The sequence below is a fragment of the Pseudomonas sp. FEMGT703P genome (assembly GCF_002786345.1).
Taxonomy (GTDB): domain Bacteria; phylum Pseudomonadota; class Gammaproteobacteria; order Pseudomonadales; family Pseudomonadaceae; genus Aquipseudomonas; species Aquipseudomonas peli.
This window is the reverse complement of the sequence record NZ_PGCM01000005.1, coordinates 402,258-1,325,003: the sequence shown is the minus strand read 5'-3', so window position 1 is coordinate 1,325,003 and position 922,746 is coordinate 402,258. Positions and strand designations below refer to the sequence as shown.

The 922,746-nt window shown below is 59.7% G+C and carries 855 protein-coding genes, 3 tRNA genes, 1 other RNA gene, 6 pseudogenes and 1 riboswitch (2 of these 866 running past the window's edge); of the genes and pseudogenes, 316 read left to right on the top strand and 549 right to left on the bottom strand.

The features are described 5' to 3' along the window. The 3 genes from CUR33_RS10015 to msrB (CUR33_RS10005) all read right to left on the bottom strand — a co-directional run. Positions 1–95, bottom strand: the beginning of a protein-coding gene (locus tag CUR33_RS10015; protein ID WP_289239493.1) for a MarR family winged helix-turn-helix transcriptional regulator. Its footprint begins 379 nt before the window's first position; the window shows 95 of its 474 coding nt (coding positions 1–95); it begins with the start codon at positions 93–95; the stop codon falls past the left edge of the window. Further along, on the bottom strand, positions 92–577 hold the full coding sequence (locus CUR33_RS10010; RefSeq protein WP_090387165.1) for a glutathione peroxidase: 486 nt from the start codon (positions 575–577) through the stop codon (positions 92–94). The genes CUR33_RS10015 and CUR33_RS10010 overlap by 4 nt, the downstream gene beginning before the upstream one ends. 109 nt (positions 578–686) lie before the next feature. Next, complete coding sequence (gene msrB / locus CUR33_RS10005; RefSeq protein WP_090247906.1) at positions 687–1,082, bottom strand: peptide-methionine (R)-S-oxide reductase MsrB; 396 nt, start codon at positions 1,080–1,082, stop codon at positions 687–689. 169 nt (positions 1,083–1,251) lie between these two features. On the opposite strand from msrB (CUR33_RS10005), the gene CUR33_RS10000 reads away from it, so the two are divergent. The 4 genes from CUR33_RS10000 (at position 1,252) to htpX (ending at position 4,687) form a co-directional block, all read left to right on the top strand. After that, positions 1,252–2,463 carry a pyridoxal phosphate-dependent aminotransferase gene (locus CUR33_RS10000; protein ID WP_090247908.1) on the top strand — a complete coding sequence of 404 codons (1,212 nt, stop codon included), beginning with the start codon at positions 1,252–1,254 and terminating at the stop codon, positions 2,461–2,463. Positions 2,464–2,474: 11 nt separating this feature from the next. After that, a complete protein-coding gene (locus CUR33_RS09995) occupies positions 2,475–3,218 on the top strand; it encodes an SDR family NAD(P)-dependent oxidoreductase (RefSeq protein WP_090247909.1) in 744 nt (247 codons plus the stop codon). Beyond that, positions 3,218–3,670 (top strand): hypothetical protein, encoded by a 453-nt coding sequence (locus CUR33_RS09990; protein ID WP_289239492.1) that lies wholly within the window; start codon positions 3,218–3,220, stop codon positions 3,668–3,670. The genes CUR33_RS09995 and CUR33_RS09990 overlap by 1 nt, the downstream gene beginning before the upstream one ends. Before the next feature lie 144 nt (positions 3,671–3,814). Next, positions 3,815–4,687, top strand: a complete 873-nt coding sequence (gene htpX, locus CUR33_RS09985; RefSeq protein ID WP_090247912.1) for a protease HtpX — start codon at positions 3,815–3,817, stop codon at positions 4,685–4,687. 53 nt (positions 4,688–4,740) lie between these two features. Here htpX and CUR33_RS09980 read toward each other — a convergent pair whose 3' ends face one another. Then, entirely contained in the window at positions 4,741–5,397 is a 657-nt protein-coding gene (locus CUR33_RS09980) for a thiopurine S-methyltransferase (protein ID WP_289239491.1), read from the bottom strand. A 169-nt stretch (positions 5,398–5,566) separates the two neighbouring features. Between CUR33_RS09980 and CUR33_RS09975 the strand changes: the two genes are divergently transcribed. Next, on the top strand, positions 5,567–6,337 hold the full coding sequence (locus tag CUR33_RS09975) for a DODA-type extradiol aromatic ring-opening family dioxygenase (protein ID WP_289239490.1): 771 nt from the start codon (positions 5,567–5,569) through the stop codon (positions 6,335–6,337). A gap of 71 nt (positions 6,338–6,408) precedes the next feature. Here CUR33_RS09975 and CUR33_RS09970 read toward each other — a convergent pair whose 3' ends face one another. Beyond that, positions 6,409–8,121, bottom strand: a complete 1,713-nt coding sequence (locus CUR33_RS09970) for a DEAD/DEAH box helicase (RefSeq protein WP_169852824.1) — start codon at positions 8,119–8,121, stop codon at positions 6,409–6,411. A 352-nt stretch (positions 8,122–8,473) separates the two neighbouring features. Here CUR33_RS09970 and CUR33_RS09965 point away from each other — a divergent pair, with 352 nt between their 5' ends. Next, positions 8,474–9,265: a crotonase/enoyl-CoA hydratase family protein gene (locus CUR33_RS09965; RefSeq protein ID WP_090247917.1), complete on the top strand. Its 792-nt coding sequence runs from the start codon at positions 8,474–8,476 to the stop codon at positions 9,263–9,265. Between the two features lie 6 nt (positions 9,266–9,271). Here CUR33_RS09965 and CUR33_RS09960 read toward each other — a convergent pair whose 3' ends face one another. Beyond that, the gene (locus CUR33_RS09960) at positions 9,272–10,045 is read right to left on the bottom strand and encodes a spermidine synthase (protein WP_167141080.1); all 774 of its coding nucleotides are present in this window, start codon (positions 10,043–10,045) and stop codon (positions 9,272–9,274) included. 162 nt (positions 10,046–10,207) lie between these two features. Between CUR33_RS09960 and CUR33_RS09955 the strand changes: the two genes are divergently transcribed. The 6 genes from CUR33_RS09955 to CUR33_RS09930 all read left to right on the top strand — a co-directional run bounded on the left by CUR33_RS09955 (position 10,208) and on the right by CUR33_RS09930 (position 17,225). After that, entirely contained in the window at positions 10,208–11,557 is a 1,350-nt protein-coding gene (locus CUR33_RS09955) for a flavin-containing monooxygenase (RefSeq protein WP_289239489.1), read from the top strand. Then, positions 11,538–12,464, top strand: coding sequence for a bile acid:sodium symporter family protein (locus tag CUR33_RS09950; protein WP_282875537.1), 927 nt, complete (start codon positions 11,538–11,540; stop codon positions 12,462–12,464). The genes CUR33_RS09955 and CUR33_RS09950 overlap by 20 nt, the downstream gene beginning before the upstream one ends. Then, complete coding sequence (locus CUR33_RS09945) at positions 12,464–13,246, top strand: SDR family NAD(P)-dependent oxidoreductase (RefSeq protein WP_289239488.1); 783 nt, start codon at positions 12,464–12,466, stop codon at positions 13,244–13,246. The genes CUR33_RS09950 and CUR33_RS09945 overlap by 1 nt, the downstream gene beginning before the upstream one ends. Beyond that, a complete protein-coding gene (locus tag CUR33_RS09940) occupies positions 13,246–13,986 on the top strand; it encodes a sulfite exporter TauE/SafE family protein (protein ID WP_289239487.1) in 741 nt (246 codons plus the stop codon). Before CUR33_RS09945 ends, CUR33_RS09940 begins: the two co-directional genes overlap by 1 nt. Then, a complete protein-coding gene (locus CUR33_RS09935) occupies positions 13,983–15,773 on the top strand; it encodes an N-acyl-D-amino-acid deacylase family protein (protein WP_289239486.1) in 1,791 nt (596 codons plus the stop codon). The genes CUR33_RS09940 and CUR33_RS09935 overlap by 4 nt, the downstream gene beginning before the upstream one ends. Positions 15,774–15,878: 105 nt before the next feature. After that, the gene (locus tag CUR33_RS09930) at positions 15,879–17,225 is read left to right on the top strand and encodes a class II 3-deoxy-7-phosphoheptulonate synthase (RefSeq protein ID WP_160084870.1); all 1,347 of its coding nucleotides are present in this window, start codon (positions 15,879–15,881) and stop codon (positions 17,223–17,225) included. A gap of 55 nt (positions 17,226–17,280) precedes the next feature. Here the strand turns inward: CUR33_RS09930 and CUR33_RS09925 are convergent, their stop codons facing one another. Both CUR33_RS09925 and CUR33_RS09920 read right to left on the bottom strand, forming a co-directional pair. Further along, on the bottom strand, positions 17,281–18,192 hold the full coding sequence (locus CUR33_RS09925) for a response regulator (RefSeq protein ID WP_289239485.1): 912 nt from the start codon (positions 18,190–18,192) through the stop codon (positions 17,281–17,283). Between the two features lies 1 nt (position 18,193). Continuing rightward, positions 18,194–19,498: an ATP-binding protein gene (locus CUR33_RS09920; protein WP_289239484.1), complete on the bottom strand. Its 1,305-nt coding sequence runs from the start codon at positions 19,496–19,498 to the stop codon at positions 18,194–18,196. Between the two features lie 183 nt (positions 19,499–19,681). Here CUR33_RS09920 and CUR33_RS09915 point away from each other — a divergent pair, with 183 nt between their 5' ends. Further along, positions 19,682–19,849, top strand: coding sequence for a DUF2897 family protein (locus CUR33_RS09915; protein WP_090247932.1), 168 nt, complete (start codon positions 19,682–19,684; stop codon positions 19,847–19,849). Between the two features lie 20 nt (positions 19,850–19,869). Then, positions 19,870–20,628, top strand: coding sequence for a CPBP family intramembrane glutamic endopeptidase (locus tag CUR33_RS09910; protein WP_289239483.1), 759 nt, complete (start codon positions 19,870–19,872; stop codon positions 20,626–20,628). On the opposite strand, the gene CUR33_RS09905 is transcribed toward CUR33_RS09910, so the two are convergent. From CUR33_RS09905 to CUR33_RS09895, 3 genes are all read right to left on the bottom strand, one after another. Beyond that, the gene (locus CUR33_RS09905) at positions 20,579–21,400 is read right to left on the bottom strand and encodes an amino acid ABC transporter substrate-binding protein (protein WP_289239482.1); all 822 of its coding nucleotides are present in this window, start codon (positions 21,398–21,400) and stop codon (positions 20,579–20,581) included. The genes CUR33_RS09910 and CUR33_RS09905 overlap by 50 nt on opposite strands. A gap of 71 nt (positions 21,401–21,471) precedes the next feature. Continuing rightward, positions 21,472–22,257, bottom strand: a complete 786-nt coding sequence (locus CUR33_RS09900) for a substrate-binding periplasmic protein (protein WP_289239481.1) — start codon at positions 22,255–22,257, stop codon at positions 21,472–21,474. A gap of 107 nt (positions 22,258–22,364) precedes the next feature. Next, positions 22,365–22,988 carry a TetR/AcrR family transcriptional regulator gene (locus CUR33_RS09895; RefSeq protein ID WP_179960907.1) on the bottom strand — a complete coding sequence of 208 codons (624 nt, stop codon included), beginning with the start codon at positions 22,986–22,988 and terminating at the stop codon, positions 22,365–22,367. Positions 22,989–23,230: 242 nt separating this feature from the next. Between CUR33_RS09895 and CUR33_RS09890 the strand changes: the two genes are divergently transcribed. The 7 genes from CUR33_RS09890 (at position 23,231) to CUR33_RS09860 (ending at position 32,587) form a co-directional block, all read left to right on the top strand. Further along, entirely contained in the window at positions 23,231–25,030 is a 1,800-nt protein-coding gene (locus CUR33_RS09890) for an acyclic terpene utilization AtuA family protein (RefSeq protein ID WP_289239480.1), read from the top strand. 2 nt (positions 25,031–25,032) lie between these two features. Further along, the gene (locus CUR33_RS09885) at positions 25,033–25,902 is read left to right on the top strand and encodes an SDR family oxidoreductase (RefSeq protein ID WP_289239479.1); all 870 of its coding nucleotides are present in this window, start codon (positions 25,033–25,035) and stop codon (positions 25,900–25,902) included. Between the two features lie 4 nt (positions 25,903–25,906). After that, positions 25,907–27,523, top strand: a complete 1,617-nt coding sequence (atuC, locus tag CUR33_RS09880) for a geranyl-CoA carboxylase subunit beta (protein ID WP_289239478.1) — start codon at positions 25,907–25,909, stop codon at positions 27,521–27,523. Positions 27,524–27,541: 18 nt separating this feature from the next. Then, positions 27,542–28,699 (top strand): citronellyl-CoA dehydrogenase, encoded by a 1,158-nt coding sequence (gene atuD / locus CUR33_RS09875; protein ID WP_289239477.1) that lies wholly within the window; start codon positions 27,542–27,544, stop codon positions 28,697–28,699. A gap of 190 nt (positions 28,700–28,889) precedes the next feature. Next, positions 28,890–29,690, top strand: a complete 801-nt coding sequence (locus CUR33_RS09870; RefSeq protein WP_289239476.1) for an enoyl-CoA hydratase/isomerase family protein — start codon at positions 28,890–28,892, stop codon at positions 29,688–29,690. Between the two features lie 54 nt (positions 29,691–29,744). Further along, positions 29,745–31,733: an acetyl/propionyl/methylcrotonyl-CoA carboxylase subunit alpha gene (locus tag CUR33_RS09865; RefSeq protein WP_289239475.1), complete on the top strand. Its 1,989-nt coding sequence runs from the start codon at positions 29,745–29,747 to the stop codon at positions 31,731–31,733. Positions 31,734–31,768: 35 nt separating this feature from the next. Beyond that, entirely contained in the window at positions 31,769–32,587 is an 819-nt protein-coding gene (locus CUR33_RS09860) for an SDR family oxidoreductase (protein WP_289239474.1), read from the top strand. Between the two features lie 5 nt (positions 32,588–32,592). On the opposite strand, the gene CUR33_RS09855 is transcribed toward CUR33_RS09860, so the two are convergent. Both CUR33_RS09855 and CUR33_RS09850 read right to left on the bottom strand, forming a co-directional pair. Beyond that, positions 32,593–33,375, bottom strand: coding sequence for a substrate-binding periplasmic protein (locus CUR33_RS09855; RefSeq protein WP_289239473.1), 783 nt, complete (start codon positions 33,373–33,375; stop codon positions 32,593–32,595). A gap of 105 nt (positions 33,376–33,480) precedes the next feature. Continuing rightward, positions 33,481–33,855 carry a VOC family protein gene (locus CUR33_RS09850; RefSeq protein WP_289239472.1) on the bottom strand — a complete coding sequence of 125 codons (375 nt, stop codon included), beginning with the start codon at positions 33,853–33,855 and terminating at the stop codon, positions 33,481–33,483. Positions 33,856–34,034: 179 nt separating this feature from the next. On the opposite strand from CUR33_RS09850, the gene CUR33_RS09845 reads away from it, so the two are divergent. Then, on the top strand, positions 34,035–35,861 hold the full coding sequence (locus tag CUR33_RS09845; RefSeq protein WP_289239471.1) for a long-chain-acyl-CoA synthetase: 1,827 nt from the start codon (positions 34,035–34,037) through the stop codon (positions 35,859–35,861). Positions 35,862–35,895: 34 nt separating this feature from the next. Here the strand turns inward: CUR33_RS09845 and CUR33_RS09840 are convergent, their stop codons facing one another. The 8 genes from CUR33_RS09840 to CUR33_RS09805 form a co-directional block, all read right to left on the bottom strand. Next, positions 35,896–36,393 carry a hypothetical protein gene (locus tag CUR33_RS09840; RefSeq protein ID WP_289239470.1) on the bottom strand — a complete coding sequence of 166 codons (498 nt, stop codon included), beginning with the start codon at positions 36,391–36,393 and terminating at the stop codon, positions 35,896–35,898. 151 nt (positions 36,394–36,544) lie between these two features. Then, positions 36,545–37,303 (bottom strand): hypothetical protein, encoded by a 759-nt coding sequence (locus tag CUR33_RS09835; RefSeq protein ID WP_289239469.1) that lies wholly within the window; start codon positions 37,301–37,303, stop codon positions 36,545–36,547. After that, positions 37,300–37,881: an RNA polymerase sigma factor gene (locus CUR33_RS09830; RefSeq protein WP_090247957.1), complete on the bottom strand. Its 582-nt coding sequence runs from the start codon at positions 37,879–37,881 to the stop codon at positions 37,300–37,302. Before CUR33_RS09830 ends, CUR33_RS09835 begins: the two co-directional genes overlap by 4 nt. Beyond that, positions 37,878–39,626, bottom strand: a complete 1,749-nt coding sequence (locus CUR33_RS09825; protein ID WP_289239468.1) for a vWA domain-containing protein — start codon at positions 39,624–39,626, stop codon at positions 37,878–37,880. The genes CUR33_RS09830 and CUR33_RS09825 overlap by 4 nt, the downstream gene beginning before the upstream one ends. Positions 39,627–39,704: 78 nt before the next feature. Then, positions 39,705–41,144: an aminotransferase-like domain-containing protein gene (locus CUR33_RS09820; protein ID WP_282875517.1), complete on the bottom strand. Its 1,440-nt coding sequence runs from the start codon at positions 41,142–41,144 to the stop codon at positions 39,705–39,707. A 233-nt stretch (positions 41,145–41,377) separates the two neighbouring features. Continuing rightward, on the bottom strand, positions 41,378–42,190 hold the full coding sequence (locus CUR33_RS09815; protein WP_289239467.1) for an OmpA family protein: 813 nt from the start codon (positions 42,188–42,190) through the stop codon (positions 41,378–41,380). Beyond that, positions 42,187–42,543, bottom strand: coding sequence for a DUF4398 domain-containing protein (locus CUR33_RS09810; RefSeq protein WP_289239466.1), 357 nt, complete (start codon positions 42,541–42,543; stop codon positions 42,187–42,189). Before CUR33_RS09810 ends, CUR33_RS09815 begins: the two co-directional genes overlap by 4 nt. Positions 42,544–42,552: 9 nt before the next feature. Next, entirely contained in the window at positions 42,553–43,380 is an 828-nt protein-coding gene (locus CUR33_RS09805) for a substrate-binding periplasmic protein (protein WP_289239465.1), read from the bottom strand. Positions 43,381–43,492: 112 nt separating this feature from the next. On the opposite strand from CUR33_RS09805, the gene CUR33_RS09800 reads away from it, so the two are divergent. Next, positions 43,493–44,422, top strand: a complete 930-nt coding sequence (locus CUR33_RS09800; RefSeq protein WP_289239464.1) for an alpha/beta fold hydrolase — start codon at positions 43,493–43,495, stop codon at positions 44,420–44,422. Positions 44,423–44,487: 65 nt separating this feature from the next. Here CUR33_RS09800 and CUR33_RS09795 read toward each other — a convergent pair whose 3' ends face one another. After that, positions 44,488–45,417: an electron transfer flavoprotein subunit alpha/FixB family protein gene (locus CUR33_RS09795; protein ID WP_090247967.1), complete on the bottom strand. Its 930-nt coding sequence runs from the start codon at positions 45,415–45,417 to the stop codon at positions 44,488–44,490. Further along, on the bottom strand, positions 45,418–46,167 hold the full coding sequence (locus tag CUR33_RS09790; RefSeq protein ID WP_090247968.1) for an electron transfer flavoprotein subunit beta/FixA family protein: 750 nt from the start codon (positions 46,165–46,167) through the stop codon (positions 45,418–45,420). 320 nt (positions 46,168–46,487) lie between these two features. Here CUR33_RS09790 and CUR33_RS09785 point away from each other — a divergent pair, with 320 nt between their 5' ends. Beyond that, positions 46,488–48,152, top strand: a complete 1,665-nt coding sequence (locus CUR33_RS09785) for an electron transfer flavoprotein-ubiquinone oxidoreductase (protein ID WP_289239463.1) — start codon at positions 46,488–46,490, stop codon at positions 48,150–48,152. A 68-nt stretch (positions 48,153–48,220) separates the two neighbouring features. On the opposite strand, the gene CUR33_RS09780 is transcribed toward CUR33_RS09785, so the two are convergent. The 5 genes from CUR33_RS09780 to CUR33_RS09760 all read right to left on the bottom strand — a co-directional run bounded on the left by CUR33_RS09780 (position 48,221) and on the right by CUR33_RS09760 (position 52,077). Continuing rightward, positions 48,221–48,790 carry a DUF1285 domain-containing protein gene (locus CUR33_RS09780; protein WP_289239462.1) on the bottom strand — a complete coding sequence of 190 codons (570 nt, stop codon included), beginning with the start codon at positions 48,788–48,790 and terminating at the stop codon, positions 48,221–48,223. Positions 48,791–48,793: 3 nt separating this feature from the next. Beyond that, complete coding sequence (locus CUR33_RS09775; RefSeq protein ID WP_289239461.1) at positions 48,794–49,396, bottom strand: DUF4823 domain-containing protein; 603 nt, start codon at positions 49,394–49,396, stop codon at positions 48,794–48,796. 76 nt (positions 49,397–49,472) lie between these two features. After that, complete coding sequence (locus CUR33_RS09770) at positions 49,473–50,363, bottom strand: radical SAM protein (RefSeq protein WP_289239460.1); 891 nt, start codon at positions 50,361–50,363, stop codon at positions 49,473–49,475. Positions 50,364–50,390: 27 nt separating this feature from the next. Next, the gene (locus tag CUR33_RS09765) at positions 50,391–51,359 is read right to left on the bottom strand and encodes a GTP 3',8-cyclase MoaA (RefSeq protein ID WP_289239459.1); all 969 of its coding nucleotides are present in this window, start codon (positions 51,357–51,359) and stop codon (positions 50,391–50,393) included. Positions 51,360–51,438: 79 nt separating this feature from the next. Next, positions 51,439–52,077 (bottom strand): TetR/AcrR family transcriptional regulator, encoded by a 639-nt coding sequence (locus CUR33_RS09760; RefSeq protein WP_090247979.1) that lies wholly within the window; start codon positions 52,075–52,077, stop codon positions 51,439–51,441. Positions 52,078–52,153: 76 nt separating this feature from the next. Between CUR33_RS09760 and CUR33_RS09755 the strand changes: the two genes are divergently transcribed. Beyond that, entirely contained in the window at positions 52,154–53,287 is a 1,134-nt protein-coding gene (locus tag CUR33_RS09755; RefSeq protein WP_289239458.1) for an aminotransferase class V-fold PLP-dependent enzyme, read from the top strand. 236 nt (positions 53,288–53,523) lie between these two features. Here the strand turns inward: CUR33_RS09755 and CUR33_RS09750 are convergent, their stop codons facing one another. The 13 genes from CUR33_RS09750 to CUR33_RS09690 form a co-directional block, all read right to left on the bottom strand. Next, positions 53,524–54,306: a TatD family hydrolase gene (locus CUR33_RS09750; RefSeq protein ID WP_289239457.1), complete on the bottom strand. Its 783-nt coding sequence runs from the start codon at positions 54,304–54,306 to the stop codon at positions 53,524–53,526. A gap of 63 nt (positions 54,307–54,369) precedes the next feature. Further along, on the bottom strand, positions 54,370–54,726 hold the full coding sequence (locus CUR33_RS09745; protein ID WP_090238100.1) for a PilZ domain-containing protein: 357 nt from the start codon (positions 54,724–54,726) through the stop codon (positions 54,370–54,372). Positions 54,727–54,762: 36 nt separating this feature from the next. Further along, the gene (locus CUR33_RS09740; protein ID WP_289239456.1) at positions 54,763–55,749 is read right to left on the bottom strand and encodes a DNA polymerase III subunit delta'; all 987 of its coding nucleotides are present in this window, start codon (positions 55,747–55,749) and stop codon (positions 54,763–54,765) included. After that, positions 55,742–56,374, bottom strand: coding sequence for a dTMP kinase (gene tmk, locus CUR33_RS09735; RefSeq protein ID WP_289239455.1), 633 nt, complete (start codon positions 56,372–56,374; stop codon positions 55,742–55,744). Before tmk ends, CUR33_RS09740 begins: the two co-directional genes overlap by 8 nt. Before the next feature lie 9 nt (positions 56,375–56,383). Continuing rightward, positions 56,384–57,436, bottom strand: coding sequence for an endolytic transglycosylase MltG (gene mltG, locus CUR33_RS09730; protein WP_289239454.1), 1,053 nt, complete (start codon positions 57,434–57,436; stop codon positions 56,384–56,386). Between the two features lie 3 nt (positions 57,437–57,439). Further along, positions 57,440–58,255, bottom strand: coding sequence for an aminodeoxychorismate lyase (pabC, locus tag CUR33_RS09725; RefSeq protein ID WP_289239453.1), 816 nt, complete (start codon positions 58,253–58,255; stop codon positions 57,440–57,442). Further along, positions 58,255–59,499 (bottom strand): beta-ketoacyl-ACP synthase II, encoded by a 1,245-nt coding sequence (gene fabF, locus CUR33_RS09720; RefSeq protein WP_289239452.1) that lies wholly within the window; start codon positions 59,497–59,499, stop codon positions 58,255–58,257. The genes pabC and fabF overlap by 1 nt, the downstream gene beginning before the upstream one ends. Before the next feature lie 107 nt (positions 59,500–59,606). Beyond that, the gene (gene acpP / locus CUR33_RS09715) at positions 59,607–59,840 is read right to left on the bottom strand and encodes an acyl carrier protein (RefSeq protein ID WP_058066290.1); all 234 of its coding nucleotides are present in this window, start codon (positions 59,838–59,840) and stop codon (positions 59,607–59,609) included. Positions 59,841–60,036: 196 nt separating this feature from the next. Beyond that, complete coding sequence (gene fabG / locus CUR33_RS09710) at positions 60,037–60,780, bottom strand: 3-oxoacyl-ACP reductase FabG (RefSeq protein ID WP_289239451.1); 744 nt, start codon at positions 60,778–60,780, stop codon at positions 60,037–60,039. Between the two features lie 15 nt (positions 60,781–60,795). After that, entirely contained in the window at positions 60,796–61,734 is a 939-nt protein-coding gene (gene fabD / locus CUR33_RS09705; RefSeq protein WP_289239450.1) for an ACP S-malonyltransferase, read from the bottom strand. A gap of 104 nt (positions 61,735–61,838) precedes the next feature. Further along, positions 61,839–62,849 carry a phosphate acyltransferase PlsX gene (gene plsX, locus CUR33_RS09700; RefSeq protein WP_289239449.1) on the bottom strand — a complete coding sequence of 337 codons (1,011 nt, stop codon included), beginning with the start codon at positions 62,847–62,849 and terminating at the stop codon, positions 61,839–61,841. Positions 62,850–62,852: 3 nt separating this feature from the next. Next, positions 62,853–63,035, bottom strand: a complete 183-nt coding sequence (gene rpmF / locus CUR33_RS09695; protein WP_090247995.1) for a 50S ribosomal protein L32 — start codon at positions 63,033–63,035, stop codon at positions 62,853–62,855. A 13-nt stretch (positions 63,036–63,048) separates the two neighbouring features. Continuing rightward, positions 63,049–63,576: a YceD family protein gene (locus tag CUR33_RS09690; protein WP_289239448.1), complete on the bottom strand. Its 528-nt coding sequence runs from the start codon at positions 63,574–63,576 to the stop codon at positions 63,049–63,051. 122 nt (positions 63,577–63,698) lie between these two features. Between CUR33_RS09690 and CUR33_RS09685 the strand changes: the two genes are divergently transcribed. Beyond that, positions 63,699–64,277, top strand: a complete 579-nt coding sequence (locus tag CUR33_RS09685) for a Maf family protein (protein ID WP_289239447.1) — start codon at positions 63,699–63,701, stop codon at positions 64,275–64,277. Positions 64,278–64,327: 50 nt separating this feature from the next. Here CUR33_RS09685 and sppA read toward each other — a convergent pair whose 3' ends face one another. The 3 genes from sppA to rluC are packed head-to-tail and all read right to left on the bottom strand — an operon-like array spanning position 64,328 to position 66,951. Further along, positions 64,328–65,305, bottom strand: coding sequence for a signal peptide peptidase SppA (gene sppA, locus CUR33_RS09680; protein WP_289239446.1), 978 nt, complete (start codon positions 65,303–65,305; stop codon positions 64,328–64,330). Further along, a complete protein-coding gene (locus tag CUR33_RS09675) occupies positions 65,295–66,005 on the bottom strand; it encodes an HAD-IA family hydrolase (RefSeq protein WP_289239445.1) in 711 nt (236 codons plus the stop codon). The genes sppA and CUR33_RS09675 overlap by 11 nt, the downstream gene beginning before the upstream one ends. Continuing rightward, positions 65,998–66,951 (bottom strand): 23S rRNA pseudouridine(955/2504/2580) synthase RluC, encoded by a 954-nt coding sequence (rluC, locus tag CUR33_RS09670; protein ID WP_289239444.1) that lies wholly within the window; start codon positions 66,949–66,951, stop codon positions 65,998–66,000. The genes CUR33_RS09675 and rluC overlap by 8 nt, the downstream gene beginning before the upstream one ends. 581 nt (positions 66,952–67,532) lie before the next feature. Between rluC and rne the strand changes: the two genes are divergently transcribed. After that, positions 67,533–70,631: a ribonuclease E gene (rne, locus tag CUR33_RS09665; RefSeq protein WP_289239443.1), complete on the top strand. Its 3,099-nt coding sequence runs from the start codon at positions 67,533–67,535 to the stop codon at positions 70,629–70,631. A gap of 103 nt (positions 70,632–70,734) precedes the next feature. On the opposite strand, the gene murB is transcribed toward rne, so the two are convergent. From murB to CUR33_RS09625, 8 genes are all read right to left on the bottom strand, one after another. Further along, on the bottom strand, positions 70,735–71,754 hold the full coding sequence (murB, locus tag CUR33_RS09660) for a UDP-N-acetylmuramate dehydrogenase (RefSeq protein ID WP_289239442.1): 1,020 nt from the start codon (positions 71,752–71,754) through the stop codon (positions 70,735–70,737). After that, a complete protein-coding gene (locus CUR33_RS09655; protein ID WP_289239441.1) occupies positions 71,751–72,215 on the bottom strand; it encodes a low molecular weight protein-tyrosine-phosphatase in 465 nt (154 codons plus the stop codon). Before CUR33_RS09655 ends, murB begins: the two co-directional genes overlap by 4 nt. Beyond that, the gene (gene kdsB / locus CUR33_RS09650) at positions 72,215–72,979 is read right to left on the bottom strand and encodes a 3-deoxy-manno-octulosonate cytidylyltransferase (RefSeq protein WP_289239440.1); all 765 of its coding nucleotides are present in this window, start codon (positions 72,977–72,979) and stop codon (positions 72,215–72,217) included. Before kdsB ends, CUR33_RS09655 begins: the two co-directional genes overlap by 1 nt. Further along, complete coding sequence (locus CUR33_RS09645) at positions 72,980–73,165, bottom strand: Trm112 family protein (protein WP_090387286.1); 186 nt, start codon at positions 73,163–73,165, stop codon at positions 72,980–72,982. 61 nt (positions 73,166–73,226) lie between these two features. Then, a complete protein-coding gene (lpxK, locus tag CUR33_RS09640) occupies positions 73,227–74,228 on the bottom strand; it encodes a tetraacyldisaccharide 4'-kinase (protein WP_289239439.1) in 1,002 nt (333 codons plus the stop codon). 13 nt (positions 74,229–74,241) lie between these two features. Next, positions 74,242–74,670 (bottom strand): ExbD/TolR family protein, encoded by a 429-nt coding sequence (locus CUR33_RS09635; protein ID WP_090248015.1) that lies wholly within the window; start codon positions 74,668–74,670, stop codon positions 74,242–74,244. Further along, positions 74,667–75,299, bottom strand: coding sequence for a MotA/TolQ/ExbB proton channel family protein (locus CUR33_RS09630; protein ID WP_090248017.1), 633 nt, complete (start codon positions 75,297–75,299; stop codon positions 74,667–74,669). The genes CUR33_RS09635 and CUR33_RS09630 overlap by 4 nt, the downstream gene beginning before the upstream one ends. A 72-nt stretch (positions 75,300–75,371) precedes the next feature. Beyond that, the gene (locus tag CUR33_RS09625) at positions 75,372–77,597 is read right to left on the bottom strand and encodes a DNA internalization-related competence protein ComEC/Rec2 (RefSeq protein ID WP_289239438.1); all 2,226 of its coding nucleotides are present in this window, start codon (positions 77,595–77,597) and stop codon (positions 75,372–75,374) included. Positions 77,598–77,731: 134 nt separating this feature from the next. On the opposite strand from CUR33_RS09625, the gene CUR33_RS09620 reads away from it, so the two are divergent. Further along, a complete protein-coding gene (locus CUR33_RS09620; RefSeq protein ID WP_289239437.1) occupies positions 77,732–78,265 on the top strand; it encodes a DUF2062 domain-containing protein in 534 nt (177 codons plus the stop codon). Positions 78,266–78,316: 51 nt separating this feature from the next. Here the strand turns inward: CUR33_RS09620 and CUR33_RS09615 are convergent, their stop codons facing one another. The 3 genes from CUR33_RS09615 to CUR33_RS09605 are packed head-to-tail and all read right to left on the bottom strand — an operon-like array spanning position 78,317 to position 81,517. Then, positions 78,317–79,561 (bottom strand): lipoprotein-releasing ABC transporter permease subunit, encoded by a 1,245-nt coding sequence (locus CUR33_RS09615; RefSeq protein WP_289239436.1) that lies wholly within the window; start codon positions 79,559–79,561, stop codon positions 78,317–78,319. Beyond that, the gene (gene lolD / locus CUR33_RS09610; protein WP_167144197.1) at positions 79,561–80,244 is read right to left on the bottom strand and encodes a lipoprotein-releasing ABC transporter ATP-binding protein LolD; all 684 of its coding nucleotides are present in this window, start codon (positions 80,242–80,244) and stop codon (positions 79,561–79,563) included. The genes CUR33_RS09615 and lolD overlap by 1 nt, the downstream gene beginning before the upstream one ends. A 22-nt stretch (positions 80,245–80,266) precedes the next feature. Further along, positions 80,267–81,517: a lipoprotein-releasing ABC transporter permease subunit gene (locus tag CUR33_RS09605; RefSeq protein WP_289239435.1), complete on the bottom strand. Its 1,251-nt coding sequence runs from the start codon at positions 81,515–81,517 to the stop codon at positions 80,267–80,269. 94 nt (positions 81,518–81,611) lie between these two features. On the opposite strand from CUR33_RS09605, the gene CUR33_RS09600 reads away from it, so the two are divergent. From CUR33_RS09600 to CUR33_RS09590, 3 genes are read left to right on the top strand one after another with little or no spacing between them, the layout of a single operon-like run. Beyond that, positions 81,612–82,193, top strand: a complete 582-nt coding sequence (locus CUR33_RS09600; protein ID WP_167141186.1) for a PilZ domain-containing protein — start codon at positions 81,612–81,614, stop codon at positions 82,191–82,193. A gap of 12 nt (positions 82,194–82,205) precedes the next feature. Further along, on the top strand, positions 82,206–82,508 hold the full coding sequence (locus tag CUR33_RS09595) for a phosphodiesterase (RefSeq protein ID WP_289239434.1): 303 nt from the start codon (positions 82,206–82,208) through the stop codon (positions 82,506–82,508). After that, on the top strand, positions 82,505–83,221 hold the full coding sequence (locus CUR33_RS09590) for a glycerophosphodiester phosphodiesterase (RefSeq protein ID WP_090248028.1): 717 nt from the start codon (positions 82,505–82,507) through the stop codon (positions 83,219–83,221). Before CUR33_RS09595 ends, CUR33_RS09590 begins: the two co-directional genes overlap by 4 nt. Before the next feature lie 156 nt (positions 83,222–83,377). Here CUR33_RS09590 and sthA read toward each other — a convergent pair whose 3' ends face one another. The 9 genes from sthA to CUR33_RS09545 all read right to left on the bottom strand — a co-directional run bounded on the left by sthA (position 83,378) and on the right by CUR33_RS09545 (position 92,002). Continuing rightward, positions 83,378–84,772 carry a Si-specific NAD(P)(+) transhydrogenase gene (sthA, locus tag CUR33_RS09585; RefSeq protein ID WP_090248029.1) on the bottom strand — a complete coding sequence of 465 codons (1,395 nt, stop codon included), beginning with the start codon at positions 84,770–84,772 and terminating at the stop codon, positions 83,378–83,380. A 123-nt stretch (positions 84,773–84,895) separates the two neighbouring features. Further along, positions 84,896–85,123 carry a (Na+)-NQR maturation NqrM gene (nqrM, locus tag CUR33_RS09580; protein ID WP_160084923.1) on the bottom strand — a complete coding sequence of 76 codons (228 nt, stop codon included), beginning with the start codon at positions 85,121–85,123 and terminating at the stop codon, positions 84,896–84,898. Beyond that, positions 85,120–86,043, bottom strand: a complete 924-nt coding sequence (locus tag CUR33_RS09575; protein ID WP_289239433.1) for an FAD:protein FMN transferase — start codon at positions 86,041–86,043, stop codon at positions 85,120–85,122. Before CUR33_RS09575 ends, nqrM begins: the two co-directional genes overlap by 4 nt. A gap of 104 nt (positions 86,044–86,147) precedes the next feature. Continuing rightward, positions 86,148–87,374 carry an NADH:ubiquinone reductase (Na(+)-transporting) subunit F gene (gene nqrF / locus CUR33_RS09570; RefSeq protein WP_289239432.1) on the bottom strand — a complete coding sequence of 409 codons (1,227 nt, stop codon included), beginning with the start codon at positions 87,372–87,374 and terminating at the stop codon, positions 86,148–86,150. A gap of 15 nt (positions 87,375–87,389) precedes the next feature. Then, a complete protein-coding gene (gene nqrE, locus CUR33_RS09565) occupies positions 87,390–87,998 on the bottom strand; it encodes an NADH:ubiquinone reductase (Na(+)-transporting) subunit E (RefSeq protein WP_090248035.1) in 609 nt (202 codons plus the stop codon). Then, on the bottom strand, positions 87,998–88,672 hold the full coding sequence (locus CUR33_RS09560; protein ID WP_177479990.1) for an NADH:ubiquinone reductase (Na(+)-transporting) subunit D: 675 nt from the start codon (positions 88,670–88,672) through the stop codon (positions 87,998–88,000). The genes nqrE and CUR33_RS09560 overlap by 1 nt, the downstream gene beginning before the upstream one ends. Then, the gene (locus CUR33_RS09555; RefSeq protein WP_289239431.1) at positions 88,669–89,457 is read right to left on the bottom strand and encodes a Na(+)-translocating NADH-quinone reductase subunit C; all 789 of its coding nucleotides are present in this window, start codon (positions 89,455–89,457) and stop codon (positions 88,669–88,671) included. Before CUR33_RS09555 ends, CUR33_RS09560 begins: the two co-directional genes overlap by 4 nt. Next, positions 89,450–90,661, bottom strand: coding sequence for an NADH:ubiquinone reductase (Na(+)-transporting) subunit B (locus CUR33_RS09550; RefSeq protein ID WP_090248040.1), 1,212 nt, complete (start codon positions 90,659–90,661; stop codon positions 89,450–89,452). The genes CUR33_RS09555 and CUR33_RS09550 overlap by 8 nt, the downstream gene beginning before the upstream one ends. Before the next feature lie 3 nt (positions 90,662–90,664). Beyond that, positions 90,665–92,002, bottom strand: a complete 1,338-nt coding sequence (locus CUR33_RS09545; RefSeq protein ID WP_160084928.1) for a Na(+)-translocating NADH-quinone reductase subunit A — start codon at positions 92,000–92,002, stop codon at positions 90,665–90,667. Between the two features lie 268 nt (positions 92,003–92,270). Here CUR33_RS09545 and CUR33_RS09540 point away from each other — a divergent pair, with 268 nt between their 5' ends. Then, complete coding sequence (locus tag CUR33_RS09540) at positions 92,271–92,831, top strand: chalcone isomerase family protein (RefSeq protein WP_289239430.1); 561 nt, start codon at positions 92,271–92,273, stop codon at positions 92,829–92,831. Between the two features lie 62 nt (positions 92,832–92,893). Here the strand turns inward: CUR33_RS09540 and CUR33_RS09535 are convergent, their stop codons facing one another. Continuing rightward, on the bottom strand, positions 92,894–94,360 hold the full coding sequence (locus CUR33_RS09535; RefSeq protein WP_289239429.1) for a glyceraldehyde-3-phosphate dehydrogenase: 1,467 nt from the start codon (positions 94,358–94,360) through the stop codon (positions 92,894–92,896). Between the two features lie 131 nt (positions 94,361–94,491). On the opposite strand from CUR33_RS09535, the gene mfd reads away from it, so the two are divergent. Together mfd and CUR33_RS09525 are read left to right on the top strand one after the other, a co-directional pair. Then, entirely contained in the window at positions 94,492–97,929 is a 3,438-nt protein-coding gene (gene mfd / locus CUR33_RS09530; RefSeq protein WP_289239428.1) for a transcription-repair coupling factor, read from the top strand. 11 nt (positions 97,930–97,940) lie between these two features. Then, the gene (locus CUR33_RS09525) at positions 97,941–98,480 is read left to right on the top strand and encodes a CsiV family protein (protein WP_289239427.1); all 540 of its coding nucleotides are present in this window, start codon (positions 97,941–97,943) and stop codon (positions 98,478–98,480) included. Between the two features lie 62 nt (positions 98,481–98,542). Here CUR33_RS09525 and CUR33_RS09520 read toward each other — a convergent pair whose 3' ends face one another. From CUR33_RS09520 to CUR33_RS09505, 4 genes are read right to left on the bottom strand one after another with little or no spacing between them, the layout of a single operon-like run. Further along, positions 98,543–99,280, bottom strand: coding sequence for an S-methyl-5'-thioinosine phosphorylase (locus CUR33_RS09520; protein WP_160084933.1), 738 nt, complete (start codon positions 99,278–99,280; stop codon positions 98,543–98,545). Positions 99,281–99,290: 10 nt separating this feature from the next. After that, the gene (nagZ, locus tag CUR33_RS09515; RefSeq protein ID WP_289239426.1) at positions 99,291–100,289 is read right to left on the bottom strand and encodes a beta-N-acetylhexosaminidase; all 999 of its coding nucleotides are present in this window, start codon (positions 100,287–100,289) and stop codon (positions 99,291–99,293) included. Positions 100,290–100,310: 21 nt separating this feature from the next. Beyond that, positions 100,311–100,835, bottom strand: coding sequence for a L,D-transpeptidase (locus CUR33_RS09510; RefSeq protein ID WP_289239425.1), 525 nt, complete (start codon positions 100,833–100,835; stop codon positions 100,311–100,313). 47 nt (positions 100,836–100,882) lie between these two features. Further along, complete coding sequence (locus CUR33_RS09505; protein ID WP_090248055.1) at positions 100,883–101,590, bottom strand: TetR/AcrR family transcriptional regulator; 708 nt, start codon at positions 101,588–101,590, stop codon at positions 100,883–100,885. Between the two features lie 272 nt (positions 101,591–101,862). Here CUR33_RS09505 and lexA point away from each other — a divergent pair, with 272 nt between their 5' ends. Both lexA and sulA read left to right on the top strand, forming a co-directional pair. After that, the gene (lexA, locus tag CUR33_RS09500; protein WP_160084936.1) at positions 101,863–102,474 is read left to right on the top strand and encodes a transcriptional repressor LexA; all 612 of its coding nucleotides are present in this window, start codon (positions 101,863–101,865) and stop codon (positions 102,472–102,474) included. 10 nt (positions 102,475–102,484) lie between these two features. Further along, positions 102,485–102,961 carry an SOS-induced cell division inhibitor SulA gene (gene sulA / locus CUR33_RS09495; protein ID WP_289239424.1) on the top strand — a complete coding sequence of 159 codons (477 nt, stop codon included), beginning with the start codon at positions 102,485–102,487 and terminating at the stop codon, positions 102,959–102,961. A gap of 95 nt (positions 102,962–103,056) precedes the next feature. Here sulA and CUR33_RS09490 read toward each other — a convergent pair whose 3' ends face one another. From CUR33_RS09490 to fadB, 6 genes are all read right to left on the bottom strand, one after another. After that, positions 103,057–103,290, bottom strand: coding sequence for a hypothetical protein (locus tag CUR33_RS09490; RefSeq protein WP_167141216.1), 234 nt, complete (start codon positions 103,288–103,290; stop codon positions 103,057–103,059). Between the two features lie 78 nt (positions 103,291–103,368). After that, positions 103,369–103,887, bottom strand: coding sequence for a DUF6586 family protein (locus tag CUR33_RS09485; protein ID WP_289239423.1), 519 nt, complete (start codon positions 103,885–103,887; stop codon positions 103,369–103,371). 82 nt (positions 103,888–103,969) lie between these two features. Continuing rightward, entirely contained in the window at positions 103,970–106,579 is a 2,610-nt protein-coding gene (gene topA / locus CUR33_RS09480) for a type I DNA topoisomerase (protein WP_289239422.1), read from the bottom strand. Positions 106,580–106,704: 125 nt separating this feature from the next. Then, positions 106,705–106,941, bottom strand: coding sequence for a DUF1653 domain-containing protein (locus CUR33_RS09475; RefSeq protein WP_090387350.1), 237 nt, complete (start codon positions 106,939–106,941; stop codon positions 106,705–106,707). Positions 106,942–107,027: 86 nt separating this feature from the next. Then, entirely contained in the window at positions 107,028–108,203 is a 1,176-nt protein-coding gene (gene fadA / locus CUR33_RS09470) for an acetyl-CoA C-acyltransferase FadA (protein ID WP_090248066.1), read from the bottom strand. A gap of 30 nt (positions 108,204–108,233) precedes the next feature. Further along, complete coding sequence (gene fadB / locus CUR33_RS09465) at positions 108,234–110,381, bottom strand: fatty acid oxidation complex subunit alpha FadB (RefSeq protein ID WP_090248067.1); 2,148 nt, start codon at positions 110,379–110,381, stop codon at positions 108,234–108,236. A gap of 481 nt (positions 110,382–110,862) precedes the next feature. Here fadB and CUR33_RS09460 point away from each other — a divergent pair, with 481 nt between their 5' ends. After that, positions 110,863–111,681 carry a hypothetical protein gene (locus CUR33_RS09460; protein WP_289239421.1) on the top strand — a complete coding sequence of 273 codons (819 nt, stop codon included), beginning with the start codon at positions 110,863–110,865 and terminating at the stop codon, positions 111,679–111,681. Positions 111,682–111,764: 83 nt separating this feature from the next. Here the strand turns inward: CUR33_RS09460 and CUR33_RS09455 are convergent, their stop codons facing one another. Further along, positions 111,765–112,202 (bottom strand): hypothetical protein, encoded by a 438-nt coding sequence (locus CUR33_RS09455; RefSeq protein WP_289239420.1) that lies wholly within the window; start codon positions 112,200–112,202, stop codon positions 111,765–111,767. An 87-nt stretch (positions 112,203–112,289) separates the two neighbouring features. Between CUR33_RS09455 and CUR33_RS09450 the strand changes: the two genes are divergently transcribed. After that, positions 112,290–112,730 carry a universal stress protein gene (locus tag CUR33_RS09450; protein ID WP_289239419.1) on the top strand — a complete coding sequence of 147 codons (441 nt, stop codon included), beginning with the start codon at positions 112,290–112,292 and terminating at the stop codon, positions 112,728–112,730. Between the two features lie 30 nt (positions 112,731–112,760). On the opposite strand, the gene CUR33_RS09445 is transcribed toward CUR33_RS09450, so the two are convergent. Continuing rightward, on the bottom strand, positions 112,761–113,447 hold the full coding sequence (locus tag CUR33_RS09445) for a DUF6901 family protein (RefSeq protein WP_090248073.1): 687 nt from the start codon (positions 113,445–113,447) through the stop codon (positions 112,761–112,763). Between the two features lie 58 nt (positions 113,448–113,505). Continuing rightward, complete coding sequence (locus tag CUR33_RS09440) at positions 113,506–115,419, bottom strand: ATP-binding cassette domain-containing protein (RefSeq protein WP_289239418.1); 1,914 nt, start codon at positions 115,417–115,419, stop codon at positions 113,506–113,508. A gap of 369 nt (positions 115,420–115,788) precedes the next feature. On the opposite strand from CUR33_RS09440, the gene CUR33_RS09435 reads away from it, so the two are divergent. After that, positions 115,789–117,714, top strand: coding sequence for a transglycosylase SLT domain-containing protein (locus tag CUR33_RS09435; protein ID WP_282875472.1), 1,926 nt, complete (start codon positions 115,789–115,791; stop codon positions 117,712–117,714). 49 nt (positions 117,715–117,763) lie between these two features. On the opposite strand, the gene CUR33_RS09430 is transcribed toward CUR33_RS09435, so the two are convergent. After that, entirely contained in the window at positions 117,764–118,570 is an 807-nt protein-coding gene (locus CUR33_RS09430) for an MOSC domain-containing protein (RefSeq protein WP_289239417.1), read from the bottom strand. Between CUR33_RS09430 and CUR33_RS09425 the strand changes: the two genes are divergently transcribed. Continuing rightward, positions 118,569–119,048, top strand: a complete 480-nt coding sequence (locus CUR33_RS09425; protein WP_289239416.1) for a DUF1499 domain-containing protein — start codon at positions 118,569–118,571, stop codon at positions 119,046–119,048. The two genes, CUR33_RS09430 and CUR33_RS09425, sit on opposite strands and share 2 nt — an antisense overlap. 37 nt (positions 119,049–119,085) lie before the next feature. Here CUR33_RS09425 and CUR33_RS09420 read toward each other — a convergent pair whose 3' ends face one another. Both CUR33_RS09420 and yegS read right to left on the bottom strand, forming a co-directional pair. Beyond that, positions 119,086–120,021, bottom strand: coding sequence for a chemotaxis protein CheV (locus CUR33_RS09420; protein WP_090248080.1), 936 nt, complete (start codon positions 120,019–120,021; stop codon positions 119,086–119,088). A 153-nt stretch (positions 120,022–120,174) separates the two neighbouring features. Beyond that, the gene (gene yegS, locus CUR33_RS09415) at positions 120,175–121,071 is read right to left on the bottom strand and encodes a lipid kinase YegS (RefSeq protein ID WP_289239415.1); all 897 of its coding nucleotides are present in this window, start codon (positions 121,069–121,071) and stop codon (positions 120,175–120,177) included. A gap of 209 nt (positions 121,072–121,280) precedes the next feature. Here yegS and CUR33_RS09410 point away from each other — a divergent pair, with 209 nt between their 5' ends. After that, positions 121,281–121,979, top strand: coding sequence for a pirin family protein (locus tag CUR33_RS09410; protein WP_170049048.1), 699 nt, complete (start codon positions 121,281–121,283; stop codon positions 121,977–121,979). Positions 121,980–122,031: 52 nt separating this feature from the next. Here the strand turns inward: CUR33_RS09410 and CUR33_RS09405 are convergent, their stop codons facing one another. Genes CUR33_RS09405 through CUR33_RS09395 form a run of 3 tightly spaced genes read right to left on the bottom strand, consistent with a single transcriptional unit; the run spans position 122,032 to position 126,793 of the window. Next, positions 122,032–123,591, bottom strand: a complete 1,560-nt coding sequence (locus CUR33_RS09405; RefSeq protein ID WP_289239414.1) for an FGGY-family carbohydrate kinase — start codon at positions 123,589–123,591, stop codon at positions 122,032–122,034. Next, positions 123,588–125,195 carry a glycerol-3-phosphate dehydrogenase/oxidase gene (locus CUR33_RS09400; RefSeq protein WP_289239413.1) on the bottom strand — a complete coding sequence of 536 codons (1,608 nt, stop codon included), beginning with the start codon at positions 125,193–125,195 and terminating at the stop codon, positions 123,588–123,590. The genes CUR33_RS09405 and CUR33_RS09400 overlap by 4 nt, the downstream gene beginning before the upstream one ends. Before the next feature lie 2 nt (positions 125,196–125,197). Continuing rightward, on the bottom strand, positions 125,198–126,793 hold the full coding sequence (locus CUR33_RS09395; protein WP_289239412.1) for an FAD-binding oxidoreductase: 1,596 nt from the start codon (positions 126,791–126,793) through the stop codon (positions 125,198–125,200). Between the two features lie 125 nt (positions 126,794–126,918). On the opposite strand from CUR33_RS09395, the gene gliR reads away from it, so the two are divergent. Beyond that, on the top strand, positions 126,919–127,941 hold the full coding sequence (gliR, locus tag CUR33_RS09390; protein WP_289239411.1) for an AraC family transcriptional regulator GliR: 1,023 nt from the start codon (positions 126,919–126,921) through the stop codon (positions 127,939–127,941). Between the two features lie 58 nt (positions 127,942–127,999). Here the strand turns inward: gliR and CUR33_RS09385 are convergent, their stop codons facing one another. Both CUR33_RS09385 and moaB read right to left on the bottom strand, forming a co-directional pair. Next, entirely contained in the window at positions 128,000–129,214 is a 1,215-nt protein-coding gene (locus tag CUR33_RS09385) for a molybdopterin molybdotransferase MoeA (protein ID WP_289239410.1), read from the bottom strand. Further along, a complete protein-coding gene (gene moaB, locus CUR33_RS09380) occupies positions 129,211–129,750 on the bottom strand; it encodes a molybdenum cofactor biosynthesis protein B (protein WP_289239409.1) in 540 nt (179 codons plus the stop codon). Before moaB ends, CUR33_RS09385 begins: the two co-directional genes overlap by 4 nt. A 67-nt stretch (positions 129,751–129,817) precedes the next feature. Here moaB and mobA point away from each other — a divergent pair, with 67 nt between their 5' ends. From mobA to CUR33_RS09365, 3 genes are all read left to right on the top strand, one after another. Then, on the top strand, positions 129,818–130,399 hold the full coding sequence (mobA, locus tag CUR33_RS09375) for a molybdenum cofactor guanylyltransferase MobA (protein ID WP_282875462.1): 582 nt from the start codon (positions 129,818–129,820) through the stop codon (positions 130,397–130,399). Between the two features lie 77 nt (positions 130,400–130,476). Next, entirely contained in the window at positions 130,477–130,698 is a 222-nt protein-coding gene (locus CUR33_RS09370; RefSeq protein ID WP_160015517.1) for a YgdI/YgdR family lipoprotein, read from the top strand. A gap of 141 nt (positions 130,699–130,839) precedes the next feature. Further along, a tRNA-Pro gene (locus CUR33_RS09365) sits at positions 130,840–130,916 on the top strand. A gap of 53 nt (positions 130,917–130,969) precedes the next feature. Here the strand turns inward: CUR33_RS09365 and CUR33_RS09360 are convergent. From CUR33_RS09360 to CUR33_RS09350, 3 genes are read right to left on the bottom strand one after another with little or no spacing between them, the layout of a single operon-like run. Further along, positions 130,970–131,854 carry a chemotaxis protein CheV gene (locus tag CUR33_RS09360; RefSeq protein ID WP_289239408.1) on the bottom strand — a complete coding sequence of 295 codons (885 nt, stop codon included), beginning with the start codon at positions 131,852–131,854 and terminating at the stop codon, positions 130,970–130,972. Between the two features lie 39 nt (positions 131,855–131,893). Next, entirely contained in the window at positions 131,894–132,142 is a 249-nt protein-coding gene (locus CUR33_RS09355; RefSeq protein WP_160084961.1) for a glutaredoxin family protein, read from the bottom strand. A gap of 50 nt (positions 132,143–132,192) precedes the next feature. After that, complete coding sequence (locus CUR33_RS09350; protein WP_289239407.1) at positions 132,193–133,347, bottom strand: DUF5610 domain-containing protein; 1,155 nt, start codon at positions 133,345–133,347, stop codon at positions 132,193–132,195. Between the two features lie 259 nt (positions 133,348–133,606). On the opposite strand from CUR33_RS09350, the gene CUR33_RS09345 reads away from it, so the two are divergent. After that, a complete protein-coding gene (locus CUR33_RS09345; protein ID WP_289239406.1) occupies positions 133,607–134,884 on the top strand; it encodes an OprD family porin in 1,278 nt (425 codons plus the stop codon). Between the two features lie 73 nt (positions 134,885–134,957). On the opposite strand, the gene CUR33_RS09340 is transcribed toward CUR33_RS09345, so the two are convergent. Then, positions 134,958–136,166 (bottom strand): ammonium transporter, encoded by a 1,209-nt coding sequence (locus tag CUR33_RS09340; RefSeq protein WP_108487423.1) that lies wholly within the window; start codon positions 136,164–136,166, stop codon positions 134,958–134,960. 377 nt (positions 136,167–136,543) lie between these two features. Between CUR33_RS09340 and CUR33_RS09335 the strand changes: the two genes are divergently transcribed. The 7 genes from CUR33_RS09335 to CUR33_RS09305 all read left to right on the top strand — a co-directional run bounded on the left by CUR33_RS09335 (position 136,544) and on the right by CUR33_RS09305 (position 144,392). Then, the gene (locus CUR33_RS09335) at positions 136,544–136,861 is read left to right on the top strand and encodes a DUF883 family protein (RefSeq protein WP_090248105.1); all 318 of its coding nucleotides are present in this window, start codon (positions 136,544–136,546) and stop codon (positions 136,859–136,861) included. Between the two features lie 12 nt (positions 136,862–136,873). Beyond that, positions 136,874–137,257: a phage holin family protein gene (locus CUR33_RS09330; protein WP_289239405.1), complete on the top strand. Its 384-nt coding sequence runs from the start codon at positions 136,874–136,876 to the stop codon at positions 137,255–137,257. Then, on the top strand, positions 137,254–137,610 hold the full coding sequence (locus CUR33_RS09325; RefSeq protein WP_289239404.1) for a hypothetical protein: 357 nt from the start codon (positions 137,254–137,256) through the stop codon (positions 137,608–137,610). Before CUR33_RS09330 ends, CUR33_RS09325 begins: the two co-directional genes overlap by 4 nt. Positions 137,611–137,683: 73 nt before the next feature. After that, the gene (locus CUR33_RS09320) at positions 137,684–138,847 is read left to right on the top strand and encodes an EAL domain-containing protein (RefSeq protein WP_160084967.1); all 1,164 of its coding nucleotides are present in this window, start codon (positions 137,684–137,686) and stop codon (positions 138,845–138,847) included. A gap of 82 nt (positions 138,848–138,929) precedes the next feature. Next, positions 138,930–140,261 carry a deoxyguanosinetriphosphate triphosphohydrolase gene (locus tag CUR33_RS09315; protein ID WP_289239403.1) on the top strand — a complete coding sequence of 444 codons (1,332 nt, stop codon included), beginning with the start codon at positions 138,930–138,932 and terminating at the stop codon, positions 140,259–140,261. Between the two features lie 3 nt (positions 140,262–140,264). Continuing rightward, complete coding sequence (locus CUR33_RS09310) at positions 140,265–141,335, top strand: FUSC family protein (protein ID WP_160084969.1); 1,071 nt, start codon at positions 140,265–140,267, stop codon at positions 141,333–141,335. A 99-nt stretch (positions 141,336–141,434) separates the two neighbouring features. Continuing rightward, positions 141,435–144,392: an HD domain-containing phosphohydrolase gene (locus CUR33_RS09305; protein ID WP_289239402.1), complete on the top strand. Its 2,958-nt coding sequence runs from the start codon at positions 141,435–141,437 to the stop codon at positions 144,390–144,392. A 60-nt stretch (positions 144,393–144,452) separates the two neighbouring features. Here CUR33_RS09305 and CUR33_RS09300 read toward each other — a convergent pair whose 3' ends face one another. Next, a complete protein-coding gene (locus CUR33_RS09300) occupies positions 144,453–144,794 on the bottom strand; it encodes a YggL family protein (protein WP_289239401.1) in 342 nt (113 codons plus the stop codon). A 234-nt stretch (positions 144,795–145,028) separates the two neighbouring features. Between CUR33_RS09300 and dacB the strand changes: the two genes are divergently transcribed. Further along, positions 145,029–146,477: a D-alanyl-D-alanine carboxypeptidase/D-alanyl-D-alanine endopeptidase gene (dacB, locus tag CUR33_RS09295; protein WP_090248117.1), complete on the top strand. Its 1,449-nt coding sequence runs from the start codon at positions 145,029–145,031 to the stop codon at positions 146,475–146,477. Between the two features lie 37 nt (positions 146,478–146,514). Here dacB and CUR33_RS09290 read toward each other — a convergent pair whose 3' ends face one another. Further along, positions 146,515–146,988, bottom strand: a complete 474-nt coding sequence (locus CUR33_RS09290) for a MarR family winged helix-turn-helix transcriptional regulator (protein ID WP_289239400.1) — start codon at positions 146,986–146,988, stop codon at positions 146,515–146,517. A gap of 111 nt (positions 146,989–147,099) precedes the next feature. Between CUR33_RS09290 and CUR33_RS09285 the strand changes: the two genes are divergently transcribed. The 5 genes from CUR33_RS09285 to CUR33_RS09265 all read left to right on the top strand — a co-directional run bounded on the left by CUR33_RS09285 (position 147,100) and on the right by CUR33_RS09265 (position 155,185). Continuing rightward, a complete protein-coding gene (locus tag CUR33_RS09285; RefSeq protein WP_289239399.1) occupies positions 147,100–148,869 on the top strand; it encodes an N-acetylglutaminylglutamine amidotransferase in 1,770 nt (589 codons plus the stop codon). 73 nt (positions 148,870–148,942) lie between these two features. Further along, positions 148,943–150,682: an N-acetylglutaminylglutamine synthetase gene (gene ngg, locus CUR33_RS09280; RefSeq protein WP_289239398.1), complete on the top strand. Its 1,740-nt coding sequence runs from the start codon at positions 148,943–148,945 to the stop codon at positions 150,680–150,682. Between the two features lie 61 nt (positions 150,683–150,743). Beyond that, entirely contained in the window at positions 150,744–151,934 is a 1,191-nt protein-coding gene (locus CUR33_RS09275) for an osmoprotectant NAGGN system M42 family peptidase (protein WP_289239397.1), read from the top strand. 80 nt (positions 151,935–152,014) lie between these two features. Then, positions 152,015–154,768, top strand: coding sequence for a hybrid sensor histidine kinase/response regulator (locus tag CUR33_RS09270; RefSeq protein WP_289239396.1), 2,754 nt, complete (start codon positions 152,015–152,017; stop codon positions 154,766–154,768). Positions 154,769–154,936: 168 nt separating this feature from the next. Next, complete coding sequence (locus tag CUR33_RS09265; RefSeq protein WP_090248127.1) at positions 154,937–155,185, top strand: YheU family protein; 249 nt, start codon at positions 154,937–154,939, stop codon at positions 155,183–155,185. A 15-nt stretch (positions 155,186–155,200) separates the two neighbouring features. Here the strand turns inward: CUR33_RS09265 and CUR33_RS09260 are convergent, their stop codons facing one another. The 44 genes from CUR33_RS09260 to mtnA form a co-directional block, all read right to left on the bottom strand. Further along, on the bottom strand, positions 155,201–155,629 hold the full coding sequence (locus CUR33_RS09260; protein ID WP_090248129.1) for a hypothetical protein: 429 nt from the start codon (positions 155,627–155,629) through the stop codon (positions 155,201–155,203). 110 nt (positions 155,630–155,739) lie between these two features. Next, a complete protein-coding gene (locus tag CUR33_RS09255) occupies positions 155,740–156,906 on the bottom strand; it encodes an MFS transporter (protein WP_289239395.1) in 1,167 nt (388 codons plus the stop codon). 128 nt (positions 156,907–157,034) lie between these two features. Further along, positions 157,035–157,841 (bottom strand): SDR family oxidoreductase, encoded by an 807-nt coding sequence (locus CUR33_RS09250; protein ID WP_090248132.1) that lies wholly within the window; start codon positions 157,839–157,841, stop codon positions 157,035–157,037. A 105-nt stretch (positions 157,842–157,946) separates the two neighbouring features. After that, positions 157,947–158,318, bottom strand: coding sequence for a DUF2784 domain-containing protein (locus tag CUR33_RS09245; RefSeq protein ID WP_282875445.1), 372 nt, complete (start codon positions 158,316–158,318; stop codon positions 157,947–157,949). Between the two features lie 127 nt (positions 158,319–158,445). Further along, a complete protein-coding gene (locus tag CUR33_RS09240; protein ID WP_289239394.1) occupies positions 158,446–158,769 on the bottom strand; it encodes a ComEA family DNA-binding protein in 324 nt (107 codons plus the stop codon). Between the two features lie 150 nt (positions 158,770–158,919). After that, positions 158,920–160,926, bottom strand: a complete 2,007-nt coding sequence (locus CUR33_RS09235) for a polysaccharide biosynthesis protein (RefSeq protein ID WP_282875443.1) — start codon at positions 160,924–160,926, stop codon at positions 158,920–158,922. Between the two features lie 183 nt (positions 160,927–161,109). Next, complete coding sequence (locus tag CUR33_RS09230) at positions 161,110–162,126, bottom strand: MraY family glycosyltransferase (RefSeq protein ID WP_289239393.1); 1,017 nt, start codon at positions 162,124–162,126, stop codon at positions 161,110–161,112. Then, entirely contained in the window at positions 162,123–163,085 is a 963-nt protein-coding gene (locus CUR33_RS09225; protein ID WP_289239392.1) for a UDP-glucose 4-epimerase family protein, read from the bottom strand. The genes CUR33_RS09230 and CUR33_RS09225 overlap by 4 nt, the downstream gene beginning before the upstream one ends. Positions 163,086–163,089: 4 nt before the next feature. Continuing rightward, a complete protein-coding gene (gene wecB, locus CUR33_RS09220) occupies positions 163,090–164,217 on the bottom strand; it encodes a non-hydrolyzing UDP-N-acetylglucosamine 2-epimerase (RefSeq protein ID WP_289239391.1) in 1,128 nt (375 codons plus the stop codon). Continuing rightward, the gene (locus CUR33_RS09215; protein WP_289239390.1) at positions 164,210–165,220 is read right to left on the bottom strand and encodes a polysaccharide biosynthesis protein; all 1,011 of its coding nucleotides are present in this window, start codon (positions 165,218–165,220) and stop codon (positions 164,210–164,212) included. The genes wecB (CUR33_RS09220) and CUR33_RS09215 overlap by 8 nt, the downstream gene beginning before the upstream one ends. A gap of 69 nt (positions 165,221–165,289) precedes the next feature. Further along, positions 165,290–166,150 carry a dTDP-4-dehydrorhamnose reductase family protein gene (locus CUR33_RS09210; protein ID WP_289239389.1) on the bottom strand — a complete coding sequence of 287 codons (861 nt, stop codon included), beginning with the start codon at positions 166,148–166,150 and terminating at the stop codon, positions 165,290–165,292. Positions 166,151–166,173: 23 nt separating this feature from the next. Further along, positions 166,174–167,655 carry an oligosaccharide flippase family protein gene (locus CUR33_RS09205; RefSeq protein WP_289239388.1) on the bottom strand — a complete coding sequence of 494 codons (1,482 nt, stop codon included), beginning with the start codon at positions 167,653–167,655 and terminating at the stop codon, positions 166,174–166,176. Beyond that, the gene (locus CUR33_RS09200) at positions 167,652–168,776 is read right to left on the bottom strand and encodes a hypothetical protein (RefSeq protein WP_289239387.1); all 1,125 of its coding nucleotides are present in this window, start codon (positions 168,774–168,776) and stop codon (positions 167,652–167,654) included. Before CUR33_RS09200 ends, CUR33_RS09205 begins: the two co-directional genes overlap by 4 nt. A gap of 270 nt (positions 168,777–169,046) precedes the next feature. Further along, the gene (locus CUR33_RS09195; protein ID WP_289239386.1) at positions 169,047–170,258 is read right to left on the bottom strand and encodes a glycosyltransferase family 4 protein; all 1,212 of its coding nucleotides are present in this window, start codon (positions 170,256–170,258) and stop codon (positions 169,047–169,049) included. Between the two features lie 15 nt (positions 170,259–170,273). Continuing rightward, the gene (locus CUR33_RS09190; protein WP_289239385.1) at positions 170,274–171,383 is read right to left on the bottom strand and encodes an NAD(P)/FAD-dependent oxidoreductase; all 1,110 of its coding nucleotides are present in this window, start codon (positions 171,381–171,383) and stop codon (positions 170,274–170,276) included. Further along, positions 171,380–172,582: a glycosyltransferase family 4 protein gene (locus tag CUR33_RS09185; protein WP_289239384.1), complete on the bottom strand. Its 1,203-nt coding sequence runs from the start codon at positions 172,580–172,582 to the stop codon at positions 171,380–171,382. The genes CUR33_RS09190 and CUR33_RS09185 overlap by 4 nt, the downstream gene beginning before the upstream one ends. A gap of 5 nt (positions 172,583–172,587) precedes the next feature. Then, positions 172,588–173,667, bottom strand: a complete 1,080-nt coding sequence (gene wecB, locus CUR33_RS09180) for a non-hydrolyzing UDP-N-acetylglucosamine 2-epimerase (protein ID WP_108487396.1) — start codon at positions 173,665–173,667, stop codon at positions 172,588–172,590. 22 nt (positions 173,668–173,689) lie between these two features. After that, positions 173,690–174,760, bottom strand: coding sequence for a glycosyltransferase (locus CUR33_RS09175; protein ID WP_289239383.1), 1,071 nt, complete (start codon positions 174,758–174,760; stop codon positions 173,690–173,692). 71 nt (positions 174,761–174,831) lie between these two features. Continuing rightward, positions 174,832–176,718 carry an asparagine synthase (glutamine-hydrolyzing) gene (gene asnB / locus CUR33_RS09170; protein WP_289239382.1) on the bottom strand — a complete coding sequence of 629 codons (1,887 nt, stop codon included), beginning with the start codon at positions 176,716–176,718 and terminating at the stop codon, positions 174,832–174,834. 6 nt (positions 176,719–176,724) lie between these two features. Beyond that, complete coding sequence (locus CUR33_RS09165) at positions 176,725–177,861, bottom strand: glycosyltransferase (RefSeq protein WP_289239381.1); 1,137 nt, start codon at positions 177,859–177,861, stop codon at positions 176,725–176,727. A 215-nt stretch (positions 177,862–178,076) separates the two neighbouring features. After that, positions 178,077–179,528 (bottom strand): oligosaccharide flippase family protein, encoded by a 1,452-nt coding sequence (locus CUR33_RS09160; protein ID WP_289239380.1) that lies wholly within the window; start codon positions 179,526–179,528, stop codon positions 178,077–178,079. After that, a complete protein-coding gene (locus tag CUR33_RS09155) occupies positions 179,525–180,853 on the bottom strand; it encodes a glycosyltransferase (RefSeq protein WP_289239379.1) in 1,329 nt (442 codons plus the stop codon). The genes CUR33_RS09160 and CUR33_RS09155 overlap by 4 nt, the downstream gene beginning before the upstream one ends. 26 nt (positions 180,854–180,879) lie before the next feature. Next, on the bottom strand, positions 180,880–181,779 hold the full coding sequence (locus CUR33_RS09150) for a UDP-3-O-(3-hydroxymyristoyl)glucosamine N-acyltransferase (RefSeq protein ID WP_289239378.1): 900 nt from the start codon (positions 181,777–181,779) through the stop codon (positions 180,880–180,882). Between the two features lie 25 nt (positions 181,780–181,804). Next, positions 181,805–183,091, bottom strand: a complete 1,287-nt coding sequence (locus tag CUR33_RS09145) for a hypothetical protein (protein WP_289239377.1) — start codon at positions 183,089–183,091, stop codon at positions 181,805–181,807. Positions 183,092–183,172: 81 nt separating this feature from the next. Next, positions 183,173–184,081, bottom strand: a complete 909-nt coding sequence (locus tag CUR33_RS09140; protein ID WP_289239376.1) for a hypothetical protein — start codon at positions 184,079–184,081, stop codon at positions 183,173–183,175. After that, complete coding sequence (locus CUR33_RS09135; protein ID WP_289239375.1) at positions 184,081–184,713, bottom strand: class I SAM-dependent methyltransferase; 633 nt, start codon at positions 184,711–184,713, stop codon at positions 184,081–184,083. Before CUR33_RS09135 ends, CUR33_RS09140 begins: the two co-directional genes overlap by 1 nt. After that, a complete protein-coding gene (locus CUR33_RS09130; RefSeq protein ID WP_289239374.1) occupies positions 184,713–185,378 on the bottom strand; it encodes an acetyltransferase in 666 nt (221 codons plus the stop codon). Before CUR33_RS09130 ends, CUR33_RS09135 begins: the two co-directional genes overlap by 1 nt. After that, entirely contained in the window at positions 185,378–186,412 is a 1,035-nt protein-coding gene (locus tag CUR33_RS09125; RefSeq protein ID WP_289239373.1) for a GNAT family N-acetyltransferase, read from the bottom strand. Before CUR33_RS09125 ends, CUR33_RS09130 begins: the two co-directional genes overlap by 1 nt. After that, positions 186,402–188,285 (bottom strand): asparagine synthase (glutamine-hydrolyzing), encoded by a 1,884-nt coding sequence (asnB, locus tag CUR33_RS09120; RefSeq protein WP_289239372.1) that lies wholly within the window; start codon positions 188,283–188,285, stop codon positions 186,402–186,404. Before asnB (CUR33_RS09120) ends, CUR33_RS09125 begins: the two co-directional genes overlap by 11 nt. 107 nt (positions 188,286–188,392) lie before the next feature. Continuing rightward, entirely contained in the window at positions 188,393–189,538 is a 1,146-nt protein-coding gene (locus CUR33_RS09115) for a DegT/DnrJ/EryC1/StrS family aminotransferase (protein WP_289239371.1), read from the bottom strand. Positions 189,539–189,543: 5 nt separating this feature from the next. Next, complete coding sequence (locus tag CUR33_RS09110; protein ID WP_282875418.1) at positions 189,544–190,518, bottom strand: SDR family NAD(P)-dependent oxidoreductase; 975 nt, start codon at positions 190,516–190,518, stop codon at positions 189,544–189,546. A gap of 13 nt (positions 190,519–190,531) precedes the next feature. Further along, the gene (locus tag CUR33_RS09105; RefSeq protein WP_289239370.1) at positions 190,532–191,623 is read right to left on the bottom strand and encodes a DegT/DnrJ/EryC1/StrS family aminotransferase; all 1,092 of its coding nucleotides are present in this window, start codon (positions 191,621–191,623) and stop codon (positions 190,532–190,534) included. Beyond that, positions 191,620–192,204: a UDP-2-acetamido-3-amino-2,3-dideoxy-D-glucuronate N-acetyltransferase gene (gene wbpD / locus CUR33_RS09100; protein WP_289239369.1), complete on the bottom strand. Its 585-nt coding sequence runs from the start codon at positions 192,202–192,204 to the stop codon at positions 191,620–191,622. Before wbpD ends, CUR33_RS09105 begins: the two co-directional genes overlap by 4 nt. Positions 192,205–192,207: 3 nt before the next feature. Beyond that, on the bottom strand, positions 192,208–193,158 hold the full coding sequence (locus CUR33_RS09095; protein WP_289239368.1) for a Gfo/Idh/MocA family protein: 951 nt from the start codon (positions 193,156–193,158) through the stop codon (positions 192,208–192,210). Positions 193,159–193,238: 80 nt separating this feature from the next. Next, complete coding sequence (gene wbpA / locus CUR33_RS09090; RefSeq protein WP_289239525.1) at positions 193,239–194,540, bottom strand: UDP-N-acetyl-D-glucosamine 6-dehydrogenase; 1,302 nt, start codon at positions 194,538–194,540, stop codon at positions 193,239–193,241. Between the two features lie 740 nt (positions 194,541–195,280). Then, on the bottom strand, positions 195,281–195,565 hold the full coding sequence (gene ihfB, locus CUR33_RS09085; RefSeq protein ID WP_160085002.1) for an integration host factor subunit beta: 285 nt from the start codon (positions 195,563–195,565) through the stop codon (positions 195,281–195,283). A gap of 152 nt (positions 195,566–195,717) precedes the next feature. Then, positions 195,718–197,409 (bottom strand): 30S ribosomal protein S1, encoded by a 1,692-nt coding sequence (gene rpsA, locus CUR33_RS09080; protein ID WP_160085003.1) that lies wholly within the window; start codon positions 197,407–197,409, stop codon positions 195,718–195,720. 152 nt (positions 197,410–197,561) lie between these two features. Beyond that, complete coding sequence (gene cmk, locus CUR33_RS09075; protein WP_289239367.1) at positions 197,562–198,248, bottom strand: (d)CMP kinase; 687 nt, start codon at positions 198,246–198,248, stop codon at positions 197,562–197,564. Then, positions 198,245–200,500: a bifunctional prephenate dehydrogenase/3-phosphoshikimate 1-carboxyvinyltransferase gene (locus CUR33_RS09070; RefSeq protein WP_289239366.1), complete on the bottom strand. Its 2,256-nt coding sequence runs from the start codon at positions 200,498–200,500 to the stop codon at positions 198,245–198,247. The genes cmk and CUR33_RS09070 overlap by 4 nt, the downstream gene beginning before the upstream one ends. Beyond that, positions 200,497–201,603, bottom strand: a complete 1,107-nt coding sequence (gene hisC, locus CUR33_RS09065; protein ID WP_289239365.1) for a histidinol-phosphate transaminase — start codon at positions 201,601–201,603, stop codon at positions 200,497–200,499. The genes CUR33_RS09070 and hisC overlap by 4 nt, the downstream gene beginning before the upstream one ends. Positions 201,604–201,694: 91 nt before the next feature. Continuing rightward, the gene (gene pheA / locus CUR33_RS09060; RefSeq protein WP_167141464.1) at positions 201,695–202,801 is read right to left on the bottom strand and encodes a prephenate dehydratase; all 1,107 of its coding nucleotides are present in this window, start codon (positions 202,799–202,801) and stop codon (positions 201,695–201,697) included. After that, entirely contained in the window at positions 202,801–203,886 is a 1,086-nt protein-coding gene (gene serC / locus CUR33_RS09055; RefSeq protein WP_289239364.1) for a 3-phosphoserine/phosphohydroxythreonine transaminase, read from the bottom strand. Before serC ends, pheA begins: the two co-directional genes overlap by 1 nt. A 93-nt stretch (positions 203,887–203,979) precedes the next feature. Further along, positions 203,980–206,748 (bottom strand): DNA gyrase subunit A, encoded by a 2,769-nt coding sequence (gene gyrA / locus CUR33_RS09050; protein ID WP_289239363.1) that lies wholly within the window; start codon positions 206,746–206,748, stop codon positions 203,980–203,982. Between the two features lie 244 nt (positions 206,749–206,992). Then, positions 206,993–208,069 carry an S-methyl-5-thioribose-1-phosphate isomerase gene (gene mtnA / locus CUR33_RS09045; protein WP_289239362.1) on the bottom strand — a complete coding sequence of 359 codons (1,077 nt, stop codon included), beginning with the start codon at positions 208,067–208,069 and terminating at the stop codon, positions 206,993–206,995. Positions 208,070–208,206: 137 nt separating this feature from the next. On the opposite strand from mtnA, the gene CUR33_RS09040 reads away from it, so the two are divergent. The 5 genes from CUR33_RS09040 to CUR33_RS09020 all read left to right on the top strand — a co-directional run bounded on the left by CUR33_RS09040 (position 208,207) and on the right by CUR33_RS09020 (position 212,966). Beyond that, complete coding sequence (locus tag CUR33_RS09040; protein ID WP_289239361.1) at positions 208,207–209,526, top strand: TRZ/ATZ family hydrolase; 1,320 nt, start codon at positions 208,207–208,209, stop codon at positions 209,524–209,526. Between the two features lie 126 nt (positions 209,527–209,652). Further along, on the top strand, positions 209,653–210,351 hold the full coding sequence (gene ubiG, locus CUR33_RS09035) for a bifunctional 2-polyprenyl-6-hydroxyphenol methylase/3-demethylubiquinol 3-O-methyltransferase UbiG (RefSeq protein ID WP_289239360.1): 699 nt from the start codon (positions 209,653–209,655) through the stop codon (positions 210,349–210,351). Further along, entirely contained in the window at positions 210,351–211,022 is a 672-nt protein-coding gene (gene mupP / locus CUR33_RS09030; protein WP_289239359.1) for an N-acetylmuramic acid 6-phosphate phosphatase MupP, read from the top strand. The genes ubiG and mupP overlap by 1 nt, the downstream gene beginning before the upstream one ends. A 60-nt stretch (positions 211,023–211,082) precedes the next feature. Continuing rightward, positions 211,083–211,823, top strand: a complete 741-nt coding sequence (locus CUR33_RS09025; protein ID WP_289239358.1) for a YciK family oxidoreductase — start codon at positions 211,083–211,085, stop codon at positions 211,821–211,823. Between the two features lie 216 nt (positions 211,824–212,039). Then, entirely contained in the window at positions 212,040–212,966 is a 927-nt protein-coding gene (locus CUR33_RS09020) for a GGDEF domain-containing protein (protein ID WP_090248184.1), read from the top strand. Positions 212,967–213,098: 132 nt separating this feature from the next. Here the strand turns inward: CUR33_RS09020 and rluB are convergent, their stop codons facing one another. The 7 genes and pseudogenes from rluB to CUR33_RS08985 all read right to left on the bottom strand — a co-directional run bounded on the left by rluB (position 213,099) and on the right by CUR33_RS08985 (position 219,064). After that, the gene (gene rluB, locus CUR33_RS09015) at positions 213,099–214,298 is read right to left on the bottom strand and encodes a 23S rRNA pseudouridine(2605) synthase RluB (RefSeq protein WP_090248185.1); all 1,200 of its coding nucleotides are present in this window, start codon (positions 214,296–214,298) and stop codon (positions 213,099–213,101) included. Between the two features lie 121 nt (positions 214,299–214,419). Further along, entirely contained in the window at positions 214,420–214,599 is a 180-nt protein-coding gene (locus CUR33_RS09010; protein ID WP_090248187.1) for a DUF1289 domain-containing protein, read from the bottom strand. 48 nt (positions 214,600–214,647) lie between these two features. After that, positions 214,648–215,424, bottom strand: a pseudogene (gene scpB / locus CUR33_RS09005) (SMC-Scp complex subunit ScpB); the annotation flags it as partial. A 2-nt stretch (positions 215,425–215,426) separates the two neighbouring features. Continuing rightward, positions 215,427–216,125 carry a segregation and condensation protein A gene (locus CUR33_RS09000; RefSeq protein WP_167144217.1) on the bottom strand — a complete coding sequence of 233 codons (699 nt, stop codon included), beginning with the start codon at positions 216,123–216,125 and terminating at the stop codon, positions 215,427–215,429. 173 nt (positions 216,126–216,298) lie between these two features. Further along, a complete protein-coding gene (locus CUR33_RS08995; protein WP_289239356.1) occupies positions 216,299–217,513 on the bottom strand; it encodes a tryptophan--tRNA ligase in 1,215 nt (404 codons plus the stop codon). A gap of 44 nt (positions 217,514–217,557) precedes the next feature. Then, entirely contained in the window at positions 217,558–218,187 is a 630-nt protein-coding gene (locus CUR33_RS08990) for an L-threonylcarbamoyladenylate synthase (protein WP_090251107.1), read from the bottom strand. Positions 218,188–218,200: 13 nt separating this feature from the next. Then, complete coding sequence (locus CUR33_RS08985; RefSeq protein ID WP_167141485.1) at positions 218,201–219,064, bottom strand: PHP domain-containing protein; 864 nt, start codon at positions 219,062–219,064, stop codon at positions 218,201–218,203. A 151-nt stretch (positions 219,065–219,215) separates the two neighbouring features. Here CUR33_RS08985 and CUR33_RS08980 point away from each other — a divergent pair, with 151 nt between their 5' ends. The 5 genes from CUR33_RS08980 to CUR33_RS08960 all read left to right on the top strand — a co-directional run bounded on the left by CUR33_RS08980 (position 219,216) and on the right by CUR33_RS08960 (position 222,631). Further along, positions 219,216–219,515: a YciI family protein gene (locus CUR33_RS08980; RefSeq protein WP_170050028.1), complete on the top strand. Its 300-nt coding sequence runs from the start codon at positions 219,216–219,218 to the stop codon at positions 219,513–219,515. Positions 219,516–219,568: 53 nt separating this feature from the next. Continuing rightward, on the top strand, positions 219,569–219,970 hold the full coding sequence (locus tag CUR33_RS08975; protein ID WP_289239355.1) for a translation initiation factor 2: 402 nt from the start codon (positions 219,569–219,571) through the stop codon (positions 219,968–219,970). Between the two features lie 3 nt (positions 219,971–219,973). Then, positions 219,974–220,651 (top strand): response regulator transcription factor, encoded by a 678-nt coding sequence (locus CUR33_RS08970; RefSeq protein ID WP_289239354.1) that lies wholly within the window; start codon positions 219,974–219,976, stop codon positions 220,649–220,651. A 130-nt stretch (positions 220,652–220,781) separates the two neighbouring features. Continuing rightward, on the top strand, positions 220,782–221,201 hold the full coding sequence (locus tag CUR33_RS08965) for a Spy/CpxP family protein refolding chaperone (RefSeq protein WP_289239353.1): 420 nt from the start codon (positions 220,782–220,784) through the stop codon (positions 221,199–221,201). A gap of 86 nt (positions 221,202–221,287) precedes the next feature. Beyond that, positions 221,288–222,631 carry a sensor histidine kinase gene (locus tag CUR33_RS08960; RefSeq protein ID WP_289239352.1) on the top strand — a complete coding sequence of 448 codons (1,344 nt, stop codon included), beginning with the start codon at positions 221,288–221,290 and terminating at the stop codon, positions 222,629–222,631. Here the strand turns inward: CUR33_RS08960 and CUR33_RS08955 are convergent. Both CUR33_RS08955 and CUR33_RS08950 read right to left on the bottom strand, forming a co-directional pair. Then, positions 222,597–223,163 carry a nitroreductase family protein gene (locus tag CUR33_RS08955; RefSeq protein ID WP_289239351.1) on the bottom strand — a complete coding sequence of 189 codons (567 nt, stop codon included), beginning with the start codon at positions 223,161–223,163 and terminating at the stop codon, positions 222,597–222,599. The genes CUR33_RS08960 and CUR33_RS08955 overlap by 35 nt on opposite strands. A 74-nt stretch (positions 223,164–223,237) precedes the next feature. Then, positions 223,238–223,609, bottom strand: coding sequence for a YkgJ family cysteine cluster protein (locus CUR33_RS08950; RefSeq protein ID WP_282875396.1), 372 nt, complete (start codon positions 223,607–223,609; stop codon positions 223,238–223,240). 154 nt (positions 223,610–223,763) lie between these two features. Here CUR33_RS08950 and CUR33_RS08945 point away from each other — a divergent pair, with 154 nt between their 5' ends. Both CUR33_RS08945 and CUR33_RS08940 read left to right on the top strand, forming a co-directional pair. After that, entirely contained in the window at positions 223,764–225,218 is a 1,455-nt protein-coding gene (locus CUR33_RS08945) for a TrkH family potassium uptake protein (RefSeq protein ID WP_282875395.1), read from the top strand. A gap of 72 nt (positions 225,219–225,290) precedes the next feature. Further along, positions 225,291–226,745, top strand: coding sequence for a TrkH family potassium uptake protein (locus CUR33_RS08940; RefSeq protein WP_289239350.1), 1,455 nt, complete (start codon positions 225,291–225,293; stop codon positions 226,743–226,745). Between the two features lie 8 nt (positions 226,746–226,753). On the opposite strand, the gene CUR33_RS08935 is transcribed toward CUR33_RS08940, so the two are convergent. After that, on the bottom strand, positions 226,754–227,755 hold the full coding sequence (locus tag CUR33_RS08935) for an AraC family transcriptional regulator (protein ID WP_289239349.1): 1,002 nt from the start codon (positions 227,753–227,755) through the stop codon (positions 226,754–226,756). A 151-nt stretch (positions 227,756–227,906) separates the two neighbouring features. On the opposite strand from CUR33_RS08935, the gene CUR33_RS08930 reads away from it, so the two are divergent. Together CUR33_RS08930 and CUR33_RS08925 are read left to right on the top strand one after the other, a co-directional pair. Next, a complete protein-coding gene (locus CUR33_RS08930; protein WP_289239348.1) occupies positions 227,907–228,224 on the top strand; it encodes an Mpo1-like protein in 318 nt (105 codons plus the stop codon). A gap of 171 nt (positions 228,225–228,395) precedes the next feature. Next, complete coding sequence (locus tag CUR33_RS08925; protein WP_090248212.1) at positions 228,396–229,784, top strand: adenylate/guanylate cyclase domain-containing protein; 1,389 nt, start codon at positions 228,396–228,398, stop codon at positions 229,782–229,784. Here the strand turns inward: CUR33_RS08925 and CUR33_RS08920 are convergent. Both CUR33_RS08920 and CUR33_RS08915 read right to left on the bottom strand, forming a co-directional pair. Then, positions 229,777–230,835: a glycosyltransferase family 4 protein gene (locus CUR33_RS08920; protein WP_289239347.1), complete on the bottom strand. Its 1,059-nt coding sequence runs from the start codon at positions 230,833–230,835 to the stop codon at positions 229,777–229,779. The two genes, CUR33_RS08925 and CUR33_RS08920, sit on opposite strands and share 8 nt — an antisense overlap. Further along, complete coding sequence (locus tag CUR33_RS08915; protein ID WP_289239346.1) at positions 230,832–231,650, bottom strand: UDP-2,3-diacylglucosamine diphosphatase; 819 nt, start codon at positions 231,648–231,650, stop codon at positions 230,832–230,834. The genes CUR33_RS08920 and CUR33_RS08915 overlap by 4 nt, the downstream gene beginning before the upstream one ends. Before the next feature lie 125 nt (positions 231,651–231,775). On the opposite strand from CUR33_RS08915, the gene CUR33_RS08910 reads away from it, so the two are divergent. The 3 genes from CUR33_RS08910 to CUR33_RS08900 all read left to right on the top strand — a co-directional run bounded on the left by CUR33_RS08910 (position 231,776) and on the right by CUR33_RS08900 (position 233,817). Then, positions 231,776–232,525 carry an AraC family transcriptional regulator gene (locus tag CUR33_RS08910; RefSeq protein WP_289239345.1) on the top strand — a complete coding sequence of 250 codons (750 nt, stop codon included), beginning with the start codon at positions 231,776–231,778 and terminating at the stop codon, positions 232,523–232,525. A gap of 108 nt (positions 232,526–232,633) precedes the next feature. Further along, positions 232,634–232,969, top strand: a complete 336-nt coding sequence (locus CUR33_RS08905; protein ID WP_289239344.1) for a tRNA-binding protein — start codon at positions 232,634–232,636, stop codon at positions 232,967–232,969. Then, positions 232,966–233,817: a DMT family transporter gene (locus CUR33_RS08900; RefSeq protein ID WP_289239343.1), complete on the top strand. Its 852-nt coding sequence runs from the start codon at positions 232,966–232,968 to the stop codon at positions 233,815–233,817. The genes CUR33_RS08905 and CUR33_RS08900 overlap by 4 nt, the downstream gene beginning before the upstream one ends. On the opposite strand, the gene CUR33_RS08895 is transcribed toward CUR33_RS08900, so the two are convergent. The 7 genes from CUR33_RS08895 to recQ form a co-directional block, all read right to left on the bottom strand. Then, entirely contained in the window at positions 233,818–234,105 is a 288-nt protein-coding gene (locus CUR33_RS08895) for a SelT/SelW/SelH family protein (protein ID WP_289239342.1), read from the bottom strand. 114 nt (positions 234,106–234,219) lie between these two features. Continuing rightward, entirely contained in the window at positions 234,220–236,199 is a 1,980-nt protein-coding gene (locus tag CUR33_RS08890; protein WP_289239341.1) for a FimV/HubP family polar landmark protein, read from the bottom strand. A gap of 341 nt (positions 236,200–236,540) precedes the next feature. Further along, positions 236,541–237,944, bottom strand: coding sequence for a DHA2 family efflux MFS transporter permease subunit (locus CUR33_RS08885; RefSeq protein ID WP_289239340.1), 1,404 nt, complete (start codon positions 237,942–237,944; stop codon positions 236,541–236,543). Next, positions 237,944–238,378, bottom strand: a complete 435-nt coding sequence (locus CUR33_RS08880) for a MarR family transcriptional regulator (RefSeq protein WP_090248226.1) — start codon at positions 238,376–238,378, stop codon at positions 237,944–237,946. Before CUR33_RS08880 ends, CUR33_RS08885 begins: the two co-directional genes overlap by 1 nt. A gap of 92 nt (positions 238,379–238,470) precedes the next feature. Then, positions 238,471–239,487, bottom strand: a complete 1,017-nt coding sequence (locus tag CUR33_RS08875; protein ID WP_289239339.1) for a DUF2804 domain-containing protein — start codon at positions 239,485–239,487, stop codon at positions 238,471–238,473. Between the two features lie 115 nt (positions 239,488–239,602). Further along, complete coding sequence (locus tag CUR33_RS08870) at positions 239,603–240,766, bottom strand: GGDEF domain-containing protein (RefSeq protein ID WP_289239338.1); 1,164 nt, start codon at positions 240,764–240,766, stop codon at positions 239,603–239,605. A gap of 98 nt (positions 240,767–240,864) precedes the next feature. Next, positions 240,865–242,991, bottom strand: coding sequence for a DNA helicase RecQ (recQ, locus tag CUR33_RS08865; RefSeq protein ID WP_170050043.1), 2,127 nt, complete (start codon positions 242,989–242,991; stop codon positions 240,865–240,867). A gap of 165 nt (positions 242,992–243,156) precedes the next feature. On the opposite strand from recQ, the gene CUR33_RS08860 reads away from it, so the two are divergent. The 4 genes from CUR33_RS08860 to lapD all read left to right on the top strand — a co-directional run bounded on the left by CUR33_RS08860 (position 243,157) and on the right by lapD (position 246,928). Continuing rightward, on the top strand, positions 243,157–243,744 hold the full coding sequence (locus CUR33_RS08860; protein WP_090248233.1) for a UPF0149 family protein: 588 nt from the start codon (positions 243,157–243,159) through the stop codon (positions 243,742–243,744). 9 nt (positions 243,745–243,753) lie between these two features. Beyond that, positions 243,754–244,167, top strand: a complete 414-nt coding sequence (locus CUR33_RS08855) for a YbaN family protein (protein ID WP_167141529.1) — start codon at positions 243,754–243,756, stop codon at positions 244,165–244,167. 109 nt (positions 244,168–244,276) lie between these two features. After that, the gene (lapG, locus tag CUR33_RS08850) at positions 244,277–244,969 is read left to right on the top strand and encodes a cysteine protease LapG (protein ID WP_167141531.1); all 693 of its coding nucleotides are present in this window, start codon (positions 244,277–244,279) and stop codon (positions 244,967–244,969) included. A gap of 9 nt (positions 244,970–244,978) precedes the next feature. Continuing rightward, the gene (gene lapD, locus CUR33_RS08845; RefSeq protein WP_289239337.1) at positions 244,979–246,928 is read left to right on the top strand and encodes a cyclic di-GMP receptor LapD; all 1,950 of its coding nucleotides are present in this window, start codon (positions 244,979–244,981) and stop codon (positions 246,926–246,928) included. Positions 246,929–247,005: 77 nt separating this feature from the next. Here lapD and CUR33_RS08840 read toward each other — a convergent pair whose 3' ends face one another. The 34 genes from CUR33_RS08840 to flgB all read right to left on the bottom strand — a co-directional run bounded on the left by CUR33_RS08840 (position 247,006) and on the right by flgB (position 288,394). Further along, positions 247,006–248,412, bottom strand: coding sequence for a sigma-54-dependent transcriptional regulator (locus tag CUR33_RS08840; protein ID WP_289239336.1), 1,407 nt, complete (start codon positions 248,410–248,412; stop codon positions 247,006–247,008). A gap of 6 nt (positions 248,413–248,418) precedes the next feature. Beyond that, positions 248,419–249,627, bottom strand: a complete 1,209-nt coding sequence (locus CUR33_RS08835; RefSeq protein ID WP_160085040.1) for a sensor histidine kinase — start codon at positions 249,625–249,627, stop codon at positions 248,419–248,421. 184 nt (positions 249,628–249,811) lie between these two features. Then, on the bottom strand, positions 249,812–251,284 hold the full coding sequence (locus tag CUR33_RS08830) for a sigma-54 dependent transcriptional regulator (protein ID WP_090248242.1): 1,473 nt from the start codon (positions 251,282–251,284) through the stop codon (positions 249,812–249,814). A 236-nt stretch (positions 251,285–251,520) separates the two neighbouring features. Beyond that, a complete protein-coding gene (gene fliT / locus CUR33_RS08825; RefSeq protein ID WP_090248244.1) occupies positions 251,521–251,817 on the bottom strand; it encodes a flagellar protein FliT in 297 nt (98 codons plus the stop codon). Between the two features lie 27 nt (positions 251,818–251,844). Further along, positions 251,845–252,225: a flagellar export chaperone FliS gene (fliS, locus tag CUR33_RS08820; RefSeq protein WP_289239335.1), complete on the bottom strand. Its 381-nt coding sequence runs from the start codon at positions 252,223–252,225 to the stop codon at positions 251,845–251,847. Between the two features lie 78 nt (positions 252,226–252,303). After that, a complete protein-coding gene (fliS, locus tag CUR33_RS08815; protein ID WP_289239334.1) occupies positions 252,304–252,690 on the bottom strand; it encodes a flagellar export chaperone FliS in 387 nt (128 codons plus the stop codon). Between the two features lie 2 nt (positions 252,691–252,692). Further along, positions 252,693–254,153, bottom strand: coding sequence for a flagellar filament capping protein FliD (gene fliD, locus CUR33_RS08810; RefSeq protein WP_289239333.1), 1,461 nt, complete (start codon positions 254,151–254,153; stop codon positions 252,693–252,695). A 77-nt stretch (positions 254,154–254,230) separates the two neighbouring features. Further along, positions 254,231–254,623: a flagellar protein FlaG gene (locus tag CUR33_RS08805; protein ID WP_289239332.1), complete on the bottom strand. Its 393-nt coding sequence runs from the start codon at positions 254,621–254,623 to the stop codon at positions 254,231–254,233. Between the two features lie 72 nt (positions 254,624–254,695). Further along, positions 254,696–256,180: a flagellin gene (locus CUR33_RS08800; protein WP_289239331.1), complete on the bottom strand. Its 1,485-nt coding sequence runs from the start codon at positions 256,178–256,180 to the stop codon at positions 254,696–254,698. 291 nt (positions 256,181–256,471) lie between these two features. After that, complete coding sequence (locus tag CUR33_RS08795) at positions 256,472–261,520, bottom strand: glycosyltransferase (protein WP_289239330.1); 5,049 nt, start codon at positions 261,518–261,520, stop codon at positions 256,472–256,474. Between the two features lie 113 nt (positions 261,521–261,633). Beyond that, positions 261,634–262,704: an NAD-dependent epimerase/dehydratase family protein gene (locus CUR33_RS08790; protein WP_289239329.1), complete on the bottom strand. Its 1,071-nt coding sequence runs from the start codon at positions 262,702–262,704 to the stop codon at positions 261,634–261,636. Position 262,705: 1 nt separating this feature from the next. After that, entirely contained in the window at positions 262,706–263,575 is an 870-nt protein-coding gene (locus CUR33_RS08785; protein WP_289239328.1) for a class I SAM-dependent methyltransferase, read from the bottom strand. After that, positions 263,569–264,399: an SDR family oxidoreductase gene (locus CUR33_RS08780; protein WP_289239327.1), complete on the bottom strand. Its 831-nt coding sequence runs from the start codon at positions 264,397–264,399 to the stop codon at positions 263,569–263,571. The genes CUR33_RS08785 and CUR33_RS08780 overlap by 7 nt, the downstream gene beginning before the upstream one ends. Beyond that, positions 264,392–265,447, bottom strand: a complete 1,056-nt coding sequence (locus CUR33_RS08775) for a Gfo/Idh/MocA family protein (protein ID WP_289239326.1) — start codon at positions 265,445–265,447, stop codon at positions 264,392–264,394. Before CUR33_RS08775 ends, CUR33_RS08780 begins: the two co-directional genes overlap by 8 nt. Next, positions 265,444–266,325 carry a sugar phosphate isomerase/epimerase family protein gene (locus CUR33_RS08770; RefSeq protein WP_289239325.1) on the bottom strand — a complete coding sequence of 294 codons (882 nt, stop codon included), beginning with the start codon at positions 266,323–266,325 and terminating at the stop codon, positions 265,444–265,446. Before CUR33_RS08770 ends, CUR33_RS08775 begins: the two co-directional genes overlap by 4 nt. 2 nt (positions 266,326–266,327) lie before the next feature. After that, the gene (locus CUR33_RS08765; protein ID WP_289239324.1) at positions 266,328–268,118 is read right to left on the bottom strand and encodes a thiamine pyrophosphate-binding protein; all 1,791 of its coding nucleotides are present in this window, start codon (positions 268,116–268,118) and stop codon (positions 266,328–266,330) included. Between the two features lie 5 nt (positions 268,119–268,123). Next, a complete protein-coding gene (locus CUR33_RS08760; RefSeq protein WP_289239323.1) occupies positions 268,124–269,320 on the bottom strand; it encodes an FkbM family methyltransferase in 1,197 nt (398 codons plus the stop codon). Further along, on the bottom strand, positions 269,313–271,226 hold the full coding sequence (locus CUR33_RS08755; protein ID WP_289239322.1) for an N-acetylneuraminate synthase family protein: 1,914 nt from the start codon (positions 271,224–271,226) through the stop codon (positions 269,313–269,315). The genes CUR33_RS08760 and CUR33_RS08755 overlap by 8 nt, the downstream gene beginning before the upstream one ends. Beyond that, a complete protein-coding gene (locus CUR33_RS08750; protein ID WP_160085054.1) occupies positions 271,223–272,587 on the bottom strand; it encodes a GHMP family kinase ATP-binding protein in 1,365 nt (454 codons plus the stop codon). Before CUR33_RS08750 ends, CUR33_RS08755 begins: the two co-directional genes overlap by 4 nt. Beyond that, a complete protein-coding gene (locus tag CUR33_RS08745) occupies positions 272,587–273,279 on the bottom strand; it encodes a sugar phosphate nucleotidyltransferase (protein WP_289239321.1) in 693 nt (230 codons plus the stop codon). Before CUR33_RS08745 ends, CUR33_RS08750 begins: the two co-directional genes overlap by 1 nt. Further along, entirely contained in the window at positions 273,279–274,604 is a 1,326-nt protein-coding gene (gene rfbH / locus CUR33_RS08740; RefSeq protein ID WP_289239320.1) for a lipopolysaccharide biosynthesis protein RfbH, read from the bottom strand. The genes CUR33_RS08745 and rfbH overlap by 1 nt, the downstream gene beginning before the upstream one ends. Further along, positions 274,601–275,665, bottom strand: coding sequence for a CDP-glucose 4,6-dehydratase (rfbG, locus tag CUR33_RS08735; protein WP_289239319.1), 1,065 nt, complete (start codon positions 275,663–275,665; stop codon positions 274,601–274,603). The genes rfbH and rfbG overlap by 4 nt, the downstream gene beginning before the upstream one ends. Beyond that, a complete protein-coding gene (gene rfbF / locus CUR33_RS08730; protein WP_167141560.1) occupies positions 275,656–276,426 on the bottom strand; it encodes a glucose-1-phosphate cytidylyltransferase in 771 nt (256 codons plus the stop codon). Before rfbF ends, rfbG begins: the two co-directional genes overlap by 10 nt. A 339-nt stretch (positions 276,427–276,765) precedes the next feature. Continuing rightward, the gene (locus CUR33_RS08725; RefSeq protein ID WP_160085059.1) at positions 276,766–278,445 is read right to left on the bottom strand and encodes a flagellar hook-associated protein 3; all 1,680 of its coding nucleotides are present in this window, start codon (positions 278,443–278,445) and stop codon (positions 276,766–276,768) included. Positions 278,446–278,475: 30 nt separating this feature from the next. Next, complete coding sequence (gene flgK / locus CUR33_RS08720; protein WP_167141562.1) at positions 278,476–280,515, bottom strand: flagellar hook-associated protein FlgK; 2,040 nt, start codon at positions 280,513–280,515, stop codon at positions 278,476–278,478. A 6-nt stretch (positions 280,516–280,521) separates the two neighbouring features. After that, positions 280,522–281,694 (bottom strand): flagellar assembly peptidoglycan hydrolase FlgJ, encoded by a 1,173-nt coding sequence (gene flgJ, locus CUR33_RS08715; RefSeq protein ID WP_090248269.1) that lies wholly within the window; start codon positions 281,692–281,694, stop codon positions 280,522–280,524. Between the two features lie 13 nt (positions 281,695–281,707). After that, positions 281,708–282,811: a flagellar basal body P-ring protein FlgI gene (locus tag CUR33_RS08710; RefSeq protein ID WP_289239318.1), complete on the bottom strand. Its 1,104-nt coding sequence runs from the start codon at positions 282,809–282,811 to the stop codon at positions 281,708–281,710. An 11-nt stretch (positions 282,812–282,822) separates the two neighbouring features. Continuing rightward, entirely contained in the window at positions 282,823–283,563 is a 741-nt protein-coding gene (gene flgH, locus CUR33_RS08705) for a flagellar basal body L-ring protein FlgH (RefSeq protein ID WP_160085062.1), read from the bottom strand. 120 nt (positions 283,564–283,683) lie between these two features. After that, a complete protein-coding gene (flgG, locus tag CUR33_RS08700) occupies positions 283,684–284,469 on the bottom strand; it encodes a flagellar basal-body rod protein FlgG (RefSeq protein WP_090248273.1) in 786 nt (261 codons plus the stop codon). Positions 284,470–284,515: 46 nt separating this feature from the next. Further along, positions 284,516–285,256: a flagellar basal body rod protein FlgF gene (locus tag CUR33_RS08695; RefSeq protein ID WP_090248274.1), complete on the bottom strand. Its 741-nt coding sequence runs from the start codon at positions 285,254–285,256 to the stop codon at positions 284,516–284,518. Positions 285,257–285,462: 206 nt separating this feature from the next. Continuing rightward, positions 285,463–286,779: a flagellar hook protein FlgE gene (gene flgE / locus CUR33_RS08690; protein ID WP_160085064.1), complete on the bottom strand. Its 1,317-nt coding sequence runs from the start codon at positions 286,777–286,779 to the stop codon at positions 285,463–285,465. A 54-nt stretch (positions 286,780–286,833) separates the two neighbouring features. Then, the gene (gene flgD, locus CUR33_RS08685; protein WP_289239317.1) at positions 286,834–287,502 is read right to left on the bottom strand and encodes a flagellar hook assembly protein FlgD; all 669 of its coding nucleotides are present in this window, start codon (positions 287,500–287,502) and stop codon (positions 286,834–286,836) included. Between the two features lie 25 nt (positions 287,503–287,527). Then, the gene (gene flgC / locus CUR33_RS08680; RefSeq protein ID WP_090248278.1) at positions 287,528–287,971 is read right to left on the bottom strand and encodes a flagellar basal body rod protein FlgC; all 444 of its coding nucleotides are present in this window, start codon (positions 287,969–287,971) and stop codon (positions 287,528–287,530) included. Between the two features lie 15 nt (positions 287,972–287,986). Continuing rightward, positions 287,987–288,394 (bottom strand): flagellar basal body rod protein FlgB, encoded by a 408-nt coding sequence (gene flgB / locus CUR33_RS08675; protein WP_167141568.1) that lies wholly within the window; start codon positions 288,392–288,394, stop codon positions 287,987–287,989. A gap of 378 nt (positions 288,395–288,772) precedes the next feature. Between flgB and CUR33_RS08670 the strand changes: the two genes are divergently transcribed. Together CUR33_RS08670 and bfr are read left to right on the top strand one after the other, a co-directional pair. Continuing rightward, complete coding sequence (locus CUR33_RS08670; RefSeq protein ID WP_289239316.1) at positions 288,773–288,991, top strand: bacterioferritin-associated ferredoxin; 219 nt, start codon at positions 288,773–288,775, stop codon at positions 288,989–288,991. Between the two features lie 195 nt (positions 288,992–289,186). Then, positions 289,187–289,657: a bacterioferritin gene (gene bfr, locus CUR33_RS08665; RefSeq protein WP_090248283.1), complete on the top strand. Its 471-nt coding sequence runs from the start codon at positions 289,187–289,189 to the stop codon at positions 289,655–289,657. 70 nt (positions 289,658–289,727) lie between these two features. On the opposite strand, the gene grxD is transcribed toward bfr, so the two are convergent. Continuing rightward, positions 289,728–290,054, bottom strand: coding sequence for a Grx4 family monothiol glutaredoxin (gene grxD, locus CUR33_RS08660; protein ID WP_090248284.1), 327 nt, complete (start codon positions 290,052–290,054; stop codon positions 289,728–289,730). A gap of 120 nt (positions 290,055–290,174) precedes the next feature. Beyond that, positions 290,175–292,283 carry a molybdopterin oxidoreductase family protein gene (locus CUR33_RS08655; RefSeq protein WP_289239315.1) on the bottom strand — a complete coding sequence of 703 codons (2,109 nt, stop codon included), beginning with the start codon at positions 292,281–292,283 and terminating at the stop codon, positions 290,175–290,177. Positions 292,284–292,591: 308 nt separating this feature from the next. Between CUR33_RS08655 and argF the strand changes: the two genes are divergently transcribed. Both argF and CUR33_RS08645 read left to right on the top strand, forming a co-directional pair. Beyond that, positions 292,592–293,512 (top strand): ornithine carbamoyltransferase, encoded by a 921-nt coding sequence (gene argF / locus CUR33_RS08650; protein WP_289239314.1) that lies wholly within the window; start codon positions 292,592–292,594, stop codon positions 293,510–293,512. Further along, complete coding sequence (locus CUR33_RS08645; protein WP_090248289.1) at positions 293,509–294,615, top strand: ABC transporter ATP-binding protein; 1,107 nt, start codon at positions 293,509–293,511, stop codon at positions 294,613–294,615. The genes argF and CUR33_RS08645 overlap by 4 nt, the downstream gene beginning before the upstream one ends. 1 nt (position 294,616) lies before the next feature. Here CUR33_RS08645 and CUR33_RS08640 read toward each other — a convergent pair whose 3' ends face one another. The 4 genes from CUR33_RS08640 to ybaK form a co-directional block, all read right to left on the bottom strand. After that, positions 294,617–295,417 carry a PhzF family phenazine biosynthesis protein gene (locus tag CUR33_RS08640; protein ID WP_289239313.1) on the bottom strand — a complete coding sequence of 267 codons (801 nt, stop codon included), beginning with the start codon at positions 295,415–295,417 and terminating at the stop codon, positions 294,617–294,619. A 132-nt stretch (positions 295,418–295,549) separates the two neighbouring features. Further along, positions 295,550–296,326, bottom strand: a complete 777-nt coding sequence (locus CUR33_RS08635; RefSeq protein ID WP_289239312.1) for a substrate-binding periplasmic protein — start codon at positions 296,324–296,326, stop codon at positions 295,550–295,552. Positions 296,327–296,371: 45 nt separating this feature from the next. Next, positions 296,372–297,859 carry a glycerol kinase GlpK gene (glpK, locus tag CUR33_RS08630; RefSeq protein ID WP_289239311.1) on the bottom strand — a complete coding sequence of 496 codons (1,488 nt, stop codon included), beginning with the start codon at positions 297,857–297,859 and terminating at the stop codon, positions 296,372–296,374. Between the two features lie 37 nt (positions 297,860–297,896). Beyond that, positions 297,897–298,367, bottom strand: a complete 471-nt coding sequence (gene ybaK, locus CUR33_RS08625; RefSeq protein ID WP_167141581.1) for a Cys-tRNA(Pro) deacylase — start codon at positions 298,365–298,367, stop codon at positions 297,897–297,899. A 168-nt stretch (positions 298,368–298,535) separates the two neighbouring features. Here ybaK and CUR33_RS08620 point away from each other — a divergent pair, with 168 nt between their 5' ends. Both CUR33_RS08620 and glpD read left to right on the top strand, forming a co-directional pair. Further along, entirely contained in the window at positions 298,536–299,294 is a 759-nt protein-coding gene (locus tag CUR33_RS08620) for a DeoR family transcriptional regulator (RefSeq protein ID WP_090248296.1), read from the top strand. 166 nt (positions 299,295–299,460) lie between these two features. Next, the gene (glpD, locus tag CUR33_RS08615; RefSeq protein WP_289239310.1) at positions 299,461–301,002 is read left to right on the top strand and encodes a glycerol-3-phosphate dehydrogenase; all 1,542 of its coding nucleotides are present in this window, start codon (positions 299,461–299,463) and stop codon (positions 301,000–301,002) included. An 82-nt stretch (positions 301,003–301,084) separates the two neighbouring features. Here glpD and ccoM read toward each other — a convergent pair whose 3' ends face one another. The 4 genes from ccoM to CUR33_RS08595 all read right to left on the bottom strand — a co-directional run bounded on the left by ccoM (position 301,085) and on the right by CUR33_RS08595 (position 302,459). Beyond that, positions 301,085–301,201 (bottom strand): cytochrome c oxidase subunit CcoM, encoded by a 117-nt coding sequence (gene ccoM / locus CUR33_RS08610; protein ID WP_275941110.1) that lies wholly within the window; start codon positions 301,199–301,201, stop codon positions 301,085–301,087. Between the two features lie 156 nt (positions 301,202–301,357). Continuing rightward, positions 301,358–301,519, bottom strand: coding sequence for a hypothetical protein (locus CUR33_RS08605; RefSeq protein ID WP_090248299.1), 162 nt, complete (start codon positions 301,517–301,519; stop codon positions 301,358–301,360). Next, positions 301,516–302,118, bottom strand: a complete 603-nt coding sequence (locus CUR33_RS08600; RefSeq protein ID WP_289239309.1) for an alpha-ketoglutarate-dependent dioxygenase AlkB family protein — start codon at positions 302,116–302,118, stop codon at positions 301,516–301,518. Before CUR33_RS08600 ends, CUR33_RS08605 begins: the two co-directional genes overlap by 4 nt. A gap of 41 nt (positions 302,119–302,159) precedes the next feature. Continuing rightward, the gene (locus CUR33_RS08595; RefSeq protein ID WP_090248302.1) at positions 302,160–302,459 is read right to left on the bottom strand and encodes an aspartate-semialdehyde dehydrogenase; all 300 of its coding nucleotides are present in this window, start codon (positions 302,457–302,459) and stop codon (positions 302,160–302,162) included. A gap of 174 nt (positions 302,460–302,633) precedes the next feature. Between CUR33_RS08595 and rapA the strand changes: the two genes are divergently transcribed. Then, complete coding sequence (rapA, locus tag CUR33_RS08590; protein WP_289239308.1) at positions 302,634–305,477, top strand: RNA polymerase-associated protein RapA; 2,844 nt, start codon at positions 302,634–302,636, stop codon at positions 305,475–305,477. 51 nt (positions 305,478–305,528) lie between these two features. Here rapA and CUR33_RS08585 read toward each other — a convergent pair whose 3' ends face one another. Next, a complete protein-coding gene (locus CUR33_RS08585) occupies positions 305,529–306,860 on the bottom strand; it encodes a spinster family MFS transporter (protein WP_160085092.1) in 1,332 nt (443 codons plus the stop codon). Positions 306,861–307,169: 309 nt separating this feature from the next. Here CUR33_RS08585 and CUR33_RS08580 point away from each other — a divergent pair, with 309 nt between their 5' ends. Further along, positions 307,170–309,374, top strand: coding sequence for a hypothetical protein (locus CUR33_RS08580; protein WP_090248305.1), 2,205 nt, complete (start codon positions 307,170–307,172; stop codon positions 309,372–309,374). Positions 309,375–309,426: 52 nt separating this feature from the next. Here the strand turns inward: CUR33_RS08580 and CUR33_RS08575 are convergent, their stop codons facing one another. From CUR33_RS08575 to CUR33_RS08560, 4 genes are all read right to left on the bottom strand, one after another. After that, positions 309,427–310,215: a hydroxypyruvate isomerase family protein gene (locus CUR33_RS08575; RefSeq protein ID WP_289239307.1), complete on the bottom strand. Its 789-nt coding sequence runs from the start codon at positions 310,213–310,215 to the stop codon at positions 309,427–309,429. Beyond that, the gene (locus CUR33_RS08570; RefSeq protein WP_289239306.1) at positions 310,212–311,117 is read right to left on the bottom strand and encodes an NAD(P)-dependent oxidoreductase; all 906 of its coding nucleotides are present in this window, start codon (positions 311,115–311,117) and stop codon (positions 310,212–310,214) included. Before CUR33_RS08570 ends, CUR33_RS08575 begins: the two co-directional genes overlap by 4 nt. 84 nt (positions 311,118–311,201) lie before the next feature. Further along, positions 311,202–311,570: a DUF5064 family protein gene (locus tag CUR33_RS08565; protein ID WP_167141627.1), complete on the bottom strand. Its 369-nt coding sequence runs from the start codon at positions 311,568–311,570 to the stop codon at positions 311,202–311,204. A 75-nt stretch (positions 311,571–311,645) separates the two neighbouring features. Next, positions 311,646–311,963, bottom strand: coding sequence for a DUF2288 domain-containing protein (locus tag CUR33_RS08560; protein WP_160085096.1), 318 nt, complete (start codon positions 311,961–311,963; stop codon positions 311,646–311,648). A gap of 309 nt (positions 311,964–312,272) precedes the next feature. Here CUR33_RS08560 and CUR33_RS08555 point away from each other — a divergent pair, with 309 nt between their 5' ends. The 11 genes from CUR33_RS08555 (at position 312,273) to CUR33_RS08505 (ending at position 322,236) form a co-directional block, all read left to right on the top strand. Continuing rightward, positions 312,273–313,394: a branched-chain amino acid ABC transporter substrate-binding protein gene (locus CUR33_RS08555; RefSeq protein WP_289239305.1), complete on the top strand. Its 1,122-nt coding sequence runs from the start codon at positions 312,273–312,275 to the stop codon at positions 313,392–313,394. 117 nt (positions 313,395–313,511) lie between these two features. Further along, positions 313,512–314,435, top strand: a complete 924-nt coding sequence (gene livH / locus CUR33_RS08550; protein WP_090248315.1) for a high-affinity branched-chain amino acid ABC transporter permease LivH — start codon at positions 313,512–313,514, stop codon at positions 314,433–314,435. Continuing rightward, the gene (locus CUR33_RS08545; protein WP_448703152.1) at positions 314,432–315,700 is read left to right on the top strand and encodes a high-affinity branched-chain amino acid ABC transporter permease LivM; all 1,269 of its coding nucleotides are present in this window, start codon (positions 314,432–314,434) and stop codon (positions 315,698–315,700) included. Before livH ends, CUR33_RS08545 begins: the two co-directional genes overlap by 4 nt. Further along, the gene (livG, locus tag CUR33_RS08540) at positions 315,697–316,464 is read left to right on the top strand and encodes a high-affinity branched-chain amino acid ABC transporter ATP-binding protein LivG (RefSeq protein WP_289239304.1); all 768 of its coding nucleotides are present in this window, start codon (positions 315,697–315,699) and stop codon (positions 316,462–316,464) included. The genes CUR33_RS08545 and livG overlap by 4 nt, the downstream gene beginning before the upstream one ends. Next, positions 316,464–317,165 (top strand): ABC transporter ATP-binding protein, encoded by a 702-nt coding sequence (locus CUR33_RS08535; RefSeq protein WP_090248318.1) that lies wholly within the window; start codon positions 316,464–316,466, stop codon positions 317,163–317,165. Before livG ends, CUR33_RS08535 begins: the two co-directional genes overlap by 1 nt. 187 nt (positions 317,166–317,352) lie before the next feature. Further along, the gene (locus tag CUR33_RS08530) at positions 317,353–318,063 is read left to right on the top strand and encodes an rRNA pseudouridine synthase (protein WP_090251120.1); all 711 of its coding nucleotides are present in this window, start codon (positions 317,353–317,355) and stop codon (positions 318,061–318,063) included. Between the two features lie 48 nt (positions 318,064–318,111). Continuing rightward, the gene (locus CUR33_RS08525; RefSeq protein ID WP_090248320.1) at positions 318,112–318,573 is read left to right on the top strand and encodes a YehS family protein; all 462 of its coding nucleotides are present in this window, start codon (positions 318,112–318,114) and stop codon (positions 318,571–318,573) included. Positions 318,574–318,693: 120 nt separating this feature from the next. Continuing rightward, complete coding sequence (locus CUR33_RS08520) at positions 318,694–319,464, top strand: SDR family oxidoreductase (RefSeq protein WP_289239303.1); 771 nt, start codon at positions 318,694–318,696, stop codon at positions 319,462–319,464. A 39-nt stretch (positions 319,465–319,503) separates the two neighbouring features. Next, positions 319,504–320,199, top strand: coding sequence for a tRNA (N6-threonylcarbamoyladenosine(37)-N6)-methyltransferase TrmO (gene tsaA / locus CUR33_RS08515; RefSeq protein WP_289239302.1), 696 nt, complete (start codon positions 319,504–319,506; stop codon positions 320,197–320,199). A gap of 93 nt (positions 320,200–320,292) precedes the next feature. Beyond that, on the top strand, positions 320,293–320,706 hold the full coding sequence (locus CUR33_RS08510; RefSeq protein ID WP_289239301.1) for a VOC family protein: 414 nt from the start codon (positions 320,293–320,295) through the stop codon (positions 320,704–320,706). A 195-nt stretch (positions 320,707–320,901) separates the two neighbouring features. Continuing rightward, positions 320,902–322,236 carry a GGDEF domain-containing protein gene (locus tag CUR33_RS08505; protein ID WP_289239300.1) on the top strand — a complete coding sequence of 445 codons (1,335 nt, stop codon included), beginning with the start codon at positions 320,902–320,904 and terminating at the stop codon, positions 322,234–322,236. 47 nt (positions 322,237–322,283) lie between these two features. Here the strand turns inward: CUR33_RS08505 and fpr are convergent, their stop codons facing one another. Then, positions 322,284–323,063, bottom strand: coding sequence for a ferredoxin-NADP reductase (gene fpr / locus CUR33_RS08500; RefSeq protein ID WP_090248324.1), 780 nt, complete (start codon positions 323,061–323,063; stop codon positions 322,284–322,286). A 121-nt stretch (positions 323,064–323,184) separates the two neighbouring features. On the opposite strand from fpr, the gene CUR33_RS08495 reads away from it, so the two are divergent. After that, positions 323,185–324,111 (top strand): LysR family transcriptional regulator, encoded by a 927-nt coding sequence (locus tag CUR33_RS08495; RefSeq protein ID WP_090248326.1) that lies wholly within the window; start codon positions 323,185–323,187, stop codon positions 324,109–324,111. A gap of 8 nt (positions 324,112–324,119) precedes the next feature. On the opposite strand, the gene CUR33_RS08490 is transcribed toward CUR33_RS08495, so the two are convergent. Then, complete coding sequence (locus CUR33_RS08490) at positions 324,120–324,485, bottom strand: diacylglycerol kinase (RefSeq protein WP_090387581.1); 366 nt, start codon at positions 324,483–324,485, stop codon at positions 324,120–324,122. A 67-nt stretch (positions 324,486–324,552) separates the two neighbouring features. Beyond that, positions 324,553–325,212: a response regulator transcription factor ErdR gene (gene erdR / locus CUR33_RS08485; protein WP_289239299.1), complete on the bottom strand. Its 660-nt coding sequence runs from the start codon at positions 325,210–325,212 to the stop codon at positions 324,553–324,555. Positions 325,213–325,410: 198 nt separating this feature from the next. Between erdR and CUR33_RS08480 the strand changes: the two genes are divergently transcribed. Then, complete coding sequence (locus CUR33_RS08480; RefSeq protein WP_289239298.1) at positions 325,411–326,298, top strand: DMT family transporter; 888 nt, start codon at positions 325,411–325,413, stop codon at positions 326,296–326,298. Positions 326,299–326,301: 3 nt separating this feature from the next. Here CUR33_RS08480 and CUR33_RS08475 read toward each other — a convergent pair whose 3' ends face one another. Continuing rightward, positions 326,302–327,012, bottom strand: a complete 711-nt coding sequence (locus CUR33_RS08475) for a tRNA-uridine aminocarboxypropyltransferase (RefSeq protein ID WP_090248332.1) — start codon at positions 327,010–327,012, stop codon at positions 326,302–326,304. 218 nt (positions 327,013–327,230) lie between these two features. On the opposite strand from CUR33_RS08475, the gene CUR33_RS08470 reads away from it, so the two are divergent. Further along, positions 327,231–327,629: a quorum-sensing-regulated virulence factor family protein gene (locus CUR33_RS08470; protein ID WP_090248333.1), complete on the top strand. Its 399-nt coding sequence runs from the start codon at positions 327,231–327,233 to the stop codon at positions 327,627–327,629. Positions 327,630–327,632: 3 nt separating this feature from the next. On the opposite strand, the gene CUR33_RS08465 is transcribed toward CUR33_RS08470, so the two are convergent. Next, positions 327,633–327,833, bottom strand: coding sequence for a hypothetical protein (locus CUR33_RS08465; protein ID WP_090248335.1), 201 nt, complete (start codon positions 327,831–327,833; stop codon positions 327,633–327,635). Between the two features lie 36 nt (positions 327,834–327,869). Next, positions 327,870–330,272 (bottom strand): phosphoketolase family protein, encoded by a 2,403-nt coding sequence (locus CUR33_RS08460; RefSeq protein WP_289239297.1) that lies wholly within the window; start codon positions 330,270–330,272, stop codon positions 327,870–327,872. 129 nt (positions 330,273–330,401) lie between these two features. Here CUR33_RS08460 and CUR33_RS08455 point away from each other — a divergent pair, with 129 nt between their 5' ends. Together CUR33_RS08455 and CUR33_RS08450 are read left to right on the top strand one after the other, a co-directional pair. Next, complete coding sequence (locus tag CUR33_RS08455; protein ID WP_289239296.1) at positions 330,402–331,805, top strand: MBL fold metallo-hydrolase RNA specificity domain-containing protein; 1,404 nt, start codon at positions 330,402–330,404, stop codon at positions 331,803–331,805. A 132-nt stretch (positions 331,806–331,937) separates the two neighbouring features. Next, positions 331,938–333,017 (top strand): LOG family protein, encoded by a 1,080-nt coding sequence (locus CUR33_RS08450; RefSeq protein ID WP_289239295.1) that lies wholly within the window; start codon positions 331,938–331,940, stop codon positions 333,015–333,017. A 197-nt stretch (positions 333,018–333,214) separates the two neighbouring features. Here the strand turns inward: CUR33_RS08450 and recX are convergent, their stop codons facing one another. The 3 genes from recX to CUR33_RS08435 form a co-directional block, all read right to left on the bottom strand. Then, positions 333,215–333,679 (bottom strand): recombination regulator RecX, encoded by a 465-nt coding sequence (gene recX / locus CUR33_RS08445; RefSeq protein WP_289239294.1) that lies wholly within the window; start codon positions 333,677–333,679, stop codon positions 333,215–333,217. Positions 333,680–333,690: 11 nt separating this feature from the next. Beyond that, a complete protein-coding gene (gene recA, locus CUR33_RS08440; protein ID WP_289239293.1) occupies positions 333,691–334,734 on the bottom strand; it encodes a recombinase RecA in 1,044 nt (347 codons plus the stop codon). A 90-nt stretch (positions 334,735–334,824) separates the two neighbouring features. Then, entirely contained in the window at positions 334,825–335,337 is a 513-nt protein-coding gene (locus CUR33_RS08435) for a CinA family protein (protein WP_289239292.1), read from the bottom strand. Between the two features lie 78 nt (positions 335,338–335,415). Between CUR33_RS08435 and mutS the strand changes: the two genes are divergently transcribed. After that, positions 335,416–337,989 (top strand): DNA mismatch repair protein MutS, encoded by a 2,574-nt coding sequence (gene mutS, locus CUR33_RS08430; protein ID WP_289239291.1) that lies wholly within the window; start codon positions 335,416–335,418, stop codon positions 337,987–337,989. A 139-nt stretch (positions 337,990–338,128) separates the two neighbouring features. Beyond that, on the top strand, positions 338,129–338,452 hold the full coding sequence (gene fdxA, locus CUR33_RS08425) for a ferredoxin FdxA (RefSeq protein ID WP_090248347.1): 324 nt from the start codon (positions 338,129–338,131) through the stop codon (positions 338,450–338,452). A gap of 566 nt (positions 338,453–339,018) precedes the next feature. Here the strand turns inward: fdxA and rpoS are convergent. From rpoS to CUR33_RS08380, 9 genes are all read right to left on the bottom strand, one after another. Then, positions 339,019–340,029, bottom strand: coding sequence for an RNA polymerase sigma factor RpoS (rpoS, locus tag CUR33_RS08420; RefSeq protein ID WP_167141665.1), 1,011 nt, complete (start codon positions 340,027–340,029; stop codon positions 339,019–339,021). Between the two features lie 105 nt (positions 340,030–340,134). Beyond that, positions 340,135–340,989 (bottom strand): peptidoglycan DD-metalloendopeptidase family protein, encoded by an 855-nt coding sequence (locus CUR33_RS08415; RefSeq protein ID WP_354000947.1) that lies wholly within the window; start codon positions 340,987–340,989, stop codon positions 340,135–340,137. Positions 340,990–341,045: 56 nt separating this feature from the next. Beyond that, on the bottom strand, positions 341,046–341,984 hold the full coding sequence (locus CUR33_RS08410) for a DUF368 domain-containing protein (protein ID WP_167141668.1): 939 nt from the start codon (positions 341,982–341,984) through the stop codon (positions 341,046–341,048). Positions 341,985–342,006: 22 nt separating this feature from the next. Then, positions 342,007–342,642 carry a protein-L-isoaspartate(D-aspartate) O-methyltransferase gene (locus CUR33_RS08405; RefSeq protein ID WP_167144219.1) on the bottom strand — a complete coding sequence of 212 codons (636 nt, stop codon included), beginning with the start codon at positions 342,640–342,642 and terminating at the stop codon, positions 342,007–342,009. A 41-nt stretch (positions 342,643–342,683) separates the two neighbouring features. Continuing rightward, positions 342,684–343,433: a 5'/3'-nucleotidase SurE gene (surE, locus tag CUR33_RS08400; protein ID WP_170049631.1), complete on the bottom strand. Its 750-nt coding sequence runs from the start codon at positions 343,431–343,433 to the stop codon at positions 342,684–342,686. Further along, entirely contained in the window at positions 343,421–344,479 is a 1,059-nt protein-coding gene (gene truD / locus CUR33_RS08395) for a tRNA pseudouridine(13) synthase TruD (RefSeq protein ID WP_289239289.1), read from the bottom strand. The genes surE and truD overlap by 13 nt, the downstream gene beginning before the upstream one ends. Beyond that, a complete protein-coding gene (gene ispF, locus CUR33_RS08390) occupies positions 344,476–344,949 on the bottom strand; it encodes a 2-C-methyl-D-erythritol 2,4-cyclodiphosphate synthase (protein WP_289239288.1) in 474 nt (157 codons plus the stop codon). The genes truD and ispF overlap by 4 nt, the downstream gene beginning before the upstream one ends. Before the next feature lie 100 nt (positions 344,950–345,049). Beyond that, positions 345,050–345,895, bottom strand: a complete 846-nt coding sequence (gene fghA, locus CUR33_RS08385) for an S-formylglutathione hydrolase (RefSeq protein ID WP_170049634.1) — start codon at positions 345,893–345,895, stop codon at positions 345,050–345,052. Positions 345,896–345,935: 40 nt separating this feature from the next. Next, positions 345,936–347,048 (bottom strand): S-(hydroxymethyl)glutathione dehydrogenase/class III alcohol dehydrogenase, encoded by a 1,113-nt coding sequence (locus CUR33_RS08380; RefSeq protein ID WP_090248360.1) that lies wholly within the window; start codon positions 347,046–347,048, stop codon positions 345,936–345,938. A 125-nt stretch (positions 347,049–347,173) separates the two neighbouring features. On the opposite strand from CUR33_RS08380, the gene CUR33_RS08375 reads away from it, so the two are divergent. Continuing rightward, positions 347,174–348,061 carry a LysR family transcriptional regulator gene (locus tag CUR33_RS08375; protein ID WP_289239287.1) on the top strand — a complete coding sequence of 296 codons (888 nt, stop codon included), beginning with the start codon at positions 347,174–347,176 and terminating at the stop codon, positions 348,059–348,061. Here the strand turns inward: CUR33_RS08375 and ispD are convergent. From ispD to rpsB, 23 genes are all read right to left on the bottom strand, one after another. Next, positions 348,058–348,768 (bottom strand): 2-C-methyl-D-erythritol 4-phosphate cytidylyltransferase, encoded by a 711-nt coding sequence (ispD, locus tag CUR33_RS08370; RefSeq protein WP_289239286.1) that lies wholly within the window; start codon positions 348,766–348,768, stop codon positions 348,058–348,060. The genes CUR33_RS08375 and ispD overlap by 4 nt on opposite strands. Beyond that, the gene (ftsB, locus tag CUR33_RS08365) at positions 348,765–349,046 is read right to left on the bottom strand and encodes a cell division protein FtsB (RefSeq protein WP_090248365.1); all 282 of its coding nucleotides are present in this window, start codon (positions 349,044–349,046) and stop codon (positions 348,765–348,767) included. The genes ispD and ftsB overlap by 4 nt, the downstream gene beginning before the upstream one ends. 65 nt (positions 349,047–349,111) lie before the next feature. Continuing rightward, the gene (eno, locus tag CUR33_RS08360) at positions 349,112–350,401 is read right to left on the bottom strand and encodes a phosphopyruvate hydratase (protein WP_289239285.1); all 1,290 of its coding nucleotides are present in this window, start codon (positions 350,399–350,401) and stop codon (positions 349,112–349,114) included. Between the two features lie 145 nt (positions 350,402–350,546). Next, complete coding sequence (gene kdsA, locus CUR33_RS08355) at positions 350,547–351,392, bottom strand: 3-deoxy-8-phosphooctulonate synthase (protein WP_090248368.1); 846 nt, start codon at positions 351,390–351,392, stop codon at positions 350,547–350,549. Between the two features lie 4 nt (positions 351,393–351,396). After that, complete coding sequence (locus CUR33_RS08350) at positions 351,397–353,028, bottom strand: CTP synthase (RefSeq protein ID WP_090248370.1); 1,632 nt, start codon at positions 353,026–353,028, stop codon at positions 351,397–351,399. A 168-nt stretch (positions 353,029–353,196) separates the two neighbouring features. Beyond that, complete coding sequence (gene tilS, locus CUR33_RS08345) at positions 353,197–354,513, bottom strand: tRNA lysidine(34) synthetase TilS (RefSeq protein ID WP_289239284.1); 1,317 nt, start codon at positions 354,511–354,513, stop codon at positions 353,197–353,199. A gap of 60 nt (positions 354,514–354,573) precedes the next feature. Continuing rightward, entirely contained in the window at positions 354,574–355,524 is a 951-nt protein-coding gene (locus tag CUR33_RS08340) for an acetyl-CoA carboxylase carboxyltransferase subunit alpha (protein ID WP_160085127.1), read from the bottom strand. A gap of 168 nt (positions 355,525–355,692) precedes the next feature. Beyond that, the gene (gene dnaE / locus CUR33_RS08335; RefSeq protein WP_289239283.1) at positions 355,693–359,214 is read right to left on the bottom strand and encodes a DNA polymerase III subunit alpha; all 3,522 of its coding nucleotides are present in this window, start codon (positions 359,212–359,214) and stop codon (positions 355,693–355,695) included. 111 nt (positions 359,215–359,325) lie between these two features. Next, positions 359,326–359,922: a ribonuclease HII gene (gene rnhB / locus CUR33_RS08330; protein WP_289239282.1), complete on the bottom strand. Its 597-nt coding sequence runs from the start codon at positions 359,920–359,922 to the stop codon at positions 359,326–359,328. Next, positions 359,922–361,055 carry a lipid-A-disaccharide synthase gene (lpxB, locus tag CUR33_RS08325; protein WP_289239281.1) on the bottom strand — a complete coding sequence of 378 codons (1,134 nt, stop codon included), beginning with the start codon at positions 361,053–361,055 and terminating at the stop codon, positions 359,922–359,924. The genes rnhB and lpxB overlap by 1 nt, the downstream gene beginning before the upstream one ends. A gap of 3 nt (positions 361,056–361,058) precedes the next feature. Then, the gene (gene lpxA, locus CUR33_RS08320) at positions 361,059–361,835 is read right to left on the bottom strand and encodes an acyl-ACP--UDP-N-acetylglucosamine O-acyltransferase (RefSeq protein ID WP_289239280.1); all 777 of its coding nucleotides are present in this window, start codon (positions 361,833–361,835) and stop codon (positions 361,059–361,061) included. Continuing rightward, entirely contained in the window at positions 361,832–362,272 is a 441-nt protein-coding gene (gene fabZ, locus CUR33_RS08315; RefSeq protein ID WP_160015687.1) for a 3-hydroxyacyl-ACP dehydratase FabZ, read from the bottom strand. Before fabZ ends, lpxA begins: the two co-directional genes overlap by 4 nt. Before the next feature lie 48 nt (positions 362,273–362,320). Beyond that, positions 362,321–363,382 carry a UDP-3-O-(3-hydroxymyristoyl)glucosamine N-acyltransferase gene (gene lpxD / locus CUR33_RS08310; protein ID WP_289239523.1) on the bottom strand — a complete coding sequence of 354 codons (1,062 nt, stop codon included), beginning with the start codon at positions 363,380–363,382 and terminating at the stop codon, positions 362,321–362,323. After that, complete coding sequence (locus CUR33_RS08305) at positions 363,382–363,885, bottom strand: OmpH family outer membrane protein (RefSeq protein WP_090248384.1); 504 nt, start codon at positions 363,883–363,885, stop codon at positions 363,382–363,384. Before CUR33_RS08305 ends, lpxD begins: the two co-directional genes overlap by 1 nt. 43 nt (positions 363,886–363,928) lie before the next feature. Beyond that, complete coding sequence (gene bamA, locus CUR33_RS08300; protein WP_282875323.1) at positions 363,929–366,277, bottom strand: outer membrane protein assembly factor BamA; 2,349 nt, start codon at positions 366,275–366,277, stop codon at positions 363,929–363,931. A gap of 89 nt (positions 366,278–366,366) precedes the next feature. Beyond that, positions 366,367–367,719, bottom strand: a complete 1,353-nt coding sequence (rseP, locus tag CUR33_RS08295) for a sigma E protease regulator RseP (RefSeq protein ID WP_289239279.1) — start codon at positions 367,717–367,719, stop codon at positions 366,367–366,369. 21 nt (positions 367,720–367,740) lie between these two features. Further along, positions 367,741–368,925, bottom strand: coding sequence for a 1-deoxy-D-xylulose-5-phosphate reductoisomerase (ispC, locus tag CUR33_RS08290; protein ID WP_289239278.1), 1,185 nt, complete (start codon positions 368,923–368,925; stop codon positions 367,741–367,743). Beyond that, positions 368,922–369,737 carry a phosphatidate cytidylyltransferase gene (locus CUR33_RS08285; RefSeq protein WP_289239277.1) on the bottom strand — a complete coding sequence of 272 codons (816 nt, stop codon included), beginning with the start codon at positions 369,735–369,737 and terminating at the stop codon, positions 368,922–368,924. The genes ispC and CUR33_RS08285 overlap by 4 nt, the downstream gene beginning before the upstream one ends. Continuing rightward, on the bottom strand, positions 369,737–370,492 hold the full coding sequence (gene uppS, locus CUR33_RS08280) for a polyprenyl diphosphate synthase (protein ID WP_090248390.1): 756 nt from the start codon (positions 370,490–370,492) through the stop codon (positions 369,737–369,739). The genes CUR33_RS08285 and uppS overlap by 1 nt, the downstream gene beginning before the upstream one ends. 16 nt (positions 370,493–370,508) lie before the next feature. After that, positions 370,509–371,066 (bottom strand): ribosome recycling factor, encoded by a 558-nt coding sequence (gene frr, locus CUR33_RS08275; protein ID WP_090383231.1) that lies wholly within the window; start codon positions 371,064–371,066, stop codon positions 370,509–370,511. Beyond that, positions 371,056–371,805: a UMP kinase gene (gene pyrH, locus CUR33_RS08270; RefSeq protein WP_090248393.1), complete on the bottom strand. Its 750-nt coding sequence runs from the start codon at positions 371,803–371,805 to the stop codon at positions 371,056–371,058. Before pyrH ends, frr begins: the two co-directional genes overlap by 11 nt. A 190-nt stretch (positions 371,806–371,995) precedes the next feature. Beyond that, positions 371,996–372,862, bottom strand: a complete 867-nt coding sequence (tsf, locus tag CUR33_RS08265; protein ID WP_160085136.1) for a translation elongation factor Ts — start codon at positions 372,860–372,862, stop codon at positions 371,996–371,998. A 182-nt stretch (positions 372,863–373,044) separates the two neighbouring features. Next, entirely contained in the window at positions 373,045–373,788 is a 744-nt protein-coding gene (gene rpsB, locus CUR33_RS08260; protein ID WP_090248396.1) for a 30S ribosomal protein S2, read from the bottom strand. Between the two features lie 285 nt (positions 373,789–374,073). Here rpsB and map point away from each other — a divergent pair, with 285 nt between their 5' ends. The 7 genes from map (at position 374,074) to CUR33_RS08225 (ending at position 382,088) form a co-directional block, all read left to right on the top strand. Beyond that, on the top strand, positions 374,074–374,856 hold the full coding sequence (map, locus tag CUR33_RS08255) for a type I methionyl aminopeptidase (RefSeq protein WP_090248397.1): 783 nt from the start codon (positions 374,074–374,076) through the stop codon (positions 374,854–374,856). A gap of 42 nt (positions 374,857–374,898) precedes the next feature. Continuing rightward, the gene (locus CUR33_RS08250) at positions 374,899–377,601 is read left to right on the top strand and encodes a [protein-PII] uridylyltransferase (RefSeq protein ID WP_289239276.1); all 2,703 of its coding nucleotides are present in this window, start codon (positions 374,899–374,901) and stop codon (positions 377,599–377,601) included. A 68-nt stretch (positions 377,602–377,669) separates the two neighbouring features. Further along, positions 377,670–378,866 carry a succinyldiaminopimelate transaminase gene (gene dapC, locus CUR33_RS08245; RefSeq protein ID WP_289239275.1) on the top strand — a complete coding sequence of 399 codons (1,197 nt, stop codon included), beginning with the start codon at positions 377,670–377,672 and terminating at the stop codon, positions 378,864–378,866. After that, positions 378,866–379,213, top strand: a complete 348-nt coding sequence (locus CUR33_RS08240) for an ArsC family reductase (protein WP_289239274.1) — start codon at positions 378,866–378,868, stop codon at positions 379,211–379,213. The genes dapC and CUR33_RS08240 overlap by 1 nt, the downstream gene beginning before the upstream one ends. Positions 379,214–379,252: 39 nt before the next feature. Next, positions 379,253–380,287: a 2,3,4,5-tetrahydropyridine-2,6-dicarboxylate N-succinyltransferase gene (dapD, locus tag CUR33_RS08235; protein ID WP_170049652.1), complete on the top strand. Its 1,035-nt coding sequence runs from the start codon at positions 379,253–379,255 to the stop codon at positions 380,285–380,287. 167 nt (positions 380,288–380,454) lie between these two features. Then, the gene (locus tag CUR33_RS08230) at positions 380,455–381,660 is read left to right on the top strand and encodes an aminotransferase class V-fold PLP-dependent enzyme (RefSeq protein WP_289239273.1); all 1,206 of its coding nucleotides are present in this window, start codon (positions 380,455–380,457) and stop codon (positions 381,658–381,660) included. Beyond that, positions 381,657–382,088 carry a SufE family protein gene (locus CUR33_RS08225; protein WP_289239272.1) on the top strand — a complete coding sequence of 144 codons (432 nt, stop codon included), beginning with the start codon at positions 381,657–381,659 and terminating at the stop codon, positions 382,086–382,088. The genes CUR33_RS08230 and CUR33_RS08225 overlap by 4 nt, the downstream gene beginning before the upstream one ends. Here the strand turns inward: CUR33_RS08225 and CUR33_RS08220 are convergent. Then, positions 382,067–382,870 carry a substrate-binding periplasmic protein gene (locus tag CUR33_RS08220; RefSeq protein WP_289239271.1) on the bottom strand — a complete coding sequence of 268 codons (804 nt, stop codon included), beginning with the start codon at positions 382,868–382,870 and terminating at the stop codon, positions 382,067–382,069. The two genes, CUR33_RS08225 and CUR33_RS08220, sit on opposite strands and share 22 nt — an antisense overlap. Positions 382,871–382,944: 74 nt before the next feature. Further along, complete coding sequence (tcdA, locus tag CUR33_RS08215; RefSeq protein WP_090248409.1) at positions 382,945–383,766, bottom strand: tRNA cyclic N6-threonylcarbamoyladenosine(37) synthase TcdA; 822 nt, start codon at positions 383,764–383,766, stop codon at positions 382,945–382,947. Positions 383,767–384,016: 250 nt separating this feature from the next. Here tcdA and CUR33_RS08210 point away from each other — a divergent pair, with 250 nt between their 5' ends. The 4 genes from CUR33_RS08210 (at position 384,017) to CUR33_RS08195 (ending at position 389,036) form a co-directional block, all read left to right on the top strand. Further along, positions 384,017–386,611 carry a glycosyltransferase gene (locus tag CUR33_RS08210; protein WP_167141722.1) on the top strand — a complete coding sequence of 865 codons (2,595 nt, stop codon included), beginning with the start codon at positions 384,017–384,019 and terminating at the stop codon, positions 386,609–386,611. Between the two features lie 93 nt (positions 386,612–386,704). Then, positions 386,705–387,859 carry a succinyl-diaminopimelate desuccinylase gene (gene dapE / locus CUR33_RS08205; protein WP_289239270.1) on the top strand — a complete coding sequence of 385 codons (1,155 nt, stop codon included), beginning with the start codon at positions 386,705–386,707 and terminating at the stop codon, positions 387,857–387,859. Next, on the top strand, positions 387,856–388,662 hold the full coding sequence (locus CUR33_RS08200; RefSeq protein WP_167141724.1) for a putative RNA methyltransferase: 807 nt from the start codon (positions 387,856–387,858) through the stop codon (positions 388,660–388,662). Before dapE ends, CUR33_RS08200 begins: the two co-directional genes overlap by 4 nt. A gap of 2 nt (positions 388,663–388,664) precedes the next feature. After that, positions 388,665–389,036, top strand: coding sequence for a hypothetical protein (locus tag CUR33_RS08195; protein WP_167144225.1), 372 nt, complete (start codon positions 388,665–388,667; stop codon positions 389,034–389,036). Positions 389,037–389,128: 92 nt separating this feature from the next. Here CUR33_RS08195 and fadD1 read toward each other — a convergent pair whose 3' ends face one another. Together fadD1 and fadD2 are read right to left on the bottom strand one after the other, a co-directional pair. After that, entirely contained in the window at positions 389,129–390,817 is a 1,689-nt protein-coding gene (gene fadD1, locus CUR33_RS08190) for a long-chain-fatty-acid--CoA ligase FadD1 (protein WP_289239269.1), read from the bottom strand. A 378-nt stretch (positions 390,818–391,195) separates the two neighbouring features. Continuing rightward, positions 391,196–392,884 (bottom strand): long-chain-fatty-acid--CoA ligase FadD2, encoded by a 1,689-nt coding sequence (fadD2, locus tag CUR33_RS08185; protein WP_160085146.1) that lies wholly within the window; start codon positions 392,882–392,884, stop codon positions 391,196–391,198. A gap of 185 nt (positions 392,885–393,069) precedes the next feature. Between fadD2 and CUR33_RS08180 the strand changes: the two genes are divergently transcribed. The 4 genes from CUR33_RS08180 to CUR33_RS08165 all read left to right on the top strand — a co-directional run bounded on the left by CUR33_RS08180 (position 393,070) and on the right by CUR33_RS08165 (position 395,962). After that, the gene (locus CUR33_RS08180; protein ID WP_289239268.1) at positions 393,070–393,798 is read left to right on the top strand and encodes a substrate-binding periplasmic protein; all 729 of its coding nucleotides are present in this window, start codon (positions 393,070–393,072) and stop codon (positions 393,796–393,798) included. A 72-nt stretch (positions 393,799–393,870) separates the two neighbouring features. Beyond that, complete coding sequence (locus CUR33_RS08175) at positions 393,871–394,833, top strand: alpha/beta hydrolase (protein ID WP_289239267.1); 963 nt, start codon at positions 393,871–393,873, stop codon at positions 394,831–394,833. Continuing rightward, positions 394,830–395,300 carry a MaoC family dehydratase gene (locus CUR33_RS08170; RefSeq protein WP_090248421.1) on the top strand — a complete coding sequence of 157 codons (471 nt, stop codon included), beginning with the start codon at positions 394,830–394,832 and terminating at the stop codon, positions 395,298–395,300. The genes CUR33_RS08175 and CUR33_RS08170 overlap by 4 nt, the downstream gene beginning before the upstream one ends. A 155-nt stretch (positions 395,301–395,455) precedes the next feature. Further along, positions 395,456–395,962 carry a DUF1993 domain-containing protein gene (locus CUR33_RS08165; protein ID WP_289239266.1) on the top strand — a complete coding sequence of 169 codons (507 nt, stop codon included), beginning with the start codon at positions 395,456–395,458 and terminating at the stop codon, positions 395,960–395,962. 13 nt (positions 395,963–395,975) lie between these two features. Here CUR33_RS08165 and CUR33_RS08160 read toward each other — a convergent pair whose 3' ends face one another. Both CUR33_RS08160 and metE read right to left on the bottom strand, forming a co-directional pair. Beyond that, on the bottom strand, positions 395,976–396,965 hold the full coding sequence (locus tag CUR33_RS08160) for an alpha/beta fold hydrolase (RefSeq protein WP_090248424.1): 990 nt from the start codon (positions 396,963–396,965) through the stop codon (positions 395,976–395,978). Positions 396,966–397,164: 199 nt separating this feature from the next. Further along, entirely contained in the window at positions 397,165–399,468 is a 2,304-nt protein-coding gene (gene metE / locus CUR33_RS08155; protein WP_289239265.1) for a 5-methyltetrahydropteroyltriglutamate--homocysteine S-methyltransferase, read from the bottom strand. Positions 399,469–399,618: 150 nt separating this feature from the next. Between metE and metR the strand changes: the two genes are divergently transcribed. From metR to CUR33_RS08120, 7 genes are all read left to right on the top strand, one after another. Next, entirely contained in the window at positions 399,619–400,539 is a 921-nt protein-coding gene (gene metR, locus CUR33_RS08150; RefSeq protein WP_108487605.1) for a transcriptional regulator MetR, read from the top strand. Between the two features lie 36 nt (positions 400,540–400,575). After that, positions 400,576–401,340 carry a substrate-binding periplasmic protein gene (locus CUR33_RS08145; RefSeq protein ID WP_218276623.1) on the top strand — a complete coding sequence of 255 codons (765 nt, stop codon included), beginning with the start codon at positions 400,576–400,578 and terminating at the stop codon, positions 401,338–401,340. A 106-nt stretch (positions 401,341–401,446) separates the two neighbouring features. Beyond that, entirely contained in the window at positions 401,447–402,103 is a 657-nt protein-coding gene (locus CUR33_RS08140; protein WP_289239264.1) for a TetR/AcrR family transcriptional regulator, read from the top strand. A 5-nt stretch (positions 402,104–402,108) separates the two neighbouring features. Next, entirely contained in the window at positions 402,109–403,191 is a 1,083-nt protein-coding gene (locus CUR33_RS08135) for an efflux RND transporter periplasmic adaptor subunit (protein WP_289239263.1), read from the top strand. 1 nt (position 403,192) lies between these two features. Continuing rightward, a complete protein-coding gene (locus tag CUR33_RS08130) occupies positions 403,193–406,339 on the top strand; it encodes an efflux RND transporter permease subunit (RefSeq protein WP_289239262.1) in 3,147 nt (1,048 codons plus the stop codon). 126 nt (positions 406,340–406,465) lie between these two features. Then, on the top strand, positions 406,466–407,206 hold the full coding sequence (locus tag CUR33_RS08125; protein ID WP_289239261.1) for a glutathione S-transferase family protein: 741 nt from the start codon (positions 406,466–406,468) through the stop codon (positions 407,204–407,206). 25 nt (positions 407,207–407,231) lie between these two features. After that, positions 407,232–407,561, top strand: coding sequence for a DHCW motif cupin fold protein (locus tag CUR33_RS08120; protein WP_090248436.1), 330 nt, complete (start codon positions 407,232–407,234; stop codon positions 407,559–407,561). 17 nt (positions 407,562–407,578) lie between these two features. Here CUR33_RS08120 and CUR33_RS08115 read toward each other — a convergent pair whose 3' ends face one another. Continuing rightward, positions 407,579–408,265, bottom strand: coding sequence for a class I SAM-dependent methyltransferase (locus CUR33_RS08115; RefSeq protein ID WP_289239260.1), 687 nt, complete (start codon positions 408,263–408,265; stop codon positions 407,579–407,581). 299 nt (positions 408,266–408,564) lie between these two features. Here CUR33_RS08115 and CUR33_RS08110 point away from each other — a divergent pair, with 299 nt between their 5' ends. Next, positions 408,565–411,648 (top strand): transglycosylase domain-containing protein, encoded by a 3,084-nt coding sequence (locus CUR33_RS08110; RefSeq protein ID WP_289239259.1) that lies wholly within the window; start codon positions 408,565–408,567, stop codon positions 411,646–411,648. 61 nt (positions 411,649–411,709) lie between these two features. Here the strand turns inward: CUR33_RS08110 and cheR are convergent, their stop codons facing one another. Both cheR and CUR33_RS08100 read right to left on the bottom strand, forming a co-directional pair. Further along, a complete protein-coding gene (cheR, locus tag CUR33_RS08105) occupies positions 411,710–412,537 on the bottom strand; it encodes a protein-glutamate O-methyltransferase CheR (RefSeq protein ID WP_160015726.1) in 828 nt (275 codons plus the stop codon). 44 nt (positions 412,538–412,581) lie between these two features. Beyond that, on the bottom strand, positions 412,582–413,514 hold the full coding sequence (locus CUR33_RS08100) for a chemotaxis protein CheV (RefSeq protein ID WP_090248441.1): 933 nt from the start codon (positions 413,512–413,514) through the stop codon (positions 412,582–412,584). 73 nt (positions 413,515–413,587) lie between these two features. On the opposite strand from CUR33_RS08100, the gene flgA reads away from it, so the two are divergent. The 4 genes from flgA (at position 413,588) to CUR33_RS08080 (ending at position 416,232) form a co-directional block, all read left to right on the top strand. Next, a complete protein-coding gene (flgA, locus tag CUR33_RS08095) occupies positions 413,588–414,346 on the top strand; it encodes a flagellar basal body P-ring formation chaperone FlgA (protein WP_289239258.1) in 759 nt (252 codons plus the stop codon). Between the two features lie 158 nt (positions 414,347–414,504). After that, a complete protein-coding gene (gene flgM / locus CUR33_RS08090) occupies positions 414,505–414,849 on the top strand; it encodes a flagellar biosynthesis anti-sigma factor FlgM (RefSeq protein ID WP_090248444.1) in 345 nt (114 codons plus the stop codon). 85 nt (positions 414,850–414,934) lie between these two features. Next, entirely contained in the window at positions 414,935–415,402 is a 468-nt protein-coding gene (locus tag CUR33_RS08085; RefSeq protein ID WP_289239257.1) for a flagella synthesis protein FlgN, read from the top strand. 80 nt (positions 415,403–415,482) lie between these two features. After that, the gene (locus CUR33_RS08080; RefSeq protein ID WP_167141759.1) at positions 415,483–416,232 is read left to right on the top strand and encodes a flagellar brake protein; all 750 of its coding nucleotides are present in this window, start codon (positions 415,483–415,485) and stop codon (positions 416,230–416,232) included. On the opposite strand, the gene CUR33_RS08075 is transcribed toward CUR33_RS08080, so the two are convergent. The 4 genes from CUR33_RS08075 to CUR33_RS08060 are packed head-to-tail and all read right to left on the bottom strand — an operon-like array spanning position 416,229 to position 420,138. After that, positions 416,229–416,840 (bottom strand): TIGR04282 family arsenosugar biosynthesis glycosyltransferase, encoded by a 612-nt coding sequence (locus tag CUR33_RS08075; RefSeq protein WP_289239256.1) that lies wholly within the window; start codon positions 416,838–416,840, stop codon positions 416,229–416,231. The two genes, CUR33_RS08080 and CUR33_RS08075, sit on opposite strands and share 4 nt — an antisense overlap. Continuing rightward, positions 416,837–417,529 (bottom strand): TIGR04283 family arsenosugar biosynthesis glycosyltransferase, encoded by a 693-nt coding sequence (locus CUR33_RS08070; RefSeq protein ID WP_289239255.1) that lies wholly within the window; start codon positions 417,527–417,529, stop codon positions 416,837–416,839. Before CUR33_RS08070 ends, CUR33_RS08075 begins: the two co-directional genes overlap by 4 nt. Beyond that, positions 417,526–418,842: an MFS transporter gene (locus tag CUR33_RS08065; RefSeq protein ID WP_289239254.1), complete on the bottom strand. Its 1,317-nt coding sequence runs from the start codon at positions 418,840–418,842 to the stop codon at positions 417,526–417,528. The genes CUR33_RS08070 and CUR33_RS08065 overlap by 4 nt, the downstream gene beginning before the upstream one ends. Positions 418,843–418,896: 54 nt before the next feature. Beyond that, positions 418,897–420,138 carry a glutamine synthetase family protein gene (locus tag CUR33_RS08060; RefSeq protein ID WP_289239522.1) on the bottom strand — a complete coding sequence of 414 codons (1,242 nt, stop codon included), beginning with the start codon at positions 420,136–420,138 and terminating at the stop codon, positions 418,897–418,899. Between the two features lie 446 nt (positions 420,139–420,584). Here CUR33_RS08060 and CUR33_RS08055 point away from each other — a divergent pair, with 446 nt between their 5' ends. Further along, positions 420,585–421,031 carry a phage infection protein gene (locus tag CUR33_RS08055; protein ID WP_289239253.1) on the top strand — a complete coding sequence of 149 codons (447 nt, stop codon included), beginning with the start codon at positions 420,585–420,587 and terminating at the stop codon, positions 421,029–421,031. Between the two features lie 52 nt (positions 421,032–421,083). Here the strand turns inward: CUR33_RS08055 and CUR33_RS08050 are convergent, their stop codons facing one another. Then, the gene (locus CUR33_RS08050) at positions 421,084–421,743 is read right to left on the bottom strand and encodes a YceH family protein (RefSeq protein ID WP_289239252.1); all 660 of its coding nucleotides are present in this window, start codon (positions 421,741–421,743) and stop codon (positions 421,084–421,086) included. A 274-nt stretch (positions 421,744–422,017) separates the two neighbouring features. Here CUR33_RS08050 and sstT point away from each other — a divergent pair, with 274 nt between their 5' ends. From sstT to CUR33_RS08035, 3 genes are all read left to right on the top strand, one after another. Further along, positions 422,018–423,238, top strand: a complete 1,221-nt coding sequence (gene sstT, locus CUR33_RS08045) for a serine/threonine transporter SstT (protein WP_282875299.1) — start codon at positions 422,018–422,020, stop codon at positions 423,236–423,238. A gap of 197 nt (positions 423,239–423,435) precedes the next feature. After that, complete coding sequence (locus tag CUR33_RS08040; protein WP_090248458.1) at positions 423,436–423,717, top strand: peptidylprolyl isomerase; 282 nt, start codon at positions 423,436–423,438, stop codon at positions 423,715–423,717. 150 nt (positions 423,718–423,867) lie between these two features. Next, positions 423,868–424,119 carry a hypothetical protein gene (locus CUR33_RS08035; RefSeq protein ID WP_289239251.1) on the top strand — a complete coding sequence of 84 codons (252 nt, stop codon included), beginning with the start codon at positions 423,868–423,870 and terminating at the stop codon, positions 424,117–424,119. Here CUR33_RS08035 and CUR33_RS08030 read toward each other — a convergent pair. Then, the gene (locus tag CUR33_RS08030; RefSeq protein WP_289239250.1) at positions 424,116–425,000 is read right to left on the bottom strand and encodes an EamA family transporter; all 885 of its coding nucleotides are present in this window, start codon (positions 424,998–425,000) and stop codon (positions 424,116–424,118) included. The genes CUR33_RS08035 and CUR33_RS08030 overlap by 4 nt on opposite strands. Positions 425,001–425,272: 272 nt before the next feature. On the opposite strand from CUR33_RS08030, the gene CUR33_RS08025 reads away from it, so the two are divergent. The 5 genes from CUR33_RS08025 to CUR33_RS08005 all read left to right on the top strand — a co-directional run bounded on the left by CUR33_RS08025 (position 425,273) and on the right by CUR33_RS08005 (position 430,166). After that, entirely contained in the window at positions 425,273–425,974 is a 702-nt protein-coding gene (locus CUR33_RS08025) for a YebC/PmpR family DNA-binding transcriptional regulator (protein ID WP_160085172.1), read from the top strand. 189 nt (positions 425,975–426,163) lie between these two features. Next, positions 426,164–426,784, top strand: coding sequence for a hypothetical protein (locus CUR33_RS08020; protein ID WP_289239249.1), 621 nt, complete (start codon positions 426,164–426,166; stop codon positions 426,782–426,784). Positions 426,785–426,963: 179 nt separating this feature from the next. Next, positions 426,964–427,290, top strand: a complete 327-nt coding sequence (locus CUR33_RS08015; protein WP_289239248.1) for a DUF2025 family protein — start codon at positions 426,964–426,966, stop codon at positions 427,288–427,290. 114 nt (positions 427,291–427,404) lie between these two features. Further along, positions 427,405–429,147 carry an N-acyl-D-amino-acid deacylase family protein gene (locus tag CUR33_RS08010; RefSeq protein WP_289239247.1) on the top strand — a complete coding sequence of 581 codons (1,743 nt, stop codon included), beginning with the start codon at positions 427,405–427,407 and terminating at the stop codon, positions 429,145–429,147. Between the two features lie 113 nt (positions 429,148–429,260). Further along, positions 429,261–430,166, top strand: coding sequence for a hypothetical protein (locus CUR33_RS08005; protein ID WP_289239246.1), 906 nt, complete (start codon positions 429,261–429,263; stop codon positions 430,164–430,166). Here the strand turns inward: CUR33_RS08005 and CUR33_RS08000 are convergent. The 4 genes from CUR33_RS08000 to CUR33_RS07985 all read right to left on the bottom strand — a co-directional run bounded on the left by CUR33_RS08000 (position 430,123) and on the right by CUR33_RS07985 (position 434,860). Further along, positions 430,123–431,436 carry a phospholipase gene (locus tag CUR33_RS08000; RefSeq protein WP_289239521.1) on the bottom strand — a complete coding sequence of 438 codons (1,314 nt, stop codon included), beginning with the start codon at positions 431,434–431,436 and terminating at the stop codon, positions 430,123–430,125. The two genes, CUR33_RS08005 and CUR33_RS08000, sit on opposite strands and share 44 nt — an antisense overlap. A gap of 136 nt (positions 431,437–431,572) precedes the next feature. Further along, a complete protein-coding gene (locus CUR33_RS07995) occupies positions 431,573–432,427 on the bottom strand; it encodes an FHA domain-containing protein (RefSeq protein ID WP_289239245.1) in 855 nt (284 codons plus the stop codon). A gap of 133 nt (positions 432,428–432,560) precedes the next feature. Further along, positions 432,561–434,063, bottom strand: a complete 1,503-nt coding sequence (locus tag CUR33_RS07990) for a serine/threonine-protein kinase (RefSeq protein WP_289239244.1) — start codon at positions 434,061–434,063, stop codon at positions 432,561–432,563. Between the two features lie 23 nt (positions 434,064–434,086). Further along, entirely contained in the window at positions 434,087–434,860 is a 774-nt protein-coding gene (locus CUR33_RS07985) for a PP2C family protein-serine/threonine phosphatase (protein WP_167141801.1), read from the bottom strand. 280 nt (positions 434,861–435,140) lie between these two features. Between CUR33_RS07985 and CUR33_RS07980 the strand changes: the two genes are divergently transcribed. The 6 genes from CUR33_RS07980 to CUR33_RS07955 all read left to right on the top strand — a co-directional run bounded on the left by CUR33_RS07980 (position 435,141) and on the right by CUR33_RS07955 (position 438,806). Further along, positions 435,141–435,272, top strand: a complete 132-nt coding sequence (locus CUR33_RS07980) for a hypothetical protein (protein WP_256665405.1) — start codon at positions 435,141–435,143, stop codon at positions 435,270–435,272. 68 nt (positions 435,273–435,340) lie between these two features. After that, complete coding sequence (locus CUR33_RS07975) at positions 435,341–435,775, top strand: GNAT family N-acetyltransferase (RefSeq protein WP_289239243.1); 435 nt, start codon at positions 435,341–435,343, stop codon at positions 435,773–435,775. A gap of 129 nt (positions 435,776–435,904) precedes the next feature. Further along, on the top strand, positions 435,905–436,942 hold the full coding sequence (locus tag CUR33_RS07970; protein ID WP_090248471.1) for a GGDEF domain-containing protein: 1,038 nt from the start codon (positions 435,905–435,907) through the stop codon (positions 436,940–436,942). Positions 436,943–437,060: 118 nt separating this feature from the next. Next, positions 437,061–437,576, top strand: a complete 516-nt coding sequence (gene msrB / locus CUR33_RS07965) for a peptide-methionine (R)-S-oxide reductase MsrB (protein ID WP_289239242.1) — start codon at positions 437,061–437,063, stop codon at positions 437,574–437,576. A 2-nt stretch (positions 437,577–437,578) separates the two neighbouring features. Then, a complete protein-coding gene (gene msrA, locus CUR33_RS07960) occupies positions 437,579–438,247 on the top strand; it encodes a peptide-methionine (S)-S-oxide reductase MsrA (RefSeq protein WP_289239241.1) in 669 nt (222 codons plus the stop codon). A 121-nt stretch (positions 438,248–438,368) separates the two neighbouring features. After that, on the top strand, positions 438,369–438,806 hold the full coding sequence (locus CUR33_RS07955; RefSeq protein WP_160085184.1) for an ABA4-like family protein: 438 nt from the start codon (positions 438,369–438,371) through the stop codon (positions 438,804–438,806). 1 nt (position 438,807) lies between these two features. On the opposite strand, the gene CUR33_RS07950 is transcribed toward CUR33_RS07955, so the two are convergent. Further along, on the bottom strand, positions 438,808–439,143 hold the full coding sequence (locus CUR33_RS07950) for a hypothetical protein (RefSeq protein WP_289239240.1): 336 nt from the start codon (positions 439,141–439,143) through the stop codon (positions 438,808–438,810). Between the two features lie 281 nt (positions 439,144–439,424). Here CUR33_RS07950 and CUR33_RS07945 point away from each other — a divergent pair, with 281 nt between their 5' ends. Continuing rightward, a complete protein-coding gene (locus CUR33_RS07945) occupies positions 439,425–439,961 on the top strand; it encodes a thermonuclease family protein (RefSeq protein ID WP_289239239.1) in 537 nt (178 codons plus the stop codon). 14 nt (positions 439,962–439,975) lie between these two features. Here the strand turns inward: CUR33_RS07945 and CUR33_RS07940 are convergent. Together CUR33_RS07940 and CUR33_RS07935 are read right to left on the bottom strand one after the other, a co-directional pair. Further along, positions 439,976–440,051 (bottom strand) — tRNA-Thr (locus CUR33_RS07940). A gap of 115 nt (positions 440,052–440,166) precedes the next feature. After that, a complete protein-coding gene (locus tag CUR33_RS07935) occupies positions 440,167–441,009 on the bottom strand; it encodes a CvfB family protein (RefSeq protein ID WP_289239238.1) in 843 nt (280 codons plus the stop codon). A gap of 312 nt (positions 441,010–441,321) precedes the next feature. On the opposite strand from CUR33_RS07935, the gene CUR33_RS07930 reads away from it, so the two are divergent. Together CUR33_RS07930 and CUR33_RS07925 are read left to right on the top strand one after the other, a co-directional pair. Continuing rightward, positions 441,322–441,510 (top strand): hypothetical protein, encoded by a 189-nt coding sequence (locus tag CUR33_RS07930; RefSeq protein WP_169852821.1) that lies wholly within the window; start codon positions 441,322–441,324, stop codon positions 441,508–441,510. A gap of 228 nt (positions 441,511–441,738) precedes the next feature. Beyond that, positions 441,739–443,967: an LTA synthase family protein gene (locus CUR33_RS07925; RefSeq protein ID WP_289239237.1), complete on the top strand. Its 2,229-nt coding sequence runs from the start codon at positions 441,739–441,741 to the stop codon at positions 443,965–443,967. Between the two features lie 16 nt (positions 443,968–443,983). Here CUR33_RS07925 and CUR33_RS07920 read toward each other — a convergent pair whose 3' ends face one another. Continuing rightward, the gene (locus CUR33_RS07920) at positions 443,984–444,763 is read right to left on the bottom strand and encodes a substrate-binding periplasmic protein (protein WP_289239236.1); all 780 of its coding nucleotides are present in this window, start codon (positions 444,761–444,763) and stop codon (positions 443,984–443,986) included. Positions 444,764–444,890: 127 nt separating this feature from the next. Beyond that, positions 444,891–445,283, bottom strand: a complete 393-nt coding sequence (locus tag CUR33_RS07915) for a transcriptional regulator (RefSeq protein WP_282876857.1) — start codon at positions 445,281–445,283, stop codon at positions 444,891–444,893. Between the two features lie 174 nt (positions 445,284–445,457). Here CUR33_RS07915 and CUR33_RS07910 point away from each other — a divergent pair, with 174 nt between their 5' ends. Further along, positions 445,458–445,589, top strand: coding sequence for a hypothetical protein (locus CUR33_RS07910; protein ID WP_289239235.1), 132 nt, complete (start codon positions 445,458–445,460; stop codon positions 445,587–445,589). Positions 445,590–445,884: 295 nt separating this feature from the next. Further along, positions 445,885–446,865, top strand: coding sequence for a zinc-dependent alcohol dehydrogenase family protein (locus CUR33_RS07905; RefSeq protein WP_289239234.1), 981 nt, complete (start codon positions 445,885–445,887; stop codon positions 446,863–446,865). 67 nt (positions 446,866–446,932) lie between these two features. Here the strand turns inward: CUR33_RS07905 and CUR33_RS07900 are convergent, their stop codons facing one another. Further along, positions 446,933–448,282: a DEAD/DEAH box helicase gene (locus CUR33_RS07900; protein WP_289239233.1), complete on the bottom strand. Its 1,350-nt coding sequence runs from the start codon at positions 448,280–448,282 to the stop codon at positions 446,933–446,935. Positions 448,283–448,535: 253 nt separating this feature from the next. On the opposite strand from CUR33_RS07900, the gene CUR33_RS07895 reads away from it, so the two are divergent. Both CUR33_RS07895 and CUR33_RS07890 read left to right on the top strand, forming a co-directional pair. Next, on the top strand, positions 448,536–449,189 hold the full coding sequence (locus CUR33_RS07895; protein ID WP_289239232.1) for a 7-cyano-7-deazaguanine/7-aminomethyl-7-deazaguanine transporter: 654 nt from the start codon (positions 448,536–448,538) through the stop codon (positions 449,187–449,189). A 95-nt stretch (positions 449,190–449,284) separates the two neighbouring features. Continuing rightward, positions 449,285–449,839, top strand: coding sequence for a dihydrofolate reductase family protein (locus CUR33_RS07890; RefSeq protein ID WP_289239231.1), 555 nt, complete (start codon positions 449,285–449,287; stop codon positions 449,837–449,839). Here CUR33_RS07890 and rarD read toward each other — a convergent pair. The 3 genes from rarD to CUR33_RS07875 form a co-directional block, all read right to left on the bottom strand. Continuing rightward, positions 449,834–450,730, bottom strand: a complete 897-nt coding sequence (gene rarD, locus CUR33_RS07885) for an EamA family transporter RarD (protein WP_289239230.1) — start codon at positions 450,728–450,730, stop codon at positions 449,834–449,836. The genes CUR33_RS07890 and rarD overlap by 6 nt on opposite strands. A gap of 200 nt (positions 450,731–450,930) precedes the next feature. Next, positions 450,931–451,530, bottom strand: a complete 600-nt coding sequence (locus tag CUR33_RS07880) for an FMN-dependent NADH-azoreductase (protein ID WP_289239229.1) — start codon at positions 451,528–451,530, stop codon at positions 450,931–450,933. Positions 451,531–451,672: 142 nt separating this feature from the next. Continuing rightward, positions 451,673–451,987 (bottom strand): 3-phosphoglycerate kinase, encoded by a 315-nt coding sequence (locus CUR33_RS07875; protein WP_289239228.1) that lies wholly within the window; start codon positions 451,985–451,987, stop codon positions 451,673–451,675. A 77-nt stretch (positions 451,988–452,064) separates the two neighbouring features. On the opposite strand from CUR33_RS07875, the gene CUR33_RS07870 reads away from it, so the two are divergent. From CUR33_RS07870 to CUR33_RS07855, 4 genes are all read left to right on the top strand, one after another. Next, the gene (locus CUR33_RS07870; RefSeq protein WP_090248496.1) at positions 452,065–452,991 is read left to right on the top strand and encodes a LysR family transcriptional regulator; all 927 of its coding nucleotides are present in this window, start codon (positions 452,065–452,067) and stop codon (positions 452,989–452,991) included. A 15-nt stretch (positions 452,992–453,006) separates the two neighbouring features. Next, on the top strand, positions 453,007–453,819 hold the full coding sequence (locus tag CUR33_RS07865; RefSeq protein ID WP_289239227.1) for an alpha/beta fold hydrolase: 813 nt from the start codon (positions 453,007–453,009) through the stop codon (positions 453,817–453,819). 11 nt (positions 453,820–453,830) lie between these two features. Continuing rightward, a complete protein-coding gene (locus CUR33_RS07860; protein ID WP_160085194.1) occupies positions 453,831–454,385 on the top strand; it encodes a peptidylprolyl isomerase in 555 nt (184 codons plus the stop codon). A gap of 124 nt (positions 454,386–454,509) precedes the next feature. After that, positions 454,510–456,342, top strand: a complete 1,833-nt coding sequence (locus tag CUR33_RS07855) for an ABC transporter ATP-binding protein (RefSeq protein WP_289239226.1) — start codon at positions 454,510–454,512, stop codon at positions 456,340–456,342. Between the two features lie 24 nt (positions 456,343–456,366). Here the strand turns inward: CUR33_RS07855 and CUR33_RS07850 are convergent, their stop codons facing one another. After that, positions 456,367–457,107 (bottom strand): MgtC/SapB family protein, encoded by a 741-nt coding sequence (locus CUR33_RS07850; RefSeq protein ID WP_282875271.1) that lies wholly within the window; start codon positions 457,105–457,107, stop codon positions 456,367–456,369. 73 nt (positions 457,108–457,180) lie between these two features. Then, positions 457,181–458,302 carry a GNAT family N-acetyltransferase gene (locus tag CUR33_RS07845; RefSeq protein ID WP_289239225.1) on the bottom strand — a complete coding sequence of 374 codons (1,122 nt, stop codon included), beginning with the start codon at positions 458,300–458,302 and terminating at the stop codon, positions 457,181–457,183. A 163-nt stretch (positions 458,303–458,465) separates the two neighbouring features. Here CUR33_RS07845 and CUR33_RS07840 point away from each other — a divergent pair, with 163 nt between their 5' ends. Next, a complete protein-coding gene (locus CUR33_RS07840; RefSeq protein WP_289239224.1) occupies positions 458,466–459,035 on the top strand; it encodes a hypothetical protein in 570 nt (189 codons plus the stop codon). 648 nt (positions 459,036–459,683) lie between these two features. Here CUR33_RS07840 and CUR33_RS07835 read toward each other — a convergent pair. The 5 genes from CUR33_RS07835 to CUR33_RS07815 all read right to left on the bottom strand — a co-directional run bounded on the left by CUR33_RS07835 (position 459,684) and on the right by CUR33_RS07815 (position 463,768). Further along, positions 459,684–461,027, bottom strand: a complete 1,344-nt coding sequence (locus CUR33_RS07835) for an OprO/OprP family phosphate-selective porin (protein WP_289239223.1) — start codon at positions 461,025–461,027, stop codon at positions 459,684–459,686. Positions 461,028–461,253: 226 nt separating this feature from the next. After that, positions 461,254–461,853: an HvfX family Cu-binding RiPP maturation protein gene (locus CUR33_RS07830; protein WP_289239222.1), complete on the bottom strand. Its 600-nt coding sequence runs from the start codon at positions 461,851–461,853 to the stop codon at positions 461,254–461,256. Between the two features lie 42 nt (positions 461,854–461,895). After that, on the bottom strand, positions 461,896–462,606 hold the full coding sequence (locus CUR33_RS07825) for an HvfC family RiPP maturation protein (RefSeq protein ID WP_289239221.1): 711 nt from the start codon (positions 462,604–462,606) through the stop codon (positions 461,896–461,898). Further along, entirely contained in the window at positions 462,603–463,445 is an 843-nt protein-coding gene (locus CUR33_RS07820) for an HvfB family MNIO-type RiPP peptide maturase (protein WP_289239220.1), read from the bottom strand. The genes CUR33_RS07825 and CUR33_RS07820 overlap by 4 nt, the downstream gene beginning before the upstream one ends. 23 nt (positions 463,446–463,468) lie before the next feature. Continuing rightward, positions 463,469–463,768 carry an HvfA family oxazolone/thioamide-modified RiPP metallophore gene (locus tag CUR33_RS07815; RefSeq protein WP_108489482.1) on the bottom strand — a complete coding sequence of 100 codons (300 nt, stop codon included), beginning with the start codon at positions 463,766–463,768 and terminating at the stop codon, positions 463,469–463,471. A gap of 211 nt (positions 463,769–463,979) precedes the next feature. Between CUR33_RS07815 and plsB the strand changes: the two genes are divergently transcribed. From plsB to CUR33_RS07800, 3 genes are all read left to right on the top strand, one after another. After that, positions 463,980–466,463 (top strand): glycerol-3-phosphate 1-O-acyltransferase PlsB, encoded by a 2,484-nt coding sequence (gene plsB / locus CUR33_RS07810; RefSeq protein WP_289239219.1) that lies wholly within the window; start codon positions 463,980–463,982, stop codon positions 466,461–466,463. 20 nt (positions 466,464–466,483) lie between these two features. Next, positions 466,484–466,699: a hypothetical protein gene (locus CUR33_RS07805; protein WP_289239218.1), complete on the top strand. Its 216-nt coding sequence runs from the start codon at positions 466,484–466,486 to the stop codon at positions 466,697–466,699. Positions 466,700–466,836: 137 nt separating this feature from the next. Continuing rightward, positions 466,837–467,514, top strand: coding sequence for a DUF4197 domain-containing protein (locus CUR33_RS07800; RefSeq protein ID WP_289239217.1), 678 nt, complete (start codon positions 466,837–466,839; stop codon positions 467,512–467,514). A 326-nt stretch (positions 467,515–467,840) separates the two neighbouring features. On the opposite strand, the gene CUR33_RS07795 is transcribed toward CUR33_RS07800, so the two are convergent. The 3 genes from CUR33_RS07795 to CUR33_RS07785 form a co-directional block, all read right to left on the bottom strand. Then, positions 467,841–469,280: a sodium:solute symporter family protein gene (locus CUR33_RS07795; protein ID WP_289239216.1), complete on the bottom strand. Its 1,440-nt coding sequence runs from the start codon at positions 469,278–469,280 to the stop codon at positions 467,841–467,843. Between the two features lie 362 nt (positions 469,281–469,642). Beyond that, the gene (locus tag CUR33_RS07790; protein ID WP_090248522.1) at positions 469,643–472,723 is read right to left on the bottom strand and encodes an efflux RND transporter permease subunit; all 3,081 of its coding nucleotides are present in this window, start codon (positions 472,721–472,723) and stop codon (positions 469,643–469,645) included. A gap of 5 nt (positions 472,724–472,728) precedes the next feature. Next, positions 472,729–473,850: an efflux RND transporter periplasmic adaptor subunit gene (locus CUR33_RS07785; protein WP_090248524.1), complete on the bottom strand. Its 1,122-nt coding sequence runs from the start codon at positions 473,848–473,850 to the stop codon at positions 472,729–472,731. 91 nt (positions 473,851–473,941) lie between these two features. On the opposite strand from CUR33_RS07785, the gene CUR33_RS07780 reads away from it, so the two are divergent. Next, positions 473,942–474,580 (top strand): TetR/AcrR family transcriptional regulator, encoded by a 639-nt coding sequence (locus tag CUR33_RS07780; RefSeq protein ID WP_289239215.1) that lies wholly within the window; start codon positions 473,942–473,944, stop codon positions 474,578–474,580. Between the two features lie 162 nt (positions 474,581–474,742). Here CUR33_RS07780 and CUR33_RS07775 read toward each other — a convergent pair whose 3' ends face one another. Continuing rightward, on the bottom strand, positions 474,743–475,531 hold the full coding sequence (locus CUR33_RS07775; protein ID WP_289239214.1) for a class I SAM-dependent methyltransferase: 789 nt from the start codon (positions 475,529–475,531) through the stop codon (positions 474,743–474,745). A gap of 106 nt (positions 475,532–475,637) precedes the next feature. Between CUR33_RS07775 and CUR33_RS07770 the strand changes: the two genes are divergently transcribed. Then, a complete protein-coding gene (locus CUR33_RS07770; RefSeq protein WP_289239213.1) occupies positions 475,638–476,402 on the top strand; it encodes a hypothetical protein in 765 nt (254 codons plus the stop codon). 8 nt (positions 476,403–476,410) lie between these two features. Here CUR33_RS07770 and CUR33_RS07765 read toward each other — a convergent pair whose 3' ends face one another. From CUR33_RS07765 to ppc, 7 genes are all read right to left on the bottom strand, one after another. Continuing rightward, positions 476,411–477,103, bottom strand: coding sequence for an extensin-like domain-containing protein (locus tag CUR33_RS07765; protein WP_170050558.1), 693 nt, complete (start codon positions 477,101–477,103; stop codon positions 476,411–476,413). Positions 477,104–477,116: 13 nt separating this feature from the next. Then, complete coding sequence (locus tag CUR33_RS07760) at positions 477,117–477,977, bottom strand: DUF72 domain-containing protein (protein WP_289239520.1); 861 nt, start codon at positions 477,975–477,977, stop codon at positions 477,117–477,119. 136 nt (positions 477,978–478,113) lie between these two features. Then, the gene (locus CUR33_RS07755; RefSeq protein ID WP_289239212.1) at positions 478,114–478,455 is read right to left on the bottom strand and encodes a hypothetical protein; all 342 of its coding nucleotides are present in this window, start codon (positions 478,453–478,455) and stop codon (positions 478,114–478,116) included. A 134-nt stretch (positions 478,456–478,589) separates the two neighbouring features. Beyond that, positions 478,590–479,270, bottom strand: a complete 681-nt coding sequence (gene tsaB, locus CUR33_RS07750; RefSeq protein WP_160085212.1) for a tRNA (adenosine(37)-N6)-threonylcarbamoyltransferase complex dimerization subunit type 1 TsaB — start codon at positions 479,268–479,270, stop codon at positions 478,590–478,592. A gap of 161 nt (positions 479,271–479,431) precedes the next feature. Next, positions 479,432–480,151 (bottom strand): 5'-nucleotidase, lipoprotein e(P4) family, encoded by a 720-nt coding sequence (locus CUR33_RS07745; protein ID WP_448703151.1) that lies wholly within the window; start codon positions 480,149–480,151, stop codon positions 479,432–479,434. Between the two features lie 259 nt (positions 480,152–480,410). Continuing rightward, positions 480,411–481,058, bottom strand: a complete 648-nt coding sequence (gene adk, locus CUR33_RS07740) for an adenylate kinase (RefSeq protein ID WP_090248532.1) — start codon at positions 481,056–481,058, stop codon at positions 480,411–480,413. A gap of 246 nt (positions 481,059–481,304) precedes the next feature. Next, a complete protein-coding gene (ppc, locus tag CUR33_RS07735) occupies positions 481,305–483,941 on the bottom strand; it encodes a phosphoenolpyruvate carboxylase (RefSeq protein WP_289239210.1) in 2,637 nt (878 codons plus the stop codon). A 160-nt stretch (positions 483,942–484,101) separates the two neighbouring features. Between ppc and CUR33_RS07730 the strand changes: the two genes are divergently transcribed. Continuing rightward, on the top strand, positions 484,102–484,443 hold the full coding sequence (locus CUR33_RS07730) for a pilin assembly protein (protein ID WP_167141914.1): 342 nt from the start codon (positions 484,102–484,104) through the stop codon (positions 484,441–484,443). Positions 484,444–484,445: 2 nt separating this feature from the next. Here the strand turns inward: CUR33_RS07730 and CUR33_RS07725 are convergent, their stop codons facing one another. The 7 genes from CUR33_RS07725 to prfB all read right to left on the bottom strand — a co-directional run bounded on the left by CUR33_RS07725 (position 484,446) and on the right by prfB (position 491,106). Continuing rightward, positions 484,446–484,751: a hypothetical protein gene (locus tag CUR33_RS07725; protein WP_090248537.1), complete on the bottom strand. Its 306-nt coding sequence runs from the start codon at positions 484,749–484,751 to the stop codon at positions 484,446–484,448. Positions 484,752–484,843: 92 nt separating this feature from the next. After that, the gene (locus tag CUR33_RS07720; protein ID WP_289239209.1) at positions 484,844–485,590 is read right to left on the bottom strand and encodes a TIGR00266 family protein; all 747 of its coding nucleotides are present in this window, start codon (positions 485,588–485,590) and stop codon (positions 484,844–484,846) included. A 117-nt stretch (positions 485,591–485,707) separates the two neighbouring features. Next, positions 485,708–487,003 carry a flavohemoglobin expression-modulating QEGLA motif protein gene (locus tag CUR33_RS07715; RefSeq protein WP_289239208.1) on the bottom strand — a complete coding sequence of 432 codons (1,296 nt, stop codon included), beginning with the start codon at positions 487,001–487,003 and terminating at the stop codon, positions 485,708–485,710. Positions 487,004–487,023: 20 nt separating this feature from the next. Continuing rightward, on the bottom strand, positions 487,024–487,575 hold the full coding sequence (locus CUR33_RS07710) for a hypothetical protein (protein ID WP_090248542.1): 552 nt from the start codon (positions 487,573–487,575) through the stop codon (positions 487,024–487,026). Between the two features lie 30 nt (positions 487,576–487,605). Then, positions 487,606–488,319 (bottom strand): TetR/AcrR family transcriptional regulator, encoded by a 714-nt coding sequence (locus CUR33_RS07705; protein WP_167141924.1) that lies wholly within the window; start codon positions 488,317–488,319, stop codon positions 487,606–487,608. Positions 488,320–488,446: 127 nt separating this feature from the next. Beyond that, the gene (lysS, locus tag CUR33_RS07700) at positions 488,447–489,949 is read right to left on the bottom strand and encodes a lysine--tRNA ligase (protein WP_090251173.1); all 1,503 of its coding nucleotides are present in this window, start codon (positions 489,947–489,949) and stop codon (positions 488,447–488,449) included. 61 nt (positions 489,950–490,010) lie between these two features. Next, a protein-coding gene (gene prfB / locus CUR33_RS07695; RefSeq protein WP_160085219.1) for a peptide chain release factor 2 occupies positions 490,011–491,106 on the bottom strand; the annotation gives its coding sequence in 2 pieces (ribosomal slippage) (positions 490,011–491,033 and positions 491,035–491,106; 1,095 coding nt in all). 170 nt (positions 491,107–491,276) lie between these two features. Here prfB and CUR33_RS07690 point away from each other — a divergent pair. Next, positions 491,277–492,914 carry a diguanylate cyclase domain-containing protein gene (locus CUR33_RS07690; protein WP_289239207.1) on the top strand — a complete coding sequence of 546 codons (1,638 nt, stop codon included), beginning with the start codon at positions 491,277–491,279 and terminating at the stop codon, positions 492,912–492,914. 3 nt (positions 492,915–492,917) lie between these two features. On the opposite strand, the gene CUR33_RS07685 is transcribed toward CUR33_RS07690, so the two are convergent. Together CUR33_RS07685 and CUR33_RS07680 are read right to left on the bottom strand one after the other, a co-directional pair. Next, the gene (locus CUR33_RS07685) at positions 492,918–493,712 is read right to left on the bottom strand and encodes a hypothetical protein (RefSeq protein WP_289239206.1); all 795 of its coding nucleotides are present in this window, start codon (positions 493,710–493,712) and stop codon (positions 492,918–492,920) included. 91 nt (positions 493,713–493,803) lie between these two features. Then, on the bottom strand, positions 493,804–494,550 hold the full coding sequence (locus CUR33_RS07680) for a tellurite resistance TerB family protein (protein ID WP_289239205.1): 747 nt from the start codon (positions 494,548–494,550) through the stop codon (positions 493,804–493,806). A gap of 289 nt (positions 494,551–494,839) precedes the next feature. Between CUR33_RS07680 and CUR33_RS07675 the strand changes: the two genes are divergently transcribed. Continuing rightward, positions 494,840–495,511 carry a transglutaminase-like cysteine peptidase gene (locus CUR33_RS07675; protein WP_289239204.1) on the top strand — a complete coding sequence of 224 codons (672 nt, stop codon included), beginning with the start codon at positions 494,840–494,842 and terminating at the stop codon, positions 495,509–495,511. 4 nt (positions 495,512–495,515) lie between these two features. Here CUR33_RS07675 and recJ read toward each other — a convergent pair whose 3' ends face one another. From recJ to CUR33_RS07660, 3 genes are all read right to left on the bottom strand, one after another. After that, positions 495,516–497,228, bottom strand: a complete 1,713-nt coding sequence (gene recJ / locus CUR33_RS07670; protein WP_289239203.1) for a single-stranded-DNA-specific exonuclease RecJ — start codon at positions 497,226–497,228, stop codon at positions 495,516–495,518. Positions 497,229–497,445: 217 nt separating this feature from the next. Next, positions 497,446–497,985: a YaeQ family protein gene (locus CUR33_RS07665; RefSeq protein ID WP_160085224.1), complete on the bottom strand. Its 540-nt coding sequence runs from the start codon at positions 497,983–497,985 to the stop codon at positions 497,446–497,448. Between the two features lie 94 nt (positions 497,986–498,079). Continuing rightward, positions 498,080–498,643: a rhomboid family intramembrane serine protease gene (locus CUR33_RS07660; protein WP_090248553.1), complete on the bottom strand. Its 564-nt coding sequence runs from the start codon at positions 498,641–498,643 to the stop codon at positions 498,080–498,082. Between the two features lie 259 nt (positions 498,644–498,902). Between CUR33_RS07660 and CUR33_RS07655 the strand changes: the two genes are divergently transcribed. Further along, positions 498,903–500,102, top strand: a complete 1,200-nt coding sequence (locus CUR33_RS07655; RefSeq protein WP_289239202.1) for a CaiB/BaiF CoA transferase family protein — start codon at positions 498,903–498,905, stop codon at positions 500,100–500,102. 23 nt (positions 500,103–500,125) lie between these two features. On the opposite strand, the gene CUR33_RS07650 is transcribed toward CUR33_RS07655, so the two are convergent. The 6 genes from CUR33_RS07650 to xerD form a co-directional block, all read right to left on the bottom strand. Then, complete coding sequence (locus CUR33_RS07650; RefSeq protein WP_289239201.1) at positions 500,126–500,860, bottom strand: substrate-binding periplasmic protein; 735 nt, start codon at positions 500,858–500,860, stop codon at positions 500,126–500,128. Positions 500,861–500,891: 31 nt separating this feature from the next. After that, positions 500,892–501,152 carry a ribosomal protein L7/L12 gene (locus CUR33_RS20615; protein ID WP_218585074.1) on the bottom strand — a complete coding sequence of 87 codons (261 nt, stop codon included), beginning with the start codon at positions 501,150–501,152 and terminating at the stop codon, positions 500,892–500,894. A gap of 89 nt (positions 501,153–501,241) precedes the next feature. Then, positions 501,242–502,651, bottom strand: a complete 1,410-nt coding sequence (gene thrC, locus CUR33_RS07640; protein WP_289239200.1) for a threonine synthase — start codon at positions 502,649–502,651, stop codon at positions 501,242–501,244. A gap of 65 nt (positions 502,652–502,716) precedes the next feature. Next, a complete protein-coding gene (locus CUR33_RS07635; RefSeq protein ID WP_090248560.1) occupies positions 502,717–504,021 on the bottom strand; it encodes a homoserine dehydrogenase in 1,305 nt (434 codons plus the stop codon). A 112-nt stretch (positions 504,022–504,133) separates the two neighbouring features. Beyond that, the gene (dsbC, locus tag CUR33_RS07630) at positions 504,134–504,859 is read right to left on the bottom strand and encodes a bifunctional protein-disulfide isomerase/oxidoreductase DsbC (RefSeq protein WP_160085229.1); all 726 of its coding nucleotides are present in this window, start codon (positions 504,857–504,859) and stop codon (positions 504,134–504,136) included. A 93-nt stretch (positions 504,860–504,952) separates the two neighbouring features. Continuing rightward, positions 504,953–505,849: a site-specific tyrosine recombinase XerD gene (xerD, locus tag CUR33_RS07625; protein ID WP_282875240.1), complete on the bottom strand. Its 897-nt coding sequence runs from the start codon at positions 505,847–505,849 to the stop codon at positions 504,953–504,955. Between the two features lie 223 nt (positions 505,850–506,072). Between xerD and CUR33_RS07620 the strand changes: the two genes are divergently transcribed. Further along, positions 506,073–506,750 (top strand): hypothetical protein, encoded by a 678-nt coding sequence (locus CUR33_RS07620; RefSeq protein WP_160085231.1) that lies wholly within the window; start codon positions 506,073–506,075, stop codon positions 506,748–506,750. Positions 506,751–506,772: 22 nt separating this feature from the next. On the opposite strand, the gene CUR33_RS07615 is transcribed toward CUR33_RS07620, so the two are convergent. The 6 genes from CUR33_RS07615 to ffh form a co-directional block, all read right to left on the bottom strand. After that, complete coding sequence (locus CUR33_RS07615) at positions 506,773–507,177, bottom strand: acyl-CoA thioesterase (protein ID WP_289239199.1); 405 nt, start codon at positions 507,175–507,177, stop codon at positions 506,773–506,775. A gap of 172 nt (positions 507,178–507,349) precedes the next feature. Beyond that, positions 507,350–507,700 carry a 50S ribosomal protein L19 gene (gene rplS / locus CUR33_RS07610; protein WP_090248568.1) on the bottom strand — a complete coding sequence of 117 codons (351 nt, stop codon included), beginning with the start codon at positions 507,698–507,700 and terminating at the stop codon, positions 507,350–507,352. Between the two features lie 40 nt (positions 507,701–507,740). Beyond that, positions 507,741–508,493 (bottom strand): tRNA (guanosine(37)-N1)-methyltransferase TrmD, encoded by a 753-nt coding sequence (gene trmD, locus CUR33_RS07605; protein WP_090248569.1) that lies wholly within the window; start codon positions 508,491–508,493, stop codon positions 507,741–507,743. Positions 508,494–508,498: 5 nt separating this feature from the next. Further along, on the bottom strand, positions 508,499–509,035 hold the full coding sequence (gene rimM / locus CUR33_RS07600) for a ribosome maturation factor RimM (RefSeq protein WP_090248571.1): 537 nt from the start codon (positions 509,033–509,035) through the stop codon (positions 508,499–508,501). Positions 509,036–509,040: 5 nt separating this feature from the next. Then, positions 509,041–509,292 carry a 30S ribosomal protein S16 gene (gene rpsP / locus CUR33_RS07595; protein WP_090239277.1) on the bottom strand — a complete coding sequence of 84 codons (252 nt, stop codon included), beginning with the start codon at positions 509,290–509,292 and terminating at the stop codon, positions 509,041–509,043. A gap of 254 nt (positions 509,293–509,546) precedes the next feature. Continuing rightward, positions 509,547–510,920: a signal recognition particle protein gene (gene ffh, locus CUR33_RS07590; RefSeq protein ID WP_090248572.1), complete on the bottom strand. Its 1,374-nt coding sequence runs from the start codon at positions 510,918–510,920 to the stop codon at positions 509,547–509,549. Between the two features lie 156 nt (positions 510,921–511,076). Between ffh and CUR33_RS07585 the strand changes: the two genes are divergently transcribed. After that, positions 511,077–511,877: a cytochrome C assembly family protein gene (locus tag CUR33_RS07585; protein ID WP_289239198.1), complete on the top strand. Its 801-nt coding sequence runs from the start codon at positions 511,077–511,079 to the stop codon at positions 511,875–511,877. An 18-nt stretch (positions 511,878–511,895) separates the two neighbouring features. Then, entirely contained in the window at positions 511,896–513,185 is a 1,290-nt protein-coding gene (locus CUR33_RS07580; protein WP_289239197.1) for an HlyC/CorC family transporter, read from the top strand. On the opposite strand, the gene CUR33_RS07575 is transcribed toward CUR33_RS07580, so the two are convergent. Genes CUR33_RS07575 through CUR33_RS07555 form a run of 5 tightly spaced genes read right to left on the bottom strand, consistent with a single transcriptional unit; the run spans position 513,151 to position 516,437 of the window. Beyond that, positions 513,151–513,891 (bottom strand): SGNH/GDSL hydrolase family protein, encoded by a 741-nt coding sequence (locus tag CUR33_RS07575; RefSeq protein ID WP_289239196.1) that lies wholly within the window; start codon positions 513,889–513,891, stop codon positions 513,151–513,153. The two genes, CUR33_RS07580 and CUR33_RS07575, sit on opposite strands and share 35 nt — an antisense overlap. Next, positions 513,888–515,069: a formate-dependent phosphoribosylglycinamide formyltransferase gene (gene purT / locus CUR33_RS07570; RefSeq protein ID WP_289239195.1), complete on the bottom strand. Its 1,182-nt coding sequence runs from the start codon at positions 515,067–515,069 to the stop codon at positions 513,888–513,890. Before purT ends, CUR33_RS07575 begins: the two co-directional genes overlap by 4 nt. A gap of 27 nt (positions 515,070–515,096) precedes the next feature. Next, complete coding sequence (locus CUR33_RS07565; RefSeq protein WP_289239194.1) at positions 515,097–515,288, bottom strand: DUF1289 domain-containing protein; 192 nt, start codon at positions 515,286–515,288, stop codon at positions 515,097–515,099. Next, positions 515,288–515,812, bottom strand: coding sequence for a gamma carbonic anhydrase family protein (locus tag CUR33_RS07560; RefSeq protein WP_170048262.1), 525 nt, complete (start codon positions 515,810–515,812; stop codon positions 515,288–515,290). The genes CUR33_RS07565 and CUR33_RS07560 overlap by 1 nt, the downstream gene beginning before the upstream one ends. 19 nt (positions 515,813–515,831) lie before the next feature. Beyond that, a complete protein-coding gene (locus CUR33_RS07555) occupies positions 515,832–516,437 on the bottom strand; it encodes a CoA pyrophosphatase (protein WP_289239193.1) in 606 nt (201 codons plus the stop codon). Between the two features lie 173 nt (positions 516,438–516,610). Here CUR33_RS07555 and CUR33_RS07550 point away from each other — a divergent pair, with 173 nt between their 5' ends. Both CUR33_RS07550 and CUR33_RS07545 read left to right on the top strand, forming a co-directional pair. Beyond that, positions 516,611–517,168 (top strand): NUDIX hydrolase, encoded by a 558-nt coding sequence (locus tag CUR33_RS07550; protein WP_167142005.1) that lies wholly within the window; start codon positions 516,611–516,613, stop codon positions 517,166–517,168. 15 nt (positions 517,169–517,183) lie between these two features. Next, positions 517,184–517,687 (top strand): L,D-transpeptidase family protein, encoded by a 504-nt coding sequence (locus tag CUR33_RS07545; RefSeq protein WP_090248586.1) that lies wholly within the window; start codon positions 517,184–517,186, stop codon positions 517,685–517,687. Between the two features lie 45 nt (positions 517,688–517,732). Here the strand turns inward: CUR33_RS07545 and CUR33_RS07540 are convergent, their stop codons facing one another. The 3 genes from CUR33_RS07540 to purL form a co-directional block, all read right to left on the bottom strand. After that, positions 517,733–518,050 (bottom strand): Nif3-like dinuclear metal center hexameric protein, encoded by a 318-nt coding sequence (locus tag CUR33_RS07540; RefSeq protein ID WP_289239192.1) that lies wholly within the window; start codon positions 518,048–518,050, stop codon positions 517,733–517,735. Between the two features lie 158 nt (positions 518,051–518,208). Then, a complete protein-coding gene (locus CUR33_RS07535) occupies positions 518,209–518,478 on the bottom strand; it encodes a CDGSH iron-sulfur domain-containing protein (RefSeq protein ID WP_090248590.1) in 270 nt (89 codons plus the stop codon). Between the two features lie 18 nt (positions 518,479–518,496). Then, positions 518,497–522,393: a phosphoribosylformylglycinamidine synthase gene (purL, locus tag CUR33_RS07530; RefSeq protein ID WP_289239191.1), complete on the bottom strand. Its 3,897-nt coding sequence runs from the start codon at positions 522,391–522,393 to the stop codon at positions 518,497–518,499. Between the two features lie 164 nt (positions 522,394–522,557). Here purL and mltF point away from each other — a divergent pair, with 164 nt between their 5' ends. Then, the gene (mltF, locus tag CUR33_RS07525) at positions 522,558–524,018 is read left to right on the top strand and encodes a membrane-bound lytic murein transglycosylase MltF (RefSeq protein WP_090248593.1); all 1,461 of its coding nucleotides are present in this window, start codon (positions 522,558–522,560) and stop codon (positions 524,016–524,018) included. Positions 524,019–524,184: 166 nt separating this feature from the next. Here the strand turns inward: mltF and tadA are convergent, their stop codons facing one another. The 23 genes from tadA to CUR33_RS07410 form a co-directional block, all read right to left on the bottom strand. Continuing rightward, positions 524,185–524,667 (bottom strand): tRNA adenosine(34) deaminase TadA, encoded by a 483-nt coding sequence (gene tadA, locus CUR33_RS07520; protein ID WP_289239190.1) that lies wholly within the window; start codon positions 524,665–524,667, stop codon positions 524,185–524,187. Positions 524,668–524,669: 2 nt separating this feature from the next. After that, positions 524,670–526,040, bottom strand: coding sequence for a multicopper oxidase family protein (locus CUR33_RS07515; protein WP_289239189.1), 1,371 nt, complete (start codon positions 526,038–526,040; stop codon positions 524,670–524,672). Between the two features lie 145 nt (positions 526,041–526,185). Then, the gene (locus tag CUR33_RS07510; RefSeq protein WP_289239188.1) at positions 526,186–528,699 is read right to left on the bottom strand and encodes a mechanosensitive ion channel family protein; all 2,514 of its coding nucleotides are present in this window, start codon (positions 528,697–528,699) and stop codon (positions 526,186–526,188) included. Positions 528,700–529,183: 484 nt separating this feature from the next. Then, positions 529,184–530,974 (bottom strand): hypothetical protein, encoded by a 1,791-nt coding sequence (locus tag CUR33_RS07505; protein WP_289239187.1) that lies wholly within the window; start codon positions 530,972–530,974, stop codon positions 529,184–529,186. Between the two features lie 72 nt (positions 530,975–531,046). Next, complete coding sequence (locus CUR33_RS07500; RefSeq protein ID WP_289239186.1) at positions 531,047–532,300, bottom strand: hypothetical protein; 1,254 nt, start codon at positions 532,298–532,300, stop codon at positions 531,047–531,049. A 63-nt stretch (positions 532,301–532,363) separates the two neighbouring features. After that, a complete protein-coding gene (locus CUR33_RS07495; RefSeq protein ID WP_289239185.1) occupies positions 532,364–532,576 on the bottom strand; it encodes a DUF2274 domain-containing protein in 213 nt (70 codons plus the stop codon). Continuing rightward, positions 532,573–533,856 carry a TrbI/VirB10 family protein gene (locus CUR33_RS07490; protein WP_289239184.1) on the bottom strand — a complete coding sequence of 428 codons (1,284 nt, stop codon included), beginning with the start codon at positions 533,854–533,856 and terminating at the stop codon, positions 532,573–532,575. The genes CUR33_RS07495 and CUR33_RS07490 overlap by 4 nt, the downstream gene beginning before the upstream one ends. Positions 533,857–533,858: 2 nt before the next feature. Continuing rightward, positions 533,859–534,842 carry a P-type conjugative transfer protein TrbG gene (gene trbG / locus CUR33_RS07485; RefSeq protein ID WP_289239183.1) on the bottom strand — a complete coding sequence of 328 codons (984 nt, stop codon included), beginning with the start codon at positions 534,840–534,842 and terminating at the stop codon, positions 533,859–533,861. Further along, complete coding sequence (gene trbF / locus CUR33_RS07480) at positions 534,839–535,543, bottom strand: conjugal transfer protein TrbF (RefSeq protein ID WP_289239182.1); 705 nt, start codon at positions 535,541–535,543, stop codon at positions 534,839–534,841. Before trbF ends, trbG begins: the two co-directional genes overlap by 4 nt. A 12-nt stretch (positions 535,544–535,555) precedes the next feature. Then, the gene (trbL, locus tag CUR33_RS07475; protein WP_289239181.1) at positions 535,556–536,740 is read right to left on the bottom strand and encodes a P-type conjugative transfer protein TrbL; all 1,185 of its coding nucleotides are present in this window, start codon (positions 536,738–536,740) and stop codon (positions 535,556–535,558) included. 13 nt (positions 536,741–536,753) lie between these two features. Then, on the bottom strand, positions 536,754–537,512 hold the full coding sequence (gene trbJ / locus CUR33_RS07470; protein WP_289239180.1) for a P-type conjugative transfer protein TrbJ: 759 nt from the start codon (positions 537,510–537,512) through the stop codon (positions 536,754–536,756). Continuing rightward, positions 537,509–539,959, bottom strand: a complete 2,451-nt coding sequence (gene trbE / locus CUR33_RS07465) for a conjugal transfer protein TrbE (protein WP_289239179.1) — start codon at positions 539,957–539,959, stop codon at positions 537,509–537,511. Before trbE ends, trbJ begins: the two co-directional genes overlap by 4 nt. 15 nt (positions 539,960–539,974) lie before the next feature. After that, complete coding sequence (locus CUR33_RS07460) at positions 539,975–540,244, bottom strand: VirB3 family type IV secretion system protein (RefSeq protein ID WP_289239178.1); 270 nt, start codon at positions 540,242–540,244, stop codon at positions 539,975–539,977. Next, positions 540,241–540,618, bottom strand: coding sequence for a TrbC/VirB2 family protein (locus CUR33_RS07455; RefSeq protein WP_289239177.1), 378 nt, complete (start codon positions 540,616–540,618; stop codon positions 540,241–540,243). The genes CUR33_RS07460 and CUR33_RS07455 overlap by 4 nt, the downstream gene beginning before the upstream one ends. Next, positions 540,615–541,643, bottom strand: a complete 1,029-nt coding sequence (trbB, locus tag CUR33_RS07450; RefSeq protein ID WP_448703150.1) for a P-type conjugative transfer ATPase TrbB — start codon at positions 541,641–541,643, stop codon at positions 540,615–540,617. Before trbB ends, CUR33_RS07455 begins: the two co-directional genes overlap by 4 nt. Continuing rightward, entirely contained in the window at positions 541,640–542,101 is a 462-nt protein-coding gene (locus tag CUR33_RS07445; RefSeq protein ID WP_289239176.1) for a CopG family transcriptional regulator, read from the bottom strand. Before CUR33_RS07445 ends, trbB begins: the two co-directional genes overlap by 4 nt. After that, positions 542,098–544,092 (bottom strand): conjugal transfer protein TraG, encoded by a 1,995-nt coding sequence (locus CUR33_RS07440; protein ID WP_289239175.1) that lies wholly within the window; start codon positions 544,090–544,092, stop codon positions 542,098–542,100. Before CUR33_RS07440 ends, CUR33_RS07445 begins: the two co-directional genes overlap by 4 nt. A gap of 358 nt (positions 544,093–544,450) precedes the next feature. Continuing rightward, positions 544,451–544,714, bottom strand: a complete 264-nt coding sequence (locus tag CUR33_RS07435; RefSeq protein ID WP_289239174.1) for an EexN family lipoprotein — start codon at positions 544,712–544,714, stop codon at positions 544,451–544,453. Between the two features lie 41 nt (positions 544,715–544,755). Next, positions 544,756–545,652: a LysR family transcriptional regulator gene (locus CUR33_RS07430; protein ID WP_289239173.1), complete on the bottom strand. Its 897-nt coding sequence runs from the start codon at positions 545,650–545,652 to the stop codon at positions 544,756–544,758. 139 nt (positions 545,653–545,791) lie between these two features. After that, positions 545,792–546,610, bottom strand: a complete 819-nt coding sequence (locus CUR33_RS07425; RefSeq protein WP_289239172.1) for an alpha/beta hydrolase — start codon at positions 546,608–546,610, stop codon at positions 545,792–545,794. Positions 546,611–547,026: 416 nt separating this feature from the next. After that, entirely contained in the window at positions 547,027–549,525 is a 2,499-nt protein-coding gene (locus CUR33_RS07420) for a LuxR C-terminal-related transcriptional regulator (protein WP_289239171.1), read from the bottom strand. 160 nt (positions 549,526–549,685) lie between these two features. Beyond that, positions 549,686–551,044, bottom strand: coding sequence for a DUF1329 domain-containing protein (locus tag CUR33_RS07415; protein WP_354000944.1), 1,359 nt, complete (start codon positions 551,042–551,044; stop codon positions 549,686–549,688). 14 nt (positions 551,045–551,058) lie between these two features. After that, positions 551,059–552,831, bottom strand: coding sequence for a DUF1302 domain-containing protein (locus tag CUR33_RS07410; RefSeq protein WP_354000950.1), 1,773 nt, complete (start codon positions 552,829–552,831; stop codon positions 551,059–551,061). Between the two features lie 255 nt (positions 552,832–553,086). Here CUR33_RS07410 and CUR33_RS07405 point away from each other — a divergent pair, with 255 nt between their 5' ends. After that, positions 553,087–553,998, top strand: coding sequence for an alpha/beta hydrolase (locus CUR33_RS07405; RefSeq protein ID WP_289239170.1), 912 nt, complete (start codon positions 553,087–553,089; stop codon positions 553,996–553,998). Between the two features lie 105 nt (positions 553,999–554,103). Further along, positions 554,104–556,002: an acyl-CoA synthetase gene (locus tag CUR33_RS07400; RefSeq protein WP_448703149.1), complete on the top strand. Its 1,899-nt coding sequence runs from the start codon at positions 554,104–554,106 to the stop codon at positions 556,000–556,002. 294 nt (positions 556,003–556,296) lie between these two features. Here CUR33_RS07400 and CUR33_RS07395 read toward each other — a convergent pair whose 3' ends face one another. From CUR33_RS07395 to CUR33_RS07355, 9 genes are all read right to left on the bottom strand, one after another. Further along, on the bottom strand, positions 556,297–558,276 hold the full coding sequence (locus CUR33_RS07395) for a relaxase/mobilization nuclease and DUF3363 domain-containing protein (RefSeq protein ID WP_289239168.1): 1,980 nt from the start codon (positions 558,274–558,276) through the stop codon (positions 556,297–556,299). Between the two features lie 441 nt (positions 558,277–558,717). Then, entirely contained in the window at positions 558,718–559,281 is a 564-nt protein-coding gene (locus tag CUR33_RS07390; protein WP_289239167.1) for a S26 family signal peptidase, read from the bottom strand. Next, positions 559,278–559,787: a DUF2840 domain-containing protein gene (locus CUR33_RS07385; protein WP_289239517.1), complete on the bottom strand. Its 510-nt coding sequence runs from the start codon at positions 559,785–559,787 to the stop codon at positions 559,278–559,280. The genes CUR33_RS07390 and CUR33_RS07385 overlap by 4 nt, the downstream gene beginning before the upstream one ends. Positions 559,788–559,807: 20 nt before the next feature. Then, positions 559,808–560,059 carry a chromosome partitioning protein ParB gene (locus CUR33_RS07380; RefSeq protein WP_289239166.1) on the bottom strand — a complete coding sequence of 84 codons (252 nt, stop codon included), beginning with the start codon at positions 560,057–560,059 and terminating at the stop codon, positions 559,808–559,810. After that, the gene (gene parA, locus CUR33_RS07375) at positions 560,056–560,694 is read right to left on the bottom strand and encodes a ParA family partition ATPase (protein ID WP_289239165.1); all 639 of its coding nucleotides are present in this window, start codon (positions 560,692–560,694) and stop codon (positions 560,056–560,058) included. Before parA ends, CUR33_RS07380 begins: the two co-directional genes overlap by 4 nt. A 241-nt stretch (positions 560,695–560,935) precedes the next feature. Further along, positions 560,936–561,769, bottom strand: a complete 834-nt coding sequence (locus CUR33_RS07370) for a replication initiator protein A (RefSeq protein WP_289239164.1) — start codon at positions 561,767–561,769, stop codon at positions 560,936–560,938. A gap of 26 nt (positions 561,770–561,795) precedes the next feature. Then, entirely contained in the window at positions 561,796–562,092 is a 297-nt protein-coding gene (locus CUR33_RS07365; protein ID WP_289239163.1) for a helix-turn-helix transcriptional regulator, read from the bottom strand. Between the two features lie 84 nt (positions 562,093–562,176). Further along, positions 562,177–562,974 (bottom strand): DUF2285 domain-containing protein, encoded by a 798-nt coding sequence (locus CUR33_RS07360; protein ID WP_289239162.1) that lies wholly within the window; start codon positions 562,972–562,974, stop codon positions 562,177–562,179. A gap of 323 nt (positions 562,975–563,297) precedes the next feature. Next, entirely contained in the window at positions 563,298–563,648 is a 351-nt protein-coding gene (locus tag CUR33_RS07355; protein ID WP_289239161.1) for a DUF2958 domain-containing protein, read from the bottom strand. 323 nt (positions 563,649–563,971) lie between these two features. Here CUR33_RS07355 and CUR33_RS07350 point away from each other — a divergent pair, with 323 nt between their 5' ends. Further along, positions 563,972–564,253, top strand: coding sequence for a helix-turn-helix domain-containing protein (locus CUR33_RS07350; protein ID WP_289239160.1), 282 nt, complete (start codon positions 563,972–563,974; stop codon positions 564,251–564,253). Between the two features lie 6 nt (positions 564,254–564,259). Further along, positions 564,260–566,041, top strand: coding sequence for an SIR2 family protein (locus CUR33_RS07345; RefSeq protein ID WP_289239159.1), 1,782 nt, complete (start codon positions 564,260–564,262; stop codon positions 566,039–566,041). Positions 566,042–566,077: 36 nt separating this feature from the next. Here the strand turns inward: CUR33_RS07345 and CUR33_RS07340 are convergent. Continuing rightward, a pseudogene (locus CUR33_RS07340) lies at positions 566,078–566,242 on the bottom strand (DUF736 domain-containing protein); the annotation flags it as partial. Positions 566,243–566,311: 69 nt separating this feature from the next. On the opposite strand from CUR33_RS07340, the gene CUR33_RS07335 reads away from it, so the two are divergent. Continuing rightward, complete coding sequence (locus CUR33_RS07335; RefSeq protein WP_289239158.1) at positions 566,312–566,719, top strand: hypothetical protein; 408 nt, start codon at positions 566,312–566,314, stop codon at positions 566,717–566,719. A gap of 56 nt (positions 566,720–566,775) precedes the next feature. On the opposite strand, the gene radC is transcribed toward CUR33_RS07335, so the two are convergent. Continuing rightward, positions 566,776–567,285 (bottom strand): RadC family protein, encoded by a 510-nt coding sequence (gene radC / locus CUR33_RS07330; protein ID WP_289239157.1) that lies wholly within the window; start codon positions 567,283–567,285, stop codon positions 566,776–566,778. Between the two features lie 618 nt (positions 567,286–567,903). Between radC and CUR33_RS07325 the strand changes: the two genes are divergently transcribed. Next, a complete protein-coding gene (locus CUR33_RS07325; RefSeq protein WP_289239156.1) occupies positions 567,904–568,500 on the top strand; it encodes a hypothetical protein in 597 nt (198 codons plus the stop codon). 85 nt (positions 568,501–568,585) lie between these two features. Here CUR33_RS07325 and CUR33_RS07320 read toward each other — a convergent pair whose 3' ends face one another. The 7 genes from CUR33_RS07320 to CUR33_RS07290 all read right to left on the bottom strand — a co-directional run bounded on the left by CUR33_RS07320 (position 568,586) and on the right by CUR33_RS07290 (position 579,132). Further along, entirely contained in the window at positions 568,586–569,437 is an 852-nt protein-coding gene (locus CUR33_RS07320) for a hypothetical protein (RefSeq protein ID WP_289239155.1), read from the bottom strand. Between the two features lie 53 nt (positions 569,438–569,490). Next, entirely contained in the window at positions 569,491–572,382 is a 2,892-nt protein-coding gene (locus tag CUR33_RS07315; RefSeq protein WP_289239154.1) for a hypothetical protein, read from the bottom strand. A 35-nt stretch (positions 572,383–572,417) separates the two neighbouring features. Next, positions 572,418–573,167, bottom strand: a complete 750-nt coding sequence (locus CUR33_RS07310) for a chromosome partition protein MukE (protein WP_289239153.1) — start codon at positions 573,165–573,167, stop codon at positions 572,418–572,420. Then, complete coding sequence (locus tag CUR33_RS07305) at positions 573,160–574,485, bottom strand: hypothetical protein (protein ID WP_289239152.1); 1,326 nt, start codon at positions 574,483–574,485, stop codon at positions 573,160–573,162. The genes CUR33_RS07310 and CUR33_RS07305 overlap by 8 nt, the downstream gene beginning before the upstream one ends. An 85-nt stretch (positions 574,486–574,570) precedes the next feature. Next, positions 574,571–575,641, bottom strand: coding sequence for a competence protein ComEC (locus CUR33_RS07300; protein ID WP_289239151.1), 1,071 nt, complete (start codon positions 575,639–575,641; stop codon positions 574,571–574,573). A 45-nt stretch (positions 575,642–575,686) separates the two neighbouring features. Continuing rightward, the gene (locus tag CUR33_RS07295) at positions 575,687–577,939 is read right to left on the bottom strand and encodes a Mov34/MPN/PAD-1 family protein (RefSeq protein WP_289239150.1); all 2,253 of its coding nucleotides are present in this window, start codon (positions 577,937–577,939) and stop codon (positions 575,687–575,689) included. Then, positions 577,939–579,132 carry a metallohydrolase gene (locus CUR33_RS07290; RefSeq protein ID WP_289239149.1) on the bottom strand — a complete coding sequence of 398 codons (1,194 nt, stop codon included), beginning with the start codon at positions 579,130–579,132 and terminating at the stop codon, positions 577,939–577,941. The genes CUR33_RS07295 and CUR33_RS07290 overlap by 1 nt, the downstream gene beginning before the upstream one ends. 90 nt (positions 579,133–579,222) lie before the next feature. Between CUR33_RS07290 and CUR33_RS07285 the strand changes: the two genes are divergently transcribed. The 3 genes from CUR33_RS07285 (at position 579,223) to CUR33_RS07275 (ending at position 581,528) form a co-directional block, all read left to right on the top strand. Then, positions 579,223–580,125, top strand: coding sequence for a WYL domain-containing transcriptional regulator (locus tag CUR33_RS07285; RefSeq protein ID WP_289239148.1), 903 nt, complete (start codon positions 579,223–579,225; stop codon positions 580,123–580,125). A 6-nt stretch (positions 580,126–580,131) separates the two neighbouring features. Next, positions 580,132–580,923, top strand: a complete 792-nt coding sequence (locus tag CUR33_RS07280; RefSeq protein WP_289239147.1) for a hypothetical protein — start codon at positions 580,132–580,134, stop codon at positions 580,921–580,923. Between the two features lie 233 nt (positions 580,924–581,156). Beyond that, entirely contained in the window at positions 581,157–581,528 is a 372-nt protein-coding gene (locus tag CUR33_RS07275; protein ID WP_236269783.1) for a helix-turn-helix transcriptional regulator, read from the top strand. Between the two features lie 14 nt (positions 581,529–581,542). Here CUR33_RS07275 and CUR33_RS07270 read toward each other — a convergent pair whose 3' ends face one another. From CUR33_RS07270 to guaB, 5 genes are all read right to left on the bottom strand, one after another. Then, positions 581,543–582,067 (bottom strand): helix-turn-helix transcriptional regulator, encoded by a 525-nt coding sequence (locus CUR33_RS07270; RefSeq protein ID WP_236269784.1) that lies wholly within the window; start codon positions 582,065–582,067, stop codon positions 581,543–581,545. Between the two features lie 4 nt (positions 582,068–582,071). Next, positions 582,072–582,347, bottom strand: coding sequence for a hypothetical protein (locus CUR33_RS07265; protein ID WP_260495186.1), 276 nt, complete (start codon positions 582,345–582,347; stop codon positions 582,072–582,074). Between the two features lie 60 nt (positions 582,348–582,407). Then, positions 582,408–583,664 (bottom strand): tyrosine-type recombinase/integrase, encoded by a 1,257-nt coding sequence (locus CUR33_RS07260; RefSeq protein ID WP_260495187.1) that lies wholly within the window; start codon positions 583,662–583,664, stop codon positions 582,408–582,410. Between the two features lie 300 nt (positions 583,665–583,964). Further along, positions 583,965–585,545 (bottom strand): glutamine-hydrolyzing GMP synthase, encoded by a 1,581-nt coding sequence (guaA, locus tag CUR33_RS07255; RefSeq protein ID WP_170048268.1) that lies wholly within the window; start codon positions 585,543–585,545, stop codon positions 583,965–583,967. A gap of 92 nt (positions 585,546–585,637) precedes the next feature. Further along, positions 585,638–587,107 carry an IMP dehydrogenase gene (guaB, locus tag CUR33_RS07250; protein ID WP_090248601.1) on the bottom strand — a complete coding sequence of 490 codons (1,470 nt, stop codon included), beginning with the start codon at positions 587,105–587,107 and terminating at the stop codon, positions 585,638–585,640. Between the two features lie 169 nt (positions 587,108–587,276). On the opposite strand from guaB, the gene CUR33_RS07245 reads away from it, so the two are divergent. Beyond that, positions 587,277–589,394, top strand: a complete 2,118-nt coding sequence (locus CUR33_RS07245; RefSeq protein ID WP_448703148.1) for a TonB-dependent siderophore receptor — start codon at positions 587,277–587,279, stop codon at positions 589,392–589,394. Between the two features lie 30 nt (positions 589,395–589,424). Here CUR33_RS07245 and CUR33_RS07240 read toward each other — a convergent pair whose 3' ends face one another. Beyond that, positions 589,425–589,979 (bottom strand): sugar ABC transporter ATPase, encoded by a 555-nt coding sequence (locus CUR33_RS07240; protein WP_167142028.1) that lies wholly within the window; start codon positions 589,977–589,979, stop codon positions 589,425–589,427. A gap of 105 nt (positions 589,980–590,084) precedes the next feature. Between CUR33_RS07240 and xseA the strand changes: the two genes are divergently transcribed. From xseA to leuA, 5 genes are all read left to right on the top strand, one after another. Further along, positions 590,085–591,464 carry an exodeoxyribonuclease VII large subunit gene (xseA, locus tag CUR33_RS07235; protein ID WP_289239146.1) on the top strand — a complete coding sequence of 460 codons (1,380 nt, stop codon included), beginning with the start codon at positions 590,085–590,087 and terminating at the stop codon, positions 591,462–591,464. 18 nt (positions 591,465–591,482) lie between these two features. Next, positions 591,483–592,307, top strand: coding sequence for a peptidoglycan DD-metalloendopeptidase family protein (locus CUR33_RS07230; RefSeq protein WP_289239145.1), 825 nt, complete (start codon positions 591,483–591,485; stop codon positions 592,305–592,307). Between the two features lie 104 nt (positions 592,308–592,411). After that, positions 592,412–594,088, top strand: coding sequence for a flagellinolysin (locus CUR33_RS07225; RefSeq protein WP_289239144.1), 1,677 nt, complete (start codon positions 592,412–592,414; stop codon positions 594,086–594,088). A 113-nt stretch (positions 594,089–594,201) separates the two neighbouring features. Then, on the top strand, positions 594,202–595,458 hold the full coding sequence (locus tag CUR33_RS07220) for a mechanosensitive ion channel family protein (RefSeq protein WP_289239143.1): 1,257 nt from the start codon (positions 594,202–594,204) through the stop codon (positions 595,456–595,458). 321 nt (positions 595,459–595,779) lie between these two features. Further along, on the top strand, positions 595,780–597,450 hold the full coding sequence (gene leuA, locus CUR33_RS07215; protein ID WP_289239142.1) for a 2-isopropylmalate synthase: 1,671 nt from the start codon (positions 595,780–595,782) through the stop codon (positions 597,448–597,450). A 53-nt stretch (positions 597,451–597,503) separates the two neighbouring features. Here the strand turns inward: leuA and CUR33_RS07210 are convergent, their stop codons facing one another. Continuing rightward, positions 597,504–597,872 (bottom strand): winged helix-turn-helix transcriptional regulator, encoded by a 369-nt coding sequence (locus CUR33_RS07210; RefSeq protein ID WP_282875215.1) that lies wholly within the window; start codon positions 597,870–597,872, stop codon positions 597,504–597,506. 120 nt (positions 597,873–597,992) lie between these two features. Here CUR33_RS07210 and CUR33_RS07205 point away from each other — a divergent pair, with 120 nt between their 5' ends. Further along, on the top strand, positions 597,993–599,093 hold the full coding sequence (locus CUR33_RS07205; protein WP_289239141.1) for an alkene reductase: 1,101 nt from the start codon (positions 597,993–597,995) through the stop codon (positions 599,091–599,093). A gap of 117 nt (positions 599,094–599,210) precedes the next feature. On the opposite strand, the gene CUR33_RS07200 is transcribed toward CUR33_RS07205, so the two are convergent. Further along, positions 599,211–600,284: an SDR family oxidoreductase gene (locus CUR33_RS07200; RefSeq protein ID WP_289239140.1), complete on the bottom strand. Its 1,074-nt coding sequence runs from the start codon at positions 600,282–600,284 to the stop codon at positions 599,211–599,213. A 76-nt stretch (positions 600,285–600,360) separates the two neighbouring features. Between CUR33_RS07200 and CUR33_RS07195 the strand changes: the two genes are divergently transcribed. Both CUR33_RS07195 and CUR33_RS07190 read left to right on the top strand, forming a co-directional pair. Continuing rightward, positions 600,361–600,735 carry a MerR family DNA-binding protein gene (locus CUR33_RS07195; RefSeq protein WP_289239139.1) on the top strand — a complete coding sequence of 125 codons (375 nt, stop codon included), beginning with the start codon at positions 600,361–600,363 and terminating at the stop codon, positions 600,733–600,735. 85 nt (positions 600,736–600,820) lie between these two features. After that, positions 600,821–601,576 (top strand): substrate-binding periplasmic protein, encoded by a 756-nt coding sequence (locus tag CUR33_RS07190; protein ID WP_289239138.1) that lies wholly within the window; start codon positions 600,821–600,823, stop codon positions 601,574–601,576. Positions 601,577–601,585: 9 nt separating this feature from the next. On the opposite strand, the gene CUR33_RS07185 is transcribed toward CUR33_RS07190, so the two are convergent. The 21 genes from CUR33_RS07185 to trmJ form a co-directional block, all read right to left on the bottom strand. Beyond that, complete coding sequence (locus tag CUR33_RS07185; RefSeq protein WP_289239137.1) at positions 601,586–602,380, bottom strand: amidohydrolase; 795 nt, start codon at positions 602,378–602,380, stop codon at positions 601,586–601,588. After that, on the bottom strand, positions 602,368–603,516 hold the full coding sequence (locus CUR33_RS07180; protein ID WP_289239136.1) for a pyridoxal phosphate-dependent aminotransferase: 1,149 nt from the start codon (positions 603,514–603,516) through the stop codon (positions 602,368–602,370). The genes CUR33_RS07185 and CUR33_RS07180 overlap by 13 nt, the downstream gene beginning before the upstream one ends. Before the next feature lie 120 nt (positions 603,517–603,636). Next, entirely contained in the window at positions 603,637–605,109 is a 1,473-nt protein-coding gene (der, locus tag CUR33_RS07175) for a ribosome biogenesis GTPase Der (RefSeq protein WP_160085283.1), read from the bottom strand. Positions 605,110–605,237: 128 nt separating this feature from the next. Then, positions 605,238–606,389 carry an outer membrane protein assembly factor BamB gene (bamB, locus tag CUR33_RS07170; protein ID WP_160016427.1) on the bottom strand — a complete coding sequence of 384 codons (1,152 nt, stop codon included), beginning with the start codon at positions 606,387–606,389 and terminating at the stop codon, positions 605,238–605,240. Further along, complete coding sequence (locus CUR33_RS07165) at positions 606,382–606,963, bottom strand: tetratricopeptide repeat protein (protein WP_289239515.1); 582 nt, start codon at positions 606,961–606,963, stop codon at positions 606,382–606,384. The genes bamB and CUR33_RS07165 overlap by 8 nt, the downstream gene beginning before the upstream one ends. A 100-nt stretch (positions 606,964–607,063) precedes the next feature. Further along, positions 607,064–608,353, bottom strand: coding sequence for a histidine--tRNA ligase (hisS, locus tag CUR33_RS07160; protein ID WP_289239135.1), 1,290 nt, complete (start codon positions 608,351–608,353; stop codon positions 607,064–607,066). A gap of 18 nt (positions 608,354–608,371) precedes the next feature. Continuing rightward, entirely contained in the window at positions 608,372–609,481 is a 1,110-nt protein-coding gene (gene ispG, locus CUR33_RS07155) for a flavodoxin-dependent (E)-4-hydroxy-3-methylbut-2-enyl-diphosphate synthase (RefSeq protein ID WP_090248624.1), read from the bottom strand. 1 nt (position 609,482) lies between these two features. After that, a complete protein-coding gene (locus CUR33_RS07150; protein WP_289239134.1) occupies positions 609,483–610,505 on the bottom strand; it encodes a RodZ domain-containing protein in 1,023 nt (340 codons plus the stop codon). Next, complete coding sequence (gene pilW / locus CUR33_RS07145; protein WP_289239133.1) at positions 610,505–611,263, bottom strand: type IV pilus biogenesis/stability protein PilW; 759 nt, start codon at positions 611,261–611,263, stop codon at positions 610,505–610,507. Before pilW ends, CUR33_RS07150 begins: the two co-directional genes overlap by 1 nt. A 13-nt stretch (positions 611,264–611,276) precedes the next feature. Continuing rightward, positions 611,277–612,425: a 23S rRNA (adenine(2503)-C(2))-methyltransferase RlmN gene (gene rlmN / locus CUR33_RS07140; protein WP_160085289.1), complete on the bottom strand. Its 1,149-nt coding sequence runs from the start codon at positions 612,423–612,425 to the stop codon at positions 611,277–611,279. A 23-nt stretch (positions 612,426–612,448) separates the two neighbouring features. Beyond that, entirely contained in the window at positions 612,449–612,880 is a 432-nt protein-coding gene (gene ndk / locus CUR33_RS07135) for a nucleoside-diphosphate kinase (protein ID WP_090248631.1), read from the bottom strand. A gap of 94 nt (positions 612,881–612,974) precedes the next feature. Further along, positions 612,975–613,175 (bottom strand): Fe-S cluster assembly protein IscX, encoded by a 201-nt coding sequence (gene iscX, locus CUR33_RS07130; protein WP_090248633.1) that lies wholly within the window; start codon positions 613,173–613,175, stop codon positions 612,975–612,977. Between the two features lie 14 nt (positions 613,176–613,189). Continuing rightward, complete coding sequence (gene fdx / locus CUR33_RS07125) at positions 613,190–613,531, bottom strand: ISC system 2Fe-2S type ferredoxin (RefSeq protein ID WP_167142086.1); 342 nt, start codon at positions 613,529–613,531, stop codon at positions 613,190–613,192. A gap of 2 nt (positions 613,532–613,533) precedes the next feature. Beyond that, positions 613,534–615,399 carry a Fe-S protein assembly chaperone HscA gene (hscA, locus tag CUR33_RS07120; RefSeq protein WP_289239132.1) on the bottom strand — a complete coding sequence of 622 codons (1,866 nt, stop codon included), beginning with the start codon at positions 615,397–615,399 and terminating at the stop codon, positions 613,534–613,536. Between the two features lie 49 nt (positions 615,400–615,448). Beyond that, a complete protein-coding gene (hscB, locus tag CUR33_RS07115; RefSeq protein ID WP_289239131.1) occupies positions 615,449–615,970 on the bottom strand; it encodes a co-chaperone HscB in 522 nt (173 codons plus the stop codon). Between the two features lie 7 nt (positions 615,971–615,977). Beyond that, positions 615,978–616,301 (bottom strand): iron-sulfur cluster assembly protein IscA, encoded by a 324-nt coding sequence (gene iscA, locus CUR33_RS07110; RefSeq protein ID WP_090248639.1) that lies wholly within the window; start codon positions 616,299–616,301, stop codon positions 615,978–615,980. Positions 616,302–616,313: 12 nt separating this feature from the next. Continuing rightward, positions 616,314–616,700: a Fe-S cluster assembly scaffold IscU gene (gene iscU / locus CUR33_RS07105; protein WP_040261926.1), complete on the bottom strand. Its 387-nt coding sequence runs from the start codon at positions 616,698–616,700 to the stop codon at positions 616,314–616,316. Between the two features lie 47 nt (positions 616,701–616,747). After that, positions 616,748–617,962 (bottom strand): IscS subfamily cysteine desulfurase, encoded by a 1,215-nt coding sequence (locus CUR33_RS07100; protein ID WP_090248641.1) that lies wholly within the window; start codon positions 617,960–617,962, stop codon positions 616,748–616,750. A gap of 47 nt (positions 617,963–618,009) precedes the next feature. Then, positions 618,010–618,501, bottom strand: coding sequence for a Fe-S cluster assembly transcriptional regulator IscR (iscR, locus tag CUR33_RS07095; protein WP_090248642.1), 492 nt, complete (start codon positions 618,499–618,501; stop codon positions 618,010–618,012). A 139-nt stretch (positions 618,502–618,640) separates the two neighbouring features. Next, the gene (cysE, locus tag CUR33_RS07090; protein WP_170048287.1) at positions 618,641–619,417 is read right to left on the bottom strand and encodes a serine O-acetyltransferase; all 777 of its coding nucleotides are present in this window, start codon (positions 619,415–619,417) and stop codon (positions 618,641–618,643) included. Further along, positions 619,410–620,180, bottom strand: a complete 771-nt coding sequence (gene trmJ / locus CUR33_RS07085; RefSeq protein ID WP_289239130.1) for a tRNA (cytosine(32)/uridine(32)-2'-O)-methyltransferase TrmJ — start codon at positions 620,178–620,180, stop codon at positions 619,410–619,412. Before trmJ ends, cysE begins: the two co-directional genes overlap by 8 nt. 144 nt (positions 620,181–620,324) lie before the next feature. Between trmJ and suhB the strand changes: the two genes are divergently transcribed. Continuing rightward, on the top strand, positions 620,325–621,140 hold the full coding sequence (gene suhB, locus CUR33_RS07080; RefSeq protein WP_090248646.1) for a type III secretion system regulator SuhB: 816 nt from the start codon (positions 620,325–620,327) through the stop codon (positions 621,138–621,140). Positions 621,141–621,202: 62 nt separating this feature from the next. Here the strand turns inward: suhB and CUR33_RS07075 are convergent, their stop codons facing one another. The 6 genes from CUR33_RS07075 to queA form a co-directional block, all read right to left on the bottom strand. Beyond that, entirely contained in the window at positions 621,203–621,739 is a 537-nt protein-coding gene (locus CUR33_RS07075) for a glycine zipper 2TM domain-containing protein (protein WP_090248648.1), read from the bottom strand. 126 nt (positions 621,740–621,865) lie between these two features. Further along, a complete protein-coding gene (gene secF, locus CUR33_RS07070) occupies positions 621,866–622,768 on the bottom strand; it encodes a protein translocase subunit SecF (protein WP_289239129.1) in 903 nt (300 codons plus the stop codon). Between the two features lie 11 nt (positions 622,769–622,779). Next, positions 622,780–624,648 (bottom strand): protein translocase subunit SecD, encoded by a 1,869-nt coding sequence (gene secD / locus CUR33_RS07065; RefSeq protein ID WP_090248651.1) that lies wholly within the window; start codon positions 624,646–624,648, stop codon positions 622,780–622,782. 62 nt (positions 624,649–624,710) lie between these two features. Further along, complete coding sequence (gene yajC, locus CUR33_RS07060; protein ID WP_090248652.1) at positions 624,711–625,046, bottom strand: preprotein translocase subunit YajC; 336 nt, start codon at positions 625,044–625,046, stop codon at positions 624,711–624,713. Between the two features lie 39 nt (positions 625,047–625,085). Continuing rightward, positions 625,086–626,201, bottom strand: a complete 1,116-nt coding sequence (gene tgt / locus CUR33_RS07055) for a tRNA guanosine(34) transglycosylase Tgt (protein ID WP_167142112.1) — start codon at positions 626,199–626,201, stop codon at positions 625,086–625,088. Between the two features lie 14 nt (positions 626,202–626,215). Next, positions 626,216–627,265, bottom strand: coding sequence for a tRNA preQ1(34) S-adenosylmethionine ribosyltransferase-isomerase QueA (gene queA / locus CUR33_RS07050; protein WP_090251192.1), 1,050 nt, complete (start codon positions 627,263–627,265; stop codon positions 626,216–626,218). 113 nt (positions 627,266–627,378) lie between these two features. On the opposite strand from queA, the gene CUR33_RS07045 reads away from it, so the two are divergent. The 3 genes from CUR33_RS07045 (at position 627,379) to CUR33_RS07035 (ending at position 628,725) form a co-directional block, all read left to right on the top strand. Next, a tRNA-Leu gene (locus tag CUR33_RS07045) sits at positions 627,379–627,463 on the top strand. A 361-nt stretch (positions 627,464–627,824) separates the two neighbouring features. Next, on the top strand, positions 627,825–628,037 hold the full coding sequence (locus CUR33_RS07040; protein ID WP_090248782.1) for a cold-shock protein: 213 nt from the start codon (positions 627,825–627,827) through the stop codon (positions 628,035–628,037). A gap of 193 nt (positions 628,038–628,230) precedes the next feature. Next, positions 628,231–628,725 (top strand): RDD family protein, encoded by a 495-nt coding sequence (locus CUR33_RS07035; protein ID WP_160085310.1) that lies wholly within the window; start codon positions 628,231–628,233, stop codon positions 628,723–628,725. Between the two features lie 62 nt (positions 628,726–628,787). Here CUR33_RS07035 and lptG read toward each other — a convergent pair whose 3' ends face one another. After that, positions 628,788–629,849 (bottom strand): LPS export ABC transporter permease LptG, encoded by a 1,062-nt coding sequence (lptG, locus tag CUR33_RS07030; protein WP_289239128.1) that lies wholly within the window; start codon positions 629,847–629,849, stop codon positions 628,788–628,790. Then, positions 629,842–630,963: an LPS export ABC transporter permease LptF gene (gene lptF, locus CUR33_RS07025; RefSeq protein ID WP_289239127.1), complete on the bottom strand. Its 1,122-nt coding sequence runs from the start codon at positions 630,961–630,963 to the stop codon at positions 629,842–629,844. The genes lptG and lptF overlap by 8 nt, the downstream gene beginning before the upstream one ends. A 143-nt stretch (positions 630,964–631,106) precedes the next feature. Between lptF and CUR33_RS07020 the strand changes: the two genes are divergently transcribed. The 9 genes from CUR33_RS07020 (at position 631,107) to rlmF (ending at position 641,811) form a co-directional block, all read left to right on the top strand. Further along, positions 631,107–632,597 carry a leucyl aminopeptidase gene (locus tag CUR33_RS07020; RefSeq protein WP_289239126.1) on the top strand — a complete coding sequence of 497 codons (1,491 nt, stop codon included), beginning with the start codon at positions 631,107–631,109 and terminating at the stop codon, positions 632,595–632,597. A gap of 244 nt (positions 632,598–632,841) precedes the next feature. Then, positions 632,842–633,261 carry a DNA polymerase III subunit chi gene (locus CUR33_RS07015; RefSeq protein WP_090248792.1) on the top strand — a complete coding sequence of 140 codons (420 nt, stop codon included), beginning with the start codon at positions 632,842–632,844 and terminating at the stop codon, positions 633,259–633,261. A gap of 9 nt (positions 633,262–633,270) precedes the next feature. Beyond that, positions 633,271–633,663, top strand: coding sequence for a DNA polymerase III subunit chi (locus tag CUR33_RS07010; RefSeq protein ID WP_090248794.1), 393 nt, complete (start codon positions 633,271–633,273; stop codon positions 633,661–633,663). A 112-nt stretch (positions 633,664–633,775) separates the two neighbouring features. Beyond that, entirely contained in the window at positions 633,776–636,607 is a 2,832-nt protein-coding gene (locus CUR33_RS07005; protein ID WP_289239125.1) for a valine--tRNA ligase, read from the top strand. Between the two features lie 104 nt (positions 636,608–636,711). Next, complete coding sequence (gene nhaC / locus CUR33_RS07000) at positions 636,712–638,175, top strand: Na+/H+ antiporter NhaC (protein ID WP_289239124.1); 1,464 nt, start codon at positions 636,712–636,714, stop codon at positions 638,173–638,175. 213 nt (positions 638,176–638,388) lie between these two features. Next, positions 638,389–639,765, top strand: coding sequence for a sodium:proton antiporter NhaD (gene nhaD / locus CUR33_RS06995; RefSeq protein WP_289239123.1), 1,377 nt, complete (start codon positions 638,389–638,391; stop codon positions 639,763–639,765). A 52-nt stretch (positions 639,766–639,817) separates the two neighbouring features. Further along, positions 639,818–640,114 (top strand): winged helix-turn-helix domain-containing protein, encoded by a 297-nt coding sequence (locus CUR33_RS06990; RefSeq protein ID WP_289239122.1) that lies wholly within the window; start codon positions 639,818–639,820, stop codon positions 640,112–640,114. Between the two features lie 15 nt (positions 640,115–640,129). Further along, entirely contained in the window at positions 640,130–640,693 is a 564-nt protein-coding gene (locus tag CUR33_RS06985) for a VTT domain-containing protein (protein ID WP_289239121.1), read from the top strand. An 89-nt stretch (positions 640,694–640,782) separates the two neighbouring features. Then, complete coding sequence (rlmF, locus tag CUR33_RS06980; RefSeq protein ID WP_289239120.1) at positions 640,783–641,811, top strand: 23S rRNA (adenine(1618)-N(6))-methyltransferase RlmF; 1,029 nt, start codon at positions 640,783–640,785, stop codon at positions 641,809–641,811. A 10-nt stretch (positions 641,812–641,821) separates the two neighbouring features. Here the strand turns inward: rlmF and CUR33_RS06975 are convergent, their stop codons facing one another. After that, positions 641,822–643,060, bottom strand: a complete 1,239-nt coding sequence (locus tag CUR33_RS06975; protein ID WP_289239119.1) for an SLC13 family permease — start codon at positions 643,058–643,060, stop codon at positions 641,822–641,824. A 232-nt stretch (positions 643,061–643,292) separates the two neighbouring features. Continuing rightward, positions 643,293–644,660 carry a choice-of-anchor I domain-containing protein gene (locus CUR33_RS06970; protein ID WP_289239118.1) on the bottom strand — a complete coding sequence of 456 codons (1,368 nt, stop codon included), beginning with the start codon at positions 644,658–644,660 and terminating at the stop codon, positions 643,293–643,295. Between the two features lie 172 nt (positions 644,661–644,832). Between CUR33_RS06970 and CUR33_RS06965 the strand changes: the two genes are divergently transcribed. Both CUR33_RS06965 and CUR33_RS06960 read left to right on the top strand, forming a co-directional pair. After that, the gene (locus CUR33_RS06965; protein WP_170048302.1) at positions 644,833–645,627 is read left to right on the top strand and encodes a substrate-binding periplasmic protein; all 795 of its coding nucleotides are present in this window, start codon (positions 644,833–644,835) and stop codon (positions 645,625–645,627) included. Positions 645,628–645,748: 121 nt separating this feature from the next. Beyond that, complete coding sequence (locus tag CUR33_RS06960; RefSeq protein WP_289239117.1) at positions 645,749–646,891, top strand: ABC transporter substrate-binding protein; 1,143 nt, start codon at positions 645,749–645,751, stop codon at positions 646,889–646,891. Here CUR33_RS06960 and CUR33_RS06955 read toward each other — a convergent pair. The 5 genes from CUR33_RS06955 to CUR33_RS06935 all read right to left on the bottom strand — a co-directional run bounded on the left by CUR33_RS06955 (position 646,888) and on the right by CUR33_RS06935 (position 654,224). After that, the gene (locus tag CUR33_RS06955; protein WP_289239116.1) at positions 646,888–648,174 is read right to left on the bottom strand and encodes an ABC1 kinase family protein; all 1,287 of its coding nucleotides are present in this window, start codon (positions 648,172–648,174) and stop codon (positions 646,888–646,890) included. The two genes, CUR33_RS06960 and CUR33_RS06955, sit on opposite strands and share 4 nt — an antisense overlap. Before the next feature lie 69 nt (positions 648,175–648,243). Beyond that, a complete protein-coding gene (locus CUR33_RS06950; RefSeq protein WP_289239115.1) occupies positions 648,244–649,035 on the bottom strand; it encodes a substrate-binding periplasmic protein in 792 nt (263 codons plus the stop codon). Positions 649,036–649,144: 109 nt separating this feature from the next. Beyond that, positions 649,145–652,579, bottom strand: a complete 3,435-nt coding sequence (locus CUR33_RS06945) for an SbcC/MukB-like Walker B domain-containing protein (RefSeq protein ID WP_289239114.1) — start codon at positions 652,577–652,579, stop codon at positions 649,145–649,147. Further along, complete coding sequence (gene sbcD / locus CUR33_RS06940; protein ID WP_289239113.1) at positions 652,576–653,796, bottom strand: exonuclease subunit SbcD; 1,221 nt, start codon at positions 653,794–653,796, stop codon at positions 652,576–652,578. The genes CUR33_RS06945 and sbcD overlap by 4 nt, the downstream gene beginning before the upstream one ends. Positions 653,797–653,804: 8 nt before the next feature. Beyond that, positions 653,805–654,224 carry an Lrp/AsnC family transcriptional regulator gene (locus CUR33_RS06935; protein ID WP_289239112.1) on the bottom strand — a complete coding sequence of 140 codons (420 nt, stop codon included), beginning with the start codon at positions 654,222–654,224 and terminating at the stop codon, positions 653,805–653,807. 128 nt (positions 654,225–654,352) lie between these two features. Between CUR33_RS06935 and yjeH the strand changes: the two genes are divergently transcribed. Continuing rightward, on the top strand, positions 654,353–655,621 hold the full coding sequence (gene yjeH, locus CUR33_RS06930) for an L-methionine/branched-chain amino acid transporter (protein WP_289239111.1): 1,269 nt from the start codon (positions 654,353–654,355) through the stop codon (positions 655,619–655,621). Between the two features lie 50 nt (positions 655,622–655,671). Here the strand turns inward: yjeH and CUR33_RS06925 are convergent, their stop codons facing one another. Next, entirely contained in the window at positions 655,672–657,528 is a 1,857-nt protein-coding gene (locus tag CUR33_RS06925) for a biofilm-associated metzincin protease Mep72 (RefSeq protein ID WP_289239110.1), read from the bottom strand. 20 nt (positions 657,529–657,548) lie between these two features. Then, the gene (gene bamI, locus CUR33_RS06920; protein ID WP_289239109.1) at positions 657,549–658,241 is read right to left on the bottom strand and encodes a biofilm-associated metzincin protease inhibitor BamI; all 693 of its coding nucleotides are present in this window, start codon (positions 658,239–658,241) and stop codon (positions 657,549–657,551) included. Between the two features lie 358 nt (positions 658,242–658,599). On the opposite strand from bamI, the gene CUR33_RS06915 reads away from it, so the two are divergent. The 4 genes from CUR33_RS06915 to CUR33_RS06900 are packed head-to-tail and all read left to right on the top strand — an operon-like array spanning position 658,600 to position 662,162. Then, positions 658,600–659,934, top strand: coding sequence for a TAXI family TRAP transporter solute-binding subunit (locus CUR33_RS06915; RefSeq protein WP_289239108.1), 1,335 nt, complete (start codon positions 658,600–658,602; stop codon positions 659,932–659,934). 36 nt (positions 659,935–659,970) lie between these two features. Further along, the gene (gene yejK / locus CUR33_RS06910; protein ID WP_289239107.1) at positions 659,971–660,978 is read left to right on the top strand and encodes a nucleoid-associated protein YejK; all 1,008 of its coding nucleotides are present in this window, start codon (positions 659,971–659,973) and stop codon (positions 660,976–660,978) included. Between the two features lie 2 nt (positions 660,979–660,980). After that, positions 660,981–661,799 (top strand): polyphosphate kinase 2 family protein, encoded by an 819-nt coding sequence (locus CUR33_RS06905; RefSeq protein ID WP_289239106.1) that lies wholly within the window; start codon positions 660,981–660,983, stop codon positions 661,797–661,799. A gap of 45 nt (positions 661,800–661,844) precedes the next feature. Beyond that, positions 661,845–662,162, top strand: a complete 318-nt coding sequence (locus tag CUR33_RS06900; RefSeq protein ID WP_289239105.1) for a glutaredoxin family protein — start codon at positions 661,845–661,847, stop codon at positions 662,160–662,162. A 33-nt stretch (positions 662,163–662,195) separates the two neighbouring features. Here CUR33_RS06900 and CUR33_RS06895 read toward each other — a convergent pair whose 3' ends face one another. The 3 genes from CUR33_RS06895 to CUR33_RS06885 form a co-directional block, all read right to left on the bottom strand. Then, complete coding sequence (locus tag CUR33_RS06895; protein ID WP_289239104.1) at positions 662,196–663,131, bottom strand: glutathione S-transferase family protein; 936 nt, start codon at positions 663,129–663,131, stop codon at positions 662,196–662,198. Positions 663,132–663,196: 65 nt separating this feature from the next. Further along, positions 663,197–663,514, bottom strand: coding sequence for a GIY-YIG nuclease family protein (locus CUR33_RS06890; RefSeq protein ID WP_289239103.1), 318 nt, complete (start codon positions 663,512–663,514; stop codon positions 663,197–663,199). A gap of 37 nt (positions 663,515–663,551) precedes the next feature. Then, on the bottom strand, positions 663,552–664,022 hold the full coding sequence (locus CUR33_RS06885; RefSeq protein ID WP_289239102.1) for a nuclear transport factor 2 family protein: 471 nt from the start codon (positions 664,020–664,022) through the stop codon (positions 663,552–663,554). 119 nt (positions 664,023–664,141) lie between these two features. Here CUR33_RS06885 and CUR33_RS06880 point away from each other — a divergent pair, with 119 nt between their 5' ends. The 5 genes from CUR33_RS06880 to CUR33_RS06860 all read left to right on the top strand — a co-directional run bounded on the left by CUR33_RS06880 (position 664,142) and on the right by CUR33_RS06860 (position 668,456). Further along, positions 664,142–665,089, top strand: coding sequence for a GlxA family transcriptional regulator (locus CUR33_RS06880; RefSeq protein WP_289239101.1), 948 nt, complete (start codon positions 664,142–664,144; stop codon positions 665,087–665,089). 99 nt (positions 665,090–665,188) lie between these two features. Then, positions 665,189–666,142, top strand: a complete 954-nt coding sequence (locus tag CUR33_RS06875; protein WP_289239100.1) for an ornithine cyclodeaminase family protein — start codon at positions 665,189–665,191, stop codon at positions 666,140–666,142. Further along, positions 666,142–667,269, top strand: coding sequence for an NAD(P)/FAD-dependent oxidoreductase (locus CUR33_RS06870; RefSeq protein ID WP_289239099.1), 1,128 nt, complete (start codon positions 666,142–666,144; stop codon positions 667,267–667,269). Before CUR33_RS06875 ends, CUR33_RS06870 begins: the two co-directional genes overlap by 1 nt. An 81-nt stretch (positions 667,270–667,350) precedes the next feature. Further along, on the top strand, positions 667,351–667,983 hold the full coding sequence (locus tag CUR33_RS06865; RefSeq protein ID WP_289239098.1) for a helix-turn-helix transcriptional regulator: 633 nt from the start codon (positions 667,351–667,353) through the stop codon (positions 667,981–667,983). 29 nt (positions 667,984–668,012) lie between these two features. Then, complete coding sequence (locus CUR33_RS06860) at positions 668,013–668,456, top strand: hypothetical protein (protein ID WP_289239097.1); 444 nt, start codon at positions 668,013–668,015, stop codon at positions 668,454–668,456. 19 nt (positions 668,457–668,475) lie between these two features. Here the strand turns inward: CUR33_RS06860 and CUR33_RS06855 are convergent, their stop codons facing one another. From CUR33_RS06855 to dmeF, 9 genes are all read right to left on the bottom strand, one after another. Next, positions 668,476–668,973, bottom strand: a complete 498-nt coding sequence (locus tag CUR33_RS06855; protein WP_167142217.1) for a hypothetical protein — start codon at positions 668,971–668,973, stop codon at positions 668,476–668,478. Positions 668,974–669,103: 130 nt separating this feature from the next. Beyond that, entirely contained in the window at positions 669,104–670,555 is a 1,452-nt protein-coding gene (locus tag CUR33_RS06850; protein ID WP_289239096.1) for a S1C family serine protease, read from the bottom strand. Then, positions 670,548–671,597 (bottom strand): PDZ domain-containing protein, encoded by a 1,050-nt coding sequence (locus CUR33_RS06845; RefSeq protein WP_289239095.1) that lies wholly within the window; start codon positions 671,595–671,597, stop codon positions 670,548–670,550. The genes CUR33_RS06850 and CUR33_RS06845 overlap by 8 nt, the downstream gene beginning before the upstream one ends. A gap of 237 nt (positions 671,598–671,834) precedes the next feature. Beyond that, on the bottom strand, positions 671,835–672,611 hold the full coding sequence (locus CUR33_RS06840) for an ABC transporter substrate-binding protein (RefSeq protein WP_289239094.1): 777 nt from the start codon (positions 672,609–672,611) through the stop codon (positions 671,835–671,837). Positions 672,612–672,888: 277 nt separating this feature from the next. Continuing rightward, positions 672,889–673,347 (bottom strand): molybdopterin synthase catalytic subunit MoaE, encoded by a 459-nt coding sequence (moaE, locus tag CUR33_RS06835; RefSeq protein ID WP_160085346.1) that lies wholly within the window; start codon positions 673,345–673,347, stop codon positions 672,889–672,891. Positions 673,348–673,349: 2 nt separating this feature from the next. Then, the gene (locus CUR33_RS06830; RefSeq protein WP_233683886.1) at positions 673,350–673,592 is read right to left on the bottom strand and encodes a MoaD/ThiS family protein; all 243 of its coding nucleotides are present in this window, start codon (positions 673,590–673,592) and stop codon (positions 673,350–673,352) included. Continuing rightward, the gene (moaC, locus tag CUR33_RS06825; RefSeq protein ID WP_289239093.1) at positions 673,589–674,065 is read right to left on the bottom strand and encodes a cyclic pyranopterin monophosphate synthase MoaC; all 477 of its coding nucleotides are present in this window, start codon (positions 674,063–674,065) and stop codon (positions 673,589–673,591) included. Before moaC ends, CUR33_RS06830 begins: the two co-directional genes overlap by 4 nt. A gap of 145 nt (positions 674,066–674,210) precedes the next feature. Beyond that, positions 674,211–675,602 carry a PhoH family protein gene (locus CUR33_RS06820; protein ID WP_160085349.1) on the bottom strand — a complete coding sequence of 464 codons (1,392 nt, stop codon included), beginning with the start codon at positions 675,600–675,602 and terminating at the stop codon, positions 674,211–674,213. Between the two features lie 301 nt (positions 675,603–675,903). Further along, complete coding sequence (dmeF, locus tag CUR33_RS06815) at positions 675,904–676,911, bottom strand: CDF family Co(II)/Ni(II) efflux transporter DmeF (RefSeq protein ID WP_289239092.1); 1,008 nt, start codon at positions 676,909–676,911, stop codon at positions 675,904–675,906. A 140-nt stretch (positions 676,912–677,051) separates the two neighbouring features. On the opposite strand from dmeF, the gene yaaA reads away from it, so the two are divergent. From yaaA to CUR33_RS06790, 5 genes are read left to right on the top strand one after another with little or no spacing between them, the layout of a single operon-like run. Further along, complete coding sequence (yaaA, locus tag CUR33_RS06810) at positions 677,052–677,831, top strand: peroxide stress protein YaaA (RefSeq protein WP_289239091.1); 780 nt, start codon at positions 677,052–677,054, stop codon at positions 677,829–677,831. Positions 677,832–677,834: 3 nt separating this feature from the next. Further along, complete coding sequence (locus CUR33_RS06805; RefSeq protein WP_090248869.1) at positions 677,835–678,299, top strand: multidrug transporter; 465 nt, start codon at positions 677,835–677,837, stop codon at positions 678,297–678,299. Positions 678,300–678,333: 34 nt separating this feature from the next. Beyond that, positions 678,334–679,164, top strand: a complete 831-nt coding sequence (locus CUR33_RS06800) for an SDR family oxidoreductase (RefSeq protein ID WP_289239090.1) — start codon at positions 678,334–678,336, stop codon at positions 679,162–679,164. 11 nt (positions 679,165–679,175) lie between these two features. Then, on the top strand, positions 679,176–679,565 hold the full coding sequence (locus tag CUR33_RS06795; RefSeq protein WP_289239089.1) for a hypothetical protein: 390 nt from the start codon (positions 679,176–679,178) through the stop codon (positions 679,563–679,565). 43 nt (positions 679,566–679,608) lie between these two features. Then, on the top strand, positions 679,609–680,469 hold the full coding sequence (locus CUR33_RS06790) for a DMT family transporter (RefSeq protein ID WP_289239088.1): 861 nt from the start codon (positions 679,609–679,611) through the stop codon (positions 680,467–680,469). Positions 680,470–680,498: 29 nt separating this feature from the next. On the opposite strand, the gene CUR33_RS06785 is transcribed toward CUR33_RS06790, so the two are convergent. After that, positions 680,499–682,496, bottom strand: coding sequence for a peptidase U32 family protein (locus CUR33_RS06785; protein WP_289239087.1), 1,998 nt, complete (start codon positions 682,494–682,496; stop codon positions 680,499–680,501). A 415-nt stretch (positions 682,497–682,911) separates the two neighbouring features. On the opposite strand from CUR33_RS06785, the gene CUR33_RS06780 reads away from it, so the two are divergent. Continuing rightward, complete coding sequence (locus CUR33_RS06780) at positions 682,912–685,281, top strand: DNA polymerase II (protein WP_289239086.1); 2,370 nt, start codon at positions 682,912–682,914, stop codon at positions 685,279–685,281. 48 nt (positions 685,282–685,329) lie between these two features. Further along, positions 685,330–686,511: an AAA family ATPase gene (locus tag CUR33_RS06775; RefSeq protein WP_289239085.1), complete on the top strand. Its 1,182-nt coding sequence runs from the start codon at positions 685,330–685,332 to the stop codon at positions 686,509–686,511. On the opposite strand, the gene CUR33_RS06770 is transcribed toward CUR33_RS06775, so the two are convergent. The 6 genes from CUR33_RS06770 to CUR33_RS06745 all read right to left on the bottom strand — a co-directional run bounded on the left by CUR33_RS06770 (position 686,508) and on the right by CUR33_RS06745 (position 691,884). After that, on the bottom strand, positions 686,508–687,413 hold the full coding sequence (locus tag CUR33_RS06770) for a DMT family transporter (protein WP_282875148.1): 906 nt from the start codon (positions 687,411–687,413) through the stop codon (positions 686,508–686,510). The two genes, CUR33_RS06775 and CUR33_RS06770, sit on opposite strands and share 4 nt — an antisense overlap. 73 nt (positions 687,414–687,486) lie before the next feature. After that, a complete protein-coding gene (gene arsJ / locus CUR33_RS06765) occupies positions 687,487–688,716 on the bottom strand; it encodes an organoarsenical effux MFS transporter ArsJ (RefSeq protein ID WP_289239084.1) in 1,230 nt (409 codons plus the stop codon). A 244-nt stretch (positions 688,717–688,960) separates the two neighbouring features. Next, entirely contained in the window at positions 688,961–689,962 is a 1,002-nt protein-coding gene (locus tag CUR33_RS06760) for an ArsJ-associated glyceraldehyde-3-phosphate dehydrogenase (RefSeq protein WP_289239083.1), read from the bottom strand. A gap of 24 nt (positions 689,963–689,986) precedes the next feature. Further along, the gene (locus CUR33_RS06755) at positions 689,987–690,313 is read right to left on the bottom strand and encodes a YnfA family protein (protein WP_090248888.1); all 327 of its coding nucleotides are present in this window, start codon (positions 690,311–690,313) and stop codon (positions 689,987–689,989) included. A gap of 62 nt (positions 690,314–690,375) precedes the next feature. Beyond that, entirely contained in the window at positions 690,376–691,086 is a 711-nt protein-coding gene (gene arsH, locus CUR33_RS06750) for an arsenical resistance protein ArsH (protein ID WP_289239082.1), read from the bottom strand. A gap of 24 nt (positions 691,087–691,110) precedes the next feature. Beyond that, positions 691,111–691,884: a metalloregulator ArsR/SmtB family transcription factor gene (locus tag CUR33_RS06745; protein ID WP_289239081.1), complete on the bottom strand. Its 774-nt coding sequence runs from the start codon at positions 691,882–691,884 to the stop codon at positions 691,111–691,113. A gap of 150 nt (positions 691,885–692,034) precedes the next feature. Here CUR33_RS06745 and arsB point away from each other — a divergent pair, with 150 nt between their 5' ends. The 4 genes from arsB to CUR33_RS06725 all read left to right on the top strand — a co-directional run bounded on the left by arsB (position 692,035) and on the right by CUR33_RS06725 (position 697,831). Further along, on the top strand, positions 692,035–693,105 hold the full coding sequence (arsB, locus tag CUR33_RS06740; RefSeq protein WP_282875141.1) for an ACR3 family arsenite efflux transporter: 1,071 nt from the start codon (positions 692,035–692,037) through the stop codon (positions 693,103–693,105). Positions 693,106–693,298: 193 nt separating this feature from the next. Beyond that, complete coding sequence (locus tag CUR33_RS06735; protein WP_289239080.1) at positions 693,299–694,054, top strand: substrate-binding periplasmic protein; 756 nt, start codon at positions 693,299–693,301, stop codon at positions 694,052–694,054. Positions 694,055–694,140: 86 nt separating this feature from the next. Next, on the top strand, positions 694,141–695,019 hold the full coding sequence (locus CUR33_RS06730) for a helix-turn-helix domain-containing protein (RefSeq protein WP_289239079.1): 879 nt from the start codon (positions 694,141–694,143) through the stop codon (positions 695,017–695,019). 175 nt (positions 695,020–695,194) lie between these two features. After that, complete coding sequence (locus tag CUR33_RS06725; protein ID WP_289239078.1) at positions 695,195–697,831, top strand: DEAD/DEAH box helicase; 2,637 nt, start codon at positions 695,195–695,197, stop codon at positions 697,829–697,831. A 13-nt stretch (positions 697,832–697,844) separates the two neighbouring features. On the opposite strand, the gene CUR33_RS06720 is transcribed toward CUR33_RS06725, so the two are convergent. Together CUR33_RS06720 and CUR33_RS06715 are read right to left on the bottom strand one after the other, a co-directional pair. After that, positions 697,845–698,348, bottom strand: coding sequence for a phosphate-starvation-inducible protein PsiE (locus tag CUR33_RS06720; protein ID WP_448703155.1), 504 nt, complete (start codon positions 698,346–698,348; stop codon positions 697,845–697,847). Between the two features lie 121 nt (positions 698,349–698,469). Further along, the gene (locus CUR33_RS06715; RefSeq protein ID WP_289239077.1) at positions 698,470–699,651 is read right to left on the bottom strand and encodes a diguanylate cyclase domain-containing protein; all 1,182 of its coding nucleotides are present in this window, start codon (positions 699,649–699,651) and stop codon (positions 698,470–698,472) included. A gap of 144 nt (positions 699,652–699,795) precedes the next feature. Between CUR33_RS06715 and CUR33_RS06710 the strand changes: the two genes are divergently transcribed. Both CUR33_RS06710 and CUR33_RS06705 read left to right on the top strand, forming a co-directional pair. Continuing rightward, positions 699,796–700,794 carry an MBL fold metallo-hydrolase gene (locus CUR33_RS06710; RefSeq protein WP_289239076.1) on the top strand — a complete coding sequence of 333 codons (999 nt, stop codon included), beginning with the start codon at positions 699,796–699,798 and terminating at the stop codon, positions 700,792–700,794. A 147-nt stretch (positions 700,795–700,941) separates the two neighbouring features. Continuing rightward, a complete protein-coding gene (locus tag CUR33_RS06705) occupies positions 700,942–701,202 on the top strand; it encodes a YebG family protein (protein WP_108485834.1) in 261 nt (86 codons plus the stop codon). A 65-nt stretch (positions 701,203–701,267) separates the two neighbouring features. Here the strand turns inward: CUR33_RS06705 and CUR33_RS06700 are convergent, their stop codons facing one another. Further along, positions 701,268–702,287 (bottom strand): Leu/Phe/Val dehydrogenase, encoded by a 1,020-nt coding sequence (locus tag CUR33_RS06700; protein ID WP_289239075.1) that lies wholly within the window; start codon positions 702,285–702,287, stop codon positions 701,268–701,270. 66 nt (positions 702,288–702,353) lie between these two features. Beyond that, complete coding sequence (locus tag CUR33_RS06695; protein ID WP_289239074.1) at positions 702,354–703,085, bottom strand: hypothetical protein; 732 nt, start codon at positions 703,083–703,085, stop codon at positions 702,354–702,356. Between the two features lie 115 nt (positions 703,086–703,200). Here CUR33_RS06695 and CUR33_RS06690 point away from each other — a divergent pair, with 115 nt between their 5' ends. After that, complete coding sequence (locus tag CUR33_RS06690; RefSeq protein ID WP_289239073.1) at positions 703,201–704,004, top strand: transglutaminase family protein; 804 nt, start codon at positions 703,201–703,203, stop codon at positions 704,002–704,004. On the opposite strand, the pseudogene CUR33_RS20700 reads toward CUR33_RS06690, so the two are convergent. The 4 genes and pseudogenes from CUR33_RS20700 to CUR33_RS06675 all read right to left on the bottom strand — a co-directional run. Then, a pseudogene (locus CUR33_RS20700) lies at positions 704,001–704,186 on the bottom strand (response regulator transcription factor); the annotation flags it as partial. The gene CUR33_RS06690 and the pseudogene CUR33_RS20700 overlap by 4 nt on opposite strands. 129 nt (positions 704,187–704,315) lie before the next feature. Then, positions 704,316–705,581, bottom strand: a pseudogene (locus CUR33_RS20695) (helix-turn-helix transcriptional regulator); the annotation flags it as partial. A 1,116-nt stretch (positions 705,582–706,697) separates the two neighbouring features. Further along, positions 706,698–708,068, bottom strand: a complete 1,371-nt coding sequence (locus tag CUR33_RS06680; RefSeq protein ID WP_289239071.1) for a DUF1329 domain-containing protein — start codon at positions 708,066–708,068, stop codon at positions 706,698–706,700. A 29-nt stretch (positions 708,069–708,097) separates the two neighbouring features. Beyond that, the gene (locus CUR33_RS06675) at positions 708,098–709,849 is read right to left on the bottom strand and encodes a DUF1302 domain-containing protein (RefSeq protein ID WP_289239070.1); all 1,752 of its coding nucleotides are present in this window, start codon (positions 709,847–709,849) and stop codon (positions 708,098–708,100) included. Positions 709,850–710,416: 567 nt separating this feature from the next. Between CUR33_RS06675 and gcvH the strand changes: the two genes are divergently transcribed. The 5 genes from gcvH to gcvT all read left to right on the top strand — a co-directional run bounded on the left by gcvH (position 710,417) and on the right by gcvT (position 717,712). After that, positions 710,417–710,800: a glycine cleavage system protein GcvH gene (gene gcvH, locus CUR33_RS06670; RefSeq protein WP_090248917.1), complete on the top strand. Its 384-nt coding sequence runs from the start codon at positions 710,417–710,419 to the stop codon at positions 710,798–710,800. Between the two features lie 9 nt (positions 710,801–710,809). Then, positions 710,810–713,662, top strand: a complete 2,853-nt coding sequence (gcvP, locus tag CUR33_RS06665; protein ID WP_289239069.1) for an aminomethyl-transferring glycine dehydrogenase — start codon at positions 710,810–710,812, stop codon at positions 713,660–713,662. Between the two features lie 118 nt (positions 713,663–713,780). Continuing rightward, a complete protein-coding gene (gene glyA / locus CUR33_RS06660) occupies positions 713,781–715,034 on the top strand; it encodes a serine hydroxymethyltransferase (protein WP_289239068.1) in 1,254 nt (417 codons plus the stop codon). A gap of 98 nt (positions 715,035–715,132) precedes the next feature. Further along, positions 715,133–716,509, top strand: a complete 1,377-nt coding sequence (locus CUR33_RS06655; RefSeq protein ID WP_289239067.1) for an L-serine ammonia-lyase — start codon at positions 715,133–715,135, stop codon at positions 716,507–716,509. 81 nt (positions 716,510–716,590) lie between these two features. After that, a complete protein-coding gene (gene gcvT, locus CUR33_RS06650) occupies positions 716,591–717,712 on the top strand; it encodes a glycine cleavage system aminomethyltransferase GcvT (protein WP_160085378.1) in 1,122 nt (373 codons plus the stop codon). Between the two features lie 59 nt (positions 717,713–717,771). Here the strand turns inward: gcvT and CUR33_RS06645 are convergent, their stop codons facing one another. Then, the gene (locus CUR33_RS06645; RefSeq protein ID WP_289239066.1) at positions 717,772–718,905 is read right to left on the bottom strand and encodes a M14 family metallopeptidase; all 1,134 of its coding nucleotides are present in this window, start codon (positions 718,903–718,905) and stop codon (positions 717,772–717,774) included. A 230-nt stretch (positions 718,906–719,135) separates the two neighbouring features. On the opposite strand from CUR33_RS06645, the gene CUR33_RS06640 reads away from it, so the two are divergent. Beyond that, complete coding sequence (locus tag CUR33_RS06640) at positions 719,136–719,681, top strand: tetratricopeptide repeat protein (RefSeq protein ID WP_289239065.1); 546 nt, start codon at positions 719,136–719,138, stop codon at positions 719,679–719,681. 10 nt (positions 719,682–719,691) lie between these two features. Here the strand turns inward: CUR33_RS06640 and CUR33_RS06635 are convergent, their stop codons facing one another. Beyond that, a complete protein-coding gene (locus CUR33_RS06635; RefSeq protein WP_090248931.1) occupies positions 719,692–719,976 on the bottom strand; it encodes a hypothetical protein in 285 nt (94 codons plus the stop codon). A gap of 339 nt (positions 719,977–720,315) precedes the next feature. Here CUR33_RS06635 and CUR33_RS06630 point away from each other — a divergent pair, with 339 nt between their 5' ends. Both CUR33_RS06630 and CUR33_RS06625 read left to right on the top strand, forming a co-directional pair. After that, on the top strand, positions 720,316–721,071 hold the full coding sequence (locus CUR33_RS06630; RefSeq protein WP_289239064.1) for a substrate-binding periplasmic protein: 756 nt from the start codon (positions 720,316–720,318) through the stop codon (positions 721,069–721,071). Positions 721,072–721,314: 243 nt separating this feature from the next. Further along, entirely contained in the window at positions 721,315–721,527 is a 213-nt protein-coding gene (locus tag CUR33_RS06625) for a hypothetical protein (protein WP_090251216.1), read from the top strand. Positions 721,528–721,582: 55 nt separating this feature from the next. On the opposite strand, the gene CUR33_RS06620 is transcribed toward CUR33_RS06625, so the two are convergent. Further along, positions 721,583–723,079: a helicase HerA-like domain-containing protein gene (locus CUR33_RS06620; RefSeq protein WP_289239063.1), complete on the bottom strand. Its 1,497-nt coding sequence runs from the start codon at positions 723,077–723,079 to the stop codon at positions 721,583–721,585. Between the two features lie 122 nt (positions 723,080–723,201). Here CUR33_RS06620 and CUR33_RS06615 point away from each other — a divergent pair, with 122 nt between their 5' ends. Continuing rightward, on the top strand, positions 723,202–725,079 hold the full coding sequence (locus CUR33_RS06615; protein WP_289239062.1) for a methyl-accepting chemotaxis protein: 1,878 nt from the start codon (positions 723,202–723,204) through the stop codon (positions 725,077–725,079). A 43-nt stretch (positions 725,080–725,122) separates the two neighbouring features. Here the strand turns inward: CUR33_RS06615 and CUR33_RS06610 are convergent, their stop codons facing one another. Genes CUR33_RS06610 through purU form a run of 3 tightly spaced genes read right to left on the bottom strand, consistent with a single transcriptional unit; the run spans position 725,123 to position 726,657 of the window. Further along, the gene (locus tag CUR33_RS06610; RefSeq protein ID WP_289239061.1) at positions 725,123–725,308 is read right to left on the bottom strand and encodes a hypothetical protein; all 186 of its coding nucleotides are present in this window, start codon (positions 725,306–725,308) and stop codon (positions 725,123–725,125) included. A 27-nt stretch (positions 725,309–725,335) separates the two neighbouring features. Beyond that, entirely contained in the window at positions 725,336–725,761 is a 426-nt protein-coding gene (locus CUR33_RS06605) for a CBS domain-containing protein (protein ID WP_167142336.1), read from the bottom strand. A 44-nt stretch (positions 725,762–725,805) separates the two neighbouring features. Then, complete coding sequence (gene purU / locus CUR33_RS06600; protein WP_090248938.1) at positions 725,806–726,657, bottom strand: formyltetrahydrofolate deformylase; 852 nt, start codon at positions 726,655–726,657, stop codon at positions 725,806–725,808. Between the two features lie 295 nt (positions 726,658–726,952). On the opposite strand from purU, the gene mvaT reads away from it, so the two are divergent. Beyond that, positions 726,953–727,327: a histone-like nucleoid-structuring protein MvaT gene (gene mvaT / locus CUR33_RS06595; RefSeq protein WP_289239060.1), complete on the top strand. Its 375-nt coding sequence runs from the start codon at positions 726,953–726,955 to the stop codon at positions 727,325–727,327. Positions 727,328–727,430: 103 nt separating this feature from the next. Here the strand turns inward: mvaT and sbcB are convergent, their stop codons facing one another. Next, positions 727,431–728,861: an exodeoxyribonuclease I gene (gene sbcB, locus CUR33_RS06590; protein WP_289239059.1), complete on the bottom strand. Its 1,431-nt coding sequence runs from the start codon at positions 728,859–728,861 to the stop codon at positions 727,431–727,433. A gap of 171 nt (positions 728,862–729,032) precedes the next feature. On the opposite strand from sbcB, the gene CUR33_RS06585 reads away from it, so the two are divergent. From CUR33_RS06585 to CUR33_RS06555, 7 genes are all read left to right on the top strand, one after another. After that, the gene (locus tag CUR33_RS06585; protein WP_167142342.1) at positions 729,033–729,794 is read left to right on the top strand and encodes a hypothetical protein; all 762 of its coding nucleotides are present in this window, start codon (positions 729,033–729,035) and stop codon (positions 729,792–729,794) included. Between the two features lie 100 nt (positions 729,795–729,894). Further along, positions 729,895–730,617, top strand: a complete 723-nt coding sequence (locus tag CUR33_RS06580) for an RDD family protein (RefSeq protein WP_289239058.1) — start codon at positions 729,895–729,897, stop codon at positions 730,615–730,617. Continuing rightward, positions 730,614–731,594: a stage II sporulation protein M gene (locus tag CUR33_RS06575; RefSeq protein ID WP_289239057.1), complete on the top strand. Its 981-nt coding sequence runs from the start codon at positions 730,614–730,616 to the stop codon at positions 731,592–731,594. Before CUR33_RS06580 ends, CUR33_RS06575 begins: the two co-directional genes overlap by 4 nt. Then, positions 731,581–733,164 carry a DUF4129 domain-containing protein gene (locus tag CUR33_RS06570; protein ID WP_289239056.1) on the top strand — a complete coding sequence of 528 codons (1,584 nt, stop codon included), beginning with the start codon at positions 731,581–731,583 and terminating at the stop codon, positions 733,162–733,164. The genes CUR33_RS06575 and CUR33_RS06570 overlap by 14 nt, the downstream gene beginning before the upstream one ends. Then, positions 733,161–734,408, top strand: coding sequence for a DUF4350 domain-containing protein (locus CUR33_RS06565; RefSeq protein WP_289239055.1), 1,248 nt, complete (start codon positions 733,161–733,163; stop codon positions 734,406–734,408). The genes CUR33_RS06570 and CUR33_RS06565 overlap by 4 nt, the downstream gene beginning before the upstream one ends. Continuing rightward, a complete protein-coding gene (locus tag CUR33_RS06560) occupies positions 734,405–735,511 on the top strand; it encodes an AAA family ATPase (RefSeq protein ID WP_289239054.1) in 1,107 nt (368 codons plus the stop codon). Before CUR33_RS06565 ends, CUR33_RS06560 begins: the two co-directional genes overlap by 4 nt. 40 nt (positions 735,512–735,551) lie before the next feature. Beyond that, the gene (locus CUR33_RS06555) at positions 735,552–736,883 is read left to right on the top strand and encodes a DUF58 domain-containing protein (RefSeq protein ID WP_289239053.1); all 1,332 of its coding nucleotides are present in this window, start codon (positions 735,552–735,554) and stop codon (positions 736,881–736,883) included. Between the two features lie 58 nt (positions 736,884–736,941). On the opposite strand, the gene CUR33_RS06550 is transcribed toward CUR33_RS06555, so the two are convergent. The 3 genes from CUR33_RS06550 to CUR33_RS06540 all read right to left on the bottom strand — a co-directional run bounded on the left by CUR33_RS06550 (position 736,942) and on the right by CUR33_RS06540 (position 738,970). Next, positions 736,942–737,679 (bottom strand): nitroreductase family protein, encoded by a 738-nt coding sequence (locus CUR33_RS06550; protein ID WP_170048364.1) that lies wholly within the window; start codon positions 737,677–737,679, stop codon positions 736,942–736,944. A gap of 96 nt (positions 737,680–737,775) precedes the next feature. After that, positions 737,776–738,258, bottom strand: coding sequence for a glutathione peroxidase (locus CUR33_RS06545; RefSeq protein ID WP_160085392.1), 483 nt, complete (start codon positions 738,256–738,258; stop codon positions 737,776–737,778). 226 nt (positions 738,259–738,484) lie between these two features. Next, a complete protein-coding gene (locus tag CUR33_RS06540; protein ID WP_090248959.1) occupies positions 738,485–738,970 on the bottom strand; it encodes an FKBP-type peptidyl-prolyl cis-trans isomerase in 486 nt (161 codons plus the stop codon). Here CUR33_RS06540 and CUR33_RS06535 point away from each other — a divergent pair. The 4 genes from CUR33_RS06535 (at position 738,939) to CUR33_RS06520 (ending at position 743,764) form a co-directional block, all read left to right on the top strand. Further along, entirely contained in the window at positions 738,939–739,310 is a 372-nt protein-coding gene (locus tag CUR33_RS06535; protein ID WP_289239052.1) for a DUF3565 domain-containing protein, read from the top strand. The two genes, CUR33_RS06540 and CUR33_RS06535, sit on opposite strands and share 32 nt — an antisense overlap. Then, positions 739,311–740,498 (top strand): acetate kinase, encoded by a 1,188-nt coding sequence (locus CUR33_RS06530; protein ID WP_289239051.1) that lies wholly within the window; start codon positions 739,311–739,313, stop codon positions 740,496–740,498. It abuts the gene before it with no gap. A gap of 27 nt (positions 740,499–740,525) precedes the next feature. Further along, entirely contained in the window at positions 740,526–742,619 is a 2,094-nt protein-coding gene (gene pta / locus CUR33_RS06525) for a phosphate acetyltransferase (RefSeq protein ID WP_289239050.1), read from the top strand. Between the two features lie 239 nt (positions 742,620–742,858). After that, complete coding sequence (locus CUR33_RS06520; RefSeq protein ID WP_289239049.1) at positions 742,859–743,764, top strand: acyltransferase; 906 nt, start codon at positions 742,859–742,861, stop codon at positions 743,762–743,764. A 28-nt stretch (positions 743,765–743,792) separates the two neighbouring features. Here the strand turns inward: CUR33_RS06520 and CUR33_RS06515 are convergent, their stop codons facing one another. The 5 genes from CUR33_RS06515 to CUR33_RS06495 all read right to left on the bottom strand — a co-directional run bounded on the left by CUR33_RS06515 (position 743,793) and on the right by CUR33_RS06495 (position 752,381). Beyond that, entirely contained in the window at positions 743,793–745,943 is a 2,151-nt protein-coding gene (locus CUR33_RS06515; protein ID WP_289239048.1) for an EAL domain-containing response regulator, read from the bottom strand. Between the two features lie 71 nt (positions 745,944–746,014). Beyond that, positions 746,015–749,776 carry a CHASE domain-containing protein gene (locus CUR33_RS06510; RefSeq protein ID WP_289239047.1) on the bottom strand — a complete coding sequence of 1,254 codons (3,762 nt, stop codon included), beginning with the start codon at positions 749,774–749,776 and terminating at the stop codon, positions 746,015–746,017. Between the two features lie 171 nt (positions 749,777–749,947). Then, positions 749,948–750,604, bottom strand: a complete 657-nt coding sequence (locus tag CUR33_RS06505; RefSeq protein ID WP_160085399.1) for an OmpA family protein — start codon at positions 750,602–750,604, stop codon at positions 749,948–749,950. A 107-nt stretch (positions 750,605–750,711) separates the two neighbouring features. After that, positions 750,712–751,359 carry an MBL fold metallo-hydrolase gene (locus CUR33_RS06500; RefSeq protein ID WP_090248975.1) on the bottom strand — a complete coding sequence of 216 codons (648 nt, stop codon included), beginning with the start codon at positions 751,357–751,359 and terminating at the stop codon, positions 750,712–750,714. Positions 751,360–751,361: 2 nt separating this feature from the next. After that, complete coding sequence (locus CUR33_RS06495) at positions 751,362–752,381, bottom strand: AraC family transcriptional regulator (protein ID WP_289239046.1); 1,020 nt, start codon at positions 752,379–752,381, stop codon at positions 751,362–751,364. A 388-nt stretch (positions 752,382–752,769) separates the two neighbouring features. On the opposite strand from CUR33_RS06495, the gene CUR33_RS06490 reads away from it, so the two are divergent. After that, positions 752,770–753,609, top strand: coding sequence for a metal-dependent hydrolase (locus CUR33_RS06490; RefSeq protein ID WP_090248979.1), 840 nt, complete (start codon positions 752,770–752,772; stop codon positions 753,607–753,609). Positions 753,610–753,715: 106 nt separating this feature from the next. Here the strand turns inward: CUR33_RS06490 and CUR33_RS06485 are convergent, their stop codons facing one another. Next, on the bottom strand, positions 753,716–754,657 hold the full coding sequence (locus CUR33_RS06485; protein ID WP_289239045.1) for an alpha/beta fold hydrolase: 942 nt from the start codon (positions 754,655–754,657) through the stop codon (positions 753,716–753,718). Between the two features lie 79 nt (positions 754,658–754,736). Beyond that, positions 754,737–755,417, bottom strand: a complete 681-nt coding sequence (locus CUR33_RS06480; RefSeq protein WP_289239044.1) for a TetR/AcrR family transcriptional regulator — start codon at positions 755,415–755,417, stop codon at positions 754,737–754,739. Positions 755,418–755,516: 99 nt separating this feature from the next. Between CUR33_RS06480 and CUR33_RS06475 the strand changes: the two genes are divergently transcribed. Then, positions 755,517–756,383: a hypothetical protein gene (locus CUR33_RS06475; RefSeq protein ID WP_090251223.1), complete on the top strand. Its 867-nt coding sequence runs from the start codon at positions 755,517–755,519 to the stop codon at positions 756,381–756,383. On the opposite strand, the gene CUR33_RS06470 is transcribed toward CUR33_RS06475, so the two are convergent. From CUR33_RS06470 to CUR33_RS06455, 4 genes are all read right to left on the bottom strand, one after another. Next, a complete protein-coding gene (locus CUR33_RS06470) occupies positions 756,372–759,095 on the bottom strand; it encodes a LuxR C-terminal-related transcriptional regulator (protein ID WP_289239043.1) in 2,724 nt (907 codons plus the stop codon). The genes CUR33_RS06475 and CUR33_RS06470 overlap by 12 nt on opposite strands. Positions 759,096–759,372: 277 nt before the next feature. Next, complete coding sequence (locus tag CUR33_RS06465; protein WP_282875100.1) at positions 759,373–760,740, bottom strand: DUF1329 domain-containing protein; 1,368 nt, start codon at positions 760,738–760,740, stop codon at positions 759,373–759,375. A 34-nt stretch (positions 760,741–760,774) separates the two neighbouring features. Further along, positions 760,775–762,709 carry a DUF1302 domain-containing protein gene (locus tag CUR33_RS06460; protein WP_289239042.1) on the bottom strand — a complete coding sequence of 645 codons (1,935 nt, stop codon included), beginning with the start codon at positions 762,707–762,709 and terminating at the stop codon, positions 760,775–760,777. A 361-nt stretch (positions 762,710–763,070) separates the two neighbouring features. Next, entirely contained in the window at positions 763,071–764,753 is a 1,683-nt protein-coding gene (locus CUR33_RS06455) for a fatty acid--CoA ligase (RefSeq protein ID WP_289239041.1), read from the bottom strand. A gap of 182 nt (positions 764,754–764,935) precedes the next feature. Here CUR33_RS06455 and CUR33_RS06450 point away from each other — a divergent pair, with 182 nt between their 5' ends. Then, the gene (locus CUR33_RS06450; RefSeq protein WP_289239040.1) at positions 764,936–766,111 is read left to right on the top strand and encodes a thiolase family protein; all 1,176 of its coding nucleotides are present in this window, start codon (positions 764,936–764,938) and stop codon (positions 766,109–766,111) included. 74 nt (positions 766,112–766,185) lie between these two features. Here the strand turns inward: CUR33_RS06450 and CUR33_RS06445 are convergent, their stop codons facing one another. From CUR33_RS06445 to CUR33_RS06420, 6 genes are all read right to left on the bottom strand, one after another. Further along, entirely contained in the window at positions 766,186–766,797 is a 612-nt protein-coding gene (locus CUR33_RS06445) for a DUF2846 domain-containing protein (RefSeq protein ID WP_282875096.1), read from the bottom strand. A 90-nt stretch (positions 766,798–766,887) separates the two neighbouring features. Beyond that, positions 766,888–768,045 (bottom strand): phospholipase D-like domain-containing protein, encoded by a 1,158-nt coding sequence (locus CUR33_RS06440; protein WP_170048382.1) that lies wholly within the window; start codon positions 768,043–768,045, stop codon positions 766,888–766,890. 123 nt (positions 768,046–768,168) lie between these two features. Further along, positions 768,169–768,501 carry an amidase gene (locus CUR33_RS06435; RefSeq protein WP_167142403.1) on the bottom strand — a complete coding sequence of 111 codons (333 nt, stop codon included), beginning with the start codon at positions 768,499–768,501 and terminating at the stop codon, positions 768,169–768,171. Further along, positions 768,498–769,589, bottom strand: a complete 1,092-nt coding sequence (locus CUR33_RS06430) for a serine hydrolase domain-containing protein (RefSeq protein ID WP_289239513.1) — start codon at positions 769,587–769,589, stop codon at positions 768,498–768,500. Before CUR33_RS06430 ends, CUR33_RS06435 begins: the two co-directional genes overlap by 4 nt. Before the next feature lie 226 nt (positions 769,590–769,815). Continuing rightward, the gene (locus tag CUR33_RS06425) at positions 769,816–770,601 is read right to left on the bottom strand and encodes an MBL fold metallo-hydrolase (RefSeq protein WP_090249000.1); all 786 of its coding nucleotides are present in this window, start codon (positions 770,599–770,601) and stop codon (positions 769,816–769,818) included. 87 nt (positions 770,602–770,688) lie between these two features. Beyond that, complete coding sequence (locus tag CUR33_RS06420) at positions 770,689–771,576, bottom strand: acyl-CoA dehydrogenase (protein WP_289239039.1); 888 nt, start codon at positions 771,574–771,576, stop codon at positions 770,689–770,691. Between the two features lie 148 nt (positions 771,577–771,724). Here CUR33_RS06420 and olsB point away from each other — a divergent pair, with 148 nt between their 5' ends. Next, a complete protein-coding gene (olsB, locus tag CUR33_RS06415) occupies positions 771,725–772,483 on the top strand; it encodes an L-ornithine N(alpha)-acyltransferase (RefSeq protein ID WP_090249004.1) in 759 nt (252 codons plus the stop codon). 83 nt (positions 772,484–772,566) lie between these two features. After that, entirely contained in the window at positions 772,567–773,346 is a 780-nt protein-coding gene (locus CUR33_RS06410) for a lysophospholipid acyltransferase family protein (protein WP_289239038.1), read from the top strand. Here CUR33_RS06410 and CUR33_RS06405 read toward each other — a convergent pair. Continuing rightward, a complete protein-coding gene (locus CUR33_RS06405) occupies positions 773,343–773,927 on the bottom strand; it encodes an acyl carrier protein phosphodiesterase (protein WP_289239037.1) in 585 nt (194 codons plus the stop codon). The two genes, CUR33_RS06410 and CUR33_RS06405, sit on opposite strands and share 4 nt — an antisense overlap. Positions 773,928–774,054: 127 nt before the next feature. Here CUR33_RS06405 and CUR33_RS06400 point away from each other — a divergent pair, with 127 nt between their 5' ends. From CUR33_RS06400 to CUR33_RS06390, 3 genes are read left to right on the top strand one after another with little or no spacing between them, the layout of a single operon-like run. Next, positions 774,055–774,357, top strand: coding sequence for an ArsR/SmtB family transcription factor (locus CUR33_RS06400; protein WP_090382593.1), 303 nt, complete (start codon positions 774,055–774,057; stop codon positions 774,355–774,357). Positions 774,358–774,395: 38 nt separating this feature from the next. Continuing rightward, positions 774,396–775,562, top strand: a complete 1,167-nt coding sequence (locus tag CUR33_RS06395; protein WP_160085416.1) for an MFS transporter — start codon at positions 774,396–774,398, stop codon at positions 775,560–775,562. Positions 775,563–775,579: 17 nt separating this feature from the next. Next, positions 775,580–776,629, top strand: a complete 1,050-nt coding sequence (locus tag CUR33_RS06390; protein WP_090249014.1) for an alkene reductase — start codon at positions 775,580–775,582, stop codon at positions 776,627–776,629. A 300-nt stretch (positions 776,630–776,929) separates the two neighbouring features. On the opposite strand, the gene CUR33_RS06385 is transcribed toward CUR33_RS06390, so the two are convergent. Beyond that, the gene (locus CUR33_RS06385; protein WP_167142419.1) at positions 776,930–777,775 is read right to left on the bottom strand and encodes an ATPase; all 846 of its coding nucleotides are present in this window, start codon (positions 777,773–777,775) and stop codon (positions 776,930–776,932) included. Between the two features lie 311 nt (positions 777,776–778,086). On the opposite strand from CUR33_RS06385, the gene CUR33_RS06380 reads away from it, so the two are divergent. Further along, a complete protein-coding gene (locus CUR33_RS06380; RefSeq protein WP_167142422.1) occupies positions 778,087–778,398 on the top strand; it encodes a hypothetical protein in 312 nt (103 codons plus the stop codon). A gap of 17 nt (positions 778,399–778,415) precedes the next feature. On the opposite strand, the gene CUR33_RS06375 is transcribed toward CUR33_RS06380, so the two are convergent. Then, positions 778,416–779,408, bottom strand: coding sequence for an NAD-dependent epimerase/dehydratase family protein (locus CUR33_RS06375; RefSeq protein ID WP_289239036.1), 993 nt, complete (start codon positions 779,406–779,408; stop codon positions 778,416–778,418). Between the two features lie 166 nt (positions 779,409–779,574). Here CUR33_RS06375 and CUR33_RS06370 point away from each other — a divergent pair, with 166 nt between their 5' ends. Continuing rightward, positions 779,575–780,630 (top strand): saccharopine dehydrogenase family protein, encoded by a 1,056-nt coding sequence (locus tag CUR33_RS06370; RefSeq protein WP_289239035.1) that lies wholly within the window; start codon positions 779,575–779,577, stop codon positions 780,628–780,630. Here the strand turns inward: CUR33_RS06370 and CUR33_RS06365 are convergent. Then, the gene (locus CUR33_RS06365; RefSeq protein WP_289239512.1) at positions 780,620–781,522 is read right to left on the bottom strand and encodes a LysR family transcriptional regulator ArgP; all 903 of its coding nucleotides are present in this window, start codon (positions 781,520–781,522) and stop codon (positions 780,620–780,622) included. The genes CUR33_RS06370 and CUR33_RS06365 overlap by 11 nt on opposite strands. Positions 781,523–781,614: 92 nt before the next feature. On the opposite strand from CUR33_RS06365, the gene CUR33_RS06360 reads away from it, so the two are divergent. The 3 genes from CUR33_RS06360 (at position 781,615) to CUR33_RS06350 (ending at position 783,391) form a co-directional block, all read left to right on the top strand. Beyond that, on the top strand, positions 781,615–782,016 hold the full coding sequence (locus tag CUR33_RS06360) for an ACT domain-containing protein (RefSeq protein ID WP_289239034.1): 402 nt from the start codon (positions 781,615–781,617) through the stop codon (positions 782,014–782,016). A 5-nt stretch (positions 782,017–782,021) separates the two neighbouring features. Then, positions 782,022–782,633, top strand: a complete 612-nt coding sequence (locus CUR33_RS06355) for a LysE/ArgO family amino acid transporter (RefSeq protein WP_289239033.1) — start codon at positions 782,022–782,024, stop codon at positions 782,631–782,633. Positions 782,634–782,809: 176 nt separating this feature from the next. Next, on the top strand, positions 782,810–783,391 hold the full coding sequence (locus CUR33_RS06350; protein ID WP_090249029.1) for a superoxide dismutase: 582 nt from the start codon (positions 782,810–782,812) through the stop codon (positions 783,389–783,391). 59 nt (positions 783,392–783,450) lie between these two features. On the opposite strand, the gene CUR33_RS06345 is transcribed toward CUR33_RS06350, so the two are convergent. Next, positions 783,451–784,095 carry a hypothetical protein gene (locus CUR33_RS06345; protein WP_289239032.1) on the bottom strand — a complete coding sequence of 215 codons (645 nt, stop codon included), beginning with the start codon at positions 784,093–784,095 and terminating at the stop codon, positions 783,451–783,453. Position 784,096: 1 nt separating this feature from the next. Beyond that, positions 784,097–785,392: an ammonium transporter gene (locus CUR33_RS06340; protein WP_289239031.1), complete on the bottom strand. Its 1,296-nt coding sequence runs from the start codon at positions 785,390–785,392 to the stop codon at positions 784,097–784,099. Positions 785,393–785,648: 256 nt separating this feature from the next. On the opposite strand from CUR33_RS06340, the gene CUR33_RS06335 reads away from it, so the two are divergent. Then, entirely contained in the window at positions 785,649–787,712 is a 2,064-nt protein-coding gene (locus CUR33_RS06335) for a putative bifunctional diguanylate cyclase/phosphodiesterase (protein WP_090249034.1), read from the top strand. A gap of 60 nt (positions 787,713–787,772) precedes the next feature. On the opposite strand, the gene CUR33_RS06330 is transcribed toward CUR33_RS06335, so the two are convergent. Continuing rightward, the gene (locus tag CUR33_RS06330; RefSeq protein WP_289239030.1) at positions 787,773–788,669 is read right to left on the bottom strand and encodes a GIDE domain-containing protein; all 897 of its coding nucleotides are present in this window, start codon (positions 788,667–788,669) and stop codon (positions 787,773–787,775) included. A gap of 3 nt (positions 788,670–788,672) precedes the next feature. After that, positions 788,673–789,245, bottom strand: a complete 573-nt coding sequence (locus tag CUR33_RS06325) for a LemA family protein (RefSeq protein WP_289239029.1) — start codon at positions 789,243–789,245, stop codon at positions 788,673–788,675. A 200-nt stretch (positions 789,246–789,445) separates the two neighbouring features. On the opposite strand from CUR33_RS06325, the gene CUR33_RS06320 reads away from it, so the two are divergent. From CUR33_RS06320 to CUR33_RS06290, 7 genes are all read left to right on the top strand, one after another. Continuing rightward, entirely contained in the window at positions 789,446–790,780 is a 1,335-nt protein-coding gene (locus CUR33_RS06320; RefSeq protein ID WP_289239028.1) for an imelysin family protein, read from the top strand. A 270-nt stretch (positions 790,781–791,050) separates the two neighbouring features. Next, positions 791,051–792,466 carry a di-heme oxidoreductase family protein gene (locus CUR33_RS06315; RefSeq protein ID WP_289239027.1) on the top strand — a complete coding sequence of 472 codons (1,416 nt, stop codon included), beginning with the start codon at positions 791,051–791,053 and terminating at the stop codon, positions 792,464–792,466. Between the two features lie 11 nt (positions 792,467–792,477). Beyond that, a complete protein-coding gene (locus CUR33_RS06310; protein ID WP_167142459.1) occupies positions 792,478–793,539 on the top strand; it encodes an imelysin family protein in 1,062 nt (353 codons plus the stop codon). Positions 793,540–793,548: 9 nt separating this feature from the next. Further along, the gene (locus tag CUR33_RS06305; RefSeq protein WP_289239511.1) at positions 793,549–794,658 is read left to right on the top strand and encodes a DUF1513 domain-containing protein; all 1,110 of its coding nucleotides are present in this window, start codon (positions 793,549–793,551) and stop codon (positions 794,656–794,658) included. Positions 794,659–794,847: 189 nt separating this feature from the next. Next, positions 794,848–796,473, top strand: coding sequence for a methyl-accepting chemotaxis protein (locus tag CUR33_RS06300; RefSeq protein WP_289239026.1), 1,626 nt, complete (start codon positions 794,848–794,850; stop codon positions 796,471–796,473). A gap of 189 nt (positions 796,474–796,662) precedes the next feature. After that, positions 796,663–797,799, top strand: coding sequence for an efflux RND transporter periplasmic adaptor subunit (locus CUR33_RS06295; RefSeq protein ID WP_289239025.1), 1,137 nt, complete (start codon positions 796,663–796,665; stop codon positions 797,797–797,799). 27 nt (positions 797,800–797,826) lie between these two features. Then, positions 797,827–800,874 (top strand): multidrug efflux RND transporter permease subunit, encoded by a 3,048-nt coding sequence (locus tag CUR33_RS06290; protein WP_289239024.1) that lies wholly within the window; start codon positions 797,827–797,829, stop codon positions 800,872–800,874. Positions 800,875–800,946: 72 nt separating this feature from the next. On the opposite strand, the gene CUR33_RS06285 is transcribed toward CUR33_RS06290, so the two are convergent. The 5 genes from CUR33_RS06285 to CUR33_RS06265 form a co-directional block, all read right to left on the bottom strand. Beyond that, positions 800,947–801,171 (bottom strand): hypothetical protein, encoded by a 225-nt coding sequence (locus tag CUR33_RS06285; RefSeq protein ID WP_170048405.1) that lies wholly within the window; start codon positions 801,169–801,171, stop codon positions 800,947–800,949. Positions 801,172–801,766: 595 nt separating this feature from the next. Next, on the bottom strand, positions 801,767–803,410 hold the full coding sequence (groL, locus tag CUR33_RS06280; protein ID WP_289239023.1) for a chaperonin GroEL: 1,644 nt from the start codon (positions 803,408–803,410) through the stop codon (positions 801,767–801,769). Positions 803,411–803,469: 59 nt separating this feature from the next. Then, positions 803,470–803,763 (bottom strand): co-chaperone GroES, encoded by a 294-nt coding sequence (locus CUR33_RS06275; RefSeq protein WP_090249058.1) that lies wholly within the window; start codon positions 803,761–803,763, stop codon positions 803,470–803,472. Positions 803,764–803,984: 221 nt separating this feature from the next. Next, complete coding sequence (locus tag CUR33_RS06270) at positions 803,985–804,434, bottom strand: FxsA family protein (protein ID WP_090249060.1); 450 nt, start codon at positions 804,432–804,434, stop codon at positions 803,985–803,987. Positions 804,435–804,497: 63 nt separating this feature from the next. Then, positions 804,498–805,229, bottom strand: coding sequence for a HugZ family pyridoxamine 5'-phosphate oxidase (locus CUR33_RS06265; protein WP_289239022.1), 732 nt, complete (start codon positions 805,227–805,229; stop codon positions 804,498–804,500). Between the two features lie 93 nt (positions 805,230–805,322). On the opposite strand from CUR33_RS06265, the gene CUR33_RS06260 reads away from it, so the two are divergent. Further along, complete coding sequence (locus CUR33_RS06260; RefSeq protein WP_090249064.1) at positions 805,323–806,081, top strand: SDR family oxidoreductase; 759 nt, start codon at positions 805,323–805,325, stop codon at positions 806,079–806,081. Between the two features lie 198 nt (positions 806,082–806,279). On the opposite strand, the gene CUR33_RS06255 is transcribed toward CUR33_RS06260, so the two are convergent. Both CUR33_RS06255 and CUR33_RS06250 read right to left on the bottom strand, forming a co-directional pair. Further along, positions 806,280–807,284, bottom strand: a complete 1,005-nt coding sequence (locus CUR33_RS06255) for a DUF481 domain-containing protein (RefSeq protein ID WP_289239021.1) — start codon at positions 807,282–807,284, stop codon at positions 806,280–806,282. A 110-nt stretch (positions 807,285–807,394) separates the two neighbouring features. Further along, positions 807,395–808,393, bottom strand: coding sequence for a DUF481 domain-containing protein (locus tag CUR33_RS06250; protein WP_289239020.1), 999 nt, complete (start codon positions 808,391–808,393; stop codon positions 807,395–807,397). 1 nt (position 808,394) lies between these two features. Here CUR33_RS06250 and CUR33_RS06245 point away from each other — a divergent pair, with 1 nt between their 5' ends. Genes CUR33_RS06245 through CUR33_RS06235 form a run of 3 tightly spaced genes read left to right on the top strand, consistent with a single transcriptional unit; the run spans position 808,395 to position 811,152 of the window. Beyond that, positions 808,395–808,784 carry an MGMT family protein gene (locus tag CUR33_RS06245; protein ID WP_409079744.1) on the top strand — a complete coding sequence of 130 codons (390 nt, stop codon included), beginning with the start codon at positions 808,395–808,397 and terminating at the stop codon, positions 808,782–808,784. A gap of 43 nt (positions 808,785–808,827) precedes the next feature. Next, positions 808,828–810,372, top strand: a complete 1,545-nt coding sequence (locus CUR33_RS06240) for an AmpG family muropeptide MFS transporter (RefSeq protein WP_289239018.1) — start codon at positions 808,828–808,830, stop codon at positions 810,370–810,372. A 54-nt stretch (positions 810,373–810,426) separates the two neighbouring features. Continuing rightward, entirely contained in the window at positions 810,427–811,152 is a 726-nt protein-coding gene (locus tag CUR33_RS06235) for a lipopolysaccharide kinase InaA family protein (RefSeq protein WP_289239017.1), read from the top strand. A 12-nt stretch (positions 811,153–811,164) separates the two neighbouring features. On the opposite strand, the gene CUR33_RS06230 is transcribed toward CUR33_RS06235, so the two are convergent. Continuing rightward, complete coding sequence (locus CUR33_RS06230) at positions 811,165–811,998, bottom strand: mechanosensitive ion channel family protein (protein ID WP_289239016.1); 834 nt, start codon at positions 811,996–811,998, stop codon at positions 811,165–811,167. A 112-nt stretch (positions 811,999–812,110) separates the two neighbouring features. After that, positions 812,111–812,590 carry a YajQ family cyclic di-GMP-binding protein gene (locus CUR33_RS06225; RefSeq protein WP_090249077.1) on the bottom strand — a complete coding sequence of 160 codons (480 nt, stop codon included), beginning with the start codon at positions 812,588–812,590 and terminating at the stop codon, positions 812,111–812,113. A gap of 121 nt (positions 812,591–812,711) precedes the next feature. Between CUR33_RS06225 and CUR33_RS06220 the strand changes: the two are divergent. The 4 genes and pseudogenes from CUR33_RS06220 to CUR33_RS06205 all read left to right on the top strand — a co-directional run. Beyond that, positions 812,712–813,609: pseudogene (locus CUR33_RS06220) on the top strand (response regulator); the annotation flags it as partial. A 110-nt stretch (positions 813,610–813,719) separates the two neighbouring features. Next, on the top strand, positions 813,720–814,628 hold the full coding sequence (locus CUR33_RS06215) for a putative 2-dehydropantoate 2-reductase (RefSeq protein ID WP_289239015.1): 909 nt from the start codon (positions 813,720–813,722) through the stop codon (positions 814,626–814,628). A gap of 46 nt (positions 814,629–814,674) precedes the next feature. Further along, on the top strand, positions 814,675–816,693 hold the full coding sequence (locus CUR33_RS06210; RefSeq protein ID WP_160085444.1) for a sensor histidine kinase: 2,019 nt from the start codon (positions 814,675–814,677) through the stop codon (positions 816,691–816,693). A gap of 2 nt (positions 816,694–816,695) precedes the next feature. Further along, positions 816,696–817,280: a cob(I)yrinic acid a,c-diamide adenosyltransferase gene (locus tag CUR33_RS06205; RefSeq protein WP_170048414.1), complete on the top strand. Its 585-nt coding sequence runs from the start codon at positions 816,696–816,698 to the stop codon at positions 817,278–817,280. 85 nt (positions 817,281–817,365) lie between these two features. Here the strand turns inward: CUR33_RS06205 and CUR33_RS06200 are convergent, their stop codons facing one another. From CUR33_RS06200 to CUR33_RS06175, 6 genes are all read right to left on the bottom strand, one after another. Next, complete coding sequence (locus tag CUR33_RS06200; protein ID WP_289239014.1) at positions 817,366–818,259, bottom strand: RluA family pseudouridine synthase; 894 nt, start codon at positions 818,257–818,259, stop codon at positions 817,366–817,368. Between the two features lie 34 nt (positions 818,260–818,293). Beyond that, on the bottom strand, positions 818,294–819,235 hold the full coding sequence (locus tag CUR33_RS06195; protein ID WP_289239013.1) for a Nudix family hydrolase: 942 nt from the start codon (positions 819,233–819,235) through the stop codon (positions 818,294–818,296). Further along, a complete protein-coding gene (locus CUR33_RS06190; protein ID WP_289239012.1) occupies positions 819,232–819,864 on the bottom strand; it encodes a glutathione S-transferase family protein in 633 nt (210 codons plus the stop codon). The genes CUR33_RS06195 and CUR33_RS06190 overlap by 4 nt, the downstream gene beginning before the upstream one ends. Positions 819,865–819,990: 126 nt before the next feature. Next, positions 819,991–821,208: a bifunctional glutamate N-acetyltransferase/amino-acid acetyltransferase ArgJ gene (argJ, locus tag CUR33_RS06185; protein ID WP_289239011.1), complete on the bottom strand. Its 1,218-nt coding sequence runs from the start codon at positions 821,206–821,208 to the stop codon at positions 819,991–819,993. A gap of 137 nt (positions 821,209–821,345) precedes the next feature. Further along, a complete protein-coding gene (secA, locus tag CUR33_RS06180) occupies positions 821,346–824,078 on the bottom strand; it encodes a preprotein translocase subunit SecA (RefSeq protein ID WP_289239010.1) in 2,733 nt (910 codons plus the stop codon). 117 nt (positions 824,079–824,195) lie between these two features. Then, positions 824,196–825,122 (bottom strand): M23 family metallopeptidase, encoded by a 927-nt coding sequence (locus CUR33_RS06175; RefSeq protein WP_160085451.1) that lies wholly within the window; start codon positions 825,120–825,122, stop codon positions 824,196–824,198. A gap of 81 nt (positions 825,123–825,203) precedes the next feature. Here CUR33_RS06175 and CUR33_RS06170 point away from each other — a divergent pair, with 81 nt between their 5' ends. Continuing rightward, positions 825,204–825,659 (top strand): DUF721 domain-containing protein, encoded by a 456-nt coding sequence (locus tag CUR33_RS06170; RefSeq protein WP_090249098.1) that lies wholly within the window; start codon positions 825,204–825,206, stop codon positions 825,657–825,659. Between the two features lie 82 nt (positions 825,660–825,741). On the opposite strand, the gene lpxC is transcribed toward CUR33_RS06170, so the two are convergent. The 18 genes from lpxC to rsmI all read right to left on the bottom strand — a co-directional run bounded on the left by lpxC (position 825,742) and on the right by rsmI (position 845,089). Continuing rightward, complete coding sequence (lpxC, locus tag CUR33_RS06165) at positions 825,742–826,653, bottom strand: UDP-3-O-acyl-N-acetylglucosamine deacetylase (RefSeq protein ID WP_090249100.1); 912 nt, start codon at positions 826,651–826,653, stop codon at positions 825,742–825,744. 112 nt (positions 826,654–826,765) lie between these two features. Beyond that, complete coding sequence (gene ftsZ, locus CUR33_RS06160) at positions 826,766–827,953, bottom strand: cell division protein FtsZ (protein ID WP_282875059.1); 1,188 nt, start codon at positions 827,951–827,953, stop codon at positions 826,766–826,768. Between the two features lie 43 nt (positions 827,954–827,996). Further along, positions 827,997–829,244, bottom strand: coding sequence for a cell division protein FtsA (gene ftsA / locus CUR33_RS06155; protein ID WP_090251236.1), 1,248 nt, complete (start codon positions 829,242–829,244; stop codon positions 827,997–827,999). A 20-nt stretch (positions 829,245–829,264) separates the two neighbouring features. Then, on the bottom strand, positions 829,265–830,140 hold the full coding sequence (locus CUR33_RS06150; protein ID WP_090249104.1) for a cell division protein FtsQ/DivIB: 876 nt from the start codon (positions 830,138–830,140) through the stop codon (positions 829,265–829,267). Positions 830,141–830,143: 3 nt separating this feature from the next. Next, complete coding sequence (locus CUR33_RS06145) at positions 830,144–831,094, bottom strand: D-alanine--D-alanine ligase (protein WP_289239009.1); 951 nt, start codon at positions 831,092–831,094, stop codon at positions 830,144–830,146. Beyond that, entirely contained in the window at positions 831,091–832,500 is a 1,410-nt protein-coding gene (gene murC / locus CUR33_RS06140; protein ID WP_289239510.1) for a UDP-N-acetylmuramate--L-alanine ligase, read from the bottom strand. Before murC ends, CUR33_RS06145 begins: the two co-directional genes overlap by 4 nt. Before the next feature lie 34 nt (positions 832,501–832,534). After that, entirely contained in the window at positions 832,535–833,605 is a 1,071-nt protein-coding gene (gene murG, locus CUR33_RS06135) for an undecaprenyldiphospho-muramoylpentapeptide beta-N-acetylglucosaminyltransferase (protein ID WP_090249110.1), read from the bottom strand. Then, entirely contained in the window at positions 833,595–834,821 is a 1,227-nt protein-coding gene (ftsW, locus tag CUR33_RS06130) for a putative lipid II flippase FtsW (protein ID WP_090251240.1), read from the bottom strand. Before ftsW ends, murG begins: the two co-directional genes overlap by 11 nt. Continuing rightward, entirely contained in the window at positions 834,821–836,167 is a 1,347-nt protein-coding gene (gene murD, locus CUR33_RS06125) for a UDP-N-acetylmuramoyl-L-alanine--D-glutamate ligase (RefSeq protein WP_289239008.1), read from the bottom strand. Before murD ends, ftsW begins: the two co-directional genes overlap by 1 nt. 7 nt (positions 836,168–836,174) lie before the next feature. Then, positions 836,175–837,257, bottom strand: coding sequence for a phospho-N-acetylmuramoyl-pentapeptide-transferase (mraY, locus tag CUR33_RS06120; RefSeq protein WP_167142529.1), 1,083 nt, complete (start codon positions 837,255–837,257; stop codon positions 836,175–836,177). Continuing rightward, positions 837,257–838,627 (bottom strand): UDP-N-acetylmuramoyl-tripeptide--D-alanyl-D-alanine ligase, encoded by a 1,371-nt coding sequence (locus CUR33_RS06115; RefSeq protein ID WP_289239007.1) that lies wholly within the window; start codon positions 838,625–838,627, stop codon positions 837,257–837,259. The genes mraY and CUR33_RS06115 overlap by 1 nt, the downstream gene beginning before the upstream one ends. Beyond that, positions 838,620–840,083, bottom strand: coding sequence for a UDP-N-acetylmuramoyl-L-alanyl-D-glutamate--2,6-diaminopimelate ligase (locus CUR33_RS06110; protein ID WP_289239006.1), 1,464 nt, complete (start codon positions 840,081–840,083; stop codon positions 838,620–838,622). The genes CUR33_RS06115 and CUR33_RS06110 overlap by 8 nt, the downstream gene beginning before the upstream one ends. Next, positions 840,083–841,822 carry a peptidoglycan D,D-transpeptidase FtsI family protein gene (locus CUR33_RS06105; RefSeq protein ID WP_448703147.1) on the bottom strand — a complete coding sequence of 580 codons (1,740 nt, stop codon included), beginning with the start codon at positions 841,820–841,822 and terminating at the stop codon, positions 840,083–840,085. The genes CUR33_RS06110 and CUR33_RS06105 overlap by 1 nt, the downstream gene beginning before the upstream one ends. Continuing rightward, the gene (gene ftsL / locus CUR33_RS06100) at positions 841,819–842,112 is read right to left on the bottom strand and encodes a cell division protein FtsL (protein ID WP_090249124.1); all 294 of its coding nucleotides are present in this window, start codon (positions 842,110–842,112) and stop codon (positions 841,819–841,821) included. The genes CUR33_RS06105 and ftsL overlap by 4 nt, the downstream gene beginning before the upstream one ends. Next, entirely contained in the window at positions 842,109–843,050 is a 942-nt protein-coding gene (gene rsmH, locus CUR33_RS06095) for a 16S rRNA (cytosine(1402)-N(4))-methyltransferase RsmH (protein WP_282875051.1), read from the bottom strand. The genes ftsL and rsmH overlap by 4 nt, the downstream gene beginning before the upstream one ends. 2 nt (positions 843,051–843,052) lie before the next feature. Further along, positions 843,053–843,508 (bottom strand): division/cell wall cluster transcriptional repressor MraZ, encoded by a 456-nt coding sequence (mraZ, locus tag CUR33_RS06090; protein ID WP_090249128.1) that lies wholly within the window; start codon positions 843,506–843,508, stop codon positions 843,053–843,055. 308 nt (positions 843,509–843,816) lie between these two features. After that, an RNA gene (gene rnpB, locus CUR33_RS06085) (RNase P RNA component class A) lies at positions 843,817–844,175 on the bottom strand. Positions 844,176–844,216: 41 nt separating this feature from the next. Further along, entirely contained in the window at positions 844,217–845,089 is an 873-nt protein-coding gene (gene rsmI / locus CUR33_RS06080) for a 16S rRNA (cytidine(1402)-2'-O)-methyltransferase (RefSeq protein WP_289239005.1), read from the bottom strand. Between the two features lie 124 nt (positions 845,090–845,213). Between rsmI and CUR33_RS06075 the strand changes: the two genes are divergently transcribed. Genes CUR33_RS06075 through CUR33_RS06060 form a run of 4 tightly spaced genes read left to right on the top strand, consistent with a single transcriptional unit; the run spans position 845,214 to position 848,550 of the window. Then, positions 845,214–847,025 (top strand): penicillin-binding protein activator, encoded by a 1,812-nt coding sequence (locus CUR33_RS06075; RefSeq protein ID WP_289239004.1) that lies wholly within the window; start codon positions 845,214–845,216, stop codon positions 847,023–847,025. Continuing rightward, a complete protein-coding gene (locus tag CUR33_RS06070) occupies positions 847,022–847,396 on the top strand; it encodes a YraN family protein (protein ID WP_289239003.1) in 375 nt (124 codons plus the stop codon). The genes CUR33_RS06075 and CUR33_RS06070 overlap by 4 nt, the downstream gene beginning before the upstream one ends. A gap of 30 nt (positions 847,397–847,426) precedes the next feature. Then, positions 847,427–848,020 (top strand): phosphoheptose isomerase, encoded by a 594-nt coding sequence (locus CUR33_RS06065; RefSeq protein ID WP_090249136.1) that lies wholly within the window; start codon positions 847,427–847,429, stop codon positions 848,018–848,020. Continuing rightward, on the top strand, positions 848,017–848,550 hold the full coding sequence (locus CUR33_RS06060) for a BON domain-containing protein (protein ID WP_160085465.1): 534 nt from the start codon (positions 848,017–848,019) through the stop codon (positions 848,548–848,550). The genes CUR33_RS06065 and CUR33_RS06060 overlap by 4 nt, the downstream gene beginning before the upstream one ends. Positions 848,551–848,615: 65 nt before the next feature. Here the strand turns inward: CUR33_RS06060 and CUR33_RS06055 are convergent, their stop codons facing one another. From CUR33_RS06055 to rplM, 7 genes are all read right to left on the bottom strand, one after another. After that, on the bottom strand, positions 848,616–849,029 hold the full coding sequence (locus CUR33_RS06055) for a ClpXP protease specificity-enhancing factor (RefSeq protein WP_160085466.1): 414 nt from the start codon (positions 849,027–849,029) through the stop codon (positions 848,616–848,618). A gap of 15 nt (positions 849,030–849,044) precedes the next feature. Continuing rightward, positions 849,045–849,662: a glutathione S-transferase N-terminal domain-containing protein gene (locus CUR33_RS06050; protein ID WP_289239002.1), complete on the bottom strand. Its 618-nt coding sequence runs from the start codon at positions 849,660–849,662 to the stop codon at positions 849,045–849,047. A gap of 89 nt (positions 849,663–849,751) precedes the next feature. Next, positions 849,752–850,531: a cytochrome c1 gene (locus tag CUR33_RS06045; RefSeq protein WP_289239001.1), complete on the bottom strand. Its 780-nt coding sequence runs from the start codon at positions 850,529–850,531 to the stop codon at positions 849,752–849,754. Continuing rightward, positions 850,531–851,742, bottom strand: a complete 1,212-nt coding sequence (locus CUR33_RS06040) for a cytochrome b (protein WP_167144272.1) — start codon at positions 851,740–851,742, stop codon at positions 850,531–850,533. Before CUR33_RS06040 ends, CUR33_RS06045 begins: the two co-directional genes overlap by 1 nt. After that, positions 851,742–852,335 (bottom strand): ubiquinol-cytochrome c reductase iron-sulfur subunit, encoded by a 594-nt coding sequence (petA, locus tag CUR33_RS06035; RefSeq protein WP_090249148.1) that lies wholly within the window; start codon positions 852,333–852,335, stop codon positions 851,742–851,744. The genes CUR33_RS06040 and petA overlap by 1 nt, the downstream gene beginning before the upstream one ends. Positions 852,336–852,591: 256 nt before the next feature. Further along, positions 852,592–852,984 (bottom strand): 30S ribosomal protein S9, encoded by a 393-nt coding sequence (gene rpsI / locus CUR33_RS06030; RefSeq protein ID WP_090249150.1) that lies wholly within the window; start codon positions 852,982–852,984, stop codon positions 852,592–852,594. Between the two features lie 14 nt (positions 852,985–852,998). Continuing rightward, positions 852,999–853,427, bottom strand: a complete 429-nt coding sequence (rplM, locus tag CUR33_RS06025) for a 50S ribosomal protein L13 (RefSeq protein WP_090249152.1) — start codon at positions 853,425–853,427, stop codon at positions 852,999–853,001. Between the two features lie 249 nt (positions 853,428–853,676). On the opposite strand from rplM, the gene CUR33_RS06020 reads away from it, so the two are divergent. Continuing rightward, positions 853,677–854,714 (top strand): NADP(H)-dependent aldo-keto reductase, encoded by a 1,038-nt coding sequence (locus CUR33_RS06020; protein ID WP_289239000.1) that lies wholly within the window; start codon positions 853,677–853,679, stop codon positions 854,712–854,714. A 59-nt stretch (positions 854,715–854,773) separates the two neighbouring features. On the opposite strand, the gene CUR33_RS06015 is transcribed toward CUR33_RS06020, so the two are convergent. Beyond that, positions 854,774–855,910: an acyl-CoA dehydrogenase family protein gene (locus CUR33_RS06015; protein ID WP_289238999.1), complete on the bottom strand. Its 1,137-nt coding sequence runs from the start codon at positions 855,908–855,910 to the stop codon at positions 854,774–854,776. Between the two features lie 240 nt (positions 855,911–856,150). Here CUR33_RS06015 and CUR33_RS06010 point away from each other — a divergent pair, with 240 nt between their 5' ends. Continuing rightward, the gene (locus CUR33_RS06010) at positions 856,151–857,056 is read left to right on the top strand and encodes a GlxA family transcriptional regulator (protein WP_167144274.1); all 906 of its coding nucleotides are present in this window, start codon (positions 856,151–856,153) and stop codon (positions 857,054–857,056) included. Positions 857,057–857,175: 119 nt separating this feature from the next. Further along, complete coding sequence (locus CUR33_RS06005) at positions 857,176–858,141, top strand: hypothetical protein (protein ID WP_289238998.1); 966 nt, start codon at positions 857,176–857,178, stop codon at positions 858,139–858,141. Positions 858,142–858,203: 62 nt separating this feature from the next. Here the strand turns inward: CUR33_RS06005 and CUR33_RS06000 are convergent, their stop codons facing one another. The 3 genes from CUR33_RS06000 to CUR33_RS05990 form a co-directional block, all read right to left on the bottom strand. Beyond that, positions 858,204–858,380: a DUF6435 family protein gene (locus tag CUR33_RS06000; RefSeq protein ID WP_289238997.1), complete on the bottom strand. Its 177-nt coding sequence runs from the start codon at positions 858,378–858,380 to the stop codon at positions 858,204–858,206. A gap of 106 nt (positions 858,381–858,486) precedes the next feature. After that, entirely contained in the window at positions 858,487–859,113 is a 627-nt protein-coding gene (locus CUR33_RS05995; protein WP_289238996.1) for a 3'-5' exonuclease, read from the bottom strand. A 3-nt stretch (positions 859,114–859,116) separates the two neighbouring features. Then, positions 859,117–859,596 carry an NYN domain-containing protein gene (locus CUR33_RS05990; RefSeq protein ID WP_108489414.1) on the bottom strand — a complete coding sequence of 160 codons (480 nt, stop codon included), beginning with the start codon at positions 859,594–859,596 and terminating at the stop codon, positions 859,117–859,119. A 133-nt stretch (positions 859,597–859,729) separates the two neighbouring features. Between CUR33_RS05990 and CUR33_RS05985 the strand changes: the two genes are divergently transcribed. Both CUR33_RS05985 and CUR33_RS05980 read left to right on the top strand, forming a co-directional pair. Next, positions 859,730–860,392: a YciC family protein gene (locus tag CUR33_RS05985; RefSeq protein ID WP_289238995.1), complete on the top strand. Its 663-nt coding sequence runs from the start codon at positions 859,730–859,732 to the stop codon at positions 860,390–860,392. Positions 860,393–860,422: 30 nt separating this feature from the next. Beyond that, positions 860,423–860,857 (top strand): VOC family protein, encoded by a 435-nt coding sequence (locus CUR33_RS05980; protein WP_289238994.1) that lies wholly within the window; start codon positions 860,423–860,425, stop codon positions 860,855–860,857. A gap of 19 nt (positions 860,858–860,876) precedes the next feature. Here the strand turns inward: CUR33_RS05980 and CUR33_RS05975 are convergent, their stop codons facing one another. Genes CUR33_RS05975 through CUR33_RS05965 form a run of 3 tightly spaced genes read right to left on the bottom strand, consistent with a single transcriptional unit; the run spans position 860,877 to position 862,744 of the window. Continuing rightward, a complete protein-coding gene (locus tag CUR33_RS05975; RefSeq protein WP_289238993.1) occupies positions 860,877–861,623 on the bottom strand; it encodes a substrate-binding periplasmic protein in 747 nt (248 codons plus the stop codon). Continuing rightward, positions 861,623–862,468 (bottom strand): SDR family oxidoreductase, encoded by an 846-nt coding sequence (locus tag CUR33_RS05970; protein WP_289238992.1) that lies wholly within the window; start codon positions 862,466–862,468, stop codon positions 861,623–861,625. The genes CUR33_RS05975 and CUR33_RS05970 overlap by 1 nt, the downstream gene beginning before the upstream one ends. 36 nt (positions 862,469–862,504) lie before the next feature. Next, positions 862,505–862,744: a CDGSH iron-sulfur domain-containing protein gene (locus tag CUR33_RS05965; RefSeq protein ID WP_090249176.1), complete on the bottom strand. Its 240-nt coding sequence runs from the start codon at positions 862,742–862,744 to the stop codon at positions 862,505–862,507. A 101-nt stretch (positions 862,745–862,845) separates the two neighbouring features. On the opposite strand from CUR33_RS05965, the gene CUR33_RS05960 reads away from it, so the two are divergent. Together CUR33_RS05960 and CUR33_RS05955 are read left to right on the top strand one after the other, a co-directional pair. Beyond that, a complete protein-coding gene (locus CUR33_RS05960; RefSeq protein ID WP_289238991.1) occupies positions 862,846–863,937 on the top strand; it encodes an endonuclease/exonuclease/phosphatase family protein in 1,092 nt (363 codons plus the stop codon). 109 nt (positions 863,938–864,046) lie between these two features. Next, a complete protein-coding gene (locus tag CUR33_RS05955; RefSeq protein WP_289238990.1) occupies positions 864,047–864,793 on the top strand; it encodes a substrate-binding periplasmic protein in 747 nt (248 codons plus the stop codon). Between the two features lie 3 nt (positions 864,794–864,796). Here the strand turns inward: CUR33_RS05955 and hrpB are convergent, their stop codons facing one another. Then, positions 864,797–867,331, bottom strand: coding sequence for an ATP-dependent helicase HrpB (hrpB, locus tag CUR33_RS05950; RefSeq protein WP_289238989.1), 2,535 nt, complete (start codon positions 867,329–867,331; stop codon positions 864,797–864,799). 166 nt (positions 867,332–867,497) lie between these two features. On the opposite strand from hrpB, the gene CUR33_RS05945 reads away from it, so the two are divergent. The 5 genes from CUR33_RS05945 (at position 867,498) to CUR33_RS05925 (ending at position 870,617) form a co-directional block, all read left to right on the top strand. Further along, a complete protein-coding gene (locus tag CUR33_RS05945; RefSeq protein ID WP_090249184.1) occupies positions 867,498–867,917 on the top strand; it encodes a polyribonucleotide nucleotidyltransferase in 420 nt (139 codons plus the stop codon). Between the two features lie 128 nt (positions 867,918–868,045). Then, the gene (locus tag CUR33_RS05940) at positions 868,046–868,912 is read left to right on the top strand and encodes a cation diffusion facilitator family transporter (protein ID WP_448703154.1); all 867 of its coding nucleotides are present in this window, start codon (positions 868,046–868,048) and stop codon (positions 868,910–868,912) included. Between the two features lie 385 nt (positions 868,913–869,297). Continuing rightward, on the top strand, positions 869,298–869,777 hold the full coding sequence (locus CUR33_RS05935) for an Lrp/AsnC family transcriptional regulator (protein ID WP_090249188.1): 480 nt from the start codon (positions 869,298–869,300) through the stop codon (positions 869,775–869,777). A gap of 143 nt (positions 869,778–869,920) precedes the next feature. Next, on the top strand, positions 869,921–870,139 hold the full coding sequence (locus CUR33_RS05930) for a DUF2788 domain-containing protein (protein WP_090249191.1): 219 nt from the start codon (positions 869,921–869,923) through the stop codon (positions 870,137–870,139). An 85-nt stretch (positions 870,140–870,224) separates the two neighbouring features. Then, positions 870,225–870,617, top strand: a complete 393-nt coding sequence (locus CUR33_RS05925; protein ID WP_090249193.1) for a globin — start codon at positions 870,225–870,227, stop codon at positions 870,615–870,617. Here the strand turns inward: CUR33_RS05925 and CUR33_RS05920 are convergent, their stop codons facing one another. Beyond that, complete coding sequence (locus tag CUR33_RS05920; protein ID WP_289239508.1) at positions 870,618–871,187, bottom strand: pseudouridine synthase; 570 nt, start codon at positions 871,185–871,187, stop codon at positions 870,618–870,620. 204 nt (positions 871,188–871,391) lie between these two features. Here CUR33_RS05920 and ahr point away from each other — a divergent pair, with 204 nt between their 5' ends. Both ahr and CUR33_RS05910 read left to right on the top strand, forming a co-directional pair. Then, positions 871,392–872,426: an NADPH-dependent aldehyde reductase Ahr gene (ahr, locus tag CUR33_RS05915; protein ID WP_289238987.1), complete on the top strand. Its 1,035-nt coding sequence runs from the start codon at positions 871,392–871,394 to the stop codon at positions 872,424–872,426. A gap of 57 nt (positions 872,427–872,483) precedes the next feature. Next, positions 872,484–872,924, top strand: coding sequence for a GNAT family N-acetyltransferase (locus tag CUR33_RS05910; protein WP_289238986.1), 441 nt, complete (start codon positions 872,484–872,486; stop codon positions 872,922–872,924). Between the two features lie 4 nt (positions 872,925–872,928). Here the strand turns inward: CUR33_RS05910 and amn are convergent, their stop codons facing one another. Further along, positions 872,929–874,401, bottom strand: coding sequence for an AMP nucleosidase (gene amn / locus CUR33_RS05905; RefSeq protein WP_160085483.1), 1,473 nt, complete (start codon positions 874,399–874,401; stop codon positions 872,929–872,931). Between the two features lie 83 nt (positions 874,402–874,484). Next, entirely contained in the window at positions 874,485–874,811 is a 327-nt protein-coding gene (locus tag CUR33_RS05900; protein ID WP_289238985.1) for a DUF3703 domain-containing protein, read from the bottom strand. A 108-nt stretch (positions 874,812–874,919) separates the two neighbouring features. Here CUR33_RS05900 and CUR33_RS05895 point away from each other — a divergent pair, with 108 nt between their 5' ends. Then, a complete protein-coding gene (locus CUR33_RS05895; RefSeq protein WP_289238984.1) occupies positions 874,920–875,663 on the top strand; it encodes a hypothetical protein in 744 nt (247 codons plus the stop codon). A gap of 4 nt (positions 875,664–875,667) precedes the next feature. Here CUR33_RS05895 and CUR33_RS05890 read toward each other — a convergent pair whose 3' ends face one another. From CUR33_RS05890 to CUR33_RS05870, 5 genes are all read right to left on the bottom strand, one after another. Continuing rightward, on the bottom strand, positions 875,668–876,348 hold the full coding sequence (locus tag CUR33_RS05890; protein ID WP_090249208.1) for an energy-coupling factor ABC transporter permease: 681 nt from the start codon (positions 876,346–876,348) through the stop codon (positions 875,668–875,670). Between the two features lie 55 nt (positions 876,349–876,403). Further along, positions 876,404–876,611: riboswitch (cobalamin riboswitch) on the bottom strand. A 32-nt stretch (positions 876,612–876,643) separates the two neighbouring features. Then, positions 876,644–877,099: a PaaI family thioesterase gene (locus CUR33_RS05885; protein WP_289238983.1), complete on the bottom strand. Its 456-nt coding sequence runs from the start codon at positions 877,097–877,099 to the stop codon at positions 876,644–876,646. Positions 877,100–877,108: 9 nt separating this feature from the next. Next, positions 877,109–878,761: an acyl-CoA dehydrogenase family protein gene (locus CUR33_RS05880; protein ID WP_289238982.1), complete on the bottom strand. Its 1,653-nt coding sequence runs from the start codon at positions 878,759–878,761 to the stop codon at positions 877,109–877,111. Beyond that, complete coding sequence (locus tag CUR33_RS05875; protein WP_289238981.1) at positions 878,758–879,411, bottom strand: TetR/AcrR family transcriptional regulator; 654 nt, start codon at positions 879,409–879,411, stop codon at positions 878,758–878,760. Before CUR33_RS05875 ends, CUR33_RS05880 begins: the two co-directional genes overlap by 4 nt. Positions 879,412–879,676: 265 nt before the next feature. Next, entirely contained in the window at positions 879,677–882,058 is a 2,382-nt protein-coding gene (locus CUR33_RS05870) for a hybrid sensor histidine kinase/response regulator (protein ID WP_289238980.1), read from the bottom strand. 247 nt (positions 882,059–882,305) lie between these two features. Here CUR33_RS05870 and CUR33_RS05865 point away from each other — a divergent pair, with 247 nt between their 5' ends. From CUR33_RS05865 to CUR33_RS05845, 5 genes are all read left to right on the top strand, one after another. Next, entirely contained in the window at positions 882,306–883,100 is a 795-nt protein-coding gene (locus CUR33_RS05865) for a hydroxymethylpyrimidine/phosphomethylpyrimidine kinase (protein ID WP_090251242.1), read from the top strand. A 28-nt stretch (positions 883,101–883,128) separates the two neighbouring features. Next, entirely contained in the window at positions 883,129–883,755 is a 627-nt protein-coding gene (gene thiE, locus CUR33_RS05860) for a thiamine phosphate synthase (RefSeq protein ID WP_289238979.1), read from the top strand. Positions 883,756–883,884: 129 nt separating this feature from the next. Continuing rightward, positions 883,885–885,174, top strand: a complete 1,290-nt coding sequence (gene hemL / locus CUR33_RS05855) for a glutamate-1-semialdehyde 2,1-aminomutase (RefSeq protein WP_289238978.1) — start codon at positions 883,885–883,887, stop codon at positions 885,172–885,174. Continuing rightward, complete coding sequence (locus tag CUR33_RS05850; RefSeq protein ID WP_289238977.1) at positions 885,174–885,830, top strand: hypothetical protein; 657 nt, start codon at positions 885,174–885,176, stop codon at positions 885,828–885,830. Before hemL ends, CUR33_RS05850 begins: the two co-directional genes overlap by 1 nt. A gap of 92 nt (positions 885,831–885,922) precedes the next feature. Then, entirely contained in the window at positions 885,923–886,474 is a 552-nt protein-coding gene (locus tag CUR33_RS05845; protein ID WP_289238976.1) for a tetratricopeptide repeat protein, read from the top strand. A 132-nt stretch (positions 886,475–886,606) separates the two neighbouring features. Here the strand turns inward: CUR33_RS05845 and CUR33_RS05840 are convergent, their stop codons facing one another. After that, positions 886,607–886,930, bottom strand: coding sequence for a DUF1820 family protein (locus CUR33_RS05840; protein WP_090249225.1), 324 nt, complete (start codon positions 886,928–886,930; stop codon positions 886,607–886,609). 135 nt (positions 886,931–887,065) lie between these two features. On the opposite strand from CUR33_RS05840, the gene miaB reads away from it, so the two are divergent. The 5 genes from miaB to lnt all read left to right on the top strand — a co-directional run bounded on the left by miaB (position 887,066) and on the right by lnt (position 892,468). Then, on the top strand, positions 887,066–888,409 hold the full coding sequence (gene miaB, locus CUR33_RS05835) for a tRNA (N6-isopentenyl adenosine(37)-C2)-methylthiotransferase MiaB (protein ID WP_289238975.1): 1,344 nt from the start codon (positions 887,066–887,068) through the stop codon (positions 888,407–888,409). 88 nt (positions 888,410–888,497) lie between these two features. Beyond that, on the top strand, positions 888,498–889,502 hold the full coding sequence (locus tag CUR33_RS05830; protein WP_289238974.1) for a PhoH family protein: 1,005 nt from the start codon (positions 888,498–888,500) through the stop codon (positions 889,500–889,502). Continuing rightward, positions 889,495–889,953, top strand: coding sequence for an rRNA maturation RNase YbeY (gene ybeY, locus CUR33_RS05825; protein WP_160085497.1), 459 nt, complete (start codon positions 889,495–889,497; stop codon positions 889,951–889,953). Before CUR33_RS05830 ends, ybeY begins: the two co-directional genes overlap by 8 nt. Before the next feature lie 53 nt (positions 889,954–890,006). Further along, a complete protein-coding gene (locus tag CUR33_RS05820; protein ID WP_090249233.1) occupies positions 890,007–890,846 on the top strand; it encodes an HlyC/CorC family transporter in 840 nt (279 codons plus the stop codon). 101 nt (positions 890,847–890,947) lie between these two features. Beyond that, the gene (gene lnt / locus CUR33_RS05815) at positions 890,948–892,468 is read left to right on the top strand and encodes an apolipoprotein N-acyltransferase (protein ID WP_289238973.1); all 1,521 of its coding nucleotides are present in this window, start codon (positions 890,948–890,950) and stop codon (positions 892,466–892,468) included. On the opposite strand, the pseudogene CUR33_RS05810 reads toward lnt, so the two are convergent. The 9 genes and pseudogenes from CUR33_RS05810 to CUR33_RS05770 all read right to left on the bottom strand — a co-directional run bounded on the left by CUR33_RS05810 (position 892,465) and on the right by CUR33_RS05770 (position 905,866). Next, positions 892,465–893,366, bottom strand: a pseudogene (locus tag CUR33_RS05810) (5-oxoprolinase subunit C family protein). The gene lnt and the pseudogene CUR33_RS05810 overlap by 4 nt on opposite strands. After that, positions 893,363–894,040: a 5-oxoprolinase subunit PxpB gene (gene pxpB / locus CUR33_RS05805; protein WP_289238972.1), complete on the bottom strand. Its 678-nt coding sequence runs from the start codon at positions 894,038–894,040 to the stop codon at positions 893,363–893,365. Before pxpB ends, CUR33_RS05810 begins: the two are co-directional and overlap by 4 nt. Then, positions 894,037–894,780 carry a 5-oxoprolinase subunit PxpA gene (locus CUR33_RS05800; RefSeq protein ID WP_289238971.1) on the bottom strand — a complete coding sequence of 248 codons (744 nt, stop codon included), beginning with the start codon at positions 894,778–894,780 and terminating at the stop codon, positions 894,037–894,039. The genes pxpB and CUR33_RS05800 overlap by 4 nt, the downstream gene beginning before the upstream one ends. A gap of 47 nt (positions 894,781–894,827) precedes the next feature. Then, entirely contained in the window at positions 894,828–897,353 is a 2,526-nt protein-coding gene (locus CUR33_RS05795; RefSeq protein ID WP_289238970.1) for a sulfite reductase flavoprotein subunit alpha, read from the bottom strand. Positions 897,354–897,746: 393 nt separating this feature from the next. Beyond that, positions 897,747–900,017, bottom strand: a complete 2,271-nt coding sequence (locus CUR33_RS05790; RefSeq protein WP_289239507.1) for a TonB-dependent receptor — start codon at positions 900,015–900,017, stop codon at positions 897,747–897,749. Positions 900,018–900,107: 90 nt separating this feature from the next. Then, a complete protein-coding gene (locus CUR33_RS05785) occupies positions 900,108–901,235 on the bottom strand; it encodes an alpha-hydroxy acid oxidase (RefSeq protein WP_289238969.1) in 1,128 nt (375 codons plus the stop codon). After that, positions 901,232–901,912, bottom strand: a complete 681-nt coding sequence (locus CUR33_RS05780; RefSeq protein WP_170048478.1) for a Fe2+-dependent dioxygenase — start codon at positions 901,910–901,912, stop codon at positions 901,232–901,234. The genes CUR33_RS05785 and CUR33_RS05780 overlap by 4 nt, the downstream gene beginning before the upstream one ends. Positions 901,913–902,139: 227 nt before the next feature. Next, positions 902,140–904,461 (bottom strand): TonB-dependent receptor, encoded by a 2,322-nt coding sequence (locus CUR33_RS05775; protein WP_289238968.1) that lies wholly within the window; start codon positions 904,459–904,461, stop codon positions 902,140–902,142. A gap of 241 nt (positions 904,462–904,702) precedes the next feature. Then, positions 904,703–905,866 (bottom strand): type III PLP-dependent enzyme, encoded by a 1,164-nt coding sequence (locus CUR33_RS05770; protein ID WP_090249249.1) that lies wholly within the window; start codon positions 905,864–905,866, stop codon positions 904,703–904,705. A 476-nt stretch (positions 905,867–906,342) separates the two neighbouring features. On the opposite strand from CUR33_RS05770, the gene CUR33_RS05765 reads away from it, so the two are divergent. Continuing rightward, positions 906,343–907,926 (top strand): peptide chain release factor 3, encoded by a 1,584-nt coding sequence (locus tag CUR33_RS05765; protein WP_282875007.1) that lies wholly within the window; start codon positions 906,343–906,345, stop codon positions 907,924–907,926. 122 nt (positions 907,927–908,048) lie between these two features. Here CUR33_RS05765 and CUR33_RS05760 read toward each other — a convergent pair whose 3' ends face one another. Beyond that, positions 908,049–908,423: an endonuclease domain-containing protein gene (locus CUR33_RS05760; protein WP_289238967.1), complete on the bottom strand. Its 375-nt coding sequence runs from the start codon at positions 908,421–908,423 to the stop codon at positions 908,049–908,051. 61 nt (positions 908,424–908,484) lie between these two features. On the opposite strand from CUR33_RS05760, the gene CUR33_RS05755 reads away from it, so the two are divergent. After that, positions 908,485–909,264: a TatD family hydrolase gene (locus CUR33_RS05755; RefSeq protein ID WP_289238966.1), complete on the top strand. Its 780-nt coding sequence runs from the start codon at positions 908,485–908,487 to the stop codon at positions 909,262–909,264. Positions 909,265–909,291: 27 nt separating this feature from the next. On the opposite strand, the gene CUR33_RS05750 is transcribed toward CUR33_RS05755, so the two are convergent. Genes CUR33_RS05750 through ptsP form a run of 3 tightly spaced genes read right to left on the bottom strand, consistent with a single transcriptional unit; the run spans position 909,292 to position 914,807 of the window. Next, complete coding sequence (locus CUR33_RS05750; protein WP_289238965.1) at positions 909,292–911,013, bottom strand: fructose-specific PTS transporter subunit EIIC; 1,722 nt, start codon at positions 911,011–911,013, stop codon at positions 909,292–909,294. A gap of 12 nt (positions 911,014–911,025) precedes the next feature. Next, complete coding sequence (pfkB, locus tag CUR33_RS05745) at positions 911,026–911,946, bottom strand: 1-phosphofructokinase (RefSeq protein WP_289238964.1); 921 nt, start codon at positions 911,944–911,946, stop codon at positions 911,026–911,028. Next, positions 911,946–914,807 (bottom strand): phosphoenolpyruvate--protein phosphotransferase, encoded by a 2,862-nt coding sequence (gene ptsP, locus CUR33_RS05740; RefSeq protein ID WP_289238963.1) that lies wholly within the window; start codon positions 914,805–914,807, stop codon positions 911,946–911,948. The genes pfkB and ptsP overlap by 1 nt, the downstream gene beginning before the upstream one ends. Positions 914,808–915,035: 228 nt before the next feature. Here ptsP and cra point away from each other — a divergent pair, with 228 nt between their 5' ends. Further along, entirely contained in the window at positions 915,036–916,022 is a 987-nt protein-coding gene (cra, locus tag CUR33_RS05735; protein WP_289238962.1) for a catabolite repressor/activator, read from the top strand. Positions 916,023–916,231: 209 nt separating this feature from the next. Here the strand turns inward: cra and CUR33_RS05730 are convergent, their stop codons facing one another. The 7 genes from CUR33_RS05730 to urtA all read right to left on the bottom strand — a co-directional run. Then, positions 916,232–916,579, bottom strand: a complete 348-nt coding sequence (locus CUR33_RS05730) for an FmdB family zinc ribbon protein (protein WP_160085513.1) — start codon at positions 916,577–916,579, stop codon at positions 916,232–916,234. A 67-nt stretch (positions 916,580–916,646) separates the two neighbouring features. Continuing rightward, positions 916,647–917,876 carry a formamidase gene (gene fmdA, locus CUR33_RS05725; RefSeq protein ID WP_167142659.1) on the bottom strand — a complete coding sequence of 410 codons (1,230 nt, stop codon included), beginning with the start codon at positions 917,874–917,876 and terminating at the stop codon, positions 916,647–916,649. Positions 917,877–918,096: 220 nt separating this feature from the next. Next, entirely contained in the window at positions 918,097–918,786 is a 690-nt protein-coding gene (gene urtE, locus CUR33_RS05720; RefSeq protein WP_289238961.1) for an urea ABC transporter ATP-binding subunit UrtE, read from the bottom strand. 67 nt (positions 918,787–918,853) lie between these two features. After that, positions 918,854–919,615, bottom strand: a complete 762-nt coding sequence (gene urtD, locus CUR33_RS05715; protein WP_289238960.1) for an urea ABC transporter ATP-binding protein UrtD — start codon at positions 919,613–919,615, stop codon at positions 918,854–918,856. After that, the gene (gene urtC / locus CUR33_RS05710; RefSeq protein WP_289238959.1) at positions 919,612–920,784 is read right to left on the bottom strand and encodes an urea ABC transporter permease subunit UrtC; all 1,173 of its coding nucleotides are present in this window, start codon (positions 920,782–920,784) and stop codon (positions 919,612–919,614) included. The genes urtD and urtC overlap by 4 nt, the downstream gene beginning before the upstream one ends. A gap of 11 nt (positions 920,785–920,795) precedes the next feature. After that, complete coding sequence (urtB, locus tag CUR33_RS05705) at positions 920,796–921,713, bottom strand: urea ABC transporter permease subunit UrtB (RefSeq protein WP_167354428.1); 918 nt, start codon at positions 921,711–921,713, stop codon at positions 920,796–920,798. Positions 921,714–921,814: 101 nt separating this feature from the next. After that, positions 921,815–922,746, bottom strand: partial view of an urea ABC transporter substrate-binding protein gene (gene urtA, locus CUR33_RS05700; protein WP_167354429.1) — the 3' portion only. The gene runs 298 nt beyond the window's last position; 932 of the gene's 1,230 nt are visible here — the last part of the coding sequence; the start codon falls outside the window, past its right edge; it ends in the stop codon at positions 921,815–921,817.

Sequence of the window (922,746 nt, the reverse complement as noted above, 5' to 3'; positions counted from 1 at the left end):
GCGCGGATCACCGCCCGTGAAGCGGCGTAGAGCTTGAAACACAGCTGGTTGTCCAGCTGCAGCCCATCGTCATCGTGCTGACTGGCCTGGCTCATTTCAGCAGTGCTTCGATCTCGGCTGTCAGGTCTTCAGGCTTGGTGGTCGGGGCGAAACGCTTGATCACAGTACCGTCGGCACTCAGCAGAAACTTGGTGAAGTTCCACTTGATGCCCTGGCTACCGAGCAGGCCCGGCGCGCTCTTCTTCAGGTTGACGAACAGCGGATGGGCATCACTGCCATTGACATCGACCTTTTTGAACAGCGGGAAGCTCACGCCGAAGTTCAGCTCACAAAACTCACTGATCGCGCCCTCATCGCCCGGCTCCTGCTTGCCGAACTGGTTGCAGGGGAAGCCCAGCACCACCAGACCTTGGTCCTTATACTGCTGCCAGACGTTTTCCAGGCCCTTGTACTGCGGGGTGAAACCGCACTTGCTGGCAGTGTTGACCACCAGCACGGCCTTGCCGCCGAAATCGGCCAGGGTCTTCTGCTCGCCCTTGATGGTGGTAACCGGAATATCGAAGAGTGCGTTGCTCATGCTGGTCATCCTGAGGAGTGGTAATGGACGCAAGATAGCGAGCAATTAAATTGCATGCAATTTAATTAAACCAAGATAAGGCCCGCTAATGCAGGCCTATGCGATGGCCTTAAGCCTTCGGCACCAGCTTGAGCGAAGCCGAATTGATGCAATAACGCAGCCCCGTTGGCGCCGGACCATCGGGAAACACATGCCCCAGGTGAGCATCGCACTTGGCGCATTTGACTTCGATGCGGTGCATGCCGTGATTGAAGTCATCCAGGCTGGTGATGGCCTCGCTGTTGACGGGCTGGAAGTAACTCGGCCAACCGCTGCCAGAGTCGTACTTGGCGTCCGAATCAAACAACTCAGCCTGGCAGCAGGCGCAGTGGTAAATACCTGGCACCTTACTGTCGTGGTATTGGCCGGTAAACGCGCGCTCGGTGCCGCCCAGGCGACAGACATGAAACTGCTCCTCGGAAAGCTCTTCGCGCCAGGCTTCCAGGGGTTTTTCCAGCTTATCCACAGGCAGGTCTCCTCTATAGAAAAAAGCCCGACCAGTACCTTTGCCAAGGTCGGGCTGCAACGTATCATTCGACCCCAGTCTGTCACCGGCGTTACAACCTGCCAAGGCTCGTCAGATCGCGTCTTTTTGCAGGGTAATTCAGCGGCGTCCACCATTCGGGATCACATACATGCAGTTCAGCAAATCGAACAAGCTTGCCAACGTCTGCTACGACATCCGCGGGCCGGTGCTCAAGCACGCCAAACGCCTGGAAGAGGAAGGCCATCGCATCCTCAAGCTGAACATCGGCAACCCGGCACCGTTCGGTTTTGAAGCGCCTGAAGAAATTCTGCAGGATGTGATCCGTAACCTGCCCACAGCCCAGGGCTACAGCGACTCCAAGGGCCTGTTTAGTGCGCGCAAGGCGGTCATGCAGTACTACCAGCAGAAGCAGGTAGAAGGCGTTGGTATCGAAGACATCTACCTGGGCAACGGCGTATCCGAGCTGATCGTGATGGCCATGCAGGCGCTGCTGAATAACGGTGATGAAGTACTGATCCCGGCACCGGACTACCCGCTGTGGACGGCGGCAGTGGCTCTTGCCGGTGGTAAGCCTGTGCATTACCTGTGCGACGAGCAGGCGGGCTGGTTCCCCGATATCGCCGACATGCGCGCGAAAATCACACCAAACACTAAAGCCCTGGTGCTGATCAACCCGAACAACCCGACTGGCGCGGTGTATTCCAAAGAAGTGTTGATGGATATCGTCGAACTGGCCCGTCAGCACAACCTGGTGCTGTTCTCCGACGAGATCTACGACAAGATTCTCTACGACGAAGCCCAGCATATTTCTACCGCATCGCTGGCCCCAGACGTGCTCTGCCTGACGTTCAATGGCCTGTCCAAGTCCTATCGCGTGGCGGGTTTCCGCTCAGGCTGGGTGGCAATTTCCGGGCCCAAGCACCGCGCACAGAGCTACATCGAAGGCATCGACATCCTCGCCAACATGCGCCTGTGCGCCAACGTGCCAAGCCAGCATGCGATTCAGACAGCGTTGGGCGGCTACCAGAGCATCAATGACCTGGTGTTGCCGCAAGGTCGCCTGCTGGAGCAGCGCAACCGTACCTGGGAACTGCTCAACGATATTCCCGGGGTCAGCTGCGTCAAACCCATGGGCGCGCTGTATGCCTTCCCCAAGATCGACCCGAAGGTCTGCCCGATCCACAACGACGAAAAGTTTGTGCTCGACCTGCTGCTCTCGGAAAAACTGCTGATTGTTCAGGGCACCGCCTTCAACTGGCCGTGGCCGGATCACTTCCGCGTGGTCACTTTGCCGCGCGTGGATGAGCTGGAAATGGCCATCGGCCGTATCGGCAGCTTCCTCAAGACTTACCAACAGTAATCGGAGCGCGCATGAACCAGAGCAAACGCTACCTGCTAACCGGTGCCAGCTCTGGTATCGGTGCCGCTCTGGCCCGCGAATTGGCGGCCAAAGGTTATGACCTGGCCCTGGCCGCACGCCGCGAAGACAGCCTGCACCTCTTAGCCGCCGAACTGCAGGCGCGCTTCAAGCGCAAAGTGGTGGTCTTACCGTTGGATGTGACCGACTACGACGCATGCCAGGATGCCGTAGGCCTGGCTGCCAACCTGCTCGGTGGTCTGGACGGAATTATTGCCAATGCCGGTATCGCACTGACCGGTAAAGCCGGCGGTGGCCACTTTAAGCGCGCACGTTTGACTGTGGAAACCAACCTGATCGGCGCGATTGCCTGCCTGGATGCCGCCTGCGCACTGTTTCGTCAGCAAGGCCACGGCCACCTGGTTGCCGTGGCCTCAGTCGCCGGCAAACGCGGTTTGCCGCATACGGCGGCCTATTCAGCGAGCAAAGCTGGCCTGATCAGCTACATGGAAGCCACCCGCGCCGAGCTGCTGGGCAAGAATATCGACACCACCCTGCTGCTACCGGGCTTTATCGACACGCCCTTGAACAGCGATATGGCCAGCCGGCCATTTCTGATTGATGTAGAACGCGGCGCGGCGCTGATCGCCAAGCACATCGACAAACGCCATGTTAGCGCCTACGTGCCTGGCTGGCCCTGGGCGCTCCTGGGCCGCGTGCTGCCTTATCTTCCAACCTCAATGATTGGCAAATTCTGATGGACCTGCAGATCGACGACTTCTACAAGGATGCCGCCGCCGGCATGCTGACTCTGTACCAGGCATTTCCGAGTAAATCCGCACTGTATGTCGAAGACCTGATCGGCCGCGAAGAGCCCGATGAGTTCGGCCTGCCCACACCACGCCATCAAAGTTGTCTGGGCGCCCTGCTGTGGCTGGCCGAGGAAGGCTATATCCGCTTCGACTCCACCATCGGTTACGACGCACTGGATCAGGCCGTGCTCAGCGAAAAGGGCTTTCTGCGCCTGACCCGCGGTGTGCCTCACGCCCTGGCAGAGGGTGACGCCCTGCCGCCCAGCGTGCGCCGCGTGCACGCCACCCTCGCATTTCAGCTGCGCGAAGCGCTGGGCCAAAGGCATGGCGAGCGCATAGCCCGCCTGACTCGCCTGCTGTTCGAATCCAGCCTAAACGGCGCAAGCGACATAGTTTGAAATAGTCGCCAGGTTGAAGTGCCTTGGGGTGCGCCCTTATATAGCCGTCATATCCAAGAGTGGTCGTTGAAAACCCGGCGAAGCAGCCAAAACAGGGTTTTCAATGGCCTTATAGAACATTCTCGTGAGGAGTCTCAATACACCATGATGCGCATTATGCTGTTCCTGGCCACCAACATTGCGGTGTTGATCATCGCCAGCATCACCCTGAAATTGCTCGGGGTTGACCGCTTTACCGGCCAGAACTATGGCAGCCTGCTGGTTTTCTGCGCCGTATTCGGTTTTGCCGGCTCGCTGGTCTCGCTGTTCCTGTCCAAGTGGATGGCGAAGATGAGCACCAAGACCGAAATCATCACCCAGCCACGCACCCGCCACGAACAGTGGCTGATGCAGACCGTGGAAGAACTGTCCCGCGAAGCCGGGATCAAGATGCCAGAAGTGGGTATCTTCCCGGCCTACGAGTCCAACGCCTTCGCTACCGGCTGGAACAAGAACGATGCCCTGGTAGCCGTCAGCCAGGGGCTGCTGGAGCGCTTCTCGCCTGACGAAGTTCGCGCGGTACTGGCCCACGAAATCGGCCACGTAGCCAACGGCGACATGGTTACCCTGGCGCTGATTCAGGGCGTGGTGAACACCTTCGTGATGTTCTTCGCACGGATCTTCGGCAACTTTGTCGATAAGGTCATTCTGAAAAACGAAGACGGCCCAGGCATCGGTTACTTCGTGGCGACCATCTTCGCCGAGCTTGTTCTGGGCATCCTGGCCAGCATCATCGTTATGTGGTTTTCGCGTAAGCGCGAGTTCAAGGCCGACGAAGCTGGTGCACGCCTGGCCGGCACAGGTGCCATGATCGCCGCTCTGCAGCGCCTGCGCGCTGAGCAGGAAGTGCCGGTCACCATGCCTAACAGCCTGACCGCGTTCGGCATCAACGGTGGCCTGAAAGGCGGCCTGGCTGGCCTGCTGATGACCCACCCGCCACTGGAAGTCCGCATCGAAGCCCTGCGTCAGCGCGGCTAAGTGATAAAAGCAAAAAGGGCGACTCTTGAGTCGCCCTTTTTTGTGGCTGTGATTCAGTCTTTACGCAGCTGATAGACCCGCTCATCCAGGCGCTCAAGGCCGCGCTTTAAAAACTTCCAGTTATCACCCAGCACATCGCCGCACACCAGCTCCTGCAACTGCCATTCAGGCGTATACAAGCGCTGCACCTCCTCATCTGCCACAGCGAAGGGCGGGCCGTCCATCTGCGCCTGGTCATAGTCCAAGCTCACCAGTAGCCCCTGGCAGCCGCGGGGTAAGACTTGGGTCAAATGCGCCACATAACGCGCGCGCATTTCTGGCGGCAATGCAATCAGTGCGGCGCGGTCATACAGTGCGGAGCAGTCAGCAAGCTGCTGCGCCGTCAGGGCAAAGAAATCACCGCAGTAGATTTCCACAGCGCCAGCCCGATACAGCCTGAGCGCGCCGACCTCACTGACCTCCGGCAGCAGCTTATGCTCGTCGAAGAAATCTTCCACTGCACGCTGCGCCAGCTCAACACCGACGACGTGATAACCCTGCCCCGCCAACCAGGCCATATCCAGGCTCTTGCCACACAGCGGCACCAGCACGCGTGCGCCCTCAGGCAAACCCAGCGCCGGCCAATACTGCTGCAGATAGGGATTGACCTCAGGCAGATGAAAGCCGATTTCACTGCGCGCCCAACGTGCCTGCCAAAATTCTGCGTGCATACCCACTCCTGAAAAGACTCAACGAAAGATCGTGACGCACCCAGCCCATAAGGCCAAGAGGCTCCACCCGCGCAAACCATCTAATTAAGCGATTTAAATACCCAGTCTTTTACGCTTTTATGTACAGATTGACTGATGGAAGATGCAGGAAACCGATCAGGAGCCTGTCATGTCACTGCCCAGTTTATTTATCTCCCACGGCTCACCCATGCTGGCCCTGCAACCCGGCGCCAGCGGCCCGGCCCTTGCCCGCCTGGCCAGCCAACTGCCAAAGCCGCGCGCGATTGCGCTGGTTTCGGCGCACTGGGAAAGTCGTGAGTTGCGGGTTGGCAGCGCCGTACACCCACGAACCTGGCATGACTTTCACGGGTTTCCCGCTGAACTGTATCAGGTGCAATACCCAGCACCAGGCGAGCCCGAGCTGGCCGCCGAGATCGCCAACCGGCTGACGCAAGCCGGCCTTCCGGCCCAGCTGGATCCTGAACGGCCGCTGGATCACGGCGCCTGGGTGCCCCTGGCGCTGATGTACCCACAGGCGGATATACCCGTGGTGCAAATCTCCCTGCCCAGCCACCAGGGGCCAGCCCTGCAACGCCGCGTTGGCCAGGCACTGACCAGCTTACGCGCGCAAGGCGTGCTGCTGATCGGCTCGGGCAGCATCACCCACAACCTCGGCGAACTGGACTGGCATGCGGGTTCAGATGTCATCAAGCCCTGGGCGCAGGCTTTCCGTGACTGGATCGTGGATAAACTGACGAGACAGGACAACGCCACCCTCGATGATTATCGCCGGCAAGCTCCCTATGCTGCGCGCAACCACCCCAGCGATGAACACCTGCTGCCGCTGTTTTTTGCCGCAAGTGCCGGCGGGCAGTTCAAGGTCGAGCACAGCGGCTTCACCCTGGGCGCACTGGGGATGGACATCTACAGCTTCACCTAAGCCCTATGTCCACTGCGTAACAGCCATAAAAAAGCCCCGCACTGAGCGGGGCTTTTTTATTCAGCGACGTATCAATCTTCGCGATAACGACGCAGTTTCAGCGGCTTGCCACCGACGCGGGTGTCTTTCAACTTACCCAGCAGACGATCAAGGCCTTCTTCCGGCAGCTCGACCAGGCTGAAGCTCTCACGCACCTGAATGCGGCCGATGTCTTCACGGGTCAAACCACCTTCGTTGAGGATCGCCCCCAGGAGGTTCTTAGCGGCAATCCCGTCACGCGCACCCAGAGCAGTGCGGCAACGCGCGCGGCCTTCGGCCAACGGCACCGGTGCACGGCGCTCGCGACTGCCTTCACGATCAGGACGCTCACTGCGCTCGCTGCGTTCACGCGGAGCGCTGCTACCGCTACCCGGAACCAACGGCTGATCACGTTGAACTTCAGCCAGGGTCAGGGCTTGGCCATTGGTGGCCTTGCGCAGGAGTGCTGCGGCCAAAGCACGTGGGCTGCAACCGATATCAGCCGTCAGGCGATCCAGCAGATCACCGTGACTGGCTTCGGCATCGGCCACCAGTGGCGCCAAGCTGTTGGTCAACTTCTTGATGCGTGCGTCCAGTACTTGCTGAGCGTCCGGCAGCTTCACCTCACCCACTTTCTGTCCGGTTACACGCTCAATCACTTGCAGCATGCGGCGCTCACGTGGCGTTACCAGCAACAGGGCGCGACCGGTACGACCCGCACGGCCAGTACGGCCGATACGGTGCACGTACGATTCTGGGTCATATGGCATGTCCACGTTCATAACGTGGGTGATACGCGGCACATCGAGACCGCGAGCAGCAACGTCGGTGGCGATGACGATGTCCAGACGGCCATCCTTCAACGACTCGATCACGCGCTCACGCTGGTTCTGGGCGATATCGCCGTTCAGTGCAGCAGCCTTGTAGCCCTTGGCTTCCAGCGCAGCGGCCAGGTCCAAGGTGGCTTGTTTAGTACGCACGAAACCGATCAGCGCGTCGAACTCTTCGACTTCCAGCAGACGCAGGACAGCCGCGTGCTTCTGGTCGGCGTGGACCATCAGGTGCGCCTGCTCAATCGCAGTCACGGTCTGGGTTTTCGAAGCGATTTTGATATGTTGCGGATCGCGCAGGTGTTTTTCTGCGATGGCGCGGATCGAATGCGGCAGGGTCGCGGAGAACAGCACGCTCTGGCGGCTTGCTGGCATCGCTTCGAAGATTACTTCGAGGTCATCCATAAAGCCCAGCTTGAGCATTTCGTCAGCTTCGTCGAGAACCAGGTACTGAATGGTTGACAAGACTTTCTCATCACGACGCAGGTGGTCAACCAGACGACCCGGCGTAGCCACGATGACCTGTGCACCCTGACGGATAGCCTTCAGCTGCGGGCCCATCGGTGCGCCGCCGTAAACGGCCACCACATTCAGACCTGGCATCTGCTTGGAATAGGTTTCAAAGGCGGTGGCCACTTGCAGGGCCAGCTCGCGGGTTGGCGCGAGGATCAGCGCCTGCGGCTCTTTCTTTGCCGGGTCGATTTTCGACAGGATCGGCAGCGCAAAAGCAGCGGTTTTACCGGTACCGGTCTGGGCCTGACCGATCATGTCCTGACCGGACAGAATTACGGGAATGGCCTGCGCCTGAATCGGCGACGGCTCTTCGTAACCAACAGCGGTCAGTGCAGCGAGAATATTGGAGTTGAGTCCGAGTGCGGCGAAGCCGCCGGTTTCCTGGGTCATGGGTCTGCCTCTAGTGCATCCGCAAAGACCCATGTTCCAAAGCTGCGCATGCCGTGTAAGACCCGAGAGTCACCCTGGCAGCCATGTCGGCGGGGATTTGCGAAAACGTGTGATAAATGAATCGTCAAGGATAGTCCGCAAAACGGACTAACTGCCAAAGTAAACCTTCGGGCGAGTTGTACTACCTGAACGTGGCCAAGAATTGACCGGCGCGCACTATACCGGAAAACCTGGCCGATGTGCCTGTTTTTCCATCAACCACGCATAAAAAATGCATAAGCAGCACCTATAGCGTGCCATACGGCCATCCTCTGATAGCCTGCAACTGCCATGCTGTAACGGCCTAAACCCCAGCTCACCTACCTGCGCACAAGGACTCCCAGCCATGACCCAAAGCACCAGCGGCCGCGTCAGCCGTGAAAAACGTGGCCAGATCATGTTGATCGGCCTGGACCGAGCGAGCAAACGCAATGCTTTCGATATGCCCATGCTGGATGATCTGTGCCGGGCTTACGGCGAGTTCGAGCGCGATAGCGATGCGCGTGTGGCGCTGGTATTTGCCCATGGTGAACACTTCACCGCTGGTTTGGACCTGGCAAACGTAGCGGCGCAATTTGCCGCCGGCTGGAAGATCCCTGACGACGGCTGTGACCCTTGGGGCGTGTTCGGCGGGCCGCGAGTGAGCAAACCGGTGATCGTCGCTGCTCAGGGCTACTGCTACACGATCGGTATCGAACTGATGCTGGCCTCGGATATCAACCTGTGCGCCAGCAATACCCGCTTCGCGCAGATGGAAGTACAGCGCGGGATCTTTCCGTTCGGCGGCGCCACCTTGCGCATGCACCAGAGCGCGGGCTGGGGCAATGCCATGCGCTGGCTGCTGACCGGCGATGAGTTCGATGCTCACGAAGCCTATCGCCTAGGGTTGATCCAGCAGGTGGTAGCCAGCGAGGAGCTGCTGCCCAAGGCACTGTGGCTGGCTGAACGCATTGCCGCACAAGCCCCGCTGGGCGTGCAGGCTACCCTGGCATCGGCGCGCCAGGCGGTGGTCGAAGGCCCGGCTGCCGCAGCCGCCAGCCTGCACCCGACCGTGACTCGTTTGATGGCCAGTGAAGATGCGCAGGAAGGCGTACGAGCGATGCTGGAACGCCGTCCGGGCGACTTTAAAGGGCGTTGAGCGTAATCAGGTCGCAGGACGTACCGCTTTGATCAACGACTCCAGCGAATAACCGAACTGCGGCGCCAGCAGCTCATTGCGGCGCCGCAGTTCGGTAAAGTCGATGTTCTGCTCAAGATCCGCCGGCACCAGCAACACGACATTGCCCTCCTTCACCGGGCACTCCCAGTAATGCCGGTGGTAGAGGCCGCGCAGCAGCGGCGCACCCAGTGGTTTGCCGTCGTTGCCGGCCCACTGGTTGATAATCAGCCAGCCGCCAGGGTTAAGCTGCTTTTGGCAGTTTTCCAGAAAACGCCATGCCAGATGCCCAGTCGCCGGGCCATGGTCGGTGTACAGATCGACAAACAGCAGGTCGGTCTTTTCCGCGCTTTCCAGCAGCTCCAGGGCATCGCCGATACGAATGGTCAGGCGCGGATCATCGGTCAGCCCCATGTGCTCCATGGCCAGGCGCGGCACATCGGCGCGCAGCTCGATCACCTCAACATCGTCCAGCGGCAGAAACTTCAGGCAAGCCTGGGTCAGGTTGCCGGCGCCAAGGCCGAGAAACAGCGCACTTTCCGGGTGTTCATGGCACAACGCGCCAAGCAGCATGGCGCGGGTGTAGTCGTACTCCAGCCAGCTGGGGTCCGGCATATAGACGCAGCTCTGCTCAATCGCCTCACCAAATTCGAGAAAGCGGTAAGCGCCCATTTCGACTACCTGGATAACGCCGAAGGCATCATGCACTTCGGCGATCAACAGCGGGTCCGGCATCTGACCGACCGGGGGTAAACCTGGCATCCACCACTCTCCACCGTGACATCCCCGACCATTTCGGCCAGAGGAAAGGCGCTAATTGTCATTGAGGCACCCTCCCCTGGTCACGCGATAATTTGCCGCAGTCGGGTGCGCCGGTTTGGTGCTGTGCGACTACAACAATAAAAACAATGATCGAGGTTTGCCATGTACGCCATTATCGGTGCCGGCCCCATGGGGCTGTGTACAGCACGTCAACTGCACAAGCACGGCATCGATTTTGTCGGTTTCGAACTGCACGCGGATGTCGGCGGCCTGTGGGACATCGATAATCCGCACAGCACCATGTATGACTCGGCGCACCTGATTTCCTCCAAGAGCACCACCCAATTCACTGAATTTCCGATGCGCGCCGAGGTGGCTCCCTACCCCCATCACAGTGAAATGCGCCGCTATTTCCGCGACTACGCCGAGCACTTCGGCCTGTACGCGCATTACCAATTCAATACCCGTGTAGTGGCAATCCAGCGCCTGGACAAAGGCTGGAAGCTGATCAGCGAGCACGAAGGCGTGCAACGTGAGTGGCTGTTCGACGGCGTACTGATGGCTAACGGCACCCTGCATACGCCCAATCAGCCGGCGCTACCCGGCACGTATACCGGCGAGCTGATGCACTCCAGCGACTACCGCTCGGCAGCGGTGTTCGACAGCAAGCGCGTGCTGGTAATCGGCTGCGGCAACTCGGCCTGCGACATCGCCGTGGACGCTGTGCACCGCGCCGCTTCGGTGGACCTGTCGGTGCGTCGCGGTTATTACTTCCTGCCCAAATTCACCCTGGGCCGGCCGACCGATACCCTCGGTGGTGCGATCAAGCTGCCGCGCCCGTTCAAGCAATTCCTCGATGGCCTGCTGACACGCGCGCTGGTCGGCAAACCTTCGCAATACGGCCTGCCCGACCCGGACTACAAGCTCTACGAGTCACACCCGGTGATGAACTCCCTGGTGCTGCATTACCTCGGCCATGGCGATATCCAGGCGCGCCGCGACATCGTCAAGGTTGAAGGCCTGCAGGTGACCTTCAGTGACGGCGAACAGGCCGAATACGACCTGATTCTGCAAGGCACCGGCTACAGACTCGACTACCCCTTTATCGACCGCGCGCACCTCAACTGGCCGAGCAGCGCCGGCGCACCGCAGCTCTACCTCAACGTATTCCACCCTGAGTACGACAACCTGTTTATGTTGGGCATGGTCGAAGCTTCGGGCCTGGGCTGGCAGGGCCGCGCCGAGCAGGCCGAACTGGTGGCCCTGGTGATTCGCCAACAGCAGCAAGGCAGCGCGGCCGCCAAGCGTTTCCGCGCCCTGGTGCAGGCGCGCAGTGCGCAGCGCCTGGATGGCGGCTATAGCTACCTGCAACTGGAGCGCATGGCCTATTACGTGCACAAAGACAGCTACCGTAAGAGCGTGAAGCAACACATCACTGAACTGCAGCAGAACTTGCAGCCCATCACTCCGAGCCCCGCCAAGGAAAGCCACGATGCCTGCCGTCAATCTTGAGTTTTCCCCCAGCGCAATGATCGCGCTGAACGCCATCATCGCGCTGATGATGTTCGGCGTGTCGCTGGAACTGCGTGCCGATGATTTCAAGCGCATCCTGCGTACACCCAAGGCGCCGCTGATTGGTATGTTCGTGCAGTTCTTCCTGCTGCCCGCCAGCACCTGCCTGCTGACCATTCTGCTGCCGATCGACCCGAGCCTGGCGCTGGGCCTGATTCTGGTCGCGACCTGCCCGAGCGGCACCTTCTCCAACATCATGACTTGGCTGGGACGCGGCAACGTCGCGGTATCGGCCAGTGTCACTGCGGTGTCGAGCATCACCGCAGGCATTTTCACCCCGCTCAACTTTGCCCTGTACGCCGGCATCAACCCTGGCACCCGCGCACTGCTGACCGAAATCAGCGTCGATCCAATCGAACTGCTGGCCATGGTCCTGCTGGTATTGGTGCTGCCGATGGTGCTCGGCATGTGGCTGGGCAAGCGTCGCCCGCAGCTGGCGCAAAAACTGGAAAAGCCCCTGCGCACCTTCTCCCTGCTGGTGATGCTGGCCTTCGTCGGCGGTGCCTTTAGCAAGAACTTCGAGCAGTTCACCGAGCACTTCCATCTGTTCTTCTGGCTGGTGGTCACCCTCAACACCATGGCCCTGCTGCTTGGCTACCTGTGCGCACGTCTGTGGCGCTTGCCCGAGGCCGACGTGCGCGCTGTGACCCTGGAAACCGGCATCCACAACTCGGCTCTGGGTATGGCGCTGATCTTCACCTTCTTCCCGCAGGCCGGCGGCATGCTGTTGATTGCCGCGTTCTGGGGCTGCTGGCAGCTGCTTTCCGGGCTGATTCTGGCGCTGTTCTGGTCACGCCGCCCACCCCTGATACAACCTGGCGCAGTCATCAGCGAAGGCAGCCACTGATGCCGACGGTACTGATCACCGGGGCCGCCAGCGGCCTCGGCTGGGAGCTTGCGCGCAGCTATCACGCCGCGGGTTACCACTTGCTGCTCACCGATATCAACGCCAATGGCCTGACTGCGCGGATTGATGAGCTGGGCGCAGAACGGGTAATCGGGCTGGCCGGCGATATCACCGACCCGCACCTGCATCAGCAATTGCTGCAAACCTGCAGCGAGCGCTTCGGCCGCCTCGATGTGCTGATCAATAACGCCGGCATCACCCACCGCTCGCCGGCCATGCAGACAGACCCAGCCGTGCTGCGCAAAGTCATGGCCGTCAACTATCAGGCCCCCGTGGAGCTGACCCTGAGCGCCCTGCCGCTGCTGCGCCAGAGCCGTGGACAGATCATTGCCATCGGTTCCATGGCGGGCTGGATGCCGGTGCTGGGTCGCGCCGGTTATTGCGCCGCGAAAAGCGCCCTCGGTCAGTTCTTCGAAGTGCTGCGCGCCGAGGCCGCCCGCGATGGCATCCGCATGCTGCTGGTGTACCCGAGCTTTCTTGATACCTCGATCGAGCAGAACGCCCTCGGCGGCGACGGCCAGCAGGCGCAGCACGGCCGCTCAACCATCGGCCAGGTACGCGGTGCCGACTGGATGGCCGCGCAGATTCTCCAGGCACAGAGGCAAGGCCGCGAGCGCCTGTTCCCCGACCGTGGCAGCTGGCTGGCCAGCCTGCTCTGGCGCATCGTTCCGGGTTTTTACTACCGCAAGATGAGTGCACGCTTCGCTGGGGAGATGGGCTGATGGACGTTATCTGGCTAACGTTGGCGGGCTTTATCCTGCTGGCGTACACCCTGGAGGCGATCACTGGTTTCGGCAGCATCGTGATTGCCCTGTCACTGGGCGCCCTGCTGCTGCCTATTGATCAGCTGCTGCCGGTGCTGGTGCCACTGAATATCTGCATGACCGGCTACCTGGTCTGGCGGCATCGGCAGATGATCGACCGCCGCCTGCTGCTGGGCATGATCCTGCCCGGCATGCTGCTCGGCACGGCTCTCGGCTATGCCCTGCTGCCCTTCCTGGACGCAGCCCTTGCAAAGCGCCTGTTTGGCTCATTGGTGCTGTGGTTTGCCGCTCGCGAACTGTGGCGCCTGCGTCATGCGGCCGTGCAGCCCGTGCGCCCCATGTGGCTTAGCCGCCTGCTCAGCCTGTGTGCGGGCATCAGTCACGGCCTGTTCGCCTCCGGCGGCCCGCTGCTGGTATTCGCCCTGACCGGCACGCAACTGGACAAGGCGCGCCTGCGTGCCACCCTGGTCACGGTGTGGTTCACCCTCAACAGCCTGTTGACCCTGGCCTTCCTGCTCGACGGGCGCCTGCTGCCCGCCCTGCCGCAAGTCGCCAGCTACGCGCCGCTGCTGCTGATCGGTGTGTGGCTGGGAGAGCGCCTGCACCAGCGCTTCAACGAACAGCATTTTCGCATTGCCATCTACCTGTTGCTGCTGGTCACCGGTGGCCTGCTGCTTGCGCCCTGGAGTTTGCTATGAGCTTCGACATCATCATCAAAAATGGTCTGTATTTCGACGGCACAGGTGCACCCGGTGCGCAGCGGCATATCGGCATCAAGAACGGACGCATCGATGTGCTGAGCCTCAGCCCACTGGATGAAAGCGGCTGCCCCGAGGTGCTGGACGCTGCCGGCAAGTGGGTCACGCCGGGCTTTCTGGAAATTCACTCGCATTACGACGCCGAAGTGATCGCTGCGCCGGCATTGAAGGAATCGGTGCGCCACGGCGTCACCAGCGTGACCATCGGTTCCTGCTCGATCAGCATGGTGTTGGCCGATGCAGAGGACTGTTCCGACCTGTTCACCCGCGTCGAAGCGGTACCGCGTGAATACGTGCTGCCGATTCTTAAAGAGAAGAAAACCTGGCGCGACGCCGCCGGCTACCGCGCGTTCTATGAACATCAGCCGCTGGGGCCGAACGTCAGCTCATTCCTTGGCCACTCCGAACTGCGCGTGGCGGTAATGGGCCTGGAGCGCGCCACCAGCAAAGTCAAACCGACCGAAGCCGAACTTGCACGCATGGAGCAACTGCTGGAAGAGGCGCTGGACGCCGGCTGCATCGGCTTGTCGGTGATGACCACGCGCCTGGACAAGATGGATGGCGACCGCGCCTGGTCCAGCCCACTGCCCTCGACCTTCGCCAGCTGGACCGAGTTCTCCCGCCTGTTCGCCATCCTGCGCCGGCGTGGTGCGGTGATGCAGGGCGCACCGAACGCGGTGACCAAGGTCAATGTGTTCGCCTTCCTCTGGCAGGCCCACGGCTGGTTCCGCCAACCGCTGAAGTGCTCAATGCTGACCGCCCTGGACCTGAAATCACAGCCGCTGCTGCATTACTTCACCCGCCTCTCCGGCTGGCTGGCCAACCGCGTGCTGCGCGGCCATTTCCGCTGGCAGACTCTTCCAGCGCCCTTCACCCTGCGCCTGGAAGGGCTGAATGTGAACGCCTTCGAGGAGTTCGGTGCCGGCGAGATCCTGCGCAACATCAAAGACCCGGACGAGCTGTACGCCAAGGTGCTGGAGCCGGAGTTCCGTGCGCTGTTCAAAAAGCAGGTCAAGGCCGTGCTGACCAAGGGCCTATGGCACCGCGACTTCTCCGACTGCTGGGTAACCGAATGCCCGGACGCCAGCATGATCGGCAAGAACTTCAAGCAGCTCGGCGCCGCCCATGGCCTGGACCCGGTGGACGCCTACTTCGAGCTGGCCTGCCAGTACCGCGAGGCACTGAAGTGGACCACCTGCTATGGCAACCAGCGCGAGGCAGTGATGCATAAGCTGCTCTCCAGCCCCTGGACCCAGCCGGGCTTCGCTGACTCGGGCGCACACCTGCGTTCCATCGCTCAGTACAACTTTCCGCTGCGCTTCCTTAAATACGTGCGCGATGCCGAACTTACCGGCACCCCGTTCATGGACATGGGCCGCGCCATCCACCGCCTGACTGGCGAGCTGGCGGACTTTATCGGGGTCGACGCCGGCACTATCCGCGTTGGCGACCGTGCTGATGTGGTGATCGTTAACCCAGCCGGGCTGACCGATGAGCTGGACGACATACATGAAGCGCCGATGGAGGTGCTCGGCCTGGAGCGCGTGGTCAAACGCAATGACGCGGCGGTGGACGCCACCCTGATCAACGGCCGCATCGCCTACCGCCGTGGCAGCGAGTTCCCCGACGCGCTGGGCAAGCAGCGAGGCTTTGGCAGCTTTCTGCCGGGGCGTGACGTTGCGCCGCGCACAGCGCCAGCAGCAGGTTTCAAATCCGCCACGGCCTGAGCCAACGTCACCATGCAGCGGCTCTATCGCGCCTATCGGCTTGCCGGTCATGGCTTATCGGTTACCATGCCCATCCGCCTAAATTGACTTAAGCCGAGAGCCGCAATGTCGCAACCCTGGAGCCCTGAAAGCTGGAGAGCCAAACCGATCCAGCAACAACCGCAGTACCCGAACGCCGCGCAACTGGCCCAGGTCGAGCAGACCCTGGCCGGTTATCCGCCGCTGGTGTTTGCCGGTGAAGCCCGTGAACTGCGTCGCCAGTTTGCCGAAGTCACCCAGGGTCGCGCATTTCTCCTGCAGGGTGGCGATTGCGCCGAGAGCTTTGCCGAGTTCAGCGCGGCAAAAATCCGCGACACCTTCAAGGTGCTGCTGCAGATGGCCATCGTCATGACCTTCGCCGCCGGCTGCCCGGTGGTCAAAGTCGGGCGCATGGCCGGCCAGTTCGCCAAACCGCGCTCGGCCAATGACGAAACCATCGACGGCGTGACCCTGCCCGCCTACCGTGGCGATATCGTCAACGGTATCGGCTTCGACTCGGCCAGCCGCGTGCCGGACCCGGAGCGCCTGCTGCAGGCCTACCACCAGTCCACGGCTTCGTTGAACCTGCTGCGTGCCTTTGCCCAGGGCGGTTTTGCCGACCTGCATCAGGTGCATCAGTGGAACCTCGACTTTATTGCCAACTCGGCGCTCGGTGAGAAGTACAGCCAGCTGGCTGACCGCATCGACGAAACCCTGGCCTTTATGCGCGCCTGCGGCATGGACGGCGCGGCACAAGTGCGTGAAACCAGCTTCTTCACCGCCCACGAAGCATTGCTGCTGAATTACGAGCAAGCCTTTGTGCGCAAGGACAGTCTTACCGGCGGCTGGTACGACTGCTCGGCGCACATGCTGTGGATCGGCGATCGCACCCGTCAGCTGGACGGCGCGCATGTCGAGTTTCTGCGCGGCGTCGGCAACCCGATAGGGGTGAAAGTCGGCCCGAGCATGGGCAGCGAAGACCTGATCCGCCTGATCGATATCCTCAACCCGGACAACGATCCCGGCCGTCTCAACCTGATTGTGCGCATGGGCGCCGACAAGGTCGAAGCCGGTCTGCCGCGCCTGATCCAGACCGTGCAACGCGAAGGTCGCCAGGTGCTGTGGAGCAGTGACCCGATGCACGGCAACACCATCAAGGCCTCAAGCGGTTACAAGACCCGCGACTTTGCGCAGATTCTTGCCGAAGTGAAGCAGTTCTTCGCCGTGCACCAGGCTGAGGGCAGCTACGCCGGTGGTATCCATATCGAGATGACCGGGCAGAATGTCACCGAGTGCATCGGCGGCGCGCGGCCGATCACCGAAGACGGCCTGTCAGATCGCTACCACACTCACTGCGACCCACGGATGAACGCCGACCAGTCGCTGGAGCTGGCCTTCCTGATCGCCGAAACCCTTAAGCAAGTACGCCGCTAAAGGCGGCTACCAACCCCCGCTGCTACGTCGCAAATGGCGCAGCAGCGGGATGCATTCAGGCAATCAGGCGTTCACGCAAACGCCCGAGCATGCCGAGCAAACTGCCAACCTTCTCCCGATCCTGCTCTTCACGCGGCTGCTGCGCGAGGCGGGTAACGACCTGCGCCGGCTGAGCGCGCCAGATCTGCGCCTGTTCGGCCGCTGCCAACAAGCCCTTGTCGAACAGCCCGCGACGAATCGGCTTGGGCAGGTAACGGAAAATCTGCGCTTCGTTGATCAATTTGAGCAGCGCCTGGGTATCGCAGAACGGCGTAACCACCAGGCTGAGCAGACGTGGATGGGCCTGGGCTAGGCTTTTCAGCAGTGGTGCAGTGTCTTCCCCAGCCACTTGCAGGTCACTGACCAGCAGATCAATCGGCTGGCTGTTTAGCAGCATCACGGCGTCGCTCAGCGAAGCCGCGCGCAGCAGACGATGACCGCCGGCCACGCAGAACTCGGCCACCACATCCAGAGTCGACGCATCCTCATCCAGGAGCAGCACATTGAGCGCCGCCTGCGGTATGACTGCCGAGACTTTCGGTGCCTGCAACTGGCGTGCAGCTATCTGCGCTGCCTGGCGCAGGGTGAAGGCCATTTCCTGCTGATCCCAGGGCTTGGTCAGGTAACGGAAGATACCGCCACTATTGAGCGCCTCCACGGCGGCATCCAGGTCTGAGTAGCCGGTCAGCAGAATGCGCAGGGTATCGGGGGCAATCTCACGCGCCTGGGCCAGCAGCTCGGCACCGCTCATCTGTGGCATGCGCTGGTCGCTGACGATGATCTGCACATTCTCGCTTTTCAGCCGCTCCAGGGCGCGACGCGGGTCGCTCTCGGTCAGCACTTCATATTCACGGCGAAACTGCAGGGCCAGGCTGCGCAGAATGCGCTCTTCATCATCAACAAACAGAATACGAATCTGCTCACTCATATCAGGCACTCCGTTGTAGTGGCAGCGCCTGCGGGCGCGGCAGGCGGATCAGAAAGCGCGTACCGCGCCCAGGCTCGGACGCTGCGCGGATCTGCCCGCCGTGGTCCTGGATGATCTTGTAGCTGATTGATAGCCCCAGGCCGGTGCCCTGGCCCACCGGTTTGGTGGTAAAGAACGGATCGAAGATGCGCGCCAGCACTTCAGGTGGCATGCCACGCCCGGAATCCTGCACAGAAATGCACACGGCACTGTCATCGGCCCAGGTTTTCACCAGGATCTGACCGAAACCATCGATGGCCTGGGCGGCGTTGTTGAGCAGGTTAAGCAGCACCTGGTTGATCTGCGACGGCGCACAGGGAATGCGTGGCAGTTCACCCAATTGCAAGATGGTTTCGGCCTTGTCCTTGATGCCGTTGCGGGCAATCACCAGAGCGCTGCGGATGCACTCATTGAGGTCGACCTCCTCGCTCATGGCGCGGTCCAGGCGGGCGAAATCCTTGAGGCCGACCACCAACTCGGCAATCTGCTCCAGGCCATAGAGGGTGTCGCTGAACAGCTGAGTAAAGTCCTCCACCAGCAGTTCCGGAGCAGCCTTAGTGCGGGCTTCGGCAGCAACCTCCAGGGCCATGGCCAGGCGCGCCTCATCACAGGTCGGATCGTTCAGGCAATCGCCCAGAGCAGCCTGCGCCTCGGCCAGTTCAAACAGCGGCGCACTCAGTTCACGCAGTAGCTGCACATTGTTTTTCACATAACCCAGTGGGGTGTTCAGCTCGTGGGCGACGCCGGCGACCATCTGCCCCAGGGATGCCATCTTTTCTGACTGTACCAGTTGGGTCTGCGATTCCTTAAGCTCCACCAGGGCCTTGCGCAGCACCAAATTGCGCTGGGCGATGCGCGCCTCCATGGCTTTGAGCAGATCGAGCACGGTGCCCAGGCCGCGATACAGGCCCTGGGCGTCGACCAGGATAAAGTCCTCAGTGATCGGGTATTGCAGCTGCCCGGTGATCTGCTTGGCGGCGTCCTCCAGGCTGGTGTCGAGGCTGACTACCAGCGGTGCCGCATTCATCACCTCCTGCACCGCGTGACGGCCGCGCAAATCGCGACCGAAGCGCTGCATAAAGATGTCCTGCAAGGTGGTGCGACTGACCAGGCCCAGCGGCCGGCCGGCGCTATCTACAATGGGCAGCGAGAGAAAAGCTTTGAGCTCCGGCGTCAGCAGACGATCCGCCACATCGGCGATGCTCATGTCCGCAGCCAACGGCGAAACCGGCTTGAGCAAGCGCGTGAGCGCGCTGGCAGTGGTCATGGGCAGACTCCCTGTGCGTTGGAAAGCCGCCATTCAACCAGCGCCAAGTTGCCGCCATGTGACAGTCATCACATTTAACCCCGCACGCCAGAGCCTTGCGCGCCTCCCTTCGAAACGCTGTTGCCGTTTAATTACCGACTGCCGCGCGCTATGGTGGCTGCTCAACTCTGCAAGGATGGTGTTATGACCTGGTATATCTGGCTGTTCATACTTCTGGTATTGGGCTCCATCGTGGGCGGCTTGATGGTGCTGCTGCGCACCGCCAAACCACTGCCCTTGAGCGAGGAACAGCTGACAAAGATTCACCAGCGTGAACGCGAACAGGCAGCAAAGGACGCTGACCAGCGCTAACCCCCTCACAAGGATGTTTCATGCCACTGCATCTGCGCCTGCTGCTCCCCGCCCTGTGCCTGGCAAGTGGGTTTGCCCTGGGTTATATCCACCTGGCGGGGTTGGCCGCTGGAGCCGCACTCGGTGCATGGCTGTTATATGCCGAAAAGCACCTACACCCAACACTGTGGACCGGACTGAGCCTGCTGGCCTGCATTGCCTTTGCCGCACACCTCGTCCCAGGCTTTAGCGCCACACCGTTATGGTCGCCACGCCAACTCAGCGTCGATGCCGCGCCTTACGCGCTGCGCCTGTCCTGGGACAAGTTGCTGGTCGGTGTCACGCTGCTGGCCTGGTGGCTGGGGCAGAAAACGCCGAGCAAGCCACTGTCCAAAAACGTCTGGTTCACCGCCGCACTGACGTTGCTCGGTGTACCGCTGATGGCGTTGGCGCTGGGCTTGGTGGGCTGGCAGCCGAAATGGCCAGACGGGCTTTGGCTGTGGTTGGCGGTCAACCTGGGAGTGGCCGTGCTGGCCGAAGAATTACTGTTTCGCGGCTTGTTGCAGCGCCAGCTGGTCAGTTGGCTCGGTGCCTGGGCGGGGATTGGCCTGACGACGCTGCTGTTTGCCGCGGTGCACCTGCCCTTCAGTCCTTTATTCGCTGTGGTCGCCGGGGTCGCCGGACTGGGCTATGGGTTGATTTTTCATTTCAGCGGACGCATCAGCCTGGCCATCGCCCTGCATGGTGCAGTTAATGTGCTGCACCTGCTGCTACTGAGCTATCCGTTGCGCGCGGCATGACCGCAACCTGATAGCGGCTAAAAATCGCTTCCAACTGGCCGCTATCGCGCAGCGGCTCATACAGCGCCACAAACTGCTCAGGCGTGATCGGCGACTGCGGGCGTAACAGCACGTGATGGCGATAGCGCTGGTCGGCACGCTCGGAAATTAACAACTGCCCTGCATATTGCCGATTACGCTCCAGAAAATCCCCAATGTAGGAGCGCGTGACCAGGGCGATCTCCGCCCGTTCGTGCAATACCATCAACAGATTGCTTTCGTGGGAATGGGTCAAGGTGGCGTTAAAGGTCTTGGTCAGGTGTTCAGGCGAGGAATCAAAGCCGGCAAAGGCATAGTGATAGCCATGATAGAGGGCCAAGCGCTTGTCTTTGAGCGAGTCAAAATAGTCTTGACCACGTTTCGCCTTTACGCGGGCGACAAACACTTCAGAGTCTTCCAACCCCATGTCCAGGGCCACATGTGGGACGTTCTGCCAGCCCCAACCGGGGTTCTCGAAAATCGCCAGGTCGATACGCTGCTGCTTGAAATCACGAAAGCGCCGCTTAACCGCGGTTGGCACCATGACAAAGTGGAAATCCGTTTGGGCCTGATTCAGTGTCAGGACCAACTCTTCGAGCAAGCCGGTGGAGCGCGTCTGCTCGGCTTTGAACACATAAGGTGGGAAGTACACAGAGGCCACGCGCACTTCCTGCGCGGCCATAAGTGGCCCGGCGAGCAACAATGCCAAACTCGTGCCCAGCACTCTGATTACCCTGCGTCCTAAGAACCCCATTTGACGACAACTTCCTTATTTTTTGAGTACCCGCAGCCTACCCCAGGAAAATCTGACCGAACAGAGCGTTTTCAGTCATTTATAAGTGCCGATGCGTCACGCAGATGGAAGCGATTAAGCAACTTATCCAGCTGTTTATCATGGTTGAGTTGCTCAAGCAGCCGGGCAAAAGTGTGTGGCTGCATCGTCGACTCCGGACGGAAGAGTGCTTGGTGCTGGTATATCTGATCGACTCGCTGGGAAACCAGCAACGCGCTGCTTTGCTCAGGGTAGTGCTGCTGATACGAGCGTAGGTATGAACGTGTCACGACGGCAACATCAGCGCGACCGCGCAGGAGCATGATCAGATTGCTGTCGTGGGAATAGGTCAACACCGCGTTGAATGCATGGGTCAAAAACTGTTTGTCCGAGTTAAACCCGGCAAAACCATAGTGATAGCCGCTGTACAGGGCCATCCGTTTACCCGCGAACTCGTCGAAATAATGCTCATCACGACCTGGCTGCCGACGTGCCACATAGACTTCGGCATCTTCGACACGCAGGTCCAGCGCAGTGTGCGGGGTATCCTGCCAGCCCCAAGCTGGGGACTCGAACAGCATCAGGTCGAAACGACCACTTTGTAGATCGCGATAACGCCGCATGGCTGAGGTCGCGACCAGACTGAAGCGGTAGTCGCTTTGCATCTGATTGAGTGCCTGCAGCAATTCGGGCAACAGCCCGCCAGGGCGCTCGCTTTCGGGTTTAATCACATAAGGAGGGAAATGGTAGGCCCCCACTCGTACATCTTCTGCGGCCTGCACAGCGCACACCGCAGAAAACATTAATCCGAGCAGTACCCACCGTAACAAAGCGGCCACACAGCGAACCTCAGAAAAACGCAGCGACTTCTTCCGTGACCTAAGACACCAGTAATCCATTGGCGCCAAAATACTATCAATAGGCCATGTAGCGTAGCTGAATTTCCTCAAGCGTCCTTTAGTACCAGCGACAGGGCCTCTTCGGCCAGTTGATCAAGAGTCATGGGGCCTTCAGGACGGAACCAGGTTGTGGTCCAACTCAGCGCACCCGTCAGCAGGCGACGCAGAATAAACGGGTCAGCTTTGAAGTAACCGGCCGCCTTTGCCTCGCCCAGCACCTGCAGCCAAAGCTGCTCATAGTTATCGCGCAGCTCCAGAATAAACGCCTGACCAGGCTCCGACAGCGAACGCCATTCGTACACCAGCACCGCCATGGCCTCACCGGTGCCACCCATGATTGATTGCAGCTCGCAGCGGATCAGCGCCAGCACACGGCCGCGCAGGTCCGTCGCTTCGGCCAGCGATGCCTGCATCAACGCGGTGTTGTAGCGGATGGTTTCTTCCATCACCGAACGCAGGATCTCGTCCTTACTCTTGAAGTGATGAAAGATGCTGCCGGACTGAATGCCCACGGCACTGGCCAGATCACGCACCGTGGTGCGTTCATAACCCTTGCTGCGAAACAGGTGTGCTGCGGTTTGCAGCAGCTTGCCGCGTGCGCTGTCCGGATCGGTGATCTGTCCGCTGGCCACCAGTTGCTGCATTACCGCCTGCGCTTGTTGATCATCCACGCTAAGTACTCTCCAACTCTCTTTATGCCTCGGGCCAAGCGGCCCAGCCTGCAATTGCACGCTGGTTCTCAGCTGGTTTACCCAAGTGCTTGTCGTTATTAGTGAAATTTATGCTGCGCCAGCCACCCAAGCAAGCGCTTGGCCACACTTTAGGTTAGAAAGATTCGCCCCAGGGCTTTTCAACCAAGCGCTTGCTTGGTAGCCTTCAATTCACCTTATTCATGTGTTGCGGACCTATTCCAATGACTAAAACCGTACGCATCGGCTGCGCTTCCGCCTTCTGGGGCGACACCAGCACCGCCGCCGCCCAGCTGGTACAGGGCACCGAACTGGATTACCTGGTATTCGACTACCTGGCCGAAGTGACCATGTCGATCATGGCTGGCGCGCGGATGAAGAAGCCGGATGAAGGCTACGCCCGCGACTTTGTTGAAGTGCTGACACCGCTGCTGGGCGAGATCGCCGCGAAGAATATCCGCGTGATCAGCAACGCCGGCGGCGTCAACCCAAGCGCCTGCGCTGCTGCCCTGGCCGCTGCCTGTGAGCAAGCCGGGGTCAACCTAAAGATTGCCGTACTGCACGGCGACAACCTGCAACCCAAGCTCGGTGAGCTGGCTAAGGCCGGCACCGTGGAGATGTTCAGCGGCGCGCCGTTGCCGCCCTTCTGCGTCTCGGTCAACGCCTATCTCGGCGCCCCGGGCATCGTCGAAGCCTTGAAGCTCGGCGCGGATATCGTCATCACCGGTCGCGTGGTCGACAGCGCCGTGGTCAGCGCCGCGCTGGTGCATGAATTCGGTTGGCGCTGGAGCGACTACGACCAGCTGGCTCAGGCCGCATTAGCCGGGCATATCATCGAATGCGGCGCGCAGTGTACCGGCGGCAACTTCACCGATTGGGAAAGCGTGCCTGACTACGAACATATCGGATTCCCCGTGGTGGAAGTGGCAGCCGACGGCAGTTTTGTCGTGACCAAGCCGGAAGGTTCCGGCGGCTTGGTCACGCCTTTTACCGTGGGCGAGCAAATGCTTTATGAAATCGGCGACCCACGGGCCTATTACCTACCCGATGTGCTCTGCGATTTCACCCAGGTGCAACTGAGCCAGGTCGGCGACAACCGTGTGGAGCTGAAAGGTGCGCGCGGCCTGCCGCCGACTGATCAATACAAGGTCAGCGCCACTCACCCAGACGGTTTCCGCTGTACCGCCAGCTGCTTGATGGCTGGTATCGATGCGGTAAAGAAAGCCCAGCGCGTCAGCCAGGCGATCATCAGCAAGACCGAAGAAATGTTCGTCGAGCGCGGCTGGGGGCCTTACAAGGAAGTCAGCATCGAGCTGCTGGGTTCAGAAGCCACCTACGGCCCGCGTGGCCAGCGCACCGACACCCGCGAGATCGTGATCAAGATCGCCGTGCGCCATGCCAAGAAAGAAGCGCTGATTCTGTTCTCTCGCGAGATCGCCCAGGCAGCCACCGGCATGGCACCGGGACTGACCGGCATCGTCGGTGGTCGCCCTACGGTTTACCCGGTAATCCGCCTGTTCAGCTTTCTCGCTGACAAAGGCGCCTGTGCCATGGAAGTGGAACTGAACGGCGAACGCACGCCTGTCGCACTGCCGCAGATCGAGGTGCTGGACAGCGCGCAGATTGCTGCCGATATCGCCGCCCCGCAGCCAAGCGGCCAGGCCGACGCCTGCGTACCGCTGATCAAGTTGGCTGTAGCGCGCTCTGGCGACAAGGGCAACCACAGCAATATTGGTGTAATGGCCAGAAAGCCCGATTACTTGGCCTGGATCGCCGCTGCGCTAACCGAGGGAGCCGTGGCCGAATGGATGCAGCACGCGCTGGATGCGCAAACCGGCAAGGTTAGCCGCTGGTATCTGCCCGGCAGCCATAGCCTGAACTTCCTGCTGGAGAACGCCCTGGGCGGCGGCGGCGTCGCCTCCCTGCGCATCGACCCGCAAGGCAAGGCCTTCGCCCAACAGTTGCTGGAATTCCCGATACCGGTGCCCAAGGCGCTGGCCGCTAGCCTCGAACAAGGACAATAACAATGAGCTACGACTCGGTGTTTAAACCCGGCCTCTTTAGCGGCCAGACCATCATGGTCACCGGCGGCGGTAGCGGTATCGGCCGTTGCACCGCCCATGAACTGGCGAACCTCGGTGCCCATGTGGTGCTGGTCGGGCGCAAGCTGGAGAAGCTCGAAACCACCTGCGGCGAAATTATTGAAGATGGCGGCCAAGCCAGTTTCCAAGTATGCGATATCCGTGATGAAGAAGCGGTCAAGGCCATGGTCAAAACCGTGGTCGCCGAGCGCGGGCAGATCCATCACCTGGTCAACAACGCCGGTGGCCAGTTCCCCGCGCCACTGATCGGCATCAACCAGAAAGGCTTCGAGACCGTGGTGCGCACCAACCTGGTTGGCGGTTTTCTGATCGCCAAGGAAGTGTTTCTGCAGAGCATGAGCAAAAATGGCGGCAGCATCGTCAATATGCTCGCCGATATGTGGGGCGGCATGCCCGGCATGGGCCACTCCGGCGCCGCGCGCGCCGGGATGGAGAACTTCACCAAGACCGCCGCCTACGAATGGGGCCACGCCGGGGTGCGGGTGAACGCCGTGGCACCGGGCTGGATCGCCTCAAGCGGCATGGACACCTACCCAGAATCGATGAAGAACATGATCCGCTCGCTCAAGGACCATGTGCCGCTGCAACGCATTGGTAGTGAATCGGAAGTGGCAGCCGCCATCGTCTTCCTGCTCACGCCAGGCGCCAACTTCATCAGCGGCAACACCATCCGCATCGACGGCGCAGCGAGCCAGGGCACCCGCGCCTGGACCCTGGGCAAGGCGAAGAACAGCGAAACCTATAACGGCTTCCACCGGGCCTACGTGCCTGACGTACTCAAGGGCGAGGAGTAACGCCATGCCGGTTATCCACTCCGAAATTGACGTGCATGGCGAGGAGTTCGCCAAGAACCGCGACGCCATGCTCGCTGCCGTCGACAGCTTTCGCCAGATCGAACAGAACTGCCTGAACAAGGCTGCCGAGGCCAAAACCAAATTTGAAAAGCGCGGCCAGTTGCTGCCGCGTGAGCGCCTGAACCTGTTGCTCGACCCCGGCGCGCCGTTTCTCGAATTGTCGTCGCTGGCCGGCTACAAACTGCACGACGATAAGGACGGTACCCAGGCCGGCGGCGGGATTATTTCCGGTATTGGCTACATCGCTGGGGTGCGCTGCCTGGTCACTGCCAGCAACAGCGCGATCAAGGGCGGCACCATCTCCCCCACCGGTCTGAAGAAGACCCTGCGCCTGCAGCAGATCGCCTTCGAGAACAAACTGCCGGTAGTCGCCCTGACCGAAAGCGGCGGCGCCAACCTCAACTACGCCGCCGATATCTTCGTCGAAGGCGCGCGCGGCTTTGCCAACCAGGCGCGCATGTCGGCCATGGGTTTGCCGCAAATCACCGTGGTGCACGGCTCCAGCACCGCTGGCGGGGCCTATCAGCCAGGGCTGTCGGATTACGTGGTGGTGGTACGCGGCAAGGCCAAGATGTTCCTTGCCGGCCCGCCCTTGTTGAAAGCTGCCACCGGCGAAATCGCCACCGATGAGCAACTGGGCGGCGCCGAGATGCACGCCCAGGTCGCCGGCACCGCCGAATACCTGGCCGAAAATGACGCCGACGGCGTGCGCATCGCACGCGAAATTCTCGCCATGCTGCCGTGGAATGCCCAACTGCCGGCGCGCCCAGCCAAGGCCTATAGAGAGCCGCTGTATCCGGTCGAAGAGCTGCTCGGCCTGGTGCCGGCAGATGCCAAAAAGCCCTACGACGTGCGCGAAATCATCGCGCGCATTGCTGACGGTTCGGCGTTTCTCGACTTCAAGAACGAGTTCGACAATCAGACCGTCTGCGGCCATTTGCAGATCGAAGGCCAGCCCTGCGGCTTTATCGGCAACAACGGCCCGATCACCCCGCAAGGCGCGGCCAAGGCGGCGCAGTTTATCCAGCTGTGCGAGCAGAGCAATACGCCGATCCTGTTCTTCCACAACACCACCGGTTTTATGGTCGGCACCGAGTCGGAACAACTCGGGGTGATCAAGCACGGCTCGAAGATGATTCAGGCCGTGGCCAACGCCACCGTGCCGAAACTGACCATCGTCGTTGGCGGCTCCTATGGGGCCGGCAACTACGCCATGTGCGGCCGTGGTCTGGACCCGCGCTTTATCTTCGCCTGGCCCAACAGCAAAACCGCGGTGATGGGCGGCGCCCAGGCCGGCAAGGTGCTGCGCATCGTCACTGAGGACAAGCACGCTAAGGAAGGCAAGGAAGCCGATCCGAAGATGCTCGACATGCTCGAGCAAGTCACTGCGCAAAAACTCGACAGTCAGTCCACCGCGCTCTATGGCACCGCCAGCCTGTGGGACGACGGCCTGATCGACCCGCGCGATACGCGCAAGCTGCTCGGCTACCTGCTGGATATCTGCGCCGAAGCCGCTGTTCGCCCGCTCAAATCAAACACCTTTGGCGTAGCCCGCCTGTAACTTTTCGGAGAACAAGACATGATCTTCACCCAAGAACACGAAGAGCTGCGCCGCACGGTCCGTAACTTTGTCGACAAGGAAATCAACCCGCACGTCGAACAATGGGAAAAGGATGGCCGCTTCCCGATCCACGATATTTTCAAGAAAGCCGGCGACCTCGGCCTGCTGGGCATCTCTAAGCCGGAGAAATTCGGCGGCATGGGCCTGGACTACAGCTACTCAATCGTCGCGGCCGAAGAATTCGGCACCATCATCTGCGGCGGCATTCCGATGTCCATCGGCGTGCAGACCGATATGTGCACCCCAGCCCTGGCACGCTTCGGCTCCGATGAGCTGCGCGAAGAATTCCTCAAACCGGCAATTGCCGGCGAGATGGTCGGCTGTATCGGCGTTTCCGAAGTCGGCGCCGGCTCGGATGTCGCCGGGCTGAAAACCACGGCCAAGAAAGACGGCAGCGACTACGTGATCAACGGCAGCAAGATGTGGATCACCAACTCCCCGTCCGCTGACTTTATCTGCCTGCTGGCCAACACCAGCGATGACAAGCCGCACGTCAATAAATCGCTGATCATGGTGCCGATGAACACCCCAGGCATCACCCTCAGCCCGCACCTGGACAAACTCGGCATGCGCAGTTCGGAGACCGCTCAGGTGTTCTTCGACAACGTACGCGTGCCGCAGCGCAATCGCATCGGCCACGAAGGCGCAGGCTTCATGATGCAGATGCTGCAGTTCCAGGAAGAGCGCCTGTTCGGCGCGGCCAACATGATCAAGGGCCTGGAGCACTGCATCAATGCCACCATCGACTACTGCAAAGAGCGCAAGACCTTCGGCAATGCACTGATTGACAACCAGGTCATTCACTTCCGCATGGCCGAGTTGCAGACCGAAATCGAGTGCCTGCGCGCCCTGGTCTACCAGGCCACTGAGCAATACGTACGCGGCCGCGACGTGACCAACCTGGCCTCGATGGCCAAGCTCAAGGCCGGCCGCCTCGGCCGTGAAGTCACCGACAGCTGCCTGCAGTACTGGGGCGGCATGGGCTACATGTGGGAAAACCCGGTGGCCCGCGCCTACCGCGACGTGCGCCTGGTAAGCATTGGCGGCGGTGCCGACGAAATCATGCTGGGCATTATCTGCAAGCTGATGGGCATTCTGCCGGGGAAGAAAAAATAGCCGGGAGCTATTTTTAACGTCGCGTAGCGACGGCCCGAAGGGTGGCCGCCAGGGATGGCGGGCCATAAAGAAGGGCTAAGAACGGAAAAACGTAGGGTGGACGTCGCGTTTTACGTCCACCGTCATGGTGGATCAACACAGCGTGACCCACCCTACGGACACCCCTTGCGCATACATCAAGGAGCCTGCCATGGCCGACCTACCGAACTGCGAAACCCTGCTGCTGAGCCTCGACGCCGGCGTGCTGCATATCACCCTTAATCGCCCGGACAGCCGCAATGCAATGAGCCTGGCCATGGTCAGCGAATTGCGCGCGGTACTGGAAAGCCTGCGCAATGATTTGAGCGTGCGCGCGGTTGTCCTGCGCGGTGCCGGTGGGCACTTCTGCGCCGGTGGCGATATCAAGGATATGGCCGGTGCCAGAGCGGCCGGTGGCGATGCCTACCGCAGCCTTAATCGCGCCTTCGGCAGCCTGCTGGAAGAAGCACAGAACACCCCACAGGTGCTAATAGCCGTGCTGGAAGGCGCAGTGCTCGGTGGCGGCTTTGGCCTGGCCTGTGTGTCGGATATCGCCATCTGCCAGCAGGACGCCAAGTTCGGCCTGCCGGAAACCACCCTGGGCATTCTGCCAGCGCAAATAGCCCCTTTCGTGGTCAAGCGTATCGGCCTGACCCAGACCCGCCGTCTGGCCCTTACTGCCGCCCGCTTCAATGGCAGCGAAGCCGAACGCCTGGGTTTGGTGCATTTCAGCGAAACCGATAGCGAAGCCGTCGACGCCCGTTTGCACCAGGTACTCAGCCAGGTACGCCAATGCGCGCCGCAAGCCAATGCCCAGACCAAGGCCCTGCTGTTGGCCGCAGAAAACGAAGCACTCGGACCACTGCTGGACCGCGCCGCCGAGCAGTTTGCTGCAGCGGTAACCGGCGGCGAAGGCATCGAGGGCACCATGGCCTTTATGCAGAAACGCGCGCCGAAGTGGGCTGCTGAATAAGCCCCTCTACAAATGACCTGATCGCCAGGCTTACTACCCAGCAGGAGCACACAGATGCCCGCCTTTAACAAAATTCTGATCGCCAACCGCGGGGAAATCGCCTGCCGGGTGATGCGCACCGCCCAGGACCTCGGCTACCGCACCGTGGCCGTCTACTCAGAAGCCGACGCCGGCGCACGTCATGTGCAGGAAGCCGATGAAGCCGTGTGCATCGGCCCGGCCCAGGTCAACCAGTCCTATCTGCTGATCGCCAATATCATCGACGCAGCGCAAAAAACCGGGGCCGACGCGATCCACCCTGGCTACGGCTTTCTCTCCGAGAATGCGGACTTCGCCCGCGCCTGTGAGGCCGCTGGCATCGTATTTATCGGCCCGACCGTGGAAGCCATCCACCTGATGGGCAGCAAGCGCCTGTCGAAGATCGCCATGCTCGAAGCCGGCGTGCCGTGTATTCCCGGTTTTGAGGGCGCAGCCCAGGACGACGAGACCCTGAGCCGCGAGGCCGGGCGTATCGGCTACCCACTGATGATCAAGGCCAGTGCCGGTGGCGGCGGTCGTGGCATGCGTCTGGTACACGAATCCAGTGAGCTGCTGGCGCAGATCCGCACCGCCCGCTCCGAGGCGCAGAACGCCTTCGGCTCAGGCGAACTGATTCTCGAACGTGCGGTAATTCAGCCACGCCATGTGGAAATCCAGGTGTTCGGCGATCAGCACGGCAATATCGTGTATCTCGGCGAGCGCGACTGCTCGGTGCAGCGTCGCCACCAGAAAGTGGTCGAGGAAGCGCCCTGCCCGGTGATGACACCCGAGCTGCGCCAGGCCATGGGCGAGGCGGCGGTGAAGGCTGCGACCTCGGTGAACTACGTCGGCGCAGGCACCGTCGAGTTTCTCCTCGATCAGAGCGGCGAGTTCTTCTTTCTGGAAATGAACACCCGTCTACAGGTGGAGCATCCGGTCACCGAACTGATCACCGGCCAGGACCTGGTCGCCTGGCAGATTCGCGTCGCCGAAGGCCAGCCGCTTCCGCTTAAGCAAGACGAGATTCGCCTTACCGGCCACGCTATGGAAGTGCGCCTGTACGCCGAAGACGCTGCGCAGAATTTCCTGCCGCAAACCGGCACCGCCCTGCGTTGGGAGCCGGCGCTGCGCGACGGCATTCGCATCGACCACGGCCTGGTCGAAGGCCAGGCCATCACGCCGTTCTACGACCCGATGCTGGCCAAGGTCATTGCCTATGGCGCCACCCGCGAAGAAGCGCGGCGCAAGCTGGTGCGTGCGGTTGAGGATTGCGTGCTGCTGGGCGTCAACGGCAACCAGCGCTTTCTCGCCAACCTGCTCAGCCACCCCGAGTTTGCCGCCGGCAATGCCACTACCGCGTTTATCGCCGAGCATTTCGCCTGCGACCCAAGCCTAAGCCCGCAGCCGCCAAAAGCCGGCGAACTGGCCGCCGCCGCTGCTTTGCTGTTCCAGCAATCGGCCAATGCCCGCGCGCACCAACCGGGCCTCTCCGGTTGGCGCAATGCCGGCAGCGCGCCCTGGCGCTTTCTGCTCAAGCAGAGCGAACAGCCATTTGCCGTGGAGCTGGAAGTGCTGGGCGACGGCCCACAGCCCAGCCTGCTGGCCACGATTGGCGAACAGCAGGTCAGCCTCACACTGCTGGCCAGCGACGGCCGCTGGGCCACCCTGGAGCTGGATGGCATTCGTCAGCGCCTGGCCTATCACCTGGCCGGCGAACACCTCTGGCTGTACGGCCATAACGGCAATCTGCAGCTAACTGATATCACCCACCAGCCGGTCAGCAGCGCTGCCGGCGCCGGTTCGGGCAGCGTCAAGGCGCCGATGGACGGGGCGATTGTCGAGGTGCTGGTGGAGGAAGGCGCTACGGTCAGCAAAGGCCAACTGCTGGTGGTGTTGGAAGCGATGAAGATGGAACACCCGCTCAAAGCCAACATCGATGGCGTGGTTCGCCGGATTGGCGTCAGCCGTGGCGATCAGGTGAAGAATCGCCAGCTGCTGGTGGAAATCGAAGCCGCAGAGGCCTGATCCACCCTACATAAAAATAAAATTGGAGACGCCATATGTCACTGCAAGGCAAAACCCTATTTATCACCGGCGCCAGCCGTGGCATCGGCCGTGAAATCGCCCTGCGCGCCGCACGTGAGGGGGCCAATATCGTGATTGCTGCGAAAAGCGCCGAGCCTCATGCCAAGCTGCCCGGCACCATCCACTCGGTGGCAGCCGAGGTCGAGGAAGTCGGTGGTAAGGCACTGGCCCTGCAAGTCGATGTGCGTGACGAAAACGCGGTAAAAGCCGCCATGGCTCAGGCGGCCGAACACTTTGGCGGCATCGACGCGCTGATCAATAACGCCGGCGCGATCAAGCTGGTCGGTGTGGAGAAGCTCGAACCCAAGCGCTTCGACCTGATGTTCCAGATCAACACCCGCGCAGTGATGGTCTGCAGCCAGGCGGCGTTGCCCTACCTTAAGCAGAGCAATGGCCATATTCTCAGCCTGTCGCCGCCGCTTAACCTCGACCCCAAGTGGTTCGCCAACTACGGCCCCTACACCACCACCAAGTACGGTATGAGCATGCTGACCTTAGGCATGCATGAGGAATTCAAGAAGTACGGCATCAGCGTCAACTCGCTGTGGCCAAAGACGGTGATCGCCACCGCCGCCATCGAGTTCGAGGCAGGCGGCCCGGCGGTGATGAAGGCCGCACGTCTGCCGGCGATCATGGCCGATGCCGCCCACGCCATCCTGTCCAGCAGCGAACGCAGCATCAGCGGGCGCCTGCTGATCGACGAGGAAATCCTGCGTGAGCAGGGCCAGAACGACTTCGAGCAATACCGCTATGACCCGGCCGGCAAACTGATGAACGATTTGTTTGTCGACTAGCCGCCCTAGTGCGCAGTAGGCGGTAATAGGTGTTCAGTAAAAAACGCCGCGTACCCCTGCTGCGCTGCCACCTCAGCCTGCGCTCGCTCATAGCGTTGCAGGTAGCGCCCAGCTGCGGCGCGGGAGAATGCTGAGTAGAGCTGCATGTGCTCCTTGGGCAACGGCAGCAGGCGAATGCTGTCTTGCATGCTCAGGTGTTGCACCTGATAGCGCACGGCCAAGTCGTCGGGGTAGTAGAACGCCTCCAGGCGCCCGGCCTGGAGCATTTTTAGGCTCTGGTTCAATACGTTGCTGCTGCTCAGGGTTTGCAGCTGTAAGCGTGGGTCACGCAGCATCGGCGAGCGGTAACCGTCCTGCCAGGCGCCTAAACGCAGGGGCAGCAGTTGTTCGACCGAGTCAACCCGCTGCAGAGGGTGCTCACGGGCCACCAGCAGCAACGGTTGCACCACCACAAAGGGCTGTGCCGGGTAGACCAGCGTCGCTTCACGCTCCGGAGTCTTGGCCAGGATCAGTGCCATATCCAGCTGATCACGCTGCAGCATCTGTAACAGCCGCGACAGTGGATAACGTTGATAACTCACCGCTTTAAGCTGCATACGCTCGGCAATTTTCTCGAAGTAGGCAATCGCCGTCCCTTCAGTATCGGCCTGCCCTGGCAACGGCGTATGAGGCGGCAGGTCGAAGTAGCCAACGCGCAGGCTGTCGGCACTCGCCAAAGGGGCCAGCAGGATCAGCGCAAAGAGGATAATCACAGGAAATGTAGCTGAAACACGGCGAGTTGTTCTCATGCACAAACCTTAGGGTAAAACCTGTTGGACCGAACGCTGTGGAGAGTCTAGCCGCAGGCCAGCTTCAGTGGCTTACCGGCCTGCAAAAAACACCTATCTGGCGTTTCAGCTCAGCCGCCAGGGCGGATTCAGACGATTTTCGCCGGCGTGATAGAGACACAGCGGATTGCCATCCGGGTCCTGCAGGTAGGCCTCGCGCCATAGCCAGGGCTGGTCGGTCGGCAGCATGCTGAACACGATGCCAAGGGCCTGCAGGCGGGCGACAGTCTGATCCAGTGCAGCGCATTCAAAGTAAATCAGTGTCTGGCTGACCGACACCTGTTCGACCCGACTCAGGGAAAAGCTGGCCTGGCCATCCGGGCAACAGAACCGCGCATAGTCCGGCAGGCTTTCGACAATAAGTTGCAACCCCAGTTGCTGGTAAAAGCGGATCGCGCGTGGCACATCGGTGACCGCAACAGTAACTTGATTCAGGTTCATCGCCGGCTCCTCAACATTAAGCATTCCCTGTAATGCCACACCCCGAATGGCTCGGCAACGACCTGGACAGTTATTTGCCGAGCTGCCTTGTCCGGCATGCGCCACAGCCATGGCAGCGCTATCGGACGACGGCTAGAGTGGCACTTCGCCCCCGCAGAACAACCATAAGCGCGAGAGCCATGAGCCAGACCGATCTGATTTCCCCGCTGCGTTTTCTAACTCGCCTACCGCAGCACCTGCCGCGAGTGCCGCGTATGTTGCGCGGCCTGTATTACGCCGGTATTCGCAACCGCGAGAAGAACCTCTCCCTGGCCTGGGCACTGGAACGGGCAGCGCAGCAACATCCTGAGCGCCCGGCGCTGCTGGATGAGTCGCGCAGTCTCAGTTATGCCCAGTTCAACGCCTGGGCCAACCGCCTGGCATGGGCCTTTAAGGCCGAAGGCGTGCGTCATGGCAGCGTGGTAGCGGTGATGCTGGAAAACCGCCTGGAGCTGCTGGCGATCCTCGCCGCGCTAAGCAAGCTTGGCGCGGTCGGCGCGCTGGTCAACACCACTCAGCGCGGCAAGGTGCTGGCGCACAGCCTAAATCTGGTGAAACCAAGTTTTATGTTGATCGGCGAAGAACTGCTCACAGCCTTCAGAGAGGTTGCCGAGCAGCTCGACAACCCGCAAACACCGCGTTACTGGGTAGCCGATCAGGACTGCCTACAGGACGCCGGCCAGGCCCCCGACGGCTGGACCAATCTGATGCAACTGGCACGCAGTCAGGCCAGCGATAACCTGCCCGACAGCGCCAAAGTGCAGATGAAGGACCCTTGCTTTCTGATTTACACCTCTGGCACCACCGGCCTGCCCAAGGCTTCGATCATGAGCCACGGCAAGTGGATCAAGGCCTATGGCGGCTTTGGCCATTCCGGGCTGACCCTGAACAACCAGGACGTGCTCTACCTGACCCTACCCTGCTACCACAATAACGCCGTGACCGTGTGCTGGAGCGCCGCGCTGGCCGGTGGTGCGGCCATCGCCCTGCGCCGCAAGTTCTCCGCCAGCGCCTTCTGGCCAGATGTGCAGCGCTATCAAGCCACATGCTTCGGCTATATCGGCGAGCTGTGCCGCTACCTGCTTAACCAGCCCGAGTGCGCTGCGGAGAAGCACAACAGCCTGCGCTGCATGATCGGCAACGGCCTGCGGCCCTCGATCTGGGCCGAGTTCAAGGCGCGCTTCGGGGTTGAGCAGATCACCGAGTTCTATGCCTCCAGCGAAGGCAATATCGGCTTTACCAACGTATTCAACTTCGACAACACCGTGGGTTTCTCCCCCGCCACCTACGCCATCGTGCGCTACGACCTGGAGAACGACTGCGCCATCCGCACCGCCAAGGGTTTTCTGCAGAAAGCCGACAAGGGCGAGCCGGGTTTGCTGATCAGCGAGATCAGCGCCAAATGGCCGTTCGACGGCTACACCGACCCGGCCAAGAGCGAAGCGGCGATCCTGCGCAACGTGTTCAAGAAGGGTGATGCCTGGTTTAACACCGGCGACCTGATGCGCGACATCGGCTGCAAGCACGCGCAATTCGTCGACCGCCTGGGCGACACTTTCCGCTGGAAAGGCGAAAACGTCTCGACCACCGAGGTAGAGAACGTGCTCGGGGCCTTCCCCGGTGTCGAGGATGCGGTGGTCTATGGCGTGGAAATCCCTGGCACCAATGGCCGCTGTGGCATGGCCGCGCTGCGTCTGAATGAAGGCCAGCAACTGGATAGCGCCGCCCTTGCCGCGTACCTGGATGCAGAATTGCCGGTGTATGCCGCGCCGCTATTTATCCGCCTGCTCGGCGAGGTGGAAACCACCGGCACCTTCAAATACAAGAAGACTGACCTCAAGCAGGCCGCCTACAACCCCGCAGCCGTACAGGAGCCGCTGTGGGTGCGCCTGCCAGGCGAGCAGCGCTTTACCCCTCTGGATCAGACCCTGTTCGCCGCCATTGGCGAGCAAGCCTATCGCTTCTGATTGCCGGTAGCAGGCGGGCTATCAACGCTGCCTGCTACTGCTTGAACTCGAACTGCAACTGCGCGCCTTCCACCGATTGCCAGTAGTCGTCATCGCGCTCGTTGGTGATCAGCTTGCCATTGAGTTGAAAGGGCTCCTCTGTCTTATCCTTGTCGCCAAACATAGGCGGCAATAACGGGATCGACAGGTCGCTGAGCGGTGCAACCGGCTGCAGGGGATCAAACACATCAGTGCGCAGTTTCAGATCCAACGGCGCTTTCGGTTCAGCGGGCTCGGGCTTGCTTGCAACGACAGAAGGTTTCGGCTTGGTAGGTGCCGCTGCCGCAGGTTTGGCTTCAACAGCCTTGGGCTGTACAGGCTTGCTCACAACGGGCGCCGGCTCGGCCTTGTCCGCTTTGCTGGGAACCACGGTTTGCGCGGGTTGCGCCTTGGCGGTTTCAACCTTGGGCTTTGCAGGAGGGTTGGTACTTTGCTCGCAGGCCACCAGTGACAACATTGTCAGCAGCAGCGCGAGGCTTCGAATAGGCAACATGGGCAGGTACAAAGGCAGTGACACAAGTCGCTATGCTGGCCCCTGCCCTGGGCGCTGGCAAGCGCGTAATCGGTACGGCAGGTAACAGCGCGCTAAGAATCAGCTGACGGCCACCGGTATCGATGGCCGTCAGCGACTGATCTACCCAGCCTTATTCAGCCGATTGCAGTTGCTGCAATTGCGCGTCGATATCCAGTTCTGGATGCTCACGCATCAGCTGTAACAGCAAGACATCGGCCTCATCCGTCCAACCATCACGGCGCAATTTGAGTAAGCGTTGCAACTCGCTGCGCAGTTGCTGTTCGGCCTGACTGCCTGCAGCGTCTGCCGCTTTTTCGGGGGCTGATACAGCAGGGGCAGCGTCATGTAATGCATCGGCCGCGGACTCTTCACGCAACAGCTGATTGGACGCACCGGCCGAAAGCTTTTTCTCGGCCTTGGCGGCATCAGCACTGTAGCCTTGGATCGCCGGAGCAGGCTGCGTCGCACGCGAGCGTTCAGCCTCATCAGCCACCACAGCGGATTCTGCCAGCGGCGCGGGTATCGGCGCAGACTGCGGGGCCATCCTCGCCGCAGCCGGCGCCATCGGCGCGCCGCTGGGCACGGCATCAAAGGCATCCGGAGCCTGCTCGACGGTGCGCCAGGTCAAGCTCACGCCAATCCCCAGGCACGCGACCCCGGCCAACGCCACCGACCAGCGTTGCCGACCACCTGCGCCGAACAGCCAGTTGTGCAGTCGCGCGCTCAGACCAGGCTTGGCTTCAGTTGTGGCCGCGCTACGCGCTGCTGCGCTGGCCGCCGCGAGAATCTGCGCATCCAGTTGCGCACTGGGTTCGCCGCCACTGTGCTGGCGGAAATGCTCCAGAATCTGTCGTTCCTGCTCATCGAGCCTATGTTGATCGTGGTTCATACGGACAACTCCTCGGCGGCCGGGTCAGCCAGCAGCCGACGTAACTTCTGCAGGGCATAGCGCAAACGGCTTTTCACCGTTTCTGTAGGTATCTGGGTCAGCTCGGCAATCTCGGTCAGTTCCAGATCACCGTGGGCGCGCAGCAGAAACACTTCGCGCTGCTCTGCCGGTAAATCCGCCAGCGCGGCCTCTAAACGCTGCTGATCGCGGCTCAGGCTGAGCTGTTGCTCAGGCCCCGGCTGCGGGTCGTGCGGGGCATGCTGCTGTTCATCGTACTCAGCATGCCCCGCCTGGTGCCGACCATGCTTGCGCCAGGTGTCGATCAACCGGTTGCGGCCGATCTGGTACAGCCAGGTCTTGAACAGCACGCTATCGCGCTGTTCGCTCTGGCTGCGGATCAGGCTCATCCAGGTGTCCTGAAACACCTCTTCGGCCAGGGCGTGGTCGCCGCACAGGCCCAATAGAAAGCGAAACAGGCCGAGCCGATGACGCTCATACAACTCGGCAAAAGCCGCCGTATCACCGCGGCGGTAACGCCGCAACAAGGCGGCGTCGTCATCCGTGAGGGGTCGATTCACTGCTGTACTCGTGCGGTCGTTGAAGGATTCGACGCAGTTTGCAGACTCTGCGCCAGTTCCACCAGTTGTACGAACTCGCCACGCAGCCCGAAGCGGTCATCGCCCTTGGCATTGCGCGCCAGCTCGGCGCTGTCGGCCAGGCTGAAACGCCCGGTGTAGGTATCGCCCTTGAGCTGCTGAGCGAAGGCGGCCACGGCAGCGGCAAAGCGCAGGTCTTCGCTGGCCTGGCCGATAGCAGGTACATCGGCGGCCTGAATCGGCTGCTCCAGCAATTTGCTGACGTCCTGCCCCGGCGCCTTATAGCGAATGCGCAGCCAGGTCAGTTCGCCCGCCGGGCTGCCCGCCTTGGTCGCTTGCTGATAGCGCAGCGGTTCCAGCCAGCCCTTGCCACCCACCGGCACCACTTCATATAGCGCGGTTACCGTATGACCTGCGCCGATTTCGCCGGCATCGATCTTGTCATTGCTGAAATCCTCACGTTTCAGCGCACGGTTTTCATAACCCAACAACCGATATTCGCTGACCTCGGCCGGGTTGAACTCGATCTGAATCTTCACATCGCTGGCCACCGTCGCCAGGGTCGAGCTGAGCTGATCAACCAGCACCTTGCGCGCCTCGCGCAGGTTGTCGATATAGGCGTAGTTACCGTCGCCAGCGTCGGCCAACTGTTCCATCAACTGCTCGTTGTAATTGTCGGTGCCAAAGCCCAGGGTGGTCAGCGATACGCCGGTCTTGCGCTTGTCGGCGGCCAGTTGCTTGAGCGTTTCGAAATCGCTGATACCGACGTTGAAGTCGCCATCCGTGGCCAACAGGATGCGGTTGATGCCGCCGTCGATAAAACCCTGCTGAGCCTGCTGGTAAGCCAGCTGAATGCCCGACTCGCCCGCCGTTGAACCGCCCGCCGTAAGCTGGTCGATAGCCGCGCGGATCTTGGCTTTTTCACTGCCGAAGGTCGGCTGCAGCACCACGCTGGATGAGCCGGCATACACCACCAGCGATACCTTGTCTTGGGCGCGCAGCTGCTCGACCAGCAGCTTCAAGGTGCTTTGCACCATGGGCAGGCCATCGCGGCGATCCATCGAGCCGGAGACATCCACCAGAAACACCAGATTGGCCGGAGGCAATTCCTCTACGTGCAGATCCGAGGCCTTGATGGCGATACGCAGCAGGCGGCTCTCGGGGTTCCACGGCGTGGCTGCCAGCTCAGTGTGCACGCCAAACGGTACATCGCCCTTGGGCAACGGATAGGCGTAGGGAAAGTAATTGACCAGCTCCTCCAGGCGTACCGCATCCTGCGGCGGCAACTGCCCACCATTGAGGAAACGCCGCACATTGGCGTAGCTGCCGGTATCCACATCGATGCTAAAGGTCGACACCGGCGTCTCGGCCACGGCATGCACCGGATTATTCGCCAGCTTCTGATACTGCTCGCGATTCTCGTCGCGGAAGCCCTGCGGCAAGGCATCGGCCTGCACAGACAGCGGCATCGGCGCATAGGTCACGCTGGGCATCACGGCGCCGCCCGCCACCTGGCTTTTGCGTTGCAGTTCAGCGGGGGCAGCGGCCAGCTGTTCATGCAATTCGGCACGTTCACGCTTATGGGCCTGATCGCTCAACTGCGGGCTGCCAGCCTCGGTAGCCGGAGCCTCGGGATTGGCGGCGCTGCACGCGCCAAGGCTGATCAATACGCCTGCGGCAAAACCGGCAAGCAGAGGACGGGTAAGCAATACGGGATAAGCAGACATAGGGGCATCTCCTGAGCGATCGAATAAACCATTCGCTCAGGTAGACGCAGTCCTTATCCGACTCGGGTTAAGCCACTGTTAAAAACTCGCAGCGCCTTCCTGACACAGCTGTCCGGCCAGCATGCCCAGGGTCATCAGCGCACGCTCGGCTTCACGGTTCCACGGGATGCCGCAGTTCAAGCGGATGCAGTGGTTGAACTGCTCGGTATTACTGAAGATCAACCCCGGCGCAATGCTGATGCCCTGCTGCAGCGCGCGTACGTGCAGGTCCTTGGTATTGACCCGCGCTGGCAAGCTGACCCACAGAATAAAGCCGCCCTTGGGCCGACTCATCTGTGTGCCTTCGGGGAAGTATTGCTGCACCGCCAACTGGAAGGCGCTGAGGTTTTTGCGGTATTCCTGACGGATAAATCGAAGGTGACGGTCGTAACCGCCGTTCTCTAGATAAGCCGCTACCGCCATCTGCGTCACACTGCACGCTGAGTGGGTGCTGAAGGTCTGCAGGCGCTGAATTTCATCCTGATACTTGCCGGCGACAATCCAGCCGATGCGTACACCGGGAGAGAGGGTCTTGGAGAAGCTCGAGCAATACACCACCCGCCCTTCGCGATCATGGGATTTGAGCGCCTTGGTCGGGCCCTGCTCGAACATCAGCTCGCCATAGATATCGTCTTCGATGATCTGGATATCGTAATCACCGGCCAGACGCAGCAACTGGCGCTGACGCTCTTCGGGAATGGTGCCGCCCAATGGGTTGCTCAGCCGCGCGGTCAGCACCAACGCCTTGATCGGCCACTGGTTGGAAGCCAGTTGCAGGGCTTCCAGGCTGATGCCGGTTGTCGGGTCGCTGGGAATCTCGATGACTTTCAGGCCGAGCAGATCAGCCAGCTGCAGCAGGCCGTAATAGGTCGGAGACTCAGCGGCGATCAGATCACCCGGTTTGGTCAGCACCCGCAGGCTCATTTGCAGGGCATCCACGCAGCCGTGGGTGATCACCACCTCAGTCGGGTCGACCACCACGCCGGCATCACGCATGCGGATCGCCACCTGGCGCCGCAGCGGCTCAAAACCCGGGCTGAACATATAGCTGAAGGCCCGTGCACTGTGAAAACGGGTGACCTTAGCGAGTTGCTGGTGCAACGCGCGCACCGGCAGGTAATCCACATGCGGCACCGCTGCGCCGAGGGGAAACACACCCTCGCGGCGAGATTCGGTAAGCACCTGGTTGATGATGCTGCTGCGCGTGACCAAGCCAGGCCGCTCTACGCGGGCAATATCGGGAGTGGGCGCGGTCAGGGCTGGGGTCTGGTGGACATAGAAGCCTGACTGCGGGCGGGCGCGAATCAGGCCCTGATCTTCCAGATTGGCGTAAGCCTGCAAAACAGTCGCGTGACTGACGCTGAGCTGCGCACTCATCTTGCGCACCGAAGGCACCCGCTCACCGGGCTGGTAGACGCCACGGCGGATGTCTTCCGCCAGCTGCTGGGCAATGCGCTGATAAAGCAACAGATTGGTCATGACCGCGTTCCTGCTTGACTGAACCGTAACAGTAAACCGGGCTCTTACAATTGCACCGGTACAGCTCACTGAATTGTGGGCGATACAGTGCCAATCTGCCAGGACTGTAACGGTTCAATCATTCATTGAGCGGATTGTGCCACTGCACCTGAAGACACCCCGTAGTCGTTAGCTCGCCCACATGACAGGCAATAAAAAGCCCCAGCTAACCGAGGCTTTTAATGGCAGAAAGCTTAGCGTGACGAGCCTAAGTTACCTTGCTCATCAGAGAACACGATCTCCACCCGGCGGTTCTGCGCCCGACCTTTGGCCGAGGCGTTTTCGGTGACAGGGAAGCTCTCGCCATGGCCCTGTACTTCGATACGCTTGGCATCAATGCCCAGATCGACCAACACATCGGCCACGGCCTGAGCGCGTGCGCGAGACAGTTCAAGATTTTCCTGTGCATCGCCGCGGCTATCGGTATAGCCCTCAATGCGCACGACACGTCGAGGGTTAAGCTGAAGGAACTGCACCAGCTTCAACACGGTGCGATTGGCCGACGCCTTGAGATCACTGTGGCCAGCATCGAATAGCACATCGCCCAGGGTCATCACCAGGCCACGTTCGCTCTGAATCGTCGCCAGACTCACCATCTGTTCCTCAAGCCAGTTGCTCTGATCCTGCACGCTGAGCAGCTTGGCTTCACGCAAGGCCAACTGCAGGCGCTGGCGTTCCAGCTCCAATTTAACTGCACGCTCCTGGTTCAGGTTAAGCGCGCTCTTCTGCTTGGCAATCGCACTGTACTGCTGACTGAGGTAAGCATAATGGCTGACATCATCGGCACTGCCCCAGTAGCTCGACAGGCGATCGGCTTTGGCCAACGACTCGCCCGCGCGAATCAGGTCCTTGGGTGCACTGCGCAACACATCGGCATCTTCTTTGACCTGCTGAAAGGCCGTATGCGCGGCCTGCAGAGCCTGGTCACTGGACTTATGTGATGACGCACAACCTGCCAACAACACGGCCGCGGCAAGTCCTAATAGGTTGAGCGGAATAGGCTTCATTGCAAGCCTCCCAGCTGCTTGCGCAAACGATTGATGGCGTTGCTCAATTCGGCCAATTGCTGCTGACTTTTTCCGGTCAGATGTTCCGCTTCGGCCAGACGCGCATCCAACTCAGCCTGCTCGGCATGCACCCGCGCTTGCTTGTAATCCTCGTCGGCCATGGCGGCTTGCGCCAACACAAGCTTTTCCTCGGCCAGACGCAATGAGGCCGATTGTTCGGCGGCCATACCCAATGCCTTGGCCTGGTTGAGTGCTTGCTCGGTCAAGCGAAGCTGTTCGTTAGGCGCAGGGTCGGATGCACATGCGCTGAGCATGAGCGGCAGCAAGGCCGCGCAGATACGTCGATAAATCACAGGTATTCCCTACTGTTCAGTGTCAGCACTGGGTGTGAGCTGTTGATCTTTCCAGCGCTGTAGATTGCGCTGCAGCAAATCGTCCGGCAAACCACTGGCAACTGCCTCGTTCATTTTCTTCGCCAGCATGCCGCGCAACCACGCGTCATTGCAGGCCGAGTTATGCGACAGCGTCAGGTATAAGCCTTCACTGGAGATCGGCGGGTCAAGCACCAGCAAATCGTCTTGCATGCCGAGACTATCAGCCAGCGCCTGCCCCGGATAACGCTCATACAGCACGTAGTCGGTGCGCCCCAGCAAAAGCTTCTGGAACGCCTGGGTCAAGCTGGCAACGCCTTCCAACTTCAGGTTGCTCTTGGCGTAGGCATCAAAGGTCTGACCAAAGCTGTTATTGACCAAGGTATCGCCTGTTCGATTGCGCAGGTCATCCCAGCCGGCATAGGGGAACTCAGCACCGCGATGTACCCACACCACGCTGGGGGTGAAATAGAACGCGGGGTGTACATAGTCCATGCTTTCTAGGCGCGGCAGCGTCAGAAATGCACCGGCAATCAGGTCAACACGCCCGGTGCGCACCTCATCCTGAGCCCGCGACCAGGGCCCGGTGTAGATGATATCCACGACCACGCCCAGCTCTTTGGCCAGGTATTGCAACAGATCAGCATTTGCGCCAATCAGTTGCTGGGGGTTCTGCGGATCACGCCACAGGTATGGCGGGTACTCCGGATTACCCGTCGCCACCAGGCGCTCGCACTTGCCTGCGGCCACGGCAAGCGCTGGCAACAGCAATAAAGCGAATACTTGGAGAACCGACCTATAAAAACCACGCTCAAGCATTGGCGACTTCTCGACTTAACCTTGGATGGGCGTCTGCGGCCACACATCGGGGGGATTTCTGAATCATGCTAGCTTAATACGCATTCATACAAATTCGCGATAAAGACTAGCCATGAAAAAACTGATCGCCGCATTGATGCTGCTGTTCGCAGGTAGTGCCGCCCTGCTCTACCTGTCACCTGCAGCCTTGTTAACGACCCTACAATTGGTGGAACGGCAGCGTGCCGGGCTGAGCCTTAAACAAATCAGCGTGAGCGATCTTAACATTCATTACTACGAGGGCGGCCCAAGCAGCGCACAAACCATCCTGATGGTGCATGGCTTTGCTGCCAACAAGGACAACTGGCTGCGCTTCGCCCGCTACCTCAGCCAGGATTACCGTGTAATAGCCCTCGACTTGCCAGGTTTCGGCGCCAGCGATAAACCTGCTGGCAGCTACGACGTGGGCACCCAGACCGAGCGACTGGCCAGCGTGATTGATGCACTGGGAATTGAGCAGCTGCACCTGATCGGCAACTCCATGGGTGGGCATATCAGCGCTCTGTATGCCGCACGCTACCCGCATAGAACTTTATCTCTGGCGTTACTCGACAACGCCGGCATCACATCGCCACACCCCAGCGAACTGATGCAACGGTTACAGCGCGGCGAGCCTAATCCTCTGGTGGTGAAACGCCCTGAGGACTTTCAGCGCCTATTGGACTTCATCTTCGTGCAGCCGCCCTACCTGACAGAATCGCTCAAGCGCTATTTCGCCGAGCAGGCCATTGCCAACAGCGCCCATTACGACCAGGTATTTGTCCATTTGATCGAGCGCTATATCCCGCTGGAGCCTGAACTGCCGAAGATCCAAGCGCCAACGCTGATCATCTGGGGCGCAGAAGATCGGGCCTTGCACGTCTCCAGCATCAAGGTCATGGAACCGCTGTTGCACAAACCCAGCGTGATCATCATGGCGGATACGGGGCATGCGCCGATGATCGAACGCCCCCAGGAAACCGCCGCCCACTACCGAGCCTTTCTCCAGGCCCAGCAGAACTAACGCGAAAGAGCGGGCATAAAAAAACCCGCTCAATGAGCGGGTTTTTCTGCACTAGGGAAACCGGCTTAAACCAGTTTCTCCAGCTCAGGTACAGCTTCGAACAGGTCAGCGACCAGACCGTAATCGGCTACCTGGAAGATCGGCGCTTCTTCATCCTTGTTGATCGCAACGATCACTTTGGAATCTTTCATACCGGCCAGGTGCTGGATCGCGCCGGAGATACCGACAGCGATGTACAGCTGCGGGGCAACGATCTTACCGGTCTGACCGACCTGCATGTCGTTCGGCACGAAACCAGCGTCAACTGCGGCGCGCGAGGCACCAACAGCGGCGCCCAGCTTGTCAGCCAGAGCGTACAGGTGCTTGAAGTTGTCACCGTTCTGCATACCGCGGCCGCCGGAAACGACGATCTTGGCAGCGGTCAGTTCAGGACGATCAGACTTAGCCAGTTCTTCACCGACGAAAGCCGATTTGCCAGCGTCAGCTGCGCCGCCAACGGCTTCAACGGCAGCAGAACCGCCTTCAGCAGCAACCGGGTCGAAACCAGTGGCACGCACGGTGATCACTTTAACGGCAGCGGAAGACTGCACGGTGGCGATGGCGTTACCGGCATAGATCGGACGCTTGAACGTGTCAGCGCTTTCAACAGCGATGATTTCCGAGATCTGATCAACGTCCAGCGCAGCGGCAACGCGCGGCAGGATGTTCTTACCATTGCTGGTAGCAGCAGCCAGGATGTGGCTGTAGCCCTTGCCCAGTTCGGCAACCAGCGGCGCAACGTTTTCCGGCAGCTGATGCGCGAAAGCAGCGTTGTCAGCAACCAGTACTTTGGCCACGCCAGCAATCTTGCCAGCAGCATCGGCAGCAGCGCCGCACGCGGAGCCAGCTACCAGAACGTGGATGTCACCACCGATCTTCGCGGCAGCTGCAACAGTGTTCAGCGTGGCAGGAGCCAGGGCGGCATTGGTGTGTTCAGCGATAACCAGGATAGTCATTTAGATTACCTTCGCCTCGTTCTTCAGTTTCTCGACCAGTTCAGCCACGGACTTAACCTTGATGCCGGCGCTGCGAGTAGCAGGCGCTTCGACTTTCAAGGTTTTCACGGTGGAAGCGGTAGAAACACCCAGGTCGCCCGGGGTAACGGTTTCCAGCGGCTTCTTCTTGGCTTTCATGATGTTCGGCAGCGACGCATAACGCGGCTCGTTCAGACGCAGGTCAGTGGTCACGATGGCCGGCAGGCTCAACGCAACGGTCTGCAGACCGCCGTCGATTTCGCGGGTTACGTTGACCTTGTCACCGGCAACTTCCACTTTGGACGCGAAGGTGCCCTGGCCGAAACCAGTCAGCGCGCCCAGCATCTGGCCAGTCTGGTTGTTGTCGCTGTCGATGGCCTGCTTGCCCATGATGACCAGCTGAGGCTGCTCTTTATCAACAACAGCTTTGAGCAGTTTGGCCACAGCCAAAGAGTTCAGCTCGTCGGCAGACTCAACCAGGATGGCACGGTCAGCACCCAGCGCCAGTGCGGTACGCAGCTGCTCTTGAGCAGTGGCCGGGCCGATGGTGACAACAACGATCTCGCTCGCCACGCCTTTTTCTTTCAGGCGTACAGCTTCTTCCACGGCGATTTCGCAGAAAGGGTTCATCGACATCTTGACGTTGGCAAGATCAACGCCGCTGTTGTCCGCTTTGACGCGAACTTTGACGTTGTAGTCGACCACTCGTTTGACAGCTACAAGAACCTTCATGGATTCCTCGTTACTCTCCGGTGAATAAGAATGTCGCCAGAAGCGAACATGGCGGGAACTGCAGACCGGCCGGAACCGGGAGTCGACCAATAACGGCAGACACAAAACCGCCCGTATCTTGACCGCACGACCTAGACTGGTCAATACAACGAAGCGGCCAATCGTCAGCGATGTAGTAAGATTCTAACAGCCCTACAGAAAATTCAAACAAACGTTTGTATTGGCCCATTCGAAGGGTCTGGATATAATGCGCCAGCATCGCTCACGGAACGAGCTCGATCGCCAAATAAAATTAGAGAGCCCTGAGTAGGAGATAGCCTGTGGAACGCGAATTTATGGAATTCGACGTCGTCATCGTCGGCGCCGGCCCAGCTGGTTTGTCCGCCGCCTGCCGACTGAAGCAGAAAGCCGCCGAAGCCGGCAAAGAAATCAGCGTCTGCGTGGTCGAAAAAGGCTCCGAAGTCGGCGCGCACATTCTTTCAGGCGCGGTGTTCGAGCCGCGCGCACTGAATGAACTGTTCCCAGACTGGAAAGAGCTCGGCGCCCCACTGAACACTCCAGTCAAGCGTGACGACATTTACGTTCTCAAGAATGCCGAGAAAGCCTCCAAGGTTCCGGACTTCTTCGTACCCAAGACCATGCACAACCATGGCAACTACATTATTTCTCTGGGCAACCTGTGCCGTTGGCTGGCGCAACAGGCCGAGAGTCTGGGCGTAGAAATCTACCCAGGCTTCGCCGCTCAGGAAGCACTGATCAACGAAGAAGGCGCGGTCTACGGCATTCTCACTGGCGATCTGGGTGTGGACCGCGAAGGTCACCCGAAAGAGGGTTACTACACCCCAGGCATGGAACTGCGCGCCAAGTACACGCTGTTCGCCGAAGGTTGCCGCGGCCATATCGGCAAGCAGCTGATCAAGAAATTCAACCTCGACTCCGAAGCCGATGCTCAGCATTACGGCATCGGCATCAAGGAAATCTGGGACATCGACCCTGCCAAGCACGAACAGGGCCTGGTAGTTCATACCGCCGGCTGGCCGCTGGATATCGTTGCCAGCGAAAACACCGGCGGCTCCTTCCTCTATCACCTGGAAAACAACCAAGTGGTAGTCGGCCTGATCGTCGACCTGTCGTACAGCAACCCGCACTTGTCACCGTTCGATGAGTTCCAGCGCTACAAGCATCACCCAGTGATCGCTCAGTACCTGGAAGGCGGTAAGCGCGTCGCTTACGGTGCTCGCGCCATCTGCAAAGGCGGCCTCAACTCGCTGCCGAAGATGGTTTTCAACGGCGGCGCGCTGATCGGCTGCGACCTCGGCACCCTGAACTTCGCCAAGATCAAGGGCAGCCACACTGCCATGAAATCCGGCATGCTTGCTGCTGACGCTGTGGCTGACGCGCTGTTTGCAGGCAAGGAAGGCGGCGACCAGCTGACCGGCTATGTCGACGCATTCAAAGCCAGCTGGCTGTACGACGAGCTGTTCCGCAGCCGTAACTTCGGCCCAGCGCTGCACAAGTTCGGCCCGCTGGTTGGCGGCGGCTTCAACTGGCTCGACCAAAACATCTTCGGAGGCAAGATCCCGTTCACCCTGCACGACACCAAGCCGGATTACGCCTGCTTGAAGCCGGCTGCAGAGACACAGAAGATCAGCTACCCGAAACCCGATGGCAAGCTCAGCTTCGACAAGCTCAGCTCGGTATTCCTCTCCAACACCAACCATGAAGAGGAACAACCCTGCCACCTGAAGCTCACCGACCCGAGCATTCCGCTGAGCAAGAACCTGCCAATGTACGACGAACCAGCGCAGCGCTACTGCCCGGCCGGCGTTTACGAAATCGTCACCAAGGAAGATGGCGAGCAGAAGTTCCAGATCAACGCGCAGAACTGCGTGCACTGTAAAACCTGTGACATCAAGGACCCTGCCCAGAACATCAACTGGGTGGCCCCTGAAGGCACTGGCGGACCTAACTACCCCAACATGTAAGACGCAAAAAAGGCTCCCTCGGGAGCCTTTTTTATTGCGCTAGATTCAGCCACGACTGGAGGAGACGATCAGTCCGGCTGCGGGCCGATAGGGAAGAACTCACCACGGCTCCACACACCCAGCCAGGTCTTGCCATTGATCTCGCGTGGTACTGCCAGCTCGACCAGCTGATAAAACACATTACGGTGGATCAGCGCCTCAAGATTGCTGCGTACCAATACATAGGGCGCCGGTTCTTCGGTCACAGCATCCAGATCGACCCGCAGCGGGTGTTCGGCACCTGCCACCACTTCATCCTCGACATTGGTGACAAAGCGCAGCACCTGCGCCTCGCCCTCACCGTCCACCTGCAAGGTGACCGCCACGAACGGCGCATCATCGACCTGGATGCCGACCATCTCCACCGGTGTCACCAGCACGTACTTGTCGCCGTCACGCCGAATGATCGTGGAGAACAGCTTGACCATTGGCTTGCGGCCAATCGGCGTCCCCATGTAATACCAGGTGCCATCGCGGGCGATGCGCATGTCGATATCGCCACAGAACTCCGGGTGCCACAGGTGCACCGGTGGCAAGCCCTTGCCCTCGCCTTTGGGTATCTGCGCCAGCAGGTCGCCGGCCTTGCCTGAATCAGTCATCACTCAACGCCCCAAACCCAATAAACGCCGCGCATAATCTTGCAACGCTGGACCAATCAAGTCCTCAGGCTTGGCATCATAAAGCGTGAGGAAGCCTCCGCGGCTACGAATACGTGTGGTATCGACCAAATAGCGAGTATTGGTCTCGATCAGCATCAACTGAATCACCCCGCGATCAGTACCCAGCCGATCCAGCGCCTCCTGATCCTCCCACTCCTCCACCGTGCCGATACGGTCATCGGCATAGGCGAAACGGCTGTACAGCAGGTAATGTGCACCCGCCTCGCGCGCCTCGGCCAGCGACTCGTCCAGACCTAATGGCGCCTTGGCGCGCTGCACCATGGGGAAGTACTCAACAAAGCCCTTGTAAGCTTCCTCAGCCACCACATTAGGCCGTGGATAGGCACCACCGGGCGGCACAAAATGCCCTTGGGCGATGTAGATGACGGAATCAGCCTGCAGACGCCACGGACTGGCCCGACGCGTCTGGCTGTGATCCAGCACGCCCACATCACGCAACTGATAGATCGCCTCATCCGCCAGGTCACTGGCCTTCATGCAACCACTCAGCAGCACCACACCGACTATCAGCAACACACTACGCATCACGCATCTCCCGCAGCCGGTGACAGAAAACCGGCGGATAGAGCCTAGATGCAGATTTCACGCCACCTGCTGCGCATCAAAGCCCGCGCTGCCACTCCTGACGTAACCGCGCCTGTTGCGGCTGCTCGATGGCTTGCCGTACCTGTGCCAGCAGACGCTGTTTGTCAGCGCCAAGAGTGCCCTTGAGCACCAGATAATTTGAGGCATGGTCACTGCGGAATACCGTATCGCGCAGCTCCAACCTCTGTAGCAGTCGCTCCACTTCAACAAACAGCTGCTGCTGACCGAGCGGCCGGAAGTCGGCAAACCCTTCGCGAAACCGCGCCTCACCAGTCGGAAAACTCACCACCAAGGTCGAGAGAAATTCCGGCTGCGATTCATTCATCAAACGCGCCGAATTATCCGCATGCCGCTCACTCAAGCTTGTGCCGCCGAGGCCATTGAGGATCATCACCGAACGAGTGATGCCAGCCTGGCCAAGCTTGTCCAGAGCACTGAGGCTTGACTCGTAGGTTTCGCCTTTGTTGACCCGTGCCAGCACCTCGTCATCACCCGACTCGCAGCCCACATAGGCCATGCGCAGGCCGGCATCGGCTAGCTCCTTGAGCTCATCCACGGACTTCTTGCGCAGGTTGCGTGGCAGGCAGTAACTCGACACTCGCTCGACTTCTGGCATGTGCTCGCGAATCGCTTGCAGAATGGTCAACAAACGCCGCGTCGGCAGCACCAAGGCATCACCATCGGCTAGAAAAACCCGCTGCACGATCATCTTCTCGCCGGTCAGGCGAATCTCGTCGAGCACCTGCGCCTCATCGCGGGCACGGAATTTCTTCTGTTCCTGAGTGTACATTTCGCAGAACGTGCACTTATTCCAAGAGCAACCATTGGTCACAGGCAGGATCAGCGAATGGGCTTCGCTGGGCGGGCGGAACACCGGTTCGATATAGCTGATGGGGAAATCTTGCATGGTCTTCACTCAAGGCAGGTGGCGATCTTAGCCGCCAATAATCTTCATCACAGTCGCGCCGCCAGAGAATGCCAGATCCTGTTTGTCGCCCAGCGCCTTGACTAACAGGCCTTGCAACGCAGGCAACGCCTGGTGGCGCGGTTTTTCGAGCAAATCGCCCACATAGTGGCGATTACTCGATGACAGGCAACCATGCAGCCAGCCGGTCGAGGACAGGCGCAGCCGCGAGCAGGTACGGCAGAACGGCACACTTTCATTGGCGATCACACCGAAGTGGCCCACTTCAGGAATGGCGAAACGCAGCGCTGTGGCATCCAGCGGCGCGTGCGCCTGAATATAGTCGTAGCGGCTGCCGATCAGCGCCAACAGCTCCGGCATGCCGACAAACTGACGCTGGAAGCTGTTGCCGTCGCGGGCCAGGTGGCCCATGCGCATCAGCTCGATAAAGCGCAGCTCGAAGCCATTGGCCAGGCAGTAGTCGAGCAGTGGCAGCACCTGATCAAGGTTATGCCCACGCAACGGCACCATATTGACCTTGATCTGCATCCCTGCCGCGCGCGCTTGCTGCAGGCCATCGAGCACTGTCGCCAGATCGCCGCCACGGGCAATGGTGCGAAATGCCGCAGCGTCGAGGGTGTCCAGGGAAATATTCAAGCGGCGGATGCCGCATTCCAGCAGCAGCGGCAGCTTGCGCGCCAGCAGCTGGCCATTGCTGGTTAAGCTGATATCGGCCAAACCGAGCTGACTGACGCCGCGCAAAAAAACGTCGAGTTTGGGGCTGACCAGCGGCTCACCGCCGGTGATGCGCAAGCGCTCAATACCGGCGGCTTCAATCAGATAGGCCACGCCTCGCAGCATGGCCTCGGCCGAGAGCTCGTCCTGAGCGGCTACCAGCCGCTTACCGTCGGGCACGCAGTAGGTGCAGGCATAGTTGCAGGCGGCGGTCAGGCTGATCCGCAGATTGCGAAAGCGCCTGCCCTGGCGGTCAACGATCATGCATAACTCCAGCAAAGGTAGGCGCCGAGTATAGGGGCGCCGCCAACGCAGCAGATTCGTTATCCACCCGCTGAATACCTCAGCTAGCCGGGGTATCGCCCTCACGCTTGCGCTTATTGCCCATGCGCACGCCGATATCCATGAGGAACTGGAAGAAACCTTCCTGATCTTCCAGCACGTTGCTCCAGAACGGTGAGTGATACAGCGCCACAGCGCCGTGCACCAACGCCCAAGCCGCGCAGTAATGGAAGTACGGTGGCACATCTTCCAGCTTGCCTTCGGCGATGCGGCCCTTGATCAGCTGGGTCAAACGCTCAAAGTTGGAGGCGCGGATCTTGTGCAGTTGCTCGACCATCTCCGGCACTTGATTGCCCTTGACCACCTTCTCTTCCAGGCGGTCAAACAGGCGGTAGCGCTGCGGATCGCGCATGCGGAACTCGAAGTAGGCGCGTGACAGGGCTTCCTTGTCACGGTCGACATCGGCCGAGTGCAGCAGCTCGTTGAGATCGCGCTCATAGTCGAGCATCAGGCGCAGGTAGATCTCCGCCTTGGACTTGAAGTGTTTGTAGATGGTGCCTTTGCCAATACCAACCGTGTCGGCAATCATCTCCACAGTCACGCTGTCTTCACCCTGATCGAGGAAGAGCTTCAGTGCTGTGTCGAGAATTTCCTGTTCGCGGCGGCGAAACTCACGGACCTTGCGGGGTTCTTTATGCATAAAAGGACTACGGGGTCAAAAAAACGAAGGCGCGTATTATGCCTAACTAACGGCAAATTGCACGGATCATCCGACCATGTACGCAGTTCATGACGAGTTTCCGCAACTTCCCGGCCTGCGCTATCTGAACCACGCAGCCGTTTCTCCTTGGCCACAACGGGCAGTCGATGCGGTCAACCGCTTCGCCAGCGAGAACGCTCGCACCGGCGCCCGCGACTACCCGGCATGGCTGCAGGTCGAGCGGCGCCTGCGTGAACGCCTACAGCGCTTGCTCAACGCGCCCTCGCACAGCGATATCGCACTGGTGAAAAACACCTCAGAAGCCTTGTCCTTTGTCGCCTTCGGCCTGGATTGGCGGCCCGGCGATCAAGTGGTGATCAGCGACGAAGAATTCCCCTCCAACCGGATTGTCTGGGAAGCGCTCGCACCTCAGGGCGTCGAAGTCGTGCAGGTCAATCTGCATCAGGGTGATGCCGAAGCAGCCCTGCTCGCCGCCTGTGGGCCGCGCACCCGGCTGATGGCGATCAGCGCCGTGCAGTACGCCAGCGGCCTGCGTTTGGATCTGCCGCGCCTAGGCCAGGGCTGCGCGGCGCGCAGCGTGCTGCTGTGCATCGATGCGATCCAGCAGCTCGGCGCCCTGCCCTTCGATGTACAGGCCAGCCAGTGTGCCTTTGCCATGGCCGACGGCCATAAATGGTTGCTCGGCCCGGAAGGCCTTGGGGTGTTCTATTGCCGCAGCGACCTGCGTGCGCAGCTCAAGCTGCATGAATACGGCTGGCATATGCTCGAACATGCCGGCGACTACCAGCGCACCAGCTGGGAACCCGCCCAGAGCGCTCGGCGTTTTGAATGCGGCAGCCCGAACATGCTCGGTGCGATGGCGCTGGAAGCCAGCCTTTCGCTGCTGGAAGAAGTGAGTATGACGGCGGTCGAAAACGCCCTGCAGGAGCGCATGCAATGGCTACTGGATGGGCTGAGCAAAATATCTGGTGCGCACCTGCACAGCGCCGTGGAACGCCAGCAGCGCGCCGGCATCCTGACTTTCAGCCTGGATGGCTGGGACAATTCGGCGTTGTTCAGTCAACTAAAACAGCAGCAGGTGATCTGTGCGCAACGCGGCGCGGGTATCCGCCTGTCGCCTCATTTCTACACAGAACCTCGGGTCATTGAGGAGGCATTGGCGCTGCTGCAGCAGTTGGCGACTGCTTGAGGACTCAGCAGCGCGATCTGTATTCCAAATCCGTTTAAGAATGACGGCAAACGGCCTGGACGTTCGGCAATCTTCACCAATACTGAGGATTACTGGTGTGCGGCGTATCCCCCAAGCGCCCCGCCAGGCAAGGTACCGTGGACCGCGTACCTTGATTTACTCCTAATGGTCTTAACCCGGTCTCATCCCCCAGAGGCCGGGTTTTTTTTGCCCGCAGTTTTATATGGCAACTGCTATCAAACCACGCGGGCCAAAGGAAACAGGCGCTTGAAGTTGGCCGTGGTCTGCTCCGCCAATTGCTCGAAGCTCACGCCACGCAGCACCGCCAGGTACTCGGCCACATCACGCACATACTCGGGCAGGTTCGGCTTACCGCGATGCGGGATCGGCGCCAGATACGGCGAATCGGTTTCCACCAGCAAGCGATCGACCGGCACCTGGCGCGCCACTTCACGCAGCGCCTCGGCATTGCGGAAGGTAACGATGCCGGACAGTGAAATATAGAAGCCGATATCCAGCGCGGCCTTGGCCATTTCCCAGTCTTCGGTAAAGCAGTGCAGCACGCCGGCTTGCGGCAACGCCGCTTCGCGCAGCAGCGCCAGGGTGTCGGCGCGCGCTTCGCGGGTATGCACGATCACCGGTTTACCGGTGATCCGCGCAGCATCCAGGTGCAAACGAAATGACGTTTTTTGCAACGCTGCGGACTCTGGCTCGTAGTGATAGTCCAGGCCGGTTTCGCCGATGGCCACCACCTGCGGGTGGTTCAATTCGCCGAGCAGCCAATCCAACGCTGGCGCCGCACCGGGTTCAAGGTCCAGCGGGTGAACGCCGACCGAGCAATCGACATCGGCATAGCGCTCAGCCAGGCCTTTGACCGCAGCGGCATTATCGGCACTGACGCCGATACACAGAAAATGACCAACGCCGCGCGCCCGCGCAGCATCCAGCGCCGCATCGAGTGAACCGCCATGGGCGGCCAGATCAAGGCGATCAAGGTGACAGTGGGAATCAACCAGCATGGGGAACAATCACTTGAGAATCGGTGCCGCAAAGCGGGCACCGTGATACGGAGGAAAAACCAGTTACATGGTGTGAGTCGGACGATCCGACGTCAGCGCACCGGCCAGGTAGGTTTCGATCTTGTTGCGCGCGGTGTTGTCGCCATCATTGAACTGCACACCTACACCAGCGGCGCGGTTGCCCTGAGCACCCTTGGGGGTGATCCAGACCACCTTGCCGGCGACCGGAATCTTTTCCGGCTCGTCCATCAGGTTGAGCAGCATGAACACTTCATCACCGAGCTTGTAGCTCTTGTTGGTTGGAATAAACAGGCCGCCATTCTTGATAAAGGGCATGTAAGCGGCATAGAGCACGGATTTGTCCTTGATTGTCAGCGACAAAATTCCGTTACGCGGGCCCAAGTTAGGAGGCAGACTCATGCGGCATTCCTGATTTTATTCACTTAATGGCCGATTCTAGCCCGGTCCGGGCAGGCTTGCCCACTGCACCAGCAAGGCTTCGAGAAGCAAGACACGGTTAAGGTTAGCCTTGCCGAGGACTTTCTGACGCTGCGCCAATAACCAATCCTGTATGTTCAGAACTTTCGCTTGCGGCGTTTTCTCCGCCAAGTACTGCACCACCTTGCGCATATCGGTTTGCCCGAGGCCGTCTTCATCACGGGTCAGTTGGTAGCGCAGCATCAGCTGCGACCACTGGCAAAACCAGTCGAACAGCAACTGCAGAGATACCGCATTCCAGCTTTCGGCCAACTGGCTGGGGGCAATCTGCTGTTTGAGCAGCTTCTTCACCCCCTCAACCACCTGCGCACGCTGCGCGATAACACCCTGCTCATGCATCTTCACCGCGGCTAACGGCGAGCCGGCGGCAAGGAAGAGCAACTCGCGATGCTCTTCAGCGCTACAACCGGGCAACGCCTGCTGCAGCCACGCCAGGCTCATCGCCTCGCTTGGCAACGGACAGGCCTGCTGCACGCAGCGGCTTTTCACCGTCGGCAACAGGCGGCTGGGTTGGTGGCTGATCAACAGCAATACGGTATTGCCGGATGGCTCTTCCAAGCTTTTCAGCAAGGCGTTGGCGGCGTTGACGTTCATCGACTCAGTCGGCTCGACCAGCACCACTTTGCGCCCGGCCAGCTGCGCCGTCTGCACCACAAAACTGACCAGATCACGCACCTGATCAACTTTGATCGCCTTGTCGGCCTCTTCCGGTTCCAGAATGTAGTTATCCGGGTGGGTGCCAGCCGCCAGCAAATGGCAGGACTTACACTGACCGCAGGCATCCAGGCCAGCGGGCTGCTGACACAACAGCCGCGCCATCAACCGCTCAGCCAGCGCGCGTTTACCGATGCCTGCCGGCCCGTGCAGCAGATAGGCATGAGCATGTTGCGCGCGCCCAGCTAGCTGCTGCCAAAGAGAATCCTGCCAGGGGTAAGCGTCAGCCACGCTGCAGCTCCAGCAGTTGCGGCAGCAACTCGTCCAGCGCGCGCTGAACCTGACTCAGAGATTGCGAGGCATCAAGGATGCGGTAGCGCTGCGGCTGCTCGGCGGCGCGGCGCAGGTAGGTCTGGCGCACGGCATCGAAGAACTGTCGGCCTTCCTGCTCGAAGCGATCCAGTCGACCGCGCGCCGCCGCGCGGGCTAGACCGACTTCAACCGGCAGATCGAACACCAGGGTCAGGTCCGGGCGTAACGTGCCCTGCACGAACTCTTCCAGCAAAGCGATACGCACCTCGGAAAGACCACGGCCACCACCCTGATAGGCGTAGGTTGCATCGGTAAACCGGTCACAGAGCACCACAGCGCCACGCGCCAAGGCCGGGCGAATCACCCGCGCAAGGTGCTGAGCACGCGCGGCAAACACCAACAGCAGCTCGGTGTCGGCCGCCATCGGTTCATCACTGGGCGCCAGTAGCAGCTCGCGCACCCGTTCAGCCAACGGCGTACCGCCCGGCTCGCGGGTCAACAGCACATCAATACCGTGCTCACGCAAGCGCTCAGCCAGGTAGTCACGGTTGGTACTTTTGCCGGCGCCTTCTGGGCCTTCCAAGGTGATAAACAAACCGCTCACAGGCTGTCCTTACTGATTATTGGGCACGGCCGGGGCCGGACTGGAACGGTAATCCGCGCGGCGCTTGAGCTGATACTCACGCACAGCCCGGTTGTGCTGTTCCAAGGTGTCAGAAAACACATGGCTGCCATCACCACGAGCGACGAAGTACAGGCTGCTGCCAGCAACCGGATTCAGTGCGGCATGGATGGCTTCACGGCCAACCAGGGCGATTGGCGTCGGCGGCATGCCGTCGATGGTGTAGGTGTTGTAAGCCGTCGGCTGACGCAGGTCATCACGGGTGATGCGGCCGTTGTAGCGTTCGCCCATGCCGTAAATCACGGTCGGATCCGTTTGCAAGCGCATGCCGATACGCAGACGCCGTACAAATACCCCGGCAATTTCACCGCGCTCTTGCGGCACGCCGGTTTCCTTCTCGATCATCGAGGCCATGATCAACGCGTCATAAGGTTCTTTGTACGGCAGATCCTTGGCCCGCTGCGCCCATTCCTCAGCCAACACCTGCTCCAGCCGCGCATGCGCCTGCTTAAGCAGCTCAAGATCGCTCATGCCACGCACAAAACTGTAGGTATCGGGGAAGAAACGCCCTTCCGGATTCAAACCGGGCAGGCCGAGCGCCTTCATCAGTTCAGCATCACTCAGCTCACTGAGGGTGAGTTCGAGCCGGGTTTCACGCGCCAGTGCCGCGCGCACCTGACGGAAATTCCAGCCCTCTACCAGTGTCAGGCTGTATTGCAGCACTTCACCGCGCCGCCACTGACCGAGCATATCCAGCGCCGTAGTGCCGGGAACCAGGCGGTATTCGCCACTGTGCAGCGCTTCATTACGCAGATTGAAACGCCAGTACAGACGCAGCCAGAAGGCCTGATCCAAGATTCCGTCAGCCTCAAGACGATTGAGCACGCCACCAGGCGTCGCGCCAGCCGGCACTTCCACCACAAGCTCGTCAGTGAGATTTAACGGTTGCTGCAGTGCCACATGCTGTTGCCAAGCGGCAAACGCAACCAATAAGCCAGCCAGCAGCACACTGCCTTCCAGCAGCAGCAAAAATTTGCGTATCACGAATCAGCAGTCCAGTAGATCGCGGGCAATGGCCTGCAGTTTACGGGTGAGCGGGCCGACCGGCCAGTCGTGTGCGAGTAAAGCGCGAACTGGCCACACGCCATAGACGCTGTTGCACAGCATGACTTCATCCGCCGCCAGTAATTCGGCGTAGCTGATATCACGCACCTGACACTCGATGCCCAGCGCAGCCGCCTGCTCCAACAACTCGGCGCGCATCACACCCGCAACCCCACAACGCGACAGGTCGGCGGTCACCAGCACACCAGCGCTGACCAGTAACAGGTTGCTGTAAACGCCCTCGATCACCCGGCCGCTGCTATCCAGCATCAGGCCCTCGGCATGCTCGGCGTCCTGCCACTCGCTGCGCGCCAGTACCTGTTCCAGTCGGTTGAGATGCTTCAGGCCCGCAAGCAGCGGCTGCTCGGCCAAACGCGTAGCGCAGGCAAACAGACGCACACCCTGCTCGGCATAGACTACGGGATAAACCGGCTTCGCGGCCGCCTGCAGCAGCACGCGAGGCTGGGCGGGCTGTGGCGGCGCATAGCCCCGCTGCCCATCACCGCGAGTCAGGATCAACTTGGCCACGCCGTCACCCAGCTGCTGACTGAAGGCCAGTAGTTGGGTACGGACAGCAGGTAGCTCGAGAGAGATTTTCAGCCGCACACTACCTTCGGCCAAACGAGTCAGATGACGCTCCAACAGCATCGGTTGCCCGGCGTTTACTGCAATGGTCTCAAACAGCCCATCGCCGTAGGCCAAGCCGCGATCCTTGACGGATAGCAGCTCGGCCGGCTGGCCATCGACCCAGCTCAGCATCAACCGGCGAACCGGCGGAATACCAGCGAGCCGTTGGTGCCGCCAAAACCGAAGGAGTTGGACAGCACTACGTCCAGCGCCATGGCCTTGGCCTGGTGCGCAACGAAGTCCAGATCACAGCCTTCGTCCGGGTTATCCAGGTTGATGGTGGGCGGCGCCACCTGATCACGCAGTGCAAGGATGCTGAAGATCGCCTCCACCGCACCGGCAGCGCCGAGCAGGTGGCCGGTCATGGATTTGGTCGAGCTAACGGCCAGCTTGTAAGCGTGCTCGCCGAATACCGACTTCACCGCCGCTACTTCAGCCTTGTCGCCAGCCGAGGTTGAGGTGCCATGAGCATTGATGTACTGCACCTGCTCAGGATTCAGTCCGGCATCACGTAGGGCGTTGGTCATGCAGCGCGCCGCGCCTGCGCCATCTTCCGGTGGCGAGGTCATGTGGTAAGCGTCACCACTCATGCCAAAACCGATCAACTCGGCATGGATGGTCGCGCCACGCGCCTTGGCGTGCTCCAACTCTTCCAGCACCAGTGCACCGGCTCCATCGGAGAGCACGAAGCCATCACGATCTTTATCCCATGGACGGCTGGCCCTGGCCGGCTCGTCATTGCGGGTCGACAGCGCACGAGCAGCACCGAAGCCGCCCATACCCAGACCGCAGGCCGCCATTTCGGCGCCGCCTGCAACCATTACATCGGCCTCGCCAAACATGATGTTGCGTGCCGCCATGCCGATGCAGTGCGTGCCGGTAGTACAAGCCGTGGCGATGGCGTAGTTTGGCCCCTGCAGCCCCAGATGGATCGACAGGAAGCCGGAAATCATATTGATGATCGAGCCAGGCACGAAGAACGGCGAAATGCGCCGCGGCCCTTGCTCGTGCAGCGACTTGCAGTTGTTCTCGATATTGGTCAGGCCGCCGATACCGGAGCCCATGGCCACGCCGATGCGCTCACGGTTGGCATCGGTGACTTCCAGGCCGGAGTTGCGCACTGCCTGAAAACTGGCAGCGAGACCGTACTGGATAAACAGATCGAGCTTGCGCGCCTCTTTGGCGGACAAGTATTCCTCGACGTTGAAGCCCTTTACCGCACCACCAAAACGTGTGGAAAAAGCGGAAAGATCCATATGCTCAAGCAGGCCAATGCCACTGCGGCCAGCCAAAATGCCCTGCCAGCTACTCGGCACATCGTTACCCAATGGCGACAGCATGCCCATACCGGTAACCACGACGCGTCTACGCGACACAGCAATCTCCTTTTCTAGTTATCAACGCCTGGAAAGCGCTTAAAGAAAAGCCGCACGCCTGATGAAGGGAGTGCGGCTTTTCCGAGTCGGGATCCGACGATTACGTTTTACGCGTGAGCGGTAACGTAGTCGATCGCTTCCTGAACGGTGGTGATCTTCTCGGCTTGTTCGTCCGGGATCTCGGTCTCGAACTCTTCTTCGAGAGCCATCACCAGCTCAACGGTGTCAAGCGAGTCGGCACCCAGGTCTTCAACGAAGGAAGCGCTGTTGGTTACTTCCTCTTCTTTGACGCCCAGTTGCTCGGCAACGATTTTCTTGACGCGTTCTTCGATGGTGCTCATACGTTGTTCTCACTCCTAATGGGACAAATCTTGGCCACTATTCTGCGACCAAGTGTATAGAAAGGGTTTTTAGCATTTCAAGCTGAATGCCGGGGTGCCCCACAAACACTTCAACGACCTGCCTACAAACCTGTTGCAGCTTTATAACGGATTTTAGACAGCATCTATGACAGTTTTCTGAAGCCATCCGTCACATTCAGCTCATGTACATCCCGCCGTTCACAGGGATAGTAGCGCCTGTGACGTAAGCCGCGCCATCAGAAGCGAGGAAAGCGACCACTTTTGCGATCTCTTCGGCCTGCCCTAAACGGCCCAACGGAATTTGTGTCAGCAGCGCATCGCGCTGCGCTTCTGGCAATTCACGGGTCATATCAGTGTCGATAAAACCCGGTGCCACGGCGTTCACGGTAATAGCCCGCGAACCTACTTCACGCGCCAGCGCACGGCCAAAACCTTCAAGACCGGCCTTGGCAGCTGCATAGTTGACCTGCCCACCGTTGCCCATGGCGCCCACCACCGAACCGATATTGATGATGCGCCCGTAGCGTGCCTTGGTCATACCGCGCAGCACAGCCTTGGTCAGCCGGTACAGGCTGCTCAGGTTGGTGTTGATGACATCAAACCACTCGTCATCTTTCATGCGCAGCATCAGGTTATCGCGGGTGATGCCGGCGTTATTGACCAGAATCAACGGCTGACCAAGATGTTGCTGGATATGTTCGAGGGTGCTGGCGACCGACTCGCTGTCGCTAACATCGAGCACCAGACCAGCCCCTTCAATGCCATTGGCTTTCAGGGTTTCACCAATACGCTCGGCACCCGAAGCGGTGGTGGCGGTACCGATAACCACGGCACCCTGACGCCCTAACTCCAGGGCAATCGCCTGGCCAATACCGCGGCTTGCGCCGGTGACCAATGCAACCTTACCTTGCAGGCTCATAACGTTTCTCCTTAATCAGACCAGGGCCGCGTTCGCAGCAGCGAAGGCATCCGGGGTGTCCAGGTTATGGATATTGATGCCTTTGACGCAGCGTTTGTTCAAACCAGACAACACCTTGCCCGGACCGCACTCAACCAGATCCGTCACACCTTGCGCAGACAGACAGACGATCGACTCGACCCAACGCACCGGACTGTAAAGCTGAGCCAGCAGGTCGCGCTTGAGCCCTTCCAGATCAGTCACTGCCACAGCGCTGACGTTCTGTACCAAAGCGATTTGCGGAGCCTGCCAGTCAATTGCCGCTACTGCTTCGGCAAAGCGCTCAGCCGCAGGGCGCATCAACGCGCAGTGCGACGGCACGCTAACCGGCAACGGCATCGCGCGCTTGGCGCCACGCGCCTTGCACGCCTCAATAGCGCGCTCGACGGCAGCAGCGCCGCCGGCGATCACCACCTGACCCGGCGCATTGAAATTCACCGCGCTGACCACTTCACCCTGCGCAGCCTCGGCGCAAGCCGCCACTACATCAGCATCTTCCAGACCGAGAATCGCTGCCATGCCGCCCTGCCCGGCTGGAACCGCCTGCTGCATCAGCTGGCCGCGATGCTCAACCAGCTTGACCGCCGCGGCCAAGGACAAGCTGCCAGCGGCAACCAGCGCCGAGTACTCACCCAGGCTGTGGCCAGCGACAAACGCCGGACGCGCCGCGCTTTCAGCAAGCCAGGCACGCCACAGCGCAACAGAGGCGGTGAGAATCGCCGGCTGAGTCTTGTCGGTTTGATTGAGTTGTTCTTCAGGACCTTGCTGGGTAAGCGCCCAGAGGTCATAACCAAGGGCTTCGGAAGCCTCGGCGAAGGTTTCGAGGATCAGCGGTCGTTGCGCACCATGCTCGGCAAGCATGCTCAGCGACTGGGAACCCTGACCTGGAAAGACGAATGCGAGAGATGCAGACATGGAAACCTGTTCCTAATGATCGTGATCGTCGGTAATACGCGCCAGGCCTAGCCAAGCGCAAGAAACTGACAGTTGGATGACAGGCTGCCCGCTGCGGTCACATTCTAAAGCAGGTGCTCGCCCAGGCGACCATGCAAACGCTGCGGCAAATCCTCTTCAATCTCCCGCAAAGCTCGGCGAATAGCGCTTTTAAAGTCGTCAGGCCCGGCCGCACCATGGCTTTTAACCACAATACCCTGCAGCCCGACAAAACTCGCGCCATTGTGCTGCGCCGGGGCCAACTCACCCTGCAAGCGCCGCAACAGCGGCAACGCTAAAAACCCCGCCATTCGCGCCTTTAGGCTGGATTTAAACAGCGCCTCAATCCGCCCAGCAATCATTGCCGCCAGACCTTCGCTGGACTTGAGCAGGATATTGCCGACAAAACCGTCGCACACCACGACATCGGCCTCACCGCGATACAACCCATCGCCTTCAACAAAGCCGATGTAGTTCAGGCCTTCCGCTTGCTGCAGCAGACTGGCTGCCAGTTTGACCTGCTGGTTGCCCTTGATGTCTTCAGTACCCACGTTCAGCAACGCTACGCGCGGACGCACTGTACCCAGCGCCTCGGCGGTAACCGAGCCCATAACGGCAAATTGGTAGAGGTGCTCGGCACTGCAATCGACATTGGCGCCCAAGTCGAGCAGATGACAGAAGCCCGTCTGCGTCGGAATAGCCGTGACCATGGCCGGACGATCAATGCCGGGCAGGGTTTTCAGCACATAGCGCGACAACGCCATCAGTGCCCCGGTATTACCGGCACTGACGCAAGCCTGAGCCGCACCACTGCGCAGTAACTCAAGACTGATACGCATCGACGAATCCGGCTTGCCACGCAGCGCCTGGGCCGGCCGCTCGTCCATGGCGACAATCTCAGCAGCATGCTCAACGCGCAGGCGTGCACGATCGACGCCGGGATAGCGGACAATCAGAGATTCAAGCAGAGAGGATTGGCCGACAAGGACCAGGTGCAACGAAGGGTATTCAGCCAGGCAAGAGATGCAGGCTGGAACAATGCAGTGGGGACCGAAGTCCCCACCCATTGCATCAATCGCGATGATCGGAGCGGACAAGATTTACTCGTCAGCGCCCTTGTCGATCACTTTACGACCACGGTAAACGCCTTCTGGCGATACGTGGTGACGCAGGTGGATTTCACCGGTGCTTTTCTCGACCGACAGAGTGCTGGCCTCGAGCGCATCGTGCGAACGACGCATGTCACGGGCGGAACGGGATTTTTTGTTCTGCTGAACAGCCATAACTAATTAACTCCTAAACGTTTGGGTCACGCTTTAACTGCGCCAATACACTGAACGGGTTGGACCGCGTTACCTCGTCCTCGCTCGACTCGGGCTCTTCGAGGCCGGTCGGCTGCTGGCAATCTTTAGGGTCATGAGCCGGGACAATGGGCAAGGCAAGCAGAAGCTCCTCCTCAACCAGCGCCAGCAGATCCAATGGGTCTTCACCCAACTCAATCACGTCATAGCCTTGCGGCACTGACTGGGTATTAGCACCCTCTTTCACCACAGCGTAATCACACGCGCTGTGGATCGGTAAAGTGACCAGCTCCAGACAACGCTGGCAAACCATCTTGACTTCAACCTCAAGCTCGCTGTGAAAAACTACAGCATTGCGCTCGTCGCGCTCGAAGAAGAACTTCGTACGCACCATGCCTTGGTTATCGGCAAGCGGGCCGCAGAGACGCTGCAAATCTGACAGTTGCAACTCACCTTCGAAGGTGGCGCTGCGATCGGCTAATTTGCGCGGATCAACGTGAGGTGGAATCGGGCCATTTGACATAGGCGGCGCATTTTAGGGATGCAACCGGCCGCTGTCAAAGGAAATTCGGCCTGTCCAGCATATGGGCCGACAGCTAGAATCGCCCACCCTCTGCAAACAACTATATATAGAAGGAAATCGCCGTGCCGCCTCTGGTGCTCGCCTCCAGCTCACCCTACCGACGTGAACTGCTCACCCGCCTGCGCTTACCCTTCACCTGGAGCGCTCCGCAAATCGACGAATCACGACGACCTAATGAAAGCGCTGAAGCCCTGGTACGCCGATTATCGCTGGAAAAGGCCCAAGCACTGAGCGCTAGCCACCCGCAGCACCTGATCATCGGCTCAGATCAAGTCGCGGTACTCGGCTCACAAATCATCGGCAAACCGCACACCCTGGAGCGCGCTCGCGAACAGCTAATGGCCGCCAGCGGCAATAGCGTGACCTTTCTGACTGGCCTCACCCTGCTTAACAGCGCCACCGGCCAGCAGCAAACCGACTGCGTACCCTTCACGGTGCATTTCCGCCGACTCAGCGAAGCGCAAATCATGCGCTACCTGACCGCCGAACAACCCTTCGACTGCGCGGGCAGCTTCAAGGCCGAAGGCCTGGGCATCAGCCTGTTTCGCAGCACCGAAGGCAGCGACAGCAACAGCCTGATCGGCCTCCCCCTGATCCGCCTGGTGGACATGCTGCAAGCCAGCGGTATCGATATCCCCTAAAAACAACAAGCCCGATCAATGACCGGGCTTGCTTGCAACAGCTCCAGACCTTAGCGCAACGCCGGCCCCTGGAACCCCATCCACAGGGCAATGCGTTCAGCCATGCTGGCACCTAAAGTTTTGGCAAACTTATCGAAAGGTGATTCTTGCACCGTGAAGTCAACGATTTCCTTCTCGCCAATCACTTCCCGCGCCACATAGCTGGTATTGCCCAAGGCATCGACCAGCCCGAGCTTTAAAGCCTGCTCACCCGACCAGACCAGGCCCGAGAACAGCTCTGGGTGCTCGGCATCCTTCAAGCGCTCACCACGCCCCTGCTTTACGCTGGCAATAAACTGACGATGGGTAGTTTCCAAAACACCCTGCCAGAACTTGGTTTCTTCGGCCTTTTGTGGCTGGAACGGGTCGAGAAACGCTTTGTGCTCACCGGAGGTATACACGCGGCGATCCACACCCAGCTTCTCCATCACCCCCACAAAACCAAAGGTTGCAGCTGTGACACCGATGGAGCCAACCAGACTGGCTTTGTCGGCATAGATCTCATCAGCCGCACTGGCGATGTAATAGGCACCCGACGCACCCAAATCGGTGATCACTGCATACAGTTTGATCGCCGGGTACTCGGCGCGCAGGCGGCGAATCTCGTCATAGATGTAGCCCGACTGCACCGGACTACCACCCGGGCTATTGATGCGCAGGATCACGCCCTTGGTGTTGGCATCCTCAAAGGCCGCACGCAGGCTGCTGACAATATTGTCGGCACTGGCCGATTCCTGATCGGCAATCATCCCGCGAACCTCGATCACCGCAGTATGACTGCCGGTAGTCGCGCCTTTTTTCATCGCCAGCATGGGCGAGAACAACGCCAGCGCACCGAAGATATAAATGAAGGTCAGCAGCTTGAAGAAAATCCCCCAACGCCGCGCGCGACGCTGTTCCTGCACACCGGCCAGCAGAGTCTTCTCCAGTAGCTGCCAGCTTTTACCGTCGCCATCAGCAGGAGCCGACGCCTTCCATTCATCTGCCATGCAAAACCACCTCAACTGACTGATTAGACGCACGCTGACCTAGCCAGGCGCGCAACTCGGTAAAACATTCTATTGCCAGCGTTGGCTGACACTCGCGCAATGCCTGCAAAGGCTGCGCACCATAACCCACCGCCACACAATCCATGCCAGCGCGCTGCGCCATCAACAGATCGAAGGATGAGTCACCCACCATCAGCGCCCGATCAGCAGCAACGCCGCTTTGCGCAAGAATCTCGCGCAACATCAGCGGGTCCGGCTTGCTCGCTGTTTCGTCGGCGCAGCGGCTGTAGTCGAAATAATCCAGCCAGCCACGATCTGCCAGCACTCGCTGCAAACCATGCCGCCCTTTGCCAGTCGCTACCGCCAGGCGATAACCCTCGGCACGAAACGCTTCCAAACCCTCAGCCACGCCATGAAATAGCGGCGAGGGCTCGGACTCAAGAGCCAGGTAGTTTTCGCTGTAGCTTTGCCGCAAGCGCTGCGCACGAAGCGCATCATGCATATCTGGGTAAAGACAACGAATGGCCTCAGGCAAACCCAAGCCGATAATGCCGCGCACCTGCTCATCCGTGCAGCGCGGCAACTCACAGGCATCGGCAGCCATATGCATCGCCGCAACAATCCGACCGATGGAGTCGACCAGTGTGCCGTCCCAATCGAAGATCAGCAGCTGGTAACCACGTTCCTGACAATCACTCACTGAGACGCACCATAGTCCGCGCCCACACTTCATCGACTGGAGCTTCAAGCTTGAGTTGACCACCCTCAGGCAGCGGCACAACCAACTCATAGGCATGCAGAAACAGGCGTTTACCGCCTAGATCGCGAATTTCCTTGGTGAAATCGTCATCGCCGTACTTGCTGTCACCGGCAATGCAGTGCCCGGCATACTGTGTATGCACACGAATCTGATGGGTACGTCCAGTGACCGGCTTGGCCTCAACCAAGGTGGCAAACTCGCCGAAGCGGCGCAGCACACGAAAAACGGTCAACGCCTCCTTACCTTCAGGATCGACCTCGACCATGCGCTCGCCGGAACGCAGATTGCTCTTCAGCAGCGGCGCATTAACCTGTTTCTTGGCCGTTGCCCAATGACCGCGCACCAGCGCCATATAGCGCTTGTCCACACCATCGCCACGCAAGGCTTCGTGCAAGTGACGCAACATGCTGCGCTTCTTGGCGATCATCAGTAGGCCCGACGTATCACGATCCAAACGATGCACCAGTTCCAGATCCTTGGCATCCGGACGTAACTGACGAAAGGCTTCGATAACTCCGTAATTCAGTCCACTGCCGCCATGCACAGCGATACCCGCCGGCTTGTTCAGCACGATAAGCGCCTTGTCTTCATAGACAATTGCAGCCTCAAGGCGCTGCAAGAGCCCCTGAGCCAGCGGCTCGGGCTCATCGCGCTCAGCCAAGCGTAAAGGTGGCACACGAATAATGTCGCCGGCCTGCAACTTGTACTCAGGCTTGATCCGCCCCTTGTTCACACGCACTTCGCCTTTACGCAAAATCCGGTAAATCAAAGTCTTGGGCACGCCCTTAAGCTGGGTGCGAAGAAAGTTATCAATGCGTTGGCCGGCAAGTTCCGGCGCAACCTCGAGCAGCTGGACGCCGGAGGTTGGAGGGGAAGGATTTGTCATCGCGCAATCATAACAATTTTTTATGGAATTGAAGCACTTAATCATTGCTGCTATAGTCGGGAACGCCGCCAAAAGCGGCTTGGTTTGCGGATGATCGCCAAAACTGCCATCCCCCAACCAACGCAACCCATTTGGGACGTGAGGCCGTCCGACGGGTTATTCAACGAAAGAAAAGCCTCCAAGGCTGTGAATAACTCGGAAATAAAGCCTATAAGCCATGATGCGCAACCAGTCCCTTTGGACGGTTGCGGTAATAGTTAACCCGCTGCGGATGTTCGCGAGCGGCACCCGAGTTTCAGCGATACGTGTAGGGTGGAGATGTACAACTGTTGGTCCGCGTAGCAGCTCGCTTTACCAAGACGCTTCATCTCGTCCGCTACCAACAGCTGATTCCTCCTCCTGACTTAGTGCTTTCTGTTATCACAGCGAGCAGGAGACGTCCGTCGCGGCCCAGCACAATTGGCTGACCGCCGCTAGACACTGGAACGCTTTACGACCGTTCCTGACGCACCTGACACCGACCCCTGAAGTCGTGTGTGCCGAACGCCGCTTCCGCCAGCACCGGAAACCGACGGTACTACATGAAAAGAATGCTGATTAACGCAACTCAGCCCGAAGAGTTGCGTGTTGCCCTGGTAGATGGGCAGAAACTCTACGACCTGGACATCGAGTCCGGCGCCCGTGAGCAGAAAAAATCCAACATCTATAAGGGTAAAATTACCCGTGTAGAGCCCAGCCTCGAAGCTGCCTTCGTCGACTTCGGCTCTGAGCGTCACGGTTTTCTTCCGCTCAAAGAAATCTCCCGCGAATATTTCAGCAAGGCCCCAGAAGGCCGCGTCAACATTAAAGACGTGCTCCGGGAAGGCCAGGAAGTAATCGTTCAGGTCGAGAAAGAAGAGCGTGGCAACAAGGGCGCAGCCCTCACCACCTTTATCAGCCTCGCCGGTCGTTACCTGGTGCTGATGCCGAACAACCCGCGTGCTGGTGGTATCTCGCGCCGCATCGAAGGCGAAGAGCGTAATGAGCTGCGTGAAGCACTGAACGGTCTGGTCGCGCCAAGCGACATGGGCTTGATCGTGCGCACCGCAGGCCTTGGCCGCTCCAGCGAAGAAATGCAGTGGGACCTCGATTACCTGCTGCAACTCTGGACAGCCATCAAAGAAGCCTCATTGGACCGCGCTGCCCCCTTCCTGATCTATCAGGAAAGCAACGTGATCATCCGCGCCATCCGCGACTACCTGCGCCAGGACATCGGCGAAGTACTGGTCGACAGCATCGAAGCGCAGCAGGAAGCCCTGAGTTTCATTAATCAGGTGATGCCGCAGTACGCCAGCAAGATCAAGCTGTATGAAGACAGCGTGCCGCTGTTCAACCGCTTCCAGATCGAAAGCCAGATCGAAACGGCTTTCCAGCGTGAAGTGAAACTGCCGTCCGGCGGTTCGATTGTTATCGACCCAACCGAAGCCCTGGTGTCCATCGACATCAACTCGGCGCGCGCCACCAAAGGCAGCGACATCGAAGAAACTGCCCTGCAGACCAACTTGGAAGCGGCTGAAGAAATCGCCCGCCAACTGCGTCTGCGTGATATCGGCGGCCTGATCGTCATCGACTTTATCGACATGACCCCGGCGAAGAACCAACGCGCCGTGGAAGAAAAAGTCCGTGAAAGCCTCGAAGCCGACCGTGCACGCGTACAAGTGGGCCGTATCTCGCGCTTTGGCCTGCTGGAAATGTCGCGCCAGCGCCTGCGCCCATCCCTGGGCGAAAGCAGCGGTATCGTCTGCCCACGCTGCAACGGTCAAGGCATCATCCGCGACGTAGAATCGCTGTCGCTGGCCATTCTGCGCCTGATCGAAGAAGAAGCCCTGAAAGACCGCACTGCTGAAGTCCGCGCACAAGTGCCAATTCCAGTTGCCGCCTTCCTGCTCAACGAAAAACGCAACTCGATCACCAAGACCGAACTGCGCACGCGTGCACGCATCGTGATCATTCCGAATGATCACTTGGAAACACCGCACTTCGAAGTTACGCGCATCCGTGACGACAGCCCTGAAGCGCAATCCACTCAGTCCAGCTATGAAATGGCGACTATTGAAGTGGAAGAAGAGAAGCAGGCCGCCGCAACGCGCACCCTGGTTCGCCAGGAAGCAGCGATCAAAACCGCGCCGCAGCGCACTGCACCAACTCCGGTTGAAGCAGTAGCCGCACAGCCTGTTGCTGCCGCTGAGCCAAGCCTGTTCAAAGGCCTGGTCAAGTCGCTGGTCAGCCTGTTCGCTGGTAAGGAAGAAGAAAAGCCTGCCGTCGTCGAGAAGAAAACCAGCGAACGCCCACAGCGCAGCGATGAGCGTCGTAACGGTCGCCAACAGAACCGCAACCGCGGTGGTCGCAGCAGCGAAGAGCGTAAACCACGTGAAGACCGCGGCCCTCGTGAAGAACGCGCACCGCGCGAAGAACGTCAGCCACGCGTTGCTCGTGAAGAACGCGCACCGCGCGAGGAACGTGCGCCACGTGAAGAACGCAGCCCACGCGACGTTGTAGAAGTACGTCAGCCGCAGGAAGTGCGCCAATCGCGCCCACCGCGCGAAGAGCGTCAGCCGCGCGACCGCAAGCCACGTGAAGAGCGCCAGCCGCGCGAACTGCGTGAGCCACTGGATGCCGCACCGGGTGATAGCGCAACTGTCAGCGAAGAAGCCCGTGCCGAACGCCCGCAACGCGAACCGCGCCAGCCGCGCGCACCGCGTGAAGAGCGCCAGCCACGTGCCGAACAGGCCGCAGTAGCCGCCGATGAAGACGTACTGAACGCTGAAGAAGCACTGCAGGACGATGAGCAGGAAGGCAGCGAAGGTGGCGATCGCCCACGTCGCCGCTCCCGTGGCCAGCGTCGTCGCAGCAATCGTCGCGAGCGCCAGAACGATGCCAACGGCAACCCGATCGAAGGCAGCGAGGAAGGCGCAGAAGCACCAGCTGATGCCGACAACGCAGTAGTTGCAGCAGCAGTAACCGCCGCCGTGATCACTGGCGCAGACGAAGCAGCCCAAGCAACCGAAGCAGCACCGGTAGTTGTCGAGCAGGAGCAGCCACGCGAAATCGCTGCCGCTGAAGCGCCACAAGCCGCTGTTGAGGCAGTAGTTGTAGAAGCAGCAAGCAGCCCGGTTGTCGAATCCAGCGAAGCACCTGTACATGCCACCGAAGTCAGCGAAGCTGCACCAGCACCAGCTGTTGTAGAGGCGCCAGCTCCGGTTGCAGAGGTTGTTGAAGCGCCTGCCGTGGTTACCGCACCCGAGCCGGTTGCCGAAGCCGTAGTAGCTGAAGTTGTAGCAGCCGAAGCTGCCCCTGTTGTTGCCGTCAGCAGCACCGGTCGCGCGCCTAACGATCCGCGCGAAGTGCGTCGTCGTCAGCGTGAAGCCGAGCGTCTGGCCCGCGAAGCCGCCGAAGCACCAGCTGCTGCCGTACAGGTTGAAGCTGCTGCACCGGTAGCTGAAGAGCCGGCTGCAGAAGTGGTTGCCGAAGCCGTAGTTGAAACTGCAGCCGAAGCACCTGCGAGCATCGAAGCCGTCGAGCCCAAGGCCGAAACCGCCGCGCAAGTAGAAGCAGAAGTAAGCCAGGAGCCGCAAAGCTCACTGTTTACTGAAGTAGAAGCTGACGAGCAGGATAAAGAAGCGGTCAAACCGCAGGTCTGAGCCGCTAGGCAATAAAAAAGGGGATGCTTCGGCATCCCCTTTTGCGTTGTAGCTTTTATTACAGCGCGATCAATACGCTGGTCGCAGCCTGCCGCCAAACGCCTTACAGCACGTTCGGTTCGATCTCCAACTCCACCGCAAAACGCTGGGCGATATCCGCCTGGATACGCTGCGCCAGCCTCAACAACTGCGCACCCGTGGCAGCGCCGTAATTCACCAGCACCAATGCCTGCAAACGATGCACACCTGCATCACCCTCACGAAAGCCCTTCCAACCCGCCCGCTCGATCAACCAGCCCGCGGCCAGCTTGACCTGTCCATCTGCCTGAGCATAAGCCACCAGATCGGCATGTTCCGCGCGCAAGCGTTGCGCCAGCTCACTCGATACCAGCGGGTTCTTGAAGAAGCTGCCAGCATTGCCTAGCTCAGCGGGGTCAGGCAATTTTTCACTTCGAATGGCGCAGATGGCCTGACTGACATCCAGCGCCGTCGGGACACCAATGCCCTGCTCCGCCAGACGCTGACGCACCGGACCGTAATCCAGATGCAGCGCAGCCGCGCGGCTCAAGGCAAAGCGCACTCGCAGGATGACCCAGCGCCCGCTTTCTCGTTTGAAAAGGCTATCGCGGTAGGCAAAGGCGCAATCCTGCAGAGAAAACTCGCGCAGCTCGCCGCTATAACGATCCAGGGCAGTCAAACCGGCAAACAGATCCTTCAGCTCAACGCCGTAAGCACCGATATTTTGCACCGGCGCCGCACCCACGGTGCCTGGGATCAGGCTGAGGTTTTCCAAGCCGGCAAAGCCCTGCGCCAGCGTCCATTGCACAAACGGATGCCAGGACTCACCCGCCTCAGCCTCGATCAGCACCCGCTCGCCGTCATCGCTGAGCACGCGAATACCGCGACTGGCCATGCGCAAAACCAACGCATCAACGTCAGCGGTGAGCAGCAGATTGCTGCCCCCCCCGAGCAACAACAGCGGCAACTGCTGCGTTTGCGCATAGCTCAGCGCTTCGCGCACCTGCTGGTCGCTCTCGGCTTCGGCAAAATGGCTGGCCTGGGCCTCGACGGCAAAGCTGTTATAGGGTTTCAGCGATACCTGAGTGCGCACCTGCAAGCTCATAAGCACCCCTTGAGTTCGAGCACCAGGGCATCACAGGCCTGCTCAATCAAATCCAGCACCTGGGCAAAACCGGCTTCGCCACCGTAATAGGGGTCTGGCACTTCGTCCAGCTCCAGCCGATAACGGCGCAGAAACAGGTCCAGCTCAGCCGCATCATTGCCCGGACGCAGCTGCTGCAGGTCGTGCAGGTTGCTGTTATCCATGGCCAGAATCAGGTCAAAGGCGTGAAAATCCGCCGCCTTGACCTGCCGGCCGCGCAGCGCAGACAGGTCATAGCCACGCTGCTGCGCAGCCTGACGCGTGCGTAGATCCGCTGCCTTGCCCACATGCCAGTCGCCAGTGCCCGCCGAATCGACTTCGACGCGCCCTTCCAGCCCCGCTTCACGCAGCTTATGGCGCAACACACCTTCGGCCGTTGGCGAGCGGCAGATATTGCCCAGGCAGACAAACAGAACGCGCATCAGGCCCCCAGCAGGCGACGAACCCGCTCCAGGTCTTCCGGCGTGTCGACGCCCGCAGGTGGCGCTTCCAGGGCATCGGCGACATGGATACGCACGCCATGCCAGAGCGCGCGCAGCTGCTCCAGGCACTCGGTGTCTTCCAGCCAGCACGGGCCCCAGGCGACGAAGTCATGCAGAAACTGCGCACGGTAGGCGTAGATGCCGATGTGGCGACGGTATGGCACGCCTGCTGGCAGCTCGTCACGGTTCTTGGCGAAGGCATCCCGCGCCCAGGACAGCGGCGCACGGCTAAAGGTCAGGGCCAGGCCAGTCTTGTCGCTGACTACCTTGACCACATTGGGGTTGAACAACGCCTGCACATCCTCAATCGGCTCGGCCAGGGTGGCGATGGCCGCCTGCGGATTAGCTGCCAAGTTGGCCGCCACCTGATCAATGATCGATGGCGGAATCAGCGGCTCATCGCCCTGTACGTTGACCACGATGGAGTCAGCCGCTAGGCCCAAAGCCGTGGCCACTTCAGCCAGGCGGTCGGTGCCTGAATTGTGATCGACGCGGGTCAACACCACCTGCGCACCAAAGCCCTGACACGCCTCAACGATGCGCGCATCGTCAGTGGCAACCACCACCTGCTGCGCGCTGCTTTTGCACGCCTGTTCCCAGACATGCTGAATCATCGGTTTGCCGGCAATATCCTGCAGCGGCTTGCCCGGCAGGCGGCTGGAAGCGAAACGTGCCGGAATCACAACGGTAAAGGCAGTGCTCATTTACTTGTCCAGGCGCTCGTCGACGTTGAGGGTGCGGGCTTCAGTTTCCAGCATCACCGGAATGCCATCGCGCACCGGGAAAGCCAGTGCGTCGGCCTTGCAGATCAACTCGCTCTTGTCAGCGGCGAGCTTCAGCGGGCCCTTGCACAGTGGGCAGGCGAGAATGTCGAGTAGTTTCGGGTCCATGGGAGATCCTTGATAGGGAGCAGCTGCTGGGGCGGTCGAGGCCGCCGAATGATCAGAACAGTCAGGCGCGCGGCACAAGACGCTGCAATTGCTGATCAAACCAAACGACAAACGCGGCCGAAGGCTCGGCATCCACCGCCAGGTACCACCAATCGTCAGCCGCAAAGGCACGGCACTTGACCGCATCCTTTTCCGTCATCAGCACCGGCAGCTCCGGGCTGAAATCCAGCAGCTCGGCGCTATACGGGGCATGGTCGGCAAAGGCATGCGCGACAGGCCGCCAGTGTAGCCCTTCGAGGGTATTGAAGAAACGCTGCGGGTTGCCAATACCGGCGACCGCATGCAGGGCCTGACCGGCCGGGAAGTGACTGAGCGGATGCTGCTCGCCACTGCGCAGGTTGACCAAGGTGCGTGGCTGCAGGGTAAAACCGTAGCCATCCTGCGGATCGCTAGACGCTCCGTTATACAGCAGCGCATCCACACTCTGCAGGCGCTCAACCGGTTCCCGCAGCGGGCCGGCAGGCAGGCAATGGCGATTGCCCAGGCCGCGCACGGCATCGATCAGCACCAGTTCCAGATCTCGGGCCAGGCGGTAGTGCTGCAAGCCGTCATCACTGAGGATCAGGTCCAGCGGCTCGGCCGCCAGCAAGGCCGCCACCGCGCGACTGCGATCAGGATCAATCATCAGCGGCACGCCGCTGCGTTGCACAATCAGCAGCGGCTCATCACCGGCCACGCTAGCGGCCTGATCAGCCTGCACGCGCCAGGGCAGCTGCGGCGGCTGCGCGCCATAGCCGCGACTGACCACACCGACGCGCAGCCCCTGACGGCGGCAATGCTCGATCAGCCAGAGAATCATCGGGGTTTTGCCGGTGCCGCCGACAGTGATATTGCCGACCACCACCACCGGCACAGGAGCACGGTAGATCTCGCCCTCACCGGCCAGAAAACGCGCACGCTTACGCTGCACCACCGCGCGATACAGCCACTCCAGTGGACGCAGCAGGCCCAGCGCCGGATGACCGGCGTACCAGGCAGCAGTGAGTCGTGCGGATAGGCTCATCAGCGGGCAACCCTCAAGGCGCGGCTTGCGCCTCGATGGTGGTCATGCGCAGATGGGCAAAACCCAGCTTGCCGGCCGCATCCATGGCGGTAATCACCGCCTGATGCTGGGCCTTGGCATCGGCGCTGATGATCAGCGGCAGGCTGTTATCACCTTCCGATTCTTTCTGCAGCGCTGCCATCAGGCTTTCCAGATCGCTTTTCAGCAACTGCTTGGCATTCAGCGAGTAGCTGCCATCGGCGGCAATCAGGATTTCCAGCTGCTTCAGTTCGGTCTGCTCCGGCGGCGTGCCAGTGGCAGCCTCCGGCAGGTCGACCTTGAGCTGGGTCTCACGGGTAAAGGTGGTGGTGACCACGAAGAACAGCAACAGGATAAACACCACATCGATCAACGAGGCCAGGTTGATCTCGACGTTCTCCCGCGGTTTGCGCCGGAATTTCACGCCTTGTCCTCGCCCATGTCGACATCACGGTCGCCCTGCACCACTTCCACCAGGCGAATCGCCTCCTGCTCCATACCGACCACCAGCTCATCGACGCGGCGTTGCAGGTAGCGGTGGAAGAACAGTGCCGGAATGGCCACCATCAAGCCCGCCGCCGTCGTGATCAGCGCCTTGGAAATACCGCCGGCGAGCAAGGACGCATTGGCCATGCCCGAGCCCATAAAGGAGCTGAAGATTTCGATCATGCCCAGCACCGTACCGAGCAAACCCAGCAGCGGCGCGATACCGGCAATGGTGCCCAGGGCATTCAGGTAGCGCTCCAGATCATGAATGACCCGCCCGGCAGCTTCTTGGATGCACTCTTTCATGATCTCGCGACCATGTTTGGAGTTGGCTAGGCCGGCAGCAAGAATCTGCCCCAACGGCGAGTTGGCGCGCAGCTCCTTGAGCTTCTGGTTATTGAGTTTCTTATCCTTGATCCACTTCCACACCTGACCGAGCAGGTTGGGTGGGGTGATGCGGCTCGGCCGCAACGTCCACAGGCGCTCGGCAATGATGCCGGCCGCAGCGATAGAACACAGAATGATCGGCAGCATCATCCAGCCGCCAGCTTTAACCAGTTCCCACACGGTGGCAGATCCCCTTCACAAAAGTGGCGCCACTCTAGCATAGGGTCGCGGCCTCGCCGACCGCCGCCGTTCTCATTTTTCCCGCCAAAAACGTGCTCGATAGCGCAAACCCTGCGCAGGCTCGAATGCGCCTAAACGAATGCTTACCGCGCCCTGCTCGACGGTGTCGTACAGCCGCGCCTCCAACATCCGGTAACGCTCAATAACTTCGGCATGCGGATGGCCAAAGGCATTGTGCGCACCACGGGAAACCAGTGCAGCTTTGGGTCTGACCTTTTCCAGAAAAGCCGCCGAAGATGAACTGCGACTGCCATGGTGCGGCGCCAGCAACCACTCTGCCGGCATAACCAGACCGCTGTTGAGCAATGCCCGCTCGGCCTGGCTATCGATGTCACCGGTCAGCCACAGGCGCTCGCCGCTGGCCTCAATGCGCAGCACGCAGGATGCCTGATTGCCATCGGTCGCGTCCGTCCAGCGCCAGGTAGTGAATTGCACGCCATCCCACAGCCAGTGCTGGCCACTGACGCAGGCTTGGGCCTGTAGTGAAGGCGCGAGCTTATCCGCTTCGCCACTGAGCACCTGCCTGACTGGCAGACCGCGCTGGATCGCTGCGGCGCCACCGGCATGATCGCTATCAGCATGGCTGATCAGCAGCAGATCCAGGGCGCGGACATCCAGCGCCCGCAGAGAAGGCAGTACGACGCGCTCACCGGTATCGAACTCGCCAAAGCGCGGGCCGGCGTCATACAGCAGGTCATGCGACTGGGTGCGCACCAGCACCGCCAGACCCTGACCAACATCCAGCATCCACACTTCGGCTCGCCCGTATTCCGGGCGCTGCTGCGGGCTGAACAACAAGGGCAGCAGTAATAAGGCACCCAAGCTACGCATTGGAAAAGCGGCTGGCAGCAGCAAAATCAACGCGCCCAACGCCACCATCAGCCAAGCCCAGAATGGCAAAGCACTAGGCAACCAGGCCGGCAGCCACAGGGCCAATTGCGTCAATAACTCGAACAGCAGGTCCAGCACCCAGCCGGCTACCCAGAGCAGTGCAGCCCCCACTCCAGGCACGAGCATCAATAAGGTGCCGAGCAATGCCAGCGGCACCACCAGTAATCCCACCACGGGAACAGCCACCAGATTGGCCAAGGGGCCACTGGCACTCACCGGCAAACCGAGGGCAAGCAGCAGCGGCAACAAGCCGATAGCCATGGCCCATTGCGCGCGCAGGAGGGTGCTCCACCAAGGCCAGGCACCGAGCCGACCGCTGAAGATCAGGATCAGCAGCATGACTGCGCCAAAGGACAACCAGAACCCTGGTTGCAAACTGGCCAACGGCTCACCCAGCAACACTGCAATTAATGCCACCAACACGGGCAACCACACACCCAGATGGCGAAAGCGCCAGCGCCAGAGCAGCACCAGGCAGATCATCACGCAAGCGCGCTGTACTGGCACTTCAAACCCTGCCAATAGGCCGTACGCCAACGCACCAAAAAAAGCCAACAGACAAGCACTAGGCAGCCAGGGCCAACTGCGCGGCCAGAGCCCCAGACGCGCCAAGCTGGCAACCAGGCCATATAACAGCGCCGCCAACAAACCAATATGCTGACCGGAGATCACCATCAGGTGCACCGTGCCGGTGTTCTGCAGTACCAGCCAATCTGCAGTCGACAGCCCCGAGTCATCGCCTAACACCAGAGCCGCCAACGCGCCTTCGCGGCCATGTGCGGGCGTTGCCAAGAGCTGCTGACGCAAGCGGTCGCGCCAGGCTACTGCTCCACTGGCAGGGGCAATCAGCTCGCCACTCTTCACCGTACCGGTGGCGCCGATGCGCTGTGCCAGCAGCCAGGCTTCGTAATCGAATGCCTGAGGGTTGACCAGACCATGAGGGCGCTTGAGGCGTACGGCTAAACGCCAGGTTTCACCGGCGCGCACTGCCGGCCCGCCATACCACGCCAGACGCAAACGTGCGGGCAATCTGTCACGTCGGGAAACCACCTGCTCCAGCTGAAAGCGCACCACGCCCTCGCCCACCTCGGGCAGGCCAACCACCTGCCCTTGCAGCCACAAGGTACGTGCATCCAACTGCCGCGCCAGGCGATCATCTAGCGCCCACTGCGCCGACACGCACGCCCAAGTGAAGCCAAATAGAAACAAAGCAATCGGATAGCTGCGAAATGGCAACAGCATTAAGCCGACGACCGGCAGAACAGCCAGCAGCCATAAGGGCGGCAAAGCCGGAAGGAAGCGCAGCACCAGCAGTCCAGCCACCAGCGCGAAAATCCCTGTGCGCATAGACTCGCTCCGTGAGTCGAATACAGCATTTAACCTATCGATCAGCTTTTGTTTATTTGCTGTCACAAAGTGTGAAAACAGACTGCCATCAAAGGGTGCATAATATCGGCGCTTTTACCCGCCAGAGAGCCTTCATGCCGCGTCGTTTATTCAAGCGCTACATGCCCCACCCAGACCGTATCAAGGGCAATAAATCCCTACGCTTTCTGGGCAGCCTGATCCACGACCCCAACCTCTGGCACCTCAACCGCCATTCTGTTTCACGCGCCATGGCCATCGGCCTTTTCTGGGCGATGATCCCCATGCCCATGCAAATGGCCGCCGCCGCCGCCGTGGCGATTCCAGCCCGAGGTAACCTGCCAATTTCGATTGGTCTGGTCTGGCTGACCAACCCGATTACCATGCCGCCGGTGTTCTACTGCAGCTACAAGTTTGGCGCCTGGCTGATGAACACGCCTACCCTGCAAATGCCTGATCACATCACCCTCAGCTGGGTCGGTCATGTTCTGCAAACCCACTGGCAGCCGCTCTATCTGGGCTCGTTAGTACTCGGTCTGCTGTTCGCCCTGATCGGCTACTTCGCCACCAACGCTTACTGGCGCTGGTGGGTGCGGCACAACTGGCGCAAACGCCAGGAAAAACGTCGGCAGCAAAACGTACAGCACTGATGCAAAAAAGCCGTTACTGAGTAACGGCTTTTTTGTTTCTGCCAGCGTAGCTTATTCGTAACGCAACGCCTCAGCAGGTTGAATGCGCGATGCTCGCCAAGATGGGTAAACGGTAGCCAGAAAGCTCAGGCTAAACGCTGCACCGCAGATCAACAGCACATCAGACAGCAGCAACTCAGACGGCAGATTGCTGATGAAATACACATCCGAGCTCATCACCTGCTGGCCGCTCAAGCGCTCGATCCAGCCCACCAGTTGGCTGACATTCAGCGCCGCGAGAATCCCCAGCACCGCACCAATCACCGTACCGATCACGCCAATCACCGTACCTTGCACCATAAAGATGCCCATGATCTGAGCCGGCGTCGCGCCCAAGGTGCGCAGAATGGCGATATCTGCGCCCTTGTCTGCCACCACCATGATCAACGTGGCAATAATATTGAAAGCCGCCACTGCAACGATCAGCAGCAGCAACAGACCGATCATGGTCTTTTCCATTTTCATCGCGCTGAACAGGCTGCCCTGGGTCAGGGTCCAGTCTGCGGAGCTGTAACCCGCGCCCAGCTCACCGACAATCTGCGCAGCGACTTGTGGCGCCTGGTAGAGGTCTTTCAGCTTCAGCCGCACGCTCTGCACCTGGCCCGGCTGCATGCGCTGGATATGCGCCGCATCAGCAACGTGAATCAGCGCCAGCGAGCTGTCCAGCTCAGCACCCACTTTAAAGATGCCGACCACGTTAAGGCGCTGCATACGCGGGCTGATACCGCCCGGCACAGTGCTTAGCTCCGGCACGATCAGCGCCAGCTTGTCGCCCACCCGCAGCTGAAAGCGCCGAGCGGTGATCTCACCCAATACAACACCAAACTCACCCTCACGCAGGTCGCTCAAACGGCCTTGCTGCATATGCTTGTCGATGATCGACACTTGCGGTTCCAGCGCCGGATCGATGCCGTGTAACTGCACCGGCTGCATCGCCCCACGCACCGAAAGCATGCCTTCGAGCTCGGCAAACGGCACTGCCGCGACTACTTGCGGATTGTTCTTCGCGGCTGCAGCGACCTGCTGCCAGTTATCCAGGGGCTGCGTCCCGGCGATGCTGGCGTGCGGCACCATACCGAGGATGCGCGTGCTCATTTCCTTCTGGAAACCGTTCATCACCGACAGCACCACGATCATGGCCAACACACCCAAGGCCAAGCCAATCATCGAAGTCATCGAGATAAAAGAAATAAAGTGATTGCGCCGCTTGGCCCCGGTATAGCGGATACCGATAAAGATACTCAGCGGACGAAACATCAGGCGGCCACCAGCTTGCCGTCTTCCAGACGCAGAATGCGGTCCATCTGCTGGGCCAGCGCCATGTCGTGGGTCACCACTAAAAAGGCGGTCTGCGACGAGCTGCTCAGCTCCTTCATCAGATCCTGAATGCCTTGCGCGGTGTGATGATCGAGGTTGCCGGTGGGCTCATCGAGCAGCACCAGACCCGGCTGATTGACCAGCGCGCGGGCGATGGCCACACGCTGACGTTCGCCACCGGAAAGCTCAGACGGCTTGTGCGCCAGACGATGGCCCAAACCAACCCGCTCCAACAGCGCGGTGGCTCGCTGGCGCGCTTCGCTGATCGGCGTGCGGCCAATCAGCAGCGGCATGCACACGTTTTCCAGCGCGGTAAATTCCGGCAGCAGGTGGTGGAACTGGTAAACGAAACCCAGGGCACGGTTACGCAGCAGGCCGCGCTGCTTTTCATTCAGCGCCGACAATTCCTCGCCCGCCAGCCAGACGCTGCCGGTGCTCGGCGTATCCAAGCCACCGAGCATATTCAGCAAGGTGCTCTTGCCCGAGCCGGAGCTGCCAACAATCGCCACGCGCTCGCCGGGGTGCAGTTCCAGCTGCAAATCATGCAGCACCACCACTGATTGCGGGCCCTCGTCGTAGCTTTTACCGAGGTTGCGACAACTCAACACTGCACGATCTTGCATAACCGAATCACTCATAACCTGATCATTCATAACGCAGGGCCTCCGCAGGCTGGGTGCGCGCCGCGCGCCAGGCCGGATACAGGGTGGCGAAGAAACTTAGGATCAACGCCGCGCCGCATACCAGCAGCACGTCCGCCAGCATCAGCTGCGAGGGCAGGTAGTCGATGAAATACACATCGGCATTGAGGAATTTGATCCCCAACAACCCTTCCAGCGCGGCAATCGCACTGCTGATATTCAAAGCCGCTAGGCAGCCCAGCACCGCGCCAATCGCCGTGCCGAATACGCCGATCACCGTGCCCTGGACCATAAAGATCGCCATGATCTGCCGTGGCGTCGCGCCCAGGGTACGCAGAATAGCGATATCGCCCTTCTTGTCGGTAACCACCATGACCAGGGTGGAAATGATGTTGAACGCAGCGACCGCAACGATCAGCAACAGCAGCAGGCCAATCATCGCCTTCTCCATGCGGATCGCCTGGTACAGGTTGCCGTGGGTACGGGTCCAGTCGCGGGCGTAGTAGTCGCCCTCGCCCAAGGTTTGCGCCAATGCCCAAGCGGTGCGCGGAGCTTCAAATAGATCAGCGAATTTCAGGCGAATGCCCTGTACCTGATCGGCCTGCCAGCGCTGCAAGCGCGCCAGATCCTGCACATGGGTCAGGGCCAGGTGACCGTCGATCTCGCCAGCGCCGACATGAAAAATGCCCACTACAGTAAACCGCTTGAGGCGCGGAAACATGCCGGCTGGAGTAACAGTGACTTCCGGGGCAACAAAGGTGACCTTGTCACCCAGGTCGACGCCGAGTTTGGCGGCTGCCTTGTCGCCCAGCACCATGCCGAATTCACCGGGCTGCAAAGCCTCCAGGCGACCCTGCTGAAAGAAGTTGCCGATGATCGAGACCTTGGCTTCTTCCTGCGGATCGACCGCATTGATCAGCACTTTCTGCACCTTGCCGTCGTTGGTCAGCAGGCCCTGCATCTGGCTAAAAGGCGCAACCGCCAGCACTTGCGGGTTGCGCTGCGCCTGGTCGGCCAGGCTGCGCCAATCCTTGATCGGCGCAGCACTTTCCACCGTAGCGTGAGGCACCATGCCGAGCACGCGGGTGCGCATTTCATGGTCGAAGCCGTTCATCACCGACAGCACCAGAATCATCACCAGCACACCAAGTGCCAGCCCGATCATCGAGGTCAGGGAAATAAAGGATACGAAGTGGTTGCGACGCTTGGCCCGCGTGTAGCGCGTGCCGATAAATACGAACAGAGGTCTGAACATGTCGGGGCTGATTCGAGGGAAAAAGAAACGTCCTTGTGGCGGGGCTTGGCGAGCAGCCTTACACTCTGACCACTACTGCTGCCATGGGTTCGCCATGCCGACTCAAGATGAAGATGATCGCCGCGAATACTATCGTATCGACGATACGATCGCACTGGAATTCACCCTACTCTCAGGCGCCGAAGCCCTGGCCAGTGACGAGCTTCACGACAACTCGCCATTGTTCAACCTGCTCAGCGATCTGCACCTGATGGACTTCGAGTCGCAACACCTGCTGCGGCACATCACCGAACGTGATCGCACCCTGGCCAACTACCTCAAGGTGATGAACAAGCGCATCGACTTGCTCGGTCAGGCCGTGGCGCAGAGCCTGCTGCGCGACATTGGTACGCCGCGCAGGGTCAGTCTGTCCGAGGGCGGTGTCAGCTTCAATAACCCTCAACCGGTGGCTGCCGGCGCGCACCTGGCGCTGAAAATGGTGCTGATGCCGCAAGCCTTAGGGCTGCTGTTGCGGGCCAAGGTGGTGCATTGCCAAGCATTGCCCTCACAGCAATTTGAGATCGGTGCAGAATTCGAGGCATTGACCGATGCCCAGCGCCAGCTACTTGCCCGGCATATTCTGCAGCGCCAGGCCCTGGAGCGTCGCCAGGCCCGCGAGCAACCTCTGCAACCCTGATAGCGAGCCACCATGCACCGTCTGTTTCTGCTTCTCGCCCTGCTCCTGCCTCTCGGCGCTTACGCCGATACCCTGCAAATTCCTATCGGCCAGCAAGGTGGCGGCACACTACAGCTGCCGCAGTTCGGCGAATCACAACGCGCGGTGCTCGAGCGTTTCGGCCTGGCCGATGAAGAACATCCTAGCGTTGGTAACCCACCGATCACCCGCTGGGATTACCGCGAATTCAGCGTCTACTTCGAGCACAAACACGTGATCAACAGCGTGCGTCATCATCAGCCCGGCGCAACCCTGCCCGACAAGGAGCAACAGTGACAGTCATCTATGGTCATCGCGGCGCCAAAGGCGAGGTGCCGGAAAATACCCTGGCCAGCTTCCAGCAATGCCTCAAACACGGCGTGCGCCGCTGCGAGCTGGATCTGCACCTGTCGCGCGATGGCGAGCTGATGGTGATTCACGACCCGACCCTAAAGCGCACCACCGGCCACCGCGGCAAGGTCGTTGAGCATGACGCGGCCGAGCTGGTTACTTACGACGCACGCAGAGGCGGCCCTGGCGCCGTTACGCCATGCCCGATCCCGCGACTGGAAGAGCTGTTCCAGCACTGTGATTTCGAGCACTGGCAACTGGAAGTTAAAAGCGCCTCGAAGGTTCGCTCCGCGCGTATGGTCAAGGCGATTGCCGAATTGGCCGAGCGCTATCAACTGACGGACAAAGTCACCGTCACCTCCAGCTCCCGCGAAGTGCTCGGCGCCCTGCAACGCCTGACGCCGCACCTGCAACGCGGGCTGGTCGCCGAATACGCCTGGCTCGACCCATTGAAAGTGGCCAAGCACTACGGCTGTCACCTGCTCGCGCTGAACTGGACGCTGTGCACCCCGGAACGCCTGCTCAAAGCGCAGAAAGCCGGCTTGCACGTCTCGGTGTGGACGGTCAACGAACCGGCCCTGATGCGCCGCCTGGCAGACTTCGGCGTGGACAGCATCATCACCGACTTTCCCGGCCTGGCCGTGGCGACCCTGGAATAACCTCCCGGATAGCCCAGCTACAGAAACGAAAAACCGGCCGCAAGGGCCGGTTTTTCGTTAAGCCTGATCAGAAACTTTCGCGATTAGGCCAACGCCAGTCGCTGGAGTCGCTGAACGGGTTCTCCCCGGCCGGCTCAGGCCACCGGCCGGAGCCGCTCAAAAAAGCCGGTTGAGGCCGTCGAACGCCGCCACCCGGTAGGCTTCCGCCATGGTCGGGTAGTTGAAGGTGGTGTTGACGAAATACTTGATGGTGTTGGCTTCACCCTTCTGATTCATGATCGCCTGGCCGATATGCACAATCTCCGAGGCCTGGTAGCCGAAGCAATGCACGCCTAGCACTTCCAGGGTTTCACGGTGGAACAGCAGCTTGAGCATGCCCACCGGCTCATGGGAAATCTGCGCGCGGGCCATGCCTTTGAAGAACGCCTTACCGACTTCATAAGGGATCTTTGCCTGAGTCAGCTCGCGCTCGTTCTTACCAATCGAACTGATTTCCGGAATGGTGTAGATGCCGGTTGGCACGTCATCAACGAAGCGCCAGCTGCCATTGTCGACGATGCTGCCCGCAGCCGAACGGCCCTGGTCGGCGGCCGCACTGGCCAAACTCGGCCAGCCAATCACGTCTCCCGCCGCGTAGACGTTAGACACTTGGGTACGGTAATTCTGATCAACCTCGATCTGGCCACGGCTATTGACCTTGATGCCAATATTTTCCAGACCTAGCTGATCGGTATTGCCGGTACGGCCGTTGCACCAGAGGAAGGCGTCGGCTTTGATCTTCTTACCGGACTTGAGGTGCAGGATGACTCCGTTATCCAGTCCTTCGACACTTTCGTACTCTTCGTTGTGGCGAATAAGCACATTGTTAGTACGCAAGTGGTAACTCAGCGCATCGGAGATTTCCGCATCAAGGAAACTCAGCAGTTGATCGCGGTTGTCGATCAAGTCGACCAATACGCCCAAGCCACTGAAGATCGAGGCGTACTCAGAGCCGATTACACCCGCCCCGTAAATGATGATGCGCCGCGGGGTATGACCCAGGCTGAGAATGGTGTCGCTGTCGTAGATACGCGAATGATTAAAGTCCACGTCAAGTGGGCGGTATGGACGAGAGCCGGTAGCAATGACGATCTGCTTGGCCACCAGTTTTTCCACCACGCCATTGGCGCACACCACTTCAATGGTGTGCTCATCAGCAAAGCTGCCGGTGCCGAAGAACACATCAATACGGTTACGGGCATAGTAACCAGTGCGCGAACTGACCTGTTTGGCGATGACCCGCTCGGCACTTTTCAGTACATCCGGAAAGGAGAACCAGCGCGGCTCACCGATCTGACGGAACATCGGGTTGGTGTTGAACTGCATGATCTGCCGCACCGAATGACGCAGTGCCTTGGACGGGATAGTGCCCAAGTGGGTGCAGTTACCGCCAACTTCGCGGCGGCTGTCGACCACGGCTACCTTACGCCCCGCCTTGGCTGCGTTCATTGCCGCGCCTTCACCCGCAGGGCCGGAACCCAGCACCACTACGTCGTAGTTGTAGACCGCCATGTTTACTCCTTCAGATCACACCGGAGCACTTATACCGTGCTCTCGGCAGGGCCAGCACTGCACGCGCAGCCTGACAATCAATACGTTCACTGCAGCCTAGCTTGTTCACGGGGCACAGGACGTTTAGCGTTTGGTCGCGTCGTAAGCCAGGGCTTCGGTTTTGCCTTGTGGCTCGCTGTTGATCTCTTCGCACTTCTCACGGCTGCCACCACAGATTGAGCACTCTTTCTCAATACCCAAGTTGGCAATACCGCCGCATGAGCCGGCGATGGGCTTACGCCCCATGATCACACCCACTGCCATCATGCCCACTACCAGCACCATGACCAGAAACACCACTAAAAACGTCATTGCTCGTCTCCTGCAGCGAATAGCTGCTCGAAAGCCTGAGTTGTCTGTGTGACGAAAGCGTCACCATCACGGGTCACGAAAAACGCTGCAATCCCCATGCGCTCAGCAAATGCCAGGCCACGCTCAGTGCCCATCACCATTAGCACTGTAGACAAGCCATCGGCGCGCAAGGTCGATTTGTCCGCCACGGTTACCGCTGCCAGCTTGTGGGTGATCGGCGCACCGGTCAACGGATCGAGTGTGTGCGAGTAGCGCTGCCCCTCTTCCTCGAAGTAATTGCGGTAATCACCTGAGGTAGAAATGCCGTAGCCATCCACCGCCAGCACCCGCTGTGCGACACGCTGGCCGTCCTGCGGGGCCTCCAGGCCAATGCGCCAAGGCTGACCGTCGGGCTTTTTACCCGCGGCCTTAAGCTCACCGGTTACCTCAACCATATAACTGGTCACGCCCAGTTCAGTGAAGCGCTGCACAAGCTTGTCCACCGCATAACCGGCAGCAATGCTGTTGAAGTCGACCTGTACATCAACCTCTTTGCACAGCTGCTGCCCGTCACGACGCAGATGCTGCATGCCCACCCGCGCACGCGCGGCGAGCAATTGCTCAGAGGTCGGCACCTTTTCGGCGCGCGCCTTAGGACCGAAACCCCACAGATTGAGCAACGGCTCCAGGGTCAGGTCGAGTGCACCCTGACTTTGCTCATGCAGCAGGCGTCCGGCGTCGACCAGCTCCAGCACCCCGTCCGGCATGGCCTGACAAGTACCCGCAGGGGCCTGGTTGAATTGCTCGATGGCGGAATCATCGCGATAGGTCGACATCTGCACGTCAACCTCAGCCAGGATGGCGTCGGTCTCGCGCTTGAGTGACTCAACGCTCGGCGAATCCTTGCTGCGCACGTATTTGACCGTGTAGGTGCTGCCCATGGTCGGGCCGCCAAACTCTTCTACACGCTCTGAAAACCAACAGCCCGTTAGGGCTGTCAGCAAGCTGACAGCGATAACGGGCCGCAGTAGCACATGGCTCATCATTAACCGCCGAAGTCGTCGAGCAGGATGTTCTCCTCCTCCACACCCAGATCGATCAACATCTTGATCACGGCGGCGTTCATCATGGGCGGGCCGCACATGTAGAACTCGCACTCTTCCGGAGCCGGGTGGTCCTTGAGGTAGTTCTCGTACAGCACGTTGTGGATAAAGCCCTTGAGCCCCGTCCAGTTGTCTTCCGGCAGCGGATCAGACAGCGCCAGATGCCACTTGAAGTTGGGGTTCTCGGCCTGCAGCTGATCGTATTCCTCAACGTAGAAGGCTTCACGCATGGAGCGCGCGCCGTACCAGAAGCTGATCTTGCGGGTCGATTTCAAGCGCTTGAGCTGGTCGAAGATGTGCGAACGCATCGGCGCCATACCGGCACCACCACCGATGAAGACCATCTCGGCGTCGGTGTCTTTGGCGAAGAACTCACCAAACGGACCGTACACATCAATCTTGTCGCCCGGTTTGAGGCTGAACACGTAGGAACTCATCTTGCCCGGTGGCAGATCGTCTTTACCCGGTGGCGGCGACGCAATACGGATATTGAACTTAACCAGACCCACTTCTTCCGGGTAGTTGGCCATGGAGTAGGCACGGATCACGGTCTCTTCGACCTTGGACACATACTTCCACTGGTTAAACTTGTCCCAGTCGCCGCGGTACTCTTCCTGAATGTCAAAATCCTTGTAGCGCACTTCGTGCGGCGGGCACTCCAGCTGTACATAACCACCGGCGCGGAAGTCGACGCTTTCGCCTTCCGGCAATTTCAGCGTGAGTTCCTTGATGAAGGTGGCCACGTTGGGGTTGGACTCAACGGTGCATTGCCACTTCTTCACGCCGAACACTTCTTCCGGCACTTCGATCTTCATATCCTGCTTGACCGGAGTCTGGCAGGACAGGCGCCAGCCGGCCTTGGCTTCGCGACGAGTGAAGGCAGCCTCTTCGGTTGGCAGCATTTCGCCGCCGCCATGCTCGACCACACACTTGCACTGGGCGCAGGTACCGCCGCCACCGCACGCCGAAGACAGGAAGATATTGTTGGCCGCCAGGGTCTGCAGCAACTTGCCACCCGCTGGAACCACAATGGTTTTTTCGCCGTTGATCTCGATGCTCACGTCACCGCTGGAAACCAGCTTGGCGCGGGCCGCGAGAATAACCAGCACCAGCGCCAGCACGATGCCGGTGAACATGCCGATGGCGATAAGGATCTCTAAATTGATCATCTATGCATCCCTTCCTTACAACTGCACGCCGGAGAAGGACATAAAGCCCAGAGACATCAGACCGATGGTAATAAAGGTGATACCCAGGCCCTGCAGGCCGTCTGGCACATCGCTGTATTTGAGCTTTTCGCGAATACCTGCCAGCGCAGCAATCGCCAGCGCCCACGACAGGCCTGAACCAAAGCCATACACGGTACTTTCAGCCAGGTTGTAGTCACGCTCAACCATGAACAGGGTGCCGCCCATGATGGCGCAGTTCACCGTGATCAGCGGCAGGAAAACCCCCAGGGCGTTGTAGAGGCTGGGTACATACTTATCCAGCAGCATCTCGAGGATCTGCACGATGGCCGCGATCACCCCGATATAGCTGAGCAGACCGAGGAAACTCAGGTCCACTTCCGGCAAACCAGCCCAGGCCAGCGCGCCATCTTTCAGCAGGTAGGTGTAGATCAGGTTGTTCGCTGGCACGGTGATGACCTGCACCACGATGACCGCGATGCCCAGGCCAATCGCGGTCTCGACTTTCTTCGAGATCGCGATAAAGGTGCACATGCCGAGGAAGAAGGCCAATGCCATGTTCTCAACGAACACCGCCTTGGCCAGCAAGCTGAGGTAATGCTCCATTAGTAGGCCTCCTTATTCGATACCTGAGGCGCCATTTTGAAGCTCGGCTTCTCCACTTGGTCTTTCTTCCAGGCCCGCAAGGCCCAGATGAACAGCCCAATCAGGAAGAACGCCGAAGGCGGCAGCAGCAGCAAACCGTTAGGCTGGTACCAGCCACCGTCGTTGATCACCGGAATGATCTCGTAACCCATCAGTTTTCCCGCGCCGAACAGCTCGCGAACGATGCCCAGCACGATCAGCATGGCGCTGTAGCCCAGACCGTTACCGATGCCGTCGAAGAACGACAACACCGGCGGGTTCTGCATGGCAAAGGCTTCAGCACGGCCCATCACGATGCAGTTGGTGATGATCAGGCCGACGAATACCGACAGCTGCTTGGAGAGGCTAAAGGCAAAGGCCTTGAGCACCTGATCGACCACGATCACCAGGGAAGCAATGATCACCATCTGCACGATCATGCGGATGGAGCTAGGGATCTGGCTGCGAATCATCGAGATAAACAGGTTAGAAAACCCGGTTACCAGGGTCAGAGCAATCGACATTACCAGCGCGGTTTTCAGGTTCGAGGTCACCGCCAGGGCGGAACAGATCCCCAGAATCTGCAAACCAATCGGGTTGTTGTTGAAAATCGGGTTGAGCAGAACTTCTTTAATAGTTGGCTGCGACATGATCAAGCCTCCCCTTTTTGCAGATTGGCGAGGAACTGGGCGAAGCCGTTCTCTCCCAGCCAGAAGTGCAGCAAGTTATTAACACCGTTCTGGGTCAGGGTTGCACCCGCCAGGCCATCGACCTGGTGAGTCGCCTGCGCGCTCTGCGCATCGACGTTGCCCTTGATGATCTGAATTGCCAGCTCGCCCTTGTCATCAAACAAGGTCTTGCCCAGCCACAGACTTTTCCACTTCGGGTTATCCACTTCGCCGCCCAGACCCGGAGTCTCGGCATGCTGGTAGAAGCCGAAACCAGCAACGGTATTGAGGTCACCCTGGAGCGCCATAAAGCCGTGCAGGGTCGACCACAGGCCATAGCCACGCACAGGCAGAATCACGGTTTCCAGCTTGCCATCCTGCTCCACCAGGTAAACCGTGGTGAAACGCTCACGGCGTTTGATCGAAGCGATATCGTCCGAGCCAGATAGCGCGGCTGACAGCTTAGGATCCTTGGACGCTTTCAGAGGGTCGAACGTGGCCGGGTTCTGCGCATCGCTGAAAGTACCGGTGTCGAGGTCGACAATGCGCGCACTGATGCGCTCAGCAAACAAGGCTTTGACCTGCGCACTGCTCATGCTGGCATCGCCCAGCCCAGCAATCGCCAGAATGCTGCGCTGCTTGTCCAGCTGACGGTTTTCCACTTGAGTCGGTTTCAGCGCAATAGCGGCACCGGCAACAAACACCGAACACACCAGGCAGACCAACAGGGCCACCACCAACGTGCGGACGGTGGATTCTTTTTGACTAGACATTGCGTGCCAGCCTCCGCTTGATATTGGCTTGAACGACAAAGTGGTCGATCAGCGGTGCAAACAGGTTGGCGAACAGGATCGCCAGCATCATGCCTTCCGGGAAGGCTGGGTTGACCACACGGATCATCACCACCATCACCCCAATCAGGGCACCGAAGATCCACTTACCGGTATTGGTCATGGAAGCCGACACCGGGTCGGTGGCCATAAAGAACATACCGAAAGCAAAACCACCGACTACCAAGTGCCAGTACCACGGCATGGCAAACATCGGGTTGGTGTTCGAACCGAGCACATTGAGCAGCAAGCTAAAGCCGATCATGCCCAGCATTACGCCGGTCACAATGCGCCAGGAGGCAATCTTGGTAATCAGCAGAATGCCGCCACCAATCAGAATCGCCAGGGTGCTGGTCTCACCCATGGAACCGTGAATGGTGCCTAAGAACGCATCCATCCAGGAGATGCCGTTGCTCACCACATTCTCGATGCCGCCAGCAGCCGCAAGGCTCAGCGAGGTTGCGCCAGCGAAACCATCAACCGCGGTCCAGACTGCATCACCGGACATCTGTGCCGGATAGGCGAAGAACAGGAAGGCACGGCCAGTCAGCGCCGGGTTCAGGAAGTTCTTGCCGGTACCGCCAAACACTTCCTTGCCGATCACCACACCGAAGCTGATACCCAGCGCGACCTGCCACAGCGGAATGCTCGGCGGCAGAGTCAGGGCGAACAGCACGGAGGTGACGAAGAAACCTTCGTTGACTTCATGTTTGCGGATCGACGCGAATAGCACTTCCCAGAAGCCGCCGACGATAAACGCCGTGGCATACACAGGCAGGAAATACGCTGCGCCCTGGATAAAGTTATCCCACAGGCTGTTGGGATCAAACCCAGCCAGTGAACCGATCAGTGCAAAGCGCCAGCCTTCCTGGGCAGCCAGCAGTTCAGGGCTGTTGGCGAAAATCAGGTTGGCTTGATAGCCGGTGTTCCACATCCCGAAAAACATCATCGGGAAGGTACACAACCACACAGTGATCATCATGCGTTTGAGGTCAATGCCATCACGCACGTGGGCAGTAGTTTTGGTCACGCTACCGGGGCGATAAAAGAACGTGTCAATGGCCTCGTACAGCGCATAAAAGCTCTCGTACTTGCCACCTTTTTCGAAGTTGTGCTCGATTTTATCGAGGAATGCACGGATACCCATGACTTAACCCTCCTTTTCAATACGGGCGAGGTTATCGCGCAGGATCGGGCCGTACTCGTACTTGCCGGCACACACGTAGGTGCATAGCGCCAAGTCTTCTTCGTCGAGTTCCAAGCAACCCAGTTTCTGGGCCATCTCGGTGTCACCGACAATCAGGTAGCGCAGCAATTGAGTTGGCAGGATATCCAGCGGCATTACGGCTTCGTAATTGCCCACCGGCACCATGGCGCGTGGGCTGCCATTGGTGGTGGTGGAGAACGCGAACTTCTTCGCAGCACTCAGTTTGGAGACAAAGATGTTCAACACCGAATGCTTGTTCACCCCGGCACGCAGGTAATGCATCAGCTCACGCTCATGCCCCTCGGCCAGACAGGACACTTGCAGGTGATAACGACCAAGGAAGGCAAAAGCCCCCTGCGCAGTACGGCCACCCAGCACCGAACCGGAAATAACCCGGTTGAACCCAGGTTGCAGCTGACCGGCAGTCAGTTCGCTGAGGCTCGCGCCCAGACGGGTACGCAGCAAGCGTGGCTGCTCGACCACGGGACCGGCCAGCGCAACAACGCGCTCGGTCCACAGCTGTCCTGTGGTGAACAGTTTGCCAATGGCAATCACGTCCTGGTAATTGATCGACCAGACACTCTTGGTGGCGTTGACCGGATCGAGGAAGTGAATGTGCGTACCCGGCAAGCCTGCAGGGTGTGGGCCGGCAAAGGCTTCAGTGTGCACATTGCCCAACTGCTCGCCAGGCAGGCTCGCACCCTCGGCCTTGCACAGAAACACCTTGGCCAGGTTACTCAGCACCTGCAAACCATGGGTAAAGTCAGCGGCGTACTCGGCAATCACTACAGCCGGGTCAGCGGCCAGCGGATGAGTATCAATGGCCGTGACGAAAATCGAACTGGGTTTCGCATCAGCAGCCGGAACCTTGCTGAAGGGACGCGCACGCAGCGCAGTCCATAAACCCGACTGCAGCAGTACTTCGCGCACTTTGGCATCGCCAACAGTCGCCAGCTGATCCACCGCTACCTGATCAAAGGTGATGTGCTCATCGCCCTCGACATCAATCACCACGGACTGCAGCACCCGCTTCTCACCGCGATGAATGGCGCTGATCACGCCTGCAGCTGGAGCGGTGTATTGCACGCCTGGTGATTTCTTGTCCGAGAACAGCACCTGGCCAAGCTTGACCCGGTCACCGACCTGAACCTCCATCGAAGGCTTCATACCGTGATAATCGAAGCCTATGACGGCGACGCTGCGCACCGGCCTTGCAGCCTCAATACGCTGCGCCGGCACGCCTGTTATGGGCAAATCGAGCCCATGTTTAATTTTGATCATAGGTTTGCCTAACCACTGATTTATAAGCTTTTTTAGAATACGGACGACATCAGCGCAAAAATGCTGCGCAACACCAAAAACAGGTTGGTGCTGGACTGGATGTCGGTCGCGAGGAAAAATCTGCCCGATTATAGAGCGCACTTTCGGCGACTGGCCACCCAAGCGCTTGCTTTTACTCGGTATAACGTAACAGAAGGCAACAGATGGCGGCTTGACTGCGGCGGTCAGGCGCGCGACATAAGACCAATGGACTAACTGGAGTCACACCATGCGCCCGCTACTGCTATTCACTGCACTACTGCTGCTCAGCGGCGATTTATTCGCCAACAACCGCGAACGCCTACAAGAGGCCAACTTCGCCACCACTCACGAACTCGCGCAAAACAATCTGGAACGCAAGAACCAAAGTGTACTGACCTACCTCTGGGCGGATGTCTACGCTGCGGCCTTCTATGCCCCGACCAAAGCCAGCGCCCGCCAGGCGGTCAGCACACCGCTCACGCAACGCCTTGAGCTCTATTACTTCCGCAACATCGACAGCCAAGACGTCATCAAAGCGGCGTGGGTCACCCTTGAGCGCCAACATGACGCCGCCACCTTGCAACGCCTGCGCCCCGAACTGGATGCCCTGCACGCTACATTCAAGGATATTCAGCCCGGCGATCGCTACGCGCTGAACTTCGCTGCCGGCAGCGGCCTCACCCTTGAAATTAACGGCAACGTCGCTTACAGCAGCCCAAACCCGACCCTGGCAAGAGCCTACCTGGGCATATGGCTCTCGCCCGACGGCCTGTCGGATGAGTTGCGCACCAGCCTGCTGGCTGATTAAAGCGCCACACGCGCGTAATAAAAAACGGGAGCCGAAGCTCCCGTTTTTTATTCACCCTGCGCTTAGCGCGGGAAGGCTGGCGGGTTAACCCCAGCCATGTCTTCCATCACGCGAACCACCTGGCAGCTGTAACCGAACTCGTTGTCGTACCACACGTACAGCACAACGCGGTTGTCATTGCAGATGGTGGCTTCGGCATCGACTACACCAGCGTGGCGCGAGCCAACGAAATCAGTGGAGACCACTTCCTGCGACTGGACGAAGTCGATCTGCTTTTGCAGGTCGGAATGCATGGCCATCTGGCGCAGGTACTCGTTGACTTCTTCGCGGGTGGTGGCCTTCTCAAGATTGAGATTGAGAATGGCCATCGACACGTTCGGCGTCGGAACGCGAATGGCGTTGCCGGTCAGCTTGCCTTTCAGCACGGGCAGTGCCTTGGCTGCAGCAGTGGCGGCACCGGTTTCGGTGATCACCATGTTCAGCGGCGCACTGCGACCACGGCGATCGCCCTTGTGGAAGTTATCGATCAGGTTCTGGTCGTTGGTGTACGAGTGAACGGTTTCGACGTGACCATTAACGATGCCGTACTGGTCATTGATCGCTTTGAGCACCGGCACGATAGCGTTGGTGGTGCAGGAAGCGGCCGAGATGATCTTATCTTCTGGGGTGATTTCACCGTGGTTGATGCCGTGCACGATGTTCTTCAGCGCGCCCTTGCCAGGCGCGGTGAGCACTACGCGATCGACACCCGGGCAGGCCAGGTGCTGACCCAGGCCATCAGCGTCACGCCATACACCGGTGTTGTCCACCAGTAGCGCGTTCTTGATGCCGTATTGGGTGTAATCCACCTCGGCTGGCGATTTGGCGTAGATCACCTGAATCAGGTTGCCGTTGGCCGTGAGGGTGTTGTTCTCTTCGTCGATGGTGATGGTGCCATCGAACTTGCCGTGTACCGAGTCGCGGCGCAGCAGACTGGCGCGCTTGACCAGGTCATTGGTCGCGCCTTTACGCACAACAATGGCGCGCAGACGCAGGCCGTCGCCGCCACCGGTTTTCTCGATCAGGATGCGCGCCAGCAGACGGCCGATACGACCGAAGCCATACAGCACCACGTCAGTGCCTTCACGGGCTTCGCTGTTCTGCTTGCTGGCTACTTCCACCAGTTCATCTTTGGCGAACTGCTCGATGCTACGGCCTTGGCCTTCAACCTTGAACTTGCTGACCATCTTGCCCAGGTCAACAGAGGCAGCACCCAGCTTGAGCTCGCTCATGGCCTTGAGCACCTGGAAGGTGTCGTGCACCGACAGCTCGCTGTCACCGGTCAGGCGGTGACGGGCGAAGCGATGGGCCTTGAGAATGTCGATCACCGAACGGTTGATCAGACCACGGCCGTAGATCGAGGTGACCACGTTGTTGTTACGGTAGAGTTGGCCAATCATCGGAATCATCGCTTCCGCAAGGGCTTCTCGATCGATCCACTCACCGAGACACTGGTCGGGCTTCTGAGTCACGGGCAGTACCTTCCACATGTAGGGGCTGAAAAAAGGGGCTACATTATGACGGCGCACGCGTGCTTGAGCAATGCACGGCTGTCGTAACTGACACCACACATAAACGCCCGCTACAATCGGCGACCTTGTGTCCTGACCGTGAGCCGCCCGTGCCTGTACTGCGTCTACCGTCCCTGCCGGCCACTGCCGGCAAACAACACTGGGGCAACCTGCCCGGTGCCGCGCTGAGCCTGGCAATTGCCGAAGCCGCCAGCAATGCCAAACGCTTCACCCTGCTGCTGACTGCCGACAGCCAGAGTGCCGAGCGCCTGCAAGAGGAGCTGAGTTTTTTCGCTCCGGATTTGCCAGTGCTGCATTTTCCCGATTGGGAAACCCTGCCCTACGACCTATTCTCACCGCACCAGGACATCATTTCCCAGCGGATTGCAGCGCTCTATCGCCTGCCGGAGCTCAAGCACGGCGTATTGGTAGTGCCGATCACCACCGCCCTACACCGCCTAGCGCCGAAACGCTTTCTGCTTGGCAGCAGCCTGGTCATGCAAGTCGGCCAGCAGCTCGACGTCAACCAGATGCGTGGCAACCTCGAAGCCGCCGGCTACCGCTGCGTTGACACGGTTTATGAACACGGCGAGTTTGCTGTGCGCGGCGCACTGATTGACCTGTTCCCAATGGGCAGCAGCCAGCCGTACCGCATCGACCTTTTCGATGATGAAATTGAAACCTTGCGCACCTTCGACCCGGAAACCCAGCGTTCGATCGACAAGGTTGAATCGATCAAGCTGCTGCCTGCTCGCGAGTTTCCGCTGGAAAAGAAAGCCGTCACCGATTTCCGCGGGCGTTTTCGCGAGCGCTTCGATGTAGATTTCCGCCGCTGCCCCATCTACCAAGACCTCAGCACAGGCATCACACCGGCCGGTATCGAGTACTACCTGCCGCTGTTCTTTGAAGAGACCGCCACCCTTTTCGACTACCTGCCAGCCGACACCCAGGTGTTTTCCCTGCCCGGCATCGAAAAAGCCGCTGAACAGTTTTGGGTGGATGCACGCAGCCGCTACGAGGATCGTCGCGTCGATCCGGAACGCCCACTGCTGCCGCCGGCGGATATCTTCCTACCGGTGGAAGACTGCTTCGCCCGCCTGAAAAACTGGCCGCGCGTGGTGGTCAGCCAGGACGACATCGAAGAAGGCGTCGGCCGCACCCGTTTCGACGCCAACCCACTTCCCGACCTGGCAATCCAGGCCAAGGCCGGTGAGCCGCTGGCAGCATTGCGGCGCTTTATCGAGGAATACCCCGGCCGCGTGCTGTTCTGTGCCGAGTCTGCCGGACGACGCGAAGTACTGCTGGAACTCCTTGCACGCCTCAAGCTCAAGCCAAACGAATTCGAGAGCTGGCCGGCATTCACGGCCAGTAAGCAGCGCCTGGGTATCTGCATCGCACCGCTGGATGACGGTCTGCTGCTTGAGAACCTCGCCATGGTAGCCGAAAGCCCTCTGTTCGGTCAGCGTGTGATGCAACGCCGGCGCCGCGAAAAATCGCGTGATGGCGGCGACAACGTCATTAAAAACCTCACAGAACTTCGCGAAGGCGCACCGGTGGTGCACATCGACCATGGCGTCGGCCGTTACCTGGGCCTGGTGACCATGGAATTCGACGGCCAGGCCGCCGAATTCCTCGCCCTGATGTACGCCGAGGAAGCCAAACTCTACGTCCCGGTCGCCAGCCTGCACCTGATTGCCCGCTACACCGGCAGCGATGATGCCCTTGCCCCACTGCACCGCCTCGGCTCGGAAACCTGGCAGAAAGCCAAACGCAAGGCCGCCGAACAGGTGCGCGATGTCGCCGCTGAACTGCTCGACATCTATGCCCGACGCGCCGCCCGCGAAGGCTATGCCTTTGCCGACCCGAAGGCCGATTACGCCACCTTCAGCGCCGGCTTTCCCTTCGAGGAAACACCTGACCAGCAAGCCGCCATTGAAGCCGTCTATAGCGACATGCTCACTGCGAAACCGATGGACCGCCTGGTGTGCGGCGATGTCGGCTTCGGTAAGACTGAAGTGGCCATGCGCGCCGCGTTCATTGCCGTACATGGTGGCAAACAGGTAGCCGTGCTGGTTCCCACCACCCTGCTCGCCCAGCAGCATTACAACAGCTTCCGCGACCGCTTCGCCGATTGGCCGGTCAAAGTCGAGGTGATGAGCCGCTTCAAGAGCGCCAAAGATGTCAGTGACGCGATGCAGCAACTGGCAGAAGGCAAAGTGGATATCGTCATCGGCACGCACAAGCTGCTGCAGGACGACGTCAAGTTCAGCAACCTGGGGCTGGTGATCATCGACGAAGAGCACCGCTTCGGTGTCCGCCAAAAAGAACAACTGAAAACCCTGCGCAGCGAGGTGGATATCCTCACCCTCACTGCCACGCCCATTCCACGGACGCTGAACATGGCCGTGGCGGGCATGCGTGACCTGTCGATCATCGCCACGCCGCCGGCACGGCGCCTGTCGGTTCGCACCTTCGTCATGGAGCAGAACAATCCGACGATTAAAGAAGCCCTGCTGCGCGAACTGCTGCGTGGCGGCCAGGTGTACTACCTGCACAACGATGTGAAAACCATCGAGAAGTGCGCCGCCGACCTGGCTGAACTGGTGCCCGAAGCGCGTATCGGCATCGGCCACGGGCAGATGCGCGAGCGCGAGCTGGAACAGGTGATGGGCGACTTCTACCACAAGCGCTTCAACGTGCTGATCGCCTCGACCATCATCGAAACCGGGATCGACGTGCCGAGCGCCAACACCATCATCATTGAGCGCGCTGACAAGTTCGGCCTGGCCCAGCTGCACCAGTTGCGCGGTCGTGTTGGCCGCAGCCACCACCAGGCCTATGCCTACCTGCTAACCCCACCGCGCAAACAGATGACCGACGACGCGCAGAAGCGTCTGGAGGCCATCAGTAACGCCCAAGACCTTGGCGCCGGCTTCGTCCTGGCCACCCATGATTTGGAAATTCGTGGCGCCGGTGAGTTGCTCGGTGATGGCCAGAGCGGTCAGATCCAAGCGGTCGGTTTCACCCTGTATATGGAAATGCTCGAACGCGCAGTGAAGTCCATCCGCAAAGGTGAGCAACCCAACCTCGACCAACCGCTTGGCGGCGGCCCTGAGATCAACCTGCGCGTGCCGGCATTAATCCCCGACGACTACCTGCCTGACGTCCACGCACGACTGATCATGTACAAACGCATTGCCAACGCCGCTGACGAGGATGGCCTGAAAGAGCTGCAGGTGGAGATGATCGACCGCTTTGGCCTGCTGCCGGAGCCGACCAAGAACTTGGTACGGATCACCCTGCTGAAATTACAGGCAGAAAAGCTTGGCATCAAAAAAGTCGACGCGGGCCCGCAAGGTGGCCGCATCGAATTCACTGCCGACACCTGCGTCGACCCGCTGACGCTGATCAAGCTGATTCAAGGTGCACCGAACCGCTACAAGTTCGAAGGTGCGACGCTGTTTAAATTCCAGGTGCCGATGGAGCGCCCGGAAGAACGATTCAACACACTCGAAGCGCTGTTCGAGCGCCTGACTCCCTCTACATAAAGGATTACCCCATGCGCGCACTCCGCAACCTGGCCCTGCTGCCGCTCATTCTACTGAGCCTGCTCAATAGCACTGCCGCCCTGGCTGAAAGCCTCTACCAGGTTGAAGTCATCGTATTCCGCCAGGCCGCCACGCCGATTTCCGCCGGCCAATTGCCACCCGATAACTGGGCACAGAATGCGCTGCCAGTAGACGGTAGCAACAGTCGCACACCCGCATTAAATGCCGAAGCCGGCAAACTCAACCCGTCGAACGGCTATGAGGTTCTGCTGCACAAAGCTTGGGCCCAAAGCCTGGGTGAATCGTTCAGCCGCGCCGCTATCAGCGCCGGCGACGAACAGTTCGGTCACTTCCCGATCGAAGGCACCATCGGCCTCAAAGGTGGCCGCGTGATCGAACTAGAGAGCGACATCTGGGTTAATCAGATCGACACCAGTGGCACCATCGCGGACAGCGAACGCATCAAACAAAGCAGTCGCCTGACCAGCGGCGAATTAACCTTTGTGGATAATGGCAGCCTGGGCATGCTGATTCGCGTCAACCCGCTCTGAACAGTCAGGTACAAAAAAGGGCCGCATTATGCGGCCCTTTTTTGTGAATGCAGGGTGACCAGCTAACTGGTCAGCACACGTGCTAGCACGGCCTTGACCGTCCCCATCCCCTCTTCCAGGGCGCGCTCGATTTCCGCCATGGTGATCAGCGCACGGGACTTGCCAGCGGCAGGGTTTACCACCAGCGCCAGGCAGGCGTAGGGCAAAGCCAGCTCACGGGCCAGTACCGCTTCCGGCATTCCCGTCATGCCGACAATGTCGCAACCATCGCGCTCCATTCGTGCGATTTCCGCAGCGGTTTCCAGGCGCGGACCCTGGGTGCAGCCGTACAGCCCATGATTGCTGAACGCACAGTGTTCGGCAGTCAGTGCATTGGCCAGCTTGGTGCGCAGCCCAGCGTCATAGGGATGGCTGAAATCCACATGGGTGACATGTTCCAGCTCACCCTCAAAATAGGTGTGCTCACGCCCGTAGGTGTAATCGATGATCTGGTGCGGCAGGCAGAAGTGCCCGGTGCCCATGGCCGAGTGAATACCGCCCACCGCGTTCACCGCGATGATGGCCTTGGCCCCTGCCTCACGCAGCGCCCAGAGGTTGGCGCGGTAGTTAACCTGATGCGGCGGGATGCGGTGCGGATGCCCGTGACGTGCGAGGAACAACACCTCGCGGCCGGCATAGTCGCCCTTGAGCACCGCCGCAGAGGGCGCGCCATAGGGCGTATCGATATGCAGCGCAGCCTTGATGGTCAGCCCGTCCAGCTTGGTCAGACCGGTACCCCCGATAATCGCGTAAACCGTCATCCCTAACTCCTCAGTCGATTAATTGCGCATCACGAAGGCTGCCCAGCGCAGCCAACCAACGCGGGCTCTGCCGGTACTCAACCCCAGGAAAGGCTTGCCGGCGCATGCGCGCCAAGCCTTGCGGTGGTTCCACCTTGAGACGCTGTAGAGCACTCAAGGCCAGCTCTGCCGCTGCCCGGTCGTTACATACCAGGCCCATGTCACAACCAGCAGTCAGCGCCGCCTCAATACGGCAAGCCGCATCACCCACCACATGGGCACCGGCCATCGACAGGTCGTCGCTGAAAATCACCCCATCAAAGGCCAGCTCACCACGCAAAATATCTTGCAGCCAGCGCCGGGAGAAACCGGCAGGCTGGCTGTCCACTTGAGGGTAGATCACGTGGGCGGGCATCACTGCAGCCAACTTCTGACTCAACTGGGCAAAAGGCTGTAAATCGACTGCACGAATCTGCTCTAAGCTGCGCTCATCCACAGGGATGGCCACATGGGAATCTGCCTCAGCCCAGCCGTGCCCGGGGAAATGCTTGCCGGTGGCGGCCATACCCGCGGCGTTCATCCCGCGAATAAAAGCGCCGGCCAGCAAGGTCGCGCGCTGCGCATCGCCCTCAAAGGAACGGCTACCGACCACCGCACTGCGCTGATGATCGAGATCCAGCACCGGGGCAAAGCTCAGGTCCAAACCAGCGGCCAGCACTTCGGTCGCCATAACCCAACCGCATTGCTCAGCCAAGTGCTCGGCATTGGGGTTATCAGCCAGCGCACGCATCGCCGGTAAGCGCACAAAACCCTGACGCAGTCGCTGCACACGACCACCTTCCTGATCAACCGCCAGCAACAGGTCCGGACGAACCGCGCGAATAGCTGCCGACAACTCGCGCACCTGACGCGGGTCTTCAATATTGCGGGCAAACAGAATCAATCCCGCCACCTGCGGCTGACGCAGGATCTGGCGATCTTCCGCGGTCAGCCAGGTGCCGGCGATATCCAGCATCAATGAACCTTGCATGGGTGAACTCACAACTCTTCCTTAAATAAGAGGCGCCGCTGCCCACTCGGGGCAGGCGGCCTCGTCAATCTGTACCGCACATTGAACAGGGACACGCGCAAAGAGTTCCAGCAGATCGCTGTTGCGCAGGCGCACACAGCCATGCGACAGCGCAACGCCCATAGGCTCGCTGTCCGGCGTACCGTGTATGTAGATATAGCGGCGAAAGGTATCGACAGCGCCCAGACGATTGCGTCCAAGCTCACAGCCGCTCAGCCAGAGAATGCGTGTGAGAATCCAGTCGCGACCAGGAAATTGCGCATGCAACTCCGGCGACCAAACCTCACCGGTCCAACGCCGCCCGCGCAATACAGCTGCTACTGGTAAACCCTCACCAATCTTCGCCCTGACCGTGTGCAAACCACGCGGCGTACAGCCAGACCCGTTACGTTCGCCAGCGCCATTCAGCGCAGTGGATACCCTCAAACGCAGCTGCAGCTGCCCGTTGGCAAAGCCATACAGGCACTGATCAGCGAGGGAGATATGTAGAAAATCGAGGTTCGCCATGGGCGGCTAGCTTAGCGGATCGCCTCCACCAAGCCCACCCATAGCGGTCACGCTTTGCTGGGAACAGCAGGCGCTTTAGTACGTGGTTTGAGTTGAGCGCTGGCCAAAGCCTCATCAGCGAGGCCCGTTTCCGAACGCATGCCAGCGGCCAAAAATGGCACCATCAGGCGCATGACCTGCTCAATCGAAGTATTAACCCCAAAATCAGTTTCCGACATGGCTCGCAGGGCTTTGATCCCGGACATGCTGAACGCTGCGGCGCCGAGCATAAAGTGCACGCGCCAGAACAGTTCTAGAGGAGGAATGCGCGGAGCAGCTTCATGCACCAGCTGCATGTAACGGCGGAACACCTTGCCGTACACCTCTTCAAGGTACTTGCGCAGGTGTCCTTGGCTTTGGCTAAAGGCCAAGCCCAACAGACGCATAAAGATTGAAAGGTCATTACCACTGCGCGGCTTTACCGCCAGCGCCTGCTCAACCAGTAGCTCAAGCAGCTCTTCGAGACTTACCTTGCTATCCGGCTTCGCCTGACGGCGATCCAGCTCGCGCTCAAGGCTCACACAAAACGGTCCGAGAAAACGCGAGAACACCGCCTGAATCAGGGCTTTCTTTGAGCCAAAGTGGTAGTTCACCGCAGCCAGATTGACCCCTGCCTTGCTAGTGATCAGGCGCAGCGACGTTTCGGCGAAGCCTTTCTCTGCAAAAAGCTGCTCTGCCGCATCAAGAATGCGTTCAACGGTTTCCGACTGGGCCATGACTCTTTTCATCTGAACAAACACTTGTTTGAAACATACGTTTCAGTCGCCCGCCTTGTCAAGCCGGGCAAACCATCTTGTGGCCGGGTGGTCACAGACATCCATCAAGGATACGCGCTAACCCTAGCTAGACGTCCCATAAGAAGCCTGAGTAACAGGGCACTGCAACACAAGGCATGAAGGTCAATTGAGTAGAGATCAGAACACAAGGATTGCCAATCGCCGATCACTGTATATAATCCCAGTCACTGTACAAAAAAACAGAGCCGACCATGCTAAAACTGACGCCGCGCCAAGCTGAAATTCTCGCTTTCATCAAGCAGTGCCTTGAAGACAACGGCTACCCGCCTACCCGTGCGGAAATCGCATTGAAACTGGGTTTCAAATCCCCCAACGCAGCGGAAGAGCACCTCAAGGCCCTGGCTCGCAAGGGTGCCATCGAAATGACCCCTGGCGCTTCACGCGGCATCCGCATTCCCGGCTTCGAACCTAATGCTGAAGAGGACGAAGGCTTACCGGTGATTGGTCGCGTCGCGGCAGGTGCGCCGATCTTGGCGCAACAGCATGTTGAAGAGTCCTGCAAGATCAACCCAGACTTCTTCCACCCCAAGGCTGACTACCTGTTGCGTGTACGCGGCATGAGCATGAAGGACATCGGCATTTTCGATGGCGACCTGCTGGCCGTACACACCACCCGCGAAGCCCGTAATGGGCAAGTGGTGGTGGCGCGCCTCGACGATGAAGTGACCGTCAAACGTTTCAAGCGTGAAGGCAACAAGGTCTGGCTGATTGCGGAAAACCCGGAGTTCGCGCCGATCGAAGTAAACTTGGAAGAACAGGACCTGATTATTGAAGGCTTGAGCGTCGGCGTTATCCGCCGCTAGTGGAGGATTTATGCAGTTCCCGCAATCACTGAACCGTACACAACTGCCTTTGTTCGATGCATTTCTGGCATCGACGGTGACGCCATTACTTGCCGATAGCGCTGAGCTGCCCTGGCAGGATGATGAGACAGAGGCTTTCAGTGAACTGTCGCTGCGTGGTGCAGCCGGGCACTGCCTAAACCTTCTAGCGCCGATTCTGCGTGAACTTAGCGACAACCACGATGAACGCTGGCTGACCCTGATCGCCCCGCCGTCCAGCCTTACCCAAACCTGGCTACGCGAAGCAGGCCTGAACCGCGAACGCATCCTGCTGTTGCATCCCCGGGGCACACAGAGCCCGCTCGAACTGGCCCAGCAGGCCCTGATGCTAGGACGCAGCCACACCGTTGTCAGCTGGCTGCATCCACTTGAGCGTCAGGTGCGACAACAGCTTGAGCAGGCTGCTCGACAGGGAAAGGCGCAAAGCCTAAATATCAGTTTGGGATAATTGGCCTCAGGTCGCACAAGGAGCGTGCGACTTAGCCGAAAGAAGGCTAAGCAACAAAACAACAACGCTAGTATCTGACGCCAAGAGCACTGCAATCAATGCAGGATTCGAGGGCCTTCTTCCTGCTGAAAATTATTTTCAGCCAATCGCCCAGCCATCTGTACACCCACATTGAGCATGGCTTTGGCCACCTCAACATGCTGCCCCTGCAGAAAGGCCTTGGCATCGGCAGAGAAATCCAGCACCACCAGTGATTCTTCATCCTCTGCACGACGCAGGGCAATACGTCCGTCGGGCAATTCTACAATTTCCAGGAATGATGTAGGCATTGGCTTAGCTCTCCACAATAGGCCGACAGTGTAACAGCCGACTCGGGCTCGCCCTAGTCCGCCGGTCCAATCAGCGCCTTACCACTCGCTCAAGGTTTCTCGAAACCGCTGCGCCAGAGCCTTCAGCTGCTGACGCCACGTCTCCAGCGTTTCCTGCGTCAACAGCATAACTTCTTCATCTAGGCTGACCGCGGTGATCAACGGTGTAGCGGGATCGACCTTAGCCTTTTTGCCAGCCTGCGGCGGCTGAAACAGCTCGGCATAAGCCTTGAGCAGCTGAGCAGCCCAGCTGTCGGCGGACTGTGCCAGCTCGACCAGCTCACCCAGCTCCTGGCTAGGCGCCGCCTGCAACACGTCCTCAGTGAGAAAGCGTTCGGCCCGTGGCGCGGCGCTGTCCGGCAAGCGGTAGTAACCGGCAATTTCATGGCACAGGCCGAGCAAGGCGCCGTACAGATGAAATAACGCAGCCTCGCGCTCAGCCTGGATCAAGGCCAAGGCATTCATGCTCTGGCCTTGCTCAGCCTTGCGCCAGGATTCCAACGCCAGGCCGGCATAGAAAATTTTCTGGTTGGTGCGGGTATAGAGTTCATTGGCCATTGCGGCGCCCTCCATAACGGATTAGATAAGCATACGCGCGCCGGCCAGCGGCAAGCGCGCGTCGTGCTAAATCAGCTGGTGATCAGCTCTTGTCTTCGACTTTCCACTTGCCGCCGTCATAGAACGCACGCCAGCCCGTCGGTTTGCCGTCGACTTCGGTCTGCACGTACTGCTCTTTGGTCTTGCGGCTGTAGCGGATAACCGCCGCACGACCTTGCGGGTCTTTCTTCGGTGCATCGCAAAGGAAGTGGTACTTGGGATCGATCTCATCACGGTGCGGGATCAACTCGAGCACCAAGGGCGCGCGGGTTTCACGATTTTTCGGGAACTGGCTGGCAGCCAGGAACAGACCCGAAGCACCATCACGTAGGATGTAGGTATCGTTGACCTTCTCGCACTTGAGCTCCGGCATCTTCACCGGGTCCATTTTCGGCGGCGCCGCTTCACCGCTTTTCAGCAGTTTGCGGGTGTTCTTACACTCGCTGTTGGTGCAACCGAAGAACTTGCCGAAACGGCCGGTTTTCAGCTGCATCTGACTGCCACACTTGTCGCAGTCCAGGCTCGGACCTTCATAGCCCTTGATGCGATACTGGCCCTGCTCCACTTCATAACCGCTGCAATCGGGGTTATTACCGCAGATATGCAACTTGCGGGTTTCATCAAGCAGGTAAGCGTCCATCGCCGTCGAGCAGATCGGGCAGCGGTGTTTGCCGAGCAGCACGCGCGACTCCGACTCACCCTCGTCATCCGCTGCAATCTCGTCACCAGGAACCAAGTTGACGGTAGCCTTGCAGCGCTCTTTCGGCGGCAGTGCATAACCGGAACAACCGAGGAATACCCCGGTTGATGCGGTACGAATGGTCATCGGTCGGCCGCAATCGCGGCAAGCGATATCGGTCAGCGTCGGCTGGTTGGCACGCATGCCGCCCTCGCCGGCCTCAGCCACTTCAAGCTTCTTCTTGAAGTCACCGTAGAACTCGTCGAGCACGTGCTTCCACTCACGCTCGCCCTGGGCCACATCGTCCAGGTGCTCTTCCATCCCGGCGGTGAAACCGTAGTCCATCAGGTTAGAAAAGCTCTCGGCCAGACGCTCGGTGACGATGTCACCCATCTTCTCCGAGTAGAAACGGCGGTTATGCAGCGCCACATAGCCGCGATCCTGGATGGTGCCGATAATCGCTGCATAGGTCGACGGACGACCGATACCGCGCTTTTCCATTTCCTTAACCAGACTGGCTTCCGAGTAACGTGCAGGCGGCTTGGTGAAATGCTGGCTGGGGTCGAGCTTGACCAGCTTGAGCACTTCGCCCTGATTCATTTCCGGCAATACATCGTCATCGCCCGGCTTGCTCAGCTGCGGCAATACACGTGTGTAACCGTCGAACTTGAGAATACGGCCCTTGGCACGCAGCTCGAACTGCGCTGCCGTCACGGTAACTGTGGTCGACAGGTATTCAGCCGGCGGCATCTGGCAGGCCACGAATTGGCGCCAAATCAGCTCATACAGGCGCTCGGCGTCACGTTCCATGCCCGTCAATTGAGTCGGCTTGAGGTTGACGTCGGAAGGACGGATCGCTTCGTGAGCTTCTTGGGCGCCTTCCTTGCTGCTGTAGGCAATTGGGTTGGCCGGCAGGTACTTCTTGCCGAACTCGCCTTCGATAAAGCCGCGCACCATGCTCACGGCGTCAGCCGAGAGGTTGGTCGAGTCGGTACGCATGTAGGTGATGTAACCAGCCTCATATAGACGCTGGGCCATCATCATTGTCTTCTTCACCCCAAAGCCCAGGCGGTTACTGGCGGCCTGCTGCAGGGTGGAGGTAATAAACGGCGCCGAAGGCTTACTGCTGGTCGGTTTGTCTTCGCGCTTGCTGATGCTGTAGCTAGACGCTTTCAGCGTAGCCAGGGCCGCCATGGCCTGGGCTTCATTCAGCGGCTTAAAGGCAGCGCCGTTCTCACGAGCCACTTCAAAGCGCACATTGGCGCCTTTGGCGGTGCCCAGATCAGCGTGTACTTCCCAGTATTCTTCCGGAACAAACGCGCGGATCTCTTTCTCACGCTCAACAACCAGCTTCACGGCTACCGACTGCACACGCCCGGCAGACAGACCACGGGCGATCTTGGCCCACAGCAGCGGCGAGACCATATAACCCACGACGCGGTCGAGGAAGCGCCGCGCTTGCTGGGCATTGACCCGGTTGATATCCAGCTCGCCAGGCTTGGAAAACGCTTCCTGGATGGCCTTCTTGGTAATTTCGTTGAACACCACGCGTTTGTAGCGGCTGTCGTCACCACCAATGGATTCGCGCAGGTGCCAGGCAATGGCTTCCCCCTCGCGATCCAAGTCGGTTGCGAGATAGATGGTGTCAGCATCCTTGGCCAAACGGCGCAGCTCTTCGACCACCTTCTCTTTGCCGGGAAGGATCTCGTACTTGGCTTTCCAGCCGTGTTCGGGATCAACCCCCATGCGCGCAAACAGCTGACGCTTGGCTTTTTCCTTGGGCGACAGCGCCGGCACTTCACCTGCAGCGGCCTTGCCACGCTTGACCGGCTCTTTGGCGGTACTCGCCGAACCACTGGTGGGTAGGTCACGGATGTGGCCGATGCTCGACTTCACCACGTACTCGTTGCCCAAGTACTTGTTGATGGTCTTGGCCTTGGCCGGGGATTCCACGATGACCAGCGATTTGCCCATGGATTGGAAAATTCCTGAAATTCGGTAAATAAATGCGGGAGGCGCTGTACTGCCTGCTAGCGCGGCACCGCTATATATAGTGGTGGTCCGGCCGAGGTCAAGCGCAGCAATGGCCCGATGTCAGCTCAAGGCCGAGTAAACAGTGCGGTTTCAGCCTGAATCAAAGCAAAGCGTGGAACCGTCTCGCCGTCCACCTCAACGCTTTCACAGAACATCTCCAATGGCCTCACCCATAGGCCAAACTCGCCGTACAGCGCCTGATAGACCACCATCGCCTGTTCCGTTTCGGAATGCTGGGCTACGCCAAACACACGGTATTCAGGACCTTTGTAGTGGCGGTAGAGGCCGGGCTGTAGCTGCATGGGTGAATTCCTTGAAGATTTTCTGCTGATAAACAAAAACCGGGGCACTGGGCCCCGGTTTTTTCCATCTCTTACACCGGTGAAGCTTAGAGGCGTTCGAAGACGGTGGTGATGCCTTGGCCGAGACCTACGCACATGGTGGACACACCGAAGGTGCCACCATTCTGCTTCATCACGTTCAGCAGGGTACCGGAGATACGCGCACCGGAACAACCGAACGGGTGACCCAGGGCGATCGCGCCGCCGTGCAGGTTGACCTTCTCTTCCATCTTATCAAGCACTTTCAGGTCCTTCAGCACAGGCAGGGCCTGGGCAGCGAAGGCTTCGTTGAGCTCGAAGAAGTCGATGTCATTGATGGTCAGACCAGCACGCTTGAGGGCTTTCTGAGTCGACGGTACCGGACCATAACCCATGATCGCTGGATCAACACCGGCCACGGCCATGGCGCGAACCACTGCCATTGGCTGAATGCCGAGGTCTTGGGCGCGCTGGGCGCTCATGACGATCATGCAGGAAGCGCCGTCAGTGATCTGCGAGGACGTACCTGCAGTCACGGTGCCGCCTTTCGGGTTGAACGCAGGCTTCAGCGCAGCCAGGCTTGCCAGAGTAGTTTCCGGACGAATGGTTTCGTCGTAGTCGAATACCTTCAGGAAGCCGTTCTCGTCGTAGCCTTGCATCGGGATGATTTCATCCTTGAACTTGCCTTCGACGGTAGCTTTGTGTGCCAGACGGTGCGAACGCTCACCGAATGCGTCCTGCTGCTCACGGCTGATGCCATGCATCTTGCCGAGCATTTCAGCGGTCAGACCCATCATGCCCGAGGCCTTGGCTGCGTACAGCGACAGGTGCGGGTTTGGATCGACGCCGTGCATCATGCCAACGTGGCCCATGTGCTCCACACCGCCGATGACGAACACGTCACCGTTACCAGTCTGGATCGCCTGCACAGCAGTGTGCAGAGCGCTCATGGACGAACCGCACAGGCGGCTTACAGTCTGGCCAGCAGCGGTATGCGGGATCTGGGTCATCAGCGACGCCATGCGCGCGATGTTCCAGCCCTGCTCCAGGGTCTGGTTAACGCAGCCCCAGATCACGTCTTCCACTTCAGCTGGGTCCAGCTTGGTGTTACGTGCCAGCACGCCGCTGATCAGGTTGGCCGACATGGTTTCGGCACGGGTGTTGCGATGCATGCCGCCCTTGGAACGACCCATCGGGGTACGACCGAAGTCGACGATGACTGCATCTCTAGGATTCAGGCTCATAAATTCACTCTCGCTCTAGTCTGTCCGCGATTAACCGAAAAACTTCTGGCCGTTAGCGGCCATTTCGCGAAGCTTGGCAGTCGGGGTGTACAGCGCGCCCAGCTCGGCGTATTTGTCGGCCAGGGCAACGAACTCGGCTACACCGACGGTATCGATGTAACGCAGTGCACCACCGCGGAACGGAGGGAAGCCGATGCCGTAGATCAGACCCATATCGGCCTCAGCTGCGGTATCAACGATGCCGTCTTCCAGGCAACGCACGGTTTCCATGCACAGAGGAATCATCATGAAGTTGATGATGTCTTCATCAGTCACTTCACGCTGCTCGGTCACGATGGACTTCAGCAGGTCGTAGGCAACCGGATCAGAAACCTTCTTCGGCTTACCGCGCTTATCCATTTCGTAGGCGTAGAAACCTTTGCCGTTCTTCTGGCCCAGGCGATCTGCTTCATACATCACGTCAACCGCAGTGCGACCTTCAACAGCCATGCGATCCGGGAAGCCTTCAGCCATTACGTCACGGCCGTGGTGACCGGTGTCGATACCGACTACGTCGGACAGGTACGCCGGGCCCATTGGCCAGCCGAACTTCTCCATGACCTTGTCGATACGCACGAAGTCCACGCCAAAACCGAGCAGCTTGGAGAAGCCACCGAAGTACGGGAACAGCACGCGGTTAACCAGGAAGCCTGGGCAGTCGTTGACCACAACCGGGGTCTTGCCCATTTTCTTGGCGTAAGCAACGGTGGTCGCCACGGCTACGTCGCTGGACTTCTCGCCACGAATCACTTCAACCAGCGGCATCATATGCACAGGGTTGAAGAAGTGCATGCCAACGAAGTTTTCCGGACGCTTGAGGGCCTTGGCCAGCAAGTTGATGGAAATAGTCGAGGTGTTCGACGCGAGGATTGCGTCTTCTTTAACCACGCCTTCCACTTCGGCCAGCACGATCTGCTTGACCTTCGGGTTCTCGACCACGGCTTCGACAACGATATCGACAGCGCCAAAGTCACCGTAGGACATGGTCGGACGAATAGCGGTGAGGGCTTCAGCCATCTTCGCAGGGGTCATACGACCTTTGGCAACGCGACCGCCAAGCAGCTTGGAAGCCTCGGCCAGCCCCATCTGGATACCCTCTTCACGGATATCCTTCATCAGGATCGGGGTGCCCTTGGAAGCGGACTGGTAGGCGATACCGCCACCCATGATACCGGCGCCGAGTACGGCAGCCAGTTTCACGTCTTTGGCGATTTCGTCGTACTGCTTGGCTTTCTTCTTCAGGTCCTGATCGTTCAGGAACAGGCCGATCAGGCTGGCAGCAACCGGGGTTTTAGCCAGTTTGACGAAGCCAGCAGCTTCCACTTCCAGCGCTTTGTCGCGACCGAAGTTGGCGGCTTTCTGAATGGTTTTGATCGCTTCAACCGGCGCCGGGTAGTTCGGGCCAGCCTGACCTGCAACGAAACCTTTGGCGGTTTCAAAGCACATCATCTGCTCGATAGCGTTGAGCTTGAGCTTCTCCAGCTTCGGCTGACGCTTGGCCTTGTAGTCCAGCTCACCAGAGATGGCGCGCTTAATCAGGTCCAGGGCAGCAGCTTGCAGCTTGTCAGCGGCAACCACAGCATCCACCGCACCCATTTTCAGGGCGTCAGCAGCTTTGTTTTCTTTACCACCGGCAATCCACTCAACGGCGTTATCGGTACCGATAACGCGTGGCAGACGCACGGTGCCGCCGAAGCCTGGGTAAATGCCCAGCTTGACTTCCGGCAGGCCAACTTTGGCGCTTTCGGCCATGACGCGGTAATCCGCCGCCAGGCACATCTCAAAACCACCGCCCAGGGCGATGCCGTTGATCGCGACAACAGTCGGAACATTGAGGTCTTCAAAATCACTGAAGATCTTGTTGGCTTCGAGGTTGCCAGCCACCAGCTCTTCATCCGGCAACTTGAAGTTGTCGACGAACTCGGTGATGTCGGCGCCGACGATAAATACGTCTTTGCCACTGGTGACAATCACGCCCTTGATCGAACCATCGGCCTTGATCGCATCAACAGATTGACGCAGTTCATTGAGGGTAAGACGGTTGAATTTGTTGACGGATTCACCCTTGAGGTCGAAATTCAATTCGACGATGCCACTCTCAAGAGCCTTAACCGTGATGGCTTTACCTTCGTAAATCATCAACTGATCTCCACGGTATGGAAGCTGAACAGTACACATCGGAGCCAACCAGCAAGCTACTCCACGGCATAGCCGTCTCAGAGTAGCCCCAATCAGCCTGGCACACCCACCGACGCGATAATCGGGCTGTAAAGGCGGTGCCTTTGAAGGCAAACGCTCAATTCATACGCCCGTTTGATTTGGGTGTGCACACCTTCAAGGAAAAGCCCCTACTTGTCAATTGGCCTGTAGTGACTGCACGGGCGTACAAAAAATTACGTTCCAGCATCTGCCGACGCACAGATTACTCTGCAGCGAAAACGCCGCTATCCGCAGCGATATGCCGGCAGTTCTCCAACTATACGAACAGAAGTGTGATCCAGCGCATACCTAGCAAAATGATTTAGCTGCAGGTACAGTCGTCTCAATACGGCCGTTTTAGACCGCCCGTAGCCAAAACAAAAACAATTAGAGCCCAATCAAGGGCGCACGGAGTTTCCCCATGTCGAGCCGCATGCTTGCCATTGCTTTGAGCACCCTGCTCGCAATCACCCTCCCCCTTTTCAGCGCCGCAACCCAGGCTGCAGATGCCGCCACCAGCTTGCTGAAATTGCACCAGATACGCCTGGCTGCGCAAAAATCGCTTGGTGACTTTTACATGTTTAACGGCATGGAAGGCGATCAACGCTACGCACGCATGATCAACGACTCGCTGAGCGAAGTGAACAACCATATGACGGCGCTGGCCGACATGCCCGGTGAAGGCTCAAAAGCACTGCGCTCGCAGCTCGACCAGCAGTGGAAGGGTTACCAAATTGATCTCAATAACCTGATCAACGCACTGAAAAGCCAAGGCTATACCGACCTTCAGCCGGTGGCTGACCTGGCGGGTCGCAACCAACAACTGATGGCTCTCAGCCAAGAGCTGTACACCAAGATCCAGCAGGAAGGCAGCTACAGCGTGCCGACACTGACCCAACGCAGCCGCGAGCAAAGCATTCTGATGCAGGGCATTGCAGTGGATTACGCCTCACGCAGCGCCTCTGTGGGCGCTACCTTTATGGGCGGCGGCGATGCACGACCGATTGAGGAGCTGGTCAGTGAGTTCGCCAGCAAGATGGCGGCACTGGAGAAGGACCCAAAGAACACACCGCAGCTCAAGCAATCCTGGGAAAGTGTGGCCACCAAATGGCGCTATATTGAAAAGTCGCTGATCAACTACAACGAGAACAGCGTGCCATTTCTGGTTAACAAGTACTCCAACACCATCATTCAAGGCATTGAGCAGATTTCCGGCCAGTACGCGACCGCCAACCTCTGATCGCGACCGCCGCCATACGCATTCGTTTTACCGGCCTGCCTGGCCGTACTCCGGCCCAGTGTTCGCACTGGGCCTTCTTTTATTCAGGCTTTGGCCTGGAGAAACGCGACAATTGCCTCCAGCGCCTCGCCAGCACCCCGCTCTCCCCAGCAGACCGACAGCATCTGATCGGTTGCCTCAACCTTGAACGCGTCCGCCGGTAAGGTCTGCAATTGCGCCAGCAGGACTTGATCGGCACAGGGTTCGCGCCATTTATTCACCCACTGCCCCGGCTCCATCTGCCAGTAGCACCAACTATCGACTTGGCCGCGCTTGCGCGCCCGGTGGTATTGCGGACAGGCGTGCGGTGGCTGACGCAACAGCCAATGCGGCCATTCCTGGCGCGACAACTGCATTGCCACGCCCATACGCCGCGCCTGCAGACGCACATCCATCTGCCCACGCTGATGGCGCGAGGGCACCAGCCAGGCCAGCGGGCTGAGCAAAAAAGCCAGGAGCAAAAGCAGAAACCAGGGACTCATATCGATATCTCACCGGCAAAAGCCTGTCATCAGCGCTCAGGACGGCCATACTAAAAGCATTGATCCACTTGCAAGGAGAGTTACCCCATGCCCTACCAGCACATTCTGGTCGCCGTCGACCTGACCGAGGAATGCGACCCGGTGATGCACCGCGCGCTGAAACTGGCCGCCAGCAGCGGGGCCACATTGTCTGTGGTGCATATCGTCGAGCCCATGGCCATGGCCTTTGGTGGCGATGTACCAATGGACCTATCGATGCTGCAACAGCAACAGTTCGACCAGGCCCGCGAGCGCCTGGACAAATTTTCCGGCAAGTACCCCGACCTGAGCGCCGAGCATCGCCACCTGGCCTACGGCCAACCGCGCCAGGAAATTCATCGCCTGGCGGAAGAACAGCAATGCGACCTGATCGTTGTCGGCAGCCACGGCCGTCACGGCCTGGCGTTGCTACTGGGCTCGACGGCCAATGACGTACTGCACGGCGCGCCTTGCGATGTGCTGGCCGTACGCCTGAAAAAAGCCGAATAAAGCGAGCGATGGGTGAATAACGCGGCTGCGTTATTCACCGCTATCGGGTGAACTCATGACCAAAGGGCGAATCTTCTGCAGCTGGGTTTCCAGCGAATAGGTCATGCTCGAGGCCATGGAGAAGAAGGTGAGGAACGCCTTGAGGTTGGAATCACCCTCGCAGGTGGCATGAATACGCTGCCAGAACGCCTGATTCACCAGCTGCAACTGCTGGAACATCCGCACCAGCCCCTTCAACTCCCAATCCGCAGCACGCCCTTCACGCAGGTTGAAATACTGCTGCGTCAGGTACAACGACACCGTGCGCAAAATGAACTCTTGGCTATTGGCAAACGGCAGATGGTGTTGCGCCATGGGTTTGAGCTTACCCAGCACTGGGCAGGCACTGGTGGCCATGATCACCCCGAGCAGTGCACGCAAGCCCTCTTCCAACCCCACCAGCTTGTTGTACTCGCGTTCTGGCGTGCGCACCCACACTGCTACTTTCTTGAACGCCGGCAGCCCTTGGAAATCCTCGATGACCCGATGCAGGTCAACTGCAGCAGGACAGTGACTGAAGTTATCCTTACTCAAGGGGCAGTTACTGCACTGCTGATACTCCAGGCGCGTCCAGGCTGGTGCGCTTTGCGCAACCTCTACCTCATAGACTCGGTTCAGCTCGATCCTGTAGCTGAACTGATGATTGTCGTCGAGAGTGATGCGGTACTCGATGGCCATGACTGTCTCCGCAAGAAGTCTCAAAATCCTGTTTGAGCACGTTTCCTAATAACGTGGGTTAGCCTTCCAGCTCAGCCCAACGCTCGACCAATTGCTCCAGCTCCAGCTGCACGGCCTGCAACTTCGCCAACACTTCGGCGGTTTTTTCTGCCGGTTGCTGATAGAAGCTCGGCGAGCCGATCTGCTCCTGCAAGCTGGCAACCTGGCCTTCCAGCGCATCAATCTGACCCGGGATGGCTTCGAGCTCGCGCTGCAGCTTATAGCTGAGTTTTTTCTTGCTCACCTCGACCACAACTGGCTCCACTGCAACGGGTGCTGGTACCACTGCTGAGGCTAGTTCAGGCTTACCGGCTTTGCTCTCTCCGACGCCAAGCAAGCGCGGTGAACCGCCCTGCCGCAGCCAGTCCTGATAGCCCCCCACGTATTCGCGCACCTGCCCTTCACCCTCAAACACCAGGGTGCTGGTTACCACGTTGTCGAGGAATGCCCGGTCGTGACTGACCATCAGCACGGTGCCAGGGAAGGTCAGCAGCACTTCCTCAAGCAACTCCAGGGTTTCCACATCGAGGTCGTTGGTCGGTTCGTCCAGCACCAGCAAGTTGGCCGGTTTGCTGAACAGCTTGGCGAGCAAGAGACGTGCCCGCTCACCACCGGACAACGCTTTGACCGGCGTGCGCGCACGCTGCGGGCTGAACAAGAAGTCGCCCAGGTAGCTCAGTACATGGCGGTTCTGCCCGTCGATCTCGATAAAGTCGCGGCCTTCGGCGACGTTGTCGATCACGGTCTTTTCCAGGTCAAGCTGGTGACGCAATTGGTCAAAATAAGCCACATCAATGCGCGTGCCTTCGGCCACTTCACCGCTGGTGGGCTGCAAGCCGCCGAGCATCAGCTTGAGCAAAGTGGTTTTACCGGTGCCGTTGGCGCCGAGCAGACCGATGCGGTCGCCGCGCTGCAGCACCATGGAAAAGTCCTTGATCAGGAACGGACCACCTGGATGCGCAAAACTGACGTTTTCCAGCACCATCACCTGCTTGCCGGATTTCTCGGCGGTTTCCAGCTGGATATTGGCCTTGCCGGTGCGCTCACGGCGCTCGCTGCGCTCTACGCGCAGTGCTTTGAGGGCGCGTACACGGCCTTCGTTACGGGTGCGGCGGGCCTTGATGCCTTGGCGAATCCACACCTCTTCCTGGGCCAGGCGCTTGTCGAACAGCGCGTTGGCCGTCTCTTCAGCGGCCAATGCGGCTTCCTTGTGCACCAGAAAGCTCGCGTAGTCGCCGTTCCAATCGATCAGGCCGCCACGGTCCAATTCGAGGATGCGTGTGGCCAGGTTCTGCAGGAAAGAACGGTCGTGGGTGATAAACAGGACTGCGCCCTGGAAATCCGCCAAGGCTTCTTCCAGCCAGGCAATCGCGCCGATATCCAGGTGGTTGGTTGGCTCATCGAGCAGCAGCAAATCGGGCTCGGAAACCAACGCTTGAGCCAGCAGGACGCGACGACGCCAGCCGCCTGAGAGCTCGGCCAGCGTCTTGTCAGCCGGCAGCTGCAAGCGGCTCAAGGTGCTGTCGACCAGTTGCTGCAAGCGCCAGCCGTCACGGGCTTCGAGGTCTTGCTGCACATGCATCAACTTGTCCAGATCAGCTTCGGTGACACAGTTCTGCGCCAGGTGGTGGTACTGCGCAAGTAACTCGCCCACGCCGTCCAGACCCTGAGCGACCACATCAAATACGGTGCGATCGTCAGCCACCGGCAATTCCTGCGGTAACTCACCAATTTTCAGCCCAGGTGCACGCCAAACAGCGCCGTCATCCGCCTTCTGGTCGCCCTTGACCAGCTTCATCATGCTCGACTTACCGGTGCCGTTGCGGCCGATGATGCACACCCGCTCGCCACGGGCGATCTGCCAAGACACCTTGTCCAAGAGCGGCATTGCGCCGTAAGCCAGGGAAATATCGGTGAACTTGAGCAGGGTCATGGCACGCCTCAACAAAAAACGACGGGTGAAAGCCGGTTTAACCGCAACCGAGCAACGGGCTTCGTTGCATCCAGGGCACAGCGGCAACCTGAAACACCCAAAAAATCATCTATGGCTGCCGGAAGCACCCACAAAACAGGGCGCGCATTCTAACCGAGAAGCGCATCGACCAAGCAGGCAATTTCAACGGTGCACGCAGTAAATTCCGCTGCGATTCCTGGCGCACATGGCGCCAAGCCCTCTAGCACGCCTACCCAGGCTAAAACAGCGGTGAGCGCCATCAATTACGCGTTGAAACGCATTGCACCTTCACCGCCCATAGGCAAACGACTAAGCTAGAGCCATACGCACTATTTGCCTGGAAGTGTCATGCGCGGTCCCCTGTTCAGCTTGCTGTCCTGCCTGTTGGTTTCCACCTTGAGCGTCTCTGCAGCGCAGGCCGCTACCCTGACGCAACAACGTCAATATTACGATCAAGCCAAAGCCGCACTGGCCAAAGGCGACAAAGGCCCTTACCAGCGCTATGCCAGTGCTCTACGTGATTATCCGCTGGAGCCTTACCTGGCGTATGACGAACTGACCGCCCGGCTGAAGTGGGCCAGCAATGACGAAATCGAGAAATTCCTCGCCGAACATGGCGACCTGCCGCAAATCAGCTGGATGAAGCTGCGCTGGCTGCGCTGGCTGGCTGAACGTGGCGAGTGGCAAACCTTCATTAATTACTACGACCCGAAGCTGAATTTCACTGAGCTTGACTGTTTGTATGGCCAGTACCAGCTGAGCCACGGCATGCGCGCCGAAGGCAACGCCACCGCCGAGAAACTCTGGCTGGTGGGCAAATCACAGCCCAATGCCTGTGACCCGCTGTTCGCAATGTGGGCCGCAGAAGGCCAACTCACCGAACAGAAGCGTTGGCAGCGCGCTAAGCTGGCAGCCGAAGCGCGTAACTACGGCCTGGTCACCCACCTGATCAAGACGATGCCAACCTTGGGCAACCAAGGCCAGCGCCTGCTAGAAGTGGCGCAGAAGCCTGAGTTGCTGAAGCAGACCTCGCGTTTTACCCAGACCGACCCGGCCATGGCCGATGTAGTTGGCCTCGGCCTGCGCCGCCTGGCCCGCCAGGACCCGGAAAGCGCACTCAAGCTGCTCGATGGCTACGCCCAACGGATGAAGTTCTCCAGCGACGAGCAGGTGGCTATTGCCCGCGAAATCGGCCTGACCCTGGCCAAGCGCTTCGACTCCCGCGCTCTACAGGTCATGGCCAAGTACGACCCCGAGCTGCGTGATAACACCGTAAGCGAATGGCGCGCCCGCCTACTGCTGCGCCTGGGCCGCTGGGATGAGGCCAACCAGCTGACGCGCCGGATGCCTGCGGAACTGGGTAACACCAACCGCTGGCGTTACTGGCAGGCGCGCAGCCTGCAACTGGCGCAGCCCAACAGCCAGGAACCGAAAGCGCTGTACCAGGCACTGGCCAAGGAACGTGACTTCTACGGTTTTATGGCCGCCGACCAGGTGCAGGCGCCCTATCAGCTGAATAACAAGCCACTGGCTCTGAGCCCACAGACCATCCAAAAGGTGCGAAATTCGGCAGCGATTCGCCGTGCTCTAGAGTTCCACGCCCGGGGTCAGGTCGCCGATGGCCGCCGCGAGTGGTACAACGTCAGCCGCTTGTTCAGCCGCGATGAGATGGTTGCCCAGGCGCGCCTGGCCTATGAGATGGGCTGGTACTTCCCGGCCATCCGCACCATCAGCCAGGCACAGTATTGGGACGATTTGGACGTACGCTTCCCCATGGCGCACCGCGAACACTTGGTGCGTGAAGCGAAAAACCGCGACATCCATTCCAGCTGGGTATTTGCCGTCACCCGCCAGGAAAGCGCCTTTATGGCCGATGCCAAATCCCACGTCGGCGCCATGGGTTTGATGCAGCTAATGCCAGCCACTGCCAAGGAAACCGCCAAACGTTTTGGCATTCCGCTGTCATCGCCGCAACTGGCCTACCGTCCGGAAGTCAATATTCAGCTGGGTGCAGCCTACCTGAGCCAGATCTACGGCCAGTTCAACGGTAACCGCGTGCTCGCCTCTGCGGCCTACAACGCCGGCCCAGGGCGCGTGCGCCAGTGGCTGCGCGGCGCGGATCATCTGTCGTATGACGTGTGGATCGAGAACATCCCATTTGATGAGACCCGCCAGTACGTGCAGAACGTGCTGTCCTACTCGGTGATCTACGGCGAGAAGCTCAACGCGCCGCAACCACTGGTGGCCTGGCACGAGCGTTACTTCGACCAGTAACGGCTAAATTGGCATGCTCAACTGCAACGGTTGAGCGTGCCTTGCCCGCTTATTCCAGCACCTGCACCGGCATATCTAGACGTAGCTGCCCTTCGCCACAGGCGATCAGGTTCTGCCCGAAATACACCTCGCCTTCACGCTCACGGTAGGTTTTCAGGGTAGCCAGCGGTTCGCGATCGGCGCTGCGCTCGCCAGTCTGCGGGTCGAGGGTGGTCATGATGCAGCGCGAGCAGCCCTTGACCACACGAAACTCCAGCTCACCAATACGGATGCGCTTCCAGCTGTCTTCGGCATAGGGCTCACTGCCACTGACCACCAGGTTCGGGCGAAAACGCAGCATCGGCAACGGTCGACCGACGCGCGCCGAGAGGTCATCCAACGACGCCTGACCGATCAGCAGTAAAGGAAAGCCATCGGCAAACGCCACCTTGTCGCCGACCTCGGCATACGCCGTATCGACCTGCCGCGCCCGCGGTTCTGAGACCTGAACCAGACGGCAGGCACGGCCAAGCAATTGGCTAAGCCAATGCGCCGCCTGATCACCGGCGTCCGGCACCTGCAGGCTGTCGCGCCAGATGGTCACGCCACGCAGCGGTGCCTGCTCATCCGGCACTGCTACCTGCAGATCAGCCATGCCCGGTGCACTCAGTTGCAGGTGCGTGCTACCCAGCCAGCGCGCCTGCAACTGAGTCATCTGCGCAAGCAAGCGTTGCGTAAGGAAGCGCCCGGATTCAGCATCGACTACCATCCAGCGACGATCACCCTGCACGCCCAAAGCGTCCAGCATCGTTTCGCGCAGGGCTTCGCCCGCCGCCGACTTCAGTGGATAACGGTACAACCCGGAGAGATGCAACATGAGTCCAGCTTCCGTTTGGCAAAACGCACTTATACGAGCAACCCGACGTACCTACAAGCCCGCTTTGGCCCTGCCGCTACTGGTATTGCTAAGCGCTTGCAGCGGTACTGCGCCGGATAACCTGGGCATCCATGATGGACAACTGAGCGCCTGTCCAGACTCACCGAACTGCGTAAACAGCCAGGCCAGCGATGCGCGACACACCATTGAACCGCTGCCACTGAGAGGTACCGCCGAAGAAACCCAGGCACGCCTCAAGGCGTTACTCAGTGCAGAGCCACGCGTGAGCGTGGTGGAGGAGGCACCGGGGTATTTGCGCGCCGAATTCAGCAGCAAGCTGATGCGCTTTGTCGATGATGTGGAATTTATGATCGGAGCGGCCGGAGTGGATGTGCGCTCGGCATCGCGCCTGGGCTACGCGGATTTCGACGTTAACCGCGAGCGCATTGAGTATCTACGCCAGCGGTTAAGCGAATAAACAGAAGGTGCATGCCAGCCTGACGCCCGCGTCAGGCTTATTCCTCGGGGTGCAACAAGGCCAAACGCTGGTGCACCACATCTACAAGTTTGTCCGGCTGGAACTTGGAGAGGAAGTTGTCGCAGCCTACCTTCTTAACCATGGCCTCGTTGAAACTGCCTGAAAGCGAGGTGTGCAGCACCACGTACAAGTCTTTAAGACGTGAGTCGTTGCGAATCTCGGTGGTCAGGCGGTAGCCGTCCATCTCCGGCATTTCCGCGTCGGTGATCACCATCAACAGCTTTTCATGCACATCGACGCCGGCATCAGCCCAGCTCTTCAGCAGGTTAAGGGCACGCAAGCCATCGCTGGCGGCATGGCAACGGATATCCAATTGCGCCATGGTGCCCTTGAGCTGACTCATGGCCACGTTGGAGTCATCCACCAGCAGCACTTCGCGTCCTTTGGCATGCTCCAGTAACGGATCGGCGAGTTTTTCCGGAGAGACCTTGGTGCTCATCGGGCTGATTTCCGCCAAGACTTTTTCCACGTCGATCACTTCGACGATCTGGTCTTCAACCTTGGTGATGGCAGTCAGGTAATGCTGACGCCCGGCGCCACCGGGTGGCGGCAGGATGGATTCCCAATTGAGGTTGAGGATGCGTTCAACCCCACCGACCAGAAAAGCCTGCACCGAGCGGTTGTACTCAGTGACGATAATGGTGCTGCGCTCATCCGGCACAATCGGGCGCATGCCGATGGCCTGGGACAGATCGATCACTGGCAACGTCTGCCCACGCAGATTGACCACCCCACAGACAAAACGATGGCGCTGCGGCATCAGAGTCAGCTTGGGCATTTGCAGGACTTCCTGCACCTTGAAGACGTTGATCGCAAACAGTTGCCGACCCGCCAGGCGGAACATGAGAATTTCCAAGCGGTTCTCACCCACCAGCTGGGTGCGTTGGTTCACTGAGTCGAGAATGCCGGCCATCATGCGCTCCTGTTCACTTATCGATCTAGCCTAGCTCAAATAGCCATACCCGGGTGTATCGGCCATCTGCCGCGCATCTGAAGGCAGATGGCGCAGCGCCATCATGCGATAAGCGCGGCGACTAGGCCAGTCAGGCGGCAGAAGCCGCTCGGCTTATTCAACCAGCAGCGGCGAGTCTTCCGGCAAATGCACACGTAACGCCTTCGGCCTGGCCGCGAACCGCAGTTTGCGGCTTTCCATCGGCTCACCGTCAAGGTTGAGATCCAGGCCTTCGGGGGCTTCGACTTCCAGCCAAGGCAGCCGTGCGCTGAGGGCTACACTCTGCAGGCCATTGATTCCGCCAGACAGCAGCGTACCGAGGGTGCCTACCACATCCGCTGCCGCCGGCACGATGCAGACATCCAACAAACCATCGTTGACTCGCGCCTGCGGGCATAGCACATGCCCACCGCCGGCCTGCCGACCATTGCCGATGCCGAGTGCGAGAAACTCGCCTTCCCACTGAAAATCCGGCCCGGTAAAGCGGCCAAACGACGATTGCACTTCGGCAAAACGGGTCAAGCCCGTCAAAAAATAAGCCGCACCGCCGAGCATGCGTTTGAGGTCTTCCGACGTGTTGGCGGTGACGTTAGAGCCAAAACCGCCCGTGGCCATATTCAGGAACACCTGACCATCCACTTCGCCCAGATCGATCGGCTGCGCCGGTATATCCAACAAGCTCAACGCAGCCAGTGGTTCGAGCGGAATACCGGCCGCACGCGCAAAATCATTGGCTGTACCCAACGGCAACAGCGCCAGACTGGCCTTGGTTTTTGCCAACGCCATAGCTTCAGCCACGTCACGCAGAGTGCCATCACCACCGCCGGCAATAAGGGTTGGGTAGCCCGCCTGCAACGCCTCGTTGACCAGACGCTGCGCATCGCCACCCTCCCAGGTGACCCGCACATCCACGTGCCAGCCCTCTTCACGACGCGCCTGCACCGCAGCGCGCACCTCGGCATTGAGAGCTTGCTTACCATGCAGAATCAGCAGCGCTTTACGTTCTTGCATTCACAGCATCCTTTCACGTTTCAACACAAAGATTCAGCAACAGGGCTTGAGGTTGCACCAACCGGCACGTGACGAAATAAATATCAACCAAATAGATTATTAGGCTCAATATTTACGCATTTTTAATCGCATTGATTTATTGGATCATCCTTACATCGCCAATGAACACCGCCGCTGAAAGCCGGTGCTCCTTAAATGAGGATATGCAGATGATCGACGTACGCCCCTTCGCCGAGCTCGGCGGTGCCCATCACGGTTGGCTGAATGCCCGCCATCATTTTTCCTTTGCCGAATACTATGACCCGGCGCGCATGAGCTGGGGACCACTGCGGGTCTGGAACGATGATGAAATCGCGCCGCACACCGGCTTTCCGACCCATCCGCACCGCGATATGGAAATCATCACCTATGTACGCCAAGGGGCCATCACCCACAAGGACAACTTGGGTAACCATGGCCGTACCGAAGCCGGTGATGTGCAAGTGATGAGCGCCGGCACCGGGATTGCCCACAGCGAATACAACCTGGAAGACACCACCACCAAGATCTTCCAGATCTGGATTCAACCCAACCAGTCGGGCCTACCGCCGTCCTGGGGCGCCAAGCCGTTCCCCAAAGGTGAGCGCGCCGGCACCTTCGTCACCCTGGCCAGCGGCTTTGCCGAAGATCAGGACGCCCTGTCGATCCGTACCAATGCGCGGATGGCCGCAGCCACCCTGCAAGCCGGGCAGAGCACCGAGTATCCGATTGGTGCTTCTCGCAAGGCTTATCTGGTGGCCGCCAGCGGCAGCATTGAAGTCAACGGCGTCAGCGCCCAGGCTCGTGATGGTGTGGCAGTCAGCGATGTAGAAGTGATCCGCGTAACGGCCATCGAAGACAGCGAAATCATCCTGGTGGATGTGGCATAACCAGCAGAGATGGCTTAGCGGCGCAGCAGAACCTGTGCGCCGCTAAGCGGCTTTACGCCGGATACCCAGTAATCTTGCGAATGGTCTGATACAGCGGCTTCAGCTGCTTGTACATGCGCTGATAAACCTGGGTGTACAGCTGCTGATAGGTGCGCTGCGCCTCTGGGTTGGGTGTGAACACATCACCGACCCGGGTCATGGCTTTGATCGCTGTGGGGTAATCCGGGTGCAGGCCCAGGCCCACTGCGCAATTGATCGCCGCGCCCAGACCGCTGGTTTCATACAGATGCGGGCGCTCGGCAGGCAGGCCGAAGATATCGGCCGTCAGCTGCATAGCCGCATCGCTCTGTGAACCACCACCAGAAACGCGCAGGCGGGTGATGCGCGTGCCCGAACGTTTCTCGATCTTCTCCTTGCCCTGGCGCAGGGCATAAGCCAAGCCTTCAAGAATTGCCCGGTAGATGTGCGCGCGGGTGTGCACGTCACCGAAGCCGATAATCGAGCCCTTGGCCTCCAGACCCGGCTCGCGGATGCCCGGCGACCAGTACGGCTGCAGCATCAGGCCCATGGAGCCTGCCGGCACGCTGTTGACCAGCTCATCGAACAGCGCCTCAGGCTCTACGCCCAACTCCTTGGCCCGCTGCATCTCACGCAGGCCAAACTCCTGCTTGAACCAACTGACCATCCAGAAACCGCGATAAATCATCACCTCGGTGTTGAAGTGATCAGGAATCGCCGAGGGGTATGGCGGTATAAGCGGAATGGTCTCCAGATACTTACTGCGAGTGGTGTTGATCGTCGCCGTAGTGCCATAGGACAGGCACGCCGTGCTCGGCTCTACGCCGCCCGCGCCAAGCACCTCACAGGCTTTATCAGCGCCTGCGGCAATCAGCGGCAAGCCTTCGGGAATCCCAGTATGCCGGCTGGCCGACGCCGTGATATGGCCAAGCAACTCGCCCGGCTTGCGTAATTCCGGCAACTGCTCGCGACGCACCGGCATGGCCTGCCATTTCCAATCGCCGGGCTTGGCCCACTGCAGGCGTTTGTAGTCGAATGGCAGGTAAGCCACGCAACTGGTCAGCGAGTCGACAAACTGGCCGCACAGCCGGTGAGTAAGAAACCCCGAAAGCAGCAGCACCTTGTGGGTATTGGCCCAAATGTCCGGCTGGTTCTGGGCGATCCAGTTAACCTCGGCCTGAGCGCGGAAGTAATCCACCGTGGCTTGCACCCCAGCGATCTTGAACAGCCAACCCCAAGGCCCGGTGATCCGCCCTTCGACCTTGGCCTGACGCTGATCGAGCCAGAGCATCGCGGGGCGCAGCGGTTGGCCTTGCGAGTCAACGTTGATCAGGGTGCCACGCTGGGTGGTGAGTGAAACTCCCTTGATCAGGCTACGGTCGATATCCACCTGCTGCCACAGCTGTGCGCAGGCTTCACCGAGGCTGGCCCAGTAGTATTCCGGATCCTGCTCGGCCCAGCCGGGTTGCTTGGAGTAATAAGCCTCAAGCTCCACCTTGCCCTTGGCGAGCAGATTGCCCTGAAGATCAAACAACAGCGCCCGAATGCTCTGGGTGCCATTGTCGATGGCCAGCAGATAACTTTTCTCGCTCAAGACGCCGTCCTTCCTCGTGATCCATCTTCCGCCGGCAGGCTGTAGCAACGCTGCCAGAGTTGCCGATACGCCTGTTCTTCCTCTTGCCAGCGCGCGTCGTCCCACCCCAGGCGGGCCTGACACAGCACACGGATTCGCGGCAGTTCGGCCGCCGCGCCGCATGCCAACAACAGGCCCAAACGGGTGCGGCGCAGCAGCAGGTCATCTAGGTGCAGCACCAGCTCCTGTTCGGCCGCCCAGGCCAGTTCGGCCCACAGCATGTCCGTGCCGGAAACCTGCTCGACACCCAGTTCATCGAGCAACGCCAGTACTCGCGGCAACGCCCGACCATAACGACCCATCAAGCGCTTCTGCTGAGCCGGGCTTAACTGCGGCATCGGCTGCTGCGGTACGACAGCAAAGGTCGCCGCGCCCTGATCATCCAGCGTACGGCCAACCATCGGCGCGCAAGCCTGCAGCACTTCGAGCGCCAACAGGCGGAAAGTGGTCAGCTTGCCACCGGCCAGGGTCACGCAACCGGGCTCAACCCACAGCGCATGTTCGCGTTTTTCATCCGAAGGTTTGCGCCCTTCACTGCCATCCGTGACCACCGGGCGCACCCCGGCCCAGGTCGATAGCACATCCGCTGCCTTGATCTGTGCCGTAGGAAACTGCTGAGCGCAGGCATCTAGTAAATACTTAACCTCATCCGAGCTGATCCGTGCTTCTTCGGCTAGCGGTGCCGGATGATCCAGGTCGGTGGTGCCAATCACCGTCGCGCCTTCCCAGGGGAAGACAAACACCGGACGCTTGTCCGCCGCATGCATAAAGCTAAACGCATGTGCCACCGGAAGGCGCCAGGCCGGCACCAGCAGGTGGCTGCCGCGCAGCGGACGGATATGCTCCAGCCCGGTTTTCTGCCGCAGCTGATCGGCCCAAGCACCTGTGGCCTGCGCCACCGCGCGGGTCTTGAAGCGATACTGCAGGCCGCTTTCGCTGTCTTCGGCGAGCAGGCCAGTAACGCGCCCGTCTTCGCGCCGCAACTCGACTACGCGCATGCCGTTGAGCGCTTCGCCGCCCTCGGCGCGGGCCTCACCCAGCACGCGCTGTACCAGGCGCGCATCATCGGTGACCGCATCGAAAAAGCGCGTACCACCAAGCAGACCGTCTTCCTTCAGACCTGGGGCCAGATAACGCAGTTGCTGCAACGGGTAGTACAGGTGATTGCGCTTGCCGGCCAGGGCGTCATAGACCGCCAGCAGCCCGCCGAACACTCGCGGGCCGGGAAAGCCGCCCTGGTAATGCGCCATGATAAAACTCAAGGGGTCGACCAACCCCGGCGCTTCCTGCAGCAAGCGCTCGCGCTCGCGCACCGAATCGCGGGTCAGGCCGAACTGGCCCTTGGCGATATAGCGCAATCCGCCATGCACCATCTTCGAGGAGCGACTGGACGTGCCCCAGGCGAAGTCGCGCTGCTCCAGCAGCAGGCATTTCCAACCGCGCCGCGCCGCTTCACGCAAAATTCCGGCACCGCTGATGCCGCCGCCGACGACGATCAGGTCCCAGTCGCGTGCAGCCAGCTCAGGCAAGGCCTGTTCACGCCAGGCGGCGTTCCACTGATTCATCATCAATCCTGCAGCAACACGCCAGGTGCCAGGCGCTGCTCAGGGTCAAAATGCCCAGCCAGCGCCTTGAGGGTGGCCATACCCAGCTCGCCCTTCTCCACCGGCAGGTAAGGCGCATGATCGCGGCCGACTCCGTGCTGATGACTGATGGTGCCGCGGTTCTCGGCGATGGTCAGGCTGGCGGCATGCTTGAGCTTCTGCCAGCGCGCCATGGCCTCGGCGTAGTTCGCACCTGGGCGGAATACGTAAGTGGTGTAGATGCTCGAGCCTTCGTTGTAGACGTGGGACAGGTGGGTAAACACATGCACCTGCTCGCCCTCCTCACTCAGGCCAGTGCGCAGGCTGGCTTCGACCTTGTTCAGCAGGTTATCGACATTGCTCCAGTCGGTGGCGGTTTCCAGGGTGTCCACCGCGTAGCCGGCGGCCCACAGGCCGTGGCGCAAGTAGGGGAAACGGAAGCGGTTTTCTGCCCATTTCTTGCCTAGCAAGGTGCCGGTAAATACGCCACCAAAGCTCTTCAGCAACTTCTTCGCCTGCTTCAGCGAGGCGGCATTCTGCGTACGGCTGCCGGTAACGCCGAAGGTCAGCATGCACTTGCCCTCGCGGGCGCCGCGCAGGGCCAGGTATTTCTCCAACCAGGCGATTTGCTGCGGATGGCCGGCCAGGGCCAGCTGGGTTTTGGTCTCAATGGCGTTGGACAGACGCAGCATCGACAACGGCACACGCGCCTGGGCCAAGCTGCGAATGGCGCTCAGCGCCTGCTGCCAGTTGGGCAAAAATACCGCGTAGAAATTCTCCTGCTCGGCCAGGCGGGTGATGCGTACCTTGACCTCGGAGATGATGCCGAAGCGCCCTTCCGAACCCATGAGGATTTCGCGCAGGTCTGGCCCCGCGGCAGAGGCCGGGAAGGTCGGAATTTCCAGGGTGCCAGCGAAGGTCTCGACCTTGCCGCCGGCAAACAGCTGCTCGATACGTCCGTAGCGCAGCGATTGCTGCCCGCTGGAACGGCTGGCGACCCAGCCACCCAAAGTCGACAGCTCCCACGACTGCGGAAAATGACCCAAGGTGTAGCCCTGCGCGCGCAGCTGGCTTTCCACTTGCGGACCATTGGCGCCAGGGCCGAAGGTGGCAATCAGGCTGTCGTGGTCGATCTCGATCAGCTTGCTCATGCGCGCCAGCGACAGGGTCAGCACCGGTTTGTTGCTGGCCTGTGGGTTGATATGACCGGCGACCGAGGTGCCACCGCCGTAAGGAATGACGATCAGGTCATGCTGGCTGGCCCAGGCCAGCAACTCGCGGACCTGCGCAGCGCTTTCCGGGTAGGCCACGCCATCGGGAAACACGCCAAAATCGCCGGAACGCATCGCCAGCCAGTCCGGCAGGCTCTGGCCACGGGCGTGACGCACGCGGTCTTCGGCATTCAGACAAATCAGCGGGTGGGCCTGCAGACGCGAGGCCGGCACCTGTGCCAGAACCTGCTCCAGGCTGGCATCGGCCAGCAACTGACCCGAGCCGACCAGTTCGGCAAGAAAAGCCTCGCCATGGGCCGGCAGTTCCACCACTGTTGCGTCATCACCCCAGCCGTTCCAACGTCGCATCTGTATCTCCCGGATATTTCAGTCACCCTCGATGGCTGCCTATACTAGCTGGCCGTTTCAAGGCGTCACTGTCGTATCGAGCCAGGCGATATCGCCAATCAAGACATTCAGAATAAGAACAGTTCATGGAAAACCTCGGTTATACCTCTGTCCCTTCCCTGCTCAAGTACCTGCGCCACGCCGAGCAATTGGGTCTGGATATCGACCAGGCGTTGACGGCCGCCGGCATCAAGACCGAGGACCTGGCCGACAACAGCAAACGCATTCCCAGTGAAACCCATGAGCGCCTGCTCGATCACTTGCTCAAGGTGTCGGCTGACCCGCTGTTTGGCCTGCACTGCGCGCGCTTTGTGCAGCCGGGTTCGTGGAGCGTGCTGGGCTATATCACCATGAACTGTGCAACCCTCGGTGAGGCCATGAGCCGCATCGTGCCTTACGAGAAACTGGTGGGGGACATGGGTGTCAGCCGGGTCGAGGCCGGCGCAGATCACGTTCGCCTGATCTGGACCTGTCGCCATCAGGCTGAGCCGATCCGCCGGCACATGGTGGAAAACGTACTGGCTTCGTGGTTGCTGTATGCGCGCTGGATCTCCGACTCAGATAGCTCGCCACGGGAGGTGTGGTTCGAGCACGCCCTGCCTGAGGGCGCCGATATTGCCGAGTACCAGACGATTTTCGGCTGCCCGATCCGCTTCGAGCAAAGCTGCAATGCGCTGATCGTGCCGCTGGAATACCTCGCTGTGCCGCTGCGCCAGGCCGACGCCAACTTGTTGCGCACCCTGGAAGAACACGCTCTGACGCTGATGGCTGGACTGGACGACAACGAGCCACTGCCGCAGCGGGTAAAAAACGCCCTGCGCCTGCTGCTCAAGGATGGTCTGCCACGTAAGGAACGCGTGGCGGAGAAATTCAACATGACGGTGCGCACCCTGCAGCGTCACCTGCAACTGGCCGGCACCAGCTACCAGCAGATTCTTGATGAACTGCGCCAGGAACTGGCCGAGCATTACCTGCTGCGCAGCGACCTGGCGATTCAGGATATCGCCAGCTATCTGGGGTTTACCGAGTCGCGCTCGTTCCACCGCAGCTTCAAGACCTGGACCGGGCAGACCCCAGGCGAATTTCGCGAGAGCCGGCGCAATAGCTGACAACCTTGGTGGCTGGGTAAAGCGCCATCCCCCACAAGGAGGCAGCAAGTACGCTGACCTACCCGAGAATCTCGCTGAGCGGAATAAACCTGAGGCTGTCGCCCTCGGCAAGCGTGGTGCCCTCCAGCACTTCGGCAAAACCCTCAGCCCAGGCAGCGCTGCGTAGCACCCCGGAGCTTTGATTTGCATAAGGCACCACACGTCCGTTTTCCAGACGCGCGCGCAGGTATTCACGGCGGTTGCCCGGCTTGCTCCAGGTGAAACCAGTCGGCATCGGAAAGCCCAGCGGTTCGACCCGCTGCACACCTAATCGGCGCAGCAGATAAGGCCGCGCGAGCAGGCCGAAAGTCACCAAGGTCGAAGCCGGATTACCCGGCAGGCCGATCACCGGTACGCCGCGAAACTGCCCGCAGGTCAGCGGTTTTCCAGGCTTGATCGCCAACTTCCACAGCGCCAGCTCGCCCTCTTCGCGCAAGGCCATACCCAGGAAATCCGCCTCGCCCACCGATACGCCGCCGGTGGAAAGAATCAGGTCAACATCACTCAACGCAGCTAGCGCTGCGCGGGTCTGCTCCAGGTCATCGAGCAGAATGCCGCCATCCACAACTTCGCAGCCCAGTCGCTGCAGCCAAGCGATCAGCACGCGGCGATTGCTGTTGTAGATTTGCCCGGGCCCGAGCGGCTGACCCGGTTCGACCAGCTCATCCCCCGTGGACAGCACCGCCACCCGAGGTCGGCGGCGCACATTCAATTCAGCGCAACCCAAGGACGCCGCCAAACCCAGCTCAATCGGACCTAGACGCGTGCCGGCGGGTAGAACGCTATCACCAACACGGGTTTCCTGGCCCTGAGCGCGCACGTTCTGCCCGCGCTTGAGCGGCTCGCTAAAGGCAACGCGACCATCCTCGCCGAGCACGGCGTTTTCCTGCATTTCCACAGTATCAGCGCCGGCTGGCAGCGGCGCGCCGGTAAAAATCCGCGCACAGGTGCCGGGCAGCAACGGCTGCGGCGCACTGCCGGCCTGAATGCGTTGGCTGACGACCAGCGGCTGGCCATTCCAATCGGCCAAGCGCAGGGCGTACCCGTCCATGGCGCTGTTGTCCCAGGGCGGCAGATCCAACTCGGCCAGCAACGGCTCGGCCAAAACCCGGCCTGCGGCGTCGCTCAGCTTGACCCGCTCGCATTCAACAATCGCGCTGGCCTCGGCCTGCGCCAGCAACCGCGCCAGCGCTGCCTCAACGGGCATCAATCCCGGCTTGTCACAGCAGCTCATCCACGGCTCTCGCAGGCGGCCACCGACTTGAGGTGCGGAACGAAATTGCACGGGCGGTGGCGGTTATCCAGCTGCTCACCCAGGATGCCATCCCAGGCGGTGCGGCAGGCGTTGGTCGAGCCCGGCAGGCAGCACACCAGGGTGCCATTGGCCAGGCCTGCCAGAGCGCGAGACTGAATGGTCGAGGTGCCGATATCCGGCACAGAAATCTGCCGGAACAGCTCACCAAAACCATCGACCTGCTTGTCCAGCAAACAGCTCACCGCTTCCGGTGTGCTGTCGCGGCCGGTGAAGCCGGTACCGCCGGTAATCAGCACCACCTGCACCTGATCCTCGGCAATCCAGGTGGCGACCTGGGCGCGAATTTTGTACAGATCGTCCTTCAGCAAAACCCGTGCGGCGAGCTGATGGCCGGCGGCCTGCAGGCGGTCGATAAACAGTTGGCCGGAGGTGTCAGTTTCCAGGCTGCGGGTGTCGCTGACGGTCAACACCGCGATATTCAAGGGCACGAAATGTGCCTCGGCCTTGTGGTTCATGGCAGGCTTCCAGTTATGGGCGATAATGCCCGCCGTTATATCACAGGCCCGCTTTCGGAGACTGCGCATGCCCGCTCCCACCACCCTGCCCCGCTGTTCTGTTTTGCTGCTTGCGGGCGGCCGTGGGCAACGCATGGGCGGCGCCGACAAGGGCCTGCTCGACTGGCAAGGCCGCCCGCTGATTGCTTGGCTGCACGAGCTGGTACGGCCGCTAACCGATGACCTGCTTATCTCCTGCAACCGCAACGCCGAGCGCTATGCACCCTTCGCGGATCGCTTGGTCAGTGATGACGAGGCGGACTTCCAAGGCCCTCTCGCAGGCATTCGCGCCGGCCTGCGCGCCGCACGTCAGGCGAATGTATTGATCCTGCCGTGCGACGCCCCGCAACTCGACAGACCGCTGCTGGAGGCGCTACTGAACCTGGCCGGTGAGCGCGCAGTTGTAGTGCGTCAGGGCGAGTTTCTCGAACCGCTGTTCAGCGTCATTCCCCGTGCACTGCATGCTGACCTGGAGCAGGCCTGGCAAGCCGGCGAACGCAGCCCGCAACGCTGGCTGCGCAGCCTTGATCCATTGACAGTGGAGTGCCCACTCGGTGACCCTCGCCTGGCCAACTTCAACACGCCCGACTTGCTGACGACACGCGGATAAATACCGGCAAGGGAACTTGAACGGCAAAGTTTCGTCACAAGCAGGGTAAAAACATCTATCTAATCAAGGAGAAACCCATGTCTCAGCGGATTATTCCAGCATTGCTGCTTACCTTGGGCCTAGTCGCGCTGACTGGTTGCGCGTCGCCAACGGTAATCACCCTCAATGATGGCCGCGAAATTCAGACCATCGACGAGCCGAATTTTGACGAGGATTCGGGCTTCTACGAGTTCGAACAACTCGATGGTAAACGCGCCAAGGTCAACAAGGATCAAGTGCGTACCGTCAAAGAGCTGTAAGCCGATAACCCAGGCGTTGCCACGTACTACTTGCCCAGCGCCTGGGCTCTGATCGATATATTCAAAGCGCTTGGCCAATAGAAAAAATTAAAACCTAAGCCCTTGTGCGGTAAAACTTTCTCAGTAAAATTTCGATCGATTCGGAGTGTAGCGCAGCTTGGTAGCGCGTCTCGTTCGGGACGAGAAGGTCGCAGGTTCGAATCCTGTCTCTCCGACCAGATCACATAAAAAAGCCCGCTTAATTGCGGGCTTTTTTATGCCTGGAGAAAAGCTATTGCAAGCTTTCGAACGCATGCACCAGGGCCTTGCTCAGGTCCACGGTGGAGAACTTGGTCAACACCGCATTGGCGCCCACTGCCTCGGCTTTTTCAGTGTTCATGGTGCTGTCGAGCGAGGTGTGCAGCAGCACATAGAGCTGGCCGATATCCGGCTTTTTACGCAGCGTGCGCACCAAGTCATAGCCATCCATTTCCGGCATTTCGATATCCGACACCAACACCTCGATAGGCTCGCCGGCATCGAATTGACGCTGCAGTAACTCCAGCGCTTCGGCGGCGCTGCGCACCATTTGGCAATCCAGCTCCAACTTGCGTAGGGTAATCATGGTCTGCTGTAAGGCGACGTGGGAGTCATCCACCACCAGTACACGACGCCCCTTAAGCAGAGCGCGCTCAGGCTCGGATAACAGCTGATCATTCAACTCATCAATACTCATCGGCGCGAGTTCGTGCAGGACTTTTTCAATATCGAGGATCTGCACAATCTTGCCGTCGATCTGGGTCACGCCGGTGATAAAGGCTTTACTGCCGGATGCGGCCGGCGGCGGACGAACGTCACGGGTGTAGCACTGCACGATGCGCTCGACGCTCTGCACATGCAGGCCCTGCCGAGAGCGACTGAGCTCCGTCACGATCAGACAGCCGTCATCATTGCCCGGCACGCCTTGCTCGCCGATCGCCTTGCCCAGATCAATCACCGTTAGCGCCGAGCCACGCAAAGTGGCAACGCCACGGACATGAGGATGACGACTGGGCAGTTTGGTCAGCGCCGGGCAAGGAATGATTTCCTGCACTTTCAGGAGATTAATACCCAATAGACGGCCGCTGTGCAGGCGGAATAACAGCAGTGACAGTGCGTCACCCAGCACGATGCTCATGCGTATCTGTCCTGTAAAAATGCAATCCGTGCCAACGCACTAATCATGACTATTACGCAAGAATTCAACGATCTGTTCAGCCTCGAACGGCCAGTTCAACTCAGCACCGGTATCAATACGGCGCAGCACTGGAATGCGCAGACCATAGTCCTCGACCCAATGCTCCTGCTCAGCGATATCGACCAGCTCGACCAACAGGCCATGCTCGACAAAAGGCATCAGCAACGCCTCGGCCACCTCACACAGGTGGCAGCCGAGCGTACCGAATAATTGGCATTCCGGGAGCATCTGCGCACCTCCACTGACTACAGGAGGTGCAGTTTAGCACTGCCCCCGGCTCAGGCGTCCGCGGACTTGCTGCTGTCTAGGGCGGGGTTGAGCAGGTTCTGCAGGCCATCGAGCAAGCGGCTGTTGAGCTGCTCGGCCTTGTCCAGGCGACCGCTGTCAAAACGCTCATCAAGCGAGAAGCCGCCTTTGAGCATATCCAGCAAGCTGGTTTTTGCGGTGCCTTCTTCAGCCACCTGATTGGCGCTGCGCAATGCGTCGAGCAGGCCCTGGGCGTAGTCGATCAGTGAACTGTTCACTGCGCTGGCTGCCTGGCCGCCGTCCTGTGCAACGGCGCTGTAGGCATCCGTTGCCTGACGCACAGTGGTTTGGGTCAGGCGCAGGGACATCGACGCTAACTGCTCGCCATCCATTTCCAACGCCATGGCGCGGTCGAAGGCGCCAGACAGATCGCCGGCATAGAACTTGTTGGAAAGGTCCTGGACCTGGCCGAAGAGTTTTTCCAGTGCGGCGCGTTCTTCATCATCCAGCTCGCCTTCGACGCTGACTTGCCAAGCACCAATCTGCAGGCTGCCGGATTGGCTACTGGCAACTACTGAGCTGCCGTTACCATTGCTGCTGGCAACAACGCCACTCTGCGACCAGTTGGCCGAAGCCTGAGCGATGGAAATCCGCAGGCGGTCACCATCACGGGTGGTCACTTCCATATCGAAGCTTTCCGCTTGCGCAGCAAACCGCTCGCTGTAAGCGGCGATATTGGTTGAGCCACCAACCAAGGCCGCATCAGGATTAAAGCGTTTATCCAGGTCGCTGAAACCGTCCTGGATTTTCTGGTAGGTGTCGTCGATATCGCTCGCCACCTTGCCTTGCAGCACCCCCATGCCGTCGAGAATCTTACGGGCCTCAGCAAAGCCTTTCTCTACGCCGCTGCGCGCCTGTTCAAGCAAACCCTTGAGCTTGCTGGGGTCGGCACCAGCAGCTTGCTCGCTTTGCAGGCGCTGCTCGATAAAACCGAGAATACGCCCGGCGACTTTCTCCGGGGTGTAATCATTGGCCTTGCCGGCCAGTGCGCCGGGCTCAAGCCCAAGGCGTTCAGCCAGGCGATTGGCCAGTGTCGCCTGCGCGTCAGCAGCATTGCGCACAACCGGCTGAGCAGTGGCGGAGGTAGGACGTGAAGCAGAGGATAAATTTGCGGCCAGAGGATTCATGGCAAAGTACCTGGGCGGTGTATCTGACTGGTTGGCGGCCGTGCGGGATGAAACTTTAGCCTGATTGCGGATAAACCGATCAACGGCGCATCCAGCAGGCTAGAGCGATTGCAGCGCAGACAGTTGCACGCCGCACCCACACAGAGCGCGCCCGAGCAGACCAAAGTCTAAAAGCCAAGCCTAAGCCCCCATGCTTTATTGCGCCTCGCTGTATCAGATCGGCCACAAGCCGACCCGCACACACGAGGAGCTAACAATAATGACTCAATCTCCCCTCGCTCGCGCTGTGGCATTCGCCACACTGGGCACCTGCCTCACCCTGCCATCGCTGGCCCAGGCAGAGTTTATCAAGGACAGCAAAGCGACCCTTGAAGCTCGTAATTTCTACTTCAATCGTGATTTCCGTCAGTCGTCAAATCCAACACCTAGTCAGGCCAAGAGCGAAGAGTGGGCACAAGGTTTTATTCTGCGCGCCGAGTCGGGCTACACCGAAGGCACTGTGGGTTTTGGCCTCGACGCTATCGGCATGCTCGGCTTCAAACTCGACTCAGGTGACGGCACCGCCGGCAGCAATCTGCTGACACCAGACAAATCCTCCAATGGCTCACAGGACTATTCGTCCGATCTGGCTGTGGCTGGCAAGGTGAAAGTTTCCAAAACCACCCTGCGGGTTGGCGATATGCAATATAAAAACATGGCGATTGCGTCCAGCGACAGCCGCCTGACACCGCAAGTTTTTAAAGGTGGTCAGCTGATTTCCCAGGAAATTGATGGCCTTATTCTGGACGGCGGCCATGTGCGTGAAGTTAACAACCGCAACTCAGGGGATTTCGAAGACCTGTCCATCACCAGTGGCGGCAGGCGTGGGATTAACGTAACAGGCGGCAACAGCACTGACTCGTTCACGTTTCTCGGTGGCACTTACAAGCTCACTCAGAATCTGACTGGCGCCTACTACTATTCCAACCTGGAGGATTTGTATAAGCAGAACTCCTTCAACCTGGTCCATGTCCTGCCCTTGGCAGATAAGCAAACCCTGAAAACCGACCTGCGTTACGCCCGCTCCACCGATGACGGTCGTAGCAACGTCGACAATAAGGCGTTGGGCGCCATGATTACGTACGGCATCGATGGTCACAGCTTTGGCTTGGGCTACCAGAAGATGAGTGGTGACACTGGCTTTGCATACCTGGCTACCAGTACCGATCCGTTCTTGGTCAACTATGTACAAATCAGTGACTTTGCCAACAAGGACGAGCAGTCCTGGCAGGCGCGGTATGACTTCAACTTTGCCAGCATCGGCATTCCGGGCCTGACATTCATGACCCGTTACTTAACCGGTGACAACGTTGAGCTGGCCGCCAACCGTTCCGAGGGTAAGGAATGGGAACGCAACACCGAACTGATGTATGTGTTCCAGGAAGGGGCCTTGAAGAACCTCGGCGTTCGTTGGCGCAATGCGACTGTGCGTTCGAACTTTGCCAACGATCTCGACGAAAACCGCCTGATAGTCAGCTACACACTGCCACTGCTCTAAGCCTCAACACCTAAGCGGTTGTAATAAAAAAGGCCCGGACATTGTCCGGGCCTTTTGCATTAACGCTCAGCGATCAATCCTGGCTGACAGCGCCAATCTTATGCACCGAGAGGTCAGCACCGTAGTACTCCTCCTCCTGGCTCAAGCGAATACCCACGGTAGCCTTCAGCACACCATAAACCAGTACGCCGCCAATCAAGGCCACCACCACGCCCAGCGCGGTGCCGACAAACTGGCTGGCCAGGCTGACGCCGCCCAGGCCGCCCAACATCTCTTGGCCGAAGATCCCGCAAGCAATACCGCCCCACACGCCGCACAGACCGTGCAGCGGCCAAACGCCGAGCACGTCGTCGATCTTCCATTTCACCTGGGTCGCGGTAAACGCCCATACGAACAACGCACCGGCAATCGCGCCAGTAACCAGAGCGCCAACCGGGTGCATAAGGTCGGAACCGGCACACACCGCCACCAGGCCAGCCAGCGGACCGTTGTGCAGGAAGCCTGGGTCGTTACGGCCAACAAGCAAAGCCGCCACCGTACCGCCGACCATCGCCATCAGGGTGTTGACCGCCACCAGACCACTGACGCTGCCCAGGGTCTGTGCGCTCATCACGTTAAAGCCGAACCAGCCGATGATCAGAATCCACGACCCCAGCGCCAGGAACGGAATATTTGACGGGGCAAAAGCAACCAAGCGGCCATCACGGTAACGCCCGTTACGGCGCCCCAGCAGGATCACCGCGCCAAAGGCCAGCCAGCCACCCATCGCATGCACTACCACCGAGCCGGCGAAGTCATGGAAGGTTGCGCCAAACTGCGCCTCCAGCCAAGCCTGGACGCCGTAGTTGCCATTCCAGATCATCCCCTCGAAGAAGGGGTAGATAAAGGCCACGATCAGCACCGTGGCGCACAGCTGTGGACCAAACTTAGCGCGCTCGGCGATGCCGCCGGAAATAATCGCCGGGATGGCCGCCGCAAAAGTCAGCAGAAAGAAGAACTTCACCAACGCATAGCCGTTGCCTTCCGTCAGCACGCTGGCAGGCTCTAGGAAGGTCACGCCGTAGGCAATCCAGTAGCCAACAAAGAAATAGGCCAGGGCCGACACGGCAAAGTCGGAGATGATCTTCGACAAGGCGTTGACCTGGTTCTTCTGCCTGACCGTCCCCACTTCAAGAAAGGCAAAGCCGGCATGCATAGCCAGCACCATCACGGCGCCGAGCAGGATAAACAAGGTATTGGAGCCGTGAATCAGGGTTTCCACAGCACTGTTGATGTTTTCCATCTGCGAAGAAAACTCCGTCGCGGGAAAAAAGCACCAAAGCGGATCACAAACTAATAAATACGCACCATATGGCGGCACCCATCATGATCCAGCTTGCCGAGGCCCAGGCTGTACAGCACCAAGCCGGTGCCGACTGAACCTTGCCTCGAAGTACTTATTCCATAGTTATTAATAAGTTATTGATGCACCACGGCGTCCTGGCCAGAACCCTCACAGCCCCATAAAGGAGCGTATCTGCAAGGGCGCGCACCAGCGCAATGCAAGCGCTGTACCAGCCGATCAGTCGGCAGCATCCGTCCTGCACCGAAGAAAAAAGGAACCACTGCCCCGCAGAGGACTCGAACCCCCTACACTGCCCCGTCATAAGGAGAGACACCATGGCTCGTAAGACCCCCGTATCGTCCAGCTCGGATCAGTTACTCGACGAATTCCAGGCGCTGGTACGCGACACCGAAAGCTTGTTGCAGCATTCCGCCAGCCTCGCCGGCGAGCAGGCCGAAGAGCTGCGCGAGCAGATCCGCAGCAGCCTGGGCCGTGCGCGCAGCACCCTGCATAACGCCGAAGACGCACTGCACGCACGCGGCAAGGCGGCTATTGAAGCCACCGAAGGCTATGTGCAGACTCACCCATGGCAGACCCTCGGTATTGCTGCCGCCATTGGCCTACTATTGGGCATGCTGATTACCCGGCGCTAAAGAGAAACCTTAATGGATGCAACACCGCCCACCCCGCCAAGTCGCGGCAGTTCGCCACGGCGATTTGCCAGCGCTTTGCTGGGGTTATTGCAGGGCCATATCGCGCTGTTTGGCGAAGAGCTTAAAGAGCAGCAAAGCCACACCCTCAGCCTGCTGGTGTTGACCAGCCTGAGTTTGCTGTTCGGCCTGCTGCTGATCATCGGCCTGTCGGCTGCATTGCTGATTGCCTTCTGGGAGACGCACCGTCTGCTGGTTATCAGCGCCCTGTGTGGCTTCTATGCACTGGGCCTGCTGGGCACCCTGTTCACGCTGTTGCAGCGTGTACGCAATGCCCCTGCCCCCTTCAGCGCCAGCCTTGAAGAACTGGCCCGCGACCGTGAGCAACTGCTGCCATGACTATGCCCGAGCTACCCGCCAAGGCCTCGCGCCGCGAGCTGCGCAAAACTCTGCTGCGCATGCGTCTGCAAATGCATCGCCAGGAACTGCGCCACGAAACCCTGGTGATGCTGCAACCACTGCGGCAGGCACAGTACTGGCGCAACCACTGGCGTGAAGAACTGGGCAATAGCAACGCACCGCTTTGGGTCGCTGGCGGCGCACTGCTGCTGGCTACCGTCGGCATTCGCCGTGGCCAATGGCGCCGCTGGCTGCGTATCGCCCTGATCGCCTTCCCGCTGCTGCGGCGCAATCCGCCGCGACGCCCAGACACATCTGCCGACACGACTAAAGATACCCGCGCAGGGGATTAAACTGGCCACGATCTTGCTTAGTCACCTGGCTTCGCCGCCCACCAGGGCGTCTGCCTGGCTAAGGAACTGCGCAGTGTTCAACGGTCAACCGCTTGCTGTTTTTCAACCTTTTATCGATACCGCCACCGGACGTATTGCCGGTGTCGAAGCACTGGCGCGCCTGCGCAGCGCTGATGGCCAGCTGCACTCGGCAGGCCCATTATTCAGTGACCCGAAGACCCCACCCACCGCCCTGCGCCGCCTTGACCGCGAAGTCCGCGAACAAGCTCTGAAGCGCTTTCATGAGGCCCCGCAAGACTGGTTTCTCAGCCTGAATATCTCGCCACGCTGGATTAGCCGGCTGCGCCCTGAACAAGCCTTGCCCAGCCTCAAACAACTGCAACGCAGTGGCATCGACCCTGCACGTATCGTCTTTGAAATCACCGAGCTGGGCGGTGCCAGCTCACGCCTGCCGGGCGTGGTGGAGCGCTACCGAGAAGCCGGCGCACGCATCGCCATCGACGACTTTGGTGCAGGCTACTCGCAGCTCGACCGCGTGCTAGCCCTGCAGCCGGACATCCTCAAGCTGGACATGCGCCTGTTTCAGCAAGCCGCTCGTGGCGGGCCAAGCAGCGAGATCGTCAAGGCACTGGCGCAGATGGCAGAAAAAACCGGCTGCTGGATCATTGCCGAAGGCGTTGAGACCGAGGCCGAGCTGGATTTTGCCCTGGAGTGCGGCGCGCGTTATGTGCAGGGCTATCTGTTTGCCAAACCCGAAGAAGCCTTTTTCAGCAGCAGCGCATTCGTCAAACGCTTTGCCCAACTGCGCGACCACTATGTGCAGCAAAAACTCGCCGAACGCGCACGACTGATGACCCTGCGCCAGCAGCTCGGTGAGCTGATGAACAGCTTCAAGACCTGGATCGAAAGCGGCTCACAGCCCGATCAGCTACCGCAACCGCACGCCTACCCATGGCTGCTGCGCATCTACCAATGCGACCGCCATGGCACCCAACTGACCGCCAACCTAGAGTGGCGCGAGCACAGCTGGCACAGCGATGCGCGTTACGTCGGGCATAACTGGTCATGGCGCCCCTACTTCTATCAACTGCTGGCCGAAGGCTGGGAAGAACGCCGGCTGATTCTCTCCAGCACCTACCGTGATGCCACCACCAACCAGTACTGCCTGACCGCCGGGCAATTCATCGACAACGGCAAACGGCTGCTGCTGATCGATATCGACGCTGCGGGGTTTTGACTGCGTAGGGCCGCACGCCTTGCATCATCGGCTTAGAACCCCGAAGCTAGCTGCCACAGCCAGGTAACGGCGAGGATAACCCTTGGATTGGCAAACCCTGCTCAACCGTGAACGACTCGGCAAGCCGACGCACAGCGTCGCCGAACTGGGCCGCACCCCGTTTCACAAAGACCATGACCGCATCATCTTTTCCGGCGCCTTCCGCCGCCTGGGCCGCAAGACCCAGGTGCACCCGGTCTCCAGCAACGACCATATCCACACCCGCCTGACCCACTCGCTCGAAGTAAGCTGCGTGGGCCGCTCGCTGGGTATGCGCGTTGGCGAGATGATCCGCGATGCCCTGCCGGACTGGTGCGAGCCGAGCGATCTGGGCATGGTCGTGCAGTCCGCCTGCCTGGCCCACGACATCGGCAATCCACCTTTCGGCCACTCCGGTGAAGACGCCATCCGCCACTGGTTCCAGCAGGCCGCCGGACGCGGCTGGCTGGATTCGATGAGTGCGGCCGAACGTGGCGACTTTCTCAGTTTCGAGGGCAATGCCCAGGGCTTTCGCGTACTCACCCAGCTGGAATACCACCAGTTCGACGGTGGCACCCGGCTGACTTACGCAACGCTCGGCACCTACCTGAAATACCCCTGGACCGCACGTCACGCCGAAGCGCTGGGCTACAAGAAACACAAGTTCGGCTGCTACCAGAGCGAGTTGCCGCTGCTTGAGCAGATCGCCGGCAAACTCGGCCTGCCGCAACTGGAAGAACAGCGCTGGGCGCGTCATCCACTGGTCTATCTGATGGAGGCGGCAGATGACATCTGCTACGGCCTGATTGACCTGGAAGACGGTCTGGAGATGGAGCTGCTCGATTACAGCGAAGTGGAGGCGCTTCTGCTCGACCTGGTTGGCGATGACCTGCCGGAAACCTATCGCCAGCTCGGCCCCGACGATTCTCGGCGGCGTAAGCTGGCGATCCTGCGCGGCAAAGCCATTGAACACCTGACCAATGCCGCCGCCGAAGCCTTTGTCGAACAGCAGGATACCCTGCTCGCCGGCACCTTGCAGGGTGATCTGGTCGAGCACATGCACGGCACCGCCAAGCGCTGTGTGCAAAGCGCCAAGGACATGGCCCGACGGAAAATCTTTCAGGACAAGCGCAAAACCCTGCATGAGATCGGCGCCTACACCACCCTGGAAATCCTGCTAAATGCCTTCTGCGGCGCAGCGCTGGAGCAGCATGGCGGGCGCACACCGTCGTTCAAGAACCGACGCATCCTTGACCTGCTCGGTAAAAACGCACCCGACCCAAGCTGGCCGCTGTACCGATCATTCCTGCGGATGATCGACTTTATCGCCGGCATGACTGACAGCTACGCTACTGAAATGGCCCGCGAGATGACGGGCCGCTCAAGCCCGGTATAAGCCATGACGAGCCTACTGCGACAAACCTTCAGCTGGCATGCCGGGCCGCCCGCCTGGGGCCCCGCGATGGTTGCCGGCTTCGGCTGTGCACTGCCGCTGCTGCTCGGGCTGTTCAGCGCTCACCCGGGTTTTCTCTGGGCCTCGGCGGGCGCCTTCCAAGCGGCGCAAGCCAACCCCCTACACCGCCTGGGCATGCTGCGCATGTTGATGCTCTGCGGCCTGGGCGCCTGCAGCGCCGGGCTGGGCTTCTGGTCAGCCAGCCATCCCTATGCCAGCTTGCTGGTGTTCGCGGTGTTTGGTTTCTTGCTCGCCTGGTTGCAGCGCTTTGGCAGCGAAGCCGGCAAGCTGGGCATCGGCCTGGCCATCTGCCTGTGCCTCGGCCACGGTCAGCAGGGCCTGGGCTCACTGAACAACCCGTATGCCATTGCCATGCTGTTCATCCTCGGTGGACTCTGGGTGATGCTGCTGGCCTTTGGCCTGCGCGGCATGCATGGCTTGCGCATGTGGCCGTATATGCCGCGTTTTATCAGCATATTCAAGGTGCTCAAACGCCACGCCAAACGCCTGCCACAGCAAAAGTGGCGCCTGCATGCACTGGGTTGCACCTTGGCGTTTGCCCTCTCCGGGCTGATCGTCAACCTGGCTGAGTTGCACCGTGGCTACTGGCTGACACTGACTGTAGTGACCACCCTGCAGCTGGACTTCCAAGGCAGTCTGGTAAGGGCCGTGCAATCGATCCTCGCCAGCCTGGGCGCCGCAGCACTGCTGATCCTGCTCGGTCACAGCATGCAAAACCCGGCACTGATGGTCGCCACACTGCTACCGCTGATCGCCCTTAGCCGTGCCCTGCAAGCCAACCATTACGGCCTGTTTGTGCTGCAAACGACGGTGTGCTTCGTGTTGCTGGCCGAAAGCCTGGCACATGACTGGCAGCTACCTCAGGTGCGTTTGTTCAACAGCCTGCTTGGCGTGGCCCTGGCCTTGCTGGTTGCGCTGCTGGTGTATGGCCTGGAGCGCTGGCTAGATCATCGAAACAATCTGCAAAAAATCAAGCACAGCACAGGCCCAATCTAGAGCTGTTGCAGCCCAAGAAACCTGTATCCGCGCCACGGCAAAACGCACAACGCTCCACTATGCTTTGCGCTTGGCCAAGGCATAAAAGGACATGCGCGGATGCAGCAGACACTAAGGTCCAAGGAACGACGTTTTCCGCTCCATATCCATATCAGCGTGCTGTTTACCCTGCTGTTGCTGGGCTCCGGGGTGGTGCTGGGGTACTTCAACTATCAGCAGACCAGCAAGATTATCCTCAGCAGCAGCGACCAGCTGTTCACCCAGATGCGCAAAGAAGTGCAGGCCAGTCTGCGCAATACCTACCAACCGATTCGTAACATGATCAACCTGCTCGCGCGCAACGAGCAGCTTAGTGGTCGCGACCGCCACGAACGAATGGTCATGCTGCCGATTTTCAGCCAGGCGCTGCGCGACAACCCCAAGCTGGCTTCAATCTATGTCGGCTATGGCGATGGCAGTTTCTTTATGGTGCGCCCACTGCGCAGCGAGAAGCTGCGGCAGATCTTCTTTGCACCCGACAATGCGGCCTATCAAGTGTGGAGCATCGACCGCATCAGTGAACAACGCCTGGACTCCGAATACCTGTTCTTCGACAAACAACTGCAACCGATTAGCCGGCGGCAGAACCTTAAAGAAACCTATGACCCGCGCACCCGCCCCTGGTACAACGGTGCTCTGCAGAGCCCTGAGCACTTCACCACCGCGCCCTATGCCTTCTTCTCCACGGGAGAAATTGGCACCACCCTGGCTCGCAAAAGCACTGAAACCACAGTGGTGGGGGCCGACCTGACCCTTGATGACCTGTCCGCCACCCTGGCCGAACACCGCCTGACCACCTCTACCGAAGTGGTGCTGTACAGCCCCGATGGCAGCGCGGTTGCATACCCGGACAGCGCGCGCCTAGTAATCCCAGGAGAAACACTGCAACTGGCGCAAGTCAAAGACCTAAGCCCAGTGCTGGCCGACTTTCTCAGCCTCGGGCTCGACGCGGATCGCCAAGGCGCCGTGCGCCTGAATAAACAGCGCTGGCAGATTTCTTACAGCCAGTTCAGCGAAGGTGGCCCGCAGGGATTGCGCCTGGCCCTGCTGGCCCCGGAAAGCGAGTTGCTAGCGGATGCCTACCGCATCCGCTGGCAGGGCGCGGTACTGACCTTGTGCATTCTGCTTTTATGCATCCCGCTGGGCTGGCTGCTTTCCAATATTCTGGTCAAACCGCTGCGCTTGCTGGTGGGCGAGGCAGAAGCTATTCGCAGTTTCAATTTCGATTACCCGGCCAGCGGCCGTTCCTTCGTCAAGGAAGTCGACCAGTTGGCCGTGTCGATGGGAAAGATGAAGGACACCATCTCCAGTTTCCTCGACATCACCGCCACGCTTTCAGCGGAAACCCGTTTCGATGCCTTGCTACGCCGGGTGCTGCGTGAAACCGTCGACCTCAGCGAAGCCAGCGGTGGCCTGCTGTATTTGCGCGACAGCAGCAGCGGCCGATTGGAGCCGTACGGCCTATTTATCAACGAGCAGCAACACAACCTGGAAGAACACCGTATCCCAAGTTTCGACCCCGATGACCCCGCCCTACCCAGCTGGTTAGCGCAAACGGCCACCGGCGGCACGAGCGTCACCGTGGCGCTGGGGTTCGAGCATGCGCAGGGCTTCCAGAGCCTGCTGCATACCCTCGACAGCCCACGTGCGCACCTGGTCTGCACCGGCCTGCACAACCGTCAGGGTCAGACATTGGGTGTGCTGGTACTGCTGCACCGCGACAGCGGTGACGAAACCGACCTGGCCATGCTACGCCCCGAGCGCATTGCCTTTGTCGAGGCTGTTTCCGGCGTCGCGGCGCTGTGCATTGAGAGCCAGCGCCTGCTCGATCAACAAAAGAAACTGCTCGACGCCTTTATCCAATTGATCGCTGGCGCCATCGACGCCAAAAGCCCTTACACCGGCGGCCACTGCCAGCGTGTACCGGAACTCACACTGATGCTCGCCCGCGCGGCTGAAGCCAGCGAAGAAGCCGCATTCCGCGATTACCAACCCAGTGAAGAAGAATGGGAAGCCCTGCATATCGCCGCCTGGCTGCATGACTGCGGCAAGGTCACTGTGCCCGAATACGTGGTGGATAAAGCCACCAAGCTGGAAACCATCTGTGATCGTATCCACGAAGTGCGCATGCGCTTCGAAGTGCTCAAGCGCGATGCCTGGATCAGCTACTGGGAGAACCTCAGCCAAGGTGGCGATGCTGCTAACCTCGGCCAGGCGCGCGATGAACTGCTCACCACTCTGGATGACGAATTTGCCTTTATCGCCCGCTGCAACCTGGGCGGTGAAGCCATGGCCGAAGCCGATCTTGAACGCCTGCGCCGCATCGGCGCACGCACCTGGGCGCGCACTTTGGATGATCGCCTGGGTGTGTCCTGGGAAGAAAACCTGCGCCAGTCGCGTACACCGGCGCAGCCCTTACCGGTGCAGGAAACGCTTCTAAGCGACAAACCCGAACACCTGATCGAGCGCCCTGAGAGTGAACTGATCGCCGAGGACAACCCCTGGGGTTTCAAGCTGGACATACCGCACTACAAACACAATCGCGGCGAGCTTTATAACCTCGGCATTGGACGCGGCACCTTGACCAGTGAGGAGCGCTTCATCATCAACGGCCATATGGTGCAGACCATCCGCATGCTCAGCCACCTGCCCTTCCCAGCGCACCTGGCCAACGTCGCTGAAATTGCCGGTGGTCACCACGAAAAAATGGACGGCACGGGCTACCCCAAACGCCTTAAGCGTGAAGACATGAGCCTGCCGGCACGCATGATGGCGATTGCAGACATCTTCGAAGCGCTGACGGCGGTGGATCGGCCTTACAAGAAAGGCAAACTGCTGTCTGAATCACTCAACATCATGGCGGGCATGTGCAAGGGCGCGCACATCGACCCCGAGCTGTTCGGGCTGTTCGTGCGGGAGAAAATCTACCTGCAATACGCCGAACGCTTTTTGCGCCGCGAGCAGATTGATCAGGTTGATATCGCTGCGCTGCTGGCCAAGGCTGGACTGAGCGACTGACGGAAATTGCAGGAGGGCGAAGCAACAGGGCATGCGCGATGCATGCCCTGCTCACAGGTCTTAGGCCTGATTGATCGAGTTGTCTGGGTACCAGACATCGATCAGCGGGCTGGCAGTGAAATCTACCAGCTCGTCACGGCCTTTCAGCCAAGCTTCAACAGCTGCACGCTGCTCTTCATTGACCGAGCCACGCTTGGACAGGCATACCAGACCGAAGTCATCGCCGCCGACATAGCCCAGGCCGTTAGCGACCATCGCGTCACGCAGAAAATCTTCCAAGAAGCTGTCGATGGCTGCATCGCTCAGGTCTTGTTTGAAGCTCAGGTTCAGCTCAAAGCCCAGCTCCTGGAATTCATCCACGCAGAGTTTTTTGCGCAGACGGCGGGAACGGTTAGTAGCCATGGAACAATCCTCAAAAGTGATAACGCGCGGCACTCTAGCAGTTTCGCGGCCTACGCGCCCGTCTGGAAGACGACAGGTCAACCGATAGCCCGCAGAAAAGCCCGGCCAATCGCATTTACTGCCACTCAGCCGGAACTGTCTTGGGGCATAATTGCCAACATTATCCCAACCCGCGACGGAACCTCGTTAGATGCCTCGCGTCACCTTTGTCCCTCAGTTAGAGGGGAGTCGCCCATGATCAAAAGCCTACGTCACCTGGCCATCGCCGGCCTGCTATTACCTGTTTGCCTGCCGCTGGCGGCCGCCACCCCGGGCTTATCAAACAAAGTTCAACAGTCATTGAAAGCCAACAAGATCAGCAGCCAGTCACTGTCTGTGGTCACCGTGCCGCTCAACGGCCCGGGTAATAGCACTTATTTCAATGCCGACATCTCCGTCAACCCGGCCTCAACCATGAAGCTGGTCACCACCTACGCCGCGCTTGAGCTGCTAGGCCCGACCCACCAGTGGAAAACCGAATTCTTCACCGACGGCCAACTGAAGAACGGCGTGCTCAACGGCAACCTGTACCTCAAGGGCGGCGGCGACCCCAAGCTGAACATGGAAAAGCTCTGGCTGATGATGCGCGACCTGCGCGCCAACGGCGTGCTGCAGGTGACGGGCGACCTGGTACTCGACCGCAGCCACTTCGTACAGCCACAGCTGCCCAGCTTCAATGACGACGGCGGCGACGCCAACAAGCCGTTCCTGGTGGCCCCCGACTCACTGCTGGTCAACCTTAAGGCGCTGCGTTTTATCGCCCGCACCGAAGGTGGAAAGGTGCATATCGCCGCCGAGCCGCCGATTGCCTCTATTCGCATCGACAACCGCGTCAAAGCCCTGCCGGCAGCCAAATGCCCGGGCTGGCCGGATGTGCGCTACAACCCGGTCACCGAATTTGACGGCACCACGGTCATCGTGACCGGCAAACTGGCCGAAGGCTGCAGCTCGCAGACCTACCTGTCGCTGCTGGATCACCCGGGCTACGCCGCCGGCGCCATCCGCGCCATTTGGCAGGAACTGGGCGGCAGCATCATGGGCAAGGACCGTCTCGCGCCAGTGCCAGAGAAAGCCCGTCTGCTGGCCCGCGCCTATTCGCCGGACCTGACCGAGATCATCCGCGACATCAACAAATACAGTAACAACACCATGGCCCGGCAGCTGTTCTTGAGCCTCGGCGCGCAGTTTCGCAACTCCGCCGACCAGGACGACAGCAAGGCAGCGCAACGAGTGATTCGCAGCTGGCTCGCGCGCAAAGGCATCACCGCGCCACACTTGGTGATGGAGAACGGCTCCGGGTTGTCACGTGCCGAGCGGGTCAGTGCGCGGGAAATGGCGACCCTGCTGCAGGCGGCCTGGAAGAGCCCTTACGCCGCTGAGTTCATGGCCTCACTGCCGCTGGTGGCAATGGACGGCACTATGCGCAAACGCCTGCACCGCACCCCGCTGGTTGGCGAGGCGCGAATCAAGACCGGTACGTTGAATAACGTGCGCGCCATCGCCGGCTTTAGCCGCGACAGCAATGGCAACAGCTGGGCCGTAGTGGCCATCCTCAACGACCCACGCCCGTGGGGCGCCTCGTCGATTCTCGATCAGGTGCTGATCGATCTGTACAAGCAGCCCAAACTCAGCGCCCAGCGCTAGGCCTCGCTCAATCCCGCGCCTGTTCAGGGCGCGGCGTTTACTCCATCTCCCCACACAGCTGAGCCGCGCGTAACAACGCGGCAGTCAGGCTGTGACGCTCCCATTCCTGCAAACCGGCAAAGCGCGCGACAAACTCCGGCGGCAGCAGGCTCGGAGCCTGTTGCAGCAGGGTTCGGCCCTGCTCGCTGAGTAGCAACCACTGACGGCGCCGATCCTGATCATCGCGCTGACGTTGCAGCAGGCCGCGCTCCTCCAGCCGGTCGAGCATGCCGGACAGGGTCGCAGCCGTCAGGCTGACACGACCACTCAGGTCGCTGGCCGTCAGGCGCGTCTCTCCCGCCAACACCTGCAGAATCATCAATTGCATCGGCGTCAGCCCACCAAAGCGACCGAGCCGTTTGGCATGTACTTCCCCGGCCTGCTGCAAACGCCGCAACGCCTGAAACAGCGGCAGTTCGAAGGCCGAAATAGATGACAAATCTATTTCAGTAGAAACCTTTTTATCGAGCATATACGCCTTTTAATTCGATATAAAACTTTGACATGAAATCATTATTTTGTTTTGGTGTAAAAGGTTCGGCAGCCCCGAACCACTCCCCAACGGCAATACCGGTAAGGAATTATGTGCGCAATCGCTGGAGAATTACGTTTTGATCAACGACCGGCCTACCTGGCTGCAGTCGAGCGAATCACCCACCACATGGCCGCCCGCGGCCCCGATGCCCACGGCTTTCACAGCCAGGGCCCGCTGGCCCTCGGCCACCGCCGCCTGAAGATCATGGACCTGGCCGAAGCGTCTGGCCAGCCGATGATCGACAGCGAGCTGGGACTGACGATGGTGTTCAACGGCGCCATCTACAACTACCCGGAACTGCGCGAGGAGCTGAAAGCCCTCGGCTATCGCTTCTTCTCCGGTGGCGACACTGAAGTGCTGCTCAAGGGCTACCACGCCTGGGGCGCAGACCTGCTGCCCAAGCTCAATGGCATGTTCGCTTTTGCCATCTGGGAGCGCGACAGCCAGCAGCTGTTCATCGCCCGCGACCGCCTCGGGGTCAAGCCCCTGTACTTGTCACGCACTGGCGAGCGCCTGCGCTTTGCCTCCAGCTTGCCGGCGCTGATGGCCGGCGGTGACATCGGCAAAACCCTCGATCCCGTCGCCCTCAACCACTACCTGAACTTCCACGCCGTGGTGCCGGCACCGCGCACCCTGCTGGCTGGGGTGGAGAAACTGGCACCGGCCAGCTGGATGCGTATCGACGCCCAAGGCAACTGTGAACAGCAGACCTGGTGGAACCTGACATTCGGCCCGCAGCGCGAAGAAATCGCCTTCGGCCTGGAAGAATGGCAAGAGCGCGTGCTCGACGGCATGCGCGAGGCGGTATCGATCCGCCAGCGCGCCGCCGTGGACGTCGGTGTGCTGCTTTCCGGCGGCGTCGACTCGAGCATGCTGGTCGGCCTGCTGCGTGAAGCCGGGGTGGAAAACCTGTCGACCTTCTCCATCGGCTTTCAGGATGCCGGCGGCGAACGCGGTGACGAGTTCCAGTATTCCGACCTGATCGCCGAGCACTTCGCCACCCGCCACCATCAGTTGCGTATCGGTGAGCACGAGATTCTCGAACAACTGCCAGCGGCCTTTCGCGCTATGAGCGAGCCGATGGTCAGCCACGACTGCATCGCTTTCTACCTGCTGTCACGCGAGGTGGCCAAGCACTGCAAGGTGGTGCAGAGCGGCCAGGGCGCCGATGAGCTGTTCGCCGGCTACCACTGGTATCCGCAAGTGGACGCTGCCGAAGATGCCTTCGACGCTTACCGCGCGGCGTTCTTCGACCGTGATTACGACGAATACGCCGCCTGCGTGCAGCCCGCCTGGTTGACCGGCGACATGGCCGGCGACTTTGTTCGTGAGCATTTCGCCCAGCCTGGCGCCGTGGCCGCTGTGGATAAGGCGCTGCGCCTGGACAGCACGGTGATGCTGGTCGATGACCCGGTCAAACGGGTCGACAACATGACCATGGCCTGGGGTCTGGAGGCGCGCACGCCGTTCCTCGACTATCGCCTGGCCGAGCTTTCGGCACGTATCCCTGGGCGTTTCAAGCTGCCGGATGGCGGCAAGCATGTGCTCAAGGAAGCGGCACGTAAGGTGATCCCCAGCGCCGTCATCGACCGGCCCAAAGGGTATTTCCCGGTACCTGGCCTCAAGCACCTGGAAGGCGCCACCCTCGGCTGGGTGCGTGATTTGCTGCTCGACCCCAGCCAGGATCGCGGCCTGTTCAACCCGGCCATGCTGGATCGTTTGCTGAGTGACCCGCACGGTCAACTGACGCCTTTGCGCGGCTCCAAGCTGTGGCAGTTAGCCGCGCTGAATCTCTGGTTGAACGAACACGGCCTTTAGAGCGCTGCAGTGGCTGGGTACACACCCGCCACCGCAGCATCCGCCACCTGCTCACGGCAAAGGAACCCCTCCAATGCGTGCCACTGCCTTTAATCAACGCCTGCTGCGCGGCCAAGCGCCTTCCTACGAGCGCCTGCAGGCGCGCCTGGCCGAGGACCACAACGCCCCGCGCAGCGAACCTCAAGCCGTGCACTGCGGCTGGGGCCGCCTTCTGCTCGGCCACACCTACCCGGATGCTGCCGTTCTGGCCAGTGATCTGCTGACCGAGCAACCCGGCGAGCGTGATATCGCCCTGTATGTTGCTGCACCGCACCAGGTGCTCGCGCAAGCGCCGCAGCAGCTGTTTCTCGATCCTTCCGATACGCTGCGTCTTTGGTTTACCGACTACCGCCCAGCGCGCCGGGGCTTTCGCGGTTACCGAGTGCGCCGGGCACAGAATGCCGAGGACTGGCAGGCGATCAATGAGCTGTATCAACTGCGCGGCATGCTGCCGATCGACACCGGCAAACTCACCCCGCGCCACCTCGGTGGGCCGGTGTACTGGCTGGCCGAGGATGAAGACAGCGGCGCGGTGATCGGCAGCGTGATGGGCCTTAACCACCACAAGGCCTATCAGGACCCGGACCACGGCAGCAGCCTGTGGTGCCTGGCGGTCGACCCACGCTGCAGCCGGCCAGGGGTCGGCGAAGTGCTGGTACGTCACCTGATCGAACACTTTATGAGCCGCGGGCTGAGCTACCTGGACCTGTCCGTACTGCATGACAACGAACAGGCCAAGGGGCTGTACGCCAAGCTGGGCTTTCGCGAGCTGCAGACCTTCAGCATCAAGCGCAAAAACGGCATCAACGAAGCGCTGTTCCTCGGCCCTGGCCCGCATACACCGATGAACCCTTACGCGCGAATCATCGTCGATGAAGCGCTGCGCCGCGGCATCGAAGTGCAGGTCGACGACGCCGACGCCGGGCTGTTCACCTTGAGCCACGGCGGCCGGCGCATCCGCTGCCGGGAATCCCTGAGCGACCTGACCAGCGCGGTCAGCATGACCCTGTGTCAGGACAAGCGCCTGACCCATCGCACTCTGGCTCGCGCTGGCTTGCACCTGCCCGCCCAGCGCCTGGCCGGCAGCGCCGAGGACAACGCCGCGTTTCTCGCCGAGCATGGCAGCCTGGTGGTCAAGCCGGTGGATGGCGAACAGGGCCAGGGCGTGGCGGTGGATCTGCGCACGCCGCTGGATGTGCAGGATGCCATCGAACGCGCCAGTACCTTCGACAGCCGCGTCTTGCTGGAAAGCTTTCACCCAGGTTTTGATCTGCGCATTCTGGTGATCGGCTTTGCCGTCGTGGCCGCCGCCATTCGCCGCCCGGCGGAAGTGATCGGTGATGGCCAACACAGCATCGGCGAACTGATCGATGCGCAAAGTCGCCGTCGGCAAGCCGCCACCGAAGGCGAAAGCCGCATTCCCAAGGACGCTGAAACCCTGCGCACCCTGCATGCCGCCGGGGTGGACTACGACAGCGTGCTACCCGCTGGCCAACGCCTGCCCGTGCGTAAAACCGCCAATCTGCACACCGGCGGCAGCCTGGAAGACGTCACCGACATCCTCCACCCGGTGCTGGCCGATGCTGCAGTAAAAGCCGCCCGCGCCCTGGATATTCCGGTGGTCGGCCTCGATTTGCTGGTGCCTGCGGCCGATCAACCCGAGTACGTGTTTATCGAAGCCAACGAGCGCGCTGGCCTGGCCAACCACCAGCCGCAACCTACAGCCGAGCGCTTTATCGACCTGCTGTTCCCCCTGAGCCAAACGCCTAGCTAACCCCTTCCCCAGCCCTTCTCCGGCAACGACTGAGGGGCGCAATCGCCGTAGAGGAGACTCCATGCAGCAACTCCCCGAACCCAACCTCGCCTATCTGCAGAAAGTGCTGTTGGAAATGCTCGCCATTCCCAGCCCCACCGGTTTTACCGACACCATCGTGCGCTACGTCGCCGAACGCTTGGAGGAGATCGGCATCCCCTTCGAGATGACCCGCCGCGGCACCATTCGCGGCACCCTCAAAGGCAAACAGAGCAGCCCGGACCGTGCGGTTTCGGCGCACCTGGACACCATTGGCGCGATCGTCCGCGAACTGCAGGACAACGGCCGCCTGGGCCTGGCCGCAGTCGGCTGCTGGTCGAGCCGCTTCGCCGAAGGCAGCCGTGTCAGCGTGTTTACCGACCAGGGCGTGATTCGTGGCAGCGTGCTGCCGCTGATGGCCTCCGGGCATGCCTTCAACACCGCCGTGGACCAGTTACCAATCAGCTGGGACCATGTCGAACTGCGCCTGGATGCTTACTGCAGCACCCGCGCTGACTGCGAATCACTGGGCATCTCGGTGGGCGATTTTGTCGCCTTCGATCCGCTGCCGGAATTCACCGAGAGTGGGCATATCAGCGCGCGTCACCTGGATGACAAAGCCGGCGTCGCGGCGCTGCTTACCGCACTCAAGGCCATCAAAGAAAGCGGCCTGGAGCCAGAGATCGACTGCCACCCGCTGTTTACCATCACCGAGGAAGTCGGTTCTGGTGCGGCAGCAGCCCTGCCCTGGGATGTCAGCGAATTTGTCGGCATCGACATCGCTCCGGTTGCGCCGGGCCAACAGTCCAGCGAACACACCGTCAGCGTGGCCATGCAGGACTCAGGCGGGCCTTACGACTATCACCTGTCACGCCAACTGCTGCGCCTGGCCAGCGAGAATGAAATCCCGGTACGTCGCGACTTGTTTCGCTACTACCACAGCGACGCACAGTCAGCAGTCACCGCCGGCCACGATATCCGTACTGCCCTGCTGGCCTTCGGCTGCGACGCCACACACGGCTATGAACGTACGCATATCGACAGCCTCAAATCCCTCAGCCGTTTGCTTGCCGCTTACGTGCTCAGCCCACCGGTATTCTCCAGCGATGCCCAGCCGGCGCAGGGCTCGCTAGATCGCTTCAGCCACCAACTGGAGCACGATGCCCAGATGGAAAGTGACACCCGTGTACCAACGGTTGACAGCTTATTGCGCCCCCGCGATCAGGACGCTTGAAGGGCCGCACGCATCCGGGCAAAGTGACAGCATGACGCGAGGCCGGATCTGGCCTCAGATAATAATATTGAGGTCGGTGAATGCCTCGGATATGGCTGGCGATGGTGCTGTTCTGGCTGTGTGGGCCGGCGTGGGCGTTGCTGCCTGCCACACTGGACAGCGCCGATTTGCGTCTGTCACTCGGCCCGTCCATGGCTTACCTGGAAGATTCAAAAGGCATGCTGAGCGCCGAACAGGTCGGCGCGCTCAGCGATGAGCGCTTTACCCCTGTCAACGGCGAACACGCCAACCTCGGCAAAAATGATTCGATCTGGTGGTTCAAGGTACGTCTGAACAACCGCCTGGCACAGGACCTGGCCGGCTACCTGGAAGTCAACTACCCCCTACTGGACCACCTGCAGGTATACCTGCGCCACGCTGACGATCAGTGGCAGATGCAGGAAAGCGGCGACCGCTTTGCCTTCTCCCAACGACCTGTGCAGGTGCGCAACTTCTGGTTTCCACTGGAGCTGACGCCCGGTGAAAGCACCTTGCTGGTCAGGGTCGAGACCACCAGCACGATCTTTATGCCGCTGTTCTTCAGCACCTATCAAGCCAGCGCGGCCGCCCAGGAAAACCTCATGGGGTTCAATGGCGCGTTCTATGGCGTGCTGTTTGCGATGTTCTGCTACAACCTGTTCCTGTTTATCTCACTGCGCGAGTCGGCCTACCTCTGGTACCTGGCCTACAACCTCAACGTCGGCCTGCTGGCCGCCTGCTTCGACGGCATGCTGTTCAAGCTACTGCCCGAGCATGTGGTGTTCCAATCGGTGAGCATCTACATCCTGATGTACCTGCATTGCCTCACCGCCATTCAATTCAGCCGCCACTTCCTGCATGCGCCGCAGTACTTTCCACGCCTGGACACTGGCCTGCGCTTATTGATGCTGGCTTGCGCCGGCTGCCTGTTGTCGGTGCCGCTGATCGGCTTCAACGCCTGGAATATTCTGGCCAGCGTCACGGTCTCGCTGGTGTCACTGGTCTTGCTGCTCACGGGGGTCTATGTCTGGCGGCGCGGTGTACGTTACGGCTCTTATTACACGCTGGCCTGGGCCATCCTGCTGTTCGCCTTTATTCAAGCCACCACGGGCTCGCTGGGCCTGGAAGTGCTGGGTGTGTTCGGCGCAACGGTGGTGAAAATCGGCGTAACCATCGAGCTGATCACCCTGTCCATCGGCCTGGCCGACCGCATCAACCTGCTCAAGGAAGAAGGCTACCAGTCACGCCGCGCCGCTGAGCAAGCGGAAATCGAGAACCTGGCCAAGAGCCGCTTTCTGGCCAAGATGAGCCATGAAATCCGCACCCCACTCAACGGCGTACTGGGCATGTTGCAGCTGCTCAAAGAGACCCCGCTGGACCGCAGCCAGCGTTTCTATGTCGACACCATTTCCAGCTCCGGCAGCTCGCTGATGGCGGTGATCAACGACATCCTCGATTACGCACGCATCGAATCCGGCAAGCTCAGTCTGGAACACATCGAATTCGACTTGGAAGAACTGATTTCTGAGACCCTCAGCCTGTTCACCGGGCAGGCGCTGGATAAGCGTCTGCGCCTCTATGTCAGCCTGGAAAGTGGCGTGCCACGCCGTGCCCAGGGTGATCCGACACGGCTTAAGCAGGTGCTGATGAACCTGCTCAGCAATGCCTTGAAGTTCACCGCCGAAGGCCACGTGGCACTGAATGTCTGCCGGCGCAATGATTCCCAGGGCAAACCGCATCTGGTGTTCGCCATCAGCGACAGCGGCATTGGCATCAGTGACACGGCTCTGACCCAATTGTTCGAATCCTTCGCCCAGGGCGACTCCAGCACCACCCGCCGTTATGGTGGCAGCGGCCTGGGTCTGGCGATCAGCAAGGAGCTGGTGGAAATGATGGGCGGCCGTATTGAGGTGCAGAGCACCCTCGGCCAGGGCACGCGCTTTGCCTTCGATGTTCCGCAAAGCGCTGATGAACTCCCGACTGACCCACTGCACGAGCTACTCAAGGGCCGCACCGCTCTGCTGACGTCACTCGACGGTCTCGGCCTCGATGCCTTGAGCCGTTTGCTGGGACGCTGGGGCATGCGCACCGAGCGCTGCCAGAACCCGGAAACCCTGCAAGGCTACCTGGAAGACTTCTCCGCTCCGCCACTGCTGGTGCTGATGGCACCGTGGCCGGGCAGCATTCAGCACTGGCTGGATTCGCTGCGTCCACTGCTGCAACCTGGGCAACGCGTGCTGCTGCTCTGCGCGCCCGAACACTGTCAGCAACTGCCCAGCTCCGCCGGCCTGCGCCTGCTCGGCCTGCCTCAGCCGCTGGCCATCAACGCCCTGCGCAGTGCCCTACTCGAACTGTACGAAGAGCCGCGTATCGTGGAAATCCAACCGCAACCCAAAACCCACACAGATACAGGCACCGCGCCTTGCATCCTGGTGGCCGAAGATAACCCCGTGAACCAGCTGGTTGTGCAGGGCTTTCTGAAAAAGCGTGGCTATAACGTGCGCCTGGTGACCAATGGCCTGGCTGCACTGAATGAGTACCAACGCGACCCCAATGCCACGCAACTGATTCTCATGGACTGCGAAATGCCAGAGATGGACGGTTTCGAAGCCACGCGGCAAATCCGTCGCCTGGAGCGTCAGTACAACCTGCCAGCCGTACCGATCATCGCCCTGACCGCTCATATACTGGATGAGCACCGCCAGCATGGCGCCGATGCAGGCATGAATGACTTCCTCGGCAAGCCTCTGGACAGTGCCAAGCTGTACAGCACCCTGGAAGCGTATCTGCAGCCTGCAGAGCCATATGTTCAGTAGCGGCGCGCCAGACATGCTCACGCAGAGCCCTGTGAATCGCCCCTGAGGTCGTGCTCAAGTGCGTTAGTCACAAGCGGCTTTTCAAGGCAGTTTTTAACGCAGCACTACCAACGTAGGTAATTTCTCAACGGCCTGCTAGCATCCGCGCTGCGCTCTGGAGGCCTTACCGTGCTGATCCCTTATCACCTGCTCGAAGCTGACACCCTGACCCGCCTGATCGAAGACTTCGTTACCCGCGACGGCACCGACAACGGCGACGAGACTCCACTGGATACGCGTATCGAACGGGTACGCCACGCGCTGAGCAAGGGCCAGGCAGTGATTGTGTTTGATGCAGAGAGCCAGCAATGCCAGCTGGCGCTAAAGCGCGATGTGCCGAAAGAGTGGCTGGATGCGCTTGAGGGTCTTGAAGACTAAGTGGCCTGAAGCCGGCTACCCTCGCAGGCCGCCCTCGCGCTCCCAGGCACAACGCACGCGCAACTCACCTTCCTGCGGGCTGTGGAAGCCACTGTCGGACTCCCAGCGAAAGGTGTGCGTACCGTTCAGCTCGGTTTCCAGGTGCACCACCGCACTGGCCCAGTACAGACGCTTGAGCAGCGCCTCGAACTGCTTGATCCACAGGCTCCATTCATACTCCACCGTGCGGTAGCTGGCACCGAAGTGGATCACCTGGGTCTGATACAAGCCATCGCCCGGTTGTTCACAGCAGGCGAACATCTCACGCCCGAGAAAGCTCCAGGCATCGCCGGCCGGTAGCTCATCGAGCACTTGCCGATTGATTTCACGGCGCAGTCGACTCTCCGCCGGACTGTCCGATGGCCAGTCTCGGATGCAACCATAAACGATGGATTCGGACTCCACGCAGGCACTCCAGCAAATCAAGGCTGCCTTCTATCACAGCCGTCCAGAGCAAGGAAGGAACTACTGCCAAATAAGCGTCATTGCCGTGGCATAGCGACGCCTAAGCGGCGTCAGCTACAGGCACGCTTAGGCCCGCGCCGCATCATCCAGGCCAGCACCGTCATCAGCACCGCAAGCCCGGTAAGCACCATAAACGGCAACTGGTAGTTACCCGCCAGATCGCGCGCCAACCCGGTCAATACCGGTGTCAAACAAGCAATGCTGTATCCCATGCACAGCATCATCGCCGTCCAGCGACTGACCGCCAGTGGCGATCCGGCCTCGTACAACGGCAGCACCAGCGACAAAGCAAACGAGCCGCCCAAGCCAAAGCCGATGGTCACCGCCCAAAGTTCAGGCATCACGGTCGGTTGGAAGGTAATCATCGCCAAGCTGATGGACGACAACAGTCCGCAGCCGACCAGCAGCAGGTAACGGTTCTTGAAACGCTGCGCCAACCAGGGCAGCAGAAATGAGCTGGGCAGTCCCATCAGCATCGACACACTGAACAGACTATTGCTGTGCATCAGGCTCAACCCGGCTTCGTTGTAACGCGCTACGGCCCAGGTGGCGAGGGCATAAAACAAGCCGGCTTGGATGGCAAAAAATGCACTGATCAACCAGGCCCGTGGCTGCCGCCAAGGCAATCCGGTGCCACCCTCTTCGCTTTCAGCTTCGACGCGGTTAGGCAGGCACAGCCACAGCAGCAAACCGACGACCGCCGGTAGCGCCCAGATGGCCAGGCCATAGGTCCAGTCGTTCGCCAACCACTGGGTAGCCGGGATCGTCAGTACTGCACCGCCCGCACCGCCAATCGCCATGCTCAGCGAATACCAGCCCACCACGCTGCCCATCCGCCCAGCGAAGTGGCGCTTGATGAACCCCGATAACAAAGGCCCCGCAACAGCGATGGCTGCGCCCAGCAGCACCGCACTGCCAATCAGAATTGCGCTGGCATGCCCTACCGCACGCAGCAACAGCGCCACAGCAATAACCGCCAGACACAGAGCAATGGTACGTTCGAGCCCCAGGCGCATCGCCAGACGCGGCGCAAAAGGCGCGAGCAAACCCATGCATAACACGGGAAGCGCAGTAGTAAGGCTGATCAGGCTGCGGCTCAAGGCCAGTTCTTCAGCAATCCGCTCAATCAGCGGTGCCAGGGAAGTGATACCGGGCCGCAAATTGATTGCAGCCAGGATCAGGCCCAGCAACAGCAGGGCCCGCGGAAAAGGTTTCACAGTAAATCCATCAGTTTCGCGGCCATGCCGACATGGCCGCAAACCTTAGAGCGCAAGTACACACCAGACAAGCCCTAAGCGGGATAAAGTTGACCAAAAAATCAGTAATTAGAGCGCTACAGGTCAGATTACTTGGTGCGCGGTGCACGCATCTTATCGGCCATGGCAGTCATTTCGTTATAGAGCAACTGCGGGTTCTTCTGCTTCAACGCCCAAGCCATACGGCCCTGTTCGTGAGGCAGAATCATGAACTCACCTTTGCCGATTTCCTGGTAGATGTAATCGGCAATATCGGCCGCACTGATCGGTGAGCTTTCCAGCAGCTTGCCCACCTGCGCTTTCATCGCTGGCGTAGGACCGCGGAAGGAATCCAGCAGGTTGGTCTGGAAGAACGAAGGGCACACCACATGCACGCTGACTTCATGCAACTTCAGCTCGATCAACAAGCTTTCCGACAGTGCTACAACTCCGGCCTTGGCCACGTTGTAGTTACTCATGGCAGGGCCCTGCATCAAGGCTGCCATGGAGGCAATATTGACGATTTTGCCTTTGCTCTTTTCCAGTAACGGCAGGAAGGCCTTACACCCCTTGACCACACCCATCAGGTTGATCGCAATCTGCCAGTCCCAATCTTCAAGCGACAACTCGCTAAAGAACCCGCCAGAGGCCACACCGGCGTTGTTGACAATCACATCGATGCCGCCGAGCTTCTCCTCACAGGCCTGGGCAAACGCAGTCAGCTGGCTGTAATCACGTACATCACAACGCTGGGTAAAGCCATCGCCACCCGCTTCACGAACCATCTGCAGGGTTTCCGCCAGGCCCGGCTCGTTGACATCCGAAAGTGCCAACTGCCAGCCCTCACGCGCCCAACGCAGGGCCATCTCACGCCCCAAACCCGAACCCGCGCCGGTGATCATCATGCGATTTTGCATAGGAAAACTGCCTTGTGATGCTGTGATTGATGGGGCCAGTGTAGCCGGGGAAATTATCTTGCCTGCATACCATCATCCATCTGAATAAGGCGGCCTAAGCTCAACTCACGGCCGCTGCCAGCGCTGCCACAGCAGCACGCCATAAATCAGCGCATTGAGCAGCAGAACAAACACCCCCAAGCAAATCTGAATCTGCGGCGTCAGCCCAGCCGGGTAGATGATCGGCAGCAAATAGTGCTCAACAAAACCACCGCTGTACCCCGCCTGCCCTGCAGCCAGACGCAGGCTTTGTTCTAGCGGCGTCAGCGGACAGGGCCAATGCATCAACTCCACCAACACACCCCATAATGCTGCTGGCACATGCAACCAAACCAATCCGTGCCAACGCCACACCAGCAAGCCGCCCAACACCGCAAACAGAATAAACAGCAGATGAAAGACAACTACCGCATCTGCCGCCACTGCCAACCAAACCATAAAGCGCCTCGCTGTTAATCCTCAGCCCCATTGTTTCCACATAACACGCAAACAGTATTAAAAACCTGATCGCCAGAAAGCAAAAAGGCCGGTCAATAACCGGCCTTAATTCAAACTACTGAACGCGTTAGTTAATACTCAACTTATCGCGATTCTTTTCCAGCGTTGCCTCGCCAATACCCTTGACCTCCAACAACTCATCAACCGAAGCAAAGTCGCCGTGCTCATCACGGTAAGCCACAATTTCCTGTGCCTTGACCTCACCAATACCCAACAGCTCACGCTGTAGGGTGGCTGCATCAGCAGTATTGAGATTAATTTTCCCGACCGGGGCCACTTCAGCTGATTGAACAACAGGTGCTGGTTGGGTCTGCGTTTCAGCGGCGTAAACCGCCAAAGACATGGAGGCAAGAACAGCAAACAACAGAGACGACAGTTTGACTTTTAGCATGTAGTGCATCCTTTCGTTAGTTTTGTCAGAACGTGGGACTTCCCTCTCCACGCACTGAAAACTAGCTGCTGCCATGCACTTGTCAAATAACTGAATGAATCACGAAGCCAATCAATCGAAACCTGTGCCCAAGCCTAGGTCAACCGGAGCTTACGGTTCCTGCCTACGCTTCATATGTATCCAGTCGACTATCTCACCTTCGGGCTTGTAACCGCTTACTGTCTCACGGAGCAGTTGCCGAACACGCTCATAGTCATCATGTTCAACCGCATCCAGCAACTCGCCCAAGCGAACCTTTAACTGCTCCCAAGGTAGATGCTCTTCGTTTGCCCGCATGATCATTGGGTGCTCTGTCGGGCTGACGTTATCGCCAATCAATAACTCTTCGTAGAGTTTCTCTCCCGGGCGTAATCCAGTGAACTCAATAGCAATATCACCATGTGGTGCTTTATCACTCCGCACACTCAAGCCGCTAAGGTGGATCATCTTCTCGGCCAGCACAGCAATTTTCACAGATTCGCCCATATCCAGGACGAACACATCGCCACCCTCTCCCATGGATCCCGCTTGAATGACCAGCTGCGCAGCTTCGGGGATAGTCATAAAGTAACGCGTTATGTTCGGGTGAGTAACCGTGACCGGCCCACCCTTGCGGATCTGCTCATGGAATAGCGGAATGACTGAACCAGAAGAGCCTAAAACATTACCGAAGCGCACCATGGTAAAGCGCGTCTTATTGAGCTGATGTACGGCCTCACCATCAGCGAACAACACAGGGGCACACTCGCGACTGAGTGCCTGTAGCACCATCTCAGCCAACCGCTTTGTGCTACCCATGACATTAGTCGGACGCACCGCCTTGTCAGTGGAAATCAGCACGAAGTTTGTTGCCCCGGCTTTGACCGCCGCTTGCGCAGTATTGAGCGTCCCAATCAGGTTGTTCAGCACACCCTCGGCAATATTGTGTTCCACCATCGGCACATGCTTGTAAGCTGCTGCGTGATAAACCGTATTGACCTTCCAGGTGCACATCACATCAGCCAGACGCGAGGCATTACGAATTGAGCCCAGAATCGGCACCAAACGCAGCGGTAACGACTCACGCTTGATCCTCGCGTCCAGCTCACTGTGAATGCTGTATAGATTGAATTCGCTGTGCTCGAACAGCAGAAGAGTTGCAGGGCCATTAAGTAAAATCTGCCTACACAGCTCAGAACCGATAGAGCCTCCAGCCCCTGTAACCATCACCACTTGATTACGAATACAGCGCTCAAACAAAGCCTGTTGAGGCGGTACCGCATCACGGCCAAGCAGATCGGCAATGTCGACTTCCTGCACATCCTCAACCTTCACCCGGCCGCTGGCCAGGTCCATAAAGCCAGGAATACTGCGTACGTGCAGGGGAAATGCTTCCAGCGTTTCAAGGATCTGCCGGCGGCGCCCACGTGAAGTTGAAGGCATCGCCAAGAGAATCTCATCAGCCCCGGTCTCATCTATCATTTGCGAGATGTGTTTAGGGGTGTACACGCGCAATCCTGCGATGGTGCGATTGGCGATACCTGGATCATCATCAATAAATGCTACAGGTCGCATGGCACGTCCCATACGCAAAGCCGCGACCAATTGATTACCCGCTGAACCTGCACCGTAAACCGCAACTCTAGGCAGAAGCGGAGCTACTGCAGCTGTTCGCTCTGGATTTAACTCGAACCAATTACCTACAAAATACTGGCGCATGGCAAGGCGTAAACCGCCTAAAAGTAAAAGGCTCAACCACCAGTAATTGAATACCATCGAGCGTGGTACCAGAGCCGTAGGCCCGCGATACCAGTAGACCGCCAAAGCCAGCACCAAGACCGACAACGTAACGGCCTTGGCAATTGTAATCAGCGCATCATTACCCACATAGCGCATCACCGCCCGATACATACCTAAACGAATAAAGATCGGCAAAGCGATAATCGGCGCTAGGAGAAATAGCCAACCATGACCGTCAAATGGTTGGGCTGCATCCAGTTCTCCTAGGCGCAGAGCAAATGAAAGCCATAGCGCCAACCAGATCAGAGCGACGTCAGTCACCACTTGCAAAAACCGCTTTTGTCGACGCGGTAACTGCAAGAGTCCCTGACGTAGAGCGTCTATCCGCTGGCGAATCATATTTATTCCTCAATATCTGGCTTGCAATACGGTGCCCGGGGCAACCACATCACCTGATGCAACGCTAACACCATAGCTTGCACTACAACCGGCCTGCAGCCATGCCGAAGCACCCACCTGCCCGCCCTGGCCAAATTGACACCGACTCCGAAATGAGCGAAATCATCGATGTACGTAATGGGCTCATACTTGCTCCAGCGCTCCAGCTCGAAACCTCACAGCCAATATCAGTAGCGGTGTATAGGCCAGCAACAGCGCACACAAACCGTCACCACCGAAGGCGACCCAAAGTGCGATTGGTAATAACCAGAAAAAATTGATTGCAACGACGGCCAAAGTCACCGGCAAGTGACGGCTAAAGTGACGTGAGGCGTATTGATAGGCATGGCTGCGGTGGGCTTCATAAACCTTATCTCCACGCAACAACCGCCGGAAAAGAGTAAAGGTTGCATCGACAATAAAGACACCCAGCAGAATCAACCACCCCCAAAGTAATGATGCGCCGGTCCAAGCGGCTTGCAGAGAGAGAATGCCCAATACGACGCCGAGGAAACCACTGCCTGCATCCCCCATAAAAATACGCGCGGGAGGAAAGTTCCAAAACAAAAAACCCGCAACCGCCGCAGCCAACAACAACGGCAAGAGCAACATATTCGAATACCCGAGAAAGCCGTACATCAACGCGCCACCAAGGCAAACACTAATCGCCTCTACACTGGCAATACCGTCAATACCATCCATAAAGTTGTAAAGATTGAGCAGCCATACCAAATAGAGGGAAGCCAACAAATAACCGAACCACCCCAAATCAACTATATGGCCAAGTATTTGCACAGGTGGCAAACCATTGAGCCAGAACAGAACCCAAGCAGCAGCCGTGAAATGTCCAAGCAGACGCCAGCGGGCTGCGATATGTCCATGATCATCAAGAAAACCAAGCACTGCGATAAGCGCACCAGCACCGCTCAATGCATAAAAGTACTCAGTTTGAATTCCCATGCCCATGGAGAACGCTATACACAGCGCAAACAGGAAGGCCGCAACAATAGCCATCCCACCGCCCCGCGGCGTAGGTTGGCTATGGGAACTGCGTGCATTAGGAACATCCATCAAGCTGCGAGACAACGCATAGCGCCGCAACCAAGCTGTCAATATCCAGGACAACACAGCAACTAAAAAACTAAAGATCAGAACACTCATGAATGGGCGTCTTCCAGAAAGTGTGCAGCTGTTTTGGCCAGTGCCTGCTCCACAGTAAGTGGCGGCACCCAGCCTAGGCACTCGCGAGTTTTATCTATATTCACCTGTAGCGAGCCACATAACCTCTGGCTCAGTGCGCGCTGCCCCAATAACCCCGCGCCATACTCGATCCATAACTGAGGGATAGGTACCAACCTGGGCCGGCGCCCCAAGGCACGACTTAAGCGGCGCAACAACTCAGTAGTGGACAGATCCTCACCATCGCTCACAAGAAAACGCTGCCCACTTGCTGCCGGATGCGTGAGGCACAACACCAGTAAGTCCACCAAATTATCCAGCGCCACAAAACTACGATGGTTATCGATCGCCCCAAAGGGTAGTGGTATACCGCGATGCAACCAACGCAGCATGCTGTGGAAGTTTGCCTTCACGCCCGGACCATAAATCAGCGGCGGACGAACAATAACCACCTCCAGCCCTGTCTCGGCGGCCAACACCCTTAACCCTTCTTCGGCCTCATATTTGGATATGCCATATGGGTCTACAGCCTCAGGCACATCATCGGCACAATAAGCATGCCCCGGCGAGGTCTGCTCACCATTGACCTTGATCGAGCTGACGAAGATGAAACGACGTAAGCCGGCCTCCACTGCCTGGCGAGCCAGCCGCAGAGTACCCTCAACGTTGACCTGACGAAACTCGGCAAGCGGGTCAATCGATTGCTCGTTCATCACATGCACCCGAGCAGCGCAATGGATAACAGCATCGACATTGGCCAATGCCGTCGACCAATCCGCATCCGAGGCCAACCCTGGAGACAGGCAAACTTCATAATTAGCCGGGGAAGTAGGCGGTAACTGACGCATGGCGCAGCGCAATTCATGTACACCATCGACTAGCAGGCGTGCCTGCACTGCGCGCCCAACGAAACCGCTGGCACCCGTAAGCAAAACACGCATAGTTTTAGCCCTTGTGCCAGACAGTACGATTTACATAGTCCGTGTAGCTGAGCACGACTCGCACGACCTGCAACGAAACCGGGCCACCTTCATAATCAGGAACCAGCGGAATACGGCGCGAGCCGGGTTGATGCTGACTCGTAATGACCTTGACCGCCGACAACACCGAATCCTTCTTTAATCCACTCATTATCAGAGTGCCCTGGTCCATGCCTTCTGGACGCTCGTGAGCGTTGCGCAGGGTCACTGCCGGCAGGTTGAGTAAAGAGGCTTCTTCAGTAATGGTGCCGCTGTCGGATAGCACACAGAACGCATTCATCTGCAACTTGATGTAGTCCAAAAGACCGAATGGCTTGGAGAAGCGAATCAGCGGGTGCTCCAGTGATTCGCCCAGTGCCTCCAGACGCTTACGGGTACGTGGGTGCGTCGACACGATCAGCGGATAACCATACTCGTCGGCCAGCGCACGCAGAGTGGCAAGCAGATCGCGCAGATTATCTGGAGTGTCGACGTTCTCCTCACGATGAGCGCTGACAATAAAGAACTTGCCAGCCTCCAGCCCCTCACGAGCAAGCACGGCAGAGGCCTCGATCTTCGGCCGGTAGTAATCCAGCACTTCATGCATGTGCGAACCGGTCTTGATGATGGTCTCGGGACGAATGCCCTCAGCGATCAAATAGCGACGGGCATGCTCGGTGAGCACCATGTTGATGTCAGACAGGTGATCGAGCACCTTGCGATTGAGCTCCTCCGGTACCCGCTGGTCAAAACAACGATTTCCCGCTTCCATATGAAACACGGGAATCTTCCGACGTTTGGCCGCAATGACCGCAAGACAAGTATTGGTATCGCCATACAGCAACAACGCATCAGGTTTTTCTAACTCGAACACCGCATCAGCCTTGGCGATTACCTCTGCAATAGTCTGTGCAGCAGTTTCACCGGCAGCGCCAAGAAAGTGATCAGGCTTACGGATTTCCAGGTCATCGAAGAAGACTTGGTTCAGCTCATAGTCGTAGTTCTGCCCAGAGTGCACCAACACGTGATTAACCTGGCGGTCGAGTTCGGCAATTACCCGACTCATTTTGATCAATTCCGGACGCGTCCCTACCAGGGTCATAACCTTAGGCATCGAGCTGCTCCTTGATGTAGTCGAGCTTGAGCAGCAGTTGCTTGATGCCCTCGATGTCCAGGCGCTCGGTATTATGCGAGGTGTAATCATCGAACTCGGCGATCTTCTCTTCACCTTCGACGAAGTACTTCTTGTAATTCAGATCGCGGTTGTCCGCAGGAATACGGTAGTAGCGGCCCATGTCCTCGGCTTTAGCCATCTCTTCGCGTGAAACCAACGACTCGTAAAGCTTCTCGCCATGACGAGTGCCGATCACCCGCACCGGGTTATCACGACCGAACAACTCTTTGAGCGCCAGAGCCAGATCACCAACGGTTGAGGCTGGAGCCTTCTGCACGAAAAGATCACCCTGCTCACCATGCTCGAAAGCGTGCAGCACCAGGTCGACCGAGTCTTCCAACGACATCAGGAAGCGCGTCATGTTGGGATCGGTGACGGTCAGCGGCTCGCCGCTGCGTAGCTGCTCGATGAACAACGGGATCACCGAACCGCGAGATGCCATTACGTTGCCATAGCGGGTGGCGCAGACCACGGTGCTGCCGGCCGGAATCATCCTCGACTTGGCCACCATCAACTTCTCGGACATAGCCTTGGAGATGCCCATAGCGTTGATCGGATACACCGCTTTATCAGTAGAGAGCACCACAACGCGTTTCACGCCACTGGCAATGGCAGCATTAAGTACGTTCTCTGTGCCATTGACGTTGGTGCGCACGGCCTCCATCGGGTAGAACTCGCAGGAAGGCACCTGTTTAAGCGCCGCTGCGTGGAAGATGTAATCGACGCCAACCATAGCCTGCTTGAGGCTGTCGTAGTCACGCACATCGCCAATGTAGAACTTGACCTTGTCGTTGGCCAAGGCAATGCGCATGTCCTCTTGCTTCTTCTCATCGCGGGAGAAGATGCGAATCTCGCGCACATCGGTATCGAGGAAGCGGCGCAACACCGTATGGCCAAAGGAACCGGTGCCACCGGTGATCATCAATACCTTGTCGTCGAACATATAACCTTCCAGAACGTGAACGCAGCCCGGAGGCTGCGTGGATTCCTTTTCACCAGCAAACCGGAGTGATTACCGGCGCTGCTCGTACATACGCCGGATCAGCTCCGGCCACTCGGGTGCCACATAACCGGTCGCTTCGCGGAACCGCGAACCGTCCAGCGAACGATCGATTACCAGTGCATCATCCGGCCGGATGTCGATAGCCTTGCCATACTGCGTAGCCACCAGACTGAGCAGCCGGAACTTGTCGATCGGCTTAGCCGCGACATGATACAGGCCATTGAGCTGCGGGTGCGGGACAACGAAGTCCTTCATCACCCGCGCCAGCTCGACCGTCGGCAGTCCAGAGAAAATCGCCTTGGTGAAACCTTTGACCCCGCCTTCCTGGGCTAGGAACCAATCCACCAGAGCGTAGTTCGAACCCAGCTCGTGACCAATGATTGAAGTGCGCAGAGTGATCGCATGCGGCAGGTCATGAAGCTCACCGATGTACTTGGATTTACCGTAGAGGTCTTCGGCGTCCGACAGATCGCCCTCCAGGTACAAACCCTTGCGCCCGGAGAACACGCAGTCAGTACTGATATGGATGAGCCTCGCACCGGCCAACTCGCAGAGACGCGCCAGACGGTGTGGCAGAATGGCATTGATCGGCAGAGCGGTGAGCGGATCCTTGGCATCGGCCAGTTGCTTGATTAACCCGACGCAGTTGATCACCACATCTGGGCGTATTTTTCCAAGAACAGTAACCAAAGCATCGTGGTCTAGCACATCCAAGCCACTAAAAAGGCGCACATGGGTATTCTGCGGAAAATATCGCAAGGCGGCATGGCTGCGTAGTGTCCCCCATGTTTCATACGACGAATCTGCACCAAACACACGAAAAATAGCGTTACCCAACATGCCGGTAACACCTAGAACCAGAACTTTCATCATATACCCCCAACTTCGATCAATCAGCGCCGACCAAAATACCGCTTTAGCGATCCCAAACTACAATTAACCAAATGCAGCGCGAATTGACGTTCATCTGACCGCATAATGTAAACGCTAAAAAATAATGCAGGCACCACAATAATCACTGCCCATGATAAAAACCTATGCTCATCCCAACATAGCCATGAAGCTAAAATAACTATCGAAAAGCCTACCAGCCAATGCCCTATGCGAAAAGCCTCGAAACGCGCACCATGCACCAGCCACAAACGAAGACTCAATGAACCCAGATAAACTATATAACTAACCAAGTAAGCTATACCAACCCACTCTATTCCTAAAGGCAGCAGAACCCAAGCGAGCGATACAAAAAACATGCTCCAAAGAGCCCCCCCTAAAACGAAGCCCTTCATATCAGCTCGCGCAATTAACGTGGTAGATATTATCCAGCCAAGCACACGAACAAAATCACCTAGCAGAACCCACCTCAGCACATCCAAGGCAGGCATAAATTCCTTACTAAAAAGCAAGTTTATGACAAGCGGCTTGAATACAACCAAGACTACAACCAGCGGTAAAGATAACATCAAAGCGAAGTGGAAGGCCCTTGATAAGGCCGAATGCAACGCAGCGCCTCCCTCAATCTTGCCAAGTTCGGGCAATAAATAACTCTGCAAAGACGTTAGAAAAAGAGCCAAATACATGGCACTGATACTCCATGCGGCATCAAATTGGCCCGCCCCCTCCAACCCATACAGGTGAACAGCTCGAGCACGAACAACCAGCACGCAACCCAGCGTAAACATTAAAGACAGCAGCGATGGTAGAGCAACACTCAGGAAGCGTCTCACTGCATCTCTATCTACAAGACTTGGGGCCAGCACTCTCAGACTTACCAGATAACCTAGGCGTCGCACATGAATAAATGCGACCACCACGGCGGGCGCAACTCCTCCGCTAACAGCCAATACTAAAACATCCGGGTAGCCATGAGAAAAAGCAAGCCCGGCAGGCGACGCTGCTACAGCAGCACCAAGACCGGTAAGCATGGTAATTAATGCAACAGACCCATATTGCATGTCTGCGGTTAATACTCCGCGGAGAAAAAACAGCAGCGTTCCGAACGTAATAGGTATTACCAACCAGCGCACTACCGATGCATGATTCCCGGCAAGAGCTAAAGCAGCAATAAGATCAGCACCCGCTAAAACGACGCCGCACACTAGCAAGTTCATTGCCATGAACATATACAATGTAGAAGTAAATAAACTTACTCGGGCTGCACCCAACTGGCTACTAAGCCCCTGTACAACAGCGTTCTGACCACCTATCGAAGCCATCGATGAGAGCATTTGCTGCAACTGCCGCAAAACTGAGTATAGACCAACCCCGGCCGGCCCAGTGATAACGGCCAAAAGCTTGATGGCAATTGCACCAAAGAACAACCCGAAGAACTGACCAAAGGCTGTCCTGAATGTAGATACCGCCATTCCTGGCTTCACTTAGGGAAATCTTTACACAGCAGTGCAGCACCCTCATCCTCACCAAGAAATAGTGACAACACAAAATAAATGAACAACCCACCACTTAGGAGCGTCGCAGTGAGCGAACTAACCGACGCAATAATAAAGCAAACTATACTAGATACGATAAGCACCTGACTGCCCGATGTAAAAATACATGCGGCGAAAAAGGTAAAAACAAGACAATAAACAATCACACCCACCCAACCAAAGGCCAACTTAGCGTCGACAAAAAACACGGTATTTGAAGCACCTTGCCCACCCGGGGAGGCCCCATACTCATAAACGTAAACCATCTTTTCAAGCTGCATCTTCGGCTCACCAAAGAGCAGATGCACAAAACTAATCGAACGCCCGAGCGTTAACCGGTCCTCTAGCACAATACGCTGAAACTCTAACCAATCATAAGCCGTTATATAAGGCACCCAACCCACCCTATTCAGTAAAAGTGTAAATTTAGCTGACAGCTTATTCGGATCAAACTGGTATTGCTCATCACTAAAATGCTTACACAAATAATAGGGCAGCAATGCGCGAGAGGGATCTCCCATGGCCTCTTGAATTGGCATCCCTGGCGGAACAATCAAAACCTGCGAGGAATCATCAGTTGCCGCCACTGACACACTATCAACTGATGACCTTGAATTACCACCTCCAGCTAAAAATGCCAGCGCCAAAACACACCCCAACATTATGGAGGCAGTCATAAATACCGCCTTCCAACGACACACCATCACATAGTAAAACGCCAGCGGAAGTAGTACAAAGATAGGAGCTGCTTTTTCCATAGCGAGCATCGAAAGAACTAACAGCAGGACCAACAGCCAATATCTGAAGCGTGCTTTCAACATGAAAGCAGCAACCAAGATCAATGGCATTACCGAGCGCCCCAACATGAAGGCAGAATAACGAAGCAAACTCTCATACCCTACAAGCCCTGCGAGAAACTGGCTTCTGGAATGCGCAATATCCATCAACCCCGCACCCCTCAATGCAATGAACAGCGGTACCGTATCAGCAATCCACGCAGCATAAGCGAGCGTAGCAATATAAAAAACCAGCGCAAGAAGAGAAAGCAGAGTCAAGCTCTGACGAGACACGCCACAAACCGCTCTCACTCTACTAGACAACGAAACATATACCTTCGAAAAAAACCAAAACTCAAAAAGTAAACAACAGAAAAAAATTAATATATAAAAAAATCGACCGCACTGCGATCGCGCAACAAAAACAAACCAAGAAAACTTGCCGGAAAATAAATAACCAACATCAAATAAACAGGAACACCCTTCACAATCCAACTCTTAGCATTCACTGAGATACACCTTAGCCATTACAACCATTATGAATACTTCTAAAATAAATCATTATCACTGCAACATCTCAACCAATCTCTTGACTTGCGAACGCATCTCAAAATTTCTGTCAAAATAATCTCGTCCGGCTCGCCCCATCTGCTTCCGCTGTAGCGGGTTCATGGACTGCAACTCGCGAATATTTTTTACCAATGCATGAACCTGCTCCGCTGGCGACGTAAGGCCAGCACCTGCCTCAATGACAACGCGAGCACCCTCTCCATTGAGGCTAGCGAGAATAGGCTTGCCTGCGGCCAGATATGCTTGAATTTTGCTCGGAACCGTCTGCGAAAAAATATCCCGGTCACTTAGCGTCACGAGTAAAGCTGAGGAGCGCTCAAATATGTACGGCATTGCCTGTATAGGAAACCGCCCCGGGAGGACAAGATTATCCAGCCCCAATGAACGCTTTTGCGACTCCAGCCATGCTAGCCGGCTTCCGCTCCCGACTAGCACCAAACGAAGGTCGGGGTCACCACGCAACTCAATAGCGGCCTGCACTATGGTATCCAGTCCCTGCGCCGTACCTAGATTACCTGCGAAAACTACACAAAAGTGATTGTTCAGTAACTCAATAAGCTCACGAGGCACAGCGGTTGATTCTTCAGCAATGCACTCGCCCCTTATCGAATTGGGGAAGTAGTAAATTTTTTCTTTCGGAGCATAGCGTGCAACAGGCATGAAAAAAGCATGTGACTGAACTAAAAGCTTATCGCAACATCGATAGATTCCTTTTACTAACCAACCAACCATGCGCAATACATGAGGGTTCTTTACAAAGCCTGTAGCAGTAAGACTGTCGGGCCATAGATCTTGCACCCATAAAGCCAATTTTGCGCGCTTTATCCACTTTAGAGGGATGGCCGGAATAGCCTGCAGGATAGGAGAAGGTGCAAACACCAGAATGGCGTCAAACTCTCGCTTGCGCAGTAGCGACGGCAAGCAAAAGAAACCTGCGATGACAAAAGATAGATAATTGAGAATTAGATTTCTGGCTCCGCCTCCGCCTCTCGGCCAGAGCGGGACCCTTACCACATCAATGCGATCAAGATAGCGCTCCCGCTGTGTCCCTAAGGCACGGTACCCGTCAAAAACCTTTCCATCTGGATAATTAGGTTTGCCGGTAGCCACCACCACCTCGTGCCCCTGCTCGTCCAGCGTACGAACGATGTCATTGATGATGAAACTTTCGGGCCAAAAATACTGTGAAAGGACGAGAATTCTCATGGACAACCAGATGAATTAATCAAGAAGCTGGGAAACATGCAGGGCAATCGCGAGACTGGCAGTCAGTCCTGGCGATTCAATCCCGAAAAGGTTGACCAAACCTGGCAAACCGTGAACTTTTGGCCCTTGAATATTGAAGTCGACTGCAGATTGACCTGAGGCATTAAGTTTTGGGCGTATGCCACTGTATCCAGCTATCAGCCTATTTTTATCAATCGCGGGAAAATATCTGCCAATCGCGTAGGCAAATGAATCGCAAAGAGAGTCATCTACTTGATAATCCAATACATCGGTCCAAGCGACATCAGGGCCAAAGCGTACCTGCCCTCCAAGATCTAGAGTGGCATGGATGCCCAACCCAGCAGTATTGGCCTCCGGCATCGGATAGACCAGATGCTTGAAGGGCGCACGGCCGGAATAACCGAAGTAGCGGCCCTGACACCAATGTGTGGCTGGTACATACGTTTCATCAAGCCCCTCGATTCGTCCAGCCAGCTGACTAGCAAATAGACCTGCTGCATTGATCACATAACGGGCGTGAACAAAGAAGCGCTCTCCGCAACTCATGCCTTCAACCAGCCAACCTTGCGCAGTCGGCGCCAGGCTATGGACACGGGTATCAAGCGCAAGGTCTGCACCATAGCGCTGCGCTTCGGCGAGCAAGGACTCCATATAACCATGACTATCGATGATGCCGGTCTGTGGCGAGAGCAACGCCTTCACGCCGGCGACCGCCGGCTCTAGTTCGTGCAAGCGCGACTGCGAGATCATTTCAAGGCTGCACACGCCTGACTGACGAGCATTGACCTGTATCGCCTCGAGAGCTGGGATCTCTGCATCGGTGACAGCAACCAGAAGCTTGCCGATGCGCCTATGGTTCACACCATGCTCCTGGCACCAGCTATACAACAAATCTCGCCCCTCAACGCACAGGCGCGCCTTCAACGAACCGGGCGGATAATAGATTCCCGCATGAATTACCTCGGAATTACGGCTTGAGGTGTGCTCGCCAATCCCACGCTCTTGTTCGACCAACATGACACTGTTGCCAACACGCGACATCTGTACAGCGCATGCCAGGCCGACAACCCCGGCACCGATGATCAAACAATCGATATCCGTCATTGTGCACCGCTACCTAGCGCGCAGGACACATGGGCCAAATACACCCCATACATCAGGGTAGCGTTGGTGCTGATGGCAAAGTTTTCATGGGCCCACACCTGCGCCTGACGGCCCAACCTCTGGCGCAGTGCATGATCCTCGGCCAGGCGCTGCAACGCATCGGCTAGCAGCACCGGATCGGGACGCAGGACAGCAAGCCCGGTTACTTCATGAATGATCGCATCAGGCACCGGATCCTGAACGGCCACAACGCTTGGAATTGAATAGAACGCAGCCTCGAATACTGGGCGACCGGCAGCGTCCAAGTGCGAAGGGAAACAAAGTACATCTAGCTGAGGGTACAGCGTTCGCACATCCCCGACGAATCCCAGCATGCTGACATGCGATTGCAGGTCATGTTCAGCAATCAGCGCCTCGAGATCTGCTCGCACATCTCGCGCAAAACCCAGCTTGCCTAGCACCCACGCCTTTAGTCCCGACAGCTGTCGCGCATTCTCACCGGCAATTAGGCAGTGAACCGCCACACCACGCTGCCTAAGAATGCGCATGGCCTCGACCAACTCATAGACACCCTTGAGTGCAATCAGCACCCCGAGAAACCCCACCTTAACCACAGCCTGATCACAGCTGTCCCGGCGCAACGGGGGAATATCGATACCCAGACCGTTATGCACGATGTAAACGTGAAGCTGGGCATCCAACGTTTTTCTCACCGTATGATCGATCGCCACGACAGCATCGGCATAAGTGCCAAGCCAACGATTGAGCAAGCGGGTACGCAACCCGCTTCCAGGGCTGCGCTGCAAGGAGCGTACATGCACCACCATAGGGATGCGCAACAACCATTTGGCCAGCATGCCCAGTGGCAGCAAAGTGATTTCATTCACATGCAGAAGATCGAACCGCTCACGGCGCAGGCGCAAGATCGCCGCCACGCAAAACGGCAACAGCAGTAACTCGCGCAAAAGGATGATCCAACGCAGCCGGCGATAGTAACCATAGCGGGTGTTGTCAAACTGGCTAAGACCGCGCACCGGCCTGACGTCCATGCCAGCGTCGCTGAAGGCCTTACACACAGGGCCGCGTGGAGTCACCACCGTACCGCTAACACCCTGTCGCCGCAGGCAAGCAAAGAGCTCTATAAGGCTTTTGGAGGCGCCGCCAAAGGCGGCGGCCGGGTGCAGGTAAAGAATGCGCACAGCGCTCACTGTCCCCTGCGCAGGGTCAGGATCGCCTCGATGACGGCATAGGAAGCCTGGCCGGTGCCATAAGGCTGCCGATCTTCGACACCTTTGCTGTAGGCGACGTCGAATGCATTGAAGAAATCCTCTCTCATCGGGGCTGCCAGCCGATTCCAGCCCATATCGAGCAATTCCATCCACTCGGTTTCATCGCGCAAGGTGAGGCATGGAACCCGATGAAAGTAGGCTTCCTTCTGCACCCCACCGGAGTCCGTGACGATCAGGGCTGCGTGCTTCTCGAGCATCACCATGTCGATATAGCCCAACGGCTCGACGATACGCACATTGGCCGGCAGGTTGATGGCCATGTCGGCGATACGCCGGCGCGTTCTGGGGTGCAGCGGCAGCACCACCGCCACCGGTGCCCTGCCCAGGCCCTCGAAGATCCGTTGCAGTCGCACGGGATCATCGGTGTTCTCCTGGCGGTGAATGGTCGCTAACCAGTAGGTCGAAGGTACCAGCTGCAGCTGCTGGAGAATCGAGCTGGAGTGCTCGGCCGTCGCCCCGAAGTGCAGCGCGGCGTCATACATGACATCACCTACATTCATCACGTGGGCCCCACAGATGCCTTCGGCGGCCAGGTTACGAATGCCCTGTTCGTTGGGTGTCAGCAGCAGGCTGCTGACATGGTCAGTCAAGCGCCGGTTGATCTCTTCGGGCATGCGCATGTTGAATGAACGAAGCCCCGCTTCCACATGCACCACGGGTACGTGAAGCTTGGCTGCCGCAAGCGCCCCGGCCAGCGTCGAATCGGTGTCTCCGTAAACCAGCACCGCATCAGGCCGCTGCTCCAGCAGCACCGCCTCGATCGCCTCGATCATGCGCCCGGTGTTCTGACCGTGAGTTCCGCCACCGACACCCAGATGATATGCAGGCCGGGGTATTTCCAACTCTTTGAAAAACACGTCAGACATGTTGGCGTCGAAGTGCTGACCGGTGTGAATCATGACCTCGGTGCAATCCTGACGCCCGGACAATGCCCTCGAGACCGCGGCAGCCTTGATGAACTGTGGGCGCGCACCCACAACAGTGATAATCTTCATTGTTTTGTCTCGAATCTGTAAGTCAAAGCAGCCGCTCAAGCGTCGACAACAGCAACGCACCATCGTGGGCATAGCTGAGTTCATGGGCAGCAACGTGCGCGGCCTGCTTGAAGGCCATTATGTCTTCAGCGCTAAGCGCGTTCAGTACTTGCGCCAGAGCTTGCGGCTCGAACGACTGCGCCACCACCCCCAGCCTGTGCTTACGCAACAGGTTGGCCATTTCCGGCGAAGGGCCGATGGCGATGCCCAGACCCGCCTGGACGAACTCGAAGAACTTGTTCGGTAGTGCGTGCTCATGGTTGAAGTTGACGGGCGGCAAAAGGTAGACACCCACATCGAACTCGTTCAGGCGTTCACAGATATCCTGCATAGCCACCGGCTCAATGAAGCGAATTCTGGAATCCGACTGGGCCGCCGCCCGCAATTCCGTCATATAGACGGCATCTGTTTCCACCAGCATGAAATCCAGGGTAAAACGCGCATCCAAGTGCTTAATCATCTCGATCATTACGCCCAGATGGCGAGAGCGTATGGCCGAACCATGGTGAATCAGACGTATGCAATCGGCATCGACCGCAGAGGGCGACAGCTTCTGATCAAGCGGCGCATTGTGAATAACCTTGCACGGCACCCCATACTCACGCTCGTACTCGTCCGCGATGCCCTGACACACGGTAGTCATCGCCGCAGCCCTAGACAGGTAGCGCTGGCATAAGTAGTCGTGATAGCGGCCAAACAAGACTTTCCACAGCAGCTTGTCGTCAAACTCCCTGGGCGAATACTCGTGTGCGTCCATTAGCACCGGGTGCCCCTGCGCAAGATCCAGGGCCAGCGGCAGTGCCGAGATGTCGTTGGCGACGATCAGGTCAAAGCAGCGCTCACCCAACAAACGCCGGGCGTGCCGTACCTGCGGCAAACTCCAGTAGTAACTTTCAAAAGCGCCCAAAAGCAGCTTGCTAGCCCAGAGCCCCTTTAGCAACAACCCGGCCGACGGTTTGTCGAGTGCAATGAATTCAATATTCGCATCGGGGGCGCGACCGTATCCGGCCACAGTTACCCGATGAGCATGCTCCAGCAAACGCACCTGGCGCATGACGCGTGGGTCGCTGTGAATGACCGAAAACGAAATTATCAAAATGGACTTCAAAATTTATACGCTCAACGTCAAGCAATGAAATGGCTGTACCAGCGGCAAAAATTAATCCAGCGCCACACCTGCCACGAGAACGGCTTCTTGCCGGCCATGATCAGCTCGAACTCCCGTAGGGCCTCAGCCTGATCGAAGAACGGTAGACGTAGGTCATGGCGCAACCAGTCGCGTACGACGTCGAGCATCGAGCCGAGCCAGACCTGCTCAGGTGTGGCAAAACCGATCTTGTCGCGCCTATCGAGTACGTCATCGGGAACAATACCGCGCATGGCCGCACGGAAGACTGACTTCGTCTCTCCCTGAGGAGAAATCAAATAGGACTCTGGAAGAGAAAGCAGCAGATTAACCATACCCAGAGTTAGAAACGGTACCCGGCTTTCCACGGAAAACCGCATCGAGTTGCGGTCACCGTGGCGCAGCAGCGCAGGCAGACCGCGCCGAGTGAGCGAAAGCCCCAACTCCGCCATCACTCTGCGTCCCGTAGCCGTCACCTCGGCACGCTGATGCGGAAATTGCTGTAAAACGCCCGCCTCAACTAGCGGGTCACGCCTAATCCAGGCGGGGAGTGAGCCCATACCATTCAAAGAGCGTAGTGCCTGATACAACGATCCTTGAGTCATCTCCGCTACACAGCGTTTGGCACCCGCCATCCGGCTACGACCAGGCCATTTGGCCCACTGCTCCAGAAAACTCCAGGCTTCTGACAACTGGCCCTTCTCCACCAAGCTATGCAGGCGCTGACCTGGATAGCCGTTGTAGCCAGCTAGCATCTCATCTGCGCCCTGGCCATCCAGAGTCACAGTCACGCCTTGCTCTTTGGCTAACTGGAAGACACGGTACTGCGCGTAGATGCTGGTACTGCCGAAAGGCTCGCCTTGTGCAAGGATCATCGCGTCAAGATCACGCGCAAGCTCCTCGGCACTGACCACCACTTTATGCGGCACCGCTCCAACGTGTTCATTGACCCGATCGACCCAGGCTTCCTCACTGACCTCACTGCCACGCGCGATGTAGCTGAAGGTATTGATCGGCAAGTCAGGCTCGACATGACGCATAGCGCAGACGACCGCAGAGGAGTCAATGCCGCCGGAAAGAGCCGCACCGATGGCTACGTCACTACGCAGATGCAAACGAATACTGGAGAGGAACTCCTCGCGGACTTTCTCGGCAGCATCGGCAAAGCTAAGGTCATGGCGCTCGTCGATTGTCGGGCGCCACCAACACGCCGGCTCACCAAGGCTACCTGCACTAAGGTCCACACGCATGATGTGACCTGGCGGCAAATGCGAAACACCATCGAAAAAGGTCTCTGCACAACTGTCGTAATCGCCATGTACAAGATAGTCGTACGAGCGTTGCCAGTTCAGCTGTACCTTTTCTTGCTTCAACGCCTTGATCGCCGAGAGCTCCGACGCAAAAAGAAATCGCCCCTGTTCCTGCGCATAGAAGAACGGCTTGATACCGAACGGGTCGCGCACGCAAGTGAGCGTACCGGCATTACGGTCAAGAACCACGAAGGCGAACATACCCACCAGCCTATCTAGGCACGCAGCACCCCAGGTACGCCAGGCCGCAAGTAGCACCTCGGTATCAGAGTCCGATTTGAAAGTCAGGCCCGCAGCTTGCAACTCGGTGCGAAGCTCTCGGTAGTTATAGATCTCACCGTTGAAAACGATCGACAGTGACTGGTCTTCCGTGGTCATGGGCTGATGGCCGCCAGACGACAGATCAATGATCGAGAGGCGCGTATGACCCAGCGCAACATTCGCCCCAGCACAGTTATAAAGCTCTCGCCCGTGATCGTTAGGGCCGCGATAACGCAGTGTATGCAGCGCCTCATCCACTTTACTTACGGGCACCGAGGCGCCGTTAAACCAGGCACCACCTAAAATTCCACACATGCAAACTTATCTCGTAAAAGCGTCAGCCAGACGCTTGAAATCGGAATACACCGTCTCGGCGCAATAGCGTTGCGCAGCCACTGCGGAAGCTCGCTTCATCGACATGATTGTTGCTTCGTCCAACGCATTGATTGCGCGGGCCAGCGATGCCGAAGAAAAGTCTTCGGACACAACACCAACGCTAGTCGAGCGCACCAAACGAGCCATTTCATGATTGGGTGAAACAACGACCGCCAGCCGTGCCTGCATAAACTCGAAAAGTTTATTCGGTAGTGCATATTTGTAGCTGATCGCCTCAGGCTCCAGCAGGAATACGCCAATGTCATAGTCACGATTGAGGACTTCAGAAATCAACGGCATCGGCACAGGCTCTCGAAAGCGAATGCGCTGACCCTCATAGGTTTCTTTCAACCAACTACAATAAGCGCTGTCTGACTCGACCAGCATAAAATCGAACTCGAAACGCTCATCGAGCAGCAATGCAGCCTCCGCCATAAGCTCCAACTTGCGGCTAGGGCAGCCAGCGCCATGGTGAATCAGACGAATCTTTTCCCCAACCTCCTTAGGAACTGCCTCTAGATAGGAAGGACAATTCATCAAAACGCCAGGCAAAGTCACAAGGAATTCTTGGCGATAGAGCTCAGCGATCGAGTCACATACCGTCAGCACATGGTTGGCTCGAGGCAGGAACCGACGGCACAGGTACTGCGGATAGCCTTTCCAGAACAGGTTCCATTTCCAGCCGGGAAGCTGCTCGCCCGGCGCAAATTCGTGCATGTCCGCAACCACAGGCACACTAGTTCCTGCTGAAAAAAACGCGACAGGCAGAGAGGGGGCGTCATTGGCAATCACAAGATCAAACGCCTCCAAGCTTTTCAACAATTTTAGAGCTGCACGCTTATCATCATCTAACCAATAAACCGGTGAGTAGACACGCAACAGGAGAAATACAGCCTTGAGAAATTTCTTAAAATAACAGGTCGGAGTAGGCCTCGGAATCTGAATGTGCTCATTACCGTAGCCCGGCGCCTCACCGTAGCCTGCAGTCACCACATAGTAACTGTCTGCCAGTGCCAGAGCGTGCCGACGCACCCTAGGATCGCTAACTAAGGTTGAGAAACTCAGCAACAAAACTCGCTGCATAGCCACCTGCCATAAAATTAAGTATCTTTTGGAATGATCCGAATCAGCATATAACTTTGCTGGCTTAAGCTGCCCGCAATTTAGAAAGCAACGACTTTCGCCCGAACGACCAGATCGCCCATCAACATTCCATTTCCGCCCAATGCAAGCATTCCGCAGCGACAGCCCCCCGCATTACAGGAACACATCTTATAAATATGTCAGCAAAAATCTCACTAGACACCACCAACACGCTTCCAAATGCGGAGCAACATCCTCCTCGCCAAACAAAGATCATGTAAGGAAACAAGATCCAGAGCAACGAAAAATAAAGCCAACGCTAAAACAACTGCACAGTTAACAACCCAACCAACCCAACCTATCAACTCTAAGAATGTCACACCAAACACAACAAGGAATGACAAAAACGACGCAACAATCAACCGACACCAACGATGGGGGACATAGTAAAGTCTTTGACTAACACACACATAAAATACAAAAACAATAAAATTGCAAGCCAAAGTCGAGAAAGCAGCCCCCTCTATACCAAGCACCGGAATTAACAAATAATTAAGCACCACCCCCACAGCAACACCAAGCAAGTTTATCCAAATGATCCAATGCGTCTTTTTAGCAATCCCGATACCCGGCGCAAATATATACATTTGCGCCAGCAACATAGCAGGCGCAAGAAAGGCAACCACCGTTTCTGCCTTATAGTATTCAGGCGTAGTCAACAGCACCAAGATATCTCTCGCGAATAGGGAAACGCTGACGCATACGAGCAAGGCTATGGCGACAAAATATCGAAAGATGGCTGCCAAATTGTCAGGAGTCTTGGCCTCTCGGTAATGGGCATAAATGAGCGGGGTCAAGGCTCCCTGAAATCCAACCACCAACAGCCCCACTATACCCGCCAATCTGGCCCCGACACCAAAAAGACCAACGTCTTCAATAGTCATTAAATTACTGATCATGATCCTATCAATATAAATACCTGCAACAACCAAGAGACTGGCCGGAACCAACGGCAATGAAAAGGCAAGCATTTCACGCAACAACGCCCAGTCAAACTGGAAGCGTAAGCTATGACGCAGATTGATCACACCATAAGCAACCCCTAAAGCTGCACCTATCGATAGCCCGGTCAACAACCCCAACAACCCCCAGCGAAGATAGTACGCGAAGAATACTGCCCCCGCCGCAGACATCAAACTAAAGATGAAGCTTGCTACAGCGTAATCTCGCGCCCTCAACTCCCAACGAAACTGATTTTGCAAAAAACTGAAAAAAGCATTTAGGACGATATATATAACACCAACATAAAACTCACACACAAGCCCAGCTTGCCCCATAAAAAATCTTGAAAGGGGCTCAGCAAACTTAAACAACACAATGGAAAACAGAAAGTAACAGCAGAGCGTAAACCAAAACGCGCTCGATACATACCGGACCCTAGTTGCACCGCACTCTGAAGTTGAGTAGAACCTAGCTACACCTTGGGAAATCTCCATAGCAACCACAAGCAAAGCGACGTTCGAGAAGATCATTAGCAAGTCGAACGAGCCATAATCACTGGCGGTCAACACCCGCGTATAGAGCGGCACCAAGAAAATTGATATACCTCGGGTAACAAGCGCCGGGATCGCGTAAATTACGCTGTCCTTGAGAAACGCTCGAATCATAGGCCTCTTACTTCTATGTCAGCGAGCTTGAGAAATGCAGCCTCCAAATCAGGCCGATGCGAAAGTTGCAAAGAGGCGACCCCATAGAAATTAACCATCTGACGGATATTCTCCTTTGTGCGCAATAGAGACTGACCGGAGCCCTCAAGCAACAATATACTATCAGGATGCAACCACCAGCTTACTGGCACGTCTTGATCCATGAGTCGGTTATAGCGGTGAGCAACCTCTGCGCAATTCCACATCTCTCTAACAAAACGCTGCGCTTCACGACCTAAACGTAGACGCTCCGCACGGTCTACGATTAATTCCTCAATCGCAACTTGAATATCATCAGGTGCACATATTTTTGAGACAGGACACATTCCCGAGGGGGCTAATTTTCTGATGGTGTCCAGAGAGTAACCGCCCACAATAGCGGGCTTTCCAAACCAAGCCGCCTCAGTGGCGAAACCAGCGAGAGGCCCATCTGAATAGAGTTGATCCACTACGAAATCACACTTCTGGATTTCGTCCAAAACCTCGGAGTGCGCACGCCCATGGACAAGCACAAACTCAATCTTGTGTCCCTTGGCTATCAGATTGGAAATCGCTTGTTTAATTTGAGGAGTGCCTTTAGCAGCAGGATGGCTAGGGCAGTGCAAAATACGAACATGATCTGACGGTTCAAATGACCTCTTTTCCGCCGCCAAAGAACCAATTGCTCTTTCGGAAGCAGTAAATGGGATACCCAAAGCAAGAGTATTGATGAATTTATTATTTGAGAAATGAGCACTCGATGCTGCCGCACCTACTACATATGTTGAGTATCTTTCAAATTTTCTATAAAGGGCAGCCTTCTCTTTCTGCAAGCGCACGAGCTGCTCCACGCTCAAGGATACGCTACCGTCGTGCCTGAGATATGCACCATCAGTGAAAACAGATCGTGCCTCTGATCCGTGAGCGAGATTTGAAATTACGACTTTACCCAAACGGCGAAGCAACCACAGATCACGATTGCCAGTAGTCAAACTTTGGCCAAAGCCAAAAATAAATACATCATATTTAGCAATTGCGAGAGCTACCCACAGCCCTTTTACAAGCATTCCCAGCAAGACAAGAGCAGCCCTAACCAAATATAAACTTTTGGCTCCGACACGAAATCCGTCCAGGTATGCTGACCAACGGAGCAATCGCGGCATAGGCTTTTCGCCACCATAATTGAACGGGTGATGCGCATACGTTATGTAGTCACACGACACCCCAAGCTCTGAAAACCCTTTTGCCAAATTCGCATAATAACCGGCTATTTCACATGGCCCCAGAAAAACTCTTTTTTTTCTCATAAACCTTTAACTCTGGAACATGCGACTCAACAACGGCGAAGAAATTTCGCGGGATTTCCAGCCCACACCTCACCAACAGGAACATTCTTAGTCAGCACGGCACCAAGACCAATGAACGACTTATCACCAATCGACAGACCATCGCGAACCGTTACACTTGGAGCAATCCACACATCCTCACCTAAAACTGCACTCCCCCCAATCATTGCATTAGCTGCAATCATCGTTCGCGCCCCTACTTCAACATTATGAGCAATGTGGACAAGATTATCGATTTTTGCAAAAAACCTAATAATTGTACTACCCAATGTCCCCCTATCAATGCAAGTATTGGACCCTATCTCCACATCATCTTCAATAATTACGCTACCAACATGAGGAAACCTAAACGGCTCACCACATTTTTGCTTCACGAAACCAAAACCGTCACCGCCAACAATTACGCCATCAGCAATGCTTACTCTTTTACCAATAACTGTCCCGTTTTTAATACGACAATGACTTCCAATCCTGGCACCGTCTCCTATGGCACACTCGTCGACTACAGTATAAGCACCTATAGAAACACCTTTACCGACAACCGCACGCTCATCAACAATAGCGGTAGGATGAACTCCTGAAACTAATGAGTCTTGAGTCAGTTCACTTAGCAACCTCGCGTATAAGAATCTCGGTTCCTCACAACGAATTAAAAGTTGATCTTCGCGCGGCTGGTAGGCCTCAAACGCACTTACGACAACGCAATTGGAGCGAGTTTCCTGCAGTAGTTCATGCTGGTCTTTACGCGCTGGATTGATCCACACCAACGACTCGGGGCCTGCATCTTGAATTGTCGACACGCTTGAGATCCAACCCTCACCGCATCCTTGCAATGAAGCGCCAGCAAGCAAGTTCAGACTTCGTACATTGACTCGTGCAAAGTTCAATTATGCTACCCCACACACTCAATAATCATCTAACCCCGAAACGCTCTACCCACTGAGCCCACCCGGGCAGAATTTGCAGCGGCATTGAGGTCGACTCCTGATATTTACCGAAACCAGAACCAATACGTTGCATTTGCCCCCAGGATGAAAGTCGCTGCATTAAACTTGCGACAACCGTACAATACCCTTCGTAACTTTCGCCTAAGGCATTTAGCCGCCCACCAACCCGCAGGTCCCGAGCACTCAAGAGCAAACCATAGTGCTCTCTTGAGCACTCAAGGACCTCATGCAAACCACGACCAAAAATATACTCAAACAACTCCGGGACTGTGAATAATGGGCGCGCCGAAAACGCAAGGCGCACTTGATCTACCGATACTTCGTACACTGTCGATAAGTAGTCCTCACACAGCCTTTTTGCTTGCTGCTCGTGAATATTCATGAGATGAAAAAAAAGAGCATCAAAACGCTGTTTATTCCACATAAAATCAATAAGTTCAAACTCCTCGGGAGCAATTTTTTCAATAAAGCAGATGGCAGATGATGCTCCAATGTGATTAATTCGCGCATGCGCGCGCATACCCTCATCATAAGAACACATGAGTGCGCGCGCCCGGCCAAATATACTTCTGAATATCCGTTCCCGTGGAGCCATCGATTTCTTCTGCCACCAACCAGGATGAGTGAGCACCTGCAGGCAACGGTCTGAAGCGTCGCTTAATACATCGTGCAATCGCCGAAATCTCCAATACCCGTTCGAGTCAGAGCAGTAGGGAACCTCACGCTTGAACCGAGACGAATAGCAGTTAACAAGCCCACCATAAATGTCAGCTTCACAATTTAGATGTGCCGAAACAGGGTTATGAAAACTAAATGCCGTAGGCTCCACCCCAAAATTATTACGAATCAAGTCAGCTTCTTGACCAACTAGACTATCTAAATCTTCTTCACTACTAACATCATGGAACGTCCCGTCAAAGTGCACACCAAGATGATGCCCAAGCGCTAGAATACTCTTAATGATCTGAAACTGGCCAAGCTCAAGCGGATTGTAGAACTCGGAATGAAAGTTTATAAAGTAAGTGGCCTTAACCCCACAATCATGCTCTATTCTCGCCAATGCCAAAGCTCTATTGAGGGAGAAGTCAAGGTCATGGCGCCACAGCAAAAAATTTTTATCCCAAGGAACCGAATCATAGGTTGAGAATATATAATTCTTTTTTGCAATTTCTAGCAGAGCGCTGTAATGCGCTTCGGTAAAATCCTCATCCGCAGGTGAATCGTTCAATGCCTTGTTATCGGCCGATATCATAAACCCTCCAGCCAAAGCCTAATCAAGCCAAGAACACTATACTGACAGCAAAAAACTCTGCTTGAATTCAGCCAGTAAGAATTAGTTAAGTCGCGCTATACCAAAGCCATCTCGACCAAAGGCATCCCCATTGAAAAGCATATATCGATCATCACGAAAGTCGAAAACGCACGGGTAACAGATCATCTCCTTACAAGCTTCAAGATCTACATCAATTCCTGCTAAACGGTCGTTTCTTTTCCAGTTCCACCCATCCAAAGATGATGCATAGCCAATCCGGTACTTTCCAACCTTTTGATTTACATATGAAAACCACATGTCATATGAATCTTCTTTATTTTTAATAACAGACGAGCGAGCGATATTAGTTTCGCCTGGCGAAAAATCGATGGCAACTCTGCCCTCACGCAACCAATCTATGCCGTTTGAAGATAACGCATGCTTAATGTGGTAATGAGACTGCAATCCATAAGACTCACGAGTCCACCTGACACCTGAAACATAGGTCATCCTGTAAGATTCACCATCGCGATATACATGTGGCGAGGTCACTAGACATGGGTCGTATTCGCTACGCCCCATAATTGGAGCAACCGAAAAACGTTTAAAATTCAGACCATCATCACTTAAAGCCAGACCAATCGCCGCGTAAAATAACGGCGGTGTCGCACCTTTGTTCCAACCTATAAAATAAAGATGATAACGTCCATCAATAGCTATGATCGACGCTGGAAATACACCATGCTCGTCGAATTGACCAATGTCACCCGGCGCCAAGCAAAGCGTAGGTGCTTTGCTGAGCACTCGTACTTCAGCGCCTTCTAGCGCAAGATCCACGGAGTAGATGCTGGAATACTGACGCTCGTCACGGACTGCAAAAAAAACCCTGATGAAGTCATCAAAGCATAACACTGTAGGTAGCTGAGCATGTGACACCGCCGACGCTGGCAAATCTGAAGGTAGGTGATAGAAAAAGATCTTCTCCCACATTATTTTTTCACCACAATGGTCCATTCCCACAGCTCGTAATCGTGCAGTAGAGCCACTTTGCGCGAGAAGTGCTTCTTGCAGTAATCAAACCACTCAACGGAATTACCGTAGAACAAGTGCGGTTCTTCCCAGTCGACATAGGACGTCAGCAAGTTGAAGGCGAAGCCTTTCGTACTGTGCTTGTCGAGCGCGTGGAGGCTTTCCTTGATGTACGCTTCCCACGCTTCATAGGAAGCATCGAAGCGAACATTGTAGGTCCCTGAAACGAATGAGTAGTCCGCCACGCTGGTCACTTCCTTGGCGAGACGCAGGTCGATCTTGTCGGCGGAATAGCCTGAAAGACGCTTGGCTGCGGCATCGAGCATTTCCTGACTGATGTCATAGCCGTGGTAGCAGGACACTTCGCAGCCCAAGTCCTTTTCCAGAAAATCCAGAATGGACCCGTAGCCACAGCCCAGGTCATTGATGGAGAACGGCTCTCCTGCCGCATTGAGTACCGCCGCCAATTTGGAGAAGCGCAGTTTCTGGCACGCTTCCGTGTTCCAACCTACCGAACGCGAATCATCACCCATCTTGCGTAGGTTATCGGAATACATCGCTTCAATTTTTTTAAGTTGCGAATCAACGGCCATCAGAAACCAATTTCCTCAGAGTTCATTTTGTGGGCGCGTGTTCTTTCTTCTATGTAGACCTCTTTGGGCTTCGTGTTCTTCATCAACAAGGCGCCGGCGCCGATCAATGTTTCGTCGGCAATTGTGAGGCTGTCTCTGAGCGTCGCATTCACCCCAATGAACACGTGATCGCCGATCACGCAGGAGCCGGAAATCACAACATGGGAACTGATGAAGTTATGGTGCCCGATCTTGCTGTGGTGACCGATGTGGTTCCCACTCCAAAGCATGGTGTTGCTGCCGATGGAGACGTAGGGCTGCAGGGTATTGTCTTCAAATATGAAGACATTGTCGCCCAAGGTATTGGAACTCCAGACCTTGACGCTGGGGTGCACGAACGTTGCACAGTGGTAGCCCGCCGCGAGCACCTCTTCATACACCCGTCGACGCATATGGTTCATTTTCGCGTAGCCAATGGCCACGAATAACTCGACCTCAGCCGCAGGGTAAAGGATGGGCAGATCCTCAACGGCGACCAGCGGCATCCCGTAAATCGCTTCGGCGTCCTTGTACTGACGGTGGCAGGCGTAGGCAACAACCTGATAGTCGGAGAACTCATTGAAGTAATCGCCGGCCAACTCTGCAAAAAGCCCGGTGCCTACAATCACCAATTTTTTCGATTTCATCACGCCTCCAGCTCGGAAAATGGAAGAAGGAAAAAGCCTTGATAGCCCTCTAGAAGCTCCTCTCGGGAGCGCATTTTCAACGACGCTTCAAAGAGCCGGGTGTAGTAATAATATGGGTAATCAGATGTGCCCCACTTCTTCTTGAAGTCGTACACCCCTCCCTGGGAAAGCCAGGTGCCGCCCCAGTTCCAGTTTGCAAAGCCATTAGAAATGGCATCCTGCATCGCCGTGTACACGATCAAGGCAAGCGCCTGCGTGCTGCGTGCCGACTCGACGATCACCGGCGTAAAGTACTCGACGGTACGGTTGTGGTAGAACAACAGCAATGCCGCGACGGGCTGGCCGTCTTTTTCTGCAACGAAGATCTTCCAGTTCTGTGCATCGACAAACGCCGGAATGGCATCGAAGAACGAACGCTGCTTGCTCAGCCCGCCAATCGCCGTGATGTTCTCGACGTGGGTAGTGAACAGGAAGTCCACATCCGCCTGGCTGCGGCCTTCGCGGATGGTGACACCTTCCTTGATTGCCTTGCGAATGTTGCGCGGCCGCGGGTCACTGAAACGGCTCATCAGTTCATCGATGTTCGCCAGTGCCGGAAGATGGGTGATCTGCCCGATGCGCTCATCGCGGCAATCGTATTTGCTGTGACGCTCATAGACGGCACACGGCTCCAGCGGGTTCGAGATCAACGTGGCGGAAACCGCGCCCTCGCGCTCGGCTAACCGATAATAGAACTCAACCAGCGCACCTGCGACGTCATCGTTGCGCTCGTTCTGAATCACGCCGCCATTGCTGCCGTAGTAAGCAAGCGAGTTGTAGACCTTGCCGAGGTGCCCTTCCTTTACCAAGTACGGAAGGACCGCTACTACACGATCCCCTTCGAGGCAAAACAGGCAACGCGCCTGGGCCTCCAGGTGGTTGGCGACCAACCTCATGAAGCCGGACGTTGCATATATAAGCGACGTGGGGATGCCGACGACGAAAGCATCCAGTGCCTCTGCCATCGCTGCGCCTGAACGATCCTCAATAAACACCGGATTGCTCCAACCAGGAATTAACGTTAAGCAACGACCAGATCAAGAGTCGGCGGTTGCTGGTACCGGTCAGGTGCTCGTCCACCAGTCCTCTGATGGCTTTTTTGTCCATGACTTGATACAGCGGCGATCGCTCGCTATCGATGGTCGCCCGGAGAAAATCGATACTCTCGCCTTTAAACCAGCTGGCGTCCGGGGCAGAGAATCCCTGCTTTTCAGCCTTGGTGACATCACCGGGAATGTAACTCGACATCACATCTCGCAGGATCTGCTTGCCGTCGCGGGTCTTTTCGAAATACTTGGCGGTCTTGCTACCGGCCTCGTTTTCGTTAAGCCTAATGACATTCGACAGGTTGTTCAGTTTCAGATGTACCGGGCAGCGCATGGCAAAATCAACCAGGTCATTGTCGAGGAACGGCACACGGCTTTCGAGACCATGGGCCATGCTCAGCTTGTCTTCAACCACCAGCAAGCCGTGCAGAAAGGTCTTCGCTTCGAAGTACAAAGAGTGATTGATGTAATCCTCTGGCGTGTACAGGTTATCCGCATGATGCTTGAACACATCGCGGAATATGTCGCGCGTCCACACATGCTTCACATCCTCCCAGATGGGTGCGAAAACCTGCTTAATCTGACTGTTCGGGATCAAGCGCTGCCAGAACTGGTAATACTTGTCGATGTAGTGTTCGAAGTCATCGTTGACAACCGCACGGTAGTACCTCCACGGATAGCCGCCAAATAACTCATCGCCGCCGGCACCCGACATCACGACCTTGACGAACTTGGAAGCTAGTTGCGCAGCGTAGTAGTTAGGGTAGCTCTGTCCCACCCGTGGCTCTTCCAAGTGCCAGGCCAGCTTGGGCAACACCCGCTCCATGTCGCCCGCCTTCAAAACCATTTGGTAATGCTCGGTCTTGAAGTGGTAGGACATGTACTCGGCCTTACTACGCTCGTCGTAGCCCATCTCGATGCCGGAGGCAGAGTTCAAGTCAAAACCGCAGGTAAAGGTCTTCATATAGGGCAGCGACTGTGCCGCGATCGCAGTTATCGAGCCTGAATCCATGCCTCCACTGAGATAGCTGCCCAACTCCACGTCCGTCACCAGTTGGCGGTTGACTGCCTGACGGAACAGCCGGTCCAGCTCTTCCCGGTATTCCTCGTCGCTAGCCTTGTGTTCTGGCTCCCGAAAGTCATAGTCCCAGTACTGCGTCAGCTGCAAGGCTGGCAACTTGCGCTTCATGTCGAGTACAGCGTAGTGCCCGGCTGGGAACATTTTGATGTCGTTCAGCAGCGTCTTATCGGTGAAGATGTTCTGGAAAGTGAAGTACTCCAGCAGCGCTTCCTTATCGAGGCTGCGACTAAAGTCCGGCATCGCCAGAATGGCTTTCTGTTCGGAGCCAAAGGCCAGTGCGTTGCCTTGCTGGGAATAATAGAGCGGCTTAATACCATAACGATCACGAGCCAAAAGCAGGGTCTGCTCTTGGCGGTCCCACAATGCGAGGCCGAACATACCGTTGAAACGCTCCAGCCCCTTTGGGCCCCACGCGATCAATGCATTCAGTACGACTTCACTGTCGGTACGGGAGCGAAACTGATAGCCCAAGGCCTCGAGCTCGACGCGAAGCTCGCGGTAGTTGTAGACCTCACCGTTGTAGACCATCACATAACGTTGGGACGTGGATGCCATCGGCTGATGACCAGCAGGCGATAGGTCAATGATTGCCAGGCGGCGATGGCCAAAACCTACGTTACCCTCGATCCAGTGCCCTTCTCCATCAGGGCCTCGATGGGCGATGGCGTCCGTCATACGCTGCAGAACTACAGGCGATACCGGTTTGTTGTCGAGATAGATGAGGCCGGCAATACCACACATGCGCGTTGTTGCTCCTAAAAAACGGGGAAGGTGATGACCCTGAACTACCCTGCTCAGGTTCATCACCTTTACTAGCGCCCCAGGCATACACCCAGGGAATATAAGCGTTAGCCCAACTGGCGGATCGCTGCGACTACATAAGCATAATCTTCACCAGTCATTCGGTTGTGTAGCGGAATTGCCATGGTGTGATCATTGCAATCACGCGCACCTGGGAAGTCTTCCGGATTGAACCCAAAGCGATCACGGTAGTAAGCCAGCATGTGGACAGCATGAGTACCAGGACGGGTTGAAATACCCTTGGCCTGTAAGATCTCCATCATGTCGTTACGGGGCATTGGTGCCTTGGCAGGGTCAATATACGTGACAAAGGCTTGCCAGCCGTGTCGCCCACCTGGCGGGGCAGTAGGCAGACGCAACCAGTTGATGCCGGCCAGTTGATCACAATAGTACTCGGCCCAACGTGCACGCTCATCAATAAAGCCATCAAGCTTGCCTAACTGGACCAGACCAACAGCACCCTGCAGGTCAGTCATTCGGTAGTTGAAGCCCAACAGGTTGAATTCAGGCAACAGATAAGGGCGCGGGCCGTGATGCCGCTGTTCTTCAGACAACGTAGCACCGTGGTTACGCAGTTGATTCATGCGTTCAGCGAGTTCGGCATCAGCCGTAGTGACCATGCCGCCCTCACCTGTCGTTACCGATTTGCGAGGGTGGAAGGAGAACGCCGCAACATCACCCAAACTACCGGATGGCTTGCCCTTCCAACTTGCACCAGCTGCACAAGCAGCGTCTTCGACGATAGCGACATCAGCTGGCAGGCCAGCACGCAGGGCGTCCATGTCCACACAGCGCCCAAACAAGTGCACGGCAATCACTGCACGAGTCCTGTCGGTCACCTTGGCAGTAATCTGCGCGACATCCAGGTTGTAAGTCTGTGGATCGACGTCGATAAAGACCGGCGTTGCACCGCAGTACAAGACAACGTTTGCCGTGGCAACCCAGGTGAAGGCCGGCACGATGACTTCGTCACCCGGTCCGATCCCCAGACCAGCAAGCGCCAAATGCAGGCCGGTGGTACAGGAGGTTACGGCTAGGGCATGCGGTACCTGGTGACGCTCGGCAAAGGCTTTTTCAAAGGCAGCAACCTTCGGCCCCTGGGTCAGCCAACCGCTCATCAAAGGCTCTCGAGTAGCCTGCCACTCTTCTTCGCCAGTGCAGGGCAACGAGATGGCGATATTGCGTTTTTCCATCACACTCACTCCGCCCCGTGCTCAGCACGCCAGTCGATCAGTTTTTGCAGGCCTTCCCGTAGCTCGTAGGTGTAGGTGAAGCCAAGGTCTTCGGTCGCTTTCTTCGGACAGCCAATGCGGTTCTGCACCATACGACGCGCATCGTCAGCACTGTAAGGACGGTACTCAACTTTCAGGTCAGATGCTTTCAGGTCCAGAATGCTATCGCACAGTTGCTTGATGCTGGTTTGCACGCCAGTACCTACGTTATAGAACTGATCAGTAGCCTCCGACTCCAGAGCTGCAACGTTGCAGCGGGCTACGTCCTCTACATAGATGAAGTCATATGCCTGGGTACCGTCACCATTGATAACCGGTCCCTCGTTGGCGTCGATCTTGTTCAGCATGATCGGAATAACGCCTGTATAGGCTGCGGTTTGGTCCTGATGCGGGCCGTAGACGTTCATGTAGCGCAGACCGACATAGCTGAGACCGAAGCGATCATGGTAGGCGTGGCACATGGCTTCGCCGGCTATTTTGGTGGCACCGTAGAAGTTGCGGTTGTTGAACGGGTGATCTTCGGTCATTGGCACCTGCACAGCATCGCCGTAGACCGATGCCGAAGACGAATAAACCAGGCGCTTGATGTTGTTGTTCACGCAAGCCTCGAGCACGTTAAAAGTGCCTTCGATGTTTACGTGGAACGCAGTACGCGGGAAATCTTTGCAGTGCAGTAGCCACATGGCGGCCAAGTGGATCACACCGTCCATGCCTTTCATAGCATCGTTGAGCAAGTCGATCTCGCGAATATCGCCACCGTTCGGGTACATGGTGCAGCGAGGATCCTTGAGCTGTTCAGCAATGTTGCTTAGCTTGCCGCGGGCAAGGTTGTCATAAATGACGACCTGCCCGGCCCCCTCCTTGAGCAGCTCGGAAACCACGAAGCTGCCTATGAACCCGGCACCACCGATGACGAGAATCTTGGAACCTTGAACTTTCATGCCGGTTACTCCATTAGATACGGATGGCGGCCGCCAGGGCGGCGCAGATCGCTTGTTGTTCGGTTTCGCCGAGGTAGGGATGCATCGGCAGGCTCATGACCTTGCGGGCAATTGTGTCGCCTATTGGCAAGCACGCATGCTCGTCCTTGACGGCCGGCTGCTGGTTGAGCGGAATTGGATAGTGTACGGCCGTAGGAATTCCGGCTTCCTTGAGCTTTGCCTGCACACTGTCGCGAGCTTCCACTTGGACGGTGTACTGGGCCCAGGCACAAGTGTTGCCTGTCGCCACAATGGGTGCGGCTATGCCTTGTTGCTCAAGTAGCTGCGCATAACCAGCGGCTACCTGCTGACGCAGCGCCAACTCGGCCTCAAAGATTTCCAGCTTGGGCAACAGAATCGCGGCCTGCAGAGTGTCCAGACGACTGTTCACGCCTACACGGACATGATGATAACGACGATCCTGGCCATGCCGAGCTATCTGCCGTATTACCTTGGCTAGATCATCATCGTTGGTGAAGATCGCGCCGCCATCGCCATAACAACCCAACGGCTTGCTGGGGAAGAAACTAGTGCAGGCGATGGTCGTCAGGTTGCACGAACGCTTGCCCTTGTAGGTGGCACCGAAGCTCTGCGCGGCGTCCTCAATGACCGGGATGCCGTGTCGCTCAGCAATGGCGTTGATCGCATCGAAATCAGCGCACTGGCCATACAGCGAGACTGGGATGATCGCCTTTGTACGCGGCGTGATAGACGCCTCGAGTAATTGCGGATCAAGGTTGTAGGTACGCGGGTCGACATCCACGTACACCGGTTTGGCACCTAGCAGAGCAACGGTCTCGGCGGTGGCGATGTAGGTGAAGCCAGGGGTAATGACTTCATCTCCCGGACCGATACCAAGCGCCATTAGGGCAATCTGAAGGGCATCAGTGCCATTGGCAACGCTAATGCAGTATTTCGCGCCGACAAAGGCCGCGAGTTTTTCTTCCAACTCACTTACTTCCGGGCCGAGGATGTATTGACCGTGCCCCAGCACGCGCTGGATACCAGCGTCGATTTTTTCCTTTATCAGCGCCTGCTGCGCCTTGAGGTCGATGAACTCGATCACGCCACGTTCTCCTTGCTCAATACATTGCCACGCAGCACGTAACACGCACCGGTATGGATACAAGGCGTACTACCCTCTCCCTTCAGGGGTAGTTCCAGCTGTTCGCCAAACTCGCTCATCCAGCCAATCTGCCGGGCCGGCACACCGACCATCAACGCGTAGGCAGGCACGTCCTTGTTGATTACCGCGCCGGCACCGACAAAGGCGAACTCGCCGATGGACGCACCACAGACGATGGTGCAATTGGCACCGAGCGTGGCGCCTTTCTTCACAAGGGTGTCACGGTACTCACTCTTGCGCTCGATCAGTGAGCGCGGGTTGTAGACGTTGGTGAAGACCATGCTTGGACCGCAGAACACGCCTTCTTCCAGGGTGACACCGTCATAGACCGATACGTTATTCTGGATCTTGCAGTTGTCACCGATGACGACCTTGTTGCCGACGAAGACGTTCTGCCCCAGGGACACGCCCTGACCAATACGTGCACCGCCACAGACATGCACGAAATGCCAGACGCGCGAGCCTTCGCCAATTTGTGCGCCCTCATCGACGATGGCGCTAGGGTGCTGGTAATGGCTCATGGCTCACCCCAGCAATCGAGCAAGGAACGGGTGCCCTTCGCCATCTTGGGCACGACTCAGCGCCAGGGTGCGGATGGTTTCGACGGTTTCCACGCAGTGCCGTGCATCTTCGATGCCGTAGCCCTTGCCATCGAGGATGGCCTGGTAGCTGACGGTATGCAGGTCAGTAAAGCCCTCGGAGAACTCGATTTCGGCACCATCACAGGTGATCGAACGATAGGTCGGTTTTTTACCTTTGACCGAGTCAGGCAAGTCGTCGGCGTCGATGGAGAGGAACCAGCGCACCCGCGCGCTCTCGTACTCTAGGTAGCCCGCTGCTTTGGATTCGTTGACGTAATGCACGACATTGCGCTGCAGTTTGCCGAAGATGAAGTGCAGCATGTCGTAAAAATGCACACCGATATTGGTGGCTACGCCGAAGGATTTTCGCGGGTCGCCCTTCCAACTTTCCATGTACCACTTGCCGCGGCTGGTGATGTAAGTCAGCTCGACGTCGTGCTTGTGATCCTGCTTGCCAGCTTCGACCAGCTGTTTCAGATCTATGATCGCCTGGTGGTGGCGCAACTGCAGGATGTTGTACAGACGACGACCAGTCTCCTTCTCAGTGAGAAGAAGGTCGTCGAGCATCGCGGCGCTTGGCACCAGCGGCTTTTCGCAGACCACATCACAACCCAGACGCAGACCTGCGTTGATATGCGCGTGGTGCAAGTAGTTGGGCGAGCAGATCGACACAATATTTAGGGCGGTAGCCGGATCGCGCTTCAGGCGCCAGGCATGATCGTAGAAACGTTCGAACTCGGTGAAGAACTCGCTCTGCGGCGAAAGGCTATCGATAACACCTACCGAATCATTGATATCGTAGGCACAAGCGAGCTCGTTGCCGGTATCCTTGATGGCACGCATGTGGCGCGGTGCGATATAACCGGCAGCGCCGATAAGGGCGAATCGTTTCATGTTGTCACTCGTTAACAGTTGGGCTAGGGGCAGTGCGCTGGACGACTTCCGTCCAGCGCACTGCCCCCTTACAAAAACACTTAGGCCTTGATGACGTTCGCCTGCGGCGCTCGATACTTGCCTCGACTATCGACAATAAGGCGTGCATGCGCCTGAATCAGGGGATAGTCGAATTTTTCGTGATCGGTTGCCAGTACCACGGCGTCGAACGAGGCTATATTTTCAGCGGAAATGAGTTCACTTGAGAGTTCAAAATGATGCTCACGCATCTTGGGGAACACTGGCACGTGCGGATCGCTGTAGGCGACAATGCCACCTTTGGCCTCAATCAGCTCCATGATTTCCACCGAAGGCGATTCGCGCATGTCATCGACGTTCTTTTTATAAGCGATACCAAGCACCAGAACGCGACTGCCCTTGAGAGCCCGACTGCGATCATTGAGACCGTCCATGAGCTTGCCCACCACGTATTCGGGCATAGCCTGATTGACCTCGCCAGATAGCTCGATGAAGCGGGTGTGCAAGCCATACTCCCGAGCCTTCCAGGTCAGGTAGAAGGGATCGATCGGGATGCAGTGACCACCCAGGCCGGGGCCAGGATAGTAGGCGGTGAAGCCGAATGGTTTGGTCGCCGCGGCATCCACTACCTCGAAGATGTCGATACCCATTCGGTCAGCGACAACTTTCATTTCGTTGACCAGGCCGATGTTCACAGCTCGGTGAATATTCTCCAACAGCTTGGTCATCTCAGCGGCCTTGGTCGAGCTAACTGGCACAACCTGATCTATTGCCTGCTCATAGAGCGCGATACCAACTTGCAGACAATTAGCAGTGTGCCCACCGATAACCTTAGGAATAGTACGAGTCTCGAAGTCTGGATTACCCGGGTCTTCGCGCTCTGGTGAATAGACTAGGTAGATATTTTCGCCCACCACCAAACCATTTTCTTGCACACGTGGCAGCAACTCCTCCTCGGTAGTACCCGGATAAGTAGTGCTCTCAAGCGATACGATCTGGCCTGCACGAAGGTACGGTTTGATTGCGTTCGTAGTATCGATCACGAAGCTCATGTCTGGCTCGCGATACTTATTTAGTGGTGTCGGCACACAAAGGATGAGCGCATCACACTCGCTAGCACGACGAAAATCGCTAGTCGCCTCGAAGCCAGAGTTGCGTGCCCTGGCAACATGTTCACAGGCTATATGCTCGATATAACTACGGCCCGCATTGAGTTTCTCGACTTTGCCAGTATCAATGTCGATCCCTAGAACGCGAAAGCCAATCGCGTTAAAACGAAGCATCAACGGCAGACCAACATAACCGAGACCAACGATCCCAATAACTGCTTCCCTACTTTTGAATTTATCGATACACGCCTGCAGCGAATCAGCTTTCACAATCACACTCCATTTTCAATACTTAAAAAACCGCTTTCCAAACAACGGCGATACTGTCGCTGCAATGCTTACAAAAAACATTAGCTAACTCATGCTTGACCGCAGAATCACCTGTGAATGAAACAAATCGCGGTTGGCTGTGCCCACCCGACGGCAACCTCACCGACCCGCTCTAGTCGAAAGGGTCGTGTAGCCGCTTATGGTATGCACTCGAACACAAATGACATAGCGCAGCCCGTCAATTTCCTTAAATCTGCCCTACGAGTACAGTGCTGGACTTAACGGTAACCACAAGCCACACCACGGTTAACCCACAAATAGCAGGTCATGGCGGCCGCACGCACCCGGAAAATACAAAAAAGCAAGCTCAACAGTGAGCTTGCTTGCATCTATTGCCCTTACCAGGGCGAAGATAATGAATTTAACACCCGCAATCGATCAACACACTGCTGCCAGAAATTACATGCAGCCATGATAACGCCCGCACATCTGGCACAGCTCAATGATGAGAGAAACAAAAAGGGAATAAACACGTCAGCTAATCCATTAACTCGGAGCGGCAACATCCATAACCGATCGATAGAAAACAGCAGAAACGCACTGCGCGCATACATCAAAGGGGAATATTATGCCATGAGAAAAACTCGGAATCAGCCTAGATTGGCATCATATTGCGTTGCTCAAAGGACTCAGGTGAAAAGCTGAGTTCGGCCTGCCCTAGCGCCCTACTCGTCTTCATTTACTCGATCACGCAGCTCTTTCCCTGGCTTGAAATGTGGAACAAACTTGCCATCCAGCGTGACCGAGTCACCCGTCTTGGGGTTACGCCCGACGCGCGGCGCGCGATAATGCAGTGAGAAGCTGCCAAAACCACGGATCTCAATCCGATCGCCAGTGGACAATGCCTGAGACATCTGCTCCAGCATGGTCTTGATCGCCAACTCAACATCCTTCGACGAGAGCTGCCCCTGATGGGTGACGATGCGCTCGATCAACTCCGACTTGGTCATGGTTTTCCCTTCTTTTTCAAGCGGCTAGATCACTAGATAAAAAGGTTTTAGCACGCCTCGTCAGATTTGAACAGCCTATAAAACAACACCTTAGCGATTTTTAGGCACAAAAAAGGACGACCGAAGTCGCCCTTTTTCTGGATCACCTGAACTTAGTTCTGGTTTTCCATTTGCGCACGGATCAGATCACCGATGGTGGTCGGACCAGCAGAAGCAACTTCGTCCTGCTTAGTACGCATTTCTTTGATAGCTTCTTTTTCGTCTTCAACGTCTTTCGACTTAACCGACAAGCTGATTACGCGGCTCTTACGGTCAACGCTGATGATTTTAGCTTCGACTTCTTCGCCTTCTTTCAGGACGTTGCGCGCGTCTTCAACGCGGTCACGGCTGATTTCGGAGGCTTTCAGAGTGGCTTCGATGCCGTCGGCCAGGGTGATGATGGCGCCTTTGGCGTCAACTTCTTTAACGATACCGCGCACGATGGTGCCTTTATCGTTAACAGCAACGTAGTCGGAGAACGGATCTTCTTCCAGCTGCTTGATGCCGAGGGAAATGCGCTCACGCTCCGGATCAACGGAGAGGATAACGGTTTCCAGCTCGTCGCCTTTCTTGAAGCGGCGTACAGCTTCTTCGCCTACTTCGTTCCAGGAGATGTCGGACAGGTGAACGAGGCCGTCGATGCCGCCATCCAGACCAATGAAGATACCGAAATCGGTGATCGACTTGATTGTGCCGGAGATTTTGTCGCCCTTGTTGAACTGACCGGAGAAATCTTCCCACGGGTTAGTTTTGCACTGCTTGATACCCAGGGAGATACGACGACGCTCTTCGTCGATATCCAGAACCATAACTTCCACTTCGTCGCCGACGTTAACGACTTTCGAAGGATGGATGTTTTTGTTGGTCCAATCCATTTCGGATACGTGCACCAGGCCTTCCACGCCTTCTTCCAGCTCTGCGAAGCAGCCGTAGTCGGTCAGGTTGGTTACGCGCGCAGTAACACGAGTGTCCTGCGGGTAACGCGCCTTGATGGCAACCCATGGATCTTCGCCCAGCTGCTTGAGGCCGAGGGAAACACGATTGCGCTCGCGATCGTACTTGAGGATCTTGACGTCGATTTCATCGCCAACGTTGACGATTTCAGACGGATGCTTGATGCGCTTCCAAGCCATGTCGGTGATGTGCAGCAGGCCGTCGACGCCACCCAGATCCACGAACGCGCCGTAGTCGGTGAGGTTCTTGACGATACCTTTAACTTGCTGACCTTCCTGCAGGGACTCCAGCAGAGCTTCGCGCTCGGCGCTGTTCTCGGCTTCCAGCACGCTGCGGCGGGAAACGACAACGTTGTTGCGCTTCTGGTCCAGCTTGATAACTTTGAATTCGAGCTCTTTGCCTTCCAGGTGAGTGGTATCACGCACCGGACGGACATCGACCAAGGAACCTGGGAGGAACGCACGGATGCCGTTAACGTCGACAGTGAAGCCGCCCTTAACCTTACCGTTGATAACGCCCGTAACCACTTCCTCAGCGGCGAAAGCTGCTTCCAGAACGATCCAGCACTCGGCACGTTTGGCTTTTTCGCGGGACAGCTTGGTTTCACCAAAGCCATCTTCAACCGCGTCCAGGGCAACGTGAACTTCGTCACCGACCTTGATGGTCAGCTCGCCAGCGTCGTTGTGGAACTGTTCCAGCGGGATGAGGCCTTCAGACTTCAAACCAGCGTGAACGGTTACCCAACCAGCTTGGTAATCGATGTCGACGATGATAGCGGTGATGATCGAGCCAGCCTGAAGATTCAGGGTTTTTAGGCTTTCTTCAAACAGTTCAGCAAAGCTTTCGCTCATTTTAATTCCTGTTGATTCAGGGCAGGGAATCCGCCCAAACCACATTCCAGACAATGTGGGTACGTTCATTTAAAAAGAGGCTAACGGGACTAGGACTGGGTTCCCGTACGCCTCCTTGCGAGCCGGTCAGCTTAAAGCAGCTGTGGCTCTTATCATCCGGCGAGATCGCGATTGGCGACTTCACTCAGAATTCGTTCAAGCACTTGTTCGATGGAGAGTTCAGTGGAATCCAGCTGGATCGCATCGGCTGCCGGCTTGAGCGGAGCCACTGCACGCTGGGTATCGCGCTCATCGCGCGCCTGAATCTCATCAAGAAGACTCGTGAGGTTAACATCATCGCCCTTAGCCTTCAACTGCAAGTAACGGCGACGGGCACGCTCCTCGGCGCTGGCGGTGAGGAAAATCTTCAGCGGCGCATCCGGAAACACCACAGTGCCCATATCGCGGCCATCGGCAACCAGTCCTGGCATTTCTTGGAAGGCCTGCTGACGCTGCAGCAGTGCTTCACGCACGGCAGAGAGCGAGGCCACCTGCGAAGCACCGGCCCCAACCTGCTCATTGCGGATGAGATCAGTGACCTCTTCGCCCTCAAGAATGATGCGCTGACCATGGCCATCGCCCGCAGCAATAAATTGCACATCCAGATGAGCAGCGAGCAGTTTCATTGCTTCTTCGTTGGTCAGATCAACGCCGTGATTACCGGCGGCAAAGGCCAGCAGGCGATACAGCGCGCCCGAGTCCAACAGATTCCAGCCTAGTTGTTTGGCCAGCAGGCCAGCAATGGTGCCCTTGCCCGAGCCGCTCGGCCCGTCGATGGTGACAACCGGCGCGACGATCATGCCTTGCCCTCCTCGGCCACACGAATGCCAACCTGAGCCGACAGCGCGAGGAAGTTAGGGAACGAAGTGGCAACGTTGGCGCAATCATGGATGCGGATCGGCGCAGTGGCGCGCAACGACGCCACGCTGAACGACATGGCGATGCGGTGATCGCCGTGCGCCCAGACTTCGCCACCACCGATGCTGCCGCCCTCAATGATAATGCCATCTGGCGTTGGCTCGGCCTTGACGCCCAGAGCAATCAAACCATCAGCCATCACCTGAATCCGGTCGGATTCCTTGACCCGCAGCTCTTCGGCGCCACGCAGCACAGTACGACCTTCAGCCACCGACGCAGCAACAAACAGCACCGGGAACTCATCAATAGCTAGGGGCACCAGGTCTTCGGGGATATCAATACCTTTGAGCTTGGCGCTGCGCACGCGAATATCAGCCACGGTCTCGCCGCCGACTTCACGTTGGTTTTCCAGGGTGATGTCGCCGCCCATCAGCTTGAGGATATCGATGACGCCAGTACGGGTCGGGTTGATGCCTACGTGCTCAAGCACCAGCTCCGAGTCTTCGGCAATGCTGCCGGCCACCAGAAAGAATGCTGCCGAGGAGATATCTGCAGGCACTTCGATATGGGTCGCGGTCAGCTTATGGCCTGATTCAACGCTGGCAGTACTGCCATCCACGGTTACCGGATAGCCAAAGCCGCGCAGCATGCGCTCAGTGTGGTCGCGGGTAGGCGCAGGCTCAGTCACTGAGGTGGTTCCGGCGGCGTAAAGCCCAGCAAGAAGCAGGCAGGATTTAACCTGAGCACTGGCCATGGGCATTTCGTAATCCATACCGGTCAGGCGCTGGCCGCCTTTGATCATAAGTGGCGGGCGACCATCCGGGCCTGTTTCGATCACTGCGCCCATTTCGCGCAGCGGCTTGGCGACACGGTTCATCGGCCGCTTGGACAGCGAGGCATCACCGGTCAGCGTGGTGTCAAACGGTTGCGCTGCCAACAAACCCGAGAGCAAGCGCATCGAGGTGCCAGAGTTGCCCATATACAGCGGACCGGCCGGCGCCTTCAGACCATTCAGACCCACGCCGTGAATGGTCACTCGGCCATGATGCGGGCCTTCGATGACCACCCCCATGTCACGGAACGCTTGTAGCGTTGCCAGGGCGTCCTCACCTTCCAGAAAGCCTTCGACATGCGTGGTGCCTTCAGCCAGCGAGCCGAGCATGATCGAACGGTGAGAGATGGACTTGTCGCCCGGAACGCGAATACGCCCGGAGAGTTTGCCGCCAGGGTTAGCCAGAAAAACCAGATCGTTCGAGTGCATAGCGTCCACATAGGCCCTACGGGCCAAAATTTTGCCGAAATGCTCACGGGCCACGCGGGCGCGGGTGAATACGCCCAGCAATTGATGCCCATCCCCAGCGTCGACCGCGTCGCGCAAGGCGTCGAGGTCGTCGCGAAATACGTCCAGCGTGCGCAGCACCGCCTCGCGATTGGCGAGGAAGATGTCATGCCACATGACCGGATCACTGCCGGCGATCCGCGTGAAGTCGCGAAAACCGCCGGCGGCGTAACGAAAGATCTCCAGGTTCTCACTGCGCTTGGCCAGCGAGTCAACCAGAGTAAAGGCCAGCAAATGCGGCAGGTGACTGGTCGCGGCCAGCACCTGATCGTGATGCTCGACCTCCATATGCTCAACATCCGCGCCCAGCTCGCGCCACAGCGCATCGACCAGCGCCAGAGCCGCATCATCGCTCTGCTCGCAGGGCGTGAGGATGACCTTATGGCGGCGGAACAGCTGCGCATTGGACGCTTCCACCCCGCTCTGCTCGGAGCCGGCAATCGGATGGCCCGGAACAAACCGCACCGATTTACCGGTAAAGGCCAGGCGCGCAGCGCGAACCACATTGCCCTTGGCGCTGCCCACATCGGTGAGCACCGTCGTACCCAGGTCAAGTTTAGCCAGCTCTGTGAGCAGCTTTTCCATGGCCAGGATAGGCACCGCCAGCTGGATAATATCGGCACCCTGACAGGCGGCAGCCAGATCGATCTCACAGCGATCGACCACACCCAGCTCAACCGCCAACCGGCGCGACTCGGGATCGAGATCGACACCTATCACTTCGCGGCACAGGCCGCGCTCACGCAAACCCTTGGCGAAAGAGCCGCCAATCAGGCCCAGGCCAATAACCACCAGGCGGCCGAGCTTAGGGGCGGCAGGTTGCACCTGAGTGACAGCAGAGTTGGCTTCACTCACGCGTTCAGCACCTTGGCCAGGGCGTCAAGGAAGCGCGCGTTTTCAGCAGGCAAACCAATCGAAACGCGCAGGAAATTTGGCATGCCGTAACCGGCCACTGGGCGCACGATCACCCCAGCACGCAGCAGCGCCTGGTTGATCGCAGCGGTATCACGACCAAAGTCCACGGCAATAAAGTTGCCTTTCGACGGGATCCAGCTCAGGCCCAACTCGCGCAAGCCTGCTTCCAGCTGCGCCATGCCGGCGTCATTGAGCTGACGGCTTTGCGCCAGGTAATCGGCATCATCCAGCGCCGCACAAGCGGCGGCCAGGGCCAGACTGTTGACGTTGAACGGCTGGCGCACACGGTTGAGCACATCAGCAATCTGTGCCGAGCTGAGCGCATAGCCAACGCGCAGCGCCGCCAGGCCATAGGCCTTGGAGAAAGTGCGCGAGACCAGCAGGTTGTCATAGCGCGCCAGATACTTGAGGCCGTCCGGCAGCTCATCACCTTCGGCGAACTCGATATAAGCCTCATCCAGAACCACCAGCACATTGCCGGGTACGCGAGCGAGAAAGCGCTCCAGCGCGTCGGGGCCGAACCAGGTGCCAGTCGGGTTGTTCGGGTTGGCGATAAACACCACGCGCGTATTGGCGTCGATGGCCGCGAGCATAGCCTCCAGGTCGTGGCCGTAGTCCTTGGCCGGCACCACTTTGCCCTGGGCACCTACGGCCTGGGTCGAGATGGGGTAAACGGCAAAGGCGTACTGGCTGAATACTGCATTCAAACCCGGCGCCAGATAGGCACGGGCAACCAGATCGAGAATGTCGTTGGAACCATTGCCCAGGGTGACCTGATTGATCTGCACGCCGCAGCGCGCAGCCAAGCGACTTTTCAGCTCGAAACCATTGCCATCGGGGTAACGGGTCAGCTCGGCCAACTCGCTGCGAATCGCTTCCAGCGCCTTAGGGCTTGGGCCCAGCGGATTCTCGTTGCTGGCCAGCTTGACGATGCTGGCCGGGTCCAGATCCAGCTCACGGGCCAGCTCATCCACCGGCTTGCCCGGCACATAGGGCGACAGCTGCTGTACGCCTGGCTGGGCCAGGGCGAGGAAATCGGTCATAGCAAAGCCTCACGCTTAAAGCCGCAAGCCCCAAGTACAGCCCGGCGTCGATGCGCGTGTAGCTTGAGACCTGAGGCGTGCCGCAGCAGTTTTAAAGTACCGCTTTCGGGTAGGAACCCAGCACCTTGAGCGCCACGGCTTCCTGATTGATCTTTTCCAGCACGTCCTTGATCAGCGGGTCGCGGTGGTGACCAACGAAGTCGATAAAGAACACGTAGGTCCACTTGCCGCTGCGCGACGGGCGGGTTTCGATGCGGGTCAGGTCGATGCCGTTGTTGTGGAACGGCACCAGCAGCTCATGCAGCGCACCCGGCTTGTTGCGCATGGAGACGATGACCGAGGTCTTGTCGTCGCCAGTCGGCGGTACTTCCTGGCTGCCGATGATTAGGAAGCGCGTGGAGTTATCCGGACGGTCTTCGATCTTCTCCGCCAGCTTGGTCAGGCCGTACAGGCTGGCTGCCATATCGCCGGCAATCGCCGCGCTGTTCCACTCGCTCTTCACCCGTTTGGCTGCATCGGCGTTGCTCGACACCGCCACGCGCTCAACATTCGGGTAGTGCGCGTCCAACCACTTGCGGCACTGCGCCAGGGACTGGGCGTGGGAATAGATACGGGTGATCTTGTCGGTCTTGGTGGTTTCACCGACCAGCAGGTGGTGGTGAATGCGCAGCTCGACTTCGCCACAGATGACCATGTCGTGTTCGAGGAAGCTGTCCAGGGTGTGGTTGATTGCGCCTTCGGTGGAGTTCTCCACTGGCACCACGCCGAAGTTCACTGCACCGGCAGCCACTTCGCGGAAAACTTCATCGATAGCCGCCATCGGCACGCTGATCACTGCGTGACCGAAATGCTTCATCGCCGCAGCCTGGGAGAACGTACCTTCCGGGCCGAGGTAAGCCACCTTGAGCGGATTTTCCAGGGCCAGACACGAGGACATGATTTCGCGGAATAGCCGCGCCATTTCCTCGTTGCCCAACGGCCCCTGATTGCGTTCCATGATGCGTTTAAGCACCTGAGCTTCGCGCTCTGGGCGATAGAACACCGGCTTCTCGCCTTCCGGCAGGGCCTTCATCTTCACCCGCGCGACTTCTTCGGCGCAGCTGGCGCGATCACTGATCAGCGCGAGAATCTTCTCGTCGAGGTTGTCGATGCGCAGACGCAGGGCCTGCAGTTCCTGCTCGGAAATTGGATCGGTCATCAGCCGTGCTCCTTCTCGAACTCGGCCATATAGGCCACCAGCGCTTCAACGGCGTCCAGGCCCACGGCGTTATAGATAGAGGCACGCATGCCGCCGACCGAACGGTGGCCCTTAAGGTTGAGCAGGCCGCGCGCATCGGCACCAGCGAGGAACGGCTTATCCAGCTTCTCGTCGGCCAGGCGGAACGGCACGTTCATCCAAGAGCGGGCGTTATGGGCAATCGGGTTGCTGTAGAAATCGCTGGTATCGATGGCCTTGTACAGCAGATCTTTCTTGGCGCGGTTGATCCGCTCCATGGCTGCCACCCCGCCCTGCTCTTTCAGCCACTCGAACACCAGGCCGGACAGATACCAAGAGAAGGTCGCCGGGGTGTTGTACATCGAGCCGTTATCGGCCGCGATCTTGTAGTTGAGCATGGTCGGGCAGACGCTGCGGGCACGACCGAGCAGGTCTTCGCGGACGATGGTCACCACCAGGCCGCTGGGGCCGATGTTCTTCTGCGCGCCGGCGTAGATCAGGCCGAACTTCGACACATCGATCGGGCGCGAAAGGATGTCGGAAGACATATCCGCAACCAGCGGCACGTCACCGACTTCGGGAATCCAGTCGAACTGCAGGCCACCAATGGTTTCATTGCTGGCGTAGTGCAGGTAGGCGGCGTCTTTCGACAGCTGCCACTCGTTCTGCCCAGGAATGGCGAAGTAGTCATAAGCCTTGGCGCTGGCGGCGACATTGATGTTGCCGTAGCGGCTGGCTTCTTCGATGCTTTTCTTCGACCAGATACCGGTGTCGATATAGTCGGCAACGCCATCTTCCGGCAGCAGGTTGAGCGGGATTTCAGCGAACTGCTGGCTGGCCCCGCCCTGCAGGAACAGCACCTTGTAGTCGGACGGGATCTCCATCAGGTCGCGCAGATCCTGCTCGGCCTTTTCCGCGATAGCGGTGTATTCGTCACTGCGGTGACTCATCTCCATCACCGACAGGCCTTTACCCTGCCAATCGAGGAGATCCGCCTGGGCGCGTTGCAGAACAGCTTCAGGAAGCGCGGCCGGGCCGGCGCAGAAGTTAAAGGCTCGCTTGCTCACATCCACTCTCGCTCAAAATAGTGGGCGGGCTGGTGCGTGCCAGCAGCCGCCAAATCCTACGCCGTCAGAGGCGAGCGCACTCGCCCCGACAGATCACTCTTCGCTGATTGGGCTTTCGTCAGCTGCGGCTTCGGGTGCATCACCTGCATCCGCAACTGCGCCGTCAAAACCCTCTTCGCCTTCCAGCAGCTCTTCGTCGTCTTCCGCCGAAGGCTCCTGCACACGCTCAAGACCCACCAGGGTTTCATCCTTGGCCAGCTTGATCAGGGTCACGCCCTGGGTGTTACGACCGAGGCTGGAGACTTCGCTGACACGGGTACGTACCAGGGTGCCCTGGTCGGAAATCAGCATGATCTCCTCGCCTTCAAGCACCTGCACGGCGCCGACCAACTTGCCGTTACGCTCGTTGCTGACCATGGCGATTACGCCCTGGCCGCCACGACCGCGACGCGGGAACTCGGCCATCGCGGTGCGCTTACCGTAGCCACGTTCGGAAGCGGTGAGAATCTGCGCGTCGGCTTCAGGAATCAGCATGGAGATGATTTCCTGCCCTTCCGGCAGACGCATACCACGCACACCGCGAGCGGTACGACCCATGGTGCGGACCTTGCTTTCCTTGAAGCGAATCACCTTTCCGCCGTCGGAGAACATCATCACTTCGCGGGCGCCGTCAGTTACGGCAGCGGAGATCAGGGTGTCATCTTCGTCCAGCTTGAGGGCGATCAGGCCCGAGCTGCGCGGACGGCTGAACTGCACCAGCGGCGTCTTCTTCACAGTGCCTTTGGCCGTAGCCATAAAGATGTAGGCACCGGTCGGTTCATCCGGGGTCTCGTCGTCGGCGTCATCGCCTTCGGCCAGGTCTTCGACTTCTTCAGCCTCGACCACTACGCCTTCGATATCGTCCGCCTCGTCGCCTTCCGGCGCCTGCTGACGCAGCGCTTCCAGGTCGACCTGGAGCATGGCGGTAATGCGCTCGCCGTCGTCCAGCGGCAACAGGTTGACCAGCGGACGACCACGGGCGGCGCGCGAGGCCTCCGGAATTTCGTAGGTCTTCAGCCAGTACACTTTACCCTTGCTGGAGAACAGCAACAGCGTGGCGTGGCTGTTGGCGACCAACAGGTGCTCGATGTAGTCCTCATCCTTCACGCCGGTGGCCGACTTACCCTTACCGCCACGACGCTGCGCCTGGTAGGCATGCAGCGGCTGGCTCTTGGCATAACCACTGTGGGAGATGGTGACCACACGCTCTTCTTCGGTGATCAGGTCAGCCAGGCTCAGGTCCAGACGGTTGTCGAGAATCTCGGTGCGGCGCGCATCGCCGAACTCGGCTTTGACAGCTTCCAGTTCTTCGCGGATCACTTCCATCAGACGCGTGGCGCTGGTGAGGATGCGGATCAGCTCGCCGATCTGGGTGAGGATTTCCTGGTATTCGGCCAGCAGTTTTTCATGCTCAAGACCGGTCAAACGGTGCAGACGCAGCTCGAGAATGGCCTGGGCTTGTTCCGGCGAGAGAAAATACTTGCCGTCACGCAGACCGTACTGCGGATCAAGATCGTCCGGACGGCAGGCGTCGGCACCGGCGCGCTCGACCATGGTTTCCACCGCACTGGATTCCCACGGTGTGGCGATCAGCGCCAGCTTGGCTTCGGCCGGGGTCGGCGAGGCCTTGATCAGAGCGATGACCGGGTCGATGTTGGACAGGGCAACCGCCTGGCCTTCAAGGATATGGCCACGCTCACGGGCCTTACGTAGCTCAAATACGGTGCGACGGGTGACCACTTCACGGCGGTGCAGAATAAAGGCTTCGAGCATGTCCTTGAGGTTAAGGACCTTCGGCTGGCCGTCGATCAGCGCCACCACGTTGATACCGAACACGCACTGCATCTGGGTCTGGGCGTAGAGGTTGTTAAGCACCACTTCCGGTACTTCGCCACGACGCAGCTCGATGACGATGCGCATGCCGTCCTTGTCAGACTCATCACGCAGCTCAGTAATGCCTTCGAGCTTCTTCTCTTTAACCAGCTCGGCGATTTTCTCGATCAGGCGCGCCTTGTTCAGCTGATACGGCAGCTCGCTGACGATGATCTGCTGGCGGCCACCGACCTTGTCGATGTCTTCGATAATCGCCCGGGCGCGCATATAGATGCGGCCACGGCCGGTGCGGTAGGCCTCGATGATGCCGGCGCGACCGTTGATGATCGCTGCTGTCGGGAAGTCCGGACCTGGGATGTATTGCATCAGCTCATCGACAGTCAGCTCGCCGTTGTCGATCAGCGCCAAACAACCATTGATCACTTCCGTGAGGTTGTGCGGCGGAATATTGGTGGCCATGCCCACGGCGATACCGCTGGAGCCGTTGACCAACAGGTTGGGGATCTTGGTCGGCATAACCGCCGGGATCATCTCGGTGCCGTCGTAGTTCGGCACCCAATCCACGGTTTCTTTATGCAGGTCAGCCAGCAGCTCATGGGCCAGCTTGGTCATGCGTACTTCGGTGTATCGCATGGCGGCTGCGTTATCGCCGTCCACCGAACCGAAGTTGCCCTGGCCGTCGACCAGCAGGTAACGCAGCGAGAATGGCTGCGCCATGCGGACGATGGTGTCGTACACCGCGGTATCACCGTGTGGGTGGTACTTACCGATGACGTCACCGACCACACGGGCGGACTTCTTGTAAGCCTTGTTCCAGTCGTTGCCCAACTCACTCATGGCAAACAGCACACGGCGGTGCACGGGCTTCAAGCCATCGCGTGCATCCGGCAGCGCTCGCCCAACAATTACGCTCATCGCGTAATCGAGGTAAGACTGCTTGAGTTCGTCTTCAATATTGACCGGGAGGATTTCTTTGGCCAGTTCGCCCATGAGTAGCCTTGTTCCTTTTTCTGGTGAAACTCCGCGCCGCTCGTCCTGAGTGGTGTGGAGCCTGTCGCCGTGCCTTGAGGCTCATAGCGACTCACGACAAATCAATAAGTTATGCCATGTATCTGCGCAGGTAAGAGGCCCATAACGGGCACCCCCGAAAACCGCCGGAGCTTACCACAATCAGTGCGTCGCACCTATCCCCAGCGCCACCCTACCGACTAGGTGTGCGCACCCGCAGAAAAACTCAGTGCAGGCGCTTGCGGCACATCAATTGCGCCATTTTTTCCGCATCCGGACGATCAACCACACCCTTCTCGGTGACGATAAAGTCGATCAGGTCCGCCGGGGTCACATCGAATACCGGATTGAGCGCTTCGATACCGCCAGCGATGCGCTTACCGCCCAGCTCCAGCAGCTCGCTTGGGTCGCGCTCTTCCAGGAAGATATCGTCGCCATGCTCCATGGCCATGTCGATGGTCGAGCTGGGGGCGACCACCATAAAGCGCACGCCATGGTGCATGGCGTTCACCGCCAACTGATAGGTGCCGACCTTGTTGGCCACATCGCCATTGGCAGCAATGCGGTCCGCGCCGACGATGACCCAAGTGATGCCACGGGTTTTCATCAGATGTGCGGCAGCCGAATCGACATTCACCGTCACCGGGATGCCGTCAGTCGCCAGCTCCCAGGCAGTCAGGCGCGAGCCCTGCAACCAGGGCCGGGTTTCGTCGGCATATACCCGTTCAAGCAAACCCTCATGAAAAGCCGCACGAATCACCCCCAGCGCGGTGCCAAAGCCACCCGTGGCCAGGGCGCCGGCATTGCAATGGGTCAGCAGGTTCTGCTGATTGCCCTGGTGCTTGCGAATCAAATCGACGCCCAACTGGGCCATGGTCAGGTTGGCTTCGCGGTCACTTTGATGGATGCCGATGGCTTCAGCCTCCAGCAGCGCCAGCGGGTCGTCATGGATTTTCAGCCGTGCAAGACGATCACGCATGCGTTCAAGCGCCCAGAACAGGTTGACCGCCGTCGGCCGCGATGCAGCCAGCAGGTCGAAATCCACCTGCAATGCCGCTCGCCAGTCGCCGCCCTCCTGCAGACGAGCCCTTACAGCCAGGACAATCGCATAGGCCGCACTGATGCCGATGGCCGGCGCGCCACGCACCACCATGCTACGGATCGCCTCGGCGACATCCGCAGCCGAGTGATAGCTCAGCCAGGTTTCCTCGAAAGGCAGCGCGCGCTGATCCAGCAAGTGCAGAGCGCCGTCACGCCACTCGATGGCCCTGACCTTCTCTGCCGCTAGCAGTTGCTCGCGCATGACATACCTCCGCCGGAAAAAGCCGGCCATTATACGCACAGCATTGGGCACATCGCGCCAGATCAGCTGCATGCAGCTTCAAGCCTAGGGCGTTCCCCTATAAACTCGCCACTCTATTGACTGCCGGAAGCCTTCCCATGCCCCAAGCTCCGCTCGATTTGCTGCTGCTGCCCACCTGGCTGGTCCCGGTCGAGCCAGCTGGCGTGGTGCTGCTGGAGCATGGCCTGGGCATCCGCGACGGGCGCATCGCACTGATCGCACCGCGCGCTGAAGCGCTTAAACACGCAGCCCTGCAGGTTCTTGAGCTACCCGGACGACTGCTCACGCCAGGCCTGGTCAACGCCCATGGGCATGCGGCAATGACCCTGTTCCGCGGCCTGGCCGATGATCTGCCGCTGATGACCTGGCTGGAGAAGCACATCTGGCCGGCCGAGGCCAAATGGGTCAACGAGCAGTTTGTGCAGGATGGCACCGAGCTGGCCATCGCCGAACAGCTCAAGGGCGGTATTACCTGCTTCTCCGACATGTATTTCTTCCCGGAAACCGCCAGCCAGCTGGTGCACAGCAGCGGCATCCGCGGGCAGATCACCATTCCGGTACTGGATTTTCCGATTCCCGGCGCCCGCGACGCTGACGAAGCACTGCGCAAAGGCCTGAATCTGTTCGACGACCTTAAGCACCACCCGCGCCTGAGCGTCGCCTTCGGCCCGCATGCGCCCTACACGGTGAGTGACGACAAGCTGGAAAATATCCGTATGCTCGCCGAAGAGCTGGACGCCGGCATTCATATGCACGTGCACGAAACCGCCTTCGAAGTGCAGCAGAGCCTGGAGCAGCGCGGCGAGCGGCCACTGGCGCGCCTGGCGCGCCTCGACCTGCTCGGCCCGCGCTTCCAGGCCGTGCACATGACCCAGATTAATGATGAAGACCTGGCCCTGCTGGTGGAGAGTAACAGCAGCGTGATCCATTGCCCGGAGTCCAACCTTAAGCTGGCCAGCGGCTTTTGCCCGGTGGAAAAACTCTGGCAAGCCGGGGTCAACGTCGCCATCGGCACCGATGGCGCAGCGAGCAACAATGATCTCGATCTGCTTGGCGAAACCCGCACCGCCGCCCTGCTGGCCAAGGCCGTTGCCGGCTCGGCCACGGCTCTGGATGCCCACCGCGCGCTGCGCATGACCACCCTCAACGGCGCCCGTGCTTTGGGTCTGGATGAGCAAATCGGCTCGCTGGAACTTGGCAAGGCGGCCGATATCGCCGTATTCAACCTCTCCGGCCTGGCCCAGCAACCAGTTTATGACCCGGTTTCGCAGCTGATCTATGCAGGTGGCCGCGCCTGCGTCGAACACCTGTGGGTCGGCGGCAAACAATTGCTCGATGGCGGTCAACTGACGCGCCTGGACGAACAACGGATCATCGCCAATGCCCGCACCTGGGGCGCGAAGATCGCCGGCAAGTGACAGCCAGCCCAGAGAATTCTGGGCACTGCGACAAACTGACATACATTGGACGCATAACAGGCGTCCAATCCACCCGGCGAAACTGGCAACATGAGTCTCCCGCCGCCGCCTGATTCAGGGATTTATATGAGCAACGTCGACCGCGCCGAAATCGCCAAATTTGAAGCCCTTGCCCACCGCTGGTGGGACCGTGAAAGCGAATTCAAACCGCTGCATGACATCAACCCGCTGCGCGTCAACTGGATCGACGAACGCGTCGGCCTGGCAGGCAAGAAGGTGCTCGACGTTGGCTGCGGTGGTGGCATTCTCAGCGAATCCATGGCCCAGCGCGGTGCCAACGTGACAGGCATCGACATGGGCGAAGCACCGCTAGCAGTAGCCCAGCTGCACCAGCTTGAGTCCGGCGTCAGCGTCGAATACCGGCAGATCACTGCTGAAGCCCTGGCTGAAGAAATGCCGGAACAGTTCGACGTGGTCACCTGCCTGGAAATGCTTGAGCACGTGCCCGACCCGGCGTCGGTGATCCGCGCCTGCTACCGCATGGTCAAGCCTGGCGGCCAGGTGTTCTTCTCCACCATCAACCGCAACCCCAAGGCCTACCTATTCGCCATCATCGGTGCTGAGTACGTGATGCGCCTGCTGCCGCGCGGCACCCATGACTTCAAGAAATTTATCCGTCCGTCCGAGCTCGGCGCCTGGAGCCGCGAGGCGGGCCTTGAGGTCAAGGACATCATCGGCCTGACCTACAACCCGCTGAGCAAACGCTACAAGCTGGAAGCCGATGTCGACGTCAATTACATGATCCAGACCCTCAAGGAGGCGTGATGCGCTTGCGCGCGGTTTTATTCGATATGGACGGCACCCTGCTCGACAGCGCGCCGGACTTTATCGCCATCAGCCAGGCCATGCGTGCCGAACGCGGCCTGCCACCGATTGACGACAAGCTGATCCGCGACCAGGTGTCCGGTGGCGCGCGCGCCATGGTCGCTGCCAACTTCGCCATGGACCCCGAAGCCGCAGGCTTCGAAGTCCTGCGCCTGGAGTTTCTCGACCGCTATCAGGCGCATTGCGCTGTACTGACGCGGCCGTTTGACGGCATGGATGAGCTGCTCAATGACATCGAACAGGCCAAGCTGATCTGGGGCGTGGCAACCAACAAGCCGGCGCGCTACGCCGAACCGATCATGCAGCAACTCGGCCTGGCGCAGCGCTCGGCGGTACTGGTCTGCCCAGATCACGTCAGCCGCAGCAAGCCCGACCCCGAGATGATCCTGCTGGCCTGCGCAAAGATGGGCGTAGAACCTGCCGCCACCCTGTTTGTGGGTGATGACGAGCGCGACATCGAAGCCGGTCGCGCGGCAGGCTGCAAGACCGCCGCTGTCACCTACGGCTATATCCACCCGCAGGACAACCCACGTAACTGGGGCGCCGACGCGGTGGTGGACCACCCACTGGAACTTCGCACCGTGCTCGAACAAGCCCTGTGTAGCTGTTGAAGACGGTTTACCGGACGCGCATCACGTGCCACCCGCTTTTGAATTAATGAGGCTTTACCCATGCATGACTATTCCGCCCGCCCCGACCTGCTAAAGGGCCGCGTGATTCTGGTGACCGGCGCTGGCCGTGGCATTGGTGCAACCGCCGCCAAGACCTTCGCCGCCCACGGCGCAACGGTGCTGCTGCTGGGCAAGACCGAAGACAACCTCAGCCGCGTCTATGACGCCATCGAAGCCGCAGGCCACCCGCAAGCGGCAGTGATCCCGTTCAACCTGGAAACCGCCCTGCCGCATCAGTTCGACGAACTGGCAGCGATGATCGAAGCCGAATTCGGCAAACTCGACGGCGTGCTGCACAACGCCTCGATCATTGGCCCGCGCACACCGCTGGAACAGTTGTCCGGCGACAACTTCATGCGCGTGATGCAGGTCAACGTCAACGCCATGTTTATGCTCACCAGCACCCTGCTGCCGCTGCTCAAGTTGTCGGCAGACGCCTCGGTGGTATTCACCTCGAGCAGTGTCGGGCGCAAAGGTCGCGCTTACTGGGGGGCCTACGCAGTATCCAAGTTCGCCACCGAAGGCCTAATGCAGGTGCTGGCCGATGAAGTCGACGGCATTGCCAACGTGCGCGCCAACAGCGTCAACCCAGGTGCAACACGCACCGATATGCGCGCCCAGGCCTACCCCGGAGAGAACCCACAGAACAATCCACTGCCTGAAGCCATCATGCCGGTTTACCTGTACTTGATGGGGCCGGACAGCACAGGCGTTAATGGCCAAGCATTTGACGCGCAATAAACCATGACGGCTACCGCCGGTTTTCCGGCGGCAGCCCGATCCACTGGCATCAGATTGCCAGCAGTCCCGCCAGTTAACCGGCAAATCCTTGCCGCACGCCCGCCTAATGAATCGCTAAGCCAATGAATTAAAAGCACTTTTAAAGTGATTTTGAAATTGGCACGGAATTCGCTCTAGCCCAACTATCGCCGCGTACTGCGCTAGAGGTAGAGCTTCATGGCCCCGCACAACCAGTCCAACACCATTGATTTCGACGCTGCCAAACTACAGCGCCTCGGCTATGCCGGCCGCCTGCAGAAAAGCCTGAAACCAGTCAGCCTGGCACAGTTGCGCCAACAGCTTAGCCTGCGCCTGCAGACCTCACTCGAAGCCGAACGCATTCTTGAGCTGTTCTACAGCGAAGTGCAGCGCCTGGTGCCGCTCAGCTCCTTGAGCTACCAGCTGGCCTCCTGCGACCTGCGCCTGGAGCTGGGCGAGCGCGCAAACCATTCGGCTGGTTATCGGTTGAATCACGACGGCGAATTCCTCGGTGAACTGACCTTCCGCCGCAACGTGCGCTTCAGTGAAGATGAGTTGGGCCAACTCGAATCGCTTCTCGCCAGCCTGCTGTTCCCGCTACGCAACGCCCTGCTCTACCGCGCAGCCGTGCAAAGTGCATTGCGTGATCCGTTGACCGAAACCGGCAACCGTATCGCCATGCAGCAAACACTCAAGCGCGAAGTCGACATCGCCCGACGCACCCTGCAGCCACTGTCCGTGCTGATGGTCGACATCGACCACTTCAAACGCATCAACGACACCCACGGTCACCTGATCGGCGACCAGGCGCTCAAAGCCGTCGCCAGCGCACTGAAAGAAAGCCTGCGCAATGTCGACATGGTGTTCCGCTTCGGCGGCGAAGAATTCATGGTGCTGCTCTCCAACACCAACCGTGAAGCCGCCTCCATGGTTGGCGAGCGCCTGCGTATGGCCGTTCTCGGCATCCAATACCTGGTGGAAAACCGTGCCATCGAGCTGTCGGTCAGCCTCGGCTGCGCCACTTTGCTGCCGGGCGAGTCCATGGAAAGCCTGCTGCGCCGTGCGGATAACGCGCTGTACGTATCCAAGCGTGATGGCCGCAATCGCCTATCAATGGCTGGATAAAACCGCCGACACACAATGGCTGCGAAACATTTTTAATGTCGCGCAGACACGACCCGCAAGGTTGGCAGCCATGAATGGCAGGACATAAAAAAGGCGACCCGAGGGTCGCCTTTTTACATCCACCGTAATGGATTACTCCGGCTTAGGACCGCGACCAAAACCTGGACGCTGACCGTCGCGGGTTGGCTGGCTGCGGCGCTTGACTGGCGCACCCGCTGGCTTACGCGAAGGGCGATCAGTCAACTCAACACCTGGACGTTGCGCACCCGGCTTGGCCGGGCGCTTCTTGTTGACATCACTCGGACGCTCAGCAACCGGCGTCCCCTTGCTCTGATCCGCACGCGGTGCACGCGGGGTGCGTACTGGACGCTCGCCACGCTCATCACCTTCACCACGAGCAGGACGCGAGCGCCCCTGATCACCGGCCGCTGCCGGGCCGCCGCCATGAGCCGGACGTAAAGTCCGCTCTGGACGTGCCGCACGCCCCACCGGCTTCGCCGATTTGCGCTGCAGACGGTCGATCTTATCGCGGGCTTTTTCCTTCATATCCGGCAAGGCGACCGGCTTGAGGCCGACTTCCTCGCTGAGGATATCCACTTCGCGCTGGCTCATTTCGCGCCAGCGACCCATGGTCAGGTCCGATGTGATGAACACCGGGCCGAAACGCACACGCTTCAGACGGCTGACCACCAGGCCCTGGGACTCCCACAGACGACGCACTTCACGGTTACGGCCTTCCATGACCACGCAGTGATACCAGTGGTTGAAGCCCACGCCGCCCGGTGCGACCTTGATGTCGGTGAACTTGGCTGGGCCATCTTCCAGCATCACGCCGGCTTTCAGGCGCTCGATCATCTCTTCGTCGACTTCGCCACGCACGCGCACGGCGTACTCGCGGTCCATCTGGAAAGAGGGGTGCATCAGGCGGTTGGCCAGCTCACCGTCGGTGGTAAACATCAGCAGACCGGTGGTGTTGATGTCGAGGCGACCGATATTGATCCAGCGGCCATCTTTCGGCCGTGGCAGACGATCAAATACAGTCGGACGGCCTTCTGGGTCGTCACGGGTGCAGATCTCGCCTTCAGGCTTGTTGTAGATGATGACGCGACGCACGTTTTCGGCAGCTTCTTCGCGGCGGATCACCTTGCCATCGACAGCAATCGCATCGTGCAGGTCAACGCGCACACCGAGGCTGGCGACTGCGCCGTTGACCTTGACGCGGCCAGCGGTAATCCAGGCTTCGATTTCACGGCGTGAAGCCAGGCCCATACGCGCCATAACTTTCTGCAGCTTTTCGCCTGCGGGGCTGTATTCTTCGATTTCTTCACTCATCTGGGCACCTCCCGGTGTTTTCTTTAGTGATTGGACGACTCGAGTCGTCGAAGGGCCGCGGAGCATACGCGAAACGCGGCGCTTACGCACGGGTTGAGGCTAGTCGCCTGATCGGTGGCCGTCAGCCTTTGCGTCGACCGATGGTCGCCAAACTTAGCAAGCGCATATCCGCTTCGGCCAGAACGGCACGTCGGGCAGGCTTGTCGAGTTTCTTCCAGCCTTTGATCTCGGCCTTGCTGCGCCCGCAACCGAGACAGATATCGCGCTCGAACTTGCACAGCTTGATGCAGGGGTCTTTCACCGCGCTAACGCCTTCACTGGTGCCACCAGCACTTCAGTCAGGCAGCTGCTCTTTATCCAGGGTTTCGTGAGGATCTTCGGCATCGTCACGCTCATCGTCCTGCTCGGGTAAGTCGTCAAAGTCAGTCTTCAGACCCTGCTCCATCGAGTCGAGTTCAGCCAGCAGGCTGCTGAAACTGGTTTCTTCGCTCGCTTCCACCGCGGGCTCATCGGCCAGGGCCAGGTCAGCACGTGCCTGCAAGCTTTGCGGCGCCTCCAGATCATCCTCGAAGGCAAGCGCCGGCTCCGGTTCCAGTTCGCGCAGGGCGGCCAGGGGCGGTAACTCGTCGAGGCTTTTCAGGTTGAAGTGATCAAGAAAGGCCTTGGTGGTGGCGAACATCGCCGGTTTGCCCGGCACATCGCGGTAACCCACCACACGAATCCACTCACGCTCCAGTAGGGTTTTGACGATATGGCTGTTGACCGCCACACCACGTACATCCTCGATCTCACCACGGGTGATCGGCTGGCGGTAGGCAATCAGCGCCAGGGTTTCCAGCATGGCGCGCGAATAGCGCTGTGGGCGCTCTTCCCATAGGCGCCCCACCCAAGGCGCAAACTTCTCGCGCACTTGCAGGCGGTAACCGGACGCCACCTCGATCAGCTCGAAGGCGCGCCCTTCGCAGGACTTGCCCAGATGCGTCAGGGCCTTCTTGAAGACCGCCGGTTCCGGCCGCTCGGCCTCTTCAAAGAGTTCGAACAGACGCTCCAACGATTGCGGCTTGCCGGATGCCAGCAGAAAGGCTTCGAGCAGGCTGGCCAGCTCACGAGGTTCGTTAAGGTTCATGCTTATTCAGCTCGCGCACGCACATGGATTGGCCCGAAAGCCTCATTTTGCACCAGTTCAACCAGGGATTCCTTGATCAACTCGAGCACCGCCATAAAGGTCACCACCACCCCTAGCTTGCCCTCTTCAGCGCTAAACAGGCTGACAAACGGCACAAACGCGCCGCCTTTGAGACGTTCAAGCACTTCGCTCATGCGCTCACGGGTCGACAGCGCCTCACGGGTGACCTGGTGGCTTTCGAACATATCGGCGCGGCGCAGCACCTCAGCCATCGACAGCAGCACTTCTTCCAAGCTGACATCCGGCAACAGCTTGCGCGCCCGCGCTTCGGGCGCGTCCAGACGCGGCACCGTGACGTCACGGCCAACCCGGCTAAGGCCGTCGATACCTTCCGCGGCGGCCTTGTAACGCTCGTATTCCTGCAGACGGCGGATCAGCTCGGCGCGCGGGTCGTCTTCCTCCGCTTCCGCCTCACTGGAACGCGGCAACAGCATGCGTGACTTGATCTCGGCGAGCATGGCCGCCATCACCAGGTACTCGGCTGCCAGCTCCAAGCGCACCGACTGCATCAACTCGACGTAGCCCATGTACTGGCGGGTGATTTCCGCCACCGGGATATCCAGCACGTCGATGTTCTGCTTGCGGATCAGGTAAAGCAGCAGGTCCAGCGGCCCTTCGAAGGCTTCGAGAAACACCTCCAGGGCATCCGGCGGGATGTACAGATCGAGCGGCATTTCAGTGACCGCCTGGCCATACACCAGGGCAAATGGCAGCTCCTGCTGCGCATTGGCCTGATCGTGGGGATGGCTCTCGGGATGTTCCTGGGCTGGCACGCTGGACATGGTCATTCTCGAAGGTAGATACAGCGTCAGGTTCAGCGGTAATTCAGGCCAAGGGCCAGGCGCACTTCAGTGAGGGTTTCGCGCGCTTCAGAGCGCGCTCGCTCGGCGCCATCGGCGAGAATCTGCCGGACCAGATCAGGGTTGTCCTGATAATCCGCAGCACGCGCCTGCAGAGGTTGCAGTTCCTGCTGCAGCGCTTCGACCAAAGGTGCCTTGCACTCCAGGCAGCCGATGCCGGCGCTGCGACAGCCTTGCTGTGCCCAGTCGCAGGTTTCATTGCTGGAATACAGCTGATGCAGCGACCACACCGGGCAGTTCGCTGGGCTGCCCGGATCATCACGATGCACCCGCGCCGGATCAGTCGGCATGCGACGGATCTTCTCCTCGATCGCCGAACCGCTGTCACGCAGGAAAATCGCATTGTTATTGGATTTGGACATCTTGCCGCCATCAAGCCCAAGCAGCTTGGGCGAATCGCCCAGCATGGCCTGCGGTTCGATCAGCAGAATCTTGCCGCCACCTTCCAGGTAGCCGTAAAGGCGCTCTTTATCGCCCAGGGTGATGCTCTGCTGATCCTTGAGCAGCGCTCGCGCGGTTTCCAGCGCCTCAGCGTCGCCCTGTTCCTGATAAGCCCTGCGCAGGTTGTTGTAGAGCGTCGCGGTTTTTTTGCCCAGTTTGATGATGGCCGCCTCGGCTTTTTCCTCAAAACCTGGCTCGCGGCCATACAGATGGTTGAAGCGCCGCGCCACATCCCGGGCAAACTCGATATGCGCCAGCTGATCGCTGCCGACCGGCACCACGCCTGCGCGGTACAGCAAAATGTCAGCCGCCTGCAGCAAGGGGTAACCGAGAAAGCCGAAGGTGCTCAGGTCCTTGCCGTGCAGCTGCTCCTGCTGTTCTTTATAAGAGGGCACGCGCTCCAGCCAACTGAGCGGGCAAATCATCGACAGTAGCAGGTGTAATTCGGCGTGTTCAGGGACTTGCGACTGAATAAACAGCGTCGCTGAGCTGGGGCTCACGCCGGCAGCCAACCAGTCCACCGCCATGTCCATGACGCGCTGCGACAGTGGGCCGACATCGTCGTAATCAGTGGTCAGGGCGTGCAGGTCAACGATGCAGAAGAAGCATTCATAGGTGTGTTGCAGCTTCACCCAGTTCTTCAGCACACCTTGGTAGTGCCCCAAGTGCAGCAAGCCACTTGGGCGCATGCCAGACAGCACGCGGCGTTCAGCGTCAACAAGACTCAAAACGGATTACCTGAAAACTCAAAGGAACCCGATTATAGCCAGGATCAGTTGCCATTCGTAAAAGGCGACGGATCACCGCACCCTACTCGAAACACCTCGGGCTCATCGTTGAGCAAGCTGACCACAGTGGAGGCTTCCAGGCCGCCGAAGCCGCCATCGATGATCAGATCGACCTGATGCTCAAGCATCTGACGCATTTCGTAAGGATCACTCATCGGCAGCGTTTCGCCCGGCAAAATCAAGGTCACGCTCATCAATGCCTCATCCAGCTCGGCCAGCAAGGCCATGGCAATCGGATGATTAGGCACACGCAGGCCAATGGTGCGGCGTTTGGCATGCAGCAGCATGCGCGGGACTTCACGTGTGGCATTGAGAATAAACGTGTAAGGCCCGGGCGTATGACTCTTGAGCAGGCGGAAGGCTGCAGTATCAACCTTGGCAAAGGTACTGAGCTGCGACAGGTCGCGGCATACCAGGGTGAAGTTGTGCTTGTCATCCAGTTGGCGCAGGCGGCGAATACGCTCCACGGCGTTCTTGTCGCCAATATGGCAGCCGACGGCATAGGAAGAGTCGGTCGGATAAACCACCACACCGCCGTTGCGGATGATTTCCACGGCCTGTTTGATCAACCGTGCTTGCGGGTTTTCCGGATGAATCTGGAAGAATTGGCTCACGCTAGGCCCCGGGTCAAAGTGCAGTAGGCTGCTGGACATGTTGGAACCGTGCCCATAAGGGCGGTAGATCCTCGGGCACCGGGCGGTAAACGCCCAGTTCAGACCACTGGCCAGGCGCATGGAAATCACTGCCAGCGGTGACGAACATACCGAACTCCCTCGCCAGAATCGCTAGACTGCCCACCTGATCAGCGGGCTGCATGCCGTTGACCACTTCCAATGAATGCCCACCCGCGCCGACAAAATCGGCAATTAACTTACGCCGTTTACTGCGAGTAAAGTCGTACTGCCAGGGATGCGCCAGGCTGACCCAGGCACCAGCTCGGCGCAACGTATCCACAGTTTGCGCCAGCTCCGGCCAATGCTGTTTCACATCCCCCAACTTGCCTGAACCCAACCACTTGCGGAACGCTTCAGCACGGTCCTTGACGTAACCACTGCGCACCAGAAAGTCGGCAAAATGCGGGCGTGCCGGAGCATTACCACTGTCGCCCAACTCCTGCTGCAGAGCACGCGCGCCTTCCAGTGCCCCCGGCATACCTTTGGCTTCCAGACGCTTACTGATTTCCGCAGCGCGCAGCCAGCGCCCATCGTGCAATTCAGCAATTGCCTGCTGTAACGCCGGCGCATCGCGATTAAAGGCGTAGCCCAGCACATGAATCGTCGCTCCGCCCCAGGTGCAGGACAGCTCGATACCGTTGATCAACTGCATGCCCAATGCCTGGGCCGCTGCGCCCGCTTCATCGAGGCCATCAAGGGTGTCGTGATCGGTCAACGCCAGCACACGCACACCGCGCTCAAACGCCCGCGCCACCACCACAGCGGGCGCGAGAGCGCCATCTGAAGCGGTGCTGTGGCAATGCAAATCAACATCCATAAGGGGCGCTTTCCGAGTCATTTATGTTTGATATTATGCCGCCAGATGCGGATTCTTGCTGGCTTGCACCAATATTTCCTCGACTTTGCCTGACCGGGCTGCTTTTCTCCCCAGGCAGCGGCCTGCGCCGACGACCTTATTAAGGATTGAAATGCTCTACGCGATCATTGCCACCGATGTGCAGAACTCCCTGGAAAACCGCTTGAATGCCCGTCCGGCGCACCTTGCGCGCCTGGAGCAGCTGAAAAACGAGGGGCGCCTGATCCTCGCCGGACCGCACCCGGCCGTCGACAGCAATGATCCAGGTCCAGCGGGGTTTTCCGGCAGCTTGATCGTCGCAGAGTTCGACTCGCTGCTAGCCGCGCAACAATGGGCTGAGGCCGACCCTTACCGCGCCGCCGGGGTGTACGCCTCGGTGCTGGTAAAACCCTTCAAATTGGTCTTGCCTTGAGCCAATCTCCCGCTGAATAACCCATAACAACAATTACAAAGATAGGAGTTCCGATGCGTCCAGGCCCGCTGTTTCTGCTCTTGACCCTGTGCTTGCCAGCCGTCACTCAGGCCGAGGAAAGCCCTCAGCTGCCATTGGCAGAAGCCACTTCAGCGCAGACGCAGATTGATGAACTGGAGCAGCGACTGGCGCTCAGCGAAGAGCAACGCGAAGCCCTCGCGACTGAACTGCAGACCAGCAGCAACGAACGTGACACCGTGCAGCTGCAGCGCCTGCGCCAGGAAAACCAGCGCCTCAAGCTGCAGCTGAAAAAAGCCATCGCCAGCGCCCCGCAACCGCTGATCAGTGAACAGCAGATGTGGTTTGCCACGGGTGCCGGGGCCGGCTTACTCGGGGTGATCATCGGCGCCCTGCTACGCCGTGGCCGTCGCTCACGCAGCGAGTGGCTTAACTGACCCATGAGTGATCTGCTATTAATCGACGACGACGTCGAACTCTGCGAACTGCTGACCAGCTGGCTGACCCAGGAAGGCTTTCAGGTCAGCGCCTGCCATGATGGCCACAGCGCGCGCAACGCCCTCGCCAAACACAGCCCGGATGCCGTGGTGCTGGATGTGATGCTGCCCGATGGCAGCGGCCTGGAGCTGCTCAAGCAGTTACGCAGCGACCATCCGGAGCTGCCGGTGCTGATGCTCTCGGCGCGCGGCGAACCGCTGGACCGGATTCTCGGTCTGGAGCTTGGCGCAGACGATTACCTGGCTAAACCCTGCGACCCCCGCGAACTCACCGCGCGCCTGCGCGCCGTCTTGCGCCGCAGCCTGCCAGCCACACCCAGCAGCCCACTCGACCTGGGTGACCTGCATTACAGCCAGGCCCGTGGCACCGTGACCCTGGGCGAACAAGAAGTGCTGCTGACGCTCTCGGAAAGCCGCATCCTCGAAGCCTTGCTGCAACAGCCGGGCGAACCAGTGGATAAACAGGAACTGGCGCAACTGGCCCTCGGCCGCAAACTGACCCTGTATGACCGCAGCCTGGATATGCACGTCAGTAACCTGCGCAAAAAACTCGGCCCGCACACCGACGGCCGCCAGCGAATTTTGGCGCTGCGTAGCCGCGGTTACTACTACAGCGTCTGAGCCGTAGTTGTGTAAATCAGCCGCGCAGCGCTCTTTACCTAAGCTTTACCTTGCCCTGACCGCCCTTGACCTTGACCGCCCTAGACTGGGCTCATCCGGTGTTTACCGGTTTCAGACAAGGAGACACACCATGCGTAAAACCCTGACCGCAGTAATGCTCGCGCTGACGCTCCCAACCCTGGCCATGGCCATGCCTGAAGACGGTCCACGGCACGGCGGCGGCCATCATGGCGAACATGGCTCACGGATGTTTAAAGAGCTCGACCTGAGCAAAGAGCAACACCGGGAAATCCGTAAGCTGATGGGCGAGCAGATGCAAGGTCGCCATGAGATCACCCAGCGCTACCTGGACAAGCTGCCCGCCGCTGAACAGAAAGCCATGCAGGACGAGTTGCAGGCCGCCAAGGACAAACAGCACAGCGCCATCCGCGCCCTGCTCAAGCCTGAGCAGCAAAAAGCCTTCGACGAACACCAGAAAAAGATGGAAGAGCGCCGCGCCGAGCACCAGGCATTCAAGGCTTGGCAGGCAGACCAAGCGAAAAAGAACTGATCCAGGCATTGTTGCCGCTACGCCCACCCGACTTTCCAGCCGGGTGGGCGTTAGCATTTCTACTACTGCATCACTAAGGAGCCACCGTGCGGTCACTGTTCTGGCGTATTTTTGCCAGCTTCTGGCTGGCCATTGCCCTGGTTGCCGGGCTGTCCATGTTGCTTGGGCGCATGCTCAATCAGGATGCCTGGCTGCTCAGCCAGCACCCCGGCATGGACGACCTCGCCGAGAAGTGGACGCAGCGTTATGAGAAGAAAGGCCCGCGCTCCGCCCAAGCGTTGCTTGAGCAACGTAAACGCAAGTTCCGCATTGATGTTCAGGTGCTCGATGACAGCGGCCAGCCGGTCGTTCAAGGCACCTTCCCGCCGCGTGCGGCGGCTTTTGAAGCCCGTCACCGCAATGAGAAGCGCCTGCCCTGGCGCCGGTTGAGTGTCGATTACACCAGCCCACACAGCGGCGAAACCTACCTGTTTATTTACCGCATCCCGATTCCAGAAGTTGCCGCCTGGCAACGCGACAGCCTGCTCTGGCCGCTGAGCGCGCTGGGCATCGCCATGTTGGTGCTGACCCTCTTCAGCCTCTGGCTGACGCTGTCTATCACCCGCCCACTGAATCGCCTGCGCGGCGCCGTGCATGATCTGGGACAAACCGCCTACCAGCAGAACAGCCTGGCCAAACTGGCCGAGCGACGTGATGAACTCGGCGTACTGGCGGCTGACTTCAACCGCATGGGCGAGCGTGTTCAAGGTTTGATCAGCAGTCAGCGCCAGCTGCTGCGCGACGTGTCACATGAGTTGCGCTCGCCCCTGGCCCGCCTGCGTATCGCCCTGGCGCTGACCGAGCGCGCCGATGCAGTGGAACGGGAAAAGTACTGGCCACGCCTGAGCCAGGAGTGTGACCGCCTGGAAGCGCTGATCAGTGAAATTCTCGCCCTCGCCCGCCTCGACGCCGAACCCGGCGCAGCGCAGCCAATCAACCTTGGTGAGCTGCTGCACAAACTGCAGGACGATGCGCGCCTGGATGCGCCCGAGCAAACAATCGAGATTCAGCTGGAAAGTGGCCTGCAGCTCAATGGCTGGCCGGACATGCTGCAACGTGCGCTGGATAACCTGCTGCGCAATGCCCTGCGCTTTAACCCGGTCGGCCAGACTATTGAACTGACGGCCAGCCGAAACGCCGAGCAACTATGCCTGAGCGTACGTGACCATGGCCCCGGCGTTGCGCCTGAACTGCTGACGCGACTTGGCGAACCCTTCTTCCGCGCGCCCGGCCAAACCAGCAGTGGTCATGGTCTCGGGCTTGCCATCGCGCGCCGCGCCGCGGAGCGGCATGGCGGGCAACTGGAGCTGAGTAATCATGCGCAAGGCGGCTTTATCGCCACCCTGCGCCTACCGCTTACTCTGCCGAATCAGGTGCCGACCAGGCCGTGACAAAATCATCGACCTGAACCTGCGGCACCGCACGCAACTCGCGCTCCGGCGTACCCAGGTAGAGGTAGGCAATAACCTGCTCATCCGCGCACAGGCCCAGGCCAGCGGCGACCTGCGGGTTGTAGGCCATATCACCGGTGCGCCAGACCGCACCAATACCTTGCGCATGAGCAGCCAGCAGAATCCCGTGGGCAGCGCAGCCAGCGGCTAGCACTTGCTCCTGTTCTGGGACTTTGGGGCTGGCTTGTACGCGGGCAATCACCACCACCAGCAACGGCGCACGCAGTGGCATGGCACGCGCTTTGGTCAAGGCTTCAGGGCTGGCATCAGCAGGTAATGCACGGGCAAACAGTTCACCCAGTTGCACAAGCGATTCGCCTTCCACTGTGAGGAAGCGCCAGGGTTTGAGCTGACCGTGATCGGGCGCGCGCAAGGCGGCACGAAACAGCAGCTCACGCTGAGCAGCATCGGGGGCCGGCGCCATCAGGCGCGGCGCAGAAACACGGTTTAGCAACGCATCAAGAGCGTCCATCAGACACCTCGGCAATTGAGACAGTTGGCCATTCTAGTGCCTGCGCGCAGCTGAGGGGCAATCCGCACAGACTCTCAGGCTACCCGCTCGGGAGAAACGCTCGGCAACACCGGCGGCATTAACGGCGGCAAGCCGTGTGCACTGCGCGCCGCATCGCAATGCGGGTTGTGCTCGCCATTGGCCCAGGAGGCCTCGAATTCGCGACAGGTGCTGGAGCGCTGTTCATACAGCGTACAGCGCACCCCCTGGCCAACTTCACCCAGTAGGGCGTTACAACGCGTGGGCTTGCTCTCCGTGCCACGCATGGCAACACGGTGCGGGGTGATCAGCACAACCTGATCGTCCGGCATCAAACCACCGGCCGATTGGCACTCCCCCCAGAAGAAAGACACACGAAAATACGCGCAGCAGGCGCCACAGCTAAGACAAGGATTACTATCGGACATGATTTGGCGGGCTCAGAAACCGGCAAGGGCCGGCACCTAGTGGCTATTCTATGCAGCGCCAAGCGCTTGTAAAGCACGCATTACGACAGCTGTACAGCGGCTGCAGCGCGCGTAGAATAACGCCCCTTTGCCCTACAGAGCCCGAGCCGACTCCATGTCATTGCCGACACTGCGCATCATTGCTTTTATTCTCGGCATCTTCCTGATCACTCTGGCCGTCAGCATGCTGATCCCCATGTTGACGCTGCTGCTGTATTCACGCACCGACGACCTCAACGCCTTTCTCTGGTCCAGCCTGGTAACCGCAGTGGCTGGCATTGCCATGGTCCTCCCTGGGCGACCGAAAGAAGCGCATCTGCGCCCGCGCGACATGTACCTGCTAACCACCGGTAGCTGGCTGGTGGTGTGCATCTTCGCCGCCCTACCGATGGTGCTGATTCAGCACATCAGCTACACCGATGCCTTCTTCGAAACCATGTCCGGCGTTACCACCACCGGCTCAACCATTTTGGTTGGATTGGATAAGGCATCGCCGGGCCTGCTGATCTGGCGTTCGATGCTGCACTGGCTGGGTGGCATCGGCTTTATCGGCATGGCGGTAGCAATTCTGCCGCTGCTGCGGGTCGGCGGCATGCGCCTGTTCCAGACCGAATCCTCCGACTGGGGCGAAAAGGTCATGCCACGTTCACATATGGCGGCCAAATATATTCTGCTGATCTACAGCGGCCTCACCTTGCTCGGTTTTTTGGCGTTCTGGATCGCTGGCATGACGCCCTTTGACGCTATCAACCACTCCATGGCGTCGATCTCCACCGGCGGTTTTTCCACCTCGGATTTGTCACTGGCTAACTGGAGCCAACCAGCTGTGCACTGGGTCGCAGTTGTCATGATGATCTTCGGCAGCCTGCCATTTACCCTGTATGTGGCAACCCTACGCGGCAATCGCCGAGCACTCTTCAAGGACCATCAGGTACGCGGCTTTCTCGGCTTTCTCGTGGCCACCTGGCTGGTTTTCGGTACCTGGCTGTGGCTGCACTCGGATAACACTTGGTTGGATGCGTTTCGCATCGTCGCAGTGAATGTCACCTCAGTAGTCACCACCACTGGCTTTGCCCTGGGCGACTACACCACCTGGGGCAGTTTCGCCGTGCTGCTGTTCTTCTACTTGACCTTTGTCGGTGGCTGTTCGGGCTCCACTGCTGGCGGATTGAAAATCTTCCGCTTCCAAGTGGCCTATGTACTGCTCAAAGCTAACCTGCAGCAACTGGTGCACCCGCGCGCAGTAATCAAGCAGCAGTACAACAATCACAATCTTGATGAAGAGATTGTCCGCTCGCTGATCACCTTTTCGTTTTTCTTCACCATCACCATTGGCGTGATCGCACTCGGCCTGACTCTGCTTGGCCTGGACTGGGTAACCGCGCTAACCGGTGCCGCGACAGCCGTCTGTAACGTGGGCCCAGGACTAGGGCCAATCATCGGCCCGGCAGGTAATTTTTCGACCTTGCCGGATGCGGCCAAATGGCTGCTGACCATCGGCATGCTGCTCGGCCGACTGGAAATCCTCACCGTACTGGTTCTGGTTACGCGAGCATTCTGGCGCCATTGAGTGAAATCGACCGAGCGAAAAGCCAGCCCGATCACCTAGACTCCTGCTATTCATGGAATGGAACACGCTTAAATGGCTTGGCCGACCTTGCGGATTATCGCGTTTATCAATGGCATCTTTCTTCTGACCCTGGCGATCAGCATGGCCGTTCCCATGCTGACCCTGATGCTGTTTGCGCGGCCTGACGAACTCAACGCCTTTCTCTGGTCGAGTCTGATCACTTTTATCGCGGGCATCGCGATGATTGCCCAAGGGCGGCCCAAGGATGTGCAACTGCGCCCACGCGACATGTACTTGCTGACGGTGTCCAGCTGGATTCTGGTGGGGCTGTTCGCCGCACTGCCGTTCATGTTCTCCCAACACCTGGGCGTGACCGACGCAGTGTTCGAGAGCATGTCGGGCATCACCGCCACCGGCGCCACGGTCCTCACGGGACTGGACAGCATGTCACCGGGGATTCTGATCTGGCGCTCCCTGCTGCACTGGCTCGGCGGGATTGGCTTTATCGCCATGGCCGTGGCGATTCTGCCCATGCTGCGCATCGGCGGCATGCGCCTGTTCCAGACTGAATCCTCGGACCGCTCCGAAAAAATCATGCCGCGCTCGCACATGGTCGCCAAATACATGATCGCGGCCTACCTGGGCATCAGCCTCATCGGCTGCCTGGCACTCTGGACCGCTGGCATGGGCGTCTTCGATGCGATCAATCACACCATGTCAGCCATCGCCACCGGCGGGTTTTCCACCTCTGATCAGTCCCTGGGGAAATGGACCGAGCCCGCCGTGCACTGGGTAACCATCGTGCTGATGATTCTCGGCAGTGTGCCGTTCGTGCTGTTTGCCTCAATGCTGCGCGGCAATTACAAAGCGCTGATCCGCGACCAGCAGGTACGGGGCTTTCTCGGCATTCTGCTGAGCACCTGGCTGCTACTCGGCACGTGGTATTACATCAGCACCGAGTTGCACTGGCTCGAAGCCATTCGCCACGTGGCGTTCAACACCACCTCGATCATGACCACCACCGGCTTTGCCCTGGGTGACTACACGCTATGGGGCGGTTTTGCCGGCATGCTGTTCTTCTATTTGGGGTTTATCGGGGGTTGTTCGGGCTCAACTGCCGGCGGCCTGAAGATCTTCCGTTTTCAGGTAGCCTACGTGCTGCTCCGGGCCAACCTGATGCAGCTGATTCATCCGCGCGCGGTGATCAAGCAGCAGTACAACCGCCACCACCTGGATGAAGACATTGTCCGCTCGATTCTGACCTTCTCGTTCTTCTTCACCATCACCATCGCCGTGCTGGCATTGGGCCTGACGCTCTGCGGCCTGGACTGGATCACCGCACTCAGTGGCGCGGCCAGCACCGTCTCCGGCGTCGGCCCGGGCATGGGCCCGATCATTGGCCCGGCGGGTAACTTCTCCAGCCTTCCGGACACCGCCAAATGGCTGCTGACCTTCGGCATGCTGCTCGGCCGCCTGGAAATCCTCACCGTTTTGGTGCTGATGCTGCCGGCCTTCTGGCGCCATTAAGCGCGCCGTTAAAGCCGTGCGCGGTACTCGCCCGGCGTGCTGTCAAACCAGCGACGGAAAGCGCGGAAGAAGTTGCTCGGATCAGAGAAACCCAGCAGGTAGGAAATTTCCAGCAGGGTCAGGTTAGCCTGCCCCAGGTACTGGCCGGCTAACTCACGGCGCGTATCGTCGAGCAGGTGCTGGTAGCTGGTGCCTTCATCCTGCAAGCGTCGCTGCAACGTACGCTCCGACAGCAACAGCGCCTGCGCCACCGCCTCACGCTTAGGCTCGCCCTGAGGCAGCAGGCGGCATAGCACCTGACGCACCTGATGGGTCACCCGTGTACCGGAAAAACGCGCCAGGTAATCGCCGGCAAAGCGGTCATGCAGCTGTGCCAGCGCCTCATTGGCTGACGGCAGCGGAGCATCCAGGTCAGCGCGCTCGAACAGCAAGGCGTAATGCTCGGCATTGAATTTCAGCGGACACTGGAACACTTCGTCATAGGGCGCCATGTCCTCCGGCGCCGGCCCGATAAAGCTCACCCGCCGCGGGCGCAGCGGCTTGCCGGTCAGCCAACGGCAAAACGCCAGGGAGTGCGCCAGCGAGGCTTCGGCGCTCTGCCGGGCCGACGGTAGCCGGTCACCATGAATCGCCAGCAGCATTTCATAGCCTTCCGGGGTGGGATGAAAGCTGAGGTCGGCGCCTTCGCCAATAATCCGCTGATAACGCACCAGCCGGGCAAAGCCTTCCTGCAGGTTGCGACTGCTCATCACCGCATACCCAACCACATTGAAGGACGATGGTCGCAAGATCTTCGCCATATTCAGGCCAATGGCCGGATTGCCCGAGGCCTCCACGGCCATGTGCCAGAGTCGGGTCATCGCATCCTGGGCAAACCGCGCGTCGGGATCGGTCAGGGCCGCATAGTCGAGCCCCAACTGGACAAACAGGCTGCGGCAATCAACCCCGCCAAGCTCCAGGGCCGCGACAATGCCCGAGGCCCAACTGGATGAAGTGGTACGTTCGCTCATGAGTTGTTCTTATAAGGAAATCTAGGGGCGACAGAAGGATACTAAACTGGCACCTAATGTCAGTGGCCCAGCGCGTCAGTCGACCTAGACTGCTAGTAAGCCGCCACAGCTGCAAGCTGGGTGACGCTCAAAAGAATAAGAGGAGCCCCCGATGAGTACTGAAACCCACGAACGCTTCAGCTGCTTCGCCGAGTTTTACCCCTACTACCTGCAGGAACACAGCAATGCTACCTGCCGCCGGCTGCATTACGTTGGCAGCCTGTTGGTGCTCTGCGTATTGGGCTATGCACTGGTGACTCAGCAGTGGCTGTGGCTGCTGGCCATCCCGCTGCTGGGCTATGGCTTCGCCTGGGTCGGCCACTTCGTTTTCGAAAAAAACCGCCCCGCCACCTTTGACTACCCGTTCTACTCGCTGATGGGCGACTGGGTCATGCTCAAGGATGCCTTTACCGGGCGCATCAAGTTTTAAGCGCTCGCTGCTCGCGACCACTGACCCACGCGGCCCTGCCGTTCAGCCGCCGCGCTTGGCGGTTGCGGTGGGCTTGGTTATGATCCCTGGCTTATTTCGCGCAGCCTGCACGGTGCGCCACCCAGGCACCCAGCAGAGGTGCCAGACGAGCAGCAGGGATTGTCCCATCGGATGAATGTCAAAAGCGCCCCCCGAATTTCCGCACTGCCGGCACCACCGTTGCGTGAGTACTACTCGCGCGTACTGGCCTATATCGCCATCGCAGCCAGCATTGCCGCCGGCACCTACACCCAGCATTTCAGCTACGACATTCTCTGGATGGTGCCCTACGCTCTGCTTTACCCGCACCTGGCGCACCACCTGAGCCTGCGCTTCAAGCGTGATCACCCGCAGCGCACGATGCTCAGCCTGCTGTTTATTGATGCCTTGCACTGCGGCGGCGCGATTGCCCTGCTGGGTTTCTCAGTGGTTCCCAGTTTGATGGCGCTACTGATCATGACGTTCAGCGCCCTGGTCATCGGCGGCCTGCGTTACCTCGGCCTGGCTGGCCTGATCGCTCTAAGCAGTGCCGTTTTCATCCTGGCCATGATAGAGGCCAAGCCCAACGTGCACACCCCGGCACTGGTGGCACTGGTCAGCATTGCCTTCACCACCCTGTACATCTGCATCACTGCCTATTTTGTCCACCAGCAGGGCCTGCGCCTGGCGCAAGTGCGCAGCGAAATCAGTCGCGAACAGGAAAAAGCTGCTCGGTTGGCACGCAACCTCGCCAAGTACCTGTCACCGCAGGTGTGGGAGTCGATCTTCACTGGCAAGAAGAGCGTGCGCCTGGAGACCCAACGTAAAAAGCTCACGGTATTCTTCTCCGACATCAAAGGCTTCACCGAGCTGTCAGAGGAGCTGGAAGCGGAAGCCCTGACCGACCTGCTCAACACCTACCTCAACGAGATGTCGAAGATCTGCCTGAAATACGGCGGCACCATCGACAAGTTTGTAGGTGATTGCGTGATGGTGTTCTTTGGTGACCCAAGCAGTAAGGGCGCGAAGAAAGATGCGGTGAATGCCGTCTCCATGGCGATCGCCATGCGCAAGCATATGAAGGTACTGCGCCAGCAGTGGCGCGCCCAGGGCATCACCAAACCACTGGAAATCCGCATGGGGCTGAATACCGGTTACTGCACGGTGGGTAACTTCGGCGCCGATACACGCATGGATTACACCATCATCGGCCGCGACGTTAACCTCGCCAGCCGCCTGGAAAGCGCTGCTGAATCTGGCGAAATTCTGATCTCTCATGAGACCTATTCACTGATCAAGGACGTGATCATGTGCCGCGACAAGGGCCAGATCACCGTCAAGGGCTTTACCCGCCCGGTGCAAATCTACCAGGTGGTGGATTTCCGCCGCGACTTGGGCGCCACGTCGAGCTATGTCGAACACGAACTGCCAGGCTTCTCCATGTACCTGGACACCAATGGCATCCAGAACTTCGACAAGGAAAAAGTCATCCAGGCCCTTAGTCAGGCAGCCGACAAGCTGCGTGACAAGGTGATCATGTAAGCGCCTGCTTATGCCCCGCTGCGTGTGAGTCCTGCACAACAGGCATACACAACTCACCATCCAGCAGCGGCTGCTGCGCCAGAAACTCCAGTGCTGACACCCGCCAGGATTGTCGCGCGGCTAACTCGGCGCAACGCCCCCGATCCAAGCTCAAGGCCGCTAAACAGGCCGCGCGCAAGTCCTCATGCATGACCCCGCTGACGCCCGCCTGCAACACGTCAAGCGGCCCGGCTACCGGAAACGCTGCCACTGGCGTACCGCAAGCTAGGGCCTCGAGCATCACCAAACCATAGGTATCGGTACGCGAGGGGAATACCAGCACGCTGGCGGCCTGAAACGCCTCAGCCAAGGCCTGGCCATGCTGGTAGCCGAGAAAATTCACCTGCGGATAAGCCGCCTGCAATGCCTCGCGCTGCGGGCCATCGCCGACCACCAGCTTTTGCCCCGGCAGATCGAGGACCAGAAACGCCTCGATATTCTTCTCCGGGGCGATCCGCCCGACATACAGAAACACTGGTTCGGCAGGGCTTGGCAGCGTTTCGGATGGCCGAAACAGCCGTGTATCGACACCCTTACGCCACAGCACCAGGCGCTTAAAGCCCCAGCAAGCAAACTCGTCGCGCATACGCTCGGTGGTCACCAGCACCGCCTGACTCGGCCGGTGAAAAGCACGCAGAAAGGCATAGCCCCAACGCAGCGGGATCCAGGGCCAGCGGGTGTGCACGTATTCGGGAAAGCGCGTATGAATAGCACTGGAGAAGGCAAGACCGCGCTTGACCAGCCAGCGCCGTGCCGCCCAACCCAATGGCCCTTCAGTCGCCAGGTGCACGCAATCCGGCTGAAACGCGCGGATCGCCGGACCAACCTGCCAGAGGTTCCACACCAAGGGAATTTCCGGGTAACTGGGGCACGGCACAGCGCGAAAGTCCGCCGGTGACAGCAGCTTGACCTGATGGCCAAGGCTACGCAATTCGCTGATCAACGCCTGCAAACTGGTGACCACACCATTGACCTGGGGTGTCCAGGCGTCGGAGACGATCAGAATCCTCACAGAGCAGGCTCGGCAGCCGCAACTGGAGCTGCTTGCAGCTGGCGCGCCTGATCATCGGCCAGGCGATACAACTCGATGCTGCCATCCAGATGCTCGATCAAGGCCGTGCAGGACTCCACCCAATCGCCGCAATTCATGTACTCGACATCACCCATCGGGCGGATTTCGGCATGATGGATATGCCCACAGATCACGCCGTTGAAGCCGCGTTTGGCGCATTCATGGACGATGGCTTCTTCAAAGTCGCTGATGAAATTCACCGCGCTCTTGACCTTGTGCTTGAGGTACGCCGACAGCGACCAGTAGCCATAGCCATAGCGGCTACGCCAGAAATTCAGCCAGCGGTTGAGTGTCAGGGTAAAGCCATAGGCAGAGTCGCCAAGAAAGGCCAGCCAGCGGTGATAGCGGGTGATCACATCAAACTGGTCGCCATGAATCACCAGCAGCCGGCGACCATCGGCAGTGAAGTGCTCGGCCTCGTCGACCAACTGAATATTGCCGAGCATCAGGCTGGAATAGCGGCGCAGAAATTCGTCATGGTTGCCGGTGACGTAGATCACCTCGGTGCCGCGCTTACTCATGGTCAGCAGGCGGCGGATCACGTTGCTGTGCGACTGCGGCCAGTACACCCCGCTGCGCAGCTTCCAGCCGTCGATGATGTCACCGACCAGGTAGATCTTGTCAGTCTGGTAGCGTTTGAGAAACGCCGCCAAATGTTCAGCCTGACAATCCCGGGTGCCCAGGTGCACGTCGGAAATCCACAGGGTACGGACACGTTGCTTGCGGCTGGGCTTGGCGAGCTGAGCGCTGGTCATGGACGACCTCCGGCTGGGTTTGCTCGAGTCTGCGCAGACGGAGTGAAAGACGCATGACAGCGCCGTGGCAATTCGGTGACAACCTCTAAAGGGTATAAACTGGCTAGCCGAACAAGGAGCCCACCATGTCCTCGCTGCTCTCGCTGCGTCACTACAGCCATGAACTGCTCAGCCACAGCCATGACCATGCGCAGCTGGTGTTTGGCTTGAGCGGCCTGCTGGAGTTCGAGGTGGCAGGCCAAATCAGCCAGGTGAAACATCAGACCCTGGCCGTGGTACCCAGCGCTGCGCAGCACGCCTGCGGTAGCAAAGACGGCAGTCATTGCCTGGTGCTCGACGTACCCGCAGACAGCTGGCTGCAACAACAGCTGGGCCGGCACGTGGATGCCACTCGCCGCCTGCTGGACAAACCTGCCGCCGTCAGCCTCAACCCTGCGCAGAGCCAATTGGTCAGCTGGCTGGCCGCCAGCCCAATCAATGACCCGGTCATTGCCCAGCAAGGCGCCGCTCTGCTCTTGGCCAGCCTGGCCAATGGCGAGACTTCTGCCCACGCCGCCAGTCGCCTACCGCTGGCGGCGCTGGATGCGCATATCGACCAGCATGCCGCGCACCCCTTGCAGGTGGCCGATTTGGCGCGCCTGGCCGGCCTGTCGGCAGCACGTTTTCATGCGCGCTTTCTCGCCGAGACCGGGCAAACACCGATGGATTACGTGCGCAGCCGTCGCCTGCAGCTGGCACGTCAACTGCTCCAAGGCAGCAACCTGGCAATTGGCGAGATTGCTGCGCGGGTCGGCTACAGCTCGCAAAGTGCCTTTAGCGCCGCCCTGTCACGGCATCTCGGCGTTACGCCTCGGCAACTGCGCCGCACTGACTAATTTGAAGGCACTCTCTTGTGAGAGCCTGGCGACAAAACCCACGATTCCCGCGACAGACAACGGCGCAGATAGGCACCTAGACTGCCCGGCAGAATCGAGGAGTCGCCTATGCAAAACATCGAATGGCAGGACTTTGAAAAAGTGGAGCTGCGCGTCGGCACCATTCGCACCGCCCGACCTAATGAACAAGCCAGCAAACCCGCCTATGTGCTGGAAGTGGATCTCGGCGAGCTGGGCATCAAGACCTCCAGCGCCCAGCTCACCGCCCATTACAGCTGCGAGCAGCTAGTCGGCCGCCAAGTGCTGTGCGTGTGCAACTTCGCCGTCAAGCGCATCGCCGGCGTGCGCTCCGAAGTGCTGGTGACCGGCGTCTATGACGCCGACAACAAGGTCGTGTTGGCCGGCTTCGACAAACCGCTCCCCAACGGCGCACGCCTGGCATGAATCAACGTAATGCACTGTTGGCGATCCATCTAGGCGCCCTGCTGTTTGGCCTATCCGGCATATTCGGCAAGCTGGCCAATACCACACCGCAGATGATCTCCGCCGGCCGCGCTGCGTTCGCTGTAGCGGCCTTATTGCTGTTCGCCAAGCTGATCAGCAACGCGCGCCTGGTACGCCTCGGCTTGCGCCAGACCAGCCTGCTGGCCCTTGGCGGCCTGCTGCTTGGCGGTCACTGGTGGAGTTTTTTCGAGTCCGTGCATATCTCCGGCGTGGCCATCGCCACCCTCGGCTTCGCCAGTTTCCCGGCCTTTACCGTACTGCTCGAAGGTTTGCTGTTCCGCGAGCGCACACGCCCAGTCGAATACGCCATGGTGGCGCTGGTGTGCCTGGGCCTGGTGCTGGTCACCCCGCATTTCGACCTGAGCAGCCAGGCCACCAGCGGCCTGCTCTGGGCAGTACTTTCCGGCCTGCTATTCGCCCTGCTGTCGCTGCTCAACCGCGCCAGCACCCGTGGCATCGAGCCAGTCCAGGCGGCGCTGTACCAGAACCTCACCGTGCTACTGGTATTCCTGCCGCTGACCTGGCCAACCCTGCCCAGCGTGCAGGCGCAGGACTGGTTGTGGATGGCGATGCTTGGGATCTTTTGCACGGGCCTGGCGCACAGCCTGTTCGTCGCCAGCCTGCGGGTACTCAAGGCACGCACTACGGCGGTGATTTTCGCCCTGGAGCCGATCTACGGCATTGCCTTCGCCTGGCTGTTGTTCAGCGAAGTGCCGACACTGCGCATGCTGGCTGGCGGGCTGCTGATTGTCAGCGCGATCTTTCTATCGGCGCGGATGGCCAAGTGATCAATGGCTGCGGTCGTTATGACCCAGATCCCGCGCCGGATCAATCTGATCGCGCAAGCGCTGCTTGAGCACCTTGGCCTCGGGAAAACCGCCATCGGCCTTGCGCTCCCAGATCTGCACACCATCACAGGTGATGCGAAACACCCCACCTGTACCGGGCTCCAGGCAAACCCTGGATAAATCATCGGTAAACGTCGACAGCAGTTCCTGCGCTAGCCAGGCAGCGCGCAGGAGCCACTGGCATTGCGTGCAATAGGTGATAACGACTTCGGCTTTGGGGTTGGACATTGGCAGGCTCACGACGGATGAAAAACCGATGATAACGCGCAGCTGCCATAGGTCAGCAGAAGAAAAACGCCCGCTTAGCGCAAGCTAGCGGGCGTTGAGCAACAGCGTTCTGAATCAGGCGATTTTAGCCAGCAGCTGACGCGCCTCCTGCTTCTGCTCCTCATCGCCTTCGTTGATTACTTCATTGAGGATCTGGCAGGCGCTGTCCAGGCTGCCCTGCTCGATATAGGCCAGAGCCATGTTCAGTTTGGACAGGTTTTCGCGGTTGCTGGCCAGCTCATCAAAATCATCCAGCAGCTCCACATCGAGGACGTCACCACCCCAACCGTCATTGGATGTTTCTTCCACCAGCATGGACTCGGCAAACGGGCTGCGGGCATCACGGCTGCTGGACAGTTCGAAGATATCCGAAGTCTTACGCTTGGCCGCAGTACTGCTGCCGGTCTTGTCCGCCACTTTGTTCGGCGCAGTTGGGGCAAAGGGGCTGACCAGATCCCAGTCGGCATCCAGCGACATATCGTCCAGATTGAGCTGGCCATCATTGGCAGCATCCACCAACGGCTGCGCCTCGACCTCATCCAGCTCCAGCACCACATCGTCCAGCAAACTGGCCGGCGGCGCGCTGAACAACTCGGCATGCCGCGCCTTCAACTCGTCGATCCGCGCCGGAGTAAAGCCGGATGCCCGCACCACGGCTTCATGGTCGATAAAACCTTGGGCATCCCCCAACAACGCCAAAACTTCCAGCAAGCGGAAACCGATATCACTGCGCTGCGGCTGAGCCTCCCAGGCCTTGCGTAACGTGCTGGCGGCCTCATTCAGGCGGCCATAAGCGATATACACGTTGGCACTTTGCAGCGCATCCTCACCCGCTGCTGGCCATACCGGCCCACCACGCGGCACCTCGCGCATATTGAGCGCCACTGCAGCGGCCGGCGTTACAGCTGCCGCTGGAGCAGAGCTGGGCACCGTCGGCATAACCGGCATTACGGCAGCGGCGACCGCAACAGGGGCTGGCTCAACGGGTTTTCTGCTGCGCCAGAACAGCCCCACGACACCGGCCAGTAACAGCGCCAGTAGACCGGCAATAATCGCCAGCCAGTTGCTACCTGATTCCGCCGTAACCGGTGCGGTTACCGCGACCGGAGCAGGCACAGGCGCGGCACTTGCTTCGGCGCTCGCACGACGCGCGGCCAACTCGGCCTGCAGGCCAGCAATCTGCTGATCACGCGCTTCCATCTGCTCCTGCAGCTGCTGAACCTGCAAGCCCAGCTGCGCCAGGCTCTGTTGCAATTGCAGGGTCTCACTAATCTGGCTGGCCAGCTCCTGCTCGACGCGAGCCTGTTCCTGAATCAGCAGCTCGGCTGGCGGGTCGACCGGCAGCTGAGCACTAGGCGCAGCCAAAGTCTCGGGCGCAGCAGTTGCCGCTACTGCCGGCTCGACCACTGCAGACGGCACACCCGCAACACTATCGGGCAAGAGCAATTGCGCACCGGCACGGAGGCGATTGATATCACCGTTGATGAAGGCTTGCGGATTAAGCGCATGGATATCGTTCATCAGCACCTGAGGCGTCACCTGCCCTGTCTCAGCGGCCAGACGCTCGGCAATCTTCCACAAGCTGTCGCCGCTGACCACGCTGTAGCGATTTCCCTGCTGCGCGGCGGGCAATACCTCTCGCCGTGCAGGCTCAACAGCCTCGGCACGAGTCACAGTTGGTGCCGATACAGGTACTGTAGATGCAGCAGGCGCCGCTAGGCTGCGGTAAGCCGCAGAGCTGGGTGGGTCAAGCAATACGGTGTACTCGCGGTACAGCTGGCCGTTGGGCCTGACCACTTCAACAATAAAATTCAGGTAAGGCTCACGCACCGGCTGCGTCGATACCACGCGAATCACACTCTTGCCGCCCCGCAGCAACGGGGTAAAACGCAGGTCATTAAAGAAATACAGACGGTCGACGCCGGAACGGCTGAACACTTCGGCAGGCGCCAGGCGCACACGCATGTCTTCAGCGGTCAGATCGCCTACATCAAACAGTTCGATTTCGGCATCCAGCGGCTGACTAAGTGCCGAATGCAGGGTGATTTCACCCAAGCCAAGTGCAGGGACTAAACCTGAATACAATGCTGAACTTGACGCCAAACTTAGTAGTAACTGACGAACCTTTGCCATAAAAAACGCTCCCGTGACTCCGCCCCCTAATCCCTCGCCACTTCACGTCCAGGACGTGCGCTTCCAGCGCTTGCGACAGAGTAGGAATCGGCAAATGTTGCCTTGGGAAGTACGTTCCGTGTTTAACCCGGCTGGTGCATGGCCATAAATACGGCGCACTGAATAGACGAATAACCGACGCCGCTCGGCAAAAAGCCATTACAGGTGCAAGCATAGGCGTTTAGCCAAGAAAACGACAACTCCGTCACACAATCGTTTAGCTGTCAGCGCCTGGTTGACTTGACGCCCCAGGCCGCCAAAACCGTGATCGCGAAAACGCCAGCCACCAACCAGAAACTCTGCTTGAAGGCGAGCATCTCCGCGAAATGATCGCCGCCTTCGGCGCTGTGCCGCCACTCCAGAAAGAAGGTCAGCAGATTGACCCCGAACGCACCGCCGAGCTGACGCACGAAGGTGATGGCGCCAGCGCCTTGAGCCAGTTCCTCAGGGCTGAGGATATCCAGCGAACCGGTACTCAAGGCCGGCAGCAACACGCCCAGACCAATACGCCCGACACAGGCCCAGAAACACAGTTGAATGAATGAGGCGCCCTGCTCAACCCAAGCCATCCCCGCCGCCGACAAGGCAAAGATCAACAGCCCGCCACTCAGCAGCACTGCCGCAGACAGTCGATCACTGAGCCAGCCGCCGAGAAAGGACGCCATGCCCATCAAGATTCCCGCCGGCAACAGCAGCAGACCCGAGCGTCCGGCGCTGAAGCCTTCAACGGTTTGCAGATACAGCGGAATCAGGTAGGTGGAACCATACAAACCCAACCCCAGGGTCAAGGCGACCCAACTGGCGCTGCGGAACCCGGCATGCCGCCATAAGGCAAGCGGCAACAGCGGCTGAGCAGCGCGCCGGCTGCGCAGGATAAACGCCACACCTGCCAGCAGTGCGAGGCAACCCGGTAACCAGACCCTCGGCGCCGACCAGGCAAAACGCTGCGCCTCGGCAAGAAAGCCCAACGCTGCAAATATCGCCACACACAGCCAGGCAAAGGCCTGAATATCCAGACGCGGAGTGCTAGCCGCACGTTCACTGGGCAACAACCACTGCCCGGCGAGCATGGCCAGCAGGCACATTGGCAGCGGCATCCAGAAGATCGACGGCCAGCCGAAATGATCGACCAGGTAACCACCGATTCCCGGCCCCAACGACGGCGCCAGCATAACCCCCAAGCCGTAGATGCCCAGCGCCATGCCGCGCCCGCCATCGGCGAACACGCGGAAGATCAGCACCATGGCCAAGGGCTGCACAACCCCCGCACACAGCCCCTGCACGATGCGCAAGGCAATCAGTTGCCAAGCCGCATGAGCCACCAACGCCACCAGCGAACTGAGGATAAACAGCAGCAGACCAAACTGCGCCGTACGCCGCGCACCAAAGCGCGCCTGGGCCCAGGCGGCAAGCAGCAGGCCAGCGGTCATGGCCGCTAGAAACCCCGTGGATAACCACTGCGCCAGCGGCCGCCCAATGGCGAAGTCCGCCATGATTGCCGGCAAGGCGACGTTGATACTGGTAGAGGCCAAGACCATGGCCATGCTGCCGACCATCAGCAACGCTAGCAGCCACTGCGGGTAGCGCGGACCGAAACGTTGCTGCAGGGCCTGCAGGTCGTCACGCATCAGCGTTTTTCCAGGTTACTCAACACCTGGGCATGAACCTTCTGGCAGCGGCGCAATTCGTCTTCATCAATGCCAGCGAACACTTCCTGGCGCAGTTGCGCAGAGATCGCTTCGATCTTTTCAATCAATGGGCGGGCCTGCGGGCTGAGGGCAATCTTCTTCGCGCGGCGGTCTTCAGGCACCGCCTGGCGGCTTACCAAGCCTTGGGCCTCAAGACTGTCGAGCAGACGCGCCAGGGTCGGCCCTTCGACACCGACGCTCTGCGCCAATTCGCGTTGGGTCGGCAATTCGGCAAAGCGCCCCAGATGCAGCAGCACCAGCCAGCGAGCCTGGGAAAGCCCCAGGCCGACGAGGCGGCGATCCAATTCGGCGCGCCAGGCACGGGAAAGCTGGGCAACTTGCATGGCAAAACGGTGTTGATCGGTATGCGACATGGACAACGGCTCTTAACTATAAAAAACTAATTATTAGCCAGCTAACCATAACCCTTTTCATGAGGCAAGCCTGCAGAAGGCTTACAACCGTTTCACCACTTTACATACTGATCTTCAACAAAGCCCCAGAGGTTGTCGATGCGCACTTCGGGCCGGCCAGTCGGGCGCAGCACGCCGGTGAACTGGCCAAATATCTGTTTGAAGTTGCTCGCCAGCAGCCCCACGTTCAATCGCTCCTTGTGCAGGCCACGTCCCTCGAAGCGCAGCTCCACCTGGCCGTCATAGGAGTTGATCAACCAAGGCTGCAGCGGCTGATCACGATCAAAGGCAAAGCGTACGGTATCGACCTTGAGCAGCTCGCCATCCAGCCAGAAGCAGTTCTCGGTAAAGCTACTTTCATTGACCCCGCAGGACAGATTCAGCCCGACCCGCTGCTCCCCGGCCGGGCCGGATAAGCAGGCCCAGTTCCAATGGGTCTCCGGGCGCATATAACCGGCCGACCAGTCGTGGTGGGCAAATGCGCCGATCTGCGCCAGGTCGAAATCCCCCAGCGCACTGCGCACTTGCCCGGTGCAGCGTACCCCCGCCACTTTCTGTGCATAGACCCAGCCATTGACCGCCGTCGGCGTGTTGATGCACATCGGCTGAAAAGCAGGTTCTGCCTCAGAGAAACAGGCGTCGATGCGAGTGCCGTCATCCAGTTCCACCAGCAGACGCTTTTCCTTCGATACGGAGCTGTTCTCCAAGCGCAGCAGATTGCCGCCGCTACGCACCTCGCACACGCCCTGATCTGGGGTCTGCGAGAACTGGCTGCCAAAGCCCAGCGGCAGCTTGAACTGACGCTCGATCATGCGCCCGCTGGCTGGGTGGAACAGGTAGACGAAACCCACACCCAACAGGCTGAGGTTGGCCAGCGCGCAGCCGCCAATCAGCTCATCGCTGATCAGGCCGAAATACTGGAATTGATGAAAACGCCGCCATTTGGCCAACGCACCCAACTTGCGCCCCATAGGCGAGCGGAAATCAAAATCGCGGTAGTTGATCAGCCCCGGCGCGGCGGGAAAGATGCCGTAATGCGGCTGGCCGTTGGCCTGAATCAGTCGATCCATCGGAGCAATCACTCAAGGAAAAAACCTCAGCGATGCTAGCACCGCGACTTTGCTCCAAGCATTCACCGCAGGCGCCAAGCGCAGCGGCAAAATCGGCCACCTCAAGCCCAGACTCTCAGGCCACGACCTGATTACGGCCAAACGCCTTGGCTTCATAAAGAGCGCGATCTGCATGCTCATAGAGCTGCGCCAACGCCCCCCCAGCGGCAGGCTGGATGCAGGAAATACCGATCGACATGGTCAGCATGCTTGCCGTATCCGAGCCGGCATGTTGGATGTTCAAGGTCTGCAGAGTCTGACGCAGGGCTTCGCCGTGATGCCGCGCTTCGGCTTCACCGATGTCGTAAAGCAACACGGCAAACTCCTCACCGCCCAGACGCACAGCAATGTCCAGTGGGCGCCGTGCCGCGTCCTGCAGCAGGCTGCCTATGCGCTGCAACACGTTGTCGCCAGCTTGGTGACCGTAGTGGTCGTTGTAGGCTTTGAAGTGATCAACATCGCAGAGCAACAGCGCCAGGCTGCGCTGTTCGCGCTGCGCCTGACGCCAGAGGCGCTCGAACTGGCGGTTGAAACTGCGGCGGTTGTGCAAGCCGGTCAGGCTGTCGTGATCGGCCAGTACGCGCATCAACCGGCTGATCAGAAAATGCTCGCGCGACTTGAACTCCAGCAAGTAACACCCTACTGCGCCCATCAAGTTGCCAAACAGTAGAAACAGGGTGTTGTTGATCAACCGAGGCATGGGTAAATCGGCGACCAGTAGCTCGACACAGACGTATACCAACAGCACCAGCAAAGAGCAGCACAACGCCTCGATCAGGCGTAACCCGGCCAGAAAGTAGGCGGCCATACAGACCAACAACAGCCCTTCATAGGGGTAACTGGGGTCCACTCGATGGGCAATGCCCACCACCAGCGATGCTGCCGCGCCAAGTGCAAGCAGGCTGACCCAGCTAAGCGGTTGCAGCAAATGAACATGCTTGCGTTGAATCAGCAATACACCAAACAGGCACAGCAACAGTAAGACGGCGAGACGGATGCCCAGCATCCACCACACCTCGGGCGCCCGAATCAGGACGAAATCGAACGCGGCAAACGCCAGCCACACCAGAATGCCCACAACCAGGGCAATGCGCTTGAGTTCGAAGGTGTCGTCACGCACATAGTTGCGGTACTCCTGCTCCAGCGGCCGAGAGAAACGCAGCAGTCGAAAGCCCAAGGCGAGCTGATCGGCATAGGGGCTGGGGCGAACATCGTCTAGCCAGGCATGGGAAAGCGGCACCGGAACCTCTGCAGCGGAGTGGCTGAAACCACCTTAGCCGCTCATACCGGGTGCCACAAGCCGAACCATCCGCGGGGATAACAGCCCCACGAGGCGTGTCAGGCCTCGAATTCGGCCTGCAAGGCAGCACGTACGCAGTGCAGGATGCCCAGCTCAACCCGCCCGGCAAACTGCTCACTGATCGCCGCTACCGGTGGCAACTCTCCTTCGCCATCGAGGAAGGCATCCTGAATTTCGCCAAGCAATCCCTCAGGCACATCCAGCGCCTGCTCCAGGGACAGCTGCTGCCGACCAATGGCTTCGGCCAGCAGACCGTAAACATTCTTCTCGCTGCAACTCAGCTGGCTGGCAATCTGCGCGGGGGTCATGCCCGCGCGGGCCAGGCTGACCAGCTCGTGACGCAAGTCGACCACTGCACGCGGTGCTTCATCATCCGCACCGAGCACCGCCAGGAAGGCCTCACCATAGCGTTCCAGCTTGCGCGCACCGACTCCACTGACCCGCGCCATTTCGGCCAGAGTGCTGGGCTGGCTACGCAGCATCTCCAGCAAGGTGGCATCCGGGAAGATCACATACGGCGGCACGCCATGCTCTTCCGCCAGTTTGCGCCGCAAGGCGCGCAGCGCTTCCCACTGGCCGCGTTCCTCACCACGCACCAGCTGGCTAGCCGCACTGCTGGAGGCCTTGGCGCTTTGCTGCGGTTTCAGATCACGGCGTAGCTGCAGGCTGACCTCTCCCTTGAGCAAAGGCCGGCAACTGTCAGAAAGGCGCAGCCCACCAAAACCGTCCAAATCAACATCCGCCAAACCGCGCGCCACCAACTGACGAAACAGCGAACGCCACTCACCCTCGGCCAGCGCCTTACCGATACCAAACACGGCCAAATGCTGATGACCCACGGTGCGAATTTTCTCGTTATCACGCCCGAGCAATACATCAACCAGATGACCCACACCGTAACGCTGGCCGGTGCGGTAGATCGCCGACAGCGCCTGACGCGCCGGCTCGGTGGCATCCCAGGTCTGCACGCCATCGATGCAGTTGTCGCAGTGTCCGCAGGGCTGCGGCATGTCCTCATCGAAATAGGCCAGCAGCGCCTGGCGCCGGCAGCGAGTTTCCTCGCACAGCGCCAGCATGGCATCGAGCTTGTGCTGCTCGACGCGCTTATGACGCTCGTCGCCTTCGGAGTTGTTGAGCATCTGCTTGAGGAAGATCACATCCTGCAGGCCGTAAGCCATCCAGGCATCTGCGGGCAGGCCATCACGGCCGGCGCGACCGGTTTCCTGATAATAAGCTTCCAGAGATTTCGGCAGATCAAGGTGGGCGACAAAGCGCACGTTGGGTTTATCGATGCCCATGCCGAAGGCGATGGTCGCCACCATGATCAGCCCTTCCTCATTGAGAAAGCGCTTCTGGTGATAGGCGCGCAACTCGTTGGCCAAGCCGGCGTGATAAGGCAACGCGGGGAAGCCTTGCTCAGAGAGGAACGTGGCCACTTCCTCGACCTTCTTGCGCGACAGGCAATACACGATGCCAGCATCGCCTTTGCGCGCAGTCAAAAAGCTCAGCAGCTGCTTGCGTGGCTGCTCCTTGGGCACGATGCGGTAGAAGATGTTCGGCCGGTCGAAGCTCGACAGGAAACGCTCGGCATTCTGCAGGTGCAGGCGCTGAACGATTTCCTCACGGGTGCGCATATCGGCCGTGGCCGTCAGAGCAATACGCGGCACATTGGGGAACAGCTCGGCCAGCTGGCCCAGCTGCAGGTATTCGGGGCGGAAATCATGTCCCCACTGCGACACGCAATGCGCCTCGTCGATGGCGAACAGGGCAATGTCGAGGTTCTGCAGAAAGCTCAGCATGCGCGGCTGTACCAGCCGCTCGGGAGCCAGGTAAAGCATCTTGATTTCGCCGCGCTTGATTCGCTCGGCGATCTCGCGCTGCTCATCGGCGCTCAAGGTCGAGTTCAGCGCCACCGCGGCCACGCCCAGCTCATCAAGGGTGGCGACCTGATCATCCATCAGCGCAATTAGCGGCGACACCACCACCGCCAGGCCATCGCGTAACAGGGCCGGCACCTGGAAGCACAGCGACTTGCCGCCACCGGTGGGCATCAGTACCAGGGCATCACCACCGCTGGCCACGCGCTCGATAATGGCACCCTGACGGCCACGAAAACTGTCGTAGCCAAAGACGTCTTTGAGGATGCGTTGCGCGTGTTCGAGCATGAAGGGTCTCCGAAACAAGCCGCGCATTATACGCAAGTGCCGCTTGGGCACGCGCAGGCATGCTGGCGTTTGATCCGATTTTCACCCGCCATGGCCGCGGCTATGGCTGCACTGGCCGCTCTAGACTAGAATTCAGCCTCGTTTACTCCTTCAAGGTAGCCCCCGATGTCCTTCGCCGAGCAACTCTCCCGCCTGCAAGCCTTCCTCGATGCCGATGAGCTGCATGAAGAGGCACTGGACTACATCGCCGCCCACGGCTACCTGACCGCGTTGTCGATCTGCCCAGAGCCGGTGCCTGAGCGCGAGTGGATTGACGCGCTGTTCTCCGAGGCGCCGCATTACCGCAGTGATGCCGAGCGTGAAGAGATCGAAGCGACCCTGATCCAGCTGCAAAGCCATATCGCCCGCCAACTGGCCAGCGACGATGAACCCGATGTACCGTGCGACCTCGACCTGGGCGAAGAGCCAGACGATTCCGACCTGCGCGGCTGGTGCATCGGCTTTATGGAAGGGGTGTTCCTGCGTGAAGCGGTATGGTTCGACGACGCCGAAGATGAAGTCAGCGAGCTGCTGCTGCCGATCATGGTCGGTTCCGGCCTGTTCGACGAGCAACCTGAATTCGCCGAGATCGCCCGTGACCGCGACCTGGTCGACAGCATGGTCGAGCAGATCCCTGAGCTGCTGACCGCACTGTTCCTGCTGTGCCATGCGCCGGAAGAAAAGCCGGCTCTTCTGAAGCCTCGCCACCACTAAGCACGCGCCATGGCGCGTGAGATTCCGGTGCCGCCTGTTCAAGAGCAGCGCAACCCCGTTATTCGCTACGTTCTGCTGGCCATCGGCTGGCTGAGCGTGGCACTGGGTGTTATCGGCATCTTCCTCCCAGTACTGCCCACCACGCCTTTTCTGCTGTTGGCGGCAGCGTGCTTTATGCGCAGCTCGAAGCGCTTCTACCTGTGGCTGGTCAATCACCGCCAGCTTGGCCCATGGATCGTTGATTACCTCGAAGGCCAGGGTATTCCACTCAAAGGTAAGGTCTACGCCATAGGCCTGATGTGGCTGAGCATCGGCCTGTCGTGCTACCTGGTGCCGTTGTTCTGGGCCCGTGCTTTTATGCTGACCAGCGCGGTCGTGGTCAGCTTGTACATACTCAAGCAGAAAACCCGGATCAAACCCTAAGCCCGCACTTCTGCCATCACCGACAGCGCTCAGCACAGATTCAGGTTCTAAGCGGCAAAAAGCACAGGCTGCACCTAGACTTGCCTGATCTCTGGTCGAGGCGCGTTACATGCCAGCCCGTCAGTACCTTCCACTAAAGCTGATACCGCTCAAGCGAGCCGCGTTAGGCTGCAGTGCACTCTTGTTTGGCTTGGCCAGCGCCCTGGCCAACTGGGATTTTGCCGTCATCCTTAAAAATGCTGAAACCCGGTATGGCAACCTCGGTGCCGCCAAGCAGCGTATCCAGGCCTGGGAAGCGCAAATCATGGCCAGTGGCAGCAGCAGCGAAAGAGATAAGCTCACCGAGGTCAACCGCTTCTTCAATCGGCAGATCCGCTTTACCGACGATATCCGCCTGTGGAAACAGAACGATTACTGGGCCACGCCCATCGAGATGCTGGTCAAGGGTGAAGGCGACTGCGAAGACTATTCCATCGCCAAATACTTCACCCTGCGCCGCCTCGGTATCCCCAGCGACAAACTGCGCATCACCTACGTCAAGGCACTCAATTACAACCAGGCGCATATGGTCCTGACCTACTACGCCAGTCCCGGTGCCGAACCACTGGTGCTGGACAACCTGATCAATGAAATAAAACCCGCCTCGCAACGTAAAGACCTGCTGCCGGTCTATGCATTCAACGCCGAAGGCCTCTATCTACCGGGTTCCACCAGCAGAAAGAGCGATTCCAAGAAGCTCTCACGCTGGCAGGACATCTTGAAAAAAATGCGCACGGAGGGCTTCGCCATCGGCGAAGGCTAGGAGGAACCTATGTCTCTACTCAAGCAGCTATTTCTCGCCATCTGCCTGTTCCTGGTAGTGGCCTTTACCGGCAGCTTTATCGCCGGGGTGGAAAGCTCGCGTGAGCAATTGCTCAGCCAGCTGCGCTCCCATGCCCAGGACGCCGCGACCGCGCTGGGCCTGTCGATGACCCCGCACGTGGATGACCCGGCGATGATCGAGCTGATGGTCAGCTCGATCTTCGACAGCGGCTATTTCACCAGCATCCGCGTGGTGCGCATCCCTGGCGGTGAGGTGATTGTCGAGCGACGCAGCGACGAGGCCAGCGCCGACACCGTTCCGGTCTGGTTCAGCGAGCTGGTCAACCTACAGCCCCAGGGCGGTGATGCGCTGATCATGCGCGGCTGGGAACAGGCCGCACGGGTTGAAGTCCTCAGCCACCCGCAATTTGCCCTGGCTAAACTCTGGGACAGCGCTATTGGCAGCCTACTCTGGCTGCTGCTCTGTGGTTTGGTTAGCGCCGTACTCGGAGGCTGGTTACTGCGCACCCAACTGCGCCCGCTGGACAACATGGTGCAGCAAGCCCAAGCCATTTCCCGTCGTGAGTTTCTTACCCTGCCCAAAGTACCCCGCACACCCGAGCTCAAACGCGTCGTCACCGCCATGAACCAGATGGTGGAAAAACTAAAAACTCTGTTCGCCGAAGAAGCCGCGCGCAGTGAAAAACTGCGTGAAGAGGCCTATCAGGACAGCATCACCGGCCTGGCCAATCGCCGCCTGTTCGATATACGCCTGGCCCATCAGCTGGTCGTCAACGACCAGAATGCCGATGGCTATCTCGTTCTGTTGCGCGTCAATGATCTCAGTGGGCTGAACCAACGCTTCGGTGGCCAGCAAACGGACGCGTTGATTGCTGCCATCGGTGAGCTGCTCAAACGCCTGCTTCATCAGCCTCAGCGCGCCAGTTGGTTGGCCTCACGCAGCCGCGGAGGCGAATTCAGCTTGCTGGCACCGGGCATTGGCCGTGAAGAGGCCGATCTGCTGGCCGGCGAACTGCATGCAGGCCTGGAAAGCCTTTGCCAGACCGGTGCCAGCGACTGCACACCGGTAGCGCACATGGGCATTGCCGCCTTCCGCCCAGGCGAAGAACCCGGCCAAGTCATCAGCCGCGCTGATCAGGCCCTGGCGCAAGCGCAGAACGACCCGAGCCGCGACTGGGTACGCCTGGATGATTACAACGCACAACCGACTCAGGGATTGCACGACTGGCGCACCTGGATCGACGAAGCACTCAACAAGCGCAAGCTGCAGCTATATTTCCAGCCGGTCACGCAATGCGCGGATCGCAACCGGCTGCTGCATCACAAGGTTTTGGCGCGCCTACTTGACCCGCAAGGCGAGGCCATTGCCGCTGGCCGCTTCCTGCCCTGGATCGAGCGCCTGGGCTGGACCGCGCGCTTTGACCTGGCCATGCTCGAACACAGCCTGGCGCATCTGAGCCAGCATTCAGCGCCGCTGGCCCTCAGCCTATCGGCAGCGACCCTGCGTGACACCGAAACCCTCAAGCGCATGTTCGACATCCTCAGGCAGCACCCGCAGCAGGCCAGCCTGCTGACCTTGGAGGTGGACGAGCGTCATCTGCCACCTGCGGCCGAGCTGGAAGCGCTTAGCCAGGGCATCCGCGACACCGGCTTCAGCCTCGGCCTGCAACACTTTGGCGGGCGTTTCAGCCTGATCGGTAACCTGACTCACCTGGGCCTTGCCTACCTGAAACTCGACGGCACCTACATCCGCGCCATCGATCAGGAAAGCGACAAACGCATGTTTATCGAAGCGGTGTTCCGCGCCACCAACAGCATCGACCTGCCGTTAATTGCCGAGATGGTGGAGACCGAGGGCGAGCTGGCGGTGCTCAAGGAGCTGGGGCTGTACGGCGCAATGGGTCGCCTGCTTGGCGCGCCAGAACCCTGGAAAGACTGATCCAATAACGCAAACGGGGTAGTCCGATTACGGCCTACCCCGATCAAATACAGCGCTTAGAGCCCATCCACAGCGGCTCAGCTGGCAAACAGATAACCTTCCACATCCATCCCGGCATCACGCATCTGCGCCAGCTTGTAGCGCAAGGTACGTGGGCTGATGCCCAGGCGCTCAGCGGTTTCCTTGCGACGACCACGCTCGGCACGCAGGGTATCGATGATCATCTGAAATTCATGCCTACGCAGATCATCGCCCAATGCGCCAGCTTCAGCCGGCGAGGCGTCCTGCGGCGCAGGTGCGCTATTGACCACCACCGACAACAGCGGTTGCACGGGCGGCGTAACGGCCGAACCAATAGGCGCCAACAGGCAAAGATCCTGTGGCTGAATCAGCCCGCCCTGCTGAAGGATCAATGCGCGCTGAATGGCGTTATCCAGCTCGCGCACATTGCCCGGCCAGCTATGGCTCATCAGGCTCATCTGCGCCTGTGGGGAAAGCCGAATCGGCGCGTGGTTCATTTTCTTAACGTACTTGGCCAGCAGACGCTCAGCCAGCGGCACGATATCCGCCGGGCGTTCACGCAATGGCTGCCAGGCCAGTGGGAACACCGACAGGCGATAGTAGAGATCTTCCCGGAAACGCCCCGCCGCCACTTCTGCGGCCAGGTCACGGTTACTGGTGGCCAGCACGCGGATGTCCAGGGTGATCGGCTTACGCGCGCCAACCCGCTCCACTTCGCGCTCCTGCAGTACGCGCAGCAGCTTGGCCTGCAGGCCCAGTGGCATCTCGGAAATCTCGTCGAGCAGAATGGTGCCGCCCTCGGCCAGTTCGAACTTGCCCGGCGCGCTGGCAATTGCCCCGGTGAACGCGCCTTTTTCATGGCCGAACAGCGTGGCTTCGAGCATGTTGTCTGGAATCGCCGCACAGTTAATGGCAATGAAGGGTTTGCTGCCGCGTGGCGACTGCTGGTGGATAAAACGCGCCAACACTTCTTTACCCGTGCCGGACTCGCCCGTGATCAACACTGTGGAATCGCTTTGTGCCACCCGCGTGGCCAACGCCAGCAGTTGCACGCTGGCCGGCTCCTCAGCAACGGGACCATCCTGCTCGCTGACAGAAATACGCCCCAGTGCATGCCGATCCACCAGCGTCAGTAATGCCTTTGGCTCAAAGGGTTTGACCAGGTAATCCGCTGCGCCCTGGCGCATGGCATCCACCGCCCGTTCCACCGCGCCAAACGCAGTCATCAGCAGCACCGGCAGTTGCGGCTGACGCTGACGAATCTGCGCGAGCAACTGATGGCCATCCATGCCGGGCATGTTTACGTCGCTGACCACCAGACCGAAAGGTTCTTCGGCAATCGCCAGCAGCGCCGCTTCGGCGCAATCCACCGCACGGTAATCATGCCCACCCAGCGCCAGGGTATCGGCCAGGGCTTCGCGCAACGCGCGGTCATCTTCGACCAGTAGAATTTTGCTCGCCATGGATGGTTACTCCTGAATCAAAGGGTGCGTAGCACCAAGCAGCGGCAAGGTGAGGATGGCGCAAGTGCCACGCCCTGGCCGCGAACGCAGCTGCACATCACCCTGATGGGCGCGCGCCACTGCCTTAACCACGGCAAGGCCAAGCCCGGTACCGGTGGTTTTGGTGGTAAAGAAGGGTTCGCCAAGCCGCGCCAGTGTCGCGCTATCGATGCCTGGGCCGTTGTCGCTGATGCACAGGCGCAGCGTTTCGCCGCGCTGGTACAGATGAATCTTCAAGCGCGCCTCACGGCCGCCGGCCTGAATCGCGTTCTCGATCAGGTTGAGCACCGTGCCCACCAAGGTGTCACGGTTGCACAGCAGCTCGCCTGCGCGGCTGTCGCATTGCCAGCGCACCTGCATATCCAGCACATGGGGTTCGGCAGCGCTGCGCAGAGCCTCGAACAGTGCCTTGGGCGCCAAGCGATCCGGCAACGGCAGTTCGCCACGGGCGAAGATCAGCATGTCACGCACCTGATGCTCCAGCTCATGCAGACGCTCTTTCAGGCGGCCAGCAAAACGCTGCTGCTGCTCAACCGGCAGTACCTGTTCAGTCAGATGACTGGCATAGAGCAATGCGGCAGAGAGTGGCGTACGAATCTGATGCGCCAGAGAGGCAACCATGCGGCCGAGGGCAGACAGACGCTCGTGGCGAGACAGCTGATCCTGCAAACGCCGGGTTTCTGTCAGGTCGGTTAATAGCACCAGCTGACCAGGCTCGGCATGCAAGGAACGGGTGGCAATCGACAAACGCCGGCCATCCTTCAGGGAGATTTCGTGACCGTCATCCTCACGCGGTGCGAAGTTGCGCGCGATCACCTGGCGCCACAGCATACCCACCAGCGGTTGGCCGAGCAGGTTACGCGCTACCGGGTTGGCCTCACGCACCACGCCCTGACCATCAATCACGATCACCCCGCCGGGCAGCAGATCCAGCAGGCTTTGCAGGCGATGAGCCAGGCGCTCTTTCTCGGCCAGCTCTTGCATACGCTGAGCACTTACCAGCGCCAACTGGCCCTTAAGCTCAGTTACCCGCGCCTCCAGCATGCTGTAGCTGGTGCTGAGTTGAGTCGACATCTGGTTGAACAAGGCAAAAGCCTGTTCGAGCCCGGCACGGCTGGCCTGCTCCACGGGAGCCGGCGCTTCGGATTCTTCAGGGCGTTGGGCGTTAGCGTTCATGGTTCTCTCTCGCGCAGCGAGCCGTCATAAGACAGTCAGTTGCAAGAGAGTTAGCAATACCCGTGCCTGAAAAAATACCCTTTTAAATCAATACTATAAAAAACAAAGCCGAAGGTTTCGTCAAACCTTCGGCTTTATTAGGGGGGCTGCGCCAAGTCACTGACGATTGCCTGACGCAGAAAGGTCAGTCGTCCAGCCCCTCATCATCACGCCGGCTCATGCCGTACTTGCGCATTTTCTCGACCAGGGTGGTGCGCCGAATACGTAAACGTTCGGCAGCACGCGCCACCACACCACTGGCATCGTCGAGCGCCTGTTGAATCAAGCCCTGCTCAAGGTTGCCCAGGTAATCCTTCAGATCCAGGCCTTCCGGCGGCAGCATGGCCATCGAATCCACACCCGGCAGGCCGGCCAGGATAGTCGCGCGCTCATCCAGCTCATCACGCAAGCTGGCCACCATGTTCTCGTCTTCATCGTCGACATGGCGAAATTTCTTCGGCAGCTCGCCCACGCCAATCACGCCATAGGGATGCATGATCGCCATGCGCTCGACCAGGTTGGCCAGCTCGCGCACGTTACCCGCCCAGTCATGCCGACACAGCGACATAATCGCCGCCGAGTTAAAGCGGATGGATCCGCGCTTCTCGAACTCCATCCGCGAGATCAGCTCATTCATCAGCAGCGGAATGTCCTCGATACGCTCACGCAGCGGGGCCATCTCGATTGGGAAGACGTTGAGGCGGTAATACAGGTCCTCACGGAAGCTGCCGTCCTCAATCATTTTCTCGAGGTTCTTGTGCGTGGCCGCAATGATCCGCACATCGGCACTCTGGGTCTTGTTACTACCCACCCGCTCGAAGGTGCGCTCCTGCAACACGCGCAACAGCTTTACCTGCATGGGGAGCGGCATGTCACCAATTTCATCGAGAAACAGAGTGCCGCCATTGGCCAGTTCAAAGCGCCCTGCCCGGCTAGTAATCGCACCGGTAAAAGCACCCTTCTCGTGACCGAACAATTCACTCTCTAGCAACTCGGCAGGGATTGCACCGCAATTGACTGGAACAAAAGGCGCTTCACGACGCTTGGAGTGGTAATGCAGATTGCGCGCGACCACTTCCTTACCCGTGCCCGACTCACCAAGGATCAGCACGCTGGCCTCGGTATCAGCCACCTGCTGCATCATCTGCCGCACCTGCTGAATGGCCCGACTGGTGCCGACCAGACTGCGGAACAGATTGGTCTCGCGCTGACGACCACGCTCACGGGCCTGGTCGTACATTTCGCGATAAACCTGGGCGCGGTGCAACGAGTCGAGCAACTTGTTGTAGCTCATCGGCATTTCCAGCGTCGCCAGTACACAGCGGCGCTGCTCTTCTGGCCACTCGGCAGCGACCTGATCGTTAATCAGCAGCGTCGGCAGGAACTCATCCCAGACGGCAAGCTGTTTCAGCATCTCTAGCACGCCACCTTTGGCTTTCACTTCACCAAGCAAGACGCTAAGTACTTCACGACTAGACCCCAATTCCGCGACGCATTGGCGCCAGTTTTGACTGTCACACGCCAGATGATCTTCACCGAGAAAATTCAAGATCACCGTCAAGTCGCGACGGCGCTCGCTGTTATCGTCAATCAGGAGGATTTTGGTTTCACGCCACATAATTTATTTACTGATCCTGGAGTGAAAAACGCGCCCGCCGCACAAACATCGCTCAACCCAGCGCCGGCAATTGGCCAGTAGTTAAGTCAATTTTTTGTTAACAGTCAATTTAATGGCGTGCTTTTTATTGGACTCGCCAAGCAAACTCAGCTTGAGCAACAACTTAGGGGGAATGGAGAGAAGATGAAGCGTTACCAGAAGGTCGATACTGGACAGCATCGACCGAAGACAGCCAATCAACCAAATAGTTGATAGACCTTGGCACCTTGTTGCGACTGGTTCAGCTGAACGAGCTCATGGGCCAAGCGCTGCTGTTCGGCTTGGCACACATTCACCAGCTCGCGATAAAGATCCAGCAACTCCTGCATGCGCGCACGCAGGGTTTCTTCATCGTTCGCAGATTCAACCATCGCTTCGTCAACAGCCAGGCGGCACTGCAGGTCTAACTCGCCAATGGCGGCCCAATCCTGACTGGCCAACGCAGTGCGCAATGCGCTACCGGTTTCTTCAAGACGCTGCACGGATGAACTCATAAACAATTCCTCAGGCGGGAAACAGCATCACTCAGCGATAGCATCCCAGCCAGCTTTTACATTACGCAGCAGGCCTGCAACTTCATCAAGCGGCGCGATCTCATTCTGCACATTGGCATCCACCAAGCGTGTGGCCATGTATTCGTACAGACTATCGAGATTGGCAGCGACTTCACCGCCTTGCTCATGGTTAAGACCTTCACGCAAGCCGCCAATAATACCAATAGCCTTGCTGATCAGCTCGCCCTTGAGGGCGACCTGGTTGCGCTCCATCGCACCACGCGCTTGCGCCAAACGCGCCAGCCCACCTTCCATCAACATCTGAATCAAGCGATGCGGGCTGGCTTCAACAGCCTGAGCCTGAGTGTTGACGGTTTGATACTGCTTGAGAGCCGCCATAGCGTTCATCGTTGTTCTCGCTGTTCTGTTTACTGAATACCTTGGGTATCGGCGCTGCAGAACAAAGCTTTAGCAACGAAATCAGTTTCATACAGCTGGCTCAACCTCTGGACCGATGGCGTCCCATGCGCTCTTGATTTGCTCAAGCAGCGCCTGAACCTCATCCAGCGTACGCGGCGTATTGTCGACTGCTACGCCCGCCAAACGACGCGTCATATAGTCGTAGAGTGAATCCAAATTTTCGGCAATTTCACCACCCAGCTCTTTGTCCAAGCTGGCCTGTAATACACCCAGAATAGTAATGGTGCTACCAACAGCCATACCGCGAATCTCGGCATCGCCCTCAACCTGGGCATGCTTAGCCAACATCACACGTTGCAGAGCCCCCTCAAGCAGCAGCTGAACAGTGCGATAGGGCGAAACATCATGACTGGTATTGACCTGTTTATAGGTGTCGATCGGTTTCTTGCTCATTACTAATCCTTTTTAACGAAGCCTGGCAGGCTGGCGAGCTGGCCGGCCAAACTTTCGCTGGTTTTCTGCAGACGCCCTACGAGGGAATCCATAGCGTTGTATTGGGCATAAAGGCGCGTTTGCAGACTCTCGACTCGAACAGCCAATGCTTTGCGCTGTTCATCGACGCCAGCCTTGGTGGCTTGCAACGCATCAGTACGCTGCTTGAGCACGCCCGAGGCGCCGACATATGCGCCAACGGATTTGGATAGACGCCCCATCAGTCCATTATCACCTGCAAGATAACCGGCCACTTGATCGAAATTGCTATCCAGCGCCTTGGTTAAAGCGGTGTCATCAATCTTGAGCTGGCCGGTTTTCCAATCAGAGGTAATGCCCAAATCTGCAAGCGCCCGCACACCGCCTTCACCGGTCAGATTGACCATTTCATTACGCAAACTGGACAGCACATTGCGTATAGATGAGTCGCCGAGCAGAGGGCCGGTGACTGGATTACCACCATCTACTGGAACGACAGCAGTCAATTGAGACGTCGTGCTGATCAACGCGTTATAGGAGTCGACAAACTTCTGCAGGTTGCTTTTCACTGCGCCTTTATCGACGCCAACAGTGACACTAATGGTTTTACCATCGGCTAAATCAGTGGCGCTCTGCGCTGCAGTCAGATCCAGCGTCACCCCTTCTAGAGCGTCTTCAATGCGGTTGGTATTGCGCACCAACTCCAAACCATCAATCGATATCTTGGCCGACTGGGCCTTGGTGATCACACCACCAGCACCCGTAGTGGAATTAGGTTTAAGGAAGGCATCGGCATTGCCGGGGTCGACCGTCGGAGCAAACGCCTGAGAGGTCAACGCATTGGCTCCAGTGGTGACATTGTCTTCGCTGGCTACGACCTGAATATCATTGCCTGCACCACTTTTGGTTGAGTTCAGCACCAGCCGCGAGCCCGAATCATCCGTGATGATGGTTGCACTCACACCACTGCTTTTACCCGCCTCGTTGATTGCATCGCGCATACCCGCCAGGGTGTTATTGCCTGAGGTAATGTTGACACCGAAGCTCGAACTGCCCGTAGAAATAGTCAGTGAACCGCTGTTGAATGTAGCGGTATTACCACCCGTGACCGACTGCAACGCCACCTTGCTGCTGGTCGCCAACTGCTTGACCTGCACGTTGTAGTTGCCTGCCGGGGCGGTAGTAGAGGCGGTGACTTTAAGAGCGCTGGTATTGGAAGAACTCGCCGTTCGCGACTCGAATAAGGAAGGCTTATTCAGCGAGTCGACGGCAGTTTTGAAGGTATTGAGCGCGCTGGTCAGCGAGCCCATGGCTGAGATGCGTGCAACGGTGGTTTTCTCGAGACGGTCCAGCTGATTGGTCTTGGGTGCCCTTTCGGCATTGACCAACGCTGTGACGATTTCGTCGATTTTGATTCCTGAGCCAATGCCCGTAATCCCGACCATGCTTCACCTCGCCAAAATAATGACTGCAATCACGCTAGATAAGCGTTAACAGTCAAAAGCTGTGCCAACCTTGTTGGCTAGGCCTCAGCTTTGAATAACAAACTACGAACCTCCGAGAGATTCTCTGCTAATTGCAGCGCTTCCTCAGAAGGGATCTGCCGAATCACATCGCCTGACCCTGCATCAGTCACTTTGACCACGACACGCCCACTGCCTTCTTCAAGGGAGAAATTGAGGCTGCGACGAACTGATTGGACAAAGTCCTGAATCGTCGCAACTGCCGCTTCAACCTCTTCACGAGAAGCCGCAGGGCCACTCTCTACCTGTGTAGCGCTTCCAGTTGTAGCGTCTTCAGAAGGCTTACGCTCAACACCATCGGCACCAACCTTGGCAGATGGACTGGGCGCACGCTCTGCTTTAGAAGCAACAGCGGTGGATGCCGACGAAACCTGAATTGAACTAATGTCCATAACTTTCTCCTCAGAATGAGGGAACGGGGAGAAGAGCTAAGCCCTTCTCCCCGCAGTCTAGCGCGTTTACCCTTAGCCGAGCAGGCTGAGCACAGCCTGTGGCAACTGGTTAGCCTGGGCCAAGATCGCAGTACCAGCCTGCTGCAGGATCTGATTTTTGGTCAGTTCCGAGGTTTCAGCAGCGAAGTCAGTGTCACGGATCCGGCTGCGAGCTGCAGAGGAGTTCTCAGAAATGTTCTGCAGGTTCGAGATGGTGTTCTCGAAACGGTTCTGAACAGCACCGAGCTGAGCACGCTGGCTATCGATGTTAGAGATCGCACCGTTGATGATACCCAGAGCGTCCTGCGCACCTGTGGCCGTACCGATGTCAATGGTATTGACCGCATCCAGCTCACTGAAGCCATCAGTACCCAGAGCGCCACTCAGCCCATTCACGCTGAAGGCATCGGCTGCTTCAAGCTGAACTTGACCGTCAGCACGTGCACCGCCGCCAACAGCGATGGTAGCTGCAGTACCCACGTCATCTTCACCGTCGAAGCTCTTCGCCTGCAGAGTCGCACCACCGGAGCCCGCGTAGTTGCTGATGCTGATCGCATCGCCACGGGAGCTGGTCAGCTCAATGGTGCTGCCTTTGGAAACAGCCGAGATGCCCGTTTTACCGGTTTCACGGTTGATCGCATCAGCCAGGGAAGACAGGTTGGTCAGGTCGCTCACTACAGCAGAAACTGTGGAAGAGTCAGTTTCAAGCGATTTGCTGGTCAGGCCAGACAGGTCGAAGGAAACAGTACCCGAAGCAGTGATACCACCCAATGTGGCAACGGTACGAGCGTTGGCAGTTACGCCGGTTTCGTCGCTCTTAGCGTTGATGGCACGAGCCACTTCACTCGCCGAGCCGCTGGCTGTACCGGCAATGGCTACATCACCATCGGACAGCTTGGAGTTGATATTGAAGGACGCATCACCGTAGGCACTACCCGAGGTGGCGCTGAACGCAGCACCCGACGCAGTAGCAGCTGCGGCTGCACCATCAGTGGTGAAGCGGTTGATACCGATACGATCAGTGGCTGCAGAACCGATCGAAACGCTGATGGTTTCGTAGGCGTTTGCACCCACCTGGAAGCTTTGCGAACCGAAAGAACCATCAAGAATCTTACGACCACCGAAGCTGGTGGTTTCAGAAATACGGTTCAGCTCTTGTTGCAACTGCGACACTTCGCCTTGCAGAGCGGCACGCTCGGTAGCACCGTTGGAACCGTTGGCCGACTGCAGAGCCAAGTCACGAATACGTTGCAGAATGCCAGTCGACTGCTGCAGTGCACCTTCAGCGGTTTGCGCCAGGGAGATGCCGTCGTTGGAGTTACGGGTCGCAACGTTCAGACCGTTGATCTGGCTGGTCAGACGGTTGGAAATCTGCAAGCCGGCGGCGTCATCCTTGGCGCTGTTGATGCGGAAGCCAGTGGACAGGCGCTGCAGCGAAGTGTCCAGGCCTTTGGATGAGCTGTTGAGGTTACGCTGGGTGTTGAGTGACGCTACGTTTGTGTTGACTGTAAGGGCCATGGTGTTTGCCTCCAAAGGACCGTGCTACTGAGTTTGTCTGAGCCTGCGAGCTTCGGGCCTGCTTTGCTCAGACGCCCCATAAAGTTCGCATTCGATCTTTATATCGGCGGCCTTAGGAACAGCTTTAGCAACTCGTTCTATTTTTTTTTCCGCAGATAGAACAATTACTTAAGCGGCAACACCGAGAAAAATTGGGTATATGCCGACATCCCGACGGCAAATACCGAATTTTTTCACACATCAAGACAGCTTTATTAATGCCTCACACAAACCGACAGCATGTTGTCGGCATCAATCGGGCAACCATGAGGCTCTCCAAGCCTCAATATTTGCCCCATCCAGCATCCAGCCACCCTGCACCTGACGACGCAGCTCATCGCCCATCCTGGCACTCGCCTCCAGATCACTGATGTGCATACGAATGGCGTCGACCCAATCCTTGAAACGGTTTTTCACCCGAGTTACCGGCAATGCGCCCTGGTAGCACACCAAGTCACTGCAAACCACCGGGAAACCACACGCGCCGTACTCAAGAAGACGCAGGTTACTTTTGCATTCGTTGAACAGGTTCTGCTCCACTGGCGCCAAGGCCAGATCCAGATCCAGCCGGGCCAATGCGGCTGGGTACAGATCAATTGCAACGCCGGCATGCAACTCATCTACATAAGGCCGAATTCGGTCCGGGCACATCCCCATGAACACCCATTCGACTTCACCTGCCAGCTCTTTGACCACGTCAGTGATCAGCTCAAGATCACCGGTATGACTGATACCACCCGCCCAACCAACGCGAGGTTTCCTGCCGCGTTGCCTCCTGGATGAGAGGCCGCTCCACCAATCCACCGGCAAGCGGTTCTCAACCACTCGAATGTCCTCATGCAAGCCGGCAAAGGCCTCAGCTAACGGCGCAGTGGATACCGTGAAGCGATCAACAAAGCTCAGCCCCTTGCGCAGCGACTTAAGTATGTCTTTTGGCATTTGCGGACGATGCGCGCTTTTGAGTGGCAGGTTGGGCAGGTAATCGTCCAACTCATAAATGGTGAAAGCGCGGGAGAACTTCTTGATCCGCCGCATCGCATCCAGCCGCTCATCACCTATTTGTCGTTGCAGCACAATCACGTCAGGATCAAGACGTTCCAGATCCGGCACCTGCAACAGCCCAATAGACATCATGCCATCGACCATTCCGTGCTCTTTAAGCGCCGAGAACGGTTTGATCACACGGTAGTTACCGCAGCCAAAGGGGTCCGCCGGATGCGCCAGTATCACTGGCAGCGGGCGCCAGCTCAGTGGACGCCAGGTCAAACCGGCGTCAGCTTCTAAATCAAAACCGCGCCCGCTGAGCGCCAGATTACGGTTGTAAGCAGGATCACGTGCAATATCGGGCAGGTGACGCTCGTAGAGAGCGTCCTGCTCAGCCACGTCAGGCTCTCGGTATACATGGTCATGCATTAACACCGCATGAGCAGCCCATACGGTCAGGTAACCCGCTGAACGCACCCGAAGGCAGAAATCGACATCACGGTAGGCACTCAGCGTGGTATCCAACCCGCCGACTTGATGATAGATCTCAGAGCGGACCATCAGGCAGGCATCGCTGACGGCGCTGTAGTTCTGATCGACCTGCAGACGCTGCAGGTAACCCGTGCTGTCCATTGCCTCACCGGCAAAAGCACGGCCTGCAGGACCGCGCAGCCCGAGCAGCAAGCCAGCTTGATCAATACGCCCATCACCGCTCAGCAGTTTGCCGCCGACGACACCAACTTCAGGACGCTGCGCATGATTGAGCAATTCATCCAGCCAGCTGTCGCTCACCGCGACCGCCTCACCAGACAACAACAGCAAGTACTCGCCTTGAGCTGCCAGGGCTGCCTGATGCTGGGCCTGGGCAATATCCGCAGCTGCAACAACCCGGAGCCGGGCATCTGCCAGATCAGCAATACCCTGCAGCCACACCTGAGTATCCGCATCCATCGCTTGATGGGCGCCGAACAGGATCTCGTAATGCCCGTAGCGGGTTTTCTCAAGCACACTGTCCAGGCAACGCTGTAGACAGACAAGGGACGTGTCGACCGCAATAATGATCGACACCAGCGGTGTATTCGAATGGCCGTAATCAATGCGATAACGCGCAGGCAACCCCGGAACAACCCGAGCCTGATAGCCACGCTGAGCCAGATGACGCTCAATAACGCGCCGCTCATCCGGGTTATCCTGCAGCGCAGGCGCATCCGTGATCAGCAGTGGTTCATCGACATGCCCGAGACCAACCAACCCTTCCTGCTCGATGAGCCGGGTCAACAGCTCGAACTCAAATGCCTCGGGAAACTCGGCGTCGAAGCCACCGGCAGCGAGGAACAGATCTCGGCGATACAGCCAATGACGCGCCATGACCAGCGGGAAACTGAGCAGCAGATCGAGGTTGAACCCTGGCAGAAAGGCGCCACCCAGGCTGCCATCAGGCAAGCGCTGCAATTGGTCACCATAAATTGCACGGCACTCCGGGTTTGCCGCCAGCTCGAGCCCGGCGACCATCAGGCCACTGGGGGTGAACTCATCGCCGGCGTGGGCCAGCATGAACCAGGCAAAATCGCTCTCATTCACTACGCGGTTAATCTGAGACGCCAGGGTTTCATCGCTCAGTCGAACGAAATGCAACTTATCCGCCGCAGAGGTTTTCGGTACATCAGCACTACTGGTCAGTACCACGATCTTCAGAGTGGCATACAGGCAGCGCTCGCCGATCAGGCTCTTTAGGGTTTGCATCAAGGGCGGCGATTGCCCGTCCAGATCAAGCACGATGATGCCGATTAGCGGGCCGCCATTTTGATCCTGAAGGTATTCATTAATCAGGCGATTTTCCGTCTCGGTCGGAATACGCTCCGACAGCCAACGCTGCAGAGTAGGTATTTTGGGGCGTACTTCCACCGATACGCCCAGACGCTGCAGCATATCCCCACGTTCATGCGTCAATACCTCACTGCCAGAGCCGGGATAACGCTGATATAGCAGTTGATAAAGCGCCGGGAAGTTCTTCCGCTCCCGGCCCAGCATGTGATCGTCACTAGTACTCTGCTCACGCGTATGTACTTCACTGGTCACAACCGGCACATGGACAAAGGGGTAGCGCGTGGCCAGACGAAGGAGCATGTCCCAGTCTTCGAACGCAGCCAGCCCAGTATCAAATTCGCCGACTTCACCTAGCATGCTGCGCGGGTGCGCCCAGGTATTGACCGGGATGTAGTTCTGCGTAAACAGACGGTCGCGATCAAACACCTCGTGCTTGAACGGCTGGCCACGGCCTAGTTCGATGCGCTGGCCGTTCTCTAGCTTTTCGTTAACGTACTCGACGCCGGTATAGATAACGCTGCCCAGATGCTGTTCAAAGGCCTCAGCCAGCACGGTCAGGTGATTGGGCAGGTATATATCGTCGTCGTCGAGATAGACGACATAGCGTCCGCGCGCCTGTTTGAGACCGGCGTTACGCGCGGCCGATAGGCCCTGATTGCGCCCCTGACGGATATAGGTGATGGGGAAGTCGTAGACCGCCAGCAGGTGCTCAACCGGCTCCCCATTATCGTTGATCAGGATGACTTCAAAATCGCGCAGGGTCTGGCTGCCGACACTGGCCAAGGCGTCCTTGAGCAGATCGGGGCGGTTGTAGGTGGTGAGGATGATGGAGAACAGAGCGCGCTCGCCAAGCGCGGCCAGTGCTTCGAGCCGCACACACAGAGACTGCACGCGCGCACCCAACGGCGAATGCTTTTCATTGGGGTACTGGCCAAGCCGTCCGCGAAGATGCGCCGCGACATCCAGTTCTCGCCCGCTTAACTGACGTTCGGCGCCGCGCTCGAATACACCCTCGACAATGAGAATGTGGTCTTCGAGTGGAGCGGTGGAGGCATAAAACTCCGTGGAATGTTGTTCAGAGTGGACACGATACCCAACACCCGGAATATGAGTGAATATGAAATCCGGGTTACGCTCCGCTAGCTGTACGGCCATATCCCAGTCACCGGCTCCCTTCAGCCTGGGATTCCAAGACCAGCCTGACAACAACGCCTGACGCCTAATGATGGCGGCAGAAGGCGTGATGTAGTTGTCGTATACCAATAAATCAGCGACTTCGTTTCGGTCACCCACATAATCCGTGAGCCGGTGCCCCGGATGGCGTGGCGAAGCCAATGATGCGGCCTGGTCGTCGATGTAATTTATAGGCGCGTAGCCAAGCGCAGACTCAGGGTGTTCCTGCAACAACGGCAACAATCGAAGAAAATGACCGCTGAGCAATATGTCATCGGCCATGAGTACTGTCATGAATTGCCCGGTCGCAATACGCATCCCATTGAGTACATTGTGGCTCGGGCCAATATTCCGACGGTTGCGCATGAAGCGAACTCGCGGATCAGTCGCAAAAGACTTCATCACCTCGGATGTCTCGTCTGAGGAGGCGTTATCCAGGACCAGAACCTCTAGAGACTGGACGCCCTGAGACAAAACCGAAGCGACGGTCTGCCCAACGAAACGTCCATAGTTGTATGAGGGGATGATGACACTGATCAATGGAGTGCCTCCCCTGACCTGAATCGCATCAGCGGCAACAGCCGCCGTCAGAGCATTGATCCAGGCGTCAATGGAGTATGGATAGCTATCCGAACTCGCCCAAAAGTGCCGCATCGCCTCCACCATCGCCCGATAATCCTCAGGCGCCATGGTGTCGAGAAACAACTCAAGCGTATCGCGATCAGGAAAGCGCCTGCCGTCCACATAGCTGTTTTCCGGGATCCAGGCAGGCACCGGCCAGTCCGCCACGTGCACAGGCACCATGCCATTACGCAAACAATCCAGCCAACAATCGGACAGCCAGCCCGAGACGCGCTCAGCGCCCTCGCAATAGGCGAAATGCGCTTTGCTGACATCATCTATGCCCTCTCGGCCATAAACGGCTACCTGTTCGGTAGCGAATGGACGCGACGCGGGCTGCTCAGCCATCTCAATAGACGGGTTCAGACAAATCTGGCGCTCGTCGCTGAGGGGGTTGCAGCCCGGCATGAAGATGCGTGCAAAGTGGTGCTCATAAACTGCTTCACAGCGCTGTCCGGCATCCAGCAACAACAGGTAACGACGTAGCGGCGACTCGAAACAGACTTTCGGTTCAGATTCACGAGTGAGCACAACCTGTAACAAAGCGTCGAAGCCCTGTGTATCAACGGCCTGCAAAGGCTCGAACAACAAACCATTGGCATCGCCGTATTCGCGCAATTGCGACCAAGGCAATAGCTCACTGAGCCTCTGCCAGTCTTTTTCGTTGAGCAGGAATATCCGCTGTGGATCAACCACTGAGCTACCAGCGACGCCAATCCGCCAAGGCGCCCCAGGACACCGTCCGCCTGCTATGCCTGCCCACTCCATTACGCTTACCTCTTCATATCCCTGCCATCCGGCAAGGCTTATCAATCTACGGTCGATTCACCATAACCATGGGCTCGAGCCCATGCAGCCATGCTGTCTATGGACGCATCCAACGACGTCCACACGTCTAATCCCAGACCACGTGCTCGACTGACATCAGGCACGTAGAACGATCGTCCGCAAGTGTCAGCATTGCCCAGAATCTTTATCGACTTGTCTGGCGCGATTCTGGCCACCACACGCCTTGCCAGGTCAGCGATGCTGATGGCCTGGTCGGAACCCACGTTATAGACCTGCCCTGACTGGCCGCGCAGCAATAGAACCAATAGCCAGCAAGCCAAGTCGGCTCCATGCAGGTAGCTACGCACGGCCTGCCCAGCAGACTTCAGAACGATTGCATCGGCACACAATGCATCGCGGACAAAATTGCCGATTGCAAAGTGTCCGTCGAGCGGCAGCCCCGGACCAGAAAATGCGAAACAACGTGCCATGACTACATCAAGTCCATGATCCTTTGCATAAATCGCTCCCAGTACTTCCTGGGCACGCTTGGCCTCGCCATAAGCACTACTGACGCATGAACTTTCACAAGCCCCCGAATAGTCCTCGCCCACTAGCTGAAAAGCAGACATGACACCGTACTGGGCGCCTGAACCAATGAGTAGAATGCGATTCACGCCACTTTGCGCCCCCAACTCAAGCACCCTCCGTGCCCCGCCGATGATGCTATCGAAAAGTTCCAAGGGGCGTGCATGCGCCGCAGCGGAAGTATCAGCTGCGGCATGCAAGATCATATCCGGCGTTCTTTGCATGGGTATCTGCAGGTCACGCACGTCCCCCTGCTCCCAGTGCAGCCAAGGTAAGTCGCGAAAATACGGCTGCAGTGCGAGAAAGCTCGACGGATTGCGCGACAACGCTGAGACATCGACCCGCATCCCCTGCCCATTGAGCTGCGCCAGGAGAGCCAATAACCACCGCCCAAAGAACCCGGTGGCGCCGGTGAGCAGCAAGTGTTTACCGTCTAACGCCTCGTGCAGACCGAGAGTTTCAGGAATGTTCTGCAGATCAGCACGGATCTGTGCCGAATCAGGTGAAAAGGCTAACTCTTGCATTTCAGGCGCGCCTCGCCAGTACACCGATCACCTGGCTTTGCCGCCACCCCAGCTCCACCGTCAGCAAATGGCTATCGACCAGTACCAATTCCGCACTCTCGAGCAGGCAATGCAAAGCCTGTGGGGTGAAGAAATTGATATGTTCATGCCAATGACGTTTGAGAGCGGCAAGGCCCAGGCTACCTGGATGCCCACGCACGAGAGCTTCATACGGCACTTCCAGATAAACCAGTGTCTGTTCATCCAACGCGGGAAGAATCTGCTTGATCAAGGCCAATGGAAACGGTACGTGCTCCAGTACCTGACTGCAGACGACCAAGTCGTAACACCCTGCAGCGAGTTGCGAAGCGCTTATCCGTTCAACACCCGGCATGAGCTCTACCGAAGAAATATCGTGAACATATAACGCGTTGCTCTGCTGAAGAAAGGGCGTGTTCGACCCACTACCGCCGCCCCAGTCAAGCACGACTGGGCGCTCGGGCAAGTGCGGAGCCAGCCATGACTCAACATCACCGATGTAAGCCTCACGTTGATGATAGTGGCTGGCAATAACGGCATAACCCGGCTCGTAATGATCACGTTGGCGGGTATACGCCTCGTCCCGATAGCCATGGTATAGAGCCGCCATTTGCTCATCGGTAAAGCGATAATCGAGAAACAACACTCCGCAATGCTGGCACTGTAAAGAGTTGCATAGGGTATAGGCCATGCCCGGTCGTAAATCGCGCAAGCCCCACTCCTCGGTTATCTCCACGGGCTCGTGACCAAAAACCCGGTGCGCGACGAAGGGCATCAACACCGCTGGCGAACGCTGCAGCTGATTGCCACCACAGCAAATGCAATGCCGGGCGATCAACTCGCAACTCACCATGTGCTACGTCCTCCATCCATCACCAGATTGGCGCCGTTCATGTAGGTGGACGCATCGGAGCAGAGGAAGGCGATGGCGCCCCGGTACTCGTCGGCCTCCGCCATGCGGCCCAGCGGGATCAGTTGCGTCAGTTTGCTGACGAACACATCGTTCTGCCCGGCGTAGACGCCACCAGGCGAGAGCGCATTGCAACGCACGCCCTGTTCGCACCAGTAGGTGGCCAGGTACTTGGTCAAACCAATCAGTCCATGTTTGACCACCGAGTAAGTCACCGGCTTGACCGGCTGCTGCTCGGCCTCACGTCCATCCACCCGGTACAGCCGTTGATCCGGCGCGATGACGCCCAGGTCGGAGGCGATATTGACGATCACCCCACGTCCCTGCCGCGCCATCTGCGTGCCAAAGATCTTGGCGCAGTTAAATGCACCACCCAGCCCGACGTTGAGGTCGAGTTGCCATTGCTCCCAGGGGAAGTGCTCCAGACGGGAGAAGTCCTTATCGCCGGCACTCTCCACCTTGGGGTTGCGTGCGGCATTGTTGATCAGGATGTCCACCCGGCCATGCTCGGCCAACAGTTGCTGCCCAACGGCCTCGAGTGCCTGCAGGTCGGTGATGTCGACCTCGTAGCTCGGAGCCTGGCAGCCGGTTTCCTCGGCCAGCCTGGCGCCGTTGCTGGCCAGGGCTTCGGCGTTGATATCCAGCAGCACCGGGATGCCGCCGAGCCCGGCGATGGTCGCGGCATGCTGGTAACCCAGCAGGCCGGCGCCGCCCGTTATAACGGCCACGCGACCGTCCAGACGAAACAGGCTGTCCACGCTAGCCATGCACGTTCACCTCGCTCAGCGCCACTTCCCTGGCCTCCTTCAGCGAACGCAAAGCAGCCAATGCCAGACGCAGGCTCTGCAGGCCATCGTGCAAGCTCACCTGCGGGGTGGCCGAGCCGTTGACGCAATCGAGGAAATGCCGCGCCTGAGCCAAGAACATATCGTTGCGCACGAAACCGGGAAAGTCGTTTTCCTCGCTCAACTCGCCCTCGGCGCCGTAAACCCGCAAGCGGTTGGCCAGCAGGTCGATCTCGGCGTAGCCGGCGTCGCCGACGATCTTGAAGCAGCGCACCGGCGGGCGCTGCAGGTAATCCTGATGCAGCAGGATGGGGAAGCTGCCCATGGCGTTGTCACAGCGCATCAGTGACGAGGCGGTGTCCTCGACGTCGATCTCCAGGTGGCTGAGCTGGCCGCCATGGGTGACGATGCTGCGTGGCAGGCCGAAGAACCAGTAGATCAGGTCCATTTCGTGAATCTGCGACAAAACCACACCGCCGCCCTGATCGGCGCGCGCAGCGTACATTTGCCGGTAGTCCTCGTAGCGGTGCCAGTTGGGCAGGTATTCGCCGATTTCCGAACGCACACTCAGCAGACGGCCGAAGAAACCGCTCTCGAGCAGCGCCTTGAGGCGCTGCAAACCGGGGTGGAAGCGGAAGTTGTAGCCAACGTGGAACGGCAAGCGGCGCTGCTCAACCTCGGCCAGCAACTGGTCGATGCCGGCAAGATCGCTGGCCAGCGGTTTTTCCATGAACACCGGCACACCGGCACGCACGCACTCGAGCGCCACCGGCACATGCAGCGAGTTGGGGTTGCAGATGAAGGCGGCAGCCGGCTTTTCCGCCAGGGCCGCGGCCAGGTCGTGATGCACGACGATGGCATAGTCGCGCTCCAGGTCGGCGCCTTCGTCGACGGTCAGGTTGTCGCGCAGCTTGATGCGCTGACCACGCACACGATAGGCATGCACCTGCAGCTCATCACCGAGCAGTTGACGCAGGTTGCGCAAGTGGCGCTGACCAATGCCGCCCAGGCCACAGAACAGAATCTTCACGATGTCTTTCTCTCGTTGAGGGCTGTACCGCGCAGCCAGTCGGCCGCCAGCGCTGCCATGCTGGCGAGCCAGCGCGGTTCGTCACCGGCCTCGCCACGGGCGACCTGCAGGACGAAGTCGCCGCGGTAGTCGTACTGGATCAGTTGCTCGCGCAAGCTGGGAAAGTCGGTATCACCCTGCCCCAACGGTACGGTCGTGGCACCCAGGCGGCGATCCTTGATGTGCACGCTGCCGACGCGCGCGCCATAGGCAGCGAATTCATCCGCCGGGCGATAGCCCAGCGAGGCGCTGTTGCCAACATCGTAGTTGACCTTGACTAGCGGGTGATCGAGCAGGTCGAGCAGCTCACGAAACACCTGCGGCGCCAAGTCGGTTTCTAGATGCAGTTCAACGCCATAGCGCTCGGCCTGCGGAAGCACCTGGCGCAGATTGGCCACCACCTGGTCGCGCTCGTTTTCGTCGCGAATGCGCGAGGCATCGACGAAAGGCAACACCACGCGTCCCACGCCCATTTCCGGGCAGATGCTCAGCAGCCACTGCAGGCGTTCGATCAGCTCGGCGTTCTCGGCCAGGCTGCAGCGCAGCAGCGGACGATCCATGAAGTAGTCAGCGCAGATCGACACCACGGCGACGCCGTGCTCAGCCAGCAGACCGCGCAGTTCCTCACGCCCTTCGGCTGTCTCCAGCGGGTTGGCGCCCTCGCCGAATAGGTCATAGATCCATTCGATACCGCGCAGGCCGATCTCGGCGGCGCGAGCGATTTCCAGGCGCCAGCCCTGACGCGGGAAAGACTGGAAGCGCCCCGCCTCCGGCGCGCCCAGGCGGCCCTGCATGGTGTAAAGACCGGCGTCGGCGTATTGGCTCAGGTAATCACTCATATTCAGTCGTCCACCAACGGAATCAGCATGTTGGCGCGCAACTCGTCGCGTTCCAAGAAGGGGAAGAGGTCTTCCAGCGGGCTGGAAACCATGGCGCCGTTCTGGCCGATCTTCGAGGTGATGCGCGGGCCGATGGCCTGGTCGGACTCGACCATCACCTCGCACAGTACCGGGCCCTCCAGCGCCAGTGCCTCATCAATGGCCTGACGCAGGTTGGCCTTGCCGTCGATGCGCCGTACCGACAGGCCGAAGGCTGCAGCCAGGGCGGAAATGTCCGGCAGGGTCAGCCCAGAATCCGGGTCGCAACCGATGGTCTGCTTGAAGTAGCCACCTTGCGAAGCGCGGATCGAGGCATAACCGTTGTTGTTGAGCACGAAGTATTTGATCGGCAGACGCAGGCGGCGCACCACTTCCAGCTCCTGGATGTTCATCACGAAACCGCCATCACCATCCACCGAGATAGTGCGTCTACTGCCGCTGCCCAGGCAGCCGCCAATGGAGGCCGGCAGGCCATAGCCCATCGAGCCCAGCCCACCAGTCGCCACCGCGCGCTGACCGCGCTTGAGGCGCACCGACAGCCAGAAGGTGTCCAACGCGGCACCGGAACTGCCGGGGATAATCTGATCGCCTTCGGCCATGGCCTCGGACAGCGTTTCGCTGAACACGTAGGTGTTCACGTAGTCGCTCGGTTTGCGGTACTCGGGCAGCACCACCGGGTAGGCGGCCTTCCAGGCCTGGCAGCGCTCGCGCCAGCTCTGGCAATCCAGCGCCTGCGAGCCGTTGGCGGCAAGAAGTTGCTGCATGAGCACGCGCGCATCGCAGACGAAGCGCTCGTCAGGCATGTCGCCCAGTTTGACGATTTCCGCCGGATCAATGTCCACCACCACGATCTCGGCCTGACGCGCAAAGTGGCTGCGGTTGAAGCCAGTGATGGAAAAGTCCATGCGGCAACCGATGGCCAATACCAGGTCGGCGTTCTGCACGCTGAAATTGGCACCACGCTGCGCCACAGTGCCACAGCGGCCGACGTAAAGTGGGTGTTCGTATTCGAGCAGATCCGCGCCGATCCAGGTGGTCAGCGTCGGCAGTCCCAGCGTCTCGATCAGCTCGCGCATGGCGATTTCGCCGCCGGCAGCATGCACGCCATTGCCCACTAGCAGCACAGGGCGTTTGGCCTGACGCAGGCGTTGCACCAGTCTGTGCACGGCGGCTTCGTCCGGCACTGGCGACTGTTCATCCGCTTCGGGGGTAAAGCCGACCAACTGCTCCGGCGCGATCTCGGTAGCCTGCACATCCAGCGGCACATCGAGCCATACCGGGCCCTTGCGCCCGTTGAGCATCAAGTGCAGCGCCTTCTCCAGCTCATAGCGCACGCGCAGCGGATCGAGCAGGCACACCGCATACTTGGTAAGTGGCGTGACCACACTGACGATATCCAGCTCCTGGGTGCCGAGCTGACGCAGGCCGCTATCTCCCTTGAGGTCGGCACGCTTGACCTGGCCGGAGACGAACAGCGCCGGGGTCGACTCGAACCAGGCACCAGCCAGGCCGGTCATGGCGTTGGTCGCGCCGGGGCCGGAAGTGACCAGGCAGGCACCGAATTTACCGCTGGTACGCGCATAGCCTTCGGCGGCGATCGCGGCGCCCTGCTCGTGGAGCATGCTCACGGCAGTCAGCCGTGGTTGACGCAGCAAGGCGTTGTTGAGGTGCATGGCCCCGCCACCCGGCAGGAAGAACACATGCCCGACGCCCTGGTTGGCGATGAATTCGAAGATGTAATCGGCAACGCGCATGGGAATTACTCGGCAGCGGAATGCAGGGGAAGTCGGTTATTGGGAACGGCATAGAGCACCAGATCCCAGCCCTCGGCCAGATGCGGGCCAAGACGGAAGTGGTAGCCAGGTTGATAGGCGTGAAGTTGCAGCAAGATCGTCCATAGGTGGTTCTGCTCGTGGTAGACGCACACCGCAATCAGTGGCTGTCGCTCACTGATCAGCTTGCGTCCCCCTTCGAGACATTGCGGCTCGAAACCTTCGATATCGATTTTGATGAATGTGGGCGGTACGATGCGTCCGCAAAGCGTATCCAGTGTGGTCACCGTGACCCGCTCGCTACCACTGCCCACGCGCGCGGCCGGACCGCCCTGAGCCTCGATCAACACCTCGCCACAAGCATCGCCTACCGCCATTTGGTGAGCATGAAAACTGCCGTGCCCTTGCAGACGCTGCAAAGTCTTGACCAGTGCCTGGTAGTTGCTCGACGAAGGCTCAAACGAGTGAATTTCGCGAAAGGGGCGACCACTTTCCAGATAGCCCAACACCGAGTCACCGTTGAAGGCACCGATGTCGTACACCACCTCGTCGACGTTCTCGTTGCTGAAATAGCGGTCGAAATAGATCGACTGTGGCGCAGCTGGCGGTAATAGGTCGTAATCGAGAAACAGCCGCCATTCGACGTGATCGATAAACAACTGTCGTGACTCATCGTCCCCCAGCAGACCAAATGCCGTACGAATGCGCTCGGCATCGGCCAGCACCTTCTCTGGCAAATCCAGGGAGTAATGCGGCAGGAAGCTTTGCGGGTAACGCCAGGCCAGATGGCCGAACAGAGCGATGCGCTCGAACCCTAGAGCGCGTAGCGGGTCCAGTCGGTCGACCATACGGTCGCTCGCCTCGCCACACCAGATAGTTGCGATTACACCTGGCAGTGGCCCCTGCCATTGCTGGGCCAGCGCTGCTGGTGCGAACACCGGCACCTGCTCGATCTGCGTCCCCCACAGCACGGGGTTGTTGTCGATAAAGGCCTTTGGCTTGACGCCCATTGCCTGCAGTACGGCCAACGCCTTGCGCCCCAGGTTGCCGGCACCGAACAGGATGAATGGCTGATCCAGCCCGCCCAGCAAGCGATCCAGGGCTTGCGTCTGGCGCTCACGCACTTCATCGAGTGGCTCGGCCAGCAAACGATCAAGGCGCTGAATAAATGTTTCGCTATACATGGCTGCTGCCTCGCAATGATTGCAGGTAACGCAAAGCCGACCAGAATCCTGCGCCATGATCCTTGTGCCCCTGCCAAACCTCGGGAATGAAGCTGACCTGCGGGTGCTGGCGAATCTGCGCCCAAGTGGCCGGCCAATCGATGTCGCCGGTGCCCATCAGCACGCCCTCACCGTTGGTGCCTTTGGCATCGGCCACGTGCAGGTGCGCGGAATGGGGCAGCAACAGCGCCAGCGCTTGCTGGAAGTCGAGGCCGAAGTGGAAGCAGGTCATCTGCAGGTGCGACAGGTCCAGACACAGGCGCAGACCATGGTCACGCGCCTGAGCGGCCAGTTCCTCGGGCATCATGAAGATGTTCTGATGACGCTGACCGCCGAAGTGCCAGGGGAACGGCGCCATGTTCTGCGGAATCAGCTCGGTGCCGGCGAAATCCACCTGACGGCAGGCCTCGTGGAAGCGCTCGTAGAGTTCCGGGCGCATGGCCAGCGGGCGCGGCTCGTCAGCGGAAAAACCACCGATGTTGGCCACGATCAAACGCGCATCTGCATTGGGGAAGAATTCGCCGATTTCCAGCGTGGCGTCCACCACCCGCTGCAGATTGTCGATCGAGCGCTGGCGATAGGCAGGATCATCCGACGCCAGATCCAGCAGCTCGCTGTTCTCGAATAACTCCGGCGCATGCACCACCAGGCGCGAACAGTCGACCTCGGCGAGAAACGGCTGCGGCTTGAGGCTGAGGTCGCGGTAGGACAGGTGAAACTCGAACAGATCCGGGCTGATCCGCCGACGGTAATCTCGGAAGTCATGATAGCGCACCGGCACACCCCAGCGAATCGACAGGTCGAACGCCAGCCGCTGCTCCTGAGCCTGCTCGTTCAGGTCGCTATCGAAGAGAAAATCCCCCAGAGCGATATCGCGCCCGGCCGGCTTGCCCAGTAATTCCGGCAAACGATACGGCGGGAGGCCCTGGCCAGGGCTGGCGATGCGCAGCATCGACGCCTCCATGACCGTGCCACGGGCGATGTCGCATGCAGCGATCACGCTCTTGCCGAGATTCTCACGGTTGAGCAGCTCGCCCTGACTGGCATGGCGACCCGGACCTTGCCAAGGCAATGCCAGCTCCAGTTGACGGATGCCGTCGACCAGTTGGCGAAACTCGCTCGGTTCCAGGCTGGCCAAGTGATCCGGCCCTTCCATCCCCCTATCCAGGGTGATGTGCCGCTCCACCAGCTTGGCGCCCAGTGCGACTGCGCCGAGCGTAATGGCGATGCCACGCTCATGGCCGGAGTAGCCAACCAGATCATGCAGTTCCTGCAACCGGCGTAAGTAGCCAAGCTGGATATCGGACTCGGGGGCCGGATAGGCGCTGTTGCAATGCAACAGCGCGAATGGCGTACCAAGCGCATTCAACTGTTCAATGGCCCGAACGATTTCGTACTCAAAGGACATGCCGGTAGACAGAATCAGGGGTTTGCCCAGGCTTGCGGCCTTGGCAATCAGGTAGGGATTGCACAGATCGGCCGAGGCAATCTTCAGCGCGGCGACGTCAAAATCCGCCAACACGTCGACACTGGGCTCATCCCAGGGTGTGCAGAGGTAAATAATGCCCTTCTGTTTACAGTACTCACGCACCTCACGATGCTCTTCGACGCTCAGCTCAACCTTGTCCAGCAGGTCCTGAATGTACTCCACGCCGAGGTCTTCGGCCCTCGAGCCATCAGCCTTGCGCCGGTACAGCGCCTCACGGTTGCGCAGCTGGAACTTGACGCAGTCGGCTCCTGCATCGAGCGCTGCATCCACCAGGTGCTTGGCCAGCGCCAGCGAACCATTGTGATTGTTTCCGGCCTCGGCAATCACAAAGACGCGCTCGCCGCCCAACGCAATACCGTCAAGAAAAATAGGAGTCATTGGATTTTTGTTCGCCATGAAGTTACGCCGCTGGATTCAAAGCGGAAGTTCTGGGTCTGACAGCCCAGTGCACGCACTGCATGCACCACCCGCTGCCGATACTGTGGCTGTACGTAGAACAGGAAGAAGCCTCCCCCACCCGCGCCAAGCAACTTGCCGCCCAATGCGCCGGCCGCAAGCGCAGCGGCATAGATGGCATCCAGACGACCATGGCTGATCGCAGAGGAGAAACGCTTCTTCAACTGCCAGGCTTCATCGAGGCACAGGCCGAAATCACGCAGCTCGCCACGCATCAGGTAACGGTGCATACGTCGACATAGCGCCACACTGGCGCTGAGCAGCTCAGTTTGTGACGACTCGGCCTCTATCTCTTCACGTTGCAGCTCATGCAAACGCCCCGAGTCATGGGAAATACCGGTGTCACACAGCACCAGGCAAGACTCCAGTTCATTGCGGATAGCTTCTTCCAAGCGAATCGGGTGAACCAGGTTGCGCTGGTTCTCGAACTCAATCAGGTTGAAGCCACCAAAAGCTGAGGCGTACTGATCCTGCCAACCGCCAGCAATGCCGAAGCACAGGCGTTCGGCCTGGAAAGCGAGTTCGGCAATCTCATAAGTGTTCCAACGATCCTGACGCAACTCATTGAACGCCGCGATGCTAGCGATGGTGGCCGCAGAAGACCCTCCCAATCCAGACCCCACTGGAAAGTCTGAGCGCAGGTACAGATCAAAACCGTACTTGGGCTTGATCACCGAAACGATGGTTGCCAGCAAGCTCTTCTCTGCAGTCGACAGCAGTGCTGGCAGCGAATTGAAGTGCTCTTCACGCCCCAGATCTTCGGAAAAAATATGGATCTGCCTATCGTCACGGGGGACCAAGGTTGCGTGAGCATAGAGCCCCACGGTGCAGCTGAGCACAGCCGCTGGGTGGTCGATAAAAAAGTAGGTCAGATCAGCACCGCCGCCACAAAAACTCATCCGCACCGGAGCACGCGCACGTGCCAGTACAGGCACCTCTGCGCTGGCTGCCATCTGGCGGGTGTAGACCTCAACAAGGCGCCCTTCGGCATCCAGACCTGGCAAAGCGTTATGCCCGAGATCGAACGCTTTCAACAAGTCTTCACGCGGGGTGGTAATCGATACGCTACGAAACTCGCGGTTCATACAGGCTGTGACGGGCTGATCGGTCAAGCCACCCTGCAACAGGTAACGGCGTACATCGCCATTGGTCACAACACCGAGCAGACGCATATCCGCGGCGACGACAAAGGCGATCTGCAGATTCCCGGACTCGATGCATTTGATGGCATCAAGAATCGTCTGCTGCATGTCGATCGTGAGTTCCTTGACCAGCACGCTCATCAGACGGCACTCCCGCGCAATTTAGACTTGAACGCATCCAGAGAATCAGGGGTACCTATGTCCACGAACGCTCCGCTGTACTCACGTACATACAGCCTGTGCTGACGCATAAGTGACGGCAGTAGGTCATGCTCCATAGAACAACTTGTGACAGGCATATTCTCTAGCGCGCCAGCCGTAAAACCATAGACGCCAGCATTGATCAAACCAGGCCCCACCTGACCTTTTTCCTCGAAACCAAGTACTTCGCCCAGCGCAGAGCAATCCAAACTGCCATAGCGCGAGCGATCCTCGACCTGCACGCCGACCAGAACGTCTCGCTCGCTGTCCAGTGCAAGACGATACGCGCAGGGATCAAGGAAAGTGTCCGCGTTAAGCACCAGATAACGCCCGCCAGGCGGAACTTGAAGTAATGCGTTCAGCACAGCACCACCGGTGCCAAGCGGGGTTTCCTCGATCACCAACTGCAACGGCAAACCAGACTCCGCCTCTAACGAGGGCAACAATGCGGCCAGTTGATCAGCACGATAATGCGCGCAGAGCACACCCCGACTGACACCGGCCTCACGCAATTGCGCCAGCACCAGAGCCAGGAATGGACGACCGTGAATATCCACCACGGCCTTCTGCGTGTCATTGATCACACTGCGCAGGCGGGTGCCAAAGCCACCGCAGAGGATATAGGCATTCATCAGCCCGCCCTCAAGCCGAAAAAAGTCTCTAGACAACGCGCAGCGTGCTCCAAATGTTCCTCGCCAAGCCCAGGCCACACACCGATCCAGAAGGTGTCGTGCATCACTTTATCGGTTACCGACAACTCACCTGAGACCCTGAAATTGCGGCCTTGCATATAGGGCTGACGCACCAGGTTACCGGCAAACAGCAGCCGTGTACCGACACCTTGCGCATCCAGATATCGCAGCAACTCAACCCGACGGATACCGCAACCATCACGCAAGGTCATGGGGTAGCCAAACCAGGAAGGGTCACTACCAGGCGTGGCCTGCGGCAGAATTAGAAATTCCTGACAGCCGGCCAGGCGCTCACTGAGCCAGGTGAAATTGCGCTTGCGGGCAACGATGAAGTCATCAACGCGGTCCATCTGCGCCAACGCACAGGCAGCCTGCATATCGGTGATCTTCAGGTTGTAGCCCAAGTGTGAGTAGGTGTACTTGTGGTCATAACCCTCTGGTAGATCGCCCAACTGCCAGCAAAACCGCTTGCCACAGGTGTTGTCCTCACCTGGCGCGCAATAGCAATCACGCCCCCAGTCACGAAAGGATTCGATAATGCGTTTAAGCGCCGGGTTGTTGGTAAATACAGCACCGCCCTCACCCATGGTGATGTGGTGAGCCGGATAAAAACTGAGGGTACCGATATCGCCGAACGTACCGACCATATGCCCTTGATAGATCGACCCCAGTGCATCGCAGCAGTCCTCGATCAACCACAGGCCGTACTTATCACACAGGGCGCGAACCACACTCAGATCGAAGGGATTACCCAGCGTGTGGGCCAACATGATGGCCTTGGTTTTCGGGCTGATTGCCGCCTCGATCTTCGCCGGATCGATGTTGTAGGTCGGCAATTCAACATCCACAAAAACCGGCACCGCACCGAATTGCAAGATCGGATTGACGGTAGTCGGAAAGCCAGCCGCTACACCGATCACTTCGTCACCGGGCTTGATCGCCCGATCACCGAGACGCGGCGAGGTCAATGCGGAAAATGCCAGCAGGTTGGCTGATGAACCTGAGTTGGTGGTGAGGACGCAACGGCGTCCAAGGTACTTGGCCAGACGCTTCTCGAACGCCTCATTGAAGCGCCCGGTGGTCAGCCATCCATCGAGCACAGCCTCGGTCATTGACTGCAACTCACCTGCGCCAATCACTTTTCCCGATGGCGGCACCGAGCTCTGCCCCACCACAAATGGCTTAGGCGCCATCTGCAGTTCGGCATAGCGTCCGACCAACTCGGCAATCTGTTGGCGCAGCTGTTGCGCGGTGCTGTCACTCATTGAATTTCGCCTTGGTGAGCCGCGATCTGTTCGCGGGTAACGCATGCCATGTCACGCCCGTTTTGCCAAGCCAACTGCCAGTCCAGTGTGTGCTTCAGCGTCGTATCCAGTGACCAACGCGGCGCCCATCCCAGCGACTGTCTTGCCTTGCTGGAGTCCAGCGCCAGTAAGCCCGCCTCATGCGGCTGGGCATCGGCAGAGGCAGACCAGCGCGCCTCACCCGGCCAGAGCTCCGCAAGACGCCCCACGACGGCCTCCACTGTCGCGAGCCCGGCACTGTCTGGTCCAAAATTCCAAGCAGCAGCATGACGTTCAGGATCAGTCAGCAGTCCTTGCGCCAGTTGTAAATACCCCATTAATGGATCAAGCACGTGCTGCCAGGGACGAGTTGCATGGGGGTAGCGCAAAATCACTTCTCGACCTTGCTGCCAAGCGCTGAAGATATCGGGGATCAAGCGCTCCGCAGACCAGTCACCACCACCCAGTACATTGCCCGCACGAGCAGTTGCCAAGGCAACACCTGAAGCCCTGAGGAAGGAGTCTCGGTAACTGGCGCACAGCACTTCAACACATGCCTTGCTGCTGCTATACGGATCAAAACCTCCGAGAGCATCTTGCTCCCGATAAGGCCATGGCCACTCGCGATTCTCGTAACATTTGTCAGTGGTCACCACCACAACAGCGCGTACAGAATCAGTAGAGCGAATGGCCTCCAGCAGGTTGAGCGTACCCATGACATTGGTGGCATAAGTCTCCGCTGGCGCTCGGTAAGACTCACGTACCAAGGGTTGCGCAGCCAAGTGCAGAACCAGTTCAGGCTGAAACTCCTGCAACGCATCACTTAACCTGGCGGCATCACGAATATCCGCAAACTCACCCGTGATCTGCTGATCCAGTTGCGCCACCTGCCACAGCGACGGTGTGGTAGCCGCGGGCAAGGCAAAGCCACGCAGATCAGCCCCGAGCTGACGCAACCACAGCGCCAGCCAGCCACCCTTGAAGCCGGTATGCCCGGTCAGCAGGACTTTACGCCCTCTCCAGAAGTCCGGGCTCACCGCCATAGCTGCCACTCCGCCTCACCGCTTTTCCAGCGATCTTCCAAGAACACCCGATCACGCAGAGTGTCCATCGGCTGCCAGAAACCACGATGCAGGTGACTCATCAGCTGTCCTTCGCTGGCCAGCGCACGCATGGGCTCAAACTCCCAGGTCGTGGCGTCATCCTCGATATAGTCGATGACTGCCGGTTCCAGTACAAAAAAACCGCCGTTTATCCAACCGCCATCACCCAGCGGCTTCTCCTGAAACCCACTGACCACCTGCCCTTGGACATCAAGTGCACCGTAGCGACCTGGTGGCTGTACTGCGGTAACAGTGGCCAATTTGCCATGCTGTTTGTGGAAAGCGATCAGTGCTGGGATGTCGATATCGGAGACCCCATCACCGTAGGTAAAGCAGAAGGCCTCATCACCCAGGTAATCGCGTACACGCTTAAGACGACCGCCTGTACCCGTTGATTCACCCGTATCAACCAGCGTTACGCGCCACGGCTCAGCGTGACGCTGATGGATGTGCATACGGTTTTCGCCCATGTCAAAAGTGACATCCGACATGTGCAGGAAGTAGTTGGCAAAATATTCCTTGATTACATAGCCCTTGTAGCCCAGGCAAATAACGAAATCATTGATGCCATAGTGGGAGTAGATTTTCATGATGTGCCAAATGATCGGCTTGCCACCAATTTCGATCATGGGCTTTGGCTTGAGATGGGACTCCTCACTGATGCGAGTGCCCAACCCACCAGCCAAAATCACTGCCTTCATTATTCAAACCTCAAACAGGGCATCACTGAAAAATACCTTTAGGCCATAAATACAGGCCGTATTGGAAAGTGCCAATAAAACAGCACATTGCCCACTCTACTACCGATTAAGCAAAACCTTGGCCAACTATGTTTGATTAAACAGTAGCAACCTACTGGCTAGGTCAAAACACCTGATCACAATCCTTAAGCGCAACAGTCCAGACAGGTTAAACAGCCACCTTCCCACACACCAGAAACGCGAAACCCCAGCAAGCTGGGGTTTCGCGTTAAGCAATCAACATATTAGAACCTGCCACATGGCTCCAGAGCCTATTAAGGCCACTGCACCAGGGGAGCGCTAGCGCAACTGATTAAATAAATTTAACCCCGCGATCTTCACATAGCTTTGCTGCGCAGCCTCCAACACGATCGTTTGAAATGACAAGCGAGACAATGCCTCTGCATAGTCCAGCTCACGCAGATCAGCCTGCACGGATTTGTTTACAAGAGTGACATCTTCGTTATCAATTTCGGTGGTTTCGATGAGGTTCATCCGCGCACCGATTTCAGTCTGCACCTCCAGCACCCTGCCCATGCCGTTGTCCAAGTTAGTCAGGGCAATTGCCACTTCGTTGCGAACACCGAGGTTACCCGCTGGCGATGTAGGGGAAGACTCGAGTGCCTGACGCAGGCGGCTGATGGTGTTGAGAATGCTGCGCTGTTCTTGAAACTGCGGCTGCACGCCGAATTCGTCACCGCCGGCGACCGCCGCCGGAGCGGACAAGGTGAAATCAGCACCGAACACGCTGAAGGTTGCCGGATAAGGCCCCGCCACGGCACCAGTCGTTAATACCGGGCTGCCCGGTCCCACTGGCTGAGAGTAGACCTCGTAATTGGTGTCGTCGGTAAACCGTATGACAACCCCGGATGTCGGAAACTGGCTGTCAAAGGTTGCCTGGTTGCTGATCCCTGCTGGAGCAACAATGGCAGCCGAGTTGTTGGTGGATGAGCGATTAACTGAAAAGTCCGTGGGCGCGGACTGCAGGGTAAAACTGTGGGTATTGATACCTGGGGTCCCCGGTGTGGCGGTATCAGCCAACAGGTTGTCTAGGTCGAGCTCATTATCCCCAGGCTGCAGGACCACGTCTAACTGGAAACGCATGCCACGAAAATTGATGGTGTTACCACTATTGATCAGGGGGTCAATCACGCCACCGCCGGGCACCTCAGATGTGACGTCCGCACCAGCACTGTCATAGATGCGAAATTCAGTACCGCTGACAAACGCCAGCGAATAGGGCTCGCCAGCGCGAAAGTTACTGTTGAAGGCTTGATTGTCCTGCACCAGTCCTGGAGAGATAAACACCCGCTGATCTGCCGCCGGCAGCGCTGGAATAGTGGTGGCAGGTAACGGCGGCGTTGGTAACGCAGCGTTATTCACGCCAAGCCCATTGATAATCCGATTCGCATTAGCCACATCTTCAAAGAGGCGTTTGCCGTTATCGTTGATTGCCACGTTGCTCGAGCCGGCCACCTGCAGGCTACGCTGGCCCTCATCACCCTGATAGGAATACGTGCCGTCTGGGTTACGCAGAAAGGGTTCGGTTTTGCCAAGAAAACCGCTAAACAAATACTCACCACGGGCGTTACGACTGTTCATCAGGTTGAGCAGCTCACCCTCGCGCTCGCTCAGCTCTTTGGCGATTGAGCGACGGTCATTACCTGACAGTGCGCCGCCACCGGCCTGCACTGCAAGCTCACGGATACGCTGCAACACGTTCACCACCGAGGTGATCGTGGTTTCTTCCTGAGTCAGACTGTTCTTCGCCGCCGTGAGGTTTTCCTTGTACTGACCCAATACCGCCTGCTGCTGTTCGAGCTGTAGCAAACGCACCGAGGCAACCGGGTCATCGGCCGGGGTAAGAATACGGTTCCCGCTGCTGATCTGTTCCTGGGTCCGGATCACATTGGAATAGTTGCGCCCAAGGCCATTGACGCCGTTGTTAAAGGCCTGGATCGAAGAGATGCGCATCACCATAAAACTAACCTCGAAGTTCTAGACGGCGCGTCAGAACGTATTAATCAGTGTATCGAACAGGCTGCGGGCAACTTGAATGATCTGCGCTGAGGCCTGGTAGTACTGCTCGAACTGAATCAATTTGGCCGCTTCTTCATCCAGATTGACGGCTGAAATCGAATCACGGTTATCGGTAGCCTGTTTGAGAATGGCGCCCGTGGCTTCACCATCAACCCGCGCCTGGCTGGTCAGGGTGCCCACCCGCTCCACCAGATCGCCGTAAGCATCGGTAAAGCTTGATCCAGTGGTTGCTGGAGCCAATGGGTTGATCCCAATGGTCGTGCGATTTTGCAGATCAATCAGCTTTAGGGCATTACGGTTATCAGACACCCCATTGGTGTTGAAGGAAACCGAAAAATTGTCACCCCCTTGCGGCCGGCCACTGATGGCCACTTCATAGTCAAAGGGCACCGGGACGGCGGGTGGGCCAGCGGTCGCGGGCACGGTAATCGTGATCTTGTTGTTCTGCCCCGGCACGATTACCCCGGTATCAATCACGTTGCCATTGATATCAACGACGTCATAGCCCTGGGTAGCACCGCCACCGGCGCCCATGACAATACGCAGCGGCGGCGCATTGCGCAGGCTGGTTTCCAGGTTGGTTTGAGCCACTGGATCATAGATGTCAATTTCAGTCAGCAGCGTGGGCTGGCTGATTACCCCAGTGCCGATATTGGCCGGGCTGGTTTGCGATTTCAGCGGCGCGGCAAAGGCCAACTCTTCAGGCCGTTTCATATCGGCACGGATGGACTCACCGGCGTTGCGCGTCGGCATCACCCGAAAGCGATCACCGGCAGCAAAGGTGCCACTGGCGACGTTCAACGACACGCCATCAAACTCCGCCGCTGGCACTACGGTAATGTCGAAGGGACCAAAGCTGGTGCCATCACTGACACGTCGCACGGTGTAATCCGTGGCGCTGGTGAACTCCACTTCATAGTCGCTGGTGGTCAGCTGGGTGGTGTCTTCAATCAGTACATTCAGGTTGGCCGTGGTATCGCTATTACCGATACGCGCGAGACTGCGCTGACCAATCAATTCTGGGTCATTCAGCTCGCGAAACAGCCCATTGCCAAACTGGCCGTTGAGGTCCAGGCCCTGACCCAATTGGCGGTTGACCTGATCAGTAACGGATAAGGCCAGGCGTCCAACCGAGTTCAGCGTGGTGTCCAGTACATCCTCACGGTAGCGAATCAGCCCGCCCATCTCGCCGCCAGTGATCAGCGAGGTAATGCCCTGGCGTGAGTTACCACTGACGAACTGAACTTCACTGCGCAGCGGGTCAGACAAGCCCGGTACAACTTCCAGGCGCGATGCCGTACTGCCCACTACCAGCGGCTGACCGGAGCCCACAAACAGGTTGTAGCTGTTGTCATCTTGCGCAACCACCGTCACGCCAATAAAGGTCGACAGCTTGCGCACGGCCTCTTCACGGGCATCCAACAAGTCGTTGGGTTGCTGACCATTGGAGGCGGCAACCGCGATGGCCTCGTTGTACCCGGCGATTGAGGTGGCCAACTGATTGACCTGATCCGTCACTGCCGAGAGCTGTTTGTTGATAAAGGCATTCTGCTCGTTTAAGCGGTCGTACACAGTATTGAAGCGCTTGGCTAAGCCCTCAGCTTCAGACAGCGCCAGCTGCCGCGCCGGGATGTTAGCCGGGTCTTCAGCTGCGGTTTGCAGCGCGGCAAACACCTTCTGCAACCCCGGATTGACGCCGGTGGTGCTGCCAGCCAGCAATGAGTCGAGCTGATTGATCTGCCCCAGGTAGCTCTGGGTATCGCTGTTAAGCGCCGTGCTGCTGCGTACCTGGGTATTGAGAAATTCGTTATAGATGCGCCGTACATCGACCAGCGTGGTGCCCGAGCCGATATAGCCGGCACCGCTAAACTGCGGAATACGCGTGGCCTGGACAGTCTCCTGGCGCGAGAAACCCGGTGTGTTGACGTTGGTGATGTTGTGACCGGTGACCGCCAACGAGGTCTTGTTCGCGGCAAGACCGGACAGGCCAATATTGAGTAAGTCAGCCATGGTTCATCATCCGTTGGTGGACGGCGTACTGACGGCCGCGACTGTTTGATAGGTCTGCATTTGCCGCGCTATCTGAGCAATCTTGCGGGCGTATTGCGGGTCCGTGGCGTAACCGGCTTTCTGCAGCTCTCGGGCGAACTGTTCAGGCTTGTCAGTGCTGGCCAGGGCTTTCTCGTAGCGACCATTGCCCTGCAGGAAGCTCACAAAATCGTTAAAGCTGTGCTCGAAGGAGTCATAGGCGCGAAACGAAGCGGCTTCCTTGACGGCTTTGCCACCCTTGAATTCAGTGGTTAGCACCCTCGCCGAGTCGCCTTCCCAGGTGTTATGGGTCTTGATGCCAAACAGGTTGTGGCTGCTGGTACCGTCCTGCTGACGAATGATCGATTTGCCCCAACCGGTTTCCAGTGCGGCCTGAGCCACCAGGTAACGCGGATCGACGCCAATCTTCTCGGCGGCCTTCTCGGCCATCGGCAACATGGCAGCAATAAACTCATCCTTCGAACCGAACGCGGCTTTGCCCGGCGCCAGCGGTGGTTGAGCAATGCGCCGGCCGGTGATCGCATCCGTGCCGTTGAGCCCCAGCGCGGTATCGGCGGGGGCGGCAAAAGCCTTGGCCGGAATCCAGTCATTCTGTGCCAACGGCTGACCTTCGGCGGCCGTGGCCGAAGGCACGATGCCCGCCAGCAGACGGTCCGTCAGCTTGCCCGGCAGAGACAGGCGCCGCTGGTTGATCAATGAGGTGTCGTCTCGCGCACTGTCGACCTTGGCCAGGGGCTTGCTGGGTGCGCTCGGCACCGGCTCATCCACCTGGGCAAACGGGTTAGGCCGGCTGCTCGCATCCTTGATCTTCGACATCTGCCGCACCAGCACATCGGCCAGACCGATGCCGTTCTGGTGGTTGGACAGGGTCACCGACAGCTGTTGATCGTGCATGTCCTGATAGGTTTTGCTCTCGCTGCTGTTCATGAAGTTGCCTTCACCGAACACTTCGTTGGCCGAACGCATGGCCTTGAGCATTTCATTAAGAAACAGCGACTCGAACTCCTGAGCCACCTTCTTGATGTTTTTTTCGCTGTCACCGCCAACCTTGAATTGGTTGAGGCGATTGAGATCGTTATAGGCACCACTGTCGACAGTGCTGGTGCCGCCGAGCAAACCGGCTGAAAGGCGAGAGTCCATAGCGCGCGCTCCCTTAAATCACGATCAGATCAGCCTGCAGAGCGCCGGCTTGTTTCAGCGCCTCCAGGATGGCCATTAGGTCGGAAGGCGAAGCGCCCACCTGATTCACCGCACGGACGATTTCATCCAGCGTGGTCCCCGGGCCGAACTTGAACATCGGTTTGGCTTCTTCTTCGGCATTCACCTTCGACCGCGGCACGACCGCCGTCTGGCCGCCCGACAAGGCATCCGGCTGACTGACAATCGGGTCTTCAGTAATGGTCACAGTCAGGCTGCCGTGGGTCACAGCAGCAGGTTGTACGCGCACGTTCTGGCCAATCACGATGGTGCCGGTACGCGAATTGATGATGACTTTGGCCACGGCCTGGCCGATTTCAACTTCGAGGTTTTCCAGAATCGACAGGTAGTCCACCCGCTGACCCGGATCAAGTGGCGCACTGACGCGAATCGAGCCGCCATCAACTGCCTGAGCCACACCGGGGCCCAGCAGTTCATTGATGTGATCAACAATATTCTTGGCAGTGGTGAAATCCGGGCGATTGAGGTTGAGGGTCAGGGTGTTGCCCTGATCGAAACCGCTAGGCACCGGGCGCTCGACCGTTGCCCCGCCGGGAATGCGCCCCGCTGAGGGTACGTTGACGGTAATCCGTGAACCATCGCCGCCTTCGGCGTCGAACCCACCGACCACCAGATTGCCCTGAGCAATGGCGTAAACATTGCCGTCGATCCCCTTCAGCGGCGTCATCAACAGGCTGCCTCCACGCAGGCTTTTGGCGTTACCGATGGAGGACACGGTGATGTCGATGGTCTGCCCGGGCTTGGCGAACGCCGGCAGGTCAGCATGGATCGACACTGCAGCCACGTTCTTCAACTGCACGTTGCCACCCTGCGGCACCTTGATGCCGAACTGCGCCATCATGTTGTTGAAGGTCTGTACCGTGAACGGCGTCTGGGTGGTCTGGTCGCCGCTGCCATTAAGGCCGACCACCAGGCCGTAACCGATCAGCTGGTTAGAACGCACGCCCTGGATGCTGGCCAGGTCTTTCAAGCGCTCGGCCTGCACCAGCGACGCCATCAGCATGGCCGCGATCACCACTAGGTATTTAGGAAGCGTCATGGTGGCCATCCTCAGAACGGCCACATTGGGCTAATAAAGAAACGACTCATCCAACCGGGCTGGCTGGCATCGGCGAAGGCGCCAGTGCCCGAGTAGGTGATGCGTGCATCGGCAATACGGGTCGAAGACACAGTGTTGTCGGTGGCGATGTCATCCGCGCGCACCAGGCCAGCAATCCGCACCAGTTCATCGCCGGTATTGAGGGTCATCCACTTTTCACCGCGTACCAGTAACACGCCGTTAGGCATCACTTCGGCCACCGATACGGTAATCGATCCGGTAAGGCTATTACTTTGCCCGGCAGCACCAGAGCCATCCGCCGAGCGTGCGGCATCAAAACTTGAGCCCAAACTCAGGTTATCCGCAGTCATACCAAGCCCTTCGGCAACACGCCCCAGGCCACCAATAGCGGTCAAAGGATTCTGCGGAGAAACCGTCATACCGAACAGATTAGGCACGCCGATATTGGCGGAGCTGTCTTTGCTGATCTGGCTGTTGCTGTTCTTACTGGCCTGGGTGCGCTCATTCAGGGTGATGGTGATGATGTCACCCACGCGGTAAGCCTTGCGATCACCGAACAGACCATTCTCAAAACCGGCCTGATAGATCGAGCCGTTGTTCTGCGCAGCCGGCAGCGGTGTACGTGGCATCACAGGCGCGTAATAGGGATCATCCGGCTTAGGCGCGGGAGCCATGCAGCCGCTCAAAGCCAAAGGGCCAAGCAGTGCACTTATGATTATCAGCCGGTTCATATCTACTACCTCATGCGTTGCCTGGGGTGGTGCGCAACCTGAGCCACCAGTACCCGTTCAAGCATTCCTTGCCATATCCAAAGCCGAGCCCGTCGCTGAGCGACTAACCCGCCTTACCTATCAGAGATTCTGCGAAATAAAGCCAAGCATCTGGTCAGCGGTGGAAATGACCTTGGAGTTCATTTCATACGCACGCTGCGTGGTGATCATGTTCACCAACTCTTCAACCACGCTTACGTTGGAGTTTTCCAGAGTGTTCTGCAGCGTGGTGCCCAGGCCGTTCAGGCCCGGTGTACCGACTTGCGGCGCGCCGCTGGAAGCTGTTTCCAGAAACAGGTTGTTGCCGATGGCTTCCAGCCCCGCCGGGTTGATGAAATCTGCGGTCTGCAAGTTGCCAACGATCTGTGGCTGCGGGTTACCGGCGGTGGTGACTGACACAGTGCCGTCTTCACCCACGGTAAAGGTGCGCACCTCGTTGGGCAGCACAATGGCAGGCTCTAGGGCATACCCGTTGGACGTCACCACCTGGCCATCGGAGTTCAGGTGAAAGCTACCGTCGCGGCTATAGGACACCGTGCCGTCCGGCAGCAGCACCTGGAAGAAACCCCGGCCATTGATCGCCATATCCAGTGGCTGCTCAGTGGTTTGCAGGCTACCGGCGGTGAAGATCTTTTGCGTGCCGACCACCCGTACACCCGTACCCAGCTGCAGACCGGACGGCAGTTGGCTGTCCTGACTGGATTGGCCACCCGGCTGACGACGGATCTGGTACAGCAGGTCCTCGAACTCGGCGCGATCACGTTTGAAGCCCGTGGTCGAAACGTTGGCCAAGTTGTTGGAAATAGTGGTCAGGTTCATGTCCTGGGCGGACAGACCGGTCTTGCTGACCCACAGTGCCGGAAGCATATCGATTCTCCTCGGGCGCCGTTTTAACGGCGCCGCGTGCTGATAATTAGGTCATCTGCAAGACGCGCGCCATGGCCGACGAATTGTCTTCGGCGGTGCGCATCATCTTCACTTGCAATTCGAATTGGCGTGACAGCGAGAGAATTGCTGTCATTTCTTCCACTGCATTGACGTTGCTTGACTCGAGAAATCCCGAAGTGATTTCCGTAGTGGCGTCCGCCAACACCGGGCCTTGGCCCTTGAAGCGGATCAGGCCGTCGGTGCCCTTCTCCATCTGCTTGAGGTCCGGGTTGACCAGTTTCAGACGGTCCACCTCGGCCAACACATTGGGCGCCTCACCCAAGGCACGAATGCTGATGGTGCCGTCCTTGCCGATTTCGATTTTCTGCTCTGGCGGCACCGCAATCGGCCCGGCGTTGCCCATCACCGGCAAGCCATTGCCGGTACGCAACACGCCCAAGGCATCGACATTCAGGCTGGCGGTGCGTACGTAGGCTTCGCTGCCGTCAGGGGCCTGTACTGCCAACCAACCCTTACCACCTACGGCCACGTCCAGATCGCGACCGGTTTCCTGCAAAGAGCCGGGAGTGAAATCAGTACCCGGGCGTTCGCTCATGGCGTAAACCCGCGACGGATAACTGTCACCAAAAATCGGCATGGAACGCGCCTGCTCGAAATCCCGGCGGAAACCATTGGTGGTGATGTTCGCCAGGTTGTTGGCGTGGGCACGCTGGGCCAGGGTGTTGTTGTGGGCACCAGTCATGGAAACGTACAGCATCTTGTCCATGGTTATTCTCCGAGTGGGCTTGCCGCCCTGCTGCTCTATGCAAGCTCTAAAGCAATGGCTGTGCCAGCACTCAAAAAATAAATATAACTAATTGATTTATATGTAATTTATAAAATAAAAAAGGCTCCGAAAGGAGCCTTCTAAATGCCAGCGCGGCGTACTTTTGCCGCCCGCGACAGGCACGCGCCTGCCGCAGGCAACACCTATCAACGCAGGTTGATAATGGTCTGGGTCACCGCACTTTCGGTCTCAATCGTCTTGGCATTGGCCTGGTAGTTGCGCTGCGCCACGATCAAGTTGACCAACTGATCCGACAGTTCGACGTTGGAGTCCTCCAAGGCACCGGACTGCAGAGCACCCAGGGTGCCGCTGCGCGGGGTTCCGCGTACCGGCTCACCCGACTCGAAGGACTGCACCCAGGCAGTTTTGCCCACCGGCGTCAGGCCTTGCACGTTGGCAAAGTTGGCCAGAATCACCTGCCCCTGCACCTTTGACTGGCCGTTGGTGTAGCGCGCGAAGATCACACCCGTATCATCGATCTCCAACCCTGCCAGTTGACCGGTGGTGTAGCCGTCCTGACTGACCCGATTGACCGCAAAGTTGCTGGAGAACTGTGTCGATGGGCGAATATCGATCGCTACACCCGCAGCGCTGGCATCAGCACCGTTACTGCTCCACACCGGAGGAATAGAGGTATCCGGCGCAGCAGGAACCCAGGTGGTCAGGTTAATCACACCATTTGCATCCACCGCAAAACCTGTCGGTGTCGAGGCGATCAGCGCAGGAATATCCAGCTGCCCAGCAGTGGTGAACTGCAAATTCACGGACGACGGCGTGGTCAACGTCGGATCATCTGGATTACGCCCATCGATCAGTACATTCATCTGCCAGGTATTGGGGCCCGTCTTGAGAAAGTACTGGGTGAATACGTGTGAGTTACCTTGAGTGTCGTAAATATTGGTTGAGGTTGACGAGTTATAGGTTGTGGGGTCCGATGGGTTGAACGGGACGGTGGTCGGTACCTTATTGGTCGAGTTGAGGTTGAACACCTGCTCAAGTTTCTCGGTTGCACGGGGCTCTTGACTGGCCGTCTCGATACGTAAGTCATTCACGATGCCATTCTGCAAATTGCCGTTGGCATCCACCGCATAGCCCTGCAGCCGATAGCCAAAGTTATTCACCATAAAGCCATCGCGGTCTGTACCGAAGTAACCCGCACGGGTGTAGCTGACGTCGCCGTTGTTGCTGGTCTGAAAGAAACCATTGCCATTGATCGCCAGATCCAGGGCATTCTGCGTGTAATTGATGTTGCCCTGATTGAATAGCTGCGACACATCCGCCAACAGCACGCCACTGCCCTGCGGGTTCGAACCAGTACCCAACACAGATGCGGCATACACATCGGCAAACTCGGCACGTGACTGCTTGAAGCCCGCAGTACCGGCGTTGGCGATGTTGTTGCCGGTCACGTTGAGGTCGCTGGTGGCGGCACGCAGACCGCTCAGACCGATATTGAAACCCATAGAAGACTCCTTTGCCGGACAGCCGGCGGCTATAACCTGGCTAAAACCTGTTAATTACTGACCGATCACCTGGACTTGCGACATTGGCACGCTGCCGAGCCCAGCCAGGTTCAACATCAACTCTTTGCCGCCTAGGGTCACACTGTCGACGTTAGCCGGCAGCATGGTGTAAAGCCCCTTGGTGCCATCGGCGTAGGTAGCCTGCGCCTCGAACTTGTATGTGCCAGGCGGCAACAGATTGCCGCTGGCATCCTTGCCGTCCCAGATAAAGCTGACATTGCCGGCCGCCTGCTCACCCAAGTTCACACGTCCGACCGCGGCACCGGCCTTGTCGTAAATGTTGACGTAGACGTTGCTGCTGCTCGCCGGCAGCACCAGGCTGGCTTTAAAGCTCTCGCTGGTATCGACCACCGCCTTGTCGCTCGGAATGATCACCTTACGCCCGACCAGCGAGGACGCCTGCAGCGCCTGGGACGACTGATAACCAGTGAGCAGCGAACCCATACTGGTATTCAATTTCTCGATCCCCTCAACTTGGCTGAACTGCGCCAGCTGGGCGATAAACTCGCCGTTGCCTTGCGGCTCCAGTGGGTTCTGGTTATTCAACTGGGCCACCAGCAAGTTAAGAAACTCGTTCTTGCCCAGGTCTTTGTTCGTCTTGGTTTCGTTCTTGATCTGGTATTGATCCAGTGCCGAACCAGTCACATCGCCAACAGTACTCATCGGTCTGCGCTCCTTATCCGCTGGCTTACTGACCCAAGGTCAATACGCGCTGCATCATCTGCTTGGCGGTATTCATCATTTCGGTATTGGTCTGGAATGCCCGGCTGGCAGAGATCATGTCAGCCATCTCCTCCACCACATTGACGTTGGGGTAGTACACATAACCGCCGGCATCGGCCGCCGGATGATTCGGCTCATAGCGCGGCATCAGGCTGCTTTGATCTTCGACCACACCCAGCACCTGCACGCCTACGCCAGCTTCATCCTGCTCGGCAAACAGCGAGCCACGGTCGCCGTTCTGCGCGGACTGGAACATGGTGGCGAATACCGGATGGCGCGCGCGGTAGGTTTGATCAATGCTTGAAGAAACCGATTCAGCGTTGGCGATGTTGCTGGCGATGGTATTCAGGCGAGTGCTCTGAGCGCTCATACCTGTTCCGGCAATGTTGAAAACACTGGCTAGTGACATGGCATCAGGCTCCTGTTATTCGCCGCGCAGGGCGTTGACCAGCCCTTTGAACTTACTGTTGAGGAAAGTGAAGCTGGCCTGGAACTGCACCGAGTTCTCGGCGTAGTTGGATTGCTCGATCTGCAGGTCGACAGTGTTCTGATCAATCGACGGGCTGAAAGGAATGCGGTACTCCAGGCTGGCATCACCGCCGGCCACCCCCTCGGCAGCGATATGCTGGCTATCCGTACGGTTCAGGCTGACCGGGCCGCGCTGGCTCTTTGCACTCTGCTCCGCCAGCACATTGGCAAACTGCAGATCACGCGCCTTGTAGTTCGGCGTATCCGCGTTGGCAATGTTGTTGGCCAACACTTCTGCGCGCTGAGCGCGAAAGCCCAGTGCTTGTTCATGGATGCCGAGTGCCCGATCGAAACTGATGCTCATGGTCTAGAACCTTTGCCGGTGGGTGGTGCGCCTTTCCGTGCAAGACCATAAGCAATGCTTGTGCCATATTAATTTTTACTTATTTATCAATTACTTAATTGATAAATAAGACGCCGAGTGTGGCAAAGCGGCAATTGCTTTCCGCCTATGGGCAAGCAGACGGCAACGAATTTCGGTCGATTGCCGCACGCCCGATCACTCACAGCTAACTGCCACACGGGCCGCGATGACTCAAAGCAAATCACCTCACCCGCTGGCAGACGCTCACGTGCACCGTCCGTCAGGCAATTCGCAATCAACCACACACAGTTTTGACAAGCATTCTCATTAACATTAGTATCCTTCGCACTAGCCACTGCCCTGCCACGAGCCTTAACCATGTACGTGTGTCTCTGCGAAGGTATTACTGACGGTCAGATCCGCGAAGCCATCTACGAAGGCTGCTGCAGCTACCGTGACGTGCGCGCCACCCTGGGTGTTGCGAGCCAGTGCGGTAAATGTGCTTGCCTGGCCAAACAAGTGGTACGCGACACCCTAAGCGAAGTACAAAGCAGCCAAGCGGTCATGGCCTACCCGGCAAACTTTGTTGCCGCATGAATTTAGCGCTATAAAAAACCGGACCTAGCGTCCGGTTTTTTTATGCCTAAAATTCAACACCTTAGCGCCCAAGCGCAGAACTTAAGCATTCGTATTCATATTAATTTTAACTTTAAATTCAAATACTTAGGTTTGACAGCCGAAAATCATCGGCCCAGAATTTGACGCTAACTCCCCTGCAAGGCAGACGCAGACATGAAAGGCGACAAGAAGGTCATCCAGCATCTGAACAAGATCCTCGGTAACGAGCTGGTCGCGATCAACCAGTACTTCCTGCACGCACGCATGTATGAAGACTGGGGCCTGAAGAAACTCGGTGAGCACGAGTATCACGAGTCCATCGACGAGATGAAGCATGCGGACAAGCTGATCAAGCGCATCCTCTTCCTCGAAGGCCTGCCAAACCTGCAAGACCTCGGCAAGATCCTGATCGGTGAAAACACCAAGGAAATGCTCGAGTGCGACCTGAAGATTGAACACAAAGCGCATATCGACCTGAAAGCGGCGATTGCCTACTGCGAAAGCATCGGCGACTACGCCAGCCGTGAACTGCTCGAAGAAATTCTCTGCTCGGAAGAAGACCACATCGACTGGCTGGAAACCCAACTCAGCCTAATCGAAGCCGTAGGCCTGCAGAACTACCTGCAGTCGCAGATGGACGAATAAGCGCAAACCACTGCGCCATAAACAACAAACCCCGCACTTGGCGGGGTTTGTTGTTTATGGCGCAGACGAATTAAGCGCTGGCTTTCTGCACGGCGTCCTTGATCAGGGTCTGCAGCTCACCCTTATCAAACATTTCCGCGAGGATGTCGCTGCCGCCGACCAGTTCACCGCCCACCCACAGCTGTGGGAAGGTTGGCCAGTTGGCATACTTCGGCAGGTTGGCGCGGATTTCAGGGTTTTGCAGGATGTCGACGTAGGCGAATTTCTCGCCACAGGCCATCACAACCTGCGCAGCTTTGGAGGAAAAGCCGCACTGTGGAGCGTTCGGCGAGCCTTTCATGTACAGCAGAACGGTGTTATTGCCGATCTGTTCTTTGATAGTTTCGATGATATCCATTGGGCACCTCAGGACTTAACTTCCCGACTCACGGGTCGGCACGGTGGCGGCATTGTAACGAAAAGCCGAGCGTGATGCTCGGCCTTCCCTGCCACTTTACTTATGCCGAATATCGCCTGATCAGGCCGCCTCAACCTGCACCGGCACACCGTTAAGCGCCGCATTACCGGACAAGGCGTCGAGTTGTCGCTCATCGGTCAGGTCATTGGCGCTGGCACCTGGCTGTTCACTGGCGATGCTCATCTGCACGCCGGGGCGCGCATGCCCCCAGCCGTGCGGCAGGCTGACCACACCGGTCATCATGTCCTCACTGGCGGCCACTTCTACCTCGATGACCCCGACCCGCGAACGCACGCGCACCAATTGGCCATCGGTCAGCCCCCGCTGGCTCAGATCCACCGGATGCATCAGCAGCTGATGGCGCGGCTTGCCTTTAACCAGGCGGTGGTAGTTATGCATCCAGGAGTTATTGCTGCGCACATGGCGGCGGCCAATCAGCAGCAGCTCATCCGCCTTGGCAGCAGGCTGCGCGGCAAAGCGCTGCAGATCAGCCATGATCACCGCAGGTGCCGCTTGAATCTGCTTATTGGCGGTTTTCAGACGACCGCTCAGGTTGGGTTTAAGCGCCCCTAGGTCGAGACCATGCGGGTGCTCACGCAGAGCAGCCAACGACAGTTTATGTTCCGACTTGTCGCCGTAACTACCAAACCGCAGACCCATGTCGATCATCTGCTCGGGAGCCATGGTCGGTTTCAGCTCCACGCCCGTCTTGGCGGCAAAGGCGTTGGCCAGACCGACGAAGATTTCCCAGTCATGCAGCGCGCCGACAGGTTTGGCCAGCACCGCCTCATTGAAGCGGGTGACATTGCGCACCGCGAACATATTGAACGTGGTGTCGTAGTGATCATGTTCCAGCGGCCCAGTCGGCGGCAGGATCAGGTCGGCATAGCGGGTGGTTTCATTGATGTAGAAGTCGATGCTGAGCATGAACTCCAAACCATCCAACGCTTGCTCCAGCTGACGACCATTGGGCGTGGACAGCACCGGGTTGCCCGCCACTGTGACCAGCGCACGCACCTGCCCTTCGCCCTCATTGAGCATTTCCTCAGCCAAAGCCGACACCGGCAATTCGCCGCCGTACTCCGGCAAGCCGGATACGCGACTCTGCCAGCGGTTGAAATGCCCACCGGAGGTTGAGGCCACCAGGTCCACGGCCGGCTCGGTGCAAAGTACGCCACCCACGCGATCCAGATTGCCAGTGACCAGGTTGATCAACTGCACCAGCCACTGACACAGGGTGCCGAAGGCCTGGGTCGACACGCCCATGCGCCCATAGCAGACCGCCGATTCGGCAGCGGCAAAGTCGCGCGCCAACTGGCGGATCGTTTGCGCCGGCACGCCGCATTGGACGCTCATGCTTTCGGCGGTGAAACCGGCAATCGCCTGACGCACCTCATCCAGCCCATCAACTGCCAGGTGACTGGCACGGCCGAGGTTTTCTTCAAACAGGGTATTGAGCAAACCGAACAGCAACGCGGCATCTTGCCCCGGACGCACGAACACATGCTGGTCGGCAATCGCTGCTGTTTCGCTGCGCCGTGGATCCACCACCACCAATTTACCGCCGCGCTTCTGGATGGCTTTCAAGCGTTTTTCCACATCCGGTACGGTCATAATGCTGCCGTTGGACGCCAACGGGTTGCCGCCGAGGATCAACATAAAGTCGGTATGGTCGATGTCCGGAATCGGAATCAGCAGGCCATGGCCGTACATCAGGTGGCTGGTCAGGTGATGCGGCAGCTGATCGACCGAGGTGGCGGAATAGCGATTACGGGTTTTCAGCTGGCCAAGGAAGTAGTTGCTGTGGGTCATCAGGCCGTAGTTATGCACACTCGGATTGCCCTGATACACCGCCACGGTGTTCTGCCCGTGCCGCGCCTGCAGCTCACTCAGGCGCGTGGCCACTAACTCAAAGGCGTCATCCCATTCGATGGCTTGCCACTCATTGCCCACTCGGCGCATGGGCTGCCGCAGACGGTCAGGGTCGCTCTGGATATCCTGCAGGGCCACGGCCTTGGGGCAAATATGGCCACGGCTGAAGCTGTCCTGGGCATCGCCCTTGATCGAACGGATCTGCGTGGAGCCGTCGTCCTGCACTTCGGTCTCAATGGTCAGGCCACAAATGGCTTCACAGAGATGGCATGCACGGTGGTGGAGGGTTTTGGTCATGGCCGAGCCTCTTGTTTTGATTCGATGCACGCAGCACCGTAAACCATGACTATGGCGGCTGCCTGCCCTCTGTACCAGCAGGGTTCGTTACGTGAATTGCCCGGCATCAGGTCGACCGATAGATGGTCTTGCACACAGCCCCTGTCGCTGTGACCGTGCAGGCAATTTGCGCCTGATCGGCGTTTGCTTATAAGATCGCGACTTCCCCGTTTCGTCGCTTAGTGCGGCCCCCCAGCCGCAGGTTCTGCCGTTTCTTCTATTTAATTAGGCCATTGAACCTGCGCCCAGCTGTCAAAAGGTAGTTAACGATGAGCGCAAGACACTTTCTCTCGCTGATGGATTGCACACCGGATGAACTGGTGAGCCTGATCCGCCGCGGTATGGAGCTGAAGGACTTGCGCAACCGCGGTGTACTCTTTGAGCCGCTGAAGAATCGCGTACTGGGCATGATCTTCGAGAAGGCCTCGACCCGCACCCGCCTGTCGTTTGAAGCCGGCATGATCCAGCTCGGCGGCCAAGCCATTTTCCTCTCCCCACGTGACACTCAGCTGGGCCGTGGCGAGCCGATCGGCGATGCCGCCATCGTCATGTCGCGCATGCTTGATGCGGTGATGATCCGCACCTTCGCCCACAGCACCTTGACCGAATTCGCCGCCAACTCAAGGGTCGCAGTGATCAATGGCCTGTCCGATGACCTGCACCCCTGCCAACTGCTGGCCGACATGCAGACCTATCAGGAGCATCGCGGCAGCATCAAAGGCAAGACCGTGGCCTGGATCGGCGACGGTAACAACATGTGCAACTCCTATATAGAAGCGGCGATGCAGTTCGACTTCCAACTGCGCGTCGCCTGCCCCGAGGGTTATGAGCCGAACGGCACGTTCCTCGCCGCTGCCGGCGAGCGTGTGCAAATCGTGCGCGACCCTCGTGAAGCGGTTGCCGGCGCACACTTGGTAAGCACCGACGTATGGGCCTCAATGGGCCAGGAAGACGAAGCTGCCGAACGCCTGAAGCTGTTCCAGCCCTACCAGGTCAACCGTGCACTGCTCGATGCCGCCGCCGACGACGTGCTGTTCCTGCACTGCCTGCCGGCTCACCGTGGCGAGGAAATCAGCGAAGACCTGCTCGACGACCCGCGCTCGGCCGCCTGGGATCAAGCGGAAAACCGCCTGCATGTACAAAAGGCACTGCTCGAATTTCTGGTTGAACCGGCGTACCACCACGCATGAACCAGCCCCTGCTGAACCTACGTGACCTGAGCTGCGGCTACCCCGGACACACGGTGGTACAGAACCTTAATCTGCATCTGAATGCCGGCGATATCGGCTGCCTGCTCGGCCCTTCGGGTTGCGGCAAGACCACGACATTGCGCGCCATCGCCGGTTTTGAGCCGGTGCTGGAGGGCGAGATCCAGCTGGCCGATCAGGTTATCTCCAAAGCTGGCTTTACCTTGGCCCCGGAGAAACGCCGGATTGGCATGGTGTTCCAGGATTACGCGCTGTTCCCGCACCTGAGCGTGGCGGAGAACATAGGCTTCGGCATCCGCAAACAACCTAATTGCGAGCGGGTTACCCAGGAGCTGATGGAGCTGGTCAAGCTTGGTCACCTCGGCAAGCGCTACCCGCATGAACTGTCCGGCGGCCAACAGCAACGCGTGGCCCTGGCCCGTGCTCTGGCGCCGGAACCACAGCTGCTGCTGCTTGACGAGCCGTTTTCCAACCTAGATGGCGAGCTGCGCCGGCGCTTGAGCCATGAAGTGCGCGATATTCTCAAAGCCCGTGGCACCAGCGCGATTCTAGTGACCCATGACCAGGAAGAAGCATTTGCCGTCAGCGATCACGTCGGCGTGTTCAAGGAAGGCAAGCTGGAGCAGTGGGATACCCCATTCAACCTCTACCACGAACCGCTAACGCCGTTTGTCGCCAGCTTTATCGGCCAGGGCTACTTTATTCGCGGCCAGTTGCTTAGCCCGGACTCTGTTCAGACTGAGCTGGGCCTGATTCGTGGCAACCGTGCCTACAACTGGCCAACCGGCAGTGCGGTCGACGTGCTGCTGCGTCCAGACGATATCGTGTATGACCCGGACAGCACGCAAAAGGCGCTGATCGTCGGCAAGACATTCCTCGGTGCAGCGACCCTGTATCGCCTGCAACTGCCCACTGGCAGCCAGCTGGAATCAATCTTCCCCAGCCACGCCGATCACCTGCCCGGCCAGCAGGTCGGCATCCGCGTCGCCGCCGACCATCTGGTGGTATTCCCCGCCCCCGGCAGCATCGCCGCCCAGGTCAACCTGGGTGAGTCGGGCGTGCGTCGCTACAGCAGCGACAGCTGACCTACCCCAACAGTAACCGGCCACTGGCAATCAACAGCGCCTGGCCGGCAATCTGCACACGCTCGCCAACCAGCTCACAGTGCAACTCGCCGCCGCGCGCCGAACACTGGAACGCACTCAGCCGGGCCTTGCCCAGACGCTGCGCCCAGTAGGGCGTAAGGATGCAGTGGGTTGAGCCGGTCACCGGGTCTTCATTGATACCGATAGACGGCGCGAAATAACGTGAGACGAAGTCATGCTGCTCACCAGGCGCGCTGATCAGCAAGCCCAGTCCGGGCAGCGTGGCCACAGCGGCTAGATCGGGCTTATACGCTCGCACCGCCGCTTCGCTCGGCAGAACCGCTAGCAGCTCCTGAACCCCCTGCCCTTCATGCAAAGCCAACACACTGTCCACCGGCAAACCCAGCACTCGCTCAACCTCTGCGTGTAAGTCGCACTGTTGCGCGCGGCGCACAGGGAAATCCAGCACCAGCATGCTGCCTGCTCGGCTGACCCGCAGCGCACCCGACAGGCAGGTGAAATCAAGTACATCACCCGGCTCACCGTAGACCTCGAACAGCACATGGGCACTGGCCAGGGTGGCATGGCCGCACAACGGCACTTCGGCCGTTGGAGTAAACCAGCGTATATGCCAGGCCGCGCCTTCCTTCACTACAAAGGCGGTTTCCGCCAGGTTGTGCTCGCCGGCAATCTGCTGCATCAGGGCATCGTCCAGCCAACGATCCAAGCGATAGACCATCGCTGGGTTACCGGTAAACGGTTGCGAGGCAAAGGCATCGACCTGGTGAAATTCAAGCTGCATGGGACGCACTCCGGATTCTTTGTGCGTTAAAGCATGCCGAAAACAGACTCGACATGACCACTACAGCGGCGGCCAATTACAGCCATACAGCGCGCCCACAAGCCTTGCTCGGCAAGCAGACACCAACCACGGTCAGGGACCCTGCACCCCATACTCCGCCAGTAAAGCCTGCAAACGACCATTGGCCCGATAACGCTGCACGCCCTGCTCAAACAACGCGACATAGCGTGGACTGCTTTCCAGTGCCGGGGAGAACGCCAGGTAGATCGGCACATCCGGAGCGCGGCATCCGGCCTCACGCAAGCCGCCCGCCTGCCCCTGACTGGCCAGCATGGCCTGCATCACCCAGGCGTTTTCCAGCACTACATCCACCCGACCGTGCATCAGCTTGCCGATGTTCAAGGCCAATGCCGTATCACCGGCGGCAATCTGGATGCGCTCGCTGTCACCATGGTGCAAGGCGATATACGTGTTCAGTTCATCGCCATAGCTGTAGTCATTGATGACCCCCAGGCGTTGCTCGGCGAGTGATTCAGTACCGCTAAAGTGCCAGGTGGAATCCGGCAAGGTAAAAAAGCAACTACGCGACGACGCCACGGGGGTAGAGCCAAAGAGAAAATCCGGCGCATCCTCAACGCCCGCGCCGATAGCCGCATTCAACTGACCACGGCGCACCTGTTGCAGCGTACGCGCCCAGTTCAACGCCTGGTACTGCACCTCGATACCGGCTTCGGCAAAGATCTCCCGCGCCAGCTCAACAAATATGCCTGGCCGCTCGGCGCCTGGCTGGCAATTCACCGGGCACCAGATATCCCCGGCGATCACCAGCGTCTCGGCCCGCGCCCAGCCGGCTAAGCCCAGCAGCGTCAACAACAATCCACGAGCAACCAGCTGACGGCATATCGACATGCAGGGCTCCAGAGACCAATAAGCTTGCAGCGAGTTTTACCATCCTCAGCCTTCGCTGCGCACCCTTTTCACCGCATCCAGCCACCCGTCATAGAGTTTGCTGCGATGACTGTCCGCCATGCGCGGATCGAACCGCTGCTGACGGTGCCAATGCCGGGCAATGCTCGCCAGGTCTTTATAAAGCCCGGCTTGCAGGCCGGCCAGATAGGCAACGCCAAGCGCGGTGGTTTCCGTCACTTCCGGACGTTCCACCGGTACCCCCAGGATGTCGGCAAGAAACTGCATGACCCAGTTGTTTTCCACCATGCCGCCATCGACCCGCAGCGCACTCGGTTCGGCCGCGCCGTCCTGGCGCATGGCTTCGAGCAGGTCACAGGTCTGATAGCACACTGACTGCAAGCCGGCGGTGACGATTTCCTTGATCCCGGTATCGCGGGTCAAACCAAAGATTGCACCACGGGCTTTCGGGTCCCAGTACGGCGCGCCCAGGCCGGTGAAGGCTGGCACTAGGTAAACTCCGCAGGCATCACCGGTCTGCTCGGCCATGGCTTCGGTATCGCGGGCATGACTGATCAGCTTGATGCCATCGCGCAACCACTGCACAGCAGCGCCCGCGACAAAGATGCTGCCCTCCACTGCATAGGTGACCTGGCCATTCAGGCGATAGCCAACCGTGGTGAGCAGGCGGTTTTTCGAGATCACCGGCGTGCTACCGGTGTTCTGGATCATGAAACAGCCGGTGCCATAGGTGCTTTTGACCATACCTGGCTCGAAGCACGCTTGACCGATCAGGGCTGCCTGCTGATCACCGGCCATGCCCAGCACCGGAATCGCCGCGCCGAGCAGATTGGCATCGGTAATGCCGAAATCAGCGGCGCAATCGAGCACCTCTGGCAGCAGGCTGGCGGGAATCTCGAACAGCTTGAGCAGCTCTTCATCCCACTGCTGGGTGTGAATATTGAACAGCAGGGTGCGCGAGGCGTTGCTGGCATCTGTCTTGTGCGACCTGCCACCGGTCAGGCGCCACAGCAAAAAGGAATCCACGGTGCCAAAGCGCAGCTCGCCACGTTCGGCGCGCTCAAGGGCGCCGGGCACTTTATGCAGAATCCAGCGCAGCTTGGTGGCCGAGAAATACGGATCAATCAGCAGCCCGGTCTTGGCCGCTACCGCGGCTTCATACCCGGCGTCTTTCAGCTCAGCGCAGTAGTCAGCGGTACGGCGGTCTTGCCAGACAATCGCCGGATGGATCGGTGTGCCAGTCTGCGCATCCCACACCAAGGTGGTTTCACGCTGATTGGTGATGCCGATAGCCGCCACATCACTGGCACTCAAACCGCTCTGCTTGAGCGCCTCACGGCATACTTTGAGGGTACTCAGCCATAGCTCTTCGCCGTCATGTTCAACCCAGCCATCCTGCGGGAAGTATTGCTTGAACTCCTGCTGCGCACGCGCGACGGGCAGCCCTTGGGCACTGAAGACAATTGCCCGGCTGCTGGTGGTGCCTTGGTCGATGGCAAGCAGGTAATGAGACATGCAGATTTCCTTATTTTTATAGGCTGTAGAGCGGCTGCTAGCCGCGACCAATTGGTGCAAAGATTGCCTGCGTCAGCTGGGCCAGCACGGTAGCTTCCAGCTGCACCTCCAGGCCGCGCCGCCCGGCGCTGACGTAGATATTCGGAAAGTGCTGCGCCGATTCGTCAATAAAGGTACGCAGGCGCTTCTTCTGCCCCAGCGGGCTGATGCCGCCGAGCAGGTAACCGGTAGCACGCTGTGCAGCAGCGGGGTCGGCCATATCGGCTTTCTTCACCCCGGCTGCCTGCGCCAGGGCCTTCAGGTCAAGCGTGCCGGCCACCGGCACCACCGCCACCAGCAGCTCGCCTTTCTCACTGGCGGCCAGCAGCGTCTTGAATACCTGAGCGGGCTCAAGGTTGAGCTTTTCCGCCGCTTCAAGGCCATAGGAAGCGGCTTTGGGGTCATGGTGATAACTGTGCACCTGGTGCGCAGTTTTAGCCTTTTTCAGCAGATCGATAGCAGGCGTCATGTTCGAATGTGAAAACAATCTGACAAAGTTGGCGTACCTTAGCCGAAAAAACTGCCGGGAGCAGTTTTTAACGTCGCGTAGCGACGGCCCGAAGGGTGGCCGCTGCGGACGGTAGGCCATAAAATCCGCGCGGCAGCCTATAATGGCGCGCACTTTCAAGGAGTTTTCATGACCCTGCCGCCACGCCAACACGACATTCTCGAACTCGCCCGCGAACGCGGCTATGTCAGCATCGACGAGTTGGCCCAGGCGTTTGCCGTCACCCCGCAGACCATCCGCCGCGACATCAATCAGCTTGCCGAGCAAGGTCTGCTGCGCCGCACCCATGGCGGAGCAGCCAGTGAAAGCTCCAGTACGCAGAACACCGCCTACAGCATGCGCGCCGGGCAGATGCGCGATGAAAAGCAACGCATCGCAGCAGCCATTGCCGCACAGATCCCCAACCACGCTTCGCTCTTCATCAACATTGGTACCACCACCGAAGCCATTGCCCGTGAGCTGCTCGGCCACAAGGGCCTGAAGATCATCACCAACAACCTGCATGTAGCGGCCCAGCTCAGCGCCAAGGCCGACTTCGAAGTGCTGCTGGCCGGCGGTACGGTGCGCAGCGACGGCGGCATCGTCGGCCAAGCAGCGGTGGATTTTATCCAGCAGTTCAAGGTCGATTTCGCCCTGGTCGGCATCAGTGGCATCGATGAAGACGGCAGTCTGCTCGACTTCGACTACCAGGAAGTGCGGGTCTCCCAGGCTATTATCAGCAATGCGCGCCAGGTATTTCTGGCCGTCGACTCCAGCAAGTTCGGCCGCAACGCAGTCGTGCGTCTGGGCTCGGTCGCCCTGGTCGATCGGGTGTTCACCGATGCCGCGCCGTCCGCAGCCATAAACCGCCTACTCACCGAGCACAAAGTACACCTCGACCTGGTGTAAGACCGCCAGCACTCGCCCACTCACCTGCCTAGCCGATATCCCGTTACCAATTCCTCACAACCGCTGAGCGCGAAAGCGCACTTCGGGGTGGCGAAGCCGTGCATATTCGACTAGCATATTTTCGAAAGTGAACATTTAAAGTTCAATACTGACTTTCGGTGCCGCCATGCCTACTCGTCCCGCCAGTAACACTCCACTCGCTGAAGTCTATGACCTTGCCGTGATCGGCGGCGGTATCAATGGTGTCGGGATTGCCGCCGATGCGGCCGGGCGCGGTTTGTCCGTGTTCCTTTGCGAAAAGGACGATCTGGCGCAACACACCTCGTCAGCCAGCAGCAAGCTGATCCATGGCGGCCTGCGCTACCTGGAGCACTACGAATTCCGCCTGGTGCGCGAAGCACTGGCCGAGCGGGAAGTGCTGCTTAGCAAAGCCCCGCATATTGTCAAACCCATGCGCTTTATCCTGCCGCACCGTCCACACCTGCGCCCGGCCTGGATGATCCGTGCTGGGCTGTTTCTCTATGATCATCTGGGCAAGCGCGAGCAACTGGCAGGCTCGCGTAGCCTGCGCTTTGGCGCCGGCAGTCCGTTGAAAAGCGAGATCAGCCGCGGTTTCGAATATTCCGATTGCTGGGTTGATGACGCCCGCCTGGTGGTACTCAACGCCATGGCCGCCCGCGAGAAAGGCGCCCATGTGCACAGTCGCACCCGTTGCGTCAGTGCGCGGCGCAGCAAGGGCCTGTGGCATATCCACCTGGAACGCAGCGACGGTAGCCTGTTTTCAATCCGCGCCCGCGCTCTGGTCAATGCTGCCGGCCCTTGGGTCGCGCGGTTTATCCGCGAGGATCTGAAACAGGAATCGCCTTACGGCATCCGCCTGATTCAAGGCAGCCATATCGTGGTGCCGCAGTTGTTCGAAGGCGAGCAGGCCTACATCCTGCAAAACGAGGACCGCCGCATCGTCTTTGCCATCCCCTATCAGGAGCGTTTCACCCTGATCGGCACCACAGACCGTGAATACCAGGGCGACCCAGCCAAAGTGGCGATCAGCGAGGAAGAAACCGACTACCTGCTGAACGTGGTCAACACCCACTTCAAGAAGCAGCTGCAGCGCAGCGACATCCTGCACACCTATGCCGGCGTGCGGCCGCTGTGTGATGACGAATCGGACGACCCATCGGCGGTCACCCGTGACTACACCCTGTCGCTTTCCGCTCATCCCGGCGAAGCGCCGTTGCTCTCGGTGTTTGGCGGCAAGCTCACCACTTACCGCAAGCTTGCCGAATCGGCGCTGGCGCAACTGGCGCCCTTCTTTCCCAAGATGGGCCCAAGTTGGACCGCCAGCAGCCTGCTGCCCGGCGCCGAACAACTGGACAGTCAGAGCGCGCTGATTGAAGCCCTGTGCGCCCGCTTTGGCTGGCTGCCCACCTCACTGGCGCGGCGCTGGGCCAGCAGCTACGGCAGCCGCAGCTGGTTGATGCTCAAAGGCGTGAGCAACCTCAGCGACCTGGGCGAACACCTGGGCGGTGGCCTGTACACCCGCGAAGTCGACTACCTGTGCCAGGAAGAATGGGCCATGCAGGCAGACGATATTCTCTGGCGCCGCAGCAAGCTCGGCCTGTTCACCACCCCGGCGCAGCAAGCCAAACTCGACAGCTACCTACGCATCGAATCACCGCGCAGCCCGGAAGATGCGCACGCCGCCTGAGCACATGCGCCGATATGTCTGAGGCCATAAAAAAGGGCGACCGAAGTCGCCCAAATTGCCTTGCGTGCCCCTGACGGCAGAATCAGCCCTGCTTGCGCTTGTGCGAATCCTGCCAGATGAAATAACCGACACCGGCGAAGAAGGCGACCATCAGACCGACGGTGCCGATACCGGCGAGAACTACGACATCGATAAACATGGTTGCCTCCTGCTGTGAAGCCTGTGTGGGTATGGCTTCAAGTTAACAGGGGCTGCAGGGGCGCCATTGATCCAGATCAACAAGCGGCGGGCGCGGGCCAGATGAGGCTTTGATTAGCTGATCCAGATCAACAAATCAGCCTGTGAAGGAGCCGCCTCAAGGCTTTTTCGGTTTGCCCTTGGGCTTTTTCTTGCCTTTGGGCAGCGGCAGGGCCTGTTCGAAGGCATCGCGCATTTCATTGAGTTTCTTGTCGCGCAGGTCATGGATGCGCTTGTCGCGCTCGGCGGCGAAATCAATCAGCTTGTCGTCTTTGCTCATGGTCTCGGCTTGATCAAACGAAAGGTCAGGTTCAGGCGTGGCGCGCAGGCGCTGCGCGTCTTCGCCACTTGATGCTGCCAATAATGCTGGGTTGGCCCGCGCATGACCAGCAGCGAACCATGCTGCAGCAGCAATGAGTGCTCGATACGGCTCTGCCCTTTTCGGCGCAGATCAAAGCGCCGGGTGCCACCCAGATTCAGCGAGGCGATTAGCGGGTTGGCGCCCAACTCGGCCTCATCATCACTGTGCCAGCCCATGGAGTCCTGCCCATCACGGTAATAATTGAGCAACACGCCATTCAGTGGTTGCCCCACGGCCCGCTCCACCTGCGCACGAATCTGCGCCAGCAGCGGCGTCCAGGACAACGGCTGATGGGTCAACCCGGAATAGCGATAACTAGCCTCGTCGTCACCGTACCAAGCCACCAATCGCGGCACCGGCAGTTGCCGCCCATATATCTGCACCTGCGGCTGCTGCCAGGGCGTCTGCGCACTCAACTCGGCCAGCCAATGATCGGCGGTGGCTGCATCAAGCCAGCTCGCGTGCAACTGCAAGTCAGCATCAGGCAACTGCAACGGGCTGTCGGCAAATAGATCCACGGAACAAAACTCGAACAGGCGGAACACCTAGTGTGCCCAGCTCAGACTTCCACATCCACCCACAAACCCTGACGTGGCAGTTCACTGACCACCGCCTCATCGGCCTCGGCCACTTCACCTTCGGCCAGTTCTTCCGGGGTGTAGCCATGACGGCGCTGGCGACGGCGCTGCTCTTCGCGCAACAGCATTTCCGCTTCCTGCGGATGGCGTTTATCCAGGCTCACGCCACTTTCCTTGGAGCTTTCCGCAGAGGCTGTAACCGGCGGGATTTCCGGGCGCGGCTTGACCACGTCCTGCTGGACGGTAACCGGAACCAGACTGTGGGGGATCGGCGGCAGCATCTATTTAGCCCTCCTTTGGTCAGACTGTCGGCCAGCCAAGCCGCGACTTGAGCCTTGCCTCGCTACACTTTTGATCAACCTAATCACACAAAGTGCCCGATGCGTAGCAATGCGCCTTTGGCCACGGCCCGGCGCTGCGTTAACATAGTCGGCTTTTTCACGCGGGAGACAAGCATGGCGCAGTATGAACCGGGGCAACGCTGGATCAGTGACAGCGAAGCGGAGCTGGGGCTGGGAACCGTTCTGATGCAGGACGGCCGCATGCTTACCGTGCTCTACCCGGCCACTGGCGAAACCCGCCAGTACGCCCTGCGCAATGCGCCGTTGACCCGCGTACGCTTTTCGCCGGGCGATGAGATCACCCACTTCGAAGGCTGGAAACTGACCGTACAGGAAGTCGACGACATCGACGGCCTACTGGTCTATCACGGCCTCAACGCGCAGCATGAAAGCGTTACCCTGCCGGAAACCCAGCTGTCGAACTTTATCCAGTTCCGTCTGGCCAGTGATCGCCTGTTTGCCGGGCAGATCGACCCGCTGCCCTGGTTCGCCCTGCGCTACCACACCCTCGATTACACCAGCCGTCAGTTGCAATCCAGCCTCTGGGGCCTAGGCGGCGTGCGCGCGCAACCGATTGCGCACCAGCTGCACATCGCCCGCGAAGTCGCCGACCGCATCGCCCCGCGCGTATTGCTGGCCGACGAAGTAGGCCTGGGCAAAACCATCGAAGCTGGCCTGGTGATCCACCGTCAACTGCTCTCAGGGCGCGCGAGCCGGGTGCTGATCCTGGTACCGGAAAACCTCCAGCACCAGTGGCTGGTGGAAATGCGCCGGCGCTTCAACCTGGATGTCGCCCTGTTCGATGAAGAGCGCTTTATCGAAAGCGATGCCAGCAACCCGTTTGAAGACTGCCAGCTGGCCTTGGTTGCGCTGGAATGGCTGTGCGAGGACGAAAAGGCCCAGGACGCGCTGTTTGCCGCCGGCTGGGATCTGATGGTGGTCGACGAAGCGCACCACCTGGTTTGGCATCCGGAACACGCTAGCCCTGAGTACGCCCTGGTCGAACAGTTGGCTCAAGTCATCCCGGGCGTGCTGCTGCTCACCGCGACTCCGGAACAGCTCGGTCAGGACAGCCACTTTGCCCGCCTGCGCCTGCTCGACCCGAACCGCTTCCATGATCTGGCCGCCTTCCGCGCCGAAAGTGAGCACTACAAGCCGATTGCCGAAGCCGTGCAGGAACTGCTCGACCAGGGGCGCCTGTCGGATGCCGCGCACAAGACCATTCACGACTTCCTCGGCACCGGCGGCGAAGAGCTGCTGGCCGCCGTCAATGCCGGAGACAGCGAAGCCTCGGCGCGCCTGGTGCGCGAGCTGCTGGATCGCCATGGCACCGGTCGCCTGTTGTTCCGTAACACCCGCGCCGCCGTGCAGGGTTTTCCGGACCGTGAAGTGCACCCCTACCCGTTGGCCAGCCCCGACGAATATATGGAGCTTCCGATTGGCGAGCACGCTGACCTGTACCCGGAAGTCAGCTACCAGGCGCAGCCGGATGTCGATGAAGAACAGCGCTGGTGGAAATTCGACCCGCGCGTCGAGTGGCTGATCGACACCCTGAAGATGCTCAGAAAGTTCAAGGTGCTGGTGATCTGCGCCCACGCCGAAACCGCCATGGATTTGGAAGACGCCCTGCGTGTGCGCAAAGGCATCCCGGCCACGGTGTTCCATGAAGGCATGAGCATCCTGGAGCGCGACCGCGCGGCGGCCTACTTCGCCGACGAAGAGTTCGGCGCCCAGGTGCTGATCTGCTCGGAAATCGGCTCGGAAGGTCGTAACTTCCAGTTTGCCCACCACCTGGTGCTGTTCGACCTGCCGGCTCACCCGGATTTGCTTGAGCAGCGCATCGGCCGCCTCGACCGTATCGGTCAGAAGCACCGTATCCAGCTGCATGTGCCGTACCTGGAAAACAGCCCGCAAGAACGCCTATTCCAGTGGTATCACCAGGCACTGAACGCCTTCCTCGCCACCTGCCCGACCGGTAACGCCCTGCAGCACCAGTTCGGCAGCCGCCTGCTGCCGCTGCTGGAAAGCGGCGACGACGGTGAATGGCAAGCGCTGGTTGATGACGCCAAAGCTGAGCGCATTCGCCTGGAAGGTGAGTTGCACGCTGGCCGCGACCGCCTGCTGGAACTCAACTCCGGCGGTGCTGGCGAAGGCGAGGCATTGGTTGAGGCGATCCTCGAGCAGGATGACCAGTTCGCCCTGCCGATCTATATGGAGCAGCTGTTCGACGCCTTTGGTATCGACAGCGAAGACCATTCCGAAAACGCGCTGATCCTGCGTCCCAGCGAAAAGATGCTGGATGCCAGCTTCCCGCTGGGCGACGACGAAGGCGTGACCATCACCTATGACCGCGACCTGGCCCTGGCCCGCGAAGACATGCAGTTCCTCACCTGGGAACACCCTATGGTGCAAGGCGGCATGGACTTGGTGCGCTCCGGCTCGATGGGCAACACCGGCGTGGCGCTGATCAAGAACAAGGCGCTGAAACCCGGCACCGTGTTGCTGGAACTGCTCTATGTCAGCGAAGTGGTGGCGCCGCGCACCCTGCAACTGGGCCGCTACCTGCCGCCGATCGCCCTGCGCTGCCTGCTCGATGCCAACGGCAACGACCTGGCGGCCAAGGTTTCGTTCGAGAAGCTCAACGAGCAGCTGGAAACCGTGCCACGCGCCAGTGCCAACAAGTTCGTCCAGGCCCAGCGCGACAGCCTCAACCCGCTAATTAATGCCGGGGAAGGCAAGGTTGCTGAACGCCACACGGCGCGCGTCGACGAAGCCAAGCGTCGCCTGGCCGCCGAAACCGATGAAGAGCTGGCCCGCCTGATCGCCCTGCAAGCAGTTAACCCCAGCGTGCGTGACAGCGAACTCAACGCCCTGCGCCAGCTGCGCGAGCAAGGCCTGGCCATGCTCGACAAGGCGGCGTTGCGCCTGGAAGCCATACGCGTCTTGGTTGCCGGTTAATTTCGCCGAGAAAACAAAAGGCCCGCAGATGCGGGCCTTTTGTTTTTGGGGTCAGGCAGGCACCGCCTCAGTCATACCCTGCTGCATCTTGGCCGCATCGGCGACGAAACAGCGCGAGGCTTGCAACAGCGCCACCATGGTCAGCATCAAGGCCACGGGAATCAGATACATGGCGTTATGCAGGCCAACCGCCTTGAAGGTTTCGTTCATTTCACTGGCCCCAGCAGCGAGCATTGCTGCATGGGAGTAGTGATCCGACAGCATGCCCACAGCCAATGGGCCAAGGCCGCCACCAAGCAGATACAGGCCGGCGAAGAACAGCGCCATGGCAGTGGCACGCAGACGGGGCTCGATCACATCCTGAATCGCGGTGTAAACACAGGTGTAGAAGTTGTAGGCAAACAGCCAGCCAATGCTGAACAGCGCCACGAACACAGCGATTTCAATTTGCCCGGCCAGCAGGGCGTAGCCCGTGGCGACAGAGGCAATCAACATGCTCAGTGCGGCAAACAGCAGCCGCCCGGTCTGCCAGCGCTGGTGAATCTTGTCTGCCAGCCAGCCGCCCAGAGTCAGGCCGACCAAGCCGGTTAACCCAACGATTACCCCGGTGGCCATTGCGGCCTGCTCCAGCGGCATCAGGAAGTAGCGCTGCAGCATCGGCACCATGAACGAGTTGCAGGCATAGGTGGCGAAGTTGAAGGCCAGGCCGGCCATCACCAGCCACCAGAAGGTACGGATCGCCATGACCTTGCGCAGGGGTTTTTCCACCGGTGTAGTGCGCGACTGCACCAGCTCGGCCGCGCCGCGTTTGGGTTCTTTGATAAAGAACATAAACAGCGCGAGTATCAGTCCCGGTACGGCGGCAATAAAGAAGGGGGCGCGCCAGCTGTCGAACGCCTTGACCATCGCACCAATGGTGAAAAACGCCAGCAGCAGGCCAATCGGCAGGCCGAGCATAAAGATGCCCATGGCCCGCGCACGTTTGTGCGCAGGGAACAGATCGCCGATCAGCGAGTTGGCCGCAGGTGCATAGCTGGCCTCACCAATGCCGACGCCCATGCGAATCAGCAGGAAGCTCCAGAAGTTCCAGGCCAGACCGTTGACCGCCGTCAGGCCACTCCAGACCGCCAGGCCCCACCCCATGATCTTGCGCCGCGCACCAGTATCGGCCATGCGCCCAAGCGGGATGCCGGCAATCGCATAGACGATGGTAAAGGCGGTACCGATCAAGCCCAGCTGCAAGTCACTGAGATTCCACTCCATGCGGATGGGTTCAATGATGATCGCCGGAATGGTGCGGTCGAAGAAGTTGAACAGGTTGGCGAGAAAAAGCAGGAACAGAATGCGCCAGGCATTCGTCGCTTGAAGGGACTGCTGCTGCATGGAATCCATCTCTATTGTTGTTATCGAAGCAAGTCGGTGACGCTTGGCCAACCGCTGTATCCAGCACGTGAAGGCGCAATCTAGAGCCTTGCGACTATGCTGTCTGTGACTATTTGTGGTGTGTATGCCGGGTAATGGGCGCCCGAGCAAGCACCCAGGTCACAAAGCGCATCGGAAAAACTCCGAATATGCCTAAGTAAAACCATGTGAAACCGCGAGATTTTCCATTTTTCATGCTACAAACAAGCCTGTTGAGCGAAATGTGGCCATTTGCCGCTCCACCCTCGTTAGCCGCCGGACTGTCTCCAAATGAAAACAAAAAAAGACGCTGTGACCCCACCTGCGACCGAAGCCACACTGGCGGGCTTGGCTGATACGCTGCTGGCCCCGCTTGAACCGTTGCCGCCCCCCGCACCGCTGGTACCGGTGCGCATCGACAGCAGCGGTGAGCAATACATGTATTTCACCGAGCGCGACATTGATCGCATCCTCGACAACCTCGACGGCCTGCGCAGCCTGGTCTTTCCTCCAGCGCCACATGACGAAGAGAACGACCGACGGGTACAGCATTTCCCATCGGTGTGCCTGATTGGCCTTGGCCGCTGCGGCTCGAACATCGCCCTAGATGTCGCCTCACTGGTCTACAACGCCCGGCAGTTCTACCTGAGCGAATTCAAAAGCGAAGAAAAAACCGTTGCCGAACAGGACTTCCGCCCAACTCGCTGGATTCGCAGCAACCTGCTGCGGGCACCGAGCAAGGACAGCAAACCAGTATTTCTGATCGAGCCACTGGTCATGCTCGGCGATCTGGATAAGGACATCGAGGGGCGCATCCGCTTCTCGCGCAAGGGCGAAACCAGCGGGTTCCTCAGCGACTACAGCAAGATGAAGATCATGGACCTCTCCGAGGTGCATGCCGGCGGCGCCGGTAACGCGCCGATCCTCGGGCAATACCTGGCCAAGATCATCCTCAACAAGGATACCCAGCGCTTTACCAATGAAGACTGGAAATTCATTCACAGCTACCTGATCGACTCCTGCGGCATCAAGGCCAACCAGTCGCGCCTGTACTTCTACATTTTCAGCGCCGGCGGCGGCACCGGTTCGGGCATGGCCTCAGAGTTCGGCCTGGCCCAGCAATTCGCCTACATGAGCAAGACCTTCGACACCAAGAGCTTCGACGAAACCCCGGAAAACCGCGACCACAGCTTTGTCTTCGAGCCGATCTTCACGAGTGGCATCTGCATCCTGCCGAACATCTCCGACCAACGCAGCGAGATGTCCGAAGCCCTGCACATCAACGCCGGTCGACTGCTATGTAAGTACCTCGCCGAGGAGTGGGACTTCTCCTACAACTTCGATAATGAAGAGAACAGCGAAGAAAGCGTGATGCGCCGCATCCGCCCCTGGAACGCGATGATGCTGATTTCCAACGACATCATGCGCTACGCCGAGGAAAGCGATGACGGCAATATCCAGAACATCGACGTCAACGCCATGGAACGCCACGCCAACCAGTACATCTCGCAGCAAATCTTCAACATCCTCACCGCCCAGGCAGTGACCACCGACTACGACCAGAACTACTTCCGCCGCGCGGGCATCGACATCGGCGAAACCATTCGCCTGGACGCCAACGACCTGTTTATGAGCTTGGCCGGCCCAGTGGCGGTGGCGTATGCCGAATCAGTGGTGCCTGAACAAAGCACCGCCGCGCTGGACAAATTCCGCGTACTGGACAAAGAGCCGTCACGCCTGAATATCGACGACCTGTTCTTCCGCTCCATCGACCTGCCGCATTTCAACAAGGTCACCCAGGCCATTGAGGGCATCAGCCTGCTGCCGATCGAGTCCAAGCGGTATCGCGAAGCGCTGGATGAGTACAAGAAGTCCGATTACAACGCCGCCAAACTCAGCGACCTGCACTTCTTCAAGAACTGCTCCTCGGTGGTGTCGATCGTTTCACTGCCGAAAGACTACAAGCTGTCCTACATGGACCTGAACCGGCTGAAGACCCACCTCAATAGCTTGTTCCCTAACACCACATTGAAGCGCTATGCATTGGTCATCGGCGCGTCGGCCAACCTGTCGCTGACCACCTTGATCGCCAAGAGCCCGTGCCTGTCGGACGACTTCCTGACGCTGATCGTGGCCTTTATCAAGCGTTGCTTCGCCCGCGACCCACATCGTTTCGATGAAAGCCTAGACAACGCCATTCTCGATTTCATCATGAGCGAGGAGTTCGACGAAGTGCGGGTCGACGCCATGCTCAACGAGTACGAGAACCCAGCGAAAATCCTCGACACCAACTGGTATGCGATCAAGCCGATGTACGAGAAGAAGTACCGCGAGTTGATCCACGACCAGGACAAGTTTGTCTCGATCAACGACATCCGCCTGTCCCGTGAAAGCGTGAAAAAGGCGATCAAGTATCTGCGCGAGATCTACCGTCACCGCATCGGCAAGACTCGGGTTATCTCGCTCAATAAGTACCAAGAAGACCCGCAAGAGTAAGGCCGAAGCGCCTGTTTTTCGCTGCAGTCGCTGCGAAAAACAGGCGCCTCACTCAGGCGAGCATGGCTCGCCATTCACTCAGCCAGTTCAGGCTGGCCTGGGTGCCCGCCTCTCCCGGTCGATATTCGGCCGCTATCCAGCCCTGATACCCACCGTCACGCAACGCCATCAGCAGCGGCGCGAATGGCAGCTCGCCAGTGCCCGGCGCACCGCGTCCGGGATAATCGGCAAACTGCACATGGCCGATACGCCCTGCCAACAGCGCGATACCAGCCTGAATATCCATGCCCTGTCGCGCCATATGGTAGAGGTCGTACTGCGCCGCCAGGTTGGGATGACCCACAGCCCTGAGCAACTCATCCAGTTGCTCAGGGGTATTGATCAGAAAGCCGGGCATATCCAGCGGATTGATCGCTTCTACCACCACGCCGATCCCCAATAGCTGAAAAGCTTCGGCGGTCTTGCGTAGGTTGGCGATCAAACAAGCCAACGCTTGCTCAGGCTCAACGCCCTCAGCCAGGCGACCCGGCAACACATTGACCAACGCCGGACGCACCATCGCGGCGTAGCTCAACGCCTGCTGCAACGCAGCATCAAACTCGGCCTGTCGCTCAGGCACTGCAGCCAGACCTAGCCCGCCGCTCATCAGGTCGCCGGCTGGTAGGTTGATCAGGCGCAGCGGCATGCCTGCAGCCTCCAGCGCCTCTTTCAGGCGAATAGCCGGTAACTCATAGGGAAACTGGATTTCCACGCCATCAAAGCCTGCTGCAGAGGCAGCCACCACTCGTTCGATGAGCGGCAGCTCAGTAAACAGCAGCGACAGGTTAGCCGCGATCTTCATGACTGTGGCCCTTGAGGCTGCTGCGCACGATACAGCTGCACCAGCGTCGCCGGGTCACGCTCCAGATTGCCCTTGCTGCCGTGTTGGCGCATCAGCTGCGCGGCCAGACCGCTGAGCGGTGTAGCAGAGCCGACCTGCTGCGACAGTTTGACCGCCGTGTCGAGATCCTTGAGCAAAGTGCGCACATGCCATTTAACCGGCTCGAACTGACTATCGGCCATCTGCGGCGCGAGAATCTGCAGCGGTTTGGAATCGGCAAAACCGCCGGCCAGCGCCGGTGCAATCAAGCTGGCATCAACCCCAGCCTGCTCGGCCAGAGCTACCACTTCGGCGATCACCAACGCGTTACAGGCGACGATCATCTGGTTGCACACTTTGGTTACCTGGCCCGCACCGACATCACCCATGCGCGTCAGGCGTTGCCCCAGGTGCGCGAGGATCGGCCGCACCCGTTCGATGTCCTCAACCCGCCCTCCGGCCATGATTGCCAGCGTGCCATTGGCCGCACCCGGCGTGCCGCCGGACACGGGCGCATCGACCCAGTGCATGCCGCAACGGGCGTGCAACTCAGCTGCCATCTCACGGGTGGCGGCCGGTTCCAGGCTAGAGAAGTCCACCAACACCTGTCCGGGCTTGGCCGTTTCCGCGATGCCGCCAGGGCCAAACACCACCTCGCGCACCACCTCAGTATTGGCCAGGCAAAGCATGACGATATCGGCCCGAGCACAGAGTTGCGCCGGACTGGTCATCACCTGTGCCCCCAACGCTTGCAGTGGCGCGCACTTATCAGGGGAACGGTTCCACACGCTCAGCGGATAACCAGCGGCCAACAAGCGCTGGGTCATAGGCAGGCCCATCAGGCCAATACCAGCAAATGCCAAAGCAGGAAGGGAGGTGGACATAGGCAGACTCCGACTCATTGATGGTCGCCATCTTAACCTAGTGACTGCGGAACCTGTCCCGCCAGTCAACGCCCGAGCAGCGACCTACAGGCCGTCTTTTTCCAGATGATCGAGGTTGACCGGCTCACCGCTATGCGCGCCGAGCTTGGCGCGGATGTCTTCGAACATCAGGTCGTACTCGGCGTGGCTGCGCATGATCAGGCTGCTGTTGGTCGGCAAGCCATGCTTGTGCGCCAGGCGCGTGGCCACGCTGGCGAAGTTGAAGGCGGTATCGCGGTGCAGTTCGAAGATTTCCTCAAACGCTTTACCCTCCACCTGACCGTGCATGCGCATGTGCAACATCGGGCCTTCAGTCGGGTCCTGGCGTACCTCGTAATGAAGGTCGACGCTAAACAGCGGCGCCTCAGTCGTGGCCACGGTATTGGCGCGATGCAAATGTCCAGGTTCAAACATGCTGGCAGCTCCTGCAATCAGTCCATGGTGCTGCCAGCATAGTTGCTCTGGATAAAGCGTGATACGCGCGCCAGATCAGTGCAGCGGCGCGCGCTCAATGCGTTCCTGCGCCAGCACCCAGGGCGCCACTACCACCGCCCACAGCTCTGGATCGCGGGTTAGCAGGTCTTCGGCGCGGCTGTCGTCAGCCTTGCTCAAGATACCTGCAGCCAGCCAGGCGGCGACTTTTTCCTGGTCGTTCTGCGCCACAGCCTGCGCCACTTCGATCAGATCCTGAGTGCCGTCGACCAGCAGCAAGGCGCCACGGGCGAAGAAAGGTTGCAGCTCCTGCCAGGTAATAGCTGCAGTTTCACCAAGCAGCTTGGCATAGAGGGTGCTAGGTTGTTCTGTCATGGATTGCCCTGTCATTGGTGACCGCTTTTTTAATCGGCCGCCATGATAGCGTCGACCAGCCCGCTGGCAAATTCGCAACGCTGTTCGCGACGTTGCCAACGGCGATCAAGACACGCCGTTTTTCTATACGTTTATTGCGTTAAAGCGACACCTCAGGGTTTTGCCCCCAGCAAGCCGCTTTTCAAGCCGCAAAGCCGCGCTCTACACTGCACCGGTACAGTTGCCGGGGGGATGACCGGGGGAACAACCCGGTTCTGCAGCTTTGGCCGCCAGAACTACAACAATCAAAACCAATAAGAGTGGAGCACTATGAACAAGGCTACTAAGCAGATTTCCAAACTGTTTGCCGCCATGGCCATGGCTGGCGTTGCCAGCTACTCGGTAGCGGCTGACACCATCAAGATTGGCCTGGCAGGCCCAGTCACCGGCGCCGTCGCGCAATACGGTGAAATGCAGTTCATCGGTGCCAAAATGGCTATCGAGCAGATCAACAAGGCCGGCGGGGTGAACGGCGCAATGCTCGAAGGCGTGGTCTATGACGACGCCTGCGATCCAAAGCAAGCCGTTGCCGTTGCTAACAAAATCGTCAACGACGAAGTTAAATTCGTAGTTGGCCACCTGTGCTCCAGCTCCACCCTGCCAGCGTCCGACATCTACGAAGACGAAGGCATCCTGATGGTCACCGCGGCTTCCACCAGCCCGGATATCACCGCTCGCGGTTACGAGCTGGTGTTCCGCACCATCGGTCTGGACAGCCTGCAAGGCCCAACCGCTGGCAACTTCATCGCTGACCACGTCAAGCCGAAAGCGGTTGCCGTGATCCACGACAAGCAGCAGTACGGTGAAGGCATTGCTACCGCAGTCAAGCAGACTCTGGAAAGCAAAGGCACCAAAGTCGTTATGTTCGAAGGCATCAACGCCGGCGACAAAGACTTCTCCGCAATGATCGCCAAGCTCAAGCAAGCCGGTGTGGACTTCATCTACTACGGTGGCTACCACCCAGAGCTGGGCCTGCTGCTGCGTCAGTCGGCTGAAAAAGGTCTGAGCGCCAAGTTCATGGGCCCAGAAGGCGTAGGCAACAAGGAAATCTCGGCCATCGCTGGCCCAGCTTCCGAAGGCCTGCTGGTTACCCTGCCGAAGTCGTTTGATCAGGACCCACGCAACAAGGCGCTGGTTGATGCGTTCAAAGCCAAAAACGAAGACTCCAGCGGTCCGTTCGTGTTCCCGGCTTACGCCGCGGTACAAGTGATCGCCGAAGGCATCACCAAGGCTGGCGACACCGACACCGCTAAAGTGGCCGCAGCCCTGCGCGCCAACAGCTTCGACACCCCAACTGGCACCCTGGCCTTCGACGAGAAGGGCGATCTGAAAGACTTCAGCTTCGTCGTCTACGAATGGCACCAGGACGGCACCAAGTCCGAAGCCAAGTAAGTTCTTAGCCTGAACCCAAAACCCACTGCTTCGGCAGTGGGTTTTGTTTATTAGAAGAATTCCGGTTGCATGCTGCGCCAAAAGCGCTGCCTTGCGTGACAACCCAGGAGTTAGGCAATGCCTGATCTTTATCACTACCTGCAACAGCTGGTTAACGGTCTGACCGTTGGCAGCACCTATGCCTTGATCGCCATCGGCTACACCATGGTTTACGGCATTATCGGCATGATCAACTTCGCCCACGGCGAGGTTTACATGATTGGCTCGTACGTAGCCTTCATTGTGGTCGCCGGCCTGGCCATGTATGGCCTGGACAGTTTACCCATCGTGATGATTGCGGCCTTTGCCGCCAGCATCATTGTCGCCAGCGCCTATGGCTACAGCATCGAACGGGTCGCCTACCGCCCTCTGCGCGGCGGTAACCGTCTGATTCCGCTGATTTCCGCTATCGGCATGTCGATCTTCCTGCAGAACCAGGTGCTCCTGGCGCAGGACTCCAAGGACAAATCGATCCCCAACCTGCTACCAGGCAACTTCGTCTTCGGCGAAAGCGCCATGAATGGCGTGGTGATTTCCTATATGCAGGTACTGATCTTCGTCGTCACCTTCTTTGTCATGGTCGGCCTGACGCTGTTTATCTCCCGTTCACGCCTGGGCCGCGCCTGCCGCGCCTGCGCTGAAGACATCAAGATGGCCAACCTGCTGGGCATCAACACCAACAACATCATTGCCCTGACCTTCGTCATCGGCGCCGCACTGGCTGCCATCGCCGCCGTGCTGCTGGGCATGCAATACGGCGTGATCAATCCACACCTGGGCTTCCTCGCCGGGATCAAGGCCTTCACCGCAGCGGTACTCGGCGGTATCGGCAGCATTCCCGGAGCGGTACTCGGTGGTCTGCTGCTGGGTGTGGCCGAAGCTTTTGGTGCCGATATCTTCGGCGACCAGTACAAGGACGTGGTGGCCTTCAGCCTGCTGGTACTGGTGCTACTGTTCCGCCCAACCGGTATTCTCGGCCGTCCGGAGGTTGAAAAAGTATGAAGACCTCCATTACCCAAAACCTCAGAACCGCGATCTTCAGCGCCTTACTGGTGCTGGCCGTGGCCTACCCGGTTATCGGTCTGAAGCTCTCCACAGTCGGCATCAAGCTCGAAGTGCAAGGCGCCAGCCCAGCCGTGCTGTGGACCATCTTCGGCTGCTCGATTGCCATGTTCTTCTGGCAACTGTTCCGCAACCAGCTGAGCGCGGTCTGGAGCAACGCCCCCAAGCTGCCAAGCATGCCGGGCAAAGCCAGCGAGTTCCTCACCCTGCCTTCGACCCAGCGCTGGATCGTCCTCGGCCTGATCGTCGTCGCGCTGGCCTGGCCGTTCTTCGGCTCGCGCGGTGCGGTGGATATCGCCACGCTGATCCTGATCTACGTGATGCTCGGCCTCGGCCTGAACATCGTGGTCGGTCTGGCCGGCCTGCTCGACCTCGGCTACGTGGCCTTCTACGCCGTGGGCGCTTACAGCTACGCGCTGCTTTCGTTCTACTTCGGCCTGAGCTTCTGGATCTGCCTACCGATTGCCGGCCTGATGGCGGCATTCTTCGGCTTTATCCTGGGTTTCCCGGTGCTGCGCCTGCGCGGCGACTACCTGGCCATCGTGACCCTGGGTTTTGGCGAGATCATCCGCATCCTGCTGAACAACATGACCTGGCTGACCGGTGGCCCCAACGGCATCGGCTCGATCCCCAAGCCAACGCTGTTTGGCCTGTCGTTCGACCGCAAGGCCGCTGAAGGCATGCAGACCTTCCACGAATACTTCGGGGTGGCTTACAACTCGATCAACAAGGTGATCTTCCTCTACCTGATCGCCCTGCTGCTGGTGCTGTTGACCCTGTTCGTGATCAACCGCCTGCTGCGCATGCCAATCGGCCGTGCGTGGGAAGCGCTGCGTGAAGACGAAATTGCCTGCCGCGCCCTGGGTATGAACCCTACCGCGATCAAGCTCTCGGCCTTCACCATCGGTGCGTGCTTCGCAGGTTTCGCCGGTAGCTTCTTCGCCGCGCGCCAGGGCTTGGTCAGCCCACAGTCGTTCACCTTTATCGAATCGGCGATCATTCTCGCTATCGTCGTACTGGGTGGTATGGGCTCGCAGCTGGGCATCATTCTGGCTGCCATCGTGATGATTCTACTGCCGGAGCTGGCACGTGAATTCAACGAATACCGCATGCTGATGTTCGGCGCGCTGATGGTATTGATGATGATTTGGCGTCCGCAGGGCCTGCTGCCCATGCAACGTCCGCACCTGGAGCTGAAGCAATGAGCCGCCCGATCCTGGAAGTAAGCGGCCTGTCCATGCGCTTCGGCGGCCTGCTGGCCGTCAACGGGGTGAACCTGCAGGTCAAGGAAAAACAGGTTGTGTCGATGATCGGCCCGAACGGCGCCGGCAAGACCACCGTATTCAACTGCCTGACCGGCTTCTATCAGCCTACCAGTGGCAGCATCCGCCTCAATGGCGAGCAGATCGAAGGCCTGCCCGGCCACAAGATCGCCCGCAAAGGCGTGGTGCGCACGTTCCAGAACGTGCGTCTGTTCAAGGACATGACGGCGGTGGAAAACCTGCTGGTCGCTCAGCACCGCCACCTCAACACCAACTACCTGGCGGGCCTGCTGAAGACCCCGGCGTTTCGCAAGAGCGAACGCGAAGCCATGGAGTTTGCCGCGCACTGGCTGGATCAGGTCAACCTGACTGAGTTTGCCAACCGCACGGCCGGCACCCTGGCCTACGGTCAGCAACGTCGCCTGGAAATCGCCCGCTGCATGATGACCCGCCCGAGCATCCTGATGCTCGACGAGCCAGCCGCTGGCCTCAACCCGCGCGAGACCGACGACCTCAAGTCGCTGATCCGCGTGCTCAGCGATCAGCACAACGTCACCGTGCTGCTGATTGAGCACGACATGAAGCTGGTCATGAGCATTTCCGACCACATCTATGTGATCAACCAGGGCACGCCCCTGGCGGACGGCACGCCGGAACAGATCCGCGCCAACCCGGACGTGATCAAAGCCTACCTGGGGGAAGCGTGATGCTGTATTTCGAGAACGTTTCCACCTTCTACGGCAAGATCCAGGCGCTGCATGACGTCAACGTCGAAGTCCGTCAGGGTGAGATTGTCACCCTGATCGGCGCCAACGGTGCCGGCAAGTCGACCCTGCTGATGACCCTCTGTGGCTCGCCCCAGGCGAGCAGTGGCAGCATCCGCTACCAGGGTGAAGAGCTGATCGGCCAGGACACTCCGAGCATCATGCGCAAGAGCATTGCCGTGGTGCCGGAAGGCCGCCGGGTATTTTCCCGCCTGACCGTGGAAGAAAATCTGGTGATGGGCGGCTTCTTCGGCAGCAAGGCCGACAATCAGGAACAGCTGGACAAGGTCCTGCACCTGTTCCCGCGCCTGAAGGAACGCTTTGCCCAGCGCGCCGGCACCATGTCCGGCGGTGAGCAGCAGATGCTCGCCATCGGCCGCGCGCTGATGAGTAAGCCCAAACTGCTGCTGCTCGACGAGCCGTCGCTGGGCCTGGCACCGATCATCATCCAGCAGATCTTCGACATCATCGAACAGCTGCGCAAGGACGGTGTAACGGTGTTCCTGGTCGAGCAGAACGCCAACCAGGCGCTCAAGCTGGCCGACCGTGGTTATGTCCTGGAGAACGGCCGGATCGTCATGCAAGGCAGCGGTGAACAACTGCTGAACGATCCAAAGGTACGCGACGCCTATCTGGGCGGTTAAGCGCTACCTCGCTGAAAAACCGCTCTTCGGAGCGGTTTTTTATTGCCGAAGACAAAGCCAACCCTGCCCGCCTGTCTCTGCCTCAATACTGACAACAGCTTTTATCGCCGCCGTTCGCCCGATGTTCCGTGCACCGGGGGCCTGTCCGGTTACAATGACGGCCCTTTTTTTGCCGATGACCGCTTTTATGACTGACCCCATTCGCCTGTCCAAACGCCTGATCGAAGTGATTGGCTGTTCGCGCCGCGAGGCCGAACTCTACATCGAAGGCGGCTGGGTCACGGTGGATGGTGTGGTCGTAGAAGAGCCCCAGTTCAAAGTCGCTGAGCAGCGCGTGGAACTGCTGCCCAATGCCGTCCTGGCGCCGATCGAGCCAGTCACCTTGCTGCTGAATGTGCCCAATGGGCATAACCCGGAACGCGCAGTGGAAGGCATCAGCTCGGCCAATCACTGGCCGGAAGACAGTTCGGGGATTCGCCCGTTAAAAGGCCATTTCGCCCGTTTGATCAACTGTGCACCGCTGCAAGCTGGCGCAGATGGCCTGCATGTACTGACCCAGGATTGGCGCATCGAGCGCAAGCTCAAGGAAGACCTGAGCAAACTGGAGCAGGAATATGTGGTCGAAGTCGTCGGCACCCTGAGTGCAAGTCAGCTCAAACGCCTGGCACACGGCCTGACTTTTAATGGCGTGGCCTTGCCACCCTGCAAGGTCAGCTGGCAGAACGAAACTCGCCTACGCTTCGCTTTGAAGAACCCGCTGCCCGGACAGATCGTGTTCATGTGCAACAGCGTCGACCTCAAAGTGCTGGGTATGAAGCGCATCCGTATCGGCGGTGTGTCGATGGCCAAGGTTCAGCCTGGGCAATGGCGCTACCTGGCCGGCAAAGAACGCTTCTAATCATTTTTTAACGGCTGCTTTGAGCCGCCGCCTTTTCAGGACCTTTCCATGCTTAACAACGACGTACTGCGCAGCCTGCGCTACACCCTCGACATCAGCGACGCGCAGATGGTCGACATCATTAAGCTCAGCGGCAAACAGGTTGCTCCCAGCGACCTCGCGGCCATGCTCAAGAAGGAAGACGAAGAAGGCTTTACCCCATGCGACGACGAGCTGATGGCACATTTCCTCGATGGTCTGGTGTTCTTCAAGCGCGGCAAGGATGACAGCCGCCCCGCTCAGCCACTGGAGCTGCCCGTCACCAACAACATGGTGTTGAAGAAACTGCGCGTGGCCTTCGAGCTGAAGGAAGACGACATGCACACGATCATGAACAGCGTCGACTGCCCGGTTTCCAAGCCGGAGATGAGTGCGCTGTTCCGCAAGTTCGGCCACAGCAACTACCGCACCTGCGGCGACCAGTTCCTGCGCAATTTCCTCAAGGGCCTGACCCTGCGCGTTCGCGGCTGAGTCCCAACGCCTCGCTGCCATGCCTGCCCGCATGGCAGCTTATTTCCACGGGCAATGATGACTGCCATGGCGCGGTCAGATGATTAGGGTAGTGGCACTCATCCGTTAAAAGGATTCGCCATGCCCCCCTACTTCAGCCTGCAAGGCCGCACCGCCCTGGTTACCGGTGGCACACGCGGCATCGGCAAAATGATCGCCAAAGCCTTTGTCGAAGCCGGCGCCACGGTCTACGTCTGCGCGCGTGACGGCGAAGCCTGCGCACAAACCGCTGCCGAACTATCGGCCTTTGGCACCTGCCACGGCATCGCCGCCAACCTAGCGAGCGAAGAAGGCGTGCACGTGTTGGCCGAGCAATTGACCGGCACAATCGGCAGCCTGGATATCCTGGTCAATAACGCCGGCACCACTTGGGGCGCACCGCTGGAAAGCTATCCGGCCAAGGGCTGGGAAAAGGTCATGCAGCTCAATGTAACCTCGGTATTCAGCTGCATTCAGCAATTGCTGCCGCTACTGCGCAAGGCCGGTAGCGCGGCTAATCCGGCACGGGTGATCAATATCGGCTCGGTCGCCGGCATCACCTCCCACGGCGAAGACGCTTACGCCTATGGCCCGAGCAAGGCGGCGCTGCATCAGCTGTCACGCATGCTCGCCCGCGAGCTGGTCGGCCAACATATCAACGTCAACGTGATCGCGCCGGGACGCTTCCCGAGCAAGATGACTCAGCATATCGCCACCGACGAGGCCGCCATGGCCGAAGACACCGCGCTGATCCCGATGCAGCGCTGGGGCCGCGAAGAGGAAATGGCCGCCCTGGCGATCAGCCTGGCGAGCACCGCCGGGGCCTATATGACCGGCGCGATCATCCCGATCGACGGCGGTTTTCACCTCTAGTCAGGTACTATGGCGGCGTTTTCATTCGGTCACGCCGCCATGCCCTACTCCGTTTCCCCCATAGGTTTTGTCCGCTCCTGCTTCAAGGAGAAGTTCGCCATTCCCCGTCAGCCGCAATTGGCCCCGGCGGCCCGTGGCGTACTGGAGCTAGCCGCACCCTTCGATAACGGCGATGCAGTGCAGGGATTGGAGCAAGTCAGCCATGTCTGGCTGCTGTTTCTGTTTCACCAGGCGCTGGAAGACAAGCCGCGGCTCAAGGTGCGCCCGCCGCGCCTGGGCGGTAATCAATCGGTCGGCGTATTCAGCACCCGCGCCACCCATCGGCCCAATGGCATCGGCCAGTCGGTGGTCAAACTGGACAAGGTTGAAGCTGGAAAACTGTGGCTGTCCGGCATCGACCTGCTCGACGGCACCCCGGTGCTGGATATCAAACCCTACGTGCCCTATGCCGACAGCGTCGCGGGTGCCTACAACCGCATCGCCGACAGCGCGCCGGCGCTGATCGACGTCAGTTGGCAGGACAGCGCACTGATCCAGGCAAACGAACATGGGCAGCGCCTGAATGAACCGCTGATCGAGTTGATCGAACAATGCCTGGCCCAGGACCCGCGCCCAGCCTACCAGCAGCCCAGCCCCGAGCGCCGCTATGGCGCGTGCTTCTGGGATGTCGATGTGCACTGGCACTACCCGCAGCTTGGCAGCATCTGCGTGCTGGAAGTAGTGCCCGCCAGCTGACCGAGTTCGCGCCACCCCACACGCGCAGATAGGCCAAGCAGCTATTTTGTCTTATATTTACTAGATAAATGTATACAAAATAGGGAGCTCACCATGCTCGAACGCCCCGGTCGCCTTAATGGCTTGCGCCATATCGCCCTGCTGGTCCCCAACCTGGAGGCCTGCGAACGCTTCTACGTGGATATTCTCGGCATGCAGGTGCTGCACCGCGCCAATCCAGACCTGGTCTACCTGACCTGTGGTAATGACAACCTGTCCCTGGGTCGCGCTTCTGTACCCAGCAGCGGCGAGCAGGCAGTGGATCACTATGGCTTTATCGTCGACAGCATCGATGAGCTGCACGCCTGGTACGCCTACTTCAAGGCACATGGCGTGACCCTGCTTGACCGCCCCTTCGCCCATGGTGACGGCGCGTACAGCTTCCATTTGCTCGACCCTGCCGGCAACAAGGTACAGCCGATATACCATCCGGCCGTCTCCGGGCAGCGCTTCAGCAGCGCGCAATAACAGGCAGTACGCCGTCGTCACGGCGTTCTACACTGAGTAGACGCCCGTCAGCAGTGATCGGCAAAGCCCTGAAGGCGACAAACAGATGTGCACTGTTCAACGCCTTGCGGGTATGGTGAGTGCAAGGGGCATGCTGCCAAAGCGCCAGTAAGCGGCCCGATAAACCGTCATCACACATCGACACACTGTGAACGCATGAAAGCCAGCACCTACGCGCCGACCGAAAACCTTGTCGATCTGCTGCTCGACGCCATCTGCGTAGTCGACAAACGCGGCCGCTTTGTTTTTGTCAGTGCGGCCTGCCAGCGCATTTTCGGCTACAGCGCAGACGAGATGATCGGCCAGGTGATGATCGAAATGGTCCACCCCGAAGACCGCGCCAAAACCCTGCTGGCGGCGAAGGAAGTAATGGCCGGGGTGCATAAACCACAGTTTGAAAACCGTTACCTGCGCAAGGATGGCAGTAGCGTGCATATCCTCTGGTCTGCACGCTGGTCGGAAGATGATCAGGTGCGCATCGCCGTGGCCCACGACATCACCGAGCGTAAGCGCAGCGAAGCCCTGCAGACCGCGCTGTATGGCATTTCCGAAGCTGCTCATTCGGCCAAGGACCTGCTTGGCCTCTTTCAGCAGGTGCATCAGATTATTGGCGAACTGTTGCCAACCCTGAGCTTTTCCGTCGCCCTGTATGACGAACAAAATGACGAATTGAGCTTCCCCTACCCTGCCGAACCCCTTCCCAGTCCGCTGACTGATTCGCCGCTGAATGCCGTCACGTTGAGTGCCCAGGTCATTCGCAGCGGCAACACTTTGCTGTTGCCCAATGCCAGCCAGCCGCAACCTGAATCGCCACACAGCTGGCTGGGCGTACCGCTGCACTCACACAGAGGCATCATCGGCGCACTGCTGGTGCAAAGCAGCGCCTCCACCCGCTACAGCGAACGTGATCAGGAATTACTGCAATTCGTCTCGACCCAAGTGGCTGCGGCCATTGAGCGCCAGCAAATGCTCAGCCGGCTGCAGTTTATGGCGCAGTACGACCAGCTCACCCGACTGCCCAATCGCGAACTCCTGCGCGACCGCCTTCACACGGCCTTGGCCCGCGCACGTCGCGAGCAGTCGCAGGTCGCGCTGCTGTTCCTCGACCTGGACAAGTTCAAGCAGGTCAACGACAGCTTCGGTCATGCTGCAGGCGATCAACTGCTGCAAGGCGTCGCTCAACGTATCCAGCTGTGCCTGCGCGAGTCCGATACGGTGGCACGCTTTGCCGGGGACGAGTTCGTCGTGCTGTTAGAAGACTTTCACTCGACCGATCACGCCAGCGTGGTAGCCGAGAAAATCCGCCAGAGCCTCAATCAACCCTTTGAGGTGTGTGGCCAGAGCCAGACCGTCCTGCCCAGCATCGGCATCGCCCTGTACCCCCAGCACGCCCAGGACGAGCAGCAACTGCTGCAACATGCCGACAACGCCATGTACCAAGCCAAGCAGAAAGGCGGCAACCGTGCGCACAGCGCCTTAGCGCTGGAATAGCGCGCATAAAAAAGCCCGCCATGAGCGGGCTTTTGATGACGGCAGGCTTACTTCTCGACGAAGGCACGCTCAATCAGGTAATCACCTGGTTCACGCATACGTGGCGAAACGGTCAAGCCGAACTCGTTGAGCACCTCGCTGGTTTCATCCAGCATGCTCGGGCTGCCGCAGATCATCGCGCGATCGTCCTGAGGATTGATCGGCGGCAGGCCAATGTCTTGGAACAGCTTGCCACTGCGCATCAGGTCGGTCAGACGGCCCTGGTTCTCGAACGGTTCACGGGTCACCGTCGGGTAGTAAATGAGCTTGTCCTTCAGCGCATCGCCGAAGAATTCATTCTTCGGCAGGTGCTCGGTGATGAATTCACGGTAGGCCACTTCATTCACATAGCGCACGCCGTGAACCAGAATCACCTTCTCGAAACGCTCATAGGTTTCCGGGTCCTGAATAACACTCATAAACGGTGCCAACCCAGTGCCCGTGCTGAGCAGGTACAGGTGCTTGCCCGGCTTGAGGTCATCCAGTACCAGGGTCCCGGTGGGTTTCTTGCTGATGATGATCTCATCGCCTTCCTTGAGGTGCTGCAACTGCGAGGTCAGCGGGCCATCCGGCACCTTGATGCTGAAGAACTCCAGATGCTCTTCCCAGTTCGGGCTGGCAATCGAATAGGCGCGCATCAACGGACGGCCGGTTTCCTGCTGCAGGCCGATCATCACGAACTGACCATTCTCGAAACGCAGCCCCGGATCACGGGTGCACTTGAAGCTGAACAGCGTGTCGTTCCAATGGTGAACGCTAAGAATGCGCTCGGCGTTAAGATTGCTCATGTTCGGAGCTCCGCAAAGGTAATGTCGCCTGCGCGCCTGCGCGCAATTGCACGGCATTGTAATGAGCTGCAGAATATCTGTTAACTTGATTATCAAGATATAGGTTATCGGTTACATAGATATGCGATTTACCCTCAGACAATTGCAAGTCTTCGTCGCCGTGGCTCAGCATGAAAGCGTGTCGCGCGCGGCCGATTCTCTGGCCCTGTCGCAATCAGCCACCAGTACTTCGCTCAGCGAACTGGAGCGTCAGTCCGACTGCCAACTGTTCGACCGCGCCGGTAAACGCCTGGGCCTCAACGCACTGGGCCTGCAACTGCTGCCACAAGCAGTCGCATTCCTCGATCAGGCCAAAGAAATCGAACGCCTGCTGGGCGGTAAGAGCGGCTACGGCTCGCTGAATGTTGGCGCCACGCTCACCGTCGGCAACTACCTGGCCACCCTGCTGATCGGCAGTTTTATGCAGCGCCACCCGGAGTGCCGGGTCAAGCTACAGGTACACAACACCGCCTATGTGGTGCAACAGATTGCCCACTACGAACTGGATATGGGCATGATCGAAGGTGACTGCCAGCACCCGGATATCGAGGTGCAACCCTGGGTTGAAGATGAGTTGGTGGTGTTCTGCGCGCCGCAACATGCGCTGGCGCAGCGCGGTGAAGCGAGCCTCGACGAGCTGACGCGCGAGGCGTGGATTCTGCGTGAACAAGGCTCCGGTACGCGCCTGACCTTTGACCAAGCCATGCGCCATCACCCCAGCAGTCTGAATATTCGCCTTGAGCTGGAACACACCGAGGCGATCAAACGTGCGGTGGAATCAGGCCTAGGGATTGGCTGCATTTCCCGCCTGGCACTGCGCGATGCCTTTCGCCGCGGCAGCCTGGTGGCGGTGGAAACCCCCGAGCTGGATCTACGCCGGCAGTTCTACTTTATCTGGCACAAACAGAAGTACCAGACCGCCGCCATGCGTGAGTTCATCGAGCTGTGCCGCGCCCTGACAGCCGGCGTGACGCGCAGCGACCAGATCGTCCTGCCGACTATTGCCTGAAAGGCGGATTAACCGAGCAGGATAATCGCCCACACCAGAGCAATCAGGCTGAGGGCGGTGAACTGCGCGGCACTGCCCATGTCCTTGGCATTTTTCGACAGTGGGTGCAACTCCAGGGATATGCGGTCGATGGCCGCCTCCACTGCCGAGTTGAGAAGCTCGACGATCAGCGCCAGCAGACATACCGCGACCATCAAGGCGCGTTCAACGCGGCTGACATCCAGGTAGAACGCCAAAGGCACGAGTATCAGGTTGATCAACAACAGCTGGCGAAACGCAGCTTCACCGGTAAAAGCGGCGCGCAGGCCGGCCAGCGAGTAACCAGTGGCATTGAGTACACGTTTAAGGCCGGTCTGGCCTTTGAATGGAGACATTGAGGGTCATCACAACGATAGGAGGAAAACAGCGCGGCAAGCCTGCCAGGCAAAGATTAACGGACGCTTAACCGTCCGTTTGTGAAGGAATCGACTCCAGCTGTTGCAGCAGCAAGGCCGCTTGAGTCCGAGTACGCACTCCCAGTTTACGGAAGATCGCCGTCACATGAGCCTTCACCGTGGCCTCAGACACGCTGAGTTCATAGGCGATCTGCTTATTCAGCAAGCCATCACAGACCATGGTCAGCACCCGGAACTGCTGCGGCGTCAGGCTGGCCAGCCCTGCACTGGCGGCTTTGGCTTCAGCCGACAAGGCAATCGCTTCCTGAGTCTGCTGTGGCCACCAGACCTCGCCATCCAGCACCAGGCGAACTGCCTGCTGGATCGTCTCCAACGGACTGGATTTGGGGATAAAGCCACTGGCGCCGAACTCCCGCGAGCGCGCAACGATGGACGGCTCTTCCTGAGCGGAGATCATCACCACCGGAATATGCGGGTACTGCCCACGGAGCAACACCAAGCCTGAGAAGCCATAAGCGCCGGGCATATTGAGATCAAGCAGAACCAGATCCCAGTCGGTCTTCTGTGCCAGGCAGGTTTCCAACTCGGCAATGCTGGCGGCTTCGACCAGCCTTACATCGGGCCCCAACCCCAGGGTTAACGCTTGTTGCAAGGCACTGCGAAACAGGGGGTGATCGTCGGCAATGAGGATTTCAAAAGCGGCCATGGTGAATCCTGTTTTTGTTATGTGGGTACCCGTCAGGGTACTGTCCAGGGCACGGTGAACAATGCGCACAGGCCGCAGGGTTGCGGCGCAACCAAGCCTGAAAACGCAGAAAAGCGACCAAGCATGCCCAGCACTGACGGGGTGGTCAAGCACGACGCTTTGCGGCACAGTTCGCAGCTTTGCCGACGAGAGCCTGAAATGCGAAGCCACGCCCTGCGCGCCGACCTGTTAATGCTGCTGACTGCCATGATCTGGGGCTCGGCGTTTGTTGCTCAGCGCCTGGGCATGGACTCCATAGGCCCGTTTCTCTACAGCGGCCTGCGTTTTGGCTTGGCAGCACTGATTCTGCTGCCAGTGCTACGCCTGCTGGAAGGTCGCAGCAACAGCGCGACAGTCGCACCACTGAACCGCCAGTTGCTGCGTGGCGGCGTGCTGATGGGCTTGGCCCTAGCTTTGGGTATCAACCTGCAGCAGGTTGGCCTGCTGTTTACCAGCGTGACCAACTCGGGCTTCATCACTGGGTTGTACGTGATCATCGTGCCGCTGCTAGGGCTGTTTATTGGCCATAGAACCGGCCTGGGTATCTGGTTGGGCGCCTGCCTGGCAGTGGTCGGCATGTTCCTGCTCAGCGTCGGCGAGGGCTTTACCGTGGCCTCCGGCGATTGGCTGCAACTGGCCGGAGCGTTCGTGTGGGGCGTGCATGTACTGCTGGTGGGCTTCTTTGCCGGGCGCCATGACCCGCTGCGCCTGGCGCTGGTGCAGTTCATCACCTGCGCGGTAATCAGCCTGGTGTTAGCAGTAATCTTCGAGGAAATTCAGCTGGACGCGATCATCGACGCGGGACCGGCGATTCTCTATGGCGGCATCTTCGGCGTGGCCATTGGTTTTACCTTGCAGGTGGTGGCGCAGAAAGACGCCATCGCCTCACATGCGGCCATCATCCTCTCACTGGAGGCGGTATTCGCCGCCATCGCAGGGGCCTGGCTACTCGGTGAATCACTGGAACTGCGCGGCTACTTCGGCTGCGCACTGATGTTTGCTGGCATGCTGTTGGCGCAGTTGTGGCCCAAGAAGCTGGCCCACTAGCCGCTAGAGAAACGCGCGCAGGCGTTCGTGCAACGGATCATCCAATGGCACCGCACGCGGTGCCTTGGCAGCCAGGTAGTGCTGACTAAAAACATCCAGGTAAGCATTCAAACCATCCGCCGCACGCTGGTCGCCTGCCAACTCTAAGCACAGTGCCGCGACCTCGGCCGTGCAGAAATGGTCATCGCGCTTGGAGCGTCGCAGCTTGTAGCGTGACAGCTGCTCAGCCTGCAGGCTGAGTACGGGTAAGCTGTCGAGGTAGGGGCTTTTGCGAAACATCTTGCGCGCCTCGCTCCAAGTGGCATCCAGCAGCACAAACAAAGGCCGCTTACCGGGCGCGGGTTGAACTTCGCTGACCACCCGTTCGGCGGCCACGTATTCACCTGGAAACACCAGATAAGGCTGCCACTGCGGATCGTTCAGTAACGCCGGCAACTCGGCATCAACCTCGACACGTGACCAGCCGAATGCCGACGTATCAGCCAGTACATCGGCAATCAGCCAGCCGGTATTGCTCGGTTTGAGCGCCTCGACATCGTGCATCAACAGACACACCGCTGACGTAGCGGCAATGCGCGGACGCCAGGCACACAGGCAATGGGTCATCACCAAACGGCACTCGTCACAACGCACTGAGCGGCTACCACGGGCCAAAAATGGTTTAGCACTGCGGGCAATCCGCGCAGCGCGTAAACGCGAGACAGCGTGGCTCATCAGGCGTACACCTGACAGATAAGAAGAAACGGCATGAGTCATCCTGGGGTCAGCAAGCGCGGCAGTCTATCAAAGCCCGCTCAGGCGTATTCAACCGTGCGTCTTACGTGGCCTACCGTGGTAACTGCGTAAGTGTCGGCAGACGGGTAAGATAGGCGCCACTGAACCTCTGCCCGGCAATGCCGGTCAGAAGGTGCGAATCGACTTTGGAGAACCCCATGCTGCGTTTGATCAGCCTGACCTTGGCAGTGAGTCTGCCCCTGTTTGCCCATGCTGCTACCCTGAAAGACTTTGAGCTGAGCAAAACCCTGGAAAAAGTCGCGCGCGAGAGCAGCGTAGGCACGCCACGGGCAATCAATGAAGACATTCTTGATCAAGGTTATACCGTTGATGGCAGTGAGCTGGTCAACCACCTCAGCGTACGCAGCGAACATGCGGCACAAATGCGTGGCAACCCGGATGTGGTTCGCGCACAACTGGCTAACAGCGTGTGCCGCAACACCGGGTATCGCCAGTTATTGGCCCGCGGCGCGGCGCTGCGTTATGAATTCAGCGAATACAAAAGCAACCGACCAGTGACCACCGAGCGTTTCAGCAAAGCCGACTGCGGCCTGTAAGCCTCAGCTATCCGTTTGCTCCGCGCGCCGCTGCTCATCATCGGCGCGCAGATCGGCTAACAAGGCATGCATATAGCGCGAACGCCTAACGCCGCCCTCTAGACGATGCAAACACTCTTCTTCCAGGCTTATCTGGTTCTGCTGTGCTGCCTGCTGTAACAAGCGGTACAAATCCGCATCAAGATCCAAAGTCAATTTAGGCATACCTGCCCCTCCTTTTCCCACACCCACTGGCCTGCACTAACGCAGACAGTGTGGTTCTCCCCGCCCTTGCACGGCTGCTTGCTCCTCGGCACTGAGCAAATCGCCAAGCGGTTTTTCCAGCAACGCGGCAGCTGCCTCCAGCACATGCGCCCAGCTCGCCTGGTTGGCGAACAACATACCGGCTTCATCCAGGGTGCCACCTCGATTACGGTAGCCCAGCACACGGCTGTGTCGAGCCTCACCCAGCAGCGGCCACAGATGCCCACGGGCAACTTCCGGGCGCATATGGGTGAGCAGCACACGCTTTATGCTGGCAGCCGGGAATAACCGCTCAACCCGCTCGGCATCGACAATTACCGCCTGTTCCCAGGTATCGCGAGCCGCACGAAAACGCCCCGGCTCTTGCAAGTAAACCAGACGCCAGGCGCACCCGGCCGCGCTCAGACGAACGGCCGCGCGCTGCATTTCCGCCAACTGATAACTGCCGGTGGCGATCAGCAGCAAAGGCTGTTCGCCTTGCTTCTCAGCCAGCACAACAGCGCCATCCTGCGCCAGCTGCTCGGCCTGTTCGCGAGTGAATACACAAGGCCGCTCACGTTTGGCTATCACCATGCAGGCGAGCTGACCACGCGCCTGATAGATGCCTGGCAGCAGCGCCAATACCGAATTGTGATCGGCTGGAAAGATCACCCGCACCATATCGCTCATCTCACCGAGCAAAGCCTCACAGAAGGTGGTGTCCTGGTGCGATTGCTGATTCTTGCCGTTCTCCCAGGTGTGCGAGGTGGCCACTAGCGGCCAGCCGAGCCAACCTGCAGCGCGCCCCGCGTCTTTTTGCTGCCGAGCAAAAATGATCCGCTGGCGCACCGCGCCGAGCATCTTCACGCAGAAGGCCTCATAGCTGGCCACCAGATTCAGGCCACCCTGGTTGGCCAGGCAGGCAGACACCACGGCTTCTTCATTGAGCGCAGTGATGATGGCGCCATCCAGCGCTTCCTGTTCGCTCTCCGGCGCGGTCACCCGGTGCTTGAGCGCCTTGAGGACGTCGCCCAGGCGATTGCTGGCCAGTTCATCGGGGTTACCAACACGCGGACGCAACTGCGGGTTGGTTTGCACCAGATCGACAAAGAAACGATCCAGGGCCAGCATCGGCGAACAGGCGCTGTCCTGATACTGCAACTCAGGCAGTTTTGGCAGCGCTGGATGACGCAGCGCCAGCGGGTTATCGCGCTCCAGCGGGCGGGAGCCTCGATCCGCAAACAGTGCGCAGGCGGCGCTCAGCTCTTCCGGCGCGACCCAAAGCTGCGCTGCATGCTGATTGAACAGCTCGCGAGCAGCACTATCGGTATGCGGGTTGGCCGGCAACGGCAGGTTGTGCGCCGCATTGCTGCCAGCGCCGTAGAAGCCGAAACCCTTGAGTGTTTCGGCAATACCGTAAGGCATGGGCAACGGGTAATTCAGCACGCCATCACGCAGTTCCTGTACACGGCGACCCAGGCGCTGCTCCATCTCCCATAGCGCGCAGACAAAAGCAGCCGGATCGCGACCATCGAAACTCACAGGATCAAAACCACAATGGCGCAGGTGCTCGCGGAAGTTATCCAGCCCGGCGGGCGTCGCCAGCTCGGTACGCTGCTCGATGCGCCGGCCATTGGCGATCATCAACGGCAACGCCACGCCGCAATCTTCAGCGCGCCACCAACGCGGCATCCAGTCACTGCCGCGTTGCTCCTCGGCCGCGCCATCGGAGAGAAACGTCACCAGCTTCTCGCCGGGTAACGGCAGATGAGCATATTGCAGCTCGGCAAAGCCCAGATAACCACCTTCGGCAATGCCGCCAGCCGTGTGCGGATTGACGTGGCTGCCCAGCGGCGCGCTGACCTGACCGGCCGCGTTCTGCGCATAGCTATAGAAGTCCGCCACCAACTGGCTCATCCCGGCCTCGTCACAGGGGTAACGCTCGGCCTGTTCCGGGTGCTGATTGGCCGTTAGCAGGTTGAGCGCCTCGATGGCTGCCACACAGTGGCCCTGGCCCATCAGCCAGCCACGGGTTTCCCCGGTCAGGTTATTCAACGCCAGGTAACCGGCATAGGCCGGCACCATATTCAGCGCACCTCCGGTATGCCCTTCGGGCGACACCTTGAAGTCCTCTGCAGCCAACGCCGCGCCATCGAGGCGCACGCGCTGGGCATAGGTCATATGCACCACCAGCCACAGCCCTGCGGCCGTCAGCCGATCCAGCGCGTAAAAGTGGCGGTAGACGCTCGGCAGATTCGCCTGTAGACCCGCCTGCACCAACTGGTGGCCCATGCGGTAGACCGCGGCACAGGTCTGCGGACTGTGCTGCAAAGGACCATAACCGCGCTGCCAGGCGGCGAAGGCCGGCTCAAGGCGGGCATGCTCGGCCAACTCGCTGGCACTGGGAAATAGCTGGGTCATATGCGGCTCCGATAGTTTTAGTCAGCTTAGAGCGCGGGATACAGGCAGATGCTGACCTGTATCAAAACCCCCGGTTACCTGATGGGACAGCCTTAAGCGCCACCCATTCAACTTGTTCAAGGATTAGCCATGGCCCTGCTCAACTTCCTCGGCGCAATTCAACAAGTCACCGGCTCCTGCTACCTGATCGAAAGCCGCGACGGGGCACGGGTATTACTCGACTGCGGCATGCGTCAGGGCCGCCGCGAAGAGGAAGACGGCAACCGCGCGCCGTTTGCCTTTGACCCGCACAGCCTGGATGCCGTGGTGATTTCTCATGCGCACATCGACCACACCGGCCTGCTGCCGAAACTCACAGCCGCCGGCTATCGCGGGCCGATCTTCGCCACTGATGCGACCTGTGAGTTGATGGAATTGATGCTGCTCGACGCCGCGTTTCTTCAGGAGAAAGACGCGGAGTGGGAAAACAAATGGCGCGCGCGGATGGGCAAGGCGCCAATCAGCCCGCTGTACACAACAGCCGACGCCGAACAGGCGCTGAGCCAACGCAGGCCAATGATGTATGGCGAAAGCCGCGAAGTGGCCAAGGGCGTACAAGTGACCTTTCACGATGCCGGGCATATCCTCGGCTCGGCGATTGTCGAACTCGAAGTACAGGAGCACCACCTGACTCGCCGCCTGGTGTTCTCCGGCGACCTGGGCAATACCTGCTCGCCCTTGATGCAAGACCCCAGCACGCTGAACAAAGCCGATGTGGTGCTGCTGGAATCGACCTACGGCGACCGCGATCACCGCTGCAGCGAGGACACCCTGGAAGAACTGGCGGAGATTCTGCAGCAGGCCCATCGCGATGGCGGCAACGTGCTGATCCCGTCCTTCGCCGTCGGTCGTACCCAGGACCTGATCTACTACCTTGGGCGTTTCTACCACGAAGGGCGACTGCCGCAGCAGGCGGTGTTTCTCGACAGCCCCATGGCAATCCGCGCCAACGCCATCTACTCGCGTTTTCAGGACCAGTTTGCCGCCGAAGACCGCGCCGCCTTTCAGGCCCGCGGCAGCAAACGCATCGAAGACTGGCTACCGATCCTGCGCTGCACGCCGAGCCCGGAAGAATCGATGGCGATAAACCGGATACAGAGCGGCGCAATCATCATCGCCGGCAGCGGTATGTGCACCGGCGGGCGCATTGTCCATCACTTCAAGCACAACCTCTGGCGCGAGAATTGCCACCTGATCTTTCCCGGTTTCCAGGCCAAGGGCACGCTGGGACGCAATATCGTCGACGGCGCCGAGAACGTGAAAATCCTCCATCAGCGCATCGCGGTAAAAGCCAAGGTGCACACCCTCGGCGGCTTCTCCGCGCATGCCGGGCAATCACAGCTGCTCGACTGGGTCAGCCACTTCGAGCACCACCCCGAGCTGTACCTGGTGCATGGCGAGCTAGAGAAGATGCAGGCCCTGCAACTGGCCTTGCGCGAGCGTCTGAACTGGATCGCCAACATCCCTGAACCAGGCGAGCAAATTGCCCTCTGATGCAGTCCTGGCATGGGCTGTTGGTTGTCACGCAGGTGCGCGCGCCGCACAAACCGTCAGCCAGCAGCCATACTCAAGACCAGGCCGACGCAGCAAGAGGCTGCTCGGCCGGCAACCAGAAGGAGAAGTTGTATGCCCGATGAATCGGACGGTTTTCTGTCCCGGCATTTTCAGACCAGTGGCGTCGACCTGACCACCCGAGTAGAAGAACTGGGCATCCTCGCCGCACCGCCCGACAGCCCCAATACCAAGCTCTACCAGGCCATGCTCGGCACGGTTGTGCGCATGGCGCAGGCCGACCGCAACCGCTGGGACGCCAAGATCATGCTGCAGACCCTGCGCGAGATGGAGCATGCCTTCAGCACACTGGAACAGTTCAAACGGCGGCGCAAAGTGACCGTCTTCGGCTCGGCACGCACCCCGGCCAACCACCCGGTTTACAGCCTTGCCCGCGACCTGGGCGCGACTCTAGCCAAGCACAACCTGATGGTTATTACCGGCGCCGGTGGCGGCATTATGGCGGCCGCCCATGAGGGTGCCGGCCTGGAAAACAGCCTGGGCTTCAATATCACCCTGCCCTTCGAGCAAGGCGCCAATGCCACTGTCCAGGGCAGCAACAACCTGTTGTCGTTCCACTTCTTCTTTCTACGCAAACTGTTCTTCGTCAAGGAGGCCGACGGCCTAGTGCTCTGCCCCGGTGGTTTCGGCACTCTGGACGAAGCACTGGAAGTGCTGACCCTGATCCAGACCGGGAAAAGCCCACTAGTACCCGTGGTGCTGCTCGACCAACCTGGCGGCACCTTCTGGACCAGCGCCCTGACGTTTTTGCAGGAACAACTGCAGGACAACGGCTATATCCTGCCCAGCGATATGCGGCTGATGCGCCTGGTGCACAGCGCCGAAGAAGCAGCCGAGGAAATAGCCCAGTTCTACCGCAACTATCACTCCAGCCGCTGGATCAAGGAGCGCTACGTGATCCGCCTCAACCACGCGCTGAGCGATGCGGCCATGCAGCAGCTGAACGATGAGTTCCACGACCTGTGCATGCACGGCGACTTCCAGCAGCAAGCGCGCTGCGACTCCGAGCAGGACGAACCGGAGCTGTGCCACATGACGCGCCTGGCCTTCGCCTTTAACGGACGCAACCACGGCCGCTTGCGCGAACTGCTGGACCTGGTCAATCAGTCGCACAACTGGGCGGAAAACCGCTGATGTATCGCCCAACCGATAGCCTGCTTGCGGGCTATCGGTAGTCGTGGCTCAGCTGGCTAACAAGAAAAGATCAGCCACACGCATTTCAGTACGGGAAGCATTGGCTTCCAGTACTGCAGCATCATCGGCGTGTGAAAGTAAGTAATGGGTAAACGGAAGTACTGATACAGACAGCCCGAACAACAGCCAGCAGAGGCTTAGTCGTCCAGTGCACCGCGTAGCAGCCGCCCAATCAGCTCAGGCGGATAACCTCGATAGCTAAGAAAGCGTCCCTGCTGGGCACGCTCACGAGCATCACGGGGTAGCTCACCGGCAAACTTGCGTTGCCAGGTTTCCTGCAGATGTTCACGCCAGTCGATACCACTGTCACGCAAGGCTTGTTCGACATCACCGCGAGCCAGGCCACGCTGGGTCAACTCTTCACGAATGCGCAACGGCCCGTAGCCGGAACGCGCGCGGTAGCTGACAAAGGCCTCCAGATAACGCGCCTCAGACAACAGGCCTTCTTCTGCCAGGCGATCGAGAGCGGCTTCGATCAACTCATCCGCCGCTCCACGACTGCGCAGCTTGCGGGTCAACTCGACCCGACCATGTTCGCGCCGTGCCAGCAGATCCATAGCCGCCCGCCGCACCGCGACGGGGTTATCCAGAGCAATGGACATAGGCAGGCAAATCAGGCTTCGGCGTCAGCCAGGTCATCAGACGTGGAGTTGGCCTTGACCGTCGGACTGACCACCAGCAACTTCTCACGGATCAAACCTTCAATGGTGCGTGCCACTTCCGGGTTGTCTTCCAGGTACTTGGCCGAGTTTGCCTTGCCCTGACCGATCTTGTTGCCCTGGTAGCTGTACCAAGCGCCGGATTTCTCCAGCAGACCGAGCTGCACGCCGAGGTCGATGATCTCGCCGTTGCGGTAGATGCCCTTGCCGTAAAGAATCTGGAACTCGGCCTGACGGAACGGCGGCGCGACCTTATTCTTCACCACTTTGACGCGGGTTTCGCTACCGACCACTTCGTCGCCTTCCTTCACCGCGCCAGTACGGCGGATGTCCAAGCGAACCGAAGCATAGAACTTCAACGCGTTACCACCGGTGGTGGTTTCCGGGCTGCCGAACATCACACCGATCTTCATGCGGATCTGGTTGATAAAGATCACAAGGCAGTTGGCGTTCTTGATGTTGCCGGTGATCTTGCGCAGCGCCTGGCTCATCAGGCGGGCCTGCAGGCCTACGTGCATATCGCCCATTTCGCCTTCGATTTCCGCCTTCGGCACCAGGGCCGCCACGGAGTCGACGATGATCACGTCAACAGCGTTGGAGCGTACCAGCATATCGGTGATTTCCAGGGCCTGTTCGCCGGTATCCGGCTGCGACACCAGCAAGTCATCGACATTGACGCCGAGTTTACCGGCATAGTCCGGGTCGAGTGCATGCTCAGCATCGACGAAGGCGCAGGTGGCGCCGAGCTTTTGCGCTTCGGCGATCACCGACAGGGTCAGGGTGGTTTTACCCGAGGACTCTGGGCCGTAGATTTCAACGATACGGCCTTTCGGCAGACCGCCAATGCCCAGCGCGATGTCCAGACCCAGAGAGCCAGTGGAGATGGCCGGAATCGCCTGGCGATCATGATCGCCCATGCGCATCACCGCGCCCTTGCCGAATTGCTTTTCAATCTGGCCCAGGGCTGCCGCCAAGGCGCGCTTCTTATTCTCGTCCATTTAAGTCCTCACGTAATCAAGAAGGGCCAGCTAGCGGCCACCAACAACTGTATAAGTAGACAGTATTATTCCACAGGGCAAGTCGCCCGCCTACCCCGCGTTTGGATTTTCTTGCGCAAGCAGGCGCAACAGCCCAGCCAGCGCGGCCTCGACCGTTTGTCGGCGAACTTCGCTGCGATCCCCGGCAAACTGCCGGCGCGCACTGAATAGCTGCTCACCATCGCCCCAGGCCAGCCAGACCGTGCCCACCGGTTTCTCTGGCGAACCGCCATCCGGCCCCGCGACACCGCTGACCGCCACCGCAAAGCGCGCTCCACTATTGGCTTGTGCCCCCCGCACCATGGTCTCGACCACTTCCTGACTCACCGCGCCAACCGTAGCGAACAGCATCTCGGGCACACTCAGCTGCTTGGTTTTCTGCGCGTTGGAGTAAGTGACATAACCGGCTTCAAACCAAGCCGAGCTACCGGGAATCCGGGTAATCGCCTCGGCAATACCGCCGCCGGTGCAGGATTCGGCGGTCGTCACCTGGGCCCTGGCGGTAATCAGTTGTCCGCCCAGTTCGGCAGCCAGTTGGGTAAGGGCATCTTCATTAGCAGTCATCTGCACTCCGGGGTTAAAGCCAGCCAGGCCGATACCGTACACTAGGCGCTTTTGCGATTCAGCCGGACAGTTAAAACGATGAGCCAAAGCGACCTCAGTTCTCACACGCCGATGATGCAGCAGTACTGGAAGCTGAAAAATCAGCACCCGGAACAGCTGATGTTTTACCGCATGGGCGACTTCTACGAGATCTTCTACGAGGACGCGAAAAAGGCCGCCAAGCTTCTGGATATCACCCTGACTGCGCGCGGCCAATCCGCCGGGCAGGCGATTCCCATGTGCGGGATTCCCTACCACTCGCTGGAGGGCTACCTGGCCAAGCTGGTCAAGCTGGGCGAGTCGGTGGTGATCTGCGAACAGATCGGCGACCCGGCAACCAGCAAAGGCCCGGTGGAACGCCAGGTGGTGCGCATCATCACCCCGGGCACCGTCAGCGACGAGGCGCTGCTTGATGAGCGCCGCGACAACCTGTTAGCCGCGGTGCTGGGCGATGAGCGCCTGTTCGGCCTGGCCGTGCTGGATATCACCAGCGGCCGCTTCAGCGTGCTGGAGATCAACGGCTGGGAAAACCTGCTGGCCGAACTGGAACGCCTGAATCCGGTTGAACTGCTGATTCCCGATGATTGGCCGCAAGGCTTGCCGGCGGAAAAGCGCCGTGGTGTACGCCGTCGTGCGCCCTGGGATTTCGAACGCGACACCGCACACAAAAGCCTGTGCCAGCAGTTCGGCACGCAGGACCTCAAGGGTTTTGGCTGCGAGAACCTGACCCTGGCCATCGGTGCGGCGGGTTGCCTGCTCGCCTACGCCAAAGAAACTCAGCGCACGGCCCTGCCCCACCTGCGCAGCCTGCGTCATGAGCGCTTGGACGATACGGTAATTCTCGATGGCGCCAGCCGCCGCAATCTGGAGCTGGACATCAACCTGGCGGGCGGGCGCGAGAACACCCTGCAATCGGTAGTCGACCGCTGCCAGACCGCCATGGGCAGTCGCCTGCTCAGCCGCTGGCTGAACCGTCCATTGCGTGACCAGGCCATTCTGGAAGCGCGCCAGGAATCGATTGCCTGCCTGCTGGAGCGCTACCGCTTCGAAACCCTGCAGCCGCAGCTGAAGGAAATCGGCGATCTGGAGCGCATCCTCGCCCGTATCGGCCTGCGCAATGCACGCCCGCGCGACCTGGCACGCCTGCGCGACGCGCTGGCCGCTCTGCCTACGCTGCAAATGGCCATGACCAATCTGGAAGCGCCGCACCTGAGCGAGCTGGCGGGCGTGGTCAGCACCTACCCAGAACTGGCCGACCTGCTGGCCCGGGCGATTATCGATAACCCGCCAGCGGTGATCCGCGATGGCGGTGTGCTGAAAACCGGCTACGACGCCGAGCTGGATGAGCTGCAATCGCTTAGCGAGAACGCCGGCCAGTACCTGATGGACCTGGAAACGCGCGAGAAAGCCCGCACCGGCCTGGCCAACCTCAAGGTCGGTTACAACCGTGTGCACGGCTACTTTATCGAGCTGCCGAGCAAGCAGGCCGAATCGGCGCCGGCTGACTATATCCGCCGGCAGACCCTGAAAGGCGCCGAGCGCTTTATCACGCCCGAACTGAAAGAGTTTGAGGACAAGGCGCTGTCAGCCAAGAGCCGCGCCCTGGCCCGCGAGAAGATGCTCTATGACGAGCTGCTGGAACGCCTGATCGGCCACCTCGGCCCACTGCAGGACAGCGCCGCCGCCCTGGCCGAGCTGGACGTATTGAGCAACCTGGCTGAACGTGCACTGAATCTGGATCTCAATCGCCCGCGCTTTGTTGACGAGCCGTGCATGCGTATCGATCAGGGTCGGCATCCGGTGGTCGAACAAGTACTGACCACACCCTTTGTGGCCAACGACCTGAGCCTGGACGATGACACGCGCATGCTGATCATCACCGGGCCGAACATGGGTGGTAAATCCACCTATATGCGCCAGACCGCATTGATCGTGCTGCTGGCGCATATCGGCAGCTTCGTACCGGCGAAAAGCTGCGAGCTGTCGCTGGTCGACCGCATCTTTACCCGTATCGGCTCAAGTGATGACCTAGCCGGTGGCCGCTCGACCTTTATGGTGGAGATGAGTGAGACCGCTAATATTCTGCATAACGCCAGCGAGCGCAGCCTGGTGTTGATGGATGAAGTGGGCCGCGGTACCAGCACCTTCGACGGCCTGTCGCTGGCCTGGGCGGCTGCCGAACAACTGGCCAAGCTGCGCGCCTATACGCTGTTCGCCACCCACTATTTCGAGCTGACCGTGCTGCCGGAAAGCCAGCCAATCGTGGCCAACGTGCATCTGAATGCCACCGAGCACAATGAGCGCATCGTGTTCCTCCACCACGTGCTGCCTGGCCCTGCCAGTCAAAGCTATGGTTTGGCGGTAGCGCAACTGGCGGGTGTACCGAATGAGGTGATCCTGCGTGCCCGCGAGCACCTGGCGCGCCTGGAAACCACCAGCCTGCCCCATGAACTGCCGCCGACGCCGCCAGGTCAGACGGCGGCTCCGATGCAGAGCGATATGTTCGCCAGCCTGCCGCACCCGCTGCAGGAGGAATTACGCAAGATCAACCCGGATGATCTGACTCCGCGCAAAGCGCTGGAACTGTTATATACATGGAAGACACGCTTCTAACGCTATTGCGCGCGAACTGTTAGAATCGCGCGCATTTTTATGACTGCCCGACTTAAAGCCTGAGCCGTGGCCATTACCCCTAGCCTGCTTAAAACCCGCATAGAACGGGGCAGGCTGGCGCCCGAGGAGAGAATCAGAAATGACCTTCGTCGTTACCGACAACTGCGTCAAATGCAAATACACCGACTGCGTAGAAGTCTGCCCGGTGGACTGCTTCTACGAAGGCCCGAACTTCCTGGTGATCCACCCGGACGAGTGCATCGATTGCGCACTCTGCGAGCCTGAGTGTCCTGCACAAGCCATCTTCTCCGAAGATGAGGTGCCGGAAGATCAGCAGGAATACATCGAACTGAACGCTGATCTGGCCGAAGTCTGGCCGAACATCACCGAGAAGAAAGAGTCCCTGCCGGACGCTGAAGAGTGGGATGGCGTGAAGGACAAGCTGCAGTACCTGGAGCGCTAGTATTTAGCTGCGCTGGCTACACAAAAAACCCGCCTTGCGCGGGTTTTTACTTTTCTGCAGACCCAGAATCGCCTGGAGCAAGGCCGAAAAGTGATCTGCAAACAATGGACACACAAAACGCGGACAAAAAAAGGGGCGGCTCGCGCCGCCCACTCTTTTGTCCCTAGTCCCTGTATTTCCCAGCTCATCATCCTGATGAATCGCTTCCTACGATGTCCTGATTGTCTTCCTGACAACCTGTGCTTGTCCCTGAGCACAGGTGTAATACTAGCGATTTCCGCCTTCCTAACAAGCGCTTAAAACCCCATTCAAATGGTCTTTAGCCTTCGCCAATAAAATTAAATATTGTTTAAAAACAATAATTTAAAATAAAACAGAGCACTTCGCCGGCCGCCTTGCGCACCAATGGCTTACGCACCCTGTAAGCAATGGCTTACACAAGCACTCACAAAACTCGCCAGGAATATCTTCTGGCGACATCCATGCCGCTCACTAGAGAGTGGCGGCCGTGGAACACAGGCACAAAAAACCCGGCCAAGGCCGGGTTGAGTGTTAACGCATCAAGCTCACTGGAAAAGTGAATCGCTCGACAGACCGTTCTTCTCCAGAATTTCCCGCAGACGCTTGAGTGCTTCGACCTGAATCTGCCGAACGCGCTCACGAGTCAGGCCGATTTCCTGGCCAACCTCTTCCAGAGTGCAGCTTTCATGGCCGCGTAAGCCGAAGCGGCGAATCACCACCTCACGCTGCTTGTCGGTCAGTTCGGACAGCCACTGATCGATGCTTTGCGACAGATCATCATCCTGCAGCAACTCGCAGGGATCGGTCGGACGATCATCGGTCAGGGTATCGAGCAGGGTTTTATCCGAGTCCTGGCCCAGTGAAACATCCACCGAGGAAACACGCTCATTCAGGCCGAGCATGCGTTTAACTTCACCCACCGGTTTTTCCAGCAGGTTGGCAATTTCTTCTGCCGAAGGCTCATGGTCGAGCTTCTGGGTCAATTCTCGAGCAGCACGTAGGTAGACGTTGAGTTCTTTGACCACATGAATAGGCAAACGGATGGTACGGGTCTGATTCATGATCGCCCGTTCGATGGTCTGGCGGATCCACCAGGTGGCATAAGTCGAGAAACGGAAACCACGCTCAGGGTCGAATTTCTCTACCGCACGGATCAAACCGAGGTTGCCCTCTTCAATCAGATCCAGCAGGGATAAACCCCGATTGACGTAACGGCGAGCGATCTTCACGACCAGGCGCAGGTTGCTTTCAATCATGCGCTTGCGGCCGGCAGGGTCGCCCTTCTGCGCCAAGCGCGCGAAGAACACTTCTTCTTCAGGGGTCAGGAGAGGGGAAAAGCCGATTTCGTTGAGGTACAGCTGAGTGGCATCAAGCGCGCGGGTGTAATCAATGTACTTATGCTGCTTGCTGCTAGCTGTGGATGCTTTTGCTTTGCTGCGGGAAAGTGGCGGTAGCGCTTCTTCGTCTGAATCATCGTCAAGGACAATAGCGGGCTCCATCAGGAGCACTTCATCATCGACGTCAAACTCCGGCGCTTCTTTTTTATTGAGAGCCATTTTTGTTATTCCTTGCTGAGTTCGACAGCAAGCCCTAGCGCGACCAAATCCCTGGTTACACCAAAGCCTGTCCCTCCCACGTGGTGGAGACAGGCTAGCGCTAGATCAACGTCGCGGCAGGTATTGCAGCGGGTCGACAGGTTTACCTTGGCGGCGTACTTCAAAGTGAAGTTTCACCCGGTCGGTTCCTGTGGAACCCATTTCGGCAATTTTCTGCCCGGCTTTGACCTTTTGCCCCTCCTGCACCAACAGCCTGCGGTTGTGGCCGTAGGCGCTTACGTAGGTATCGCTATGTTTGATGATCACTAATTCGCCGTAGCCCCGTAAACCACTCCCGGCGTAGACCACTGAACCATCAGACGCAGCTAAAACAGGCTGGCCCAATTCTCCGGCGATATCAATGCCTTTATTCAAACTGCCGTTTGAGGAAAACCGCCCGATAACGGCCCCATTGGAAGGCCACAGCCAGCCCGATGCAGAGCGCTGCGTAGGCGGTAACGCAGTGACGGCCGGGGTGGTTTTCACTGGAGCTGGCGGCTGGGTCTGCACGGGCCGGGTCTGAATGGGTGTGCTCGGGCGACCGGACGGAGTGCTAACCACGGGAGCCGTAGCTACCACGGGCGGGCGACTGGCAGGCTGGCCATCAAAGCGAATGATCTGGCCAACCCGGATCAGGTAAGGCGGCGCAATGCCATTGCGTGCAGCGAGCGCCTTCCAATCCCAGCCGAAGCGGAAAGCAATCGAGTACAGCGTATCGCCACGTTGCACCTGATACTGGCCACTGCTGACCGGCTGACGCTGCGGTGCCTGACTGGCGCCGCCATGGGCACGGTCAACCACCTTGACGCCACCCGGTGGCGGGCTCGCACAGGCGCTAAGCAGCGCACTGAGGACAAGGCCACTCAACAGGGCACGAGCACTGCTGGCGCGAATCGGCAATTGAATGGCTGTGAAACTCACATGCATCTCCCTCGGGTAAAACTGCTTACATCTTGCTGGCATGCATTGTGCCGCAATTATGGGTTATCACCAGCGCTTTGCGGACTGCGCCCAGCCAACCACTCCAAGCCCAGCACCAGCAGGATGCCGGCAATGGCCAGGGCAATCGCCAAGAGCAACTGCGGGTCCTGGCCGCTGATCTCGGCAAACTGCGCAGGCCAGAGATTGGCTTGCAGCAACGGCACCTGTTCACCATGGCTATCGGTACGCCAGGTCAGGGTTTCCTTCCAGGGCCAGATCTTGTTCAGCGAGCCGATCATCAGCCCAGTGAGAAACGCCAGCGTCAGGTCACGCCAGCGCGCCAGCAGCCAACGCAGAATCCCGGCAAAACTGACAATCCCCACCAGACAACCGCTGGCAAAGATCAGCAGCACAGTAATATCCAGTCCTTTAACCGCCGTCAGCACAAAGCTGTACAAGCCAAGCAGCACCAGAATAAAGCTGCCGGAAATCCCGGGCAGAATCATCGCGCAGATGGCAATAGCGCCCGCGAAGAACAGGCTCAGCGGGTCATGCCCCCACTGCAGTGGCGAAGCTACGGTAATCCAGTAGGCGAATGCCGCTCCTAGCACCAGACTGACAACCCGCGTCCAGTTCCAACGCTGGACTTCGCGTACCACTAGGTGCGTGGAAACCAGAATCAAACCGAAGAAGAACGACCAGACCGGGATCGGCTGCTCATCCAGCAGGTAGGTGATCAAGCGCGCGAGGCTCAGGACACTGGTCATGATGCCCAGCAGCAGCACCAGCAAAAATGTCGCATTGGCAGCCTTCCAGGCCTCGACGATACGCCCGCGCAGAAATAGCCCTAGCGCTACCGGCACGCTGGCAATCGAGCGCAGCAGCTCGTCATAGATCCCGGTAATAAAAGCCACGGTGCCGCCGGATACCCCGGGCACTACGTCGGCAGCGCCCATGGCAATGCCTTTGGCGTAGAGCAGGAAATACTTCTTCATGAGTTCATCCGTAAACAATGAATCAGGCCAGGGGCCCATTGAGCAGGGGCACAAAGCGCACCGCATCCAGCACATGCCGGGAGAAGCCGTCTTCTTCACGGACAATCAGCAACAATTCCTGCACATCGCCTGCACCGACGGGAATCACCAGACGCCCGCCCGGAGCCAGCTGATCGAGCAATGCCTGCGGCACATTGGCCGCCGCTGCGGTGACGATGATGCCGTTGTAAGGGCCCAGTGCGTTCCAACCTTCCCAGCCGTCGCCCCAGCGAAATACCACATTGCGCAGATTGAGCTGAGCCAGACGCTCCTTGGCTTTTTCCTGCAGGCTCTGAATGCGCTCGACGCTAAACACCCGCTCCACCAGCTGCGCCAGAATCGCAGTCTGATAGCCTGAGCCGGTGCCGATCTCCAGCACCTTGTCCAGCGGACCGGCCGCCAGCAGCAGCTCGCTCATGCGCGCGACCATATAGGGCTGCGAGATGGTCTGGTTGTTGCCGATTGGCAAGGCGGTGTCTTCATAGGCGCGATGGGCCAGGGCTTCATCGACAAACAGATGACGCGGCGTTCGGCGAATGGTTTCCAGCACATGGGCGTTGGACAGCCCTTCCTCGTACAGCCGCTGAATCAGCCGCTCGCGGGTACGCTGCGAGGTCATGCCGATGCCGCGGTGGTGCAGCTCGTCCTGTTCCCGGCGGATCACAGCAGCCCCTCCAACCAGGGCTGCAGGCTGTTGAAGCCATCAGCAAAAGTACGGTCCAGCTGCAGCGGGGTGACCGAGACATACCCTTGCATCACCGCATGGAAATCCGTACCGGGGCCGCCATCTTCCGCATCACCGGCCACCGAGATCCAATAGCCTTCCTTGCCGCGCGGATTGACCACCTTCACCGGTGCTGCCGCACGAGCACGATGGCCCAGGCGGGTCAGCTGAATGCCGCGGATATGCTCCAGCGGCAGATTGGGGATATTCACGTTGAGTACAGTGCGCGGCGGCAAATCGAGTTGCTCGTGTGCTTCGACCAGCTTGCGCGCGAAATAGGCAGCGGTCGGCAGGTTGTCCGGCATGCGCGAAAGTAGGGAAAAGGCAAACGCCGGACGGGCCAGAAAGCGCCCTTCCAGGGCCGCAGCAACGGTGCCGGAATACAACACGTCATCGCCGAGATTGGCGCCCAGGTTGATGCCTGACACCACCAGATCCGCCACATGCGGCAACAGGCCGTTAAGACCCAGGTGTACACAATCGGTCGGTGTGCCATTGAGGCTGATATAGCCATTGGGCAGCGTAGTCGGGTGCAGAGGACGGTCGAGGGTCAGCGAGCTGCTCGCGCCACTCTTGTCCTGATCAGGGGCAATCACCGTGCACTCGGCATAGTCGGCAAGCGCCGCATGCAGCGCAGCAAGGCCTGGCGCAGCAACGCCGTCATCATTGGAAATCAGAATACGCATGGGTTGTCCGTCTGCCCTGCAGGCAACAGATCGACGAGCTCACGCACCAAGACGGTGGCGAAGCATCCAGCCGGCAGGACGAATTCCAGTTGCAGAATGTCAGGCTCGAGATAATGCCACGACAGGCCGCCAATGGGGAGGCGCAGGATACGCCGTTCGTGCGTCATGTCCGCTTCTGCCAACCAGTCGACCAGAACGCTTTCGCGTGCGGCCAGATCCTGCTCCAGCGCCTGCGCCACACCGCCGGCGCAGGAGACGCCTGCGCCCCACAACGGGCCCGTCGGATGCAGATCGAGAATCGCCAGGCGCGGATCGCTGCACTCCGCCTCGCCGGCAGCAAAGAAGCTGCGGCTGTCGGTAAAGGCCAGCAGATCACCGAGCAACGCCTGATTCCAGGTGCCGGCTGCTACTCGCTCGGCCAGGACCTGATTGAACAGGTAACTGCGCGCCGCCGAGAGTACACGCGAGCGCACATTGCGCTTCTCCGGCAGGCTCTTGTTCGCCGCAAAATGCCGGGCATGGGCGACATTGCCGCCCTCATGGCCGAAGCGCTGCAAGCCGTAATAATTGGGAATGCCCTGAGCGGCGATTTGCGTCAGACGTTGATCCAGCGCCGCGCGATCCGCGACCAACTGAGTCAGGCGCAGGGTAAAGCCGTTGGCCGCATGCGCGCCGCGCTGCAGTTTGCGGGTATGCCGCACCTGCTTGAGGATGCTCAGGCTGGTATCTTCGGCGGCGCTCAGGTCGGGATCAAGCTTGCCCGGCAGGTGCAGACTGAACCACTGCCGGGTCAGGGCCTGACGATCCTTGAGGCCGGCATAGCTGATCAGCTTCAGCGGCACGCCAGCGGCGCGGGCGATGCGTTTGGCCGCTTCTTCGGTATTCAGCTCGCGCTTTTCTACCCAAAGCCAGAGGTGTTCACCCTCGCCGGCCAGGGGGATATCCAGCACTTCATCAACCTGAAAATCTTCCGCCACGGCCTTGAGCACCGCAGTGCCGCAGGGTTCGCCATAGGCGCGCGGGCCGAGCAGTTCGAGTTCGTTCATCGGGCGACCAACAGCGCAACGGCATGCACGGCGATGCCTTCTTCACGACCGGTAAAGCCAAGCTTCTCGGTGGTGGTGGCCTTGACGTTGACCTGATCCAGGCTCACCTGCAGATCCTCGGCAATCCGCGCACGCATGCTCTCGATATGCGGCGCCATCTTTGGCGCCTGGGCGACGATGGTGGCGTCGACATTACCGACTTGCCAGCCCTTGGCATGTACCAGACCGAGAACATGGCGCAGCAGCACGCGGCTGTCAGCGCCCTTGAAGGTCGGATCGGTGTCGGGGAAGTGTTTGCCGATATCGCCCAGCGCGGCCGCGCCGAGCAAGGCATCACTCAAGGCATGCAGCAGCACGTCGCCATCGGAATGGGCCAGCAGGCCGAACTTATGGGGAATCTGCACGCCACCCAGGGTAATAAAGGAACCCTCGGTAAAGCGGTGCACATCGTAGCCGTGGCCAATACGCATAAGAAACAACGCCCTGAAAAAGTCAGGGCGTGATTCTAACTGAAAGCTGCCTATAGGAGCCGGCTAGCTGGCGAACCAAACGTCGTCCGCCAGCGCCGGTTCAGCTCAGCAGCGCCTTGGCGTGATGACGCAGGTGGTCATCGATAAAGCTGGCGATAAAGTAGTAGCTGTGGTCGTAGCCCGGCTGCAGGCGCAGGGTCAGCGGATGTCCTGCAGCCTGCGCCGCGGCCTTGAGGGCATCCGGCTTGAGCTGGTTTTCCAGGAAATCATCACGATCACCCTGATCCACCAGAATTGGCAGCTTTTCCGTCGCCTCGGCCAGCAAGGCGCAAGCATCCCATTCGCGCCAGCGCGAGCGCTCGTCGCCCAGATAGCGCGAGAATGCCTTCTCACCCCAGGGGCAGTTGCTCGGATTACTGATTGGCGCAAACGCCGACAGCGACTGATAACGCCCCGGATTGCGCAGCGCGCAGACCAGCGCACCGTGGCCGCCCATGGAGTGGCCGCTGATACCGCGCTTGTCGGATACCGGGAAGTTCGCCTCGATCAGCGCCGGCAGCTCCTGCACCACGTAGTCGTACATACGGTAATGCCGCGCCCAGGGCTCCTGGGTGGCGTTCAGGTAGAAACCGGCGCCGAGGCCGAAGTCCCAGGCTTTGTCCGGATCATCCGGCACATCGGCGCCGCGCGGGCTGGTATCCGGCGCGACGATGATCATCCCCAGCTCGGCCGCCAACTTGTGCGCGCCGGCCTTCTGCATAAAGTTCTCATCGGTACAGGTCAGCCCGCTCAGCCAATACAGCACTGGCAGCTTGCCGCCCTGCTCTGCCTGCGGCGGCAGGTACACGGCAAACACCATGTCGCAGCCCAGCACCGCTGAACGATGCCGGTAACGCTTATGCCAGCCGCCGGCACTCTTCTGGCAGGAAATATTTTCCAAGGTCATAGGGCCTCCATTGGGCGGCCGTGAAAGCCGCCCGACGCAATCAGAAGTGGATAACGGTGCGGATGCTCTTGCCTTCATGCATCAAGTCAAAGGCCTTGTTGATGTCTTCCAGCGGCATGTTGTGGGTGATAAAGGTGTCCAGCGGGATTTCGCCTTTCTGCGCCTTTTCCACATAGCTCGGCAACTCGGTACGGCCTTTGACGCCGCCGAACGCCGAACCGCGCCAGACGCGGCCGGTCACCAGCTGGAAAGGACGGGTGCTGATTTCCTGGCCGGCACCGGCCACGCCGATAATCACCGACTCACCCCAGCCCTTGTGCGCGCATTCCAGCGCAGCGCGCATCAGTTGCACATTGCCGACGCATTCGAAGGAATAGTCCACGCCGCCGTCGGTCATCTCGACGATGACCTCCTGAATTGGCTTGGCGAAATCTTTCGGGTTAACGAAATCAGTCGCGCCCAGCTCACGGGCTACCTCGAACTTGGCCGGGTTGATATCGATGGCGATGATGCGCGAAGCCTTGGCCATCTTCGCGCCGATGATGGCCGCGAGACCGATACCACCAAGGCCGAAGATCGCCACGGTGGCGCCCTCTTCCACTTTGGCGGTGTTGAGCACGGCACCGATGCCGGTGGTCACGCCACAGCCGAGCAGGCAGACCTTCTCCAGCGGCGCTTCCTTGGGGATCACCGCTAGGGAGACTTCCGGCAACACGGTGTATTCGGAGAAGGTCGAGCAGCCCATGTAGTGGTAGATCGGCTCTCCGTTGTAGCTGAAGCGGCTGGTGCCATCCGGCATCAAGCCCTTGCCCTGAGTGGCGCGTACCGAGCTACACAGATTGGTTTTGCCGGATTTGCAGAATTTGCAGGCGCGGCATTCGGCGGTGTACAGCGGAATCACGTGATCACCCACCTTGACCGAGGTCACGCCCTCACCGATCGCCTCAACGATGCCGCCGCCTTCATGACCAAGAATCGCCGGGAATACCCCTTCGGAATCTTCGCCCGACAGGGTGTAAGCATCGGTATGACACACGCCGGTGGCGACAATACGCACCAGCACTTCACCGGCCTTGGGCGGCGCCACGTCGACTTCGACAATTTGCAGCGGCTGATTGGGGGCAAAGGCTACGGCAGCACGGGACTTGATCATGATCGCTCTCCAGCGGATTCAACGGTGGCGCAGAGTGTAGATCAGTGATGCAGATAGACAATCCAACAAAAAACAAAACATTCTTGCTATACAGGGATAATCAAACCGTACCAAGGACATGCACCATGAATCGCTGGGAAGGCCTCGATGAATTTGTCGCCGTAGCCGAATGTGGCCAGTTCACCGCTGCGGCCGAACGCCTGAGCCTGTCGTCATCCCAGGTCAGCCGACAAATCGCCCGCCTGGAAGAGCGTCTGCAAACCCGCCTGTTCTACCGCAGCACCCGCCGCGTGGCACTGACCGAGGCTGGGCAGACGTTCTTGCAACATTGCCAACGACTGCAGGATGCCCGCGAGGAAGCCCTGCGCGCCGTGGGCGACCTGGGCAGCGAGCCCAAAGGCCTGCTGCGTATGACCTGCGCGGTGGCCTACGGCGAGCGCTTTATCGTGCCGCTGGTCACCGACTTTATGCTGCAGCATTCGCAATTGCGGGTGGATATCGAACTGAGCAACCGCACCCTCGACCTGCTGCATGACGGCCTCGACCTGGCCATCCGCCTGGGTCGCCTACAGGACTCGCGCCTGGTGGCCACCCGCCTGGCACCAAGGCAGATGTACCTGTGCGCCGCACCCGAGTACCTGCAGCGCTACGGGCGCCCGCATTCGCTGTCAGAATTGGCGCGGCACAACTGCCTGATCGGCAGTTCGGATCTCTGGAGTTTTCAGGCCAGCGGCCGCGATTCCAGCCTGCGGGTACAGGGCAACTGGCGTTGCAACAGTGGCCAGGCGGTGCTGGAAGCCGCGCTGCGCGGCCTGGGTCTGTGCCAACTGCCAGACTATTACGTGCTGGAACATTTGCGCAGCGGCGCGCTGGTCTCGTTGCTGGATAACCAGCAACCACCGGACACTGCGGTGTGGGCGCTCTATCCACAGCAACGCCACCTGTCACCCAAGGTGCGTCAGCTAGTCGAGTTTCTTAAACAGGGGTTAGCGCAACGCAGCGAGTATCGCTAGCTCTTCAGGTGCCAAAGGCTGGCCAAGCTGCGCAGATCTTCAGGACGAGTGACCTTGAGGTTGTCCGAGCGGCCTTCGATCAGGCGCGGTGCCTGTCCAGCCCATTCGATGGCCGATGCCTCGTCGGTAATGGCCACTCCAGCAATCAGCGCATCGGCCAGCGCACGTTGCAATTCGCCAAGACGGAACATCTGCGGGGTAAAGGCCTGCCAGATGGTCGAACGATCCACCGTAGCCTGCACCCGGCCATCGGCGCCAGCACGCTTGAGCGTATCGCGCGCCGGTACGGCCAACAGGCCACCCACCGGGTCATCAGCCAGCTCACTGAGCAGCAGATCCAGATCGCTGCGTGCTAGGTTGGGCCGCGCGGCATCATGCACCAGCACCCAATCCTGCTCTTGAGCACCCAGCTCGCTGAGGCGCAGCAGGCCGCTGAGTACCGAGTCGGCACGCTCGGCCCCACCATCGGCGCGCTGGATACGCGAATCACTGGCACAGCTCAGGGCCGGCCAGTAAGGATCGTCTACCGCCAGGCTAACCACTACCGCGCGCAACTGCGGATGATCGAGAAAGCACGCCAGGGTGTGTTCGATAATGCTTTTGCCGGCCAATTGCAGGTACTGCTTGGGCCGGTCGGCGCGCATCCGGCTGCCAATGCCAGCAGCGGGGATCAACGCCCAGAAAGGAGATAAATCTGAGGTATTCATTCAGCCAACTGATAGAGGGTTTCGCCCTCTTTAAGCATGCCCAGCTCGTGCCGCGCACGCTCTTCGACGGTTTCCATACCGCTTTTCAGCTCCAGCACTTCTGCCTCAAGAATCCGGTTGCGCTCCTGCAACTGCTGGTTTTCGCCCTGTTGATCGGCGATCTGCTGCTGCAACTGGGCCACCTGCGCCAGGCTGCCGTCGCCGACCCACAGGCGATACTGTAGACCTGCCAACACGGCAATCAACACGATAAATACCCAGTAAAAGTTATTGCGCATAGCGTAAAAAGCTTCCGAACGAAAAAGGGGCGACTCGCGCCGCCCCTCTTTTACCATGCCTGGGTTCAACCACGGAACTCGGCGCGGCCTTTGTAAGGTGCTTTGCCAGCCAGCTGCTCTTCGATACGCAGCAGTTGGTTGTACTTGGACACGCGGTCCGAGCGGCACAGCGAGCCGGTCTTGATCTGGCCAGCAGCAGTACCGACTGCCAGGTCAGCGATGGTGCTGTCTTCGGTTTCACCCGAACGGTGCGAGATCACGGCGGTGTAACCGGCAGCCTTGGCCATCTGGATGGCTTCCAGCGTCTCGGTCAGGGTGCCGATCTGGTTGAACTTGATCAGGATCGAGTTACCGATCGACTCGTCGATACCGCGCTTGAGTATCTTGGTGTTGGTTACAAACAGGTCGTCACCCACCAGCTGCACCTTCTTGCCGATCTTGTCGGTGAGGACTTTCCAGCCAGCCCAGTCGGACTCGTCCATGCCGTCTTCGATGGAGATGATCGGGTAACGTTCGGACAGACCGGCCAGGTAGTCGGCGAAACCTTCGGCATTGAAGACTTTACCTTCGCCAGCGAGGTCGTACTTGCCGTCCTTGAAGAACTCGCTTGAAGCGCAGTCCAGCGCCAGGGTGACATCGTCGCCCAATGTATAACCGGCATTGGCAACGGCTTCGGCGATAGCAGCCAGTGCGTCTTCGTTGGACGCCAGGTTCGGCGCAAAACCGCCTTCGTCACCAACCGAAGTGCTCAGACCACGGGCCTTCAGCACGGCTTTGAGGTGGTGGAAAATCTCGGTGCCCATGCGCAGCGCGTCGGCGAAGGTTTTCGCGCCTACCGGCTGAACCATGAATTCCTGGATATCGACGTTGTTATCGGCATGCTCGCCACCATTGATGATATTCATCATCGGCACCGGCATCGAGTAGACGCCCGGAGTGCCATTCAGGTCGGCGATGTGTGCGTACAGCGGCACGCCCTTGGCCTGAGCGGCAGCCTTGGCAGCGGCCAGGGATACGGCGAGGATGGCGTTGGCGCCCAAGGTGGCTTTGTTCTCGGTACCGTCGAGGGCAATCATCGCCAGGTCGAGGGCTTTCTGGTCAGTTGCATCTTTACCCAGCAGCAGGTCGCGGATCGGGCCATTGATGTTGGCCACGGCCTTCAGCACGCCCTTGCCCAGGTAACGGCTCTTGTCGCCATCACGCAATTCCAGCGCTTCACGCGAACCGGTGGAGGCACCGGACGGCGCGCAGGCGCTACCCATGATGCCGCCTTCGAGAATTACATCGGCTTCCACAGTAGGGTTACCACGGGAATCGAGAACCTCACGGCCTTTGATGTCGACGATCTTTGCCATTGCGTGTAGCACTCCAAAAAATTGACGAAAAGGGTAGTACCGAGTTGCACACTCATTGCACGCCGAAGGTTAACCCAGCGCACAACATGTACCGACTATTTAGTCAGATTGTATACAAACTGTACTTTACCGAAGATTTGCCGTTTCAGGCAGTCTCAATCGGCGCAAAACTCTTGATCAAATCATCCAGCTGCTTGAGCTGGGTGAGGAACGGCTCCAGCTTGTCCAGACGCAGGGCGCAAGGGCCGTCGCATTTGGCATTGTCCGGGTCCGGATGCGCTTCCAGGAACAGACCGGCCAGGCCTTGGCTCATGCCTGCCTTGGCCAGATCAGTGACCTGAGCACGACGGCCACCAGCGGAATCGGCGCGACCACCTGGCATTTGCAGGGCGTGGGTCACGTCGAAGAACACCGGGTAGTTCATCTGCTTCATAATGCCGAAGCCGAGCATGTCCACCACCAGGTTGTTGTAACCGAAGCTGGAACCACGTTCGCAGAGAATCAGCTGGTCATTACCGGCCTCTTCACACTTGGCCAGGATGTGCTTCATCTCCTGGGGTGCGAGGAACTGGGCTTTCTTGATATTGATCACCGCGCCGGTCTTGGCCATGGCCACGACCAGATCGGTCTGCCGCGAAAGAAATGCCGGCAACTGGATAATGTCGCAGACATCGGCCACAGGTTGCGCCTGATGCGGCTCATGCACGTCGGTGATCACCGGCACGCCGAAGGTCTTTTTGATTTCCTCGAAGACCTTCATGCCCTCTTCCAGGCCTGGGCCACGGAATGAGGTTACGGACGAGCGGTTGGCCTTGTCGAAGCTGGCCTTGAACACGTAGGGAATGCCGAGCTTTTCGGTAACCCGCACGTACTCTTCACAGGCGCGCATGGCCAGATCGCGGGATTCGATGACGTTGATCCCGCCGAACAGCACAAACGGCTTGTCGTTGGCGATTTCAATGTCGCCAACCTTGATGATTTTCTGCGCCATATCCCTAGGCCTTCTTGGCTTTTTGCGTCAGCGCGGCAGTGACAAAGCCACTGAACAGCGGGTGGCCATCGCGCGGAGTCGAAGTGAACTCCGGGTGGAACTGGCAAGCGACGAACCATGGATGATCCGGCGCTTCCACCACTTCAACCAAAGCGCCATCGCCTGAGCGACCGGTGACTTTGAGGCCCGCTTCGATCAACTGCGGCAGCAGGTTGTTGTTCACTTCATAGCGATGACGGTGACGCTCGACTATTACATCCTTGCCGTAGCAAGCGTGCACTTGCGAGCCAGACAGCAGCTGGCAGTCCTGTGCGCCCAAGCGCATGGTGCCGCCCAGGTCGGAGGCGTCTGTACGCTGCTCGGTCACGCCGGTCGCATCCTGCCATTCGGTGATCAGACCGACCACTGGATGCGTGCTGACGGTGTCGAATTCGGTGGAGTTTGCATCAGTCCAGCCCAAGACGTTGCGGGCGAACTCGATCACCGCCACCTGCATGCCGAGGCAGATGCCCAGGTAGGGAATCTTGTTCTCACGGGCGTACTGCACGGTCTTGATCTTGCCTTCCACCCCGCGCAGGCCGAAACCGCCCGGAACCAAAATGGCATCAACGCCTTCGAGCAGGTCGGTGCCTTTGTTCTCGATATCTTCGGAATCGATATAACGCAGATTGACCTTGGTACGATTCTGGATACCGGCATGGCTCATCGCTTCGATCAGCGATTTATAAGCATCCAACAGCTCCATATACTTGCCGACCATGGCGATAGTGACTTCGTGCTCCGGATTCAGCTTGGCATCGACGACACGGTCCCACTCGGACAGGTCGGCACCGTTGCACTCCAGACCGAAGCGCTCGACGACGAAATCATCCAGGCCCTGAGCATGCAGCACGCCTGGGATCTTGTAGATGGTGTCGACGTCTTCCAAGGAAATCACCGCACGCTCTTCAACGTTGGTGAACAGCGCGATCTTGCGGCGCGAGGAAATATCGATCGGGTGATCGGAACGGCAGATGAGCACGTCTGGCTGCAGGCCGATGGAGCGCAGCTCCTTCACCGAATGCTGGGTCGGCTTGGTCTTGGTTTCGCCAGCGGTGGCGATATACGGCACCAGAGTCAGGTGCATCAGCATGGCGCGCTTGGCACCGACTTCCACACGCAGCTGGCGAATCGCCTCAAGGAACGGCTGCGACTCGATATCGCCCACCGTGCCGCCGATTTCAACCATGGCCACGTCAGCATCGCCAGCACCCTTGATGATGCGGCGCTTGATCTCGTCGGTGATGTGCGGGATGACCTGGATGGTCGCGCCCAGGTAGTCACCCCGGCGCTCGCGGCGCAGCACGTCTTCGTAAACGCGACCAGTGGTGAAGTTGTTGTTCTGGGTCATGGTGGTGCGGATAAACCGCTCATAGTGGCCCAGGTCAAGGTCGGTCTCAGCGCCGTCGTGGGTGACGAACACCTCACCGTGCTGGAACGGGCTCATGGTGCCCGGATCGACGTTGATATAGGGATCCAGCTTGAGCATGGTGACCTTCAGGCCCCGCGCCTCCAGGATAGCCGCCAATGAAGCCGAGGCGATGCCTTTCCCCAATGAAGAAACAACACCACCCGTGACGAATATGTAGCGCGTCATGAAAAACCCTAGAAGTCTGCGTTTAAGCGGTCAATGCCGCCGGGGAAAGCGAAGGAATACCGAAGCGGCCAATTGCAATACACCGCAATTAGCTAGCCCTGCCGATTCCCAAAGGGAGTCAACAAAAGCTGTAGTAAGACGGGAGCGTAGTCTACCGGAAAGGGCTTATCAGCTCAAACCTTGATCATTCGTCGGTGGCTGCCAATGCAATTGCCAACTGCCATCGGCGGCGCCCTGCAGACCTGGCAGGTTGGCAATCGCCACAACCTGGTTATCCAGACGCAGCAACGGCAGGCGATCACGGACAAAAGCCGGTACGCGCAGCTCATTGAACAAGCGCTTGAGATCGCGATGCCCACGTCCCGGTAAAAGAAGCTGATCGCCGCCCTGCCGGTAACCCAACTGCCAGTTACCCGCAGGCAACTGACCGTCAATTCGCACACTGCCGTTAGCGGGCAATGTCACCTGCTGATTACCTTGCACCACCACATTGACCGGTACTGGAGAGCACAGCCAATCACCCGCCAACCACCACAGCCGCTCATCACTGCGACGCAACTCCCCTGCCGCCAGCTTCCAGATTGGCGCAGCATCCTGCGCGGCATCGCGCAGCGCCTGCCAGCCGGCCCAGTGCTCACTATCTGGCATCGCCGTCAGCGGGCGGAGCCAGTAACGCAGGGCATTGCGCTGACGCGGCTCACTCAGACTGCGCAGCGTAGGCAGTGCCAGATTTGGTAACCGCAGCCAGGCAAACTCGGCTGACACCCGCGCGGCGGCTATATCCTGCTGCGCCAATTCATCGAGCAACTGCGCGGACTCACTCAAGTGCGCGGCGCTACGAGCCATATTGGTAGCGGCTTGCGGCCAGCGACTGAGCAACACAGGCAACACCTGACGGCGCAGGTAATTGCGCGAGAAGCGCTCATCGGTATTGGACGGATCTTCAACCCAGGTCAGCTTGTGCTCACGTGCATAAGCCAACAGCTCATCGCGCGAGCAGTTGAGTAGCGGGCGAACCAGCTGCCCCCCCCCCAATGCACGACTCATCGGCATGGCCGACAAACCCTGCACGCCAGCACCGCGCAACAGGCGAAACAACAGGGTTTCAGCCTGATCATCACGATGCTGTGCAGTCAGCAGCAGTTCACCTGCGCCAAGACGCGCAGCAAAAGCCGCGTAACGGGCATCGCGTGCCGCACGCTCCAGACTGGCGCCTGGAGCAACCTGAACATATTCAACCTGCAACGGCACAGACAAAGCCGCGCACAGTTCACGGCAATGCGCCGGCCAGGCATCGGCCGCAGCCTGTAGGCCGTGATGAATATGAATGGCGGAAAGAGGCGGCAATGCCTCGCGTTGCGCGAGGCTGGCCAGCAGGTGCAACAGCACCGTGGAATCCAGCCCCCCGGACAAGGCTACACACCAGCCCGAGGCACTACGCCAGGGCTGCAGGGCATCACGCAAACGAATATGCACAGGAGTCATCGGCCAAGCTTAAAGCAACAACGGGCCCGAAGGCCCGTTGTATGCGCAGCTACCGAGCAATCAGGCAATTCCGTAGCTCATCAGACGCTCATAACGACGCTTGAGCAGCGCGTCGGTATCGAAGGTCTTGAGCATGGACAACTGCGTCAGCAAGGCCTGCCGCACCGACTCGGCGGCGGCAGCTGGGTCGCTGTGTGCGCCGCCAAGTGGTTCACCGATTACCTGGTCAACAATGCCCAGGCCTTTCAGGCGCTCGGCCGTAATACCCATGGCCTCGGCGGCATCTGGCGCCTTTTCTGCGGTCTTCCACAGAATCGAGGCGCAACCTTCCGGCGAGATCACCGAATAGGTGGAGTACTGCAGCATGTTCAGCTGATCGCATACGCCAATCGCCAAGGCACCACCGGAACCACCCTCACCGATTACAGTGGCGATGATCGGGGTTTTCAGGCGCGCCATAACGCGCAGGTTCCAGGCGATGGCTTCGCTCTGGTTGCGCTCTTCGGCGTCGATGCCTGGGTAGGCACCCGGGGTGTCGATAAAGGTCAGGATCGGCATCTTGAAACGTTCGGCCATTTCCATCAGGCGACACGCCTTGCGGTAGCCCTCCGGACGCGGCATGCCGAAGTTGCGGCGCACCTTTTCGCGAATCTCACGGCCTTTCTGGTGACCAATCACCATCACCGGCTCACCATCCAGGCGGGCAACGCCGCCCACCAGGGCCGCGTCGTCGGAGAAGTGGCGGTCGCCATGCAGCTCATCGAACTCGGTAAAGATGTGCTGCAGGTAATCCAAGGTGTAAGGACGGCGTGGGTGGCGCGCCAGCTGAGCGATCTGCCAGCTGCTCAGGTTGCCGAAAATGCTTTCGGTCAGCGAGCTGCTCTTGTCCTGCAGGCGGGCGATTTCATCGTTGATGTTCAACGAGTTGTCGTTACCGACCAGGCGAAGCTCTTCGATCTTGGCTTGCAGGTCGGCGATCGGCTGTTCGAAATCGAGAAAATTCGGGTTCATAGTCATCCGTCTTGCGTCGACGGCCAAGTGGCCGGGAGCTGTATCCGTTATCGCGCCCTACCTTATAGCAGCAGGCGCATTCAGGTCGACACCCGGTTCTGTACGAAAGCCTTCAATACAGAACCCGCTGGGTATCACGACCGACCAGCGAAGCCTGAGCTTCGCAAATCAGCGGTAGTGCAAAAAGACGTTGTCGCGACCGAACTGGTCACGCAATGCCTGAATCAGACTGTCAGCCGGCTCAATGCGCCAGCCTTCGCCAAACTGCAATTGCGCCTTGGCGTCGCTGCCGCTGTAGTCGACGGTGATCGGGCAGGCGCCGCGATGACGGCCGCACAAGTCGGCCAACCAACGCAGACGATCACCCTGCAAGGCGCTGCTGGCGACCTTCAGGCGCAGGCTGTCGGCCAGGCCGGTACGCGCCTCTTCCAAGCTCATCACCCGCTTGGCGCGCAGGCGTAGGCCACCGGAAAAGTCGTCATTGCTCACCTCGCCTTCGACCACCACCAGGGCGTCGGTCTGTAACAAGGCTTGAGCACTGTTAAAAGCTTCGGCAAACAGAGAGGCCTCGATACGCCCGGAACGGTCATCGAGGGTGATAAAGCCCATCTTGTCGCCCTTCTTGTTCTTCATCACCCGCAGGTTGACCACCAGACCGGCAATCGTCTGATCGCCGCGTGCGGCTTTGAGGTCGACGATGCGCTGGCGGGCAAACCGCCGCACTTCGCCTTCGTACTCATCAATCGGGTGACCGGTCAGGTACAGGCCCAGGGTGTCTTTCTCACCTTTGAGGCGCTCTTTCAGCGTCAGTTCGCGAGCCCGTAGATGATTGAGATAGACATCCGCCTCGGCATCGGCAAACACCCCGCCGAACAGGTCCATATGCCCGCTCTCGGCGCTGCGCGCGGTCTGTTCGGCGGCCTGCACGGCCTCCTCCATCGCGCCTAGCAATACCGCACGATTGCGGTCGATATTGGCCTTGTAGGCTTTCAATTCTTCATGGAAGTGCGGCCCCAGACGATCCAGCGCACCGCTGCGAATCAGCGCCTCAAGGGTGCGCTTGTTGATGCGTTTGAGGTCGACCCGCGAGCAGAAGTCGAACAGGTCCTTGAACGGTCCGTCCTGACGCGCCTCGACAATGGCCTCCACCGGCCCCTCGCCGACGCCCTTGATCGCGCCCAGGCCGTAAACGATCCAGCCTTCGTTGTTAACCGTGAACTTGAACTCGGAGATGTTCACATCCGGCGCATCGAGGCGCAGCTTCATGCTGCGGCACTCCTCGATCAGGGTGACCACCTTGTCGGTGTTGTGCATATCCGCCGACAACACCGCCGCCATAAAGGCCGCCGAGTGGTGCGCCTTAAGCCAGGCCGTCTGGTACGAGAGCAAGCCATAAGCCGCGGAGTGAGATTTGTTGAAACCGTAACCGGCGAACTTCTCCACCAGATCGAAGATGTTACCCGCCAGGTTCGCATCGATCCCATTGTTTGCGCAGCCTTCGATAAAGCCGCCGCGTTGTTTGGCCATCTCCTCGGGCTTTTTCTTACCCATAGCGCGGCGCAGCATGTCTGCACCGCCGAGGGTGTAGCCGGCCATGACCTGAGCGATCTGCATCACCTGTTCCTGGTACAGGATGATGCCGTAGGTCGGCTTGAGCACCGGCTCCAGACCCGCGTATTGATAGTCCTGATGCGGGTAGGAAATCGGCTCGCGACCGTGCTTACGGTTGATAAAGTCATCCACCATGCCCGACTGCAACGGCCCCGGACGGAACAGGGCCACCAGAGCGATCATGTCTTCCAGACAGTCCGGCTTGAGCTTTTTGATCAGCTCCTTCATGCCGCGTGATTCAAGCTGGAACACCGCAGTGGTCTCGGCCTTCTGCAGCATGCTGAACGTCGGCTTGTCATCCAACGGGATAAAGTCGATATTCAGATCAGGCAAGCCCTTCTTGGCCTGCTCGCGGTTGATGGTCTCCATTGCCCACTTGATGATGGTCAGGGTACGCAGACCGAGGAAGTCGAACTTCACCAGGCCCGCGGACTCCACGTCGTCCTTATCGAACTGAGTGACCAGGCCGCCACCCTCGTCATCGCAGGCAATCGGCGAGAAGTCGGTAAGTTTGGTCGGCGCGATAACCACGCCGCCCGCGTGCTTACCGGTACCACGACAGATGCCTTCGAGCTTGAGCGACATTTCCCAGATTTCACGGGCGTCTTCGTCGACCTTGAGGAAGTCGCGCAGCGGCTCCTCCATCTCGTAGGCCTTTTCCAGAGTCATGCCGACTTCGAAAGGAATCATCTTCGACAGGCGGTCGGCCAGGCCATAGGACTTGCCCTGCGCCCGCGCCACGTCGCGCACCACCGCCTTGGCCGCCATGGTGCCAAAGGTGATGATCTGGCTCACCGCATTACGGCCGTACTTCTCGGCCACGTAATCGATTACCCGGTCGCGACCATCCATGCAGAAGTCGACGTCGAAGTCGGGCATGGAAACCCGTTCCGGGTTGAGGAAACGTTCAAACAGCAGGTCATAGGCCAGCGGGTCGAGGTCGGTGATCTTCTGTACGTAGGCCACCAGCGAACCGGCACCCGACCCACGGCCTGGGCCCACCGGCACGCCGTTGTTCTTCGCCCACTTGATAAAGTCCATTACGATCAGGAAGTAACCGGGGAAGCCCATCTGGATGATGATATCCAGCTCGAAATTCAGCCGGTCGATGTAGACCTGACGCTTCTCTTCGTAATTGGGTGTGGTTTCCTTTGGCCAGAGCACAGCCAGGCGTTCCTCCAAGCCCTCAAACGAGACCTGGCGAAAGTATTCGTCCATGGTCAGCCCGGCCGGCACCGGGAAATCTGGCAGGAAGTATTTCCCCAGCTGCACTTCGATATTGCAGCGCTTGGCGATCTCGATGGTGTTTTCCAGCGCTTCCGGCAAGTCACTGAACAGCTCGGCCATTTCCTCCGGACTTTTTAGATACTGCTGATCGGAATAAGTGCGCAGACGGCGCGGGTCATCCAGGCTGCGGCCTTCGCCAATGCACACGCGGGTTTCGTGGGCGGCGAAATCGTCCTGCTTGATAAAGCGCACATCGTTGGTCGCCACTAGCGGCGCGCCGACCTTGTCAGCCAGGGCCACCGCAGCGTGCAGATGTTCTTCGTCGTTGACCCGATTGGTGCGCTGCACTTCCAAGTAGAAACGCTCGGGGAACACCTCCATCCACTCGCGCAGTAAGGCTTCAGCCGCCGCTGGCTCACCATCGAGCAAGGCATGGCCGACTTCGCCTTCTTTTGCACCAGAGAGCGCAATAAGGCCTTCGGCCGCTTCCTTGACCCAGTCACGCTGGATGATCACCAGGTCATTGCTCTGCCCTTCGCTCCAGCCGCGCGAGACCAGTTCAGTGAGGTTGCGATAGCCCTTGGCATCCATCGCCAGCAGGGTCATGCGGCTCAGCGGACCATCTTCATCGGCACTGGCCAGCCAGATATCGGCGCCGCAGATCGGCTTGATGCCGCCGCCCATGGCCGCCTTATAGAACTTCACCAACGAGCACATATTGCTCATATCGGTAACCGCTACCGCCGGCATTCCCGCTGCCGCCACCGATTTGATCAGTGGCTTGACCCGCACCAGCCCATCGACTAGGGAAAACTCGGTGTGCAAACGCAGGTGGACGAACGAAGGGGTCATGGCAGTCCTATACAAAACGCAAAAACGACAAGGCAGGGATTGTACAACCGCAGCAGCGCGCGACAAGCGCTACCCGGCACAGGATAACGAGGGAATCTCAGAAGCGTTGCGTCAGTCGTCTAACAACGCACGTACCGGACCAAAGGAGCGCCGGTGAATCGGGGTTGGCCCAAGGCGTCGCAGCGCTTCCAGGTGTACCGGGGTGGGATAGCCTTTGTGGCCGGCGATGCCGTAACCGGGGTACTGCTGATCAAGCGCCTGCATCTCACGATCACGACTGACCTTGGCCAGGATCGACGCTGCTGCAATCGCTGGCACCTGACTATCACCCTTGACCACAGCTGCGCTGGGCACCTGCAGTTTCGGGCAGCGATTACCATCGATCAGTGCCAGCTTGGGCGTGACGCTCAAGCCCTCGACCGCGCGCTGCATGGCCAGCATGGTGGCCTGCAGGATATTCAGCTGATCGATTTCTTCGACCTCAGCGCGGGCGATGCACCAGGCCAGAGCTTTTTCACGAATCTCGTCGAAAAGTTTCTCCCGACGCGCCTCGGTCAGCTTTTTCGAATCGTTCAGGCCGAGAATCGGCCGCGCCGGATCGAGAATCACCGCCGCCGTCACCACCGCGCCGCAGAGCGGGCCACGGCCGACTTCATCGACGCCAGCCACCAACTCCTGCACCAGAGTGAAATCCAGCCCGAGCTGCATCAGCCGCGCCCTGTCAGTTGCAGCACAGCTTGGGCCGCTTGCACCGAGGCGTCACGACGCAGCGCGCGGTGAATCACATCAAAGCCTTCGGTCTGCACCTCGCCGCCATCCAGCAGCGGAGCCAGCAACTGGGCCAATGCTTCAGGCGTCGCAGCGTCCTGAATCATCTCGGGTACCAGCAAACGCTCGGCCAGCAGATTCGGCAGGGAGATATAGGCACTGGTGACCAGGCGTTTGAGGATGCGGTAGGTCAGCGGCGCAACCTTGTAGGCCACCACCATCGGCCGCTTGTACAGCAGGGCCTCAAGGGTCGCCGTACCGGAGGCGATCAGCACCGCATCACAGGCCGCCAGCGCCTCATGGGAGCGGCCATTGAGCAAGGTGAGCGGCAGATCAAGGCCAACCAGCATCTGCTCAAGCTGCGCACGACGCTCCGGGCTTGAGCACGGCAGAACAAACTGGATACCAGGGCGCAAGGTGCGCAACCGCACGGCGGCATCGAGAAACAGGCTGCCCAGGCGCGACACTTCGCCGCCACGGCTGCCCGGCATCAGGGCGACCACCGGCTGATCCTGTGCCAAATTCAGCGCCTCACGGGCAGCAGCACGATCCGCCTGCTGCGGGATGGTATCGGCCAGCGGATGGCCGACAAAGCGCACCGGCACCTGATGATCCTGATAGAACTGCGCCTCAAACGGGAACAGGGTCAGCATCAGGTCGCAGGCCTCGCGAATCTTCAGCACACGCTTCTGCCGCCAGGCCCATACGGACGGGCTGACGTAATGCACGGTCTTGATGCCCGCCTGACGCAACTTGAGCTCAAGGGTCAGATTGAAATCCGGCGCATCGATGCCGATAAATACGTCCGGTTTGGCCTCGATCAGGGTGTTGATCAGGCGCTTGCGCCGTGACAGTAGCTCAGGCAAACGGCCCAGAACCTCGACCAGGCCCATCACCGACAGACGCTCCATCGGGAAATAGGAATTCAGCCCCTGGGCCTGCATCAGCGGGCCACCGACACCGATAAATTCGATCTGTGGGTATTGGGCTTTGAGGGCCTGCATCAGGCCCGCACCGAGAATATCGCCAGACGCCTCGCCAGCGACCAGCGCGACACGCATCAGGTCAGTCATAAATTATCGGGTAATGCCGCGGCTTGAAGCCTGAATGGAATCGCGGAAGATCGCGACTTCTGGAAATTCTGCGGACGACTCGGCCAGCTCGCCCATCGCCTGCTCAACCGTAAGTCCCTGGCGATAGACGATCTTGTAGGCGCGACGCAAGGCGGCAATCGCATCGCTGCTGAAACCACGGCGGCGCATGCCCTCGAAGTTCATGCTGCGCGCTTCGGCCGGGTTGCCAAAAACGGTGACAAACGCCGGAACATCTTTGCCAATCGCAGTGCCCATGCCGGAAAAGCTGTGCGCACCGATACGGCAGAACTGATGAACCAGGGTATAGCCGGAGAGAATCGCCCAGTCATCGACCCACACATGCCCGGCCAGCGCAGTGTTGTTGACTAGGATGCAATGGTTGCCGATCACGCTGTCATGGCCGATGTGGGCATAGGCCATGATCAGGTTGTGGTCACCCAGGGTGGTTTCGCTGCGATCCTGCACGGTGCCGCGGTGGATGGTGACACCCTCGCGGATCACGTTATGGTCGCCAATGACCAGTCGAGTCGCCTCACCCTGGTACTTAAGATCAGGCGTGTCTTCACCCACCGAAGAGAACTGATAGATGCGGTTGTGTTTACCGATCCGCGTCGGCCCCTTGAGAATCACATGGGGGCCGATCACTGTACCCTCGCCAATTTCTACATCGGCCCCAACTATCGACCAAGGGCCGACGACGACGTCGTCAGCCAACTTGGCGCTAGGATCGATGATGGCGCGAGGGTCAATCAAACTCATAGCTTGCGTTCCGCACAGATGATTTCTGCCGAGCAGACTTCCTTGCCGTCGACGCTGGCCTTGCACTCGAACTTCCAGATGCTGCGCTTACTGCTCAGATAGCGGGCTTCAAGGATCAGTTGATCACCCGGCACCACTGGCTGGCGAAAGCGTAGCTTGTCGGAGCCGACAAAGTAATACAGGGTGCCATCAGAGGGCTTCAGGTCCATCATCTTGAAACCGAGAATCCCAGCTGCTTGAGCCATCGCTTCAATGATCAACACGCCCGGCATAATCGGGTGCTCAGGGAAATGCCCGTTGAAAAACGGCTCATTGATGCTGACATTCTTGTAGGCGCGAATTCGCTTGCCTTCAATATCCAGCTCAGCCACGCGGTCCACCAAGAGGAACGGGTAGCGGTGCGGCAAGTATTCGCGAATCTGGTTAATGTCCATCATGTGCAGAGAAGCCTGTAAGAGAAAAAAGAGAAGCCGGCAAACACCGGCTCAGGCATCAGATGAAGTGTCGGCGGTTGGGGTCACGGCCGCCAGCTGCTTTTCCAACTGTTGCAGGCGGCGCGCCATATCATCCAACTGACGAATCCGTGCTGCGCTCTTGCGCCATTCAGCCGCTGGCTGCATGGCGGTACCCGAGGAATAGGACCCCGGCTCAGTGATCGAGCGGGTGACCATGGTCATACCGGTGACAAATACGTTGTCGCACACCTCGATGTGCCCAACCATGCCCACACCACCGGCGATCATGCAGTTCTTGCCAATCTTGGTACTGCCGGAAATCCCCGCACAACCGGCCATGGCCGTGTTGTCGCCGATCTGAACGTTGTGCGCGATCATGATCTGGTTATCCAGCTTGACCCCATTACCAATCAGCGTGTCCGACAGAGCGCCACGGTCAACGGTGGTATTGGCACCTATCTCGACGTCATCACCGATAGTCACCCCACCGATCTGCGCGATCTTTTGCCACACGCCCTTCTCGTTGGCAAAGCCGAAGCCCTCACCGCCGATCACCGCGCCAGATTGAATAACCACACGTTTGCCGATCCGCACGTCGTGATACAGCGTCACGCGTGGAGCCAACCAGCCGCCCTCACCAATCACCGAACGCGCGCCGACAACGCACTGCGCGCCGATGGTTACGCCAACAGCGATCTGCGCGCCACTCTCGATCACTGCATAGGCGCCGACACTGGCAGTCGCATCAATCTGCGCATCCGCAGCCACCACAGCAGTGGGGTGCACGCCAGGCAAAGCCTGAGGCTTGCGGTCAAACAGATGGGAAAGTTCGGCGTAGGCCAGATAGGGATTAGCAACGACCAACGCATTGCCGGCATAGCCTTCGGCATCAGCCGCAGTCAACAGCACCGCGCCAGCCTGGCAGCCCGAGAGAAACTTGCGGTACTGCGCATTGGCGAGAAAACTCAGCTGATCAGCGCCGGCTTCCTGCAAGGTAGCCAAGCCGCTGATCGGCTTGCCTGTGTCGCCACGCAAGGTAGCGCCCAGACGCTCGGCCAACTGGCCAAGGGTATAAACCGTTGCACTCATGATCAGCGCAGCTGATTCATGCGCTCGATAACCTGGCGGGTGATGTCGAACTGAGGTTTGACATCAATCACCGCACCGCGCTCCAGCACCAGGTCGAAGTTACCGGTCTTGATCACTTCTTCCACGGCCTTATCCAGATTCGGCTTGAGCTTTTTCAGCATTTCACGATCAGCCACGGCCTTGGACTCATTCAGTTCCTTGGACTGGAACTGGAAGTCACGAGCTTTTTGCTTGAATTCAAGCTCCAGGCGCTCGCGCTCAGCGGTCTGCATTTTTTCGCCGTCTTTAACCAGACGATCCTGAATGCGCTTGGCGTCGCTTTCCAGGGTTTTCAGCTTGTTCAACTGCGGGCCGAATTTCTTCTCGGCATCCACGGCGTAACGCTTGGCAGCGTCAGATTCGAGCAAGGCCATTTGGTAGTTCAGTACCGCTACTTTCATCTCGGCAAAAGCCGGGGTTGCCAGCAGGGCAACACTTAACAAAACCAGTTGAGTCAACTTACGCACTGTGCAACTCCTGCAAAACTGTTGGTATTCAAAAATCCGACGCTTAGAACGTCTGACCGAGAGAGAACTGGAAAATCTGCGTATCAGCATCATCCGGTTTGATGATTGGCATGGCCAAGCTGAAGCTCAACGGCCCCAGGGCTGTGATCCACGTCAAACCAACACCCACAGAGCTAGCCAAGTTGCCTGGATCAATGCTGCCGCACTCTTCCTGGGACTTGCCACAGTTGGTGTCGAAGACGTTACCCACGTCCCAGAACAGCGCAGTGCGCAGAGAGCGTTGATCTTTCACGAAAGGCATAGGGAACAACAGCTCAGCACCACCTTGAATCAGTACGTTGCCACCAAAGGGCAGTGGGTCTTGGTCAGGATCGAAGGCTGTACCAGGATTGATGCCGCGGCTAGGCGTGCTGCGCGGCCCCAGGCTGCTGTCCTTAAAGCCACGTACCGAGTTAAAACCACCGGCATAGTAGTGTTCATAGAACGGCAGATCAGAGGTAGAACCGTAACTCTCACCATAACCCAGCTGGCTGTGCAGACGCAGGGTATAGGTGTCGGTCAGCGGTTTGAAGACCTGGCCTCGGTAATCCACCTTGAAGAACGACAGATCACTGCCCGGCACCGTGGTTTCAAAGACCAAACTTTGAGAATGGCCACGGTTAGCGAGTACGCCGCGGTTCAGTGTCGACTCAGACCAACCAACCGATGCTTTGAGGTTCAGATAACTGTCCCCCTCTTGCTCGATAAAGTTGAAAATCTCATCAACCGTATACACACCAGTACCGATGCTGTCGTTCTGCACGGTCAGACCATAGGTCAGGCGCGAAGTATCACTGATTGGATAGCCGATACTGGCGCCCACGCCGTAGCTATCCACCGAGTAGCTGGACACATCGGTGTTCAGTTCGTCGTAATCGGTTTCACGGAAGAAGGCGTTGTAGCCCAAGCTAACGCCATCTGGCGTCCAGTAGGGGTCAACAAAACCAAAGTTGTAGTTGCTCTGATACTCGCTGCGAGTCAAACCGACGCTGACCTTGTTACCCGTACCCAGGAAGTTGTTCTGGGTAATCGAGCCACCGAGAATCAGACCGGCGTTCTGGGCAAAACCAACGCTGGCGGTGATGGAGCCAGAAGCCTGCTCTTCCACGCTGTAGTTGACGTCAACCTGGTCATCGGTGCCTGGCACCTGTGGGGTTTCGACGTTAACTTCCTTGAAGTAGCCCAGACGTTCCAGACGGGTCTTGGACTGATCGATCAGGTACGTCGAAGCCCAACCACCTTCCATCTGACGCATTTCGCGGCGCAGCACTTCGTCTTCCGACTTGGTGTTACCACGGAAGTTGATGCGGTTAACGTAAGCACGCTTGCCCGGGTCAACCACAAAGGTAATCGACACAGTGCCGTCATCATGGGCTTCTGGTACGCCGTTAACGTTGGCAAAGGTATAACCTTCATTACCCAGACGGCGGGTGATCAGTTCGGACGTGGTGGTCATCACTTTGCGCGAGAACACCTGACCTTCCTGAACCAGCAGCAGGGCCCGCACATCTTCTTCCGGAACCTTCAGTTCACCGCTGAGTTTGACCTCACGCACGGTGTACTTCTCGCCTTCATCAACGTTGACGGTGACATAGACGTGTTTTTTGTCTGGGGTAATGGATACCTGGGTTGAGCTGATATCCATGTTGATATAGCCGCGATCCAGGTAGTAAGAACGCAGGCGCTCCAAGTCGCCGGAAAGTTTCTCACGGGCGTACTTGTCATCATTCTTGAAGAAGGACAGCCAGTTAGTGGTCTTCAGCTCAAACAGGTCAATCAGATCCTCATCAGCAAAGACCGAGTTACCTACTACGTTGATATGCTGAATCGCAGCAACCGAGCCTTCATTGATATTGATCTTTAGCGCTACGCGGTTGCGCGGCTGCGGAATCACTTCGGCTTCGATTTCGGCGGAATAGCGCCCCTGCGCAACGTATTGACGTTGCAGCTCATTACGCACACCTTCAAGGGTTGCGCGCTGGAAAATCTCACCTTCAGACAGACCGGACTGATTGAGACCTTTGAGCAAGTCTTCGCTGGTGATGGCCTTGTTGCCTTCGATTTCGATACTGGAAATCGACGGACGCTCAACCACGGTCACAACCAGTACGTCGCCATCGCGACCGAGCTGAATGTCTTGGAAAAAGCCGGTTTTGAACAGCTCGCGGGTCGCCTCAACCAGCGAACGGTCATCGGCTTGCGCGCCCACATTAAGTGGCAGGGCACCGAATACGCTACCCGCGGAAACGCGCTGCAGACCGGTGACCCGGATATCGGAGATGGTGAAGGACTCGGCGTGAACTTCGGTGATCATCAGTGCGGCAAGCACCGCAGGTAGCAGCAGACGTTTCATGAAGTCCTTTCTTATTCCAACTGACAATAAAAAATCTGCCGCTTAGTGCGACACGTATTGTTCGTACCGAGAGCGTAATTCAGCAGCGGTTACAGACGACCCAAGTCGTTTACCAGGGCCAGTAGCATCACCCCGATGACCAAACTGATGCCGATCTGCATCCCCCAACCCTGTATCCGTTCCGACAGCGGGCGACCACGCACCCACTCGACCAGATAAAAAAGCAGATGCCCCCCATCCAGCACGGGGATAGGCAACAAATTAAGAACCCCCAGACTAATGCTTAAGTAGGCGAGAAATTTAAGAAAATCACTCAAACCTGACTCAGCAGAAGCGCCCGCCACTTTAGCAATGGTTATCGGCCCGCTCAAGTTTTTTACCGAGAGCTCGCCAAACAGCATTTTCTTCAGTGAATTAAGGGTCAGAACGCTCATTGTCCAGGTGTTTTTGGCACCTTCGGCGATGGCTTCTAATGGGCCATAGCTGACTTCGCGCAACATCTCAGGCGGCCATTCGCCACCCGCAACACCAGCACCCAGGTAACCACTGAGCGCCTCAGCTTCACCGCGAGCGGCCAGAGTCAACGGCACATCCAGCTGCTGACCTTGGCGCTCTACCCGCAAACTAATCTTTTTACCCGGTAAGCCACGCACTTGATCCACCAGCTGCTGCCAATCGGCCAAAGACTGACCGTCGAGCGCAAGCAGGCGATCGCCAACCTGCAAGCCCGCAGCAAATGCCGGACCTTCAGGATCAAGCTGCGCCAGCACCGGCTGCAGAGCCGGACGCCAAGGACGAATACCCAATGAGGAGATGGGATCGGGCTCATCGACACCGCGCAGCCAGTTATCCAGGACGATCTGCCGAGGACTGTCGACCGAGGAGCCCGGCTCGCGTACCGCTAGATCCAGCCGACCACTTTCACCCAGCCGACTAACCAGCTGCAGATTTACCGAAGCCCAGCCGGTGGTGGGCTCGCCATCAACCGCAACAATCTCCTGCCCGACCTGCAAACCAGCGACATCGGCCAGACTGCCCGCTTCGACCGCGCCAATAACCGGGCGCACCTGCTGGCTGCCCAGCATCGCCACAACCCAGAAGAACAGTAGCGCTAGGAGGAAATTCGCTACCGGACCAGCCGCCACGATGGCAATACGCTGCTGGACTGACTTGCGATTGAACGACTGATCAAGCAGCTCCGGCGGCACATCGCCTTCGCGCTCATCGAGCATCTTCACATAACCGCCCAGCGGGATGGCGGCCACGACAAACTCGGTTCCCTGGCGGTCATGCCAACGCAGCAACGGGCTGCCAAAGCCTACGGAAAACCGCAGCACCTTGACGCCACAACGGCGGGCGACCCAGAAGTGCCCATATTCGTGGATGGTTACCAGCACACCCAGTGCAACCAGGGTGCCGACCAACATATAAAGCGCACTCATCAAACTTCTCCGCGTCGGCGATCAGCGCCGACTCAGCCATTGTTCGGCCAGATAGCGGGCCCGACCATCTGCAGCCAGCACCGTATCCAGGCTCTCAACCGCCAGGGCGGGCTCAGTGTGCAAAACGTCTTCGATGATACTCGCGATCTCGGGAAAGCGGATGCGTCGCTCAAGAAAGGCCGCAACCGCCACTTCATTGGCCGCATTGAGCATGGCTGGCGCGGTACCGCCGGCTTGTGCAGCCTCACGCGCCAGGCGCAGACAAGGAAAGCGCTGTTCGTCAGGCGCCTGGAAGTCCAACCGAGCAATCGCGAACAGATCCAGCGGCGCAACACCCGAGTCGATTCGCTCCGGCCAGGCCAGAGCATGACTGATCGGCGTACGCATATCCGGATTGCCCAATTGGGCCAGCACCGAACCGTCGACATAATCGACCAGCGAATGGATCACGCTCTGCGGATGCACCACCACTTCAATTTGCGCCGGAGTGGCATCAAACAACCAACAGGCCTCGATCAGCTCCAGGCCTTTGTTCATCATGCTCGCCGAATCGACCGAGATTTTGCGCCCCATCGACCAATTGGGGTGCGCGCACGCCTGCTCGGGGGTGACCGCATGCAACTGTTCCAGCGGCATTTCGCGAAATGGCCCGCCCGAGGCGGTCAACAGAATACGCCGCACACCGACTTGCTGTAGGCCGCGAGCGTAGTCACCCGGCAGGCACTGGAAAATCGCATTGTGCTCACTGTCGATCGGCAACAGCACAGCACCGCTTTTACGCACAGCCTGCATAAACAGCGCGCCCGACATCACCAGGGCTTCTTTATTGGCCAGCAGCACCTTCTTGCCAGCCTCAACGGCTGCCAAGGTCGGCGGCAAACCGGCAGCGCCGACGATGGCAGCCATCACCGCATCCACTTCAGGATGCGCTGCCACTTCACACAGCCCCTCGGGGCCATGCAGCACGTGAGTAGCTAGACCAGCTGCACGCAGACCTTCTTGCAGGTGGCGGGCATCCAGAGCCTGCGGCACCACAGCAAAGCGTGGACGGTAGATCATGCACAACGCCTCCAGCTCAGTCAGACGACTGAAGCCAGATAGCGCAAAGACTTGATAACGCTCTGGATGGCGGGCGATGACATCAAGGGTGCTCAGACCGATCGAGCCGGTCGCGCCAAGCACGGTAATCTGCTGCGGATGACTCACAGCGCGCCCCAACCCGCCAGCCATAGCAGCGCGGCGAATACAGGAATCGCCGCCGTCAGGCTGTCGATACGATCCAGCACACCGCCGTGGCCAGGCAGCAGATTACTGCTGTCCTTAACTCCGGATTGGCGCTTGAACATGCTTTCGGTCAGATCACCGACCACCGAGATCAACACCACCACGGCGGTGCCGATCAAGCCCAGCAACAGACTGGCAAACGACCAGTCACGGTAAATCGCCACGCCCACACAGATCAGCAGGGTCGCCAGCAGGCCACCGAATACCCCCTCCCAGCTTTTACCGGGACTCACCTGCGGGGCCAGCTTACGTTTGCCGAAGCGCCGACCGGCGAAATAGGCGCCGATATCCGCCCCCCACACCAGCACCATCACCGCCAGAATCAGCCAATTCGCCTCAGGCCACTGCTTGAACAGCACCAGGCCCTGCCAGGCTGGCAGCAGAATCAACAAGCCAATCAGCAATCTCACCGGAGCCTGAGCCCAGTAACGGCTGCTGGCTGGATAACCCAACACCAGAAAGGTTGCGACTACCCACCAGACAACCCCAAGCAACAGCACCCAAGGCGCCAAGGCGGGCAGCAAATACAAACCGAACAACAGCGCGGCCACCAGCGCGGCGTAGGCCACGCGCTGCACCTGCGCAGTAAAGCCTGCCAGACGCGCCCATTCCCAGGCACCCAGACTGACCACCGCGCCGATAAACAGCGCAAACAGCGCGCCATTGAGCAGAAAGAAGCCACCCAGGGCGAATGGCAACAGCACCAGCGCGGTGATAATTCGTTGTTTGAGCATCAGCTACGGGCCTCAGCAGCCACCTGATCGCTGGTTTTCCCAAAGCGACGCTGGCGGCTAGCAAAATCGGCCAAGGCTTTGCGCATGGCGTCGTGTTTGAAATCCGGCCAAAACAGGTCGGAGAAATACAGCTCGGTGTAAGCCAGCTGCCAGAGCAGGAAATTACTGATGCGGTGTTCGCCACCGGTGCGAATGCACAGATCCGGCAGCGGCAAATCGCCAGTTACCAGACAGCTTTGCAGCAACTCGGGGGTGATGTCTTCGGCGCGCAAATGGCCGCCTTGAACTTCACGGGCCAGGCGCTGAGCAGCCTGAGCGATATCCCACTGACCGCCATAGTTGGCCGCCACCTGCAGGACAAAGCGTTTGTCGCCAGCAGTCTGCGCTTCAGCCTCACGCATCGCGGCCTGCAACTCAGGGTGAAAGCGTGAGCGATCACCAATGATGCGCAGGCTGATGTCATTGGCATTGAGTTTCTTCGCCTCGCGGCGCAGCGCACTGAGGAACAGCTCCATCAGCGCACTGACTTCCTCGGCCGGGCGCTGCCAGTTTTCACTGGAGAAGGCGAACAGCGTCAGCACCTCGACGCCCGCCTCGGCGCACACCTCGATCACCGCACGCACCGCATCGACACCGGCTTTATGACCGGCTACGCCGGGCAGCAGACGCTTCTTCGCCCAGCGATTGTTACCGTCCATGATGATCGCCACATGCCGTGGCACGGCGAACGGACTACCGTCTTTGGTCTTTTCCATGACGATATCCTGGCCGTTAAACGGCCATCAGATCCGCTTCTTTCTGCTTCACTGCCACTTCGATTTCCGCGACAAACTTGTCGGTCAGCTTCTGGATTTCGTCGGCTGCACGGCGCTCTTCGTCTTCGCTGATTTCCTTCTCCTTGACCAGGTCTTTCAACTGGCTCAGGGCGTCACGACGAATATTGCGCACCGCCACACGACCATCTTCAGCCGCATCACGCGCCTGCTTGGTGAAGCCCTTACGGGTTTCTTCGGTCAGCGCCGGCATGGAGATCAGCAGCAGCTCACCCAGATTGGTCGGGTTGAAGCCCAGGCCGGAGCTCTGGATCGCCTTATCGACAGCAGACAGCATGTTGCGCTCGAAGGCTACAACCTGCAGGGTACGGGCGTCCTTGACGGTGACGTTAGCTACTTGGTTCAGCGGGGTGTCGGAGCCGTAGTAAGGCACCATCACGCCACCGAGGATGCTTGGGTGGGCCTGACCGGTACGGATTCGGCTGAAGGCATGAACCAGTGATTCCAGGCTCTTTTGCATACGCACTTGGGCGTCTTTCTTGATCTCATTGATCATGTTTATCTTCCTCAATCAGAGTGCCTTCAGCGCCGCCGACTACAACGTTCAGCAGGGCACCAGGCTTGTTCATGTTGAAAACGCGCAGCGGCATATTATGGTCGCGGCACAGGCAGATGGCCGTCAGGTCCATTACGCCCAGCTTGCGGTCGAGCACCTCATCGTAGGTCAGGCGATCGAACTTCTCGGCATGCGGGTCTTTGAATGGATCGGCAGTGTACACACCATCCACCTTGGTCGCCTTGAGCACCACGTCGGCATCAATTTCGATGGCGCGCAGGCAGGCAGCCGAGTCGGTGGTAAAGAATGGATTACCAGTGCCAGCGGCGAAAATCACCACCTCACCGGTCTTCAGATGACGCAGCGCCTTGCGCCGGTCGTAGTGATCAGTCACGCCAACCATGGAAATGGCCGACATGACGATGGCCGGAATATTCGAACGTTCCAGCGCGTCGCGCATGGCCAAGGCGTTCATCACGGTGGCCAGCATGCCCATATGGTCGCCGGTTACCCGATCCATACCTGCCGCGCTGAGCGCCGCGCCACGGAACAGGTTGCCACCACCGATAACCAGACCGACCTGTACACCGATACCGACCAACTGACCGACTTCCAGCGCCATGCGGTCCAGCACCTTGGGATCGATGCCAAAATCTTCCGACCCCATCAGGGCCTCGCCGCTAAGTTTGAGCAGAATGCGCTTGTAGCGCGGTTGACGACCACTCATCTGCTGAGCCATTGCGAGTCTCTCCTGCGGCGTTTGAATTCTGTGCAAACCTTCGGTTCGCTTTTATCGAGCGCTTCGACAGCGCCCTGAGTCATTGGTGCCAAAGCACCAACCACTCCACAGCTTAGCTGTGCCCTCAATTTGACAAAGAGGCCGCGCGCGTTAGCGGGCAGCCTCTTCGGGGCAACAGCAGTTAGCCGTCTTACTGCTTGCTGGCAGCAGCTACTTGCGCAGCAACTTCTTCAGCAAAGTTGTCGACCGGCTTCTCGATGCCTTCGCCAACCTTGAAGTAGGTGAAGGAAACGATTTCAGCACCGGCTTTCTTGGCCAGTGCACCGACCTTGATTTCCGGATCCTTAACGAAGGCTTGCTCAACCAGGCTGGCTTCAGCCAGGAACTTCTGGATACGACCAGCAACCATCTTCTCGACGATTTCGGCCGGCTTGCCCTTGATCTTGTCTTCGTTGAGGCTGACGAACACGGCTTTCTCGCGCTCGATGGCTTCAGCGGAAACTTCCGACGGCAGCAGGAATTCAGGGTTGCTTGCAGCTACGTGCATGGCGATGTCTTTGGCCAGGTCGACGGTGCCGCCCTTGAGCACAACCACAACACCGATCTTGTTACCGTGCAGGTAAGAACCCAGAACGTCACCTTCAATACGCGCCAGACGACGGATATTGACGTTCTCGCCAGTTTTGGCAACCAGGGCCAGACGGGCTTCTTCTTGAGCAGCGATCAGCGGCTCAACTTCGGTCATCTTGTCAGCAAAGGCTTTCTCGACGCTGGCAGCAACGAAGTTCTTGAAATCGTCCTGCAGAGCCAGGAAGTCGGTCTGCGAGTTGACCTCGAGAATGACGGCAGTCTTGCCATCTTCCTTGATGCTGATAGCGCCTTCAGCAGCCACGTTGCCGGCTTTCTTGGCAGCTTTGATCGCGCCGGAAGCACGCATGTCGTCGATGGCTTTTTCGATGTCGCCGCCAGCCTTGGTCAAGGCCTTCTTGCAATCCATCATGCCTTCGCCAGTACGCTCACGCAGTTCTTTAACCAACGCTGCAGTAATTTCTGCCATTTCAAAATCCTCTGGATAGGTTGTTAACCATTCCACCCGCGAAAACGGGCGCTCAATTCGTAACGCATTGCCGACAATGACCAGAAACGATTGCAACTGCACGTCGACGATGGTTTTCAAGGTGGCAAAAAGGGGGCTAAGCCCCCTTTTTGCGAACTAAGCAAACGCTAAGCGCGTTTTACTTAGCCTTCAGCAGTTTCTGCAGCCGGGGCTTGCTCAACGAACTCGTCGGCGCCGCCGTTAGCGTTGGTGCGACCACGGATTACCGAGTCAGCCATTGCACCCATGTACAGCTGGATGGCGCGAATGGCGTCATCGTTACCTGGGATGATGTAGTCAACGCCTTCAGGGCTGCTGTTGGTATCGACGATGCCGATAACTGGGATACCCAGCTTGTTGGCTTCGGTGATAGCAATGCGCTCGTGGTCAACGTCGATCACGAACAGAGCGTCTGGCAGACCGCCCATGTCCTTGATACCACCCAGGCTGCGATCCAGTTTTTCCAGATCACGGGTGCGCATCAGGGCTTCTTTCTTGGTCAGCTTGGCGAAAGTACCGTCCTGAGACTGAACTTCCAGATCACGCAGACGCTTGATCGAGGCGCGGATGGTTTTGTAGTTGGTCAGCATGCCGCCCAACCAGCGATGGTCGACGTACGGCGAACCGCAACGTGCTGCTTCTTCAGCAACGATCTTGCCAGCGGAACGCTTGGTGCCCACGAACAGAATCTTGTTTTTGCCCGAAGCCAGTTTCTCAACGAAGGACAGTGCTTCGTTGAACATTGGCAGGGTTTTTTCAAGGTTGATGATGTGGATCTTGTTGCGCGCGCCGAAAATGTACTTGCCCATTTTCGGGTTCCAGTAACGGGTCTGGTGGCCGAAGTGCACACCGGCCTTCAGCATATCGCGCATGTTGACTTGGGACATGATAGTTCCTTGATAAGTCGGGTTAGGCCTCCACGCATCCCGATCTCCAACCTGGCGAACTTGTCGCAAGGCACCCAGGAAACCGTGTCGATACGTGTGTGGGTTTAAGCTTTCGGGCACACAGCCCGTAAAGCGGCGCGTTTTATATCATAAAAGTCAGGACCAAGCTACTCACAGACAACAAGATATGCAGCCAAGTTAGCCGCAGGTTTAACGTAGCGCTTATGGCTGGCGACTTGTAGCTGTTAAGATGTCGCCCTTTCTGTTCGCGTTCGAGAGCCGCACATGACCGTCACCATCAAAACGCCCGACGAAATCGAGAAAATGCGCGTAGCCGGTCGCTTGGCTGCCGAAGTTCTGGAAATGATTGGCGAACACGTCAAGCCCGGCGTCACCACCGAAGAGCTTGATCGCATCTGCCATGACTATATTGTCAACGTGCAACAGGCCATCCCTGCGCCGCTCAATTACAAAGGTTTCCCTAAGTCGATCTGCACTTCGGTCAACCACGTGGTCTGCCACGGCATCCCAAATGACAAGCCGCTGAAAGAAGGCGACGTGATCAACATTGATATCACCGTGATCAAAGATGGCTACCACGGCGATACCAGCAAGATGTTCATGGTCGGCAAAGTGCCAGAGTGGGCCGAGCGCCTGGCCAAGATCACCCAGGAGTGCATGTATAAAGGTATCGAGCTGGTCAAACCCGGTACGCGCCTGGGCGACATCGGCGAAGTGATTCAGAAGCACGCCGAGAAGAACGGTTTCTCCGTGGTCCGCGAATACTGCGGCCACGGTATCGGCGCCGTGTTCCATGAAGAGCCGCAAGTGCTGCACTACGGCCGCGCCGGCACTGGTATGGAACTGAAGGAAGGCATGACCTTCACCATCGAGCCGATGATCAACCAAGGCCGACCGGAAACCCGCACCCTGGGTGACGGCTGGACCGCGATCACCAAGGACCGCAAGCTCTCCGCCCAGTGGGAGCACACCATTCTGGTGACCGCTGATGGCTACGAGATCTTCACCCTGCGCAGTGATGACACCATCGCCCGTACATCGGCCTGAGCCGCTCGCTGAGTCTGCTTTATAGATAAAAGGAAGGCTGCAATGCCGCAGGTAGATCCCGAGCTGTTCGACCGCGGCCAGTTCCAGGCGGAACTGGCCCTCAAGGCCAGTCCTATTGCGGCGTTCAAAAAGGCCATTCGCCACGCCCGCGAAGTGCTCGACGGGCGTTTCACCAGTGGCCGCGATGTACGCCGCCTGGTCGAGGACCGCGCCTGGTTTGTCGACCAGATACTGCGCGAGGCCTGGGATCGTCTGTCCTGGAGTGAAGACGCCGATATCGCCCTGCTCGCAGTCGGCGGCTACGGTCGCGGCGAACTGCACCCTTTCTCCGATATCGACCTGCTGATCCTGCTCGATAACGCTGACCACGAAACCTTCCGCGAGCCCATCGAGCGCTTCCTTACCCTGCTCTGGGATATCGGCCTGGAAGTCGGGCAAAGCGTGCGCAGTGTGGATGAGTGCGCCGAAGAAGCCCGCGCCGACCTCACGGTGATCACCAACCTGATGGAAAGCCGCACCATCGCCGGCCCTGAGCGCCTGCGTCAGCGCATGCAGGCGGTCACCAACACCGAGCAGATGTGGCCAAGCAAGCAGTTCTTCCTGGCCAAGCACAAAGAGCAGCGCGCCCGTCACGGCAAATACAACGACACCGAATACAACCTGGAACCCAACGTCAAAGGTTCGCCCGGCGGCCTGCGCGATATCCAGACCATTCTTTGGGTCGCACGCCGGCATTTCGGCACGCTGAACCTGCACGCCATGGTCGGCCAGGGCTTTTTGCTGGAAAGCGAATACGCCCTGCTCGCCTCCAGCCAGGAATTCCTCTGGAAGGTGCGCTACGCACTGCACATGCTCGCAGGGCGCGCCGAAGACCGCCTACTGTTTGACCACCAGAGTAAGGTAGCGGCCCTACTGGGTTACGAAGACAGCGACAGCAAGCGCGCCATTGAGCGCTTTATGCAGAAGTACTACCGCGTGGTGATGGCGATCGCCGAATTGAGCGATCTGATCGTCCAGCACTTCGAAGAGCAAATCCTCAACGCCGGCGAAATTGGCCAGGCCACGCCGCTTAACAGTCGTTTCCTGCTGCGTGATGGCTATATCGAGGTCGCGCATCCCAACGTCTTCAAGCGTACGCCGTTTGCCATCATGGAAATCTTCGTGCTGATGGCGCAGCACCCCGACATCAAAGGCGTGTGCGCCAACAGCATTCGCCTGCTGCGCGAGCACCGTCACCTGATCGACGATGATTTCCGCCGTGACATCCGCAACACCAGCCTGTTCGTTGAACTGTTCAAAAGCCCGCAGGGCATTCACCGCAACCTGCGCCGGATGAACCGTTACGGCATCCTCGGCCTGTACCTGCCGGAATTCGGTCATATTGTCGGGCAGATGCAGCACGACCTTTTCCACATCTATACGGTCGATGCGCACACCCTGAACCTGATCAAGCACCTGCGTAAGTTCAAGTGGACCGAGCTGGCGGAAAAATTCCCCCTGGCCAGCAAACTGATCGACAAGCTGCCCAAGCCCGAGCTGATCTATATGGCCGGGCTTTACCACGACATCGGCAAAGGCCGTGGCGGCGACCATTCGGAACTCGGCGCAGTGGATGCCGAAGCCTTCTGTGTACGCCACCAGCTGCCAAACTGGGACTCCAAGCTGATCGTCTGGCTGGTGCAACACCACCTGGTGATGTCCACCACAGCGCAGCGCAAGGATTTATCCGACCCACAGGTGATCTTCGATTTCGCCCGCCTGGTCGGCGACCAAACCCGTCTGGATTACCTCTACGTGCTGACCGTGGCCGACATCAACGCCACCAACCCCAGCCTTTGGAATTCCTGGCGCGCCAGCCTGCTGCGCCAGCTGTATACCGAGACCAAGCGTGCGCTGCGCCGCGGCCTGGAAAACCCACTGGACCGCGAAGAGCAGATACGACTGACGCAGATCGCCGCTCTGGACATACTGGTGCGCGGCGGCACCGACCCGGATGATGCCGAGCAACTCTGGTCGCAACTGGGTGACGACTACTTCCTGCGCCACACGGCATCGGATGTGGCCTGGCACAGCGAAGCGATCCTGCAACACGGCAACAACAGCGAGCCGTTGGTACTGATCAAGGAAACCACCCAGCGCGAGTTTGAAGGTGGCACGCAGATCTTCATCTACGCCCAGGATCAGCACGACTTCTTTGCCGTGACCGTGGCGGCCATGGCCCAGCTCAACCTGAACATCCATGACGCGCGGATTCTCACCTCCACCAGCCAGTTCACCCTCGACACCTACATCGTGCTCGAAGGCGAAGGCGGCTCGATTGGCGAGAACCCAGTGCGGATCAAAGAGATTCGCCAGGGCTTGGTCGACGCATTGAAGAACCCAGACGACTACCCGGCCATTATCCAACGCCGGGTACCGCGCCAGCTCAAGCACTTTGCTTTTGCGCCGCAAGTGACCATTCATAACGATGCGCACCGACCAGTGACCATCCTCGAAGTCACCGCACCGGATAGACCAGGCCTGCTGGCGCGAATCGGGCGGATTTTCCTCGACTTCGACCTGTCGCTGCAGAATGCCAAGATCGCCACTCTGGGCGAGCGAGTGGAAGACGTGTTCTTCGTCACCGATGCGCACAACCAGCCGCTGTCCGACCCCGAGCTGTGCATGCGCCTGCAGGAAACCATGGTTGCGCAACTGTCCGATGCCCCAGGCACACAGGCCGAACCAAGCCGAATCGTTATTTAAAGCCCCTTATTACCCTTGAGCCGCCCGCCATCCTGGATGCGGGCGCTGGCAGACCTCAGGAAGCAACAATGAACGACGCGTTAAACCAGCTGCAGCCCTACCCGTTCGAAAAGCTCCGCGCACTGCTGGGCGCCCTACAGGCTCCCGCCGGCAAGAGCCCGATTGCCCTGTCGATCGGTGAGCCGAAACACCGCTCGCCGGAATTTGTCGCCGAGGCGTTGCGCGCGAACCTCGACCAGCTTGCGGTCTACCCGACCACCCTGGGCATCCCGGCGCTGCGTGAAGCCATCGCTAACTGGTGTAACCGCCGCTTTGGCCTGCCGGCCGGCGTGCTCGATCCGGCGCGCCACGTGCTGCCGGTCAATGGCACACGTGAGGCGCTGTTTGCTTTTACCCAGGCGGTGGTCAAGCGCGATGTCGATGGCCTGGTAGTCAGCCCCAACCCCTTCTATCAGATCTATGAAGGCGCGGCTTTTCTTGCCGGCGCACAGCCGCACTACCTGCCATGCCTGGAAGAACATGGTTTCAACCCGGATTTCGACGCCGTCAGCGACGAGGTCTGGCAGCGTTGCCAGATCCTCTTTCTCTGCTCACCCGGCAACCCGACCGGCGCGCTGATTCCGCTGCCGACGCTGAAGAAGCTGATAGCCCTGGCCGATAAATTCAACTTCGTGATCGCTGCGGATGAGTGCTACAGCGAGCTGTATTTCGATGAAGGCACCCCACCGGCCGGCCTGCTCACGGCCTGCGCCGAATTGGGCCGCCATGATTTCAAACGCTGCGTGGTGTTCCATAGCCTGTCCAAGCGCTCCAACCTGCCAGGCCTGCGTTCGGGCTTCGTCGCCGGCGACGCCGACATTCTGAAATCTTTCCTGCTGTACCGTACCTACCACGGCTGCGCCATGCCGGTGCAAACCCAACTAGCCAGCGTCGCCGCCTGGAGCGACGAAGCCCACGTCAAAGCCAACCGCGACCTGTACCGCGAGAAGTTCGACGCGGTGCTGGCGATTCTTGGCAATGTCCTGGATGTGCAACGGCCGGATGGCGGTTTCTACCTGTGGGCGAAAACGCCGATAGACGATGAAACATTTACCCGCGAGCTGTTTGCCCGCGAGCATGTCACCGTGGTGCCTGGTTCGTACCTGTCGCGCGCAGTGGACGGCAACAACCCGGGGGCCGGCCGTGTGCGCATGGCCCTGGTCGCGCCGCTGGCCGAGTGCGTGGCAGCAGCCGAACGTATCCGTGATTTTGTGAAGAGCCTCTGATGAGCAAGACCCTGTTTGGCATAAAAGCCTGCGACACCATGAAAAAAGCCCGCACGTGGCTCGACGAGCACGGGGTAAGCTACGCCTTTCATGATTACAAAGCCTGCGGCATAGACCGTGGCAACCTGGAAAAGTGGTGCAATGAGCATGGTTGGGAAACCATCCTGAACCGTGCAGGCACCACTTTCCGCAAGCTGGACGAGGCGCAGAAAAGCGACCTCGATCAGCACAAGGCGATCGAACTGATGCTCGCCCAACCGTCGATGATCAAACGCCCGGTGCTGGATCTCGGCAACAAGACCCTGGTTGGCTTCAAGGCTGACCGTTATGCCGCCGAACTGGTTTGAACCAGCCGGCCCACACGAATTTGCGGTAAGGAAAACAACATGAGCACAACCCTCTTCAGCCTGGCTTTCGGCGTTGGCACCCAGAACCGTCAGGGCACCTGGCTGGAAGTCTTCTACGCCCAGCCACTGCTCAACCCGAGCAGCGAACTGGTCGCCAAAGTGCTGGAAAAAATCGCGTACCAAGGCGGCAACCAGGCTCTCAGCCTGACCAACAGCCAGGCAGGCGATCTGGCCGAAGCGCTGAAAAATGTCGACAGCCAGCAGTCCGCCCTGCTCACCCGCCTGGCCGAAAGCCAGAAGCCGTTGGTGGTCACCCTGCTCGCCGAAGACGCCGCGCTGACCAGCACCCCTGAGGCCTACCTCAAGCTGCACCTGCTGTCGCACCGCCTGGTTAAGCCGCACGGTCTGAACCTCACGGGGATCTTCCCGCTGCTGCCAAACGTGGCCTGGACCAGCCAGGGTGCCGTCGACCTCGGTGAACTGGCTGAGCGTCAACTGGAAGCGCGCCTGAAGGGCGATCTGCTGGAAGTCTTCTCGGTGGACAAGTTCCCGAAAATGACCGACTACGTGGTGCCGGCTGGCGTGCGTATCGCTGACAGCGCGCGTATCCGCCTGGGCGCCTATGTGGGCGAAGGCACCACCGTGATGCACGAAGGCTTCGTTAACTTCAACGCCGGTACCGCCGGCCCAGGCATGATCGAAGGCCGCGTATCAGCGGGCGTATTTGTCGGCAAGGGTTCGGACCTGGGCGGCGGCTGCTCAACCATGGGCACCCTGTCCGGTGGCGGCAATATCGTCATTTCCGTGGGCGAAGGCTGCCTGATCGGCGCCAATGCCGGCATCGGCATTCCGTTGGGCGACCGCAACACTGTGGAATCCGGCCTGTACATCACCGCCGGCACCAAGGTGGCGCTGCTGGATGCTGACAACAAGCTGGTCAAGGTGCTCAAGGCCCGTGATCTGGCGGGCCAGCCGGACCTGCTGTTCCGCCGCAACTCGCAAACCGGCGCTGTGGAGTGCAAAACCCACAAGTCGGCGATTGAGCTGAACGAAGCCCTGCACGCACACAACTAAAAAGTTGGTTTAGCGCGGCTGCGCTCGCCCATACTGCGTTGCACTAAGGCTCGGACGCTCATTTACACCAGTAAACTCCGCGTCCTCGCCTTATTGCGCCTTGTCTGGGCTTCGCTCGCAACGCGCTAAACCCAACTTTTAGTCGCCAGATAATCTCTGGAAAATCCATGTCACTGATCTCCCCCTGGCGTGCTGACTTCCCTGGTATTCAGTCCCTTGCGGCTGAAGGCCAGACCTATCTGGACAGCGCTGCCACTGCGCAAAAACCCCAGGCCATGCTCGATGCCCTGCTCGGCTATTACGCCGGTGGCGCAGCCAATGTGCATCGCGCCCAGCACCTGCCGGGCGAGCGTGCCACCCGCGCCTTCGAAGCCACGCGGGAGAAGGTTGCACGCTGGCTAAATGCGCCCAGCGCGCAGCAGATCATCTTCACCCGCAGCGCCACCGAAGCCTTCAACCTGCTGGCCTACGGCCTGGAGCAGCGCCTGCAACCCGGTGACGAGATCGTCATCAGCGCCCTGGAACATCACGCCAACCTGCTGCCCTGGCAGCAACTCGCGCTGCGCCGCCAGCTCAAGCTGGTGGTGCTGCCGCTGGATGAGCATGGGTTGATCGACCTAGCCCAAGCGGCGCAGCTGATCGGCCCACGCACCCGCCTGTTGGCGGTCAGCCAGCTGTCCAACGTGCTCGGCTGCTGGCAGCCGCTTGGGCCGTTACTGGCCCTGGCACAGGCGCAAGGCGCACTGACTGTGATCGATGGCACACAAGGCGTGGTGCACGGTCGCCAGGACGTGCAAACCCTGGGCTGCGACTTCTATATCTGCTCTGGCCACAAACTCTACGGCCCGGACGGCGTCGGCCTGCTTTATGGCCGCACGCACGCCCTGGAGCAATTGGCGCATTGGCAGTTTGGCGGCGAGATGCTGCTGCACACCGACTACAGCAACGCCAACTTTCGCCCAGCACCATTGGGTTTTGAGGCTGGCACACCACCGATTGCCTCGGTGATCGCCCTGGGCGCGAGCCTGGATTACCTGAGCAGCCTCGACGCCAGCGCCGTAAGCGCCCACGAAGCAGCCCTGCATAGCCAGCTGATCACTGGGCTGCAGCAGCGCCAGGGCCTGCGCCTGCTCGGCACGCCGACTGTCGCGCTGGTCAGCTTTGTGGTCGATGCCGTGCACCATGCCGACTTGGCTCACCTGTTGACCGAACAAGGCATCGCCGTGCGCGCCGGCCATCACTGCGCAATGCCGCTGTTACAGGGCCTCGGCCTGAACGGGGCGATTCGTGTGTCGCTGGGGCTGTATAACGATGGCGGCGATTTACAGCGTTTTTTTAGCGCGCTGGATCAAGCCTTGGAGCTGTTGCAATGAGCCTTCCTGCCACTGCGCAGACTGCACTGCAAGCCTTTGGCGCCAGCCCCAGCTGGGAACAGCGCGCCCGCCTTCTGATGCAATGGGGCGACCAGCTCGTCCCGCTGAGTGATGCCGAACGCAGTGAAGCCAACCGGGTGCAGGGCTGTGAAAGTCAGGTGTGGCTGTTGGCTGAGCAGGACGGCGCTCACTGGGAGTTTCGCGCCAGCAGCGATGCAAGGCTGTTGCGTGGTTTGCTGGCACTGCTGCTGGCCAGAGTCAACGGCCTGCCGGCATCTGAACTGGCGCAGCTGGATCTGCAGGACTGGTTTACCCAGCTTGGCCTGGCTCGTCACCTGTCACCCTCACGCAGCAACGGCCTGCAGGCTGTGCTGACACGGATGCAGCACTTGCTCGATGCCAACGATCAGGGCGCAGCGCGCCACTGATCGGCATTGCCGGAATACAGGGCCTGTTGCAAACGCTGCAACTCACCGCTCTGCGCCAGGCGCCGCAGGCCGGTATTAAATATCTCACGCAACTGATCGGCTTTAGCATCACCTTTGCGAAACAGCAGGTGCAGCGGTTCAGCATGCAAAATACGCGGATTATGGGTAATCAATGCTCGCTCCTGTTCGGAAAACAGGCGACGCAACATGGCATAACCAACCGCTCGATCCTGAGGGTGGAAGTCAACCCGCCCCAGGCTCAGTAAACGAAAGCCAGTGTCTTCTTTGCCATGTTGCTGCACCTGCAACTGCCCAGCATCAAGCGCCGCATCAAACTCCGTACCATAGGAGTAGCCCAGCGTCGTGGCGATGCGGAACGTTTTAAGATCGCCGAAACGGGTCCAAGCAAGTTGCTGGTCGCTGCGCTGGAATAACACCACGTCCCCCGCCACAACTGCATCACTGCATGCAGTGAAACGCTGGCGACTCTTACTGCAGATATACGGCATCACCGCATCCAGGCCGCCCTGTTCGAGCATCAGCAGGTTGCGGTCCCAGGGGTAATAAACGAACTCAACCTGATAACCGGCCGCCTTGAAAATGTCCCGCACCAACCGCGACAAGGCGCCGCCATCTTTGCGCTGCTGATCAACATAGGGCACCCAGTCACCGGTACCAACTCGCACAACCGGGTGGGCATGGACACTCAGGCAAGCAGAGAACGCAGCAAACAGCAGCGCATATCGCGGGACATGACGTAATACATGACGCAGCAGGGACAACACAGCACACCTCAAAAGAGAACTACCAGCACATCCCTGCTGAACATCGACCGCAACCGGTCATTCTTTAAATATTAGCCAACATCATCATGTGCGGGCCGCCGCTCTGCCGGCCGCCGAGTACCAGCAACCAATTTATCGACGATGCGCGCCGCGGCGACCATGCCAAAAGTCGCGGTCACCATCATCACTGCGCCAAAACCGCCGGCGCAGTCGAGCTTGACCCCCTCCCCCACAAAACCCTTGTATTGACACACCGTACCGTCGGGTTTGGGATAGCGCAGCTGCTCGCTGGAATACACGCAGGGCACGCTGTAATTGCGCCCAGGCGTGCGTGAGAAGCCGTAATCGCGGCGCAGGGTGGAGCGCACCTTGGACGCCAGCGGATCATTCCAGGTTTTGTTCAGGTCGCCGACCTGGATCTGCGTCGGGTCGATCTGCCCGCCCGCGCCACCGGTGGTAATCACCTGGATCTTGCGCCGTTTGCACCAGGAAATCAGCGCAGCCTTGGCGTTGACACTGTCGATGCAGTCGATCACTGCATCCAGGTGCTCAGTGATGTACTCGGCCATGGTCTCACGGGTCACGAAATCCGCCACCGCATGTACCACACAGGCCGGATTGATCGCGCGGATACGCGCCGCCATCACCTCGACCTTGGGCTGACCAACCGTGCTGTCGAGCGCATGCAGCTGACGGTTGCTGTTGCTGACGCAGACATCATCCAGATCAAACAAGGAAATCTCGCCCACTCCGGAGCGCGCCAATGCCTCTGCTGCCCAAGAGCCCACGCCGCCAATCCCGACCACCGCCACATGCGCAGCCGCGAGCCGCTCGGCTCCCTGGCGACCATATAGACGGGCGATCCCGGCAAAGCGTTGTTCATCCACAGGCATTCTTCACTCTCACAAGCCACAAGCGGCGCGCATTATAGGTAGCTGACGAGCCGCACCCAAGCCCTGTATTGGTCTAGCCCTGTCTATCCGATGAACAGCCATAGCACATTGCCATCAGTGGAACCTTCACAACCGACAATCGTCCCATCAATATGCCCGCCTGCCGGCTATACAGCCCAATGGCGGCGGCGTAGCATGCGGCACCCGACGCTCGTCGCTTTTTATTGCCCCTTCGCTGGACCTGCACACTATGCCTTCGCGTAAGTTTGGACTGAACCTGGTCATGTTCCTGGCAATTGCCGCCGTGTTTACCGGTATCTGGGCGCTGTATAACCGCCCGGTAACCGCACCGGATTGGCCAGAACAGATTTCCGGATTTTCTTTCTCGCCTTTCCGCGCCGGGCAAAACCCGCAGCAGGACACCTACCCCAGCGATGAGCAGATGCGCGCTGACCTGGAGCTGCTGAGCACGCATACCGACAACATCCGCACCTACTCGGTAGACGGCCCACTGGGCAACATCCCCCTGCTCGCAGAAGAGTTCGGCCTGCGCGTGACCCTGGGTATCTGGATCAGCCCGGATCTGGAGCGCAACGAGCGAGAAATCGCCAAAGCCATCGAAATCGCCAATAACTCACGCAGCGTAGTGCGCGTGGTAGTTGGTAACGAAGCGCTGTTCCGCAGCGAAGTGACCCCGGAAAACCTGATCGCCTACATCGACCGTGTGCGCGCAGCAGTCAAGGTGCCGGTGACCACCTCGGAGCAATGGCACATCTGGCAGGACCATCCAGAGCTGGCACAGCACGTCGACCTGATCGCCGCCCACGTTCTGCCCTACTGGGAATTCGTGCCGATGGAGGACTCCACCGACTTCGTGCTGGAGCGCGCCAAGGACCTGAAAAAACTCTTCCCGAAAAAACCGCTGCTGCTCTCCGAAGTTGGCTGGCCGAGCAACGGCCGCATGCGCGGCGGCGCCGATGCCTCTCAAGCGGACCAGGCGATTTACCTGCGTACGCTGGTCAATGCGCTCAATGCCAAAGGCTACAACTACTTCGTTATCGAAGCCTTCGACCAGCCGTGGAAAGCCAGCGATGAAGGCTCGGTGGGTGCGTATTGGGGCGTTTACAACCTCGAACGTCAGGCCAAATTCGCTTTCGAAGGCCCCGTGGTGGCGATTCCCCAGTGGCGCTTGCTAGCCATCGGTTCGGTGGTGCTAGCCCTGCTCAGCCTGGCGCTGATGCTTATCGACGGCAGTGCCCTGCGTCAGCGCGGGCGCACCTTCCTGACCATTGTCGCGTTCGCCGGCGGCTCCGCCCTGGTATGGATCGGCTACGACTACAGCCAGCAGTACAGCACCTGGTTCAGCACCTTGGTTGGCCTGCTGTTGGGCATTGGCGCCTTCGGCGTGTTTATCGTCCTACTGACAGAAGCCCACGAACTGGCTGAAACCGCCTGGACCCGTGCGCGGCGCCGGCCGTTCCAGCCGGTCTTGGCCGACAGTGCCTACCGCCCCAAGGTATCGGTGCACGTACCCTGCTACAACGAGCCGCCGGAGATGGTCAAACAGACCCTCGACGCCCTGGCCGCACTGGATTACCCGGATTACGAAGTCATCATCATCGACAACAACACCAAGGACCCGGCCGTGTGGGAGCCGGTTGAGGCGTATTGCAAAGTCCTGGGCCCACGCTTCCGCTTCTTCCACGTCGCACCAATTGCCGGTTTCAAAGGCGGTGCGCTGAACTACATCCTGCCGCACACCTGTCCGGACGCCGAAGTGGTAGCGGTGATCGACGCTGATTACTGCGTCGACAAGAACTGGCTTAAGTACATGGTGCCGCACTTCAGCGACCCTAAGATCGCCGTGGTGCAATCACCGCAGGATTACCGTGACGGCAACGAGAACGTCTTCAAGAAGCTCTGCTATGCCGAATACAAAGGCTTCTTCCATATCGGCATGGTGACGCGTAATGACCGCGACGCGATCATCCAGCACGGCACCATGACCATGATCCGTCGTACCGTGATGGACGAACTGAAGTGGGCCGACTGGACCATCTGCGAAGACGCCGAACTGGGCCTGCGCGTATTCGAGAAAGGCTACAGCGCCGCCTACGCCCACGAAAGCTTCGGCAAGGGGCTGATGCCGGACACCTTTATCGACTACAAGAAGCAGCGCTTCCGTTGGGCTTACGGCGCCATTCAGATCATGAAGGGCCATGCACGCAGCCTATTCCTCGGCAAGGACTCCGAACTCAAGAGCGGACAGCGCTACCACTTCGTCGCCGGTTGGCTGCCGTGGATCGCCGATGGCCTGAATATCTTCTTCACCGTCGGTGCGCTGCTCTGGTCGGCAGCGATGATCATCGTGCCGCAGCGGGTTGACCCGCCACTGATGATCTTCGCCATCCCGCCGTTGGCGCTGTTCTTCTTCAAGCTGGGCAAGATCCTGTTCCTCTACCGCAAGGCCATGGGTGTTGATTTGGTGCGCTCCTTCCAGGCTGCGCTGGCAGGCCTGGCGTTGTCGCACACGATCGCCAAGGCGGTGCTCTACGGCACCTTCACCAAGACTATCCCGTTCTTCCGCACACCGAAGATGGCCAGCAACCACGGCATCCTGGTGGCCTTGGCCGAGGCCCGCGAAGAAGTGTTTATCATGCTGCTGCTGTGGGGGTCGGCCATCGGTATCAGCATCGTCCAGGGCCTGCCCAGCGCCGATGTGAAGTTCTGGGTAGCCATGCTGCTGGTGCAGTCGCTGCCCTACCTGGCGGCGCTGATCATGGCTTTGCTGTCGTCACTGCCTGCGCCTCAGGCAAGCGCGCAGGAAACCGCCGCGGCCAGCTGATCACAGGTGTGCCTGAATGCTAGACGGCGGCCAATGGCCGCCGTTTTGCTTTAAGATGGCGGCCTTTCCGCTTGATGCCGCCTTGGAGCCGCAATGACCGCCAACGCCACGCCCCTCTCCCCGACGCTGGAGCTTGCCTGTGAGCTGATTCGTCGTCCTTCCGTCACGCCGCTTGATGAAGGCTGCCAGGAGCAGATGACGCGCCGCCTTGTCGCCTGCGGTTTCACCATCGAGCCGATGCGTATCGAAGATGTGGACAACTTCTGGGCCAGCCACGGCAGCCAAGAAGGCCCCGTACTGTGCTTTGCCGGACACACCGACGTGGTGCCCACCGGCCCGGTGCAGAAGTGGCAGCACCAGCCATTCGATGCGCTGATTGATGAAGACGGCATGCTCTGTGGCCGTGGCGCGGCGGACATGAAAGGCAGCCTGGCGTCGATGATCATCGCCGTTGAACGCTTTGTTGCGGAATACCCGGACCACAAAGGCCGTATCGCTTTTCTGATCACCAGTGATGAAGAAGGCCCGGCACACCACGGCACCAAGGCGGTGGTTGAACGCCTGCGCGAACGTAACGAGCGCCTGGACTGGTGCATCGTCGGCGAACCCTCGAGCACTACCCTGGTCGGTGACGTAGTGAAAAACGGCCGCCGCGGCTCGCTCGGCTGCACCCTCACCGTACGCGGCAAGCAAGGTCACGTGGCCTATCCGCACCTGGCGCGCAACCCGATTCATCTGGCCGCGCCGGCCCTGGCCGAACTGGCCGCCGAGCATTGGGACGACGGCAACGCGTTCTTCCCGCCGACCAGCTTCCAGATTTCCAACCTCAACGCAGGCACCGGCGCGACCAACGTGATTCCGGGTGAGCTGAAGGCCATCTTCAACTTTCGTTTCTCGACTGAATCAACGGTTGAGGGCCTGCAGCAGCGCACTCAGGCCATCCTCGACAAACACGGCTTGGATTTTGAACTGGACTGGGCACTCTCCGGCCTGCCTTTCCTCACCGAACCAGGTGCCTTGCTCGACGCCGTAGCGGCCAGCATCAAGGCAATCACTGGCCGCGATACCAAACCGTCGACCAGCGGCGGCACCTCGGACGGGCGCTTTATTGCCACCCTTGGCACCCAAGTGGTCGAACTTGGTCCGGTCAACGCCACCATCCACCAGGTCGACGAACGCGTGCTGGCCAGTGATCTGGATGTGCTGACCGAGATTTACTACCAGACCTTGGTCAATCTGCTCGCATGAGCCTGACCTGCCCGATCTGCCAGGCGCCGCTGCAGACGCTCGACAATGGTGTGGCCTGCCCGGCCAACCACCGCTTCGACCGTGCACGCCAGGGTTACCTGAACCTGCTGCCTGTGCAGCATAAGAACAGCCGCGACCCAGGCGATAACGCCGCCATGGTCGAGGCCCGACGGCGCTTTCTCGACGGTGGGCATTACGCTCCTCTGGCGCAGCGCCTGGCCGAACTGGCCGCCGGTTATAACCCGGAACGCTGGCTGGATATTGGGTGCGGCGAGGGTTACTACACCACACAGATCGCCGACGCCCTGCCACAGGCCGATGGCTATGCCCTGGACATCTCCCGCGAGGCGGTCAAGCGCGCCTGCAAACGTGCGCCGCAGCTGACTTGGCTGGTGGCGAGCATGGCCCGTGTGCCGCTGGCGGACGCCAGCTGCCAATTACTCGCCAGCGTCTTCAGCCCGCTCGACTGGCAAGAAGCCAAGCGCCTGCTCGCCCCCGGTGGTGGCCTGCTGCGCATGGGCCCGACCCGCGAACACCTGATGGAATTGCGGCAGAAGCTGTACGACGAAGTGCGTGACTACGATGATCAGAAACACCTGGAGCTGATCCCTGAGGGCATGCGCCTGGCTCACAGCGAAACCCTGACCTTTAATCTGCACCTGGACAGCAGCGAGGCCCGCGCCGACCTGCTGGCCATGACCCCACACGGCTGGCGCGCCAGCGCCGAGCGCCGCGCGGCGGTAATCGCCGAACCTTGCGACGTGACTGTCGCCATCCGCTACGACTGGATCGAGAGACTATGACCATGCGCCAACCGGATATCGAGATTTACCTGAAAGACGCCGACCACACCGCCATCGGCGAGTGGCTGAACAGCGCACTGGGCAGCTGCACGCCTTGGCAGCAGAAAGGCCAGACCTATAAATGCACGGCCGGCGACGTACCCGTCACCTGGCTGCCCAAAGCGGTTGGCAAATGGAACAGCCTGTACCTGGAAAGTGATGCCACGCCCTGGGCTGACGACCTGGCCTGCGCTCAAGCGGCCTTCGCGGCACTGAATGTTGAAGTCCGCTGCGCGCCGGGCGGCTGGCAGGAAGAAGAAAGCGACGAGCAAGCCGACCGCTGGATGCGCATCAGCGCTGATGGCGTAGAGGAAATCACCTGGCGCACAGCTTGACCGACCACTGAAACTAAAGCTCACCGCTGTTCGATCAGTTTAGTCGCAGACACAAAAAACCCCGCCTAGGCGGGGTTTTGTTTAGCGCGGTTTTACTTCTTGCCCATCTTCTTCAGTTCTTCATCACGCAGTTCGCGGCGCAGGATCTTGCCCACGTTGGTGGTCGGCAGGACGTCGCGGAACTCTACGGCTTTCGGCACCTTGTAGCCCGTGACGTTGGCACGCATGTGCTCCATCACCTGCTCTTTGGTCAGGGTTTCACCCGGTTTGACCACCACGAAGATCTTGATCGCTTCGCCCGACTTCTCATCCGGCACACCGATGGCCGCGCACTGCAGCACACCTGGCAGAGTGGCGAGCACGTCTTCCAGCTCGTTCGGGTAGACGTTGAAGCCGGACACCAGAATCATGTCCTTCTTGCGGTCGACGATACGCATGTAACCGTCTTCCTGAATCACCGCGATATCGCCAGTCTTCAACCAGCCTTCGGCGTCGAGGATTTCGTCGGTGGCTTCCTGACGCTGCCAGTAGCCCTTCATCACCTGCGGACCTTTGACGCACAGCTCACCAATCGAACCCAATGGCTGCTCGACGCCTTCGTCGTCGATCACCTTGCACACGGTCGACGGTACCGGAATACCGATGGTGCCGATTTGGATATTGCTGAACGGGTTAACCGAAGCCACCGGGCTGGTTTCGGTCATGCCGAAGCCTTCGCAGATCGAGCAACCGGTCACCTGCTTCCAACGCTCGGCGGTCGCCAGTTGCAGCGCCATACCGCCGGAGAACGTGGCTTTGAGGGTAGAGAAGTCCAGCTTGCGGAAGTCCTCGTTGTTGCACAGGGCAACGAACAGGGTGTTGAGGCCGACAAAGCCGGTGAACTTGTACTTGGCCAGATCCTTGGTCATCGCCGGCAGATCACGCGGGTTGGTGATCAGCACGTTGTGCCCACCAATTAGCATCATCGCCATGCAATGGAAGGTGAACGCATAGATGTGGTACAGCGGCAATGGCGCGATCAGCACTTCGCTGCCTTCGCTCATTTCCGAACCCATCAGCGCCTTGACCTGCAGCATGTTGGCGATCAGGTTGCGGTGGGTGAGCATCGCGCCCTTGGCCACGCCGGTGGTGCCGCCGGTGTATTGCAGCACGGCAATTTCACCATTGGCCGGAGCTGCTTCTTTCACGCTCTGACCACGGCCTTTGGCCATGGCAGCGGTGAATTTGACGGCTTGCGGCAGGTTGTAGGCCGGAACCATCTTCTTCACGTGCTTGACCACGCTGTTGACCAGCAGGCGCTTGAGCGGCGAAAGCATATCGCCGACTTCAGTGATGATGACCGTCTTGATCCCGGTTTTCGGCAGAACCTGTTCAGCCAGGTGGGCCATGTTGGCCAGGCTGACCAGGGCCTTGGCGCCGGAATCGTTGAATTGGTGTTCCATTTCCCGCGCGGTGTAGAGCGGGTTGGTGTTGACCACCACCAGACCGGCGCGCAGGGCACCGAAGACAACAACCGGATACTGCAGCACGTTGGGCAGTTGCACGGCGATTCGGTCGCCAGGCTGCAAGTCGGTGTTCTGCTGCAAGTAAGCGGCAAAAGTGCCGGACAACTCGTACAGCTCACCATAGGTAATGGTTTTACCCATATTGCTGAAAGCTGGCTTGTCGGCGAAGCGTTGGCAGGACTCTTTCAGTACCGCCTGGATGTTCGGGTACTGGTCAGGATTGATTTCGGCAGCAATCCCAACGGGATACTTATCCTTCCAAAAGTTTTCGGTCATGGAAGCCCACTCCTCAGCAACAGCTTGATCTTCACCGCGCGTAGACGGTTGTTTATTGTAGATTTGCGTGTTTTCTGCGATTTGAACGGCAAAAAAATTGCCGGGAGCAATTTTTGACGTCACACAGCAACAGCCTGGAAAGCAGGGTCGCCATGGATGGTGGATCACAAAAAAGCCGCCCGAGAGTAGCAGCTTTGCCAAACAGCGACTAGCACCAATAAGCGCCGCAGCAGTCACAAAAATGACCAGCACGGCAATTTAAGTCATTTTTATTGATAGCGCTGAAAGCAGCGAGTTACAGGGGTTGCGCGGGGATTGGCGGAGGTTTCATACAGCCGCAGTTAAACCTGCGGCTGTATTGAAGCGACCGTGTATGCGTTAGGCGATATCGCGCAGCTCGCGACGGAGAATCTTGCCTACCGGGGTCATCGGCAGCGAGTCGCGGAAGACGATCTGCTTGGGCACCTTGTAGCCGGTGAAGTTCTCCTTGCAGTAGGCCTTCAGTTCATCGGCGTTGAGGCTGCTGTCGCGGGCCACCACGAACAGCTTGACCGCTTCCCCGGACTTCTCATCCGGCACGCCGATGGCCGCGCAACTGGCGACTTTCGGGTGAGCCATGACCACATCTTCGATCTCGTTGGGGTACACGTTGAAACCCGAGACGATGATCATGTCCTTCTTGCGGTCGACAATGCGCACAAAGCCATCCGGGTCGATCACCGCCACATCACCGCTCTTGAACCAGCCCTCGGCGTCCAGCACCTCGGCAGTGGCTTCTTCACGGTTCCAGTAGCCCTTCATCACCTGCGGGCCCTTGATGCACAGCTCGCCGCGCTCGCCCAGGCCTTGCTCAACGCCGTCATCATCAATGACCTTGAACGCCGTACCCGGCACCGGAATGCCCACCGTGCCCAGACGCGCTTTATCACCATAAGGGTTGGTACTGGCCACTGGCGAGGTTTCGGTGAGGCCATAGCCTTCGACCACGGTGCAGCCGGTCATCGCCTGCCAGCGCTCGGCCGTAGCCTTGACCAGAGCGGTGCCGCCGGAGTTGGTGACCTTGAGCTTGGAGAAATCCAGTTTCTGGAACTCGGGGTTGTCCATCAGCGCCACGAACAGCGTGTTGAGGCCCAGTAGCGCGGAGAACTGCCACTTACCCAGCTCCTTGACGAAGCCTGGGATGTCACGCGGGTTAGTGATCAGCACGTTGTGGTTGCCGTTGACCATCATGCACATGCAGTTCGCGGTGAAGGCATAGATATGGTAGAGCGGCAGCGGCGCGATCATGATTTCCTGGCCCTGCTTCATCAGCGGGGTGCCATCGTTGCCCAGCTGCGACAGACAGGCATCGACTTGCAGCATATTGGCCACCAGGTTGCCGTGGGTGAGCATCGCGCCCTTGGCCACACCGGTGGTGCCGCCGGTGTATTGCAGCACAGCGATGTCTTCCTGGCCGACCTTGACCGGCTTCAGCGCATGCCCTTGGCCCTGCTTGAGCGCATCCTTGAAGCCCACCGCCTGCGGCAAGTGGTAGTCAGGAACCATCTTCTTGACCTTCTTCACCACGGTGTTGACCAGCCAGCCTTTCAGGCTAGGCAGCATGTCACCCATCTTGGCTTCAATCAGGTAATCGATCTCGGTATCCGGCAGCACGTCCTGCACCAGCTTACCGAACATGTTCAGGTACACCAGCGCACGCACGCCGGCATCCTTGAACTGGTGGCGCATCTCGCGGGCGGTGTACAGCGGGTTGGTGTTGACCACAATCAGCCCGGCGCGCATAGCGCCGAACACGGCAATCGGGTACTGCAGCACATTGGGCATCTGCACGGCGATGCGCTCGCCCGGTTGCAGGTCAGTGTGCTTTTGCAGGTAGGCGGCAAAGGCCGCCGAGAGCCGATCAAGCTCGGCATAAGTCAGGGTCACGCCCAGGTTGCTGAAGGCGGGCCGGTCGGCGAACTTCTTGCACGAGCGCTCGAACACCTCGATAACCGACTTGTAAGCCCCCAGGTCGATGTCATTGGGTACGCCAGCCGGGCGTTTGTCACTCCAGAAATCAGGCTGCATTATTTTTATCCTCTTGCCCTGAGATGGTCTAATCCGCGCTGCGGAGTTGGCTGGAAGTTAACAGCTAACGCCAAACAGGCAAATAGCCGAGCAGCGTCATTGACGCACTGAATCTTGCCGCTCCCTATGGAACTATCCTGCCGCGCCACCTATAACCAATCTGCACCCTGCGCTGACGGCTCCCCATGCCTATCGTTCTATTCGTTGCTACGTTGCTGTTTTTCTTCGCGCAATCGGCGCAGGCCCAGCCACAACTGCGCATGGCCACCCTGGAATACCCGCCCTACAGCTCTGAACACCTGCCGGATGGCGGCAGCATCGTCGCCCTGACCCGCCGCGCCTTTGCTGTACGCGGCTATCCGCTGCAGATCGACTTTCTACCCTGGGCGCGAGCGCGTGTTGAGCTGGGCAACGGCAACTACCAGGGTGCGCTGGCGCTATGGCCCAAGGAGATTAACGAGGAAGGGCTGCAGCCCTCCCGCCCGCTGTTTTACAGCGAACTGGGGCTGTTTATTCGCAACGGTTATCCACTGCAGTTCAGCCAGCTGCAGGAATTACGCGGGCGCACCCTGGGCATCGTGCGCGGCTACGGTTACCCACAGCATATTCTCGATGCTGGGCTGACCCTCGAAGACGCCGTGGACGACATCAGTAACCTGCGCAAGCTCAATGCCCGGCGTTTCGACATGGTGTTGCTGGAACGTATCGTCGGTAACCATTTGATCGCCAACGATGAACAACTGCGCGGCAAGCTCCGCTGGCAGGGCAATGTGCTGGAGCGCGTCCCGCTGCTGGTCGGCTTTGTTCCCGCCAAGCCCGGCGAACCTGATTGGAGCGCAGTGTTTGAGCAGGGCCTGCGCGACCTGCACAGCAGCGGCGAATATATGCAGATATTGCGCAGCCATAATCCTTAAACCCGCACGGACTTTGCGCCGCGCCGCGCGGGGTGCACAATGCGCAGCTTCTGCAGGCTTAAGGGATTCGCCATGCTCCACCAAGCGTTCTGGCTCAATAGCACCGATGCAGCGCCCCTCTTTGTAAACCGCTGGTACGCCGAACAGCCGCCGAAAGCGTTGCTGATGGTCGCCCACGGCATGGCCGAACACAGCGGGCGCTATGCACGCCTGGCCGAAGCACTGGTGGCGCAAGGCTTCGAGGTGTATGCGCATGACCAGCGCGGGCACGGCAAAACTGCCGAACATGGCCTGCTCGGCCACTATGCCGACAACAAGGGCTGGGAGCTGGTGGTCAATGACCTGGCCCACCTTAACCATCATATGCGCCAAACCCACCCGCAAACGCCGATATTCCTGCTCGGCCACAGCATGGGCAGCTACATCAGTCAGGCCTACCTGATGCACCACAGCTGCAGCCTGCAGGGCGCTATTCTTTCCGGCTCCAACTACCAACCCGTGGCGCTGTACCGCGCCGGCCAGTTGCTGGCACGCTTCGAGCGCTGGCGGCAAGGGGCACAGGGGCGCAGTGCGCTGCTGGAGTTCGTTTCGTTCGGCTCATTTAACAAAGCCTTCAAGCCCAACCGCACCGCCTTCGACTGGTTGAGCCGCGACCCGCTGGAAGTCGACAAATACATCAATGACCCGCTGTGCGGCTTCCGCTGCAGCAATCAGCTGTGGGTCGACCTGCTCGGCGGCCTGCAACAGATCACCCCGCTGGAAAATCTTGCGCAGATCGACAACAGCCTGCCGCTGCTGGTGATCGGCGGGGCCTGTGACCCGGTCAGCGACGGCCACCGTCAGCAAGACCTGGGTAATGCCCTGAGCACCGCAGGCAACCAGCACGTAAAGGTCAAACTCTATCCCGATGCGCGTCATGAGCTGCTCAACGAGAGCAACCGCGACGACGTCACCGCCTACATCATCGACTGGTTGCAGCAGGCTCTCAGCCAACCGCGCCAGTGCCACCAACAGAGCCAAGAGAGTCACCCATGACCCAGAGCAGCAACACGCCCTACGACGCCCTCGAAGTCGGCCAGACCGCCAGCTACAGCAAGACCGTCAGCGAACGCGACATCCAGCTGTTTGCCGAAGTATCCGGCGATCACAACCCGGTGCACCTCGACGCTGAATATGCCGCCACCACCATGTTCAAGGAGCGTATCGCCCATGGCATGTTCAGCGGTGCATTGATCAGCGCCGCCGTGGCCTGCGAGCTACCTGGCCCAGGCACCATCTACATCGGCCAGAGCATGCGTTTCACCGCACCAGTGAAGCTCGGTGACACCCTCACCGTGCGCCTGGAAATCCTTGAGAAACTGCCAAAATTCCGCGTGCGTGTAGCCACTCGCGTGTTCAACCAGAACGATGAGCTGGTGGTCGATGGCGAAGCGGAAATCCTCGCCCCGCGCAAAGCGCAGACCGTTGAACTGACTCAGCTGCCGCCCATCACCATCGGCTAAAAATTGCTCACGATCGACTGCCCGTTGCTCGGCAGCAAGATCATCAACAGCTTCTAAGCTTGTTAGCCCACGTCACCGCCGCTGCCTGCGGCGGTGTACCTCCCTTCGACACAATCGCGCTCGGGCAATCCGCTTCGGCGCTTCTGGAGATATCCATGTCCCTGTCCATGTACCAAGCATCCATCCCGGTCTTCACCCGCCAGCTGAACAACCTGTCGACTATCCTCGGTATCGCCGCCGCCCACGCCGAAGAGAAGAAGATCGAGCAGAGCGTATTTCTCAACGCGCGCCTGGCCCCCGATATGTTTCCACTAAGCCGCCAGGTGCAGATCGCCTGTGATGGCGCCAAGGCCGGCGCCGCCCTGCTGGCCGGGGTCGACGCACCGAGCCATGCCGATGATGAAGCCAGCTTTGCCGAGCTGCAGGCACGCATCACCAAGACCCTGGATTTCCTGCACAGCCTCGACGCTGCGAAGATCGACGGCAGCGAAGCGCGTACCGTCACCCTCAAGCGCCGCGACAAGGAAACCCACTTCCAGGGTCAGGCCTTCCTGCTCGATCACGTCATGCCGAACTTCTATTTCCACTACACCACTGCCTACGCCATTCTGCGCCACAACGGTGTGGCCATCGGTAAGCGTGACTTCCTCGGCACTCGTTAAGTAACTCTGCGCTTTAAAGCCGCGCCCACTGCCCATCGCCCCGATGGGCCTGCAGGTGCGGCAACACCGCCGCCAGCAAGGGTTCTTTGAACGCTTCCTGAAAGCGGTGGGCCAGACCGGGGATCAGTCTCAATTCGCTGTTCTTGATGTGCGCCGCCACATGCACGCCGTGCATCACCGGCAGCAGCGGATCGGCCGTGCCATGCACCACCAGGGTTGGCACGCGCAGACGGTTAAGCAGCTCGACCCTGCTCGGCTCCGCGAGAATCGCCAACAACTGACGTTGCACGCCTTCGGGGTTGAACGCCCGGTCGTAGGCAATCTGCGCCTGTTGCAACAGTAACTGCCGGTCATCGCTGACCGCCGGGCTGCCCAGCGCGGCCAGCAGGTCGGCCTGCTGCTCCAGGGCTATCGCGCGGTTGGGCGCTTCACGTTTGGCCAGCAGACTCAGTAGCGCGCTACTTGGCGCCGGCAACCCCTGAGCACCGGAGCTGGTCATAATCAAGGTCAGGCTCTGCACCCGCTCAGGTGCAAGGTCGGCCATATGCTGGGCGATCATTCCGCCCATGCTCGCCCCAAGTACGTGAACCTCACGCACGGCCAATGCATCCAGCAAGCCCAGGGCATCCTTGGCCATATCGCGCAGCCCATAGGGCGCGGCCACCGACAGACCGAGGCGATAACGCAGTGCTTCATAGGTCAGATTGATTTCTGGCGCGTTGCCAGCCCATGCGCTCAGCCCAACATCGCGGTTATCGAAGCGGATCACCCGAAAGCCCTGCTCACACAGGCGCGCCACCACTTCATCCGGCCAGTGAATCAACTGCCCGCCCAGGCCCATCACCAGCAGCAGCGCAGGATCGCTGTCGCGACCAATGCTCTGATACGCCAGACGCACCTCGCCCACATCCGCCGTGTGCGTCGGCACCTCCACATCACAACGCTGCGCCGCAAAAACCGGCAGGCCGCACAACAGTGCAGCGAGAAGAATCAACCCACGCATAACATCACCCAGACCCGGGACAGCAGAACGCAGCACCCCATTAAGACGCGAGTGTGGTGATGTTTGTGCGAGCGCGCTGCCACACAAGCGTGACAATTTGATGAAGGGAGACGAGCGGTCTTTCTACCGCGACAAAAAATAGCGAAAGCCCCTGCGACAGCCGATCAGGGCAGTCACAGGGGCGTACTCGTGAAGGCAATCAGGCCAGTTCGCTACGCAGCTGACGAGCTGCCGCCACCATATTGATCAACGCGGCTTCGGTCTCCGGCCAGGCACGGGTTTTCAGGCCGCAGTCCGGGTTGACCCACAGCCGCTCGAGCGGAATGCGCTGCGCAGCCTTGCGCAGCAAGTTGACCATCTCCCCGCTGTCCGGCACCCGTGGCGAATGGATGTCATATACGCCGGGGCCGATGTCGTTGGGGTAGTCGAAGCGTTCGAAGGCCTCCAGCAGCTCCATGTCCGAACGCGAGGTTTCAATGGTGATCACGTCGGCATCCATGGCAGCGATGGACTCGATCACGTCGTTGAACTCGCTGTAGCACATGTGGGTGTGGATCTGCGTTTCGTCACGCACGCCCGAGGCGCACAGGCGGAATGCCTCGGTGGCCCAGTTCAGGTAACCCTGCCACTGCACCTGGCGCAGCGGCAGTCCTTCGCGGAAGGCGGCTTCGTCGATCTGGATGATCTTGATCCCCGCTGCTTCCAAGTCCACCACCTCGTCACGAATGGCCAGGGCCAGCTGGCGTGCCTGCTGTTCACGGGAAATGTCGTCGCGCGGGAAGGACCACATCAGCATGGTCACCGGGCCGGTCAGCATGCCCTTCATCACTTTGCGGGTAAGGGTCTGCGCATAGCCGATCCAGGCCACAGTCATGGCCTTGGGCCGACTCAGGTCGCCGTAGATCACTGCAGGTTTTACGCAACGCGAACCGTAGCTCTGCACCCAACCGAAACGGGTAAAGGCATAGCCGTCGAGTTGCTCGGCAAAGTACTCGACCATGTCGTTGCGCTCGGCCTCACCGTGCACCAGCACATCCAGACCGAGGTTTTCCTGCACCTCGACGGCATGACGGATTTCGCTGTGCATGGCCTCGGTGTAATCCCCCGCCGACAGCTTGCCAGCCTTGAACGCCTGACGCGCCAGACGGATGGCGGCGGTCTGCGGAAACGAGCCGATGGTGGTGGTCGGCAAGACCGGCAACTGCAGGCGCGCCCGCTGCTGCTCGATACGCGCAGCGAATGGCGAATGGCGCTGGCTATCGGCGGCGCTAATAGCTGCCAAACGCGCCTGCACCGCCGGTTTGTGGATACGCGGCGACTGCGCGCGGCTGGCCTGTACGGCGCGGCTTGCAGCCAGCGCGGCCTGCACCTGAGCATCCTGCGGGTTGTTCAGGGCTGTGGTCAGCAGCGCGACTTCTTCGCACTTCTGCACGGCAAAGGCCAGCCAGCTTTTCAGCTCGGCATCCAGCTTGTCTTCGCGGCTCAGGTCGACCGGGCTGTGCAACAGCGAGCAGCTTGGCGCCACCCACAGGCGCTCGCCCAAGCGCTCCTGAGCCTGCTGCAAAATCTCCAGAACTGGCTGCAGATCAGTGCGCCAAACATTGCGGCCGTTGACCACGCCCAGCGACAGCACCTTGTAGGCCGGCAAACGGTCGAGGATGGTCGGGAACTGCTCAGGGGCGCGCACCAGGTCGATATGCAGGCCATCCACCGGCAGGCTGGCGGCCAGGCCGAGGTTGTCTTCCAGGCCGGCGAAATAGGTGGCGATCAGTTTCTTGCCGGGCTCGCGCTGCAGCAGGTTATAGGCGCGCTCGAAGGCGTTCTTCCAGGCTTGCGGCAGGTCCAGCACTAGAATCGGCTCATCGATCTGCACCCACTCCACACCCTGAGCGGCCAGGCGCTGGAGAATTTCGCCGTAGACCGGGAGCAGCCGCTCAAGCAAATCGAGCTTGTCGAAATTGCCACCCTTGGCTTTGCCCAGCCAGAGATAGGTCAGCGGACCGATCAGCACCGGTTTGACGCGGTGACCCAGGGCGTGGGCTTCTTCGACTTCCTCGAACAGTTGTTCCCAGTTCAACTGGAACTGCTGATCGGCGGTAAATTCAGGGACCAGGTAGTGGTAGTTGGTGTCGAACCACTTGGTCATCTCTTGCGCATGAGCAGCGCAACAGGCGCTCTGACTGCTCTTGTTTGCAACGGCACCGCGCGCCATGCCGAACAAGGTATCCAGGGTCGGCTTGCCGTCTGCCGGGCGAAAGCGCTCGGGGATCACGCCGAAGCTCAGCGAGTGCGTCAGCACCTGGTCGTACCAGGCAAAGTCGCCGACCGGCAGCAGATCGATGCCAGCGTCCTTCTGCAGCTGCCAGTGGGCGGCGCGCAGTTCACGACCCACAGTCCGCAGGCCGGCCTCGTCCAGCTCGCCTTTCCAGTAAGCCTCCAGGGCTTTTTTCAGTTCTCGGTCACGACCGATACGCGGAAAACCAAGGAAATGGGACAGGGCCATGTCAGAACGCTCCAGCAGATCAATAAGATGCTGGCTATTCTCGACACCCCGTCTAAGTGAGACAAACTCAATCTATTCGCCTTGATCTATAGTTTTACTCATGTTCTGCTTGTCGCTAGAAAGCCGACCTGCCAAACACCGAGGCCCGCCATGCTCGAATTGCGCCACCTGAAAACCCTGCATGCCCTGCGCGAAAGCGAAAGCCTGGTGGACGCAGCCGAGCGTCTGCACCTGACGCAATCGGCGCTGTCACACCAGTTCAAGGAGTTGGAAGAGCGCCTGGGCATGCCGCTGTTCGTGCGCAAAACCAAGCCGGTGCGTTTTACCAGCGCCGGCCTGCGCCTGTTGCAGCTATCCGATACGGTATTGCCGCTGCTGCGCGGTGCCGAGCGTGATTTAGCCCGCCTGGCCGGTGGCACCGCCGGCCGTCTGCACATGGCCATCGAATGCCACAGCTGCTTCCAGTGGCTGATGCCGACCATCGACCAGTTCCGCGATGCCTGGCCGGAAGTGGAACTGGACCTGGCCTCGGGCTTCTCCTTCGCACCACTGCCCGCCCTGGCCCGCGGTGATCTGGACCTGGTGGTGACCAGCGATCCACTGGAACTGGCCGGCATCACCTATGTGCCGCTGTTTACCTATGAAGCCATGCTCGCCGTGGCCAACCAGCATCCGCTGGCCAGCAAACCGTGCATCAAGCCGCAGGACCTGGCCACGGAAACCCTGATCACCTACCCGGTGGAACGTGACCGCCTGGACATCTTCACCCGCTTCCTTGAGCCGGCAGATGTCGAACCAGCGCAGGTGCGCACCTCCGAGCTGACGGTGATGATGATGCAACTGGTGGCCAGCGGCCGCGGCGTGTGTGGCCTGCCCAACTGGGCGCTGCATGAATACAGTTCACGTGGCTACGTGACGGCAAAACGCCTGGGCGATAAGGGCCTGTTCGCCACCCTGTACGCCGGCATCCGCACCGATATGCTCGACGCACCGTTTATGCGCGACTTCCTGCTGACCGCCAAAGACACCTCCTTCGCCAATCTGGAAGGCGTCAGCGTGGCACGCGGCTAAGCTTGCATAACCCGCCGCCTTAATATCGAGCACTGCATGCGTTGTTTGCTTTCCGTCTTGCTGCTCTGGGCTGGCCTCTGCCAGCCCCTGCATAGCCAGGAAAAAATACACATCGCCATCGGCGAATGGCCGCCGTTTATCAGCGCATCGCTGCCTCACTACGGCGTAGTACCGCAGTTGATCAGCGAAGTCTTCGCCAGCCAGAACGTCAGCGTGGAATACGGTTTCTTCCCCTGGAAGCGCGCCTACACAGAGGTCAAACAGGGTCACTGGCAAGCCTCGGCCATCTGGGGTCGCACGCCGGAGCGCGAGGCCGACTGTCTGTTTTCTGCTGTGGTCTACAGCGATGAACTGGTGCTGTTCTACCGTCGCGACAAACCGATCAGCTGGGACGGCCGCCTCGCAGGGGCCGAGCAGCTCAATGGTCTGCGCATCGGCATTCCGTTGGGATCGGCGAAGATGCCAGTGCTGGAGCAAGCCGAACAGCGCGGTTGGGTGCAGTACGAAGCCAGCGGGGATGAGCTGATCAACCTGCGCAAGCTGGCCGCCGGGCGCATTGATGCGGTGGACATCGTCAAAGGCTCGGGCAGCCATGTGCTCAACCAACTCAGTGCCAAGGAACGCGCCCACCTGACCACCACGCAAACCTACGATACCTGGGATTACCACCTGATTTTCTCGCGCCAGTTGCCTGAGAGCGAACGCCTGCAGCAACTCTTCGATCAGGGCCTGCGCGAGCTGAAAGACAGCGGCCGTTATGCGCAACTCTGGCAACCACTCAGCACATCACACCATCCTTAAACCCTGATCCATCCAATCACGGCAAAGCCTGTTACAACTGCCGGCTTGCCGCATCGTGACCAACAGTCATAGCATGACCACCGGTCACAACCTCTGAAAAATCCGTATGCGCTACCAAGATCAACTCTTCGAACAACGCGAAAACGCCCTTCTCGATGCGGCCCGCCAGCTGTTTGCCGAGCAGCCCTGGGATCGCGTGACGATTGCCGAAGTGGCGCTTGCCGCCGGCATAGGCAAAGGCACGGTGTACAAGCACTTCCCCAGCAAGGAAGCGCTGTATGCGCGCCTGGTGCTCGACCTCAGCCGCGCCAACCTGCTGGAACTGCGCGAACTGCATGCCGCCAGCCCCGCGCAGGAGGCCATGCGCCGGGTGATCCACCGCGCCTTCGAGCAGATGCTGGCTAACCCGATTCAGGCGCAGCTGTGCCTGCACTGCGACCGCCCGGAGTTTCAGGAGCGCCTGGAAAGCCCGTACCGCCAGCAATTCCTCGATATAGAGCGCGAATTCCAGCTGTTCTTCAGCGACATGCTCGGCGTGGCCCTGAACAACCAGGCGCTCAGCCAGAGCGACTGCCAGAACCTGTTGTGGGGCGTGGAAGCCTGCGTCAACGGGGTAATGGCACGCATCGCCTCCGGTGGCTTTGCCCACTGGGCTGAGCCGATTGCCCTGGATGAGTACTTCGCCCGCGTCACCGATTTCATTATTGCCGGCCTGCGCACTCAGGCCGCCGAACTGCTTGCTCAACCCCATTGCCACGAGTAACCACCATGTTCAGTAAGCTGTCCAAACGCCCCTGGTTGATCGCCGTCGCCATCAGTCTGCTGCTCGTGCTGTGGCTGTTCAGCGGCTCGCTGTTCAAGACCCAGGAAACCGCCACGGCCGATGCGCCAGTGGAGGAAAAGGGTCTGACCAAGGTTGAAGTGCAGTGGCTGGAAGCCAGCCCGATGCAGCGCCAGCATGTGGTGCAAGGGCAGATCGAAGCCTGGCGCCGGGTCGAGCTGCGTTCGCAGATCAGCGGCACGGTGATGCGCCTGGATCAGGACAAAGGCAACCCGGTCAAGCAGGGTCAGTTGCTGCTCAGCCTCTCCACCGACAACCGCCCGGCTCAGGTGGCCAAGGGCGAGGCCGATGTACGCCAGCGCGCCGCCGACGCCAGCGCCGCCGAACGCCTGCGTGAACGCAACCTGGTTTCCACCAATGAACTGATCCGCCTGCAGAGCGAACTGGCCAAAGCCCGCGCCGAACTCGACCTGGCACGCATCCAGCTGGGCAACACGCAGATCAACGCGCCCTTTGCCGGGGTATATGACCAGCGCATGGTCGAGCTGGGTGATTTCGTTCAGCCGGGGCAAAGCTTGCTGACCCTGGTGGACATCAGCCAGCTCAAGGTCAGTGCGCAGATTGCCCAGCAGGAAGTCACCCAACTCAAGCTGGGGCAGCCGGTGAAGGTCGAATTGCTCGACGGCCGCGAACTGCAGGGCGAGCTGCACTTTATCGCCGCCGCCGCCGATCCGGGCTCGCGCAGCTTCCGCATCGAGGTCAAGGTTGATAACCCGCAAGCCCTGCGCCTGGCGGGTGCCAGCGCGACCCTGCATGTACAGACCGGCGAAGCCCTGGCCCATCGCCTGTCGCCCGCCCTGCTGAGCCTGGATAAAGCCGGCCGGCATGGCGTCAAGTGGGTTAACGAGCAGCAACAGGTGGAGTTCACGCCCGTGCAGCTGATCAGCGTCGACAACCAGGGCGCCTGGGTCAGCGGCCTGCCTAACAAGGTCGCCTTGATCACCCTCGGCCAGGGCTTTGTCGAGCCGGGCCAGCAGGTGATCAGCCAGCTGGCCAAAGGGGGTAGCTGATATGCACGGCCTGATCGCTGCGGCGCTGGATCGCAGCCGCACCAGCCTGCTGGTGCTGCTATTTCTTATGCTAGGCGGGCTGGCGGCGTATTTCGCCATCCCCAAGGAAGCCAATCCGGATGTCAGCATCCCAATCATCTATGTTTCGGTAACCCTCGAAGGCATCAGCCCGGAAGACGCCGAACGCCTGCTGGTTCGCCCCCTGGAGCAGGAGCTGCGGAGCCTCGAAGGGGTCAAGGAAATGCGCTCCATGGCCAGCGAAGGCCATGCCTCGGTAACTCTGGAGTTCGACGCCGGCTTCAATGCCAAGCTGGCCCTCGCCGATGTGCGCGAGAAGGTTGATACCGCCCGCAGCAAGCTGCCGGAGGAAGCCGAGGAACCGACGGTCAATGAAGTCAACGTGGCGCTGTTTCCGGTGCTGTCGATTGGCTTGTCCGGGCCGATTGCCGAAACCGAATTGGTCTACATCGCCCGACGCCTGAAAGAGAACGTCGAAGGCATCGCCGAAGTGCTCTCGGTAGAAATAGGCGGCGACCGCGAAGACCTGCTAGAAATCGTCGTAGACCCACAGGTGCTCGACAGCTACGGCATTGACTACAACGAGCTGTTCAACCTGGTCAGCCGCAACAACCGCCTGGTCGCCGCCGGCAGCCTGGACACCGGTGCCGGGCGCATGAGTATGAAAGTGCCCGGGGTGATCGAAGACCTCGAAGACGTACTGTCCATGCCGATCAAGGTGGTCGGCGACAGCGTGGTGACCTTCGGCGACGTTGCCACCATTCACCGCACCTTCAAGGACCCCACCGGCTACGCACGGATCAATGGCCAGCCGGCGGTGGTGCTGGAGGTGTCCAAGCGCAGCGGCGCGAACATCATTGACACCATCGAGCAGGTCAAAGCGCTGATGGTCAAAGCCCAACCACTGCTGCCTGAAGGCCTCAAGGTCAGCTACATCATGGACCAGTCGCAGCAGGTGCAGAGCATGCTCAGCGACCTGCTCAACAACGTGATGACCGCCATCGTGTTGGTGCTGATTTTGGTGGTGGCGAGCATGGGCATGCGCTCGGCGCTGTTGGTTGGGCTGACCATTCCAGGGGCCTTTCTGACCGGCATCCTGGTGATCTGGATGTTCGGCTTCACCCTGAATATCGTCGTGCTGTTCAGTCTGATTCTGGTGGCTGGCATGCTGGTGGACGGCGCCATCGTCGTCTCAGAACTGGCCGACCGTTACCTGCACCAGGGGCAAACGCCACGCCAAGCCTGGGCCAATGCCGCCATGCGGATGGCCTGGCCGGTCATCTCGTCCACCGCCACCACCCTGGTGGTGTTTTTGCCGCTGCTGTTCTGGCCCGGTGTGGTCGGCCAATTTATGAAATACCTGCCGGCCACGGTGATCGTCTGCCTGCTAGCGTCGTTGGCCATGGCCTTGGTGTTTCTGCCGGTGCTCGGCGCGGTCACGGGTGGCCAACCGTTGCCGCAGCCGACTCAGCCAGGCCGAGCAGCCGTGGGTTATCGTCGCCTGCTGGGCGCTTTGCTGAAGCGCCCAGGGCTCACCCTGCTGGGCATCCTCGCGTTGATTGCGCTGATCTACACCGCCTATGGCCGTTTCAACCATGGCGTGGAGTTCTTCCCCGAAGTCGAGCCGGAAAACGCGCAGATCTGGTTGCGCGCCCGTGGCGATCTATCGGTGCAAGAAAAAGACGCCCTGCTGCAACAGGTGGAGAAGCGCCTGCTCGGCATGAGCGAGGTCAAAGCGCTGTACGCCCGCTCCCTGGCGCAGCCGGACGGCCAGCTCGGTGCGGACGTGATCGGCACCCTGCAGTTCCAGTTCGTCGAATGGCATGAGCGGCGTTCGGCCGGCCAGATCCTCGCCGACATGAGCACGCGAACGGCGGACATCCCGGGCATCGTGCTGGAGTTCCGCAAACAGGAAGAAGGCCCCAGCAGCGGCAAACCCGTGAAGCTACAGGTTAGTTCCATGGACCCGGCCAAGGCCGATCAGTGGGTCGAACAGGTGCGCGCCAACATGCAGCGCCTGGGCGGCTTCAAGGATGTTGAGGATGACCGTGCCCTGCCGGGTATCGAATGGCGGGTCAAGGTCGACCGCGAGGCGGCCGCGCGTTTTGGCGCAGACGTGCTGAGCGTGGGCAATGCCGTGCAGATGGTCACCAACGGCCTGAAACTGGCCACCTACCGCCCGGAAGACGCCACCGACGAGGTGGATATCCGCGTGCGCCTGCCGGCCAACTGGCGCTCACTTGACCAGCTCGGCCGGCTGACCCTGAACACCCCGGCCGGGCAGATTCCGCTGAGTAATTTCGTCTCGCTGCAACAGGCGCCGAAGGTCGGCACCCTGCGCCGGGTCGACGGTAACCGCACCATCACCCTACAGGCCGACATCGACGAAGGCGCGCGCCTGGACGAGCGTCTGCAGGCCCTGCGTGAAGCCATGGGTGAGGTGCCCGTTGATGTGCAGGTGAAGTTCGCCGGCGAAGACGCCGACCAGCGTGAAGCCGCGACCTTCCTCGGCACTGCCTTTGCGGTGGCGATCTTCCTGATGTTTATCATCCTGGTGACCCAGTTCAACAGCATCTATCAGTCGCTGCTAGTGCTCTCGGCCATCGTGCTGTCCACCGCCGGGGTGCTGATGGGCCTGCTGGTCAATGGCCAGTCGTTCGGCATCGTGATGGTCGGCATGGGTCTGATCGCCCTGGCGGGGATCGTGGTGAACAACAACATCATCCTCATCGACACCTACAACCAGCTGCGCCGCCAGGGTCTGGAGCCGCGTGAGGCGGCGCTGGAAACCGGCAGCCTGCGCTTGCGCCCAGTGCTGCTGACCGCCGTGACCACGGTCCTTGGCCTGGTGCCGATGGTGATCGGGGTTAACGTTGACCTGCTCACCCCAAGCCTGGGCTTTGGCGCGCCGTCGACCCAGTGGTGGACCCAGCTTTCCAGCGCCATCGCTGGCGGCCTGAGCTTTGCCACCGTGTTGACCCTGCTGCTGACCCCTTGCCTGCTGGTGCTCGGCTCGCGTTTCGAGCGTCGCCCGCCGCCGCTGGAAACCTTCGATGATGACCTGCTCGACTTGCCGGAGCATCTGCTGGCCAGTGCCACCGGCAAGGTCGAGCTGCAACGCACGCCCTAAGCTGTTTGCCCAGGTCTACAGTGGCCTGGGCAATGGCTCCCCCAACGAAAGCCTGGACTGCTGATTGCGACTGGGTAGTCGACCAAACAGCCCGTACACTCGGCGCATCATTGTCGAGGGCCCACCATGCGCACGCTTTATCAGTTCCCGATATCCCACTACTGCGAAAAAACCCGTTGGCACCTGGACCACAAGGGCCTCGATTTTCAGGTGGATAACCTCTTTCCTGGTCTGCACCGGCTGAAAAGCAAGCGCCTGGCCAATATCGTCACCCTGCCGATCCTCAAGGATGGCGAGCAGGTCATCGGTGACTCCACGCAGATCGCCCTGTACCTGGAGCAGCATTATCCAGAGCGTCCGCTGCTGCCGACCGACGCAGCACAACGCGCCGAGGTGCTGGAACTGGAAGAACAGTTCGACCGCCTGGGTGTGCATGTACGCCGCTGGTTGTATGGCCAGATCAAGCAATGGGACTCGGTGATGCACGCCATGCTCAAGGTCTACCGCCCGCTGCTGGGCATGCGTGACCTGATGAAGCCGGTGCTGATCAACGGCGTACAACGCCTGTATGGCGTGACGCCGCCGCGGGTGGCGAAATCCCAGGCCGAATTGCTCGAAGGCCTGGCACTGATCGAGTCGCGCATCCATGGCGATCCATCACGCTATCTGGTCGGTGAGCAGCTGACCCTGGCCGATATCAGCGCCGCCGCCCTCTTCGCCCCGCTTTTCACCCCGGCCGGTACGCCGTGGGAAGGCATTGCCGGACACGATGCCAAGACCCAGGCCTTCCTCGATGAGCTGCACGCCCACCCGGCCGGCCAATGGGTGATGCGCCGCTATGCAGAAGACCGTCAACGCCGCAGTTGAGCGGCTTGAGCAAAGGACTGACACCATGAACCTCAGCGATATCCCATTCGGCGTTACCGACTGGAGCCAGATTGAGCGCAGCGAACATGCCGGCGAAACCGGTATGGCCTACTGGCGCACCCAGGTGTTCGGCAACATTCGCGTGCGCATGGTCGAGTACAGCGCCGGCTACCTGGCCGATCATTGGTGCAAGAAAGGCCACATCCTGCTGTGCCTCGAAGGCGAACTGCACACCGAGCTGGAGGATGGCCGGCGCTTTGTCATGACAGCGGGCATGAGCTATCAGGTGGCTGATCAGGCTGAGGCACATCGTTCATCCACGACCGACGGAGCTCGGCTGTTTATCGTCGATTGATCGGCAGTACAGCCGGTTCAGCTGCGCTCGGAACTCAGCAGCATCAGCAGCGATACCGGCTGTTCACTCTCCGGGTGCAACGGCTCCTGCAGCCATTGCAGGCGCCAGCCGGTTTCACTGAACAACGCCAGCCAAGACTCCAGCGTGCGAAAGAACCAGGGCATTGGTTGGGCAAAGCCCTCGCCGAAGCCGGCAAAGGTTTCCACCCGCCAACCGTCGCGATAGCTCGCATCGTTGCAGGCACGCCAAGGATGCAGGGTCTGGATCAATAAGCGACCGTTCTCCGTCAGTAGGCCATGCAAAGCATTCAGGGTCGGCGTCAGGGGTTCTTCCAGCAGGGCAAAGTTGCACACCAGAACATCGAAACGGCCCAGCAGCTGGGCCTGACTTTCCAGCTCGGCATAGCCGCATACGCGGTACTGCGACGCACCTGTCGCCGCCTGCTGCGCCACAGCAATCAGCGGGGCGGAAGCATCCACGCCAACCGCCTCAATGCCATGCTCGACCAGCCCACGGCACAACCAGCCCTCGCCACACCCAAGATCCAGCACACGCTTAGGCGCCAGGGCCAGAATCGCCTGAACGATGGCGGCATCCGTCACCAACCGGCGGCTTTCAATGCGCTGCTCGCGCACGGCTGCCGTCCAGGCATCGGCATTGGCCTGCCAACTGAGGTTGAGTTGCTCCCGATGATCGCGCTGCATCGCTCACTCGTCGCCTGTTCCGTCACGGCAAAATTCCAGCGAACTGCGCCTCAACGCAGCATCACCACAATCGTGCACCAGTTCCCGTATCGCGGTGTTGCCGCTGATCACTTAATCCAACAGCCGCGCATAAAAATCAGCAAAAAATCTTCCGGCTGCCAAGCCCATCCCGGCTTGCCTACTGCACCAACGACTAAACTACAGGCAGTGGCCAGCTGAGAGGAACTCAGTGCTCAAGCCCGCTGATGTTATTCAGCAACCTGTCAAACCTATGGATGAGTACATCAGGCTAAATGAATATGGGCGCACCTTGGCAACTCGATATCACCACCCTGCCGGCTGGCGAACCACCTAACCGGCGCAAGCCCATCAGTAAAGTGAAGGTCACTTTCTGGCTGCTGGTTTTACTGCTGTGCATCGCTGCCGGCTTTTTGCTGGCCGAGGAAGTGCGCACCTCACGCTTTCAGGCTCAGGAACTCAGCCGCTATGCGCAAACGTTGAGCTACCGGGTCAAGCCAGGCCCCAGCCCGTCGATCATCTACCCCAAAGAAGGCCCTTTCGATAAGCGCCAGGGCTACACCTACCTGCCCCTGATGCTGGAACGCCTTGGCCAGCGCAATTACATCGTGCAGCAGCAGGCGCAGTTCTCCCCCGCCCTGCTCAGCTATGCCCAGCGCGGCCTGTTTATCCCCTACCCGGAAAAAATCCAGAGTGGCCTGCGCATCAGTGATTGCAGCGGCACGCCCTTCTATGAATTCCGCTACCCGCAACAGCGCTACCCAAGCTTCAACGCCATCCCGCCACTGGTAGCCAGCAGCCTGCTGTTTATCGAAAACCGTAAGCTGCTCGACCCCGAGCAGCCGCTGGCCAACCCAGCGGTGGATTGGCCGCGCTTCGTCATGGCGGCCATCTCCCAGGTCGGCAAGTTGTTGGACATGCAGGACCAGTCTGCCGGCGGCAGCACCCTGGCCACCCAGTTGGAGAAGTATCGCCATTCCCCGGATGGCCTGACCTTGTCGGCCACGGAGAAACTGCGGCAGATGCTTTCCGCCAGCGTGCGCGCCTATCAGAGCGGCCCTCAGACACTGGCTGCGCGGGAAAATATCGTGCGCGACTACCTCAATAGCGTGCCGCTCTCCGCCGCCCCCGGGCATGGCGAAGTGCATGGCCTGGCCGATGGCCTGCGCATCTGGTTTGGCGCGGACTTCGCCCAGGTCAATCTGCTGCTCGACCCAGCGCACTCGCCAGATGCCAGCCTGGCCGAGCGCGGCCTGGCGCTGCGTCAGGTACTGGCCCTGATGATTGCCCAGCGCCGCCCCTCGTATTACCTGGCTCAGGGCCGTAATGACCTAGCCGAACTGACCGATAGCCATATTCGTCTGCTGGCCGCCGGCGGCCTGATTGACGCGGCGCTACGCGATGCGGCACTGAACCAGCCACTCACCTACCGCGACTGGGCCCTGGAACCCAACCTGCAGCCGGTGGACGGCAACAAAGGCATCAGCGTCTCGCGGGCGCGGCTGTCAGCCATGCTCAACATGCCGCTGTATGACCTGGATCGCCTCGACCTGAGCGCCACCAGCACACTGAACAACCAGCTGCAGCAAGCCGCTAGCCAGTACCTGCAGCAATTGGCAGACCCGGAGTTTGCCGGGCAAATCGGCCTGTTTGGCGAGCGTCTGCTGTCCCCGGAAAAGACTGCCGATGTGCGCTACAGCTTCACCTTGTTCGAGCGCACCAGTAACGGCAGCGTGGTACGGGTGCAAACCGACAGCACCGACCAGCCGTTCGACATCAATGAAGGCAGCAAGCTGGAGCTGGGCTCCACCGCCAAGCTCAGGGTGCTGGCCACCTACCTGGAAATCATCGCCGAGCTGCACCAGCGCCATGCCGGCCAAAGCGCCAGCGAATTGCGCGCAGTCAACGCCCAGGACAACCTTACCCGCTGGGCCATCGGCTATCTGCAGAGCACACCCAACGCTAGCCTGCCCGCCATGCTTGATGCCGCGCTGGAGCGCAAATACTCGGCCAGCCCCGGGGAACGTTTCTTCACTGGCGGTGGCATTCACACCTTCGCCAACTTCCGCCGCGAGGACAACCAGCGCATCGCCAGCATGCGCGAAGCCCTGCGCGAGTCTCTCAACCTGCCGTTTATCCGCCTGATGCGCGACCTGGTGCGCTACAGCACCTACCAGGGCCCGAACAACAGCGCCGAACTGCTCAAGGACGATAAGGACCCGCGCCGCCAAGCCTATCTGCAGGACTTCGCCGACCGCGAAGGCACCACCTTCCTGCTGCGTTTTTGGCGAAAATATCAGGGCCAGTCCGAGCAACAGCGCCTGGACACCTTCCTCAACGGCTTGCGCCACACCTCGGTACGCCTCGCCGCCGTGCACCGCTATCTGATGCCATATAGCGATGAAGCCAGCTTCGCCGCCTTCCTGCGCAAGTACCTGCCCCAGGAAAAACTCAGTGATAAGCGCATCGCCGAGCTCTATAAGAGCTACGGCCCCGGCACCTACAGCCTGCCCGATCAAGGCTATATCGCTCGCGTCCACCCGCTTGAACTGTGGCTCCTGGGCTACCTGATCGAACAACCGCAAGCGACCTTCAGTAATGCGGTGGCCGCCAGCCAGGACGAACGCCAGGAAGTCTACGGCTGGCTGTTCCGCAGCAGACATAAGAGCGCCCGCGACAGTCGCATCCGCATCATGCTGGAGGTGGAGGCCTTCCTCGACATTCATCGGCGCTGGCAAAACCTGGGGTACCCCTTCGCCCACCTGGTCCCGTCGCTAGCAACCGCCATCGGCAGCTCTGGCGACCGGCCGGCCGCGTTGGCCGAACTGGTTGGAATTATTCAGAACGACGGCATTCGGCAGCCCACAGCGCGCATCGACAGCCTGCACTTCGCTGCGGATACGCCCTACGACACCCTGGTGGTACGCGATCAAACCGCGGGCAAACGAGTGATGGCCTCTGAGGTTGCAGCCGCGTTGCGCAGCGCCCTCGCCGATGTGGTTGAAGCCGGTACTGCGCGGCGCCTACTCGGTAGTTTTATCCAGGCGGACGGCCAACCGCTGAAAGTCGGCGGCAAAACCGGCACTGGCGACAATCGCATCGAAACCGTTGGCGCCGGTGGCCGGGTACTCAGCTCGCGGGCGATGAACCGTACGGCAACATTCGTGTTCTACCTCGGCGCTCGCCACTACGGGACACTTACCGCCTTCGTCCCAGGCCGCGCGGCAGAAAGCTTCCGCTTCACCTCAGCCCTGCCAGTGCAGGTGCTCAAGGGCATGGCCCCGATTCTGCAGCCCTACCTTGAGCCAGATACCCACAGCCAGTGCCTGCCACCCAGCCCCGCAACGCAGGTCAGCAACTCGTGAGGAACTGTCCGCAATAAAAAACGGGAGGCCAATGGCCTCCCGTTTTTCAATACAACGACTGTTACTTCGCCTTGTAGATGATTCCAGGACTGCACTGCACCATCTGGTAGTGGTTAGGCAGGCCATTAAGCGCTTCGGAAGCCCCCAGAAACAGGTAACCGCCCGGCTTCAACATGGCATGGATGCGCGTGAGGATGTCTTTCTTCACCTCGGCCGAGAAATAGATCAACACGTTACGGCAGAACACCACATCGAATTTGCCCAGGCTGGCGTAACTGTCCAGCAGGTTGAGCGGACGAAACTCGATGCGACTGCGAATGGCCGGTTTGACCACCCAGCGCCCCGGCCCCTTAGGGTCGAAGTAGCGCTGCAGACGTTCCTGGGAAAGCCCGCGGCCCATCGCCAGGCTGTCGTATTCACCGGATTTACAGTTAATCAGCATGGTCGGCGAGAGGTCGGTGGCCACAATCTGCAAACCGCCCTTGAGCTGACCGATATTGGTCTTCTCGAACTCGTCGATGGTCATCGACAGTGAATAAGGTTCCTGCCCCGAAGAGCACGCCGCCGACCAGATGCGCAGGCGCTGACCGGGGCTTGCCTTGATCATCTCCGGCAGCACACGGTTTTTCAGCACTTCAAACGGATAAGTGTCCCGAAACCACAGGGTTTCATTGGTCGTCATGGCATCGACCACCTGCTCACGCAGACCACTACGTGGTTGACTCTGCATGCGCTGCACCAGCTCACCCAGGGTCTTGATGCTGTTCTGCTCCATCAACTTGTTGAGCCGACTGGAAACCAGATACTGCTTGTTGGTGCCAAGCAGGATGCCGCAGGCTTTTTCCAGGAAAGTCCGGAACTGCTCGAAATCCAAATTACCTGTAGACACTCGCGAGGCCTCGACAAACATATGATTCACTGAGGGCAAAGCCCTCAGTCCCCTGCCGCGATATTGATGCGGTCAGCTACCCGTGCAGCCAGGTCATCCGGGCGAAACTTAGCGAGAAAATCATCCGCGCCGACTTTCTTCACCATGGCCTGGTTGAACACGCCAGATAACGAAGTATGCAGGATGATGTGTAGCTTTTGCATGCGCGGATCTGCGCGAATCTCCGCGGTCAAGGTATAGCCATCCATTTCCGGCATCTCGATGTCGGAAATCAGCATCAAAAACTCTTCTGCGGGATTCTTGCCCTCGTCCACCATCGCCTTCAGATAATCCAGTGCCTGACGCCCATCATTCAACGCAACCACCTCCACGCCGACAGTTTCCAGACAGCGAGTAACCTGTTTACGCGCCACCGATGAGTCATCGCAGGTCAGCACACGCTTGCTCACCGCACGAGCCTGGGTCTCCGCATTCAGAACACCTTCAGAGATAACTTCGGATGTCGGAGCCACCTCGGCCAGAATCTTCTCGACATCAATGATTTCAACCATCTTGTCGTCAAGGTGGGTGACCGCTGTGAGGTAATGGTCACGACCGGTGCCCTTGGGTGGTGGATGAATCGACTCCCAGTTCATGTTGACGATGCGCTCGACCGAGTGCACCAGAAAGCCCTGAACCTTGGTGTTGTATTCAGTGATGATGACAAAGCTGTTGTCGATGTTAGCCAGCGGCGCGCTGCCGGTGGCCATGGACAAATCAAGAATCGGAATAGTGCCGCCACGGATATTGGCGACACCACGAACAACCGGGCTCGATTTCGGCATGATGGTGAGCTTGGGGCACTGCAGCACCTCTTTCACCTTGAAAACATTGATCCCATACAGCTGGTTGCTGTTCAGACGAAACAGCAACAACTCCAAACGATTCTGCCCAACCAACTGAGTTCGTTGGTTAACCGAATCCATCACACCGGCCATACCCAAACTCCTTATTTGAGTAACAGATTGCTGTCAGCGTAGCAGGCGGCACGCGCCTTGCTATCTAACCCATATGAACACTGAAACGACAACGAACCGACACTCACTGGCAAAATGCCGCTACTGGCTGGCAGTTGTACCCGCTTTGCTGGCAGTCGGCTATAGCGCTTTAGCAACAGCCAACGCCACACGACCTGAACAACTTATCGGCGCTGGCGAAGTTTTTCTTGAGCAAGCGGTGAACGATTATTTACAGCGTAGCAACATCGCTGGCCGCCATGAGATTCAAATCAACCGACTCGACCCACGCTTGCGCCTGCCAGTGTGCCAGCAGCCCCTGACCACAACCTTGGAAAGCCCTGCGGAGCCGATTGGCCGCGTCACCCTGCGCGTACGCTGTGACGGCGCCTCGCCTTGGACGGTGTTTGTGCCCGGACAAGTGCGCCTGTACCGCGAAGTGGTGATCGCCAGCCGACCGTTGAAGCGAGACATCCTGTTGACACAAATGGACGTGATGTTGGCTGAGCGGGATGTCGGCCTACTCAACCAGGGTTATCTCACTGCACTGAAGCAAGCTATCGGCAAAAAATTGACGCGCCCTTTGTTACCCGACCAGGCGCTTGCGCCCATCCATGTACAAATGGCCGACGCCATCCGCAAAGGTGATCAGGTTGTTATCAGCGCCCGCAGCGCAGGTATCAGCGTGCGAATGCAGGGCGAAGCCTTATCTGACGGCATAATTGGCAAGCAAATCAGTGTGCGCAATCAGCGCTCGAACAGAGTGATCAGAGCCCGTGTAATCGGCCCTGGACAGGTTGAAGTAGCGATGTAGGCATGATTCTTGTTTTAAACTTTGTTCACTCGGTGAGCTGACGATTATCCACACTGTGTTTAGACTGTTAGTTGGCGCACACTTTTTTGCCCTAAAGTTTTCCAGGGCAATGCCGACAAGCTAGGCAAGCGTCCAAACTCTGTTCGAGGTTTTGCATCATGGTCATTGATATCAACCGGCTCAACAATGCCGCATCGCCAGCCAATTCGGGGCGGGCCGGCAGTGCGCAGGCAGGTGGCCAGAACGAAGCCATCAGCGGCAAACAGCCTGGCAACGTCCCCAACCCTGTCGAGCAGGCACAACAGGCCGGCAAAAGCGGTGAGTCCGTGCAGTTGAGCCGTGATGCGCAACAGCTGCAGAAAGTCAGCGAGAAGTTGCGCGACCAGCCGACCGTCAATAAAGAGCGCGTTGCCCAACTCAAGCAAGCGATTGAAGACGGCAGCTACCAAGTTGATAGCCAGCGCGTTGCCGGCAAACTGCTTAATTTCGAATCCCAGCGCTAGTCACCGGGCTACACTGGGGTAATTGGTCGCCCAATAGACGCTGAATGCTACTCGCATCAGTGCCTGTTACCCCGAAGAGCCTGCAATGCACGACACCCAGTTGCTTGAACTGTTCACCAACGATATCGGCACCGCCGAGCAGTTGCTTGAATTGATCGACACCGAATTCCAAGCCCTCAGCGACCGCGACCTCCCTCGCCTGCAAAGTATCCTCACGGAAAAACTGCCGTTGCTGACGCTACTCGACCAGCACGGCAAGATACGCAGCCAGCTGCTTAGCAATCTTAACCTCAGTACCGACCGTGCTGGCCTGCAAACGCTTGCAGCTCAGTCCAATCAGGGCGAGCTGTTGCTGGAACGTGGCGACCAACTCAACAGCCTGCTCGAACGCTGCCAAGCGGCCAATCTGCGCAATGGCCGGTTGATTCGTTCCAGTCAGGCGTCCGCTCACAGCATGCTCGGCATTCTGCGCGGCAACGAGACACCCAGCCTCTATGACAGCCGCGGCAGTGCCGCTAGAATCGGCCAGCAGCGCCCGCTTAGCCAGGCCTGAAACCCAACAAGGCACAGGGGACATACTGTCATATTGCCAGTATGCTAGTGCCATAGTATTTGCTCGGAGAGTTATGGACCGTGTCCAGTCCTTTTAGCCAGGAAGATGGCCCGCAGCCGCCCAAGGTGCTCAAGGCACCGGTGGAAATAGTTGCCAACCTGCGCCAACTGCAACAAAACCATGACCCGCTGATTATCACTTTCCACGAACGTAACCAACGCTTCCAGAGCTACGTAATCGAAGTTGATCGCGACAAGAACCTGCTGATTCTTGACGAGTTAATGCCGAATGATGGCGAGCGCTACCTTGCTAATGGCGAGGCGTTTAATGTCGAAGCCTTCCATGAAGGTGTCCGCGTCGCCTGGACATGCGAACAAAGCGTGCGCATTACCGACCATGAAGGTGCGCGCTGCTATTTCAGCCCGATGCCGCTTGAGGTGACCTATCACCAACGGCGTAGTGCTTTCCGCGCGCCGCTTAAGCAAAGTGAACTGATCAAAATTGAGCTCGCCGGCGATAAACTGCGCACAGCCGTACCGGGGCATTTGCTCGATATCTCTGCAACCGGCTGCAAGCTGCGCTTCCCCGGCAACATCACCGGCAGCCTACAGGCGGGCCAGGTCTATGAGCGGTTTACTGCACGCTTTCCTTTCGGCGCCATGACCACGGCCATCGAGATGCGTCACGTGCAATATGAAGACAAGGTAGATACCACTTTTGTCGGTGCACGTTTTCACCGTATCAATGGCCAGGAACAGCGCCTGGTCGAACGCTTCGTCTACCAGCTGCAGCGCGAAGCGCGGCGCTTTGAAAGTGACGGACTGTTCTAGATCACGATATTAAGCGCCGCCAAGCGAGACAAATCTTCAGGTCGATCCACGTCCCACAACGCAGGCAACAGCCCCGGATGCCAGTCCAGCTGCTGCAGGCGTTGCAGTGTCATATCCAGCACTCGCTCAGTGCCCCACGGCATCTCACTGAACAAAGCTGCGTCTATACAACGCAACCCTAGCAGCACATAACCGCCATCCTCCGCAGGCCCAATCACAACAGACCGCTCCCGCAATGTGCTACAAGCTGCTTGCAGGTAGTCGCCATTGAGCGCCGGACAGTCATTGCCGATCAGGATCACCGCATCACTTTCAGCCAGCCCTAGCGTGGCGATACGGCGCATGCGCTCACCAAGATCGCCAGCCGGTTGTTCGACCAACGTCCAGCCAAGGCGCTGCGCCAGCGCCTGCAGACTTGTACTGGGAACGCCATCCAACCAGAGAAAGCGCTCAGCAAAGCCGTCAGCCGGTAACTGCAATGCGCGCTCTAGCAGCATTTGCTGCAGGTCACAGGCCCCCTGAGCGCCCAGGGCTGGAATCAGGCGAGTCTTTACCTGCCCCGCGACCGGTGAACGAGCAAGCAGGTGCAATGAGATCGACAGGTTCATAGCCATGACCCTCGGCGGTATTGGCGGGCCAGCTTTGCTGGACTGACACCACAGTAGTAGGCAAGCCGTAGGCGCCACATAAGCAGCACAGTACGCACAATCCCGTTCTGCTCCCAGCGCCGACTGGAGGTCAATAAGGGCGGACGCAGACAGCGCGGTCGAGCCAGCGACCTAAGTCGCTTGCACAGGTGTAAATCTTCCATCAAGGGGATCTGTGCATAACCGCCCAACGCGTCAAAGGACTGTCGGGCAACAAAAATCCCCTGATCACCCGAGGCGATACCGCTCAGGCGCGAACGCAAACTGATCATCACGCCAATCAGCCGCAGTGCCAGCCCTTGCCCAGATAAACGCACATCGAAGCGTCCCCACAGAGGTCGCTCACTTAGCACGTCGTGTAAGCGCATGAGCGACGCGGCACTGACCCGCGTGTCGGCATGCAAAAACCACACATACTCACCACAAGCCACCGCCGCACCGGCATTCATCTGCAAAGCGCGCCCAGGGGCCACTCGAAGTATTTGATCAACCCGCCCGAGTGCCAGCTCGCAAGTGCGATCGCTGCTACCTCCATCAACCAGGATCAACTCGGCACCAGAGGCACGAAGTCCCGCCAAATCATCCAACAATGCGGGCAGGGCTTGCGCTTCATTGCGTGCAGGAATCACCACGCTTAGCAACGGTTTCATCCACGCGGCTCTGGCTGAGTAGGCGACTCACCTTCAGGCGCTTGCACGGCACTGGTGTCATGCATCTGCTCTTGCACCACCTGCTCATCGACGCGCGGATCAAGTGCCGCCGTCAACGGCGAACTGATGGTACTGTCAGGCATAGGAATGTGGTGCAGCGGCGCATCGTCGACCTGATGCAGATGGGTAACGCGCTCAGGACGGATACGCAGCACCAGAATCAGTGCGCAGCCGCAGACGAAGGCATACAGCATGTTCGCGCCGAGAAAGCGCATTAGCACGCCCGCCAGCAACGGTCCGATACTGGCGCCGACACCGAAGGTCACCAGCAGCATGGCCGTCAGCGATACCCGCCGCTCGGCTTCGACATGGTCATTGGCCAGCGCCACCGCCAGCGGGTAGAGGCTGAACTGCAAGGCGCATACCGCAAAGCCGCCGGCAAACAACAGCGGCAAACTGGCCTGCGGCAGAATCGCCAATGGCAGCGCAGCCAGCGCCAGCAACGCGGCACAGCCACGGATCAGCTGCACGCGGTCATGCCGATCAGACAACCAGCCCAACGGCCACTGCACCACCAGGCCAGCGATGATGCAGCAACCCATAAACAGACCGATCTGCTCAGTGGACAAACCCATGCGCGTGCCATACAGCGGCGCCAGGCCGTAGAACGAACCAATCAGCAACCCCGCGACCACAATGGTGGTCAGCGACAACGGCACACGTTCGATAAAGAAGCGCATTTCCAGCGGGGCTGGATGCAAGGGGGCAGGGTGCAGTTTACGAGTCAAGGCCACCGGCACCAGGCACAGGGCAAAGCACAGCGCCACTAGCATCAGCAGCTCAAGACCGAGCGTCGGGTGCACCACCAGCACCAACTGACCGAGGATCAGACCGAGGTAGGAAGCCCCCATATAACCGGCAAACACTTGACCACGCTGGCTGGTTTCCGCCTGCTCATTGAGCCAGCTCTCGATCACCATGTACTGGCACATCATGCCCAGACCGACCAGCATCCGCAGTAGCAACCAGCTGGGTAACCAGTCGCTCAAGCCATGCCCGAGAACCGCAGCGGTGACCACACCGGCGCAGGCGACATAGGCGCGGATATGACCCACCCGAGCAATCAGACGGTGGCCAATCTTGCCGCCCAGCACCAGCCCCAGGTAATTGGCCGCCATAAGCGCACCGACCCAGAGTCCATCGGCCGTTTCCGCCAACCGCAACGCCAGGTAAGTGCTCAACAAACCCGAGCCCAATAGCATCAACAGGGTGGCGAAATACAGCGAACTAAATGACTTGAGGATCACAGACATGGGGCGGCTGGTGTCTCCATAAAAGCCGCCGAAACCCTGCTCGGCGGTCAGACTCTAGGCATGAGACGCCAGTACGCGACGTTCCCACGGGGTAATTTCATCAAAGAAACTGGTGAGTTCCAGCGTCTTGCTGGCGATGTAGCCTTCGATGAACTCTGCACCAAACAGTTCCTGCGCCAGCGCACTGCGCTTGAGACGCTCGATCGCGGCATGCATGGTACAGGGTAGCGCCAATTCGTCCGGGACTTCGAACTCACCCTGGATCGGCGCACTTGGCTGCAGCTGCTGTTCAATCCCGTACAAACCCGCCGCAAGGCTCGCCGCCAGCGCCAGATAAGGATTGGCATCGGCGCCCGGCAAGCGGTTTTCCACCCGCCGCGCCACTGGCGCACTAGCGGGAATGCGCAGGCCAGCGGCGCGATTATCCTCCGACCAGCAGGCGTTATTCGGCGATGCATAAGGATGGCAAAGGCGCTGATAGGAATTCACATGCGGGGCAAACAGCAGGGTGAAATCGGCCATGGCCGCCTGCTGACCGGCAATAAATTGATAGAACGCCGGCGTGGCCTGACCATCGGCCGCGCTGAAGATATTCTGCCCACTGCCCTGCTCCACCACACTCTGATGAATATGCATGGAACTGCCCGGGGTATGCGCCAGCGGCTTGGCCATGCACACCACAGTGAGCCCATGCTTGAGCGCGACCTCCTTGAGCAGGTGCTTGAACAGAAAAGTCTGATCCGCTAGCAGCAGCGGATCGCCGTGCAGCAGGTTAATTTCAAACTGGCTGACGCCCATCTCGTGCATAAAGGTATCGCGCGGCAACCCTAGCGCCGCCATGCACTGATAAACCTCACGGAAGAACGGACGCAGGCCGTTGTTGGAACTCACACCGAAGGCCGAGCCGCCGTCTTCACGCCGACCATCGAGCCCGAGCGGCGGCTGAAATGGCTGCAGCGGATCGGCATTGCGGGCAAACACGAAAAACTCCAGCTCGGTCGCCACCACCGGCTGCCAGCCATGACTGGCGTAACGCGCAATTACCTGCTTAAGCAGGCCGCGGGTCGATAACCCGGAACTACGTCCATCCAGTTCATCAGCATCGCAGATGGCCAGCGCGCGCGGCGTTTCACTCCAGGGCAGCCGATGAATCTGTGTCGGCTCTGCATTCAAGGCCAGGTCACCGTCATCACTGCCGTAATAACACGGCGCCGGATAGCCACCCATGATGCATTGCAGCAATACCCCGCGCGCCAACTGCAAGCGCCGCCCCTCCAGAAAACCCTCAGCCGTCATCACCTTGCCGCGCGGCACGCCGTTAAGGTCGGGCGTCACGCATTCGATTTCATCAACACCACGCAGCAACTCAGCCAGGGCGGTGCGGTCGAGGGTACTCATTTGCTGTTGTCCTTATTGATGCAAGAGGCCGTATGCGAACGGCGAGGCGTACAAAATACGCACCAGCCGTTCGATATTTCAAGCAAAGCAATGCCAGATACCTGACGCGTAAGCTACGCAGTCAAATATATCGACTAATTAGATATTAATGATCATGCACAATCGCTCTAAAAACCATCGTATAGACACTCAAAAATAAATATAACCACATGATAAATAAAACATTAACTCAACTATCAATGCCGTCGATGATTACCATGCCCAGCCTGCACTTCTTCATCAAATTTTCATCCGTATGATTGGCCCCGTACTCACTTACACCCGCCCTTACGAGGAGCCTGAACATGAAAAAGCAAATTCTTACCGCCGTGATCCTGAGCAGCCTGTCCATCAGCGTCTTTGCCCTGCCACAGAACAACCCGCAGCCACTGCTGGGTGAAAAGCAGGACAGCAGCGTAAAAACCCTGATGGGTTTTGGTAGCAACCTGCAAACTGAAGGCGGTGCTGATCGTCTGCAAGAGCGTCTGCGTGTAGCCGAAGACGGTGCCGATCGCACTGGTGCAAACCGCGTTGCCGAAGGTGGTGCTGATCGCCTGCAAGAGCGCCTGCGTGTGGCCGAAGACGGTGCCGACCGCACTGGCGCAAACCGCGTCGCTGAAGGTGGCGCTGAAGGTGGCGCTGATCGCCTGCAAGAGCGCCTGCGTGTGGCCGAAGACGGTGCCGACCGCACTGGCGCAAACCGTGTCGCTGAAGGTGGTGCTGAACGTACACCAGGCCTGCGCTTTAGCTGATTACAGCTAATAGGCAACACAAAAAAGGTGCTCAATCGAGCACCTTTTTTGTTTATTGCGCAGGCGACTCCAACTGCGCCAAGCGCTCTTCCAGCGCCGCAATCCGCGCCTCCAGAGCTTCCAGGCGCTCATCCTGCTGACCGCCCGCAGTCGCGCGCTGCGGCTCACTGGCTCTGGCTGCCAATAACGCCTGCAAATCCGCTGGGTCACCCAGCACGTGCATATAACGGTCTTCACGCTGCCCTGACTGGCGTGGTAACAGGCAGGCCAGTTCGCGGCTCATCAAACGTTCGAGGTGATGCTGCACCTGCTCGGCATCATCAAAGTCATTCATGCGGCTGCTGCGGGTAAGCAGCTCGTTGATGGTCTGCGGGCCTCGCAGCAGCAACAGACCGATCAGCACCACCTGCGCCGCCACCAGCTCCAGCGCTTTGTCGACGCGATGTTCCCAGCGATCCGCTCGGCTGCCCATTACCAGGCGCGCCATTTCACGCCCCTCCAGGCTGCGCAGAGCCTGGCCGACCTGGCCGGCGGTAAGGTTGAGCACCGGCTCGCGGCTGGTTTTCTGATTGCAGGCCAGCACCAGGGCATTTAGCGTCAGAGGATAGGCTTCGGGGGTGGTCAGCTGCTTTTCGATCAAGCAACCCAGCACCCGCGCTTCGACGATCGTCAGGGTTTCAACCGCCATAGCGTTCGCATCTTCGTTGGACATAACCACCTCATGGCCTCGCAAAGGCCCTAGCCTAGCCCGCCTGATGACCGGTTGATAGGCATAACAGCCGCTTGGCGGGGCTGGCACTGCGCCAGCGCGTAACAGCGGGTCACTGTGGTAGAGTCGCGCGCTATTTTTCAGCGTGGCCTTGTTTCATCCCCCGCGAAAAGCCTCATAACGCGCACCGCAGCCATGCATCCAGCCCCCGGCGCCCCAAGCCCGACAGGCAATAGGAAGAGATCGCAGGCCTGCCCGCCAAGTAGAGATGCATGTCATGACCACTGCCCAACACCCGCTTGTCCAACTGCTCAACCGCACCAGCCTGGTGCTGCAAATCGCCATCGGCCTGGTGGCCGGTATCGCCCTGGCGCTGCTCCTGCCTGAAGCCGCGGCGAGCGTCAGCTTCCTTGGCACGGTGTTTGTTTCAGCGCTGAAAGCCGTAGCACCGGTGCTGGTATTCGTACTGGTGGCGGCGTCGATTGCCAACCATCAGCAAGGCCAGCAGACCCATATCAAACCGATTCTGCTGCTGTACCTGATCGGCACCTTCAGCGCAGCGCTGATCGCAGTAGCCGCCAGCTTTGCCTTCCCGTCCAGCCTGACCTTGGTGAGCAACAGCGCCGAGCTGTCACCACCCGGCGATATCAGCGAAGTGCTAAAAACCCTGCTGCTGAATGTGGTGGATAATCCGATCAATGCCCTGCTCAAAGGCAACTTTATCGGCATCCTGGCCTGGGCCATTGCCCTGGGTTTTGCCTTCCGTCACGCCAGCCCGAGCAGCAAGCAAATGCTCGCTGACCTTTCTGACGCAGTTACCAGCATCGTCAAACTGGTGATTCGCCTGGCGCCACTAGGGGTTTTCGGCCTGGTTGCGGCCACCCTGGCTGAATCAGGCATGTCTGCTCTGATCGATTACCTGCACCTGCTGCTGGTACTGGTGGGCTGCATGCTGTTTGTCGCACTGGTGACCAACCCGGCGATTGTCTATTTCAAGACCCGCCGCAACCCCTACCCGCTGGTGCTGACTTGCCTGCGCGAAAGCGGCCTGACGGCGTTCTTTACCCGCAGTTCGGCGGCCAACATTCCGGTCAACCTGCAGCTCTGCCAGCGTCTGGGCCTGCATGAGGAAACCTACTCGGTGTCGATCCCACTGGGCGCGACCATCAACATGGCCGGTGCGGCCATCACCATAAGCGTTCTGACCCTGGCCGCCGTAAACACCCTGGGCGTTGCCGTCGACCTGCCTACCGCGCTGCTGCTCAGCGTGCTGGCCTCGATCTGCGCCTGTGGAGCCTCAGGGGTTGCCGGCGGTTCGCTGCTGCTGATCCCGCTGGCTTGCAGCCTGTTCGGCATCCCCAATGATGTGGCCATGCAGGTGGTCGCCGTCGGCTTTATCATCGGCATCGTGCAGGACTCTGCAGAAACCGCGCTGAACTCCTCCACCGATGTGCTGTTCACCGCCGCCGCCTGCCAAGCTGAGCAACAACGCAGCTAAACGCTGGCCGAAACAACAAAAGGCTTACCCATGGGTAAGCCTTTTTTATGCACGCCATTCAGGGTTCACCGCAACGCGGCGTGAATCAGCGCTCCAGGCAGCTTTTATTAATCAACCGATAAACGTCGCATGCCCAGCGTTTGAATAACCGAACGATTCCGGTAGGCTTTGCCGCTTCTTTATAAGGAGTAATTCCCATGGCCCGCGCCACTGCCCGTCACATCCTGGTTGCCAGCGAAGACAAGTGCAACGAACTGAAAGCCGCAATCGAAGGCGGTGCCGACTTCGCCCAAGTCGCCAAAGACAACTCCAGCTGCCCATCCAGCCGCAGTGGCGGTGACCTCGGCTCGTTCGGCCCAGGCCAGATGGTCAAGGAATTCGACACCGTAGTATTCAGCGCCCCGATCAACGTGGTGCAAGGCCCGGTGAAGACCCAGTTTGGTTATCACCTGCTGGAAGTGACCAGCCGCCAGGACTGATCCTGCCTGTTCGCTGGGCCGCTCGGCCCGGCGAATCCTATTTTTGCGTAGCGCCCATCGGGCACCACGCCACTGACCAACAGTCCAGAACCTCGGGCAATAGCCAGGTATACTCGCCGGCCTTTTATTCTCGCACCCGCGGACCTCGCCATGACCAACACTCCAGCAGCTGAACCCACCCTCGCCGTTCAGCCTGCCGACAGCGCCGCGCCGTCCGCCAGCGAGAGCAACGCCACCAACGCGGTTAAAGCCAGCGGCTTTGCCTCGCTGTTCGGCGCCGCCAAAGCCGCTTCCGGCAAACATGACGATCAGCCCTGGCACCAGAAGGGCAACAAGTCCAGCCACGAAAAGAAGATTGGCCCAGCGCCAAGTGGAACTCGCCGCGCCATGGGTAAACGTTAAGCCCAACGCGCGCGCAAACGCTCCTGCAACCAGCCGCCGCAAAAATTCAGCAGCAAACCGAGCATCACCAACAGCGCACCGACTAGCTGCAGGCTGCTCAGGCGTTCATCGAGCAGCAATGCCGATGAGGTCAGTCCGACCACTGGCACCAGCAGCGAGAACGGCGCCACCTGGCTGGCTGGGTAGCGCGACAGTAAGCGGCTCCACAGGCCATAGCCCAGAATGGTCGCGCCGAATGCCAGGTAGACCAGCACCAGCAGCGTATCCAGGCTGAATCCACGCAGCGCCGACTCGATCACTTCGGGGCCTTCCAGCAGCCAGGACAGCGCAAAAAACGGCAGCGGCGGCACCAGGCTGCCCCACACCACCAGCCCCACCAGATTCACCTTGCCCAACTTGCGCGTGACGATATTGCCCAGCGCCCACATGGCGGCAGCGCAGAGCGTGAGAAGAAAACCGGCCAGGGTCATCAGGCCATTACCCTGCGAGCCAATCAGCAGCAAACCGCCGGCAGCCACCAGCAACCCGAACAGATTGGCCAGGCGAAAACGCTCACCCAGTAACAGCACAGCAAACAGTAGGGTAAACAGCGCCTGGGATTGCAGCACCAGCGATGCCAGCCCGGCCGGCATACCAACGGACATGGCCGAGAACAGAAAGGCAAACTGCCCCAGCGAGATGGTAACGCCATAGGCCAGCAGCCAGCGCAGCGGAATCTGTGGGCGCTTGATAAACAGCACGGCAGGAAAGGCCGCCAGAAGAAAACGCAACGCGCCCAGCAGCATCGGCGGCATCTCATGCAGGCCGATCTTGATCACCACAAAATTCATGCCCCAGACGATGATCACCACCAGGGCCAGCAGTAGATCCTTGGGTTGCATGGACGCTCCAGATTAATCACTCAACGCTTATTAAAGCGGCTAGCAGCGCCATAACGCCCATACAGAAACCCGGCAAATAAGCCGTACAGCACAACACTGATCGGCAGATTGCAGCGCCACAGGTGCCGCCAGCGCCTCGAAGGGCTAGAATCGCAGCCTTTAGAATTCGTTTCGGATCTTGCGCAGCTCGAACGAGGCCATTTTTATCGCGGTAGCGCCGACACGCAGCAGATCCGAGATACACCTATTAACCCGCAACGACGAGATAACCCATGGGCGCCCAGTGGAAAGCCAAACCTAAAGAAGCCGCGGCCAACGCCAGAGGCAAGATCTTCGGCCGCTTGGTCAAGGAAATCATGATCGCCGCCCGCAACGGCGCCGACCCGGACCTGAACCCCAAGCTGCGCCTGGCCATCCATCAAGCGAAAAAAGCCTCGATGCCCAAGGAAACCCTCGAGCGGGCGATCAAGAAAGGCGCCGGCCTTCTGGGCGACACCGTAACCTTCCATTCCGCCACCTACGAGGGTTTCGCCCCGCATCAGGTGCCGGTGATCATCGAGTGCCTGACCGACAACATCAACCGCACTGTGGCAGAAGTCCGCGTGCTGTTCCGCAAGGGCCAGATGGGCGCTTCCGGCTCGGTGACCTGGGATTTCGACCATGTAGGCATGATCGAAGCCAGCACCGAGAGCGATGCAGACCCGGAAATGGCCGCCATCGAAGCCGGCGCCCAGGATTTCGAGCCGGCCGATGAAGGCAACACCCTGTTTATCACCGAGCCAACTGACCTCGACGCCGTGTGCCGCGCACTGCCGGAACAGGGTTTCAGCGTCAACTCGGCGAAGATCGGCTATATCCCGAAAAACCCGGTGAACAGCCTGACTGCAGAACAACTGGAAGAAGTCGAAGCCTTCCTCGAAGCCCTCGACGCGCACGATGACGTGCAGAACGTCTACGTCGGGCTTTCCGGCTAAACAAAGACTGACCAGGCCCGCCGTGCAGGATGCGCAGCGGGCCCATGAACGGCACCGCTCAGTGTGCGCAGTTCGTCGAATCGGTCGATTAACCACTGCCCGCGCCCCGCAAAGCGGGTAGAATCGCCGCCCGCCGCGCCAACAGCGCCCGGCGTGTACACAAGGACGTTGTCACACAGGAGTTTTACCGTGCACAAGTTTCTGATTCTGGCCGCTTGCCTGCTGCTTGGCGCCTGCGCCAGCAACCCGCAGACGACCTACCAGCAAGACGTCAAGGCGGGCAAAAGTCCGATGGCCAAGAGCGCCCTGGAAGCCATCCACAACACTCAGGCCATCCCGCTGCCGCTCAACCCGGGCCTGTTGGCACCACAGTGGCCGATCAGCGCCGATGAACCGCGCCTGGACTTCGGCAGTTCGATCTCCAACTACCGGATCTTTTCCCTGCAGCTGAAAAAGGGTGAGCGCTACACGCTCAACGTGCACTCACTGTGCAACGATCCCTGCATGGGTGTCAGCAAATACGCCCTGAAACCACGCGCCATGCTGTTGGATGCCTACGGCGCAGTGATTGCCGATAAGCCTTCGCGTGCCGAAGCCGTGGTCGGCCAGATCAGCCTGAGCTGGGATGGTGAAGCCGCCGAAGACGGCACTTACTACCTACTGGTAGCCGCCGATAACGACGACATCGGTGAAACCATCGTGATCGACGATGTATGGGTCAACAACTCGCCGCTAATGGCGGTCAAGGTGGGCATGCAAAGCTCGCCATTCGGCAAGATCAGCGCCTTCTCCAGCACCCACAAAGACTAAATCCACCACCTTGGCGAGTTGCAAAAGCTCGCCGGGCGATACCCTCTGCACCTGCCCTGCCCTTCGCTTCCCTGATCAGAACTAGTGCCACACGCCCACTTATTGATCCATCGCAAGATCCTCTGCCCAGAGCGCTTTAGCCTATGCCGATGAAATCCATTGCCATCGACGAGGGTCCCATGAGCATCACCTCTGCCAGCATCTGCGCGGCTGCCGACCAACTACAGGGTTTTGTCGGTTTCAATGCCAAGACCGGGCGCTATATCGTGCGTTTTTCCGAAGACTCCTTTGGCCTCGACGTGCTCGAAGAGAGCATCACGCCTACGTGCGAATTCGTCTGGCGTGCCTTTGACGGCGATCTGATGAGCCTCGACCGCGCGCGCCTGCAACTGCTGCTGGAACAGAACATCGATGACCGCCTGGCTATCAGCGAACCGCTGCAGGTCTATATGAGGCGAACCGATATGCCGGAGATCAGCGCCGAACGCCGTCGCCTTAACGCCTGAGCAGCTTGACGAGGTGGCCGAATTGACCGAGGGTTGTTCACTTACACCCTCACAACAACGGCGCACGGCAGACTAAGCTCGACGAGTCAGAATCACTCGCCAAGGAGCTTGCCGATGTTCGATGTGCTGATCAAAAACGCGCTGTTTTTCGATGGCACCGGCGCGCCCGGCGTCGTGCGTCACCTTGGCATCCGTGACGGAAAACTGGCCTGCATCAGTGCCAGCGCCTTGGATGAACAGGGCTGTGGTCAGGTGATTGATGCGCAAAACCGCTGGGTGACGCCCGGTTTTATCGACATGCACACCCATTACGACGCCGAACTGGTGGCCGCCCCTGCGCTCAAGGAATCGGTGCGCCACGGTGTGACCACCGTGATGATCGGCAGCTGTTCGATCAGCATGGTGCTGTCCAGCCCCGAGGATTGCTCTGACCTGTTCACCCGCGTCGAATCGGTGCCGCGCGAGCATGTCCTGCCACTGCTGCAGGCACGCAAGACTTGGCACAGCGCCAGCGAATTCGCCGCCTTTCTCGATCAGCATCCGCTGGGGCCGAACATCTGCTCCTTCCTCGGCCACTCTGATTTACGCGTTGCCGTGCTTGGCCTGGAACGCGCCGTAGACGCCAACGTACGCCCCACCGAGGGTGAATTACAGCAGATGGAACGCCTGCTGGAAGAAGCGCTGGACGCCGGCTTGCTCGGCCTGTCGAGCATGACCAACCCTTGGGACAAGCTCGATGGCGACCGCCAGCGCTCGAAATCTCTGCCCTCGGTGTATGCACCCTGGGCAGAGTACGCGCGACTGAACAAGATCCTGCGCCGGCGCGGACGCATCCATCAGGGCGCGCCAAACCTGGTGACCAAACTCAATGTGCTGGCCTTTCTCTGGGACAGCATCGGCGGTTGGTGGCGCAAGCCGCTGAAGACCACCCTGATTACCCTGATGGATGTGAAAGCCGACCCGTGGCTCGCCCCGGTACTTGGCCCACTGACCCGCTGGATCAATCGCCTGACCCATGCCGACTTCCGTTGGCAAACCCTGCCGGTACCGTTTGAAACCTATGCCGACGGCATGGAGTTTGTGGTTTTCGAGGAGTTTCCCGCCGGCCAGGCCGCCCTGCACCTGGCCAACCACGACATGCGCAGTCAACTGTTCCAGGACCCGGCCTACCGCCTGCGCTTTCGCCAGGACGTGGAGAAGAAATTCGGCCCACGGGTCTGGCACCGCGACTTCGACGACGCCTGGATTGTCGACTGCCCGGATGCCAGCGTGGTCGGCAAAAGCGTTGGCGAACTGGCCAAGGCCCGTAATGAACACCCGGCCGATCTGTTTCTCGACCTGCTGGTGGCCCACGGCCCGCGCCTGCGCTGGCGCACGTTGATCGCCAACCATCGCCCTGAGGTGGTGGAAAAACTGGTGTGCGAGCCGAGCACCCTGATCGGTTTTGCCGACTCCGGTGCGCATATCCGCAATATGGCCTTCTACAACTTCGGTGTGCGCCTGCTCAAACTGGTGCGCGATGCCGAACTACGCGACCAGCCGGTGATGCCGATTGAAACCGCGATCTGGCGCCTGACAGGGGAATTGGGCGAATGGTTCGATATCGATGCCGGCAGGCTCTACGAAGGCGCTCGTGCCGACCTGGTAATCATTGACCCCAGTGCGCTGGATGAATCCCTGGCCAGCTACCAGGAAGCGCCGATGGAGGCCTTCGGCGGCCTGCAGCGCATGGTCAACCGTGGCGACGCCGTGGATGCTGTTGTGATCAACGGGCGTATCGCGTACCAGCAAGGCGTATTCGCCAGCGACCTGGGGCAGGCGCGCGGCTACGGAGCGTTCTTGCGCAGCAGGGCCTGAGTCGACGATGGCAATCGACCTACGGCATACGGCCGCGACGCCAGGCTGGCATAATGCGCGCCGCACTGCCCACTGAACCCTGCCGGGCCGGTATTGAAAGGATTCATATCGATATGCCACTCCCCTTGCAACAGACCGTCTGGCGCTGGCTGCTATGCCTGTTGCTGTGCAGTTTGTTATTGCCCGTGCACGCGAGTGACGCGACCGCCATTTACTACCCGCGCTGGAGTGACGGTGATGAGTCGCGCTCCAACTACATGCTGGCTCAGTTACGCCTCGCGCTGGATAAAGCCGGCAGCCCACTGCGTCTAGTGCCCACACATACCAGCATGGAGCAAGAGCGTGCGTTGGTTGATTTGCAACACGACAAACACCTGGATGTGGTCTGGAGCATGACCAGCCGCGAGCGCGAAGAACGCCTACTGCCTGTACGCATACCGTTGGACAAAGGGTTATTCGGTTGGCGTGTCGCGTTGCTGCCCCGCGATCGCGTGGACCTGCTCAAGCACGTGCGAACCCTGGATGACCTGCGCCAGTTTACGGCAGGCCAGGGCCACGACTGGCCCGATACCGCCATTCTGCAAAGCCAGGGCTTACCCGTGGTGGTGTCGTCCAACTATGCCAGCCTGTTTCATATGCTGCAGGCACGGCGCTTTGATTACTTCCCGCGATCGGTTCTGGAAATCGGTACCGAGCTGCAAAACCCACGGGCACAGCAGTTGGTCGCCGACCCGCATGTGCTGCTGCACTACCCCACAGCGTTGTATTTCTTCTTTTCACCGCGACGTCCGGAACTGGCCGAAACCGTCCGCATCGGCATGGAGCGCGCCGTCGCGGACGGCTCCTTTGAGCAGTTGTTCAAGCAACAATTCGCCAACAGCTTGGCGCACCTGCAAGACGCCGAACGCCAGGTGATCGAACTGCCCAACCCGCTATTGCCCAGTGCCACCCCACTGCAGAGGCGTGAACTGTGGTTCAGTCCGACGCAGTTACGCCAGACACAGGTGGCGCCAAAGTAGTCTGCACAACGTTGCGGGTGTGTGCGCCAAAACGTTTAAACAGCACCACCAGCATCTGCTCAAGTACCGGGTCGACTTGGGCCTGAGTCAGCTGATTCCCCCCGCTAAAACCGGGCGCAGCCGCGGGTTTGCGGGCCAACCACTGACCAATCACCTGATCCAGCGCATCCGCCGTGGCATAGGACTCGGCCGCCACCACCTGCTGCGCGTAATCCACCGAATAAGTCGGATACGCATCCGGTGGTGTTTGCGTATACGCCTGCAACAGGGGCGCTGGCGTTTGTTCGTCCATCAGGTGCTGCATGCGCTCCAGCTGATACTCCTCGATGGCCGTGTGCCGATCCGCCACGCGGGCAATCGCTGCTTGGCGGTCTTGCGGGTAACCGGCTGCGCCTTTGAGCGCAATCAGCATCAGCTCTGGCGTACTAAAGCCCGGAACGGTCTTGGCGTGGTAGGGCTGGGTCAGGTCCTGCATGTAGTGCAGCGCCCAGCCGAGGAAGCGATAGCCCCAGTAGTCGTGCCCAGTGGCAAGGGCGAGCCGCGCCAGCCCGGTGTATTGGTAGATGCGCCAGTGCGGCAGGGTGCGGCGTAGATAAGGCGCCGCCTGAAGCACCAACTCCGGCTCGTGGTAATAACCGATATGAAATGGCGCCTGGGAGGAATACTCGAAGCGCGCATCGCCGAAGGGCTGCGCGCCGAAGTTGTAGCGCGCGCCGGCATCGCCTGGGTTGTCACTGAACAGGTTGATATCGTGGCCATAGTCAGGTTCATCGGCCGCACTGCTCAGCACCTGTTCGGCGTTCACCGCCTCACCGGGCTGCAGGGCCAGATAACGCCAGTGGCTCCAGGGACCGATCTTGCGAAACACCAGCACCTGCTCGGCCCTCAGGCGTGGTCGACCCTCATCGCCCTGCCCTGGCAACTGCTGAACAAAACCAGCCAGACGAATCTGCGGGTTTACCCGTAATGCATGCAGAAATGCGGCACGACGCTGCTCAGGCAGGGTACTCGCGGCCTCGAACCGCAGATCATCAGGGCGGGGTGGATAGTCCGGAAAATGCGCACGGGCAAAGGTTTCCTGCTCATCAAGCAATTGCTCGATTGCCGGCGCCTGTGCGTCCAGAAAGGCCTGCAGCGGTTCATAGACCAGCGTGCGCTGCAACTGAGGCAGATTCTGCAAGGCCAGCTGACTGCCCAACGAATGGTTGGACCACGCCAGGGCATTGAACGACTGAAGCGCCAGGCAACAGGCAGGTAGCAACAGGAGCAATGGCTTCACGGAGACTCCAACAGCGGATGGCAGTGCAAAGGACGTAGCCTAACGCCAAAGCTGCCACCTGGCACTGTCGTATCAAGTCAGCCCATTCACCAATCGAGCAGCGCAGTGCTTACAGAGCCCGCCAGAGCTAGAGAACAAACACCACCACCGCCGCGACCAACCCGGTTACCAACAGCACCGCCAACGCCAGCAACGGCTTGTTCAAGCCAGGGGGTTCATTGGCCGGCGCTGCACGCAGCGGGTTGGCCTGCACGTTTGTGCGCAGCGGGTTGGACTGGTTGTTCGGCGAGCTGGAAAGCGGCGCCGCTTTGAGCGGTTTTGGCAGGTCCACCGCGCGCATAAACAGCGTGGCGTCTTCATCCTCGCTTGTCGCCACGGTGCTTTTCGGGCCGATCACCAGCAGGCTCACCGAGCCCATCTTCAACTGATCGCCCGGCTGCAGTACCGCCGTCGTGACCTTCTGTTGGTTGACCAGTAGGCCGTTAGCCGAAGCCAGGTCTTTGACCTCTAGCACGTCATCCTTGAGGAAGAACTCACAGTGACGGCGCGATAACTCCTGATCGCTGAAGCACAGCTCGCACTTCACCGAACGGCCAAAAGTCATGGAGCCGTTGATATGAAATTTCTTGCCTTCGTGTTCACCCTGAATCACCTGCAAGTACCAGCGCGCGGTTTGCTCGGTGTGGGTCTTGCTGCGCGCAGGGTCGACCAACTGCAGCTCCACCGCCCCCAAGCGCACACGGTCATCGGCGCGCAGTTGAAAGCGCGTGCTGACGCGCTCGTCATTGACGAAAGAGCCGCTCGGACTGCCCACATCGGTCAGGTAATAGAAGCCCTGATCCTGACGGATTTCCGCGTGAAACGAAGCGATGCTGGGGTCTTCCAGCACCAGGCTGTTGCGGCTGTCCTGGCCGATGGTGAAACGCTCGTCGACCAACCAGATCGGGGCCTGACGATTATCACTGAAGTGAATTTTGAGCATCTGCGCACTCCGCCAACATCGGTTAAACAACCAGCTGTAACCCGTCGTACCTGGGCATTCATATGCGGCACGGTGGACGAGGCGCGCATGCTGCCTGCCAATCTAGCCAGTAGCAATATGCCAGCATAAAAACTTAATCGAATAGGTTGTTCCATAACCGCTTGACGGGGTTTACCGGTGCCGGCTGTTCCGCAGCTGCCGGCCGGCGCCGCGGCGCTTGGGCCAGTCGTACGCGCTGCTCATGACCATCGAGCAACTGCAATAACTGCTCGTTAGCCGGCTCTACTTCCAGGCCCTGCTGCACCAGCGCCAAGGCCAGGGCAAACTCGCGGCGCTTGTAGGCGGCTTCGCTTTGCTCGATATAGCGCTGCGCCACCCGGTTGATTCCGGCCAGGGCCAGCAGATTATCAGGCTCCCAGGCCAGCACCTGACGGAAGTAGTAAGTCGCACTGTCATCCTCAGGCAGCAATAACTGCTGATCAGCCAGACGCTGCTCAGCCAACGCCAAGTACTGGTTGATCCGCGCCTGCAGCACCCGCGCCAAGCCATCCAGAGCTTCCGGGTTGTCAGCATCGAGCACCAGCACCTGGCGGAACAGGTAATCGGCGTTGTCCTGCGGTGGCTCCAGCAGGCTGCCGTTTTGCAGGCGCAGCTCGGCACGCGCCAGGTAGTCGCTGATCTGTTTTTGCTGATACAGGTAATAACCGCCGCCGGCCGCCCCAGCCAGCAACACGATACCGGCGAGCAGCCAGACCCACAGCGTACTGCGCGCAGTTTTGCGTTTGGCCGGTTTGCCCAGGCTGAGCGCGGGGGCGATGCGCGTGCTGTCCGGGTCATCGCGGGTCAGCTCATCAAGGCTCGCCAGCAGCACCTTGCAGTCGGCAAACCGCTCATCCGGGTCTTTTGCCAGCATGCGGTCGAGCAACCACTGGTAGTTCTGCAAATGCGCCGGCAGTTGCGGCACGTCCATCTGCAGGTGGTTCATCACGGTCTGGGTGTAGTTGGCGGCGCGGTAGGGATTACTGCCCGTGAGCATCTCCAGCAGGATCACCCCCAAGCTGTAGATATCACTGCGCGCATCCAGTGCCTGGCACTGCGCCTGTTCGGGGCTGCTGTAGGACGGGCTGCCGACGGCGATGCCGAACTGGGTCAGGTCATGGTCCAGCTCGACTTCCTTGGCCACGCCAAAGTCGGTGATCACCGCCGTGCCGTCGCTGCGAAAGAGGATGTTGGCCGGTTTGATATCGCGGTGTACCAGGCCTTTGTCATGCACCACCGCCAGGCCGCTGGCCACCTGCTGCACGATACGCAGCGCGCGCGGCAGGTCGAACACCTCGCCCTTGTGCTGCGCCAGATCGCCACCCGGGACGAACTCCATAGTCAGGTAGTGGCGACCATCGGCGAGCTGGTCGATGTCATAGATGGTGATGATCGAGGGGTGAAGCAGGGACGCCACGATGTGGCCTTCCTTGAGAAACCGCTGACTGAACGCCTGATCATCCGCGCTCAGCAGCACCTTGATCGCCACCTTGCGCTGCAGGGACGCCTGCGTGGCCAGGTACACCTCGGCCATGCCGCCTTTACCCAGGCGACCATGCACCTGATAACCGGGGATTTCGAGCAATTGTTCAGTCATGGGGGTCAGGGCACACCGGCGAATTAGGGCTTGCGGGAAGTGAACAGGCGGCTGAGCAAACCTCGCGGCTTGGCCTCGACGCTGGGCGTGGCCGCATCACGGCCGAGTACGATACAGGAGATATTATCCTTGCCGCCCAGTTGGTTGGCCTGCGCCAGCAGCTGTTCTACCAGCTCATCGAGGGTCTGAGCGTTACTGCAAAGCTGCTGGATCTGCGCGTCTTCCAACTCGCCAGTCAGGCCGTCGCTGCACAGCAGCAGCAACTCATGCTCACCGAGCGAGCCTTGCAACATGCCGACTTCCAGCGGCTGATCATCACGGCCCAGGCACTGCAGAATGACATTGCGCTGCGGATGGCTACGCGCCGCCTCAATGCTCATCTGTCCGGCATCGATCATCGTTTGCACCCAGCTGTGATCGCGGGTCAGACGCTCGATTTTCCCGGCGCTGACCCGATAAGCGCGGCTATCACCGACCCAGGCAATGCTGAAGGCCGCGCCAACAAAGTGCACCGCCACCAAGGTCGTGCCCATGCCGCGCTGCTCACCGGTACGCGCCACGCTGAGGATTTCGCGATTGGCCGCATGCACCGCCGTCACCAAGTCCTGGCCTTCGGCACAGGCCGCCTGCAGCGTCTGTAAGGCCAGGGCACTGGCCACTTCGCCGCATTGATGTCCCCCCATGCCGTCCGCAATCGCCCACAGATTCAGCTGTGGGCAACACAACAGAGCATCTTCATTGTGCCCACGTACCCGCCCAGGCACGCTCTGGCCGGCATAAATCAGCGCTTGTTCCATCAACGTCTCGGCTTAGGGGTTCAACAGTCGCACAGCAAGCAGGCTGTACACGGCGTAATTAAGCCCATGATGCGGCGGCACGCTCAGGCTGTCACCGCCATCCACCGATTTTGCCGGTGAACTGTTAACCAGTCGAACCCTGTCCTGCATCCAGACGCCCAAATAACGCCTCAGCTATTCGCCCTGCATAGGCGTAGACTCCAAGTACCAGCCTCGCCTCACCGCGAGGGGATGGCCCGCTCCAGAACATTCAACCACGACATTGTCAGAGGTGAAGATCATGAGCAAAGGTATGGATTCGAAGAAACAAGTGAAGAAAAAGCCGCTGAAAACCGCCAGCGAAAAGCGTACGGACAAGAAAGACAAGCAAGGTGCGAAAACCCTGCTCGGCAGCCACGCCGCCAACGCCTGAAGCACCCGTCTGAGGCAAGCATCGCGCTTGCGCTCAGGCATCCACTCACCGTCGCAACAGTACCTGCAATGCACTACCGCCAACTCCCCACCTCGCTCAAGCCACTGGCTGACAAGTTCTACCGCAATCAACGATCAGCCATGCGCGCCGCAGCCGGCGCCCAGCTATGGGTAGCCAAAGACCGGGAAATCGTCGCGGCGCTGTGCCTGCACCCGGTCGCACATGGGCATTGGCTGACCAGCCTGCTGGTCGATAGCGCTCGGCAGGGGCAAGGCATCGCGCGCCAGTTGATCGAGACTGCGTTGCTCGATTGCCCGGCACCGGTCTGGCTGTTCTGCCACCCGCAACTCAGCGACTTCTACCTGCGCCTGGGCTTTGCCCCCTGCACCGACCTGCCTCAGCCGTTGACTGAACGCCTGAGGCGCTATCAGCGCAGCAAAAGTCTGCTGGCATTTGTGCGCGTGCCGAGCTCGAGCCTTGCCGCTCAGGGGCTGGAACCTTAGTACCAGATAAACCAACACCATTCGGCAGATAGTGGCCCATGCTGGCACGTTGCAGAATTTTACTATTGCCATCGCCAGGGCAAGCTCTGCATGCTTAGCTCATAACAACGACAACAGTGGCCTTTAACTATGCAGATATCGCGGTTGCTCAGGCGCCTGCGTAGCGACTTCCAGTTGTCCATCATCACGCTGATGGGCCTGTTTGGCGTGATTGGCATTAGCCCCTATGCCGTCTACCGGCTAGCGACCGGCAACTACCTGGTGGGCTCCTCCGACACAGTGATCGTTGTCTCCACAGTGATGGCGGTGATCTATGCCTGGCGCACCGGTGACACGATCAAACCCGGCATCTACCTGGCCACCATCTTCTCCGCCGGTGCAACGCTGATCGCCATCAACCTGGGTGTAAACGGCCTGTTCTGGATTTACCCGCTGATCATGTTCAATTTCTTTATGGTATCGCCGGCCAAGGCCTTGCTGGCGACCACCCTGGTGCTCACCACGCTGGTCGGTTACGGCCAACTCAAACCCGGCTCGGTATTCGAAAGCGACTACCAGATGGTGTCATTTCTGGTCACCAGCATGATGGCCAGCATCCTCAGTTTCGTCTTTGCCTACCGCACCAGCACCCAGCGCGATCAACTCCAGCAACTGGCCATCCATGACCCGCTGACCGGTGCCCGTAACCGCCGAGCGATGAATGAAGAACTGAAGATCGCCGCCTCCATTTACCGCCGCCACGGCAACAGCTACGGCGTATTGGTGATGGACCTCGATCATTTCAAACGGATCAATGACAACCATGGCCATCATGCCGGCGACCAGGTGCTGGTGGACTTTGTCGAACTGATCAAAAGTTCATCACGCAAGGAAGACCGACTGTTCCGCTTCGGCGGCGAGGAATTCCTCCTGCTGTTGCCCAACACCGAACGAGCAGGCTTACTGGCCGCCGCGCAACACCTGCAGCAGCAAGTGGCGCAGCACCTGCGAGGGCCCAGCGGTGCGGTGACCATGTCAGTCGGCGGGGCCATCCTACGCCGCGACGAACACTGGGAAAGCCTGCTGCAGCGCGCCGATGAACGCCTCTATCGCGCCAAGAATGCCGGCCGTAACTGCATCGTCATCGATGATGGCGTGGACAAAACCAGCAGCCTACCCATCGCCTGATCCCTCGATTTATCTTTACTTACAACTTGCGCGGAAAAATTCTCGCGCGCGGCGAGCAAGGCTGTAACAACTCGGCTTTGTCTCTGTCTATTGGCCACACTTCATACAGAGCACTGCCATGAAAAGACGCTCCCTGCTCAAGGGGATGGCCCTCTTGCCAGCCCTGCCCTTGCTCGGTCACGCCCCACTTAGCCTGGCAGAAGCTGTTGCCAGTAACGTGACGCCTCTGAATAAACCTCACAGCGACTGGCGCGATCTGCTGACGCCTGAAGCCTATGCCGTGCTCTTCGAAGAGGACACCGAGGCGCCTGGCAGCAGCCCGTTAAATCAGGAAAAACGCGATGGCACCTACCTGTGCGCCGCCTGCTACCTGCCGCTGTTCGCCAGCCAGGACAAATATGAAAGCGGCACCGGCTGGCCCAGCTTTACCCAGCCGATTGCCGGCCATATGGGCACCAAACGCGACTTCAAGCTGTTCTTCCCGCGCACCGAATACCATTGCGCACGCTGCGGCGGGCATCAAGGCCATGTCTTCGACGACGGCCCGAAGCCGCGCGGCGAACGCTGGTGCAACAACGGCGTGGCCTTGCGCTTTATCCCGCAAGGCGAAGCCTTACCTGAGCTGCGGAGCTGAACATGACTGCTATCACCTACACCTGGCGCCGCCGTCTGCTGGCCAGCAGCATCGTCGTTTTGGGTGGCCTGCTGGCCGCTTGTGAACCCACAGCTGCGCAAGCGCCGCAGCCACAGCCCAAAACCGCAACGCCGATGGTGGAAAACCCCGGCGTGGCAATCTTCGCGGGCGGCTGTTTCTGGTGCACCGAGTCAGACTTCGACAAAGTGCCCGGCGTGATTGACACCACCTCCGGCTACATCGGCGGGCATGTCGACAACCCCACTTATGAGCAGGTCTCTGCCGGCAGTAGCGGGCATATCGAAGCGGTGCGCGTACGCTTTGACCCCAGCAAGACCAGCTACGCCAAGCTGCTTGAAGCCTACTGGCCCACCATCGACCCGGTGACCGCCAACGCCCAGTTCTGCGACCGCGGTCCGCAATACCGCAGCGCGATCTTCTACAGCAGCGCCGAAGAGCAGCAACTGGCCGAAGCCTCCAAAGCCACTTTGGATAAATCCGGGCGTTTGCCGGCCCCGGTGGTCACGGAAATCCTCGCCGCCAGCACCTTTTATCCAGCCGAGGACTATCACCAGGACTATTACCAACGTAATCCACTGCGCTACAACTACTACCGCAACGGCTGCGGTCGTGATCAACGCTTGGAGCAACTCTGGGGCAAGAAGCAATAAACAGCGCCCATCGGCTGGCCCTCGTGCCCGCTGATGGCGCTGTATTCAGCCGCTGATACCAGGGTGCGGCAGTCGCCGCATCCGCTATGGTTGAGTTCACACCTTGCCCAGTGAGCACGCCATGGCCCCGTTGAAACCCCTGTTCAAACTCACCTCGCTGATCGCTCTGTTCGGCTGGCTGATGCTGGTCTGCCTGCCATTCTGGCCCTATACCGATGAACTGGTACTGGGCCTCAGCGTGGTCCTTCTGGCCATCGTCTATAGCTGGCTGCTGTTTGTCGCCATGCGCCAGCGGCCTGAACCGGGTAGCGGCAGGCCCGGTTTCTTTAGCCTCGGCGGGGTGCTCTCACTGCTGCGACAACCCACAGCCGCACTGGCAGCCTGGATACATATTCTGGCGTTCGATCTGATGGTCGGGCTGTATATCCGCCACGAAGGCGCCATCGCCGGCATCAGCCACTGGGCACTGTTGCCCTGTTATGTGCTGACGCTAATGTTCGGCCCACTGGGCCTGCTGGCGTTTCTAGGCTTGCGCTGGGGCTTGGTGATGGCGGCCTGAGCTAGCGGCTGCGCTCATAGTATTCAGTGCTCTGCCCTGGATACTGCTGCACCCGATAGCCATTGGGGTACTCGATCGTTTGCTTGATCGTCCCGCGGTTGTCTATCGACTGGCTGCCGTAGCGCTGCTCATGGCGCTGCAGGCCGTCGGGTAGGCGCTGCCCGCCATAGAGATTATGGCTTTCGATGGTCTGTGAGCTGCCGATGCTGCCACTGGCACCGGGGCTGATATAGGTCTTTGGAATGACCCGCAACGTCTGCGGCGCCTGCTGCTCGGCATACAGCGGCGTTACCAACAGCAGCCCAACCAGGCTGATCGCATATCGACACATCGTCATTACAACCTCTGCGCCATGGGCGCGAAACGAACCTGAAGGTTTGGCAACAGCAACCCACCTGCGGTTCCGACCTGTGGTCCACCTTGGCAGACTTGAGCCGTAAAACTGCTCAAATATTGAGCAATCATCCGCGAATCGCAGAAAAGCACAAGCCCCACACTAGCCGATGCAGAAAGCCCTTGGATAAAGCTGGCGTGCTGTTTCGCGATGCCCGTCCCGCTTAATCTGCCAAGCATTTATTACTATCACCGACTACGTCTTCGCTTGAGCAACATGCCCAGATGACCTTCCGCATCGTTCTACTGTTTCTTATCAGCCTGCCCAATCTGGCACTTGCTGATACCTTCAGCTGCAGAGCAGTGGCCATCAGCGACGGCGATACGTTCAGCTGCCAGACCACCGAGAATAAACGGCTGCGGGTTCGCCTCGCAGAAATTGACGCACCAGAAAGAAAGCAACCCTATGGCGCCGAAGCCAAGCAGGCGTTGTCAGCTTTGGTGCTGGAGAAACAGGTCGTCCTGCAGATCAACGAGGTGGATCGCTACGGCATCACACGGGCTCGCGCCTATGTCGGTGGCACTGACGTGAACTACACATTGGTCGCGCAAGGCGCTGCCTGGGCCTATACCAAGCAGCTGAAAGACCACCGACTCAAAGATGCCGAAACCCTGGCCAGAAACATGGGTAAAGGCCTCTGGCAGCTGCCCGCCGAAGACATTGTCGCGCCCTGGGACTGGCGCTACGCCGGCAGAATTGCCGCGCCGCAAAAAACCAAACCCAGTCGAACGGCATCGTTCTCTCAGTTCGGTGGCGGCTAGAACATTGGGGGAGATGGTGCCGGAGACAGGAATCGAACCTGCGACCTTCGCGTTACGAGTGCGCAGCTCTACCGACTGAGCTACACCGGCAAGATATTGCTTAAGTCGCGCACACTAGCTGCAACGCGACTCAAGCTATCATCCCAAGCCTAGCTGACGGCCGTTCACCTCACGGACTTTGCGCTGCTGTGAAGTGTAACGGTGGTTACTTGCTCGGCAGTTCGATACGGTCTTCGTGGATCACGATGCGACCCTGTTTGTACAAGCCGCCGATGGCTTTCTTGAAGTTGCCCTTGCTGACGCGAAACAACCCAGCAATTTCTTCAGGCGAGCTTTTGTCATTCACCTTGAGTACGCCATCGTGCTCGCGCAACTTGGCCAGAATCTGTTCGCCAAGGCTGCTGGCCGCTTCTTGGCCAACTGGCTGCAAACTCAGACTGATTTTGCCGTCGGCGCGCACTTCCTTGATAAAGCCTTTTTCCTGCATGCCGCTGCGCACGAACTTGAACAACTCATTCTTGTGGATCAGGCCCCAGTGCTTGCCATTGATGATGGCTTTGAAGCCCATATCGGTGGATTCGGCCACCAAAAGATCGACTTCCTGGCCCGACGTATAGTTGGCTGGCACGTTATCCAAGTAACGATCCAGACGTGCGGTGGCGGTGATGCGCTTGCTGCGTTTATCGAGGAATACATGCACCACGCAGTAATCGCCAATCTGCAACGGGCGCTTTTCTTCGGAGTGCGGTAACAATAAATCTTTCGGCAAACCCCAATTCAGGAATAAGCCCACGCGATTTATATCCACAACTTTCAAACTGGCGAATTCACCCACCTGAACTTTTGGTTTTTCTGTGGTGGCAATTAATTTGTCTTCGCTGTCCAAGTAAATAAAGACGTTTAACCAGTCTTCCACTTCGCTTGGGGTGTCGCTCGGGATATAACGCTTAGGCAATAGAATTTCGCCATCCGCGCCGCCATCCAGGTACAGGCCGAAGTCGGTGTGCTTCACGACCTGCAAACTATTCATTCGTCCAATTACAGCCATGATGCCCTACCCTCATTACCAGGCCGGCATTCTAGCCGACTCGCCTCTGAATTTCTCGGCCTACCGGCCATCGCACAGCGCCAGCCTGATGACCTGCGGAGCAATCCGACCGATGGCCTAGATCGCAAGACGCTGCCTCAATACGAATTATCTATTCTTATTAAAACAATCACTTACTGGCATATCCGCTAATTACCCGGGCTATTTACAGAATAATCTCTCTGCATATCGCTACATCCGAGCTTTATTTATCAAGCAATTGTCAAGCATTTCGAGTATTATGCGCGGCCAAATTAATTTTTGAGTAGGTTAATGGCCGTCATGCGCGTAAAAGCATCCAACAGCAAACCCAAGCCGGCTCCAGCCGTGGAAACCAGCGCCTCGATCGACGCACAGATCGAAGCCTTCCTGAAATCCGGCGGGGAAATTCAGCAAATTGCCAAAGGCGTCAGCGGCCAGGTGTACGGCACCACCAAGCAGATCACTATCGGTAAAAAGTAACGCTTTCTGGCCATGCAGCGCTTTGCTCGCAATGACAAGGCGCTGGCCAGTGCATAACCTCCTCCGCTTCCAAGCCCCCTTCCTCAGTCCGACATCAGTTGTTTCACCCTTTTACGCCCCTCCCACTGGCGCTTAGCACAACCTTGTTTCAGAATCATGTCAGCCCGCAATTTGCGGCGGTTTCGGCATTGCCACTGCTGAACGATGGCAATCGCCCCAGGAGTACCCGTGCGCGTTACCTGCAATTGGCTGCGACACCCTTCCAGCACCCTGCTTACCCTCGGTTTGTTGTTACTCGCCCTGCCATTGCTCAGCCGCTACCTGTTGGGCTGGTCGCATACCTATGGCTATCTGTCTGACCTGGCGATCGGCAGCTTGCTGGTGGTAATCCTGTACCAACGCTCCTGGCTGCTGAGCATTGCTCTGCTGCTGACCTGGTGCATTTTCACCCTGAGCACCGCCGAGCTGGTCAATGCCGTAGGCCGCATGCCAGAGCCAGCCGACTTGCAGTACTTAGGCGACGCACAGTTTGTCAGTCATTCAACCCAAGGCAGTGGTTTGAGCCAGCCATTATTGGCTTTAGCCATGGCCGTGCTGATAGCGCTTTACCTGGGCCTGCGCAGCGTACAAACACCGCGCCGTGCCGTGCCGTTTGCACGCGCCTGGCTGCTGCTGCCACTGGCCCTGTTTGTCGTGCACACCGTCGGCCAGCAATTCAAACCCAGCGAAGCGGACCAATGGTTGCAGTTCAACCTGCCGCACAAGTTACTGGCGGAAAGTACCAATGGCGCTCAACAGCACCTGGCCGACTGGCTGGCGGGGGACGAGCCGAGCAGCCCACCTGATATCAGCGGCCTGAATCAGCTTGATCTGCACGGTACACCGCTGCTCAAGCAAGCCGGCAGCGCCCGCAACGTATTGATCATTACTCTGGAAGGCGTAACCGGCGCCTATCTGCAAGCCAGCCGTCAGGCCATCGGCAGCAGCTACGCGCAAGACCCAATGCCGCGCCTGAGCCAGTGGGCCGAACGCGGCATGCTCACCACCGATTATGTCCTGCATAACCATCAAACCATCCGCGGGCTATACGCCATGCTTTGCGGTGATTACGAAAAACTCGACTCCGGCACGCCGAAGGGCGTTGAACTGCTCAACAACCCGGCACGCAGTGAGCAATGTCTGCCCGCGCAATTACGCGAACGCGGCCTGAGTACGCACTTCCTGCAAGGTGCCGGGCTGCGCTTTATGGCCAAAGACCAGATCATGCCGCAGATGGGCTTTGACAAGACCTTGGGCCGCGACTGGTTCAAGAACAAGCCCTACCTCGAATTCCCCTGGGGCATGGACGATAAGGCCTACTTCGAAGGTGCCCTGGGTTACGTGCAACAGCTGCGCAAGAAGCGCCAACCCTGGATGCTGACCCTGCTGACCGTGGGTACTCACCAGCCCTATTCCGCCCCGCAGGACTACCTAGACCGCCACCCTAACGCCAAGCTGGCGGCGATTGCCTACCTGGACGATGCCGTTGCTGACTTTCTCAACGCGCTGGAAAAACAGGGCGTGATGAAAGACACCCTGGTGATCGTCACCTCGGACGAATCACACGGCCTGGAAAACGTCCGTCTGGCTTCGGCCTGGGGCTTCAACTTGCTGTTGGCGCCCGAGCAGGCGCAACTGCCCGCCATCAAGCAAGGCGTGTATGGCCATGTCGACCTGACAGCGTCGGTGCTCGACTACTTCGCCTTCCCGGTCCCGAGCAATATCGCCGGACGCTCATTGCTGCGCGATTACGTCACTGGCCGCCAGATCATTTCCTACACCAACGGGTTGCTGCGCCAGCATGACGGCCAGGGCACGCTGACCGAATGCGACTTCCAGAATGTCTGCCGACGCTACGCTAGCACCGGTTTTATTGCCGACAGCGCACGCTATCTGGGCCGCTTAAGCGGCAAACCTGCACGCCTGATCAGCCAGCAAGCGGCCCTGCTTGACCAGTCACTGAGCAATGGCGGCCAGATCAAGCAAAGCTATCAGTTCGCCAACCAGCAGCCAATCAAGCTCAAACCCAGCGTCAGTGATGACTGGGCAGACAACCTGGTGGGCGCGCAGTACCTGACCTTGGGTGCAGCTACCCAGACCACCGTCACCCTGAAAATCCGCGCCCTCCGTATGGATAAAAAAGGCGCCACGCTGCAATTGAAAACCAAGGAATACGACCGCGATGTCGACGTGGCGATCCCACCGCTGCCACTGTTGACACGCGACAAGCCCGTCCAGGTCAGCTTCACCTTCGATAACCCGCAAGCACGCAAGGCGTTCTCCTTCCACCTGCTGGGCCAGGGTCAAGGCGCAATCGAGATTATTGATTTCAGCGTCAGCAGCTTGCCCCTGCCCAGCGAGGAGGAGCTGCTCGCTGCGCAAGAAAGCCTGGAAGAAGTCGCGCCCGTCAGCCAGTGACGACAATCACAGGCCTTCAATACACAGCGTAACGGCGCTCGATAGTCGTGTACTCACCATTCTCCCGAATCGCCGCCAAACCCCGGTTGAAGCGCTCGCAATCGGCCTGCAGGCGGCAACCCAGCTTGTAATCTGTGGGCGCAAAAATCGGGTACAGGGTCAGCGGCTGCGTCACATCGACCTGGGTATACACCTCGCGATTGAAGTAACGCAGGATGCGCATATCCGACACCACCACATCCACCCGACCGCTGTAGAGCATGCGGTTGCGGGCGATCTGAAAGGCTTCTTCGCGGTAGCGCGGGTTGTTTGCAGCCATGGCCTCAAACTCGCTGCCAAGCAGAAATCGCGCACGCTGGAAGGCATTTACCGAGTAACCCACCAGGTCGCTGATGCGCTGGATATCCAGGTTGCGCGAGCGCAAGGCCACCGCGACGTTTTGGTAGCGGATATAGGCATCCGAATAAAAAATAGAACCACCGCTGCGCTCGTTGGTGGTGGCAATAACGTCGATATGGCCCTTGCTCAGCATCAGGTTCAAGCGCTCCATCGGCGCGTAGTACGCCATCGGCTCCAGCCCGCCGCGCTGCGCGGCAGTCATCACGATGTCGTACTCCAGGCCACTGGCCTCACTCTCGAAGATATAAGGCGGTTTGTGCGTACCAAAGCCTACGCGCAAGGCTTGCGCCGAGACGCTCAGACTGCACGACAACAAACAACAGCCCCACAACCACTTCATAGCGATACCCAAGTTGGACCAGAGCCCAGCATAGCCGGCTATGGCATCACTCTGCATTGCTCTATCGCTGAGATCGATTATTCCGAATCGGACATACGCCACGCATCAGCAGCTTTCAGTGCAAGGCTGAAAGCCTAACCGCCCAGCCGTGCACTAGCGGCTGAGCACGCATTGCCAAACGTTGTTAAACGAGATTGGCTTTAGCCGCCGTATCGGCAAAAACCTCCGGCGACAACGCGGCCGGGCCCTGGTCGTCAAGCAACTCACGGGAATGCTCACCCCCAGGAATGCTGCTATCAATCATGCTGAGCAGTTGCAAGCCTCGTGGGGTCAGCACGAAATTCTCGCCGTTACCGCCCTCCTCTTCCGGCCGAGGTTCGATAAAGCCAGCGCCGAGCAACTGCGATTCGTACTCCGCCGCCTGTGCTTTCAACGCATCCAAGTTATCGGTGTGCTCACCTGCACGCTCAAGCTCCTGCGCGAGCTCCTCGGCATAAGCACGGGGCGCGAAGTTTTTACCGGCGGAACTTTGCACTTCATGCAGCAAGCGCTCGATAAGATCCCAGTTATAAGACATATCGCTCTCTCCCATTCGCGTTGCGCTCAACCCAGTGGCAAGCGCGAGGGCTGCATTGCACGCCGCCCTGTTAAGTTCCGACCCACCACTGCCCGCTTAGGTTCGACCTGAACTTTCCCCACCCTGGCCTACTCAACCGAACACGTCTGCCTATTCGCCCGCGAGGACATTGCCATGAAGATCACTCTACCCAGTAAAACCGCTCTGAGCCTTTGCGCTGCCTTCGCTCTATTTGCCCAGAGCAAGGCCTACGCTTCGTGCAGTTCCGAGGAGGCGATCGCCAAAGCCGGGCAACTCGCAGCCTAAGTCGCAGAGATCACCAAAAAAGATCCTGCCCGTGCGGAACAGCTGCGCGCAGAACTGAAGCAAACCTCACCCGAGACTTCCTCTGACGAGATGGAAAACGCTTGCGAAGGCTACGACCAGCGTCTCAATGAACTGGAAGAAGCCGGCGATGACATGCAAGACGACCCAAACTAGCCACCACTCGGCTTGTTCAACCGCTGCCGATCACCCAGATCGATAACGGAGGATTCGTCGCACCTTGGCGACTCCGGTCTAGACTTCAGCCACTTTGTTCAGCCTCTACCGGAGAATTCCCATGCTTAAAGCCGAATACCAACACCGTGGCCCACAACCTCACGAGGTGATCGCCGCTGTAGAACTGCAGCTGCCAGAGCTTGGCGCGGGCCAGGTGCGCATCAAGGTGTTGGCCGCACCGATCAACCCGTCGGATGTGCTTACCCTGACCGGCGAATACGGCATGCTACCGCCGCTGCCAGCGATTGGCGGCAACGAAGGCGTCGGCCGCGTGGAAGCGCTCGGGGCCGAGGTCGGCAACCTGAAGGTCGGCCAGATGGTGCTGTTACCGGTTGGCTGCGGCACCTGGGTCAGCCATTTGAATGCGCAGGCCAATAAACTTATTCCCCTGCCGGAAGCCGACCCACAGCAACTGGCTATGATGACGGTTAACCCACCGACCGCCTCCCTGATGCTCAGTGAATTCGTTGACCTCAAACCCGGTGACTGGGTTATCCAGAACGCCGCCAACTCCGGCGTAGGCAGCTACCTGATCCAGCTGGCCAAACTACGCGGTTTCAAGACCATCAACGTGGTACGCCGTGAGTCGGCAGTGGCCGGCGTGGAAGCAGAAGGCGGTGATGTGGTGCTGGTCGACGGTCCGGATCTGGCTAAACGCGTGCGTGCCGCCACTGGCGGTGCAAGCGTGCGCTTGGGCATTGATGCCGTGGGCGGCGAAGCCACTGATCACTTGGCCGCCAGCCTTTGCGAGGGCGGCGTATTGGTCAACTACGGCATGATGAGCCGTCAGCCGTGTCAGGTTTCGCCCGCCTCGTTTGTGTTCCGCGATGTCAGCCTGCGCGGCTTCTGGCTGGCCAAGTGGTTCCAGAACGCCAGCCAGGCCGAGCAAATGAAAGTGTTTGGTGAGTTGGTACAACTGATCGCCAGCGGCAAGCTGCATACCCGCGTTGCTGCGACCTATGACGTCAGCGAGATCAAGCAGGCCGTAGCAGCTGCCGCCAGTGGCGAGCGCGATGGCAAGATATTGATCGTACCGAAGTAAGCCCTGAAATGACGACGGCGGATTAGCTCCCCAGCCAACCCGCCGTTGTAATCACACTGCAGCCGAGTTATTCCGCTGCTGGAGTACGGCGCTTCAGCGGTGCCAAGCCGTCCTGGCTGACCAGCACCGGCGCATCGGGTTTCGGCCGGTTGATTGTGTTGCGCTTCGGCGCCTTGGCGGCCGGCTTTTTCGTGGCGAGTTTCTTGCCGGTTTTCGGGTCGATCTTTTTCTTCTTCGGACCAACCGCCTTGCCGGACGCCTTGAGGTTTTTCGGGCCCTGGTAAATGCCCTTGAGGTCCTTGATATTGCGGCGCTCGAAACGCTGCTTGAGGTAGCGCTCGATGCTCGACATCAGCGCCCAGTCGTTGTGGCAGATCAGCGAGATCGCCAGACCTTCGGCGCCAGCGCGGCCGGTACGGCCGATGCGGTGCACGTATTCGTCGCCGGAGCGCGGCATATCGAAGTTGATCACCAGATCCAGGCCGTCAACATCCAGACCACGGGCCGCTACATCGGTGGCCACCAGAATCTTCACCGCGCCCTGCTTGAGGCGGTCGATGGCCAGCTTGCGATCCTTCTGGTCCTTCTCGCCGTGCAACACAAAGGTCTTGAAGTCATGGGCGACCAACTTGCCGTACAGGCGGTCAGCCTGGACGCGGGTATTGGTGAAGATGATCGCCTTGTCGTAGGTCTCGTTTTTCAGCAACCACTCGACCAAGCGCTCTTTGTGATGGTTGTGGTCAGCGGTGATGATCTGCTGACGGGTGCCCTCATTGAGCTGGCTGACGCGGTTGAGCTGCAGGTGCTCAGGCTCTTTCAGCACCTTGCCGACCACTTCGCGCAGGGCGGCGCCGCCACTGGTGGCAGAGAACAGCAGGGTCTGGCGGTCGGCATTGCACAGTTCGCCGAGACGTTGCACGTCTTCAGCAAAGCCCATGTCGAGCATGCGGTCGGCTTCGTCGAGTACCAGCACTTCAACTTCATCGAGCAACAGGTTGCCGGCGTTGGCGTGCTCGATCAGGCGACCCGGTGTACCGATCAGGATGTCGACCTTACGCAGCATGGCGGCCTGCACCTTGAAGTCTTCACCACCGGTGATCAGACCACCCTTGAGGAAGGTGAACTGAGCGAAGCGCTCGACTTCCTTGAGGGTCTGCTGCGCCAGCTCACGGGTCGGCAGCAGGATCATTGCGCGTACGCTCATGCGTGGCTGGGAAGCGCCATCGCCGAGCAGGCGATTGAGCATTGGCAGCACAAAGGCTGCGGTCTTGCCGCTGCCGGTTTGCGCGGTAACCCGCAAGTCTTTTCCTTGCAGCGCCAGCGGAATGGCCGCCAACTGCACCGGGGTGGGCTCGACAAAATTAAGCTCGGCCACGGCTTTGAGCAGGCGTTCATGCAGGGCGAATTGGGAAAACACGGGTATACCTCGACAAAAAATCAGCAATACAGCGGCATAGATTACCGGTTCTGCCGGCTAAAAGCCCGAACGGCCTGGCCAACGGCGTCTGTAGCCTAGTTGTCGGCCCTGCAGCCGCGCGCAGAAACAGCACAGATCGACGCCTCCCGTCAGACCACTACGCATCTACGGCATCGCGCCGGTAGAATGCGCGCCGCCATTCAATTCCGGGTGGCATGGGTTCCCTAACCCCATTCAGCAAAAAGGTTCCGTCATGCTTATTACCGCCCCTCAGCGCCTGCGCAATGCGCTTATTGCACTGGTGCTGTTTCATATCCTGATCATCATCGCCAGCAATTACCTGGTGCAGCTGCCGATCACCCTGTTCGGCTGGCACACCACCTGGGGCGCGTTCAGCTTCCCGTTTATCTTCCTGGCCACTGACCTGACCGTACGCCTACTCGGCAAACAGGCGGCGCGCCGGGTGATTGCCCGGGTGATGCTGCCGGCGCTGCTGATTTCCTACATCGTCTCGGTGCTGTTTCAGGAAGCCAGCTTTCGCGGCTTCGGCGCCTTGCTGGAGTTCAACGAGTTCGTGCTGCGCATTTCCATCGCCAGCTTCCTCGCCTACGTACTGGGACAGTTCCTCGATATTCAGGTATTCGACCGCCTGCGCCAGCTGTCGCTATGGTGGGTAGCGCCGACAGTCTCGACCGTCCTGGGCAACCTGCTGGACACCTATGCGTTCTTCTCGGTGGCATTCTGGAACAGCAGCAACCCGTTTATGGCCGAGCACTGGGTGGAGATCGCCACCGTCGATTACGGGGTCAAACTGGCGGTCAGCCTGCTGCTGTTCGTGCCGCTCTACGGCATGTTGCTCAATGCCATTCTGCGCATGTTGGCTGGGCGTACTCAGACCGCCAGCTAAGCGCGCAAGACCAGCAGGAAACTTTGCTGCGCAATCCGACTCAACCGTTCAACAGCCCTCGCCATGGGCTTGTTCGGTTGCCGGGGGGCATCAGCATGAAACCCACTCTGATCTACTACGTAGCCGCCAGCCTGGACGGCTATATCGCTCGCCCGGATGGCCGGGTCGATTGGCTGGAAAGCATCCAGGCGGCTGGCGACGACCACGGTTATCACGCCTTTTATGACGGCATCGACGCCCTGCTAATGGGCCGCATGACCTTCGACACGCTGATGGACTCCGAGGAGGATTGGCCCTACCTCGGCAAACCCTGCCTGGTACTGACCCGCTATCCGCACGAACAATTACCGGATGGCGTAAGCATGCGCCATTGCACACCGAGCGAAGCCCTGACGACGCTGGCCGAACAAGGCCATCAGCGTATCTGGCTGGTGGGCGGTGGTTCGCTGGCCGGTAACTGTTTTGCTGCCGGCCTGCTCGACGAGCTGGTGGTGAGCCTGGTGCCTTATCTGCTGGGCGCCGGTATCCCGATGTTCTCCAGCGGTCTGGAACGCAGCCTGAGACTGCACGAACAACGCAGTTTCAGCAGCGGCGTGGTGCAACTGCACTATCAGGTGCTGCCGGAAAACCCTGTGGATGTCGTTCTATAAACCTTGCCGCGCCTGCTTGATCAATAGCCGCGCGCTGTCCCAGCCGACCAGCAGTACCGCCAGCCAGATCGGCAGGTAGGTCAACCATTGCGCGCTATTGAACTGCTCACCGAGAAACAGCAGCGCCACCAGAAACAGCAGCACCGGCTCGACATAACTAAGGATACCGAACAGGCCCATCGGCAGCAGACGACTGGCAGCCATCATCGCAGCAAACGCCAGGGAGCTGAGGATTGCCAGCCCCGGCAGCAGCCACCACAGCTGCGGCGCCTGGGCAAACAGCTGCGGCGGGCTCCATTGCAGCACCAGCCAGATCGCCACCGGTGCCATAAACAGCATCTCGAAGGCAAAGCCGGACAAGGCGTCCAGGCGCATCCAGCGGCGCAGCATGAAATACGGCGGATAGCCCAGCACCGTGACCATCACCACCCAGGAGAACGCCTGGGTCAGCCACAGTTCATGGGCCACGCCGAGCAAGGCGCAGAACACCGCCAGACGCTGCAATGGTCGCAGCCGCTCGCCATAAAACACCCGCCCGGCCAGCACCATGGCCAGCGGCAGCAGAAAATAGCCCAGCGACACTTCCAGCATGCGTCCGGCCAGCGGCGCCCAGACAAACAGCGCCCACTGAATCCCCATCAACAACGCGGCCAACGGCAGACTGGCCAGCAGCAACGGCTCGTGCCGCACTCGTTCGCAGGCGGCGAGCAGCACCGGCCATTGCCGCGACAAAGTGATCAGCAGCAGCACCGCCGGTATTGACCACAACACCCGCTGGGCAAACACCTGCAAGCCATCCAGTGGTGCTAACAGCCGCACATAGCCCGGCACCAGAGCAAACAACACCGAGGCAATAATCGACAGCGCTACACCGCGCCCAGACAGCTGCATCACTCCACCCTGCTCAATCAGACCCTGACATCTTGCCTGGCTTGTAATGAAGTCCACAGCCATAAAGCGACACAGCCAGGTACTTAAACAGCCGTACAGTGCAAAAATGCAGGGCATAAAAAAGCCCGCGCTGCATCAGCAGAGCGGGCAGAGACGTCCAGGAGCACCGGACGCCAGGAGATCAAGATGTTGCGGAAAAATCAGATGGCCTGTGCCAGTTGCGCCTTGGCCTGATTCAGGCCCTTTTCCATAAACTCGCTGCCCAGATTGAGGCCTTCGGCATGGATAAAGCTGACATCGTGGATACCGACAAAAGCCAGCGCCTGACGCAGGTAGGGTTCCTGATGGTCCTGAGCGCTGCCGGCGTAGATGCCGCCGCGAGCAGTCAGGACAAAGGCGCGCTTGCCGCTGAGCAGGCCTTGCGGGCCGGTTTCGGTGTACTTGAAGGTCACCCCGGCGCGCAGCACGTGGTCGAGCCAGGCCTTCAGGGTGCTGGGGATGGCGAAGTTGTACATGGGCGCAGCCAGCACCAGCACATCGGCGGCCAGCAGTTCATCGGTCAGCAGGTTGGACAGCGCCAGCGCCGCTTGCTCGGCGTCGCTCTGTTGCTCCGCTGGGGTCATCCAACCGCCTAGTAGGTTGGCATCCAGATGCGGTACCTGATCAACCGCCAGGTCACGCACTTTGATCTGATCCGCCGGATTGGCAGAAGACCAGTTGGCGATAAATTGCGCCGTCAGCTGACGCGAAACCGAACCTTGCTGGCGGGCGCTGCTTTCAATTACCAGGACGTTGGCCATGTTGTGTGCTCCATCGAAGGGGTGTTGAACGTCGATGGACAAAGAGTAGGTGCACTTAATTCGATTAAAAAGCGCAAATAACCGCACAAAACAATCTAATAATTTGATTTATAGCCAGGCCGCGCTTAGTCTCAGGCCAGTATTAAGACAGTTCGCAGGTTAGTTTGACCCGCAGCTTGATAATGCTACGGCTGAACTTCACTGCCAGGTTGTTGCTGTCACCAGCGGGCAGGACGACCTTGCGGGTGCGCGGCGCTTCAGGGCCGTTACGGAAAACCGCCGTGCACTTGGCATCGCTACGGCCATAGTTGTACAGCTGCACAGCACCCATGTTGTGGTCGATTTCCTGAGTGGTGACGGAGACTTCAGCACCATTAAGCTGTTTTTCCACCTCGATCGGGTAGGCCATTACAGTCAGCGGCAAGCAGGCCAGCAACGCACAACAGAGCTTTTTCATCAGGGCAGTCTCCGGTAAAAGACGGCCAGTTTAGGTTGATTGAGTGGGTGTTTGCACCCTCAGTACGGGAATCGAATATGAAAGCCCCCCGCGTAACGCTCGACCAATGGCGCACCCTGCAGGCCGTGGTCGATCACGGCGGTTTTGCCCAGGCCGCCGAGGTGCTGCACCGCTCGCAATCTTCGGTGAGTTATACCGTGGCACGGATGCAGGAGCAGCTGGGCGTACCGCTGCTGCGCATCGACGGACGCAAGGCGGTGTTGACCGAAGCCGGCGACGTGCTGCTGCGCCGCTCGCGGCAACTGGTCAAACAGGCCAGCCAACTGGAAGACCTGGCGCACCATATGGAGCAAGGCTGGGAGGCCGAAGTACGCCTGGTGGTCGATGCCGCCTACCCCAACGCCCGCCTGGTGCGCGCGCTGACCGCCTTTATGCCGCAAAGCCGCGGCTGCCGTGTACGTCTGCGCGAGGAAGTGCTGTCCGGGGTGGAAGAAGTGCTCAAGGACGGCATGGCCGACCTGGCCATCAGCGCGCTGAACATTCCCGGTTTTCTCGGTGCGGAAATGAGTACGGTGGAGTTTGTCGCCGTGGCTCACCCCGATCATGCGCTGCATCGCCTGCAGCGCGTCGTAACCTTCCAGGACTTGGAAACCCAGATGCAGGTGGTGATTCGCGACTCAGGTCGCCAACAACCCAAGGATGTTGGCTGGCTCGGCGCCGAACAGCGCTGGACGGTCGGCAGCCTGGCCACGGCCGCCACGTTTGTCGGCAACGGGCTGGGCTTTGCCTGGTTGCCACGCCATATGATTGAGCGCGAGCTCAAAGACGGCCTGCTCAAACCGCTGCCACTGGACCAGGGTGGCAGCCGCAACCCCTTGTTCTTCCTCTACTCGAACAAGGACAAGCCCCTGGGGCCCGCTACACAGATTCTCGTTGAGCTGATTCAGCGTTTCGATGCTGCGCCGTTAAATGCAGCCTTTGCTGCGCCGCTGCCCTCGGCCTGATAAGGAGTCCCGCAGATGCCCTACTTCAACAACGATGATTGCCAGCTGCACTACGAAGACTACGGCCACGGTGCCCCTGTGCTGCTGGTGCACGGCCTTGGCTCAAGCACCCGCGATTGGGAATACCAGGTGCCCGAGCTGGCCCGTCATTACCGGGTGATCGCCTTGGATGTGCGCGGCCATGGCCGCTCGGACAAACCCCGCGAGCGCTACAGCATTCAGGGTTTTGCCGAGGACGTGGCGGCGCTGATCGAGCACCTGCAACTGCCGCAGGTGCATCTGGTGGGTATTTCCATGGGCGGCATGATCGGTTTCCAGCTGGGCGTGGATCGCCCCGAATTGCTGAAAAGCCTGTGCATCGTCAACAGCGGCCCGGAAGTGAAGGCGAAAAGCCCGCGCGACTATATCGAGATCGCCAAACGCTGGACGCTGTCGCGCCTGCTCAGCCTCGACACCATTGCCAAGGCCCTGGGCAAACTGCTGTTCCCCAAGCCGGAGCAGGAAGAGCTGCGGCAGAAAATCCTGGTGCGCTGGCCACAGAACGACAAGCGTGCTTACCTTGCCAGCCTGGATGCGATTATCGGCTGGGGCGTGCGGGAACGCCTGGCGCGGATAAGCTGTCCGACCCTGGTGGTCACGGCCGACCGCGATTACACCCCGGTGGCGCAGAAGCAGGCCTACGTTGACGAAATGCCCAATGCGCGCCTGCTGGTAATCGAAGATTCACGCCACGCCACACCGCTGGACCAACCCGAACAATTCAACAGCAGCCTGCTGGCCTTCCTTGCCGAAGTCGAACAGGCCGCCCCTACTGCCACGCAACAATAAGGACTACCCGCATGTTCAAGACCCTCACCCTCGCCGCCTGCTCCATCCTGTTTGCCGGCAGCCTGCTGGCCGCCGAAAACCCGAAAGTGCTGCTGACCACCAGCCTCGGTGAAATCGAGATCGAACTGGATGCCGAAAAGGCGCCGATCAGCACCGCCAATTTCCTCGCCTACGTCGACAGCGGCTACTACGCCGGCACTCAGTTCCACCGCGTAATTCCTGGCTTTATGGTGCAAGGCGGCGGTTTCGATGCTGACATGCAGCAGAAAGACACCCAGGCGCCGATCAAGAACGAAGCCGACAACGGCCTGCACAACGTGCGCGGCACCCTGGCCATGGCCCGTACCCAGGTACGCGACTCCGCCACCAGCCAGTTCTTTATCAACCACAAGGACAACGCCTTCCTCGACCACGGCTCGCGTGACTTCGGCTACGCGGTATTCGGCAAGGTGGTGAAAGGCATGGACGTGGTCGACAAGATCGCCCAGGTACCGACCGCCAACCGTGGAGGCCATCAGAACGTCCCGCGTGAGCCGGTGCTGATCACCGAAGCCAAGCGTCTCTGATAACCTCACGCGGGGTGAGCCTGCTCACCCCGCGCGTTTCCCTCCTGCTTTTTCTGCGCAACACCCTCCCCGGCAAACTCGTTAGAATCGGGCGCTATTCCCAGATCTAGGCAGGATGCCTGACATGTTGTTCCGCCGCTTCGAACACCTGATCGACGTTTTCAAAGCCAGCCCGGATGTCGAGCCGCCGGCCGGCATGCTGGCGTTTTACGCCTACTATTTGCGCCAAGTCTGGCCGCTGATGCTCGCCGTGCTGGTGGTCGGCTTCGTCGCCGCCCTGATCGAAGTGGCGCTGTTCAGCTTCCTCGGTCAGCTGATCGACATGACGCAGAACACCCCGAGTGGCGAGTTCTTCGAGCAACACCAGAACACCCTGCTGTGGATGCTGCTGGTGGCGTTGGTCATCCGCCCGCTGGTGTTTGGCCTGCACAATTTGCTGACGCACCAGACCATCAACCCCGGCCTGACCAATCTGATCCGCTGGCAGAACCATCGCTATGTGCTCAAGCAGAGCCTGAGCTTCTTCCAGAACGACTTCGCCGGGCGAATCGCCCAGCGCATCATGCAAACCGGCCCTTCGCTGCGTGATTCAGCCATGCAGGTGGTCGACGCGCTCTGGCATGTGCTGGTGTACGCCGTCAGCGCGCTGTACCTGTTTGCCGCCGCCGACCTGCGCCTGATTGCCCCACTGCTGCTGTGGATCGTCGGTTACTGCGCGGCGCTTTGGTACTTCGTGCCGCGTATCAAGGAACGCTCTGCGGCGGCCTCGGCGGCGCGCTCGAAAGTCATGGGCCGGGTGGTCGACGGCTACAGCAACATCACCACGCTCAAGCTGTTCGCCCATACCCAGGTCGAGGAACACTATGCCCGCGAAGCCATGCAGGAGTTGCTCGGCAAGGTGCGCCTGCAGTCACGCATCATCACCACCCTGGATTTCCTGATCACCTGCCTTAACGGCATGCTGATCGTCGGCACCGGCGCGCTGGCCCTATGGCTATGGGATCAGCAACTGATCAGCACCGGCGCTATCGCCCTGGCACTGGGCCTGGTTATCCGCATCAACGGCATGGCCGAATGGATCATGTGGGTGGTTAACGGTATTTTTGAAAACGTCGGCACCGTGCAGGACGGCATGAAAACCATCGTGCAGCCGCGCCAGGTGCTCGACCAGGCGCAGGCCAAGCCGCTGCACGTCAGCCAGGGCGCCGTGCAGTTCGACAACATCCACTTCCACTACGGCAAACGCAACGGCGTGATCGCCAGCCTGAGCCTGACGGTTGCGCCCGGCGAGAAGATCGGCCTGATCGGCCCGTCCGGCGCCGGCAAATCAACGCTAGCGAACCTGCTGCTGCGCCTCTACGACCTGGAGAGCGGACGCATCCTGATCGACGGCCAGAATATCGCCGAGGTGGCCCAGGAAAGCCTGCGCGCGCAGATCGGCATGGTCACCCAGGACACCTCGCTGCTGCACCGCTCAATCCGCGACAACCTGCTCTACGGCAAACCCGAAGCCAGCGAAGCACAGCTGCTCGATGCCGTGCGCAAGGCCCGCGCCGACAGCTTTATCCCGCTGCTGGACGACGGCATGGGCGGCCATGGTTTCGACGCGCAGATCGGCGAGCGCGGGGTAAAACTTTCCGGTGGCCAGCGCCAACGCATCGCCATCGCCCGCGTGCTGCTCAAGGACGCACCGATTCTGGTGCTGGACGAAGCCACCTCGGCGCTGGATTCTGAAATTGAAGCGGCGATCCAGGAAAGCCTGGATACCCTGATGCAGGGCAAAACAGTGATCGCCATCGCCCACCGCCTGTCGACCATCGCGCGTATGGACCGCCTGGTGGTGATCGATCAGGGGCGTATCGTCGAAACCGGCAGTCACAGTGAGTTGATTGCTCAGGGCGGCCTCTATGCGCGCCTTTGGCAGCATCAGACTGGCGGCTTTGTTGGCGCGGACTGAGGGTGAGCTGACATTTGGCGAAGTTCAGTTGCGCGCATGGGCCATCTGAAACTTCGCCACGCCTTCCAGCTGCGCCAGCTCATCGGCCATGTCGCTGATCCGCGCACTCTTCTGCCCGTCCACCGCCACGGCGACAAAGCGCCACTCCAGCTGGCCCTGATCAAAGCTCACGGTGAACGAGCCGCCGGCAATCACATAGCCACGCTCGCGGGCAATCTCACGTAAACGCGCCTCATGCGGGCGGACAAAACCCGGAGCGAAGCGCAGCACAATGGCCAGCGCCGGGCGCGACGGCAGCCGCGCCTCCAGCTTGGCGCCCCACATCATCAACCCGGCAGAAATCAGGCTAAGCAGCACCGCCGCGCCATAAAAGCCAACGCCCACCAGCACGCCAATCGCCGAAGACGCCCAGATCGACGCTGCGGTGGTCAGGCCGCTGATACTCATGCCGTCCTTCATGATCAGCCCCGCGCCGAGAAAACCGATGCCGGTGACCACGCCCTGAATCACCCGCGTCGGGTCGACGCTGGAGAGTGAGTGATCGCCCAGCCAGTGCTGCGGGTATACGCAGAGCACCGTCAGCGCACAGGAGGCCATGCAGACCATGCCATAGGTGCGCATACCCGCCGCGCGGCCATGGTAGGAGCGCTCGTAACCGACCAGCAGGCCGAGCAACAGTGCGCCGAGCATATTTAAAAACAGCGTCAGATTGACCGCCACGCCCGGCAGCAGCCAGAACTCATCGACCAGGGCAAATGCACTCACAACACACCTCGCACAGCTGCGGACATGCTCTGAGCGTAGTTGCCGGCCCGCTAAGCTGCGCGAGCCGGCGGTGCTATTGGCGGTAGGGCAGCAGCTCGCGAGCCTGTTCGGCGTAGCCGCGCACGCCGTGCTGTTCTTCGGCGAGAAAGTTCGCCACGGCATTGCGCAAGCCGGGGTGGCAGAGGTAGTGCCAGGAGTGGGTGATGACCGGCTCAAAACCGCGAATCAGCTTGTGCTCGCCCTGGGCACCGGCGTCGAAGCGTTGCAGGCCAGCGGCGATGGCAAAGTCCATACCCTGATAAAAACAAGTTTCGAAATGCAGCCGGTCAAACTCCGCCAGACATCCCCAGTAACGTCCGTACAGGCTGTCGCCGCCGACCAGGCTAAAGGCCATGGCCACTGGTCTACCGGCCTGATGGGCGAGCACCACACGGATCATCGCCGGTATGCGCTCGGCCAGCAGGCTGAAGAAGGCGCGCGTCAGGTAGGGTGATTGGCCGCGCACGCGGTAGGTGTTGGCGTAACACAGGTAGACGAAATCCCACTCCAGCTCGCTGAGCTGATGGCCCTCGCGCCAGTCAAATTCGATGCCCTGCCCCGCCACTTGCTCGCGCTCTTTGCGCATCTGCTTGCGCTTACGCGAACTGAGCGCATCGAGAAAGTCCTGAAAATCCCGGTAGCCGCGGTTGCGCCAATGAAACTGACAACCCAGACGCTGCAACCACCCATCACGACCCTGCAGCAGGGCATTTTCGGCCTCGGTGGTGAAGTTGATATGCAGGCTCGACAGGCCCTGTTGCTCCAGGCCAGCGCTTAGCTCATCGAGCAATTGCCCGGCCGCCTGTGGCTCGCCCAGCACGCGCTGGCCCGTCACAGGCGAAAAAGGAATCGCACCGAGCAGTTTGGGGTAATAGTCGATGCCCGCACGGTGGCAGGCATCCGCCCAGCCATGATCGAACACGTACTCGCCATAGGAATGACTTTTCACATAGCCCGGCATGGCGGCCAGCAGTTGGCTTTGTTCGCCGAGTAGAACTGCATGAGCCGGCTGCCAGCCAGTGCGTCCACCAACGCTGCCGCTATCTTCCAGCGCCGAGAGAAAGGCGTGGCGCAAAAAGGGCTGCGCATCAGTCAGCAGAGCATCCCACTGACTGGCGGCAATTTCATGAATGGACTTCAGGCAGGTAGGCAACATCGGCAACTCGGTGATTCGGGCTTGGCCCCACTATAGCTGTATGGCTATAGCCCAGACAGTTTTAGCCACCTTGAGCGACAAGGGTCAATAGACACTCAATCGTCATCAGGCTGTCACCAAGCACGGCGAAACTCTCTTGCCAACTTCCTAGGGAGGGAATTCGATGTCCGTCAAAACCACCATCAAACCGTTATCCATTGCCTTGTTGGCTGCTTGCATCAGCGCATGCAGCAGCTATCAGGCAGCACCTGTCGCCAAGGCCGAAGCCAGCCTGAACAACGAAGACTGGTATCTGGTGCGTACCGAAGAAAAACTGTTCCTGTTCGACGACTACAAGGTCTATCGCGACTTCCTGGTCAGCGGTAATGCACCCGTTATCAAAGACCTCGGCGAAAAAGACAAGCACGGCCAGAGCATCGTACTGGGGCTGCGCGCTGAAGACTCCAGCAAAAAGCTGGAAGACATCTCCGCTTACCGCTTTCTCCGCCAGAACATGCCGCCAGCCGGTAAGTTCTACGGCGAAATCCGCCAGGAAGGCGTGATTTTCGTGGGTCAGCGCTATGGTGACATGGTCGACCTGAACAACATCGGCGAGCCTATCTTTCGCCACACGGAAATCGCCAGCGGCCCTAACGGTGAGCGGGTGATCTACCTGATGCAAAAAGAAGAAAAGAAACCAGACGCACTGATCAAGCAGTTCCAGCAGAACTACGGTATCGCCCCAGCCAGCTAAGTTGGCAAACTTGGCAGCGGGCAATCCGCTGCCAGGCCTTCACGGCCATCCCCCTGCAGCAAAATCCCCCACCTGACTCCCCGCCAATACGCCTAGTTATGCATGCCAACGGCTGCGCGATTGCCGCAGGCGCATGGCAGCCTGCATATATAACTTCCCCCCTGTTATGGCTTGCTCTTGGCATCCCGGCAGATGCTCGCCTGATCTGCGCACAGTCGTGATGCGACGCTTTTATGGCTCGATGCCTGGGCTCTGTCTTAGCGATTTACGCCTTGCCTTATTCAGCCCACCCCGGCGCAACACTGCATGTCAGGATCTGAGCCCATCACCCCGTAGGAACGGCCCTGGCCGCGAAGATTCTGGGGCGCTCGGCACGATTCGCGGGCAAGCCCGCTCCTACAAGCGCGGATACCTATCGCAACAAGCTATTGCCCAACAACCGATGACAGGACTCGCTGGACGCGTCACGCCGACCCTTCTCCCAACCGATGCAGGCCTCCCAGCCAGATCCGCGCCTACAGCCAAACTCACCCAGGCTCCTCCGCAAGCTGATCAATGGTCCGGTGCACACGGCTAAATCCGAGCCATAAAAAAGCCCCGCACAAGGCGGGGCTATCAAGGGAGCAGTTAAAGCAAAGCTACAGCTTATTAGAAAACGTACTGGGCACGCATGAGGATGGCCTGGCCATCGTCATCATCGTTACCGGCAGCGAAGCGACCCGGCTGCAGGCGCACAGTGTCGTCTTCGGTCTGGCTCATCAGGTAGCTCAGCGACACCTTGACGGCTTCGTTGGCGTACCAGTTCACACCCAGGGTGTGCACTTGGGCTTCGCTTTCGTCGATAGCCAGGCCACCCACGGTTTGCATGGTGTCGTCGTCTTCCACGCTCAGGTTGTCGTAGCGGTAGAACAGTTCCCAGGCGCCGTACTGCTTGTTCGCCGGCTTGATGGCGTCGAACTTGGCACCGTCCAGTTTGTAGATGCGCGACTCACCGGTGAGGGTGTAGGCCAACAGCGCGTTATAGCCAGTGGCTTCACGGTCGCCGTTTTCATCGCTGCCGCTCAGGTCACGCTTGAGGTATTCGCTCTGCACGGAGAACGGACCGTGCATGTAGGCGAATTCCAGGCCGACAACGCTGTCGTCATCGAAACCACCAGCGCCACCGGCATCGTTCGGCGCCAGGGTCATGGCGGCTGTGTTGAGACCGTTGTTCTCGTTAATGCCGCGCACGCCCAGGTTGGAGGTGATGGCGCCGCCGAACTTGGTGCCGTCAGTTTCGTTGCCGTAGCTACGGGTGGCGTAGTCCAGACCGAAGTGCAGAACCTGGGTTTCGCTGACGATCGGGGCGAACACGCCACGCATAAAGTAGCTGTTGACGTCCTTGCCGTCTTCATCTTCCAGGCTGGCGCTGGAGTCCTGCTGCTGGATGCTGGCGGAGCCGTAGAACATGCCGGCGGTGGTGCCGTTGACCTGGATACCCATGCCGTTTTCATGGAGGGTGGTCCAGGACGCCAGGTCGAGGATTGCCGAACGCTCTTTGGTGGTTACCCACTTGGAGCTGGTGGCTTTTTCCAGGCTGTAGTCGGGGTCAAAACGACCCACCTTGATGTTGATCGGGCTGAAGCCGGTGTAAGTGATAGTGGCTTCGGAGAACCTGTTTTCGTTGCTGCGGTTGTCGCCGAATTCGACGTTCATCTGGTAACGCCAGTCTTTGTAGTTGCCACCGAACTCCAGCCGAGCGCGGCGGAAGTAGGCTTCGTTGGCTCGTTCGTTGTTGCTGGTGTAGAAGCCGTCGAACGAGTCGAAGTCAGCCTGGATACGACCGCCCAGCTTGAAGCTGTATTGCTTGTCGGTGGTGGCGACTTCCAGACCGCCCTTGGTCTTGATAACGATGTCGGTGCCGTCAGTGGTCACGGTACCTGCGAAAGCCTGGGCGGAAACGGCCAGAGCCAGGGCGCTGGCTGCGAAACCGGCGAAGTGCTTACGGATCATCAAAGATTCCCCTATTGGTCTTTAGTGTTGAAAACACCCGAGCGTCTGGGCTCGTTCGTGCTGGAGGGAATCTTGGCGGCGGGATATTTCAGCTCGGTTGCTGATATATAAATATTTGATTACAGCGGAACTTTTTACTTCTTCCGTCTATAAGCAGCTGAGAACTGCTCTAGACCAGCGCTTAGCCAACAGCGCGCCACCCTTGCAGTGGCGCACTGTATTCGGCTCAAGGCTGCTTGCGCAGGGCCTTGGCCAACCAATAGTCGAGGCTCAACCAACGCCCGGCACCACTGAAAAACAGCGCCACCAGCATCACCAGGTAGGTGGCGGCAAACTCGATACCGTTGTTCAGCACCACCAGCTTGCCGCTGCTGGTCAGCCAGTCGTAATTGCCGTGCTCTTTGAGCAGCTCGCGGGCACGTTCGAGCTTGCCCACCGAGTCCATGACCCGCTCATTGGCGAACGGTGCGCTTGCATCGGCAATCGCCTGCCAACCGAAGGGCAGGTGCACGGCAAAGATCGCCACCAGCATGGTGACGATCAACGGGATACTCACCCAGCGCACCGCCAGGCCAAACAACAGAAGCAGCGCCCCGCCCGCCTCGGTGAGCGCCGCTGCCCAGGCCAGCAGCTCGGGAAATGGCAGGCCCAGGCCCCAATCCGGATTGCCGAACCAGGCGGCGGTGGCGTCGATGTCCGCCAGTTTGTGCATGCCGGCCATCCAGAACACCGGCACCAGGTACAGGCGCAGCAATAACGGACCGATAAAATCCAGACGACGGGTAGCGTCCAGGGCATCCTGGAGACGATTGAAAAAGCTCAGCATGGGACATCTCCGCAGGTCGACACCGAGGGTGCCGGGGTCAAGTTATTGGGTAACGGGGGAATACCAGATTTCCTGGCGGCACCACTCCGCCAGTAGGTTGTGAGCGTTGCTGAAATACTGCGTGTCGGCGCTCAGACCATGCTGCTGGGCCAATGCCAGCAATGCGGCATCAGCGCCTTCACCAGCCTGCAAGCGTGTCGCCAGCTGATAGGCAAAGGGGCTGATTTGCATAAAGCGCACCTTGTCCAGCCCATCGCGCCAGACCAGCAGACAGGTCGGCTCGTCCGGCGGCATTGTCGGCTGGAAGTCGCCACCAATACGCTGCACCGGCCACTGATAGGCCAGCGGCCAGGCCAGTGGCGACCAGCCCTGCGCAGGCAGCTCGGCCTCGCTGACATCCAGCGCCAGTTCGACCCACTCGTAATGCGCCAATTCGAGGATAAATGGCGGATCGCCCACCTCGGCGACATAGCCCTGCTGCAACCAGGCGAGAAACTCCTGGCTGATCTGCAAGAAAAAAGGCGTGCGCGCCTGATGCTCGGCAATAAAACTGCGTACCAGGCGCTGCCAGCGATCAGCCTTGATCAACCGGTGCAGCACCGGGAAGGCGCCGCTGATAAAGCCTTCGATATTGTTGAAGAACAACGCTTCATACACCGCCATCCGCTCAGCCGTAACACCCTCAAGCAGCGGCTGCTCTGCCGGTTGGCGAATCCGCGCGGCAAATGCGCGTTGTGCGTCAACGCTGCTCATGTGCCGTAACTCCGTATGGGTGTCGCAGCCGCTTGCAGCTGCCGAATCTGCGCCACCTCGGCATACAACTCGCCAATCGGTGGGAAGTTGAAATCCCGCTCCAGCAAGGTCGGGCGCACACCATGCGCGACATACGCCTGCTCAAGCAGCGCCCACACAGGGTCGATCACCGGCGCGCCGTGGGTGTCGATCTTCAAATCACTGGCCTGGTCGTAATGCCCGGCCACATGCAGATAGGCGATGCGCGCACTGGGCAGACTGGCGATATAGCCCGACGCATCAAAGTTGAAATTGATGCTGTTGACGAAGACGTTATTCACGTCGAGCAACAGCTGACAGTCGGCCTGCTCCAGCACCGCGCTGACAAACGCCGCTTCATCCAGCTCGCCCGGCAACTGCGCATAGGCCGAGACGTTCTCGATGATCAGCGGCCGCTCCAGCACGTCCTGCACGATGCGCACGCGCTCGGCGATACGCAGCACCGACTCCTCGGAAAACGGCAGCGGCATCAGGTCATACAGCTGGCCATGATCGGCGCAAGCCGACAGGTGCTCGCTGTAACCGCGCACGCCATGCAGGTCGAGAAAGCCCTTGATGGCGTTGAGCAACTCGATATCCAACGGCGCAAAGCCACCGAGGTTAAGGGACAGACCATGGCAGAGCAGCGGCAGGCGCTCGCTCAGGGCACGCAGCTGCTTGCCCAGGCGCCCACCGACACCGATCCAGTTCTCCGGTGCCAGTTCGAGGAAATCCACCTCGTCTGTGCTGCAGTCCTGCAGCGCGCCCAGCAGGCCGCGACGCAGGCCCAGCCCGGCACCGTTAACGAAATCCATCTGCATGTTCTGCCCCTGCACTCAGTCCGTTACTCGGTTTTCTGCTCGCCGCCGCACTTGCCTTCACCGCACTTGCCTTCGCCTTCGGCCTTGGCTTCGCCACCGCATTTACCCTCGCCACACTTGCCTTCGCCTTCGGCTTTCTTCATTTCGCCGCCGCATTTGCCTTCGCCGCAGCTGCCTTCAGCGGATTTTTCGCCAGCAGCCAGGCTGTAGCCGCTGCTCAGTTCCTGTGCGGCAAACGGGTTGCTCGCGGCCTGCACGCTCAATGCAGCGCTGCTCAGCAGTACCGCGCCCAGGGATGCAACAACAGTGTTCAGATGGTTCATGGCAACGCTCCAATGGTGGTTTACAGTGGCGGCCGATTGGCTGCCTCGGCCCAATAGACGAGGCCGACCGGCGGCTGTTACAGCTGCGCTGAAAAAATTTCGCAACCCAGCTGACGACTGCTAAACCCTAGAAGATTTTTGCCGCCAGCCAAGCGATCCGGCACACTACGCCCCCCGAGCAAATGCTCGTTTTCAAGCCTGCAGACTCCGTATGACCCGATCTCCGCTCCGCCGTCTCGTTTTTGGCACCTTGCGCCGCGTGCTGTACCTCTGGGTGCGCTCGGAAACCATCAACCAGTCCGCCTTCACCCTCAAGCTCGACCGCAGCAAGCCGGTGTTCTACGTGCTGCAACAGCCGTCGCTGAGTGACCTGGCGGTGGTCGATACGGAATGCCGCAAGGCCGGCCTGCCGCGCCCGGTGCTGCCGGTGGCCGTGGGTGAATTGCTGGAGCCTGCCGCCTTCTTCTACCTGACCCCAGAGCCCGACTGGCTCGGCCGGCAGGACAAACGCGGCATCTCGCCCACCCTGCAACGCCTGGTCAGCGCACTCAGCCAGCATGCGGTGGACGATGCGCAGATCATTCCGGTCAGCGTGTTCTGGGGCCAATCGCCAGACCGCGAAACCAGCCCGTGGAAGCTGCTGTTCGCCGACAGCTGGGCGGTCACCGGGCGTCTGCGCCGGCTGGTGAGCATCCTGATTCTCGGCCGTAAAACCCGCGTGCAGTTCTCCACACCGATTCATCTGCGCGAGCTGGTCGAGCAAGACAAAGGCCACGAGCGCACCCTGCGCATGGTCCAGCGCATCCTGCGTGTGCACTTCCGCAACCAGAAAGCCGCCGTGATCGGCCCGGACGTGTCGCACCGACGCAACCTGGTCAAAGGCCTGGTGCATGGCCCGCAGGTGCGCCAGGCGATCATCGAAGAAGCCGAACGCGAGAACATCAGCCTGGAGAAGGCCGAAAGCCAGGCCCTGCGCTATGGCAACGAAATCGCCTCGGACTACACCTACACCGCCATTCGCTTCCTCGAACTGGTGCTGAGCTGGTTCTGGAACAAGATCTACGACGGCATCAAGGTCAACCATATCGAGGGCGTGCAGGAAGTCGCCCAGGGCCACGAGGTGATCTATGTGCCCTGCCACCGCAGCCATATCGACTACCTGCTGCTGTCCTACCTGCTGTTCCGCAACGGCCTGACGCCGCCGCATATCGCTGCCGGCATCAACCTGAATATGCCGGTGATCGGCGGGCTGCTGCGGCGTGGCGGGGCATTCTTTATGCGCCGCACCTTCAAGGGCAACCCGCTCTATACCGCGGTGTTCAACGAATACCTGCACACCCTGTTCAGCAAAGGCTTCCCGGTCGAGTACTTCGTCGAAGGCGGCCGTTCGCGCACCGGGCGCATGCTGCAACCGAAAACCGGCATGCTGGCCATCACCATGCGCAGCTTCCTGCGCAGCAACCGCCTGCCAGTGGTGTTCGTGCCGGTGTATATCGGCTACGAACGCGTGCTGGAAGGCCGCACCTACCTGGGTGAGCTGCGCGGCGCGAGCAAGAAGAAAGAGTCGATCTTCGACATCTTCAAGGTCATCGGCGCGCTCAAGCAGCGTTTCGGCCATGTCTGGGTCAATTTCGGCGAGCCAATCAAACTGGCGGAATTCCTCGACAGCGAGCAACCGGACTGGCGCGAGCAGGATTACGGCACGCAGTACCGCCCGGCCTGGCTCAATGAAGCCACCAACAACCTCGGCGAGCGCGTGGCCCAGCACCTTAACGAGGCGGCGGCGATCAACCCGGTCAACCTGGTGGCTCTGGCGCTACTTTCCACCAGCAAACTGGCCCTGGACGAACGCGCCCTGTCGCGGGTGCTCGACCTCTATCTAGCCCTGCTGCGCAGCGTGCCCTACTCGCCGCACACCACGCTGCCGGACGGCAACGGCCAGGCGCTGATCGAATACGTACAGAAGATGGACCTGCTCGCCGAACAGAAGGATGCCCTCGGCAAGATTCTCTATCTGGACGAGCAAAACGCCGTTCTGATGACCTACTACCGCAACAACGTGCTGCACATCTTCGCCCTGCCAGCGCTGCTGGCGAGCTTCTTCCAGAGCAGTTCACGGATGAGCCGCGAGCAAATCCTGCGCTACACCCGCGCGCTCTACCCCTACCTGCAAGCCGAACTGTTTATCCGCTGGAACCTGGATGAGCTGGACGGTGTGGTCGATCAATGGCTGACCGCCTTCGTTGAACAGGGCCTGCTCAAGCTCGACGGCGATATGTATGTACGCCCGGCGCCCAGCTCGCGCGAGTTCGTCCTGCTCACCCTGCTGGCCCGCGCCATCGTGCAGACCCTGCAGCGCTTCTATATGGCCACCGCCCTGCTGCTGAATGCCGGCCAGAACGCCATCAGCGCCGAAGAGCTGGAAGACCTCTGCACCGTGATGGCCCAGCGCCTGTCGATCCTGCATGGCCTCAACGCCCCGGAGTTCTTCGACAAGAGCCTGTTCCGTCACTTTATCCAGAGCCTGCTCGACCAGGGCGTGCTGCGTCAGGATGAAGCCGGCAAGCTCAGCCACCACCCGTTGCTCAGCGAACTGGCCGAAGGCGCCGCCAAGCGCGTGCTGCCGGCAGAGCTGCGCCTGTCGATTCGCCAGGTGACCATGGATCGCAACGAGGATGTCGCCGAGCCGGTGTAAACCGGCCTGGCCGCAGCGTTATGAGCGAAACCAACGACCAACCCGCACGGCCCTCCCGTGCGGAGTTTCACCAAGCCAACCAGGCTCGCGCCGAAGCCGAAGCCCAGCGCCTGCTGGCCGCCAAGGCCGAGTTGGGTGGCCGTTGGCTCAGCTGGGTCGCGGCCGAGCTGTATGCCCTTAAGCCCGCCGCCTACTCACAAATGGTGCGTCGCGAGCTGCAGCGCTTAACCAACTAGCTTCGCCCCTTCTCCCTCTCCAGCGAACTTCTGGCGCGACGCCCTGCCAGAGCGGCGACGCAACTGCAGATTTGCCTGCGCGCGCCACTCCGTTAAGCTCCAGTCACTACCTTACCAACCGCACAAGGATGCCCATCATGCTTCGTCTTATCTCCCTGGCCGCCGGCCTCGCCCTCTCCAGCAGCGCCTTCGCCCTGTCGCTGGCCGATCTTTCGCAAAGCGACGCCAGCGGCGGCCTCAAGGATGCCCTCACCCAAGGCGCCAAAGTAGCCGTGCAGCAGCTGGGCAAACCCGGCGGTTTCAGCAACAACCCGGACGTACGCATCGAACTGCCGGGCAACCTCGGCAAAGCCGCGAAAACCATGAAGATGATGGGTATGGGCGCGCAGGTTGATCAGCTCGAAGCGAGCATGAACAAAGCCGCCGAAGCCGCCGTGCCGCAGGCACAAGCCCTGCTGCTCGACTCCGTGAAGAAAATGACCGTGCAGGACGCCAAAAGCATCCTCAGCGGCCCGCAGGACTCCGCCACCCAATACCTGAACAAAACCAGCCGCGAGCAGATCCGCGCCAAATTCCTGCCCATCGTCAAACAAGCCACCGACCAGGTCGGCCTGGCCAAGCAATACAACAGCTTCGCCGGCCAAGCCGCGAGCTTCGGCGTGATCGACGCGAAAAGCGCGAATATTGAGAACTATGTAACCGAGCAGGCACTGGACGGTCTATTCGCGATGATCGCCGAGCAGGAAGCCAGCATCCGTGAGAACCCGGCTGGAGCGGCGACTAGTTTGGCGAAGAAGGTGTTTGGGGCGTTGTAAGAGAGCTGGATGGATATGAAAAGCCAGACCATGAGGTCTGGCTTTTTTAGCACTGCGGAAACACGCAGGAGCGAGTAGCCATTTAAAAGCCGCAACGGCGGATGAAAAAAGCGTCATCCACCGTACTCCGGGATCACCGATGTAAGGTCGCGTGGGACAACGCGAGGTTTTTCCGCGGCACGTTCACCTGCCTCCGCTACCAACCATCATCGTCGCGAACTCTGCTTTTCAGTCCTCAATTTCACAAACGACGAGAAACGCCCCGTCAGGGAGCCGAAAAACAAAACCCCGCCAATCAGCGGGGTTCTGTCAGGCAAACGCCAGGCTTATTCCGCCTGCGCCACCAGCGTGCCGTTGTGATTACGGCTCCACTGCGGCAGCAGCGTACCAATCAACATCCCGGCCATGCTGAACAGCAGGCCCGCCAGCTGTGGCGGCCAGAAGGCGGCTTCGGTCCAGGTGTATTCCAGGTAGATCCACGACACCAGACCAAAGGCGATGGCCACCAGCGCGCCCTGGGTGGTCGCACGCTTCCAGAACAACCCGGCAAACAACGGCACAACGGCCGCCACCAGGGTCACCTTGTAGGCGTTGCCGACCATCTCGTAGATGCTCGCATCGGAATACAGGGCAAAGCTCAGGGTCGCCGCCGCGCAGACCACGATGGTCACGCGCATCAGCAGCAGGAACTGCTTGTCGTTAAGCACCGGCAGGAAGCGCTTGAGCACGTTCTCGGTCAGGGTTACCGACGGCGCCAGCAAGGTGCCGGAGGCAGTGGACATGATGGCCGAGAGCAGCGCGCCAAAGAACATGATCTGGGCGAACAGTGGCGTCTTATCGAGGATCAGCAACGGCAGAATCATCTGCGAGTCTTCGGTCAGCCACTTCTCGACCAGCGCCGGGTCGATCATCGAGGCGGCGTACACCAAGAAAATCGGCAGCATGCAGAAGCCCAGATAGAAAACCGCGCCGGCCATCGAGGCACGCGCAGCGATATTCTCGCTCTTGGCCGACATCACGCGCTGGTAGACGTCCTGCTGCGGGATGGAACCGAGCATCATGGTCACCGCGGCGCCGATAAAGGCGACGATGTCCTTGGGCTCGAAGGCGTGCATAAAGGTGAATTTGCCATCGCTGGCCGCCTTGCTGATCACCAGGTCGGCGCCGCCGGCCATGTCGCTGAACAGCCAGACCAGGTAGATCAGGCCGACGACGATGATGATCATCTGGAAGAAGTCAGTCAGGGCAATCGACCACATGCCGCCGAACAGGGTGTACAGCAGCACGATAAAGGTGCCGAGGAACATGCCCTGGGTGGTGCTGATGCTGCCGTCGGAGATGACGTTGAACACCAGACCCAGCGCAATCAGCTGCGCGGCGATCCAGCCCAGGTAGGACATGACGATGACCAGGCTGATGATCAGCTCGACCTGCGGGCCGAAGCGTTTCTTGAAGTAGTCGCCGATGGTCAGCAGGTTCATCCGGTACAGCGGCCGGGCGATGATCAGGCCGACCAGGAACAGGCAACCAAATGAGCCAAATGGGTCTTCGACGATGCCGGCAAAGCCTTCTTCGAGGAAGGTGGCGGGGATACCCAGCACGGCCTCGGAGCCAAACCAGGTGGCGAACACCATGGCGGCGACGATGGGGAAGCCCATGCTGCGACCACCGGAGGCGAAATCGCGGGTGTTGTGCACCCGGGTGGAGGCGTAGAAACCGATGGCGACAGTCACCAGCAAATAGAGCGCAACGAACCAGATCAGCATGCTTTCCCGTTCCACAGACGTCAGCCCACCGCATGCATGGCCCGCGCAGGCTGCGCAGGACGGATCGATGGGCTACAGGTTTTTGTTATGACCATTCTCGACGGGTTGCTGCACGCGCCCGTTCAAGGTCGCGCAGTCTGGCAAATACGTAAAATATGTCAAACAAAAACGACGAAACGTAAGCAGATAATTCGAAGAAACGCTCTAAACACCTCTGTAACAGACTGTAATCGCAGTAAAAGTCAGCCGGGGCGCACCACTGACAGTTGCATATTTTTGACAGTAGACCGACAGACGACTTTTCTGACCGGCATAAAAAAGCCAGGCACTGGGCCTGGCTTTTCACATCGTCTGCCGCCGAATCAGGCTGGTTTCGCTTCCACTTCCTTGACCCGGAACCATGCCGCATACAGCGCCGGCAGGAACAGCAGAGTCAACGCGGTGGCGACGATCAGGCCGCCCATGATGGCCACTGCCATCGGCCCGAAGAACACGCTGCGCGACAGCGGGATCATCGCCAGTACCGCCGCCAGAGCGGTCAGCACGATAGGCCGGAAACGCCGCACGGTAGCTTCGATGATCGCGTGCCAGCGGTCCATACCGGCTTCGATATCCTGCTCGATCTGGTCGACCAAAATCACCGAGTTACGCATGATCATCCCCGACAAGGCGATGGTGCCAAGCATGGCAACGAAGCCGAACGGCTGTCGGAAGATCAGCAGGAACAGCGTCACGCCGATCAGCCCCAGCGGCGCCGTGAGGAACACCATGGCCGAGCGCGAGAAGCTCTTCAGCTGCAGCATCAACAAGGTCAGTACCACCACGATAAACAGTGGAATACCCGCGTTGACCGACTTCTGCCCACGGCTGGAGTCCTCAACGGTGCCGCCGACGTCCAGCTGGTAGCCGTCCGGCAGCTGTGCACGCACCGGCTCAAGGGTTGGCAGGATCTGCTTGATCAGGCTGGCCGGCTGCTCCTTGCCGTACACATCGGCACGCACGGTGACGGTCGGCAGGCGGTTGCGGTGCCAGATGATGCCTTCCTCGAAGCCGTACTCCAGGGTGGCGATCTGCGAAAGCGGCACGCTGCGACCATTATCGGTGGGCACCGCCAGGCTTGGCAGCAGGCCGAGTTCCTGACGCTCACTCACCGTGCCGCGCAGGAGGATTTCGATCAGCTCGTTACCTTCGCGGTACTGGCTAACAGGCGAGCCGGTCAACGAACTTTGCAGGAAGCGCGACAGATCGGCGGTGCTCACACCCAAGGCGCGGGCACGCTCCTGATCGATATTCAGGCGCACCACCTTGCTCGGCTCTTCCCAGTCCAGGTGCACGTTGCTCACATGGCTGTTCTCGCGCACCTTATCGGCCACCTGACGGGCCAACTGACGCACCTCGTCGATATGCTCACCAGAGACGCGGAACTGCACCGGGTAACCCACAGGCGGGCCGTTCTCCAGACGCGAGATACGCGTGCGCAGGGTCGGGAACTCGTCGTTGAGCACCTCAATCAGCCAGGTGCGGATCTTCTCGCGGTCTTCGATGCTTTTCGCCAGCACCACAAACTGGGCAAAGCTGGCAGCCGGCAGTTGCTGGTCCAACGGCAGGTAGAAGCGCGGCGAACCGGTACCGACGTAGGCGACAAAGTTGTCGATGCCTTCGTGGCCACTGAGCAATTTCTCCAGACGCTTGGCCTGCTCCTCGGTGGCGGCCAGGGACGCGCCTTCACTGAGTTTGAGGTCGACCATCAGTTCCAGACGGCCGGAGGCCGGGAAGAACTGCTGAGGGACAAAGCGGAACAGCAGGATGGAGCCGACAAACAGCGCGATAGTCAGCACGATCACGGTTTTACGCCGACGTACGCACCATTCCACCGCCGTGCGCACGCGCCGGTAGAACGGCGTGCCATAGGGGTCGTGGCCGTCGGCACTGCCGCCATGTTTGGCCGCGTGCAGCTTGGCCAGATCAGGCAGCAGCTTGGCGCCGAGGTACGGCACAAACACCACGGCGGCGATCCACGACACCAGCAGGGCAATCGCCACCACCTGGAAGATCGAGCGGGTGTATTCGCCGGTGCCCGATTGCGCCGTGGCAATCGGCAGGAAGCCGGCGGCGGTAATCAGGGTGCCGGTGAGCATCGGGAAGGCGGTGCTGGTCCAGGCATAACTGGCCGCTTTGATGCGGTCGTAGCCCTGCTCCATCTTGATCGCCATCATCTCCACGGCAATGATCGCGTCATCCACCATCAGGCCCAGCGCCAGCACCAGCGCGCCGAGGGAAATCTTGTGCAGGCCAATGCCCAGGTAGTACATGGCGGCGAAGGTCATCGCCAACACCAGCGGAATCGACAGCGCCACCACCAGCCCCGTGCGTAGGCCGAGGGAGAAGAAACTCACCAGCAGTACGATGATCACCGCTTCGGTGAGCACGCGAACGAACTCACCGACGCCCGTCTTCACCGCTGCTGGCTGATCCGACACTTTGTTCAGTTGCATGCCGGCCGGCAGGGTTTCCTGCAGGCGAGCGAACTCACCTTCCAAGGCCTCGCCCAGCACCAGAATATCGCCGCCGGCCTTCATGGACACGGCCAGGCCGATGGCGTCTTCACCCATGTAGCGCATGCGCGGCGCGGGTGGATCATTGAAGCCGCGCTTAACCTCGGCTACATCAGAGATACGGAACGTACGATCGGCCACACGAATCGGGAAGTTACGGATTTCATCAACCGTTTCAAAACGCCCGGTGACGCGCAGTTGCACGCGATCCGAGGCGGTTTCGAAGAAGCCGGCGGCAGCCACCGCGTTCTGCTCTTCCAACGCCTGCTGCACGGCCGCCAGTGGCAGGCCAAGGGTCGCCAACTTGGTGTTGGACAGTTCGATCCACACCTTCTCGTCCTGCAAACCAAGCAGATCGACCTTGCCGACGTCCTTGACCCTCTGCAGCTGCAGCTGGACGCGATCGGCGTAATCCTTGAGCACGGCGTAGTCGAAGCCTTCACCGGTCAGTGCGTAGATATTGCCGAAGGTGGTGCCGAATTCATCGTTATAGAAGGGCCCCTGAATACCCTGGGGCAATGTGTGGCGAATATCGCTGACCTTTTTACGCACCTGATAGAACAGGTCAGGAATGTCGGCGGAATGCATCGAATCGCGGGCGATAAAGGTCACCTGGGATTCACCCGGACGCGAGAACGAGACGATCTTGTCGTAGTCGCCGGTCTCCATCAGCTTCTTTTCGATGCGCTCAGTGACCTGCCGGGCCACTTCTTCGGCGCTCGCGCCTGGCCAGTTGGTGCGCACCACCATGGCCTTGAAGGTAAAGGGCGGGTCTTCGCTCTGGCCTAGCTTGGTGTAGGAAATAGCGCCGACTACAGCCAGCAGCAGCATGAGGTACAGGACAATCTGGCGGTTACGCAGCGCCCAGGCGGAGAGGTTGAAATCCATCGGGCTTACTCCTCAACCGTCAGGTCGGCCTTGGCCGTCAACTGCACCGCACGGTTGTCGCGGTCCACCGGACGCACCTGCTGGCCTTCACGCAATACCTGACCACCGGCCGCTACCACCCAATCAGTGGCTTGCAGGCCTTCGAGTATCGGCACGGTTTTCTCACCGTAGGCACCAATGCGCACGTCGGTGCGTTTGAGGGTGGAATCCTTGGGGTCGACCACCCAGACATAGGGCTGGCCCTTCTCGGCAGTCACGGCCGACAGCGGCACGGCCAGCGGCACGTCGCCGTTGTGGGCGATGAAGACGCGGGCGCTCTGGCCCAGTTCGGCCGGCACCTTGCCTTCCACGAAGGCCACGCGGGCAGCGAAGGTGCGCGATTGCGGATCGGCCGATGGCGACATCTCACGGATGCGCCCCGGGAAGCGCTGATCCGGCTGCGACCACAGTTCAACCGCCACATCCTGACCGACCTTAAAGCGCTCGAAGGCTTGCTCCGGAAGGTTGATCAACACTTCCCGCTCGCCATCCGCGGCCAGGGTGAACACGGTTTGCCCAGCGGCCACCACCTGGCCGACTTCAACCATTCGCCGCGCCACCACACCGTCCTGGGACGCGCGCAGTACCGCGTAACCAGCCTGGTTGTTAGCCACGTTGAATTCAGCACGCACTTGTTTCAGGCGCGCCTCACCGGAGCGGTAGGTGTTTTCGGCATTGTCATACTGCGAGCGGCTGACCAGGTTGCGCGCCAGCAGGGTTTTGTAGCGGTCACGCTCGGCACGTACCAGCTGCAAGTTGGCCTCGGCCGCCGCCACTTGGGCGCGGATAGCCTCCAGCTGCAGACGCACGTCCTGCGGGTCCAGTTCGGCCAGCGGCTGGTCCTTCTTCACACGCGCGCCCACATCAACCAGGCGCTTGGCCACCTTGCCACCGATACGGAACGCCAGCTCCGGCTCCAGGCGCGCACGCACCTCACCGGGGTAGGCATCCATCAGGTCGCCAGCCAGTTGCGGCTGCACCACCATGGCCGGGCGCACGGCAACCTTGGCGGGCTCGCCATTACCGCAAGCGCCGAGCAACAGAATAAGACTGACAGGCAACGCAACAGACAGTGCATGACGAAACATGATGACTAACCTTTGTGGAGGCTTTTGAATATTTATACTGGCGGGTATAGTAAAAATAGCAAACTCACTAGTCCAGTATTAAAAACGACCAATGCCAAACAAAGTGTTGCCACCCAGCGGCCCCGGCCGACCCAAAGATCTGGCCAAACGCAAAGCCATTCTGGAAGCGGCGAAGACCCTGTTTCTTAGCAATGGTTATGACGGTAGCAGCATGGACGCAATTGCCGCGGAAGCCGGGGTTTCCAAGCTCACGGTGTACAGCCACTTCACTGACAAGGAGAAGCTGTTCGCTGAAGCCGTGAAGTCCAAATGCGAAGAGCAACTACCCGAGCTGCTCTTCGAACTGGACGATCAGGTACCTATTGCGCAGACGCTGCTGAACATCGGTCGCGGCTTTAACCTGCTGATCAACAGCCGTGAGTCCGTGGAGCTGCACAGGGTGATGGTGAGCCTGGCGGCGCAGGACTCGACGCTGTCGCGGATGTTCTATGAAGCCGGCCCACAGCGTGTGCTGCACGGCATGGAAGAGCTGCTACGCAGCGCCGACCAGAGCGGCAAGCTGCGCGTACCCGACCCGCTGAGCGCCGCCGACCAGTTTTTCTGCCTGATCAAGGGCGGCGCCAACTTCCGTCTGCTGATCGGCTGTGGCGAGGCCTTGCAAGGCAGCGAGGCCGAAGCCCATGTGCGCGACGCGGTAGACGTCTTTCTGCGTGCTTTCCGCGCCGAGTAGCAGTCCGTTGAAAAACGTAGGCGAGGCAGCCAGCGCAAGGCAAAAACAGGCGAAAAAACGGAGTTTACAAGTTGTAAATGAGCATTTTGAGCCTGTTTTTAACGCCGCGTTGGCAACGTAGGTAGTTTTTCAACGGCCTGCTAGCGCAAGGTGTCGCCAGCGTTACTCGCTGGCTGGCTGCAGCTTCTTCTTCGGGTAGATGTCGTAGCGACTGGATTTGCCTTCCAGGGCATAACCCGGCTTGGCGCCTTCAATCAGCGGGGCCTTGCGTGGGCGCTTTACCACCACCCGATGGCTGGCCAGGTTCAGCGCCGCTTCAAGCAATGCGGGTGCATCCAGGTCATCGCCAACAAAGGGACGGAACAGGCGCATCTCTTTCTTCACCAGTGCGCTCTTGTCGCGGTGCGGGAACATCGGGTCGAGGTAGATAACCTGTGGCGGCTCGCCCTGCCAGGCGCGCATCAGCTCGATGGCATTACCGTTGAGCAGCCGCATCTGCGCAGCAATCGGCGCCACATCGCGGTCCAGCGCAGCACGGGCCAAGCCATCTTCCAGCAACGCGGCAATCAGCGGCTGACGCTCGATCAAGGTCATGCGGCAACCCAGACTGGCCAGCACAAAGGCATCTCGCCCCAGGCCAGCGGTGGCATCCAACACAGTCGGACGCACCCCTGCCTGCACGCCCACCGCCTTGGCGATCATCTGCCCGCTGCCTCCACCGAACAGCCGCCGATGCGCCACAGCGCCTTCGACAAAATCCACTCTCACCGGCCCCGGAGCCTGCGGGCCCAGCTCAACCAGCTGCAAACCGCCCTCGCCCAGCTGCAAGGCGAACTCGCTGTCGCCGTCGAGCGGTAAACCCAGGCGCGCGGCCCATATTTCAGCTGACGCCTGCAGATGGGGAGCCAGGGCTTGCATACGAATTCTGGCTATTAGCCGCTCATCACTCATCAGAAAATGTGCTCAAAAATCACTCAATTGACCGTCGCAGCGGCCGATAACCTGCCTGAGCGGCATTTTGCCAGACCCGGCAGCTTCCAGCCGCACCGAGTTCGCCATGTTTGATGTGATTTCCGCCCCACGCGGCGCCGCGCCAACGGCTGCCAACACCAGTTCGATCAGCGAAACGCTGGATGAAGGCAAGCGCGCGTCGCTGGATTACCAAATTCTGCGCCGCACCCTGATGCCCGATAAGGTGGAGACCGAAACACCTGCCAGCCCGCCGGAAACGCCCAGCGAGCCACCCGCCGTCACCGCCCAGGCCAGTGATTTTCAGGAAATGGCAGCCCAGCGCGAGCTGGAGCTGAACGTCAACATCAACGCCGAACCGAAGAAAACCGATCCACTGGTGCTCGATCTGGCCGGTAACGGCTTCAGCACCAGCGGCCTGGCCCGCTCGGTACGCTTCGATCTGGATGCCGACGGCAAGCTCGACCAGATCAGCGTGCCCACCGGCGACGATGCCCTGCTCGCTTATGACCGCAACGCTAACGGCCGCATTGATGATGGTCGCGAGCTGTTTGGCGACCAGAATGGCGCAGCCAACGGCTTTGCCGAACTGCGCAAATACGATGACAACGGCGATGGCCGTATCGACAGCCAGGATGCGATCTTCGAACGCCTGAGCCTGCTGCGCTTCGATGCCCAAGGACGGCAGTCGAGCCAGTCGCTAAGCCAGGCTGGCGTCAGCGCCATCGACCTGCAAGCGCGTGACGTGAAGATTGCCCTGGGCGCCTACGACGAAATCGCCCAACTCGGCCGCTTCGAATTCGCCGACGGCCGCAGCGGCCAGGCTGCCGACCTATTGTTGGCGCAGCGTTAAGCCGCTACTTAACGGCACATCCGCCACAACCCCATATCCACATGAAAGTGGTCACGATGGGCCGCGTTGTATTCCGGCCCCAGCGTGGTGTTAAAGCGCCGACAAGCCCCCTGCTGCACCTGGCGTAGAAACTCGGCGTTCTTGCCCTCTTTGGGCCAATCCTGCAGCACGCTGATGCGCCGCCCATCAGCCAGGCGAAACCCGACGATATCCAGCGCATTGGCCGAGGCATGTTGGCTACGCCGCTGACTGCCGGCAATAGTGCGGCAGGCGAAACTACCCACATGCTCGACCCGCGCCACCCGCTGACCAAACACTGCCTGGGCAGTTGGCTGCAGATCATGCTGCTCAAACAGAGCAAAGGCCGCCGCCAATGGGCAGCTGGCGATAAAGCTGCTGCTGAAAGCAACGCCGGAGCTGTGTACGCGCAGGGTATTGTTCAGCGGGCAGGCTACTTCTGGGCTGCTGTCGGCTTGCGGGGTAAAGCGCAGTGATGAGGTGTTCAATGCCTGCTGGCACAGCGCGGGATCATCCTGCAACCGCCAGAGCTTGAAGCTGGTCACCAGGTTCGGCGTTTCGCGAATATCCAGCACCGCCCAGGGATTCCAGCGCGGCGGCACATCCAGCCAGCCACGCCAAATCGCCAGCAACAGGCCGGCGAGCACTACACAGAGAAGCAGAAAAGCACGGAATAAAGTCATGGAGCGCAGCCTATCAGAGCAGGCCCAACTGCTCGACCTCGTCCTCGACCTGCACCTGAGGTAAGGCTGGCAACCCTGGCAAACGCTGCATCAATTGCTGGTGGAAACGCTGTGCTAGCTGCGGAGCCAGGCGATTATCCGAGGTATGTAGGAAGACGTAGGGCGTGCGCCCTTCTTCGATCCAGCCCGCCACCTTGTCCAGCCAAGGCGCCATAAAGGGATCATTGGCCAGCAACTCGGGATGACCGATAAAGCGTAGCTGCGGGGCCTGACTAAAGGCCGTGGGCCGCAGCGGCAGACGCGGTTTCTTGGCCTGCGCATGCAATACGGCTGGCGCGCTGGATACACAGCTGAACAGCGCCCGTGAATCCAGGCAGATACGCTCGATACCGCGACCATGCAGTAGACGATTAAGGCTGCGTTCTTCCTCGCCCTTAGCAAAGAACGCCGGATGACGCACCTCGACGGCCAGCGCCTCGGCCTGCCAAGGCTCGATAAAAGCGCTCAGCTCCGCCAGGCGCTGCGGCCCGAAGCTTGCTGGCAGTTGCAGCCAGAACGGCGCGACCCGCTTACCCAACGGCGCCAATAGGCGGCGAAAATCGTCGCTGGCGCTCAGCTGGTCACGCAGGTCGCCGTTATGACTGATCTCACGCGGTAGCTTGGCGCAAAAGCGCAGATGCGCCGGCATGCGCTCGGCCCAACGGGCCACGGTATCGACGGAAGGCTTTGCGTAGAAGGTGGTATTGCCCTCAACGGCATTGAACACCTGGGCATACAACGGCAGAAAGTCGGCGCTGCGACTGCCTTCTGGATACAAAGAACCGCGCCAGGCGGGCTCGCTCCATGACGGGCAACCGAGGTAGTAAGGCAAGATCAATTCGAAGACCGTTGAGAAAGGTAGCGAGCAAAGACGAAATCAGCTGAGGGAAGCAGTGTACGAGTTGTATATGAGTACGACGAGGCTGATATCAACGCGGCATGGCCGAGCGCAGTATTTTCGCAGGGGGCTTCTAGGCGTAGAGGTCGAGGCCCATAACCTGCTGGGCATCCGCCTCGCTGGCGAAACTGGCGGTTGAGCTGTAGCTGGCCAACGCCTGGGCGGCGCGGTTGTTCAGTGGCGGCTGATACAGCTGGTCTTGCAGGCGCGAAGGCAGGCTGTCGCTGCTGGCATTACTGGCTTCGACCTTGCGCGTTTGGGCTACTGGCTCAAAGCCCTGGGTACTGGCGGGTGATGCAGGCTGCTCGCGACGTTCCTCAATCTCGCGCTGCGATTCGCGAAATGGCGTAACCGCAGAACCCGAGCGGGCACTGCGTTCTGGCGAATAAGAGGAAGTAAAACCGTCGATACGCATCAGTTACTGCTCGGCTTGCTTAGCCAACGATGGACACAAGTGCTGGCAATTTAGCCCCCGTAGACCGGCTTGGCAATCAAGCGCGGTACAACGCGGCAAAACGCGCGACAGAAGGTGCGCCGACACCCAGCGGCTTAAACCGAGGCTTTGGGCGTGGCGACCTGATCCCGCAGGTAAACCGGCTGCGCCAGGTCAGCGTCCAGCGCCTCACCACGCGCCCAGGCAAAGCGCGCCAGGCTGAGCAGGTCTTCGGCATGCGGCAGCATGGCGGCATCCTGCCCGCTGACGGCGACTGGAATACGCGCTGCAAAGGTGCCCCAACCAGTACCGGCAGCAAACCAGTCGCCGCTGGCATCACCCGGCAGACAGGCACGCTCCGGAGGCAATACAGCCTCGACGCCGGCCAGGCGCATTTCGCCCTGCTCAGCGCGGTAGCAGCCCCAATAGACTTCATCCATACGTGCATCAATGGCTGCAGCCACCTGCTGCGCGCCATGCTCACGCAAGCTGCGCTGCGCCAGCACGGCCAGATTGGAAACAGGCAGCACCGGACGCTCCAGGGCAAATGCCAGGCCCTGCACCACACCGATGGCAATCCGCACACCGGTAAAAGCACCAGGACCGCGGCCAAAGGCAATTGCGTCGAGCGCCGACAACGGCACCTCGGCATCGGCTAGCAGCTGCTTGATCATGGGCAGCAGACGCTGGGCGTGCAGGCGCGGAATCACTTCGTAGTGGCTGAGCACCTGACCGTTATGCAGCAGGGCAACGGAGCAGGCTTCGGTGGCAGTATCCAGGGCCAGGAGAGTGGTCATTGCAGTCGGACAGGTGACGAAATGGACGGGCATTAGACCGGCTTGAGGCTTTTTTTTCCAGCGCAATCACTGTCGCCCGCGCCTGTCACGCGAGCGAACTCACAGCACCACACGCCTGCAGCGAGCCAGAACAGGCCCGCTGCTGCCTGACTAAAGCGTGCTTACCAAGGCTGAATAACGGTCTTGGCATCCCAACCTTGCAACGGCGCTTTGGACCAGGTGCCGTAACTCGCGTTGGGGAAGACGATCCATTCGGTGCCCCATTTGCCTGCTTCGGCGGCCACGGTGGCGCGTTGATCGGCTAGCGGCGTCTTGCGAAAGCGCGCATCGAAGTCATGCAGGGTGTCACCCAGCAGCAACACGATCTGATGATCTGCACTGACGATGGCGCGACGTTCCACTTTAGGCGGCCCCAGCAACAGCACGCTTTCTTCAGAGATTTGCGGCAGCCCGAGCTTGCTCAGCGTGGCCAGGGTGTACTTCTTCTGCTCATCGGCGCGATCGGAGATGTAGCGAATGGTCACCCCGAGCTTGTCGGCGTGCTCAAGAAATTGCTTCGCACCTGGAATCAGCGCAGGGGTACCGTCACGCTCCCAAGGCAGCCAGGTGTCCCAGGCGTCATAGGTGTGACAGTTGGCCAGATCACGCGCAAGCAGGGCGCTGTTATCAATAACGGTTTCATCCAGGTCGGTAACGATGGCCAGCTTGGACGGATCTTTCGCTGCGGCCACTGCCGCATCCAGCTTCAGCGTCGCGATGTTGTACGCCTGCAGCTGCAGGGCCTGCACTTCCGCCGATTGCTGCTGGAAGCGCAGCCCCATGGTGAACTCGGCAACGCTGCAGTCGGTCTTGGGCTTCGCCGGAGTCTCGGCGAAGGTCATAGGACTCACCACCAGCGCTAACGCAAGGCCCAACCAGATGGCACTCTTTGCTGTTTTCTCGGTCATTGAATGCGCTCTCTTCCTTGGTATAAGTAAAGGCTTAATGCCTACTACCAGCCACCCTGGTATAGACCAAACCGATGCTAACTTAGGCGAGCAAGGTTACTGTTCCATGAACGACGCTCAGCGAGTCCAGCGCGCCAACCGCAAAAACGCCAACGGCCCGCAAAAGCGGGCCGTTGGCTGAATGCAGCAAGGCTTAGCTGAGAGCAGCAAGCACCTTGGCAGTGATCTCGTCGACCGAGCCAACACCGGCGATGGCGCTGTACTTCGGCGTGCCGTCGGCGGCAGCGAGCTTCTGATAGAAGTCCACCAGCGGCTTGGTCTGCGAGTGGTAGACCGACAGGCGATGACGCACGGTTTCTTCTTTATCGTCGTCACGCTGAATCAGCGCTTCACCGGTTTCATCGTCAATACCGGCGACTTTCGGTGGATTGTGCTCGGTGTGGTAGACGCGGCCCGATGCAGGGTGCACGCGACGACCCGCGATACGGCCGACGATTTCTTCGTCATCAACGGCAATTTCGACCACGTTGTCGATGACCACGCCGGCTTCCTTCAGGGCTTCAGCCTGAGGAATGGTGCGCGGGAAGCCATCAAAGAGGAAACCATTGGCGCAATCGGCTTGGGCGATGCGCTCTTTGACCAAATTGATGATCAGGTCATCGGAGACCAGACCACCGCTGTCCATCACGCTTTTGGCAACCAGGCCCAATTCAGTGCCAGCCTTGACCGCAGCACGCAGCATGTCACCGGTGGAGATTTGCGGAATACCAAACTTCTTGGTGATGAAACCAGCTTGGGTACCTTTACCGGCACCGGGCGCCCCCAGCAAAATCACGCGCATCGATGTGCTCCTCAAGATTTAAGTAAAAATCGTCGGACTCGCCTCGTGGGGCCAATCTCAGAATTGTTCAAGCAGCGCTGCCAAACTGGGCCAGAGTGCCGAAAGGCCGCTCAAGATACACAGCGCACCCATAGCGCACAAGCCACCGAAAGTCGGATACACCTGCGACCACCTCTGAAAGGTAGTGCTTTCGCCAGCGCACTACATATGCACCAGCGAAAGCCCCCTCCTCCCTATGCAATACGCCTAGCCGGTGTTACGTAACCCCGCCGCAATTCCCGCCACACTGACCAGCAAGGCCTGTTCCAGAGGGCTGTCGGCCTGATTGTCGCGCAGTCGGGAGCGTGCTAGTAGCTCGGCCTGGAGCAGGTGTAGCGGGTCCAGGTAGGTGTTGCGCACACTGATCGACTCCAGGGTTTCCGGGCTGTGCGCCAAGAGCTGCGACTGCCCGGTCAAACCCAGCACTGCGACCACCGCCTGCGACAATAGGCCGCGTAGATGCTCACCCAGCGGACGCAGGGCTGGCTCGACCAAACGCTCGTCATACAACTGGGCGATGGACTCGTCAGCCTTGGCCAGCACCATCTCCAGCATGTCGATACGGGTGCGAAAGAACGGCCAGTGCTCGCGCATCTGCCCGAGCAGCTCGCCTTCGCCGCGCTGCAAAGCATTGTCCAGCGCGGCTTCCCAGCCCAGCCAAGCCGGCAGCATCAGGCGTGTCTGGGTCCAGGCGAAAATCCACGGAATCGCGCGCAGGCTCTCGACGCCACCCTCGCGGCGCTTGGCTGGGCGACTGCCCAAAGGCAAACGGCCCAACTCCTGCTCCGGTGTAGCCTGGCGGAAATAGTCGACGAATTGCGGGTGTTCACGCACCACCGCGCGGTAGGCGCTGACGCCATCGCTGGCCAGTTTGTCCATCAGCTCGCGCCAGGCCGGTTCCGGGCTAGGCGGCGGCAACAAGGTGGCTTCCAGCACTGCTGCCAGGTAGAGATTGAGGTTCTGTTCGGCGATATCTGGCAGGCCGAATTTGAAACGAATCATTTCACCCTGCTCGGTGGTGCGGAAACGCCCCGTCACCGAACCGGGCGGCTGCGACAGAATCGCCGCATGTGCCGGGCCACCGCCACGCCCCACCGTGCCGCCGCGACCGTGGAACAGCAGCAGCTCGACATCCTGTTCACGGCACACCTGCACCAAAGTTTCCTGGGCACGGTACTGCGCCCAGGCCGCCGCGGTGGTGCCAGCGTCCTTGGCGGAGTCGGAGTAACCGATCATTACTTCCTGCGGCCCGTGCAAGCGCGCGCGGTAGCCATGCAGCGCCAGCAGCCGGCTGATCACCGGACCGGCGTTGTCCAGATCGGCCAGGGTTTCAAACAGCGGCACCACGCGCATCGGCCGTTGTAACCCGGCTTCCTTGAGTAGCAGTTGCACTGCCAGCACATCGGAAGCCGCACCGGCCATGGAGATCACGTAGGAACCCAGGGATGCGGCAGGCGCATTGGCCACTTCACGGCAGGTGGCCAGCACCTCCGCGGTTTCGCCGCTAGGTTTGAAATGCCCCGGCAGCAGCGGCCGGCGGTTTTCCAGCTCTTTCAGTAGAAACGCCAGGCGCGCCTCTTCATCCCACTCGGCGTAACGGCCCAGGCCCAGGTAATCGGTGATTTCGCTCATGGCGGCGGCGTGGCGGCTGGAGTCCTGACGCACATCCAGACGCACCAGAAACAGCCCGAAGGTCGCCGCACGGCGCAGGCAATCGAGCAACGGACCATCGGCGATCACGCCCATGCCGCATTCATGCAGCGACTGGTAGCACAGGGTCAGCGGCTCCAGCAGCTCGCGATTGTCCTGCAGCACGGCTGCAGACGCCGGCACGAGCTCATGCAGCGCCGCCTGGGCCCAGCTGCGGGTGGTGCGCAGACGCTCACGCAGCTGCTTGAGCAGGCTGCGATAGGGCTCGGCGCTCTCGCCTACCCGCGCCAGCAGCGCCGGGCTTGCCTGCTGCATGGACAGATCGGCAGCCAGGTTATCGACATCGCGCAAGTACAGATCCGCCGCCATCCAGCGCGCCAGCAGCAGCACTTCGCGGGTAATGCTTGCGGTGACATTCGGGTTGCCGTCACGGTCGCCGCCCATCCACGAGGCGAAGCGAATCGGTGCGGCGTCAAGCGGCAGGTGCAACCCGGTGGCGCTATGCAGCACCTGATCGGCCTTGCGCAGCACATTGGGAATGGCATGCCAGAGCGAATGCTCGATCACCGCAAAGCCCCATTTGGCTTCATCCACCGGGCTGGGCCGGCTGCGGCGGATTTCCTCGGTGTGCCAGGCTTCGGCAATCAGCCGTTGCAGGCGCTGTTTGACCTGCTCACGCTCGGCCGCCGAAAGGTCACTATGGTCGCCGACCGCCAACTGTTCGGCCATTGCATCGTATTTCTGAATCAGGGTGCGCCGCGCCACTTCGGTGGGGTGTGCGGTCAGCACCAGCTCGATATCCAGGCGGCCGAACTGACGGGCCAGCGCCTCGCCTTTGTGGCCGTTGCTGGACAACCGCTGCAGCAGATCGGCAAGCATATTGTCTTCAAACGGCTGCGCCTCACCCGGCGCGCGGCGGCGTACCCGGTGGTACTGCTCGGCAATATTGGCCAGGTTGAGAAACTGGTTGAACGCCCGCGCCACCGGCAGCAGCTCGTCATCATCCAGTTGATTGAGGGTTGCACTGAGTTGCTCTGCACCCTCCAGCGAACCACGGCGCGAGGCCTTAGCGCCCTTGCGAATGCGCTCAATCTTATCGAGAAAGGCAGCGCCATGCTGCACGCTGATGGTGTTACCCAATAGTTCGCCGAGCTGGTGGACGTCCTCGCGCAGACGCGCGTCGATTTCTGCCATGAGTGTTGCCTCCGCTGATCCTGCTTCCAGAGTGCCCAGCGCGCCAACTTCTTACAAGTGCGCGACGCTGCGGCCGCACTTATCGGGTCAGGCACTAGTCTGAGTTAAGCAAGCCCAGCCCAGACTCACAGGGCGGGCACAGAACAGACACGAGGTCATCATGAAGATTCGCGAGCTTGTTCAGCACTGGCAGGAGAATGCCCAAGGGCGGCTGAGCGTAACGCCTTATCAGATACGACTAGACCTGGAAGCCGAAGCGCGTCTGGCGGCCTTGCAGGAGATGTACCCCAAGCACCACATTGAAGAGCTGCTCGGAGAATTGCTCGGTGCCGCGCTTGATGAGCTGGAGGCCAGCCTGCCCTACGTTCAGGGCAGCAAGGTGGTGGCCAGCGATGAACAGGGCGACCCGCTGTATGAAGACATCGGCCTCACACCGCGCTTCCTCGCCCTGTCACGCCGACATTTGCAGCGCCTCAGCGAACAGCAAAAGCAGACGGGCTGAGGTTATTGGCCTTCGCTGCAGCGCACAGCCTGCTTGCGGCGGTCGACGAGTACGCCGCTCAGACCCTTCTGCTCCAGGTCAAACATCACCAGTACGCCATCAATGCACTGGGCGACTTGGCTGGCAGGTTTGAGGGAGACTTTATAGTCCTCGCCCGGCACCGTCTTGAGCATGGTGAACTCGGACAGCAGTAACGCATCTTCTGGCTTGGCGATGTGCAGATAGCCGTAATAGCTGAGCACAGCCACCGTGGCGCAGATGCTGCCAATACCGGTGAGGATCAGCGGGATGGGGTTTACTTCACTCATAACAGGCTCTCGGATTTTTCAGTTAGCGGGCTAAGCACAGGCGGCGCAGCTTGCAGCAAACATTCACGCCTGCAAAGGCCCAGATTGCCGCATCATTTGCCGCCAGCGCGTACTTCCTCGCGTGCTTTGAAAGTCGCTTCATAGATGCGCTCGGCCAGGCGCGAGAACGGCAGGCTCTGCACCCAAACCGTACCAGTGCCCTTGAGCGTAGCGAGGAGGATCCCCTCGCCGCCGAACAGCATGCTTTTCAGGCCGCCAGCCAGGGCGATGTCGTAATCAATGCCACTGGTAAAAGCCACCAGGCAACCAGTGTCCAGGCGCAGGGTTTCGTTATTCAGCTCCTTGCGAATGACCGTGCCACCGGCATGCACAAAGGCCAAGCCGTCACCTTCGAGCTTCTGCAGAATAAAGCCTTCACCACCGAAGAAACCGGCGCCCAGACGCTTGTTAAAGCTGATGCCGACTGCCGTGCCATAGGCGGCGCAGAGAAAGGCATCTTTCTGGCAAATCAGCGTACCGCCATGCTCCGCCAACTGGATCGGCACCACGGTGCCGGGATAAGGCGCCGCAAACGCCACCCGCGCTTGGGTTTTACCGGCATTGGAGAAGTGCGTCATAAACAGCGATTCACCGGTCAGCATGCGCTTGCCCATGCCCCACAGTGTGCCCAGTACACCGCTGGCGGCACCATCGCCCATGCGTGTTTCAAAGCGGATGCCGTCGGTCATGTAGTTCATCACCCCAGCTTCGGCGATCACCGTTTCGCCGGGATCAAGAATGACTTCCACGCTCTGCGCGGAGGCGCCAAGGATTTCGTAGTCGAGTTGATGGCTGGGCATAGTGGCTCCTGAGCTGATGGCAGTGGCCGTCGACGCGGCGGGGTCTAGCGGCGTACTAACGCCTCAACCTACGATCCATTAGAGGCCAGTGGGTTGCGGCAGCGCTCAACAAAATGGTCACAGGATGTTGGCGTAGTCGGCTTCGATCCGATCGAGACTCAGGTGATTGAGAAAGTTGGAGAAACACATCCAGGCCGACAGCGAATTGAGGTCACTGAACTGCGGTGGCAGGTACTTGGGCGCAACAACCAACCCTTCATCCACCAGCTGACGCAAGGAGCGCATGTCTTCCAAGGTAGTCTTGCCGCAGAACAGCAGCGGAATCTGCTCCAGCTTGCCTTTGCGCACAGCCAACTGGATGTAGTTGTAAATCATGATGAAGCCTTTCAAGTAGGACAGGTCCTTGGTGAAAGGCAGGCCGTTGGGGGTGGAACCGCGGAACACTCGGTTGGCGTTGCTGTAGCTCTGCTCCTGGCTAAAACCCTGCTCGCGGTAGAAGTCGAACACTTGCAGGAAATCGGCGCCCTCTTCGGCCATGTGAATGGCGCGGGTGCGGTTGGTCAGCTTGCGTAAACGGGTTGGGTAGGAGGCAAAGGTGATCACCTCCATCAGGATTGCCAGGCCTTCCTGGGTCACCGTGGACGAGGGCGGGCCCTTGGCCAGAAAGGTGCAAACCGGCTGGCTCAGACCATTCAGGGTGGTCGCCACGTGCACCAGGCCCTCGTGCACTTCCAGAGCTTTTACATCGCGCTCATTGAACATCGCATCGGCGCGGATCTTGATGTAGTCGGCACCGGCGGCGGCGTCGGCGAGAATACCGTCGGACTCGAACACCCGAATGGTGCCCTCCTCCTCGCCAAACACCTTGTTCAGGCGCTGTTGCAGCAGGTTGACCGCGTCCTTGGCCGTCAGCGTCTTGGCTTCGTCTTTGAGGTCGCCGCGCTTGTCGATGTTATTCAGGAAGTCGGAAAACATCAGGCCCAGGTCGGCCAGGGTTGGATCGCCGGCATGGAAGGCGTCGGAAGCCGCACCGTAGAGTTCCTGGCTGATCAGACCGAAGTCCTCGGTGCCGCGCGCTTCGAGCATGCGAATGACCATGCGGTACTCTCGGCACATGCGCCGCATGATCTTGCCCACCGGGTTGAACTGGCCAAGCTGGCGAGTGATGTCGCGCTCGATATTCTGGAATTCCAGCTTCTTCGCCGCCGCATCAAAGGGCAGCGACCGATTGACGTAGTAGGCTCGGTCAACGGCGGGCAGCTTCTTGCCTTTATGCTTGAGAAACTCGCTGCGGATCGAGTCGTCCCACTTCACCGCATCCAGCACGCGAATCGGCGTCTGCGCGTCGACCAGGCGGTCGGACAGCGCGCGCACGATCAACTGATAATCGTCCAACCCGGTATGACTGTTCATGCTTTCCTCACCACAACCTGCTAGTCACCCGCCCGCTGATAACGCGCGACTTCGATAAACACATCCGAATTGGCCTGATCGTCGAGGTAGCTGAACACCTGCTCCAGCGGGCTGCTGATCAGCACGCCATCGCCTTCTGCGCCATCAATCACCTCGCCCTGTAAGGCACCTTGCTCCAACTCTTGAAGGATGCGGTCGACATCCAGGTTGTAGATCACCAGCTCATTGCTGGTGGTCAGCTCAAAACCGGCGATGGCGAAGTTCGCCCCCAGGCTTTTCGGCAACCCCGCCGAGAGGTACCAGCGGCGGCCATGATGGGCCACGGTAAAGCCGTACTCCTCGACGCTGTCGAGGTTGTCCAGGCTGTCGACATAGGCCCGCGCCTTGTAAACGTTAGAGCCGGAGCGGGTAATTTGCAGATACAGCTGCTCGCCCCACTCATTCTTGCGCGACCACTCGCCAAGCAAGGGAATCGGGGCTGCTTCATTGGCGGGAATCGGGTCCTTGAAGGTCACCAGACAGCCACCAAGCAACAGGAAGGACACGGCAAGCAGCGCGCGCCAGGCTTTCATTCAGCTCTCCTTGTGAACGGATTGACCAGGTTACAAGCCCAGTACCAGATGCATATAACGTTTAAGCATGGCCAACATCTCTTCACTGTCTAGATGATCAACGCCATCAAGCAGGCCCTGATACTCCATGCGCACAATAATCGCCGTCAAGAGCTTGGCATCCTGCTCTGCTTGTTGTGAGCCCAGTACTTCAAAGAAGTGCGTCACGCCCTGCAGCAGAATCTGCCGATGGGCCCGCAACAGTTCATGCAGGCGTGGGTTAAGCAAGGCCTCCTGCTGAAAGGCCTGCTCGGCCAGCAGGTGCTCACGACGGGTCAGCAATTGCTGACGCACGTACTCCACCGCCAACCGGGCGATTTCATTGGCCAGACGCCGGCGCGCCTCGGCACTGCCATCCAGACGGTTGACCTGCTCACGCAACAACCCTTCGGTACTGCTCCAGAACTGGCCCATATGCGCCGCACTGCGCTCGACGAACTGGGCGAAGGTGTCGGTGATCAGGTCATTGATGTCTTTGAAGTAATAGGTAGTCGCCGACAGCGGCACTTCGGCCTCGGCGGCCACCGCGCGGTGGCGTACGGCACGCACGCCTTCACGCACGATAATACGCATGGCGGCATCGAGAATGGCCTGGCGGCGCTGTTCACTGCCCTGTCGGCTGGCTTTGCGGCCTTGGTATTGCACGCTCTCGGCGACGGCGTTGGCCACCAGGGTGGCGCTTTCTTGGGCAGGCTTGGCTGTCACAGCAAGACGATCCTCTGTCGTTTATTCAAGATTACTAATGACTTAGTCAGTAAATCTCAAAAATAATCCATCTGCAGACAATAAAAAGCCAGGCAATAAAAAGCCGCCCGGAGGCGGCTTAGCAACATCAGGCCTGCGGGCGCATATGCGGGAACAGGATCACGTCGCGAATCGACGGTGAATTGGTCAGCAGCATCACCAGACGGTCGATACCAATACCCTCGCCAGCGGTCGGCGGCATGCCGTACTCCAGGGCGCGGACGAAGTCGGCGTCGTAGTGCATGGCTTCGTCGTCGCCGGCGTCCTTGTCGGCCACTTGCTGCATAAAGCGCGCAGCCTGATCTTCGGCATCGTTGAGCTCGGAGTAGGCGTTGGCGATCTCGCGGCCACCGATAAACAGCTCGAAGCGGTCGGTAACGCTCGGATCATCATCACTGCGACGGGCCAGCGGCGACACTTCAAACGGGTAGCGCGTAATGAAGTGCGGCTGCTCCAGCTTGTGCTCGACCAGCTCTTCGAAAATCATCACCTGCAGTTTGCCCAGACCTTCAAAACCCAGCACCTTGGCGCCGGCCTTCTTGGCGATGGCACGGGCCTTGTCGATGTCGGTCAGGTCCGCAGCAGTCAGCTCAGGGTTGTACTTGAGGATCGAGTCGAACACCGACAGACGCACGAACGGCTCGCCGAAGTGGAACACTTTGTCGCCATAAGGCACGTCGGTGGTGCCGAGTACCAGCTGAGCCAGCTCGCGGAACAGTTCCTCGGTCAGGTCCATGTTGTCTTCGTAGTCGGCGTAAGCCTGGTAGAACTCGAGCATGGTGAATTCAGGGTTGTGACGAGTCGAGACACCTTCGTTACGGAAGTTGCGGTTGATCTCGAACACCTTCTCGAAACCACCCACCACCAGACGCTTGAGGTAAAGCTCCGGCGCGATACGCAGGAACATCTGCATATCCAGGGCGTTGTGATGCGTCTCGAACGGCTTGGCCGCTGCGCCACCTGGGATGGTCTGCAGCATCGGCGTTTCCACTTCAAGGAAGTCGCGCTTCATCAGAAAGCTGCGGATATGCGCGATAACCTGCGAGCGAACGCGGAAGGTCTGGCGCACGTCTTCGTTGACGATCAGGTCAACGTAGCGCTGACGGTAGCGCTGCTCGGTATCGCTCAGGCCATGGTGCTTGTCCGGCAGCGGACGCAGCGACTTGGTCAGCAGGCGCACGTCGGTCATTTCCACGTACAGGTCGCCCTTGCCGGAACGGGCCAAAGTGCCAACCGCGGAGATGATGTCGCCCATGTCCCAGGTTTTCACCGCGGCCAGGGTTTCTTCCGACAGGGTCTTGCGGTTGACGTAGACCTGGATGCGCCCGGTCATGTCTTGAATCACCATGAACGAGCCACGGTTGAGCATGATGCGCCCAGCCACTTTGACCGGAATGGCCGCCTCGGCCAGCTCTTCCTTGCTCGATTCGGCGTACCGTTTCTGCAGATCGGCGCAGTAGTTGTCACGGCGGAAATCATTTGGGAAGGCATTGCCCTGTTCACGGATAGCAGCAAGCTTTTCCTTGCGCTGGGCAACCAGCTTGTTTTCTTCCTGTTGCAGGTCGTGCTGGTCGAGTTGTTGGTCGCTCATGGTCATCGGTTTCCGTCACGGGTTCGTCACCTCCCCGCACAGGGGGAGGAACTGAAAGGTCTTACAGGCCCTGTTTCAGGCTGGCTTCGAGGTATTCGTCGATATCACCGTCGAGCACCTTGTCGCAATCGCTGCGTTCGATGTTGGTCCGCAGATCCTTGATCCGCGAAGCATCGAGCACGTAGGAGCGGATCTGGTGGCCCCAGCCAATATCCGACTTGGTCTCTTCCAGCGCCTGGGAGGCAGCGTTGCGCTTCTGCACTTCCTGCTCGTACAAGCGCGCACGCAACATCTTCATTGCGGTGTCTTTGTTGGCATGCTGTGAGCGTTCATTCTGGCACGCCACCACGGTGTTGGTTGGTACGTGGGTGATACGTACCGCTGAGTCGGTGGTGTTTACGTGCTGACCACCGGCACCAGAGGAGCGGTAGGTGTCGATGCGCAGGTCAGCCGGGTTGATCTCGATCTCGATGTTGTCATCGATTTCCGGCGAGACGAACACCGCCGAGAACGAGGTGTGGCGACGGTTGCCAGAGTCGAACGGACTCTTACGCACCAAGCGGTGCACGCCGATCTCGGTACGCAGCCAGCCAAAGGCATACTCGCCCTTGATGTGCACGGTCGCGCCCTTGATGCCAGCGACTTCGCCGGCAGACAGTTCGACGATCTCGGCGCTGAAACCACGTTTGTCAGCCCAGCGCAGGTACATGCGCAATAGGATGTTGGCCCAGTCCTGCGCCTCGGTGCCGCCGGAGCCGGCCTGAATGTCGAGGTAGGCGTTGTTCATGTCCATGTCGCCGCTGAACATACGGCGGAATTCCAGCTTCTCGAGAATGCCGCGCAGGCGCTCGATTTCGCTGACGATATCGCTCACCGCACCTTCGTCGTTTTCTTCGACGGCCATATCGAGCAGGTCGCGCGAGTCGGCCAGACTGCCAGTAAGATCGTCGATAGTCTCGACGATCTGCGCCAGCATGGCGCGTTCGCGGCCCAGGTTCTGTGCGTATTCGGGGTTGTTCCAGACGTTAGCGTCTTCGAGTTCGCGGTTTACTTCGACCAGACGATCATGCTTGTGATCGTAGTCAAAGATACCCCCGAATAGTCTGGGTGCGCTCGGACAGGTCCTTGATGCTATTAAGGATCGGGTTGATTTCCATGGCTGGCAGCACTCGTAGGTCAAACTTTCGGAAAAGCCGGCGAGTATACCCCACTCGAATCCGCCCTTGCAGCCCGCAATTGGCGCTGGCGCACAGCCATGCAGACCAACGGCGCACTATACTCAAACTCATCTGTACACTGCCTACCCGCCCTCAGGAGCCGTCGTGCCATGACCTCATCGCACAGCCTGCGTAGCCGCTTCGCCATTCTGATCGCCCTGCTGGTCGCCAGCCTGAGCTGGTTGCTCGGCACCCTGATTGGCCATGACGCCAGCCAGCGCATCCGTGAGGAGGTGGGCCGCGACCTCGCCGAAGTCTCCTTCATGATGGTTGATCGCCTGGACCGTGACATGCAGAGCCGCGCCGCCATGCTGCAGGTGATCGGCAAACTGCGCGCCCTGCGCCAGCCAGACGATATTGTTGAAGTGCGCGTGTTGCTTGATCGCCTGCAAACCGAGTTCCCGAGCATCGCCTGGATCGGCTTTACCGATACCCAGGGCACGGTGCTGGCCTCAAGCGATGGCGTGCTTGAGGGCGCCAGCATCGGCCAGCGCCCCGTATTCCTCGAAGCACAGAAAAACGTATTTATCGGCGATGTGCATGAAGCCGTGCTGCTGGCCAAACTGCTGCCCAACCCAACCGGTGAGGCCATGAAATTCGTTGATATCAGCCTGCCGGTGTTTGCCACAGACGGCAGCCTGGTGGGCGTGTTGGCCTCGCACCTGTCCTGGTCGTGGGCTGACGAAGTGCGCCGGGCCATTCTCGAACCGATCCAGAAACGCCGTAATGTCGAGTTCTTTGTGATCGGCAAGGACCGCACGATCCTCCTGGCGCCTAAAGACATGATCGGCCAACGCCTGCACCTGCCCGCCCTTAACGAAGTGACGCAACGCGATGACTTGTGGGCCGTGCAGGAATGGCCGGACGGCAAGCAGTACCTCACCGGCCTGGCGCTGAGCCAAGGCCACATGGATTACAAGGGGCTGGGCTGGACAGTGATTGCCCGCCAACCGCTGGACGAAGCCTACGCCCCAGCGCGCGAAACCACGCTCTACATTCTGCTTTGGGGCAGCGTCCTGGCGCTGCTGTTTGCGCTATTGGGTTGGCTGATCACCGGCTACTTCACCCGCCCCTTGCGGCAGATCGCCGAGGCAGCGGACCGCCTCAGCGCCGGAGAAATCAGTGTGATACCGGAGCTGAAAAGCACCCGGGAGATCGAAGCACTCAGCAACTCGATCCGCCATTTGGTGGAGAGCCTGACTCACCAGCAAAACGCCCTCGGCGTCATGGAAAATCTCGCCCACCACGACGCACTCACCGGCCTGCCCAACCGCGTCGCCCTGGAAAGCTACCTGCCACGCGCCCAGCAACGCAGCCAAGCCGGCAGCAATTGCCTGGCGTTGTTCTACCTGGACCTGGATGGTTTCAAACCGATCAACGATCAGTTCGGCCATGCGGCGGGCGACCAACTGCTGCGTGAAGTGGCGGTGCGGCTGCGCAGCTGCCTGCGTGAGGGCGACCTGGTCGCGCGCCTGGGCGGTGATGAGTTCCTGATGGTGCTGTCAGTGCCCAGCAGCGAAGCGCTGCCACAGGCACAGCTGGTAGCCGAACGCACGCTGGCGGCACTAAGCGCGCCCGTTGACCTGGGCAACAACCAAGTCAAGGTTGGCTGCAGCATCGGTGGCGCGCTTTGGCCGTTGGACAGCAGCAACTTGGCCGAAGCCTTGGAGCTGGCCGACCAGGCGTTGTACCGGGCTAAACATGCGGGCAAGAACTGCGCGGTATTCCACGCAGCCTACAAACGCTGAGACTTATTTAGCGCGCAGACGCAGCAGCTGGTCCGCCATCTCGGCTGCATGGCGCTCGACCACCAGCGGCACCAGATTGTCGTTGTAACCCACCAGTCGCGAGTAGATAAACTTCCAGCGCGTAAGCGCCCGCTGCAAACGCTGTTGCTGCTCGCCGGTCAACTCAGTCGCCAGGGTGGCGAGTTCGGCATCGACCTGCTTGGCCAGCACGTCGATATCCTGATTCAGGTAATGCTGCTGTTGCTCGGGTAGGGTTTCGATATCACCGACATAAGCCCGTGCGGTGTAGCGCGCCGCCAGGTATTGCACCTTGGCCGGCAGGCTCTGCAAACGCAGATCCGCCGCTGACAATGGCTGCGCCAGGCCTTTCAGCAGTTGCTGCTCAAGCGCCTCCAAAGCCGCCACCAACTCGCGCTGGGCCTTGCTGTACTGGAAGTTGAATTCCCACGGCAGGTCCGGCTCGCTGGGGTTATAGGCCAGGGTCTGCTCGACCAGCGCTGTAAAGGCTGCCAATGGCGGCTGCAACTGCTCCATCGCCAAGCGCGCTGAGTCGGTCAGCGGCTGCGCCTGCAAGGTCGCCATACTTTCACGCAACTTGCCCAGGTCAGCCTGCACCTTGGCCGCCAGCTCGGCATGTCCGCCTTCACCACGATGGATAAACAGATCAGTACTGGCGCGAAACACCTGTACCTGCGCCAGCTGCACTTGAGTCAGCGCCACATCAGGCGCGGAATGCACGATTGCGCTGAAAAGAACCAGCGCCAGACTCAGCAGGCAATTCGTGTAGGTGCGGCGCATCGGGCGTCCATCCATAGCAAGGAAAGGCGCCGATTATAGGCAGGCCGCCGGCTAGCAGCCAGAACCCTGGGCAGATGGCCGCTACGCGCTATTAGCCCGCCACCAGCTCCTGACGCACCTGAGCCTCAAGTTCGGCCTTTAGCGCCGGATCCAATTTGAGCTGACGAGCCAGCTCTTCCAGGTAGGCGCGCTCCATAAAGTGCTCTTCATCGACCATCAACACGCTGGCTATGTACATTTCAGCGGCCATTTCCGGCGTGCTGGCCGCGCGGGCGATTTCGGCGGGGTCCAGTGGCTTGTTCAATTCGGCCTGCAGCCAATGCTGCAGCTCGGCGTCGCCGGTGAGCTTGACCAGCTCGCCTTCGATCAACTCCCGCTCGCGGGCGTCGACATGACCATCGGCTTTGGCTGCGCCCACCAGCGCCTTGAGAATGGCCTGGCTGTGAATCTCGGCCTGTGGTGCCGGCAAGCGGTCCAGGGTTTGCGGCTCAGCCTGTGGCGCATTGGCTTGCTGCGCCTGCCAGTTGCTGTAGGCCTTGTAGGCAACCACACCAAGCGCGGCCAGGCCACCATAGGTCAGCGCCTTGCCGCCCATTTTGCGCGCACTCTTGTTGCCCAGCAGCATGCCAAGCGCGCCAGCGGCCAACGCGCCACCGCCCGCGCCTTTGAGCAGAGTGCCGAGATCACCGCCCTGGCCACTTTTACCGGCGCCGCCGAGCAAGCCGCCCAAAGCGCCGCCTAGGCCACCCGCTGAACCGCCTTTGCCACCGGCGGATTTCTGTTGCATCAGGTCCTGGCCGGATTTCAACAACTGATCAAGCAAGCCACGGGTAATCATCAAGCGCTCTCCCTAAAAATGGTTGTGCAAGCACACAGACCGATTCTAGAGACGGAGGTTTCTCGCCACCTAACGCCAGAGTGCTTCGAAAGATTGCCAACGGACGTGAAAGCCATGAAAACCGGCTATTCGTCGGCTTTCTGCCGGTTACAGGACTGCAAATATGTCAAATAGTGGTCACCATCACATTCTGCCGATGGTCGATCTATATTTGACGCCGATAGGATGACGGACATAAACCTCGCAACGGCAAAAGGCTATCAAGAGCCGACGCCGGAGACTTCGCGCCATGCACCCACGCGCCAATCGCCCCGCTCACCGCCTGCTGCGCAGCCTGCTTGCCAGTTGCTGGCTATTCAGCCCGGTGCTGGTGGCCGATGCGACGACCACCCAGCATAGCGCCCTGGCTACGGTTCTCAGCGATACGCGCCTGGCCAGTTGGCTCAACCTGCTCGACAACTCCGCTGGCGACGACGAGCGCGCACAGTTGGAGCGGGTCAACCACTTCATCAACCGTTCAGTCAGTTTTGTCAGTGACCAGCAGGCCTGGGGAGCCGACGATTACTGGGCCACGCCGGCGCAAACACTCCGCCTGGGCAAAGGTGACTGCGAAGATTTCGCCATCGCCAAATACTTCAGCCTGGTGCGTATGGGCGTGCCGAGCGACAAACTGCGCCTGACCTTCGTCAAGGCGCTCAAGCAGAACCAAGCGCATATGGTGCTGGCCTATTACCCCAGCGCCAGCGAACAACCGCTGATTCTCGACAACCTCGACCCACGCATCCGCCCGGCCAGTGAGCGTGGCGATCTGCTGCCGGTGTATTCCTTTAATAACCACGGCGTGTTTCTGGCCAAGTCGCCGCAGCGCGTCAGCCAGCCTCCGGAGTTTCTCGCCCGCTGGAATCAGCTGAGCGAACGCGCGCTAGCCGATGGCTCAGCCGCGCCCGCACCGCAGAGCTAGCCAATCAGCGCGGGCTGATATGGGCGATCAGCAACTGCACACTTTCTTGCCCACGGTATTCATTGACGTCCAGCTTGTAGGCCAACTCAACCCAGCGCACGGTCGGGTTCGGCCAGATTTCGCGATCCACACCAAAGGCGATGCCATCGAGCTGCACGCTGCCGCATTCGCTTTTCAGCACCACTTTGAGGTGCCGCTCCCCCACCACGCGCTGCTGCACCAGCTGAAATACGCCATGAAACAGCGGCTCAGGGAAATGCTGTCCCCAGGGCCCGGCATTGCGCAGCTCCTTGGCCAGCGGCAGGTGGAACTCTTCAATGGACAAGGCGCCATCGGACAGCAAACGCCCGGTCAGATCGTCTTCACACAGCTGGCGGCGAACTTCAGCATCGAAGGCGGCGGCGAAGGCGGCAAAATTCGCCTGCGGCAGTGACAACCCGGCCGCCATGGCGTGCCCGCCAAACTTGCTGATCAGCTCAGGGTGTTTGGCGGCCACGGCATCCAGCGCATCGCGGATATGAAAGCCCGGCACCGAACGCGCCGAGCCTTTCAGCACGCCGTCACCCGCATCGGCAAAAGCGATGGTCGGGCGGTGATATCGCTCTTTCATCCGCGAGGCGAGGATGCCGATTACCCCCTGATGCCAATCCGCCTCGAACAGGCACAAACCAAAGGGCATGTCTTCCAACGGCAAGTCCTTGAGCTGGGCCAAAGCCTCGCGCTGCATGCCCTGCTCGATGGCCTTACGATCCTGATTAAGCTGATCGAGCTGCACGGCCATATCGCGGGCCAGCGCTTCGTCTTCACAAAGCAGGCATTCGATGCCCAGCGCCATATCATCCAACCGCCCGGCCGCATTCAGCCGTGGGCCGAGGATAAAACCCAGGTCCGTGGAGGTGATGCGCCGATGATCACGCCCCGCCACTTCGAGAATCGCACGCAAACCCGGCCGCGCACGGCCGGCACGAATCCGTGCGAGGCCCTGATGCACCAGAATGCGATTATTGGCATCCAGCGGCACCACGTCGGCGACGCTACCCAGAGCCACCAGATCAAGCAGCTCGCCCAGGTTCGGCTCTGGACGCTGAGCAGTGAACCAACCTGTTTCTCGCAGCTGCGCACGCAGCGCTAGCAGCACATAGAACATCACGCCAACGCCGGCCAGTGCCTTGCTGGGGAACGCACAGCCCGGCTGGTTGGGATTGACGATGGCATCCGCCGCCGGCAACTCGGCACCGGGCAGGTGGTGATCGGTAACGAGCACGGTCAGCCCCGCGGCCTTAGCTGCGGCCACGCCTTCGACGCTGGAAATACCGTTATCCACGGTAATCAGCAATTGCGGCTCGCGTTCGAGTGCGACCGCGACGATTTCCGGCGTAAGTCCGTAGCCGTACTCAAAGCGATTGGGCACCAGGTAATCGACATGCGCTGCGCCGAGCATGCGCAGCCCCAGCACACCGACGGTGCTGGCAGTGGCACCATCGGCATCGAAGTCGCCGACGATCAGCATGCGCTGGCCTTGCTGCAGCCCTAGCACCAGCAAATCGACTGCCGTGTCCATGCCTTTAAGCTGCTGGTAGGGAATCAACCGCGCCAGGCCTTTATCCAGTTCGGCGACAGACTGAACGCCGCGAGCGGCATAGAGGCGGGTCAACAACGGCGGTAGAGCGCCCAGATCAGGCAGGGTTGCGGGCAGCGGGCGGGACTCGATACGCATGGTTATTCTTTGCCATGTAGGGCGGGTGCAACCCGCCGAAATCAAAACGGGGCGGGTGCTGCCCGCACTACGACTAGCTGTAAATGAGCACTACTCGCTTCGCTCGCCCTTCGGGCCGCGCTAAAGCGCGTTAGCCGCAAGCGGCTTCCGACCGGGCTGGCGCACCAGCCTGTTTTTACGCAGCAGGGCCGACGCGCAGCAGATCGCAAATAGGTTCTTAGCGCTCGCCAGCCAACCACTCAATGGGCAGCTCATGCTGGCCACGCTCATCGGTGACGAACAGCTCGCCGTCGCTGATCATTACGCTCCAGTTCAGCGAGCGCGGCATATCCAGCGCCAGCTTGGCCAAGGCTTCCTGGTCGAGGGCGACGACGTTGATATTTTTCAGGCTGCGCACCGGGTCGAGCGCCTTGGTCTGCCAAACGCGCAGGTTGCCGTAGGCCACTAGGCTGAATTTTTCGGTACGCCGCGAGCACCAGGTGATGCGGTCGCTGTCTGGCTGGCCAACTTCGATCCAGTGCAGCACACGGTCATCCAGGCTCTTTTCCCACAACGCCGGCTCATCCACATCCGACAGGCCGCGACCGAACGCCAGCTGCTCGTGATAGAACAGGCAATAGGCCACGAGCCGCGCTGCCAGGCGTTCTTCGGTTTCCGAAGGGTGCTTGGCAACGGTGAAACGCAGGTTTTCATAGACACTGCGGTCCATGTCGGTGAGGTTCAGCTCGATTTTGTAAGTGGTAGACGGCAGGGCCATGGACGGGGCTTCTTGACTGGTCGAATAAGCCGGCAAGTCTACCGCAAAGGCAGCCACGCCACGAACCCGAGCGCTCGGTGGAACAGAGCCCCATTCAACCGCCCTGCTGTCGCCGCCGCGGGGCATAGCGCCAGGCTGCGTAGAGTGCACCGCAAAGAGCGCCCGCCAGATGATATTCGAAGGAAATACCCTGCTGCGGCAAAAGACCGAATACCCAGCCACCATTCAACAGCAACACCAGGACCGCCAGCAGAAGATCCAGCCAACTACTGCGAAACCAGGCACGCGCCAGCAATAACGACCAAAGCCCGAACAGCCAGCCGCTGGCTCCGACATGGATACCCTCGCGGCCGAACACCCAGACCAACAAGCCACTGCCGAGCAGTATCACCACACTTGCCTTGATAAAGTCGCGCCGCGATTCAAGTAGCGCCAGCAGACCAAGCACCAGCAGCCCGCTGAGATTGCTCAACAGATGCGCCCAGCCGCCATGCAACCAGGGTGCGAAGATAATGCCCGGCAAGGATTCGACCCGCCGCGGGATCACCCCCCAGATATTCAGGCTGTAACCGCTCAGGCTGTTACCCACCTGTAACAGCAGCATCAGCAAGGCGATACCCAGCAGCAACTGCAGACGCACCAGCAACCAGGTTTTCATGGACGCTCACCACTCATACAACCCAGCTGCGGCGGGGTGAAGAGGTGCTTATGCAGGCAGGGTTCGACAGTCATCATCGTATTTATCGCACTTATCAGGGTGGTGAGCCGTTATGCCGGATATCCGCAGGGCTTGCCAGAGGGGAAATTGCGCCGGATTGACCACTGCAACTGGCACCCGTCCAGCAACAGCCTGGAGCGATAGCCCAACTGCGCACAATGCAATAGGCTTAGCCGCGCCCCACAGCCCAGGAGACAGCATGTCCTTGCCCAACAAACCCCTCGCCGGCCTGAAAGTGATTGAGCTCGGCACCCTGATCGCCGGCCCGTTTGCTTCGCGCATCTGCGCCGAGTTTGGTGCCGAGGTGATTAAGGTGGAATCACCCGATGGCGGTGACCCGTTGCGCAAGTGGCGCAAGCTGTACGAGGGCACGTCGCTGTGGTGGTTTGTGCAGGCGCGCAACAAGCAGTCAATCACCCTCAACCTCAAGCACGAGGCCGGACGTGAGGTACTGAAGAAGCTGCTTGCTGACGCGGATATTCTGATTGAGAACTTTCGCCCCGGCGTATTGGAAAAGCTTGGCCTGGGCTGGGACGTGCTGCATGCACTGAACCCACAACTGGTGATGGTGCGCCTGTCCGGCTTCGGTCAAACCGGGCCCATGAAAGATCAACCGGGTTTCGGCGCAGTGGGTGAGTCCATGGGCGGGCTGCGCTACATCACCGGCTTCGAGGATCGCCCACCAGTGCGCACAGGCATCAGCATTGGTGATTCGATTGCCGCGCTGTGGGGCGTGATCGGCGCACTGATGGCGCTGCGCCACCGCGAAGTGAACGGCGGTAGCGGCCAGGTGGTGGACGTGGCGCTTTATGAGGCGATCTTCGCCATGATGGAGTCCATGGTGCCGGAGTTCGATGTGTTCGGTTTTATCCGCGAGCGCACCGGCAACATTATGCCCGGCATCACGCCCTCCTCCATCCATACCAGCAGCGACGGCAAACATATCCAGATCGGCGCCAACGGCGATGCGATCTTCAAGCGCTTTATGCAGGCCATCGGCCGCCAGGACCTGACAGACGACGTGACGCTGGCTAGCAATGACGGCCGCGATGCGAGACGCGACGAGATTTATGGCGTGATCGACCGCTGGGTCGGCTCGCTGCCGTTTGAGCAGGTACTGGCCACGCTGAACCAAGCCGAAGTGCCGGCCAGCCGCATTTTCAGCGCTGAGGACATGTTCCACGACCCGCAGTTTCTCGCCCGAGAAATGCTCCTGTCGGCCAAGCTGCCAGACGGCAAAGCCTTCAAAATGCCCGGCATCGTACCCAAACTGAGCGACACACCAGGCGAGGTAAACTGGGTCGGTCCGGAACTGGGCGAGCACAATGAACAGGTGCTGAGTCGGTTAGGTTACAGCGGTGTACGGATTGCGGGTTTACGCCGCGACGGTGTCATCTAATCAGCCATTGCATGTGCGCGCAGTTAGAGATGAATGCCATACCTGGCATAGATCGCGTCAATTACACCGCGCTGCTTGAGCGTCAGAATGGCTGCATCAAGCTTGCCGACCCAGGCCTCATGGCGCGGCTGAACACGCATGCTGATATCAAAAGAACTCATCACATCGCCAATCTCGAGATTCCGGTACTCAGGGATCTTTGCCAGGCTGTATTGCGCAATCGCCTTATTGACCACAATTTGATCGAAACGCGATTTAGCCAGCATCTCCAGCAATTGCGCTTCATTCAGTGCATTGCGCCGATCCAGCAGCCCCTCATCAATCAACGCACGCAGGTCTGGGTAGGCATACCCACGCACTAACCCAACTGACTTACCGCGCAAATCCTCAGGTCGCGCCACCGGGAAGGCCTTGCCTGGGGCAAATACCATGACATCGACGACCTTGCCAAACGGTACCGAAAATACCCCAGGCGTCGACTGCCCCTGCACCCACCCTGGATAAACACCCGGCTCGATATCCAGTTGCCCGCCATTAAACAACAGGCCAAGGCGCGGATAGGGGTAGTACTGCACGTTGAAGGTATCGCCCGTCAGCTTGCCCAACTCATCGAAAATATCCTGATAGATGCCGGTCTTATCCTGCTCGATCATCATCGGCGGGTAGTTATAAAAACCAACATCAAAACTAGCGGCATGGACACCAGCCAGAGGAAAGAAACCGCACAGCAGCACAACCGCTTTGATCAACCCCTTCACCCGACTACCTCTACTGCACAACACACTGCCGCTAAAACGCGCCAAACCACCAGGCCACTGCAGCACCCAGCACGAGCAAACCCAGCCACCAGACGATACCGCCATGCCCGCCCGACTGCACCACCGATACACCTGCCCTCTGTCGATCCGTTCCGCAGCCCTCGACTAAATCCTTGGCCTCTTTCAAGCCCAGCCCCCTGAGCTCGCGCAGCAGTTTGATCGCCTCGATTTTCTGCCCACGCTCAAGCGCCGCCACTACCTGCGCGGGTAAATCCTGATCAGACTCAGCCATCGCACATCCCTCTCCGGTAAGTAGCCAGAGCATAGCCACAAAAAAAGCCGGCCCCTTGCGGGTACCGGCTTTATTGACCAGCGCCGGGCTTACAGCGGCTTGCCGCGATTACCGTGCTGGGCCACAAAGCCCTGTACGGTTTTCAGGTCATTGGCCAGAACCGTGCAACGCTCTTCACGCTCGAACAGATCCGCCAGGTGCGCCGGCAAGGCAGGCGCCTGACCGACACCGGCCTTCTCAACGGCTTCCGGGAATTTCACCGGGTGTGCGGTACCGAGGATGACCATCGGCGTCGCCAGGCTGCGACGGCACTCACGCGCAGCACGCACGCCAATGGCCGTGTGCGGATCAAGCAGCTCGCCACACTCGTTAAACACCTCGGTGATGGTTTCGCAGGTCTGCGCATCATCCACCGCGAGGGAGTCGAACAGCTTGCGTGCTTCGGTCCAGCGATCCTGATCAACACTGAAACCGCCGCCCTGTTTGAAGGTGGCCATCAGCTCGGCGATTGCCGCACCGTTACGACCGTGCAGGTCAAACAACAGACGCTCGAAGTTCGACGACACCATGATATCCATGGACGGCGACAGGGTCGGATGCAAGGTGTCTTTCACATACTGATTGCCGCTCATAAAGCGGTGCAGAATGTCGTTACGGTTGGTCGCGACGATCAGCTGGCTGATCGGCAGGCCCATGTTGCGCGCCAGGTAGCCGGCGAAGATGTCACCGAAGTTACCAGTCGGTACCGAGAACGCGATGGAACGCGCCGGACCACCAAGCTGCAGGGCTGCGTGGAAGTAGTAAACGATCTGGGCCATGATCCGCGCCCAGTTGATCGAGTTCACCGCGACCAGACGGGTGCCTTTGAGGAAACCCTGATCAGCGAAGCTGTCCTTGACCATTTCCTGGCAGTCATCGAAGTTGCCTTCGATGGCGATGTTATGGATGTTGTCGCCGAGGATGGTGGTCATCTGCCGGCGCTGCACCTCGGACACACGGTTGTACGGGTGCATGATGAAGATGTCGACGTTATCGCAGGCCTTGCAGCCTTCGATGGCCGCAGAGCCGGTATCACCGGAAGTGGCGCCCATGATCACTACGCGCTCATTGCGCTTGGCCAGCACGTAATCGAGCAGACGACCGAGCAGCTGCAGGGCGAAATCCTTGAACGCTAGGGTGGGGCCGTGAAACAACTCCAGCACCCACTCGTTACCGTTCAGCTGACGCAGCGGCGCGACAGCGCCATGGGCAAACACGCCGTAGGTTTCTTCGAGGATCTTTTTAAAGTCGGCATCCGGAATGCTGCCAGTGACGAACGGGCGCATAACCCTGAAGGCCAGCTCGTGGTACGGCAGGCCGGCCCAGGAGGCGATTTCTTCCTGGGTGAAACGCGGCAGATTTTCCGGTACGTACAGGCCGCCATCGCTGGCCAAGCCGGCGAGCAGCACATCTTCGAAATTCAGGGCCGGTGCCTGGCCACGGGTACTGATATAGCGCATAGGGGCAAACCTTCGGTTAAATCTTCGAGAGCCACCGCAGCCCGGCTGCGGCGGCCAAAAGCGGATTAGTTCAGCTGCTCGACGCGGATACGCACAACGCTGCCGACCACATCAGTCAAGGCTTCAAGGGCGCTGATCGCCTCATTGATTTGTGCCTCTAGCACGCGATGGGTGACCAGGATCATCGGCACCAGACCGTCCTGCTCCTCGACTTCCTTCTGCATGATCGACTCGATATTGATCCCGCGTGCCGACAGGATGCTCGCCACCTGGGCCAGCACACCCGGATGATCCTTGGCCTGAATGCGCAGGTAATAAGCGCTCTCGCAAGCCTCAATCGGCAGTATCGGGTGATCGGACAGCGAGTCGGGCTGGAAGGCCAAGTGCGGCACGCGGTTGGTTGGATCGGCGGTCAGCGCACGGACTACGTCAACCAGATCAGCGATCACCGAAGACGCAGTCGGTTCCATACCAGCACCCGCGCCGTAGAACAGTGTGCTGCCGGCGGCATCACCATTGACCATTACGGCGTTCATCACGCCGTTGACGTTGGCGATCAGACGATCCGCCGGGATCAATGTCGGGTGTACGCGCAACTCGATACCAGCGTCGGTACGACGGGCAACGCCGAGGTGCTTGATGCGATAGCCCAGCGCTTCGGCGTAGTTCACGTCAGCGGTGGTCAGCTTGGTGATGCCTTCGGTGTAGGCCTTGTCAAACTGCAGCGGGATACCAAAGGCGATGGAAGCCAGGATGGTCAGCTTGTGTGCAGCATCGATGCCTTCAACGTCGAAGGTCGGATCAGCTTCGGCATAACCCAGCGCTTGCGCCTCAGCCAGCACGTCGTCAAAGGTACGACCCTTCTCGCGCATTTCGCTGAGGATAAAGTTGCCAGTACCGTTGATGATGCCGGCCAGCCAGTTGATACGGTTGGCTGCCAGGCCTTCGCGAATCGCCTTGATCACCGGGATACCGCCCGCAACAGCAGCTTCAAAGGCGACAATCACGCCCTTTTCACGCGCTTTGGCAAAGATTTCATTGCCGTGCACAGCGATCAGCGCCTTGTTGGCGGTAACCACGTGCTTGCCGTTTTCAATGGCTTTGAGCACCAGGTCCTTGGCCAAGGTGTAACCGCCGATCAGCTCGATAACGATATCGATCTCAGGGTTGTTCACCAGCTCAAACACATCATTGGTGATGCTAATACCGGTCGTGTCGTACTGCGGCTTGGGCGAGCGAATGGCAATCTGGGCAACTTCAATACCGCGCCCTGCGCGCCGGGTAATTTCCTCGGCATTTCGCTTGAGTACATTCAACGTACCGCCACCGACGGTACCCAGCCCACAGATGCCTACTTTCACCGGTTTCACACTGAACTCCCCATCTGCACTGCGTAAAACGGCCGGAGCAAGCCCCGGCCGTAGAAAAGAGCCGCACCATACGAAGCGGCTGTTTATTAGTCAATCAGGCGCATGCCTCAGATCATTTGGATTCGAGGGCAATTTTCGCCAGCTGCGGAGCTGGTTGATAGCCCGGAATGATCTTGCCATTGGCCAGAACGATGGCGGGTGTACCGCTGACCCCGATCATTTGCCCAAGGGCATACTGCTTGGCAACAGGGCTGTCGCACTGAGCATCCGCTACGCCCTGACGGCTTTTCGCACGGTTCATGGCGTCTTGCTGATCCTTGGCGCACCAGACATTCGACAGCTCTTTGGCCGCAGCACTCTCCAGACCCTGACGCGGGAAGGCCAGGTAACGCACTTCAACGCCCAAACGATTGAGCTCAGGCACTTCACTGTGCAACTTTTGGCAATAGCCGCAATCGGTGTCGGTAAATACGGTGATATGGGTTTTCGGTTGTTTAGGCGCAAACACCACCATTTCCGAAGCAGGTATGGCATCCAGCAGCTTGACCACGCCCTTACTCTCAGCGGCTTCGGTCAAGTTGACCGGCTTGCCGTCCTTGACCTGAAACAGGTAACCCTGCAACAGGAACTGGCCGTCGGCGCTGGTGTACAGCTGCCGGCCACCGGCCAGTTCGACCTGATAAACGCCGGGCATCGGACTTTCGGCAATTGCCTCAATCGGCAGAGCCGGATCGATAGCTTTCAGGCTGTTGCGAATGGCCTGATCGGCATCGGCGGCAACGCCCACGCTGCTGGCCAGACCCAAGGCCAATGCAACAACAATGCGGTTAAAACGCATACAAACTCCCGGCAGAAGACGACCTAACAATGGATGGGCGCAGCCTACCATAGAAGCCCACAGAGGCCGACCATCGCAGGCCGGACGGCGTTCTCAGCCTCGCGGATGGTGCTGCGCATGCAACTCCTGCAGCCGCGCGCGGGCAACATGGGTGTAGATCTGCGTGGTCGACAGATCGCTGTGCCCCAGCAACATCTGCACCACGCGCAAATCGGCGCCGTGATTGAGCAGGTGCGTGGCAAACGCATGACGCAGCGTATGCGGGGACAGGCTTTTACTGATCCCTGCCACTTTGGCCTGATGTTTGATGCGGTACCAGAAGGTCTGGCGGGTCATCTGCTCGCCGCGCAGACTGGGAAACAGCACATCGCTGGGTTTGCCATCCAGCAGAAACGGTCGCGCCTCTTTGCTGTAACGCTCGATCCAGGCAATCGCCTCCTCACCCAGCGGCACCAGGCGCTCCTTACTGCCCTTACCAAACACCCGCAACACGCCCTGACGCAGATTGACCTGTTCCAACGTCAAGCCAATCAACTCGCTCACGCGCAAGCCGCAGGCATACAGCACCTCAAGCATCGCGCGGTCGCGCAAACCAATCGGATCATCCAACTCAGGAGCGGCTAATAAAGCCTCGACATCGGCCTCGGACAGTGACTTCGGCAGGGGTCGCCCCAGTTGCGGCAACTCCACCTGCAGGGTCGGATCACGGCTGATTAGCTGCTCACGCAGGAGAAACCGGTAAAAACCACGTAAACCCGAGAGCAAGCGCGCGGTAGAGCGCGCCTTGTAGCCCTCATTCAGACGCCAGGCCAGGTGATCGAGAATCAGCTCACGCCCCGCGTCAGCCAGCTGCACATCACGCGCCTGCAACCAGCCATTGAACAGCGCCAAATCGCTGCGATAGGCGGCGCGCGTGTGCGCTGACAGCCCTTTTTCCAACCACAGGGCTTCTACAAAACGGTCAATCAATGGGTGATCAAGAGCAGGCATCAAAAAACCTCAAACGATATCTCCCTAGTGTCCACGAGCGCAGCGCCATGGGCCAGCGTTAAGCACACGCACACAAGACCGCACCGGAAGGTCGATAGACAACCGACCAGCGGTGGCGAGACCAATGGAAAAAGCCGTCGTCACCCTATCTTTGGGAGGGTGACAGATGCCCATTTGCAGACCATGATTGCATCACGCCACTACAGCACAATGGTGCCAACGCATGTCCAGCCAACAGAACTCACGCCTTGGTCAGGTTCTGATCAACAAAGGACTGATCAACCGCGGCCAGCTGGATGCGGCCATTCAACTGCAACTCACCAACCATAAACGCCTGGGTGAGACGCTGATCGAGCAAGGCTGGCTAACTGAACGCCAGCTGAAAAAGGCCCTCAGCAAACAGAACAACCTGCGCCTGGCCGCCACTCTGGTCGCCGCCCTGCTCAGCCCCTTCCAGATTGCCAGTGCCGATGCACCACGCAACCTGCCCAGCGCCATCAGCCAGGAAGAAACCCCGCGCGGCCTGCGCCCGCTGAGCGATATGGAAATGAGTAATGTCAGCGCGCAGGGCCTGGACGATGTACTGCAAGGTTTGTTTCTACAGGCCGGCAGCGGCGACGGCCTGGGTACCGTTGGTCAATTAAGCAAACTGGTAATGCCCGTACTGAGCAGCCTTGAGGCGGAAACCTCGATGAAGGATGTGCAGTACGACACCAGCAAACTGACCTCTGCGATCAATGCCGATGGCTCAGTCAATGTGCGCCTGCCGAGTTCGATTGGTGAGCTGCGCTTCGACAACATCCGCGTTGCTGGCGCCTCACCAGGACAGAGCTTCGGCAGCCTGAGCTTGCACGATATCGACCTGTCGCAGGCCTCACTGCGAATCAGCCTGCACCAATAGAACCGACAGCCGACACCAGCCTTCAGACTGGCAACACAGGCACCGGCTTCTTCTGCTCGTCAATCGCGACAAAGCTAAAAACGCCGCTGATTGCCCGCTCGCGGGCATCGCTGCACATGCTTTCGACAAACACCTCGACCTCGACTTTAAGGCTGGTATTGCCGACCTTGATCACTCGCCCAATCAGCTCGACGATCGAGCCGGCGGGAATCGCGTGCTTGAAGTCGATGCGATCAGACGACACCGTCACTAAGGGCAAGCGACAAAAGCGCGTGGCGGCGATAAACGACACTTCATCCATCCAGGCCAGCGCCGTACCGCCAAACAGCGTGTTGTGATGGTTGGTGGTCGGCGGGAATACCGCCTTGGTCACACGGGTTTCCGATAGCTCGATGCGCCGCAGGATTTCTTGCTCTCTCGGGGTCATACCACTACTGCCTGAATCAATCGGATGTGGCTGCCACTGTGCTGCGGGAGGTTCTTATGATTATTTTCACGCTGCCAAATGGGCAGAGCTAAGGCGGGTAAAACTTACCAGTCACCGGCCCAGAAACGAAAAAAGCAGCCCGAAGGCTGCTTTTTTACAAGGAAGCTGAGACTTAGCCCAGTTTTTCCTTGATGCGTGCTGCTTTACCCGACAGGTCACGCAGGTAGTAAAGCTTGGCTTTACGCACGTCACCGCGACGCTTAACAGCCAGGCTATCAACCAGCGGGCTGTAAGTCTGGAAAGTACGCTCTACACCAACACCGTTGGAGATCTTACGAACAGTGAACGCACTGTTCAGACCACGGTTACGCTTGGCAATAACAACGCCTTCAAACGCCTGCAGACGCTGACGGTCACCTTCTTTCACTTTAACCTGGACAACAATGGTGTCGCCTGGTGCAAAAGTTGGGATCTCTTTGCCCATCTGCTCAGCTTCAAGTTGCTGAATAATCTTGTTGGTCATGCTGCGCTCCTAAGACAGGCCTCGGCCGGTCATCGATACATTAACTATCGTCCCGCTGGCGGACGTATTCCTCCAGCAGCTTTTTCTCTTCTCCAGAAAGCGAGCGGCTTTCCAGAAGATCGGCACGTCGTTCGTAGGTCCGACCAAGGGACTGCTGCAAACGCCAGCGCCGGATGTGTTCGTGGTTGCCACTAAGCAACACGTCAGGAACACGTTTATCCGCATACACCTCCGGGCGGGTGTAGTGCGGGCAGTCGAGTAAGCCATCCGTAAAGGAGTCTTCTTCGGCCGAATTTGCATGACCCAATGCACCAGGCAAAAGGCGCGTTACCGCATCGATCAGCACCATGGCCGGCAGCTCACCGCCAGACAGGACGTAGTCCCCAATCGACCATTCTTCATCAACATGCGCCTCAATAAAGCGCTCATCAATGCCTTCGTAGCGGCCAGCAATCAGGATCAATGCATCCTCATTAGCCAGTTCGCGTACTGCTGACTGCGTCAGCTGGCGACCTTGCGGCGACAGGTAAATCACCTTGGCCGCACCACCTGCAGCGCGCTTCGCCTCAAGCAAAGCATCTTCAAGCGGCTTGATCTTCATCACCATGCCTGGGCCACCACCAAAAGGCCGATCATCCACGGTGTGGTGACGGTCTGTGGTGTAGCTACGCGGATTCCAGCAGGTCAATTGCAACAAACCCTGCTTCACCGCTCGGCTGGTAATGCCGTATTCACTGATTGCGGCAAACATTTCCGGGAACAGCGTAATGACTTCAACGCGCAGATTTGGCATCAGGCTTAGAAGTCCGCATCCCAGTCGACCCGCATTTCGCCAGCACTTAGGTCAATCGACAGCACGCATTGCTCAATGTAGGGCAACAGGCGCTCACGACCATCCAGGCTGTCGGTGCAGGGTTTGACCACCATCACATCATTGGCACCCGTCTCAAACAGATGATCGATCTTGCCGAGCAATTGCCCTGCTTGATCAATAACCTTAAGACCTTCCAGCTGGTACCAGTAGTAATCACCGTCGGCCAAATCAGGGAACAGGCTGCGCGGAACACAGATCTCATAACCCGCGAGAAGACGTGCTTCATCACGGTCATCAAGACCCTTAAGCTTCGCGACCAGGAATTTATCACTCCCGCGCCCACTGACCAGCTCTACCTGTTTGACACTGCCATCGCGCCTAAGCGTCCAGGTCTTGTACTCCAACAGGTTTGCAACAGGATCAGTAAAGGAATACACCTTCACTTCACCGCGAACGCCATGTACGGAGTAGATCTTGCCGATAACGATCAAGTCATCGGTAGAAGCAGGCGTCGCGTTCATATTGCTTAGGCCGCAGCCTTAGCAGCATCCTTCAACAGCTGAGCAACACGATCAGACGGCTGTGCGCCGACGCTCAGCCAATGAGCCAGGCGATCTTGTTTAACGGAAAGACGAACTTCCTGACCGCGAGCGATCGGGTTGAAGAAACCGATTTCTTCTTTGTGCGAACCGTCGCGTGGGTTACGGCTGTCGGTCACGTTGATTTTGTAGAACGGGCGCTTTTTGGAGCCGCCAAGGGCAAGACGAATCGTTAGCATGTGAACATAGTTCCTGTAGTCGGTGCTGCAAATCTAAATGCACAGCGGGCATAGGTGCCCGAAAGGCCGCATATTCTAAGGAATATCCGGATTTTTGCAAATGGCTTTTTCAGGCGCATTAGGCCGTACAAGCAAGATTTGCCAGAGGGCCGCTATCCAAACCGGCCAAACAGCTCCCGCGAAAGGCGGGTTTACTGTAAACACCCGCCAACTCAGCGGGGGTTTGCGCCGACATCGCTGCCGCCGCGGATTCCTTACATTTTTGGCAGACCGCCCGGCATCATACCGCCCATACCACGCATCATCTTGGCCATACCGCCCTTGGCAGTGAATTTCTTCATCATCTTCTGCATCTGCTTGTGCTGTTTGATCAGACGACCAATGTCCTGCACCTGGGTGCCAGAACCCATGGCGATGCGGCGCTTGCGAGAACCGCTGATGATTTCCGGATCGCGGCGCTCCTGAGGGGTCATCGAGTTGATGATCGCCTCCATCTGCTTGAACTGCTTCTCGGCAGCGCCCTGGGCATTGCCCATCTGGGCCAAATTGACGCCGCCCATCTGCGGAAGCTTGTCCATCAGGCCGCCGAGACCGCCCATATTTTTCATTTGCTGCAGCTGATCGCGGAAGTCTTCGAGATCGAAGCCCTTGCCCTTCTTCAGCTTCTTGGTGAGCTTCTCGGCCTTCTCGCGATCCAGGGTCTGCTCGGCCTGCTCGATCAGGCTGAGTACGTCGCCCATACCGAGAATGCGCGAAGCAATCCGATCCGGATGGAAGGGCTCCAGCGCCTCGGTCTTCTCACCCATACCGATAAACTTGATCGGCTTGCCGGTAATCGCCCGCACCGACAACGCCGCACCGCCGCGCGCATCACCGTCGACCTTGGTCAGCACCACACCGGTCAGCGGCAGCGCATCATTAAAGGCTTTGGCGGTGTTGGCGGCGTCCTGACCGGTCATGGCATCAACCACGAACAGTGTCTCGACCGGCTTGATCGCCGCATGCAGCGCCTGGATCTCCGCCATCATTTCGGCATCGATGGCCAAACGACCGGCGGTATCGACGATCACTACATCAATAAACTTGAGCTTGGCCTCCTTGATCGCCGCTTCAGCGATATCCACCGGTTTCTGGCTGAGATCGGAGGGGAAGAAGGTCACACCAATATCAGTGGCCAGGGTTTCCAGCTGCTTGATCGCCGCCGGACGGTAAACGTCGGCAGACACCACCATCACGGTCTTTTTCTTGCGCTCTTTAAGGAAGCGCGCCAGCTTACCAACGGTGGTGGTCTTACCCGCACCCTGCAGACCTGCCATCAGCACCACGGCTGGCGGTACGGCATTCAACGCCAAGTCTTCGTTGGCCGCGCCCATCAGCTCTTCCAGCTCGGCACGGACAATCTTCACGAACGCCTGGCCTGGGGTCAGACTCTTCGAGACTTCGGTGCCGACCGCGCGATCTTTGACCTTATTAACGAAGTCCTTGACTACCGGCAAGGCAACGTCAGCCTCGAGCAACGCCATGCGCACTTCACGCAAGGTGTCCTTGATGTTGTCTTCGCTCAGCTTGGCTTTGCCAGTGACATTTCGCAGGGTCTGCGAAAGGCGGTCAGTCAGATTTTCGAACATGCGCGTTCCTTTCAGGCTCAGTAGAGCCGAGGGTGGGCTTGCAACAGGTCGCGGATTATAGCGAAGACTGCGAGGCACCGACACCGCCAGACGCTTTCGTGGCATACGGGTTGTATGCCACACTGGCCGCCTTTCGGGTTTGCCTGACAAGGATTTATGCACCCTCTGCTACCCAGCCTCGCCGCTGCCTGCCTCTATGCCGGAGCCGCACTCTATCAAGGCCTGCGCCTGCAACAGCGCAGCACATCCAACAAGCGCCTGCTGATTGCACTCGGCACGCTGGCGCTACTACTGCACGGCAGCAGCCTGTTTCTGCAAATGTTCGATGCCAGTGGTCTGTCGCTGGACTTCTTCAAGGCCGCCAGCCTGATTGCCGCCGCCGTTATTCTGCTGACGCTGCTGGCCTGCATGCGAATCCCGGTGGAAAACCTGCTATTGCTGCTATTCCCCCTGGGCTTTGTCACGGTGCTGCTCGCGCAATTTATGCCCAGCGGCACCACCCAGGCCATTGATGAAGCACCCGGCATCCTGGCGCACATCCTGCTGTCGATCACCGCTTACGGCATGCTGACTATTGCTGTATTCCAGTCGCTGCTGCTGCTATTGCAGGACCATCAGCTCAAGCACAAGCACCCGTCCGGGCTGATCAAGAACTTCCCGCCCCTACAGACCATGGAAAGCCTGCTGTTCGGCTTTCTCTGGGCCGGCTGGGGATTGCTGTCACTTTCTCTGCTGTCTGGCGCGCTGTTTATCAGCGACCTGTTTGCACAGCACCTTGCGCATAAAACTATCCTGTCGTGCTTTGCCTGGGTGGTGTTTGCCGTGCTGTTGTGGGGCCGCCATCAACTCGGCTGGCGCGGCCACAAAGCCATTCGCTGGACCCTGGCGGGCTTCTGCCTGCTGATGCTGGCTTACTTCGGCAGCAAACTGGTTCGCGAATTCATCCTGCACATCTAGCCCCAAGGGCCCTCACAAGTGGACGATCTACATCCCAGTTTCCTCATCGGTTTACTGGTTTTTCTGTTGGCTTGCTCAGCGTTCTTCTCCAGCTCAGAAACCGGCATCCTCAGCCTTAATCGCTATCGCTTGCGCCACCTGGCCAAGGAAGGCCACCGTGGCGCGAAACGGGTCAGCACTCTGCTCAGCCGCCCAGACCGCCTGCTTGGCACCATTCTGATCGGTAACAACTTCGTCAACATTCTCGCGTCTTCCATCGCCACCGTGCTGGCCCTGCAACTCTGGGGCGAGGCCGGGATAGCCATTGCCACTATCGGGCTGACGCTGGTGCTGCTGATTTTCGGTGAAATCACCCCAAAAACCCTGGCCGCACTACGCCCGGAGGCGGTGGCTTATCCGTTCAGCCTGCCTCTATTAGTACTACTCAAGCTGTTCTATCCATTGGTTATCCTGCTCGGCTGGATCAGTAACGGCCTGCTGCGGATGCTCGGAATCGACCCCGCCAGCAAGACCAACGACAGCCTGACCACCGAGGAACTGCGCAGCGTGGTACGCGAGTCAGGCGCCGGCATGCCGAAAAATCGCCAGAACATGCTGCTCGGCATCCTCGATCTTGAACGGGTGACGGTGGATGACATCATGATTCCGCGCAACGAAGTCACCGGCATCAACCTCGATGACGACCTCGAAAGCATCATCAGCCTGCTGACCAACACCACTCACACGCGCCTGCCGGTATTTCGTACCGATATCAATCAGATCGAAGGCATCGTGCATATGCGCCAGATTGCCCGGCTGCTGACGCACAACGAGCTGAGTAAAGAGGCGCTACTGGCGGCCTGCAACGAGCCCTACTTCGTACCCGAAGGCACGCCGCTGTCGACCCAACTGATCAATTTTCAGAAGCAGAAACGCCGAATCGGCATCGTTGTTGATGAATATGGCGATGTGATCGGCATCGTTACCCTGGAAGACATCCTCGAAGAAATCGTCGGCGACTTCAGCAAAAAAGACACCCTGTGCAGCCCGGATATTCATCCTCAGGACGATGGCACCCAAGTAATCGATGGCGCCGCCTATATCCGAGAAATCAATAAAGCGCTGGACTGGCACTTACCTTGCGACGGCCCGAAAACCCTCAACGGCCTGGTTACCGAGGCGCTGGAAAGTATCCCCGACAGCGCCGTTTGCCTGAAGATTGGCCCTTATCGCCTGGAGATTCTGCAGTCGTCAGATAACCGGGTAAAAAGCGTGCGCGCCTGGCAAACCAAACCTAAGACGCACGCCGAGCCGCCGGCGCAAGACTGACGGCCAGCCCCTGCGCCCACACGCGATAGCCCAGACCTGACGGGTGATAACCATCACGCGCCAGGTACTCGGCGGAAAACTCCAGCTCTACCGCGTGATGCCCTGCCCCCAGGCTTGCCGCTAAATGGCGCAGGCGCGCATCCAGCAGGCCTGCGCGCATCCCGAGCAAACGCCGCAGCAGCCAGGGCAAGGCGCTGAAATGCTGCAGCGGCGGCACACTGCTAAACGCCACCCGCGCCCCGCGCGCGGCCAACGCTTCAGCCATACCGCCGAGTGCGGCGTCCCAACGGGATAATGAGGTCAGGTGGGTGGTGTCATTGACGCCGAAGACCAGCAGCGCCAGATCAAAGGGCTGATCAAGCACCTGCGGCAGTAACCGCTCACGGGCTTGCGCGGCGGTAATGCCGTTCTCGCCACACGCCCGCCAGGCAACCGGACGGCCGCATCGCGCAGCCAACGCCGTAGCCAACTGCCCGACCAACGCGGCGCCCAGCTCATCCACACCGACGCCAACTACGGTCGACTCACCCAGCACTAGCAGGCGCAGCGGCTCGCCCGGCAGATCCGCGCCAGCCACGCCACTCAATGGCCCTGCAGCTGGCGGTAAACGCAGCGCACTAAGACGCGTGCGCACTGCTAGCGGCAAGGCAATCGGCGCCAGCAGTGCCAAGCCTAGCCACCAGGCATAGGCGCGCAGTGCATTCACAGCTCGACCTTAACCGCCTGCGCCGCACGCGTGGCCTTGGCCCGCGCCGCTTGCAATGATTCATCCCGCGCCAGCGCCACGCCCATACGACGCTGGCCGCTGACCTCCGGCTTGCCGAACAGACGCAAAGCGGTATCCGGCTCAGCCAGAGCCGACGCAAGATTGCCGAAGCTGACCTGCTGCGACTCGCCCTCGACCAATATCACCGCAGAAGCCGACGGCCCGAACTGACGAATTGCCGGAATCGGCAGCCCGAGAATCGCCCGCGCATGCAGGGCAAACTCGGACAGATCCTGAGAAATCAGAGTTACCAAGCCGGTGTCGTGTGGGCGCGGCGAGATTTCGCAGAACCACACCTGATCACCTTTGACGAACAGTTCTACGCCAAACAGCCCACGCCCACCCAGCGAACCGGTAACCGCCAGCGCAATACGCTCGGCTTCGGCCTGAGCCTTGGCGCTCATCGGCTGCGGCTGCCAGGACTCCTGATAATCACCCTTAACCTGGCGGTGACCCACAGGCGCACAGAAGGTAGTACCGCCGCTGTGGCGCACGGTAAGCAAGGCGATTTCATAATCAAAATCGATAAAGCCCTCGACGATCACCCGTCCCTTGCCGGCGCGGCCACCGGCCTGGGCGTAATCCCAGGCAGATTGCAGGTCATCCAGACTTTTCAGCACCGACTGACCCTTGCCGGAAGAGCTCATGATCGGTTTGATCAGGCAGGGAAAACCAATCGCCTCAACAGCCGCGCGACATTCCTCAAAGGAGTCGGCAAACCGATAAGGTGAGGTCGGCAGACCCAGCTCTTCGGCAGCCAGACGGCGGATGCCTTCACGGTTCATGGTCAGCTGCGCAGCGCGGGCACTGGGGATGACGGTAAAACCTTCATTCTCCAGCTCGACCAGGGTCGCGGTGGCAATGGCCTCGATTTCCGGAACGATATAGTGCGGCTGCTCCAGCTCGATCACCGCGCGCAGGGCTGCGCCATCGAGCATATTGATCACATGGCTGCGATGCGCCACCTGCATGGCCGGCGCGTTCGCGTAACGGTCAACGGCAATCACCTCGACACCAAGGCGTTGCAGTTCGATCACCACTTCCTTGCCCAGCTCGCCAGAGCCACACAACAGCACACGGGTCGCGCTCGGCGACAAAGGGGTTCCGATACGGGGCATGGTGAATCCTCAAACTAATCAAGAAAGTTACAGCAGAATGCCTTTAGCCTTGGCCCGCTCATGACACTGAACCAACACATCACGGCGCTCAGCGTTATCCATCAGACTCCAGCGGGTGATTTCGGCGACCGTGCGCTGGCAACCGATACAGATATCTTCATCATCCAGCGCGCAGACATGCACGCAGGGCGAGGCAACGGGACGTTCCTGCGGCTGCATCAATCGTCCTGCTCCTGCAGATCACGGGCATAGCGCTGAGCGTTGTGCACGTAATGGGCGGCGCTGGCTTCGAGCATCTTCTTCTGCGGTTCGGTCAGTTCACGCACCACCTTGCCGGGCGAGCCCATAACCAGCGAGCCATCGGGAATTTCCTTGCCTTCACCGATCAGGCTATTGGCGCCGATGATGCAGTACTTACCGATTTTCGCGCCATTGAGGATCACCGCATTGATGCCGATCAGGCTGTAATCGCCCACCGTGCAACCGTGCAGCATGGCGTTGTGGCCAATGGTCACACCGGTGCCGATATTCAGTGGAAAGCCCATGTCGGTGTGCATCACGGTACCGTCCTGCACATTGCTGTTCTCGCCGATATGAATCAGCTCATTGTCGCCGCGCAGCACGGCGTTGAACCACACGCTGGCACCCGGCTCCAGTTTGACCTTGCCGACCAGGGTGGCATTCGGTGCAACCCAGCTGTCGGCATGGGCCTCGACGTGGGACGAACCCAGGCGGTATTTCATGGATGCTTCCTCAATAAGCTCAGGTGAGCTTGATAAAGTGATCGGGCGGCTGATGCATATCGATATGCACATCGTCGAACACCAGGTTGACCAACTCGACCAGCATGATCGCCGTCAGCCCCCAGATTTTATATTCGCCATACCGGTAACTCGGCACATACCAGCTGCGCCCAAGGTAATCGATACGGTGGGTGGTTTCCCGCGGATCCTCGCGGAAGAACGCCAGCGGCACGGCAAATACGGCGGCAATCTCACCGTCGTTAGGCTTGTATTCGACAAAGTCCGGCACCAGGCCGACATAAGGGGTGACCTTAATACCGTGGCGCGACACCAGGGTACTGAGCGGCCCTACCACCTCGACCAAACCCGGCGGCAAGCCAATTTCCTCTTCAGCCTCGCGCAAGGCGGTCTCGACCAGATCGGCATCTTCCGGATCACGCCGACCACCGGGAAACGCCACTTCACCACCATGGGTAGACAAACCGCTGGCGCGCAAGGTCAGTACCACTTCCGGCTCATCGCTGCGGGTGATGGGCACCAGCACTGCGGCCTCAGGGTAGCGCTTGTCTGTCTGCAGAATGTGCGGGCTATAGCCACGCATGCGATGGAGCAACTCGTCCAGCATGAGGATTCTCGGTCTTTTATTCTGCGTTCGATCATGGCACGAAAGCAGCGCACGGCCCAAGCCCTGCGCCAGCAGCGGCAATCATTCAGGCGCTGGATAATTTGCCCTGCCAGGCCGCTTGCCGAGCAGCTGATATGCGCGCCAAGATAGCCAACACGCAGCGAGGATCTGGCATGAAGTTCTGTAGCAACTGTGGCGGCGCGATCAGCCACATCATCCCGCAGGGGGACAACCGCCTACGCCACGTCTGCACGCAGTGCCAGACCGTGCATTACCAGAACCCGCGCATCATCGCTGGCTGCTTGCCGGTGTGGGGCGAACAGGTGCTGCTGTGCCGCCGCGCCATCGAGCCACGGCACGGTTACTGGACCCTGCCGGCCGGTTTTATGGAGAACGGCGAAACCCTGGAACAGGCCGCCGCCCGCGAAACCCATGAAGAAGCCTGCGCGAGGGTACGCAGCCTGAGCCTCTATACCCTGTTCGATCTGCCGCACATCAATCAGGTGTATATGCTGTTTCGCGCCGAGCTGGTCGACCTGGACTTTGCCCCCGGTGAAGAAAGCCTGGAGGTTCAGCTATTTCACGAACAGGATATCCCCTGGTCAGAGCTGGCTTTCCCGACCATCGGGCGTACCTTAGAATGCTACTTCGCGGACCGCCGCGAGCAGCACTACCCGGTCCGCAACGAGCCGCTCGAAGCCTTGCGCGCACATTACAAGAAAGCCTTTTGATTCACGGGAAATACGATGCGCTGGTTGTTCGCCCTACTCTGCCTGACCGTTACCCTGGCTGCTCCCGCCAGCACCACACCGACCCTAAATGGCAAAACCATCGACAAGGTGTTGGTGATCAAATCTGAACGCAAATTGCACCTGATCAGCCGTGGCGACACCCTCAAATCCTATCGCATCTCTCTGGGCAAAAAGCCTAAAGGGGCCAAACAGCGCGAAGGCGACCTGCGCACCCCGGAAGGTTTCTATTGGATCGACTGGCGCAAGACCAGCGACAAGTACAACCTGTCCATGCACATCTCCTACCCCAACGCCCGCGACCAGGCGCAAGCCCGCGCCAAGGGTGTACCGGCCGGCGGCATGATCATGATTCACGGCACGCCGCTGGATGAGGAATACCCGGAGTGGATGTTCCACACCCTGGACTGGACCGAAGGCTGCATCGCCATGCGCAACATTGATATGCGCGAGGTCTGGGCAGTGGTCAAGGACGGCACCCTGATCGAAATCAGACCCTGATCAATAGACATAAGAAAGGCGCCTTCATGGCGCCTTTCTTATGAATTAGAACTGGATATCTGACAGCCGCCACACCTCAAAAGCCGGCGTCTCATAGGGATGCTGCTTCTTCATGGCCTTAACGGCATCATGGATCAGCTCATCGGCCACGACCATCTCGACTTTCCACTCTGCTACCTGCTCGACCTGCCCAGGCTGACCGAGAAATGGCTGACTGCCTTCCAGAGCACGGAACTGGCCCTGCCCCAGGGTCTGCCAACAACACTGATCATAATGACCAATACGTCCGCCGCCGACGCTGAACACCGCGCTTTTCACGGCATCCAGATGAGTTTCAGGCACATAAAAACACAGCTTGTACATCGAAGTCTCCGCCGGCAAGACTGATAAAAACAGTTCGATAATGATGCCACACAATAATGGCATTTTGCCTTATCGGGTATTCGCGTAGCCCATCACACTTGCACCCTATGACCGGATAATGTGCAGTGTGTTCAACGTATTAGCTTAATAAGCCCAGACTACAAACCACGCCAGAATCGCCGCCAGCGGGCCTTGAAGCCGCTTACCGGCTGGTTATGGCTACCATCACAGTAAGGTAGACGTTGCGAGCGAGCGCAACGACAAAGCAGCAGAAACTGCTCACGTTCAGGCTGCAGTTCAAGCGCATCAGGGCAGGCAGAAACACAATCGGGAAGCTGGGACGAACGCCCGCAGCGGCACAGCAATAAAGTATCGCCAGGTTTGACCTGGCGCACCTCAGGCAGAATCGGCGCAGGCTTACTCGACATAAGCCCGCGCCAACCGGATCAATCCACCCACACGCGGGCGTTGCGGAACATGCGCATCCAACCGGCATCTTCCTGCCAGTCATCCGGTTTCCAGGAGTTCTGCACAGCGCGGAACACCCGCTCCGGGTGCGGCATCATGATAGTCACGCGGCCGTCGCGACTGGTCAGACCGGTGATCCCGCGCGGCGAACCATTCGGGTTGGCCGGGTAGGTTTCGGTGACCTTGCCGTGGTTGTCGATAAAGCGCATGGCCACGCAGCCGGACAGATCGGCTTCGAGCAGAGCTTCCTCGTTTTCGAACTCGGCATGCCCTTCACCGTGCGCGATGGCGATTGGCATGCGCGAACCGGCCATGCCACGCAGGAAGATCGACGCCGACTCCTGCACCTGGACCATGGCTACGCGCGCCTCGAACTGCTCGGAGCGGTTACGCACGAAGTGCGGCCAGAACTCAGTGCCAGGGATCAGCTCGTGCAGGTTGCTCATCATCTGGCAGCCGTTACACACGCCAAGACTGAAGCTGTCCTTGCGCTCGAAGAACGCCTGGAAGCCATCACGGGCGCGGCTGTTGAACAGGATCGACTTGGCCCAGCCTTCGCCGGCACCCAATACGTCGCCGTAGGAGAAGCCGCCGCAGGCGACCAGACCTTTGAATTCGTCCAGGCTGACGCGACCACTGAGTATGTCGCTCATGTGTACGTCGATCGCGTTGAAACCGGCGCGATCAAAGGCCGCAGCCATTTCCACCTGGCCGTTGACGCCCTGCTCACGCAGCACGGCGATCTGCGGACGTACACCCTTACGGATATACGGCGCGCTGATGTCCTGATTGACGTCGAAGCTAAGCTTGGCCGACAACCCTGGGTTTTCCTCATCGAGGATGGTGTCGAACTCCTGATCGGCACACTGCACGTTGTCGCGCAGACGCTGAATCTGGTAGCTGGTTTGCGCCCACTGGCGCTGCAACAGGCGGCGCTGGCCGCCGAATACCGGCTGACCGTTGAAGCTGATGGCCACGTCATCGCTGTTGACCGGCTGACCGATCACCGCCACGCAGTCGCCAAGACCGGCAGCGCTGAATTGCGCCAGTACTTCCGGAGTGGCGTCCTGATGCACCTGGATCACCGCGCCCAATTCTTCGTTGAACAGCACGGCGGCCAGCTCAGCGCTGTTATCGGCCAAGGCGTCGAGGAACAGGTTCAAGCCGCAGTGGCCAGCGAAAGCCATTTCCAGCGCAGTCACCATCAGGCCGCCGTCGGAACGGTCGTGGTAAGCGAGGATATGACCGTCAGCATTCAGACCCTGGATCACCGCGAAGAAGGCCTTGAGATCTTCGGCGTCATCCACATCCGGTGCCTGGGTACCGAGCTTGCCGTACACCTGGGTAAGAATGGAGGCACCCATGCGGTTCTGGCCGCGGCCCAGATCGATCAGGATCAGGTCGGTTTCGCCCTTGTCCATGCGCAGTTGCGGGGTCAGGGTCTTGCGAATATCGCTGACCGGAGCAAAGCCAGTCACCACTAGCGACAGCGGCGAGGTCACGCTCTTATCCGTACCCTCGTCGCGCCATTGGGTTTTCATCGACATCGAGTCCTTGCCCACCGGAATGGTGATACCCAGTTCCGGGCACAGCTGCATGCCGACCGCTTTCACGGTGTCATACAGACGCGCATCTTCGCCCGGGTGGCCGGCAGCGGCCATCCAGTTGGCGGACAGTTTGATGTCGGAGAGCTTTTCGATGCGCGATGCGGCTAGGTTGGTCAGGGTCTCGCCAATCGCCATACGCCCGGACGCCGCAGCATCCAGCAGAGCCAGCGGGGTGCGCTCGCCCATGGCCATGGCTTCACCGGTGTAGACGTCGAAGCTGGTGGCGGTGACCGCGCAATCAGCCACCGGCACCTGCCACGGGCCAACCATCTGGTCGCGGGCAACCAGGCCGGTAATGGTGCGGTCGCCGATGGTGATCAGGAAGCTCTTGCTGGCCACTGCCGGGTGATGCAGTACGCGAGTAACAGCTTCGTCGATGGCCAGGGTGCTGGCATCGAAATCATCGCCCAGCTCAGCTTCGCGGGCGGCCGAACGGTGCATGCGCGGCGGCTTGCCGAGCAGCACTTCCAGCGGCATGTCCACCGGGGTATTGGCGAAATGGCTGTCAGTCACGGTCAGGTGAGCTTCTTCAGTGGCCTCACCAACCACGGCAAACGGGCAACGCTCGCGTTCACAGATCGCCTTGAACCGCTCGAAGTCGACGGCGCTGACGGCCAGTACGTAACGTTCCTGGGACTCGTTGCTCCAGATCTCGTGCGGCGCCATGCCCGGTTCGTCATTGGGCACGTTGCGCAGTTCGAAGCGGCCGCCACGGCCACCGTCGTTGACCAATTCAGGGAAGGCGTTGGAGATACCACCCGCGCCAACGTCATGGATAAAGGCAATGGGGTTGTTGTCACCCAGCTGCCAGCAACGGTCGATAACCTCCTGGCAACGGCGCTCCATTTCCGGGTTCTCGCGCTGTACCGAGGCGAAATCCAGGTCAGCCGAGCTGGCACCGGTGGCGACCGACGAAGCGGCGCCGCCGCCCAGGCCGATCAGCATGGCTGGGCCGCCGAGCACGATCAGCTTGGCGCCCACAGTGATCTCGCCCTTCTGCACGTGATCTGCACGGATGTTGCCCATGCCGCCGGCGAGCATGATCGGCTTGTGATAACCCCGCACTTCTTCACCGCGCGGGGTCTGGATCGCCTGCTCGAAGGTACGGAAGTAGCCGGTCAGGGCCGGACGACCGAACTCGTTATTGAACGCCGCGCCACCCAGCGGGCCTTCAATCATGATGTCCAACGCGGTAACGATGCGCTCAGGCTTGCCATAAGGCACTTCCCAAGGCTGCTCGAAACCGGGGATGTTCAGGTTGGAGACGGTGAAACCGGTCAGGCCAGCCTTCGGCTTGGCACCACGGCCGGTTGCACCTTCGTCGCGAATCTCACCACCGGAACCGGTGGACGCACCGGAGAACGGCGAGATCGCCGTCGGGTGGTTGTGGGTTTCCACCTTCATCAGGATATGCACGGGCTCCTGGGTCGCACCGTACTGGCGGGTCTCAGGGTCCGGGAAGAAGCGCCCGGCAACGCTACCAACGATCACCGAGGCGTTGTCCTTATAAGCGGACAGCACGCCTTCGTTATGCATCTGGTAGGTGTTCTTGATCATGCCGAACAGGGATTTCTCTTGGCTCTCACCATCGATATCCCAGCTGGCATTAAAGATCTTGTGGCGGCAGTGCTCGGAGTTGGCCTGGGCGAACATCATTAGCTCGATGTCGTGGGGGTTGCGCCCCAGACCGTTGAAGCTGGTCACCAGGTAATCGATTTCGTCTTCGGCCAGGGCCAAGCCCAGCTCAACGTTGGCCTTCTCCAGCGCGGCGCGACCGCCACCGAGGATGTCCACGGCAGTCAGCGGCTTGGGCTGGGCGTGGCTGAACAGCGCAGCAGCGCCTTCCAGGTTATCCAGCACCAGTTGTGTCATGCGGTCATGCAGCACGTCGGCAACCTGCTGCGCCTCGGCGGCATTCAGCTCACCGCTGACGTAGTACGCCAGGCCGCGCTCAATGCGCTGAATCTTCGCCAGGCCGCAGTTGCGAGCGATGTCGCTGGCCTTGCTCGACCACGGCGAGATGGTGCCAAAGCGCGGGATGGTCAGGAACAGGCGGCCGCTTGGCTCCTGCACCGGCACACTCGGGCCGTACTTCAGCAAACGGGCCAATACCTGCTCTTCGTCGGCGTTAAGCACGCCGGTGACTTCAGCGAAATGCGCGAACTCGGCATACAGGCCGGTGACCGCAGGAACCTTGCTGGTCAGTTGCTCAAGCAGTTTGCCGTGACGGAAAGCAGAAAGGGCGGGAGCGCCGCGCAGGATCAACATCGGGGACAGCCTCTGGGAAGGGGTGTACTTTGAGGCCGTGCATTCTAGCCTAAAGCGCCGCCAACGGCACCCGTGAAGGCGGGCCAAACGTAGCAACTGCGCTAGCAGAGAAGCAACCCGCTGTCGAGATATGGCGCGCCCCATGCTTTGCGTATACTGCGCCAATGTTTGCCCAATCTGCGTTCCGTGTGCGCTGCGCCTGCTGGCTGTCGGTGATCGGAATCCTCCTGGTGCTCGGCGGCTGTGCTGAAGAACCCAGCACACTCGAGCGCGTTCAGGCGGAGGGTGTACTGCGGGTGATCACCCGCAACAGCCCGGCCACTTATTTCCAGGACCGTAACGGCGAGACCGGCTTCGAATACGAGCTGGTGAAGCGCTTTGCCGATGATCTGGGTCTTGAGCTGAAAATCGAAACCGCAGACAACCTCGACGAGCTGTTCGCCAGCCTGAACAAACCCAACGGACCGGTACTGGCTGCCGCCGGCCTGGTAGAAAGCGACGGACGGCAGCAACACGCACGCTTCTCCCTGCCCTACCTCGAAGTCACCCCCCAGGTGATCTACCGCAACAGCCAGCAACGCCCGACCCGCCCGGATGATCTGCTCGGCAAACGCATTCTGGTACTTAAAGGCAGCAGCCATGCTGAGCAGTTGGCCGCGCTCAAGCTGCAATTGCCAGAACTGACCTACGAAGAATCCGCTGCCGTTGAAGTGGTCGACCTGCTGCGCATGGTCGATGAAGGACAGATCGACCTGACACTGGTCGACTCCAACGAGCTGGCGATGAATCAAGTGTACTTCTCCAACGTGCGCGTGGCCTTTGACCTGGGCGATGCACAAAACCTGGCCTGGGCCACTGCCCCCGGTGAAGACCGCAGCCTGCTTGATGAGATGAATGCCTTTATCGAGCGAGCGCACCAGAACGGCAGCCTGCAACGCCTGAAGGATCGCTACTACGGCCATGTCGATGTACTCGGTTATGTCGGCGCCTACACCTTCGCCAAGCACCTGCAACAACGCCTGCCGCGCTACGAGAAACACTTTCGCGAAGCCGCCCAAGCCAACCAGGTTGACTGGCGCTTACTCGCCGCCATGGGTTATCAGGAATCACTCTGGCAACCCACCGCCACCTCGAAAACCGGCGTACGCGGGCTGATGATGCTGACCCTGCGCACCGCCCAGGCCATGGGCGTGTCGGACCGTTTGAACCCCAAGCAAAGCATCGAAGGCGGCGCCAAATACATTGTCTATGTAAAGAACCAACTGCCGGAAAGCATTCAAGAGCCGGACCGCACCTGGTTCGCTTTGGCGTCCTACAACATCGGCGGCGGCCACCTGGAAGATGCGCGCAAGCTCACCGAGGCCGAAGGTCTGGACCCGAATAAGTGGCTGGATGTACAGAAGATCCTGCCGCGCCTCTCGCAGAAGCAGTGGTACAGCAAAACCCGTTATGGCTATGCCCGTGGCGGCGAGCCGGTGCACTTTGTGCGCAACATCCGCCGCTACTACGACATCCTCACCTGGGTAACCCAGCCGCAGCTGGAAGGCTCGCAAATCGCCGAAAGCAATCAGCATGTGCCGGGCATCGACAAACGTCAGCCCAATGAGCAGACCCCGCCGCTTTAACAGAACCTATTTCAAAGGCGCGCGAGCTAGAGTCCTGCAAGGCGCTACGTAGTAACAGCCTCGGCTGGTCAAAACGGCGAGGAAGCGGAGTTTACTGATGTAAATGAGCATTCCGAGCCTGGTTTTAACGCCGCAGGGCCGACGCGCAGCAGACTTTGGATAGGTTCTAGCGCTGCTCGCGCCTGGCCTTGAAGAACGCACTCAGCACCGCCCCGCACTCATCCGCCAGTACGCCGCCCTCAATCAACACCCGGTGATTGAGAAATTCCTGACTGAAAAACTGTCCGCGACTCAACGCTACCCCGGCTTTAGGCTCGGTTGCGCCATACACCACGCGCTGCACCCGCGCATGCACGATCAACCCGGCGCACATGCTGCACGGCTCCAGGGTCACGTACAGGGTGCTGCCCGGCAGGCGGTAGTTATTCAGGGCTTGCGCGGCGGCGCGAATCGCCACCATCTCAGCGTGGGCGCTGGGGTCATGCGTGGAGATCGGGCAGTTAAAACCGCGCCCGACAATCTGGCCATCCTGCACCAGCACTGCGCCGACCGGCACCTCGCCCAAGGCCGCACCTTCGGCGGCCAGGGCTAGGGCCTCGCGCATAAAGCGCTGATCCTGGCTGCGATCAATGATCAGGGGTTGGCGCACGCTTAAACGACCTCGATTGATGCCATCAGACCGGTTTCCATATGGTCGATTACATGGCAGTGGAACATCCATACCCCAGGATTATCGGCGACCAGCGCGACGCGGGCACGCTCATTCTTGCCCAGCAAGTAGGTGTCGGTGAAATACGGGATGATCGACTTGCGGTCCGAGGCCAGCACCTTAAAGGTCATGCCATGTAAGTGGATCGGGTGCTGATACTGGCTGAGGTTGCGCAGCTCGAAGATATAACTCTTGCCAAGCTGCAGCCGAGCAATTGGCCGGTCGGCGCAGGTCTTGTCGTTGATATCCCAGGCCTGGCCATTGATCTGCCAGAAGCTGTGCGCCGCGCCCTGGGCCAGGCCGACCGACACCGCACCGGCCCACTCGAAGTTGAATTTGACGGTTTCCGCATTAGCCAGGTCAGGCTCGGCCACCGGGTTAGCTGGCAGCGCAGGCGGCCACTCACCAGCCCCCTCGGCGCCGGGCTGCGCGCGCAAGGTCGCCAAGCGCAATGGCCCGTTACGCAGCGACAGTTCTGCGCCAGCCGCAGGCACCTTCAACCCCAGCTCAATGCGCATACCCGGTCCCAGCCAGTACTCCTTGCCCAGCGGCCTTGGCTCGACCGGATTGCCGTCCAGCGCATAGATACGCGCATCCACGCCGGGCAGGTTAAGGCGATAAGTCAGGGTGTTATCCAGATTGATCAGGCGCAGACGCACTACCTGCCCAGCAGGTAGATCCAGGGTTGGCGCATGCTTGCCATTGACCGTACTCAGCCGCCCAGGGGTACCGCCACGCGCCGCCTCGCGCGGTACGCTGAAATCGGTAAAAGCGCCCTGCTCGTCGATATGCCAGCTTTTCAGGTTCAGCGTGTGATCGTGGATAAACCCCGTCGGCTCACGCTCTTCGACGATCAGCGCGCCGACCAACCCACGCCCCAGCTGCTCGCCGCTGGCGACGTGCGGGTGATACCAGAAGCTGCCGGCGTCGGGGGTGATGAAGTTGTAGTCGAAGTATTCACCCGGCAGCACCGGCGCCTGCGACACATAAGGCACGCCGTCCATCGCCAACGGCAGACGGATGCCATGCCAGTGAATAGTGGTCGGCACGTCCAGCTTATTAATGAAGCGCACGCGCAAGCGCTCGCCCTGACGGCAGCGCAGCTCGACCCCAGGCGCTTGCCCACCATAGGCCCAGGCCGAGGTGGTTTGCCCCGGCACCAGCTCGATATCCAGCGGCGCGGCGATCAGCTCATAGTCGTGGGTCGCCATATTTTCCGGACGGCCCAGCCAGTAGCGCACGCCACCAGCACCAAGTCCGACGACGCCAAGCCCAGCCAGGCCGATCAGCATTTGTCTGCGGGAAAACAACATATCCACTCCAGGTTGCCTGGCTATATGCCATGGCGATGCATCGGAGGAAGAACTCACTCCCGATAGATGCAATAGTTTCTCATCTAACTAGCGTGCAAGACGAGCCTGAAATCGAGGCTGATTGCCGCACCGCTGGCTTAAGGAATCAGGAAGCGTCCAACTTACCGCCGCCCTGGCCGACCTGGCGCATCGCCTCGGTCAACTCGTCAGGTACCCCGCGGAGATTGAGGTCGTACTGGTTGTACGGGATGCTGATATTGGTCGCCGCAAGCGCCTGCAGCATGCTCACCATCAGCTCGCTGCGCGTAGTGGTCCAACGGTCGTAGTCCTGCGCCCAGGCGCGCACGCTAAAGTTCAGCGAGCTGCCACCATACTCCTGCAACAACACGACCGGCTCAGGCTCTGCGGCCACCCCAGGGACAGCGCGTGCCACGCTGGCCAGTAGTTCAATCACTTGGGCAGGGTCGCTGCCGTATGCGACGCCGATCGGCACTTCAATGCGCCGATTGCGGTCCTGCAGCGTCCAGTTGGTCAGGTTATTGGCAACCAGAGTGCCATTAGGCACCACGATGTCGGCGCCATCGAAGGTACGTATCTTGGTGGCGCGTAGGCCAATTTCGCGGACGCTGCCGCTGGCGCCGTTGATCTCGATAACGTCGCCGGGCTGAATCGGCCGCTCGAACATCAACACCAGCCCCGACACGAAGTTACTCACCAGCCCCTGCAAGCCAAAGCCAATACCCACACCCAGTGCGCCGAACAACAGCGTCAACTGACTGACCTTGAAACCCGCCGCCGACAACGCCAGCAAAAAGCCCAGCAACAGCAGCGCGTAATAGGTGAGCGAGGCGATGCTGTTGCCCACTCCGCGTGGCAAGCGGCTATGCCCCTGCAACTGCTCGCGCAGTATCAACTTGGTCGCTCGCGCTGCAGCAATAGTAATCAGCACCGACAGGGCAAACACCAGCACATCTCCCAGGCTGATGGACAACTCGCCGACCTCGACGTCATAGCCCAACACCTGACTGACGAACGCCTGCACCGGCAGCAACACGCGAAAGCGATCCATGCTGTACAGCAGCCAACTGACTGCCGCTGCCAGTAGCAATGCGCGACTCAACCAACTCAACAATGCCTGGCCATGTCGACGAAACAGCCATACCCGCTGCACAGCCGACAACTCCGTCAGCATCCGCAGCAGCGCATTGACCACAGTCATACTGGCGTACAGCAGCAGGCCGATATAACCGCTGTCAATCACCCCACTGGTGAGCGTCTGAGTCAGCAGCACGGCACCGGCCAGATTGGCCAGCAGCGAAGCCAGCAGTAGCCCGCCGCCCAGCCAGACAGCTCCACGCACCATCGAGCGCGCCCAGCCGACAGTGCTTTCGGCTCGCCGCAGCATCTGCCGCAGAAGCCAGAGCGTGAGTAGCAGCGCGACGACCGTCAGCCCGAGCTGAAACACGCGATAAAAATCTTCACCGCCCCATAACAGCGCCCCCAGCCGGTCTGCCAGATACAAGCCAGCCGCCATTAGCGGCCAGCTGCCAAGCAGGTCATGGGCACGCTGCGGGAGCATGCGCAACGCAGGCACCACTGCCAGCAGCGTCAGCACCTCAAGCGCCATCATGGGTGCATCCGACTCGAACACCTGCACGGCCATCACGGCCAGCAGCAACCAGGCGGACAACGGGCGCGCGGCTACCCGCTGGCTATCGTCATCACGGCTCACGTGAGGCGCCAAGCGCTGCTGGCGCGCCAGCCAGAGCAACACAAGCAACAGCAGCACCAGCAGTGCTTGCATCGTGTGTACTTTGATGGCGTTCACCGCGCTGTAGGCATCGGCAAAGCGGGCTTCAATATCCAGCCCCGGCACCACTGAATCCGCATCGGCTTGCTGGTCGTCAGGTACATGCAGCGCCTGCCACAACGGCAGCGCATCACGGCTAAACAGGCGTGCATCAACACCGCTGATGACCCTGTCCACTTCTTCGCGACCAAGCTGAATACTTGAATTGATCGCATTGGCCCGTTGCCCCAACTCAATCAGCTGCTCCAACGGCGCTGCAAGCGCCTGCTCGGCCGCCTGCAGCTCGCTGATCATCAAGTCGATCTGCCGAGCCAGAGGCACGGGCATGCTGTCTGCCGGGGTCGCCGCGCGCGTGGCCTGCCAACGTGCACGGCGTAGCGACAGCTCGGCCGTGTCATCGGCATAAGGTTTGGTGACGGCGCGCATCTGCGTACGCCAGGCTTGAATACGGTGGGCATCGAAGCTCCAGTGGCGCGCCAGACTCTCCAGCCGCACAAAAGGCAGCTGGCGCAGTTCATCCACGCTGAAGGCCCGCAATTTCTCATCGACGGGCCGCGCAATGTCATCAAGCTGAGCGCCAAGCGCGGCAGCCGGGTCCGCACTCGCTGCCCGGCGCTTGGCACGGTCCGCCAGACGCTGGTCATCATCCGCGCGCAGCAGAATATCGTTTAAGGCAATTGCCGCAGCAGTCGTGCCAGTGGGGGCGGCAGGAGCAGATTCGTCCTGCGCCAACGCGGAGCTGACGACCAACAGAACGCTCAGGGCCAGCCCCAGCAGATGGCCAAGTGACCTACCCCCGCTTACAGCAAAACGCCGCGCCATTCTCGCCAAGACAAATAGTGCGGTCATTGCTGATCTCCCTGCATAAATGGCCAGACACCCGGATTTTGGTTCAATCCGCCGCCCGAGCATAACCACGATAAGCACTTCACAGCCAGCCTGACCCAGTGCTCATGGAAATACGCTGCCCTGCAGGGTTTGCGGATCGTCTCGCAAGCCTGGGGCTGATCGAATAAAAAACAGCCCTGTCCTAACCCAATAGAGAACAGCGGCTGTCCGATACCCAGCGTAGTGCCTACCTCATACGCAACCGATCAGGGCTAGCAAAAAGGGGCCCGTAGGCCCCTTCTGGTTACTCCCACTCAATCATCAACAAGCCGCCTGAGCCCGCATGGCTAAAGGGATTGGCTGTAATTGATATGGCGTCTTACCGTCGCTTTTACCGTCATAAGCCACCACCTTTTGCTGGCGCGGGAGATAGAGCGATTTGCGGGGCGACGACGCTGGCGACACCATCATCAATCACCTTCAGGATACAAGAAGCCAGCGCCCCTTACCTCCCCGCCGACGAACAATCGGTTCGCCTTAAAAGACCCTCGATTGCAGTGGCCACTGTTCCCAAGGCGGTGATGACACCATCCATGACGAAATCTAGCGCCCGCCCATAACCCGCATTTACGTTCGCTGTATCGAAGCCAAGCCGCTGCAAGGTCGTCAGGCACTTCTCCATGGTCTCGTGCGCATCGGCAATTCTGAGATCGTTGTTCAAGAACAGAGGCGCCATAGCTTCACTACTGTCCCTCCAGCCCTCAGGCTCAGCGGCGGAGGCAAAGGCATCACTTGCCTCCTCATGAGCATTGAGCCTTTGGATAACGTTCAGAAGTGCCTGCAACAGCTTTAAGCTTGCGAGATCCTTGACAGCCGCTCTCGGGCACCCGGCGCGCTCCAGCAATGACCTAAGATATCCGTTTGGAATGCGTTGCCACACCTCGTGCAAGCTCTTGCAGCGAGCCAGGAACATCTGTTGCGTCATGTCCAATGGCGTGACCTGGGCCAACCGGCTAAGCGCCGGATAGGCCAACCAACCATTGGCAGATACCTCTGCACGATCAAAGCTCGTTAGCTCTACTGCCGACTTGTTCAGCTCCACGATTGCACCGAGTGCGGAAAGGCCGTCACCCAATCGCAGAAGCACATCAAGCAGCCGCTGTACCTTGGCGGCCACATGTTCTTCATTCAGATCCACATGCGCCAAGTCGGCTGGATCAACCGCAAATGATCGGGCGTGCACGATCTCACGATCCGGCTTCGGCTTGTACAGCTCACGCATCGGCACTTGGACCAGGTTTCTCCCGACCCGCCGGCACTCAGTGAAACTCCACTGCCCTCTATATGATGGACTGCAGTGCCACTGCCCCCAAGCATGAGCCGGCGTCGAGTCGTAGAAAGCGCTCTGCTCGTACTTTTGGAGAAACCGATCATCGAGATAAACCGAATCACTCCCGACCAAGGCATTCGCACGTGCGTGGGTCATAGGCTGAGCGTCACCGGGCCAGAGCATGTCATCGGCAGTCTGCTCTGGACAGAGCGCCGGCATCACAGCCTCAACCGACGCATTTAGTTGTAGAAGAAGCCCACCCTTGTGCTCACGGATGTCTAGTTCGTACCAGGCAGCCCCCTCGGCAGGCTTGCGGACCACATGAGACTCTCCGCCCATGATCGCGCGAACTTCCGGAATATCTGGTAACTGGGCTGAATAGTAGAAGACTCGTACACCCCGAGCACCACGTAGCCAAAGGTAGCGACGGAGGTATTCATTCGACATGCGCCAACGGACGGATCTTTTCAAGCTCCAGAGGTAATCGCTCGACACCTCACCTTCGGCAACACCGAACTCTGGAAGTCCCAAGTCATCGTAAACCAGTCGTTGCTGATCGTTACCGACGCAGCGGGGAGTAAGCCCCAGAGCCATCCATACCTTCTCTGCTAGATTGAAGGTGTAGAACGAGCCGTTACCCCACACCGCGACGACGTAGTCATAACCCGAGATCGACGGAGAGAACTCGGCAGAACAGCCACGCGTGTCGCCGACAGGAACGGAGTACTCGACTACGCCACCTCCTGCCTCAGAGAGAACTTCGACAGGATCATCACCAACCCCGGGAACCACGGCCATCAGCAAGTGCAGGTGCTCGGCTTGCTCCCCATACGGGTCGGACTCCTGCATGGAGGCCACCTCCACGAATTGGCTTGGCGACAAACCGACAGGTTCCAACAAGCCACGCAGCCTTGGTGGCATGACATGAACGGGGATGGGAAATGCTGCTAGATAGTCAAACGGCATGATTCTTCTCTTGTTCTTCCTTGCCATGGGCTTTCCCAATATGCGCGACCGTCAGCAGTCCCATAAAGAGAATTAGCCTGGCGCTTTGGGGAATGGAGCATCGAGAGGCCGCTCCTTGGCTTTATTGAGTTGTCCGAAAAAACTACTCCAGTTGATCAGACGATTAGCCTGATCCTGCCAAGATTGGATTGCCTTCGGGCGGGCGGGATACCGAAGCCGTGGGGGCTTTCGGTCGACCTTGCTGCTGCGGCTGAGAAGGCATTGGCGGCTGTAGCGAGGCAGTTGGTGAAGGGTCGCACCTCGCAAACCTTCAGGGCACAGCAACAGCACATCGCCAAAGGCAAACAGCTGGAAAGCCTCAATTTCCACTCTGTTGGCCGGAGCCAGGCGAGTTCGCCATTGCACATTATCAAGGTCTGCCAAACTGATTTGGCCATCCAGAACAAAGCGGGCGGAAAAGGTTTGTCGTATCTCCAGATTACCTGCCGCCGCGTAGGCGATGCTGGACATGGCCCCGCGTGCGAACAGCAAGAAAGCCAGGAACAGAACCATAACCATCGCACAACCAATAGCCAGCCGCCGGTAGGTACTGCCCTTGGTAGTGAAAAAAACAAAGGTCGGAGCCAAGCTCAATACTAGTGTGCCCATTGTAAACATAGCCACAAACCAGACTGCCTCGTTCGTGTCCTCTCCTACATAAGTTTTGAGAATCCAGTATATGGAGAAAAGGGCCGAGAAGACCGTGCATACGAGCATGCTGGCAAGGGTAAACAGGAAGAAGAACTTATCTCCCTTGATTGTGCGGGATGTACTCAAGGCAACCAATAGCCGAAAGCGCTTGAAAGGCAGGATCGCTACCAGCCCAATTACAGTGGCAAGGGCGACAATCACAACAGCAACAGTTGCACCCAATCGATCGAAAAAGCAGAACACCAAAACGATACACGTGCTGAAACCGATCACTAGCGGAAACAACAGCCAGAGAGCGGCTCGATTGATCCTACTGCGGCATCGGGAAAACATCGAGACTGAAAATCCGTACAGCCAAGTAGTAGTCGTCAGGACACAGAGATAGGACACCATGATCGGCCCTACCAGTAGCAACCAGGCAGCCAAGGACGACTTGGCGTCGATGGCTACCATGAAAAGATCCGTTCGGCCGATGGCACGGGCATAGGTATACAGAGTAAGAACGCTAAGCCCAGTGGCGAGGAAGGCGAGGATGACGGTAATAGGCGTCCAGTGCTCTAGCACTCGCCTGATGAATTGCTTGAAAAAACGTGGTATGGGGCGACTGGCGAACTTGGCATACCGCAGGAAACTCATCCGGGACTATTCTGGGCACCGAAATATATCCGAATGGCTTCCGCTTGAACCTCATGAAGTTCACTACCCCTTTTTGAACCCCCTATCCCCGGCCATGAACGCCTCCAGCATATGCGGGATCAGTGTTAATGCATCGACTATCTCACCATAAGCCTGCGCGTGCAGCTCAGCGTAGCGGTCGAGCTCAGCTTTCAGACTGGTAGGGCACACGAATGTCAGCTTCATGCTCTCTGTCTTGGGCAGCGGTCCCAGCCGCAGCTTACGTGTGTGGTTCATCGTGAAGCCCCCCGATTGAAGAACAACGGTTGGTAGGGCCGCAGCACCAGATCCCTGTTTACGATGAGCCGCACCAGCAGCCCCGGTCGCTCGGTCAATGTGGGTTGGATGTTCATGTTGCGCCGGGTCATCTCCTGGCCAACCTGGTTCACACTATCCTGCAGGCCATCACGGCCAGCGATAATGACGCGATCACCATCCTGGTGATTCTCCGGCGCGGCCAGCTCGGCGCCGATGCCTAGCAGCGTCGTCAGTGCTGCGCCGACGAAGACGCGATCCCAGTGCCAATCGACGCCATCTTCCAGGCCGGCATAGCCGGCCGGATCAGTGCCCACGAGGTTGTCCAGCGTCAGCGAAGAGGTGTCCGGCAGGATGATGCGACTCCACACCACCTGAACGCGGCTCTGCCCGTAGCTAACCTGGCTGTTGTAGCGACCGAGGATGCGCGAACCCTGTGGGATCAGTAGGTACTTGCCGGTCGCCGTGTCATAGACGGGCTCCGTCACGGTGCCAATCACGTCTCCCGGAAGATCCGACTTGATGCCTGTCACCAGCGCACCGGCAATCACTGTGCCAGCCATGATCTGGTACTGCGACGCGGGCAACTGCAGGCTCCCGGAATTGCGGATCTCCGTAGAGCCGGCTTGCAGAAACGCCTCTTTCTGCTCCTGCCGATTTTGCACAGTTGTCGGATCGACGGGTTGCGCCGCTGTCGAGGCGGGACCGGCAGCCAGCGGATCGAAACCCGCCAGTACTGATGTCTCTGTAACCGGCTCTGCGGACGCAGCCACAGCTGGGCGCTGGCTGCCCGTGTGGAAGAACACCGACGAGGCGGCCGCCTCCTCCGCTTCCTTCAGCCGAGCCAGCCGCTCGGCCTCGGCTGGATCATGCCCGGATGTCGTGTAGCTGGATGCGGCGGGGCGCTGCGACTGCACGATGGCTGGGCCAAGGTCGCCCGGCAGCGGCGGTCCCAGCTCGGGCGGCTGCGCCGACGGCAACAGCTTGGAATAGTCCGAGGGCAGCCGCTCAAGCCCTTCGGAGCGAGAAACGCGGTCGACGTTATACAGCTCCGCCGGATCGCTCCCTACCCGAGGCTTCGGCGGCTGCAACGACCAGATGGTGGCCCCCAGCACCGCAGCGGAGAGCCCACCGGCAAGCACCGCCAGGGTACGCCGGTTCAACCGCGTGACCGGGCGCGGCTGGGCGCGCAGCGCTACCGTTTCGGGCGGAACCTTGTCCGCCTGCGGCGCGGCAAGGTCTGGGGTGTTGTCCTGACTCATGCTCAGTTCCCCCGGGCCACACCGTCCGTGCGCTCGATGCGCACCACGTCGCCCTTGTCGCCGCCCAGGCGCAACTCGGCCGCGCCGAACAGCCGATCCACGATGTAATACGGCGAGCGGAAACGGTAGTTGACCAATTGCCCATCGCCCAGCCCTCCGATCACGAACATCGGTGGCAACTCGCCTTGCGCGATTCCAGCAGGGAATTGGATGTAGACCTTTTCGCCGTCATCGAAGGCTCGTAGCGGCTGCCACGGCGGGTTGCTGCCACTAATTGCGTAGCGAAAGCGGATCTTCTCAAGCGCGAGGCCGGTATCGACTGGCGCACTCATCTGAGCGGCCTGCGCCTGGCGCTGCAAGGCCAGCATCCTATCTTTTGGGTAATCCCAGGACACCGAGGCCATCCAGGCACGCTCGGTGGAGGTCAGCTCGATCATATAGGTGCGCCGATTGGTGGTGATGACCAAGTTGGTCTCGAGACCCGATCGAATTGGCTTGACCAGCACGTTGACGCGCAACGCATCGCCGGTGCCGCTGGAGGTGTCGCCAACGATCCAGCGTACCGTATCGCCCGCGGCCACCGTCACTAGCTCCTCACTGGCCTGCAGCGAAATTACGGTCACCCGCCCCGGCGCGGCATAGACCTGGTATAGCGCGCCGTCGCTGTAGGGCCAAACCTGGATTGCATTGACGTAACCCTCGCGCGTGGGTGCCACCCTCGCTTCCTGGTTCGCCCGCGACACCCTCACCTTCTCGTCGACAGGCTCCGGGGCCGAACTGGCTTCGTCTGGTAACGGCTTCATCTGCCCTGGCATCGGCAAAACCTTGGGCACCTCCACCACCTCCAACGGCTTCGGTGGCTCAGGCAGCGGCTGCGCTTGCACCGGCTCGTCAAGCGAGATACGAGGGGGTGGCTTGCTTTGACTGGAACAGCCGACCAGGGCCAGAAAGACCACAGAGAACACTGGTGTGCGAAATAGATTCATGGCTTGGCTCCTTCGGACGCATCGAGCTCGCGACTCCACGACAGTCCGTTGACATAGATGCCCAACGGGTTCTTGCGCAGGCGCTGCTCTGTACGCGGGGTTTGCAGGACGGTGGAGATCACAGCGTTCCAGCGCTCGATACCTACATGTGCACCGTTTACGAAGCGCTGCTCCGTCCAGCGCACGTTGAATGAGGTATCGCTGGCCCGTACCACACTGATCACCTGTACCGTTACCGACTCCTTGCCGATGCGGGCGAACGGATCGTTAGTGCGTGCATAGTCGTTAAGCACGGCGGCAGCACGATCGGTGGTGTAGTCATACGCGTCGAGCCAGTTCTGTCGCACTACGATCGGATCGATGGATAGCGAACGTACCAGCGTGATGAAGCGCGCCAGGTGGTAGGCAACCTGCACATCGGCTGGCCGATAGGTTGCGGCGGCCTCGCCAACTGCGCGTACCTGGCCAGACCTGTCCACCTCCACTACATAAGGCGTGACGATGGACTGCGCAGAGCGCCAGACCAAGCCACCCGCCATCAGCAGGGCGAGCACCAGACAGCCGAAGGCCATTAGGCGCCAGTTTTTCGCCTGCACGCGGGCCGAACCGATTCGCTCATCCCACGCTTGTGCAGCAGCCTGGTACGGCGTGGAAGGTTGCGGTGCCTCGGCGTAGCGCACCCGTGGTCGTCTGAAACGCATGATTCGTCCTCCTTATGCATCCGAATCCCGCAGGTTCGGGCCACTGCCAGCACCGCCGCTGTCGCCACCGCGCAGCGTATGCGCGACGGTGGAGGCGGCATGGCTGATCTGCTGGCGTCGTTGCAGACGTCTGGCCCAGGCGGGTTGCGCCTTGGTATCGGTGGTGCCCTGAGGCGCATTGCCAAGGGCAGCCGCACTGCCGTCAGATGAACTCCCCCCTCCACCAGCAAACCGACTCCTGAGCGAGCGCACTCCGGCAGCCAGCTTCGCTCCCGGAGCCATGCGCGCTCCGGCCGCAACCGCGGCACCGATCCCCGTAGCGGCCGCACCTGCGGCGACAGCCATGCCTGCAGTGCCAAGCGCAGCACCGGCCATTGCCCCCGCCCCCAACTGCGGGCCACCGGAAATCAGCCCGGTGGCGATGCCCGGACCGAAGATCCCCAGGGCGAGCAACGCCAGCGAGGCCAGCATGATCACCAGCGCGTGGTCGATGGAGGGCTCGTCGGGATGCACCTGAAACTCGGCGAACAATCCCGTACCGATGCCGACGATCACCGCCAACACCAGCACTTTGACGCCCGAGGACACAACGTTGCCCAGCACCTTCTCGGCGAGGAAGGCGGTTTTGTTCCACAGCGCGAAGGGCACCAGCACGAACCCTGCGAGCGTGGTCAGTTTGAACTCGATCAGGGTGATGAACAGCTGTATCGCCAGAACGAAGAAACAGACGATGACCACCAGGTAGGCCAGGAACAGGATGACGATGGGATCGAGGTTGACGAACACCTCGGGAAAACCGGTCATCTCGCCGATCTGCTCCAGGATCGGAGCGCCAGCGTCGATGCCGGTTTTCGCCAGTCGCCCCGGCTGCAGGAAGGTCTCCATGCTGAGTGAGCCGGTCGCCGCGAGGCCCAGCCCGGCAAAAGAACGAAAGACGATGCCTGCCAGCCAGTTGAAGTTACCGATGATGTAAGCGAAAGCACCGACGTAGAGCACCTTGCGAATCAGCTTCGCCATCACGTCTTCACCCTGGCCTGTGGCATGCCCAAGCGCCCAGTAGAGCCCGGCGATCGTCATGTCGATGGCTATAAGCGTGGCGGTCAGGTAAGCGACCTCGCCTTGCAGCAGCCCGAAGCCCGAGTCGATATAACGCGAGAACGTATCGAGGAAGCGGTCGATGACCGTCACGTCATTCATGGCGAGCCTCTCGTCAGTTCCCGTAGAGCTGCACTACGTGCGGTGTATACGGAGTACCCGCGCCCAGGAAACGGCGACGCACCTCGCGGGCACGCTCGCTGGCAGCGGCCTGCCGCGCCAGCTCAAGGGAGGCGGCACGATCCTGGGTGAGCTGAAGTTGCTGCGCCTGGATGGACTGCTTAGCCTGCAGGGCAAGCAACTGGTTGGTCGCCTGCATGGCCTGCAGGGCTCCAGTGGCCGACTGACTGCGGCCCACCAGATCCATCAACGCGCTTTCGTCCTCGCTCAGGTTTCGTGAGACTTGCGCCTGCATGCGCATCGCAGTGTGCAAACTATCGAGGGTGTGCTCCCAGCGCTCGCGGGCATCCCGATACATCTGGTCGCCGCTGACGGTGGCGGTGTACTCGTGCGGGTACAGCCGGGCGAACTCGCTGTCGAGGTTCTGCACATCGTAGGCCAGTCCCTGGGCCTCTGCGATCAGCTGCTCGCTCCTAGCCAGCGACGCGCGCAAGCGATTGATGACGTTGAAATCGAGGTTAGCCAGGTTACGTGCCTGGTTACTGAGCATCTGCGTTTCGTTCTGCAGTTGCTGCACCTGGTTGTTGATCTGCTCCAGTGTACGAACCGCCGTCAGCGTGTTCTGCACCAGGTTGGTGGGGTCGAGCACGATGTCGCCGACACCGAACAGAGCGTGCGCCGGTTGCGCGGCAGCCAGAACACTGGCTACGGCGAGAGCAGTCAGCCTGGATTTGAGCAAGGGTAGTAGCTTCATAGCTGGTTCTCCTGTCGATGGGACGCGAGCAAGGGCGACGTTGAGGGCGCGGATGGCAGCAGCTCGGCAGCCCAGTCGAGGCCGCGATGACGCAACCAGGCTTCGGCGAAGCCCGGCACCCCGCAATCGCGTAGTACACCGTCGATGGCGAGCTGATCTTGAGGCGTCGAGGCTGCGGCAAACGCAAGCGTGACCGGCCCCAGGTCGAGGTCGAACAGTCGATTGCCTGCGCGGGACTGGTAGTAGTAATCGCGCTTGGGCTGAGCGGTGGCGACGATCTCGATCTGCCGCCCGTTGAGGCCGAAGCCGTCGTAAATCGTGCGAATCTGCGGCTCGCTCGCCTGCGGATTAGGCAGGAAGATGCGACTCGCGCAGCTCTCGATGATCGCCGGGGCGATGCTCGAGTCCTTGATGTCGGCCAGCGACTGCGTGGCGAAGATGACGCTGACGTTCTTCTTACGTAGCGTCTTGAGCCATTGACGGATGCGCGCGGCGAAGACCGGATCGTCGAGGAACAGCCAAGACTCGTCGAGGATCAGCAGCGTTGGCGCACCATCGAAACGCTCCTCCAGGCGCGCGAACAAATAGCCCAGAACAGCCAGCACTGCAGCCTTGCTGTGCATCAGTTCCTCCATCTCGAAGCACTGCACATCAGCCATGCTCAGGTAGTCGAGGTCGGCATCAAGCAGCTTGCCGTGAGCGCCACCGAGCACATAGGGTGCCAGCGCCTGGCGCAGCACGTTCGACTGCAGCAGCACCGACAGGCCGGTGAGCGTGCGCTGTTCGACAGGAGCCCCCGCGAGGCTGCCGAGCGCCGACCAGATAGCCGCCTTTTCATCAGGACCTACGACAACAGCCTCCTGCAGCAGACGCCCTTCGACCCACTCGGCCGCCCAAGTGCGACTACTCTCTTTATCAATGCGCGCGAGCGGTTGGAAGGCAATCGCGCCATCGGCACCCAGGTCGTAATATTCGCCGCCCAGCCCCAGCACCGTCGCGCGCATCGAGCGCCCCATGTCGAAGACGAAGATGCGTGATCCCGGGTAACGGCGGAACTGTAGCGCCAGGGTGGCGAGCAGCACCGACTTGCCCATGCCCGTAGGACCGACGACCAACGTGTGCCCTACGTCGCCGACATGTGTCACCAGCCTGAAAGGCGTTGCACCCTCGGTGCGGGTCACAATCAACGGCGGACCGTCTAGGTGAGCGTTGCGCTCCGGCCCGGCCCAAACTGCTGACAATGGCATCAGGTGCGCAAGGTTCAGCGTGGAGACGATAGGCTGGCGCACATTGGCGTAGGCGTTGCCCGGAATAGACGACAGCCATGCCTCCACTGAATTGAGGGTTTCAGGAATGGTGACAAAACCGCGCCCCTGGATGACGCGCTCCACTCTGCGCAGCTTCTCGTCGGCAAAGCCAATATCATGATCGAGAACTATCACGGTCGCGGTCAGAAAACCGAAGGCGACCTGATCGCTGCCCAGCGCCTGCAAGGCGTCATCCGCGTCCGCCGCCTTGTTACTGGCGTCGGTATCAAGCAGCGGGCTTTCCTGCTGGAACAGGGTCTCGCGCAACAGCGCCAGCACGCTTTTGCGCTTGGCAAACCACTGGCGGCGCAGGCGACCGAGTTCCCTTTCAGCTTCGTCTTTGTCCAGAAAGAGGAAGCGTGTACTCCAGCGATAGGCAAAGCCAAGCCGATTGAGGTCATCCAAGATTCCCGGCCAGGTTGATGTCGGGAATCCACGTAGGGTAATTACACGCAGGTGCTCATCGCCCAGCATCGGTGCCAGGCCACCGAGCAGCGGTACGTCGGCTAGCAACATATCGAGGTGAAACGGCACCTCCGGAACGCCGACGCGATAACGCCGCGTCGAGACGGTCGCGTGTAGATAGGTCAGCGTTTCCTCGTCATCGAGCCAGTCGATCTCCGGCATTACGCCCGCGAGCAGGTCGAAGATGCGCTCGGTTTCCGCGATGAAGCCAGTGAGACGCTCGCGCCAGTCCACACCGACCGTCGAGGTGTTTTCATAGATCAGCTTGGCAGCACGGGCATGCGACTCTTCCGGCGGCAGGTACTGCAGCGTGAAGTGGTAGCGGCTCTCGAAATGGTTACCACCTTCCTCGAACGTCGCGCGGCGCTCCTCGTCCACCAGCCAGGACAGTGGCTCGGCAAAGTCCGATTGCGGATAACCTGCGGCCGGGCAACGCTCGGCCTCGACGAACAACGCCCAGCCCGCTCCGAACCTGCGTAGTGCGTTGTTCAGTCTTGCCGTGGTGGCCACCAGTTCACCCTGCGTTGCACTGTCGAGGTCGGGGCCCCGGAAACGCGCCGTACGCTGGAACGAGCCGTCCTTGTTCAACACGACACCGGGGGCGACTAGGCCCGCCCAGGGTAGCCAGTCGGCGAGCAGCGCCGGGAGCCGGCGGTATTCGGTGAGGTTCAGCATTGCGGTACCTCCCCCTCACACGTCCAGCAGCGGTTTGTGCTTGAGGTGCCGAGCAAACACCTGCATGAACTGCGGATCAACCCGCGCGCCCCAGACCGCGAGCGCATGACCAACCAGCCACAGCACCAGCCCCGGCAACCACAGTTGCAGGCCCAATCCAACGGCCGCAGCCAACGTACCGTTGGCAATGGCCACGGTGCGGGGTGCACCACCCATCAGGATCGGTTCGGTCAGCGAACGATGCAGCGGCACCTCGAAGCCCGGCAGGTCGTTTTCCGTGCTCATACGACCGCCCCGCCGGAGAAGCTGAAAAAGGACAGGAAGAACGAGGATGCGGCGAAGGCGATGCTCAAGCCGAAGACGATCTGGATCAGCTTGCGGAAGCCGCCCGAAGTATCGCCGAAGGCCAGCGCCAGCCCCGTGGCAATGATGATGATCACCGCCACGATGCGCGCGACCGGCCCCTGGATGGACTCGAGGATGGATTCGAGCGGCCCCTCCCAGGGCATCGAAGAGCCGGCCGCCCTCGCCGTACCGGCTGTCGTCAGCATGACGAAGGCTAGTAGAACCTCCTGCCGCACAAACCCGGCGAAGCGACTCAGGCAGCGCAAGACCGGATCTACGGAATAGCGGGAAACACGGGCGTCTGTCTGCATCATGGCAGCTCTCCAGGCGGGGGCGGGGGGAGGAAAAAAGGCGTGAGCTGGTCGTCCAGTGAACCACCTAGAGCATCCGCCAGGTGGTAACAGGCATCGTCGAAACCGGTCACGCGAGCGATGCCCGAGATACGACGCAGCCGGCCGCGACCAGCGATGGAGATCACTACATTGACCGCCTCGGCGATCAGTGCGCGCGGCGGGTTCATGGCCACCTCGAGCACCAATTGCTCTAGGCGAAGCAGTGCGCCCTGAGCGGAGCCGGCATGGATGGTGGCAATACCGCCCGGGTGGCCGGTGCCCCACACTTTGATGAGATCCAGCGCCTCGCCGCCGCGCACCTCGCCCACCACCACACGATCAGGACGTAACCGCATGGTGGCGCGTACCAGCTCACGCATGGACACCACACCCGCGCGGGTGCGTAGTGGTACGTGGTCGCGCGCGGTGCATTGCAGTTCGATGGTGTCTTCTAGCACCAGCACACGGTCACCGGTACTGGCGATCTCAGCTAGCAGCGCATTGGCCAGCGTCGTCTTGCCGGTACTTGTGCCGCCGGCAATCAAGATGTTCTTTCGCTCGCGTACCGCGCCGCGCAGAAACTCGGCTTGGGCGGCGGTCATCATCCCGTCCGCCACGTAGCGCTCCAACGGAATGACGCCCACAGCCCGTTTGCGCAGGGCGAAGGCCGGTCCCGGTGCGGCCGGTGGCAACACGCCTTCGAAGCGCTCGCCGGTTTCAGGTAGCTCAGCAGTCAGCAACGGTTGGCCACGATGCACTTCTGCGCCGACGTGAGCGGCCACCAGGCGGATGATGCGCTCGCCATCCGCCTCGGATAGCTCCATGCCCAGCGGCGCACGCCCCGATGACAGGCGATCCACCCACAATGTGCGGTCAGGGTTGAGCATTATCTCGACCACGTCCGGATCTTCGAGCGCGGCGGCGATCACCGGCCCCATCGCCGTGCGCAACATACGGATACGCCGATCCTGCGAGTCGGCGATGAACGATTGCGGCGCGGCGCTCATGAAGCTCGCTCCTGCGCTTCGCCTTGCACCGATTCATTCACACCCGGGCTATTCGGGTGCAATTCATCAACCACATCCCGCACTAGGCTACGGCCCCGCAGCAGGTGGCGACCGAGTTGTTCCACGAACTGCTCGAAGCGTGCCTTGCCCTGGGCCTTGGCCGCCTCCTGGTGCGCCTCGGGGACAGGCGTGCTGACCGTCAGGAAATAGCGCACGAACAACGCCAGCGTCTCGATCTCGATGGTCTGGTCGCGCTCGAGACGCTCGAACTGGCGTGACAGGCGATCCAGTCGCTTGGCGATGGCGACCTCGCGCTGGTCGCCAGCCTCCGACGACAGCCAGGAGGCCAGGGCCGCCGCGACGATGGAGGACTTGGACACACCTTTCTTGGCGGACAACTCGTCCAGGCGGCGTGCATGCTCGGGCTGGATAAACAGGTTGAGGCGGTACTGGCTCATAGCTGGACTCCGTCGTCGGGGTCAAGGGCAGCCAGCCGGACAACACGCTGCATGGCAGGATCGAACTGGCGAGGGAGAACTGGCTGCAGTTCGTCATCATCGAGTAGCGCCAGGTCGCTGCAGGCAGGCCCCTGCTCCGGGTTATAGACGACGGTATCGGACAGTTCGGGCTGACGCCGAGGCCCACCCTCTTCGACAGCGGCAGCCGAGTCATCGCCGAGCCCAGGGAACATTGGTGCTACCGGAACAGCCAAACCACTCCAATCATCCGTACGCACTGGCGGTGCGTCGGCATAGCGCCCACCTGCGAGAGCCGGCGGAGGAAGCACACGCCGCTTGAAGTTGGCATCGCTGTAATACCGCAGCTTCCTGGCCCGGATCGGCGCAACGCTGGACACCATCACCACCGCCTCGTCCGGCGGCAACTGCATGACTTCCCCCGGCGTCAACAGCGGCCGCGCCGTTTCCTGACGCGACACCATCAGGTGCCCCAGCCACGGTGCGAGGCGATGGCCCGCATAGTTGCGCTGTGCACGCAGTTCCGTGGCGGTACCCAGCGTCTCAGAAATACGCTTGGCCGTGCGCTCGTCGTTGGTGGCGAACGTCACCCGCACATGGCAGTTGTCCAGGATGGAATGGTTCTGCCCGTAGGCCTTGTCGATCTGGTTAAGCGACTGCGAAATCAGAAATGCACGCAGGCCGTAGCCGGCCATGAACGCCAGCGCCGACTCGAAGAAGTCCAGCCGACCCAGCGCAGGAAACTCGTCGAGCATCAGCAGCAAGGTGTGCCGCCGCTCTATCCCATCGCTGCCGTCAAGTGATTCGGTGAGGCGCCGGCCGATCTGGTTGAGGATCAGGCGGATCAGCGGCTTGGTGCGGCTGATATCCGAAGGCGGCACTACCAGATACAGCGAAACCGGATGTTTGGCAGCGATCAGGTCGGCGATGCGCCAGTCGCAATGCGAGGTCACCTGCGCTACCGTGGGATCGCGGTACAGGCCAAGGAACGACATGGCGGTGCTCAGCACCCCCGAGCGTTCGTTCTCGCTCTTGTTCATCACCTCGCGGGCGGCGGATGCCACCACCGGATGCGCTCCGTCGCCCAAATGCCGCGTCGTCATCATCCGGTGCAGCGTCACCTCGAACGGACATTCCGGGTCGCTCAGGAAGTTGGCGACACCACGCAACGTCTTGTCCTCGCTGGCGTAGAGCACGTGCAGGATGGCGCCGACCAGCAAAGCGTGCGAGGTCTTCTCCCAATGGTTGCGGCGCTCCAGCGCGCCCTCCGGATCCACCAGGATGTCGGCGATGTTTTGCACATCGCGCACCTCATGCGCCCCTCGACGCACCTCCAGCAATGGGTTGTAGGCAGCCGAATGTGGATCGGTAGGGTTGAACAACAGGCAGTGCGAGAAACGCGAACGCCAACCTGCGGTGAGGTTCCAGTTTTCGCCCTTGATGTCGTGGATGACGGCGGAAGCTGGCCAACTCAGCAGCGTGGGAACCACCAGGCCCACCCCCTTTCCCGATCGAGTCGGTGCGAAAGCCAGGACATGTTCCGGCCCATCGTGGCGCAAGTACTGATCGTCATGTCGCCCAAGGAAGACACCGGCCGGCCGATCCAGGCCCGCCGAATGAATGTCAGCAGCCTCGGCCCAGCGCGCCGAGCCATAGGTCGTGACCAGACGCGACTGACGCGCCCGCCAGACTGACATAGCGATGGCGACGCCCACAGCTACCATGCCGCTGGCAGCGGCGATGGCACCACCGGTATCGAAAATCTGTGGGGCATATGCACCGAAAAAGAACCACCAGTCGAACAGCCGCCAGGGGTAATAGACCGGCGTACCGAAGCAGTCGAACCAGGGCGGGCCCAGGCGTACCTGATGGCCCAGGGCGACGGCTGTCCATTGCGTGGCACCCCACACGCCTGTGATCACGATGCCGAAAACGGCGGCGATCTGTCCGAACAGCACATTCGTCCCTTGCATGTCCCAGCTCCGACTCCCCTAGAAATGCAACCCAGAATACTGGCTGCAGTGTCGAGATTCGGTGTCGGGTCAGTGCTGGTCAAAGACCTTTATCGGGACAAAACTGGACTGGAGCGCATCAATTCATGCAAGGGCGAAAGGAGGAAAACCGCCGCAAGTCAGAACGTATTGCGTACTGCGGGAACAGACGGCTGAACGCTGCCGCTTTACTTCCTGCAACCTGAATCTTGGTCCTGACCTTGCCGAACGCAGGGCTAGGGTTTGGCCACAGTCTTCCAAGAGACTCCTCTGCGGAGAGGGTGCCGCTGCCCCTTCGGGGCCTCTATTCATGCCCCGACATCCGCGCTTTTTCACACGGTTAGAACCTGGGCGGTTCATCTGAAGGCGTATAGGGCACCATCCCATCACCATAGAATCGTTTGCGGGTGGCTTCGGCAACGCGACTGCACAACTGGTTACCCAGCTCGTCTCGATCCAGCTTGCACTGTTGGCGCAGTTTTTTCAGCGTATCAGGATCGGCGGCCAGCTCATCTACCGAAGGTATCCTTGGCGCTACCTGCGTATCGGGTTCACCACAGGCAGCCAGGGACAGAACACAAAGTATCACTAAATATTTCCGCATTGCTCAAGCCCCTCCAAATGCTCTGTGTAATATCGATGCCCCTAAGTCACCTCAACGGATTCGATGGCCTGTACCCGCTGGATGATCCGACTCAACGCCTGCGGAGACTCACGCATCGGATGCAAAAGATAAGTCGTCAGCAGCGGGCACACTCCTGCCAGGGGGCGACCTATTACCCCTGGCACCCTGCCGGCCGCAATGCTCGATTCCCCCGTCAAACCCAGCGCAAACCCCGCAGCCACGAGCGCCATCATAAGATCGCAAGTGGATACTTGTTCCGCGACCAGAGGCTCCGAGCCGGTTTGGCGCAAAAAACGTTCGACTTGGCGAGCGTGCCCTTCACAAACTTCTGGGTCGCAGAGGACCAGTGGGTAGCGCAGTAACTCTTCAACCGGAATTCGCTTGTACGACAAGATCGGATGTCGTGCAGGCACCGCCACCATCAGTGGCTCGCTCCAGGCCGGAGTGGCAATGATGCCATCGCCAACATCACTCGATTGAGCAAAGCCTGCGTCATACAGATCATCGAGCAACCCCTTGATCTGCTTGGTCAGAGTAACTTCAAACAGGCGAATCTCGACTTCCGGCTCCTCCTCTCGACAGAGCGCTAGGAAAGAGGAAAAGCGTGAAGGAGAGATTCCATCTGAAAGCGCTATCCGCAGCTGGCTGCGAAACCCATTCGTAGCGGCTTTCACACTATCGCGCGCCTGCTGCAGCGCAGTGAAGACACGTGGCACATGCTCCAAGAACAACCGACCAGCGTGCGTAAGTTTCGTGCTTCGCGTGGTTCTCAAGAACAGCTGCGTACCCAGTTCCTCCTCCAACTCCTTGATTGCACGCGACAGGGGTGATTGTTCGATATGCAACCGTTCAGCTGCACGCGCAAAGTGCAACTCCTCGGCAACTGCAAGGAAGCAGCGAAGATGTCGTAGTTCCATTAGACCTCGCTCCCCATGAGTCTTAAAATGGAGTAAGGGGAAAAACAAAGAAATCAGCCCTGACCTTGCCAGAATGAGCTCTATATAAAATCCTCCTGGCATCTAATTACAGCTAGATCTAGTCGCTGAGGAATCTACACTAAGATGGATCAATACTGGACGAACCGTATGCTTGATGCTCTACGTGGCTAACAACATCAACAAGCCAGCGATCGATATGACACATCACAGCCTCAACATATCGACCAACAATCAGAAGATGGCCACAAGACGGCAGTTCAACATACCGCCCATTTCTATAGAGAGCCGCTGTCTGACGAGCAATTCGTGGATTGACAGTACGATCATCTTCGCCACATAGCACAAGAACTGGAGCGCAGATCTCTTTTGGGTCTAGTCGAGCTGCATGATTCCGATCAAGAAACCAGAAAACCATCTGAAAATAAACTCTTCCAGAGTCAGCACAAAGCTGACTGAAGTGCTCGCGCTGAATAATAAGGGGCTGCCGATTAGCAATACCTTTTTCCCATGTTTTCCAATTTGGAGGGAATAATGGCTTGCGCCAGAACCCCCAACGTAGAAAATAGCGCGCGAAAATTCTCAGAGCCCAAGGATACGCACCGAATATTGGAGGTATAGGCCCAGGCGCAAGTAAAACAAGTGCTTTATGTCTGCAGCGAGCTGCAACTAGCTGAGCTAGAAGCCCTCCGAGCGAATGGCCTACAATAATTGGCACGGAGTCAAGAGACTGAACAAAAGTACAAAGATCATCCACATAATCTTGCAAACCAACATTACCTATTAGTAGTGCTCCTTCCTCCAATGGCAGGTCATGATGACGCAAAACTGGGGTGTGCACAGTGAACCCTCGACACCTAAACTCGTCCGCCATTTGACGCCATATCTGGTCATTAGCCCAAGTACCATGAATAAGCACGATATGATTATGACAATTCATCTTTCAGCGCCCTTACAGAGAAATACAGCCATGAACAAAGTCTTCACTTCCTCACTCCACATTCTAATCAGTAATAAAATCATAAAAAGCACGCAAACTGTAAAAACAGCTCAATCAACGCGACAAAATAAATAGAACTTCAAAAAACATACCTTAAGAAACAAAGGAAATATCAGGTAAGTTTTCAAACAAGCAACACAAGCAACACAAGCACCCTTAAACCTAAACACATCCTAAATACTTACATATCGGAGAAAATAAAAATTATTTATCCCAACAAAATCCTCAAGCGAAAAACATAGCACGAACATATTGTAGCGATGATATTAAAACAAATTACACGCACACCCACGCAACTCAAGAGAGCATGCATGAATTAATACGAGCACTAAATACAGACAACATCTACAAACTAATTATAGCAAGCCAAGAGATTTTGCCTTCGATACAGCTTGAGTTCTACGCTTGACTTCTAGTTTCAAACTTAAACGCTGGACATGACTTTTAACTGTATACAAAGATATATACATACGATCTGCAATCTCTTGATTCGACAACCCCTCTTCGATACAACGGAGAACTTCAATTTCTCTGTTACTCAAAAGTCCACCGGAATTTTTTGCAACGGCTAGACGAAATAACTTAGGAAGATTTCGCTGCAGATACTCAAGAGGCAACCGATAGTCGAGGACAAGACACTTCTCTATTGATTTAACTATCAAGGACTCCGCTAATGACTCGTCCCCCCTCACAAGGGCTAGCTCTGCGCGAAGAATCTCCGAGTCACAATAAGCTATCAAAAATCCCAGAGCCTTAGCTTCATTTGAAATTAGAACTAGACGCTGATCAGCACTTTCATAGAGACCAAGCTTAAGCTCGACGCGAGCCAATAATCGCCTTGTCTCATAAAGAAAATCTGCTTTCTCGAAAGCTTGCACAAGAAAGTTTGGCTCTCCATGGCGCTTGATAATCTCTTCAAGAAGCGATTGCGCCTTGATAAACTCTCCGGATTCGATAAATATAGCGGCTTGACTCTGATCAAGAATACTTCTGTACACACTCTCTGCAACACCATTATCGCGCAACCAACGCTCTGCCTGACCAAGCAAATCAGTAGCTTGAATTGGATGCCCATCAAGCAAAGCCAAATTAGCCAAGCCAACCAAACCATGAAAACTAATCGAATCAGCATTTGATAATCCGAGTTGATAACCATCTGCAAACTGCTCCCGAGACAATTTCAGGTTACCTAACCGGAAGTTAATATATGCCTGACGCACTACAAGCCGTGACCGAATTGCTGATCGAGCAGCTAAACTAGAGTCCAAAAGAAGAAGCTGGCGCTCGATGACTTGCAGCGCAGAGTTTAAATCGCCATGGCTTTCAAAATTAAGCGCTTGATATAATTGAATAGCACTTTCCGCCACTACATTGCCTGTATATTGAGCAACCTTCATAGCCGATTTAATATTTGCATCTGCTTCGACTAGCTCTCCACAAAATAGTTGTTGCTGAATCAACGTCGACCAGCACGCAAGCTGGAAAGGCCAGTCCACAAAGGTCAGGTTATCCAACGCTTCAAGACAATATTGGCGAGACTTCAAACTATCACCAGTGTTATGAGCCGCAACACCTAAAATTGCCTGACAACAGGCCAATAATCGCTTCTGCTCGACAGCATCTGGTGTTGGTAGAAATTTTGCTATTGCATCTAAACAATTGATCGCACGCTCTGGCCGGGAAGCAATTGCAAAAGTGAAGGAAAATATCATTACTAACCGCGGCGTACTCTCTAACAAGTCAGAAGGAAGCCTTTCTCGATAACTAATAACTTTTGATATAGCTTGCTCATTCAAAAGTTGAGCTTCTGTAAAACTTTCTAAAAGACTGGCTGCAACTTCAAATTGCTCTGCAAGGACAGCTTGATCAATTGCTAACCTAAGCTCTCCACATTGGATGAAATACTGACATGCCAACCTATGACAAGTGCGCAACTCACTTGGCGTGTTTATTTTCCTGAAAATTTCCGCAGCGACAGGCGAAACTTGCTTCCAATTAGGGCCAGCACTTGACGTCTCAACAAATGCACCACCATCAGATAGGACCTCTATAATTGAGCGAGACGAATATTCACCAAAAATATAAGAGCATAGACCTTCATCAAAAGCGCTGAAATGGACAAGTGTTAACAACCAGGAGCGTGCCTCTGGCGAAAGCCTATCAAAAACTTCATGACGGAGATATTCAACGAGCAGTGCATCAGAATTCACACCTGACATAAAATTAAAAGCAACGGCCGCACACCAACCTTGCGTAGAGTCAAACACCTCTTGTGCTTTAACCGATTGATGTTTAGACAATAAGCGAAATTCAACTACTTCGTCTAACGTAAACCTTAGAAGGGCAACACTTACCTCAAGCAAATCCCCCTGCAGCAACAGTCGAGGGACATTACATAACGGCCGCCTTCTAGAACTTATCCACCATTGGATATTATTGGCATGTAACGCCAAAAGCCGTCCAACCGCGGAATCAAAGTCTCGGTCCACGGCGCGCGGGAAGTCATCCAGCATTATCCAAAGCTTTGTTCGTTGCTGCATAAGCAGAGCCTCAACGGCAACCTCGTCCCACAGTTCAACACTAGGATCAATAACGTAGCCAATACGCTGAAGCAGATCAGAAAAAGCTATGGATCGCCCGTAGAGCGAGACCCATGCTATTTGAACTCCACTAGCACGGGCAAGACTGGCCATTATAGTTGTCTTTCCATACCCCGCCGGAGCATGCAGTAAAATTACTCGACTTGAAGACTCTTGCAATATTTGTGACAGCACCGCTCTCTGCAGATGAGGCTGCGGAACTTTAGGAAGCCCACCTAAGGGATCGGTAGATGGCATATTTAAATTACTGGACATGAGACTCTCGAGAAAAAATTAATACATCACGACCACCAGATACAAAGCAAATCAATACTTAGTCAATCTTGAATATTAAAGCGAAACTTAAAAACATAAAACAACTAAAATATAGCATAAAACAGCAGAGCCGCCAGCACGGAAGCCCTGCTAATTTGACCTAACGAACTCCCATAGTACGCAGAGCCGCCGGAGTAAAATCCTTCTTTGAAGAGGTATAACTGAAGTCGTAAGCAACAGGTTGCTCATTGGTCAACGAGTTCACAGCATAACGACCAGCAATAAGGTCATATATAACCTCTGGAGTTTGAAAACTGGTTTGCGCTTCATAGAAATACTGCAAATGGGCTTCACCGACACGCCACAGAGTACCGCGCCCGTCATAATGGTCTGCAGTAGACATCGTCCAAGTATCCTCATCAATGAACATATGACGCTTCGCATACACATGACGCGAACCATCCTTCAGGGTTGCTATTACCTCCCAAACTCGGTGTAGTTCATATCGAAGATACTCTGGATTGAGATGTCCAGGCTGAATTAAAGTCTTGTAATCAACATCAGGAGAGCCTGCACGGTAGCTGTTATATGGAATGTACAACTCTCTTTTACCGACTAACTTCCAGTCATAGCGATCAGGTGAGCCATTAAATAACTCTAGACCATCTGATGTTTTCATTCCATCAGAACCAACACCCGGCGAATCGTAGGAAATCTGTGGTGCTCGGCGCACACGGCGCTGGCCAGCATTGTATACCCAAGCCATCCGCGGCTCTTTTACTTGGTTGAGTGTTTCATGCACTAAATAGACATTACCAGCAAGACGAGCAGGCCCTGTTATTTGAGACATATAATAGAACAGAATATTACTAGACTCTGAAGCATTGTAATCAGCTAACTGATCACGATAAGCAAAAACCTCAACATTATTGGTAGGAACATACTGGCCATTGGCTTGAGGAACAATGGTCGTAGTAAATCGCTTCATCTTCCCCCCTCGATATCGAGCAATGTGATTCCAAATCACTTCCAACCCCGATTGAGGAATTGGAAAAGGAATAGCAGATTTGAAGTTCTGCACGCCATTTCCACCTTCAACAAGGTTTGCCGTAAGAGCGTTCTCTTTAATGTCATTAGCCAGAAAATCGGGCAACCCGGCGGTGCGGTGAGATGCATAGATGGGCATCTTAAATGTTTCAGGATAGCGACTGAATAAAGCAACCTGTCCTGGCGAAAGCTTGTCTATGTATTGCTTATAATTTTTTGAATCAATCACAAACAAAGGCTTTTCAGACGCAAATGGGTCATCACGAAACCCATTTTTAGTTTTGCCAGCATTCTTTGGAAGCCCCCCTACCCACTCAGGAATTGTTCCTTCCAAGTTCCCTGCCACCTCAGCACCCAAAGGAGTTAACCCCCCCCCCAGCTTAGCAGCATCAACAGCACTAACAGATCCAAATGCAGTAGACACTGCAGTGCAGAGCATCAATGAACCAACAGTGACTTTGAGAAAATTCATAATATTGAAATCCTTTAAAAGGTTAAACCAAAAGTCACCGAAAGAAAGTCTCGATCTGTCTGGTTATTATATTTCCCACCAAAAAAATCGGTATAACTAATAGCTGCTGTGTAAGTATTAAGATAGTCAGCACTAAGACCCACGCTAACTGCCTTATTCCCCTCATTGAAATTTGGTCCATAGCCTTCAACATCATGTGACCAAGCAATGTTTGGGACCAAATTCACACCAGCAATTACATTGCTGTATTCAAGATTTGCGCGAAGACGATAACCCCATGAATTTTTTGTATAAAAACCGTCAGAATTACAATCATCCGGCCTACTGTTTAGTAAAGTCTGACAGACATTAGGGCCTAAAAGAGAATTCTGTGTATACTCTCCGGAACCATACACGGCATCTCGGCCGAACCTAACTTTATCGCCTTCGCCTTCACCAATATCAGCAATATTGTTATATCCAACTTCACCCACTACAGCTAGCCGGCCGGCACCAAGTACATTATCAAATATCTGTGTTACTGCTAACTGTGCTTGTGTTACGGGCTTACGCTGATAGCCCGAAAGACGATCACCTGGAACGCCTGAACTTGCCAGCTGAGTAGGTAAAAGCGCGCCACCGTTGAAAGTAGTAGCCAGTAGATCTGTTGAGTTTATTTGTAACGGCTGGTTTGGGCGATAACTTATCTCCCCAGCCACGCTAGCGCTGCCAACATTGGTTTGAATGCTGACACCGTATAAGCGAATGTCCTCCGGATATTCAAGCATATACCCCGCGCTACCAGCGCCAAATGCCGGAGAGGCAAATGGATTAGCTGTGCTTATCGTAGTACTTACGTAAGGTGTACGACTATGGTAATTCAGCGCATACAAAGCAAACTCAGAGCTGTTTAGCTCCTCAGCAAACCAGCGAAGAGCGACACCGTACTGCCCCTGATCACGTGCATCTCGGTCTCCCAGCCTGGGAACAAATATGTAACTTGGATCGTTGCGATTGAAATCACTTCCACCGGCAGCCAGTCCTGTTGTGCAACCGTCTGCCGCGCCGTCTGAGGTTGAGAAGAATGTACCGCAATTATCTACTACAGTTTGATCCCATTCTAGTTGATAGAACAACTCAGCCGACAGACTGTCAGTTAGGCTTTGGGATAGATAAAACATATTTACCGGAATTAAGCCCTCCTTGATCTCTGCACCAGGACGACGAAAAGCAGCAACATCGATAGGATTGATTGCATTTATACCGTTTTGGATAAATACACTCTCCCCCCAACTTACCACTTGCTTGCCAAGTCGCACAGACCCTGGAAGATCACCGAGGCTGTAGTTGTGATATATGAAAGCATCAAGAAACTCAAACCCTGAGGATTGCGCGCCGACCTTGCGATTGCTGTCATCAATATCGTATAGCAGACGACTCTCATCTTTTAATTCAAAGTCATACCAGTATTTACCACGAACAAAAATTCCAGTATCACCATACTTGAGGTCTAAATCATGTATTCCTTTAAATATTTTTGAGAAGGTTTTTCCTTTTTTAAAGTTGAGCCTGCCATCATCAGCAGTAATAGAGCTGCCACGCCCTCCATTACTCAAGCCAACTAGGTCACGATCAGCAGATCTCACTGCCCAGCTCGCACCTATAGAGATACTGCTATCAAATTGGCCTTCTACCTCGCCAAAAGTGAAGGACACCGCCTGAGCTGTTGATGCACTCATTAGCGCAGTAAAATACACGAGGGGACGAAGTGTAAATGTATCTCGACATTTTGATATTTTTGTTTTCATTTTTGAATGTATCTCGCCATCAGACTCTGTGTGGAAGTACACGCAGTGATAATAACGACGGATATTTTTCAAGCGGAAGTATCCTAAAGCACCAATATCGATAACGCGCAGACAGTAGTTCAAAAGCACTAGTGCCTAATAAATGCCTAGCTAGAGCGGTCGCTAAGCTACGAATTCTTGCGTACTTAGGAGGGATTCTTGATGAAGTTGAGATATTGTACTGTCTGAACCCCGCAACTGTACGAGATTAGCTTTATGCCTAGCATTCGCAGCTTCTTAATACGCCTCTATATTAAGCATTCGTTAAAAAAAATAGCTGGCTTATCTTTCCTTGAAGCCCGAAAACTGAGAGACGAGTCAGGCGACATTTTCAAAATTGCCCCTGGCGTTTCAAAAGTAGATATATTAATTAACACTTTCAAAGCAGAATGGCTTATTCCCGATAATGAAATATCAGATTCAGCCATTCTATACTTACATGGTGGCGCTTATGTTTTAGGTTCCCTAAGAACTCATCGCGGACTAGCCTCACACATCGCCAAAGCAGGGCGAACCCGAGTTCTTCTAATTGATTATAGACTTGCTCCAGAGAATCCCTACCCTGCTGCCTTGGACGACGCACTTACTGCATATAAATGGATACAGGAAACCACTGGCTTACCCACCAATCGAATAATAATTGCAGGCGACTCGGCTGGTGGCGGCTTGGCATTAGCAACGGCCATACGCCTTAGAGAATCTGGACAAGCTCTTCCTAGAGCACTTATTTGTCTATCACCTTGGACTGATCTTACTTTTAGCGGAACATCAATAAATTCACAATTGAAGCAGGATCCGTTTTTCTCAAGCACTGATCAGCTACAAATGGCGGCGAGCGCTTATGCTGGTGAGCATGACTTATCGAACCCGGAAATATCGCCACGACTTGCAAACTACCAGGGACTTCCTGAAATATTTATACAAGTGGGGTCGGATGAAATATTACTCAGCGACTCGATTGACTTAGTTTCAATTGCTCAAAAAAGCGGGACCAAAATCAGCGTAGACGTATGGCCTGGAATGTGGCATGTCTGGCAAGTATTTCATGGAGTAATGCCAGAATCTAAAAAAGCTATTGAATCTATAGGTGAAAAAATAAAATTCTTTCTCGATGACAGCCACCGCTAGCAAACGCGAGAAAACTTAATATTTATAGAAGAACTTTATATAATTCTAGAATCTCACAAAGATTCTACCAATTCGCCTATATTATTAAAAATAAAAGAGCATATCTTGGCCATGAGAAACCTTCAAGACGTAACCAATTTTGAAGCAACACCACTTGAAAATCACAATTTATCCGATAGCACTTACTCTGCATTAATGCACTGCGCAAACACGCATGGAGACAAGCCTGCATTAACATTCTTCACCAACAGCTCAAACCTCAAATCAAGTTACACATGGAGTTATAGAGAACTTTTCTCTGACATAACACGCGCTGCAAATGTATTTAGCAGCTTATCGATTAAAGACAGCGATGTCATTGCATTCATCCTCCCAAACCTCCCAGAAACACACTTCACAATCTGGGGAGGCGAGGCAGCAGGCAGAGTAATGGCTATTAACCCTCTATTTGATGCCGAGCAAATTACTGAGTTACTAAATACGGCAAAAGCAAAAATCGTTGTCACTCTGGCACCAACACCCGGCAGCGACATATGGGAGAAAGTTGAAAGCCAATTAGATAAACTTCATACTATCCGGGATATTATCTGGGTTGGAATGGAGCCCTACTCAGACGAAAAATTTAAACTTTATTTACATGGGCTTGCGCAACGCGCTCTATTACTCAATCAAAGCCACAATATATATAACCTACGCTCATTAATGAAGGACCAACCTAGCAACCACCTTATCAACAAAAGAGTAATTAACGAACACGACCAATCATCTCTTTTTTGCACAGGCGGCACCACCGGGCTACCTAAAATAGCTATAAGAACACACGGCAATGAGGTATTTAACGCCTGGGCTATTGCAAATAGTATTTCCCCACTGCAACCTGGAACAGTAATTTTCTGTGGCCTACCTCTCTTCCACGTAAATGCCCAGCTTGTGACTGGTCTCATGCCCTGGACACATGGTTTCCACGTTATTATTGGAACGCCGCAAGGTTACCGTGGCGATGGCGTATTGAATAAATTCTGGGATATTGTTGACCACTTTAAAATCAACCTATTCTCTGGCGTACCAACTATATTCTCCGCACTCCTAGACAACCCACCCACCACCCAATGCCTTAAATCCTTACAGTATGCTATATGCGGCGCAGCCCCAATGCCTGTTGAATTACTTCGTGAGTTTGAGTCAAAGATTGGCGTGAAGATATTGGAAGGATATGGCCTCACAGAGGGAACTTGTGTATCTTCATTGAATCCGGTACATGGCGAAAAACGTATCGGTTCTATTGGGATCCGCTTACCTTATCAAAATATAAAGGCCGTAGTACTAAGCGAAGAAGGCAATTACATACGCGACAGCATGACCAATGAAGTCGGCATCATTGCAATTCAAGGCCCGAATGTATTCACCGGCTATCTTAACCGTAGTCATAACCATGGCATATGGATTGATATTGATGGCCAACTTTGGTTCAACACAGGCGATCTAGGCCGGCAAGATGTAGACGGCTATTTTTGGCTTACAGGACGCAAGAAAGATATAATCATTCGTGGCGGACATAATATTGACCCAAAGATGATCGAAGAAACCCTTCAGACTCATCCGGCAGTGGCATTAGCTGCTGCAATTGGCAGTCCAGATGCCTACGCGGGCGAAGTGCCAGTTGTATATGTACAATTAAGTAACGGACACAACATAACACCTGAAAAACTGATGAAATATGCATCACAAAACATACCCGAACGTGCTGCCGTACCAAAGCGTATTGAAATACTCGAATCATTACCATTAACACCTGTTGGAAAAATATTTAAACCCGCACTACAACATATTGAAATTAAGCGCGTCATTTATCATGAAGCGTTATCCGCGGGATTTGATTCCATTCAAGTTGACGTTAGGCAAGATCCAAAGAGAGGAAATTTGGCACTGATAAAATCTCACCCAAACCAAGCTAAACTAGCTAGCAGCCTAGGCAAATACAACATACAAATTGAGTGGGTTTAGATATCAGAAGAATAACTTGCACGCATCATTATTATAAAATTTAGTAACGCCATCGGCGTTACTAAATAACCAAAGGTAAACACAGCACACCCATATATAGAGCCTTTGCCTGCCTCTTAAACATTAAAACAACTTATACAACAGGAAGCCGTGAAAATATTTTAATTAATTCAACTTAGGCGAAGTACTGCTGAATACATTTAGGATGGACTGAAAAGTCCTGCCTCCCAAGAATCAGCCGAGTAACTAAGCGGACTGCAGGCCAGTGGCCTCAATAATCGTTACTCAGGCCCCTTAAACTCCGTGACTTGCCGACCGACCAACTTCCCATGAAACACAACCTGCACGTACTTTGGCAGCGATCACCTGCCCTAAGCTCCGTTCAATAACGTGCGTCCACGGCACTAGGCTAAATCCCTTAGCGTCGCACAGCACAGCGTAACGTCCGCTGGCGAGCATGACGCTTCGCCGGTAGATGCCAGCTACTCGCTGTCCCTCATGTACAGGTCGATGCTCCAGCCCGGTTTCGGCGGTGATCTCCTGAGCGGCCTGGATCAACTCCCGATTACGCAGGGTTGTCAGCAGGTTGCGCACCAGTATCACTCGCTGGCCTTGCCTCTCTGCCAGGCCATGCTCGACCAGGAAGTCGGCACGCTGCTGAATGGCCTGCCTCACCTCACCAGCAAATCCGAGGTCAGCCAATCCTCGCGCGCCCCCGATCAGTTGCTGGTCGAGCCAAGTGGCACCCATAACGCGAGCCTGACGCTCAATCGACAGGTGAGATTTCAGATCCAAAACCACCCCTCCCTGGCGCTCAACGTCGTACTGACGGCCACGCTCGGGCAAGTCATCTGGCACTCTCCATAACCCCTCGGCCAGGCGTTCCACGATGCCAGCCCGACGCAAAGCTTCTAGCCGACGAACGTGAACGGCCACCACTTGCTGCGGATCGCGTCCAGTCGGTGTCAACCCCCTGGCAACCGCCAGGTGATGGTCTGTGCGGTACAAGCCGTCACTCGCCAGAGTGGCGATGGTGCGGTCAGCAGCACGTATCTCAGTTGAGCCGCGCACCCCAACCACTGATCCTATGGGGTAATTCACCAACTCGTCACCAGCATTGAGCGCAACGTAGTGGGCCTTGCCGTCGATCCCATCGATGACCAAATAGCCCCGGTCGCGCAGCTCATCGGCCAGCCCCTTGGCGGTCACCCGGCCGATCAAGGTGTGCCCCTCCTCACACGGCTCGAACACCGCCAGCTCACGCGGCAGGCTACTCATGGCGCGCTGAAGGGTTCGGATGATGTCGCCTCGCTCGCCCAAGGTACGCAAGGTCTTCTCCGCATCGCCTTGGACCACCCAAACGCCTGGGCGAACTTCTTCGGCAAGCCCCATGCGCTGCAGATATTGCAGACGACCGATCAGCAGCAGGCGTTGGCGCTGTAACCGCGACTCGTTGAGGTGTTTGATCTGCAGCAGTCCATTGTCGCCGGCCTCACGCAGCAAGGTGCGATCCAGGCTTGTCCAGCGATCCTGTTCCACCTCGCGCTGCAAGGTCTGCTGGATCTCCATCTCGGTGCGAAGCCCCAACCATTCGGTGGCGAGTTCAGCGGCACGATGGCGGAAGCCTTGGGCGATATAGTCCCCGGCGATGATGAGATCCTTGCCGGTATCATCGTGCCCGCGCACGACAATATGGGTATGCGGGTTGTCGGTGTTCCAGTGATCCACCGCCACCCAGTCCAGACGCGTGCCCAGGTCGGCCTCCAGGCGCCCCATCAGCTGCCGGGTGTAGGTGCGTAAGTCGTCCAGTTCGACACCGTCCTCAGGTGCGACGATGAAGCGGAAATGGTGCCGATCGCCGACACAGCGATCTCTGAAAGCACCAAGGTCAGCATCGTCCGCCTGCTGCCCATAGGCCCTACCCGGTTCACCATCGCGACCGGCACCGTCTCGCTCAATGTAGCGCAGGTGCTTGGCCAGGGATTGCGGGCTGGCCTGGCGCTGGTTGACCAGCAAGGTCTTGATGGTCACCCGGCGTGAAAATGACGTGAGCGAGGCACCCGCGAAGCGCGCCGCGGTGTGGCCACGCCCCAGGCGCGAGCCGGGACGCTGGCCAGTGTGGTGACCCTTGCCACTGGCCAGTGACGGCCGACGCACAGCCGATTTCCCACCCGCCTTGCCGACCTGCTTGATCACTTTGGAAATGAAGCCCTGGTCGCGGTTCTTCGGCGCACTAGGGCGTACGCGAAAGTCGTCATCACGGCGATCGGTCATAACTGTGCCCTCGGCAAGTCAGGGCGCGGCGTGGCGTGGCGTATGAAGCACATAGGCATACCGGCATCGGCGCGCATAGCACGCCGTATACGGCACGGTGAACGGGCAGCGCTGTGCCGCTCCGCTCCCGCGTGCAGACTGGCGTTACGGGCGTCCAAGTGCCGCCCCCTTTTGTCTTGCCTTCCGCTTTTGCCTGTCGCGTGTGCCCCAGGCTCCAGCGACCAGGCGATGCAGTGCTGCTACCAGCCAGTCCGCTGGCGAATGCTATGACGGCAGCTGACCAAGCGCGTTCGAGGCAAGACGCATGCACGTCGGCTTCTTGCCCCGGAGGGTGCGCAAAACACAGAGCGAATTCACTCAAGCTGCATGCTCGACGACACAACTGCGGCACGCATGACGACATGCCAAATGACGCGGCGACGTGCAACGAATCAGCACCCATCATCGGTCCTCCTCCAACCAGAGTGGATGCGCAACGCCGAGCACCGAAAATGCGCCAACCGGCCCAAAATAACGACTGTCGAACGACGCCGTATTGGTCGTGCTCAGCAGGAACAACTCGCCAGGATGAAGCCGACGACAGCCCGGCCAGGCCTGCAATGGCCGGCCCAACTGGTCAACACGCAACGCGACAGCCACCGGCACGCCGTCGATGCGCACGCTCCCGCCCGCGACGCACACTTCTTGCGGTGCCACCGCGCCCACGCGCTTGAGCAGTGGGATGGATATCGGCAGGTAGCCGCGTTGAGCGGCAAGTGCAGCGGCGGCATCCGGCAGCCGGATCATCACGAGGCTGCCAACCGGCAGCAAGTCGGTCCGCAGACCTGCTGGATCGACGCGATACCAGCCGACTGGCACGCTATCCGAAGCGTTGTAGATGACTCGGGGATCGGGTTGCACGAAGGACGCACTGACGAGCGCAGCAAGACTGCAGACAGACAACCCTATCTGTACAAGACGAGCGCACCGACGCGAGCGAGAACGCAGGACGGTGCCGATACTCATGACCGCGCCCTCCCTGCCAACCAGGCAGCATGACGTTCGGTGGTGTACGCCGGTAGTGGTAAGCGCGCGTCGAGCCGGTTGCCCAGCGTACGCCAATACGCGGACGAAACGGCAGCCGGCGAGATACCCAGCGCCTCTATCGCATCGATCTGCGCTAGCACGGCGCGCACGGCAGGTTCACCCTCGACGTGCAGCTGCAGCTGTGCGCCAGGCAGTACACCAGGAATGCGCTGCGCCACGTCCAGGGGTGTGCAGGCCTGCATCACCATGAGCTGCCAACGGACCACACCGTAGTTGTTGGCTTGCCAGCGGATACGGCAGAAGACGGCACCCGGCAAGAACACCGCGACTCGTCGCCAGTGGTCGAGACTGGTGATGCACGCAGGCTCACCGAAGCGCAGGTAGAGCTTGATGCGCCGCTCCATATCGGCGAGCGACACGCGGGTCAGCTGCGTTGCGTCGGTCTGCTCGGCGAGCACTGCATGCGGTGGCAGATGTACAGGCATGGACACCGAAGGCTGAACGTTCATAGCGTGTTCTCCGGGAACTCGCGGTCCAACAACGCTCGCAGTAGATCTGCGACCGTCACACCCTGGGTGAACGCCGAAACCTTGATGCGGGCGCGCATAGCAGGCGTGATGTCGAGGGTCAGGCGCGCGGTGAAGAGGTCACTCTTCTGCAGACCACCGATGTCTCCCTGGCGAACCCATGCCTCGGCGTGCGGATTCGCTGGCGGACGCAAGCCGATGGTCGTGCGCTTACCGCGCTCGCGGGTCATACCGTCCACCGCAGCAACTCATCGGTCAGCGCGGAGATTTCGCGCGCGGCAGCGCTATCCGGAGCCATCTCGCGGGCAAGCCGCCCTGAAGCCACGCTGTCAGCGAAGACGATGCGCTGGCGCACCTCCGCACGCAGCGTCGGCAAAGGCTGCTCGGTCAAAGTCTCACGCGCCTCACGGCCGATAATGGTGGTGCTAACGCGCCGATTGATGACGAAGGCCGCCGCTAGCTGCGGCCGGAACACCTGCGCCTCGCGGATCAGCGCGACCATCTCGGCGCTGGCCCACAAGTCGTAAGGGCTGGGCTGCACAGGAATCAGCACACGCTCGGCCGCCAACAACGCGGAGCGCGCCAGGCCGGCGATGCGCGGTGGCCCGTCGATAACCACGTGATCGGCGCGGCGGGCCAGCTCAGGCGCTTCCTGGTGCAGGGTTTCTCGGGATAGGCCCACGGCACTGAAAAGACGTGGTAAGCCCTGCTGGACACGCCGCTGCGTCCAGTCAAGAACCGAACCCTGCGGGTCGGCGTCCAGCAGGACAACATGCTGGCCGCGCATCGCCAGCTCGCCGGCAATGTGCGTGGCGAGCGTGGTTTTGCCGACACCGCCTTTCTGGTTGAGCACGGCAATGATCATGACACGACCCTCCCTGTTGGGAAGCCGGCAGGGTCGTGCCGTATCGCAGTTATCCACCGAAACGGCGCGCTTTTACAAGAAGTTAGAGCTTTTAGGTTAGAGAAGTTAAGGGTGGCTGTAGCTCTTGCTGGCTCTGGTCTGTAGGCGATTTCGCACGCCTGATGGCACGATAGAGACACGCCCGATAGCACGATACCCCGCACGCCTGATAGCACGGGTCCTTCCACAGGTTTTACCGAGACTATCCCCGTGCCGTAACCGACACAGGCCGGAACGTCAGCAGTTCCGTGGCGCTCTCCGGTATCCGCTCGATACCGAGCACGTAGCCGGGCAGCGACTGCCGCGCGACCAGGGTGCGCAGATCGCAAGCGAAGTCGTAGGGCCGCGCCATGCTGCCCGACTTGCGGTGCAGGTATCGGAAATCGAACTGCCAACCTTCCGGTTGCTTGCCTCCATGCTTGCGCACTAGGCGATACAGCCAGCGCTCGATGCCTCCGGTGAGCCGGAAGTACGCAGGGTCGATGGTCAGCACCAGGGCGGCGTCCATCACGCCCGCGTAGAACCAGTCCGGTAGGATCAGCTCGATGCCCAGCGGCATGCCGCGAGCGTCGGCTAGCTCCTTCCATTCGTTGATCCAAGAGAAACGATGCAGGCGCCGCCCGCTCGTCTCGCGAATCGACGTAGCCACCGTGGTCGACTGCAGACGATCCAAAGCAGCCTTCAGCCGCTGGTAGTCGCGCAGCGACACCCCGCGCCCGATGAAGCGCAGGATCTCGTAGGGTGTGGCGCGCATCAGCCGCGAGGGCTGCAAACCAGCATCGCGCGCCTCGACGATCTGGCTGGCAGCCCAAATCAGCACGTCGGCATCCCAGATTGTGGCAATACCGTGCTCCAGTGTGCCTTCCACGCGTACGGTGACGCCGCTGGCGCGGAAGTCGATCGGCGTAGTACGCCGCGACTTGGCCAGTGAGAAGAACGGGTAGGCCATTAAGTCCTGGCTGTCGCGCGGAGCCATGCTCCCCGGCAGGGCGCGAAACAAGTCGAGTTGCTGCCGCTCCGGTGAGGGGCTGGACATGGCGATGGCCCCCGCCGGACCGCCGATCAGCGCGCACGACTTTCTGCCGATTGATGCTCGGCATATTCGGGATCGGATGTAACCTCGAAGCTGCGCTGGTCAGCCCAGCTGTCGAGATCGGCAACGGCATACATGACACGCCGGCCGAACTTGCGAAAGCGCGGGCCGCCGCCGATCACGCGCTGCTTCTCCAGCGTGCGTGGCGACAAGCGCAGGTATGAGGCAGCCTCGTCGTTATTCAGGTAGCGCTGCGGTTGAGTTGTGGCAGCGGGCTGTAGGGAATTAGCGTGGGCGGTAGCAGGCCGTACGGGAGCGGGTCGCATGGGGTGAGCCTCCATCGTTCAGGACAGCCCGGCCACACCAGCGCAGCCGGATGGAGGCAGTCTCAGGAATGGTGGGCGGCCTACTCAGGGCCGTTTTACGGGTTCCGTCGAACGACCCTCCCCCCGCCCATCGAGCTGTGCCAGGCGGCGATAGCCGCCGTGCATCAGCGTCCGGCCGCGCCGCACCAGGCGACGCACCTTCGAGCGCAGGCCGCTGTCGGCGTGCCAGTCGTCGATCACCGCCGGCGGGCCGAACAGCCCCGCAGCCACTTCGCGCAAGGACGCTCCAGCCAGGGTGGCGTCGAGCGCTTGGAGGGAATGTAGCTCCAGCAGTGCAGCCGGACTAGGGCGGCAGCGGACCGCCGCGAGTGGCCCGACATCGGCGGCGACAGCCAGCTTGTCCAGCTCGGTTGCGATGGAGCGGAAGCGTCCGCAAGTCCTGGAACAGGCCCGGACGGCGTGCACATAGGCCATGCCCTGCTCCAGGCCGGGCGCAACGTCCAGGCGCAGGCAGCAGCCCGGCCAGCGTGTCGTCAGCAGAAGACGCCGGCCATCATGGACCAGGCATTTGCTGCCAGGGATGCGCCAGAAGTCGAATGCCACGGAGTCAGGCATCGGATCGACATCGGGATACAGGTGGATCAGTTCCGGGTGGTCGGGAAACCAGACCGGATGCGCGTCACGCGAGTCCAGGCGCGGGTCTTCCAGCAGTCGCAGCCCCCACCGTTGCGCTGCCTCGGGCCGGCGCTGGCGATCCCGCCAGTCGCGGCGGTACTCGGGGTTACGGCGCAGGTACTCCCAGGCCAGGGCGAGGTTATCCAGGTGCAGGACGTAGAGATAAGCGGCGGTGGGATACCACTGCTCGGCATCGCGATCAGCCATGAGGCAACCTCTCTTTGCATAGGATCCGTCGCCACGGGCTCGCAACGCGAAGTCAGGGCCTCCTCGACACAGCATCATGTTGCATCAAGACCGATTGACTCCGAAGCGTTACGCGGATCGTCCGAATGCGACAGTGCCGCCGCCCATCATTGGTACGGCGCTAGGCACAGCCTGCAGTCTTGAGCGTTGGCCATCATGACCCATTGGGTAAGGTTGACAGTACCCGACGGCAAGAATGTCGATTGAGACGCTCTCAGTCTGGAATCAGACCGAGTCAATCACAGTGCGCGCCTGGACAACCTGGGCGGGATAGACCGGATCGGTCAGTCCATGATCGAGCCGTTGAGGTGCGCCAACCGCGTGTATTCAGACAACGTGCGTGTTGCCCGGAAGTACAGGTCGCGCATGACCGGACACTTGTGCGGCCCGACGATGGACTCCAGCTCGGAGAGCTTCACTGTGCCCAACGCGGGCATGCCGATGCCCACGTCGCACAGGCCATAGACCGTGTCCTCGTCGGCCGGATCGAGCGAAGCCAGAAGCCAGGTCGCATGCGCGTCTGGCGTGAACAGGCGCACCACCGGCAACGGGTCGACGGCCTGGTCCACCGCCCGGTCGCGGCCGTTCGCCAACAACTGCTCGCGCTCCGTCTCGGTGATGAGCGACAGGGTCATGAATGCACCCTCGCACCGCTTGCGGGCGTGGATGCGTAGAGGTGCTTTCGCACGAATTCGCCAATCCGCCGATGCGGATTCGTGCATTCATTCAAAGGCACGGATGCGCATGCCGGCGAATCTGCAAAAGCACCAAGGCGTGAAATCGGCATTGTGCAGGTCAGGAAAGACACGGAGGCGCCTCTGCGGTTCTGATGAGATCAGCCGATACGGGTTTCCGTAAAAGCACGGAAGCGGCACCGCACGCATCGGAATGAACACTATAGATTGTAGCCCTATAGGGCGCAATCGGCTGTCATCTTGGCTTTTATGGGAGCCAGTGGATGACAGCGAAACCCTCGTTGGCAACGGCATTGCGGACAGTAAGGAAGGCGCGTGGCTTGAGCCAGGAAGCCTTCTCCGACGTGTCCAGCCGCACCTACATGAGTTCGCTGGAGCGCGATCTGAAAAGCCCGACGCTGAACAAGCTGACCGAGCTGTGCGAGGTGATGGAAATCCATCCGATGACGCTTCTGGCACTGGCATATTCTGGAAACGATCGTAAGAAGGCGGAACAGCTACTCTCGGCAGTTAGGGATGAGCTTGAACTGCTGGCAAAGGACTGACGACCAATGACACTTCTTCAAAATGACCCCACCACCCAACTTGCATTTTCCGTCTACGAGAACAAGGGAGTTTTCGCTGTTCTTCTAGGATCGGGCCTGTCGCGTTCTGCAGAAATTCCGACAGGCTGGGAAATAACGTTGGATCTGGTGCGCCGCGTAGCGACCGCCCAGGGCATTGAGAATCAGTCCGATTGGGCAACGTGGTACCGTGAGAAGACGGGCCAAGAACCGAACTATTCTGCCCTGCTGGAAGAGATCGCGAGTTCCCCCGACGAGCGGAGGGCGATACTGCACCGATATATCGAGCCAGACGAGCAGGACCGCGAAGAGGGCCGAAAAGTCCCGACCAAGGCACATCACGCGATAGCTCAGTTGGTTCGTTCCGGTCACGTCCGCGTAATCGTCACGACCAACTTTGACCGGCTCATGGAAAACGCCCTTCGGGAGCAAGGGGTTGAGCCTACTGTGGTGTCCTCCGCCGATGTTCTGGCTGGTGCAGAGCCACTGACGCACAGCCGATGCTATCTGCTCAAACTGCATGGCGACTACAAGGATGCCCGCATCCTGAACACCGATCAGGAACTGAGCGCTTACCCGGAAAGCTACGACAAGCTGCTGGACCGCATCTTTGATGAGCATGGTCTGATTACCTGCGGCTGGTCTGGTGAATGGGATCATGCACTGCGGGCTGCATTCCTTCGCGCACCGAACAGGCGCTATCCCGTGTACTGGGCAGCTCGGGGGGCGTTGGGCACGGGGGCCTGCGAGTTGGCCACCCATCGAAGCGCCAAGACGATACCGATCTCAGGTGCGGACGAGTTCTTTCAAACACTGCAACAGCGAGTCGAAACGCTTGAGCAGAACCAGCGCCAGAATCCACTTAGCATCGAATTATTGGTCAATAGTACGAAGCGCTACCTAGCGAAGCCGGAATATCGCATTCAACTGGACGAGCTGCTTTCACAGGAAACAGAGCGACTGATGGCGCAGCTCGATGCAAACCAGTTCACGCCGCAGGGCCAGTGGAGCCAGGAAGAGTTCCGATCACGGGTACGACGATACGAGGCCCTGACAGAACCCTTGACGCGTATGGCTGGTGTGCTTGGCAGATGGGGGGATGGTTCTGAATTGACCACGATCCTTGACATCATCAGGGGGTTGTATCTGCAGGCCGAGAAAGTCGGAAACGGCCTGGTGGTATGGCTCGGTCTGCGATCCTACCCGGCCGTCTTGATATTCACTGCCTACGGAGTCGGCCTAACGCGCTCGCAACGATGGCAGACACTTCACGAGCTTCTGGTTGCGCCCTGGCCCCGGGAGCACCACGCACCCAAAAGAGTGGTATCCACACTGTTTCTAGATGAGTGGAAAGGGGCAAGGAATGAGGTATGGAAAGAGCTGGAAGGCCTCGACCGCCGCAGGACTCCCCTCAGCGATCATCTGCTCGAAGTGATGACGAACTGGCGGTCTAGCTTTGCAGGTGTATCGGCAGAATTTGAGCTTGTGTTTGAACGGTTTGAAATGCTTGCTGCTATTGCATATCTGGAGGAAAACAGCGAAGCGAGTTTGGAGCAAGCTCTGACCAATACACCTCACGGCCTGTTCGCCCGCATGCCTGTAGGGCGCGTTGGGTGGCATGAGTCATCAACCAATTCGCTGATTCTGGAATTTCAATCAGAAGCGGCCACCACAGCTTTGCTGCGCGCAGGCTTTGCACAGAACAGTCGCCGCTTCTTGGAACTCTCCATCGAGAGTTTCAAGCGTTACGTCGGCAAAATGTCGTGGTAGTACCCCCCCACAATCGGCGGGGCACTGAGGTGGCCGTCAGGCCGCCGACTTGCTGCGCGACCAGATCAGGTTGTGCGTACCGTCCTCCTCTTCGATCAGCCGGACGTAGATCGTCGCCGGGAACGAAGGGTCGTCGAGGGTCACTGACAGGTAGGGCCGCTCGGCCTGGCTGACTTTCTTCCAGGCCACACCGATGTCGTACTGGAACAGCGCTCCCGACTGCATGAAACCGCCGGTTTCAGCAGCCATACCCACTATCACGTCTGCGATGTGATCGAGACGGCAGCCGGGAACCACTCACTGTTCAATGCCTATGTAAAAGAACGCCTGGACACCCTCTGCGGCCAGTTCGACCTGAAATACTGGCCCTCGCTGGATCAGCTTGTCCGCGCCATAGCTGCGGACGCAGAAAGCGCCACTCTGGAGGCCACAGATCCGCTGCCCCTTGCTGCGACGGCCGCGACGCGCCCCTCTCGGGCCGACGTCTTCAAGGCACTGTTCGCCGCCATCGAGGAGAACAGCGTGCACCACCATGGACAGCTTCCCGAAGGCTTCCGGCTCACCGATGGTACGTTGACCTCATTGGTGAAGTGCGCGTTGGATCTGGGGCCGAACGAGCTGGCGGACAGCGCGTATGTGAAACGGCTTCGCCAGCGCGAGCGCAATGGCGACATGTGATGCTGTTCTGGCCGCATTCGGCGGTACAGCAAAAAGGGGGCCGAAGCCCCCTGCACCTAGAGCAATCCCTGCTCTGCAAATGAAACAGTGGCCTCGCCGCCCACGATGATGTGATCCAGCGCGCGCACCTCCACCAGCGCCAGGGCCTCCTTGAGGCGCTGGGTCAGCAGCTTGTCCGCCTGACTTGGCTCTGGATTTCCGCTCGGATGGTTGTGCGAGAAGATCACCGCAGCTGCGTTGACGCGCAGTGCCTCCTTCACCACTTCGCGCGGATACACCGACGCCTGGTCGATGGTGCCACGGAACAACTCCACGTATTCAAGCAACCGATGCTGACTGTCGAGGAACAGCGCCGCGAACACCTCGTGCTCGAAACCGGCCAGCTTGGTGCGCAGGTAGTCCTTGACCAGCTCCGGCGCGGTGAACAGCGCCCCGCGCTGGTATTTTTGGTCGATCGCCTGGCGCGCCACACTCAGGATCTGGTCCACAGACGCGGGCAGGTAGCGCCCCTGCGCGTCACGCACCAGCAGAATGGAATCGAGCGAGGAAAAGGAAAGTTGCGACATGGTCGTGCTCCGGTTGCTCGGGCGGAATTGCCCGGAACCGGTGCCAGCACGGCGCAGCGCAAGCTGTCAGGGGTCCACGACGGCCACAGGACGCCAGCGCGCAACGCGCGTGCAGCCCTTGACGGCGAGAACGCCGTGATACGGTGAAGGGAACAGCAAGACAGCCCCCACCCCACCCATGCCACGGATCGGCAAGCGGAGCGCGCAGGCCCAGAAGGGCCGGAGGTGTCAGGGATCAAAGCCGAATGGCCGCGACTCGGCACGAGACGCGGGGCGCAGCCCGCGAGCCCGACGGCGGAACGCCGGGACACACTAGCGAATAGCGAACACACGAACTCGCAACTTCAAGTCAAACAGAATGAAGGGAATAAAGTTCATCGGTGAAAGACGAACACTCGTCCAATTGGCACGGTCTATCTGAAGTACAGACAGCACGAAGATATTGATCCGTTATAGGGCCACTGCTAGGATCAAAAACGGTTCTGGTCTCCGCCTTGCTGCCCCGAGGAAAACCAGCTCAAATCGAAGCCCATATCTTTCCCTTGTGGCCCGCCCGGCAAGCAGCATGCTCAGCAAAGCGAAAGCTTTAATGGCTGCATTTTGTCGAGGAAATTTGTGATGTTCGATTTCGAATGTGTAACTAACGCGGTTCGAGCCATGAAGCTGGACAGCGTGCCCGACGACCTCTCCTACTGCCAGCAGTTGGAGCTCAAAGCAAAGCACTTGGGCTACCAAAACTGGAACCATTTGCTCGACACTTTGAAGAACGAGCCCGCAAAAGACCGCCTTCAAAAAAGCACAATGCGCTTGATGCAGCGGGTTTGCCAAGTGCGCTTGCCGCTCCGCAACAAAGCTTACGTGCAACTAACTGTCCTGCCTGGTGGCGGAGTTGGTCATTACAGTTACTGGATAGGCTGGGATAAGGAAGGCAATGAGGTTCGCGTGCCTCGCCCTATTGACGGCAGGGAGCAAGCACGAAAACTTCGCAAATTTCAGCCCTCTCCCGTTTTTGCTATCGAAACAGAAAGAGAGTTAATAGCATGGCTGCATTTGTGGTTTTCGACTGCAATAGTGCCACCAAAGTTAGCCAGAGAGTTTTTTCCGGCTTTGTTCAACAAGAAGCACCTTGTGGCGAAAAATCCACCCATTGATGTCATCAAAGACAAGTACGAGGCAATGGGTGATCTCTATGCAAATAACCTCGAAGAAAATTAAATAAAACTTCAGCGGCTCTCCTCGGAGCCGCTGAAACCGCTTACTGAATCGCACCGGACTAACCGGATAAGCCACTGCAATTGAGTCAGTCGGGCGATCGGCCTCTTCTTAGCTCGACGGGTTCCAGTACGGTCGAGGGCACTGCCAGACAATACTCCTGCTCAACACCTCTGCCCTTGCATTTGAGCAGGGCGAACAGGTCCCGCAGAGGTGGATCCTGCCGCTCTAGCCAAGGGAGCAGCGCCGGGACCAGGGCAAAGTTCTCTCGCCAGATGGTTTCGTCTCCATACTGATCGACTATTTCGGGACTCAGAAGCGGTACCAGCATACCCGCGTCGGGCAAGGCTTCGGCTATGCGCCGGGCATTGGCCAGGCCAACCGGGTCAAGGTCAGGCAGCAGCCAGATCTTCGCGCCCTCCCAGCAAACCAACAGCGCCAGCAGCCGATCGGACAGCCAGCCTTCGTAATAGGCCACCAGCGCGCCGCTCAATGCTGCCGGCAGGCGTGCCGGCAGATGCAATAAGGTGTCGCGGTTTTCCACTAACACCACATGGCCGGTCGGTCTAGGTGTCGCCTCGGGCCTGCGCTCGTCGTGCCATAGCAGCTTCAGAAACGCAGGGGAAGGCGATTCCCATTGCAGGGCATTGCCCTGCGCATCCACCCAAGTAACAGCCTCGCCAGCGCTGCAGCTGATCATGAGCGAGGGCAGTCGCCCCCCGCGCTTGCTCGAGCCGGCGTTGATGATGTTCAAGCCGCGCACCGAACAGCTGTCCAGATCCGTTGGCGGCTGCAGCCGGGCGATGCGCTGTCCTAGCGAATCCGAGTGCTGCACGATCACATGCGGCGACACGCGCCCGGGCACACGGCCCACCGTGACGATGCCGGAGACTCTGAGCTGATCGAGCACCGCTTCGAGTGCCTTCGGCCAACTGCGCACAGGGACAGGTCCTTTGCGCAACCGCTCGAGTATTTCCAGCTCTCTCAACCGATTCATGGCTGCGCTACCGTGTCAGCCTTCGCGGTCTCCACCTGCAGGCTATCACCGAACTGCCCGACGTCTACCTCGTACTTCTCGTCCCTCTCGCTTTGCTGCGGAGCCTGCACCGGCTTGTCGTCTTCGGGATGGTCGAAGTGCTGCCAGTCCGCCTGGGTCACGTAGATTCGGTTGTCGGTGTTGATGCACTCACTGATATTGATGCAGTAGCGCACCGTGGTAGTCGGGTCGACGGATGCAAAAACAGGGGTGAAACCAAGGTTCTCGCTGAATGCCAAGATAGTGCGCTGGTTGCTCGGGTCAACCGAAGCAATCTCGTCCAGGTAGAACGGCAGGAAAGGTTCGACCCGGGCACCGCGGTCGGTCAGGTGACGGATCAGCGAGAAGTACAAAAGTGGCTTGAGCGTCATGGTCGAGCCATTAGAGGCCAGCTCGTCGAGTGTGTTGCAGACGATGACCTTGCCGTTGACCTCTTCCACAGTGAATCCGATGTCGAATAGGTCGCCGAGTTCAAGGGTACCGTCACGACCATCTTCAACCAGACGAGATAGCCGATCCATGGCGCGCACCAGCTCGGTCTGGGATGCGCCCCCGCCTTGCTGGCCGAACAGGTCGGTCTCGTTTTCGTCAGCCTGGGCGATGTGTGAGGACAGGGTATTGATGGCGTCGAGTATCGGTTCGTTCCTCTTCAGATCTAACCTGAAGCCACGAAGGTTCGAGACTTTGCGCGCATTGATCCGGCGGTTGAATAGCGAAATCTCGTGTTCCAGCGTCACGTAGTTCTCAGAAAGATCGCGCAGAGCCCCCGAGAGCTGGGCAATGCCCTCCTGATGGTAGCGCTTGAGCATCTCACGCATTTGCGGCAGCGTTTCCAACCGCTCGCGTGCGTGCTGCACCAGATCGCTCAGACTCTCGTGTCGGGCAAGATCAGGTAGGTCGCCAACGATCGAGTGCTGGTAGTTCTTCATGGTCAGGGCTATGCGGTCGAGCGCGTTGCTGATCCACTCCAGCCGGTTCAGCGTGTCACCGAAGTTGTACCCGGTAAGATCGCGTTCGAAGGCCTCGGCCGGCCCGTCAGCAGGAATAAAGGGACTGTTCTGGATCTGGCGGTGTTGCTGCACGTCCTTGAGCTGGCGGGCCTGCTCGAGGGCATCGTTGAGCTTCTGCTCGATAACGTTGATGGTCCGGGTGGCACCCTCGATCCGCTCCTGGTGCCCTTGCAGCCACTCGTCGATCTGAGCGAGGCACATCATCACACCCTCGAGCACCTGACGATCAGCGGTCTCGGTGGCTTCCAAGACCTCGAGCTCGGTCAGCTCCTGCAGGTAACCCTGCTGGTTGCTCAGCTGCTTTGCCAGCGAATCCAATTCGGTACGCTTGAGCGCCTGGTTCTGGGCAACCTCGAGTTGCCCCTGAAGCTTGGCCAGGTCCTCTTGATACATGGCGATCGACTGTTGCAGCTGCGCCGGGTCATCGCTATGAAAATCCATTGGAGGCAGATCAGTCAGGTCGAGCTCGAAACCCTGTAAATTGAGCAGCCCCTCCTTCGACATGAGTTGGGTGCGTACCCAATGGTTGAAACTGCCCGGGCGGATTTCGGTCAGCGCTGTAGCCTCAAGGCTGAACATGTCGCTGCGAAGCAGCCGCGACAGCTCGGCCTTTTCCGCATCGACAAAGCCCTGGGTATCCAACAGTCCGTCGCCATTGCGGATCTGCTCCAGCCGCTTGTTGAGCTTGCGAATTTCATGTTCAGTGTGGCGCAGCCTGCTGCTGACGGTTGCCACATCGTAGATGTCAGCCTGGCGCAACTGATCGCTGAGCGTGGCGTGCTGGGCTGTCAGTGTTCGAATCGACTTCTCGACCGCCTCGCGGCAGGTCATCGCATTGCGCTCGCGCAACTCGTCGAGGCGGGTCAGCCTGCCGGCCAAGGTGATGCGCTGCTCGACCGTCCTGTCGCGCTCTTGCATGCGGCTATTTAGCTGTTCGTTGAGCTTGGCGCGCTTTTCGATTTCTCCCTTGTGCAGCGCGTTGAGCTGCTCGATGCATAGCGGTGTCCGCTCCACCGCCAGGGTCAGGTTTACCCGCAGCTCGCGCACCAGCCAGCCGCCTTCTTGCGAAAGTCCGGTGTATTCGTCGTATTCCTTGCCTAGGGCCAGGATGTCCTCGCGACGGTACCCCAGGCGCTCGACTTCCCGCTCGGCAAGACGAAAGCGCTGGAAGGCGCGCTCGCGGACCTCTAGGAAGTTCAAATTGGCATTGCTCAGTTTTTCACTGAAGACGTTGAGGATGAGTTCCTTGATCTCGCGGCTCTTGAGCAGCGGCTGAGTGAGCAGGTTGCGATAGATCTGGCGGAACACCTGGTAGCGCCTTTCGTTGGCGTTGGCCAGCGGCACCATGGTCACGTCCCAGTCGCCGCCTTTGACCCGCCCGCTCTCTCCGTAGAGCATTTGGCGCATCTGTTCGCGGGTCAGGTTGCGCACCTCGATACCCTGTTCGTACCAGTGGCGAAACAGCTCCTTGTAGGGGCGTATGCGGTTGATCGGGTCGACGAAGTCACCCATGTCCAGCTCACCTTTAGCCACGAACAGTTCATATTCGTTGCCGGCGGTAGGTCCCTTGCCGTGAGCACCGACGATGAACACGCCGTCGGGGGTCAGCACCTCCATCAGTAGGTAGCTGTGGTCGCTGGGAAAGAAGAACGCGCGGCTGGTGTTGGCCTGGTGGGCGCCGAAGTGCATGTGTGCTAGGTGGGTGAAGAAGAGAAACTGCATGCTTTGCAGCGCCTGGGTCTTACCCAAGTTGTTGTGCCCGCAGATGCTCAGTGGCCCGTCCATGGGGAAGACCGACATGATGTGGTTGCCGGAGTTGACCATGGCGTAATGGCGCACGCCCCAGCGGGTCTTGAGTGCTTTACTGCGCATCGTTACTCCGGGGTCTCGTCGTCTTCGTCGGGTTGGGTATTCAGAAAGTCGTCTGCCAGCTCGTCCACTGAGCGGTCGCTGTAGGAATAGTCTTCCCCACGCTCTTTGGCCTCGAGCTGTTGCTGATGCTGGTCAGCCAGGCGCCGGCAGATGTCGAGGTAGAAGTAGGCCGGCAGGCCCAGGGTGTAGGCGACCTTGTCTTGGGAGAGACGGCGTTCATTCATCACCCCGACGTCGACCAGCCGGCGAATACCGTTGTCGATGAACGACTCCACACTGCCCAGTCCAAGACGGGTGAGCCGGTCGTGGTACTGGTTAAACATCGCTCCCAGGTCGTCAAGGATGATCGGTTCTTCATGGGTGATCATCGATTCGATCGGAAGGCCCTTGTCGCACAAGTGTTCGATCAAGGAGAAGATCGCCGCTGCTGCCATGCGCTCGCGCTGGGGCAGCTGGGCCTGGCTCATCTCGCGCGGCTGCAGGTAGTAGAACCCTGTGGTGTGATGTCGCAGCTCATGCCCCATCATGCGCAACAACACCTCGTAGGTGTCCTGAAAGCGCGACAGCTCGCGATATTCCTTGATCCGGTCAGTGCTACTGATAAAGCGCCCCGCCTCGAGCGCTTCGACAACCCGGGGGAACAGGCTGAGCTCGCGATCGAGGCGCTGGGCATAGTGTCTGGCATCGCGCACGCGATCTTCGAGCGACAGCTCGAGACCCTCGGCAGATTCGGTCTGAGGCAGATCATCCATCGGCGGGCTCCCGGGTAGGCAAGGGTTCGTAATGTCTGTAGAAGGCGATCGGGGCCGGTCGCCGCGGGGCCGGTTCGGCATTGTATGAGCGCCGGTTCATGCGGATTTCGAGCTCCTCGAATCGGTAGTGCTGCATGTCGTCGTGGCGCTGGATGAAAGGGGCAGTCTTATCTTCCATCGTCAGCCGGGTCAGCACGCGCAGCACCGAGTCGGGCCGGGCCTTGGGGTACTGAGCCATCAGCTTTGCGACAACATCCTCGACAGGCTGCTGCTGCTTCAGCCAGCTGAGCATCTGCGGGGATATCTCCCGGCGCTCGCGGGCCTCGAGCGCCACGGCCGAGGGGGCGCGCACGAGGATCGCGTCGGGGGCAATCGACTGCAGCTCCTTGAGCTGCGCCCACCAGGCCTGCAGCGAATCCTGGTCAGGCTTGTGGACGCGTCGCTTGCGCGGCGGCAGGGCCAGAGTGTCACTGCGCGCCAATTGGCTGCTGTGGTGGACAAGGTCCTGAAGTCCCAGCGCCGCTCCCTGGGCGATGCGCGCATTGATCTGCGCCTGGCGCACAAGCGGCGCCAGATGGCTCGCCATGTTCTCGATCGAATGATTGAGGCTCTCGCGAAAATCGAGCATGCGAAACAGGATGCTGTCTATTTCGTAGCGGGCATCATCCATGCTCAGCAGGTGCAGCGCCGGGTCCTGCTGCCACTCCTGCAGGGTGCGTTTGATGCGCATGAGCGAAAGATCGAACGGCCCACCCATGCTCTTCATCTGCAGCGCCGGTGTCACGTACTCGTCCCAGGCCTTGATCACCTGCTCATAGCGCTCGGCCAGCGGCTGGCTCTGATCCGAGCGCTTGGCCTTGTCCACCAGCGCGTAGATAGCACGTCTATTAGATTCAACCATGCGTCGCAACGTCTGAAAGCGCGACTGCATCTCCTGGGACTTGGCAAAAAAGCCCGTGCGCCGACCGCTGAGCAGGGCCGCAGCCAGCTCTTCAAGGTGCCCCTCGAGCCTGTTGGCGTTAGCACTGATCTCCTCGATCAAGCCCAGACTCTGCTCATCGAGCAAAAACTGCACAAAGGGTACGATCTGCAGGTTCAGCGAATAGCCCCGCCCACCGCGGGAGAACTCCGAAAGGATGCCGATATCGACCATGCGCTTGACTGCCACCTGCTCAGGCTGGTCGGTGCCGATAATGAACGGCCGTACGATATGCAGCAGTTCGCGCTCGGTCAGGGTGCGGGTTTCGTAGCGAGACCAGATGGTACTTACGATGTCCCAGCAGTCACCAAGGGCGCGAATGAATGACCGTGGTTTCATTGAGCCTCAGGCCTACTACAGATAAATGGGACATAGACCGCCCATGCTCTGGAGTCTGAAAAGCATGGCCGCCCCTCTACTAGACTCAACTTTCTTGCTCTTCGGGATACGCTGCTTGGGGAATTGATACCCATCCATCACGGGTAATGCCTGCCCCGATGCGTATGTTCTGGCTTTCGGTTGCTGCCCAATGCCCACCCCGGTGCAGTACAGCGCGAATCACCGACTTCCGTGGATGATCCTCATCCGCCTTGGCAGAGCTGCATATGGCATTCCAGGTATGTTTGTCTGGCATGCTGTCCAACCTTTGGCCAACCAACTGATCCAGAATCTCAGTCGAAACATTGTGTCGCCCGCCATGATGCGGCACCTGGAAATACCGAATGCCGGGCAACGTAAGTCCCGCAAAAGGTGCGTAGTCAATCACCTCTTGTAGCGCTTCACGCCCGGCATCGCCAGTAAGCATGACGCGATGGCCATTCAGGACAGCCGACTGCACTACACTCATTTCATTTTCACGACTAGTTGGCGCAGACGGAAAATACTCGTCGCCCCACAAGGATTTGATGTATGCGGTCGCAGCCTTAACTGCCCGAAAAATGCTGCTCAGAGCACTATCCATGGCACCTTCTTCAACAGCTTCAGGTGTCTTCGTGGAATCCACGATTAAGTCCATGTAGCGACCTAGCGTCGGTGCCATCACCGTGAAGGGGCCGATGCTCTGCCCCTGAAGCGGGGCATGAATGGGGATTCCCTTCTCAACCGCAATGTCCTCAAGAGCTGCAGTGGCATCGTAGACAGAACGTAATTTCCGCCTCAGCGCTTCCACCGACTCATAGGTCTCGAAGCGATCTATCAATTGCTCTGCATATATCCACGGCCTATTGATCCAGAGATTCCTGACCGAGCATTGTTCCAAGACTTTTCGAAGCCCATTGGCGTGATCGCGATCCGGATGCGTGAGGATCACGTGATCGATAACTGTTGTGCCGTAGTAGGTTTTCAGGTGCTCAACGATCTGATCCCCGGTATCCAGATAACCACCGTCAACCACATGTATACCTTCGGTGCCATTTACCGAGTAGCGCAGCGTGATCGCATCCCCGCTCTTCGCTGTTTCGACGCCAAGAAAATCGATCTCAAAGTAGTCAGCCATACATCCCTCTTGCCTAATACCAACGAAGTGCCGGTGGTTTTCCACCTACCAGCGATCCACCGCACATGTGATTCCTGTCGGAGTCCATACCAACGACACAGCAGGAAGGCCACCAGCATCCTCGGCGATGCCGCGCAACGTATGTCGGTCTATACCCGAATGAGCGCCGCCTTTCGGATGGCTGTGCCAAGTGCCGATAAAGGCGAGATATCCCAAAGAGGTCGAATTCGCAGTACGCAAATTTTGAACAAGCCCATCGGTGCCCAAGACGAAGCGTGCGGCCTCTCGAACGCTGTCTGGCGGTGCGTCAACAAGCCCCGCAATGATGATGGTTCGATTTTCAAACGAGATGCGGCCGACCAAGGCACCGCCTGTTTCCAACGCCCCCCAGCGCAGCGCATCAGCATGGATCGCTTGCGCGACCGGGTGCAGAATCCGAATGTTCCAGCCACCATCGTCCGCTACATCGAGCACAGTGGTCGGACCAAGGCTGGTGCGAGTCCATGCTATGCCGAAGCCTTCGGCATCCGAGATCCCAGCGCAAAGAGTCGCTTCCTTCGGAAGCCCGTCAATGAGCCAACGTTCCAGTTGCAGCCCAGCCAGTGAAGCAGACCGCGAAACGACGGCATCAGACATTGGCATGGTCAGTGAGCGGCAGTTGTCACCCACAAAGATACGCGTCGGCTCAGAAGTATCACCGGCAATCGACGCACGCAGTTCCGGCACAAATCGGCAGCACTCGAACAGGAATGCCGTGAGGTCATCAACCCGACCGTCGCGGCCAAGTCCTTCGAGCAAAACTGCAACACAGCGGCCCTGACCGTACATCGCGATCCGTACCAGCCGGGCAGGTGATTGATCCAGCGCTGTCGACTGTGTTTCTGCGGCTAGCACCTTAAGTGAAGCTGTTGCGTCCACGATGAGCGCTGCATCCTGCGGAACGGTTGTGGCGAACTGTACCGGATCGACCAAGAGGGACACTGCGTCGGCGTCGAACGCGCGCGATTGAAGATGCGACAACTCCTCAAAAGCCGTCTTCATCAGCGCCGCCTTCTGAGGAGGGACCAACACTGATGCCCTCTCAATGAGTGCATGCCGGGCTGCGTTGTGAGGCGACATGGATTCGTTGTCGACGAAAGCCATTGAACCGAAACCTGCTCGCCCCAGATGCATCGCGATTTTCGACCCTACACTTCCGCAGCCGAGTATGACCAGCGGCTGTGATGTGGTCGCCACTGGAATGCCAGACGTCCTTGCCAGCAGCTCGGGAGACAATGCATGCGCATGAAAGGCGGGGTGAACCGTGGCGTTTCGCTCGAGTAGCGATTGAGCGTTGAGCTCATAGCGCACCACATAGGGCAGTACCTCCACACTTCGCCCTGGTGAACCCACAAGCGATGCAGGCCTTTGCACAGTCAAAATCACAACCGCGTACAAACCATGTATCCAGCCGCGAGAGTCCTGCTGCACATCTAGGATCGAGCGTCCGTAAAAACCATCCAGACCGCTGGCCAGAGCGTTGCGATCAATGCCGAGCTCCGCAGCGCGATCAAGCAACGTCGCGAGATCGATAACCGTCTCCGGTTGATAACGTCCGATCACATGCGGGAGGCCGTCGGTCATTGGTGCGCGTGCGATGAAGGCCGCGGTTTGACCGTTTCCCCATTTGCCCAGCTTGTCGTTGTGAGCGTCCTGGTAGAACACAGGATCAACTTGGGGGACCAGCTCGGCGTTGATAATGGCGTATAGCCCATCATCAATCGTCACATAGCTTACGGGAACTATCAAAATCGAGCCGTCAGCGGGAGCAGCTGACGCGACCTTCTCGGCGCTGAATACAATAGTCGAAGGACAGCTGTCTCGGCGCGTCGGCTCCCACCCCTGCTCAAGATCCAGCAACGCCCCGGCTGCAGCCTTGTGCAGCCAATCGATTAATTGATCGATAATCGCGTCCAGACCAAACCGATGCAGCAGCTCGTCCAATGCCCCCTCGAACAGGCAAGGTGAGACCAACTCGCCTTCGCGATGGGGATTGATGTGCGGCAAATTGAGCGGAAAGTCCGTACGCAAGAAAGGCTTGGGCGCAGATAGAGGCCAATCATTGTCGAACACCAGAATGCATGTCTCGACCGAACGTACGCCGGTCTCGGACACGCCATGGCGCCGAGACCGGCTCGGTAGCTCAACAGCAACATCGACTTCGATCTGCGTTATTTCACCGCTTACCCTTGGCTCCCCAACACGGACCAGACCTCGATGCCGCTGAAGCTGATGCAGTGCATCCGCAATCCTGTCCATCACGATGCGCCGTGCGGCATGGGGGTACGCGCAGAGGTGATCACGGCTGCAGCCTTCGATCCAGCTTCTTTCTTCGAGGGAGGCTGCACACCCTGAGTAGTGACGGTAAACACGAGAGGCTCAACAGATTTTTCGCTCGGGTATTCGCCCGTGCAGTAAAACTCGCCTTTTGCTTCACCCACGATTGCGACGTACTCACGCTTTGCACGGATGCAGGGCGGATCACTGGCGTCGTCTGCAATCGGCTTACAGCTGGCGACGATGACAGCACCGTCACGCGTCTGCGAAAGCGCCTTACGAGCGTCGGCGTCGAGTTTGGCCTTCTCGCCGTAGTCGGACCAGCTGTCATAGGACAGCGAATGCCAGGAACAGTGATGCGGTGCCTGCATGATGTCGTACTCAAGCACATCGGTTTCGGTCTTGTGGCGCTGCCACTGGCGGTTCCAGATGAATACCTCAGCATCGCCGCCAGTAAGGAATTTCGCACCATCTGGCGTCTGCGCATCAGCAGCCAATGTGATGTTCAGGATCACGCTCGACTGGTTCTTGACCAGGCACTCTTCCTCTTCTTCGTCGTCCTGGGCATCCAGGGGTGCCAGAAGAAACGCGGAGAAGAATGCGGAACTCTTGCCATTGATCGTCGAGAAGCGCGTGTCCACCCTCCGCACAATCGGAGTGAGATCATCAGTCTTTCCGTCGATGTCCTCGCCCATGATCTGGATACGGTCACCGTTCCCGACGGCAAAATTCTTGTCGCGGTTCAGCTGTACCCGCCGACGCGCCTCCGTGTTGAATGCCTTGGCGTCGCCGCTCAATGTGTGCGTCTTGCTGGCGCGTCGAAACACGATCGGGGACGACCACATCTCGCGGATCACGATCTTTTTGTCCTTGTCGTCCTTCTTGTCATCTGGGTACGTGTCCAGCGGCCCCAGGTGGAAGTGCCGAGTCAGTCCTCGACAGTGGTCTTGGTCTGGGTGGCTCAGCAAGAACGCATCGACATAAGGCCTACCGTTTTCATCCCTCTTCAAACGGTCGCGCAGATCCTTGGCGACATCGCGCGCCTCCCCATCAGGGTCGTCGGCATCCTGCCTGATGTTTACGTCAATCAGGAGGGTGGTTACGTCGATATCGCCGAACTTGATAAGGGCCATATCCCCGTTGTCTACGGGGAAAAACGTGATGGTTGTGGGCATCTGGGTCTCCAGGTAGACGACCTAAGGAGTAGTCGCGTATATTTAATGTACGGATATTATTTATATCCGTCTACTTTTTAGGCGGTCACCATGAAAGAAACCTCGATTACTACTGCCGAACCCTCTGAGTCCAAGGGCTTGAGCTGGGGTTTGGAGAGCAGACTCCAGTTCATCGATTTTCGTCTGCGCTGGGAGCGGCGCATCAATCGGATGGATCTCACCGAGCACTTTGGCATATCGGTTCCTCAGGCATCACTGGACATTGCCAAATACACTGAGTTGGCACCGAGCAATCTGACTTATGACCGCAGCTCCAAGACCTACACAGCCACTCTGCATTTTCAGCCGCTTTACCAACGAAGCTCGGCGCAACGCTATCTAGAGGAACTGCTGGCGACCAAGATGGGAATTGTCGAACCGAGAGCCACCTTTATCGGCTCAGCGCCCGAGACCGATTGGGCACCTTCCCCCTGGCGCACGATCAATGAGCAGACCGTAGAAGCAGTGGTCCGAGCCATTCGGCAGCAGGAAGCTATTCGAGTGAGCTACCAGTCCATGACGTCTCTGGACGAATCAATCCGGTTACTTTCGCCGCACGCTCTTGGCAATGACGGTTTCCGCTGGCATGTGCGCGCGTATTGCCACAAGCGTCAGCGCTTTAGCGATTTTGTTCTCGCCCGAATTTTGCGCATCGAAGATTTCGAGCCGAGCCATGTGGACTCCAGCCAGGATGCGCATTGGCACACCGTGCTGACGCTAGTGCTTGCGCCGCATCCCGATTTGCCTGCAGCCAAGAAACGAGTCTTGGAACTGGACTACGGCATGGAAGACGGGAAGGTCAAACTTCCCTGTCGTCAAGCGTTTCTGTACTACACGCTAAGGCGTTTGGGCTTGCATACCAAGGAAGCGCCAGATCCTCTCGCGCAACAGATCACGCTGAGAAATCGCGATGAAATCCAACCCTACATCGATGCTTTGACAGCTCAGGCCTGACATCCCATGACAACAATTTTCGAACTAGTTAAAGACCCGTACGAGCGCAAGGCTCGCGTCGTTCCAGGTCTTCTCGTGGCATTGCCATTGCTCGTCCCTTTGATATGCGTATACGGAGCAAAGCACCCTGTGCTCACAGGTGTTATCGGTTTACTTGGCGGCTGCGGTGCCATTTACGCGCTTGCGAGCGTGGCACGCGGGCGCGGCAAAAAGCTTGAAGAGCTTTTAGTTAAAAAATGGGGAGGCATGCCTACAACCATAGCTCTGCGGCATCGCGACAATTTTCTAGATAATGTCAGCAAGCAGAGGTACCACTCCGCGATCACTACCAAACTGGGTATTGATATACCAACGGCAGAAGAAGAATCAGCGAACCCTGACAAAGCAGACGATATCTACATTGGAGCAACCAAGCGACTTCGCGAACTCACGCGCACCAATAAGCAACTTCTGCTGAAAGAGAATATTGCCTACGGATTTCACCGCAATATGCTGGCAATGAAGCCCGTCGGCATCGTGTCGAGCCTCTTGGGAGTCCTCTACGGATTGCTGATTGCAAAGGTTCTGCAGATAACGCCTCCCCATTTTTTCCCCGTACACTTTGCCGACCCGGGGCTCGCCGCTGGCTTGACGTTACTTATTTCGATGGCGCTACTTGCGGCCTGGCTGCTGTATTTCGATCAGAGTGCCGTCAGACTTATGGGATTCGTGTATGCGGAACGCCTATTTGAGTGTTTACCGTCACTGACTTCTTCAGCATCACGAAAGAAAGCGCCAAAATCGACACCTACAGAATGACACCCCACCCTCCGACTGCACTCTTCACGTGCAGCCGGTTGGGCTGCGGGGATAAGGGAGCTGGATCGAACTAACTGGAGAGCTGCCACGACATCAGCGATGAAATAACATCACTGAAAGATATCAAGCAGCCAATAATCGCACCAAGCCTGCCCCTGTACGCCGCAGCAGGTTGTCCCGATAAGCACTGAATCGCACGATACCCCCATCCAGCCAGACTCATGGAGTCCGAGATGGAACATCTATCGCCTACGCCCGGTGCTTCAATCTCCGAGACCGCCCTGTCTCTTCCGATGCCTGGCACGGATGCCTACGAGGCACTGCCGCAGTTTCCGAAACGCAGCCCCCTACCCTTCCGGCGCACCATTCGGCGGCAAGAGCTGAGACAGATCATCCCCCTGTCCGAAACGACGATCTACGAAATGGAACGCCGTGGAGAGTTCCCCCGGCGCTTCAACCTGACACCGCGTTGCGTAGTGTGGGACTTGGCCGAGGTCGAAGCGTGGATTGAGGAACGCAAGCAGGCACCTCGCACGAACATCAGCAGGCCGGATGTCCGCCTAAGAAAAACCCGCCCTGTTCGGGCGGGCGCAGACCAAGAATGAGGCCAGTGACGGCCTCAACCAACAAGGGCTTCCAACTCCCCGGAAGTCGAGCGCGATAATCGTCGACCTTCCTTGGCCACGTTAACCTGCAAAGCCACGCGCGCCACGTCCTGAACCTCCCTGGCCAGCTCGTAGCTGCCCTTGGCCTGCAGCCAGGCCAATACGTCCGCTAGGTGCCAGATCGACGCACTGCCCTCATGCACAGGTGCTGGGAAGCTGCTTGGGTGGGCCAGCATGAGCTTGCGCATGTTCTGCCGCGACACGCCGACCATCTCCGCCACGTCGGTCAGACCGACCAAATCCGGGGCTACCTCGATCAATTTGGCCGACGGTACGGCTCTGCGCACGTCAGCCAGTGCGCTGCGCACAGCCGCATCTGCGCTGTCCGCTTCGCGGGTGAACTCCAGCGCCAACCGCCCCGGCTGGCCGATGCCGACCAAAGAATCATCGCAACCGGCCTCTCCAAGGCGCTCGACCAGCGCATCCGGGTCACGATCATCGTCGGCAAGTTGGTACTTCAGAGTAAAGGTATATTCCATCGTATTACTCCTCAGCACCGTCCGCGGCTTCTTGCTGCTTACGGTGCGTGGTGCAGTTGTCCACGACACGCCCCAAGGCGCGTGCGTGATTGCCAGGGCTCTTCGGCGTGCTCCATACGCTGGTGATGCAGAACTCGCCGCAGCGACACTCCTCATCGTTGTAAGGGCAGTAGATCCGCCCCCAGGCATGGCTTCCACCTACTTCCACGCGCCAGCCCTGCTCTTCGGCGTACCTCAGTACTTCCTCGACCTCTTTCTTCGGATGAGAGGGACGGGCCATCAGTGATCTCCAGTATTGGCATAACCAGCAAGGTTGTCAACTGACAACCTTGCCATTCCTTTAAACCGCAGCACTCAGCACCGGCACGACCACATTGTCCGGCAACAGTTTCGGCACATGAGTGCGACCTTCGATCCAGGCATCGACCATATCCGCCCACTCCTGCAGCATGTGGCGCCGCTGCTCGGCGTACTCGGCCTTGTTGTAGACCGATCGCGAAGAACGTCCATCCTCGTGCGCCAGGCACTTCTCGATCCAGTCGCCATTGAAGCCTACTTCGTTAAGCAACGTAGAGCCCGTCCGGCGCAAGTCGTGAACCGTGAATGGCTCCAACGGCAGTCCAGCCTCCTTGGCACGCGATGCGATAAGTTGCGTGATCCGGTTCAACGTTGCGTGCGACATGCAGCGATAAATCTCATAGCGCGATGGCAGCACGAACTTGGAGCCACCAGCACAGGTGTGCAGTGCCACGAAAATGTCCAGGCACTGGCGTGATAGGTAGACCACATGCGGATTACGCCCCTTCATCCGTTGCTTTGAGATCGTCCAGGTGGCGCTTTCAAAGTCCACCTCATCCCAGGTCGCCTCGATTAACTCGCTCTTGCGCACCAGGGTCAGCAGCACCAGTCGCAAGGCCAGCCTGATGGTGGGGTACGCCGCGATGGATTCCAACTGATGGAAAGCCAGGCGTATCTCCGTCGGAGTCAACGCTCGGTCCTTCGGCACAAAGGTGGCAATCGAGGCCGCCTTCACATCGTTGGCCGGATTGTCGATTTTCTCCCCATGCAGGGCCGCGAACGCATACACCTGCTTCACGATGTCACGAATGTGGACGGCCGTGGCCGGGGCACCGCGAGCTTTTACCTTGGCACAGAGTGCCCGCAGGTCGTCAGGAGTGACTTCGGTCAGGAGCCGGTTCTCGAAGACCGGCAGAATGTCGCGGTCGATGATGCTCTTGCGCATTGCCCGCGTACTGTCGGCCATGCGCGCATCGGCCAGCCAGCTCTTCAGCATCTCGCCGAACGTCTTGGCGGCTGTCAGGCGTCGCTTGGCCCTCTGCTTCTCCAGGGAGGGCGAGTTTCCCTGGGCGACCATGCGCTTGGCATCGAGCAACTTTTCGCGAGCCATGGCCAACGAAATGCCCACTGGGCCATACCGCCCAATGGTCAGAGTTTCCCTGCGTCCATTGAGACGGTAATCGTAGCGAAAGGTGACGGTACCGCTAGGCGATACCGTCACGTACATGCCATCGCGGTCGGAAGCCTTGTACGGCTTGGCCTTGGGTTTGAGATTGCGCAGTGCGGTGTCGGTAAGCATCGAGGTTTTTCTCCTGTTCATGACGGCTTTTACCGTCAAGGGTCAGGAGACCTGCTGATGCCGGGAAAGCCGCGTAACAGAAGCTTTCCCAAGGAGAGATTTACCGTCAAAGACCGGTTTGGTCTCGATAGTAAACGGGAGGGTCTTAATCCGACCTCCGGTTCCTACCGTCACCGCTACCGCCAAACCATTCTGCTGCCTGGCGATAGTCACCGATAGATACCGTGACGTGTTTTCTTTCAAATCAACACGTTACAGCATCTTATCGATAGGTACCGATAGTCCCCGAAGGACCTGATTTCACTCCCACTCGATGGTGGCAGGCGGCTTGCTCGACACGTCGTAAGTGACGCGGGAGATACCTTCGATTTCGTTGATGATGCGGCCGCTGACGGTTTCCAGCAGCTCGTAAGGCAGGTGCGCCCAACGTGCAGTCATAAAGTCGATGGTCTCCACCGCGCGCAGGGCAACAACCCAGGCGTAACGACGGCCATCACCGACCACGCCCACCGATTTCACCGGCTGGAACACCACGAAGGCCTGGCTAACCTTGTGGTACCAGTCAGCCTTGCGCAGCTCTTCGATAAAGATATGGTCAGCGCGACGCAGCAGGTCGGCGTACTCCTTCTTCACTTCGCCGAGGATGCGCACGCCCAGGCCCGGGCCGGGGAATGGATGACGGTAGACCATGTCGTACGGCAGGCCGAGTTCCAGACCCAGACGGCGCACTTCGTCCTTGAACAGTTCGCGCAGCGGCTCGACCAGTTTCAGGTTCATCTCTTCCGGCAGGCCGCCGACGTTGTGGTGCGACTTGATCACGTGGGCCTTGCCGCTTTTAGCGCCCGCCGACTCGATCACGTCCGGGTAGATGGTGCCTTGGGCGAGGAACTGGATGTTATCCAGCTGGCTGGCCTGGGCATCGAACACGTCGATAAAGGTGCGGCCGATGATCTTACGCTTCTTCTCCGGGTCGGCTTCGCCAGCCAGGTTGTCGAGGAACTGCGCTTCAGCGTTGGCACGGATCACCTTGACGCCCATGTTCTCGGCGAACATGGCCATCACCTGCTCGCCTTCGTGCAGGCGCAGCAGGCCGTTGTCGACGAATACGCAGGTCAGCTGATCACCAATGGCCTTGTGCAGCAGCGCCGCAACCACCGAGGAGTCCACACCGCCGGACAGGCCGAGCAGCACGTTGGCATCACCGACCTGGGCGCGCACCTGGGCGATGGCGTCTTCAGCAATCTTCGACGGCGTCCACAGGGCTTCACACTCGCAGATGTCGAGAATGAAGCGCGACAGGATACGACCGCCCTGTTTGGTGTGGGTCACTTCCGGGTGGAACTGCACGCCGTAGTAACGGCGCTCATCGTTGAACATGCCGGCAATCGGGCAGCTCGGGGTGCTGGCCAGGACGTGGAAGTCAGCCGGCATCTTGGTGACTTTGTCACCATGGCTCATCCACACGTCGAGGCCGAACAGGCCGTCGGCGTCGACGTGATCTTCGATGCCATCGAGCAGGCGGCTCTTGCCAACCACATCCACGCGGGCATAGCCAAACTCACGAAGATCAGAACCCTCGACCTTGCCGCCCAGCTGCTCAGCCATGGTCTGCATGCCGTAGCAGATGCCGAACACCGGCACGCCGAGATCGAACACCGCTTGCGGGCAGCGCGGGCTGTTGGCTTCGTGCACGGACTCAGGGCCACCGGCGAGGATGACGCCTTTGGGAGCGAATTCGCGGATCGCTTCCTCATCCATGTCGAACGGGTGCAGCTCACAATACACACCGATCTCGCGCACGCGGCGGGCGATCAGCTGGGTGTACTGGGAGCCGAAATCCAGAATCAGGATGCGGTGAGCGTGGATGTCTTGATGAGCCATGACCGTCTCTCGTAGCGAAATTCACAAATGACTCGGGGCTGCCCTGTAAAACAACAGCGACAGCCCCGGGCTTTATATCAACTGATCAACAGTCAGCCCACGCGATAGTTCGGGGCTTCTTTGGTGATCTGTACGTCGTGTACATGGGACTCAGCCATGCCGGCACCGGTGATGCGCACGAACTCAGGCTTGCTGCGCATCTCTTCAACCGTTGCACAACCGGTGTAACCCATGGAGGCACGCAGGCCGCCCATCAGCTGGTGAACGATGGCAGCCATTGCGCCTTTGTATGGCACGCGGCCTTCGATGCCTTCCGGCACCAGCTTTTCGGCACCGGCCGAGGAGTCTTGGAAGTAACGATCCGAAGAGCCCTGCGCCTGCGCCATCGCGCCCAGCGAGCCCATACCGCGGTAAGCCTTGTAGGAGCGGCCCTGGAATAGCTCGACTTCGCCCGGTGCTTCTTCAGTACCGGCGAGCATCGAACCGATCATCACGCAAGACGCGCCAGCAACGATGGCCTTGGACAGGTCACCGGAGAAACGGATACCGCCATCGGCGATCAACGGCACACCGGTGCCAGCCAGTGCGGCGGCAACGTTGGCCACGGCGGAGATTTGCGGTACGCCGACACCAGCAACAATGCGCGTGGTGCAGATCGAGCCAGGGCCGATACCGACCTTGACTGCATCAGCGCCAGCTTCGGCCAGGGCCTTGGCGGCTTCGCCGGTGGCGATGTTACCGCCGATCACCTGAACGTCCGGGAAGTTCTGCTTGACCCAACGCACGCGGTCGATCACGCCTTTGGAGTGACCGTGGGCGGTGTCGACAATGATTACGTCAACACCAGCATTAGCCAGCGCGGCGACGCGGTCAGCGGTATCGGCGCCGGTGCCGACAGCTGCACCCACACGCAGGCGACCTTGGTCGTCTTTGCTGGCCAGCGGGTAAGCTTTGGCTTTTTCGATGTCCTTGACGGTCATCATGCCCTTCAAGCGGAAGGCATCATCGACGATCAGGACTTTCTCGATACGGTGCTTGTGCAGCAGCTCGCGCACCACGTCTTTGTCGGCGCCTTCCGGTACGGTGACCAGACGCTCTTTTGGCGTCATCACTTCACGCACGGTGGCGTCCAGGCGGTTCTCAAAACGCACATCACGGGAAGTGACGATGCCGACTAGGTCGCCATCGCTGAGTACCGGTACGCCGGAGATATTGTGCATACGGGTCAGGTCGAACAGATCACGCACGGTGGCGTTGGCTTCGATGGTGATCGGGTCCTTGACCACGCCCGCCTCGTAGCGTTTGACCTTGCGCACTTCGGCAGCTTGCTGCTCGACGGTCATGTTCTTGTGGATGATGCCGATGCCGCCTTCCTGAGCCATGGCAATCGCCAGACGGGCTTCAGTGACGGTATCCATGGCAGCAGAGAGCAACGGAATATTCAGTTCAATACCACGGGTCAGGCGCGTTTTGAGGCTGACATCCTTCGGCAGAACTTCGGAATAACCTGGAATAAGTAGAACGTCGTCGAAGGTAAGAGCTTCTTGACTGATACGCAGCATGGCGGGGGCTCCCGGACGGGAAAATTGGAAGCGCGCCATTATACTCAGACGCCCCCCTGCACTCAACGCAAACTGCAACATTGCCCCGCGCGCTTACGCGGCACTATCCAGAGGGCGGACGAGAACAATACAATAATGATTCTCAAAAACATCCGCACCTGAGTAGCACATGCCCGCCTCCCGACTCTCCCCCTCCCAGCCAGCCTGGAGCTTTGCCCTGCTCGCCCTGGCCTTGATGCCAGTCGCCAACAGCTTCGCAGCCGAAACCGCCAGCCCACTTGAGCTGCCCAGCCAGGCCGTCACCGCCACCCGTGAAGACCAAACCGGCTATAGCGCCAGCACGGCCAGCACCGCAAGCAAAAGCGCCGTGCCGATCATGCAAGAGGCCCAGGCGTTGCAGGTGGTCACCGAACAGGTGATTGAGGACTATCAGGTGCAGTCACTGGACGACGCGATGAAGTTCGTCAGCGGCATGACTCAGAGCAACACCCTGGCCGGCACCCAGGACGGCTTCGTCAAACGGGGTTTCGGCACCAACGCCGACGGCTCGATCCTGCGTGACGGCATCCGCTCCAGCCTGTCGCGTAACTTCAGTGCCACCACCGAGCGCGTGGAAGTGCTCAAAGGCCCGGCTTCTCTGCTCTATGGCGCTCTGGAACCGGGCGGACTGATCAATGTGATCAGTAAGCAGCCTGAATACCGGCAGCGCACGCAGATCAGCGGTGAAACCAGCAGCGAAGGTGGTGGCAACCTTATGCTCGACACCACCGGCCCATTGGGCGACAGCGGCTTTGCCTATCGACTGATCGCCGAACGCCACCACGAAGACTATTGGCGCAATTTCGGCGCGGACAACCACAGTCTGATCGCACCGTCCCTGAGTTGGACCGGCGAAAACCTGCGCGTCAGCCTGGCTTACGAGCACAAGGAATACTCGACCCCGGTGGATCGTGGCACGGTGATCATCAACGGCAAACCGGCGAGCACCGAGTACAACGCGCGCTTCAACGAAAGCTGGGCCAAAGCCCAAGGCACCGATGAACTGTTTACCGCCAAGGCCGAGTACCAACTCAACCCAGACTGGCTAAGCCGCCTGACCTACGGCTGGAACAACGAGCGCTACGACTATGCCGAAGCACGACCCAACGCGCTAAACGCCACCACCGGCGCACTCAGCCGCCGTGCCGACGGCAGCAAACACGATAATCAGACCCAGTACCTGGCCTGGGACTGGATCGGCAACGCCAGCGTGTTCGGCCAACAGCATGACCTGCTGCTGGGCATGGACACCGAGCGGGTCGACAACTTCCGCGGTGACACCTATCGCGGCCCAGCGGTTAGCGGCTTCAATATCTACCGCCCGGTCTACGGTAACCTTGCCGAGCCGTCGCTGATCAGCGCCGCTCAAAGCGACAGAAGCGACGAACTGCATTCGCGCTCGCTGTATGTGAAGGACAACTGGCACCTCAATGACCAATGGATACTGGTGGCCGGCGGACGTTACCAGCACTTCGAACAGCTGGTTGAACAGGGCCGTGGTAACAGCTACACGAAAACCACCGACCGCCAAGACAACGCCTTCTTGCCCTTTGCCGGCTTGGTTTATCAGCTCAACCAACAGGTTTCGCTGTACGGTAATTACAGCCGCTCATTCGTGCCCAACGCCTCAGACGCCAACACCAGCCAGGCGTTCGACCCCGAGGAAGGTCGCAGTTACGAGCTAGGGGTAAAACTTGACCTCCCCCAGGGTATCGGCGCCAGCCTGGCACTGTTCGATATCGAGAAGGAAAACGTCGTGGTCACTAACAACGCCGTGTCTGAAGCGGCAGGCAAGGTGGGCTCACGGGGCGTGGAAATCGATATCAGCGGGCGAATTGCCGAACGTTGGGAGCTGCTCGGCACCTACGCCTACACCGATACGGAAATCCTCGATGACCCGGATAACCAGGGCAACGCACTGGTGAATGCTGCGCAGAATATCGCCAGCCTGTACCTGACCCACCACCTGGCGCTGCCCAGCGACACCGGACAATGGCGAGTAGGCGGCGGCGCGCGCTATGTCGGTGAACGCGCCGGCGATAACGCCAACAGCTTCTGGCTGGACAGCTACACCGTGGCCGATGCGTTTATCAGCTGGGAAAGCCAGCTACTGGGCGACAAGACCCGCCTGCAGCTGAATGCGCGTAACCTGTTCAACCAGGAGTACTACCCATCCAGCGGCGGCAACCTGCGCGTCGCCGTCGGTGAACCGCGCGAACTACGCCTATCGGCCAGCGTCGATTTTTAACTATTCAGCTCGGTTCAAGGATGAACCAACTCAGACAAGATCGACCCGCACGAGGGAAACCGGATAGCCCAAGCGCGCGGCAAACTCGTCGAGAAAGCGCTGCTTAAAGCCGGCGTCCGCCCAGTTATTGAAGATAAAGCCCAGGTTGGAAAACCCGCAGGGCTGCAGAAACAGAAAGCCGTTGATGTCGTCTTCATGGCCGCACAGCGGGCACCGAAAGTTATCGGTATGCCCCGGCATCCACTCCTCCAGGCTGTCGAACAACCTTTCGCCCACTTCGCGCCGACACTCAGGGCAGCCGGCCTCTTCGAGAAAGTCCGCCGTCGGGGTATAGATGCAGCGCTTATAAATGATCTCCAGGCCATGCACTGCCTGCCCAAACGGCAGCAACTCGGGCCGCTCGACTACACGCCGCGCGCCCTCGGCAATGCCGTAGCCCATATGTTTGAAGGTGCGACCACAGGTGGTCAGCTGTTCTTCGATGATGTTCTGCTTAACCAGCCAGCGCACGATCAACCGCGCGCGTGCCTCGTGGCCGGGAAAGCTGGAAATTTGCGGCACGACGATCGCCTGCTGCTCACTCATAACGGGACTCGGTTTGCGCTAAAGGCGCGCAGCTTAAAGGGCTTACAGCGTCGGTCAAGGCCAATCCCCTATGGCAGGCTGGGCAAAGCCTTTACTATGCGGGCCATGATCAAAGATCCCTTCCAACGCCTGAACCTCGACCGCGAGGTGCTCAGCGTCAGTCAACTGAACAACCGCGCACGCCTGCTGCTGGAAGATGTATTTGGCGGCATCTGGGTCGAGGGGGAAATCTCCAACCTGGCCAAGCCGGCGTCCGGACACATCTATTTCACCCTTAAAGATAGCCAGGCTCAGGTGCGCTGCGCGCTGTTCCGGCAGAACGCCGCCAAGGTGCGCCAAGCACTGCGTGATGGCCTGGCGGTCAAGGTGCGCGGCAAAGTCTCGCTGTTTGAAGGGCGCGGCGACTACCAACTGATTCTTGATGCCGTCGAGCCCGCCGGCGATGGCGCGCTGCGCCTGGCCTTCGAAGCGCTGAAAGAAAAGCTCAGCGCTGAAGGGCTGTTCGCCGCAGAGGCTAAAGTTGCCCTGCCGGCTCATCCAAAACGTATCGGCATTATCAGCTCACCCACCGGCGCGGTGATCCGCGACATCATCAGCGTATTTCGCCGCCGCGCACCGCAAGTCGAACTGACCCTGATCCCTACCGCCGTGCAAGGCCGCGAAGCCACCGCGCAGATCGTCCGCGCCCTCGGTATTGCCGATGCAAAAGGCTTTGATGCGCTGATCCTGGCCCGTGGCGGCGGTTCGCTGGAAGACCTCTGGTGCTTTAACGAAGAACCGGTTGCCCGCGCCATTGCCGCCTGCGTCACGCCCATCGTCAGCGCGGTGGGCCATGAGACCGATGTGTCCATCGCCGATTTTGTCGCCGACGTACGCGCACCAACACCTTCCGCCGCCGCCGAGTTACTGGCCCCCGACAGTAGCGAGTTGGTGCAACGCCTGCACAATCTCAAACGCCGCCTGAACCTGCGCATGCAACACCGCCTGGAACGTGAACGCATGCGCCTGGACGGTTTGCAGCGTCGCTTGCGCCATCCCGGCGAGCGCCTGCGCCAGCACGCCCAGCGTGTAGATGATCTGGATATGCGGCTGACCCGCGCTTTCGCACGCCAGCTGAATAGCCGCCGTGAACGCCTAAATCATCTGCAAACCCGCCTGCTCAGCCTGCATCCGGAACGTAATCTCAAGCTGCTAGACCAGCGCTTGCAGGCACTGGCCGAACGCCTGCAACGCAGCATGCGCGAGGGCCTAAAGGCACGCAGCCTGCAGCTGCATAGCCACGTGCAAACGCTGCATGCGGTCAGCCCGCTGGCGACCCTCGGGCGTGGCTATAGCATCCTGCTGGATGAGCGCGGCCGCGCCATCCGCAACGCCGCCGACACCCGCCCCGGCCAGCGCCTGAAAGCGCGCCTGGGCAACGGCGAGCTGGATGTGCGGGTCGAAGACAACCATGTGCAGCCGGTTACCCTCTCGCTGCTCGATTGATTTCCACACAGGTCCCCCATGCGTCTATTCACCCTGCTCACCCTGTTCTGCCTTGCCCTGCCCGTCCACGCCGAAGGCTTTATCAGCCGACTACTGAACAAGCCGGTGCCCGGTGGCGTAGCCGTGGTTGATTTGGGGCCAGCAACCAGCGCGCCTACAGTTCGCTATCAGAACAAACCGGTATTGGTGATTCACGAGGATCAGCAACGCTGGATCGCCATTGTCGGCATCCCGCTCAGCATCAAGCCAGGCAGCCAACAGATCAGCGTCAACGGCAGCCAAACGCTGAGCTTTCAGGTAGGCAGCAAGCATTACGTCGAGCAACGCATCACCATCAAGAACCAGCAGCAGGTCAACCCAAACGCCAAGAACCTTGCGCGCATCGAACGCGAACTGGCCGAACAAACCCGCGCTTACCAGCAGTTCAGTCCACGTCAGCCAAGCAACCTGCTGTTCGATAAGCCGGTCAACGGGCCGCTATCCAGCCCCTTCGGCCTGCGCCGCTTTTTCAACGGCGAGGAGCGCAATCCGCACTCCGGGCTGGACTTCGCGGCCAATAGCGGCACGCCGATAAAGGCCCCGGCCGCCGGCAAGGTGATCCTGACTGGCGACTACTTCTTTAACGGTAAAACCGTTTTTATCGACCACGGCCAGGGCCTGATCAGCATGTTCTGCCACCTCTCGGCCATCGGCGTAAAAGTCGGTGATGAAATTCCCCGTGGCGGCGTACTCGGCAAAGTCGGCGCCACCGGTCGCGCCACCGGGCCGCATCTGCACTGGAACGTCAGCCTGAATGATGCCCGCGTCGATCCCGCGATCTTTATCGGTGCGTTCAAGCCCTGACCGTTCGTCGACCTACCCACCCGAGCCTATCAAGCCTTTTCAGCGCTGGCCGATTACGCCTGTGACGCCGGGCTTTCCGTCCGGCCGAGCGGGTACACACGTAGATGCTGACGGTTAACACCAACATCTCGTCGTCGTTCACGCGCCGCCAATTGGAGAGCAACAACACAGCACTCGGTACTTCGCTGCAGCGCCTGTCCACCGGACAGCGCATCAACAGCGCCAAAGACGATGCTGCTGGACTGCAAATCTCCAACCGTTTGACCTCGCAAGTGCGGGGGCTGAACGTGGCCACGCGCAATGCGAACGACGGCATATCGCTGCTGCAGGTAGCGGAAGGCGCTTTACAAAGCGTCACCGACGCCCTGCAGCGCATTCGCTCGCTCGGCTTGCAGGCCATGAACGGCTCCAACGGTGCCAGTGAGCGCACTGCACTGGATCAAGAAGCGCAGCAGCTGTTGCAGGAAATCAACCGCGTCAACGAAACTACGACCTTTGCTGGTCGCAAAGTATTTGACCAAGGTACCTTTTCAGTCCTTGGTGACCCGGATCAGCGTGCCGTATTGAACGCCCTCAAAGGCTTCTGGATCAGCGAAGGTGAGCAACGGGTATTCGACGCCTTCGGGCTGACGGCCGATGGCGCTGAACTGGAAATAACCTTTACCAATGACTCATCCAGCCAAACCCTGGCCTCTGTATCAGGCACCTCCGGTGCCGGCGGCAAAATTTTTGACCAGGTTCTGAACGTCAACCTGGCTTACTTCGATGCCTCAACCCTGCCCAACGGCGGCAGCACACCGCAATATACCGATCGAGTCATCGCGCATGAGATGGCGCATGCCGTCATGGGCCGCACGATGAATTTCGCCGGTTTACCCAGTTGGTTTATTGAGGGCACTGCAGAAGCGCTGCAAGGCGCGGACGAGCGCCTTGCAGGAGACACTGCTGGAGGCACCAATACCGCGACCATTCTGGCGGCATTTAATGCCGACGATGTCAGCGCTTCGGCCGGTTATTCCGGCGGTTACGCTGCTGTGCGGTATATGCATGAAGAAATAAAAGCGGCGGGTGGCAAAGGCATCAAAGACATCATGGGTTACCTGCAAAAAAACAGCGGTTCTACCCTGGATCAAGCCCTGACCAACGCCAGTAAAGGCGCCTTCAGCAGCCAGGCGGACTTCAACACTCAGTTCAATGCTGATGCCGCGGCCTATGTTGCAGGACTGGACCTGAGCAACGCGGACACCGGGGCGATTGGCGGCTTCGACGCTGACGGTGGCAATGTCCTCACCGCCGAGAATGTGCTGCCCAACCAGGGCACTGGGCTCCCGGGTTCCAAGGGCTTTACGCTGGTCGAACCGGAGCTGTTCAATGCCAACGGTGTAGGCGGCAACACCCTCACCCAGCTCCAAGTCGGGGCTCAGGCCTATGAAACGATCCAGATCGGCTTCAGCTCATTCAGTGCCGATGCGATGGCCTTGGGCCGCCTGGACCTCGGTAAGACACCCGGCCTGGCGGTGATGGACATTGATGACGCACTGGCCTACATCGACCGCCAACGCGGCTACATGGGTGCGTTACAAAACCGCCTGGAAAGCACCATCAACAACCTGCAAAGCATCGCTGAAAACGCTGCCGCCAGCCGCTCACGCATTCTCGACACCGACTTTGCAGCTGAAACTTCTAACCTGGTTTCTCGCCAGATTATCGAGCAGGCCGCGCAAAGCGTCCTTGCGCAGGCCAACCAGCGCCCTCAGGCGGTCCTCAGCTTGCTTGGCTAAGCCCAATGCGACATCGCCCTAAGACACGGCCAGCAACCAAGCCACCCTGCCCAATAAGTGCTCGTTTGATAAGGTTGCTTTCTTATTAAATGAAGCGAGCCCCGAGGAGCGGCATGAACGACCTGTACAGCAACACCCAACAGTGGCTTGAGCATTACCCCTCACTCTATAGCCTGACCGGCATCTCGCTGCTGCTACTGGCAGCCTGGTTGGCCAACTGGGTGGTCAAGCGCATTCTTCTGCGCGGCCTGTACCGCGCACTCAAGGCTACGCCGATTGGCCAGGACGGCAGCCTGCATGACTCGCGGGTGATCGCACGACTGGCAAACATTGTTCCTGCACTGATCATTTCCGTCGGCATCACCTTGGTGCCCAACCTGCCGGAAGCAGCCGTGGCGGTAACGGGCAACGTGTGTAGCGCCTTTATCGTACTGACCATCGCTCTGGCCATCAGCGGCGTGCTGACGCTGCTCAACAACGGCTACCAGAAGCGCCCGAATGCTCACCTGAAGCCGATAAAGGGCTATGTGCAGGTGGTGAAGATTCTGCTCTTCGCGATTGCCGCAATACTCATGGTCGCCAGCCTGATCGACCGCTCGCCACTGATTCTACTGTCTGGCCTGGGCGCAATGGCCGCCGTACTGATGCTGATTTTTCAGGACACCTTGCTGTCCCTGGTCGCCAGCGTGCAGATTTCCTCCAGCGACATTGTGCGCGTCGGTGACTGGATCGAGATGCCACAGTTGAACGCCGACGGCGATGTCATCGATATTGCCCTGCACACGGTCAAGGTGCAGAACTGGGATAAAACCATCACCACCATCCCGACCAAACGCTTTATCAGCGACCCGTTCAAGAATTGGCGCGGGATGCAGGAATCCGGTGGACGGCGGATCAAACGTAGCCTGCTGCTTGACCAAACCAGTATCAGCTTCCTCAGCCCAGAGCAGATCACCCGCCTGCAGCGTTTTCTGCTGCTCGGCCAGTACCTGAACAGCAAGCAGAGCGAGCTACTCAGCTGGAACAGCGCACTGGCAGAGGCCAGCCAGGAGCCGGCAAATACCCGACGGGTCACCAACATCGGCACCTTCCGCGCTTACGTCGAGCACTACCTGCGTCAGCACCCAGGTATCCACCAGGAAATGACCCAGCTGGTCAGGCAGATGAACCCAACCGCAGACGGACTGCCGCTGGAACTCTACTGCTTCACCAACACCATCGCCTGGGCACGCTATGAGGCCATTCAGTCGGATATCTTCGACCACCTGCTGGCGATCCTTCCCGAGTTCGGTCTGCGGGTCTTCCAGCACCCGAGCGGGGCGGACATGCGTGAACTGAAATACAACCTGCTACCTGGCGCTCAGCCTTGACGCCACAGCGGGCGGCCTAAACACCTAAGCCGCCCGCAATCCAAACGCTTACCCACGACTTTTTACGCAAAATTAATCGCCTAAAAACACCTAAACCGCACTCAAACACCAATTTTTCAGCATTGCTTGCCAGCTTTGACCTCAGAGATTAGGGTTGGCGCTATGAACACCTACCACACCCTTATTCTGCTGCGCCAACACGCCAACCTCTGCCTGGTGAGCCAGCGACTGCGTGGCTGAATTTTTACGCCCACGCCCTGCCCTGTTTTCTCAGTTTTTGCCCGGCTCGCCGCTTGCAGCCGCGCCACAAGGATCAACACCATGAGCATGCTTAAAGACCCGTCCAGTAAGTACCGCCCGTTCACCCAGATCCAGATTCCAGACCGTACATGGCCAGACCAGATCATCGACAAGGCGCCGATCTGGCTGTCCACCGACCTGCGTGATGGCAACCAGTCGCTGATCGAGCCGATGGACGCCGAGAAGAAGATGCGTTTCTTCAAGTGCCTGCTGGCCGTGGGCCTGAAGGAAATCGAAGTCGGCTTCCCGTCCGCTTCGCAGACCGATTTCGACTTCGTTCGCGAGCTGATCGAAGGCGGCCACATCCCCGATGACGTGACCATCCAGGTGCTGACCCAGGCCCGTGACGACCTTATCGAGCGCACCTTCGAGTCGCTGAAAGGCGCCAAGAAGGCCATCGTCCACTACTACAACGCCTGTGCGCCGAGCTTCCGCAAGATCGTCTTCAACCAGGACAAGGCCGGTGTCAAAGCCATCGCCGTGGCCGCTGGCACCACCATCAAACGCCTGGCCGATGCTGCGCCGGAAACCCAGTGGGGCTTCGAGTACTCGCCGGAAGTCTTCAGCAGCACCGAAATCGACTTTGCCGTCGAGGTGTGTAACGCGGTGATTAACGTGTTCCAGCCGACTCCGGCAAACAAGCTGATCCTCAACCTGCCAGCGACCATCGAGTGCGCCACACCGAATAACTACGCCGACCAGATCGAGTGGTTCGGTCGTCACGTCGACCGCCGTGACAGCGTGCTGATCAGCGTGCACACCCACAATGACCGTGGCACCGGCGTCGCCGCGTCCGAGCTGGCCATCATGGCCGGCGCCGACCGCGTGGAAGGCTGCCTGTTCGGCAACGGCGAGCGTACCGGCAACGTCTGCCTGGTGACCCTGGCGCTGAATCTCTACACCCAGGGCGTTGACCCCGAGCTGGACTTCTCCGACATCGACGCCGTTCGCAAGGTGGTCGAAGACTGCAACCAGATTCCGGTGCACCCGCGTCATCCGTACGTCGGTGATCTCGTGCACACCGCCTTCTCCGGCTCGCACCAGGATGCGATCCGCAAGGGCTTCGCTCAGCAGCAGGCCGACGCGGTCTGGGAAGTGCCGTACCTGCCGATCGATCCGGCCGATATCGGCCGTGATTACGAGGCGGTGATCCGCGTCAACAGCCAGTCCGGCAAGGGCGGCATCACCTTCCTGCTGGAGCAGGAATACGGCATCAACCTGCCGCGCCGTATGCAGATCGAATTCAGCCAGGTGGTGCAAAAAGAAACCGACCGCCTCGGCCTGGAGATGAGCGCCGCGCAGATCTACCAGCTGCTGGAGCGCGAGTACCTGCAAGCCACCGCACCCTATGCGCTGAAAGGCCACCGCCTGCAGGAAGAAAACGGCACCAGCGCGGTCGATGTGGAAGTCATCAATGCCGGGGAAACCCAGCATTGGCGCGGGATCGGCAAAGGCCCGCTGGAAGCCCTGGTTGCCGGCCTGCCGGTAGACGTGGAAATCATGGACTACAGCGAGCACGCCATCGGCGCCGGCACCAACGCCAAGGCGGCAGCCTATATCGAACTGCGTGTTAACGGCGGCCGCGCTCTGCACGGCGTGGGTATCGATGAAAACCTCACCACGGCGAGCTTCCGCGCGCTGTTTAGCGCAATGAATCGGGCCATCGGCCAGGCCGCCGAGCAAGCTGCCTGATAGGCACCGGGCGCTGGCGGACGCTCTCCGCTAGCGACCCGATACTCTACTGCTCATTCGCTCTGCTGCTGCCAGTGACTACGCCCCCACTCACACATGGCAGCCAGCACCGGCTGCAACGTGGCACCATGCTCAGTCACGCAATATTCCACTCGCGGCGGTACCTCAGCGAATACAGTTCGGGTTAGCACGCCGACACGCTCTAATTCACGCAGCTGCTGAGTCAGCATCTTCTCGGTGATATCCGGCACCAACCGCTTCAGCTCTGAAAAGCGCAGTGGCCCGTTGAGCAGGCGATACACCAGCAGAGCCTTCCATTTGCCACCTATCACCTCCAAGGTGACATCCATCGGTGTGCTATAGACCTTATCGCCTTGCATCAGACGCTTGTTTTCAACCGTCTCGGCTTGTTGTTCAGCCATTATTAGTTACCCAATAGTAAGTTACCTCCTTTATCGTACGTACTTCCCAAAAGGATTGCCACGCGCATAATAGCCGCAATGGCTTATAGCAGCCACTTTGATGACCTTGTTGGAGGCTTTATGACGATTGAACACCTGCAAACACCACTGCAGCTTGGCGCTTTGACTTTGCCCAACCGCCTGGTGATGGCGCCTTTGACACGCCAGCGCAGTCTGCCGGGTAACGTCCCTGGCGAGCTGAATGCCAGCTACTACGCCCAGCGCGCCAACGCAGGCCTGATCATCAGTGAAGCCAGCCAGGTCTGCCCTGAAGGCCAAGGCTACGCCTGGACACCGGGCATCCACAGCGATGCGCAAGTGGCCGGCTGGCAGCAGGTCACCCAGGCAGTGCATCAAGCCGGCGGACGCATTTTCCTGCAGTTGTGGCATGTGGGTCGTATCTCCCATCCGCTGCTGCAACCGAACGGCGCCGACCCTGTAGCCCCTTCGGCCATCCAGGCTAAGGCCGAGTGCTATGTAGTCGAAGTTGACGGTAGCCACCACAAGGCTGCCACTGCCATGCCACGCGCACTGGAAGTGAGCGAGTTGCCAGGTGTTGTAAGCGCTTACGCTCACGGCAGTGAAAACGCGATCAAGGCCGGTTTCGATGGTGTTGAAGTGCATGCTGCTAACGGTTACCTGCTGGATCAGTTCCTCTGTTCCAATAGCAACCAGCGCAACGATGCCTATGGCGGCTCGGTGGAAAACCGCGCGCGCTTTGTACTTGAAGTACTGGACGCTACGGTGACTGCGGTCGGTGACAGCCGCAAGGTCGGCATCCGTATTTCGCCCATGGGTACCTTTGGCGATGTGCACGATGCCAATCCACTGGAGACCTTCAGCTACCTGGTCAGCCAACTCAATAGCCGCAACCTGGCCTACCTGCACGTCAACCGTCCGGATTGGCTGGGGGGCACCTTCGAGGGCTTTGATGATCTGCTGCGCGCCCTTCGCAACATTTATAAGGGCACGCTGATTATTGCGGGTGGGCAGACAGCGGAAAGCGGTGAACAGGCTATCGCCAACAACCTGGCTGACCTAGTCGCCTACGGCCGCCCCTATATCGCCAACCCAGACCTGCTGGCGCGCTTTAAAGCCGGGGCTGAACTCAACCCACTGGACGGCAACACCCTATATGGCGGTGGGGCCGAGGGTTACACCGACTACCCAAGCATGAGCTAACTCCCCTGCCGCAACAAACGCCGGTGCTTGCCCGGCGCTTGTTGCCATGTGTCAGACAGCCACCTGGATACGCTCGGCCCTTAAGCAGTTTAGATGGCAGGTAAATCGCGCAGCGCCTCAGCCACTAACTGCTGATGGCGTAGACACCAGGTAACGCGCGGTCATCCGCAAGGCTTGAGTTATATCGGGCCATACCAGCCCGTGGCGCTGAACCAGCGCATCCGTCGCAGCGGTATCGAAACGAGTGGTCTGGATAAAATCCAGCGACTCGGCATCGGTGCGCAGCAACCGCGGCACACCCGGAATTTTTAGCAACGCCCGCAGCAAGGGAATCGACACATGCCGACTTGGCGCGCTGACGCCTAGCGTGTTGGCCAACTGCTGCAGCATGCCCTGCAGATTGGGCGTCGCGGCATCCAGGGCGAGAATCTCCTGCCCCACCTGCTGCTCATCAAAGGCTGCGGCCACTATTAGCCCGGCGAGAAAATCCACACTGACCAACGGCAGCCAATGCGCTGTCGAACCCGGTATTGCCCCGAGCAAACCGCCCGCCAGATTACTGATCAGCCCAGCCAATGGCTGCGCCGGCAGAATATGCCCACTGCGGCTATGGCCGCACACGGTGGCCGGATGCACCACCGTCAGTGGCGCCTGCAGCTCAGCCATACGCGCGTGCACGCGAAAATGCGCCTCAAGCTTGCTGCCCTCATAGGCGCCTGTACGTTGATAAACCTTGTCCCAGTCGGTGCGCTCGGGCTGCTGCAGCTCAATGCCGATACGCTGTAGATGCCCTTGATTGGCCAGCATAAAGCCGCCCACCATCAGCAGGCGACTGCCTTGCTGCGCAGCCAGCTCAGCCACAGCCAACGCGCCCTCGACATTGACCTGGCGTGCCTGCGCCTGAGACAAACCCCAGGCAAACTGCACACCCAGGTGATACACCACCGCCGCCTGACGCACCTGCTCACGGGCTGTGGCATCCAGCCCCAGCCCCGGCAAGCCCAGATCACCGCCAACCGCCGTGAGCAGATCGCCGCGCCCGCCCAACTGCTCGACCTGCTCGCGCAACGATGCCAGGCTGTGCGGTCGACGCATCAGCACGCTGACCAGATGACCCTTGTGGGTGAGTAACGCCAGCAGATGCTGACCGATAAAGCCGCTGCCGCCGGTGACAAAACATGGCTGATTCATCGCCAATCCTCCTGAGTCGTTGATGACCCAAGCAGGCTAAACTGTCGAGCACACTCTACAGTCAAGCGAGATTTTGATGCGCATAGGCGAGCTGGAAAAACGCAGCGGCGCCAGCCGCCACACCCTGCGTTATTACGAAAGCCTGGAGCTGATCAGCGCCTTGCGCCGCGATAACAACTACCGCGAATACAGCCTGCAGACGCTACAGGACCTGGGTTTTATCCAGCAGGCTCAGAGCATGGGCTTTTCCCTTGGTGAGATCGGCGAAATCCTCAAAGCCCAGCGCGAGCAACAGCTCGACTGCGCCCAAGGCGCCGCGCTGGTAAGCCGTAAGCTGGTTGAGGTGGAGCAGAAACTTGCCGACCTGCAGCAGCTGCGCGATTTTCTGCGCAGTGAAAAACTGCGCCTGGAAGCCAGCGCCGCCGAACAGAAGCCCACTGCAGCTGGCTAAATCAACTTGGAAATTCAGACCAAGTGCACGGCGAGCGAACAGGCGATAACTACACTGACGTCATGGATCGCAGGAGCACCTGACCATGCGTTCACTGACACACTGGATGTGCACCCTCAGCCTGCCGCTGCTGCTCGCCTTCAGCGCAAATGGACTCGCGGCCACTGTGGTCATGGCCTTCGGTGAAAAGATTCCGCCCTTCTGTTTTCCGGAAAGCGACAGCGGTATCGAACTGGAAGTGATTGGCGAAGCCCTGGCCTTTCGCGGCCACACACTCGAACCCCGCTACTTTCCTCTGGCCCGCGTGCCACTGGCGTTTCGCAAAGGTGAAGTGGATGCGGCCATGACTGACCTGGGTCAGGACCTTGCCGCTGTAGGTGGCCACTACGGCAACCCAGCGGTGATCTACTACAACGTGTTTGTCAGCCTGAAAGGCCGGCGCTTCGACATCCAGAAGCCCGAGGACATCAAGGGCCTTAGCATTGTGGCCTTTCAGGGCGCCGCCCAGCGCTACCCCGAATGGTTAGCCGCCAGCCAGAAAGATGGCCTGTACTTCGAGCAGAACAATCAGGAGCTGCAGGTGCTTGGCCTAAACAAGGGCCGTTACGATCTAGTACTGAGTGATCGCAGCATCTATCGCTACTTCGAACTGTTGCTGGAACGCACCACCCTGTTCAAGGCCAAAACCATCGCCATGCACCAGTTTGTCGAGGAAGACCCGCAAAACTACCGGCCGGTATTTCGCGATGCGCAGATCCGCGATGACTTCAACGCTGGCCTCGCCCAACTCAAGGCCAGCGGGCGCTACCAGGCGATCTACGACCACTACCTAAAGCAGTGAAGCCGCCCATCAGTCAGCCAGGGTAAAAGCATCCGCATCGCGATAAGCCGGGAAACGCTCACGGTAAGCGGCCAACTCGGCAGCCTTGAGGGTTACCCGGAATACGCCATCCGCCGCCCCAGGCTCCAGCAGCGCCTCGCCCTGAAAATCCAGCACCTGGCTGTCGCCGCTGTAGGCATGGCCCTTGCCGTCCTCGCCAATGCGGTTTACCGCCGCGAGATAGCACAGGTTTTCGATGGCCCGCGCCGGCAACAGTCGGTTCCAGTGGTGGCGCCTTGCGGCTGGCCAGTTAGCGGTGTAGAGCAGCAGGTCGGTGGTCTGTGGATCGCGGCTCCACACCGGGAAACGCAGGTCGTAGCAGATCAGCGGGCGCACCTGCCAGCCGTTGACCTCCAGCAGCACCTGCTCAGTGCCGGCGCTGTAGTGCTTGTGCTCACCGGCCATGCGAAACAGATGACGCTTGTCGTAGTGCGCTACAGAGCCATCCGGGCGCGCCCAGAGCAGGCGATTGCGGTAGGGACCATCAGCGGCCTGGATAATCAGACTGCCGGTGACCACGGCCTGCAGCGCCTGAGCCTGCTCACGCAGCCACTGACTGGTCGGGCCATCCTCGGGCTCAGCCAGGGCGGCGGAGTCCATGGAAAATCCGGTACTGAACATCTCCGGCAGAACGATCAGATCGGCACCGCGTGCCTGCTCCAGCAGGGATGCAAAATTCGCGCGATTGGCCGCAGGGTCCTGCCAGGCCAGGGTGGTCTGGATCAGCGCCAGCTCAAGATCGGGCAGCAGGCTTAGATCGCGCATAGTTTATCCGCCGCCTGGCGCAGGGTTTCTTCACGCTTAGCGAAGCAGAAACGCACCAGACGCAAATCCGCAGGTGGGCTCTGATAGAACACCGACACCGGAATCGCCGCCACACCATGTTCGCGGGTCAGCCATTCGGCCATGGCCACATCATCCAGATCACTGCGAATCGCCGAGTAATCGGCCAACTGGAAATAGGTACCGGCGGCGCGGGTGAAGGTAAAGCGCGAGCCGGCCAGCAGGCCGCAGAACAGATCGCGTTTAGCCTGGTAAAACGCCGGCAACTCTTCAACGTGCTCAGGCTGCTCGGCCATATAGTCGGCCAACGCCCACTGCAGCGGCGTCACGCCACAGAAGCTGACGTACTGATGGACCTTACGCAGCTCGGCGCTCAAAGCTGGCGGCGCCACGACATAGCCGGTCTTCCAGCCGGTGACGTGGTAGGTCTTGCCGAACGAGCTGACCACAAAGGCACGCTGATACAACTCCTCATGGGCGAGAACGCTGGCGTGCTGAATACCATCGAACACCAGATGCTCGTAAACCTCGTCGCTGATCAGGTAGATATCGCGCTCGCGGATCAGGCCCGCCAGCTGGTCCAACTCAGCCCGTGAAATCAGCGCGCCGCTAGGGTTGTGCGGGCTGTTGAGGATAATCAGGCGAGTCTTGTCGCTCAGCGCATCCTGCAGGCGCTGCCAGTCGATGGAGAAATCCGGCAAGGCCAGCGGCACATGCACGCAGCGCCCGCCGGCAAGCTCGACCGAGGGCTCGTAGCTGTCGTAGCTGGGGTCGAAGACGATGACTTCGTCACCCGGCTGAATAAACGCCTGGATAGCGCAGAAGATACCTTGGGTAGCGCCAGGAACGATGGTGACTTCAGTATCGGCACTGACAGAGCGGCCATAACTGCGGGCAATCTTCGCCGCCACCTGCTCGCGCAGCGCTGGTAAGCCAGTCATCGGCGCGTACTGGTTATGCCCAGCAGCAATATGCCGGCCGACCGCATCACGCAGCGCCTGAGGCCCATCGAAATCCGGAAAGCCTTGGGACAGATTGAGCGCGCCGGTTTCCACGGCGAGCTGCGACATGCGGGTAAAGATGGTGGTGCCGACGTTCGGCAGTTTGCTGATAATCATCGAGTCAATATTCCTGGGCCAAGCGCCGAGCTTGAGCGCTAGTGATGCGGCAGGATAGCCGATCCCCCAGAGACGCAAAAGGCACCCGCAGGTGCCTTTATAGAGCGTTTAAATCCAAGCTTAGCGCTTGTCTTTGCGCTTCTTCTCGGCCTTCTTGTGGTGGCTCATCAGGCGGCGCTTCTTGTTCACCTGACGATCCGTGAGGGTGTTCTTGTTACCCTCATAGGGGTTATCGCCGCCCTTGAACTCGATACGGATCGGCGTACCGACCAGCTTAAGCACACGGCGGTAGGTGTTTTCCAGGTAGCGGATATAGGACTTGGGTACCGCCTCGACCTGGTTGCCGTGGATCACGATCAGCGGCGGGTTGGCACCACCCAGGTGGGCATAGCGCAACTTGATGCGGCGATTGTTGACCATGGGCGGCGCGTGATCGCTGACGGCGTCTTCAAGAATCGTGGTCAGACGGTTGGTCGGCCAGCGGGTGATCGCCGACTTGAACGAGGCCTGCACCGACTTGTACAAATTGCCTACGCCAGTGCCGTGCAGCGCCGAGATAAAGTGGATATCGGCAAAGTCGACGAAGAACAACCGGCGTTGCAGCTCAACCTTCACATAATCGCGCTCACTCGGCTCCATGCCGTCCCATTTGTTCAGGGCGATGACCAGCGCACGACCGCTTTCCAGGACGAAGCCAAGCAGGTTGAGGTCATGGTCCACCACGCCTTCGCGTGCATCCATAACGAACACCACGACGTTGGAGTCCTGAATCGCCTGCAGGGTTTTCACTACCGAGAACTTTTCCACCGCTTCGAAGATCTTGCCGCGGCGACGCACGCCAGCGGTATCGATCAGGGTGTACTTCTCGTCATCGCGCTCGAACGGGATGTAGATGCTGTCGCGGGTGGTACCGGCCTGGTCATAAACGATAACCCGCTCTTCACCGAGCATGCGGTTGACCAGGGTCGACTTGCCAACGTTCGGCCGCCCGATGATCGCCAGCTTGATGCCGTCCTTCTCGCTTGGGCCGGGTATGCGCTTGGCTTCCTGACCTTCGAGAACGATCTCTTCTTCCTCGCCCTCTTCCGGCTCGGTGGCATCCTTGGGGAAGGAGCCCAGCACGGCTTCAAGCATCTGGGTGATGCCACGACCGTGAGCACCGGCAATCGCCAGGGACTCGCCCATGCCCATGCTGGAGAACTCAGCGCGGGCCAAGTCGGCGTCGATGTTGTCGACCTTGTTGATGACCAGGAAGCTGCGCTTGTTACGGCGACGCAGGTGCTCACCAATCATCTGATCGGAAGCGGACAACCCGGCACGGGCATCCACCAGAAACAGCACAGCATCCGCCTCTTCGATGGCTTGCAGCGACTGCTCGGCCATCTTCGCGTCAATGCCTTCCTCGTCACCGGAAATACCACCGGTGTCGATGACGATATAGGTTCGCCCCTGCCACTTGGCCTCGCCGTACTGGCGATCACGGGTCAGACCAGACAGGTCGCCGACAATCGCGTCACGGGACTTGGTCAAGCGGTTAAACAGGGTGGACTTGCCGACGTTCGGACGGCCCACCAGGGCAATTACGGGAACCATTAGGCTCTCCACTTCGTTATTTCAGAAAATACAAAAGCCGCTGCAGGGGCAGCGGCCGGAATTCATTACGCTGGCTATGCTGCACAACCCTAGGTGCTGTGCAGCATAGCCAACGCGTCAGCGAGCGATCACTTGATGGTCAGAGCCACCAGATTGCCGCCGTTGCCGTAGGCATACAGCCAATCACCCACGACCAGTGGACGGGCACGCAGGCCGTCGCTGTCGATACGCGTACGGCCGACAAAACGACCGTCTACCTGGCTGACCAGGTGCAGATAACCTTCCAGGTCACCGAACGCGATATAGCTGGAGAACACTTCTGGAGCCGACAACTGGCGACGAGCCAGGGCATCATTGCTCCAGAGTGCCGAAGCCGAACGCTCGTCGATACCTTCAACGGTGCCGCTGGCCAGGCTTACGTAAACACTGCCGTAACCCTGAGCAACACCGACTGAACTGGACGCTTCACGCTGCCAGAGGATACGACCGCTTTCCAGATCCAGCGCCGCAACACGACCCTGGTAGCTGACGGCGTAAAGGGTGCCAGCCGAGAGCAGCAGACCGCCGTCGATATCGACCACACGATCAAGCTCAGAGCGCCCTTGCGGAACGGCTACACGCTGTTCCCAAACCGGAATACCGCGCTGAGCATCCAGCGCAATCACCTTGCCGGTGGACAGACCGGCAATAGCCAGACGGTTGGTCAGTACTGGGCTGCCAGTGCCGCGCAGGGTCAGCACTGCCGGGGTGTTTTCAAAGATCCAACGCTGCTCGCCGGTGTTCATGTCCAGGGCGATCAGGCGGTCATCCTGGGTCTGTACCAGCACCACGTCGCCGTTCAGCGCAGGCGGAGCCAGCACTTCACTGGTCACGCGGGCGCGCCATTTCTCTTCACCGCTGGCAGTGTCGAGGGCTATGATCTCGCCTTTGAGCGTGCCAACCACAACCAGGCCATAGCCTGCACCGACGGCGCCGGACACCGGGAGCTCCAGGTCGGCTTTCCAGATGACCTTGCCGGTCATGCGGTCCATGGCCACAACCAGGCCTTCGACATCGGCGGCATAAATCTGCTCACCATCAATCGCCGGTACCAGCATGTTGAAGGACTCGCCCTGGCCATCGCCAATCGAACGACTCCATTCTTTCTGCAGGCTAACCTCTTCCTCAAACTTGGGCAGATCGGCCGGTGGCAGTTCCTTCTTGCTATTGCTGCTGCAACCTACGGCCAGAACGGCCAGGGCCAGCAGTGCGGCATTCTTCCAGCGCATCACGTCACGCATCCCCTTTTGCCAGATCATCCAGCTTCATTTGCAGACCACCGACAGCGGCATCTTCAGAGAGCGCTGCCTTGGCTTTTTCGTAGGCGGCATACGCGTCATCGGCACGGCCGAGTTGCACCAGCAGGTCACCTTTGAGTTCTTCACGGCTGGCGACAAAGGCCGGCGCAACCTTGGCATCCAGCAGTTTCAGGGCATCTTCAACTTTGTCCTGCGCAGCCAGTACGCGCGCCAGGCGCTGACGGGCCAGCTCAGCCAGACTGTCATCGGCCGGTTTGTCGACAATGGCCTGCAACTCGCTAGCAGCGTCGTCCAGTTTGCCGGCCTCAACTGCAACCTTGGCCACAAATAGTCTGCCGTACTGCGCGTAATGGCTGCCGGAGAAATCTTTTTTCAGCGTGTTCGCCAACTCAGCAACTTTGCTCGCATCGGGCTTGCCGCTCGGGTCCAGCGCAGCTTCAAGCAACTGCTGATACACCAGCGAGGCACCCTGGGACTGATTAGCCTGATATTTCTGCCAGCCCTGCCAGCCGAACACCACCACCAACGCCAGCGCAACACCGGTCAGTAATGGCATGCCATTGCGCTGCCACCAGTCCTTGATTACCGCCAGTTCTTCATCATCAGTACGCGAAACCACCCCAACACTCCTATTCGCTAAATCACTCAACAGGCGCTCAGGCCTGATCGGCGCTGGTCGCCAAATGGTCGGCCAATGCCGACCACGCAATACTTTGTTGCTCGCCCTGACCGCGCAGCGGTTTGCAACCTACCACTTGCTGGGCCAATTCGTCTTCACCCAAGATCAAGGCGTACAAGGCGCCACTCTTGTCGGCTTTCTTGAACTGACTCTTGAAGCTACCCGCCCCGGCATTCACCTGCAGACGCAGGTTTGGCAGCTGGTCACGCAGTCGCTCGCTCAAGGCCAGCGCCGCCAGTTCAGCAGGCTCGCCAAAGGCACACAGGTAAACGTCGACCGTACGGGCGATTTCAGCCGGTACTTTACCTAGAGTTTCGAGCAACAGCACCAAACGTTCGATGCCCATGGCAAAACCCACGCCTGGAGTCGGTTTGCCACCCATCTGCTCAACCAGGCCATCGTAACGGCCGCCCGCGCACACTGTGCCCTGGGACCCGAGCTGATCAGTCACCCACTCGAACACGGTCTTGCTGTAGTAATCCAGGCCACGCACCAGCTTGGGATTGATCACGTAAGGCACACCGGCCGCATCCAGACGGGCTTTAAGCCCCTCGAAATGCACGCGCGACTCTTCGTCCAGGTAATCCGCCAGCTTCGGCGCATTGACCAACAGCGCCTGCGTTTCCGGGGCCTTGCTGTCGAGCACGCGCAGCGGATTGGTGTTCATACGGCGACGGCTGTCTTCGTCCAGCTGATCGGCATGAGCCGTCAGGAACTCGACCAATGCATCACGGTAAACGGCACGCGCGGCGCTGGTGCCCAGGCTGTTGAGTTCAAGCTTCACCGCATCGCGGATACCCAGCAGGCCCCACAGGCGCCAAGTCAGCACGATCAACTCGGCATCGATATCCGGGCCGTCGATGTTGAAGACCTCTACACCAATCTGGTGAAACTGGCGGTAACGGCCTTTCTGTGGACGTTCATGGCGAAACATCGGGCCGATGTACCAGAGTTTCTGCGTCTGGCCACCGCCGGACAGGCCATGCTCAAGCACCGCGCGGACACAGGCAGCAGTACCTTCCGGACGCAGCGTCAGGGAGTCGCCGTTGCGGTCGTCGAAGGTGTACATCTCTTTTTCAACGATATCGGTGACTTCACCAATAGAACGTTTGAACAGCTCGGTGAACTCGACGATCGGCATACGAAGTTGCCGATAGCCATAACCGTCCAACAGACTGGCGACGGTACCTTCAAAATAACGCCAAAGCGGAGTCTGCTCGGGCAGGATATCGTTCATGCCACGAATGGCTTGCAGGGGCTTGCTCACTTCAATTCCTTAGCAGTCTTAGCTGCGCACGATGACCGCGGCGTCAGCAGCAACCTTATCGGCTGCTTTCTGGCGGATCAGCTTTTCCAGCTCATCAACCAGGTTGTCATTACCCAGCTTATGCGCCGGCTTGCCATCGATATAGATCAGATTGGGCGAACCGCCGGTCAGGCCGATATGAGCTTCCTTGGCTTCGCCTGGGCCGTTGACGACACAGCCGATGACCGCCACATCCAGCGGTACCAGCAGGTCTTCAACGCGTTGTTCCAGCTCGTTCATGGTTTTCACCACGTCGAAGTTCTGCCTTGAGCAGCTTGGGCAGGCGATGAAGTTGATGCCACGGGAACGCAGACGCAGGGATTTGAGGATGTCGTAGCCGACCTTGATCTCTTCCACCGGATCGGCGGCCAGAGAGATACGAATGGTATCGCCGATGCCCTCAGCCAGCAGCATGCCCAGCCCAACCGCAGATTTCACGGTACCCGAACGTAGGCCACCCGCTTCGGTAATACCTAGGTGCAGTGGCTGTTCAATCTGCTTGGCAAGCAGACGATAAGCTTCGACGGCCATAAACACGTCAGACGCTTTCACACTGACTTTGAAATCTGGAAAGTTCAGACGGTCCAAATGCTCAACGTGACGCAGGGCCGACTCAACCAACGCCGCGGGTGTGGGCTCGCCATATTTCTTCTGCAAATCCTTTTCCAGCGAACCGGCATTCACCCCGATACGAATCGGAATACCTTTATCCCGCGCCGCTTCAACAACTGCGCGCACACGGTCTTCACGACCAATATTACCTGGGTTGATACGCAGGCAATCGACGCCAAGCTCGGCTACGCGCAAGGCAATCTGATAGTCGAAGTGAATATCGGCCACCAGCGGCACACGCACCTGCTGTTTAATCTTGCCGAAAGCTTCGGCTGCATCCATATCCGGCACTGAGACACGCACGATATCCGCGCCTGCATCTTCGAGGCGACGAATCTGCGCCACGGTAGCTGCTACATCATTGGTGTCGCTGTTGGTCATGCTCTGCACGGCGATAGGCGCATCACCACCCACCGGCACGGAGCCAACCCAGATTTTGCGTGAAATACGGCGCTTAATCGGTGATTCGCAATGCATGTTACTGCCCACCCAACTTCAGACGCGCGGTTTCACCGGAGATAAACGGGGCCACATCAACTGGGCTGCCATTCAGGCTCACCTGAGCGCCTCGAGCGAAGCCCAGACGCAGCTCCAGTGGTGCCTTACCGGCCAACTCTAAGCTATCGCCTTTGCGCTTGAGGGCGCTGAAAAGCACCTTGCCATTGGCATCTGTCAGCTGCGTCCAGCAATCAGCAACAAAGGTCAGACTAACCACCGCCTCACCGGCGGCTGCCTGCACAGGTGCAGGTGCAGGTGCAGCAACAGAAGATACTTCGGGCAGGGCGTCAGCAACTACCGGCGGTACCTCAGCAGACGCAGCAGGCACAGCAGGAGCAGCTGCTGTATCGGCAAGGTTTTGCGGCTGCTCAACTTGAGGAGCGACCACGGCCGCAGCTTCGGCCCCGGTTGCACTGGACAGCTCTGCAGCACCCTCAGGAAGTGGCGGTAACGTCACGCCTGCATCCAGCTGAGCGGCCTCTACCGCTTGATCTTCCGGCTCATCCAACGGATGGATCTGCGTGGTGCCATCAGCACCGTCCACCTCAACATGCTCAAGGCTGGTTGACGCCAAGTCTGCGGCACGACGCTCAGCCTGCTCTTGCCACCAGAAGAAGCTCAAACCGGCTAGCGCCAGCAAGAGGACAAAGCTGACCATCCGCAAGATACGTTGCGAATAGCTCACGGGCTCCTCGATACGGCCCAAGCTGTGAACACTGCTACCCGCCGCATCGCTGCCAGTGAATTGGTCAAACTCCAGTACAAGACGATTCTGATCAATGTCCAGTAACTTGGCGTAGGCCCTGACATAACCACGCGCAAAGGTATGCCCGGGGAGCTTATCGAAAGCACCTTGCTCGACCTGACTCAAACGCTGAGGGGTCAAATTAAGCTGCGCTGCAACTTCGGCAATAGTCCAACCACGCCCCTCACGAGCCTTGCGCAAAGTCTCACCCGGGTTGATACGGGGAACTGCTAGCACTTCTGGATGCGCCGCTTTCATCATTGCTCCGACAGGTATTGCTGATATTCCGGCGTGCCCGGATAAAGTCGCTTCAACTGCAAACCGAGGCTCGCGGCCGCATTGCGGTCATCAAAAACCTTCGCTAACCGAGTACCAAGTAGAAGACTACGGGCATCATGCTGGCTAAGCGCAATGTAGCTCTCGTAATACCCTCGAGCAGGCACATACTGTTTATCCTCATATGACATTTGCGCCATCTCTATGAGAGCACGAGGTTGACGGCTGTTCAGCCTAAGAGATCGCTCAAAATAAGCTGCAGCTTGTTCACGCTGCCTCAACTGCAATGCGGTCAGCCCAAGGTTCATAAACACGCGTGATCGCTCAGGATAAAGCGTATCTTGAGATGCCTGTAAATAACGCTCATAGGCCTCTCTATAACGCCCCTGCTCGAATAGAAAGCTACCGTAATTATTCAGTAACCTTGCATCGTCGCTCCGCTGAGCAATGGCCTTACGGTAATGTTCGTCCGCTAGCTTAGGCTCCATCTCTATCTGGAATACCAACGCTAGTGCAGCGTGCGCATCTGCACTTGAGGGATCTATTTCAAGTGCTTTTCTTAGCGGTACTTTGGCATTCTCAGTTGAACCTTGCTGCAAGTACCCCATGCCTAGCTGCGTATATGCATCGCGAGCTTCATCGCGACCTTTGGCAGTTTTCATCGGATCGACATTACCGGTTGTAACGCAACCGGCTAACAGACTGGCGGCCAACAGCAATAAAGCGGGACGCAAGGTCATGGGTATCCTCCCCTCAGGTTCGATTGGCGGCGGAACTCGGCGTTTCGGCCTCGCTACTCAATTCACGCACAGCAATATAGCGCTCACTACGGCGGGTACGATCCATGACCTGGCCGACCAACTGACCACATGCAGCATCAATGTCCTCGCCTCGCGTGGTGCGCACGGTGACATTGTGCCCGGCCTTATGCAGCAGGTCCTGGAAACGGCGAATGGCATTGTTGCTTGGCCGCTCGTACCCGGAGTGGGGGAAGGGATTAAACGGAATCAGGTTGATCTTGCAAGGCACATCTTTGAGAAGTGCGATCATTTCCTCAGCGTGCTCGGTCTTATCGTTTACATCCTTGAGCAGGGTGTATTCGATTGTAAGCACGCGTTTCTCGCCAAGGCGCGAGACATAACGCTTGCACGCCGCCAGCAGCATTTCCAGCGGGTACTTCTTGTTGATTGGCACCAACTGGTTGCGCAGCGCATCGTTCGGCGCATGCAGTGACAGCGCCAGGGACACATCAATCACTTCGCCGAGCTTGTCGATCATCGGCACCACGCCCGAGGTGGACAGCGTCACCTTGCGTTTGGAAATGCCATAGCCGAGGTCGTCCATCATGATTTTCATGGCGGCGACGACGTTGTCGAAGTTCAGTAGCGGCTCGCCCATACCCATCATCACTACGTTGGTGATGGCACGGTCGATCTTCGCCGGCACGCTGCCGAACGACTTGTTGGCGATCCACACCTGACCGATCACTTCGGCGGCACTCAGATCACTGTTGAAACCTTGTTTACCGGTTGAGCAGAAACTGCAATCCAGCGCACAGCCAGCCTGCGACGACACACACAAGGTGCCACGCGCGCCCTGGGGGATGTACACGGTTTCTACACAACTGCCTGACGCCACCCGCACAACCCACTTGCGCGTGCCATCAGTGGAAATATCTTCGCTGACCACTTCCGGGCCGCGGATCTCAGCACAGGCCTTGAGCTTTTCGCGCAAGACCTTGCTGACGTTACTCATGGCATCGAAATCATCGATGCCAAAGTGGTGAATCCATTTCATCATCTGCCCGGCACGGAAACGCTTTTCCCCGATGCTTTCGAAGAATTGTTCCATCTCTGCCTGGGTCAGACCCAGCAGATTGATTTTACCGGTAGCTTCAGTCATGGCTTCACCCTCACCCGATTCGCTTAGCGAATACGTGCGCAAACTTCGGTGGCAGCGAAGAAGTAAGCGATTTCGCGGGCAGCGGAGGCTTCCGAGTCGGAACCGTGAACAGCGTTTTCGTCGATGGAAACAGCGAAATCAGCACGAATGGTGCCGGCAGCTGCTTCTTTAGGGTTGGTAGCGCCCATCAGTTCGCGGTTAGCCAGAACAGCGTTTTCGCCTTCCAGAACCTGAACGATAACCGGACCGGAGGTCATGAAAGCAACCAGATCTTTGAAGAAGCCGCGCTCGCTGTGCTCAGCGTAGAAGCCAGCAGCTTCACGCTCGGACAGTTGAACCATTTTCGAAGCAACGACGCGCAGGCCGGCTTTTTCGAAACGAGTGGTGATCTCGCCAACAACGTTTTTAGCAACGGCATCCGGCTTGATGATGGAGAAAGTGCGTTGAACAGCCATGTGAAACTCCAGAAACAATGATTAAAGCGAAAAATTAAACCCGCGAATTATACGCGGGTTCCAGTTAAATGCGTAGGCCAGGCCAAAAGGCCAGTTAATCCGCCTCGTCGATCCAGGCCGCCTGAACGGCTTCAAGCACCTTCTCACCGCCGCGCTGTGGGTCGTCACTGAACTCCGGCAACGCCAGAATCCATTTATGCAGATCGACAAAGTTCACGTAGCGAGGGTCTACCTCAGGCTTGGACTCCGCCAGCTGAATAGCGATTTCCAGAACATCAACCCACTTCAGACTCATAACAACTCCTTGAATCAGTGCGGCGCTTCGGCAGCGTGGTTGAGCGAGTACTTGGGGATTTCCACAGTCAGATCTTCATCGCCCACAATAGCCTGGCAGGACAGCCGCGACTGCGCCTCCAGCCCCCACGCCTTGTCCAGCATGTCTTCTTCGAGCTCATCGGCCTCGGTCAGCGAGTCAAAGCCTTCACGAATAATGCAGTGGCAAGTGGTGCAGGCGCAGACACCGCCACAGGCGCTTTCAATTTCGATATGGTGTTCATGCGCCACTTCGAGCACAGACGTACCTGGCGCAACCTCGACCACCAGCCCTTCCGGACACAGCACCGCGTGGGGCAGAAAAATGATCTGCGGCATGCTTATTCCTCAATCTCATCAAGACTACGGCCGGCCAGCGCAGCCTTGACCGTGGCATCCAGGCGACGCGCAGCAAAAGCATCGGTCACCTGGGTCAATCGTTTGGTTTGCTGCTCAATCGCCAAGCCATCCGTGCCGGCTATCAAATCGCGCAATTGCTCGATCTGCGCATCGATGGCCATACGCTCATCGGCTACCAACAGACGCTCACCATCGGCCAGCAACGCCGCCTCGACCGCTTCCAGCAGACGCTGGGCGTCGACCTGCTGCTCACGCAGTACGCGGGCAACTTTGTCGTCGCCGGCATTTTTGAAGGAATCCTGCAGCATGCGGGCAATTTCGCCATCGGTCAGCCCATAAGATGGCTTGACCTGGATACTCGCCTCAACGCCCGAAGCCAGCTCACGCGCAGCAACGCTGAGCAGGCCATCGGCGTCAACCTGGAAGGTCACGCGAATCTTCGCCGCACCGGCGACCATTGGCGGAATACCGCGCAATTCGAAGCGTGCCAAGGAGCGGCAATCGCTGATCAGCTCACGCTCCCCCTGCAGCACATGCACCATCATGGCCGTCTGACCATCTTTATAGGTAGTGAAGTCCTGGGCGCGCGCCACGGGAATGGTGGTATTGCGCGGAATCACCTTTTCCATCAACCCGCCCATGGTTTCAAGGCCGAGCGACAGCGGAATCACATCCAGCAACAGCAACTCTTCGCCATCACCGCGCTTGTTGCCTGCCAGAGCATCAGCCTGGATAGCGGCACCAATGGCCACCACCTGATCAGGATCGATGTCGGTCAGCGGCTCACGGGCGAACAACTCGGCGACGGCCTGACGCACGCGCGGCACTCGGGTGGAGCCGCCAACCATAACCACGGCTTCAACCTCATCCAACTCAACGCCGGCATCACGCACCGCGCGGCGGCAGGCCTTGAGGCTGCGTGCGAGCATCGGTTCGATCAGCGCTTCGAACTGCTCACGACTCAACCGCCCTGCCCAGCCGGCATAACTGAGGCTTGCAGAAGGACTGTCGGTCAGGGCTTCTTTGGCGGCACAAGCGGCTTCCAGCAACAAGCGCTGCTGCGCGGGATCAAGGTCAGAGGAAATACCCGCCTGCTCAACTACCCAGCCAGCGATTGCGTGATCGAAGTCATCGCCGCCCAGCGCACTATCACCGCCGGTAGCGAGCACTTCAAACACACCACCGGTCAGGCGCAATACGGAAATATCAAAGGTGCCGCCGCCAAGATCATAGATGGCGACCACACCCTCGGCATGCTGATCCAGGCCATAGGCGACTGCTGCTGCAGTCGGCTCGTTGAGCAGGCGCAGCACATTCAGCCCGGCCAGACGCGCAGCATCTTTGGTGGCCTGGCGCTGGGAGTCATCAAAATAGGCTGGCACGGTGATGACCGCGCCCACCAGCTCACCACCGAGGGTGGCTTCGGCACGCTGACGCAGCACCTTGAGAATATCCGCAGAGACTTCAACCGGGCTTTTCGGCCCCTGCACGGTCTCGATAAACGGCATATGCGATTCGCCACCGACAAAGCGGTATGGCAGCTGCTCACCGAGCTGCTTGACGTCAGCCAAACCGCGCCCCATAAGGCGCTTGACCGACAGCACAGTATTCAGCGGATCAGCCGATGCGGCCGCCTTGGCGACCTCGCCTACCTCGACCCGATCAACGTGATAACGCACTGCAGACGGCAGAATGACCTGCCCAGCGGCATCGGCCAGCGGCTCGGAAAGGCCGCTACGCACGGCGGCGACCAGCGAATTGGTGGTACCCAAATCAATCCCCACGGCCAGACGGCGCTGGTGTGGCTGGGGGCTTTGTCCGGGCTCAGCGATCTGCAGTAAGGCCATGATTAATCAGTGCTTAGATATCAGGCGCGCCGCAATAGGCGCGCCAGCGTTAATCGTCGAGGCGCTCTTCCAGCTGGCGGACCTCGTGAGAAAGCTTGTCGAGAAACTGCATGCGACGCATCAGGCGCTCGGCCTCATCGCGACGCGAAGCATCATCCCAACAAACGGCAAAACTTTCGTTAAGCTCGTCCTGAGCCACTTTCAGACGCCGCTTGAACTGCGCCACCCCGTCCAGGTCTGCACTGTCGTGCAGATCTTCCAGCTCTTCGCGCAGCTGCATTTGCTGCAGCAGGAAATCCGGATCCTGCACCGTCACTTCCAGCGGTAGCTCGGGCCCGCGCAGTGCCAGCAAATAGCGAGCGCGCTGCGACGCACTCTTGAGCGTGCTGTAAGCCTCGTTGAGACTGGCAGATTGCTCGAGGGCTAAGCGCTGCTCACGCTCGGAAGCGTCAGCAAAGCGATCCGGATGAATCTGCCGCGCCATCTCACGGTAACGCGCGGCAAGCAGCTCCTGATCCAGCCGAAAACCTGGCTGCAGGTCGAATAAAGCAAAGTGACAAGGACTGCCCACACGCGCCTCAGATATTGAAGCTTTCGCCGCAGCCACATTCGCCGCGCACGTTCGGGTTGTTGAACTTGAAACCTTCGTTCAACCCCTCTTTGACGAAATCAAGCTCAGTACCGTCGAGGTAAACCAGGCTCTTGGGATCGATGATCACCTTGACGCCATGGTTCTCAAACACCTGATCTTCGCTGGCGGCCTCATCGACAAACTCCAGCACATAGGCCAAGCCGGAACAGCCCGTGGTGCGTACACCCAGGCGAATACCTTCGCCCTTGCCGCGCCCCTCCAGAGAGCGACGCACGTGCTGAGCGGCTGCTTCGGTCATGCTGATAGCCATCGACAAACCTCCTTAGAGCAAGCCTTTCTTCTGCTTGTAATCGCGCACAGCAGCCTTAATGGCGTCTTCGGCGAGTACCGAGCAGTGGATTTTCACCGGTGGCAGAGCCAATTCCTCGGCCAGCTGGGTGTTTTTGATAGTTTCAGCTTCGTCCAGGGTCTTGCCCTTCATCCACTCAGTAGCAAGGGAGCTGGAGGCAATCGCTGAGCCGCAACCGTAGGTCTTGAACTTGGCGTCTTCAATCACGCCTTGCTCGTTGACCTTGATTTGCAGACGCATGACGTCACCGCAAGCCGGCGCGCCGACCATGCCAGTGCCGACGTCTGGGTCTTCCGCGTCCATCTTGCCGACGTTGCGCGGGTTCTCGTAGTGGTCAATGACCTTTTCACTGTAAGCCATGCTGGTATTCCTTCCTCATCAGAGAGTCGCTCTTGCTCGGCGACTACTTAGTGCGCCGCCCACTCGATCTTGGAGATGTCGACACCGTCTTTGTACATATCCCACAGCGGCGACAATTCGCGCAGCTTGGTCACCGCCTCGCATACTTTCTGCGCGGCGTAATCGACTTCTTCATCAGTGGTGAAGCGGCCGAAGGTAAAGCGAATGGAGCTGTGCGCCAGCTCGTCATTGCGGCCCAGGGCGCGCAACACGTAGGACGGTTCCAGAGAAGCCGATGTGCAAGCCGAGCCGGACGACACCGCCAGATCCTTGAGCGCCATGATCAACGACTCGCCTTCAACATAGTTGAAGCTGAGGTTGAGATTGTGCGGTATGCGGGCGGTCATGCTGCCATTGATGTACAGCTCTTCAAGACCATCGACCTGTTTGAAGAAGCGATCACGCAGGGCCTGGATGCGCTGGTTTTCCTGGGTCATTTCTTCTTTGGCAATACGGAACGCCTCACCCATACCGACGCACTGGTGAGTCGCCAGGGTGCCGGAGCGCATACCACGCTCGTGACCGCCGCCATGGGTCTGAGCTTCCAGACGCACACGTGGCTTGCGACGTACAAACAGTGCACCGACACCTTTCGGGCCATACGTCTTATGCGCGGAGAACGACATCAGATCGACCTTGAGCGACTCCAGATCAATCGCCACCTTGCCGGTGGACTGAGCCGCATCAACATGCAGAAACACGCCGCGCGAGCGGGTCAGCTCGCCAATCGCCGCGATGTCGTTGATGGTGCCGATTTCGTTATTCACGTGCATGACCGACACCAGGATAGTGTCCTCACGCAGCACCGCTTCAATCATGGCCGGGGTAATCAGACCGTCTTCACCAGGCTCAATGTAGGTCACCTCGAAGCCTTCACGCTCAAGCTGGCGCATAGTATCCAGCACAGCTTTGTGCTCGATTTTCGAGGTAATCAGGTGCTTACCTTTGCTCTTGTAGAAATCGGCAATGCCCTTGATCGCCAGGTTGTTGGACTCGGTGGCACCAGAGGTCCAGACAATCTCACGCGGGTCGGCATTGACCAGCTCAGCCACTTGGCGGCGAGCATTCTCCACGGCCTCTTCAGCCTTCCAGCCAAATACGTGGGAGCGCGACGCCGGATTGCCGAAGTTACCGTCGACCAACAGGCAATCGCTCATTTTTTGCGCTACACGCGGATCAACCGGCGTAGTGGCGGAGTAATCGAGGTAAATCGGCAATTTCATAACTTTCTCCTAATCAGGTATCAGGCGAGCTAGCCAGCGCTTTGCGCTCAATCGACGGCGGACGTTTCGATCTTATCCAGGTACGGCGTCCTGCCATTGCAGCGGCGCTGATCCTGGCGCTGGGCAACTTCCTGCACTTCACGGCGGGTCACCAAGTCAGCGAGACTGATGCCACTCAGAAATTCGTGTATCTGCTGACTGAGGTCACACCACAAATGGTGGGTCAGACAGGTATCACCGGCATGGCAATCGCCCTGCCCCTGGCAGCGCGTGGCATCGACCGACTCGTTGACCGCATCAATCACCTCAGCTACCTGGATGCCCTGCATATCGCGCGACAGCTGGTAACCACCGCCAGGCCCACGCACGCTGGACACCAGATTGCCACGACGCAGCTTGGCAAATAGCTGCTCCAGGTAGGAAAGGGAAATACCCTGCCGCTCGGAGATATCAGCCAAAGACACCGGCCCACGCTGAGCGTGCAACGCCAGATCAAGCATGGCGGTGACAGCGTAACGGCCTTTGGTGGTGAGTCGCATAAGGGATTACCGCGTAGTCGCAATATGCAGCGAGTATGCAATTCCCGAGCATTTAAGTCAACTATAAGACCTAGCGCTTTAGTCGGGATTAGCCGGAATGAAGGGCGCACATCATAGCAAAATGCGCCCTACCACACCATCACGCCGCGGGCTTATCTGCGTCCTTGACCACACCAGCGAAGTCCTCGTCACGCAGCTGCGGCAAATCCTTGGCGCAGTAGTCACTGCCCAAGGACTTGAGCGCGCCGCACATACCCTCCAGGCGCCCATCCACCGCATGCAGGTGGTCAAGCAGCTGACCAATGGCGCGCGCCACCGGGTCCGGCATGTCCTGACTCACGCCATAGGCATCGAAACCCAGCTTCTCGGCAATGGCCTGACGCTTGGCCTCCTGCTCATCGTCGGTTTTGACGATGACTCGCCCAGGGATGCCGACAGCAGTGGCACCCGCCGGCACCTCTTTAGTCACCACAGCGTTGGAGCCAATTTTGGCGCCCGCGCCGACCGTGAACGGCCCCAGCACCTTGGCACCAGCACCAACCACCACACCATCTTCTAGCGTCGGATGACGCTTACCTTTGTTCCAGCTGGTACCGCCAAGGGTCACACCCTGATAGAGGGTGACGTCGTTGCCGATTTCGGCGGTCTCACCGATGACGATGCCCATGCCGTGATCAATAAAGAAGCGCCGACCGATCTTCGCGCCCGGATGAATTTCGATGCCAGTCATCCAGCGACCGAAGTTCGACACCACGCGCGCCAGCCACTTCCAGCCACTGCTCCACAGCGCGTGCGCTACGCGATGCAACCAGACTGCATGCAACCCCGGATAGCAAGTGACAACCTCAAAGGCATTACGCGCCGCCGGGTCGCGATGAAATACACTTTGGATATCCTCTTGCATGCGCTCAAACATCTGCCTTCTCCTGCTTAGGGTGCTCGCCACGCGCCGCCTTGATGGTTTCCGTCAAGATACCGCGCAAGATATTCATTTCCAGCCTGCTCACTGCGCTACGCCCATACAAGCGACGCAGGCGACTCATCAGATGTCGCGGCTTGGCAGGATCAAGAAACCTAATTTCAACCAGCGCCTGCTCAAGGTGACGATAAAACGATTCCAGCTCATCCGCAGCAACCGGCTCTTCATCCGGATCGACGACCGCAGACTGCTTGGCCGGCAGCCCCTCAGTTGCCAGCCAGGCCATACGCACTTCGTACGCCAGCACCTGGACCGCCGCCGCCAGATTCAACGAACTAAACGCCGGATCGGAGGGTATGTGCACATGATAGTGACAGCGCTGCAGCTCCTCATTAGTCAGACCGGCATACTCGCGCCCAAACACCAAGGCAACATGCGCACCTTGCTGCGCCTGCTCGCACGCAACACCACCACACTCACGCGGCTCCAACATCGGCCAGGGAATGTGCCGATCCCGCGCACTGGTACCCATTACCAGGCGACAACCGACAAGCGCCTCCTCAAGCGTGGCCACAACCTGCGCCGCATCGAGAATATCTGTAGCGCCGGAGGCCCTGGCCACCGCGTCTTCGCTCGGAAAATCCCGCGGATCAACCAGTACCAACTGCGACAACCCCATGTTTTTCATGGCCCGCGCCGCGCCACCGATATTGCCCGGGTGACTGGTACCGACCAACACAACGCGAATATTTTCCAGCAACGCAAACGCTCACAGACAAGGCCTTGAGGGGCAAATCTTACAGAACCCACCTGCCTTACGCCACGCAAGACGCAGGTTGCACTTCAACCGCCGGGCTTTTCTGCTAGAATGGCCGGCTTTCTTTAACGACCCAGGTGAACATCCATGCAGCCCATGCTGAATATCGCGCTGCGCGCAGCCCGTAGCGCCGGCGAAATGATCTTCCGCTCGACCGAACGCTTGGACGTCATCTCGGTCGACGAGAAAGAAGCCAAGGACTATGTAACTGAAATTGATCGCTCCGCTGAGCAGCTGATCATTCAGGCATTGCGCAAGGCTTTCCCGAACCACGGCATCCTCGGCGAGGAAAGCGGCCTAAGCGAAGGCAGCGGCGACGGCGCAGACTACCTGTGGATTATCGATCCATTGGATGGCACCACTAACTTTATCCGCGGCATTCCGCATTACGCCGTGAGCATTGCGTGTAAATACCGCGGTCGCCTTGAACACGCCGTGATCATCGACCCGGTCCGCCAGGAAGAATTCACCGCCAGCCGTGGCCGTGGTGCAGCCCTCAACGGCCGCCGCCTGCGCGTCGGCAATCGCAAGAGCCTGGAAGGCGCCCTGCTCGGCACCGGTTTCCCGTTCCGCGACAGCCAGATGGAAAACCTGGAAAACTACATCGGCATGTTCCGCAGCTTGGTTGGGCAAACCGCTGGCGTACGCCGCGCGGGTGCCGCCAGCCTGGACCTGGCCTACGTGGCTGCCGGCCGCTTCGATGCCTTCTGGGAGTTCGGCCTGTCCGAGTGGGATATGGCAGCAGGCGCACTGCTGATTCAGGAAGCAGGCGGTCTGATCAGCGACTTCAGCGGCGGCCACGAATTCCTGGAGAAGGGCCAGATCGTTGCCGGCAACACCAAGTGCTTCAAGGCTGTCCTGACAGCCATTCAGCCGCACTTGTCAGCTTCCTTGAAGCGCTGATTAAGCCAAAATAAAAAAGCGCCCCGCGGGGCGCTTTTTTGTACCTGCTAAACATGCTTCGATCAGTTGGACTGATCAACCAACACCAACTGACCATCTTTGACCGGGATCTGACGGCCCGGATCACTGGCCATACGCACCTGGCTCACCTTGCCATCCAACTCGTACTTAACGTCGTAACCCACCAACTTCTCACTGGTATCGGTAACCGTGCTGCAACGGGTTTCAGTCGTCGTGTAAGTATCACGGCTCTGCAAGTGCTCCTGCGCCTTGTTGCCGGCATAGCCGCCACCCACCGCACCCGCAACAGTCGCCAGTTTCTTGCCGTTACCGCCGCCTACCTGGTTGCCGAGCAGGCCGCCCACCACAGCACCAATCGCCGTACCGGCTATCTGGTGCTCGTCCTTGACCGGTGCCTGACGAGTGACCGCCACATCCTTGCAGACTTCCCGCGGGGTTTTGATGGTTTCCTTGACCGGTTTAACGGCCAGCACTTCGGCATATTCAGGCGCACTGACGAGGCTGTAAGTGGCCACCGCTCCGCCCGCCGTCACACCCACCGCCCCCAACACAGCACCAACCAACATTGACTTGTTCATACAGGCCTCCTTGAAACCGCTGCTTAGCACTTAACACGCCTAACTCCCAGCCTTGGAGCATAAAAAAACCGGGCAAGTTCAACACCTGCCCGGCTCATTCAACCATTTGCGATAAAGCGCACAGAATTATGGGCGCTCATCAACCTCATTTTCCACAACCGGCGGGATCAGATCATCCACGCTCAGGTTGAGCCAAATCAGCACAACGTTGGCGATGTAGATTGAGGAATAGGTACCCGCCAGCACACCCACGAAGAGAGCAACGGAGAAACCATAAAGGTTGTCACCAGCAAAAATCAGCAGTGCCGCAATCGCCAGCAACGTCGAAATCGACGTGGCCATAGTACGCAGCAGTGTCTGCGTGGTGGAGATGTTGATGTTGTCGATCAGGCTGGTTTTGCGCAGCACCCGGAAGTTCTCACGCACACGGTCGAACACAACAATGGTGTCGTTGAGCGAGTAACCGATGATTGCCAGCAACGCCGCCAAAACCGTTAAGTCAAAGGTGATCTGGAAGAAAGACAGAATCCCCAGTGTCACGACTACGTCGTGGACCAGCGACACGATAGCCCCCAGGGCAAACTTCCACTGAAAGCGGAAGGCCAGGTACAGCATGATCCCGCCCAAGGCCAGGAGCATGCCCAGACCACCCTGATCGCGCAGCTCCTCACCGACCTGCGGGCCAACAAACTCTACCTTCTTGATCGTGACCTTATCACCAGTGCCCTGCAGCGCTGCAGCTACCAGATTACCCAGATTCGGGTCATCACCTTGCATGCGCACCACCACATCGGTAGTTGCACCAAAGCTCTGCACCACCGCATCGCCATACCCGGCTGCCGCCAACTGATCACGCACCTTGCCAAGATCAGCAGGCTGCGTGTAACTCAGTTCGATCTGCGTACCGCCCGTGAAGTCCAGACCGAAGTTCAAGCCCTTGTAAAACCAGCTACCCAGCGCAACGAGGGTTAGAAGCATCGTAATGGCGAACGCAATATTGCGCGCACCCATAAAATTGATCGTACGCATTTTCTAACCCCTTAGACCCACAGCTTCTTGAAGTCACGCCCACCACAGGTCAGATTGACCATCGCGCGAGTCACCAGAATGGCGGTAAACATCGAAGTAAGAATGCCCAGCGACATAGTCACGGCGAAGCCCTTGACCGGCCCAGTACCCATGGCAAACAGAATGCCACCCACCAGCAACGTGGTCAGGTTGGCATCGAGAATCGCTGTATAAGCACGATCAAACCCTTCGTGAATGGCCCGCTGGATCGACATACCATTGGCAATCTCTTCACGAATACGCGAGAAGATAAGCACGTTGGCGTCCACCGCCATACCCATGGTCAGCACGATACCGGCGATACCCGGCAGGGTCAGCGTGGCGCTGAGCAACGACATCAGCGCCAGCAGCAGCACCATGTTCATGCCCAGAGCGATGGTCGCCAGCACCCCGAAGAAGCGGTAGATCGCAATGATAAACAGCGATACAAACAGCATGCCCCACAGCGAAGCATCAATACCCTTGGTGATGTTGTCAGCACCCAGGCTCGGGCCGATGGTGCGCTCTTCAGCGAAGTACATCGGCGCAGCCAGACCACCGGCGCGCAGCAGCAGGGCCAGTTCGGACGACTCACCCTGGCCATCCAGGCCAGTAATGCGGAACTGGCTACCCAGCGGCGACTGAATGGTGGCCAGACTGATGATCTTCTTCTCTTCGACGAAGGTCTGCAGCTCGACTTCTTTCTCGACGCCATCAACCACCTGACGCACATGACGGGTAACCGGCCTCTGCTCGATAAAGATCACCGCCATGCTGCGCCCGACATTATTGCGGGTCGCGCGATTCATCAGGTCACCACCGCGTCCATCCAGACGGATATTCACCTGCGGGCTGCCGTTCTCATCGAAGCTGGCCTGGGCATCGGTCACCTGGTCACCGGTGATGATCAGATCACGCTCAAGCTGGGCTGGCGGACGGCCCTCCTCGCGGAATTCGAAGCTTTCGGTCGCAGCCTTGGCGGCATCGGGCTCGGCGGCCAGACGGAACTCCAGGTTGGCAGTCTTGCCGAGAATACGCTTGGCTTCGGCGGTGTCCTGCACGCCTGGCAGTTCAACCACGATACGGTTGGCACCCTGACGCTGCACCAGCGGCTCAGCAACGCCCAGCTCATTGACCCGGTTACGCACGGTGGTCAAGTTTTGCTTGATTGAATATTCGCGAATTTCGACCAGCTTGGCCTGAGTCAATGCCAAACGCAGCACTTGCTGCCCACCACGCTGCACAGTGGTCATGTCAAAATCGGTAAAGTCCTTGCGAATCAGCTGCTGCGCTTTTTCCAGCGTCGCCTCATCGGCAAAGCCGAGCTGGATGGCACCATCCAGCTCAGGCAGGCTGCGATAGCGCACGCGCTCTTTGCGCAGCAGGCTCTTGACCTCGCCTTCGTAGACCTTGCGGCGCGCATCAAGGGCCTTGTCCATGTCCACTTCCATCAGGAAGTGCACACCACCAGACAAGTCCAGACCGAGTTTCATTGGGCTACCGCCCAGGTTGCGCAGCCAGTCCGGCGTGGTTTGCGCCAGGTTGAGCGCCACTACGAACTCATCGCTCAAAGCCTTACGCACCAGATCTTTGGCTGGCAGTTGGTCTTCAGCGTTATTCAAACGCAGCAGGCCGGCGCGGCCCTGATCAGCCACGCTGACAGCTTTGACACTGATACCAGCGGCTTCCAGTGCACGACTGGCGCGATCTAGGTCGGCCTGCTCTACGCGCATGGCGGAGCTGTTGCCACTGATCTGGATCGCCGGATCATCCGGGTACAGATTGGGCAAAGAATAAATAGTACCGATTGCCAGCACAGCCAGAATCAGCAGGTACTTCCAGAGGGGAAATTTGTTGAGCATGACGCCGCCCGTTATGACGCGGGGCGCATTAAGCGCCCCGTCGAATGGTAAAGGTGTATTGCTTAGATCGCTTTCAGCGTGCCCTTGGGCAGCGAGGCGGCAATCGCCACTTTCTGAATTTTCAGCTCGACGGTGTCGGATACCTCGATTACCACGAAGTCATCAGAAACCTTCGACACCTTGCCAGCGATACCGCCGCTGGTGACCACTTCATCACCTTTCTGCAGGCCACTGATCAGACCTTTGTGCTCTTTGGCACGCTTGGCCTGTGGGCGCCAGATCATCAGATAGAAGATGACCAGAAAGCCGACCAGAAACACCCATTCAAAGCCACTACCAGCAGGACCGGCAGCCGGTGCGGCGCCTTCGGCGAAAGCAGCGGGGATAAAAAAGCTCATGTAACACTCCTGTTGCAAGGGTCTTTAAAAGGTTGGGAATCAATCCAGAGGCGGCGTTGGCAGCCCGCGCTTGGCATAGAAGGCATCGACAAAGGCGGCCAATGTACCCTGTTGAATAGCCTCGCGCAAACCAGCCATAAGCACCTGATAATGCCGTAAGTTATGGATTGTATTGAGCATGCTACCGAGCATTTCGCCACATTTATCTAGATGATGCAGATAGGCGCGGGAGAAATGTTTGCAGGTGTAACAGTCGCACGTCGGGTCCAGCGGCGAATCGTCGTGCTTATGAAAGGCATTGCGGATTTTCAGCACGCCAGTGTCGACAAACAGGTGGCCATTGCGCGCGTTGCGAGTCGGCATCACGCAGTCGAACATGTCCACACCGCGGCGCACGCCTTCCACCAAGTCTTCTGGTTTGCCCACGCCCATCAGGTAGCGCGGCTTGTCGGCTGGCAATTGCGGCGGCAAGTAATCCAGCACTTTGATCATCTCGTCTTTCGGCTCGCCGACCGACAGACCGCCAATGGCATAACCGTCAAAACCGATCTGCTCTAGGCCATCCAGAGAGACTTTGCGCAATTCCTCGTGCATGCCGCCCTGTACGATGCCGAATAGCGCCGCCGTGCTGTCGCCATGCGCCTCTTTCGAGCGCTTGGCCCAGCGCAGCGACAACTCCATCGAACGCTTGGCCACATCGAACTCGGCCGGATAGGGTGTGCACTCGTCGAAAATCATCACGATGTCCGAACCCAGGTCGCGCTGCACCTGCATCGACTCTTCCGGTCCCATAAACACTTTGGCGCCATCGACCGGCGAAGCGAAGTACACGCCTTCCTCCTTGATCTTGCGCATGGCGCCGAGGCTGAACACCTGGAAGCCGCCGGAGTCGGTAAGGATCGGCCCCTGCCACTGCATAAAGTCATGCAGATCGCCGTGCTTCTTGATCACTTCCGTGCCAGGACGCAACCACAGGTGGAAGGTGTTGCCGAGGATGATCTGCGCACCAATCGCCTCGATATCACGCGGCAGCATGCCCTTGACCGTGCCGTAGGTGCCCACCGGCATAAACGCCGGGGTTTCCACCACGCCGCGCGGAAAGGTCAGCCGGCCACGACGCGCCTTGCCCTCAGTCGCCAACAATTCGAAAGACATGCGGCACGTGCGCGTCATAGTTGTTCCCCTGGCCCGCGCGGCGCGGGGTTGCGGGTGATGAACATGGCATCACCGTAACTGAAAAAACGGTATTCACCGGCAATCGCCGCCTGATAGGCGGCCATGGTTTCCGGGTAACCGGCAAACGCCGACACCAGCATCAGCAGCGTCGATTCCGGCAAATGGAAGTTGGTCACCAGCGCATCGACCACATGCAGCGGCCGGCCTGGATAGATAAAGATATCGGTGTCACCACTGAATGCTTTGAGCACACCATCGCGCGCAGCGCTTTCCAGCGAACGCACGCTGGTGGTACCGACGGCAATCACCCGACCGCCACGCGCACGACAGGCGGCCACGGCGTCGACCACATCCTGACTGACCTCAAGCCACTCGCTGTGCATGTGATGATCTTCGATGCGCTCAACGCGCACCGGCTGAAAAGTACCCGCACCGACGTGGAGGGTCACGAACGCCTGCTCAACACCCTTCTCGGCAATTGCCGCGAGTAGCTGCTGATCAAAATGCAGCCCGGCGGTCGGTGCAGCAACAGCGCCTGCTCGGTCGGCATATACCGTTTGGTAGCGCTCGCGATCCGCTTGCTCATCCGGCCGATCAATATAGGGTGGCAGCGGCATATGCCCGACCCGCTCGAGAAGCGGCAGCACGTCTTCAGCAAAACGCAGCTCGAACAGCGCATCGTGTCGCGCGACCATTTCGGCTTCGCCACCGCCGTCGATCAGGATGATCGAACCCGGCTTGGGTGATTTGCTCGAACGCACATGGGCCAGCACGCGCTGGCTGTCCAACACCCGTTCAACCAAAATTTCCAGTTTGCCGCCGGAGGCCTTCTGGCCAAACAGCCGCGCTGGAATCACCCGAGTGTTGTTGAACACCATCAGATCGCCAGGACGCAGGTAATCCAGCAGGTCACTGAATTGTTTATGCGCCAGCTCCCCCGTCGGCCCATCAAGCACCAGCAAGCGGCTGGCACGGCGTTCGGCGAGGGGGTGGCGGGCAATCAGAGCGTCAGGCAGCTCGAAATTGAAGTCGGCAACACGCATGGTCAGGAAGAGGTCGTCTAGCAGGGCGGCAGAGCTTACCGGAAATAGTGCATTCTGACCACGCAAGTGGATTGACCAACCCCAACACCATCCCTATACTGCGCCGCCATTGTGCCCCGGTGGCGGAACCGGTAGACGCGGCGGATTCAAAATCCGTTTTCGAAAGAAGTGGGAGTTCGAGTCTCCCCCGGGGCACCATAGATTCGAAGAAAGGCCTTGAGATTCAAGGCCTTTTTTATTGCCTACGAAAAAGCCGGGCGCATGCAGATGCGACCTCTTTCTCACGCGCAAACGCGCCATAAAGGCACACTCAACGCGCCGTAGAAAACACCTGAACCCCAGCAATTACATGCCCTGCACGGGCTTGGCATTTGCCGGGAAGTTGGCGTAAAGTCTGCCCCACTGTGTTTGCATGGGTCGCCGAAAATCGTGACCTGGTGCAGTAGATCATCCAGATCCGCTACATCCCGCTCGACGTCGCCTGCCACCTTGCAACCAGTATTCAGCCCCTCATGTCGAGTAGCGGCTGTCATCAACTCAAGGTTCAAGGAAATACATCATGTCGAATCGTCAGAACGGTACCGTGAAGTGGTTTAACGACGAGAAAGGTTTTGGCTTTATCACGCCAGAAAGCGGTCCGGATCTGTTCGTGCACTTCCGCGCGATCCAAGGCAACGGCTTCAAGAGCCTGAAAGAAGGTCAGAAAGTCAGCTTTATCGCGGTGCAAGGCCAGAAAGGCATGCAGGCTGACGAAGTACAAATCCAGGAATAATCCTGCCGTATTGAAGAACCCCTGATGGCAACATCAGGGGTTTTTTATGCCTTGTCATCCATGATGACCATCCTTGGGAGCCGTCGCTGGGCAAGGTTAAAAATGATTACCGATCATTTTTTATGGCCGACCACCCCCACGGATGCCTTATTGTTGCCGCCATTCCGCCAGCTGAATAACTAAAGAGCCGACCATGACGAAACACCTGCTGCGCCCGCAGGGTGAATTCCCCACCGCGGGGCTAATCCGCCGCCTCGCCGCGATGTTTTATGACTTCCTGCTGTGTATCGCGCTGCTGATCGTCGTGACCTTTGTCTACAAGCTGATCCTGATGGGTTTCTACGGCGAGGCGCAGCTAAAGCAGATGTCCGACGCTGGTGCCTTGGATGGCGACCCGCTGCTCTCGACCGTGCTGTTTCTCAGCCTGTTTGGCTTCTTCGCCAAGTTCTGGACGCATAACGGCCAGACACTGGGCATGCAGGTGTGGGGCCTGCGCATTCAGAATCCCGACGGAACGGCGATCAGCCTATGGCAGGCACTGCTGCGTTTTCTGGTTGCCATCGGCTCCTGGCTACTGCTGGGTCTGGGGTTTCTGTGGGTGCTGTGGGATAAAGAAAAGCGCAGCTGGCATGACATCTACTCGGACAGCCAAGTGATTCAGCTGCCGAAAAACATCCACAAGAAGTAGACCTCCAGATACAAAAAAGCCGGCGTGCACACTAAGTGCACGCCGGCTTTTTTACGCCTGAATCAACCGGCGCGGCGCAGCAACCAAACGCCGGCCAGCGCGCAGATACCGGCTGGAATCAACACCGCCAGCAGCGGCGAGAAGCCGAACACCAAGCTCGATGGGCCGAGCAAGTCCTGACTGATCTTGAAGACGAAACCCACCAGCACCCCGGTAAACACCCGCTGCCCCAAAGTCACAGAGCGCAGCGGGCCGAAGATAAAGGAAATCGCCATCAACACCAGCGCTGCGGTTACCAGCGGCTGCAGCACCTTGGTCCAGAACGACAACCAGTACTGACTGTTATTCAGCCCCTGCTCGGCCAGGTAGTGAATATAGCTCCACAACCCAGTCATCGACAGCGCATCAGGTGCCAGGACCACGGTGCCAAGCAGCTGCGGCGTCAACTCGACATCCCAGCGCTCATTGTCCTGCTTGATGACCTCACTGCTGCGCTCACGGAAGTGCGTGGTTGCAACATCTTCCAGCTGCCAGTGATCACCCTGGTACTGCGCACGTCGAGCGAAGCTGGAGGACTGCATACGCTTGTGGTCGTCGAAGCGGTAGCGAGTCACACCAAGCAGCACGCCATTGGGCTGCACGGCGTTGATGTGCACATATTCTTGCCCCTGGCGATGCCACAGGCCACGCTTGGCGCTCTGTGCTTCACCGCCGCCTTGGGCCATGGCGCGACTGGCCTGAGCCTGATTTTCGCTGTAAGGCGCCAGGTACTCGCCAATCAGCACGCCGACCAGCATCAGCACCAGCATCGGCTTCATCACCGCCCAGACAATCCGCCCGATCGATACACCCGCCGCACGCATGATGGTCAGCTCGCTGTTACTGGCCAGCGAGCCCAACCCGATCAAACAGCCAATCAAGGCGGCCATGGGCAACATTTCATAAATTCGCCGCGGCGACGTCAGCAGCACATACCCCAGGGCATCAAGCAGACCGTAGTTGCCCTCGACGTCCCCAAGTTCATCGATAAAGGCAAAAAGCAGTGCCAGACCGACGATGATGCCCAACACAGCCAGAATGGCGACAAACACCTGCGCGCCGATGTAGCGATCCAACTTAACCACGGGCCACCTCCAACGCCACACGACGAGCCGCCCAGCGCAAGCGCAACGGCTCCCAATACAGCAACAGCAGCCCGATCAATGCGAACAGCCCATGCACCCACCACAAGCCCACGGCTGCGGGGATCTTTTCTTTATCCAAAGCACCGCGCGCGCCAATCAGCAGCGCCAGGTAAGCCATGTACAGCAAAATGGCCGGCAACAGCTTGAGAAAGCGCCCCTGCCGTGGGTTAACCCGCGACAAGGGCACGGCCAGCAGAGTGACGACAAAGACCAGTACTGGGATCGACAAACGCCACTGCAGCTCAGACTGCATACGCGGCTTGTCGCTGCCAATTAGCTCGCGCGTAGGCATGGCCTCGCGGTCGGTGATTTCCACTGCCACTTCCGGCTTGGGCAATAGCACGCCGTAGGTTTCGTACTGAATGGCGCGGTAGTCCGCCTGGCCTGGGTTACCGTCATAGCGGTAACCATTTTCCAGAATCAGGTAGCGACTGCCGTCCGCTTGAATCTCCTGGCGGCCGGATTCAGCCACCAGCACGGAGATACCACGCTCCTTATCACCACTGCTGGACAGCTGCTTCTCGGAGATAAACACCCCAGCCAGCGAGCCGCGATCCTCGGACAACTCCTCGGTGTAGGTCACCCGCGAGCCATTCTTCATCGACTGAAAACGCCCAGGCTCCAGGGTATCCAGCTCCGTCATGGCGCTCTGCTGGTTCAAAATCCGCGCCACATGCTCAATGCCTTGCGGTGCCAGCCCCAGGCTCAGCCAGCCGGCCAGCAGCGCCACCAGGGTTGCGGGCGCCAGGCTGTAGGCAAACAAGCGTTGCTGGCTCATGCCAGTGGCCGACAACACGGTCATCTCGCTGTCAAGGTACATGCGGCCATACGCCAGCAGGAAGCCGAGAAACAACGCCAGCGGCAGGATCAGCTGCAAAAAACCAGGAATGCGGTACGCCATGATCAGCAGCAGCACACCGGGATCGAGCAACCCTTGCGCTGCCTGAGCCAGGTAACGGATAAAACGGCCACTCATAATGATGACCAACAGCACCGCGCTCACGGCACTCAGGGTCAGCAACACTTCACGGGACAGATAACGGAAGACGATCAAACCAGACACTCCAGGGTTGTCAGGCTCAGGCGGCTAAGATCAAACTAGCCGCACTGCTTGCCGGCTCGCCCAACTGGCGAACCATCGAAAAATAGCCGGCATTATCCTGCAATACCGACGCCTTGTCTTGGGGACACCACGTAATGGAATTTATTGTTAAAAGCGTACGCCCAGAAACACTAAAAGCCGCCACCCTGGTTATCCCTGTTGGTGAGGGCAAAAAACTCGGCGAAACCGCCAAGGCTATCGACACCGCCAGTGCTGGAGCGATCAGCGCTCTGCTCAAGCGCGGCGACCTGGCCGGTAAGGTCGGCCAGACCCTGCTTGTGCACAACCTGCCAAACCTCAAAGCAGAACGCGTGCTGCTGGTCGGTACCGGTAAAGACAGCGAACTGTCTGACCGCCAACTGCGCAAATTGATCACCAACGTTTACAGCAGCCTGAAAAACCTCGGTGGCAGCGACGCGGTACTCGCGCTCGACGAGCTGCAGGTCAAGGGCCGCGAGACCTACGGCAAAATCCGCCTGATGGTGGAAAGCCTGGCGGATGCCGGCTATTGTTTCGACCGTTTCAAGAGTCAGAAAGCCGAAGCCGGCGCCCTGAAAAAGCTCACCCTGCTCACCGACAAAACCAACCTGGCCGACGCCGAGCGCGCCAGCACGCACGCCCAGGCTATTGCCGCCGGCATGGCCTTTACCAAGGACCTCGGCAACCTGCCGCCGAACCTCTGCCACCCGAGCTATCTCGCCGAAGAAGCCAAAAACCTGGGCAAGGCCTACAAAAACCTCAAGGTCGAAATCCTCGACGAGAAGAAACTCAAGGAACTCGGTGCCGGCGCCTTCCTCGCCGTGGCCCAGGGCAGCGACCAACCGCCACGGATGATCGTGCTCAACTATCAGGGCGGCAAAAAGAACGAGAAACCCTACGCCCTGGTTGGCAAAGGCATCACCTTCGACACCGGCGGCATCAGCATCAAGCCGGCTGCCGGCATGGATGAGATGAAGTACGACATGTGCGGCGCCGCCAGCGTGTTCGGCACCCTCAAGGCCGTGCTGGAGCTACAACTGCCTATCAACCTGGTGTGCCTGCTGGCCTGCGCCGAGAACATGCCAAGCGGCGGCGCGACTCGCCCTGGCGATATCGTCACCACCATGAGCGGGCAGACCGTGGAAATCCTCAACACCGACGCCGAAGGCCGCCTGGTGCTGTGCGACACACTGACCTATGCCGAGCGCTTCAAGCCGCAGGCGGTGATCGACATCGCCACCCTTACCGGCGCCTGCATCGTTGCCCTGGGCAGCAATGTGTCCGGTTTGATGGGTAACAACGACGAACTGGTGCAGCAGATTCTCGGCGCCGGCCTGACCGCCGATGACCGCGCCTGGCAGTTGCCGCTGTATGACGAGTACCAGGAACAGCTCGACAGCCCGTTTGCCGATATCGCCAATATCGGCGGGCCAAAAGCCGGCACCATTACCGCTGGCTGCTTCCTTTCGCGCTTTGCCAAGGCCTACAACTGGGCGCACCTGGATATCGCCGGCACCGCTTGGATCAGTGGTGGCAAGGACAAAGGCGCGACCGGTCGTCCGGTGCCGATGCTGACGCAGTATTTGCTGGATCGCAGCAACGCCTGAGAACCTGTATCGGATCTGCTGCGCGTCGGCGATACGGCGTTAAAAATGGCCTCGGAATGCTCATTTACAGCTCGTAAACTCCGCTTCCTTGGCCATTGTTGCCTTGTCTCGCTCTAGCTCGCGAGATCCGAAACAGGTTCTACGTTCCAGGCGCATTAGTAGGAGCGGTGTTAACCGCGATTGACTGGTAAGCTGCGCGCCTGTCAGCAAGCCGCTCCTGCAACTAACGCCAAACCGTGCCGTCATGCCCCGAATAGAATTCTATGTACTGTCTACTGCCGTGCCGGCCGAGCGCCTGCGCGCAGCCTGCCAGCTGGCGATGAAAGCCTGGCGCGCCGGCCTGCCGGTGTTTCTGCGCGGCAGCGATGCACAGCAATGCAGCGAGGTGGATGAACTGTTGTGGCGTTTCAAGGCCGAAAGCTTTGTGCCGCACAGCCTCTACCAGGATGACGCGCACGCACCGGTGGTAATTGGCCAGGACGAAGAACCCAGCAGCACTCAGGGCGTGCTGATCAACCTCGGCAGCACCCTTTCACCCCAGGTCGAGCGCTTTAGCCGGGTGATTGAAATCGTCAACCAGGAACCCGACCTGCTGACCGCCTGCCGGGAGAATTTCCGCAGCTACCGGCAGCGCGGGTATGATCCCAAACGAGTCGAACTCTAGTTGCACAGTATGGACACCCCAAAACCGCCGCAAAAACCCGCCCAACTGCTGAACGACCTGGAGTCGATCCGCCAACTGCTGGGCGACGAAAACCTCGAACCACCGCTGCTGGTCGACTCGCTCGACCCGGATAGCATCCCCCTGCTCTCGGAGATCGTCACTCCACCGCCCATGGCCGCAGCTGTCGCACCTATTGCTCCAGCCGTGCCAACCCTGCGTGAAACCGTCAACCAGAGCGTCAGTCGCGACAGCGAGATGAACCGCCTGGATAGCGAACTTCGAGCTGCAGCCCAGTTGATCCTGCAGGATGTGATCGACGATTTCGTGCCGCAGATCGAGGCCGAGCTGAAACGCCGTCTGGATGCGCGCCTGACCCGACTGCTTCCGCCGCGTCGTCCGTAACCACACGCACGCCCACCAGTCAGCCACACCACGCGCGCCCTTACGTCATATAGGCCATCCCCGGTATACTTGCCGGCTTTTCCGTCTAGCCGTCATAAGGGTCCCGCCGCGCATGGACAAGACCTACCAGCCCCACGCCATCGAAACCGCCCTGTACCAGAACTGGGAAGCGAACAACTACTTCGCCCCGCAAGGTTCCGGCGAGCCCTACACCATCATGATCCCGCCGCCGAACGTCACCGGCAGCCTGCACATGGGCCACGGCTTCAACAACTCGATCATGGACTGCCTGGTCCGCTTCCGCCGCATGCAGGGTCGCAACACCCTGTGGCAGCCGGGCACCGACCACGCGGGCATCGCCACCCAGATGGTGGTCGAGCGCCAGCTGGCCGCCGACGGCATCGGTCGTCACGACCTGGGCCGCGAGAAGTTCCTGGAGAAGGTCTGGGAGTGGAAGGAACAGTCCGGCGGCACCATCACCCGGCAGATCCGTCGCCTGGGCAGCTCGGTAGACTGGTCGCGCGAGCGCTTCACCATGGACGAAGGTTTGTCCGAGGCCGTTAAAGAAGCCTTCGTGCGCCTGCACCAGGACGGCCTGATCTACCGCGGCAAGCGCCTGGTCAACTGGGACACCAAGTTCCACACCGCCATCTCCGACCTCGAAGTGGAAAACCACGACGAGAAGGGCCACCTGTGGAACCTGCGCTATCCGCTGGCCGACGGCAAAAAGACCGCCGAGGGCCTGGACTACCTGATCGTCGCCACCACCCGCCCGGAAACCATGCTCGGCGACAGCGCCGTGGCCGTGCACCCGGAAGACGAGCGCTACAAGGCGCTGATCGGCAGCTACATCGAACTGCCGCTGGTGGGCCGCCGTATCCCGATCATCGCAGACGACTACTGCGACCCCGAGTTCGGCACCGGCTGCGTGAAGATCACCCCGGCCCACGACTTCAACGACTATGAAGTCGGCAAGCGCCACAACCTGCCGCTGATCAACATCTTCGACAAGGACGCCAAGGTTCTCGCCAAGGCCCAGGTGTTCAACATCGACGGCAGCGTCAACGCCGAGATCGACGGCAGCCTGCCGGCCGAATACGCCGGCCTCGACCGCTTCGTCGCGCGCAAGCAGATCGTTGCCGCCTTCGAGGCCGCCGGCCTGCTGGAGAAGATCGAAGACCACGCCCTGAAAGTGCCGAAGGGCGACCGCTCCGGCACCGTCATCGAGCCGTGGCTGACCGACCAGTGGTACGTCTCCACCAAGCCGCTGGCCGAAAAGGCCATCGCCGTGGTCGAGAGCGGCGAGATCCAGTTCGTGCCCAAGCAGTACGAAAACATGTACTTCAGCTGGATGCGCGACATCCAGGACTGGTGCATCAGCCGCCAGCTGTGGTGGGGCCACCGCATCCCGGCCTGGTACGACGAGGCCGGCAACGTCTACGTCGGCCGCGACGAAGCGGAAGTGCGCGCCAAGCACAACCTGGGTGACATCGCCCTGCGCCAGGACGAAGACGTGCTGGACACCTGGTTCAGCTCCGGTCTGTGGACCTTCTCCACCCTCGGCTGGCCGCAGCAGACCGACTTCCTCAAGACCTTCCACCCCACCGACGTGCTGGTCACCGGCTTCGACATCATCTTCTTCTGGGTCGCCCGGATGATCATGCTGTCCACTCACCTGACCGGACAGATCCCGTTCAAGACCGTGTACGTGCACGGCCTGGTGCGCGACGGCCAGGGCCAGAAGATGTCCAAGTCCAAGGGCAACGTGCTCGATCCGCTGGACATCGTCGACGGCATCGACCTCGAAGCTCTGGTGGCCAAGCGAACCAGCGGCATGATGCAGCCCAAGCTGGCCGAGAAGATCGCCAAGCAGACCCGCGCCGAGTTCCCCGAAGGCATCGCCGCCTACGGTACCGACGCCCTGCGCTTCACCAACCTGGCGCTGGCCTCCACCGGCCGCGACATCAAGTTCGACATGGGCCGCGTCGAGGGCTACCGCAACTTCTGCAACAAGCTGTGGAACGCCGCCAACTTCGTCATCGAGAACACCGATAACCAGGACACCGGCATCAATGGCGAAGCCGTGGACCTGTCGCCGGTCGACCGCTGGATCATCTCCGCCCTGCAGCGCTGCGAGCAGGACGTGACCCGCCACCTCGACGCCTTCCGCTTCGACATGGCCGCCCAGGCCCTCTACGAGTTCATCTGGGACGAGTACTGCGCCTGGTACCTGGAGCTGGTCAAGCCGGTGCTTTGGGACGAAAACGCACCGATCGAGCGCCAGCGCGGCACCCGCCGCACCCTGGTGCGCGTGCTGGAAGTGATCCTGCGTCTGGCCCACCCGTTCATGCCCTTCATCACCGAAGAAATCTGGCAGCGCATCAAGGCCCAGGCCGGCAAGGACGGCGCCACCATCATGCTGCAGGCCTGGCCGGTGGCCAACGAAAGCCGCATCGACGCTAGCGCCGAAGGCGATATCGAGTGGGTCAAGCAGCTGATGCTCGGCGTCCGCCAGATCCGCGGCGAGATGAAGATCTCCATGGCCAAGCGCATCGACATCATCGTGCAGAACGCCAATGCCGAAGACCTGCGCCGCCTGGCCGACTTCGAGCCGCTGCTGAGCAAGCTTGCCAAGCTGGAATCGGTACGCGTGCTGGCGGCTGGCGAAGAGGCACCGATGTCCGCCACCGCCCTGGTCGGCGAGATGCAGGTACTGGTGCCCATGGCCGGCCTGATCGACAAGGACGCCGAACTGGCGCGCCTGGATAAAGAGATCGCCCGTCTCTCCGGTGAAGTGCAGCGCGTCGGCGGCAAGCTGAGCAACGAAGGCTTCGTCGCCAAGGCGCCGGCCGAGGTGCTCGATAAAGAGCGCGCCAAACTGGCCGAGGCCGAGCAAGCCCTGAGCAAGATGGTTGAGCAGCGCGGCAAGATCGCCGCACTCTGATCCTCTGGCAACACCCGCAGCCCGCGCCCTTACCGGCGCGGGTTTCGTTTTTTCTGGGGCTGGGCTTTAGCCAGCCACAGCTCTATTGATCGACCGGTACACCCATGACTGATACACGCTCCCCTTCCCTGCTGGATGCCCTGCTGCCGATTGGCGTGCTGGTTTTGCTGCTGGGCCTCTCCGTTTACCTGTATGGCGACAGCTCCTCAAGCGGGCCGAACCAGATCGCGCTGATGAGCGCCGCATTTGTCGCCGGCCTGGTCGGCCTGAAGAATGGCCTGCAGTGGGCGCAGATCGAGGAAGGCATCCTCGCCGGCATCCATATGGCGATGAAGGCCAACCTGATTCTGCTGGCGGTCGGCGCGCTGATCGGCACCTGGATTCTTGCCGGCACCGTGCCGACCATGATCTGGCTCGGCCTCAAGCTGATTTCCGCAGAATACTTCTACGTCACCAGCTGCCTGATCTGCGCCCTCACCGCGCTGTCCATAGGCAGCTCCTGGACGGTGGCCGGCACCCTCGGCATCGGCCTGATGGGGGTGGCCGCCGGCCTGGGCCTGGACCCGGCGATTACCGCCGGCGCGATCATTTCCGGCGCCTACTTCGGCGACAAGCTCTCGCCGCTGTCGGATACCACCAATCTGGCGCCCGCCGCTGCCGGGGCCGAGCTTTTTGCGCATATCCGCCTGATGCTGCGCACCACGGTGCCGGCCCTAGGCATTGCCCTGGTGCTGTTCTTTATCCTCGGTCAGCAGGCTGACGGTAGCCATGACACCGCGCGCATCGCCGAAGTGCTGCGGGCGCTGGAAAGCCAGTTCAGCCTGGGCTGGCATCTGCTGCTGCCAGTAGCCCTGCTGCTGTTTCTCGCGGTGCGCCAGTGGGCGGCCTTTCCAGCGGTGTTTGTCGCCGCGCTGCTGGGCGGGGTGTTTGCGGTGGTGTTCCAGCCGGAAGTGATGACGCGCCTAGCCGATCCAGCCGCCGGCAGCCTGGCGCCGCTGAAAACCGTGTGGACGGCGCTGTTCGCCGGTTATGAATCCAGCAGCGGTAACCCGGAGCTGGACGGCCTGCTGTCCAAGGGCGGTATGGCCAGCATGCTCACCACGGTGTGGCTGATCATCTGCGCCATGTGTTTTGGCGGCGTACTGGAAAAACTCGGCCTACTCCAGCGCCTGCTGCAAAGCACCCTGCACCTGGCGAAAAGCACCAGCAGTCTGATCGCCAGCACCATTGCCACTACCATTGGCACCAATATCATCACCGCCGACCAGTACATCGCCCTGGTACTGCCGGGTCGCATGTACCGCGCCGAGTATGAAAAACGTGGCCTGGCTCCGGTCAACCTGTCGCGCGCCCTAGAAGACGGCGGCACCCTGACCTCAGTACTGGTGCCATGGAACACCTGCGGCGCCTATATGGCTGCCACCCTCGGCGTGGCGACCCTGAGCTACCTGCCGTACTGCTTCTTCAACCTGCTGATGCCGCTGCTGGCAATCACACTGGCCTTTATCTTCCCGCCGAAGGTCATCACGCCCGTTCAGGCCGAACGCGACGACCACTCGCAAGCCTGAAGCTAGGTTCGCCCGCCACCGCGCATCGCCGCGCGGTTCGGGCAGCGCAGGGCTAACCCATCAGTCAGAAAACACCCGCTTAGGTCTCAGTGGGACTCGCTGCACGATATTTACCCTCCCAATTTCTGAGCATTTCAGGCATCTTCGTCCACGCATCAAAAGCTCGCGGCACTTCTAAATCAATAAAAAAGCCCTGCAAATGGAATTCTGACCATGTATGCGTTGATGGCATTTATCTTTGTCCTCGGTTACCTGTGCATCGCCCTCGAACACCCTCTGAAAATCGATAAAGCTGCGTCGGCCATCCTGACTGCCGTCATTTGCTGGACCCTGCTGGTACTCGGCGCGGACAGCATTCTGCCGCTGATAGGAGCCGCCACCCCTGGCGCCACGGGCAATGACCATCACGTGACTGAAGAGCTGCGCCATCACCTGGGTGAGATCTCCGAGATCCTGTTCTTCCTCATGGGCGCCATGACCATCGTCGAGCTGATCGATGCCCATGAAGGTTTCAAGGTCATCACTGACCGCATCCGCACCAACAAACGCGTCACGCTGCTCTGGGTGGTGGGGCTGATTACCTTCTTCCTCTCGGCCGTACTGGACAACCTGACTACCACCATCGTCATGGTTTCGCTGCTGCGCAAACTGGTCGACGACCAAAAGGAACGCTGGTTCTACGTCGGCATCGTGGTGATTGCCGCCAACGCCGGCGGCGCCTGGTCACCGATTGGTGACGTGACCACCACCATGCTGTGGATCGGCAACCAGATCAGCGCCAGCGGCATCGTCCTCAGCCTGTTCATCCCCAGCCTGGTCTGCCTACTGGTGCCGCTGCTGATCCTGAGCATGACCATGAAGGGCGAAATCCGGCGTCCGCTGCTCAGCGAATCGGACGAGGAACGCCGCGACCCGACCACGCCCTTCGAGCGCAACCTGGTGTTTGCTCTGGGCATCGGCGCCCTGCTATTCGTCCCGGTATTCAAGACCGTGACCCACCTGCCGCCTTACATGGGCATCCTTTTCGGTCTCGGCGTGCTCTGGGTGGTCACCGAGGTGATTCACCGCGGCAAGAACGACGAAGACAAGCACCCACTCTCGGTGGTTGGCGTTCTGCGGCGCATCGACACCACCAGCGTGCTGTTCTTCCTCGGCATCCTGCTGGCAGTCTCCAGCCTGGCCACCGCCGGCCACCTGACCCAGGTGGCGACTCTGCTACGCGAAAGCCTGGGCAATGTCTATGCGATCAACATCGCCATCGGCCTGCTCTCCGCCGTGGTCGACAACGTACCGCTGGTGGCCGGCGCCATGAAGATGTACCCCTTAGTCACCCCGGATGTGCTGGCCCTGGCCGGTGCCGACACCGCCTGGCTGAGCAATTTCCAGATCAATGGTACCTTCTGGGAAATGCTCGCCTACTGCGCCGGCACCGGCGGCAGCTGCCTGATTATTGGTTCGGCAGCCGGCGTGGCGGCCATGGGCATGGAGAAGATCAACTTCATCTGGTATCTGAAAAGGATCAGCCTGCTGGCGTTCCTTGGCTACATTTCCGGTGCCGCGGCCTATATCGCGATTGCCACCTTGAGCTGACCCTTCATCAGGCCGTGCGCCCTGCGCACGGCATAACATCAGGTAAATGCCCATGGATGTCAGCAAAACCCGCAGCAGCTTCTACCGCCGCCTGTACGTGGCCTGGCTGATCGACAGCGGCACGGCGTCCAACGTACCCGCCTTGATGGACGCCACCGGCATGCCCCGGCGTACCGCCCAGGACACCCTGAGCGCCCTGGCCGAGCTGGATATCGAGTGCACCTTTGCCCAGCAAAGCGGTGAGCGCAATAACGCCGGGCACTACGAGATTCGTGACTGGGGCGCGATCAATCCGCAGTGGATTGCCGCCAACCTGGCGCAGATAAAAGCCGTACTCGGCTACCCCTGAAGCCACGAGGCCGCCATGCGCAGTTCCTCCCGTCTGCTGCTGGTCATCCTGTTTCTGCTGGGTCTGTTCGTGCTGTTCGAAACCCTGGGCATCCGCGCGCAGTTCAACCTCGACGCCTTGCAGGCGCTGCTCCTGATGCACCCGGTCGTCGGTCTGCTGCTGTTTACCCTGCTATTGGCCCTGGGCAATCTGATCCAGATTCCCGGCTGGGTATTTCTCGCCGCTGCGGTGCTGGCCCTGGGACGGGTGTATGGCGGTGTCGTCACCTATATCGCGGCCTGCGTGTCCTGCACCGTCACCTACATCACCATTCGCTATCTAGGCGGAAACGCCCTGCGTGAGTTGAACAACCCGCTGGCGCAACGCCTGCTAAGCGGCCTTGATCGCCATCCGCTGGCCAGCATCATCAGTCTACGCATGCTGTTTCAGACCGTGCCGGCGTTGAACTACGCGCTGGCCTTGTCTGGCGTGCCCTTTCGCATCTACCTGCTCGGCACCCTGCTCGGCCTGCCGCTGCCCATTGCCCTGTACTGCGTGTTCTTCGACTACCTGGCCATGCTGCTCAATATTGCCCACTAGGGCCGGCATCAAGCGTTTACCTACAGTCGGCAAGCAACCTGCGTCCAGCTGTGGGAAAATCCCGCGCCCACGCCTTAGATCCGTCTGCCATGTCCTTGCCGCCGAAACGCCCCAGCCGAAAACCTGCCGCACCGCGCACCTCGCCCAGTAAACCTGAGGCCAACAAGGCCGATGCGAGCAAAGGCCAGTTGCACCCCCGCAATCGCCATCAGGGCCGTTATGACTTTCCCGCGCTGATCAAGGCCAGCCCCGAGCTGGCAGCCTTCGTGATCATCAATCCTTATGGCAAGGAAAGCATCGACTTCGCCAACCCGGCGGCGGTCAAGGTGTTCAACCGGGCGCTGCTCAAGCAGTTCTATGGCATCAATCATTGGGATATTCCGGCGGATTATCTGTGCCCGCCGATCCCAGGCCGCGCCGATTACCTGCATTACCTGGCCGACCTGCTGGCCGCCAGTAACGGCGGCGATATACCGCGCGGTGCCAAAGTGCGTGCGCTGGATATTGGCGTAGGGGCCAACTGCATCTACCCACTGCTGGGCCAACGCGAATACGCCTGGCAGTTTCTCGGCTCGGACATTGCCGCCAACGCCATCGCCTCGGCCAAAACCATCGTGCAGGGCAATCCGGGCTTGAGCGAGGCGATTGAGCTGCGCCAGCAGCGCGACAGCACGCATATCTTCCAGGGTTTGCTGCATGCCGATGAGCGCTTCGACCTGACTCTGTGTAACCCGCCCTTCCACGCCAGTGCGGAAGAAGCCAGCAGTGGCAGCAAGCGCAAATGGCGCAACCTCGGCAAGCTCGACCCCAAGCGCAAACTGCCGGTGCTGAACTTCGGCGGTCAGGCGGCAGAGCTGTGGTGCAAGGGCGGTGAAGCGGCGTTTGTCAGCCAGTTGATCAAGGAAAGCGCCGAGATAGGCCAGCAGGTGCTGTGGTTTAGCAGCTTGATTTCCAAGGCAGGCAACCTGCCGGGCGTGTACAGCGCTTTGAAGAAAGCCGGCGCGCTGCAGGTACAGACCGTTGAGATGGCGCAGGGCCAGAAGCAGAGCCGCTTTGTCGCCTGGACCTTCCAGACGCCGGAACAGCAACAGCGCTGGCGGCAGAACCGCTGGCAATAACCGCGGAGACTTACCAGGGCAGCCAGCCGCCCAACGCCAGCCATACCCCAGCCAGGCCCATGCTCAGCAGGGTCACCGGCACGCCGCTGCGGGCAAAGTCGATAAAACTCAGCGGCACGCCCTGACGCCGCGCGCTTTCGGCGACGATCAGGTTGACCACGCTGCCGATCAGCAGCAAGTTGCCGGCCAGCGTCGACATGATCGCCAGGCCCACCAACAAGGCCTCACTGGCCTCCGGCAACACGCCCAACAGCAACATCACATACGGCACATTGCCGATCAGGTTACCGGCAAACAGCGACAGGCTCGCCAGCGTGATCACCCCGTGCGGTAACAGGCCCAATTCGGCTAGAGTGCCCGCCAGACCCGCAACCTGCGGCAGGCTCATCGCCGCGCCCGTTACCACAAACAGCCCGGCAAACAGCAGCAACAGGTTCCAGTCGACCTTCTGCACATAGTCGCGACTGTCCACCCGCCGCGAGATCATCACCAGCACCGCGATCAACAGGGCGGAAATCTCCCGCGGCATGCTGGTGGAAAACAGCCCGAGCAGCACCAGGCTGGCCAGCAGCGGTTTCAGGTAACTGCGCACACCATAAATATGCTGCACCGGGGTTTCTGCCTGCGCAGCCGGCTTGGCCGTACCCCAGCGTTTGCGCCACTGCAGCCAGATCACCGCATAGGTTATGGCTAACGCCGCCAGTGCGGGCGGGGCGGCAATCCAGGTGTAGGACCAGAAATCCAGGCCGCCGGCCTGGCCGATCAGAATGTTCTGCGGGTTGCCGATCAGGCTCGCGGAGGAGCCGGCATTGCACGACAGCGCCAATGCCAACAGAAAGGGCCGTGGATCGAGGCCACGGGCCAGCAGGCTATGGCACAGCAACGGGGTCAGGGCAAAGGCGACGATGTCATTGACCAGCAGCGCCGACAGCACACCGCCCAGCCCCACCACGCCCAACAACAGCAGCGCCGGCTGCTCGGCATAGTGACTGAGCTGTTGGTTAAGCCAGGCGTACACGCCGGAGAAGTCGAACTGCGCACTGATCAGCATCAACGCCAGCAGCAGCAACAGCGCACCGGCATCCAGATGGCTGGCCGCCTCGGTCGGGGATTGTGCGCCACTGACCAGCAGTAACACCGCCGCGCAGCCGGCAATCCAGCTGCGGTCAACGCGCAGGCCACGGATGCCCCCTGCGGCCATGCCCAGGTAGGTCAGTACAAACAGAATTGAAACGACCCAAACGGTCATGCGTCAGCCATCCCCTCATACCCGCGCGATTGCGCTGCAGCACTCTAAAGGGCCTGAAGCTGACGGGGAACTGGCCGCAAAGAAAAAGGGGCCAGGAGCTATTTTCAACGTCGCGCAGCGACGACGCGAAAGGTGGCCACCAGGGATGGCAGGCCATAAAAAGCCGGCGCACAGGCCGGCTTGTTTGAGACTCGGCCAGTCGCAGACAGCGCGCCTGGCCGGAACAGGCGTATTACTTGAGCAGCTCGAACACCGCCACGTTGCCGCTCTTCTCCAGGCCAGTGACCAGGAAATGCCGACCCTCACGTTCAACATGGGCCAGCCCTTCCGGCGCCAGGTTGCCGGAGCCTGCGCCTTCACCGGCACCCACCACTTGCAGCACCTTGGGTTGCTCGGCCTGGTCCAGATCAATCAGGGCCAGGGCATCGGCGCGCTCCAGAGTTGCCACAGCCAGACGTTTGCCGAAGGCATCGAAACTCACCACACCTTCCGGCTCGCTGCCTTTGTTGGGGCTGCGCGCATCCGGGTAAACACCGGCCTGGGCGGCCATGTCGTCGAGCTGGCTGCCGGTATCACCGAGCAGCTTGCCGCTCATGGCATCGAACACACTGACCGTGCGCCCGCCACCGCTAGGCAAGCCAGCCTTGGTTTTGGCGATTTTCGGGTCGGTATCGCCTTCATCAGCGCTGACCAGGTAGCGGCCATCGGCGCTCACCGCCAGGGCATCGGGCTCGCGCAGAGCAAACAGCTCGGCCGCCGGGGCGTACTTGCCGTCATCGACGATGTCCGCGGCATGACGCACAGTGCCCAGGCCAAACACCTTGTCCAGCTTGCCTTGCAGCACATCCACCACAGCAATCGCGTTGTTCTCTTGCAGGCTGACGTAGGCGCGTGCGCCGTCCGGGCTGAAGGTCACGTATTCCGGTTCGATATGCTCAGGGCTGGTGCCGAACGGCACTTTCAACTCTTCGCCGTCGATCACCCGCTCCACCAGACGCTTGTGCTCAGCCTGGGTCGCGCCCTCGACACCTTTCAGGTCCGGCAGGGTGATCAGGCTGTGCTTAGCCGCCGCCACGCCGCCACGCAGGTCGATCAGGCTGATTGAGCCTTCACCGCTGCGGAAACCCTCGCCGTCACGCACATAGCCTTCGCCTTCGTTGGCCACCACGATGAAGTCGCCCTTGGGCGAAAACGCCAGGCTGTCAGGCCAGATGCCAATTTCAACGGTATTGAGCAGCTTGCCATCGGCCACCGAACGCAACTCGACGCGACCGTTTTTCAGGCCATCGCTGTTGCGGATGCACACGGCAAACAGGTCTTCGCTGGGGTGGAAAATCGCCGAGGTGATTTCCCCCGCGCCGGCAGCCACCAGGTTATGCCGGGCAATGCGATTGAGACCCTTGGCCGGGTCCAGCTGCAGCACATCGACCAAGCCTTCGGCGCTATTGGACACAATCACGCGCATGCTCGAGGCCTGCGCGCTGACAATTTCAGTGCCGGCCGCAAAGCCGCTCTCGTACAGCGCCAGGGGTTTAAGCTCAAGGGCAGAGGCCAACGGAGCCAGGGCAAAAAGCGCGCAAAGTGTAGGGATTCGCAGCACAGCAACTATCCTTATGCAGAGACATGGGGATTGAACAAATCCGCAGCAGTCTTCACCCGCACGATGACGTTTTAATGAAACATTAATGGCGTTTTATCTGCGCCTGCGCAGTGGTATTACTAGGTCATTAACACGTGTTGGCGATATTCCCGGTAGTCACTAAGGGGCTTTGATGAAGTGGAAAAACCTGTTCGTCGGGTTCTGTCTGTTGCTGGGGCTGCCCGCGCAAGCCAGCGAACAGCCAGAACTGAAGATCAGCGTCGGCGACTGGCCGCCTTATCTGTCCAGCGAATTGCGACACAACGGGGTGATCGCCCACCTGATCAGTGACCTGCTGGCCGATGAAGGCTATCGCGTCACCTTTCAATTTCTGCCCTGGCCACGCGCTTATTCATCAGCTGCGGCGGGCCGCTTTGACGCCAGCGCGGTGTGGATGCACAAAGCCGAGCGCGAGGCGGACTTTCTCTTCAGTGCGCCATTGCTCGACGAACAATTCGTGTTCTTTCACCTGAAAAGCCTGCCCTTTGACTGGCAGCGCTTTGATGATCTCACCGGCATGACCCTCGGCGGCGGCCTGGAATACAGTTATGGCCCGCAGTTCGATGCCTTTCTCGCCGAGAACAAGGTAAAGATGGAGCGCGTCTCCAGCGACCAGCAGAACTTCGAGAAGCTGCTCAAGGAGCGTGTAGTGCTCTACCCGCAGGAAATGAACGTCGGCTACGCCGCCCTGCGCAGCCACTTCAGCGCGGAAGACCAAGCCAAGATCACCCACCACCCTAAACCGCTGCTGGTCAACCTCAGCTACCTGATGCTGCCGAAAAGCCTGGAAGGCAGTCCGGCGCTGCTCGAACGCTTCAATAAGCGCCTGCAGCTTTACCGTGACAGCGGCCGTTACCAGCGTTATTTCGATGATCTACAGCAAGGCAAGTACCAGCTGGAGCCGTCAGCATCACCCACAAATGAGTAAAAACCGGTCTTTTATGCACAACTGACTAGAGTGCTTTAGAGAATCATATGCACAGCCAGAACAAGAAGAAATGGACGAGCAGGCCCTGCAGTCGCCTGCGATCAGGGCAAGGAGCGTATCGATGACATCTCGACAGCTGCTGCGTGGCCTGGTGATCAGCTGCCTGCTGATACCGGGTTTTGCCAGCGCAGCGGAGCCAGGCCTGAGCACAAATGAAGTGCGGATCGGCATGGTCAATGCGCAGAGCGGCCCGGCGGCAGCCCTGGGTTTGGGCATGCTCAATGGCGCTCAGGCCTACTTCAACCGCGTCAACGCCGAAGGCGGTGTGCATGGCCGGCGCATCACCCTGCTCAGCCGGGACGATGGCTACGAGCCCAGTCAGACTGCCGCACACACCCGCAGCCTGCTGAAAACCCAGCAGGTGTTTGCCCTGCTCGGCTATGTCGGCACGCCCACCTCACGCGCCGCCGTGCCGCTGGCGCTGCGGGCGCAAGTGCCTTACCTGTTCCCCTTTACCGGCGCCGAGTTTCTGCGCACACCGGCAAGACCTGGGGTGTTCAATATTCGCGCGTCCTATATCGAGGAAACCGAGCAACTGGTCGAGCGCATGACCCAGGACCTCAAGCTGAGCAAGATCGCCATCCTGATGCAGGACGACTCCTTCGGTGAGTCAGTGAAGGGTGGCCTCAACGGCGCGCTGATCAAGCGTGACCTAACGATTCATGCGCAGGCGCGCATCCAGCGCAATTCGCTGGACGTGACTGCTGCCATCCAGGCCTTGCAGCGCACCCAGCCGGAAGCGGTGTTCTTTGTCGGCACTTACAGGCAACTGGCGGCCTCGATCAAACAGGCGAAAGCGCTGGGCTTCAATACACGCTTTATCAGCGTGTCGTTTATCGGCACCGAGGGGTTTATCCGCGAGATCGGCAGTGACGGCGATGGGGTGTATATATCCCAGGTAGTGCCATCACCTGACGACCGCTCACTGGCGCTGGTGCGCGCCTATCAGGCCGATATGCAACCCGGCGATTTTGACCATGCCTCGCTGGAGGGCTATATCGGCGCGGCGGTGTTTACTCAGGCGTTGCGCAAAGCCGGTACTGAGCCTACACGCGAGACGTTTCTCGATGCGCTTGAACACCTCGAAACGGACCTGGGCGGCTTCAAGGTGGCGTTCTCGCGCAGTCAGCATCAGGGCTCAAGAGCGGTCTTCCTGACCCGTATCGAAAATGGCCAAGCCGTACCCGTTAAAACCATGCGCTAACGCCCAGCCAGCTGCACCTGCAACAGATCGGCCACCGGCAGCGCCACGCCGAGGCGGCTGAGGTTCCAGTAATGCCCTTCCAACGTGCGATTGACCAGCAAGGTGGCCGGTGCGGGTTGCAGGCTGCCCAACGCGCCCAGCACATCGGGTAACAACCGTTGCACCTGTTCATGCAACGGCGTGGCGGCAAAGTCCCAATGCACACCAGGTTGCAACAGCGGCCCGAGCAAACCATGCAGCTGGCGGTACAAGCCATAGGGTGTGGTGGATTGCGGCTGGCGTGTTCCCAGCGCTTGGAAGGCCTTTTCCAGCTGTTCGCCGTCGCGAGCCTGCAGCGCCTTGTAGGTTTGCACATAGGCCGCCAACAAGGGTGCGGACAGCGCCTGCACACAGCCGAAGTCATATACCACCAGCTCACCGGCAGCGGTGTAAGCGAAATTGCCCGGATGCGGATCGGCATGCAGCAGGCCCAGCTCGAAGGCCTGGGCACTCAGCCAGCGCACCAGGGTCAGGGCCAGGCGCTCCCGCACTTCGGCGCTGGCCTGGCTGACCTCGGCAAACGGCAAGCCGGCCTCCTCACTGAGCGCCAGCACACCGGGCCGGCACAGGTCTTCCTGTGGTTTCGGCAGGCGCAAGCCAGGCCAATCGGCGAAATGCGCGCGAAAGTCCTGCAAGCGGCGCATCTCCGCTGGGTAGTCCAGCTCGGCCTCAATCACGGAGGCCAGCTCTTGATACAGCCCTTCCAGCTGCGCGGCCGGCGCGCGGAACAGACGCCCCAGCGGCAATAAGCGGCGCAGCTGGCGCAGATCCGCTTGGCAGATCTCGGCGATTCCTGGGTATTGCACCTTGAGCACCAGCGCCCGACCATCCGCCGCTATAGCGCGATGCACCTGGCCAAGGGACGCAGCGGCAAAAGGCTGCTCATCAATCTGCTGAAAGAACTGCCCGAGGTCCGCGCCGTACACCTGCTGCAGGTGCCCGCGAAGTGCGCTAAAGGGCAAGGCCGGTACGCGGTTCTGCAGCGAGGCCAGCGCCTTGGCCACCGGCTCAGGCAACACACCCTGCCACTGCGAAGCCATTTGCCCCAGCTTCAGCACCGGGCCTTTCATCTCACCCAACACATCGGTGAGCAGATCGCCCACCGGCTGCCAATCAATCGCGCTGCGCCCTGGACGCAACCGTTGTCCCAATACGCTACCGCCGATACGTGTGGCCGTACCGGCCAAGGTCAGAAAGCGCCCAAGCGCAGAGGCAGACGGTGGAGCGGCGGGAGGCTTGGCCATGCAGCAATACTCATTGAGGCGAAGCACGATCATGCACCTGCCCTTGACAGGCTCCAAGCATTAACCGACTCAGGGCTGAGAGCGTGCCAGAAAATCCCGCACCTGCTGCCGATACGTCACCGACTCGCGCTGACGCTCAATTTCATCCCAGATACGCGCGGCATACGCGGGGTTATCCGCCACATAGGCGTTGGACAGCATCAGGTAGTAGGCCTTCTCTTCCAGCGGCAGTTTGACCTTCTCCAGCAGCGCTGACAGCTCAGGATTGCTCTGCAGCACAAAGTCGCCACGCAGGCTCTGTAGCGCCGCCGCTTCGATGCGTTTAAGGCTGAGCATCTGCAACAGCGCCAGGGGATCACGGCTGGTTTCATCCACCTCGGCGCCCTGAGCGCGAATAAAATCGGCAACCGAAAAGCCGCTCAAAGCCCCCACCCGCCCATGCAGTTGGCGAAACTCTTCACCATCCCAGCTCACCAGACTGTCTTTGCGTCGGTACAGGGCATAGATCGAGGTGTGCAGTCGCTTGCGTTCATCCAGCCGGCCCTCGGCATCCTGTGGGTAGCGACCGAGAAGCAAACGCTCCTCCTTAAAGCTGGAGGCAAAAGCGCCGTCATAAGTACCTTGAGCAAGCCCGGACAGGCAGCGTTTCCAGGGTACGGCAACAAAGCTGAACTGCACTGGCAAGGCATCGGCAACCAGGCGCAGCAGCTGCAGATTGAGCCCGCGGCCGTCGGCCATCACCCAGGGGTAAGAGTTCTTGTCTTCATAACAGAGGGTCAAAGCCTCGGCCGAACGTGGGGCCGCGTGGGCATCAAAAACCAGGCAACAGCAGCACAGCAGGTAGATCAACAGCTTGGCCAAGTGCAATGCTCCGAGACAGTGGAAAGCGTCGTTTCCTGATAGTGGGTGCGGCTTCCTGCGCGCTGTTTTTCAGTATAGGTAGGCATAGCCCAAGCAACGCTGGCGCAGATCAATTGTCTCGAACACTCACCGCAAAGCGCTTATCCAGGCCGCTGTAGCCCATGCCGACGCCCTTGTGCACTTTCAGCTGCACTGGGATGCGCTCCTTGAGCGCCTCGACATGACTGATCACGCCAATCATCTTGCCGCTGGCGTTGAGGTTATCCAGGGCATCCAGCGCCACCTCCAGGGTTTCGCCGTCCAGGGTGCCGAAGCCTTCATCGAGAAACAGTGAGTCGATACTGGTCTTGTGACTGACCAGATCGGACAGCGCCAAGGCCAAGGCCAGGCTGACCAGAAAGCTCTCGCCGCCGGACAGGGTTTTGGTGTCGCGCGCCGCATCGGCCTGCCAGGTGTCAATCACCTCCAGCTCCAGCTCGCCACTGCTGCGCCGCGCCAACTGGTAGCGGCCATGCAGGCGTTCGAGCTGCTGGTTGGCCAGGTAGACCAGATGATCCAGAGTCAGGCCCTGGGCGAACTTGCGGTATTTGGCACCATCGGCCGAGCCGATCAGGCTGTTAAGTTGCTGCCACAGGTCGTACTCGCCCTGCTTGGCTTGGATCTCGGCAAACAGGCTTTGCTGGCCGTGCCTTCGGGCGTCGTCACCTTGCAGCTGAGCGCGGATTTCGCCCTGGCGTTCGCTTAGGGCTTTTAGCTGGGCGTTCAGAGCAAGCAGCTGCTCATCCAACTGCACCAGGCTAAGTGCGGTGGCCGGGCTGGCTTGTAGGGCGGCCAATTGATGCGTGGCGGCACGGACCAAGGCCTGAGCATCATTCAAGGCTTTATCCAGACGCTGACGCAATTGCTGCAACGCGGCACGCTGCGCCTCATCCAGCAAGGCGGCCAGATAATCGGCTTCGGCATTAAAGGGGCTGGTAACCAGAGCGGCCGTCCACAGCTGCTCGGTCTGTTGCAGGCGCGCTTGTTCATCCTGCAAACGGCTGGCCAGGGCCTGACGGCTACCGGACAACTGCTGCTGGCGGCGCTGCGCCTCTTCCAGTTGAGTCTGCACCTGCTGCAAGGCTACCTGTGCTTCGGCTGGCCTGCCCAAGGGCGGTTGATCGGCCAGACCCAATGCATCCCAGCGTTGCTGCCAGAACTGGGCAAGCTGAGCTGCGTTTTGTAGCCCATGATCCAGCTCGCTTAACTCGCGCTGTAAATCCAGGCTGTGCTGCTGATTGTGCTGCCAGCGCTGCCACTCGGCCTGACGCTCAGCCAGCCAGGCGCTGGCGTCGTCCGGCAGCTGATAACCGAACTCGGCCAAAGCTTGGCTTAGGCTGGCGCTGCGCTCGCCGGCAACCTGCAACAGTTGCTGCAGACGCAGCTGGCCTTGCTCGTTCTGCTCCTGGCGCTGCTGCAGTTGCAGGCGGTTGAGCGCCTGCTGCTGTTCCAGCTGGCTGCACAATTGCTGCAGAACCAGCCGTGCCTGCTGGCACTGTTCGAGGTGGCTATTGAGCTGTTGCAGCTGCTCGAGGCTTTGCTGCAATTGTTGCAGCTCAACGCTCTGTCGCGCCTGTTGCTCAGCCAGGGCAATGGCATCGGCCAGCGAGGTTTCCAGCTGGGCATTAAGCGCCTGCCAGCGCTCACTCTGCTCGGTCTGGGTCCGCCGACCACGTTCAAATTGCTGCTGTTGCTGCTCCAGGCGGGCGGCGAGCTTTTCCAGCTCACCGGCCAGTTGCCGACCTTGTTCAGTCAGGGCCTCCAGCTCAGTGCGCTTGTTATTGAGCAGCGCCTTGGTCGCCGAAACATCCAGGGCCTGGTAGGCGCTGATTGCCGGGTGCGACTCGGAGCCACACAGCGGGCAGGCCTCCCCGGGTTGCAGCTGTGCACGATGGGCTTCCAGGGCCTGAATGCGCTGTTCCTGCTCCAGCAGTTTTTCCTGGGCCTGCACCTGCTGCTGCAAGTCCTTGTAGCTCAGACGCAGCTGCTCCACTTCGGCGTTCTTGGTTTGATGCTGCTCACGCAAGCTAATCAGGGCGGTTGTCAGCTGGTTCTGCTCAACTGCCAGGCGCTGTTGGGCCGCAGCCAGTTCGCCCAACTGCGTCAGCACACTGCCCTGGATATGCAGCTGCTGCCAGCGTTCACGCAGGGCCGCTTCGCTGCGCCCAACCAATAATTCATCGCGTTGCTGTTGTGCGACGTTTTCCTGCTCGCGCGCTTGTTGCAAACGGGCCTGCTCGGTGCTGAGCTGTTCAGCCTGCTGACCGAGCTGCGCCTGCAGGGCGGCGATGGTTTCTTGCAGTTGCTGCTGGCTCAGTTGCAGCTGGGCGATTTCCTCAATCTGTTGCTCGCGTGCCTTAAGCTGCTCGCCCCAACTGCCTAGCTGCTCACCCAGACGACCATGCTGCGGCTGCGCGGCCAGTTGTTGCTGCACCTGCTGCAGGCGCTCGGCCAGCTGCTGGCTCTGCGCCTGGCAATCGGCGAGCAGCGCCGCGCTAAGTTCGCGGGCCTGCCAACTGTGCTCGGCAATCGCCTGCTCAACCTGGCGCTGCTCAGCGGCATTCTGCTGCAAGCCCTGCTCGGTCTGCGCCAGGCTTTGGCGGGCCTGCTGCCAGTCATGGTGCAACGGCTGCAAACGCAACGCAGGCTCGCTGGCGGCCAGTTGCGCCAGCTGCGGCTGGGCCTGTTGTAACTCCTGTTGCGCCGCCTGCTCGGCCTGCTGGCTGGCGTGCAACTGAGTCTGGGTCTTGCTCAGCTCCTCGCACCAGCGGCGCTGGCGCTGCAACTCGGTTTGCTCTGTGCCCAGGGCAGCTTCATCAATAGCCAGTTGCTTGGCCTGCGCTTGCAGCTCGGTACGCTGCTCTTCGCTTAGCAGCTCGACACCATCAGCGCGTGCACGCAGCTGGTCGAGAGCGACTTTCACCTCGCGACACTGCTCGAACACCCGCTGGGAAATCTGCCCGTAGATATCGGTGCCGGTTAGTTCTTCCAGCAACTCGGCGCGCTGGTTGGCGTTGGCTTCGAGAAAGGCGGCAAAACCGCCCTGAGCCAGCAGCATGGATTTGGTAAAGCGCTCGAAATCGAGACCCGTGAGGCGCTCGGTCTCACGCAGCTTCTCGTTGATCTTGTCGGTAATGATCTGACCGTCAGCGGCGGCCAGCTCAACCTTGGGCCCCTGCAACTGACCGTCAGCCTTATCACGGGCGCGGCGCTGGCTCCAAAAGGCACGATAACCAACGCCCTTGACCTCAAATTCGACCTCGGCCAAGCAGTCTGCGGTGTGGCGAGTCATTAATTGATTGGTCTTATCCGACAGCGAGCTAATACGCGGCGTGCGGTGGTAAAGGGCCAGGCAGATGGCATCCAGCAGTGTGGTCTTGCCCGCGCCAGTCGGGCCGGTGATAGCGAACAGACCGTTGTCTTTGAACGGCTCGGCGGTGAAGTCGATCTTCCACTCGCCTTTGAGCGAATTGAGGTTTTTCAGGCGCAGGCTAAGGATCTTCATACCTCGCCCTCGCGCAGCTCGCTTACCACTTGTTGATACAGCCCCAGCAGGCGCTGCTGCTCGGTTTCGTCCAGGCTTTCGCTGCTTAGACGTTGGGCGAATACATCATCAACGCTCAGCTCATCCAGGGTTTCCTTGGCCTGGCCCTGCAAGCTCGCGCTGGCATTACCGCGCTCGCGGCGGATACGCAGCACTTCCACCGGCAGCCCTTCGCACAGCGCGGCGATGCGCAGCTGCAAATCGCTTAGGTAATCGTCGGTGCCGACCAGCACTTCCAGCCAAACCGGCTGTTCGGCGCTGCCTTGCTCCGCCGCTTGCTTGATCTGCACGTCCAGCTCTTTTAGCGAGCCGCGCAAGGACAGCAGCGGCTGAAAACGCGGTACAGGCAGCGCGGTGATCTGGCGCAAGCCACTGCTATCCAGCTCCACCAGCAGCACCTCTTTCTGCTGTTTGGCTTCATCGAAACTCAGGGGGATGGGCGAACCGCAGTAGCGGATATGCTCCAGCCCGCCGACCTTCTGCGGCCGATGGATATGCCCCAGGGCGATATAAGCGGCGGGCGGAAAGGCGCTGGTGGGAAAGGCCTCCAGGCTGCCGACATAAATCTCGCGCACCGAATCACTGGCGCTGGCACCGACCGTAGTCAGATGCCCAGTGGCGATAATCGGCAGGTTGCCGCCCAGCTCGGCACGCTTGGCCTCGGCCAAGACATAGAGATCCTGGTAGTGCTGCTGGATCGCCTGTTGCAACGACTGCTGCTTGTCCAGCGCACTCTGCCCGGCCTGGCTAAGCAATACATCGCGTGGGCGGATAAAGGGGATGCCACAGAGAATCGCACCCGGCGAGCCGTCGCGCCGATGCAGCACCAGCAGCTGTTCATCCAGCTGCACGCAGACGCCGGGAATTACCCGCGTCCCCAACTGCGCCAGCAGCGTCTTGCTCTCACCAAGCATGGCAACTGAATCGTGATTGCCGCCTAGCACCACCAGCTCACAGCCGGTGCCACGCAACTCGACGATAAAGCGGTTGTACTGTTCGCGGGCGTAGCTGGGCGGCGCGCCAGTGTCGAAGATATCGCCGGCGATCAGCACGGCATCGACCGCCAGCTCCCGTACCTGTTCGATCAGCCAGGCGCAGAACGCCTGATGCTCGGCCTGGCGGGTCTTGCCCATAAAGTGCTGGCCGAGGTGCCAGTCGGAGGTGTGCAGAATGCGCATGGGCTGAGTCAAAACTGCCAGTCCTTGACCACCATATGGGTCTTCACTTTCTGCATACCGGGGAAGTTTTCGATCTCGCCGCGAATCTCGCTCAGGCGTTGCATCGACGCGGCCTCGATGGACACCAGCATATCGGTCTCACCGCTGATGCCACTGCAACGGCGCACTTCCGGGTATACGCGCATCAGCTCGACATAGTGCTCGCAGCGACCGCCCTGGTAGAACAGCTCCAGATAGGCCTTGATCCCAGCAACGCCCGGCACCGTGACCTGAGCGTGATAGCCGCTGATCACGCCAGTGTGTTCCAACTGACGAATGCGCTCGCTGACCGCCGAACGCGACAGGTTGACCTCGCGGGCGATCTGGCTGACGGGTAAGCGCGCATCGGCGCGTAACAGGGCGAGTATCTGCTGATCGAACTTGTCCACGCGGGGCTCTCGAAAAAGGCAATTTGACGGCCAAATGCGCCAGATCGTCGGTTAAAGCCGACGCTTCGCCAGCAGCCTGTAACAGGCGGGCGATTTAACATGGCGAACGAAACCGCAGAGCATACAACATGAGTCGTCTGAACCCGGAATTGGGCCTGCTGCAAGGGATTGGCCTGCTAAGTACTTCACTGCTGGGCACCGGGATTTTTGTGATCCCGGCGCTGGCCGCCACCGCTGCCGGCGAGGCGTCGTTATGGGCCTGGATGCTGTTGATCGCTCTGGTGCTGCCAGTGGCGTTTACCTTCGCTCAGTTGGGTCGGCACTTTCCCCACGCTGGCGGCGCGCCGCATTTGATAGGCCGCGCCTTTGGACCGCGGATGGAGCGTATCAGCGCGCTGCTGTTTCTAGCGGTGTTGCCGGTGGGTTTGCCGGCAGCGCTGAATATTTCCACCGGTTTTTTCCAGGCCTTGTTTGCCATCGGCCGCGGTGAAGCGCTGCTGATTCAGCTCGCCACGCTGGGGGCGATGTTGCTCCTCGGCCAACGCCCGGCAAAGGCCTCGGGCATGGTGCAGGGGGCGATTGCCGTGGCGATTATTGCCACAGTGGGGTTGATCTGGTGGGCCGGTGATTTGCCCCACGCCAATCAACCTTTGCTGCCGGAACTGAGTGGTTCCTGGCATCTGCTGCCCGTCGCGCTGGGGGTGATGTTCTGGTGTTTTGTCGGCATCGAAGCCTTTACCCATATGGGCGAGGAGTTCAAGAACCCTGAACGCGACTTCCCACTGGCGCTGCTGTTGGGTGTGCTGCTGGCAGGCCTGGTGTACTGGGCCTTTTCGGTGGCGGTGTTGAGTTTTCATGCCTACGGCGATGTGCAGACCGATGCTGCGTCCCTGCCGCGTATGCTCGACCAACTGTTCGGCGCCAAGGCCCGTTGGCTTAGCGCGCTGATCGGCTACTTGGCCTGCTTTGCTTCGATGAATGTCTATGTGCAGGGCTTCGCCCGGCTGATCTGGAGCCTAGCCGATGAAGGCAAATTATCGCGCCCGCTGGCCCAACGCAACCATCACGGTGTGCCGGCTCGCGCCCTGTTGCTGGTGGTGATGATCTGCGCCCTGTGCGCCAGCTTGGCAGCGGTGATGCAACTGTCGGTGGACCAACTCATCCGCTATGCCAATGGCAACTTTGTGCTGATTTATCTGTTCAGCATGGCCGCTGGTTGGGTGCTGTTAAAAGGACTGTGGCGGTGGCTGGCGGCGTTTAGCGCGCTGCTCTGTGCCCTGGTTATGGTCGCTCTGGGCAACGACGCCTGGTACGCCGCGGGCCTGCTGCTGGCCTTGGCGGCGCTGGACTGTATTCGCAGCCGTCGTACGCCGACCTCACCCTCTTCGGCGCATTAACCGCAGGCAAAAAACTGGCGCCCCAACCACGGGCGCCAGGTTTTTTTCGGCTAGAGCCGGTTAAGGCTGATGTTATCCAGGTACAGCGATTGGTCTGGGCGGGTACCAAGCACCAGCAGTTCCATGCGTCGATAAGCGCCGGCCGGCACCTGGAAGGTCTGCTGCAACTTGCTCCAAACGCCGCCCTTGGTATTCACCACACCGAGTGACAGCGTACGAGCTTTGCCGGACGTGTCTTCAAGGTAGAGGTAGGCATAGGACAGCGCAGCGACGCTGGCGGTGCGGCTTACCATAACGTCAGCGCTAAAGCGATACGACAAACCTGGCTGCACCTTGCCCACAAGCAACAGGCTAGCGCCAGTGCCATCGGCCTTACGCGCATAGACCTCCAGCGACTTGCCGGTCTTCGCCAGCGCGGTGAGCCGATTGCTGCCGTAGAAGCCAGTCCACTCCCCGATCGCGCTGTCGAACGTCCAACTGAATGCCGCTGGCGTAACTGGCTTGACCGCGGTGGTGGGCGTCACTTCGCTGAGCTGAACTTCGTCCAGCAGCACACCCAAACGGTTGACGCTTAATAGGCCCAGGTAGGTGTTACGAATGACGGTGGGTGGCGGCTGGTAGATAAAGGTCATGTCTATGGGCGTGAACTCGCTGCTGGTCACCGACTTGATCGCGCCGTTGGCGCTGCTGTAGCTGATACCGGCGTTTTCCTCATGGACCATGCCTAAGTACACGTTACCGCGCACGTTGGTGCCCTTGAGCATGACCTTGGCTTTCAACCGGTAGGTGGCGCCCACCTTGAGCGCGCCGACAGAGGTGGCGAGCATATCGTCGCGACCAGCCGGCAGGTCGAATTGCAACGCGTCGTCACGGCAGGTTTTACCGACGTTAAGTTGGCTCAGCTTGGCCACGTTAAGTAAGGTTTTCCAACCATCCAGGGTGCGGAACTCACCGTTGGTTACCAAGCTTGTGAGGGCGGGCTTGGCGCACCAGGCCGTTACCGGCGGTGCTACGGGCGGGACCGGTGTGGTGGGTGTGGTGGGCGTGGTCGGCGTAGTAGGTTTGGTCGGCGTGCTGGTGGGGTTGACCGTTTCGGGCACTTTTGTCGGACGCAGTGCGGCGATGTGTGCGGCCATGTCATTTAGCGCGCGAGCGGCGTCAGCATAGCTGGCACGGCCACACGCCTGGTTGGCACAGGTACTGTCAGCCAGCGCTGGGGTGGAAAACAACGGCGCCTGCACCGACGCGTTAAACGCCTGCGGGTAGGCCATGATGGTCGCGAAACGCCCCTGCACGCCATAGCCGCGGCCCCACTCATAGGTGCCTTGGTGAATGCCCCGAGCCAGGTAGGTGTAGTAACCCTCGGTCTGGTCTTGCTCGTAGGAGTGACGCAGCCCAAGGTTGTGGCCAATCTCGTGAGCCATGGTGCTCAGGCTGCAATCCACGCCGGTGATGCCGTAGGCACTGGCCCAGGCGCCATTCTGGAACGTGCCGCTGTTCTTCGGCCCGGAGAGCACGTAACCAATGCCGCACACCCCATAGCCCTGGCCCACTTGGGTACGGCTGATCAGTTGCACCACGTCGGCGCCGTAGGTTTCACGCAGTTGTTGTACCCGCGGGTCGGCGGCGAACGCAGACAAATCTTTGCCAGATATGGTCGGGTAGCTGGCCCAGTTCAGCAGTTGCCGGTTGACCAAGCGTAGACGCAGGTTGACGTTACTTTTCTTGAACGCGTTGTTGGCAAATTCGATGTAGCTGGCGATGCGTGCGTCAATGTCACGCCCATTAGGCAGGGCTTGCGCCTCTTTGGTGTAGAGCACCAGCAAATCGACGGTGCGCGGTTCGGTGGCAGCTTGAGTCAACGGGGCCAGCAAGAGCATGGCCAGGCAGACGAATAATTTTTTCATGGTTTCTAATCCTGTAGCACTCAGCCGCGGGTTGGCGGTGGGAGTGGCTGCAACGGCGTGGATTCAGGGGTCACGAGGGCGTCCGGGGTGGCACGCAGCAGCAGCTCGTTCTGGTCGGTAATCAGCGTGCTGCCGGTGGCGTTGTCCACCACAAACGACAGGGTCTTATCGCTGGTTGCCAGGGTGATGTGGGTCTCCAGTTGCCCGCGCACGACGGTCAGCGAGTCTTCCGGCTGCCCCCCCTGCACCGACCCGCTCCAAACGGCGACACCGGTGTTGTGGGTCTCGTCCAGCGTGGCGCGTAGCGGTTCTTTGCGCCCCGGCACGGCCAGCTGCAGGGTTTTGCCCACGGCCAGGGTGCCAAGGGCAGAAACCGGCATGTTGGTGCGGTAGAGGGTCATTTCGTCTTGCTGCTCGGGCACCAGCGAACGGCTGTCCCAGAGCTCAATCACGTTGTCAGCCGGTGCAGCCGTTTGTACCGTTACATCTTCAACTGGCGTGCTCGCGACCACACCCGCAGCGGCAACCGACGGCGCACTGAAAGGCTTGGATGGCAGCAAACCGGTGGACGGCGCCGCAGCAGCCAGGGCAGAAGGCAACGGGGCAGAAGGCGTAACAGCGACGTTGGCCGTTGAAGGCTCGTGCAGTAAAAATGCAAGCGTGGCACCTGAGGCAAGCAGGGCTACTGCCACATAAAGCAGGGTTCGGGGCATAGGCCACCTTCCTACGTTCAACCCGCAACAGCCGGGTTAGAGCGAAACCACGGAAGAGCATCCCTGACAGACCGCGGAACAGGTTAAACCGTCGTGTAGCAACGGCCGGTTGCTGTTCGTTTTATTGACGTCAAAATATTGATATCACAGTGCCATCACTGCCCACAAAGACGAATTCGCTATAGAGAAACCCTGAAAAACGCATTCCAGAAGCTTATAAAGCTGCCTGACGCTTCGTTTGCGCTCTAAATCGAGCGCCAGGCAAAGCCCCGCACGACGCACGTGTACAAAGGCAACAGGCGAAAAAGACGCCGGACGGTTAACCTTTACGCACTCAGAGCAAGGCCAAGGAACTGCAATGCGAAGAATCCTGCGCGACCTAAAGATTATGTTGTTGACCAACCTGTGGATCGTGCCCGTAGTGGCCGCCTTGGTCGGTGCCCTCTTCTACTTTGTCGCCCCACCACCGCCCATGCATGCCCGCATGGCGACCGGCGCAGTGGGCGGTGGCTACCATGCATTTGGCGAGCGGCTGCGGGACGAACTGGTGCTACAGGGTTTCAGCCTGGAACTGGTGGAGAGCGCAGGCTCTGCAGACAATCTAGGCAAACTGGGTCGCGGCGACGTGGAACTGGCCATGGTCCAGAGCGGCCAGGAACTGACCCTTAGCGACGAGGCGCGCAGCACCCTCAATGGCCTGGGCGTGATGTACCGCGAACCGCTGTGGCTGTTTCTCGGCGACACGGTCAAATTCGAACGCCTGAGCGATCTGATCAAGCTGCGCCTGGCCATCGGCTCCGCCAACAGTGGTACCCAGGCAGTAACCGCGGCACTTTTTGCCGCCAACCGCATCGAGCCGCCACAGTACCCACAGCGCTGGCAACAAATGGGCGGCAGCAAGGCCGCTGATGCGCTGATAGCGGGCGAACTGGACGCGGCCTTCTTCGTGGGCCCCGCCGAAAATGCATTGATCCAGCGCCTGGCTGCGGAGCCCAAAGTACGCCTGGTCAGCTTGCGCCGTACCGAAGCCTACCTCGCACGCCTGCCCTACTTGAGTCAGTTGCAGGTGGGCGAAGGCATGCTCGATATGCAGCACAACACGCCAGACCGTGACATCGTGACCCTCGGCCCGGTCGCCACCTTGGTGGCCGGCGAGGAATTCCACCCGTCACTCACCCCGCTGATCCTCGAAGCGGCGAAAACCGTGCTGAAGAATGGCAGCCTGCTCGACCCGGCCGGCAGCTATCCGGCCAAACCGCCACTGTCACTCAATACCCTGAACGAAGCCGAGTACTACTACGACAAGGGCCTGCCCATCCTGCAGCGCTATCTGCCGTTCCGTATTGCCTCCCTGGCTGACCGCTACATCATCCTGGCCATTCCACTGTTGGTGCTGTTGTTCCCGCTGTTCAAGGCCATCGGACCGATCTACCAGTGGCGTATCCGGGCGCGCATCTACCGCTGGTACAAACACCTGCGCGAGATCGACCAGCAGCTCTACAAAGGCAAACTGCCCAGCGACCTGGATGCTGAGATCCTCCGCTTGGAACGCCTGGAGGATGAGTTGGCGCGGATTGAAGTACCGCTGTCCTACTCCAGCGAGCTGTACCAGTTGCATATGCACCTGCGCTACATGATCGAACGCCTGAATGCACTGCAGCAGCGCACGACTGCCAAGCAGCTGGTCGGGTAAGATGCGCGCTTTCCGTTTACGCACCACGAGGCCGCTATGCCGATCCGCCACTGCATCGTTCACCTGATCGACAAAAAGCCTGATGGCACCCCCGCCGTGCTGCATGCTCGCGACACCGAGCTGGCCGCCTCGCAAGCCATCGAAAACATGCTCGCCGACCTCAACGAGAGCTATAACGCCAAGCAGGGCAAGGCATGGGGCTTTTTCCACGAGGAGTCCGGTGCCTATCCGTTCAGCGGCTGGTTGAAGCACTACCTCGACGAAGGTCAGGACTTTGCCGCCTTCAGTCGTCAGGCGGTCGAGCAGCTGCAGAAGCTGATGGAAGAATCCAACCTGTCCACCGGCGGCCATGTGCTGTTCGCCCATTATCAGCAAGGCATGACCGATTACCTGTCGATCGCCCTACTGCACCACAGTGAAGGCGTGGCGGTGAACGAGGCGTTGGACGTGACCGCCGCCAAGCACCTGGACCTGAGCCAGCTGCACTTGGCGGCGCGCATCAACATCTCCGAGTGGCGCAACAACGCCAACTCCAAGCAGTACATCTCGTTTATCAAGGGCAAGAACGGCAAGAAGGTCTCGGAGTACTTCCGCGACTTTATCGGCTGCCAGGAAGGCGTCGATGGCCCGGGCGAAACGCGCACCCTACTGAAAGCCTTCAGTGACTTCGTGGAAAGTGAAGACCTGCCGGAAGAACAGGCCCGCGAGAAGACCAAGACCTTGGTCAGCTATGCTGCGAACCAGGCCAAACAAGGCGAGCCTATCACCCTCGATGAGCTATCCGGACTGATCGACGAAGAACGGCCCAAGGCCTTCTTTGAGCATATCCGCAACAAGGATTACGGCATGGCCCCGGAATTTCCGGCGGACAAACGCACCCTCAGCCAGTTCCAGCGCTTTACCGGGCGCGCCGAAGGCCTATCAATCAGCTTTGAAGCTCACCTGCTCGGCTCGAAGATCGAGTACGACGAAAACACTGACACCCTGGTGATCCGTAACCTGCCGACACAGCTGACCGATCAGCTCAAGCGCCGCAAAAACTAAGCATGAGCCGCCTGCCGGATAGCCTACTGGATGACTGCCGCTGTGACCCGGCAGCGCCCTTTGCCCAGGACCCGGCGCGCGATTTCGGCCTGGATAAGCAAACGGCCAAACTGGCTCTGGCAGAACTGCGCCCCTGGCTCAACCAGCAACAGCGCATGCTCTGGGCCAACCGGCGTAATGCCCTGCTGCTGATCCTGCAAGGCACCGATTGCTCCGGTAAGGATGGCGTGATTCGCCGGGTGATCAGCAGCTTCGATCCCCAGGGCCTGCGCATTCACAGCTTTCAGAAACCCGATGCCTGCGAACAGCGCCATGACTTTCTCTGGCGCTATCACCGGCGTTTGCCGGGGCTGGGCCTGCTCGGGGTATTCAACCGCAGTTACTACGAAGGGCTGATCAGCGATCCGCTGGATGGCCTGTGCAGTGCTGCCGAACTGCCTGCGCGCCAGCTGGCGATTCACTCCTTCGAGGCGCAGCTGATCAGCCAATCGATTCAACCGCTCAAATGCTTTTTGCAGCTATCCAGAGATGAACAAAAGCACCGCCTGCAAGAGCGCTTGGAAAAACCTCATAAACGCTGGAAGCTGCACAGCAGCGACCTGCAGTCCTACCGCGAATTCGACCTGCGCCAACAGCGCTGGGCCGAGCAGCTAACGATCAGTCAAAGCGACGCAGCACCCTGGTATGTGATTCCGGCGGATCATCGCTGGCTGCGCGACTGGCTGGTGGCAAGCCTGCTGGCCCGCGAGTTGGAACGCTTGCAGCTGGACTGGCCGGACACGCCGCGACCGTTCAGTTTGGAAGATTTGCAACCCAGTTAGCCCACGACTCACCAGACCATCAACAGACAAGGCAAAGGAACGCCCATGAAGAAAGTCATCCTGCTGCTGAGCGCTGTAGCGCTTTTCCAACACTGGGACACTGTGCAGCGCTGGTTTCAACCACCGCTGGCCGATCGGCCGGGTGAGGTGGTGCTGTATGCCACGCAATGGTGCGGCTACTGCGCGAAAACCCGCGAGCAGCTGGCACAGGATCAGATTCCCTACCGGGAAATTGATATCGAGAAAGACCCCGCCGGCCAGGCGACCTTCAAGGCTTTGGGTGGGCGCGGCGTGCCCTTGCTGGATATCAAGGGCACGCTGATTCACGGTTACGATCCGCAGGCGATGCGCGCTGCCTACTGACAAGCCAGCGCGCAATAGACCGTAAGCAGGCTCTTACAACGCTTTGATGGCAAAGCCCAGCCGCGGGAAATGCACATGCACGGTACCGGCACGATCATCCTCGCGGCGCAGGATCAGTTCTTCAGCACCGGCGAACACGAGCTCGCCCTCTACCGGGTCGACACCGTAATCGGTGGCGGCAATCTGCACCCGCTGACCGACCGTGAGGCCGTTGGGTTCCACGAACGGCTCGTCCGGCAGAGCCGCCGGCGTCGCCGCACGGGCGATGGCAATAGCGTCTTCTGCACTCAGCGCACTGGACGCACCGTGACCGAAGCCCAGCACGCGGCCGAGCCAGGCGCTGACATTCGGGTAGGCATCGACCAGCGGCGCGGTCACTGGGGTGCCTTTGAGGAACCACAGACAATGGGCCAGGGAGAAGTCAGCAATCGATGGCTCACCAAACAGGAAGTCGCCCGCCTCGCGCGCCAGTTGCTGCTCAACCCGCCCCATCAGCGACGGCCAGTTGTGCTTGGCCACCTCCACCGGTACACGCGTGGCGCTACCGCCACTAAACAGCCCGGCACGATCGGCGACAAAGGCCTTGACCGCCTCAGGCGGCAGCTTGCCGAAACGCACCGCGACCGACTCTGGCTGAAACACCAGGCTCACCGCATGCTGAAAAATCTGCGAATCGACCCACTGAGCAAAGCTCGCCGCAACGAACTCCTGGCCCTCAGGGAACAGCGCAGGGGTTGCTTTCTCCGCATCCAGGCGACGCGCAATCAGTGCGGTATCACAGTAGATATCGGCCCCCACCTGCAGCACCGGAGTCTTGCGGTAGCCACCGGTCAGCGCCACTAGATCGGGCTTGGGCATGATTCGCGGAATATCAACCGAGCGCCAGGACAGCTGCTTGAAACCCAGCATCAGGCGCGCCTTCTCGGCAAACGGTGAGGCATCGTAATGGTGCAGGATCAACTCGTGCATGGCAGGCTCCGCAAGGGTCAGGTAAACCAGCAGCTTAACCGCGCTGGCAGCAGCGGCCTACCCGCTTAGGCTGATGGTGCGTTATCAGTCGCAACGATAACAGCAGCGGCGACTAGGGTTTCCTTGGCCGCCTTGCTCAAGGCCTTGACCGCGCGTTCCCGGCGCAGTGCCGCGCCTTTGCCGGCACATGGTTCGATATACACCAAAGCCTGCGCCGGACTCACGTGGAAAAAGCGCGCGCCCTTACCGCTCTGGTGTTTGGCAAAACGCTTGTGCGGATCGTCGCTGATGCCACAGTACAGCGCACCATTAGCCGCCCGCACCAAGTAGACAAACCAGGGTTTAGCGGCAGGTGTTTCAGGCACAGAAGAGGAGTCAGGCATCAGTTAAATCGGCAGGCAATAAGCAAGGTCGCCGAGCTTAACGGCTCTTCCGGAACGCCGCCAAACCTTTACCCGCCTGCTGGCGAATGGCGTTTTGCACAAACGGCGCCCAACCCAGCAGTTGACCTTTAAGACCCAGCGCCTGACCTGCCCAGCGCCACAGATCGAAGTGATCGCGATGCTCGCTGATTTTGCCGTCGCGAAAACGGAAGTTGGCTTCGATGTGGTTGACCACCTGATTACCGGTCTGGCTGAAGGTATAGGTCGCCACCCAGCGCGCCTTGCCGGAGTGCTCATCGGCGGTCACGCCATCAAAGGTCAGGGAAAAACCCTGGGCCTTGGCACAGAGCATGCGCCACATATCGCCAGCATCCGCACCACGTAGATCGGTAAACACCGGGTCGCTGAACTGCACGTCCTCGCTGTAACAGCTGGCCATGGTCTCGGCATCCAGCTGCTGGAAGGCTTGGTAGAAACGGGTGATCAGCTCGACGTTGGGGTGGGTCATGGGGCGAACTCCGGTAGGGAACGTGCGAGCAGTATTGTCGTTAAATCGCCGCCGCGCGATTGGCGCAAAAGACATACTTGTGTCAATAATCGCCAAATTTCATCGCACCTGAGCACGTCATGCTGAAGATCGCCCTGTACGTCTGCCCGCAAACTGTGTGTTCCAGCCTGAGCATGGCCATGGATGCTTTTGTGCTGGCCAACCGTCTGGCCGAGCAACGGTTGTTCGAGTTGCAGCGCGTCAGTCTGGATGGGAAGGCGGTTGATCTGGGCTTTGCGCAGATCCAGGTCGATGGCGACCTGAGCCTGGCCGAGGATGCCGAGCTGATTCTGCTCGCCGCCAGCGGCAGCGCCATCGATACCACCCTGAGCGATAACGCCGCCCTGCTGCCCTGGCTGGCGCAACGCCCACCACGTCAGCAGCTGGCAAGCCTGTGCAGCAGCGCCTTTCTGCTGGGCGCCGCCGGCGTGCTCGACGGGCGCCGCGCTACCACTCACTGGGCGCTGGCCAGCCAGTTCCGCCAGCGTTTCCCGCAGGTCAATCTGCAGATCGAGCAACTGGTCTGCGAAGACGGCCAGTTGCTCAGCTCCGGCGGCGCAAACGCCGGACTCGATTTGTGCCTGCACCTGATCCGCCAGCATGCGGGTGACGCGCTGGCACAACAGGTCGCCAATGCCCTGGTGTTCGACAGCCAGCGCGGTCAGCAATCACGCTTCGCCCCGCTGCTGCCGCCGCCCAGCAGCGATAGTCCGCTCGCACCAGTGTTGCAGTGGCTGCACCGTCATCACGGCGAAGCTATCGACCTCAACCGCCTAGCCGCTGAAGCCAACTGCTCATCGCGCACTCTGCTACGCCGCTTCAAGGCCAGCACCGGGCTGACGCCCAACGACTACCTGCAACGCGTGCGCATCAGCGCCGCACAGCGCGCCCTGCGCAGCCCGGCGTCGCTGGAGCAGATCGCCGAGCAGGTCGGGTACGCCGACCGCGCCACCTTTGCCAAGCTGTTCAAGCAGCTCTGCGGGGAAAGCCCAGGGGCGTTTCGCAAGCGCTTACGCCAGGCCCACTGAACGTCGCCACCGCGTATCAAGATGCCGCGTCAGCGCTTGTCGATAAAGACCATAAAGTCCAAAATGGAATTAATTGTTTAATTCGTTACGGAGCCGCCCATGTCGACCACCCCTTATGTGCTGGATAAAACCGCTGCCGAACAGCTGCTGGCCCAGGTCGATGTACACCAGGCCATGGTCACTATGTTCCGCGAGCTGGCCGCCGGTCACGCGATGCAGCCCGCGCAGCAGCTGGTGGAGTTTCCCAATGGCGGCGGTGACTTTATCAACTACCTCGGCGTACTCGCCGGGGCCGGTGTTTACGGGGTAAAAACCTCGCCCTATATCGTCCGCGAGCAAGGCCCGCTGATTACTGCGTGGACCCTGCTGATGTCGATGCAAACCGGCCAGCCACTGTTGCTGTGCGATGCTGGCAGCCTGACCACCGCGCGCACCGCCGCCACTACTGCAGTAGCCGTGGATGCCTTGGCCGCGCCCCAGGCCAGCCGCCTGGCGGTAATCGGCAGCGGCGCCGTAGCGCAAGCCCATGTGCATTACGCCAAACAGCTACGCCCCTGGCAGAGCATCCGCCTCTACTCGCCAGGTCTGGCCGGCAAAACCGGCGCGCAGCTGCTCAAGCTGCAGCAACTCGACCCACGCATCCAGCTGTGCGCCAGCCAGGCAGACGCCATTCGCGATGCCGATGTGGTGATGCTCTGCACCTCATCGGCGAAACCGTTGCTCGATCCCGTCGAGCTGGATAAACCGGCGCTGATCACCTCGATCAGCACTAACGCGCCGCGCGCCCATGAAGTAACGCCCGCCAGCCTGCTGAATATGGATGTCTACTGTGACTACCGCGCTACCACTCCAGATAGCGCGGGGGAAATGCTCCTGGCCAGCCGCCTGGGCTGGAGCAGTGCCGACATCCTGGGTGATCTGGCTGGGCTCGTCAGCGGTAAGGCCGTGCGCCCGGACTATCGCCGCTCAGTATTTTTCCGCTCCATCGGCCTGGGCCTGGAAGATGTTGCCCTGGCCCACGCGCTGTACCAGCTCAAGCAGGAGGCCTGCTGATGCACCAGGCGGATTACCTGATCATCGGCGCGGGCATTGCCGGTGCCTCCACCGGCTACTTTCTCGCCGCCCATGGCAAAACCATCCTACTGGAGCGTGAGCAGCTGCCCGGTTATCACTCCACCGGCCGCTCCGCCGCGCTCTACACCGTGGCCTACGGCACGCCGCAAGTGCGCGCCCTGACCGCCGCCAGCCGCGCGTTCTACGATGCGCCGCCTACCGGTTTTGCTGAGCACCCTTTGCTAACCTTGCGCGGCGAGCTGGTGGTGGACTTCACCGGTGATGCCGCCGAGCTGCAACGCCAGTTCGACAGCGGCAAAACCAGCGTGCCGGAGATGCGCCTGCTCAGCGCCGATGAAGCCTGCGCCATGGTGCCGGTGCTGCGCCGGGACAAGGTGCAGGCCGCCATGCTCGACCCCAGCGCCGCCGATATCGACACCGACGCCCTGCACCAGGGCTACCTGCGCGGCATTCGCCAGCAGGGCGGGGAAATCCACACAAGCTGCGAAGTACTGCGCATCCAGCGCGACGGCGATGTCTGGTTGGTGGACTGCGGCAGCGCGCAATACCGCGCCAAGACGCTGATCAACGCCGCCGGCGGCTGGTGCGACCAGATCGCCGCTCTGGCGGGTGTGACGCCCATCGGCTTGATTCCCAAACGCCGCGCCGCCTTTACCTTTAACGGGCCGGAAGGTATCGACTGCCATGCCTGGCCCTGCGTAGTCAGCCTGGACGAATCCTTCTACTTCAAGCCCGATGCCGGCCTGCTGCTCGGCTCGCCCGCCAATGCAGACCCGGTCGAGCCCCACGATGTCCAGCCGGAAGAACTGGATATCGCTCTGGGCATCTACCAGATCGAAGAACACACCAGCCTGAGCATTCGTCGCCCGGCGCATACCTGGGCTGGCCTGCGCTCCTTCGTCGCCGATGGCGATCTGGTCGGCGGCTTCGACCCGCAGATGGCGGGCTTCTTCTGGATCGCCGCGCAAGGCGGTTACGGCATCCAGACCTCAGCCGCCATGGGCATGGCCTGCGCCGCCCTGGCCCGTGGTGAATCGCTGCCCGAACATTTGCGCCAATTTGGCCTTACGGAAGCCATGCTCTCCCCTGCCCGCCTACTCAAATAATCAGTCGCAGCGCCCGAGGATGACGCCTCGGGCGCTTTGCGGCACACTCGCAACGCCACCTGAGCCCGAAGAGTTAGCCGCATGACGCCGCCCCGCCCTGCCCCCGAGCTGGACAACTACCGCACCATCGCCGACGCCATCGCCACGCTGTTCTTCCCCCACGCCGAAGTGGTGTTGCACGACCTGCGCACGCAAAAGGTCGACTACATCGCCAACAACATCTCCAAGCGCGTGATCGGCGATGACGCCGCGCTGGAAGACATGCTCAGCGGTGAAATCGACGAACGCACCATCGGCCCTTATGAAAAGCTCAACTGGGACGGCCAGAAGATTCGCTCGGTCAGCAGCGTGCTACGCGACGCCACCGGCACGCCCATCGCGGTGCTGTGCATCAACCTGAATATCTCGCTGTTCGAGACCGCCAAGCAGGCGCTGGATCTGTTTCTTTCCTCCAGCAAACTGGTGCCGCAGCCCGACGCGCTGTTCCGCGACGACTGGCAGGAGCGCATCAACACCTTCCTGCACAGCTGGCTACGCCAGCGCCAGCTCGGTCTCAACCTGCTGACCCGCGAGCACAAACGCGAGCTGGTCGAAGCCCTGCACGCCGAAGGCGCCTTCAAAGGCAAAAGCGCCGCCAACTACGTGGCCAACGTGCTGAACATGGGCCGCGCGACGGTGTACAAGCATTTGAAAGAGATCAAGGGCGAGGCCTGAGTCCGCTCATTCGGCAAGGACTGCCAGACATGCAACGCTTTCTCAGTTTTATCCTCGCAACCATTCAAGCACTGGGCATTCCCCTGGTGGCTGGGCTGTTTATCTGCGCCGTCACCGGTGAGCCGCGTCGCACGCTGGAATGGCCATTTTTAATCGATGTCGATTACCCGCTGCTGGAAATCCTGCTGCTCTCGCTGCCCAGCATATTGCTCTACGCCGCCCTCATCAGAGTGTTGAAAAATCGTCGTTTGCGAGCGGCCAGCTTTGTTCTGCTGGCTGTGCTTGCGGCCTATTTTAGCTGCGTGGTATTCGCCCAAGCCTTTGGTAATACCTGGACGCAGTCAGCGATTTTCATTGCCCTGTTTCTCGGGCGCCTGCATCTGCTTGCAATCGCTCTACTACCTGGCCTGCTGCTGTGGTGGCTTATTGATTTACTCGGCACGCTGATACGCGGACGCCTGCCGCAGGCTTGAGCAGATAACGCCTTTGCAACTAAGTGCGGGCGCCAGGAATGCCGCGAGCGTTTTTCTTCTGCAGGATCATTGATGCTTCGTTATAGGCATGCTGGAAGGCGTCGCTGCCGATCCACTCCACGGCTGTATCTTCGTCTTCATCGTGGAAAATCGCGCGATAGACGATCAGCAGCCCCATCATAAAGTCCGTGGCAGCCTCTTCCGCTTCCTCCGCGACCACCAACTCCAACACTGGGTACTGCAGGAATATCAGGCACATTGCCAACAGGCTGATGCCTTCGCCGACCTTCATAGCCTGGAACAGGTCGTCGAAGTGCGCAGGGTCGAAACCGTTCTCTTCGATGTCTTTGAAGTCGAAGGTGCTCAGGTCGATTTCCACATCATCGAACGGCTCGTTAATCAACGGGTTGGCCAGCAGCGGGTGTACAACATGGGCTTTAGCCTTGCCCGAACGGTTCTGCTTGGCCTTGGCTTTGGCCCGCTGGGCGCGTTTCTGCTGTTTATCTGGGGAAGCCATTGAGGCGCGGTCCTTGTTCGGTAGAGCCATAGTTATGGCCCGGGATAGTCTGGCGCATAGTGTATTCAGTCTTGGCTCAGTGCGTCGGCCATATGCTGCTGAGCCTGGCGCGGTGGCTGCTGGAAAGCGCTTAAGGCTGCCACTCCAGCGTTTCATAAACCGGCTTCACCGAGTTGAACTCGTCGTAATGCGTCTGCGCTTCGGCGCGGGTGGCGAAGCAGAACTGGCCGGCCATCTGGTCGGGCTTGAACAACGCCTTCTGCGCATTGGCGAAGCAGTAACCGGATGGCGGGCTGCACTGTACGTCAGGAAAACTGAACGGCCGCCAGGCCTCGGGCTGCTGCTGCCTGACCTTGTTCACAAAGGCAGAGAGCGTGGTCATCATGCCGGCCGAGGTTATCTGCGGGCTGGGGCTCTGGAAGATCGCCGATTGCACGCCGCCGGGCTTCTTCACCACATAGATATAGGCATGGCAGAAGGTATTGCCCTGGGGCGCGGCAGCAGGCGCAGCAATCACCGGAGTTGGCACTGCCGCCGGCGGCTGAGCAACGGCAGCAACTGCAACTGGCGCAGCGCGCGTCGGAATGGCCAGCGTAAGCTCCTGCTGCGCCCGATTGCGCCATACACCCAATGGCGCGCGGTAGCCGCTGCGCAGACGGCTGGTGATCGACTGCACATCATCTGGCCCGCGCACTTCCTGACCAGACACATCGAGGATCACATCCATCGACTTTAGGCCAGCTTTTGCCGCAGGGCTGCCAGGGGTGACGCTGACTACCCAGGCACCGGTAGGGCTTTTCAGGCCAAGGGCACTGACCAATTCCGGGCTCGGGCTTTCCAGAGTCAAGCCGAGGTCCGTGGCCTCGATACTGCTGCTGCCGATGTTAGCCGCAGCAGGCGAAACGCTGGCCGGCGCTGCTGCTCGCGTTGCTAGCTTGGCGGCTTTTTCAATCGGCGGCGGAGTCCAGGGCACGTGCACCGTGTCCCAGTTCATTTGTAGCCTGGTTAGGTTTGCAAGGCGCTCGATCTCTGCAGCGGCATTGGCCGGGCTGTCCTCCATCAGGCAACCACCCCGGCCGTCCGTAACCCCGTAGGTCGAGCGCAGCATCGCATTGAACGCCGCGGTCTCCGCCGCGCCGCCGTCGGTGTAAAAGTCGCGATAGGTAAACACCGGAGTCAGGTAGTTGACCGTTTCCGTGCCGGAAAAGCAGTAGCCGTAAGCCGTGACCTGCCCAGAGGCCGGCACCGTGGCCGTACCGCCAAAGCAGCCCTGCTCGCGGCGCACCTGATTAAGCGCATCCATCTGCCAACCATCAACCCTGGCCATGCCCGGGTCACCTGATGGGTTGGATTTCTGATGAAGCTCTAGCATATAGGCGTGGCTTTCCTCCAACTCACTACAGGTTTTACCGCGCCAGGTGGAGGTGGTGATGCCGAGTTTTTCTGGCGTTATCGAGGCCTCCATCGCTGCCTCCATCGCGGGAGAAAACACCGCGTGAGCAGCATGCATACAACCGGAGAGCGCTGCCGAAGCAACCGCCAGCGCCGCTAAACGCAAAGCCAGTACGGTGTGATCACTCATTGCGCAGCACCATCTGCACGTCGCGTTTAGCCTGGTTGCGCCAGACGCTGACGGTGGCCTTGTAACCGGCGCGCATGCGCGACGAAATATCCGCGACATCCTGGGCCGAGGCCACTTCCTGGCCACTGACTTCGACAATCACATCCAGCGGCTTGATGCCCGCCCGATCCGCCGCACTGCCCTTGACGGTGTCCGTCACCCAGGCACCTTTCGCCGAGGCCAGCCCCACTGCTTTGGCGTAAGACGGCGTCACCACGCCCAGGCTCATGCCCTGCAACGAGGCAGAATTGGCCTTGAGCGGCGTGGCGCTACCGCGCGCGGCCAGCGGCAGTACCGGGGGCGGATTACCCGACGAGGCAATAAGGACCGGAACGGTATAGAAGTTGTGTGCACGCCAGTATTTGAGATTGATGCTGGAGCTGATGGGAGCTTTGGCAATGGCCAGGCGAAAGTCGACGGAGTCTGCAATCGGCTGGTCATTGACTGCTACCACGATGTCGCCGCTAAGGAGTCCGGCATTTTGCGCACTGCTGCCTGGCCCGGTGCGATCGATCAGCACGCCCGTCGTCGGTGCTGATATCCGCGCGGCACTGACGGCGTCAACCGTATCCATGTGCACGCCAATGATCCCGCGCGGCAGGTTCGCCTGGGTACAACCCTTTTCATACCAGACCTGGCTGGCAGCGACCTTACGGGCCTCGCCCGCCTGCTGCAGCAAAGGCTCGCTACTGCCGACATAGCCAGGCACTTCAATCAGCGCCATTTCGATGTATTCGCAGGAACGTGGGCGATAGCGTTCAGGCGTTTCGCGGGTCACCAGCATCTGCAGGTCCGGTTTATACGGCGCGGCTTGCCCCGGCACAGGCACAGCACCAGGCGTCGATTCTGTCGAGCTGGCCGAAGCCAATGCGACGGCTCCACCTGCAACGGCTGCCGTTGTAAGCAGCGCGCTGGCATCCCCAGGAATGGGTGCAACCATCGCCGCCACAACCGCCAACTCCCCCAGGCCGCCATCGGAGGCGCAGCCGCTGAGACCCAGCATGGAAAAGGCCAGTAACAGGTAGCAGGCTGACTTCGTAGGGTGCCCGACCATTGAAACCTCCAACGCAAGCAAGCGTGCTTGTAATAGATTTCGGCATCATGGCAATTTGCCTTGATGTTGTATATGACGGGGCGAGCTACCGCGAAGGCGAGCGGTGATAAGTGACTAGGCATGCTGTAAACACAAGCCGAACAGTAAAAAGCCGCGCACTGCGCGGCTTTTTACTGCCTGATGCAATCAGTCGCCGTAGATATCGAAGGTGAAGTACTTGTACTGAATCTTCTGGTATTCGCCGCTGGCGCGAATAGCCTGGATGGCCGCATTCAGCTTGCCCAGCAGTTCAGCGTCGCCCTTGCGCACGGCGATGCCGGCGCCTTCACCGAAGTACTTCGGATCGGTAAACGCCGGGCCGACGAAGGCAAAGCCCTTGCCGTTAACGGTTTTCAGAAAGCCTTCATCGACCGGGATGGCGTCAGCCAAGGTGCCGTCCAGGCGCGCGGAAATCAGGTCCAGGTAGATCTCGTTCTGCGAGCTGTAGCGCACCACTTCAACTCCTTGTGCGGCCAGCACCTCGCTGGCGAAGCGGTCGGTGGTGGTCGAGCGTTGCACACCGATGCGCTTACCCTTGAGGTTGCTGAAATCAGCGGCGACTTCACTGCCAGCCTTCATCACCAGGCGCGCCGGGCTGTAGTAGTACTTGCCGGTGAAATCCACCGATTTGCGCCGGTCATCGGTGATGGTCATGGACGACAGAATGGCGTCGACCTTTTTCACCTTGAGCGATGGAATCAGGCCATCGAACTCCTGCTCGACCCATTGGCACTCGGTCTTCATCTCAGCGCACAGAGCGTTGCCGATATCCACATCAAAGCCGGCGATCTGCCCGCTGGCTTCTTTATAGGCAAAAGGTGGATAGGCAGCCTCGATACCCAGGCGCAGGGGTTTGTCTGCGGCGAACAGGCTGGATGCAATCAGGCTCAGGGCGATGCCGCCCGCCAGGACGATTTTCTTCATTGTGCGGATTCCTGCTGAGGGAGTGACAGGCCCGTGCCACCTGACATTGCTGCGCAGGTCGAGCGGGCAACGACGGTTGCTGCAAGACAGAAGAAGGGCGCATCAGGTGTGCACCTGAGCGAAAAGCGATGACTGAGAAGCATGCGTGGACGGGTCATTTGCCAGCCTCGATCTATACTTTAAAGTCCATACTGGAGTTAAATGTACATATCGTCAACCGAGCAAAGGCCATCACTGCGACTGAAGGATCAGCGCAGACGACATAGGCAAAATACGCTTAAGGTTGTTGTTTCCAGCGCTCAGCTGCAGCCTGGTCGGAGCAACGCCCTTCGACCCAGCGCGGGCCTTCAGCGGTGTCTTCCTTCTTCCAGAACGGCGCGCGGGTTTTCAGGTAATCCATGACGAAGTTGCAGGCGTCGAATGCCGCCTGACGGTGGGCGCTGGTGGTGCCGACAAAGACGATTGGCTCGCCTGGTTCCAAGCGACCGATACGGTGGATGATCTCGATACCCAACAGCGGCCAGCGCTGAGTGGCTTCCTCGGCAATCTTGCCCAGGGCCTTCTCGGTCATGCCGGGGAAGTGTTCGAGAAACATGCCGCCGACTTCGCGCCCCTCGTTGAAGTCACGCACATAGCCGACAAAGCAGACCACCGCGCCAATGCCCAGGTTGGCGGCATGCAGGGCGTTAAGCTCAACGCCCGGATCGAAGGGTTGCGACTGGACGCGGATGGCCATACTCAGCCTCCGGTTACGGTAGGAAAGAACGCGACTTCATCGCCAGCCGTCAGCGGCTCATCCAGGCTGCAGAGTTCCTGATTGCGCGCACACATCAGGTTCTGCTCGGCCAGCACTTCCCACACACCACCACGTGCCAGCAGGTGTTGGCGCAACTGATCGAGGCTGGCGAACTCCGCGTTCAGCTGCTCACCATCCAGGCCGAGGGCCTCGCGGTATCGGGCGAAATACTGCACGCGGATCATGCTTCGTCCCCAGCTACAAAGTGTCCACTCTTACCGCCGACCTTCTCCAGCAGGCGCACGCTTTCGATCACCATGCCGCGATCCACCGCCTTGCACATGTCATAGATAGTCAATGCGGCGACGCTGGCGGCGGTCAGGGCTTCCATTTCCACCCCGGTCTGCCCGGTCAGCTTGCAGCGCGCAGTGATGCGTACGGCATCCGCGCCCTCAGGGGTTAGCTCGACCTTGACGCTGGTGAGCATCAACGGGTGGCACAGTGGTATCAGGTTGCTGGTTTTCTTCGCCGCCTGAATACCGGCAATACGCGCCACGGCGAACACGTCGCCCTTGGGGTGATCGCCCTGAGTAATCATCTGCAGGGTTTGCGGGCGCATGCGCACCAGGGCTTCTGCCACGGCTTCACGGACAGTCAGGGCTTTATCGCTGACATCGACCATATTGGCGCGGCCTTGGGCATCGAGATGGGTTAACACAGACAGACTCCAGGCAGGTGTCCGGCGATTGTAAACCCAGGGGTCAGGTTTCGGCACCTGTGAATGCCAGGGGATTCAGACGGGAGGTTACAGAGGCGTCCGGCCCAGCAGGCATAACGGCCTGCTGGGCGAACGCGGATGAGGGTTACATATGGGTTTCGGCGTACTCGGCGAGGATCGAGCGCGGCACCCCCTGCAGGGTGATATGCACGCCATGCTCGAAGTCTTTGAAGCGCTCCGTCAGGTAGGTCAGGCCAGAACTGGGCGCCGACAGGTAAGGGGTATCGATCTGCGCCAGGTTACCCAGGCACACCACTTTGGAACCGCTGCCGGCACGGGTGATGATGGTTTTCATCTGGTGCGGGGTGAGGTTCTGGCATTCGTCGATCAGGATCAGACTCTGCTGGAAGCTGCGACCACGGATGTAGTTGAGCGATTTAAACTGCAGTGGGACCTTTTGCAGGATGTAGTCGACGCTACCATGGGTGTTCTCGTCGTCCATATGCAGGGCTTCGAGGTTGTCGGTGATCGCGCCGAGCCAGGGCTCCATCTTCTCGGCTTCGGTGCCGGGGAGAAAGCCGATTTCCTGATCCAGCCCCTGCACGCTGCGGGTGGCAATAATCCTGCGATAACGCTTGCTGACCATGGTCTGTTCGATGGCCGCCGCCAGGGCCAGAATGGTTTTACCGGAGCCGGCCGCGCCGGACAGGTTGACCAGGTGGATGTCCGGATCCAGCAGGGCAAACAGCGCCAGTGACTGATAGATATCCCGCGGGCGCAGGCCCCAGGCTTCCTGGTGCATCAAGGGTTCCTGGTGCATGTCGAGAATCAGCAGTTCGCCATGCTTGATGCCCTTGATCCAGCCAACAAAGCCCTGTTCGTCGATGATGAACTCGTTGACGTGCACCGCCGGCAGGTTGTCGGTGAGTTGCACACGGTGCCAGGTACGGCCGTGATCCTGACGGGTTTCCACCTTGTTCACGCGGTCCCAGAAGGAGCCGTCCATGTTGTGGTAACCCTGCGACAGCAAGGACACGTCGTCGACCAACTGGTCGGTATGGTAATCCTCGGAATCGATGCCACAGGCGCGCGCCTTGAGGCGCATGTTGATGTCTTTGGTGACCAGCACCACGTTGAGACCGGGGCGGCGGGACTTCAGCTCGACCAGTTGGTTGATGATCTTGTTGTCGTTGAGGTCTTCCGGCAGCCAGGTGACTGGGGTGGCGCTCTTGCTCATCAGAATCGACAAATACCCACAGGGGCCGCTCTTGTCACGTTGAATGGCAACGCCGTGTTCCACTTCCTCCGGGTTGGCGCTGCCGAGAATTTTGTCGATAAGACGGATGGCCTGGCGGCACTCGGCGGCCACGCCCTGTTTGCCGGTTTTAAGCTTGTCCAGTTCCTCCAGTACGGTCATGGGAATCGCAACGTGGTGCTCCTGAAAATTCAGCAGCGCGTTGGGGTCGTGGATCAGCACATTGGTGTCGAGGGCGTACAGGGTTGGGGCGGTGGGCTTGGAGCGTCCGTGGTCATCCATACTCGGTCACCTTCTTGTAGTAGCCAAGCAACGCAGGGGCGAGTCTGCGCCGCGGAGGGGCCGTCGACTCCTCAGTGCCGAGGCTGAGAAGGCTGCAAAAAGGTGAGGGCCAATGGCCGCCACCTGTCTGCAGGGTTCGGCGGTCTTGCCTTTTAGATACTCCAAAAAAGATGACAGAAAAACGTTTTTTTCGGCATTTACCGGTTTATTTATCGGAGCGACAAATAGCGCTTGGCGACCTGTGCGGTCGCCGTTAAAGTCGGAAGTCCCACCGGCTTTCGGGCCGTAAGATTTTTACCTGTCAGCCTCGCTTCACCCCGTGCTCATCGGCACAGCGATTGACCTCCACGGTCACATGCACCAATTCCGCAATCCCCGCCAGCCGAGCCTTGTAGCGATCCGCCGAGCCATCGCCATGGGTCACCACGCTGACGATGCAGGCGAACTGCGCCCGGCCAACGCGCCATAGATGCAGATCGGCCAGCTCAGTGTCCGCCTCCTGGGTCAAAACGTTGCGTACGCGCTCGACCACCGGGCTGTCCATCTCGCGATCGAGCAGCACCTTGCCGGTTTCGATCAGCAGGCCTTTGGCCCATACCGCGATAATTACCGCACCAATTACGCCCATCAGCGGGTCGAGCCAGTCCCAGCCCAGCAGCAGGCCACCCAGCAAGGCGACAATGGCCGCCACCGAAGTCAGCGCATCGGCCAGTACGTGGATAAAAGCGGCATGGCGATTAAGGTCCTTGCCCGCCGCTGACGCTACGTGATCGTGATCAGCATGAGCATGAGCATGAGCATGCGCGCCAGCGTGACTATGGCCCTGGCCCTGGCCGTGGGCATGCCCGTGATCATGGCTATCACGCAGCAGCCAGGCAGAAGCCAGGTTGACCAACAGGCCAACGACGGCGACCCACAGCGCCATCTCGAAGGCAATCACCTGGGGCTGCAACAAACGCCAGAAGGATTCGAACGCCAGCATCGCCACCACCGCCAGCAACATCAGTGAGCTGGCGAACCCGGCCAGTACCTCGACCTTCCAGGTGCCAAAAGCAAAACGTGGGTCGTTGGCGTAACGCCGCGCCAGCAGATAGGCCAGCGCCGTCAGGCCAATCGCGAGCATATGCGAGGCCATGTGCCAGCCATCGGCGAGCAAGGCCATGGAGTTGAACGCATAACCGGCGACAATCTCCACCAGCATGGTCACCCCGGTCAGCGCGGCAACGCGCCAGGCCTGACGCTCTGCAGTGGTTTCCAGCGGGCGGTAATCGTGGGATGGCTCCCAGCGCGAATGGTTGCAGGCGGTCATGACAGCTCCTTGGAGGATTCGACCTGGGCAGACTACAACCCCGTGGCGGCCCCTGGGTCAAGCGTCTCAATCGCCCTTATAGGTAGTCTCAAGCGCCAGCAGCTTCTAGAATCGCCGCAGACTTTCAGGAGCACAGTTTTATGTTGATGGTGATTTCCCCGGCCAAGACCCTCGATTACGAGACGCCGCCCGCCACACCACGCTTTACCCAACCGGAACACCTCAACCACGCCCAGGAGCTGATCCAGCAGCTGCGCGACTTTACCCCGGCGCAGATCGCCGAGCTGATGCACCTCTCGGACAAACTCGCCGGCCTTAACGCTGCACGCTTCGGTAGCTGGGTGCGGCCGTTCAATCCGTCCAATGCCAAGCAGGCGCTGCTGGCGTTCAAGGGCGATGTGTACACCGGGCTTAACGCCGAGGATTTCAGCAAGGCCGATTTCGACTTCGCGCAAACCCATCTGCGCATGCTTTCCGGTCTGTATGGCGTGCTGCGCCCGCTCGACCTGATGCAGCCCTATCGCCTGGAAATGGGTACCAAACTGGCCAACCCGCGCGGTAATAACCTCTATGACTTCTGGGGCGAGCGCATCAGTGGCTGGCTGAATGAGGCGCTGGCGGCCCAGGGCGACGAGGTGCTGCTCAACCTAGCGTCCAACGAATACTTCAGTGCAGTGAAACGCAAAGCGTTGAATGCACGGATCATCGACACCGAATTCAAAGACCTGAAAAACGGCCAGTACAAGATCATCAGTTTCTACGCGAAAAAAGCCCGTGGCCTGATGGCCCGTTACGTGATCAAAGAGCGCCTGACTGACCCAGCCGACCTCAAGGACTTCAACTACCAGGGCTATCGCTATTCGGCGGAACACTCCAAGGCTGATAGTCTGGTATTCCTGCGTGACCAACCCGAGGCCTGAATAATGCTATTCGGCGCAATTCTGCTGTTGAGCTGGCTGATCCTATTGATCCGCTACCCGAGCAAGGCACTGCCGATCTCCCTCGGCGCGCTGATCGGCCTGGGCCTGGTCGCCAGCTGGGTGCTCTGGCAGGAAAGCCGCGAGAACCGCCACTTGGCCCACCTCGAATTACGCCTCGATTATGCCCCTGAGCGCTGCCCGGCGGATCGCCCGCTGGCCCTGAACCTGAAGAATGGCAGCGAAGCCGCACTGCTTGAGCTGCATTGGCAGATCGCCGCCTATCGCCCTGGCGACAGCGTCAACCTGGCCGAGCGCCTGTATGAAACCCCGCACTACAGTGGCCCTGGCGAATTGTTGCCCGGTGACGACTGGCAAGCCTGCCTGCCGCTGCCCACGCTGCGCAGCGGCTACCGCGCCAAGACCCTGGAGTTTCGTGCTGAGCGCCTGCAAGGCAGCTTTAGCCGTTGACGGCTACCCCCATTAAAACAATAAGGAAAGTTGCATGACCCAGCCCAGCGTACTGATCACCGGATGCTCCAGCGGCATTGGCCGCGCCTTGGCCGAGGTGTTCCAGCAGGCCGGCTATCAAGTTTGGGCCACTGCGCGCAAAGCTGAAGACCTTAATGCCTTGAGCGAAGCGGGCTTTCACGCAGTGCAACTGGACGTCAACGATGGCCTGGGTCTTGGCCAACTGGCCGAACGCCTGAAAGCGGAGATCGGCGGGCTCGACGTACTAATCAATAACGCCGGCTACGGCGCCATGGGCCCACTGCTCGATGGCGGTGTCGAAGCCATGCGCAAGCAATTCGAAACCAACGTGTTCTCGCTGGTCGGCGTGACCCGCGCGCTGTTCCCGCTGCTGCGGCAGAACAAAGGGCTGGTGGTGAATATCGGTAGCGTCTCCGGCGTGCTGGTCACCCCGTTCGCCGGCGCCTACTGCGCTTCCAAGGCCGCCGTGCATGCTCTGACCGACGCCCTGCGCCTGGAACTGGCACCCTTCGCTATCGAGGTGATGGAAGTGCAGCCCGGCGCGATTGCCTCCAGCTTTGGCGCCAACGCCAGCCAACAGGCCGAACAGCTGATTGATGAAGCCTCGCCCTGGTGGCCGATACGCGACGGCATCCGCGCCCGCGCCAACGCCTCGCAGGACAACCCCACGCCCACCAGCCACTTTGCCCGCAACCTGCTGGCCGCCGTGCAGAGTAAATCCCGGCCGAACCTGGTACGCCTGGGTAATGGCAGCCGCAGCATGCCGCTACTGGCGGCGCTACTGCCTAAACGCCTGCTCGAAGCTGTATTAAAGAAACGTTTCGGCCTTAATCGCAGCCTCTAGGAGCACGCCCCATGCGCGAGCCAAGCCCCAGCAGCGTCGCGGTTACCCACCTGGCCCTTGGCGGCGTGGTGGCGGTTATCCTGCTCAACCTGCTGCTGCGCACCTTCGTCAAACTCGGCGGGCTGTTGACCACGGTGCTGATCGCCGCCTTGGTGGCCGCTGGTATGACCCTGTGGTTCTCCTGGCGCAACCGCCGCGCACCCTTGCAAGGCGAACGCCGTCGCTTGGTCGCGCTGTACGGCGGCATCCTGGCGCTGCTCTACCTGTGGTTACTGGCCATGATGGCGTGGAAGGATGATCCCAGCCCCATGGGTTTGCTGATTTTTGGCCTGCATTATTTCTGTTATCCGCTGATGGCCTGGCTGTTTCTCGCCAAGGGTTTTGGCAAGCGCAGTGAGTGACTGCCTCCCCAAACGTCCCACTGACGCCGCCGTGGGAACGCCCATGTCATCCACCCGCCTTGTCTGCATGACGACACTCGCGCTGATCGCCTTCGCGGCCAACTCCCTGCTCTGCAGGGCGGCACTCGCCGACGGCAGCATTGATGCCGCCAGTTTTACCAGCATTCGCCTGCTCGCCGGGGCCGCCGTGCTCTGGCTGATCGTGCGTATCCGCGCCGGTAGCGCCGCTGGCCAAGGCAACTGGCTATCAGCACTGGCCCTGTTTGCCTACGCCGCCGGCTTTTCCTTCGCTTACCTCGAACTGTCGACGGCCACCGGCGCCCTGCTGCTGTTTGGCGCAGTGCAAAGCACCATGATCGGTTATGGCCTGTACCGCGGCGAACGCCTGCGAGTGCCCCAGCTTGGCGGCCTGTTGCTGGCCATTGGCGGGCTGGTTGGGTTGCTGTTACCGGGTATCTCTGCACCGCCGCCACTGGCTTCGGCACTGATGCTGGGTGCGGGCATGGCGTGGGGAATCTATTCGTTGCGCGGCAAAGGCACGGGCGATCCGCTGCAGGTCACCGCCGGCAATTTCCTCCGAGCGGTGCCGATTGCGCTGATTCTGAGTGTCGCCATGCTCGGCGATCTCTCGCTGCAACACTCCGCTGGAATTGCCTACGCCACCGCCTCGGGCGCGCTGGCGTCCGGGCTCGGCTATGCCGTCTGGTACAGCGCCTTGCCGGCCTTGAAAGCCACCACGGCCGCCAGCGTGCAACTCAGCGTACCAGTGATCGCTGCGCTGGGCGGTGTGGTGCTGCTCGCCGAACCGCTCAGCCTACGCCTGCTCCTGGCCTCACTGGCCATACTCGGCGGCATTGCGCTGGTGATCCTGACTGGCAAGCAGGCCAACACAACCAGCCGCTGACGCGGCGGTGTGCAACCGCTGACCGACACTCAGCGCTTGATGGTTTTGAGCAGATCGTCCGGGGTGATATAGCCCACTACACCGCCGCTGCTTTGCGCGCTGCCCGGCTGTGGCTGATGCAGGATATGGCCCTTCATCTTGCCGATGATGTGCATCTCGCAGGGCTTGCAGTCGAACTTCAGGGTCAGCACTTCGTCCTGATGGATCAGCTGCATGTCCGAGACCTTGGTGCGTACGCCGGTCACGCCTTTGGCCTGCTTGGGGCACAGGTTGAAGGAAAAACGCAGGCAGTGTTTGGTGATCATCACCGGCACATCGCCTGCCTCTTCATGGGCCTCATACGCCGCATCAATCAGTTGCACGCCGTAACGCTTGTAGAAGGTGCGCGCCTTGTCGTTGTAGACGTTGGCGAGGAAGGTCAGGTGCGATTCCGGGTAGACCGGTGGCGGCATGCTCACCGGCTTACGCCCGCCACGCGGGTGAGCGGCGACGCGGGCTTGAGTCAGCGCCTCAATCGCTTCACGGCGCATGGCCTTGAGTTGCGAGCCTGGGACAAACGGCACGGCCTCACAGTCAATCTGCGCGCCAGTGCTGTAGTAGATGGTGGTGCCCAGTTTGCTCAGGCCATCGGCCAGTTGCTCGCGAGCTTGCTCGGCATCCTTGGCGGCGGCGAACGGCCCGGCCAGGCTAACGCGAGCGCTGATGCCCTCCTCACTGGTGACGCTCACATTCAACTGATCGCCCTGCACCGCCAACTGCCAGCTGACCGCAATGCGGCGCTCGGCGGAGGTTTTCTGCAAGGCCTGTTGCCAGTTGTGGTCGAGGTTGCGGTTGAGCGGCTGCTGTGGGCGCACGCGGTGCATGGCTTCGGGCATTTCGTTAGGCTCGACGCGGTAGCGGTAGCGCTTCTCGCCGTCTTCTTCAAACTCGCCTTTGAGCTCGCAGATGTTGCTGCGAAAACCCACCACTTCACGCTTGATCAGCACGTTCAGGCCATCGCCGTTGGACAGCGGCGTATCGGTGACGGCAATCAGGTCGCGCTTGTTCACTTTCTCGATATAGCCCACCGCCAAGCCGGTAAAGGTCGGCGAGTCGAAAGCGCCGATGTCCACCTTGCGGTCGGTGACGAAGTAATCCGTGCTGCCGCGGTGGAAGGTCTTGTCGGTGTCCGGGGTGAAGAAGTGCTCGGTGCGGCCGCTGGCGGCGCGAGCCAGGTGCGGGCGCTGTTCGAGAATCGCATCCAGCTCGCGGCGGTAGTGCGCGGTGATGTTCTTCACGTAGCTCATATCTTTGTAACGCCCTTCGATCTTGAACGAGCGCACGCCGGCATCAACCAGATGGATCAGGTTGTCGGTCTGGTTGTTGTCCTTCATCGACAGCAGGTGCTTATCAAAGGCCACCACGCGGCCCTGATCGTCCTTCAAGGTGTATGGCAGGCGGCAGGCTTGCGAGCAGTCGCCGCGGTTGGCGCTGCGCCCGGTCTGCGCGTGGGAGATGTTGCACTGCCCGGAGAACGCCACACACAGCGCACCGTGGATAAAGAACTCCACCGCCGAATCGACATTGCGGCAAATGTTGCTGATTTCTTCCAGGTTCAGCTCGCGGGCCAGCACCAGTTGGGAGAAGCCGGCGTTGTCGAGAAAGCGGGCTTTTTCCAGGGTGCGAATGTCGCACTGGGTGCTGGCGTGGATCTCGATGGGCGGCAGATCCATCTCCATCACGCCCATGTCCTGCACAATCAACGCATCGATGCCCGCCTCGTAGAGCTGCCAGATCATCTGCCGCGCCGGTTCCAGCTCATCCTCATGCAGGATGGTGTTGAGGGTGACGAACACCCGCGCATGGAACAGGTGGGCAAACTGCACCAGCTCGGCAATGTCCGCCACACTGTTGCTGGCGTTGTGCCGCGCACCGAACCCGGGGCCGCCGATATACACGGCATCGGCGCCGTGCAGGATGGCTTCCTTGGCAATCGCGGTATCGCGCGCGGGGCTCAGCAGTTCGAGGTGGTGCTTGGGCAGGGACATGGTTTCGCTATCGGGCAGTCAATCAGGCCGAGCATTTTACTCGGAAATTAGGGTCTGTTCCCATTTCATTCGCGGTCGCGCCGGAGCCTGCTTTTGCGCGAGGCAAGGCACGAGGAGCGCAGTTTGGTTATTCCAAATAAGCGACGAGAAACGCTGCATCGCGCAAAAGCAGGCCCGGCCCGAAGGGTTGCGCGGGAAATGCCCCCCGCTGTTGTTGCAGGACTTGGCAAGGGAACACCATTACCTACGCCCTGCGCCTAACCGGGGGGCATTTCTCGCAGCAACGCGCCTCGCGAATGAAACGGGAATAGACCCTGTTGTCTGTGCCCGCTTGGCAGCCGCACAACAACTGTATAGGCATACATATAAAAGCCTGCGTAGAATTGCCTCTCAATACAGACCCGAGAGCAACGCGGTGGACTTACAACAGGGCTTTCTGCTGACCCGACACTGGCGTGATACGCCGGCCGGCACGCAGGTGGAGTTCTGGTTGGCCACCGACAACGGTCCGCGCCTGCTGCGTCTGCCGCTGCAAACCTCAGTGGCCTTTATCCCGGCTGCGCAACGCGAGCAGGCGCAAGCGCTGCTGGCGGGCGAACGCGGCGTCGAGCTACGCCCGCTGGGCCTCAAGGACTTTCACCTGCGCCCGGTGCTCGGCCTGTATTGCCAACAGCACCGTACCTTGATGGACCTCGACAAACAGCTGCGCCGCGCTGGCCTGGACGTGTACGAAGCCGATGTGCGACCGCCCGAGCGCTACCTGATGGAGCGCTTTATCACCGCCCCCGTGCAGTTCACCGGCACACCCGATGCGACCAATCCCGCCCTGCTGCTGGAGGCGCAGATCAAGCCCTGCGAGGGTTACCGCCCGACGCTCAAGCTGGCCTCGCTGGATATCGAAACCAATGCCTTTGGTGAGCTGTACTCCATCGCCATTGAAGGCTGCGGCCAGCGCAACGTCTATATGCTTGGCCGCACGCCGGAACAGCCGCCAGATGTGGATTTTCAGCTGGAGTACTGCGCCAGCCGTGGCCAGTTGCTCGATTGCCTGAATCAGTGGATGGCGCAGCACGACCCCGACGCGATCATCGGCTGGAACCTGGTGCAATTCGACCTGCGTGTGCTGCACGAACACGCGCGCAACCTGGCCATCCCCCTGCGCCTGGGCCGCGATGGCAGCGAGATGCAGTGGCGTGAGCATGGCAGCGGCAACGGTCACTTCTTTGCTGACACCGCCGGCCGCTTGATCATCGACGGCATCGAGGCGCTGCGTTCGGCGACCTGGAGCTTCCCCTCGTTCAGCCTAGAAAACGTCGCACAAACCCTGCTCGGCGAGGGCAAGGATATTGCCACGCCTTACCAGCGCATGGACGAAATCGACCGTATGTTCCGCGAGGACAAACCGGCCCTGGCGCGCTACAACCTGCGCGACTGCGAGCTGGTCACGCGGATCTTCGGCAAAACCGCGATCCTCGACTTCCTGCTGGAGCGCGCCACGGTCACCGGCCTACCCGCCGACCGCAGCGGCGGCTCGGTGGCAGCCTTCGAGCACCTGTACATGCCGCTGATGCACCGCCGTGGTTTTGTCGCGCCAAACCTGGGGGACAACCCACCACAAGCCAGCCCCGGCGGCTTTGTCATGGAGTCGCAGCCGGGGCTGTATGAGTCGGTGTTGGTGCTCGATTACAAGAGCCTGTACCCGTCGATTATCCGCAGCTTTCTGATCGACCCGGTGGGGCTGATCGAAGGCCTGCGTCAGCCCGATGAGGCGCACTCAGTACCGGGTTTTCGCGGTGCGCGTTTCTCCCGAAGCCAGCATTGCCTGCCGGCGATTGTCGAGCGCGTATGGCAGGGCCGTGAGGCGGCCAAACGCGAGCACAACGCGCCGCTGTCGCAGGCGCTGAAAATCATCATGAACGCCTTCTACGGCGTGCTCGGCTCCAGCGGTTGCCGCTTTTTCGACACGCGCCTGGCCTCCTCCATCACCCTGCGCGGCCACGAGATCATGGCCCGCACCCGTGCGCTGATCGAAGCCGAAGGCTATGCGGTGATCTACGGCGACACCGACTCCACTTTTGTCTGGCTCAAGCGCCCGCATGCTGAAGAAGACGCCGCACAGATCGGCCGCACACTGGTGGCCAAGGTAAATGCCTGGTGGCGCGATCACTTGCGTGATGAGTACGGCCTGGAAAGCGCCTTGGAACTGCAGTTCGAAACCCATTACCGGCGCTTTCTGATGCCGACCATTCGCGGCACTGAGGAAGGCAGCAAGAAGCGCTACGCCGGCCTGATCACCCAGCCTGACGGTGGCCACAAGATGGTCTACAAAGGCCTGGAAACCGTGCGCAGCGACTGGTCGCCGCTGGCCCAGCAATTTCAGCGCGAATTGTATGAGCGCATCTTCCTCGGCCAGCCCTACCAGGACTATGTGCGTGACTACGTCGAGCGCACCCTGAGCGGCGAGCTGGATGAGCAACTGGTCTACCGCAAGCGCCTGCGCCGCCTGCTCACCGATTACGAACGCAACGTACCGCCCCATGTCCGCGCCGCGCGCCTGGCTGACGAGTTCAACGCCGCCCACGGCCGCCCGCTGCAATACCAACGCGGCGGCTGGATCAGCTACGTGATCACCACCGCTGGCCCGCAACCGCTGGAAGCGCGCAGCGCCGCCATCGACTACGACCACTACCTGACCCGCCAACTGCAACCGGTGGCAGATGCCATCCTGCCGTTTGTTGAGGATGATTTTGCAACCTTGATCGGCGGCCAACTAGGCTTGTTTTAGGCACGCCGCGCCGCTAAAAACCCTTCATTAGCTGTCAGGACGACACCCATGCTGCACACCCTCGCCGTCGCCAACTACCGCTCAATCAACACCCTGGTGCTGCCGCTGGGTCGGCTCAATCTGGTGACCGGGGCCAACGGCAGCGGCAAGTCGAATCTCTATCGCGCCCTGCGCCTGCTGGCGGAAACCGCCCAGGGCGGCGTGGTCAATGCATTGGCCCGTGAAGGCGGGCTGGATTCGACTTTCTGGGCCGGACCGGAAACCCTCAGCCGGCGCATGCTCAGCGGCGAGGTGCCTGTGCAGGGCGGCCCACGCAAGGAGGCCCGACGTTTGCGCCTGGGCTTTGCCGGCGATGATTTCAGCTATGCCATTTCCCTCGGGCTGCCGGAGTCCAACTCCGGCGAGAGCCGCGACAAGCCCAGCGCCTTCGCCCTGGATCCCGAGATCAAACGCGAATGCATCTGGGCTGGGGGCAGCTATCGCCCCGCTTCGCTGCTGGTGGACCGCGCCGGCGCGATGGTGCGTATGCGTGAGGGGCGCAACTGGCAGGTGATGACCCAACACCTGCCAAGCTTCGACAGCCTGTATGAGCAGATCGGTAATGATCCGGCCTGCCCGGAAGTCTCCCACCTGCGCGAACATATCCGCCGCTGGCGCTTCTACGATCACTTTCGCAGCGATGCCGAAGCGCCCGTGCGCCAGCCGCAACTGGGCACCCGTACCCCGGTGCTGCACCACGACGGCCGTGATCTGGCGGCGGCGTTGCAGACCATTCGTGAAATCGGCGATGCCGCTGCGCTGGATGCGGCGATCAGCGACGCCTTCCCCGGCGCACGTATGCGTATCGACTTTCAACAAGGCGGGCGCTTTGCCGTCGAACTGCAACAGGAGGGATTATTACGGCCGTTGTCGGCCAGCGAGCTGTCGGACGGCACCCTGCGCTACCTACTGCTGGTCGCCGCCCTGCTCACCCCACGGCCGCCATCGCTGATGGTGCTGAATGAGCCGGAGACCAGCCTGCACCCCGATCTGCTGCCCGCACTCGGCCGCTTGATTATCGCCGCGTCGCAACACACCCAGGTCTGGGTGGTATCCCACGCCAGCCGCCTGATCGCCACCCTGGAGCAACACCCCGAGTGCAACGCCATCGTCCTGGAAAAACAGCTGGGGCAAACCGTGATCCAGGGCCAGGGCATGCTCGATGAGCCAGCGTGGAAGTGGCCGAGTTAAACCTTGGCGGCCAGGGCAACCGTTGCCGGTAGCGCCTTGGGCTTACGGAACACCAGCACGTTACCCAGCATCACCAGCAGCAAACCGAACAGCGCCGGCGCGGTCCACTGGTAGCCCTCGGCAAATACCGAGATATTCAGCGCCACCACCGGAAACAGCACGGTGCAGTAAGCTGCGCGCTCCGGGCCCATGCGCCCGACCAGGGTCAGGTAGGCGGTAAAGCCGATCACCGAGCCGGGAATCGCCAGGTACAGCAAGGTGCCGATGTAACGGGTGTTCCACTCGAAACCAAACGGCGTGCCGCTGACCAGGCAGATCGCCACCAGCATCAGCGCGCCATAGAGCATGCCCCAGGCATTGGTGGTCAGTGGCTTGAGCCCGGCCTTCTGCTGCAGGCTGGAGAGCATATTGCCGGCGGAGAAGCATAGGGTGCCGATCAGCGCCAGGCCGATGCCCAAGAGGGTTTCACGACTGGCCTCCTGCCCGGCCAGTTCCGGCCAGAACAACAGCGCCAGACCGCCCAGCCCCAGCGCGCCGCCGGCCAGTACATTGGCGGCGATCTGCTGTTTGAAGAACAGCCGCGCGTTGATCGCATTCCACAGCGTTGCAGTGGAAAAAATCACCGCCACCAAGCCGCTAGGGATCCACTGGCTGGCGGTGTAGAAACACATAAAGTTGATACAGAACAGACACAGCCCCTGCGCCAGACAGATCAGCTGGCCGCGCTTATCGAGTTTCTGCAGGCGACCGCTTAGCAGCAGAACGGCAAACAGCACGGCAGCAGCCAGGGCAAAGCGATAGGCGATGGAGGCAGCAATTGCCACCTCGCCCAGTTGCAACTTGAGGGCGATCCAGGTGGTGCCCCAGATCAGTACGGTCAACAGATAGAGCGACAGGTTCATCAACAGACTCCCGGTAGATGGTTGAGAGTCTGCGCCTGATCGGCCTGGCTGTTCTTGCACAAACTTGCGCTTTTTACTCCTTCAGACTGATCGCGCGGTGCCGAGGCAGTCCAATGGAGATCAGCGCCGCCAGCAGAACAAAAGCCGAAGACACCCACAAGCAGGCTTCCAAGCCATAGGCCTGATACACCCAGCCCGACAGCAGCGTGCCGATCAACCGGCCGAGGGCGTTGGACATGTAATAGAAGCCCACATCCAGCGACACGCCGTCTTCCTTGGCGTAGCTGACAATCAGGTAGCTGTGCAGCGAGGAGTTCACCGCAAACAGCACGCCAAACAGCATCAGCCCGCCGAGCAAGACCCACTGCGCCGGCAAATCACTGCTCAGACCCAGGGCGATTGCAGCGGGCAAACCAGCCAGTACGGCAGCCCAGGCGAATGCCGCGCGGCCATCCGGCAACTGGCCGCTGGCCTTGCCGGTGATGACTGGGGCGAAGGACTGCACCATGCCGTAGCCAATCACCCACGCAGCGAGAAAGCCGCCAACCATCCAGAAATCCCAGCCAAACACGCCGGACAGGTACACCGGCAGCGCCACCACAAACCACACATCGCGCGCGCCGAATAAGAACAAGCGTGCGGCCGAGAGGATATTGATCGCCCGGCTCTTGGACAGAATGTCGCGAAACTTCGGTTTGGCTTTCGCCTTGCCCAGATCCTTTTTCAGCAGCAACAGGCTGGCCAACCAGATCAGCGCCAGCACCGCCGCCATGGCCAGCACTGCGCCAGTGAACCCGAGCAGCGCCAGCAGCGCACCGCCCATAAAGAAACCCACGCCCTTCAGCGCATTCTTCGAGCCGGTAAGGATCGCCACCCACTTGTACAGCGTGCCCTGCTGACTGTCCGGCACCAGCAGCTTGATCGAGCTTTTCGCGCTCATCTTGTTCAGGTCTTTGGCAATACCGGACAGCGCCTGCGCGCCCATCACCCAAGGAATCGTCAGCCAGGCCGCAGGCACGGTGAGCATCAGCAACGCCGCCACCTGCAGGCCCAGACCGATATTCATGGTGCGATTCAGCCCCAGCCGCGCGCCCAAGTAGCCGCCGACCAGATTGGTGACCACGCCGAAAATCTCATAGAACAAAAACAGCGCGGCAATCTGCAGCGGCGTGTAACCCAGGCTATGGAAATGCAGCACCACCAACATGCGCAGTGCGCCGTCGGTCAGGGTGAAAGCCCAGTAATTGCCGGTCACCAGCAGGTATTGGCGCACTTCGGGAGCGAGGCGGGATAAGGCGTGCATGTGCTGATTTCCTGATCAATCGCGGTGTCTTTAGCCCCTCTCCCCAACCCTCTCCCCAAAGGGGCGAGGGAGCGGACTTCATGCGGCTTAAAGAAAGCCACGAAATGAAGCGGGAGGCGTAACACTCCCCTCTCACGCTTGCGGGGCGGTGCGGGGAAAGCGAAGCACTGCTTCGCCCGCTAACGCGCCCTGAGTTCTGCGAAGGGCTGGGGCGCAGAGCGGGGGTTGGGGGAGAGGGCCGCAGTTATTGCGCACCCACCATCCGCGCCAGCTCCACCGCGCGGTTGGCGTAGCCCCATTCGTTGTCGTACCAGGCGTAGAGCTTCACCTGGGTGCCGTTGACTACCATGGTCGACGGCGCATCGATAATCGACGAGCGCGGGTCGGTGCGGTAGTCGATGGACACCAGCGGACGTTCCTCATAACCGAGGATGCCCTTAAGCGGACCGTCAGCGGCAGCTTTAAGCAGTACGTTGACCTCCTCCACCGTAGTGGCGCGTTCCACCTCGAATACGCAGTCAGTCAACGAGGCATTGGCCAGCGGTACACGCACCGCGTGGCCGTTGAGCTTGCCGCGCAGCTCGGGGAAGATCTCGGCAATCGCCGTGGCCGAACCGGTGCTGGTTGGGATCAAGCTCATGCCTGAGGCACGCGCGCGGCGCAGATCCTTGTGCGGCGTATCGAGGATGCTCTGGGTGTTGGTCAGGTCGTGGATGGTGGTGATCGAGCCGTGGCGGATGCCGAGGTTCTCGTGGATCACCTTGACCACCGGGGCCAGGCAGTTGGTGGTGCAGGAGGCGGCGGTAACGATGCGGTGCTGCGCCGGGTCGAACAGCTGCTGGTTTACGCCCATCACGATATTCAGCGCGCCCTGCTCTTTTACCGGTGCGCAGACCACCACGCGCTTAACGCCTTGATCCAGATAGCCTTGCAGCACCGCGACGGTTTTCATCTTGCCGCTGGCCTCGATCACCAGATCGCAGCCGCTCCAGTCGGTGTCGGCAATGGCCTTGTTGGCCGTGACCTGGATGCGTTTGCCGTCGATCAGGATGCACTCGCCCTCACTGCTCGCCTCGTGCTGCCAGCGACCGTGCACCGAGTCGAAATTCAGCAGATGGGCATGGGTCGGCGCATCGCCGGCCGGATCATTGATCTGCACAAACTCAAATTCCGGCCAGCCCCAAGCAGCGCGCAGCGCCAGACGACCGATACGACCAAAACCGTTGATACCTACCTTGATAGCCATGGACAGACTCTCTCGTTGAGCGGGTTAAATATTGCGCGGCGCAAACATGATGATCGCCATGCCGAGCATGGCCACAGCGGCGCCCAGCAGGTCCCAATGGGTCGGGCGAATACCGTCCACCAGCCATAGCCAGATAATCGCCATCGCCACATACACCCCGCCATAAGCGGCATACACCCGCCCAGCGGCAGTTGGATGCAGAGTCAGCAGCCAGGCAAACAGCGCCAGCGCAGCCGCGGCCGGCACCAGCAGCCAAATGCTCTTGCCCTGCTTGAGCCACAGGTACGGCAGGTAACAGCCGATAATTTCGGCCAGGGCCGTAAGGGCGAAAAGCCCAATGGTGTTTAGCATGCTGACCTCAATAGCCGACCTGCAGTCGGTCTGGACGCGTGTGTAGGGTTGGCGGCTGAACCTTAAATGGATGCCTGATTGACCCGTTTACTCAACTCGTTGGCCGACTCCTTGCGCTCGGAGTAGCGGTCCACCAGGTAGTCCGCCTGGCCGCGCAGCAGCAGAGTGAACTTGACCAGTTCCTCCATCACATCCACCACGCGGTCGTAATAGGCTGAAGGCTTCATCCGCCCGGCGTCGTCAAATTCGAGAAAGGCTTTAGCCACCGAAGACTGGTTGGGTATGGTGAACATACGCATCCAACGCCCCAGCACGCGCATCTGGTTCAGCGCATTGAAGGATTGCGAGCCGCCGCTGACCTGCATCAGCGCCAGGGTCTTGCCCTGGGTCGGGCGCACCGCGCCCATGCTCAGGGGAATCCAGTCGATCTGCGACTTGAACACTCCGGTCATCGCGCCGTGACGCTCCGGCGAGCACCAGACCATGCCCTCGCTCCACAGCACCAGCTCGCGCAGTTCCTGCACCTTGGGATGATCCTCGGGGGCGTCGTCCGGCAACGGCAGGCCGCTGGGGTTGAAGATGCGTGGTTCGGCGCCGAACCGCTCAAGCAGGCGCGCGGCCTCCTCGGTCAACAGACGGCTGTAAGAGCGCGCCCGGTTGGAGCCATACAGCAGCAAAATACGCGGCTTGTGCAGCGGGGCCGGCTTGGCCAGTTGTTCCTGACTGGGCGGTTCGAGCAGTTCGGGGTCGATATTCGGCAACTCAAAGGTCATGGCCTTTCTCCAGAAAACAGTGGCTCAGCCGCACAGCGAGGCGCGATCAGGACGGTCACGCATGCTGTGCAGGCGCAAACGATCTTCGGCCAGTTGCGGATCGTCAGCCTGGAGCACCTGCTTCAGGATCTGCCCGACCCAGGCCGGCAGTTGCGGATGCAGGCGGTAGTAGACCCACTGCCCGGCGCGGCGATCCTGCAACAGGCCGCTGCTGCGCAACTGGGCCAGATGACGGGAGATTTTCGGCTGGCTTTCCTGCAGAGCGGCGGTCAGCTCGCAGACGCACAGCTCGCCTTCCTGGGCAATTAGCTGGGTCATGCGCGCGCGGGTGTCGTCGGCCAGACATTTGAACAGGGTCACCGGGGCGAGCATCTGCGTGGGCTGGCTGACTTTGCTTTTGACCAGCACGAACATCTTGATGCGCTCGTGGATCTGCTGCAGACAACGCGTGTAGGCATTCTGCTGCTGGCTGCTGGCCGGGTCCTCGAAGTCCCAGGCGATGTATTCGCCAGCCCCGGGCAAGGTGCTGCACTCGAAGGCGGACTTGTCGCACAGGGTGATCACGTAATCGAACTGCTGGCCATCGAAGCTCTCCAGCGCCTTGCTGTGCAGGCCTTCCGTGCTGACGCCCAACTGCTCCAGGGCCTGACGTGCACGCGGATCAACCTCACCAGGCAGAGTGCCGGCGCTAAAAACCTCATAGCCTTCGGGATCGGTATGGCGTAGCAGCGCTTCGGCCATCTGCGAGCGGGCAGCATTGGCCACACAGAGAAACAGCACGCGAATCTTTTGGCTCATGGCGATGGGTGTCATGCAAATACGATTTGGCGAATATATTGATATCCATATATCTTGTAAACCGTATATTCAGCCTAACCCAAGCCGACCCAGATCAATAACGAGCACAGCGGGACTGGCTAGACTCGCCCCTCACCCAAGGAATCCAGCATGGCCAATGCCCTAGAATCCTCCGCTCCTCAAACCCGCTCGCCGCTCGGTCTGTTCGAGCGCTATCTAACGCTCTGGGTATTTCTCTGCATTATCGGCGGTACCCTGCTCGGCCTGTTCGCCCCCGAAGCAGCGCAAGCGGTGGGCGCTCTGGAAGTTGCTCAGGTGAATATCCCGGTGGGATTGCTGATCTGGGTGATGATCATCCCCATGCTGATGAAGATCGACTTTCGCGCGATTGGTGAGGTCTATCAGCAGCGCGCCGGCCTGGGCGTGACGCTGAGCATCAACTGGCTAATCAAACCGTTCACCATGGCCTTTCTGGCCTGGCTGTTTCTGCGCCATGTGTTCGCCGACTGGCTGCCCGCCGAACAGATCGACAGCTACGTGGCCGGGCTAATTCTGCTCGGCGCCGCGCCTTGCACGGCTATGGTGTTTGTCTGGAGCAACCTGTGTAAGGGCAACGCCAACTTCACCCTGACCCAGGTGGCGATCAACGATTTGGTGATGGTGTTCGCCTTCGCCCCCATCGTCGCCCTGCTGCTAGGCGTATCGTCGATTCCAGTGCCGTGGGACACCCTGCTGCTGTCGGTGGTGATGTATATCGTTATCCCCCTGGCCATCGCCCAATTTATCCGCGCGCGTCTGCTGCACCGGGGTGATGTGGCCTTGCAAGCGGTGCTCACGCGCATCGGCCCGTTCTCCATCCTAGCGTTGCTCGCCACCCTGGTGCTGCTGTTCTCCTTCCAGGGTCAGACCATCGTTGCCCAGCCTTTGATCATCGCCATGCTGGCAGTGCCAATTCTGCTGCAGACGCTGTTTATCGCTGCCCTCGGATACTGGATGTGCCGGCAACTCAAGGTGCGCCACGATATCGCTGGACCGGCGGCGATGATCGGTGCGTCGAACTTCTTCGAACTCGCCGTAGCGGTGGCCATCGCGCTCTACGGCTTCAACTCCGGCGCAGCGCTAGCCACGGTGGTCGGTGTGCTGATCGAGGTGCCGGTGATGCTCTGGCTGGTGCGCATGGTCAATAACAGCAAGGGTTGGTACGAGCGCGCGCAGGGCTGACTGCTCGATCCCAACGGTTAATAGCCATTCACTCGCATGCTCGAAAATGACCATCCAGAGCGGTATATGCGGCGGGTCGACAGCCTATGCCCAGCAGGCTAGCGTCAATACAGGGTGTCGCTGACGCATGCGCACCCGCCACACTGCCTGAGCCACCCGGCGTTGCCGGTCGCTGTAGCCTGAGGTACGCCGCATGTCTTCTCGCCTTGGCAACGCGCTTGCGTTTGTTTCCTTGTGTTTTTTCAGCCTGACGCTGTATGCCGAAGCTAAGTGGGAGTCGCTGGACTTCATCACCGAAGAATTCCCACCCTACAACTACACCGAAAGCGGCATCGCCCGTGGCATTACAGTGGACATCCTGCTGGAAGCGGCCGCCAGCGCCGGCCTGCCCATCGCGCGCCGGGATATTCGTTCACTGCCCTGGGCGCGCGGTTATCAGATGGCGCGCAAAGGTCCGGGGGTGATGCTGTTTTCCATGACCCGCACCGAGGAGCGCGGCCCGCAGTTCAAGTGGGTCGGGCCGATCATGCCCAGCCGCATCGTGCTATTGGCACGCAAGGATCGCCCGTTACAGATCAAGCAACCGGCAGATCTCAGCGCGCACCGCATCGGTGTGATTCGCGATGATGTCGGCCATCACCTGCTGAATAGCCTTGGTATCAACGACAACCAGCTGCAGATCTCGGCCAGCGCAATTCAGCTGGCCAACCTGCTGCATAACAGCCGTATCGACCTGTGGGCGTACGATGAAACTACTGCCTACTGGTTTATCCGCAATCTGGACATGCACAGCCACGACTTCACCCCGGTGCATGTGCTCAAGGAAAGCGCCATGTATTACGCCTTCAGCCTGGACACCGACGCGGTGCAGCTCACCCGGCTGCAGAACAGCCTGAATGCGCTCAAGCAACAGCCGCGCTACCTGGAAATACTCGACAGCTACAGATAACCGCGCCTTGCATAATCTTGCGCTTTTACGCGCGCGGGGGCTGGCACGCGGGCATGCCCTGCGTAGCATGGAGCAACGGAGGATTTATGTCGCAACTTGAGCACCTACAGGTTTTCCAGAGCATGCACAGCTCGCCCAACACCCGCCTGCACCGCAGCGCAGAGTTGGGCGACGGGATGGCGGCTGCCGTGTGGAGCAACCGTCATGATGCCCGCGATTACGAAGCACCCAGCCATCACACGCTGTCCTGCTACCTGGCCGGCGGCACCGGCACCTTCCGCCGCGAGAGCCCACACAGCAAAGGCGCGCCAGACAAACTGTGCATTCTGCCGGCCGGCCATCAATCGGAATGGGTGATCAACGGTGAAATCCATCTGGCCCATCTGTATATCAGCCAGGAGCAATTCGCCCTGGCGGCCGTCAACCTGTTAGACCGCGAACCACGGGAACTGGAACTGCGCGAAGGCACCTTTCTCGATGACCCGCAGCAAGCCCAGCGCTTTCGTCAGCTGAGCCAGCTGGATTGGCAAGAACCGGCCGAACGCCTGCTCAGCAGCAGCCTGGCCCACGGCCTGATCAACCACGCGCTGCTGTCCCAGGTGGGCCGCCGCGAAGGCCTGCGCCTGACCGGCGGCCTGGCCCCCAGCCAGCGCCGCCGAGTGCGCGAGTTTATCCAGGCCAACCTCAGTGAAGCGCTCAGCCTGGGTCAGCTGGCCAGTTTGTGTGCGCTCTCCGAATACCACTTCGCCAGGATGTTCCAGCTCAGCTTCGGCCTGCCGCCACACCGCTATGTGTTGGCGCAGCGCCTGCGCCATGGTCAGCAGCTGCTGCAACACAGCACGCTGCCACTGGCTGAAGTGGCCCTGGCCTGCGGCTTTGCCAGTGCCAGCCATTTCAGCAACCGTTTCCGCCAGGCCTTCAGCGCCACGCCGGGGCAATACCGCGCGGCCCTGCAACGCCCCTGAGCCCAAGCCAAGCAGCATCAGCCCGCCGCATACCCGCCTATCAGGCAACGCAGCTTGCGCACAATGAGCCTGAAAACAGCCTGCTAATCCCACGCTGGCTGTGCAAGAATCATCGGCTGCCTTCGAGAAAGCTGCCCATGCCACGATTCATCTACTCGCCCGCCCGGTGCCTCTGATGGCCCTCGACATCCTGCATCTACGCCAGGAAGACTGGCGCGCAGAATTCGGCGACGGCGACTTGCTGCGCGGTCAGGCCTATGCCGCACAAGGCCGCAGCCGTTTGCTCAGCCTCAAAGACAGCACCCTGTTGGCCAGCTGCCGTGGCTCCGGTGCGCAAACCTATCAACAGCGCATCACCCTGCATCATTACGGCCAGGGCTGGGGCGTAACCGGCCATTGCAGCTGCCCGGTGGGCTTCAACTGTAAACACGTGGCCAGCGCCCTACTCACCCTGCAAACCCAGCAGGAACAAGGCGTCGACCTCTCGCCACTGATCGTCAGCAGCCCGCAGGCCCGCGAAGAGTGCCTGGAAAACCTGCAGCCCAGCCCAGTACTGAGCCTCGGCAGCCTGGTGCGCGTGCACTTCGATGCGCGCAAGGGCCGTATGCAGGAGCAGACCCAGCACCGTGCCGCATTGGCCTTCGATTACCAGGGCCACCTGGCCTCCGGCAAACAGGGTAAAGACCTGCTGATCAAGCAGAGCGCCCAGCACAGCCTGCGCATCGTGCGTGACATCAGCGCTGAAACCCAGCTGCGCAAACGCCTGGAACAAACAGGCCTGCAAGTGGCACTGCGGCAGAGCGAAGCGCTGCCGGAAAGCGCCGGCGAAGCTTACGAGCAACCCAGTGAGACTGCCTGGTTGCAGTTTATTCGTGAGCATCTGCCAGCGCTGCGCGCAGAGGGCTGGCAAATCCGCATGCAGCCGGACTTCCAGTTCAACCTGGTACAGGTCGATGACTGGTACGCCGAAGTCGAAGAAGACCCCGAGCAAACCTGGTTCGATCTGGAACTGGGGATCGAGGTCGAAGGCCAGCGCATCAGCCTGTTGCCGATACTGCTGCAGGCCATCCGCCAAAAACCCTGGTTGCTCAACGGCGAAGCGCTGAACAAACGCGATGACGACGAAGTGGTGCTGGTCAGCCTGCCGCATAACCACAAACGCGCCGCCCTGCCGCTGGCCCGCCTCAAACCGCTGCTCGCGACCCTGGGCGAGCTGTTCGTACGCGAGCCTAGCGAGTCCAACCAGCACCTGCGCCTGTCGCGCCTGGATGCCGCGCGCCTCAATCACCTGCAAGAAGGCCCAGCCATCAGTTGGCAAGGTGGCGACCAGTTGCGTGAGTTCGCCCAACGCCTGCAACAACTGGACAGCAATACCCTGCAAGCGCCCGCCGGCTTGCTCGCGGAACTGCGACCCTACCAACTGCAAGGCCTGGCCTGGATGCAGGGCCTGGCCGAGCTGGATGTCGGCGGTTTGCTGGCCGATGACATGGGCCTGGGTAAAACCCTGCAGACCCTTGGCCATATCCTCTGCGAGTTCAACGCCGGGCGTTTGCAGCAGCCGGCGCTGATCGTCATGCCCACTAGCCTGATCCCCAACTGGCAGGATGAAGCCGCGCGCTTCACCCCGCAGCTCAAGGTACTGGCGCTGCACGGGCCGAAGCGCCGCGCGCTGTTCAAGCAGATCGACGAGCACCAGATCATCCTCACCACCTACGCCCTGCTGCCGCGCGATCTCAAGGCATTGAGCGCCTACCGCTATCGCCTGCTGATTCTCGATGAAGCGCAGAACATCAAGAACCCACGCAGCAAGTCCGCCGTCGCTGCCGGGCAACTGCAGGCAGGGCAACGTCTGTGCCTGACCGGCACGCCGCTGGAAAATCACCTGGGCGAGCTGTGGTCGCTGTTCAACTTTCTGATGCCCGGCTGGCTGGGTGACAGCAAAAGCTTTACCCGCGACTACCGCACGCCGATTGAAAAGAACGCCAACCAGCAGCGCTTGGCGCACCTTACCGGGCGGATCAAACCCTTTATCCTGCGCCGCACCAAGGAACAGGTGGCCAGCGAGCTGCCGCCGAAAACCGAAATCACCCACTGGGTCGAACTCAGCGCGGCCCAGCGTGACCGTTACGAAACCCTGCGCCTGGCCATGGACCAGAAGGTCCGCGCGGAAATCGCCCGCCAGGGTTTGGCGCGTAGTCAGATCGTAATTCTTGAAGCACTGCTGCGGCTGCGCCAGGCTTGCTGTGACCTGCGTCTGCTCAGCGAGGAAGGCGACAGCGGCCTGACTAGCGCGGATTCCGGCAAGCTCAGCGGCCTGCTGGAGATGCTCGAAGAGTTGTTCGCCGAAGGTCGGCGGGTGCTTCTGTTCTCGCAGTTCACCTCGATGCTGGCGCTGATCGAGGCCGAGTTGAAGGTGCGCAACATTCCCTACGCCAAGCTCACCGGTAGCACCCAGGATCGCCGCACCCCGGTGCAGCAGTTCCAGGCTGGCGAACTGCCGATCTTCCTGATCAGCCTGAAAGCCGGCGGCGCGGGCCTGAACCTGACCGCCGCCGACACGGTGATCCACTTCGACCCTTGGTGGAACCCCGCCGCCGAAGCACAAGCCAGCGACCGCGCCTACCGCATCGGCCAGGACAAGCCGGTGTTCGTCTACAAGCTGATCGCCAGGGGTAGCGTGGAAGAGAAAATCCAGCAGCTGCAGCAGGCCAAAGCCAACCTGGCCCGCGGCGTGCTGGAAGGTGGCAGCCAGAGCCAGCTGCAGCTCAGTGAAGACGACGTGCAGGCACTGTTTGCACCGTTAAACGACTGATCAGCCCGAAGCCTCAGTCATCGCTCTGCGCATAATCACGCTCTGCCGCTTCATCCGCAGGATTGGCCTTTTTCCGCCCCCCGCCAGCCTGCACTGCGGGGAAGCGCGAGGAGGCGAAACGCACCACAAAAATCGCTATCGCCAGCAACAGAATTGCCCCGGAGACCATCACCACGCCCATATCGGGTTTGTGGTTGTGCGAAATATCGGAAATCATCAGGCGGGTAAGCGCGGTAATCGCCACATAAATCATGAAGCGAATTGGCATATGGTTGGTCTTGAAATAGATCCCCACCATCGCCGCCAATTCCAGATAGATGAACAGCAGCAGGATGTCATCGACCGTGATATGGCCCTTCTCCAGCATGCCGAGAAAGGCCATCACCGCCGCCCAGGCGGTAATAGCGCCAATGGCGAACAGCGCCAGATAATGGAATGCCTCCATCAACAGATTGCCCAGCGACTCCGCCAAGCCATGCATGCGCTCGCGGGCGCGTTCAGCCAGATTGTCCTTCACGATCCTTGCACTCCCAAAATCGACGGTCCGCTCCAACGCGGAATGTACCTGCACCATGCAGAAACAAGACCAGCTCTCAGGAGATGGCACTCACATGGGCCAAGACACGTCCCAGGGCGCATCAGAGCGCCGCGGCTGGAATGGCGCTGCTGGACTCAGGCCAGGCGAAACAATGCTTACCCGCTTCCTTGGCCCGATACATGGCAGTATCCGCCGCCGCCACCAGGCGACGCCGGTCCTCACCATGCTGAGGAAACTGCGCCATACCGATGCTCACGCCCACTCGCACATGCGGCAACTCTTCCAGCAGCGGCGTATCCAGTGCAGTAATCATACGGGCGGCCAGGCACTCGATAGCCGCCACATCCCCTTCGGCCACCACGGCAAATTCATCGCCACCTAACCGTGCCAATACCTCGCCCTCGCGCAGTAACGTTCGCCAGCGCTGAGCAATAGCCTTGAGCACACGGTCGCCGGTGGCGTGACCATGTTCATCGTTGACCGGTTTGAAGCCATCGAGGTCCAGGTAGATCAGCGCCAGCGGCCGCTCGGCACGCCGCGCCAAGGCCAGGGCCTGATCGAGGCTATCGTTGAAGGCGCGACGGTTTGGCAGCTGGGTCAGGGCGTCATGCTGCGATTCAAAGGCCAGACGTTTTAGCAGCTCCTCACGCTCGCGCAGGTCACGGCGCAGGTCGAGGTAGGTCAGGCCGAGCAGTCCAAGCATAAGCAACGCAACCGCACTGCCGCCCCAGATAGCGACTTGCGAGCGAACATCGGTGCTTTCATGCAGCGCTTCAAGCTCATCACTGACGTTGCCCTCCAGGCTGCTAATCCGCTCACGCAGCTCATCCATGTAACGCCGGCCCTGATTGTCCATCACGCGCTGGCGGGCAGCTTCAGCGCCAGCCAAACGACGCAGTGCGATGGTTTCGCTTAGCTCGGTCATTTTCAACTCGGCGAGCTGCTCAATCCGCGCTATGTCGTCGGCGTACATCTCCATCAACGGTATCGCGCGTAACGCCTGAAACTGGGTGTGCAAGTGCTGCACCGCCACGTTATAGGGTTGTAAAAATGAATCTTCGCCCGTCAGCAGAAAGCCGCGCTGCCCAGTCTCGGCATCCTTGAGCAAGGACAGGGTTTCACTGAGCTGATAAAGCGAGGTGTGCAGCACCTCGACACGCTGCCCGTCGATCAAGTGGGCACGGCTACCCCAGATGGCACCGACAATGACGAATAAACTGAGATAGGCAACGGCCAACAGGGCCAGCAATTTGCGCTCGACTCGACCCGCAGACAACAACATGGTGCACCTCACAGAGAGCCGATGGCGTCCCGAATACTGTTGTTGGCCACTGCGACCAGCAATAGTTTACAGCGACAATGTACAAGTATTTCGCCAAAACCGTATAAGTTACGTATAGGTTTCTAACCACACGAGGACATCAGCATGCCAAGCTCATTCACCCGCACTCGGTTGTTTAGCGCACTGCTTGCAGCCCAGACCCTGATCCTGGGCTACACCCTGCCCCTGAGTGCCAATGCGGCGCCGGTGGCCAAACAGCAGAATCAGGTCGCCGGCTTCTACCGCATGACACTGGGCGACTTCGAAGTGACGGCGCTGTACGACGGCTACGTTGACCTCGACAGCAAAATCCTCACCGGCGCCAGCGCCGAGGATATTCAGAGCCTGCTGGCGCGCATGTTCGTTGACTCAAGTAAGGGCGTGCAAACCGCCGTCAACGCATACTTGATCAATACAGGCAGTCACTTGGTGCTGGTCGACACGGGCGCGGCGAAGTGCTTCGGGCCAACCCTGGGCGTGGTGCAGAGCAATCTGAAGGCCTCCGGTTATAGCCCGGAACAGGTGGACACTGTGCTGCTCACCCACCTGCACCCCGACCATGCCTGCGGCCTGCTGAACAGCGACGGCCAGGCCGCCTACCCGAATGCCAGCGTCTACGTACCCCAGGCCGAAGCGGATTTCTGGCTTAGCGATGAGGCGGCTGCAAAGGCACCGGAGCCCATGCGCGGCATGTTCCAGATGGCCAAGCAGTCCGTGGCACTCTACGACGCTCAGCAGCGTCTCAAGCTTTACGCCCCGGACAGCGCACTGATCCCAGTCGTCAGCCTGGTGCCGAGCAACGGCCACACCCCCGGTCATAGCTCCTACCTGTTCACCTCACAGAACCAGAGCCTGCTGGTCTGGGGCGATATTGTGCACAGCCACGCGGTGCAGTTCGCCAAGCCGGAAGTGGTGATCGAGTTCGACATCGACAGCTCACAGGCCAAGGCTACGCGCCAGCAGATATTCGCCAACGCCAGTCGCGACAAACTCTGGGTGGCTGGCGCGCACATGCCCTTCCCAGGGCTGGGCCATGTGCGCAAAGAAGGTGCAGGCTACGCCTGGGTACCGGCCGAGTTCGGCCCGCTGCGCAGCGGCCGCTGAACGGCTATGACGCACAGAATCGGCTATGGTGTTAGCCGGCATGGCAATTGCTGCTGGTCAAATGCCGGCGAGTTCTTTATGCTCGCAAACACTGTACAGATAAACAGTTAACTGCAACCTATCAGCGTGAAGGCGTAGAGGTGATGAATGGCCGTCGAAGTGGTGTACCGCAGCAGCCGGGATTTGGAGCGTTTGTTCATGGATAAAGCCGAAGCCGATCGTCATGACAAAATGCTCGAACTGGCCGAGCTGCTCACCGAAGTGCTGCAAAAAGCCGTGCCATCGCTGAATGAAACCCAGGGTGAAGAGCTGGGTATCTACATGGCGAAGAACCGCGACATCTTCGCCAAGGCATTCAAGAACCAGCCTGATGCCTTGAGTGAACTGAGCGAACCGGCTGCCGAGTAACGCCGGCGGCGGTCAACAAAACCCCAGTCCATGACTGGGGTTTTGCGTTTTTATCAGCGCCACATTCAGCCATACAACAAGCGCTCGGCAATCGCATCGGCGACCCTTGCCGGTGAGCGCTTATCGGCCTGGGCATGGCCGAATATCTCGGTCAGCCGCCGGCTGATCTGCGTCAAGTGCGCGGTGATTGCCGGCAGAGGCTCCCCCTGATGCTTCAGCGCCACGTAGATCAAGCCGCCCGCATTGATCACATAATCCGGCGCATACAAAATCCCCCGCGCCTGCAGGCTGTCGGAAATATCAGCACTGGCCAATTGGTTATTCGCCGCGCCCGCCACTGCCGAGCAACGCAGTTGCCCGACGCTTGTGCTGTTCAGCACACCCCCTAACCCGCATGGCGCCAGGATATCGCACGGCGTGGCGAGCAGAGCTTCGCTGGTCACCGGCCGCGCGCCCAGCTGTTCAACTGCCAGCTGAACGCGGCCGTGATCCAAGTCGCTGACCAACAATTCGGCCCCCGCAGCATGCAGCTGCTCGGCCAGCGCAAAGCCAACATTGCCCAGTCCCTGAATCGCTACCCGCAAACCTTCCAGGTTGTCACTGCCCAGGCGCGCCAGGGCGGTTGCGCGGATACCGGCAAACACGCCCAGCGCCGTATGCGGTGAAGGGTCTCCTTCGGCCGTGGTGCTGGTGACATGCGGGGTGTGCTGAGCGATGCAGTCCATGTCAACGCTGGAAGTACCGCTGTCCATCGCGGTGATGTAGTGGCCGTTAAGGGTGTCGATAAAGCGCCCGAAGGCTTCAAACAACGCACCACGATTGTCGACATGCGCAGGACGGATGATCACCGCTTTGCCACCGCCCTGCGCCAAGCCGGCCAGCGCGGCCTTGTAACTCATGCCCTTGGCCAGCCGCAGCGCATCGTCCACGGCACTCTGTTCATCGGCATAGGGCAGGTATCGACAACCGCCCAGCGCAGGGCCAAGGCGACTGTTGTGAATGGCAATGATGGCCTTAAGGCCTGTGGCCGGGTCATCGGCAAAATGCAGCGACTCCAGCCGAGCGCTTTCCATCAGGGTAAACATGCTGTCGCTCCCCTACTGCGTTGCTCATCAGTATAGGCAGCACGGCTGATCACACCCCGCCGGTGATCAGTTCACCAGCAGGGCGACAATCTGTTCGCTGTAGCGGTTCACGACAAAGGGCAGCGAGCGCTCGCGGTATTCCAGCAGCGGCTGTTCAATGTAATTCCAGATCACCTGCACCTGGCCCCACTTTTTACGTTGCTCGGCACTGCCGGCCAGGGTTGGCTGCAGCTGCTCAAGCCGCCGGCGAAAGGCCTTGGCCAGCACGTCCACAGGCTCAAAGCGTTCCTGCGCGCTGTCGTACACCGCCGAGCCGGAGTCAAAACTGGCAGCTTCACGCACATACTCAGCAGCAATTTGCTGCATCAGGATGGCCTGACGCAGGTCCAACGTCGGTGATGCGGACGGCGCTAACGCCTGCTGCTGCCGATTGAGTTGCAGCAGGTCATGGGCGCTCTGCGACAGCGTATCGAGGGCATAAAAATCAATCGCTTCGTAGTTCAACCGGGCATTGTTCAGCAACACCGCCTGAAAATGCTGCGCCTGTTGCTGCAACGGGGCTGGCAACGCCTCAGAGTGTGCAGTTAACAAACCGGCGAAATGCTGAACTTCTGTTTCCAGGCGTGCCTGCACGTCAGGTGACCCTTGCTCCAAACGTAATAAGTGAAACAGCGTTAGCAGTCGGTAGGTTGACAACTCTTGAGCCAGGAGCGGCGCTTGCGAAGCCTGTGCTGCGCTCAGCACAGGGCTCATCAGTATCAGCACGATCAGGGTGTAACGGCGAAGGGTTGCAGGCATGTTTGGCGTCCTTGTTCAACAACACAGCAGCCACACTGGCACAGCCCTGAAACAACAATGTACTGGACGAAGGTTAGGCGCTTGACTACAAAGCCAGAGACCCTGGGAGAATGTGATGACCCCACGCGCTGCCTGCCTTGCCTGCCTGGAACAAACGCCACCTGCGCTGTTTGAGGCCGCGCTGTGGATTGCCGTGGAACACCAGCCCACGCTGCAACCGACCGACGTGCTGCAACGGCTCAACGGTCTGCAGCAGCAGGTCAGTCAGGGGTTGCCTAACCTGCCGCTGCAGGAGCTGGCGCAACCGCTGCTGCGTCGGCTCAGTGAGCTGGACTTCCATGAGGACGACGAACGCCCGCTAAGGCCAAGGGCCGCGTTGCTGGATCAGCTGTTGTTGCGCCGCCGCGGCCAGCCGCTCACTCTGGCCCTACTGGCACTGGAGCTGGCCAGGCGCCTGGGAATTCCATTACAGGGGGTCAATTTTCCCGGGCATTTCCTGCTACGCGTACCGGGCGCCGACCATCTACTCGACCCTTGCAGCGGCCGGCGGCTGTATACCCGCGAGTGCCGCGAGCTGCTGCAACGCCATTTGGGGCCGACTGCCGAATTAAACGCCAGCCAACTGCAGCCTTGCGACGCGCGCAGCATGTTGCAGCGTCTGTCGCGCAACCTGCGGCAACTGCATCAACTGGACGATGACCCACTGGCCGCGCTGCGCGATGCCGAGCGCGTGCTGCTGCTCGGCACGCCGACATTGCAGGACCACCTGGCCCGCGCCGAGATTTATCAACGGCTCGACTGCCCACAGGGCGAGCGCTTCGATCTGCAGTGCGCCCTGCTGCTCAACGATGACCCGGCACAGCACCTGCAACTCAGCCAACGCCTACGCCTGCTCAGCGCCAGCCCAGCGCTGCACTAGAAGAAGCCCAACGCCTTGGCCTTGGCCACCGCCTGAGTGCGCCGCGCCACACCCAGCTTGCCGTTGATTCGGCGCGCATGGGTTTTCACTGTGTGCAGGGATATAAACAGCTGCTCGGCCACTTCCTGATTGGACAGCCCCTGGGCTATCAACCCGAGCACCGCCAACTCACGGCTGCTCAGCGCATTGCTGCTGGCGACGGTCACAGCAGACGGCGTGCCCTCCACCGGGCTCTTCACGCGGAACCACGGACGTCGATAGCCCAGGCGCTGCTGCAGTGCCTGGCCGGTTTGCCGAGCCTGTTCGGCACCCGTCTTATCGTCACAGGCCGCACAGGCATCGGCATAGCTCAGCCATAAGTCGCTGACCAGGGCCTGCCTGCCCTGCTCGGCCACCTTCGCCAACAACTGCCGCAGAGGCTCGCGCACATCCTCACCCTGCATGCGGTCCAATTGCAGCAATAACGCTTGAAACCGCGGAATCAGCTCGGGAAAGTTCGGCGTCGGCAACACCGCTTTAACCCGCTGCTCATAACTCAATACCCGAGTCGCCGCGACACGCGCCCGCGCATAGTGGCCCTGGGCAATCCACAGATGACTGCTGGCCAACAACAGGGTGCCGCGGTACAGGGTTTCGCTCACACGCTGACGCTGCATCTGCCGTTCGGCCTGCCCAAGGTGAGCAAAGGCTGTGGCCATATCACCCTGCCCCATCGCCAACTCGGCCAGGCCGAGGTAGCCATGAAACGCGCTTGGATCGCCACAGACAAGGGCATCTTCAAGTCCTCGCTGCAGCGCTGCCTCCGCTTCATCTGCACGCCCCTGGCGCAGTTGCAGACGCCCCAGACGCAACTCAAGCCGCGCCAGCACCGGTGTATTGCGCAAAGCGGTCGGTGCAGTTGCCGTCAGCACTCGCTGCAGCAGCGTTTCGGCGCGGGCAAACTCACCCCGCGTTTCCAGCAACAGGGCGTGGTCCAGTTCCAGCAGGGCTTCAAACACTGGGTTGCCATGCAGGCGCGCCTGCTTCAAAGCTTCAAAACTGAGTTTCTGTGCCACCTCAAGCTGACCTTCGCCAATGGCCACCAAGGTCAATGCCGAACGACATAGCAACGACTGCGCCCACGCACTTTGCGGCAGCCCTTGCAGGGCATCATGCAGGTGGGCGCGAGCATCCACGGCACAGACTCGGCCGTAGGCGATGATGCCCTGAATAGCTTGCCAGTGAGCGAACAGCTCACGGGTTCGCGCGCCATCGCTGCGCGGCTGAAAGCGTGCCAGTTGATTGATGCAGGTCTGCGCCTCATCCAGACGGCCAACCAGCAGCAACACCCAGGCATTCAGCAGAATCAGCCGTGGCGTACTGCACAGCAGGCTGTCCGGCAGCTCGCTGCGCCAGCGCAGAATCAGCGCCAGGTCCTGGCCTTGCAGCACCTGCTCCTCGGTAAAACGCTCAAGAAAACTGCCGGCCACGTCCGGTTGCCCGGCCAGCAAGGCGTGCTCTACCGCTGCGCGAATATCACCATGACTGGCAAACCATTGACTGGCATGCACATGCAATGCGCTGCACGGCAGATTCATGGCCTGCCGCTGCAGCAGCCGAGCCAGCGGTGGGAACAACACATACCAGCCCTTGGCTGTGTCCAGTTCCTGAATAAATACGCCACGCTCAATCAGTGCTCGCAACCACTGCGCGCCTTCGCCGACACCAAACAAGTGGTCACAGAGCGCCGGATTGAAGCGCGGCAACTGGGCCAGTTGCTCAAGTATGCGCAACAGCTCATCGGGCAGCGGTTGCAGCACCTCACGCTCGACATACTCAACCAGCAGTTGGTCATGTTCGCCGTCCTGCGGTGCGCTCAGCGCGGCCGGCTCGGCTTGAGCCGCCAACAGCACCAGGCGCAAGGCCGCCGGCCAGCCTTGGGTCAGTGCATGCAGGTCGTGCGCCCAGGCGTTTCGGCCAGGGTCCAGCTGTTGCAGCCAGGCCAGCACGTCTGACTCGTTGAAGGCCAGCTCACTGGCACCCAATTCGAGCAGCTCGCCCTCCAGCAGCAGGCGGGAAAGGTTACAGACCGGCCGCCGCCGGCTTCCCAGCCACCAACAAATGCCAGGGGGGGTGACCATCAGCAGCTGATTGAGGTACGCATCGAGGGCGAGATTCGGCTGCGCCGGGTAGTCATTGAGCATGATCCACAGCGGCCGCGACTCCTGCGCCAAGGTCTCAAGCACCTCGCCACTGCTGAGGTCTGCGGGGTACCCGAGGACTTTGCCGAGCTGCTGCGCCAGCTGTTCGACATGCCAGCCTTCACCTGCACAGCTCAGCCAGAGCAGGTGATGCGTGGCCGGGCACTCTCGGGCGCAATCTGCCAGCAGTACGGTTTTACCAAAGCCGGCCGGACCGACCAGCAAGCGCAGGCGACAGTCGTGCGACAAAAGCCGCTGCTGCAGGGATAGCCGAGCGATATGCCCAGGTGGCGGGCGCTGTACGCCGCCACACGCAGACGCTGTGGCGCTTTGCGGGAAAGGCGCTAATGCGTTCATGACGGCTCGTTTTATTGTTCTTACAGGAACCGGATCGTTGCAGGCTAAACCTCAACACCTATCGCTCACAGCTCTATCACGAGAGGTGATGGCCAACGATAAAAAAGGCGGCCCGAAGGCCGCCCAATCACGGAGTGTTTCGTGCAGCGTGCTGGCCTAACGAACGCCGGAGCTGCGCAAGGCGGCTGGCGTGTAGTCGGCAGCTGTGGCTTTGAAACCAAAGTTATACGCCGACTTCTCTTCGTTTTTCATGCCCAGAGCCAAGTAACGACCGGCCATCAGGTCATACAGCGCTTCAAGGGTGTAGCCCGGCACTTGATGGTTGTAGTAGTGCTGCGCATGTCCTTCGGCAACACGCCAGAGCTGACCACGGCCATCGTAATGATCAACCAATGCGATCTGCCAACTGTCCTCGTCGATGTACATATGGCGCTTGGCATAGATGTGCCGCTCGCCGCTCTTCAACGTGGCAACCACTTCCCAGACGCGATGCAGCTCGTAGCGCGTCAGATCCTGGTTGATGTGCCCAGCCTTGATCACGTCGTCGTACGACAGCGCCGGCGAATCAAGCTTGTAGCTGTTATAGGGAATGTACATTTCCTTTTTGCCAACCAGTTGCCAGTCATACCGATCCGGCGCGCCAGAGAACAAATCGAAGTTATCGGCCGTGCGCATGCCGTCAGCAGCAGTACCTGGACCGTCGTAAGCCACCTGCGGTGCGCGGCGTACGCGACGTTGACCGGCGTTGTAGATCCAGGCCAGACGCGGCTCTTTCACCTGATCAATAGTCTCGTGCACCAGCAGCACGTTACCCGCTAGACGTGAAGGCGCAGTCACCCGCTGCTTGAAATACAGCAGGATATTGCTGCCCTTGGCCGGATCAAGATCAGGCATGTCCGCCGGGAAGGCCACTTCGTCCTCGAACTTCACCAAGCTGTAAGAGCCATTGGTTTGCGGCGTGGCCTGAGTCACCACCCGGCGGGTGTTACCGCCACGGTAACGGGTGATGTGGTTCCAGATCACCTCAACCCCAGTCTTGGGAATGGGGAAGGCGTAATAACGGCTGGCGTTGAAGTTCTGCAGGCCGTTACCCCCGTCAACGGGCGTGGTATTGACCGCGCTGAGCTTGGCGGCATCGGCAATCGCTGCCGGCACGGCGGTGGTTCGATGCGAGGGGTAAACCGGAATCTTGTAACTCTCGGGGTAGCGCTTGAACATGGCCAACTGGCCGGCTGACAGCTTGTCTTTGTACTGCTCGGCATTCGCGGCAGTAATCGTGAAGAGCGGCGTTTCGCTGGCAAAGGGGTCAGCGAGAAACCCTTTGGCGTCGACCGCTGCCGCACTGGTAGACAGACCACCGTCCCAGGCCGGGATAGTGCCATCGGCATTCCCAGCCATTTCTCCGCCCAGCGGCGTCAAACTGGCCCCCAGCTGAGCGGCCTCTTGTTCCGAGACTGCGGCCATCACGCTGCTGGCTAACAGGGTCAGCACCAGCGCCCCAGCTTGCAGGATTCTTGTATTTTTCATGGTGTACGGATCCTTTTGCACTGCGTTGATCAGAAGTTCACACCGAAGCTCAGGGCAACAAAGTCACGGTCGACGTTGGTGTTGTAATCCCCACCAAAGAAGTCGGTGTAACTGAGGCTGGCGTTGTAGGTGTTCTGGTAGTCAGCATTCAGGCCCAGGCTCACCGCCTTGCTGCCTTCACTGAAGTTGGGGCCATAGCCATCGACGTCATGCGACCAGGCAATGCTTGGCGAGAGATTGACCCCGGCGAAGACGTTGCTGTAATCGAGACTGGTGCGCACGCGGTAGCCCCAGGAGCTGCTGGTAAAGAAACCATCGTCATTACACTGGTCAGGGTTGGCGGTGTTCACCCCTGCCGTACAGGTCGTGTTGGGGTTGAGCTGACCAATGCCATAGACCGGATCGCGACCGAAGCGCAGCTCGCCAAGATCATCACTGATGCCACTGACATGGTTGTAACCCACCTCGCCCACCAGGGTCAGGCGACTGGCTCCAAGCACTCGGTCGAAAAACTGCACCGCCGAGACTTGCGCCTGGGTCACTGGCTTGCGCACATAACCGGCCACTTCCTCACCCACGGCATTGCGCCCATGACCGCTGGTAAATACCGGTGAAAACCCCTGGCGCAGGGATGCAAAGGTCATGTCCGTGGAGTTGATGCCAATTGGCATGTTGGGCCGGTAACTGAGCTCACCCGACAACGCTGTGCCTTCGACGTTGGTCTGGAAACTGACGCCGTAGAGACGAATATCTTCCGGGTACTCTAGAAAATAGCGGGCAGCCTGTGGCGCCCCGGTGCCGACAATGATGCTGCCGCTCGGGCTACGGCTGTGGTAGTTCATCGCATACAGACCGAATTCCGTGTCGTTCAGCGACTCGGCAAACCAGCGCAGGGCAACGCCGAACTGCCCACTGTCGCGCGCATCACGATCCCCTCCGCGCGGAATGAATACCGGATTACCCGGCGCACCGGTGTTTTTTGACGCGTCAGGTGCGACGTCAGCCCCTGCGACCACCAGGCGGTCGTTACAGCCATCGGCGGCCGTGTCGCTGGGTGCAAAGAACGTCCCGCAGTTATCGATAACAGTCTGGTCCCACTCCAGCTGGTAGAACGCTTCCATGCTGACGGTGTCGGTCAAGCTCTGCGAGACATAGAGCATATTGACCGGAATCAGCCCCTCCTTGATCTCCGCACCAGGCCGGCGAAACGCTGCAGCATCCACGGGGTTGATCGAGTTGATCGAGTTGCCGATAAAGGTGCTCTCACCCCAGCTGACCACTTGCTTACCGACCCGCACACTGCCCGGCATGCTGCCCAGGTTGTAGTTGTGATAGATGAAGGCATCGAGAATTTCCGCGCCGGAGGCTTGTGCCGCCGTCTTGCGGTTGTGGTCGTCAATGTCATATAGCAGACGGCTTTCGTCCTTGGTCTCGAAGTCGTACCAATACTTGCCGCGAATAAACACGCCGGTATCGCCGTACTTCAATTCAAGATCGTGAATGCCTTTGAAGATCTTCGAAAAGGTTTCGCCTTTCTTGAAGTTCAGGCGGCCGTCATCGTTGGTCTGAGAGGACGCCTTGCCGCCGTTACGTGTACCGATAAAGTCAGGATCGGCACCGCGCACGCTCCAACTGGCCCCCACTGAAAGTGAAGAGTCGAACTGCGCTTCGACATCACCAATATTGAATGTAATAGCCTGGACAGGCGCGACACAGCCAACAGCAATGGCAATCGCCAAAACGCTGGGCTGGAAGATGGCATGTCTTGTTCTTGTTCTCATGCGGCTCTCCTGGAAAGCGGGTTTCGTGTTGAGCCTCCACGCTACCCAGCCACCTTGAGTGGGATAAGCGCCCGAAAGAGGTATTTGCCCTGTCAGCCAAAAGAGTGAATACGCCCCTAAAAAGCCGCCCCGCCGCCGATCCATCGACCCGTTCAATGGCGCTTTATAGGGTGGATGAATGACAGTGACGGCCCGTTACGTATTAACCACTGCTGACATTGCTGCCCGCACCTCCAGGCGGCGTGACTCCAACACAGCCCGCAAGCTCAACAAAAAACGTATCGATTTAAATACACCGTAATGAAAGCGACACAAACCATTCAGCCCACGACACCAGAGCCTTTGCGCAGCGCGTGGCGAACGCGCCGATCAGGATCGTATTGAATTCAATACACACCAACAAAAACCCATATCAACTAAAAGCACTTAAGTTATTGTTTTTATTGATAAAAATAACAATGGCACCTACTTTGCTATGGTCTTTTCACCTTCCGCTCGTGCCCAGCACGCGCGTCCAGCACATCGCCCCCAGCAGAAAGGGCGAGTCACCACCCTTGAGGAGTACACATGAGCGAATTGCGTTTTACCGTTGAGCACGAATGGCTGCGTCAGGATGCCGATGGCCTGGTTACCGTGGGCATCACCGCCTATGCCCAGGAAGCCCTGGGTGACGTGGTATTCGTTCAGCTGCCGGAAGCCCAGAGCTACGCCGAGGGTGACGAAGTGGCGGTGCTGGAATCGGTAAAAGCTGCGAGCAATATCGCCATGCCGCTGGACGGTGAGGTGGTCGAGGTCAACGGCGAGCTAGAATCCAGCCCTGAGCTGGTCAACGAAGATCCCCTGGGCAAGGGTTGGTTCTTCCGTTTCCGTCCAGCCAATGCCAGCGCGGTAGCCGACCTGCTCGACCAGGCCGCCTACGAGCGCCTGCTCAACGCCAATGCTGACGCCTGAGAGATTGTGATGACCAAGCTGACCACCCAGAACGAATTTGTCGCCCGCCACATCGGCCCACGTGATGCCGATACCGCGGCCATGCTCGAACTGCTCGGCTACGCCAGCATCGACGCACTGACCGATAACGTCATCCCCGAGAGCATCAAGGGCACCAGCGTGCTGGGCTCTCTGCCGGGCCTGTCGGAAGCCGACGCCCTAGCCAAGATCAAGACCATCGCGGCCAAGAACCAGCAGTTCAAAACTTATATCGGTCAGGGCTATCACGGCACCCACACGCCGAGCCCGATCCTGCGCAACCTGCTGGAAAACCCGGCCTGGTACACCGCTTACACCCCGTACCAGCCAGAGATTTCTCAGGGTCGTCTGGAGTCGTTGCTGAACTTCCAGACCCTGATCAGCGACCTCACCGGTATGCAGATCGCCAACGCCTCGCTGCTGGACGAAGCCACCGCTGCTGCCGAAGCCATGACCTTCTGTAAGCGTCTGTCGAAGAACAAGGCCAGCAACGCCTTCTTCGCCTCCCAGCATTGCCACCCGCAGACCCTCGACGTGCTGCGCACCCGTGCCGAGCCGCTGGGCATCGACGTGGTGATCGGCGACGAAGCGGCGATCACTGACGCCAGCGTCTACTTCGGTGCGCTGCTGCAATACCCAGCGAGCAATGGCGACATCTTCGACTACCGCGAGCTGGTCGAGCGTTTCCACGCAGCCAACGCTCTGGTGGCCGTCGCTGCCGACCTGCTGGCCCTGACCCTGCTCACTGCACCGGGCGAATTCGGTGCCGACGTGGCCCTGGGCAGCGCCCAGCGTTTCGGTGTGCCGCTGGGCTTCGGTGGCCCGCACGCCGCCTATTTCGCCACCCGCGATGCATTCAAGCGCGATATGCCGGGCCGTCTGGTCGGCATGTCGATCGACCGTTTCGGCAAGCCGGCCCTGCGCCTGGCTATGCAGACCCGCGAGCAACATATCCGCCGCGAGAAGGCCACCAGTAACATCTGTACCGCTCAGGTGCTGCTGGCCAACATCGCCAGCATGTATGCCGTCTACCACGGCCCGAAAGGTCTGACCCAGATCGCCCAGCGCGTGCACCAGTTCACTGCAGTTCTGGCCAAGGGCCTGCGCGCTCTGGGCTACACGGTTGAGCAGGAATTCTTCTTCGACACCCTGACCCTGGCTACCGGCGGCAAAACGGCAGCCCTGCATGCAGCCGCCCGTGCGGCCGGCATCAACCTGCGTGAAATTGATGGCGTGCGTCTGGGCCTGTCCCTCGACGAGACCACCGATCAAGTCGCCGTTGAAGCCCTACTGGCGATCTTCGCCGAAGGCAAAGCTGTTCCAGCCTTCGCTGAACTGGCTACAGGCTTAATCGCTCAGCTGCCAAAAGGCCTGCTGCGCGAAAGCGAAATCCTCACTCACCCAGTATTTAATCGCTACCACAGCGAAACCGAGCTGATGCGCTACCTGCGCAAACTGGCCGATAAGGACCTGGCGCTGGACCGCAGCATGATTCCGCTGGGTTCCTGCACCATGAAGCTCAACGCCGCCAGTGAAATGATCCCGGTGACCTGGGCCGAGTTCGGCAACCTGCACCCCTTCGCCCCTGCCGAGCAAAGCCAGGGTTACACCCAGCTGACCACCGAACTGGAAGCCATGCTCTGCGCAGCCACTGGTTACGATGGCATCTCCCTGCAGCCAAACGCCGGTTCCCAGGGAGAGTACGCAGGTCTCTTGGCCATTCGTGCTTACCACCTGAGCCGTGGCGATGATCAGCGCGATATCTGCCTGATCCCGCAATCGGCCCACGGCACCAACCCAGCCACCGCCAGCATGGTCGGTATGCGCGTGGTGGTGACCGCCTGCGATAGCAGCGGCAACGTCGACATCGCCGACCTCAAGGCCAAAGCCGAAGAGCACAAAGACCGTCTGGCTGCGCTGATGATCACCTACCCGTCGACCCACGGTGTGTTCGAGGAAGGCATCCGCGAAATCTGCGCGATCATTCATGACAACGGCGGCCAGGTGTACATCGACGGCGCCAACATGAACGCCATGGTCGGCCTGTGCGCCCCGGGCAAGTTCGGCGGCGACGTGTCCCACCTGAACCTGCACAAGACCTTCTGCATCCCGCACGGCGGTGGCGGCCCAGGTGTCGGCCCGATTGGCGTGAAGGAACACCTGATCCCATTCCTGCCCGGCCACGGCCATATGGCACGCAAAGAGGGTGCAGTCAGCGCCGCGCCATTCGGCAGCGCCAGCATCCTGCCGATCACCTGGATGTATATCAGCATGATGGGCGGCGAAGGCCTCAAGCGCGCTTCGCAGATGGCGATTCTCAACGCCAACTACATCGCCCGCCGCCTGGAAGAGCACTACCCCGTGCTGTATTCGGGTAGCAACGGCCTGGTGGCGCACGAGTGCATCCTGGATATCCGTCCGATCAAGGACAGCAGCGGCATCAGCGTTGACGATGTGGCCAAGCGCCTGATCGACTTCGGCTTCCACGCCCCGACCATGTCCTTCCCAGTGGCCGGCACGCTGATGATCGAGCCCACCGAGAGCGAGTCCAAAGAAGAGCTGGACCGCTTCTGCGACGCCATGATCGCCATTCGTGAAGAAATTCGCGCTGTCGAAGCCGGCCACCTGGACGCCAACGACAACCCGCTGAAAAACGCCCCGCACACCGCACTGGAACTGGTCGGCGAGTGGACTCACGCCTACAGCCGCGAACAGGCCGTGTACCCAGTGGCCAGCCTGATCGAGGCCAAGTACTGGCCGCCGGTCGGCCGCGTGGACAACGTGTTCGGCGACCGCAACCTGATCTGCGCCTGCCCGTCCATCGAGGCGTACCAGGACGCGTGATAACAGCCTGCGGCCCGGAACACCTCCGGGCCGCGGGACTGCTTTCTCCCCAATTTTCGACTCACCTCTACCCGAGGCGGGTTAGCTGCACCTCATATAAAAACCAGAGGGCCTCACCATGTTTAGCAAGCACGACCAACTGCAAGGCTACGATGACGCCCTGCTCGCTGCGATCAACGCCGAAGAGCAGCGCCAGGAAGACCACATCGAGCTGATCGCCTCGGAAAACTATTGCAGCCAGCGCGTGATGCAGGCCCAGGGCAGCGGGCTGACCAACAAGTACGCCGAAGGCTATCCGGGCAAGCGTTACTACGGCGGTTGCGAGCATGTCGACAAGGTCGAGGCCCTGGCCATCGAACGCGCCAAGCAGTTGTTCGGTGCTGACTATGCCAACGTGCAGCCGCACTCTGGCTCTTCCGCTAACAGCGCGGTGTACCTGGCGCTGCTGAATGCTGGTGACACCATCCTCGGCATGAGCCTGGCCCACGGCGGCCACCTGACCCACGGGGCCAAGGTGTCGTCCTCCGGCAAGCTGTACAACGCCGTGCAGTACGGCATCGACGAACAGGGCCTGATCGATTACGCCGAGGTCGAGCGCCTGGCTGTCGAGCACAAACCGAAGATGATCGTCGCCGGTTTCTCCGCCTATTCGCGCACCCTGGATTTCGCCCGCTTCCGCGCCATCGCCGATAAAGTCGATGCGCTGCTGTTTGTCGACATGGCCCACGTCGCCGGCTTAGTGGCCGCCGGCCTGTATCCCAACCCGATTCCGTTTGCCGATGTGGTCACCACCACCACCCACAAGACCCTGCGTGGCCCGCGTGGCGGCTTGATCCTAGCCAAGGCCAACGAAGAGATCGAGAAGAAGCTCAACTCCGCCGTGTTCCCCGGCAGCCAGGGCGGCCCACTGATGCATGTGATCGCGGCCAAGGCCGTGTGCTTCAAGGAAGCGCAAGAGCCTGGCTTCAAGGCCTACCAGCAGCAGGTGATCAACAACGCCCAAGCCATGGCCGAAGTATTCGTTACCCGTGGCTACGACGTGGTCTCCGGCGGCACCGACAACCACCTGATGCTGGTCAGCCTGATCAAGCAAGGCCTCACCGGCAAGGCGGCCGACGCAGCACTCGGTGCGGCGCATATCACGGTGAACAAGAACGCCGTGCCGAATGACCCGCAGTCGCCGTTTGTCACCTCCGGCATCCGCATCGGCACACCGGCAGTCACCACCCGCGGTTTCAAGCAGGGCGAGTGCCGCACCCTGGCCGGCTGGATTTGCGACATCCTCGATGAGCTGGACAACCCAGCCGTGACCGAGCGCGTTCGCGGTCAGGTTGCGGACCTATGCGCCAGCTTCCCGGTCTACGCTAACTAAGACAGCACGCAATTTTGCCACTCGCGGCGCGGTTATCCAGCGCGCCGCATCAACGCCGCCTCACAAGGGCGGCAGCAAAACACGCAGTCGGAGCAAGCATGTCACTTAGCGTTTTTGACCTTTTCAAGATCGGCATCGGCCCGTCCAGCTCGCACACTGTCGGCCCCATGCTGGCCGCCCTGCGCTTTGCCGAAGGCCTGCGCCGCGATGAGCTACTGGCCGCCACCGATACTGTGAAAGTGGAGCTATACGGCTCCCTCGGCGCCACCGGCAAGGGCCATGGCAGCGACAAAGCCGTGCTACTCGGCCTGGAAGGCGAACAGCCGGACAGCGTCGACACCAGTAACGTCGACGCACGCCTGGCAGCGATTCGCAGCAGCGGTGAACTCAATCTGCTCGGCGAAAAGCCCATCCGCTTTGTCGAGAAGCAGAACCTGGCAATGATCCGCAAGCCGCTGCCTTTTCACCCCAACGGCATGATTTTTCGCGCCTTCGACGCCGCTGGCTTGCAGATCCGCTCGCGCGAGTATTACTCGGTCGGCGGCGGCTTCGTGGTCGATGAACAAGCCGCCGGAGCTGACCGCATTGTCGAAGACAGCACCGTACTGCAGTACCCCTTTACCACCGGCAAACAGCTGCTGGCGCATTGCGCCGAACACAACCTGTCGATCAGCCAGGTGATGCTGGCCAACGAAGCCGCCTGGCGCCCTGAAGCCGAAACCCGCGCGCGCCTGCTGCATATCTGGCAGGTGATGCAGGATTGCGTCGAAGCCGGTTGCCGCAACGAAGGCATCATGCCCGGCGGCCTCAAGGTCAAACGCCGCGCCTCAGCCCTGCACCGTCAGCTGTGCAAGAACCCCGAAGCCGCGCTGCGCGATGCCCTCAGCGTGCTCGACTGGGTCAACCTCTACGCCCTGGCGGTGAACGAGGAAAATGCCAGTGGCGGCCGCGTGGTCACCGCGCCCACCAATGGCGCGGCCGGTATCGTGCCGGCGGTGCTGCATTACTACAGCCGCTTTATCCCCAGTTCCAACGACGACGGTGTGGTGCGCTTTCTACTCACTGCGGCCGCCATCGGCATCCTCTACAAAGAAAACGCCTCGATCTCCGGTGCCGAAGTGGGCTGCCAGGGCGAAGTCGGCGTGGCCTGCTCGATGGCCGCCGGTGCCCTGTGCGAAGTGCTTGGGGGCAGCGTCAATCAGGTGGAGAACGCCGCCGAGATCGGCATGGAACACAACCTTGGCCTGACCTGCGACCCCATTGGCGGCTTGGTGCAAGTGCCTTGCATCGAACGCAACGCCATGGGCTCGGTCAAGGCGATCAACGCCGCACGCATGGCCCTGCGCGGCGACGGTCAGCATTTCGTCTCGCTGGATAAAGTGATCCGCACCATGCGCCAGACCGGTGCCGACATGAACAACAAGTACAAGGAAACCGCCCGCGGCGGCCTGGCTGTGAATATTGTCGAGTGCTGACACGGCATCCCATACAGCCTGTAGACGTGACGCTTTTAGCTCGCGCCTACACAAACAACCTTTACCAACATGGAGAACCGCATGACCACTGAAACCCTGGCGAAAACCCCGCTACATGCCCTGCATCTCGAACTGGGCGCGCGCATGGTGCCGTTCGCCGGCTACGACATGCCCGTGCAGTACCCGCTCGGGGTGATGAAGGAACACCTGCACACCCGCGAAGCCGCCGGCCTGTTCGACGTGTCGCATATGGGCCAGATCATTCTGCGCGGCCCGCAGGCGGCACAGGCCCTGGAGCGCCTGGTGCCAGTGGATATCATCGACCTGCCCGTGGGCATGCAGCGCTACGCCATGTTCACCGATGACCAGGGCGGCATCCTCGACGACCTGATGGTCGCCAACCTGGGCAACGACACCCTGTTTCTGGTGGTCAACGCAGCCTGCAAGCACAAGGACCTGATGCACCTTCAACTGCAGATCTCCAGCCAGTGCCAGATCGAAGCTTGTTTCGACCGCGCCCTGCTCGCCCTGCAAGGCCCGAAAGCCGTCGATGTGCTGGCGCGCCTGGCCCCTGAAGTCGCCAAGATGACCTTTATGCAATTCGCCCCGGTGCGTCTGCTCGGTGTCGACTGCTACGTCAGCCGCTCCGGCTACACCGGCGAAGACGGCTTTGAAATCTCGGTGCCAGCCGCCCACGCCGAAACCCTGGCGCGCAGCCTGCTGGCCGAACCGGAAGTGGCCGCCATCGGCCTTGGCGCGCGCGACTCACTGCGCCTGGAAGCCGGCCTGTGCCTGTACGGCCACGACATGAGCACCAGCACCACGCCGATCGAGGCCAGCCTGCTGTGGGCCATGTCCAAGCCACGTCGCGCCGATGGCGCCCGTGCTGGCGGCTTCCCAGGTGCCGAGCGAATCTTCGCCCAGCAACAAGAAGGCGTTGCCAGCAAGCGCGTCGGCCTGCTGCCGCAGGAACGTGTACCGGTTCGTGAAGGTGCAGAAATTGTTGATGCCGATGGCACGGTGATCGGCACCGTCTGCAGTGGCGGCTTCGGCCCTACCCTGGCTGCGCCGGTAGCCATGGGCTATGTGCAGAACAGCCATATCGCTCTGGATACCGAGGTATGGGCCATGGTGCGCGGCAAGCGCGTGGCGATGAAAGTAGCCAAAACCCCATTTGTGCCGCAGCGCTACTACCGCGGCTAAAGCGACCTTAGCGACAACCTATGCGGGCAGGACAAACAACCCTGCCCGCCAGCGTCCTGTTAATCGCGTAGCTGCCCGACCATGGCGGCTGCAACGCTGAGTACATCCTTGCCCAGCTGCATCGACCGCTCGCCATTCCAACCCGTCAGCGGATTGGGCCGATCATTATGGTCTTTGAATGGCATCTCGATGGTGAAGGCCAAACAATCAAACTCCATACCCACCGCATTGCAGGCCAGGGTGGTATTGGCCTGGCCCGGTTCGTCGCGCGGGTAGCCGAAGGTGGTCTGGAACTCGGCGCCGTTGTCGATCAACAACTGGCGGAACTGGTTTTCCAATCGCTCAAGGCGCGGGCTGTAGCCCGGATTACCTTCGCAACCAGCGGTAAACACGTGAGGAATTTCCTCATCGCCATGGATATCCAGAAACAGATCGACACCCACCGCGCGCATCTGCTGCTGGACGAAATACACCTCCGGGCTGTCCGCCTCGCTGGCCGACTGCCAGGCGCGATTAAGGTCGCGCCCGGCGACGTTGGTACGCAGATGGCCACGGAAGGCGCCATCCGGATTCATGTTCGGCACCAGGTACAGATCGGCCTTCTCCAGCAGGGCATTCAGCTCGGCATCATCGCGCCGCTGCAGACGCTCAAGCAGCCCCTGCATAAACCACTCGGCCATATGCTCGCCGGGATGCTGTTGGGCGATTAGCCAGATCTTGCGCAGCGCCTGCGGATTACGGCTGATGCGCAACAACTCGATTGGCCGCCCCTCGATGCTCTTACCCGTGGCAAACAGCTCGGCGCCCGCCAAACGCTGCGCATCCTCGATCAACTGGCTATGGCGCTCGCGGCTGTAGGGCTCGAAATAGGCGAACCAGATCTGCCCATGCTGCGGCTCAATGTCGAACTTCAGCGCGCCCTCTTCAAAGCGGCTGGGCACCCGAAACCAGTCGCGCTGATCGTAAGAGGCTACGGCGTGGTAACCGCTCCAGGCATTCTTGTAAGACGACTGCCCGGCGTTGCCCAGGCTAAAGCCGTAAGGCTGACCAGGCTGCAAGCCCTCGACCTTAAAGTGGAACCATTGGAAATGTTCACTGTTGAGATCCGGACGAATCGCCAGCTGCACCTGCAGTGGGTTGCTGGCGTCGATGACCTCGATATTGCCGCTGTCGAAGTTGGAGCTGATCTGCATGGTGGCCTCGATGGCTTGGGGCGCAAGAATGAACAAGAATCGCAGCTCTGGCGCAGCAGCGAAACGCTGCAGGCGACAAACTGATATGGATTCTGCAACTGCGCCCGACACTCGCGCCTGCGACAACCCTCGGACAACGCGCAACTTACCGGTAAGCCTGCAGTCTGGTGTTTAACCGCCTCAGGTTCGACTTACCCCCCAACGCCACCTTTAAGGGAGCAGCCATACGCATGATCAAACCGCTGCCAAGCCATCATTCACTGGTAATACTGCTCTGCGCAGGAATGCTGCTGGTCGGCTGCGCCAACCAGTCAGAGCAAAACCGTAACGCCCCGCCGACCCAGACAACCGCTGCGACCAGCGAAAATAGCGTCGACGAGGCCAACCTGCGCAGCCAGGCCAACCGGGGTGACCTAAACAGTCAGTTCCAGCTCGGCAGCCTGTACTTCGTCGGCAAACCGCACAAGGACCTCAAACAGGCTGAGTACTGGTGGAAACTCGCCGCCGACAAAGGCCATGCCATGGCTGCCGTGAGCCTGGCCTACCTGTACACCGGCCGCGACAATCCAGACTTCAACAACCCCCAACTGATGCTCAAGTACCTCAACCAATCAGCCGCTGGTGGCAACCCGATGGCTCAACACATCCTTGGCAACCTTTACCTCAAGGGCGCACAAGGCGTGCCGCGCGACCCGATCCAGGCCAAAGCGTTGTTCCAGAGCGCCTGCCAGCAACGCTATGCCGCCAGCTGTGAAGCACTCAACAAGGTCCCTTAACAGCTTCGCATCAAGCCTCGGTAGCGGGCTCCGCCAGCTCGCTTGCCGGCTGCTCAGGCTGTTGCGGCTCAGCCTCATCAACCGGCTCGCCCAACCACTCATTGGTTGACTGCTGCACCTCGTCCACCTGCTTATTGAGCTCTTTCACCGTCTCATCAACCGCTTCGCGGGCGACATCCACCACGGCTTGCTCGGCCTTTTCAGCCAGCTTTTGCGCAGACTGCTCAGCCGCCTCACAACCGACCAGGCCGATCAGTACCAACCCCAGCACACCCATTTGCATCGACTTACGCATAAAGTTCTCCAGAAGCAGCCGTGAGCGGTCTGATTGACGACCGCGATCCAGTGAGCATGACTCGGGTTGATCCAGCACTAACAGGGACTCACTGGTGCGGGCGCAAATGTAGGGAGGCACACGGATTTACTCAATTGCATAGAGTTTGCAAGGTGTTACCAGTCAGCTAGGCACGCACTGGCAATGCAGGGTGCTATGCGTAAAACATCGTTCATTTCGCTGGCACAAAAGGACACTAGGCAATTACGCGCAGACGCGGTTAATAATGTTCCCTGTACACGCCAGAAGCACCAGGTCATGCAGCCCCGCGAGCGTTCATCGCAACTAAAGGATTAAGTCGTGCTGTTACGCCATGCATTATTCTTCGTCACGGCCTTGATAACTGCCGTCCCGGCTGCAGCCGAAACGGTGCACTTTGTAACCGAGGAATTCCCACCGTTCAGTTTTTCGCGCGGCGGTATTGCCAGCGGCGCGCTGCCCGAGATAGTTAATGCAACCTGTGGCCTCTTGCAGTGGCATTGCGAAATTGAAGTATTGCCTTGGCGACGCGCCTTGCAACAAGCCGAAGACGGTGAGGTTGATGGTATTTTCACTGTGATTCAGTCGCCTGCACGGCGTAAGGCATTTCTAATCACCCCCATGGTGGTGACCTCCGGCTACGACTTTTACACCCTGCGTTCAAATCACTTTCAATTCACTCAACCCGATGATTTGCGTGGTCGCCAGATCGGCGTATACGGACCGTCCGGAACTTCATTCGTCCTGCAGGAAAGCCTGAAAAACACCCCGGATGTCGACATTAAATTGGTGACCAACAACCATCGTCTGCTCCTGATGCTTAATGCCGGGCGCTTTGGTGAAAAGGGTGTGGTATTACTTAATCGCGATGTTGCTCGTCACTTGATCGAGCATGAATATCTCTACGCACTGCGTAACGCCGGACATTTGACGTCAATTTCATACGGCATTGGTTTTTCCCGCAAACGAGTCAGCCCAGTAAAGTTCCAGGCTTTTAATCGCGGGCTGAACACACTGCGTAATAACGGCCAGCTTGCAACCATCGTGCAGCGTTACGGTCTACAACCTGCCAATTAAGTACGCTGGACATTTAACTTGGCTTCGCCATAATTGCCGGGCGCTGCCTAATTAGCCCTTTAACAAACCTGACAATTCGTTCAGGTAATCCACAATAAAAGGGCAAACAGGCGCGGCAATAGTCATCAACACTATTGGCCACGCTTATTAAATGCGCGAACTAAACCTGTTTGGCGGCCTCAAGTGCCCAGGCCCTATGCCTGGCATCCAGCCACTATTCTGTTCAAGACCATGGGTAACTACGTGACGAAAGACGAACTGCGCGCCGAACTCGAGCGCCAGGCGCAGCGTTACAAGGATGTATACGGCGGAGAAGTGATTACCTACGCCGCTCAACCGGACCCCGAGCGCAAGCCGTGGCGCAAGAAGGCTAACCTTCTCGACCAAGCGTTTGAAAAAGAACTGGTAAAAATCGAAAAAGAGCTCCAATCCAAGGCCGACGAAGCAGCTGGCTGACGCCCCGCCGCATCAGTCAGATAGCGTGGCCATCCCTAACTGGATGGCCACGCCTTCAGCGCCGCTTACCGCCCATCAGCGACCCCAACAAACCACGTACCAACTGCCGACCAATCTGATTGGCCGCCTGGCGCATAGCGGTTTTCATCACTTGACTGGCCAAACCGCCCAGCAGCTCGCCCGCAGCACCGGCCATACCGCCTCCGACCTCGCTCTTGTTCGCTGAACTCGGTTTATTGGACTCTGCCTGCTGCGCAGCTTGCTCTGCACGCGCCGTCAGCAACTCATAGGCGGACTCACGATCGATTGGCTTGTCATAACGTCCCCGCAATGCGGACTGCTGGATCAACGCTGCTCGCTCGCTTTCACTCAACGGACCGATACGCGACTGCGGCGGCGCCACAGCAACACGCTGAACCATGGCCGGCGTGCCTTTAGCTTCCAGCGTACCAACCAGGGCCTCACCGATACCCAGTTCAGTAAGCACCTTCAGCGTGTCGATGGTCGGATTCGGACGGAAGCCATCGGCCACTGCGCGCAGCGATTTCTGTTCTTTCGCGGTAAACGCACGCAAGCCATGTTGAATACGCAGGCCAAGTTGCGCCAGCACATCATCTGGCAAATCGCCTGGCGATTGGGTGACGAAATACACCCCGACGCCTTTTGAACGGATCAGTCGCACCACCTGTTCCAAGCGCTCCTGCAAGGCTTTTGGGGTATCGGCAAACAATAGGTGCGCTTCATCGAAAAACAGTGCCAAAAGCGGTTTATCGGCATCCCCGCGCTCCGGTAGCTGTTCAAATAACTCAGCCAACAGCCAGAGCAGGAAGGTCGCGTAGACCTTCGGCGCCTCATGCACCAGGCGGCTAGCGTCGAGCAGGTGAATACGCCCGCGGCCATCGCGGTCTGGATGCAGAATGTCTTCCAGCTGCAGTGCCGGCTCACCAAAGAGTGCCTCGGCGCCCTGCTGTTCCAAACCGGCTAACTTGCGCAATAAGGCTTGCGATGAGGTGGCCGTAAACAAGGCGCTGTCATCCCCCAACACCTCGGGGTGATTTTTCAAGTGTGCCAGCAGCGCTTTGAGGTCTTTAAGATCAAGCAGCAACAACCCTTCACGATCCGCAACCTTAAACGCGGAATAGAGTGCAGCCTGCTGGCTGTCGGTCAGTTCCAGCAGCGCGCCGAGCAACAAAGGCCCCATTTCGCTCAGCGTGGTGCGCAGTGGATGGCCGCTCTTGCCATGCACATCCCACAGGGTTACCGGGTAGGCCATCGGCTGATGGTTAAGCCAGGGCATGCTGGCAATGCGCTCAGCCACTTTGCCTTGCGGTGCGCCAGCCGCCCCCAGACCGCAGAGATCCCCCTTTACATCGGCGGCAAACACCGCGACGCCAGCATCGCTGAAGGTTTCGATCAAGCGTTGCAGTGTCACGGTTTTACCGGTGCCCGTCGCGCCAGCAATCAGTCCGTGACGGTTTGCCAGACGCAACGCCTGCCCCACCGGCAGCCCCTCAAGATCGGCCCCCACAACAAACTGATCGGTTTGCACCATCTTGTTATCTCCATGGTTAAAGCTTTACTGCAATTAGGCCGACATAGTTAGCGTGCCCTGCAATAGCCACTGCCTAACATCAGCCCAAGACTGATGCCAGAACTCACCGGACGCAAGACGCCATGACCAACAACCTGAAGTTCAGCCACAAGATTCTGCTCGCCGCCTCGCTGGTGGTGATCGCCGCATTCTCGCTGTTCACGCTTTACAACGATTACCTGCAACGCAACGCGATCCGTGATGATTTGGAAAGCTACCTAAAGGAGATGGGGAATGTCACCGCCAGTAATATTTCCAACTGGCTGTCGGGGCGCATTCTGCTGGTGGAAAACGTTGCTCAATCGGTCGCCCGCGACTCTTCCGGCGATGCTCTGACCGGACTGTTGGAGCAGAAGGTACTGGCCTCCACTTTCGCCTTCACCTACCTGGGCAGCGCTGATGGCAGCTTCACCATGCGTCCGGACGAGGACATGCCGGATGGCTACGATCCGCGTCAACGCCCTTGGTACAAGGATGCGATGGCAGCAGGCGGCACTACCCTCACCGAACCCTACGTCGACGCCGCCACCAGCGAACTGATCATCACCATCGCCACGCCCGCCAAAGCGGCAGGAGTTGTTGGCGGCGACCTGAGCCTCAACACCTTAGTCGACATCATCAACTCGCTGGACTTTGCCGGCATGGGTTATGCCTTTCTGATCAGCGCGGATGGCAAGATTCTCGTGCACCCGGACAAGTCCCTGGTGATGAAGAACATCAGTGAGGTCTACCCGCAAGACACCCCGCGCATCAGCGGCGAATTCAGTGAAGCGGAACTCAATGGCGAGACGCGCATTCTCACCTTCGCTCCAGTCAAGGGGCTGCCCTCGGTTAACTGGCATGTCGGCCTGTCCATTGACAAGGCCAAGGCCTACTCAATGCTCAGCGAATTCCGCGCCTCGGCGATCGTTGCCACCGTCATCGCGGTGGTGCTGATCATGTTGCTGCTGAGCATGTTGATCAGCGTGCTGATGCAACCGTTGAATGTCATGGGTAAAGCCATGGAAGACATCGCCCAAGGCGAGGGTGACCTGACCAGACGCCTGAGCATTCAATCCAACGACGAATTTGGCCGCCTGGCCAGTGCCTTCAACCAGTTTGTTGAGCGTATCCACAGTTCAATCCGCGAGGTGTCATCCGCCACCAGCCAGGTCAATGAAGTGGCAAAACTGGTGGTCGGCGCTTCTAACTCGTCGATGATCAACTCCGACGAGCAGGCCAGCCGAACCAACAGTGTTGCCGCTGCGATTAATGAGCTGGGCGCCGCCGCGCAGGAAATTGCGCGTAACGCTGCCGATGCATCGAACCAAGCCTCCGATGCACGCCACCTGGCTGAAGACGGCCGCCAAGTGGTGGAACAAACCATCAAAGCGATGAACGAACTGTCCGGCAAAATCAGCGCATCTTGCGGCAATATCGAAACCCTCAACAGCAAGACGGTGAACATCGGGCAGATACTTGAGGTGATCAAAAGCATCTCCCAGCAAACCAACCTGCTGGCGCTCAACGCTGCTATCGAGGCAGCGCGCGCTGGTGAAGCAGGCCGTGGTTTCGCAGTGGTCGCCGATGAAGTACGCAACCTGGCCCACCGCACCCAGGAATCGGCACAGGAAATCGAGAAGATGATCGAAGAGCTGCAAATCGGCTCCCGCGAATCGGTCACCACCATGACTGAAAGCCAACGCTACAGCGAAGAAAGCGTGGAGATCGCTAACCAAGCCGGCGCCCGCCTAAGCAGCGTCACCGAACGCATCGGTGAAATTGATGGCATGAACCAGTCGGTGGCCACCGCAACCGAGGAGCAGACCTCGGTGATCGAATCGCTTAACGTCGACATCACCGAAATCAACACCCTCAACCAAGAAGGTGTGGAAAACCTCAACGCCACCTTGCGTGCCTGCGGCGATCTGGAGCAACAGGCCAGCCGTCTGAAGCAACTGGTCGACAGCTTCCGCATTTAACCCATGCGGAAAACAAACGGGGCACTCAGTGAGCGCCCCGTTTTTATTTCTGCTTTTCGTGGTTCGTTGGCGACTGTTCGTCTTGCTGCAACTGCCGCCATAACTCGGCGGCATCGGCAAATTCGCTACCGTCCTCGGGACTTAAAGCCTCAGGGTCATAGCGCTGCGTACAACCCTCACCAAGCACCGGTGGTGCGTTGGATGTGCCACGCGCAAATGGATCAGTCATAACACCTCCAATGTACGCTACCAGCCCTCAACTCAGCGCCACACGGCCTTCGTCATGCTGGGCAAACTCTTTGACCGCACGCAGCACATCACTGCGGCTGACCTGACCAATCAAACGGCCGTCTTCGACCACTGGCAGGCGTCGGCGCCGGCCACGCAGAAAGCGCTCGGAGATTTCGATGATATCCGCCTCCGGCGAAATCACTTCCACCTCGGTGGTCATGTAGGCGCTGACATCACCACCCGCTGACTCGTAGTAGGCGCCAGAAAGGATGCCGCGCAAGCAATCGCCCTCCGACAACAACCCCACCAGATGCCCTTGTCCGTCAACCACCGGCGCGCCAGAGATTCGGTGCTCAAGCAAGCGGTTAATCGCGGTGAACAGGTTCATTTCAGGCCGGAAAGTCACCAGATTGCGGGTCATGTAATCTCGCACTTTGATTGACTTGAGCATCAGTAATACCCTCTATCTGCGCTGAACCGAACCCTACTGACACCTCAGTCGAACACCACTGTTTTATTGTCGTGCACCAGCACTCGGTCTTCTAAGTGATAGCGTAGACCACGTGACAGCACCATCTTCTCGACATCTTTACCCAGACGCACCATCTCTTCGATGCTATCGCGGTGGCTGACGCGCACCACGTCCTGCTCAATGATCGGCCCGGCGTCCAGCTCCTCGGTTACATAGTGAGAGGTCGCACCAATCAGTTTGACCCCTCGTAGCGAGGCCTGGTGATATGGCTTAGCCCCAACAAACGACGGCAGAAAGCTGTGATGGATATTGATGACGCGCTGGGAGAACTCGGCGCAAAGTGGCGCAGGCAAAATCTGCATATAGCGCGCCAGCACAATTACGTCGGCGGCATGGGCTTTTACCAACCGCGCCACCTCATCAAATGCCGGTTGTTTATCCTGCGAATTAACTGGCACATGGAAATACGGAATGTCATGCCACTCCACCATGCTGCGCAGGTCATCGTGGTTAGAAATGACGCATGGAATATCGCAATCTAATTCGTCGCTATGCCAGCGGTGCAGCAAATCGGCCAGGCAGTGCGATTCGCGACTGGCCATCAGCACAACACGTTTCTTAACCGCCGAATCGGTAACCCGCCACTCCATGGAAAACTCACGGGCAATCGGCGCAAAAGCCTGGCGAAAACCGTCCAGATCAAATGGCAGCGAGTCAGCGCGAATCTCGTGGCGCATAAAAAACCAGCCACTCTGATTATCCGAATGATGACTGGCTTCGGTAATCCAGCCGTTATAGGTGGCCAGAAAGTTACTCACCTTAGCCACAATTCCAACCCGATCAGGACAGGCAATGACCAATCGAAAAGTACGCATCAACGGCTCCGGGGCTCAAATAAAGTCGGCCATTCTAGTCTCAACATGGAAAAACTGCAGTACTCAGACAGCACATGCCAGAGCATGCAACAGGACAGGACAGTTGTCGCTGGCGAAATAGTGCAGTACTTCAGCCCAAACAGTTAATAACTCGCTATATACAACAGGCCAAGCGGCCACCCAGTTACTTAACAATACAATTCATAAAAAATACCTATAAAGCGGTTTACTTGTTAAAAGTGCCTGACTACTATTGCTATCACTTAATCGCCAATCCCGAATACAGGTACCCATCATGTCGTTGATCAACGAATACCGCGCCACCGAAGAAGCAATCAAAGAACTGCAAGATCGCCTGAAAAATCTGTCGCAAGACGACAAACTGAAGAAAGAGCTGGAATTCGAAGGAAAACTGCGCGCACTGATGGGTGAATACCAGAAATCGCTGCGCGACATCATTGCCATGCTCGACCCAGAAGCCAAAGGCAGCAAAATCACCCGCGCAGCCAAAACAACTGGCACCAAACGCGCCCGTAAAGTTAAGCAGTACAGAAACCCGAACACCGGCGAAGTGATCGAAACCAAAGGCGGCAACCACAAGACGCTGAAAGAGTGGAAAGCCAAGTGGGGCGGTGACGTCGTTGAAGGCTGGGCAACCCTGCTGGGCTAAGCCTGCCGCTTAAGCGCCAAAAGCTTCACGCAAAAACGCCAGCAATGCTGGCGTTTTTTATGGGCATTGTTTCAGTCACGCCTACAGCATTTAACCCTATCAACTACAGGGCATAACGCTGGCGTAACTGTTCTGCATGATCGCGCCACGCCAACAAAATAGCTTGTTGTGCCGAATCACTCTCTGGAAGAACGTCCGCAAGTGCTTGGTTGAACTGTTCAAGCGTATTCGGGGCACCGTATTCGGGCTGGGTCAGACGTTGCTGACAGAATGTTCGCCAACGTTGTTGCTCCTCAACACTCAACGTCGCGGTAAAGTTTCGCGCGCGGTATCGAAATAACAGCTCCGGCAAACGCCCATCATCAAATGGCCAAACCGCATCGGCCAAACGTTGCGGTTCGGCACGCCTTACCTGCTCACACAGTCGGCGATCGCGATCGCCAATAAAGCCCTCATATAACTGCTGCTCAGGGTCTTGATTGGCTGCGAACTGCTCTTCGGCATACACCTGCACCAGTTTTTCCTGCCACTGCCCAGGACTACTGCGTAATTGTTCGGCTTGTGCCTGATAGGCCGACACATCGAGCTGCAGACGCTGAATATCCTCGGCGCGCAATACATTCATCGGAGCAACAACGGGACAACGGTTGAGATGCAGCAACTTCAGCGGTACCGGCAACTCGCCGTCGGCCAATTGATCGCGACGGGTGTACAGGCGCGTACGTAATGTTTCAGCTGACTCATTGAGCAGCGGCGAGATATCGGCCTGCAGATCACAAACAATCAACGCATTGCGATTACGCGGATGCCAAGCCAACGGCAAGACCACCGCCAGGTAATGCCGCGCACCGGCATAACGCCCGGAGATATGCACCAACGGCTGCAACAGGCGTATTTGATCCTGCACCCGCTGTTTACTGCGCAGTTGATACAGGTAGTCATAGAGTTTGCGCTGCTTGTTGCGCAGCAAACGCGCCAGGGCGATGGTTGCTCGCACATCGGACAGCGCGTCGTGGGCCTGACCATGCTCAATGCCGTTGGCAGCAGTCAGACGCTCCAGTTTGAGCGTCACCCGCCCCTCTTCTTCCGGCCAGACGATGCCTTCCGGGCGCAATGCGTAGGCCGTACGCACCAAGTCGATCAGATCCCAGCGGCTATTGCCGCCCTGCCACTCACGAGCGTAGGGATCGAAGAAGTTGCGATATAGGCTGTAACGCGTCACCTCATCATCGAAACGCAGGCTGTTGTAGCCCACCCCGCAGGTGCCAGGCTGCGACAACTCGGCATGCACACGGCTCATAAATTCGGCTTCATCCAGGCCATGCTGCGCCAGTTTGCTCGGGGTAATTCCGGTCACCAGGCAAGCTGCCGGATGCGGCAGGATGTCGTCGCTGGGCTGGCAGTAGATGTTCAGCGGCTCAGCAATTTCATTGAGGTCTTCATCGGTGCGAATCCCCGCGACCTGCAGCGGCCGGTCGCGCCTTGGGTCAATACCGGTGGTTTCGTAGTCGTACCAAAAGAGGCTGGGGGTCACAGTTATGTCCTGATGCTGAGGCGCAGGCAGTCTACCACCCCGCCAGCATCACGCAGACAAGCGCAGAACCTTGCGCCAGCGCACGCCGCACGTGGGGTCTGTGCCTTGTAGGGCACCCTGGCGAAGACTAAAGTGGGAAGCCCGATTAACCACTCTGAACAAGGACGCCCCATGAGTGAGATCAACCCCAGCAATCCCTACGCAGCACCTGCCAGCGCGCTGCAGGAAGCACCACGCGACAGCCAGGTACCCAGCATCGAAGAAGCCCTGAGCCGTGGCTACGACTTCACCATCAGTGACCTGCTCAGCGAAGCCTGGCAACGGGTAAAAGGCACAAAGGGCATCATCATAGGTGGTTTTCTGGTGTTCTACGCCGTGCTGCTGACTGCATCCTTCCTGATTGGCGGGTTCTTCGGCCTGCTGGGCGTGGTCAGCGACAGCCCAATGCTCGCGGTCGTGGCCGAACTGGTCATCGGCATTCTGGCTTCGGCCCTGGCTTATCCCTTTATGGCGGGGATCAATATGATCGGTATCCGTCGCGCCGCCGACCAACCGATCAGCTTCAATGACATTTTCAGTCACTTCGGCCGCACCGTGCCGCTAGTGATCACCGCGATTATCAGCATGCTGCTGATCTACCTCGGCATGTTCCTGTTGATCATTCCCGGCCTGTACCTGGCCATCGCTTATATGCTGGCCATTCCGCTGGTGGTGGAGCGCGGCCTGACGCCGTGGCAAGCCCTGGAAGCCTCGCGCAAGGCGATTACCCAGCACTGGTTCAAGGTCTTTGGTCTGTTTCTGCTGCTGGGCCTGATCACGCTTATCAGCGCTATTCCGCTCGGTATTGGTCTGGTCTGGACCATTCCGCTGTTTGTCATCGCCATGGGCGTGCTCTATCGCACCATCTTCGGTGTATTACCTGCGCCGCAATAATCCTCACTAAATAACCCGCTGCGCCGGTTCAGATCACTGAGCCGGTTGCTTCCCTGCCTGCTGCTGGCTAGCATCGGGCTTTCCTCGACGCAGTCTGCCGATGCCGCCCACACCAACCCCTGCTTCAGTCGCCGCTCGCCCGCTGCTGGATACCCGCTTTAAGGTGGAAACACCGGAAGGCATTGACCTGACCCTGCGCCCAGCCGGGGTAGTGCCGCGCGCGTTGGCATTTAGCATTGACCTGCTGATTCGCGGTGCGCTGCTCGGCGCATTGTTTGCCGTGCTGGCGTTGCTCGGCCAGTTCGGCATAGGCCTGGGCACCATCCTGCTGTTTCTGGTGACCTGGTGGTACATGGTGCTGTTTGAAGTACTCAACCAGGGCCGCTCGCCCGGCAAGCAGATGATGGGCCTGCGGGTGATCCATGATGACGGCACGCCAATTGGCTGGGCCGCCTCGCTCACGCGTAATCTGCTGCGTTTCGTCGATATCCTGCCGTTTGGCTACACCCTGGGCATTCTCAGCTGCCTTAATCACCCAGCGTTCAAGCGCCTCGGCGATATCGCTGCCGGTACCCTGGTGGTGTATCGAGATAACGCCCCGGCAGCGCCAGAGCTACCGCAAGCCGAGCCCATCCGTGCACCGTTCAGCATGAGCCTGAATGAGCAACGCGCCCTGCTCAGCTTTGCCGAGCGAGCGCAGAGTCTATCCAGTGCACGTCGTCAGGAGCTGGCAAGCATTCTTGCCGAGCCCTTGCAGGTACCTGCTGAGCTGGCCGAACAGCAGATCCACGGAATTGCCCGTGGCTTGTTGGGGCCGACATGAAACAGAGCCTGTTTGAACAGCAGCACCAAGCCGAGTGGCAAGCCTTTAATGCGCAGCTTGAAGCCCTTGAGCGCGGCAAGGCCGATAGCCAGCAATGCAAGGCCTTTGCCGCCAACTACCGCAGCCTGTGCCAGCACCTAGCTCTGGCCCAGAGCCGGGGCTATAGCAGCCACCTGATCGAGAAATTGCAGCTGCTGGCCATGCGCGGCCATCAGCAGTTTTATCGACATCGCAGCCCACTGGGGGCGCAACTGCTCGGGTTTATCCTGGCTGGATTTCCACGCCTGGTGCGCGCCGAGTGGCGTTTTGTCGTGGCCGCCAGCCTGCTGTTCTTCGGCAGCCTGCTGCTGATGGGCACTTTGGTGTATCACTTCCCCAATTTAGTCTACGGGGTGATGGCGCCTGACCAGGTCGGCGAGATGGAAAAGATGTACGACCCCGACGCCAGGCGCATCGGCCGCTTCAGCGAACGCGACTCCGGCGATGACTGGATGATGTTCGGCTACTACATCATGAACAATATCGGCATCGCCTTTCAGACCTTTGCCAGCGGCTTGCTGTTTGGCCTGGGCAGCTTGTTCTTCCTGCTGTTCAACGGCCTGATGATCGGCGCAGTGGCCGGCCATCTGACGCAAATCGGCTACGGTGAAACCTTCTGGTCGTTCGTCATCGGCCACGGTTCTTTCGAACTCACCGCCATTGCCCTGGCCGGCGCTGCCGGCCTGAAGCTCGGCTGGGCGCTGCTGGTTCCCGGCCGCCTGCCACGCGGCGAGGCGCTGCGCGTAGCCGCCGGCAGCAGCGTGCGGCTGGTCGGCGGGGTGATCGTATTTCTGCTGCTGGCGGCGTTTATCGAGGCCTACTGGTCATCCATGGACCTGGCCAGCCCCGCGATCAAATATGCAGTCGGCGCTGGTCTTTGGCTGCTGGTGCTGGCTTATCTCCTCCTGGCTGGCCGAGGTGCACATGCGCCTGACTGATGCCAGCGTCGCCATCCGCCCCCGGAGCGCCTGGGAAGCCGTCGACCTCGGCGTGTTGCTGGCCAAACAGCAGGCCGGCCTGTTGATGCTCAGCTGGGCCTTGGTCACCGTGCCGATTTTCGCTCTGCTGTGCCTGATGCTGTGGGATTACCCAAGCATCGCCGTACTGATTTTCTGGTGGCTGAAACCGGCTTTCGAACGCCTGCCACTGTACATCCTCTCGCATGCCCTGTTCGGCGCCACACCGAGCCTCAAGCAGGCGCTAAAAGCCCTGCCCGGTCTGCTCAAACCGCAACTGCTGGCCAGTTTGACTTGGCGCCGGCTAAGCCCCACACGCAGCTTCGACCTGCCGGTGATGCAGCTGGAAGGCCTGTCCGGCAAGGCGCGCAGCCAACGCCTGATTGTCCTCGGCCAGCGCGATGCCGGCGGCGCCAGCTGGCTCACCATCGTCGGCGTGCACCTGGAGATGGCGCTGTGGTTCGGCATCATCAGCTTCGTCTACATGCTGCTGCCGGCGCAGATGGAGCTGGATTGGACCTGGGACAGCCTGATCAATGCGGCGTCTGGCGAGTGGCTGTGGCTGGAGCATCTGTCCAACCTGACCTACGTCCTGCTGCTGATTCTCTGGGAGCCGATCTACGTCGCCTGCGGCTTCACTCTCTACCTGAATCGTCGCACCGCCCTGGAAGCCTGGGACATCGAGCTGGTCTTCCGCCAACTACGCCAGCGCCTGACGGGCGTGGCCTACGCCCTGCTGCTGGGCTGCGGCCTGCTGTTGATGCAGGTGCCGGGCAGTGCCATGGCCGCCGATACCGCAACTGCCAGCAGCTGTCCGCTGCCGGTTGAAGATCCCATCGGGCCAGAAGCCGACCGCCTGCTCAAGCAGCCGCTAACCAGCGCCGACGCGCAAAAAAGCATCGGCCAGCTGCTCGATCAGCCGCCCTTCGAACACCGCGAAACCGTCACCCGCTGGCGCCTCGGCGAAGAGCCCAAGGAGCCGAGCGAGGAAGACGCCAAGGCCCTGATCGAACTGCTGGAAAAATTCTTCAAACTTACCGAGTTCTGGAAAAGCGTCGATGCAGTGGCGCTGTTCTTCGAGGTGCTGCTGTGGGCCGCGCTGTTCAGCCTGATCGCCTGGCTGCTGTGGCGCTACCGCGATTGGCTGAGCGCATTTGCCGGTCGCCTGCGTTTACCACAAGCCCGCACCTATCAGCCACCTGAGCAGCTATTTGGCCTGGAAGTGGCGCCACAAAGCCTGCCCGCGGATATCCCCGGTGAAGTCGAAAAACTCTGGGATGAACAGCCACGCGCCGCCCTCGGTTTGCTGTACCGCGCCCTGCTCAGCCGCATGCTGCACGAACAGCGCCTGCCGCTGAAAAGCTCGCACACCGAAGCCGAAGTGCTGCAACTGGTACAGGCGCTGCAGCAAAAAGACCTCAGCCACTTCAGCCAGGCCCTGACCCGCCACTGGCAGAACCTCGCCTACGGCCATCGACTGCCGCCCGCGGCACTCAAACAGGGCCTGTGCAATGCCTGGCGACGCCTGTTCGAACAAGGGGCGCAGGCATGAACCGGCGTCTCCAGTTCCTCCTCGGTGCCGGATTACTGCTGGTGCTCGGCCTGCTCGGCATCTACTTACTGGGCAAACTCACGCCCTATGAGGAGACCCTCGAGCACGGCCCCGCACCCGAGGCCCGGGCCAACCCTTATCTCGCCGCCGAGCATTTCCTGCGCAAACAGGGCCTGCAGGTACAACGCGCCGATGGCCTGGAGGTCATGAAGGACCTGCCGAGCGCCGGGCAAACCCTACTGCTGCTCGGCGACCGCAACCGCATGACGCCCAAGCAGGCCGAACGCCTGCTGGCCTGGACGGCCAAGGGCGGCCACCTGCTGTTTGTCGCCGAGCGGCTGTGGGATGAAGAAGAAGGCAAAAGCGGCGACCTGCTGCTCGACAACCTGGGCATACAGCAATACGAAAGTGAAGAACTTGACGAGGACGCCAGCGAAGCAGCGGAAGAAGACGCCTCGACTGAGGACACGGCCGACGCTGAGCCGCAGGCTGAAGCGGAAGCTGCGGCAGATGCAGCCACAGGTTCAGACAATGCCTACCCAGAACTGACCCAGCTGTATCTGGAAAACGAAGAGGCGCCGGCCTACTTCAACTTCGACACCGACTTTCACCTCTACGACTCCGAGAACCGTGCCCACGCTTGGGCCAACAGCGACGCCGCCACCCACCTGCTGCAGCTCTACCATGGCGATGGCCTGATCAGCGTGGTCAGCGACAGCTGGATCTGGCAAAACCAGGGCATCGGCGAATACGACAACGCCTGGTTGCTCTGGTACATGACCCAAGACAGCCAGGTCACCCTGCTCTACCGCGCCGACCGCGATGACCTGTTCAGCCTGCTGCTTGAGCACTTCCCCCAGGCATTGGTTGCACTCGTGCTGTTGCTGGCATTCGGCCTATGGCATCTGGGCATGCGCCAAGGCCCGCTGCTGTTGCCCGCCAGCCGCAATCGCCGCCAACTGCAGGAACACCTGCGCGGTAGCGCTGACTTCCTGCTGCGCCACAACGGTCAGCACAGCCTGCTGCAAGGCTTGCAACAAGACATCCAGCGCCGCGCGCGGCATCGTCACCCCGGTTTCGAACGCCTCGCGGTGGCCGAGCAGTGGCAGGTGCTGAGCCGCCTGACCCGCCAGCCTTCTAGCGTTATCAGCCAAGCCATGCGGCCGTTGCCCAAGCAGCGCCTGGCCGCCGCCGACTTCACCCGCCAGGTCGCCAACCTGCAAAACCTCAGGAATGCCCTATGACGAGCGAACACACACCCGAACAGCCAGACAGCGAGATCGAGTCAGCCCCTGTCGCCGCTGAAACCGTCGAAGCTGCGGCCACCGAAACGCCTGCACCGGCCCCAGCACCAGCTGCCCCGGTAGCTGCAGCGGTGAATCCGAATGCGCAGCGCCAGCGCGCCAGCCAGTTGGCTCAGGCACTGCGTGGTGAACTGCAGAAAGCCCTGATCGGCCAGACGGCGGTGATTGATGACGTGCTCAGCGCCCTGATCGCCGGCGGCCATGTGCTGGTCGAAGGCGTTCCCGGCCTCGGCAAGACCCTGCTGGTGCGTGCCCTGGCGCGCTGCTTTGGCGGCGAGTTCGCGCGCATCCAGTTCACCCCGGACCTGATGCCCAGTGACGTCACCGGCCACGCTGTGTACGACCTGCAGAGCGAGCAGTTCAAGCTGCGCAAGGGCCCGGTGTTCACCAACCTGCTGCTGGCGGACGAGATCAACCGCGCCCCGGCCAAGACCCAGGCGGCGTTGCTGGAAGTCATGCAGGAACGTCAGGTAACCCTGGAAGGCCGCGCGCTGAATGTGCCGTTGCCGTTTATGGTGCTGGCCACGCAGAACCCGATTGAGCAGGAAGGCACCTACCCGCTGCCGGAAGCCGAGCTCGACCGCTTTATGCTCAAGCTGCGCATGGATTACCCCGAGCAGAGCGAAGAGCTGAACATGGTTCGGCAGGTGGCGCGCTCAAGCAAAGCCGACATGCTCGAAGTCACCCCGCTGCGCACCCTGCTGCAGGCCCGCGATGTACTGGCGTTGCAGAAGATAGCCAGCGACCTGCCGATTGATGAGCAGGTGCTCGACTACGCCGTGCGCATCGCCCGCGCCACCCGCACCTGGCCTGGCCTGGCCATCGGCGCCGGGCCGCGCGCCTCAATCGCCCTGGTACGTTGCGGCCGCGCCCGTGCGCTGCTGCGCGGTGGCGACTTCGTGCTGCCGGATGACATCAAGGGCTGCGCCCTGGCCGTACTGCGCCACCGCGTGCGGCTGTCGCCAGAGCTGGATATCGAAGGCCTGTCGGTGGATCAAGTGCTGCAACAGCTGCTCGACCAGGTTCCGGCACCGCGCCTATGACTCGCACTTGGCAAAAGCCCGCATTGAAAGGCACTCTCGCATGAAACCCTCACGCGCGCTGCTGGCGCTGCTCGCAGGTCTGTTCGTGCTCGGCATTGCCCTGGGTATCTGCAGCGCCCTGGGCGTTGCCGTGCCGCGCAGCTTCACCCCGATTTACTGGGGCCTGCTGCTGGTGCTGCTCGGCCTGACGCTGATCGACGCTCTGCTGCTGCGCCAAGTGCCTTCGCCGCGCATCGAACGCCAGCTGGCCGGTAACCTGCCGCTGGGGCGCTGGAGCGAAGTGCGGCTGAATCTGCACCACAGTTCCCCCCGTGCGCTGCAGGTGGAAGTGTTCGACCATCTGACCGGCGATATGGCCTTCGAGCACCTGCCGCTTAAGGTCGACCTGCACCCCGGCGAGCAAACTCAGGTCAGTTACCGCGTGCGCCCGCTGCTGCGTGGGCATTTCCATTTCCCGCAGTGCGAAGTCAGCCTGCCCAGCTCCATGGGCCTGTGGCGCGCCCGGCGTTATCTGCCCGTGGCTGGTGAAACCCGCGTCTACCCAGATTTCGCCCGGCTTTACGGCGCGCAACTGATGGCGGTGGATGACTGGCTCAGCCAGCTGGGCGTACGCCAACAGCAACGGCGCGGCCTGGGGCAGGAATTTCACCAGCTGCGCGAGTTTCGCGACGGCGACACCCTGCGGCAGATCGACTGGAAAGCCACCGCGCGCAAACGGACACCGATTGCCCGCGAGTATCAGGACGAGCGCGACCAGCAGATCGTCTTCCTGCTCGACTGCGGCCGACGCATGCGCAGCCAGGACGGCGAGCTGTCGCACTTCGATCACGCCCTCAACGCTTGCCTGCTGCTGAGCTACGTGGCGCTGCGCCAAGGCGATGCGGTCGGCCTGTCGACCTTTGCTGGCGAGCAGAACCGCTTCCTCGCCCCAGTCAAAGGCCAGGCGCAGTTGAATGTGCTACTCAATGCCCTGTACGACCTGCGCAGCACCCAACAACCGGCAGACTTCACCGCCGCTGTGGAAAACCTGCTCAGCCGCCAGCGCCGTCGCGCCTTGGTGGTACTGGTGACCAACCTGCGAGATGAGGATGATCAGGCCCTTCTCGGCGCGGTCAAACGCCTGAGCCGCCAACACCGCGTGCTGGTCGCCAGCCTGCGTGAGGAAGTGCTGGATACCCTGCGCCACACCCCGGTGCAGGACCTCTCCAGCGCTCTGGATTACTGCGGCACACTTGACTACCTGAATGCCCGCGCAGGCCTGCACGAACGCCTGATTGCCAACAAGGTGCCGGTGCTGGATGCGCGGCCGAGCGAACTGGGACCGCAGCTGGTGAGCAGTTATCTAGCCTGGAAAAAAACCGGCGTTCTCTAGCGCTGGCCACGCCAACGCCGACCTAGGTTAGCGTTGAGCGCCCCGCCCCAACCTACGGCTATAGCCACGTCACGTGCTGTTCCAACGGAAAGCGCAGACGCGGGTTGTACACGCCCTTCTCGTCCTGCTTGCCCACCGCCAGCAGCATGATCGGCAAGGCCTGGCGCGGGATGCTAAGAGTCTTGCGCAGGCGCACCTCATCGAAACCTTCCATTGGGCAGGTGGCATAGCCATGGCTCTGGAAGGCCAGCATCAGGTTCTGCGCCGCCAGCGCGGTGGATTTCACCGCCCAGATGCGCATCTGCGCCTGGCTGTTGGGCGCGCGCATCAACGGTTTGCGCCAGGCTGCCACCCGCAGCAGCTGACGTTTGAACAGCCCAAACAGACCGAATGGGCCCTGGTTGTACTGAAAGGGTGCGGTCTTGTTGTAGAAGCTGCGAATCCGCGCAGGTACTTCGGGCTCCGGCCAATAGTCGATGATGTTCTGGCAAGCCTGCTTCCAGGTGTCCGGCCGCGCCAGTACGGCAATAATCAGTGGAGCCTTGGCCGCATTCTGACTCATGCACACCGGGTGCAAACGGGCCAGCAACGCCGGATCGCGAATCACCTGGAAACTCCAGGGCTGCAGGTTGCAGGAGTTGGGCGCGAGCACCGCCAGTTCTAGGCAATCACGCACCACATCATCAGGCACCGCTTCGGCGGTAAAGCGGCGTACCGCGCGGCGACTTTCGATCAGCTCACGCAGTGCGGCGGGAGTCGCGGGAGAAATGGCGGTATCAGCGGGAAACAGGCTCATCAGGGGCATCCTCGGCAGGTTGCCCGATTAAGCCGCGATGCCCAGCCACGAACAAGCCGTATACCGGCTTAGTCCGCAGCCTTGGCGCAAATGGCCTTAACCGAGCGCCTTTTCGATCGCCTGGATCAGGCTCGGGTCATCTGGCGTGGTGCGCGGCGAGAAGCGCGCCAGCACACGGCCGTCGTGACCGACGAGGAACTTCTCGAAATTCCAGGTGATGTCACCTGGGAACTCGGCGCCCTCGCCTGCCAGCAGGCGATACAGCGGATGGCGGTCCGGCCCATTCACCTCAAGCTTGCTGCCCAACGGGAAGGTCACGCCGTAGTTGAGGCTGCAAAACGCGCGAATGGCGTCCTCGCTGTCGGGCTCCTGCTCGGCAAACTGATTGCACGGCAACCCGAGCACGCTGAAGCCCTGTCCTTTGTATTGCTGATAGAGCTTTTCCAGACCCGCGTACTGCGGTGTCAGCCCACATTTGGAAGCCACATTGACCACCAACACCACCTGCCCCTTGAAGGGTGCCAGCGGCAGCTCTTGGCCATCCAGTGCACGCAGGTTGAGGTCGTGAAAGGCACTCATGGTCTAACTCCTTGAGAACACAAAGATTACGTGTAGCGGACAAAAAATGGCCGGGAGCCATTTTAAACGTCGCACCGCGACGGCCCGCAGGGTGAGCCGCCAAGGATGGTGGCTCATAAAAAAGGCGCCTATCTGAAGGCGCCTTTCTTCTGTTGCAGCTTAGCAGTCAAGCCAACGGTTGATACGACCATAAGTCGACTCGTGGCGACCACATAAGGCTAAACCATCAATGATGGTGACCGCCTTCGCCATGGATATGGCCATGCGCAACTTCTTCTTCGCTGGCATCACGCACGCTGACAACCTTGACCTTGAAGTGCAGGCGCTGGCCAGCCAGTGGGTGGTTGCCGTCAACGATCACGTCGTCGCCTTCCAGCTCACGGATAGTAACGATCTGCATGCCACCGTCCGGACCGGAAGCATGAAACTGCATACCGACTTCCAGCTCATCCACACCTTCAAACATCGAGCGATTAAGGGTGGCTACCAGCTCGGCGCTGTATTCGCCGTAAGCGTCTTCCGGCTCAACGGCCACGTCCAGCTCATCGCCAGCTTGCTTGCCCAGCAGGGCTTTTTCCAGGCCGCCGATGATGTTGCCGGCACCGTGCAGATAAGCCAGCGGCGCGCCGCCTGCGGAACTGTCGATCACCTCACCGGCATCGTTAGTCAGGGTATAGTCGATGGAGACGGCCTTATTGGCGGCGATCAGCATGGGGCGAGACCTTTTGCTTGGAAATAAAGAGCGGGCAAGTTTACCCAAGGGCACGCGCGAAAGCGAACCGGACACAGACGGACGGCCACGCGCGGCCTCAGTGCGCGTGCTTGATTTTCGTCAGGATGAGCACGGCCATTGGGTGGCAGTATTGTCCTGCGGCCATACTCAGCACCTGCGCCACCAGCCGCCCTGGCAGAATCGCGCGTGGGTGCTGGATGCTCATCAACGCCAGGCGCACGTGGGAGAACTGTTCCTCTGCGGCTGGTGCGCGGCTGAAAACAGCGCAAGCGAGGCGACGACAGAACGCCTGAACCACGATTTGAACAAGGAGCGGTAAATGCCCGCACGCAATATTCTGGTGATCAACTGCGGCAGCTCATCGATCAAGTTTGCCCTGATCAACGAAGACCAAGATGCCTTTATTCTCAGTGGTCTGGCCGAACGCCTGGGCAGCCCGGATGCACAAGTCCACTGGCAACAAGGCGACAACAAAGACAGCCTGATTCTACCCCATGCCGATCACAGTGCCGCCCTCGCCCAGGTATTGCCCCTGGTGCAGGCCGCCGCTGGCGGCCAACTGCACGGAATCGGCCACCGCGTGGTGCATGGCGGCGAGCATTTCACGGCGGCCTGTCGATTGGATGCGCTGAGCCTTGCGGCGATTCGCGCTACCGCGCCGCTGGCACCACTGCATAACCCGGCCAACCTGCTGGGCATCGAAGCGGCGATCAAGCTGTTCCCCGACCTGACTCAGGTGGCGGTGTTCGACACGGCCTTTCACCAGACTCTGCCCGAACACGCCTATCGCTATGCCCTGCCCGAGCACCTGTACCGCGAACACGGCGTACGCCGCTATGGCTTCCACGGCACCAGCCACCGTTTTGTCAGCCAGCGCGCCGCAGAAATGGCCGGGCTGCCGGTCAATGCCAGCAGCTGGCTGGTGGCACACCTGGGCAATGGCTGCTCGACCTGCGCCATCGTCGATGGGCAAAGCCGCGACACCAGCATGGGCCTGACGCCGCTGGAGGGCGTAGTGATGGGCACCCGCAGCGGCGATGTCGACCCCAACCTGCACAGCCACCTGGCGCGCACCCTGGGCTGGAGCCTGGAGCAGATCGAAGCCATGCTCAATAAAGACAGTGGCCTCCAGGGCCTGTCTGGTTTATCCAACGATATGCGCACTCTGGAGCAAGCCCGTGAGCAGGGCCATGCCGGCGCCACCCTGGCCATTGAGGTGTTCTGCTACCGCCTGGCCAAATCCCTGGCGGCCATGAGTTGCGCGTTGCCACAACTCGACGGCCTGGTCTTTACCGGCGGCATCGGCGAGAACTCGGCGCTGATCCGCAGCAGGACAATCACGCACCTGAAATTGCTCAACCTGGCCCTCGACGAACCGGCCAACGCCCGCACCGTGCGCGGTGCGGCCGGGCCGATCCAGGCCGACGGCCACCCGCGCGTGCTGGTCGTACCGACCAATGAAGAACGACAGATTGCCCTCGACACCCTGGCGCTACTTGAAGCCTGATCGTCACCTGACCACTACGGAGCGCGAATGCACACTTTCTTTATTGCCCCCACCGGTTTCGGTGTCGGCCTGACCTCGATCAGCCTGGGTCTGGTCGGTGCCCTGGAGCGTGCCGGCCTCAAGGTCGGCTTTTTCAAACCCATCGCCCAACCGCATCAGGGCGACATGGGCCCGGAGCGTTCCAGCGAGCTGATCGCCCGTACCCATGGCCTGCACTCACCCAAGCCGCTGGCCCTGGCGCATGTCGAGCGCATGCTCGGCGACGGTCAGCTGGATGAACTGCTGGAAGAAATCATCAGCCTCTATCAGCAGGCCGCTGCAGATAAAGACGTGGTGATCGTCGAAGGCATGGTGCCGACGCGCCAGGCCAGCTACGCCGCACGGGTCAATTTCCACCTGGCCAAAAGCCTGGATGCCGAGGTGATTCTGGTCTCTGCACCCGAGCAGGAAAGCCTCAGCGAACTGAGTGACCGAGTGGAAATTCAGGCTCAGTTGTTTGGCGGGCCAAAAGACGAGAAAGTGCTCGGGGTGATCCTCAACAAGGTACGCAGTGACGATGGCATCGAAGCCTTCGCCAATCGCCTGAAAGAACTCTCGCCACTGCTCAAGGGCGATGACTTCCGCCTGCTCGGCTGCATCCCCTGGCTGGAAGAACTGAACGCCCCACGTACCCGCGACATCGCCGACCTGCTCGGCGCGCGGGTGCTGAATGCCGGCGATTACGAGCAACGGCGCATGCTGAAGATCGTGCTCTGCGCCCGCGCCGTAGCCAACACCGTGCAACTGCTCAAGCCTGGCACCTTGGTGGTGACGCCAGGGGACCGCGACGACATCATCCTCGCGGCCAGCCTGGCCGCGATGAACGGTATGCCGCTGGCCGGTCTACTGCTGTGCAGCGACTTTGCGCCTGACCCGCGAATCATGGAACTGTGCCGAGGCGCGTTGCAGGGCGGCTTGCCGGTGATGACGGTGAGCACCGGCTCCTACGACACTGCGACCAACCTCAACCGGTTGAACAAAGAAATCCCGGTCGATGACAAAGAGCGTGCAGAAAAAGTCGCCGACTTCGTCGCCAGCCATATCGACCATGAATGGCTATTCGCCCGCTGCGGCACGCCACGCGAGCTGCGCATGTCGCCGCCGGCGTTCCGCTATCAGCTGGTGCAACGCGCCAAGGCAGCCAACAAACGCATCGTTCTGCCGGAAGGCAGTGAGCCACGCACCGTGCAGGCTGCGGCCATCTGCCAGGCACGCGGCATCGCCCGTTGCGTGCTGCTGGCCAAACCGGATGACGTCCACGCCGTAGCCCGCGCCCACGGCATCGAGCTGCCGGAAGGGCTGGAAATCCTCGACCCAGACCTGATCCGCGAGCGCTATGTCGAGCCCATGGTAGAGCTGCGTAAGGGCAAAGGGCTGAACGCGCCGATGGCAGCCGCGCAGCTTGAGGACACCGTGGTGCTGGGCACCATGATGCTCGCTCTGGATGAAGTCGACGGCCTGGTTTCCGGGGCGATCAACACCACCGCCAACACCATTCGCCCCGCCTTGCAGCTGATCAAGACTGCACCGGGCTATAAGCTGGTGTCGTCGGTGTTCTTTATGCTGCTGCCCGACCAGGTGCTGGTCTACGGTGATTGCGCGGTAAACCCTGACCCGACAGCGGTGGAGCTGGCGGAAATCGCCCTGCAAAGCGCGGCCTCGGCCAGCGCCTTCGGTATCATTCCTCGGGTGGCAATGCTCAGTTACTCAACTGGCGATTCCGGCAGCGGCGAAGAAGTAGAAAAAGTCCGCGAGGCCACCCGCCTGGCCAAGGCCATCGACCCACAACTGCTGCTCGACGGTCCGCTGCAATACGACGCGGCGGCGATTGAAAGTGTCGGCCGGCAGAAGGCCCCTGGCAGCCCGGTCGCCGGCCGCGCCACTGTGTTTATCTTCCCCGACCTGAACACCGGCAACACCACCTACAAGGCGGTACAACGCAGCGCCGATTGCGTCAGCGTCGGCCCGATGTTGCAGGGTCTGCGCAAGCCGGTTAACGACCTGTCTCGCGGCGCACTGGTCGACGATATCGTCTTCACCATCGCCCTGACCGCAATCCAGGCCGCCAACCTGCCGCAGTGATGCGCAGCCAGGGCTGCTCAACGGTGGCCCTGGCCAGGCAAAAGTGCTAAACATCCGCGAATCGCTGCGATAACCCATATTTCGAGGGGTTGCAGTTCGGTGCACAGACGTTAACCTGTGCGCCGACCGATCTGCGGTGCAAAACCGCAGGCGTAGATAAGTCGGGGATCAAGCGGCTTGAGCGCCACAGCAGTGGCCCGCAACCAGCCTGGCCCCATTTTCTGGAGGCACCTGCCCCAATGCTGCATTTCCTGCCTGCTCCACTGCGCGGCCTGCTTGCCGGCCTGATGTTGGCACTCAATACCCTGTTCTGGTGTTGGCCGCTGTTTATCCTGGCACTGGTGAAACTGCTAGTACCCATACCTGAGGTACACCGCATCCTGCGCTTTTTGATGCACGCGAGTGCCGAAGCCTGGATTTCCATCAACAAGTTCTGGATGAACCTGGTCGGCCGTACGCAGTGGGATGTGGCCGGGCTGAGTGGTTTCGATAAACAGCACTCATACTTAGTGACCAGCAACCACCAGAGCTGGGTGGATATTCTGGTGCTGCAATACCAGCTCAATCGGCGTATTCCGTTTCTCAAGTTCTTCCTCAAGCAGGAGCTGATCTGGGTGCCGGTGATTGGCTTGTGCTGGTGGGCACTGGAATTTCCATTCATGAAGCGTTTCAGCAAGGAGTACCTGGCCAAGCACCCGGAAAAACGCGGCCAGGACCTGGCCACCACGCGCAAGGCCTGCGAGCGCTACAAGACCAACCCGGTGTCGGTGTTCAATTTCCTCGAAGGCACGCGTCTGTCGCCGGCTAAGCACGCGCAGCAGCAGTCACCGTTCAAGCACCTACTCAAACCCAAGGCCGGCGGTATTGCCTTTGTGCTGGATGCCATGGGGGAGCAATTGCATAGCCTGGTCAATGTCACCATCCATTACCCACAGGGCAACCCCGGTTTCTGGGACCTGTTGTGCGGACGGATTGATCAGGTAGTCGTGCGTTTCGATCAGCTGCAGATTCCCAAGGAATTTATTGGCGGCAACTATGATCAGGACGAAGCCTACCGCTTACAGTTCCAGCAATGGGTCAACCAGCTGTGGCTGGACAAGGATGCGCAGCTCGACGAACTGAAGAAGCGCTATCCCGCGCGCTAAGCCGCTATCGCTGAATCCTCAAGCCCGCCTAACCAGCGGGCTTTTCATTACGCAACGGCAAATTGTGCCAATCCAGCTGCGCGGGGAAGGTTTTGATCTGTTCGGTGTTTAGCCCCGGCGCGACTAGAAAGCCCTGCATGATTGCGCAGTTGTGCGCCGCCAGCCAATCACGCTGAGCCATGGTTTCCACACCCTCGGCGATCACCTCCAATCCCAGGTTGCGGCCCAGATCGATGATGGTGCTGACCACCGCAGCATCACGCGGCGAGTCGAGCATATTAGAGATAAACAGGCGATCGATCTTCAGCGTATCCAGCTCGAAATGACGCAGGTAAGCCAGTGACGAATAACCAGTGCCGAAATCATCGATGGCGATCTTCACCCCGAGCTTACGCAACTGACGCAGCTGTTCCTGGCTGGTTTCCAGATCCTGCATCAACGCACTTTCGGTAACTTCCACTTCCAGCTGCCGAGGGTTCAACTGGTGCTCTTCGAGCACCCGGCGCAGGTCATCGACCAGCTGCGGCATGCCGAACTGCACCGGGCTGACATTCAGGCTGAGCACCAGTTCGTTGCCGAACTGCTGGCTCAGCTGTTGGCATTTTTCGATCCCGGCCTTGAAGATCCAGCCGCCCAGGCGATTGATCAGACGAGTCTCCTCCAGCAGCGGAATAAACACCCCCGGCGCCACGGTACCGGCAACCCGATGCTGCCAACGCAGCAAAGCTTCGAAGCCACGCAGGCGCCCGCTTTCCAGGTAGATCTGCGGCTGGTAGACCAGGACGAAATCATCATTCTCGATGGCGTTGCGCAGGCTTTCCTCAAGCATCAACCGTGAGCGCGCGCGGCCGTTCATTTCCTGTGAGAAGAAGCGGTACTGCTGACGACCGGTGCGCTTGGCCTCGTACATGGCCATGTCAGCGGCGCGCAGCAAGCCTTCCACGGTTTGCCCACACTCGGGGAAACAGGCAATGCCTACACTCGCACCCAGAGTCACCTCGATGCCGTCGAGGTTATGCCGCACCGACACCTGCTCGATCAGTTTTTCGGCGATGCGCGCGGCGTCTTCCGGATGTTCCAGACTGTCGAGCAGGGCAGTGAACTCATCGCCGCCAATCCGCGCCAGGCTGTCATAGGGGCGCAGGCTGGCCTTTAGCTGTTCACCGACGAGTTTGAGCAAGCGATCGCCCACGTCGTGGCCGAGGGAGTCATTGATCCGTTTGAAGCCATCCAGATCGAGATAGAGCACCGCCATACGTTGGCCGCTGCGTTCGATCCGCGATAACGCCGATTCCAGCGCCTGATAGAAGCCACGCCGGTTGAGCAGGCCAGTCAGGGCATCAGTAATCGCCTGTGACTCCAGTTGCTGATGCAGATGGCGCACAACCGACATATCCAGCGCCATCACCACCATGGCGTGCTGCAGACGCGGCAAGGGTGAACAGGACAGCGCCACCGGCACCTGCCCGCCGTTCAGCGTGCGCAGGTTGGCGTCATGCAGGCGATAGGCCTCACCGCGCCGCCATTGCAGGTAAAATTCGGACAACCGCCAGTCGCTGGTGACTTGCGGACTGACCAGATAGGAGAGCATTTCACTGCCTTCCAGATCGCTTATCGAGCCCTCAAGCATGCGTGCCATGGCCGGGTTGGCAAAATTGATCCGACCATCCTCGCCCACCACCATGATGCCTTCGGCGGCGTTGTCCAGCACCGAGGCGTTAAACGCCCGCGCGGTATCCAGTTGCTGGGTCAGTTGCAGCAGCTCGCTGCGGTTGCGCTCATGTTCGAGCAGGGCGTGAATCTTATGGCGCAAAACGCTGGAATCGAAGGGCTTGAGCATGAAATCCACTGCGCCGGTGGCGTAGCCCTTGATCACCGAATCCTGAGTCTGCGCGATGGCAGAGACGAAGATAATCGGGGTGTAGCGCGTACGCGGATTACCACGCATCAGCCGCGCCACCTCAAAGCCGTCCATGTGCGGCATCTGCACATCCAGCAGCACCAGGCCAACGTCCTCTTCGAGCATGCACTGCAGGGCGCTCTCGCCCGAGTCGACACAACGCAGTTGCCAGTCGCCCTCCTCCAGCAGAGCTTGCATGGCCACCAGGTTTTCTTGGCGGTCATCCACCACCAGCAGAATCTGCGTGCTAGGCACGCTCCTCAGCTGTACATGTGCCATAAATCCTCCCTTGTCCCTGGCGAGCGTCTTGCGACTCCTGTTGCGGTTGAGGTTAGCAGGCCACAGCGAAACTATTGCGGTGGTGCAGCAGATGCTGCAAATGAGCCGTTTTGCGGACCGCTGTTGGCCAGCCAACGCACCAGTAAATCCAGCAAGGCCTCGCGACTGACCGGTTTGGCCAGGTAGTCATCCGCGCCTGCGGTGATGCATTTCTCCCGGTCACCTTTCATCGCATGGGCGGTCAGGGCGATGATCGGAATACTGCAACCGTGCTCGGTCTTGAGTAAGCGGGTGGCGGTATAGCCGTCCATGGTCGGCATGGCCATGTCCATCAGGATCAGGTCAAACGGCTCGCGCTGATAACAGTTGATGGCCTCCTGCCCGTCCTTAGCTGAGGTGACAATCAGCCCGACCTCATCAAGCAGGGCCGTCAGGGCGTATACATTGCGCACGTCATCATCGACCAGCAGCACGCGCCGGCCCTCCAGCGGATTCTCGGCGCGTGGCGCTCCCAGCCGCGTGGGGTTGCGCACGCTGCCCAGGAAGCCTTGCACGGCCTCACTCAGGTCCTGCATGTCCTCACCATGCTTGTGCACCACCACCGCGCTGTAACGACGCAAGCGCTGCAAGGCCTGGCGAGTGACATCCACCCCGGTATTGATCACCACCCGCGTGCCATTCAGCGGGCGCTGCCGGTTAAGGGTTTCCAGCAGTTCAAAGCCATCCTGATCAGGCAGATCAAGGTCGATCACCAACGCACTAAAAACTCCGCTGGCATAAGCTCGCTGCGCTTCATCAGCTCGCGCGCAGGCTTGCACGTCAAAGCCCAGCTGCTGCAGATGCTCGCGGTAATGTTCGCGCTCAACCTCAACATCCTCGACCAACAGCAAACGCTGGGCAGGCGAAGGGGCAAGCTGTTGCAAGTCGACAAACACCTGCTCCAGATCAGCCCGCTGAATCGGCTTGACCAGATAGCGCGTGCCGTCATCATTCCAGTCCACCGGTTGCGGCACGCAGGAGATGATGTGCACCGGCGTGATGCGGTGGCTGGCCTGGCTGCGCAGGCGGCGAAACAGCTGCCAGCCGCTGATATCCGGCAGCAGAATATCCAGGATCACCGCGCTGAAGCACTCGCTCTGCAGCAAGTTGAGGGCTTGCACCCCAGAACGGCAATGCACACTGGCAAAGCCGTGGGCGTGTGCCTCCTCGGCCAGTACCGCCGCAAAATTCACGTCGTCTTCAACAATCAGTACCGCCGGGCCTTCACCACTGCGCTGCGGCGCGTCCACGGCCGACTCCACCTGAGTCTGCGCCACCACCCGCACCGGCAGTAGCACAGTAAAGCAGGAGCCCTCGCCTAAGGTGCTTTGCAGGTTGATCTCGCCGTCCATAGCCAGCACCAGCTGACGGGTAATGGCAAGCCCCAGACCCGTGCCACCGAAGCGCCGACTGGTAGAGCCGTCGATCTGCTGAAAAGCCTGGAAAATCTGCTCATGCTGCTCGGCAGGGATACCGATCCCGCTGTCGCGCACGCTGAAATTGAGCAGCTCATGACCCTCCTCCGGCTCACCGCTGGCGCAGGACACGGTCAGGCTTACCTCGCCATGCTCGGTAAACTTCAACGCGTTGGACAGCAAGTTACGCAGGATCTGCTGCAGGCGAATGCGGTCGGCGTGAATCACCCGTGGCACCCCGGCTTCCAGCTGGGTATGCAGGCGCAATCCTTTGATCTCCGCCATCGGCCGTAAGCTGGCATCCAGCTCAACGAGAATATCCTGCATGCTCAGCGGTTCGAGCTTGAGCTGCATGCGTCCGGACTCGACCTTGGCCAGGTCCAGCACATCGTTGATCAATTGCAGCAGGTCACTGCCGGCACGGTGCACGATGTCGGCATGTTTGGCCTGCTTCTCGGTCAGGTTGCCGGCACTGTTCAGGCGTAGCTGATCACTGAGGATCAGGATGCTGTTGAGCGGCGTGCGCAGCTCATGGGACATGTTGGCGAGAAATTCCGACTTGTAGCGGTTGGCCAAAATCAGTTGCTCAGCCTGATCACGCAGGCGCTGCTCGGCGGCCTTACGCTCGCTGATGTCGATGATCACGGCCTGCACCAAGGCATCTTCACTGCCTCGGATTGGTGATAAACCGACCTCCAGCGGAATCTGTCGGCCATCACGGTGCAAGCCAAACAGCTCGCGGTTATTACCCATGCGCCGCGGTTCCGGGTTGCGCTGATAGTCCTGGCGCATCGGCACATGGCTGCTACGCAAAGCCGTGGGCAGCAGGATCTCCACCGGTTGTGCCAGCAAGGCCTCACGGTCATACCCGAACAACTGCTCGGTCTGCCGATTGACCATGGCGATGCAGCCGTTCTCGTCGATCAGCACAATGGCGTTGGGGGAGGCCTCGACCACCAGGCGAAAGCGCTCTTCGGCGCCTTTACGGGCGCGCAGGTCAATCAGGTTGATCAGGTAATTGACCCCGCCTGAATCGCCCAACACGCTCAGACTGAGTGCCACCGGCACTTCTTCCCCAAGGTCGCGGCGCGCCTGGTACTCGTTGGACAACTCCGCGCTGTCACGATCAATCGCCAGCGAACTGAGCTGCTCGATACTGGGCAAAAAGCGCTTGACCCGCTCACCGACCAACCCTTCGGGCGTTGAGTCGAGTAAGTCGGCGGCGCTGCGGTTGGCCATTTCGATCCGCCCCTGGGCGTTGCACAGCAAGGTGGCCACGGGCAGACGCTCGATCAACAGACGGAAGCGCTCTTCACGCTCACGCAGCTGGTCGGTCGCCAAGTGGTTGGCGTGCAACTCACGTTCGCGCAGGTACAGGTAGCCGCCAACCAGCAAGGCCAACAAGGCGGCAGCCACCAGCCCCAGCCATAGGCTGGCATGCCCCTCTAGGTTGACCTGCGCAGCGTCATAGACGGCCGTGCTGCTAACTTCCAGCAGCCAATTACGCCCGTACAAGGGCAGCTCGATGGCATGACGGAACGAGGCTTCCGCGTCAGCGCCTTCTATGCCACCGCTGAGCAACAGCATGTCGGGAGCCTGCTGATCCCTCAAGGTGATGGCAAAACGGCTGGACTGGGCGCCCAGAATCCCTTCCATCAAATCATGGCTGCGAAAGACGGCATGGAGCATGCCGAGCACAGCAGCGCGCCGCTCCTCAGGGGTACTCAGCGGCCTGCCAGGCTGGTACACCGGCAGGTACAACAGTACGCCGGCCTGCACATTTTCTTCGGTTTCCTGCAGCAAAGTGACCGGCGCGCTCAGGGTTGCAACACCACTGTCCATGGCTTGATCAACCGCCGCTCGGCGTACGTCCTCACTGAGCATGTCAAACCCCAGAACCCGTCGATTGCGCCAGTCCAAGGGGCTGATGTAATCAATTAATAGGTAGTGTTCACGCTGACCCGGCGGGAACACACGAAAGTTCTCACGCCCAGCCGCATGCTCCGCGGCGAGGAACGCTTCAAGCTGCTCATGAGCCAGGTAACGGGACCACGCCAGCCCCTGAATACCGGGGTATCGATCCTGCAACTGCAGCTGATCAATCGCGCGCTCCCATTCTTCACGCGACACATAGTCACTGCCCGTCATCAAGCCCGACGTACCGCGCAGCACCATTTCATAAGCCTGCATGCGACTGATGACGCGCTGGCTGATGTCCAGCGCTTCCACCTCAAACTGTTGCTGGCGCTGTTGATGGTCACGCTGGTTCCAGGCATGCCATTGCCAGAGCGACACGCTGCCAAGGGTGACCAGCACAAACAGAGTGGCCCACAACGGTAGCCAGGGTTTGCGGGCGAGAAATATGAGTCGATCGTCCATGCGCTCTCCAGTTATCGTCCATGTCAGCGCAGTTTGGGCACTGCGGCAGCAGGGTTGAAATGAACCACTGCCAGCAGTCTAGTCACGATTTGAACGGCTGACCGAGCCTGAACCGCAGGCACAAAAAAGCCGCGCACTCGACTGAGTGCACGGCTTTTTTACAGCTTGCAGTTACAGCGGACGCAGGTTGATTTCTACCCGGCGGTTCTGTGCGCGACCGGCTTCATTGGCATTGCTGGCTATCGGCTGATTCGGGCCGGCGCCATAAGACGACAACCGCGAAGCCGCAACGCCATTGGCGCTCAGGTAAGAGGCGACGCTCTGCGCACGACGGTTGGAGAGGTTCTGGTTCAACTCCAACGAGCCGGTGCTGTCGGTATGGCCGACGATATCCACACCGTTCTTATCAAACTCCTTGAACACCTTAACCAGAGAATTGAGGGTTGGATAAAAGCTGCTGGAAATATCCGCCGAGTTGCTGGCAAACGTGATGTTGCCCGGCATGATCAGTTTCAGGTCATCGCCATTGCGCTGCACTTGCACGCCAGTGCCCTGCAGGGTCTGGCGCAACTTGGCTTCCTGGGTGTCGACGTAATAGCCGTAGCCACCACCAGCCGCACCACCCACTGCTGCACCGATCAAGGCACCTTTGCCGCGATCCTTTTTGCTCGATGTGGCCGCGCCAATCACCGCGCCAGTGACTGCGCCAACACCACCGTAGATGCCCGCTTTGCCTGCCTCACGCTCACCGGTATAGGGGTTGGTGGTACAGCCGGCGAGTACGCCAAGACCGAGGGTCACAACAGCCAGATTTCGCCAAAGTTTCATGCGTACTTCCTTTGAATATCGGATCGGGACAAGCTTACCGTCGGGTTTCGAGCCCAATACCTGGCTAAAGTTCACTGCCAGGGATCATTGCGCCGACCAGCAACCGGCTAAGCACGAACAAATGGATTCTCACGCATCTCATCACCGAGGCGCGTATCAGCGCCGTGCCCCGTAACCACGGTGGCGTCTTCATCCAAACTGTACAGGCGCTGCTTGATCGAACGCTCAATGGTTGGGTAATCGCCGCCCCACAAATCAGTGCGCCCGATGCCACGCTTGAACAGGGTATCACCAGCGATCAGCAGCTTGTCCTGGGGGAACCAGAAGCTCATCGAACCTGGCGTATGCCCCGGCGTGTGCAGCGCTACGCCACAACCGCAGGCCAGCTCTTCGTCATCACTCAACCACTGATCCGGGGCCGGCACCGGGGTGTAAGGCACGCCGAACATGCGGCACTGCATCTCCAGATTGTCCCAGAGGAACTGATCCTCTTTATGCAAATGCAACGTCGCGCCGGTTTTCTCCTTCATCTGCCCAGAGGCGAGGAAGTGATCCAGATGGGCGTGGGTATGAATGATGCTCACCACCTTCAACCCGTGCGCCTCCAGACGCGCCATGATCAGATCAGGATTGCCGCCCGGATCGACCACGATGGCCTTCTTGGTCACAGGGTCACCGACGATCGTGCAGTTGCACTGCAAAGGCCCGACGGGGAAGGTTTCGCGGATCAGGGTCGGGGTTGCGGCAGAACTCATGGTTATTCCTCAGCGCGGTAATCGCTGGGCAGTTTACCCGTCCATTTCTTGAACGCACGGCGAAAATTCGACGGGTCGCTGAAGCCCAGCAGGTAGGCGATTTCATATAGCGGCAGGTGGGTGGTGGTGAGGTATTGCAGGGCCAGGCTCTTGCGTACTTCATCAAGCACATGCTGGTAACTGGTGCCCATGCTGGACAGGTGTCGGCGCAGGCTACGGCCACTGGTGTGCAGGGCCTCGGCAGCACTGGCCAGGTCGGGGAAGTCGCCGGGGCGCGCCAACAACAGGCGGCGCACGCGGGTCAGCAGTCCGTCCTGTACATCCAGGCTGGCCAGCAGGGCTTCGCATTGTTGCTCGCACATTTGCACCGTAGCCGGGTTGGCCAGGGCCATCGGCCGGTCCAGGTAGGTGATCGGCATGCTCAGGCGGTGATAGGGCTGCTCAAACGCCACCGCGACGCCGAACAGCCGTTCATAGCGCTCGGCGTAATGCGGCGCGGCATGGGCAAAGCCCACTTCGACCTCCTGCAAACGCTCGCCCACCAGAAAGCGCGCAATGGTGTAGAGGCTGGTCATCAAACCTTCAGCAGCAAAGCGACTGAGCGGACCCAATGGCATGGTCTCACTGGCACGCAGTTCGATCCGCGCGCCCAGCTCGACCATTTCCAGTTCGTAGGTCAGGCCCAGTACGCGGTAGTACTTGAGGGCGAACTGCATGGCTTTGCCCAGGTTGGCGCTGGAGAGCACCGCATAACCGAGGATGCCGTGGGTCGAGACATTCAGCCGCTGGCCTAGCAGCAGGCCCAGCGCTGGTTCATCACACAAGCGCAAAGCGCTGCTGGTGAGCTGGGTGAAATCAATAAAGGACAACCGCCCCTGAGGGTTGCCCAGCACTTCGGCGCGCACCCGCGCCTCGGCAAACAGCTGCGCGCGCGGTACGCCCAGCTCCTCAACCAGGTCGAGCAAGGCGGCGGCGTAGGCAACGGGAACCAGTTCAGCGGAGAAATTCAATGATGGCTTCATGGGCTTCTTATTATCTGGCCAGATATGACCACTGACAGCGACGATAACCTTGTTCGACAAAAGCCGACAAGGGCACCCCGCCGCACCGTGCCACGTCAGTCGCCTACGTCGGTTGTGCGAAGGCTTTGGCCATACTCAGGACTTAATCGACCGATCACCACAACCGAAGGTTGGGCGCACGCGGGCCGCGAAACCCCTCAACGCCCTGTAAGCGCTCTAGCACCGCGGCTTGGCATCATGACCACGGCGCCAACAAACCATTACGTTTGGTACACACGTGCAATATTGGCCATATATGACCGAAAGATTGGCTGTTGTGAACCTTTGCCGAAGCACGGGGCGAATCCATAGTTAGGCCACGCTTCAGTCACAGACTCAGGGAGTCAGCATGGTCAGCACTACCCCGGCAGGTTTGCAGATTCGTCCACGGCATATGGATTTCGATTTCCCCAACCCGCTGCCGCGCCACTGGCACAGCGGTGATGCCTTCAAAAGCCATCTGTTCGACGCCATGTCGGTGTTGTTCCCCGACGGCGAGCGCTTCTTTATCGACTCGGTGCGGCACTTCCGCGACCAGATCGATGACCCGGTGCTGAAAGAGCAGATCCGTGGCTTTATCGGCCAGGAAGGCCACCACAGCCGCGAGCATCTGGAATACAGCAATCGCCTGCGCGACCTGGGTTACAACATCACCCGTATCGAAAAGCGCGCGCAGGCACGTATTCGCTATACCCAGAAGAAGTTCTCGCCGCAGCGGCAACTGGCGGCCACAGCTGCACTGGAGCACATCACCGCAATCATGGCCGACGGCCTACTCAAGGACCCGAAACACCTGGAAGGTGCCCACCCCACCATGGTGCGCCTGTGGCGCTGGCACGCGCTGGAGGAAACCGAGCACAAGGCCGTGGCCTTCGACGTGTACAACCAGGTTTGCGGCAGCCGTAAACTGCTGCGTCGGGCGATGATCATGGGCACCTTCTTCTTCGTGCTCGATACCACTCGCGGCCTGGCGCATATGCTCAAACAGGACGGCCTGCTGTGGAACTGGCGCGTGTGGCGCGACGGCATTCAGTGGATGTGGGGCAAGGAAGGCGTGTTCCGCCCGCTGATCAGCACCTACCGCGATTTCTTCAAACCTAACTTCCACCCCTGGGAGCACAACAACCTGGAGTTGCTCTACCAGACCCGCAGTGAATTCGACCTACCCGTGCAAAGCCAGGCGGCCTGAGCCAAACGCTGAAGTACAACGACAAGGGAGCCAGCTGGCTCCCTTTTTTATTCTTCTTTATTCACCGATTGCGACAGCGCTGCCGCCGCAGTCGGACTCTGCTTTATCAGCCCTGGAGAAAGCGCAGGGCATCAGCCGCGCTTTGCTGTGGGATTTCCTCCATCGGAATGTGCCCAACGCCCGGGTAGGTTTTTACCTGAATCCCCGGCAGGTCACGTTGCCAGAGCGGCACATGCTTGGGCGAAATCCAGCGATCACGCTCGCCCCACAGCAGCAGGGTTGGCGCCTGAATCTGTGCGACCCGCGCCGAAGTGCCGTGCAGCTCTTCCTTATTGACCTTGAGCAGCACGCGGAAGATATCCATCATCGCTCGGCGATTGCCCGGCCGGCGCGTCAGGTCGTTGTAACGATCCACCACGCCCGGTTTGATCCGTGCTGGTTCGCCGTAAACTTCTTTGATGCCCTGAGCGATCAGCGCACGTGGCATCCACATCGGCATCGCCACGGTGGCACCGGGCAAGGCAGCGGCGGCAATCATCCACGGCACCTTGTGCATGTGATAACCGGCCGGGTCGATCAGCACCAGCTTCTCCACCCGCTGCGGCTGCGCCAGGGCGAAGTTCCAGGCGATATAACCGCCCAGCGAGTTGCCGACAATCGATGCCTTGTTTACGCAGAGGTAGTCGAGCAGCAGGCCGAATACCTTGATCATCCGCTCAGCGGAATACACACCATCGCGGGCAGGGCCGGTGAGGCCGAAACCCGGCACATCGAAGCGAATCACCCGGTAATCCGCCGCAAAGGCTGGCAACCAGTCATCCCAGGTGTGCAGCGAAGCCACCACGCCGTGGATCAAGACCAGCACCGGCTTATCGCGACTGCCCTCATCGCGGTAGTGCAGATTGAAACCGTCGAGTTCGATGTAACGCGAGCCATTGGCGGCATTGCCATAGCGCGCTTTGAGGCGCTCCAGCGGCAGGGCGCCGAAGCCCAGACGGGCAAAACCGGCCGCCAGCGGTGGCGTCAGCGAGAGACTGGAAGCAGACATGCAGGCACCTCTAGATTGTTGTTATGGGAAAGACGTATCCGGTCTATCAGAGCACGCCCACTTAAACCTGACGCCTAACCTAGGTTGAGCGAGGCGCGGGACACAGCGAGGCGATCAGCAGCTCACTGAGCACGCGCTTGGCTTGTTCGATTTCTGCGCGGCTGGCGGCGCGGCCAAGCAGTTCCAGTGATGCCGTTTCCATGGCCCAAATCAGCGCGCGGTAGGTCAGCGGCTCGGCCGCCTGAGTGGCGCCATGCAGGCGCTCAGCCAGCAGCCGCGCCATCTCGGCATGTGCCCGCTGGCGGTGGGCGGCCAAAGGTGAGTCGGCGCGCAGAGCCTCTTCCTGCATCAGGCGAATAATCGGCCCGACCGCCAGGTGATAGTCGAAATAACGCCCAACCATGCCCTGCAACCAGGCCTGCGGGCTGCCGGCGATGCTCTGCATTTCACTGAAGCGCGACAACAGCAGGGACACCGCCGTCTGGTAGATGCCTTCGAGCACCTGCATCTTGTTTTCGAAGTATTTGTAGAAGGTGCGCCGCGACACATTGGCCGCCGCCAGCAGGTCATTCACCGTAGTGTCAGCCAGGCCCTTGCGCGCAAACACCGGGATCGCCGCCAGCTGGATATTGGTGCGTTGCAGATGGCCGATCAGCGGCCCGTCACCGTCCTGTTCCTGCTGCTGGGCCACCGCGCCGTAACCACCCAGATCCTCGAACACCGCACGAACAGCACCGAGCTCAGCCAAGGCTTGCTGCATTGCACACTTCCCAACCAAGGCGCGGGTGACGCAGCAGAGCAAGCTGGTTACTCTGCAGTTGATTACTCTGAACGCCATCGCCGCAGGATTATTGTTGTGCTGACCACGCTACCACGCCGCCTTTGCCTACCGCTGGCCATCCTTTTGCTGGTTCTGCTAACACCCGTACAGGCCACTGAGCTGTTCTACCTCGGGCAGAAGATTCCCGATATCCACAAACCCTGGAACAGCGCTGACTACCAACAACTGCTGGAGGCGCTGAACAAGGTCGACAACACCCAGCTCAACGCCCTCCCTCGGCGCAGCGGCGAGTTCACCGGGCCGATCTACCAGCGCATGGTCAGCGAAGAGAACTTCCGTCCTCAGCTCAACATCTACGCACCCCTGGAACTGCGGCAGAACGAAGCCCGCGAAGCGCTGTTTCGCCTCAAGGAGTTGATGCGCCTGTACTTTGATTTCCGCGCCGTGCAACAGCCCTATGCCGCCGAAGCGCTGGGCTTGATGAGTTATTCACTGCGTCAGCAGGCGGTGCTGTTTACCCTGACCACCGAATTCTGGATGACCCTCTCGGAAAGCGAGCAAAGCAACCCGGTACGCCTGCAAGGCCTGCATGAAACCAAGGCCGCCGCGGCCATGCTCACGTCCAGCGCACTGGATTACCTGGGCCTGACCAAACAATTTGGCCGTGAAGAACTGGTGCTCTACAGCGCCGAGCTGAGCAAACAGCTGCCAGAGCTGTTTATTCATTTGAGTGGGGAGGTGCGTGAAACCCTGCTGCAACGCGTCGAACAACTGGCGCAGCAGCATGCCTACGCAGAAGTGCAGGCGAACATGCGTGAACTGCAGCCAGTGCTACTGAGCATTCAGCAGGATGTTCAGGAGAAGCTCGCGGCCGCAGCAGCACAACCGCGCAAGGCACCTACGCGTAGCCTCGATCTATCAGTACCCGTTGAGTCAGCGCAATAGACCCAGGCTCTTGGCCCGCGCCACGGCCTGGGTGCGCCGTTCCACCCCAAGCTTGCTATTGATGTGCCGGGCGTGGGTTTTCACCGTGTGCAGGGAGATAAACAGGCTGTCGCTGATCTCCTGATTGGAGCAGCCTTGGGCGATTAATTGCAGCACGGACAATTCACGCGAACTCAACGCATCGACCACTCCCGCGTAATCGTCTTGGCTGACGACATGCGCTGACTGCGGCAAGTGCTGCAACAAGGCTTCAATCAACGGGCTGGCTTCATACGCCAGCAATTGCTCACGCAACCACTCAGGCTGCCGTGTCAGCAGGCCATGGAAGGGTAGTAAACCACCGCCGGCCGCTGCCTGCAGCGCACTGCGCAACTGCTGCTGTGCTTCACGCTCACGCCCGTTGTCATACAGCAAGGCGGTCAGCTGCATCTGCGCAATCGCCCCCAGCAACTGGCCACCGGCGTTCTGCGCCAGCTGGCTTAAACCACGCAAACGCCGCTCGGCGAGTTCGTCTTCCCCCTGCAGACGTTCGTGGGTGGCCAGATGCAATTGGATATGCAGCGGCAGCTGCGGATGGAACTCCGGGGCCGCAGCTGCCTGTTCACCGCCGTAGGTATCCAACAGACGACTCAGCCAGACCCCCGCCAGCTCGGCTTGCCCCTGGCGCAGCCACAGCTCACATTTGGTCAGGGTGATCATCGCCAGGTAATAGATCGGCGGAATGTCCCAGATATGCATCAGCCGCTCAGCCTCGGCCAGCTGAGCAAAGGCCTCCGGCAAGTTACCGCTGCGCCCTTCCAGACTGGCCAGTACGCAGTAACCGATCAACACACTAATGTCGCGGCAACCACGCGCTTCGGCGATCCCAGCCAGCAAACGTTGCCGGGCCTGTTGCGGTTGCAGGCGCAGGCTCAGCAGATAACCCTCATAGAGAGTCAGTCGACCGCGCGCTGCATACTGCCGCTGAGCCGGCAGACGGGCCAGGCGCTGCTGGCCATGACGCACTTCATCGAGCGCCCGCAGCACTTCGCCGCGGGCTTGCAACACCCGCGCGCGATCGTAATGGGCCAGCGCCTCGAACAACGGGTTACCAACGCGCTGCGCCAGCTCCAATGCTTCGCGGTTCAGCCCACGGGCACGCCACAGATCACCGTGCACAATCGCCAGGTTGGCCAGGCTAGACAGGCACATCAGGCGCTGCCCGTAACGGTCCAATGGCAGACAGCTCAGCGCTTCGCTGCAATAGGCCTGGGCCTTGGCACTGTCACCGCGCCCACGCGCAATCACCCCGCTCAGGGCCAACCACTGTGCCAGTAGGCCTTCTTGCTCGTTGCGCTCACGGGCAGGTAGAAAGCGCCCCAGCTCAGCCAGCAGTTCTTCGGCAGCATCCAGTTGGCAAGCCAACGCCAGGGCCCAGCCATACAGCAGAATCAGGCGCGGCGTGCTGGTCAGCAGGCTGTCCGGCAAGTCCATCTTCCAGCGCAGTAAAGTTGCGACATTCTGCTCGGCCAGCAGTTGCTCTTCGGAGAGGTTCTGTACCAGGTTCGCGGCCACGTCCGGCTGACCGGCACGCAACGCCTGTTCAATAGCCTCATCCAACAAACCTTCGGCACTAAACCAGCGGCATGCGCGCAGGTGCAGGCCAGAAGTGGGCTGCGGACGACTGCGCAGCAGGTCGGAAAACAGGTGGTGATAGCGAAACCATTTGCCCTGCTCATCCAGCGGCACTAGAAACACCTGATGCGCCTGCAGATGACGGAGAATCGCGGCGCTGTCATGGGCATCACGCAGGGCATCACACAGCTCGGCGCAGAAGCGTTCTTGGCTGGCTGTTTCATAGAGAAAAGCCTGCACGTCCGCCGGCTGGCGCTCTATCACCTCCTCCAGCAGGTAGTCGTGAATCAATCCATCGCCACCTTGCACATGCGCCGGTAGCGCAGTCGACTCCTGTGCCTCACTAACAGCCAGGGACCAGAGGCGTAACCCTGCGACCCAACCCTCACTGCGCAACAGCAAGGCGGTCAGCGCATCAGCCGACAGCTCAGCCCCCTGCAACCTCAGCAACTCTGTGCTTTCAGTGTCCGTCAGGCGCAAGTCCTGCTCATGCAGCTCCAGTAACTGACGCGACAAACGCAGCCGCGCCAGATGCCAGTCCGGGCGCTGGCGGCTGGTCACCAGCATCACCAGGCCAGCTGGTAAATGGCTCAAAAAAAACTGCAAACAACGATCGAGCACAGCACCTTGGGCCAGGTGATAGTCATCCAGCACTAGCAACAGCGGTTTCTGCGGGTCAAGCCAGAGCGCCAGCTCATCAAGCAGGCCGTCGAGCCATTCTTCGAAAGCAAATGGCTGATGCCGTTGCCGCAGCCGCAGCAGCCCGAGTGCTTCTTGCCCAACCCCAGGGAAAAACTGCTGTAGGCCGCTCAGCAAACGCTCCAGAAAGCGTCCAGGGTCACTGTCCCGCGAACTCAAACCCAGCCACAGGCTTTGCCACTGTTCTGGCAGATGCTCGCAAAACTCAGTGGCCAATGAGCTTTTACCGAAACCGGCCGGCGCAGTAACCAGCAGCAAACGCCCCGCCAGACCGCCAAGCAGACGCTCACACAACCCAGGGCGCGGCACATAACTGGCCGGCAAGGGTGGGCGATAGAAATGCCCGCCGAGCCCACTAGGCGCAGCCACTAAGCCAGAAATACGGGATAGATCAGTCATCAGCCAGTTCTTGTAGTAGTCAGGCAGAGGCACTACCAATGCCCCGCAGACTAGCCGCTTGATGCCTGCATTTGAAGCCCTTGCGGGCATCCATTAGTAAACAGCAATGATTGATTATCCATTTGCTGCATGATCACTTGCGTTGCCCAGGCCTAAAAAATAGCCGGGAGCCAGTATTAACGCTGCCTAGCGAGAACCCGACGGGTTGCCGCCAAGGATAGTAGGCCATAAAAAAACCGGCCCAATGGGCCGGTTCTTTATGCAGCGTGACTCAGGTTTAGCGCACGCCAGCCTGGCGCAGGGCCGCTGGGGTGTAATCGCTTTCCTTCGCAGGGTAGTCGAACTCGTACGCACTCTTCTCTTCGTTCTTCATACCCAGAGCCAGGTAACGACCAGACAGCAGGTCATACAGGGTCTCGATGCTGTACCACGGCACTTGCTTGTCGTAGTAGTACTGAGCATGGGCTTCAGCCACACGCCACAGGGTACCGCGACCGTCATAGTGGTCGATGGCAGCAGCTTGCCAGGTATCTTCGTCGAGGTAGAAGTCACGCTTGGCATAGATATGACGCTCGCCCGATTTCAGGGTTGCGGTCACGTGCCATACGCGGTGCAGCTCGTAACGGGTCAGGTCCTGGTTGATATGACCAGCCTTGATGATCTGGTCATACTTCAGCTTCGGCGAGTCCAGACGGTAGCTGTTGTAAGGAATGTAGATCTCCTTCTTACCGTTGAGCTTCCACTCGTAACGGTCAGGTGCACCGTTGTACATGTCGAAGTTGTCGGAAGTACGCAGACCGTCAGCAGCGGTACCTGGACCGTCATACGAAACCTGCGGCGCACGACGCACACGACGCTGACCAGCGTTGTACAGCCACGCCAGACGAGGCTCTTTCACCTGGTTAAGGGTTTCGTGTACCAACAACACGTTACCGGCCAGACGCGACGGAGCAGTTACCCGTTGCTTGAAGTAGAACAGTACGTTGCTTGGCTTGCTGGTATCGGCATCCTTCAGTGCACCACGGAAGGTGAACTCATCCTGGAAGTAAACCAGGCTGTAGGAACCGTTCGGCTGCGGAGTCGCCTGGGTTACCAGACGCTTAACGCTGCCACCACGGTAGCGGGTGATGTGGTTCCAGATGGCTTCCAGACCGTCCTTCGGAATCGGGAAGGGGTTAGCCTGCTCGAAGTTCTCCAGACCATTACCGCCCTCGACCATCTTGGTGTTGACTGCGTTGTTCTTCGCAGCTGCCAGGATGAAGTCCGGCATGGTGGCCGTACGATGGGTCGCGAACACCGGCATTTTGTAGCTTTCCGGATAACGCTTGAACATCGCCAGCTGGCCAGGGGTCAACTTGTCTTTGTACTGATCGACGTTTTGCGCGGTGATGGTGAACAGCGGCTGCTCACTCGGGAACGGGTCCGACAGGAAGCCTGCGCTATCGGCAGTGCCTGCGCTGGCTGGCAGGCCGCCAGTCCAGGCTGGAATCGAACCATCCGCATTACCAGCCATTTCCGCACCGACTGGCGTCAGCGTAGTACCCAGTTTGGCCGCTTCATCCGGCGATACTGCCGCCATCACACCACTCGCCAACAGCGAAAGTGTCAGGGCGCCAGTTTGCAGCAGACTTTTTGTTGTTTTCATAGTCATAGTCGTCCTCAAAATCTCGTCCGCTTACTTAGAAGTTCACGCCAAAGCTGAGCGCAACAAAGTCGCGGTCAACACTAGTGTTGTATTTGCCACCGAAGAAGTCGGTGTAGGACAGGCTGGCGTTGTAGGTATTCTGATAGTCAGCATCCAGACCAAGACTTACAGCCTTATTACCTTCATTGAAAATACCATTAGGACCATAGCCATCAACATCGTGGGACCAGGAAATGCTTGGACGCAAGTTAATACCGGCAACCGCATCGGGATAATCCCAGATAGCGCGCGCACGATAGCCCCACGAAGTACTGGTGACGAAACCATCATCCTCACAGTATTTCGTAGCATTTTCTGCATTTCGATTATTACCCAAAGTCGCAATATTTAGACCTTGGCATGCCGGGAATACACCAACTCCCGACACAGCATAATTACCAGAAAGAGGACCTGGGCCATATATCGGATCACGACCATAACGAACATCGTCAGAGTCCTCAAGCCCGCCCACGTGAGCAACCCCAACCTCACCCACCAGAGTTAAACGACTAGCCCCCATAACCTGATCAAAAAAGTGAGTAAAGGTAGTTTGGAATTGGGTTATTTCTTTACGATTATAACCATTAGCAGTGGAACCGAAGCCCGAATCGAGCAGTGAAACGTTGGCAATACCAGCGCCTCTAAACACAGCACCAGTGTTAGTCATTTGCCCCAAAGGCTTTAACCCGGCATACAAAATATCTGTAGAATTCAACTGTACAGGCGCATTAGGCCTATAGCTTAGCTCACCAGCCCAAGCTGTTCCGGTAGGCAATGTGGTTGAGAAACTCATACCATAGAGGCGTATATCTTCTGGATACTCCATAAAATAATTACCGCCACCGGCGGCTAGTAGCGAAGCCAGCCCGGCGCGATTCGCAACATCTGCAGCCACAAAGTTGTCAATTGCAGTATATGCAGCCTGACTGCCCGCCTGGGCACTAAAAATTGGCGTACGACTATGATAATTCATTGCATACAAACCAAATTCAGTATCTAGTGGCTCAAAGAAATATCGGAATGCAAGTCCCCACTGACCATCATCACGTGCATCGCGATCTGCACCTCGCTTAACCAAAACCCCTTCATTATTAATATCAACTCCAAAAGCATTTGCAGCACCTAGAGCAGTCAAAGGCAATGTATTACGCGCCCGCAACACTCTTAGATTATCATCGCAGCCATCAGCCACAATATCAGCCTGAGCAAAAAAAGTACCACAATTATCAACTACAGTTTGATCCCATTCTAACTGATAGAAAGCCTCCATCGAGAGATTTTCAGTAAGACTTTGAGCAACATAAAACATATTAACAGGGATCAGCCCCTCTTTAATCTCCGCACCTGGGCGACGGAACGCGGCAGCATCGACGGGGTTAATCGAGTTAATACTGTTCTGAATAAAAGTACTTTCACCCCAACTTACAACTTGCTTGCCTAGACGTACGGAACCCGGCTGATCAGCAATTGAGTAGTTGTGATAAACAAAAGCATCAAGAATCTGCGCACCAGAAGCTTGTGCACCTTCTTTACGATTGCTGTCGTCAATATCTTTGAAGATGCGACTTTCGTCTTTCAACTCGAAATCGTACCAATATTTACCGCGAACAAAAACACCGGTATCACCGTACTTCAACTCAAGATCGTGAATACCTTTAAAAATCTTGGAGAAGGTTTCGCCTTTCTTGAAGTTGGCATGGCCATCATCTGAAGTCTGCGAAAGACCGTCGCCACCATTGTTAAAACCAACAAGATCTGGATCTGCGCCACGCACCGACCAACTAGACCCAACAGACAGGGACGAATCGAGTTGACCTTCGATCTCACCGATATTGAAAGTAACACCGAATGCAGGTGCGGCGAGGGTGGATGCGAGGCTGACGGCCAGTGGCAGTTTTGCCAGGCGCCAGGTTTGTTTTGTTTTTGTCATCGACGCTACTCCATGTGTTTTTTGTTATGGATGGTGCGGACTATAGCCAGCGGGTACTTCTGCTTGATCCCTCTAAAGTGTGATTTGCAGCCCCCAGGCACTCTGGCTCGCAGGTTTCGGCGTGGTTAGCACGGCCGGCAGAGCCAAGAATGGCTTGGAACGAGCAATTAGCAAGCCAAACGCTTGTTTGACTGATCAGTCACCGAAGCGGGACTGGGATAACGTGCATCGACGAGTGCCCATCACCCTGTAACCCACCCCGGTAAATTGTTTAACGTCCCCTTGGAAGCCCCTAAACAACTAGTGTTGAGACTGAAAACTCAACGGGCGAGGCATGCGCTTCGCCCGCAACACAATGTGCTCAGACAGTGGACAGAAATGGGCTACCGGATGCTTGCCACTGGGCGATATCCAGGCGAATACGTTTCTTATCCAGCTTGCCAACGCTGGTCTTGGGAACTTCGGTAACAAGGGCGATCTGCGATGGTATCGCCCACTTGTTGATGCTGCCCTGATCGACAAAAGGCTTGAGGTGTTCCTTGAGGCCCTTGGCATCCAGGCTCTGGCCTTCGCGCAACACCAACAGGGCAAACGGCCGCTCGCCCCACTGCGGATCGACCACACCAACCACAGCTACTTCACGTACTGCCGGGTGACGGCTGATCAGGTCTTCCAGCTCCAGGGAGGAAATCCATTCGCCGCCCGTCTTGATCACATCCTTGATGCGGTCGCGAATATCGATAAAGCCGAAGTCATCGATGGTCGCCACGTCACCGGTGTGCAGCCAGCCGTGTTCCCAAAGCTCTGCACCCTTCTCCGGCTCACGGAAATAGCCTTGAGTCAGCCACGGCGCACGCAACACCAGTTCGCCCTGTGTTTCGCCATCAGCAGGTAACAGGGTGCCGTCGGCAGACATGATTGCCGCTTCCACCAACGGCACCGGCACGCCGGCCTTGATGCGGTAGGTGGTGCGTTCATCTTCACTACCGGCCATCAGCTCATCGTTGATATGGCCACAGGAAATCAGCGGACAGGTTTCCGACATGCCATACGCAGCAGTCAACTGAATGCCCCGCGCCTTGGCCATGTCATAGAGCGAGCGGTTGAGTGCGCTGCCACCGATGATCATCTTCAAACCGCCAAAATCATGGCCTTGAGCACCTGGCGCGGCCAACACCATCTGCAGAATGGTCGGCACGCAATGGGAGAAGGTGACCTTTTCATCTTTAATCAGCCGGCAGAGCAGATCTGGCTCATAACGACCGGGATAGACCTGCTTGATCCCCAGCATGGTGGCCACATATGGGATACCCCAGGCATGCACATGGAACATTGGGGTGATCGGCATATACACATCGTTGGTGCCGAGCAGGCGGATGCTGTCCAGGCTACCCAGCACGCTGGCTTCGGCCATGGTGTGCAGCACCAGTTGGCGGTGGCTGAAGTACACACCCTTGGGGTTGCCGGTGGTGCCGGTGGTGTAGAAGGTGGTGGCGACCGAGTTCTCGTCGAAGTCCGGGAAGTCGTAACGCGGGCTGGCGGCGGCCAGCAGGTTTTCGTATTCACCGACCAGGCCACCCAAGTCGGCGGTTTTCTCAGCCGCATCGGTAAGCAGGATGGTCTTCTCTACCGTCGTCAGCTGGCTTTCGATGCCCTTGTACAGCGGCACAAACTCGCTGTTGACCAGCACGAACTTATCGTCGGCATGGTTCATGGTGTAGAGGATCTGATCCGCTGACAGGCGGATGTTGATGGTGTGCAGCACCGCACCGATCATCGGGATGGCGAACATGCACTCCAGGTAACGATGGCTGTCCCAGTCCATCACGGCCACGGTGTCACCGGCCTTGACCCCCGCCTCGGTGAGCACATTGGCCAGGCGCGCCACACGCTCGTTGAGGGTCGCATAGCTGTAGCGCAGCTGATCGCGGTAGACGATTTCGCGGGTTTTCTCGTAGCGAATGCCCGACAGCAGCAGCCGCTTGATCAGCAGCGGCGCATTGTGAGCATTGTCAGCGGGAGCAATCAGACGGGTCTGCAGCATGGCGGTACCTATTGTTGGTTTTTTCAGTGGGCCCAATCTAGAGCCCTGGCAGCCGGCTCAAATCAGCCCAAAGAATGATTTTTTGCGTGACTCTTTGGGCATTTTTAGTCACGCAGTAGAATCGAACGCTCGCATTCGATTTGTTTGGCCTGCGACCTACTACAAAAACGAGGAGTTTCCCGATGTCCGATATCGTCATCGTCAGCGGCGCACGTACGCCGATGGGTGGTTTTCAAGGCAGCCTGTCGAGCATTGCTGCGGTTGACCTTGGTGCGGCCGCCATTCGTGCCGCAGTAGAGCGCGCCGGGGTTGCGCCTGCCGATGTGCAGGAAGTGATCATGGGCTGCGTGCTGCCAGCCGGCCTGAAGCAGGGCCCGGCGCGCCAGGCGTCGCTGAACGCTGGCCTGCCCGCTGCCACCGGCTGCACCACCATCAACAAGCTCTGCGGTTCGGGCATGAAAGCCGTGATGATGGCGTTTGATTCGCTCAAAGCCGGCAGCAACACCGTGATGATCGCCGGCGGCATGGAAAGCATGTCCAACGCGCCCTACATCATGACCAAGGCCCGCGCAGGCTTGCGCATGGGCCACGGCGAGATCAAAGACCACATGTTCCTCGACGGCCTGGAAGATGCGCGCACCGGCCGCCTGATGGGCTCTTTCGCCCAGGAAACTGCTGACCAGTACGGCATCACCCGTGAGCAGATGGATGCCTACGCCATCGAGTCGCTGAAACGCGCTCAGGCCGCCATCGCCAGCGGTGCGTTGGATGCGGAAATCGTTCCGATCACCGTCAGCGGCCGCAAGGGTGATGTCGTGATCAAGGATGACGAGCAGCCGCTGAACGCCAATCTGGAGAAAATCCCCGGCCTGAAGCCAGCGTTTCGCAAGGACGGCAGCATCACTGCGGCTAACGCCAGCTCGATCTCCGACGGCGCCTCGGCGTTGCTGTTGATGACCGCTGAAGAAGCCGCCAAACGTGGCCTCACGCCGCTGGCGAAGATCGTTGCCCATGCCACGCAGAGCCAGGACCCAAGCGAGTTCACCATCGCGCCGATTGGCTCGATCACTAACTTGCTGAAGAAAACCGGCTGGGACAAGGCCGACGTTGACCTGTACGAGATCAACGAAGCCTTCGCCATGGTCACCATGCTGGCCATCCGCGAACACGGCCTGGATCACGCCAAGGTCAACGTCTACGGCGGCGCCTGCGCCCAGGGCCATCCGGTCGGCTCTACCGGCTCGCGAATCATCCTGACCCTGATCAACGCGCTAAAGAACACCGGCGGCAAGCGCGGCATCGCCTCGCTGTGCATCGGTGGCGGCGAAGCTACAGCTGTAGCGGTCGAGCTGATCTAAAGGATCGACGCATGGCCGCAATGGCCATGTTTACGTTGCGGTAACGGGCCAGCCTTGCGCTGGCCCGTTGCGTTTTAGATGCCGATCTTATCCAGCGACTTGCCGACCTTGCGCCAGAAACTGCGCTGCATGCGCTCGGTTTCGCCGCTGGCGGCGATCTGCTCGAAGGGCTGGATTTCACGGGTGGCACCGATTTCCGTCGCAGCTACCTCGCGGGACACCAGTTGCAGCGGACCATCACCCTGACTGACTGCCTGCTCATTGACTGGCGGCGGGTTGAGTTCGTCATAGCGCAGGTAATAAATGCCGCCGGCTTCGGCGTCCAGGGTAAAGCTGCTGATCAGGGTGAAGTCCAGCGGGCCGTCAGCGAAGAAGGTCCAGTGCGTGCCAAACAACGGCCGGCGCATTTCCAGCTGATAACTGGCGATATCAAACTCCAGCACCATGTAGGCATTGCTCGGCAAGCTGCCGATACGGGCGTTGTTCAGAAACAGCGCCGGAGCTTCCAGCTCCTGATCCGCCCAGTCGCTCTGCGGGCGGTAGAGGTAAACCAGCGCGTGGTTGTCATCGCTGAGCACATGCTCACGAAACGCTTCGCCCTCGGTGGCGCCAAAGAACGCCCCAGGGGTCGAGCAACCACTCAAGGCAACCACCAACAGCACCGCAAGCCAGGGCAGACCACGCATCGACAGCATCCTTATTCGAGTTATAGGCCGAGCATAGCGGCGCACTGCCCAGCCTACACCAGACAAAAGTGCGGGCCGAGAAAGTGCGGGTTAGCGGCGACGATCGAGCAGGTTGACCAGCAACTGATCCAGCGCACCCCAGATGGACTGCTGCAGCCGGCGCCACCAGGGCCGTGCGCGCCAATCGGCCAGGGTGATTTCCTGGCTATCGGCAAAGTCCGCCTGAAAGCTCGCTGCCACGCTGGCGGTAAAGGCAGGATCGAGCGCTTCCAAGTTGGCGTCCAGATTGAAGCGCAGGTTCCAGTGGTCGAAGTTGCAGGAACCGACACTGACCCAGTCATCTACCAGCACCATCTTCAGGTGCAGAAAGCGCGGCTGGTACTCGAATATCTGCACCCCCGCTTTAAGCAGACTGGCGTAATAGCGCTGCCCGGCAAAGCGCACCGGCGGATGATCAGTGTGATGCCCAGCCAGCAGGAGGCGCACGTCTACACCCCGTTTGGCCGCTTGACGTAAAGTGCGGCGCACCCGCCACGTCGGCAGGAAATACGGTGTAGCCAACCAGATACGCTGCTTGGCGCCACGTAAGGCGCGCACCAGAGAGAGCAGGATATCGCGGTGCTGCGACGCATCGGCAAAGGCCACCCGACCCAAGCCCTGCCCCAGCGCTGGCAAAGCCGGCAGATTCTTCAGGCGTAACGGCATGCGCGGTCGCCAGGCGATCCAGGCCTGAGACGCCTGCCACTGACGCTCGAACAACTGTTGCCAGTCGGCCACCAGCGGCCCGCTGATTTCAACCATGACTTCATGCCAACGGCTGCTGTCTTGCTCCGGCTGCCAGAATTCATCGGTCGCGCCCGTACCGCCGACAAAGGCAAACTGCCCATCGACCAGCAGCAGCTTGCGGTGATCACGGTGAAAGTTGCGCACGCCGTGCTTCCAGCGCAGCGGGTTGTACCACTGCACCTGCACGCCAGCCGCCTGCAGCAACTGACGATCCGCCATCTGCAGCCCCTGCGCACCAAAGGCATCCAGCAAACAGCGCACGGCAACACCACGCTGAGCAGCCGCGCACAGCGACTCGAGCAGGGCTTTGCCACAGGCTCCGCTTTCCACCAGATAGAGTTCCAGTTCGACCTGTCGCTGCGCGGCGTCGATGCGCGCCAGCATCTGCACGAAAAACTGCGGCCCGTCGATCAGCAGCGTCAGTGCGTTACCGCGTCGCCAAGGAAAGACGTTATGCGGCATGACGGTTCATATTGCAGTTGATTCTGCGCATTGCGTCTCACGCATGGGAAATTGAGACGCCACCATAGCCGTCCAGCAGGGCCTTGCAAACCCTGCCGGCGGAACGACCAGGTCGCCACCGTGTTATGGCAGCGGCGCAGCCTGCGGTAACAACTGGCAACCCTGACGCGGGCCTAACCACTGAGCACTCTGGGTGCTGCCCAGGCCGCGCGCGGTCACGCGCTTGTTGGCTTGGTCGTCGAAAAAGCCGGAGAGCGAAACATACTGAGCGACATACGCCTCGCAGTAGTCGGCCGGGTTATTCGCGACATAACGGCACGAACAATATTCCTTGGCCGAGTAGGCGCCGATGATGCCTGGGAAGGCTTGCAGGTGTGCGCGGTTCTGCCAGGCAAGAGCAGCGAGCAACAGCACAATCAGCAACAACAGGCTGCTGAACGGACGACGACGAATCATGGCTGCACCTCATCGGCCAACGCGGCGAGAACCAACTTGAGGAAATGGTTGCGATCAAAGCTGCCATCGCGGTCATCGGCATAGCGCACGATCACCAGATTTTCGCTGGCGATCACATACAAGCCCTGCCCCCAGTGCCCGGACGCCACCAGGGTGTCCTCCGGCGCATCCGGCCACGGCCTGCTTGCACCGGCTACCGCCGCGTTCAGCCACCACTGGCCGCCCGGTACAGCTTCGCCGGGCTTGTCAGCTTGTGACTGGTAGTTGGCAAAGGGCGTGCGATTGAAGTCGACCCAGGCCTTGGGCAGTAACTGCTGCTCGCCCCAGCGACCATCGTGCTGCATCAGCAGGCCGACACGGGCCAGGTCGCGGGCGCTCATATACACGTAGGAAGAACCAACAAAGGTGCCGGCGGCATCACGCTCCCATACGGCAGTGGTAATGCCGAGCGGATCGAACAATGCAGTCCAGGGGTAATCGGCGTAAGCCGCTTCGCCCACGATGTTTTTCAACGCAGCGGCGAGCACGTTGGTATCGCCACTGGAATAACGGAAGCGCTCGCCCGGCTCGGCATCGGCGCTGTGCGCGGCGGTGAACGCCGCCATATCACTGCGACCGCGGGTGTAGAGCATTGCCACCACCGAGGATTTCAGCGGCGCATATTCATAGTCTTCCTGCCAGTCCAGGCCCGAGGCCCAGTTGAGCAGATGACCGACCTTGACCTGCGGATGCGCCGCAAACGGCGGGTAGTAATCCGCCACCGGCGCATCCAGACGGAAGAGGCCCTGACCATAGGCCACACCCATGGTGGTGGCCAACAGGCTTTTGGCCATCGACCAGGTCAGGTGTGGCGTGGCGGCAGTGGTCGGCGCGGCGTAGCGCTCGTAAACCACCTGGCCATCGCGGATCACCAACAGGGCATCGGTACGTACGCCCTTGCGGGTGGAGTCATCGCGGGCCGGGAAGGCATAGTTTTCCAGCTCACTGAGCGCGGCGCTGGGCGCGGCCAACTGGCTGTCCCAGTCACTGCCAGGCCAGTTCTCGGCGTGCGCCGTAGCGCAGCCTAGGGCGAAGACGCACGCCAGCATCAGCCGCCGCGCGGGAAAGGGAGTGAAGGACATGGAGCCGCCTCTGCTGGGATCGAAGGCGGCACCGTAGCATGGCGCCGATGACGACAAAAAGCGCCGAACACGCCGGTTTAGCCGGTGATTCGGCGCGAAAAGTCACTGTGCGAAAAGCTGTTTAAAGTCTCGCGAACGAGAGACCTGTTTTTAACGCTGCCGGGCCGATGCGCAGCAGACTTCAAGCTCGCGCTTATTTAGGCAAACGGAAATCTTCCGGCCCCATCAGATCCATGCCGCACTCCAGGTTCTCGATCCAGTAGAGAAAAGCATTGATCATTTCCGCGCCGACAAAAGGCCGGCCGTGCTGCGGCACGATCATCGCCACATCCATCTCTCGGACCATCGCCGCCCACAGGCGGCAGACCTTGTTACTGGCCATATAGCGTCGGTGAAAGCCGAGCATGTTCGGCACATGGTTGACGAAGTCGCTCACCGGGTGCGCGTCATCAACCATCGAGGCGCCCATATCTCCGGAAAACAGGATCTTGCTCACCGGGTCATACAGCTGGAAGTTGCCCACCGAGTGGAGAAAGTGCGCAGGCACCGCCTTGAGCGTGCATTTACCCAGGGCAAACGACTGACCGCGATCCGGCAGCGCGATGATCCGGTCAAAGGTGTTGATGCCACGGCTGAGTGCCAGGTAGTTGGCCGTCAAATGCGGCAGAAAGCGCGCCCAGAGCTTGGAGCAGATCACCCGCGCACGCGTGTGCAGCAGCCATTTGTCCAGCGAGGCGATGATGTCCGGGTCCTGGTGCGAGGCAAAGATATAGGTCAGATCCTGCACCGGGATATGCTTGGACAGCTCCAGCGATAACGGCGTGTAAGTCAGATCGCCGCCCGGGTCGAGCAACAGGTACTGCTCGTTGTCGGTGATCAGAAACTGGTTGGACTGCACGCCCTCCCCGCTGACCAGATCATCGAACATCATGCATTGATGCTCGCCGTTATCGAACAGCACTATGGGCTCGCGTCGCATGGCAGGCTCTCTCCCGAAAGCCCGCGAGCTTACTGACGCAGCGGCTCAGTCTTACTGATCTGGATCAAGCCGGCACGCCATGCCGAGTTAAAGGTTGATGCCGAGCACGGCCTGCGCCTTCTGCAGACGTTTGCTGCGCGCGCTGCCGGCAATCGTCAGCAAACCCTTGTCGCGCTGCCAGAGCTGCGCCCATTGCGCATCACCCGCAGCAAAGGCATTGTCCAAATCAGGGCGCAAACTGTCGAACTGGGCAAACAGCCCAGCCAGCATCACGTGACTGCCCGCCGTACTCGGGCATTGCCGCGCCACTTCCGCGCAGCCGGCCAGCAAGCCGAGCAAGCGCAATTGCAGGGCCTGCGGCCAGGCCGACTCCTGGCCCACACCAAACAGCCAGGCGGTCAGCGCCGCCAGCACGTGAGTGTCTTCCAATGTGCGGAAGGGTTTTACGTAGTCATCCCAACCATCGCCGGCCAGACGTTCGCACTGCGCGCCCTGCAGATGCAGGCGGCCATGGCTGACATCCGGCATCAACGGCAACGCTGGCAGCGTCTCGATCTGCACACCCGGCGCGCCATTGCGCACCACGCCTAGAGCCAGCTGTACCGGCGCACCGACTACTTCCTCACGCGCAGTCACCAAGAGCCAGTCAGCGGCTTCGGCGGCGGTGACGAAATCCTTGCGGCCATCAAGGCTCAGCGCGTCGATCCGCGTAGCCATATCAGCCGGGCGGGTGCTGCGGTTTTCGGTGACGCACAGTGCGCCCAGGGTCCAGGGCGCGGCCGGCCAGAGTGCGCGCAACGCACCTTGATAACCGGCGAGAAACGCCAACCCCGGCGTCGCTGCCAGCCGACCACCGAGCAAGGCCAGCTGCAACGGGGTCGGGTGGCCGATGCGTTCCAGCAGGCTGGCGTACCACTCCTCCAGCCCCGCGACCGGCAGACGCGTTTGCGGGCTCAACAACTGTTGCCAGGGCATGCATTGCTCCTTGTTGGGGTTATCGAAGTCACTGTCACACAAGCATCACCAAAGATTCACGGAGGTGACACCGCCGCTACCTAGCCTGAGCTTGCCCAACAAGATCGACCGGCTGCAAGGCAAAAAGCCGGCTAACGGAGATGACGGCATGACCCAAATGGCAATCACCCGCGACCGCACCACCCCAGCTCGTCGCCTGCAGGCCGAGCGCTTACACGGCGCTGCCGCCCTGCGCGAAGCCCAGGCGCTGCGCTTTCGCGTATTCAGCGCCGAATTCGATGCCAAGCTCAAGGGTGCCGAACTGGGCCTGGACATGGATGACTACGACATTCACTGCCAACACATCGGCGTACGTGACCTCAACAGCGGTGAGCTGGTGGCCACTACCCGCCTGCTCGACCACCGCGCTGCCGCCAGCCTGGGGCGCTTCTACAGCGAAGAAGAATTCAGCCTGCACGGTCTGCCGCACCTGGAAGGCCCGGTGCTGGAAATCGGCCGCACCTGCGTCGACGCGGCCTACCGCAACGGCGCAACCATCGCCGTGCTTTGGGGCGAGTTGGCCGAAGTGCTCAACGAAGGCGGTTACCGCTACCTGATGGGCTGCGCCAGCATCTCCATGCAGGACGGGGGCATCCAGGCCCAGGCGATCATGCAGCGCCTGCGCGAACGCTACCTGTGCACCGAGCATTTGCGCGCCGAACCGAAAACTCCGCTGCCGGCGCTGGATGTGCCGAGCAACGTGATCGCCGAAATGCCGCCACTGCTCAAGGCCTATATGCGCCTGGGTGCGAAGATCTGTGGCGAGCCGTGCTGGGACCAGGATTTCCAGGTCGCTGACGTGTTTATCCTGCTCAAGCGCGACGAGCTGTGCCCGCGCTATGCACGGCACTTCAAAGCGGCTGTTTAACAGCAGGTCGGAGTAATCTTGCACAACTCGCCGGCACTCTGTAGACAGTACCGGCGTTTGTGTTTTTGTCGCGAGAGTGTTCGATGAAGAAAGTGCGTTTGTACCTGCGCCTGGCGCGCCTGCTGCTGGTGATCAGCCTCGGCACCCTGCTGGCCGGAGGCATCACTTTGCTTGAACGCCTGGTGCGGCATGACCTGATGCCGACCCGTCAGCGCCTGACCCGCTGGTTTCTCGCGCGTCTGGCAGGGGCGCTGCCATTCCGCTTGCAGGTGAAGGGCGAGCTGCCGCGCCAGCCAATGCTGTGGGTCAGCAATCACGTGTCCTGGACCGATATTCCGCTGCTCGGCATGCTCACTCCGCTGTCCTTTCTGTCCAAGGCCGAGGTACGCACCTGGCCGGTGGCCGGTTGGCTGGCGCACAAGGCCGGCACCCTGTTTATCCGCCGCGGCTCGGGTGATAGCGGCCTGCTCAGCCAGCAGCTGGGCAACCACTTGCAACGCGGGCGCAACCTGCTGATCTTCCCCGAAGGCACCACCACTGATGGGCTGGGGCTGCGCACCTTCCACGGCCGCTTGCTGAGCAGCGCGATCGACAGCGGGGTTTACATACAGCCAGTGGCCATCCGTTACCTGCGTGATGGCAAACCCTGCAGCGTGGCGCCGTTTATCGGCGATGACGACATGCTCTCGCACCTGCTGCGCTTGCTCGGCAGCGAGTTGGGTGAAGTGCAGATCCAGCTGCTGACACCGATTGCCAGCCGTGAGCTGAACCGCAATGCCCTGGCTCGCGCGGCGCAGCAAGCGATCAGCCAGGCGCTGTTTGGCACAGCTGAACTACGCGAGGAAGAAAGCCGGGCCGCTTAATCAACCAGTCCACGCTCGCGCGCCACGAAGGCCTGCAATTCGGGATAGAACTGGCGAAAATCCTCCAGTAGCGGCTGATACAGCCGCTCCAGCTCGGCCGCACCGCCGGCCAGCAAGCCTGGCCGCGATAGTCGCCGATCAATCCCCGCGACCACCTGGTCCAGCACGGCAAAATCGCGGTAACTGCCCAGCCAATCCTGCGCGGCCATACGCGGCGCAATGTGCGCCAGACGCTCAGGCAAACGCGGCTCGTCAGCCAGCACTTGATACACCCGCCCGGTAAAACGCGGCAGAGGCTCGGCGGCATAGTCGCCCCAATTCAGCGCCAGGCAGTGATCGAAAAACACATCCAGCAAGATGCCGCTGTAGCGCCGCCGCTCAACCGGAAAACGTGCCCGCGCTTGCGCTTGCAGCGGGTGGCTGTCGGTGAACACATCGATGCGCCGATGCAGGTGGATCGCCGCTTCGATATCCGCCGGCCACTGCCCGGCCAGCGGCCCTTTGACGAAATCGCCATACAGGCTGCCCAGAAGTTGTGCCGGCGCGTCGCCGCCGAGGTGTAAATGCGCGAGGTAATTCATGGCCACAGCTTACACATCAGCCGCCGTGATGATGACTATCGCCACGAACGATCTGTATATCGTCAGTAGCCAATATAAAGTTCGCTCCATCGCGATATAGCGTTACGGCACACAGGGGATAACCCGTATGCAACTCGACATCGATGAAGTGATCAAGGCACTGGCCCATCCTGTGCGGCGCGACATCCTGCATTGGCTGAAAGACCCGCAGGCGTATTTCGCCGACCAGGATCACCCGCTGGAAATCGGCGTATGCGCCGGCAAGATCGACCAGCGTACAGGTCTGTCGCAATCGACGGTCTCCGCGCATTTGGCCACCCTGCAGCGCGCCGGCCTGATCAGCAGCAAGAAGGTCGGCCAGTGGAACTTCTTCAAACGCAATGAAGAAACCATCCAGGCGTTCCTTAACCACATCAGCCAAGCGCTCTAAACCAACTTTTACATTCACTTTTTTCAGGAGCTGACGGCATGCCTGCGGCGCTTCTCGTCCTCGCTTTGTCCGCGTTTGCCATCGGCACCACGGAATTCGTCATCATGGGCCTGCTGCCAGAAGTGGCGGGCGACCTCGGCGTGTCGATTCCCGGCGCCGGTTGGCTGGTCACCGGTTACGCCCTGGGCGTGGCCATCGGCGCACCGTTTATGGCCCTGGCCACCGCCAGTTGGCCGCGCAAAGCCTCACTGCTGACGCTGATGAGCATCTTTATCGCCGGCAACCTGTTCTGCGCCCTGGCCAGCGATTACCAGATGCTGATGCTCGCCCGGGTAATCACCGCCCTCTGCCACGGCGCCTTCTTCGGCATCGGCTCGGTGGTGGCCGCCAGCCTGGTGCCGGCCAATCGCCGCGCGTCGGCCGTCGCCTTGATGTTCACCGGCCTGACCCTGGCCAACGTGCTTGGCGTGCCACTGGGCACCGCCCTGGGTCAGTACGCCGGCTGGCGCTCGACCTTCTGGGCTGTGACCCTGATTGGCGTGATCGCCCTGATTGGCCTGTGGCGCGTGTTGCCGAGCAAGACCGATGAAACCAAGGCCGACTTCGCCAGCGAAGTGCGTGCCCTGCGTGGTGCGGGCCTTTGGTTGGCGCTGAGCACCACGGTGTTGTTCTCTGCGGCGATGTTTGCCCTGTTCACCTACATCGCGCCGCTGCTTGGCGAAGTGACTGGCGTATCGCCCAACGGCGTGACCTGGACCCTGCTGTTGATCGGCCTCGGCTTGACCCTGGGCAACGTGCTCGGTGGGCGCCTGGCCGACCGCAGCCTGAAAGCCACCCTGATCGGCGTATTCGTCGCCATGGCGGTGATTTCCACCCTGTTCAGCTGGACCAGCCAGGCGCTGATCCCCGCCGAAATCACCCTGTTCCTCTGGGCCACCGCCGCCTTCGCGGCCGTGCCGGCCTTGCAGGTCAATGTGGTGGCTTTTGGCAGCGGCGCGCCGAACCTGGTGTCGACCCTGAATATTGGCGCCTTCAACCTCGGCAACGCCCTCGGCGCCTGGGTTGGCGGCCTGGTGATCGCCGAAGGATTCGGCCTAACCCGCGTCCCCCTGGCCGCTGCCGCCCTGGCTGTACTGGCGCTGCTGGCCACCCTGCTGACCTTCAGTACCCGTAGCCCTGAACCCGAACTTGCACTCAACGAATAACTTGAGAGGACCGTCCCATGACCACACTTTTCGACCCGATCCAGATTGGCGATCTGCAACTCAACAACCGCATTATCATGGCCCCGCTGACCCGCTGCCGCGCCGATGAAGGCCGCGTGCCCAACGCGCTGATGGCCGAGTACTACGTGCAGCGCGCCAGCGCTGGGCTGATCATCAGTGAAGCCACGGCCGTAACCCCGATGGGCGTCGGTTACCCGGACACCCCTGGCATCTGGTCGGATGATCAGGTACGCGGCTGGAGCAATGTGACCAAGGCCGTGCACGCTGCAGGCGGCAAGATCGTCCTGCAACTGTGGCACGTTGGGCGCATTTCCGACCCGATCTACCTGAACGGTCAACTGCCGGTCGCACCGAGCGCCATCCAGCCGGCGGGTCACGTCAGCCTGGTGCGACCGATGAAGGACTTCGTCACCCCGCGCGCCCTGGAAACCGAAGAAATCGCCGATATCGTCGAGGCCTACCGCCTGGGCGCGGAAAACGCCAAGGCCGCCGGCTTTGACGGCGTGGAAATCCACGGTGCGAACGGTTACCTGCTCGACCAGTTCCTGCAGAGCAGCACCAACCAGCGCACCGATCGCTACGGCGGCAGCCTGGAAAACCGCGCACGCCTGCTGCTGGAAGTCACCGATGCGGCAATCGAAGTCTGGGGCGCTGGCCGCGTAGGTGTGCACCTGGCACCGCGCGCTGACAGCCATGACATGGGCGACGCCAACCGCGCCGAGACCTTTACCTACGTCGCTCGCGAGCTGGGCAAACGCGGCATCGCCTTTATCTGCGCCCGTGAGAAGGAAGCCGACGACAGCCTGTCGCCAAGCCTGAAACAAGCCTTCGGCGGCGTATTTATCGCCAACGAGCGCTTCACCAAAGATCAGGCCAATGCCTGGCTGGCTGAAGGCAAAGCTGATGCGGTGGCCTTCGGCATTCCGTTTATCGCCAACCCGGACCTGCCGGCGCGCCTGGCACAGGATGCCGAGCTGAACACGCCGCACCCGGAAACCTTCTACGGCAAGGGCCCGGTCGGCTACCTCGACTACCCAACGCTGTAACAAGGCGATCAAACCGGCATAAAAAAGCCCGCCAATTGGCGGGCTTTTCTTTGCAACAGTTTTAGAACTACTTCAGGTCTAGCGAGCTAGAGCGAGACAAGGCAGAAATGGCCGTGGGCCCGGACGACTGCATGGATGTAGGAGGTAGAACGAAGCAGGATGCCCGAGTCGAGTTTACTGGTTGTAAATGAGCAGTACTCGTTTCACTCGCCCTTCGGGCCGCGCTAAAGCGCGTTAGCGGCAAGCCGCTTTCCGAGGCCATTTCTAACGCCTTATCGCCGACGCGCAGCAGACCGATCCTTAGCGTGCGTCGATCTGCTGCTGCAGGTTCAGTACCTGCGCCTGCAGGGTGCTGATATTGCGGGTCATCTGCGCGCGGAAGGCATCGAACTCGGCGGTGCTGCTGCCGGCGGAACGGGTTTCCAGGTCGCTTTTCAACACCAGCAGGTCCTGCTCCACACGGGCAATCGCCTGGCTGGAATTACCCTGTTTCTTCAGCGCATCGATCTCGCTGCGCAGACCGGCAATTTTCTCGTCGAACTTGCTCTGCCCGGCCAGTGCGCTTTTCAGGGTGGCTTGCTCGCTTTTCAGCGCGGCCTGCTCGGCAGTGAGCTTCTTCAGGGTGGCTTCGAGCTTTTCGCCACCACCTTCCTGGCCTTTCAGCTGCGCGGCCAGTTGCTCAAGGCGCTTGCTCTGTTCCGTGTTCTGCCCACTGGCGCCCTGCTGTTGTTTGCTCAGCTCGGCCAGTTTGCTTTCCAGTTGCTTGACCTGCAGCTTCAGCGCTTCACTGCCGCTGGTGACCGAGGATTCGGTGGCCACCACCTTGCCGGAAATATCCTGAATACGACCGGCGGCTTCCTCGCTGATGCGCGCAAAGCTTTCCTGGGTCGCCACCAGTTGCTGCTCCATCAGGCTGATCTGCTGGAAACTCCACCAGCCGAGCCCGCCCAGGGCAATCATCAAGGCGCCAACCAGTGCCCAGAGCGGGCCAGTGCTGGCCGACTTCACCGGCGCAACGGCCGCCGCACGGCCATTGGCAGGGCTGCGCGCAGGCTCCGACTGCTCGGCGGCATAGTCATCGTGATCGCGGTGATCTGCCCGCAGGCTAGGCACGTGATCGAGTTCGTCGTTGGCATCGTTACGCATGGGTCAACCTTCAGTAGCAGAATGCCGCGCAGTATACCGATTCGCGCGCAGGGCTTCAGTGTCGCGCCATGCCAGTGCAAGGTGCACCGACGAAGGGCACGGCTCAGGCCATCTACCCGCTGTAAGCCGCGCAGTTCCGCAGAATGTGAGCTGGTACGCGCTTTGCACTTGTCTATTTGCGACGTTTTCGTAGCACCAGGGAGCAAAGGTGTTGCAGGCGCGATCCGCACGCGGGAAACGCGGCGAGACCAGGCCGGTGGCATTCAGGATGGATGACACCCAGCCCACTTGTACTGACGGGGGAAAGGTCCATGGAGCTGAACAGAGAAGTACTGGATTGCATGATGAGCTTGCGCCGCAGGCTGCGCGAAGAATTGACGGTGGACATCCGCATGAGCCAGCCGGATGCAATCAACAGCATGCTCAGCGCCTGTCTCACCTCAAGCAGTGAGGAAACCCGGCAACTGGGGCAACTGCTGGCCCAATACAGCGACCGCCCCTTCGGCGAGCCTGCGAGCACACCACGCATGCAGGCCGGACACCCGCTGCTGGTGGAAGAAAGCGCGCACCGCCCGTCTAGCGCCTCGGTGCGCATGTATCGCGGTCAGCGCGTTTACGCCTGAGATCTGTTTACCGGCAGTCAACTCGGGTGATGCGCCTGCCACCAGGCGCAGAACTCATCCAGTGCGCTCCATAAACTGGCCTTGGGTTCGTACTCCAGATACTGCTGCGCGCGGCTGATATTCAGGGAGAAATCCTTAGCCATCACCGCCACACCCAGGCGGAACAGGGTCGGCTCAGGTCGCCCCGGCAGCAGCTTGCATACACCTTCGTTCAACGCCGCCGCGCCATATGCCAGGCTATAAGGCAGATGACGGGTGACGAGCGGCAGGTCGAGTTTACGCAGCACATAGTTGACCACGTCCCACAGCGGCACCGGCGCGCCATTGCTGATGTTGTACACCTGCCCCAGCGCCGGACCAGCCGCCAGCAGACAGCTCATCAGCGCTTCGTTGAGGTTGTGTACGCTGGTGAAATCAACCTTGTTCAGGCCGTTGCCGATGATCGACAACCGCCCCTTGCGTTGCATATTGATCAAGCGCGGAAAGATGCTGGTGTCACCCGCCCCAGTGACAAAACGCGGACGCAGCGCCAGTACCTCCAGGCCGAACTCCTGGGCGGCAAACACCTGCTGCTCAGCGAGAAACTTGGTTTTGCCGTAGTGATCGGAAAACCGCTTGGGCAGCTGTTCTTCACGCAGACCGACATGCGCCTGACCATCGAAATACACCGACGGCGACGACAGGTGCACCAAGCGCCGCACCTTCTGTTTCAGACAGGCGTCGACCACGTTTTCGGTGACCGTGACATTGGCCTGATAGAAATGCTCGTAACGCCCCCAGACGCCAACCGCGCCTGCACAGTGCACCACCATTTCAACATCCCGGCACAGCTGCTGCACCAGCTCAGGGTCGGACAGATCGCCCTGGACAAACTCCGCACCACGCGCACACAGATGCTCAACACCCTCGGCACGCCGACCGTTGACCCGCACATTCAGGCCCTGCTCCAAGGCAAAGCGGGCGAAACGCCCGCCGATAAAGCCACTGGCCCCGGTTACCAGAATCTTCATTGCCGCCCCCTTTGCCGTGATTGCAGGCCACTCTAGCAGCGCACGCAGGGTGCTGCCGTGGCATTGCAAGCCAGAACAACGACTGCACACACCCTGCGATAGGCACGCACACGCTGCGGTAACCGCTAAGCTGTGCCCCAACATCACAGCATTGGAGGACAACGGGATGGCCATGCACTGGATGATCTATGGCGCCAACGGCTACACCGGCCACTTGATCGCCGCCGAAGCCAAGCGCCAGGGACTCACGCCCATTCTGGCTGGGCGCAACCCGGCCGCCGTACACGCCCTGGGCAGCCTGCTGGGCCTGGAATGCCGGATATTCGATATCCACCAACTGGATCGCGCCAAGGAAGCCCTGGCGGATGTTGCCGTAGTTGCACACTGCGCGGGCCCCTTCTCGGCCACCAGCGCACCGATGCTCGATGCCTGCCTGGCCAGCGCCACCCACTATGTCGACATCACCGGCGAAATCAGCGTGTTTGAAGCCGCTCACCAGCGTGATCAGCAAGCCCGCGAGCTGGGCGTGGTGGTCTGCCCCGGCGTGGGCTTCGATGTGATCCCCAGCGATTGCCTCGCCGCTTGCCTGCACCAGGCCCTGCCCGATGCCACGCACCTGGCGCTGGGCTTCGACTCTGGCAGCGGGCTGTCGCCCGGTACGGCGAAAACCTCAGTGGAAGGTCTGAAGCTTGGCGGCAAGGTACGTCGCGCAGGCGTGATCACCGATGTGCCGCTGGGCTATAAACGCCGGACCATCAACTTTGGCCGCGGTGAGAAAACAGCGGTGACGATTCCCTGGGGCGATGTCTCCACCGCCTACCACTCCACCGGCATCGACAATATCGAGGTGTACCTGCCGACACCGACAGTGGCCGCGATTGTCATGCGCCTGATCGACCCGCTGCGCGGCCTGCTGGGCCTGGATGCGGTGCAAAACTGGCTCAAGCGGCTGATCGAAAAACGCGTCAGCGGCCCCGATGAAAGCAGCCGCGCACGTCAGCGCACCTGGCTCTGGGGCGAAGCGCGCAACGCCTCCGGCGTGGTGAAAACGGCGCGTCTGGAAACCGCCAACGGCTACGACGTCACCGTGCACGGCGCCTTACTGGCCGTGCGGCATTTGCTCGATTACAGCGGCCCTGGCGGCTACTTCACCCCCACCAAGCTGCTTGGCGAGCGCTGCGTGGAACAGCTGCCGGGCTCGGGCAAAGTGGTTATTTCCTGAGGTCTACCAGGCTATGGCCTGCGGCCTGGGTGAGGTGGTGCGTCAGCTGATTAAGCAACTCACCACCATTACGCCAGTGGTGCCAGTACAGCGGCACATCGATTGGCCGATCACAGATCAATTCGACCAGCTCGCCACGGGCTATTTCACCCCGCACCTGCAGCTCCGGGATCAGCCCCCAGCCGAACCCGGCCTGAGCCAGACGGATAAAGCCCTCAGATGACGGGCACAGATGGTGGGCAAACCCACCCTCCACGCCCAGGCCGGACAGATAGCGGTGCTGCAGCAGATCATCCGGGCCGAATACGATGGCCGGCGCGTGGGCCAACGCCTGCGCCGTCAGGCCTGTCGGGAAGTTCCGGGCAATAAATCCTGGGCTGGCCATAGCGCGGTATCGCATCGCCCCCAGCAACACGGCACGGGCACCGGCGACGGGGCGCTCGCTGGCGCACACGCAGGCCGCTACGTCTCCGGCACGCATGCGCTTGAGGCCGACCTCCTGATCCTCCACCACCAGATCCAGCAGCAAACGCTCTTCGGTACAGAACGCGCCCACCGCGCCGGCCCACCAGGTGGCCAGGCTATCGGCGTTCAGCGCAATGCGCAGGCGCTCCGGCAAACCGCCCTCATCCAGCCCCGGCACCTGCGCCTGAATATCGCGTTCCAGCAACCGCACCTGTTGCACATGGTTCAGCAAACGCCGGCCGATTTCCGTCGGTGCCGGCGGCACCGCACGTACCAGCACCGGCTGGCCAACCCGCGCCTCGAGCAACTTGATCCGCTGCGATACCGCCGATTGCGACAACCCCAGTACCTGCGCCGCCCGCTCGAAGCCGGCCTGTTCGACAACCGCAGCCAGGGCGGCGAGTAGTTTGTAATCCAACAAAATCAGATTTCCTAATGAGTGATCAGAATTATTTGTTTCTCTTATATACCCAGCCGCAGCAGACTGGCCAGCATCCCACCCTGAACAAGGCAATCCGCATGGCCGGCGAAACCTCACTGACAACCCTACTGCGCAGCATGAGTCCGCAGCTGAACGATGGCGCATACGTGTTCTGCTGTTTAAGCGATGCCTCACAACTGAAGGGCTTACAACCGCTGGGTAGCTTTCAAGAAGCAGAAGGTCTCACGGTGATCGTGCAGCGCCAGCAAGCCGAGCATCTGGGCTTGTCCTTTAGCTACGTGGCTGCCTGGCTGACACTGCATGTGCATTCGGCACTCGAAGCCGTCGGTTTGACGGCAGCCGTCGCAAGCGCACTGGCGCACGTCGGGATTAGCTGCAACGTGATTGCCGGCTTCTACCACGACCACCTGTTCGTCGCCCACGCCGATGGGCCGCGTGCACTGGCCGTTCTGCAAAAGCTCAGTGCACAGGCGGAGTAACCGAGATGTGGCAAAGCTATAGCAACGGATTACTGATCGCCGCCGGACTGATCATCGCCCTCGGCGCACAAAACGCCTTTGTCCTGGCGCAAAGCCTGCGCCGCGAGCATCACCTGCCGGTGGCGCTGCTCTGTGTGGTCTGCGATGCCTTGTTGGTGGCAGCTGGGGTCTTCGGCCTGGCCGCCGTGCTGGCGCAAAGCCCGATTCTGTTGGGTGTGGCGCGCTGGGGTGGCGCGGCATTTCTGCTCTGGTATGGCGCCCAGGCGCTGGTTCGTGCCAGCCGCCCACAGGCACTGAATCAGGCCAGTGAAAGCGGCCCGCGCTCACGTAAGGCAGTGCTGCTGGCGGCACTGGCAGTGACCCTACTCAACCCGCATGTGTACCTCGACACGGTGCTACTGATCGGCTCACTCGGCGCACAACAACCGGTGCCTGGCGCCTATGCGCTGGGCGCGGCAAGCGCTTCTTTAATGTGGTTCTTCTGTCTGGCCCTCGGCGCGGCCTGGCTTGCACCCTGGTTGGCGCGCCCAAGCACCTGGCGCTTTATCGACCTGGGCGTGGCCTTGATGATGCTCAGCATTGCCTGGCAGCTAATGAGCAACCCCGGCATGCTCTAAAACGGCCCTGATGCAACATGCCGAGGTGGTTTTCCACACAGTTGCCGCGTGTTTAAGGCGCAGTGCCGGTGCTATGATCAAGGGCTTGCGGCGCAAAGAGATAACTCACGCCGCTTAGATGGCCGCCCGTGATCGGCCTCGCGCACACCGCACCTGACCTGATTAGGAGATAGACAATGGCTTTCGAATTGCCGCCGCTGCCCTACGCACATGACGCCCTGCAGCCGCACATTTCCAAGGAAACCTTGGAATTCCACCACGACAAGCACCACAACACCTACGTCGTGAACCTGAACAACCTGGTCCCAGGCACCGAGTTTGAAGGCAAAACCCTGGAAGAAATCGTCAAGACTTCTTCGGGTGGCATCTTCAACAACGCCGCTCAAGTCTGGAACCACACCTTCTACTGGAACTGCCTAGCGCCTAACGCCGGTGGCCAACCGACGGGTGCCCTAGCTGACGCGATCAACGCCGCGTTCGGTTCCTTCGACAAGTTCAAGGAAGAGTTCAGCAAAGTGTCCATCGGCACCTTCGGTTCCGGCTGGGGCTGGCTGGTGAAGAAGGCTGACGGTTCCCTGGCTCTGGCCAGCACCATAGGCGCCGGCTGCCCGCTGACCAGCGGCGACACCCCGCTGCTGACCTGCGACGTTTGGGAACACGCCTACTACATCGACTACCGCAACCTGCGTCCGAAGTATGTTGAGGCGTTCTGGAACCTGGTCAACTGGGACTTCGTGGCGAAAAACTACGCCGCGTAACCTGCGTTACCCACAAAAAAACCGGCCTTGCGCCGGTTTTTTTGCTATCGGGCCAAGGTTTACAGCAGTTTGCGCGGAGCAAATGCCAGGTGCAGCGCCTCCACTTGCTGTACAGCCATAGACAGACGCTGATCGGCCACCACTGGCCCCAGGTATTCACACAGCCCGATATACAGCAGGTTGAGCAATTGCCGCAGTTGCTCCAGCCCCAGGTTGGCCACGTCCAGCTCTGCACCCTGCTCAAGCCAGGCCCGCACGCGCAAACGCTGCTCATTACTGCCCAGCAGGTTGCTCAGATTGCCTGCGGCGAAACGCTGCAGACGTGGCAGCAGCGCAGCGTCCAGTCCGTTGAACAGCACCCGGCTTAACGCCTCGAAGGTATGCCGTGCATGCACGTCTGCCGTATTGCTCGGCGGTGCGCTCAGGCCCATGCGTTGCCGCCAGCTGAGCAGCTGCGGTTCCGGGTCCGGCAGCAACGCCGATAACGGCCCCGTAAGCGCCCCCACCAGCTCGCGGTAGAGCTTGGCACGCTCCAACTTGCGCTCGCAGGTCGCCGCCACCTCACCCAGAAACTCATTCAGTGCAAACGGCGGTTTGTCCGCGTATTTACTTTCCCACAGCGCCAGCACCGCCAGCAGTTCGTCTTCAGCAAAGTGGCCGGCCAGCCCTGTGTAGATCGCCCGTCGGCGAGTTGCCAGGCTCATGTCACACCCTCCTCGGCAGGTCGTTACTGTCGAAGGTCACAGCCAGGTTGAACTCGGGATAGCCCACCTCCGCGTGCTCGGCATAATCCAGGCCACGCTGCTCATGTTGCGTGGATGTGCGCAGACCGAGGGTTTTCGCCAATAACAGGTAAAGCATCAGCGCCAGCGGGAAGGCCCAGACAAACGCCACACCCGCGCCGAGCAACTGCACACCGACCCGCGACCAGTTGAACAGGTCACCGCTGAAAAATAGCCCGGCCGCGACAGTGCCCCACACACCGGCAAAGCCATGCACCGGTACGGCACCGACCACATCATCGAGCTGCCAGCGCTCCAGCAGACGCATGCCGAACACCACCACAAAACCGGCCACCAGACCGGTGAGCAGGGCAAACAGCGGCGACATCGTCGCGCAACCCGCGGTAATGCCCACCAGGCCACCCAGCGAACCATTCACGGTGGTGGTCAATAGCACGGGACTGGACGTGCTGCGCTGCGCCAGAAAGGCCCCAAGCGCCCCAGCCGAGGCTGCCAGATGGGTATTCAAGGCAATCAGGCCGAGGCTGACATTCATCTCCAGGCTGCTGCCGGCGTTAAAGCCAAACCAGCCGACCCAGAGGATAAAACCGCCCAGCGCAACCAGGCTGAGGTTATGCCCAGGAATGCTGCGCGGTGTGCCGTCCGCAGCAAAACGCCCTAGACGCGGCCCCAGCACCAGAATACCGGCCAACGCACACCAGGCACCGATGCTGTGTACCACGGTCGAACCGGCGAAATCGATAAACCCCAGCGCCGCTAACCAGCCCTGGCCGCCATAGAGGCCGCTCCATACCCAGCTGCCGAACACCGGGTAGATAAACCCGCTGATTACCACCGCACCAATCAGGTAGGCCGAATAGCGCGTACGCTCAGCCATCGCGCCGCTGGCGATGGTCGCCGCCGTGGCCGCAAACATCATCTGAAACAGCAGAAAGGTGAAATCCCACGGCTCGCCATCGTGCGGTGCAAAATGACTCATGCCGAACCAGCCAGTGATGTTGCTGCCGAACATCAAGCCAAAACCGAACAGCCAGAAGGTGATGCCCCCCACGCACCCATCCATGTAATTTTTCATCATCACATTGACGGCGTTCTTGGCCCTCGACATACCGCTTTCCAGCAAGGCAAAGCCGGCCTGCATGAAAAACACCAACACGCTGGCTAACACCAGCCAGGCGGTGTTGAGTGCCTCATCGCTGGCCGCTTGAGCCAGTGGCGAAACCGCAAATACCGCTATCCCTATCAGTCGACTTTTCATTGCAGCGTCCCCCATGAAGGTGAATACACGGGGCTTCGCAACTCTCATGCCAAGCAAGAAACCGCCAAACGGCGCTCAAGCCTCGGGCAACTCGCACCGACACAGTGCAGCAGGCCAATTCAGCGGTCAGCAGCCGCGCCATCGCCGCGCAGATAATTTGTTCGACAAACTTTAGTAATGGCCCTTTGACTGCAAGCGCGACTTTGCCAATACTCACTAGCGTGTGACGCCGAAGGCCCGAACAAGGAACCGTCATTTGAAGCTGGAACTCAAAAACAGCTTGTCACTTAAGTTACTCCGCGTGGTGCTGCTCTCAGCGCTAATCGTTGGCGTGGTCTTGAGTCTTGCCCAGATTGTTTTCGACGTTTACAAAACACGTCAGGCAGTCGCCAATGACGCGCACCGTATTCTCGGCATGTTCCGTGACCCCTCCACGCAGGCGGTCTACAGCCTGGACCGGGAAATGGGCATGCAGGTGATTGAAGGCCTGTTCCAGCACGAATCCGTGCGAATGGCGGCCATTGGTCACCCCAACGAGCCGATGCTGGCGGAGAAAGCCCGAGAGCAGGTCGACATCCCCACACGCTGGCTCACCGACCCGATTCTCGGCAAAGAACAGAACTTCACCACCCAGCTTGTCGGCCGCGGCCCCTACAGCGAGTATTACGGCGACCTCAGCATCACCCTCGATACCGCGCCCTACGGCGAAAGCTTTGTTACCAACTCCGTCATCATCTTTATCTCAGGCGTGCTGCGTGCGCTAGCCATGGGCTTGGTGCTGTATTTGGTCTATCACTGGCTGCTGACCAAACCGCTGTCGAAGATCATCGAGCACCTGACCAATATCAACCCGGACCGCCCCAGCGAGCACAAGCTACCGATGCTCAAGGGCAACGAGAAGAATGAACTGGGTCTTTGGATTAACACCGCCAACCAGCTGCTGTCTTCCATCGAACGCAACACCAACCTGCGCCGTGAAGCAGAAAATAGCCTGCTGCGCATGGCCCAGTATGACTTCCTGACTGGCCTCCCCAACCGCCAGCAGCTGCAACAGCAGCTTGACCAAATTCTGGGAGACGCCGGCCGCCTGCAGCGCCGCGTGGCCGTGCTGTGCGTAGGCCTAGATGACTTCAAAGGCATCAACGAACAGTTCAGCTACCAGACCGGTGATCAGCTGCTGCTGGCCCTGTCCGACCGCCTGCGCAGTCACAGTGGCCGCCTCGGCGCCCTGGCCCGTTTGGGGGGCGATCAGTTCGCGCTGGTACAGGCTGATATCGAGCAGCCTTACGAGGCGGCTGAGTTGGCGCAGAGCGTCCTCGACGACCTCGACAACCCCTTTATGCTCGATCAGCAGCAAGTGCGTCTGCGCGCCACTATTGGCATCACCCTGTTCCCGGAAGACGGCGACAGCACCGAGAAGCTGCTGCAGAAAGCCGAGCAAACCATGACCCTGGCCAAGAGCCGTTCGCGCAACCGCTACCAGTTCTATATCGCCAGCGTCGACAGCGAAATGCGCCGCCGCCGCGAGCTGGAAAAAGACCTGCGTGACGCCCTGGCACTGAATCAACTGCACCTGGTTTACCAACCGCAGGTCGACTACCGCGACCATAGCGTGGTCGGTGTCGAGGCGCTGCTGCGTTGGCAGCATCCGCAACACGGCTTTGTACCGCCGGATCTGTTTATCCCACTGGCCGAACAGAACGGCACCATCATTCCGATTGGCGAATGGATTCTAGACCAGACCTGCCGCCAGCTGCGCGAATGGCACGACCAAGGTTTTACCGAGCTACGCATGGCGGTCAACCTGTCCACTGTGCAGTTGCACCACGCGGAGCTACCACGGGTGGTCAACAACCTGATGCAGGTCTACCGCCTGCCGCTGCGCAGCTTGGAGCTGGAAGTCACCGAAACCGGCCTGATGGAAGACATCAACACCGCCGCACAGCACCTGCTCAGCCTGCGTCGCTCCGGGGCACTGATCGCAATCGATGACTTTGGTACCGGTTACTCCTCACTGAGCTACCTGAAGAGCCTGCCGCTGGACAAGATCAAGATCGACAAGAGCTTCGTGCAGGACCTGCTGGAAGACGAAGACGATGCCACCATCGTGCGCGCCATCATCCAGCTGGGTAAGAGCCTCGGCATGCAGGTTATCGCCGAGGGCGTGGAAACCGTCGAGCAGGAGGCCTATATCATCGCCCAGGGCTGTAACGAGGGTCAGGGCTACCTGTACAGCAAGCCGCTGCCGGCACGCGAACTGACGACCTACTTGAAACAGGCCCGGCGACTCAACAGTGCCGCCAATCCCGCGACTCTCTGACGCCAGACGCCTACGAAAAGCCCGCCAACAGGCGGGCTTTTTTATACGCGGCGCTTTTACCTAGAAGCTGTTGATACCCAGCAACCAGGCCGCTGCCAACGCGCCGGCCAGACACAGCACGACGCCGCCAGCCGCCTGCCAGTAGAACTGACGCACCAGCTCATCTTCACCGGCGCAGGATAAGATAAACGGCTGCGCCTCACGCGGTTTCGCCAGGTGATGCTGCACCGGCTGAGTACTTTGCCGACGATGCCGGTCTTCGGCCTCCAGGCTCGCAGCCAACTGCACGCGCTGCCACTCACGCTCATCCAGCTGGCCATTGCCGTCACTGTCAAAGCGCTGCAGCAGGCCGCCGAAGTCACCCTTCCACTCGCGAATTACTGCGCCTTGAGCGGCCGGCAGATCCAGGCCCTGACGGCCGCCACCGCTGCTGCGAAAATCACCAATGGCATACAGCGGCTGGCCGGCATGCAAACGCTCCTCGGTATAGCGATAGCGCTCATCATTGCTGAACAGCGCGCGCCAACCGGTTTTCGCCGCGCCCAGCGGGTGACGCAAACTGCCTTTCCAGACTTCACGGGTCAGCGGCCGCACCTGCGCGCCGCGCGGGTCGACCAGGCAACTGCCGTTGCTGTCGTCGAGTCGCAGCAACGCCTCGCTGCTGCCGCTTTCCAAGGTGCGCCAACTGCGTTTCTTGCCGCTTGAGGTGTATTCCTCGATCTTGTAACGCCACCACAGGCAAGGTGTATTGGTCAGCGGGCCGAGCAGTTGAGGTTCGGTGCTGTCATGCAGTACGCCATAGAATTCGACATAACCCTGAGCCGCCGATCGAATCTTCGAGGTCGGCGTATCGAGCAGATGCCGCGCCTGGGAGAAACGCCGCAAAAACCACCACGCCCCGCCCGCGCTGACCGCCACGCTGCAAGCCAGCCCGACAACCTGTCCTTGAATATCCACGACCTAGCCAAACAGCGACTTGAGGTCGACATCGGCTTTCTCGCCCTCGCTGAACTCCAGCAGCGCGGCCTCTTTGAAGGCAAAGGCACGAGCAATGATCACGTCGGGAAACTGCTCAATACGCACGTTATTCAGGTTAACCGCCTCGTTGTATAGCTCGCGGCGGTCGGCAATACCGTTTTCCAGGCCACTGATACGCTGCTGCAGATGCTGGAAGCTCTCATTGGCTTTCAGCTCCGGGTAGTTCTCCGCCAAGGCGAACAGCTGACCGAGACCAGCGCGCAGGCCCGTCTCGGCCTTGCCCAGGGCATTCATATCACCTTTGGCTTGGGCGCTGGAAACCGCCTGGCGCGCGGCAATCACCGCCTCCAACGTACCGCGTTCGTGCTGCATGTACTGCTTGCAGGTTTCCACCAGCTTGGGCAATTCCTCGTGGCGCTGCTTGAGCATCACATCGATATTCGACCAGGCCTTGCTGACGCCATGCTTCAAACGCACCAGAGCGTTGTAGAGCATCACGGCATACGCCGCGAGCAGGACCAACAGCACAATGACGACAACACTGGTAAGGCTCATGCGGGACTCCTGAATGGTTCTTGAAGGCAACTGTGCTGGCATTTTAGCCCTATCGAATTGCCCGATCGCAGACTTTGCCCACAGCTCGCAGTGAAAAAGCTGCATTGACCCTTTGCGCAAAATGAAAATCTTTCGCATTATGTTTCGGTTTTTGTACCCGCTTGCGTGGGTGCTTACTCTCACCAGCAAAGGATTCCGCCATGCTCCGTATGCCCCTGGCCTCTGCCAGCCTGCTCGCCATCGCCATCTCACTCGCCGGTTGCGGTGAAGACAAAGCGCCAGCCACCCAAGCTGCCGCACCTGCTGCCAGCAGCACCAGCGCCCCGGCTGCCGCCACCAGCCAAGTCGATGAAGCCGCCAGCAAAGCGGTGGTCGGCCACTACGCCGACCTGGCCCTGGCCGTATTCAGCGATGCCGCCAGCACCGGCAAGACCCTGCAAGGCGCCATCGATACCCTGCTCGCCAACCCGAATGACGACACCCTGAAAGCCGCCCGCGAAGCCTGGCTGGCTGCCCGTGTGCCTTACATGCAGACTGAAGTGTTCCGCTTCGGCAACGCTGTGGTCGACGATTGGGAAGGCCAGCTGAACGCCTGGCCGCTGGACGAAGGCCTGATCGACTACGTCGCCAAGGACTACCAGCACGCCCTGGGCAACCCAGGCGCCAGCGCCAACATCATCGCCAACACCGAACTGCAGGTCGGTGAAGACAAGCTCGACGTCACCACCATCACCCCGGAACTGCTGGCCAGCCTGAATGAGCTGGGCGGCTCAGAAGCCAACGTCGCCACCGGCTACCACGCCATCGAATTCCTGCTCTGGGGCCAAGACCTGAACGGCAGCGGCCCAGGTGCCGGCGAGCGTCCAGCCAGCGATTTCGTCGTGGGTGAAGGCGCCACTGGCGGCAACAACGAGCGTCGCCGCGCCTTTATCAAAGCCGCCGCAGACCTGCTGGTCAGCGACCTCGACGCCATGGTTGTGCAGTGGCAAGCCGGCAAAACCGACAACTACCGCGCCACGCTGGAAGCCGACACGGCTGAAAATGGCCTGCGCAAGATGCTTTTCGGTATGGGCAGCCTGTCCCTCGGCGAGCTGGCCGGCGAGCGCATGAAGGTCGCGCTGGAAGCCAACTCCACCGAAGACGAGCACGACTGCTTCAGCGACAACACCCACAACTCGCACTTCTACAACGGCAAAGGTATTCGCAACGTCTACCTGGGCGAATACAAGAAAGTCGACGGCACCACCCTGACCGGCCCAAGCCTGTCGTCGCTGGTGGCCAAGGTTGACGCCGCCGCTGACAGCACCCTGAAAACCGATCTCGAAGCCACCGAAGGCAAGCTGCAGGCTCTGGTCGACAGCGCCAACAACGGCAAGCACTTCGATCAGCTGATCGCTGCCGATAACGCCGAAGGCCAGCAGATCGTTCGTGATGCCATCGCCGCGCTGGTCAAGCAGACTGGCGCAATCGAGCAGGCGGCCGGCAAGTTGGGTATCAGTGATCTCAATCCAGATACCGCTGACCACAGCTTCTAAGCTATGAAGGACTAGCTGCAACTCGCGAAGTCCTAGTTTGTAGTGATGAGAAAGCCGCGACGCCTTAACCGGAATCGCGGCTTTTTTGTGGACTGCTATCCCTGGCGCCCACCCCTTCGGGGCCGTCGCTACGCAACGTCAAAAATCGCTCCAGGCGATTTTTTATGCCCTGCGACCTTTGACCGCCACCGATAATGCAAATCCGTCTTATTTAAAACTGATCAGACTGTTAAGATCGGCCGCCTGTTTTTCTGCTGCGGATGTCCTTTCATGTTTGCGCCGCATCGCATTGCGCTGCTGTTGGCCTTGGGCCTGAGCCTGGCCGCCTGCGATAAAACCCCACAGTTCACCCAAGCCGAGCCTGGCGAAGCCCTGTCTGCGGGCAGCACTACCGTGCGCAAGGCCGATCAGAACGCCTTCTCCCTGCCATCCGCCAACCTGTCACCGTCACGCCGCCTGGATTTCAGTGTCGGCAACAGTTTCTTCCGCAATCCCTGGGTCACCGCACCGGCCACTACGACCGCGCGCGATGGTCTCGGCCCGCTGTTCAATACCAACGCCTGCCAGAACTGCCATATCAAGGACGGTCGCGGCCATCCGCCAGCGCCTGATGCGATCAGCTCAGTGTCAATGCTGGTACGCCTGTCGATTCCTGCCGGCAGCGAACATGCCGAGATTATCCAGCGCCTCGGCGTGCTCGCCGAACCCACCTACGGCGGCCAACTGCAGGACATGGCTAATCCAGGCGTCGCGCCAGAAGGCAAGGTACGCGTCAGCTACAGCACACAGCGGGTCAGCTTGGCCGATGGTGAGCAGGTCGAGCTGCGCAAGCCCAACCTGGAAATCAGCCAGCTCGGGTATGGCGCCCTGCATCCCGAGACGCTGTTTTCCGCGCGTATCGCCCCGCCGATGATCGGTCTGGGTCTGCTGGAGGCCATTCCCGAAGCAGCCATTCTGGCCAATGCCGACCCCGAAGACAGCAATGGCGATGGCATCTCCGGTCGCGCCAACCAGGTCTGGGACCGCGAGCAGCAACGCACGGTGCTCGGCCGCTTTGGCTGGAAGGCCGGCCAGCCCACGCTCAATCAGCAGAATGCCGAAGCCTTTGCCAATGACATGGGTCTGACCAGCACGCTGATCGCCCATGACAACTGCACAGCAGCGCAGGCGGACTGCATCAAAGCGCCTCACGGCGGCGAGCCAGAGGTCAGCGACAATATCCTCGCCAGCGTGCTGTTCTACACCCGCAACCTTGGTGTACCCGCAAGGCGCGGTGCCGATACGCCGCAGGTGCTCGCCGGCAAAAACCTGTTCTACCAGGCCGGTTGCCAGGGCTGCCATACCCCGCAATTCACCACTTCTGCCGATGCCGCCGAACCTGAGTTGGCCAATCAGACTATTCGCCCCTACAGCGACCTGCTGCTGCATGACATGGGCGACGGGCTGGCAGACAACCGCCCGGAGTTTCTCGCCAGCGGCCGCGAATGGCGCACCCCGCCGCTCTGGGGCATAGGCCTGACCGAAACAGTCAACGGCCACACCCAGTTCCTGCATGACGGCCGCGCCCGTAACCTGCTGGAGGCCATTCTCTGGCACGGTGGCGAGGCCGAGGCAGCCAAGCAGCAGGTCATAACTTTTAATGCTGACGAGCGCGCCGCGCTGTTGGCTTTTCTGAATTCGTTGTAAAGGAGCCGCAGATGATCCGCTCACCCCTCACGCTCGCCCTGCTCAGCCTCACACTCACCGCCTGTAGCCCCAGCGACCCGCAGCAGCAGGTCAGCCGCGCACTCACCGATGGCGTATTGCTGCCGATCTACAGCGCCTGGAGCGAAGCTGACCGCCAGTTGGCCGCCAGCGGCCAGGCCTTCTGCGCCGGCCAACAGAACCTCGCTGAAGCCCGCCAGGCCTTTGCCAGCGCGCAAAGCGCCTGGGCAGCCGTGCAACCGGTGGCCTTCGGCCCGCTGGCGGAAGGCAACCGTGCCTGGCAGGTGCAGTTCTGGCCGGACAAGAAGAACTTGGTAGCGCGTCAGGTTGAGACGTTGGTCAACAGCAAACCCGAGCTGACTCCGGCCGATCTGGATAAATCCAGCGTCGTGGTGCAAGGCCTCACCGCCTATGAATACCTGCTGTTCGACCCGGCCATTGATCTGAACGTCGCCGAGCAGAAAGCCCGCTACTGCCCGCTGATCGTTGCCATCGGTCAGCACCAGCAAGTCCTCGCCGCCGATGTGCTAAGCCAGTGGCAAGCCAAAGACGGTATGGCCGCGCTGCTCAAGGACTTCCCCAACGCGCGCTACGCCGAAGCCCCGGAAGCGGTGGCCGAACTGCTGCGCACCCAGGTCAGCGCCATCGACGGGCTAAAGAAGAAACTCGGCACGCCACTCGGCCGCCAGAGCAAAGGCCAACCGCAGCCTTATCAGGCTGAAGCCTGGCGCAGCAACGCCAGTTTGACCAACCTCGCTGCCAGCCTGGCCAGCGCCGAACGCATCTGGCTGGGCGCCGAACAGGATGGCATCCAGGCGCTGCTCGGCAGTGATCACGACGCACTGAAACAACGCATCAACGCCGCCTACAGCGACACCCGCCAGCGCCTGGCTGCCGCCCAGCGCCCGCTCGGCGAGCTGCTTAGCGACGAAGCCGGCCGCGCCGAGGTCAACGCCCTGTATGACAGCCTGAATGTGCTGCATCGCCTGCATGAATCCGAACTGGCGAAGACCCTGGGCATCCAGCTGGGCTTTAACGCCCATGATGGCGACTAAGTCATGCAGATCAATCGCCGCGCCTTTCTCGGCCTGAGCATCGCTGCTGTTGCCGCTACGGCAGCGGCCGCCGGCACTTACGGTGGCTGGACGCTGATGCACAGCGGCGCGCAGCCGCTATTGCTGTCGGCACGTAACGACAGCGCCGGTAAGCACTTCGCGGTCGGCTACCGACTGGATGGCAGCCAGGTATTTGCCACTCAGGTGAACGAGCGCTGCCACGATGTCATCGGCCACCCGTTTCTGCCGATGGCGCTGTTTGTCGGTCGCCGTCCAAGCACGCAAAGCTACCTGATCGACACCCGTGACGGTCGTCTGCTGCAAACCGTTCACTCACCCGAACAGCGCCATTTCTATGGTCACGCGGTGTTCCACAAGGATGGCGAATGGCTGTACGCCACCGAGAACGACACCTCCGATCCCGGTCGCGGTGTACTAGGCGTTTACCGCTTGCAAGGCGAGCAATTGCAACGTGTAAGCGAACTGTCGACTCATGGCATCGGCCCGCACCAATTGCTCTGGATGCCCGACGGTGAAACCTTAGCGGTGGCCAACGGCGGTATCCGCACCGAGGCTGACAGCCGGGTGGAAATGAACCTCAACGCCATGGAGTCCAGCCTGGTGCTGCTGCGCCGCGACGGCAGCCTGGTCAGCAAGGAGCAACTGCCGGAACGGATGAACAGCGTGCGTCACATGGCCGTGGCCAACGACGGCACACTGGTCACCGGCCAGCAATACATGGGCGAACTCAGCGATGCGGTGCCGCTGTTGGCGATCAAACGCCCTGACCAGCCCTTCCAGCATTTCCCCGTGGCCGACGCACAACGTCAGCTGATGAGCCAGTACACCGCCAGCGTGGCGATTCACAGCGAGCTACGCCTGCTGGCATTGACCGCCCCGCGCGGCAACCGGGTGTTTATCTGGGACCTCGACAGCGCCGCGCTGCGCCTGGACGCGTCGCTGGCCGATTGCGCCGGTGTTGGCGCCGTGGCGGATGGCTTTGTGGTCAGCAGCGGCGTCGGGCGCTGCCGCCTGTACGACTGCCGCAGCCCCCAAATCAGCAGCACCCCACTGCACCTCCCGGCCGGGCTGTGGGACAACCACTTGCGCCTGGTTTAAGACCGTACAGCTAAACCTGTAATACGCCTGCGGCACGCTAAAGAACGCTGCCGCAGAGCCGATCTATACTCCGACTAGCTGCTGCTTCCGGCAATCCGGCCCAGCTGGTACCAGTCGATAGGGATCTTCGCAGTTTGGGCGCGCTCAGCGTCACTGGCATCCCGCCTTCCACACTCAGGGGTATCACCCATGTTTCTGCAAAAATCCTTGCGCGCGCAGATTCTCGCCTTACTTGGCGGCAGTCTGGCGCTGATTCTGGTCACGGCACTGGCCTGCTTCAGCTTTCTGTCCAATGGCATGCAGGCCTACCGCGGTCTACTTGAGGGCCCACTTGAAGCGTCGTCCCTGATTGACTCGACCAACCTGAACTTCAAGACCCAGGTACAGGAATGGAAAAACGTTCTGCTGCGCGGCAACGACAAAGCCCAACTGGACAAATACTGGGGCCAGTTTGAAGCGCAGGAGCGCAAGGTTCAGGACTTACTGGGCCAGCTGAGTGAATTGGCTAACACTGATCGCGCACTGAAGAGCAAAGTCGATGCTCTGCGCAGCGAGCACCAGACGCTCGGCGCCAACTACCGCAAGGGGCGTGATGCCTTTGTCGCGGCCGGCGGCGACGCTGCGGTGGGTGACAAGGCGGTGTCAGGCATTGACCGCAATACCGCCCAACAGATGGAAGCCCTGTCCAGCGAGCTGCATAAGCAGAGCCTGGAGCAAGCCGGCCTGATCAATGCCTCGGCCGAGCGCACCATCACCTTTGGCACCCTGCTGATGCTGGGGGCCACTGTGGTGATCGCGCTGTTCAGCCTGTGGCTGGTCAACCGCAACCTGATCAACCCGATCCGCGAGCTGATCGAGCACATTGCCCAACTCAGCCACGGTAACTTTGGCCAGCATGTCGACGCGACCCGTCAGGATGAGCTGGGCAAGCTGGCCATTGCTGCGAACATTCTGCGCGACTTCCTCTCGGACACCTTCACCCGCCTTAAGCGCAGCACGGCTGACCTGGACATTGCCAGCGGCGAACTCAACTCCATCGCCACGCTGATGGCCCAGGGCACGCGCGAACAGTTTTCGCGCACCGACCAGGTCGCCACCGCCATGCATGAAATGTCCGCCACGGCCCAGGAAGTCGCGCGTCATGCTGCCGAAGCCGCCGGCGCTGCCGATGCCGCTGACAGCGCCGCACGCCAGGGCGAAACAGTGATGCAGGCCACGATCAAGACCATCACCGACATTCGCGGTGAGATCAGCAACACTTCGGAGGTGATTCGTCGCCTGGAAGCCGACAGCGGGCGCATCGGCAAGGTGCTCGAAGTGATTCGCGGCATCGCCGAGCAGACCAACCTACTCGCGCTTAACGCCGCCATCGAAGCGGCGCGTGCCGGCGAACAGGGACGCGGCTTTGCCGTGGTGGCGGATGAAGTACGCACCCTGGCCCAGCGCACCGCCGAGTCGACCGCAGAAATCCACCAGATCATCGACACTGTGCAGACTGGGGCGGTGAATGCCGTGCGCGCCATTGAAAGTGGTCAGAACCGCAGCGAGGAAGGTGTAACCCAGGTGACCCAGGCCGGCGCCACGCTGCAGTTGATCACCAGTGCGGTGGAAGCCATTCGCGACATGAACCGGCAAATCGCCACTGCCGCCGAAGAACAGACCTCGGTAGCCGAAGACATTTCGCGCAACCTGACCGAGATCACCGCAATTGCAACTGCCAACCAGGAAAACGTGCAACGCACCGAAAGCGCCGGGCAAAACCTGCACGTCCTCTCCGGGCAGCTGAATGAAGTAACCCAACGCTTGAGTGCCTGACACCCGGCCAGCGCACAGCAAAATGCCAGCCGATGCTGGCATTTTGCTTAATAACGCCTTGAACCTTGAGGCAACTTTTGCACAACAATGTTTTGCAAATGCGAATCTTTGACAGGCCTCTGCGCGAGGTCTAATGTGCCCGTCTTGCCTATTCCCAGGCCTCTATCCGCCTCGCCAAGGATCCGGAATATGTTGCTTCGCCGTATGCTCTTTATGCTCGGCGCAGTACTCGTCGTGGTACTCGCCCTCGCCGCCTACAAAGGCTTCTCCATCTACCAACAAGTGCAGATGTTCTCCGCACCGCAACCGGCCATCAGTGTCGACGCCGCGACAGCAGAAGAACGTCCGTGGCAGGGTCGTCTGCCCGCTATCGGCACGCTCAAGGCTTTTCAGGGCGTGGACCTGACTGTGGAAGTCGGTGGCACGGTGCAGCAAGTGCTGTTCCGTTCCGGTGAGCAGGTCAGCCTGCAACAACCCCTGATCCAGATGGACAGCGATGTCGAGCAAGCCAGCCTGGGCACTGCCCAGGCCGAACTGGGCTTGGCCCGCGTGGAATACGAGCGCGGTCGCAGCCTGGTCAATCGCCAGAGCATCTCGAAAAGCGAGTTCGACCGCCTCTCCGCCAGCCTGCAGAAGGCCAATGCCAGCGTCGCCCAGCTGCAAGCGCAACTGGCGAAGAAACGCATCCTCGCGCCCTTTGCCGGCACCATCGGCATCCGCCAGGTGGATGTCGGTGATTACCTGTCCTCCGGCACCACCATCGCCACCCTGCAGGACCTGAGCAAGCTCTACGTCGACTTCTTCCTGCCCGAGCAGGCAGTGCCTAAGCTGGCCGTGGGCGAGCGTGTGCGCTTCAGCGTGGCGGCGTACCCGAGCGAGATGTTCGAAGGCGAAATTGCCGCGATCAACCCAAAGGTCGAAGACACCACGCGCAACGTGCAGGTCCGCGCCATGTTGATCAACCCGGACAATAAATTGCTGCCCGGGATGTTCGCCAACCTGGAAGTGCTGCTACCGGGTGAGCAGAACCTGATCGTCGTGCCGGAAACGGCCATCACCTACACCCTCTACGGCAACTCGGTGTACGTGATCGGCGAGAAGAAAGGGGAAGACGGCCAGGTGGTCAAAGACGACAAAGGCCAGGCCGAACTGGTGGTCGAACGCCGCTTTGTTGAGACCGGCGAGCGCCGCGAAGGCCAGGTGGTGATTCTCAAAGGCCTGCAGGCCGGTGAGCAGGTGGTGTCTGCCGGCCAGCTGAAGCTGGATAACGGTGCCCATGTCAGCATCGCCAATGCCCTTGTCGAGGCCAAGCCGAGCGCCGAGTAATCGAGCACGGCATACAGGAACTTATTTATGGCTTTTACTGATCCCTTTATCCGTCGCCCGGTATTGGCGACCGTGGTCAGTCTGTTGATCATCCTGCTTGGCTTCCAGGCATTCAGCAAACTGACCATCCGCCAGTACCCGCAGATGGAAAACGCCCTGATCACGGTGACCACGGCTTACCCCGGGGCCAATGCCGAGACCATCCAGGGCTATATCACCCAGCCGCTGCAGCAAAGCCTGGCGAGCGCCGACGGCATCGACTACATGACCTCGGTTAGCCGGCAGAACGTGTCGATCATCTCGATCTATGCGCGCATCGGTGCCAATAGCGACCGCTTGTTCACCGAACTGCTGGCAAAAGCCAACGAGGTGAAGAACCAGCTGCCGCAGGACGCCGAAGACCCGGTGCTGAGCAAGGAAGCCGCGGACTCCACGGCGCTGATGTACATCAGCTTCTACAGCCAGGAACTGAGCAACCCGCAGATCACCGATTACCTGTCGCGAGTCATCCAGCCCAAGCTGGCCACCCTGCCTGGCATGGCCGAAGCTGAGATTCTTGGCAACCAGGTCTTTGCCATGCGCCTGTGGCTCGACCCGGTGAAAATGGCCGCCTACGGCGTGACCGCCGGCGACGTGAATGACGCGGTGCGCAAATACAACTTCCTCGCCGCAGCCGGTGAAGTGAAGGGCGAGTACGTGGTCACCAGCATCAACGCCGAAACCGACCTGAAATCGGCCGAGGCCTTTGCCGCCATCCCGCTGAAAACTGTTGGGGACAGCCGCGTGCTGATCCGCGATGTGGCGCGGGTGGAAATGGGCGCGGAAAGCTACGACGCGATCAGTTCCTTCGACGGTACGCCATCGGTGTACATCGCCATCAAGGGCACGCCGGGGGCCAACCCGCTGGACGTGATCAAGGAAGTGCGCAAGGTCATGCCGGACCTCGAAGCGCAGCTGCCGCCCAACCTGAAAGTCTCCATCGCCTATGACGCCACGCTGTTTATCCAGGCCTCCATCGACGAAGTGGTGAAAACCCTCGGCGAAGCGGTGCTGATCGTCATCGTGGTGGTGTTCCTGTTCCTCGGTGCGTTCCGCTCGGTACTGATCCCCGTGATCACCATCCCGCTGTCGATGATCGGCGTGATGTTCTTCATGCAGCTGATGGGCTACTCGATCAACTTGCTGACCCTGCTGGCCATGGTGCTGGCCATCGGCCTGGTGGTGGACGACGCCATCGTCGTGGTGGAGAACATTCACCGGCATATCGAAGAAGGCAAAACGCCGTTCGATGCGGCCATTGAAGGCGCCCGCGAGATCGCCGTGCCGGTGGTGTCGATGACCATCACCCTGGCGGCGGTGTACGCGCCTATCGGCTTCCTCGAGGGCCTTACGGGCGCGCTATTTAAAGAGTTTGCCCTGACCCTGGCCGGCGCGGTGATCATCTCCGGCATCGTGGCCCTGACCCTGTCGCCGATGATGTGCGCCAAGCTGCTGCGCCATGAGGAGAATCCGTCGGGCCTGGCGCACAAGCTCGACCAGATTTTCGACGCACTCAAGAAACGCTACCAGCGGGCGTTGCATGGCACTCTGGATACCCGTCCGGTGGTGCTGGTATTCGCGGTAATCGTCATGTGCCTGATTCCGGTACTGCTCAAGTTCACCAAGAGCGAGCTGGCCCCAGAAGAAGATCAGGGCATCATTTTCATGATTGCCAGCGCACCGCAACCGACCAACCTGGAGTACCTGAACAAGTACACCGACGAGTTCGTGAGCATCTTCAAGGAGTTCCCGGAGTACTACTCCTCGTTCCAGATCAACGGCTTCAACGGTGTGCAGTCGGGTATTGGCGGCTTCCTGATGACGCCGTGGAACGAGCGCGAACGCACCCAGATGGAGATTCTCCCGGAGGTGCAAGGTCGCCTGTCGCAGATCGCCGGCCTGCAGATCTTCGGTTTCAACCTGCCGTCCTTGCCGGGCACGGGTGAGGGCCTACCGTTCCAATTCGTGATCAACACCCCCAACGACTACCAGTCGCTGCTGCAAGTGACCGAGCGGGTCAAGCAACGCGCCGTTGAGTCCGGCAAGTTCGCCTTCCTCGACGTCGACCTGGCCTTCGACAAGCCGGAAGTGGTGGTGGAAATCGACCGCGAAAAAGCTGCGCAGATGGGCGTGTCCATGGAAGACCTCGGCCTGACCCTGGCCAGCCTGCTCGGTGAAGGTGAGATCAACCGGTTCACCATCGACGGCCGCAGCTACAAGGTGATTGCCCAAGTCGAACGCGCCTACCGCGACAACCCGGAGTGGCTCGGCAGCTACTACGTGAAGAGCGAAAGCGGCGCGATGTTGGCCCTGTCGACACTGGTCAAGGTCAGCGACCGTGCGCGGCCGACCCAGCTCAACCAGTTCCAGCAGCTGAACTCGGCGATCATCCAGGGCGTACCCATCGTCAGCATGGGTGAAGCCGTCGAGACGGTAACGCAGATCATGCTGGAGGAAGCCCCAGCCGGTTATGCCTACGACTTCGCCGGTGCGTCGCGCCAGCTGGTGCAGGAAGGCAACGCGCTGTACATCACCTTCGGCCTGGCCCTGGCACTGATCTTCTTGGTGCTGGCAGCTCAATTCGAGAGTTTCCGCGACCCGCTGGTGATCATGGTCACGGTGCCACTCTCGATCTGTGGCGCGCTGATTCCGCTGTTCCTGGGCCTGTCGAGCATGAACATCTACACCCAGGTTGGCCTGGTCACGCTGATCGGCCTGATCACCAAGCACGGCATCCTGATTGTCGAGTTCGCCAACCAGCTACGCCGTGAGAAGGGCTTGTCGCGACGTGAGGCGGTCGAAGAGGCCGCAGCGATTCGCCTGCGTCCGGTGCTGATGACCACTGCGGCGATGGTCTTCGGCATGGTGCCGCTGATCCTGGCAACCGGTGCTGGTGCAGTCAGCCGCTTCGACATCGGCCTGGTGATCGCCACCGGCATGTCGATTGGCACGTTGTTCACCCTGTTTGTGCTGCCCTGCGTGTACAGCCTGCTGGCGCAGCCCGATGCGCCGGCCAAAACGGCAACCGCCCACTGATCCAAGGACCGGACAGAAAAAAGCCCTGCACTGCAGGGCTTTTTTTGCGCTCGAATCACCGAACAAACAGACTCAACCTTGTGAACGGGCGCCCTGAGACAGGCTGAACATAAACAGCAGCAGGTCCTGGTCCGGTTTTAGCACCTGGGCCGTTCGCGCCTGAGGCGGCAACGGGCAGTAGCCGCGCTCGTTGAGGGTGATGACCTGGGGGCTGGCTTCCTGCCAAGCCGCTGCCGCGAGCGAGGCCACGCTGAGCGCGGTCACCAGGAACAAACCTCGTGCGATTTCTAGCTTCATCACTGCAACCTCTTGATAGCGCTGCCAAACGCTGTTTGTAGACCCTAGATCACTGTTAACCACCGCGCCGTATCGGGCGACAAGTGGTCGTTACTGCCGGACGCTGCCGGCAATGCCATTCTGATCATCCTGATCCACACGCAGCCATTCAGCAGGCCAGGCTTCGAGCCAGATTCGCACCGTTGGTTCAATCGTTGAGCAAACCAAGGATGGGGATCGCATCACCGCACCTGGCGGTAACACCCTCGCAGTCACTTAATTGCCCAATTGCATCAGCGTGGTGCGCAATAGAACCTGTGGTTTTAAAACAATCGCAGGCAAAACCGTAACCGGCACAATCTCCAACCATCCATTGAAAACGGCGTGGTAGAGCACATCCAGGTGAGGTCAAAACACGGAGCGACCATGCGTAGCAGCAGCACAGCGCAGATTGACAGGCTCCAGTCCGGGAGCGCGCATCACACAAAGCAATTGGCGTACCGCTTTGCCGCGAGGGACTGTTATAGCCGAGAAAAATGAAAACCCCGTGACAGGCACGGGGTTTTCTTTACTGCATGCAGGCCATCTGGCGATGGCCTGCGGGAGCCGGGCTGGCTTACATCATGCCGCCCATGCCACCCATGCCGCCCATGTCTGGCATACCGCCAGCGGCCGGCTTGTCTTCTACCACTTCGGCGATCATCGCTTCGGTGGTGATCATCAGGCTGCCGATCGAAGCTGCAGCTTGCAGCGCCGAACGGGTGACCTTGGCCGGATCGAGAATACCCATCTCGATCATGTCGCCGTAGGTGTCGGTCGCGGCGTTGAAGCCGAAGTTACCCGAACCCTGCTTAACCTTGTCGACCACTACGCTCGGCTCGCCGCCGGCGTTGGAAACGATCTGACGCAGCGGAGCTTCAACAGCACGACGCAGCAGAGCGATACCCACGTCCTGATCGGCGTTGTCGCCTTTCAGCTCGCTGATGGCCTGCAGAGCGCGAACCAGAGCCACGCCACCGCCAGGTACCACGCCTTCTTCAACGGCTGCGCGGGTCGCGTGCAGGGCGTCGTCAACGCGGGCTTTCTTCTCTTTCATTTCAACTTCGGTGCCGGCACCGACTTTGATCACCGCAACACCGCCAGCCAGTTTGGCCAGACGCTCTTGCAGCTTCTCTTTGTCGTAGTCGGACGAGGTGTCTTCGATCTGCTTACGGATCTGCAGTACGCGAGACTCGATATCAGCCTGAACGCCAGCGCCGTCAATGATAGTGGTGTTTTCTTTGCTCAGGATCACGCGCTTAGCGTTACCCAGGTGCTCCAGGGTGGCGCTTTCCAGGCTCAGACCGATCTCTTCGGAGATTACGGTACCGCCAGTCAGTACAGCGATGTCCTGCAGCATGGCCTTACGACGATCGCCAAAGCCTGGTGCCTTAACGGCAGCAACTTTAACGATACCGCGCATGTTGTTCACAACCAGAGTCGCCAGGGCTTCGCCTTCAACGTCTTCAGCTACGATCAGCAGCGGACGGCCGGACTTGGCAACAGCTTCCAGAACTGGCAGCAGCTCACGGATATTGGAAACTTTCTTGTCAACCAGCAGGATCAACGGGCCGTCAAGCTCAGCCACCATGGTGTCCGGCTTGTTGATGAAGTACGGGGACAGGTAGCCACGGTCGAACTGCATGCCTTCAACAACCGACAGTTCGTTTTCCAGGCCCGAGCCCTCTTCAACGGTGATCACGCCTTCTTTGCCGACTTTTTCCATGGCTTCGGCAATGATTTCGCCGATGGAGGTGTCGGAGTTGGCGGAGATCGAACCGACCTGAGCGATGGCTTTGGTGTCAGCGCATGGCTTGGACAGCTTCTTCAGCTCAGCAACGATGGCGATGGTCGCCTTGTCGATGCCGCGCTTGAGGTCCATCGGGTTCATGCCGGCAGCGACGGCTTTCAGGCCTTCGTTGACGATGGCTTGAGCCAGAACGGTAGCAGTGGTGGTGCCGTCGCCCGCGTCATCGTTGGCACGGGAAGCAACGTCTTTAACCAGTTGCGCGCCCATGTTTTCGAAGCGATCTTTCAGCTCGATTTCTTTGGCAACGGAAACGCCGTCCTTGGTGATGGTCGGAGCGCCGTAGCTCTTCTCGATGATCACGTTACGGCCTTTCGGGCCGAGGGTGGCTTTTACTGCGTCAGCCAGAACATTAACGCCGACGAGCATTTTCTTGCGGGCGGAATCGCCGAATTTAACTTCTTTAGCAGCCATGATGGTTATTCCTTGATTCGTTCAAATAGAGCGGAATTCGTAGCGACGGAGCGCTGAAATCAACCTTCAACGACAGCGAGAATTTCGCTCTCGCTCATTACCAGCAGGTCTTCGCCGTCAACTTTGATGGTGTTGCTGCCGGAGTAAGGGCCAAACACCACTTTGTCGCCGACTTTAACGGCCAGGGCACGCACTTCACCGTTGTCCAGCACGCGACCAGTACCGACAGCGAGGATTTCACCGCTGTTGGCTTTCTCGGCAGCGGAACCTGGCAGCACGATGCCGCCTGCGGTTTTCTTTTCTTCTTCGCTGCGACGGATTACGACGCGGTCATGCAGAGGACGAAGCTTCATTGTCGATCTCTCCCAATAGTGATTTTTCGGCCGGTGCAATCACCGGCGAGTTAGCAAAGTCCGGCGAGGCCGGTAGCACTACGCCAGGCGCAGCGCTGAAGTCTGAATCTGTCTGACGACAGAAAACCTTGCGGTGACCGCTACATAAGGGCGCACAAGGGGATTTCAAGGGCTGAGGGTGAAATTTTTACGATCTACAGGCTTTTCTTATGAGCCGAAAATCAGTCGCGGCGCTCAAATTCGCCTTCCAGCACATTGGGACGAACTTGCCCGGAGCGTGCGGCCTGGTCGTCAAAAAAGGCGCGCTGACGCATGGCTTGTTCGGCGGCGCGCAGACGCACCTTGTTGACCAGCAAGCGGCGGGTGAACGGAATTAGGCAAAGCAGGCCGAAAATGTCGCTGATAAAGCCAGGCAGCAACAGCAGACCACCACCGACGGCGATCAGCAGGCCTTCGAGCATTTCCTGCTCGGGTAACTCACCTCTGGCCAGTTTCTCGCGTGCACGCCACGCGGTGGCCACCCCTGCAACGCGCAGCAGAATGGCGCCGAGGATGCCGGTACCAATCACCAGCAACAAGGTCGGTAAGACACCGATGGCACTGCCCACCTGAATCAGCAGGGCCAATTCAATGAACGGGAACAGCAGAAACAGAAACAGAAACGCACGCATCAAAGGATCCTTAACGGAAGATCAGCTTCCTATGGGACTGAAGTATGGGGTGTTGAGCTGAATTCAAGCTGAAGCCTGACCGTCGGTCGGCCAGACTTCGGCGCGAGCCAGTGCCACCAAGGCCTGGCGCACCTCCAGCGGACTGTTACAGGATACTGGAAAGGCCAGCCAATAAAGCCCCTGACCGATCCGCAGGTGAAAGCCCTCACTGTCGACCCCAACCAGCTCAGCCGGCGCATGCTGGGGTAAACCTGCCAGCTCGACATAGTGAGCGATAGCCTTGGCATGGTCGCTGTTCATGTGCTCAACCATGCTGATTTCGCTGTCGCCGGCAAAGGGGTTGGTCTGGGCCACCTCATCCAGCCAGTGAATCGCACCAAATCCGCCGATGTAGCGCCAGCGCACCGGCTCCAGGCGCCAAAAGTCGAAATCGTGGGCCTGATGGTAGCCGCGCGACTCCGGGAAATAGCGGTAATAGCGCTGCGCAGCCGCAACAATCTGCACCTCGTCATCTAATTGCCGCGCCTCGGCGAGTAGCGTAAGACGACCGACCGCCTGCACATCTTCCGCCCCACGCTCCCCCACCAGCAGCGAGCATTTACCATCCTGCTTGAGGTTGTGGGTGTGCTGGGCGATGCGACTGATCAGCATCAGCGGATAACCGTCAGCATCCAAGCAATAGGGCACCACTGATCCGAAAGGGAAACCCGGCATGGCTTTGGAATGGGTGCTGAGCACGCCCCGGTATTCCTTGAGCAGCAATTCTCGGGCATGCTTGCCGGCTTTCACGCTCACCTTATGACTCCTTGCATAGATTCCGTCACAGAACGGGAGGCACCTAGATTAACCGCCGGCAAGGTCACACAACACCATTTGAGGGGACTCGCGATGCAACTCAAAGATAAAGTTATCGTCATCACTGGCGGCTGTCAGGGCCTGGGCCGCGCGATGGCTGAGTACCTGGCAGAAAAAGGCGCCAAACTGGCGCTGGTCGACCTGAACCAGGAAAAACTCGACGAAGCCGTGGCGGCTTGTAAGGCGCTGGGCGTAGAAGCGCGCGCTTACCTGTGCAACGTTGCCAATGAAGAGCAAGTGACCCAGACCGTGGCACAGATCGCTGAAGACTTCGGCGCACTCAATGGCCTGGTCAACAACGCCGGCATCCTGCGTGACGGCCTGACCATCAAGGTCAAGGACGGCGAAATCACCAAACTGAGCCTGGCGCAGTGGCAGTCGGTGATCGACGTGAACCTTACCGGCGTGTTCCTCTGCACCCGTGAAGTGGCGGCGAAAATGATCGAGCTGAAGAACGAAGGCGCGATCATCAACATCTCCTCCATTTCCCGTGCCGGCAACATCGGCCAGGCTAACTACTCGGCTGCCAAAGCCGGTGTCGCCGCCGACACCGTGGTCTGGGCAAAAGAGCTGGCGCGTTACGGCATCCGTGTCGCGGGCGTAGCACCGGGCTTTATCGAAACCGAAATGGTCGCCAGCATGAAACCGGAAGCACTGGAGCGCATGACCTCGGTCATCCCACTGCGCCGCATGGGCAAACCAGCCGAGATCGCTCACTCGGTGGCCTACATCCTGGAAAACGACTACTACACCGGTAGGATCCTGGAGCTGGATGGCGGCCTGCGTCTCTGATCGGCTAGATCGACACGCTGCAAACAAAAAGCCCCGCAATGCGGGGCTTTTTTTGCTTTTAATTTTTCAAGATCTAGCGAGCTAGAGACCTGCAAGGCAAAAACAGGCGAGGAAGCGGAGTGTACTGTTGTACATGAGCATTCCGAGCCTGTTTTTAACGCAGCAGGGCCGACGCGCAGCAGATCGACGGCCAAATACTTACCAACCCACGCCAAAACCTAGGCTATAACGGGTTTCATCCAGCTCGCCTTCTGCACCGCTGACCAGGTCCTTCTCGGCCTTCATATTCAGCGAAGCCCAATCGGTCAGCTTGTAACGCAGGCCCACGGCGGCATCCAGGGTGTAGTCCGCTGCGTTGGCCAGCGGCTTACCCACCTCGCCATCGCTGAACAGTTCGACACTCTTGCCGACCAGGTAGCGGTTGTAATCCCACTTCAGGCTCGCGGCGTAGAAATTGTCGCTCTCGCCATTGCTGTATTCGTAGTCGGTACGGTTAAGCAGGCCGGCCACCGAGAAGGCGCCCAGCTCGTTATCCCAGAACTGGTAACCCGGACCGGTACCCACGGTGCGCTGACGCTCAAGCTCTTCGACCATGTCACGCTTGTACTCGAAGCGACCCTGCCAGAACCATTTCTCGGTCAGGAAGCGGTCGAGGGCGTATTCGGCGCTCCAGTTGTCGGTGGTGACCACATCATCCTGGAACTCGCGGTTGTAGTCGGCTTGCGCGTTGTGGCGCCAGAGGCCATGGCGAGCCTGAGTCTTGAGGCTGACGTCGTAGTCGTCGGTGTCGCGCTCGGCACGTTTGTAGTCCAGCGCCGCATCGATATTGCCCTTCCAGACCAAATCCTCGACCAATGGCTTGGGCTTGAGGATCTGCTTGATGCTGGCCAGTTCGATGGTCTTGGGCGCATCGCCATTGGCCAGGATCACCTTACCCGGCTCGGCCGGCTGCAGGGACTTGGCGCGCTCACCGGCGATGGCGTTTTCCTTGATCAGCAGCTCCTGATCGCTTTCCAGGGTGGCGATCTTGCTCCAGTCGAGGGCAATCGCACCGCCGTAGTCGGTCGCCAGCAACAGCTTGCCACCGTCGTAAAACTTGATCTTGCCGGTCAGGCGGTCGCCGTTCTTCAGCCAGACGGTATCCGCCAACGCGGGGGTAGCAGCCACAGAAAGGGCCAGGCACAGCAGGGTTCTGGAAAACATAGGGATGAATTGTCTACTTCGGGTTCGCGGAAGGTCGCGCATTATCCGTACGCACGACGCCAGAGCAAGCACTGACCGACAGAATCACCGCGAGTTCATCATTACGTGGCCTACCAGCCGACCCCCACACCCAACAGATAGCGGCGCTCACTGCTGGTTTGCCCGAGCGCACGCGCCTGATCCAGCTCATACAGCAGCGATAGGCGCGCCCAATCTGTCAGCCGGTAGCGCAGGCCTATTTCGCTGTCGAGCACGTAGTCAATTTCTTCTATCGCAGGTAATTGCAGCTCAGCCGTGCTGTAAAACTCCAGACGGGTACCCCACAGCAGACGCTTGTAATCCAAGGCAAGCGAGTAGGTATTGAACGACCGCTCAGCATCACTGGCCTCCAATTGCAGGCGATTGAACTGGCCGATCACATCCAGCCGGCCCAGCTCGTTATCCCAGAAGCGATAACCCGGTCCGGTGCCCAGCGAACGCTGGCGAGTAAAAAAGGCAAACTCATCCTCGTCCTGCTCTGCCCCCACCCGCCAGAACCAGTGATCCGTGATAAAGCGGTCGAGGTCGTATTCCAGCTGCCAGTTGTCTGCGGTTTTCGCGTCATTCTTCACCTTGCGCTCCAGCTCACCGGCCAACACGTGACGCCAACGGCCGTGCTCCACACGCGTATTGCTTTTGAGCTTCCACTCGTCGGTGTCGTTGTCGTCGCGCTTCATATCCAGTTTTGCGTCCAGATTGCCCTCCCAGAAGCGGTCCTGCAGTACCGGGCGCGGTGGAATCAGACGCTTGATACTGGAGAGCGGCACGGTCTGTGTGTTGTCGCTGACCACCCGCACCATGCCCTTGCCGGCAGCTTCCAGCTGGTTGCTGTGTTCGCTATCGAGCCCCTGGCGGCGCATCAGCAAGGGTTTCTCCGAGCGCAGGGTGTCGATATCCTCCCAGGCAATCAGCACCTGGCCGGCATACTTGGTTTTCAGGGCCAGCTTGCCGCCATCGAGCAGAACTATCTCACCGCTCAGACGGTCACCATTGTTCAACCACACCGTGTCCGCCCACACAGGTGTGGTCAGAGCAAGAACCAGAAAGCACAACAGAGTACGTATAAGCATGATGGGAAAGCCGGATAACGAGCCAGAACAGGTGCCGAAGCATGCCGCGCCAGGCCAGCCGACAGCAAGCCAGGTCGAGCGGCGCACGGCACTTTATGCGGTGCTGGCGCAGATTCCGGCCGGCTGCGTGGTGAGTTACGGGCAACTGGCTGCATACGCAGGCCTGGGTCGCGCCGCGCGCTGGGTCGGGCGCACCCTCAGCCAGCTACCGGACGGCAGCACCCTGCCCTGGCACCGGGTAATTGCTGCCGGTGGCCGCCTCAGCTTGCCGGCTGGCAGCCTCTCCGGCACAGAACAACGCAGTCGTTTACGTGAGGAAGGCGTGCAAATCCATAACGATCGGGTGGATATGCCGCGCTATGGCTGGCGCCCAATGGAGCACAGCGGGTAGAGTGCGCCCTTTATTAGGTCAATCTCAGGCTGATACCCCTTCAATGCCCCGTAAAAGCTGGCGTGATGCCATTGCTGCCTACTCCAGCCCCTCCACCTTGGTGCTGCTGCTTCTAGGGTTCGCCGCTGGCCTGCCTTATATGCTGGTGTTCTCCACCCTGTCTGTCTGGCTGCGCGAAGCCGGCGTGGCCCGCGATACCATTGGTTTTGCCAGCCTGATCGGCCTGGCATATGCCTTCAAATGGGTCTGGTCGCCGCTGCTTGATCAGTGGCGCCTGCCGCTGCTGGGCAAACTGGGCCGCCGACGCTCCTGGTTGGTGCTATCACAGATCCTGATCGCCATCGGCCTCGCTGGCATGGCCCTGTGCGATCCGCAGACCCACCTGACCTGGCTGATTTCCCTCGCGGTGCTGGTGGCCTTTGCGTCGGCCACTCAGGACATCGCCGTTGATGCCTACCGCCTGGAAATCGTCGACGACACCCGTCAGGCCGCGCTGGCCGCCAGCTATATGGCCGGCTACCGCGTCGCCGCCCTGCTGGCCACCGCCGGCGCACTGTATTTCGCCGAAGGCTTTGGTTCCACCGCACTGCTCTATCAGCACGGTGCATGGGCCGGCACCTACCTGCTGTTTGCCCTGCTGATGTTGCCTGGCCTGCTGACCAGCCTGTGGATGCGCGAGCCGGATGTGCCACTGCGCACGCAACTGGCCGCTGCGCGTTATGGCTTTAGCCACCAGATCGCCTCGGTACTGGTACTGATTGTGTTGCTGGTATCGGTACCGGCGATGTTTACCCAGTTCTACAACACCGACTTCGCCAGCGTGATCAACGGCGAAGCCAGCATGCTTGACCTGCTATTGGAAGACCGCGCCTTTCTGCGCGCCCTGCTTTACACCATTCTCAGCGCCCTGTGCCTGTCGTCCATGGGGCGCCGTGGCCTGGCGCCGGTGCTGACACCGGTCAACGACTTTATCCTGCGTTACCGCTGGCAAGCGTTCCTGCTGCTCGGGTTAATTGCCACCTACCGTATGTCGGACACCGTGATGGGCGTGATGGCCAACGTGTTCTACATCGACCAGGGCTTTACCAAAGACCAGATTGCCAGCGTCAGTAAGCTCTTCGGCTTGGTCATGACCCTCATTGGTGCAGGCTTTGGCGGCCTGCTGATCGTGCGCTTCGGTATTCTGCCGATCCTGTTTATTGGCGGCGCGGCCTCGGCAGCGACCAACCTGCTGTTCCTGATGCTTACCGGCATGGGCGCAGACCTGCAGATGCTGATCGTGACCATTTCCGCCGACAACTTCAGCGCCGGCCTGGCCACAGCGGCGTTCGTCGCCTACCTGTCGAGCCTGACCAACCTGAAGTTCTCCGCCACCCAGTACGCTCTGCTCAGCTCGATCATGCTGTTGTTGCCGCGCCTGATCGGTGGTTATTCCGGCGTAATGGTGGAGAAGTTCGGCTATGCCCAGTTCTTCCTGGTCACTGCCTTGCTGGGTATTCCGACACTGCTGCTGATCATCCTGCAATGGCGCCGGGAACGGCTGCAAACCAGCGATTTAAACGTGACTAACGCCACCGAACAGCACTAACAGCATTACTGGCAAGACTCTTGCTCTACCCTGCTCACAACAAGAGGGCAGGCCATGACCGTAGCATTCAGTAACGCCACCCGCCTCACCCACTACCCCAGCTTTGACAGCTGGTGGCAAACCCAAGGTGAATGGGTCGAAGAACCTAATGAGCGCCGCGGTGGTTATAGCGGTGTTCAACGCCTCACCCAGCTGGGTCAGTCGCTTTACGCCAAAAAGCAAACCGGGCACACCTACCGCAGCCTGCTTCACCCTTGGGGGCGGCCGACGGTACTGCGTGAACGCGACGCTCTGCTTAGAGCACTCAAGGCCGGTGTAGCGGTACCCGAGATCGTTTACTGCGCCGCCGAGCGCAACCGCGAAGGCTGGCGCGCCTTGCTGGTGACCAAAGCCCTGGAAGGCTTTCAGCCTCTCGATGAATGGTATGAGCATCATGCTGCCGAGGCGCTAGACGCCTCCCAGCACCAGCAACTGCTGCAGCAGATCGCGCAAAGCCTGGCCAATTTGCACAAAGCCCGCCAGCAACATGGCTGCATGTATGCAAAACATATCTTTGTGCGTATCCAGGCTGCAGATACGCCGCCATCGTGCGAAATCGCCTTGCTCGATCTTGAGAAGTCGCGCCGCCGCCTCACCCGCAAACAAGCCGCGTTGCACGACATGCTGCAACTGCGGCGCCATTCGCCGTGGGATCAGGCCGACTGGCAAAGCCTGATCAACCACTACCAACTGGCGATGGGCCGCACGTTCAAAACGCTCTATAACGCCACCAGTCGCTAACTCGGCGTTCCTTCAGACAGTGGGTTGCGGCACCAGATGCACCACCCGCTGCGGGAATGGGATGCCAATGCCCGCCTCGCTTAGGCGCTCCTTGGCTTGCTCGGTGAAGGCGAAAGTGACTGGCCAGAAATCCGGCGTCGCCACCCAGATGCGCAGTGACAGGTTGATCGCGCTATCACCCAAACCGGTAACAAACACCACAGGCGCCGGGTCCTGACGCACACGCGGGTCCTTGGCGATGTCCAGCAACACCTCACGGGCCTGCTTGATATCGCTTGAGTAATCGATACCCAGGTTGATATCAACACGCCGCGTGGATTCGCGCGAATAGTTAGTGATATGGCCGTTCGACAGGCTGCCGTTGGGCACGATCACCACTTTGTTATCCGCAGTTTTCAGCGTGGTGTGGAAGATCTGAATGCTGTCGACACTGCCCGAAACACCTTGGGCCTCAATCCAGTCACCGGCGCGGAATGGACGGAAAAACATGATCAACACACCGCCCGCGAAGTTCGCCAGGCTGCCTTGCAAGGCCAGGCCAATCGCCAGACCGGCGGCACCGATCACCGCAATAAAGGAGGTGGTTTCCACCCCCACCATCGACGCCACGCTGACCAGCAGCAACACCTTCAATACGATGCCGACCAGGCTGCAGATAAAACTGCTCAAGGCCCGATCAACCTGACGCAGGTTGAGCAAACGACCAACGCTATTGATGAGTTTGCTGATCAGCCACCAGCCAATCAGCATGGTGATCAATGCCAGAGTCAACTTGCCGCTGTATTCCAGCACCACAGGCAACCAGGCCTCTGACACTTTCACCAGTTGTTCGATGTTCATATCCATTTGTTAATCCTTGTAAGCCTTTGAAAATAAAACGCCACGGCAAGCCGTGGCGTTTTTACTGCACCAACACCGTTGCGACGCTTTAGCGGCGGCAAGGTTCATTGCGCATGCATTAATCGCGGAAATTATTGAACTGCAATGGCATACCGAAGTCCTTGGCACGCAAGGCGGCAATCGCTTCCTGCAGGTCATCGCGCTTCTTGCCGGTGATGCGCACTTGCTCGCCTTGAATGGCGGCCTGCACCTTGAGTTTTATGTCCTTAATGTGCGCGACGATCTTCTTCGCCAGATCCTTCTCGATCCCTTCACGCAGGATCACTTCCTGCTTGACGCTCTTGCCCGACGGGTAGGCGTCCTTGAACTCCAGGCACTGTACGTCGATCTTGCGTTTGACCAAGCAGAGCTTGAGAATCTCAACCATCTGCTCCAACTGAAAATCCGCATCGGCTGTCAGGTTGACAGTCAGCTCTTTCAGCTCAAAGCTACCTTTACCGCGTAGGTCATAACGACGATCCAGCTCTTTGATGGCGCTGTCGATGGCGTTGGTAACTTCATGTTTGTCCAACTCGGACACCACGTCGAACGAGGGCATGGGCTTACTCCAGATAGACGGCGCGCCCTGTATCACGAACGGGACACGCCTGGCTTGACGGTGAAAAAACCCGGCCATTATATAGCGGTAGCAACACACACTGCCCGGCGAAGTATCGGGCCCACGCGATTTCTCCCTAGCGAGCCTGCCCATGCCGAACCCCCACCTGAGCATTTTGGTCGTCGATGACGCCAAGTTCTCCAGCGCCATGATTGGGCGCGCGCTTAGCCAGGCGGGTTATCAGGACCTTCGTTTTGCCAACAGTGCCGCCGAAGCGATTCGCTTGCTCGAACAGCGCCCCGCCAGCGTCTTGCTCGCCGATTGGTTGATGCCCGAGATGAATGGCTTAGAGCTGACAGTGCAGGTCCGTCAGTTTGATGAAATGGCCCATCACTACACCTACGTCATCCTGCTCACCGGCAAGGAAGGCGAAAACGTATTGGGCGAAGCCTTCGACAGCGGTGTCGATGACTTCATCAGTAAGGCAGCGATGAACGAGCAACTGGTGCCACGCGTCTATGCGGCCGATCGCCTGTGCAACACCCTGCAACGCCTGTTGCAGGAAAACCGCTTACTGACCGAAAACATTGCCAGCCTGGAACAACGTAACCTGATCGACCCGCTCACCGGGCTGGGCAATAGCCGCTACCTGCACCAGAAGATGCTCGACAGCCTGCGCCAGGTGGAATCGCGTGGCGGTGCGCTGTGTTACCTGCTGATTGGTCTGCAAGACATGCACGAGCTGCACCAGCGCTATGGCGACACCTTCTACAACGAACTGCTCACCGGCGTGGCGCGCCGCCTGCAGCAGCTGGTAAGGCCATTGGATGTGCTGGTGCGCTTGGATGAAAGCCACTTCGGCCTGATTACTTTGCTGACCGATCTGCACGAATGCTCGCCCAGCAGCTTCAAGCGCCTGCATGAAGGCATCAACCTTAAAGCCTTCAAGACCAGCGAAGGATTTATCAGCCTCAAAGCGGGTATCAGCCTGGTGGGCCTAGATGCCAAAGGCCTCCCCATCACCCCAGAACAGATCATCGATAACGCGACCAGAATCCTGCCCGAATCACACAGCACCGGGCTGGTCACTGCCCTGCGCTTGTCGTTACCGCAATAAGCCACGTTCAGCATGTGGCATATCCTCGGTGCGGGGAGCCTCGGCACCCTTTGGGCCACACGTCTGGCGCGAGCCGGCCTGCCAGTAGCGCTGATCTTGCGTGACTCGGCGCGCCTGCATAGCTATCAACAGGCCGGCGGGCTGACCCTGATTGAGCAGGGCCAGCCACAGCATTACCCCATCCCTGCGCAAACACCCGATCATCGCCAGCCGATCCAGCGCCTACTGCTCGCCTGCAAGGCTTATGACGCGGCTAACGCGGTAAGCCAACTGGCGTCACGCCTGGCGCCGGGTGCCGAAATTCTCCTGCTGCAAAATGGTCTGGGCAGCCAGGACGAAGTCGCCCGCGCGGCGCCCCAGGCACGTTGTATCTTTGCCTCCAGTACCGAAGGCGCGTTTCGTCAGGCCGATTTCCAGGTGGTGTTTGCTGGCCACGGCCACACTTGGCTCGGTGACCCACAGGATCTGCAGCCGCCCATTTGGCTGGCAGACTTGCAGCACGCTGGCATTGTTCACGACTGGAGCCTGGATATTCTCAGCCGGCTGTGGCGCAAGCTGGCGCTGAACTGCGCCATCAATCCACTGACCGTGCTGCATGACTGCCGCAATGGCGAGCTACAGGCACACCCGGCGCAAGTAGCGTGCCTGTGCAGCGAACTGAGCGAGTTGCTACACACCTGCGGCCACAGCGCCGCTGCCGAGAACTTGCATGACGACGTGCAGCGTGTGATTCAGGCCACTGCCGCCAACTATTCGTCCATGCACCAGGATGTCCGCCAGGGCCGTCGCACGGAAATCGCCTACCTGCTGGGCTATGCCTGTGACGCCGCACAGCGCCACCAACTGGTACTGCCGCATCTGCAGGCGCTGCACAGCCAGCTGCTGGCGCACCTTGCTGCACGCGGATTGCCCAGCCACTAAGGCCCGCGTTAACCTGCCCGCACTTCCGTCGCCGTGATAGCCCACCATGCCCCTGCGTCAGCGCCTCGAAAACCTACCGGTCGGTCGCAAACTGCTGGTCGCCTTGCTGGCCTTGCTCGCGGCAGTGCTGCTGGTGGCCAACCTGGCGTTCATCAGCGCCGCCTATTGGATTTCTCAGGAAAGTGTGGCCCCTCAGGCCCTGCACACCCTCGGCCGGCTGATTGCTAGCCCGCCCTTGAGCAAGGAAGCATTAAGCACCCCAGCAGCGGCCGAAGCGCTACTCCGCCGCCTGGATGACTATGCGCCACTGCGCGCGGCCGTGATCTATGACGCAGAGGGCCTGAACCTGGCACAGCTGCAGCGCGGCACCAAGCTGCAACTGCCGCCGCGCGTCGAAGAGGTGGAATCATGGCGCCACAGCGAATTCCGCATCAGCCAGCTCGTCGAGCTGCCGCAGGCCACAGGCAACCCTGGCCATCTGTTGCTGGTGGCCTCCAGTGAGCTGCCAGGAGTGTTCTACACCGGCACCCTGACCGCCAGCCTGGTTATTCTGGCCTTTAGCGTGCTGCTCTGGCTGATCGTGTCACGCCAGGTGCGCCGCTTGATCACCCGCCCTATTCGCCGCTTGGAAGAACTCTCACGCCAGGTCACCCGTGAAGAGAACTATGCCCTGCGCGCACGCCGGGGTAATCGCGATGAAATCGGCAACCTGGCCGACGCGTTCAACACCATGCTGGTCCGCATTGAGGCGCGTGAGCAGCAACTCAAACGTGCCCGTGATGACGCCCAGGAAGCGTTCGACCAAGCCCAGCACCTGGCCGAAGAAACCCGCCACTCCAACCGTAAACTGGAGCTGGAAGTGCAGGTGCGCGGCAAGATCGAGAAGAAGCTCACCGGCTTTCAGAAGTACCTCAACAGCATCATCGATTCCATGCCCTCGGCGCTCATTGCCCTCGACGAACAGTTCTACGTCACACAATGGAACCAGGAGGCCAGCAGCCTTTCCGGCACCCGCCTGGACGAAGCCCTGAACCAGCCGATTTTCCTTGCCTTCCCACCGCTCAAGCCTTTCCTGGTGCAGTTGCGGCGCACCGTGGAACAGCATCAGGTGGAAAAGATCGAGCGGGTCACATGGGGTAACAGCGAGCAACCACGTCACTTCGCCCTGACCTTCTACCCGTTGACGGGCGGCAGCGGTCGAGGGGTGGTGATCCGCATCGACGACATCACCCAGCGCCTCAACCTGGAAGAAATGATGGTGCAGTCAGAGAAGATGCTCTCCGTCGGCGGACTGGCCGCAGGTATGGCGCACGAGATCAACAACCCGCTGGGCGCCATTCTGCATAACGTGCAGAACATCCGCCGGCGTCTGTCACCGGAGCTGGAAAAGAACCGTGAACAGGCCGATCAGGCCGGCATCAGCCTGGAGGCCATCGACCGTTACCTGAATGCGCGGGAGATTCCGCGCCTGCTCGACGGTATTCAACAAGCAGGCAGCCGTGCCGCGAAGATCGTCAGCCACATGCTCAACTTCAGCCGCCGCAGCGACCGCCAGCTGGCGCCGTGCCAATTGCCGGCGCTGGTTGATCAGGCAGTCGAGATCGCCAGCAATGACTTCGACCTGACCGAGAGTTTCGACTTCAAGAGCCTGACCATCCAGCGCGAGTTTGCCGCGGACCTGCCCGCCGTGCCGGCCACCGCCAATGAACTGGAGCAGGTCCTGCTCAATTTGCTGAAAAACGCCGCCCAGGCCATTCACCAGCGCGACGATAACTCGACGCCTGGGCAGATCATCCTGCGCGTACGTCTGGCGCCGCCTTGGGCAGAAATCCAGGTGGAGGACAATGGTGTAGGCATGCCTGAATCGGTGCGCAAGCGCATCTTCGAGCCGTTCTTCACCACCAAGGAAGTCGGCCAGGGCACTGGGCTTGGCCTGTCAGTGTCCTACTTCATCATCACCAACAACCACAAAGGGCAGATGGAAGTGCAGTCCAAAGCCGGCCAGGGCACCTGCTTTACCCTGCGCCTGCCTATGACCACCGCCACCCCAGACACAGGTCTCTGAACATGGGCTACCGCCTCTCGAAAATCTACACCCGCACCGGCGATGCCGGCGAAACCGGCCTGGCCGATGGCCGCCGCGTGACCAAGGACCACCCTCGGGTGGATGCCATGGGCGAGGTCGACACTCTGAACAGCCACATCGGTCTGCTGCTGGCTGACCTTGCCGAGCACACCGCACAGTGCCCCGGATTAAATGAAATCATTGAGGTGCTCGCGCCCTGCCAACACCGCCTGTTCGACCTTGGCGGGGAACTGGCGATGCCCGACTATCAAGCCCTGCAGACGCCGGAAATCGAACGCCTGGAAGCGGCCATCGACCGCTGGAACGAAGAAGTCGGCCCGCTGGAGAATTTCATCCTGCCTGGCGGCTCGCGCCTGATCGCCCAAGCGCACGTTTGCCGCAGCCTGGCCCGAGGCGCCGAGCGGCGCTGCCAACACCTGAATGCGGTGGAGCCGATTCGCAGCGTCGGTCTGGCCTACGTCAATCGACTGTCTGACCTGCTGTTTGTCGCGGCGCGGCTGATCGCCAAACGCCAAGGGATTGCTGAAGTGCTCTGGCAGGCAGCGCCCAAAGAACCACAAAGCTAAGCGTGTCGCCGCGCAGCGTGGATGACAGTGTCTTCATACACCTTACCGGTTGGTGGATGGGTAACGCACCATCCACCCTAAGCCTTCAGAGCAAACTGAGCTGGCTTTCGAAGGTGCGCCGTTCGCCGGTCAGAGGGTCGATAAAGCTCAGCCCCCTGGCCAGCAGCCTGAGCGGTTTGCTGTAGTCATCCGGCGCATCGGGCGCATCGCTGACCTCGGGATAGAACGGATCATTGAGGATCGGCGCGCCCAGCGCGGCCAAATGCACGCGCAGCTGATGTTTCTTGCCCGTGACCGGGTACAACCGGTACAGCCAGTGCTCGTCCAGACGCTGAGCAACCTCGATGCGGGTTTCCGTATTGGCCTCCCCGGCCACTTCCTGCATGCGGAAAAACGGCTCAGCGCCCTCCAACCGCGTTGCCCGCAACAGCGGAAAGTCGAGATGCGGCAAAGCCGCCGCCAGCGCCTCGTAGCACTTGTCCATCTGCCGCAGGCGAAACAGCGCCTGGTACTGACCACGGCTCTGCCGATTGGTGGAAAACAGCACCAGGCCTGCGGTGTGCCGATCAATCCGGTGCAGCGGCACCAGGTCGGCATTGCCCAGGCGCTTGGCCAACCGCGCCTGCAAGGTCTGCTCAACGTATTCACCGGCGGGCATCACCGGGAGGAAATGCGGCTTGTCAGCCACCAGCAGGTGTTCATCAACATGCAGCACGGTTTCTTCGAAGGGGATCGGCGTCTCCGCCGGCACCTCACGAAAGTAATGCACCTTGAGCCCTTCGCGATAAGCCGCCGCCATGCCGAGCGGCTGCCCCTGCGCGTCCAGCACCCGGCCACGGGCGATCCGCTCCTGCCACACCGCCGGCGCAATCGCCGGGAAATGCGCGCACAGACACTCGAACACTGTAGCCCAGTTGCCACGCGGCAAATGCAGGGTGCTGGGGCGCATATTGGACGGGGAACGGGCTTCAACAGGCATTAATGCACTCGATCAGGCAGACACATAAACGGACTCACTCGGGCCAGAACGCGCGAATACCCGCCACGCCCTGGGCGCCGACCTGCCAAGCCTGCTCTAAATCGGCCGGGGTAACGCCGCCCAGCAGATAAGCAGGCTGATTGAAGCCCTGCAGCAACTCGGCAACCTGTGCCCAGCCTAGCGGCTGCGCATCGGGATGGGTCTGGGTGGCTTGCACGGGAGATAGGGTGATGAAATCCACCCCCATCTGCGTGGCCAGCTCCAGCTCCTGCGCCGAATGGCAGGAGGCTGCCAGCCAGCGCTGCGCTGGAAACGGTCGACCACCAGCGCTCAATTCGCGCAACTGCTGCGCCGTCAGGTGCCAGCCTGCTGCGGGAAAGTCGCCCAGCCACTCCAGCGGGCCCTTGAGCATCAGCTGCGCCTTGCCGGCGCACAAGCCGAGTGCATCTACGGCAATATCACGGTACTGCGCATCGAACATCGCCGGGGCACGCAGTTGCAGCAAACGAATACCGCTTTTCAGCGCAGCCTGGATACCGCGCAGCAGCTCGGGACCATTCAGCCCCTCGGGAGTAATCAGATACCGCTCAGGTAAGCGCGCGGCTGCCACGATCGGCCGATTGGCGGCGGGAAACTCATAGTCGCCCAACTGTCGAGGGCTGACCCAGGCCAGCGGCTGACCTTCAGCGCCATGGGGCTCACCAGTAAACGCCGAGACTTCCCAGACATCCAGCAGCACTTGCTTGTCCGGGTAGTCATGACGCACCTGAATCAATGGCCGCGAGGCGCTGGGGCGGATGCCGAGTTCCTCGTCCAACTCGCGGGCCAGGGCTGACTGAACCGTCTCACCGGCTTCGACCTTGCCACCGGGAAACTCCCAGAGGCCGCCCTGATGCTTATCTTCGGGCCGTTTGGCGAGCAGAATCTGCCCATCCACGCCACGAATAACTGCAGCGGCTACATGAATACGTTTCACGCCAGATGTTCCTCCTGGGCGGCTTGGTACCAGCGCTGAAACGCCGGCCACTGATAGATGGTGTCGACATAGGCGGCAGCTTCTGCTGGCAGCGCCACCTGATAACTGCGCAGACGCGCTGCAACCGGGGCAAAGAAGGCATCGGCCAGACTTGGCTGGCCAAACAGGAAGCCGCCGCCCTGACCAAAGCGCTGCCGGCACTCGGCCCACAGGGCACAGATGCGCTGGATATCGGCCATGGCATCGGCCGGTATCTCAGCCAGTGCCTGATTGCGTTTGAGGTCCATCGGCAGATGGCTGCGCAGCGCAACAAAGCCGCTGTGCATCTCGGCACTGGCACTGCGCGCTAGCGCGCGGGCAGCCCGGGCTTGCGGCCACAGCTGGGCAGCGGGAAAGCACTCGGCCAAGTATTCGCCAATCGCCAGGGAATCCCAGATGGCGCCGTCGTCGCTGATCAGCAACGGCACCTTGCCGGTCGGCGAGTGCTGCAAAATGAGCGCGCGGGTATCGGGGCGGTTCAGGGTAATCAGCTGCTCGGCATAGGGCGCACCGGTCAGGTCCAGGGCCAGCGCCGCACGCAGCGACCAGGACGAATAGGTTTTGTCGCCGATAACCAGAGTAAGTGACATGGGTTGCGCTCGCTGCGAGAGGGTCGCATGACCTTAAAAGGCGACTCCCGCAATAGCAAATTCCCGTTGTTCATAGGAGCATGAGCAACGGGAATGCGGGCAGTCAGACAGCAGGTACGTGGCCGATCAGGTGCGGTATTCGGCGTTGATCTTCACATACTCATGGGAAAGGTCGGTGGTCCAGATGGTCTCGCTGCAGCCACCACGGCCCAACTCGATGCGGATGGTGATCTCTTCCTTGGCCATCACCGCGGCACCCTGCTCTTCGGTGTAACTGGACGCGCGGCAGCCCTTGCTGGCGATGCACACTTCGCCAAGGAATACATCGATCAGGCTGACATCCAGCTGCGCCACACCGGCGTAACCGACGGCGGCGAGAATACGGCCCCAGTTCGGGTCGGAGGCAAACAGCGCTGTCTTGATCAGTGGCGAATGGGCTACCGCGTAGCCAACATCCAGGCATTCCTGATGGGTCGCGCCGCCGTTGACCTGGACGGTGACGAACTTGGTCGCGCCCTCACCGTCGCGCACGATGGCCTGGGCCACCTCCATGAAGACACCGAACACGGCCTCCTTGAGCTTGGCGAACAGGTCGCCGCTGGCCTGGGTAATTTCCGGCAGAGCGGCCTTGCCAGTGGCGATCAGCATGCAGCAGTCGTTGGTCGAGGTGTCTCCGTCGATGGTGATGCGGTTAAACGACTTGTTCGCCGCGTCACGCACCAGGTCCTGCAGCACGCTGCGCGCAACCTTGGCGTCAGTGGCGATATAGCCGAGCATGGTCGCCATGTTCGGGCGGATCATCCCGGCGCCTTTGCTGATGCCAGTCACAGTGACGGTGACGCCATCGTGAACAAATTGGCGGCTGGCCCCCTTGGGCAGGGTGTCGGTGGTCATGATGCCGGTGGCAGCCTCGGCCCAGTGGTTCTCGGACAGGTCGTCGAGAGCAGCCTGCAGCGCGCCTTCGATCTTCTCGACCGGCAGCGGCTCGCCAATCACCCCCGTGGAAAAGGGCAGCACAGCGCCCTCATCCACGCCGGTCAACTGAGCCAGGGCGGCACAGGTGCGCATGGCATTCGCTAGGCCCGGCTCGCCGGTACCGGCGTTGGCATTACCGGTGTTGGTCAGCAGGTAACGCACGCTGCCTTGCACACGCTTCTTGGCCAGAATAACCGGTGCGGCGCAAAACGCATTGAGGGTGAACACACCCGCTACGCTGGAGCCTTCGGCACATCGCATCACCACCACATCCTTGCGCCCTGGGCGTTTGATGCCCGCCGAAGCGATGCCCAGTTCGAAACCTGGAACAGGGTGCAGGGTAGACAACGGGCCAAGACCAACAGCCATAGGGAACGCTCCTTGAGGTGGTAGGACTGATTGCGATGGTAAAACGCCGCGAGCGGTCAAACCGTTCGCGGCGTTAATCAAGCTGGGCCAAGCATCACCAACGTCACTGTCGGCTCAACCCGCTCTACACGGTGGGGTTAATTAACCTGGCCGTGGCAGTGCTTGTACTTCTTGCCGGAACCACAAGGGCAAGGCTCATTGCGGCCGATCTTCGGCTCGGTGCGCACTGGCGCAACGGCAACCGCCAGATCACCCTCTTCTTCAGTGGCTTGCGGCAGCAGCGCCGAGGCTTCGGCATGCTGGAACTGCATGCGCTCGGCCATGGCTTCGGCTTCACGACGCAGACGCGCTTCTTCCTCGGCAGGATCTTCACGACGCACCTGCACATGCGAGAGCACGCGGATGGTGTCGCGCTTGATCGAATCCAGCAGTTCCTGGAACAGGGTGAAGGACTCGCGCTTGTATTCCTGCTTGGGGTTCTTCTGCGCATAGCCGCGCAGGTGAATGCCGTGACGCAGGTGATCCATGGTCGACAGGTGATCTTTCCACAGGTCGTCGAGGACACGCAGGAGAATTTGCTTCTCGAAGGTGCGCAGGGCTTCAGCGCTGGCTTCGGTTTCTTTCTCGTTATAGGCGCTGACCAGCTCTTCAAGAATGCGCGCACGCAGGGTCTCTTCGTACAGCTTGTGGTCATCATCAAGCCACTGCTGAATCGGCAAACGCAGGTTGAAACCGCTGTACAGCGCCTCTTCCAGGCCGGCGATATCCCACTGCTCAGGCAGCGACTGCGGCGCGATGTGCTGGTTGATGGTGTGATCCAGGACTTCCTGGCGGAACTCGGCAATGGTTTCGCCGACGTTGTCGGCAGCCAGCAGCGTGTTGCGCATGTGATAGATCACTTTGCGCTGCTCGTTGGCCACGTCGTCGAATTCCAGCAGTTGCTTACGCATGTCGAAGTTACGACCTTCAACCTTGCGCTGGGCCTTTTCGATGGCGTTGCTGACCATGCGGTGCTCGATGGCTTCACCGGACTGCATGCCCAGGGCCTTCATAAAGTTCTTCACCCGATCGGAGGCGAAGATGCGCATCAGGCTGTCTTCCAGCGACAAGTAGAACCGGCTGGAACCCGGGTCACCCTGACGACCGGCACGACCACGCAGCTGGTTATCGATACGACGCGACTCATGACGCTCGGAGGCGATCACATGCAAGCCGCCCGACTCGATCACCTGCTGGTGGCGCTTCTGCCAATCGGCTTTGATCTGCGCAATCTGCTCAGGCGTGGCGTTCTCCAGGTTGGCGACTTCAACTTCCCAGTTGCCGCCCAGCAGGATGTCGGTACCACGACCGGCCATGTTGGTGGCAATGGTCAACGCACCCGGACGACCGGCCTGGGCAATGATTTCCGCTTCTTTTTCGTGGAATTTGGCGTTGAGCACCTTGTGCTCGATGCCTTCCTGATTGAGCAGCCGAGACATGTGCTCGGAAGTTTCGATGGTGGCCGTACCGACCAGCACCGGACGACCCAGCGCCATACTTTCCTTGATGTCGGTGACGATGGCGGCGTACTTCTCTTCCGCAGTCAGGTAGACCAGGTCGTTGAAGTCCTTACGCGCCAACGCACGATTGGTCGGGATCACGATCACCGCCAATCCGTAAATCTGCTGGAACTCGAACGCTTCGGTATCCGCAGTACCGGTCATACCGGACAGCTTGTTGTACAGGCGGAAGTAGTTCTGGAAGGTGGTCGAGGCCAGGGTCTGGCTCTCGGCCTGGATCGGCAGGCCTTCTTTGGCCTCGATCGCCTGGTGCAGACCTTCGGACAAACGACGACCGGGCATAGTGCGGCCGGTGTGTTCGTCGATCAGCAGCACCTGATTGTTTTGCACGATGTATTCAACGTTGCGGTTGAACAGCTTGTGCGCACGCAGGCCCGAATAAACATGGGTCAGCAGGCCCAGGTTATGCGCCGAATACAAACTCTCGCCCTCAGCCAGCAGGCCGACTTCGGTGAGCATCTCTTCAACATACTGGTGGCCTGCTTCGTTCAGCTCGACCTGGCGCGCCTTCTCGTCGACCTTGTAGTGGCCTTCCTGCGTGACCACGCCCTCCTCTTCCTCAACATGCAGCTTGAGGCGCGGGATCAGCTTGTTGATCTCGGTATAGAGGCGCGAACTGTCTTCGGCCTGGCCGGAGATGATCAGCGGGGTGCGCGCTTCGTCGATCAGAATGGAGTCAACTTCGTCGATCACGGCGAAATTCAGCTCGCGCTGGAATTTGTCTTCCAGGCTGAAGGCCATGTTGTCGCGCAGGTAATCGAAACCGAATTCATTGTTGGTGCCGTAGGTGATATCGGCAGCGTAGGCTTCGCGCTTCTCTTCCGGCGGCATAAAGGGGGTCACGATACCCACGCTCATACCGAGGAACTCATACAGCGGACGCATCCAGTTGGCGTCGCGGCGGGCCAAGTAATCGTTGACCGTTACCACGTGCACGCCCTTGCCAGACAGTGCATTGAGGTACACCGCCAGGGTTGCCACCAGGGTCTTACCCTCACCGGTGCGCATCTCGGCGATCTTGCCTTCGTGCAGGGTCATACCACCAATCAACTGCACGTCGAAGTGGCGCATGCCCATCACCCGCTTGCCGGCTTCGCGGGCGACCGCAAAGGCTTCGGCAAGCAGCTGGTCGAGGGTTTCGCCTTTGGCCAGACGGGCTTTGAACTCCTCCGTCTTGGCTCGCAGTTGCTCATCGGAAAGGGCAAGCATCTGCTCCTCGAAGCCGTTGACGGCTTGTACCGCCTTGAGCATGCGTTTGACTTCACGCTCGTTCTTGCTTCCAAAGAGTTTCTTCAACAAAGGCGCAAACATATCGACAGGATCTTCCAGGCGTATGGATTGAGGGCGGCTGAGCAGCGACCCATGCAGCCTTTATGGCTGCGTGCGAAGGGGGCATTCTACCCGGAAACGCAAACGAGGAAAGCGGCGTTATTCGACGTCGTTAACCCGGGCTATGTAGCTGGCCGGATTGACCAACCGGCCATTCTTGGTAACTTCAAAGTGCACGTGGTAACCACTGGCACGGCCGCTGCGGCCAACTTTGGCAATCGTCTGCCCGCGCTGAACCAGATCACCGATCTGCACCTGATTGCTTTTATTGTGCGCGTACAGGGTTGTGTATCCATCGGCATGGCTGATTTCAACAACATTGCCATAACCCGACCTCTTCCCCGCAAAACTCACCACGCCAGCCGCAACCGCTACCACATCACTACCTGGCTTGGCGGCAAAGTCCACCCCTTTGTGCTGAGTATTGCGCCCGGTTAGCGGGTGCACGCGACGACCGAATGGCGAAGACATATAGCCATGACGCACCGGCATGCCAGATAAGTATTCGGCCTCATTGAGCTGACGCTCGCCGATCAGTTGCTCCAGTACTTCAAGCAGCTGCTCGCGACTATCCAGGCGCAAACTCAGGCGATCAAGTTCGTCCATAAAAGGCGGTGGCGCATACGCTGCATCGCCCAAGGCATCCTCCGCACCGCCCTGCCCCACGTTAAGCGAGAAGTCGAACTCATTGGCATCCAGGTCCGCCAGCTCGGTCAAGCGCGCACCCAGGGCATCCAAACGAGTGAGACGCGCCTGCAGCTCGGCCACATGCACAGCGAAGGCATCCAACTGCCGCTGCGCGTCACGGCGTACTTCGCCGACCTCGGCACGCTGCTGATCAATCGCCTGATTAAGCTGGGTGTCGTCATGCACCTCAACCGTCGCAGGTGCCCACCAGGCACCAACAGCTACGCCACTGGCCAGTGCCGCGCCGAGCGCCAGCAGCAACGCCAGCAATAACCAGCGCAGATCCAGACTGAGTGAGCGTGCAGCACCGTGGTGCCGACTGAGTAATATGATGTGCACGGCCTTCCCCTAGTGGTGAAGCGTCAGTCAGCAGCAGTGATTCTGCTACCATGGCGACCTCACTTTTTCAGGCGTCCTGCCATGACTTTTCGTCCTTTGCCGGCCCGAGCTCCCGCGGCGCTGTTGCGCGAAGCGAAACCCTTAAAGGCACTGTTCAATCAAGCGCAACGCATTGATCGCCTGCAGCACCTATTGGAAAGCCAGCTGCAACCTGCTGCTCGCGAACACTGCCATGTAGCCTCATGGCGCGAGGGTTGCCTGCTATTAATCATCACCGATGGCCACTGGGCCACGCGCCTGCGCTATCAACAAAAACGCTTGTTGAAACAACTGCAGGCACTTGAAGAGTTCGCGACCTTAACGAAGATCCTGTTCAAGGTGCAACCTCCGACTGCCGAAAGGCGTGCACCGGGTCGCACAATTTGCCTATCCAGCAGCGCTGCCGAAAACATCCAGTCCACCGCTGAAGGCATCAGCGACCCCAAGCTACGCGCAGCCCTAGAGCGCCTCGCCAAGCACGGCAAGCCCACTGAGTAAGCGCATGGATAACCGCTAAAATTTAGGCAAAAAAGAGGCCACCCGAAGGTGGCCTCGAAAACAAAGTAAGGAGAGTGTTGCGTTACACGGCCGCAACCGGGCGCATGTAAGAGATTGGCGCGGTGTTGGGGTCGTCAAACGTGACCACTTCCCAAGCATCAGGCTGCTCAATCAGAGTGCGCAGCAGGCGATTGTTCAGCGCGTGCCCCGATTTGAAGCCTTTGAACTCGCCAATCAGGCTGTTACCCAGCAGGTAGAGGTCGCCAATCGCATCGAGAATCTTGTGCTTAACGAATTCGTCCTCGTAACGCAGGCCGTCTTCGTTCAATACACGGAATTCATCTACCACGATGGCGTTATCTACGCTGCCGCCGAGTGCCAGGTTCTGTGAACGCAGGAACTCGATATCACGCATAAAACCGAAGGTACGTGCGCGACTGACTTCTTTCACAAACGAGGTGCTGGAGAAGTCAACGCTGGCTGACTGAGTGCGATTGCGGAACACCGGATGATCGAAATCGATCTCGAAGGTCACCTTGAACCCTTCGAAAGGCACGAAGGTGGCGCGCTTGTCGCCCTCTTCAACAGTGACTTCACGAAGGATACGGATGAACTGCTTGTGGGCATCCTGCTCTTGCAAACCAGCAGATTGAATCAGGAATACAAAGGGACCCGCACTGCCATCCATGATCGGTACTTCGGACGCGGAGAGCTCGACGTAGGCGTTATCGATGCCCAGGCCAGCCATGGCCGAAAGCAGGTGCTCTACCGTATCCACCTTGACATCACCATTGACCAATGTGGTCGACATGGTGGTTTCACCAACATTGCCTGCACGCGCGGGAATTTCCACGACAGGGTCCAAGTCGGTACGACGGAACACGATACCGGTGTCCACGGGTGCCGGCTTCAGGGTCAGGTATACCTTTTCCCCGGAATGCAGGCCGACGCCAGTGGCGCGGATAATGTTCTTCAGGGTGCGTTGTCTGATCATGGCTTTGGCCGCTATAGCACTAGTTGCGAATAGTTTTCAACAATGGCCGGCGATGATAGCAGAACCGGCCTTTGCTGAACACCAATCACCCCAATACTCCTGATACATTTCATTAATCAGCCTGACGACGCAGGAACGCTGGGATGTCCAGGTAATCCAAGTCATCTTGCGGGTTCAGCTTGGCCGCAGTGGCCGCACCGCCGTGGCTTTGGCGCTGAACGGTTGGGCGCTCGTAGTCCTTGTAGTTAACGCTCTGCTCGGCACGCGCCGGGGCTGCGGCGTTGCTGCCAGTGTTGGCAGAAACTTGCACAGTGTTGTCGATAACCTTGACCGGCTTCTCGATACGCGCACCCAGACCCGTGGCAACCACAGTCACGTGCAGCTCGTCGCGCATGTCCGGATCGATCACGGTGCCGACCTTGACGGTCGCGTGCTCGGAAGCGAACTGCTCGATAATGTTACCCACGTCGGAGTACTCACCCAGGGACAGGTCAGGGCCGGCGGTGATGTTCACCAGGATGCCGCGCGCGCCTTGCAGGTTGACGTCTTCCAGCAGCGGGTTGCGGATCGCCGCTTCAGTGGCTTCACGCGCACGGTTCGGACCGCTGGCGCAGCCAGTGCCCATCATCGCCATGCCCATTTCGCTCATCACGGTTTTCACGTCGGCGAAGTCGACGTTGATCATGCCCGGACGCTTGATGATGTCGGAGATACCGCGCACGGCACCGGCCAGTACATCGTCAGCCTTGGCGAAAGCCGACAGCAGGCTGGCGTCCTTACCGAGGATGGTCAGCAGTTTTTCGTTCGGGATGGTGATCAGCGAGTCGACGCTTTCCGACAGTGCGCGGATACCTTCTTCGGCGATCAGCATGCGCTTCTTGCCTTCGAACGGGAACGGACGGGTCACCACCGCAACGGTGAGAATGCCCATTTCTTTGGCCACTTGAGCGATGACTGGGGCTGCACCGGTGCCGGTACCGCCGCCCATGCCAGTGGTGATAAAGACCATGTCGGTGCCTTGCAGCACTTCAGCGATACGCTCGCGGTCTTCCATCGCTGCCTGACGACCGACTTCTGGGTTGGCGCCAGCGCCGAGACCCTTGGTCACCGCAGTGCCCAACTGCAGCACGGTACGCGCGCCGATGTTTTTCAGGGCTTGAGCATCCGTGTTGGCGCAGATGAACTCAACGCCTTCAATGTTGTTTTTCGCCATGTGATTGACAGCATTACCGCCGCCGCCGCCCACGCCGATGACCTTGATAACTGCACTAGCTGGAGCGCTGTCTACGAGTTCAAACATTTTCCCTCTCCTTTACTTTCTAGTTATAACGCCTACTGCAAAATCAGAAATTGCCCTGGACCCAGCGTTTCAGCCGTTCCAGCACAGGTTGTTTGGGTTCATCGCTGTAGCTGCCAAGCGCAGACATGGAGATGCCATCGGCCTGCTTTTGCAGCCCGTACAGCAGCAGGCCTACGCCTGTGGAATAGATGGGGTTACGCACTACGTCGGCCAATCCTTTGACACCTTGCGGTACGCCCAGGCGCACCGGCATATGGAAAATCTCTTCGGCCAGCTCGACGGCTCCTTCCATCTTCGCTGTACCGCCGGTCAGCACGATCCCAGCCGGGATCAAGTCTTCATAACCGCTGCGACGTAGTTCAGCCTGAATCAGGGTAAATAGCTCGTCATAACGCGGCTCCACCACTTCAGCCAGGGACTGGCGCGAGAGGTCACGGGGTGGACGATCGCCGACGCTGGGCACCTTGATGGTTTCGCCCGCACCAGCCAGCTTGGCCAGCGCGCAAGCATACCGAATCTTGATCTCCTCGGCATACTGGGTCGGTGTACGCAGGGCCATGGCAATGTCGTTGGTGACTTGGTCGCCAGCAATCGGGATCACCGCGGTGTGGCGAATTGCACCTTCAGTGAAGATGCAGATGTCGGTGGTGCCGCCACCGATGTCGACCAGGCATACGCCCAGCTCTTTCTCATCGTCGGTCAGCACCGCGTACGCCGAGGCCAGTTGCTCAAGAATGATGTCGTCCACTTCCAGACCGCAGCGGCGTACACACTTCTCGATGTTCTGTGCGGCATTCACGGCACAGGTGACCACGTGCACTTTGGCTTCCAGACGCACGCCGGACATGCCCAACGGCTCACGCACGCCTTCCTGGTTATCGATCACGTAGTCCTGCGGCAGGGTGTGCAACACGCGCTGATCCGCCGGGATGGCCACGGCCTGGGCGGCATCGAGTACGCGCTCCAGATCCGCGGGGCTGACTTCGCGATCACGAATGGCAACGATGCCATGGCTGTTGAGACTGCGGATATGGTTGCCGGCCACGCCGACAAAGGCTGAGTGAATGCGGCAGCCAGCCATCAGCTGGGCTTCTTCTACGGCGCGCTGGATCGACTGCACGGTGGATTCGATATTCACCACCACGCCCTTCTTCAAACCGCGTGACGGATGGGTGCCGATGCCGACGATTTCCAGTTGGCCGTCCGCATTCACTTCACCGACCAGCGCCACCACCTTGGAGGTACCGATATCGAGGCCGACGATCATCTTGCCGCTCTGCACGTTTGCCATGGCTTTCATCTTCTCCTGATTCACTGCACGACAGCGGTTTCAGCCGCTGCGGGCGCTACCGGCTCACGCCATGCCACGGCAAGACCGTTGGCATAGCGCAGATCGATCCGCGCAATATTCGCTTGTTGCTCTTTCAAGGCCTTGTCGTAAATGGCCGTGAAGCGCCGCATTTTTTCCACCAGGTGGTCACGCCCCAGCAGCAGTTCAATGCCCTGCCCAGTGGAGAGGAACCAGCTGCCGCGTTCACGCAGCTCTAATCGCGCCACGGAAAAACCCATGGGCCGCAGCATCTGACTGAGTACCTGGTATTGCTGCATCACCTGCTGCTGGGCACGACGCGGGCCATACAACTGCGGCAAGTGCTGGTAATTACTGACTTCCTGCGGGGCAAAGGCTTCGCCTTGGTTGTTCAACAGCGCCTCATCACCCCAGCGGGCGATCGGCAATTGTTCTTCCAGACGCACCACCAACTGATCCGGCCATATGCGGCGCACCTGAGCGCTGGCAATCCACGGCATCAGCTCCAGCTCGCGGCGCAGGCTGAGCAGGTCGACACTGAAAAAGCTCGCACTGGCATAAGGCGCAATGCGCTCCTGCACCGCCTGCTGGTTGACGTAGCTGAGGTCGCCCTCAACGCTGATCCGCGCAATCGGCTGATCGGCATAGGGCAACGCACGCAACGACAACTCATAGGTGCCGTAGCCCAACGCAAGCAGCAACAGCGGCCAGGTCAGGCGCTTCAGCCAGCTGCCCATGCCAGTTAAACGGGCTTTCGGCAGGCTCAAGCGCAGGCTGATCGGCTCCTTGGCCACCAAACGGCTGGCGCCGCGCTGCGCAGGCTTACCGCGCACGGGGGCGCGGTTCGAGCCTGGCTGGTGACGCAAGGTGGCCGTCATGACTTAACCCCGCGCCTCAAGGCTGTCGGCCAGAATCGCCAACACCAGTTGTTGAAAATCCAGACCCGCAGCACGGGCTGCCATTGGCACCAGGCTGTGGTCAGTCATGCCCGGAACGGTGTTGACTTCCAACAGCCAGAATTTGCCGTCGGCGTCTTGCATCACGTCAGCACGTGCCCAGCCCTGCGTACCGACCGCTTCACAGGCACGCGCAGTGAGGTCCTTCAGCTCGGCTTCTTTTTCAGCCGAGAGGCCACACGGGATGCGGTACTGAGTGTCATTGGCCAAGTACTTGGCGTCGTAGTCGTAGAAGCTGTGCGGCGTGCCCAGGGCAATCGGCGGCAACACCTTACCGCGCAGCATGGCGATGGTGAATTCCGGACCGGCGATCATCTGCTCGACCAGCACCTGCGAGTCGTAGCGGCTGGCATCTTTCCAGGCAGCGATCAGCGCTTCGACATCATTGACCTTGGCCATGCCAATGCTCGAACCCTCATGGGCCGGCTTGACGAACAGCGGAAAGCCCAGCTCGGCCGCCGCCGCATGGCAGTCGGCTTCGCAGGCCAGCGCCGCGTGGGCCGGCGTCGGTAGGCCAAGGCTCAGCCACACACGCTTGGTGCGCAGCTTGTCCATGGCCAGCGCCGACGCAAGAATGCCGCTGCCGGTGTAAGGAATTCCGGCACACTCAAGCAAGCCCTGCATCGAACCGTCTTCACCACCACGGCCGTGCAGCACGATAAAGGCGCGGTCGATTTTCTCGGCTGTCAGGCGCTGCAGCAGATCATCGCCTGCGTCGATGCCGAACGCATCCACACCGGCCGCCAGCAGCGCTTGCAGCACAGCATTGCCGGACTTCAGCGAGACTTCACGCTCGGCGCTCTTGCCGCCGAACAGCACGGCCACGCGACCAAAGGCGCTGACCGGAAATTGTGATTGCAGACTGGCAGCACTCATTTCGACTTACCTTCGGCCACTGCGAACAGCGGGCTTTGCAACAGTTGCGGAGCCAGGCCGCCGATATCGCCGGCACCTTGGCAGAGAAGAATGTCACCAGCACGCAGCAGCGGCTTGACGATGGGCGCGAGGTCCACACCGCGCTCGATATAGATCGGATCAAGCTGGCCGCGCTGGCGGATGCTGTGGCACAGGTTGCGGCTGTCCGCCCCCGGAATCGGTGCTTCACCGGCCGGGTAGACTTCCATCAGCAACAACACCTGAGCATCACCGAGCACCTGAACGAAATCGTCATACAGGTCGCGGGTGCGGCTGAAACGGTGCGGCTGGTAAACCATCACAAGGCGGCGCTCCGGCCAACCACCGCGCACGGCCTTGATCACTGCGGCGACTTCGCGCGGGTGGTGACCGTAATCATCAACCAGCATCACGCTGCCGCCATCCACCGGCAATTCGCCGTAGACCTGGAAGCGTCGACCCACACCCTGGAACTGCGAAAGGCCCTGGACGATGGCTTCATCACTGATGCCTTCGTCGCTGGCGATGGCGATGGTGGCCAGGGCGTTCAGCACGTTGTGGTTGCCCGGCATGTTCACTGACACGTCCAGCGGCTCGCGGTCGCGGCGCAGCACGGTAAAGAAGGTCTGCATGCCCTGCTGACGCACGTTGATCGCACGCACGTCGGCATCTTCATCAAAGCCGTAGGTCACGGTCGGACGAGCTACCTGCGGCAGGATCTCGCGCACGATCGGGTCATCCACGCACATCACCGCCAGACCGTAGAACGGCAGGTTGTGGAGGAACTCGATGAAGGTTTTCTTCAACTTGTTGAAGTCACCGCCATAGGTGCTCATGTGATCCATGTCGATGTTGGTGACCACGGAGACCATCGGCTGCAGGTGCAGGAAGCTGGCGTCACTCTCATCGGCTTCGGCGATCAGGTAACGGCTGCTGCCCAGCTGGGCGTTGGTGCCGGCCGCATTCAGCCGGCCACCAATCACAAACGTAGGGTCCAAGCCGCCAGCAGCGAACACCGAGGCCAGCAGGCTGGTGGTGGTGGTCTTGCCATGGGTGCCGGCAACGGCAATACCGTGGCGGTAGCGCATCAGCTCGGCAAGCATCTCGGCGCGTGGCACCACGGGGATGCGACGCTCCAAGGCTGTGGCGACTTCCGGGTTACTGGTATTGACCGCGCTGGAGACGACCAGCACGTCGGCCTGCTCGGCGTTTTCGGCGCGGTGGCCAATAAAGATCTGCGCACCGAAGGTTTCCAGACGCTCGGTCACGGCAGACGCCTTGAGATCGGAACCGGACACTTCATAACCCAGGTTGAGCAGCACTTCGGCGATACCGCACATGCCGGCACCACCGATGCCGACGAAGTGGATACGGCGAATGCGGCGCATGCGGCGGATTTCCGAACGTGCAGCGGCGGGAGACTTAGCCACGGGCCACCTCCAGGCAGATATCGACAACGGTGCAGGTTGCATCGGGCTTGGCCAGACGACGAGCCGTCTGCGCCATTTGAGTGAGTTGTTCGGGGTGCATCAAAACCTCGGTCAGCTGCGCGGCCAGCTTGGCGGCGTCAGTGGAACGTTGTGGCAGAAGTACGGCAGCGCCGGCACTGGCCAGATAATCGGCATTACGGGTCTGGTGATCATCGATCGCGTGCGGCAGCGGCAGCAGGAAGGCTGGCAGACCGGCGGCGGCCAGCTCGCTGACGGTCAGCGCGCCGGATCGGCACACCACCAGATCGGCCCAGGCATATGCCCGCGCCATGTCCTTGATAAACGGCGCGACCTGCGCTTCGACGTCAACCGCGCGATAGCGTTCAGCAGTAATTGCATCATGTTGCTTGCCGGCCTGATGGAACACTTCAGGGCGCAGCTCAGCGGCTACCAGCGCCAGGGCTTCGGGCAGTAATTTATTCAACGGTTCGGCGCCCAGGCTGCCGCCAAGCACCAGCAAACGCGGCTGGCGGTTGCGCAGCGAATCACGCGGGGTTTCCAGAAACAGCTCTTCACGCACCGGATTACCGGTAGTGCGGCGCTTGTCGCTGTTACCAAAGGTATTCGGGAAGGCTTCGCAGACGCGGCTGGCGAACGGCACCAGGCTGCGGTTAGCGGTACCGGCGACAGCATTCTGCTCGTGGATGATCAGCGGCGCGCCGCTCATGCGCGCGGCCAGGCCGCCAGGACCGGTGACATAACCGCCCATGCCCAGCACACAGACCGGCTGCAGTTCACGCATCACCTTGCGTGCCTGGAACAGCGCCTTGATCAGCTGGAACGGTGCTTTCAGCAGCGACAGCTTGCCCTTGCCACGCAAGCCAGTGACGTCGATCAGGTGCAGCGGCAGACCGGCCGCCGGCACCAATTCATTCTCGATACCACGCGGCGTACCCAACCAATGCACGCTGTAACCACGCGCCTTGAACTCGCGGGCGCAGGCCAGCGCTGGGAATACGTGCCCGCCAGTGCCGCCGGCCATGATCAGCACATTACCGCGCATGCTGAACCTCCTCGGCGGACTGGCCTTCGAAGAAATCTGACTCTTTAAAGTCAACGTCTTCATTGCCCAACTGGGTGCGACGCTCCCACTCGATACGCAGCAGCAGCGCCAGGCTGACGCAGCAGATCACCAGCGAGCTGCCGCCGTAGCTGAGGAATGGCAGAGTCAGGCCCTTGGTCGGCAGTAGGCCAACGTTCACGCCGATATTGATCAGCACCTGACCGATCCACAGGAACGCCAGGCCGTAGGCCACATAGGCCGAAAAAAACTGCTTGGCCTTCTCCGCCCACAGGCCGATGTACAGAGCGCGCACGCTGACGAAAACGAACAGGGCAACGGTGATCAGTGCGCCGACCATGCCCAGCTCTTCGGCCAGCACGGCAAATACGAAGTCGGTATGCGCTTCCGGCAGGTAGAACTGTTTCTGCACGCTGTTGCCCAGACCGACGCCGAACCATTCACCACGACCGAAGGCAATCAGCGCCTGGCTCAGCTGGTAACCGGCACCGTACTGATCAGCCCAGGGGTCGACGAAGTTGGTCAGACGCTCCAGGCGATAAGCCTGACTGGTCATCACCAACACGCCAAGGCCAAGAACGCAGGCCGCCAGCGGAATAAAGCGCAGCAGGTTGACCCCACCGAGGAACAACATGGCGATGGCAGCGCCAACCAGCACCACAGTAGCGCCGAAGTCCGGCTCGGCCAGCAGCAGCGCGGCAATCGGGCCCAGCACCAGCATCGGCTTGATAAAGCCGGTGAGTTTCTCGCGCACTTCTTCCTGACGACGCACCAGGTAGGCGGCGATAAACATCACGCTAAACAGCTTGGCTAACTCGGATGGCTGCAGGTTGAACACACCCAGGCCGATCCAGCGCTTAGCACCGTTGACCTCACGACCAATGCCCGGCAGCAGTACCAAAATCAGCAGCACCACCGCCGCCAGCAGCAGCATGCCGCTGTAACGCTGCCACAGCGCCATCGGCACCAGCAGGGTCACCAGCGCAGCGCCCAGGCCAATGGCCAGATAAATCAGGTGGCGAATCATGTGATAGAGCGGGTTGCCCGATTGCACTGCCGCCACTTCCGAAGAGGCCGAGGCGATCATCACCAAACCCAAGCCGAGCAGCGCCAGGCAACCGGCCAGCAGCGGGAAGTCGATATCGATACCGCGACGGGTATGCAGCGGCGAAGGCGCGGCGAGCAGGCGGGCCAGCATCATTGCAAAGCCTCCACTGCCTGGGCGAACAGACGCCCGCGCTCTTCGAAATTCTTGAACATGTCCAGGCTCGCGCAGGCCGGCGACAGCAGCACGGCATCGCCCTGCACAGCCACCTCTGCAGCGCTCTGCACGGCCTCTTCCAGAGTTTTGACTCGGATCAGCGGTGCGGCATCGCCCAGCGCCTCAGCCAGCAGCTCGGCGTCGCGACCGAGTAGCACCACGGCGCGGCAGAACTTGCCGACCGGAGCTTTCAGGGCTGAGAAATCCGCGCCCTTGCCATCGCCGCCGGCGATCAGCACCAGTTTGCCGGCAATATCCGCACCCAGGCCTTCGATAGCGGCCAGCGCGGCACCGACGTTGGTGGCCTTCGAATCGTCGTAGTAACTCACGGCATTGCGCTCGCCCACCCACTGACAGCGATGCGGCAGGCCAGCGAACTGTTTGAGGGTTGCCAACATCGGCTCGAACGGCAGGCCAACAGCATGCCCCAGGGCCAAGGCCGCCAGGGCATTGGACTGGTTGTGCGCGCCGCGAATCTTCAGCTCACGCACCGGCAGCAAGCTGTCGAACTGGTAAGCCAGGTATTTCTCGCCACTCTCTTCGAGCAGGCCGAAACGCTTGAAATCCGGCTTGCCCAGGCCGAAGTACCAGCACGGCAGTTGATCGGCCACCAGCGGACGCGACAGGGCGTCATCGCGGTTCACCACCACCTGCCGCGCGCCACGGAAGATGCGGTGCTTGGCCAGGTGATAAGCCGGCAGATCGGCGTAACGATCCATATGGTCTTCGCTGATGTTCAGGCAGGTTGCCACTTCAGCGTTGAGCTGGTCGGTGGTTTCCAGCTGGAAGCTCGACAGCTCCATGACATACAGCTCGATCTCATCATTCAGCAGGTCCAGCGCCGGCGTACCCAGATTGCCGCCGATGGCGACCTTCTTGCCGGCCGCAGCCGCCATCTCACCAACCAGGGTGGTCACGGTGCTTTTGGCGTTGGAGCCGGTGATGGCAATGATCGGGGCCTTGGCATAACGGGCGAACAGGTCGATATCACCCGACAGCTTGACCCCACGTGCAGCAGCCGCCTGTAGCGCCGGGGTGGCGATGGCCAGGCCCGGGCTAACTAGCAGCTCGCTGGCGCGGCAGAGGAACTCCACATCCAGTTCGCCACAACGCACTTCCACCTGCGGGAACTGCTCACGCAAGGTGGCGAGCTCCGGCGGGTTGGCACGCGTGTCGACCACGGCAAACGGCAGGCCCTGGCGCGAGAGGAAACGCGCCAGGGACATGCCGCTCTTGCCGAGGCCGACAACGATGCGGAAGTGGTCAGAAGCGATCAGGGTCATGGGTTCCTCAACGCAGTTTCAGGGTGGCAAGGCCTATCAGCACCAGAATCACGGTGATGATCCAGAAGCGCACAATCACGCGCGGCTCAGGCCAGCCTTTCAGTTCAAAGTGGTGATGGATCGGCGCCATGCGGAACACGCGCTTGCCGGTCAGTTTGAAGCTGGCGACCTGGATGATCACCGACAGGGTTTCCACCACGAAGATGCCGCCCATGATGAACAGCACCACTTCCTGACGGACGATCACCGCGATAGTGCCCAGGGCCGCGCCCAGCGCCAGCGCGCCGACATCGCCCATAAACACTTGCGCCGGGTAGGTGTTGAACCAGAGAAAACCGAGGCCAGCACCCACCAAGGCGGCGCAGAAGACAATCAGCTCACCCGCACCCGGCACGTAGGGAATAAACAGGTATTCGGCGAACTTCACGTTGCCCGACAGGTAGCAGAAGATCCCCAGGGCGCCGCCGACCATTACGGTAGGCAGAATGGCCAGGCCATCAAGGCCGTCAGTCAGGTTTACTGCGTTGCTCGAGCCGACGATCACGAAGTAGGTCAGCACCACGAAGCCCAGGCCCAGCTCCAGGCTGAAGTCCTTGAGCATCGGCAGAATCAGGGTGGTTTCCACCGGGCTCTGCGCGGTCATATAAAGAAAGAACGCAGCACCGAGGCCGAACACCGACTGCCAGAAGTATTTCCAGCGGCTCGGCAGCCCTTTGGAGTTCTTCTCGATCACCTTGCGGTAGTCATCCACCCAGCCGATGGCGCCGAACAGCAGGGTTACGGCCAGCACCACCCAGACGTAGCGGTTGGACAGGTCAGCCCAGAGCAGGGTGCTGACGGCGATGGCCGAGAGAATCAGCGCGCCACCCATGGTTGGAGTGCCTTTCTTCGACAGGTGCGACTGCGGGCCGTCGTTACGTACCGACTGGCCGATCTGACGAATCTGCAGGGTGCGGATCATCCACGGGCCCAGCCACAACGACAGGGCCAGGGCGGTAAGCACGCCGAGGATGCCGCGCAGTGTCAGGTACTGAAACACTGCGAAACCCTTGTGGAACTGTTGCAGGTACTCCGCCAGCAGCAGCAGCATTAGTGAATCTCCCCGGATGTGCCACACAGCGCCGCGACGATTTTTTCCATCGCCGCACTGCGTGAACCTTTAATTAGAAGGGTGGTGTCGCCCTGCTCGCCTTGCAGCGCAGCAATCAGGCTGGCCTGGTCGGCAAAATGCCGACCCTGTGTGCCGAATTCTTCAATGGCATACGCCATCAGCGGACCAACGGCATACACAGCATCAACCTTACCGAGCGCATAGCTGCCGACCTGGCGATGGCCCTGCTCGGCCCACGCGCCCAGCTCGCCGATATCGCCCAGCACCAGCACACGGCGGCCAGGAAAACCGGCCAGGATATCGATGGCTGCGCAGACGGATGTCGGATTGGCGTTGTAGCTGTCGTCGATCACCCGCAGGCCGTTCGGCGCAATCTGCGCAACGGCGCGGCCTTTGACCGGTTGCAGACTTTCCAGCCCGGCCTTGATCGCCGCAGGGACCAGGCCCAGCGCCTGGGCAGCCGCAGCAGCAGCCAGGGCATTAGCGACGTTGTGTTCGCCGAGCAAGTTGAGCTGAATACGTGCCTGGCCGCAGGCGCAATGCAGGGTAAAGGCTGAGCAGCCACGGGCGTCGCGGGCCAGTTCGCTGGCATAAACGTCAGCCGCCGGATTAACCAGGGCGAAACTGCTGACGCGGCGACCTTTGGCGCGCTGCTGCCAGATGGCAAAGGCCCGATCATCAAGGTTGAGCACGGCCACACCGCTTTCGCTCAGGCCTTCGAGTATCTCGCCCTTGGCTTCAACAATTTTCTCAGGGCCGCCGAATTCGCCGACATGCGCAGTCCCGGCATTATTCAGCACGGCCACTTGCGGCAGGGTCAGGCCAACGGTGTAGGCAATCTCGCCGACATGGTTGGCGCCCAGCTCGATCACCCCTGCAACATGCTCAGGTGCCAGCTCCAGCAGGGTCAGCGGTGCGCCAAGGTCGTTATTCAGGTTGCCACGGGTGGCCAGCACCGGACCTTGAAGGCCCTCGCGCAGGATGCTGGCGAGCATTTCCTTGACTGTGGTCTTGCCGCTGGAGCCGGTAATCGCCACCACAGGCGCGTTGAACGCCTGACGATTGAGCGCACCCAACTGACCCAGGGCCAGACGGGTATCGGCGACCAGCAGTTGCGGTAGCGGCGCATCCGCCACTTCACGCTCGACCAGTGCCGCCACAGCACCTTTGCTGGCGACTTCAGCCAGGTAGTCATGACCATCAAAGCGCGGACCGGCCAGGGCGACGAATAGCTGGCCCGGCTGAATCGCCCGGCTGTCGCTGCTAACTGCGCTGAATGCCACATCGGGGCCGATCACCCGCGCGCTCAATGGACCAGCCACGTCGCTCAACCGCAGCGCCTTAAGCATGCGCCACCTCCCATGCGGCCAAAGCGTTGGCCGCTTCGACCAGGTCGGAGAATGGCTGACGCACGCCGTTGATTTCCTGATAGTCCTCATGCCCCTTACCGGCCAGCACCAGTACATCATCGGCAGACGCGCTGGCGATTAGCTGAGCAATCGCCTGACCACGGCCATGGACGAACTGCACGGCCTCAGGTGTGACGAAACCTGCTCGAATGTCACTGAAAATCTTTGCCGGCGCTTCGGTGCGGGGATTGTCATCGGTGACCAGCACTGCATCGGCTAGACGCTCAACCACCGCGGCCATCAGCGGGCGCTTACCGTTGTCACGGTCGCCACCACAGCCGAACAGGCAAAGCAGGCGGCCTTTAACATGCGGACGCAGGGCTTCGAGAACTTTTTCCAAAGCATCCGGAGTGTGTGCGTAGTCCACCACCACCAGCGGCTGCTTGCCGCCCCCCAAACGCTGCATACGACCGATAGGGCCTTTCAGCTGCGGCAGCACCTGGAGAATTTCGTCCAGTGGGTAATCCAGCCCCAGCAGCGTGCCGACCACTGCCAGCAGGTTGCTCAGATTGAAGCGCCCGAGCAGCGAGCTGCGCAGGCTACCTTCGCCGCGCGGGGTGACCAGCGTTGCGCGCACGCCCTGCTCGTCAAACTGCGCATCGCGGCAATACAGATAGGCTTCGGCATCGCTCAGGCTGTAGCTGATCAGGCGCGACTCGTGCTCAGCAGCTGCCAACTCACGACCAAAGGCATCGTCCAGATTGAGCACCCGGCAACGCAGACCCGACCAGGCAAACAACGCGGCTTTCGCCTCGGCGTAGGCTTGCATCGAGCCGTGATAGTCCAGGTGATCACGGGACAGGTTGGTCAGCACCGCCACATCAAATGCCAGCGCCGCAACGCGGCCCTGGTGCAGGCCGTGGGACGACACTTCCATCGCCACCGCGCGCGCGCCGGCGTTTTTCATGTCCGCCAATGTCGCCTGCACGCCGATCGGATCCGGCGTGGTATGACGGCCCTGTTCAAGCGCGCCATAAAAGCCATTGCCCAGGGTGCCGACGATGCCGCAGCGCTCGCCCAGCAGGTCCAGGGCTTGTGCCAATAACTGGCTGACGCTGGTCTTGCCGTTGGTGCCCGTAATACCGATCAAATGCAGGCCACGGCTTGGCTCGCCATAGAAGCGCCCAGCAATCGCCGACAGCTGATTGGCCAGGCCCTTGAGCGCGACCAATTCAGCGCTGTGCGCGGTCATCACCGCGGCACCTTCGGCTTCATAAGCCACGGCGGCGGCGCCACGGGCAACCGCATCAGCGATGTGCACGCGCCCATCCTGCTGGGTGCCGGGCACGGCCAGAAACAGGTCACCCGGACGCACCTTGCGGCTGTCCAGGGTCAATTCACGAATCAGTGTCGAGCTGGCGGCTTGCGGCAGTAACTGATTAAGGGGCATGGGCATCAGATACGCCCTCCTTTAACGGGTGCGGCAGCGGCGGTTTCGACCTTCACGGCTTCAGGTGCTGGCAGATTATCCGGGGCGACATTCATCAAGCGCAGTGCGCCAGCCATGACCTTGCCGAATACCGGAGCAGAAACCAGGCCACCGTAGTAGCCCCCTTCGCTCGGCTCGTCGATCATGATCACGGCGGCGATACGCGGGTTATCGATTGGCGCAACGCCGGCGAAGAATGAGCGGTACGCCTTGTCGACATAGCCCTTGCTGCCGGTTGCGGCTTTACGTGCAGTGCCACTTTTGCCGCCGACGTGGTAGCCCGGCACCTTGGCCCGCGCGCCACCGCCGCCCGGCTCCTCAACCACGGACTGGAGCATGCCAAGCACGGTCTTGGCGATCTGCTCGTCAATGACTTGGGTAGTAACCGGCTGGCGATCCAGGCGCACCATCGACAGGTTTACGTTCTTGCCGTCGTTGCCCAGCACCGAGTAGGCGTGCGCCAGTTGCACGGCGGTCACCGAGAGGCCATAGCCGTAAGCCAGAGTAGCGGTCTCGGCCTGTTTCCAGACGCGGTAGTTGGGCAGGTTGCCAACGCGCTCGCCGGGGAAGCTCAGACCCGTGTCTTGGCCCAGGCCGACTTGCTGCATCACGGCGTAAATCGGCTCGGCGCCGATATCGAAGGCCACCTTGCTGATACCGACGTTGCTCGACTTCATCAGAATCTGGGTGAGGTTAAGCACGCCACCGCGCGATACGTCGCGGATGGTGTAGCGACCGATGCGCAGGCTGCCGGGCGCGGTGTCTACGGTCATTTCCGGGGTCCAGCGACCCGAGCCGAGGGCGGCAGCGATGGAGAACGGCTTAACGGTCGAACCCGGCTCAAACACGTCGATCATCGCGCGGTTGCGCATAGCAGCCGGCTGCAGGTTACGGCGATTGTTCGGGTTGTAGGTCGGCTGATTGACCATGGCCAGCACTTCACCGGTCTGCACATCGAGTAGCACCAGGCTGCCGGCTTTGGCACCGAACTCGGTCACGGCGTTGCGCAGCTCGCGGTGTGCGAGGTATTGCAGGCGCAGGTCAATCGACAATGCCAAGGTCTTACCGGCCTTGGCATTCTGAGCTACCTGGACGTCTTTGATCAGCCGCCCGCGGCGATCCTTGAGCACCTGGCGCTTACCGGGCACGCCAGCCAGCCAATCCTCGAAGGCTAGTTCCATGCCTTCACGGCCACGGTCATCAATGTCGGTAAAGCCCACCACATGGGCTGCCACCTCACCCGCTGGGTAGAAGCGGCGGAACTCTTCAATGCCATACACGCCCGGCATTTTCAGGTCGAGAATGCGCTGACCCTGCTCAGGTGTCAGCCCGCGCACCAGGTACATGAACTCGCGCTCGTGTGCAGCCGCCAGGCGTGCGGAAAATGTCTTGGGGTCCTGCCCCAGGGCTGCCGCCAAGGCATCCCACTTGGCCTTACCGCTCTGCAGTTCCTTGCCATTAGCCCACAGGGTGGTCACCGGGGTACTGACAGCCAAAGGCTCACCATTACGGTCGGTAATCAAACCGCGATGCGCCGGAATCGGGATATGCCGCACGCTGCGCGCGTCGCCATGGGCCTGCAGAAAGCTCTGATCGAACACTTGCAGGTCGACAATACGCCAGGCAATCGCGCCCACCATCAGTGCCAGTAGCAGCAGCACCAGACGGAAACGCCAAGGGTAGAGTGCACCTTCAAGGCCCATCATGGCGCCACCATCCGCACTTCGGCGGCATCAGGGATACGCATGCTTAGGCGCTCAGTGGCCAGGGCTTCGATACGGTTGTGCGCGGTCCAGGTGCTTTGCTCGAGGATCAAGCGCCCCCATTCAGCCTGCGCTTTGTCGCGCACACTGAGCTCGGCATACAGTTCATTAAGCAGCTGACGGTTCCAGTGCGCGCTGTAGGAAACGCCCACCGCAGATACCAGCACAGCCACAAACAACAGCAGCATCAGCAGACTGCCGCCGGGCAATGGCTTGGCGAATAGCGCGCTCATCGCACTTTCTCTGCAATGCGCATCACCGCACTGCGCGAACGCGGGTTGGCTGCGAGCTCGGCTTCGGAGGCAAATACCGGCTTACCAATCAGTTTCAAGCGTGGTTCGAAGGCTTTCGGGATGATCGGCAGATCGCGCGGCAGCTTGTCCATCTCACCCTTGGCATGCTTGCGCATAAAGAGTTTGACGATGCGATCTTCCAGCGAGTGGAAGCTGATCACCACCAGGCGGCCGCCCACTTCGAGGTTCTCCAGAGCGGCTTCAAGGCCGCTTTCCAGATCACCCAATTCATTGTTGATATAGATGCGCAGGCCCTGGAAGGCGCGAGTTGCCGGATTCTTGCCCTTTTCCCAGGCCGGATTGGCGACGGTCAGCACCTGAGCCAGGTCGGCGGTGCGGGTAAACGGCTGCTCGGCGCGGCGCAACACCACGGCACGGGCCATGCGCTTGGCAAAGCGCTCTTCGCCGTACTCTTTGAAGACGCGCGCGATTTCTTCTTCGGCGGCGCTGGCAATAAAATCGGCGGCGCTAACGCCCGCGTCCGGGTTCATGCGCATGTCCAGCGGGCCATCATTCATAAAGCTGAAGCCGCGCTCGGCGTCATCCAGCTGCGGCGACGACACGCCCAGGTCCAACAGAACACCGCTGACTTTGCCTGCTAGAGCGCGCTGTGCCAGTTCGTCACCCAGCTCGGCAAAGCTGCGCTGCACAACGACAAAGCGGCCGTCTTCGGCCGCCAGCGCATCTCCCGTCGCAATTGCCAGGGGATCCTTGTCAAACCCTAGCAAGCGACCGTCTGGCCCGAGCTTTTCCAAAATCAGCCGGCTATGCCCGCCACGCCCGAAGGTGCCATCCAGGTAGCAACCGTTCGCGCGCACAGCCAGCCCTTCGACAGCCTCGTCGAGTAGCACGGTGATGTGGCGGAAATTGCTAGTCATGGTCACAGGATCAGGTCACGTAGGTCGTCAGACAAAGCACCCGGTTGCTTGATCGCGGCCAGATCGGCATCGGCCACAGCATTCCAGGCATCTTCATCCCACAGTTGGAATTTATTGAGCTGGCCGACCAGCATCGCGCGCTTGTCCAGCTTGGCGTACTCGCGCAGACGTGGCGGCACCAGGAAACGACCACTGGCATCCAGCTCAAGGTCAACAGCGTTGCCGATCAGCAAACGTTGCAGACGGCGGTTTTCTTCACGGAAGGAGGCGAGCTCGCGGAGCTTGGCTTCAATCAGCTCCCACTCGGACAGTGGATAGACACACAGGCAGGGGTCAATGGCATCGATCGTGACGATAAGCTGGCCGGCGCAACGCGACACAAGCTCGTCCCGATACCGACTTGGCATCGCGAGTCGCCCTTTGGCGTCGAGACTGATGGCGTTTGCTCCGCGAAACACGATCGCGTTTCCCCTTTTTATTAGCTATCCGTGCCTAAGAAACCCACTTTGTGCCACTTCTTACCACTCGCGCACACTATAGGAACGCACGCCCCCCACCGTCAAGGCACGCTTGGCGGGAAAAATCCTTATAGAACGGCGATTTAGCGAACTTTGAGAGGGGCAAAACGGAGAAATAACGCGAAGAAATGGATATAAAAATGAGCATATGCAGCGCGTTGAACTACGAAGTTAAAGTAGTTTGTTAAGAGTAAGATTTTTTCGGTCTTAGAAAGGGGGTGAAACAGTGAAGCGGATAAATGAGGAAGGTGGAGAGTCGATCTGTAAGCCGGGTTCTGTCGAGGACAGTCATTCCTCTACGACGTACATCACTGCACGCCTTTAGCAACCTACCCGGTTCCAGCGCGGGCCACGCCAATGGAACCCTATTTGGTCTTGCTCCGAGTGGGGTTTGCCTAGCCACGAACTGTTACCAGTCGCGCGGTGCGCTCTTACCGCACCTTTTCACCCTTACCGGCACCGAAGCGCTTAGGCGGTTATTTTCTGTGGCACTTTCCGTAGGCTCACGCCTCCCAGGCGTTACCTGGCACTCCGCCCTATGGAGCCCGGACTTTCCTCCCCCGTATTACGCAGAACGCAACACGGCAGCGACTGTCCGATCGACTCTCCGCGGGCAAGGTTAACGGCCCGCGCCCTATAGAACAAGGTTTAAACGTCTTTCTGCTGCTCCAGCGCCACCTGATAGAGCAGGTTCTTGCGCACCCCGGTGATCTCCGCCGCCAGCGCCGCTGCGCGTTTCAGCGGCATTTCCGCCAACAGCAGATTCAACACACGCATGGCTTCGGCACTGACAGCCTCGTCGCCTTCCGGCGCCTGCCAACCCGCGACCAGCACCACACATTCGCCGCGCTGTTGATTACTGTCGGCAGCCACCCAAGCGGCTAGCTCAGCCAACGGCATGCCCTTGAGCGTCTCGAAAGTCTTGGTCAGCTCGCGCGCCAGCAACGCGGGGCGCTCATCGCCAAACACCGACTGCATATCCTGCAGGCATTCGAGAATGCGATGCGGCGCCTCATAGAAGATCAGCGTGCGCGGCTCTTCCTTTACCTGCTCCAAGCGCGCGCGTCGTCCTGCGGCCTTGGCGGGGAGAAAGCCTTCAAAAATAAAGCGATCCGACGGCAAGCCTGCAGCAGACAACGCGGCAATCAGTGCGCAGGCGCCCGGCACGGGCACCACGGTAATACCGGCAGCGCGCGCCTGGCGCACTAGGTGATAACCGGGATCGGAAATCAGCGGCGTACCGGCATCGGAGATCAGCGCCACATCGTCACCCGCCAACAGCCGCGCGAGAAAACGTCCGCCCTGATCGCGCTCGTTATGCTCATGACAGGCTGCCAGCGGCGTACCGATGCCAAAATGCTGCATCAGACGTGCGGAATGACGGGTGTCTTCGGCAGCAATCAGAGCCACGCTGCGCAGGATAGTCAGCGCGCGCGCGCTGATGTCATCCAGGTTGCCAATGGGTGTAGCAACCACATAAAGACTGCCTAAAGGCGAATTCGCAGCAGCGGAAGTGGTCACAGCACAGGCCTCTCAAATCAGCAAAGCGCGCATTGTAGCCCGTTTCCAACCTTCGACATCGCGTCACCCGGCGGGCTTGGGTACAATTCGACGCTCAATTTGATCAAGTATCAGGAACGCTTACATGATCGCCTGCCTGCGCCCCATCTCTATTCTCTGCCTTGCCGGCCTGCTCGCTGCCTGCGCCAGCCAGCCCTCATCGAACCTGGGCGAGCTGCCGCGCACGCCGCAAGCCAACATTGAACAGCTGCTGCAACAAGCAGCCGAAAGCCCCATCGAGCAAGCCGCAGCACTACGCTTGTCGGCGGCAGACCTGGCCTATAAGCAGAAGGATTTAGCCCGCGCCAGCAGCATTCTGGAGCAAGTGCAACTGGAAAGCCTGAAGCCCGCCCAGCAGATCTACGCCAGCACCCTGCGCGCAGAGCTGGACATGAGCCGCAACAAACCCAAGGCCGCCATGCGCGCCCTCAGCCACCCGAGCATGGAACGTCTCGGCGAGCTACCGGTTGAACAACAGGTACGCAGCCAGCTGGTACGCGCGAACGCCCTGCAGGCCACCGGGCAAATCCTGGCCGCAGCGCGCGAGCGCGCCTATATCGCGCCACTGCTGAGTGGCGCCAGTGCCACAGCCAACCAGGAAACCATCTGGGCACTGGTTTCCAGTCTGCCACAAGGCGAACTGCAAGCCAGCGGCGATGCTGACCTCGACGGCTGGCTGGAGTTGGCCCGCGCATCCAAGAGCGCTGGCACCCTGGAGCAGCAGCAAAGCGCTATTGATGCCTGGGTTGCCACCAACCCACAGCACCCTGCCGCGCAGCAACTGCCGCAGGCGCTGGTCGAGCTGAAAAAGCTCTCCAGCCAACCGCTGACCGAGATCGCCTTGCTGCTGCCACAAGATGGCCAACTGGCCAGCGTGGCTCGCGCTCTGCGCGACGGATTCCTGGCAGCACACTATCAAGCGCAGCAAGCCGGGCAGAACCCACCGAACATTCAGATTTTTGACAGCTCGCGCATCGGCTCCATGGACGCTTTCTACACCCAGGCCCAAGCCAGTGGCGTGCAGCTAGTGATCGGTCCGCTGGAGAAAAACCTGGTCAGCCAGCTAAGCAGCCGTGAACAGTTGCCCATCACAACTCTCGCGTTGAATTACAGCGAAGGCAGCCAGGAAGGCCCTGCACAACTGTTCCAATTCGGCCTAGCAGCCGAGGACGAAGCCCGCGAAGTCGCCCGCCGCGCCTGGGCAGACGGCATGCGCCGCGCCGTAGCGCTGGTACCCAACGGTGAATGGGGTGACCGCGTACTCGCTGCTTTCCGCCAGAGCTGGCAAGCCCAGGGCGGTACATTGATTGCCGCCGAACACGTTGATCAACCGGTTGAACTAGCCCGACAGATCGCCGACCTGTTCCAACTTCGCGAAAGTGAAGCGCGCAGCAAGCGCCTGCAGAGCACACTGGGCACTTCGGTGGCCGCGGCTCCGTCACGCCGCCGTGATGTCGACTTCATCTTCCTCGCTGCCACGCCGCAGCAGGCTCAGCAGATCAAACCTACGCTGGCCTTCCAGTACGCTGGTGATGTGCCAGTGTATGCCACGTCGCACTTGTTTACCGGCACCTACAACCAGGCGCAGTACATCGACCTCAACGGCATCATGTTCTGCGAAACCCCATGGCTACTCAATGTCAACGATCCGCTGCGCCAACAAGCCAGTACACAGTGGCCTCAAGCTGGTGGCAGCCTCGGTCGCCTGTATGCCATGGGCGCCGACGCCTACCTGCTGGCACCACGCCTCAATCAGCTAAAAGCCCTGCCCGATACCCGCCTGCAAGGCCTGTCCGGCAATCTGAGCCTGAATCCGAGCCAGCGCATCGAGCGGCAATTGCCCTGGGCCGAGTTCCGTGACGGCCAGGTTCAACCGCTTCCCGACAGCATCAATTGAGCGAGCGCACCAGCACGAAACAACGCGGAGACGCTGCCGAGGCACAAGCCCGGCAGTATCTTGAACAACATGGTTTGCGCCTGCTTGCACAGAACTGGCGCTGCCGTGTCGGCGAGCTCGATCTGGTCATGCTCGACGCCGATACAGTAGTATTCGTAGAAGTTCGCTATCGGCGCCATAGCGCCTGGGGCGGCGCGGCCGAGAGCGTGGATGCACGTAAACGTGAGAAACTCAGCCGCGCCGCTCAGCACTTTCTGCAACAAGAAGCACGCTGGGCCAAGTACCCATGCCGTTTTGATGTGATTGCCATAACCGCCGACAGCCAAGCCCCCGCGCAACTGGACTGGATTCAAAACGCCTTTGATACCTGAACAGAAGCCACACTGAAGGTTAGACCCCTAATGGACATGCAAGCCCGTATTCGCCACCTGTTCCAAGCCAGCATTGAAACCAAGCAGCAGGCCATGGAAGTGCTCATCCCCTTTATCGAGCAGGGCAGCCAGGCCATGGTTCAGGCACTGCTGAGCGAAGGCAAGATCCTTTCCTGCGGTAACGGCGGCTCAGCCGGCGACGCCCAGCACTTCTCCTCGGAGCTGCTCAACCGCTTCGAACGTGAACGCCCAAGCCTACCGGCCATCGCACTGACCACTGACAGCTCGACCATCACCTCGATCGCCAACGATTACAGCTACAACGAGGTGTTCTCCAAGCAGATTCGTGCCCTCGGTCAGCCTGGCGACGTGCTCCTGGCAATTTCCACAAGCGGCAACTCCGCCAACGTGATCCAAGCCATCCAAGCTGCTCACGACCGCGAGATGACCGTGGTGGCCCTCACCGGTCGCGATGGCGGCGGCATGGCTTCACTGCTGCTTCCGGAAGACGTGGAAATCCGCGTACCGTCAAAAGTCACCGCACGCATCCAGGAAGTACACTTGCTGGCCATCCACTGCCTGTGCGACCTGATCGACAGCCAACTGTTTGGGAGTGAAGAATGACCCGCTCACCATTAATCCTCGCCGCCTTGGCGCTGACCCTTGCGCTGGCCGGCTGCGGCAACCGCAGTGTCGGCAACAAGATCGACGACCAGTTCATTCCTTCGGAAGTCAGCTCCAGCGTGGCACGCGCGCACATCGACCTGACCAGCCCGACCTCACACATCATCGTCACCAGCTACAACGGCGTGGTGCTCCTGGCCGGCCAGACACCGCGCAACGAGCTCAAAGGCATGGCTGAGCAAGCTGCTCGCCGAGTCGGCAATGTGAAAAAGGTGCACAACGAACTGCAAGTCCTGCAGCCCACCTCACTTCTGGTGCGCAGCAATGACTCATTGCTGACCAGCCGAATCAAAACCCAAATGCTGGCAGACAGCGCCGTGCCAGGCACACGCATCAAGGTGATCACCGAAAATGGCATCGTCTACATGCTCGGTCTGGTCTCGCAAGCGGAAGCCAGTCATGCCACCAACTTGGTGCAGAGCGTCTCTGGGGTGCAGAAAGTTGTGAAGCTGTTCGAGTACACCAACTGATCGCTCTACAGCCGAACTGAATAGCAGCAATAAAAAAGGCGATCCTCGGATCGCCTTTTTTATATTTACTTAACCACTTTAAGACTGGGCCTGCCGCTGGGGCGTGGCGGCTCATCATCCGGAGGGCTTTGCTCATCCGGATCGTCGATCTCGCCACCCTCAAGCATCGGCGACTCGGCATCAAATACCATGCCCTGACCATTCTCCCGCGCATAAATCGCCAGTACCGCAGCCGCAGGGATATACAGGCTTTGCGGCACGCCGGAAAAACGCCCCTCAAAGCTCACGGCCTCATTATCCATGTGCAAATTGCGCACGGCGGTCGGCGAGACATTCAGGACTATCTGACCATCGCTGGCAAAGCCGGTAGGCACTTGCACACCGGCAAATTCGGCATTGACCAGTAAATGCGGGGTGCAGTCGTTGTCCACGATCCACTCATAGAGGGCACGAACCAGATAAGGACGACTCGACTTCATCACTACCTCCTCGGGTTAACGCATATCACGTTCGACAGGCGACAGACTGGCCTGGAACGCTTCACGAGCAAACTGACGATCCATGTAGTCCAGCAAAGGCTTGGCCGGCTTTGGCAACTCTATCCCCAGAATCGGCAAACGCCAAAGAATCGGCAGCAGACAGCAGTCCACCAGACTCAATTCCTCACTGAGGAAATACGCCTTATCGGCAAACAACGGCGACACCCCTGTCAGGCTCTCACGCAGCTCCTTGCGCGCCAGGGCACGGGCCGGCTCTTTGCTACGCGAATCGAGGATCAGGTCCACTTGCGCGCACCAGTCACGCTGAATGCGATGGATCAACAGACGGCTATTGGCACGCGCAACCGGGTACACCGGCAACAACGGTGGATGCGGGTAGCGCTCATCCAGGTATTCCATTACCACAGTCGACTCATACAGTGCCAAATCGCGGTCCACCAAGGTCGGCAGGCTGGCATAAGGGTTAACCTCAAGCAGCTTGGCCGGATAACGACCTTTTTCAACACTGATGATCTCGGCGCTTACACCCTTCTCGGCGAGCACAATACGTACACGGTGGGAATAGTGGTCGGCGGGGTCGGAGTAACAGGCCAACCGATTGGTCACGCCCATGGCGGTCCTCCTCGCTTATAAAGTTATGTGAAGCAGAAAGACCTGCGCGCCCAAAGGGGCGCGCAGGTCAACAGCGGAGATGCAACGGATTAATGTATGTCCTTCCAGTACTCGCGCTTGAGCAGATAGGCGAATACGAAGAAGAAGGCAAGATACAGCAGCACGTAGGTGCCGATGCGCTGACTTTTCAGTTTGACCGGGTTAGCCGAGTAAGCGAGGAAGGTCACCAAGTTCTGGATCTTCTCGTCGAACTCCTCCGGACTCAACGCACCCGTTTTCGGCTCGATGGTCAGCTGGTCGCAGGCTTCATGAGTAATCGGCGTGCCAGTCAGTGGATCGAACATCTTCTTGCCGTCTTCGACCACTTGAACCTGCTTGCAACCGATGTACTGGCGACCCTGCAGGCCCACCAACACGTTCGGCATACCGACGTTCGGGAACACCTTGTTGTTGGCACCCAGCGGACGCGCAGGATCTTCATAGAACGTGCGCAGGTAGGTGTACAACCAGTCATTGCCACGCACACGCGCAACCAGAGTCAGATCCGGCGGAGCAGCACCAAACCAAGCTTTAGCATCGGCTGGCTTCATACCGATGTTCATGTGCTCGCCAATCTTCGCGCCGGTAAACACCAGGTTGTTCAGCATGACTTCATGCGGAACGCCCAAGTCGTCTGCAACACGCTCATAGCGCTGGTATTGCGCAGAATGGCAACCCATGCAGTAGTTCGCGAAGGTACGCGCACCATCTTGCATGGCTGCTTTATCGGTCAGGTCGATTTCCACTTTATCAAGTGGATAACCACTACCAGCACCCAGAGCCAGGGCCGGCATTGCAGCAATTACGAGTGCAGCAAATAGCTTTTTCATCAGCCAGTCACCCTTTCCGGAACCGGTTTGGTCTTCTCGAGTTTGGTATAGAACGGCATCAGGATGAAGTACGCGAAGTACAGGAAGGTACACACCTGCGACAGCAACGTACGGCCTGGTGTCGGCGCCAGTACACCCAGCACACCCAGAATCACGAAAGACACACAGAAGATCAGCAACCAGACCTTGCTCATCCAGCCCTTGTAGCGCATCGATTTAACCGGGCTACGATCCAGCCACGGCAGCACGAACAGCACTGCAATAGCCGCACCCATGGCAATTACACCCAGCAGTTTGTCTGGCACCGCACGCAGAATCGCGTAGAACGGAGTGAAGTACCAAACAGGAGCAATGTGCTCAGGCGTCTTGAATGGGTTAGCGGCTTCGAAGTTCGGCTTCTCGAGGAAATAACCACCCATTTCCGGGAAGAAGAAGATCACGAAGCAGAAGATAAACAGGAACACCACCACACCGACGATATCTTTCACGGTGTAGTAAGGATGGAAGGCGATGCCGTCGAGCGGAATGCCGTTCTCGTCTTTCTTCTTCTTGATATCAACGCCGTCTGGGTTGTTCGAACCAACTTCGTGCAACGCCAGAATGTGCAGCACCACCAGACCGAGAATCACAATCGGCAGGGCCACCACGTGCAGGGCGAAGAAGCGGTTCAGCGTGATCCCGGAAATCAGGTAGTCACCGCGAATCCACTGAGTCAGGTCCGCACCGATCACTGGGATGGCACCGAACAGCGAGATGATTACCTGGGCACCCCAGTAGGACATCTGGCCCCACGGCAGCAGGTAGCCCATAAAGGCTTCTGCCATCAGCATCAGATAGATCAGCATGCCGAAGATCCACACCAACTCACGCGGTTTCTGATAGGAACCGTAGAGCAGGCCGCGGAACATGTGCAGGTACACCACCACGAAAAACGCTGAAGCACCGGTGGAGTGCAGGTAGCGCAAGATCCAGCCGTACTCCACGTCACGCATGATGTACTCGACCGAGGCAAATGCCTGTTCAGCCGAAGGCGTGTAACTCATGGTCAGCCAGACACCTGTAACGATCTGGTTAACCAGCACCAGCAGTGCCAGGGAGCCGAAAAAGTAGAAGAAGTTGAAGTTCTTTGGCGCGTAATACTTGGAGAGATGGTCTTCCCACATTTTGGTCGCGGGAAAGCGCGCATCGACCCATTCCATGAATTTGCTCATCATGCTTTCTCCTGATCCACACCGATGATGATCACATCATCCGACTCATACGTGTGCGGCGGCACCGGCAGGTTCAGGGGCGCAGGCTGAGCCTTGTACACACGGCCAGCCAGGTCATAGCGCGAACCGTGGCAGGGGCAGAAGTAACCACCAACCCAGTCAGCACCCAGATCAGCAGGTGCAACTTCCGGACGGAAAGACGGTGCACAACCCAGATGGGTGCACAGACCTACCAGCAACAGCACTTCCGGCTTGATCGAACGGGTTTTGGGGTCGACATAACTTGGCTGCTCAGACGCCTTGGAATCGAAGTCAGCCAGCTGGCCCTCGATTTTCACCAAGTTACTGAGGATTTCCTCGGTACGGCGCACGATAAACACCGGCTGCCCTCGCCATTCAGCAACCATCTGCTGGCCAGGCTCAATTTTGCTGACGTTCACCTTCACGGGTGCTCCGGCAGCTTTAGCCTTGGCGCTTGGGAACCAGGACCCTACGAACGGGACCGCGGCACCCACCGCTCCTGCAGCGCCCACCACAGAGGTGGCCGCTACTAGAAAGCGACGCCGGCCTGCATTCACGCCGTCATTGCTCATTCAGTCGTCTCCCATCAGCTTTATGGCCTGTTGGTCAGGCCTATACTAGGTAAAAATCGAGTCGCGCAAAAAATTTGCCAAATGGTAAAGAAAAGCCCCTCTACTGACAAGGTAATTACCCAGCCAGAGCGGACTCAACCCCTTACAAATCACGGCGTGCACGGATGCGGCATGATGCCGCAGAGCAAATAATCGCCCACAAAAAACGCCCAGCTCCGAAAGGAAACTGGGCGTTTTCGTGAACGCAGGTAGCGAATTAACGCTTGGAGTACTGCGGACGCTTACGCGCTTTACGCAGACCAACCTTCTTACGTTCAACTTCACGGGCGTCGCGAGTCACGAAGCCAGCTTTACGCAGTGCAGGACGCAGAGCTTCGTCGTAGTCCATCAGGGCGCGAGTGATGCCGTGGCGGATTGCGCCAGCCTGGCCACTTACACCGCCACCGATTACGGTAACGAAGATATCGAACTTCTCGGTCATCTCAACCAGTTCCAGCGGCTGACGAACTACCATGCGGGCAGTTTCGCGACCGAAGAAACCATCAAGAGTGCGATTGTTGATGGAGATTTTGCCAGTGCCCGCACGCAGGAAAACGCGAGCGGTTGCAGTCTTGCGACGGCCAGTGCCGTAATTTTGAGTCGCCGACATAATGAACTATTCCGTTAAAACTTCAGTTCTTGGGGCTGCTGAGCAGTGTGGGGGTGAGCAGCGCCCGCATACACTTTCAGCTTACGATACATGTCGCGACCCAGCGGGTTCTTCGGCAGCATGCCTTTAACCGCGGTCTCGATCACGCGCTCAGGGGCTTTAGCGATCAGCTTCTCGAAGTTGATCGACTTGATGCCGCCCGGGAAACCGGAGTGGGAGTAGTACATCTTGTCAGTGGTCTTGGCACCGGTAACGCGAATCTGCTCAGCGTTGATGATGACGATGTAGTCACCGGTATCAACGTGCGGAGTGTATTCAGGCTTGTGCTTGCCACGCAGACGGCTTGCAACTTCGGTAGCCAGACGACCCAGGGTCTGACCTGCAGCGTCGACGACAAACCAGTCGCGCTTAACTGTTTCCGGTTTAGCAGTAAAAGTTTTCATTCTTTATAGCCTCAGGGGCCGCCCTGATAAATAAGACGGCGGATCTTACTGAATAGTGCGTACTTTGACAAGTCAAAGGCAGCCGAAAACAGGCGCTATCGGGGGCTCGGGTCAGCGCGTCCGTAATACGGCAAGATTCTTCGGCAGGCGGCGCATCACTTCCACTGCAGAAAGAGGTGCGCAATTATGCAGATTGCGCGGAGAATTTCAACACGATTATGCCGACCCGCTTTTCTCAAGGAGCTAGCAATGGATTACCGTCAACTCGGCCGCACCGATCTCAAGGTCAGCAGTCTATGCCTGGGCACCATGACCTGGGGCGAACAGAACAGCTCTAGCGAGGGCTTCGCCCAGATCGAACGCGCCAAGGCCTACGGGGTAAATTTCATCGATACCGCCGAGATGTACCCGGTACCGCCGCGTGCCGAAACCTACAGCAAGACCGAACAAATCATCGGTGACTACTTCAAAAAGCGCGGTGAACGTGCCGACTGGGTGCTGGCCAGCAAGATCGCCGGCCCTGGCAATGGCATCGGCTATATCCGCGACGGTCAGCTCAAACACAACCGCGCGCATATCGCCCAAGCGCTGGATGCCAGCCTAAAACGTCTGCAAACCGACTGGATCGACCTCTACCAACTGCACTGGCCGGAACGCCCGACCAACTATTTCGGCCAGCTCGGCTACTGCCATCAGGACAACGATTTCACGCCACTGGAGGAAACCCTCGAAGCCCTGGATGAACAGGTCAAGGCCGGCAAGATTCGCCATATCGGCCTGTCCAATGAAACGCCCTGGGGCACCATGACGTTCCTGCGGCTGGCCGAACAACGTGGCTGGCCGCGCAGCGTATCGATCCAGAACCCCTACAACCTGCTCAACCGCAGCTTCGAAGTGGGCCTGGCAGAAATCGCCATCCGCGAACAATGCGGCCTGCTCGCTTACTCGCCCCTGGCCTTCGGCATGCTCTCCGGCAAGTACGCTGACGGCGCGCGCCCGACCAATGCGCGAATCAGCCTGTTTAGCCGCTTCACCCGCTACACCAACCCGGAATCGGAAAGTGCCTGCGCACGCTATGTCGCCCTGGCGCGTGAGCATGGCCTGGATCCAGCCCAGATGGCCTTGGCCTTTGTCACCGCGCAACCCTTCGTCACCAGCAACATCATCGGTGCGACCAGCCTGGAGCAACTGGACAGCAACCTGGCCAGCAGTGAACTGAAGCTCTCTGCCGAGGTGCTAACTGCTATCGAAGCGATTCACAAAGCCCAACCCAACCCAGCCCCCTAATCAGTGCGCGAGACATAAAAAAGCCCGGCAATAGCCGGGCTTTTTTATTCAGCATTCGATCACAGCGAACGGGCGATGATCTCTTTCATGATCTCGTTGGTACCCGCATAGATGCGCTGCACCCGCGCATCGGCCCAGGCGCGCGCCACCGGGTATTCCCACATATAGCCGTAGCCGCCGTGTAGCTGCACGCACTCATCGAGCACCTTGCACTGCAGATCGGTGCCCCAGTACTTGAGCATGGCGGCGGTCGGCACATCCAGCTTGCCCTGCAGATGCAGCTCCAGGCAGCGGTCGACAAACACCCGGCCGATCTGGATTTCCGTGGCCATTTCCGCCAGCTTGAAGCGGGTGTTCTGGAAGTCACCAATCGGCTTGCCGAAGGCCTTGCGCTCGCGGGTGTACTCCAGGGTCCACTGCAGCGCCGCCTCGGCCGAGGACAAGGCGCCGACACCGACGGTCAGACGCTCCTGCGGCAGCTCTTGCATTAAATAGGCGAAGCCCATGCCGGCTTGGCCCAGCAGATTTTCCTTCGGTACGCGCACATCCTGGAAGAACAGCTCGGAGGTGTCCTGGGCCTTCATGCCGACCTTTTCCAGGCGCTTGCCTTTGGAGAAGCCCGGTGTATTAGCCTCGACCAGGAACAGGCTAGTGCCCTTGGCGCCAGCCTTCGGATCGGTCTTGGCCACCACGATTACCAAATCAGCCAGAAAACCGTTGGTGATAAAAGTCTTCGAGCCATTGATCACGTATTCATCACCATCCAGCACCGCGGTGGTTTTCACGCCTTGCAGGTCGGAGCCGGCACCGGGCTCGGTCATGGCGATGGCGGTGACCATCTCTCCAGACACCAGTTTTGGCAGGTAATGCAGTTTCTGCGCCTCGGTGCCGTAATGCAGGATGTAGGGCGCAACGATGTCCGAATGCAGGGAGAAACCGATGCCAGTTAAGCCCAGGCGGCCGACCTCCTCGATCACCACGGTGCTGTAGAGAAAATCCGCCGCCATGCCACCGTACTCTTCCGGGATATGCGAGCAGAGCATCCCCGCCTCCCCCGCCTTGTTCCAGAGCGCACGGTCGATATGCCCATCCTTTTCCCATTGATGGTGGAAAGGCACGGCTTCCTGCTCAAGGAACTTGCGCACGCTGTCGCGAAACTGTTCGTGTTCGGAGCTGAAAATCGTTCTAGGGATCATGGCAACACCTGCTTGATAGAGCGGTTTTAAAGTGGCCTCGACTTTAGCCAAGCAAACGCTTGGTCACACTGGACACAAGCGCCAAAAAATAAGACGATCCAGCCAGCTCATGACCACTTAGCCTTAATAAGAACAATATATATGCCGAATCCGTCACCAGCGCCGTTGCACCGCGTCAGCATTCTTGCAACCGAGGGTGTGTTTGCCTCGACCCTGATGCAGGCCAAAGACTTCTTTCACATGGCCAGCCTGCGCTACGGCAAACAGCAGGGCCGAGGCCTGACACCGACCTTTGAAATCCATCTAGTCAGCCCGGACGGCAAGCCCGTACGCAGTTTCAGTGATGTGCTGATCCCGGTCGACGGCGCACTGGCAGATGCCGACGTGATCATCCTGCCGGCCTTCTGGGATGACTTCGACGCCCTGTGCCAGCGCCACCCGCAAGTGCTCAGCTGGCTGAAACAGCGCCATGCCGCCGGCAGCGCAATCTGCGGCGAAGCCACCGGGGTGTTCTGGATGGCCCAAGCCGGCCTACTCGACGGTAAGGAAGCGACCACCTATTGGCGCTTCTTCAACGAGTTTGCCGAGCGCTTCCCCAAGGTACTGCTCAATCAGGAAAAACACCTGTCGGACGCTGACAACCTGTATTGCGCCGGCGGCGTGACCTCGGCCTGCGACCTCTACATTTACCTGATCGAACGCTTCTGCGGCGCCAGCGTGGCCCAGGGTGTGGCCCGCGACATTCTGTATGAAGTGCAGCGCAATTACGCCCCTGGGCGCATCGGCTTTGGCGGGCAGAAGCTGCACCACGACATGACCATCCTGCAGATCCAGCAATGGCTGGAGGATCACTTCGCCGACAAGTTCCGCTTCGAAGATGTCGCCCGCGAGCACGGCATGAGCATCCGTAACTTTATGCGCCGGTTCCAGACCGCTACCGGCGATAAGCCGCTGCACTACCTGCAACGCCTGCGTATCGAAACCGCCAAAGGTCTGCTCAGCGCCACCCGCAAAAGCATCAAGACCATCAGCTATGAAGTGGGTTACGACGATGCCAGCTTCTTCGCCCGTTTGTTCCGTCAGCACACGGAACTGTCACCCAACCAGTACCGCCGACAGTTCCAGCACAAGGACAGCCATGCTTAAGATCGGCACAGCAGCAGGCCCGACGCACTGAAAACCCGCGCAACTCATCCTTGGATGGGTGGGGTGCGGGCGGCAGCACTCTATGATCAGCGCATACCTACAACAATCAGGTCATCGCCATGCGCCGCACACTTATCGCCTTACTTGCCGCCTGCAGTTTCAGCGCTGTCGCCGCTGACAACTGGAAACCCTTCCCCTACGACCAAAGCGCCTACGACTACTCAGGCGACAAACTGCGCCAAGCCTGGCCGCAACTAACACGCGGCTTTGGCGCCAACTACCCCTTCCCCGACGCTGACTGGGTGGTGACTATGGCCACCACACACCCTCAGGCGCTGGAAAAAACCGTGCTGGCCAACACCGGCTTCACTGGCAAGCCGGAAGAAGCCGAGGTTTACGCGGCCAAGCTGCAGGATGTCTGGCGGTTGATGTTCCGTGGTGATTTCGCCGAGGCCAAGCAACAGGGCCTGGCCTTGGGTGTTGGCGGGCAGATCCCGGCGATGTTTGCCCAGGTGGTGTATGCCATGTTCCTGGTGCCCGACCAGGCCGAGAAGCACAAGCTGCTGGAAGAGGTGATCACTTACACCGACCAGGCCGGCGAGCTGGTTCAGGCCGATACGGTGGCGCAATTCGGCCGGGTGTACGCCAAGGCGCGCCTGGGTGAAGAGCTGTCAGTACCGGTAGTACTCAAGCGCGGCTACACCTCGCAGATTCCTGACGAACTCAAGGCCCTGCTGGCCAAGCACCCGCAACAACCCTTTGCTTTGGCCCTGTATGGCGGCTACGAGGCTGGGGTAATTCGCAAGGTCGGCAAGATGGTCGGACGCATGACCTACGGCGTCAGCGCTGACAACATGGAGAAATACTTCAGCCGCAGCTTCAAGGCCCAGGACAATCTGCCCATCGGCCACTACGAATACGCCAACGCCCTGACCTATGTGTACGGCGACGACGAGCAGGACAAGGCACTGCAACACCTCAAGCGCGCGGTAGCGATCAAGCCGATCAACGCCATGGAAGCCCTGGAAGTGGCTCACGCACAGAAAATGCTCGCCCAATACGAGCAGAAGCTGGCGCAAAACTAAGCCCCACCGAAACGCAAAAAGGCTGCCTCATGGCAGCCTTTTTTGATTTTTACATCGACAACTTATTGCTTGGCCCGCTCCAGGGGCTCCAACAGCGCCCACAACGCCTGTGCTTCTTCCGTCAGCATCGAATAGCTGCGGATATCACCATTACGCTGCGCCTGCATCGCCTCTTCCAACTTGGCACTGTATTGCTTACGTAGTTTCTTGGCGGGATCGCTTTTAAACAAACCGAACATGCTGTGTGCCTCTGTCGACAAAGAGCCCCGGATAGGTGCCTGTCCAGCTTAATTCAGCCACGCGCCGTGGTTGAGACGCAGATGTAACAAGCCGCTAAAAGCATCGTCAGCCAAAGGCGTGATCACGAATTTTCTGCAACGCCAGCGACATCTTCGCGGCGGGCACTCGCTGCAGGTTGCACAGCAGCTCATGGGAAATCTCGGCAATGCCATGGCGCTCACGCAGCAACGCCGCCATAAAGCAGGTCAGGTTGGCCGCCATCTCGGCATCTGCCAGCGCCCGGTGCGCCTTGCCAGTATCGGGCAGACCAATCCACTGGTTGAGATTGCCCAGCTTGTGGCTCGGCGCCATCGGTAACAGACGACGCGACAGCAACAAAGAACAGGCAAACGGCTGCACGCGGCGACGGCGAATCAGTGCCAACTCGGCGTCCCAGAACTTCTGATCGAAGCTGGCGTTATGCGCCAGCAGCGGGCGGTCGCCTACAAACTCCGCTACCTCCTGCATCACCTGCGCGGCAGGCGGAGCGGTGCGCAGCATGGCGTTGCTGATGCCGGTGAGCTGTTCGATAAACGGCGGCACCCAGGCGCCGCTGTTCATCAGGCTCTGGTAGCGCGCGACGATCTGCCCACCCTCGACGATTACCACACCGATTTCGGTGGCACGCGCCTGCTGGGCCGGCGACATGCCAGTGGTTTCAAAGTCGAGTACGGCGATGGAGTCGGCAAGCATCAATCAGTTTCTCAGCAGCAGTGCGCCGTCGATCGGCACATAGCGGCTGGCGGCGCGCACCAGCGATTGCGCAGTCAGCCCTGGCACGCCATAGGCCACGGCCTCGACGCCATAACTGCCGCGAATTTTGTCCAGCAGCAGATCGAAGTCGCCATCGCCTGAGGCCAGCACCACTTCATCGACGCGCGGCGCGGCGTCCATGATGTCGATGGTGATGCCTACATCCCAATCGCCCTTGGCCGAGCCGTCGCTGCGCTGGATAAACGGCTTGAGCTTCACGGTAAAGCCGAGGTTGCGGAGGATCTGCTGAAACTGCTGCTGCTTCTGATCGCCTCGGTCGATAGCGTAGGCATAAGCTTCGACAATCTGCCCATGCTGACTGATATCGGCCCACAGCGCGGCGTAGTTGAAATGGCAACCATAGGCCTGGCGCACGGTGTAATAGAGGTTCTGTACATCGGCGAATACGGCGATCTTCTTCACCGGTAATCCTCATGGCAGGGCAATAAGCGCCGGGCAGTATGCCAGAAGCAAGGCACTAGCAAAGCCGGCATAAATTGGAGCGCCTGGGGCAATCGGCTAGAGTGGCGACTCTCAGACTCAACACGCGCCCACCATGAATATGACCTCCGCTCTGCGCGACTCCTGGTATTTCTTCAGCCATAACCTGGTGGCGATTGCCCGCCTGTGCCTGCCGTTGATCGTGCTCGAAGGCTTGTTGCTGCAGCAGGTCACCAGCCTGGTGGCCGCCGAATCCGCCACCCTCTGGCGCCTGCTCGCCGGTTTGCTGTTCTACCCGTTATATAGCGCCGCGCTGATTCTATTCCTCGACGCACGCAGCCAAGGCCAGCAGCCGCGCGCCCGCGATCTGCTGGCAGCCAGCCTACGGCTGTGGCCAAGTTTCGCTCTGCTGGCGGGACTCAATACCTTGGCGGTTCTGCTCGGCGCTTCGCTGTTCGTGCTGCCGGGAATCTGGCTGATGGTCAAACTGGCGTTTGCCGAGTACCTGCTGGTGTTGCGCGGTCTGAGCCCGATGAAGGCGCTGCACGAGAGCTTCCAACTGAGCAGCGGTTACTTCTGGCCTATGCTCGGTTGCATCCTGATTGTCATGCTGCCGCTGTGGCTGCTCGACGGCTGGAGTCACTCCAACGAGATCTTGGCCGACAACGCCCTTGCGAGCCTGCTGCTCGACTGCGCAAGTCGCTTTTTACAACTATTCTCAAGCGTCGTGCTGTTTCGTCTATTTATGCTGCGCAGCGCCCAGCCCGAAGTCGAGTGAACGCCAGCAACACTCAAGGAGGACAGAGCCATGGCTGACGCCAACCCGAGCATCCTTTCGCATATTTCCATCGGCACCAATCAATTCGACAAGGTCACCGCCTTCTACGATCAGGTGCTCGCCACCCTCGGCTGCAAGCGCGTACTTGCCCACCCTGGCGCAGTCGCCTATGGCCGCGAATACCCGGAGTTCTGGGTGCAGACGCCGATCAACGGCAAACCGGCAAGCATCGGCAATGGCAGCCACTTCGGCTTTGTCGCATCGAACAAGGCCGCCGTGCACGATTTCTACCAGGCAGCCCTGGAAGCTGGCGCCAGCGATGAAGGCGCTCCCGGCCCTCGCGCAGAATATGGCGAGCCCTATTACGGCTGCTTTGTTCGCGATCTGGATGGCCACAAGATCGAAGCAGCGTTCTGGGATCTGGAAATGATCTACGAGGTGTATATCGAGCCACACGAGCATTGATGGCTGAGGCTGTTGCAGCTCAAGGCGCGGTGGACTGATAACGCTGCGCCGCCTTGGCGATCCAGCCTTCAGCCTGCATCTGCGCCAGTGCTTCGCTTACCTGCTGATACTGCGCCTGCAAGCCACGCTGGCGGGAGAAGCCAATGTACAAATCGGTGCGTGCTTCGGGCTGAAACACCGCTTTGGCGATATGGCCATTCCAGCGCGCATCGCGCAATTCGTAGTCGACCTGACAATCGGTGCCGATCACCGTTTGCAAGCGGCCACGCACCAGCATTTCCAGTAACTGCCCTTCAGTATTGACCGCGGTTTTACGCAGTTGCGGATCTGAATCAAACGGCTCGAAGTACGCCGACTCCAGCACATGACCAATCGTCAGGCTGGCCAGCTGCCTATAGCTCTGCAGCGCCTTGGCCTGCGCCGGTGCAGCATAGAAACGCGGCGCACAAGCGTAGTAAGGCTGTTCGAGATAGTGGATATAGCCCTCACGCTCCGGGGTTTTCGCCAACCCCGTCATCAAGTCCGCCTTGCCGTTCTGCAGAGCCGCCAAGCCGCGCGCCCAGGGCGCACGCTGGACGTCGAAGCGCAACCCGGTGCGCTCAGTGAGTTGCTCGAGCACATCAATGTCTAGCCCCGTTAGCGGGCCATCACCTTCCTGCATACGGAACGGTGGCCAGATATCGGTCATGACCCGCAACGCAGGCGGCTCCTCGGCGTGTAGCGGCGCACCGAGCAACAGCAGTAAAAAGGGCCATGCGCGGCGCATCAGGACCTTCCCGCACGCTGCGGTTTCAAGCCGGACAGGCGCGGCAGCAGCACACGCTCGAACAGCCGTGGGAAGAACCGCGCCAGCACCCGCGCGCGCCAGTCGACATTTGACAACACCAGCAGCCGACGACGCTTCAAGGCGCCTTGATAGATCGCCTCGGCGACATCCTGCGGCGAGGCCACCTTGCCCATTGCCAACGGCGGTTGCGCGGCCACCGAACCATCGCCGACCAAAGCATTCTTGCGCAGGTCGGTAGCAGTAAAGCCAGGACACACCAGCATCACATTGACCCCGGAGCCCTTCAGCTCATAGCGCAGGGTTTCAAACAGACCATGCAGGGCATGCTTGCTGGAGTTATAGGCACTGCGATAAAGCAGCGGCGCAAAGCCTGAGAGAGAGCTGAGCACGATGATCTGCCCGCCGCGGGCGATCAGGCTGGGCAGCGCGGACTTGGTGCAGTGCAGCGCGCCAAAATAGTTGACCGCCATAATCCGCTGAAACACGGCTAGCTCGGTGTCGGCAAAGCTGCTGCGGTGGGTAATGCCGGCGTTATTGACCAGAACATCAATGCCGCCAAAACGCTCGACGGTCAGCGCCATCGCCCGCTCAACTGCCGCTGCATCGGCCACATCACAGAGCACGCCCAGGGCCTCAGCGTTGTGATGATCGGCCAGGTGCTGCACCAGGCTGTCGAGCGCCTGCTGCTGCAGATCAAAGATCACCAGCCGTGCGCCGGCCTGTGCCAAGCGCATGGCCAGCGCGCGGCCAATACCGGCACAGCCACCCGTAATCGCCACAACTTTGCGGTCGAATACCTTGTTGGCGAACACCTTGCGGTACATAACCTGCCTCCAACCCAGTGACTGCAAAAGCGGTTACTACAACCTGTTATGGCTGCCATCGCAACAAGGCGGTATCTGGGTGTGCTTGCAGCCACAGAAGTACAGGGTGGCGTCCTCGTCTGCGTGGAACTTCAACGGGGTGAAACCGCTGCCTTTATGCTTGCCGTCGCAGAACGGCTGTGCGGCGCTGAGCCCGCAGCGGCACCAGAAGTAGTCGTTGCCGGCGGTGACCGCCACCGCATATGGGCTGCGCTGAGCAATCGTTGGGTGAGTCATGTGACCTCCTGAAGCACCCGAGCAAGGCGCTGCAACATCGGCAGCATCAGCCATCTCCGGTATGCTCCCACAGCATAGTTCACCTGCCGGCGACCCTGTTTATGCCCCTGCCCCGATTCCTGCGCCTTCTCCTGCTCAGCATGGCCAGCCTGTGCTGCGTGCTGGCGGCACTGGTCTACAGCCTGACCTGGCACCCAGACGCCCGCGAAGCCGCCCCCGTGAGCTGCCAGACCAGCGCGCCGCAACTGCAACCCGGCCAGGCCCTGAAAGTGATGACCTGGAATATCCAATACCTGGCCGGCAAGCGCTATGTGTTCTGGTACGACCTGGTCGGTGGCAACGGCCCCGACCAGCGCCCCAGCGCGCAAGACTTGGCGTTTACCCTGGATGAAGTCGCCCGCATTCTGCGTGACGAGCAGCCCGATATCGTCCTGCTGCAAGAACTGCACAACGGGGCCAAAGCCACGGACTATCAGAACCAGCTCGCACTGTTGCACGAGCGTTTAAGTGACCTGTATCCGTGCAGCAGCCAGGCTTATTACTGGAAAGCAGCCTTTGTGCCGCACCCCCAGATTCTCGGCAGCGTCGGCATGCAGCTGGGCACCCTCAGCCGCTTCCAGATATCCCACGCCGAACGCCTGCAACTGCCGCTGATGCCCGCCAACCTGATCAGCCGCCAATTCAACCTCAAGCGTGCCTTGCTGGTCAGTCACCTACCCGTGCGTGGCGGTGGCGAACTGGTCGCCATCAACACCCATCTGGATGCCTTCGCCCAAGGTAATGACACCATGCAGCGCCAAGTGGCCATGACCCGCAGCCTGCTCGACCAGCTCCAGGCCGACGGCAAACCCTGGGTGATCGGCGGCGACTTCAACCTGTTGCCTACCGGCCAGTACCAGCGCCTGCCTGAGAACCAGCGCAGCTGGTACAGCCCCACCAGTGAGTTGCAGCAACTGGCTGAGCGCTACCCGATGGTGCCGAGCCTGGAGCAGGCCAGCGGCGCAGAACAGACGCGCTGGTACACCCATTACCCCAACGATCCGGCAGTGACTGGCCCGGATCGTACCCTCGACTACCTGTTCCACAGCCCACAGCTGACGCTACTCGACAGCCAGGTACGCCAACGCGACAGCTTAGGCATTTCTGACCACCTGCCGGTGCTCGCCCGCCTGCTGCTGCCGACGCTGGACTAAGCTTTTTCAGCAAGTCACTGGACAAAACTGCTGGCAGTTAGCCATGCTCGGGTTGTGTGACATTTTTATAACGAAAAGACGGCAGATAGCCGCAGTACGTACCCATTTGATGCCACGATTTCTCTGCCTCGCGCTGGCTGTAGCCTTGCACTGCAGCGCCAGCCTCGCCGCTTCTGCCGCCGATGATTCGCGACCATTGGTGCACGTGGGGTATTACGAGTTTCCACCTTATTCCTACACGGACAGCCAAGGGCGCGCCAAAGGCGCCATATTGCAGTTGAGCAAACGCCTGCTGGAACATGCGGGCTATCGCACCACACTACGCTCCTACCCCAGCGCACGGCTGTACAACGCTATTCAGGATGGCAGCGTACAGGTCTGGCCGGGCGCACCGGGCAAACTGGAATTGCGCGAGCACACCCTGGAAACCCAAACCCTGTTGGGCGAGATCGTGCTCAACCTGTATTTCCGCCGGGACACCCTGATGCCGCGCCTGCCCGAGGACCTTAAGGGCCGCGGGGTGATCATGATCAGCGGCTACACCTACTGGCAGCCGGTCAACGAAATGCTCAACGACCCGCAGCTGGCCGTAGAGCAACACCGCACCGGCACCCACACCGCCGCATTGGAAATGCTCCAGCGCCGTCGCGGCGACTTCCTTCTCGATTACCAAACCCCGGTGGAGCAGGCGCGCAAACGCCTGGGCATGTCCGAGCTGCCGTATGTGGAGCTGCAGCGCATCCCGCTGAAGCTGATTGTGTCCAATAAAGCCCCCGGCGCCGAAGCCCTGCGCGATGCGCTGGATCGGGCCTATGCCGAGCTTCAGGCGGCCGGCGAAGACCTGCGCCTGCCCTGAGGCCTACTTACGCGGTTTGGCCCGCGCGGTGGGCTCGGCGATCAGCGGATCATCCGGCCAGTAGTGTTTCGGGTACCTGCCCTTGAGGTCTTTCTTCACCTCGGCATAGGTGCTGCGCCAGAAGTTGGCCAGATCCTGAGTCACCTGCACTGGCCGCCTCGCCGGCGACAGCAGGTGCAACTTGACCACCTGGCGACCGCCGGCAATGCGTGGCGTATCGGCCAGACCGAACAGCTCCTGCAAGCGCACCGCCAACACCGGCGGCTGCTCGCTGTAATCCAGACTGATGCGCGAACCAGACGGCACCTGCACGCTGCGCGGCGCCAACTCATCCAGACGTTGCGGCAGCGGCCAGGGCAGCAGGTTCAGCAACAGGCTGGGCAAATCCAGATTGGCGAAGTGACTGAGCCGGGTGACGTTATCCAGATAGGGCTGTAGCCAACTCTCCAGCGTCGCCAGCAAGGTGGTATCACTGACATCGGGCCATTCGCTGGCGTCTTTGCTGGCCAGATCCAGCGTGCGCAGCAACGCCACCCGCGCCTGCCACTGGCGCAGCTCCGGCGTCCAGGGCAGCAGCGCCAGGCCCTTGCGCCGCACCAGGCCGAGCAGGGCGCGACTGCGCTGTTGCGCATCGAGCCCGGTCAACGCCTCGCGTGACAACACCAGCTCACCGACCTTGCGCTGGCGTTCGGCGCGCAGGGCGCCTTCGCGGTCATCCCAATCCAGCACGTCCAGGTTGCTGACCTGCTCAGCCAGCACCCCCTCGAATAGCTTTGGTTCCAGCTCAGCGGCCAGGTAGATACGCTCTTCACGCTGCCCCTGACGACTGCCCAGGTCCGCCACCACCAGCCAGCTGTGTTTCATCAGGCCATCGACTTCGGTAAACAGCGCTGCACGGCCGTTGGCCAAACGGTATTCCGCGCCGCCGTCACGCCGCTGCTGAGCGATGCGATCCGGGTAGGCAAACGCCAGCAACGCGCCCAGCCAGCGCGGATGCTCGGGATCGCTGACTGCCTGCGGGCTGGGCCGGCGCTTGAGGTACCCCTGAAACTGCCGGGCCAGTTGCCGGGCGCGCTGCACCCCGCCCTGACTGCCGCGCGCGCCGCGTGACTCACCCGCCAGCAAGGCCAATCGGCTGTGCAGATCAGCGCCCGCGCCACGCAGAATGTCGCGTTCGCCGAGCAACGCAGCCAGATCGCAGGCCAATGGGCCAAGGCCCAACTCCTGACCGCGCAGCAGCAGATGGGCGATACGTGGATGAGTCGGCAGCTCAGCCATGGCCTGACCGTGAGCGGTCAATTTGCCTTGAGCATCCACCGCGCCCAGCCGTCCCAACAGCTCCAAAGCCTGGGCATAGGCGGCTGCCGGCGGCGGATCAAGCCAGACCAGTTCGGCCGGCTGCACGCCCCAGCGCACCAATTGCAAGGCCAGGCCGGCAAGGTCGGCCTGGAGCATCTCCGCCGTGCCGTATGCCGCCAATTGCTCATGCTGCGCCTGCGACCACAGCCGATAACAGACGCCCGGTTGCAAGCGCCCAGCACGCCCGCTGCGCTGAGTGGCCGAGGCGCGGGAAATACGCTGGGTGTCCAGGCGGGTCATGCCGCTGTTCGGGTCAAAACGCGGCACCCGCGCCAGGCCGGCATCGATTACCACACGCACGCCATCGATGGTCAGGCTGGTTTCGGCGATGTTGGTCGCCAGCACCACCTTGCGCAGGCCCGGCGGTGAAGGCTCGATGGCAGTGCGCTGGGCGCTAAGATCCAGTTCGCCATGCAGCGGGCAGAGCAGAACATCGCGCCGTCCGGCCAGGGACTCTGCCAGTTGTTCGTTGACCCGGCGAATCTCCGCCTGCCCCGGTAGAAACACCAGCAGGCTGCCCGGTTCATCGGCCAGCGCCTGCAGGATGGTCTGCAGCACTTTCGGCTCGACCCACTCGCCCGCCTGCCAGGGCGCGCCCCAGCGGATATCCACGGGGAACATCCGCCCTTCGCTGCGCAGCACCGGCGCATCGCCGAGCAGGCCCGCCAACCGCTCACCTTCAAGGGTTGCCGACATCAGCAGCACCTTGAGCGGCAGTTCGCCGGAGTCCGCACCACGAAACATCGCTCGACCATTCAGGCACAGCGCCAGCGCCAGGTCCGCATCCAGACTGCGCTCATGAAATTCATCGAAGATCACCAGACCGACGCCTTCCAGCGCCGGGTCGTCCTGCAGCCGCCGCGCCAGAATGCCTTCGGTGACCACTTCGATACGGGTGCGCGGGCCGACCTTGCTGTCCAGGCGGATGCGATAACCGACGGTTTCCCCCACCGCCTCACCCAGCTCACTGGCCAGGCGCTCGGCCGCAGCGCGCGCCGCCAACCGCCGAGGCTCAAGCATGATGATGGTCTGCCCGGCCAGCCAGGGCTGGGTCAGCAGCGCCAGCGGCACGCGGGTGGTCTTGCCGGCACCGGGCGGCGCTTCGAGCACCGCTTCGTCACGCAGGGCAAGGGCCTGACACAGTTCAGGCAGCAGCACATCGATTGGCAGGGAATTCATGCGGGCTCCATTCAAGGCGCGGGATTATAACGGCGAACCTGTAGAGCATTGGCGCTGTCTGAGTGTTAGGTATGGCTGCGCGAAATAGCGCTGGCAGCGCCTGACGCAGCGGCATTGCAATACAGGCATTGGTATAGTTGCGCCACTTTTTCCATGGAGATGTTCAATGCGCACCCAAACCCGCGTTATCGGTGGCCTTATCGTCGCCGCGCTGCTCACCCAACTGACCGCCTGCGGCACCCTGTTCTTCCCGGATCGCCGCGGCCAGATCGAAGGCCGCATCGACCCCATGGTCGCTGGACTCAACGCTATCGGCATCCTGTTCTATGTGATCCCAGGACTGATCGCCTTTGGTATCGACTTCGCCACCGGCGCGATCTACCTACCGGGCGGCCTGACCTCGCAAGTTGACCCGCAAGACCTGCAGAATGTGGTGGATGCTGACGGCAAGGTCGATCCGATCAAGCTCAAGGCACTGATCGAAGTGCAAACGGGCCACAGCCTGCCGCTTGATGACCCGCGTCTGATTCAGCACAGCGGCAGTGCGGAGCAACTGGCAGCCTATGGTCTGCGCCCAGCAGCCTAAGCCCGGCACCAGCAAGCCCAAACTAAAAGCCCGTTTTCCGACGGGCTTTTGTTATTTAGCGCTAGCCTTGGCAGAACTCGCCCAATTCTGGATAGCCCGTGAACATACAACCGCAACACGCCCGCCTGATGCGCCTGGCGACCTTCGCCGCACTGGCGGCGGCACTTACGCTGGCACTGGCCAAAGCCATTGCCTGGTGGCTCAGCGGTTCGGTCAGCCTGCTGGCGGGGCTGACCGACTCGCTGCTTGATGGCGCCGCCTCGCTGCTCAACCTGATCGCCGTGCACTACGCCCTGCGCCCGGCCGATGAGGATCACCGCTACGGTCACGGTAAGGCCGAAGCCCTGGCTGGCCTGGGCCAGGCGCTGTTTATCGGCGCCAGCGCAATCTTAGTCGGCAGTCACGCCATCGACCGCCTGCTCAGTCCCGAACCGATTGGTGCACCGGCCCTGGGCATCGCGGTGATGCTACTGTCGCTGGCGGTGACCATCGCCCTGCTGATGTTTCAGAACCATGTGGTGAAACTGACCGGCTCCACCGCGATTCGCGCCGATTCGCTGCACTACCGCTCGGACCTGTTACTCAACAGCAGCATCCTTCTGGCATTGCTGCTGGCTAGTTACGGCTGGCCGCAACTGGACGCCATCTTCGGTATCGGCATTGCGCTGTATATCTTCTGGAGCGCCATCAGCATCGTCCGCGAAGCCGCCACCGTGCTGATGGATCAGGAGCTCGATCCGCAGATCAGCGCACAGATGCACAGCCTGGCCTGCGCCGTGCCCGGCGTGCTGGGCGTGCATGACTTGCGCACGCGGCTCTCCGGCACCCACTGGTTTGTGCAGCTGCATGTGGAGCTGCCGGGCGAGTTGAGCCTGCAGCATGCCCACGGCCTGTGCGATCAGGTTGAAGCGGCGATCCGCAGCGAGTTCCCCCGCGCCGAGGTACTGGTACACGCCGACCCGAGCAATGTGGCACCGCCAGCTGCGGTCTCTTGAAGGTAGCGAGCAGGTAACAGGAGTCGCCTGACACCATGTTTAGCGGCGCGCAGCCGAAGACAGCGGGCACAAAAAAGGGGAAGGCCTGCAGGCCTTCCCCTTTTTTGCGTGTCCGTCATTGTGGCGATGGTAACGCCTTTTCTTCGCCTACCTGGTTGGGCAGTGCGAACCCGGGTGCCGTGACGATCCGGTTGGATCGGCGGCGACCGCTCACCTGATTGGGCGAGGCGGCTGGACGTGTCGTCCGGGCCTTGAAGTTGAGGTAAAGCTTACGCCTGCCAACGCAGTGAAAGATTGCGAACATTGCTGAAATACCCACCACTTGCGCAATTAATCACCACAAGCGCATCATTCTGAACAACCGAATAACGAAAGCAGGATAAAGATGAACAGACTTGATCGTTACGACCTGAATATCCTCGCTGAATTGCAGCGCGACGCCACCCTGTCCAACCAGGACCTGGCCGAACGCATCGGCCTGTCGCCCTCCCCTTGCTCGCGGCGGGTTAAACAGCTCGAAGACGATGGTTATATCCTCGGCCAGGTCGCCCTGCTCGACCGTAAACAGCTCGGCCTGACGCTGACTGCCTACGTGCTGATTGGCATGGACAAGCACACCCCGGAACGCTTTGAGCATTTTCAGGAAGAAATCCGCAAATGCCCGCAAGTGCTGGAATGCTGCCTGGTGACAGGGATGGACGCGGACTACCAGCTCAAGGTGGTGGTGCCGGACATGGATCATTACCAGAAACTGCTACTGGGTACCCTGACCCGCATCGAGGGTGTTTCCAGCGTACGCTCCAGCTTTGTGCTGCAACAGATTCTCTCCAGCACTCAGCTGCCGTTACAGCACCTGCGCGGCTGATCGCCGCACTTTGGCCGTGGTCGGCTGGCAGAGCCGCCGATGGTGCGTATAATCGCGGCCTCTGTGCGATGGCCGTCCTTTCATGCGCTTCGCATAGCGCTGGTCGGCACCCAGCCGAGCACCTGCAGGTTCACGAGGCCCGAATGGAAACCGAACAGTTCGAATCCCTGATGATGTACGCCCTAGTCGGCGGGCTGATGGTGTTTATGTTCTTCATCATCTGGGACCTGGCAAAAACCTCCAAAGCCGGCCGCCTGGGCACCGCCATCCTGTTCCTCGGCCTGGGCCTGTGCCTGTTTGCCTTCCTTGCCAAACCGGTCATCACCTACATCATCGAAGCAAGTCGCGGCATCCACGGCTAGAAAGCTGCCCCGCGCCGACCACTGCACACCAAGCCGCAGCAAACTGCTCTAGAATGCGCCTTTCCGCCTTCTCTCAGGAGCATTCATGTCCCCTACCGACCGGGTGATGCAGAGCTATGGCCGCTGCTGCGCCAGCCCAGATTTTTTCGACAGTTTTTACCGGCACTTCCTCGCCAGCTCACCCGAGGTGCGCGAGAAGTTCGCCAATACCGAGATGAACGGACAAAAGCTCCTGCTGCGTCAGGGCATTCTCAACCTGGTGATGCATGCCCGCGGCATGCCTGACACCAAGCTGCGCGCCCTGGGCTGCAGCCACTCCCGCGCCGCCATGGACATCCGCCCAGAGCTGTATGTGCTGTGGCAGCAAGCGTTGCTACAAACCATCGGCGAGCATGATCAGCAGTACTGCAACGAAACCCGCAACGCCTGGAATGAGGTGTTGGATAAAGGCATCGCTGTTATCAAAGCTGGTTACTGATCAATCCAGCCGGGCCGGCACTTCGCGCCACTGCCCCGGCTGCAAATCATCCAGGCTGAACGTGCCGATACGCACGCGCACCAGGCGCAGCGTTGGCAGCCCAACAGCGGCGGTCATACGGCGTACCTGACGGTTGCGCCCCTCGCGAATCACCAGCTCAAGCCAGGCCGTCGGGATGCTTTTACGAAAGCGCACCGGCGGGTTGCGCTCCCACAACTGCGGCTCATCCAGTAACCGTGCTTCGGCCGGCAGGGTTGGGCCGTCATTTAACTGCACGCCGTCACGCAGCTGCTGCAATTGCACGTCGTTCGGTTCGCCCTCTACCTGCACCCAATAGGTTTTCGCCAGCTTGTGCTTGGGATCGGCGATGCGTGCCTGCAGGCCGCCGTCATTGGTCAGCAGCAACAGACCTTCGCTATCACGGTCCAGCCGACCGGCCGGGTAGACGCCGGGCACATCGACAAAATCCTTGAGGGTGGCGCGGCCCTGGTCATCATTGAACTGGGTCAGCACGTCAAAGGGTTTGTTCAGCACCAGCAAACGCGGCTCAGCGGGTGGCGCCTTGGCCACGCGGCGCACCGCAGGTTTACCGCTGTGCGGACGAGAAGACGCTGGGCGAGGTGGGCGCGACATAGGTGATCCAACAACAGGTTACGAGTCGGCCAGTGTAACCGAGGCCACGGTTGGACTATCAGTCTGAGTGATCCGCGCAGCCTGCAACGGCGTAGCGGGCTATGCTGGCAAAGTTGTGTTTCCTGTCCCGAGGCCATTGTTATGAGTTCGTCCGAATCCATCGTCGACACCTTTACCGGTTGGGCTGCCAAAGCACCCGGCGCGCCCCTCGAACTGCACAGTTATGACCCCGGCCCACTGGGCGCTGAAGAAGTGGAGGTGGCGGTGGAATACTGCGGCATTTGCCACTCCGACCAGTCGATGATCGACAACGAGTGGGGCAATGCGCGCTACCCCTTTATCCCTGGCCATGAAGTAGTCGGCACCGTGGTGCGCCTCGGCCCACAGGCCCGCGGCCTCAAGCTCGGCCAGCGCGTCGGTATCGGCTGGTACAAGGGCAGCTGCATGCATTGCAGCTCCTGTATGGAAGGCTCGCACCAGCTGTGCGGCACAGTAAAACCGACGATTGTCGGCAGCAACGGCGGTTTCGCTGATCGCCTGCGCAGCCATTGGGCCTGGGCCGTAGCACTGCCCGACGGCCTTGACCCTGCGCTGGTCGGCCCACTGTTCTGCGCCGGCTCCACGGTGTTCAGCCCACTGCTGGACTTCGACGTGAAGCCCACCGATAAGGTTGGCGTGGTCGGTATCGGAGGCCTCGGTCACCTGGCGCTGGGTTTCCTCAATGCTTGGGGCTGCGAAGTCACCGCCTTCACGTCTTCACTGAGCAAACAGGAAGAAGCCAAACGCCTGGGCGCACACAAGGTGGTGGCCTCGACCGATAGCGCAGCGCTGAAAGCGATTGCCGGCAGCCTGGATTTCCTGCTGGTCACTGCCAGTGCCGACTTGGACTGGAGCGCTATGATCGGCACCCTACGTGGTAAAGGCCGGTTGCACTTTGTCGGCATCGTACCCAGCGCGATCCCGGTGCATGTATTCAACCTGATTCCCAAGCAGAAGAGCCTGTCTGGCTCACCGGTTGGCTCACCGGCCAACATGGCGAAAATGCTCGAGTTCTGCGCGCGCCATCAAATCCTGCCGCAGGTCGAGCACTTCCCCATGAGCAAGGTCAACGACGCCATTGACCACCTGCGTGCCGGCAAAGCGCGTTACCGCGTGGTGCTGGACGCCAGCAAGTGACAGCGGGGGCAAATCAGCTGCATGATTTGCCCCTTTTTCACCGCCGCTGAGCCACACATGCCGCACCCGATCGAAACACCCCGCGCCACCGACTTCCCGCGCTTGCTTGAAGTGTGGGAAGCAGCCGTACGCGCTACCCATGACTTCCTCGAAGAGCACGATATTCAGCTGCTCAAACCCTTACTGATCGAGCAGTACTTCCCCCTGGTTCAGCTCAGTTGCATGCGTGGCGACGATGGCACGATCGCCGGTTTTCTCGGCTATGCCGAAGGCAAGGTCGAGATGCTGTTCGTTGACCCGCAGTACCACGGCATGGGCATTGGTCGAGCACTGCTCAACGACGCAGTGGTACGCCTCGGCGCACACCAGGTCGACGTCAATGAGCAGAACCTCCAGGCGCTGGGTTTCTACCTGAGCCAGGGCTTTGCAGTCGAAGGCCGCTCACCGCTGGATGGCGGCGGGCGGCCTTTCCCGATTCTGCACCTGCGCCTCGCTTGATGCGTTAGCGGAACGGCGGCTCATCAAAGCTGCGCAGCTTGCGCGAGTGTAGCGAGTTGAGCTGGCTGCGCATCAGTTCCAGCGCGGTGATACCGATATGCAGGTGCTGGGTGACCGCGCGCTCATAGAAGGCACCGGCCGCACCCGGCAGTTTGATCTCGCTGTGCAGTGGTTTGTCGGACACGCACAGCAGCGTGCCATAGGGCACGCGCAGGCGATAACCTTGCGCGGCGATGGTGCCGCTTTCCATGTCCACGGCCACGGCGCGGGACAGGTTGATCAACGGCCGCTCCTGGGCCCAGCGCAGTTCCCAGTTGCGGTCGTCGTAGGTCAGCACGGTGCCGGTACGCAGACGCTTCTTCAGCTCATCGCCCTCTTCACCGGTCACCAACTTGGCCGCTTCCTGCAACGCCTGCTGCACCTCGGCCAGGGCAGGCAGTGGGATATGCGGCGGCAGCACGCGATCAAGAATGCCGTCGCGGCGCATATAGGCGTGAGCCAGCACGTAGTCGCCAATGGTCTGCGACTGACGCAGGCCGCCACAGTGGCCAATCATCAGCCAGCAATGCGGACGCAGCACAGCCAGGTGATCGGTGATGTTCTTGGCGTTGGATGGGCCGACACCGATGTTGACCAAGGTAATGCCGTGGCCGTCCTCAGCCTGCAGGTGGTAGGCCGGCATCTGGTAGCGGTGCCAGATGACGTTCTCGATAATCGCCTGCATCTCGCCTTCGGCCATGCCGCGCTCGATCACCACGTTGCCCGGCAGCACCATGCGGTTGAAGCGCGACTCACCCACCAGCATGTCCAGACCATGGCGAATAAATTGGTCGACGTAGCGGTGGTAGTTGGTCAGCAGAATCCACGGCTGCACATGCCGCCAGTCGCTGCCGGTGTAATGCACCAGACGACGCAGGGAGAAGTCCACCCGCGCCGCGTCGAACAGCGCCAGCGGCAGCGGGTCGGTGTTTTCCCAGTCGTACAGGCCATCGGCTGTACCGTCGGTGGCGGCGGACAGATCGGTACTGGGGAACACCCGCGCCAACTCGGCGGCGGTTACCCCGGAGCCGGCCAGCTCATCGCCCTGTTCGACCACGTACGGATAAGGAATGTTCTGCTGGCTGATGCCCACTTCCACACGCACGGTGAAGTCGCTCATCAGAGGGCGCAGCTGCTCCAGCAGGTATTTACGAAACGCTGCCGGGTGGGTGACGGTGATGCTGTAGGTGCCCGGCACCTGCACCTTGGCGTAGGCACGCACGGTGGTCGGCACTTCGCCCTGACACAGGTAGACCAGACGCAACTCGGGGTAGCGGAACTGGCACTGCTGAGCGGCATCCGGCTTGACGCGCTCTTTCAGGTAGCGCTTGAGCGCCTGACTCAAGCCCGTGGTCGCCTGCAGGTGCAAGGCGGCCAGACGATCCACTGCTTCTTCAGCGGTGTTGGCGACAATAAAGTCATCGGAACAAGGGTTCACAAGGCACCTTCCTGGCTGATCGGAATGGCTCTATCTTGCCCTGATCCGCCGCGCTTGCGATAGCGCGACGTTGCCCGCGCAGGCTACTTGAGTAGCGCCTGCAGATCCTCGGGCACAGCCTGCGGGGTCAGCGGGCCGACGCGCCGTGTGCCCGGATTTCCCAGGGGAAACAGCCCCAGCAGCGAACCCAGGCTACCGGGTATGCGCAGCAGTTGCGCCAGGCCCTCGGCCCAATCACGCTGGCGCCAGGCCCAAGCGAGCATCCATAAATGGCTGCGTAAGTGTTCGCTGAAATAACGCTGACCGAGAATATGCGCCCGCTCCAGATGGCGCAGCTCGGTAGCCGGATCAATACCGCGCTGAGCACGGGCCAGTTGGTATTCCTGCCAGAAGGCTTGTTCACGGGTCATGGCAACGCTCCTCTATTCAGCTGCGTTGCCAGTCTGCAAATGCGGGGCGGCACCCAGGTCAAGCATCCGTTGCTAATCTTCTGTCAGCCAATTGTCTAAGGAACACTCATGCCGCGCGCGCTGCTCACCCTTGTGCTTTGTCTGTTACCCAGTTTTCTGCTGGCCGATAACCTAGACGGCCATTACTTGACGACGCTGGACGGCCAGCCAGCCGAAATGCACCTGCGCAGCCAGGGCCAGCAGGTCACGGGGGAATATGTGGAAGGTGGCAGGCTGCACCTGCAGATCAGCGGCACCTTTGACGGGCAACTGCTCCGGGCTCAGATCAGTGATGCGCAATCTGGCCAGTTGATCGCCAATATGAACGCCACTTACGCCAATGGCATGCTCAACGCCCATATTGCCGCACGCAACCCGACGACCGGGGCCACCCTGGAGCGCAAGGCGCTGTTTCACCGGCAGAACCTTAACGCTGCAGCGGCAGCGTCAAGCAGTAGTCCAAGCAGCAGCGCCACACGCGATCCGGCGCTGATCGGCACTTGGGTACACGAGAAGATCATCAACAGCGGCGGTGCCAATTTCGCCTCAATGACCACCCAGATGATTCTGCAACTGAGTGATGACGGCAGCGTTTCGCAGTGGACGCGCAGTGTGGCAGGTGGCGCCGACTGGAACTACGACAGCCCTGGCGAGCTGCAATACAGCGGCCGCTGGCAGAGCAACAACGGCCTTTTAGAAGTGCAGATGCAGGGTCGCAGTGACTATCAGCCTGCCGCCTACTATCGCTTCAGCGACCAGTACCTGGTCACTGAGAGCAACACCGGCAAGCTGATCTGGCAGCGCCGCCAGTAGTCAATCAGGCCGGCTGATGCAGACGCGTGTTGAACAGCGGCCCACGGCTATAAGCGGACAGTGCCTTGGCAGCGGCCAGCACACCCAGATCAACCAGTGGCTCGATCAGGATCACGCTCATATAGGCCAGACCAAAACTACCCACGGCCGCCAGGTTCTCACCGGAGAAACCGTTGCCATAGAACGCCCAGAAGCCGACCCAGGCGACGATGCCACCCTGATAGGCGGTCGACAGCGCCAGCGCCTGCTTGTAGGAGAGGTCAACATAAGCAGTACCCGGCGCAATGATGCGCTTGGCCAGCACACTGATCGCCCACAGCGGCACCAGCAGCGTGGTGACGTTCATGCCGTACTGCGGCAGGTCAAACTGGGCAAACAGCAGACCCTGCAACAGCAGGCCAGCGGCAAGACCTACAGCCGTGGCACCCGCGCCGAACAGCAGCAGCAGGGTCGAGCCGAGGATTAAGTGAACCTCGGAAACCCCAACCGCATGGTGCGGAAAGACCTCGAAGAAGCAGAACACCAAGGCGGTGGTCAGCAGGCTACGCAGCGCCAAGGCGGCAGCGCCACCGTTGCTGCGCACGCTGTCGAGGGCAAGTTTAGCCGTGAGGCCAAAGGCACCTGCGGCGGTTGCATAACTGAGGAAGAGTTTGGCGCCAGTAACGACTTCTGGTTCGATGTGCATAGCGATTCCTGTACCGCGCCCACCGCGCGATGATCCGGATTGAGGGGATGGGCATAAGCGCCCGACTTCGATGGCAGGTCTCCTGGCTCACGGCTTGATACTCCACCCGCCTTCCCAACCTTACGGTCAGTGGCATCTGGGCGTCGCTCGCCGTTTACAGTTGCGGGGGCAGCCATGGCTTCGGCACCGGTTGTGGTGCTTTCCATGTTCCCTTTTCATCCAGTCGCATCACACGGGCTGGAACCATCGGCGGCCACCTTACCCGGCGGCCGCGGGAAATGACAGAGCCGGGCGTTTACCGCGCAGGTATACCAACGGACTGAGTAGCGCCTGACGCCGTATGGAGCAAGCAAGTGAAGACACCACTGGCGTTGGCGCACAGCAGCCCCTGAGCATCGTGCAGCGTGGCCTGTACCGCGACATGTCGCCCTTCGCGCTGCTGCACGCGGGCTTCGGTTCGCAGCGGCAAAGCCGCAAGACCAATCGGGCGCAGGTAATTCACCTGCAGGCTGGCGGTCTTGTAGACCTCCTCGGCACAGGCTTGCGAATACACCGCCAACCCCAACGCCGCATCGAACAGCGTGGCGGTGTAACCACCATGCACGCCGCCGAGTGGATTGAAGTGCACAGCCGGCGGCTGACTGCTGAAGCTCGCCACCCCGGCTGCGGCCTGCAGCTGAGCGATACCGTAGTCCGCACCGATATCACCGGCCAGCCAGGCCTTTAATCGCTCAAAGAGACTGCTGTGCATATCCAGGCCTCAGATCAGATGCGGCGTACTGCGCACCACCAGCGCCTCGACATTCACCCCACGCGGCAGAGTGCCGTAGACCCGGCCGCCCTGCCCGCCCAAACGGCTGGCGATAAAGGCATCGCTTACCACCGAATTGCCGGCTTCCAGCAGCAGCTTGGCCTGTAGTGCCAGGGCCACGTCTTCGGTCAACTGACGGGCGCGGTACTGGATATCGGCGGTGTCGCGAAAGTCTGCCTGCAGCTTGGAGATATGCGCCTTGAGGCGTGCATCAGCATGACCGTCGCCGAGTTCATGGAACAGTGCATCAAGCACGCCGGGTTCCTTGGACAGTGCACGCAGCACGTCCAGGCACTGCACGTTGCCCGAGCCTTCCCAGGTCGAGTTGACCGGTGCTTCACGGTACAGGCGCGGCAAGATGGTGTCCTCGACATACCCGGCGCCGCCCATGCATTCGGCGGCTTCGTTGATCATGGCGGGCGCACGTTTGCAGATCCAGTATTTGCCCACGGCGGTGACCAGGCGGGCGAACTTGTCTTCCTGCTGGTCATGCGGATTATCCAGCGCCTTACCCATGCGCATAGTCAGCGCCAGGGCCGCTTCGCTTTCCAGGGCCAGGTCGGCCAGCACGTTCTGCATCAGCGGCTGTTCGCTGAGGACACGGCCGCCAACCTGGCGGTGGGCGCAGTGGTGTGCGGCCTGGGTCAGGGCCTGACGCATCAGGGCGCTGGAGCCGATCATGCAGTCGAAGCGGGTCAGCGCGACCATCTCGATAATGGTCGGCACGCCACGGCCTTCCTCGCCGACCATCCAGGCCAGGGCGCCGCGAAACTCCACTTCACTGGAGGCGTTCGACCAGTTGCCCAGCTTGTTTTTCAGGCGCTGGATATAGAACTCGTTGCGCGTGCCGTCCGGGCGATGGCGCGGCAGCAGAAAGCAGGTCAGGCCCTTGGTGGTGTATGCCAGGGTTAGGAAGGCATCGCACATCGGCGCCGAGCAGAACCACTTGTGACCGACCAGTTCATAAGCTTGACCGGGACCACCCAAACCCACCGGGTAAGCGCGGGTGGTGTTGGCGCGCACATCGGTGCCGCCCTGCTTCTCAGTCATGGCCATGCCGATGGTCGCGCCGGTTTTCTGCTCGATCGGCAGATTGCGCGGATCGTATTGGGTGGAGAGGATTTTCGGCAGCCACTTCTCGGCCACATCGGCCTGCAGCCTGAGCGCCGGCACGCTGGCGAAGGTCATGGTCAGCGGGCACCCGCTGCCAGCTTCGGCCTGGCTGTGCAGGTAGCTCATGGCGGCGCGCGCCACCTGAGCACCGGCGTGCGGGTCGGTCCAGGGCATGGACGGCAGACCATGCTCGATGGCCGCACTCATCAGCTGGTGATAAGCCGGGTGAAACTCCACCAGATCGGCGCGATGGCCATAGCGATCGTGGCTTTTGAACACCGGCTTGTTTTCATTGGCGAGAAAGCCTGCGGCCATCAGCTCACCACCGGCCAGGCCGCCATACACATCCAGGCGCTGCTCGGCCCAGCCGCCGCCGAAGCGTTTGCTCCACTCCTGCAGCGGCAGGTCAACGCGGTACAGGTTGGCGCCATCCAGCGGCGGCACCTGATTGAACACTTCATGGGTTTCGGCGTGTTGGCTGGCATTCATGGCTGAGGCTCCTCTGCGGGCAATGGGGCGCCCACGGCGCGTAGACAAAAGGTGACCAGGGCTTGGCTGACTTCAGCCAGACTGGGGGCGGGGTATCCGGCTTCACGGGCCGCACGCGCGGGCGGCGATAACGGGCCGACCAGGGCTTCGGCAATGGCGCCGACCAGGCAGGCAGCAACCAGGTTGATTTGCTGCACGCGGAATACGCCGAGCGCGGCTCCTTCCTGTAACAACTCAACGAACAGCTCCGCATAGGCTTCGCGGTAGAACAGGCGCTGCTCGTCGACTTCCGGATCAACCGGCTCAGCAATCAGGGCGAAGGCCAAGCGGCGGCTTTCCCAAGCTCTCGCCGCAAAGCGCTCCAGCCCTGCGCCCAGGCGTTGCTCCGGACGACCGGTTCCGCGCATGGTGGCGGCCAACGCATCGACTTCACGCTGGCTGGCCACAGCAAACACCTCGGCTGCCAGGCTGCCCTTACTGCTGAAGTGGCGGTACAGGCTGCCGGTGGCGATACCGACATCCTCGGCCAGGGCCTGCATGGTCAGCGCGGCAAAGCCGCCTTCGGCCACCCGCGCCAAGGCGGCGCTGATGATGCGCTCACGCAGCGCCTGGTCACGGTCGATACGCAGGGCGGTGGTGCGATAAGCCATGATCTGAATCCTGATTCACTATTGCTCAAGTGAATCAGGATTCAGAGTTTGGCTAAAGGGCGATTCCGGGCACAACAGCGGGCATATTGGCCAGCCGCTGGCGCATACAACTCAATAATGTATTTACGATCTCAGGAGCTAGAGCCATACAAGGCGCTACGTTAGTAACAGCCTTCGACTGGTCAAAGCGGCGAGGAAGCAGACTGGGCTCACATTCCGAGCCTGCTTTTAACGCAGTAGGGCCGACGCGCAGCAGATCGTAAGATCAGGACTCGCGGCAGAGCACCCAGTCGTGCAATAGATTACGCAGCTGTTCGAACTTAACTGGCTTGGCCAGGTAGTCGCTCATGCCTGCAGCAAGACAGCGCTCACGGTCGCCGCTGTGGCTGTGGGCGGTGATCGCCAACACTGGCAGCAACTGGCAGCCCGGCAGGTTGCGCAACGCCCGGCAGGTGGCAAAACCGTCCATCACCGGCATCTGGCAGTCCAGCAGCACGGCGTCGATGGTCTCGCTACGCAAGAGCTCAAGGGCTTCAGCGCCATTGTCGGCCGTGCGCACCTGATACCCCAGCTTGAGCAGCATGCCGCGGGTTACCAGCTGATTGATCGCGTTGTCTTCGACAATTAATACCGTGCACTGCTCAGGCGCGCGCAGCGCCGGGCCGGTGGCGCGCAGCACGACGGCGGCTGGGGAGGTCATTTGCACCGGCAAGGCCAACGGCAGCTCCAGGCGGAAACAGCTGCCCTGACCGGGCTGTGATTCATGACTGAGATCACCGCCGAGCAGATCGACCAGCTGCCGGCAGATCGCCAGACCAATGCCCAGGCCGCCGTACTCGCGGGTCATCGAACCATCCAGCTGCTGAAAACGCTGATACAGCTTGCCGTCCGCCGGTACGGCAAAGCCCACACCGGTATCAATCACCTCGATGCGCAGCGGCAGAATATCGCTGGCCGAACCGCCACGGCTGACCCTTACACGCACCTCGCCATGCAAGGTGAATTTGATGGCGTTATCCAGCAGGCAGTTAAGGCTTTGCACCAGTTTGCTGGCGTCACCCTCAAGGGTGTCGGGCAGGCTGTCATCCAGCTCAAGCACAAAGCGCAAACCCTTGTCTTCGGCACGTGGCGCGTACTGCGCACGCAAACCGTCGAACAGCCCGCGCAGGCTGAACGGCTCACGCCGTGGGTAAAGGCGTCCGGCCTGCAGCTCGGTGAGAGCGAGGATGTCATTGACCATGCGCATCATGTCGCGGGCCGAACTGGCGGCGGTGCGCTGGTAATGCGCCAACTCACCGTCGATCTCGAGCATCTGCATCAATTCAAGCGAACCAATCACCCCATTCATCGGTGTGCGCAGTTCGTGGGTGACGGTGGCGAGGAATTCATCCTTGAGGCGGTTGCTGTTGGCCAGCTCCTGGTTGAAGGCTTCCAGCTTGAGCCCGGCCTCTTGGAGGATGCGCGTGCGTTCTTCCTTCATCGCGTTGATGCGGTCGGCCAGGGCCAGCGAGAGCAGGCCGACTTCCAGCGCCGAGCCGATCTGACTGGCGTACATGGTGAGGAACATATTCGGCAGGTAGCCCAGCACCATCAGCGTGTTGACCATCCCACCGGCGAGGAAAGCCGTCCAGGCGATGATGAAATAGCGCGCCACACGCATGCCGCGCATCCAGGCGAGGATGCCAGCACTGAAAATCACTACGGTAAAGCCCAGCGCCAGGTAAGTGGCCAAACGCAATGACAGGGCATAACTGGCCGTCAGTGCCAGGGTCATCACCAGCACACCAGACCCCATCATCAGCAACAAGGCGCGGTCGACCCAAGGACTGTGCTCGGCGGTATGCAGGAAGCTGCGGGCGAACTGACACCCAAACAACGCAGCCGCACCAATCAGAAACGGCGTGGCAGCGTTCGCCCACCAGGGGCTGTTGGGCCAGAAATACTCGATGGCCGCGCCGTTAACCGACAGCTGATAAAAGCCGAACGAGGCGATATAGAGGATGTAATACAGGTAGCTGGTGTCGCGCACGCTGAGGAAGATAAACAGGTTGTAGATCAACATCACCAGCAGCACGCCGTAGATGATGCCCAGCACATAGATGCGCGCCGGTTGCTCTTCCAGGTAGGCGTTCGGCGCCCAGAGGGTCAGCGGCGCTTGAATCGAGCCCTGACTTTCCAGGCGCAGATACACACTTTGCCGCTGCCCCGGTGGCAACCTCAGTTCAAACACGTAGTTGTGCTGCTTGATCTCGCGGCTGGAGAACGGCAAGGCATCGCCGGTGTGCTGGCTCAGTTGATAGCGTCCCTGCGCATCGGGCAGGTACAGCTGCACATGATCAAGTGGCGGATAGGCCAGCTCCAGCAACCAGGGCTGGTCGCCATTTGCCTGCTGCGGGCGGTATTCCAAGTCCAAGCGCAGCCAGAACACCGAACGCGAATAACCGGCATTCAGTACGCCCTTGTCATGCTGACGGAAGCTGGCCTGAAGGGCTGGAGAGGTGATGTCCTCGATGCTGGCATCGCCGCGTACATCCTCGAATACCGACATGGCCGTGCCGAGCGGCAGGCTGCGGGTGTTTTCGTCAAAAACCAATGCCCCGGCCAACCCTGGCACCAGCATGAATAAGCAGAGAAGGATGTAGTGCATGCAGCTCAGCCAGAGTAGGCCAACAGCGCCACGGCGCGCCGTTGGAAGCGATGTAATTGGATGCTGGCACTCTAACATAGGCCTTTACGCCAGAACCCCAGGAAAAACCTGAATGACCTGGAGTTTTTTGACCGTTCATTGGCCCGCGTCACAACTCTTTCCGAGCCTGCGACAGATCGTCCGCAGGACGGGCTTTCCTGCCGCAACAGGGTCTGCAAGCCGCCGTTTGGTGGTAAGCTCGCGCACCATGAAAACGCCTACTTCTCGCCCCGTAGTGCTGTGCCTGTCCGGTCACGATCCCAGTGGTGGTGCTGGCCTGCAAGCCGATATCGAAGCCCTGCTCGCCCAAGGCTGTCACGCCGCTCCTACTGTGACCGCGCTGACCGTGCAGGACACCGTCAATGTTTCTGACTTCCGCGTGCTCGACCGCGACTGGGTCTTGGCCCAGGCCAATGCGGTGATCAATGACCTGCCGGTCGAAGCCGTTAAGCTCGGCATGCTCGGCTCGGTCGAGATGGTCGAGACCGTGCTGCACATCATGCAGCGCTTACCCGGCATTCCGCTGGTCTGCGACCCGGTGCTGCGTGCCGGCGGCGGCGGCGCGCTGGGCAAGGATGAAGTCGGTTATGCCATGCGCGAGCGCCTGCTGCCCGTTGCCACCATTGCCACGCCGAACCTACCGGAAGCGCGCATCCTCGCCGAGTTGCCCGAGGGTACGGCCGATGAGTGCGCCGAGAAGCTGCTGCCCTTCATCCAACACCTGCTGATCACCGGCGGTCATGGCGATGAGCATGAAGTGCACAACCGCCTGTACAGCCGTGATGGCAGCCGCCACACCTTTACCTGCCAGCGCCTACCCGGCAGCTACCATGGATCCGGCTGCACCCTGGCCAGTACCCTGGCCGGGCGCCTGGCACTGGGCCAGGAGTTGGTCAGCGCCGTGCAATTTGCCCTCGACTACACCTGGCGCACCCTGCGCGATGCCGAACAGCCTGGCCACGGCCAGTTTATTCCGCGCCGCCTGCCACTCGATCTTTCTTGATGAACGGCTGCTGTATGGAGCGCACCCCATGAAACTGCGTGGCCTGTATGCCATCACCGATAGCGAATTACTCAAGGGCAAGCTGCTGCCCTACGTCGAGGCGGCACTCAAGGGTGGCGCGACGCTGCTGCAGTACCGCGACAAATCCAGCGACGAAGCGCGGCGCCTACGTGAAGCAGAAGCCCTGCGCGAGCTGTGCAACCGCTATGGCGCTGCACTGATCATCAATGACGACGCCGAACTGGCGGCGCGCCTCGGCGTGGGCTTACACCTGGGGCAAGGCGATGGCTCGCTGTCCGTCGCCCGCGCCCTGCTCGGGCGCAAAGCAATTATCGGCGGCACCTGCCACGCCCAGCTGGAACTGGCCGAAGCCGCCGCCAAAGAAGGCGCCAGCTACGTCGCCTTCGGCCGCTTCTTCAATTCCACCACCAAGCCTGGCGCACCGGCGGCTGATGCTGAGCTGCTGACAGCGGCGAAAGCCAAGATCAACCTGCCGATTGTCGCCATCGGCGGCGTGACCCTGGACAACGCCCCTGAGCTGATTGCCCACGGCGCGAGCATGGTGGCCGTGGTGCATGGCCTGTTCGGGGCCGACTCGGCTGCTGAAGTCGAGCGTCGCGCCCGCGCTTTTAGCGCCCTGTTTACCCAGAAATAAAGGCCTGGAGCCATTATTAACGTCGCACAGCGACGACCCGAAGGGTGGCCGCCAGGGATGGCAGGCCATAATTAATTCTTGTCAGGGGCAGCCCGGCTTGCCCCAACTCCCCGCTTGAGAGGCCCTGCCATGTCCCGTTCCGAAACCCTCTTCGCCAACGCGCAAAAGCACATCCCCGGTGGCGTCAACTCGCCGGTGCGCGCCTTCAAAAGCGTCGGTGGCACGCCGCTGTTCTTCAAGCATGCTGAAGGCGCCTACGTCACCGATGAAGACGATAAGCGCTACGTGGATTACGTCGGCTCCTGGGGCCCGATGATCCTCGGCCACAGCCACCCGGAAGTCCTCGACGCAGTGCGCAACCAGTTGCAACACGGCCTGTCCTACGGCGCACCGACCGCCATGGAAACCGAGATGGCGGACCTGGTGTGCAGCCTCGTGCCGTCGATGGAAATGGTGCGCATGGTCAGCTCCGGCACCGAGGCGACCATGAGCGCCATCCGCCTGGCCCGTGGCTACACCGGCCGCGACAACATCATCAAATTCGAAGGCTGCTACCACGGCCACTCCGACAGCCTGCTGGTGAAAGCCGGCTCCGGACTGCTGACTCAGGGCGTGCCGAGCTCGGCCGGCGTGCCGGCGGACTTCGCCAAACACACCCTGACACTGCCCTTCAACGACCTGGCGGCAGTTGAGCAGATGCTCAGCGAAGTCGGTTCGAGCGTCGCCTGCATCATCGTCGAGCCGGTAGCCGGCAACATGAACTGCGTGCCGCCTGCGCCGGGCTACCTACAGGGCCTGCGCGAGCAGTGCGACAAACACGGCGTGGTGCTGATCTTCGACGAAGTGATGACCGGTTTCCGTGTCGCCCTCGGTGGTGCCCAGGCATATTACGGCGTCACCCCGGACCTGACCACCTTCGGCAAGATCATCGGCGGCGGTATGCCGGTCGGCTGTTTCGGCGGCAAGCGCGAGATCATGCACTGCATCGCCCCGCTCGGCCCGGTGTACCAGGCCGGCACTCTGTCGGGTAACCCGCTGGCCATGGCCGCAGGCCTGACTACTTTGCGCCTGATCAAACGCCCGGGCTTCCACGCGGAGCTGACTGTCTACACCAGCCGCATGCTCCAGGGCCTGCAGGACCGCGCCGATGCGGCCGGCATCCCGTTCGTCACCACTCAGGCGGGCGGCATGTTCGGCCTGTATTTCAGCGGCGCTGACGACATCGTCACCTTTGACGATGTAATGGCCAGCGATGCCGAGCGCTTCAAGCGCTTCTTCCACCTGATGCTGGCAGGTGGCGTGTACCTGGCGCCGAGCGCTTTCGAGGCCGGCTTCACCTCCATCGCCCATGGCGATGCCGAGTTGAAGATCACCCTGGATGCCGCTGAACGGGCCTTTGCCGAGCTGAAGAACGCCTGATGCAGTACAGCACGGCACTCTCCGATGGCGTGCTGGCTTTGGCCTGCCTGGCCTGCGCAATCGCCATCGGCAAAGCCCGCAGGCACTATGGTGAAGCCGATCAGCCCGCGTTGTTTTGCGCCCTGCTAGGGTTTCTCCTGCCGGCCGCTGCGGCGACCGTTGGTGTGGTTCGCTTCGGCATCGACCCCGACGCACAAGCTGCACATTTGTGGCTGAGCCAAGCCAGCAGTTTTCTCGGCCTGCCGCTGCTCGGCGCAGCCGCACTGGCGTTGGGCCGAGGCTGGGAATGGAGTCGCGCCAACTGGGGACGCATCCTGCTCGGGCTGTGCGCCTTCTTCGAGCTGTTCCGGCAGATGAACCAGCTGGAGGATTATCGCCTGCTGCTCAACCTGGCAACCTTGCTGCTGATTCTCTACGCCGGTGCTGTGCAGTGGCCCAGACGCGCACCCCTGGCTTCGGCGATTACGGTGGTCGGGCTGTTTCTGCTGGCCGGCTTGGCCGTCGGCACCGAGGGCTTTATCGGTTCTTTACGCCGAGTCGACTTGTTTCATGCCCTGCTGACGCCGGCCTACCCACTGCTGGCCTGGCTACTGTTGAGCCTGCCTGGCAGCGCAAAAAATGGCCGCACGGAAGAAAACCCGGTAAAGACTTTGTAAGAACGCCGCTGCTTATTTCATAATGTGATGGCTGCCGCGTTACGGCGGCCAGGCACATCGCCTGTTGTGCATCCCGAGGTAAACGGATTTTCATGAAACGCACCGGCCGCACCCTGTCTCTGGGCTGCCTGTTGCTCCTGCTGCCACTGCTTGCCTCGGCGAGCGGCAATTCCTTGCTGATCCCCGCGCTTGGCAGCTGCTCACTCAACACCGCCCCCGAAGAACTACCCGCTGCTCTTGAAGCCTGCGAGCAAGCTGCGCTCAATGGCGATCTGCAGGCGGAGTTTGAACTGGGCGAGTTCTACTACGACGGCAAGCGCGTCGAACGTGATCTCAGCCAGGCGCTGAAATGGTTCGAGCAGGCCTCACTGCAAGGCCATGCGCAATCGCAGTACCGCCTGGGCATGATGTTTTTCCGCGGCGAAGGCGTACAAGCAAACGCCGTGCAGGCTTATATCGTGCTGAAGATGGCGGCGGTGAATGGCTCGGATGAAGCCATGGACAGCGCCGACCTGATCGCCGCGCAGATGCCCCGTGATGAGCTGGAAATCGCCAGCCAGGTACTCGGGCAAATCTTCCGCAACTACCTGCTGGAGTTGCAGAACGCCGACACCCTTACCTCACCGTTCGCGCCACTGCCGTAGTCAAACCGTTTTGGCGTGAAGCGTAGCGAGCGAAGAGCAGGCAAGGCAAAAACTGGCGAGGCAGCGGAGTTTACTGGTGTAAATGAGCATGCCGAGCCAGTTTTTAACGCCGCATGGTCGAGCGCAGTAGCTTCACTTATCAGGCATCGGCATGGGGAACGGCATGACATTGCCGCCACCCTTGGCTTCGCTGATCTTCGGCGTGCCCAGGCGCTCGACTTCGTCGATGCGGATGATCGCGTGCATGGGGATAAAGCTGCGCACCACGCCGTCGAACTGCGCCTTGAGCTTTTCCTCGCTGGGGTCGACGACCACCTGGGTGCGCTCGCCGAAGACGAACTCCTCCACTTCCAGAAAGCCCCACAGATCGCTTTGAAAGATCTGCTTGGCGTACATCTCGTACACCTGACCCTGGTTGAGGAAAATCACCTTGTAGATGGGTTCGCGCTTGCTCATGGCTATGCAGTTCGTACCGATGGGTTAATTGAAAGGGCGCGGATCATAGCATAGCCGCCTAGCAGCCAACGCTAGGAACCCTGGCACTAGCTCCCTATAATGCGCGGTTCTTCGAATCACCCTTTTTGAGCGCGCATGACCAAGAAGCTTTATATCGAAACCCACGGTTGCCAGATGAACGAGTACGACAGCTCGCGCATGATTGACCTGTTGGGCGAACATCAAGCCCTGGAAGTCACCGAGAAGGCCGCAGACGCTGACATCATCCTGCTCAACACCTGCTCGATCCGTGAAAAAGCCCAGGACAAGGTGTTCTCGCAACTCGGCCGCTGGCAAAAACTGAAAATTGCCAACCCAGACCTGGTGATCGGCGTTGGCGGCTGTGTAGCCAGCCAGGAAGGCGCGGCGATTCGTGATCGCGCGCCCTACGTCGACGTGGTCTTCGGCCCGCAGACCCTGCACCGCCTGCCGGAAATGATCGACGCCGCGCGTACCACCAAGATCGCCCAGGTCGACATCAGCTTCCCCGAAATCGAGAAATTCGACCGCCTGCCCGAACCGCGCGTCGATGGGCCCAGCGCCTACGTGTCGGTGATGGAAGGCTGCAGCAAGTACTGCACTTTCTGCGTGGTGCCCTACACACGCGGCGAAGAAGTCAGCCGACCGATGGCCGACGTGCTCGGCGAAATCATCCACCTGGCCGAACACGGTGTGCGCGAAATCACCCTGCTCGGGCAGAACGTCAACGGCTACCGCGGCGCCACCCAGAATGGGCAGATTGCCGACTTCGCCGAGCTGCTCTACGCCGTAGCGGCAATCGACGGTATCGACCGCATTCGCTACACCACCAGCCATCCGCTGGAGTTCTCCGACGCGCTGATCCAGGCCCACGCCGAGATCCCCGAGCTGGTGAAGTACCTGCACCTACCGGTGCAATCGGGCTCCGACCGCATTCTCGCGGCGATGAAGCGCAACCACACCGCGCTCGAATACAAGTCGCGTATCCGCAAGCTGCGCGCCGCCGTGCCGGACATTCTGATCAGCTCGGACTTTATCGTCGGTTTCCCCGGTGAAACCGAGAAGGACTTCGAGCAGACCATGAAGCTGGTCGAGGATGTCGGTTTCGACTTCTGCTACTCCTTCGTCTACAGCGCGCGCCCTGGCACCCCGGCGGCTGACCTGCCAGATGACACCCCACTGGAGCTGAAAAAACAGCGCCTGGCACTGCTGCAACACCGCATCACCCAGCAGGGCTTCGAAAATAGCCGACGCATGGCCGGCACTGTGCAGCGCATCCTGGTCAACGATTACTCGAAGAAGGACCCTGGCATGCTCCAGGGCCGCACCGAGAGCAATCGGGTGGTCAACTTCCGCAGCGATAACCCGCGCCTGATCGGTCAGTTCGTTGATGTGCATATCGACCAGGCCATGCCCAACTCGCTGCGCGGCACGCTGATCAACGAAACCGTCTGCAACTAAAGCCGCAGCGGCCCGAGCTTCCCCCTCGCGGCCGCTAGCGCTATTCTTCGTTTCACTACCCCAGCCGACTGGCGGCCATCACACGACCTTGAACGCACCCATAGAACCACTCCGCTTTATCCTTGAACCCTTTGAGGCTCGCCGCTTCGCTAACCTGTGCGGCCAATTTGATGAGCACCTGCGCCTGATCGAACAGCGCCTGAGCATCGAATTGCGCAACCGCGGCAACCAGTTCGAACTGGTCGGCACCGCCGGTCAGACCCGCGCTGCCGAGCAGCTGCTGCGCCGCCTCTACCGTGAAGCCGAAAACACCGAACTGTCGCCCGATCTGGTGCACCTGTTTCTGCAGGAGTCCGGGATGGAGGAAATGAGCAACCCGACCGTCGAAGCCAGTGTCGCCCTGCGTACCCGCAAGGGCATGATTCGCCCGCGCGGGGCCAATCAGCAGCGCTACGTCAAAGCCATCCTCGACCATGACATCAACTTCGGCGTCGGCCCGGCCGGTACCGGCAAAACCTACTTGGCTGTGGCCTGCGCCGTGGACGCGCTGGAGCGTGAGCAGATTCGTCGCATCCTGCTCGTGCGCCCGGCGGTAGAGGCCGGCGAGAAGCTCGGCTTCCTCCCCGGCGACCTGTCGCAGAAGATCGACCCCTATCTGCGCCCGCTCTACGACGCGCTGTACGAGATGCTCGGTTTCGAGCAGGTGGCCAAGCTGATCGAGAAACAGGTGATTGAAGTCGCGCCGCTGGCTTATATGCGCGGCCGCACGCTGAACAACAGCTTTATCATCCTCGACGAAAGCCAGAACACCACGCTGGAACAGATGAAGATGTTCCTTACCCGCATCGGTTTCGGCTCCACCGCCGTGATCACCGGCGACATCACCCAGGTCGACCTGCCACGCGGCACCAAAAGCGGCCTGACCCACGTCATCGACGTGCTGCGTGACGTTCCGGGCATCAGCTTTACCCACTTCAAGCCCAAGGACGTGGTGCGCCACCCACTGGTGCAGCGCATCGTCGAAGCCTACGAGCGCTACGACAATCGCATGCACGGCAAGTTGGATAACGAGCAGGATGAGCGCAATGCTTGAGCTTGACCTGCAGATCGCCAGCGACGCCGCCAGCCTGCCGAGCGAGGCGCAGTTTCGCGCCTGGTGCGAGATCGCCCTGCGCCAGCGCACGGCGGATTCCGAGTTGACCATCCGCCTGGTCGATGAAGCCGAAGGCCGCGAGCTCAATCACACCTGGCGTCATAAAGATTACGCCACCAACGTACTATCCTTCCCTGCCGATGTGCCGGACGAGATGCTGGATATACCGCTGCTCGGTGATCTGGTGATCTGCGTGCCGGTGGTTGAGCGCGAAGCCCAGGAACAAGCTAAAACCAGCGAAGCGCATTGGGCGCACTTGGTGATCCACGGTTGCCTGCACCTGCTCGGCTATGACCACATCGACGATGAGGAAGCCGAAGAGATGGAAGCGCTGGAACGAGAATTGCTGGCTGAGTTAGGTCATCCCGACCCTTACGCCGACCACGAATAAATGCCCTCTACGCAAACCCAACTGAAATTACAAAAGGTTCCTGAGTAACCACCATGAGCGAAGACCGATCGAGCAACGAGCAGAAGTCCTGGTTTAACAGACTGACCCAGGCTTTTGCTCATGAGCCGAAAAACCGCAAGGAATTGCTGGAAGTGCTGCGCGAAGCGCATCAGAACAAGCTGCTCGACAGCGAAGCACTGGCCATCGTTGAAGGTGCAATTCAGGTCGCCGACCTGCAGGTTCGCGACATTATGGTGCCGCGCTCACAGATGATGAGCATCAAGGCCAACCAGACGCCCAAGGAATTTCTGCCCTCGATCATCGAGGCTGCGCACTCGCGTTATCCCGTGGTGGGCGAGAGCCTCGACGATGTGGTTGGCATCCTCCTGGCCAAAGACCTGCTGCCGCTGATCCTCTCGGGCGAACAGCCCAACTTCAATATCAAGGACCTGCTGCGCCCGGCCACCTTTGTGCCCGAGTCCAAGCGCCTCAACGTGCTGCTGCGCGAGTTCCGCGCCAACCACAACCACATGGCCGTTGTGATCGATGAGTACGGCGGCGTTGCTGGCCTGGTGACCATCGAGGACGTGCTGGAGCAGATCGTCGGCGATATCGAAGACGAGCACGACGTGGAGGAAGACAGCTACGTCAAACCACTGCCTTCCGGCGACTTCCTGGTCAAGGCGCTGACGCCGATTGAAAGCTTCAACGAAGCCTTCGATACCGAATTCTCCGATGACGAGTTCGATACCGTCGGCGGTCTGGTGATGAGCGCCTTCGGCCACCTGCCCAAGCGCAACGAAGTCACCCAGATCGGCGAATTCCGCTTCCGCGTCCTCAACGCCGACAGTCGCCGCATCCATCTGCTGCGCCTGAGCCCGGTTAGTAATTGATCCATAACCGGCCACCACCAAGGGTGGCCGGTTCGCAACACTTCCCCCGCCTGCCCTCTCGCTTTACCCTTGCGCCACCTCAATCCAAGGACCTGCATGCAATGCACTGGATAACCCGACCTGGCTGGCCCGGCAACCTGATCGCGCTGTTGGCAGGCGCTATCACGCCACTGGCGCTGGCGCCTTATGACCTGTGGCCGCTGGCCATCCTCTCCATCGCCCTGTTCTACCTCGGCCTGCGTGACCTCACGCCGCGCCAGGCAGTGCTGCGTGGCTGGAGTTATGGCTTTGGCCTGTTCGCCGCCGGCACCAGCTGGGTGTACGTAAGCATCCACGATTACGGCGCGGCCTCGCCGCCCCTGGCGGCCTTTCTGACCCTACTGTTTGTCGGCGGCCTCGGTCTACTGTTCGCCCTCAGCGCATGGGTTTGGACGCGCTGGCTACGTCGAGTCGAAGCCCCGCTGGCCGACGCCCTGGCCTTCGCTGCCCTATGGCTAGCGCAGGAAGCCTTCCGCAGCTGGTTTCTCACTGGCTTCCCCTGGCTGTATGCCGGTTACAGCCAGCTGGATGGCCCGCTGGCTGGCCTGGCCCCGGTGGGCGGCGTGTGGCTGCTGTCGTTTGCCTTGGCGCTAAGCGCCGCGCTGCTGGTAAATCTGGCGCAACTGCGCGCGCGCAAGGCGTTTCTCGCCATCGGCGTGGTGCTGTTAATCGCCCCGTGGATCGCAGCTCTCGCGCTCAAGAATCACGCATGGACCCAACCGCTAGGCGAACCGCTAAGTGTGTCGGCCATGCAGGGCAATATCGAACAGAACATGAAATGGGACCCCGAGCAGCTCAACGCGCAGCTCGCGCTGTACCGCGACATGACCTTCAGCGCCAAGCCGACTGATCTGATCGTCTGGCCGGAAACTGCCATCCCGGTGCTCAAGGACCGCGCCCAAGGCTACCTGGGCATGATCAATCGCTTCGCCAATGAGCGAAATGCTGCGCTGATTACCGGAGTGCCGATTCGCCAAAGCAACGAGCGCGGCGAACAGCGCTACTACAACGGCATCAGCGTGGTCGGCCAGGGCAGCGGTGATTACCTCAAGCAGAAACTGGTGCCGTTTGGTGAATACGTGCCGCTGCAGGAAGTGCTGCGCGGGCTGATCGCCTTCTTCGACCTGCCGATGTCCGACTTCGCCCGTGGCTCCGCCGAGCAGAGCCTGCTGCAGGCCAAGGGCCATTCGATTGCCGCGTTTATCTGCTACGAAGTGGTCTACCCGGAATTTTCCGCCGGCCTGGCCGCGCAGAGCGACCTGCTACTGACCATCAGCAACGACACCTGGTTCGGCCGCTCCATCGGCCCGCTGCAGCACTTGCAGATGGCGCAGATGCGCGCCCTAGAAGCCGGCCGCTGGATGATCCGCGCGACCAACAACGGCGTCACCGCACTGATCGACCCGCAAGGCCAGATCACCACACAACTGCCGCAGTTCGAACAGGCAGTGCTCTATGGCCAGGTGCAACCGATGCAGGGGCTCACGCCTTATCTGCAGTGGCGTGGTTGGCCCATGCTGATTATCTGCCTGGGGCTATTTGCCTGGGCGCTGATGGCCAGCCGTATGGCTAAAACGCTTTAACGACGAAAAAATCGGTAGAACTCGCGCAGCTCTGTCTGCGCGTCGCCAATGCTGACCGGGGTGAAGCGCAGTGGATGGTGCGCCGGGCATTGCGCCAGGCGGCCCTGATCGAGCGGGTGCAGCCAACCGAACAGCGGGTATCCGCCCATGCTCTGGTGGTCGGCCTGCAGGATGATCGGCTGACCATCCGGCGGCACCTGAATCGCGCCCCGGCCAACCCCCAATGACCACTGCGCACAGGCGGCTGCACGGCCTCGCCGAGCAGCCGTGCGCCCATGCGATCGGAGTGCGGGCTGAGCTGCCAGGTCTGGGCGAAAAAGCCCTGCAACTGGTCTTCCTCGAAACTCGCCGCATCGCCGCCGGTAATTACCCGCAGTAAAGGTTTGCAGCGGTAATCCGGCAGGTAGGGCCAGGGCACGCTGGCGGCGCGGGTGAAGTGCGCAGGCCAACAAGCCAGCAGATCCCCTACCTGCACCGCCTGCCCCAACCCTTCGCGCAGCTGCACGCTGACACTGCCCAGCACCGGTGCGGCGATAAAGCCGCCGGCAACCGCCAGATAGGCGCGCTGACCACTGCGGGCAAAGCCCAGACGCAGCAGTTGGCCTTTTCGCAGCGGCAAGCGCGTCCACAAGGGCTGCGGCTGATCATCCAGGCTCAGCGGCACCTGGGCGCCGCACACCGCCACCCAGGTGTCGACCTCGGCCTGCAACTCAACGCCGCCCAGGGCGATTTCCAGCAGCGGCGTGCCCCAGGGATTGTTCAGCAGATGATTGGCCCAGGCCGCGCCGTGCCAATCCAGCGGCCCGGCGGGCGATACGCCCAGGTGCTGCCAGCCGCGCCGCCCGGCATCCTGCAATAGGCTTTGCGGCCCTGGCTTGAGAACCCTTAGGCCGCTCATAGCTGACCGCCTTCGCGGATAAAGTCGCGCTCATCAATGCGGCGAAAACGCACCCGGTCACCCAACGCCAGCGGGCATGGCGGCGTGCGCGCGGCGTCGAACAACGACCAGGGGCAACGGCCAATCAGGTGCCAGCCGCCGGGCGAGCTGTGTGGATAGATCGCCGTTTGCCGCTCGGCAATCGCCAGACTCCCGGCCGGTACGGCAATGCGCGGGGTAGCGCGACGCGGCAAGGCCAGGCGCGCGTCCAGCTCACCGAGGTAGGCAAAGCCCGGAGCAAAACCAATCGCGCCAACGCGGTACTCGGTCGCCGCATGCAGCTCAATCACCTGGGCGCTGCTCAGTTGGCACAGCTGGGCGACCTCAGCGAGGTCTTCACCGTTATACAAAATGGGGATTTCATGCAGCCGCCCGGCCTGTGCAACAAAGGGCTCGGCGAGCCAGTGCTCCAGCAGCGGCTTGAGCCGCTCGGCCAATTCCAAGTGATCGGTGCGCAGCAGGTCATAGTGCAGCAGCAGGCCGGTCCAACCCGGCACCAGATCGGTGAGGGCCTCACCCAACTCGCCACGGATACGCTCGGCCAGCAACGCGATCCGCTGCGGCAGCTGCGCATCCGGCTGCTCGGCCAGCACCAGCAGCAGCGCTTCGGCACCGGCCGGTTCGAGGCGGATCATAGGGCGTCCAGGCTGGCCCGCAAACGCCGCAATACGGCCAGGGAGTCGGCGTTATCGCCATGCACGCACAGGCTGTCGGCGCGCAGCTGCAGCGGCTTGCCATCGATATCGGCAAACGGCTCACCCTGAGCAATCGCCAGGGCCTGCTGAAAGATCCGCTGCGGATCATGGTGCACCGCGCCGCTCAAACGCCGAGGCGCCAATTGCCCATCGGCCAGGTAGGCGCGGTCGGCAAAGGCCTCGAACATCAGCGGCACATCGGCGGCATCGGCCAGGCGCAACTCACGGCTGTTGTCAGCCAGCGCCAGCACCATCAGCGGCAAGCCCCTGCGGTAACTGGCGCAGGCCTCAAGCACCGCGTTGAACAGCGCATCGTCACGCACCAGGTCGTTGTACAGCGCGCCATGCGGTTTGACGTAGGCCAACTGAGAGCCGGCCGCGCGGCAGAAGGCATCCAGCGCGCCGAGCTGATACAGCACCAGCGCGGTGACCTCTTCCGGCGAGCAGGCCATATGCCGCCTGCCGAAGCCGAGCAAATCCGGATAAGCCGGGTGCGCACCAATGCTCACCCCATGCTGCACCGCCAGGGCGACGGTGCGTTGCATGGTCAGCGGGTCGGACGCATGAAAGCCGCACGCCAGGTTGGCCTGATCAACCAGCGGCATCGCATGCACGTCATCGCCCATGCGCCACACGCCGAAGCTTTCTCCCATGTCGCAGTTCAGCAGGATTTTTTTCATGCCGACAAGCTTAGTGGTGCATTACCGCTGCGGGAAGCCTGGCTGCGTTAATACACGTCGCGGCGATAGCGCCCCTCTTCGCGCAGGGCCGTGACAGCGGATTCGCCGAGCAACTCATGCAACACCGCATCCACCCCAGCCGCCATACCGTCGAGGCTGCCGCAGACATAAATCGCCGCACCGTCATCTAGCCACTCGCGCACTGAGTCGGCGGACTCGCGCAGGCGATCCTGCACGTAGACCTTGGCGGCCTGATCACGCGAGAAAGCCAGGTCCAAACGCGCCAACTCACCGGTTGCCAGCCAGCCCTGCAACTCAGCCTGGCAGTAGAAGTCATGCGCCGCATTACGCTCGCCGAACAGCAGCCAGTTTTGCCGATGCCCGGCAATGATCCGCGCCTTGAGCAGGCTGCGCAGCCCGGCCAAGCCGGTGCCGTTGCCGATCAGGATCAGCGGTCGATCATCTTCGGGGGCATGGAAGGCGCTGTTACGCCGTACCCGCGCCAGCAACTGACCCTGCAGCGCCGCGCCTTCCGTCAACCAACCGGAGCCAAGCCCGAGCGAGCCATCGGCATGCCGTTCCTGACGCACGATCAGTTCCAGTTCGCCGTCGCTGGGCAAGGAGGCGATCGAGTATTCGCGGGCAGCCAAGGGCACTAGCGCATCCAGCATGGCCTGGACGTGCAAGCCGACCAGGTGAGTGAACTGCTCGGGTAGCTGCTTGCCGCGCAGCGCCTGCTGCAGCGACTGCGTCAGGCCATCGAGACTGACCGTCTGGTTGCCGTCCAGCGCATGGGCCTGCAACCAGGCCTGCACGGTGGCATCGCTATGGCGCGGCGGTACGTCGAGAATATCGCCGGCACTCCAGTCGACCGGCTGTTCAGCACGCAGTGCCAGCAGGTATGTCGGCGCGCCCTGACTACCCGGATTAAGCAGCTCGCGACGCGTGAGTGTCCACAGGCAGGGCGGCGTTTCCGCTTGAGGCAGCGGCTGGGCGCCTGTCAGCTCACCGAGTTGGCTTTGCCAGTGGGCCAAGGCTGTCGCATCGGCAGCGTCGACCTGCACCGGCTCGAACAAACTGCGCGCCCCCTGCTGAGTTAACCAGCCGTGGACCCGCTGGGCAAAGCCACAGAAGTGCTGATACTGGCGATCCCCCAGAGCGAGCATGGCATACCGCAGATTAGGCAGATGCAACGCCTGCCCCAGCAGCCTGCGCTCGAAGCCGCGCGCACTGTCCGGCGCCTCGCCATCGCCAAAGGTGCTGAGCACAAACAGCGCGTTGTGCGCCTGGCGCAGCATCTGCTCGTTGAGTTTGGCCAAGGGCTGCACGCTGACGGCAAGGCCGGCGGACTGCAACTGGCCGGCGGTTTGCCAGGCCAGCTGTTCGGCAAAACCACTCTGACTGGCAAAGCCAATCAGCCACCCCTCGCCCAGCCCCGTGCTTGGTTGTAACGCACCACGCGCCTTGAGCATCGCGCGTTTTTTACGCCGACGATCCAAGTAGAGCAACCAGCCAGTGATGGCGAACAACGGCATCGCCAGGCTGGCAAGCATCATCAGAATGCGCCCGGTCAGGCCGAAATAGCTGCCCACATGCAAGGCATACACACTGGTCAACAGTTGATCGCCAAAGCTCTGTTGCTCGTAGCGCGTGTGCTTACCTGCCTCGCCGCTTAAAGGGTCGAGCGCCAGTTGGTTGAAAGCACGGTCGTGCGGTGCATCATCACGCTGGTAGAACACGGTCACGGGCTGCCCAGCCACTGGCGGCAAGCGCAGGTTGTAGCTGCTCAACTGACTGCCGGCCTCACGCTGCAGGCCTTCCCAGACGGCGTGGTAGTTCACTATCGGCAACTCGCCGGCCGGTGGCGGGCCGCGCTTGCCTCCGCGCTGCTGACCACCAGGCTCAGCGCTAAGTAACGCGGTTGCACCTTCACGGTACCAGTCATATGACCAATACAGCCCTGTAAGCGCCGCCAGCAGGTATAGCGCCAGGCACCAGGTGCCGGCCACCGCGTGCAGATCCCAGTTGAAGCTGCGGCCCTTGCGCGCCCAATCCAGAGTCAGCCAGGCACGCCAGCTTCCCGCCTGACGCGGCCACCGCAGGTAAAGCCCCGAAAGGCAGAAGAACACCAGTATCAATGTGCTGGCTGCGGTGATCTGCTTGCCGTATTCCCCCATGGCGAGGAAACGGTGCAGCCTCAGCATCAGGTCGAAGAACCCTTGCCCGCGTGGCTCAGCTAGCAATTCACCGCTGTAACCATCGAAGTAACGCGACGGCCCACGACGCTCGCCAGGCGGCGGTGCGAAAAACACCCGCGCAGCCCGGTCACCCTCTACCGCCAGCCACAGGCCGACCACCCGCTGCTGGCTGGCTGCTTCGAGTTTAGGCACCAGCTCGGCGGGCGACAGCGTGCCACTGTCACGCACCTCGACCTTTAGCACTTCGGGGTTGAGCGCACGCATCAGCTCATCCTGAAACGAGTAGGCCGCACCCGTAACACCCATCAAGGCCAACACCAAGCCGGCTGTGATACCGAACAGCCAATGCAGCTGGAACAGAATTTTCTTTAACACGGGAAACTCGATCACCGGCGTTGAACACAGGCAGTCGCACTACAAACCGGCAACGGCCAAAGGAGAAGCAATTCTATTTAATAATTTGTTTCAATAACCAGCCATGTGCCGACCTTTACCAACTCTTTACCCAAGGTGAACGCTCACACAAACGGCCCTAAAGCCGTGATTCGTTGAACGACACGGACGATTCAAGCCTGCGTGAAGCCGAGCAGCTCACTCGGCACGGCGCCGGCCGCGATCGCCGTTCACTAAGCGCAGCCATCCGACACAGCGGACTGCAACAGTTAGCGGTCAGCGAACGCACAAAAACCCTGCACATACTCGAGCAGGGTTTTCTCAATTGGCTCGCAGGCAGGCTGGCTTACGCAGCCTGCCTACCGCTTGGCGTGGTTAGAAGCGGTATGTGGCCGACAGCACTGCCGAACGCGCAGCACCGTACTCGATGGCCGAAGAGCGTGCGGTGGTGGTGCCGGCACCCACAGTGGTGCCCACTTGCGTTCTCACGCTCTCAACATATTCCTTATCAAACAGGTTGTTGAGATTGAGTTGCAGATCAAGTTCCTTGTTGACCTTGTAACCGACCATGGCGTTGTGCAGCCAATAGGCATCCAGCTTTACGCCATCATTGGAAGCGGTAAGGTTACGCTCGCTGACATAGCGGGCACCGTAACCGACGCGCCAGCCAGCTGGCAGATCATAAGTCGTCCACAGATTGAGCGAACGAGGCGGAGTGTTGGCCAACGCCTGACCTTCGCGGGCAATACCTGCCGCCGTGTTGGCCGCTTCAAGGGTCTCGCTGTCCAGGAAGGTGTAGTTGGCGTAGACATTCCACTGATCAGTGACACGTCCGGTTGCGCCCAGCTCAAAGCCCTGAACGCGCTGCTTGCCTGCCAGCTGGGTACTGCCATCAACCATGGTTTCGCGGGCATTGCTCTTCTCTACCCGGAACAGCGCTGCATCCAGGCCCAGACGACTATCGAGGAACTCCCACTTGGTGCCCAACTCCCAGGTTTTGTTCTTCTCAGGCTCAAGATCCTGAGTCGCCGCAGACAGGCCAGCACCGCTGGTCGCCAGGTTCTCGGCGGATGGGTTGAAGGAGTCGCCATAGGCAACGTAGATACGCCCATTCTCTGCCGGCTTATAGGTCAGCCCCGCACGCTTGCTCAGATGCTCATCGCTTGAGTTGAAAGACGTCCGGGCATTGGTCGCCAGGGTGTGATCATCGGCATCGCCATCCACCCAGTCATAACGCAGGCCGAGACTCAAATCCCAGTAGTCGTTCAGTGCGATGGTGTCGAACGCGTAAAGCGCGCGGTCGAGAAGGCGCGTCTCGGTATTCGCGCTATCCGCCTTATTGGTCGGACCATTCCAACGACCAGGCGGGTTACTCAGGTCATAACCGCTGTCCGGAAACGCCAAGTTATAGGCGTAGGTAGTACGGTCATAGGTCTCACGTGACAGCTCGACACCGCTGACCAGCGTGTGGGCCAGGCCAAGTGTCTCGAAGTTGGCAGTCAGGTTGGTCTGATTGATCAGCATTTTGCTGGTGACATCACGACCATAGGCCTGCGGACCTGCGGGCAGATACTTGCCAGCCGCCAGAACTGGACCAAGACCCGTTGTCGTTGAACGACGACGCTCAAGGTTCACATGGGACGCCGAGATAACTGTATCGCGGTGGATTTCCGAGTAACGGGTCAGGTTCTGCAAGCGCAGGCTGTCGTTGATGTCATGCTCAAGTTTGACCGTGAATGCATCGCTCTCGATTTCTTCCTTGTCCAGATTGCGCCAGCCAAAGAAGCTTTCACGGTCCACGCCTGCCAGGCGCTTGCCATTGATTGCCGGCACGCCGTAATCAGGCAGGTTGTCGTCCGTTTGGTGGAAGTAACTCAGGGTCAAACGCGTCGAATCGCTCAGACCCAACAGCAGCGACGGTGCGATGCCCCAGCGCTGACGATCGACATAGTCGCGGCCTGGTACATCGTTCTCATGGGCCATCAGGTTAATGCGCATGGCGCTGCCGGTACCCACGCCATCCAGGGTCTGGTTGGAGTCCAGGGTCAGACGGTGGTAGTTGTCAGTGCCCAGGCTGGCGCCAATTTCAGTGAAGTCACGCTGGAGCGGCTGTTTGCTGACCTGGTTGATGCTGCCGCCAGTGGTGCCGGAACCACCGAATACCGAGTTGGGGCCCTTGATGACTTCAACGGCTTCGATATTGAAAGTGTCGGTACGGTTGTTCTGCGAGCTGTCACGCAGGCCGTCGATCTGCATATTGGCGTTGGCACTGAAGCCACGGATGTTGATGCTGTCGCCCGAGCCACCACCGCCCTCACCGGCGTTGAAGGTGATGCCGGAAACGTTGGCCAGCACTTCTTTCATGCTCAGGGCTTTCTGCTCTTTAAGCAGCGCCTGCGGTACCACGGTGATGGTCTGCGGGGTATCGAGTAGCGGCACAGCGTACTTGGCCGACGCCGAGCTTTCGGTCTTGTAGTCTTCGGTTTGCTCACCTTTGACCGTTACGCTGCCCAGCTCAACCGGTGTCTTGGCTTTTTGCGGCGCTTGCTCAGCGGCCAGGCCTGCGCCCGCCCAAGAGGCGATGACCAGACCAATGGCCGAAGCCAGAACACGACGCTGCGGCAGACTGCCGGCTTTTTTACCCATACCCATGAGAACCACCCCCAGATAAAAACGAGGCGTGATTCTAATTGATAACTATTATCAAGCAATAGGTATTTACACCTTAATTCGTATTTAGTTCCATTCCCGTAGCTTTTTATCCAGCAGGCACTCGCGCCCAATACTGGCCAAATCACGACAGCCCGTCAGCGCCATCGCCACTTCCAATTCAGCGCGCAACAGCTGTACCACATGCGCCACCCCGCTTGCCCCGGCGGCTGCCAGGCCATACACATAGGGTCGCCCGACCAGCACAGCATCAGCGCCCAAGGCCAACGCCTTGAACACATCCGTACCGCGGCGAATACCGCCATCGAGCAGCAGCGGCACCTGCCCCTGCACCGCAGCAGCGATTTCCGCCAGCACCTCGATGGTTGCGGGCTGGCCGTCCAAAGTCCGTCCGCCATGATTGGAGACAATGATGCCGTCGACGCCTTCGGCCACTGCACGCCGCGCATCCTCGGCAGTCATCACGCCCTTGAGCAGGATCGGCAGACGCGTCAATGAACGCAGCCATTGCACATCCGCCCAGCCAGGCGCTGCCGCAAGCAACGCACCACCGAGCAGCAAGCCACCACTGGGCGGCGCGCACTCATGCAATGGCTGCATACCGCGCAGATTGACCGCCTCAATGCCCTCGGGCAGACAGAAACCGGCGCGCTGTTCGCGGTTGCGCATGCCGTTGACCGGCGCATCCACCGTCAACACCAGCGCCTGATAACCCGCCGCTTCGGCGCGCCTGACTAACGCTTCGGTAAAGGTTCGATCCGGTTGGATATACAGCTGAAACCACAGCGGGTTATGCGCCTGCTCGGCCACGGCTTCGAGGGACACACTGGCCTGGGTGCTCAGCACCATGCCGGCCTGCACAGCCGACGCAGCCAGCACCGTTGCCAGCTCACCCTCGGCATGCGCCAACTGCTGATACGCCACCGGCGCGAGGAAAATCGGGTGAGTAAAGGCCTGACCGAACAACTGCAGATGGGTGTTACCACCACTGAGATCAGCCAACACCCGCGTACGCAGTCGAACACGCTGAAACGCCGCCTGATTTTCCGCCAGGGTCAGTTCATCAGCCGCGCCGCCAGCGATATAGGCCCAGGCCTGGGCACTCATGCGCTCGCGGGCCAGGGGTTCATAGTCCGCCACGGCAGCAACACTTGGCGGAATCTGCGTCAGTTTTGGTAACGGTATGCCGGTCATGTATTGGCCCACTGGCGCAGCAGGTTGTGATAAACCCCGGTCAACCGCGCCAGCTCAGCGCTCTCTGGCACTTCAAGGGTCAGTGCCTGCACCGCCCGATCCAGCTCCAGCAACAGGCCGCGCTGGGTGTCATCACGCACCAGGCTCTGAATCCAGAAGAACGCCGCATAACGCGTGCCACGGGTTACCGGATTGACGCGGTGCAGGCTGGTGCCGGGATACAGCACCAGATGCCCAGCCGGCAATTTGACGCTATGGCTGCCGTAGCTGTCCTCGACCACCAGCTCACCACCCTCGTACTCATCCGGATCACTGAAAAACAGCGTGGCCGACAGATCGCTGCGCACTCGATGCGGCGTGCCCGGCACACTGAAAATCGCATTGTCGATATGGTTGCCATAGGTACCACCACCGGTGTAACGGTTGAAGCGCGGCGGCAACACTTTCAGCGGCAAGGCGGCCGAGACAAACTGCGGATGGTTGCCCAGGCGCTGCACGATAAAGTCACCAATCTGCACCACCAGCGGATCATCCTGTGCCAGCTGCTGATTGGCCTTGGCCTTCACCGCCTGATGGCCAGCGGTCAGGCGGCCATCCTGCCAACTGGCCTGCTCAAAGGCCTGGCGGCACTCCCGCACCTGCTCGGGCGTCAGCACATCGGCAATGCTCAACATCATGATTCGCTCTCCTCACCGGCCGCCCTGAGCGACCGCAACCAAACAGTTGCAAATGATTCTAAATAGCTAGCGCGCACTATGACAGCGCCACACACCGAGGCTGTTGATCCAGCCCAATAAAAAGCGCTCAGCCTCCACCTCAATGCGCCAGCCAACCACTGCAGCGGGAAAATAAAACGCCCCGGATACCAACGGTATTCGGGGCGTTTGTTTGCTGCGTATGTGACTTAGAAACGGAAATCAGTGCTCAAGGTTACGGTGCGTGGGTCACCCAACAAAGCACGGCGACCTTGCCAGTTGGCTGAAGCAACATATTCCTCATCCGTCAGATTATCGATATTCAGACGCACATCCACATTGGCATTCACTTCATAAGAAGCCATCGCCGCAAAGGTGGTGTAACTCGGCACACGACCAAAGCGGCCATTGGCGACCATACGCTCGGCATCATCCGGACGCCCTAGGTACGATGAGCCGACATGCTGCGCACCCAAACCGAAGGTCAGCCCGACCGGCAGGCGGTAGGTCGTCCACAGGTTGCCGGAGACTTTTGGCGTAAAGGCCAGCTCGTCGCCATTGGTACGCAGCTCAGTGCCGTAATCCCCAGCATTCGCGCGACGACGTACGTCATCCAGATAAGCGCTGTGCTTACGTTCGCTGTCCATAAAGACGATGCCGCCAAACACGCTCCAGTTATCGGTGAGCTTGCCCGAAGCGCTCAACTCCAGCCCTTTGACGGCCTGTTCACCATACCCTTTGAGCGTGGCGCTGCCGGTCTGGCCAACATCAAGCCCGGTGATGGCCACATTTTTCTTCACGGTGTAGAACAACGCCGCCGCGGTCGAGAGACGCTTGTCGAAGAAATCCCACTTGGTGCCGATTTCATAGTTGTGCGCACGCACCGGGTCGGCCCCCTTGATCAGCGCGGGCAGCCCCTGGTCGGCTCGCGAGATATCGGAGTTCGACAGGTAGGAGCCTGGCGGCTGAGTGGAAACGCCATACGCGGTGTAGAGGCTGCCATTCGGCAGTGGCTTGTACACCAGGCCCAGCTTGCCGCCCAGGCTCAACTCGGTGTCATTGAAACCATCGCCCGCCGTAGCGGCACCGCTGCTCAGGTTACGGCTGCTGATGCTGGCCTCGTATTGCTCCAGGCGCAGGCCACCGGTGAGTTGCCACTGCGGGTTGAACTCCAGCGTGTCGTAAACATAAAGCGCGGCAGTATCCACATCCACCTTGGTGCGATCACGCGGGGCCAGTGCTGCCGTCACACTGCGCGACCAGTCCGGGTCAAACACATTGACCAGGCCGGGTAAGGTCTGTGAAGCGAATGCCAGCGACTCGGACTTCTCGTGAGTCAACTCCAGCCCAGTGGACAGGTTGTGGGCAATACCCCAGGTCGAAAACTGGATGGACAGGTTGGTGATGTTGCTCAGGGACGTGTTGACCCGGTCGTATTGCTGACGCTGCACATTGACCAGCGCGGCATTGGCATTGTTATCGTCATCCAGCACATGGGTAAACCGCGCCTGACGATCCACCCGCGCTAGGCGTGTCTGGTTGCTCACAGTGGTGACAGCACCAAGATCCTGCTCAATACGAAACAGCAATGCATCGCTGGTGGTGTCGTCGAAATCCGACTTTAGGCCGAAGAACGTGTCACGGTCCGCCGACCAAACGGACGGGTCATAGGGCGTGCCGGCACCCTTGAGTTTGTCGCGCAGCGCCACCCCGGCCACCCCAAGGTCAGGACGATCATTCATCTGTACATGCTCATAGGCGAAGATCGCGCGCGTATCGGTGCCCAAGCCAAACGCTATCGAAGGTGCGATGCCCCAGCTGTTCTTCTCGGCATGCTCACGCCCGGCCACACCGCTGTCTTCCAGCAGCAGGTTGAGGCGCACTGCGGTGCTGTCGTTAATCACCTGATTGGTATCGAGGGTCATGCGCTTGCGCGCCTCGGAATCGTACTGGTCGAAGGCATAGCTGATGCCGCCGCCGATAAATTCTTCCAGGGTTGGCGTCTTGGTCACGAGGTTGACGTAGCCCCCTGCACCCCCCCGGCCGTTATCGGCCGCCGGGCCCTTGGCCACTTCAACCGACTCGACGTTGAAAACGTCGCGGGTGTAGCTGCCGTTGTCGCGCGCACCGTCGATAAAGATGCTGCCGCTGGTGTCGAAACCACGCAGGCTGAAATTGTTGGTGCCACTGGCAAAGCCGTTCTCGCCGGCATTGAAACTGATACCAGGCGTGTTGCTCAGCACGTCAGTCAGGTTGCGCGCGCCCTGCTCCTTGAACAGCGCTTCAGGGATCACGCTGAAGGTTTGCGGCGTATCCAACAGCGCTGCAGTCTGCTTTGGTGAGGAGGCCTTATCGACCTTGTAGCCGTCGTCCTGCTGACCTTTGACCGTGACGCTGCCCAGCTCAACCGGGGTTTTATCGGCGTCGGCAGCCAAACTGTGGCTGGCACAGGATGCGATGGCTAAACCGATGGCGCTGGCCAGCAGGCGGCGTTGCGGGAGACTTCTGCGCTTTTTATCGTAGTTGTTCATGAGAATCGCTCAGACTTAAAAATCTGGCGCAATTCTAATTAGTAAGCACTCTCAATCAATCTTTACATCTCGTTTACAGCAACTCGTTTGTAACAAAATTGTTACGGCGAAACACCCAGAACTGAAGCCCACACGCCTGCAATAACGGCAGGCACCTGACGGATCAGAGGCAGAAGATTGCGGGCACAAAAAAGGCACGAGGGTGAGCCCGTGCCTTTTTGCGTAGCGTGTAGCCTGCGTATTACAGGTAGAACGACTTCAGCGGCGGGAAGCCGTTGAACTCCACAGCGCTGTAACTGGTGGTGTAGGCGCCAGTGGACAGCCAGTAGACACGGTCACCGATGGCCAGATTGAGCGGCAGGCCATACTTGTAGTTCTCGTACATGATGTCAGCGCTGTCGCAGGTCGGCCCCGCGATGACAACCTCTTCCATCTCACCCTTCTTCTCGGTGTAGAGCGGGAACTTGATCGCCTCGCCCATGGTTTCGATCAGGCCACTGAACATGCCCACATCGACATACACCCAGCGCTCGACCGCGGTACGCGACTTGCGCGCCACCAGCACCACTTCGCTGACCAGAATGCCCGCGTTGGCGATCAGCGAGCGGCCCGGTTCAAGGATAATTTCCGGCAGGTCATCGCCAAAGTCTTCCTTGAGGAAGCGGATGATTTCCTCGGCATAGGTTTCCAGGCTGTTGGTACGGGTGATGTAGTTGGCCGGGAAGCCGCCGCCCATGTTGATCAGCTTGAGCTCAATGCCGTCTTCTTCTTTAAGACGCTCGAAGATCACCTTGACCTTAGCAATCGCCGCGTCCCATACCGAGATGTCGCGCTGCTGCGAGCCAACGTGGAAGGACAAGCCGTAAGGCACCAGGCCGAGGTCACGGGCGAGGATCAGCAGGTCCATGGCCATGTCGGTCTGGCAGCCGAACTTGCGCGACAGCGGCCAATCGGCCGTGGTCGAGCCTTCGGTGAGGATGCGTACATAGACTTTCGCACCCGGCGCAGCCTTGGCGATATTACGCAGGTCAGCTTCCGAGTCGGTGGCGAACAGGCGCACGCCCTTCTCGTAGAAGTAGCGGATGTCCTTGGATTTCTTGATGGTGTTGCCGTAGCTGATGCGATCCGGGCTGACGCCACGGCCCATGACCTTGTCCAGCTCATAGATCGAGGCGATGTCGAAGCTGGAGCCCTTTTCCTTGAGCAGGTCGATAATCTCGACCGCCGGGTTGGCCTTGACTGCGTAATACACCTTGGCGAATTCGAAACCAGCGCGCAGGTCATCGTAAGCCTGGCTGATGATCGCGGTATCGATGACCACGAACGGGGTTTCCTGAGTATCGGCAAACGCCTTCATGCGCTGAAACGTAGCGGGTGCGTAATAGTCTTCGACCTTGATCGGCATGCGGAACTCCAGTTGGCTGAACCCGTTAACACAGTTTTAGTCAGGCAACCGCTGCGTACGCAGCCCGTTGCCCACCATTTAGGGAGACCTGGCGGCTAACCCGCACAGGTAGAACGTCTGATCAGTTTCCCCACTTTGGTTCGCCTACTTCCCAAGGCATGTCGCCGAGAACCCTGTGGGCCTCTCGTCGTCAGTACTTGAGCCGGATGGATCGTTGCCAGCATGGACGTTCGGGCGCGAACTTTAGGGCCATGGGGGGCTGAGATCAATCAAAAATGCCGTGCTTTTGCTCCTCTTTGTCGCCTTATTGATTGAACGTTTTATATTCAAAACAAAACGCCATGAAATGCTGCACAACGCGCGAAAAAACCCAGGTTTTGCGCACTGACTACAGGTCGCCGCGCTGGCCGACGTTTACCGTTATAATCGCCGCCTTTTTTGACAGACCGACTATTCAGTCGACGGGTTCCCGCACAATGAGCATCCAGGCCACCGAAGTCGGCAAACGCCGTACATTCGCCATCATTTCCCACCCAGACGCCGGTAAAACCACCATTACCGAGAAGCTGCTGCTGATGGGCAAGGCAATCGCCGTGGCCGGTACGGTTAAGTCGCGTAAGTCCGACCGCCATGCCACCTCCGACTGGATGGAGATGGAGAAGCAGCGCGGCATCTCCATCACCACCTCGGTGATGCAGTTCCCGTATCGCGAGCACATGATCAACCTGCTCGACACCCCCGGCCACGAAGACTTCTCGGAAGACACCTACCGCACCCTGACCGCCGTGGACAGCGCGCTGATGGTGCTCGACGGCGGTAAAGGCGTTGAGCCACGCACCATCGCCTTGATGGATGTCTGCCGCTTGCGCGACACGCCGATCGTCAGTTTTATCAACAAGCTCGACCGCGATATCCGCGACCCGATCGAACTGCTCGACGAGATCGAAGCCGTCCTGAAAATTAAAGCAGCGCCGATCACCTGGCCGATTGGCTGCTACCGCGACTTCAAGGGTGTGTACCACCTGGCCGACGACTACATCATCGTCTACACCCCGGGCCACGGCCACGAGCGCACCGAAACCAAGATCATCCAGCACCTCGACTCCGATGAGGCCCGCGCCCACCTGGGCGACGAGTACGAGCGTTTTGTCGAGCAGCTGGAACTGGTACAGGGTGCTTGCCACGAGTTCGACCAGCAGGAGTTCCTCGACGGCCAACTGACCCCGGTATTCTTCGGCACCGCACTGGGCAACTTCGGCGTCGACCATGTACTCGACGCGGTAGTCGACTGGGCACCCAAGCCGCTGGCCCGCATCGCCAACGAGCGCACCGTAGAGCCGGTGGAAGAGAAATTCAGCGGCTTCGTGTTCAAAATCCAGGCGAACATGGACCCTAAGCACCGCGACCGCATCGCCTTTATGCGTATCTGCTCGGGCAAATACAGCCAGGGTATGAAGATGCGCCATGTGCGTACCGGTAAGGATGTGCGCATCGGTGACGCCCTGACCTTCTTCTCCAGCGAGCGCGAAATGCTGGTCGAGGCCTATGCTGGCGACATCATCGGCCTGCACAACCACGGCACCATCCAGATCGGCGACACCTTCACCGAAGGCGAAGCGCTGGGCTTCACCGGTATCCCGCACTTCGCCCCAGAACTGTTCCGCCGCGTGCGCCTGAAGGACCCGCTGAAATCCAAGCAACTGCGCCAGGGCTTGCAACAGCTGGCCGAAGAAGGCGCGACTCAGGTGTTCTTCCCAGAGCGAAGCAACGACATCATCCTCGGCGCGGTCGGTGTGCTGCAGTTCGACGTGGTCGCCAGCCGCCTGAAAGAGGAATACAAGGTCGAGTGCGCCTACGAGCCGATCACGGTCTGGTCGGCGCGCTGGATCGACTGCAGCGATAAGAAGAAGCTCGAAGAATTCTCCAACAAGGCGGTGGAAAACCTCGCCCTGGATGGCGGCGGCCACCTCACCTACCTGGCACCGACGCGGGTCAACCTGAGCCTGATGGAAGAGCGCTGGCCGGACGTAAAATTCCGCGCCACCCGCGAACACCACTAAGCCATCCACCCTCTCCCCAACCCTCTCCCGCCAGCGGGAGAGGGAGCCGAACGCAGCAGGTTGTAGATACGCTAGCGCCGCCTCGATCATTGGCTGAATTACTAATCCAACAAGCTACGCGGTCAACTCCCCTCGCCCGCTTGCGGAAGAGGGGCTGGGGGAGAGAGCCGCTTGCGCTCCACCCATAAGCGCAACCGCTCCAGCACCGCATCTGTTTGCAGCAGCACCTCATGATTCCAGAAACGCAGAACGTCAAAGCCCTGCGTCCTTAGCCAGCCATCACGCTGCTCGTCATAGGCCGCCTGCTCAGCATGCTGACTACCATCCAGCTCAATGACCAGGCCTATCTCCAGGCACACGAAATCCACGATGTAACGGCCCAACGGCTTCTGCCGCTTGAACTTAAGCCCCATGCAACGATGGGCGCGCAGCTGATACCAAAGACACCGTTCTGCCTCGGTCATCTCACGCCGCAGCGTTCTGGCACGCTCCCTCATGAGCCCGTCCATAAGCTACCCTGCTCCCTGCAAAGCCCACTATTTGAACAAACCCTAGCCCATGCGCCTGATCGACACCCACACCCACCTGGATTTCCCCGATTTCGATGCGGATCGCAGCGAGCTACTGACGCGCTGCCGCAGCCGTGGCATTGAGCGGTTGGTGGTTCTGGGTGTGCATCAGGCCAACTGGCAGCGGGTGTGGGATCTGGTGCAAGCCGAAGACAGCCTGTATGCGGCGTTCGGCCTGCACCCGGTATACCTGGATGAACACCAGCCAGAACACCTGAGCGAACTGCGTGACTGGCTGACTCGCTGCGCCGGCCACCCCAAGCTTTGCGCCGTGGGCGAGTTCGGTTTGGACTATTTTCTTGAGCAGCTGGACCGCGAACGGCAGCAACAGCTGTTCGAAGCGCAGCTCAAACTCGCCAGCGAATTCGAGCTGCCCGCCCTGCTCCACGTACGCCGCGCCCATGCGGAGACGATCGCCACGCTGAAACGCCTAAAGCCAGCACGTGGCGGCATCATCCATGCCTTTGCCGGCAGCACTGAAGAAGCAAGGGAATACCTCAAGCTAGGCTTCAAACTCGGCCTCGGCGGCGCCCCCACCTGGCCGCAGGCATTGCGCCTGCGCAAGGTGGTGGCGCAATTGCCGCTGGAGGCTATCGTTCTGGAAACCGACTCACCCGATATGGCGCCGTCCATGCACCCCAACCAGCGCAATAGCCCGGACTACCTGCCGGACATCTGCGCGGCCCTGGCCGAGCTACGCGGCATCAGTGCCGAAGAGCTGGCCAGCGCCAGCAGCCGCAATGCCACCAAGTTGTTTTGCTGGGACTGACCTGGGGCGAAACCATACGTCGCGGGCTTATGCCGCCGCCTCAACCAGAGGCTGAGTGTCCGCACGTTTCAACAGTGCATAGCTCACCCCGGTCAGCAGACTGCCCGCAACAATGGCTAACAGGTACAACAGCGCATGGTTAATCGCGTTGGGGATCAACAACACAAACAGGCCACCATGCGGGGCCATCAACTTGCAGCCGAAATACATCGACAGAGCACCGGTCAGTGCCCCTCCAGCAATGCTCGCTGGAATCACCCGTAACGGGTCCTTCGCGGCAAACGGAATCGCCCCTTCGGAGATAAAACACAGCCCCAAAACACCAGCGGCCTTGCCTGCCTGGCGCTCGCTTTGCGCGAACTTGTGCCGCGCCAGCACGGTGGCAATCGCCATGCCGATGGGGGGTACCATACCGCCGGCCATGGCCGCGGCCATGGGGGCGTAGCTCTGCGAGGCCAGCAAGCCAACCGAGAAGGCATAAGCGGCCTTGTTGATCGGCCCGCCAAGGTCCACGCACATCATGCCGCCAAGCAACAGCCCCAGCAGCACCGCGTTGGACGTGCCCATGGTGTCGAGAAACACGGTCAGCGCGGCGAGCATGCCGGCAACCGGTTTGCCGACCACAAAGATCATCACCAACCCCGTAAACAGGCTGGCCAGCAGCGGGATGATCAGAATGGGTTTGAGCGCTTCTATGCTGGTCGGCAACTTGACCCAACGCGCCAACGCCTTGGCCGAATAGCCCGCCAAAAAGCCGGCCACAATGCCACCGAGAAAGCCTGCGCCCAAGGAGCTGGCCAACAGCCCGCCAATCATCCCAGGAGCCAGCCCCGGCCGGTCGGCAATCGAATAGGCAATATAACCGGCCAGCAACGGCACCATCAGCTTGAATGCTGCATCCCCGCCAATCTGCATCAGCGCGGCGGCCAGCGAACCTTCCTGCTTGAACGCCTCGATGCCGAAGACAAATGACAGGGCGATCAACAAACCACCAGCCACCACCATCGGCAGCATGTAGGACACACCCGTGAGCAGGTGCTTGTAGGGACCGCTTTTCTCGCTGGGTGATGGATTCGCGCTGACCTCTGACGGCTCGCCCGTCAGAGGGCGGGCTTCAGCAAAAGCACGCTCCAGCGTTTGTTGTGGCTGTTTGAGTGCCACACCCGTGCCGCAGCGGTAGACTTTTTTACCGGCGAAACGGGCAGTGTCTACCTCGATATCGGTCGCCAGTAGAACGGCGTCGGCGGCAGCAATGGTGGCGTCATCCAGCAGATTGCGTGCACCGACAGAGCCGCGGGTCTCCACCTGCAGCACGATGCCCATGCGCGCCGCCGCCTGTTGCAAGGCTTCGGCTGCCATAAACGTGTGTGCCACACCGGTGGGGCAGGCGGTCACGGCAACCAAGCGTCGCACGCTGCTGGCAACCGCAGCCTCTTCGACATAGGGCTCCGCGCGTTCAGCCGCCTCTCGTAGGAAGCGTTGCGGGTCAGCCAAGGCATCAGCGGGCGTGGACTGCACCAGGCGCTTACCAACAAAACGGCTCAGCGACAGCTCGCCGGTTTTCACCACCAGTACCAGGTCGGCCGCGGTGATATCCGCCGCGCTCAATGGCGAGCCGATAGCCCGCGCATCCTGAACCTCAACCTTGGCCTTCCACCCCAGGCGTTCGGCGGCGGCCTGCAGCAGCCGCGAGCACAACACGCTGGTGACCTGGCCATTGGGGCAGGCGGTAATGATCAGCAGATTCATGGTCAATGCCTCTTATTCTTGCAAGGGCTGTAGCCGCACAGCGGCTTCTAAGCGGGCTAATTGTTCGCGGTCATGGATGCCAAAACCGATCTGCGTCACCGCCTGCGCAGCCACCGCCGTCGCCATACGCAAGGTGCGTTCAGCCGGCCAACCTTGCAGCAGGCCGTGCAGGCTGGCAGCCAACAGCGAATCGCCAGCACCGACTGTGCTGACGACCTCAACGCGAGGCGGTATGGCGCGCAAGGCAATGCCGGGGCCATGCCAGTCGACACCGGCACTGCCCCGCGACAGCACAACATGCTCAATGCCTTGCCCGCGTAATTTACGCACAGCCGCCGTGAGGTCGCTGCCGCAGACCTCGCTGAGCTCCTCTTCGTTGGGTTTGATCATCCAGGGCGCAATGGGTAACGCGGCCTGCAACGCCGCGCCACTGCTGTCGAGCACCAGCGGCACGCCACTGGCTTTGAGCCGATGCACTAACGCGGCAAACCACGCTGTGCTCACGCCACGCGGCAGGCTACCGGCCACCACAATCGCATCGTGCCCCGCCACCAGCGGTGTCAGGTTATCGAGCAGGCTCTGCAGGTGCTCGTCCTCGACCTGCAAACCAGGACCATTGAGATCGGTAATCCGCCCATCGGCCTCGGCCAGTTTGATATTGCTGCGGGTCTCGCCCGGCACGCGGATAAAGGCATCGGTAAAACCACGGGCCTGCATCAAATTTTCAAATGGCTGCGCATTGTCGCTGCCAAGAAAACCGCTGACCGTCAGGTGATGGCCCAGATCAGCCAATACTTGGGCGACATTCAGCCCCTTGCCAGCGGCGTGACGCGTGAGGCCCAGGCTGCGATTGACTGCACCGGGGATCAGCTTGTCGAGGCTAACCGTTAGGTCCAGCGCAGGGTTCAGGGTCAGGGTCAGGATACGGGCCATCAATGCATCCCCGCGATCAGGGCACGCACAGCCGCAGCGCTGTCGAGCGTCAGCGCCTGCTCAGCCAGGGTGCGTGCGGCGCTCATGGTCAATTCGCGCACGCGCGCCTTGACCAGGGCAATCGAGCGCGGTGACACACTCAGCTCATCCACCCCCAAGCCAACCAGCAGCGGCACCGCCAAACGATCACTGGCCAGCTCGCCGCACACGCCGACCCACTTACCGTGGGCATGCGCGGCGTCGACCGTCATGCTGATCAGTCGCAACACCGCTGGATGCAAGCCGTCAGCCTGTGCCGAGAGGGTCGGATGGCCGCGGTCGATGGCCAGGCAATACTGAGTCAGGTCGTTAGTGCCGATGCTGAAGAAGTCCACTTCCCGCGCCAGCACCGGAGCCATCAGCGCAGCCGAGGGCACTTCGATCATGATCCCGAGTTGCAGGTCTGCCACGGGGATTTCTTCGCGTAGACGCTGTGCCATATCGCGCGCCACACGCCACTCTTCAACCGTGCTGACCATGGGAAACATGATCCGCAGCGCACACCCATCAGCCGAGGCAAGCAAGGCGCGCAGCTGGGTTTCCAGAATGTCCGGGCGTTGCAGGCTAAGACGAATGCCGCGTACGCCAAGGAAGGGGTTTTCTTCACTCGGCATCGGCCAGTAAGGCAACGGTTTGTCGCCGCCGACATCCAGGGTGCGCACCACCAGCGGTCGTCCGCCCAGGGCATCCAGCACACGCCGGTATTCGCGCTCCTGCGCCGCCTGGCTCGGGGCTTGGGCGTGCTCCATAAACACCAGTTCAGTGCGTAATAGGCCGACCGCCTCGGCACCCAGAGCCACGGCTTCGGCGGTTTCGCCACTGGCACCAATATTCGCGGCCACCTCAATCTGCACACCATCACGGGTGATGGCCGGGTGCAGGCGCTCGGCATGGGCCTGCTGCTGGCGCAGTTGCGCCGCCTCGCGCTCACGCAGGGCCTGCTGCTGGGTGGCCTGATCCGGTGCTACGCGCAGCAGCCCGCTGTCGCCATCCAGCAACAACAGGGTGTTCTGCGCCAGCGCCAGCACCGCCTCACCGGCACCGACCAGCGCAGGAATACCCAAGGCGCGGGCAATGATCGCACTGTGCGCAGTGGCCCCGCCGCGCGCGGTGAGAATACCGGCTACACGCTGCCGATCGAGACCGGCGACATCCGAGGGCGCCACCTCATCCATCACCAGGATGTAGGGCTCGCGCGGCTCGTCAGGCAAAGTAACGCCGCATAACTGCGCCAGCACACGCCGGCCGATGTCGCGCAAATCCGCCGCGCGCTCGGCCAGCAGCGCGTCGTGCAACGCCTCCTGACGCTGCGCAGCAGCATCGATTTCGTGTTGCCAGGCCGCTTCGGCGCTGGCCCCGGCGAGGAGCCGAGCCTCAACATCATCAATCAGCGCGGGATCATCGAGCATCGCCAGGTGAGCGCTGAATATTTCCCGAATACTGGCCACACCGGCACCGTCGACCAGGCGCTGAACCTGCCCGGCGACCACCGCACGCGCCGCTTGTAGACGCTGCCGCTCGGCATCAACACCCTTGCCGCGCTCGGCATATTCAAAGCGCGGAAAGATCCGCACCAGCGCCGGGCCGATGGCGATGCAGGGCGATGCCGCCACCGCCATCAACTGACTGCCCGCGGGCGGCGCCATTGGCACGTGCGCAGCCGCCGGCAACAGCGCCGCGCCCTGCTCGGCCAGCAACGGTTCCACTGCCTCGCCCAAACCGCTTTCCAGCGCCGCTTGCAGGGCGGGCAAGGCATCGGCGGCAATACTCGGCTCGGCGCTGAAGTGCAGCATCTGCCCACGCCGCGCACCCAGCGACAGCAAACGGCTGAGGCTTTTCACCGATACCCCAGCCCCTTCACCGCCACTCAAGCGGACGCGCAACTCGCCACCAAAACGCTGCGCCAGCTCGCTGAGTACCTTGGCCGGGCGCGCATGCAAACCATGGGCATTGAGCAGCGGCAGAGTCAAACTCGGCCAGTCCGGGGCGACTTCGCCGCCCAGCGCCTCGATCACCCGGCGGCTGTCATTGGCTTCACTCAGTTCGGCAGCGCGGCCGCCGATCAGCACATCACACAACCTCTCCAGGGCCTGACGGTGCGCCTCGCCCTGGCTGGCCAGGCAAAACAGCCCTTTCAGCACCTCTCCGCGAAACTGCAGGGGCTGCGCTGGGGTGACAAACGCCAAACCGGGGCGCAGCACGCTCTGTTCGCTGTGCAGCCACCACAGCCCCTCGCCCAGGGGCAGCGGCTCGCTGCGCGCTAAGCCCAGGGCAAAGCCGCTGCTGGCACACTCGGCCTGGCGCAGCAGCCGCGCGCCTTGCCACAGCAGCTCGTCAAAGTCCTCTATTTGCAGCCCCAACCCGACCAACTGGCCGTCCAGTGCCAGCGCCTGTGGCGCACCTTGCAGCAGTTCGACGAGCTGCTCGGGCTCGCGCGCTTGACGCAGCGCCTGACTGAGATCGCCCTCCCCCAGCGCGCGAGTGAGTAATTGCAGCAGGTACAAGTGCTCATCGGACTGCGCAGCAATGCCGATAGCCAGGTACACCTGCTGACCATTTCCCCAGTCGACCCCCTCGGGAAACTGGATCAACCGCACTCCGGTACGCAGAACGTGATCGCGGGTTTGCGGCGTGCCATGCGGGATCGCCACGCCCTGCCCAAGAAAAGTCGAACCCTGCGCCTCACGAGCCTGCAAACCTTGCAGATACGCGGCAGTGGCCAGCCCACCCTCGACCAGCGCCTCGCTCAGCATGGCCAGTGCCTGCGCCTTATCCGCCGCATGGCAGCCCATTTGGATCTGGCTGGCATCAAGTTCGAGCATGGGTATTCCTCTGGCTATCCGGTTTGACAAGGTGTCGCGGCTGGCTTGAAACCCGCCTGATGAACAACATTGCTGAAACGATTCATCAAGCAGTGGCACCTTAGCTGATTATGGGTAATCCTTGAAGCCCGGCACGGATAACAGCACAGTGGCCAGCGCCCGCAACCGGCACCCCGCGCGGCCCTGTATTCCAGCCCGGATATCCCTCAGTGAAAGAGTGCTACGCCCGTGAAACTCAGTGACATCGCCAGGCTGGCAGCGGTCTCGGTAACCACCGCCAGCTATGTGATCAATGGCCAAGCTGCTCAGCGGCGGATCAGTCCCACAACCGTAGAACGGGTGCAGGCGGTGGTCGAGCAATACGGCTATCGTCCCGACCAGCAGGCCGCGGGGCTGCGCCGTGGCGACAGCCGTTGTCTGGGCTTTATCCTCCCGGACCTGGAAAACCCCAGCTACGCCCGCCTGGCCAAGCTGCTGGAACAGAAGGCCCGCGCCGCCGGGTATCAGTTGCTGATTGCCAGCTCTGATGACAACCCGAACAGCGAGCGGCAGTTGATCAGCTTGTTTCGTTCACGCCGCTGTGCGGCGCTGATCGTCGCCAGCTGCCTGCCACAGGACGACCCGCTCTACCCCAAGCTGGTCAGCGACGGCTTGCCGATCATTGCGGTGGACCGGGCCCTTTGCCCCGGCCACATTCGTTCGGTGATCAGTGATGATGAAGCGGCTGGCCAGCAGTTGACGCACAGCCTGCTGACGCCCAAACCCCGGCATATCGCCCTGCTCGGCGCACGCCCGGAACTGGTGATCAGCCAGGCACGCGAACGTGGTTTCCACAAGGCCTTGGCGGATTTCGACGGGCGCGTCAGCGTTTATCACAGCGAGCACTTCAGCCGTGACAGTGGCTACCAGCAGATGCACGATCTGATTGCTGCAGAGGGGCCGCCGGATGCACTGATCACCACCGCGTATGTCTTGCTTGAGGGCGTGCTGGACGCGATTTATCAGCAGCCCGATGCCGCCTGGTCGGCACTGCGCCTGGCCACATTCGGCGACACCCGGTTACTCGACTTTCTGCCGATGCGGGTCAACACCACCAGCCAGCAACATGAGCAGATCGCCGAACGGGTGATGGCCTGGGCGCTGCAAGCCGTAGAGCAGGCTGACTATCAACCGGGTATCGAAGCCATCAGCCGCCGCTTCAGAGCGCGCATGTAGCGCATACGCAGGGCTGCCGCAGGGCACGCGGCCCGACTATGTGAAGCAACTGGTCAATAAACAACCAGCGCCATGCAGAACGCAAGCCGCTTGACCAAGCGCCAGGGCCGCACACCTTATCCACAGTGTTTTGCACCATTACTGTGGGCTAAACGATTGATCTTGAATGCATTTATATACAACGCCCCTGCAGCTCACCCGCAAGAGCTTCAGTGGCTGATCATCCAAGGCCGTGCGCTGGGTTTGGTCTTGAGCGCATGGGGATTTGCCTTGGTTGGCGCCAAAGGTTTGTTCGGTGTGCAGCAACCACAACCTTTTGGGTGCTTGCGGCTCTGCGCGTACTCCTCAACCGTTTGTGGTGCATTGGCACTGCGCTCGTTGGCCGCAATGGCACGGCGCTGGCTACCGGACATGGTTGCCAGGCTCGGCGCACTGAGAATCACCCGCGCGCTGGCCCCTCCACACCAGGGGCAGCTGCAGGGCTGGTCACGCTCGGCCATTGGCCGCAGCTGGGTGAAATCACCGCAATCGGTGCAGTCGTATTCGTAGATCGGCATCGCGTCGCTCCTCTTCATCGTGGCTAAGCAACCACCCTCTCCCGTATTCGGGAGAGGGGTCATCGGGTTACTTGTCCGGGGCAATGGGCAGGTCGATGCTGCCATCGAGGAACTTGGTCGGCCCGTTGGCGTTGGGGTTGATATCGAACTCGAAAATCTCCGTCGGCAGCCACAGGGTGGCGCAGGCGTTGGGCACGTCGACGATACCGCTGATATGCCCCTGCACCGGTGCCGAACCGAGCAGCGCATAGCCCTGGGCCGGCGAGTAACCGAACTTGGTCAGGTAATTGATGGCATTCAGGCAGGCCTGCTTGTAGGCGATGTTGACGTCCAGGTAATGCTGCTTGCCGGCCTCGTCCACCGAGATGCCTTCAAAGATCAGGTAATTCTTGTAGTTCGGGGTGATCGGGCTCGGCTTGAACACCGGGTTCTTGATCCCATACTTGGCCATGCCGCCTTTGATCAGCTCGACCTTCATATGCACCCAGCCGGCCATCTCGATGGCGCCGCAGAAGGTGATCTCGCCGTCGCCCTGGCTGAAGTGCAGATCGCCCACCGACAGCCCGGCGCCATTCACATACACCGGGAAGAAGATCTTCGAGCCGCGGGACAAATCCTTGATGTCGCAGTTACCGCCATGCTCGCGCGGCGGCACGGTGCGTGCGCCGGTTAGTGCTGCCAGGTCGCGAGCCTCGCCCTTCATTTTGCCCATATGTGCAGTCGGCGCCATCGGCGGGTTAGCCAAAGCCGGCACGCGGTGCGGGTCGGTGTCGATCAGCTCCTGCTCGCGCTTGTTCCAGTCGGCGAGCATCTTGTGGTCCGGCAGGCAGCCAATCAGGCCAGGGTGAATCAACCCAGCGAAGTTAACCCCGGGAATGTGTCGGCTGCTGGTGAACATGCCCTTGAAGTCCCAGATGGCCTTCTGCGCCATCGGGAAGTGATCAGTGAGAAAACCACCGCCGTTCTGCCGCGAGAAGAAGCCGTTGAAGCCCCACTGCGAGTCGGGCATCGCGCCGATATCGAGCAGGTCGACCACCAGCAGATCGCCAGGCTCAGCGCCGTGCACGCCCACCGGGCCGGACAGGTAATGCACGGTGGACAGATCCACATCGCGCACATCACTGGCATCGTCGTTGTTCTTGATCGCACCGGCGGTCCAGTCATAAGTTTCGAGGATGAAATCGTCACCCGGCTTGACCCAGCAGGCCATCGGAATATCCGGGTGCCAGCGGTTGTGGATCTGCTCGTTTTCGGTGGCGGGCTGGTTGAGGTCGACCTTGATCAGCGTTTCGGTCATGACAAAGCTCCTGAGACCATTGAGGGGACTTGGCGCCACGGCGCCGGGTACGGAGCTAGTCTTCAACGGCGGCGAAAAACCGCAAATACGTCGGATGACGTATGCCCTGCATCAGCGTTCATAAGGCCTGCAGGATTTTTCGCGGACGCGAAAAAGCGGCCAGCGCATGGAGAACACGCCAGCCGCAAAGCTTGAAACTTGAGTTACTACGGGTGAGCCATCACACCGATAGATAACGGCTGATGGTCGCTTCGTCGACCTTGTCGCGGCTCTCCTCGACCACGAACTTGCCCTTCTCGATCACCAGGAAGCGGTCGGCGATTTCCATGGTGAACGACAGCACCTGCTCGGAGACCACGATGGTCAGGTCACGCAGGTTGCGGATCTCCTTCAGGGTGCGGGCGATGTCCTTGATGATCGATGGCTGGATGCCCTCGGTCGGCTCATCCAGCAGTAGCACCTTGGGGTTGGTAGCCAGCGCGCGGGCGATGGCCAGTTGCTGTTGCTGACCGCCAGACAGGTTGCCGCCCTTGCGATGGCGCATCTCCTGGAGCACCGGGAACAGCGCATACAAATCGTCCGGCACCTTGCCCTTGGCGGAGGCTGGCAAACCCGTCTGGATATTCTCCAGCACGGTCATGCTGGGGAAGATCATCCGGCCCTGAGGCACGTAGGCGATGCCGCTCTCGACTCGCTGATGAGTCTCCAGTTTGGATATGTCGCAGCCATCCACGCTGATCTGCCCGCCCCACTGCGGCAGCACGCCCATCAGGCTTTTGAACAGGGTAGTCTTGCCCATACCGTTACGGCCCATCACCGCGACAATCTCGCGCTTGGCCACATTCAGGTTGAGGTCATGGAGGATCTGACTCTGGCCATAGCCGGAGGCGAGGTTGCTGATCTGGAACATGGAAAACTCCTTGTTGAACGTGACCCGGATGCCATCCGGGCTAGCGCCGATGAATGCGTGAAGCAACTCAATGCCCCAGATACACCTCAATCACTTTCGGGTTGTTCTGCACCGCCTCCATGCTGCCCTCGGCCAGCACCTTGCCCTGGTGCAGCACGGTGACCTTGTGCGCGATGCTTTTGACGAACTCCATGTCGTGCTCGATCACCAGTACCGAACGACCCTTGCTGATGCGCTTGAGCAACTCGGCAGTCTGCATGCGCTCGTTAACGCTCATGCCGGCCACCGGCTCATCGAGCATCAGCAGCGCCGGGTCCTGCATCAGCAGCATGCCGATCTCCAGCCACTGCTTCTGCCCGTGGGACAGCAGGTCGGCCTGCAGGTAGAGGTTGTCGGTAAGCATGATTTCCGCCGCTATCTGTTCGACCCGCGCAATCACCTCGGCGGTACGTTTGAAGAACAGCGCGCCGAACACCTTGCGCCCCTTGGGATAGGACATTTCCAGGTTCTCGAACACCGTGAGGTTTTCGTAAATCGAGGGGTTCTGGAACTTGCGCCCGACGCCAGCGCGGACGATGTCGAACTCACGCATCTTGGTCAGCTCACGGTTCTCGAACTGGATGCTGCCGGCGGTGGCCTTGGTCTTACCGCAGATCAGGTCGAGCACCGTGGTCTTGCCGGCGCCGTTGGGGCCGATCACCACCCGCACTTCGTTGCGGTCGATGTACAGGTTGAGGTCGTCCACCGCCTTGAAACCATCGAACGATACGGTCAGGCCCTCGATGGCCAGCACCGGTTTGGGCATCTGAAATGCACTTGGCTGACTCATGGTGTGGTCTCCAGTTCACGGGGTTGGTTGCTGGCCACCGGGGCCTCAGCAACAGGTGCTGGCGTGGCCGGCGCTGCAGGTTTGCGAGCCAGCTTGCCCAGCCATTTGCGCCCGTGGCTTTCCCACAGGCCGGCGAGGCCGTTGGGGAAGTACATGACCACGGCGATAAACAGGCCGCCCATCAGGTACAGCCACAGCTCGGGGAAGGTTTCGGAAAAGTAGGTCTTGCCGTAGTTGACCAGCAGGGCGCCATACACCGCACCGAGCAGCGACATACGTCCGCCGACGGCGGCAAAGATCACCATCTCGATCGACGGCACGATGCCGACGAAGCTCGGTGACATAAAGCCGACCTGCAAGGCGAACATCGCCCCACCGATGGCCGAGAACGCCGCCGCCACGCAGAACACGAAGATCTTGAAACTGGCCACGTCGTAACCGGAGAAACGCACGCGCTCTTCCTTGTCGCGCATGGCCATCAGCAGGCGGCCGAGCTTGGAGGCGAGGATAAAGCGACCGATCAGGATGCAGCCGAACAACAGGAAGGCGTTGATGAAGTAGAGGATCATCTTCGAGCTGTCGTCGCGGATATCCCAGCCCATCAGGGTTTTCAGATCGGTGATGCCATTGACCCCGCCGGTGAGGCCCTGCTGACCGATGATCAGCACCGTGAGAATCAGCGCAATCGCCTGGGTGACGATGGAGAAGTACACATCACCGACACGGCGCTTGAACATCGCCACACCAATCACCAGCGCCAATATCACCGGCACCGCAATCACCGCCAGCAGGGTGAAGCCAAAGCTGTGGAACGGCTGCCAGAGCAGCGGCAGTTCGGTGATCTGGTTCCAGTCCATAAAGTCTGGAATGCCGGGGGTGGACTGGATCTTGGTGCTTTCCGGGTCGCTGGCTTCGAGCTTGAGAAACATCGCCATGCAATAGCCGCCGAGGCCGAAGAACACGCCCTGGCCAAGGCTGAGAATGCCGCCGTAGCCCCAGCAGAGCACCAGGCCAACGGCAACAAAGGCGTAGGTCAGGTACTTGCCGACCATGTTCAGGCGAAAGGCATCCAGCGCCAGCGGGAACACCACCAGGATCAATGTAGCCAGCACCGCCAGGCCAATTGCGCCCTGCTTGCCGCCAAGAAACTTATCGAGTGTCGGGTTCATGGGACGGCTCCTTACTTGCGCACTTTGATGGAGAACAGCCCTTGCGGACGCAACATCAGAATCAGGATCACCGCAGACAGGGTGAACACCTTGGCCATCGAACCGCTCATAAAGAACTCCATCAGCGACTGCGCCTGGGCAATGCTGAAGGCCGAGGCGATGGTGCCAAGCAGGCTCGACGCGCCGCCGAAGACCACCACCAGGAAGGTGTCGACGATGTACAGGGAACCTGCGGTCGGCCCGGTGGAGCCGATGGTGGTGAAGGCCGCACCCGCCACCCCGGCCACGCCGCAACCGAGGGCGAAGGTCATGCGGTCAACCTTCTTGGTATTGATCCCCACGGCGCGGCTCATCACCCGGTTCTGCACCGTGGCGCGCACCTGCAAGCCCCAGCGCGAGCGGTAGAGCATGAGGAAGATCATGCCGGTCATCAGCACGGTCAGGCCCATGACGAACAAGCCGTTACGCGGAATGTCGATGGCTTCGGTAGGGTTCCACGAGCCCATTAGCCACTCCGGTAAGGTGGCGCTGACTTCGCGGGCGCCGAAAATCGAACGGAAGGCCTGCTGCATCACCAGCGACAGCCCCCAGGTGGCCAGCAAGGTGTCCAGCGGGCGCTGGTAGAGCTTGCTGATCATCGCCCACTCGGCGAGCCAGCCAATCGCACCGGCGATAAAAAACGACAGCACGATGGCGAGAAAAAAATAGTACGGGCCGAAAAACGGCGCGTATTGCTCGGTCAGTACCGAGACCACGTAGGTGGTGTAGGCGCCGATGGTGAGGAACTCACCGTGGGCCATGTTGATCACGCCCATCTGGCCGAAAATGATCGCCAGCCCCAGGGCCATCAGCAGCAGAACGCAGAACACGGACAAACCGTTGAAACCCTGCATGGCCGCGATGGCACCAAATTCCGATAGCCATTCCATGATGATGGTCTCCAGCTGGAAGAAAGAAACACGTCAGCCCGTACAGGCGTCAGGCGCACCCTCGCGGGTACGCCCTGCCCTGAGTCCGGCTTACGCCGCTGTTACTGGTAGCCTTTCGGGAATGGGTTCGGCTCGATCAAGCCGGATTCGAACACCACCTTGAACTGGCCATCCTTCTGCACCTGGCCGATGCGGGTCTTGCTCCACAGGTGATGGTTGTCGTGCACCTTGACGTAGCCTTCCGGCGCAGTGGTCAACTCGATGCCAGGCGATGCGGCAGCCACCTTGTCGACGTCAAAGCTGCCGGCTTTCTCGACTGCAGCCTTCCACAACCATGGGCCGAGGTAGGCGGCCTGGGTCACGTCGCCGATCACCGAGTCCTTGCCGAACTTGGCCTTGAACGCTTCAACGAAGGCTTTGTTGTTCGGGTTGTCGAGGCTCTGGAAGTACTTCATGGAGGCGTAGAAACCGTCCATGTTCTCGCCGCCGATGCCCAGCAGCTCATCCTCGGTCACCGACAGGGTCAGCAGGTTCTGTTTGGCGCTGGTGACGCCGGCGGCTTTCATCTGCTTGTAGAAGGCCACGTTGGAGCCACCGACCACAGCGGTAAAGACCACGTCAGGCTTCTTCAGCTTGACCTTGTTGATCAGCGAGCCGAACTGGGTGTTGCCCAGCGGGTAGTACTCCTCGCCCACCACCTTGCCGCCGAGCACGTTTTCGATGTGCTTGCGGGCGATCTTCATCGAGGTGCGCGGCCAGATATAGTCCGAACCGATCAGGTAGAAAGTCTTGGCGCCCTTCTCCTTGGCGATCCAGTCGAGGCCTGCGAGGATCTGCTGGGTGGCTTCCTGGCCGGTGTAGATAACGTTCTTCGACTGCTCCAGGCCTTCATAGAAGGTCGGGTAGTAGAGCAGGCCGTTTTCCTTCTCGAACACCGGCAGCACAGCCTTGCGCGAGGCCGAGGTCCAGCAGCCGAATACCGCAGCGACCTTGTCGCCGACCAGTAGCTTCTTGGCTTTTTCAGCGAAGGTCG

Excerpts from the sequence above, each read along its gene's own strand:
- CUR33_RS10010 (WP_090387165.1), bottom strand. The coding sequence starts at position 577 with ATGAGCAACGCACTCTTCGATATTCCGGTTACCACCATCAAGGGCGAG.
- CUR33_RS10000 (WP_090247908.1), top strand. The coding sequence starts at position 1,252 with ATGCAGTTCAGCAAATCGAACAAGCTTGCCAACGTCTGCTACGACATC.
- CUR33_RS09995 (WP_090247909.1), top strand. The coding sequence starts at position 2,475 with ATGAACCAGAGCAAACGCTACCTGCTAACCGGTGCCAGCTCTGGTATC.
- CUR33_RS09990 (WP_289239492.1), top strand. The coding sequence starts at position 3,218 with ATGGACCTGCAGATCGACGACTTCTACAAGGATGCCGCCGCCGGCATG.
- htpX (WP_090247912.1), top strand. The coding sequence starts at position 3,815 with ATGATGCGCATTATGCTGTTCCTGGCCACCAACATTGCGGTGTTGATC.
- CUR33_RS09980 (WP_289239491.1), bottom strand. The coding sequence starts at position 5,397 with ATGCACGCAGAATTTTGGCAGGCACGTTGGGCGCGCAGTGAAATCGGC.
- CUR33_RS09975 (WP_289239490.1), top strand. The coding sequence starts at position 5,567 with ATGTCACTGCCCAGTTTATTTATCTCCCACGGCTCACCCATGCTGGCC.
- CUR33_RS09970 (WP_169852824.1), bottom strand. The coding sequence starts at position 8,121 with ATGGGTCTTTGCGGATGCACTAGAGGCAGACCCATGACCCAGGAAACC.
- CUR33_RS09965 (WP_090247917.1), top strand. The coding sequence starts at position 8,474 with ATGACCCAAAGCACCAGCGGCCGCGTCAGCCGTGAAAAACGTGGCCAG.
- CUR33_RS09960 (WP_167141080.1), bottom strand. The coding sequence starts at position 10,045 with ATGCCAGGTTTACCCCCGGTCGGTCAGATGCCGGACCCGCTGTTGATC.
- CUR33_RS09955 (WP_289239489.1), top strand. The coding sequence starts at position 10,208 with ATGTACGCCATTATCGGTGCCGGCCCCATGGGGCTGTGTACAGCACGT.
- CUR33_RS09950 (WP_282875537.1), top strand. The coding sequence starts at position 11,538 with ATGCCTGCCGTCAATCTTGAGTTTTCCCCCAGCGCAATGATCGCGCTG.
- CUR33_RS09945 (WP_289239488.1), top strand. The coding sequence starts at position 12,464 with ATGCCGACGGTACTGATCACCGGGGCCGCCAGCGGCCTCGGCTGGGAG.
- CUR33_RS09940 (WP_289239487.1), top strand. The coding sequence starts at position 13,246 with ATGGACGTTATCTGGCTAACGTTGGCGGGCTTTATCCTGCTGGCGTAC.
- CUR33_RS09935 (WP_289239486.1), top strand. The coding sequence starts at position 13,983 with ATGAGCTTCGACATCATCATCAAAAATGGTCTGTATTTCGACGGCACA.
- CUR33_RS09930 (WP_160084870.1), top strand. The coding sequence starts at position 15,879 with ATGTCGCAACCCTGGAGCCCTGAAAGCTGGAGAGCCAAACCGATCCAG.
- CUR33_RS09925 (WP_289239485.1), bottom strand. The coding sequence starts at position 18,192 with ATGAGTGAGCAGATTCGTATTCTGTTTGTTGATGATGAAGAGCGCATT.
- CUR33_RS09920 (WP_289239484.1), bottom strand. The coding sequence starts at position 19,498 with ATGACCACTGCCAGCGCGCTCACGCGCTTGCTCAAGCCGGTTTCGCCG.
- CUR33_RS09915 (WP_090247932.1), top strand. The coding sequence starts at position 19,682 with ATGACCTGGTATATCTGGCTGTTCATACTTCTGGTATTGGGCTCCATC.
- CUR33_RS09910 (WP_289239483.1), top strand. The coding sequence starts at position 19,870 with ATGCCACTGCATCTGCGCCTGCTGCTCCCCGCCCTGTGCCTGGCAAGT.
- CUR33_RS09905 (WP_289239482.1), bottom strand. The coding sequence starts at position 21,400 with ATGGGGTTCTTAGGACGCAGGGTAATCAGAGTGCTGGGCACGAGTTTG.
- CUR33_RS09890 (WP_289239480.1), top strand. The coding sequence starts at position 23,231 with ATGACTAAAACCGTACGCATCGGCTGCGCTTCCGCCTTCTGGGGCGAC.
- CUR33_RS09885 (WP_289239479.1), top strand. The coding sequence starts at position 25,033 with ATGAGCTACGACTCGGTGTTTAAACCCGGCCTCTTTAGCGGCCAGACC.
- atuC (WP_289239478.1), top strand. The coding sequence starts at position 25,907 with ATGCCGGTTATCCACTCCGAAATTGACGTGCATGGCGAGGAGTTCGCC.
- atuD (WP_289239477.1), top strand. The coding sequence starts at position 27,542 with ATGATCTTCACCCAAGAACACGAAGAGCTGCGCCGCACGGTCCGTAAC.
- CUR33_RS09870 (WP_289239476.1), top strand. The coding sequence starts at position 28,890 with ATGGCCGACCTACCGAACTGCGAAACCCTGCTGCTGAGCCTCGACGCC.
- CUR33_RS09865 (WP_289239475.1), top strand. The coding sequence starts at position 29,745 with ATGCCCGCCTTTAACAAAATTCTGATCGCCAACCGCGGGGAAATCGCC.
- CUR33_RS09860 (WP_289239474.1), top strand. The coding sequence starts at position 31,769 with ATGTCACTGCAAGGCAAAACCCTATTTATCACCGGCGCCAGCCGTGGC.
- CUR33_RS09855 (WP_289239473.1), bottom strand. The coding sequence starts at position 33,375 with ATGAGAACAACTCGCCGTGTTTCAGCTACATTTCCTGTGATTATCCTC.
- CUR33_RS09850 (WP_289239472.1), bottom strand. The coding sequence starts at position 33,855 with ATGAACCTGAATCAAGTTACTGTTGCGGTCACCGATGTGCCACGCGCG.
- CUR33_RS09845 (WP_289239471.1), top strand. The coding sequence starts at position 34,035 with ATGAGCCAGACCGATCTGATTTCCCCGCTGCGTTTTCTAACTCGCCTA.
- CUR33_RS09840 (WP_289239470.1), bottom strand. The coding sequence starts at position 36,393 with ATGTTGCCTATTCGAAGCCTCGCGCTGCTGCTGACAATGTTGTCACTG.
- CUR33_RS09835 (WP_289239469.1), bottom strand. The coding sequence starts at position 37,303 with ATGAACCACGATCAACATAGGCTCGATGAGCAGGAACGACAGATTCTG.
- CUR33_RS09825 (WP_289239468.1), bottom strand. The coding sequence starts at position 39,626 with ATGTCTGCTTATCCCGTATTGCTTACCCGTCCTCTGCTTGCCGGTTTT.
- CUR33_RS09820 (WP_282875517.1), bottom strand. The coding sequence starts at position 41,144 with ATGACCAATCTGTTGCTTTATCAGCGCATTGCCCAGCAGCTGGCGGAA.
- CUR33_RS09815 (WP_289239467.1), bottom strand. The coding sequence starts at position 42,190 with ATGAAGCCTATTCCGCTCAACCTATTAGGACTTGCCGCGGCCGTGTTG.
- CUR33_RS09805 (WP_289239465.1), bottom strand. The coding sequence starts at position 43,380 with ATGCTTGAGCGTGGTTTTTATAGGTCGGTTCTCCAAGTATTCGCTTTA.
- CUR33_RS09800 (WP_289239464.1), top strand. The coding sequence starts at position 43,493 with ATGAAAAAACTGATCGCCGCATTGATGCTGCTGTTCGCAGGTAGTGCC.
- CUR33_RS09795 (WP_090247967.1), bottom strand. The coding sequence starts at position 45,417 with ATGACTATCCTGGTTATCGCTGAACACACCAATGCCGCCCTGGCTCCT.
- CUR33_RS09790 (WP_090247968.1), bottom strand. The coding sequence starts at position 46,167 with ATGAAGGTTCTTGTAGCTGTCAAACGAGTGGTCGACTACAACGTCAAA.
- CUR33_RS09780 (WP_289239462.1), bottom strand. The coding sequence starts at position 48,790 with ATGACTGATTCAGGCAAGGCCGGCGACCTGCTGGCGCAGATACCCAAA.
- CUR33_RS09775 (WP_289239461.1), bottom strand. The coding sequence starts at position 49,396 with ATGCGTAGTGTGTTGCTGATAGTCGGTGTGGTGCTGCTGAGTGGTTGC.
- CUR33_RS09770 (WP_289239460.1), bottom strand. The coding sequence starts at position 50,363 with ATGCAAGATTTCCCCATCAGCTATATCGAACCGGTGTTCCGCCCGCCC.
- CUR33_RS09765 (WP_289239459.1), bottom strand. The coding sequence starts at position 51,359 with ATGATCGTTGACCGCCAGGGCAGGCGCTTTCGCAATCTGCGGATCAGC.
- CUR33_RS09760 (WP_090247979.1), bottom strand. The coding sequence starts at position 52,077 with ATGCATAAAGAACCCCGCAAGGTCCGTGAGTTTCGCCGCCGCGAACAG.
- CUR33_RS09755 (WP_289239458.1), top strand. The coding sequence starts at position 52,154 with ATGTACGCAGTTCATGACGAGTTTCCGCAACTTCCCGGCCTGCGCTAT.
- CUR33_RS09750 (WP_289239457.1), bottom strand. The coding sequence starts at position 54,306 with ATGCTGGTTGATTCCCACTGTCACCTTGATCGCCTTGATCTGGCCGCC.
- CUR33_RS09745 (WP_090238100.1), bottom strand. The coding sequence starts at position 54,726 with ATGAGTCTGCCTCCTAACTTGGGCCCGCGTAACGGAATTTTGTCGCTG.
- pabC (WP_289239453.1), bottom strand. The coding sequence starts at position 58,255 with ATGCTGAGCTGGGTCGATGGCCAGCCGGCCGAGCTGCTATCCGTCAAG.
- acpP (WP_058066290.1), bottom strand. The coding sequence starts at position 59,840 with ATGAGCACCATCGAAGAACGCGTCAAGAAAATCGTTGCCGAGCAACTG.
- fabG (WP_289239451.1), bottom strand. The coding sequence starts at position 60,780 with ATGAGCCTGCAAGGTAAGGTTGCATTGGTCACCGGCGCAAGCCGCGGT.
- fabD (WP_289239450.1), bottom strand. The coding sequence starts at position 61,734 with ATGTCTGCATCTCTCGCATTCGTCTTTCCAGGTCAGGGTTCCCAGTCG.
- rpmF (WP_090247995.1), bottom strand. The coding sequence starts at position 63,035 with ATGGCTGTTCAGCAGAACAAAAAATCCCGTTCCGCCCGTGACATGCGT.
- CUR33_RS09690 (WP_289239448.1), bottom strand. The coding sequence starts at position 63,576 with ATGTCAAATGGCCCGATTCCACCTCACGTTGATCCGCGCAAATTAGCC.
- sppA (WP_289239446.1), bottom strand. The coding sequence starts at position 65,305 with ATGGCAGATGAATGGAAGGCGTCGGCTCCTGCTGATGGCGACGGTAAA.
- rluC (WP_289239444.1), bottom strand. The coding sequence starts at position 66,951 with ATGACAAATCCTTCCCCTCCAACCTCCGGCGTCCAGCTGCTCGAGGTT.
- rne (WP_289239443.1), top strand. The coding sequence starts at position 67,533 with ATGAAAAGAATGCTGATTAACGCAACTCAGCCCGAAGAGTTGCGTGTT.
- murB (WP_289239442.1), bottom strand. The coding sequence starts at position 71,754 with ATGAGCTTGCAGGTGCGCACTCAGGTATCGCTGAAACCCTATAACAGC.
- CUR33_RS09655 (WP_289239441.1), bottom strand. The coding sequence starts at position 72,215 with ATGCGCGTTCTGTTTGTCTGCCTGGGCAATATCTGCCGCTCGCCAACG.
- kdsB (WP_289239440.1), bottom strand. The coding sequence starts at position 72,979 with ATGAGCACTGCCTTTACCGTTGTGATTCCGGCACGTTTCGCTTCCAGC.
- CUR33_RS09645 (WP_090387286.1), bottom strand. The coding sequence starts at position 73,165 with ATGGACCCGAAACTACTCGACATTCTCGCCTGCCCACTGTGCAAGGGC.
- lpxK (WP_289239439.1), bottom strand. The coding sequence starts at position 74,228 with ATGAGCCTATCCGCACGACTCACTGCTGCCTGGTACGCCGGTCATCCG.
- CUR33_RS09625 (WP_289239438.1), bottom strand. The coding sequence starts at position 77,597 with ATGCGCACAGGGATTTTCGCGCTGGTGGCTGGACTGCTGGTGCTGCGC.
- CUR33_RS09620 (WP_289239437.1), top strand. The coding sequence starts at position 77,732 with ATGCCGCGTCGTTTATTCAAGCGCTACATGCCCCACCCAGACCGTATC.
- CUR33_RS09615 (WP_289239436.1), bottom strand. The coding sequence starts at position 79,561 with ATGTTTCGTCCGCTGAGTATCTTTATCGGTATCCGCTATACCGGGGCC.
- lolD (WP_167144197.1), bottom strand. The coding sequence starts at position 80,244 with ATGCAAGATCGTGCAGTGTTGAGTTGTCGCAACCTCGGTAAAAGCTAC.
- CUR33_RS09605 (WP_289239435.1), bottom strand. The coding sequence starts at position 81,517 with ATGTTCAGACCTCTGTTCGTATTTATCGGCACGCGCTACACGCGGGCC.
- CUR33_RS09600 (WP_167141186.1), top strand. The coding sequence starts at position 81,612 with ATGCCGACTCAAGATGAAGATGATCGCCGCGAATACTATCGTATCGAC.
- CUR33_RS09595 (WP_289239434.1), top strand. The coding sequence starts at position 82,206 with ATGCACCGTCTGTTTCTGCTTCTCGCCCTGCTCCTGCCTCTCGGCGCT.
- sthA (WP_090248029.1), bottom strand. The coding sequence starts at position 84,772 with ATGGCGGTCTACAACTACGACGTAGTGGTGCTGGGTTCCGGCCCTGCG.
- nqrM (WP_160084923.1), bottom strand. The coding sequence starts at position 85,123 with ATGACGTTTTTAGTGGTGTTTCTGGTCATGGTGCTGGTAGTGGGCATG.
- CUR33_RS09575 (WP_289239433.1), bottom strand. The coding sequence starts at position 86,043 with ATGGGCAGCACCTACACGGTCAAATACGTGCGCAGCAAGGATTCGCCG.
- nqrF (WP_289239432.1), bottom strand. The coding sequence starts at position 87,374 with ATGATCAATTTAGAGATCCTTATCGCCATCGGCATGTTCACCGGCATC.
- nqrE (WP_090248035.1), bottom strand. The coding sequence starts at position 87,998 with ATGGAGCATTACCTCAGCTTGCTGGCCAAGGCGGTGTTCGTTGAGAAC.
- CUR33_RS09555 (WP_289239431.1), bottom strand. The coding sequence starts at position 89,457 with ATGTCTAGTCAAAAAGAATCCACCGTCCGCACGTTGGTGGTGGCCCTG.
- CUR33_RS09550 (WP_090248040.1), bottom strand. The coding sequence starts at position 90,661 with ATGGGTATCCGTGCATTCCTCGATAAAATCGAGCACAACTTCGAAAAA.
- CUR33_RS09545 (WP_160084928.1), bottom strand. The coding sequence starts at position 92,002 with ATGATCAAAATTAAACATGGGCTCGATTTGCCCATAACAGGCGTGCCG.
- CUR33_RS09540 (WP_289239430.1), top strand. The coding sequence starts at position 92,271 with ATGCGCCCGCTACTGCTATTCACTGCACTACTGCTGCTCAGCGGCGAT.
- CUR33_RS09535 (WP_289239429.1), bottom strand. The coding sequence starts at position 94,360 with ATGTGGAAGGTACTGCCCGTGACTCAGAAGCCCGACCAGTGTCTCGGT.
- CUR33_RS09525 (WP_289239427.1), top strand. The coding sequence starts at position 97,941 with ATGCGCGCACTCCGCAACCTGGCCCTGCTGCCGCTCATTCTACTGAGC.
- CUR33_RS09520 (WP_160084933.1), bottom strand. The coding sequence starts at position 99,280 with ATGACGGTTTACGCGATTATCGGGGGTACCGGTCTGACCAAGCTGGAC.
- nagZ (WP_289239426.1), bottom strand. The coding sequence starts at position 100,289 with ATGCAAGGTTCATTGATGCTGGATATCGCCGGCACCTGGCTGACCGCG.
- CUR33_RS09510 (WP_289239425.1), bottom strand. The coding sequence starts at position 100,835 with ATGGCGAACCTCGATTTTCTACATATCTCCCTCGCTGATCAGTGCCTG.
- CUR33_RS09505 (WP_090248055.1), bottom strand. The coding sequence starts at position 101,590 with ATGGCCCAGTCGGAAACCGTTGAACGCATTCTTGATGCGGCAGAGCAG.
- lexA (WP_160084936.1), top strand. The coding sequence starts at position 101,863 with ATGCTAAAACTGACGCCGCGCCAAGCTGAAATTCTCGCTTTCATCAAG.
- sulA (WP_289239424.1), top strand. The coding sequence starts at position 102,485 with ATGCAGTTCCCGCAATCACTGAACCGTACACAACTGCCTTTGTTCGAT.
- CUR33_RS09490 (WP_167141216.1), bottom strand. The coding sequence starts at position 103,290 with ATGCCTACATCATTCCTGGAAATTGTAGAATTGCCCGACGGACGTATT.
- CUR33_RS09485 (WP_289239423.1), bottom strand. The coding sequence starts at position 103,887 with ATGGCCAATGAACTCTATACCCGCACCAACCAGAAAATTTTCTATGCC.
- topA (WP_289239422.1), bottom strand. The coding sequence starts at position 106,579 with ATGGGCAAATCGCTGGTCATCGTGGAATCCCCGGCCAAGGCCAAGACC.
- CUR33_RS09475 (WP_090387350.1), bottom strand. The coding sequence starts at position 106,941 with ATGCAGCTACAGCCCGGCCTCTACCGCCACTACAAAGGTCCTGAATAC.
- fadA (WP_090248066.1), bottom strand. The coding sequence starts at position 108,203 with ATGAGCCTGAATCCTAGAGATGCAGTCATCGTCGACTTCGGTCGTACC.
- fadB (WP_090248067.1), bottom strand. The coding sequence starts at position 110,381 with ATGATTTACGAAGGTAAAGCCATCACGGTTAAGGCTCTTGAGAGTGGC.
- CUR33_RS09460 (WP_289239421.1), top strand. The coding sequence starts at position 110,863 with ATGTCGAGCCGCATGCTTGCCATTGCTTTGAGCACCCTGCTCGCAATC.
- CUR33_RS09455 (WP_289239420.1), bottom strand. The coding sequence starts at position 112,202 with ATGAGTCCCTGGTTTCTGCTTTTGCTCCTGGCTTTTTTGCTCAGCCCG.
- CUR33_RS09450 (WP_289239419.1), top strand. The coding sequence starts at position 112,290 with ATGCCCTACCAGCACATTCTGGTCGCCGTCGACCTGACCGAGGAATGC.
- CUR33_RS09445 (WP_090248073.1), bottom strand. The coding sequence starts at position 113,447 with ATGGCCATCGAGTACCGCATCACTCTCGACGACAATCATCAGTTCAGC.
- CUR33_RS09440 (WP_289239418.1), bottom strand. The coding sequence starts at position 115,419 with ATGACCCTGCTCAAGTTCACCGATATTTCCCTGGCTTACGGCGCAATG.
- CUR33_RS09435 (WP_282875472.1), top strand. The coding sequence starts at position 115,789 with ATGCGCGGTCCCCTGTTCAGCTTGCTGTCCTGCCTGTTGGTTTCCACC.
- CUR33_RS09425 (WP_289239416.1), top strand. The coding sequence starts at position 118,569 with ATGAGTCCAGCTTCCGTTTGGCAAAACGCACTTATACGAGCAACCCGA.
- CUR33_RS09430 (WP_289239417.1), bottom strand. The coding sequence starts at position 118,570 with ATGTTGCATCTCTCCGGGTTGTACCGTTATCCACTGAAGTCGGCGGCG.
- CUR33_RS09420 (WP_090248080.1), bottom strand. The coding sequence starts at position 120,021 with ATGGCCGGCATTCTCGACTCAGTGAACCAACGCACCCAGCTGGTGGGT.
- yegS (WP_289239415.1), bottom strand. The coding sequence starts at position 121,071 with ATGCAAGAACGTAAAGCGCTGCTGATTCTGCATGGTAAGCAAGCTCTC.
- CUR33_RS09410 (WP_170049048.1), top strand. The coding sequence starts at position 121,281 with ATGATCGACGTACGCCCCTTCGCCGAGCTCGGCGGTGCCCATCACGGT.
- CUR33_RS09400 (WP_289239413.1), bottom strand. The coding sequence starts at position 125,195 with ATGAATCAGTGGAACGCCGCCTGGCGTGAACAGGCCTTGCCTGAGCTG.
- CUR33_RS09395 (WP_289239412.1), bottom strand. The coding sequence starts at position 126,793 with ATGCGACGTTGGAACGGCTGGGGTGATGACGCAACAGTGGTGGAACTG.
- gliR (WP_289239411.1), top strand. The coding sequence starts at position 126,919 with ATGGAAAACCTCGGTTATACCTCTGTCCCTTCCCTGCTCAAGTACCTG.
- CUR33_RS09385 (WP_289239410.1), bottom strand. The coding sequence starts at position 129,214 with ATGAGCTGCTGTGACAAGCCGGGATTGATGCCCGTTGAGGCAGCGCTG.
- moaB (WP_289239409.1), bottom strand. The coding sequence starts at position 129,750 with ATGAACCACAAGGCCGAGGCACATTTCGTGCCCTTGAATATCGCGGTG.
- mobA (WP_282875462.1), top strand. The coding sequence starts at position 129,818 with ATGCCCGCTCCCACCACCCTGCCCCGCTGTTCTGTTTTGCTGCTTGCG.
- CUR33_RS09370 (WP_160015517.1), top strand. The coding sequence starts at position 130,477 with ATGTCTCAGCGGATTATTCCAGCATTGCTGCTTACCTTGGGCCTAGTC.
- CUR33_RS09360 (WP_289239408.1), bottom strand. The coding sequence starts at position 131,854 with ATGAGCATCGTGCTGGGTGACGCACTGTCACTGCTGTTATTCCGCCTG.
- CUR33_RS09355 (WP_160084961.1), bottom strand. The coding sequence starts at position 132,142 with ATGCTCCCGGAATGCCAATTATTCGGTACGCTCGGCTGCCACCTGTGT.
- CUR33_RS09350 (WP_289239407.1), bottom strand. The coding sequence starts at position 133,347 with ATGAATCCTCTGGCCGCAAATTTATCCTCTGCTTCACGTCCTACCTCC.
- CUR33_RS09345 (WP_289239406.1), top strand. The coding sequence starts at position 133,607 with ATGACTCAATCTCCCCTCGCTCGCGCTGTGGCATTCGCCACACTGGGC.
- CUR33_RS09340 (WP_108487423.1), bottom strand. The coding sequence starts at position 136,166 with ATGGAAAACATCAACAGTGCTGTGGAAACCCTGATTCACGGCTCCAAT.
- CUR33_RS09335 (WP_090248105.1), top strand. The coding sequence starts at position 136,544 with ATGGCTCGTAAGACCCCCGTATCGTCCAGCTCGGATCAGTTACTCGAC.
- CUR33_RS09330 (WP_289239405.1), top strand. The coding sequence starts at position 136,874 with ATGGATGCAACACCGCCCACCCCGCCAAGTCGCGGCAGTTCGCCACGG.
- CUR33_RS09325 (WP_289239404.1), top strand. The coding sequence starts at position 137,254 with ATGACTATGCCCGAGCTACCCGCCAAGGCCTCGCGCCGCGAGCTGCGC.
- CUR33_RS09310 (WP_160084969.1), top strand. The coding sequence starts at position 140,265 with ATGACGAGCCTACTGCGACAAACCTTCAGCTGGCATGCCGGGCCGCCC.
- CUR33_RS09305 (WP_289239402.1), top strand. The coding sequence starts at position 141,435 with ATGCAGCAGACACTAAGGTCCAAGGAACGACGTTTTCCGCTCCATATC.
- CUR33_RS09300 (WP_289239401.1), bottom strand. The coding sequence starts at position 144,794 with ATGGCTACTAACCGTTCCCGCCGTCTGCGCAAAAAACTCTGCGTGGAT.
- dacB (WP_090248117.1), top strand. The coding sequence starts at position 145,029 with ATGATCAAAAGCCTACGTCACCTGGCCATCGCCGGCCTGCTATTACCT.
- CUR33_RS09290 (WP_289239400.1), bottom strand. The coding sequence starts at position 146,988 with ATGCTCGATAAAAAGGTTTCTACTGAAATAGATTTGTCATCTATTTCG.
- CUR33_RS09285 (WP_289239399.1), top strand. The coding sequence starts at position 147,100 with ATGTGCGCAATCGCTGGAGAATTACGTTTTGATCAACGACCGGCCTAC.
- ngg (WP_289239398.1), top strand. The coding sequence starts at position 148,943 with ATGCGTGCCACTGCCTTTAATCAACGCCTGCTGCGCGGCCAAGCGCCT.
- CUR33_RS09275 (WP_289239397.1), top strand. The coding sequence starts at position 150,744 with ATGCAGCAACTCCCCGAACCCAACCTCGCCTATCTGCAGAAAGTGCTG.
- CUR33_RS09270 (WP_289239396.1), top strand. The coding sequence starts at position 152,015 with ATGCCTCGGATATGGCTGGCGATGGTGCTGTTCTGGCTGTGTGGGCCG.
- CUR33_RS09250 (WP_090248132.1), bottom strand. The coding sequence starts at position 157,841 with ATGCAAAATCGCATGATGATCACCGGCGCGGGTTCGGGTTTGGGGCGT.
- CUR33_RS09245 (WP_282875445.1), bottom strand. The coding sequence starts at position 158,318 with ATGGTTTGGTTGGCAGTGGCGGCAGATGCGGTAGTTGTCTTTCATCTG.
- CUR33_RS09240 (WP_289239394.1), bottom strand. The coding sequence starts at position 158,769 with ATGCTAAAAGTCAAACTGTCGTCTCTGTTGTTTGCTGTTCTTGCCTCC.
- CUR33_RS09235 (WP_282875443.1), bottom strand. The coding sequence starts at position 160,926 with ATGATTCGCCAGCGGATAGACGCTCTACGTCAGGGACTCTTGCAGTTA.
- CUR33_RS09230 (WP_289239393.1), bottom strand. The coding sequence starts at position 162,126 with ATGAGTGTTCTGATCTTTAGTTTTTTAGTTGCTGTGTTGTCCTGGATA.
- CUR33_RS09225 (WP_289239392.1), bottom strand. The coding sequence starts at position 163,085 with ATGCGTGTTTTGCTTACGGGTGCCAGCGGTTTCGTTGGGCGCGCAGTG.
- wecB (WP_289239391.1), bottom strand. The coding sequence starts at position 164,217 with ATGCCTAAGGTTATGACCCTGGTAGGGACGCGTCCGGAATTGATCAAA.
- CUR33_RS09215 (WP_289239390.1), bottom strand. The coding sequence starts at position 165,220 with ATGTTCGACGACAAGGTATTGATGATCACCGGTGGCACCGGTTCCTTT.
- CUR33_RS09210 (WP_289239389.1), bottom strand. The coding sequence starts at position 166,150 with ATGAAAGTTCTGGTTCTAGGTGTTACCGGCATGTTGGGTAACGCTATT.
- CUR33_RS09195 (WP_289239386.1), bottom strand. The coding sequence starts at position 170,258 with ATGAGAATTCTCGTCCTTTCACAGTATTTTTGGCCCGAAAGTTTCATC.
- CUR33_RS09190 (WP_289239385.1), bottom strand. The coding sequence starts at position 171,383 with ATGACGGATATCGATTGTTTGATCATCGGTGCCGGGGTTGTCGGCCTG.
- wecB (WP_108487396.1), bottom strand. The coding sequence starts at position 173,667 with ATGAAGATTATCACTGTTGTGGGTGCGCGCCCACAGTTCATCAAGGCT.
- CUR33_RS09175 (WP_289239383.1), bottom strand. The coding sequence starts at position 174,760 with ATGCGCCAGGTGCGTTTGCTGGAGCATGCTCATCGGGTAACTGTGGCC.
- asnB (WP_289239382.1), bottom strand. The coding sequence starts at position 176,718 with ATGTGTGGAATTTTAGGTGGTGCCTGGTTTAACGGCGCCTCGGTGCCC.
- CUR33_RS09165 (WP_289239381.1), bottom strand. The coding sequence starts at position 177,861 with ATGCAGCGAGTTTTGTTGCTGAGTTTCTCAACCTTAGTTAGCGATCCT.
- CUR33_RS09160 (WP_289239380.1), bottom strand. The coding sequence starts at position 179,528 with ATGATTCGAGCGTTTCTCAAGGACAGCGTAATTTACGCGATCCCGGCG.
- CUR33_RS09155 (WP_289239379.1), bottom strand. The coding sequence starts at position 180,853 with ATGAGAAAAAAAAGAGTTTTTCTGGGGCCATGTGAAATAGCCGGTTAT.
- CUR33_RS09145 (WP_289239377.1), bottom strand. The coding sequence starts at position 183,091 with ATGATATCGGCCGATAACAAGGCATTGAACGATTCACCTGCGGATGAG.
- CUR33_RS09140 (WP_289239376.1), bottom strand. The coding sequence starts at position 184,081 with ATGTGGGAGAAGATCTTTTTCTATCACCTACCTTCAGATTTGCCAGCG.
- CUR33_RS09135 (WP_289239375.1), bottom strand. The coding sequence starts at position 184,713 with ATGGCCGTTGATTCGCAACTTAAAAAAATTGAAGCGATGTATTCCGAT.
- CUR33_RS09130 (WP_289239374.1), bottom strand. The coding sequence starts at position 185,378 with ATGAAATCGAAAAAATTGGTGATTGTAGGCACCGGGCTTTTTGCAGAG.
- asnB (WP_289239372.1), bottom strand. The coding sequence starts at position 188,285 with ATGTGTGGTATTGCCGGCCTCATCTATCTCGACAACAAACCGGTATCG.
- CUR33_RS09115 (WP_289239371.1), bottom strand. The coding sequence starts at position 189,538 with ATGGAAAAACGCAATATCGCCATCTCGTTGCCCTGCACTGGCGAAGAA.
- CUR33_RS09110 (WP_282875418.1), bottom strand. The coding sequence starts at position 190,518 with ATGAAAGTTCAAGGTTCCAAGATTCTCGTCATCGGTGGTGCCGGGTTC.
- wbpD (WP_289239369.1), bottom strand. The coding sequence starts at position 192,204 with ATGAGCCATTACCAGCACCCTAGCGCCATCGTCGATGAGGGCGCACAA.
- CUR33_RS09095 (WP_289239368.1), bottom strand. The coding sequence starts at position 193,158 with ATGAAACGATTCGCCCTTATCGGCGCTGCCGGTTATATCGCACCGCGC.
- ihfB (WP_160085002.1), bottom strand. The coding sequence starts at position 195,565 with ATGACCAAGTCGGAGTTGATCGAGCGCATCGTCACCCATCAGGGGCAG.
- rpsA (WP_160085003.1), bottom strand. The coding sequence starts at position 197,409 with ATGAGCGAAAGCTTTGCTGAACTGTTTGAAGAAAGCCTAAAAACCCTG.
- cmk (WP_289239367.1), bottom strand. The coding sequence starts at position 198,248 with ATGATCGTCGCGCCGGTTGTCACCATCGACGGGCCGAGCGGCTCGGGC.
- hisC (WP_289239365.1), bottom strand. The coding sequence starts at position 201,603 with ATGACCGATTTCCTCGCCCTGGCCCAGCCAGGCGTACAGCAGCTGTCG.
- pheA (WP_167141464.1), bottom strand. The coding sequence starts at position 202,801 with ATGACCGATCCAATTTCCGAGCAGGAACTGCAGGCCCTGCGTCTGCGC.
- gyrA (WP_289239363.1), bottom strand. The coding sequence starts at position 206,748 with ATGGGCGAACTGGCCAAAGAAATCCTCCCGGTCAATATTGAAGACGAA.
- mtnA (WP_289239362.1), bottom strand. The coding sequence starts at position 208,069 with ATGCGCGAGCAACTGCTAGCGGCAGAGAAGGTCAGGGCCATCGAGTGG.
- CUR33_RS09040 (WP_289239361.1), top strand. The coding sequence starts at position 208,207 with ATGCCCCAAGCTCCGCTCGATTTGCTGCTGCTGCCCACCTGGCTGGTC.
- ubiG (WP_289239360.1), top strand. The coding sequence starts at position 209,653 with ATGAGCAACGTCGACCGCGCCGAAATCGCCAAATTTGAAGCCCTTGCC.
- mupP (WP_289239359.1), top strand. The coding sequence starts at position 210,351 with ATGCGCTTGCGCGCGGTTTTATTCGATATGGACGGCACCCTGCTCGAC.
- CUR33_RS09025 (WP_289239358.1), top strand. The coding sequence starts at position 211,083 with ATGCATGACTATTCCGCCCGCCCCGACCTGCTAAAGGGCCGCGTGATT.
- CUR33_RS09020 (WP_090248184.1), top strand. The coding sequence starts at position 212,040 with ATGGCCCCGCACAACCAGTCCAACACCATTGATTTCGACGCTGCCAAA.
- rluB (WP_090248185.1), bottom strand. The coding sequence starts at position 214,298 with ATGAGTGAAGAAATCGAAGAATACAGCCCCGCAGGCGAAAAGCTGCAG.
- CUR33_RS08985 (WP_167141485.1), bottom strand. The coding sequence starts at position 219,064 with ATGGATGTTGATTTGCATTGCCACAGCACCGCTTCAGATGGCGCTCTC.
- CUR33_RS08980 (WP_170050028.1), top strand. The coding sequence starts at position 219,216 with ATGCTCTACGCGATCATTGCCACCGATGTGCAGAACTCCCTGGAAAAC.
- CUR33_RS08975 (WP_289239355.1), top strand. The coding sequence starts at position 219,569 with ATGCGTCCAGGCCCGCTGTTTCTGCTCTTGACCCTGTGCTTGCCAGCC.
- CUR33_RS08970 (WP_289239354.1), top strand. The coding sequence starts at position 219,974 with ATGAGTGATCTGCTATTAATCGACGACGACGTCGAACTCTGCGAACTG.
- CUR33_RS08965 (WP_289239353.1), top strand. The coding sequence starts at position 220,782 with ATGCGTAAAACCCTGACCGCAGTAATGCTCGCGCTGACGCTCCCAACC.
- CUR33_RS08955 (WP_289239351.1), bottom strand. The coding sequence starts at position 223,163 with ATGGACGCTCTTGATGCGTTGCTAAACCGTGTTTCTGCGCCGCGCCTG.
- CUR33_RS08950 (WP_282875396.1), bottom strand. The coding sequence starts at position 223,609 with ATGTCCGATAGTAATCCTTGTCTTAGCTGTGGCGCCTGCTGCGCGTAT.
- CUR33_RS08945 (WP_282875395.1), top strand. The coding sequence starts at position 223,764 with ATGTCATTGCCGACACTGCGCATCATTGCTTTTATTCTCGGCATCTTC.
- CUR33_RS08940 (WP_289239350.1), top strand. The coding sequence starts at position 225,291 with ATGGCTTGGCCGACCTTGCGGATTATCGCGTTTATCAATGGCATCTTT.
- CUR33_RS08935 (WP_289239349.1), bottom strand. The coding sequence starts at position 227,755 with ATGAGCGAACGTACCACTTCATCCAGTTGGGCCTCGGGCATTGTCGCG.
- CUR33_RS08930 (WP_289239348.1), top strand. The coding sequence starts at position 227,907 with ATGAGTACTGAAACCCACGAACGCTTCAGCTGCTTCGCCGAGTTTTAC.
- CUR33_RS08925 (WP_090248212.1), top strand. The coding sequence starts at position 228,396 with ATGAATGTCAAAAGCGCCCCCCGAATTTCCGCACTGCCGGCACCACCG.
- CUR33_RS08915 (WP_289239346.1), bottom strand. The coding sequence starts at position 231,650 with ATGACCAGCGCTCAGCTCGCCAAGCCCAGCCGCAAGCAACGTGTCCGT.
- CUR33_RS08910 (WP_289239345.1), top strand. The coding sequence starts at position 231,776 with ATGTCCTCGCTGCTCTCGCTGCGTCACTACAGCCATGAACTGCTCAGC.
- CUR33_RS08905 (WP_289239344.1), top strand. The coding sequence starts at position 232,634 with ATGCAAAACATCGAATGGCAGGACTTTGAAAAAGTGGAGCTGCGCGTC.
- CUR33_RS08900 (WP_289239343.1), top strand. The coding sequence starts at position 232,966 with ATGAATCAACGTAATGCACTGTTGGCGATCCATCTAGGCGCCCTGCTG.
- CUR33_RS08895 (WP_289239342.1), bottom strand. The coding sequence starts at position 234,105 with ATGTCCAACCCCAAAGCCGAAGTCGTTATCACCTATTGCACGCAATGC.
- CUR33_RS08885 (WP_289239340.1), bottom strand. The coding sequence starts at position 237,944 with ATGCGTGACGACCTGCAGGCCCTGCAGCAACGTTTCGGTCCGCGCTAC.
- CUR33_RS08880 (WP_090248226.1), bottom strand. The coding sequence starts at position 238,378 with ATGTCGCATACCGATCAACACCGTTTTGCCATGCAAGTTGCCCAGCTT.
- CUR33_RS08875 (WP_289239339.1), bottom strand. The coding sequence starts at position 239,487 with ATGGATCGACTGATTCAGGCCAACGGCCAGCCGCATTACGGCATCTTT.
- recQ (WP_170050043.1), bottom strand. The coding sequence starts at position 242,991 with ATGCTCGAACACGCGCAACGCATCCTCAAAGACGTCTTTGGCTACGAC.
- CUR33_RS08860 (WP_090248233.1), top strand. The coding sequence starts at position 243,157 with ATGTCCTTCGCCGAGCAACTCTCCCGCCTGCAAGCCTTCCTCGATGCC.
- CUR33_RS08855 (WP_167141529.1), top strand. The coding sequence starts at position 243,754 with ATGGCGCGTGAGATTCCGGTGCCGCCTGTTCAAGAGCAGCGCAACCCC.
- lapG (WP_167141531.1), top strand. The coding sequence starts at position 244,277 with ATGCCAGCCCGTCAGTACCTTCCACTAAAGCTGATACCGCTCAAGCGA.
- lapD (WP_289239337.1), top strand. The coding sequence starts at position 244,979 with ATGTCTCTACTCAAGCAGCTATTTCTCGCCATCTGCCTGTTCCTGGTA.
- CUR33_RS08840 (WP_289239336.1), bottom strand. The coding sequence starts at position 248,412 with ATGGCGAGCAAAATTCTACTGGTCGAAGATGACCGCGCGTTGCGCGAA.
- CUR33_RS08835 (WP_160085040.1), bottom strand. The coding sequence starts at position 249,627 with ATGAACGCTAACGCCCAACGCCCTGAAGAATCCGAAGCGCCGGCTCCC.
- CUR33_RS08830 (WP_090248242.1), bottom strand. The coding sequence starts at position 251,284 with ATGTGGCGTGAAACCAAAATCCTCCTGATTGACGATAACAGCGAGCGC.
- fliT (WP_090248244.1), bottom strand. The coding sequence starts at position 251,817 with ATGAGTTCATCCGTGCAGCGTCTTGAAGAAACCGGTAGCGCATTGCGC.
- fliS (WP_289239335.1), bottom strand. The coding sequence starts at position 252,225 with ATGAACGCTATGGCGGCTCTCAAGCAGTATCAAACCGTCAACACTCAG.
- fliS (WP_289239334.1), bottom strand. The coding sequence starts at position 252,690 with ATGAGCAAGAAACCGATCGACACCTATAAACAGGTCAATACCAGTCAT.
- fliD (WP_289239333.1), bottom strand. The coding sequence starts at position 254,153 with ATGGTCGGGATTACGGGCATTGGCTCAGGAATCAAAATCGACGAAATC.
- CUR33_RS08805 (WP_289239332.1), bottom strand. The coding sequence starts at position 254,623 with ATGGACATTAGTTCAATTCAGGTTTCGTCGGCATCCACCGCTGTTGCT.
- CUR33_RS08800 (WP_289239331.1), bottom strand. The coding sequence starts at position 256,180 with ATGGCCCTTACAGTCAACACAAACGTAGCGTCACTCAACACCCAGCGT.
- CUR33_RS08790 (WP_289239329.1), bottom strand. The coding sequence starts at position 262,704 with ATGCAAGAGTTAGCCTTTTCACCTGATTCGGCACAGATCCGTGCTGAT.
- CUR33_RS08785 (WP_289239328.1), bottom strand. The coding sequence starts at position 263,575 with ATGGTGAGTTGCGAGTTGATCGCCCGGCATTGCATTTGCTGTGGTGGC.
- CUR33_RS08780 (WP_289239327.1), bottom strand. The coding sequence starts at position 264,399 with ATGGCTAGCGTGGACAGCCTGTTTCGTCTGGACGGTCGCGTGGCCGTT.
- CUR33_RS08770 (WP_289239325.1), bottom strand. The coding sequence starts at position 266,325 with ATGAGTGATTACCTGAGCCAATACGCCGACGCCGGTCTTTACACCATG.
- CUR33_RS08765 (WP_289239324.1), bottom strand. The coding sequence starts at position 268,118 with ATGCGCGTTGCCGATTACATCTTCGAATTCATCGCCAACCAGGGCGTC.
- CUR33_RS08760 (WP_289239323.1), bottom strand. The coding sequence starts at position 269,320 with ATGTATAGCGAAACATTTATTCAGCGCCTTGATCGTTTGCTGGCCGAG.
- CUR33_RS08755 (WP_289239322.1), bottom strand. The coding sequence starts at position 271,226 with ATGACTCCTATTTTTCTTGACGGTATTGCGTTGGGCGGCGAGCGCGTC.
- CUR33_RS08750 (WP_160085054.1), bottom strand. The coding sequence starts at position 272,587 with ATGAGCGTGCTGGTCAAGGAACTCACGATCGACATGCAGCAGACGATT.
- CUR33_RS08745 (WP_289239321.1), bottom strand. The coding sequence starts at position 273,279 with ATGAATGCCTATATCCTCTGCGGTGGCTTTGGCACCCGCCTGCGCAGT.
- rfbH (WP_289239320.1), bottom strand. The coding sequence starts at position 274,604 with ATGAGTGACAGCACCGCGCAACAGCTGCGCCAACAGATTGCCGAGTTG.
- rfbG (WP_289239319.1), bottom strand. The coding sequence starts at position 275,665 with ATGGCGGTGAGCCCGGACTTCTGGAGAGGGCGTAAAGTCCTGCTGACC.
- rfbF (WP_167141560.1), bottom strand. The coding sequence starts at position 276,426 with ATGAAGGCAGTGATTTTGGCTGGTGGGTTGGGCACTCGCATCAGTGAG.
- CUR33_RS08725 (WP_160085059.1), bottom strand. The coding sequence starts at position 278,445 with ATGGTGATGCGCATCTCTTCGATCCAGGCCTTTAACAACGGCGTCAAT.
- flgK (WP_167141562.1), bottom strand. The coding sequence starts at position 280,515 with ATGGCTGACTTACTCAATATTGGCCTGTCCGGTCTTGCCGCGAACAAG.
- flgJ (WP_090248269.1), bottom strand. The coding sequence starts at position 281,694 with ATGGACTCTCGCCTTTCAGCCGGTTTGCTCGGCGGCACCAGCACTGTC.
- CUR33_RS08710 (WP_289239318.1), bottom strand. The coding sequence starts at position 282,811 with ATGACGCTTCCTAAATACCTAGTGGTGATCGCGGCCATGCTGATGGCG.
- flgH (WP_160085062.1), bottom strand. The coding sequence starts at position 283,563 with ATGAACCGGCTGATAATCATAAGTGCACTGCTTGGCCCTTTGGCTTTG.
- flgG (WP_090248273.1), bottom strand. The coding sequence starts at position 284,469 with ATGCTTCCGGCACTGTGGGTCAGCAAGACCGGTCTGTCCGCCCAGGAC.
- CUR33_RS08695 (WP_090248274.1), bottom strand. The coding sequence starts at position 285,256 with ATGGACAAGATGCTGTACGTTTCCATGACTGGTGCCCACAACAACACC.
- flgE (WP_160085064.1), bottom strand. The coding sequence starts at position 286,779 with ATGGGTTTCAATATCGGTCTGAGCGGTCTGCGTGCCGCCACCAGCGAC.
- flgD (WP_289239317.1), bottom strand. The coding sequence starts at position 287,502 with ATGAGTACTGTTGGCGATGTGACTGGTTCGGCACTGGATCAATACCAG.
- flgC (WP_090248278.1), bottom strand. The coding sequence starts at position 287,971 with ATGTCACTAGCCAGTGTTTTCAACATTGCCGGAACAGGTATGAGCGCT.
- flgB (WP_167141568.1), bottom strand. The coding sequence starts at position 288,394 with ATGAGCATCAGTTTCGATCGGGCACTCGGCATCCATGAACAAGCACTG.
- CUR33_RS08670 (WP_289239316.1), top strand. The coding sequence starts at position 288,773 with ATGTACGTGTGTCTCTGCGAAGGTATTACTGACGGTCAGATCCGCGAA.
- bfr (WP_090248283.1), top strand. The coding sequence starts at position 289,187 with ATGAAAGGCGACAAGAAGGTCATCCAGCATCTGAACAAGATCCTCGGT.
- grxD (WP_090248284.1), bottom strand. The coding sequence starts at position 290,054 with ATGGATATCATCGAAACTATCAAAGAACAGATCGGCAATAACACCGTT.
- CUR33_RS08655 (WP_289239315.1), bottom strand. The coding sequence starts at position 292,283 with ATGACCAAAACCCTCCACCACCGTGCATGCCATCTCTGTGAAGCCATT.
- argF (WP_289239314.1), top strand. The coding sequence starts at position 292,592 with ATGAGCGCAAGACACTTTCTCTCGCTGATGGATTGCACACCGGATGAA.
- CUR33_RS08645 (WP_090248289.1), top strand. The coding sequence starts at position 293,509 with ATGAACCAGCCCCTGCTGAACCTACGTGACCTGAGCTGCGGCTACCCC.
- CUR33_RS08640 (WP_289239313.1), bottom strand. The coding sequence starts at position 295,417 with ATGCAGCTTGAATTTCACCAGGTCGATGCCTTTGCCTCGCAACCGTTT.
- CUR33_RS08635 (WP_289239312.1), bottom strand. The coding sequence starts at position 296,326 with ATGTCGATATGCCGTCAGCTGGTTGCTCGTGGATTGTTGTTGACGCTG.
- glpK (WP_289239311.1), bottom strand. The coding sequence starts at position 297,859 with ATGTCTCATTACCTGCTTGCCATCGACCAAGGCACCACCAGCAGCCGG.
- ybaK (WP_167141581.1), bottom strand. The coding sequence starts at position 298,367 with ATGACGCCTGCTATCGATCTGCTGAAAAAGGCTAAAACTGCGCACCAG.
- CUR33_RS08620 (WP_090248296.1), top strand. The coding sequence starts at position 298,536 with ATGACCCTGCCGCCACGCCAACACGACATTCTCGAACTCGCCCGCGAA.
- glpD (WP_289239310.1), top strand. The coding sequence starts at position 299,461 with ATGCCTACTCGTCCCGCCAGTAACACTCCACTCGCTGAAGTCTATGAC.
- ccoM (WP_275941110.1), bottom strand. The coding sequence starts at position 301,201 with ATGTTTATCGATGTCGTAGTTCTCGCCGGTATCGGCACCGTCGGTCTG.
- CUR33_RS08605 (WP_090248299.1), bottom strand. The coding sequence starts at position 301,519 with ATGAGCAAAGACGACAAGCTGATTGATTTCGCCGCCGAGCGCGACAAG.
- CUR33_RS08595 (WP_090248302.1), bottom strand. The coding sequence starts at position 302,459 with ATGCTGCCGCCGATCCCCCACAGTCTGGTTCCGGTTACCGTCCAGCAG.
- rapA (WP_289239308.1), top strand. The coding sequence starts at position 302,634 with ATGGCGCAGTATGAACCGGGGCAACGCTGGATCAGTGACAGCGAAGCG.
- CUR33_RS08585 (WP_160085092.1), bottom strand. The coding sequence starts at position 306,860 with ATGCAGCAGCAGTCCCTTCAAGCGACGAATGCCTGGCGCATTCTGTTC.
- CUR33_RS08580 (WP_090248305.1), top strand. The coding sequence starts at position 307,170 with ATGAAAACAAAAAAAGACGCTGTGACCCCACCTGCGACCGAAGCCACA.
- CUR33_RS08575 (WP_289239307.1), bottom strand. The coding sequence starts at position 310,215 with ATGAAGATCGCGGCTAACCTGTCGCTGCTGTTTACTGAGCTGCCGCTC.
- CUR33_RS08570 (WP_289239306.1), bottom strand. The coding sequence starts at position 311,117 with ATGTCCACCTCCCTTCCTGCTTTGGCATTTGCTGGTATTGGCCTGATG.
- CUR33_RS08565 (WP_167141627.1), bottom strand. The coding sequence starts at position 311,570 with ATGTTTGAACCTGGACATTTGCATCGCGCCAATACCGTGGCCACGACT.
- CUR33_RS08560 (WP_160085096.1), bottom strand. The coding sequence starts at position 311,963 with ATGACAGAACAACCTAGCACCCTCTATGCCAAGCTGCTTGGTGAAACT.
- CUR33_RS08555 (WP_289239305.1), top strand. The coding sequence starts at position 312,273 with ATGAACAAGGCTACTAAGCAGATTTCCAAACTGTTTGCCGCCATGGCC.
- livH (WP_090248315.1), top strand. The coding sequence starts at position 313,512 with ATGCCTGATCTTTATCACTACCTGCAACAGCTGGTTAACGGTCTGACC.
- CUR33_RS08545 (WP_448703152.1), top strand. The coding sequence starts at position 314,432 with ATGAAGACCTCCATTACCCAAAACCTCAGAACCGCGATCTTCAGCGCC.
- livG (WP_289239304.1), top strand. The coding sequence starts at position 315,697 with ATGAGCCGCCCGATCCTGGAAGTAAGCGGCCTGTCCATGCGCTTCGGC.
- CUR33_RS08535 (WP_090248318.1), top strand. The coding sequence starts at position 316,464 with ATGCTGTATTTCGAGAACGTTTCCACCTTCTACGGCAAGATCCAGGCG.
- CUR33_RS08530 (WP_090251120.1), top strand. The coding sequence starts at position 317,353 with ATGACTGACCCCATTCGCCTGTCCAAACGCCTGATCGAAGTGATTGGC.
- CUR33_RS08525 (WP_090248320.1), top strand. The coding sequence starts at position 318,112 with ATGCTTAACAACGACGTACTGCGCAGCCTGCGCTACACCCTCGACATC.
- CUR33_RS08520 (WP_289239303.1), top strand. The coding sequence starts at position 318,694 with ATGCCCCCCTACTTCAGCCTGCAAGGCCGCACCGCCCTGGTTACCGGT.
- tsaA (WP_289239302.1), top strand. The coding sequence starts at position 319,504 with ATGCCCTACTCCGTTTCCCCCATAGGTTTTGTCCGCTCCTGCTTCAAG.
- CUR33_RS08510 (WP_289239301.1), top strand. The coding sequence starts at position 320,293 with ATGCTCGAACGCCCCGGTCGCCTTAATGGCTTGCGCCATATCGCCCTG.
- CUR33_RS08505 (WP_289239300.1), top strand. The coding sequence starts at position 320,902 with ATGAAAGCCAGCACCTACGCGCCGACCGAAAACCTTGTCGATCTGCTG.
- fpr (WP_090248324.1), bottom strand. The coding sequence starts at position 323,063 with ATGAGCAATCTTAACGCCGAGCGCATTCTTAGCGTTCACCATTGGAAC.
- CUR33_RS08495 (WP_090248326.1), top strand. The coding sequence starts at position 323,185 with ATGCGATTTACCCTCAGACAATTGCAAGTCTTCGTCGCCGTGGCTCAG.
- CUR33_RS08490 (WP_090387581.1), bottom strand. The coding sequence starts at position 324,485 with ATGTCTCCATTCAAAGGCCAGACCGGCCTTAAACGTGTACTCAATGCC.
- erdR (WP_289239299.1), bottom strand. The coding sequence starts at position 325,212 with ATGGCCGCTTTTGAAATCCTCATTGCCGACGATCACCCCCTGTTTCGC.
- CUR33_RS08480 (WP_289239298.1), top strand. The coding sequence starts at position 325,411 with ATGCGAAGCCACGCCCTGCGCGCCGACCTGTTAATGCTGCTGACTGCC.
- CUR33_RS08475 (WP_090248332.1), bottom strand. The coding sequence starts at position 327,012 with ATGAGCCACGCTGTCTCGCGTTTACGCGCTGCGCGGATTGCCCGCAGT.
- CUR33_RS08470 (WP_090248333.1), top strand. The coding sequence starts at position 327,231 with ATGCTGCGTTTGATCAGCCTGACCTTGGCAGTGAGTCTGCCCCTGTTT.
- CUR33_RS08465 (WP_090248335.1), bottom strand. The coding sequence starts at position 327,833 with ATGCCTAAATTGACTTTGGATCTTGATGCGGATTTGTACCGCTTGTTA.
- CUR33_RS08460 (WP_289239297.1), bottom strand. The coding sequence starts at position 330,272 with ATGACCCAGCTATTTCCCAGTGCCAGCGAGTTGGCCGAGCATGCCCGC.
- CUR33_RS08455 (WP_289239296.1), top strand. The coding sequence starts at position 330,402 with ATGGCCCTGCTCAACTTCCTCGGCGCAATTCAACAAGTCACCGGCTCC.
- CUR33_RS08450 (WP_289239295.1), top strand. The coding sequence starts at position 331,938 with ATGCCCGATGAATCGGACGGTTTTCTGTCCCGGCATTTTCAGACCAGT.
- recX (WP_289239294.1), bottom strand. The coding sequence starts at position 333,679 with ATGTCCATTGCTCTGGATAACCCCGTCGCGGTGCGGCGGGCGGCTATG.
- recA (WP_289239293.1), bottom strand. The coding sequence starts at position 334,734 with ATGGACGAGAATAAGAAGCGCGCCTTGGCGGCAGCCCTGGGCCAGATT.
- CUR33_RS08435 (WP_289239292.1), bottom strand. The coding sequence starts at position 335,337 with ATGACTGCTAATGAAGATGCCCTTACCCAACTGGCTGCCGAACTGGGC.
- mutS (WP_289239291.1), top strand. The coding sequence starts at position 335,416 with ATGAGCCAAAGCGACCTCAGTTCTCACACGCCGATGATGCAGCAGTAC.
- fdxA (WP_090248347.1), top strand. The coding sequence starts at position 338,129 with ATGACCTTCGTCGTTACCGACAACTGCGTCAAATGCAAATACACCGAC.
- rpoS (WP_167141665.1), bottom strand. The coding sequence starts at position 340,029 with ATGGCTCTCAATAAAAAAGAAGCGCCGGAGTTTGACGTCGATGATGAA.
- CUR33_RS08410 (WP_167141668.1), bottom strand. The coding sequence starts at position 341,984 with ATGAAGAAGTATTTCCTGCTCTACGCCAAAGGCATTGCCATGGGCGCT.
- CUR33_RS08405 (WP_167144219.1), bottom strand. The coding sequence starts at position 342,642 with ATGACCTCGCAGCGTACCCGCGAGCGGCTGATTCAGCGGCTGTACGAG.
- surE (WP_170049631.1), bottom strand. The coding sequence starts at position 343,433 with ATGCGTATTCTGATTTCCAATGATGACGGCGTTGCTGCGCCAGGCCTT.
- truD (WP_289239289.1), bottom strand. The coding sequence starts at position 344,479 with ATGAACGAACTCGAACTGCTCGGCCCGCGCGCCTATGGCGAACCCTGC.
- ispF (WP_289239288.1), bottom strand. The coding sequence starts at position 344,949 with ATGCGTATTGGCCACGGCTACGATGTGCACCGCTTTACCGAGGGTTCC.
- fghA (WP_170049634.1), bottom strand. The coding sequence starts at position 345,895 with ATGACCTTGGAAAATATTTCCTGCCAGAAGAGTGCCGGCGGCTGGCAT.
- CUR33_RS08380 (WP_090248360.1), bottom strand. The coding sequence starts at position 347,048 with ATGATCAAGTCCCGTGCTGCCGTAGCCTTTGCCCCCAATCAGCCGCTG.
- CUR33_RS08375 (WP_289239287.1), top strand. The coding sequence starts at position 347,174 with ATGAATCGCTGGGAAGGCCTCGATGAATTTGTCGCCGTAGCCGAATGT.
- ispD (WP_289239286.1), bottom strand. The coding sequence starts at position 348,768 with ATGAATACCTCAGATTTATCTCCTTTCTGGGCGTTGATCCCCGCTGCT.
- ftsB (WP_090248365.1), bottom strand. The coding sequence starts at position 349,046 with ATGCGCAATAACTTTTACTGGGTATTTATCGTGTTGATTGCCGTGTTG.
- eno (WP_289239285.1), bottom strand. The coding sequence starts at position 350,401 with ATGGCAAAGATCGTCGACATCAAAGGCCGTGAGGTTCTCGATTCCCGT.
- kdsA (WP_090248368.1), bottom strand. The coding sequence starts at position 351,392 with ATGGCGCAGAAAATCATCAAGGTTGGCGACATTGAAATCGCCAACGAC.
- CUR33_RS08350 (WP_090248370.1), bottom strand. The coding sequence starts at position 353,028 with ATGACGCGCTACATATTCGTCACGGGTGGTGTTGTTTCTTCATTGGGG.
- tilS (WP_289239284.1), bottom strand. The coding sequence starts at position 354,513 with ATGACTCCTGTGCATATTCGTTTGCGTGATGCCCTGCAGCCCTGGCGT.
- CUR33_RS08340 (WP_160085127.1), bottom strand. The coding sequence starts at position 355,524 with ATGAACCCGAATTTTCTCGATTTCGAACAGCCGATCGCCGACCTGCAA.
- dnaE (WP_289239283.1), bottom strand. The coding sequence starts at position 359,214 with ATGACCCCTTCGTTCGTCCACCTGCGTTTGCACACCGAGTTTTCCCTA.
- rnhB (WP_289239282.1), bottom strand. The coding sequence starts at position 359,922 with ATGCAGCTCGGGCTGGATTTCACTCTGGTGCAGGAGTTGGTGGCTGGC.
- lpxB (WP_289239281.1), bottom strand. The coding sequence starts at position 361,055 with ATGACTGACCTGATGCGTGTCGCGCTGGTCGCTGGCGAGGCGTCTGGC.
- lpxA (WP_289239280.1), bottom strand. The coding sequence starts at position 361,835 with ATGAGTTTGATTGACCCTCGCGCCATCATCGATCCTAGCGCCAAGTTG.
- fabZ (WP_160015687.1), bottom strand. The coding sequence starts at position 362,272 with ATGATGGACATTAACCAGATTCGCGAATACTTGCCGCACCGCTACCCG.
- bamA (WP_282875323.1), bottom strand. The coding sequence starts at position 366,277 with ATGAAACGTCTGCTGCTACCTGCGGTGCTTGCCGCACTGATGATCACC.
- rseP (WP_289239279.1), bottom strand. The coding sequence starts at position 367,719 with ATGAGTGCGCTTTATATGTTGGTCGGCACCCTGGTTGCACTGGGTGTG.
- CUR33_RS08285 (WP_289239277.1), bottom strand. The coding sequence starts at position 369,737 with ATGCTCAAACAACGAATTATCACCGCGCTGGTGCTGTTGCCATTCGCC.
- uppS (WP_090248390.1), bottom strand. The coding sequence starts at position 370,492 with ATGGAAAAGACCAAAGACGGTAGTCCGTTCGCCGTGCCACGGCATGTG.
- frr (WP_090383231.1), bottom strand. The coding sequence starts at position 371,066 with ATGATCAATGAGATCAAGAAAGACGCCCAAGTGCGTATGCAAAAGAGC.
- pyrH (WP_090248393.1), bottom strand. The coding sequence starts at position 371,805 with ATGGCTCAGCAGATGAGTGGTCGTCAACCGCGCTACAAGCGCATTCTG.
- tsf (WP_160085136.1), bottom strand. The coding sequence starts at position 372,862 with ATGGCAGAAATTACTGCAGCGTTGGTTAAAGAACTGCGTGAGCGTACT.
- rpsB (WP_090248396.1), bottom strand. The coding sequence starts at position 373,788 with ATGTCCCAAGTCAACATGCGCGATATGCTGAAGGCCGGTGTGCACTTC.
- map (WP_090248397.1), top strand. The coding sequence starts at position 374,074 with ATGACCGTCACCATCAAAACGCCCGACGAAATCGAGAAAATGCGCGTA.
- CUR33_RS08250 (WP_289239276.1), top strand. The coding sequence starts at position 374,899 with ATGCCGCAGGTAGATCCCGAGCTGTTCGACCGCGGCCAGTTCCAGGCG.
- dapC (WP_289239275.1), top strand. The coding sequence starts at position 377,670 with ATGAACGACGCGTTAAACCAGCTGCAGCCCTACCCGTTCGAAAAGCTC.
- CUR33_RS08240 (WP_289239274.1), top strand. The coding sequence starts at position 378,866 with ATGAGCAAGACCCTGTTTGGCATAAAAGCCTGCGACACCATGAAAAAA.
- dapD (WP_170049652.1), top strand. The coding sequence starts at position 379,253 with ATGAGCACAACCCTCTTCAGCCTGGCTTTCGGCGTTGGCACCCAGAAC.
- CUR33_RS08230 (WP_289239273.1), top strand. The coding sequence starts at position 380,455 with ATGTCACTGATCTCCCCCTGGCGTGCTGACTTCCCTGGTATTCAGTCC.
- CUR33_RS08225 (WP_289239272.1), top strand. The coding sequence starts at position 381,657 with ATGAGCCTTCCTGCCACTGCGCAGACTGCACTGCAAGCCTTTGGCGCC.
- tcdA (WP_090248409.1), bottom strand. The coding sequence starts at position 383,766 with ATGCCTGTGGATGAACAACGCTTTGCCGGGATCGCCCGTCTATATGGT.
- CUR33_RS08210 (WP_167141722.1), top strand. The coding sequence starts at position 384,017 with ATGCCTTCGCGTAAGTTTGGACTGAACCTGGTCATGTTCCTGGCAATT.
- dapE (WP_289239270.1), top strand. The coding sequence starts at position 386,705 with ATGACCGCCAACGCCACGCCCCTCTCCCCGACGCTGGAGCTTGCCTGT.
- CUR33_RS08200 (WP_167141724.1), top strand. The coding sequence starts at position 387,856 with ATGAGCCTGACCTGCCCGATCTGCCAGGCGCCGCTGCAGACGCTCGAC.
- CUR33_RS08195 (WP_167144225.1), top strand. The coding sequence starts at position 388,665 with ATGCGCCAACCGGATATCGAGATTTACCTGAAAGACGCCGACCACACC.
- fadD1 (WP_289239269.1), bottom strand. The coding sequence starts at position 390,817 with ATGACCGAAAACTTTTGGAAGGATAAGTATCCCGTTGGGATTGCTGCC.
- fadD2 (WP_160085146.1), bottom strand. The coding sequence starts at position 392,884 with ATGCAGCCTGATTTCTGGAGTGACAAACGCCCGGCTGGCGTACCCAAT.
- CUR33_RS08180 (WP_289239268.1), top strand. The coding sequence starts at position 393,070 with ATGCCTATCGTTCTATTCGTTGCTACGTTGCTGTTTTTCTTCGCGCAA.
- CUR33_RS08175 (WP_289239267.1), top strand. The coding sequence starts at position 393,871 with ATGCTCCACCAAGCGTTCTGGCTCAATAGCACCGATGCAGCGCCCCTC.
- CUR33_RS08170 (WP_090248421.1), top strand. The coding sequence starts at position 394,830 with ATGACCCAGAGCAGCAACACGCCCTACGACGCCCTCGAAGTCGGCCAG.
- CUR33_RS08165 (WP_289239266.1), top strand. The coding sequence starts at position 395,456 with ATGTCCCTGTCCATGTACCAAGCATCCATCCCGGTCTTCACCCGCCAG.
- CUR33_RS08160 (WP_090248424.1), bottom strand. The coding sequence starts at position 396,965 with ATGCGTGGGTTGATTCTTCTCGCTGCACTGTTGTGCGGCCTGCCGGTT.
- metE (WP_289239265.1), bottom strand. The coding sequence starts at position 399,468 with ATGGCCCTGTCCCATTTCCTTGGTTTTCCGCGTATCGGTCGTGACCGA.
- metR (WP_108487605.1), top strand. The coding sequence starts at position 399,619 with ATGCTCGAATTGCGCCACCTGAAAACCCTGCATGCCCTGCGCGAAAGC.
- CUR33_RS08145 (WP_218276623.1), top strand. The coding sequence starts at position 400,576 with ATGCGTTGTTTGCTTTCCGTCTTGCTGCTCTGGGCTGGCCTCTGCCAG.
- CUR33_RS08140 (WP_289239264.1), top strand. The coding sequence starts at position 401,447 with ATGCGCTACCAAGATCAACTCTTCGAACAACGCGAAAACGCCCTTCTC.
- CUR33_RS08135 (WP_289239263.1), top strand. The coding sequence starts at position 402,109 with ATGTTCAGTAAGCTGTCCAAACGCCCCTGGTTGATCGCCGTCGCCATC.
- CUR33_RS08130 (WP_289239262.1), top strand. The coding sequence starts at position 403,193 with ATGCACGGCCTGATCGCTGCGGCGCTGGATCGCAGCCGCACCAGCCTG.
- CUR33_RS08125 (WP_289239261.1), top strand. The coding sequence starts at position 406,466 with ATGCGCACGCTTTATCAGTTCCCGATATCCCACTACTGCGAAAAAACC.
- CUR33_RS08120 (WP_090248436.1), top strand. The coding sequence starts at position 407,232 with ATGAACCTCAGCGATATCCCATTCGGCGTTACCGACTGGAGCCAGATT.
- CUR33_RS08115 (WP_289239260.1), bottom strand. The coding sequence starts at position 408,265 with ATGCAGCGCGATCATCGGGAGCAACTCAACCTCAGTTGGCAGGCCAAT.
- CUR33_RS08110 (WP_289239259.1), top strand. The coding sequence starts at position 408,565 with ATGGGCGCACCTTGGCAACTCGATATCACCACCCTGCCGGCTGGCGAA.
- CUR33_RS08100 (WP_090248441.1), bottom strand. The coding sequence starts at position 413,514 with ATGGCCGGTGTGATGGATTCGGTTAACCAACGAACTCAGTTGGTTGGG.
- flgA (WP_289239258.1), top strand. The coding sequence starts at position 413,588 with ATGAACACTGAAACGACAACGAACCGACACTCACTGGCAAAATGCCGC.
- flgM (WP_090248444.1), top strand. The coding sequence starts at position 414,505 with ATGGTCATTGATATCAACCGGCTCAACAATGCCGCATCGCCAGCCAAT.
- CUR33_RS08085 (WP_289239257.1), top strand. The coding sequence starts at position 414,935 with ATGCACGACACCCAGTTGCTTGAACTGTTCACCAACGATATCGGCACC.
- CUR33_RS08075 (WP_289239256.1), bottom strand. The coding sequence starts at position 416,840 with ATGAACCTGTCGATCTCATTGCACCTGCTTGCTCGTTCACCGGTCGCG.
- CUR33_RS08070 (WP_289239255.1), bottom strand. The coding sequence starts at position 417,529 with ATGAAACCGTTGCTAAGCGTGGTGATTCCTGCACGCAATGAAGCGCAA.
- CUR33_RS08065 (WP_289239254.1), bottom strand. The coding sequence starts at position 418,842 with ATGTCTGTGATCCTCAAGTCATTTAGTTCGCTGTATTTCGCCACCCTG.
- CUR33_RS08060 (WP_289239522.1), bottom strand. The coding sequence starts at position 420,138 with ATGACGGCTGAGGGTTTTCTGGAGGGGCGGCGCTTGCAGTTGGCGCGC.
- CUR33_RS08055 (WP_289239253.1), top strand. The coding sequence starts at position 420,585 with ATGAAAAAGCAAATTCTTACCGCCGTGATCCTGAGCAGCCTGTCCATC.
- CUR33_RS08050 (WP_289239252.1), bottom strand. The coding sequence starts at position 421,743 with ATGTCCAACGAAGATGCGAACGCTATGGCGGTTGAAACCCTGACGATC.
- sstT (WP_282875299.1), top strand. The coding sequence starts at position 422,018 with ATGACCACTGCCCAACACCCGCTTGTCCAACTGCTCAACCGCACCAGC.
- CUR33_RS08040 (WP_090248458.1), top strand. The coding sequence starts at position 423,436 with ATGGCCCGCGCCACTGCCCGTCACATCCTGGTTGCCAGCGAAGACAAG.
- CUR33_RS08035 (WP_289239251.1), top strand. The coding sequence starts at position 423,868 with ATGACCAACACTCCAGCAGCTGAACCCACCCTCGCCGTTCAGCCTGCC.
- CUR33_RS08030 (WP_289239250.1), bottom strand. The coding sequence starts at position 425,000 with ATGCAACCCAAGGATCTACTGCTGGCCCTGGTGGTGATCATCGTCTGG.
- CUR33_RS08025 (WP_160085172.1), top strand. The coding sequence starts at position 425,273 with ATGGGCGCCCAGTGGAAAGCCAAACCTAAAGAAGCCGCGGCCAACGCC.
- CUR33_RS08015 (WP_289239248.1), top strand. The coding sequence starts at position 426,964 with ATGAGCATCACCTCTGCCAGCATCTGCGCGGCTGCCGACCAACTACAG.
- CUR33_RS08010 (WP_289239247.1), top strand. The coding sequence starts at position 427,405 with ATGTTCGATGTGCTGATCAAAAACGCGCTGTTTTTCGATGGCACCGGC.
- CUR33_RS08005 (WP_289239246.1), top strand. The coding sequence starts at position 429,261 with ATGCCACTCCCCTTGCAACAGACCGTCTGGCGCTGGCTGCTATGCCTG.
- CUR33_RS07995 (WP_289239245.1), bottom strand. The coding sequence starts at position 432,427 with ATGCTCAAAATTCACTTCAGTGATAATCGTCAGGCCCCGATCTGGTTG.
- CUR33_RS07990 (WP_289239244.1), bottom strand. The coding sequence starts at position 434,063 with ATGACTGAACAATTGCTCGAAATCCCCGGTTATCAGGTGCATGGTCGC.
- CUR33_RS07985 (WP_167141801.1), bottom strand. The coding sequence starts at position 434,860 with ATGGAACAAGCGCTGATTTATGCCGGCCAGAGCGTGCCTGGGCGGGTA.
- CUR33_RS07980 (WP_256665405.1), top strand. The coding sequence starts at position 435,141 with ATGAGCAAAGGTATGGATTCGAAGAAACAAGTGAAGAAAAAGCCGCTG.
- CUR33_RS07975 (WP_289239243.1), top strand. The coding sequence starts at position 435,341 with ATGCACTACCGCCAACTCCCCACCTCGCTCAAGCCACTGGCTGACAAG.
- CUR33_RS07970 (WP_090248471.1), top strand. The coding sequence starts at position 435,905 with ATGCAGATATCGCGGTTGCTCAGGCGCCTGCGTAGCGACTTCCAGTTG.
- msrB (WP_289239242.1), top strand. The coding sequence starts at position 437,061 with ATGAAAAGACGCTCCCTGCTCAAGGGGATGGCCCTCTTGCCAGCCCTG.
- msrA (WP_289239241.1), top strand. The coding sequence starts at position 437,579 with ATGACTGCTATCACCTACACCTGGCGCCGCCGTCTGCTGGCCAGCAGC.
- CUR33_RS07955 (WP_160085184.1), top strand. The coding sequence starts at position 438,369 with ATGGCCCCGTTGAAACCCCTGTTCAAACTCACCTCGCTGATCGCTCTG.
- CUR33_RS07950 (WP_289239240.1), bottom strand. The coding sequence starts at position 439,143 with ATGACGATGTGTCGATATGCGATCAGCCTGGTTGGGCTGCTGTTGGTA.
- CUR33_RS07945 (WP_289239239.1), top strand. The coding sequence starts at position 439,425 with ATGACCTTCCGCATCGTTCTACTGTTTCTTATCAGCCTGCCCAATCTG.
- CUR33_RS07935 (WP_289239238.1), bottom strand. The coding sequence starts at position 441,009 with ATGGCTGTAATTGGACGAATGAATAGTTTGCAGGTCGTGAAGCACACC.
- CUR33_RS07930 (WP_169852821.1), top strand. The coding sequence starts at position 441,322 with ATGGCCGTCATGCGCGTAAAAGCATCCAACAGCAAACCCAAGCCGGCT.
- CUR33_RS07920 (WP_289239236.1), bottom strand. The coding sequence starts at position 444,763 with ATGCAGAGTGATGCCATAGCCGGCTATGCTGGGCTCTGGTCCAACTTG.
- CUR33_RS07915 (WP_282876857.1), bottom strand. The coding sequence starts at position 445,283 with ATGTCTTATAACTGGGATCTTATCGAGCGCTTGCTGCATGAAGTGCAA.
- CUR33_RS07910 (WP_289239235.1), top strand. The coding sequence starts at position 445,458 with ATGAAGATCACTCTACCCAGTAAAACCGCTCTGAGCCTTTGCGCTGCC.
- CUR33_RS07905 (WP_289239234.1), top strand. The coding sequence starts at position 445,885 with ATGCTTAAAGCCGAATACCAACACCGTGGCCCACAACCTCACGAGGTG.
- CUR33_RS07895 (WP_289239232.1), top strand. The coding sequence starts at position 448,536 with ATGCTTATTACCGCCCCTCAGCGCCTGCGCAATGCGCTTATTGCACTG.
- CUR33_RS07890 (WP_289239231.1), top strand. The coding sequence starts at position 449,285 with ATGAAACCCACTCTGATCTACTACGTAGCCGCCAGCCTGGACGGCTAT.
- rarD (WP_289239230.1), bottom strand. The coding sequence starts at position 450,730 with ATGCAGCTGTCTGGGCGCGGTGTAGCGCTGTCGATTATTGCCTCGGTG.
- CUR33_RS07880 (WP_289239229.1), bottom strand. The coding sequence starts at position 451,530 with ATGGCCAACGTCCTGGTAATTGAAAGCAGCGCCCGCCAGCAAGGTTCG.
- CUR33_RS07875 (WP_289239228.1), bottom strand. The coding sequence starts at position 451,987 with ATGAAAAAGCTCTGTTGTGCGTTGCTGGCCTGCTTGCCGCTGACTGTA.
- CUR33_RS07870 (WP_090248496.1), top strand. The coding sequence starts at position 452,065 with ATGAAAGCCCCCCGCGTAACGCTCGACCAATGGCGCACCCTGCAGGCC.
- CUR33_RS07865 (WP_289239227.1), top strand. The coding sequence starts at position 453,007 with ATGCCCTACTTCAACAACGATGATTGCCAGCTGCACTACGAAGACTAC.
- CUR33_RS07860 (WP_160085194.1), top strand. The coding sequence starts at position 453,831 with ATGTTCAAGACCCTCACCCTCGCCGCCTGCTCCATCCTGTTTGCCGGC.
- CUR33_RS07855 (WP_289239226.1), top strand. The coding sequence starts at position 454,510 with ATGTTGTTCCGCCGCTTCGAACACCTGATCGACGTTTTCAAAGCCAGC.
- CUR33_RS07845 (WP_289239225.1), bottom strand. The coding sequence starts at position 458,302 with ATGTTGCCTACCTGCCTGAAGTCCATTCATGAAATTGCCGCCAGTCAG.
- CUR33_RS07840 (WP_289239224.1), top strand. The coding sequence starts at position 458,466 with ATGTCCGTCAAAACCACCATCAAACCGTTATCCATTGCCTTGTTGGCT.
- CUR33_RS07835 (WP_289239223.1), bottom strand. The coding sequence starts at position 461,027 with ATGATCCGTAAGCACTTCGCCGGTTTCGCAGCCAGCGCCCTGGCTCTG.
- CUR33_RS07830 (WP_289239222.1), bottom strand. The coding sequence starts at position 461,853 with ATGCTGAGCTTTTTCAATCGTCTCCAGGATGCCCTGGACGCTACCCGT.
- CUR33_RS07825 (WP_289239221.1), bottom strand. The coding sequence starts at position 462,606 with ATGAGCAGCGTTGACGCACAACGCGCATTTGCCGCGCGGATTCGCCAA.
- CUR33_RS07820 (WP_289239220.1), bottom strand. The coding sequence starts at position 463,445 with ATGCAGATGGATTTCGTTAACGGTGCCGGGCTGGGCCTGCGTCGCGGC.
- CUR33_RS07815 (WP_108489482.1), bottom strand. The coding sequence starts at position 463,768 with ATGAACCATCTGAACACTGTTGTTGCATCCCTGGGCGCGGTACTGCTG.
- plsB (WP_289239219.1), top strand. The coding sequence starts at position 463,980 with ATGACCCGATCTCCGCTCCGCCGTCTCGTTTTTGGCACCTTGCGCCGC.
- CUR33_RS07805 (WP_289239218.1), top strand. The coding sequence starts at position 466,484 with ATGAGCGAAACCAACGACCAACCCGCACGGCCCTCCCGTGCGGAGTTT.
- CUR33_RS07800 (WP_289239217.1), top strand. The coding sequence starts at position 466,837 with ATGCTTCGTCTTATCTCCCTGGCCGCCGGCCTCGCCCTCTCCAGCAGC.
- CUR33_RS07795 (WP_289239216.1), bottom strand. The coding sequence starts at position 469,280 with ATGCTGATCTGGTTCGTTGCGCTCTATTTGCTGGTGACTGTCGCCATC.
- CUR33_RS07790 (WP_090248522.1), bottom strand. The coding sequence starts at position 472,723 with ATGGATTTCAACCTCTCCGCCTGGGCGCTGCGTAACCGCCAGATTGTC.
- CUR33_RS07785 (WP_090248524.1), bottom strand. The coding sequence starts at position 473,850 with ATGTTTCGTCATGCACTGTCTGTTGCGTTGCCTGTCAGTCTTATTCTG.
- CUR33_RS07780 (WP_289239215.1), top strand. The coding sequence starts at position 473,942 with ATGCCAAACAAAGTGTTGCCACCCAGCGGCCCCGGCCGACCCAAAGAT.
- CUR33_RS07775 (WP_289239214.1), bottom strand. The coding sequence starts at position 475,531 with ATGAGTGATGAGCGGCTAATAGCCAGAATTCGTATGCAAGCCCTGGCT.
- CUR33_RS07770 (WP_289239213.1), top strand. The coding sequence starts at position 475,638 with ATGTTTGATGTGATTTCCGCCCCACGCGGCGCCGCGCCAACGGCTGCC.
- CUR33_RS07765 (WP_170050558.1), bottom strand. The coding sequence starts at position 477,103 with ATGACTTTATTCCGTGCTTTTCTGCTTCTCTGTGTAGTGCTCGCCGGC.
- CUR33_RS07755 (WP_289239212.1), bottom strand. The coding sequence starts at position 478,455 with ATGCGTATCGACGGTTTTACTTCCTCTTATTCGCCAGAACGCAGTGCC.
- tsaB (WP_160085212.1), bottom strand. The coding sequence starts at position 479,270 with ATGACCACTCTCCTGGCCCTGGATACTGCCACCGAAGCCTGCTCCGTT.
- CUR33_RS07745 (WP_448703151.1), bottom strand. The coding sequence starts at position 480,151 with ATGACCTTCGCCGAGACTCCGGCGAAGCCCAAGACCGACTGCAGCGTT.
- adk (WP_090248532.1), bottom strand. The coding sequence starts at position 481,058 with ATGCGCGTGATTTTGCTGGGGGCGCCCGGTGCCGGTAAAGGTACCCAA.
- ppc (WP_289239210.1), bottom strand. The coding sequence starts at position 483,941 with ATGGCAGAAATCGACGCGCGTCTGCGCGAGGACGTCCACCAGCTCGGC.
- CUR33_RS07730 (WP_167141914.1), top strand. The coding sequence starts at position 484,102 with ATGAAGATTCGCGAGCTTGTTCAGCACTGGCAGGAGAATGCCCAAGGG.
- CUR33_RS07725 (WP_090248537.1), bottom strand. The coding sequence starts at position 484,751 with ATGAGTGAAGTAAACCCCATCCCGCTGATCCTCACCGGTATTGGCAGC.
- CUR33_RS07720 (WP_289239209.1), bottom strand. The coding sequence starts at position 485,590 with ATGCCCAGCCATCAACTCGACTACGAAATCCTTGGCGCCTCCGCGCAG.
- CUR33_RS07715 (WP_289239208.1), bottom strand. The coding sequence starts at position 487,003 with ATGAACAGTCATACCGGGTTGGACGATTATCAGTTGATCGTGCGCGCG.
- CUR33_RS07710 (WP_090248542.1), bottom strand. The coding sequence starts at position 487,575 with ATGAAAGCCTGGCGCGCGCTGCTTGCCGTGTCCTTCCTGTTGCTTGGT.
- lysS (WP_090251173.1), bottom strand. The coding sequence starts at position 489,949 with ATGAGCGACCAACAACTCGACCAGCACGACCTGCAACAGGAAGAAAAC.
- CUR33_RS07690 (WP_289239207.1), top strand. The coding sequence starts at position 491,277 with ATGACCTCATCGCACAGCCTGCGTAGCCGCTTCGCCATTCTGATCGCC.
- CUR33_RS07685 (WP_289239206.1), bottom strand. The coding sequence starts at position 493,712 with ATGCGCCGCACCTACACGAATTGCCTGCTGAGTCTGGCGCTGGTTCTT.
- CUR33_RS07680 (WP_289239205.1), bottom strand. The coding sequence starts at position 494,550 with ATGATTACCCGTGGCTTGCTTGATCAGTTGTTGAAATCCGGCCAGGAC.
- CUR33_RS07675 (WP_289239204.1), top strand. The coding sequence starts at position 494,840 with ATGCACCCACGCGCCAATCGCCCCGCTCACCGCCTGCTGCGCAGCCTG.
- recJ (WP_289239203.1), bottom strand. The coding sequence starts at position 497,228 with ATGCGTATCGAGTCCCGCCCGCTGCCCGCAACCCTGCCTGATCTGGGC.
- CUR33_RS07665 (WP_160085224.1), bottom strand. The coding sequence starts at position 497,985 with ATGGCCCTGCCGTCTACCACTTACAAAATCGAGCTGAACCTCACCGAC.
- CUR33_RS07660 (WP_090248553.1), bottom strand. The coding sequence starts at position 498,643 with ATGAAAACCTGGTTGCTGGTGCGTCTGCAGTTGCTGCTGGGTATCGCC.
- CUR33_RS07655 (WP_289239202.1), top strand. The coding sequence starts at position 498,903 with ATGTCCTTGCCCAACAAACCCCTCGCCGGCCTGAAAGTGATTGAGCTC.
- CUR33_RS20615 (WP_218585074.1), bottom strand. The coding sequence starts at position 501,152 with ATGGCTGAGTCTGATCAGGATTTACCCGCGCAGGTAGTGGCGGCGCTT.
- thrC (WP_289239200.1), bottom strand. The coding sequence starts at position 502,651 with ATGCGCTATATCAGTACCCGTGGCCAGGCACCGGCCCTGAATTTCGAA.
- dsbC (WP_160085229.1), bottom strand. The coding sequence starts at position 504,859 with ATGCGTTTTAACCGCATTGTTGTTGCATTGGCCTTGGGTCTGGCCAGC.
- xerD (WP_282875240.1), bottom strand. The coding sequence starts at position 505,849 with ATGCCTGCTCTTGATCACCCATTGATTGACCGTTTTGTAGAAGCCCTG.
- CUR33_RS07620 (WP_160085231.1), top strand. The coding sequence starts at position 506,073 with ATGTCCAGCCAACAGAACTCACGCCTTGGTCAGGTTCTGATCAACAAA.
- CUR33_RS07615 (WP_289239199.1), bottom strand. The coding sequence starts at position 507,177 with ATGACCCCGAGAGAGCAAGAAATCCTGCGGCGCATCGAGCTATCGGAA.
- rplS (WP_090248568.1), bottom strand. The coding sequence starts at position 507,700 with ATGACCAACAAGATTATTCAGCAACTTGAAGCTGAGCAGATGGGCAAA.
- trmD (WP_090248569.1), bottom strand. The coding sequence starts at position 508,493 with ATGCCAAATCTGCGCGTTGAAGTCATTACGCTGTTCCCGGAAATGTTT.
- rimM (WP_090248571.1), bottom strand. The coding sequence starts at position 509,035 with ATGAACGCGACGCCTGCTTCTACCGATGACTTGATCGTTATCGGCAAG.
- rpsP (WP_090239277.1), bottom strand. The coding sequence starts at position 509,292 with ATGCTAACGATTCGTCTTGCCCTTGGCGGCTCCAAAAAGCGCCCGTTC.
- ffh (WP_090248572.1), bottom strand. The coding sequence starts at position 510,920 with ATGTTCGAAAATCTGACTGACCGCCTTTCGCAGACCCTGCGAAATGTC.
- CUR33_RS07585 (WP_289239198.1), top strand. The coding sequence starts at position 511,077 with ATGCACCCTCTGCTACCCAGCCTCGCCGCTGCCTGCCTCTATGCCGGA.
- purT (WP_289239195.1), bottom strand. The coding sequence starts at position 515,069 with ATGCCCCGTATCGGAACCCCTTTGTCGCCGAGCGCGACCCGTGTGCTG.
- CUR33_RS07565 (WP_289239194.1), bottom strand. The coding sequence starts at position 515,288 with ATGCAGCCGCAGGAACGTCCCGTTGCCTCGCCCTGCGTGCATGTCTGC.
- CUR33_RS07560 (WP_170048262.1), bottom strand. The coding sequence starts at position 515,812 with ATGAAATACCGCCTGGGTTCGTCCCACGTCGAGGCCCATGCCGACAGC.
- CUR33_RS07555 (WP_289239193.1), bottom strand. The coding sequence starts at position 516,437 with ATGCTGGACGAGTTGCTCCATCGCATGCGTGGCTATAGCCCGCACATT.
- CUR33_RS07550 (WP_167142005.1), top strand. The coding sequence starts at position 516,611 with ATGAAGTTCTGTAGCAACTGTGGCGGCGCGATCAGCCACATCATCCCG.
- CUR33_RS07545 (WP_090248586.1), top strand. The coding sequence starts at position 517,184 with ATGCGCTGGTTGTTCGCCCTACTCTGCCTGACCGTTACCCTGGCTGCT.
- CUR33_RS07540 (WP_289239192.1), bottom strand. The coding sequence starts at position 518,050 with ATGTACAAGCTGTGTTTTTATGTGCCTGAAACTCATCTGGATGCCGTG.
- CUR33_RS07535 (WP_090248590.1), bottom strand. The coding sequence starts at position 518,478 with ATGTCGAGTAAGCCTGCGCCGATTCTGCCTGAGGTGCGCCAGGTCAAA.
- purL (WP_289239191.1), bottom strand. The coding sequence starts at position 522,393 with ATGTTGATCCTGCGCGGCGCTCCCGCCCTTTCTGCTTTCCGTCACGGC.
- mltF (WP_090248593.1), top strand. The coding sequence starts at position 522,558 with ATGTTTGCCCAATCTGCGTTCCGTGTGCGCTGCGCCTGCTGGCTGTCG.
- CUR33_RS07515 (WP_289239189.1), bottom strand. The coding sequence starts at position 526,040 with ATGTTGTTTTCCCGCAGACAAATGCTGATCGGCCTGGCTGGGCTTGGC.
- CUR33_RS07510 (WP_289239188.1), bottom strand. The coding sequence starts at position 528,699 with ATGACCGCACTATTTGTCTTGGCGAGAATGGCGCGGCGTTTTGCTGTA.
- CUR33_RS07505 (WP_289239187.1), bottom strand. The coding sequence starts at position 530,974 with ATGCCGTTTGACTATCTAGCAGCATTTCCCATCCCCGTTCATGTCATG.
- CUR33_RS07500 (WP_289239186.1), bottom strand. The coding sequence starts at position 532,300 with ATGAGTTTCCTGCGGTATGCCAAGTTCGCCAGTCGCCCCATACCACGT.
- CUR33_RS07495 (WP_289239185.1), bottom strand. The coding sequence starts at position 532,576 with ATGAACCACACACGTAAGCTGCGGCTGGGACCGCTGCCCAAGACAGAG.
- CUR33_RS07490 (WP_289239184.1), bottom strand. The coding sequence starts at position 533,856 with ATGAGTCAGGACAACACCCCAGACCTTGCCGCGCCGCAGGCGGACAAG.
- trbG (WP_289239183.1), bottom strand. The coding sequence starts at position 534,842 with ATGAATCTATTTCGCACACCAGTGTTCTCTGTGGTCTTTCTGGCCCTG.
- trbF (WP_289239182.1), bottom strand. The coding sequence starts at position 535,543 with ATGCGTTTCAGACGACCACGGGTGCGCTACGCCGAGGCACCGCAACCT.
- trbL (WP_289239181.1), bottom strand. The coding sequence starts at position 536,740 with ATGAATGACGTGACGGTCATCGACCGCTTCCTCGATACGTTCTCGCGT.
- trbJ (WP_289239180.1), bottom strand. The coding sequence starts at position 537,512 with ATGAAGCTACTACCCTTGCTCAAATCCAGGCTGACTGCTCTCGCCGTA.
- trbE (WP_289239179.1), bottom strand. The coding sequence starts at position 539,959 with ATGCTGAACCTCACCGAATACCGCCGGCTCCCGGCGCTGCTCGCCGAC.
- CUR33_RS07460 (WP_289239178.1), bottom strand. The coding sequence starts at position 540,244 with ATGAGCACGGAAAACGACCTGCCGGGCTTCGAGGTGCCGCTGCATCGT.
- CUR33_RS07455 (WP_289239177.1), bottom strand. The coding sequence starts at position 540,618 with ATGATGCAGACAGACGCCCGTGTTTCCCGCTATTCCGTAGATCCGGTC.
- trbB (WP_448703150.1), bottom strand. The coding sequence starts at position 541,643 with ATGAGCGCCGCGCCGCAATCGTTCATCGCCGACTCGCAGGATCGGCGT.
- CUR33_RS07445 (WP_289239176.1), bottom strand. The coding sequence starts at position 542,101 with ATGAGCCAGTACCGCCTCAACCTGTTTATCCAGCCCGAGCATGCACGC.
- CUR33_RS07440 (WP_289239175.1), bottom strand. The coding sequence starts at position 544,092 with ATGCAAGGGACGAATGTGCTGTTCGGACAGATCGCCGCCGTTTTCGGC.
- CUR33_RS07435 (WP_289239174.1), bottom strand. The coding sequence starts at position 544,714 with ATGCGGAAATATTTAGTGATACTTTGTGTTCTGTCCCTGGCTGCCTGT.
- CUR33_RS07430 (WP_289239173.1), bottom strand. The coding sequence starts at position 545,652 with ATGGAACTACGACATCTTCGCTGCTTCCTTGCAGTTGCCGAGGAGTTG.
- CUR33_RS07425 (WP_289239172.1), bottom strand. The coding sequence starts at position 546,610 with ATGAATTGTCATAATCATATCGTGCTTATTCATGGTACTTGGGCTAAT.
- CUR33_RS07420 (WP_289239171.1), bottom strand. The coding sequence starts at position 549,525 with ATGTCCAGTAATTTAAATATGCCATCTACCGATCCCTTAGGTGGGCTT.
- CUR33_RS07415 (WP_354000944.1), bottom strand. The coding sequence starts at position 551,044 with ATGAATTTTCTCAAAGTCACTGTTGGTTCATTGATGCTCTGCACTGCA.
- CUR33_RS07410 (WP_354000950.1), bottom strand. The coding sequence starts at position 552,831 with ATGAAAACAAAAATATCAAAATGTCGAGATACATTTACACTTCGTCCC.
- CUR33_RS07405 (WP_289239170.1), top strand. The coding sequence starts at position 553,087 with ATGCCTAGCATTCGCAGCTTCTTAATACGCCTCTATATTAAGCATTCG.
- CUR33_RS07395 (WP_289239168.1), bottom strand. The coding sequence starts at position 558,276 with ATGACCGATCGCCGTGATGACGACTTTCGCGTACGCCCTAGTGCGCCG.
- CUR33_RS07390 (WP_289239167.1), bottom strand. The coding sequence starts at position 559,281 with ATGAGTATCGGCACCGTCCTGCGTTCTCGCTCGCGTCGGTGCGCTCGT.
- CUR33_RS07385 (WP_289239517.1), bottom strand. The coding sequence starts at position 559,787 with ATGCCTGTACATCTGCCACCGCATGCAGTGCTCGCCGAGCAGACCGAC.
- CUR33_RS07380 (WP_289239166.1), bottom strand. The coding sequence starts at position 560,059 with ATGACCCGCGAGCGCGGTAAGCGCACGACCATCGGCTTGCGTCCGCCA.
- parA (WP_289239165.1), bottom strand. The coding sequence starts at position 560,694 with ATGATCATTGCCGTGCTCAACCAGAAAGGCGGTGTCGGCAAAACCACG.
- CUR33_RS07370 (WP_289239164.1), bottom strand. The coding sequence starts at position 561,769 with ATGTCCAGCCCCTCACCGGAGCGGCAGCAACTCGACTTGTTTCGCGCC.
- CUR33_RS07365 (WP_289239163.1), bottom strand. The coding sequence starts at position 562,092 with ATGCGACCCGCTCCCGTACGGCCTGCTACCGCCCACGCTAATTCCCTA.
- CUR33_RS07360 (WP_289239162.1), bottom strand. The coding sequence starts at position 562,974 with ATGGCTGATCGCGATGCCGAGCAGTGGTATCCCACCGCCGCTTATCTC.
- CUR33_RS07355 (WP_289239161.1), bottom strand. The coding sequence starts at position 563,648 with ATGACCCTGTCGCTCATCACCGAGACGGAGCGCGAGCAGTTGTTGGCG.
- CUR33_RS07350 (WP_289239160.1), top strand. The coding sequence starts at position 563,972 with ATGACAGCGAAACCCTCGTTGGCAACGGCATTGCGGACAGTAAGGAAG.
- CUR33_RS07345 (WP_289239159.1), top strand. The coding sequence starts at position 564,260 with ATGACACTTCTTCAAAATGACCCCACCACCCAACTTGCATTTTCCGTC.
- radC (WP_289239157.1), bottom strand. The coding sequence starts at position 567,285 with ATGTCGCAACTTTCCTTTTCCTCGCTCGATTCCATTCTGCTGGTGCGT.
- CUR33_RS07325 (WP_289239156.1), top strand. The coding sequence starts at position 567,904 with ATGTTCGATTTCGAATGTGTAACTAACGCGGTTCGAGCCATGAAGCTG.
- CUR33_RS07310 (WP_289239153.1), bottom strand. The coding sequence starts at position 573,167 with ATGGATGATCTGCCTCAGACCGAATCTGCCGAGGGTCTCGAGCTGTCG.
- CUR33_RS07305 (WP_289239152.1), bottom strand. The coding sequence starts at position 574,485 with ATGAAACCACGGTCATTCATTCGCGCCCTTGGTGACTGCTGGGACATC.
- CUR33_RS07300 (WP_289239151.1), bottom strand. The coding sequence starts at position 575,641 with ATGGCTGACTACTTTGAGATCGATTTTCTTGGCGTCGAAACAGCGAAG.
- CUR33_RS07295 (WP_289239150.1), bottom strand. The coding sequence starts at position 577,939 with ATGGACAGGATTGCGGATGCACTGCATCAGCTTCAGCGGCATCGAGGT.
- CUR33_RS07290 (WP_289239149.1), bottom strand. The coding sequence starts at position 579,132 with ATGCCCACAACCATCACGTTTTTCCCCGTAGACAACGGGGATATGGCC.
- CUR33_RS07285 (WP_289239148.1), top strand. The coding sequence starts at position 579,223 with ATGAAAGAAACCTCGATTACTACTGCCGAACCCTCTGAGTCCAAGGGC.
- CUR33_RS07280 (WP_289239147.1), top strand. The coding sequence starts at position 580,132 with ATGACAACAATTTTCGAACTAGTTAAAGACCCGTACGAGCGCAAGGCT.
- CUR33_RS07275 (WP_236269783.1), top strand. The coding sequence starts at position 581,157 with ATGGAACATCTATCGCCTACGCCCGGTGCTTCAATCTCCGAGACCGCC.
- CUR33_RS07270 (WP_236269784.1), bottom strand. The coding sequence starts at position 582,067 with ATGGAATATACCTTTACTCTGAAGTACCAACTTGCCGACGATGATCGT.
- CUR33_RS07265 (WP_260495186.1), bottom strand. The coding sequence starts at position 582,347 with ATGGCCCGTCCCTCTCATCCGAAGAAAGAGGTCGAGGAAGTACTGAGG.
- CUR33_RS07260 (WP_260495187.1), bottom strand. The coding sequence starts at position 583,664 with ATGCTTACCGACACCGCACTGCGCAATCTCAAACCCAAGGCCAAGCCG.
- guaA (WP_170048268.1), bottom strand. The coding sequence starts at position 585,545 with ATGGCTCATCAAGACATCCACGCTCACCGCATCCTGATTCTGGATTTC.
- guaB (WP_090248601.1), bottom strand. The coding sequence starts at position 587,107 with ATGCTGCGTATCAGTCAAGAAGCTCTTACCTTCGACGACGTTCTACTT.
- CUR33_RS07245 (WP_448703148.1), top strand. The coding sequence starts at position 587,277 with ATGCCCGCCTCCCGACTCTCCCCCTCCCAGCCAGCCTGGAGCTTTGCC.
- CUR33_RS07240 (WP_167142028.1), bottom strand. The coding sequence starts at position 589,979 with ATGAGTGAGCAGCAGGCGATCGTCGTGCCGCAAATTTCCAGCTTTCCC.
- xseA (WP_289239146.1), top strand. The coding sequence starts at position 590,085 with ATGATCAAAGATCCCTTCCAACGCCTGAACCTCGACCGCGAGGTGCTC.
- CUR33_RS07230 (WP_289239145.1), top strand. The coding sequence starts at position 591,483 with ATGCGTCTATTCACCCTGCTCACCCTGTTCTGCCTTGCCCTGCCCGTC.
- CUR33_RS07225 (WP_289239144.1), top strand. The coding sequence starts at position 592,412 with ATGCTGACGGTTAACACCAACATCTCGTCGTCGTTCACGCGCCGCCAA.
- CUR33_RS07220 (WP_289239143.1), top strand. The coding sequence starts at position 594,202 with ATGAACGACCTGTACAGCAACACCCAACAGTGGCTTGAGCATTACCCC.
- leuA (WP_289239142.1), top strand. The coding sequence starts at position 595,780 with ATGAGCATGCTTAAAGACCCGTCCAGTAAGTACCGCCCGTTCACCCAG.
- CUR33_RS07210 (WP_282875215.1), bottom strand. The coding sequence starts at position 597,872 with ATGGCTGAACAACAAGCCGAGACGGTTGAAAACAAGCGTCTGATGCAA.
- CUR33_RS07205 (WP_289239141.1), top strand. The coding sequence starts at position 597,993 with ATGACGATTGAACACCTGCAAACACCACTGCAGCTTGGCGCTTTGACT.
- CUR33_RS07200 (WP_289239140.1), bottom strand. The coding sequence starts at position 600,284 with ATGAATCAGCCATGTTTTGTCACCGGCGGCAGCGGCTTTATCGGTCAG.
- CUR33_RS07195 (WP_289239139.1), top strand. The coding sequence starts at position 600,361 with ATGCGCATAGGCGAGCTGGAAAAACGCAGCGGCGCCAGCCGCCACACC.
- CUR33_RS07190 (WP_289239138.1), top strand. The coding sequence starts at position 600,821 with ATGCGTTCACTGACACACTGGATGTGCACCCTCAGCCTGCCGCTGCTG.
- CUR33_RS07185 (WP_289239137.1), bottom strand. The coding sequence starts at position 602,380 with ATGCGCGATCTAAGCCTGCTGCCCGATCTTGAGCTGGCGCTGATCCAG.
- CUR33_RS07180 (WP_289239136.1), bottom strand. The coding sequence starts at position 603,516 with ATGATTATCAGCAAACTGCCGAACGTCGGCACCACCATCTTTACCCGC.
- der (WP_160085283.1), bottom strand. The coding sequence starts at position 605,109 with ATGGTTCCCGTAATTGCCCTGGTGGGCCGTCCGAACGTCGGCAAGTCC.
- bamB (WP_160016427.1), bottom strand. The coding sequence starts at position 606,389 with ATGCGTGACGTGATGCGCTGGAAGAATGCCGCACTGCTGGCCCTGGCC.
- CUR33_RS07165 (WP_289239515.1), bottom strand. The coding sequence starts at position 606,963 with ATGCCATTACTGACCGGTGTTGCGCTGGCGTTGGTGGTGGTGTTCGGC.
- ispG (WP_090248624.1), bottom strand. The coding sequence starts at position 609,481 with ATGCATTGCGAATCACCGATTAAGCGCCGTATTTCACGCAAAATCTGG.
- CUR33_RS07150 (WP_289239134.1), bottom strand. The coding sequence starts at position 610,505 with ATGAAAGCGGCGCATCCAGAAGTGCTAGCAGTTCCCCGTATCAACCCG.
- pilW (WP_289239133.1), bottom strand. The coding sequence starts at position 611,263 with ATGACCTTGCGTCCCGCTTTATTGCTGTTGGCCGCCAGTCTGTTAGCC.
- rlmN (WP_160085289.1), bottom strand. The coding sequence starts at position 612,425 with ATGACTGAAGCTACCGGTAAAATCAATCTGCTGGGTCTGACCCAGGCA.
- ndk (WP_090248631.1), bottom strand. The coding sequence starts at position 612,880 with ATGGCTGTTCAACGCACTTTCTCCATCATCAAGCCGGATGCCGTTGCT.
- iscX (WP_090248633.1), bottom strand. The coding sequence starts at position 613,175 with ATGAGTCTGAAGTGGGTTGATGTTCTGGAAATCGCTATTCAGCTGGCG.
- fdx (WP_167142086.1), bottom strand. The coding sequence starts at position 613,531 with ATGCCGCAGATCATTTTTCTGCCCCACGCGGTGCTGTGTCCGGAAGGG.
- hscA (WP_289239132.1), bottom strand. The coding sequence starts at position 615,399 with ATGGCCTTACTGCAGATCGCTGAGCCCGGACAAAGCCCCCAGCCACAC.
- iscA (WP_090248639.1), bottom strand. The coding sequence starts at position 616,301 with ATGGCTATCAGCATGACCGAAGCAGCCGCTCAGCACGTGCGTCGCTCT.
- iscU (WP_040261926.1), bottom strand. The coding sequence starts at position 616,700 with ATGGCTTACAGTGAAAAGGTCATTGACCACTACGAGAACCCGCGCAAC.
- CUR33_RS07100 (WP_090248641.1), bottom strand. The coding sequence starts at position 617,962 with ATGAAATTGCCGATTTACCTCGATTACTCCGCCACTACGCCGGTTGAT.
- iscR (WP_090248642.1), bottom strand. The coding sequence starts at position 618,501 with ATGCGACTCACCACCAAAGGCCGTTACGCTGTCACCGCCATGCTTGAT.
- cysE (WP_170048287.1), bottom strand. The coding sequence starts at position 619,417 with ATGTTTGAGCGCATGCAAGAGGATATCCAAAGTGTATTTCATCGCGAC.
- suhB (WP_090248646.1), top strand. The coding sequence starts at position 620,325 with ATGCAGCCCATGCTGAATATCGCGCTGCGCGCAGCCCGTAGCGCCGGC.
- CUR33_RS07075 (WP_090248648.1), bottom strand. The coding sequence starts at position 621,739 with ATGAACAAGTCAATGTTGGTTGGTGCTGTGTTGGGGGCGGTGGGTGTG.
- secF (WP_289239129.1), bottom strand. The coding sequence starts at position 622,768 with ATGCGTACGATCAATTTTATGGGTGCGCGCAATATTGCGTTCGCCATT.
- secD (WP_090248651.1), bottom strand. The coding sequence starts at position 624,648 with ATGCTCAACAAATTTCCCCTCTGGAAGTACCTGCTGATTCTGGCTGTG.
- yajC (WP_090248652.1), bottom strand. The coding sequence starts at position 625,046 with ATGAGCTTTTTTATCCCCGCTGCTTTCGCCGAAGGCGCCGCACCGGCT.
- tgt (WP_167142112.1), bottom strand. The coding sequence starts at position 626,201 with ATGTCTTTCGAATTGTTGGCGACTGAGGGCAAGGCGCGTCGTGGCCGG.
- queA (WP_090251192.1), bottom strand. The coding sequence starts at position 627,265 with ATGCGTGTTGCCGACTTCAATTTCGAGCTGCCTGACGCTCTGATTGCC.
- CUR33_RS07040 (WP_090248782.1), top strand. The coding sequence starts at position 627,825 with ATGTCGAATCGTCAGAACGGTACCGTGAAGTGGTTTAACGACGAGAAA.
- CUR33_RS07035 (WP_160085310.1), top strand. The coding sequence starts at position 628,231 with ATGACGAAACACCTGCTGCGCCCGCAGGGTGAATTCCCCACCGCGGGG.
- CUR33_RS07020 (WP_289239126.1), top strand. The coding sequence starts at position 631,107 with ATGGAATTTATTGTTAAAAGCGTACGCCCAGAAACACTAAAAGCCGCC.
- CUR33_RS07015 (WP_090248792.1), top strand. The coding sequence starts at position 632,842 with ATGCCCCGAATAGAATTCTATGTACTGTCTACTGCCGTGCCGGCCGAG.
- CUR33_RS07010 (WP_090248794.1), top strand. The coding sequence starts at position 633,271 with ATGGACACCCCAAAACCGCCGCAAAAACCCGCCCAACTGCTGAACGAC.
- CUR33_RS07005 (WP_289239125.1), top strand. The coding sequence starts at position 633,776 with ATGGACAAGACCTACCAGCCCCACGCCATCGAAACCGCCCTGTACCAG.
- nhaC (WP_289239124.1), top strand. The coding sequence starts at position 636,712 with ATGACTGATACACGCTCCCCTTCCCTGCTGGATGCCCTGCTGCCGATT.
- nhaD (WP_289239123.1), top strand. The coding sequence starts at position 638,389 with ATGTATGCGTTGATGGCATTTATCTTTGTCCTCGGTTACCTGTGCATC.
- CUR33_RS06990 (WP_289239122.1), top strand. The coding sequence starts at position 639,818 with ATGGATGTCAGCAAAACCCGCAGCAGCTTCTACCGCCGCCTGTACGTG.
- CUR33_RS06985 (WP_289239121.1), top strand. The coding sequence starts at position 640,130 with ATGCGCAGTTCCTCCCGTCTGCTGCTGGTCATCCTGTTTCTGCTGGGT.
- rlmF (WP_289239120.1), top strand. The coding sequence starts at position 640,783 with ATGTCCTTGCCGCCGAAACGCCCCAGCCGAAAACCTGCCGCACCGCGC.
- CUR33_RS06975 (WP_289239119.1), bottom strand. The coding sequence starts at position 643,060 with ATGACCGTTTGGGTCGTTTCAATTCTGTTTGTACTGACCTACCTGGGC.
- CUR33_RS06965 (WP_170048302.1), top strand. The coding sequence starts at position 644,833 with ATGAAGTGGAAAAACCTGTTCGTCGGGTTCTGTCTGTTGCTGGGGCTG.
- CUR33_RS06960 (WP_289239117.1), top strand. The coding sequence starts at position 645,749 with ATGACATCTCGACAGCTGCTGCGTGGCCTGGTGATCAGCTGCCTGCTG.
- CUR33_RS06955 (WP_289239116.1), bottom strand. The coding sequence starts at position 648,174 with ATGGCCAAGCCTCCCGCCGCTCCACCGTCTGCCTCTGCGCTTGGGCGC.
- CUR33_RS06945 (WP_289239114.1), bottom strand. The coding sequence starts at position 652,579 with ATGAAGATCCTTAGCCTGCGCCTGAAAAACCTCAATTCGCTCAAAGGC.
- sbcD (WP_289239113.1), bottom strand. The coding sequence starts at position 653,796 with ATGCGCATTCTGCACACCTCCGACTGGCACCTCGGCCAGCACTTTATG.
- yjeH (WP_289239111.1), top strand. The coding sequence starts at position 654,353 with ATGAGTCGTCTGAACCCGGAATTGGGCCTGCTGCAAGGGATTGGCCTG.
- CUR33_RS06925 (WP_289239110.1), bottom strand. The coding sequence starts at position 657,528 with ATGAAAAAATTATTCGTCTGCCTGGCCATGCTCTTGCTGGCCCCGTTG.
- bamI (WP_289239109.1), bottom strand. The coding sequence starts at position 658,241 with ATGCCCCGAACCCTGCTTTATGTGGCAGTAGCCCTGCTTGCCTCAGGT.
- CUR33_RS06915 (WP_289239108.1), top strand. The coding sequence starts at position 658,600 with ATGCGAAGAATCCTGCGCGACCTAAAGATTATGTTGTTGACCAACCTG.
- yejK (WP_289239107.1), top strand. The coding sequence starts at position 659,971 with ATGCCGATCCGCCACTGCATCGTTCACCTGATCGACAAAAAGCCTGAT.
- CUR33_RS06905 (WP_289239106.1), top strand. The coding sequence starts at position 660,981 with ATGAGCCGCCTGCCGGATAGCCTACTGGATGACTGCCGCTGTGACCCG.
- CUR33_RS06900 (WP_289239105.1), top strand. The coding sequence starts at position 661,845 with ATGAAGAAAGTCATCCTGCTGCTGAGCGCTGTAGCGCTTTTCCAACAC.
- CUR33_RS06895 (WP_289239104.1), bottom strand. The coding sequence starts at position 663,131 with ATGCACGAGTTGATCCTGCACCATTACGATGCCTCACCGTTTGCCGAG.
- CUR33_RS06890 (WP_289239103.1), bottom strand. The coding sequence starts at position 663,514 with ATGCCTGACTCCTCTTCTGTGCCTGAAACACCTGCCGCTAAACCCTGG.
- CUR33_RS06885 (WP_289239102.1), bottom strand. The coding sequence starts at position 664,022 with ATGACCCACCCCAACGTCGAGCTGATCACCCGTTTCTACCAAGCCTTC.
- CUR33_RS06880 (WP_289239101.1), top strand. The coding sequence starts at position 664,142 with ATGCTGAAGATCGCCCTGTACGTCTGCCCGCAAACTGTGTGTTCCAGC.
- CUR33_RS06875 (WP_289239100.1), top strand. The coding sequence starts at position 665,189 with ATGTCGACCACCCCTTATGTGCTGGATAAAACCGCTGCCGAACAGCTG.
- CUR33_RS06870 (WP_289239099.1), top strand. The coding sequence starts at position 666,142 with ATGCACCAGGCGGATTACCTGATCATCGGCGCGGGCATTGCCGGTGCC.
- CUR33_RS06865 (WP_289239098.1), top strand. The coding sequence starts at position 667,351 with ATGACGCCGCCCCGCCCTGCCCCCGAGCTGGACAACTACCGCACCATC.
- CUR33_RS06860 (WP_289239097.1), top strand. The coding sequence starts at position 668,013 with ATGCAACGCTTTCTCAGTTTTATCCTCGCAACCATTCAAGCACTGGGC.
- CUR33_RS06855 (WP_167142217.1), bottom strand. The coding sequence starts at position 668,973 with ATGGCTTCCCCAGATAAACAGCAGAAACGCGCCCAGCGGGCCAAAGCC.
- CUR33_RS06850 (WP_289239096.1), bottom strand. The coding sequence starts at position 670,555 with ATGAGTGATCACACCGTACTGGCTTTGCGTTTAGCGGCGCTGGCGGTT.
- CUR33_RS06845 (WP_289239095.1), bottom strand. The coding sequence starts at position 671,597 with ATGCTGGGTCTCAGCGGCTGCGCCTCCGATGGCGGCCTGGGGGAGTTG.
- CUR33_RS06840 (WP_289239094.1), bottom strand. The coding sequence starts at position 672,611 with ATGAAGAAAATCGTCCTGGCGGGCGGCATCGCCCTGAGCCTGATTGCA.
- moaE (WP_160085346.1), bottom strand. The coding sequence starts at position 673,347 with ATGGCCATCCGCGTCCAGTCGCAACCCTTCGATCCGGGCGTTGAGCTT.
- CUR33_RS06830 (WP_233683886.1), bottom strand. The coding sequence starts at position 673,592 with ATGATCCGCGTGCAGTATTTCGCCCGATACCGCGAGGCCCTCGGCCTG.
- CUR33_RS06820 (WP_160085349.1), bottom strand. The coding sequence starts at position 675,602 with ATGGATGACCACGGACGCTCCAAGCCCACCGCCCCAACCCTGTACGCC.
- dmeF (WP_289239092.1), bottom strand. The coding sequence starts at position 676,911 with ATGACCGCCTGCAACCATTCGCGCTGGGAGCCATCCCACGATTACCGC.
- yaaA (WP_289239091.1), top strand. The coding sequence starts at position 677,052 with ATGTTGATGGTGATTTCCCCGGCCAAGACCCTCGATTACGAGACGCCG.
- CUR33_RS06805 (WP_090248869.1), top strand. The coding sequence starts at position 677,835 with ATGCTATTCGGCGCAATTCTGCTGTTGAGCTGGCTGATCCTATTGATC.
- CUR33_RS06800 (WP_289239090.1), top strand. The coding sequence starts at position 678,334 with ATGACCCAGCCCAGCGTACTGATCACCGGATGCTCCAGCGGCATTGGC.
- CUR33_RS06795 (WP_289239089.1), top strand. The coding sequence starts at position 679,176 with ATGCGCGAGCCAAGCCCCAGCAGCGTCGCGGTTACCCACCTGGCCCTT.
- CUR33_RS06790 (WP_289239088.1), top strand. The coding sequence starts at position 679,609 with ATGTCATCCACCCGCCTTGTCTGCATGACGACACTCGCGCTGATCGCC.
- CUR33_RS06785 (WP_289239087.1), bottom strand. The coding sequence starts at position 682,496 with ATGTCCCTGCCCAAGCACCACCTCGAACTGCTGAGCCCCGCGCGCGAT.
- CUR33_RS06775 (WP_289239085.1), top strand. The coding sequence starts at position 685,330 with ATGCTGCACACCCTCGCCGTCGCCAACTACCGCTCAATCAACACCCTG.
- CUR33_RS06770 (WP_282875148.1), bottom strand. The coding sequence starts at position 687,413 with ATGAACCTGTCGCTCTATCTGTTGACCGTACTGATCTGGGGCACCACC.
- arsJ (WP_289239084.1), bottom strand. The coding sequence starts at position 688,716 with ATGCACGCCTTATCCCGCCTCGCTCCCGAAGTGCGCCAATACCTGCTG.
- CUR33_RS06760 (WP_289239083.1), bottom strand. The coding sequence starts at position 689,962 with ATGGCTATCAAGGTAGGTATCAACGGTTTTGGTCGTATCGGTCGTCTG.
- CUR33_RS06755 (WP_090248888.1), bottom strand. The coding sequence starts at position 690,313 with ATGCTAAACACCATTGGGCTTTTCGCCCTTACGGCCCTGGCCGAAATT.
- arsH (WP_289239082.1), bottom strand. The coding sequence starts at position 691,086 with ATGACCTTTGAGTTGCCGAATATCGACCCCGAACTGCTCGAACCGCCC.
- CUR33_RS06745 (WP_289239081.1), bottom strand. The coding sequence starts at position 691,884 with ATGAGCCAAAAGATTCGCGTGCTGTTTCTCTGTGTGGCCAATGCTGCC.
- arsB (WP_282875141.1), top strand. The coding sequence starts at position 692,035 with ATGGCCAATGCCCTAGAATCCTCCGCTCCTCAAACCCGCTCGCCGCTC.
- CUR33_RS06735 (WP_289239080.1), top strand. The coding sequence starts at position 693,299 with ATGTCTTCTCGCCTTGGCAACGCGCTTGCGTTTGTTTCCTTGTGTTTT.
- CUR33_RS06730 (WP_289239079.1), top strand. The coding sequence starts at position 694,141 with ATGTCGCAACTTGAGCACCTACAGGTTTTCCAGAGCATGCACAGCTCG.
- CUR33_RS06725 (WP_289239078.1), top strand. The coding sequence starts at position 695,195 with ATGGCCCTCGACATCCTGCATCTACGCCAGGAAGACTGGCGCGCAGAA.
- CUR33_RS06715 (WP_289239077.1), bottom strand. The coding sequence starts at position 699,651 with ATGTTGTTGTCTGCGGGTCGAGTCGAGCGCAAATTGCTGGCCCTGTTG.
- CUR33_RS06710 (WP_289239076.1), top strand. The coding sequence starts at position 699,796 with ATGCCAAGCTCATTCACCCGCACTCGGTTGTTTAGCGCACTGCTTGCA.
- CUR33_RS06705 (WP_108485834.1), top strand. The coding sequence starts at position 700,942 with ATGGCCGTCGAAGTGGTGTACCGCAGCAGCCGGGATTTGGAGCGTTTG.
- CUR33_RS06700 (WP_289239075.1), bottom strand. The coding sequence starts at position 702,287 with ATGTTTACCCTGATGGAAAGCGCTCGGCTGGAGTCGCTGCATTTTGCC.
- CUR33_RS06695 (WP_289239074.1), bottom strand. The coding sequence starts at position 703,085 with ATGCCTGCAACCCTTCGCCGTTACACCCTGATCGTGCTGATACTGATG.
- CUR33_RS06690 (WP_289239073.1), top strand. The coding sequence starts at position 703,201 with ATGACCCCACGCGCTGCCTGCCTTGCCTGCCTGGAACAAACGCCACCT.
- CUR33_RS06680 (WP_289239071.1), bottom strand. The coding sequence starts at position 708,068 with ATGAAAAATACAAGAATCCTGCAAGCTGGGGCGCTGGTGCTGACCCTG.
- CUR33_RS06675 (WP_289239070.1), bottom strand. The coding sequence starts at position 709,849 with ATGAGAACAAGAACAAGACATGCCATCTTCCAGCCCAGCGTTTTGGCG.
- gcvH (WP_090248917.1), top strand. The coding sequence starts at position 710,417 with ATGAGCGAATTGCGTTTTACCGTTGAGCACGAATGGCTGCGTCAGGAT.
- gcvP (WP_289239069.1), top strand. The coding sequence starts at position 710,810 with ATGACCAAGCTGACCACCCAGAACGAATTTGTCGCCCGCCACATCGGC.
- glyA (WP_289239068.1), top strand. The coding sequence starts at position 713,781 with ATGTTTAGCAAGCACGACCAACTGCAAGGCTACGATGACGCCCTGCTC.
- CUR33_RS06655 (WP_289239067.1), top strand. The coding sequence starts at position 715,133 with ATGTCACTTAGCGTTTTTGACCTTTTCAAGATCGGCATCGGCCCGTCC.
- gcvT (WP_160085378.1), top strand. The coding sequence starts at position 716,591 with ATGACCACTGAAACCCTGGCGAAAACCCCGCTACATGCCCTGCATCTC.
- CUR33_RS06645 (WP_289239066.1), bottom strand. The coding sequence starts at position 718,905 with ATGCAGATCAGCTCCAACTTCGACAGCGGCAATATCGAGGTCATCGAC.
- CUR33_RS06640 (WP_289239065.1), top strand. The coding sequence starts at position 719,136 with ATGATCAAACCGCTGCCAAGCCATCATTCACTGGTAATACTGCTCTGC.
- CUR33_RS06635 (WP_090248931.1), bottom strand. The coding sequence starts at position 719,976 with ATGCGTAAGTCGATGCAAATGGGTGTGCTGGGGTTGGTACTGATCGGC.
- CUR33_RS06620 (WP_289239063.1), bottom strand. The coding sequence starts at position 723,079 with ATGGTGCAAACCGATCAGTTTGTTGTGGGGGCCGATCTTGAGGGGCTG.
- CUR33_RS06615 (WP_289239062.1), top strand. The coding sequence starts at position 723,202 with ATGACCAACAACCTGAAGTTCAGCCACAAGATTCTGCTCGCCGCCTCG.
- CUR33_RS06610 (WP_289239061.1), bottom strand. The coding sequence starts at position 725,308 with ATGACTGATCCATTTGCGCGTGGCACATCCAACGCACCACCGGTGCTT.
- CUR33_RS06605 (WP_167142336.1), bottom strand. The coding sequence starts at position 725,761 with ATGCTCAAGTCAATCAAAGTGCGAGATTACATGACCCGCAATCTGGTG.
- purU (WP_090248938.1), bottom strand. The coding sequence starts at position 726,657 with ATGCGTACTTTTCGATTGGTCATTGCCTGTCCTGATCGGGTTGGAATT.
- mvaT (WP_289239060.1), top strand. The coding sequence starts at position 726,953 with ATGTCGTTGATCAACGAATACCGCGCCACCGAAGAAGCAATCAAAGAA.
- CUR33_RS06585 (WP_167142342.1), top strand. The coding sequence starts at position 729,033 with ATGAGTGAGATCAACCCCAGCAATCCCTACGCAGCACCTGCCAGCGCG.
- CUR33_RS06580 (WP_289239058.1), top strand. The coding sequence starts at position 729,895 with ATGCCGCCCACACCAACCCCTGCTTCAGTCGCCGCTCGCCCGCTGCTG.
- CUR33_RS06575 (WP_289239057.1), top strand. The coding sequence starts at position 730,614 with ATGAAACAGAGCCTGTTTGAACAGCAGCACCAAGCCGAGTGGCAAGCC.
- CUR33_RS06570 (WP_289239056.1), top strand. The coding sequence starts at position 731,581 with ATGCGCCTGACTGATGCCAGCGTCGCCATCCGCCCCCGGAGCGCCTGG.
- CUR33_RS06565 (WP_289239055.1), top strand. The coding sequence starts at position 733,161 with ATGAACCGGCGTCTCCAGTTCCTCCTCGGTGCCGGATTACTGCTGGTG.
- CUR33_RS06560 (WP_289239054.1), top strand. The coding sequence starts at position 734,405 with ATGACGAGCGAACACACACCCGAACAGCCAGACAGCGAGATCGAGTCA.
- CUR33_RS06555 (WP_289239053.1), top strand. The coding sequence starts at position 735,552 with ATGAAACCCTCACGCGCGCTGCTGGCGCTGCTCGCAGGTCTGTTCGTG.
- CUR33_RS06550 (WP_170048364.1), bottom strand. The coding sequence starts at position 737,679 with ATGAGCCTGTTTCCCGCTGATACCGCCATTTCTCCCGCGACTCCCGCC.
- CUR33_RS06545 (WP_160085392.1), bottom strand. The coding sequence starts at position 738,258 with ATGAGTGCCTTTCACGACCTCAACCTGCGTGCACTGGATGGCCAAGAG.
- CUR33_RS06535 (WP_289239052.1), top strand. The coding sequence starts at position 738,939 with ATGGAGACGGCCTTATTGGCGGCGATCAGCATGGGGCGAGACCTTTTG.
- CUR33_RS06540 (WP_090248959.1), bottom strand. The coding sequence starts at position 738,970 with ATGCTGATCGCCGCCAATAAGGCCGTCTCCATCGACTATACCCTGACT.
- CUR33_RS06530 (WP_289239051.1), top strand. The coding sequence starts at position 739,311 with ATGCCCGCACGCAATATTCTGGTGATCAACTGCGGCAGCTCATCGATC.
- pta (WP_289239050.1), top strand. The coding sequence starts at position 740,526 with ATGCACACTTTCTTTATTGCCCCCACCGGTTTCGGTGTCGGCCTGACC.
- CUR33_RS06520 (WP_289239049.1), top strand. The coding sequence starts at position 742,859 with ATGCTGCATTTCCTGCCTGCTCCACTGCGCGGCCTGCTTGCCGGCCTG.
- CUR33_RS06515 (WP_289239048.1), bottom strand. The coding sequence starts at position 745,943 with ATGGCACATGTACAGCTGAGGAGCGTGCCTAGCACGCAGATTCTGCTG.
- CUR33_RS06510 (WP_289239047.1), bottom strand. The coding sequence starts at position 749,776 with ATGGACGATCGACTCATATTTCTCGCCCGCAAACCCTGGCTACCGTTG.
- CUR33_RS06505 (WP_160085399.1), bottom strand. The coding sequence starts at position 750,604 with ATGAAACTTTGGCGAAATCTGGCTGTTGTGACCCTCGGTCTTGGCGTA.
- CUR33_RS06500 (WP_090248975.1), bottom strand. The coding sequence starts at position 751,359 with ATGAGTTCTGCCGCAACCCCGACCCTGATCCGCGAAACCTTCCCCGTC.
- CUR33_RS06495 (WP_289239046.1), bottom strand. The coding sequence starts at position 752,381 with ATGAAGCCATCATTGAATTTCTCCGCTGAACTGGTTCCCGTTGCCTAC.
- CUR33_RS06490 (WP_090248979.1), top strand. The coding sequence starts at position 752,770 with ATGGTCAGCACTACCCCGGCAGGTTTGCAGATTCGTCCACGGCATATG.
- CUR33_RS06485 (WP_289239045.1), bottom strand. The coding sequence starts at position 754,657 with ATGTCTGCTTCCAGTCTCTCGCTGACGCCACCGCTGGCGGCCGGTTTT.
- CUR33_RS06480 (WP_289239044.1), bottom strand. The coding sequence starts at position 755,417 with ATGCAGCAAGCCTTGGCTGAGCTCGGTGCTGTTCGTGCGGTGTTCGAG.
- CUR33_RS06470 (WP_289239043.1), bottom strand. The coding sequence starts at position 759,095 with ATGACTGATCTATCCCGTATTTCTGGCTTAGTGGCTGCGCCTAGTGGG.
- CUR33_RS06465 (WP_282875100.1), bottom strand. The coding sequence starts at position 760,740 with ATGAAAACAACAAAAAGTCTGCTGCAAACTGGCGCCCTGACACTTTCG.
- CUR33_RS06460 (WP_289239042.1), bottom strand. The coding sequence starts at position 762,709 with ATGACAAAAACAAAACAAACCTGGCGCCTGGCAAAACTGCCACTGGCC.
- CUR33_RS06455 (WP_289239041.1), bottom strand. The coding sequence starts at position 764,753 with ATGCTGCAGACCCGTCTGATTGCTCCCGCTGACAATGCTCACAATGCG.
- CUR33_RS06450 (WP_289239040.1), top strand. The coding sequence starts at position 764,936 with ATGTCCGATATCGTCATCGTCAGCGGCGCACGTACGCCGATGGGTGGT.
- CUR33_RS06445 (WP_282875096.1), bottom strand. The coding sequence starts at position 766,797 with ATGCGTGGTCTGCCCTGGCTTGCGGTGCTGTTGGTGGTTGCCTTGAGT.
- CUR33_RS06440 (WP_170048382.1), bottom strand. The coding sequence starts at position 768,045 with ATGCCGCATAACGTCTTTCCTTGGCGACGCGGTAACGCACTGACGCTG.
- CUR33_RS06435 (WP_167142403.1), bottom strand. The coding sequence starts at position 768,501 with ATGATTCGTCGTCGTCCGTTCAGCAGCCTGTTGTTGCTGATTGTGCTG.
- CUR33_RS06430 (WP_289239513.1), bottom strand. The coding sequence starts at position 769,589 with ATGCTGGCGTGCGTCTTCGCCCTAGGCTGCGCTACGGCGCACGCCGAG.
- CUR33_RS06425 (WP_090249000.1), bottom strand. The coding sequence starts at position 770,601 with ATGCGACGCGAGCCCATAGTGCTGTTCGATAACGGCGAGCATCAATGC.
- CUR33_RS06420 (WP_289239039.1), bottom strand. The coding sequence starts at position 771,576 with ATGCCCTGGCAACAGTTGTTGAGCCCGCAAACGCGTCTGCCGGTCGCG.
- olsB (WP_090249004.1), top strand. The coding sequence starts at position 771,725 with ATGACCCAAATGGCAATCACCCGCGACCGCACCACCCCAGCTCGTCGC.
- CUR33_RS06410 (WP_289239038.1), top strand. The coding sequence starts at position 772,567 with ATGAAGAAAGTGCGTTTGTACCTGCGCCTGGCGCGCCTGCTGCTGGTG.
- CUR33_RS06405 (WP_289239037.1), bottom strand. The coding sequence starts at position 773,927 with ATGAATTACCTCGCGCATTTACACCTCGGCGGCGACGCGCCGGCACAA.
- CUR33_RS06400 (WP_090382593.1), top strand. The coding sequence starts at position 774,055 with ATGCAACTCGACATCGATGAAGTGATCAAGGCACTGGCCCATCCTGTG.
- CUR33_RS06395 (WP_160085416.1), top strand. The coding sequence starts at position 774,396 with ATGCCTGCGGCGCTTCTCGTCCTCGCTTTGTCCGCGTTTGCCATCGGC.
- CUR33_RS06390 (WP_090249014.1), top strand. The coding sequence starts at position 775,580 with ATGACCACACTTTTCGACCCGATCCAGATTGGCGATCTGCAACTCAAC.
- CUR33_RS06385 (WP_167142419.1), bottom strand. The coding sequence starts at position 777,775 with ATGCGTAACGATGCCAACGACGAACTCGATCACGTGCCTAGCCTGCGG.
- CUR33_RS06380 (WP_167142422.1), top strand. The coding sequence starts at position 778,087 with ATGGAGCTGAACAGAGAAGTACTGGATTGCATGATGAGCTTGCGCCGC.
- CUR33_RS06375 (WP_289239036.1), bottom strand. The coding sequence starts at position 779,408 with ATGAAGATTCTGGTAACCGGGGCCAGTGGCTTTATCGGCGGGCGTTTC.
- CUR33_RS06370 (WP_289239035.1), top strand. The coding sequence starts at position 779,575 with ATGGCCATGCACTGGATGATCTATGGCGCCAACGGCTACACCGGCCAC.
- CUR33_RS06360 (WP_289239034.1), top strand. The coding sequence starts at position 781,615 with ATGGCCGGCGAAACCTCACTGACAACCCTACTGCGCAGCATGAGTCCG.
- CUR33_RS06355 (WP_289239033.1), top strand. The coding sequence starts at position 782,022 with ATGTGGCAAAGCTATAGCAACGGATTACTGATCGCCGCCGGACTGATC.
- CUR33_RS06350 (WP_090249029.1), top strand. The coding sequence starts at position 782,810 with ATGGCTTTCGAATTGCCGCCGCTGCCCTACGCACATGACGCCCTGCAG.
- CUR33_RS06345 (WP_289239032.1), bottom strand. The coding sequence starts at position 784,095 with ATGAGCCTGGCAACTCGCCGACGGGCGATCTACACAGGGCTGGCCGGC.
- CUR33_RS06340 (WP_289239031.1), bottom strand. The coding sequence starts at position 785,392 with ATGAAAAGTCGACTGATAGGGATAGCGGTATTTGCGGTTTCGCCACTG.
- CUR33_RS06325 (WP_289239029.1), bottom strand. The coding sequence starts at position 789,245 with ATGAGCCTTACCAGTGTTGTCGTCATTGTGCTGTTGGTCCTGCTCGCG.
- CUR33_RS06320 (WP_289239028.1), top strand. The coding sequence starts at position 789,446 with ATGCTCCGTATGCCCCTGGCCTCTGCCAGCCTGCTCGCCATCGCCATC.
- CUR33_RS06315 (WP_289239027.1), top strand. The coding sequence starts at position 791,051 with ATGTTTGCGCCGCATCGCATTGCGCTGCTGTTGGCCTTGGGCCTGAGC.
- CUR33_RS06310 (WP_167142459.1), top strand. The coding sequence starts at position 792,478 with ATGATCCGCTCACCCCTCACGCTCGCCCTGCTCAGCCTCACACTCACC.
- CUR33_RS06300 (WP_289239026.1), top strand. The coding sequence starts at position 794,848 with ATGTTTCTGCAAAAATCCTTGCGCGCGCAGATTCTCGCCTTACTTGGC.
- CUR33_RS06295 (WP_289239025.1), top strand. The coding sequence starts at position 796,663 with ATGTTGCTTCGCCGTATGCTCTTTATGCTCGGCGCAGTACTCGTCGTG.
- CUR33_RS06290 (WP_289239024.1), top strand. The coding sequence starts at position 797,827 with ATGGCTTTTACTGATCCCTTTATCCGTCGCCCGGTATTGGCGACCGTG.
- CUR33_RS06285 (WP_170048405.1), bottom strand. The coding sequence starts at position 801,171 with ATGAAGCTAGAAATCGCACGAGGTTTGTTCCTGGTGACCGCGCTCAGC.
- groL (WP_289239023.1), bottom strand. The coding sequence starts at position 803,410 with ATGGCTGCTAAAGAAGTTAAATTCGGCGATTCCGCCCGCAAGAAAATG.
- CUR33_RS06275 (WP_090249058.1), bottom strand. The coding sequence starts at position 803,763 with ATGAAGCTTCGTCCTCTGCATGACCGCGTCGTAATCCGTCGCAGCGAA.
- CUR33_RS06270 (WP_090249060.1), bottom strand. The coding sequence starts at position 804,434 with ATGCGTGCGTTTCTGTTTCTGTTTCTGCTGTTCCCGTTCATTGAATTG.
- CUR33_RS06260 (WP_090249064.1), top strand. The coding sequence starts at position 805,323 with ATGCAACTCAAAGATAAAGTTATCGTCATCACTGGCGGCTGTCAGGGC.
- CUR33_RS06255 (WP_289239021.1), bottom strand. The coding sequence starts at position 807,284 with ATGTTTTCCAGAACCCTGCTGTGCCTGGCCCTTTCTGTGGCTGCTACC.
- CUR33_RS06250 (WP_289239020.1), bottom strand. The coding sequence starts at position 808,393 with ATGCTTATACGTACTCTGTTGTGCTTTCTGGTTCTTGCTCTGACCACA.
- CUR33_RS06245 (WP_409079744.1), top strand. The coding sequence starts at position 808,395 with ATGGGAAAGCCGGATAACGAGCCAGAACAGGTGCCGAAGCATGCCGCG.
- CUR33_RS06240 (WP_289239018.1), top strand. The coding sequence starts at position 808,828 with ATGCCCCGTAAAAGCTGGCGTGATGCCATTGCTGCCTACTCCAGCCCC.
- CUR33_RS06235 (WP_289239017.1), top strand. The coding sequence starts at position 810,427 with ATGACCGTAGCATTCAGTAACGCCACCCGCCTCACCCACTACCCCAGC.
- CUR33_RS06230 (WP_289239016.1), bottom strand. The coding sequence starts at position 811,998 with ATGGATATGAACATCGAACAACTGGTGAAAGTGTCAGAGGCCTGGTTG.
- CUR33_RS06225 (WP_090249077.1), bottom strand. The coding sequence starts at position 812,590 with ATGCCCTCGTTCGACGTGGTGTCCGAGTTGGACAAACATGAAGTTACC.
- CUR33_RS06215 (WP_289239015.1), top strand. The coding sequence starts at position 813,720 with ATGTGGCATATCCTCGGTGCGGGGAGCCTCGGCACCCTTTGGGCCACA.
- CUR33_RS06210 (WP_160085444.1), top strand. The coding sequence starts at position 814,675 with ATGCCCCTGCGTCAGCGCCTCGAAAACCTACCGGTCGGTCGCAAACTG.
- CUR33_RS06205 (WP_170048414.1), top strand. The coding sequence starts at position 816,696 with ATGGGCTACCGCCTCTCGAAAATCTACACCCGCACCGGCGATGCCGGC.
- CUR33_RS06200 (WP_289239014.1), bottom strand. The coding sequence starts at position 818,259 with ATGCCTGTTGAAGCCCGTTCCCCGTCCAATATGCGCCCCAGCACCCTG.
- CUR33_RS06190 (WP_289239012.1), bottom strand. The coding sequence starts at position 819,864 with ATGTCACTTACTCTGGTTATCGGCGACAAAACCTATTCGTCCTGGTCG.
- argJ (WP_289239011.1), bottom strand. The coding sequence starts at position 821,208 with ATGGCTGTTGGTCTTGGCCCGTTGTCTACCCTGCACCCTGTTCCAGGT.
- secA (WP_289239010.1), bottom strand. The coding sequence starts at position 824,078 with ATGTTTGCGCCTTTGTTGAAGAAACTCTTTGGAAGCAAGAACGAGCGT.
- CUR33_RS06170 (WP_090249098.1), top strand. The coding sequence starts at position 825,204 with ATGACTTTTCGTCCTTTGCCGGCCCGAGCTCCCGCGGCGCTGTTGCGC.
- lpxC (WP_090249100.1), bottom strand. The coding sequence starts at position 826,653 with ATGATCAGACAACGCACCCTGAAGAACATTATCCGCGCCACTGGCGTC.
- ftsZ (WP_282875059.1), bottom strand. The coding sequence starts at position 827,953 with ATGTTTGAACTCGTAGACAGCGCTCCAGCTAGTGCAGTTATCAAGGTC.
- ftsA (WP_090251236.1), bottom strand. The coding sequence starts at position 829,244 with ATGGCAAACGTGCAGAGCGGCAAGATGATCGTCGGCCTCGATATCGGT.
- CUR33_RS06150 (WP_090249104.1), bottom strand. The coding sequence starts at position 830,140 with ATGACGGCCACCTTGCGTCACCAGCCAGGCTCGAACCGCGCCCCCGTG.
- CUR33_RS06145 (WP_289239009.1), bottom strand. The coding sequence starts at position 831,094 with ATGAGTGCTGCCAGTCTGCAATCACAATTTCCGGTCAGCGCCTTTGGT.
- murC (WP_289239510.1), bottom strand. The coding sequence starts at position 832,500 with ATGCGCCGCATTCGCCGTATCCACTTCGTCGGCATCGGTGGTGCCGGC.
- murG (WP_090249110.1), bottom strand. The coding sequence starts at position 833,605 with ATGCGCGGTAATGTGCTGATCATGGCCGGCGGCACTGGCGGGCACGTA.
- ftsW (WP_090251240.1), bottom strand. The coding sequence starts at position 834,821 with ATGCTGGCCCGCCTGCTCGCCGCGCCTTCGCCGCTGCATACCCGTCGC.
- murD (WP_289239008.1), bottom strand. The coding sequence starts at position 836,167 with ATGACCCTGATCGCTTCTGACCACTTCCGCATCGTTGTCGGCCTCGGC.
- mraY (WP_167142529.1), bottom strand. The coding sequence starts at position 837,257 with ATGCTGCTGCTGCTGGCGGAGTACCTGCAACAGTTCCACAAGGGTTTC.
- CUR33_RS06115 (WP_289239007.1), bottom strand. The coding sequence starts at position 838,627 with ATGCTTAAGGCGCTGCGGTTGAGCGACGTGGCTGGTCCATTGAGCGCG.
- CUR33_RS06110 (WP_289239006.1), bottom strand. The coding sequence starts at position 840,083 with ATGCCCATGCCCCTTAATCAGTTACTGCCGCAAGCCGCCAGCTCGACA.
- CUR33_RS06105 (WP_448703147.1), bottom strand. The coding sequence starts at position 841,822 with ATGATGGGCCTTGAAGGTGCACTCTACCCTTGGCGTTTCCGTCTGGTG.
- ftsL (WP_090249124.1), bottom strand. The coding sequence starts at position 842,112 with ATGAGCGCGCTATTCGCCAAGCCATTGCCCGGCGGCAGTCTGCTGATG.
- rsmH (WP_282875051.1), bottom strand. The coding sequence starts at position 843,050 with ATGACTAGCAATTTCCGCCACATCACCGTGCTACTCGACGAGGCTGTC.
- CUR33_RS06075 (WP_289239004.1), top strand. The coding sequence starts at position 845,214 with ATGATCGCCTGCCTGCGCCCCATCTCTATTCTCTGCCTTGCCGGCCTG.
- CUR33_RS06065 (WP_090249136.1), top strand. The coding sequence starts at position 847,427 with ATGGACATGCAAGCCCGTATTCGCCACCTGTTCCAAGCCAGCATTGAA.
- CUR33_RS06060 (WP_160085465.1), top strand. The coding sequence starts at position 848,017 with ATGACCCGCTCACCATTAATCCTCGCCGCCTTGGCGCTGACCCTTGCG.
- CUR33_RS06055 (WP_160085466.1), bottom strand. The coding sequence starts at position 849,029 with ATGAAGTCGAGTCGTCCTTATCTGGTTCGTGCCCTCTATGAGTGGATC.
- CUR33_RS06050 (WP_289239002.1), bottom strand. The coding sequence starts at position 849,662 with ATGGGCGTGACCAATCGGTTGGCCTGTTACTCCGACCCCGCCGACCAC.
- CUR33_RS06045 (WP_289239001.1), bottom strand. The coding sequence starts at position 850,531 with ATGAAAAAGCTATTTGCTGCACTCGTAATTGCTGCAATGCCGGCCCTG.
- CUR33_RS06040 (WP_167144272.1), bottom strand. The coding sequence starts at position 851,742 with ATGAGCAAATTCATGGAATGGGTCGATGCGCGCTTTCCCGCGACCAAA.
- petA (WP_090249148.1), bottom strand. The coding sequence starts at position 852,335 with ATGAGCAATGACGGCGTGAATGCAGGCCGGCGTCGCTTTCTAGTAGCG.
- rpsI (WP_090249150.1), bottom strand. The coding sequence starts at position 852,984 with ATGTCGGCGACTCAAAATTACGGCACTGGCCGTCGCAAGACTGCAACC.
- rplM (WP_090249152.1), bottom strand. The coding sequence starts at position 853,427 with ATGAAAACTTTTACTGCTAAACCGGAAACAGTTAAGCGCGACTGGTTT.
- CUR33_RS06020 (WP_289239000.1), top strand. The coding sequence starts at position 853,677 with ATGGATTACCGTCAACTCGGCCGCACCGATCTCAAGGTCAGCAGTCTA.
- CUR33_RS06015 (WP_289238999.1), bottom strand. The coding sequence starts at position 855,910 with ATGATCCCTAGAACGATTTTCAGCTCCGAACACGAACAGTTTCGCGAC.
- CUR33_RS06010 (WP_167144274.1), top strand. The coding sequence starts at position 856,151 with ATGGCCAGCCTGCGCTACGGCAAACAGCAGGGCCGAGGCCTGACACCG.
- CUR33_RS06005 (WP_289238998.1), top strand. The coding sequence starts at position 857,176 with ATGCGCCGCACACTTATCGCCTTACTTGCCGCCTGCAGTTTCAGCGCT.
- CUR33_RS06000 (WP_289238997.1), bottom strand. The coding sequence starts at position 858,380 with ATGTTCGGTTTGTTTAAAAGCGATCCCGCCAAGAAACTACGTAAGCAA.
- CUR33_RS05995 (WP_289238996.1), bottom strand. The coding sequence starts at position 859,113 with ATGCTTGCCGACTCCATCGCCGTACTCGACTTTGAAACCACTGGCATG.
- CUR33_RS05985 (WP_289238995.1), top strand. The coding sequence starts at position 859,730 with ATGAATATGACCTCCGCTCTGCGCGACTCCTGGTATTTCTTCAGCCAT.
- CUR33_RS05980 (WP_289238994.1), top strand. The coding sequence starts at position 860,423 with ATGGCTGACGCCAACCCGAGCATCCTTTCGCATATTTCCATCGGCACC.
- CUR33_RS05975 (WP_289238993.1), bottom strand. The coding sequence starts at position 861,623 with ATGCGCCGCGCATGGCCCTTTTTACTGCTGTTGCTCGGTGCGCCGCTA.
- CUR33_RS05970 (WP_289238992.1), bottom strand. The coding sequence starts at position 862,468 with ATGTACCGCAAGGTGTTCGCCAACAAGGTATTCGACCGCAAAGTTGTG.
- CUR33_RS05965 (WP_090249176.1), bottom strand. The coding sequence starts at position 862,744 with ATGACTCACCCAACGATTGCTCAGCGCAGCCCATATGCGGTGGCGGTC.
- CUR33_RS05960 (WP_289238991.1), top strand. The coding sequence starts at position 862,846 with ATGCCCCTGCCCCGATTCCTGCGCCTTCTCCTGCTCAGCATGGCCAGC.
- CUR33_RS05955 (WP_289238990.1), top strand. The coding sequence starts at position 864,047 with ATGCCACGATTTCTCTGCCTCGCGCTGGCTGTAGCCTTGCACTGCAGC.
- hrpB (WP_289238989.1), bottom strand. The coding sequence starts at position 867,331 with ATGAATTCCCTGCCAATCGATGTGCTGCTGCCTGAACTGTGTCAGGCC.
- CUR33_RS05945 (WP_090249184.1), top strand. The coding sequence starts at position 867,498 with ATGCGCACCCAAACCCGCGTTATCGGTGGCCTTATCGTCGCCGCGCTG.
- CUR33_RS05940 (WP_448703154.1), top strand. The coding sequence starts at position 868,046 with ATGCGCCTGGCGACCTTCGCCGCACTGGCGGCGGCACTTACGCTGGCA.
- CUR33_RS05935 (WP_090249188.1), top strand. The coding sequence starts at position 869,298 with ATGAACAGACTTGATCGTTACGACCTGAATATCCTCGCTGAATTGCAG.
- CUR33_RS05930 (WP_090249191.1), top strand. The coding sequence starts at position 869,921 with ATGGAAACCGAACAGTTCGAATCCCTGATGATGTACGCCCTAGTCGGC.
- CUR33_RS05925 (WP_090249193.1), top strand. The coding sequence starts at position 870,225 with ATGTCCCCTACCGACCGGGTGATGCAGAGCTATGGCCGCTGCTGCGCC.
- ahr (WP_289238987.1), top strand. The coding sequence starts at position 871,392 with ATGAGTTCGTCCGAATCCATCGTCGACACCTTTACCGGTTGGGCTGCC.
- CUR33_RS05910 (WP_289238986.1), top strand. The coding sequence starts at position 872,484 with ATGCCGCACCCGATCGAAACACCCCGCGCCACCGACTTCCCGCGCTTG.
- CUR33_RS05900 (WP_289238985.1), bottom strand. The coding sequence starts at position 874,811 with ATGACCCGTGAACAAGCCTTCTGGCAGGAATACCAACTGGCCCGTGCT.
- CUR33_RS05895 (WP_289238984.1), top strand. The coding sequence starts at position 874,920 with ATGCCGCGCGCGCTGCTCACCCTTGTGCTTTGTCTGTTACCCAGTTTT.
- CUR33_RS05890 (WP_090249208.1), bottom strand. The coding sequence starts at position 876,348 with ATGCACATCGAACCAGAAGTCGTTACTGGCGCCAAACTCTTCCTCAGT.
- CUR33_RS05885 (WP_289238983.1), bottom strand. The coding sequence starts at position 877,099 with ATGCACAGCAGTCTCTTTGAGCGATTAAAGGCCTGGCTGGCCGGTGAT.
- CUR33_RS05880 (WP_289238982.1), bottom strand. The coding sequence starts at position 878,761 with ATGAATGCCAGCCAACACGCCGAAACCCATGAAGTGTTCAATCAGGTG.
- CUR33_RS05875 (WP_289238981.1), bottom strand. The coding sequence starts at position 879,411 with ATGGCTTATCGCACCACCGCCCTGCGTATCGACCGTGACCAGGCGCTG.
- CUR33_RS05870 (WP_289238980.1), bottom strand. The coding sequence starts at position 882,058 with ATGCACTACATCCTTCTCTGCTTATTCATGCTGGTGCCAGGGTTGGCC.
- CUR33_RS05865 (WP_090251242.1), top strand. The coding sequence starts at position 882,306 with ATGAAAACGCCTACTTCTCGCCCCGTAGTGCTGTGCCTGTCCGGTCAC.
- thiE (WP_289238979.1), top strand. The coding sequence starts at position 883,129 with ATGAAACTGCGTGGCCTGTATGCCATCACCGATAGCGAATTACTCAAG.
- hemL (WP_289238978.1), top strand. The coding sequence starts at position 883,885 with ATGTCCCGTTCCGAAACCCTCTTCGCCAACGCGCAAAAGCACATCCCC.
- CUR33_RS05850 (WP_289238977.1), top strand. The coding sequence starts at position 885,174 with ATGCAGTACAGCACGGCACTCTCCGATGGCGTGCTGGCTTTGGCCTGC.
- CUR33_RS05845 (WP_289238976.1), top strand. The coding sequence starts at position 885,923 with ATGAAACGCACCGGCCGCACCCTGTCTCTGGGCTGCCTGTTGCTCCTG.
- CUR33_RS05840 (WP_090249225.1), bottom strand. The coding sequence starts at position 886,930 with ATGAGCAAGCGCGAACCCATCTACAAGGTGATTTTCCTCAACCAGGGT.
- miaB (WP_289238975.1), top strand. The coding sequence starts at position 887,066 with ATGACCAAGAAGCTTTATATCGAAACCCACGGTTGCCAGATGAACGAG.
- ybeY (WP_160085497.1), top strand. The coding sequence starts at position 889,495 with ATGCTTGAGCTTGACCTGCAGATCGCCAGCGACGCCGCCAGCCTGCCG.
- CUR33_RS05820 (WP_090249233.1), top strand. The coding sequence starts at position 890,007 with ATGAGCGAAGACCGATCGAGCAACGAGCAGAAGTCCTGGTTTAACAGA.
- lnt (WP_289238973.1), top strand. The coding sequence starts at position 890,948 with ATGCACTGGATAACCCGACCTGGCTGGCCCGGCAACCTGATCGCGCTG.
- pxpB (WP_289238972.1), bottom strand. The coding sequence starts at position 894,040 with ATGATCCGCCTCGAACCGGCCGGTGCCGAAGCGCTGCTGCTGGTGCTG.
- CUR33_RS05800 (WP_289238971.1), bottom strand. The coding sequence starts at position 894,780 with ATGAAAAAAATCCTGCTGAACTGCGACATGGGAGAAAGCTTCGGCGTG.
- CUR33_RS05790 (WP_289239507.1), bottom strand. The coding sequence starts at position 900,017 with ATGGGTAAAAAAGCCGGCAGTCTGCCGCAGCGTCGTGTTCTGGCTTCG.
- CUR33_RS05785 (WP_289238969.1), bottom strand. The coding sequence starts at position 901,235 with ATGACCGGCATACCGTTACCAAAACTGACGCAGATTCCGCCAAGTGTT.
- CUR33_RS05780 (WP_170048478.1), bottom strand. The coding sequence starts at position 901,912 with ATGATGTTGAGCATTGCCGATGTGCTGACGCCCGAGCAGGTGCGGGAG.
- CUR33_RS05775 (WP_289238968.1), bottom strand. The coding sequence starts at position 904,461 with ATGAACAACTACGATAAAAAGCGCAGAAGTCTCCCGCAACGCCGCCTG.
- CUR33_RS05770 (WP_090249249.1), bottom strand. The coding sequence starts at position 905,866 with ATGCCGATCAAGGTCGAAGACTATTACGCACCCGCTACGTTTCAGCGC.
- CUR33_RS05765 (WP_282875007.1), top strand. The coding sequence starts at position 906,343 with ATGAGCATCCAGGCCACCGAAGTCGGCAAACGCCGTACATTCGCCATC.
- CUR33_RS05760 (WP_289238967.1), bottom strand. The coding sequence starts at position 908,423 with ATGAGGGAGCGTGCCAGAACGCTGCGGCGTGAGATGACCGAGGCAGAA.
- CUR33_RS05755 (WP_289238966.1), top strand. The coding sequence starts at position 908,485 with ATGCGCCTGATCGACACCCACACCCACCTGGATTTCCCCGATTTCGAT.
- CUR33_RS05750 (WP_289238965.1), bottom strand. The coding sequence starts at position 911,013 with ATGAATCTGCTGATCATTACCGCCTGCCCCAATGGCCAGGTCACCAGC.
- pfkB (WP_289238964.1), bottom strand. The coding sequence starts at position 911,946 with ATGGCCCGTATCCTGACCCTGACCCTGAACCCTGCGCTGGACCTAACG.
- ptsP (WP_289238963.1), bottom strand. The coding sequence starts at position 914,807 with ATGCTCGAACTTGATGCCAGCCAGATCCAAATGGGCTGCCATGCGGCG.
- CUR33_RS05730 (WP_160085513.1), bottom strand. The coding sequence starts at position 916,579 with ATGCCGATCTACGAATACGACTGCACCGATTGCGGTGATTTCACCCAG.
- fmdA (WP_167142659.1), bottom strand. The coding sequence starts at position 917,876 with ATGACCGAAACGCTGATCAAGGTCGACCTCAACCAGCCCGCCACCGAA.
- urtE (WP_289238961.1), bottom strand. The coding sequence starts at position 918,786 with ATGTTCCAGATCAGCAACCTCGCCTCCGGCTATGGCCAGAGTCAGATC.
- urtD (WP_289238960.1), bottom strand. The coding sequence starts at position 919,615 with ATGAGTCAGCCAAGTGCATTTCAGATGCCCAAACCGGTGCTGGCCATC.
- urtC (WP_289238959.1), bottom strand. The coding sequence starts at position 920,784 with ATGAACCCGACACTCGATAAGTTTCTTGGCGGCAAGCAGGGCGCAATT.
- urtB (WP_167354428.1), bottom strand. The coding sequence starts at position 921,713 with ATGGAATGGCTATCGGAATTTGGTGCCATCGCGGCCATGCAGGGTTTC.